The sequence below is a fragment of the Pseudomonas sp. SWI36 genome, assembly GCF_002948105.1.
In the GTDB taxonomy this organism is placed as follows: domain Bacteria; phylum Pseudomonadota; class Gammaproteobacteria; order Pseudomonadales; family Pseudomonadaceae; genus Aquipseudomonas; species Aquipseudomonas alloputida.
Window position 1 is genome coordinate 675348 of the sequence record NZ_CP026675.1, and the last position, 914375, is coordinate 1589722.

819 protein-coding genes, 13 tRNA genes, 3 rRNA genes, 19 pseudogenes and 1 riboswitch (2 of these 855 cut by a window edge) are annotated in these 914375 nt (G+C 61.9%); of the genes and pseudogenes, 367 read left to right on the forward strand and 487 right to left on the reverse strand.

Annotated features, from left to right (window positions below):
• Positions 1-48, forward strand: the 3' portion of a protein-coding gene (locus C4Q27_RS03270) for an SDR family oxidoreductase (RefSeq protein ID WP_104886475.1). The gene continues 1278 nt to the left of window position 1, outside the view; 48 of the gene's 1326 nt are visible here — the last part of the coding sequence; its start codon lies off the left edge, out of view; the stop codon is at positions 46-48.
• Positions 49-104: 56 nt separating this feature from the next.
• On the opposite strand, the gene C4Q27_RS03275 is transcribed toward C4Q27_RS03270, so the two are convergent.
• Positions 105-383, reverse strand: a complete 279-nt coding sequence (locus C4Q27_RS03275) for a hypothetical protein (RefSeq protein ID WP_004573953.1) — start codon at positions 381-383, stop codon at positions 105-107.
• 266 nt (positions 384-649) lie between these two features.
• Here C4Q27_RS03275 and C4Q27_RS03280 point away from each other — a divergent pair, with 266 nt between their 5' ends.
• Together C4Q27_RS03280 and C4Q27_RS03285 are read left to right on the forward strand one after the other, a co-directional pair.
• Positions 650-1048: a response regulator gene (locus tag C4Q27_RS03280; protein ID WP_004573952.1), complete on the forward strand. Its 399-nt coding sequence runs from the start codon at positions 650-652 to the stop codon at positions 1046-1048.
• Positions 1049-1249: 201 nt separating this feature from the next.
• On the forward strand, positions 1250-1468 hold the full coding sequence (locus tag C4Q27_RS03285; protein ID WP_004573951.1) for a general stress protein: 219 nt from the start codon (positions 1250-1252) through the stop codon (positions 1466-1468).
• Positions 1469-1844: 376 nt separating this feature from the next.
• Here the strand turns inward: C4Q27_RS03285 and C4Q27_RS03290 are convergent, their stop codons facing one another.
• On the reverse strand, positions 1845-3392 hold the full coding sequence (locus C4Q27_RS03290; RefSeq protein ID WP_004573950.1) for a sensor histidine kinase: 1548 nt from the start codon (positions 3390-3392) through the stop codon (positions 1845-1847).
• 183 nt (positions 3393-3575) lie between these two features.
• Here C4Q27_RS03290 and C4Q27_RS03295 point away from each other — a divergent pair, with 183 nt between their 5' ends.
• Positions 3576-3956, forward strand: a complete 381-nt coding sequence (locus C4Q27_RS03295) for a response regulator (RefSeq protein WP_104886476.1) — start codon at positions 3576-3578, stop codon at positions 3954-3956.
• A 15-nt stretch (positions 3957-3971) separates the two neighbouring features.
• Here the strand turns inward: C4Q27_RS03295 and C4Q27_RS03300 are convergent, their stop codons facing one another.
• Positions 3972-5306 carry a sodium:proton antiporter gene (locus C4Q27_RS03300; protein WP_004573948.1) on the reverse strand — a complete coding sequence of 445 codons (1335 nt, stop codon included), beginning with the start codon at positions 5304-5306 and terminating at the stop codon, positions 3972-3974.
• A gap of 166 nt (positions 5307-5472) precedes the next feature.
• Between C4Q27_RS03300 and C4Q27_RS03305 the strand changes: the two genes are divergently transcribed.
• Positions 5473-5889, forward strand: coding sequence for a low affinity iron permease family protein (locus tag C4Q27_RS03305; protein ID WP_104886477.1), 417 nt, complete (start codon positions 5473-5475; stop codon positions 5887-5889).
• Here C4Q27_RS03305 and C4Q27_RS03310 read toward each other — a convergent pair.
• From C4Q27_RS03310 to C4Q27_RS03335, 7 genes are all read right to left on the reverse strand, one after another.
• Complete coding sequence (locus tag C4Q27_RS03310) at positions 5886-6320, reverse strand: response regulator (protein WP_004573946.1); 435 nt, start codon at positions 6318-6320, stop codon at positions 5886-5888. The genes C4Q27_RS03305 and C4Q27_RS03310 overlap by 4 nt on opposite strands.
• A gap of 90 nt (positions 6321-6410) precedes the next feature.
• Complete coding sequence (locus C4Q27_RS03315) at positions 6411-6836, reverse strand: DNA methylase (RefSeq protein WP_104886478.1); 426 nt, start codon at positions 6834-6836, stop codon at positions 6411-6413.
• On the reverse strand, positions 6833-7057 hold the full coding sequence (locus C4Q27_RS03320) for a DUF2188 domain-containing protein (RefSeq protein WP_104886479.1): 225 nt from the start codon (positions 7055-7057) through the stop codon (positions 6833-6835). The genes C4Q27_RS03315 and C4Q27_RS03320 overlap by 4 nt, the downstream gene beginning before the upstream one ends.
• Positions 7058-7073: 16 nt before the next feature.
• The gene (locus C4Q27_RS29385) at positions 7074-7232 is read right to left on the reverse strand and encodes a hypothetical protein (protein ID WP_177409988.1); all 159 of its coding nucleotides are present in this window, start codon (positions 7230-7232) and stop codon (positions 7074-7076) included.
• A gap of 45 nt (positions 7233-7277) precedes the next feature.
• A complete protein-coding gene (locus tag C4Q27_RS03325; RefSeq protein WP_256599993.1) occupies positions 7278-7562 on the reverse strand; it encodes a DUF6555 family protein in 285 nt (94 codons plus the stop codon).
• 103 nt (positions 7563-7665) lie between these two features.
• On the reverse strand, positions 7666-8721 hold the full coding sequence (locus C4Q27_RS03330) for a peptidase M42 (RefSeq protein WP_104886481.1): 1056 nt from the start codon (positions 8719-8721) through the stop codon (positions 7666-7668).
• Positions 8722-8753: 32 nt separating this feature from the next.
• A complete protein-coding gene (locus C4Q27_RS03335; protein WP_016486361.1) occupies positions 8754-9278 on the reverse strand; it encodes a hypothetical protein in 525 nt (174 codons plus the stop codon).
• Between the two features lie 196 nt (positions 9279-9474).
• Between C4Q27_RS03335 and C4Q27_RS03340 the strand changes: the two genes are divergently transcribed.
• Positions 9475-10332, forward strand: coding sequence for an SDR family oxidoreductase (locus C4Q27_RS03340; protein ID WP_104886482.1), 858 nt, complete (start codon positions 9475-9477; stop codon positions 10330-10332).
• 53 nt (positions 10333-10385) lie between these two features.
• Here the strand turns inward: C4Q27_RS03340 and C4Q27_RS29390 are convergent, their stop codons facing one another.
• Complete coding sequence (locus C4Q27_RS29390) at positions 10386-10547, reverse strand: hypothetical protein (RefSeq protein WP_162998278.1); 162 nt, start codon at positions 10545-10547, stop codon at positions 10386-10388.
• A gap of 153 nt (positions 10548-10700) precedes the next feature.
• Here C4Q27_RS29390 and C4Q27_RS03345 point away from each other — a divergent pair, with 153 nt between their 5' ends.
• From C4Q27_RS03345 to C4Q27_RS03355, 3 genes are read left to right on the forward strand one after another with little or no spacing between them, the layout of a single operon-like run.
• On the forward strand, positions 10701-11204 hold the full coding sequence (locus C4Q27_RS03345) for a CinA family protein (protein ID WP_104886483.1): 504 nt from the start codon (positions 10701-10703) through the stop codon (positions 11202-11204).
• A 10-nt stretch (positions 11205-11214) separates the two neighbouring features.
• Positions 11215-11721 carry a hypothetical protein gene (locus tag C4Q27_RS03350; protein ID WP_177409989.1) on the forward strand — a complete coding sequence of 169 codons (507 nt, stop codon included), beginning with the start codon at positions 11215-11217 and terminating at the stop codon, positions 11719-11721.
• Between the two features lie 9 nt (positions 11722-11730).
• Entirely contained in the window at positions 11731-12174 is a 444-nt protein-coding gene (locus tag C4Q27_RS03355) for a DUF421 domain-containing protein (protein WP_104886485.1), read from the forward strand.
• 27 nt (positions 12175-12201) lie between these two features.
• Here the strand turns inward: C4Q27_RS03355 and C4Q27_RS29395 are convergent, their stop codons facing one another.
• Positions 12202-12342 carry a hypothetical protein gene (locus tag C4Q27_RS29395; RefSeq protein ID WP_016711387.1) on the reverse strand — a complete coding sequence of 47 codons (141 nt, stop codon included), beginning with the start codon at positions 12340-12342 and terminating at the stop codon, positions 12202-12204.
• Positions 12343-12682: 340 nt separating this feature from the next.
• Between C4Q27_RS29395 and C4Q27_RS03360 the strand changes: the two genes are divergently transcribed.
• The 3 genes from C4Q27_RS03360 (at position 12683) to C4Q27_RS03370 (ending at position 15318) form a co-directional block, all read left to right on the forward strand.
• Positions 12683-14437: a glycoside hydrolase family 15 protein gene (locus tag C4Q27_RS03360; RefSeq protein ID WP_104887840.1), complete on the forward strand. Its 1755-nt coding sequence runs from the start codon at positions 12683-12685 to the stop codon at positions 14435-14437.
• A 90-nt stretch (positions 14438-14527) separates the two neighbouring features.
• Positions 14528-14992 carry a hemerythrin domain-containing protein gene (locus C4Q27_RS03365; RefSeq protein WP_104886486.1) on the forward strand — a complete coding sequence of 155 codons (465 nt, stop codon included), beginning with the start codon at positions 14528-14530 and terminating at the stop codon, positions 14990-14992.
• A 77-nt stretch (positions 14993-15069) separates the two neighbouring features.
• Positions 15070-15318, forward strand: coding sequence for a hypothetical protein (locus C4Q27_RS03370; protein WP_016711391.1), 249 nt, complete (start codon positions 15070-15072; stop codon positions 15316-15318).
• Between the two features lie 92 nt (positions 15319-15410).
• Here the strand turns inward: C4Q27_RS03370 and C4Q27_RS03375 are convergent, their stop codons facing one another.
• Positions 15411-16550 (reverse strand): glutathione-independent formaldehyde dehydrogenase, encoded by a 1140-nt coding sequence (locus C4Q27_RS03375; RefSeq protein ID WP_016711392.1) that lies wholly within the window; start codon positions 16548-16550, stop codon positions 15411-15413.
• 293 nt (positions 16551-16843) lie between these two features.
• Entirely contained in the window at positions 16844-17842 is a 999-nt protein-coding gene (locus tag C4Q27_RS03380; protein ID WP_158666120.1) for a hypothetical protein, read from the reverse strand.
• A gap of 481 nt (positions 17843-18323) precedes the next feature.
• Between C4Q27_RS03380 and C4Q27_RS03385 the strand changes: the two genes are divergently transcribed.
• Positions 18324-19352 carry an IS30 family transposase gene (locus tag C4Q27_RS03385; RefSeq protein ID WP_039615380.1) on the forward strand — a complete coding sequence of 343 codons (1029 nt, stop codon included), beginning with the start codon at positions 18324-18326 and terminating at the stop codon, positions 19350-19352.
• Positions 19353-19363: 11 nt separating this feature from the next.
• On the opposite strand, the gene C4Q27_RS03390 is transcribed toward C4Q27_RS03385, so the two are convergent.
• Positions 19364-20182, reverse strand: coding sequence for a hypothetical protein (locus C4Q27_RS03390; protein ID WP_256599996.1), 819 nt, complete (start codon positions 20180-20182; stop codon positions 19364-19366).
• Here C4Q27_RS03390 and C4Q27_RS29515 point away from each other — a divergent pair.
• A complete protein-coding gene (locus tag C4Q27_RS29515) occupies positions 20181-20702 on the forward strand; it encodes a DUF3892 domain-containing protein (protein WP_218277905.1) in 522 nt (173 codons plus the stop codon). The genes C4Q27_RS03390 and C4Q27_RS29515 overlap by 2 nt on opposite strands.
• Positions 20703-20938: 236 nt before the next feature.
• Here the strand turns inward: C4Q27_RS29515 and C4Q27_RS03400 are convergent, their stop codons facing one another.
• Entirely contained in the window at positions 20939-21508 is a 570-nt protein-coding gene (locus C4Q27_RS03400) for a hypothetical protein (protein WP_104886489.1), read from the reverse strand.
• Between the two features lie 255 nt (positions 21509-21763).
• On the opposite strand from C4Q27_RS03400, the gene C4Q27_RS29935 reads away from it, so the two are divergent.
• Complete coding sequence (locus tag C4Q27_RS29935) at positions 21764-21934, forward strand: hypothetical protein (protein WP_158666121.1); 171 nt, start codon at positions 21764-21766, stop codon at positions 21932-21934.
• A gap of 50 nt (positions 21935-21984) precedes the next feature.
• Here the strand turns inward: C4Q27_RS29935 and C4Q27_RS03410 are convergent, their stop codons facing one another.
• Both C4Q27_RS03410 and C4Q27_RS03415 read right to left on the reverse strand, forming a co-directional pair.
• Positions 21985-22455 carry a hypothetical protein gene (locus tag C4Q27_RS03410; protein WP_104886491.1) on the reverse strand — a complete coding sequence of 157 codons (471 nt, stop codon included), beginning with the start codon at positions 22453-22455 and terminating at the stop codon, positions 21985-21987.
• Positions 22456-22503: 48 nt separating this feature from the next.
• Positions 22504-22899, reverse strand: a complete 396-nt coding sequence (locus C4Q27_RS03415; RefSeq protein ID WP_046614925.1) for a hypothetical protein — start codon at positions 22897-22899, stop codon at positions 22504-22506.
• A gap of 129 nt (positions 22900-23028) precedes the next feature.
• Here C4Q27_RS03415 and C4Q27_RS03420 point away from each other — a divergent pair, with 129 nt between their 5' ends.
• On the forward strand, positions 23029-23490 hold the full coding sequence (locus C4Q27_RS03420) for a helix-turn-helix domain-containing protein (RefSeq protein WP_104886492.1): 462 nt from the start codon (positions 23029-23031) through the stop codon (positions 23488-23490).
• 310 nt (positions 23491-23800) lie between these two features.
• Here the strand turns inward: C4Q27_RS03420 and C4Q27_RS03425 are convergent, their stop codons facing one another.
• The 5 genes from C4Q27_RS03425 to C4Q27_RS03440 form a co-directional block, all read right to left on the reverse strand.
• The gene (locus C4Q27_RS03425; protein WP_177409990.1) at positions 23801-24244 is read right to left on the reverse strand and encodes a hypothetical protein; all 444 of its coding nucleotides are present in this window, start codon (positions 24242-24244) and stop codon (positions 23801-23803) included.
• Entirely contained in the window at positions 24241-26253 is a 2013-nt protein-coding gene (locus tag C4Q27_RS29260; protein ID WP_158666122.1) for a hypothetical protein, read from the reverse strand. The genes C4Q27_RS03425 and C4Q27_RS29260 overlap by 4 nt, the downstream gene beginning before the upstream one ends.
• Complete coding sequence (locus tag C4Q27_RS29265; RefSeq protein ID WP_158666123.1) at positions 26250-27998, reverse strand: hypothetical protein; 1749 nt, start codon at positions 27996-27998, stop codon at positions 26250-26252. The genes C4Q27_RS29260 and C4Q27_RS29265 overlap by 4 nt, the downstream gene beginning before the upstream one ends.
• A 196-nt stretch (positions 27999-28194) precedes the next feature.
• On the reverse strand, positions 28195-29652 hold the full coding sequence (locus tag C4Q27_RS03435) for a site-specific integrase (protein ID WP_158666124.1): 1458 nt from the start codon (positions 29650-29652) through the stop codon (positions 28195-28197).
• Positions 29609-30463 (reverse strand): DUF808 domain-containing protein, encoded by an 855-nt coding sequence (locus C4Q27_RS03440; RefSeq protein ID WP_371919364.1) that lies wholly within the window; start codon positions 30461-30463, stop codon positions 29609-29611. The genes C4Q27_RS03435 and C4Q27_RS03440 overlap by 44 nt, the downstream gene beginning before the upstream one ends.
• 132 nt (positions 30464-30595) lie before the next feature.
• Here C4Q27_RS03440 and C4Q27_RS03445 point away from each other — a divergent pair, with 132 nt between their 5' ends.
• Positions 30596-31207, forward strand: coding sequence for a TetR/AcrR family transcriptional regulator (locus C4Q27_RS03445; RefSeq protein WP_010955036.1), 612 nt, complete (start codon positions 30596-30598; stop codon positions 31205-31207).
• 120 nt (positions 31208-31327) lie between these two features.
• Here C4Q27_RS03445 and C4Q27_RS03450 read toward each other — a convergent pair whose 3' ends face one another.
• A complete protein-coding gene (locus C4Q27_RS03450) occupies positions 31328-31768 on the reverse strand; it encodes a heme-binding protein (RefSeq protein ID WP_010955037.1) in 441 nt (146 codons plus the stop codon).
• A gap of 257 nt (positions 31769-32025) precedes the next feature.
• Between C4Q27_RS03450 and gcl the strand changes: the two genes are divergently transcribed.
• The 6 genes from gcl (at position 32026) to C4Q27_RS03480 (ending at position 39691) form a co-directional block, all read left to right on the forward strand.
• A complete protein-coding gene (gene gcl / locus C4Q27_RS03455; RefSeq protein WP_010955038.1) occupies positions 32026-33801 on the forward strand; it encodes a glyoxylate carboligase in 1776 nt (591 codons plus the stop codon).
• 54 nt (positions 33802-33855) lie between these two features.
• Complete coding sequence (gene hyi, locus C4Q27_RS03460; protein WP_064493250.1) at positions 33856-34638, forward strand: hydroxypyruvate isomerase; 783 nt, start codon at positions 33856-33858, stop codon at positions 34636-34638.
• A gap of 152 nt (positions 34639-34790) precedes the next feature.
• The gene (locus tag C4Q27_RS03465; protein ID WP_010955040.1) at positions 34791-35684 is read left to right on the forward strand and encodes a 2-hydroxy-3-oxopropionate reductase; all 894 of its coding nucleotides are present in this window, start codon (positions 34791-34793) and stop codon (positions 35682-35684) included.
• A 238-nt stretch (positions 35685-35922) separates the two neighbouring features.
• Positions 35923-37197, forward strand: a complete 1275-nt coding sequence (locus tag C4Q27_RS03470) for a glycerate kinase (RefSeq protein WP_003254348.1) — start codon at positions 35923-35925, stop codon at positions 37195-37197.
• A complete protein-coding gene (gene pyk / locus C4Q27_RS03475; protein ID WP_003254349.1) occupies positions 37194-38609 on the forward strand; it encodes a pyruvate kinase in 1416 nt (471 codons plus the stop codon). Before C4Q27_RS03470 ends, pyk begins: the two co-directional genes overlap by 4 nt.
• A 206-nt stretch (positions 38610-38815) precedes the next feature.
• A complete protein-coding gene (locus tag C4Q27_RS03480; RefSeq protein WP_104886495.1) occupies positions 38816-39691 on the forward strand; it encodes an urea transporter in 876 nt (291 codons plus the stop codon).
• On the opposite strand, the gene C4Q27_RS29940 is transcribed toward C4Q27_RS03480, so the two are convergent.
• The gene (locus tag C4Q27_RS29940; protein ID WP_104887841.1) at positions 39688-40422 is read right to left on the reverse strand and encodes an RHS repeat-associated core domain-containing protein; all 735 of its coding nucleotides are present in this window, start codon (positions 40420-40422) and stop codon (positions 39688-39690) included. The two genes, C4Q27_RS03480 and C4Q27_RS29940, sit on opposite strands and share 4 nt — an antisense overlap.
• A 140-nt stretch (positions 40423-40562) precedes the next feature.
• On the opposite strand from C4Q27_RS29940, the pseudogene C4Q27_RS03490 reads away from it, so the two are divergent.
• A pseudogene (locus C4Q27_RS03490) lies at positions 40563-40818 on the forward strand (hypothetical protein); the annotation flags it as partial.
• Between the two features lie 217 nt (positions 40819-41035).
• Positions 41036-41191: pseudogene (locus C4Q27_RS03495) on the forward strand (urea transporter); the annotation flags it as partial.
• 120 nt (positions 41192-41311) lie between these two features.
• Here the strand turns inward: C4Q27_RS03495 and C4Q27_RS29945 are convergent.
• Positions 41312-42049, reverse strand: coding sequence for an RHS repeat-associated core domain-containing protein (locus C4Q27_RS29945; RefSeq protein WP_104886496.1), 738 nt, complete (start codon positions 42047-42049; stop codon positions 41312-41314).
• Between the two features lie 154 nt (positions 42050-42203).
• On the opposite strand from C4Q27_RS29945, the gene C4Q27_RS03505 reads away from it, so the two are divergent.
• Together C4Q27_RS03505 and C4Q27_RS03515 are read left to right on the forward strand one after the other, a co-directional pair.
• A complete protein-coding gene (locus C4Q27_RS03505) occupies positions 42204-43025 on the forward strand; it encodes an ion transporter (RefSeq protein ID WP_104886497.1) in 822 nt (273 codons plus the stop codon).
• Positions 43026-43234: 209 nt separating this feature from the next.
• Entirely contained in the window at positions 43235-44233 is a 999-nt protein-coding gene (locus tag C4Q27_RS03515; RefSeq protein ID WP_020193435.1) for a sulfate ABC transporter substrate-binding protein, read from the forward strand.
• Between the two features lie 13 nt (positions 44234-44246).
• Here the strand turns inward: C4Q27_RS03515 and C4Q27_RS03520 are convergent, their stop codons facing one another.
• Together C4Q27_RS03520 and C4Q27_RS03525 are read right to left on the reverse strand one after the other, a co-directional pair.
• Positions 44247-45173, reverse strand: coding sequence for a class I SAM-dependent methyltransferase (locus C4Q27_RS03520; protein ID WP_371919365.1), 927 nt, complete (start codon positions 45171-45173; stop codon positions 44247-44249).
• Positions 45174-45204: 31 nt separating this feature from the next.
• On the reverse strand, positions 45205-46128 hold the full coding sequence (locus C4Q27_RS03525; RefSeq protein ID WP_104886499.1) for a DMT family transporter: 924 nt from the start codon (positions 46126-46128) through the stop codon (positions 45205-45207).
• 133 nt (positions 46129-46261) lie between these two features.
• Between C4Q27_RS03525 and C4Q27_RS03530 the strand changes: the two genes are divergently transcribed.
• The 3 genes from C4Q27_RS03530 (at position 46262) to C4Q27_RS03540 (ending at position 49473) form a co-directional block, all read left to right on the forward strand.
• Complete coding sequence (locus tag C4Q27_RS03530) at positions 46262-46699, forward strand: Lrp/AsnC family transcriptional regulator (protein WP_104886500.1); 438 nt, start codon at positions 46262-46264, stop codon at positions 46697-46699.
• Positions 46700-47195: 496 nt separating this feature from the next.
• Complete coding sequence (locus C4Q27_RS03535) at positions 47196-48728, forward strand: NCS1 family nucleobase:cation symporter-1 (protein WP_047604158.1); 1533 nt, start codon at positions 47196-47198, stop codon at positions 48726-48728.
• A 16-nt stretch (positions 48729-48744) separates the two neighbouring features.
• Positions 48745-49473, forward strand: a complete 729-nt coding sequence (locus tag C4Q27_RS03540) for an aspartate/glutamate racemase family protein (RefSeq protein ID WP_010955048.1) — start codon at positions 48745-48747, stop codon at positions 49471-49473.
• Between the two features lie 118 nt (positions 49474-49591).
• On the opposite strand, the gene C4Q27_RS03545 is transcribed toward C4Q27_RS03540, so the two are convergent.
• The 17 genes from C4Q27_RS03545 to ccmA all read right to left on the reverse strand — a co-directional run bounded on the left by C4Q27_RS03545 (position 49592) and on the right by ccmA (position 62654).
• Positions 49592-50785, reverse strand: a complete 1194-nt coding sequence (locus C4Q27_RS03545) for a D-amino acid dehydrogenase (protein ID WP_104886501.1) — start codon at positions 50783-50785, stop codon at positions 49592-49594.
• A gap of 44 nt (positions 50786-50829) precedes the next feature.
• Complete coding sequence (locus C4Q27_RS03550; protein ID WP_003254363.1) at positions 50830-51492, reverse strand: hypothetical protein; 663 nt, start codon at positions 51490-51492, stop codon at positions 50830-50832.
• Positions 51493-51724: 232 nt separating this feature from the next.
• A complete protein-coding gene (locus C4Q27_RS03555) occupies positions 51725-52063 on the reverse strand; it encodes an FKBP-type peptidyl-prolyl cis-trans isomerase (RefSeq protein WP_019099528.1) in 339 nt (112 codons plus the stop codon).
• 127 nt (positions 52064-52190) lie between these two features.
• Positions 52191-52598 carry a GFA family protein gene (locus tag C4Q27_RS03560; RefSeq protein ID WP_004577113.1) on the reverse strand — a complete coding sequence of 136 codons (408 nt, stop codon included), beginning with the start codon at positions 52596-52598 and terminating at the stop codon, positions 52191-52193.
• 67 nt (positions 52599-52665) lie between these two features.
• On the reverse strand, positions 52666-53454 hold the full coding sequence (locus C4Q27_RS03565; RefSeq protein WP_010955053.1) for a PhzF family phenazine biosynthesis protein: 789 nt from the start codon (positions 53452-53454) through the stop codon (positions 52666-52668).
• Positions 53455-53506: 52 nt separating this feature from the next.
• The gene (locus C4Q27_RS03570; RefSeq protein WP_104886502.1) at positions 53507-54445 is read right to left on the reverse strand and encodes a 2-hydroxyacid dehydrogenase; all 939 of its coding nucleotides are present in this window, start codon (positions 54443-54445) and stop codon (positions 53507-53509) included.
• A 38-nt stretch (positions 54446-54483) separates the two neighbouring features.
• Positions 54484-54684 (reverse strand): hypothetical protein, encoded by a 201-nt coding sequence (locus tag C4Q27_RS29270; protein ID WP_158666125.1) that lies wholly within the window; start codon positions 54682-54684, stop codon positions 54484-54486.
• Between the two features lie 624 nt (positions 54685-55308).
• Entirely contained in the window at positions 55309-55725 is a 417-nt protein-coding gene (locus C4Q27_RS03580; protein ID WP_003254373.1) for a hypothetical protein, read from the reverse strand.
• A gap of 12 nt (positions 55726-55737) precedes the next feature.
• A complete protein-coding gene (ccmI, locus tag C4Q27_RS03585) occupies positions 55738-56934 on the reverse strand; it encodes a c-type cytochrome biogenesis protein CcmI (RefSeq protein ID WP_064491598.1) in 1197 nt (398 codons plus the stop codon).
• Positions 56927-57403, reverse strand: a complete 477-nt coding sequence (locus tag C4Q27_RS03590; RefSeq protein WP_014590172.1) for a cytochrome c-type biogenesis protein — start codon at positions 57401-57403, stop codon at positions 56927-56929. The genes ccmI and C4Q27_RS03590 overlap by 8 nt, the downstream gene beginning before the upstream one ends.
• Positions 57400-57936: a DsbE family thiol:disulfide interchange protein gene (locus C4Q27_RS03595; protein WP_104886503.1), complete on the reverse strand. Its 537-nt coding sequence runs from the start codon at positions 57934-57936 to the stop codon at positions 57400-57402. Before C4Q27_RS03595 ends, C4Q27_RS03590 begins: the two co-directional genes overlap by 4 nt.
• Positions 57933-59921 carry a heme lyase CcmF/NrfE family subunit gene (locus tag C4Q27_RS03600; protein WP_104886504.1) on the reverse strand — a complete coding sequence of 663 codons (1989 nt, stop codon included), beginning with the start codon at positions 59919-59921 and terminating at the stop codon, positions 57933-57935. Before C4Q27_RS03600 ends, C4Q27_RS03595 begins: the two co-directional genes overlap by 4 nt.
• Positions 59918-60373 carry a cytochrome c maturation protein CcmE gene (ccmE, locus tag C4Q27_RS03605; RefSeq protein WP_104886505.1) on the reverse strand — a complete coding sequence of 152 codons (456 nt, stop codon included), beginning with the start codon at positions 60371-60373 and terminating at the stop codon, positions 59918-59920. Before ccmE ends, C4Q27_RS03600 begins: the two co-directional genes overlap by 4 nt.
• Complete coding sequence (gene ccmD / locus C4Q27_RS03610; RefSeq protein ID WP_003254380.1) at positions 60370-60546, reverse strand: heme exporter protein CcmD; 177 nt, start codon at positions 60544-60546, stop codon at positions 60370-60372. The genes ccmE and ccmD overlap by 4 nt, the downstream gene beginning before the upstream one ends.
• Positions 60543-61310: a heme ABC transporter permease gene (locus C4Q27_RS03615; RefSeq protein WP_010955058.1), complete on the reverse strand. Its 768-nt coding sequence runs from the start codon at positions 61308-61310 to the stop codon at positions 60543-60545. The genes ccmD and C4Q27_RS03615 overlap by 4 nt, the downstream gene beginning before the upstream one ends.
• A 46-nt stretch (positions 61311-61356) precedes the next feature.
• A complete protein-coding gene (gene ccmB / locus C4Q27_RS03620) occupies positions 61357-62025 on the reverse strand; it encodes a heme exporter protein CcmB (protein WP_012051653.1) in 669 nt (222 codons plus the stop codon).
• Positions 62022-62654: a cytochrome c biogenesis heme-transporting ATPase CcmA gene (gene ccmA / locus C4Q27_RS03625; RefSeq protein WP_003254385.1), complete on the reverse strand. Its 633-nt coding sequence runs from the start codon at positions 62652-62654 to the stop codon at positions 62022-62024. Before ccmA ends, ccmB begins: the two co-directional genes overlap by 4 nt.
• A gap of 236 nt (positions 62655-62890) precedes the next feature.
• On the opposite strand from ccmA, the gene C4Q27_RS03630 reads away from it, so the two are divergent.
• The 3 genes from C4Q27_RS03630 to C4Q27_RS03640 all read left to right on the forward strand — a co-directional run bounded on the left by C4Q27_RS03630 (position 62891) and on the right by C4Q27_RS03640 (position 67562).
• On the forward strand, positions 62891-64447 hold the full coding sequence (locus tag C4Q27_RS03630; RefSeq protein ID WP_104886506.1) for a flagellar hook-length control protein FliK: 1557 nt from the start codon (positions 62891-62893) through the stop codon (positions 64445-64447).
• Positions 64444-64782, forward strand: a complete 339-nt coding sequence (locus C4Q27_RS03635) for an EscU/YscU/HrcU family type III secretion system export apparatus switch protein (protein WP_104886507.1) — start codon at positions 64444-64446, stop codon at positions 64780-64782. Before C4Q27_RS03630 ends, C4Q27_RS03635 begins: the two co-directional genes overlap by 4 nt.
• Before the next feature lie 68 nt (positions 64783-64850).
• Positions 64851-67562 carry a dermonecrotic toxin domain-containing protein gene (locus C4Q27_RS03640; protein ID WP_104886508.1) on the forward strand — a complete coding sequence of 904 codons (2712 nt, stop codon included), beginning with the start codon at positions 64851-64853 and terminating at the stop codon, positions 67560-67562.
• 106 nt (positions 67563-67668) lie between these two features.
• On the opposite strand, the gene C4Q27_RS03645 is transcribed toward C4Q27_RS03640, so the two are convergent.
• From C4Q27_RS03645 to C4Q27_RS03950, 55 genes are all read right to left on the reverse strand, one after another.
• Positions 67669-68064 (reverse strand): DUF2802 domain-containing protein, encoded by a 396-nt coding sequence (locus C4Q27_RS03645; protein WP_010955062.1) that lies wholly within the window; start codon positions 68062-68064, stop codon positions 67669-67671.
• Position 68065: 1 nt separating this feature from the next.
• Positions 68066-68545, reverse strand: coding sequence for a chemotaxis protein CheW (locus C4Q27_RS03650; protein WP_003254393.1), 480 nt, complete (start codon positions 68543-68545; stop codon positions 68066-68068).
• A gap of 41 nt (positions 68546-68586) precedes the next feature.
• Positions 68587-69480, reverse strand: a complete 894-nt coding sequence (locus C4Q27_RS03655) for a CheW domain-containing protein (RefSeq protein ID WP_104886509.1) — start codon at positions 69478-69480, stop codon at positions 68587-68589.
• A complete protein-coding gene (locus tag C4Q27_RS03660) occupies positions 69480-70268 on the reverse strand; it encodes a ParA family protein (protein WP_010955064.1) in 789 nt (262 codons plus the stop codon). Before C4Q27_RS03660 ends, C4Q27_RS03655 begins: the two co-directional genes overlap by 1 nt.
• A 223-nt stretch (positions 70269-70491) precedes the next feature.
• Complete coding sequence (gene motD, locus C4Q27_RS03670) at positions 70492-71349, reverse strand: flagellar motor protein MotD (RefSeq protein ID WP_104886510.1); 858 nt, start codon at positions 71347-71349, stop codon at positions 70492-70494.
• 3 nt (positions 71350-71352) lie between these two features.
• On the reverse strand, positions 71353-72093 hold the full coding sequence (locus C4Q27_RS03675; protein WP_014590163.1) for a flagellar motor protein: 741 nt from the start codon (positions 72091-72093) through the stop codon (positions 71353-71355).
• Positions 72093-73205, reverse strand: a complete 1113-nt coding sequence (locus C4Q27_RS03680; protein WP_020191817.1) for a chemotaxis response regulator protein-glutamate methylesterase — start codon at positions 73203-73205, stop codon at positions 72093-72095. Before C4Q27_RS03680 ends, C4Q27_RS03675 begins: the two co-directional genes overlap by 1 nt.
• A 46-nt stretch (positions 73206-73251) precedes the next feature.
• Positions 73252-75501 (reverse strand): chemotaxis protein CheA, encoded by a 2250-nt coding sequence (locus C4Q27_RS03685; RefSeq protein WP_104886511.1) that lies wholly within the window; start codon positions 75499-75501, stop codon positions 73252-73254.
• A 12-nt stretch (positions 75502-75513) separates the two neighbouring features.
• Complete coding sequence (locus C4Q27_RS03690) at positions 75514-76302, reverse strand: protein phosphatase CheZ (RefSeq protein WP_010955069.1); 789 nt, start codon at positions 76300-76302, stop codon at positions 75514-75516.
• Positions 76303-76323: 21 nt separating this feature from the next.
• A complete protein-coding gene (locus tag C4Q27_RS03695; protein ID WP_010955070.1) occupies positions 76324-76698 on the reverse strand; it encodes a chemotaxis response regulator CheY in 375 nt (124 codons plus the stop codon).
• A 107-nt stretch (positions 76699-76805) separates the two neighbouring features.
• Positions 76806-77546, reverse strand: a complete 741-nt coding sequence (gene fliA, locus C4Q27_RS03700) for an RNA polymerase sigma factor FliA (RefSeq protein ID WP_003254406.1) — start codon at positions 77544-77546, stop codon at positions 76806-76808.
• Positions 77543-78376 (reverse strand): flagellar synthesis regulator FleN, encoded by an 834-nt coding sequence (gene fleN, locus C4Q27_RS03705; RefSeq protein ID WP_003254408.1) that lies wholly within the window; start codon positions 78374-78376, stop codon positions 77543-77545. The genes fliA and fleN overlap by 4 nt, the downstream gene beginning before the upstream one ends.
• A gap of 93 nt (positions 78377-78469) precedes the next feature.
• Positions 78470-79777, reverse strand: a complete 1308-nt coding sequence (gene flhF / locus C4Q27_RS03710; protein ID WP_014590160.1) for a flagellar biosynthesis protein FlhF — start codon at positions 79775-79777, stop codon at positions 78470-78472.
• An 11-nt stretch (positions 79778-79788) separates the two neighbouring features.
• Positions 79789-81918, reverse strand: coding sequence for a flagellar biosynthesis protein FlhA (gene flhA, locus C4Q27_RS03715; protein ID WP_003254410.1), 2130 nt, complete (start codon positions 81916-81918; stop codon positions 79789-79791).
• A 506-nt stretch (positions 81919-82424) separates the two neighbouring features.
• The gene (flhB, locus tag C4Q27_RS03725) at positions 82425-83567 is read right to left on the reverse strand and encodes a flagellar biosynthesis protein FlhB (protein ID WP_104886512.1); all 1143 of its coding nucleotides are present in this window, start codon (positions 83565-83567) and stop codon (positions 82425-82427) included.
• A 2-nt stretch (positions 83568-83569) separates the two neighbouring features.
• A complete protein-coding gene (fliR, locus tag C4Q27_RS03730; protein WP_104886513.1) occupies positions 83570-84346 on the reverse strand; it encodes a flagellar biosynthetic protein FliR in 777 nt (258 codons plus the stop codon).
• 7 nt (positions 84347-84353) lie between these two features.
• Positions 84354-84623: a flagellar biosynthesis protein FliQ gene (gene fliQ / locus C4Q27_RS03735; protein WP_014590156.1), complete on the reverse strand. Its 270-nt coding sequence runs from the start codon at positions 84621-84623 to the stop codon at positions 84354-84356.
• A 21-nt stretch (positions 84624-84644) separates the two neighbouring features.
• Entirely contained in the window at positions 84645-85400 is a 756-nt protein-coding gene (fliP, locus tag C4Q27_RS03740) for a flagellar type III secretion system pore protein FliP (protein WP_104886514.1), read from the reverse strand.
• Positions 85400-85834, reverse strand: coding sequence for a flagellar biosynthetic protein FliO (gene fliO / locus C4Q27_RS03745; RefSeq protein WP_050545952.1), 435 nt, complete (start codon positions 85832-85834; stop codon positions 85400-85402). The genes fliP and fliO overlap by 1 nt, the downstream gene beginning before the upstream one ends.
• 12 nt (positions 85835-85846) lie before the next feature.
• Entirely contained in the window at positions 85847-86314 is a 468-nt protein-coding gene (fliN, locus tag C4Q27_RS03750) for a flagellar motor switch protein FliN (protein WP_104887843.1), read from the reverse strand.
• Between the two features lie 47 nt (positions 86315-86361).
• On the reverse strand, positions 86362-87330 hold the full coding sequence (gene fliM / locus C4Q27_RS03755; protein WP_003254418.1) for a flagellar motor switch protein FliM: 969 nt from the start codon (positions 87328-87330) through the stop codon (positions 86362-86364).
• Positions 87331-87339: 9 nt separating this feature from the next.
• The gene (gene fliL / locus C4Q27_RS03760) at positions 87340-87837 is read right to left on the reverse strand and encodes a flagellar basal body-associated protein FliL (RefSeq protein WP_064491804.1); all 498 of its coding nucleotides are present in this window, start codon (positions 87835-87837) and stop codon (positions 87340-87342) included.
• 218 nt (positions 87838-88055) lie between these two features.
• The gene (locus C4Q27_RS03770; RefSeq protein WP_104886516.1) at positions 88056-89321 is read right to left on the reverse strand and encodes a flagellar hook-length control protein FliK; all 1266 of its coding nucleotides are present in this window, start codon (positions 89319-89321) and stop codon (positions 88056-88058) included.
• A gap of 71 nt (positions 89322-89392) precedes the next feature.
• On the reverse strand, positions 89393-89740 hold the full coding sequence (locus tag C4Q27_RS03775) for an Hpt domain-containing protein (RefSeq protein WP_004577674.1): 348 nt from the start codon (positions 89738-89740) through the stop codon (positions 89393-89395).
• Between the two features lie 48 nt (positions 89741-89788).
• On the reverse strand, positions 89789-91480 hold the full coding sequence (locus C4Q27_RS03780; protein WP_010955086.1) for a fused response regulator/phosphatase: 1692 nt from the start codon (positions 91478-91480) through the stop codon (positions 89789-89791).
• An 8-nt stretch (positions 91481-91488) separates the two neighbouring features.
• Complete coding sequence (locus C4Q27_RS03785; protein WP_003254426.1) at positions 91489-91794, reverse strand: STAS domain-containing protein; 306 nt, start codon at positions 91792-91794, stop codon at positions 91489-91491.
• A gap of 309 nt (positions 91795-92103) precedes the next feature.
• On the reverse strand, positions 92104-92556 hold the full coding sequence (gene fliJ / locus C4Q27_RS03790; protein ID WP_003254427.1) for a flagellar export protein FliJ: 453 nt from the start codon (positions 92554-92556) through the stop codon (positions 92104-92106).
• 6 nt (positions 92557-92562) lie between these two features.
• Positions 92563-93918 (reverse strand): flagellar protein export ATPase FliI, encoded by a 1356-nt coding sequence (fliI, locus tag C4Q27_RS03795; protein WP_010955088.1) that lies wholly within the window; start codon positions 93916-93918, stop codon positions 92563-92565.
• Positions 93908-94705, reverse strand: a complete 798-nt coding sequence (fliH, locus tag C4Q27_RS03800; protein ID WP_104886517.1) for a flagellar assembly protein FliH — start codon at positions 94703-94705, stop codon at positions 93908-93910. The genes fliI and fliH overlap by 11 nt, the downstream gene beginning before the upstream one ends.
• A 162-nt stretch (positions 94706-94867) precedes the next feature.
• The gene (fliG, locus tag C4Q27_RS03805) at positions 94868-95887 is read right to left on the reverse strand and encodes a flagellar motor switch protein FliG (protein WP_003254434.1); all 1020 of its coding nucleotides are present in this window, start codon (positions 95885-95887) and stop codon (positions 94868-94870) included.
• Positions 95880-97658, reverse strand: coding sequence for a flagellar basal-body MS-ring/collar protein FliF (gene fliF, locus C4Q27_RS03810; protein ID WP_064491808.1), 1779 nt, complete (start codon positions 97656-97658; stop codon positions 95880-95882). The genes fliG and fliF overlap by 8 nt, the downstream gene beginning before the upstream one ends.
• Positions 97659-97673: 15 nt before the next feature.
• The gene (fliE, locus tag C4Q27_RS03815) at positions 97674-98006 is read right to left on the reverse strand and encodes a flagellar hook-basal body complex protein FliE (protein WP_003254438.1); all 333 of its coding nucleotides are present in this window, start codon (positions 98004-98006) and stop codon (positions 97674-97676) included.
• A 263-nt stretch (positions 98007-98269) separates the two neighbouring features.
• Positions 98270-99625 carry a sigma-54 dependent transcriptional regulator gene (locus tag C4Q27_RS03820; protein WP_104886518.1) on the reverse strand — a complete coding sequence of 452 codons (1356 nt, stop codon included), beginning with the start codon at positions 99623-99625 and terminating at the stop codon, positions 98270-98272.
• A complete protein-coding gene (locus C4Q27_RS03825) occupies positions 99625-100842 on the reverse strand; it encodes a PAS domain-containing sensor histidine kinase (RefSeq protein WP_104886519.1) in 1218 nt (405 codons plus the stop codon). Before C4Q27_RS03825 ends, C4Q27_RS03820 begins: the two co-directional genes overlap by 1 nt.
• Before the next feature lie 202 nt (positions 100843-101044).
• A complete protein-coding gene (gene fleQ / locus C4Q27_RS03835) occupies positions 101045-102520 on the reverse strand; it encodes a transcriptional regulator FleQ (protein ID WP_020191674.1) in 1476 nt (491 codons plus the stop codon).
• A 170-nt stretch (positions 102521-102690) separates the two neighbouring features.
• Positions 102691-102984 (reverse strand): flagellar protein FliT, encoded by a 294-nt coding sequence (locus C4Q27_RS03840; RefSeq protein ID WP_104886520.1) that lies wholly within the window; start codon positions 102982-102984, stop codon positions 102691-102693.
• Between the two features lie 18 nt (positions 102985-103002).
• On the reverse strand, positions 103003-103398 hold the full coding sequence (gene fliS, locus C4Q27_RS03845) for a flagellar export chaperone FliS (protein WP_104886521.1): 396 nt from the start codon (positions 103396-103398) through the stop codon (positions 103003-103005).
• A 79-nt stretch (positions 103399-103477) separates the two neighbouring features.
• Positions 103478-104833, reverse strand: coding sequence for a flagellar filament capping protein FliD (fliD, locus tag C4Q27_RS03850; protein WP_104886522.1), 1356 nt, complete (start codon positions 104831-104833; stop codon positions 103478-103480).
• 80 nt (positions 104834-104913) lie between these two features.
• Positions 104914-105264, reverse strand: a complete 351-nt coding sequence (locus C4Q27_RS03855) for a flagellar protein FlaG (RefSeq protein WP_104886523.1) — start codon at positions 105262-105264, stop codon at positions 104914-104916.
• Between the two features lie 75 nt (positions 105265-105339).
• Entirely contained in the window at positions 105340-107043 is a 1704-nt protein-coding gene (locus C4Q27_RS03860; protein WP_104886524.1) for a flagellin, read from the reverse strand.
• 393 nt (positions 107044-107436) lie between these two features.
• Positions 107437-108366, reverse strand: a complete 930-nt coding sequence (locus C4Q27_RS03870; protein WP_003254453.1) for a ketoacyl-ACP synthase III — start codon at positions 108364-108366, stop codon at positions 107437-107439.
• Positions 108367-108864: 498 nt separating this feature from the next.
• Positions 108865-110430 carry a flagellar hook-associated protein 3 gene (locus tag C4Q27_RS03880; RefSeq protein WP_003254454.1) on the reverse strand — a complete coding sequence of 522 codons (1566 nt, stop codon included), beginning with the start codon at positions 110428-110430 and terminating at the stop codon, positions 108865-108867.
• A gap of 13 nt (positions 110431-110443) precedes the next feature.
• A complete protein-coding gene (flgK, locus tag C4Q27_RS03885) occupies positions 110444-112486 on the reverse strand; it encodes a flagellar hook-associated protein FlgK (protein WP_104886527.1) in 2043 nt (680 codons plus the stop codon).
• A gap of 12 nt (positions 112487-112498) precedes the next feature.
• Positions 112499-113653 carry a flagellar assembly peptidoglycan hydrolase FlgJ gene (flgJ, locus tag C4Q27_RS03890; protein ID WP_064491817.1) on the reverse strand — a complete coding sequence of 385 codons (1155 nt, stop codon included), beginning with the start codon at positions 113651-113653 and terminating at the stop codon, positions 112499-112501.
• An 11-nt stretch (positions 113654-113664) separates the two neighbouring features.
• Positions 113665-114774 (reverse strand): flagellar basal body P-ring protein FlgI, encoded by a 1110-nt coding sequence (locus tag C4Q27_RS03895; protein ID WP_004575771.1) that lies wholly within the window; start codon positions 114772-114774, stop codon positions 113665-113667.
• Positions 114775-114786: 12 nt separating this feature from the next.
• Complete coding sequence (gene flgH, locus C4Q27_RS03900; protein WP_003254461.1) at positions 114787-115482, reverse strand: flagellar basal body L-ring protein FlgH; 696 nt, start codon at positions 115480-115482, stop codon at positions 114787-114789.
• A gap of 36 nt (positions 115483-115518) precedes the next feature.
• Complete coding sequence (flgG, locus tag C4Q27_RS03905) at positions 115519-116304, reverse strand: flagellar basal-body rod protein FlgG (protein ID WP_003254462.1); 786 nt, start codon at positions 116302-116304, stop codon at positions 115519-115521.
• 47 nt (positions 116305-116351) lie between these two features.
• Complete coding sequence (flgF, locus tag C4Q27_RS03910; RefSeq protein ID WP_010955101.1) at positions 116352-117092, reverse strand: flagellar basal-body rod protein FlgF; 741 nt, start codon at positions 117090-117092, stop codon at positions 116352-116354.
• Positions 117093-117252: 160 nt separating this feature from the next.
• Entirely contained in the window at positions 117253-117444 is a 192-nt protein-coding gene (locus C4Q27_RS03915) for a hypothetical protein (protein WP_003254464.1), read from the reverse strand.
• A 70-nt stretch (positions 117445-117514) separates the two neighbouring features.
• Positions 117515-118837 carry a flagellar hook protein FlgE gene (flgE, locus tag C4Q27_RS03920; RefSeq protein ID WP_020189992.1) on the reverse strand — a complete coding sequence of 441 codons (1323 nt, stop codon included), beginning with the start codon at positions 118835-118837 and terminating at the stop codon, positions 117515-117517.
• Between the two features lie 28 nt (positions 118838-118865).
• Entirely contained in the window at positions 118866-119567 is a 702-nt protein-coding gene (gene flgD / locus C4Q27_RS03925; RefSeq protein ID WP_003254468.1) for a flagellar hook assembly protein FlgD, read from the reverse strand.
• Positions 119568-119579: 12 nt separating this feature from the next.
• Positions 119580-120023, reverse strand: a complete 444-nt coding sequence (gene flgC, locus C4Q27_RS03930; RefSeq protein WP_003254469.1) for a flagellar basal body rod protein FlgC — start codon at positions 120021-120023, stop codon at positions 119580-119582.
• A gap of 2 nt (positions 120024-120025) precedes the next feature.
• Positions 120026-120436, reverse strand: coding sequence for a flagellar basal body rod protein FlgB (gene flgB / locus C4Q27_RS03935; RefSeq protein ID WP_010955103.1), 411 nt, complete (start codon positions 120434-120436; stop codon positions 120026-120028).
• A 620-nt stretch (positions 120437-121056) separates the two neighbouring features.
• Positions 121057-121884, reverse strand: coding sequence for a protein-glutamate O-methyltransferase CheR (gene cheR / locus C4Q27_RS03945; RefSeq protein ID WP_004575768.1), 828 nt, complete (start codon positions 121882-121884; stop codon positions 121057-121059).
• A 52-nt stretch (positions 121885-121936) separates the two neighbouring features.
• Complete coding sequence (locus C4Q27_RS03950) at positions 121937-122866, reverse strand: chemotaxis protein CheV (protein ID WP_010955104.1); 930 nt, start codon at positions 122864-122866, stop codon at positions 121937-121939.
• A gap of 77 nt (positions 122867-122943) precedes the next feature.
• Here C4Q27_RS03950 and flgA point away from each other — a divergent pair, with 77 nt between their 5' ends.
• From flgA to C4Q27_RS03970, 4 genes are all read left to right on the forward strand, one after another.
• Entirely contained in the window at positions 122944-123696 is a 753-nt protein-coding gene (gene flgA, locus C4Q27_RS03955) for a flagellar basal body P-ring formation chaperone FlgA (protein ID WP_064493114.1), read from the forward strand.
• Positions 123697-123860: 164 nt separating this feature from the next.
• On the forward strand, positions 123861-124175 hold the full coding sequence (gene flgM, locus C4Q27_RS03960; RefSeq protein ID WP_003254479.1) for a flagellar biosynthesis anti-sigma factor FlgM: 315 nt from the start codon (positions 123861-123863) through the stop codon (positions 124173-124175).
• A 49-nt stretch (positions 124176-124224) separates the two neighbouring features.
• Entirely contained in the window at positions 124225-124692 is a 468-nt protein-coding gene (locus tag C4Q27_RS03965; RefSeq protein WP_010955106.1) for a flagella synthesis protein FlgN, read from the forward strand.
• A 79-nt stretch (positions 124693-124771) separates the two neighbouring features.
• Positions 124772-125515, forward strand: a complete 744-nt coding sequence (locus tag C4Q27_RS03970; RefSeq protein WP_064493115.1) for a flagellar brake protein — start codon at positions 124772-124774, stop codon at positions 125513-125515.
• Positions 125516-125608: 93 nt separating this feature from the next.
• Here C4Q27_RS03970 and C4Q27_RS03975 read toward each other — a convergent pair whose 3' ends face one another.
• The 3 genes from C4Q27_RS03975 to bkdR all read right to left on the reverse strand — a co-directional run bounded on the left by C4Q27_RS03975 (position 125609) and on the right by bkdR (position 129030).
• Complete coding sequence (locus tag C4Q27_RS03975; RefSeq protein WP_010955108.1) at positions 125609-126943, reverse strand: MFS transporter; 1335 nt, start codon at positions 126941-126943, stop codon at positions 125609-125611.
• A 131-nt stretch (positions 126944-127074) separates the two neighbouring features.
• Positions 127075-128316 (reverse strand): glutamine synthetase family protein, encoded by a 1242-nt coding sequence (locus C4Q27_RS03980; protein ID WP_177410033.1) that lies wholly within the window; start codon positions 128314-128316, stop codon positions 127075-127077.
• A 228-nt stretch (positions 128317-128544) separates the two neighbouring features.
• Positions 128545-129030, reverse strand: a complete 486-nt coding sequence (bkdR, locus tag C4Q27_RS03985; RefSeq protein ID WP_003254485.1) for a Bkd operon transcriptional regulator BkdR — start codon at positions 129028-129030, stop codon at positions 128545-128547.
• A gap of 198 nt (positions 129031-129228) precedes the next feature.
• Between bkdR and C4Q27_RS03990 the strand changes: the two genes are divergently transcribed.
• Genes C4Q27_RS03990 through lpdA form a run of 4 tightly spaced genes read left to right on the forward strand, consistent with a single transcriptional unit; the run spans position 129229 to position 134175 of the window.
• Positions 129229-130461, forward strand: coding sequence for a 3-methyl-2-oxobutanoate dehydrogenase (2-methylpropanoyl-transferring) subunit alpha (locus C4Q27_RS03990; protein WP_003254486.1), 1233 nt, complete (start codon positions 129229-129231; stop codon positions 130459-130461).
• Position 130462: 1 nt separating this feature from the next.
• Positions 130463-131521, forward strand: a complete 1059-nt coding sequence (locus C4Q27_RS03995) for an alpha-ketoacid dehydrogenase subunit beta (protein ID WP_012051588.1) — start codon at positions 130463-130465, stop codon at positions 131519-131521.
• Positions 131522-132793: a dihydrolipoamide acetyltransferase family protein gene (locus C4Q27_RS04000; RefSeq protein WP_020193302.1), complete on the forward strand. Its 1272-nt coding sequence runs from the start codon at positions 131522-131524 to the stop codon at positions 132791-132793.
• 2 nt (positions 132794-132795) lie between these two features.
• Positions 132796-134175, forward strand: coding sequence for a dihydrolipoyl dehydrogenase (lpdA, locus tag C4Q27_RS04005; protein ID WP_064493118.1), 1380 nt, complete (start codon positions 132796-132798; stop codon positions 134173-134175).
• A gap of 129 nt (positions 134176-134304) precedes the next feature.
• Here the strand turns inward: lpdA and C4Q27_RS04010 are convergent, their stop codons facing one another.
• Positions 134305-135303, reverse strand: a complete 999-nt coding sequence (locus C4Q27_RS04010) for a diguanylate cyclase (RefSeq protein ID WP_010955114.1) — start codon at positions 135301-135303, stop codon at positions 134305-134307.
• A gap of 215 nt (positions 135304-135518) precedes the next feature.
• Between C4Q27_RS04010 and C4Q27_RS04015 the strand changes: the two genes are divergently transcribed.
• Together C4Q27_RS04015 and C4Q27_RS04020 are read left to right on the forward strand one after the other, a co-directional pair.
• On the forward strand, positions 135519-136046 hold the full coding sequence (locus C4Q27_RS04015) for a hypothetical protein (protein WP_104886528.1): 528 nt from the start codon (positions 135519-135521) through the stop codon (positions 136044-136046).
• A 312-nt stretch (positions 136047-136358) separates the two neighbouring features.
• The gene (locus C4Q27_RS04020) at positions 136359-137741 is read left to right on the forward strand and encodes an amino acid permease (RefSeq protein ID WP_064493119.1); all 1383 of its coding nucleotides are present in this window, start codon (positions 136359-136361) and stop codon (positions 137739-137741) included.
• Positions 137742-137823: 82 nt separating this feature from the next.
• Here C4Q27_RS04020 and C4Q27_RS04025 read toward each other — a convergent pair.
• Both C4Q27_RS04025 and phnN read right to left on the reverse strand, forming a co-directional pair.
• Positions 137824-137900, reverse strand: a tRNA-Arg gene (locus C4Q27_RS04025).
• A 111-nt stretch (positions 137901-138011) separates the two neighbouring features.
• Entirely contained in the window at positions 138012-138605 is a 594-nt protein-coding gene (gene phnN / locus C4Q27_RS04030; RefSeq protein WP_064493120.1) for a phosphonate metabolism protein/1,5-bisphosphokinase (PRPP-forming) PhnN, read from the reverse strand.
• Positions 138606-138949: 344 nt separating this feature from the next.
• Between phnN and C4Q27_RS04040 the strand changes: the two genes are divergently transcribed.
• The gene (locus C4Q27_RS04040) at positions 138950-139276 is read left to right on the forward strand and encodes an Arc family DNA-binding protein (RefSeq protein WP_003254499.1); all 327 of its coding nucleotides are present in this window, start codon (positions 138950-138952) and stop codon (positions 139274-139276) included.
• A gap of 108 nt (positions 139277-139384) precedes the next feature.
• Here the strand turns inward: C4Q27_RS04040 and mgtE are convergent, their stop codons facing one another.
• The 22 genes from mgtE to acs form a co-directional block, all read right to left on the reverse strand.
• Entirely contained in the window at positions 139385-140827 is a 1443-nt protein-coding gene (gene mgtE / locus C4Q27_RS04045; protein ID WP_003254500.1) for a magnesium transporter, read from the reverse strand.
• A gap of 395 nt (positions 140828-141222) precedes the next feature.
• Positions 141223-141299, reverse strand: a tRNA-Arg gene (locus C4Q27_RS04050).
• A gap of 72 nt (positions 141300-141371) precedes the next feature.
• Positions 141372-141448, reverse strand: a tRNA-Arg gene (locus C4Q27_RS04055).
• 74 nt (positions 141449-141522) lie between these two features.
• Positions 141523-141599, reverse strand: a tRNA-Arg gene (locus tag C4Q27_RS04060).
• A 71-nt stretch (positions 141600-141670) separates the two neighbouring features.
• Positions 141671-141747: transfer RNA gene (locus tag C4Q27_RS04065), tRNA-Arg, on the reverse strand.
• A gap of 106 nt (positions 141748-141853) precedes the next feature.
• A tRNA-Ser gene (locus tag C4Q27_RS04070) sits at positions 141854-141944 on the reverse strand.
• A 72-nt stretch (positions 141945-142016) separates the two neighbouring features.
• Positions 142017-142205: a carbon storage regulator CsrA gene (gene csrA / locus C4Q27_RS04075; protein ID WP_003254503.1), complete on the reverse strand. Its 189-nt coding sequence runs from the start codon at positions 142203-142205 to the stop codon at positions 142017-142019.
• Positions 142206-142372: 167 nt separating this feature from the next.
• Positions 142373-143608, reverse strand: coding sequence for an aspartate kinase (locus tag C4Q27_RS04080; RefSeq protein ID WP_003254504.1), 1236 nt, complete (start codon positions 143606-143608; stop codon positions 142373-142375).
• Between the two features lie 102 nt (positions 143609-143710).
• Positions 143711-146335, reverse strand: coding sequence for an alanine--tRNA ligase (gene alaS / locus C4Q27_RS04085; RefSeq protein ID WP_064493121.1), 2625 nt, complete (start codon positions 146333-146335; stop codon positions 143711-143713).
• 384 nt (positions 146336-146719) lie between these two features.
• Positions 146720-147727 carry a succinylglutamate desuccinylase gene (gene astE, locus C4Q27_RS04090; protein ID WP_010955173.1) on the reverse strand — a complete coding sequence of 336 codons (1008 nt, stop codon included), beginning with the start codon at positions 147725-147727 and terminating at the stop codon, positions 146720-146722.
• 10 nt (positions 147728-147737) lie between these two features.
• Positions 147738-148028 carry a topoisomerase II gene (locus C4Q27_RS04095; RefSeq protein ID WP_003254508.1) on the reverse strand — a complete coding sequence of 97 codons (291 nt, stop codon included), beginning with the start codon at positions 148026-148028 and terminating at the stop codon, positions 147738-147740.
• A 14-nt stretch (positions 148029-148042) separates the two neighbouring features.
• Complete coding sequence (gene astB / locus C4Q27_RS04100) at positions 148043-149392, reverse strand: N-succinylarginine dihydrolase (protein ID WP_104886530.1); 1350 nt, start codon at positions 149390-149392, stop codon at positions 148043-148045.
• A gap of 23 nt (positions 149393-149415) precedes the next feature.
• Positions 149416-150879: a succinylglutamate-semialdehyde dehydrogenase gene (astD, locus tag C4Q27_RS04105; protein ID WP_020191888.1), complete on the reverse strand. Its 1464-nt coding sequence runs from the start codon at positions 150877-150879 to the stop codon at positions 149416-149418.
• The gene (astA, locus tag C4Q27_RS04110; protein ID WP_003254513.1) at positions 150880-151908 is read right to left on the reverse strand and encodes an arginine N-succinyltransferase; all 1029 of its coding nucleotides are present in this window, start codon (positions 151906-151908) and stop codon (positions 150880-150882) included.
• A 78-nt stretch (positions 151909-151986) separates the two neighbouring features.
• Entirely contained in the window at positions 151987-153006 is a 1020-nt protein-coding gene (aruF, locus tag C4Q27_RS04115) for an arginine/ornithine succinyltransferase subunit alpha (RefSeq protein ID WP_064493123.1), read from the reverse strand.
• A 146-nt stretch (positions 153007-153152) separates the two neighbouring features.
• Positions 153153-154373: an aspartate aminotransferase family protein gene (locus C4Q27_RS04120; protein ID WP_064493124.1), complete on the reverse strand. Its 1221-nt coding sequence runs from the start codon at positions 154371-154373 to the stop codon at positions 153153-153155.
• A gap of 641 nt (positions 154374-155014) precedes the next feature.
• Complete coding sequence (argR, locus tag C4Q27_RS04130; protein ID WP_004576734.1) at positions 155015-155995, reverse strand: transcriptional regulator ArgR; 981 nt, start codon at positions 155993-155995, stop codon at positions 155015-155017.
• A gap of 98 nt (positions 155996-156093) precedes the next feature.
• Positions 156094-156858: an arginine/ornithine transport ATP-binding protein AotP gene (gene aotP / locus C4Q27_RS04135; protein ID WP_014590100.1), complete on the reverse strand. Its 765-nt coding sequence runs from the start codon at positions 156856-156858 to the stop codon at positions 156094-156096.
• A 22-nt stretch (positions 156859-156880) separates the two neighbouring features.
• Entirely contained in the window at positions 156881-157579 is a 699-nt protein-coding gene (locus C4Q27_RS04140) for an ABC transporter permease (RefSeq protein WP_003254520.1), read from the reverse strand.
• A complete protein-coding gene (locus tag C4Q27_RS04145) occupies positions 157576-158265 on the reverse strand; it encodes an ABC transporter permease (RefSeq protein ID WP_003254523.1) in 690 nt (229 codons plus the stop codon). The genes C4Q27_RS04140 and C4Q27_RS04145 overlap by 4 nt, the downstream gene beginning before the upstream one ends.
• A gap of 88 nt (positions 158266-158353) precedes the next feature.
• Positions 158354-159139, reverse strand: a complete 786-nt coding sequence (locus C4Q27_RS04150; protein ID WP_012051577.1) for an ABC transporter substrate-binding protein — start codon at positions 159137-159139, stop codon at positions 158354-158356.
• A gap of 535 nt (positions 159140-159674) precedes the next feature.
• Entirely contained in the window at positions 159675-161636 is a 1962-nt protein-coding gene (gene acs, locus C4Q27_RS04155; protein WP_003254525.1) for an acetate--CoA ligase, read from the reverse strand.
• Between the two features lie 397 nt (positions 161637-162033).
• Between acs and C4Q27_RS04160 the strand changes: the two genes are divergently transcribed.
• Positions 162034-162288 carry a DUF2790 domain-containing protein gene (locus tag C4Q27_RS04160; protein WP_014590098.1) on the forward strand — a complete coding sequence of 85 codons (255 nt, stop codon included), beginning with the start codon at positions 162034-162036 and terminating at the stop codon, positions 162286-162288.
• A gap of 154 nt (positions 162289-162442) precedes the next feature.
• On the opposite strand, the gene C4Q27_RS04165 is transcribed toward C4Q27_RS04160, so the two are convergent.
• Positions 162443-164002, reverse strand: a complete 1560-nt coding sequence (locus C4Q27_RS04165) for a sigma-54-dependent phenylalanine hydroxylase transcriptional regulator PhhR (RefSeq protein ID WP_014590097.1) — start codon at positions 164000-164002, stop codon at positions 162443-162445.
• A 257-nt stretch (positions 164003-164259) separates the two neighbouring features.
• Between C4Q27_RS04165 and phhA the strand changes: the two genes are divergently transcribed.
• From phhA to C4Q27_RS04185, 4 genes and pseudogenes are all read left to right on the forward strand, one after another.
• On the forward strand, positions 164260-165048 hold the full coding sequence (gene phhA / locus C4Q27_RS04175) for a phenylalanine 4-monooxygenase (RefSeq protein WP_003254528.1): 789 nt from the start codon (positions 164260-164262) through the stop codon (positions 165046-165048).
• 39 nt (positions 165049-165087) lie between these two features.
• On the forward strand, positions 165088-165444 hold the full coding sequence (locus C4Q27_RS04180) for a 4a-hydroxytetrahydrobiopterin dehydratase (protein ID WP_003254532.1): 357 nt from the start codon (positions 165088-165090) through the stop codon (positions 165442-165444).
• Between the two features lie 189 nt (positions 165445-165633).
• A complete protein-coding gene (locus C4Q27_RS29685; protein WP_003254533.1) occupies positions 165634-165762 on the forward strand; it encodes a hypothetical protein in 129 nt (42 codons plus the stop codon).
• A 388-nt stretch (positions 165763-166150) separates the two neighbouring features.
• Positions 166151-167355 (forward strand): annotated as a pseudogene (locus C4Q27_RS04185) (MFS transporter).
• 132 nt (positions 167356-167487) lie between these two features.
• Here C4Q27_RS04185 and C4Q27_RS04190 read toward each other — a convergent pair.
• Complete coding sequence (locus C4Q27_RS04190; protein WP_104886531.1) at positions 167488-170508, reverse strand: FAD-binding and (Fe-S)-binding domain-containing protein; 3021 nt, start codon at positions 170506-170508, stop codon at positions 167488-167490.
• A 152-nt stretch (positions 170509-170660) separates the two neighbouring features.
• On the opposite strand from C4Q27_RS04190, the gene C4Q27_RS04195 reads away from it, so the two are divergent.
• Positions 170661-171545, forward strand: coding sequence for a LysR substrate-binding domain-containing protein (locus C4Q27_RS04195; protein ID WP_003254537.1), 885 nt, complete (start codon positions 170661-170663; stop codon positions 171543-171545).
• 307 nt (positions 171546-171852) lie between these two features.
• Positions 171853-172911: an IS110-like element ISPpu11 family transposase gene (locus tag C4Q27_RS04200; RefSeq protein ID WP_104887826.1), complete on the forward strand. Its 1059-nt coding sequence runs from the start codon at positions 171853-171855 to the stop codon at positions 172909-172911.
• A gap of 488 nt (positions 172912-173399) precedes the next feature.
• Here C4Q27_RS04200 and C4Q27_RS04205 read toward each other — a convergent pair whose 3' ends face one another.
• The 6 genes from C4Q27_RS04205 to C4Q27_RS04230 all read right to left on the reverse strand — a co-directional run bounded on the left by C4Q27_RS04205 (position 173400) and on the right by C4Q27_RS04230 (position 179823).
• Positions 173400-174818: an amino acid permease gene (locus C4Q27_RS04205; RefSeq protein WP_177409991.1), complete on the reverse strand. Its 1419-nt coding sequence runs from the start codon at positions 174816-174818 to the stop codon at positions 173400-173402.
• A gap of 641 nt (positions 174819-175459) precedes the next feature.
• Positions 175460-176527 carry a 23S rRNA pseudouridine(2605) synthase RluB gene (rluB, locus tag C4Q27_RS04210; RefSeq protein WP_003254539.1) on the reverse strand — a complete coding sequence of 356 codons (1068 nt, stop codon included), beginning with the start codon at positions 176525-176527 and terminating at the stop codon, positions 175460-175462.
• A gap of 187 nt (positions 176528-176714) precedes the next feature.
• The gene (gene scpB, locus C4Q27_RS04215; RefSeq protein WP_102885768.1) at positions 176715-177482 is read right to left on the reverse strand and encodes an SMC-Scp complex subunit ScpB; all 768 of its coding nucleotides are present in this window, start codon (positions 177480-177482) and stop codon (positions 176715-176717) included.
• Positions 177469-178209: a ScpA family protein gene (locus C4Q27_RS04220; RefSeq protein ID WP_162490571.1), complete on the reverse strand. Its 741-nt coding sequence runs from the start codon at positions 178207-178209 to the stop codon at positions 177469-177471. The genes scpB and C4Q27_RS04220 overlap by 14 nt, the downstream gene beginning before the upstream one ends.
• Before the next feature lie 110 nt (positions 178210-178319).
• A complete protein-coding gene (locus C4Q27_RS04225) occupies positions 178320-178949 on the reverse strand; it encodes an L-threonylcarbamoyladenylate synthase (protein ID WP_014590089.1) in 630 nt (209 codons plus the stop codon).
• A gap of 13 nt (positions 178950-178962) precedes the next feature.
• On the reverse strand, positions 178963-179823 hold the full coding sequence (locus tag C4Q27_RS04230; RefSeq protein ID WP_020192615.1) for a PHP domain-containing protein: 861 nt from the start codon (positions 179821-179823) through the stop codon (positions 178963-178965).
• Positions 179824-179890: 67 nt separating this feature from the next.
• Here C4Q27_RS04230 and C4Q27_RS04235 point away from each other — a divergent pair, with 67 nt between their 5' ends.
• From C4Q27_RS04235 to C4Q27_RS04265, 5 genes are all read left to right on the forward strand, one after another.
• The gene (locus C4Q27_RS04235) at positions 179891-180484 is read left to right on the forward strand and encodes a septation protein A (protein ID WP_010955188.1); all 594 of its coding nucleotides are present in this window, start codon (positions 179891-179893) and stop codon (positions 180482-180484) included.
• Position 180485: 1 nt separating this feature from the next.
• Positions 180486-180785 (forward strand): YciI family protein, encoded by a 300-nt coding sequence (locus C4Q27_RS04240; RefSeq protein WP_003254549.1) that lies wholly within the window; start codon positions 180486-180488, stop codon positions 180783-180785.
• Between the two features lie 783 nt (positions 180786-181568).
• Positions 181569-182246 (forward strand): response regulator transcription factor, encoded by a 678-nt coding sequence (locus tag C4Q27_RS04255; protein WP_020193052.1) that lies wholly within the window; start codon positions 181569-181571, stop codon positions 182244-182246.
• A 162-nt stretch (positions 182247-182408) separates the two neighbouring features.
• The gene (locus C4Q27_RS04260; protein WP_014590086.1) at positions 182409-182825 is read left to right on the forward strand and encodes a Spy/CpxP family protein refolding chaperone; all 417 of its coding nucleotides are present in this window, start codon (positions 182409-182411) and stop codon (positions 182823-182825) included.
• Positions 182826-182883: 58 nt separating this feature from the next.
• A complete protein-coding gene (locus tag C4Q27_RS04265; RefSeq protein ID WP_064492116.1) occupies positions 182884-184224 on the forward strand; it encodes a HAMP domain-containing sensor histidine kinase in 1341 nt (446 codons plus the stop codon).
• 117 nt (positions 184225-184341) lie between these two features.
• Here the strand turns inward: C4Q27_RS04265 and C4Q27_RS04270 are convergent, their stop codons facing one another.
• Positions 184342-184899, reverse strand: coding sequence for an NAD(P)H nitroreductase (locus C4Q27_RS04270; protein WP_010955191.1), 558 nt, complete (start codon positions 184897-184899; stop codon positions 184342-184344).
• 102 nt (positions 184900-185001) lie between these two features.
• Here C4Q27_RS04270 and C4Q27_RS04275 point away from each other — a divergent pair, with 102 nt between their 5' ends.
• Positions 185002-186456 (forward strand): TrkH family potassium uptake protein, encoded by a 1455-nt coding sequence (locus tag C4Q27_RS04275; protein ID WP_020193572.1) that lies wholly within the window; start codon positions 185002-185004, stop codon positions 186454-186456.
• Here C4Q27_RS04275 and C4Q27_RS04280 read toward each other — a convergent pair.
• Positions 186413-187474, reverse strand: coding sequence for an AraC family transcriptional regulator (locus C4Q27_RS04280; protein ID WP_104886532.1), 1062 nt, complete (start codon positions 187472-187474; stop codon positions 186413-186415). The two genes, C4Q27_RS04275 and C4Q27_RS04280, sit on opposite strands and share 44 nt — an antisense overlap.
• Before the next feature lie 153 nt (positions 187475-187627).
• Between C4Q27_RS04280 and C4Q27_RS04285 the strand changes: the two genes are divergently transcribed.
• Positions 187628-187939, forward strand: a complete 312-nt coding sequence (locus tag C4Q27_RS04285; protein ID WP_014590083.1) for a DUF962 domain-containing protein — start codon at positions 187628-187630, stop codon at positions 187937-187939.
• A 38-nt stretch (positions 187940-187977) separates the two neighbouring features.
• Here C4Q27_RS04285 and C4Q27_RS04290 read toward each other — a convergent pair whose 3' ends face one another.
• On the reverse strand, positions 187978-188775 hold the full coding sequence (locus C4Q27_RS04290) for a UDP-2,3-diacylglucosamine diphosphatase (RefSeq protein WP_021783434.1): 798 nt from the start codon (positions 188773-188775) through the stop codon (positions 187978-187980).
• Between the two features lie 127 nt (positions 188776-188902).
• Here C4Q27_RS04290 and C4Q27_RS04295 point away from each other — a divergent pair, with 127 nt between their 5' ends.
• Positions 188903-189670 carry an AraC family transcriptional regulator gene (locus C4Q27_RS04295; RefSeq protein ID WP_104886533.1) on the forward strand — a complete coding sequence of 256 codons (768 nt, stop codon included), beginning with the start codon at positions 188903-188905 and terminating at the stop codon, positions 189668-189670.
• A 219-nt stretch (positions 189671-189889) separates the two neighbouring features.
• Positions 189890-190780, forward strand: coding sequence for a DMT family transporter (locus C4Q27_RS04300; protein WP_010955195.1), 891 nt, complete (start codon positions 189890-189892; stop codon positions 190778-190780).
• Here the strand turns inward: C4Q27_RS04300 and C4Q27_RS04305 are convergent, their stop codons facing one another.
• Entirely contained in the window at positions 190781-191062 is a 282-nt protein-coding gene (locus C4Q27_RS04305; protein WP_104886534.1) for a SelT/SelW/SelH family protein, read from the reverse strand.
• A 67-nt stretch (positions 191063-191129) separates the two neighbouring features.
• Here C4Q27_RS04305 and C4Q27_RS04310 point away from each other — a divergent pair, with 67 nt between their 5' ends.
• Positions 191130-193316 carry a patatin-like phospholipase family protein gene (locus tag C4Q27_RS04310; protein WP_104886535.1) on the forward strand — a complete coding sequence of 729 codons (2187 nt, stop codon included), beginning with the start codon at positions 191130-191132 and terminating at the stop codon, positions 193314-193316.
• Positions 193317-193348: 32 nt separating this feature from the next.
• On the opposite strand, the gene C4Q27_RS04315 is transcribed toward C4Q27_RS04310, so the two are convergent.
• Positions 193349-193786: a MarR family transcriptional regulator gene (locus C4Q27_RS04315; protein ID WP_020191241.1), complete on the reverse strand. Its 438-nt coding sequence runs from the start codon at positions 193784-193786 to the stop codon at positions 193349-193351.
• A 151-nt stretch (positions 193787-193937) separates the two neighbouring features.
• Entirely contained in the window at positions 193938-196085 is a 2148-nt protein-coding gene (recQ, locus tag C4Q27_RS04320; protein WP_104886536.1) for a DNA helicase RecQ, read from the reverse strand.
• Between the two features lie 243 nt (positions 196086-196328).
• Between recQ and C4Q27_RS04330 the strand changes: the two genes are divergently transcribed.
• The 3 genes from C4Q27_RS04330 (at position 196329) to C4Q27_RS04340 (ending at position 198959) form a co-directional block, all read left to right on the forward strand.
• Complete coding sequence (locus C4Q27_RS04330; RefSeq protein ID WP_010955200.1) at positions 196329-196916, forward strand: YecA family protein; 588 nt, start codon at positions 196329-196331, stop codon at positions 196914-196916.
• 7 nt (positions 196917-196923) lie between these two features.
• Positions 196924-197289, forward strand: a complete 366-nt coding sequence (locus C4Q27_RS04335) for a YbaN family protein (protein WP_010955201.1) — start codon at positions 196924-196926, stop codon at positions 197287-197289.
• 311 nt (positions 197290-197600) lie between these two features.
• A complete protein-coding gene (locus tag C4Q27_RS04340) occupies positions 197601-198959 on the forward strand; it encodes a TolC family outer membrane protein (protein WP_010955202.1) in 1359 nt (452 codons plus the stop codon).
• Between the two features lie 61 nt (positions 198960-199020).
• Here C4Q27_RS04340 and C4Q27_RS04345 read toward each other — a convergent pair whose 3' ends face one another.
• The 3 genes from C4Q27_RS04345 to C4Q27_RS04355 form a co-directional block, all read right to left on the reverse strand.
• Positions 199021-199620 carry a tRNA-uridine aminocarboxypropyltransferase gene (locus tag C4Q27_RS04345; RefSeq protein ID WP_064492108.1) on the reverse strand — a complete coding sequence of 200 codons (600 nt, stop codon included), beginning with the start codon at positions 199618-199620 and terminating at the stop codon, positions 199021-199023.
• Between the two features lie 64 nt (positions 199621-199684).
• The gene (locus tag C4Q27_RS04350) at positions 199685-201250 is read right to left on the reverse strand and encodes a PAS domain-containing methyl-accepting chemotaxis protein (RefSeq protein WP_104886537.1); all 1566 of its coding nucleotides are present in this window, start codon (positions 201248-201250) and stop codon (positions 199685-199687) included.
• 137 nt (positions 201251-201387) lie between these two features.
• Complete coding sequence (locus tag C4Q27_RS04355) at positions 201388-202281, reverse strand: LysR family transcriptional regulator (protein WP_003254585.1); 894 nt, start codon at positions 202279-202281, stop codon at positions 201388-201390.
• Between the two features lie 224 nt (positions 202282-202505).
• Here C4Q27_RS04355 and speB point away from each other — a divergent pair, with 224 nt between their 5' ends.
• Complete coding sequence (speB, locus tag C4Q27_RS04360) at positions 202506-203456, forward strand: agmatinase (protein WP_029615437.1); 951 nt, start codon at positions 202506-202508, stop codon at positions 203454-203456.
• A 132-nt stretch (positions 203457-203588) separates the two neighbouring features.
• A complete protein-coding gene (locus C4Q27_RS04365) occupies positions 203589-204968 on the forward strand; it encodes a sodium:solute symporter (RefSeq protein ID WP_020191244.1) in 1380 nt (459 codons plus the stop codon).
• Positions 204969-205094: 126 nt separating this feature from the next.
• Here C4Q27_RS04365 and C4Q27_RS29690 read toward each other — a convergent pair whose 3' ends face one another.
• Entirely contained in the window at positions 205095-205223 is a 129-nt protein-coding gene (locus C4Q27_RS29690) for a PA1414 family protein (protein ID WP_009683677.1), read from the reverse strand.
• A gap of 124 nt (positions 205224-205347) precedes the next feature.
• A complete protein-coding gene (locus tag C4Q27_RS04370) occupies positions 205348-206241 on the reverse strand; it encodes a LysR family transcriptional regulator (RefSeq protein ID WP_064492106.1) in 894 nt (297 codons plus the stop codon).
• A gap of 104 nt (positions 206242-206345) precedes the next feature.
• Here C4Q27_RS04370 and C4Q27_RS04375 point away from each other — a divergent pair, with 104 nt between their 5' ends.
• Positions 206346-207518: an MFS transporter gene (locus tag C4Q27_RS04375; protein ID WP_104886538.1), complete on the forward strand. Its 1173-nt coding sequence runs from the start codon at positions 206346-206348 to the stop codon at positions 207516-207518.
• Positions 207519-207536: 18 nt separating this feature from the next.
• On the opposite strand, the gene C4Q27_RS04380 is transcribed toward C4Q27_RS04375, so the two are convergent.
• From C4Q27_RS04380 to C4Q27_RS04395, 4 genes and pseudogenes are all read right to left on the reverse strand, one after another.
• Positions 207537-208463, reverse strand: a complete 927-nt coding sequence (locus C4Q27_RS04380) for a DMT family transporter (protein WP_010955209.1) — start codon at positions 208461-208463, stop codon at positions 207537-207539.
• A 105-nt stretch (positions 208464-208568) separates the two neighbouring features.
• Complete coding sequence (locus tag C4Q27_RS04385; RefSeq protein ID WP_014590069.1) at positions 208569-208964, reverse strand: hypothetical protein; 396 nt, start codon at positions 208962-208964, stop codon at positions 208569-208571.
• 76 nt (positions 208965-209040) lie between these two features.
• A complete protein-coding gene (locus tag C4Q27_RS04390; RefSeq protein ID WP_104886539.1) occupies positions 209041-209295 on the reverse strand; it encodes a BrnA antitoxin family protein in 255 nt (84 codons plus the stop codon).
• A pseudogene (locus C4Q27_RS04395) lies at positions 209273-209395 on the reverse strand (BrnT family toxin); the annotation flags it as partial. The gene C4Q27_RS04390 and the pseudogene C4Q27_RS04395, both read right to left, overlap by 23 nt.
• A gap of 230 nt (positions 209396-209625) precedes the next feature.
• Here C4Q27_RS04395 and C4Q27_RS04400 point away from each other — a divergent pair.
• Positions 209626-209898, forward strand: a complete 273-nt coding sequence (locus tag C4Q27_RS04400) for a hypothetical protein (protein WP_104886540.1) — start codon at positions 209626-209628, stop codon at positions 209896-209898.
• Between the two features lie 71 nt (positions 209899-209969).
• Here C4Q27_RS04400 and C4Q27_RS04405 read toward each other — a convergent pair whose 3' ends face one another.
• Positions 209970-211331: a DEAD/DEAH box helicase gene (locus tag C4Q27_RS04405; protein ID WP_104886541.1), complete on the reverse strand. Its 1362-nt coding sequence runs from the start codon at positions 211329-211331 to the stop codon at positions 209970-209972.
• Positions 211332-211434: 103 nt separating this feature from the next.
• On the opposite strand from C4Q27_RS04405, the gene C4Q27_RS04410 reads away from it, so the two are divergent.
• Positions 211435-212736 carry a mechanosensitive ion channel family protein gene (locus C4Q27_RS04410; protein ID WP_104886542.1) on the forward strand — a complete coding sequence of 434 codons (1302 nt, stop codon included), beginning with the start codon at positions 211435-211437 and terminating at the stop codon, positions 212734-212736.
• A 42-nt stretch (positions 212737-212778) separates the two neighbouring features.
• Here the strand turns inward: C4Q27_RS04410 and C4Q27_RS04415 are convergent, their stop codons facing one another.
• From C4Q27_RS04415 to C4Q27_RS04425, 3 genes are all read right to left on the reverse strand, one after another.
• A complete protein-coding gene (locus C4Q27_RS04415) occupies positions 212779-213654 on the reverse strand; it encodes a carboxylate/amino acid/amine transporter (protein ID WP_064492102.1) in 876 nt (291 codons plus the stop codon).
• A gap of 255 nt (positions 213655-213909) precedes the next feature.
• Positions 213910-214509 carry an FMN-dependent NADH-azoreductase gene (locus C4Q27_RS04420; protein ID WP_003254608.1) on the reverse strand — a complete coding sequence of 200 codons (600 nt, stop codon included), beginning with the start codon at positions 214507-214509 and terminating at the stop codon, positions 213910-213912.
• 111 nt (positions 214510-214620) lie between these two features.
• Positions 214621-214935 (reverse strand): hypothetical protein, encoded by a 315-nt coding sequence (locus C4Q27_RS04425; RefSeq protein WP_012051530.1) that lies wholly within the window; start codon positions 214933-214935, stop codon positions 214621-214623.
• 48 nt (positions 214936-214983) lie between these two features.
• Here C4Q27_RS04425 and C4Q27_RS04430 point away from each other — a divergent pair, with 48 nt between their 5' ends.
• From C4Q27_RS04430 to C4Q27_RS04445, 4 genes and pseudogenes are all read left to right on the forward strand, one after another.
• A complete protein-coding gene (locus C4Q27_RS04430) occupies positions 214984-215907 on the forward strand; it encodes a LysR family transcriptional regulator (protein ID WP_003254610.1) in 924 nt (307 codons plus the stop codon).
• A 13-nt stretch (positions 215908-215920) separates the two neighbouring features.
• Positions 215921-216733, forward strand: a complete 813-nt coding sequence (locus C4Q27_RS04435) for an alpha/beta fold hydrolase (RefSeq protein WP_020191623.1) — start codon at positions 215921-215923, stop codon at positions 216731-216733.
• Positions 216727-217284 (forward strand): peptidylprolyl isomerase, encoded by a 558-nt coding sequence (locus C4Q27_RS04440; protein WP_104886543.1) that lies wholly within the window; start codon positions 216727-216729, stop codon positions 217282-217284. The genes C4Q27_RS04435 and C4Q27_RS04440 overlap by 7 nt, the downstream gene beginning before the upstream one ends.
• 62 nt (positions 217285-217346) lie before the next feature.
• A pseudogene (locus C4Q27_RS04445) lies at positions 217347-219178 on the forward strand (ABC transporter ATP-binding protein).
• A 124-nt stretch (positions 219179-219302) separates the two neighbouring features.
• Here C4Q27_RS04445 and C4Q27_RS04450 read toward each other — a convergent pair.
• Positions 219303-220430 (reverse strand): GNAT family N-acetyltransferase, encoded by a 1128-nt coding sequence (locus C4Q27_RS04450; protein WP_104886544.1) that lies wholly within the window; start codon positions 220428-220430, stop codon positions 219303-219305.
• A 262-nt stretch (positions 220431-220692) separates the two neighbouring features.
• On the opposite strand from C4Q27_RS04450, the gene C4Q27_RS04455 reads away from it, so the two are divergent.
• Positions 220693-221937 (forward strand): putative porin, encoded by a 1245-nt coding sequence (locus C4Q27_RS04455; protein WP_020191620.1) that lies wholly within the window; start codon positions 220693-220695, stop codon positions 221935-221937.
• 200 nt (positions 221938-222137) lie between these two features.
• Here the strand turns inward: C4Q27_RS04455 and C4Q27_RS04460 are convergent, their stop codons facing one another.
• Together C4Q27_RS04460 and hrpA are read right to left on the reverse strand one after the other, a co-directional pair.
• A complete protein-coding gene (locus C4Q27_RS04460) occupies positions 222138-223259 on the reverse strand; it encodes a beta-ketoacyl-ACP synthase III (protein ID WP_104886545.1) in 1122 nt (373 codons plus the stop codon).
• 174 nt (positions 223260-223433) lie between these two features.
• Positions 223434-227339: an ATP-dependent RNA helicase HrpA gene (hrpA, locus tag C4Q27_RS04465; RefSeq protein WP_104886546.1), complete on the reverse strand. Its 3906-nt coding sequence runs from the start codon at positions 227337-227339 to the stop codon at positions 223434-223436.
• Between the two features lie 798 nt (positions 227340-228137).
• On the opposite strand from hrpA, the gene C4Q27_RS04475 reads away from it, so the two are divergent.
• Positions 228138-229502 (forward strand): glutamine synthetase family protein, encoded by a 1365-nt coding sequence (locus C4Q27_RS04475; RefSeq protein ID WP_010955221.1) that lies wholly within the window; start codon positions 228138-228140, stop codon positions 229500-229502.
• A 24-nt stretch (positions 229503-229526) separates the two neighbouring features.
• Entirely contained in the window at positions 229527-230834 is a 1308-nt protein-coding gene (locus C4Q27_RS04480; protein WP_064491823.1) for an FAD-binding oxidoreductase, read from the forward strand.
• Positions 230835-231120: 286 nt separating this feature from the next.
• Here the strand turns inward: C4Q27_RS04480 and fadD1 are convergent, their stop codons facing one another.
• Both fadD1 and fadD2 read right to left on the reverse strand, forming a co-directional pair.
• Complete coding sequence (gene fadD1, locus C4Q27_RS04485) at positions 231121-232818, reverse strand: long-chain-fatty-acid--CoA ligase FadD1 (protein ID WP_003254620.1); 1698 nt, start codon at positions 232816-232818, stop codon at positions 231121-231123.
• A gap of 331 nt (positions 232819-233149) precedes the next feature.
• A pseudogene (gene fadD2 / locus C4Q27_RS04490) lies at positions 233150-234837 on the reverse strand (long-chain-fatty-acid--CoA ligase FadD2).
• A 218-nt stretch (positions 234838-235055) separates the two neighbouring features.
• Here fadD2 and C4Q27_RS04495 point away from each other — a divergent pair.
• The gene (locus C4Q27_RS04495) at positions 235056-236000 is read left to right on the forward strand and encodes an alpha/beta hydrolase (RefSeq protein ID WP_020190616.1); all 945 of its coding nucleotides are present in this window, start codon (positions 235056-235058) and stop codon (positions 235998-236000) included.
• A gap of 34 nt (positions 236001-236034) precedes the next feature.
• Complete coding sequence (locus C4Q27_RS04500) at positions 236035-236505, forward strand: MaoC family dehydratase (protein WP_003254624.1); 471 nt, start codon at positions 236035-236037, stop codon at positions 236503-236505.
• Positions 236506-236624: 119 nt separating this feature from the next.
• On the opposite strand, the gene C4Q27_RS04505 is transcribed toward C4Q27_RS04500, so the two are convergent.
• From C4Q27_RS04505 to C4Q27_RS04525, 5 genes are all read right to left on the reverse strand, one after another.
• Positions 236625-237863, reverse strand: coding sequence for an RNA polymerase sigma factor (locus tag C4Q27_RS04505; RefSeq protein WP_064491824.1), 1239 nt, complete (start codon positions 237861-237863; stop codon positions 236625-236627).
• A complete protein-coding gene (locus tag C4Q27_RS04510; protein WP_014590053.1) occupies positions 237863-238348 on the reverse strand; it encodes an SRPBCC family protein in 486 nt (161 codons plus the stop codon). Before C4Q27_RS04510 ends, C4Q27_RS04505 begins: the two co-directional genes overlap by 1 nt.
• A 21-nt stretch (positions 238349-238369) precedes the next feature.
• A complete protein-coding gene (locus tag C4Q27_RS04515) occupies positions 238370-238714 on the reverse strand; it encodes a YciI family protein (protein ID WP_014590052.1) in 345 nt (114 codons plus the stop codon).
• A 44-nt stretch (positions 238715-238758) separates the two neighbouring features.
• Entirely contained in the window at positions 238759-239184 is a 426-nt protein-coding gene (locus C4Q27_RS04520) for a nuclear transport factor 2 family protein (protein ID WP_010955229.1), read from the reverse strand.
• A gap of 191 nt (positions 239185-239375) precedes the next feature.
• A complete protein-coding gene (locus C4Q27_RS04525; RefSeq protein WP_003254632.1) occupies positions 239376-239633 on the reverse strand; it encodes a DUF2790 domain-containing protein in 258 nt (85 codons plus the stop codon).
• 354 nt (positions 239634-239987) lie between these two features.
• On the opposite strand from C4Q27_RS04525, the gene C4Q27_RS04530 reads away from it, so the two are divergent.
• Positions 239988-240356, forward strand: coding sequence for a GNAT family N-acetyltransferase (locus C4Q27_RS04530; protein WP_231114276.1), 369 nt, complete (start codon positions 239988-239990; stop codon positions 240354-240356).
• Here the strand turns inward: C4Q27_RS04530 and def are convergent.
• The 3 genes from def to C4Q27_RS04545 form a co-directional block, all read right to left on the reverse strand.
• The gene (def, locus tag C4Q27_RS04535) at positions 240311-240847 is read right to left on the reverse strand and encodes a peptide deformylase (RefSeq protein ID WP_104886548.1); all 537 of its coding nucleotides are present in this window, start codon (positions 240845-240847) and stop codon (positions 240311-240313) included. The genes C4Q27_RS04530 and def overlap by 46 nt on opposite strands.
• The gene (locus tag C4Q27_RS04540) at positions 240847-241803 is read right to left on the reverse strand and encodes a YihY/virulence factor BrkB family protein (RefSeq protein WP_003254637.1); all 957 of its coding nucleotides are present in this window, start codon (positions 241801-241803) and stop codon (positions 240847-240849) included. Before C4Q27_RS04540 ends, def begins: the two co-directional genes overlap by 1 nt.
• A 153-nt stretch (positions 241804-241956) precedes the next feature.
• A complete protein-coding gene (locus C4Q27_RS04545; protein ID WP_012051514.1) occupies positions 241957-242136 on the reverse strand; it encodes a CsbD family protein in 180 nt (59 codons plus the stop codon).
• A gap of 235 nt (positions 242137-242371) precedes the next feature.
• Between C4Q27_RS04545 and C4Q27_RS04550 the strand changes: the two genes are divergently transcribed.
• On the forward strand, positions 242372-242752 hold the full coding sequence (locus tag C4Q27_RS04550) for a hypothetical protein (protein WP_014590048.1): 381 nt from the start codon (positions 242372-242374) through the stop codon (positions 242750-242752).
• Between the two features lie 5 nt (positions 242753-242757).
• On the opposite strand, the gene C4Q27_RS04555 is transcribed toward C4Q27_RS04550, so the two are convergent.
• Positions 242758-243594 (reverse strand): S1 RNA-binding domain-containing protein, encoded by an 837-nt coding sequence (locus tag C4Q27_RS04555; RefSeq protein WP_104886549.1) that lies wholly within the window; start codon positions 243592-243594, stop codon positions 242758-242760.
• 130 nt (positions 243595-243724) lie between these two features.
• Here C4Q27_RS04555 and C4Q27_RS04560 point away from each other — a divergent pair, with 130 nt between their 5' ends.
• A complete protein-coding gene (locus C4Q27_RS04560; protein ID WP_104886550.1) occupies positions 243725-244585 on the forward strand; it encodes a DUF6279 family lipoprotein in 861 nt (286 codons plus the stop codon).
• 19 nt (positions 244586-244604) lie between these two features.
• On the opposite strand, the gene aceK is transcribed toward C4Q27_RS04560, so the two are convergent.
• A complete protein-coding gene (gene aceK, locus C4Q27_RS04565) occupies positions 244605-246320 on the reverse strand; it encodes a bifunctional isocitrate dehydrogenase kinase/phosphatase (protein ID WP_020190624.1) in 1716 nt (571 codons plus the stop codon).
• 204 nt (positions 246321-246524) lie between these two features.
• Between aceK and C4Q27_RS04570 the strand changes: the two genes are divergently transcribed.
• Together C4Q27_RS04570 and C4Q27_RS04575 are read left to right on the forward strand one after the other, a co-directional pair.
• Positions 246525-247400, forward strand: coding sequence for a DMT family transporter (locus C4Q27_RS04570; protein ID WP_064491827.1), 876 nt, complete (start codon positions 246525-246527; stop codon positions 247398-247400).
• A 13-nt stretch (positions 247401-247413) separates the two neighbouring features.
• A complete protein-coding gene (locus C4Q27_RS04575) occupies positions 247414-247872 on the forward strand; it encodes a DUF4265 domain-containing protein (RefSeq protein ID WP_019436818.1) in 459 nt (152 codons plus the stop codon).
• Positions 247873-247875: 3 nt separating this feature from the next.
• Here C4Q27_RS04575 and C4Q27_RS04580 read toward each other — a convergent pair whose 3' ends face one another.
• The 4 genes from C4Q27_RS04580 to cysK form a co-directional block, all read right to left on the reverse strand.
• The gene (locus tag C4Q27_RS04580) at positions 247876-248757 is read right to left on the reverse strand and encodes a DMT family transporter (RefSeq protein ID WP_104886551.1); all 882 of its coding nucleotides are present in this window, start codon (positions 248755-248757) and stop codon (positions 247876-247878) included.
• Between the two features lie 116 nt (positions 248758-248873).
• Positions 248874-249035 carry a hypothetical protein gene (locus C4Q27_RS29695; protein ID WP_154070663.1) on the reverse strand — a complete coding sequence of 54 codons (162 nt, stop codon included), beginning with the start codon at positions 249033-249035 and terminating at the stop codon, positions 248874-248876.
• 156 nt (positions 249036-249191) lie between these two features.
• Positions 249192-250127 (reverse strand): aspartyl/asparaginyl beta-hydroxylase domain-containing protein, encoded by a 936-nt coding sequence (locus C4Q27_RS04585; RefSeq protein ID WP_020190627.1) that lies wholly within the window; start codon positions 250125-250127, stop codon positions 249192-249194.
• A 173-nt stretch (positions 250128-250300) separates the two neighbouring features.
• A complete protein-coding gene (gene cysK / locus C4Q27_RS04590; protein ID WP_020190628.1) occupies positions 250301-251275 on the reverse strand; it encodes a cysteine synthase A in 975 nt (324 codons plus the stop codon).
• 132 nt (positions 251276-251407) lie between these two features.
• Between cysK and C4Q27_RS04595 the strand changes: the two genes are divergently transcribed.
• The 3 genes from C4Q27_RS04595 (at position 251408) to C4Q27_RS04605 (ending at position 254719) form a co-directional block, all read left to right on the forward strand.
• Positions 251408-252481, forward strand: a complete 1074-nt coding sequence (locus C4Q27_RS04595) for a DUF748 domain-containing protein (protein ID WP_019436816.1) — start codon at positions 251408-251410, stop codon at positions 252479-252481.
• Positions 252482-252681: 200 nt separating this feature from the next.
• On the forward strand, positions 252682-253527 hold the full coding sequence (locus C4Q27_RS04600; RefSeq protein WP_003254658.1) for a MoxR family ATPase: 846 nt from the start codon (positions 252682-252684) through the stop codon (positions 253525-253527).
• A gap of 13 nt (positions 253528-253540) precedes the next feature.
• A complete protein-coding gene (locus C4Q27_RS04605; protein ID WP_104886552.1) occupies positions 253541-254719 on the forward strand; it encodes a VWA domain-containing protein in 1179 nt (392 codons plus the stop codon).
• A gap of 121 nt (positions 254720-254840) precedes the next feature.
• On the opposite strand, the gene C4Q27_RS04610 is transcribed toward C4Q27_RS04605, so the two are convergent.
• The 4 genes from C4Q27_RS04610 to C4Q27_RS04625 are packed head-to-tail and all read right to left on the reverse strand — an operon-like array spanning position 254841 to position 258513.
• Positions 254841-255758, reverse strand: a complete 918-nt coding sequence (locus C4Q27_RS04610; protein ID WP_104886553.1) for a biotin-dependent carboxyltransferase family protein — start codon at positions 255756-255758, stop codon at positions 254841-254843.
• The gene (gene pxpB, locus C4Q27_RS04615) at positions 255755-256441 is read right to left on the reverse strand and encodes a 5-oxoprolinase subunit PxpB (RefSeq protein WP_003254664.1); all 687 of its coding nucleotides are present in this window, start codon (positions 256439-256441) and stop codon (positions 255755-255757) included. The genes C4Q27_RS04610 and pxpB overlap by 4 nt, the downstream gene beginning before the upstream one ends.
• Entirely contained in the window at positions 256441-257217 is a 777-nt protein-coding gene (locus C4Q27_RS04620; RefSeq protein ID WP_064491832.1) for a 5-oxoprolinase subunit PxpA, read from the reverse strand. The genes pxpB and C4Q27_RS04620 overlap by 1 nt, the downstream gene beginning before the upstream one ends.
• A gap of 9 nt (positions 257218-257226) precedes the next feature.
• Positions 257227-258513, reverse strand: coding sequence for an MFS transporter (locus C4Q27_RS04625; RefSeq protein WP_064491833.1), 1287 nt, complete (start codon positions 258511-258513; stop codon positions 257227-257229).
• 130 nt (positions 258514-258643) lie between these two features.
• Between C4Q27_RS04625 and C4Q27_RS04630 the strand changes: the two genes are divergently transcribed.
• Positions 258644-259555, forward strand: coding sequence for a LysR family transcriptional regulator (locus tag C4Q27_RS04630; RefSeq protein WP_010955248.1), 912 nt, complete (start codon positions 258644-258646; stop codon positions 259553-259555).
• A 134-nt stretch (positions 259556-259689) separates the two neighbouring features.
• Here C4Q27_RS04630 and C4Q27_RS04635 read toward each other — a convergent pair whose 3' ends face one another.
• The 3 genes from C4Q27_RS04635 to C4Q27_RS04645 are packed head-to-tail and all read right to left on the reverse strand — an operon-like array spanning position 259690 to position 261506.
• On the reverse strand, positions 259690-260211 hold the full coding sequence (locus C4Q27_RS04635; RefSeq protein ID WP_003254669.1) for a DUF2937 family protein: 522 nt from the start codon (positions 260209-260211) through the stop codon (positions 259690-259692).
• Positions 260212-260220: 9 nt separating this feature from the next.
• Complete coding sequence (locus C4Q27_RS04640) at positions 260221-260994, reverse strand: class II glutamine amidotransferase (protein WP_010955250.1); 774 nt, start codon at positions 260992-260994, stop codon at positions 260221-260223.
• Between the two features lie 14 nt (positions 260995-261008).
• Positions 261009-261506, reverse strand: a complete 498-nt coding sequence (locus C4Q27_RS04645) for a hypothetical protein (RefSeq protein ID WP_064491834.1) — start codon at positions 261504-261506, stop codon at positions 261009-261011.
• A 179-nt stretch (positions 261507-261685) separates the two neighbouring features.
• Between C4Q27_RS04645 and C4Q27_RS04655 the strand changes: the two genes are divergently transcribed.
• Entirely contained in the window at positions 261686-263728 is a 2043-nt protein-coding gene (locus C4Q27_RS04655; RefSeq protein WP_104886554.1) for a S9 family peptidase, read from the forward strand.
• 179 nt (positions 263729-263907) lie between these two features.
• On the opposite strand, the gene C4Q27_RS04665 is transcribed toward C4Q27_RS04655, so the two are convergent.
• Positions 263908-264186 carry a hypothetical protein gene (locus C4Q27_RS04665; protein ID WP_064491836.1) on the reverse strand — a complete coding sequence of 93 codons (279 nt, stop codon included), beginning with the start codon at positions 264184-264186 and terminating at the stop codon, positions 263908-263910.
• Between the two features lie 132 nt (positions 264187-264318).
• Here C4Q27_RS04665 and C4Q27_RS04670 point away from each other — a divergent pair, with 132 nt between their 5' ends.
• Positions 264319-264690 (forward strand): YajD family HNH nuclease, encoded by a 372-nt coding sequence (locus C4Q27_RS04670; RefSeq protein WP_003254676.1) that lies wholly within the window; start codon positions 264319-264321, stop codon positions 264688-264690.
• Positions 264691-264761: 71 nt separating this feature from the next.
• Positions 264762-265232, forward strand: a complete 471-nt coding sequence (locus tag C4Q27_RS04675) for an RNA methyltransferase (RefSeq protein ID WP_010955253.1) — start codon at positions 264762-264764, stop codon at positions 265230-265232.
• A gap of 64 nt (positions 265233-265296) precedes the next feature.
• Here C4Q27_RS04675 and C4Q27_RS29280 read toward each other — a convergent pair whose 3' ends face one another.
• From C4Q27_RS29280 to C4Q27_RS04685, 3 genes are read right to left on the reverse strand one after another with little or no spacing between them, the layout of a single operon-like run.
• Positions 265297-265515 carry an aldehyde dehydrogenase family protein gene (locus tag C4Q27_RS29280; protein WP_121161120.1) on the reverse strand — a complete coding sequence of 73 codons (219 nt, stop codon included), beginning with the start codon at positions 265513-265515 and terminating at the stop codon, positions 265297-265299.
• Positions 265516-265517: 2 nt separating this feature from the next.
• Positions 265518-266726: a hypothetical protein gene (locus C4Q27_RS04680; RefSeq protein WP_064491837.1), complete on the reverse strand. Its 1209-nt coding sequence runs from the start codon at positions 266724-266726 to the stop codon at positions 265518-265520.
• 41 nt (positions 266727-266767) lie between these two features.
• Positions 266768-267217, reverse strand: coding sequence for a YcgN family cysteine cluster protein (locus C4Q27_RS04685; RefSeq protein WP_014590031.1), 450 nt, complete (start codon positions 267215-267217; stop codon positions 266768-266770).
• Positions 267218-267362: 145 nt separating this feature from the next.
• Between C4Q27_RS04685 and C4Q27_RS04690 the strand changes: the two genes are divergently transcribed.
• Positions 267363-267956, forward strand: a complete 594-nt coding sequence (locus tag C4Q27_RS04690) for a nitroreductase family protein (protein ID WP_014590030.1) — start codon at positions 267363-267365, stop codon at positions 267954-267956.
• 112 nt (positions 267957-268068) lie between these two features.
• Here the strand turns inward: C4Q27_RS04690 and C4Q27_RS04695 are convergent, their stop codons facing one another.
• The 4 genes from C4Q27_RS04695 to C4Q27_RS04710 form a co-directional block, all read right to left on the reverse strand.
• Entirely contained in the window at positions 268069-269001 is a 933-nt protein-coding gene (locus C4Q27_RS04695) for a D-2-hydroxyacid dehydrogenase (RefSeq protein ID WP_064491839.1), read from the reverse strand.
• A 2-nt stretch (positions 269002-269003) separates the two neighbouring features.
• Positions 269004-269297, reverse strand: coding sequence for a YcgL domain-containing protein (locus tag C4Q27_RS04700; protein ID WP_010955258.1), 294 nt, complete (start codon positions 269295-269297; stop codon positions 269004-269006).
• A complete protein-coding gene (gene rnd, locus C4Q27_RS04705; protein WP_104886555.1) occupies positions 269294-270427 on the reverse strand; it encodes a ribonuclease D in 1134 nt (377 codons plus the stop codon). The genes C4Q27_RS04700 and rnd overlap by 4 nt, the downstream gene beginning before the upstream one ends.
• A 178-nt stretch (positions 270428-270605) precedes the next feature.
• On the reverse strand, positions 270606-272243 hold the full coding sequence (locus tag C4Q27_RS04710) for a phosphoethanolamine transferase (protein ID WP_104886556.1): 1638 nt from the start codon (positions 272241-272243) through the stop codon (positions 270606-270608).
• Positions 272244-272493: 250 nt separating this feature from the next.
• Here C4Q27_RS04710 and C4Q27_RS04715 point away from each other — a divergent pair, with 250 nt between their 5' ends.
• Positions 272494-272730 (forward strand): YdcH family protein, encoded by a 237-nt coding sequence (locus C4Q27_RS04715; protein WP_003254689.1) that lies wholly within the window; start codon positions 272494-272496, stop codon positions 272728-272730.
• Positions 272731-273417: 687 nt separating this feature from the next.
• Here the strand turns inward: C4Q27_RS04715 and C4Q27_RS04720 are convergent.
• Complete coding sequence (locus C4Q27_RS04720) at positions 273418-274599, reverse strand: PLP-dependent aspartate aminotransferase family protein (RefSeq protein WP_010955262.1); 1182 nt, start codon at positions 274597-274599, stop codon at positions 273418-273420.
• Positions 274600-274691: 92 nt separating this feature from the next.
• Between C4Q27_RS04720 and C4Q27_RS04725 the strand changes: the two genes are divergently transcribed.
• Positions 274692-275153, forward strand: coding sequence for an Lrp/AsnC family transcriptional regulator (locus C4Q27_RS04725; protein WP_003254691.1), 462 nt, complete (start codon positions 274692-274694; stop codon positions 275151-275153).
• Between the two features lie 109 nt (positions 275154-275262).
• On the opposite strand, the gene C4Q27_RS04730 is transcribed toward C4Q27_RS04725, so the two are convergent.
• Positions 275263-277593 (reverse strand): FdhF/YdeP family oxidoreductase, encoded by a 2331-nt coding sequence (locus C4Q27_RS04730; protein WP_104886557.1) that lies wholly within the window; start codon positions 277591-277593, stop codon positions 275263-275265.
• A gap of 222 nt (positions 277594-277815) precedes the next feature.
• Here C4Q27_RS04730 and moaA point away from each other — a divergent pair, with 222 nt between their 5' ends.
• Positions 277816-278820 carry a GTP 3',8-cyclase MoaA gene (gene moaA, locus C4Q27_RS04735; protein WP_081273166.1) on the forward strand — a complete coding sequence of 335 codons (1005 nt, stop codon included), beginning with the start codon at positions 277816-277818 and terminating at the stop codon, positions 278818-278820.
• 20 nt (positions 278821-278840) lie between these two features.
• Positions 278841-279740: a bestrophin family protein gene (locus C4Q27_RS04740; RefSeq protein WP_104886558.1), complete on the forward strand. Its 900-nt coding sequence runs from the start codon at positions 278841-278843 to the stop codon at positions 279738-279740.
• A gap of 46 nt (positions 279741-279786) precedes the next feature.
• Here the strand turns inward: C4Q27_RS04740 and moaB are convergent, their stop codons facing one another.
• Entirely contained in the window at positions 279787-280305 is a 519-nt protein-coding gene (moaB, locus tag C4Q27_RS04745) for a molybdenum cofactor biosynthesis protein B (RefSeq protein WP_003254698.1), read from the reverse strand.
• 141 nt (positions 280306-280446) lie between these two features.
• Here moaB and C4Q27_RS04750 point away from each other — a divergent pair, with 141 nt between their 5' ends.
• A complete protein-coding gene (locus tag C4Q27_RS04750; protein WP_104886559.1) occupies positions 280447-281334 on the forward strand; it encodes a LysR family transcriptional regulator in 888 nt (295 codons plus the stop codon).
• Here the strand turns inward: C4Q27_RS04750 and C4Q27_RS04755 are convergent.
• Complete coding sequence (locus tag C4Q27_RS04755; RefSeq protein WP_014590019.1) at positions 281322-282104, reverse strand: AraC family transcriptional regulator; 783 nt, start codon at positions 282102-282104, stop codon at positions 281322-281324. The two genes, C4Q27_RS04750 and C4Q27_RS04755, sit on opposite strands and share 13 nt — an antisense overlap.
• A gap of 378 nt (positions 282105-282482) precedes the next feature.
• Between C4Q27_RS04755 and C4Q27_RS04765 the strand changes: the two genes are divergently transcribed.
• The 5 genes from C4Q27_RS04765 to C4Q27_RS04785 all read left to right on the forward strand — a co-directional run bounded on the left by C4Q27_RS04765 (position 282483) and on the right by C4Q27_RS04785 (position 289019).
• Positions 282483-284096, forward strand: a complete 1614-nt coding sequence (locus C4Q27_RS04765) for an APC family permease (RefSeq protein WP_104886561.1) — start codon at positions 282483-282485, stop codon at positions 284094-284096.
• 23 nt (positions 284097-284119) lie between these two features.
• Positions 284120-285046 (forward strand): 4-hydroxyproline epimerase, encoded by a 927-nt coding sequence (locus C4Q27_RS04770; protein WP_104886562.1) that lies wholly within the window; start codon positions 284120-284122, stop codon positions 285044-285046.
• A gap of 46 nt (positions 285047-285092) precedes the next feature.
• A complete protein-coding gene (locus C4Q27_RS04775) occupies positions 285093-286040 on the forward strand; it encodes a dihydrodipicolinate synthase family protein (protein ID WP_104886563.1) in 948 nt (315 codons plus the stop codon).
• 151 nt (positions 286041-286191) lie between these two features.
• The gene (locus C4Q27_RS04780) at positions 286192-287769 is read left to right on the forward strand and encodes an aldehyde dehydrogenase (NADP(+)) (RefSeq protein ID WP_104886564.1); all 1578 of its coding nucleotides are present in this window, start codon (positions 286192-286194) and stop codon (positions 287767-287769) included.
• Positions 287770-287771: 2 nt separating this feature from the next.
• Entirely contained in the window at positions 287772-289019 is a 1248-nt protein-coding gene (locus C4Q27_RS04785; RefSeq protein ID WP_104886565.1) for an FAD-binding oxidoreductase, read from the forward strand.
• 123 nt (positions 289020-289142) lie between these two features.
• On the opposite strand, the gene xenA is transcribed toward C4Q27_RS04785, so the two are convergent.
• Positions 289143-290234 (reverse strand): xenobiotic reductase XenA, encoded by a 1092-nt coding sequence (gene xenA, locus C4Q27_RS04790; RefSeq protein ID WP_010952388.1) that lies wholly within the window; start codon positions 290232-290234, stop codon positions 289143-289145.
• 49 nt (positions 290235-290283) lie between these two features.
• Here xenA and C4Q27_RS04795 point away from each other — a divergent pair, with 49 nt between their 5' ends.
• On the forward strand, positions 290284-290619 hold the full coding sequence (locus tag C4Q27_RS04795; protein ID WP_021783354.1) for a helix-turn-helix transcriptional regulator: 336 nt from the start codon (positions 290284-290286) through the stop codon (positions 290617-290619).
• A 132-nt stretch (positions 290620-290751) separates the two neighbouring features.
• On the opposite strand, the gene mqo (C4Q27_RS04800) is transcribed toward C4Q27_RS04795, so the two are convergent.
• Both mqo (C4Q27_RS04800) and C4Q27_RS04805 read right to left on the reverse strand, forming a co-directional pair.
• Positions 290752-292389, reverse strand: coding sequence for a malate dehydrogenase (quinone) (gene mqo / locus C4Q27_RS04800; RefSeq protein ID WP_064491365.1), 1638 nt, complete (start codon positions 292387-292389; stop codon positions 290752-290754).
• 327 nt (positions 292390-292716) lie between these two features.
• Complete coding sequence (locus C4Q27_RS04805; protein ID WP_003254720.1) at positions 292717-292908, reverse strand: YhfL family protein; 192 nt, start codon at positions 292906-292908, stop codon at positions 292717-292719.
• 190 nt (positions 292909-293098) lie between these two features.
• On the opposite strand from C4Q27_RS04805, the gene C4Q27_RS04810 reads away from it, so the two are divergent.
• Complete coding sequence (locus C4Q27_RS04810; RefSeq protein ID WP_019438320.1) at positions 293099-293716, forward strand: LysE family transporter; 618 nt, start codon at positions 293099-293101, stop codon at positions 293714-293716.
• 100 nt (positions 293717-293816) lie between these two features.
• Here the strand turns inward: C4Q27_RS04810 and C4Q27_RS04815 are convergent, their stop codons facing one another.
• Genes C4Q27_RS04815 through C4Q27_RS04825 form a run of 3 tightly spaced genes read right to left on the reverse strand, consistent with a single transcriptional unit; the run spans position 293817 to position 297809 of the window.
• Entirely contained in the window at positions 293817-295025 is a 1209-nt protein-coding gene (locus tag C4Q27_RS04815; RefSeq protein WP_104886566.1) for a hypothetical protein, read from the reverse strand.
• A 10-nt stretch (positions 295026-295035) separates the two neighbouring features.
• Positions 295036-296940, reverse strand: a complete 1905-nt coding sequence (locus C4Q27_RS04820; RefSeq protein ID WP_104886567.1) for a hypothetical protein — start codon at positions 296938-296940, stop codon at positions 295036-295038.
• 8 nt (positions 296941-296948) lie between these two features.
• The gene (locus C4Q27_RS04825; protein ID WP_003254727.1) at positions 296949-297809 is read right to left on the reverse strand and encodes an SH3 domain-containing protein; all 861 of its coding nucleotides are present in this window, start codon (positions 297807-297809) and stop codon (positions 296949-296951) included.
• A 646-nt stretch (positions 297810-298455) separates the two neighbouring features.
• Here C4Q27_RS04825 and C4Q27_RS04835 point away from each other — a divergent pair.
• From C4Q27_RS04835 to C4Q27_RS04850, 4 genes are all read left to right on the forward strand, one after another.
• Positions 298456-298713, forward strand: a complete 258-nt coding sequence (locus C4Q27_RS04835; RefSeq protein WP_054889139.1) for a hypothetical protein — start codon at positions 298456-298458, stop codon at positions 298711-298713.
• Positions 298714-298849: 136 nt separating this feature from the next.
• Positions 298850-299122 carry a DUF3077 domain-containing protein gene (locus C4Q27_RS04840; RefSeq protein ID WP_012051485.1) on the forward strand — a complete coding sequence of 91 codons (273 nt, stop codon included), beginning with the start codon at positions 298850-298852 and terminating at the stop codon, positions 299120-299122.
• Between the two features lie 351 nt (positions 299123-299473).
• Complete coding sequence (locus tag C4Q27_RS04845) at positions 299474-299779, forward strand: type II toxin-antitoxin system RelE/ParE family toxin (RefSeq protein ID WP_041168334.1); 306 nt, start codon at positions 299474-299476, stop codon at positions 299777-299779.
• A complete protein-coding gene (locus tag C4Q27_RS04850) occupies positions 299776-300126 on the forward strand; it encodes an addiction module antidote protein (RefSeq protein ID WP_012051484.1) in 351 nt (116 codons plus the stop codon). The genes C4Q27_RS04845 and C4Q27_RS04850 overlap by 4 nt, the downstream gene beginning before the upstream one ends.
• Positions 300127-300224: 98 nt before the next feature.
• On the opposite strand, the gene C4Q27_RS04855 is transcribed toward C4Q27_RS04850, so the two are convergent.
• The 5 genes from C4Q27_RS04855 to dapA all read right to left on the reverse strand — a co-directional run bounded on the left by C4Q27_RS04855 (position 300225) and on the right by dapA (position 303930).
• Positions 300225-300314 (reverse strand) — tRNA-Ser (locus C4Q27_RS04855).
• A 91-nt stretch (positions 300315-300405) separates the two neighbouring features.
• On the reverse strand, positions 300406-301116 hold the full coding sequence (gene purC / locus C4Q27_RS04860) for a phosphoribosylaminoimidazolesuccinocarboxamide synthase (RefSeq protein ID WP_003254733.1): 711 nt from the start codon (positions 301114-301116) through the stop codon (positions 300406-300408).
• A 30-nt stretch (positions 301117-301146) separates the two neighbouring features.
• Positions 301147-301905 carry an MBL fold metallo-hydrolase gene (locus tag C4Q27_RS04865; RefSeq protein ID WP_014590006.1) on the reverse strand — a complete coding sequence of 253 codons (759 nt, stop codon included), beginning with the start codon at positions 301903-301905 and terminating at the stop codon, positions 301147-301149.
• Complete coding sequence (gene bamC / locus C4Q27_RS04870) at positions 301906-303027, reverse strand: outer membrane protein assembly factor BamC (protein WP_064492889.1); 1122 nt, start codon at positions 303025-303027, stop codon at positions 301906-301908.
• A 15-nt stretch (positions 303028-303042) separates the two neighbouring features.
• Entirely contained in the window at positions 303043-303930 is an 888-nt protein-coding gene (gene dapA, locus C4Q27_RS04875; RefSeq protein ID WP_003254739.1) for a 4-hydroxy-tetrahydrodipicolinate synthase, read from the reverse strand.
• Positions 303931-304189: 259 nt separating this feature from the next.
• On the opposite strand from dapA, the gene C4Q27_RS04880 reads away from it, so the two are divergent.
• Both C4Q27_RS04880 and C4Q27_RS04885 read left to right on the forward strand, forming a co-directional pair.
• Positions 304190-304750, forward strand: a complete 561-nt coding sequence (locus C4Q27_RS04880) for a glycine cleavage system protein R (RefSeq protein ID WP_003254741.1) — start codon at positions 304190-304192, stop codon at positions 304748-304750.
• Between the two features lie 11 nt (positions 304751-304761).
• Entirely contained in the window at positions 304762-305235 is a 474-nt protein-coding gene (locus C4Q27_RS04885) for a peroxiredoxin (protein ID WP_104886568.1), read from the forward strand.
• Between the two features lie 117 nt (positions 305236-305352).
• On the opposite strand, the gene C4Q27_RS04890 is transcribed toward C4Q27_RS04885, so the two are convergent.
• Complete coding sequence (locus tag C4Q27_RS04890; RefSeq protein WP_003254744.1) at positions 305353-306423, reverse strand: AI-2E family transporter; 1071 nt, start codon at positions 306421-306423, stop codon at positions 305353-305355.
• A gap of 20 nt (positions 306424-306443) precedes the next feature.
• Entirely contained in the window at positions 306444-306683 is a 240-nt protein-coding gene (locus C4Q27_RS04895; RefSeq protein WP_003254745.1) for a sulfurtransferase TusA family protein, read from the reverse strand.
• Positions 306684-306805: 122 nt separating this feature from the next.
• On the opposite strand from C4Q27_RS04895, the gene C4Q27_RS04900 reads away from it, so the two are divergent.
• Positions 306806-308242 carry a M48 family metalloprotease gene (locus tag C4Q27_RS04900; protein WP_101196315.1) on the forward strand — a complete coding sequence of 479 codons (1437 nt, stop codon included), beginning with the start codon at positions 306806-306808 and terminating at the stop codon, positions 308240-308242.
• Between the two features lie 108 nt (positions 308243-308350).
• Here the strand turns inward: C4Q27_RS04900 and nadA are convergent, their stop codons facing one another.
• Positions 308351-309409, reverse strand: coding sequence for a quinolinate synthase NadA (nadA, locus tag C4Q27_RS04905; RefSeq protein WP_003254747.1), 1059 nt, complete (start codon positions 309407-309409; stop codon positions 308351-308353).
• A gap of 274 nt (positions 309410-309683) precedes the next feature.
• On the reverse strand, positions 309684-311192 hold the full coding sequence (locus tag C4Q27_RS04910) for a YdgA family protein (protein WP_104887846.1): 1509 nt from the start codon (positions 311190-311192) through the stop codon (positions 309684-309686).
• Positions 311193-311638: 446 nt separating this feature from the next.
• Here C4Q27_RS04910 and C4Q27_RS04915 point away from each other — a divergent pair, with 446 nt between their 5' ends.
• From C4Q27_RS04915 to C4Q27_RS04925, 4 genes and pseudogenes are all read left to right on the forward strand, one after another.
• On the forward strand, positions 311639-312991 hold the full coding sequence (locus tag C4Q27_RS04915) for an APC family permease (protein WP_010952372.1): 1353 nt from the start codon (positions 311639-311641) through the stop codon (positions 312989-312991).
• 285 nt (positions 312992-313276) lie between these two features.
• Positions 313277-314218, forward strand: a pseudogene (mcpU, locus tag C4Q27_RS29950) (methyl-accepting chemotaxis protein McpU); the annotation flags it as partial.
• A 396-nt stretch (positions 314219-314614) separates the two neighbouring features.
• A pseudogene (locus C4Q27_RS29955) lies at positions 314615-315124 on the forward strand (methyl-accepting chemotaxis protein); the annotation flags it as partial.
• A gap of 141 nt (positions 315125-315265) precedes the next feature.
• Positions 315266-316225, forward strand: coding sequence for a cation diffusion facilitator family transporter (locus C4Q27_RS04925; RefSeq protein ID WP_010952370.1), 960 nt, complete (start codon positions 315266-315268; stop codon positions 316223-316225).
• Between the two features lie 92 nt (positions 316226-316317).
• Here C4Q27_RS04925 and C4Q27_RS04930 read toward each other — a convergent pair.
• The 18 genes from C4Q27_RS04930 to C4Q27_RS05020 form a co-directional block, all read right to left on the reverse strand.
• Positions 316318-316393 (reverse strand) — tRNA-Lys (locus C4Q27_RS04930).
• Positions 316394-316453: 60 nt separating this feature from the next.
• On the reverse strand, positions 316454-317128 hold the full coding sequence (gene queC, locus C4Q27_RS04935; RefSeq protein ID WP_010952369.1) for a 7-cyano-7-deazaguanine synthase QueC: 675 nt from the start codon (positions 317126-317128) through the stop codon (positions 316454-316456).
• 17 nt (positions 317129-317145) lie between these two features.
• Complete coding sequence (gene queE, locus C4Q27_RS04940) at positions 317146-317793, reverse strand: 7-carboxy-7-deazaguanine synthase QueE (RefSeq protein WP_003254753.1); 648 nt, start codon at positions 317791-317793, stop codon at positions 317146-317148.
• Positions 317794-317961: 168 nt separating this feature from the next.
• Positions 317962-318768: a tol-pal system protein YbgF gene (gene ybgF / locus C4Q27_RS04945; protein ID WP_003254754.1), complete on the reverse strand. Its 807-nt coding sequence runs from the start codon at positions 318766-318768 to the stop codon at positions 317962-317964.
• 6 nt (positions 318769-318774) lie between these two features.
• Positions 318775-319275, reverse strand: coding sequence for a peptidoglycan-associated lipoprotein Pal (gene pal, locus C4Q27_RS04950; protein WP_003254755.1), 501 nt, complete (start codon positions 319273-319275; stop codon positions 318775-318777).
• 54 nt (positions 319276-319329) lie between these two features.
• Entirely contained in the window at positions 319330-320601 is a 1272-nt protein-coding gene (gene tolB / locus C4Q27_RS04955; RefSeq protein WP_012051477.1) for a Tol-Pal system beta propeller repeat protein TolB, read from the reverse strand.
• A gap of 26 nt (positions 320602-320627) precedes the next feature.
• Complete coding sequence (gene tolA, locus C4Q27_RS04960; RefSeq protein WP_014755591.1) at positions 320628-321746, reverse strand: cell envelope integrity protein TolA; 1119 nt, start codon at positions 321744-321746, stop codon at positions 320628-320630.
• Entirely contained in the window at positions 321746-322198 is a 453-nt protein-coding gene (gene tolR / locus C4Q27_RS04965) for a protein TolR (protein WP_003254760.1), read from the reverse strand. The genes tolA and tolR overlap by 1 nt, the downstream gene beginning before the upstream one ends.
• Before the next feature lie 14 nt (positions 322199-322212).
• On the reverse strand, positions 322213-322908 hold the full coding sequence (gene tolQ / locus C4Q27_RS04970; protein WP_010952367.1) for a protein TolQ: 696 nt from the start codon (positions 322906-322908) through the stop codon (positions 322213-322215).
• Between the two features lie 2 nt (positions 322909-322910).
• Positions 322911-323363, reverse strand: a complete 453-nt coding sequence (gene ybgC, locus C4Q27_RS04975) for a tol-pal system-associated acyl-CoA thioesterase (RefSeq protein WP_003254764.1) — start codon at positions 323361-323363, stop codon at positions 322911-322913.
• A 125-nt stretch (positions 323364-323488) separates the two neighbouring features.
• Positions 323489-324535 (reverse strand): Holliday junction branch migration DNA helicase RuvB, encoded by a 1047-nt coding sequence (ruvB, locus tag C4Q27_RS04980; RefSeq protein WP_003254766.1) that lies wholly within the window; start codon positions 324533-324535, stop codon positions 323489-323491.
• Entirely contained in the window at positions 324532-325149 is a 618-nt protein-coding gene (gene ruvA, locus C4Q27_RS04985) for a Holliday junction branch migration protein RuvA (RefSeq protein ID WP_003254768.1), read from the reverse strand. Before ruvA ends, ruvB begins: the two co-directional genes overlap by 4 nt.
• Before the next feature lie 109 nt (positions 325150-325258).
• Positions 325259-325783: a crossover junction endodeoxyribonuclease RuvC gene (gene ruvC / locus C4Q27_RS04990; protein ID WP_003254769.1), complete on the reverse strand. Its 525-nt coding sequence runs from the start codon at positions 325781-325783 to the stop codon at positions 325259-325261.
• Between the two features lie 185 nt (positions 325784-325968).
• On the reverse strand, positions 325969-326715 hold the full coding sequence (locus tag C4Q27_RS04995; protein WP_003254770.1) for a YebC/PmpR family DNA-binding transcriptional regulator: 747 nt from the start codon (positions 326713-326715) through the stop codon (positions 325969-325971).
• 114 nt (positions 326716-326829) lie between these two features.
• Entirely contained in the window at positions 326830-328605 is a 1776-nt protein-coding gene (aspS, locus tag C4Q27_RS05000; protein WP_004575741.1) for an aspartate--tRNA ligase, read from the reverse strand.
• Between the two features lie 93 nt (positions 328606-328698).
• Complete coding sequence (locus C4Q27_RS05005) at positions 328699-328920, reverse strand: FmdB family zinc ribbon protein (protein ID WP_010952365.1); 222 nt, start codon at positions 328918-328920, stop codon at positions 328699-328701.
• A 94-nt stretch (positions 328921-329014) separates the two neighbouring features.
• Complete coding sequence (locus C4Q27_RS05010) at positions 329015-329344, reverse strand: ribbon-helix-helix domain-containing protein (protein WP_064492886.1); 330 nt, start codon at positions 329342-329344, stop codon at positions 329015-329017.
• A gap of 211 nt (positions 329345-329555) precedes the next feature.
• The gene (locus C4Q27_RS05020) at positions 329556-330029 is read right to left on the reverse strand and encodes a Dps family protein (protein ID WP_010952363.1); all 474 of its coding nucleotides are present in this window, start codon (positions 330027-330029) and stop codon (positions 329556-329558) included.
• A gap of 281 nt (positions 330030-330310) precedes the next feature.
• Here C4Q27_RS05020 and C4Q27_RS29895 point away from each other — a divergent pair, with 281 nt between their 5' ends.
• The gene (locus C4Q27_RS29895; RefSeq protein ID WP_014589994.1) at positions 330311-330904 is read left to right on the forward strand and encodes a cold-shock protein; all 594 of its coding nucleotides are present in this window, start codon (positions 330311-330313) and stop codon (positions 330902-330904) included.
• A 121-nt stretch (positions 330905-331025) separates the two neighbouring features.
• On the opposite strand, the gene C4Q27_RS05030 is transcribed toward C4Q27_RS29895, so the two are convergent.
• Positions 331026-331232, reverse strand: a complete 207-nt coding sequence (locus C4Q27_RS05030; RefSeq protein ID WP_010952361.1) for a SlyX family protein — start codon at positions 331230-331232, stop codon at positions 331026-331028.
• Between the two features lies 1 nt (position 331233).
• A complete protein-coding gene (locus tag C4Q27_RS05035; protein ID WP_010952360.1) occupies positions 331234-331653 on the reverse strand; it encodes an HIT domain-containing protein in 420 nt (139 codons plus the stop codon).
• A 692-nt stretch (positions 331654-332345) separates the two neighbouring features.
• Here C4Q27_RS05035 and C4Q27_RS05040 point away from each other — a divergent pair.
• The 3 genes from C4Q27_RS05040 to C4Q27_RS05050 all read left to right on the forward strand — a co-directional run bounded on the left by C4Q27_RS05040 (position 332346) and on the right by C4Q27_RS05050 (position 336461).
• The gene (locus C4Q27_RS05040; RefSeq protein WP_104886571.1) at positions 332346-333611 is read left to right on the forward strand and encodes an OprD family porin; all 1266 of its coding nucleotides are present in this window, start codon (positions 332346-332348) and stop codon (positions 333609-333611) included.
• A 160-nt stretch (positions 333612-333771) separates the two neighbouring features.
• Positions 333772-335487: a proline--tRNA ligase gene (locus C4Q27_RS05045; RefSeq protein WP_014589990.1), complete on the forward strand. Its 1716-nt coding sequence runs from the start codon at positions 333772-333774 to the stop codon at positions 335485-335487.
• A 20-nt stretch (positions 335488-335507) separates the two neighbouring features.
• Complete coding sequence (locus C4Q27_RS05050) at positions 335508-336461, forward strand: hypothetical protein (protein ID WP_014589989.1); 954 nt, start codon at positions 335508-335510, stop codon at positions 336459-336461.
• Between the two features lie 26 nt (positions 336462-336487).
• On the opposite strand, the gene dinB is transcribed toward C4Q27_RS05050, so the two are convergent.
• Positions 336488-337546: a DNA polymerase IV gene (dinB, locus tag C4Q27_RS05055; RefSeq protein WP_165366994.1), complete on the reverse strand. Its 1059-nt coding sequence runs from the start codon at positions 337544-337546 to the stop codon at positions 336488-336490.
• Positions 337547-337767: 221 nt separating this feature from the next.
• Between dinB and C4Q27_RS05060 the strand changes: the two genes are divergently transcribed.
• The 5 genes from C4Q27_RS05060 (at position 337768) to C4Q27_RS05080 (ending at position 342462) form a co-directional block, all read left to right on the forward strand.
• Positions 337768-337844, forward strand: a tRNA-Met gene (locus C4Q27_RS05060).
• A gap of 134 nt (positions 337845-337978) precedes the next feature.
• Positions 337979-338055 (forward strand) — tRNA-Met (locus C4Q27_RS05065).
• Positions 338056-338189: 134 nt separating this feature from the next.
• A tRNA-Met gene (locus C4Q27_RS05070) sits at positions 338190-338266 on the forward strand.
• Positions 338267-338527: 261 nt separating this feature from the next.
• Complete coding sequence (mprF, locus tag C4Q27_RS05075) at positions 338528-341170, forward strand: bifunctional lysylphosphatidylglycerol flippase/synthetase MprF (protein WP_104886572.1); 2643 nt, start codon at positions 338528-338530, stop codon at positions 341168-341170.
• Positions 341170-342462 carry a virulence factor family protein gene (locus C4Q27_RS05080; RefSeq protein WP_064492882.1) on the forward strand — a complete coding sequence of 431 codons (1293 nt, stop codon included), beginning with the start codon at positions 341170-341172 and terminating at the stop codon, positions 342460-342462. The genes mprF and C4Q27_RS05080 overlap by 1 nt, the downstream gene beginning before the upstream one ends.
• A 48-nt stretch (positions 342463-342510) precedes the next feature.
• On the opposite strand, the gene C4Q27_RS05085 is transcribed toward C4Q27_RS05080, so the two are convergent.
• Positions 342511-344421: a potassium transporter Kup gene (locus C4Q27_RS05085; protein WP_104886573.1), complete on the reverse strand. Its 1911-nt coding sequence runs from the start codon at positions 344419-344421 to the stop codon at positions 342511-342513.
• A gap of 448 nt (positions 344422-344869) precedes the next feature.
• On the opposite strand from C4Q27_RS05085, the gene C4Q27_RS05090 reads away from it, so the two are divergent.
• From C4Q27_RS05090 to rimO, 3 genes are all read left to right on the forward strand, one after another.
• Positions 344870-345184 carry a hypothetical protein gene (locus tag C4Q27_RS05090; protein WP_049587984.1) on the forward strand — a complete coding sequence of 105 codons (315 nt, stop codon included), beginning with the start codon at positions 344870-344872 and terminating at the stop codon, positions 345182-345184.
• Complete coding sequence (locus C4Q27_RS05095) at positions 345184-345471, forward strand: DNA-binding transcriptional regulator (protein WP_049587986.1); 288 nt, start codon at positions 345184-345186, stop codon at positions 345469-345471. The genes C4Q27_RS05090 and C4Q27_RS05095 overlap by 1 nt, the downstream gene beginning before the upstream one ends.
• A 200-nt stretch (positions 345472-345671) precedes the next feature.
• Positions 345672-347003: a 30S ribosomal protein S12 methylthiotransferase RimO gene (rimO, locus tag C4Q27_RS05100; protein ID WP_064492880.1), complete on the forward strand. Its 1332-nt coding sequence runs from the start codon at positions 345672-345674 to the stop codon at positions 347001-347003.
• A 71-nt stretch (positions 347004-347074) separates the two neighbouring features.
• On the opposite strand, the gene C4Q27_RS05105 is transcribed toward rimO, so the two are convergent.
• The 4 genes and pseudogenes from C4Q27_RS05105 to C4Q27_RS29900 form a co-directional block, all read right to left on the reverse strand.
• Positions 347075-347824 carry a hypothetical protein gene (locus C4Q27_RS05105; protein ID WP_104886574.1) on the reverse strand — a complete coding sequence of 250 codons (750 nt, stop codon included), beginning with the start codon at positions 347822-347824 and terminating at the stop codon, positions 347075-347077.
• A 54-nt stretch (positions 347825-347878) separates the two neighbouring features.
• A pseudogene (locus tag C4Q27_RS05110) lies at positions 347879-349569 on the reverse strand (DUF5666 domain-containing protein).
• Positions 349566-350411, reverse strand: a complete 846-nt coding sequence (locus tag C4Q27_RS05115) for a DUF6502 family protein (protein ID WP_104886575.1) — start codon at positions 350409-350411, stop codon at positions 349566-349568. Before C4Q27_RS05115 ends, C4Q27_RS05110 begins: the two are co-directional and overlap by 4 nt.
• A 191-nt stretch (positions 350412-350602) precedes the next feature.
• Entirely contained in the window at positions 350603-351175 is a 573-nt protein-coding gene (locus C4Q27_RS29900; protein WP_305888154.1) for a hypothetical protein, read from the reverse strand.
• A gap of 294 nt (positions 351176-351469) precedes the next feature.
• Between C4Q27_RS29900 and C4Q27_RS05130 the strand changes: the two genes are divergently transcribed.
• From C4Q27_RS05130 to tsaA, 4 genes are all read left to right on the forward strand, one after another.
• Positions 351470-351925, forward strand: coding sequence for a GNAT family N-acetyltransferase (locus C4Q27_RS05130; RefSeq protein WP_014755577.1), 456 nt, complete (start codon positions 351470-351472; stop codon positions 351923-351925).
• Between the two features lie 119 nt (positions 351926-352044).
• The gene (locus C4Q27_RS05135) at positions 352045-352755 is read left to right on the forward strand and encodes an rRNA pseudouridine synthase (RefSeq protein ID WP_010952344.1); all 711 of its coding nucleotides are present in this window, start codon (positions 352045-352047) and stop codon (positions 352753-352755) included.
• A gap of 49 nt (positions 352756-352804) precedes the next feature.
• Positions 352805-353266 carry a DUF1456 family protein gene (locus tag C4Q27_RS05140; RefSeq protein WP_010952343.1) on the forward strand — a complete coding sequence of 154 codons (462 nt, stop codon included), beginning with the start codon at positions 352805-352807 and terminating at the stop codon, positions 353264-353266.
• 6 nt (positions 353267-353272) lie between these two features.
• On the forward strand, positions 353273-353965 hold the full coding sequence (tsaA, locus tag C4Q27_RS05145; protein ID WP_064491547.1) for a tRNA (N6-threonylcarbamoyladenosine(37)-N6)-methyltransferase TrmO: 693 nt from the start codon (positions 353273-353275) through the stop codon (positions 353963-353965).
• Positions 353966-354113: 148 nt separating this feature from the next.
• Here the strand turns inward: tsaA and C4Q27_RS05150 are convergent, their stop codons facing one another.
• The 4 genes from C4Q27_RS05150 to C4Q27_RS05165 form a co-directional block, all read right to left on the reverse strand.
• Positions 354114-355436 (reverse strand): dicarboxylate/amino acid:cation symporter, encoded by a 1323-nt coding sequence (locus C4Q27_RS05150; protein ID WP_010952341.1) that lies wholly within the window; start codon positions 355434-355436, stop codon positions 354114-354116.
• Between the two features lie 351 nt (positions 355437-355787).
• A complete protein-coding gene (locus C4Q27_RS05155; RefSeq protein ID WP_064491548.1) occupies positions 355788-357134 on the reverse strand; it encodes an ATP-binding protein in 1347 nt (448 codons plus the stop codon).
• Entirely contained in the window at positions 357131-357808 is a 678-nt protein-coding gene (locus C4Q27_RS05160) for a response regulator (RefSeq protein ID WP_010952339.1), read from the reverse strand. The genes C4Q27_RS05155 and C4Q27_RS05160 overlap by 4 nt, the downstream gene beginning before the upstream one ends.
• Positions 357809-358004: 196 nt before the next feature.
• Positions 358005-358610: an outer membrane beta-barrel protein gene (locus tag C4Q27_RS05165; RefSeq protein WP_010952338.1), complete on the reverse strand. Its 606-nt coding sequence runs from the start codon at positions 358608-358610 to the stop codon at positions 358005-358007.
• Positions 358611-358739: 129 nt separating this feature from the next.
• On the opposite strand from C4Q27_RS05165, the gene C4Q27_RS05170 reads away from it, so the two are divergent.
• Both C4Q27_RS05170 and C4Q27_RS05175 read left to right on the forward strand, forming a co-directional pair.
• Complete coding sequence (locus C4Q27_RS05170; RefSeq protein WP_060538947.1) at positions 358740-359531, forward strand: dienelactone hydrolase family protein; 792 nt, start codon at positions 358740-358742, stop codon at positions 359529-359531.
• 247 nt (positions 359532-359778) lie between these two features.
• Positions 359779-360480: a 4'-phosphopantetheinyl transferase gene (locus tag C4Q27_RS05175; RefSeq protein WP_064491549.1), complete on the forward strand. Its 702-nt coding sequence runs from the start codon at positions 359779-359781 to the stop codon at positions 360478-360480.
• Between the two features lie 3 nt (positions 360481-360483).
• Here the strand turns inward: C4Q27_RS05175 and C4Q27_RS05180 are convergent, their stop codons facing one another.
• Together C4Q27_RS05180 and C4Q27_RS05185 are read right to left on the reverse strand one after the other, a co-directional pair.
• Positions 360484-362091 carry an ATP-binding protein gene (locus C4Q27_RS05180; protein WP_104886576.1) on the reverse strand — a complete coding sequence of 536 codons (1608 nt, stop codon included), beginning with the start codon at positions 362089-362091 and terminating at the stop codon, positions 360484-360486.
• Positions 362088-362786, reverse strand: coding sequence for a response regulator transcription factor (locus C4Q27_RS05185; protein ID WP_104886577.1), 699 nt, complete (start codon positions 362784-362786; stop codon positions 362088-362090). The genes C4Q27_RS05180 and C4Q27_RS05185 overlap by 4 nt, the downstream gene beginning before the upstream one ends.
• Before the next feature lie 1529 nt (positions 362787-364315).
• Here C4Q27_RS05185 and C4Q27_RS05205 point away from each other — a divergent pair.
• The 8 genes from C4Q27_RS05205 to C4Q27_RS05235 all read left to right on the forward strand — a co-directional run bounded on the left by C4Q27_RS05205 (position 364316) and on the right by C4Q27_RS05235 (position 373062).
• On the forward strand, positions 364316-367195 hold the full coding sequence (locus C4Q27_RS05205; RefSeq protein WP_104886579.1) for a ribonucleoside-diphosphate reductase subunit alpha: 2880 nt from the start codon (positions 364316-364318) through the stop codon (positions 367193-367195).
• Positions 367196-367334: 139 nt separating this feature from the next.
• Positions 367335-367466 carry a hypothetical protein gene (locus tag C4Q27_RS29710; protein ID WP_003254821.1) on the forward strand — a complete coding sequence of 44 codons (132 nt, stop codon included), beginning with the start codon at positions 367335-367337 and terminating at the stop codon, positions 367464-367466.
• A 440-nt stretch (positions 367467-367906) separates the two neighbouring features.
• On the forward strand, positions 367907-369157 hold the full coding sequence (locus tag C4Q27_RS05210; protein WP_003254823.1) for a ribonucleotide-diphosphate reductase subunit beta: 1251 nt from the start codon (positions 367907-367909) through the stop codon (positions 369155-369157).
• Between the two features lie 71 nt (positions 369158-369228).
• Complete coding sequence (locus tag C4Q27_RS05215; protein ID WP_104886580.1) at positions 369229-370023, forward strand: hypothetical protein; 795 nt, start codon at positions 369229-369231, stop codon at positions 370021-370023.
• Positions 370024-370444: 421 nt separating this feature from the next.
• Positions 370445-370981 (forward strand): Bro-N domain-containing protein, encoded by a 537-nt coding sequence (locus tag C4Q27_RS05220; protein WP_104886581.1) that lies wholly within the window; start codon positions 370445-370447, stop codon positions 370979-370981.
• 340 nt (positions 370982-371321) lie between these two features.
• Entirely contained in the window at positions 371322-371585 is a 264-nt protein-coding gene (locus tag C4Q27_RS05225; protein WP_104886582.1) for a hypothetical protein, read from the forward strand.
• Positions 371572-372306 (forward strand): zeta toxin family protein, encoded by a 735-nt coding sequence (locus C4Q27_RS05230; protein WP_104886583.1) that lies wholly within the window; start codon positions 371572-371574, stop codon positions 372304-372306. Before C4Q27_RS05225 ends, C4Q27_RS05230 begins: the two co-directional genes overlap by 14 nt.
• 426 nt (positions 372307-372732) lie before the next feature.
• Positions 372733-373062 carry a hypothetical protein gene (locus C4Q27_RS05235; protein ID WP_223843555.1) on the forward strand — a complete coding sequence of 110 codons (330 nt, stop codon included), beginning with the start codon at positions 372733-372735 and terminating at the stop codon, positions 373060-373062.
• Positions 373063-373361: 299 nt separating this feature from the next.
• Here C4Q27_RS05235 and C4Q27_RS05240 read toward each other — a convergent pair.
• Positions 373362-373650, reverse strand: a pseudogene (locus tag C4Q27_RS05240) (type II toxin-antitoxin system RelE/ParE family toxin).
• Positions 373640-373879: a type II toxin-antitoxin system RelB/DinJ family antitoxin gene (locus C4Q27_RS05245; RefSeq protein ID WP_103463479.1), complete on the reverse strand. Its 240-nt coding sequence runs from the start codon at positions 373877-373879 to the stop codon at positions 373640-373642. Before C4Q27_RS05245 ends, C4Q27_RS05240 begins: the two are co-directional and overlap by 11 nt.
• Positions 373880-374625: 746 nt before the next feature.
• Here C4Q27_RS05245 and C4Q27_RS05250 point away from each other — a divergent pair.
• From C4Q27_RS05250 to C4Q27_RS05285, 8 genes are all read left to right on the forward strand, one after another.
• The gene (locus tag C4Q27_RS05250; protein ID WP_104886584.1) at positions 374626-375864 is read left to right on the forward strand and encodes an OprD family porin; all 1239 of its coding nucleotides are present in this window, start codon (positions 374626-374628) and stop codon (positions 375862-375864) included.
• Positions 375865-376248: 384 nt separating this feature from the next.
• Complete coding sequence (locus C4Q27_RS05255) at positions 376249-377055, forward strand: NAD(P)-dependent oxidoreductase (protein WP_064492304.1); 807 nt, start codon at positions 376249-376251, stop codon at positions 377053-377055.
• A 22-nt stretch (positions 377056-377077) separates the two neighbouring features.
• Complete coding sequence (locus C4Q27_RS05260) at positions 377078-377959, forward strand: SMP-30/gluconolactonase/LRE family protein (RefSeq protein WP_104886585.1); 882 nt, start codon at positions 377078-377080, stop codon at positions 377957-377959.
• 64 nt (positions 377960-378023) lie between these two features.
• Positions 378024-378995, forward strand: a complete 972-nt coding sequence (locus C4Q27_RS05265; protein ID WP_064492306.1) for a TRAP transporter substrate-binding protein — start codon at positions 378024-378026, stop codon at positions 378993-378995.
• Between the two features lie 66 nt (positions 378996-379061).
• A complete protein-coding gene (locus C4Q27_RS05270) occupies positions 379062-379589 on the forward strand; it encodes a TRAP transporter small permease (protein WP_003254832.1) in 528 nt (175 codons plus the stop codon).
• The gene (locus C4Q27_RS05275; RefSeq protein ID WP_003254833.1) at positions 379590-380870 is read left to right on the forward strand and encodes a TRAP transporter large permease; all 1281 of its coding nucleotides are present in this window, start codon (positions 379590-379592) and stop codon (positions 380868-380870) included.
• Between the two features lie 54 nt (positions 380871-380924).
• Entirely contained in the window at positions 380925-381848 is a 924-nt protein-coding gene (locus tag C4Q27_RS05280; protein WP_003254835.1) for an EamA family transporter, read from the forward strand.
• A 24-nt stretch (positions 381849-381872) separates the two neighbouring features.
• A complete protein-coding gene (locus C4Q27_RS05285) occupies positions 381873-382742 on the forward strand; it encodes an aldose 1-epimerase (protein ID WP_104886586.1) in 870 nt (289 codons plus the stop codon).
• 73 nt (positions 382743-382815) lie between these two features.
• Here the strand turns inward: C4Q27_RS05285 and C4Q27_RS05290 are convergent, their stop codons facing one another.
• The 11 genes from C4Q27_RS05290 to C4Q27_RS05350 all read right to left on the reverse strand — a co-directional run bounded on the left by C4Q27_RS05290 (position 382816) and on the right by C4Q27_RS05350 (position 398447).
• Entirely contained in the window at positions 382816-383712 is an 897-nt protein-coding gene (locus C4Q27_RS05290) for a LysR family transcriptional regulator (RefSeq protein WP_104886587.1), read from the reverse strand.
• Positions 383713-383818: 106 nt separating this feature from the next.
• Complete coding sequence (locus tag C4Q27_RS05295; RefSeq protein ID WP_104886588.1) at positions 383819-385855, reverse strand: pyridoxamine 5'-phosphate oxidase family protein; 2037 nt, start codon at positions 385853-385855, stop codon at positions 383819-383821.
• Between the two features lie 27 nt (positions 385856-385882).
• Positions 385883-386512, reverse strand: coding sequence for a glutathione S-transferase family protein (locus C4Q27_RS05300; RefSeq protein ID WP_104886589.1), 630 nt, complete (start codon positions 386510-386512; stop codon positions 385883-385885).
• Between the two features lie 174 nt (positions 386513-386686).
• Complete coding sequence (locus tag C4Q27_RS05305) at positions 386687-387238, reverse strand: UPF0149 family protein (protein ID WP_104886590.1); 552 nt, start codon at positions 387236-387238, stop codon at positions 386687-386689.
• A 91-nt stretch (positions 387239-387329) separates the two neighbouring features.
• Entirely contained in the window at positions 387330-388319 is a 990-nt protein-coding gene (locus tag C4Q27_RS05310; RefSeq protein ID WP_104886591.1) for an asparaginase, read from the reverse strand.
• A complete protein-coding gene (locus C4Q27_RS05315; RefSeq protein WP_064492313.1) occupies positions 388316-389470 on the reverse strand; it encodes a hypothetical protein in 1155 nt (384 codons plus the stop codon). The genes C4Q27_RS05310 and C4Q27_RS05315 overlap by 4 nt, the downstream gene beginning before the upstream one ends.
• A gap of 10 nt (positions 389471-389480) precedes the next feature.
• A complete protein-coding gene (locus tag C4Q27_RS05320) occupies positions 389481-390377 on the reverse strand; it encodes a nitrilase family protein (RefSeq protein WP_104886592.1) in 897 nt (298 codons plus the stop codon).
• A gap of 551 nt (positions 390378-390928) precedes the next feature.
• Positions 390929-392572, reverse strand: a complete 1644-nt coding sequence (locus C4Q27_RS05330; RefSeq protein ID WP_004576806.1) for an acetolactate synthase large subunit — start codon at positions 392570-392572, stop codon at positions 390929-390931.
• Positions 392573-393478: 906 nt separating this feature from the next.
• Positions 393479-393594: ribosomal RNA gene (rrf, locus tag C4Q27_RS05340) — 5S ribosomal RNA — on the reverse strand.
• A 131-nt stretch (positions 393595-393725) separates the two neighbouring features.
• A 23S ribosomal RNA gene (locus C4Q27_RS05345) occupies positions 393726-396618 on the reverse strand.
• A gap of 292 nt (positions 396619-396910) precedes the next feature.
• A 16S ribosomal RNA gene (locus C4Q27_RS05350) occupies positions 396911-398447 on the reverse strand.
• The 16S, 23S and 5S rRNA genes sit together here, the layout of an rRNA operon.
• A gap of 457 nt (positions 398448-398904) precedes the next feature.
• Here C4Q27_RS05350 and C4Q27_RS05355 point away from each other — a divergent pair.
• From C4Q27_RS05355 to C4Q27_RS05365, 3 genes are all read left to right on the forward strand, one after another.
• Positions 398905-399801, forward strand: coding sequence for a formate/nitrite transporter family protein (locus C4Q27_RS05355; RefSeq protein WP_064492938.1), 897 nt, complete (start codon positions 398905-398907; stop codon positions 399799-399801).
• Between the two features lie 278 nt (positions 399802-400079).
• Entirely contained in the window at positions 400080-401153 is a 1074-nt protein-coding gene (locus tag C4Q27_RS05360) for a diguanylate cyclase (RefSeq protein WP_064492939.1), read from the forward strand.
• Between the two features lie 51 nt (positions 401154-401204).
• Positions 401205-403790 carry an EAL domain-containing protein gene (locus C4Q27_RS05365; RefSeq protein WP_064492940.1) on the forward strand — a complete coding sequence of 862 codons (2586 nt, stop codon included), beginning with the start codon at positions 401205-401207 and terminating at the stop codon, positions 403788-403790.
• A 14-nt stretch (positions 403791-403804) separates the two neighbouring features.
• Here the strand turns inward: C4Q27_RS05365 and C4Q27_RS05370 are convergent, their stop codons facing one another.
• The 8 genes from C4Q27_RS05370 to C4Q27_RS05395 form a co-directional block, all read right to left on the reverse strand.
• Positions 403805-404143, reverse strand: a complete 339-nt coding sequence (locus C4Q27_RS05370; RefSeq protein WP_020191710.1) for a DUF2025 family protein — start codon at positions 404141-404143, stop codon at positions 403805-403807.
• Between the two features lie 223 nt (positions 404144-404366).
• Complete coding sequence (locus C4Q27_RS05375) at positions 404367-405236, reverse strand: HlyD family secretion protein (protein ID WP_064492941.1); 870 nt, start codon at positions 405234-405236, stop codon at positions 404367-404369.
• Between the two features lie 12 nt (positions 405237-405248).
• On the reverse strand, positions 405249-405455 hold the full coding sequence (locus C4Q27_RS05380; RefSeq protein WP_010952308.1) for a DUF1656 domain-containing protein: 207 nt from the start codon (positions 405453-405455) through the stop codon (positions 405249-405251).
• Positions 405442-407430 (reverse strand): FUSC family protein, encoded by a 1989-nt coding sequence (locus C4Q27_RS05385; RefSeq protein WP_104886594.1) that lies wholly within the window; start codon positions 407428-407430, stop codon positions 405442-405444. The genes C4Q27_RS05380 and C4Q27_RS05385 overlap by 14 nt, the downstream gene beginning before the upstream one ends.
• A 205-nt stretch (positions 407431-407635) precedes the next feature.
• Positions 407636-407752: a cytochrome c oxidase subunit CcoM gene (gene ccoM / locus C4Q27_RS29905; protein WP_003254862.1), complete on the reverse strand. Its 117-nt coding sequence runs from the start codon at positions 407750-407752 to the stop codon at positions 407636-407638.
• Positions 407753-407887: 135 nt separating this feature from the next.
• A complete protein-coding gene (locus C4Q27_RS29400) occupies positions 407888-408049 on the reverse strand; it encodes a hypothetical protein (RefSeq protein WP_003254864.1) in 162 nt (53 codons plus the stop codon).
• A 68-nt stretch (positions 408050-408117) separates the two neighbouring features.
• The gene (locus tag C4Q27_RS05390) at positions 408118-408447 is read right to left on the reverse strand and encodes a hypothetical protein (protein ID WP_010952305.1); all 330 of its coding nucleotides are present in this window, start codon (positions 408445-408447) and stop codon (positions 408118-408120) included.
• A 63-nt stretch (positions 408448-408510) separates the two neighbouring features.
• A complete protein-coding gene (locus tag C4Q27_RS05395; protein WP_064492943.1) occupies positions 408511-409206 on the reverse strand; it encodes a M949_RS01915 family surface polysaccharide biosynthesis protein in 696 nt (231 codons plus the stop codon).
• Positions 409207-409356: 150 nt separating this feature from the next.
• Between C4Q27_RS05395 and rapA the strand changes: the two genes are divergently transcribed.
• Both rapA and C4Q27_RS05405 read left to right on the forward strand, forming a co-directional pair.
• Positions 409357-412203 (forward strand): RNA polymerase-associated protein RapA, encoded by a 2847-nt coding sequence (rapA, locus tag C4Q27_RS05400; RefSeq protein WP_104886595.1) that lies wholly within the window; start codon positions 409357-409359, stop codon positions 412201-412203.
• A 278-nt stretch (positions 412204-412481) separates the two neighbouring features.
• The gene (locus C4Q27_RS05405; RefSeq protein WP_104886596.1) at positions 412482-414746 is read left to right on the forward strand and encodes a bifunctional diguanylate cyclase/phosphodiesterase; all 2265 of its coding nucleotides are present in this window, start codon (positions 412482-412484) and stop codon (positions 414744-414746) included.
• Here C4Q27_RS05405 and C4Q27_RS05410 read toward each other — a convergent pair.
• Positions 414646-415533, reverse strand: a complete 888-nt coding sequence (locus C4Q27_RS05410; protein ID WP_064492946.1) for an NAD(P)-dependent oxidoreductase — start codon at positions 415531-415533, stop codon at positions 414646-414648. The two genes, C4Q27_RS05405 and C4Q27_RS05410, sit on opposite strands and share 101 nt — an antisense overlap.
• A 192-nt stretch (positions 415534-415725) precedes the next feature.
• Positions 415726-416037, reverse strand: a complete 312-nt coding sequence (locus C4Q27_RS05415) for a DUF2288 domain-containing protein (protein WP_012051427.1) — start codon at positions 416035-416037, stop codon at positions 415726-415728.
• 359 nt (positions 416038-416396) lie between these two features.
• Between C4Q27_RS05415 and C4Q27_RS05420 the strand changes: the two genes are divergently transcribed.
• From C4Q27_RS05420 to nhaA, 8 genes are all read left to right on the forward strand, one after another.
• Positions 416397-417512, forward strand: a complete 1116-nt coding sequence (locus C4Q27_RS05420) for a branched-chain amino acid ABC transporter substrate-binding protein (RefSeq protein WP_014755540.1) — start codon at positions 416397-416399, stop codon at positions 417510-417512.
• A 185-nt stretch (positions 417513-417697) separates the two neighbouring features.
• Positions 417698-418621 carry a high-affinity branched-chain amino acid ABC transporter permease LivH gene (gene livH / locus C4Q27_RS05425; protein ID WP_008097482.1) on the forward strand — a complete coding sequence of 308 codons (924 nt, stop codon included), beginning with the start codon at positions 417698-417700 and terminating at the stop codon, positions 418619-418621.
• Positions 418618-419874: a high-affinity branched-chain amino acid ABC transporter permease LivM gene (locus tag C4Q27_RS05430; RefSeq protein ID WP_104886597.1), complete on the forward strand. Its 1257-nt coding sequence runs from the start codon at positions 418618-418620 to the stop codon at positions 419872-419874. Before livH ends, C4Q27_RS05430 begins: the two co-directional genes overlap by 4 nt.
• Complete coding sequence (livG, locus tag C4Q27_RS05435; protein ID WP_047605048.1) at positions 419871-420638, forward strand: high-affinity branched-chain amino acid ABC transporter ATP-binding protein LivG; 768 nt, start codon at positions 419871-419873, stop codon at positions 420636-420638. The genes C4Q27_RS05430 and livG overlap by 4 nt, the downstream gene beginning before the upstream one ends.
• Positions 420639-421340: an ABC transporter ATP-binding protein gene (locus C4Q27_RS05440; protein WP_064492947.1), complete on the forward strand. Its 702-nt coding sequence runs from the start codon at positions 420639-420641 to the stop codon at positions 421338-421340.
• Between the two features lie 88 nt (positions 421341-421428).
• The gene (locus C4Q27_RS05445) at positions 421429-422103 is read left to right on the forward strand and encodes a COG3650 family protein (RefSeq protein ID WP_104886598.1); all 675 of its coding nucleotides are present in this window, start codon (positions 421429-421431) and stop codon (positions 422101-422103) included.
• Positions 422104-422206: 103 nt separating this feature from the next.
• Positions 422207-423814, forward strand: a complete 1608-nt coding sequence (locus C4Q27_RS05450) for an NAD(P)/FAD-dependent oxidoreductase (protein ID WP_104886599.1) — start codon at positions 422207-422209, stop codon at positions 423812-423814.
• Positions 423815-424091: 277 nt separating this feature from the next.
• On the forward strand, positions 424092-425285 hold the full coding sequence (gene nhaA / locus C4Q27_RS05455) for a Na+/H+ antiporter NhaA (protein WP_177409992.1): 1194 nt from the start codon (positions 424092-424094) through the stop codon (positions 425283-425285).
• A gap of 69 nt (positions 425286-425354) precedes the next feature.
• Here the strand turns inward: nhaA and C4Q27_RS05460 are convergent, their stop codons facing one another.
• Positions 425355-425819 (reverse strand): glycine zipper 2TM domain-containing protein, encoded by a 465-nt coding sequence (locus C4Q27_RS05460; RefSeq protein WP_009684613.1) that lies wholly within the window; start codon positions 425817-425819, stop codon positions 425355-425357.
• 147 nt (positions 425820-425966) lie between these two features.
• Here C4Q27_RS05460 and C4Q27_RS05465 point away from each other — a divergent pair, with 147 nt between their 5' ends.
• A complete protein-coding gene (locus tag C4Q27_RS05465) occupies positions 425967-426200 on the forward strand; it encodes a hypothetical protein (RefSeq protein WP_064492949.1) in 234 nt (77 codons plus the stop codon).
• A gap of 39 nt (positions 426201-426239) precedes the next feature.
• On the opposite strand, the gene pdxH is transcribed toward C4Q27_RS05465, so the two are convergent.
• The 5 genes from pdxH to dinG all read right to left on the reverse strand — a co-directional run bounded on the left by pdxH (position 426240) and on the right by dinG (position 433721).
• A complete protein-coding gene (gene pdxH, locus C4Q27_RS05470; RefSeq protein WP_104886601.1) occupies positions 426240-426887 on the reverse strand; it encodes a pyridoxamine 5'-phosphate oxidase in 648 nt (215 codons plus the stop codon).
• Between the two features lie 19 nt (positions 426888-426906).
• Complete coding sequence (locus C4Q27_RS05475; protein WP_064492951.1) at positions 426907-427884, reverse strand: OmpA family protein; 978 nt, start codon at positions 427882-427884, stop codon at positions 426907-426909.
• A gap of 99 nt (positions 427885-427983) precedes the next feature.
• On the reverse strand, positions 427984-429129 hold the full coding sequence (locus tag C4Q27_RS05480) for an EstA family serine hydrolase (protein WP_010952288.1): 1146 nt from the start codon (positions 429127-429129) through the stop codon (positions 427984-427986).
• Between the two features lie 133 nt (positions 429130-429262).
• Positions 429263-431497 carry a beta-galactosidase gene (locus tag C4Q27_RS05485; RefSeq protein WP_064492952.1) on the reverse strand — a complete coding sequence of 745 codons (2235 nt, stop codon included), beginning with the start codon at positions 431495-431497 and terminating at the stop codon, positions 429263-429265.
• A gap of 79 nt (positions 431498-431576) precedes the next feature.
• Positions 431577-433721 carry an ATP-dependent DNA helicase DinG gene (gene dinG / locus C4Q27_RS05490; protein ID WP_003254889.1) on the reverse strand — a complete coding sequence of 715 codons (2145 nt, stop codon included), beginning with the start codon at positions 433719-433721 and terminating at the stop codon, positions 431577-431579.
• Positions 433722-433819: 98 nt separating this feature from the next.
• Between dinG and C4Q27_RS05495 the strand changes: the two genes are divergently transcribed.
• Positions 433820-434284 (forward strand): CopD family protein, encoded by a 465-nt coding sequence (locus C4Q27_RS05495; RefSeq protein ID WP_020191313.1) that lies wholly within the window; start codon positions 433820-433822, stop codon positions 434282-434284.
• Between the two features lie 121 nt (positions 434285-434405).
• On the opposite strand, the gene C4Q27_RS05500 is transcribed toward C4Q27_RS05495, so the two are convergent.
• The 3 genes from C4Q27_RS05500 to C4Q27_RS05510 all read right to left on the reverse strand — a co-directional run bounded on the left by C4Q27_RS05500 (position 434406) and on the right by C4Q27_RS05510 (position 436281).
• Positions 434406-434681 carry a DUF1145 domain-containing protein gene (locus C4Q27_RS05500; RefSeq protein ID WP_064492953.1) on the reverse strand — a complete coding sequence of 92 codons (276 nt, stop codon included), beginning with the start codon at positions 434679-434681 and terminating at the stop codon, positions 434406-434408.
• Positions 434682-434779: 98 nt separating this feature from the next.
• A complete protein-coding gene (locus tag C4Q27_RS05505; RefSeq protein ID WP_049588526.1) occupies positions 434780-435499 on the reverse strand; it encodes an OmpA family protein in 720 nt (239 codons plus the stop codon).
• 89 nt (positions 435500-435588) lie between these two features.
• Positions 435589-436281, reverse strand: coding sequence for an OmpA family protein (locus tag C4Q27_RS05510; protein WP_064492954.1), 693 nt, complete (start codon positions 436279-436281; stop codon positions 435589-435591).
• A 159-nt stretch (positions 436282-436440) separates the two neighbouring features.
• On the opposite strand from C4Q27_RS05510, the gene C4Q27_RS05515 reads away from it, so the two are divergent.
• Genes C4Q27_RS05515 through C4Q27_RS05530 form a run of 4 tightly spaced genes read left to right on the forward strand, consistent with a single transcriptional unit; the run spans position 436441 to position 438095 of the window.
• Complete coding sequence (locus C4Q27_RS05515) at positions 436441-436935, forward strand: DUF6231 family protein (RefSeq protein ID WP_020191311.1); 495 nt, start codon at positions 436441-436443, stop codon at positions 436933-436935.
• Between the two features lie 2 nt (positions 436936-436937).
• Positions 436938-437414 carry a YchJ family protein gene (locus C4Q27_RS05520; RefSeq protein ID WP_029615445.1) on the forward strand — a complete coding sequence of 159 codons (477 nt, stop codon included), beginning with the start codon at positions 436938-436940 and terminating at the stop codon, positions 437412-437414.
• A 2-nt stretch (positions 437415-437416) separates the two neighbouring features.
• On the forward strand, positions 437417-437890 hold the full coding sequence (locus tag C4Q27_RS05525; protein ID WP_020191309.1) for an LEA type 2 family protein: 474 nt from the start codon (positions 437417-437419) through the stop codon (positions 437888-437890).
• Positions 437891-437897: 7 nt separating this feature from the next.
• On the forward strand, positions 437898-438095 hold the full coding sequence (locus C4Q27_RS05530) for an SEC-C metal-binding domain-containing protein (protein WP_060489328.1): 198 nt from the start codon (positions 437898-437900) through the stop codon (positions 438093-438095).
• Between the two features lie 167 nt (positions 438096-438262).
• Here C4Q27_RS05530 and C4Q27_RS05535 read toward each other — a convergent pair whose 3' ends face one another.
• From C4Q27_RS05535 to C4Q27_RS05550, 4 genes are read right to left on the reverse strand one after another with little or no spacing between them, the layout of a single operon-like run.
• The gene (locus C4Q27_RS05535) at positions 438263-439165 is read right to left on the reverse strand and encodes a pyridoxal-phosphate dependent enzyme (RefSeq protein ID WP_064492955.1); all 903 of its coding nucleotides are present in this window, start codon (positions 439163-439165) and stop codon (positions 438263-438265) included.
• A complete protein-coding gene (locus tag C4Q27_RS05540; RefSeq protein WP_104886602.1) occupies positions 439162-440373 on the reverse strand; it encodes an MFS transporter in 1212 nt (403 codons plus the stop codon). Before C4Q27_RS05540 ends, C4Q27_RS05535 begins: the two co-directional genes overlap by 4 nt.
• Positions 440370-441158 (reverse strand): alanyl-tRNA editing protein, encoded by a 789-nt coding sequence (locus tag C4Q27_RS05545; RefSeq protein ID WP_010952274.1) that lies wholly within the window; start codon positions 441156-441158, stop codon positions 440370-440372. The genes C4Q27_RS05540 and C4Q27_RS05545 overlap by 4 nt, the downstream gene beginning before the upstream one ends.
• Positions 441155-441868 (reverse strand): serine O-acetyltransferase, encoded by a 714-nt coding sequence (locus C4Q27_RS05550; RefSeq protein ID WP_177409993.1) that lies wholly within the window; start codon positions 441866-441868, stop codon positions 441155-441157. The genes C4Q27_RS05545 and C4Q27_RS05550 overlap by 4 nt, the downstream gene beginning before the upstream one ends.
• Positions 441869-442040: 172 nt before the next feature.
• Here C4Q27_RS05550 and C4Q27_RS05555 point away from each other — a divergent pair, with 172 nt between their 5' ends.
• The 7 genes from C4Q27_RS05555 to pdeM all read left to right on the forward strand — a co-directional run bounded on the left by C4Q27_RS05555 (position 442041) and on the right by pdeM (position 453118).
• The gene (locus C4Q27_RS05555) at positions 442041-443399 is read left to right on the forward strand and encodes a PLP-dependent aminotransferase family protein (protein ID WP_064492956.1); all 1359 of its coding nucleotides are present in this window, start codon (positions 442041-442043) and stop codon (positions 443397-443399) included.
• An 85-nt stretch (positions 443400-443484) separates the two neighbouring features.
• Positions 443485-445926 carry a penicillin acylase family protein gene (locus C4Q27_RS05560; RefSeq protein WP_064492957.1) on the forward strand — a complete coding sequence of 814 codons (2442 nt, stop codon included), beginning with the start codon at positions 443485-443487 and terminating at the stop codon, positions 445924-445926.
• 126 nt (positions 445927-446052) lie between these two features.
• Positions 446053-447069: a ligase-associated DNA damage response exonuclease gene (locus C4Q27_RS05565; RefSeq protein ID WP_020191305.1), complete on the forward strand. Its 1017-nt coding sequence runs from the start codon at positions 446053-446055 to the stop codon at positions 447067-447069.
• A complete protein-coding gene (locus C4Q27_RS05570) occupies positions 447066-448724 on the forward strand; it encodes an ATP-dependent DNA ligase (protein WP_064492958.1) in 1659 nt (552 codons plus the stop codon). The genes C4Q27_RS05565 and C4Q27_RS05570 overlap by 4 nt, the downstream gene beginning before the upstream one ends.
• 113 nt (positions 448725-448837) lie before the next feature.
• Complete coding sequence (locus C4Q27_RS05575) at positions 448838-449953, forward strand: succinylglutamate desuccinylase/aspartoacylase family protein (protein ID WP_020191303.1); 1116 nt, start codon at positions 448838-448840, stop codon at positions 449951-449953.
• Positions 449954-450020: 67 nt separating this feature from the next.
• Positions 450021-452471 carry a ligase-associated DNA damage response DEXH box helicase gene (locus tag C4Q27_RS05580; RefSeq protein ID WP_104886603.1) on the forward strand — a complete coding sequence of 817 codons (2451 nt, stop codon included), beginning with the start codon at positions 450021-450023 and terminating at the stop codon, positions 452469-452471.
• The gene (pdeM, locus tag C4Q27_RS05585) at positions 452468-453118 is read left to right on the forward strand and encodes a ligase-associated DNA damage response endonuclease PdeM (protein ID WP_104886604.1); all 651 of its coding nucleotides are present in this window, start codon (positions 452468-452470) and stop codon (positions 453116-453118) included. Before C4Q27_RS05580 ends, pdeM begins: the two co-directional genes overlap by 4 nt.
• Positions 453119-453124: 6 nt before the next feature.
• Here pdeM and C4Q27_RS05590 read toward each other — a convergent pair whose 3' ends face one another.
• Together C4Q27_RS05590 and dcd are read right to left on the reverse strand one after the other, a co-directional pair.
• Positions 453125-453352 (reverse strand): hypothetical protein, encoded by a 228-nt coding sequence (locus C4Q27_RS05590; RefSeq protein ID WP_003254918.1) that lies wholly within the window; start codon positions 453350-453352, stop codon positions 453125-453127.
• A 94-nt stretch (positions 453353-453446) separates the two neighbouring features.
• Positions 453447-454013: a dCTP deaminase gene (dcd, locus tag C4Q27_RS05595; protein WP_003254920.1), complete on the reverse strand. Its 567-nt coding sequence runs from the start codon at positions 454011-454013 to the stop codon at positions 453447-453449.
• Between the two features lie 327 nt (positions 454014-454340).
• Here dcd and C4Q27_RS05600 point away from each other — a divergent pair, with 327 nt between their 5' ends.
• Positions 454341-454550 (forward strand): cold-shock protein, encoded by a 210-nt coding sequence (locus C4Q27_RS05600; RefSeq protein ID WP_003254922.1) that lies wholly within the window; start codon positions 454341-454343, stop codon positions 454548-454550.
• A 167-nt stretch (positions 454551-454717) separates the two neighbouring features.
• On the opposite strand, the gene apbC is transcribed toward C4Q27_RS05600, so the two are convergent.
• Positions 454718-455812, reverse strand: a complete 1095-nt coding sequence (gene apbC / locus C4Q27_RS05605; RefSeq protein ID WP_003254924.1) for an iron-sulfur cluster carrier protein ApbC — start codon at positions 455810-455812, stop codon at positions 454718-454720.
• Positions 455813-455970: 158 nt separating this feature from the next.
• Between apbC and metG the strand changes: the two genes are divergently transcribed.
• The 7 genes from metG (at position 455971) to C4Q27_RS29405 (ending at position 461673) form a co-directional block, all read left to right on the forward strand.
• Entirely contained in the window at positions 455971-458010 is a 2040-nt protein-coding gene (gene metG / locus C4Q27_RS05610; protein ID WP_064492961.1) for a methionine--tRNA ligase, read from the forward strand.
• 106 nt (positions 458011-458116) lie between these two features.
• Positions 458117-458665, forward strand: coding sequence for an Rnf-Nqr domain containing protein (locus C4Q27_RS05615; protein WP_064492962.1), 549 nt, complete (start codon positions 458117-458119; stop codon positions 458663-458665).
• Complete coding sequence (locus tag C4Q27_RS05620) at positions 458662-459633, forward strand: RnfABCDGE type electron transport complex subunit D (RefSeq protein ID WP_064492963.1); 972 nt, start codon at positions 458662-458664, stop codon at positions 459631-459633. The genes C4Q27_RS05615 and C4Q27_RS05620 overlap by 4 nt, the downstream gene beginning before the upstream one ends.
• Positions 459630-460232, forward strand: coding sequence for an RnfABCDGE type electron transport complex subunit G (locus C4Q27_RS05625; protein ID WP_064492964.1), 603 nt, complete (start codon positions 459630-459632; stop codon positions 460230-460232). The genes C4Q27_RS05620 and C4Q27_RS05625 overlap by 4 nt, the downstream gene beginning before the upstream one ends.
• Entirely contained in the window at positions 460225-460749 is a 525-nt protein-coding gene (locus C4Q27_RS05630) for a hypothetical protein (protein WP_064492965.1), read from the forward strand. Before C4Q27_RS05625 ends, C4Q27_RS05630 begins: the two co-directional genes overlap by 8 nt.
• Before the next feature lie 4 nt (positions 460750-460753).
• On the forward strand, positions 460754-461392 hold the full coding sequence (nth, locus tag C4Q27_RS05635; protein WP_020193232.1) for an endonuclease III: 639 nt from the start codon (positions 460754-460756) through the stop codon (positions 461390-461392).
• Between the two features lie 104 nt (positions 461393-461496).
• On the forward strand, positions 461497-461673 hold the full coding sequence (locus C4Q27_RS29405) for a PA3496 family putative envelope integrity protein (RefSeq protein WP_010952256.1): 177 nt from the start codon (positions 461497-461499) through the stop codon (positions 461671-461673).
• 70 nt (positions 461674-461743) lie between these two features.
• Here the strand turns inward: C4Q27_RS29405 and C4Q27_RS05640 are convergent, their stop codons facing one another.
• Complete coding sequence (locus tag C4Q27_RS05640; RefSeq protein ID WP_003254939.1) at positions 461744-462367, reverse strand: response regulator transcription factor; 624 nt, start codon at positions 462365-462367, stop codon at positions 461744-461746.
• A 367-nt stretch (positions 462368-462734) separates the two neighbouring features.
• Between C4Q27_RS05640 and C4Q27_RS05645 the strand changes: the two genes are divergently transcribed.
• A complete protein-coding gene (locus C4Q27_RS05645; RefSeq protein ID WP_064492967.1) occupies positions 462735-463217 on the forward strand; it encodes a hypothetical protein in 483 nt (160 codons plus the stop codon).
• 67 nt (positions 463218-463284) lie between these two features.
• On the opposite strand, the gene C4Q27_RS05650 is transcribed toward C4Q27_RS05645, so the two are convergent.
• Both C4Q27_RS05650 and C4Q27_RS05665 read right to left on the reverse strand, forming a co-directional pair.
• The gene (locus tag C4Q27_RS05650; protein WP_003254941.1) at positions 463285-464502 is read right to left on the reverse strand and encodes an argininosuccinate synthase; all 1218 of its coding nucleotides are present in this window, start codon (positions 464500-464502) and stop codon (positions 463285-463287) included.
• 638 nt (positions 464503-465140) lie between these two features.
• Positions 465141-466082 (reverse strand): OmpA family protein, encoded by a 942-nt coding sequence (locus C4Q27_RS05665; RefSeq protein ID WP_104886605.1) that lies wholly within the window; start codon positions 466080-466082, stop codon positions 465141-465143.
• Positions 466083-466212: 130 nt separating this feature from the next.
• Here C4Q27_RS05665 and pyrC point away from each other — a divergent pair, with 130 nt between their 5' ends.
• Positions 466213-467259, forward strand: a complete 1047-nt coding sequence (gene pyrC, locus C4Q27_RS05670) for a dihydroorotase (protein ID WP_003254943.1) — start codon at positions 466213-466215, stop codon at positions 467257-467259.
• 59 nt (positions 467260-467318) lie between these two features.
• Positions 467319-467930, forward strand: coding sequence for a ribonuclease T (rnt, locus tag C4Q27_RS05675; protein WP_010952252.1), 612 nt, complete (start codon positions 467319-467321; stop codon positions 467928-467930).
• Between the two features lie 158 nt (positions 467931-468088).
• Here rnt and C4Q27_RS05680 read toward each other — a convergent pair whose 3' ends face one another.
• Positions 468089-468691, reverse strand: coding sequence for a peroxiredoxin (locus C4Q27_RS05680; protein WP_003254945.1), 603 nt, complete (start codon positions 468689-468691; stop codon positions 468089-468091).
• A 224-nt stretch (positions 468692-468915) separates the two neighbouring features.
• On the opposite strand from C4Q27_RS05680, the gene C4Q27_RS05690 reads away from it, so the two are divergent.
• Positions 468916-469134 (forward strand): bacterioferritin-associated ferredoxin, encoded by a 219-nt coding sequence (locus C4Q27_RS05690; protein WP_003254947.1) that lies wholly within the window; start codon positions 468916-468918, stop codon positions 469132-469134.
• A 199-nt stretch (positions 469135-469333) separates the two neighbouring features.
• Positions 469334-469807, forward strand: a complete 474-nt coding sequence (bfr, locus tag C4Q27_RS05695; protein WP_003254948.1) for a bacterioferritin — start codon at positions 469334-469336, stop codon at positions 469805-469807.
• Positions 469808-469864: 57 nt separating this feature from the next.
• Here the strand turns inward: bfr and grxD are convergent, their stop codons facing one another.
• Positions 469865-470200, reverse strand: coding sequence for a Grx4 family monothiol glutaredoxin (gene grxD / locus C4Q27_RS05700; RefSeq protein WP_003254949.1), 336 nt, complete (start codon positions 470198-470200; stop codon positions 469865-469867).
• Positions 470201-470291: 91 nt separating this feature from the next.
• Entirely contained in the window at positions 470292-472400 is a 2109-nt protein-coding gene (locus C4Q27_RS05705; protein WP_104886606.1) for a molybdopterin-dependent oxidoreductase, read from the reverse strand.
• Between the two features lie 374 nt (positions 472401-472774).
• On the opposite strand from C4Q27_RS05705, the gene argF reads away from it, so the two are divergent.
• Together argF and C4Q27_RS05715 are read left to right on the forward strand one after the other, a co-directional pair.
• The gene (gene argF / locus C4Q27_RS05710; RefSeq protein WP_014589911.1) at positions 472775-473695 is read left to right on the forward strand and encodes an ornithine carbamoyltransferase; all 921 of its coding nucleotides are present in this window, start codon (positions 472775-472777) and stop codon (positions 473693-473695) included.
• Positions 473692-474801 (forward strand): ABC transporter ATP-binding protein, encoded by a 1110-nt coding sequence (locus C4Q27_RS05715; protein WP_020190705.1) that lies wholly within the window; start codon positions 473692-473694, stop codon positions 474799-474801. Before argF ends, C4Q27_RS05715 begins: the two co-directional genes overlap by 4 nt.
• A 37-nt stretch (positions 474802-474838) precedes the next feature.
• Here C4Q27_RS05715 and ybaK read toward each other — a convergent pair whose 3' ends face one another.
• A complete protein-coding gene (gene ybaK, locus C4Q27_RS05720; protein WP_003254957.1) occupies positions 474839-475309 on the reverse strand; it encodes a Cys-tRNA(Pro) deacylase in 471 nt (156 codons plus the stop codon).
• Between the two features lie 302 nt (positions 475310-475611).
• On the opposite strand from ybaK, the gene C4Q27_RS05725 reads away from it, so the two are divergent.
• The 4 genes from C4Q27_RS05725 to glpD all read left to right on the forward strand — a co-directional run bounded on the left by C4Q27_RS05725 (position 475612) and on the right by glpD (position 480632).
• Positions 475612-476463 (forward strand): MIP/aquaporin family protein, encoded by an 852-nt coding sequence (locus C4Q27_RS05725; RefSeq protein ID WP_003254959.1) that lies wholly within the window; start codon positions 475612-475614, stop codon positions 476461-476463.
• A gap of 51 nt (positions 476464-476514) precedes the next feature.
• Complete coding sequence (gene glpK, locus C4Q27_RS05730) at positions 476515-478014, forward strand: glycerol kinase GlpK (protein WP_064492328.1); 1500 nt, start codon at positions 476515-476517, stop codon at positions 478012-478014.
• A 101-nt stretch (positions 478015-478115) separates the two neighbouring features.
• Positions 478116-478871 (forward strand): DNA-binding transcriptional repressor GlpR, encoded by a 756-nt coding sequence (gene glpR / locus C4Q27_RS05735; protein ID WP_010952246.1) that lies wholly within the window; start codon positions 478116-478118, stop codon positions 478869-478871.
• Positions 478872-479093: 222 nt separating this feature from the next.
• Positions 479094-480632, forward strand: coding sequence for a glycerol-3-phosphate dehydrogenase (gene glpD / locus C4Q27_RS05740; protein WP_064492329.1), 1539 nt, complete (start codon positions 479094-479096; stop codon positions 480630-480632).
• A 27-nt stretch (positions 480633-480659) separates the two neighbouring features.
• Here glpD and C4Q27_RS05745 read toward each other — a convergent pair whose 3' ends face one another.
• Positions 480660-484982 (reverse strand): NEL-type E3 ubiquitin ligase domain-containing protein, encoded by a 4323-nt coding sequence (locus C4Q27_RS05745; protein ID WP_104886607.1) that lies wholly within the window; start codon positions 484980-484982, stop codon positions 480660-480662.
• A 332-nt stretch (positions 484983-485314) separates the two neighbouring features.
• On the opposite strand from C4Q27_RS05745, the gene C4Q27_RS05750 reads away from it, so the two are divergent.
• The 7 genes from C4Q27_RS05750 (at position 485315) to C4Q27_RS05780 (ending at position 492184) form a co-directional block, all read left to right on the forward strand.
• On the forward strand, positions 485315-486232 hold the full coding sequence (locus C4Q27_RS05750; protein WP_064492331.1) for a glutamate/aspartate ABC transporter substrate-binding protein: 918 nt from the start codon (positions 485315-485317) through the stop codon (positions 486230-486232).
• A gap of 145 nt (positions 486233-486377) precedes the next feature.
• Positions 486378-487124, forward strand: coding sequence for an amino acid ABC transporter permease (locus C4Q27_RS05755; protein ID WP_010952242.1), 747 nt, complete (start codon positions 486378-486380; stop codon positions 487122-487124).
• Positions 487125-487796, forward strand: a complete 672-nt coding sequence (locus tag C4Q27_RS05760) for an amino acid ABC transporter permease (RefSeq protein WP_003254970.1) — start codon at positions 487125-487127, stop codon at positions 487794-487796.
• The gene (locus tag C4Q27_RS05765) at positions 487793-488527 is read left to right on the forward strand and encodes an amino acid ABC transporter ATP-binding protein (RefSeq protein WP_020190711.1); all 735 of its coding nucleotides are present in this window, start codon (positions 487793-487795) and stop codon (positions 488525-488527) included. Before C4Q27_RS05760 ends, C4Q27_RS05765 begins: the two co-directional genes overlap by 4 nt.
• A gap of 68 nt (positions 488528-488595) precedes the next feature.
• Entirely contained in the window at positions 488596-490500 is a 1905-nt protein-coding gene (locus C4Q27_RS05770) for an ATP-binding protein (protein ID WP_019438135.1), read from the forward strand.
• 47 nt (positions 490501-490547) lie between these two features.
• Entirely contained in the window at positions 490548-491825 is a 1278-nt protein-coding gene (locus C4Q27_RS05775) for a sigma-54 dependent transcriptional regulator (protein ID WP_231114292.1), read from the forward strand.
• Between the two features lie 23 nt (positions 491826-491848).
• On the forward strand, positions 491849-492184 hold the full coding sequence (locus tag C4Q27_RS05780; RefSeq protein ID WP_010952237.1) for a GlpM family protein: 336 nt from the start codon (positions 491849-491851) through the stop codon (positions 492182-492184).
• Between the two features lie 17 nt (positions 492185-492201).
• Here the strand turns inward: C4Q27_RS05780 and C4Q27_RS05785 are convergent, their stop codons facing one another.
• Positions 492202-493197 carry an alpha/beta fold hydrolase gene (locus C4Q27_RS05785; protein ID WP_104886608.1) on the reverse strand — a complete coding sequence of 332 codons (996 nt, stop codon included), beginning with the start codon at positions 493195-493197 and terminating at the stop codon, positions 492202-492204.
• 195 nt (positions 493198-493392) lie between these two features.
• Here C4Q27_RS05785 and metR point away from each other — a divergent pair, with 195 nt between their 5' ends.
• Complete coding sequence (gene metR / locus C4Q27_RS05790) at positions 493393-494310, forward strand: transcriptional regulator MetR (protein WP_003254981.1); 918 nt, start codon at positions 493393-493395, stop codon at positions 494308-494310.
• Here metR and C4Q27_RS05795 read toward each other — a convergent pair.
• Positions 494294-494707 (reverse strand): NUDIX domain-containing protein, encoded by a 414-nt coding sequence (locus tag C4Q27_RS05795; RefSeq protein ID WP_064492335.1) that lies wholly within the window; start codon positions 494705-494707, stop codon positions 494294-494296. The two genes, metR and C4Q27_RS05795, sit on opposite strands and share 17 nt — an antisense overlap.
• A gap of 136 nt (positions 494708-494843) precedes the next feature.
• Between C4Q27_RS05795 and C4Q27_RS05800 the strand changes: the two genes are divergently transcribed.
• The gene (locus C4Q27_RS05800; protein ID WP_104886609.1) at positions 494844-499124 is read left to right on the forward strand and encodes a DEAD/DEAH box helicase; all 4281 of its coding nucleotides are present in this window, start codon (positions 494844-494846) and stop codon (positions 499122-499124) included.
• A 212-nt stretch (positions 499125-499336) separates the two neighbouring features.
• Positions 499337-500956 (forward strand): FMN-binding glutamate synthase family protein, encoded by a 1620-nt coding sequence (locus C4Q27_RS05805; RefSeq protein ID WP_004575669.1) that lies wholly within the window; start codon positions 499337-499339, stop codon positions 500954-500956.
• 36 nt (positions 500957-500992) lie between these two features.
• Here the strand turns inward: C4Q27_RS05805 and C4Q27_RS05810 are convergent, their stop codons facing one another.
• Positions 500993-502411 carry an amino acid permease gene (locus tag C4Q27_RS05810; protein ID WP_003254987.1) on the reverse strand — a complete coding sequence of 473 codons (1419 nt, stop codon included), beginning with the start codon at positions 502409-502411 and terminating at the stop codon, positions 500993-500995.
• 391 nt (positions 502412-502802) lie between these two features.
• Between C4Q27_RS05810 and C4Q27_RS05815 the strand changes: the two genes are divergently transcribed.
• The 3 genes from C4Q27_RS05815 (at position 502803) to C4Q27_RS05825 (ending at position 507341) form a co-directional block, all read left to right on the forward strand.
• On the forward strand, positions 502803-505952 hold the full coding sequence (locus C4Q27_RS05815) for a transglycosylase domain-containing protein (protein WP_104886610.1): 3150 nt from the start codon (positions 502803-502805) through the stop codon (positions 505950-505952).
• Positions 505953-506041: 89 nt separating this feature from the next.
• On the forward strand, positions 506042-506587 hold the full coding sequence (locus tag C4Q27_RS05820; RefSeq protein WP_064492339.1) for a PadR family transcriptional regulator: 546 nt from the start codon (positions 506042-506044) through the stop codon (positions 506585-506587).
• Positions 506580-507341 (forward strand): siderophore-interacting protein, encoded by a 762-nt coding sequence (locus C4Q27_RS05825; protein ID WP_104886611.1) that lies wholly within the window; start codon positions 506580-506582, stop codon positions 507339-507341. Before C4Q27_RS05820 ends, C4Q27_RS05825 begins: the two co-directional genes overlap by 8 nt.
• 274 nt (positions 507342-507615) lie before the next feature.
• On the opposite strand, the gene C4Q27_RS05830 is transcribed toward C4Q27_RS05825, so the two are convergent.
• Genes C4Q27_RS05830 through C4Q27_RS05885 form a run of 12 tightly spaced genes read right to left on the reverse strand, consistent with a single transcriptional unit; the run spans position 507616 to position 518043 of the window.
• Complete coding sequence (locus C4Q27_RS05830) at positions 507616-508278, reverse strand: general secretion pathway protein GspN (RefSeq protein WP_104886612.1); 663 nt, start codon at positions 508276-508278, stop codon at positions 507616-507618.
• Complete coding sequence (gene gspM, locus C4Q27_RS05835; RefSeq protein ID WP_064493215.1) at positions 508275-508661, reverse strand: type II secretion system protein GspM; 387 nt, start codon at positions 508659-508661, stop codon at positions 508275-508277. Before gspM ends, C4Q27_RS05830 begins: the two co-directional genes overlap by 4 nt.
• Positions 508658-509734 carry a type II secretion system protein GspL gene (locus tag C4Q27_RS05840; protein WP_256600030.1) on the reverse strand — a complete coding sequence of 359 codons (1077 nt, stop codon included), beginning with the start codon at positions 509732-509734 and terminating at the stop codon, positions 508658-508660. Before C4Q27_RS05840 ends, gspM begins: the two co-directional genes overlap by 4 nt.
• Positions 509731-510321 (reverse strand): type II secretion system protein J, encoded by a 591-nt coding sequence (locus C4Q27_RS05845; protein WP_104886614.1) that lies wholly within the window; start codon positions 510319-510321, stop codon positions 509731-509733. Before C4Q27_RS05845 ends, C4Q27_RS05840 begins: the two co-directional genes overlap by 4 nt.
• Positions 510318-510686, reverse strand: a complete 369-nt coding sequence (locus C4Q27_RS05850) for a type II secretion system protein GspI (protein WP_104886615.1) — start codon at positions 510684-510686, stop codon at positions 510318-510320. Before C4Q27_RS05850 ends, C4Q27_RS05845 begins: the two co-directional genes overlap by 4 nt.
• Positions 510683-511114 carry a type II secretion system minor pseudopilin GspH gene (gene gspH / locus C4Q27_RS05855; protein ID WP_104886616.1) on the reverse strand — a complete coding sequence of 144 codons (432 nt, stop codon included), beginning with the start codon at positions 511112-511114 and terminating at the stop codon, positions 510683-510685. The genes C4Q27_RS05850 and gspH overlap by 4 nt, the downstream gene beginning before the upstream one ends.
• Positions 511115-511116: 2 nt before the next feature.
• The gene (gene gspG / locus C4Q27_RS05860; RefSeq protein WP_003254997.1) at positions 511117-511551 is read right to left on the reverse strand and encodes a type II secretion system major pseudopilin GspG; all 435 of its coding nucleotides are present in this window, start codon (positions 511549-511551) and stop codon (positions 511117-511119) included.
• 17 nt (positions 511552-511568) lie between these two features.
• Complete coding sequence (gene gspF, locus C4Q27_RS05865; protein WP_104886617.1) at positions 511569-512771, reverse strand: type II secretion system inner membrane protein GspF; 1203 nt, start codon at positions 512769-512771, stop codon at positions 511569-511571.
• A 3-nt stretch (positions 512772-512774) separates the two neighbouring features.
• Positions 512775-514223: a GspE/PulE family protein gene (locus C4Q27_RS05870; RefSeq protein ID WP_064493209.1), complete on the reverse strand. Its 1449-nt coding sequence runs from the start codon at positions 514221-514223 to the stop codon at positions 512775-512777.
• Entirely contained in the window at positions 514223-515959 is a 1737-nt protein-coding gene (gene gspD, locus C4Q27_RS05875; protein ID WP_064493208.1) for a type II secretion system secretin GspD, read from the reverse strand. The genes C4Q27_RS05870 and gspD overlap by 1 nt, the downstream gene beginning before the upstream one ends.
• 21 nt (positions 515960-515980) lie before the next feature.
• A complete protein-coding gene (locus C4Q27_RS05880) occupies positions 515981-516403 on the reverse strand; it encodes a hypothetical protein (RefSeq protein ID WP_064493207.1) in 423 nt (140 codons plus the stop codon).
• Positions 516403-518043: a hypothetical protein gene (locus C4Q27_RS05885; RefSeq protein ID WP_064493206.1), complete on the reverse strand. Its 1641-nt coding sequence runs from the start codon at positions 518041-518043 to the stop codon at positions 516403-516405. The genes C4Q27_RS05880 and C4Q27_RS05885 overlap by 1 nt, the downstream gene beginning before the upstream one ends.
• Positions 518044-518265: 222 nt before the next feature.
• Between C4Q27_RS05885 and C4Q27_RS05890 the strand changes: the two genes are divergently transcribed.
• Both C4Q27_RS05890 and C4Q27_RS05895 read left to right on the forward strand, forming a co-directional pair.
• A complete protein-coding gene (locus tag C4Q27_RS05890; RefSeq protein ID WP_064493205.1) occupies positions 518266-520341 on the forward strand; it encodes a PhoX family phosphatase in 2076 nt (691 codons plus the stop codon).
• Between the two features lie 259 nt (positions 520342-520600).
• Positions 520601-521572, forward strand: a complete 972-nt coding sequence (locus C4Q27_RS05895) for an RHS repeat-associated core domain-containing protein (RefSeq protein WP_104886618.1) — start codon at positions 520601-520603, stop codon at positions 521570-521572.
• 155 nt (positions 521573-521727) lie between these two features.
• Here C4Q27_RS05895 and gspK read toward each other — a convergent pair whose 3' ends face one another.
• A complete protein-coding gene (gene gspK, locus C4Q27_RS05900; protein ID WP_104886619.1) occupies positions 521728-522693 on the reverse strand; it encodes a type II secretion system minor pseudopilin GspK in 966 nt (321 codons plus the stop codon).
• Between the two features lie 145 nt (positions 522694-522838).
• Here gspK and tatA point away from each other — a divergent pair, with 145 nt between their 5' ends.
• From tatA to tatC, 3 genes are read left to right on the forward strand one after another with little or no spacing between them, the layout of a single operon-like run.
• Entirely contained in the window at positions 522839-523072 is a 234-nt protein-coding gene (tatA, locus tag C4Q27_RS05905) for a twin-arginine translocase TatA/TatE family subunit (protein WP_003255011.1), read from the forward strand.
• Complete coding sequence (gene tatB, locus C4Q27_RS05910; RefSeq protein ID WP_104886620.1) at positions 523072-523362, forward strand: Sec-independent protein translocase protein TatB; 291 nt, start codon at positions 523072-523074, stop codon at positions 523360-523362. Before tatA ends, tatB begins: the two co-directional genes overlap by 1 nt.
• Positions 523359-524120, forward strand: coding sequence for a twin-arginine translocase subunit TatC (tatC, locus tag C4Q27_RS05915; protein ID WP_104886621.1), 762 nt, complete (start codon positions 523359-523361; stop codon positions 524118-524120). The genes tatB and tatC overlap by 4 nt, the downstream gene beginning before the upstream one ends.
• Positions 524121-524222: 102 nt before the next feature.
• Here tatC and C4Q27_RS05920 read toward each other — a convergent pair whose 3' ends face one another.
• Entirely contained in the window at positions 524223-524534 is a 312-nt protein-coding gene (locus tag C4Q27_RS05920; RefSeq protein WP_010952215.1) for a YqfO family protein, read from the reverse strand.
• Between the two features lie 3 nt (positions 524535-524537).
• Positions 524538-528437, reverse strand: coding sequence for a phosphoribosylformylglycinamidine synthase (gene purL / locus C4Q27_RS05925; protein ID WP_010952214.1), 3900 nt, complete (start codon positions 528435-528437; stop codon positions 524538-524540).
• Between the two features lie 556 nt (positions 528438-528993).
• On the opposite strand from purL, the gene mltF reads away from it, so the two are divergent.
• Positions 528994-530451 carry a membrane-bound lytic murein transglycosylase MltF gene (gene mltF / locus C4Q27_RS05940; RefSeq protein WP_064493201.1) on the forward strand — a complete coding sequence of 486 codons (1458 nt, stop codon included), beginning with the start codon at positions 528994-528996 and terminating at the stop codon, positions 530449-530451.
• Between the two features lie 93 nt (positions 530452-530544).
• On the opposite strand, the gene tadA is transcribed toward mltF, so the two are convergent.
• Together tadA and C4Q27_RS05950 are read right to left on the reverse strand one after the other, a co-directional pair.
• Positions 530545-531024, reverse strand: a complete 480-nt coding sequence (gene tadA / locus C4Q27_RS05945) for a tRNA adenosine(34) deaminase TadA (RefSeq protein WP_012051365.1) — start codon at positions 531022-531024, stop codon at positions 530545-530547.
• The gene (locus C4Q27_RS05950) at positions 531024-532403 is read right to left on the reverse strand and encodes a multicopper oxidase family protein (RefSeq protein ID WP_020193354.1); all 1380 of its coding nucleotides are present in this window, start codon (positions 532401-532403) and stop codon (positions 531024-531026) included. Before C4Q27_RS05950 ends, tadA begins: the two co-directional genes overlap by 1 nt.
• A 300-nt stretch (positions 532404-532703) precedes the next feature.
• Between C4Q27_RS05950 and C4Q27_RS05955 the strand changes: the two genes are divergently transcribed.
• Positions 532704-534584: an LTA synthase family protein gene (locus C4Q27_RS05955; protein ID WP_104887848.1), complete on the forward strand. Its 1881-nt coding sequence runs from the start codon at positions 532704-532706 to the stop codon at positions 534582-534584.
• A gap of 93 nt (positions 534585-534677) precedes the next feature.
• Here the strand turns inward: C4Q27_RS05955 and guaA are convergent, their stop codons facing one another.
• The 4 genes from guaA to C4Q27_RS05975 form a co-directional block, all read right to left on the reverse strand.
• Positions 534678-536255 carry a glutamine-hydrolyzing GMP synthase gene (guaA, locus tag C4Q27_RS05960; RefSeq protein ID WP_003255024.1) on the reverse strand — a complete coding sequence of 526 codons (1578 nt, stop codon included), beginning with the start codon at positions 536253-536255 and terminating at the stop codon, positions 534678-534680.
• 78 nt (positions 536256-536333) lie between these two features.
• Positions 536334-537803 (reverse strand): IMP dehydrogenase, encoded by a 1470-nt coding sequence (gene guaB, locus C4Q27_RS05965; RefSeq protein ID WP_003255025.1) that lies wholly within the window; start codon positions 537801-537803, stop codon positions 536334-536336.
• A gap of 86 nt (positions 537804-537889) precedes the next feature.
• Positions 537890-538447 carry a hypothetical protein gene (locus tag C4Q27_RS05970; protein WP_020193644.1) on the reverse strand — a complete coding sequence of 186 codons (558 nt, stop codon included), beginning with the start codon at positions 538445-538447 and terminating at the stop codon, positions 537890-537892.
• A gap of 47 nt (positions 538448-538494) precedes the next feature.
• Positions 538495-539250 carry a sulfite exporter TauE/SafE family protein gene (locus tag C4Q27_RS05975; protein ID WP_104886622.1) on the reverse strand — a complete coding sequence of 252 codons (756 nt, stop codon included), beginning with the start codon at positions 539248-539250 and terminating at the stop codon, positions 538495-538497.
• Between the two features lie 97 nt (positions 539251-539347).
• Between C4Q27_RS05975 and C4Q27_RS05980 the strand changes: the two genes are divergently transcribed.
• From C4Q27_RS05980 to leuA, 4 genes are all read left to right on the forward strand, one after another.
• Positions 539348-540226 carry a LysR family transcriptional regulator gene (locus C4Q27_RS05980; protein ID WP_064493198.1) on the forward strand — a complete coding sequence of 293 codons (879 nt, stop codon included), beginning with the start codon at positions 539348-539350 and terminating at the stop codon, positions 540224-540226.
• Between the two features lie 80 nt (positions 540227-540306).
• A complete protein-coding gene (gene xseA, locus C4Q27_RS05985; protein ID WP_104886623.1) occupies positions 540307-541686 on the forward strand; it encodes an exodeoxyribonuclease VII large subunit in 1380 nt (459 codons plus the stop codon).
• A gap of 3 nt (positions 541687-541689) precedes the next feature.
• The gene (locus C4Q27_RS05990; RefSeq protein WP_054889405.1) at positions 541690-542517 is read left to right on the forward strand and encodes a M23 family metallopeptidase; all 828 of its coding nucleotides are present in this window, start codon (positions 541690-541692) and stop codon (positions 542515-542517) included.
• Positions 542518-542949: 432 nt separating this feature from the next.
• Positions 542950-544623, forward strand: a complete 1674-nt coding sequence (leuA, locus tag C4Q27_RS05995) for a 2-isopropylmalate synthase (protein WP_010952204.1) — start codon at positions 542950-542952, stop codon at positions 544621-544623.
• 250 nt (positions 544624-544873) lie between these two features.
• On the opposite strand, the gene C4Q27_RS06005 is transcribed toward leuA, so the two are convergent.
• Genes C4Q27_RS06005 through zwf form a run of 3 tightly spaced genes read right to left on the reverse strand, consistent with a single transcriptional unit; the run spans position 544874 to position 547741 of the window.
• Positions 544874-545554 carry a bifunctional 4-hydroxy-2-oxoglutarate aldolase/2-dehydro-3-deoxy-phosphogluconate aldolase gene (locus tag C4Q27_RS06005; protein ID WP_003255037.1) on the reverse strand — a complete coding sequence of 227 codons (681 nt, stop codon included), beginning with the start codon at positions 545552-545554 and terminating at the stop codon, positions 544874-544876.
• A 17-nt stretch (positions 545555-545571) separates the two neighbouring features.
• The gene (gene pgl, locus C4Q27_RS06010; protein ID WP_104886625.1) at positions 545572-546285 is read right to left on the reverse strand and encodes a 6-phosphogluconolactonase; all 714 of its coding nucleotides are present in this window, start codon (positions 546283-546285) and stop codon (positions 545572-545574) included.
• Positions 546272-547741, reverse strand: coding sequence for a glucose-6-phosphate dehydrogenase (zwf, locus tag C4Q27_RS06015; protein WP_010952201.1), 1470 nt, complete (start codon positions 547739-547741; stop codon positions 546272-546274). The genes pgl and zwf overlap by 14 nt, the downstream gene beginning before the upstream one ends.
• 211 nt (positions 547742-547952) lie before the next feature.
• Here zwf and hexR point away from each other — a divergent pair, with 211 nt between their 5' ends.
• Entirely contained in the window at positions 547953-548816 is an 864-nt protein-coding gene (gene hexR, locus C4Q27_RS06020; RefSeq protein WP_198748214.1) for a DNA-binding transcriptional regulator HexR, read from the forward strand.
• Here hexR and C4Q27_RS06025 read toward each other — a convergent pair.
• The 11 genes from C4Q27_RS06025 to edd form a co-directional block, all read right to left on the reverse strand.
• Positions 548809-549663: a D-hexose-6-phosphate mutarotase gene (locus tag C4Q27_RS06025; protein ID WP_003255044.1), complete on the reverse strand. Its 855-nt coding sequence runs from the start codon at positions 549661-549663 to the stop codon at positions 548809-548811. The two genes, hexR and C4Q27_RS06025, sit on opposite strands and share 8 nt — an antisense overlap.
• A gap of 117 nt (positions 549664-549780) precedes the next feature.
• Positions 549781-551124 carry a carbohydrate porin gene (locus tag C4Q27_RS06030; protein WP_064493193.1) on the reverse strand — a complete coding sequence of 448 codons (1344 nt, stop codon included), beginning with the start codon at positions 551122-551124 and terminating at the stop codon, positions 549781-549783.
• A 40-nt stretch (positions 551125-551164) separates the two neighbouring features.
• Complete coding sequence (locus tag C4Q27_RS06035) at positions 551165-552319, reverse strand: ABC transporter ATP-binding protein (protein ID WP_064493192.1); 1155 nt, start codon at positions 552317-552319, stop codon at positions 551165-551167.
• A 3-nt stretch (positions 552320-552322) separates the two neighbouring features.
• Entirely contained in the window at positions 552323-553168 is an 846-nt protein-coding gene (locus C4Q27_RS06040; RefSeq protein ID WP_010952198.1) for a carbohydrate ABC transporter permease, read from the reverse strand.
• Complete coding sequence (locus C4Q27_RS06045) at positions 553161-554069, reverse strand: carbohydrate ABC transporter permease (protein WP_003255050.1); 909 nt, start codon at positions 554067-554069, stop codon at positions 553161-553163. The genes C4Q27_RS06040 and C4Q27_RS06045 overlap by 8 nt, the downstream gene beginning before the upstream one ends.
• Positions 554070-554202: 133 nt before the next feature.
• Positions 554203-555489: an ABC transporter substrate-binding protein gene (locus tag C4Q27_RS06050; protein WP_064493191.1), complete on the reverse strand. Its 1287-nt coding sequence runs from the start codon at positions 555487-555489 to the stop codon at positions 554203-554205.
• Between the two features lie 104 nt (positions 555490-555593).
• The gene (locus C4Q27_RS06055) at positions 555594-556844 is read right to left on the reverse strand and encodes an AGE family epimerase/isomerase (RefSeq protein ID WP_104886626.1); all 1251 of its coding nucleotides are present in this window, start codon (positions 556842-556844) and stop codon (positions 555594-555596) included.
• Between the two features lie 228 nt (positions 556845-557072).
• Positions 557073-558527: an ATP-binding protein gene (locus C4Q27_RS06065; RefSeq protein WP_010952195.1), complete on the reverse strand. Its 1455-nt coding sequence runs from the start codon at positions 558525-558527 to the stop codon at positions 557073-557075.
• Positions 558508-559233: a two-component system response regulator GltR gene (gene gltR / locus C4Q27_RS06070; protein WP_014589861.1), complete on the reverse strand. Its 726-nt coding sequence runs from the start codon at positions 559231-559233 to the stop codon at positions 558508-558510. The genes C4Q27_RS06065 and gltR overlap by 20 nt, the downstream gene beginning before the upstream one ends.
• 80 nt (positions 559234-559313) lie before the next feature.
• On the reverse strand, positions 559314-560273 hold the full coding sequence (locus C4Q27_RS06075) for a glucokinase (protein WP_104886628.1): 960 nt from the start codon (positions 560271-560273) through the stop codon (positions 559314-559316).
• Positions 560270-562096, reverse strand: a complete 1827-nt coding sequence (gene edd / locus C4Q27_RS06080) for a phosphogluconate dehydratase (protein ID WP_104886629.1) — start codon at positions 562094-562096, stop codon at positions 560270-560272. The genes C4Q27_RS06075 and edd overlap by 4 nt, the downstream gene beginning before the upstream one ends.
• Before the next feature lie 264 nt (positions 562097-562360).
• Between edd and gap the strand changes: the two genes are divergently transcribed.
• The 6 genes from gap to C4Q27_RS06115 all read left to right on the forward strand — a co-directional run bounded on the left by gap (position 562361) and on the right by C4Q27_RS06115 (position 569160).
• A complete protein-coding gene (gap, locus tag C4Q27_RS06085; protein ID WP_014589858.1) occupies positions 562361-563362 on the forward strand; it encodes a type I glyceraldehyde-3-phosphate dehydrogenase in 1002 nt (333 codons plus the stop codon).
• A 255-nt stretch (positions 563363-563617) separates the two neighbouring features.
• The gene (locus C4Q27_RS06095) at positions 563618-564130 is read left to right on the forward strand and encodes an RNA polymerase sigma factor (RefSeq protein WP_064493362.1); all 513 of its coding nucleotides are present in this window, start codon (positions 563618-563620) and stop codon (positions 564128-564130) included.
• An 89-nt stretch (positions 564131-564219) separates the two neighbouring features.
• Entirely contained in the window at positions 564220-565182 is a 963-nt protein-coding gene (locus C4Q27_RS06100) for a FecR domain-containing protein (RefSeq protein ID WP_041166852.1), read from the forward strand.
• A 126-nt stretch (positions 565183-565308) separates the two neighbouring features.
• Positions 565309-567897, forward strand: coding sequence for a TonB-dependent receptor (locus C4Q27_RS06105; RefSeq protein WP_104886631.1), 2589 nt, complete (start codon positions 565309-565311; stop codon positions 567895-567897).
• A gap of 201 nt (positions 567898-568098) precedes the next feature.
• Positions 568099-568692 carry a biliverdin-producing heme oxygenase gene (locus C4Q27_RS06110; protein WP_064493360.1) on the forward strand — a complete coding sequence of 198 codons (594 nt, stop codon included), beginning with the start codon at positions 568099-568101 and terminating at the stop codon, positions 568690-568692.
• A gap of 54 nt (positions 568693-568746) precedes the next feature.
• Complete coding sequence (locus tag C4Q27_RS06115; RefSeq protein WP_064493359.1) at positions 568747-569160, forward strand: YbaN family protein; 414 nt, start codon at positions 568747-568749, stop codon at positions 569158-569160.
• On the opposite strand, the gene arcD (C4Q27_RS06120) is transcribed toward C4Q27_RS06115, so the two are convergent.
• Positions 569140-570567 (reverse strand): arginine-ornithine antiporter, encoded by a 1428-nt coding sequence (gene arcD / locus C4Q27_RS06120; RefSeq protein ID WP_003255067.1) that lies wholly within the window; start codon positions 570565-570567, stop codon positions 569140-569142. The genes C4Q27_RS06115 and arcD (C4Q27_RS06120) overlap by 21 nt on opposite strands.
• Positions 570568-571003: 436 nt before the next feature.
• On the opposite strand from arcD (C4Q27_RS06120), the gene arcD (C4Q27_RS06130) reads away from it, so the two are divergent.
• The 7 genes from arcD (C4Q27_RS06130) (at position 571004) to gltS (ending at position 579299) form a co-directional block, all read left to right on the forward strand.
• Positions 571004-572431, forward strand: coding sequence for an arginine-ornithine antiporter (arcD, locus tag C4Q27_RS06130; RefSeq protein WP_064493358.1), 1428 nt, complete (start codon positions 571004-571006; stop codon positions 572429-572431).
• Between the two features lie 33 nt (positions 572432-572464).
• The gene (arcA, locus tag C4Q27_RS06135; RefSeq protein WP_014589852.1) at positions 572465-573718 is read left to right on the forward strand and encodes an arginine deiminase; all 1254 of its coding nucleotides are present in this window, start codon (positions 572465-572467) and stop codon (positions 573716-573718) included.
• A gap of 69 nt (positions 573719-573787) precedes the next feature.
• Complete coding sequence (locus C4Q27_RS06140) at positions 573788-574798, forward strand: ornithine carbamoyltransferase (RefSeq protein WP_010952185.1); 1011 nt, start codon at positions 573788-573790, stop codon at positions 574796-574798.
• A 164-nt stretch (positions 574799-574962) separates the two neighbouring features.
• Positions 574963-575892, forward strand: coding sequence for a carbamate kinase (gene arcC / locus C4Q27_RS06145; protein ID WP_014589851.1), 930 nt, complete (start codon positions 574963-574965; stop codon positions 575890-575892).
• A 56-nt stretch (positions 575893-575948) separates the two neighbouring features.
• Positions 575949-576317, forward strand: a complete 369-nt coding sequence (locus C4Q27_RS06150; protein ID WP_020189900.1) for a DUF5064 family protein — start codon at positions 575949-575951, stop codon at positions 576315-576317.
• Between the two features lie 140 nt (positions 576318-576457).
• Positions 576458-577966, forward strand: a complete 1509-nt coding sequence (locus tag C4Q27_RS06155) for a sigma-54-dependent transcriptional regulator (RefSeq protein WP_003255078.1) — start codon at positions 576458-576460, stop codon at positions 577964-577966.
• A 127-nt stretch (positions 577967-578093) separates the two neighbouring features.
• Positions 578094-579299 carry a sodium/glutamate symporter gene (gene gltS / locus C4Q27_RS06160; RefSeq protein WP_020189901.1) on the forward strand — a complete coding sequence of 402 codons (1206 nt, stop codon included), beginning with the start codon at positions 578094-578096 and terminating at the stop codon, positions 579297-579299.
• 77 nt (positions 579300-579376) lie between these two features.
• On the opposite strand, the gene C4Q27_RS06165 is transcribed toward gltS, so the two are convergent.
• Together C4Q27_RS06165 and C4Q27_RS06170 are read right to left on the reverse strand one after the other, a co-directional pair.
• Entirely contained in the window at positions 579377-580018 is a 642-nt protein-coding gene (locus tag C4Q27_RS06165; protein ID WP_064493356.1) for a DUF1109 domain-containing protein, read from the reverse strand.
• Positions 580008-580592, reverse strand: a complete 585-nt coding sequence (locus C4Q27_RS06170) for a sigma-70 family RNA polymerase sigma factor (RefSeq protein ID WP_003255081.1) — start codon at positions 580590-580592, stop codon at positions 580008-580010. The genes C4Q27_RS06165 and C4Q27_RS06170 overlap by 11 nt, the downstream gene beginning before the upstream one ends.
• A 223-nt stretch (positions 580593-580815) precedes the next feature.
• Here C4Q27_RS06170 and C4Q27_RS06175 point away from each other — a divergent pair, with 223 nt between their 5' ends.
• From C4Q27_RS06175 to C4Q27_RS06220, 10 genes are all read left to right on the forward strand, one after another.
• The gene (locus C4Q27_RS06175) at positions 580816-581103 is read left to right on the forward strand and encodes a DUF2282 domain-containing protein (RefSeq protein WP_064493355.1); all 288 of its coding nucleotides are present in this window, start codon (positions 580816-580818) and stop codon (positions 581101-581103) included.
• Positions 581104-581119: 16 nt separating this feature from the next.
• Positions 581120-581953, forward strand: coding sequence for a DUF692 domain-containing protein (locus tag C4Q27_RS06180; RefSeq protein ID WP_064493354.1), 834 nt, complete (start codon positions 581120-581122; stop codon positions 581951-581953).
• Positions 581950-582723: a DNA-binding domain-containing protein gene (locus C4Q27_RS06185; protein WP_104886632.1), complete on the forward strand. Its 774-nt coding sequence runs from the start codon at positions 581950-581952 to the stop codon at positions 582721-582723. Before C4Q27_RS06180 ends, C4Q27_RS06185 begins: the two co-directional genes overlap by 4 nt.
• Positions 582716-583183 (forward strand): DoxX family protein, encoded by a 468-nt coding sequence (locus C4Q27_RS06190; RefSeq protein ID WP_064493353.1) that lies wholly within the window; start codon positions 582716-582718, stop codon positions 583181-583183. The genes C4Q27_RS06185 and C4Q27_RS06190 overlap by 8 nt, the downstream gene beginning before the upstream one ends.
• Positions 583184-583486: 303 nt before the next feature.
• Positions 583487-583870: a glycine cleavage system protein GcvH gene (gene gcvH / locus C4Q27_RS06195; RefSeq protein ID WP_104886633.1), complete on the forward strand. Its 384-nt coding sequence runs from the start codon at positions 583487-583489 to the stop codon at positions 583868-583870.
• An 11-nt stretch (positions 583871-583881) separates the two neighbouring features.
• Entirely contained in the window at positions 583882-586737 is a 2856-nt protein-coding gene (gcvP, locus tag C4Q27_RS06200) for an aminomethyl-transferring glycine dehydrogenase (protein WP_003255089.1), read from the forward strand.
• Positions 586738-586887: 150 nt separating this feature from the next.
• Positions 586888-588264: an L-serine ammonia-lyase gene (locus tag C4Q27_RS06205; RefSeq protein WP_003255090.1), complete on the forward strand. Its 1377-nt coding sequence runs from the start codon at positions 586888-586890 to the stop codon at positions 588262-588264.
• Between the two features lie 27 nt (positions 588265-588291).
• Positions 588292-589413, forward strand: a complete 1122-nt coding sequence (gcvT, locus tag C4Q27_RS06210; RefSeq protein ID WP_104886634.1) for a glycine cleavage system aminomethyltransferase GcvT — start codon at positions 588292-588294, stop codon at positions 589411-589413.
• 357 nt (positions 589414-589770) lie between these two features.
• Positions 589771-589980, forward strand: a complete 210-nt coding sequence (locus tag C4Q27_RS06215; RefSeq protein WP_014589840.1) for a cold-shock protein — start codon at positions 589771-589773, stop codon at positions 589978-589980.
• A gap of 89 nt (positions 589981-590069) precedes the next feature.
• Positions 590070-590558, forward strand: a complete 489-nt coding sequence (locus tag C4Q27_RS06220) for an RDD family protein (RefSeq protein ID WP_003255094.1) — start codon at positions 590070-590072, stop codon at positions 590556-590558.
• 146 nt (positions 590559-590704) lie between these two features.
• Here C4Q27_RS06220 and lptG read toward each other — a convergent pair whose 3' ends face one another.
• Positions 590705-591766 (reverse strand): LPS export ABC transporter permease LptG, encoded by a 1062-nt coding sequence (lptG, locus tag C4Q27_RS06225; protein WP_010952171.1) that lies wholly within the window; start codon positions 591764-591766, stop codon positions 590705-590707.
• Positions 591759-592874, reverse strand: coding sequence for an LPS export ABC transporter permease LptF (lptF, locus tag C4Q27_RS06230; protein WP_004575655.1), 1116 nt, complete (start codon positions 592872-592874; stop codon positions 591759-591761). Before lptF ends, lptG begins: the two co-directional genes overlap by 8 nt.
• A 301-nt stretch (positions 592875-593175) precedes the next feature.
• On the opposite strand from lptF, the gene C4Q27_RS06240 reads away from it, so the two are divergent.
• From C4Q27_RS06240 to rlmF, 5 genes are all read left to right on the forward strand, one after another.
• Positions 593176-594669 carry a leucyl aminopeptidase gene (locus C4Q27_RS06240; RefSeq protein ID WP_104886635.1) on the forward strand — a complete coding sequence of 498 codons (1494 nt, stop codon included), beginning with the start codon at positions 593176-593178 and terminating at the stop codon, positions 594667-594669.
• Positions 594670-594719: 50 nt separating this feature from the next.
• Positions 594720-595148, forward strand: coding sequence for a DNA polymerase III subunit chi (locus C4Q27_RS06245; RefSeq protein WP_010952168.1), 429 nt, complete (start codon positions 594720-594722; stop codon positions 595146-595148).
• A gap of 5 nt (positions 595149-595153) precedes the next feature.
• Complete coding sequence (locus C4Q27_RS06250; protein WP_003255102.1) at positions 595154-595519, forward strand: hypothetical protein; 366 nt, start codon at positions 595154-595156, stop codon at positions 595517-595519.
• A gap of 179 nt (positions 595520-595698) precedes the next feature.
• Positions 595699-598545 carry a valine--tRNA ligase gene (locus tag C4Q27_RS06255; protein ID WP_104886636.1) on the forward strand — a complete coding sequence of 949 codons (2847 nt, stop codon included), beginning with the start codon at positions 595699-595701 and terminating at the stop codon, positions 598543-598545.
• Between the two features lie 178 nt (positions 598546-598723).
• Positions 598724-599677 (forward strand): 23S rRNA (adenine(1618)-N(6))-methyltransferase RlmF, encoded by a 954-nt coding sequence (gene rlmF, locus C4Q27_RS06260; protein ID WP_104886637.1) that lies wholly within the window; start codon positions 598724-598726, stop codon positions 599675-599677.
• Between the two features lie 47 nt (positions 599678-599724).
• Here the strand turns inward: rlmF and C4Q27_RS06265 are convergent, their stop codons facing one another.
• Complete coding sequence (locus C4Q27_RS06265) at positions 599725-600006, reverse strand: HU family DNA-binding protein (protein ID WP_003255106.1); 282 nt, start codon at positions 600004-600006, stop codon at positions 599725-599727.
• Between the two features lie 369 nt (positions 600007-600375).
• On the opposite strand from C4Q27_RS06265, the gene yejK reads away from it, so the two are divergent.
• Complete coding sequence (gene yejK / locus C4Q27_RS06270; RefSeq protein ID WP_010952163.1) at positions 600376-601383, forward strand: nucleoid-associated protein YejK; 1008 nt, start codon at positions 600376-600378, stop codon at positions 601381-601383.
• Here yejK and C4Q27_RS06275 read toward each other — a convergent pair.
• The 4 genes from C4Q27_RS06275 to C4Q27_RS06290 all read right to left on the reverse strand — a co-directional run bounded on the left by C4Q27_RS06275 (position 601331) and on the right by C4Q27_RS06290 (position 604195).
• Positions 601331-601672, reverse strand: a complete 342-nt coding sequence (locus C4Q27_RS06275) for a GIY-YIG nuclease family protein (RefSeq protein WP_064493187.1) — start codon at positions 601670-601672, stop codon at positions 601331-601333. The two genes, yejK and C4Q27_RS06275, sit on opposite strands and share 53 nt — an antisense overlap.
• Positions 601665-602141 (reverse strand): nuclear transport factor 2 family protein, encoded by a 477-nt coding sequence (locus tag C4Q27_RS06280; protein ID WP_104886638.1) that lies wholly within the window; start codon positions 602139-602141, stop codon positions 601665-601667. Before C4Q27_RS06280 ends, C4Q27_RS06275 begins: the two co-directional genes overlap by 8 nt.
• A gap of 109 nt (positions 602142-602250) precedes the next feature.
• Entirely contained in the window at positions 602251-603531 is a 1281-nt protein-coding gene (locus tag C4Q27_RS06285; protein WP_064493186.1) for an MFS transporter, read from the reverse strand.
• Between the two features lie 13 nt (positions 603532-603544).
• Complete coding sequence (locus C4Q27_RS06290) at positions 603545-604195, reverse strand: FadR/GntR family transcriptional regulator (RefSeq protein ID WP_010952159.1); 651 nt, start codon at positions 604193-604195, stop codon at positions 603545-603547.
• A 139-nt stretch (positions 604196-604334) separates the two neighbouring features.
• On the opposite strand from C4Q27_RS06290, the pseudogene C4Q27_RS06295 reads away from it, so the two are divergent.
• A pseudogene (locus C4Q27_RS06295) lies at positions 604335-605518 on the forward strand (alkaline phosphatase family protein).
• Positions 605519-606344: 826 nt separating this feature from the next.
• Here C4Q27_RS06295 and hisC read toward each other — a convergent pair.
• From hisC to C4Q27_RS06350, 10 genes are all read right to left on the reverse strand, one after another.
• Entirely contained in the window at positions 606345-607391 is a 1047-nt protein-coding gene (gene hisC / locus C4Q27_RS06305; RefSeq protein WP_104886639.1) for a histidinol-phosphate transaminase, read from the reverse strand.
• A gap of 2 nt (positions 607392-607393) precedes the next feature.
• On the reverse strand, positions 607394-608719 hold the full coding sequence (gene hisD / locus C4Q27_RS06310) for a histidinol dehydrogenase (protein WP_064492416.1): 1326 nt from the start codon (positions 608717-608719) through the stop codon (positions 607394-607396).
• Positions 608720-609005: 286 nt separating this feature from the next.
• Positions 609006-609641, reverse strand: coding sequence for an ATP phosphoribosyltransferase (gene hisG, locus C4Q27_RS06315; RefSeq protein ID WP_003255118.1), 636 nt, complete (start codon positions 609639-609641; stop codon positions 609006-609008).
• A 91-nt stretch (positions 609642-609732) separates the two neighbouring features.
• Complete coding sequence (gene murA / locus C4Q27_RS06320; RefSeq protein WP_003255119.1) at positions 609733-610998, reverse strand: UDP-N-acetylglucosamine 1-carboxyvinyltransferase; 1266 nt, start codon at positions 610996-610998, stop codon at positions 609733-609735.
• Between the two features lie 23 nt (positions 610999-611021).
• Positions 611022-611261, reverse strand: a complete 240-nt coding sequence (locus tag C4Q27_RS06325) for a BolA family protein (protein ID WP_003255121.1) — start codon at positions 611259-611261, stop codon at positions 611022-611024.
• A 117-nt stretch (positions 611262-611378) separates the two neighbouring features.
• Positions 611379-611681: a lipid asymmetry maintenance protein MlaB gene (locus C4Q27_RS06330; RefSeq protein ID WP_003255122.1), complete on the reverse strand. Its 303-nt coding sequence runs from the start codon at positions 611679-611681 to the stop codon at positions 611379-611381.
• Positions 611678-612325, reverse strand: a complete 648-nt coding sequence (locus tag C4Q27_RS06335; RefSeq protein WP_010952153.1) for a phospholipid-binding protein MlaC — start codon at positions 612323-612325, stop codon at positions 611678-611680. Before C4Q27_RS06335 ends, C4Q27_RS06330 begins: the two co-directional genes overlap by 4 nt.
• Positions 612326-612334: 9 nt before the next feature.
• Positions 612335-612820, reverse strand: coding sequence for an outer membrane lipid asymmetry maintenance protein MlaD (gene mlaD / locus C4Q27_RS06340; RefSeq protein WP_010952152.1), 486 nt, complete (start codon positions 612818-612820; stop codon positions 612335-612337).
• Positions 612820-613617: a lipid asymmetry maintenance ABC transporter permease subunit MlaE gene (gene mlaE, locus C4Q27_RS06345; RefSeq protein ID WP_003255125.1), complete on the reverse strand. Its 798-nt coding sequence runs from the start codon at positions 613615-613617 to the stop codon at positions 612820-612822. The genes mlaD and mlaE overlap by 1 nt, the downstream gene beginning before the upstream one ends.
• Positions 613617-614426 carry an ATP-binding cassette domain-containing protein gene (locus C4Q27_RS06350; protein ID WP_003255127.1) on the reverse strand — a complete coding sequence of 270 codons (810 nt, stop codon included), beginning with the start codon at positions 614424-614426 and terminating at the stop codon, positions 613617-613619. The genes mlaE and C4Q27_RS06350 overlap by 1 nt, the downstream gene beginning before the upstream one ends.
• A 248-nt stretch (positions 614427-614674) precedes the next feature.
• Between C4Q27_RS06350 and C4Q27_RS06355 the strand changes: the two genes are divergently transcribed.
• From C4Q27_RS06355 to C4Q27_RS06400, 10 genes are all read left to right on the forward strand, one after another.
• Positions 614675-615649 (forward strand): SIS domain-containing protein, encoded by a 975-nt coding sequence (locus tag C4Q27_RS06355; protein ID WP_003255128.1) that lies wholly within the window; start codon positions 614675-614677, stop codon positions 615647-615649.
• Positions 615650-615661: 12 nt separating this feature from the next.
• Positions 615662-616186, forward strand: coding sequence for an HAD family hydrolase (locus tag C4Q27_RS06360; protein ID WP_003255129.1), 525 nt, complete (start codon positions 615662-615664; stop codon positions 616184-616186).
• Between the two features lie 8 nt (positions 616187-616194).
• Positions 616195-616767 carry an LPS export ABC transporter periplasmic protein LptC gene (lptC, locus tag C4Q27_RS06365; protein WP_104886640.1) on the forward strand — a complete coding sequence of 191 codons (573 nt, stop codon included), beginning with the start codon at positions 616195-616197 and terminating at the stop codon, positions 616765-616767.
• Positions 616754-617278 (forward strand): lipopolysaccharide transport periplasmic protein LptA, encoded by a 525-nt coding sequence (gene lptA / locus C4Q27_RS06370; RefSeq protein ID WP_003255131.1) that lies wholly within the window; start codon positions 616754-616756, stop codon positions 617276-617278. The genes lptC and lptA overlap by 14 nt, the downstream gene beginning before the upstream one ends.
• Positions 617279-618004 (forward strand): LPS export ABC transporter ATP-binding protein, encoded by a 726-nt coding sequence (gene lptB, locus C4Q27_RS06375; RefSeq protein ID WP_003255132.1) that lies wholly within the window; start codon positions 617279-617281, stop codon positions 618002-618004.
• Between the two features lie 175 nt (positions 618005-618179).
• Positions 618180-619673, forward strand: a complete 1494-nt coding sequence (locus C4Q27_RS06380; protein WP_003255133.1) for an RNA polymerase factor sigma-54 — start codon at positions 618180-618182, stop codon at positions 619671-619673.
• A 79-nt stretch (positions 619674-619752) separates the two neighbouring features.
• Positions 619753-620061 carry a ribosome hibernation-promoting factor, HPF/YfiA family gene (gene hpf / locus C4Q27_RS06385; protein WP_003255135.1) on the forward strand — a complete coding sequence of 103 codons (309 nt, stop codon included), beginning with the start codon at positions 619753-619755 and terminating at the stop codon, positions 620059-620061.
• A gap of 12 nt (positions 620062-620073) precedes the next feature.
• Positions 620074-620538: a PTS IIA-like nitrogen regulatory protein PtsN gene (ptsN, locus tag C4Q27_RS06390; RefSeq protein WP_003255137.1), complete on the forward strand. Its 465-nt coding sequence runs from the start codon at positions 620074-620076 to the stop codon at positions 620536-620538.
• 2 nt (positions 620539-620540) lie between these two features.
• Positions 620541-621395, forward strand: coding sequence for an RNase adapter RapZ (rapZ, locus tag C4Q27_RS06395; protein ID WP_003255139.1), 855 nt, complete (start codon positions 620541-620543; stop codon positions 621393-621395).
• Between the two features lie 18 nt (positions 621396-621413).
• Entirely contained in the window at positions 621414-621686 is a 273-nt protein-coding gene (locus tag C4Q27_RS06400) for an HPr family phosphocarrier protein (protein ID WP_003255140.1), read from the forward strand.
• 27 nt (positions 621687-621713) lie between these two features.
• Here C4Q27_RS06400 and C4Q27_RS06405 read toward each other — a convergent pair whose 3' ends face one another.
• The 6 genes from C4Q27_RS06405 to pmbA form a co-directional block, all read right to left on the reverse strand.
• A complete protein-coding gene (locus C4Q27_RS06405) occupies positions 621714-622607 on the reverse strand; it encodes a ZIP family metal transporter (RefSeq protein ID WP_003255142.1) in 894 nt (297 codons plus the stop codon).
• Between the two features lie 11 nt (positions 622608-622618).
• Positions 622619-623230, reverse strand: coding sequence for a superoxide dismutase (locus C4Q27_RS06410; RefSeq protein ID WP_104886641.1), 612 nt, complete (start codon positions 623228-623230; stop codon positions 622619-622621).
• A 1-nt stretch (position 623231) separates the two neighbouring features.
• The gene (locus C4Q27_RS06415; protein ID WP_019750558.1) at positions 623232-623693 is read right to left on the reverse strand and encodes a hypothetical protein; all 462 of its coding nucleotides are present in this window, start codon (positions 623691-623693) and stop codon (positions 623232-623234) included.
• A 27-nt stretch (positions 623694-623720) separates the two neighbouring features.
• Positions 623721-625097: a lyase family protein gene (locus C4Q27_RS06420; RefSeq protein ID WP_104886642.1), complete on the reverse strand. Its 1377-nt coding sequence runs from the start codon at positions 625095-625097 to the stop codon at positions 623721-623723.
• A complete protein-coding gene (locus C4Q27_RS06425) occupies positions 625090-625491 on the reverse strand; it encodes a hypothetical protein (protein WP_012051310.1) in 402 nt (133 codons plus the stop codon). The genes C4Q27_RS06420 and C4Q27_RS06425 overlap by 8 nt, the downstream gene beginning before the upstream one ends.
• Positions 625492-625736: 245 nt before the next feature.
• A complete protein-coding gene (gene pmbA, locus C4Q27_RS06430) occupies positions 625737-627083 on the reverse strand; it encodes a metalloprotease PmbA (protein ID WP_003255150.1) in 1347 nt (448 codons plus the stop codon).
• A 109-nt stretch (positions 627084-627192) separates the two neighbouring features.
• On the opposite strand from pmbA, the gene yjgA reads away from it, so the two are divergent.
• The gene (gene yjgA, locus C4Q27_RS06435) at positions 627193-627714 is read left to right on the forward strand and encodes a ribosome biogenesis factor YjgA (protein WP_003255152.1); all 522 of its coding nucleotides are present in this window, start codon (positions 627193-627195) and stop codon (positions 627712-627714) included.
• Between the two features lie 57 nt (positions 627715-627771).
• Here yjgA and tldD read toward each other — a convergent pair whose 3' ends face one another.
• The 8 genes from tldD to mreB all read right to left on the reverse strand — a co-directional run bounded on the left by tldD (position 627772) and on the right by mreB (position 638877).
• A complete protein-coding gene (gene tldD / locus C4Q27_RS06440) occupies positions 627772-629211 on the reverse strand; it encodes a metalloprotease TldD (RefSeq protein ID WP_003255154.1) in 1440 nt (479 codons plus the stop codon).
• Between the two features lie 2 nt (positions 629212-629213).
• A complete protein-coding gene (locus C4Q27_RS06445; protein WP_014589818.1) occupies positions 629214-630065 on the reverse strand; it encodes a carbon-nitrogen hydrolase family protein in 852 nt (283 codons plus the stop codon).
• A gap of 8 nt (positions 630066-630073) precedes the next feature.
• The gene (locus tag C4Q27_RS06450) at positions 630074-633895 is read right to left on the reverse strand and encodes a YhdP family protein (RefSeq protein WP_064492411.1); all 3822 of its coding nucleotides are present in this window, start codon (positions 633893-633895) and stop codon (positions 630074-630076) included.
• An 82-nt stretch (positions 633896-633977) separates the two neighbouring features.
• On the reverse strand, positions 633978-635435 hold the full coding sequence (gene rng / locus C4Q27_RS06455) for a ribonuclease G (RefSeq protein WP_010952135.1): 1458 nt from the start codon (positions 635433-635435) through the stop codon (positions 633978-633980).
• A gap of 53 nt (positions 635436-635488) precedes the next feature.
• On the reverse strand, positions 635489-636100 hold the full coding sequence (locus C4Q27_RS06460; protein ID WP_064492410.1) for a nucleoside triphosphate pyrophosphatase: 612 nt from the start codon (positions 636098-636100) through the stop codon (positions 635489-635491).
• A 32-nt stretch (positions 636101-636132) separates the two neighbouring features.
• On the reverse strand, positions 636133-636621 hold the full coding sequence (mreD, locus tag C4Q27_RS06465; RefSeq protein WP_003255161.1) for a rod shape-determining protein MreD: 489 nt from the start codon (positions 636619-636621) through the stop codon (positions 636133-636135).
• The gene (gene mreC / locus C4Q27_RS06470) at positions 636621-637613 is read right to left on the reverse strand and encodes a rod shape-determining protein MreC (RefSeq protein ID WP_003255162.1); all 993 of its coding nucleotides are present in this window, start codon (positions 637611-637613) and stop codon (positions 636621-636623) included. The genes mreD and mreC overlap by 1 nt, the downstream gene beginning before the upstream one ends.
• 226 nt (positions 637614-637839) lie before the next feature.
• Entirely contained in the window at positions 637840-638877 is a 1038-nt protein-coding gene (mreB, locus tag C4Q27_RS06475) for a rod shape-determining protein MreB (protein WP_003255163.1), read from the reverse strand.
• Between the two features lie 205 nt (positions 638878-639082).
• Between mreB and gatC the strand changes: the two genes are divergently transcribed.
• The 5 genes from gatC to C4Q27_RS06500 all read left to right on the forward strand — a co-directional run bounded on the left by gatC (position 639083) and on the right by C4Q27_RS06500 (position 643901).
• The gene (gatC, locus tag C4Q27_RS06480) at positions 639083-639370 is read left to right on the forward strand and encodes an Asp-tRNA(Asn)/Glu-tRNA(Gln) amidotransferase subunit GatC (protein ID WP_003255165.1); all 288 of its coding nucleotides are present in this window, start codon (positions 639083-639085) and stop codon (positions 639368-639370) included.
• Positions 639371-639385: 15 nt separating this feature from the next.
• Positions 639386-640837 (forward strand): Asp-tRNA(Asn)/Glu-tRNA(Gln) amidotransferase subunit GatA, encoded by a 1452-nt coding sequence (gene gatA, locus C4Q27_RS06485; RefSeq protein ID WP_019436962.1) that lies wholly within the window; start codon positions 639386-639388, stop codon positions 640835-640837.
• 11 nt (positions 640838-640848) lie between these two features.
• Positions 640849-642294, forward strand: a complete 1446-nt coding sequence (gene gatB / locus C4Q27_RS06490; protein ID WP_064492409.1) for an Asp-tRNA(Asn)/Glu-tRNA(Gln) amidotransferase subunit GatB — start codon at positions 640849-640851, stop codon at positions 642292-642294.
• Between the two features lie 128 nt (positions 642295-642422).
• Positions 642423-642797: a septal ring lytic transglycosylase RlpA family protein gene (locus C4Q27_RS06495; RefSeq protein WP_003255170.1), complete on the forward strand. Its 375-nt coding sequence runs from the start codon at positions 642423-642425 to the stop codon at positions 642795-642797.
• A gap of 60 nt (positions 642798-642857) precedes the next feature.
• The gene (locus C4Q27_RS06500; protein ID WP_104886643.1) at positions 642858-643901 is read left to right on the forward strand and encodes a calcium/sodium antiporter; all 1044 of its coding nucleotides are present in this window, start codon (positions 642858-642860) and stop codon (positions 643899-643901) included.
• 551 nt (positions 643902-644452) lie between these two features.
• Here the strand turns inward: C4Q27_RS06500 and C4Q27_RS06510 are convergent.
• The 3 genes from C4Q27_RS06510 to C4Q27_RS06520 all read right to left on the reverse strand — a co-directional run bounded on the left by C4Q27_RS06510 (position 644453) and on the right by C4Q27_RS06520 (position 647894).
• Complete coding sequence (locus C4Q27_RS06510; protein WP_003255172.1) at positions 644453-645814, reverse strand: amino acid permease; 1362 nt, start codon at positions 645812-645814, stop codon at positions 644453-644455.
• 56 nt (positions 645815-645870) lie between these two features.
• Positions 645871-646812, reverse strand: a complete 942-nt coding sequence (locus tag C4Q27_RS06515) for an AEC family transporter (protein ID WP_049586457.1) — start codon at positions 646810-646812, stop codon at positions 645871-645873.
• Between the two features lie 194 nt (positions 646813-647006).
• Positions 647007-647894 carry an acyl-CoA dehydrogenase gene (locus tag C4Q27_RS06520; RefSeq protein WP_104886644.1) on the reverse strand — a complete coding sequence of 296 codons (888 nt, stop codon included), beginning with the start codon at positions 647892-647894 and terminating at the stop codon, positions 647007-647009.
• Positions 647895-648054: 160 nt separating this feature from the next.
• Between C4Q27_RS06520 and olsB the strand changes: the two genes are divergently transcribed.
• Both olsB and C4Q27_RS06530 read left to right on the forward strand, forming a co-directional pair.
• A complete protein-coding gene (gene olsB / locus C4Q27_RS06525; protein WP_003255175.1) occupies positions 648055-648810 on the forward strand; it encodes an L-ornithine N(alpha)-acyltransferase in 756 nt (251 codons plus the stop codon).
• Positions 648810-649598 (forward strand): lysophospholipid acyltransferase family protein, encoded by a 789-nt coding sequence (locus C4Q27_RS06530; protein ID WP_104886645.1) that lies wholly within the window; start codon positions 648810-648812, stop codon positions 649596-649598. The genes olsB and C4Q27_RS06530 overlap by 1 nt, the downstream gene beginning before the upstream one ends.
• A gap of 98 nt (positions 649599-649696) precedes the next feature.
• Here the strand turns inward: C4Q27_RS06530 and C4Q27_RS06535 are convergent, their stop codons facing one another.
• Positions 649697-650296: an ACP phosphodiesterase gene (locus C4Q27_RS06535; RefSeq protein WP_104886646.1), complete on the reverse strand. Its 600-nt coding sequence runs from the start codon at positions 650294-650296 to the stop codon at positions 649697-649699.
• Positions 650297-650446: 150 nt separating this feature from the next.
• On the opposite strand from C4Q27_RS06535, the gene C4Q27_RS06540 reads away from it, so the two are divergent.
• Together C4Q27_RS06540 and C4Q27_RS06545 are read left to right on the forward strand one after the other, a co-directional pair.
• Positions 650447-650749, forward strand: a complete 303-nt coding sequence (locus C4Q27_RS06540; RefSeq protein WP_003255178.1) for a helix-turn-helix transcriptional regulator — start codon at positions 650447-650449, stop codon at positions 650747-650749.
• A 17-nt stretch (positions 650750-650766) separates the two neighbouring features.
• Complete coding sequence (locus C4Q27_RS06545; protein ID WP_010952123.1) at positions 650767-651816, forward strand: alkene reductase; 1050 nt, start codon at positions 650767-650769, stop codon at positions 651814-651816.
• Between the two features lie 106 nt (positions 651817-651922).
• Here C4Q27_RS06545 and C4Q27_RS06550 read toward each other — a convergent pair whose 3' ends face one another.
• The 3 genes from C4Q27_RS06550 to C4Q27_RS06560 form a co-directional block, all read right to left on the reverse strand.
• Positions 651923-652792: a hypothetical protein gene (locus tag C4Q27_RS06550; protein ID WP_064492403.1), complete on the reverse strand. Its 870-nt coding sequence runs from the start codon at positions 652790-652792 to the stop codon at positions 651923-651925.
• A gap of 73 nt (positions 652793-652865) precedes the next feature.
• Entirely contained in the window at positions 652866-653858 is a 993-nt protein-coding gene (locus C4Q27_RS06555; RefSeq protein WP_064492402.1) for an NAD(P)-dependent oxidoreductase, read from the reverse strand.
• A 49-nt stretch (positions 653859-653907) separates the two neighbouring features.
• Complete coding sequence (locus tag C4Q27_RS06560) at positions 653908-654798, reverse strand: LysR family transcriptional regulator ArgP (RefSeq protein WP_003255184.1); 891 nt, start codon at positions 654796-654798, stop codon at positions 653908-653910.
• 101 nt (positions 654799-654899) lie between these two features.
• On the opposite strand from C4Q27_RS06560, the gene C4Q27_RS06565 reads away from it, so the two are divergent.
• Both C4Q27_RS06565 and C4Q27_RS06570 read left to right on the forward strand, forming a co-directional pair.
• On the forward strand, positions 654900-655499 hold the full coding sequence (locus C4Q27_RS06565; protein ID WP_020191198.1) for a LysE/ArgO family amino acid transporter: 600 nt from the start codon (positions 654900-654902) through the stop codon (positions 655497-655499).
• Positions 655500-655765: 266 nt separating this feature from the next.
• The gene (locus C4Q27_RS06570) at positions 655766-656362 is read left to right on the forward strand and encodes a superoxide dismutase (RefSeq protein ID WP_003255187.1); all 597 of its coding nucleotides are present in this window, start codon (positions 655766-655768) and stop codon (positions 656360-656362) included.
• A gap of 153 nt (positions 656363-656515) precedes the next feature.
• On the opposite strand, the gene C4Q27_RS06575 is transcribed toward C4Q27_RS06570, so the two are convergent.
• Entirely contained in the window at positions 656516-657265 is a 750-nt protein-coding gene (locus C4Q27_RS06575) for a hydroxypyruvate isomerase family protein (RefSeq protein WP_104886647.1), read from the reverse strand.
• Positions 657266-657458: 193 nt separating this feature from the next.
• On the opposite strand from C4Q27_RS06575, the gene C4Q27_RS06580 reads away from it, so the two are divergent.
• The 11 genes and pseudogenes from C4Q27_RS06580 to C4Q27_RS06630 all read left to right on the forward strand — a co-directional run bounded on the left by C4Q27_RS06580 (position 657459) and on the right by C4Q27_RS06630 (position 674033).
• A complete protein-coding gene (locus C4Q27_RS06580) occupies positions 657459-658361 on the forward strand; it encodes a GntR family transcriptional regulator (protein ID WP_104886648.1) in 903 nt (300 codons plus the stop codon).
• Positions 658362-658566: 205 nt separating this feature from the next.
• Positions 658567-661023, forward strand: coding sequence for a membrane-bound PQQ-dependent dehydrogenase, glucose/quinate/shikimate family (locus tag C4Q27_RS06585; RefSeq protein WP_104886649.1), 2457 nt, complete (start codon positions 658567-658569; stop codon positions 661021-661023).
• 300 nt (positions 661024-661323) lie between these two features.
• Positions 661324-663375: a bifunctional diguanylate cyclase/phosphodiesterase gene (locus C4Q27_RS06590; RefSeq protein WP_177409995.1), complete on the forward strand. Its 2052-nt coding sequence runs from the start codon at positions 661324-661326 to the stop codon at positions 663373-663375.
• A 158-nt stretch (positions 663376-663533) separates the two neighbouring features.
• The gene (locus C4Q27_RS06595) at positions 663534-664865 is read left to right on the forward strand and encodes an imelysin family protein (protein ID WP_010952117.1); all 1332 of its coding nucleotides are present in this window, start codon (positions 663534-663536) and stop codon (positions 664863-664865) included.
• A 141-nt stretch (positions 664866-665006) separates the two neighbouring features.
• The gene (locus C4Q27_RS06600; RefSeq protein ID WP_064492398.1) at positions 665007-665489 is read left to right on the forward strand and encodes a hypothetical protein; all 483 of its coding nucleotides are present in this window, start codon (positions 665007-665009) and stop codon (positions 665487-665489) included.
• Positions 665490-665503: 14 nt separating this feature from the next.
• Positions 665504-665890 (forward strand): annotated as a pseudogene (locus C4Q27_RS29960) (hypothetical protein).
• A gap of 109 nt (positions 665891-665999) precedes the next feature.
• Entirely contained in the window at positions 666000-667427 is a 1428-nt protein-coding gene (locus C4Q27_RS06610) for a di-heme oxidoredictase family protein (RefSeq protein WP_064492397.1), read from the forward strand.
• A 19-nt stretch (positions 667428-667446) separates the two neighbouring features.
• Complete coding sequence (locus C4Q27_RS06615; RefSeq protein WP_010952113.1) at positions 667447-668511, forward strand: imelysin family protein; 1065 nt, start codon at positions 667447-667449, stop codon at positions 668509-668511.
• A 2-nt stretch (positions 668512-668513) separates the two neighbouring features.
• Positions 668514-669611: a DUF1513 domain-containing protein gene (locus tag C4Q27_RS06620; protein WP_012051291.1), complete on the forward strand. Its 1098-nt coding sequence runs from the start codon at positions 668514-668516 to the stop codon at positions 669609-669611.
• A 218-nt stretch (positions 669612-669829) separates the two neighbouring features.
• Positions 669830-670987 carry an efflux RND transporter periplasmic adaptor subunit gene (locus C4Q27_RS06625; protein WP_064492396.1) on the forward strand — a complete coding sequence of 386 codons (1158 nt, stop codon included), beginning with the start codon at positions 669830-669832 and terminating at the stop codon, positions 670985-670987.
• Position 670988: 1 nt separating this feature from the next.
• On the forward strand, positions 670989-674033 hold the full coding sequence (locus C4Q27_RS06630) for a multidrug efflux RND transporter permease subunit (RefSeq protein WP_064492395.1): 3045 nt from the start codon (positions 670989-670991) through the stop codon (positions 674031-674033).
• Between the two features lie 103 nt (positions 674034-674136).
• Here the strand turns inward: C4Q27_RS06630 and C4Q27_RS06635 are convergent, their stop codons facing one another.
• The 5 genes from C4Q27_RS06635 to colR all read right to left on the reverse strand — a co-directional run bounded on the left by C4Q27_RS06635 (position 674137) and on the right by colR (position 677846).
• Positions 674137-674370: a hypothetical protein gene (locus tag C4Q27_RS06635; protein ID WP_047603320.1), complete on the reverse strand. Its 234-nt coding sequence runs from the start codon at positions 674368-674370 to the stop codon at positions 674137-674139.
• Positions 674370-675068 (reverse strand): lipopolysaccharide kinase InaA family protein, encoded by a 699-nt coding sequence (locus C4Q27_RS06640; protein WP_049586448.1) that lies wholly within the window; start codon positions 675066-675068, stop codon positions 674370-674372. Before C4Q27_RS06640 ends, C4Q27_RS06635 begins: the two co-directional genes overlap by 1 nt.
• Positions 675069-675074: 6 nt before the next feature.
• Positions 675075-675755 (reverse strand): class I SAM-dependent methyltransferase, encoded by a 681-nt coding sequence (locus C4Q27_RS06645; RefSeq protein WP_010952107.1) that lies wholly within the window; start codon positions 675753-675755, stop codon positions 675075-675077.
• A 107-nt stretch (positions 675756-675862) separates the two neighbouring features.
• Positions 675863-677173, reverse strand: coding sequence for a HAMP domain-containing sensor histidine kinase (locus C4Q27_RS06650; protein ID WP_064492394.1), 1311 nt, complete (start codon positions 677171-677173; stop codon positions 675863-675865).
• Positions 677163-677846, reverse strand: coding sequence for a two-component system response regulator ColR (gene colR, locus C4Q27_RS06655; protein ID WP_003255215.1), 684 nt, complete (start codon positions 677844-677846; stop codon positions 677163-677165). The genes C4Q27_RS06650 and colR overlap by 11 nt, the downstream gene beginning before the upstream one ends.
• A gap of 183 nt (positions 677847-678029) precedes the next feature.
• Here colR and C4Q27_RS06660 point away from each other — a divergent pair, with 183 nt between their 5' ends.
• On the forward strand, positions 678030-678758 hold the full coding sequence (locus tag C4Q27_RS06660; protein ID WP_064492393.1) for a phosphatase PAP2 family protein: 729 nt from the start codon (positions 678030-678032) through the stop codon (positions 678756-678758).
• A 41-nt stretch (positions 678759-678799) separates the two neighbouring features.
• On the opposite strand, the gene C4Q27_RS06665 is transcribed toward C4Q27_RS06660, so the two are convergent.
• A complete protein-coding gene (locus C4Q27_RS06665) occupies positions 678800-679720 on the reverse strand; it encodes an iron-sulfur-binding ferredoxin reductase (protein WP_064492392.1) in 921 nt (306 codons plus the stop codon).
• 249 nt (positions 679721-679969) lie between these two features.
• Between C4Q27_RS06665 and C4Q27_RS06670 the strand changes: the two genes are divergently transcribed.
• On the forward strand, positions 679970-681493 hold the full coding sequence (locus C4Q27_RS06670; protein WP_003255232.1) for a fumarate hydratase: 1524 nt from the start codon (positions 679970-679972) through the stop codon (positions 681491-681493).
• Positions 681494-681552: 59 nt separating this feature from the next.
• Here C4Q27_RS06670 and C4Q27_RS06675 read toward each other — a convergent pair whose 3' ends face one another.
• Positions 681553-682425, reverse strand: a complete 873-nt coding sequence (locus C4Q27_RS06675) for a carbon-nitrogen hydrolase family protein (protein WP_104886651.1) — start codon at positions 682423-682425, stop codon at positions 681553-681555.
• Positions 682422-683012 (reverse strand): GNAT family N-acetyltransferase, encoded by a 591-nt coding sequence (locus C4Q27_RS06680; RefSeq protein WP_003255235.1) that lies wholly within the window; start codon positions 683010-683012, stop codon positions 682422-682424. The genes C4Q27_RS06675 and C4Q27_RS06680 overlap by 4 nt, the downstream gene beginning before the upstream one ends.
• Positions 683013-683127: 115 nt before the next feature.
• Between C4Q27_RS06680 and C4Q27_RS06685 the strand changes: the two genes are divergently transcribed.
• Positions 683128-683526: a nuclear transport factor 2 family protein gene (locus C4Q27_RS06685; RefSeq protein ID WP_064492390.1), complete on the forward strand. Its 399-nt coding sequence runs from the start codon at positions 683128-683130 to the stop codon at positions 683524-683526.
• A gap of 30 nt (positions 683527-683556) precedes the next feature.
• On the opposite strand, the gene C4Q27_RS06690 is transcribed toward C4Q27_RS06685, so the two are convergent.
• The 7 genes from C4Q27_RS06690 to C4Q27_RS06720 all read right to left on the reverse strand — a co-directional run bounded on the left by C4Q27_RS06690 (position 683557) and on the right by C4Q27_RS06720 (position 689269).
• Positions 683557-684135 carry a DJ-1/PfpI family protein gene (locus tag C4Q27_RS06690; RefSeq protein ID WP_003255238.1) on the reverse strand — a complete coding sequence of 193 codons (579 nt, stop codon included), beginning with the start codon at positions 684133-684135 and terminating at the stop codon, positions 683557-683559.
• A 51-nt stretch (positions 684136-684186) separates the two neighbouring features.
• Positions 684187-685344, reverse strand: a complete 1158-nt coding sequence (locus C4Q27_RS06695; RefSeq protein ID WP_104886652.1) for a phosphatidylserine/phosphatidylglycerophosphate/cardiolipin synthase family protein — start codon at positions 685342-685344, stop codon at positions 684187-684189.
• Between the two features lies 1 nt (position 685345).
• Positions 685346-685927, reverse strand: a complete 582-nt coding sequence (locus C4Q27_RS06700) for a YceI family protein (protein WP_003255241.1) — start codon at positions 685925-685927, stop codon at positions 685346-685348.
• Positions 685928-685971: 44 nt separating this feature from the next.
• Positions 685972-686268, reverse strand: a complete 297-nt coding sequence (locus C4Q27_RS06705) for a hypothetical protein (RefSeq protein WP_064492388.1) — start codon at positions 686266-686268, stop codon at positions 685972-685974.
• On the reverse strand, positions 686265-687344 hold the full coding sequence (locus C4Q27_RS06710; RefSeq protein WP_064492387.1) for a serine hydrolase: 1080 nt from the start codon (positions 687342-687344) through the stop codon (positions 686265-686267). Before C4Q27_RS06710 ends, C4Q27_RS06705 begins: the two co-directional genes overlap by 4 nt.
• A gap of 108 nt (positions 687345-687452) precedes the next feature.
• The gene (locus tag C4Q27_RS06715) at positions 687453-688013 is read right to left on the reverse strand and encodes a response regulator transcription factor (protein WP_003255244.1); all 561 of its coding nucleotides are present in this window, start codon (positions 688011-688013) and stop codon (positions 687453-687455) included.
• Positions 688013-689269, reverse strand: coding sequence for an ATP-binding protein (locus C4Q27_RS06720; protein WP_012051278.1), 1257 nt, complete (start codon positions 689267-689269; stop codon positions 688013-688015). The genes C4Q27_RS06715 and C4Q27_RS06720 overlap by 1 nt, the downstream gene beginning before the upstream one ends.
• A gap of 202 nt (positions 689270-689471) precedes the next feature.
• Here C4Q27_RS06720 and C4Q27_RS06725 point away from each other — a divergent pair, with 202 nt between their 5' ends.
• The 13 genes from C4Q27_RS06725 to C4Q27_RS06790 all read left to right on the forward strand — a co-directional run bounded on the left by C4Q27_RS06725 (position 689472) and on the right by C4Q27_RS06790 (position 705707).
• A complete protein-coding gene (locus C4Q27_RS06725; protein ID WP_003255248.1) occupies positions 689472-690188 on the forward strand; it encodes an SIMPL domain-containing protein in 717 nt (238 codons plus the stop codon).
• Positions 690189-690566: 378 nt separating this feature from the next.
• Complete coding sequence (locus C4Q27_RS06730) at positions 690567-692192, forward strand: ABC transporter substrate-binding protein (protein WP_010952093.1); 1626 nt, start codon at positions 690567-690569, stop codon at positions 692190-692192.
• Positions 692193-692338: 146 nt separating this feature from the next.
• On the forward strand, positions 692339-693931 hold the full coding sequence (locus C4Q27_RS06735; protein WP_064492386.1) for an ABC transporter substrate-binding protein: 1593 nt from the start codon (positions 692339-692341) through the stop codon (positions 693929-693931).
• A gap of 228 nt (positions 693932-694159) precedes the next feature.
• On the forward strand, positions 694160-695539 hold the full coding sequence (locus C4Q27_RS06745) for an OprD family porin (RefSeq protein WP_104886654.1): 1380 nt from the start codon (positions 694160-694162) through the stop codon (positions 695537-695539).
• Between the two features lie 78 nt (positions 695540-695617).
• Positions 695618-697228, forward strand: coding sequence for an ABC transporter substrate-binding protein (locus C4Q27_RS06750; protein ID WP_177409996.1), 1611 nt, complete (start codon positions 695618-695620; stop codon positions 697226-697228).
• Between the two features lie 91 nt (positions 697229-697319).
• Positions 697320-698330, forward strand: a complete 1011-nt coding sequence (locus C4Q27_RS06755) for an ABC transporter permease subunit (RefSeq protein WP_003255257.1) — start codon at positions 697320-697322, stop codon at positions 698328-698330.
• A 10-nt stretch (positions 698331-698340) separates the two neighbouring features.
• Positions 698341-699267, forward strand: coding sequence for an ABC transporter permease subunit (locus tag C4Q27_RS06760; RefSeq protein ID WP_003255259.1), 927 nt, complete (start codon positions 698341-698343; stop codon positions 699265-699267).
• Between the two features lie 10 nt (positions 699268-699277).
• Positions 699278-700246, forward strand: a complete 969-nt coding sequence (locus tag C4Q27_RS06765) for an ABC transporter ATP-binding protein (protein WP_104886656.1) — start codon at positions 699278-699280, stop codon at positions 700244-700246.
• Positions 700246-701214, forward strand: a complete 969-nt coding sequence (locus tag C4Q27_RS06770) for a peptide ABC transporter ATP-binding protein (RefSeq protein ID WP_003255261.1) — start codon at positions 700246-700248, stop codon at positions 701212-701214. Before C4Q27_RS06765 ends, C4Q27_RS06770 begins: the two co-directional genes overlap by 1 nt.
• 690 nt (positions 701215-701904) lie before the next feature.
• Positions 701905-702729: a nuclear transport factor 2 family protein gene (locus tag C4Q27_RS06775; RefSeq protein WP_020191899.1), complete on the forward strand. Its 825-nt coding sequence runs from the start codon at positions 701905-701907 to the stop codon at positions 702727-702729.
• 64 nt (positions 702730-702793) lie between these two features.
• Positions 702794-704200: an FAD-binding oxidoreductase gene (locus C4Q27_RS06780; RefSeq protein ID WP_104886657.1), complete on the forward strand. Its 1407-nt coding sequence runs from the start codon at positions 702794-702796 to the stop codon at positions 704198-704200.
• Between the two features lie 33 nt (positions 704201-704233).
• Entirely contained in the window at positions 704234-704575 is a 342-nt protein-coding gene (locus tag C4Q27_RS06785) for a cupin domain-containing protein (protein ID WP_003248474.1), read from the forward strand.
• Positions 704576-704627: 52 nt separating this feature from the next.
• The gene (locus C4Q27_RS06790; protein WP_003248478.1) at positions 704628-705707 is read left to right on the forward strand and encodes a polyamine ABC transporter substrate-binding protein; all 1080 of its coding nucleotides are present in this window, start codon (positions 704628-704630) and stop codon (positions 705705-705707) included.
• Positions 705708-705837: 130 nt separating this feature from the next.
• Here the strand turns inward: C4Q27_RS06790 and C4Q27_RS06795 are convergent, their stop codons facing one another.
• Positions 705838-707421, reverse strand: coding sequence for a peptide chain release factor 3 (locus C4Q27_RS06795; protein WP_003248481.1), 1584 nt, complete (start codon positions 707419-707421; stop codon positions 705838-705840).
• Between the two features lie 557 nt (positions 707422-707978).
• Here C4Q27_RS06795 and C4Q27_RS06800 point away from each other — a divergent pair.
• The 4 genes from C4Q27_RS06800 to C4Q27_RS06815 are packed head-to-tail and all read left to right on the forward strand — an operon-like array spanning position 707979 to position 711421.
• Positions 707979-708692 (forward strand): ABC transporter permease, encoded by a 714-nt coding sequence (locus C4Q27_RS06800; protein WP_004575998.1) that lies wholly within the window; start codon positions 707979-707981, stop codon positions 708690-708692.
• A gap of 13 nt (positions 708693-708705) precedes the next feature.
• A complete protein-coding gene (locus C4Q27_RS06805; RefSeq protein WP_049586430.1) occupies positions 708706-709617 on the forward strand; it encodes a glycine betaine ABC transporter substrate-binding protein in 912 nt (303 codons plus the stop codon).
• Entirely contained in the window at positions 709614-710267 is a 654-nt protein-coding gene (locus tag C4Q27_RS06810; RefSeq protein WP_003248487.1) for an ABC transporter permease, read from the forward strand. Before C4Q27_RS06805 ends, C4Q27_RS06810 begins: the two co-directional genes overlap by 4 nt.
• On the forward strand, positions 710264-711421 hold the full coding sequence (locus tag C4Q27_RS06815) for a betaine/proline/choline family ABC transporter ATP-binding protein (RefSeq protein WP_064492379.1): 1158 nt from the start codon (positions 710264-710266) through the stop codon (positions 711419-711421). Before C4Q27_RS06810 ends, C4Q27_RS06815 begins: the two co-directional genes overlap by 4 nt.
• A 238-nt stretch (positions 711422-711659) precedes the next feature.
• Here C4Q27_RS06815 and C4Q27_RS06820 read toward each other — a convergent pair whose 3' ends face one another.
• From C4Q27_RS06820 to C4Q27_RS06830, 3 genes are all read right to left on the reverse strand, one after another.
• On the reverse strand, positions 711660-714089 hold the full coding sequence (locus C4Q27_RS06820; protein WP_104886658.1) for a TonB-dependent siderophore receptor: 2430 nt from the start codon (positions 714087-714089) through the stop codon (positions 711660-711662).
• A 108-nt stretch (positions 714090-714197) separates the two neighbouring features.
• Complete coding sequence (locus tag C4Q27_RS06825; RefSeq protein WP_104887849.1) at positions 714198-715160, reverse strand: FecR family protein; 963 nt, start codon at positions 715158-715160, stop codon at positions 714198-714200.
• Positions 715161-715180: 20 nt separating this feature from the next.
• Positions 715181-715666: an RNA polymerase sigma factor gene (locus C4Q27_RS06830; protein WP_104886659.1), complete on the reverse strand. Its 486-nt coding sequence runs from the start codon at positions 715664-715666 to the stop codon at positions 715181-715183.
• Between the two features lie 507 nt (positions 715667-716173).
• Here C4Q27_RS06830 and C4Q27_RS06835 point away from each other — a divergent pair.
• Positions 716174-717337 carry a type III PLP-dependent enzyme gene (locus tag C4Q27_RS06835; protein ID WP_003248498.1) on the forward strand — a complete coding sequence of 388 codons (1164 nt, stop codon included), beginning with the start codon at positions 716174-716176 and terminating at the stop codon, positions 717335-717337.
• A 183-nt stretch (positions 717338-717520) separates the two neighbouring features.
• Here the strand turns inward: C4Q27_RS06835 and C4Q27_RS06840 are convergent, their stop codons facing one another.
• Positions 717521-718270: a tetratricopeptide repeat protein gene (locus C4Q27_RS06840; RefSeq protein ID WP_104886660.1), complete on the reverse strand. Its 750-nt coding sequence runs from the start codon at positions 718268-718270 to the stop codon at positions 717521-717523.
• Positions 718271-718273: 3 nt separating this feature from the next.
• Positions 718274-718954 (reverse strand): Fe2+-dependent dioxygenase, encoded by a 681-nt coding sequence (locus C4Q27_RS06845; RefSeq protein WP_104886661.1) that lies wholly within the window; start codon positions 718952-718954, stop codon positions 718274-718276.
• A gap of 221 nt (positions 718955-719175) precedes the next feature.
• Between C4Q27_RS06845 and C4Q27_RS06850 the strand changes: the two genes are divergently transcribed.
• Positions 719176-721467 (forward strand): TonB-dependent siderophore receptor, encoded by a 2292-nt coding sequence (locus C4Q27_RS06850; protein WP_104886662.1) that lies wholly within the window; start codon positions 719176-719178, stop codon positions 721465-721467.
• A 253-nt stretch (positions 721468-721720) separates the two neighbouring features.
• On the forward strand, positions 721721-724273 hold the full coding sequence (locus C4Q27_RS06855; RefSeq protein WP_104887850.1) for a sulfite reductase flavoprotein subunit alpha: 2553 nt from the start codon (positions 721721-721723) through the stop codon (positions 724271-724273).
• A gap of 581 nt (positions 724274-724854) precedes the next feature.
• Here C4Q27_RS06855 and C4Q27_RS06860 read toward each other — a convergent pair.
• From C4Q27_RS06860 to trmJ, 21 genes are all read right to left on the reverse strand, one after another.
• Positions 724855-725646: an amidohydrolase gene (locus tag C4Q27_RS06860; RefSeq protein ID WP_012051253.1), complete on the reverse strand. Its 792-nt coding sequence runs from the start codon at positions 725644-725646 to the stop codon at positions 724855-724857.
• Entirely contained in the window at positions 725634-726782 is a 1149-nt protein-coding gene (locus C4Q27_RS06865) for a pyridoxal phosphate-dependent aminotransferase (protein ID WP_064492815.1), read from the reverse strand. The genes C4Q27_RS06860 and C4Q27_RS06865 overlap by 13 nt, the downstream gene beginning before the upstream one ends.
• 151 nt (positions 726783-726933) lie before the next feature.
• Positions 726934-728397, reverse strand: a complete 1464-nt coding sequence (gene der, locus C4Q27_RS06870; RefSeq protein WP_010952071.1) for a ribosome biogenesis GTPase Der — start codon at positions 728395-728397, stop codon at positions 726934-726936.
• A gap of 116 nt (positions 728398-728513) precedes the next feature.
• Positions 728514-729656, reverse strand: a complete 1143-nt coding sequence (gene bamB, locus C4Q27_RS06875; RefSeq protein WP_003248513.1) for an outer membrane protein assembly factor BamB — start codon at positions 729654-729656, stop codon at positions 728514-728516.
• Positions 729657-730298 (reverse strand): tetratricopeptide repeat protein, encoded by a 642-nt coding sequence (locus C4Q27_RS06880; RefSeq protein WP_064492816.1) that lies wholly within the window; start codon positions 730296-730298, stop codon positions 729657-729659.
• A 39-nt stretch (positions 730299-730337) separates the two neighbouring features.
• On the reverse strand, positions 730338-731627 hold the full coding sequence (gene hisS, locus C4Q27_RS06885) for a histidine--tRNA ligase (RefSeq protein WP_104886663.1): 1290 nt from the start codon (positions 731625-731627) through the stop codon (positions 730338-730340).
• A gap of 25 nt (positions 731628-731652) precedes the next feature.
• Positions 731653-732762 (reverse strand): flavodoxin-dependent (E)-4-hydroxy-3-methylbut-2-enyl-diphosphate synthase, encoded by a 1110-nt coding sequence (gene ispG / locus C4Q27_RS06890; RefSeq protein ID WP_010952070.1) that lies wholly within the window; start codon positions 732760-732762, stop codon positions 731653-731655.
• Positions 732763-732765: 3 nt separating this feature from the next.
• Positions 732766-733794, reverse strand: a complete 1029-nt coding sequence (locus tag C4Q27_RS06895) for a RodZ family helix-turn-helix domain-containing protein (protein WP_064492817.1) — start codon at positions 733792-733794, stop codon at positions 732766-732768.
• Entirely contained in the window at positions 733791-734552 is a 762-nt protein-coding gene (gene pilW / locus C4Q27_RS06900; protein WP_104886664.1) for a type IV pilus biogenesis/stability protein PilW, read from the reverse strand. The genes C4Q27_RS06895 and pilW overlap by 4 nt, the downstream gene beginning before the upstream one ends.
• Before the next feature lie 14 nt (positions 734553-734566).
• Positions 734567-735712: a 23S rRNA (adenine(2503)-C(2))-methyltransferase RlmN gene (rlmN, locus tag C4Q27_RS06905; RefSeq protein ID WP_003248524.1), complete on the reverse strand. Its 1146-nt coding sequence runs from the start codon at positions 735710-735712 to the stop codon at positions 734567-734569.
• A 28-nt stretch (positions 735713-735740) separates the two neighbouring features.
• On the reverse strand, positions 735741-736166 hold the full coding sequence (gene ndk, locus C4Q27_RS06910) for a nucleoside-diphosphate kinase (protein WP_003248526.1): 426 nt from the start codon (positions 736164-736166) through the stop codon (positions 735741-735743).
• 88 nt (positions 736167-736254) lie between these two features.
• Positions 736255-736455: a Fe-S cluster assembly protein IscX gene (gene iscX / locus C4Q27_RS06915; protein ID WP_064492821.1), complete on the reverse strand. Its 201-nt coding sequence runs from the start codon at positions 736453-736455 to the stop codon at positions 736255-736257.
• 10 nt (positions 736456-736465) lie between these two features.
• Positions 736466-736807 carry an ISC system 2Fe-2S type ferredoxin gene (fdx, locus tag C4Q27_RS06920; RefSeq protein WP_003248531.1) on the reverse strand — a complete coding sequence of 114 codons (342 nt, stop codon included), beginning with the start codon at positions 736805-736807 and terminating at the stop codon, positions 736466-736468.
• 3 nt (positions 736808-736810) lie between these two features.
• Positions 736811-738673, reverse strand: coding sequence for a Fe-S protein assembly chaperone HscA (gene hscA, locus C4Q27_RS06925; protein ID WP_064492819.1), 1863 nt, complete (start codon positions 738671-738673; stop codon positions 736811-736813).
• Positions 738674-738716: 43 nt separating this feature from the next.
• On the reverse strand, positions 738717-739238 hold the full coding sequence (hscB, locus tag C4Q27_RS06930) for a co-chaperone HscB (protein ID WP_010952065.1): 522 nt from the start codon (positions 739236-739238) through the stop codon (positions 738717-738719).
• Positions 739239-739246: 8 nt separating this feature from the next.
• Positions 739247-739570, reverse strand: a complete 324-nt coding sequence (iscA, locus tag C4Q27_RS06935; protein ID WP_003248536.1) for an iron-sulfur cluster assembly protein IscA — start codon at positions 739568-739570, stop codon at positions 739247-739249.
• A gap of 28 nt (positions 739571-739598) precedes the next feature.
• The gene (iscU, locus tag C4Q27_RS06940; RefSeq protein ID WP_003248539.1) at positions 739599-739985 is read right to left on the reverse strand and encodes a Fe-S cluster assembly scaffold IscU; all 387 of its coding nucleotides are present in this window, start codon (positions 739983-739985) and stop codon (positions 739599-739601) included.
• 46 nt (positions 739986-740031) lie between these two features.
• Positions 740032-741246 carry an IscS subfamily cysteine desulfurase gene (locus C4Q27_RS06945; protein ID WP_003248541.1) on the reverse strand — a complete coding sequence of 405 codons (1215 nt, stop codon included), beginning with the start codon at positions 741244-741246 and terminating at the stop codon, positions 740032-740034.
• A 45-nt stretch (positions 741247-741291) separates the two neighbouring features.
• Complete coding sequence (gene iscR, locus C4Q27_RS06950; RefSeq protein ID WP_003248542.1) at positions 741292-741783, reverse strand: Fe-S cluster assembly transcriptional regulator IscR; 492 nt, start codon at positions 741781-741783, stop codon at positions 741292-741294.
• A gap of 179 nt (positions 741784-741962) precedes the next feature.
• Entirely contained in the window at positions 741963-742748 is a 786-nt protein-coding gene (gene cysE, locus C4Q27_RS06955; RefSeq protein WP_010952064.1) for a serine O-acetyltransferase, read from the reverse strand.
• Between the two features lie 3 nt (positions 742749-742751).
• Complete coding sequence (trmJ, locus tag C4Q27_RS06960) at positions 742752-743507, reverse strand: tRNA (cytosine(32)/uridine(32)-2'-O)-methyltransferase TrmJ (RefSeq protein WP_004576300.1); 756 nt, start codon at positions 743505-743507, stop codon at positions 742752-742754.
• Positions 743508-743658: 151 nt separating this feature from the next.
• Between trmJ and suhB the strand changes: the two genes are divergently transcribed.
• A complete protein-coding gene (gene suhB, locus C4Q27_RS06965) occupies positions 743659-744477 on the forward strand; it encodes an inositol-phosphate phosphatase (protein ID WP_003248548.1) in 819 nt (272 codons plus the stop codon).
• A gap of 169 nt (positions 744478-744646) precedes the next feature.
• Here the strand turns inward: suhB and C4Q27_RS06975 are convergent, their stop codons facing one another.
• From C4Q27_RS06975 to queA, 6 genes are all read right to left on the reverse strand, one after another.
• The gene (locus tag C4Q27_RS06975; RefSeq protein ID WP_003248550.1) at positions 744647-745189 is read right to left on the reverse strand and encodes a glycine zipper 2TM domain-containing protein; all 543 of its coding nucleotides are present in this window, start codon (positions 745187-745189) and stop codon (positions 744647-744649) included.
• A gap of 121 nt (positions 745190-745310) precedes the next feature.
• Positions 745311-746219: a protein translocase subunit SecF gene (gene secF, locus C4Q27_RS06980; protein WP_012051244.1), complete on the reverse strand. Its 909-nt coding sequence runs from the start codon at positions 746217-746219 to the stop codon at positions 745311-745313.
• 10 nt (positions 746220-746229) lie between these two features.
• On the reverse strand, positions 746230-748092 hold the full coding sequence (gene secD / locus C4Q27_RS06985) for a protein translocase subunit SecD (RefSeq protein ID WP_012051243.1): 1863 nt from the start codon (positions 748090-748092) through the stop codon (positions 746230-746232).
• Positions 748093-748155: 63 nt separating this feature from the next.
• Positions 748156-748491 (reverse strand): preprotein translocase subunit YajC, encoded by a 336-nt coding sequence (gene yajC, locus C4Q27_RS06990; RefSeq protein ID WP_003248556.1) that lies wholly within the window; start codon positions 748489-748491, stop codon positions 748156-748158.
• 42 nt (positions 748492-748533) lie between these two features.
• Positions 748534-749649, reverse strand: a complete 1116-nt coding sequence (tgt, locus tag C4Q27_RS06995; RefSeq protein WP_003248558.1) for a tRNA guanosine(34) transglycosylase Tgt — start codon at positions 749647-749649, stop codon at positions 748534-748536.
• 14 nt (positions 749650-749663) lie between these two features.
• Positions 749664-750713 carry a tRNA preQ1(34) S-adenosylmethionine ribosyltransferase-isomerase QueA gene (gene queA / locus C4Q27_RS07000; RefSeq protein ID WP_004576301.1) on the reverse strand — a complete coding sequence of 350 codons (1050 nt, stop codon included), beginning with the start codon at positions 750711-750713 and terminating at the stop codon, positions 749664-749666.
• Between the two features lie 105 nt (positions 750714-750818).
• Here queA and C4Q27_RS07005 point away from each other — a divergent pair.
• Positions 750819-750903 (forward strand) — tRNA-Leu (locus tag C4Q27_RS07005).
• A gap of 73 nt (positions 750904-750976) precedes the next feature.
• Here C4Q27_RS07005 and C4Q27_RS07010 read toward each other — a convergent pair.
• Together C4Q27_RS07010 and C4Q27_RS07015 are read right to left on the reverse strand one after the other, a co-directional pair.
• Positions 750977-751471, reverse strand: a complete 495-nt coding sequence (locus C4Q27_RS07010) for a RidA family protein (RefSeq protein WP_014755382.1) — start codon at positions 751469-751471, stop codon at positions 750977-750979.
• Between the two features lie 79 nt (positions 751472-751550).
• Positions 751551-752966: an FAD-binding oxidoreductase gene (locus C4Q27_RS07015; protein ID WP_041166846.1), complete on the reverse strand. Its 1416-nt coding sequence runs from the start codon at positions 752964-752966 to the stop codon at positions 751551-751553.
• Between the two features lie 434 nt (positions 752967-753400).
• Between C4Q27_RS07015 and C4Q27_RS29725 the strand changes: the two are divergent.
• Positions 753401-753511, forward strand: a pseudogene (locus C4Q27_RS29725) (effector protein); the annotation flags it as partial.
• Between the two features lie 15 nt (positions 753512-753526).
• Here the strand turns inward: C4Q27_RS29725 and C4Q27_RS07025 are convergent.
• Positions 753527-753949 (reverse strand): VOC family protein, encoded by a 423-nt coding sequence (locus C4Q27_RS07025; RefSeq protein WP_012051239.1) that lies wholly within the window; start codon positions 753947-753949, stop codon positions 753527-753529.
• A 343-nt stretch (positions 753950-754292) separates the two neighbouring features.
• On the opposite strand from C4Q27_RS07025, the gene C4Q27_RS07030 reads away from it, so the two are divergent.
• Positions 754293-754940 (forward strand): trypsin-like peptidase domain-containing protein, encoded by a 648-nt coding sequence (locus C4Q27_RS07030; protein WP_104887851.1) that lies wholly within the window; start codon positions 754293-754295, stop codon positions 754938-754940.
• 170 nt (positions 754941-755110) lie between these two features.
• The gene (locus C4Q27_RS07040) at positions 755111-755590 is read left to right on the forward strand and encodes a GNAT family N-acetyltransferase (protein WP_003248564.1); all 480 of its coding nucleotides are present in this window, start codon (positions 755111-755113) and stop codon (positions 755588-755590) included.
• A gap of 10 nt (positions 755591-755600) precedes the next feature.
• On the opposite strand, the gene C4Q27_RS07045 is transcribed toward C4Q27_RS07040, so the two are convergent.
• Both C4Q27_RS07045 and C4Q27_RS07050 read right to left on the reverse strand, forming a co-directional pair.
• A complete protein-coding gene (locus tag C4Q27_RS07045; RefSeq protein ID WP_003248566.1) occupies positions 755601-755897 on the reverse strand; it encodes an addiction module antidote protein in 297 nt (98 codons plus the stop codon).
• Entirely contained in the window at positions 755894-756187 is a 294-nt protein-coding gene (locus tag C4Q27_RS07050; protein WP_003248568.1) for a type II toxin-antitoxin system RelE/ParE family toxin, read from the reverse strand. The genes C4Q27_RS07045 and C4Q27_RS07050 overlap by 4 nt, the downstream gene beginning before the upstream one ends.
• A 223-nt stretch (positions 756188-756410) precedes the next feature.
• On the opposite strand from C4Q27_RS07050, the gene C4Q27_RS07055 reads away from it, so the two are divergent.
• The gene (locus tag C4Q27_RS07055; protein WP_014861462.1) at positions 756411-757304 is read left to right on the forward strand and encodes a bestrophin family protein; all 894 of its coding nucleotides are present in this window, start codon (positions 756411-756413) and stop codon (positions 757302-757304) included.
• Positions 757305-757340: 36 nt separating this feature from the next.
• On the opposite strand, the gene phnE is transcribed toward C4Q27_RS07055, so the two are convergent.
• Genes phnE through C4Q27_RS07075 form a run of 4 tightly spaced genes read right to left on the reverse strand, consistent with a single transcriptional unit; the run spans position 757341 to position 760586 of the window.
• Positions 757341-758108: a phosphonate ABC transporter, permease protein PhnE gene (gene phnE / locus C4Q27_RS07060; protein ID WP_104886665.1), complete on the reverse strand. Its 768-nt coding sequence runs from the start codon at positions 758106-758108 to the stop codon at positions 757341-757343.
• Complete coding sequence (locus tag C4Q27_RS07065) at positions 758105-758932, reverse strand: ABC transporter permease (protein WP_064491326.1); 828 nt, start codon at positions 758930-758932, stop codon at positions 758105-758107. The genes phnE and C4Q27_RS07065 overlap by 4 nt, the downstream gene beginning before the upstream one ends.
• A complete protein-coding gene (locus C4Q27_RS07070; RefSeq protein WP_064491325.1) occupies positions 758926-759735 on the reverse strand; it encodes a phosphonate ABC transporter ATP-binding protein in 810 nt (269 codons plus the stop codon). Before C4Q27_RS07070 ends, C4Q27_RS07065 begins: the two co-directional genes overlap by 7 nt.
• The gene (locus C4Q27_RS07075) at positions 759732-760586 is read right to left on the reverse strand and encodes a putative selenate ABC transporter substrate-binding protein (protein WP_010952054.1); all 855 of its coding nucleotides are present in this window, start codon (positions 760584-760586) and stop codon (positions 759732-759734) included. The genes C4Q27_RS07070 and C4Q27_RS07075 overlap by 4 nt, the downstream gene beginning before the upstream one ends.
• 126 nt (positions 760587-760712) lie before the next feature.
• On the opposite strand from C4Q27_RS07075, the gene selD reads away from it, so the two are divergent.
• Both selD and mnmH read left to right on the forward strand, forming a co-directional pair.
• Positions 760713-761747, forward strand: coding sequence for a selenide, water dikinase SelD (selD, locus tag C4Q27_RS07080; protein ID WP_064491323.1), 1035 nt, complete (start codon positions 760713-760715; stop codon positions 761745-761747).
• Positions 761747-762859 carry a tRNA 2-selenouridine(34) synthase MnmH gene (gene mnmH / locus C4Q27_RS07085; protein WP_064491322.1) on the forward strand — a complete coding sequence of 371 codons (1113 nt, stop codon included), beginning with the start codon at positions 761747-761749 and terminating at the stop codon, positions 762857-762859. The genes selD and mnmH overlap by 1 nt, the downstream gene beginning before the upstream one ends.
• Before the next feature lie 125 nt (positions 762860-762984).
• Here the strand turns inward: mnmH and C4Q27_RS07090 are convergent, their stop codons facing one another.
• The 16 genes from C4Q27_RS07090 to hmpA all read right to left on the reverse strand — a co-directional run bounded on the left by C4Q27_RS07090 (position 762985) and on the right by hmpA (position 779807).
• On the reverse strand, positions 762985-763371 hold the full coding sequence (locus tag C4Q27_RS07090; protein ID WP_014589736.1) for a lysozyme inhibitor LprI family protein: 387 nt from the start codon (positions 763369-763371) through the stop codon (positions 762985-762987).
• Positions 763372-763391: 20 nt separating this feature from the next.
• Positions 763392-763931 carry a hypothetical protein gene (locus tag C4Q27_RS07095; protein WP_064491321.1) on the reverse strand — a complete coding sequence of 180 codons (540 nt, stop codon included), beginning with the start codon at positions 763929-763931 and terminating at the stop codon, positions 763392-763394.
• Positions 763932-763998: 67 nt separating this feature from the next.
• Positions 763999-766524 carry a TonB-dependent receptor gene (locus C4Q27_RS07100; RefSeq protein WP_104886666.1) on the reverse strand — a complete coding sequence of 842 codons (2526 nt, stop codon included), beginning with the start codon at positions 766522-766524 and terminating at the stop codon, positions 763999-764001.
• 76 nt (positions 766525-766600) lie between these two features.
• Positions 766601-767572 carry a FecR domain-containing protein gene (locus C4Q27_RS07105; protein WP_104886667.1) on the reverse strand — a complete coding sequence of 324 codons (972 nt, stop codon included), beginning with the start codon at positions 767570-767572 and terminating at the stop codon, positions 766601-766603.
• On the reverse strand, positions 767569-768096 hold the full coding sequence (locus tag C4Q27_RS07110; protein ID WP_012051229.1) for a sigma-70 family RNA polymerase sigma factor: 528 nt from the start codon (positions 768094-768096) through the stop codon (positions 767569-767571). The genes C4Q27_RS07105 and C4Q27_RS07110 overlap by 4 nt, the downstream gene beginning before the upstream one ends.
• A 56-nt stretch (positions 768097-768152) precedes the next feature.
• Positions 768153-768716 carry a GNAT family N-acetyltransferase gene (locus tag C4Q27_RS07115; RefSeq protein ID WP_003248588.1) on the reverse strand — a complete coding sequence of 188 codons (564 nt, stop codon included), beginning with the start codon at positions 768714-768716 and terminating at the stop codon, positions 768153-768155.
• Between the two features lie 266 nt (positions 768717-768982).
• Positions 768983-769366, reverse strand: coding sequence for a YkgJ family cysteine cluster protein (locus C4Q27_RS07120; RefSeq protein WP_003248590.1), 384 nt, complete (start codon positions 769364-769366; stop codon positions 768983-768985).
• 161 nt (positions 769367-769527) lie between these two features.
• A complete protein-coding gene (locus tag C4Q27_RS07125; protein ID WP_104886668.1) occupies positions 769528-770655 on the reverse strand; it encodes a hypothetical protein in 1128 nt (375 codons plus the stop codon).
• Between the two features lie 114 nt (positions 770656-770769).
• Entirely contained in the window at positions 770770-771978 is a 1209-nt protein-coding gene (gene alaC / locus C4Q27_RS07130) for an alanine transaminase (RefSeq protein WP_004576357.1), read from the reverse strand.
• Positions 771979-772286: 308 nt separating this feature from the next.
• Positions 772287-773174 carry a heme o synthase gene (gene cyoE / locus C4Q27_RS07135; protein WP_003248596.1) on the reverse strand — a complete coding sequence of 296 codons (888 nt, stop codon included), beginning with the start codon at positions 773172-773174 and terminating at the stop codon, positions 772287-772289.
• An 11-nt stretch (positions 773175-773185) separates the two neighbouring features.
• Positions 773186-773518 (reverse strand): cytochrome o ubiquinol oxidase subunit IV, encoded by a 333-nt coding sequence (cyoD, locus tag C4Q27_RS07140; protein WP_003248599.1) that lies wholly within the window; start codon positions 773516-773518, stop codon positions 773186-773188.
• The gene (gene cyoC, locus C4Q27_RS07145) at positions 773518-774141 is read right to left on the reverse strand and encodes a cytochrome o ubiquinol oxidase subunit III (RefSeq protein WP_010952048.1); all 624 of its coding nucleotides are present in this window, start codon (positions 774139-774141) and stop codon (positions 773518-773520) included. The genes cyoD and cyoC overlap by 1 nt, the downstream gene beginning before the upstream one ends.
• A 3-nt stretch (positions 774142-774144) precedes the next feature.
• Entirely contained in the window at positions 774145-776163 is a 2019-nt protein-coding gene (cyoB, locus tag C4Q27_RS07150) for a cytochrome o ubiquinol oxidase subunit I (protein ID WP_010952047.1), read from the reverse strand.
• Between the two features lie 3 nt (positions 776164-776166).
• Positions 776167-777108 carry a ubiquinol oxidase subunit II gene (gene cyoA, locus C4Q27_RS07155; protein WP_003248605.1) on the reverse strand — a complete coding sequence of 314 codons (942 nt, stop codon included), beginning with the start codon at positions 777106-777108 and terminating at the stop codon, positions 776167-776169.
• A 559-nt stretch (positions 777109-777667) separates the two neighbouring features.
• Positions 777668-778174, reverse strand: coding sequence for a disulfide bond formation protein B (locus C4Q27_RS07160; protein WP_003248609.1), 507 nt, complete (start codon positions 778172-778174; stop codon positions 777668-777670).
• A gap of 454 nt (positions 778175-778628) precedes the next feature.
• On the reverse strand, positions 778629-779807 hold the full coding sequence (gene hmpA, locus C4Q27_RS07170) for an NO-inducible flavohemoprotein (RefSeq protein ID WP_104886669.1): 1179 nt from the start codon (positions 779805-779807) through the stop codon (positions 778629-778631).
• A gap of 154 nt (positions 779808-779961) precedes the next feature.
• Here hmpA and norR point away from each other — a divergent pair, with 154 nt between their 5' ends.
• The 11 genes from norR (at position 779962) to C4Q27_RS07235 (ending at position 817025) form a co-directional block, all read left to right on the forward strand.
• On the forward strand, positions 779962-781518 hold the full coding sequence (norR, locus tag C4Q27_RS07175; protein ID WP_104886670.1) for a nitric oxide reductase transcriptional regulator NorR: 1557 nt from the start codon (positions 779962-779964) through the stop codon (positions 781516-781518).
• A gap of 190 nt (positions 781519-781708) precedes the next feature.
• The gene (locus C4Q27_RS07180; protein WP_104886671.1) at positions 781709-805801 is read left to right on the forward strand and encodes a BapA/Bap/LapF family large adhesin; all 24093 of its coding nucleotides are present in this window, start codon (positions 781709-781711) and stop codon (positions 805799-805801) included.
• A gap of 63 nt (positions 805802-805864) precedes the next feature.
• Positions 805865-807301 carry a TolC family outer membrane protein gene (locus C4Q27_RS07185; RefSeq protein WP_104886672.1) on the forward strand — a complete coding sequence of 479 codons (1437 nt, stop codon included), beginning with the start codon at positions 805865-805867 and terminating at the stop codon, positions 807299-807301.
• Positions 807298-809466, forward strand: coding sequence for a type I secretion system permease/ATPase (locus C4Q27_RS07190; RefSeq protein ID WP_020193273.1), 2169 nt, complete (start codon positions 807298-807300; stop codon positions 809464-809466). The genes C4Q27_RS07185 and C4Q27_RS07190 overlap by 4 nt, the downstream gene beginning before the upstream one ends.
• A complete protein-coding gene (locus tag C4Q27_RS07195) occupies positions 809463-810647 on the forward strand; it encodes an HlyD family type I secretion periplasmic adaptor subunit (protein WP_010952039.1) in 1185 nt (394 codons plus the stop codon). Before C4Q27_RS07190 ends, C4Q27_RS07195 begins: the two co-directional genes overlap by 4 nt.
• Positions 810648-811164: 517 nt before the next feature.
• Entirely contained in the window at positions 811165-812064 is a 900-nt protein-coding gene (locus C4Q27_RS07205) for a chemotaxis protein (RefSeq protein ID WP_104886674.1), read from the forward strand.
• Positions 812065-812152: 88 nt separating this feature from the next.
• Positions 812153-812464: a hypothetical protein gene (locus C4Q27_RS07210; RefSeq protein WP_014589718.1), complete on the forward strand. Its 312-nt coding sequence runs from the start codon at positions 812153-812155 to the stop codon at positions 812462-812464.
• Positions 812461-813195, forward strand: coding sequence for a YkgJ family cysteine cluster protein (locus C4Q27_RS07215; protein WP_104886675.1), 735 nt, complete (start codon positions 812461-812463; stop codon positions 813193-813195). The genes C4Q27_RS07210 and C4Q27_RS07215 overlap by 4 nt, the downstream gene beginning before the upstream one ends.
• A 190-nt stretch (positions 813196-813385) precedes the next feature.
• On the forward strand, positions 813386-813610 hold the full coding sequence (locus C4Q27_RS07220; protein ID WP_049586405.1) for a hypothetical protein: 225 nt from the start codon (positions 813386-813388) through the stop codon (positions 813608-813610).
• 205 nt (positions 813611-813815) lie between these two features.
• Entirely contained in the window at positions 813816-815150 is a 1335-nt protein-coding gene (locus C4Q27_RS07225; protein WP_064492570.1) for an OprD family porin, read from the forward strand.
• A gap of 384 nt (positions 815151-815534) precedes the next feature.
• Positions 815535-817025 (forward strand): sensor domain-containing diguanylate cyclase, encoded by a 1491-nt coding sequence (locus C4Q27_RS07235; RefSeq protein ID WP_064492569.1) that lies wholly within the window; start codon positions 815535-815537, stop codon positions 817023-817025.
• On the opposite strand, the gene C4Q27_RS07240 is transcribed toward C4Q27_RS07235, so the two are convergent.
• On the reverse strand, positions 817022-817498 hold the full coding sequence (locus C4Q27_RS07240) for a PA2169 family four-helix-bundle protein (protein WP_020193732.1): 477 nt from the start codon (positions 817496-817498) through the stop codon (positions 817022-817024). The two genes, C4Q27_RS07235 and C4Q27_RS07240, sit on opposite strands and share 4 nt — an antisense overlap.
• Before the next feature lie 201 nt (positions 817499-817699).
• On the opposite strand from C4Q27_RS07240, the gene C4Q27_RS07245 reads away from it, so the two are divergent.
• Positions 817700-817921 carry a DUF3820 family protein gene (locus C4Q27_RS07245; protein WP_003247308.1) on the forward strand — a complete coding sequence of 74 codons (222 nt, stop codon included), beginning with the start codon at positions 817700-817702 and terminating at the stop codon, positions 817919-817921.
• A 145-nt stretch (positions 817922-818066) separates the two neighbouring features.
• Here C4Q27_RS07245 and C4Q27_RS07250 read toward each other — a convergent pair whose 3' ends face one another.
• The 3 genes from C4Q27_RS07250 to ptsP are packed head-to-tail and all read right to left on the reverse strand — an operon-like array spanning position 818067 to position 823606.
• Positions 818067-819809, reverse strand: coding sequence for a PTS fructose-like transporter subunit IIB (locus C4Q27_RS07250; RefSeq protein ID WP_064492568.1), 1743 nt, complete (start codon positions 819807-819809; stop codon positions 818067-818069).
• On the reverse strand, positions 819806-820753 hold the full coding sequence (pfkB, locus tag C4Q27_RS07255; protein ID WP_064492567.1) for a 1-phosphofructokinase: 948 nt from the start codon (positions 820751-820753) through the stop codon (positions 819806-819808). The genes C4Q27_RS07250 and pfkB overlap by 4 nt, the downstream gene beginning before the upstream one ends.
• Positions 820754-823606, reverse strand: coding sequence for a phosphoenolpyruvate--protein phosphotransferase (ptsP, locus tag C4Q27_RS07260; RefSeq protein ID WP_064492566.1), 2853 nt, complete (start codon positions 823604-823606; stop codon positions 820754-820756).
• A 284-nt stretch (positions 823607-823890) separates the two neighbouring features.
• Here ptsP and cra point away from each other — a divergent pair, with 284 nt between their 5' ends.
• Both cra and C4Q27_RS07270 read left to right on the forward strand, forming a co-directional pair.
• Positions 823891-824886: a catabolite repressor/activator gene (gene cra / locus C4Q27_RS07265; RefSeq protein ID WP_003247312.1), complete on the forward strand. Its 996-nt coding sequence runs from the start codon at positions 823891-823893 to the stop codon at positions 824884-824886.
• Positions 824887-824888: 2 nt separating this feature from the next.
• The gene (locus tag C4Q27_RS07270; protein ID WP_003247313.1) at positions 824889-825665 is read left to right on the forward strand and encodes a TatD family hydrolase; all 777 of its coding nucleotides are present in this window, start codon (positions 824889-824891) and stop codon (positions 825663-825665) included.
• A gap of 44 nt (positions 825666-825709) precedes the next feature.
• Here C4Q27_RS07270 and ampE read toward each other — a convergent pair whose 3' ends face one another.
• The 3 genes from ampE to C4Q27_RS07285 form a co-directional block, all read right to left on the reverse strand.
• A complete protein-coding gene (gene ampE, locus C4Q27_RS07275; RefSeq protein WP_010952026.1) occupies positions 825710-826540 on the reverse strand; it encodes a regulatory signaling modulator protein AmpE in 831 nt (276 codons plus the stop codon).
• Positions 826537-827109, reverse strand: coding sequence for a 1,6-anhydro-N-acetylmuramyl-L-alanine amidase AmpD (gene ampD / locus C4Q27_RS07280; protein ID WP_104886676.1), 573 nt, complete (start codon positions 827107-827109; stop codon positions 826537-826539). The genes ampE and ampD overlap by 4 nt, the downstream gene beginning before the upstream one ends.
• Positions 827110-827197: 88 nt before the next feature.
• Complete coding sequence (locus tag C4Q27_RS07285) at positions 827198-829357, reverse strand: DUF1631 domain-containing protein (RefSeq protein ID WP_104886677.1); 2160 nt, start codon at positions 829355-829357, stop codon at positions 827198-827200.
• 243 nt (positions 829358-829600) lie between these two features.
• Between C4Q27_RS07285 and nadC the strand changes: the two genes are divergently transcribed.
• Positions 829601-830449 carry a carboxylating nicotinate-nucleotide diphosphorylase gene (gene nadC, locus C4Q27_RS07290; protein WP_064492563.1) on the forward strand — a complete coding sequence of 283 codons (849 nt, stop codon included), beginning with the start codon at positions 829601-829603 and terminating at the stop codon, positions 830447-830449.
• 75 nt (positions 830450-830524) lie between these two features.
• Here nadC and trxB read toward each other — a convergent pair whose 3' ends face one another.
• Positions 830525-831487, reverse strand: a complete 963-nt coding sequence (trxB, locus tag C4Q27_RS07295; RefSeq protein WP_003247318.1) for a thioredoxin-disulfide reductase — start codon at positions 831485-831487, stop codon at positions 830525-830527.
• Between the two features lie 330 nt (positions 831488-831817).
• On the opposite strand from trxB, the gene cysZ reads away from it, so the two are divergent.
• The 7 genes and pseudogenes from cysZ to C4Q27_RS07330 all read left to right on the forward strand — a co-directional run.
• Positions 831818-832582: a sulfate transporter CysZ gene (cysZ, locus tag C4Q27_RS07300; RefSeq protein ID WP_104886678.1), complete on the forward strand. Its 765-nt coding sequence runs from the start codon at positions 831818-831820 to the stop codon at positions 832580-832582.
• Between the two features lie 54 nt (positions 832583-832636).
• Positions 832637-833374: a DUF6538 domain-containing protein gene (locus C4Q27_RS07305; RefSeq protein WP_104886679.1), complete on the forward strand. Its 738-nt coding sequence runs from the start codon at positions 832637-832639 to the stop codon at positions 833372-833374.
• 360 nt (positions 833375-833734) lie between these two features.
• Positions 833735-833875 (forward strand): hypothetical protein, encoded by a 141-nt coding sequence (locus tag C4Q27_RS29285; protein ID WP_158666126.1) that lies wholly within the window; start codon positions 833735-833737, stop codon positions 833873-833875.
• A 111-nt stretch (positions 833876-833986) separates the two neighbouring features.
• The gene (locus tag C4Q27_RS07315; protein ID WP_218277911.1) at positions 833987-834949 is read left to right on the forward strand and encodes a DUF4393 domain-containing protein; all 963 of its coding nucleotides are present in this window, start codon (positions 833987-833989) and stop codon (positions 834947-834949) included.
• Positions 834950-835139: 190 nt separating this feature from the next.
• Positions 835140-835550: a hypothetical protein gene (locus C4Q27_RS07320; protein ID WP_158666127.1), complete on the forward strand. Its 411-nt coding sequence runs from the start codon at positions 835140-835142 to the stop codon at positions 835548-835550.
• 427 nt (positions 835551-835977) lie between these two features.
• The gene (locus tag C4Q27_RS07325; protein WP_104886683.1) at positions 835978-840825 is read left to right on the forward strand and encodes a cadherin-like domain-containing protein; all 4848 of its coding nucleotides are present in this window, start codon (positions 835978-835980) and stop codon (positions 840823-840825) included.
• Positions 840826-841115: 290 nt separating this feature from the next.
• Positions 841116-841310: pseudogene (locus C4Q27_RS07330) on the forward strand (EI24 domain-containing protein); the annotation flags it as partial.
• 46 nt (positions 841311-841356) lie between these two features.
• On the opposite strand, the gene C4Q27_RS07335 reads toward C4Q27_RS07330, so the two are convergent.
• The 5 genes and pseudogenes from C4Q27_RS07335 to C4Q27_RS29970 form a co-directional block, all read right to left on the reverse strand.
• Entirely contained in the window at positions 841357-841974 is a 618-nt protein-coding gene (locus C4Q27_RS07335) for a GAD-like domain-containing protein (protein ID WP_104886684.1), read from the reverse strand.
• Positions 841975-842317: 343 nt separating this feature from the next.
• Positions 842318-842941 (reverse strand): GAD-like domain-containing protein, encoded by a 624-nt coding sequence (locus C4Q27_RS07340; RefSeq protein ID WP_104886685.1) that lies wholly within the window; start codon positions 842939-842941, stop codon positions 842318-842320.
• 15 nt (positions 842942-842956) lie between these two features.
• Positions 842957-844295: pseudogene (locus C4Q27_RS07345) on the reverse strand (DUF6861 domain-containing protein).
• 225 nt (positions 844296-844520) lie between these two features.
• Positions 844521-844952: a methyl-accepting chemotaxis protein gene (locus tag C4Q27_RS29965; RefSeq protein WP_370853134.1), complete on the reverse strand. Its 432-nt coding sequence runs from the start codon at positions 844950-844952 to the stop codon at positions 844521-844523.
• 162 nt (positions 844953-845114) lie between these two features.
• Positions 845115-845858, reverse strand: a pseudogene (locus tag C4Q27_RS29970) (PAS domain-containing protein); the annotation flags it as partial.
• A 157-nt stretch (positions 845859-846015) separates the two neighbouring features.
• On the opposite strand from C4Q27_RS29970, the gene C4Q27_RS07355 reads away from it, so the two are divergent.
• Positions 846016-847206: a glycosyltransferase family 1 protein gene (locus C4Q27_RS07355; protein WP_104886687.1), complete on the forward strand. Its 1191-nt coding sequence runs from the start codon at positions 846016-846018 to the stop codon at positions 847204-847206.
• 63 nt (positions 847207-847269) lie between these two features.
• Here C4Q27_RS07355 and C4Q27_RS07360 read toward each other — a convergent pair.
• A pseudogene (locus tag C4Q27_RS07360) lies at positions 847270-847751 on the reverse strand (glutathione peroxidase).
• 145 nt (positions 847752-847896) lie between these two features.
• Complete coding sequence (locus tag C4Q27_RS07365) at positions 847897-848382, reverse strand: peptidylprolyl isomerase (RefSeq protein ID WP_003247325.1); 486 nt, start codon at positions 848380-848382, stop codon at positions 847897-847899.
• On the opposite strand from C4Q27_RS07365, the gene C4Q27_RS07370 reads away from it, so the two are divergent.
• Both C4Q27_RS07370 and pta read left to right on the forward strand, forming a co-directional pair.
• Entirely contained in the window at positions 848381-848683 is a 303-nt protein-coding gene (locus C4Q27_RS07370) for a DUF3565 domain-containing protein (RefSeq protein ID WP_010952015.1), read from the forward strand. The genes C4Q27_RS07365 and C4Q27_RS07370 overlap by 2 nt on opposite strands.
• A 31-nt stretch (positions 848684-848714) precedes the next feature.
• A complete protein-coding gene (gene pta, locus C4Q27_RS07375; protein ID WP_010952014.1) occupies positions 848715-850802 on the forward strand; it encodes a phosphate acetyltransferase in 2088 nt (695 codons plus the stop codon).
• Positions 850803-850881: 79 nt separating this feature from the next.
• Here pta and C4Q27_RS07380 read toward each other — a convergent pair whose 3' ends face one another.
• From C4Q27_RS07380 to C4Q27_RS07425, 8 genes are all read right to left on the reverse strand, one after another.
• Entirely contained in the window at positions 850882-851601 is a 720-nt protein-coding gene (locus C4Q27_RS07380) for an OmpA family protein (RefSeq protein WP_003247328.1), read from the reverse strand.
• A gap of 109 nt (positions 851602-851710) precedes the next feature.
• The gene (locus C4Q27_RS07385) at positions 851711-852355 is read right to left on the reverse strand and encodes an MBL fold metallo-hydrolase (protein ID WP_064492551.1); all 645 of its coding nucleotides are present in this window, start codon (positions 852353-852355) and stop codon (positions 851711-851713) included.
• 334 nt (positions 852356-852689) lie between these two features.
• Entirely contained in the window at positions 852690-853382 is a 693-nt protein-coding gene (locus C4Q27_RS07390; protein WP_003247329.1) for a sensor histidine kinase KdpD, read from the reverse strand.
• Positions 853379-854986 carry a tetratricopeptide repeat-containing response regulator gene (locus tag C4Q27_RS07395; protein WP_003247330.1) on the reverse strand — a complete coding sequence of 536 codons (1608 nt, stop codon included), beginning with the start codon at positions 854984-854986 and terminating at the stop codon, positions 853379-853381. Before C4Q27_RS07395 ends, C4Q27_RS07390 begins: the two co-directional genes overlap by 4 nt.
• A 159-nt stretch (positions 854987-855145) precedes the next feature.
• The gene (locus tag C4Q27_RS07400) at positions 855146-857863 is read right to left on the reverse strand and encodes a LuxR C-terminal-related transcriptional regulator (RefSeq protein WP_064490771.1); all 2718 of its coding nucleotides are present in this window, start codon (positions 857861-857863) and stop codon (positions 855146-855148) included.
• Positions 857864-858191: 328 nt separating this feature from the next.
• Positions 858192-859556, reverse strand: a complete 1365-nt coding sequence (locus C4Q27_RS07410; protein ID WP_010952007.1) for a DUF1329 domain-containing protein — start codon at positions 859554-859556, stop codon at positions 858192-858194.
• A 25-nt stretch (positions 859557-859581) separates the two neighbouring features.
• Positions 859582-861468 (reverse strand): DUF1302 domain-containing protein, encoded by a 1887-nt coding sequence (locus tag C4Q27_RS07415; protein WP_064490772.1) that lies wholly within the window; start codon positions 861466-861468, stop codon positions 859582-859584.
• Positions 861469-861799: 331 nt separating this feature from the next.
• Positions 861800-863482: a fatty acid--CoA ligase gene (locus C4Q27_RS07425; RefSeq protein ID WP_010952004.1), complete on the reverse strand. Its 1683-nt coding sequence runs from the start codon at positions 863480-863482 to the stop codon at positions 861800-861802.
• Between the two features lie 293 nt (positions 863483-863775).
• Between C4Q27_RS07425 and C4Q27_RS07430 the strand changes: the two genes are divergently transcribed.
• The 3 genes from C4Q27_RS07430 to C4Q27_RS07440 all read left to right on the forward strand — a co-directional run bounded on the left by C4Q27_RS07430 (position 863776) and on the right by C4Q27_RS07440 (position 866647).
• Positions 863776-864741 carry a 2-hydroxyacid dehydrogenase gene (locus tag C4Q27_RS07430; RefSeq protein WP_104886688.1) on the forward strand — a complete coding sequence of 322 codons (966 nt, stop codon included), beginning with the start codon at positions 863776-863778 and terminating at the stop codon, positions 864739-864741.
• 54 nt (positions 864742-864795) lie between these two features.
• Complete coding sequence (locus C4Q27_RS07435; RefSeq protein WP_064490773.1) at positions 864796-865794, forward strand: class I SAM-dependent methyltransferase; 999 nt, start codon at positions 864796-864798, stop codon at positions 865792-865794.
• Between the two features lie 40 nt (positions 865795-865834).
• Positions 865835-865974: riboswitch (yybP-ykoY riboswitch) on the forward strand.
• 88 nt (positions 865975-866062) lie between these two features.
• The gene (locus tag C4Q27_RS07440; protein ID WP_003247342.1) at positions 866063-866647 is read left to right on the forward strand and encodes a TMEM165/GDT1 family protein; all 585 of its coding nucleotides are present in this window, start codon (positions 866063-866065) and stop codon (positions 866645-866647) included.
• 43 nt (positions 866648-866690) lie between these two features.
• Here the strand turns inward: C4Q27_RS07440 and C4Q27_RS07445 are convergent, their stop codons facing one another.
• The 4 genes from C4Q27_RS07445 to C4Q27_RS07460 form a co-directional block, all read right to left on the reverse strand.
• On the reverse strand, positions 866691-867509 hold the full coding sequence (locus C4Q27_RS07445) for a M48 family metallopeptidase (RefSeq protein ID WP_020192885.1): 819 nt from the start codon (positions 867507-867509) through the stop codon (positions 866691-866693).
• A 227-nt stretch (positions 867510-867736) separates the two neighbouring features.
• Positions 867737-868357 (reverse strand): SOS response-associated peptidase, encoded by a 621-nt coding sequence (locus tag C4Q27_RS07450; RefSeq protein WP_064490774.1) that lies wholly within the window; start codon positions 868355-868357, stop codon positions 867737-867739.
• Between the two features lie 15 nt (positions 868358-868372).
• Positions 868373-868633 (reverse strand): putative signal transducing protein, encoded by a 261-nt coding sequence (locus C4Q27_RS07455; protein ID WP_020192887.1) that lies wholly within the window; start codon positions 868631-868633, stop codon positions 868373-868375.
• Positions 868633-868818, reverse strand: coding sequence for a CPXCG motif-containing cysteine-rich protein (locus C4Q27_RS07460; protein ID WP_010951999.1), 186 nt, complete (start codon positions 868816-868818; stop codon positions 868633-868635). Before C4Q27_RS07460 ends, C4Q27_RS07455 begins: the two co-directional genes overlap by 1 nt.
• Positions 868819-868940: 122 nt before the next feature.
• Between C4Q27_RS07460 and C4Q27_RS07465 the strand changes: the two genes are divergently transcribed.
• Positions 868941-870110, forward strand: coding sequence for a 1-acyl-sn-glycerol-3-phosphate acyltransferase (locus C4Q27_RS07465; RefSeq protein WP_014589682.1), 1170 nt, complete (start codon positions 868941-868943; stop codon positions 870108-870110).
• Positions 870111-870145: 35 nt separating this feature from the next.
• On the opposite strand, the gene C4Q27_RS07470 is transcribed toward C4Q27_RS07465, so the two are convergent.
• Positions 870146-870406 (reverse strand): hypothetical protein, encoded by a 261-nt coding sequence (locus C4Q27_RS07470; RefSeq protein ID WP_020192888.1) that lies wholly within the window; start codon positions 870404-870406, stop codon positions 870146-870148.
• A gap of 160 nt (positions 870407-870566) precedes the next feature.
• On the opposite strand from C4Q27_RS07470, the gene C4Q27_RS07475 reads away from it, so the two are divergent.
• Positions 870567-870773 carry a hypothetical protein gene (locus C4Q27_RS07475; protein WP_003247353.1) on the forward strand — a complete coding sequence of 69 codons (207 nt, stop codon included), beginning with the start codon at positions 870567-870569 and terminating at the stop codon, positions 870771-870773.
• Between the two features lie 74 nt (positions 870774-870847).
• Here C4Q27_RS07475 and C4Q27_RS07480 read toward each other — a convergent pair whose 3' ends face one another.
• Positions 870848-871432 carry a YajG family lipoprotein gene (locus C4Q27_RS07480; protein WP_010951995.1) on the reverse strand — a complete coding sequence of 195 codons (585 nt, stop codon included), beginning with the start codon at positions 871430-871432 and terminating at the stop codon, positions 870848-870850.
• A 145-nt stretch (positions 871433-871577) separates the two neighbouring features.
• On the opposite strand from C4Q27_RS07480, the gene C4Q27_RS07485 reads away from it, so the two are divergent.
• Positions 871578-871811, forward strand: a complete 234-nt coding sequence (locus C4Q27_RS07485) for a hypothetical protein (protein ID WP_014589680.1) — start codon at positions 871578-871580, stop codon at positions 871809-871811.
• A gap of 601 nt (positions 871812-872412) precedes the next feature.
• Positions 872413-873921, forward strand: a complete 1509-nt coding sequence (mqo, locus tag C4Q27_RS07490; protein ID WP_010951993.1) for a malate dehydrogenase (quinone) — start codon at positions 872413-872415, stop codon at positions 873919-873921.
• Positions 873922-874361: 440 nt separating this feature from the next.
• On the opposite strand, the gene C4Q27_RS07500 is transcribed toward mqo (C4Q27_RS07490), so the two are convergent.
• The 4 genes from C4Q27_RS07500 to C4Q27_RS07515 all read right to left on the reverse strand — a co-directional run bounded on the left by C4Q27_RS07500 (position 874362) and on the right by C4Q27_RS07515 (position 876276).
• Positions 874362-874652, reverse strand: coding sequence for a PA4642 family protein (locus C4Q27_RS07500; protein ID WP_003247360.1), 291 nt, complete (start codon positions 874650-874652; stop codon positions 874362-874364).
• 68 nt (positions 874653-874720) lie between these two features.
• Entirely contained in the window at positions 874721-875191 is a 471-nt protein-coding gene (locus tag C4Q27_RS07505; protein WP_003247361.1) for a hypothetical protein, read from the reverse strand.
• Positions 875192-875242: 51 nt separating this feature from the next.
• Positions 875243-875716 carry a WbuC family cupin fold metalloprotein gene (locus tag C4Q27_RS07510; protein WP_064490776.1) on the reverse strand — a complete coding sequence of 158 codons (474 nt, stop codon included), beginning with the start codon at positions 875714-875716 and terminating at the stop codon, positions 875243-875245.
• A gap of 2 nt (positions 875717-875718) precedes the next feature.
• Complete coding sequence (locus C4Q27_RS07515) at positions 875719-876276, reverse strand: hypoxanthine-guanine phosphoribosyltransferase (RefSeq protein ID WP_010951990.1); 558 nt, start codon at positions 876274-876276, stop codon at positions 875719-875721.
• A gap of 162 nt (positions 876277-876438) precedes the next feature.
• On the opposite strand from C4Q27_RS07515, the gene upp reads away from it, so the two are divergent.
• Both upp and C4Q27_RS07525 read left to right on the forward strand, forming a co-directional pair.
• The gene (gene upp / locus C4Q27_RS07520; RefSeq protein WP_103470146.1) at positions 876439-877077 is read left to right on the forward strand and encodes a uracil phosphoribosyltransferase; all 639 of its coding nucleotides are present in this window, start codon (positions 876439-876441) and stop codon (positions 877075-877077) included.
• Positions 877078-877079: 2 nt separating this feature from the next.
• Positions 877080-878345 (forward strand): uracil-xanthine permease family protein, encoded by a 1266-nt coding sequence (locus C4Q27_RS07525; RefSeq protein ID WP_003247369.1) that lies wholly within the window; start codon positions 877080-877082, stop codon positions 878343-878345.
• Positions 878346-878380: 35 nt separating this feature from the next.
• Here the strand turns inward: C4Q27_RS07525 and hemH are convergent, their stop codons facing one another.
• Positions 878381-879397: a ferrochelatase gene (gene hemH, locus C4Q27_RS07530; protein ID WP_019437887.1), complete on the reverse strand. Its 1017-nt coding sequence runs from the start codon at positions 879395-879397 to the stop codon at positions 878381-878383.
• A gap of 13 nt (positions 879398-879410) precedes the next feature.
• Entirely contained in the window at positions 879411-880316 is a 906-nt protein-coding gene (locus tag C4Q27_RS07535) for a TIGR01777 family oxidoreductase (RefSeq protein WP_104886689.1), read from the reverse strand.
• Between the two features lie 186 nt (positions 880317-880502).
• On the opposite strand from C4Q27_RS07535, the gene C4Q27_RS07540 reads away from it, so the two are divergent.
• The 5 genes from C4Q27_RS07540 (at position 880503) to C4Q27_RS07560 (ending at position 885578) form a co-directional block, all read left to right on the forward strand.
• Entirely contained in the window at positions 880503-881489 is a 987-nt protein-coding gene (locus C4Q27_RS07540; RefSeq protein ID WP_010951987.1) for an NAD(P)/FAD-dependent oxidoreductase, read from the forward strand.
• 103 nt (positions 881490-881592) lie between these two features.
• On the forward strand, positions 881593-882561 hold the full coding sequence (locus C4Q27_RS07545) for a DUF523 and DUF1722 domain-containing protein (protein ID WP_010951986.1): 969 nt from the start codon (positions 881593-881595) through the stop codon (positions 882559-882561).
• Entirely contained in the window at positions 882551-883450 is a 900-nt protein-coding gene (locus tag C4Q27_RS07550; protein WP_064490929.1) for a MerR family transcriptional regulator, read from the forward strand. The genes C4Q27_RS07545 and C4Q27_RS07550 overlap by 11 nt, the downstream gene beginning before the upstream one ends.
• Complete coding sequence (phrB, locus tag C4Q27_RS07555) at positions 883441-884883, forward strand: deoxyribodipyrimidine photo-lyase (RefSeq protein ID WP_064490928.1); 1443 nt, start codon at positions 883441-883443, stop codon at positions 884881-884883. Before C4Q27_RS07550 ends, phrB begins: the two co-directional genes overlap by 10 nt.
• Positions 884880-885578 carry an SDR family oxidoreductase gene (locus tag C4Q27_RS07560; protein ID WP_064490927.1) on the forward strand — a complete coding sequence of 233 codons (699 nt, stop codon included), beginning with the start codon at positions 884880-884882 and terminating at the stop codon, positions 885576-885578. Before phrB ends, C4Q27_RS07560 begins: the two co-directional genes overlap by 4 nt.
• A gap of 115 nt (positions 885579-885693) precedes the next feature.
• Here C4Q27_RS07560 and C4Q27_RS07565 read toward each other — a convergent pair whose 3' ends face one another.
• The 6 genes from C4Q27_RS07565 to hemA all read right to left on the reverse strand — a co-directional run bounded on the left by C4Q27_RS07565 (position 885694) and on the right by hemA (position 891042).
• Positions 885694-886212, reverse strand: a complete 519-nt coding sequence (locus C4Q27_RS07565) for an acyloxyacyl hydrolase (RefSeq protein ID WP_003247385.1) — start codon at positions 886210-886212, stop codon at positions 885694-885696.
• Positions 886213-886316: 104 nt separating this feature from the next.
• The gene (gene murI / locus C4Q27_RS07570) at positions 886317-887114 is read right to left on the reverse strand and encodes a glutamate racemase (RefSeq protein ID WP_064490926.1); all 798 of its coding nucleotides are present in this window, start codon (positions 887112-887114) and stop codon (positions 886317-886319) included.
• A complete protein-coding gene (locus tag C4Q27_RS07575; protein WP_014589669.1) occupies positions 887107-887862 on the reverse strand; it encodes a molybdopterin-synthase adenylyltransferase MoeB in 756 nt (251 codons plus the stop codon). The genes murI and C4Q27_RS07575 overlap by 8 nt, the downstream gene beginning before the upstream one ends.
• Positions 887856-888686, reverse strand: coding sequence for a peptide chain release factor N(5)-glutamine methyltransferase (gene prmC, locus C4Q27_RS07580; protein ID WP_014589668.1), 831 nt, complete (start codon positions 888684-888686; stop codon positions 887856-887858). Before prmC ends, C4Q27_RS07575 begins: the two co-directional genes overlap by 7 nt.
• On the reverse strand, positions 888686-889768 hold the full coding sequence (prfA, locus tag C4Q27_RS07585; protein WP_003247392.1) for a peptide chain release factor 1: 1083 nt from the start codon (positions 889766-889768) through the stop codon (positions 888686-888688). The genes prmC and prfA overlap by 1 nt, the downstream gene beginning before the upstream one ends.
• A complete protein-coding gene (gene hemA, locus C4Q27_RS07590; RefSeq protein ID WP_010951977.1) occupies positions 889765-891042 on the reverse strand; it encodes a glutamyl-tRNA reductase in 1278 nt (425 codons plus the stop codon). Before hemA ends, prfA begins: the two co-directional genes overlap by 4 nt.
• 809 nt (positions 891043-891851) lie before the next feature.
• On the opposite strand from hemA, the gene C4Q27_RS07595 reads away from it, so the two are divergent.
• The 16 genes and pseudogenes from C4Q27_RS07595 (at position 891852) to C4Q27_RS07670 (ending at position 907901) form a co-directional block, all read left to right on the forward strand.
• Positions 891852-893045: a hypothetical protein gene (locus tag C4Q27_RS07595; RefSeq protein WP_231114221.1), complete on the forward strand. Its 1194-nt coding sequence runs from the start codon at positions 891852-891854 to the stop codon at positions 893043-893045.
• 23 nt (positions 893046-893068) lie between these two features.
• Complete coding sequence (locus tag C4Q27_RS07600) at positions 893069-893686, forward strand: phosphatidylcholine/phosphatidylserine synthase (RefSeq protein ID WP_064490923.1); 618 nt, start codon at positions 893069-893071, stop codon at positions 893684-893686.
• Positions 893687-893698: 12 nt separating this feature from the next.
• Positions 893699-895009, forward strand: coding sequence for an ATP-grasp domain-containing protein (locus C4Q27_RS07605; RefSeq protein WP_064490922.1), 1311 nt, complete (start codon positions 893699-893701; stop codon positions 895007-895009).
• A gap of 59 nt (positions 895010-895068) precedes the next feature.
• Entirely contained in the window at positions 895069-897429 is a 2361-nt protein-coding gene (locus C4Q27_RS07610) for a PEP/pyruvate-binding domain-containing protein (RefSeq protein ID WP_104886690.1), read from the forward strand.
• Complete coding sequence (locus tag C4Q27_RS07615) at positions 897426-898028, forward strand: type 1 glutamine amidotransferase (protein ID WP_064490921.1); 603 nt, start codon at positions 897426-897428, stop codon at positions 898026-898028. Before C4Q27_RS07610 ends, C4Q27_RS07615 begins: the two co-directional genes overlap by 4 nt.
• A complete protein-coding gene (locus C4Q27_RS07620; RefSeq protein ID WP_064490920.1) occupies positions 898025-898750 on the forward strand; it encodes a phosphocholine cytidylyltransferase family protein in 726 nt (241 codons plus the stop codon). Before C4Q27_RS07615 ends, C4Q27_RS07620 begins: the two co-directional genes overlap by 4 nt.
• 84 nt (positions 898751-898834) lie before the next feature.
• A pseudogene (locus tag C4Q27_RS07625) lies at positions 898835-898963 on the forward strand (IS5/IS1182 family transposase); the annotation flags it as partial.
• Between the two features lie 255 nt (positions 898964-899218).
• A complete protein-coding gene (locus C4Q27_RS07630) occupies positions 899219-900940 on the forward strand; it encodes a tetratricopeptide repeat protein (protein ID WP_104886691.1) in 1722 nt (573 codons plus the stop codon).
• A gap of 4 nt (positions 900941-900944) precedes the next feature.
• Complete coding sequence (gene lolB / locus C4Q27_RS07635) at positions 900945-901562, forward strand: lipoprotein insertase outer membrane protein LolB (protein ID WP_010951969.1); 618 nt, start codon at positions 900945-900947, stop codon at positions 901560-901562.
• A 4-nt stretch (positions 901563-901566) separates the two neighbouring features.
• The gene (gene ispE, locus C4Q27_RS07640) at positions 901567-902427 is read left to right on the forward strand and encodes a 4-(cytidine 5'-diphospho)-2-C-methyl-D-erythritol kinase (protein WP_019750445.1); all 861 of its coding nucleotides are present in this window, start codon (positions 901567-901569) and stop codon (positions 902425-902427) included.
• Between the two features lie 20 nt (positions 902428-902447).
• A tRNA-Gln gene (locus C4Q27_RS07645) sits at positions 902448-902522 on the forward strand.
• Positions 902523-902570: 48 nt separating this feature from the next.
• Positions 902571-903512, forward strand: a complete 942-nt coding sequence (locus C4Q27_RS07650; RefSeq protein WP_003247410.1) for a ribose-phosphate pyrophosphokinase — start codon at positions 902571-902573, stop codon at positions 903510-903512.
• 117 nt (positions 903513-903629) lie between these two features.
• Positions 903630-904223: a 50S ribosomal protein L25/general stress protein Ctc gene (locus C4Q27_RS07655; protein WP_003247411.1), complete on the forward strand. Its 594-nt coding sequence runs from the start codon at positions 903630-903632 to the stop codon at positions 904221-904223.
• Between the two features lie 79 nt (positions 904224-904302).
• Positions 904303-904887, forward strand: coding sequence for an aminoacyl-tRNA hydrolase (pth, locus tag C4Q27_RS07660; protein WP_003247413.1), 585 nt, complete (start codon positions 904303-904305; stop codon positions 904885-904887).
• Between the two features lie 24 nt (positions 904888-904911).
• Positions 904912-906012, forward strand: coding sequence for a redox-regulated ATPase YchF (gene ychF / locus C4Q27_RS07665; protein WP_003247414.1), 1101 nt, complete (start codon positions 904912-904914; stop codon positions 906010-906012).
• A 176-nt stretch (positions 906013-906188) separates the two neighbouring features.
• Positions 906189-907901 carry a SulP family inorganic anion transporter gene (locus C4Q27_RS07670; protein WP_010951966.1) on the forward strand — a complete coding sequence of 571 codons (1713 nt, stop codon included), beginning with the start codon at positions 906189-906191 and terminating at the stop codon, positions 907899-907901.
• Between the two features lie 18 nt (positions 907902-907919).
• Here the strand turns inward: C4Q27_RS07670 and C4Q27_RS07675 are convergent, their stop codons facing one another.
• The 6 genes and pseudogenes from C4Q27_RS07675 to ppk2 form a co-directional block, all read right to left on the reverse strand.
• Entirely contained in the window at positions 907920-908942 is a 1023-nt protein-coding gene (locus C4Q27_RS07675) for a DUF2955 domain-containing protein (protein ID WP_020190536.1), read from the reverse strand.
• Positions 908932-910029, reverse strand: a complete 1098-nt coding sequence (locus C4Q27_RS07680; RefSeq protein WP_020190535.1) for an HlyD family secretion protein — start codon at positions 910027-910029, stop codon at positions 908932-908934. Before C4Q27_RS07680 ends, C4Q27_RS07675 begins: the two co-directional genes overlap by 11 nt.
• Positions 910026-911540, reverse strand: a complete 1515-nt coding sequence (locus tag C4Q27_RS07685) for an efflux transporter outer membrane subunit (protein WP_104886692.1) — start codon at positions 911538-911540, stop codon at positions 910026-910028. The genes C4Q27_RS07680 and C4Q27_RS07685 overlap by 4 nt, the downstream gene beginning before the upstream one ends.
• Positions 911541-911543: 3 nt before the next feature.
• On the reverse strand, positions 911544-912641 hold the full coding sequence (locus tag C4Q27_RS07690) for an AI-2E family transporter (RefSeq protein WP_064490916.1): 1098 nt from the start codon (positions 912639-912641) through the stop codon (positions 911544-911546).
• Positions 912642-912681: 40 nt separating this feature from the next.
• Positions 912682-913878, reverse strand: coding sequence for a monovalent cation:proton antiporter-2 (CPA2) family protein (locus tag C4Q27_RS07695; RefSeq protein ID WP_064490915.1), 1197 nt, complete (start codon positions 913876-913878; stop codon positions 912682-912684).
• Positions 913879-913914: 36 nt separating this feature from the next.
• Positions 913915-914375: pseudogene (gene ppk2 / locus C4Q27_RS07700) on the reverse strand (polyphosphate kinase 2) (it continues 354 nt past the right edge of the window).

Here is a 914375-nt window from a genome sequence, read left to right on the forward strand (position 1 = left end):
ATCCTTGTAGGTTTTACACTCACACATTCACGACGCAGGGATAGCTAGAGGAGGTCTGCGTACCGAAAATGAGCATGGTTTCATTGCGAGATCACGTTCGATCCCTACTTTGCTGACGAGCTCGTGGGATTAACCGGGCGATAGTCCTCCCCTGCTACCGCTCTCAAGTAAGCAGCGTCAGCCTCCAGACGAAGATCGCGCCATTCCTGCCAGCAGATAATCCCTCGACGATCCATCTCATCGGCCTGGCGAAGCAATTCGTCATGATATTCGTCTGGCGAATCCATTCGGAAGGCCCTGCTTTTCAGCACGCGGTACCAGTCTGCCAGACAGTTGAGCTTCAGCAATTGGGCGGCAGAGAGGTTTTTCTCGAACGTTCGCATCAGGAGGCCTCACACGCTGATGGAGGGTTGAGTCACGAAGATTCCAGAGGTTCAGTAAAGCGGTGTCAGCGGCGTCGATGTGTCCAGAAGGTCGCCCCGTTATGGTTCCGCTCACGGATGGGTATGGACGGCACTGACTCAAGTTGGAGTGAATTTCTTGAACGCTGGCGATGTCGTAGTGATGGCGCGCTGCTACGTCTTGCTGGAAGAAAGCAAGCAGACCTGGATGTCCCTCCCTTCCTGCAGCCGCATGTCCGAGTACCCATATGAAAGAGCTGCTTTCCGCTGCGAAGATAATTCGCCCAACTGTTCTCATCGTTGAGGACGAACCCATGATTCGAGAGCTTTTGACCCTGTACCTGGAAGAATGGGGGGCCATGGTGACAGCGGTGGCGACTGCCGATGACGGCAATGAGGCGTTGAGGAAGCAAAATTGGACGCTGCTGATAACGGATGTGCAAACGCCTGGTTCACTCAATGGGGTCGATCTTGCCTGGATGGCAAGCCAGCAAAAACCTCAGACGCGCATCATTGTCATGAGCGGATACTACGAATTTGCAGGGAGAGTGTTGCCGCCAGGTGCCCGGTTCCTTCCTAAGCCGTGGCCAATAACCCAGCTCCAGGAACTGCTCTGCGCTCAGCTTAACCACGCCGGCGGAGGCTGAAAATTCGGCGTCTGCAGACGGGATGCGAGCTTGATCCTTCCCAAACGTTCGCGAACAAAGCTTAAGGACGCCACACACGCCTGCACCAGTTCTTTCGCGCAACCCGTCGGCCTCGGCAAGAACCCACGGAGTAAACACCCCACGCCCCGACGTCCGAGTTGAACACAGACTTTCCTGTGTGACGACATGAGGTGAAAGATCATGGCTAACAACCAAACCAATCGTGGCCATCAAGGTGGTACTGCTCAGAACAATCCTGGCAATTTTGCCAATGATCGCGAGAAAGCGTCGGAGGCAGGTCGCAAAGGCGGGCAGAGTTCAGGCGGCAATTTTGCCAACGACCGTGAGCGCGCCTCAGAGGCAGGCCGTAAAGGCGGTCAAAACAGCCACGGCGGCGGGCGCGGTAGCGAAAACCGGTAACTTGAAATGAGCCTGGCCAGGGTGCCTGGCACTCTGGCCACTTTTTGAGAAAATGAAAGCGGTCTTAAGGAGACAGCGAAATGGGCAACAAGGGTTTGCTTCTCGCTCGAAGACGACCACCAACAAGCACCAGCGCCAATGACGCTGCCGCTAGCAATAGGCTCACCCCTAGCATCTGGCTAGTGAGGTTATGAAACCCTGAAACCGCAGCGCCGATTATGGCTAACATTCCTGAAAGCCCAGCGTAGCCTACCGCAGTCATCAGCCATCCCCAGTTACGCATCCCCTACTCCTCCAATGATGATTCCAGGTCTCGAATCAGCCTGATTACGACTATACGCATTTGGCTAAGTGCCATCGGTGTGTGCAGGCGCGCCTAGAGTTTGAAGCGTACATGGATACAACTTTTACTATCCTGCCGATCAACCACCACTGCCGCGCTACCGTAGCCGGAATAGCTTTTGACCAATCGCATGCCAAGCCCCGTACCTGTCGGCTTAGGATAATTATCAGGAAAGCCGTCGCCCTCATCCCTGACGGTGAGCTGAGCATGATCGCCGGCATGCTTGACGATCACTTCTATGGATCCTTTGCCGTACTTAAGGGAGTTGGTGATCAACTCGGAGATCACTAACCCCAAGGGAGCCATTCTTTCAGGTGGCAGGACGAAGTCGTCAGCCTCCAACAGAATTTGCCGGTCGGCCAAAGCCTTGCCCAGATCACCCAACAGGGCACTTAGGTAATCGCGAGCGCGTACTTCTTGGTCTTCGGCGGCCTGGTATAGTCTCTCGTGAACACTGGCAATGGTCACCACTCGCCCTGCGGCAGTTTCGAGCTGCAACTTAACAGCCGCATCTGGCGTGAGATTGGCTTGAAGTAACAGCAGGGTGTTTACAAGGTGGAGGCTATTTTTGACGCGATGATGGATTTCTTCGAGATAAAGGTCGCTTCGATTTTGCCTGCTGTTCTGCGCCTCAATGAGAGAGAGCAGCTGAGCTTCGTACTGGTGCCGTTCAGTGATATCCCGTGATACCGCTATGATCCGTTCGACCTGACCATCCGTGCCCATGATTGGCGCCACAGTCACGTCCCACCATTTGGGTTCATCGGGAGCGATTGGGCAGTACGATTCGAACCTCATGGTTTCGCCAGCGCTAACTTTAGCTACCGCCTCCCAAACAAGTGATCGCGACTCCTCAGGCCACAAGTCATACCATCGCTGACCTTTAACACTGGTCAGTTGGGTATCCAGGAATTTCAGCCCGGCTTCATTCATGAACTCGATCTCGCCGCTCGGGGCCAGGATATCCACCCAGTCAGGGCTTGCGTTCAGAATGGTCTCGGAATAAGGGTCGGGAACTGGAACATCCACGCCTGCAGATATTCTTTCGACAGCCATGGAAATGACGTTCGAGATGCCTTCCAGAAATACCAGATCGCTCTCTACGAAATCGTCCCCGTTGCTGCTGTCGGCTTCCAGTACACCAAACGGGCTGAGCACACCCCGGATCGGGACATTGATGGCCCGCTCGATTCCATATTTTTTGAGCAGTTCCGGCGTTCGAAAGCGATTTTCCATACCCAAATGATTTGAGAGTACGGGCCTATAGGTGGCCAATGCATAGCCTGCGGGACTAGCCACATCGCCGCCCACGGTTGCCCGCCCGATGTCAGAAGCATCCCAGCCAACGCCATGGGTCAGAACAAACCCTTCCCCGTCTTCTGCTGGCTGGAGCACCTTGGAAAAACGAGTGCACATTCCTTCAGCGACTACTTCACATGCACGGGTCAGCAACAGATCCAAGTCCGCAGCCTTCAGGGACATTACGCCAAACTCGACCACGAGCTCATGTTGGCGGTGCAAGCGCGTATGAGTCTTTTTCAAGGCCGCTCGGATTGTTTCGTCCACTGGTAGCTGCTGCATAGTCTTCCCTTCCGGATTAACGGGAAACGCCCAGAATCCTTTCAGGGCGTACAGGCGGTTCGCTTACCGCTTTCCTACCATAGCCGCTAATCCATGACGGCGCCTAGCGCACCACTCATCGCCCAGTAGCAACGGCGTAGAGGCCCAGAGCCCTAATGCATATGACCCGCGAGCAAACCCTACATGCCGAAAACCATCCTCATTGTGGAAGACGACGACCTCCTAAGAGACCTAACTGCCGAGAGCCTTTCGTCACTCTACGCCGTTGCTATGACGTGCTGCGCAAATGCTGACGAGGCGTTGCATTACCTTTGCAATAAGGAAGTCCCTAGCTTGGTGATGACCGATATCCATATGCCTGGAAGCATGGACGGTTTAGGCCTTGCACACGAGATTTGGCGTCGATGGCCTACCCTGCCAGTGATTCTGACTTCGGGCGACGCAATAATCGACACCGGTTTGCTGCCTGCTCGGACAGCATTTCTCCCCAAACCTTGGGAGATTTCTGATCTCGCCTCGCTGATCAACAAATTAGTAACGCTCCCGCCGCAAGTTGAAGCCTGATCCAAAGAACACTGCCTATCCCTTCCATGCTTCGTATTTGGCTAGCAGCGGTTGAACGCTCAACCCATGCAGCAGAATGCTCAACGCCACCACGGACAGCACCAGGTTGATGCTTTGCGCGGCCAAGGTGGGAAGCAGCCCATGATTGAGGGCATAGAACAGGTAGTAGAAGCTGCCGATACCTCGGATGCCAAACCACCCTAAAAGTCCACGCTGGCGGATATCCAGCATTCCTCGAGCCGGGAACAGCAGGATGCTGATGGGGCGAATGACAAAAAACAAAGCACCGGCAACAAGCACTGCCCGCCAGTCCCAATGCTCAATGAGCACTACCCCGAGCAGGGTCACCAGAAATACTTCCATTGCCCGTTCGATCAGGCTACCGAACGCCAACATGTCACCCAACATGATCCCCGCTGCTACCTGCGAGTCGTCGAGCCCTTTCAGATCGCCTTTGACTGCTAGCTCCGGCGCCACGTGCTGGTGACCTACCACAGGCTGTACCAAATGTTCAGCAGCCGGCGCTTCAGGGCTATTGGCGGTCTGCACCTCCGCCTGACGTAAACCAAGTCCCGCAGCGAACACCGCGAGGAACCCATAAGCCTGTATCGACTCGGCGCTCACGTATGCCAACGCAATCAGGGCAAGGGCCAGATAGTCATTGGGCGAGACGGTGCTGTCGTCGTTGCGCAGACGCAAGAACAGCGTGAGCTTGCCCAGGCCGCGCCCCATCCAGTAGCCAAGCACTAGACCTGCGGTTACTGCCCACAGCATGTCCTTGAGCAACCAGTCACTGAACCAAGTCTGGCCATTGTCCTGTTGCAGGAACAGTCCAAGCATGACGAAGGGAAACGCCACGCCGTCGTTGAGCCCTGCCTCACCCGACAAGCTGAAACGGACAAGATCATCGTCCCGGGCATCAACCACCTGCACCAGGGTTGCGAGCACGGGGTCAGTGGGTGCGAGGATCGCCCCGATCAGTAACGAGACGCCCCACCCCAAGTTCAGGCCGTAGTGCAGCACCAGCGTTACCCCACCGATGCAGAGCAACATCACCGGCCCGGCTAGAAAAAAGGCGCTGCACCAACGGCGGTTGTGCAAGGGCAGGCGCAATTTCAAACCACTGAAGAACAGCGAAAACAACACCGCGACTTCTGTGAGGTGCTCCATCCACTCGCTCGACTTGCTCACGTCCAGTTGAAGAAAACCCAGCCCCGATGTCCCCAGGACGATGCCCAGGGCAAGGCACACTACAGACGAGGTCACAGGGATCCAGCGCAGGTAGGAGGATGAGAGTGCGAGCAGCAGCAAGACTGCGCCCAGCATGGCGAACCAGACGATGAAGGTCATCTGTGCAGAAGCCTTGGGAAAGTTTTCGAGTATTTTTTTGACTTTCCGGCAGGCCACGTCGTTCCGCTGCGCTTGGTGGGCTCACCCAATACCTCGGTGAAATGTAAAAAAAGATTTCAGCGCTCCACTGCGGTCAAACCCTATAGATCGCAGTGGAGATTACGTCATGAAATTCGCCCAGTTCTGCCAATGGCTCGCCAACCACGCCGGTAAGCCGAGCACCTTCTTGATCGCCGTGGTGTTGATTGCCATGTGGGCGGCCTCTGGGCCCTGGTTTCACTACAATGATACCTGGCAACTTATCGTCAACACGTCGACCACCATCATCACATTTCTGATGGTTTTCCTGATCCAGAACACCCAGAACCGGGATAACGACATCATCCACGTGAAGCTCGACGAACTGATTCGCGCTACGAAATCTGCGGAGCAGTCGGTATTGGATCTCGAAGCGCTCGATAACCGGGAAATCCATAAACTTCGCAAGCAATATCAGGCGATGGGCAGCGAATGTGATCCCCAACATCAGGCGCCTGCTGAGCATCAGACGGACGATGTGGCTCGGGATAACCTACAGCGCTAGAGACCTTGTTGGTGGCCCAGCAGAAGAGTTGAAGGTACGTCTGCAGGGGGAAGCGCTTGGTCAATAGCTTGAGCGAGTTCCTCTATCGACCACGGCTTGAAGAGGTAGGTAACAGGTGGTGTGACCTGAGAAGCATCCAGCTGATAGCCCGAGGTCAGAATGGCGGGTAGCCCAGGCCACCTTTCGTGTGCCATGGAGATGAATTCCATACCTTTGATGCTTCCCGGAACACCGTGATCGACAACGATCAACGAGCAGTCGCTCTTGAGTCCCATCAAGTGAATCAAAGCATCTTCTGAGTTATCGAACGCATCGCAGGTGGCGCCCAACTCGATCAGGATTTCCACCAGAAGGGCTTGAAGCGTTGGATCATCCTCTACGACAACTACTGTCTTCCCTGACAGCGACAAACCCTCAATGTCGAGCTTCATCACCCTCTCCAGTACGTAATCCAATGGTCGAGTGTTTCACTCTTCCGGACATGCGTCGATGGGGGCTAAAGGCCACCAAACTCAATGGCCTTACAACTTCGTCAAATGGGACAAGCCTTCACGCATGAAAATCTCCACGGTCTTTGGGCCTACGCCCTCTAAACTCAGTAGCCAGCGCTTAAATCCCTCAGCATCTGACCCCTCCTGCAGTGCCTCAAGTTGGGCAACCAGTTCCACTTCTACCTTGTTGCCAAGATCATGCAGTCGTCGGGCAGTGGATTCATCGTAGCGCGCATAGCCGGCCTGGCCGAGGAGTTTGACCAGCGTGGAATGAGAAGTCTGGGCAAGCTTAATCGGCGTATCCAGGCCCTGCTGATCGACAAGCGTCCGGTACGCCTGCACTGCTACGGTGGCGCGGATGCGCTTCCCCATGAGAAAGCTGGCCAACAACCATCTGAACACGCCAAGGGCATCCGTGACCTCAATGCCGAGGTCACAGGCAGTTATAGTCTTCAACCTTTGCTACGGCGCGGGTCAGCTGAACGTGGATAGGTGCGTTCCTCCTCGAGAGTGCCGTCCGCTTTGTGGATCTTCACGGACGCCGTCTTACCCTCGAAGACATCTGCAAGGACACTGACAAGCTCCTGCTTCGTGGCGGCTCGTTTTGAGGCTCGCTCAGCACCGACTTTCTTCAATTCCCAGCCATCCGAAGTCGGGCTGAGGTGATAACTATCCATCAGCTGGTTCTCCTCTCTAAAGGGATTGGCCATCGTCCTGAAGGTCTTCTTCAGCCTCAGCCGCATCCGTGGCATCAGCGTCATTCAGTGGCGGCGACGTGGGCTTTTCCGGATCGTTAATGAAAGGCACGTCGCTTGGGCCTTTTTCTTCAGAGCCTTCGGTTTTAGGCTGCATGGCAACACCTCCAGGCACGTTGATGGAATACCGGTCTCAGGCCCCTTAGGTAGCACCTGAGATTTTGCCGACATCGATAGGTTGCGGAACGAATTCGGGGCCCTCTCCAGCCAGCCTCCACTTCACCTTGGCAATGCCATACCGCTCAGCCATCGGGCGACTGACCAGTTTGATGTTCTGCTGACTGAAACGCGGAATGATGCCCACGCCGGCATCACAGCCGGCCCAGTGCCATGCGGCGCCGTTGTCCATTTTCTCCAGACGGATAATGAATGTCCGAGGCTCACTGTGAAGCTCGTACTCAATTACATAGAGTTGCTGTCCGATCACCAGAATTCCCTCCCTAGTCATGCGTTATTGAGCAAACCAAGGAAGAAATGATTCCATCGAAATGGCAGGTGGTAAGCCACTGCGCATAGTCGACGCGCCGGGGCTATGTGTCCTGACTACCTGTAAGAAATTCGAACAAGGTCTCAGCGCAGGCCGTAATCCCCTCCAGAAGCACCATTTCGAAGCCATGGGTATTCTCGGTGGGTATCGCAATGCAACCAGCCCGGGCATCGATCCCGGCGCTCATCACCGCGCTTGCATCGGATGCAAAATCGACGAGCAATGCCGACTGGGGCTTAAAACCGGCCTTTAGGCCAGCGGCGATCAGGCCCTGCACCACGGTGCGGCTGTAGTATCCCTTCTGGTCGCCGGTATTGATGATCGGATTGGCCGAAAGCTCCGTGCCATATTCCTCAAGTACAGGGCCGACCTCGACAGCGATTGTGGTGTCGCCGGGCAGCCGGGAAGCTGCGTACATGGCGCCGGCATTCGACTCTTCCTCCAGCGTCGTAAGCACGAACCAAACGTCTTGCTTCAGTTTCTCTCGCCGTTCACTCAGTAGCTTCGCACAGAGAATGACAGCGCTCAGCGGAGCTCGGTCGTCGAGGAAGTGAGCGGCAATACAGTCATGTACCTTGAAGGGCTTACGCCAGTGCTGACTCAGCACGACTCGAGTACCAGGCCGAACGCCAAGCTTCTGGAGCTCTGACTTGCTCTTGCGCGTGACGATATAGACATCTTTCGACTGAACATTTCCTGCCAACACGTCTCTTCCATTCGAAGTACGACCGCTGTTGTGCATTGAACCGTAGGACAAAACACCCGGCAGGATGTGTTCATCGCCCAGGATATCGACAGGGCACACGCCGAAGCTTATCGGTTGCGCCCCCCCTAGAGCGAGCACCTCCAGGGTGCCGTTCTCCAGCACATTTTTGACGATCATCGCGATCTCATCGAGATGGGCCATAACGCGTATGGCTGCCTCTGGGCTACCAGCGCGGCCCCCACGAATTACCCCCACCACATTGCCAGCAGGGTCGATGTGCGTGTCATCACAGAATAGGCGCAGCTCGCGCAGACAAATGGCCCGTACTTCATCTTCTTGTCCGCCCGGCCCTCGGGCGTTGAGGAGCTCGGTCAGTAATGCCTCAGTCTTCAAAATGTTACCCCCATGTTCGCACGCAGACGTGTTCAGGCCAGCTGGATGTACACCGAGTAGCTACCCAGTAACACCCAGAACACCAGAAAGATCCACGGCGTCCGTAGCGAGAACAGCAATGATTTTCGATGCCCTGCACGCGAGGTTTCCGCCTCACAGAACAGCGGCGACTCGTCGTAAGCCAACCCCATCAACGGCTCGCTGCGCAGTAGGTGGCTCTGTTTGAGCTGCCAGTGATCGATGATGTTGTAGGCCGCCCGAATGCCAGGCCAGGCGTTGAGCGAGCTCAGTACCCCGAGCAAGGCGAGGAAAGCGGGCACGATCAGGGTGAACATCTCGCCCCATCCTTGATTGAGGTTCCCCATGGAGGAAACGAAGGCGATGACCAGGAATGACTGAGCCGCCAGGTAGGCATCCGTGCGGTTGGCCAGGATGCTGGTTTCGTACTGGATCTCACGCCGGTAAAAATCCAGACGCTCCTTAGGAGAGCCAAACATCCTGGCATTGTGCTCGCTGATCTCGTGCTCAGGGGTCGTTGGGGTAATGATTCGAGGCACTCGCTACTCCGGGTATTGGGCTCCGAGCGAAGAGATGAGACTGGAGCTGAGTCCGGTAGAACAGGCGATGGGGCATGGAATTCAATTGGATTGATATCCCGCACCGCTCGTCGTACCAACCGCAGATTGAAACCAACACGAGGAGGCAGGGCCTTTCGAACCGGTATGAACGTTCTCAACTGCAGGAGCTTCTACCATGCGAGACTTCCCTACCCCGCCCTTCCCTTCGCAGCCTCAAAATGTCCCTGGCTCACAGCGCAAGATGGAGCCCTACCCGGATTGTGGTGAGCAGTCGTATACCGGCCACAATCGCCTCGAAGGCAAGGTTGCACTCATCACCGGAGCAGACAGCGGCATCGGGCGGGCAGTGGCGATTGCCTATGCCCGTGAAGGCGCCGACGTCGCCATCGCTTATCTGAATGAGCATGAAGACGCGAAAGAAACCGCGCGCTGGGTTGAGTCCGCAGGCCGTCAATGCCTGCTGTTGCCCGGAGACCTGGCGCAGAAACAGCACTGCTACGACATCGTCGAAAAGACCGTTAGCCAGTTCGGGCGTATCGACATCCTGGTCAACAACGCGGCGTTCCAGATGTCCCACGAAACCCTGGAGGAAATCGACGATGACGAATGGGTGAAGACTTTCGATACCAACATCACCGCCATCTTCCGTATTTGCCAGGCGGCCCTGCCTTCCATGCCCAAGGGCAGTTCGATTATCAATACGAGCTCGGTCAATTCCGACGATCCATCCCCCAGCCTGCTGGCTTATGCCACGACCAAGGGGGCCATTGCCAACTTCACTGCTGGCCTGGCTCAGTTGCTAGGCAAGAAAGGTATTCGGGTCAACAGCGTTGCGCCAGGGCCTATCTGGACGCCTCTAATTCCTTCCACCATGCCAGAGGAAGCGGTTACACACTTTGGTTCCAAAACACCATTGGGTCGTCCCGGACAACCGGTGGAGGTCGCTCCGATCTACGTGCTGCTGGGCTCCGACGAAGCCAGTTACATCAGTGGCTCACGTTACGCAGTGACTGGCGGCAAACCGATCCTCTAGTGAAAAGAGGCTCGCCGTGCTGGCGAGCCTGACTCTCTTTTTGCGTGGCAGTTTCAGCGTTTGTGCTGATCGTGATCACGGGCCGTTTTTTGCGCTGTCGAGTCATGTGATGTGCCGGTGGATCCATCCGGACGATGAGCATCGTTATCTCGCTCCTCTTCCCCATGCGGCCTTGTCTGCGCACCTTCTTTTTGGCTGACGCTCACTTTCTTCATGTTGCTCTCCTCCCATTGCCTTTGAACAAGGGAAGCCAATCTACGGGGCAAAGTTCAGGTCAGTGACACTTCAGGAGATGGGCGGGCAACACGGGCGATGAACCAATTACCCCAGGCTCGCGTCCACCGCAAAACAAGCGAGTCGATTCTGGAATGGAAAACGACCCTGTACTGGCCGCCCTCGGCTATCTCAAAAACAACAAACTGATTTTGAGCACAGCAGAATCGTGCACTGCAGGCTGCCTTGTGGCGTTGTTGGCGGCGGTACCGGGTACCGGAGAGGTGCTGGAAAGCGGCTATGTCGTCTACTCACCCAGCGCCAAGAAGCGGCTGCTGGGGGTCAGCGCCGAAACCATCGAACGATACGGCCTGACCAGCGAAGCAGTAGCTTGGGAAATGGCCTTGGGCGCCTTGAGGGACAGCGATGCGAATGTGGTGATCGCCACCACCGGTATAGCCGGGCCGGCGCCCGAATCCGGGATACCACCGGGGACGATGTGCTTTGCGTGGGCCTTCGCCGGCGAGCCAATTGCCGTTTTCACGCGCACTCAACGCTTCTTCGGCGAGCGGCCTGAAGTCATGCGCCAAGGTGCCCTGTTCGGGTTGACCCGGCTTTCCCACTATCACCAGCGCTGGCTACGCGGTGAGCGCGCCTGAGGGGGTGATCATGTCGGAAGATGAACTGCTATCCAGGCGTCATCCTGTTCAAGAAGACATGCCGATGCAGCAGCGTGTTTGGCGCTTCGAGCGCGTGGGGTGGTACGTGCTCGTGGCCATCGTATTGCTTGCCTTGGCAGGCCTGTTCGGTAATGGCCCATTGAGCGATGCGGAGGTGGTGAGCCCGAATGGACGGGTACGGGTTGAGTACCAGCGCCTCAGCCGAAGCGGCACGACAGACAGCCTTTTCATCACCGTTCAGGGTATCCCTGGTCAGCCGGTGGAGGTGCAACTCGAGGGATCATTGCTCCGTGACGCCAGTATCGAGACGTTGCAACCGGAGCCACAACAGTCGATGTCGCATGGCCAGGCCATGCTGTTCCAATTGGGTACTAAGCAAGATGGGGTCGCCACCTTGTACTTGACCCTTCGAAGTGAGCACGTAGGCACTCTAGAGGGCAGCGTCAGGGCTGGCCCTGAAAGCGCCGTTCACTTCTCCACATTCCTTTACCCCTAGGAGTGCGTCATGGATTCGATCCTCCGCGCAGCCGGGATGTACGTCGCACTTATGCTGCTGTTTCGCGTAGCCGGACGGCGCTCACTGGCCGACCTGACGACCTTTGACTTCGTCTTGTTGCTGATCATTGGGGAAGCCACCCAGCAGGCACTTCTGGGCGAGGATTTTTCATTCACCAATGCCATGCTGGTAATTGCCACGCTGATCGTTTTGGACGTCGGCCTTTCACTCGCGAAGCTCAACTCCAAGCCCTTGGCCAGGTTTCTGGATGGGCACGCTACCCTGGTTGTTGAAAATGGGCGCTTCCTGCATCACCGCATGCGTCGCGCACGACTCACGGAGGACGATATCCTTGAGTCAGCGCGGGACAGCCAAGGCATCGAGAACATTGAGCAGGTAAAGTTCGCTATCGTCGAACGCAATGGAAAGATTTCGATCATTCCTGCCGAATAAGGCACGGAGCTCCACCTCTCAGGCCTTTTAGAGTGCAAATATCGCCTGGCTATGGTCGATGGTAGGGATGGGCATCAGTTCGCGCCGGGATACCAGCCAGGCCCGCATCCGCTCGGTATCAAAAATCTGACCCTCTTCCATCATCACCAGAATGAGCGCTTGGGACATTCGGTAACAGCCGCATTTAGAACAGCGTCGCTCTTCCCATCCACCGGTGCATTCGACGGACTCAGCTTGCCCAGCGCAAATCAGACAACTCATGTAAGCCCCCTTTTGTTCTTGTTCCTTGCAGGGTAATGCGAGGGCACAAAGCTCCCTTGTGTCCCGCTTTACATGAGATATTCATGCCAATCCTAAATTCCCTCTATTTGCGCAACGCTCACATAAGACGAACCAGACGCCAGATAGCCATGTCGGAATCAGAACACATGATCTCGAAGGCACACCGATGGAAAGAGAACCGGTAGAAGCTCAACAGGGTGCACCTGAGCGAGATGAGGGTGGCTGGTTGCCCCTGGAGCAGTATGGTGCACTCGGGGATGGGCGTTCCGTGGCACTGATTGGTCTGGACGGTTCCATCGACTGGTGGTGTGTGCCGCACATGGATTCACCTCCCCTGTTCGACAAGCTGCTGGCTCCGCAAACAGGAGGCTACTTTTCCATTACCCCCAACGAGCCGTTCGTTGCTGAGCGGCGCTACCTGCCAGGCAGCAACGTCCTCGAGACACTCTTCATCACCCACGAGGGTCGTGCGCGGCTGACCGAGTCCTTGAACAGTGGCCCCGCTGGGCGTTTACCTTGGGCCGAACTTGCCAGGCGCCTCGAATGTGTCGAGGGTACGGTCGATTTCGAGTTAGCCATCGACTTCGGAACCCAAGCCGACACGGTAAGCCCCTACGTGGCGCCGAATGACAATGCCTGCGTTTTTCATGCGGGCCGAATACTCGGCATGTTCCTGCACGACCATCAGGTGCACATCGAACGCAAGGATGACATGGGCGTGCGTGCTGTCCTTAGCCTTGCAGCAGGACAACGCTCAGTGGTCGCAATCATCGCAGGACGAGATGAGCCCCTGGTCGTACCCCCATTGGCCTTGATCGATGAACGCATCGACGGCTCGCACTGTGAGTGGTGCCAATGGTCGAAGGGGCTGGTCTACGACGGCCCGTACCAAAACCATGTAGTCCGTAATGCGCTGGCCCTCAAGCTTCTGTTGTCCTCTCCAAGTGGCTCGATCATGGCGGCAGCGACCTCATCCCTTCCCGAGCGGATTGGTGGCAGCAAAAACTACGATTACCGCTTCGCCTGGATACGCGACGCCAGCTACACCATCGAAGCGTTTCTGGGCATCGGCGCACAGCCGGAAGCCAAGGCTGCCTTCACCTGGTTGCTGCGCCGCCTGAGTGAACATGGGCCACGGGTGTTTTATACCTTGGACGGGGCCATTGGTGATTGCGTGCGCCAGGTTGATCTCCCTGGTTACAAAAACTCGCCTCCAGTCGTTGGCAACGACGCGCGCGACCAGCTGCAGCATGGCGTGTTCGGCGACATTTTCGAAACCGCCCGTTGCTTCATCGACAGCGGCAACATTCTTGATTCCCCGAGCGCCATGCTCCTCTCAGGCCTTGCCGACCAGTGCGCCGACTGTTGGCGTCAGCAGGACGCCGGTATCTGGGAGTTGCCGGAAAAGCAGCACTACACGATGTCCAAGATCAGTTGCTGGCAAGCCTTGAGCCGGGCCATCGAACTGGCAGATGGCGGCCACCTTCCCACCACCTGCCGGGAACGCTGGGATCGCGAGCGCCAGCGCATCCAGGCATGGATCGAGGCGCACTGCTGGAGCGAGGAGCGCCAAGCCTACCTGTTCTATCCAGACAGCGACCGGCTGGACGCCTCACTGGCACTGGCGGTCAGGTTCGGTTACCCCAGCAAACAACGTATGCGCAGCACACTGCAAGCCATTGACCATGATCTGGGGGCGGGCGCTTTCCATTATCGCTACACCGATGCACAGGAAGAGGAAGGTTGCTTCCTGGCCTGCACATTCTGGTTGATCGAAGCCTGGGCAATCCTCGGCCAGCAAGAACATGCCGTAGCCGCCTATGCAGATGCTTTGCAAGGGCTATCACACGGGGTAGGCATCTACTCGGAGATGATCGATCCGCAGACTGGACAATATCTGGGCAACCTTCCTCAGGGCTTGACTCACCTGGCAGCCCTCAAAGCCGCAATGGCTATTGGAGGTTGCCATCCTGAACGATGACGCCAGCCATCATCTGCGTTGAACCGTCTCGCTTAGCGGCTACTCAACCAGAGGCAAGTTCTTACATCCAATCCGTGATGAGGTAACGCCATGAACGCTATCGACTTACTGATTCAAGACCACAAATTGGTAAAGAAGCTGCTCGAAGAGCTGTCGACCACCACCGAGCGAGCAGTGAAAAAACGGGCCGATCTACTCCACAGGATCGAGCAGGAGCTGCAGATTCACACCGCGCTCGAAGAAGAAATTCTATATCCGGCCATCAAGGAAGCGGGTGGCAAGGAAGAAGCGAAAATGTACTACGAGGCCAAGGAAGAACACCGGACTGTTGACTCCCTCGTCCTACCCGACCTGCTGCATACCGAAACCGGCACCGTCGAATTCGCCGGGAGAGTCAAGGTCATGAAAGAGCTGTTGGAGCATCACATCGAGGAAGAAGAAGGCGAGCTCTTCCCCACCGCGAAGAAGCTGCTCAGCAAGGATACCCTCGAGGAGCTTGGGCAAACCATGGAAATGCAGAAAAAGATGCTCAAGGGCGAGCGCCGAGCCGCTTAGTGGAGCCATCACCTGCCAGCTCTCTGGAAGCTGGCAGGTGATTAGCTTCAGATACCCATCATCATTTGGAAGGTTTCATGGAATATTGGATTGGGTTACTTGAATGGCCTGCCATGGTGATGACCGTGCTGGCAGCCTGGTGCATCGGTTCGCGCCGTCCGGGTAGAAGAAAGATTGGATTCTGCTGTTTCATCGCAAGCAACGTGCTGTGGGCTGTGTGGGGCTGGCAAGCACAAGCCTGGGCTCTGATCATCCTACAGTTCTGCCTCTGCGCGATGAATCTGCGAGGGTGGCGGAAGAACACGCAACTGGAAATTGCCGGGTGATAACGCCCTGACAAGCCGGTGAAGGGTTGCTTTTAAAACATGCAGGTTGCCCTTCTCACCAAGCTTCCGTCCCTGGAAGCAGTGAGAGCGGATCACGCAGCAGGCTTGAGCACCACTTTCGTCCAGCCATCATCCCGCGCATCGAAGTGCTTGTAGGCATCTGGGCCTTCGGCCAATTTCAAACGATGGGAAATGATATGCGAGGGCTTGGCGCGCCCATGATGGATAAGCTCTGCCAGGCGGCGATTGTAGGCCTTTACATTCGCCTGACCTGTCCGGATCTGTTGGCCCTTGAACCAGAACGCACCGAAGTCGAAGGCCATCTTGCCCTCCTTCGCCAGTTCGTTTTTCGCTCCAGGATCTTCTGGCACAAACACCCCAACCACGCCGATGCCGCCAGTGGCCTTGGTTGAAGCGACCAAGTTGTTCATGGTGAGGTAGTTCGCTTCATGGCCATGCTTGTCGCAGCACTGGTAACCGACGCACTCACAGCCCCGGTCGGTGCCTTTGCCGTGGGTAAGGTTCATGATCTCTTCCACTGCTCTTTGCTCGACTGCGTTGATGGGAGTTGCCCCAAGCTGCGCGGCAAGCTGTAGGCGATCCGGCTGGTTGTCGATGACGAAAACCTGGGACGCGCCTTTGATGATTGCCGAATGCGCCGCCATCAGGCCAACAGGCCCTGCGCCGTAAATCGCAATGCTCTCACCAGGAAGCAGTCCGGCCAGCTCAGTTGCATGCCAACCAGTAGGGAAAATATCCGAGAGCATGACGTAGTCATCTTCTCGTTCCTGGGCGTCCTCAGGCAGCACCAGGCAGTTGAAATCCGCATACGGAACGCGGAGCAGTTCCGCCTGACCGCCTTGGTAGGGCCCCATCTCAGCAAAGCCGTAAGCGGCGCCGGCAGAACCGGGATTGGCTGTCAGGCAGAATCCCGTGAGCCCTTTTTCGCAGTTCTCACAGAACCCGCAGCCGATGTTGAATGGCAGGCAGACGCGATCACCAATTTTGACCCGGTCGACTCCGGCGCCCACCTCAATCACTTCGCCGAGGTTTTCATGGCCAAAAACTCGACCTGTCTCGAAAGACGTGCGGCCTTCGTACATGTGCAGGTCAGAACCGCAGATGTTGGTCGTGGTGATACGCACCAGTACGTCGGTGGGCTTCTCGATTTTTGCGTCAGAAACATCCTTGACCGCGACGTCACGTGGGCCGTTGTACACGATGGCTTTCATGTTGAACTCCCAAAGTCAGGGGCGACGGAAAAGCGCCCTACTCTGTTCAGGTGAATCCAACGTCAGTACGTTCATCGTGTTGATTGTAGAGGCAGACCGGTGGCGCTAAATGCTGTCGCTCCCACCGGAACAGGGATCGCGTGAGCTATGAGGTTGGAAGCGAGACTCTGAATACAGTGCCAGATTGCACACTGGATTTGACATCGATGGAGCCACCATCATCTATAGCATTGCTGATAGTAAATGTCCGCGCTAGATCTCATACGTTATATTGCTCAAGGTCTCGATGAGGCCTAGACGGCATTCTTATCTAAAGAAGGACGCGAATTTCCCTGGCTTCGTTTGGCATGAAACTCCCTTACCTCATCCCACGTCATTTTGATCGCGATGCTCAATGCAGACGACTCGTCTATTACATAGACTTCCCCCTCTGGGTCACTGATCGGCGACACCAGCCGGAAAGGCTCCTGCAAACGACCGCTACCGATCATCCCATTCTGGCTGAAAATGACAGCGGGACAATGATCCCCTCCTTCGTAAAGAGCTTTCACACCAGCCTTCAACCACTCCCAATCCACTTTCCCAGGATGCGGAGGCCTGGTGGTGTGAAAAACGACAGGGATGATTGAATCCAACCCTCCTACGATCTCATCAGGAAACCCTGACACAAGCACTTCATCATCAATAGTTCTCAAAACTTCGGTAACAGCGGCCCCACTCGCCAAGTCCATACCCGGAATGAGATGCGGCTCTAGGAACGCCATAAATCGAAGGTATCTTTGAGAATGCAACGTCTGTCCTTGACTTCCCTCAGCTTTAGCTAACACGGCAACGAGTAGGCTTCGAATGAGCTTGGCTGCTTCGTTTGGTTCGATGTGACTAATGCTCCCCTCCTCCCGCAATTTAAAAAGAGATGAATTGCAATAGCCAAGATCAAAACAAGCCTGATGAAATGGGTGGCGTTGGCTGACTAGGTCTTCGCTGACCCACTGAGCCAGATTCTGCACGGACTCAAACCGCTTCGAGGGTTCGTTGGACAGGTGGGGCATTGGCGTGACGACTTCTTCAGTGATGTCGTACATCTGCTTCATCTCGATGGCGTATCGGAGTGCTTCAAGTTGTGCCCACTCAACCATTGGCTCTATCTTGGCGGCATGTTCTTTATCGGGTGACGCATTGAACGCAGCGACCGCTAATTCTCCGAGGACACGACCAGCGAGGAAGGCATCGCTGCACTTAATCACACCTCCTGAGAATGGCACTCCAAGCGAGAGGTTCGCCACCAAGGTCATTCCAACCGCAGGATCTGTCCAGTCCAGCTGACTCCTCCCTACGAATGGCATGTAGTTCTGTCTGACTGCCGAGTTGCAAACAAAGTCCCGAGCATGCTGCCCCAAGCTCCCCCAGAAATCGAATCTCGTAGGCACAACCCTATGACGGTATTGTCGAGTCTTGAGATGCCACTGGAAATCGCCGCAAAACTCCGGATCGAAATGCTCTTCCAACAAAGGAAACGCAGCTTTCGCAATGTCATAAACAGTGGTGGGCGTCTGCCCTAGAAGGTCACCTCTACGGTTGTGAATGAACGCTCCAGCTTCGGATTCTCGTTGAGGTAGACCATGGTCTCTACACCACGCATACATCGTATAGGGATCGATGGCGGTAAGCGTAATGCACCACCTACCCCTCCCAAATCCGTGGACGTCACGCCAAAGCATGGCGGCCGCGAAAACTGAGTGCAACACCTGACCTTTCCGGTACCGTGCTGCCCCTATGTCCTATTCCGAACTCAGCGTTGAAGAACGCGCCACCATTCAAATCGGCCGTGCCCAAGGGTTCAGCCTACGCAAGATTGCTTGCTTGATCACCCGATCCCCTTCGACCATCAGTCGCGAGCTGCGCCGCAATCGAGATGCCTGTGGCAGCTACTCGGCCCGCGTGGCCCAGCAGCAGATGCAGGCCCGCCGCCAACGCTGTCGACCGAAACGAAAGCTGTTGCCGGGTAGCGAGCGCTTCAAGTTGGTGGCCCACATGCTGCGTAAGCGTTTGTCTCCCGAGCAGATTGCCGGCAAGCTGCGCAGCATGACCATACCCAACCTCAGAGACGCCTACGTCTGTCGTGAGACGATCTATAACGCGATCTATGCCTTGCCGGTCGGCGAGTTGCGCAAGGAGCTGATCGTCTGCCTGCGCCAAGGCAAGACGACGCGCCGGCCGCGCTCTGGTGGCGTGGATCGGCGCGGCCAGATCCCTGAAATGGTCAGCATTCATGTGCGCCCGCCAGAGATCGAAGACCGGCTGATGCCGGGGCATTGGGAGGGCGACCTGATCAAGGGTAAGGCCAACGCCTCGTCGGTAGGCACGTTGGTGGAGCGCACCAGTGGCTACCTGATGCTGGTGAAGATGAACGACGCAACGGCGACCTCGGCGATGGAGGGCTTCAGTGCAGCGCTTAATGGCATGCCGCTGGCGATGCGCAAGAGTATGACCTACGACCAGGGCCGGGAGATGGCGCGACATGCCGAGATCACCCAAAGAACCGGCGTGGCGATCTACTTCTGCGACCCGCACAGCCCCTGGCAGCGCGGCAGCAACGAAAACATCAACGGCCTGATTCGCCAGTACTTGCCCAAGGGGACTGACTTGTCGGTACACAGCCAAGAGCAATTGAATGCCATCGCCTTGGAACTGAATATGCGCCCCCGTAAACGCTTTGATTTCAAGTGCCCGATCGAAGTCATGGGCGAGGTGATGCAGGAAGCCTTGGTTATGCGGCATGATGCTCCAGCTTTAATTCAATAACCGTGTTGCACTCAGCTCCTGCAACCGCCCATCATAAATCCGTGTGATCCAGCCCGATCCCCTGCCCTAGCGATCACATCCATAGCTGAAAGAACAACTCTAGGGGGCCAACGCTCATCGTCCTCAACGAAGCCCCTACGATCATTCAAGGAGAGCTCATCTCCTAATTGATCTATGCCTTTGTAAGCAAGGTAAAGGTCAATTGACGTCAGCGCTTCGGGGGGAAGGTTCGTACTACCCGTCAGGTGCCAGGCTTCCGGCAAGTGCGCAACCAGGCCAAATCCAGACTCATTGCTGGTGAGTCGAAGTGCCAGGCACTGCTTTCCTGACCAAGCATTCATGCTACCTACAGCGTGAACCAGAAGAGTTGACCAATCTGAGGCGACAACTACGAAGCACACATCGAAATGCCCCAAGAATGGCAACATGTTTCGAAGCTCTTGCTCATATCCCGCAAGTTCTGTGACAGTCTGACGCTCTGTTTCGCTCGCACGCTTCACTTCAAAAACCACAAGAGTTTTGGTCTCTGAATTGAAACAAAGGATGTCTGGGCGTAGCACTTCACCAGTAGTAAGAGAAATGCTTTTATTAATCGATATTATTTCCAATAGGCTAAGCCTACCAAGCACATGCCTAGCCGCTTCAGCGGAGGTTCGTCGCGAGATGTAGTCGATACTAAAGGCTGGCAAGAAGCACTCTTCACTACCTAGATCTGCCAGCGACAGGACAGCCTCCTGACCCTGGATCGTATCCAAGAGCTCCTCTTGCTCTATAAGTTGCTGCAACCACGTTACCACTTCGGATTCGGGAGGGAGTTTCTGCGCTGACATGACTGTCCTTGACTTGACGAATACAAACGGTCAAAAATCTTTCCTCAACTCGAAGAGACTAGCCCACTCTAGGCAAGAAGCGAAGGGCTTTATGAATATCTTCGGGCCTGAAGCCAACAATTTGGCGTCATTTTTTACACCCAGCCGCACCATTGACATGCATAGCCGAAAGTTACTACAAGGTAGTGGCGCGACTCTACGCGCATTAAAAACCCTACGAAAGGAACTCGCAATGGCAGACGTAGCTGTGACATGCGTTACAAAACCTAACGTGAACAGTGCTCACGAGCGCATCACCCACTTGGGTAATCCAACTGCGGGTTGGAAATGGACAAGGGAACAGGTGATTCAAAGCATCGATGCTAAATCGAATACTTTTTATGTCCAAGACCCGGCTAGTGGGAAGAAGGCTTACATCGGCGTAGTTAGGGAAAACGGCAAGGCTGCTTATCTGCGAACTTATGCTGATGGGCAATGGAACAACAACCTGCTCTCCTTGAACCAATGCCCCTTGGGCTAATTCTACATAAATTAGCTACCAGGCTGGGCTCTACATTGATGAGTAGAAACTTCATTCATGCGGAGCCCGACTAGCTGCATTGCTACCAGCAGCAAGTCTATGCGAGACCATGCTGGAACTCAGAGATCCGGCAAGCGGAGCGCGCAGACGGGAGGATGAAAGCTCGACAGGGCCAAAACCCGCCTTGGGCGGGATTTGGTTCACGCCAGCCGTCCGCGAAGCGGCCCGCTCATTGGTTATCGGTGAAGCTTACTGAACCTCTCCACCACCCGAGCTGGCGCAATCGACTGCCATGTATCGAGCACAGTGGTTTTGTAAAACAAATACACTCCTGTACCGGCAAAGAAAGCGCCAACCGCTAACCCTGTGATCGATGCCAACCAAGTAGCGAGAGTTCCTTGGCCGGAAATAGACATACGACCACCACTGAACAAGAAATCTACCAAATATGCGAAACCTATGAAGCTCGCCACAAAAGCTATTGCAGCCATAATCGCTGCTGTTATTAATATATTAATCTGAACCTTATAACGCATACTTGGCACCGACAACAGCCTACCGCTCGCAGTCCGAACAGCATAGACAACTGCGATATTCTTGATTTTATTCTTCGAATTCTGCACAAGCGCGTAAAACTCGACCTGACTACCCTGCTCAAGCTCCTCATAGATAGCCAATGGAATTTTAAAGTTCGGGATGACCACTCCATCCACTCGCATAATCACCTGAACGACGTCAGAAAAATGCTCGAAAACTCGGATCTCCTCCAAGCATCCCGATATTTTGAGGTAATCGAACTTAGTCACTTACAGCTCCTTGCTTAACTGCCTATATTGCAGGCACAGGGATACCTAGGGCATGAACCAGCCATACCCTTGGCTCATTTCTAAAATTGATTCCCGCGATTAGGTGTTGGAGTACCGATTACCCACTAGGCGCCGGAATTCGTTGAAGCTACGCCGCCCACCATCGCGTTGGAATGTAGCTATCGCGTATCGGGAGTGGATCGTGGTAATGACCCAAAACCTCCCCTCCTTGGCTGCAGCGAGGATGTCGGAGGTTTGAATAAGGTGGCCATCCGCGTATCGCCCATGCGGCCCCTTCTTGGTATGCCCGAACACGACGCCAACCGCGCTGTGCCTACTGATGTGGACATTTACAAGAACCGCCGTGACCTCTTCTTCGAAGCCCTGCCCGACCGCTCGAGCAATCCGAAGCAGGTCGAAATCTGAGTAGCGTTTGACGTAGAAGTCGACTTCCACTTCGCTGCTCTCTGTCATGGTTAATGCCCCCCAAGCCCTGCAACAGTAGCGGAAGTCGAGACACGACTGCGATACAGCTCTTTCAGCCCGGTCAGGGAATCGACGTTGAGGCCTGGTTCATGCGAGTCGATGTAAACCTCACCGCCCTCAACCTCAAGGATCGAGACCGGCACTTCATCCACGCTGAAGCCCATGGAGAGAGACCTCAGCTTTTGCATCTTCCAGCCATCGCCTTTGTTCATCCATGCGGGTGTGACGGCTTGGACTTCCCGAACAACCAGGCTCTCATCTTGCGCCAACAGCAGCTCAACGAGCCGGGCCTCATCGTTCAGCATCTCTTCGTAATTTCTGAACTGGCCATCGTGGAGACGCTGAACACTCACGTGATACCAGTGCGTAGCAAGAGCTCGGGAAACGCCGTGCCAATGCATCAACCCATCCCCAAACATTCCTGGGAAACCGGCGATGTCAGCTTGGTGTGAACGGAACATATCTTGATCTCTGAAACAGTCGAGTCGTCACAAGCGGGGCCGTGACACCTAGAAGATTGAGAAGATGCCTTGCAGCGAAGACGACTTCCGTTGGCCTGGCCCCTTGAGCAGGTAGACGGTATTCCTCGTCTCGAAGATGTACCCCTCATAGAAGGTTCGAGCGATTGTCGACCGCACCCAATCGCCAGCTTCAAAGCGTCGCTGTTCGTCGTGCACGACATTGTGGGCAAACAAGAACATGGGCTGACAACCAGCCGCAGCTACCTTGGCCTGCTCATCATCCGTGAGGATGGCGTCCAGGATCACCCAATCCTCGACCACGCAAAGAGGCATCCGCTTGTAATGTTCTCGGGCAGCGAGGAGCAAATCTTCAAGGGGCAGTTCAGAGCCGACCAGATCAACGCCCCCCTCCCCCAGTAGCCCGTCGCTGAGTGGGCCTTCCATCAAGCATATCCCCGTATTTCATTAACCATAAATTGCCAGCTAGGTCAGCCATCCGCCAAAGAAACAACTATAGACGTTTGTTTGGCGGTAGGCAAACGGGGCATACATCTTGGTTTTTGGGGATTCCTAATGTCGCTCCGCTACTCCTTCGCTGCAGTGCTTCAGTTGATGCGCCTGCGCAAAGGGATAACTCAACCTGCCATGACCAAGCATGTGAATCAGCAGACAGTGAGTAAGTTGGAGCTGGCTAAGAGCTCCGTTTCCCTGGAAACCAGCTACAAGCTTGCTGCCGGGCTCGAGATTGAGACCGTGACCCTCGTCGCCCTGACCATTGCTTCTCACGACCGTCGCACGGCTCGAGAAATTCTTCTTGCTTCGCTAGCTGAGATTGAGGGCCTGGATCTAGCTGATGTCGCTCTCCCCGCCGAGCCAGAACGGGTGACTCCCATGAACATCTCAAGAGCAAGGGAAAAGCTGGAAGCAGTCCAAGAGCTAAAAGCAAAAGGACTCACTCAGGTTGAGGCTGCAAGGCAGTTGGGGATGCCTGAGTCAACGTTGCGCCGGTTGTGGCATCAGGCATCAAAGGTCTGACGTTTAGAGCAACCGTGGACAACTCACAGCCCCGTTAGCCGGCTTCATGGGGCGGAATGCTGTCCACATTTGAGAAGACTCACTGCTGCGGGGGCCAGCTACCTTGCTCATTGTGCAATGGTTCTCTGACCGACCTCATGCTCACGTGGCCACCCTGATCATTGTGAAGAAGCACACTGCCGCCTTCAAAAAGTTTAGAGTGCCAGAAGTAACTGTACTTAGATTCCCGAAGAGGGGCTTTGGACGCAGATAGACGCAGCCAGGTGACCTCGTACCTACCCGACAATGACTGAGCGCCTGAACTTAATACTCAAGGCCTGGGGAAGTTAAGTATGTTACTACCCTGAGCATTGCTATCCTGATCGCTGACTTTGCTTTCAAGATCTGCAATCTTTTTCTTCAACGTGAATACCTCATACACAAGAGAAATATTCTTCTGAAGAGCTATTTTGTAATCGCGCTCTAAAATCTTGTATTTCTCATTGAGAGTCTTGTCAGCGCCTGTCGACTTGGATTTCTTAACGTCCTCTACACTCGAAACACTGACGACCGCGACACTGGAGCGCTGGCGCTCTGCGGCTTCGTCGATTTTCCTACACAGCTCTGCATGGCGCAGTTTCTTGATGGAGCCCCGCTTCCGACCAGCCTCAAGCGCAACCGTGTCGTTGTTGATCAGTGTTCCCTTCGGCAGGATTCGTGGCTCATCGCGTTCCAGTCGGTCTAGTGCGGCCAGGTAATCGTCTTCAGCACTCATTTCAAATCCTCAATTTCATGACCAAAACCAGCTCGCTCCACCTGCTGGTATACAGTGTCAATCTCAAGACTCAGCTGCTTATAGAAAGGGCTTGAGGGAGGGAACATGCCACGGCTTTGCTGAAGGTTCGAGATACCGTATCTAATCTTCCGGATGCTCTTGTTGCTATCCAGAACCGCGTACTGGCAATCCAGGCAAGCGAAAATGCTGATGAAGCCGATCTTGTCGCATGAGTCGAGATTGGTACAACCGCCCAGGGGACTCTCTTTATAGACCATCTCGCCCTTCTCAAACTTACGAGCTGTGACTTCACGATCAGTGGTGATAATCAGAGGCTTACCACGGTCGCGAGATACCTGGATCCGATTGCCCTCGCCGCCCCACAGTCTCCCTGAGGAGTTGATGACGTCGTTCTCGTAGCTGAACATACTGGCGACACGACGCTCAAATTCCATCTCGCGCATGAGAGCTTGCTGGTCAGGTAACGCCAGGAAATTCTCGGCAAAAACCTGATCGCTCCGATAATATGAAGTCATAGTTTCGGTCAGGTGCTTGTACTGATTGGCTAAGCTACCAAGCCCAACTACACCAGAGCGAGCAGAGTAAACAGCAAGAGAACGCCGACACTGGTGAGAAGAGAGGGGCCACGGCTTGCCAATCTTGACTTTCTTATCGTTTCGCCAGTCTCTGAATCCGTCGAAACGCTCCAGCTCCACAATATCGGCTTCAGTAACTAGCGAGCCAGGAATTCGTGCATGAACTTTTTCAGGCAGTAAAGTTCGCGCCGTTGCCATAAGCGGCGCAGAAGAATATATATGAGCTGCAGACGTTTTTTTTACATTTCCCAAGGCAGGAAAAAGCGGATACTCAGAAAGAACTGAATCGTCCCAGCCATTTTTTATAGCAGCTATGCGCCCAACCGATCTCGCTGCCGTGATTGCACGCTCAACAATTGGACTACTAATCCAATAGGTCGGCACATTATTTTGACCCACTGTTTTTGAAGTATAGCCCCGCAGAATCGTAACCGTTTCCTCACCACTTCTTATAGTAGTAAGCGTATTGGCCGGCAGGGTTCGAGCTTCATTATCCCTCATCCCTGAGAAAAGGTGAATCCAATTCTTGGCAATATAATTTATAGAGTTGAGATATGCGTTAAACTCTTTAAGACCTGTAATGAAATACCTCTCACACACTTCTTCAAGCCCACACTCTACAACAGCATCTTCCCACGGAGTACCACGAGAGTAAAACTCAACTCTAACCTGGGCTTCACCATACATATCACCATTTTGCCTACGCTCACAAAAATCAACACACCTCTGAGAGTGCAAGTTGAAAAAATCAAGCTCTGAGGCAAACCCTACGATGAATGCAGCGTAAATTCTTGACGGAACCAGCTTAGTCTGCTGAAAACTCTCTTTATAATCACCATAAGAACCTGCCAATTGGCTTAAACTTTCAACCAGTGAATATTCAACAGGAGCAAATTTGAAGTCAGGATGTGCGACCCTAAGATGATAAAGCTCACCAACGAGCACATACAACTCTCTCGCTACAGACTTATTCCCCAGGTTTGCCAGGCTGCTTAATAGCAGGGATTGATACCTGCTTTCATTGAACAACTGACACAAAGTAATGTCATTTTTCTCACAGAATTCGCCAAGCCTTCTCAAGCCAGAAAGCCTAACGGAGTTCACCCTTCGAGCCGTATGATAATAATTGAACCGCACTAACTGGATAGACTTCATCTCTCGTGCAATGGTGACCTGCAATTCACCTAATGCAGTTTTTGTCCAGCTAATAAAATTATGCTTACACAGACCCTTGGCGTTGTAGGGACTCAAATCCCAGACAGAGTCTTTGGCTCTGGACAAAACCCTACCATCATGGTGCCTCGAAATCACCATTTCATCATTAAAAAGAAAGCATGCCGATACATCTTCTGGAATATCGGGTAGCATTGTCTTCGTGAAGCCACGTACTTTGAGATCATCCAATACGCTCACGAAACAACTCCCACAGTAACAAAAGTATTGAAGTGGATTTCCCAGAAGGGGTCTAACTTACCACACTCAACTTCCTTTCGGATATTTGAGATGAACTCTGAGTCAAACCTACCCACTCCTTGTACATCCCGAAGAATCTCATCAATCCGATGAAGCAGCGGTGCATTTTTTTCAATGAAACGCTCATTCGGCATTGAGCCCTTAGATATTGTCAGCAGATATCGGAGTGTAAGCAAGCGCCGAACATCAAGTTCATCCGCATGCACGCCATAATAGTTACAGAATAGGCAAGTGACCGGCTCACCACATGCAGGCGTGGGCGCGAGAGAAGTAAAACCGGGTGCCAATTCCGGCAACGCCTCTTCTGGTTTGTCGCAGTATCCTGTGGGCACATTGGAGGGATGATCAAAATCCTCGATAACTGCAACGCCAACTGTAGAGTGCACTCTAGTCCGTGCAATCGCCGAACTATAAGCTTGATCAAAAAATGAAGACAACTCCGCTGCAGTATCTTCAAAGGATGGACGAGCATAGCTGGAGCGCACCACGGCCTCTGTGTTACCCAGCTTTTCTGAAGTCAAAACAGTATCGCCGCCACTTAGCTTGATGTATTCTGCACCAACATTTTTACGCCATTCCCTGGCATTCACCCACACTGTATTCGGTAACGTACCTGCAATTAGTTTCTTCAACTCTTTAATGCACGAGGGCTCAGTTCGGGTTATAAGCCCATCAGATCCTTGATAAGGAAAAACCAGATCACTTTTTCGACCATCTAGCACCCATAAACGTATCTCTTTTATCTTCTTGAAAATAGGTGCATAAAACGCACCGAACTCAGGAAAAACATCTTTATCTCCAGCCCGCCCCTTTGTGCCTGAGTACCTATTCCCTTGCGTAGTGGGAATGACTTCTTCAGTGCTCAGCAGCAACTCAAGGGCTACAGTTAAATTCGTACCCGTAACAGCCATAAAACTCATAAGCCCAGCTGCCATACCACGGTTCGCCAACACTTTGTATGCATCGCTGCGCCGGTTATCCAACAGTGCTGTCAGCCTTGCACGAATGTTCCCAATAGTAGATTTCTGCCACGCTCTAGTCTCGGAATTAAGAGAGAAACCTGAAATATTATCAAAGGCCCTAAAACTTGGAAAACTCTCAAACTTCCACAAACTTGAATAAACGCTATCAACATCTTGCCCTTTAGATGTCAACTGAGCAGGAACATAATAATAGAAATCTCGATCATTAGGAGATGAAAAAACAACAGGTAGTTGACCATTCATGACCACAAGCCTGTGAATCTCATCAATAAAATTTACAAGTGCCGCAAAAGTTCTAGACTGTTCTTCCTGACTTGGAATCTGCGCCATTCCACCAGGCACTTTTTTTGACTTTCTAATCCTCGTCGCAAGAGCATAGACATGATGAATACTAAGCCCTGCAACGGCACCCACTATAACAGCAGCCATCTTTTGATAGTTCGCGGCCACTTTTTTAGACAACCGGTCAGCCTGGATGTTAGAAGAGTTAATTGCCTGGAGCAGATGGGCTGTATACTTTAGGTATGCTTCCTTCATGGACTGGCTACTGCTAAAGCTGACTTTATAATCGAGCGCATCCACCCAATCATAGAACTGCTTCAACTCGCTGTACTTTCGCCCAGCAGAAGAAGCACTAGAATCCCTCAATAAGTCGAGGGCAACTTGCACTAACGGCAAACGATCTGGATCAAAAGAAGCCATCTCAACAGCCGTTCCTTTCAGTCCTCTACCAGCGATACTATTACGCGATGAGTAGCAAAAGCACCCTACATCCAAACTATGCATTCGACTGCTAGTGCCAGATTGGTAGTACGTCAAGACTACTGCCTGAGGATGGAGCACTTTGGTCTCAAAGTCCTCAAACTCTAAAAGCACAACTCGACGATACTCAAAGCTCTTATTCATCAGATGCGTTTACCATGCCCGAAGCAGTATTAACGTGCTTAAACAATCGAGATTCGAATTTAGACTGGATGTCAGCCTTTCGCTCCAGGTTAGACCTGTAATTCAAATACTGCATCGTCGTAGACTTATCTTTGTGACCCATACGTTGCTGAACTACGTCAAGCGCTGCCATAACACCATCCGGGCCGCGACTTTCAATTTCGCTTTCCAACAAATTCATGCCGAATGATGCTCTAAGGTCGTGGAAACGGAATCGGCGGAAAAGCTTATCGGTTTGTATAATCCTAGGATAAAGCGTCTCCGAAATGAATTGGCGTATTGTCGCTCCCTCACGAATCGACCCATAGGCCCGGTCTCTATCACTCGCTATCTGACTAACGCCAACAATACCACGATCCTTAATTTCCCTTTTGCTCGTATAGTGCTCACTTCCATTACTGGTCAAAAACAGGTAGTTGGTATCTACATCCCCATAAAAGGACTTCTCTCTCCGTTTTTTCGACTCTAGACTACGACTGTAAATCCTCAGGTCTTGAACTAGCCAACCAGGGATTATTATAGTCATCAAGCGCCCCCACTTCGTATCAACGCCTGTACCTCCACCGACAGGTAGGCGTAAGTCTCCTTGACCATCAAGTTCTCGCCAAATATGACGAACTTGAATAGTGCAAATTGTCTGAATTCGAGCACCTGTGAATAACGCCACGTAAAAAATCAACTGATACTCACGAGATGACCCTAGGAGCCCAAAGAGAACCCTCTCCTGCTCATCAATGCTTAGTGGACGAAGCATTCCGCCATCATTAATATATTCCGGCAGCTTAGGAGAAGTTGGAGCAGCAATAGCTAGGTTATGCGACTCCACAGGCAAGAGACTTGAAAGCCCAAAGTTGTTTTCAATCGTGATGTATTTCCAAACAATCTCATAGGGCTGATATTTGAAGGACGACGCTTTTACCAGCTTATGCTTCATGATGCTTTTATAGAATTTGACAACCGCATTCATGCGAATCTTGCCAGTCCTACGCTTCACCTCACCAGAATTAATCTGATCTATCAGTCGACGCCTATACTTATATGTAACCTTCAAGTTATCATTTTCAGGAAAAGCTAGAAAGTCCAGCTCCTCATCTTCTAAGAAACGTAGATAGTCAACTAAATGTGTTGCAACACTCTGAAACGTTCTAGACTCGTAGCTAACTGATCTCTTCAGCCTGTCCACGAGATATAAGTTCCCTATCTCCCAAGGAACGCCATCTCCTTGAATAAGTACGGGGAAGTTTGGGAAGTAGCCGTATGCTTCCTCTATAAACTCATGATCAAGAGTTTCAGAAGCAATAGATGAGTCAGGAAAGTTTAATGTTAGAAGGCGAAACTCTGGAATGAGAACACGACGCGCCAGGGAGTCATATCGGGGTGAGGCCGGTGTACCTAATCCCTCTTTCTTCATACCCAGCTGTTCCTTTCTCTTGTCCATATGTCCATATCGTATCACATGTGGACATCGACGTCCATGGCGTGACCTTTGGACTACCAACCAGGAACATCGCCGCAGTACCAATCACCGACAGGCTTTTCATCATGTACGGCGCCGCCCGCAGGATGCCGTTACCCACTGCCTGAGTCAGCCTGGAGGTTTTGCGGGCCATCCACAGCCCAAGGTCGTCAAGCTTGACGATCCCGCCTACCAACCCATACACACCAATGGTCATCACCACCGCAATGCCCGACAGCACGATGATCTGCTGGGTCAGCGGCGAGTCAGCCACGATACCCAAGGTAATGGCGATAATTTCTGCCGACAGGATGAAGTCGGTACGCACCGCCCCCTTGATCTTGGCTTTTTCAAAAGCCACCAGGTCAACGCTGGGATCGGCAACGGCCTCCTTGCGCGCCTCGTGCTGTGCCTCATCCTCTTCCTTGCTGTGCAAGAACTTGTGCGCCAGCTTCTCGAAACCCTCGAAGCACAGGAACGCGCCACCCAGCATCAACAACGGCGTAACCGCCCAGGGTATGAACGCACTGATCAGCAACGCGGCCGGTACCAGGATCGCCTTGTTGACGAACGACCCCTTGGCCACCGCCCAGACGACCGGAAGTTCACGATCGGCACGCACGCCGGTGACCTGCTGGGCATTCAGCGCCAGGTCGTCACCCAGCACACCCGCTGTCTTTTTCGCCGCGACTTTGGTCATTAGCGAGACGTCATCCAGCAGCGTGGCGATGTCGTCGATCAGTACCAGTAGACTGCTTCCTGCCATGTTTGCTTGTATCCAAATAAGTCAATGTGCCGGATTCTAGCCCAAAGCCGCTGCCTTGAGCGCCCGTCGAGGCCGGTGCTACCATGCCCGATCCCTCTTAGAGGTGGCCAGACACGAGGAAGATCCCTGACCATGAGCACCATTCGCGAGCGCAACAAGGAATTGATCCTGCGCGCGGCCAGCGAGGAATTCGCCGACAAGGGCTTCGCCGCCACCAAGACCAGCGATATCGCGGCCAAGGCCGGCCTGCCCAAGCCGAACGTGTATTACTACTTCAAGTCCAAGGACAATCTCTACCGCGAGGTCCTTGAAAGCATCATCGCGCCGATCATGCAGGCATCCACGCCGTTCAATGCAGACGGCGACCCGAAGGAAGTGCTGAGTGCGTACATTCGTTCGAAGATTCGCATTTCGCGTGATCTGCCCCATGCGTCCAAGGTGTTCGCCAGCGAGATCATGCATGGCGCGCCGCACCTGTCTCCGAACCAGGTCGAGCAGTTGAACGAACAGGCCCGACACAACATCGAGTGCATCCAGCGCTGGATCGACCGCGGGCAGATCGCCCATGTGGACGCGCATCACCTGATGTTCAGCATCTGGGCAGCGACCCAGACCTATGCCGACTTCGACTGGCAGATTTCTGCGGTGACCGGCAAGGCCAAGTTGGCCGACAGTGATTATGACGCGGCGGCCGAGACCATCATTCGTATGGTCTTGAAAGGTTGTGAGCCTGAGGCAGCCTGAACCATATCGAAGAGCCATTCGCGGGCAAGCCCGCTCCCAGGATCACCACATGCCTGAAGGTTGTGGAGTCCCTGTAGGAGCGGGCTTGCCCGCGAATGGGCCAGAACAGGCAATAGAGATTTAGGCCGCTACCCCAGCATCTGCCCGCAACCCCACCTCCTCGATCGCACTGATCGCACACTGCTCGTCGATATCCGACGTATCGCCGCTGATCCCCACGGCACCCAGCACCTTGCCGTCCTGATCACGAATCAGCACCCCACCCGGCGCCGGCACCACCGGCCGCTCACCCATCCCGTTCAACGCGGCAAAAAAAGCCGGCCGCTGCTGCGCATCCAGCGCCAGCAAGCGCGAGCCCTTGCCCAGGGCAATCGCACCCCAGGCTTTGCCCGTGGCCACTTCAGGCCGAATCAGGCTCGCGCCATCCTCGCGCTGCAGCGCCAGCAGGTGCCCGCCGGCATCCAGCACCGCCACGGTCAGCGGCGCGGCATTGATCTTGCGGCCCGCCACCAGCGCGGCATTCACCAGGCTGACGGCGACTTTCAGGTTAAGAACGTTCATGGAAAGGTCCTCTTCTTGTTGTGAGAAGCCCTAAGGGCAGTTGAAAACCGATCGAACAAATAGAACACAACGAGAGATATTTTTGTATACAATATTTTGAAACGATCGTATGCGATGGCGCAAACCCCCGTTTTCACGGGCGCTCTGACGAAAGCCAGCTTAGCCGATGAAAACCCATTGACCTAAGCCGCCAGGCGTGAATACACTCTGTCGCAAAGCAAGTTGTATACAATTACAAAATCGATGAGGCACAAACCATGAGCAAAATGAGAGCAATCGATGCAGCCGTTCTGGTCATGCGCCGTGAAGGTGTAGATACCGCGTTCGGCATCCCGGGGGCTGCCATCAACCCGTTGTATTCGGCCCTGAAAAAAGTCGGTGGCATCGATCACGTCCTCGCTCGTCACGTCGAAGGTGCCTCGCACATGGCCGAGGGCTACACCCGCGCCAACCCGGGCAACATCGGTGTGTGCATCGGCACTTCCGGCCCTGCCGGCACCGACATGGTCACCGGCCTGTACAGTGCCTCGGCCGACTCCATCCCGATTCTGTGCATCACTGGCCAGGCGCCACGTGCCCGCCTGCACAAGGAAGACTTCCAGGCTGTCGACATCACCAACATCGTCAAGCCAGTAACCAAGTGGGCGACCACCGTTCTGGAGCCAGGCCAGGTGCCTTACGCCTTCCAGAAGGCCTTCTATGAAATGCGTACCGGCCGCCCAGGCCCGGTGCTGATCGACCTGCCGTTCGACGTGCAGATGGCCGAAATCGAATTCGACATCGACGCCTACGAACCGCTGCCCGTGCACAAACCGTCCGCCACACGCGTACAGGCCGAAAAAGCCCTGGCCCTGCTCAATGACGCCGAGCGCCCACTGCTGGTAGCCGGTGGCGGCATCATCAACGCCGACGCCAGCGACAAGCTGGTCGAATTCGCCGAACTGACCGGCGTACCCGTGATCCCGACCCTGATGGGCTGGGGCACCATCCCGGACGACCACGCACAAATGGTCGGCATGGTCGGCCTGCAGACCTCGCACCGCTATGGCAACGCAACCCTGCTGAAATCCGACCTGGTGTTCGGTATCGGTAACCGCTGGGCCAACCGCCACACCGGTTCCGTCGATGTCTACACCGAAGGCCGCAAGTTCGTGCACGTCGACATCGAACCGACCCAGATCGGCCGCGTGTTCACCCCGGACCTGGGCATCGTTTCCGATGCTGGCAAGGCACTGGACGTGTTCCTGGAAGTGGCCCGCGAGTGGAAAGCCGCCGGCAAGCTCAAGTGCCGCAAGGCCTGGCTGGAAGAGTGCCAGGAGCGCAAGTCGAGCCTGCAGCGCAAGACCCACTTCGACAACGTGCCGGTCAAGCCGCAGCGCGTCTACGAAGAAATGAACCAGGTGTTCGGCAAAGACACCTGCTACGTCAGCACCATCGGCCTGTCGCAGATTGCCGGCGCGCAGTTCCTGCATGTGTACAAGCCTCGCCACTGGATCAACTGCGGCCAGGCCGGCCCGCTGGGCTGGACCATCCCTGCTGCGCTGGGCGTGGTCAAAGCCGATCCGAAGCGCAAGGTTGTGGCGCTGTCGGGTGACTACGACTTCCAGTTCATGATCGAAGAACTGGCGGTAGGCGCCCAGTTCAACCTGCCGTACGTCCACGTGCTGGTGAACAACGCCTACCTGGGCCTGATCCGCCAGGCGCAGCGTGGCTTCGACATGGATTACTGTGTACAACTGGCGTTCGAGAACATCAACTCGACCGACGCTGCCACCTACGGTGTCGACCACGTCGCCGTGGTCGAAGGCCTGGGTTGCAAGGCCATCCGTGTGTTCGAGCCAGCAGAAATCGCCCCTGCCCTGATCAAGGCACAGAAGATGGCCGAAGAGTTCCGCGTGCCGGTGGTGGTTGAAGTGATTCTCGAGCGTGTGACCAACATTTCCATGGGCACCGAGATCAACGCGGTCAACGAATTCGAAGACCTGGCTCTGGTCGGCAACGACGCGCCAACCGCCATCTCGCTGCTGGACTGATCGCCTGACGCCCCCAGGCACGCCCTGGGGGCCTTCATCGCAAGGAGACAACTCATGCCTCGCTTCGCTGCCAACCTGTCCATGCTGTTCACCGAACAGGACTTCCTGGCCCGCTTCAAGGCTGCCGCCGATGCTGGTTTCAGCGGCGTCGAATACCTGTTCCCGTACGACTTCAGCGCTGCCGACATCAAGCAGCAGCTGGAGGCCAACGGCCTGACCCAGGTGCTGTTCAACCTGCCGGCCGGCGACTGGGCCAAAGGTGAGCGCGGTATCACCTGCCACCCCGACCGCATCGAAGAGTTCCGTGCCGGTGTCGACAAGGCCATCGAGTACGCCAAGGTGCTGGGCAATACCCAGGTCAACGCCCTGGCCGGCATCCGCCCACAAGGCCCGGACTGCGCCACCGTGCGCAAGACCTTCGTCGAGAACCTGCGCTACGCCGCTGACAAGCTGAAAGCCGCCGGAATCCGTCTGGTCATGGAAATGATCAACACCCGCGACATCCCCGGCTTCTACCTGAACACCACCCAGCAGGCGCTGGAAATCCAGGCCGAAGTGGGCAGCGACAACCTGTTCCTGCAGTACGACATCTACCACATGCAGATCATGGAAGGTGACCTGGCTCGCACCATGGAAGCCAACCTGAAGCTGATCAACCACATCCAGCTGGCCGACAACCCAGGCCGCAATGAACCAGGCACCGGCGAGATCAACTACCGCTTCCTGTTCGAACACCTGGACCGCATCGGCTACCAGGGCTGGGTGGGCGCGGAGTACAAGCCGCTGACCACCACCGAAGCGGGCCTGGGCTGGCTGAAAACCCATAACGCAATCTGAGGAACAACTCGGGACCCTGTGGGAGCGGGCTCGCCCGCGAACACCGGCAAAGCCGGTGCCATCCACCGAGTTGTCTGCTTCGCGGGCGAGCCCGCTCCCACAGGGGGCCAAAGCTTGCTTGAGATATCACAATTACAAAGAGGTAATTTCTCATGGCTAAAATCGGTTTCATCGGCACCGGCATCATGGGCAAGCCCATGGCTCAGAACCTGCAAAAGGCAGGTCACAGCCTGTTCATTTCCACCCACCACGACGCCGCGCCAGCCGACCTGATCGCTGCCGGTGCCGTGGCCCTGGCCAACCCGAAAGAGGTTGCCCAGGAAGCCGAATTCATCATCGTCATGGTCCCCGACACCCCGCAGGTCGAAAGCGTCCTGTTCGGTGAAAACGGCGTGGCCGAAGGCGTTGGTCCGAACAAGGTGGTGATCGACATGAGCTCGATCTCGCCAACCGCCACCAAAGCCTTCGCCGAGAAGATCAAGGCTACCGGTGCCGCCTACCTGGACGCCCCGGTGTCCGGTGGTGAAGTCGGCGCCAAGGCGGCGACCCTGAGCATCATGGTCGGTGGCTGCCCGAACGCCTTCGAGCGCACCCTGCCGCTGTTCGAAGCCATGGGCAAGAACATCACCCGCGTCGGTGGCAACGGTGACGGCCAGACCGCCAAGGTCGCCAACCAGATCATTGTCGCCCTGAACATCCAGGCCGTGGCCGAAGCCCTGCTGTTCGCCGCCAAGAACGGCGCCGACCCTGCCAAGGTGCGCGAAGCACTGATGGGCGGCTTTGCTTCGTCGAAAATCCTCGAAGTGCACGCCGAGCGCATGATCAAGGGCACCTTCGACCCAGGCTTCCGCATCAACCTGCACCAGAAGGACCTGAACCTGGCCCTGCAAGGCGCCAAGGAACTGGGCATCAACCTGCCCAACACTTCCAATGCCCAGCAAGTGTTCAACACCTGCCAGGCCCTGGGCGGCGGCAACTGGGACCACTCGGCGCTGATCAAAGGCCTGGAGCACATGGCCAACTTCTCGATCCGCGACGACAAATAAATCGTTTTTAGCCTCACTGGCCTCTTCGCGGGTAAACCCGCTCCTACCAAAGACCGCACAATCGCTCAGAGCTGTGCATGTAGGAGCGGGCTTGCCCGCGAAGAAGCCAACGCCGTTGAACCTGCGACCACAGGCCCAATGGTGGCATCGAGCAACACCCGCCCCTGGTTCGGCCTGCACGGAGGCAGTTCCAGGGGCGTTTTTGATTCTGCAGAACAACAATAATTGGGAGCCTGCCATGTCGGTCGATCCGCAAAAACTTCTCCGCGAGCTGTTCGACACAGCCATCGCCGCCGCCCACCCCCGTCAAGTCCTCGAACCCTACCTGCCCGCCGATCGCAGCGGCCGGGTTATCGTCATCGGCGCCGGCAAGGCCGCAGCCGCCATGGCCGAAGTGGTCGAGAAAAGCTGGCAGGGCGAAGTCTCCGGCCTGGTCGTGACCCGTTACGGCCACGGCGCCAACTGCCAGAAGATCGAGGTGGTCGAAGCCGCCCACCCGGTCCCGGACGCTGCCGGCCTGGCGGTGGCCAAGCGCGTGCTGGAACTGGTCAGCAACCTCAACGAAGAAGACCGCGTCATCTTCCTGCTGTCTGGCGGTGGCTCGGCGCTGCTGGCCCTGCCTGCCGAAGGCCTGACCCTGGCCGACAAGCAGCAGATCAACAAGGCACTGCTGAAATCCGGCGCCACCATCGGCGAGATGAACTGCGTGCGCAAGCACCTCTCGGCGATCAAGGGCGGGCGCCTGGCCAAGGCCTGCTGGCCGGCCACGGTCTACACCTATGCCATTTCCGATGTACCGGGCGACCTCGCCACGGTAATCGCCTCCGGCCCCACCGTGGCCGACCCGAGCACCTCGGCCGACGCCCTGGCCATCCTCAAACGCTACAACATCGAAGCGCCCAAAGCGGTCATCGACTGGCTGAACAACCCGGCCTCGGAAACCGTCAAGGCCGATGACCCGGCCCTGGCCCGCAGCCACTTCCAGTTGATCGCCAAACCCCAGCAGTCGCTGGAGGCTGCCGCGGTCAAAGCCCGTCAGGCCGGTTTCAGCCCGCTGATTCTCGGCGACCTGGAAGGTGAATCGCGCGAAGTGGCCAAGGTGCATGCTGGTATCGCCCGGCAAATCGTTCAGCACGGCCAGCCGCTCAAAGCGCCCTGCGTGATCCTGTCGGGTGGCGAAACCACCGTGACCGTGCGCGGCAATGGCCGTGGTGGGCGTAACGCCGAGTTCCTGCTCAGCCTCACCGAAAGCCTGAAAGGCCTGCCGGGCGTGTACGCCCTGGCCGGTGACACCGACGGCATCGATGGCTCGGAAGAAAACGCCGGTGCCTTCATGACCCCGGCCAGCTACGCCAGCGCCGAAGCCTTGGGCCTGTCGGCCAGCGACGAGCTGGACAACAACAACGGCTACGGCTACTTCGCCGCGCTGGATGCGCTGATCGTCACCGAACCGACCCGCACCAACGTCAACGACTTCCGCGCCATCCTGATCCTCGAGACTGCCCAATCATGACGCCTGATAAAAAAGTAAAGATCCTCGCCACCCTTGGCCCTGCGATCAACGGCATCGACGATATCCGCCAGCTGGTCGAAGCCGGGGTGAACATCTTCCGCCTCAACTTCAGCCATGGCGAGCATGCCGACCACGCCCTGCGCTACCAGTGGATCCGCGAAGTCGAGCAGCAACTGAACTACCCGCTGGGCATCCTCATGGACCTGCAAGGGCCGAAGCTGCGCGTTGGCCGCTTCGCCGAAGGCAAGGTGCAGTTGCAACGCGGGCAAGCCCTGCGCCTGGACCTGGACAAAACCCCGGGCGACAGCCGCCGGGTCAACCTGCCGCACCCCGAAATCATTGCCGCCCTCGAACCCGGCATGGACCTGCTGCTGGACGACGGCAAACTGCGCCTGCGCGTGACCGCCAAGCACAGCGACGCGATTGACACCGAGGTGCTGAACGGTGGCGAGCTTTCCGACCGCAAGGGCGTCAACGTACCGCAAGCGGTGCTCGACCTCTCCCCGCTCACCGAAAAAGACCGCCGCGACCTGGCCTTTGGCCTGGAACTGGGTGTGGACTGGGTCGCCCTGTCGTTCGTCCAGCGCCCTGAAGACATCGTCGAAGCGCGCCAGCTGATTGGCGACCGCGCCTACCTGATGGCCAAGATCGAGAAACCATCGGCCGTCGAGCAACTGCAAGCCATCGCCGAGCTGGCAGACGCGATCATGGTGGCCCGTGGTGACCTGGGCGTGGAAGTACCGGCCGAAAGCGTGCCGCAGATCCAGAAGCGCATCATCGGCACCTGCCGCCAGCTGGGCAAACCCGTGGTGGTGGCCACGCAGATGCTCGAATCCATGCGTTTCTCGCCAGCGCCAACCCGTGCCGAAGTCACTGACGTGGCCAACGCCGTGGCCGAAGGTGCCGACGCTGTGATGCTGTCGGCCGAGACGGCCTCGGGCGATTACCCGCTGGAAGCTGTGCAGATGATGAGCAAGATCATCCGCCAGGTGGAGAATGGCCCGGACTACCAGGCCCAGCTCGACGTCGGCCGGCCAAAGGCCGAAGCGACCGTGTCGGATGCCATCAGCTGCGCCATCCGCCGCATCAGCGGCATCCTGCCGGTGGCAGTGCTGGTCAACTACAGCGAGTCGGGCGCCTCGACATTGCGGGCTGCACGCGAGCGGCCACGGGCACCGATCCTCAACCTGACGCCGAACCTGAACACCGCACGCCGCCTGAGCGTGGCTTGGGGTGTGCATTCGGTGGTCAACGACCGCCTGCGTCAGGTGGACGAGGTGGTTTCCACTGCCCTGGAGATTGCCCAGGCGCAAGGCATGGCCAGCCGTGGCGACACGCTGCTGATCACCGCTGGCGTGCCTTTCGGCAAGCCGGGTACGACTAACACGCTGCGGATCGAGACTTTGATCTGAGATTGCCGGGGGCGCGTTGCGCCCCTTTCGCGACACAAGGCCGCTCCCACAGGGCCGCGCTGGCACAAGGAAATGCGATCCCTGTGGGAGCGGCCTTGTGTCGCGTTTGGAGGGCAAAGCCCTCCCCGAATACCGCTCTACCCGACCGCGGAAAACCGAGGCCCAAAGAGGCCCACCGCTCCCCCATCAACCTCACTGACTGCCCCATGTACACCAAAAATTTCGTCAACCCGTGCCCCGACTGGGCCACGGCGTTACTCAACGGCTTCAGCCAGGTGCTGCTGCTGCGCAACCCCCTGTGCGGCCTGTGCTGCCTGCTGGCCATCCTGCTGACAGCACCCAACCTGGTCGGCGGCGCGCTGCTTGGCGCCCTGGCCGGCCTGCTCACCGCCCAGGCACGCGGCTATGACCGTGCCGACCGCCAGGCCGGGCTTTACTGCTACAACGGCGTACTGATCGGCATCCTGATCAGCGCCGTGCTGCCCTGGTCGGCCATATTGCCCCCCCTGATCATCGCCGCCGGCGGCCTGTCCAGCATCATCACCCACCAGTGGCGCAAGCGCGGCGGCAAGTTGCTGGTCGCCTACACCGCCCCCTTCGTCATGCTCGGCTGGGCCACACTGCTAATCGCCAGCCCCTCGCCCAGCGGCTTCGTCGAAGCTGACCCGCTGTATGCGTTGGCCCGCGGCATAGGCCAGATCTTCCTGCTCGACCAGCCCTTGGCCGGGTTGCTGATCATCGTCGGCATGTTCATCGCCAATCCCTATGCGGCGCTGTGGGCGGTGATCGGCTCGGCCATTGGCGGCGGGGTGGCGCTGCTCGCCGATCGACCGCAAGCTGCCTGGTTGGGGCTATACGGTTTCAACGCAGCCCTGGCGGCACTGGCCTTCAGCAGGCGAGGTGAAAAACCCTGGGTGACCCTGCTGGCGATTGCCCTGGCCTTGCTGCTGCAACCCCTGTTCAAGCTGATGCCTGTGCCCGGCCTGACCGCGCCCTTTGTCGCCGCCTGCTGGCTGATGCATGTAGCTGATCACCTAGGTCACAGGACACAGAAAGACAGCTCACATCGATTACCGAACTAACGGGGGGCAGATATCCACTCCGCCTCTGGCAGCCTAATGGGAGCTGGATCGGGTGCCGAGGAAATACCCTTTGGCGGGCGCGGTGGCGGAGACGGAGACGGAGGTAGAGGACGAAGAGGCTTCGGAAGAGAGCGTAGCGCTAGCTGCTCATCTAGCCTGCTCTGCAGCACTTGATTCTGTTCTTGAAGGCGAACGTTGTCTGCTTGAGAGCGCTCCAACTGTTTCCGAGTAGCGCCCAAACCATCAACCTTGACCACCGTAAACCGACCATCCTTACCTCTGGAAATTTCGTATCCAGCACTACCAATACCCAAGCTGTAAGCTTCAGAGCTGTTCGCGAAATGATTCTTCACTCCCCTTTTGAAAATTTTCGGTATGCCGAAGCGCTTAAACTCAGCAGTTAGCCCAGTTTTCACACGTTTCATCTGACCTGACGGGTCAGAGCTGTTTATCGGATCACCCTCACAATAACAGTAAGCATTCAGCCCACCATTCCCAAAAGGGCTTAAACCATCCGGGCTGTAAAAACGCATAAAAATGGGGCTATAGAATCGGTGACCATTGCCCAGCGCATAGGCTTGCAAGATGCCATCGTGCCGTTCGCCATTGAAACCCAATGAAGGAATCGGCCAATTCAGTGAATACCCATAAGCTGCGTATGACCGTATCCACTTCGTCTGAGCACGCTCAACAGCAATTTGCTCGGGTAACTGTCCACTCTGCAGTTTCATGCTCGCCTCCCCCCTGACCCTACGGGATTCTGCCCCAGCCAATCCGATCCGGAGAACTAGCAATTTTAACAGTTCATTCGTTGCAGCCTTGGGCAAAGACCCTCTAGGCTTTCCGCTTTGCCTTCGGAACCCGCTACATCATGGTCTTCCAGACCGACACCCTAGCCGGTCGCCGCTTCGACAAGATCCTGCTGTTGATCATCCTGGCCAGCCTGGTCACGGTGATCCTCGACAGCATCGACGAAGTGCACCAGAGCTAAGCCGGCTTACTGGCCGCCATCTGTACTCAAGCTCAGCCCGTACCTCAAGCAGACCCATTACCTGATGGAGGCGCTGCGCGGCAGCAAGCAGAAGAACATCGTGTTCCTGGTGAGGCGGCGTTCTGTTCTCGCTGTGGGAATGGGTTGTTTCCCAAAGCGTGATAGCGCCTGCGCCGCCTATTCGCGGGCCGCTCCGACAGGGCCGCGCTGGCACAAGGAAATGCAATCCCTGTGGGAGCGGCCTTGTGTCGCGATTGGAGGGCAAAGCCCTCCCCGAATACCGCTCTACCCGACCGCGGAAAACCGAGGCCCAAAGAGGCCCACCGCCCCCCATCAACCTCACTGACTGCCCCATGTACACCAAACATTTCGTCAACCCGTGCCCCGATCGAGCCACGGCGTTACTCAACGGCTTCAGCCAGGTGCTGCTGCACACCCCCCTGGCCATCCTGCTGACCGCGCCCAACCTGATCGGCGGCGCCCTGTTTGTTGCCCTAGCCGGTCTGCTGGCGAACGCCCTGGCCTTGCTGCCGCAACCGCTGTCCGGCCTTCTACCTATGGCAGCGCTGATCGCACCATTTGTAGTTGCCTGCTGGTTAATGCATGTAGGTGACAGTGCGTTTACTCAGCTAAGCCTCAGAAGAATCAATCGTCGCGTCGATAGGCAAGTTAGCTCTTAAATTCGCCCCTGCAGCCGGTAGTTGAGGGTGTTGTGGAGTAATCGGTGGCATTGCGCTGGTTTTTTCTTTAGGAACAAGATCCATTGTTGATGAAAAACCCCTGCCAACCGGCATCATAGGAACATGGTCGAGACTCACTTCAATGCCATTTTTTTGGTATTTAGCAGGATTCGACCGCAAATCGAAACTGGTTCTAGACGCATAAGAGAAGCTCCCGTCCACTACATTCACCTCAATATAAGATGAACCTACCTTTACCGTAAATCTAAACGTTCCTTTCTGCTCGGCAATCGCCTGCATCGGCTCGCGTAAGAACTTCTTGGCTCTCGTCCGCTGCGCCAAGTTCACATTCTTCTGCTTCATGAACTTACCGAAACCGGTTTTTACTCCTGCGTTGCCTGAGGGGTCGGTATGGTTCACAGGATCTCCACCGCAATACATGTATGCATTCACGCCACCTCTGCCAAAGGGGCTCAAACTGTCTGGACTGGAAAAACGCATAAGTGCAGGATTGAACAGCCGCTTCCCACTGCCCAGCAGATACCCCTGCGTTCCTCTCTCCAACCACTGCCCATTGAACGCCAAGCGCGTTGCGCTCTCGATGCACTGTAAAAAACCAAATGGTGTGTAAGCTAACAAAGTGTGCCCCAAACGCTGCCGGCTTACTGCTTTTGACTGGTCGTTCATTTCCCGCCTCGCTGTCAATGAAATACCCAGTCTTATACTGAGGCCTCGACGAGAACCTTAGTACTGGCATTTTTAGCAGGTGACATGATTCACCTTTCCGTAGCAGGCCCTGTGCATCTAGTCTTGCATCTCAAGCTTTCGGAACCTGCACTTCATGACCGCACCTCTGCCTTTACGCGAACGCCTCTACATCATGGTCTTCCAGACCGACACCGTAGCAGGCCGCCGCTTCGACAAGATCCTCCTGCTGATCATCCTGGCCAGCCTGGTCACCGTCATTCTCGACAGCATCGACGAGGTGCACCAAGGCTACGCCGGCCTGCTGGCCGGCATCGAGTGGGGCTTTACCGCGATCTTCCTGGCCGAATACATCACCCGCCTGTACTGCTCGCCCAAGCCGTTGCGCTATGCCTTCAGTTTCTACGGTCTGGTCGATTTACTGGCGATCGTGCCGGGGATCCTCGCGCTGTACTACAGCGACGCCCAGTACCTGCTCATCATCCGGGTCATCCGGATGCTGCGGATCTTCCGTGTACTCAAGCTCAGCCCGTACCTAAAGCAGGCCAACTACCTGATGGAGGCACTGCGCGGCAGCAAGCAGAAGATCATCGTGTTCTTGGTCAGCGTATCGACCCTGGTAACGGTGTTCGGCACGCTGATGTACGTGATCGAAGGGCCTGAGCATGGCTTTACCAGCATCCCCAAAGGCATCTACTGGGCCATCGTTACCCTGACCACAGTGGGCTTTGGCGACATCGTGCCGAAGACCCCGCTGGGGCAGGTGCTGTCGTCGCTGGTGATGATTACCGGTTACTCGATCATTGCCGTGCCGACCGGCATCTTTACCGCCGAGCTGGCCAATGCCATGCGTGGGGAGCAGCTGCAGCATGATTGCCCGACCTGCCACAAGAAGACCCACGAGCAGGGGGCAGCGTTCTGTTCTCGCTGTGGGAATGGGTTGTTTCCCAAAGCGTGACAGCGCCTGCGCCGGCCTCTTCGCGGGTAAACCCGCCCCTACAACAGGCCCGGACCGTGCGCGGTCCCCGTAGGAGCGGGTTTACCCGCGAAGAGGCCGGCACAGGCAGAAGCATAACCAAAGCATTTTTTGTTCTTTAACCCGTATAAACCCACCCGCTATAGTCGCAGGCAATCTGCCCCAACACCCTTCAAGAACAAGGAAGCAACGTGAAAAAACTCTTCACCGCCTCGCTGCTCGCCGCAGGCCTGGCCCTGGGCAACCTCGCCCAGGCCGCCCCCACCCTGCTCAACGTTTCCTACGACGTGATGCGCGACTTTTACAAGGACTACAACCCGGCCTTCCAGAAGCACTGGGAAGCCGAGCACAATGAGAAGGTCAACGTGCAGATGTCCTTCGGCGGCTCGAGCAAGCAGGCCCGTGCGGTGATCGATGGCCTGCCGGCCGATGTCATCACCATGAACATGGCCACCGACATCAACGCCCTGGCCGACAATGGCAAGCTGGTACCCGACAACTGGGTAACCCGCCTGCCGAACAACAGCGCGCCGTTCACCTCGGCCACTGTGTTCATCGTGCGCAAGGGCAACCCGAAAGCCCTGAAAGACTGGCCCGACCTGCTCAAGGACGGTGTCCAGGTGATCGTGCCCAACCCGAAAACCTCGGGTAATGGCCGCTATACCTACCTGTCGGCCTGGGGCTACGTACTCAAGCAAGGTGGCGATGAAAGCAAAGCCCGCGACTTCGTCGGCAAGCTGTTCAAGCAGGCACCCGTGCTGGACACCGGTGGCCGTGCCGCCACCACCACGTTCATGACCAACCAGATCGGTGACGTGCTGGTCACCTTCGAGAACGAAGCCGAGATGATCGCCCGCGAGTTCGGCCGCGACCAGTTCGAAGTGGTCTACCCAAGCGTATCGGCCGAAGCCGAGCCACCGGTGACGGTGGTCGACAAGGTGGTGGCTAGGAAAGGCACCCAGGCCGTGGCCGAGGAATACCTGAAGTACCTGTGGTCACCAGCAGCCCAGGAGATCGCCGCCAACAACTACCTGCGCCCGCGTGATGCGACGGTACTGGCCAAGTACACCGACCGCTTCCCGAAAGTGGACTTCCTGTCGGTGGAGAAAACCTTCGGTGACTGGCGTACCGTGCAGAAGACCCACTTCAATGATGGTGGGGTGTTTGACCAGATCTATACCGGTCAGTAACGCACAAGCAACATCAAACCCGGCGGAACACCAAGGCCTTCAGCCCCCCCGCCGGGTCAACGTCCGGAAACTCCGGCGGGTTTTCCAGGCGCTCGACATAAGCCAACGAAGGCGCCTGCTCTGCCATGCCTTCAATCAGAAACTCAGGCCCGATCCCCGGGTCGTTGACACACGCCAGCACCGTCCCGCCTTCGCTCAACAACTCCGGCAAACGCCGCAGGATCTTTGCGTAATCCTGGGTCAGCACAAAGCTGCCACGCTGGAAGGTCGGCGGGTCGATGATGATCAGGTCATAAGGCCCGTACTTACGCACCTTGCCCCACGACTTGAACAGTTCATGCCCCAGGTACGCCACCCGTGATGCATCGTGGCCATTGAGGCGATGGTTGTCCCGGCCTCGCGACAGGGCCGACTTGGCCATGTCCAGGTTCACCACCTGCTCAGCGCCGCCGGCAATCGCTGCCACGGAAAAGCCGCAGGTATAAGCGAACAGGTTCAGCACACGCTTGCCCGCCGCCTGCTCGCGCACCCAACGGCGGCCATAGCGCATGTCGAGGAACAGGCCATTGTTTTGCCGCACGCCCAAGTCCAGCAGGTAGGTCAGGCCGTCCTCGATCACTTCGCGTTGCTGGCACGGCTCGCCCAGCAGCCACTGGCCCGGGCTGTCGGGCAGGTAGCGGTGCTGGATGATGACTGCCTGACCCGTCCACTGCGGGCGCTCGGCCAAGCTGCGCAGCATGGCTTCCAGTTCGGCGAGGAGGCCTTCGGCCGGCTCACGGAACAAGGCGACCGACAGCACGCCCTGCAGCCAGTCGACGGTCACCTGCTCCAGGCCCTGCCAGCAGCGGCCGCGGCCGTGAAACAGGCGGCGGGTTTCCTGTGGGGCAGGGTCGAGGGCGGCAAGCAGGTGTTGCTCAAGGGTGTCGATGGGCGAGGTCATGGCGGATCGCAGGCTGGCAAAAAGCGGCATTCTACCTTGCGGGCCTCTTCGCGGGTAAACCCGCGCCTACAGGATGGCGCGCCGAGCGGAACCACCACCCCTGCTGCATGCCCGCTGCCGCCAGCAGGATCAACCCCACGCCCAGCCACTGCAGCGGCGCCAGGCGGTGCCCGAACGCCACCCAGTCCACCAGAATTGCCGCAATCGGGTAAATGAACGACAGCGCACCGGTCAAGGCCGTGGGCAAACGCTGGATGGCGCTGTACAACAGCACATACATCAGGCCGGTGTGCACCATCCCCAGTGTCAACAAGCTGGCCAAGGCCGGCACTTCGACCGGCAACCCGCCAAGCGTGACCCATGGCGCCAGCAGCAACACACCCGTGGTTACCTGAATCAACGCAATCAGGTGCGGGGGCGTGCCACTCAGGCGCTTGATGATCAAGGCCGCGATTGCATACAGAAACGCCGCCCCCAGCGCCAGGGCAATCCCCAGCAGATAGTCCTCGCCATTACTTTGCCCAGCGCCGTGGGCACTGACGATGGCCAGCATGCCGAGGAACGCCACACTCAGCCAGGTCACCTTGGCCAACGTGATCCTTTCGCCCAGAAACAGCGCCGCCAGCCCCACCAACATGAACGGCTGCACGTTGTAAACCGCCGTGCCAATGGCAATCGACGCCCGTGCGTACGAAGCGAACAACAGCAGCCAGTTGCCGACAATGGCCACCCCGCTGGCAATCGCCAGCAAAAATGCCGTGCGGCTGATCACGCCCGGTCGCAGAAAGCCAAACGCGGCGCAAATCGCCAGCAAGGTCACGGCACCGAACACGCAGCGCCAGAACACCACATCCAGCACCGGCTGGCCGGACACCAGCACGAACCAGCCAATGGTCCCGGAAATCAGCATGGCGGCGACCATTTCCAGCGAGCCGCGGCGCAATGAACTGTCCATCTCAAACCTCCCTTTGATAATGGCCACAGTATGCAAAGGCGGCAGCCTGGCCATCCAGCGGATAACCAAGGCATTTTCGCCAACCTGCCTTTACTATCAAGGCAGATAACACGAACTACCTGATGAGGTGAGCATGACCGATGCCATTGACCAAGTATTGATCAACGCACTGATGGAGGACTCGCGCCGCTCGCTCAAGGCTCTGGCGCAGGTCAGCGGGCTGTCCGCACCCAGCGTCAGCGAGCGCCTGCGGCGGCTGGAAGAGCGTGGCGTGCTGCGCGGCTATACCGTGGAGGTCGACCCACGCGCCTTTGGCTACCAGTTGCAGGCGATCGTGCGTATCCGTCCGTTGCCGGGGAAGCTGCAAGAAGTGGAGCGCCAGATCATTGCCATCCCTGAGTTCACCGAATGCGACAAGGTCATTGGCGAGGACTGCTTCATAGCCCGACTACATGTGCGCTCGATGGAGCAGTTGGACACGCTGCTCGACCTCATGAATGTGCTGGCTGAGACCAATACCGCGATCATCAAGAAGACCCCGGTCAAGCGGCGGTTGCCGCCAATGGATTGATCGGCCCCTGTACTGGCCTCCTCGCAGTCGTGCTCGCGAAGAGGCCAGCACAGGAAAAGCTGACTATTTTTTGTACACAAAAACGTAACCATAGGTGCCATTTTTGTGTGCACTTTCTTCAGTAGCGCCCCAATTCGTTACACACTTTCCTCCCTTTATTTTGACCAAATGATCAACTAATCAATCTTTCAAAAATTTAAACTTGTTCATACGGTCAACTTATATTCTCTGTATTTCATTAACTTACCTTTTAACAAGATAAGTTCGAAATCATCGCCTGTTGAAACCTGCTCTTCCCTTGGCATGGAACTCGCTTTTGTGTGTTCGTGTTTTGTATACAACTTAAACAAAACATAGATACACAAGAATCCGCGACGCCGACCCAATGTCAGCCGCCGCGCCCACAACCCTGTGATGCCAACGCTGCACCGACGAGATGGCGAGCCCGTGCGCATGCCCGCTCATCGCAGTCCAAGTGCATCAGGAGCCCGCCGGAATGAGTAGCAGCCTCGACCTTGCCCCTGAACTATCCGTCGCCAGCACACACCCCGCGTCCACGCTTGCCGGCCACCAGCCGGACCTTGTTCTCAGCCCGCGCCTGCATAACCGCGACCTGGCGCCAACGCGTATGGAAGGCCGTCGCTGGGGCGGCTACAGCATCTTCGCGCTGTGGACAAACGATGTGCACAATATCGCCAACTATTCGTTCGCCATGGGCTTGTTCGCCCTCGGCCTGGGCGGCTGGCAAATTCTGCTGTCGCTGGCCATCGGCGCGGCACTGGTGTACTTCTTCATGAACCTGTCGGGTTACATGGGGCAGAAAACCGGGGTACCGTTCCCGGTCATCAGCCGCATTGCCTTCGGCATCCACGGCGCGCAGATCCCGGCGCTGATCCGTGCCGTCATCGCCATCGCCTGGTTCGGCATCCAGACCTACCTGGCATCGGTGGTGCTGCGCGTGCTGCTCACCGCCGTGTGGCCGCAACTGGCAGCCTACGACCACGACAGCATCCTCGGCCTGTCGAGCCTGGGCTGGGTGTGTTTCGTGTCGATCTGGCTGGTGCAGCTGGTGATCCTGGCCTACGGCATGGAGATGGTGCGCCGTTACGAGGCCTTTGCCGGGCCTGTGATCCTGCTGACCGTCGCCGCACTGGCGGTGTTCATGTACTTCAAGGCCGATGCGCGCATTGCCTGGTCGGTGGCAACCCCGCTGACCGGCTACGAGATGTGGCGCAACATCTTTGCCGGCGGCGCACTGTGGCTGGCGATCTACGGCACCCTGGTGCTGAACTTCTGTGACTTCGCCCGCTCCTCGCCTTGCCGCAAGACCATCCGCGTGGGCAACTTCTGGGGCCTGCCGGTAAACATCCTGGTATTCGCCGTGATCACCGTGGTGCTGTGCGGCGCGCAATTCCAGATCAACGGCCAGATCATCGACAGCCCGACGCAGATCGTTGCCGCCATACCCAGCACGCCATTCCTGGTGCTCGGCTGCCTGGCCTTCCTGATCGTCACCGTGGCGGTGAACATCATGGCCAACTTCGTCGCCCCGGCCTTCGTACTCAGCAACCTGGCGCCGCGCCACCTGAACTTCCGCCGTGCCGGGCTGATCAGCGCCACCCTGGCGGTGCTGATCCTGCCCTGGAACCTGTACAACAGCCCGCTGGTGATCGTGTACTTCCTGTCGGGCCTGGGCGCCCTGCTCGGCCCGCTGTACGGCGTGATCATGTCCGACTACTGGTTGCTGCGCAAAGGCTGCATCAACGTGCCGGAGCTGTATACCGAGCACCCGGCCGGCGCCTATCACTACAGCAAGGGCATCAACCTGCGCGCCGTGGCCGCCTTCGTGCCGGCCGCACTGCTGGCCATCGTGCTGGCCCTGGTGCCCAACTTCCAGGGCATCGCGCCGTTCTCCTGGCTGATTGGTGCCGGCATCGCCGCCGCCCTGTACCTGCTTATCGCGCCACGTAACCGCCATTACCACGACGTCAGCGGCGAGTGCATCGCCGTCGACCACAGCGGCCATTGATCAAGGAGGACTGCCCATGCGTATTCTGATCGCCAACGTCAACACTACCGAAGCCATCACCCACGCCATTGCCGAACAGGCCCGTGCGGTGGCCGCACCCGGTACCGAAATCGTCGGCCTGACACCCTGGTTTGGCGCCGAATCGGTGGAGGGCAATTTCGAGAGCTACCTCGCGGCCATCGCGGTGATGGACCGGGTACTGGCCTTTGAAGGGCCTTACGATGCCGTGATCCAGGCCGGTTATGGCGAGCATGGCCGCGAAGGCCTGCAGGAACTGCTCAACGTGCCTGTGGTGGACATTACCGACGCCGCCGCCAGCACGGCAATGTACCTGGGCCACGCCTATTCCGTAGTAACCACGCTTGACCGCACCGTGCCACTGATCGAGGACCGCCTGAAGCTCTCGGGCCTGTATGACCGCTGCGCCTCGGTGCGAGCCAGCGGGCTGGCGGTGCTGGAACTGGAAGCCGACCCGCTGCGGGCCGTGGAGGCGATTGTCGAGCAGGCCGAACGCGCCGTGCGCGACGACAAGGCCGAGGTGATCTGCCTGGGTTGTGGCGGCATGGCCGGGCTGGACGAGCAGATTCGCCAACGCACCGGCGTGCCGGTGGTGGATGGTGTGAGTGCAGCGGTGACCATTGCCGAATCGCTGGTGCGCATGGGTTTGAGCACGTCCAAAGTGCGCACCTATGCGACGCCACGGGCGAAGAAAGTGGTGGGCTGGCCGATGCGCTTCGGCCGCTAGACATCCTTCGCCTGTACCGGCCTCTTCGCGGCTGAAGCCGCGCCTACAGAACCACCACCCGCCTGAATACCGTGGGGTCCTCGTAGGAGCGGCTTTAGCCGCGAAGAGGCCGGCCCGCTTAACGCATCATCTCGGCCAAGCGCTGCGCACTGCCACAGGCCAAGGTGAATCCCAACGCCCCATGCCCCAGGTTCAGCCACAGGTTGCGGTACACTGTCCCACCTATGATCGGCACCCCGGTCGGTGTCGCGGGTCGCATCCCCGCCCACTCCACCGCCTGGCCATAATCCGCCGCCCTTGGCAGCGTCTCCAGCGCCAGCCGCCGCATGCTCTGCAAACGGCGCATGTCCACCGACTCGTCGAAGCCGACAATGTCCACCATCGCCGCTACCCGCAGCTGCTGCCCCAGGCGTGCATAGACAATCTTGCGCTCATAGTCGGTAAGGCTCACCTCCGGGGGCAGATGCCCGGCGCTGATCGGCGCGGTCAGGCTGTAGCCCTTCAACGGGTAAACCGGTATCTGCACCCCCGGTAATGCCAAGCCTGGGCCGCGATGCCCGGCACACAGCACCAACTGCTCCACGTCCAGCTGCTGATCGCCCAGTTGCAGTGCCACGACCTGGCCCTGGCGCTGAACCAATTGCGTCACCGGCCGGCCAAGCAGGAAACGGCACTGGCCCGACGCGCGCAACAGCGCCTCCAGCCGCAAGCAAAACACGTGGCAATCGCCAACCTCTTCGCCCGCCGTGAACACGCCCCCCACAAACGGTGCGCCATCCAGGGCAGGCTCCAGCCCGCGCAGCTCGGCAGCCGCCAGCACCTGCTGACTGGCCGGGTCCGTCAACTGTTCCCGGCCTTGGGCAAAGGCCCGTTCACTGCGAAAAGCCACCAGCTTGCCATTGCGCCGCCAGGCGAAATCCCCCAGGTTCTGGTGTTCGCGCCACTGCGCCAAAACGGCCTGGCTGTACAGCGCCAGCTCAAGCAAGTGCCCGGCATTACGGCGATTGACGCTACGCCTGCAAGCCAGGGTGAATGCCAGCAGCCAGCGCCACTGGGCCGGGTCCATGCGCAAGCGCAAGCGCAATGGCGACTCGCCCTGCAACAGCCAGCCCAGCGCCTGCCACGGCACCCCGGCATCAGCCAGCGGCGCCACATAGCGATAGGACAATTGCCCGCCATTGGCAAAGCTGGTGGCCGACGCCAGGCTGTCGCGGGCCTCGATCAGATCAACCGACCACCCTTCCCGAACCAGCGCGTAGGCCGTCGCCAGGCCCACCACTCCGCCACCGATCACCGTTACCCGCTGCTTCATCGCTCATCCCTGTTCCGGCTTCCTTGCCAAACAGTACCAGCGGATCAGGTCGGGCAGCTATGCGCACCGTCATTCAGGCCCTGGCGCACATTGCGGCTCAGCAGACTGGCCTTGCCATCGTGCCAGGTCAGGGTCAGTACGTAGAGGGTGTCGAAGTCTTCGCCGCTCCAGTCCTCGGTGATCACCCGCTCCTCCCCCAGGGCCTTGCCGGCCACCGTGTTGATCAGTTCCGGCAGGTAGCCGTGGGACCAGGCAGTGTAGATGGTCGCATTGCGGTATTTGTCGCTCAGCAACTCATCGGCCAGTTCAGCGGTGTCGTTGGCGCCGTAGTCGATATTCACCGGTAAGCCGAGGCGGATGGCACTGGGGGTGATGGTCATCAATGGGCGGATGTAGCTGTAGCTTTCATCCCTACTGCCTTCCTCGACATGCCGCGTGGGGTTGGCGGCAAACACATAGTCGGCCTTGCCGAAGCGCTCGGGCAGTACAGTGGCCAGGTCCAGCGCACGGTTGAGGCCCTGGCAATTCAACTGCCCGAGCCCCTCGCCCGGCTTCTCGCCATGACGCAGAAACACCAGGGTCTGGGTGCCATCCACCGGTTGCGCCCGGCTTTCGACAGCCTCCAGCGCCAGCGGCGCGGCGATGGCAGTGAGCACCAGGCTCAGCAGCAAGTGACGGCGACGGTGGAAGAATGTTGGCAACTTCATCAAGGCAGGCTCGTGTGGCAGAGAAAATCGGGTTTACTCGCCACATCGCCCAACAGTTAGAGGGCGTCCTTGTAGTGAATGCCTTCCTTGGCACGAGTGAGGGTCAGAGTGCCCTGAACCCGTTTGGTTCCTCCCTGGAGGTGGATGCCGTTCCCTAGGCAAGGCCTAGATTAGGGGCTGGGTGTTGCGCAATTGTGTAAGGTGCAAGAACCTCGGGTTGCAACGTGCCCACTCAATCATCCCGCGTGAGCACTTCCAGCAGTTCAATCTCGAAGGTCAGGTCCGAATTCGGCGGGATCGCCCCCACGCTGCGTTCGCCATACCCCAGGTGCGCCGGTACCTGCAGCTTGCGCTTGCCGCCAACACGCATGCCCATCAGGCCTTGGTCCCAGCCTTTGATTACCCTGCCGGTACCGATCACGCACTGAAACGGCTTACCGCGCGACCAGGACGAGTCGAACTCGCTGCCATCGGCCAGCCAGCCGGTGTACTGGGTGGTGATCAGGGCACCCTTGACGGCGGCTTTGCCGTCTCCCTCGACCAGGTCGATGATCTGCAGTTCTTGGCTCACGGGTACACTCCAAACGCTGAAAAACAAAACCGCCCTTTTCTCAGGAATGCACCGGTTTGGCAAGTTCACGCAGAATTGTACGGAGGCATTCGCCGACGGAATGCCTCCGTACAGACATGACGTTGAATCAGCTGTTCTGCTCGAACACCTCTTGGCCGGACAGCTCCTTGGTCTGATTGGCGAAGCAGTACCACGCGGGTTTCTCTTCGACGAAGATCTGCAGGTCGAAATCCCAGGCTTGGTCGCCATCGAGTAGGCCGACCGGCACGGCATGGAAGTCGTTGGCCTTGAGCCGGTAGTACAGGTGCGTACCACAGCGGCCACAGAAAGCACGCTGGGCCCAGTCGGACGAATCATAGACGCTGGGCGCACGCCCTTCGATCAGCGGAGGCTTGCTGCAGTGGACCACCAGCAGCGGGCCGCCGGTCCACTTGCGGCACATGCTGCAATGACAAGCGCTGATATGGGTATTGTCGACGGTGACCGTCAGCCGCGTGTCGCCGCACAGGCAGGTGCCGTGTTTTTCCAGGGCCATGGGTGGCTCCTTGAACGGAAAGATGGGCCAGCAATTATAGAAGCCCCCCAAGGCATCGCACGCCGTACTAGATGTACACATTGCCCCGCAGGTACAACGCCGCCCGTCCACTGATAATCACGCGGCCATTGCCCGGCACTTCGCACTGCAACTGCCCTTTGCGTGCCCCGCCCTGCTCGCAGCTCAGCACGTTCTTGCCCAACCTTTGGGCCCATAACGGCGCCAGCGAGGTGTGTGCCGAACCGGTTACCGGGTCTTCATTCACACCAACCCGCGGGCCGAACCAGCGGGTGACGAAGTCAAAGCCACGCCCTGCCGCGGTCACGGCAATGCCACGGACGTCGAAGGCCGACAGCGCAACAAAGTCGGGTTTCAACGTTTCGAGCAGCATGGCGTCATCGATCACCACCACATAATCGTCGCTAAGGTACACCGCCTTCGCCTGGCTCAAGCCCAGCGCCTGCAAAAGGCCCGCTGGCATGTCGACCGCTACGGGTTGTTTGGCGGGGAAGTCCATGGCCAGCAGGCCATCAGCGCCACGGCTGACGCGCAACTCGCCACTGCGGGTATTGAAGCGCAGCACTTGCGCCTGCTCACCCAGTTGCTCGAACAGCACGTAAGCCGAGGCCAAGGTAGCATGGCCGCACAGGTCGACTTCCACGGTGGGGGTGAACCAACGCAGGTCGAACGTTTCGCCTTTGCGCACGAAGTAGGCTGTTTCTGACAGGTTGTTTTCTTCAGCGATGCGCTGCAGCACATCGTCCGGCAGCCAGCTGTCCAGCGGGATCACTGCGGCCGGGTTGCCACCGAACGGTTCAGTGGAAAAGGCATCGACCTGGAAGATTTCGAGTTGCATGCACACACTCCTTGTTGCCCGGGCGCTGCCAGGCAGATATCTGGAAAAAGGGTTAAGGGCGTACCGGGGTCAAAACTGGCTCACCGGCAAAGAACGCCTGCAGGTTGCGCAGCACCAAGTCCACCGTGTCGCGCGCGGCTTCTGGCGACTGGCCAGCCACGTGGGGTGTGAGTACGGTGTTGGGCAAGGCCTTGAGTGCATCGGGCACTGCCGGCTCGTCATCGAATACATCCAGCGCGGCGCCAGCCAGCTGGCCACGCTGCAATGCAGCAATCAGGGCCTGGGTGTCGACCACGCTGGCACGGGCGATGTTCACCAGATAGCCGACAGCCCCCAGGGCCTGAAGGACGTGGGCATCGACCAGATGCCGGGTGTTGGCGCCACCGGGGGTGGCCACCACCAGGATGTCGACGGCTTCAGCCAAGTGTCGGGGGCTGTCGTACCAGGCATAGGGCACATCCTGGCGTGCTGTGCGGCTGTGGTAGCTGACGTGCATGTCGAAGCCCAAGTGGGCCCGCTTGGCGATTGCCAGCCCTACTGCGCCGAGGCCGAGAATGCCCAGGCGTTTGCCGCTCACCGAGGGGCTGATCACCCGGTTCCATTCACCGCGCCGCGTGCTGGCATCGGCACGGGGGATGTCGCGCAGCAGCGCCAGCAGCAGGGCCAGGGTGTGGTCGGCGACGGCTGCGGCATTGGCCCCGGCGCCATTGGTGACGGTTATGCCGCGTGCGGCGGCGGCGGCCAGGTCGACCTGCTCGTAGCCGGCGCCGATCACGCAGATGATCTGCAATCTGGGTAATGCGTCAATTTCGGTGGCGGATAGCCCCAGCGGCCCACGGGTGAGTACCGCATCGATTTCTTCGGCGTGGCGATGAATGGCATCGGCGCGCAGTTGCGGCGAAGGGGCACGGATCAGGTGGTAACCGGCCTGCTCCAGCATGGGCAGGTAATCGTCGACGGTTTCCACCAGTACCAGGACTGTCTTGCTCATGCCACCTCCGGGTGAATTCGAGGCGTCATTATGCGGAGTCACCGGCCGGTACAGTCAATGGAAATAACAAGGCAAAACTGTACTGTGCTGTTGCTGTTGCTGTTGCTGTTGCTGTTGCTGTTGCTGTTGCTGTTGCTGTTGATCTTGATCTTGATCTTGATCTTGATCTTGATCTTGATCTTGATCTTCGCGACTTCAGGAGGCCGAACGCAGGCCTTGCGGAGGCAGGTGACGGGCATGGATGCCCGTCAAGCGCTGAGGCCCCAGGATGGGGCCTTCGGCGCGGTCCTGCCGGGAGCAAGGCCGGAGTGAGGGGACCCCGGAGCGCAGCGCAGGGGCCGGATGATGGGAGCGCAGCGTTTTTTGGTTACTTTTTGTCGCGTTTGACAAAAAGTGACTCGCCGTAAGGGCGAAAAGGTGAGTCAGCGTCGCCATCGCAAACGGACGGTTCGCTGAGTCAAAACAGACGAGTTCGCTTCTTGCTTCTTGCTTCTTGGATGTGGGCATCCACATCGCGTAGGTATTCATTCGCGCAGGGGGCGCATAGTCACCTTTCCGCCCTTACGGCGGGTCACTTTTTGTCAAACGCGACAAAAAGTAACCAAAAAACGCTGGCTCCTATCATCCGGCCCCTGCGCTACGCTCCGGGGTTCCCTCGCTCCGGGCTTGCTCCCGGGAGTACGCGCTGCAGGCCCCATCCATGGGGCCTCAGCGCTTGACGGGCATCCATGCCCGTCACCTCCCTTCGCAAGCCCTGCGCTCGGCCTCCTGAAGTCGCAATCTGCGTCGCCTGAACTACCGCGCGCTTACAAGCAAAAGCAGAAGCAGAAGCAGAAGCAGAAGCAGCAGATACAGAAACAGCGTTACTGTGCGAACGCGCGCCCTAACCCACCGGGTACACCACTGCTGTCAGTTTCCTGCCAAGGCCCATTCGGGCTCAACGACCAGCTCCAGCCGTTATCGAACCGATAGTAGGTACGCTGCCGGTAGAAGGTATTTGGCTGTTTCTCCAACACATATACACCCAGCTTGGGATCCCAGTGGCTTGCCCCGCCAGGCGGTGGCGCAAAGCTGGCCGACGTACGCGGCATGGGCTTGGGTATCGCCGCCGGCTTGCTCGGCGAAGTGGCAGGCTGCCTGCCCGGCAAGGGCTTGACCACCGGCCCCGACGGCGGCACACGCTCGATCGGTGGCGCGGGCTGCTCGTACGGCTCATGCACCGTACACGCAGACAAACCCAGGGCCAGGGTAATCAGGGTCAGGCGGACGGTGCTGTGCATGGCATTGCTCTCTTACTGGTCTGGAGTGTCGATGGTCAGGCGCTGGGTAGCCTGGGTGGCGCTAGACAACGGAGCACCCCGGCCAACCCACTCACCCTGGGTAGGCTGACCCGCGCGTGAAACACGTGCAACCAGTTGGACTTCGGCATACTGCGACAGTTTCATCTGCGGCATCATCGCATCAGCATCAGACAACTCCACCTCGATCGGCAACTGCGCCACGGTCACCCGCTTGGCCGCCAGTGGCATCGGCGGGCCATTGCTGGCGCGAGCGAAGATAAACACCGTGTCGTCCGGCTTGACCTTGTCCTTCAAGGCAGCCGCCAGTTCCACCCGCACTTTCAGGCGAGCCGCCACAGGTGCAGGCTCGGTCGCCTCTGCTGGCACCCCACCCAAGCGCTCGGCGGCGCGGTCGATACCACCCTGCAGGGCCGCTCGCGATGCATCACCTTCTGGCAACTGCGCCAGCAAGCGCTTCCAGTAGTCGATGGCTTCCTGATAACGCTCGCCTTCAAACGCAGCAATACCGCGCAGGCCCAGGCTGGTCACCTCGTTGGGGTCAGCCTTCAACGCTTCGTCAGTCAGCGCCTGCAATTGCGGGCTCCACTGCTTGTTGGCGGCAAAATACTGGGCCTGGGCCCACTGCCCCAGCAGCTCGGGCTGGCGGCCGGCCAAGGCCACGGCCCGTTCGAACGTACGCGCGGCATCGGCCGGGCGCTGCTCGGCCATGTAGGCCCGGCCAAGGAAATACATGGCCTCGGCCGAATCCGGCTGGGCCTGCACCACGCGCTCAAGGCGCGTAGTCATTTCTTCCATCGACTTGGGTGCCTCGGCAAACTCCTGGGTCAGCGCCACCTTGTCCGCCGCACCAAAATGCAGGTACAGCCCCAGCGCCATCAGCGGCACCAGTCCCGCAGCCAGCAGCGGCAGGGCCTTGCCCAAATGCCCCTGGCGCGGGGCCTCGGCGCCTTCGGTATCGGCCAGCAGCTCGCGGGCAGCCTCGTCCCGGCCCTTGGCCATCTGCGCCTCATCGAGCACACCGGCGGCTTGCTGGGCCGCCAGTTCGGCGACACGTTCCTGATAAAGGGCCACGTTCAAGGCCGTGCGGTCTTCTTCCTGCTGGCGACGGCGGCCACGCAGGATCGGGAGCAGCAAAAAGCTGAGGGCAGCGAGCAGCAGAAGGCCCGCGCTAAGCCAGAATTCAATCATGGGTCTGTTCTTTTTCCAGCAGTTTGGCGAGACGCTCGCGTTCTTCGGCAGACAACTCATCGGCGCCTTGCGCGGCCGTAGCACGGCGCCGGCGTACGATCACCGCCAGCACCACGAAGCCACCGGCCAGCAAGATCCCCGGGCCAAACCACAGCAGCCAGGTACGCCCGCTGAGCGCCGGCTTGTAGCGCACGAAGTCGCCATAGCGGTCGACCATGAAGTCGATGATCTGCTGGTTGCTCTGGCCTTCGCCGAGCATGCGGAAGATTTCTCGGCGCAGGTCGGCAGCAATCGGCGCGTTGGAGTCGGCAATATCCTGGTTCTGGCACTTGGGGCAGCGCAGTTCCTTGGTCAACTGTTGGTAACGCTCGCGCTCGGCCTCGTCGCGAAACTGGTAGGTGTCGATAGCCGCCTTGGCCACACCGGCCAGGCTCATGCCCAGCACCGCAGCTGCCAGCCAGCGCCTCATGGCTTGGCCTCGTCAATCAGGCCCTGGTACAACGGCGCCAGCTGTTCACGCCAGACCGCGGCATCGACGATGCCGACGTGCTTGTAGCGGATGATGCCCTTGGCATCGATCAGGAAGGTTTCCGGCGCCCCATACACCCCAAGGTCCAGGCCCAGGCTGCCCTGTTCGTCACGAATATCCAGCTGATAGGGGTTGTGGAACTCGGCCAACCACTTCTGCGCGGCGGCGTTGTCATCCTTGTAGTTGACCCCATGGATCACCACCCCCTGCTGTGCCAGCTGGTTCAGGTACGGGTGCTCGACCTTGCACGACGGGCACCAGGTGGCCCACACGTTGACCAGTGCCGGGCGCCCCTGCAAGTCGGCCTGAGTCAGGGTGCGGTCCCCCTGTGTCGACGCCAGGGAAAACACCGGGAACGGTTTGCCGATCATTGCCGAAGGCAGCTCGTCGGGCTTGAGGAAAAGCCCCTTGTAGAGGAACACCGCCACCAACAGGAATACTGCAAGGGGCACTACCATGATCCAACGCTTCATGCAGCTGCTCCAGACACGCCCAGGACATCACGCACCCGGGTCTTGACCTTGACGCGGTAGCGCCGGTCGAGGGCCGCCAGCAACCCGCCCAGGCCGGTCAGCAGACCGCCCAGCCAGATCCAGCGGACGTAAGGCTTTATATGTACGCGCACAGCCCAGGCGCCATTCTCCAGTGGCTCGCCAAGCGCGACGTACAGGTCGCGGGTAAAGCCGGCGTCGATGCCCGCTTCGGTCATCATCGACTGCTGCACGGTGTACAGGCGCTTCTCCGGGTACAGTGTGGTCACTTCACGGCCCTCGCGGCTGACCACGATGGTGCCCTTGTCAGAGATGAAGTTCGGCCCCTCGAAGTGCTTGGCGCCCTGGAACAGGAAGTGGTAGCCACCCAGCTCCACGCTTTCGCCCGGCGCCATGCGCAGGTCGCGCTCGGCGCTGTTGTTGCTGGACAGCACCACGCCCAGCGCACACACCGCCAGGCCCAGGTGCGCCAGTTGCATGCCCCAGTAGCTGCGGCCCAGGCACGGCAGGCCTTTGACCAGGCCCTTGTGGCGGGTCTTGTCGAAAATGTCACGCAGCCCGCCAAGCACCACCCAGGCGGCCAGGGCGAAGGCCGTCAGCGTCGGCCAATCGAAGTCGTCGACGATAAAGCCGGCAACCGGGGCAAGGATGGCACTGCCGATCAATACCGGGGTCATCATGCTAGCCAGCCATTTGCCCGGGGTGTCCTTCCAGCGCACCACCACGCCCACGCTCAGCACCACCATCAGCAGCGCCATCAGCGGCAGGAACAAGGCGTCGAAATAGGGCGGGCCGACCGACAGCTTGGCCCCGGTCAGGGCATCGAGCACCAATGGGTACAGGGTACCGAGCAGAATCATCGAAGCCGCGACCACCAGCACCAGGTTGTTGGCCAGCAGCAGCGTTTCACGCGACCACAGGGCGAAACCGACCTGGCTCTTGACCACCGGTGCGCGCAGGGCGAACAGGGTGAGCGACCCGCCGACCACGAACAGCAGGAAAAACAGGATGAAAATACCCCGCGACGGGTCGGCGGCAAACGCGTGCACCGAGGTCAGCACCCCGGAACGCACCAGGAAGGTACCCAGCAGGCTCAGCGAGAATGCGGCAATTGCCAGCAGCACCGTCCAGCTCTTGAATACCCCGCGTTTCTCGGTCACCGCCAGCGAGTGGATCAGTGCGGTGCCCACCAGCCAAGGCATGAACGAGGCGTTTTCCACCGGGTCCCAGAACCACCAGCCACCCCAGCCCAGTTCGTAGTAGGCCCACCACGACCCCAAGGTGATGCCAACACCCAGGAAAGCCCAGGCGACGATGGTCCACGGCCGCGACCAGCGCGCCCAGGCAGCGTCCAGCCGGCCGCCGAGCAAGGCGGCAATCGCGAACGCGAAGGCCACCGAGAAGCCCACATAGCCCATGTAGAGCATGGGTGGGTGAACGATCAGGCCAAAGTCCTGCAGCAGCGGGTTGAGGTCACGGCCATCGGTCGGCACCTGCGGCAGCAGGCGCTGGAACGGGTTGGAAGTAATGATCAGGAAGCTCAGGAAGCCCACGCTGATCATGCCCATTACCGCCAGCACGCGGGCCAGCATCACCTGCGGCAACTGCCGGGAGAACACCGACACGGCAAAGGTCCAGCCGCCGAGGATCAGCGCCCAAAGCAGCAACGAACCCTCATGGGCGCCCCACACCGCACTGAACTTGTAGTACCAGGGCAAGGCGCTGTTGGAATTGCTGGCCACATAGGCGACCGAGAAATTGTCTGTCATGAAGGCATGGGTCAGGCAGGCAAAGGCAAACGCCAGGAAGGCGAACTGCCCCCACGCTGCCGGCCGCGCCAGGCTCATCCACAGGCTGTCGCCACGCCACGCGCCAAGCAACGGCACACTGGCCTGCACGACGGCAAAGCAGATGGCCAGAATCATCGCCAACTGGCCCAGTTCGGGGACTACCAGTGCTGCGTTCATGGCTTCGTCCCCCCGCCGGTAGCGGCCTGGCCGCTTTCCTTCAGGGCCTTGGTGACTTCGGGCGGCATGTATTTCTCGTCGTGCTTGGCCAGCACCTCATCGGCTACCACCACACCGTCGGCATTGAGCTTGCCAAGGGCGACGATGCCCTGCCCTTCGCGGAACAGGTCGGGGAGGATGCCGCGGTAGGTGATGGGTACCGACTTGTTGAAGTCGGTTACCACGAAACGCACGTCCAGCGAGTCGGCCGAGCGCTGCACCGAGCCTTTCTCGACCATGCCGCCAGCGCGGATGCGCGTGTCCAGCGGGGCTTCGCCGTTGGCGATCTGGGTCGGCGTATAGAACAGGTTGATGTTCTGCTGCAATGCGCTCAAGGCAAAGCCGACGGCAACCCCGACGCCGACCAGCAGGCCGACGATGAGCAACAGGCGTTTCTTGCGCTGCGGATTCACTGGTTGTTCTCCCGGCGCAAACGGCGCGCCTCTTCTTGCAAATAGCGACGACGGGCCAGCAGTGGCGCACCAACGTTCAGCGCCAGCACCGCCAGGCAGATGCCATAGGCCGACCACACGTACAGGCCATGGTGGCCCATGGCGAGAAAGTCACCGAAGGTGGCAAAGCTCATTGTGCGGCCCTCCGCCCCAGGCTGTTCAATACTTCGTCCCTGACCCAACTGGCGCGTGCTTCGCGCTTGAGCACTTCAAGGCGCATGCGCAGCAGCAGTACAGCGCCGAAGAAACAGTAGAAACCCAGCGCCGTGCACAACAGCGGCAGCCACATTTCGGCCGGCATCGCCGGCTTTTCGGTAAGGGTGAAGGTGGCCCCCTGGTGCAGGGTGTTCCACCACTCCACCGAATACTTGATGATCGGGATATTCACCACACCGACAATCGCAAGCACCGCACAGGCCTTGGCTGCACTGTCACGATTACTGATCGCCTGGCCCAGCGCAATAATGCCGAAGTACAGGAACAGCAGGATGAGCATGGACGTAAGGCGGGCATCCCACACCCACCAGCTGCCCCAGGTCGGCTTGCCCCAGATGGCGCCGGTAACCAGCGCCACGGCGGTCATCCAGGCGCCAATGGGCGCGGCACACTGCAGGGCGACGTCGGCCAGTTTCATCTTCCACACCAGCCCCACCACCCCGGCCACCGCCAGCAACACATAGCAGGACTGCGCCAGCATCGCCGCCGGCACATGGATATAGATGATGCGGAAGCTGTTGCCTTGCTGGTAGTCCTGGGGGGCGAACGCCAGGCCCCAGGTGATGCCGACCAGCAGCAGGAGCACGGCAGCACCGGCCAGCCACGGCAGCATGCGGCCGCTGATGGCATAGAACCATTTCGGGGAGCCCAGCTTGTGGAACCACGTCCAGCTTATTTTCATCAGGGTACATCCAGGGTATTTGCCGGGCTTGAGAGCCCGGGACTCGTTATTCGCCGACGCTGATCTTCAGGCCGGCCGCTATCGCAAAGGGTGCCAGGGTAACGGCCAGGGCCGTCAGGCTGGCGAGCCAGAGCAGATGGCCGGTTGCCGGCATATTTTGCAACGCCGCTTGCAACGCACCACTGCCCAGGATCAATACAGGGATATACAACGGCAGAATCAGCAACGCCAGTAACAAACCTCCGCGTTTAAGGCCGACTGTCAGCGCCGCACCTACCGCGCCCAGCAAGCTCAATACCGGCGTCCCCAGCAGCAGCGACCCGAGCAGCACCGGCAGGCAATGGCTTGGCAGCCCCAGCATCAGTGCCAGCAGTGGCGCCAACAATACCAGCGCCAGCCCGGAAAAGATCCAGTGCGCCAGCACCTTGGCCAGCACCAGCAACGCCAGTGGGTGCGGCGACAGCACCCATTGCTCCAGCGAGCCGTCTTCGAAATCGCTGCGGAACAGGCCGTCCAGCGACAACAACACGGCCAGCAACGCTGCCACCCAGACCAGGCCCGGCGACAAGGTTTGCAACAATTGGCTTTCCGGGCCGACCGCCAGCGGGAACATGGCCACGACAATGGCGAAGAACACCAACGGGTTGGCCAGTTCGGCCGGGCGACGGAACAGCAGGCGCGCTTCGCGGCGCAGCAACAAAATGAATACGCTCATGCAGCCCATTGCCCCAGGTTCAGTTCTCGATAACCGGAGGGCTTGCGTTCCAGTGTGTGATGAGTCGTCAGCACCACCGTGCCGCCCTGCTCGCAGTGGGCTGCCAGGTGCGCTTCAAGCTGCGCCACGCCTTGCTTGTCGAGCGCGGTGAACGGCTCGTCGAGAATCCATAGCGGCGGGCAAGCCAGGTGCAGCCGGGCCAGGGCCACACGGCGCTGCTGACCGGCCGACAGGGTATGGCAGGGGACGTCTTCGAAACCGCGCAGGCCGACAGCCTCCAGCGCCGCCCAGATTGCCTCGCGGCTGGCCGGCTGGTGCAGGGCGCACAGCCAGGTGAGATTCTCCTCGGCGGTGAGCAAGTCCTTGATGCCGGCGGCGTGGCCAATCCACAGCAGGGCGCTGGCCAAGGCATGACGCTGTTCTGCCAGGGGCTTGCCACCCAGCAGAATCTGCCCGGCCGTCGGCTGCATCAGCCCGGCCAGCAGGCGCAACAGGCTGGTCTTGCCGCTGCCGTTGGGGCCACTGATCTGCAGCATGTCGCCGGCGCCCAGCTCGAAATCGAGCTGTTCGAACAGCAGGCGCCAGTCGCGCTCGCAGGCCAGGCCTGCGGCTTGGAGGTGAAGGGTCACGGTTTCGCCTTATCTTTAGTAGGGCATTGGGGCGGCGTCGCCTGCTTCGCGGGTGAACCCGCTCCTACAACCCTGTAGGAGCGGGTTCACCCGCGAAGCAGCCAAAACCGCTCCAAAGCCCTTGTGTCTCAAGTCGCCCCGCGCGCTGCCGTTATACTGGCAACCACAGGCGCGCGGCATTATTACACGCGCCGCCGCGCTGCCAAGAGGCCGGGCTCGACAGGTTGTATACAATCATGACTGAAATCAATAGTCTCGGCGCACAAACCGCGATCAACAGCCAAGCCATCAAGGCGGGCATGACCGGCGATCTGCTGCGCCTGATCCAGGCGCAGCCTGGGTTGCTGGCTCCTGGCGAAACCGCGCAAGCCGAGGTTTTATCGTTGCGCCAGACAGGCCAGGACTTTCAGCTGGTGCTACGGCTGATGCAGGCCAACGGCGTCCAGACCCAGCTTCAGGCCAACGCCAGCCAGCCGCTGCCACAAGGCAGCCAGATCACCGTCAGCCAGACCGAAAGCAACCGCCTGGCGATCATGCTGCAACAGGCCAGTGCCAGCCAGGTCGCCACCCTCACCCAGCTGGACACCAGCAAGGTGCCGGTCGGCACCTTGCTGCAAGGCAAGGTCCTGACCAACCAGCTGCTGGCCCAGGCACCCGGCCAACCGGCCGTGTACCGGGCGCTGGTCAGCCTGCTCAACAGCAACCAGGCCGGCGCCACACTGAGCATCGACAGCCCGCGCCCGCTGGCCATTGGCAGCCTGCTCAGCGCCCTGGTGCAGGGTGATCAGTCATTGCGCTTCGTGCCGCTCAGCGGCAGGCAGGACCAACTCAGCATTGCCCAACAGCTGCTGACCCAGCAAAACCGCCAAGCCTCGCTACCCGGCCTGCTCAACGCCCTGCAACAGCTCACCCGCGACCCAGGCGTCGATGGCGACCTGCGCGCCAGCGCCGAACGCCTGCTGGCCGGCCTGCCGGACGCCCGACAACTGGGCGACGCCAAGGCAGTGGCCCAGGCCCTGAACAACAGCGGCAGCTTTCTCGAAGCGAAGCTGCTGAGCGGGTCCACCGCCAGCGTCGCCACCGACCTCAAGGCGCATTTGCTGCGGCTGATGGCCCAGGCCCCTGCCCTCCCGGCAAGCGCTGCCAATCTCAACCCCGCCAGCCTGGCCGTGACCATGCCGGCTTTGGCGCGCAGCGCACTGGGCATGCTCGAGCGGGTCAGCCCCAAGCCGCAGCCGGGCGCGTTCCCATTACCGTCGCGCCTGCTCAAGGCCCTGGAAGAGGAAGGCGACCTGCAACAGCTGCTGCGCCTGGCTGCCGCTGCCGTTTCACGCTTGCAGAGCCACGCCATGAGCAGCCTGCAACAAACCGGCACGCTGGAAAACGGCAACCTGCAGACCACCTGGCAAACTGAAGTGCCGATCCGCCACGGCCAGGACTTCATCCCGCTGCAAGTCAAACTGCAGCGCGAAGAAACCCCACAACAACAGGCCGACCGCCAACATGAAGCCCAAGACCCTCGACAAGCCCTGTGGCGCATCGAGCTGGCCTTCGACCTGTCCCCGCTCGGCCCCATGCAAGTGCAGGCACAACTGAGCGAGGGCCGCCTGAGCGGGCAGCTATGGGCGGAGCGCGAGCAGACCGCGCGGTTGATCGACACCCAGCTTGGCGCGCTGCGCGCGCGCCTGCTGGCCCGGGGCCTGGAAGTCGGCGACCTGGAGTGCCACCCGGGCATCCCGCCGCAGGGGCCACGCACACGGATGGAACAACGCTGGGTGGACGAAACCGCATGAACGATACGACACCACGCCAAGCCATAGCGCTGAACTACGACGGCCATCAGGCACCGACCCTCACCGCCAAGGGCGACGAGGACCTGGCCGAGGCCATCCTTGCGCTCGCCCGCGAACACGAAGTGCCGATCTACGAAAACGCCGAGCTGGTGCGGCTGCTGGCGCGGCTGGAGCTGGGCGAGCAAATACCCGAGGCGCTGTACCTGACCATTGCCGAGATCATCGCCTTCGCCTGGCACCTGCGCGGCAAGGTACCCGCCGGCTTCGATGATCCGCGCCCGGCAGAGCGCGATATCACCCCACCATTGCCCCCGCTGCCCGGCACTGGCCAGTAACTATCTACCACCCCCTCCCCCTCCATGCGCCCAACCTTGTCGGCCTCCCACGTACAAGGTGTACCGTCATGATCGACAGCAGAATCAACGCCAAAGGCGTGCAGTTCGTAGTAGACCATCTGGCCAACATCCCACGCCCGGACCGCGAAGCCCATCGCTTGATCCGGCAGTGGCTTGCCGGGCAAGGTGTGCATATCGACCCCGATCGCGTCGATGTGGTCACCCTGCACTACCGGCCGGATGACCAAGGGTATGTGGCAGCGGTCCAGCAGACCCAGAGCATGACCCAGGCGCTGCTGGGCAACTGGCAAGGGGAGTCCGATAACAACCTCATCGGCGCACTGTTCGCCAACCCTTGGGCAGGCACCTTCCCCCAAGGGCCGTTGAAGCTGGTCGATCGCCTGCCAACGCTGGGCTTTGGCCATCAGGGCGCCGCCTTCGAGGTGTATAACGGCCTGTTCCAGCGATCGTCCCCCGCCCGTTACGATGCCTCGACCCACATTCAGGTTCCGGCTGAAGCCTTCCAGCGGTTCATCGAAGCGCTGGACTTTCACCAGCCGTTCAAAGCCATGCTCGACGCTTACTGGCAGGAGCATCAGGACACTCACCGCCTGGCCAGCAAGCTCAATTTCATCGCCGCCTGCAACGCCCAGGTCAACCAGGGGCGCCTGAGCGATGCCGCCAGGGAACTGGCATGGCAAGCCGCCGGCATGATGCCGCAGCGCTTCAAGATACGGGTCAGCACGCTGAGCATCTATGGCTATGCGGCCACCGACCTGCTGTACATCAACGCCCCCCACAGCGATCTGACCCTGCTGTACATGCCAGGTAACAGCTCGCCCTTGCTCGAATTCGCCAGCGAGAACCAGCTCAAGGACTGGGTGGGCGATCAGTGCAAGGACCCCGCCCGACGCGAAGCGCTAAAGCAACACTTCAGGCTCGCCGACCGCCCCCAGGGCCTGGATTTCAGTGGCCTGGACACCGCGCTCGAGGGCCTTGGCGACTATCCGGACCGGCACCGGCTGCCGCCTGAACACGGTTATTTCAACGATGATGGCGTCTGGCCCCCCAGAACCTACGTGAACTACAAACCTGGCAAATACAACCCCAAACTGACCGGGGATATGTTCGCAGCCCTGACCGAGCGCCAGCGCCAGCGCAGCTACGACGATGCCGATTTTGTCATCACCACCGACAGCCAGGTTACCAAAGCCAAATGGCGTGGCTACCTCGCCAACACGCTCAACCTGCTGGCGCCACTGTGCCTGGTGGTGCCGGGGCTGGCGCCACTGCTGGCGGTCGGTGGCATTGCCCAGTTGGGCCTGGGCCTGGATCAGGTGATCAACGGCCACAGCCTGAAAGCCAAACAGGACGGGGTTGGCGACATCGCCTGGGGGTTGTTCAACGCCGTACCGCTGGCAACGGAGGGCAGCGCAGGCATCAAGGCCCTGTTCGAGTTCAAAAGCGATGGTTTTGTCATGCCGCGCGAGGTCAACGAGCAGCTCGGCTATCCGTTGAGCCCGACCAGCCCACCGCGGCTTCCAGAGCCAGAAGGCGCGGAGTACTTCCACCACCACGAGCCGATTACACCGCTTGACGAAGGCGACCCGGCTGTTGCCGGCGCGGTGATACGCTTGCCACACTACGATGGCGAACTGGACGACCTGGAATGCAGCATCGAAACCTACAATGCACGCGTGGTCTATGACCTGGAGCACGACGCATTCATCATCAAGGAAACCGTCAACGAGGTCGAGCCGCAAGCCTACATCGCAGTGCCTGGCAGCCGTGACCTTGTGGCGCTCGACAGGCAGCGCCCAGTCACCGACGCCATGCGCACCCGCACCTTGCGCGCGCTGGGTGTCGACCTGCCACTGCCAGTCACCATTCCGACACCGGCCCCGGACAGCGCCCCCATCCCCAAACTTATCTCCAGCCTCTGGGTCGGCGACAAAGTCATAAGCGAGCCATTGCTGGCCAACCTTGCCGCCAACGCCGCGCGCCTGAGCGACAGTGAATACAGCATGCGCCTGTTTCTGTCGAAGGCTTCGCCTACCGCTTACGAACAGAACGCAAGGCTATTGGCAGCCCGGGCGCCAGGGCTGCAGGTATTGCCGCTTGAAGAGCAACGCTTCTTCCGGGCCTTCCGCCAGAGCCGCTATTACGCGCAGTACGAGGCAGCGCTGGATGGCAACGGTGGCATCGCCACCAATTACGCGTCTGCGACCGATGTGCTGCGCTACCGGATGCTGCACCATGAGGGTGGGCTGTACATGGACGTGGACGACTTCCTGCTGCCGGACGGCAAGGGCGAAACGATCGATCAGGTCGAGCTGCGCACCCCACCCGATGGGTTGCTGCTGCCACCGCCGATGTCCAACGAGAAAATGAGCATGAATTGCCTGTACAACACCAGCCTCATTGGTAGCCACCCAGGCAACCCACTGCTGGATGCGATCTCCGATGAAATGCTCGCACGTTTCCAGACCCATGCAGACTTCTACGAAAGCCGACCGAGCCTGGAACAGGACCCGAGCGGTTTCTACCGCTATGCCAACACGCTCAGCTACCTCACCGGGCCGGCACTGCTCACTGAAGTGGTCGATCGCCATCTACCCGGGTTGCGGACCCTGCGCCAGATCATCAACCTGCACACCATGCCACGCGTCAACACCTATCCATTCATCAACCCTTCGCAAGCCAATACAGCCCTGAAGCAACTGCTGCCCCTGAACCGGTTCGCCGGCGTGGGCGGCAATCACTCCTGGGTTCGCAATTGAAATGAACAGCGGGTACTGAACGAGCCAGGCGACAGCTTTCAGATCGAGCGGAGCATGGGCGCCGCTCGATTTCCCAGGCGGCGAACCTGCTGCCGAGGGTACCCCGTCAAGGAGCCCGGTACACCTTGCTCATCAACTCCGCCTCGGCCTGGGTCAAGCCGCAGCTCTGGGTCAACTCATCGATACTCGCCCCCATCCCCACCAGCTTGGCCGCCTGGCTGAAAGTAACGTTGCTGGGGTCGCGCTGCTCGAGGCGCTCCAGCCGGTCCGGCAGGGTGGCCACCGCCGCACGCAGCTCATGGATGGCCTCACCCATGCGCACCGTGCCGTTCTGGTAGTCATCCAGACGCTTGGCCAAGTCCTTGATGCGCTGGTCACGCAGCGCATCGCCCTCGGCCTGCTGCGCAGCCAGCTCGCGCTGGCGCTTGCTGTAGTTGAGGAAAAACCACAGGCTCAGCGCCCAGGCCAGCGCCAGGAAGATGACAGCAACCTCTAGGATCAACTCAGATGTTCTCCAGCTCGGACCACTCTTCCTCGGTCATCATCTTGTCCAGTTCGACCAGGATCAGCAGTTCGCCATTCTTGTTGCACACGCCCTGAATGAACTTGGCCGACTCTTCGTTACCCACGTTCGGCGCGGTTTCGATTTCGGACTGGCGCAGGTAAACCACTTCGGCCACGCTGTCGACCAGAATGCCGACCACTTGCTTGTCGGCTTCGATGATGACGATACGGGTGTTGTCGGTCACTTCGGTCGGCATCAGGCCAAAACGCTGACGCGTGTCGATCACCGTCACCACGTTGCCGCGCAAGTTGATGATGCCCAGCACGTAGCTCGGCGCACCCGGCACCGGGGCAATCTCGGTGTAGCGCAGGACTTCCTGCACCTGCATCACATTGATGCCGTAGGACTCGTTGTCCAGACGGAAGGTAACCCACTGCAGGATCGGATCTTCGGAACCTTGTGCAGACGACTTTTTCATTCCCCTACCCTCAAAATCCGCCGTTGGCGGTATGTTCTGTGTCATTTCTGTTTGGCGTGCATCTGCTTGACCGCACCGCTGGCGATCAGCTCGGCCAGTGCGGCGACGTCGAGCAGTGCGCACATGTGTTCGATTACGGTGCCGGCCAGCCACGGGCGCTGGCCACGCTGGCTGCGCCACTTGATCTCCGACGGGTCCAGGCGCAGCGAGCGACTGACCTGATGCACCGCCAGCCCCCATTCATAGCTCTGCACCGAAATCACGTATTGCAGGCCCTGGCGAAAATCATCGCGGTAGCGGTCGGGCATTACCCAACGCGCAGTGTCCAGCACCTTCAGGTTGCCGGCCTGGCAGGTCAGGATGCCGAGGAACCAGTCGGGCTGGCCGAACAGTGGTGTCAGCTCCTGGCCAGCCAGGGTGTAGATCGAGCCCAGGCACACCAGCGGCACCGCCAGGGTCAGGCCGGCAACGTCGAACAGCAGGCATTCGAACGGCTCGGCCGCCCACACCGGACGACCGTCGACAGTGGCCGGGGGCACGGGCAGGTTGGGCGCCGGCAGATGCACATCGACCAGCGGCACAGCCGGTTCCACGGTTTGTTCTTCGATCAGTACCGGGATGCTGGCTTCGGCCACGATCTCCTGCTCGACCACCGTCACCACCGGGGCTTCCACCGGCATCACGCTGGGCAGTACCGCCAGCCGGGGTTCGGCGAATGGCCGCGGGGCAAAGCTGGCGGCGGCTTCGGCGGGCTCAGGCCGGGCTGGCTGTCGGGCATCGCGTGCCTGCTCCTCGCGCACCGCCTCGGCGAATTCATCCGCCACTGCCGGCTGCTCGCTCAGGTCTTCGGCCTCGGTGGCCTCCTGCAGCAAGCCGTCCAGGTACGATTGCAGGGCCATCTGGGGCCGGGTGCTGGTTTGCCGGGTTTGAGTCATCAGGCCACCTGCACTGCGTTCTTGTAGGTGAGCAGGTGCTTGAGCAGCGCCCTGTAGGCGATCAACCCACGGCTCTTGCTGTCGAACTGCGAAGGCGTGACGCCCTTGCGACTGGCATCGCGCAGGCGCGTATCCACCGGGATGTAGCCCTGCCACACATGCTGCCCGTAGGTGTCACGCAGCAACTTGAGGGTGCCCAGCGACGCCTGGGTACGACGGTCGAACAGGGTCGGCACGATCTGGTACGGCAGCGCCTGCTTGCGCGAACGGTTGACCATGGCCAGGGTGCCGACCATGCGTTCCAGGCCCTTCACGGCAAGAAATTCGGTTTGCACCGGGATCACCAGCTGCTGGCTGGCGGCCAGGGCATTGACCATCAGCACACCCAGCAAGGGTGGGCTGTCGATCAGGGCATAGTCGAAATCCTGCCACAGCTGCGCCAGACTCTTGGCGATTACCAGGCCCAGGCCATTCTGCCCTGGCGACTGGCGCTCCAGCACCGCCAGGGCGGTACTCGACGGCAACAGCGAAATGCGCTCATCGCTGGTGGGCAGCAGCAGTTGCCCGGGCAAGCCTTCGGGCACCGTGCCCTTGTGCAGGAACAGGTCGTAGCAGCTGTGCTCCAGGGCATCCGGGTTGTGCCCGAAGTAGCTGGTCATCGAGCCGTGCGGGTCGAGGTCGACGACGACCACGCGCTTGCCGGCCTCGGCCAGCAGGCCGGCCAGGGCAATGGTAGTGGTGGTCTTGCCGACGCCACCTTTTTGATTGGCTACTGCCCAGACTCTCATCAAGCAAACTCTATCTATTGATTTGGCAGGGACACTGTAGAAACAACCGTCATGCGCAAAACTTCAAAACTCGCACGCCCCTCTGTGGGAGCGGGCAAGCCCGCGAATACCGGCGTAGCCGGTGCCATTCACCGAGTCGCTGGCTTCGCGGGCATGCCCGCTGCCACAGGGGACGGCGGCACATTCAAAATCGTGTTCGTATCAGCGACGGGGAATTGACGTATCACGGCTTCGCTACCGTTGCTTGTATTGCCGGTGCACTTTGTGTGCCAGCCCGGCGCAATGCGGCATCCGGTGTGGCATTGGCGCTGCCCGAGCCTGTCAGGCTGCGGCGCACTTCCAGGTTACGGGAAATCACCAGCACCACCCGGCGGTTGCGTGCGCGCCCTTCGGCGGTATCGTTGCTGGCCACCGGCTGGTACTCGCCATAGCCCACCGAAGCCATGCGCGCCGGGTTGACGCCCTCCATGGCCAGCAGCCGCACGATGCTGGCCGCGCGCGCCGAGGACAACTCCCAGTTGGTAGGGTACTGCGCGGTGCGGATCGGCAGGTTGTCGGTGAAGCCTTCGACGTGCACCGGGTTGGCGAACGGCTTGAGGATGCTGGCCACCTTCTCGATGATCGCAAACGCCTTGTCACTGGGCATCGCGTCACCACTGCCAAACAGCAGCGACGAGTTGAGCTCGATCTCGATCCATAGCTCGTTGCCGCGCACGGTCATCTGGTCGCTGTTGATCAGGTCGCCGAAGGCATCGCGCACGTCATCGCTGATGGTTTTCAACGGGTCGACATTGGTCGCCGCCAGGCCCGCTTCGGTCTGCTCGCTGTCTTTGACCAGCGGTTCGGCCGGGCGCACGCTCAGCGGCTGCTCATCGCCAATCGGGATCGGCTTCATGCTGCGCTCGGGGTCGTTGAATACCCCGAGCAAGGCCTGGGAAATAACCTTGTACTTGCCCTCGTTGATCGAGGAAATGGAATACATCACCACGAAGAAGGCGAACAGCAACGTGATGAAGTCGGCGTACGACACCAGCCAGCGCTCGTGGTTTTCGTGTTCCTCGGTATGACGACGGCGACGCATGGGTTACTCCATGAAGCCTTGCAGCTTCAGCTCGATCGAGCGCGGGTTTTCACCTTCGGCAATCGACAGCAGGCCTTCGAGCAGCATTTCGCGGTAGCGCGACTGGCGCATGACGATGGCCTTGAGCTTGCTGGCGACCGGCAATAGCACAAGGTTGGCACTGGCCACACCGTAAATGGTCGCGACAAAAGCCACGGCAATGCCATTGCCCAGTTGCGACGGGTCGGCCAGATTGCCCATCACATGGATAAGGCCCATGACCGCACCGATGATGCCGATGGTCGGCGCATAGCCGCCCATGCTTTCGAATACCTTGGCTGCCTGGATGTCACGGCCCTCCTGGGTAAGGAGGTCGACCTCGAGGATGCTGCGGATGGCTTCCGGCTCGGCGCCATCCACCAGCAGTTGCAGGCCCTTGCGCGCATAGGGGTCGGGCTCGCTGTCCGCTACCCCTTCCAGGCCCAGCAGGCCTTCTTTGCGAGCGGTCAGGCTCCAGTTCACCACGCGGTCGATACCGCCCGCCAGGTCGACCCGCGGAGGAAACAGGATCCAACGCAAAATCTGCAAGGCGCGCTTGAACGACGACAGCGGCGACTGCAACAACGCCGCCGCCAGGGTGCCTCCCAGCACGATCAGAGCCGCCGGGCCATTGACCAGTGCACCGACATGACCGCCTTCAAGGAAGTTGCCACCGACAATGGCAACGAAAGCCAGGATCAGACCGATCAGGCTGAGGACGTCCATCAGACGCACGCCTCCACCAGGTGCTTGCCGATTTCGTCCAGGCTGTACACGGCATCCGCCAGGTTGGCCTTGACGATGGCCATGGGCATGCCATAAATCACGCAGCTGGCTTCATCCTGGGCCCACACCGTGCTGCCCCCCTGCTTGAGCAGGCGCGCGCCTTCGCGGCCATCGGCGCCCATGCCGGTGAGCACCACCGACAACACCTTGTCACCGTACGACTTGGCCGCCGAACCGAAGGTGATGTCCACGCACGGTTTGTAGTTCAGGCGCTCGTCGCCGGGCAGGATCTTCACCGTGCCACGGCCATCGATCATCATCTGCTTGCCACCGGGGGCCAGCAGGGCCAGGCCCGGGCGCAGCATGTCGCCGTCTTCGGCTTCCTTGACGCTGATGCGGCACAGCTTGTCCAGGCGTTCGGCAAACGCTTTGGTGAAGGCCGCCGGCATGTGCTGGATCAACACGATCGGTGCCGGGAAATTGGCCGGCAGCTGGGTCAGTACCCGCTGCAGCGCCACCGGCCCCCCCGTGGAGGTACCGATAGCCACCAGTTTGTAGGGTTTGCGCTTGGGTGCCGGCGACTGCGAGGCCGCCGGCGTCGGGGCCACTGCACGGGCAGGCGCTGCCGGGCGCGTCTGCGCCTGGCTGGTAAAGGTGCTGGCCGGCGCTGGCGCGGCGACCGGCGCCGTTCTGGCATAGCTGCCGATCCGGCGGTTGCTGCGCGAAATGGTGTGCACCTTCTCGCACAGCAACTGCTTGACCTTGTCAGGGTTGCGCGAGATGTCCTCGAAGTTTTTCGGCAGGTAGTCCACTGCGCCGGCATCCAGCGCGTCGAGGGTGACGCGGGCGCCTTCATGGGTCAGCGACGAGAACATCAACACGGGCGTCGGGCAGCGCTGCATGATGTGCCGCACGGCGGTAATGCCATCCATCATGGGCATTTCGTAGTCCATGGTGATCACATCGGGCTTGAGCGCCAGCGCCTGGTCGATTGCTTCCTTGCCGTTGGTCGCGGTACCCACTACCTGGATCGTTGGATCCGCCGAGAGGATTTCCGAGACACGGCGGCGGAAGAAACCAGAATCATCCACCACCAGGACCTTGACTGCCATAAACACTCCATTAGGCGGCGCAACCCGCCAGGGCGCGCCACCGAAATCAAATACGCCGCGCGGCGTAACGCTTGAGCATGCTCGGGACGTCGAGAATCAACGCGATGCGACCGTCGCCGGTAATGGTGGCCCCGGACATGCCCGGGGTGCCTTGCAGCATCTTGCCCAGCGGCTTGATGACCACTTCTTCCTGGCCCACCAGCTGATCAACGACAAAACCGATGCGCTGGGTGCCGACCGACAGAATCACCACGTGGCCCTCGTGCTGCTCTTCGTGCACCTGGCCCTGGACCAGCCAGCGCTTGAGGTAGAACAGCGGCAGCGCCTTGTCACGTACGATCACCACTTCCTGGCCGTCGACCACGTTGGTGCGCGACAGGTCGAGGTGGAAGATCTCGTTGACGTTGACCAGCGGGAAGGCAAACGCCTGGTTGCCCAGCATCACCATCAGGGTGGGCATGATCGCCAGGGTCAGCGGCACCTTGATGACGATCTTGGAGCCTTGGCCCTTGGCCGAGAAAATGTTGATCGAGCCGTTGAGCTGGGAGATCTTGGTTTTCACCACGTCCATGCCCACGCCACGCCCGGACACATCGGAAATCTCGGTCTTGGTCGAGAAGCCAGGGGCGAAGATCAGGTTGTAGCAGTCCGACTCGCTCAGGCGCTCGGCGGCGTCTTTGTCCATCAGGCCCTTTTCTACGGCCTTGGCACGCAGGATGTTCGGGTCCATGCCCTTGCCGTCGTCCGAGATCGACAGCAGGATGTGGTCGCCTTCCTGTTCGGCCGACAGCACTACACGGCCAGTACGCGCCTTGCCAGACGTTTCACGCTCGTCGGGCATCTCGATACCGTGGTCGACCGCATTGCGCACCAAGTGCACCAGCGGGTCGGCCAAGGCTTCTACGAGGTTCTTGTCAAGGTCGGTCTCTTCGCCGACCAGCTCCAGATTGATCTCTTTCTTCAACTGGCGCGCCAGGTCGCGGACCAGGCGCGGGAAGCGGCCGAAGACCTTCTTGATCGGCTGCATACGGGTTTTCATCACCGCGGTCTGCAGGTCGGCGGTGACCACGTCAAGGTTGGACACGGCCTTGGACATGGCCTCGTCGCCGCTGTTCAGGCCCAGGCGCACCAGGCGGTTACGCACCAGCACCAGTTCGCCGACCATGTTCATGATCTCGTCCAGGCGCGCGGTGTCGACGCGCACGGTGGTTTCCGCTTCGCTGGCGGCGTGCTTTTCGGCGGCCGGGGCCGGCGCGCGAGGCGCCGCGGCAGGTTTGCTGGCCGGCGAAGGCGCTGGCGCTGGCGCGGCAGCGGGCTTGGTCACTGGCGGGCTTTCGGCCTTGGCGGCAGCCGGCGCTTGCGCCTGGACAGCAGCCGGGGCTTCTACAGCGGCAACATCGCCACCAAACTTGCCCTTGCCGTGCAACTGGTCCAGCAGGGCTTCGAACTCGTGCTCGCTGATTTCATCGCTGGCTGCGCTGTTGTCTGGCGCGGCAGGTGCTGGTGCCTGGGCGGCTGGCAAGGCGCCAGCCTGGAAGGTGCCCTTGCCATGCAACTGGTCGAGCAGCGATTCGAATTCGGCGTCGGTGATCTCATCACTGACCGCTTCGCTGCTGACGGCAACCGGCGGCGCGGCGACCTCGGCATTGAACTGGCCCTTGCCGTGCAACTGGTCGAGCAGCGATTCGAACTCGGCGTCGGTGATTTCATCACCAGCACCGCTGACAGTCTCGCCCTGCATCTGCTCGTCGGCCGCCGCTTGCGCCTTGATCGCGTCGAGCGAGTCGAGCAACTGCTCGAACTCACTGTCAGTGATGTCCTGGTGTTGCTCCTCGGCCTCGGCCGGCGCTGCAGCCACCACGTCGGCAACCGGCGCCGGTGCAGGCGCTGCAACAGCTTCGGCTGCGCCAGGTTCGGCCAGGCGCGACAGCGCTGCCAGCAGTGCGGGGGTGGCCGGTGTCACTTCGGCACGCTCGCGCACCTGGCCGAACATGCTGTTGACCGTATCCAGTGCCTCGAGCACCACATCCATCAGTTCCGCATCGACACGGCGCTCACCTTTGCGCAGGACGTCGAACACGTTCTCGGCGATATGGCAGCACTCCACCAGCTCGTTCAGCTGAAGGAAGCCGGCGCCCCCTTTTACAGTGTGGAAACCGCGAAAGATCGCATTGAGCAGGTCGGCATCGTCAGGTCGGCTTTCCAGCTCGACCAGTTGCTCGGACAATTGCTCAAGTATTTCGCCGGCCTCTACCAGGAAATCCTGGAGGATTTCTTCATCGGCGCCGAAGCTCATCAAACGTGCTCCTTAAAAACCAAGGCTGGACAGCAGATCATCGACATCGTCCTGACCGGACACGACGTCTTCACGCTTATCGGCATGAATCTGCGGACCTTCACCCCGAGTCGGATGTTTTTCTCGATCTTTTTCTGCACGCAATTGATCGTGGTCATGTTTTATACCGGCAAAGCGGTCGACCTGGCTGGCCATCAGCACCAGCTTGAGCAGGTTGCTTTCCACCTCGGTCACCAGTGTGGTGACGCGCTTGATCACCTGGCCGGTCAGGTCCTGATAGTCCTGGGCCAGCAAAATGTCGTTGAGGTGCCCGGAAACCTTGCGGTTACCTTCGGCGCTGTGCGTCAGGAAACTGTCGACTCGCTTGACCAGATCACGAAATTCCGGCGCAGCCACTTCGCGGCGCATGAAGCGCTGCCAGTCGGTGCTCAGGGCCTTGGCCTCGTTGGCCAGCTCATTGAGCACCGGTGTGCTTTCCTCGACCAGGTCCATGGTGCGGTTGGCCGCGCCCTCGGTGAGCTTGACCACATACGACAGGCGCTCGGTGGCGTCGGTAATCTGCGACACCTCTTCTGCCTGCGGCATGGTGGGGTCGATCTGGAAACTGACGATGGCACTGTGCAGCTCGCGAGTCAGCTTGCCGACTTCCTGGTACAGGCCGCGGTCGCGGGTCTGGTTCAGTTCGTGAATCAACTGTACCGCCTCGCCGAAACGGCCCCGCTCCAGGCTTTCGACCAACTCCTGGGCATGCTTCTTCAGGGTCGACTCGAACTCGCCCAAAGACGTTTGTGATGAATCCATGACGCGCCCCCCTGACGTGACTCAGCCGTTGACGCGTTCGAAGATCTTCTCGATCTTCTCTTTGAGCACCTGAGCGGTGAACGGCTTGACCACGTAACCATTGACGCCGGCCTGGGCCGCTTCAATGATCTGGTCGCGCTTGGCTTCAGCGGTCACCATCAAGACCGGCATGCTTTTCAGCTTGTCGCTGGCACGCACTTTACGCAGCAGGTCGATGCCGGACATGCCCGGCATGTTCCAGTCGGTCACCAGGAAGTCGTAGTGACCGTTTTCCAGCATCGGCAACGCCGTGGTGCCGTCATCGGCTTCGTCGGTGTTGGTGAAACCCAGGTCACGCAACAGGTTCTTGATGATCCGCCGCATCGTCGAAAAGTCGTCAACGATGAGGATTTTCATGTTCTTGTCCAATTAGACCTCCAAGCAGTCTCAAACGCGCTCGGCCTACCGAGCACGCACTCATTCAATTCGGTACAACGTGGAAAACGACTGCAACGACAGTGGGCTCAACGCGCCCGCCATTCCCCCAGGCGGCTGCGCAGGCGCGCGGCACATTGGCTGTGCAACTGGCTGACCCGCGACTCGCTGACACCCAGCACCTCACCGATCTCCTTGAGGTTCAGCTCTTCGTCGTAGTACAGCGCCAGCACCAGGCGCTCACGCTCCGGCAGGTTGGCGATAGCCTCGGTCAGGGCAGCCTGGAAGCGCTCCTCCTCCAGGCCGCGCGCAGGTTCGACCTGGCCACTGGCGCCATCCTCATGCAGCCCTTCGTGCTCGCCGTCCTGCAACAGGTCGTCGAAGCTGAACAGGCGGCTGCCCAGGGTATCGTTCAAGATCCCGTAGTAATCATCGAGACTCAATTGGAGTTCGGCAGCAACTTCATGATCTTTAGCGTCACGGCCTGTTCTGGCTTCAACCGCACGCATGGCATCACTGACCATACGGGTGTTGCGGTGTACCGAACGCGGCGCCCAATCGCCTTTGCGCACTTCGTCCAGCATGGCCCCGCGGATGCGGATGCCGGCGTAGGTCTCAAAGCTGGCGCCCTTGCTGGCGTCGTATTTGTTGGCCACTTCCAGCAGGCCAATCATGCCGGCCTGGATCAGGTCCTCGACTTGCACATTGGCCGGCAAGCGCGCCAACAGGTGGTAGGCGATGCGCTTGACCAGCGGCGCGTAGCGTTCGATCAGCTCGTACTGGGCGTCCTTCGCCGCCCGGCTGTACATCTTGAAGCCGCTGGCGTTCATAGTACGGGTCCCGCGCTGGTGGGTTGCACCAAGCGCTCGACAAAGAACTCCAGATGGCCGCGCGGATTGGCCGGCAGCGGCCAGCTGTCGACCTTCTGGGCAATCGCCTTGAAGGCCAGCGCGCACTTGGAGCGAGGGAAGGCTTCGTAGACGGCACGCTGCTTCTGCACCGCCTTGCGCACGCACTCGTCGTACGGCACAGCCCCCACGTACTGCAGGGCAACGTCAAGGAAGCGGTCGGTGACCTTGGTCAGCTTGGCAAACAGGTTGCGCCCTTCCTGCGGGCTCTGCGCCATGTTGGCCAAAACACGGAAACGGTTCATGCCATAGTCGCGATTGAGCAGCTTGATCAACGCGTAGGCGTCGGTAATCGAGGTAGGTTCATCACACACCACCAGCAGCACTTCCTGGGCGGCGCGAACGAAGCTGACCACCGAGTCACCGATACCCGCAGCGGTATCGATCACCAACACATCGAGGTTGTCGCCGATCTCGCTGAACGCCTGGATCAACCCGGCATGCTGGGCCGGGGCCAGATGCACCATGCTCTGGGTGCCCGAGGCTGCCGGTACGATACGCACACCGCCGGGGCCCTGCAGCATCACGTCACGCAGCTCGCAACGCCCTTCAATCACATCGGCGAGGGTACGTTTGGGGGTAAGGCCCAGCAACACGTCGACATTGGCCAGGCCCAGGTCGGCGTCCAGCAGCATGACCCTGCGGCCAAGCTCGGCCAGCGCCAGGGACAAGTTCACTGAAACGTTAGTCTTGCCGACGCCACCTTTGCCACCGGTCACGGCGATCACCTGTACGGGATGCATGCTACCCATGTCTGTTCTTTACCTTGTCTCGCTGGGACTCAGGCCACACGTAGGGCAATTCTGCGTGCCCCTTGGCATAGCGACTTTGCACACGCTTCATGGTCAACCCGCTCGCCGTGGGTTGTGATAGAGATCAGCGAACATGTCGGCCATGGCCTCTTCGCTGGGCTCGTCCTGCTGCTGCACATTCACCGCCCGCGTGACCAACTGGTGGCCCCGCGGCAGGTGCAGGTCGTCAGGAATGCGTGGGCCATCGGTAAGATAGGCCACTGGCAGTTCATGACTGATGGCAAGGCTCAACACATCGCCAAGGCTCGCCGTTTCATCGAGTTTGGTCAGGATGCAGCCGGCCAGGCCACAGCGCTTGTAGCTGTGGTAGGCGGCGGTCAGCACCTGCTTCTGGCTGGTGGTGGCCAGCACCAGGTAGTTCTTCGCGGCAATGCCACGCCCGGCCAAGGTTTCCAGTTGCATGCGCAGCGCAGGGTCGCTGGCTTGCAGGCCGGCAGTATCGATCAGCACCACGCGCTTGCGCAGCAGTGGTTCCAGCGCTGCTGCCAGCGACTGGCCCGGGTCGACGTAAGTCACCGGCACGTTGAGGATGCGGCCCAGGGTCTTGAGCTGCTCCTGGGCGCCGATACGGAAGCTGTCCATGCTCACCAGCGCCAGGTTCTGCGCGCCGTACTTGAGCACGTAGCGCGCGGCCAGCTTGGCCAGGGTGGTGGTCTTGCCCATGCCCGCCGGGCCGACCATGGCAATCACCCCGCCCTCTTCGATCGGCTCGATTTCAGGCACTTCGATCATCCGCGCCAAGTGAGCCAGCAGCATGCGCCAGGCCTGGCGCGGCTCTTCGATCTCGGCGGTCAGGTCCAGCAGCTCGCGGGCGATCGGCCCGGACAGGCCAATACGCTGCAGGCGGCGCCAAAGGTTGGCCTGCTGCGGCTTGCTGCCCTGCAGCTGATTCCAGGCCAGCGAGCCGAGTTGCACTTCCAGCAGCTCGCGCAGGCCCGACAGCTCGGAGCGCATGGCATCGAACAGGCGTGGGTCAACCGGCGCAGCAGCCGGTACGGCGGCGGCCTCCGGGGCCTCGACGTGCGGCTCGATCAACGGTTCGGCAGCGGTCAAAGATTGCCCGGCGAACAATTGGCGGTTGTTGTCGCTGCTGTCCTGGCGCTGGTCCAGCTCGGCCTGGGCAGTGGCAATGCGCGTATGGGTCTTGCGCAGCTCTTCTTCCAGCTCGGCGTTGGGCACACGCGGGGCCAGGGCGGACAGCTTGTAGTCCAGCGCGGCCGTCAGCTCGACACCACCGGCAATGCGGCGGTTGCCAATGATCGCGGCATCGGCGCCCAGCTCGTCACGGACCAGTTTCATGGCCTGACGCATATCGGCGGCGAAAAATCGCTTAACTTGCATTATCCCCTACCTCAGCCGTTAGGGCCCACGGTGGCAACGATGGTGACTTGCTTGTTGTCAGGTATTTCCTGATACGCCAGAACATGCAAATTCGGTACAGCCAGGCGACCGAAACGCGACAACATAGCGCGGATCGGGCCGGCGACCAGCAGAATGGCCGGCTGACCCTGCATTTCCTGGCGCTGGGCCGCCTCGATCAGCGAACGTTGCAGCTTCTCGGCCATGCTAGGTTCCAGAAGAACACCGTCTTCCTGACCCTGCCCGGCCCTTTGCAGACTATTCAGCAAAATCTGTTCCAACCTTGGCTCCAGGGTAATCACTGGTAGCTCCGACTCAACGCCGACAATGCTTTGCACGATGGCGCGACACAATCCGACGCGCACCACCGCCACCAGCGCGGCGGTATCTTGACTCTTGCCCGCGTTGTTCGCGATGGCCTCGGCAATACTGCGAATATCGCGCACTGGCACCTGTTCCGACAACAGGGCTTGCAGCACCTTGAGCAGCCCCGACAAGGAAATGACGCCCGGCACCAGCTCTTCTGCAAGTTTAGGCGATGCCTTGGCCAGCACCTGCAGCAGCTGCTGAACCTCTTCGTGGCCGATCAGCTCGTGGCAGTGCTTCTGCAGGATCTGGTTGAGGTGGGTGGCCACCACGGTGCTGGCATCGACCACGGTGTAACCCAGCGACTGCGCCTGTGAGCGCTGGCCGACGTCGATCCACACCGCCTCCAGGCCAAACGCCGGGTCGCGCGCGGCAATACCGTTGAGGGTGCCAAACACCTGCCCAGGGTTGATCGCCAGTTCGCGGTCCGGATAGATCTCCGCCTCGGCCAGAATCACCCCCATCAGGGTCAGGCGGTACGCGCTGGGTTGCAGGTCGAGGTTGTCACGAATGTGCACGGTGGGCATCAGGAAACCCAGGTCCTGCGACAGCTTCTTGCGCACGCCCTTAATCCGCGCCAGCAGCTGGCCGCCCTGGTTGCGATCGACCAGCGGGATCAGCCGATAGCCGACCTCCAGGCCGATCATGTCGATAGGGGTGACGTCGTCCCAACCCAGCTCCTTGGTTTCCAGCGCGCGCTGTGGCGAGGGCAGCAGGTCCTGCTGGCGCTGCGCCTCTTGCTGGGCTTTGACCTTGGCCTGCTGCTGCTTCTTCCACACCAGGTAGGCGCCGCCGGCCGCCATCAGGCCAAGGCTGAGGAAGGCAATGTGCGGCATGCCCGGCACCAGGCCCATGACGATCATCAGCCCCGCCGACACCGCCAGCGCCTTGGGCGAATCGAACATCTGCCGGTTGATCAGCTTGCCCATGTCTTCAGAGCCTGAAGCACGGGTGACCATGATCGCGGCGGCGGTGGACAGCAGCAGTGATGGCAATTGCGCCACCAAACCGTCACCAATGGTCAGCAGGGCATAGACCTTGCCGGCCTCGCTGAACGACATATTGTGCTGCAGCATGCCGATGAGCATGCCACCGATCAGGTTGATGAACAGGATCAGCAAGCCAGCGATGGCGTCGCCGCGCACGAACTTGCTGGCACCGTCCATCGAACCGTAGAACTCGGCCTCCTGCGCCACCTCGGCACGGCGGTGCTTAGCCTGGGCCTGGTCGATCAGGCCGGCATTGAGGTCGGCGTCGATGGCCATCTGCTTGCCAGGCATGGCGTCGAGGGTGAAACGCGCACTCACTTCCGAGATACGCCCGGCACCCTTGGTCACCACCACGAAGTTGATGATCATGAGGATGGCGAATACCACGGCACCGACCACGTAGTTACCGCCGATCACCACCTCACCGAAGGCCTGGATCACTTTACCGGCAGCGCCATGGCCCTCCTGGCCATGCAGCATGACCACACGGGTGGACGCGACGTTCAGGGCCAGGCGCAACAACGTGGCCACCAGCAGGATGGTGGGGAACGCGGCAAAGTCGAGCGGGCGCAGGGCGTATACACAGACCAGCAGCACCACGATCGACAGGGCGATGTTGAAGGTGAAGAACACGTCGAGCAGGAACGGCGGTATCGGCAACATCATCATTGCCAACATCACCAGCAGCAACAGCGGCACACCCAGGTTGCCCCGGCCGAGCCCGGCCAGGTTGTTGCGGGCGTTGCTGATTAACTGAGTGCGATCCACCGCGAGTCCTCTTGATGCAAAACTTTGACGCCCAGGGGGCGCCTGGGCGTGGCTTTGCAAGAAGCTTTCCAACTTTGCTCGGCGAAGGATTTATGTTGCTGGTACCGGCCCTTTCGCGGGTAAACCCGCTCCTACGACGGGCTGTGCCCAAACAACAATGTGTGTCCACCCCCGATAGGCGTAGGAGCGGGTTTACCCGCGAATACGGTAGCGGCGGCGACGGTGAACGACGGGTGAAAATTGGCCAGCAGGCCCGGCCCTTTCGCGGGTGAACCCGCTCCTACGACGGCCTGCGCCCGATCACCGATGTGTGCCCACTGTAGGAGCGGGTTTACCCGCGAATACGGTAGCGGCGGCAACGGTGAGCGGCGGGTGGAAATTGGCCAGCAGGCCCGGCCCTTTCGCGGGTGAACCCGCTCCTACGACAGCCTATGCCCCAATCACCAACATGTGCCCACCGTGGGAGCGGGCGCGCCCGCGAAAGGGCCAGAAGCCGTGACACAAGATCAACTGTCGCGGCGCAGGTCCGGCGGGATCGGCAGGTCGTCCTTCAGCGGCTCTGGGCGCTTGCCCTTGCCGGCGCGGTATTGGCGAATCTGGAACACATACGCCAGCACCTGCGCCACCGCCAGGTACAGCCCCGCCGGGATCTCCTGCTCAAGTTCGGTGGAGTAATAAATCGCCCGCGCCAGCGCCGGCGATTCGAGGATCTGAATGTTGTGCTCCACGCCAATTTCACGAATCTTCAACGCCATGAAATCGCTACCCTTGGCCAGCAGCAACGGCGCCGCACCGCCTTTCTCCGGGTCGTATTGCAAAGCCACCGCATAATGCGTCGGGTTGGTGATGATCACGTCTGCATCCGGCACCGCCGCCATCATGCGCCGCTGCGACACCTCGCGCTGCAGTTGGCGAATACGTTGCTTGACCTCGGGCTTGCCTTCGCTGTCCTTGTACTCGTCGCGCACTTCCTGCTTGGTCATCTTCATTTTCTTGTGCGTCTGGTACAGCTGGAACGGCACATCTGCCGCGGCAATCAGCAACAGCCCGGCTGACATCCACAAGGCACTCCAGCCCACCACCTGCAAGCTATGGATGATCGCCTGCTCCAGCGGCTCATTGGCAATCGACAGCAAGGCCTGGCGATCACCGGAGAGCACCACCACCGCCACCACCAGAATCACGAAGAACTTGGCCAGCGCCTTGAGCAATTCAGTCAGGGCCTGCATCGAGAACATGCGCTTGATCCCCGCCAGCGGGTTCATGCGGCTGAATTTGGGCTGCAGCAAGCTGCCCGAGAACAGGAAGCCGCTAAGCGCGATGGGCGCCACGAAGGAAACCACGAACAGCAGGATCAGCACCGGCTGCACCGCCCATATGGCCATCTTGCCCGAGGCCAGCAGGAAGGCACCCATGGCCCGTTCATCGACGATGATGTCGCGGGTCAAACTGAAGTTCATGCGCATCAACGCAAGCAATGTCTCGGCCACGTGGCCGCCGAACGCCAGGAGGCCACCGGCACCCGCCAGGGTCACCGCCACCGTGTTCAGCTCCTTGGAGCGGGCGACCTCGCCCTTCTCGCGGGCGTCGCGCTTGCGCTTTTCGGTGGGGTCTTCTGTCTTGTCCTGACCGCTCTCGCTTTCTGCCATGCTCAGCGCACCCTCGCCAGCTCACGCAGCCATTGCAGCGTTTCGCTGGCCAATGCCTGATAGTGGGACAGGACATCGGCCAGGCCGACCCAGAAGATGAACATGCCCATGACCAAGGTCAGCGGGAAGCCGATGGAGAAAATGTTCAGCTGCGGCGCGGCGCGGGTCATTACGCCAAAGGCAATGTTCACCACCAGCAGCGCAGCGATCACCGGCAGAATCAACAGCAGGCCGGCACCGAACACCCAGCCCATGCGCCCGGCCAGCTCCCAGAAGTGGTTGACCACCAGCGCACTCCCCACCGGCAAGGTGGTAAAACTTTCGGTCAGTACCTCGAACACCACTAGGTGGCCGTTCATCAACAGGAACAACACACTCACCAGCATGGTCATGAACTGGCTGATTACCGTGACGTTGACACCGTTGGCGGGGTCGACCATCGAGGCGAACGCCATACCCATCTGTACCGCGACGATTTGCCCGGCAACCACGAAAGCCTGAAACAGCAACTGCAAGGCCAGGCCAAACAGCGCACCGACGATGATCTGCTCGGCGCACAGCAGCATACCGCGCAGGCTCAACGGGTCGAACTCGGGCAGCGGCGGCAATGCCGGCACGATCACCACGGTCACCGCCACCCCCACGTACAGGCGAATCCGCGCCGGCAACATGCGGGTACCGAAGATTGGCATGGTCATCAGCACCGCAGTCACCCTGAACAACGGCAGGATGAAGGTGGCGACCCAGGTGCCAATCTGCGTGTCGGTCAGCTCCAGCATCGCCGCGTCAACCAATGAGCTGCGGGATGTTGGTGTAAAGGGTGGTGAAGTACTCCATGAACTTCTGCACCAGCCACGGCCCGGCGATGATCAGCGTGATCAGCATCACCAGCAGGCGCGGCAAAAAGCTCAAGGTCTGTTCGTTGATCTGCGTGGCAGCCTGGAACATCGCCACCACCAGGCCCACCAACAGGCTCGGCACCACCAGCACGGCGACCATGAGGGTGGTCAGCCACAGGGCATCACGAAACAGGTCGACAGCGACTTCAGGTGTCATCGGCGGCTCTCCTTGACGGCGTCAGACGCCGCCGAAACTGCTGGCCAGGGTGCCCATGATCAACGCCCAACCATCGACCAGCACGAACAGCATGATCTTGAAAGGTAGCGAGATGATCAGCGGCGACAGCATCATCATACCCATCGCCATCAGCACACTGGCCACGACCATGTCGATGATCAGGAACGGGATGAAGATCATGAAACCGATCTGGAACGCCGTCTTCAACTCGGAAGTGACGAACGCCGGCACCAGGATCGTCAGCGGCACCTGGTCGGGGCCGGCGATGTCGGTACGCTTGGACAAGCGTATGAACAGGTCAAGGTCGCTTTGCCGGGTTTGCGCCAGCATGAAGTCCTTGAGCGGCCCCTGGGCCTTGTCGATCGCCTGCTGGGCAGTCATCTGCTCCTTCAGGTAAGGCTGCAGCGCGTCCTGGTTCACCCGATCGAACACCGGCGCCATGATGAACATGGTCAGGAACAGCGCCATGCCGGTCAGCAACTGGTTGGACGGCGTCTGCTGCAGGCCCAGGGCCTGGCGCAGGATCGAGAACACGATGATGATGCGGGTAAAGCTGGTCATCAGGATGACGAACGCCGGGATGAAGCTCAGCGCGGTCATGATCAGCAGGATTTGCAGACTGACCGAATATTCCTGTTGCCCGTCCGGGGTGCTGGACAGGGTGATGGCCGGGATCGACAGCGGGTCGGCGGCCAGGGCCAGCGGCGCAGCCAGCAGCAGCGCCAGAGTCAACAACGTACGCAGCGCGCCGCTCATCACTTGTTGTCCTTAGGGTCCTTGCCCATCAGCTCCATCAGCCGCTGGGCAAACTCCGGCGTCGCCTGACGGACGCTTGCCGGCACTTCCACGGGTTCGGCCAGTACGTGCAGCGCCTCGATACTGCCGGGGGTATGGCCGATCAGGATCTGCTCCTTGCCCACCTGCACCAGCAGCAGGCGGTCACGCGGGCCGATGGCACGGCTGCCGACAATCTCGATCACCTGCCCACCCTTCACTGCGGTGCTCTGCAGGCGCCGCAGCAGCCAGGCCAGAAAGAAGATCAGGCCCACCACCAGCAGCAGGCCCAAGACCATCTGCGCCAGCTGCCCGCCAAGACTGCCAGGTTGAGCCGCCGGGGTGGCTGCTGGCGTGGCCGCAGCCAGGCAGGCGTGGCTGGCGAACAGCACCGCTGCCGCAGCGATGGCGCGCATCGTGCCCTTCACTCAGCGCAGCTTCTTGATACGTTCGCTGGGGCTGATCACGTCGGTCAGGCGGATGCCGAACTTTTCGTTGACCACGACCACTTCGCCATGGGCGATCAGCGTGCCGTTGACCAGCACGTCGAGCGGCTCGCCGGCCAGGCGGTCGAGCTCGATCACCGACCCCTGGTTGAGCTGCAGCAGGTTGCGGATGTTGATCTCGGTGCTGCCCACTTCCATGGAAATGTTCACCGGGATATCCAGGATCACGTCCAGGTTCGGGCCTTCGAGGCTGACATTTTCGTTCGGCTTCGGCGAGCTGGCGAATTCTTCCATCGGCAGGCGGCCCGGGCCGCTGCTGCTGCCGGAGTCCCCGCCCAGCAGTGCATCGATGTCGGCCTGGCCGGCAGAACCGGTTTCTTCCAACGCTGCGGCCCACTCATCGGCCAGTGCCTGGTCCTCTGGGGAGGTGATCTCGTTTTCGTTAGCCATGATTTCCTCGACAGGCATTCAATTCGTTGTAAGCGACCGGCACACCGTCAGCGGCGTTCGATCGGGTCGATGATCTGCAGGGCCAGGTTGCCCTTGTGCGAGCCCAGCCGCGCCTTGAACGCTGGCACCCCGTTAGCGCGCAGCACCAGGTGCTCGGGCAGCTCCACCGGGATCACGTCACCCGGCTGCATGTGCAGGATATCGCGCAGCTTCAGCTGGCGTCGGGCGACCGTGGCGGTCATTGGCACGGCCACGTCCAGCACGTCCTCGCGCAGGGCCTTGACCCAGCGCTCGTCCTGGTCGTCCAGGTCCGACTGGAAACCGGCATCGAGCATTTCTCGCACCGGCTCGATCATCGAGTACGGCATGGTCACGTGCAGATCGCCGCCGCCACCGTCCAGTTCGATGTGGAAGGTGGACACCACCACCGCCTCGCTGGGGCCGACAATGTTGGCCATGGCCGGGTTGACCTCGGAGTTCATGTACTCGAAGCTGACCGGCATGATCGCCTGCCAGGCTTCCTTGAGGTCGACGAAACACTGGTCCAGCACCATGCGCACCACACGCAGTTCGGTCGGGGTGAACTCACGCCCTTCGATCTTGGCGTGGCGGCCATCGCCGCCAAAGAAGTTGTCCACCAGCTTGAACACCAGCTTGGCGTCGAGGATGAACAGCGAAGTGCCGCGCAGCGGCTTGATCTTGACCAGGTTGAGGCTGGTGGGCACGTACAGCGAGTGCACGTATTCGCCGAACTTCATTACCTGCACGCCACCCACGGCCACGTCTGCGGAGCGGCGCAGCAGGTTGAACATGCTGATACGGGTATAGCGGGCGAAGCGCTCGTTGATCATTTCCAGGGTCGGCATGCGACCCCGCACGATACGGTCCTGACTGGTCAGGTCGTAGCTTTTGATACTGCCAGGCTCGGATGCACTCTCGGTCTGCACCAGCCCGTCGTCGACACCGTGCAACAGGGCATCGATTTCATCCTGGGACAGCAGGTCCTGTACGGCCATTGCGGACTCCTACTGCAATACGAAATTGGTGAACAGCAACTGGTCGATGACCGGCTTGCCGACTTCCTTCTGCGCCACTTCCTGGACCACCGCGGTGGCCTTCTGGCGCAGCATCTCCTGCCCTACCGGGCTGCTGGCGAGGGTGTCGAACCCTTGCCCGGAGAACATCATCACCAGGTTGTTGCGGATCACCGGCATGTGCACCTTGAGGGCATCCAGGTCGGCCTGGTTACGCGCCTGCAGGGTGATGCTCAGCTGCATGTAGCGCTGGCGGCCGTTCTGGTTGAAGTTGACCACGAAGGCGGGGGTCAGCGCCTCGTATATCGCCGCTGGCTTGACGTTGCTGGCAGTGGCCTCGGCGGCCGGAGCCGGCTCGCTCTTGTGCATGATGAACCAGGTAGCGCCCACCGAAAGGCCGATCGCCAGCAACAGGCCGACGACAGCCAGCAGGATCAGCTTGAGTTTGCCTTTAGTGGCGGGGTCTTTGACTGCTTCGCTCTTCGCCATGCCAATAATCCGTCGTCCATCGGGGGTTCAAAGGAGAATGGCTTGGCTTGAGCAAGTGTTATGCCAGATTTTGCAGGGGATGGATTCCAGCAGGTTTTGCGGTGCTGGCTTCTTCGCGGGCACGCCCGCTCCCACAGGTACTGCACAGGGTTCGAAATCAACGAAATTCCTGTGGGAGCGGGCTCGCCCGCGAAGAAGCCAGCCCAGGCCAACAGTTATCAGGCGTAGTAATCGACCGCACTGTCGCCGACAACCACCTGCTGCTCCAAAGGCCGGGCGCTATCGACCGCTTCGGCCCCACCCTGCTCGGCCCGGCGCGCCGCCACCCCGGAAAGGTTGCTGCCCTGGGCCTGCCCCTGCTGTTGTTGCTGCCCGCGCGACTGGTCAGCCACGTTGACATCCGGCTGCGCCAACCCCTGCTGGGCAAACAGTTCGCGCAGGCGGTGCACCTGGCTGTCGAGGGCGTCACGTACGCCGGCGTGGCCGCTGATGAAGGTGACTTGGGTGGCCTGGTCCGCCGCAACATTGACGCGAATGTCGAGGCGACCGAGTTCTGCCGGCTCCAGCTGGATATCAGCCGACTTGAGGTTCTGGCTGGACAGGTACATGACCCGGTTGACCAGGCCCTCGGCCCAAGCGTTCTGGTTCATCGGCAATGGCTGATGCAGCGGGTTCGCAGTGGCCGGCACGGCGTTGGCGGTCTTGGCCGTGGCCGCCTGGGTCAGGCTGGCCAGGCGGTTGGCAAAATCATCGATGCGGGTGTCGCCGCTGGCGCTCTTGGTGTCTTTCAGGCCGTCTTCAAGCAAGGCGCCAAAGGCCTTGCCACCGGATTCGGCGCTTTCGCCATCGGTATTCTCGACCAGATTCGCCAAGGTATTGACGGCTGCCTGCCCTTCCTCGCCCTGAGCCTGGGCAGCATCAAGGGCATGTGCCGAGGTGCCCCCCTTGGCCTGGGCACTGTGCTCCAGCGCCAGGCGCAGGGTCGGCAGGTTGGCCAGGGGGTCAGCATCTGGATCGAAGGCCTCCTCGGCGGACGGCTCTTCAGGCAGTGCCGCGGCAGCCTGGGTTTGCGCCGTGGCCGCCTGCAGCACGGGCGCCACTGCCTCGGCCTGCGCCTGGATCAGCTGTGCGCCAGGCTGGGCATCAGTGACCTGACCGGCCACCAGGCTGGCATCACGCACACCCGTCTCGGCCTGGGCCGAATCCTCTTCTGGCAACTTGTTGCCGTCATCGGCAACTGCAGCTTTGCCAGCCGGGTCTTTCTTGCCGCCAGCTGCCGCATCAGGTTTGTCCTTGGGCTTGGCCTGAGCGACCTTGTCGTCCTGCCCGGCAACCTTGTCGCGGCCCTGCCTGGCCATCACCTGGCCAAAGGCATCGCCCTTGTCACCCAGCGCCTGCAGCGGTTTGTCCGCCTGCACGGTGGCCGAACGCGAGGTTTTGGCAATGGCACTGGCTTGCAGCAAAGGGTTGGGTGCGACAGGCATCGAGCGGTCTCCGCGCCAGAAACAAAAAATCATTCAGGCAGAGACAGGCAAGACTCGCGCCAACTCGCGTATCAGCCTGCGGAAATACGTTGCTGCTCACCACGGTAAAAGTGCTGCACTACGACGAATTCCATGTCGATGCGGCTGATCAAGTCTTCAATACCGTACAACGGGGGCCGCCGCGCGCGCTCTTCGAGCTGCTGACACAGGCTGGCCAAGGCCACCGCGCCCATATTGCTGCTGCTGCCCTTGAAACTGTGGGCTGCTGCGCCAAGCTCCTCGGCGCTTTTGGCCGCGTGCAACTGCCCAAGACGCCGCTCCGAGTCGTCCAGAAAAGTCTGCACCAACTGCAGGTAGCCATCTTCCATGACCTCACGCAGGTCACTGAGTACCTTGTGGTCAATATGCATGTCAGTCACTTGTTCACTCCTTGATCAAGCCAGATTATGCCCGAGCCAACCCGTGGCTCACCATACGAACTCCACATGCGCGCAACGCCCGCCCTCACTCCAGCGAGCGTCACTGGCCAACTGCCGCACCAGATTCAGACCGCGGCCGCTCAGCCCCTGGTCCGGCGAAGGCCGCGCAAGCACGCGCTGCACGTCGAAGCCGGCACCGCTGTCGCGCACTTCGATCATCAGACGCCCACCGCCGCCATGCGGTTCAACCTTGAAATCGATGCTTACAAAGCCTTCGGTCAGCGAGCCCAGGCGCCGGGCACGCTCCTGGTAATAGTCGGTAAAGCCTTGCACATCGCGTTTGAGCTGCGAGTCCAGGCCCAGCACACCATGCTCCAGCGCATTGGAATACAACTCGCTAAGCACACTGTGCAGGTTGCCGGTACGTGCGCGCAGGCCATGAATTTCCTGCAACAACTGCACCAGGTACGGCACAGGGTTGAAGCGTTTCAGGCTTTCGCCACGCACCTCGAAGCTCAGCGACCAGTCCAGCGGGCTGGAGCGGCCACTATCAGAGTAGATCATCGGGGCCGCCACCCGCTCCTCGGCAGTGAACATGCGAATATCGCACAAGCTGATGTCATCGCGTGGCTGCCCACCAAAACGCTCCAGGGCCAGCATCAGCTCATCGAACAACTTCACCGGGTCGCGGTTGTCGGCCAGCACCGCGCGCAGGCGCTGTACGCCAAACAGGCATTCCTGGTCGTCGGCGGTATCGATCACACCGTCTGACAGCAGCAACAGGCGCTCGCCCGGTGCCAGCGGCAACACCTCCGTGCTGTCATCGAAACGCTCAGCGGCCAGAATGCCCAGCGGCAGGTGCCGCGAACTCAGTGCCGACAGCACTTGGCCATCCACCGACAGGCGATAGCCATCAGGCATACCGCCATTCCACACCTCCACCGAGCCGCGCTGCATGCTGAGGTTGAGCAGCAGCGCACAGCAGAACATATCCACCGGCAGGATGCGCTTGAGCTTGGCATTCATCTCGCGCAGGATCTGCGCCATACCGTAGCCCTTGGCGGTCATGCCGTAGAACACCTCAGCCATCGGCATGGCGCCGACCGCCGCCGGCAGGCCGTGACCGGTGAAATCGCCAAGCAGCACACGCATGTCGCCGGCCGGGGTAAATGCCGCCAGCATCAGGTCGCCATTGAACAGCGCGTAAGGCGATTGCAGGTAGCGAATGTTGGGTGCAGAAAGGCAACCAGAGTGGGCTACCTTGTCGAACACCGCCTTGGCGACCCGCTGCTCGTTAAGCAGGTGATGGTGATGCCGGGTGATCTGGTCACGCTGTTCCAGTACCGTTGCCTGCAAGCGACGCAGGCGGTCCATGGCGCGAATCTTGGCAGCCAGGATCACCGCGCTGTAGGGCTTGGCCATGAAATCATCGCCCCCCGCCTCCAGGCAACGCACCAGGCCTTCTTCTTCATTCAGCGACGTCAGAAAAATGATCGGCACCAGCGCTTCGCCAGCCAATGCCTTGATCTGCCGCGCCGCCTCGAAGCCATCCATGACCGGCATCAGGGCGTCCAGCAGCACCAGTTGCGGGCGCCGCTCGAGGTACAGCGCTACCGCCTGCTCGCCGTTTTCAGCGGTGAATACCTGATGCCCCTGGCGGCGCACGATCTGCGCAAGCAGAAGGCGATCGACAGCACTGTCTTCGGCGACCAGCACGGTTAACGCCTGTTCGGCCGGCATGTCGGCGCTCAACTGATATCGAAGAGTTTTTCGAAATTGGAGATGGCGAGGATCTTGCGCACGTCGGAGCTGGCATGCACCACCCGCACATCCGACTCGTCGCCGCCCGCGTGGTCGCGCAGCAACAGCAGCATGCCGAGCGCGGAGCTGTCGAGGTAGGTGGTGTCCTTCAGGTCGACGACCACCGAATCCGGCCGCCTGGGCTGGCGTTCGTAGGCGTCGCGAAACTCCTGATGCTTGCCGAAATCGAAGCGCCCCTTGATCTTGATGGTCAGCTTTTTCCCGTCCTGCGAAAAATCAGTCTCGACTGCCATGCTAGCGATTCCTTCGATGATGGCGGATGCAACTGCTTTAAGGTTTAGCAGGCGATGGTGGGGGAGGCAAGCGGATGCAGGCTCACGGCTTTGATGGCCTGTACCGGCCTCTTCGCGGGTGAACCCGCTCCTACAATCAATCGGTGGTGTCGCCCCATACCGTGGTAGGAGCGGGTTCACCCGCTAAGAGGCCGGACCTGCCAGCCAACATACCCGGTCATACACCGTCGCAGCCGCCACCGCATTCGCGGGCAAGACCTCTCATTTGTTTCGGGCCAATTATTCCGCTGCAAGGCCTGCGGAGAACACCTATAGATGGTTTTGCCGCGGCAGGCGCTGCGACAGCTCATCCAGCAAGCGCTGCTCGCGCTTGTCTTCAGCGCGCCGGGCCTCGTCCTGGTAGCGCTGTACCAGCTTGCGCAAACCTTCCACCCGGGCATAGGCCTGCTGCCAGGTACCACGGGCGTTGTTGAGGTTGTTCTGGTGCCAGACCAGGCTCTGGCGCTGCTGGGTCATGGCCGTTTCCAGCTGCCCCAGAAAGCGCTGGTAATTGACCAGCCAGCTGCCATTGACCCCTTGCCCGCCGCGGTTGATCCACTGCAGCTGGTAATCCTCGCGAAAGCGCTCCAGCTCGGCCAGCTTGGCCTGGGCCGTGGCCACCTGCTGCTGGAAATGGCCAAGGCGCTGAGCCGCCTTGCGCTCGGCCTCTTCGGCCATGTCCACCACCGGCGCCAGGCGCGCGGCACGTCCGGGCAGCGCCATGGCTTATCAACCTGCCGGGGGCGTGAAAATCGCCCCCAGCTGTTCGCGGCTCTGCGCCATGCCCACGTTCTCGCGCAGGCCCTGGCGCAGAAACTCAACCAGCTTCGATTGCAAGGCAATGGCCAGGTCAGTCTCCGGATCACCGCCGGCTACATAGGCACCCACGCTGATCAGGTCGCGGCTTTGCGACAGGCGCGACCACAGTTGCTTGAACTTCTGCGCCTGGCGCAAGTGGTCGGCATCGACCACTTGGGGCATGACCCGGCTGATCGACGCTTCGATGTCGATGGCCGGGTAATGGCCTTCCTCAGCCAGCCGACGCGACAGTACAAAGTGGCCGTCAAGCACGCCCCGCGCCGAGTCGGCGATCGGGTCTTGCTGATCGTCGCCTTCAGACAGCACGGTATAGAACGCAGTGATCGAACCACCGCCTGGTTCGCCATTGCCTGCCCGCTCCACCAGCTTGGGCAGCTTGGCGAACACAGAGGGCGGGTAACCCCGGGTGGCTGGCGGCTCGCCGATGGCCAGGGCAATTTCCCGCTGGGCCTGGGCGAAACGGGTCAACGAGTCCATCAGCAACAGCACATTCTTGCCTTTGTCGCGGAAGTACTCGGCAATGCGCGTGCAATACATGGCGGCGCGCAGGCGCATCAGCGGCGCATCGTCGGCCGGCGAAGCCACCACCACCGAGCGCTTGAGGCCCTCTTCACCAAGGATGTGCTCGATGAATTCCTTCACCTCGCGCCCCCGCTCCCCGATCAGGCCGACCACGATGATTTCGGCTTCGGTGAAACGGGTCATCATGCCCAGCAATACCGATTTACCCACACCGGTACCGGCGAACAGGCCTAACCGCTGGCCACGGCCGACGGTAAGCAGGCCGTTGATACTGCGAATGCCCACATCCAACGGCTTGCTGATAGGGTCGCGGTTGAGCGGGTTGATCACCGGGCCGTCCATCGGCACCCAGTCCTCGGCCTTCATCCCGCCCTTGCCATCCAGCGCACGGCCGGCGCCGTCGAGCACCCGGCCCAGCATGCTCATGCCCATGGGCAGGCGGCCGCCGTCATCCAGCGGGACGACCCGGGCCCCCGGGGCAATCCCGACGATGCTGCCCACCGGCATCAGAAACACCTTCGGCCCGGCAAAGCCCATGACTTCGGCCTCGACCTGCACGGGGTGATAACTGTCATCGTTGATCACCAGACAGCGGCTGCCCACTGCAGCGCGCAGGCCTTCGGCTTCCAGGGTGAGGCCGACCATACGCAGCAAACGGCCTTCGACGATGGGCTGGGCCGGCAGCTCGATGGCCTCAGCGTAAGTGCCCAGGCGCTTGCCGAAGCTGGTGCGTTCAAGGCGCATCTGGGCTGTCCACGGTACGCTCGACCGGCGCGTCCAGGTCTATCGACATGTCTGGCGCCGCCGGGTGCAGGGAATGATCGTGCAACTGGTCGAACAGCTGCGCCACCGCTTTTTCGATACGCGTTTCCATGGTGGCATCGATACGGCTGTGGGCCGTCTCGATGCGGCAACCACCCGGTAGCAGCGCGCTGTCTTCCAGCAGCCGCCAGTTCTCCTCATGGCGTTCGCGCAGGGCCTTGGCCAGCTCGAAATCCTGCGGGTTGAGGTGGATGCGGATATTGTCCGCACCCATGGGCAGCAGCTTGAGCGCTTCGCGCAGCACTTGGGTGATCTGGCTGGAATCGTTGCGCAGCTCGCGGCCGATCACCTGGCGGCTCATGTGCGCGATAAGGTGCACCAGGCTTTTCTCGATCTGCGTGTCCTGCTCGGCAATCGGCTCCATCAGGTTGGCCATCAGCCGCTCGAGGCTGTCGAGTTTGGTTTTCAGGGCCTCTTCGGCCTCCTGGCGAACCTTGAGCTGGGTGCTGTGGAAGCCCTCGCGCTCACCGGTTGCGAAGCCCTCGTTGTAAGCCTCCTGACGGATGGCTTCGAGCTCTTCCAGGGTCAACGGCTGGACTTCTTCCAGCGGCACTTCCTCGACTTCCTCGATGACCTCGGGCTCAGGCTCAGGCTCCGGTTCGGGCTCCGGTTCCGGTTCCGGGTCGAAGCTTGGCAGCGTCCACACATCCACGCCCTCGAGGTCGCGGGCACGGATCAGGTCGCTGGGGTGGTGTTCTTTGGTGGGCATGCTGTCATGTTCTCAAACCATGTTCGGCCGACACGGTCCCTTGTAGGAGCGGGTTCACCCGCGAATGCGTCGGCAGCGACAACCTCGATTGCCAGGACCGACGCCTTCGCGGGTAAACCCGCTCCAACAAAAGGCGGCGTCGGCTATGGGATCGCGAATACCTTAGATCATTTCCTCGGCGCCCTTGCCGCCGAGCACGATCTCGCCGGCCTCGGCCATGCGCCGGGCAATGGTGAGGATTTCTTTCTGCGCGGTTTCCACGTCGCTGACCCGTACCGGCCCTTTGGCCTCCAGATCGTCACGCAGCAGTTCCGAAGCACGTTTGGACATGTTCTTGAAGATCTTGTCCTTGACCCGCTCGTCGGCACCCTTGAGCGACACCACCAACACGTCGGAGGACACTTCGCGCAACAGCGCCTGGATGCCCCGGTCGTCGACGTCGGCCAGGTTGTTGAAGACGAACATCAGGTCTTCGATCTGCTCCGACAGGTCGCTGTCGATTTCGCGGATCGCGTCCATCAGTGCGCCTTCCACCGAGCTGTCGAGGAAGTTCATGATGTCGGCAGCACGCTTGATACCACCCAGGGTGGTGCGCGCGGCGTTGGAGTTGCCCGAGAACTGCTTCTCGAGGATCTGGTTCAGCTCCTTCAGCGCCGCGGGTTGCACGGTGTTCAGCGATGACACGCGCAGGACGATGTCCAGGCGCACCTTGTGGTCGAAGTTGCTCAGCACTTCACCGGCCTGGTCCGGGTCGAGGTAGGCGACCACGATGGCCTGGATCTGCGGGTGCTCGTAGCGGATCACGTCGGCCACGGCACGCGGCTCCATCCACTTGAGGCTGTCCAGGCCGCTGGTATTGCCGCCGAGCAGGATGCGGTCGACCAGGCCGTTGGCCTTGTCCTCGCCCAGGGCCTGGTTGAGCATCTTGCGGATGTACGCATCAGAACCGACGCCCAGGCTGGTCTGGTCGCCGACGATGTCGACGAACTCGCTCATCACCTGTTCGACCTGGTCACGGTGCACATTGCCCATCTGCGCCATGGCCACACCCACCCGCTGCACTTCCTTCGGGCCCATGTGCCGCAGCACCTGGGCCGCATCGGTCTCGCCCAGCGAGAGCAGGAGGATCGCCGCCTTGTCGACGCGGCTCAGCTTGGCGGTAACGGCTCGGTTATCACTCATCGGCGTTGATCCAGTCTTTCACGACCTGAGCCACACGGCCCGGGTCTTCGGCCACCAGGCCTTTGATTGCGTTGAGCTGTGCCTCGTAACCCTCGCTCGGGCTAGGCAGCAGAATGCTTGTCGGGCCACCCAGGCTGACGCGGTCGTTGGCCAGTTCGCCATCCAGACCCATCATGCCGCCCAGCTCCATGTCACTGTCCGGGGCAGCCTGCTTGCCGCCCCCGGTAATGTTGTTCAGCACTGGCCGCAGCACGCCGAACACCAGCACCAGGATGAACACCACGCCCAGCACCTGCTTGACGATATCCCAGAACCACGGCTGCTGGTAGAAGGCGATGTCGGCGATTTCCTCGCCACGGTCGGCGGCGAACGGCACGTTGATCACCGTCACGCTGTCGCCACGACTGGCATCGAAGCCAACTGCGTCCTGCACCAGGCGGGTAAAGCGCGCCAGGTCCTCGGCGCCCCATGGCGCACGCGTGGTATCGCCAGTGGCCGGGTCGATCTTGACCTGGTCGTCCACCACCACCGCTACCGACAGACGGGTCATGCGCCCCTGCTGCTGGCGAGTGTGGCTGATGGAACGGTCCAGCTCAAAGTTCTTGGTGCTCTGCTGACGTTTGTCTGACGGGTACGGCGCGAGCATCGGCTGACCGGTGGCCGGGTCCATGATCTGCTGGCCGTTGGCATCCACCAGCGGTTGGCCAGGCTGAATGGCGGCAGCCGGGGTAGCCGCGCCACCGGTGGTCTGCGGTGCCGAAGCGGCGCCTGGCGGCTGGTTGCTCAGCGCGCCAGGCACGCCTTGAGGGCCTTGGCTGCTGGCACGTTGTTCGTCAACCGACTGCTCGCTGCGCAACGCCGGCTGGTCGGGGTTGAACTGTTCGGAGGTGGACTCGACCGCGCTGAAGTCGAGGTCGGCGGACACTTCGGCCTTGTAGCGGTCGTTGCCCAACACCGGCTGCAGAATGTTGTGCACACGCTGGGTGAGCATGCTTTCCACCCGGCGGCTGTAGTCGAACTGCTTGCCGGCCTGGGTCAGCGCGGAATCCTGAATCTGCTCGGACAGCAGGTTGCCTTTCTGGTCGACGACGGTGACCTGGGATTTGTCCAGTTCCGGCACGCTGGTGGCGACCAGGTTGACGATGGCCATCACCTGCCCGGCTTCCAGTGCACGGCCTGGGTACAGCTCGACCAGTACCGAGGCGCTGGGCTTGCGTTCATCACGCACGAACACCGAACTTTTCGGGATGGCCAGGTGCACGCGCGCGGCCTTGACGTTGTTGAGGCTGGAAACGGTACGGGCCAGTTCGCCTTCCAGGCTGCGGCGGTAGCGGGTGGCTTCCATGAACTGGCTGGTGCCCAGGCCCTGCTCCTTGTCGAGCAGTTCGAAGCCGACATTGCCGTCGCTCGGCGCCACGCCGGCGGCTGCCAGTTTCAGGCGCGCACGGGAGAGGTCGTCGGCCTTGACCAGCAGGGCCCCCGAGTTGGGCTCCACGTTATAGGGGATGTCAGCAGCGGCCAGGGTGTCCATGACCTGCTTGGTGTCCATGCCCGACAGGCTGCCGTACAACGGACGGTAATCGGGTTGTTGCGACCACAGCACCACGGCAAAGCCGATGGCCACGCTGGCCGCCAGGCCGACCATGAGGCCGATCTGGCGCAGCATGGGCATCTGCGAGATGTTTTCCAGAAACGCCATGCCAAACAGCGGCGGCTTGGCCGCTGGCGAGCCAGCTTTGGCGGGGGCGTTTTCGACGACTGCTTCAGCCATGGGTTACATCCGTCCTCAAACCGGCATCTGCATGATGTCCTGGTACGCCTGGACCAGCTTGTTGCGTACCTGGGTCATGGCTTGCATCGACACGCTGGCCTTTTGCGAAGCGATCATCACGTCAGTCAGGTCGACGCCGCTTTTGCCGATTTCGAACGCGTTGGCCAGTTGGGTCGAGGCCTGCTGCGTCTCATGCACCTTGCCGATGGCCTGGCCGAGCATGTCGGCGAAGGTGCTTTGCCCTGGCGCCAGCTCGGGGGCGGCAGTTACCTTGGGCAGCGACATGGCATCGGCCTGCATGGCCCGCATGTCCAACATCAGACGATTGAATTCAACACCTTGGCTCATGACCCTTCTCTCTCCTGCGGCCGCATTTTTTTGACACTCATGCGGCGAATGACCTACCTAAAGCAACAAAGGTGCCAGCCTTCGCGACTAATTTCCCTGGGATCACACAATTCCTGTGGGAGCGGCCTTGCGTCGCGATAGGGACGCAAAGCGGCCCCAGGACTTCAGCTCCGCCGCAAAGATCGCCGGGGCCGCTTTGCGGCCCTATCGCGACGCAAGACCGCTCCCACAGAGGTCCGCGCCAGTTGCAGATGATTTGCCAGTCAGCCGAACAGACTGGCCTCGACGTCAAACCCGGCATCGCGCATCTGCGCCAGCTTGTAGCGCAACGTCCGCGGACTGATCCCCAGGCGTTCGGCCGCCTCTTTGCGGCGGCCGCGCTCGGCGCGCAGGGTGTCGATGATCATCTGGTACTCGTGGCGACGCATGTCATCCCCCAGGCCGCCGGCATCAGCAGCCACCTCGAGAGATGGCTCGGTGCCAGCCGACAATGGAATGGCGCCTGCCAGACAAAAATCCGCCGCCTCGATCACGCCACCCTGCTGCAGAATCAACGCCCGCTGCAGGGCGTTGTCCAGTTCGCGCACGTTGCCCGGCCAGGCATATGCCTGCAGGCAGGCCCGAGCCGCTGGCGAGAGGCGCACCGGGGCATGCTTCATCTTGGTCACATGGCGCGCCAGCAGGCGCTCGGCCAGCTGCAGGATATCGCCCGGCCGCTCACGCAGCGGGCGCCAGGCCAGCGGGAACACCGACAGGCGGTAGTACAGGTCTTCGCGGAAGCGCCCGGCCGCCACTTCGCCGGCCAGGTCGCGGTTGGTGGTGGCCAGCACCCGAATGTCCAGGCTGATCGGCTTGCGCCCGCCTACCCGCTCCACCTCGCGCTCCTGCAGCACACGCAGCAGCTTGGCTTGCAAGGCCATGGGCATTTCCGAGATTTCGTCGAGCAGCAGGGTGCCGCCTTCGGCCTGCTCGAACTTGCCCGCCTGAGCCGCGATAGCACCGGTGAAGGCACCCTTCTCGTGGCCAAAGAGGGTGGCCTCGAGCATGTTGTCGGGGATCGCCGCGCAGTTGATCGCCACGAAGGGCTGCGCCGCACGCGGGGACTGCTGGTGAATGTAGCGCGCCAGCACTTCCTTGCCAGTACCGGACTCGCCGGAAATCAGCACGGTCGAGTCACTGCGCGCCACACGGGCCGCCAGCTCCAGCAATTGGCGGCTGGCCGGCTCGCAGGCCACCGGCCCTTCTTCGCCGGTCACACGTCCGGCGGCATGCCGCTCCACGAGGTTGAGCAGCGCCTTGGGCTCGAACGGTTTGACCAGGTAGTCGGCGGCGCCTTGGCGCATGGCCTCGACCGCACGCTCGACGGCGGCATGCGCCGTCATCAACAACACCGGCAACTGTGGCTGCTGGCGGCGCAGCTGGCTCAGCAACTGGTGCCCATCCATACCGGGCATGTTGACGTCACTGACCACCAGGCTGAACGCGTCTTCGAGTACGGCCTCCAGCGCTTCTTCGGCACTGCCCACTGCCTGATAGGCGAAACCGCCGATTTCCAGGGTATCGCCCAGCGCCTGGCGCAATACGCGGTCATCCTCGACCAGCAGCACCTTGATTGCCATTACACCCCCTCCGCCAATTGCCCGTCGATCAACGGCAGCTCTACCCGCACGCAGGTACCACGGCCGACTTTCGAGCGCAGGTTGATCGTGCCCTGATGCGCACGCACCACCGCCTTGACCACGGCCAGGCCCAGGCCGGTACCGGTGGCCTTGGTGGTAAGGAACGGCTCGCCCAAACGGCCGAGCAAGCCTGCATCGATGCCGCTGCCGGCATCGCTGACGCACAGGTGCAAGCTACGTTCGCGGCGGTACAGGTGCACCTTCAGCCGCGCCGGGCCATCGCTGGCCTGCAGGGCATTTTCAATCAGGTTGAGCAAGGCGCCGACCAGCGTGTCGCGGTTGCACAGCAGCTCACCCAGATGACTGTCGCACTGCCAGCGCACGGCGTGCCCCTGCACATGCGCCTGGGCCGCCTGCTGCAGGGCCTGGAACAGCGCTTTCGGGGTCACCCGATCCCCCAGCGGCAACTCGCCACGGGCAAACACCAGCATGTCGCGCACCTGGTGTTCCAGCTCGTGCAGGCGTTCCTTCAAGGTTGCGGCGAAACGCAGGCGGGTTTCCGCGCTCAGCGTTTGCTCGCTATCGGCCAGGTGGCTGGCATACAGCATGGCTGCGGACAGCGGCGTACGGATCTGGTGAGCCAGCGAGGCAACCATGCGCCCCAACGACGACAGGCGCTCGTGGCGAGCCAGCTGGTCCTGGAGGCGACGGGTTTCAGTCAGGTCGTTGAGCAGCACCAATTGGCCAGGCTCGGCATCCAGCGAGCGGGTGGCGATCGACAGGCGGCGACCGTCGCGCAGCGAGACTTCGTGGCCGTCGTCCTTGCGCGGGGCAAAGCTACGGGCGATCACCTGGCGCCACAATTGGCCGATCAGAGGCTCACCGAGCAACTCGCAGGCGGCCGGGTTGGCTTCGCGCACCAGGCCCTGGCCGTCGATCACGATCACCCCGCCGGGTAGCAAGTCCAGCAGGTTCTGCAGGCGGTTGGCCAGGCGTTCCTTTTCACTCAGTTCGTCGATGCGCTGGGCGCTGACCACGGCCAGCTCACCTTTGAGCTCACTGACCCGGGCTTCAAGCAGGCTGTAGGACTGGCTCAGCTGGCTGGACACCTGATTGAACAGGGCGAAGGCTTGCGCGATACCCTGGCCGCTGTCCTGCGCGACCGGGGTTTGCCCCTGCTGATCGGGGGCTCGGGATACGTGGGCGGCCTGGGGCATCGTGCTCTCTCGCGTGGCTGACCGTCATAAAAACGGTGTGTTGCCAGCGGTGTAGCAATAGCCGTGCCGGAGATAGGGATTTGTGCCGGCCTCTTCGCGGGCAAGCCCGCTCCCACAGGGATATCACCGAATTGAAGATGTGCATCGATCCTGTGGGAGCGGGCGTGCCCGCGAAGAGCCCGGCACAGGCAACCGCCAGGCTTCAATCTTCCGCCTGTTCCTCGCCGCCTTGGCGGCTCATGCCGTACTTGCGCATTTTCTCGACCAGGGTAGTACGGCGAATACGCAAACGTTCAGCCGCGCGCGCAACGATACCGTTGGCATCGTCCAGCGCCTGCTGGATCAGGCCCTGCTCCAGGCTACCCAGGTAGTCCTTGAGGTCCAGGCCTTCGGGCGGCAGCATGGCGTGGTTGCTGAAGTTTGGTGTGTGGCCATTGATCGCCACGCGCTCTTCCAGATCGCTGCGCAGGCTGTCGACCATCTGCTCGTCTTCGTCATCGACATAGCGGAATTTCTTCGGCAGTTCCGACACGCCAATGACCCCGTACGGGTGCATGATCGCCATGCGCTCGACCAGGTTGGCCAGCTCGCGCACGTTGCCCGGCCAGCCGTGACGACACAGCGACATGATCGAGGCGGAATTGAAGCGAATGGAACCGCGCTTCTCGTGCTCCATGCGCGAAATCAGCTCGTTCATCAGCAACGGGATGTCTTCCACCCGCTCACGCAGCGGCGCCATTTCGATAGGGAACACGTTCAGGCGGTAGTACAGGTCTTCGCGGAAGGTGCCGTCCTCGATCATGGTTTCGAGGTTCTTGTGCGTCGCAGCGATGATGCGCACGTCGATGCTCTGGGTCTTGTTGCTGCCCACGCGCTCGAAGGTACGCTCCTGCAGCACACGCAGCAGCTTGACCTGCATCGGCAACGGCATGTCGCCAATTTCATCGAGGAACAGGGTACCGCCGTTGGCCAGTTCGAAACGCCCGGCACGGCTGGTGATGGCCCCGGTAAAGGCGCCCTTCTCGTGGCCGAACAGTTCGCTTTCCAGCAGCTCGGCCGGGATCGCGCCACAGTTGACCGGCACGAACGGCGCTTCGCGGCGCTTGGAATGGTAGTGCAGGTTGCGCGCTACCACTTCCTTGCCGGTGCCCGACTCACCCAGGATCAGCACGCTGGCGTCGGTATCCGCCACTTGCTGCATCATTTGCCGCACGTGCTGAATGGCACGACTGGTGCCAACCAGGCTGCGGAACAGATTGGGCTCGCGCTGGCGACCGCGCTCGCGCGCCTGGTCATACATTTCGCGGTAGACCTGGGCACGGTGCAGCGAATCCAGCAGCTGGCTGTAGCTTGGCGGCATCTCCAGGTTGGAAAGCACCCGGCGGCGAAGGTCTTCCGGCAGCTCGGCGGAAGAAATTTCACCTAAAAGCAAAACTGGAAGGAACTCATCCCACGCAGCCACTGTCTTAAGCAACCCAAGCAGATTGCCCGGAGCATTTACGGTGCCGATGAGCACGCACAGCACTTCGCGGCTCGAGGACAATGGCTCGACCGCCTGCTGCCAGTCATGGCTGGCACACGCGAGGTTTTCTTCGCCGAGGAAGTTCAGCACCACCGCAAGGTCGCGGCGGCGCGCGCTGTCGTCATCGATCAGCAGAATCTTGGTTTCACGCCACATGCAATAGCAACTTCCCTAGTCATATCGGCGCCCTGCAGGGGCGTGCTCGACATCATTCCGACTGAATGGTCAGTGTTCGGACGTCTGAAATTCGAAAACAGCCACTAGTAAAGTCAAAAACTTAAAGGCAGTCAAATTTATGGCGTCGAAGCGTTGCTCTCTGCCCAGCTTCAGCTGAACAGATGGTATACCTTTGTGGCGTGTTTCGCTTGGTTGATATTCGACATTTGTGCGACCAAGGATTGACGCTCGTCACTTGCAACGTCGATCAGCTGACGATAAACCGCCATCAACGCTTCCAGATTGGCCCGGATTGCGGCCTCATCATCCAGATTCTCTTGCAGTAATTCATCCATCAGCGTACGACAGGCCAAGTCCAACTCACCAATGGCCGCCCAGTCGCGCACTTGCAGGGCCTCGCTCAGGGCAAGGCGGGTGTCTTCGATTTGCTGCAGCGCGCTCATGGGGGGCTCCTTAGGGTGTTATTGCTCGGCGGAGGCGATGGCATCCCAGCCGCTTTTGACAGTGATCATCAATTGCGCGACTTCGTCGATAATAGCCGGATCACTGTGCAAGTTGGCCTGCATCAGGCGTGTGGTCATGTAGGCATATAACTCATCCAGGCGATCCAGTTCTTCGGGGTTTTCCGCCTTTTCCCGGTCCAACCCTTCACGCAAGCCACCAATAATGTCGATAGCCTTACCCAGCAAGATACCCTTTTGAGCAACGTCTCCACGACTGATTGCACCCTTTGCCTGAGCCATGCGGTCAAGCCCGCCCTCCATCAGCATTTGCACCAAACGATGAGGGGTTGCCTCGGAAATTTGGGCATGGGAATTGACCTTCTGGTACTGGCGAAGGGCTCTCATCGGGTGCATGGGAAATCCTCAGTGAACTTGGTGCAACAGTGGCAGCATACCTAGGTAATCGGCACTGCCCCGGCTTTCTTTAGGGTGATCAATCGTCGCTATTGGACTTGTTCAGTGCGTTCAGTGTAGCCATCACGCTGTCACTACTGGCTTTGAGCTGGGCGACTAGCGTATCCATAGCATTGTACTTTTTGGTCAAGGTTTCGGTCAGCGATTCGATGCGGCGATCGAGTGCCTCCTGGGAGGACTCGAGCTCCTTAAGCTGCGCAGTCAGGCTGGTCTGCCGCGAGGCAAGGATACCCCCCGTCTTGGCATAGCCCTCAGTCGCCGAGGTCATACGGGTCAACAAGCCTTCTTTGCCAGTGAACAGGTCACTGATATCGGCGGCATGGGTTTTTACCGCGTCGTTCCATTTAGTCTCATTCAGCTCCAGCAGCCCGGTTTTCTGGACCGTATTTACACCCAGTTGAGACAAGGTCTTCAAACCGCCCTCACCCACCGAACGTGTCAGCTCGCTGCGGATCGAGTTGACCATCGAACGCATCGTGGCATCCCCAGTCAGTGCGGCGCCGGTGGTGCTACTGCCATCAGCGCCTGCCGTTACCTTTGTTACGCTGTTGATAGACGTCATCAGCGCATTGTAGGCAGTGATGAACGACTGCACGGAGGTCTTGAGGGTATCGGTGTTATTGCTGACCGAGAGCGAAACCTTACCCTCTTTGACCAGCTCGATATTCACACCACTTACTGCATCAGTCACCGAATTGGAGGCTGATTCAAGCTCAAGACCATCGAGCTTGTACTTGGCATTCTGTGGAACGGCAATGGTCTTGGTATCGACTGCCAAGTCAGAGCCACCACCCAATGTCAGTTCGGTACCCGCCCCCATCTTGGTCGAAGAAAACACCAGACGCGAACCACTGGCATCGGTCACGATGTTGGCAGTGACACCCTTGGACTGCAACTGGCTATTGATACTATCCCGCGTCTGCTGCAACGTTGCCCCGTCCGCAATGTTGACGCTATAGGTGGTATCGCCCTGACCGATAGTCAGGGTCTGCGCCTGGCCGCTACTGTTGATCACCGCAGATGCGCCACTGTATACCTTGGTGGAAATCTTAGAAGCGGTAGCCAACTGGGTCACTTCTAACGAGTACGTTCCTGTCGACACACCATCGGCGATGGTGATATTGGCCACCGCCTTGTCAGAAGACGTCGCGCTCAAGCCGTTGAAGCTTGTAGCGGTATTGAGCTTGGCAATCGCGGACCGATAAGTGTCGAGTGCACTTTTGACAGTGCCAATGGCCGACAAGGACGTAGTCGCCTTCTGAGTCTGGGTATTGATCTGCGCCTGCTTAGGTGCTTTTTCGGCAGCCGTGAGGGCCGCGACGATTTCATCGATCTTAAGGCCAGAACCCAGGCCGGTAATGGTTGCACTCGCCATCTTTAACTTTCCTTTTCGGTGACCGTCGAACATTCGACGAAAACGCGTCCGTGCGGCTTTACAACAAAAGCCGTGCCAACTCAGGCCTGGGTGTCGAACAACAGGCTGCCGGCATCCTTGAGGTTTTCCGCCAGTTTCAGCGCCACTTCCGAAGGCAGCTGGCGGATGACTTCGCCACTTTGACGGGCTATGACTTTGACCACCACCAGACCGGAGGCTTCATCGATCGAAAAGTCGAGTTGTCGCTCTGAAGCCTTTACGAAGTCCTGGATCGCATTTACAGCGGTTTCCAGCTCTTTTCGAGCTACAGGCTTAGATTCTTTGGCGACAGGCTCGTCAGCTGCCTGTTCGCTTGCTTGCCGCTTGCTCGTCGACGTGTCGGGCGCAGCGGAGGCGGGATAGGACAGGCCCAGTTTCACGCTCATATCCATTTCTTACACCTCTTTTCTTGGAAAGACGAAAGGGTACGTCGCCGTACCCTTCGTCAAACTACTCAGCTTTTGAAATTAGCCCAGCAGTTTCAGTACCGACGACGGCAGCTGGTTGGCCTGAGACAGAATCGCAGTGGAAGCCTGTTGCAGGGTTTGCTGCTTGGTCAGCTCGGCAGTTTCCGAAGCGAAGTCGGCGTCCTGCACACGGCTGCGGGCCGCAGTGGAGTTTTCCGAGATGCTTTGCAGGTTAGAAACGGTGCTGTTGAAACGGTTTTGCACCGCACCCAGCTGGGCGCGCTGGCTGTCGACCTGCTGGATGGCGGAGTCCAGAGCTTGAACGGCTTGCTGCGACGCGTCGGCAGTCAGGATGCTCAAGTCGGACATGGTAGTATTTTGCACAGCCGCAGTGGTGGAACCAGCGGTCAGACCCAGCATGGTCAGGCCGGTACCAGCGCTACCTTCAGAGATCTTGATGTCGTTGTCGGAGAACAGCGAGATCTTGTCGGCGCCAGCAGTGGTCACCTTGGAAGCAGTCACGCCAGTGCTGGCGCTGTTGATGGACGAGATAATCTCGTCCATGGTCGAGCCTTGGTTGAACTTGACTTCTACGCCGTTGATGTTCAGCGAGGTGTTGGCGGTCAGTTTGGTTTCGGTAGTGCCGGCCGACAGACCCAGCGCAGCGAGAGTACCCGCGCCATCTGCACCCGAACCATCAGCCAGGGTGATTGCCTTACCAGTTGGAACACCGGCGTCAGTGGAATCCAGCTGCAAACGGCCATCACTGGTCAGGCTGGCAGTAACACCAGTGTTCGCGGTTTCAGCATTGATCTTCGAAACCACGCTTGCCGCGCCACCCAGAGGATCGGCAGCAGCCAGGGCAATCGACACGCCATTGATGTTGATTTCTGCATCGTTGTTCAGCGCAGTGGTTTTGGCAGCAGTGCTCTCAGTGGTACCTACACCAGCGATCAGCCCGCCCGCAGTCGCAGAAGTAGTGAACGCCTTCTTCGAGCTCATGATGATGCCAGTACCGGCATCATCCAGCTTGGCGGTTACGCCAGTGTCAGCAGTTTTGGCGTTGATGGCCGAAACTGCCTGAGCAATAGACGAACCTGAAGCGATGGTGATATCAGTGCCAGCCAAAGTCAGCGTTTGATCATTGGTTGCGTCAGCGGTGTAGAGACCACCCGCCTGGTAGTTCAGCGAACCAGTAACCGAAGCCTTCATCTGGGTAGCGACACCAGCAACGTTGGCCTCGCTGTAGGTACCTTTCAGACCGGTAGCGCTCAGGTTGCTCATGCCGAACGAGATGGTTTCGTTAGCGTTGGCGCCAACCTGGAATGAAGTGCTGCCGAACGAGCCGTCCAGGAGGTTACGGCCACCAAAGGTGGTGGTGCTGGCGATACGGTTCAGTTCGCCGGTCAGGGCAGTGAATTCTTGCTGCAGGGAAGCACGGTCGTCATCGCTGTTCGAGCCGTTGGCGGATTGCAGGGCCAGTTCGCGCATACGCTGCAAAATGTTGGTGGATTCCTGCATCGCGCCTTCAGCGGTCTGGGCGATGGAGATACCGTCGTTGGCGTTTTTCACGCCGACGGCCAGGCCTTTGACCTGACTGGTCAGACGGTTGGCGATCTGCAGGCCAGCGGCGTCGTCTTTGGCGCTGTTGATTTTCAGGCCAGAGGACAGGCGGGACATGGAGGTGCCCAGCGCGTCGGAAGCACGGTTCAGGTTCTTCTGAACGCCCAAGGAGGTGATGTTAGTGTTAACGGTCAAAGCCATGACGAATTCCTCGTTGTATGGATACTGCGGCTTCCGGCCCTGGCGACAGCCGGGTGTGGCCTAGAGAACCTTCGTAATGGTTATCGTCGGGTGTGCGGGTTGCTTGAGGGTTTTTTCAAAAAAAAAATACTGGCATGGGGCCAGCCCTGAGAAATCAAGGGGTTAAGGGCGGTTTATTGGCGTCAAAAACTGTTTGGAATGGGCTGAATGCCTCATCCCGTCTGTAGGGGCGGGTTCACCCGCGAACACCGGCGAAGCCGGTGCCATAGACCGAGCTGCCTTCTTCGCGGGTGAACCCGCTCCTACAATGGGCTGCGTCAGGCAGACATTTATTTTCGGCAGAAAAAAAGCGCCGGGCGGTGGCCGCCGGGCGCTTTTGGGGGCTGACTGGGGTCAGTCGCGGTACAGGATGGCCGAGCCCCACGACAGGCCCACGCCAAAGCCACTGATCGCCACGCGCTTCCAGCTGCCATCGAGCATGTGCTTCTGCAGCAGCAGCGGAACACTGGAGGACACCGTATTGCCGGTTTCCAGCATGTCCTTGACGAACTTCTCCGGGTGTTGCTCTTCAAAGCGTCGCGCCACGGCGTCGACAATCGCCGCACTGCCCTGGTGGATGCAGAAGGCGTCGATATCCGACGACTTCAGGCCGCTGGCATCCAGCAGCTCGTGCAGGTGCGCTGGCACTTTGATCAGGGCGAAGTTGAATACCTGGCGGCCATTCATGAAGAATTTGCCGTCACTGACTTTCAGGTGCTCGGCACCGGAACCGTCAGTGCCGAAACGCGCCTGGCCCAGGTTCCAAACCGCGTTTTCACCCATCCAGGTTGCCGTGGCGGCGTCGCCGAACAGCATGGTGGTGTTGCGGTCTTCCGGGTCGACGATCTTCGAATACGGGTCGGCGGTGATCAGCAGGCCGTTCTTCAGGCCTGCCGCCTCCATGAAGCCTTTGATCGCATACAGGCCATACACATAGCCGGAGCAGCCCAGCGACACGTCGAACGCCGCCACGCGGGTAGACAGGCCAAGTTTGCTCTGGACGATGGCTGCGGTGTGCGGCAGGCCTTCTTCGTCGCCGTTCTGGGTGACCACGATCAACGCATCGATCGATTGCGGATCAAGGTCGGGGTTGCTGGCGAACAGCGCCTGGGCGGCTTCTACGCACAAGTCGGAGGTTTCTTGCTCTTCGGCCTTGCGCGGCAGGAACGACGCACCGATCTTGCCGAACATGAACTCTTCGTCCTTGCCGAACTTCGCACCCTGAACGTAGTTGTCCAGGCCAGCGGTGGGCACGTAACTCGCAATGCTTTTGATGCCAATCATTCTGGCTTCCCAATGAAAACAGCCAAAGACCACCACTCGATGAATTGAGGGCGCCAAATACCGGAGCGGTCACCGCCAGGGGTTGTAGCCAGGGCTCGCCTGCGCACCGGTAACAAAATGCTGCAACAGCTGCTGCATAGAATACAGGGAAGATGAGCGTTTTGACTCATTGGTCACATTGAAATGCTACGAAAGCCGTGGCGAGGGTGTGGGGACTGGGGAATTTTTGGAATGACCGGGCGGGCACTGGACCCCGAATGATCAGCTTCGCAACCGATATCGATGGGGCCGCTTCGCGGCCCTTTCGCGACGCAAGGCCGCTCCCACAAATACGCCACCTTCAGGAGAGAGGACGACCTGGACTGCCCCCAAGAAGCTGGACACCAATCCAACCCTGGGGAGCAGCCCAAATACGCCACCCTCAGGAGAGAGGAGGACCTGTGGGGGGCCTTGTGTCGCGATAGGGCTGTGCAGCAGCCCCAGGATCAGGCAGGCAGATTAGATCTTGTCGAACAGGCTTAGCTGAGAAATGCGCGCAAACGCCAACTGCGAAGCTTCAAGCATGGCCTGCTGCAGGGTCAGCTGAATGGTGGCCGAGGCCATGTCAGTATCGCCAATGGCACTTTGTGTGCTTTGGTTGGCCAGCCCCAGGCTTTCGTTTTCCTGCGCCTGAATATCCAGCGAGTTGCCCCGCGCACCGATCGAACCACGGGTAATGTCGATACGATCCCGGGCACTGGCCAGGTTGGAAATCGCCGAGTCGGTGGCGGTTTTCAGTGCAGCCTGCGCCTCGGGTGTGTCCAGTGGCTTTTCGAGAGCGCTGCGTAGCTGCCCCAGGGTGTCCAGTACGTTCTGCGTGCGATGGGTATTGGCATTGACCGAGAACTGGTCGCCTTGCTTCGGCGCGCTGTCGAACTGGTAGGTAACGCCTGCCACCGTCACTGCGTTGCCCGCCCCTACTGTACCCGAGCCAATCGGCTTACTGTCGGCACTGTACGGCTGCGCATACAGAGAATACTCGGTGTCGCTGGTGAAGCGGATCACCGCGCCGTTGCTTGGGAAGGTGCTACGGTAAGCTTCCGGGTCGGTAACGCTGGTGCCGGTCACCTGCGCCGTCGACGGGTTGCCCGCGCTACGCGTCGCCGTGAGGGTATCGGGCTTGGCTTCGAGGGTGAACACATGGCCGGCAACGACGGCGTCAGCATCGTCACCTTCCGCCAGGTTCAGGTTGATCTCGAAGTCGACACCGCGCAGCGAGATCATCTTGCCGCCTTCGGTATTGACGTCGAACTTGCCCTTGCCGGCGGTTTCATTGGTGATGTCATTGCCGGCGGCATCCCTCACGCTGTACTCGGTGGCACTGGTGAAGGTGACAGAATACGGCTGACCAGCGGCAAACTGATTGCCGTAGGTGGTGGCCGAGGTCAACAGGCCGCCAGACAGCAATACCTTGCCGTCATCCGGCGACGGTGCTACCAGGCTCGACTGGGTGCGGCTGTTATTGGTGGCCTGGTCGAAAATGCTGTAGCCGGTGTCGTTGGTCGCCAGGCGCAAGGTGTCGGACACCTGCAGGCTCAGCTGGGTCTGGTCGCCCTGGTAGCTGTAGGTGCCGTCGGCGTTGCGCACATAGGGCGGGGTCGACGACTTGGAGCCGCCAAACATGTAGTCGCCGTTGGCATCGCGCGAGTTCAGCAGACCGAACACGTTGGCTTCGATTTCCTTGATCTCGCTGGCGATCGAGGTACGGTCGGCATCGCTCAGGCCCCCGTTACCCGCCTGGATCGCCAGCTCGCTGGCACGCTGCAGGGCATCGTTGATGGTCGATAGCACGCTCTCTTCCTGCAGCAGGGCGTTCTTGACCGTGGTCATGTTTCCGCTGTACTGCTCCAACAAGGCGCTCTGTTGCTGCAGCACAAGCAAGCGCGCAGCGCCGACCGGGTCGTCACCGGCCGACTGGATGCGCGATTTGGAGGTGACCTGTTCGGTAATCTTGGCCAAGTTGGAGTAGTTCTGGGAGTAGCTAGTGGCGCTGGTCTCATAGAACTGAGCAGTTGAAATACGCACGGTCCGCTACTCCTTACAGGGCGTTGATCAGGGTGGAGAAGGTTTCTTGCGCCGCCTTGATGATCTGCGACGACGCTGTGTAGTAGTGCTGGAACTTCACCAGGCTGGCCGCTTCGTCATCGAGGTTGACGCCCGACACCGCGCTGCGGCTCTCGGTCGCAGACTTGAGCACTGCCTGGGTCGCCGTGGTGTCAATGGTGGCCTGGCTGGCCTTGGCCCCTACCCGCTCGACCAGCGAGGCGTAGGCCGAGGTGAAGCTGGTCCCGGTGCCAGAATTGGTGCCCACGGTCGACTTGGTCTGCAGGTCCAGCAGCGCGTTGGCATTGCGGTTGTCCGCCTTGCCGTCGGCATTGAACGACAGGGTAAAGCTGTCATTGGCCGCAGGGCTGCCACCGATTGTGGTCTCGACGGCAAAGGTACGCGGGTTACCGCTACCATCCAGAATCGGGTCGCCGGCCGCATCCAGCATCGGCACGGCGATGGACAACTTGTTGTCCTGCCCAGGCACCACGCTGCCGGTACCAATCTGGGTGCCCTTGGCATCGAACAGCTTGTAGCCCTGGGAGCCGCCACTGGCAGCATCGAACACCACGCGCACCGGCATCGAATCGCGAATCGACTGCTGGATCAGCGCGGTATCGGCACCGCCGTAGATGTCCAGCGACTCGCTCAGGGTCGGCTGGGTGATGGTGCCAGTACCGCTGTTGCCACTGCCCGAGGTCGCGCTGACAGGGCCGGCGAAGGCCAGCTTGTTGGCATCGGTCAAAGTCGTGGTAATGCTCCCGGCAGCTGCACGGGTGGGGATGACCTTGAAGCTGTCGCCGGCCGCCAGGCCGCCGCCTTTCAACGCCAGGCTGAAACCATCGATCACCGGTGCCGGGTCGGCATTCAGGTCGAAGCTGCCCATGTCGGTGCCGTCTGAGCGGCGCACACTGTACTGGTTGGCGCTGGTGAACTTCACCTCGTAGTCGTAGGTGGTCAGCGCACCGCTGTTGGCGATGGTGACATCCAGATTGCCGGAGCCTGCACCGTTGTTCGACGAGGCCAGGCTGCGCTGGGCAATGGCGGTGGCGCTGTTGATGCTGGAGAACAGCGAGCTGCCGAACTGGCCGTTGGCATCCAGGCCCTGCCCCAGCTGGCTATTGATGCTGTCGGCGACGACCAGGGCAACGCGACCAAGCTCGTTCATCGACGGCGTCAGCACGTCCTGGCGATAACGCAACAGGCCGCCAATGGCGCCACCGGACACCACCGAGGTCACGTCCGAGCTGAACGAGTCATAGTTGATGCGCAGGGCAACCTGGCTCTTGTCGGCCACACCCGGCTCCACCGACAAGGTGTTGGCCTTGGTTCCGGTGACCAGCGATTGGCCACTGCCCAGGTACACGTCGTAGTTGCCATCACGCTCCTGTACCGTCACCCCTACCAGCTCGTTGAGCTGGCGCACGGCTTCGCTGCGCGCATCCAGCAGGCTGTTAGGGCTGTTGCCGGAGGCGCTGGCGGCGGTGATCTGCTTGTTGTACTCGGCAATGTTGGCGGTGAGCTTGTTCACCTGGCCGGCCATGGTGTCGAGCTGGGAGTTGATCGTGGCGTTCTGCTGGGTCAGCTGGGTGCTCACCGCGTTGAAACGGTTGCTCAGGGTTTGCGCCTGGGTCAGCAGCAGCTGACGCGAGGCAACGTCACCCGGTTTCGCCGCTGCAGTCTGCAGCGCCGAAAAGAAGGCGGTAAGGACCGAACTGATACCGGTGTCACGGTCGGCCAGCAGCTTGTCGACGCTGGTGATCTGATCCTGGAACGTCAGCGAGTCTGCCTGCAACGAGGTGGCCGTCTGCAACTGGTTGTCCAGGTAGGAGCTGTAGATGCGACGCACATCCGCCAGCGTGGTCCCGGTACCCAGGAACCCTGCGCCTATGTTGTGCGAAGGCCCCGCCGCCTGAACCGTCTGCTGGCGCGAGTAGCCACTGGTCGCGGCGTTGGCGATGTTGTTACTGGTTACCGACAAGGCCGCCTGGCTGGCACTCAGGCCACTCAGGCCGATGGAAATCAGGCTCGACATGATTTAGTCCTTTTATAAGTTCGTGGTTCTGCCAGCCATGGCGTATTGCGGGGTTGACTGCATTTGCTGGGCGATGCTGATGATCTTCTTCGCATAGCCCGGGTCGGTCGCATAACCTGCTTTTTGCAGCTCTCTTGCAAACTGCTCAGGGTTATCGGCCGCATCCAGCGCACCTTGATAGCGAGCATTGCTCTGCAGCAAGGTAACGAGATCGTGGAAGCTGTCCTGGTAGGAGTCGTAGCTGCGGAACGCCGCGGTTTCCTTGACGAACTGGCCATCGCGGAATTCGCTGGTGATCGCCCGCGCCTGCTCGCCTTGCCAGTTGCCGGTGGCTTTGATGCCGAACAGGTTGTGGCTGCTGCTGCCGTCGCTGTTGCGCATCACCGACTTGCCCCAACCGGTTTCCAGCGCGGCCTGGGCCACCAGGTAGCGCGGGTCGACACCAATGCGCCTGGCGGCCTGCTCGGCCATTGGCAGCATGGTGGCGACGAAGGCGTCGCTGTCGGTGAAAGCCTTGTTCGGTGCCAGCGGTGGCTGGGCCACGGCACGGCCGACAATGCGCAGGCCGTTGTCCGGCACGGCGAAGGCCTTGGCGACTGGCTGACCGTCACGGGCAGGCACGGCGGCGTTATTGGCAGTTTCCGCCGACGGCACGATACCGGCCAACAGGCGGTCGGTGAGTTTGCTGGGCAGGGCCAGGCGCCGCGCGTTGAGTGCAGCAACGTCATTTCGCGTAGTGGACGAGGCCATGGCATGCGCCGGCTCCGCCACCTTGTTGCCCCACAATGCCGGGCCACTGCTATCGACGCGCGGGAACGGGCTGGTATTGATCGACGCACTGCGGCCCTTGGTCAGCTGGCGCACCAGCACGTCCTGCAAGCCGATGCCGCCACCTTCGCGGGACATGCTCACGGCCAACTGCTGGTCGTACATGTCGCGGTACTGCTTGACCGTTTCGGTGTTCATCGGGTTGTCGTCGGCCAGCACGTCACTGGCCTTGCGCGAGGCCTTGAGCATTTCGCTGATGAACAGCGACTCGAATTCCTGGGCCACCTTGCGCACATTGGCTTCGCTGTCGCGGTCGCCGTGCTTGAGGGCACTCAGGCGGTTGAGGTCGGTATAGGCGCCGCTGTCGGCACTACCGGATACCTGGCTTTTGATATTCATCCGCGCCGTCCTCAGATCACGATCAGGTCGGCCTGCAAGGCGCCGGCCTGCTTCAAGGCTTCGAGGATCGCCATCAGGTCGCCGGGCGCTGCGCCCACCTGGTTCACCGCGCGGACGATTTCATCCAGCGTGGTGCCCGGGCCGAACTTGAACATCGGCTTGGCTTCCTGCTCGGCATTGACCCGCGAGCGTGGCACCACGGCAGTCTGACCATTGGAGAAGGCCCCCGGCTGGCTGACGATCGGGTCTTCGGTGATGGTCACGGTCAGGCTGCCGTGGGTAACCGCCGCCGGCGACACCTTGACGTTCTGGCCGATGACGATGGTGCCGGTACGCGAGTTGATGATGACCTTGGCCACCGCCTGGCCCGGGTCGATTTCGAGGTTTTCGAGGATCGACAGATAATCCACGCGCTGGCTTGGGTCCATCGGCGCGCTGACCCGTACCGAACCACCATCCACGGCCTGGGCCACGCCAGGGCCGAGCAGGTCGTTGACCTTGTCCACGATGCGCTTGGCGGTCGTGAAGTCGGGACGATTGAGGTTCAGGGTCAGGGTATTGCCCTGGTTGAAGCCGCTCGGCACCGCACGCTCGACACTGGCACCACCCGGGATACGGCCAGCCGACGGCACGTTGACAGTGATCTTGGAGCCGTCACGGCCCTCGGCGTCAAAGCCACCCACGACCAGGTTGCCCTGGGCAATGGCATAGACATTGCCGTCTATACCCTTGAGCGGGGTCATCAACAGGCTGCCGCCGCGCAGGCTCTTCGAGTTACCGATCGACGACACGGTGATGTCCACCACCTGGCCCGGCTTGGCGAACGGTGGCAGGTCGGCGTGCACCGACACTGCGGCAACGTTCTTCAGCTGCACGTTGCCGGAACCGGCCGGCACCTTGATGCCGAATTGCGACAGCATGTTGTTGAAGGTTTGCAGGGTGAACGGCGTCTGGGTGGTCTGGTCACCCGTGCCATTGAGGCCCACCACCAGGCCGTAACCAATCAACTGGTTGGAACGTACGCCAGAGATGCTGGCAATGTCCTTCAGGCGCTCGGCCTGGGCAGCGAAGGCGCAGGACAAAAGCAGGGTTGTGGCAATCAGCTGCCTCACGTTGAACATGGTCATCCGTACTCAGAAAGGCCAAAGCGGGCTGATGAAGAAGCGGTCCAGCCACCCGGGCTGGCTGGCATCGGCGAACGAACCGGTACCGGAGTAGGTGATGCGCGCGTCGGCCACACGGGTGGACGGCACGGTGTTGTCGGTGGCGATATCGTCAGCGCGAACCATGCCGGCAATGCGCACCAGCTCTTCGCCGGTGTTCAGGGTCAGCCACTTCTCGCCGCGCACGGCGATGATGCCGTTGGGCAGCACTTCGGCCACGGTGACGGTGATCGAACCGGTCAGCGTGTTGCCCTGGGTGGCCTTGCTGTCGCCCTTGGTCGCGCGATCGCCGCTATAACCGGCCTCCAGCGAAAGGTCGCCACCACCGAACGGATTATTGGTGTTGGGCGTGCTACCAAACAGCGAAGTCAGGCCGATGTCGGTCTTGCTGGTCTTGGCGATCTGCGAGCCCGCGTTCTTGCTGGCGGACGTGCGCTCATTGAGCGTGATGGTGATGATGTCACCCACCCGGAACGCCTTGCGGTCGCTGTACAGGTTCTGCTCGAAACCGGCCTGGTAGATTGAACCGTTGTTGGCCGCTGCCGGCAACGGGGTGCGCGGCAACACCGGCGCATAGTACGGGTCGTTGGGCTTGGGCGTCGGTGCGACGCAACCTGCCAGCAACACCGCCCCCCCCAGGGCGAAAACGGACAACAGACGATTCATGACACTTACCTCACGGGCGCAGCTGAGTGACAGGGCTTAGAGCTGTTGAGTAACGAACGACAGCATCTGGTCGGCCGTGGAAATGACTTTGGAGTTCATCTCGTAGGCACGCTGAGTGGTGATCATGTTCACCAGCTCTTCCACGGTACTGACGTTGGAGTTCTCCAGCGTCTGCTGCAAGGTGGTGCCAAAACCGTTCAGGCCTGGGGTGCCGACCTGCGGTGCACCACTGGCGGCGGTCTCGAGGAACAGGTTGTCGCCGATCGCCTGCAGGCCGGCCGGATTGATGAAGTCGGCGGTCTGGATGTTGCCGATCACCTGTGCAGCCGGGTTGCCGGCGGTGGTGATCGACACGGTGCCGTCCTGGCCAACGGTGAAGGTCTGGGCGTCGTTAGGCACGACAATGGCAGGTTCCAGGGCGTAGCCGTTGGCGGTGACGATCTGGCCATCGGAGTTCAGGTGGAAGGTGCCGTCACGGGTGTACGACACGGTGCCGTCCGGCTGCAGGACCTGGAAGAAACCGCGGCCGTTGACTGCCATGTCCAACGGGTTTTCGGTGGTTTGCAGGCTGCCGGCGACGAAGCTTTTCTGGGTGCCCACAATACGCACACCGGTACCGACCTGCAGGCCCGAGGGCAGCTCGCTGTCCTGGGTCGACTGGGCACCAGGCTGGCGCTTGATCTGGTAGAGCAGGTCTGCGAATTCGGCGCGATCACGCTTGAAGCCGGTGGTCGAGACGTTGGCCAGGTTGTTGGAAATGACCGTCAGGTTGGTGTCCTGAGCGGACAGGCCGGTTTTAGCGACCCAAAGAGCCGGAAGCATGTGAGTTCTCCTCGTGCGCCTGTTTTACGGCACCCGTTCAAAAGTGATTAGCCGATTTGCAAAACCCGAGCCATGGCTTCGTCGCCTTCCTTGGCCGTATTCATCATCTTGACGTGCAGTTCGAACTGGCGGGACAGCGCCAGCACCGAGGTCATTTCCTCGACAGCGTTGACATTGCTGCCTTCCAGGAAGCCAGCCACCACCCGCACGTTGACGTCGGCATCGGCCGGCTGGCCGGAAGTGGTGTGGATCAGACCGTCCAGGCCCTTCGTCAGGCCTTTGGTGTCCGGGTTGACCAGCTTGATGCGGTCGACCTCGGCCATCACCCGCGGGTCTTCACCCATGGAGCGGATGCTGATGGTGCCGTCGGCACCCACTTCCACTTTCTGCTCCGGCGGGATGGCGATCGGGCCACCGTTGCCGATCACCGGCATGCCATTGCCGGCACGCAGGACACCGAGGGCATCGATGTTCAGGCTACCGGTACGCACATAGGCTTCGCTGCCGTCCGGCGCCTGCACGGCGATAAAGCCTTTGCCGGTCACCGCCACGTCAAGGTCGCGGCCAGTTTCGACCAACGGGCCTTCACTGAAGTCGGTGGCCGGGCGCTCGGTCATGGCGAATGCACGCGCCGGAAAGCTGTCACCGAACACCGGCATCGAGCGGGCCTGCTCCAGGTCGCGCTGAAAACCGTTGGTGGAAATGTTCGCCAGGTTGTTGGCGTGGGCCTTCTGCGCCAGCGCGTTCTGGCTGGCGCCGGTCATGGCCACATAAAGCAACTTGTCCACAGTTTCTCCTCTGCGCGTAGCTGCCGCGCTGTCACTGGGCAGGTTCCAAGCAATAATTGAACCAAGTCTGAAACACCCGGTTTACGGGGCTTTCAGCGCGGCAAGGGGCAATAACCGTCAGTTTGTCGGCGGATGTTTGCCGCCTGCGGCAAGGGCTTGCTCAATGGGCGCGGCAGGCGGCGTTGTTGTAGGGGCCAGAGTGGCGCACCCAGCCTTTGCCCGGGTTGTGGGCCGAACACAGGTAGCGGCCGGTGACCAGGCTTTGCCATTGATAGAACGGGGCGGGGGCAGCGGGGGCCGGCAGAACCAGCACCAGCAGGGGGAACAAGGCCAGTAACGACAGCCGCTTCATTCGCATGAACCTTCACATTCTTGGGGCCGCTTTGCGGCCCCAATTACAAACACCACAGCAAAAACAATCATCAGGTCATCTGAATGATGGTCTGCATGATGGTGCTTTCAGTGGAAATGGTCTTGGCATTGGCCTGGTAGTTGCTCTGCGCCTTGATCAGGTTGACCAGCTCGCCGGTCAGGTCGACGTTGGAGTCCTCCAGGGCACCACCGGAAATCTGGCCGAGGGTACCGGTGTCCGGAGCGCCGATCACCGGCACGCCCGAGGCATAGGACTCTTTCCAGTTGGTACCGCCAATCGGCGTCAGGCCCTGCAGGTTGGCGAAGTTGGCAATTGCCACCTGGCCGATCACCTTGTCCTTGCCGTTGGTGAAGCTGGCAAACAGGTAGCCGTTCTGGTCGATGCTCAGCCCAGACAGCTCACCGGTGGCGAAGCCATCCTGGGTTTTGGCGATTTCTGCGGACGACGCGTTGTATTGGGTGGCACCCAGCATGTCCAGCTTCACACCGTCCGCGTTGGCGATGGCGCCATTGGCCGACCACTCTCCAGCGGCGTTTTTCTGCGCCGGGATCCAGTCGTTGAGCTGGAAGATCTTGTCTTCGCCAATGCTCAGGCCGCCCGCGACGTCACCCGCAGTCATTGCATCCTTGTCCAGCGTACCATCGGACTTGAACGGCACGGCGTTGACCAGCGGCGTGGTGGAAGCCGGATTGGCCGGGTTGCGGCCATCGATAGTGGTGTGCATGGACCAGGTATTGGTCGCGTCGTCCTTGATGAAGTACTGGTTCATCTGGTGTTCATTACCCTGGCTGTCGAACACCGGGGTATTGAACGTGAAGTTGTAGGAGCTGGCATTGGTGGGATCGAAGGGCGTCACCGACGGGGAGGTCGCGGCCGAGTTCAGGTTGATCTTCTCTGTGATGAGGCCGGTCGGCTTCGGCGTCAGGTTGGAAGTATCGATCTGCAGGTCAGTCAGGATACCCTGGATGATCTTGCCGTCCTCGCCGACCGCATAACCCTGCAGGTTGGCACCCGAAGCATTCACCACATAACCGGCCTTGTCGCTGTAGAAAGCGCCCGCACGGGTGTAGATCTTCGAGCCGTTGTCGTTCAGGGCAAAGAAGCCGTTGCCATCGATAGCCATGTCCAGCGCCTGGCCGGTGGCGTTGATATTGCCTGGCGTGAACAGCTGCGAAACCGCGGCAGTCTTTACCCCGGTGCCGATCACGGTCTTGCCCGCGCTGGTGCCGCGGATAGAGTTGGAGTACTGGTCGGCGAACTCGGCACGCGACGACTTGAAGCCGGTGGTGGCAACGTTGGCAATGTTGTTGCCGGTAACGTTCAGGGCCTTGTTTGCTGCATAGAGGCCGCTAAGGCCGATATTGAAAGACATGTGTAACTCCTGTCGTTTTGCTCAGGCCCTAGATGCCGATGCTTTGGATTTTGGAAAGCGCAACACTGCCCAGCCCGGCCAGGTTGAGCGTCATCTCCGAACCGTTGCTACCCATGGTCACACTGGTAACCGAGGCCGGCAGGTTGGTGGTCATGGCCGTGGCCTTGCCATCGATCGAGGCGGTGGCCTTGAAGGTGTAGGTCCCGGCGGCCGCGACTTCACCGTCATCGTTCAGGCCATCCCAGGTAAAGTCGATGCTGCCAGACTTCTGGGTACCGAGTTCGATGGTGCGCACCAGTTTGTCGTCCTTGTCGTAGATCCCCACCGAGGTGGAGGTACTGGACGACGTCAGGTTGACCGAGCCCTTCATGTCCTTGCTGGTATCGACCACAGCCTTGTCGGTCTGGACAATGACATTGCGCCCGACCAGCGAGGAGGCCTGCAAGGCCTGGGAAGATTGCAGCCCAGCCGCGATGTAGGTCACTGCGTCGTTCAGCGACTGCATGCTTTCCAGGCTGCTGAACTGCGCCAACTGGGCCACGAACTCGCCGTTTTCCTGCGGGTCGAGCGGGTTCTGGTTCTGCATCTGGGTGACCAGCAACTGCAGGAACGCGTCCTTGCCCAGCGCACTGCCGGCGGCGCCGGTAGAACTGTCAGTCTTGGACGTCTGCTTCTGCAGCGAGGTCAGGTATGCGCTGCCGACGTCTGTAGTGGAATTGGTGGTGGTCATGTCGGCTTCCTATCACTGCCCCAGGGTCAGCACTTTCTGCATCATGTTCTTGGCCGTGTTCATCAGTTCAGCGTTGGTCTGAAACGCGCGGCTGGCGGAGATCATGTCAGCCATCTCCTCGACCACATTGACGTTCGGGTAGTAGACGTAGCCGTCCTTGTTCGCCGCCGGGTGGTTCGGCTCGTAGCGTGCTTCAAGGGTACTCTGGTCTTCGACGATGCCTTTTACCTGCACGCCCTGCCCTGCCTCGCCCTGGTCTTCGAACAGCGACTGGCTGCTGCCGGCCTGCGCATTCTGGAAGGTGGTGGCGAACACCGGGTGGCGGGCGCGGTACGTCTGGTCGATGCTCGAAGACACGGTCTCGGCGTTGGCGATGTTGGACGCCACGGTGTTCAGACGCGTGTTCTGTGCGCTCATGCCGCTACCGGCAATGTTGAAGACACTGGAAAGGGACATGGTCATTCTCCCCGCAGGGCGGAAACCAGCCCTTTGAATTTACTGTTGAGCAAGGTGAAGCTGGCCTGGAAGCCAATCGCGTTTTCCGTGTAGTTCGATTGCTCGATCTGCGCATCCACGGTGTTCTGGTCGATCGACGGCTGCAGCGGCGTGCGGTACTTGAGGGTTTCATCGGCCATGGCCAGGCCCTCAGCTTCGATGTGCCGGCTGTTGGTCCGGTCAAGGTTGAAGCGGCCGCCGCTCTGCTGCTTGTCGCTTTCGGCTGCGAGCACCGAGGCGAAGTCCATGTCACGGGCCTTGTAGTTGGGCGTGTCGGCGTTGGCGATGTTGTTGGCCAGCACTTCAGCGCGCTGGGCGCGGAAGCCCAGTGCCTTTTCGTGAATACCAAGCGCCTTGTCGAAGCTGATGCTCATGTCAGGGAAACCTTCAGAGGTTGACCGGAATTTCGTTGAGCAAGGTATAGCAAGGGCTGTGCCAACCACTGAAAAGCCCGTGTTTATGGGGTTTTGCGGCGCAGTACTGTCAGATTGATGCCAGAAAAGCGGCAAAGGCCTTCCGCCTGAGGTGACAAAAGCGGCAATTGATGGGCGGCAAAAGCGGCAAAACAAAAAATTGACGTCAGTGTTTTCCTGGGCGGACCTCTTCGCGGGTAAACCCGCTCCTACGGCGGTCTGTGTCCAACCTCCGATGTATGTCCACCACCAATCTGCGTAGGAGCGGGTTTACCCGCGAATACGGTAGCGGCGGCAACGGTGAACGGCGGGTGGTAAATGGCCAGCAGGGCCGGCCTCTTCGCGGGTAAACCCGCTCCTACACGCGGCCTGTGCCCAACCACCGACCTGTGTCCACCCCCGATCCGTCGTAGGAGCGGGTTTACCCGCGAATACGGTAGCGGCAGCAACGGTGAACGGCGGGTGGTAAATGGCCAGCAGGGCCGGCCTCTTCGCGGGTAAACCCGCTCCTACGGGGAGCTCGGCAGGAACAGCGGATAGGCAAACAAAAGGCCGGCATCTCTCGATACCGGCCTTCGTGCTTACTTGGCCTGGTAGATGATCCCCGGGCTGCACTGCACCATCTGGTAATGGTCCGGCAAGCCGTTCAGCGCTTCCGAGGCGCCGAGGAACAGGTAGCCACCGGGCTTGAGGGTACTGTGAATGCGCAGCAGGATGTCCTTCTTCACCTGCGCCGAGAAATAGATCAGCACATTGCGACAAAACACGATGTCGAACTTGCCCAGACTGGCATAACTGTCGAGCAGGTTGAACGAGCGGAACTCGACACGGCTGCGAATCGCCGGCTTGACCGCCCAACGCCCCGGCCCCTTGGGGTCGAAATAGCGCTGCAGGCGTTCCTGGGACAGGCCGCGGGCAATCGCCAGGCTGTCGTATTCGCCGGTCTTGCAGTTGGTCAGCATGGTGCCGGAGAGATCGGTGGCGACGATCTGCGCCCCCATCTTCAACTGGCCGAGGTTGCTGCGCTCGAACTCGTCGATCGCCATTGAAATGGAATACGGCTCCTGCCCCGACGAACAGGCCGCCGACCACATGCGCAGGCGCTGGCCGGGGTTGTTGCGGATGAACTCGGGGATCACCTTGTTCTTCAACACCTCGAACGGGTAGGTGTCGCGAAACCACAGGGTCTCGTTGGTGGTCATGGCATCGACCACCTGCTCGCGCAAACCGCCGCGCGGCTGGGCCTGGATGCGCTGCACCAGCTCACCCAGGCTCTTGATGCCCTGTTGTTCCATCAGCTTGTTGAGACGGCTGGAAACCAGGTACTGCTTATTCTCGCCCAGCAGGATGCCACAGGCTTTCTCCAGGAAGACCCGGAACTGTTCGAAATCCAAATTACCCGTAGACACTACTGCCGCCTCTTTTCAATCACTGGTGCCGGAGGGCATGCCCCCGGCTGCTTCAATGCGCTGCCTTGATCCGGTCGACCACCCGCTGGGCCAGGTCGTCCGGCTTGAACTTGGCCAGGAAGTCATCGGCGCCGACCTTCTTGACCATTGCCTGGTTGAACACCCCGGAAAGCGAAGTATGCAGGCAGATGTGCAATTTTTGCATGCGTGGATCGCTGCGAATCTCCGCGGTTAGCGTATATCCGTCCATTTCCGGCATTTCAATGTCCGAGATCATCATCAGGAACTCTTCTTCCGGCTTTTTGCCCTCATCCACCAGCTGACGCAGGTAGTTCAGCGCCTGACGGCCATCATTGAGCGCCACCACCTCGACCCCAACGGTCTGCAGGCAACGGCTGACCTGCTTGCGCGCCACTGACGAGTCGTCGACGGTCAGCACCCGCATCAACACCGCCTTGTCCTGCACTTCGGCATCGATCACACCGGCCGATACCGACTCGGACGACGGCGACACTTCGGCCAGCACCTTCTCCACGTCGATGATCTCGACCATGCGGTTGTCCACCCGAGTGACCGCGGTCAGGTAGTGATCGCGGCCGGTACCCTTGGGTGGCGGATGGATCTCTTCCCAGTTCATGTTGACGATGCGCTCCACCGAATGCACCAGGAAGCCTTGGGTCTTGGTGTTGTACTCGGTGATGATCACGAAGCTGTTGCGTGTGTCTTCCTGCAACGGCCGCAACCCGGTGGCCATCGACAAGTCGAGGATCGGGATGGTCGCCCCGCGAATATTGGCAACGCCACGCACCACAGGGTGCGCCTTGGGCAGCAGGGTCAGCGCAGGGCATTGCAGTACTTCCCTGACCTTGAACACATTGATGCCGTAAAGCTGTTCGCCATTGAGGCGGAACAGCAGCAATTCCAGGCGATTCTGCCCCACCAGCTGCGTGCGCTGGTTGACCGAATCCATAACACCCGCCATGCCAGACTCCTTAACGTTTCAGCCTTTCGTTGCAACTCAGGTAGCGAGTCGGCACGGGCTTTGCTTTTTTGAGTGTCATGCACACGAAAACGACATTTTCCCGACGATTGACACGCCTGCTGACTGGCCCGCTGGCCATGCTGTGCCTGCTGATGCCCGGCGTTCGCACGGTGGCGAACGCGTTCACCTTGCCTGAACAGCTTATCGGTGTCACCCAAGGGTTTCTTGAATTCACCGTTGAAGATTATCTGTCCACCACCCAGACTGCCGGCCGCTATGAAATTCAGGTCAACCCGCTGGACCCACGCCTGCGCATGCCGTTGTGCAGCCAGCAGCTGGACGCCTCACTGGAAAGCCCGGCCCAGCCGCTGGGCCGGGTGACGGTACGGATACGCTGCAACGGCGCAGCACCGTGGACGGTATTCGTGCCGGCCACCGTGCGACTTTTCCGCGATGTGGTGGTGGTGACCCGCCCGCTCAAGCGCGACACCACGGTCGGCGAAGGTGACGTGGCCCTGCGCGAGCGCGATGTCGGCACCCTGGGCCAGGGCTTTCTGACCGAGCTGGACCAGGCGGTGGGCATGAAGATGCTGCGCCCCACGGTGATCGACCAGGTGCTCACCCCGCAACACCTGGAACAGGCCGAGGTGGTGCGCAAGGGTGACCAGGTGGTGATCATCGCCCGCAGTGGCAGCCTGAGTGTGCGCATGCCGGGCGAAGCCCTGAGCAAGGGCGGCCTGAGCGAGCAGATCCGGGTACGCAACCTCAATTCCAAACGCGTGGTCAAGGCCAGGGTGACCGGCCCGGGCCAGGTCGAGGTCAGTATGTAGGCTAGCCACCAGATTGCGCTGGCAGTGAGGAACCGCTTTTCCTAAACTGTGTCAGAACACGGGTTCGCGGGCTTGCCGACAGGCGGCAATGCATTTGTGCCTAAAGTTTATATCGGGTTGGCCGAAAACAAGGCAAGCGTCCAAATACCCAGAGGTTTCTGATCATGGTCATCGACTTCAGTCGTTTGAATAACTCTCCGTCCGTCACGGGCGGCGTGCGCGGCAACACCGCGTCCGGCAGCGCCGAAAAACCGGCAGCCAGCCAGGAAGCGGTGAAAGACACCAGCGCCAGCGGAGAGGCGGTACACCTCAGCCAAGAGGCACAGCAGTTGCAGAAGATCAGCGACAAGCTGCGCGACGAGCCCGTGGTCAACAGCGCCCGTGTGGCCCAGTTGAAGCAGGCGATCGCCGACGGCAGCTACCAGGTCGATGCCGGCCGGGTCGCCAGCAAACTGCTTGATTTCGAAGCCCAGCGCTGACCGTACGGCGCGCTGACTTCACGGACGCCAGAAAAGCCAAGAGTTAGCCATGCACGACACCACCTTGCTGCAACTGATCGAAGATGACATTGCCCCGATGCAGGAATTGCTCGACCTTCTGCACAAGGAAGCAATCGCCCTGCATGGCCGCGACATGCCGCTGCTGGAGCAAATCCTGGCGCGCAAGCAGTCGTTGATCATCTTGCTCGAGCAGCACGGCCAGCGCCGCAGCCAATTGCTCGGCAGCCTGGGCCTGAGTGCCGACCGCACCGGTGTGCAGGCTGTAGCTGCGCAGTCACCCCATGGTGATGTGATGCTGCAGCGGCTCGACATGTTGTCGCAACTGATGGACGACTGCCAGCAGGTCAACCAGACCAATGGCCGGATCATCCAGGTGCAGCAACACGTCACCAACAACCAGATCCGCATCCTTCAGGGCGGCGATTCGCCTTCGCTCTACGACAGCCGTGGCAGCACCTCGCCGCTGGCCAAGCCGCGCGCGCTCAGCCAAGTGTGATTTTTCTATCAAGGCACAGAACATAGTGGCAAAATGCCGTTACTTGCGTGTGTCGCTTTTGCCTGGAGAACAATAAGCTGTGTTCAATGAATCCGATGCCCCGCAACCACCCAAGGTGTTGAGCACCCCCTTGGAGATTGCGGCCAACTTGCGGCAGCTGCAGGAAAGCCACGACCCCCTGATCATCACCTTCCATGACCGCAGCCAGCGCTTCCAGAGCTATGTGGTGCACGTGGACCGCGAAAGCAACACCCTGGCACTGGATGAGATGATCCCCCGTGACGGCGAGAAATTCATCGAGAACGGCGAGCACTTCCGTGTCGAAGGCTTCCACGATGGTGTACGCATCGCCTGGGAATGCGATCACGCGCTGAAAATCAGCGAAGTCGACGGCCACCGCTGCTACAGCGGCCCCCTGCCGCAAGAGGTGACCTACCACCAGCGCCGCAACGCCTTCCGCGCCGCGCTGAAGCTATCGCAGCTGGTCGACATCATCCTTGACGGTGCTCACCTCAAGGGCAACGGCGCCATGCGAGGCAAGCTGCTGGATATCTCGGCCACCGGCTGCAAACTGCGCTTCGAAGGCAATGTCGAAGACCGCTTGCAACTGGGCCAGGTGTATGAGCGCTTCAAGGCGGGCAACCCACTGGGCCTGGTGGACACCATGGTCGAGCTGCGTCATCTGCACTATGAAGAGCGCATCAACACCACCTTTGCCGGCGTGCGCTTCCACAACCTGAGCGGGCAGGCGCAGCGCAAGATCGAGAGTTTCGTGTACCAGCTGCAGCGTGAGGCGCGGCGGTTCGACAAGGACGATTATTGATCGTCGGTCGGTAAAACAGAAAACGCCACCTGCTGAGGTGGCGTTTTCATTTGTGTTTCTGCTGGGCTGGCCTCTTCGCGGGTAAACCCGCTCCTACACCGACTTGCTGACCTCTTCAGGCGCCTGTTGCTGCGCGCCCTTCTCTTCATCCTCGGTGTCTTCAGCCGCCACCGGCGCCTGCATCACGTCCTGCACCGTCTGCTCATCCACTCGCGGGTCCAGCGCCGCCGATAATGGCGAACCGGCCGCCGGCATCGCCACGTGGCCCAGCGGTGCGTCCTGCACCTGATGCAGGCCGGTAACCGCTTTCGGCCGAATGCGCCAGACCAGCACCAGGGCAAAGAACACGAAGAAGGCATACAGCATCTGCGCGCCCAGCACTTTCATCAGAACCCCTGCCGCCAGCGGGCCGACGCATGCACCCACACCGTAGGTCACCAACAGCATCGCCGTCAGCGATACCCGGCGCTCGCTTTCCACGTGGTCATTGGAAAAAGCAACCGCCAGCGGGTACAGGCAAAACTGCAGCAACGAGATCAGGAAGCCGATACCGAACAGCAACTCCAGCGGCACACTGGGCAGTATTGCCAATGGCGCAGCAGCCAGCGCCAGCCCCACTGCCACACTCCGAATCAGCACCGCCCGGTCATAACGGTCAGACAACCAGCCCAGCGGCCACTGCACCAGCAGGCCGGCAAAAATGCAGCTACCCATGAACAGACCGATCTGCTCGGTACTCATCCCCTGGCTTGACGCATACAAAGGCGCCAGACCGTAGAACGAGCCGACAATCAGCCCCGAGCCCAAAACCGTACTGAGCGACTGCGGCACGCGCTTGATGAAGAACTTCGGCTCCATCGGTGCCGGGCGCAAGGGCGCCGGGTGAATACGCCGGGTCATCGCCACGGGCACCAGGCACAGGGCAAAGCACATCGCCACCAGCATCAGCAGCTCAGGGCCGAGCTGCGGGTGCACCACCAGAATCAACTGGCCAAGCACCAGCCCCAGGTACGAGGCAATCATGTAGCCGCTGAACACCGCGCCCCGGTGCTTCACATCGGCCTGCTCATTGAGCCAGCTCTCGATGACCATGTATTGGCACATCATCCCCAGGCCGACGATCACGCGCAGCCCGACCCAGGCCGGCAGCCAGCTGGTCAGGCCATGGCCGAGCACCGCAGCGCCGACGATACCGGCACAGGTGGCATAGGCGCGTATGTGCCCTACCCGTCCGATCAGCCGGTGGCCAACCTTGCCGCCAACCGCCAGACCAAAGTAGTTGGCCGCCATCAACGCACCCACCCACAGGCTGTCGACGTGGTCGGCAGCCAGGCGCAGGGCCAGGTAGGTGCTGAGCAGGCCCGAGCCGATCAACATCATCAGCGCGGCGAAATACAACGACTGAAACGGCTTCCATACATTTCGCATACGTCCCGTGGAGCTCCCTGGTCAGGTGGCAGTTTTGGGTGCTAGCAGCATAAAGGCAAAACCCGCCTGGCGCAGGCCCCCGACAGCTATTTGGCACTGCGGGGGCGTGCCCGGTGCAGGTTGTGTCGCGCTCAGGCCTGTGCCGCCAGGACCCGGCGCTCCCACGGCGTGATCTCGTCGAAGAAATCGCTCAGCTCAAGGGTCTTGCTGGCAATGTAGCCTTCGATGAACTCGCTGCCGAACAGTTCCCGCGCCAGCGTACTGCGCTTGAGCCTTTCAAGGGCCGCGTGCAGCGTGCACGGCAGGCTCAGGTGCTCGGGCACTTCGAATTCGCCCTGGATGGCCGGCGATGGCTGCAAGCGCTGCTCGATGCCATGCAGCCCGGCGGCCAGGCTGGCAGCAATGGCCAGGTAGGGGTTGGCATCGGCGCCAGGCAGGCGGTTTTCCACCCGTCGCGCGACCGGCGCACTGGCCGGAATGCGCAAGCCAGCGGCGCGATTGTCCTCGGACCAGCACGCATTGTTCGGCGAGGCATAGGGGTGACACAGGCGCTGGTAGGAGTTGACGTTGGGTGCGAACAGGGCGGTGAAGTCGGCCATGCACGCCTGCAACCCGCCGATGAAATGGTGGAAGGTGTCTGTCGGCAGGCCCTGCTCGTCACTGAACACGTTACGCCCGCTGCCGGCCTCGACCAGGCTCTGGTGAATGTGCATGGAACTGCCGGGCGTACGCGCCAGCGGCTTGGCCATGCAGACCACGGTCAGCCCGTGCTTGAGCGCCACTTCCTTGAGCAGGTGCTTGAACAGGAAGGTCTGGTCGGCCAACAGCAGCGGGTCACCGTGCAGCAGGTTGATCTCGAACTGGCTGACACCCATTTCGTGCATGAAGGTGTCACGTGGCAGGCCGAGCGCGGCCATGCACTGGTACACCTCCTTGAAGAACGGGCGCAGGCCGTTGTTGGAACTGACACTGAACGCCGAATGGCCCAGCTCGCGGCGACCATCGCTGCCTACAGGCGGCAGGAACGGTTGCTGCGGGTCGGTGTTGGGGGCAAAGACGAAGAACTCCAGCTCGGTTGCCACTACCGGCGCCAGGCCCAGTGCCGCATAGCGGGCTATCACGGCCTTCAACTGGCCCCGGGTGGACAGTGCCGAGGGCCGGCCATCCAGCTCGTTGGCATCGCAGATGGCCAAGGCGCGGCCGTCATGGCTCCAGGGCAGACGGTGGACCTGACCGGGTTCGGCCACCAGTGCCAGGTCGCCGTCGTCACTGCCGTAGAATTTCGCTGGTGGATAACCGCCCATGATGCATTGCAGCAGCACGCCCCGGGCCATCTGCAGACGACGGCCTTCGAGGAAGCCTTCGGCGGTCATCACCTTGCCGCGCGGGACGCCGTTGAGGTCGGGGGTGACGCATTCGATTTCGTCGATGCCCTGGAGCTGAGCAGTGCTCATGACGCTTGTCCTTGTTGTTGTAGGCTGACAACAACATAGGCTGCGGGTGTTTAAAATATCAAGCAGCCTATTGGGTGGCTGTGCCGGCCTCTTCGCGGGTGAACCCGCACCTATAGGTGGATGCGATCCTTGTGCCGGCGCCGCCCCCTACTCCCGCAAGGTCATGCCATTGGCCGGCAACGGCAACGCCGTCTTGTAGCGCACCTGCTTCAGGGCAAAACTCGAACGAATATTGGCCACGCCCGGCAAGCGCGTCAGGTAATCGAGAAACCGCTCCAGCGCCTGGATGCTCGGCAGCAGCACCCGCAGCAGGTAATCCGGGTCGCCGGTCATCAGGTAGCACTCCATCACCTCAGGCCGCTCGGCGATCTCCTCTTCAAAGCGATGCAACGACTGCTCCACCTGTTTTTCCAGGCTGACATGGATAAACACATTCACATCCAGCCCCAGCACCTCAGGCGACAGCAAGGTCACCTGCTGGCGAATCACCCCCAGCTCTTCCATGGCCCGCACCCGGTTGAAACAAGGCGTGGGCGACAGGTTTACCGAGCGTGCCAGCTCGGCATTGGTGATGCGGGCGTTCTCTTGCAGGCTGTTGAGAATGCCGATATCGGTACGATCGAGTTTGCGCATAAGACAAAATCACCGGTTTTTTGTGTTTATGCGGAATGTTTATCTGCCCCGCTCAGCAAAGGCAATCAACTTGAGAGAAAAATTCTCCTGCCGTGCCACTAAGATGTAGGTGACGCTGACTTACCAGTCACAAGCCGGTACTCAGCGGCGGCCGCTTCAGAGCTCACAAAAACAAATACCCGAGCGAGCGTAAAAAGCATGAACGAGTACGCCCCCCTGCGTTTGCATGTGCCCGAGCCCACCGGCCGGCCAGGCTGCCAGACCGATTTTTCCTACCTGCGCCTCAACGATGCAGGTCAAGCCCGTAAACCCGCTATCGATGTCGATGCTGCCGACACTGCCGACCTGTCCTACAGCCTGGTCCGCGTGCTCGACGAGCAAGGCGATGCGCAAGGCCCCTGGGCCGAAGACATCGACCCGCAGATCCTTCGTCAAGGCATGCGCGCCATGCTCAAGACGCGGATCTTCGACAGCCGCATGGTGGTTGCCCAGCGCCAGAAGAAGATGTCCTTCTACATGCAAAGCCTGGGCGAAGAAGCCATCGGCAGCGGCCAGGCGCTGGCGCTGAACCGCACCGACATGTGCTTCCCGACCTACCGCCAGCAAAGCATCCTGATGGCCCGCGACGTGTCGCTGGTCGAGATGATCTGCCAACTGCTGTCCAACGAGCGCGACCCCCTCAAGGGCCGCCAGTTGCCGATCATGTATTCGGTGCGCGAGGCCGGCTTCTTCACCATCAGCGGCAACCTGGCGACCCAGTTCGTGCAGGCGGTCGGCTGGGCCATGGCATCGGCGATCAAGGGCGATACCAAGATCGCCTCGGCATGGATCGGTGACGGCGCTACTGCCGAGTCAGACTTCCACACCGCCCTTACCTTTGCCCACGTATACCGCGCCCCGGTCATCCTCAACGTGGTCAACAACCAGTGGGCCATTTCCACCTTCCAGGCCATCGCCGGTGGCGAGTCGACCACCTTTGCCGGCCGTGGCGTGGGTTGCGGTATTGCTTCGCTGCGGGTTGACGGCAACGACTTCGTCGCCGTGTACGCCGCCTCGCGCTGGGCGGCCGAGCGCGCCCGCCGCGGCCTGGGCCCAAGCCTGATCGAGTGGGTCACCTACCGTGCCGGCCCGCACTCGACGTCGGACGATCCCTCCAAGTACCGCCCTGCCGACGACTGGAGCCACTTCCCGCTGGGTGACCCGATCGCCCGCCTGAAGCAGCACCTGATCAAGATCGGCCACTGGTCCGAGGAAGAACACCAGGCCGTCACGGCCGAGCTCGAAGCTGCGGTAATTGCCGCACAGAAAGAAGCCGAGCAATACGGCACCCTGGCCAACGGGCACATCCCGAGCGCCGCCTCGATGTTCGAGGATGTGTACAAGGAGATGCCCGAACACCTGCGCCGTCAACGCCAGGAACTGGGGGTTTGAGATGAACGACCACAACAACAGCATCAACCCGGAAACCGCCATGGCCACCACTACCATGACCATGATCCAGGCCCTGCGCTCGGCCATGGATGTCATGCTTGAGCGCGACGACAATGTGGTGGTGTACGGCCAGGACGTCGGTTACTTCGGCGGCGTGTTCCGCTGCACCGAAGGCCTGCAGAACAAGTACGGCAAATCGCGCGTGTTCGACGCGCCCATCTCCGAGAGCGGCATCGTCGGTACCGCCGTGGGCATGGGTGCCTATGGCCTGCGCCCGGTGGTGGAGATCCAGTTCGCCGACTACTTCTACCCGGCCTCCGACCAGATCGTCTCCGAGCTGGCCCGCCTGCGTTACCGTTCGGCCGGCGAGTTCATTGCCCCGCTGACCCTGCGCATGCCTTGCGGCGGCGGCATCTATGGCGGCCAGACTCACAGCCAGAGCCCGGAAGCGATGTTCACCCAGGTGTGCGGCCTGCGCACCGTGATGCCGTCCAACCCTTATGACGCCAAAGGTCTGTTGATTGCCTCGATCGAATGCGACGACCCGGTAATCTTCCTGGAGCCCAAACGCCTGTACAACGGCCCGTTCGATGGCCACCACGACCGCCCGGTAACACCGTGGTCGAAGCACCCGCACAGCGCCGTGCCCGACGGTTATTACACCGTACCGCTGGACAAGGCCGCCATTACCCGCCCTGGCAATGACGTGACCGTGCTGACCTACGGCACCACGGTGTACGTGGCCCAGGTGGCCGCCGAAGAAAGCGGCGTCGATGCCGAAGTGATCGACCTGCGCAGCCTCTGGCCGCTGGACCTGGACACCATCGTCGAGTCGGTGAAGAAGACCGGCCGTTGCGTGGTGGTGCACGAGGCCACCCGCACCTGCGGCTTCGGTGCCGAGCTGGTGTCGCTGGTGCAGGAGCACTGCTTCCACCACCTGGAGGCGCCGATCGAACGCGTCACCGGCTGGGACACCCCCTACCCTCACGCACAGGAATGGGCTTACTTCCCAGGCCCTTCGCGGGTAGGTGCGGCACTGAAAAAGGTCATGGAGGTCTGAATGGGCACGCACGTCATCAAGATGCCGGACATTGGCGAAGGCATCGCGCAGGTCGAGTTGGTGGAATGGTTCGTCAAGGTCGGCGACATCATCGCCGAGGACCAGGTGGTGGCCGACGTCATGACCGACAAGGCCACCGTGGAAATCCCCTCGCCGGTCAGCGGCAAGGTGTTGGCCCTGGGTGGCCAGCCCGGGGAAGTGATGGCGGTCGGTAGCGAACTGATCCGCATCGAAGTGGAAGGCAGCGGCAACCATGTGGATGTGCCTCAGCCAAAACCGGTAGAGGCCCCGGCTGCCCCCATTGCAGCCAAGCCGGAACCGCAGAAAGACGTAAAACCCGCCGTGTACCAGGCGCCCGCCAACCACGAAGCTGCGCCCATCGTGCCGCGCCAGCCGGGCGACAAGCCGCTGGCCTCGCCTGCCGTGCGCAAACGCGCCCTGGACGCCGGTATCGAACTGCGTTATGTGCATGGTAGCGGCCCGGCCGGGCGCATTCTGCACGAAGACCTCGACGCCTTCATGAGCAGGCCGCAAAGCAATGCCGGGCAAGCACCTGATGGTTATGCCAAGCGCACCGACAGCGAGCAGGTGCCAGTGATCGGCCTGCGCCGCAAGATCGCCCAGCGCATGCAGGACGCCAAACGCCGGGTCGCGCACTTCAGTTATGTCGAGGAAATCGACGTCACCGCCCTGGAGGCCCTGCGCCAGCAACTCAACAGCAAGCACGGCGACAGCCGTGGCAAGCTGACCTTGCTGCCATTCCTGGTACGCGCCCTGGTCGTGGCGCTGCGTGACTTCCCGCAGATCAACGCGACCTACGACGACGAAGCGCAGATCATCACCCGCCATGGCGCGGTGCATGTGGGCATTGCCACTCAAGGTGACAACGGCCTGATGGTGCCCGTGCTGCGCCACGCCGAAGCAGGCAGCCTGTGGGCCAATGCCGGCGAGATTTCGCGCCTGGCCAACGCTGCACGTAACAACAAGGCCAGCCGTGAAGAGCTGTCCGGCTCGACCATCACCCTGACCAGCCTTGGCGCCCTGGGTGGCATTGTCAGCACGCCGGTGGTCAACACCCCGGAAGTGGCAATCGTCGGGGTCAACCGCATGGTCGAACGGCCAGTGGTGATCGACGGCCAGATCGTCGTGCGCAAGATGATGAACCTGTCCAGCTCGTTCGACCACCGCGTGGTCGATGGCATGGACGCCGCCCTGTTCATCCAGGCCGTGCGTGGCCTGCTCGAACAACCCGCCTGCCTGTTCGTGGAGTGAGCATGCAACAGATTATCCAGACTACCCTGTTGATCATCGGCGGCGGCCCTGGCGGCTATGTAGCAGCCATCCGCGCCGGGCAACTGGGCATTCCTACCGTACTGGTGGAAGGCCAGGCACTGGGCGGCACCTGCCTGAACATCGGCTGCATCCCGTCCAAGGCGCTGATCCACGTGGCCGAGCAATTTCACCAGGCCTCGCGCTTTACCGAACCCTCGCCGCTGGGCATCAGCGTGGCTTCGCCGCGCCTGGACATCGGCCAGAGCGTCACCTGGAAGGACGGCATTGTCGACCGTCTGACCACCGGTGTTGCCGCCCTGCTGAAAAAGCACGGGGTGAAAGTGATGCATGGCTGGGCCAAGGTGCTGGACGGCAAGCAGGTCGAAGTCGATGGACAGCGTATCCAGTGCGAGCATCTGTTGCTGGCGACCGGTTCCAGCAGTGTCGAACTGCCTATGCTGCCGCTGGGTGGCCCGGTGATTTCCTCGACCGAAGCCCTGGCGCCGAAAACCCTGCCGCAACACCTGGTAGTGGTCGGCGGTGGCTATATCGGCCTAGAGCTGGGCATTGCCTATCGCAAGCTGGGTGCACAGGTGAGTGTGGTGGAAGCGCGTGAGCGCATCCTGCCGACCTACGACAGCGAATTGACCGCCCCGGTGGCCGAGTCGCTGAAGAAACTGGGCATAGCGCTGCACCTGGGCCACAGCGTCGAGGGCTACGAAAATGGCTGCCTGCTGGCCAGCGACGGCAAGGGTGGGCAACTGCGCCTGGAGGCCGACCAGGTACTGGTGGCCGTGGGCCGCCGGCCGCGCACCAAGGGTTTCAACCTGGAATGCCTGGACCTGAAGATGAACGGCGCCGCCATTGCCATCGACGAGCGCTGTCACACCAGCATGCACAACGTCTGGGCCATTGGCGACGTCGCTGGCGAACCGATGCTGGCGCACCGGGCCATGGCCCAGGGCGAGATGGTCGCCGAAATCATCGCCGGCAAGGCCCGACGCTTCGAACCGGCAGCGATTGCCGCCGTTTGCTTTACCGACCCGGAAGTGGTGGTGGTCGGCAAGACCCCGGAACAAGCCAGCCAGCAGGGCCTGGACTGCATCGTCGCGCAGTTCCCGTTTGCCGCCAACGGCCGGGCCATGAGCCTGGAATCGAAAAGCGGTTTTGTGCGCGTGGTGGCGCGGCGCGACAACCACTTGATCCTGGGCTGGCAGGCGGTTGGCGTGGCGGTTTCCGAGCTGTCCATCGCGTTTGCCCAATCGCTGGAGATGGGCGCGCGCCTGGAAGATGTGGCCGGCACCATTCATGCCCACCCAACGCTCGGTGAAGCGGTACAGGAAGCCGCACTGCGCGCCCTGGGCCACGCCTTGCATATCTGACACTGAAGCGGCCGAGGCCGATTTGGCCCGCTGCGCCGAGAGGCGCTGCGGGTCTTTTTTCATTCAGGCCATCCAAGCCTCCAGAGAACCCTAAGCCTCCAGAGAACCGCACACTCTTTGAGGGGCTAGCTACTCGGCAATTGCGTTCTTGCCTGTCCCCTTGGCCCTGTAGAGCGCCTTGTCGGCACGTGCCAGAAGCGCGTGCTGGTCCTCCCCTTCCCGCCATTGCACCACGCCATAGCTCATGGTCAGCCGGCAATCACCCACCGGCTCCACCTGCTCCAGCACCTGACGCAAGCGCGCCGCCACATCCAGCGCCTCCCCCAGCGCGGTCTGCGGCAGCACGATGACGAACTCGTCGCCGCCCCAGCGCGCCAGCAGGTCCAGCTCGCGCAAGCAGGTGCGCAGGCTTTCGGCCACCCGGACCAGCGCCGCATCGCCACGGGCGTGACCGTAGCGGTCGTTGATCGGCTTGAAATCATCCATGTCCATGGCAATCAGCGACAACGGCTGGCGGAAGCGCTGGGCGCGCTGGCACTCCAGCTGCAACGCGCTCTCCAGCCGGTAACGGTTGGCGACACGGGTCAACGCATCGCGTTCGGCCAATTCACGGTTTTCGTCCAGTTGCCGCTGCAACTGCTGGTTCACCCAGGACAACTCACGGGTGCGTTCGGCCACCTGAAACTCCAGTGACTGGTTCTTCTGTTCCAGCTGAGACACCAAACGCTTGCCAGCGTCGATATTGCGGTGCGCACCCAGCATGCGCGCCACGGAACCGTCCTCGTTATGCGCGATGATGTAGCCGCTGTCTTCGATCCAGATGTAGCTGCCGTCCTGACAACGGCAACGGTATTCAATGCGGTAGCGCTCGTTGCGGTGATTGATATAGGCCTCGAAATGGGCCATTACCCGTGGGTAGTCTTCGGGATGGATCACGCTTTCCCAGGTAAATACCGAGTTGGCCATGGAGTGGCTGGCATAACCGAGCATGCTGTACCAGCCCGGGTTGCGATAGACGTAACCGGTATTGGCATTCCAGTCCCAGATGCCATCGCTGATCAAATCGAACAAGGTGTGCAACTGCTGTTCACTGAAGCCGGCAGGTACCGGCCTGGTGTCTTGACTCATGGACGCTCTCCCTGATGCCCAGCAACTGCGCTCCGATCAAGGGGCTGCCGACAGTGGTGTTGATTGCCGCGAGCGGCAAGATGATGCCTATCACGGGCAAGCATATGCCCACCCGCGTGCAACCGAAATAGCGCCAACGCCCTGATTTCGACCGGCACAGCGCTGGCATGGCTTTTGCGCTTGGTAGCTGCCAACGAGATTTCCAAGGAGGAAACATGATAATCGCCCCTAACGGCGTCAGCTGGCAGCCCACGCTCCACCAGCCTCGGTACACCAGCGATGAGCAGACGGTGGCCCAGATTGCACCGCTGCGCACGCCAATAACCACCGCCAACACGGCGAGCCAACAACAGAGCGGGGGCAGTACCGCTCAGCAAAACGCTGAGGATGCTCGTGCAGAAGCCTTTGCCAAATTCAAGGTGATGCTGCAAAACCTGGGTTCTGCGACCACCGAGCCGGTCATCGGAGAACCACTGCCGCCCAAGACTGCCCGACAGGAATTTCACGACTTCATGTCCAAGTCGCCCGGCGAGATGATCAAGGAAAAACTGCTGCGTGAAATAGGCCTGACCGAAGAAGAGTACGACGCCCTGCCGCCCGAAATGAAAGCAAAGGTCGACGAGTTGATCGCCCAGCGCATGAAAGATGACATCGAGCGCAAGATCGAGGAGAAAGCGCAAGAGCAGGTCGCCAAGGTGGACGGCGGTGTGGGTGAAGAGCAACAAGCGGAACGCCCGGTATGAGGGAGTGGCAGCGGCCGGTAAGGAGAGCGCCGCGGTTCGTCCAAGGCGACCCAGCCTGAACGGTTAGAAGGCGTCCGGTGGCGTCGATGTTCAGGTGGTGCATGGCTTCGCCAACTGCACCGCTACCGGCGCCATGACCGGTCTCAGGAAAAATCGGCAGGATGTTGTGCAGAGAATTCGTTTGAGGTCCTTGGCCTTATTGTCCAGGGTGGCAGGCTGGTAGCTATTTGCCACGCGTGGACGCAGGCGCATGACGATGCCTGCGTAGGGGAACGATGCCGGATCCCCCCTAAAATAAGAGAGGACAAGGAAATGCAATCACACGGTTTGAAGCAAAGCCTCAAGCAGCGGCATATCACCATGATCGCGCTGGGTGGGGTGATCGGTGCAGGGCTGTTCATGGGCTCGGGCTCACTGATCGCATCGGCAGGGCCCGCGGCCATACTGTCGTATTTCATTGGTGGCCTGGTGGTCACCCTGGTCATGTTCATGCTGGGCGAAATGGCCTGCCGCAACCCGGATGCAGGGTCGTTCTCGACCTACGCCAACACCTACCTCGGCGACTGGGCTGGGTTTGCGGTCGGCTGGCTGTACTGGTTCAAGTCGATGATGACCATCACCCTGGAAGCGGTACTGCTGGGCGCCATCCTGCATGACTTCCTGCCCTGGCTACCGATCTGGGCAGGCGCCTTCCTGATGCTGGTGACACTCATGGCCAGCAACGCCTACTCGGTGCGTTCGTTTGCCGAAGTAGAGTATTGGCTGGCTGCGATGAAGGTCGCCACCATCCTCATCTTCATGCTGCTGGGCGTCTCGATCCTGCTCGGCCTGCACAGTGAGATTCCCGCCCCCGGCCTGATCAACCTCACCGCCCATGACGGCTTCATGCCCAACGGCCTGTCACCGGTGATGGCCGGCGTTATCGTGGTCATTTTCTCCCTGGGCGGCAGCGAAATTGCCGCTGTGGCCGCGGGTGAGTCAGAGAACCCGCGACAAAACGTGATCCGCGCGATCAAGAGCGTGATACTGCGGGTGATGCTGTTCTACGTAGGTTCTGTGTCGATCCTGATCCTTTGCCTGCCCTGGACCGACAAGGCCAACCTGGCCTCGCCCTATGTTTCGCTGTTCAGCCTGGCCGGGTTCGGTGGTGCTGCAGTGGCCATGAAACTGGTGCTGTTCGTCTCGTTCATGTCGGTGATGAACTCGTTCATGTTCTCCAACTCACGCATGCTGTTCTCGCTGAGCCAGCGCGGTCACGCGCCCAAGCTCTTCTCGCGCACCAGTGCCAAGGGCGTACCGATCAATGCACTGCTGCTGAGCCTGTCGATCTGCACGATGATCCTGACCGTGCACTTTGTCAGTGGCGGCGACCTGTTCATGACCTTGGCCAAGAGTACCGGCAGCCTGGTCATGGTCGTATGGATCTTCATCATCATCGCCCACGTGGCCATGCGCGTGAAAACCCGCCACGAAGCGGTCGCCCCAAACGCCTTCCGTGCCTGGCTGTTCCCCTACACCAATATCATTGCGCTGTTCGCCTTGCTGGCAGTCATCGGCACCCAGGCGTTCGACCCGGCATCGCGTTTCCAATTCTGGTTCACGGTGCTGACGGTACTGCTGGTGGTGGCGGGGTACTTCCTGATGCGCCAGCGGCTGGCGTCAAGCGCGGTGTTAGCCCACGAACGTGATGCATGACAGCGCTGGCCACGCGCAGGTGCTGTCAACAGCAGCACGGCGGCGACAAAGGCGACGGAGACAATAATGGGAATGACGAGAATGGCGTCCCAGGCAGGAATTGAACCTGCAACCTTCCCCTTAGGAGGGGGATGCTCTATCCAATTGAGCTACTGAGACGCTACGACCGGCAGCGAGCGCTGCACAGCGGGATGGCCAGCATGTTAACCAGCATGCTGGCGTTTGTCATGCCTGAACTGGGCTTTTTCGCGTAATCCTTTTCTGCGGCTGCTATCCCCGCGGTAGTACGCCCTGATCGCGAAGCAGCGAAACGAATGCGGCGACCGCCGCCTCCAGTGTGGAAGAATTATCCAGCACATGCACCGACGGGTCGGCTGCAGCTTGCAAGCGTGCGCTGCGCGCCAGGCGCTGCTCCACTTCTTCTGCGCTTTCCCGGCCCCGGGCCAGCAAGCGCTGGCGCAGCACCTCAGGCTTGACCTCGACCAACACGGCCAACAAATCCGGATAGCGCTGACGGGCCTCTGGCAGATAAGCCCGCGAGCCATTCACCAGCACTGCCCTCCCCGCCGCCAACCACTGGTCCACCTGCCGGGGTATGCCATAGTCCAGGCCATTGGCCCGCCAGTGCATGGCAAACGCACCCTGCGCACGCAAGGTATCAAACTGCTCAGGCGTGACCCCTTGGGCAGCTTCGCCTTTGGCTTCGGCCGACCGGGTGATGACCCGGCGGGCAATTTCTACCCCGGCGGCGGCCAGTTGCTCACGCGAAGCGTCGATCAGGGAATCCTTCCCGGAACCCGACGGCCCAACCAGAAATATCAACCGGCCCGTCCCTGATCGGCGGTCGCTTGCGTCATGTTGCATAGCCACTATGCTCTATGGAGGGAACCGGCGCATTCTAGGGCTTTTCTGGGCATTTTTCTGCGTTTTACCGATTGTTGACGGCAAAAGACTGACGGCCAGGCTAGCCAGAGCATGTAAAACTTTTCAAACCAGTGCTCATTTCTGATAATTGGTACTGGCATAAAGCCTTTATCCGGATCACTATTTGTCACATAATTGACGCCAAGCAAACGGCGACCATGAGGCAAGATGAGCATCCATTTTTCACTGGCGGTTGAACATTTTGTCGTCGCCACGGTCGTACTTCCATCCCGTGCGGCCAATTTGAGAACCGCTTCCCCTGAACCAAACTCTGGTCAATTTATATGCGCCCAATGAAACAGGCTATTTATTCGAGCCGCACTGCTGACAAGTTCGTCGTCCGCCTGCCTGACGGAATGCGTGAGCGCATTGCCGAGGTAGCACGCAACCACCACCGCAGCATGAACTCCGAGATCATTGCACGCCTGGAACAGAGCCTTATCCAGGAAGGTGCGCTGGGTGACGAACTGAGCATGCGCCTGGACAGCCCTGAACTGTCCCTGCATGAGCGCGAGTTGCTGCAGCGTTTCCGCCAACTGTCCCACCGCCAGCAGAACGCTCTGGTCGCCCTCATCGCTCACGATGTGGAAATGGCCGCAGACGCCTCCTGAGGGGCTGCAGCGAACACGAAAAAGCCAGCGTAAGCTGGCTTTTTTGTGGGCGTCTTACTGGCAGCAAGGCCATTTCCCTGCGGGATTGTTCCCACAGGGAGGACTGGCTTACAACAGGAACAGCGTGGCCAGCCCAAGGAAGATGAAGAAACCACCGCTGTCGGTCACCGCAGTGATCATCACACTCGCCCCCATCGCAGGGTCGCGCCCCAAGCGGGCCAAGGTCATCGGGATCAGCACGCCCATCAGCGCCGCCAATAACAAGTTCAAGGTCATCGCCGCGGTCATCACCACCCCCAGCGACCAGCTGCCATACAGCCAGAAAGCCACCGCACCAATCACGCCGCCCCAAACCAGGCCGTTGATCAGCGACACCGCCAACTCCTTGCGCATCAAGCGGCTGGTATTGCCTGGCGACACTTGGTCCAGGGCCATGGCGCGGACGATCATGGTGATGGTCTGGTTACCAGAGTTACCACCAATACCCGCAACGATCGGCATCAACGCAGCCAACGCCACCAGCTTTTCAATCGAACCTTCGAACAACCCGATCACTCGCGAAGCAACGAACGCGGTAATGAGGTTGATTGCCAGCCACGCCCAACGGTTGCGGAACGAACGCCAGACCGAGGCGAAAATATCTTCCTCTTCACGCAGACCCGCCATGTTGAGGACTTCGCTCTCGCTTTCCTCACGGATCAGGTCAACCATTTCGTCGATGGTCAGACGGCCGATCAGGCGTTCGCTCTTGTCCACCACCGGGGCGGATACCAGGTCATAACGCTCGAAAGCCTGCGCTGCATCGTAGGCATCTTCCTCGGGCTGGAAGGAGACAGGGTCGGTCGCCATGACCTCCGCCACCTTCTTCTCCGGGTCGTTGACCAGCAGGCGCTTGATCGGCAATACCCCCTTGAGGATGCCGTCGTAATCGACCACGAACAATTTGTCGGTGTGGTTCGGCAGTTCTTTCAGGCGGCGCAGGTAGCGCAGCACCACTTCCAGGCTGACGTCTTCGCGGATGGTGACCATCTCGAAGTCCATCAGCGCACCAACCTGCTCCTCGTCGTAGCTCAGCGCCGAACGCACCCGCTCGCGTTGCTGGGCATCGAGGGTTTCCATCAGCTCGTGAACAACGTCACGCGGCAGCTCTGGGGCGAGGTCGGCCAGTTCGTCGGCGTCCATCTCCTTGGCGGCAGCCAGCAGCTCGTGATCGTCCATGTCGGCGATCAGCGATTGGCGAACCGAATCGGAAACTTCCAGCAGGATGTCGCCATCGCGCTCCGAGCGCACCAGCTGCCAGACCGTCAGGCGATCTTCCAGGGGCAAGGCTTCGAGGATGTAGGCGATGTCGGCGGGGTGCAGGTCATCGAGCTTGCGCTGCAGCTCGACGAGGTTCTGGCGGTGGACCAGGTTTTCCACCAGGTCGTTGTGCGCGCCTTCCTGGCGATGGGTCAGGTCTTCGACCATGCGCTGGCGCTGCAGCAGTTCGACCACCTGGGCCAGGCGATCCTGCAGGCTTTCTTGCGCTTTTTTAACTTCTACTTCGGTCATAGGCGAACTCCACTCCCAGCAGCGGAGCACGCCGAGGGAATCAATCGGTCAGATCTTTCTGTATGAATCGTGTTAGCGAGTAACTACTGGGTAAGTCCATGGTGGTTTTCCACAAGCCCCGGCGGGGCTGACGGGCGCAATCATACACTGCTAAAGCTGTTAGATCGCTTAAATTTTTGGCCAGAACAATCGTTTGCGTGATAAAGCTGGGACAACGCTCGAAGCTATCAGTGCGACGGTTGTTGTGGATGGGAAAGCACATTTGATTTTGAGGCCGCTCAGCGGCTCCAAACTACACCGCAATCATTACAGAAGAGCGTAGATCGGCAGACTCAAGAATTCATTGGCGCACAAACAAAAAGCCCGCTCAATCGAGCGGGCTTCTTGATGGGGTATGGCGGACTCAGCAGGATTCGAACCTGCGACCGCTCGGTTCGTAGCCGAGTACTCTATCCAGCTGAGCTATGAGTCCGTGGTGGTAGTTTTAGACCAGATTACCACTGGTTGACTGAAATGGCTTTGCAAGCAGAACCACTTCAAAAAGTGGCGGACTCAGCAGGATTCGAACCTGCGACCGCTCGGTTCGTAGCCGAGTACTCTATCCAGCTGAGCTATGAGTCCGCGATTGGCAGTTTTAAACCAGATTACCGCTGGTTGACTGAAATGGCTTTGCAAGCAGAACCACTTCAAGAAAGTGGCGGACTCAGCAGGATTCGAACCTGCGACCGCTCGGTTCGTAGCCGAGTACTCTATCCAGCTGAGCTATGAGTCCGCGATTGGCAGTTTTAGACCAGATACCGCTGGTTGATTGAAGCAGCCTTGCAAACAAAGCCACTTCAAAAGTGGCGGACTCAGCAGGATTCGAACCTGCGACCGCTCGGTTCGTAGCCGAGTACTCTATCCAGCTGAGCTATGAGTCCGTGTCTTGCCGCGCATTATAGGTCGCTGAAACATTATTGCAAGAAGCTTTTCGTTATAAAACAACTACTTAGCGTTCCTACCGTTTACAGCGCCCTACGCAAATAATGGCGGTGAAGGGGGGATTCGAACCCCCGATACCCTTATGAGGTATACTCCCTTAGCAGGGGAGCGCCTTCGGCCACTCGGCCACCTCACCGCAACACGAGGCGAATATTAAAGAACCTCTTTCACCTTTGCAACCCTTTTTTTGAAAAAAACTTCAAAAAAATTAAAGGCTTGGCTCTTCATCCTTCTCCTTCTTGATCCGCAGGTAGATTTCCTCGCGGTGAACTGCCACTTCTTTCGGGGCGCTCACGCCAATACGCACCTGGTTGCCTTTGACGCCAAGCACCGTCACGGTGATCTCGCCGTCTCCAATGATCAGGCTCTCGGCGCACCGACGAGTCAGAATCAACATAGCTTTCTCCTTACGCAAAACATTCAGGGGTAACAGTCTTGGATATCGGGCCCGGGTCGCGGACGACGACCATGGCCCCGGTTACTCGCCGCACAAGGCAGGACAGGACCTGCGCGGCGAGCAGAAACGCGAAGGGCGCGGCAAGCCGCGCCCTTCCAGGCAGCGCCTTACTCGCCCTGTCGGGCAGGAGCATCCAGATCGAACGCGGTATGCAGCGCGCGTACGGCCAGCTCCAGGTACTTCTCTTCGAGCACCACCGAAACCTTGATCTCGGAAGTGGAGATCATCTGGATGTTGATGCTCTCCTTGGCCAGGGCTTCGAACATGCAGCTGGCAACACCGGCGTGCGAACGCATGCCGACGCCAACGATCGAGACCTTGGCGATCTTGGTGTCGCCGATCACTTCACGGGCGCCGATTTCGCGCGCAGTGTTTTCCAGCACGCTCTGCGCCTTCTCGTACTCGTTGCGGTGCACGGTGAAGGTGAAGTCGGTGGTGTTATCGTGAGCAACGTTCTGCACGATCATGTCGACTTCGATGTTCGAAGCGCTGATCGGGCCGAGGATCTTGAAGGCCACGCCCGGGGTATCCGGCACGCCGCGAATGGTCAGCTTTGCTTCATCACGGTTGAAGGCGATACCGGAAATGATCGGCTGTTCCATGGATTCCTCTTCATCAATGGTAATGAGGGTACCCGGACCCTCCTTGAAGCTGTGCAGCACGCGCAGCGGAACGTTGTACTTGCCGGCGAACTCCACCGAACGGATCTGCAGCACCTTGGAACCAAGGCTGGCCATTTCCAGCATCTCTTCGAAGGTGATCTTCTCCAGGCGACGAGCCTGTGGCACGACGCGCGGGTCGGTGGTGTAGACGCCATCAACATCAGTGTAGATCTGGCACTCATCAGCCTTCAGCGCCGCCGCCAGGGCCACGCCGGTGGTATCAGAGCCACCACGACCCAGGGTAGTGATGCTGCCGTGCTCGTCGACGCCCTGGAAGCCTGCAACCACGACCACGCGGCCTTCCTTGAGGTCGGCACGAATCTTCTGGTCGTCGATTTGCAGAATGCGCGCCTTGTTGTGCGAGCTGTCGGTGAGAATACGCACCTGGTTGCCGGTGTAGGACACCGCTGGCACACCACGCTTGATCAAGGCCATGGTCAGCAGGGCAATGGTGACCTGCTCACCCGTCGACACGATCACGTCCAGTTCACGAGGAACCGGCTGATCGGTGATCTGCTTGGCCAGGTCGATCAGGCGATTGGTTTCACCGCTCATGGCCGACAGCACAACCACCAGGTCGTCGCCCGCTTCACGGTGTTTCTTGACCTTTTCGGCTACCTGCTCGATCCGCTCGATGGAACCGACAGAGGTGCCGCCAAATTTCTGTACGATCAACGCCATTTCAATGGTGCCTCAGCCCATACAGGGCCCCAAAAAACAATCCAACATGAAGGGGTGGACGGGAGTGGCCTGCGTGACCACTGGACCATCCACCCCTTCATCTCAAAGTCCCTGCTCTGCGAATGGCACGGCCAGCGCCAGGGCCTGGTCCAGCGCAGCGACGTCGACGCCACCACCCTGGGCCATGTCCGGACGGCCGCCGCCCTTGCCACCCACCGCCGCAGCGGCTTGTTTCATCAGATCGCCAGCCTTGAGTTGGCTGGAGAGGTCCTTGGTCACGCCGGCCACCAGCACAACCTTGCCCTCATGCTCGCTGCCCAGCAGGATCACTGCGTGGCCGAGCTTGTTCTTCAGCTGATCGACCAGGGCCAGCAGGGCCTTGCCATCCTGCCCATCCAGGCGGGCGGCGAGGACCTTGGCACCCTTGACCTCAACAGCCGCGTTGGAGAGATCGTCCCCGGCGGCGCTGGCGGCCTTGGCCTGCAGCTGTTCCAGCTGCTTCTCCAGCTGGCGGTTGCGCTCAAGCACAGCCGACAGCTTGTCGATCAGGTTGTCGCGGTTACCCTTGACCAGTTGCGCGGCTTCCTTGACCTGCTCTTCGGCAGCGTTCAGGTAGGCCAGCGCAGCGGCACCGGTTACGGCTTCGATACGGCGCACGCCAGAGGCTACGCCGCCTTCGCTGATGATCTTGAACAGGCTGATGTCACCGGTGCGCTTGGCGTGGATACCGCCGCACAACTCCACCGAAAAATCACCGCCCATGCTCAGCACACGCACGGTGTCGCCGTATTTCTCGCCGAACAGCGCCATTGCGCCTTTGGCCTTGGCAGTTTCGATGTCGGTCAGTTCGGTTTCAACCGGGGTGTTCTTGCGAATCTCGCGGTTGACGATGTCTTCCAGCTGCTTGATCTGCTCCGGCTTCACCGCTTCGAAGTGGCTGAAGTCGAAACGCAGGCGCTGGCTGTCGACCAGCGAGCCCTTCTGCTGTACATGCTCGCCCAGTACCTGGCGCAATGCTTCGTGCAGCAGGTGGGTGGCGGAGTGATTCAACGAGGTGGCGTGCTGTACGTCGGCATCGACCTTGGCCTCGACTGGCGAACCGATCACCAGCGCACCGCTGGCCACCACGCCGTGGTGCAGGAAGGCGCCGCCGGTCTTGGTGGTATCACGCACGTCGAAGCGTGCAGCACCCGCCTGCAGGAAGCCGCTGTCACCGACCTGACCACCGGACTCGGCGTAGAACGGCGTGCGGTCGAGCACCACAACGCCCTGCTCGCCTTCACCCAGCTGGTCAACGGATTGGCCGTCCTTGTACAGGGCGATGATCTTGCCCTGGCCCTCGGTGGCGTCGTAACCGAGGAACTCGGTGGCGCTGTCGACCTTGACCACGCTGTTGTAATCCATGCCGAACGCGCTGGCAGAACGGGCGCGCTCACGCTGTGCGTCCATTTCACGCTCGAAGCCGGCTTCGTCGATAGTCAGCTCACGCTCACGGGCGATGTCGGCAGTCAGGTCCATCGGGAAGCCATAGGTGTCGTACAGCTTGAACACCACGTCGCCCGGTACCACGTCGCCTTTCAGCTGGGCCAGGTCTTGCTCGAGGATGCGCAGGCCCTGCTCCAGGGTCTTGGCGAACTGCTCTTCTTCGGCCTTGAGCACGCGCTCGATGTGCGCTTGCTGGCTCTTCAGCTCCGGGAAGGCTTCGCCCATTTCAGCGGCCAGTGCGGCAACGATCTGGTAGAAGAAGCTGCCCTTGGCGCCCAGCTTGTTGCCGTGACGGCAAGCGCGGCGAATGATGCGGCGCAGCACGTAGCCACGGCCCTCGTTGGACGGCAGCACGCCGTCGGCAATCAGGAAGCCGCACGAACGGATGTGGTCGGCGACCACTTTCAGCGAAGCCTGGCCGTCATTGCTGCAACCGATGGCCTTGGCTGCGGCAGCCAGCAGGTTCTGGAACAGGTCGATCTCGTAGTTCGAATGCACGTGCTGCAGCACGGCGCTGACACGCTCCAGGCCCATGCCGGTGTCCACCGACGGCGCTGGCAGCGGGTGCAACACACCGTCGGCAGTGCGGTTGAACTGCATGAAGACGTTGTTCCAGATCTCGATGTAGCGGTCACCGTCTTCTTCTGGCGAGCCGGGTGGACCACCCCAGATATCCGGGCCGTGATCGTAGAAAATCTCGGTGCACGGGCCGCACGGGCCGGTATCGCCCATGGTCCAGAAGTTGTCGGAGGCGTACGGGGCGCCCTTGTTATCGCCAATGCGCACCATGCGCTCGGCCGGCACGCCGACTTCCTTGGTCCAGATGTCGTAGGCTTCGTCGTCGGTGGCGTAGACGGTAACCCAGAGCTTTTCCTTGGGCAGGTTCAGCCACTGCTCAGACGTCAGGAAGGTCCAGGCAAAGGTAATGGCGTCGCGCTTGAAATAGTCGCCGAAGCTGAAGTTGCCCAGCATTTCGAAGAAGGTGTGGTGACGCGCGGTGTAACCGACGTTTTCCAGGTCGTTGTGCTTGCCACCGGCACGCACGCACTTCTGGCTGCTGACAGCACGCGTGTAGGCGCGCTTCTCCGCACCGAGGAAGCAGTCCTTGAACTGGTTCATGCCTGCGTTGGTGAACAGCAGGGTCGGGTCGTTGTTCGGGATCAGCGAACTGGAGGCGACTCGGGTATGTCCCTGCTCTTCGAAGAAGCGAAGGAAGGCTTCACGGATTTCTGCGCTTTTCATAGGTTCTTCCACGGAAACGGCGGCCCTGTTGGGCAAACGCGTCGACGAAACGACGGCAAAGGGCCGCATTATATCGGTCCTGCAGTCTCGATGCAGTGTGTTTATACGATAGAAGCCATCGTTTGGACGGTTTTTCGGGCTATGCAAACGAAAACGACATGACCGGATGCTAAATCCTGTGTTTCGCCACTGGCAAGCCAATTACCGCTCAAGGGAGGGGAAAATGGAACAGGCGGTGAATTAAAGGGTTTTCATCAAGGATAGGATCCGAAACTGTGTCGCCTGTTTCGCGGGTAAACCCGCTCCTACGGGCACGGCGCCACACTGAGACCTTGCACATATCTCGTAGGAGCGGGTTCACCCGCGAAACAGGCGACACCGGTCTCACCCCAGGCGCTGCCCCGAATCCGGCACGATCAGAATGCCGGCGCGCAAGCCGTTCTTGACCTTGGGGTTGGGGAAGATGATGCGCGCACCCTCCTCCTCGACCACCCAGCGCATCTCGGCCAGGTCTTCAGCCAGCAGGTAACCCTTGCTCAGCTCGGAGAAGTTTTCGATGTCCGCCGGCAGGTGCAGGTGGAAGCTGTCGCTGTGCTTGATGATTTCGCGGGAAACACTGAACAGCTGCAGGCCATCCAGCGAACTTTCGTCCTCTGGCTCGGTAGCCTCGATGATGCGGATCAGCCGCTCTTCGAGCTTGTCGAGGTTCACCTGCTCGTTCTGGCCGAACGGACGGGCCTTGCCCAACTCCAGGGTGAAAGCTTCAGCCTCAAGTTGCTCGTAGGTGAAAGCGCTGAAGGTGATGGACGACTTGCTTTGCAGCAACACCGCCTCCATACCTGCCGCCGCCAGGCGCGCCAGTTCGCGACGGGAGTGCTTGCGTCCCTCTTTATAAGGGTACAAGGCGAATTGCTCGATCTTCGAACCGCGGATGGCAGTATGCAGGTCGTAATGCAGGCGGTTGCGCCCTGGCTTGCTGAAGAACACCCGGGCGAACTGTTCCAGCTCGGCAGCACGCAATGCTTCGAAACCGCTGGACAGCTCATGGCGGCCATTGAACAAGCGGTTGATGTCCTGTTCGATAAAGCGCTCGCCCTTGCGGATCGCCGCCGGGTTGCCGAACAGGAACAGCACCCGTGCCCTGGGCCTGATCTTGCCGTTGGCCACGCCGTGCAGCAGCCGCTCGAGCAATTCGATCGGCGCTGTTTCATTGCCATGAATGCCGGCGGACAACAGCAAGTCCAGCCCGCAATCGTCGCTTTCGGCCGGGCGCACTTCGAGCGCGCCCTCCCCCAGCCATCGCAAACGCGCGCCCTTGGGTGTCACTTGGGTCTTCTCGGCCGGTTCGTGATCGGTGAGGGTCAGCTCAAGCAATTTGCCAAGGGCGAGCATAGGTGCTTCCTTAGTGGTGGTGACCGCAGTCAGGGCCATGAACGTGATCGTCGTCTTCGCCAAGTTCTGCCGGTTCCATTTCCAGCTGCAGGCTGACCAGGTTGGTGGCCATCGGGCGCAGCAGCAAGTTGGCATACTCGGTGTCGTCTTCCTCGACATCCACGCCGATCAGCAACTGGCCACGGCCATCCTGCTGAATCCACACTTCCTTGCCTTGCCAGACCACAGCAAAGCGGGTGCAGGATGTTTCCAGCTGGGTGCCGTCTTCATCTTCGAGGATCAGGCGCAAGGCGTCGGTCATTACAGAGTCTCTCTTCAAGGTTGGCGTTGGAACGGATACACCGAGCCCAACTTCAGGATCTGGGTCAATTCGTCCAGTGCCGTACGGCATTCCACCAGCAGTTGCGGGTCAGCCAGGTCTGCTTCGCCAAGGCGATCGCGGTAGTGCCTGTCGACCCACTGCAGCAGCGTGTCATACAGCGTGGCCGTCATGATAACGCCTTGGTTGACCGCCGCCAGCTCCGCTTCCTTCAAAGCCACGCGCAAACGCAGGCAGGCCGGGCCGCCGCCGTTCTGCATGCTTTGCTTGAGGTCGAACACCTTGACCTCCTTCACCGGGCCTCCCTGGCTGGTCAGCTGGCCCAGATAGGCCCAGACCCGCTCGTTGTTGCGGCACTCTTCCGGCACGACCAACAGCATCGAACCATCGTCGCGGCTGAGCAGCTGGCTGTTGAACAGGTAGGAACGCACCGCGTCCTCCACCGCCACCGCTGCCCTGGGCACGCAGATGGCCTGGAAGTTGCCACTCTTGCTGGCCAGTTTAGCTCGCAGCTGCCCAAGTACCGCGTCGGTCTCGAGAAACGCGTCCTCGTGGTAGAACAGCACCTCGCCGTTACCCACCGAAATCACATCATTGTGGAACACACCCTGGTCGATCACCGCCGGGTTCTGTTGAGCGTAGACCACACCGTCATCGCTCAGGCCGTGCAGCCGGGCCACAGCTTGCGAAGCCTCCAGGGTTTGTCGGGCCGGGTACTTCTGTGGCGCCGGGTAACGGCTGTCGAAGGCACTGCGGCCGTAGACAAAGAACTCCACGCCAGCCTCGCCATAGGCGCGGCAGAAGCGCGTGTGGTTGGCCGCGCCCTCGTCACCGAACTGTGCCACGGCAGGCAGCGCGGCGTGGTGGGCAAAGTATTTCTCGTCGTTGAACATGGCGCCCAGCACGCGGCTGGTGGTCGGGTGCTCGATGCTGCGGTGATATTTGCAGTTGAGGTTGGCGGCGGTGAAGTGCACGCGACCGTCAGCAGTGTCGGCACTCGGGCTGACTGTTGCGGCGTTGGCCACCCACATGCTCGAGGCCGAGCAACTGGCCACCAGCAACGGCATGGCCTCGCGGGCGGCGCGCTGGATAACTTCGGCATCGCTGCCACTGAACCCCAGGCGGCGCAGCGCCGCCACGTCCGGGCGCTCTTGTGGCGCCAGAACACCCTGCTTGAAGCCCATGTCGGCCAGCGCTTTCATCTTCGCCAGGCCCTGGCGCGCTGCCTCACGCGGGTTGGACGCCTGCTGGCTATTGCTCTGCGAAGCCACGTTACCGTAAGACAGGCCGCCATAGTTGTGGGTAGGCCCCACCAGGCCATCAAAATTCACTTCATAGGATTTCATCGGCTAGGCTCCGTGACCTGTTGTTATAGGGTGACGCCCGGCGTCAGGGTCGCCGGCAAGGCAAGGCTGGCGGTCTCCAGCGAAGCCACGGGGTAAGCGCAGTAGTCGGCTGCGTAATAGGCACTGGCGCGATGGTTGCCACTGGCTCCCACTCCACCGAACGGCGCGCTGCTGGCAGCCCCCGTCAGCTGTTTGTTCCAGTTGACGATGCCCGCGCGACTGCGCAGCCAGAAGTACTGGTAGCGGGCTCGCGAATCAGACAATAAGCCAGCGGCCAGGCCATACTGGGTGTTGTTGGCTTCATCGATGGCAGCATCGAAGTCGGCGTAGCGGATCACCTGCAACAGCGGGCCGAAAAACTCTTCGTCCGGGCGGTCAGCCACGGCGGTGACATCGACAATGCCCGGAGTCAGCAGTGCAGCATCGGCCTGTGGCTGAGTCATTTCCAGCAGTTTCACGCCACCTTTGGCAGCCAGTTCGGCCTGGGCGGCAAGCAGCGCCCGAGCCGCCTGCAGCGAAATCACCGAGCCCATGAAAGGCGCCGGCTGTTCATCGAACGCCCCCACCGTGATGGTTTTGCACACCTCGACCAGGCGCGCGATCAGTGCATCGCCCCAGGCGCCTTGCGGTACCAGCAGGCGCCGCGCGCAAGTGCAGCGTTGGCCGGCGGAAATGAACGCCGACTGGATAATGGTATACACCGCCGCGTCGAGGTCCTTGACCTCGTCCACCACGAGCGGGTTGTTACCCCCCATTTCCAGGGCCAGAATCTTGTCTGGGCGGCCTGCGAACTGTTGATGCAACAGGTTGCCGGTGCGGCTGGAGCCGGTGAAGAACAGGCCATCGATACCTGGGTTGGCGGCCAGCGCCACACCGGTTTCGCGTGCGCCCTGCACCAGGTTCAGCACACCCGCCGGCAGGCCGGCAGCAATCCAGCAGTTGACGGTAAGCTCAGCGACCTTGGGGGTCAGCTCGCTGGGTTTGAACACCACGCAGTTGCCTGCCAGCAGCGCCGGCACGATATGGCCATTGGGCAGGTGCCCGGGGAAATTGTACGGGCCGAACACCGCCACGACGCCGTGAGGCTTGTGCCGCAGAACAGCCGTGGCATCGGCCAGAGGCCCACTCTTTTCGCCGGTGCGCTCGCGGTAGCTCTGTACCGAAATCGCCACCTTGTTGATCATGCTGGTGACTTCAGTCGCAGATTCCCACAGCGGCTTCCCGGTTTCCTCGCCAATGCACTGGGCCATGGCCTCGGCATGCACTTTCAGCTGCGCGGCAAACTTCTCCAGCACATCGATACGTGCCTCCAGGCTCAATTGCGCCCAGGCCGGAAAGGCCTGCCGCGCGGCCTGCACGGCAGCATCGACCTGGCTCGCGTCAGCGCCCTGCCCTTGCCAGATCACGGCCTGGGTCACCGGGTTGAGCGACTGCAGGGTTTCGCCCTGGCCGGCCTGCCAATTGCCTGCGATGTAATGCGTGGTCATTTACTGGGCCTCCCGGCTGGCCGACAGCGGCACCGCGCGGACATTGTCGCCAACGCCCATGCGCAGGCGTTTGGCGGTCAACGGGTCGACCACCAGGGTGCCGGCGGCCAACCGTGCAGGTGCAGCAGTGATGCGACAGTCGTCGCGCTTGCGGTTGTGGATGATGAAAGGGGTCGCGTCATCGCCTGGCGTACCTACCGCCAGCACCAGGGTCTGGCTCTCGCGCACGGCGCGGATCTTGGCAGTGTCACACTCGATGGCCGGGCCGGCATCGAAGATGTCGACGTAGCCCTGGTAGTTGAAGCCTTCCTGCTTGAGCATGGCCAGCGCCGGCTCGGTGTCTTTGTGCACACGGCCGATCACACTGCGCGCCGCTTCGGACAGGAAGCAGGTGTACAGCGGGAACTTGGGCATCAGCTCGGCGATGAACGACTTGTTGCCCACGCCGGTGAGGTAGTCGGCCTGGCTGAACTCCATCTTGAAGAAATGCCGACCCAGGCTTTCCCAGAACGGCGAACGGCCCTGCTCGTCAGACATGCCGCGCATTTCGGCAATGATCTTCTTGCCGAACAGCTCGGGGAACTCGGCAATGAACAGCATGCGCGCGCGCGACAGCAGCCGGCCATTGAGGCCCGAGCGGTAGTCGCTGCGCAGGAACAGCGAGCACAGCTCGGAGTTGCCGGTCAGGTCGTTGGCCAGGAACAGCGTCGGGATTTCGCGATAGATCTTCAGCTCCTGCGAGGCGCTGACAGTCAGGCCGACCCGGTAGTTGTACCAGGGCTCACGCAGGCCGACGGCGCCGGCGATGGCACTGATGCCCACCACCAGACCTTCGTCGTTTTCCAGCACGAACAGGTAATCGGTGTCGCCACGCTCGGCTTCGCCACGAAAGCTTTTTTCCGCCCAACCAACGCGATGCCCCAGGCGCTCTTCGTTGGCCGGCAGCGTGGTCAGCCCGGTGGTGCCGGTGCTGCGTGCCAATTCGATCAACGCAGGCAAATCGCTGCTGCGTACAGGACGAACGATCATGCTATCTCCTTGTGCGGCGGCATCGGCCGGCGCGAAACTCTGCTAACGCATCAAGCCCGAAACGTCTGTTGCCAGACCTCAAACCGCGACCAGGCGCACGCTGGCGCCCTCACCCACGCCCAGCGCGTCGGCTGCCGCCACGCTCAGGCTGACCGGCTTGCCAGGCACCCAGTCCAGGTCCAGCAACACCGCGCGGTAGTCCTGCAACAGGCCGTTGCACACCAGGTACGGGCGCCCGCCTTTGACCGGGGTCTCTTCGATCTTCACCGGTACAACCCGGCTCTGGGCGATCGAGCGGATGCCAGAGGTGCGCGCATGCAGGGTCGGGCCACCGTCGAAGATGTCGATGTAGTGCTCGGTCTCGAAGCCTTCGCGCATGAGTATGTCGAAGGTGATCTGTGCCCGCGGATGTACCTGGCCCATGGCTTCCTGCGCCAGGTCTGGCAACAACGGCACGTAGATCGGGTAATGCGGCATCAGCTCGGCGAGAAAGGTACGGCTCTTCAGGCCGCACAGGCGCTCGGCGTCGGCATAGTTGAGATCGAAGAAGTTGCGGCCGATGGCATCCCAGAACGGCGATTCACCCTGCTCGTCGCTGAAGCCGACGATCTCGGTGACCACCGAATCGGCAAAGCGCTCCGGGTGCGCGGCCATGAACAGCAGCCGGCCGCGCGAGTTGAGCTCGGCCCAGCCACTGTTCACCAGCTCCGGCGCCACATAGAAGCTGGTCAGCAGGCTGTTGCCGGTCAGATCGTGACACAGCGACAGCACATGGATCTTGTTGTGTATCTTCAGCTCGCGTGAGGCGTGCACGAATGTTTCGTTACGAAAACTGTAGAACGGCTCGGAGTACCCGGCCGAAGCGACGATGGCCGAGCAGCCGGCCAGCTTGCCCGTTTCGCTGTCTTCGAGCACGAAAAAGTAACTCTCTTCACCGTTGAAGCTGACCTCGGCGGCGAAGGATGTCTCAGAGGCGGCAATCTTGTCGCCCAGACGAGCAGTGTCGTCCGGCAGCGAGGTGACACCAATGGGGCTGTCTGCAGCCATGCGCTGCACGTCGTTCAGATCAGCCATTTGCGCGGGGCGCATCACCAGCATGGTGTCACTCCTTTGGAATACGGGCCATTCACGTCGGCACGGAAAAACGGCAGGCACCCAGGCACCTGCACTGGAATCGGGTATCGCCGACCCGGCGCAGCCTCGGGCTGAGGCTGCGCCAGGGCCGGCGAAAGACCACTGGCGGATCAGCCTTTGGTCAGTGTGGCCACAGCGCGTTCGAAGCGGTCCAGGCCTTCGTCGATGTCGGCGTCTTCAACTACCAGGCTTGGCGCGAAGCGGACCACGTCCGGGCCGGCCTGCAGCACCATCACGCCTTCTTTCTCGGCAGCATTGAGCACGTCCTTGGCCTTGCCTTTCCAGGCCTCGGTCAAGACACAGCCCAGCAGCAAGCCGACACCACGCACCTGGCTGAACAGGTTGTACTGCTGGCCGATCTGTTCCAGGCGGGTTTTGAAGCGCTCGTGCTTAGCCTTGATACCGGCCAGGGTTTCCGGAGTGTTGACCACGTCCAGCACCGCGCAGGCAACGGCGCAGCCCAGCGGGTTGCCGCCATAGGTGGTGCCGTGGGTGCCAACGGCCAGGTGCTTGGCCAGCTCGGTGGTGGTCAGCATGGCGCCAATCGGGAAACCGCCGCCCAGGCTCTTGGCACTGGTCAGAATGTCCGGTGTCACGCCGTAGTGCTGGTAGGCATACAGCGAGCCGGTACGGCCCACGCCCGTCTGCACTTCGTCGAAGATCAGCAGAGCGTTGTGCTCGTCACACAGCTTGCGCGCGCCTTCCAGGTAGGCCTTGTCGGCCGGCACCACGCCACTCTCGCCCTGGATCGGCTCGATCACCACGGCGCAGGTCTTGTCGGAAATCTGTGCCTTCAACGCTTCCAGGTCGTTGTACGGCACATGGCTGATACCGGTGATTTTCGGGCCAAAGCCATCGGAGTACTTCGGCTGGCCACCCACGCTGACGGTAAACAGGGTGCGACCGTGGAAGCTGTTCACGGTGGCGATGATTTCGTGCTTTTGCGGACCGAAGCGGTCATGCGCCACACGACGGGCCAGCTTGAAAGCGGCCTCGTTGGACTCGGCGCCGGAGTTGCAGAAGAACGCGCGGTCGGCAAAGGTGGCGTCCACCAGCTTGTGGGCCAGGCGCAGGGCCGGCTCGTTGGTGAACACGTTGGAGACGTGCCAGAGGGTGTTGGCCTGTTCAGTCAGGGCCTTGACCAGTGCCGGGTGGCAGTGGCCCAGGGCATTGACCGCGATGCCGCCTGCAAAGTCGATCAGCTCGCGGCCCGACTGGTCCCAGACACGGGAACCCTCGCCTCGCACAGGAATGAAGGCCGCCGGAGAATAGTTGGGGACCATCACCTGGTCGAAATCGGCACGTTGCACCGGGGCTTGCTCAACGGACATCTGAGTCTCCTGAAGAGGAACGCTGGCCTGGAAGTGGCGAGCGATGGGGGGATTGTAAGGACTGATCCGCGCCTGTCCTTGCGGCCAAGCGACAACTTGTTACAGCGCAAAACCCAGTTTTGACAAGGCTTTCGGCAATGCGACAAACACTGTCGCAATCGCGCAGTGTACGGGAGAGAGGGGGCTGGGTGAACGGGTGTTCACATAGGATTGTGAGGGGGCGGGGTGTACGGGTATTCACACAGGATTGTGGGAGGGACAGGATGTACGGGGGTTCACATAGGATTGCGGGGGGGGACAGGATGTACGGGTGTTCACATAGGATTGTGAGAGGGCAGGATGTACGGCGATGTTGATGTGTTGACGGGGAGATCGAGCGCCGCCCGCGCGGCGCTTCGCGGGTAAACCCGCTCCTACGTTTGTTTCGGGTCAGTCCCTCCTGTGCCTGGCGCGCGCGACCGCCTTGTTTGTTCGACGGGATATCGAGGTGTGCGCCAAGGCGTTCGCGCGCAAATGCCACAGGCATAACTGGCCCGAAACAAACGTAGGAGCGGGTTTACCCGCGAAGCGCCGCGTGGGCGGCGCTCGATTTGCGCTCCAACACCAACCCCAAGGCATACACCCCGAACCCACCCGAAATCTCAGCCCTTTTCAGCCGGCGCCGAGCTCAGTTCAAACGGGCTGCTGCTGCGACGCTGGTTCCGGTCTTCCCGCGGCGTTGCACCAAAGAAATTACGGTAGGCACTGGAAAAATGCGGCCCCGACGAGAAACCACAAGACAGCCCGATCTGGATGATCGACTTGCTGGTCTGCATCAGCATCTGCCGTGCCTTGTTCAACCGCAACTCCAGGTAGTACTGGCTGGGCACGCGGTTCAGGTACTGCTTGAAGATACGCTCCAACTGCCGACGCGACACACACACATGCTGGGCAATCTCGTCGGTGGTCAGCGGCTCTTCGATGTTGGCTTCCATCAGCAACACGGCCTGAGTCAGCTTGGGGTGACTCGAGCCCAGGCGGTTCTGCAGCGGAATACGCTGGCGCTCGCCACCCTCGCGGATGCGCTCTACCACCAGCTCTTCCGACACCGCCCCGGCCAACTCCGCCCCGTGATCCCGCGCCAGCACCGCCAGCAGCAGGTCGGTCACCGCCATACCGCCGCAGGCGGTCAGTCGGTCGCGATCCCAGTCGAACAGGTGGCTGGTGGCAATCACCTTGGGGAAGCGTTCGGCAAAGTCATCCTGCCAGCGCCAGTGCACGGCTGCCCGGTACCCATCGAGCAGGCCCAGCATTGCCAGCGGATACACCCCGGCCGACAGGCCACCGATCAGGCAACCACTGCGCGCCAGTTGCTTGAGCGCCGCTGAAAAGGCAGCCCCCATCGCCGCAGGCGGCTCGTCGGCCAGCAGAAAGAGCTTGTGGCAGCCCTCCAGGCGGCCGGTCCACGGCTCGCCCGGCAGCCGCCAGGCGCCTTCCTGCGCAGGCTCGGCCTGCAGGAAGACCAACTCGTAGACCACATCCGGATGCACACGCTGCGCCACCAGCAACACTTCCTCGGCCAACGCCAGGGTCAAAGGCCTGGTGCTGGGCCAGATGAGAAAACCGATTCGCTGGGTGGTCATAGGGTGCGGTCCGAAACCTGAGGTCGTTCGAGTCTGTGCGCCGGGTCAGGCTGCGCTCGCCGCGCAGCATGCCCTATTCTGGTGCAAAAATGCAGCTTTTACTTCAGGCTGCCGGAGAGGAACTGCTTCAAGCGCTCCGACTGCGGGTTGGCCAGCACTTCACGCGGGCAGCCGGTTTCTTCCACCAGGCCTTTGTGCAGGAACACCAACTGGTTGGACACCTCGCGGGCAAAGCCCATTTCGTGGGTCACCACCACCATGGTCCGACCTTCCTGGGCCAGCGCCTGCATCACCTTCAGCACATCACCCACCAGCTCAGGGTCAAGCGCCGAGGTCGGCTCGTCGAACAGCATGACCTCCGGCTCCATGGCCAGCGCCCGGGCAATTGCCACACGCTGTTGCTCACCCCCCGACATATGCCCGGGGAAGGCATCCTTGCGATGGGCAACACCCACCTTGGCCAGGTAGTGCTCGGCCTTTTCCAGGGCTTCCTTCTTGTTCACGCCCAGCACGTGCACGGGCGCTTCGATGATGTTCTCAAGCGCAGTCATGTGCGACCACAGGTTGAAGTGCTGGAACACCATCGACAGGCGCGAGCGCATGCGTTGCAATTGACGCGGGTCGGCGGCCTTCAACGCACCATCCTTGCCGGGGACCAGCTTCAGCTCTTCGTTGTTGAGCAGGATCTTGCCGGCGTGCGGCTGCTCCAGCAGGTTGATGCAGCGCAGGAAGGTCGACTTGCCCGAACCGCTGGAGCCGATGATGCTGATGACGTCGCCGGCCTTGGCCGCCAGCGACACGCCCTTGAGCACTTCGTGGCTGCCGTAGCGCTTGTGCAGGTCTTGGACTTCGAGTTTGTACATGCTGTCGATTCTCACAAAGCGGTCAGTGCTTGCGCGGCGCCAGGTAGCCGAGCCAGCGGCGTTCGGCCATCTTGAACAGGCGCACCAGGATGAAGGTCAGGCACAGGTAGAACACGCCCGCCGTGATATAGGCCTCGAAAGGCAGGTAGTACTGGGCATTGACCGTGCGCGCAGCACCGGTGATGTCGATCAGGGTGACGATCGACGCCAGGCTGGTGGTCTGCAGCATCATGATCACTTCATTGCTGTACTGCGGCAGTGCCCGACGCAGTGCCGAAGGCAGCAGGATGCGGCGGTACATTTTCATGCGCGACATCCCCATGGCCTTGGCAGCCTCGATTTCGCCATGCGGCGTCGCCTTGAGGCTGCCGGCAATGATTTCGGCGGTGTAGGCGCTGGTATTGATGCCGAACGCCAGGCAGGCGCAGAAGGTGGCGCTGGACAGCAGCGGCCAGAAGATACTCTCGCGCACCGCCTCGAACTGGGCCAGGCCGTAGTAGATCAGGAACAGCTGCACCAGCATCGGCGTGCCACGGATGACGTAGGTGTACAGCCATGCAGCAAGGTTGACCACCGGCTGCCTGGATACCCGCATCAGGCCCAGCGGAATGGCTGCCAACAGGCCGAAGAAAAGCGAGATCGCCAGCAGTTTCAGGGTGGTCAGCAGGCCGCCGAAGTACATCGGCAGCGCTTCCCAGACGACGTTGTAGTCGAAGATCATAGTTCAGCCACCTTGACGCCAACCGAGTAGCGGCGCTCCAGATACTTCAGGGCCAGCAGCGAAACACTAGTCAGCACCAGGTACAGCGCCGCCACTGCCAGGAAGAAGGTGAAGGGTTCGCGGGTGGCGTCAGCCGCCTGCTTGGCCTTGAACATCATGTCCTGCAGACCGACGACCGAAATCAGCGCAGTAGCCTTGGTCAGCACCAGCCAGTTGTTGGTGAAGCCCGGAATGGCCAGGCGAATCATTTGCGGCACCTGGATGCGGAAGAACACTTGGCGAGGGCTCATGCCATACGCCACGCCCGCCTCGGCCTGGCCCTTGGGAATGCCCAGGAAGGCCCCGCGGAAGGTTTCCGAGAGGTAGGCGCCAAAGATGAAGCCCAGGGTACCGATACCCGCAATCAGCGGATTCAGATCGATATAGTCTTCATAGCCGAGCAGCGGCGCCACCCGGTTGATGATGTCTTGCCCGCCGTAGAAGATCAGCAGGATCAGGACCAGGTCCGGAATACCACGGATCACCGTGGAATACAGATCGCCCAGCCAGGCCAACCAGCGCACTGGCGACAAACGCAGCGCCACACCGATCAGGCCGAGCACGATGGCCAGGGCCATCGACGACAGGGCGAGCTGTAGCGTCAGCCACGCCCCGTCGAGGATGACTGCCCCGTAGCCTTTCAACATGATGAGGTCCTCGACCTAGAGAATGAAAAATGGTGCAAACCTCAGAGCCTCTGCTGTTTGCACCATTGCACAGGTGAAACCCGACGTCTTACTTCGAGTCTGGACCGTAGATGTCGAAATTGAAGTACTTACTTTCGATTTCTTTGTACTTGCCGTTGGCACGGATGGCGTCGATCGCCGCGTTGATGCGGTCGACATTGGCCTTGTCACCCTTGCGTACGGCAATACCGATACCGTCACCGAAGTACTTGGCGTCGGTGAAGGCCGGGCCTACGAACGCGAAGCCCTTGCCGGCGTCAGTCTTGAGGAAGCCATCTTCCAGCAGGGTGGCGTCAGCCACGGTGCCGTCGAGGCGGCCAGCTGCGACGTCCAGGTAGATTTCGTTCTGGGTGCCGTAAGGCACCACGGTGGCACCTTTGGCGCCCAGCACTTCCTTGGCGAAGCGGTCGTGAATGGAGCCGCGCTGCACGCCGATCTTCTTGCCTTTCAGTTCGTCCAGGCTGTCGCTGACGGTGGTGCCATCCTTCATGACCAGGCGCGCCGGAGTCAGGTAGTAGCGCTTGGTGAAGTCGACCGACTTCTTGCGGTCATCGGTGATCGACATGGACGACAGGATGGCGTCGATCTTGCGCACTTTCAGCGCCGGGATCAGGCCGTCGAACTCCTGCTCGACCCAGGTACACTTGGTTTTCATCTCTTCGCACAGCGCGTTGCCGATATCGTAGTCAAAGCCGGCAATGCTGCCGTCAGGTTGCTTGAAGGCGAAGGGTGGGTAGGCAGCTTCGATGCCGATTTTCAGCGGTTTTTCATCAGCCTGCGACACCAGGGAAAACACAGACAGCGCCAGGGCGCCAAGCAGTGCGAGCTTCTTCATCAGGTAACTCCATCGGTACGGGGCAATACAAGGCAGGTAACGGCTGCCCGATATGCGAATGAGTACAACGCGAGCCGCGCAGGGTTCGACCAAGGCCGCATACCACGAGCGAGTGAGTGGCATTTTAACGACAGCCCGGTAGTCGATATTTCTTCAAAGCGACAACTACTTATAGAAGCGCCTGAAACCGCCGCGGGCAATGTTGACAGCCAGTGCAGAATATGCAATGGCGCAAGAAATAGAACCTATAGACCTAGCAATTCCTGGGCCTATTATTGGCAAAGCCTTGTACGACGGCAAGTGCAGCGTGCCTTGATGCACAAAATGCTGACCCCGATGCACCGAAACGGGCCGGAATTGTTTCCTGGCGCCCCGAACCTGTGCGGGGCCGGTGACAGAACAGTAACCGATGATTGTCGGGTAACAATGCAAAAGCGGGCTTGCCCGCGAATGCGTGAGGTCAGGGGACAGCTTAGCCTGAACTGACGCATTCGCGGGCAAGCCCGCTTTTGCAGGGGGTATTGCCGGGAAGGGGTTAGGCCGAAGCCAGGTTCATCGCCTTGTGGGTATCGATCAGGTGCTGTACCACACCCGGGTCGGCCAAGGTCGAGATATCGCCCAGGGCGTCGTATTCACCGGTGGCAATCTTGCGCAGGATGCGGCGCATGATCTTGCCCGAGCGGGTCTTCGGCAGCCCCGGCGCCCACTGGATCACATCTGGCGAAGCAATCGGGCCGATCTCCTTGCGCACCCAGTTCTTCAGCTCTAGGCGCAATTGCTCGCTGGCCTCGATGCCGGCATTGAGGGTGACATACACATAAATGCCCTGCCCTTTGATGTCATGCGGCACGCCAACCACAGCAGCCTCGGCAACCTTCGAGTGCGCGACCATGGCGCTTTCGATTTCGGCAGTGCCCATGCGGTGGCCGGACACGTTGAGCACGTCATCCACACGGCCGGTGATCCAGTAGTAACCGTCCTCGTCGCGGCGCGCACCGTCGCCGGTGAAGTACATGCCACGGAAGGTCTTGAAGTAGGTGTCGACGAAGCGGTCATGGTCGCCGTACAGCGAACGCGACTGACCCGGCCAGGAATCGAGGATTACCAGGTTGCCTTCGGCAGCACCGTCGATCAGGTTGCCCAGGTTATCGACCAGGGCAGGCACCACACCGAAGAACGGGCGAGTTGCCGAACCCGGCTTGAGGCCGGTGGCACCAGGCAGCGGGCTGATCAGAATGCCGCCGGTCTCGGTCTGCCACCAGGTGTCGACGATCGGGCAACGCTCCTTGCCGACGGTCTTGTAGTACCAGTTCCAGGCCTCAGGGTTGATCGGCTCACCCACCGACCCCAGCAGGCGCAGGCTGGAACCGTCGGCGCCTTCAACAGCTGCCTGCCCTTCGGCCATCATGGCGCGAATGGCAGTTGGCGCTGTGTAGAGGATGTTGACCTTGTGCTTGTCGACGATCTTCGATACGCGGGTAATGTCCGGGTAGTTCGGCACGCCTTCGAACAGCAAGGTGGTGGCGCCGTTGGCCAGCGGGCCGTAGACGATATAGCTGTGGCCTGTGACCCAACCGACGTCGGCGGTGCACCAGTACACCTCGCCCGGACGGTAATCGAACACGCGTTCATGGGTCAGCGCGGCGTAAACCAGGTAACCGCCTGTGGTGTGCAGCACGCCCTTCGGCTTGCCGGTGGAGCCGGAGGTATAAAGGATGAACAGCGCCTCTTCAGCGCCCATTTCTTTGGGTGCACAGTGGCTGGAGGCCACTTTCATCAGGTCTTCGTACCAGATGTCGCGGTGCTGGTGCCAGGCAATGTCGCCACCGGTGCGCTTGCACACGATGATTTTCTGCACGCTGCTGGTTTCAGGGTTGGTCAGCGCCAGGTCGACGTTGGCCTTGAGCGGTGTACGGCGGCCACCACGCACGCCTTCGTCGGCAGTGATCACCACCTTGGACTTGCAGTCGATGATACGGCCAGCCAGCGCCTCGGGCGAGAAGCCGCCGAACACCACCGAGTGAATCGCACCAATGCGTGCACAGGCCAGCATGGCGACCACAGCTTCGGGGATCATCGGCATATAGATGGTGACCACGTCACCGCGGTGCACATCCTGGCCACGCAGGGCGTTGGCGAACTTGCAGACCTGCTCGTGCAACTCGCGGTAGGTGATGTTGCGGTGCTCGGAAGGGTCGTCACCTTCCCAGATGATGGCCAACTGGTCACCGCGCTCTTCAAGGTGGCGGTCCAGGCAGTTGGAGGAAACGTTCAGAGTGCCGTCGGCGAACCATTTGATATCGACATGGTGGTCGTCGAAGGAGGTCTGCTTGACCTTGGTGAACGGCTTGATCCAGTCGATACGCTGGGCCTGCTCGCGCCAGAAGCCGTCCGGGTTGATCACCGATTGCTGGTACATGGCCTTGTAGGTGGCCTCGTCGGTCAGGGTAGTGGCCGCAACCTCGGGACGAACGGGATACAGTGGAGCCGCACTCATCTGTGTTACCTCGGTGTAATAGTTGTTTTTGTATGGAACCGTTTGTAACTGTACCAGAGCGACAAAAGCCATTCGACGTTGGTAGTAATTTGGTACACCCGTTCCGGCAAAGCGCTCTGGCGCGGGCGTTACAGCCTGCCGGAGAAAAAAGGAGGGCGATTGGCCCAGGATTGTTACAGATTCTGTCAAAACACTTTATCAAAACACCCACTGTTTCAGCATTGGCCACCGCCATAAAATTCACCTCGCCAGCAACGGCAAGGCGATTAACAACTGGTAACAGCCCCCACGAAGGCAAGCGTTAATCTCCCTCTAATCCCGATAGTTAACACTCGCTGTACTCGCGGCGCCATAAGCGCCGCGTGCCCCCTCACGACCTTAGACAGGTAAAAAGAAAATGAAAGCTTTACTGGTATTGGTACTTGGCAGTCTTTGCGGCGCGGCGATGGCCGGCGAAGCCAAAGATGCCGAGCAGATTCCGGTTGAACAGTACAGTTACTCGCAGCACCTGGACATTGCTCGCGTCATTTCCATGAGCGAAGTGCCCAACGTCTGCGAAGTCGTGCCCGCCCGCATGACCTACGAGGACTCCAAGGGCCAGACGCACATTCTCGAATACCGCGTGATGGGGAACGGCTGCTCTAACGGCTGATACCTTGTGAATTGGGGGCCCTGCGGGCCCCTTCGCGGGTGAACCCGCTCCTACGGGTACCTCGCACACCATGAATGCGGCGCGGTACCTGTAGGAGCGGGTTCACCCGCGAAGCATTCACCACCTGATTAACAGGCTATTAACTTACAGCCATTTAATCAGTCGATTTGCCCAACGAATAATCCCTCAACTTGTTGGCAATCGTGGTATGCGAAACACCCAGTCTTTTGCCCAAGGCCCGACTACTGGGAAACTCCCCCATCAAACTTTCCAGCACCGCCTTTTCAAAGCGCCCTACTATCTGCGAAAGATCCCCTTCCAGCGAAAACTCGCCCAACGGTTGCCGCACGCCATAATCCGGCAAGCGGATATGCTCGCTTTTAACCACGCCGCCGTCACATAACGAAACCGCCTGGAACAAGACGTTTTCCAACTGCCTTACATTACCTGGCCAGTGGTACTGCCCAAGTTTGTCCATTGCCGCCGGTGCCAGGCGCGGCATGGCGCAGCCAATCTGCCGACTGGCCTGATCGAGAAAATGCTGCACCAACCCCTCCAGACCATCCATGCATTCGCGCAAAGGCGGAATGTGCAGCGACAGTACATTGAGCCGGTGATACAGGTCCTGGCGAAACTCGCCACGGGCACACAACTCGGACAAATCCACCTGGGTTGCACAAATTACCCGCACATCCAGGTAGACCTCTTCATCGCTACCTACCCGACGGAAGCAGCCGTCCTGCAGAAAGCGCAGCAGCTTTACCTGCAACCGCGGGCTCATCTCCCCTACCCCGTCAAGGAACAACGTGCCGCCTGCAGTCAACTCCAGCAGCCCCAGCTTGCCTTCGGCCCGTGCCCCTTCGAATGCCCCAGGGCCGTATCCGAACAGCTCGGTCTCGGCCATCGACTCGGGCAGCCCGGCGCAGTTGAGCGCCATCAGCGGCGACTGTCCACGCGGGCTGGCCAAATGGCAGGCACGCGCCAGCAACTCCTTGCCGGTTCCGGTTTCGCCCTCGATCAGCAACGGTGCATCCAGCGGCGCCATGCGCCGCGCTTCACGCACCACGGCAGCCATCACCCGCGAGCTCTGGAAGATGCTGTCGAAGCCACGCAGCTCTTGCTTGCGCACGTTGTAGATACGCTCGCCGATCCGGTCGGCACGGTGCAGGGTGAGCACCGCGCCGGCCAGCGCCTCGCTGTCATCGTGTTCGGACTGCAGCGGTGCGATATCGGCCAGAAACACATCACCTTTGACTTTGATGCGCAAGCCGTTGATGCGCGACTTGTTGGCCCGCACCAGCTCCGGAAGATCGAAGTCTTCTACGTAGCGCGCCAGCGGCATGCCCGGCACCTCATCAACCCGCACGCCAAGCAACTGCGCGGCTGCACGGTTGGCCGCAACGATGCTGCCGCCCATGTCGATCGACAGCACCGGAAAGTCCAGCGCTCCCAGCAACGCATTCAGCTCCATGTGCCGGCGTTCGCTGGGCATCAGGCCCACACGCTTAACGCCGAATACCCCGGCAATGGCCTCGAACTTCGGCCGCAGGGCCTGAAATTGCAGGTTGATCAGGTTCGGGCAGTGCAGGTAGATGGCGTTGCCATGATCACCGCCCACCTCGCCGCGCAGCACGTTGATGCCGTACTCCACCAGCAGGTTGAGGATGTCGCGCAGGATGCCAATGCGGTTCTGGCAATGGACTTTGATACGCATGAGGGCTCTCGAAGCGCTGATGTTTTTCCACACCGCGCAGAAAAGTCGTAAAGATAAGCTGACAAAAACCGCGTTTCTATCAACCAGATGCCTCGAATTTTCCGACACTTGCCGAGTTTTGTAAAATTATCGTTACGAAAACCGACGTCGGCACCCTTCGCGGCCGAGCCACGCCCCCGTGCAAAACCGCTGGCTAAGGGATATTCCTTTAGGCATGTCCTGTACATAACAAGAAAAGCCCTCACCAGGAGAGCCTCATGAAACAGACGCAATACGTGGCACGCGAGCCCGATGCGCATGGTTTTATCGATTACCCGCAGCAAGAGCATGCGGTGTGGAACACCCTGATCACCCGCCAGCTGAAAGTGATCGAAGGCCGTGCGTGCCAGGAATACCTGGACGGCATCGACCAGCTGAAATTACCGCATGACCGCATTCCGCAACTGGGCGAGATCAACAAGGTGCTGGGTGCCACCACCGGCTGGCAGGTTGCCCGGGTACCGGCGCTGATCCCCTTCCAGACCTTCTTCGAACTGCTGGCCAGCAAGCGCTTTCCGGTCGCCACCTTCATCCGCACCCCGGAAGAGCTGGACTACCTGCAAGAGCCGGATATCTTCCACGAGATCTTCGGCCACTGCCCGCTGCTGACCAATCCCTGGTTCGCCGAGTTCACCCACACCTATGGCAAGCTCGGCCTGGCCGCGACCAAGGAACAACGTGTGTACCTGGCGCGCTTGTACTGGATGACCATCGAGTTTGGCCTGATGGAAACCGCGCAAGGCCGCAAAATCTATGGTGGTGGCATCCTCTCGTCGCCGAAAGAGACCGTCTACAGTCTGTCTGACGAGCCTGAGCACCAGGCCTTCGACCCGATCGAGGCCATGCGTACGCCCTACCGCATCGACATTCTGCAACCGGTGTATTTCGTACTGCCGAATATGAAGCGCCTGTTCGACCTGGCCCACGAGGACATCATGGGCATGGTCCATAAAGCCATGCAGCTGGGTCTGCATGCACCGAAGTTTCCACCCAAGGTCGCTGCCTGAGCGACCTTGCCGATAACAACTCGAACCGGAAAACACCTCATGAATGCCTTGAACCAAGCCCATTGCGAAGCCTGCCGCGCCGATGCGCCGAAAGTCACCGACGAAGAGCTGGCCGAGCTGATCCGCGAAATCCCGGACTGGAACATCGAAGTACGTGACGGCCACATGGAGCTGGAGCGCGTGTTCCTGTTCAAGAACTTCAAGCACGCCTTGGCGTTCACCAATGCCGTGGGCGAAATCGCCGAAGCCGAAGGCCACCACCCAGGGCTGCTGACTGAATGGGGCAAGGTCACCGTGACCTGGTGGAGCCACTCGATCAAAGGCCTGCACCGCAACGACTTCATCATGTGCGCACGCACTGACAAGGTGGCGGAAACGGCTGAAGGCCGGAAGTAAACACCAGAAAAAAGGGGCCAGAGGCCCCTTTTTTCATGGGGCATATGTGCGCTGTTCGCCCGCAAAACCGACAAACGACCGGGAAAAAAACCAAACTGTCATCCAGAGTTGTGTATCCTGCCCCAGCTTTTTGAAGCTCCAAACGCGCCTGGCGCAGACTTTTCACTCACACTTGCGAGGAACGACGAGATGCATGAAATCCCGAATCTTCCCTTCCCAAGCCTGAACCCAGAAGAGCCATCCGTGACCGTTCACGCCGAACCGGCAGCTGCCGCCGAGCAGGATGGTGACGATCAATCCAGCGCTGACCAGGAATAACTGCGCATCCCCGACTGTGTGAAAACGGCTGACCTGCGGGCTACCCCCGTCATCACGTTTTCACACCGTCTAAAATCAACGTTGTAACAACCCACTACCACCTGCCCCGCCCCTCCCCCACACAGACTCGTGCCTCCTACCGCTAAGAGGCAGAAATGCCCAGCCGCTCAAGCGCTCGACGCCCTGCTGCATTCGTCCATGTTCACCCGATGGGCCGGCTTTGTCCTGCTACGCTTGCGGCTGGATTACCCGCAAGCCGAGTTCAGTGTGACCTTGGATGCTCGATTACACCAACTGACTACAGCCTGACAGCTTCGCCCGCAAACACCCTTGCTGTGGTTAAGATGGCGGCACACACTGCCATCCTTACCGCAGCAACGGATCCCCAATGCCAGCACGCAGTCCCACATCCCTTGCCGTCACTGGGCAAGTCGTCTCCATCGTCCTGTTCACCTTCATCGGCTACCTGAACATCGGCATCCCCTTGGCCGTGTTGCCCAGCTATGTGCACAACGACCTGGGTTTCAGTGCCGTGGTCGCCGGCCTGGTGATCAGCGTGCAGTACCTCGCGACGCTGCTCAGCCGCCCTGGCGCCAGCCGCATCATCGACAACCACGGCAGCAAGAAGGCGGTCATGTACGGACTGGCTGGCTGCGGGCTCAGCGGGGTATTCATGCTGGCCTGCGCCTTCCTCACTCACCTACCTTGGCTGAGCCTGGCTTGCCTGCTGGTCGGTCGCCTGGTGCTGGGCAGCGCCGAAAGCCTGGTAGGCTCGGGTGCGATCGGCTGGGGCATTGGCCGGGTGGGTGCCGCAAACACGGCCAAGGTCATCTCCTGGAACGGCATCGCCAGCTATGGTGCGCTGGCCATCGGCGCCCCACTGGGCGTGCTGATGGTCAAAGGCCTCGGGCTGGGGAGCATGGGTGTGAGCATCATCCTGCTGTGCATACTCGGTTTGCTACTGGCCTGGCCCAAGCAGGCCGCCCCCATCGTCAGCGGTGTACGCCTGCCGTTCCTGCGGGTGCTGGGCAAGGTATTTCCGCATGGCTCGGGGCTTGCCCTGGGCTCGATCGGCTTTGGCACCATCGCCACCTTCATCACCCTTTACTACGCAAGCCGTGGCTGGGCCAATGCGGCGCTGACCCTGAGCCTGTTCGGCGCCAGTTTCATCAGCGCACGGCTGCTCTTTGGCAACCTGATCAACCGCATCGGTGGCTTCAGGGTGGCGATCGCCTGCCTGTCGGTTGAAACGCTCGGGTTGTTGATGCTGTGGCTGGCACCCAACGCCGAACTGGCCCTGGCGGGGGGGCTGCATTGAGCGGGTTTGGATTCTCGCTGGTGTTTCCGGCATTGGGCGTGGAGGCAGTGAACCAAGTGTCGGCGGCCAACCGCGGGGCGGCGGTGGGGGCGTATTCGCTGTTCATCGACTTGTCACTGGGGGTGACCGGGCCATTGGTCGGTGCGGTGGCGGCGGGATTCGGCTTTGCTTCGATGTTTCTGTTCGCGGCGGCTGCGGCAGCGTGCGGGTTGGTGTTGAGCCTCTATTTGTACCGCCAAGGGCGTAGGGACAGGGACCGTACAACAGAAGCCTGAAAGCCGCTGCCGGCCTCTTCGCGGGTAACCCCGCCCCTGCAGGGTTGACGCGCCAGCCTGGCGTGCACGATCCCCCGTAGGAGCGGGTTCACCCGCGAAGGGCTGCAAAGCAGCCCCCAAAGGCCCTGAACCTTAGCGCTGAGCGTACTGCAACACCACCTCAAGCGGGTGACGCATCTTCCGCTCGGTCATGCGCTTGACCTGGCTACGGCACGAGTAACCGGTTGCCAGCGGCTCCCCTTCCTTGTCCAGCTTGGTCGCCCAGCTCTGCTCGAATATGGTCCGAGACGTTTCCTGGTTGCGAGCTTCGTGCCCATAGGTACCGGACATACCGCAGCAACCGGTGGCCTCGGTCACCAGCTTCAGCCCCAGACGGGCGAACACCTGCTCCCACTGCCGGGTGCTGGCCGGCACATTGGTCTTCTCGGTGCAGTGCGCCATCAGGCGGAAGCTGCCCGGTGCGGCAGGCGCCTGCTCGGGCAGCACATCCATCAGCCATTCCTGCGGCAGCAGCACCTGCGGGCAACCCTCCAGGCCTGGCACCTTCTGGTACTCCTGGCGATACACCAGCGTCATCGCCGGGTCCAGCCCCACCAGCGGCACACCGCAATCGGCCAGGGCCTTGAGCTGCGTGGCGTTGCGGATCGCTGCCTTGGCAAACGCGCCAAGGAAACCCTGTACGTGCAACGGCTTGCCGTTGGCGCTGTATGGCGCCAGGAATACCCGGTGGCCCAGGCGGTGGGCAAGGTCGATGAAGGCCGACAGCAGCGGCGTTTCGAAGTAGCGGGTGAAGGCGTCCTGCACCAGCACGATGCTGCGCTCGCGCTGGGCCGGGGTCAGCTCGCGCAGGGCCGGCACCGTGGCCATGCCAACCCGACAACGGGTCAGGGTAGCCTGGAAGTTGAAGCGGCTGATCAGCGGGCTGTCGACCATGCCCACCTTGTCGGCCAGCAGCTGGCTCACCCACTTCGAGCCCATCACCGCGTTGTACAGCCCCGGCGCGTGCGCCAGGTAGGGGATGGTGAACTCGAGCGAGCCGATCAGGTAGTCACGCAGCGGGCGCTGGTAGCGACCGTGGTACAGCTCGAGGAAGCGCGAGCGGAAATCCGGCACATTGACCTTGATCGGGCACTGCCCGGCGCACGACTTGCACGCCAGGCAGCCAGCCATGGCGTCGTACACTTCATGGGAGAAGTCCTCCTGGCCCTGGTTGCGCGCGCGGTTATTGCGCAGACGCGCCGGCAGGCCCTTGAGCCACGACACCTTGTTGCGCGCTGCAGCCAGCACATCGATGTTCGCCTCGCCCTGCAGGCGCAGCCACTCGCGCATCAGCGAGGCGCGCCCCTTGGGCGAATGCTGGCGTTCGCGGGTAGCCTTCCACGACGGGCACATGGCGTCGTTGGGGTCATAGTTGTAACAGGCGCCATTGCCGTTGCAATGCACGGCGCTGGGGAAGTCCTGCCAAACGCGCTCGTCAATGGTACGGTCAAGGTCGCCGCGCAGGGTCACGCCATCGACCGGGGTCAGGCCCTCTGCGCTGCCAAGTGGCGTGCAGATCTTGCCCGGGTTGAGCTGGTTGTGCGGGTCAAAGGCGCCCTTCAGGCGCTGCAACGCCGGGTACAGCTCGCCGAAGTACTCGGGCACGTATTCCGAGCGCAAGCCCTTGCCGTGCTCACCCCACAGCAACCCGCCATAACGTTTGGTCAGCGCGGCAACGGCATCGGAAATCGGCTTGACCAGCGCGGCCTGCGCCGGGTCCTTCATGTCCAGTGCCGGGCGCACGTGCAGCACGCCGGCATCGACGTGGCCAAACATGCCGTAGGCCAGGCCGTAGCCGTCGAGCAGTGCGCGGAAGTCGGCGATGTAGTCGGCCAACTGCTCTGGTGGTACTGCGGTGTCCTCCACGAACGGCTGCGGGCGCACTTCGCCTTCGACGTTGCCCAGCAGGCCCACCGAACGCTTGCGCATGGTATAGACGCGGGTGACTGCCTCGGCGCCTTCGGCCAAGGTGTGGCCCAGGCGCTCGACGCTGGTGTCGCTTTGCAGGTGCTGGATGAACGCCTGCACCTTGGCGTTGACCTCGGCCGGCTCGTCGCCGCAGAACTCCACCAGGTTGATGCCCAGCGTGGGGCGCTCGGGGTCCGCCGGGAAGTACTCGGCAACGCTGTGCCAGACGATGTCTTTCATCGCCAGCATCAGCACCTTGGAGTCGACCGTCTCGATCGACAGCGGCTTGTGCGCCATCAGCGCGTTGGCATCACGCAGCGCATCCATGAAGCTGGTGTAGCGCACATTGACCAGCACCGCATACTTGGGAATCGGCAGCACGTTGAGCTTGGCTTCGACCACGTAGCCCAGCGAGCCCTCGGCGCCGCACAGTACGCTGTTGAGGTTGAAGCGGCCCTGCTCGTCGCGCAGGTGCGCCAGGTCGTAGCCGGTCAGGCAACGGTTGAGCTTGGGGAAGGTGGTTTCAATCAGTTCGGCCTGGGTTTCCTGAATTTCCCGGGCCATGCGGTACACCTCGCCGACCCGGCCCGGCGCGGCGCAGGCCTGTTCCAGCGCAGCATCGTCGATCGGCAGGCTGTGCAGGCGTTCGCCACCGAGCAGCACGCTGTGCAGCTCCAGCACGTGGTCGCGGGTTTTACCGTAGGTGCAGCTGCCCTGGCCACTGGCATCCGTGTTTATCATGCCGCCGACCGTGGCGCGGTTGGAGGTGGACAGCTCAGGGGCGAAGAACAGCCCGTGCGGCTTGAGCGCAGCATTGAGCTGGTCCTTGACCGTACCGGCCTGTACCCGCACCCAGCGCTCTTCCACGTTGATTTCGAGAATGTTGTTCATGTGCCGCGACAGGTCGACGACGATACCGTCGGTCAGCGACTGGCCGTTGGTGCCGGTGCCACCACCGCGGGGGGTCAGCTTGACCTGCTGGAAGCGCGGCTCGCCCATCAGCGTGGCGACCCGCGCCACATCGTCGGCATCCCGCGGGAACACCGCCGCCTGCGGCAAGCGCTGGTAGATCGAGTTGTCGGTGGCCAGTACCGTGCGGGTTGCGTAGTCGGCACTGATCTGGCCACGGAAGCCGCTGTTGCGCAGGGCTTCGAGGAATTCGGGGTAATTGGAGCTCGGTGCAACGGTGGACAGCTGGGCGATCATCGAAGGATGGCCTCTTGATATTGGCTAGATCACGGGATACCTGTCGCCCTGGCATAGGTTCAGGCATGCAGGGATGACGTATAGGCCAATGTTCCTGTAGTTTCGCGTCAGGGGCAAACGGATAATCCTGCCGCTATCAATGACTTTTATGAATGAATTACCGCCACCTGACCCCATCCATGTCACTGCTGCTGGCTTTCGAGGCCGCCGCCCGGCATGAAAGCTACACCCGCGCCGCCGCCGAACTGTCGCTGACCCAAAGCGCGGTCAGCCGCCAGGTGCAAGCCTTGGAGCAGCAGTTGGGCCTGACCCTGTTCCGCCGCGAGGGGCGCCAGGTGCAGTTGACCGATGTCGGCCGCCTGTACCAGCGCGAGCTGAGCGAGGCACTGGGGCGCATCCGCAGCGCCACCTTGCAGGCACTGGCCTATCAATCGGGGGTTGGCACGTTGCGCCTGGCTACCCTGCCAACCTTCGGTTCGAAATGGCTGTTGCCGAGGCTGCATGCGTTCTACAGCGCTCACCCAGGCATGCTGGTGCACATTCATTCACGCATTGAAACCATCAACTTCGACACCAGCGAAATCGATGCCGCCATCGGCGTGGCCAGCCACGACTTGCCGGGGCTTGTCTGCCATCGCCTGCATGCCGAGGAGCTGGTGGTGATCTTGCCACCGGAGGCCGGCGTCGGCAGCCAGGGCTGGAGCCCGGCGCGGATCAGTGAAGAGGTGCTGCTGAATGTGGCCAACAACCCGCATGCGTGGGGCGAGTGGTTTTCCCATCATGGCCTGCCGCACCGGGCGATGCGGCTGGGGCCGAGCTTCGAGCTGACCTCGCACCTGATCCAGGCGGTACGTGCCGGGATCGGGATCGGGCTGGTGCCGCGCATATTGGTGGAGGAGGAACTGGCCAAGGGAGAGCTGTACAGCCCGGGGGTGGCGTTTGCCAGCCAGCGCAGTTATTACCTGATCTACCCGCCGAGGAATGAGGCGCTGCCGTCGTTGCGGGCATTCAGGGGGTGGTTGCTGGAGCAGATCTGATTTTTGGCGGGGTCACCTAACCTGAGGGCAACGCTGTACCCGTAGGAGCGGGTTTACCCGCGAAAGGGCCGGGCCTGCTGGCCAATCTCCACCTTCCTTTCACCGTGGCCGCCGCCACCGTATTCGCGGGTAAACCCGCTCCTACAAGGGTTACGTAAGCCTCAGGCATACCAGGTCGTTGTAATCGATGGACTCGCCCCCGCCGAGGCATCACAGTGCCACGGTGGTGTTCGAAGAAGCCAACGGCAGCGAGGGCGAGACCATGAAAAAGCATAGTTCGAAACACGATTCCCTGTCTTCCACTGATGTGGAGCTTTGCACAACCATCTGCGTAGACCTGGCCAAACAGGTCTTCCAATTAGCAGGCGAGGACGCTACTGGTCGGGTGATCTACGAAGATCGCATCAAATCCCGCCAAGCGTTCCACGATTTCCTGCTCAGGCTGCCAACGACCGTGGCCGTCTTGATGGAGTGCGGTCCAGGTGCACAAGCCTGGGCCAGACTGCTGCAGGCCAAAGGTAATCCGGTTCGCATCCTGCCGGCGCAACGTGTCGCCGAACATCGCAGCGGTGCTAAGAACGATCGTAACGACTGCTATGCCATTTTGCGTGCCGGTCGCGATACGAGCATCGCTTCGATACCGATCAAGAGCACCACAGCACTGGCTATTCAAGCGCTGCACCGTATCCGGCGCGGTAACATCAAGCGACATACCGCGCTGGGTAATCAGATCCGTGGTTTGCTACTCGAGCATGGCGTATCCATGCCCCAGGGCGATGCCGCGATCAATAAGCATGTGCCTCAGGCGCTTGAGGATGCTTCCTTGCCTCTACCCGACCTGTTGCGCGAGTTGCTCGATGAGTTGCTGATGGACTGGTTGTCTCTAGGTGAACGCATAACGGCGCTGAGCCGCCGGCTCGAAGCGACTGCCCAAGAGGATAAAGTCGCTCAGCGACTGATCACCATTCGTGGCGTCGGCCCTATCATTGCCACGGCGATCGTGGCGAAACAGACCGACCCCAGCCGCTTCGCCAGTGGCCGAATGTATTCCGCCTTCTTCGGTATCGTGCCCGATCAGCACAGCAGCGGAAACAAAATCAGATTGGGCAAGATGAGCAAGCGCGGTGACGGCTACATACGCAGCCTGATGATCCAGGGCGCGCATGCTGTCTTGAGTCAGTTAAGGCCTGATTCCGATCAGCCAGATGATCGCCGCCTCTTGCGCTGGCTATCCCGCCTTGGGCGCAAGGAGGCGGCGATCAGGCTGGCTAATCGAAATCTGCGGATTATCTGGGCCCTGTTACAGAGCGATCAGGTTTACCAACGCAAACCGAACGAAAAACCGGAGGCGGCTATGAGCCTCTGACCAACCGGGTAATGCCACCGGGGCGCTAGGCGCTCCAACCCCTGCTAGTGAACATTGACCCTAGGTAAGACCGTCGCAGACCGATGCCTCCGCTCCTACAGGCCTGATAGTGGCCTCCATGTAAACGGCACACTGCGAGCTCACCACGATGTTGGCCAGAAGCAAAAAGCTTCCTCGAACAGGCCTGATACATAGATGCAACCGGGTTCCTATGTTCAAAAAAGCAGCTAGACAGTGTGGGCGAGTCCATACATAGGAGCGGGTTCACCCGCGAAAGGGCCGGGCCTGCGGGCCAATCTCCACCCGCCGCTCACCGTTGCCGCCGCTACCGTATTCGCGGGTAAACCCGCTCCTACAAGGGTTGCGTAAGCCTCAGGCATACCAGGTCGTTGTAGGAGCGGGTTCACCCGCGAAAGGGCCCGCACAGGCAACAAAAAACCCGAAGCCAGTCACCTGACTCCGGGTTTTCACATGCCGCCTATGGCGCCTTACTTAGCCACAGTCTCAACAGCACCGCCCGCATTCACCTGGCGACGCGACTTGACCATGTACACCACGAACATCGCAAGCAGCCACACCGGGATTGCATACACCGACACCTGGATGCCCGGGATCATCAGCATGATGCCCAGAATCAGCACCACGAAGGCCAGCACCACATAGTTGCCGTACGGGTACCACAGTGCCTTGAACAGCGGCTTCTGGCCGGTACGGTCGAGGTGCTGACGGAACTTCAGGTGCGAGTAGCTGATCATCGCCCAGTTGATCACCAGGGTGGCCACGACCAGCGACATCAGCAGTTCCAGCGCGTTTTGCGGCATCAGGTAGTTCAGCAGCACGGCGACGAAGGTCACGGCAGCCGACACCAGGATCGAACGCACTGGCACGCCCCGCTTGTCGACCTTGGCCAGCGACGCCGGGGCATCGCCCTGCTCGGCCATACCCAGCAGCATGCGGGCGTTGCAGTAGGTGCCGCTGTTGTACACCGACAGCGCCGCAGTCAGCACCACGAAGTTCAGCAGGTTGGCAGCCACGTCACTGCCCAGCAGCGAGAACACTTGCACGAACGGGCTGCTGCCGTAGCTGCCACCCGAGGCGTCGATACTGGCGACCAGGTTGTCCCACGGGGTCAGCGACAGCAGCACCACCAACGCACCGACATAGAAAATCAGGATGCGGTAGATGACCTGGTTGATCGCTTTGGGGATCACGGTCTTTGGCTTGTCGGCCTCGGCGGCGGTGAAGCCGAGCATTTCCAGGCCACCAAAGGAAAACATGATGAAAGCCAAGGCCATTACCAGCCCGCTGACACCGTTGGGGAAGAAGCCGCCGTGTGACCACAGGTTGGCCACGGTGGCTTCAGGGCCGCCGCTGCCGCTGGTCAGCAGGTAGGCACCCAGGCCGATCATGCTGACGATGGCGACCACTTTGATGATGGCGAACCAGAATTCGGCCTCACCGAAGAACTTCACGTTCATCAGGTTGATGGCGTTGATCAGCACGAAGAAGGCTGCCGCCGTGACCCAGGTGGGGATCTCCGGCCACCAGTAGTGGACATACTTGCCGACCGCCGAAAGCTCCGACATACCCACCAGGATATACAGCACCCAGCAGTTCCAGCCCGACAGGAAGCCGGCGAACCCACCCCAGTAGGTGTGGGCGAAATGGCTGAACGAACCGGCCACCGGCTCTTCGACGATCATTTCACCCAGCTGGCGCATGATCATGAAGGCGATGAAGCCGCAGATCGCGTAGCCAAGGATCATCGACGGGCCGGCGGATTTCATCACGCCTGCCGAGCCGAGGAACAGGCCGGTACCAATCGCACCGCCGAGGGCGATCAACTGGATATGGCGGTTCTTCAGGCCCCGCTTTAGCTCGCCTGAATGCATGTTTTGTCCACTCATGAACGAAGTCACCTGCATTGTTTTTATCTGTGACGGAATCGGACCCACCGCGCTCGTGGCGCAGCGGAATGGGCAAGGTGGTTACCTTGGGTTTCTTGACCTCAGGTGCCGCCGGAGCGGGTCAACCAGGCGTGATCAAGAGTGCGCGGTACGCAAGAGGGTCACAGGTAAAACGCGGCGCACTGTATACCCCTGCAAACGCGCAGGCGTCAACGCGTTGCATCGTTTCCTCGGGAAAAAACGCAGCGTTCCTGTGGTACAGGCCTTCAAAGGCGAAGTGATCGGCGTACATGGCGCCTCCATTTGTTGTTTTGTCAGCCCGGCTCTTTGGACGGGCTCCTGCACAAGGCAATGGCGGCTATAACACCGTGGGGACGGGGGTTTGGGCAAGGGTGGCTAGCGCCATGGCGACGGCTTTGGCACAGGGGCGCCGGCAAGGTTTGTTTACACGATCGGGCTTGATCTGAAATGCGGGCTGAAAACAGCCACATTCGTACAGTTTTCTTTACAGGGCGGATCAAGAACTTGCCAGTCGTCCGAAAAATTCTTTCTGCTCAATATCTTGGGCCGCTTGGCGCGCATTCCCGCAGGCATAAAAAAACCAGCCCGAAGGCTGGTTCCTTGATTACCACGCTGGCTTATCAGCCACGCGGCTTGCCGCGACCACGGCCTGCCGGCTTGTCACCATCAGGCTTGCCCGGACGCTTGCGCATCTCGCTCGGGCGCTCAGCCACCGTGCTGCCACGGGTGGGTTTGCGCGGCGCTTCTTCACGCGGCTGACGCGCCGGGCGTTCGCCAGTAGCGGCACCTTCGTGGGCCGGGCGCAGGTTGCGCACGCGCTCGCCACGGCCCAGCGGGCGGGTCGACTTGCGCTGCAGGCGCTCCATCTTGTCCTTGGCCTTGAGCTTCATGGCTGGCAGCGCGACCGGCTGCAGGCCGACTTCGGCGGCGAGGATGTCGATTTCGCCCTGGGTCATTTCGCGCCAGCGGCCCATCGGCAGGTCGGAGTTGAGGAACACCGGGCCGAAACGCACACGCTTCAGGCGGCTGACCACCATGCCCTGGGATTCCCACAGGCGACGCACCTCACGGTTACGACCTTCCATCACCACGCAGTGGTACCAGTGGTTGAAGCCTTCGCCACCCGGTGCCTTCTGGATATCGGTGAACTTGGCCGGGCCGTCTTCCAGCATTACGCCGGCTTTCAGGCGCTCGATCATCTCGTCGTCGACTTCACCACGCACACGTACCGCGTACTCACGGTCCATCTCGTAGGATGGGTGCATCAGGCGGTTGGCCAGTTCACCGTCGGTGGTGAACAGCAGCAAGCCAGTGGTGTTGATGTCGAGACGGCCGATGTTGATCCAGCGGCCCTCTTTTGGCCGTGGCAAGCGGTCGAACACGGTCGGACGGCCTTCCGGGTCGTCACGGGTGCAGATTTCGCCGTCGGGTTTGTTGTACATGATCACCCGGCGGGTGGCCTCGGCGGCCTCCTCGCGCTTGATCAGCTTGCCGTCGACGGCGATGGCGTCGTGCAGGTCGACGCGCTGGCCAAGGGTGGCCTCGACGCCGTTGACCTTGATGCGACCCTGGCTGATCCAGGCCTCGACATCACGCCGCGAGCCCACGCCAATGCGCGCCAGCACTTTCTGCAGCTTTTCGCCGGATGGCGGGGTGATTTCGGTTTCTTTCAGGTCTTGCTCACTCATCTGGGCACCTCCCGGTGTAGGAATGAAAACAGGTTTCTGGCGACGAACGCGCCAAAAGGCCGCGCATCATACGCGGTTCATCAGGGGAACGCACTGGAGGGTAGAGGGTTTTGTGGGGCTGGGCATGATTTTCTGCCCAATGGGCTTTGTGCTGGCCGCTTCGCGGGCAGCACAGGCAGCAGATCAATCAGGGCTGCGCCTTGTTCTCTTCCTCCACCGGAGGCTCAGGCTCTTCTCCCCGCAAATCATCAAAATCGGTTTTCAAACCGTCTTCCATGGCATCCAGCTCCACCAACAGGCTACGGAAACTGGTCTCCTCTCTCGGCTCACCAACCTCCTCTTCCCCAAGGCTGGCATCCGCCAACGCCTGCAGGTGCGCAGGCACCGGCGCATCATCCGGGTCAAGTTGCGGCGCTGGTTCCATTTCGCGCAGCTCGGCCAAGGCCGGCAGGTCCTCAAGGCTCTTGAGGTTGAAATGATCGAGAAACGCCTTGGTGGTGGCGAACATCGCCGGCCGGCCGGGCACTTCGCGGTAGCCGACCACGCGAATCCACTCGCGCTCCATCATGGTCTTGATGATATTGCTGTTCACCGCAACGCCCCGCACGTCCTCGATTTCACCACGGGTGATCGGCTGGCGGTAGGCAATCAGGGCCAGTGTCTCAAGCAGCGCTCGCGAATAGCGCTGCGGGCGCTCTTCCCACAGGCGCCCGACCCAAGGGGCATAAACCTCGCGAATCTGCAGGCGATAGCCGCTGGCCACCTCCTTGAGCTCGAACGCACGCCCATTGCACGACTTGCCCAGCACCTCCAGGGCCTGCCTGAACACCTTGGGCTCGGGGCGCTCGGCTTCCTCGAACAGCTCGTACAGGCGCTCAAGGGATTGCGGCTTGCCCGAAGCGAGCAAGAAGGCTTCGATCAGCGACGCCAGGTCGCGGGGTTCATTCAGGTTCATTGGGTTCTTCAACTGGCGCCGGGCGAAGCCGCACGTGAATGGCGGCGAAAGGTTCATTCTGCACAAGTTCGATCAGCGATTCCTTCACCAGTTCGAGAACGGCCATGAAGGTCACCACCACGCCCAGCTTGCCCTCCTCGGCAGCGAACAGCGCGATGAACGGCACAAAGGCGCCGCCCTTGAGACGCTCCAGCACCTGGCTCATGCGCTCGCGGGTGGACAAGGTCTCACGGGTGATCTGATGGCTTTCGAACAGGTCGTTGCGGCGCATCACCTCGGCCATGGACATCAGCAGCTCTTCCAGGCTGACCTGAGGCAACAGCTTGCGTACCTTGGCCTGCGGCGCTTCCAGGCGCGGCACCACCACCTCGCGCCCGACCCGTGGCAATTCGTCGATGCCCTCGGCGGCAGCCTTGAAGCGCTCGTACTCCTGCAGGCGGCGGATCAGTTCGGCGCGTGGATCACCCTCCTCCTCCTCGACGTCGGCGGAACGCGGCAGCAGCATGCGTGACTTGATCTCGGCCAGCATGGCAGCCATCACCAGGTATTCGGCGGCCAGTTCAAGGCGCACGCTTTTCATCAGCTCCACATAGCCCATGTACTGCCGGGTGATCTCGGCCACAGGGATGTCGAGGATGTCGATATTCTGCTTGCGGATCAGGTACAGCAACAGGTCCAGCGGGCCTTCGAAAGCTTCGAGGATGACTTCAAGGGCGTCCGGCGGAATGTACAGGTCCAGCGGCAGCTCGGTCAGGGCTTCACCATAGACCAGCGCCAACTGCAGTTGCCGAGGCTCCTCGACCCGTTCGGCCGGCGCCTCAGGCGCTTCCAGCTGGCTCACGCGTTGACCAGGAACGGCGTGGGGTCGCCACAACCTTCGCGGATCAGTTCCGGTTCGTCGCCGGAGAGGTCGATGATGGTCGACGCCTTGAGATCGCCGAACCCGCCATCGATCACCAGGTCGACATGGTGCTCCAGCCGTTCACGGATCTCGTAAGGGTCGGTCATCGGCTCGCTGTCGCCCGGCAGGATCAGGCTTACGCTCATCAGTGGCTCGCCCAGCTCGGCCAGCAAGGCCAGGGTGATGGCGTGGTCCGGCACACGCAGCCCGATGGTACGCCGCTTATCGTGCAACAGCAGGCGCGGCACTTCACGCGTGCCGTTGAGGATGAAGGTGTAAGGCCCCGGCACATGCGCCTTCAGCAAGCGGAAGGTGCCGGTGTCGACCTTGGCGTACAACCCCAGTTGCGACATGTCGCAGCACATCAGGGTGAAGTTGTGCGTCTTGTCCAGCCCGCGCAGGCGCCGCACCCGCTCAATTGCCGACTTGTCGCCTATCTGGCAACCCAGCGCATATGCCGAATCCGTCGGATACACCACCACGCCCCCCTTGCGGATGATCTCGACGGCCTGTTTTATCAGGCGCGCTTGTGGGTTCTCCGGATGAATCTGGAAAAATTGGCTCACGTAATCGTCCTGTTCATAGCGCCAAAGGCTGTTCATGGCTGAATCGACGCCACAAAGGTGGCAGATCCTCGGGCAAAGGCCGATAGGCACCGATCTCGCCCCAGGTGCCGGGGCCGTGGAAGTCACTGCCAGCGCTTGCCAGCAGGCCGAACTCACGGGCAAGGATGGACATGGTGCCCACTTGCTCGGCAGGCATCATCCCGTTGACCACTTCAAGCGCCTGCCCTCCTGCCTGAATATAGTCGGCAATCAGCCGCCTGCGCTTGCTGCGGGTCAGGTCGTAGTGCATGGGATGCGCCAGGCTCACCCAGGCGTTGGACTGCCTCAGCGTGGCAACGGTTTCGTCGAGCGTCGGCCAGTGCTGCTTGACGTCGCCCAGCTTGCCGGCGCCCAGCCACTTGCGAAACGCTTCACCACGGTCCTTGACGTGCCCGGCCCGCACCAGATACTCGGCAAAATGCGGGCGCGCCGGGGCATTGCCGCTGTCACCCAGCTCGTGCTGCACGGCGCGCGCGCCTTCGAGCGTGCCGGGCATGCCCTTGGCCGCCAGCCGTCTGTCGATTTCTTCGGCACGCAGCCAGCGGCCTTGGTGCAGCGCTTGAATCGCCGCCAGCAATGGCGGTGCGTCGAGCGGGAAGTCATAACCCAGCACATGGATGGTCGCGCCGCCCCACGTGCAGGACAGCTCCACCCCGCTGACCCAGCGCATACCCAGGTCAACGCAGGCCTGGCGCGCTTCGGGCAGGCCTTCGAGGGTGTCATGGTCGGTCAGTGCCAGCGCTTGCACCCCATGCTCATGAGCCCGGGCAACCAGTACCGAAGGCGACAGGGCGCCGTCGGAGGCCGTGCTGTGACAGTGCAGATCAACATTCATAGAGGAGCGCTTTCGCTGGAATCGATGTTTGTTATTATGCCGTCACATCCCGATTCTGGCTGCCATTGTGAAACAATTCATCGATTTCATCCCGCTGCTGCTGTTCTTCATCGTCTACAAGCTTGACCCGCGCCCCATGGAAGTCGCCGGCCATCACTTCGAATTTGGCGGCATCTACAGCGCCACGGCCATGCTGATCATCAGCTCGCTGGTCGTGTACGGCGCACTGTTCCTGCGCCAGCGCAAGCTGGAGAAGGGACAGTGGCTGACGCTGATCGCCTGCCTGGTGTTCGGTGGCCTGACCCTGACCTTTCACAGCGAAACCTTCCTCAAATGGAAGGCTCCTGTCGTGAACTGGCTGTTTGCCCTGGGTTTTGCCGGCAGCCACTTCATCGGCGATCGGGTGCTGATCAAGCGCATCATGGGCCACGCCCTGACCCTGCCTGATGCCATCTGGACGCGCCTGAACCTGGCCTGGATCGCTTTCTTCCTGTTCTGCGGCGCGGCCAACCTGTTCGTCGCCTTCACCTTCCAGGACTTCTGGGTGGACTTCAAGGTGTTCGGCAGCCTGGGCATGACCGTGATCTTCCTGGTGGCGCAAGGCGTGTACCTGTCGCGCCACCTGCACGATGACCCTTCTACCTCCAAACCCAAGGATTGACATGCTCTACGCCATTATCGCCAGCGACGTCGCAAACTCCCTGGAAAAGCGCCTGGCTGCCCGCCCGGCGCACATCGAACGCCTGCAGCAGCTCAAGGCCGAAGGCCGCGTGGTTCTGGCGGGCCCACACCCGGCCATCGACAGCAACGACCCGGGCGAAGCGGGTTTCAGCGGTAGCCTGATCGTTGCCGAATTCGAGTCGCTGGCAGCCGCGCAGACCTGGGCCGATGCCGACCCGTACATCGCTGCCGGCGTGTACGACAAGGTTGTGGTCAAGCCGTTCAAGCAAGTACTGCCTTGACCTGAGACGGCACGGCCCTCTTCGCTAGAAGGTACCCACAAACCTTCGGATCTGTGCGATCGCCCGTAGGAGCGGGTTCACCCGCGAAAGGGCCGGTCCTGCTGGCCAATCTCCATCCGCCGTTCACCGTTGCCGCCGCTACCGTATTCGCGGGTAAACCCGCTCCTACGATGGTGGTGGACACACGTCGGTGGTTGGACACAGCCCCTTGTAGGAGCGGGTTTACCCGCGAAAGGGCCGGGCCTGCTGGCCAATTTCCACCCGCCGTTCACCGTTGCCGCCGCTACCGTATTCGCGGGTAAACCCGCTCCTACACAGATTGGTGGTGGACACATGTCGGTGGTCGGACACAGCCCTTTGTAGGAGCGGGTTCACCCGCGAAAGGGCCGGGCCTGCTGGCCAATCTCCATCCGCCGTTCACCGTTGCCGCCGCTACCGTATTCGCGGGTAAACCCGCTCCTACACAGATTGGTGGTGGACACACGTCGGTGGTTGGACACAGCCCTTTGTAGGAGCGGGTTCACCCGCGAAAGGGCCAGGCCTGCTGGCCAATCTCCACCCGCCGTTCACCGTTGCCGCCGCTACCGTATTCGCGGGTAAACCCGCTCCTACACAGATTGGTGGTGGACACATCTCGGTGGTTGGACACAGCCCGCTGTAGGAGCGGGTTTACCCGCGAAGAGGGCCACGCGTTACCAGCAGTTATACTCAGCCCATCAGTCTGCGGTATCTTTGCCACTGGCGGACCGAATCACCGCCGTCAATGGTTGAATTGAGTGAGTCATGAGCGAGCTGTTACTGATTGATGATGACCAGGAACTGTGCGAGCTGCTCGGCAGCTGGCTGACCCAGGAAGGGTTTTCCGTGCGTGCCTGCCACGATGGCCAGAGCGCACGCCAGGCCCTGGCTGAGCATGCCCCTGCTGCCGTGGTACTGGATGTGATGTTGCCCGACGGCAGCGGCCTGGAGCTTCTCAAGCAGCTGCGCAGCGAGCATGCCGAGCTGCCGGTGCTGATGCTGTCAGCCCGCGGCGAGCCGCTGGACCGCATTCTCGGCCTGGAACTGGGCGCTGACGACTACCTGGCCAAACCCTGCGACCCGCGTGAGCTCACTGCCCGCCTGCGCGCAGTACTGCGCCGCAGCCACCCCACCGCCACGACCAGCCAGATGGAACTGGGTGACCTGGTCTACAGCCCTGCGCGGGGCGTGGCCAGCATCGATGGCCGCGAAATGACCCTGACCCTGTCCGAAAGCCGTATTCTTGAAGCGCTGCTGCGTCAGCCCGGCGAGCCGCTGGACAAACAGGAACTGGCGCAGATCGGCCTGGGCCGCAAGCTGACCCTGTACGACCGCAGCCTGGACATGCATGTCAGCAACCTGCGCAAGAAGATCGGCCCCCACGCCGATGGCCGGCCACGCATAGTGGCGTTGCGTAGCCGAGGCTATTACTACTGCCTGTAAACACACCGGGGCCGCTGTGCGCCCCCCTTGCGCGGCACAAGGCCGTGGCTGCACCGACCCATCATCTTTACTTTGCCTTTACCATCCCCTGACTGCGCTTGACGGTGATCTCCCTAGACTGTGCTCATCCGGTAATCACCGGCCTATGAAAGGAGAGACACCATGCGCAAGACCCTTATCGCCCTGATGTTCGCTGCCGCTTTGCCGACCGTGGCCATGGCCATGCCTGACGGCGGCCCGCGCCACGACGGCCCGCATCATCGCGGTGATGCGCCTTTCCACCAACTGGACCTGAGCCGCGATCAGCGCCAGCAGATCGGCAAGCTGATGGGCGAGCAGATGCAGCAGCGCCGCGACATTACCGAGCGCTACCTGTCCAAACTGCCGGCCGCCGACCAGAAGGCCATGAAGGATGAGCTGCAAGCCAGCCGCGACAAGACCGACAGCGCAGTGCGCAAGTTGCTCACGCCTGACCAGCAGAAGAAGTTCGATGAACTGCAAAAAGAACGCGCCGCCAAGAAAGCCGAGTGGCAGGAGTTCCAGGCCTGGAAAGCTGAAAAAGGCGCCAAGGCCCAGTAAGCTGTCCGCCCCGTGCCCGGCCCGCCTCACTGCGGGCCGGGCTTTTCCCGTTTAGGAGGTGCACTTGCGTTCACTGTTCTGGCGCATCCTGGCCAGTTTCTGGCTGGCCATCACCCTGGTCGCAGGCCTGTCGATCCTGCTGGGGCACATGCTCAACCAGGACGCCTGGATCCTCAGCCGTCACCCGGGCCTGAATACCCTGGCCAGCAAGTGGACCAAGCACTACGAGCAGGAAGGCCTGGAGGCGGCACAGCACTTTCTGGAACGACGCAAGGACCGCTACAAGATCGACGTGCAGGTGCTCGACGATAGCGGTGAAGCCGTGGTGCCCGGTACCTTCCCACGCCGTGCGGCAGCCTTCGAAGCGCGCCAGCACAATGACCAGCGGCGCTTGCCATGGCGCCGGCTGACCGAGGAATACACCAGCCCCGACACCGGCGAAACCTACTTGCTGATCTACCGCATCCCTCACCCGGCGCTGGATGCCTGGCACCGCGAGAGCCTGCTTTGGCCGCTCAGCGCACTGGGCATTGCCTTGGTCGTGCTGACCCTGTTCAGCCTGCTGGTGACGCTGTCCATTACCCGCCCGCTAAGCCGCCTGCGCAGTGCCGTACACGACCTGGGCCAGACCACCTATCAGCAGAACAGCCTGGCACGGCTGGCAGCGCGGCGCGACGAGTTTGGCGTGCTGGCCAAGGACTTCAACAAGATGGGCGCACGCCTGCAAAGCACCATTGGCAGCCAGCGCCAGCTGCTACGCGACGTGTCCCACGAACTGCGCTCGCCACTGGCCCGGCTGCGCATCGCCCTGGCCCTGGCCGAACGCGCCGAGCCTGAGCAGCGGCAAGCGCTGTGGCCGCGCCTGACCCGCGAATGCGACCGCCTGGAAGACCTGATCAGCGAAATCCTCGCCCTGGCCCGGGTGGATGCCGAACAAGCCCATGCCGAACCGGTCGACCTCAATGCACTACTCGGCAGCGTGCGCAAGGACGCCCTGCTGAGCGCGCCGGATCAGGACGTGCGCCTGGAGGCGCAGCCAGGTTTGAGCTTGCAGGGTTGGCCAACGCTGATCGAGCGTGCCGTTGACAACCTGCTGCGCAATGCCCTGCGCTTCAACCCGGCGGGCCAGCCGGTCGAGGTCAGCGCCGCGCGCGAGCAGGACCGCATCGTGATCAGCGTGCGTGACCATGGGCCTGGGGCGGCAGAGGAGCACCTGGCGCAACTGGGTGAGCCGTTCTTCCGCGCGCCGGGGCAGGAAGCACCGGGGCATGGCCTGGGGCTGGCGATTGCGCGCAAGGCAGCGGAGCGCCATGGCGGTAGCCTGGTGCTGGAGAATCATCCACAGGGTGGGTTTGTGGCCAGGCTGGAGTTGCCCTTGGCTGGAGCGGCAGGCAGTTGATGGGGTGCAAAGGCGCCAGGCCTCTTCGCGGGTAAACCCGCTCCTACAGGGGATGTGGAGCGGGTTCACCCGCGAAGAGGCCGGATGCCTTGATGCATGAATCAGCCCAAGGCCAGGTTACTCACCCCAGCTACTGACGAAATCAGCCGTTTCCAGCACCGGCGCCGTCCGCGGCTCGGTCAGCGGCGTGCCGACATACAGGTAGCCGATCAGTTCCTCGTTCTCGGCCAACCCCAACCCCTTGTGCACATGGGCATCGAAAGCCATGTCACCGGTACGCCACACCGCGCCGATCCCCTGCGCGTGCGCAGCAATCAGAATACCGTGCGCCGCACAGCCCGCCGCCAGGCGCTGCTCGGACTTGGGCACCTTGAAATGGTCCTGCAACCTGGCCACCACCACGATCAGCAACGGCGCCCGCAGCGGCATGGCACGGGCCTTGTCCAAGGCTGCCTGGCTGGCATCGCCCTTGTGCTGCACGGCTTCGGCGAACAGCTCACCCAGCTTCTCGCGGCCCTGGCCTTCGATGGTTAGAAAACGCCACGGCCGCAGCTGACCATGGTCCGGGGCGCGCAGGGCAGCCTGGAACAGCGCCTCGCGCTGGGCGGCATTGGGCGCCGGGTCAGTCAGGCGTGGCACGGAAACACGGTTGAGCAATGCGTCGAGAGCCTCCATCGGCTACCCTCCTGGCAGGTGAATGTGCGGCCATTCTAGCGTTTACATCACCAGACCCATAGGTAGAATGGCGCCCTTCCGTTTCGAGTCTGAGCAGATCACATGGCGTTGCCGACCTTAAGGATTATTGGTTTCATCATCGGCATCTTCCTGATTACGCTGGCCGTGAGCATGGCCGTGCCCATGGCGACCCTGGTGATCTTCGAGCGCACCGGCGACATGCCGTCGTTTCTCTGGTCGAGCCTGATCACCTTCATCGCCGGCCTGGCCCTGGTGGTGCAGGGGCGCCCGGAGCATGTACACCTGCGCCCGCGCGACATGTACCTGCTGACCGTCAGCAGCTGGCTGGTGGTGTGCGTGTTCGCCGCGCTACCGTTCCTGCTGACCCAGCACATCAGCTACACCGACGCCTTCTTCGAAAGCATGTCAGGCATCACCGCCACTGGCGCCACCGTGCTCAGCGGGCTCGATAACATGTCACCGGGCATCCTCATGTGGCGCTCGATGCTGCACTGGCTTGGCGGTATCGGCTTCATCGCCATGGCGGTGGCGATCCTGCCGCTGCTGCGCATCGGTGGCATGCGCCTGTTCCAGACCGAATCGTCCGACCGCTCGGAAAAGGTCATGCCGCGTTCGCACATGGTCGCCAAGTCCATCGTGGGGGTTTACGTCGGTTTCTCGATACTCGGCGCGCTGGCCTTCTGGTGGGCGGGCATGAGCCCGTTCGATGCAATCAACCATGCCATGTCGGCTATCTCTACCGGCGGTTTCTCCACCTCCGACCAGTCATTGGCGAAATGGGATATCCCGGCCGTGCACTGGGTGGCGGTGGTGGTGATGATCATGGGCAGCCTGCCGTTCACCCTTTACGTAGCCACCCTGCGCGGCAACCGCAAGGCGCTGATCCGCGATCAGCAGGTGCAAGGCTTGCTGGGCATGCTGGTGGTCACCTGGCTGGTGCTGGGCACCTGGTACTGGTACAGCACCAACCTGCACTGGCTCGATGCCCTGCGCCATGTGGCGCTGAACGTGACCTCGGTGGTCACCACCACCGGCTTCTCCTTGGGTGACTACAGCCTGTGGGGTAACTTCTCGCTGATGCTGTTCTTCTACCTGGGCTTCGTTGGCGGCTGCTCCGGCTCGACCGCAGGCGGCATCAAGATTTTCCGCTTCCAGGTGGCCTACATCCTGTTGAAGGCCAGCCTCAACCAGCTGATTCACCCGCGCGCGGTGATCAAGCAGAAATACAACGGCCATCGCCTCGACGAAGACATCGTGCGCTCGATCCTGACGTTCTCGTTCTTCTTCGCGATCACCATCTGTGTCATGGCGCTGCTGTTGTCGCTGCTGGGCGTGGACTGGATGACCGCGCTGACCGGCGCCGCCGGCACGGTTTCGGGTGTAGGCCCGGGCCTGGGTGAAGTGATCGGCCCGGCGGGCAACTACGCGACACTGCCTGACGCGGCCAAATGGATTCTGGCGGCCGGCATGCTGCTGGGTCGCCTGGAAATCATCACGGTGCTGGTGTTGTGCATGCCGGCGTTCTGGCGTCACTGAGCACTTCGCCTTCCGCGCCCAGGCGGGCGCGGTACTCGCTGGGCGTGGCATCGAACCAGCGGCGGAACGCCCGATAGAAGTTGCTGGGGTCGGCAAAGCCCAGCAGGTAGGCGGTTTCCAGCAAGGTCATGCCCGGCTGGGCCAGGTATTGTTCGGCCAGTTCGCGGCGGGTGTCATCAAGCAAGGTCTGGAAGCTGGTGCCTTCCTCCTGCAGCCGCCGTTGCAAGGTGCGCTGCGACAGGTGCAGGGCCTGGGCCAGGGTTTCGCGCTTGGGCTCACCCTGCGGCAGGATGCGGCACAACACCTGGCGCACGCGGTGGCTGACCCGGGTTTCTGAGAAGCGTGCCAGGTACTCGCCGGCAAACCGGTCGTGCAGCACCGCCATGGCCTCGTTGGCGGTGGGCAGCGGCGCCTCCATGTCGGCCCGCTCGAACACCAGCGCATCATGTGGGGCGCCGAACACCAGCGGCGAATGGAACGCCACCTTGTAAGGCTCGACATTCTTCGGCTGCGGCCCCTGCACCAGTACCCGCCGCGGCTGGACCGGCCGGCCACTGAGCCATTTGCACAGCGCCAGCGCACAGGCCAGCGACGCTTCGGCGCTGTGCCGGGTTGGCGGCAGGTGATCGCCGTGCACGGTCAGAATCAGCGAATAGCCCTCGGGGCCGAGGACGAAACTAAGGTCGGAGCTTTCGGCGATGATGCGCTGGTAGCGCACCAGGCGCTCGAAGCCCTCGGCCAGGGTGCGGCTGGACATCAACGCATAGCCCACCACATGGAACGACGCCGGGCGAACCACCCGTGCCATGTTCAGGCCGATGGCCTCATTGCCCGACAGCTCCACCGCCAGTTGCCAGAGGCGGGTCATGGAATCTTGCGGAAAACGTGCATCGGGGTCGTCGAGGGCGGCAAAGTCCAACCCCAATTGCTTGAACATGGCTCTGCAATCCAGCCCTTCCAGTTCAAGTGCCTTCACGATCCCTGATGCCCAACTGGCTGACGTTGTTCTTTCGCTCATGACAGGCTTCTTTTACCGACCGCTCCTGCGGTGAACCCCAAGGATACTCATTTGGCGCCTATTGTCACTGGTAGGCCCCGTCAGTCACTCTAGACTCGAATCAGGCTCCACGCCGTGTATCTTGTCCAGAAGTATTAATCCCGGAGCACTGCCATGAACAGCAAAGCGCAGTTTCGCAGTTTTGCCGAGTTCTATCCGTACTATCTGGGGGAGCACAGCAACCCCACCTGCCGCCGCCTGCACTTCGTCGGCACCAGCCTGGTGATAGCGCTGCTGGCCTACACCATTGGCAGTGGCAAATGGTTGCTGCTGCTGGCCGTGCCGGTGTTCGGCTATGGCTTTGCCTGGGTTGGGCACTTCTTTTTCGAGAAGAATCGGCCAGCGACCTTTACCTATCCGCTGTACAGCCTGGCCGGGGATTTCGTGATGTTCCGGGATATCCTGCTGGGCAAGCTCAGGCTGTAAGCATCTGAGGCCGCTTGGCGGCCCCCTGCCCTCGAGCCTTAAGCCGGCTCGCGCAACGCCGCCACGGCCTGCGCTTCGGCCAGCCGATACAGCTCGACACTGCCGTCCCAATGCTCGATCAGGGCCGTGCACGACTCCACCCAGTCCCCGCAATTGAGGTAGTCCACCTCACCCACCTTGCGAATTTCGGCATGATGGATATGCCCGCACACCACCCCGTGAAAACCACGGCGGGTGCACTCATGGGCAATGGCGTTCTCGAAGTCGCTGATGAAGTTCACCGCGCCTTTCACCTTGTGCTTGAGGTACGCCGACAGCGACCAGTAACCATAGCCATACCGCGCACGCCAGTGGTTGAGCCAGCGGTTGAGCACCAAGGTGAATTCGTAGGCGCGGTCACCCAGAAACGCCAGCCAGCGGTGGTAACGGGTAATCACATCGAACTGATCGCCATGGACCACCAGCAGTCGGCGGCCATCGGCTGTCAGGTGCTCGGCCTCGTCTACCAGCTGAATGTTGCCCAGAATCAACTTCGAGTAGCGGCGCAGGAATTCGTCATGGTTGCCGGTGACGTAGATCACCTCGGTACCGCGCTTGCTCATGGTCAGCAGCCGGCGAATCACGTTGGTGTGGGCTTGCGGCCAGTAGATCCCGCCGCGCAGCTTCCAGCCATCGATGATATCGCCCACCAGATAGACGCGATCAGCCTGGTAGCCCTTGAGAAACTGCGACAGGTGTTCGGCCTGGCAGTCGCGGGTACCCAGGTGCACGTCGGAGATCCACAGGGTACGCACGCGTTGCTTGCGCGAGGGGCGGGACAGTTCGGCATGGGTCATGGGCAGGCTCCGGCGCAGTTTGCTGGAGACTGGCAGGCGCACATGACAGCGCCATGGCAAAACAGTGACGAGTGATGGCGTGCAGGGATTGAGGCACAATGGGCGCCTGCCCTGCGAGGAAGCCCCCATGACCGCCGGCCCGATCCTCTCGCTGCGCCATTACCGCGACAGCCTGATCGCCCATAGCCACGAACACCCGCAACTGGTGTTCGGCCTGCGCGGCCGCCTGGAGTTCGAGGTCCAGGGGCATGGCGCCGGCATCGATCGCCAGGGGCTGATCGTGGTCCCGGCGGGTGCTCATCACACGTGCGCCAGCGATGCCGGCAGTGATTGCCTGGTGCTTGATGTGCCTGGGGAGCCTTGGCTGCGCGAGCACCTGGGCGAGCATGCCGATGCCAGCCGCCGCCTGCTCGACCGCCCCGCCGCCGTAAGCCTGGATGAGCGCCAGCAGCAACTGGTGGACTGGCTGGCGACCAGCCCCGTGCACGACCCACTGATTGCCCGTCAGGGCGCGGCACTGCTGCTGGCCAGCCTCAACGCCACGGCGGCAGCCAGCGTGCACCCCAGCCAGCGCCTGCCCTACAGCGCATTCGATGCGCATATCGAGCAGCATGCTGCCTACCCGCTGCAGGTTGCCGACCTGGCACGCATCGCCGGGCTGTCCATTGCTCGGCTGCATGCGCGATTTACCGCGGAGTGCGGGATGACTCCGATGGACTACATTCGCCAGCGGCGTTTGCTCAAGGCGCGGCGGCTAATCGTGCAGACCGTGCTGCCGATGGGCGAAATTGCGGCGCAGGTGGGGTATAGCTCGCAAAGTGCCTTTTCAGCGGCGATGCTGCGGGCGTTCGGGTGTACACCTTTGGCTTTGCGGCGAGAGTCTGGCGATAACTGACAGCAGTCTTGCGACAGAATGTGTTTGCCTGAGGCTTTACACTTTGCCTTTGCCGGCCCCTTCGCGGGTAAACCCGCTCCTACAGGATGCCCCCGCCTGAAGGTTGTGCAAAAACCTGTAGGAGCGGGTTTACCCGCGAAAGGCCCGGCACACCTGTAGGAGCGGGTTCACCCGCGAAAGGCCCGGCACTGCCTGTAGAGATCTCATCAAGGACCCACCATGAACCACCGCACCGCCCTCGGCGCCCTGCACATTGGCGCGCTGTTCTTCGGCCTTACCGGCGTCTTCGGCAAACTGGCCACCAGCGCCAGCCCGGCGATCATCGTCTTCGGTCGCGCCACCTTCGCCGTACTCGCCCTGGCCCTGTTCGCCAGCCTGGCCGGTCCGGGCTGGCAACGCCTGAGCAGCCAGGATGCGCGCCGCCTGCTGCTCGGCGGTGTGCTGCTGGCCGGCCACTGGGTCAGTTTCTTCATCGCCGTCAAAGTGGGCGGCGTAGCCATCGCCACCCTCGGCTTCGCCAGCTTCCCGGCCTTTACGGTGATCCTCGAAAGCCTGCTGTTCCGCGAGCGTATCCACCGTAACGAAGCCGTCTTGGTCGTGCTGGTCAGCATCGGCCTGATACTGGTCACACCGGCATTCGACCTGGCCAGCGAAGCCACCGGCGGCCTGCTCTGGGCATTGCTCTCGGGCCTGCTGTTCTCGCTGCTGTCACTGACCAACCGGGCCGGCTCCGGCCGTTTGCCTGCGGTACAGGCCGCTCTGTGGCAAAACCTGGTGGTGGGCCTGTGCCTGCTGCCGTTCGCAGCGCCCGGCCTGGCCGACGTTGCGGCCCTGGACTGGCTGTGGATCGCCCTGCTCGGCATCTTCTGCACGGGTGTGGCGCACAGCCTGTTCGTCGCCAGCCTGGCGGTGATCAAGGCGCGCACCGCCGCGGTCGTGTTCGGCATGGAGCCGGTCTACGGCATTGCCGTGGCCTGGGCAGTGTTCGCCGAAACCCCGACCGTGCGCATGCTGCTGGGCGGCGCGCTGATCATCTTCGCCATCGTGCTGTCCAGCCGTCTGGCTGCCGAGCAACCGCCCAGGCAGCGACCACTGACCGAGGGCGCCTGATCAGCGGTCGTTGTGACCAAGATCACGCTGCGGGTCGACCTGGTCGCGCACTCGCTGCTTCAGTACCTTCGCTTCGGGGAAACCACCGTCGGCCTTGCGCTCCCAGATCTGCACGCCATTGCAGGTGACGCGGAAGATACCCCCGGTACCCGGCTCCAGCGCTACCCGGCCAAGGTCGTCGGCAAAGGTACTGAGCAGTTCCTGAGCCAGCCAGGCAGCACGCAGCAGCCACTGGCACTGGGTGCAATAGGTGATGACGATTTCCGGCTTGTGGTCAGCCATGGTGAAACATCTCCAGGTAAGGGGCCGCTTATACTAGCGGTCTTTAGCCCACGGTTTGAGACTCACGATGCGCCGTCTGCTGTTCTGTTTTCTGCTCGCACTCACCTCGCTTACGGCAATCGCTGCGGAACCCGCCAGGCCCAAGGTCGGCCTGGTGTTGTCTGGCGGTGCTGCCCGTGGCCTGGCCCACATCGGCGTGCTCAAAGCACTGGAGGAAAAGGGTGTGCGCATCGACGCCATCGCCGGCACCAGCATGGGCGCGGTGGTCGGCGGCCTGTACGCCTCGGGCTACAGTGTCGAAGAGCTGGAAAAACTCGCGACCACCCTTGACTGGCAACAGGCGCTCTCCGATGCCCCGCCGCGCAAGGATGTGCCGTTCCGGCGCAAGCAGGATGACCGTGACTTCCTGGTCAAGCAGAAGCTCAGCTTTCGCGACGACGGCAGCATGGGCCTGCCGCTGGGTGTGATTCAGGGCCAGAACTTGTCACTGCTACTGGAAAGCAAACTGGCGCATACCGCCGACACCCGCGACTTCGATAAGCTGCCCATTCCTTTCCGCGCCGTGGCTACCGACATCGCCAGTGGCGAAAAAGTCGTGTTCCGCCGGGGTCACCTGCCCCAGGTAATCCGCGCCAGCATGTCGATCCCCGCCGTGTTCGCCCCGGTCGAGCTGGACGGCCGTCTGCTGGTGGACGGCGGCATGGTCGACAACATTCCGGTGGATGTGGCCCGCGAAATGGGCGTGGACCTGGCCATCGTGGTCGACATCGGCACCCCGCTGCGCGATCGCAAGCAATTACTGACGGTCGTCGACGTGCTGAATCAGTCGATCACTTTGATGACCCGGCGCAACTCCGAAGAACAACTGGCCAGCCTGCACCGCGACGACATCCTCATCCAGCCATCGCTGACCGCCTTCGGCGTGACAGATTTCGGCCGTGCACGCGACATGATCGACGCCGGTTACCGCGCCACTCGCCTGCTTGACCCGCGCCTGGCCGCCCTGCGCCAGCTCGAGGGCGACGCCAGCCTGGCCATTGCCCGCTCGCCGCGCCAGCGCACGCCGGTAATCACCGCAATCCGGATCGAAAACGACTCCAAGGTCAGCGATGATGTGATCCGCTCGTACATCCGCCAGCCGATCGACGCACCGCTGGAACTGGACCGCCTGCAGACCGACATGGGTACGCTGTATGGCCTGGACTACTTCGACAGGGTGCAGTACCGCGTGGTGCACAAGGGCAACGACCACACCTTGGTGATCAACGCCCGCGGCCGACGCGGCGGCACCGACTACCTGCGCCTGGGCCTGAACCTGTCCGATGACCTGCGCGGCGACAGCGCTTTCAACCTGGGCGCCAGCTACCGGGTCAACGGCATCAACAGCCTTGGCGCCGAATGGCTGACCCGCGGCCAGATCGGTGACCAGCAAGCGCTGTACAGTGAGTTCTACCAACCCCTGGATGTGGGCTCACGCTACTTCATCGCGCCATACCTGGACATGGGCTCGCAGAACATCGAAGCCACCCTGGACAACGACCCCGTCGCCGAGTATCGCCTGGAGCGCTACGGTTTTGGCCTGAACGTAGGCCGGCAGATCGGCAACAGCGGTGAAGTGCGCCTGGGCGTGGGCAAGGCCTGGGGCGAGGCCGAGGTGCGCATCGGCGACCAGGACCTGCCCAAAGTCAGTTTCAACGAAGGTTTCTACGAGCTGAAGTACTCGTTCGACACCCTCGATAACGTGTACTTCCCGCACCATGGCGAGGACATCGGCCTGACCTTGCGCAAATACGACAAGTCGCTGGACTCCGACCAGGATTACCGGCAGTGGCTGTTCACCCTGGACAAGGCTATCAGCAGCGGGCCGAACACGTTCGTGCTGGGTGGGAGCTACGGGCGCACGCTGGACGATACCGAAGTGGTGACGTCGAGCTTCGTGATGGGCGGGGCGCGACAGCTGTCAGGCTTCCGCGAAGACTCGGTATCGGGGCAGAACGCGAGCCTGCTGCGCATGGTCTATTACCGCCGGCTGACGCCGCGGGCCTATGTGCCGCTGGACTTCCCGCTGTACATCGGCGGCTCGCTGGAGCGTGGGCGGGCGTGGAACAACGACAACGAATTCGACAGTGGGTACATCAATGCGGCGAGCATCTTCCTGGGGCTGGATACGCCTCTAGGGCCGCTGAACTTCAGCTACGGCGCCAACAGTGCGCATGAGCAAGCGGTGTACCTGAACCTTGGGCACACCTTCTGAGGCTTGCACTGCACCTGCATCGATGGGGGGGCTCAGGACTTTTCGAGGTTGGCCAGGATCTTGGCATGCACGCGCATACAGACCTGCAATTCCGCCTCGTCCACGCCGGTAAACAGCTCTACCCGCAGCTGGTTGGCGATGGTCTCGATCTGATCGATCAACGGCTTGGCCGGCGGGCACAGCACAATCTTCTTCGCCCGCCGATCCTCCAGCACCGCCTGCCGGCGCACCAGCCCTTGCGCTTCCAGGCTGTCGAGCAGACGCGCCAGGGTCGGGCCTTCGACGCCTACGCTCTGGGCCAGCTCACGCTGTGTCGGGGCTTCTTCGAAGCGGGCCAGGTGCAGCAACACCAGCCAGCGCGCCTGGGACAGGTTGAGCCCGGCCAGGCGGCGGTCCAGCTCGGCACGCCAACCTCGGGACATCTGAGCCAGTTGCATGCCAAAGCGGTGTTGGTTGTCGTTCAGGGGCATAAGGAACTCATTGGAGTAGATCTAATTATTAGGCAGCTAACCATGCCCTGCCCCACGAGGCAAGGCTCGGCCATGGTTACGCGTTCGATAATCGTCAAAAAGCATGACAAAGGTCAGCAGATGGCGCTTCTGCCTTCGATCCTGCATGCGTTTACAATTCGAATTCCGCTGCCAGCGCTGCGCGCACGCAATAGAGTACGCCCTCCGGCACCCGTGCCCCGAACTGCGGGGCAATGGCCGACACCGGTGGCAGCTCACCCTCGCCATCAAGAAAGGCGTCCTGCACCTCCATCATCAGGTCGTCCGGCAGGTCGATGGCCTGGTCCAGACTCAGTTCCTGGCGGCCCAACGCCTCGGCCAGCAGGCTATACACGTTCTTCTCGCTGCAATTGAGCTGCCCGGCGATCTGCGCCGGGGTCATGCCGGCACGGGCCAGGCTGACCAGTTCGTGGCGCAGGTCGAGCACCACTTTCGGAGCCTCGTCGGTGCCACCGCTGCTGTTCAGCACTTCAAGGAACGCCTGCCCGTAGCGCTCCAGCTTGCGCGCCCCCACACCGCTGACCTGGGCCATGTCGCTGAGGCTGACCGGCTGGCTGCGCAGCATCTCCAGCAGTGTCGAGTCGGGGAAGATGACGTAGGGCGGCACACTGTGTTCTTCGGCCAGCTTGCGGCGCAGGGTACGCAGTGCTTCCCACAGATCGCGCTCTTCGGCACGCACCAGCTGGCTGGCCGGGCTGCCGCCGCTGGACGACGAGGTTTTGGCCGTGGTCTGCGGTTTGAGATCACGGCGCAGTTGCAAGGTCACCTCGCCGCGCAGCAGCGGCCGGCAGCTGTCGGACAGCCGCAGGCCGCCGTAGCCTTCCAGGTCGATATCGACCAGGCCGCGCGCCACCAGTTGACGGAACAGCGAGCGCCACTCCACCTCGGCCAGACCTTTGCCAACGCCAAATACCGACAGCTTCTCATGGCCGAAATTGCGCACCTTCTCGGTGTCCTTGCCCAACAGCACATCGACCAGGTGGCCAACACCATAGCGCTGGCCGGTGCGGAACACCGCCGACAGCGCCTGGCGGGCCGGCTCGGTAGCGTCCCAGGTCTGGATGTTGTCGACACAGTTGTCGCAGTGCCCGCACGGTTGTTCGAGGATCTCGTCGAAGTAGGCCAGCAGCGACTGGCGGCGGCAGCGGGTTTCTTCGCACAGCGCCAGCATGGCATCCAGCTTGTGCTGCTCTATGCGCTTGTGGCGCTCGTCGCCTTCGGAATTCTGCAGCATCTGCTTGAGCATCACCATGTCCTGCAGCCCGTAGGCCATCCAGGCATCGGAGGGCAGGCCGTCACGGCCGGCCCGGCCAGTTTCCTGATAGTAGGCCTCAAGCGATTTGGGCAGGTCGAGGTGGGCAACGAAGCGTACGTTGGGCTTGTCGATACCCATGCCGAAAGCAATGGTAGCGACCATGATCAGCCCTTCCTCGTTCAGGAAGCGATGCTGGTTGGCCGCCCGCGTCTCGGCGGCCAGGCCAGCGTGATACGGCAGCGCGGGGAACCCCTGACTACAGAGGAAGGCGGCGGTTTCGTCGACCTTCTTGCGCGACAGGCAGTAGACGATGCCTGCGTTGCCACGACGTTCGCCGAGGAAGGCCATCAACTGCTTGCGCGGTGCCTCCTTGGGCACGATGCGGTAAAAGATGTTGGGCCGGTCGAAACTCGACAGGAAGCGCTCGGCGCCTTGCAGGTGCAGGCGCTGAACGATCTCCTCGCGGGTTCGCATGTCGGCCGTGGCGGTAAGCGCAATGCGCGGCACATGCGGAAACAGTTCGGCCAGCTGGCCCAGTTGCAGGTACTCGGGGCGGAAATCGTGCCCCCATTGCGAAACGCAGTGGGCCTCGTCAATGGCGAACAGCGAGATGTCCAGATCGCGCAGGAAGTCGAGCATGCGCGGCTGCACCAGGCGTTCCGGCGCCAGGTACAGCATCTTGACCTCACCACGGCGCAGGCGCCCGGCCAGTTCACGCTGCTGCTCCGCCGTCAGGGTAGAGTTCAGGGCGGCCGCAGACACACCCAGCTCGTCAAGGGTGGCGACCTGGTCGTCCATCAGCGCGATCAGTGGCGATACCACCACCGTCAGGCCCGGGCGCAGCAGCCCCGGCACCTGGAAACACAGCGATTTGCCGCCACCGGTGGGCATCAGTACCAAGGCATCGCCGCCATTGGCCACGCATTCGATGATCGCTGCCTGGCGCCCACGGAAACTGTCGTAGCCGAAGATGTCCTTGAGAACGCGCTGAGCCTGTTCGAGCATGTGCAACTCCAAATCGCCGTACCATCCTGGATAAAGGCTGGACGAAAAACCCGCCCCGCACACGCCAAATGCGTAAGCGGTTTTTGCCAGGCAGCCGTTGAAACCTGCCCCTGGATGAAAAATCGCGGAGTATACCGCAGCACCGTGCTGCACATGCACCGCGGCGATAGACGTTCCCTTTGCCCCGCTGCCGCTGCAAGGTGCTAGAATTCGGTATCGTTTATTCCCCAAGGTAGCCCTGTAATGTCCTTCGCCGAGCAACTGACCCGCCTGCAAGCCTTCCTCGACGCCGACGAGCTGCACGAAGAAGCGCTGGACTATGTCGCCGCACACGGCTACCTCACCGCTCTTTCGATCAACGCCGAGGACGTGCCCGAGCGCGAATGGATCGACGCCCTGTTCGCCGAGGAGCCGCACTACGCCAGCGAAGCCCAGCGCACCGAGATCGAGGCCACCCTGGTGGCGCTCAAGGCGCACATTGCCCGCCAGCTGGCCAGCGACGAAGAATTCGACCTGCCCTGCGACCTCGACCTGACCGATGAGCCGGACGATTCCGACCTGCGCGGCTGGTGCATCGGCTTCATGGAAGGCGTGTTCCTGCGGGAAGAGGCGTGGTTCGAAAACGCCGAGGAAGAAGTCAGCGAAATGCTGCTGCCGATCATGGTGGGTTCGGGCTTGTTCGACGAACAACCAGAGTTCGCCGACATCGCCAGCAACGCCAACCTGCAGGATGACATGATCGTGCAAATCCCCGAGGCACTGAGCGCACTGTTCCTGCTGCTGCACGCCCCTGACGAAAAACCGGCGCTGCTCAAGCCACGCCACCACTGAGCAAGCTGTGCGCTACCTGCTGCTGGCCACTGGCTGGCTCAGCGTCGCGCTGGGGGTGCTGGGGATATTCCTGCCGGTATTGCCCACCACCCCATTCCTGCTTTTGGCGGCGGCCTGCTTTGCCCGCAGCTCGCCGCGCTTCCATCACTGGCTGGTCCATCATCCCAAGCTGGGGCCATGGATCCGTGACTACCTCAGTGGTGAAGGCATCCCCCTCAAGGGCAAGGTCTACGCCATCGGCCTGATGTGGGCCAGCATTGGCCTGTCGTGCTATCTGGTGCCGCTGTTCTGGGCGCGCACCTTCATGTTGACCAGTGCCGCATTGGTCACCCTGTACATCCTCAGCCTGAAAACCCTGCACAAGCCAAAGTGACAATATTTTGTCGCCAAATATCGCTTTCGCCTAATCAATGCCCTCTTTATCCGAATTAGTTCTGGAACTGCGCATAGCCCTTGTATCCATTGGTTTTCAAGGCATTTCCTGCGTTCATTCCGTGCCCTTGAATGCATACTTATTAGACAACAAAGATATTATATGGCAATTTGATATGAATAAATCTTCTTATCTATCGCGTTGAATGTACTTAGCTGTGTTGTTAAAAACCTGCAACACTATACGCGATAAGTTTATCGTCATTTTTTTGGCGAACAGCAGGATCAATTCCAGAATCAGGGAGATGTACCATGCGCGTTTTGAACCCCATCACCAGTGCTTTACTGTTGGCCCTGGCGAGTGCCAACGTACAGGCGATGTCGATTACCGAGGCTGTCCAAAGCGCCGTGGACTACCACCCACAAGTCAGCTCCAACCGTAACAGCAAGCTGTCGGCCGATGAAGACGTGAAGTTCGCGCGTGGTGGCTACTACCCTTCCGTGGACCTGGTTGCCGGTTATGGCCGACAGCGCTCGGACAACGCCACTACCCGCGCCGAGGGAAACCACAACAAGGAAACCCTCAACTACACCCAGTCCGAACTGCGCCTGCGGCAGATGATCTTCGACGGCTTCAACACCTCGAATGAAGTAGGCCGCACCGAGGCGGTCTCTACCTCCCGCGCCTATTACACCCAGGCCGTTGCCCAGGATGTCGCCCTGCGTGCAGTCGAGGTCTACCTGGAAGTGCTCAAACGCCGTGAACTGGTGACCCTGGCCAAGAACAACCTGCAAGCTCACCTGCGCGTCAACGATCAGATTGGCCTGCGCAACGAGCGCGGCGTCGGCAGCACCGCCGACCTCGACCAGTCCCGCGCCCGTCGCGCCCTGGCGGAAAACAACCTGGACACCGCCGAAGTCGACCTGGCCGATGCCGAGGCCAACTTCTTCAGTGTGATCGGCCGTGCCCCGGACGAGCTGGAAAGCCCGCAGAGCATCAAGGGCGAGGTGCCAGGCACCCTCGAAGAAGCCCGCGATGGCATGCGTCAGAACAACCCGTACATCAAGTCTGCCCAGGCTGACGTCAACGCCGCCGAGAAGCAGTACGAAGTGGGCAAGTCGACCTTCTACCCACGCTTCGATGCCATTCTGGCAACCGGTGCCAACAACAACACCGGCGGCGAGAAAGGCCACAACAACAACGACTGGCAAGCTGGCGTGGAGATGAACTACAACCTGTTCCGCGGTGGCAGCGACAAGGCTCGCCTGCAGTCCGACGCGCACAAGATCAACCAGGCACTGGACATTCGCAACAACGCCCTGCGTGAGTTGACCGAGAACCTGAGCCTGGCGTGGAACGCCATGAACAACGCCAGCAAGCAGCTGCCGACCGCGCGTGAATACGCCGAAACCACCAAGCGTGTGCGTGCGGCCTACCAGGACCAGTTCGGCCTGGGCCAGCGCACCCTGCTGGACGTACTCGACAGTGAGAACGAGCTGTACAACGCCGACCGCCGCTACACCGAGGTGCGTTACACCGAAGAGTTCTCGCGCTACCGCGTACTGGCGACCATGGGTGAATTGCTGAGCAAACAGCATATTTCGCTGCCGCCAGAGGCGCTGGCGACCACCGAAGTACGCACCGAGGCGCGTCTACCTGAGATGCGTTGAGCGGGTTTTAGGTAGCGGGGCCGCTTTGTGCTGCGAATGGGCTGCAAAGCAGCCCCAATCCTCACTCACGGCCATGATTACGCTGAAAGGTCTCTACGCCCATGGCCCTGATCTGCCCCTCGATCAACGTCTCGAACGGCGCCAGCAGTGCATCGAAGCAGGCCGGTTGCTCCAGCGTGTTCAATGCCCCGACCACCGCCTCGATCGTCGACAACGCACCCGCCTCCGGCGCTTTGCGCAACCGATAGCGTGAAGCGGCCGCCTGGGCCAGCGTCACCCGTGGCAGCCCCCCCAGCAACGGGTTCAGGTACAGCAGCTTGCGCGCCTTGCGCCAGGTGCCGTCGGGCACGATCAGCAGCAAAGGTTTGTCGCCCGCCTCGCCATAGGCTGTCAGCACCTGGGCGTCATCACCCGGGAACAACAGCACCGGCTGGTATCCAGGGGTGGCGAGCAGGTCAGGCAGGTCATCGAACACCTCTCCAATCCGCAGCTCGGCATTGTTCAGGCCAAGGGCAGCCAGGCGCGCCGTGTTAAGGGCATGGGCAGTTTCACTGGGGTGCTGCAGCAGGATCACGCGGGTGCGGCTGTCGAGCGCGGGGATCAGTGGGCATAGGCAATGGTCGAGCGGGCGCTGGCAGCGCTCGCAGCGGGGTCTGGGCATGGCGGTCTCCTTGGCGGGGACAGTTTGCCACATAACCGGGGCCCGCTTTGCGGGCTCCGCGATTTCAACGGTTGAACCTTTCCGCCAGGCTGTGCAGGTACTCCGCCATGCGCTCGAGGTCCTGGCTGATTTCCGCGCCTTGCCTGGCTTGCCCGGCACTCTGGTCGCACAGTTGGGCAATCCTCACGATCTGCTGGTTGATGTCTTCAGCCACATGGCTCTGCTGCTCCGATGCCGTGGCCATCTGCTGGCTCATGCCGGTGATGCGGCTGACCGCCACGGCAATCCCGCTCAGCGCCGCCTGCACCGCCTCGACACTGTGCACACTGTCCCGGGAAATCTGCTCGCCCCGGCTGGCAGTGCTCACCGCTCGCTCCGCCCCGGCCCTCAGCGAGGCAATGATATGGTGGATCTCTTCGGTCGACGCGCGGGTACGCTGCGCCAATGACCGCACCTCATCAGCCACCACGGCGAACCCCCGCCCTTGCTCACCGGCGCGCGCCGCTTCAATGGCGGCGTTAAGCGCCAGCAGGTTGGTCTGTTCGGCAATCGAAGTGATCACGTCGACCACACTACCAATCGACTGGGTCTGCTCAGCCAAGGCGTTGACTGCCTGACCAATGTCATTGACCGCATCGCTCATGCTGCCCATGTCTTTCAGGCTCTTCAGGGCCAGCTCGCTGCCCTGCTGCGCCAGCTGGTCGGCATCACTTGCCGCGTGTGCCGTACTTTGCACGTTGTGGGTGACCTGCTGGATGGTCGCCGCCATCTGCGCGATGGCCGTGGCGGACTGGTCAGTCTCGCTGCGCTGCCGGTCGAGCATCTGCGCCTGGGCATCGGACAGGTCGGAAGATTGCGCCGCCCGCGACTTTACCCCGACCCCGGCATCCACCAGGCGGGTCAGGGCCGTTTGCAGGCGGGCTTCTTCGCTGATGATGGCCAGGTCGAGCTGGCCCTTCAGGCCTGGGTTGTCGCTGTAGGTCAGCGCCACCAACGGACTGGTAAAGGCCTTGGGATGCTCGGCCAACGTGCGGCGAATGGCCTGGTTCTGCCGGTGCTCGACCCAGTACCAAGCCAGCAGCAGACTTGCCATCAGCACCGCGAGCGCCGCATAGGGGGGCAGCCAAAGGTAACCTGCCGCCGACAGCAGGCCGGCGCCGATCAGTGGCCAGCCATGGCCCAGGCCATGCCCCAGACGGGCAGCCCAGGGCACCGGGCTGCGGCCATCGCGCAAGCGCGCATACAGCGCCTCGGCACGTCGGATCTGCTCGCGCGTGGGCACCGAGCGCACCGACTCGTAGCCACTGATCCGGCCCTGTTCGTATATCGCCGTGACGTAGGCGCTTACCCAGTAGTAATCGCCGTTCTTCGCCCGGTTCTTGACGATGCCCATCCAGGGTTTGCCCTGCTTGATGGTTTCCCACATATGGCCAAACACCGCCGGCGGCATGTCCGGGTGGCGCACCAGGTTGTGCGGTTGACCGATCAGTTCGTCGTAGGTAAAGCCGCTGATCGCCACAAAGGCGTCGTTGCAGTAGGTGATGCGGCTGTCGAGGTCAGTCGTAGAAATAAGGCGTTGATCACCGGGGAAGGTTCTTTCGTGCTCAGTGACGGGCAAATTCATGCGCATCTTGGGCGATCCTTGCAGGATGAAATGAGGGGAAATCATCAGCGCAAGTTGATATGTAGCAGAGCGCTATCAGGTTAGCGGCCAGCGTTTAGCGGAATTTAACCCGCTCCCGACGGAATGCATGAATGCGTCGCATCTCAGCCCACGTTGAGCTGGCTTTTCAACAGGTCACGGAAGGTCTGGATCAACGGTTCGCGGCTGCGCCCGCGGCGAATGATCAGCGAGAACGGGGCCTGGTAACCAAAGGTCGACGGCGACAGCACGCGCAAGTCACCCTTGTCGACCCAGGCCTGGGCGTAGTGTTCAGGCAAGTAGCCGATATAGGCCCCGGAAAGGATCAGGATCAGCTGCGCCTCCATGCTTTCAACCGTCGCCGCACTGTGCTTGAAGCCATGCCGGGCCAGTTCGGCCTGGCTCCAATAACCACGGCCGACCATGCGCTGCTGGGTCACCACCTGCTCGGGAATGCGCCGCTCGGCATACAACGGGTGGCGGCTGCTGCAGTACAGCCAGTGCTGTTCGCGATACAACGGCTGGTAGAGCAGGCCGCTCATCCGCGAAGAAAACGCGCCGATGGCCAGGTCCAGCCGGTTGTCCTGCACACCCAGTTGCAGCTCGTAGGGGCTGGACACCGACAGGTGCAGGTGCACCGCCGGGTGCTCCTGGCTGTAGGCACCGATGGCTTCGGCCAGCGGCAAGGCGCGATCACCGACGGTGGAGTCGATCACCCCAAGGTTGAGGGTGCCACGCAGTTCGCCCTTCAGGGCGGCGGCATACTGCTCGAAACCGTCCAGCTCGGCCAGCAGGCGCAGGGTTTCCTGATGGAACAGCTCGCCCTTGCTGGTCAGGCTGAAGCCCCCCCGACCCCGGTGGCACAACACGATACCCAAGGCGCCCTCCAGCTGGCTCATGTAGGTACTGATGGCGGAGGTCGACAGGTTCAGCTCGCGCTGGGCGTTGGCAAAGCCCTGGTGGCGCACCACGCTGATGAAGATGCGCAGCAGTTTCAGGTCGGGCAAGGTCGAGGCCATGGTGCAACGGTTCCACAAGGGTATATGCGCGCAGTCTAACTGCTCTACCCGCCTTTAGTTCAGAAATTCCTGAACTAAGTATTTGTCGGTAGCGATTCTTCCCCGGCGCTCGCTTGAGCAGACTTGGCCGAAATGTCCCTGCCCGCCGGCAAACCACACGTGAATGGCGCGCGGCGGCACAGGTTCGAACAAACACAACAATCGACCGACTGATGAGGCCCACCGTGGACAAGACTCTCCACCAACCACTGGGCGGCAACGAAATGCCGCGTTTCGGCGGCATCGCCACCATGCTCCGCCTCCCCCACCTGCAAAGCGCGAAAGGTCTGGATGCGGCCTTCATCGGCGTCCCGCTGGATATCGGTACCTCGCTACGTTCCGGCACCCGCTTCGGCCCACGGCAGATCCGCGCCGAATCGGTGATGATCCGCCCGTACAACATGGCGACCGGTGCCGCCCCGTTCGACTCGCTGTCGGTCGCCGATATCGGCGATGTGGCAATCAACACCTTCAACCTGCTGGACGCCGTGCGCATCATCGAAGAAGCGTATGACGAAATCGTCGAGCACAACGTCATTCCCATGACCCTGGGGGGCGATCACACCATCACCCTGCCGATCCTGCGTGCGCTGCACAAGAAACACGGCAAGATCGGCCTGGTGCACATCGATGCCCACGCCGACGTCAACGACCACATGTTCGGCGAGAAGATCGCCCACGGCACCACCTTCCGCCGCGCCGTGGAAGAAGGCCTGCTCGACTGTGAGCGCGTGGTGCAGATCGGCCTGCGCGCCCAGGGCTACACCGCCGATGACTTCAACTGGAGCCGTCGCCAGGGCTTCCGCGTGGTCCAGGCCGAAGAGTGCTGGCACAAGTCACTGGAGCCACTGATGGCCGAAGTGCGGGAAAAGGTCGGCGGTGGCCCGGTTTACCTGTCTTTCGACATCGATGGCATCGACCCGGCCTGGGCCCCCGGTACCGGAACCCCGGAAATCGGCGGCTTGACCACCATCCAGGCAATGGAGATCATTCGCGGCTGCCACGGCCTGGACCTGATCGGCTGTGACCTTGTCGAAGTCTCCCCGCCTTACGACACCACCGGCAACACCTCGCTGCTCGGTGCCAACCTGCTGTTCGAGATGCTCTGCGTGCTACCTGGCGTGGTGCGTCGCTAATACCGCTCTACCCCGGCAGGAGCCATGAGGGAGGGCCACTGAGGCCCGCCAACACAAGAAAAGACCGCCGGGCGCCGTGCAAGCGCCCGCGCGGTCGATCTCGCCATAATAAAGATAATCGGGAGACCCCCAATGGCCTTGGACATCATTGTTGTAATGATCTACACCGCTGGCATGCTAGGGCTTGGCTGGTATGGCATGCGCCGCGCGAAAACCCATGAAGACTACCTGGTAGCCGGGCGCAACCTCGGCCCGGTGCTGTACATGGGCACCATGGCCACCACCGTACTCGGTGGCGCTTCCACCGTCGGCACCGTGCGCCTGGGCTACGTCCACGGCATTTCCGGCTTCTGGCTGTGCGCAGCCCTTGGCCTGGGCATCATCGCCATCAACCTGTTCCTCGCCAAACCGCTGCTGCGCCTGCGCATCTTCACCGTGACCCAGGTACTGGAGCAACGCTACAACCCCACCGCACGCCAGGCCAGCGCCGTCATCATGCTGGCTTATGCACTGATGATCGGGGTCACCTCGACCCTGGCCATGGCCACCGTCCTGCAGGTGCTGCTGGACCTGCCGTTCTGGGCTTCTCTGATGCTCGGCGGCGGCGTGGTAGTGCTGTACTCGACCATCGGCGGCATGTGGTCGCTGACCCTGACCGATATCGTCCAGTTCGTGATCAAGACCGTCGGCCTGATGTTCATCCTGCTGCCAGTGTGCCTGTACAAGGCCGGTGGCTGGGACACCCTGGTGGCCAAATTGCCAGCGGCCAGCTTCCAGCTGACTACCATTGGCTGGGACACCATCATCACTTACTTCCTGATCTACTTCTTCGGCATCCTCATCGGCCAGGACATCTGGCAGCGGGTGTTCACCGCCCGTGACGAAAAGGTCTGTCAGCGTGCCGGTACCGCCGCTGGTGTGTATTGCGTGCTGTATGGCCTGGCCTGCGCTGCGATCGGCATGGCTGCGCATGTGCTGATGCCCGACCTGGCCAACCCGAACAACGCCTTTGCCGAGATGATCAAGACCACCCTGCCCGATGGCATCCGTGGCCTGCTGATGGCTGCGGCCCTGGCGGCCATGATGTCCACCGCCAGCGCCGGTCTGCTGGCTGCCTCGACCACCGTAACCGAAGACCTGCTGCCCAAGCTGCGTGGCGGCAAGCAGTCGAGCCTGGGTACCAGCCGCCTGTTCACCCTGCTCACCGGCCTGGTGGTGCTGGGCATCGCGCTGGTGGTGAATGATGTGATCAACGCCCTGACCCTGGCTTATAACCTGCTGGTCGGCGGCATGCTGATCCCGCTGATCGGGGCGATCTTCTGGAAGCGTGCGACCACTGCAGGCGCGATTGCCAGCATGTCGCTGGGCTTTGCCACCGCCCTGCTGTTCATGTTCCTGGACGGGCTGGAGGCCAATACGCCGATCTACTACAGCCTGGCAGTAGGGCTGGTGAGCTTTGTGGGCGTGAGCCTGGTGTCGCGCAAGTCGGTGGCGGCGGTGAAGCTGGCCTGACTGCTGTACCGGCCCTTTCGCTTGTAGCGGGCTTGCCCGCGCGAAAGGGCCAGTACAGGCAATAGACAATCAGCAGACACAAAAAGGCCGCTGCACCCAATCGGGTGAAGCGGCCTTTGTCGTTAATCAGCGCCGACGCGGTTGACGTTTGCGCTGCTCTTCATCAGTCGGGATCGGCACCGGCTGCAAGGGTGGTGGAATCAGCCCCAAGGCGACAGCCAGGTCATGGAGCCAGTTTGACAGTGGTTTATTCATAATGCCCCCTTGACGGGTCAGCCTCACGGCAAATCAATCCTGCGATGTTTCATACAGATCATAGCCCGATGTCCTGTATTACGCATTCCTCTGTTCCTACAGATAAGGGCGATTTTGACTCGGATCAAGCCGTGGCAGCGCATTCCGACGACTGGTTAATCGTTTCGCTTTGTTGCAGGTCGATCCATGCCTGCAGATTAGCCCCGCGCATACCTTGGCGCCACATCAGCCAGGTGACCGCCTGATCGAAAGGTGCCTGCAGCGGGTGCACCCTCACCCGATCACGCCCAGGCAGGCTGTCGAGCATCGACTGGGCCATCATCGCCACACCCGCACCCGCGATCACACAGGCCAGCATGCTCTGGTACGACTCGATCTCCATCACTCGCCCCATCGGCGTATGGGCATGGGCATACCAGGCCTCCAGGCGCATGCGGTACGAGCAACCCTGGCGGAAGGTGAACACCGCCTTGCCCGCCACGTCCTTGGCTGTGAGTACCGCCGGGTGTTCGGGGCTGGTGATCAGTACCAGTTGCTCATCGCACAGCGGCACGCCATCCAGCCCGGCAAGGCTCGGTGGCCCGTCCACAAGAGCAGCATCCAGGGTGTGGTTCAGCAGCCCTTCAAGCAACTCGCCGCTGGGTGCAGCACGCACTTGCAGGTTCACCTGCGGGTAAGCCTGGTGATAGCGCGCCAGCAACGCTGGCAGGTGGGTCGCCGCCGTGCTGTACATGGTCCCCAGCACGAAGTCCCCAGCCGGCTGACCGCCACGCACGGCGCCCAGCGCTTCGTCGCGCAAGGCGGACATACGGTTGGCATAGTCCAGCAGCACCTTGCCTGCTGGCGACAGTTGCAGGCGCTGACGTTCGCGCAGGAACAGATCGACGCCCAGCTGCTCCTCGAGTTGGCGCAGGCGCGTGGAAAGGTTTGATGGCACCCGGTGCAGGCGCTCTGCGGCGCGGGTAACCGAGCCCTCCTCGGCCACGGCCTGGAAGATACGCAGTTGGCTGAATTCCACGGCATTCTCCAAAACAGAACAACTTGATCATCATTATTCAATTTTATTGAAAAATAAACCGCCCTAACCTGCCATCTATCGCTTACCCGCGCAGGAGACCTGTCATGTCGCCACTCATTCAACTGCTCGCCAGCGCCGTGGCGCTGATGATGGCCATGGGCATCGGCCGTTTCGCCCTCACCCCGCAACTGCCGCAACTGATTGCCGAAGGCCAGTTCGACCTGACAGTCGCCGGGCTGGTCGCGGCGGCCAATTACCTGGGCTATTTCGTGGGCGCGGTGGACGCCATGTTCGCCCGCTCGCCAGGCCAGGTACGGCGGCGCCTGCATGGGGGGCTGTGGCTGTGTGTGCTGCTGACCCTGGCCTCCTGGGCTGCCAATGGCTTCTGGGGGCACCTGCTGCTGCGCTTCGGCACAGGCGTAGCCAGCGCCTGGGTGCTGGTGATGATCACCAGCCTCAGCCAGCAAGTAGCCACTGCGCACAACCGCCAACGCCTGGGAGCGCTGGTATTCGCCGGGCCCGGCCTCGGTATCGCCGTGACCGGGCTACTGGCACTGGTTGCGCATGTGCTGGGGCTTGGCTCGGCAGCCCTGTGGCTGATCTATGCCGTGGCTGCGCTGGTGATGCTGCTGGCCGTGCGGCCGTGGTTGCCACGGGCATTGCAAGCGGCACCGACTCAGTCGCCAGTACGACCAGGCGCGACGCGCAATGTCGGCACTGGCCGCCTGGGGTTGGTGTATGGCCTGTATGGCATGGGCTATATCCTGCCAGCCACCTTTCTGTCACAGATGGCCAATCAGCAGTTTCGCGGGCAGTGGCTGGCGGACCTGTTCTGGCCGGCGTTTGGCCTGGCGGCGGCGCTGGGCGTCTTGCTGGTGAGCGTGCGCCGTGGTGGCCGCACTTCAACCTGGTTGACCGCCACCCTGTGGTTGCAAGGGCTGGGTGTGCTGGCCTGCCTGTTGGGTGGGGGTATCGGGCTGGCGCTGGGTGTTGCGCTGTGTGGCGGGCCGTTCCTGGCCTGCATGCAACTGGTCATGCAACGCTCGCGCGAGTTGGCGCCACAGGCCACACAGCGCAATGCCGGGCTGCTGACCGCATGCTTTGCCTTGGGGCAGTTGAGTGGGCCGCTGCTGGCGGCGCTCAGCAGCCACTACAGCGGTGGGCTGCAACCCGCATTGATGCTGGCGGCGGGCGGGTTGGTGGTGGCTGGCGGGTTGGTCCAGTTGCCGGGTGATGCACAACAAGGAAGCGCCTGTCAGGCCAAGGTTGCATCCTGAGCCGGTACAGGCAACCCATCACCCTACCAACCGCCGCAATTGTTGTTTCACCCAAGGCTCGGCACTGACCAGGATCACACCCAACAACACCATCAACGCCCCCACCACGAAATTCGCACTGAGCGGCTCATCCAGCAGCAAAACGCCAAAGGTTACCCCAAACAATGGGGTAATGAAGGAAAACACCGCGAGGTTCGACGCCAGGTATTTGCGCAGCAACCAGAACCAGGTGAGGTAGCTGATGAACGACACCACAATCCCCTGGAACAATACACTGCCCATCGCCAGCGGCGTCAGCGACACCGCGCCGATCTGCCCGCTGAGCAGGGCGATCAGCAACAGCCCGGCAAAACCGACCGCCAGCTGATAGAACAGGGTCAAGGTCGCTGGCGCCTCCGACAACCGCGAGCAGCGCACCACCACCGTGGTCGCGCCCCAGGCCAGCCCGGCGATCACGCCAAAGGCATCACCCAGCAAGGTGCGGCCGTCCATGTGCTCGAACGAAGAGCCACCGGCAAAGGCCATGGCAATGCCGCCGAAGGCCAGCAGAATGCCCAGCCACTGCAGCAGCCGCAAGCGTTCACTGGGTAGCCGAAAATGCAGGCCCAAGGCGGTAAATACCGGCGCGGTATAGAGGAATACCGACATGTGCGCCGCCGAGGTCAGTTTCAGCCCTTCGGCAATGAACAGAAACTCCACCCCGAACAGCCCGCCCGCCACCAGCCCTGCGCGCCAGGTGCTGCCGACCTGCTCCCAGCCACCCCTCCAGCACAGCATCAGCCCTACCAGCACAGCGGCAATGCCATTGCGCAGCGCTGCCTGCATCACCGGCGCGATGTCGACGGCAGCGGTCTTGATCAGTACCTGCTGGCAGCCCCAGATCAGGCAAAGGCCCAGCATTACCTGGAAGGCAAAGGCGTCAGGGTTCTTGCGGACCGCGCTCATAAGCGGGCCTCTGGGGTGATCGTAGGCATGGGCAAGGCTCGGCAGCGTTCAGAAGCTACCGATTATCGGGTTTCGAACGCTGCACTTGCCAGCCTTAAAACGACCTCAAGCAATCTGTGCCTTCGCAGATACCCGTTCGAACGTCGTTTCGTCCAGCGCATCCTCCTGCTCATCCAGCACCTGGCGCGGGTGCTCGAAGCCGGGGATGCTGCTGTCGATCAGGCTCATCAAGCGCGAGCCGCGTTCGGTCAGGACGAAGTTTTCGCCATTGCCGCCGTCCTCTTCAGGTCGGCATTCAATGAATCCGCGCTCAAATAGCAGCTTTTCATACTCGCATGCACGGGTTTTCAGGTGATCCACGTCACCCACCGGCTCACCCTTGGCGGCCAGTGCAGCAGCATGCTGCTCGGCATAGGGGCGGGGCGTGAAGCTGTGACCGGCGCCGTTCTGCACTTCGTGCAGCAAGCGTTCGATCAGGTCCCAGTCGTAGGCGATGCTCATGGCTACGGGCTCCTGCTGTGGACGAAAGGGGTACACAGGTTGGGACCTGCCAAGGTTGCCAAGCGTTCCGAAGCGCTTAGCGCTGGCGTTGTTGCGCTTGCATGTACTGGCGCAGCAACTGATTGATGCGGGTCTGGTAGCCGCTGCCCTGCTCCTTGAACCAGGCGAGGACATCTGAGTCCAGTCGAATGGTCACCGTCTGCTTGGCGGGAACGCGCAGCTCGGCCTGGCGGAAAAAGTCCTGGTCCAGTTCAGGGATATCTGATGTATCGATATCCTTGTCGTCCTGTCGGGCCAGGCGGCTCCAGTCAGTTTTCGATGATTTGGTCATAGTACCTGGCCTCCCGTTTGGTGGCTTTTCTTGCAGAAATGATGCGTATCACCTCACCCCGCCTCTCCGTGTACACGACGACACCTATCAGCGCCTTTAGTCATTCAAAGAACATGGGACGACCTGTATTTACAGCTGTACATACAACACCCCCTCTTTTCTTTCGAGACTAGAGCGACGTAGCGTGCTGCTCAACAGCGCTGGAGGGACACGGGAACGTTTCAGAAACGGACTACCACCACCAAAGAAATCTTCCATCGGTCGCAAGCCCTGAACTTCCCTGCACCCACAGCCCTCCACCGGGCATCACCACCGCCGGAGGTTGGAAGGATGAAACCGCTACTGCTCATAGCCTGTGCCACTGCCCTGCTCTGCGCCCTGCCCGCTTGGGCATGCACACCTGAAGAAGCAACGCAGAAACGTGAGGAGCTGGCCGGGCTGGTTACTCAGTTGACTGAGCAGAACCCGCAAAAGGCCAAGGAGATCAATGATGAGCTTCAGGGGATGGATCTGGGGACGGCGAGCAAGGACTTGCCCGACAAGTGTCAGCTGATCGACCAGCGGATCAAGGAGTTGAAACAGGCAGAGAAAAAAGCGGAGTGATCGTTCGTCGCCTGCGCACGCCCTTCGCAGATGCGAACTTGCGTCGCTTCTGCAAAGGGCCTGCGTGAGTCTTATTCAGCAGCAGGCTTGCGCTTCTTCAGCGGTGCCAGGCCGTCAGCACTGGCCAGAGGCGCGTTGGCCTTCGGCTTGGCAGTAGGCTTGCGCTTGGCTGCGGCTTTCTTGTCGCCAGTCTTCTTCTCGACCTTTTTCTTCTTGCTACCGGCCGCCTTGCCCGAGGCCTTGACCTTCTTAGGCCCGTTGTAGGTGCCCTTCACTTCCTTGATGACCCGGCGCTCGAACTGCTGCTTGAGGTAGCGCTCGATGCTCGACATCAGGTTCCAGTCGTTGTGGGTGATCAGCGAGATCGCCAGGCCTTCGCCACCAGCACGGCCGGTACGGCCCACACGGTGGACGTACTCGTCACCGCTGCGTGGCATGTCGAAGTTGATCACCAGGTCCAGGCCGTCGATATCCAGGCCACGGGCTGCCACGTCGGTCGCTACCAGCACTTTGGAGCTGCCCTGCTTGAAGCGCTCGATGGCCAGCTTGCGGTCCTTCTGGTCCTTTTCGCCATGCAGCACGAAAGCCTTCACGTCCTTGGCCACCAGGTGACCATAGATACGGTCGGCCATGGCGCGGGTGTTGGTGAAGATGATCGCCTTGTCGAAGGTTTCGTTGGCCAGCAACCACTGCGCGATCTGCTCTTTATGCTGGTCGTGGTCGGCGGTGATGATCTGCTGGCGGGTGCCTTCAGCCAGTTGCGAGACACTGTTGAGCATCAGGTGTTCAGGGTCTTTCAGCACCTTGCCGATGATGTCACGCAGGGCCGCGCCACCGGTGGTAGCCGAGAACAGCAAGGTCTGCTTGCGGTTTTCGCACTCTTTGCACAGGCGCTCCATGTCTTCGGCAAAGCCCATGTCGAGCATGCGGTCGGCTTCGTCCAGGATCAGGACCTGCACGTGGGACAGGTCGAGGTTGCCGGCATTGAGCTGCTCGAGCAGGCGACCCGGGGTGCCGATCAGCACGTCAGGCACCTTGCGCAGCATGGCGGCCTGTTCCTTGAAGTCTTCGCCGCCAGTCACCAGGCCCGACTTGATGTAGGTGAACTGCGAGAACAGCTGCACCTGCTTGAGGGTTTGCTGGGCCAGTTCACGGGTCGGCAGCAGGATCAACGCGCGAATCTCGACACGCGGACCGCTGAGGTCGACCAGACGGTTGAGCAGTGGCAGTACGAAGGCCGCCGTCTTGCCGCTGCCGGTCTGCGCAGTCACACGCAGATCCCGCCCTTGCAGGGCCAGGGGGATGGCCGCGGCCTGCACCGGGGTTGGCTCGACAAATTTAAGCTCGGCCACGGCTTTAAGCAGGCGTTCATGCAGGGCGAATTGGGAGAACACGGAGGTAACCTCAGACAAGTGCGGGAAATTCAGTTGCATAGGGTAACGTTTTCTGCAGCCTTAGCCGAATTTCTTTTGGCAACTTTGTCGCTATCCGCGCTCTAATACGGCTTCGTTTCGCAACAAGACTGTACGCAAGCCCATGGATATCCAACGAATCTGGCGTGACTCCCTCGACCTGTGGGGCACCCTCGACCAACATCCCATGCTGCACGCCGCCATCGGTCTGGCAGTACTGCTGCTCATCTCCCTGGCAGTCGGCCGCCTGGCGCGCTTCCTGATACTGCACGGCGCGCGCCTGCTGGCCCGCCAGCCTGCGCTGAAGTGGCTGGACGACCTGCGCCACAACAAGGTGTTCCACCGCCTGGCGCAAACAACCCCGTCCCTGGTGCTGCAATTCGGCCTGAAGCTGGTGCCTGAGCTGTCCGACACCGCCCAGCACTTCCTCGGCAATGTCGCCCTGGCCTTCACCCTGCTGTTCATGACCATGGCGCTGTCATGCCTGCTGGATGCCCTGCTCGACATCTATGCCCGCACCGAACATGCCCGCACCCGCTCGATCAAGGGCTACGTGCAACTGGCCAAGATGATGCTGTGGATCTTCGCCTCGATCGTCATCGTCGCTACCCTGATCGACCGCTCGCCGCTGTTGCTGCTGTCCGGCCTGGGTGCGATGTCGGCGGTGCTGCTGTTGGTGTACAAGGACACCCTGCTGTCGTTCGTCGCCAGCGTGCAGTTGACCAGCAACGACATGCTGCATGTGGGTGACTGGATCGAAATGCCGCAGGTAGGCGCCGACGGCGACGTGGTGGACATCACCTTGCACACGGTGAAAGTGCAGAACTTCGACAAGACCATCGTCTCCATCCCCACCTGGCGCCTGATGAGCGAGTCATTCCGCAATTACCGCGGCATGCAGCAGTCCGGTGGCCGGCGCATCAAGCGCAGCCTGTTCATCGACGCCGCCGGCGTGCGCTTCCTCACCCGCGAAGAAGAACAGCGCCTGAGCCAGGTGCAGCTACTGAGTGACTACCTGGCGGGCAAGCGCCAGGAACTGCAAAACTGGAACGAGGCGCTGGGGCCGGTGGCGGACCTGTCAGCCAACCGCCGCAAGCTGACCAACATCGGCACCTTCCGCGCGTTCGCCCTGGCCTATTTGAAGAACCACCCCAATATTCATCCGAACATGACCTGCATGGTGCGGCAGATGCAGACCACCGCCGAAGGCGTACCGCTGGAAATCTACTGCTTCACCACCACCACGGTGTGGGCGGATTACGAGCGCATCCAGGGGGATATCTTCGACTATCTGCTGGCGGTATTGCCGGAGTTCGGCTTGAGCCTGTATCAGCAGCCGAGTGGCAATGATATGCGCGTGGGGTTGGCCGGGCGTACGGCGGCAGAACCGATGCCGCGTCGCCTTGAAGAAATGAACGAGGCCTGAGATTGCTGGGGCTGCCTTGCAGCCCCCGGATCAAAGGGCGCGTCAGGCCTTGCCGGCCAGCGGTGCTTGCGCGCGACCACCCAGGCGGCTCAGCCACACCGACGCCAGGATGATCCCCCCGCCGATGAATAGCCGCCCTAGCGGCTCGTGCTGGTTCCAGATCAACAGGTTCAGCAGCAGCCCTACCGGCACATGCAGGTTGTTCATCACCGCCAGCGTACCGCCAGAAACCAGGCATGCACCTTTGTTCCACCAGTACAGCCCCAGCGCCGTCGGACACAGCCCCAGGAACAACAGCACCAGCCATTGCACATCAGTGCTCGGCAGGTGCTGAGTGTTGCCGAACAGCAGGAAGGCCGGAAGCACCACCAGCAACGCGCCGAGGTAAAAGTACCCAAAGCGCGCGTAGTGTGGCAGGTCGCTGGGATGGCGAGCGACCAGGTGACGGTACAGCACCTGGCCAGCGGCGTAGGTAAAGTTAGCCAGTTGCAGCAGCAGGAAGCCGATGAAGAACTCGCCGCTGATGCTGTCGAAGCGGATTACGGCAGCACCGGCCACGGCGACCAGCGCGGCCACTAGCGCCCAAGCGTTGAAGCGCCGGTTCAGGGCATCTTCGATCAAGGTCACATGTAGCGGCGTGAGGATCGTGAACAGCAGCACCTCCGGTACGGTAAGCACGCGGAAACTCAGGTACAGGCAGACGTAGGTGATGCCGTACTGCAACGCGCCGATCAGCAGCATCCAGCGCATGAAGCGTGGCTCGACCTGGCGCCAGCGGGTCAGCGGCAGGAACACCAGGCCGGCCAGCAGCACCCTGGCGAGCACTGCGAAATAGCTGTCGACGTGCCCGGCCAGGTACTCGCCGATCAAGCTGAAGGAAAACGCCTGGATCAGCGCGACGATTATCAGGTAGCCCATGGTTGCCTCTCGTGAATCAAGGCCGCGACCTTAGCGGGTTGCGGCGAATGAGTTCAACCATGAGGAATGTAGGGGCTGTACCGGCCTCTTCGCGGGCACGCCCGCTCCCACAGGGACCTGCATATCTTCCGGCGAGCGAAGAGGCCGGCACTGGCGACCTGAAAACCCCAGGCATAAAAAAGCCCGGCCATACAAGCCGGGCAGGTACACCCAAAGGAGCAAAAACAGGTGTCAGGGTTGGGAATTCGTGATGCCTCAGGCCACCGCCGCCAGCTTGGCCTTGGCCTGGTTGACGCCCTTCTCGTGGAACTCGCCGCTCATGTTCAGGCCTTCGGCATGGATGAAGTCGACATCGTGGATGCCGATGAAAGCCATCACCTGGCGCAGGTACGGTTCCTGGTGGTCACTGCTGGCACCCGCATGGATGCCGCCGCGGGCAGTCAGGACGATGGCGCGCTTGCCGGTCAGCAGGCCTTGCGGGCCGGTCGGGGTGTATTTGAAGGTGATGCCGGCACGCAGCACATGGTCCAGCCAGGCCTTCAGGGTGCTGGGGATCGTGAAGTTGTACATGGGCGCAGCCATCACCAGCACGTCGGCAGCCAACAACTCATCCGTCAGTTCGTTGGAACGGGCCAGGGCCTCCAGTTCGGCGGCGCTGCGCTGTTCTTCGGGTTTCATCCAGCCGCCCAGCAGGTTCGCGTCCAGGTGGGGAACCGGGCTTACTGCCAGGTCGCGCACAGTGATCTGATCGGCCGGGTGAGCGGCCTGCCATTGCTGAATGAAGTCCTTGGTCAGCTGACGGGAAACGGAATCCTGCTGGCGGGCGCTGCTTTCGATGATCAGTACGCGGGACATGGGGGGTGCCTCCATCGGCAAAAAAGGGTGCGATTCGATGGAGGTGAGATTAAGGCTTGACCTATCGATAAAAAAGCGTAAAAAGTGGGTCCAATCTATCGATTAATCAGTTTATTCCGCGCTGCAGTTCAAGGCGATCCGTAGTTTGATGATTTGCCGATTGAATTTGGCGGTGACATCGACGCTTTTACCCGCCGGTACGTTCACCCGGCGCACCCGTGGTGCCTCTGGGCCATTGCGGAAGGTCACCTTGCACGCCGCCGGGACCTGCCCATAGTTGTTGAGGGTGATGGCGCCAATGTCATAGGCCGTGTCATAGGCGGTGTAGTCGAGCTTGACCCCGGTCAGCTCCTTCTCCACATCGATGGGATAAGCCATGGCCCCGAGGGGCAGGCACATCAGTATTGCCGCACAACATTTCTTCATGGGCCGCTCTCCTTGAAAGAGCGCAGCTTAGGACAACAGGAGCGAAAGATGAAAGCGCCGCGCGTAACCCTTGACCAGTGGCGAACCCTGCAAGCAGTGGTCGATCACGGCGGGTTTGCCCAGGCCGCCGAGGCCTTGCACCGCTCGCAGTCATCGGTCAGCTACACCGTGGCCCGCATGCAGGAGCAGCTGGGCGTCCCGCTGTTGCGCATCGATGGCCGCAAGGCGGTGCTGACCGAGGCCGGCAATGTGCTGCTGCGCCGCTCGCGCCACCTGGTCAAGCAGGCCAGCCAGCTCGAAGACCTGGCCCACCACATGGAACAGGGCTGGGAAGCCGAGGTGCGCCTGGTGGTCGATGCCGCCTACCCCAGCGCCCGCCTGGTACGCGCGCTGGCTGCGTTCATGCCACAAAGCCGCGGCTGCCGGGTGCGCCTGCGTGAAGAAGTGCTGTCTGGCGTGGAGGAAGTGATGCACGAAGGCATCGCCGACCTGGCCATCAGCAGCTACAGCATCGGCGGCTACCTGGGCGCCGAATTGAGCGCAGTGGAGTTCATCGCCGTCGCCCACCCCGAGCACAGCCTGCACCGCCTGGGACGCGAACTGACCTTCCAGGACCTGGAAAGCCAGCTGCAGGTGGTGATCCGCGACTCTGGCCGCGCCCAACCGCGCGACGTCGGCTGGCTGGGCGCCGAGCAGCGCTGGACCGTCGGCAGCCTGGGCACCGCCGCCACCTTCGTCAGCAGCGGCCTGGGTTTTGCCTGGCTGCCCCGTCACATGATCGAGCGCGAACTGCGCGAAGGCGTGCTCAAGCCATTGCCGCTGGATCAGGGTGGCAGCCGCCACCCACTGTTCTACCTTTATTCGAGCAAAGAGAAGACCCTGGGCCCGGCCACGCAGATTCTCATCGACCTGCTGCGCAATTTCGACACCGCGCCACTGGACGTGCCCTTCGCAGCCCCCCCACAAGCCTGAGAGGACCGCGCCCATGGCCTATTTCGAACACGAAGGATGCACGCTGCATTACGAGGAATATGGCCAGGGCGAACCCTTGGTGCTGCTGCACGGCCTGGGCTCCAGCTGCCAGGACTGGGAGTTGCAGGTGCCGGTGCTCAGCGGCCACTACCGGGTGATACTCATGGACATCCGCGGCCACGGTCGCTCCGACAAACCCGCTGACGGTTACCAGATCGCCACCTTCAGTGCCGACCTGCTGGCCCTGCTCGAGCACTTGCACACAGGGCCGGTGCACTTCGTCGGCCTGTCCATGGGCGGCATGGTCGGCTTCCAGTTTGCCGTCGACCACCCGCAATGGTTGCGCAGCCTGTGCATCGTCAACAGCGCCCCCGAGGTCAAGCGCCGCACCCGCAGTGACTGGCTATGGTGGTTCAAGCGCTGGAGCCTGGCGCGCGTGCTCAGTGTCGAAACCGTCGGCAAGGGGCTGGCCGAACGGCTGTTCCCCAAACCACAACAAGCAGACCTGCGGCAGAAGATGGCCCAGCGCTGGGCGCGCAACGACAAACGCGCCTACCTGAAAAGCTTCGACGCCATCGTCGACTGGGGCGTGCAGGAACGCATCGGGCAGATTCACTGTCCTACCCTGGTGATCGCCGCCGACCACGATTACACGCCGATACAACTCAAAGAGCGCTACGTCGCCCTCATACCCAACGCCAGGCTGGTCGTCGTCGACGATTCCCGGCACGCTACACCCCTCGATCAACCCGAGGTCTTCAACCAGACCCTGCTGCAGTTCCTCGCAGCCGCTTCCACCTCTCAAGGATCTTTGAGCCCATGCTGAAAAAACTTCTGCTCACCGCCTGCTCGGTCGCCTTCGCCACCAGTGTCATGGCTTCCGACAAGACCCCGCACGTCCTGCTGGACACCAGCTTCGGCCAGGTCGAAATCGAGCTGAACGCCGAGAAGGCACCGCTCAGTACCAAGAACTTCCTGCAGTACGTGGACAGCGGCTTCTACAACAACACCATCTTCCACCGCGTGATCCCGGGGTTCATGGTCCAGGGCGGCGGTTTCACTGACCAGATGGTGCAAAAAGAAACCCAGGCCCCGATCAAGAACGAGGCCAACAACGGCCTGCAGAACACCCGCGGCACCCTGTCGATGGCACGCACGTCCAACCCGAACTCGGCCACCAGCCAGTTCTTCATCAACGTCGCCGACAACGACTTCCTCAACCCAGGTCGCGACGCCGGTTATGCCGTGTTCGGCAAAGTGACCAAAGGCATGGAAGTGGTCGATCAGATCGTCAACTCGCCGACCACCATCAAAAAAGGCATGCGCGACGTACCGGCCGATCCGGTCTATATCAAGTCCGCCAAACGTATCGACTGACTGCAGGCTTCACAGGGATGTGAAACCGCCTGAGGGTCGGACGAACAGGAGTGTTGTCGCCCATGCTGTACCGCCGTTTCGAAAGACTGATCGATATTTTCCGCGAGGCACCGAGCGAAGCCCCCCGAGCACGGTGTGGCCGTTCTACCTGTATTACCTGCGCCAGGTGTGGCCCAGCTTCGTGGCCCTGCTGGTGGTCGGCCTGGTCGCCTCGCTGATCGAGGTGGCGATGTTCAGCTACCTCAGCCGCATCATCGACCTGGCCCAGGGTACGCCCAATGCCAACTTCTTCAGCCAGCACAGCGGCGAGCTGATCTGGATGCTGGTTGTGATTCTGCTGCTGCGGCCTTTGTTCTTCGGCCTGCACGACCTGCTGGTGCACCAGACCATCAACCCCGGCATGACCAGCCTGATCCGCTGGCAAAACCATACCTATGTGCTCAAGCAGAGCCTGAACTTCTTTCAGAGCGACTTCGCCGGGCGTATTGCCCAGCGCATCATGCAGACCGGCAACTCGCTGCGCGATTCCGCCGTGCAGGCGGTGGACGCGCTTTGGCATGTGCTGATCTACGCCATCACCTCGCTGGTGCTGTTCGCCGAGGCCGACTGGCGCCTGATGCTGCCGCTGCTGGCGTGGATCGTCAGCTACATTGCCGCGCTGTTCTACTTCGTGCCACGGGTCAAGGAGCGCTCGGTGGTGTCTTCGGACGCACGTTCCAAGCTGATGGGGCGTATCGTCGATGGCTACACCAACATCGCGACGCTGAAGCTGTTCGCCCATACCGACTACGAACAGCAGTATGCGCGTGAGGCAATCCGCGAGCAGACCGAGAAAACCCAGCTGGCCTCCCGGGTGATCACCAGCATGGACGTGGTCATCACCACCCTCAATGGCCTGCTGGTGGTCGCCACCACCGGCCTTGCCCTGTGGCTGTGGAGCCAATCGCTGATCACCGTGGGTGCCATCGCCCTGGCCACTGGCCTGGTGATCCGCATCGTCAACATGTCGGGCTGGATCATGTGGGTGGTCAACGGCATCTTCGAGAACATCGGCATGGTGCAGGACGGCCTGCAGACCATCGCCCAGCCGGTCACCGTCACCGACCTGCCCAATGCGCCGGCCCTGAAGGTCAGCCGCGGCGCGGTGCGTTTCGATGACGTCGACTTCCATTACGGCAAGGCCACCAATGTCATAGAAGGGCTCAACCTGGACATCCGCCCGGGCGAGAAAATCGGTTTGATCGGCCCGTCCGGGGCAGGCAAGTCGACTCTGGTCAATCTGCTGTTGCGCCTGTACGACGTGCAGGGTGGGCGCATCCTCATCGACGGCCAGGACATTGCCAAGGTGAGCCAGGCCAGCCTGCGTGCACAGATCGGCATGATCACCCAGGATACCTCGCTGCTGCACCGTTCGATTCGCGAAAACCTGCTGTACGGCCGCCCCGGTGCCAGCGATGCAGAACTGCATGAAGCTGTGCGCCGCGCGCGGGCTGACGAGTTCATCCCACAGCTTTCGGATGCCCAGGGCCGCACCGGTTTCGATGCCCATGTGGGCGAACGCGGGGTCAAGTTGTCGGGCGGTCAGCGTCAGCGTATCGCCATTGCCCGGGTCCTGTTGAAGAATGCGCCGATCCTGATCATGGACGAGGCCACCTCGGCGCTGGATTCGGAAGTGGAAGCGGCGATCCAGGAAAGCCTGGAGACGCTGATGCAGGGCAAGACGGTAATCGCCATCGCCCACCGGCTTTCCACCATTGCCCGTATGGACCGGCTGGTGGTGCTGGACAAGGGACGAATTGTCGAGAGTGGCAGCCATAGTGAGTTGCTGGAGCAGCAAGGGCTATATGCCCGGTTGTGGCACCACCAGACCGGGGGCTTTGTCGGGGTCGATTGACGCTTGCACCGGCCTCTTCGCGGGCTTGCCCGCTCCCACAGGATCGCCACAGGCCTCAGAACTGTGCAATACCTGTGGGAGCGGGCAAGCCCGCGAAAAGGCCGGCACAGGCAACACAAAACGCTCAGTCCCGGCGGTAGGGCAACATCCCCCGCGCCTCCTCGGCATACCCCTTGACCCCTTCCCGTTCCTGCAGCAGAAAATCCTCCACCGCCCGCCGCAACCCCGGGTGCAGCAGGTAATGCCACGACCGCGTCAACACCGGCTCGAACCCGCGTATCAACTTGTGCTCCCCCTGTGCCCCGGCATCGAAACGCTGGTAACCCTCGGCAATGGCAAAGTCCATGCCCTGGTAGAAACACGTCTCGAAATGCAGCCGATCGAACTCATCCAGGCAGCCCCAATAGCGGCCAAACAGGCTGTCGCCACCCACCAGGCTCAAGGCCATGGCCACATCACGCCCAGCCTGGCGGGCCATCACCACGCGCACCGCCTCGGGCATGCGCTCGGCCAGCAGACTGAAAAATTCGCGCGTCAGGTAGGGGGCACGACGGCGCACCGCATAGGTGTTGGCATAGCACAGAAAGACGAAATCCCACTGTGCCTCGTCCAGTTCATCACCGCGGTACCAGCGGAAGTCGATACCCTGCCCCGCCACCTGCTCACGCTCCTTGCGCATCTGCTTGCGCTTGCGCGAGCTGAGGCTGTCGAGAAAGTCCTGGAAGTCGCGATACCCCCGGTTTTGCCAGTGAAACTGGCAACCCAGGCGCTCCATCCACCCAGGCAGGCCCGCCAACTGGGCGTCCAGCGCCGGGTCGGTGAAATTGATGTGCGCTCCGGAAAGCCCACCCTTGCCCAGATACTCCGGCAGGGCCTGCAGCATCAACAAACCGTCAGCCGGATCGGCCGCTAGCAGCCGTGGGCCGCTGACCGGGCTGAACGGCACAGCGCCAAGCAGTTTTGGGTAGTAGGCGATACCGGCCCGCTCACAAGCATCGGCCCAACCATGATCGAACACATACTCGCCAAACGAGTGCCACTTGCGGTACGCGGGCAACAGCGCCCGTACCTGTCCGTCACGCTCCAGCACCAGGTGCTCGGCGGCCCAGCCAGTGTTGCGCGCCACGCTGCCGCTGTCCTCCATTGCACTGAGAAAAGCATGGCGCAGGAAGGGTTGGCCGGCTGGCACAAGGGCATCCCAGGTGGCCGTCGGCAGATCACGCAGGTGGGCAAGGCTGTACAGGCTGGTCACGTTTTCGGCTCGCTGTCTGAAGACCGTCAGTATCCCCAAGGAAGGCCCGTCGCTCAAATGACGAACGCCGGGTGGGTCCTTTAATACTCAATTACTTAACAACAGTGCCACTAATCAGACATTAATCTGTCATTGGCCCCCGCAATACTTGCGCCTGTTTTCCGGAACCCTAGAACCTGTCTATTCAGGCCCTTTCCGAAGACATGCCAACGCAGGGGCAGGCGCTTGAGCCTCCCCCATTTTTTTCAGTAGGGAGAACCTTATGCGTCTTGTTTCCACACTTACCGGAGTAAGCCTCACCGGCATGATGCTGGCCCTGAGTGCCCCGGCCAGTGCTGCTGTCGACGCCAAGCTGCTCGAAATGCTCCGCGCCAATGGCTCGATCAACCAGGCGCAGTACAACGAACTGCAGGGCGACCTGGCAAAAGAAACCAAGGAAAAGGCCGACCAGAAAGCTCAGTCCGAACGCATGAGCTCCTTTGAACAAAAAGTGGCATGGGCCGCCAAGACCCAGATCAAGGGTGACGTGCGCCTGCGTTACGAAGACGTCAACGTCGACGATCCGAACAGCAGCAGCGGCAACCAGGACCGCCAGCGAGTACGTGCCCGTGTCGGCTTCTACAGCGAGATCAACCCGCAGGTCGACGCTGGGGTTCGTATCGCCACTGGCAGCAGCGCTGACCGACGTTCGACCAACCAGAGCTTCGACAACTACTTCGACAAGAAGTCGCTGTGGGTCGACCTGGCCTACCTCGACTGGCATCCGACTGCAGTGCCTAACCTGCACCTGATTGGCGGCAAGATGCAACAGCCTTGGGTGAGCATGGGCGACATCATCTGGGATAGCGACATCAACCCGGAAGGTGTGGCGGCCACTTACAAGGCTGACCTGGGCGGGGCCGAAGTCTTTGCCAGCGCCGGTCAGTACACCCTGAAGGACAACGTCGATGGCGACGGCGTCCAGTACAAGCACGATGCACAGGTCTACCACGGCCAGTTGGGCGCCAAGTTCGCGCCGGCCGACGTGCTCAAGCTCACCGTGGGTGCCAGCATCTATGGTTACGACAACGACAAGGAAGCCGCCATCCTGCAGTCGTTCGGCAACACCACCAACGAGTTCAATCTGGTGGAAGGCTTTGGCCAGATCGACTTCACTGGCTTGGCCATTCCGTTGTCGGCCTATGGCCAGTACGTGAAGAACACCGACAGCACCGACGGCGAAGATCAGGCCTGGCTGGCTGGCCTGAAAACCAAAATGGGTGCCTGGAGCCTGGACTACAACTACCGCGATGTGCAGCGTAACGCGGTGGTCAGCCTGTTCACCGATTCGGACTTCGGCAACGGCTACACCGGTTCGCGTGGTCACAAGTTCAAGGTCGGTTACGAAATTGACAAGAACTTCTCCCTGGGTGCTGCCTACCTGATGGCCAAGACCGACCTGTCGCAGCTGCCGAACAGCGATGCTGACGTCGACACCCTGCAGGTAGATCTGGAAGCCAAGTTCTAAGCGACACCCTGCTCTGCTTCACCTGAAGCGGGAAACGCCGACCCCATCCGGCGTTTCCCGCTTCTTTTTGCCTGTGTGAAATGCGCCGGCCCCTTCGCGGGCTTGCCCGCTCCCACAGAATCACCACAGACCTTGAGAACTGTGCTGTACCTGTGGGAGCGGGCAAGCCCGCGAAGAGGCCGTAACAGGCGCCTGATGAATCAGCGCTTGCGCAGAATCACACTACCAATCGAATACCCCGCACCAAACGAGCTCAACACGCCCAACGAGCCCTTGGCCAGGTCATCCTGGTACAGGTGGAAGGCAATCACCGACCCCGCCGAGCTGGTATTGGCGTAACGGTCCAGAATCACCGGTGCCTCTTCCACGGCCACTTCACGCCCCAACAGCTTCTTGACGATCAGCTGGTTCATGCTGAGGTTGGCCTGGTGCAGCCAGAAGCGCTTCACGTCGCCCGGTTGCAGCCCATTCTCCTGCAGATGCTCACCGATCAGCTCGGCCACCTTCGGGCACACCTCGCGGAACACCTTGCGGCCTTCCTGGATGAACAGCTTGTCCGCAGCGCCTTCGCCCTCTTCCGCCGCACGGTTGAGGAAGCCGAAGTTGTTGCGGATGTTGTTGGAGAACTCAGTCCAGAGCTTGCTGCTCACGATGTCGAACTGGTGCGCCGAAGTGGCCTGGTCGGCACGCTCCAGCAACACGGCGGTGGCGGCATCGCCAAAAATGAAATGGCTGTCGCGGTCACGGAAGTTGAGGTGGCCGGTGCACACTTCGGGGTTGACCATCAGCACCGCCCGCGCCTGGCCCAGCGCTACGCTGTTGGCGGCGGTCTGGATACCGAAGGTGGCCGACGAGCAGGCCACGTTCATGTCGAAGGCAAAGCCCTGGACACCCAGTGCCTGTTGCACTTCGATGGCGATCGCCGGGTAAGGGCGCTGCAAGTTGGAGCAGGCGACGATCACCCCGTCGACATCGGCCGCCGTTCGGCCTGCGCGCTCCAGGGCCTGGCGGGCAGCGGCCACGGCCATTTCACACAGCACCGACGGTTCATCGTTGCTGCGCTCGGGCAGGCGCGGCTTCATGCGCTGCGGGTCGAGGATACCGGCCTTGTCCATGACAAAGCGGCTCTTGATGCCCGAGGCCTTTTCGATAAACGCCGCGTCAGAGAGCGGCGCCGCCTCGACTTCACCGCGCTCGATGGCGGCAGCGTTGTCCTGGTTGAACTGCTGCGACCAGGCATTGAAGGAAGCCACCAGCTCTTCGTTGGAAATGCTCTGGGCCGGGGTGTACAGGCCGGTGCCGCTGATCACGACGTTATGCACGGTCGTTCCTCTGGTCAAAGGCCATCGCCACGGGGCGCTGGCTGGAAACATGACAGGTTAATGGCACTTTAGTGCCAATTCAGGGGCATACGTTTACCCCCGCGCGGCGGGCTTATCCGCCAAGGGCCGCAAAGCGGCCCCAAACGCCCCAAAGTTTGCCACAAATAATGGAGGTTAGCCTTCCACCTGACTCCATTGTTTGCTCAATCGCTTGTCAGAAATCGGCACCTTGGTCCCCAACTGCTGGGCAAACAGCGACACTCGATATTCTTCCAGCCACCAGCGGTACACGGTCAGTTGCTCATCGCGCTTGCCTTCCTGGGCATGCTTGTCGGCACGGGCCTTGTACTGCGCCCACAGGTTGGCCAATTCGCCGCTCCACACCCGGTCCTTCTGTACTTGCGAGCCGAGTTTCTCGAGGCGCAATTCAACCGCCTTGAGGTAACGCGGCAACTCCTTGAACCACACCCCAGGCGTTTCGCGTACGAAGCCCGGGTACACCAGGTTGCCTAGCTGCTGCTTGATGTCGTTCAGTGCCACCGCTTGGCTCAGGTCGATCTTGCCCTTGAAGCGTTTCTGCAGACCATGCCACAGCTTCAGCACTTCCAGGGTCTGCCTTGCCAGGCGCTCGGCATGCTCGGCCCAGCTGCCGCGCTTGCGTTCAGCCAGCGCGGCCAAGGCCGCACCATCACGTGGCAACGGTTGTTCGCCTTCAAGGATGCAACTGTCCAGGCTGGCCAGCAGAATGTCTTCGACCAGCGCCTCTACCCGCCCCATTTCACGGTACAGCAGGCCCAGCTCGGTCAACCCCGGCAGCTTGCCGCGCAGGAACTTGGCCGGCTCGGCCAGTTGCTGCAGCAACAGCCGTTGCAAGGCGCGGCGGTGCTGAAACTCGGCTTCGGCCTGGGTCGAGAAGCGCCCTTCACGCACAGTGCCGTTGTCTTCCACCAGCGCCGGGTACACGGTCATCGACAGGCCGGCGATCTTCTGCTGGGCGGTCTGCTTCACTTCGCTGAAGGCCTTGGCCTGCACCGGCTGCTCACCCTTGGCGTCACGCGGCACGGCCAGGGCAGCCTGGCTGGCGGCAGCAAAGCGCGCGGTCAGTTCCGCCAGGTCGCGGCCTTCGCCAAGGAACTTGCCCTGGCCATCGACCACTTCGATGTTCATGCGCAGGTGGCCCTCGACCTGGTTGACCGACTCGTCCCAGGCCTCATCCGACACACGCGCACCGGTCATGCGCAGCAGCTCCTGGCCCAGGGCCTGTGGCAGCGCCCCTTGGCCGAAGGTCATGCGCGCCAGCGAAGCCTTGACGAAGTCTGGCACCGGGACAAAGTTCTTGCGCAGGGCCTTGGGCAGGTTGCGCACCAGCGCCACGCACTTGGCCTCCAGCAGGCCCGGCACCAGCCACTCCAGGCGCTCGCCCGGCAGGCTCGGCAACAGCGGTGCCGGCACCCGCACCGTTACACCATCACGGGGGTGGCCGGGCTCGAAGTGGTAGCTCAGCGGCAGGCGCAGATCGCCCACCTGCATACTGTCGGGATACTGTGCGGCGGTCACTTCGCTGGCCTCGCGGGCCAGCACGTCCTCCTCGCGCATGATCAGCAGGTTGGCGTCCTTCTGGCTGCCCATGCGGTACCAACTGTCGAAGGTCGCCGTCTGGTGGATTTCCGCCGGCAGGCGCGCGTCGTAGAAAGCGTACAGCGTTTCTTCGTCAGCCAGGATGTCACGCCGGCGAGCCTTGGCTTCCAGCTCGTCCAGCTCTTCAAGCAGGCGCTTGTTGGCCGCCAGGCACTTGGCCCGCGACTGGATTTCGCCACCCACCAGGCCTTCGCGGATAAACAGCTCGCGCGAGGTCGCCGGGTCGATCGGGCCGTAGTGCACTGGCCGGCGGCCGACCAGGATCAGCCCGTAGAGGGTGATCTGCTCGTAGGCCACTACCTGCCCGCGCTTCTTCTCCCAGTGCGGCTCGAAATGGTTTTTCTTGATCAGGTGGCCGGCCAGCGGTTCGATCCAGTCCGGCTCGATCTTGGCCACCATGCGCGCATACAGCTTGGTGGTTTCGACCAGCTCGGCAGCCATGACCCACTGCGGGCGCTTGCGCCCCAGGCCCGACGAAGGATGCACCCAGAAGCGCCGCTGACGGGCGCCCTGGTAGTCGCCCTCTTCGGTCTTCTGGCCAATCTGGCTGAGCAGCCCGCTGAGGATTGCCTTGTGCATCTTCTGGTAATCGGTCGGTTCCTTGTTCACCGTCAGCTGCAGGTCACGGCAAATCAGCGCCAACTGACGATGAGCATCGCGCCACTCGCGCAGCCGCAAGTAGTTCAGGAACTGCTTGCGGCACCAGTTGCGCAGCGGGTTGGCGGTCAGCGCCTGGCGTTGTTCCTCGAAGCCGCGCCACAGGTTGACCAGTGCAGCGAAGTCCGAGTCCACGTCCTTCCACTGTGCGTGCGCCTGATCGGCGGCCTGCTGGCGTTCTGGAGGGCGTTCACGCGGGTCCTGCACCGACAGCGCGCTGGTGACGATCAGCACTTCCTGCAGGCTGCCCAGGCGCGCGCCTTCAAGCAGCATGCGGCCCAGCCGCGGATCGATCGGCAAGCGCGCCAGCTGGCGGCCAATTGGCGTCAGCTGGTTCTCGCGGTTGACCGCCGAAAGCTCCTGCAACAGGTTGAAGCCGTCGCTGATGGCTTTGCCATCCGGCGGCTCGATGAACGGGAAGGCATCGATTGCGCCCAGGCGCAGGTGCAACATCTGCAGGATCACCGCCGCCAGGTTGGTGCGCAGAATCTCCGGGTCGGTAAACGCTGGCCGGCTGTTGAAGTCCTCTTCGCTGTAGAGACGCACGCAAATGCCCGGCTCGACCCGGCCGCAACGGCCTTTACGCTGGTTGGCACTGGCCTGTGACACTGCCTCGATCGGCAGGCGCTGGACCTTGGCGCGGTAGCTGTAGCGGCTGATGCGCGCAGTACCGGTGTCAATCACATAGCGGATGCCAGGCACGGTCAGCGAGGTTTCGGCGACGTTGGTGGCCAGCACCACGCGGCGCCCGGTGTGCGGTTGGAAGATACGCTGCTGCTCGGCCGGCGACAGGCGCGCGTACAGCGGCAAAATCTCGGTATGGCGCAGTTGCGCCTTGCGCAGGATCTCGGCGGCATCACGGATTTCCCGCTCGCCCGGCAGGAAGATCAGCACATCGCCCGGGCCCTTGCCTTCGCTGCGTTCGTGCTGCGCCAGCTCGTCGAGGGTGGCAAGGATGGCCTGATCGACGGTTAGGTCGTCCTCGATCTGGTTGCCCTCTTCGTCCTGCTCGCTGGTCAGCGGGCGGTACCAGGTGTCCACCGGGAAGGTGCGCCCGGACACCTCGATGATCGGCGCACCGTCGAAGTGCCTGGAGAAGCGCTCCAGGTCGATGGTGGCCGAGGTGATGATCAGTTTCAGGTCCGGTCGGCGATGCAGCAACGTTTTCAGGTAGCCGAGCAGGAAGTCGATGTTCAGGCTGCGCTCGTGCGCTTCGTCGACGATGATCGTGTCATAGCGTTCAAGGAAGCGGTCGTGCTGGGTTTCGGCCAGGAGGATGCCGTCGGTCATCAGCTTGACCAAGGTATTGGAATCGCTCTGGTCTTCGAAACGCACCTGGTAGCCGACCAGCGCGCCCAAGGGCGTGCCCAGCTCTTCGGCGACTCGCGCGGCCACGCTACGCGCTGCGATCCTGCGTGGCTGGGTATGGGCGATCAACCCATGGCTGCCACGGCCAAGCTCCAGGCAGATTTTCGGCAACTGGGTCGTCTTGCCAGAGCCGGTTTCGCCGGCGATCACCAATACCTGGTTTTCGGCCAAGGCCTTCTTGATTTCGTCACGCTTGGCGGCGATGGGCAGGTTGTCGTCGTAGCGTACGGTCGGCACGCTCTGCTGACGCGCGGTGACCTGAGCGCAGGAGGCCTGGACCTTCTCCACCCACTGCGCCAGCTTCGCCTCGTCGGGGCGCTTGCGCAGTTCGTGCAGTTGCCGGCGCAGGCGATGGCGGTCGGCAATCATGGCGTGGTCGAGGTTTTGCAGCAGTTTGTCGATGGCGTGGTCAGTCATGGGGCTTTTTAGTGATGCAGGTGAGCCTGCTTTTTCATGATCGGCATTCGGAAAGTCGGGCGATTGTCGCAGATTTGCGGATTCTCTGCTGCCTGCACGCTTCCTGTGGGAGCGGCCTTGTGTCGCGATAGGGCCGCAAAGCGGCCCCAGCAATTTCTGCGTGGTCGCTGATGGCCGGGGTCCGCTACGCGGCCCTTTCGCGACGCAAGGCCGCACAAAGGTGGCGTCCTGGGACAGATTGCACTTGGCGAACGGCAGCGGCGGGTGGCGCAGTTGCTCAAGGCGTGCTCAACGCTCGGTACTTGCGCGGTCTCCTGTGGGAGCGGGCGAGCCCGCGAAGCAGCCACCGCGTTGCATGGCACCGGCCTTGCCGGTGTTCGCGGGCATGCCCGCTCCCACAGGGATCACGCCAGCTTTCAGAAATTGAGCAAGACAGTTGCTCCCACTTTGACCGTGATGCTTTCAACACGAATGTTTAGCCGAGTGCGATGTAAAGGTTGCCATTCACTGCTTTAATCAACCTTACGCCGCATGTGAGTATCAAAGGCATGACTCCCGCCCAGCCCATCGCCCCACCGTCGTCCCGCCCTTCGCTACCGAAGGCCCGGAGCCGTGCCGGGGAAAATCCGCTGGTCCACATCATCCTCGCCTTCTGGGCCTTGTGGCACTGCCGTCACGCGCGCCCACCGGACACCTCGCTCACGCCATTGTGACCAAACCCGGCCAGCGTCTGGCCGTTTGACTCAACCGGGCCGCCTGCTTGCGCGGTGGCCCTGCGCGTCTATGAGCGAATTGATCATGCACTTTGCCCCTGTAGAGCAGGCTACCCGTTTTCTGGCCGACAACCCCGATATCGAGCTGTTCGAACTGTTCATCCTCGACGCCAACGGTGTGCCACGCGGCAAGCTGTTGCACCGCGAGGAACTGCTGGCCGTGTACCAGACAGGCCGGCCACTGCCCAGCACCATCCTTGGCCTGACCCTCAATGGCGACGACGTGGAAAACTCCGGCCTGGTGTGGGACGTCGGCGATATCGACTGCCGTGCCTACCCGCTTGACGGCAGCCTGGTGCGCCTGCCCTGGCGCCGGGTCCCCACCGCCGCAGTGCAGGTGAGCATGCACCCCAGCGAGGGGCTGCCGGCCAGCATCGCGGACCCACGCCATGTGCTGCTGCGCACCATCGAAGCGCTGAAGGCTGACGGTTATCACCCGGTGATGGCCTGCGAGCTGGAGTTCTACCTGCTTGACCAGCAGCGTGATGCCCAGGGCCGCCCACAACCGGCACTGGACAACGATGGCGGCCGCCCACGCAGCACCCAGGTCTATGGCCTGCGCGAACTGGAGCAGATCGAACCGTTCCTCGCCGACCTGTACGCTGCCTGCAAGGCCCAAGGCATCCCGGCGCGCACGGCCATTTCCGAGTACGCCCCGGGCCAGGTGGAAATCACCCTGGAGCATGGCGATGCGCTGCAGGCAATGGACCAGGCGGTGCGCTACAAGCGCCTGGTAAAAGGTGTGGCCCATGCCCACGGCATGCAGGCCTGCTTCATGGCCAAGCCATTCGCCCAACTGGCCGGCACCGGCATGCACATGCACCTGAGCCTGGCCGACAGCGCCGGCAACAACCTGTTCGCCAGCGAAGACAAGGCCGGCACCCCGCTGCTGCGCCAGGCCGTGGCCGGCATGCTGCGCCACCTGCGCGACTCGCTGCTGCTGTTCTGCCCCAACGCCAACTCCTTCCGCCGCTTCCAGGCCAACAGCTATGCGCCCCTGGCGCCAACCTGGGGCGTGGACAACCGCACCGTGAGCCTGCGTGTGCCAGGAGGCCCTGCCAACAGCCGCCATGTGGAGCACCGCATCTGTGGCGCAGATGCCAACCCTTACCTGGCTGCAGCGGCGATCCTTGCTGCCAGCCACTGGGGCATCCGCGAACAGCTTGACCCAGGCGCGCCCGTTGAAGGCAACGGCTATGCCCAGGCCACCGAACACCTGCCCACTGACTGGCTGACCGCACTCGACGCCCTGCAACATTCCGATTGGGCCCGTGAAGCATTGGGCGAAGACTTCCTTGGCGTGTACCTGAAGGTCAAGCGCGCCGAGTACCGCCAGTTCATGGCCGAAGTCAGCGAACAGGACTGGCGCTGGTACCTGCACCAGGCCTGAGCCCCTAAATAACAAGGAACACCCATGAACGCAGCATTGAACAACGGCCCGGCGCAGCGCGCGCCGTCCTACTACAGCGCCACCCTCAACGACCACACTGCGTACCCGCAACTCAAAGGCACGGTGCAGGTGGATGTGGCGATCATCGGCGGTGGCTTTACGGGCGTGGCCACGGCGGTTGAACTGGCCGAGCGCGGCCTGAAGGTCGCCATCGTCGAAACCAACCGTATCGGCTGGGGCGCCAGCGGGCGCAACGGCGGCCAGGTGACCGGCAGCCTGTCGGGCGACGAGGCCATGCGCTCGCAGATGCGCAACCACCTGGGCGCCGAAGTTGACGACTTCATCTGGCACTTGCGCTGGCGCGGGCACCAGGTGATCGAGCAGCGCGTGGCGCGCTATGGCATCGATTGCGACCTCAAGCGTGGCCACCTGCATGCAGCCATGAAGCCTTCGCACATGAACGAACTGCGTGCGTTCGAGGCCGAAGCACAGCGCCGCGGCATGGGCGATCAGGTGCAATTGCTCGATCGCGCTGCAGTGGCCGAGCATCTGCAAAGCCCGCTTTATCTGGGTGCGTTGAAGAACCTGCGCAACCTGCACCTGCACCCACTCAACCTGTGCCTGGGCGAAGCCCGTGCCGCGCATGGCCTGGGTGCACTGATATTCGAAAATTCCGAAGTGCTGGACATCGTCCATGGCCCGCGCCCGGCGGTGGTTACCGCCCACGGCCGGGTGGAGGCACGCCAGGTGATGTTGGCCGGCGATGTGTATCACAAGCTGGAAAAGCGCCAGCTCAAGGGCAAGATCTTCCCAGCCATGGGCGGTATCGTCACCACCGCGCCGCTGGGTGAGCTGGCCGAGCAGATCAACCCGCAGGACCTGGCGGTGTACGACTGCCGCTTCGTCCTCGACTACTACCGCCTGACGGCCGACAAGCGCCTGCTGTTCGGCGGCGGCGCCAACTACTCGGGCAAGGATTCACGGGACATCGAAGGCGAATTGCGCCCCTGCATCGAACGCACCTTCCCGGCATTGAAGGGGGTGCCGATCGAGTTCCAGTGGAGCTGCGCCATGGGCATCGTGGTCAACCGCATCCCGCAGTTGGGCAAGCTGTCGGACAACGTGTGGTACTGCCAGGGTTACTCGGGGCATGGCATTGCCACCAGCCACATCATGGGCGAGATCATGGCCGAAGCGTTGACCGGGACGCTGGAGAAGTTCGACACCTTCGCCCAGTGCAAGCATGTGCGAGTGCCGATGGGGGACTTGCTGGGGAACCCGCTGCTGGCGGCGGGGATGTGGTATTACCAGATGCTCGAGAAGCTGCGCTGAGTTGCGCGGATGTAGGAGCGGGTTTACCCGCGAAAGGGCCGGCCCTGCTGACCGATCTCCACCCGCCGTTCACCGTTGTCGCCACTACCGTATTCGCGGGTAAACCCGCTCCTACCGGGGCTCACAATGTCTGAAGACGGCGCCGCATCTTATTGTGGGGCCTTGTGTCGCGAAAGGGGCGCAAAGCGCCCCCAGCCATCGTTGCATCACCGCCGAAATCCCAGGGCCGCGTCGCGGCCCTTTCGCGACACGAGGCCGCGCCCACACTGAGCGTGCAGGCTTGTGGTCAGGCGATCTTCTTCAAGCCTTGCTTCTTGAGCTCTTCATCACGCAGTTCGCGGCGCAGGATCTTGCCCACGTTGGTGGTCGGCAGCGAATCGCGGAACTCGATGTGGCGCGGTACCTTGTAGCCGGTAACGTTGGCACGCATGTGCTCCATCACCTGCTCCTTGGTCACGGTCATGCCCGGCTTGACCACGATGAAGACCTTGATCACTTCACCCGACTTCTCGTCCGGCACACCGATGGCTGCGCACTGCAGCACGCCCGGCAGGGCCGCCAACACGTCTTCCAGCTCGTTGGGGTATACGTTGAAGCCCGAGACCAGGATCATGTCTTTCTTGCGGTCGACGATGCGCATGTAGCCGTCCGCCTGGATCACGGCGATGTCGCCGGTCTTCAGCCAGCCTTCGCTGTCGAGAATCTCGGCCGTGGCATCTTCACGCTGCCAGTAGCCCTTCATCACCTGCGGGCCCTTGACACACAGCTCGCCCACTTCGCCAAGCGGCAACTCATTGCCAGCGTCGTCGATGACCTTGCACAGGGTCGACGGCACCGGAATACCGATGGTGCCCACCTGGTTCGCTTCCGAGGGGTTCACCGCCGCCACCGGGCTGGTTTCGGTCATGCCATAGCCTTCGCAGATGGCGCAACCGGTAACGGCCTTCCAGCGCTCGGCCACGCTTAGCTGCAAGGCCATACCGCCCGACAGGGTGATTTTCAGCGCCGAGAAATCCAGGGCTCGGAACGCCTCGTTGTTGCACAGGGCAACGAACAAGGTGTTGAGGCCCACAAAGCCGCTGAACTTCCACTTGCCCAGTTCCTTGACCATCGCCGGCAAGTCTCGCGGGTTGCTGATCAGCACGTTGTGGTTGCCGATCAGCATCATCGCCATGCAATGGAAGGTAAACGCATAGATGTGGTACAGCGGCAGCGGGGTGATGAGGATTTCGCAGCCTTCGTGCAGGTTGGCGCCCATCAGTGCACGGCACTGCAGCATGTTGGCCACCAGGTTGCGGTGGGTCAGCATGGCGCCTTTGGCCACACCGGTGGTACCGCCGGTGTACTGCAGCACCGCCACGTCGTTGGCCTGCGGGTTGGCTTCGGTCACGGGCTGGCCCTTGCCCAGCGCCAGGGCGTCATTGAAACGCACGGCCTGCGGCAGGTTGTAGGCCGGCACCATCTTCTTCACGTACTTGATCACGCTGTTGATCAGCAGGCGCTTGAGTGGTGGCAGCAGGTCGGCCACTTCAGTGACGATAACGTGCCTGACCTGGGTTTTGGGCACCACTTTTTCGGCCAGGTGGGCCATGTTGGCCAGGCACACCAAGGCCTTGGCACCCGAGTCGTTGAACTGGTGTTCCATCTCCCGCGCGGTGTACAGCGGGTTGGTGTTGACTACGATCAGCCCGGCACGCATGGCACCGAAGACCGCGACCGGGTATTGCAGGACATTGGGCAGTTGCACGGCAATGCGGTCACCCGGCTTGAGGTCGGTATGCTGCTGCAGCCAGGCGGCAAACGCCCCCGACAACGCATACAACTCGCCATAAGTGATAGTCTTGCCCAGGTTGCTAAAGGCCGGTTTGTCGGCAAAGCGTTGGCAGGATTGCTTGAGTACTGCCTGGATATTGGGGAATTCGTCAGGATTGATTTCCGCCGTAATCCCGGCTGGGTACTTATCCTTCCAAAAATTTTCGATCATGGAAGCCCACTCCTTCAGCAACAGCGAAGTTCGATTCACGCGTCGATGCGCTTATTATTGATATGAGATGACGGTTCGTTGCAAACCGGATCATCTGGAAGCGGGCCGAGAGTAACAGCTTTGTCTGGGGTCGCCTAGAGGCCAAAACAGGCCTTACGGTCACAAAAATGACTCAATGAACAATACAGGTCATTTTTAGAGTAATTATCCAAAATGTCGCAGATAAGGCTGTATAGAGCCTGTTAGAGCGGTTTAAGGCATTCGCGGGTAAACCCGCTCCTACATTGGGCGATGCAGGAGCGGGTTTACCCGCGAAGAAGCCATCCCGGTATCACGCTATATCACGCAACTCCCGCCGCAAAATCTTGCCCACCGGCGTCATGGGCAACGATTCGCGCAGCACGATGTGCTTGGGTACTTTGTAGCCGGTGAAGTTGGCCTTGCAGTAGGCCTTCAGCTCATCAACGCTCAGCCCCCCTCGCGCGGCACCACGAACAGCTTGACCGCCTCGCCGGAACGCTCGTCCGGCACACCGATAGCCGCACAGTTGGCGACCTTGGGATGCCCCATCACCACATCCTCGATTTCGTTGGGGTACACGTTGAAGCCCGAGACGATGATCATGTCCTTCTTGCGGTCGACGATGCGGGTGAAGCCGTCCGGGTCGATCACCGCGATATCACCGGTCTTGAACCAGCCTTCTGCATCCAGTGCCTGGGCCGTTGCCTCGGGCTGCTGCCAGTACCCCTTCATGACCTGCGGGCCTTTGATGCAAAGCTCGCCCCGCTCGCCCAGCGGCAGTTCGTTGCCCTCATCATCGATGACCTTGAACGCAGTACCCGCCACGGGGATGCCCACGGTACCCAGACGCGCCAGCTGGCCGTAGGGGTTGGTGCTGGCCACCGGCGAGGTTTCTGTCAGGCCGTAGCCTTCAACGATGCGGCACCCGGTAAGGTCTTCCCAGCGCTCGGCGGTGGCCTTGACCAGCGCTGTGCCACCAGAGTTGGTGACCTTCAGCGCCGAGAAGTCCAGCTGACGGAAGCCCGGGTGGTCCATCAGTGCGACAAACAGGGTATTGAGGCCCAGCAAGGCAGAGAAACGCCACTTGCCCAGCTCCTTGATGAAGCCGGGAATATCCCGCGGGTTGGTAATCAGCACATTATGGTTGCCGGTGACCATCATGCACATGCAATTCGCGGTGAAGGCATAGATGTGGTACAGCGGCAGCGGCGCGATCATCACTTCCTGGCCGTCCTTCAGCAGCTTCTGCCCATCGGGGCCGTGCTGCGAGAAGCAGGCCAGCACCTGCAGCATGTTGGCCACCAGGTTGCCATGGGTGAGCATCGCGCCCTTGGCCAGGCCGGTGGTGCCGCCGGTGTACTGCAGCACCGCGATGTCATCGAGGTTCAGCGACACCGGTTTGGGCGACAGCCCGCGGCCCTCGCGCAGCACCTGCTTGAACGGCACCGCCTGGGGCAACCGGTAGGCCGGTACCATCTTCTTCAACTTGTCGACCACGGTGTTGACCAGCCAGCCCTTGGCGGCCGGCAGCAGGTCGCCCATCTTTGCCTCGATCAGGTACTCGATACCGGTATCGGGCAGCACCTCCTGCACGCGCTTGCCGAACATGTTCAGGTACACCAGCGCACGCGCGCCACTGTCCTTGAACTGGTGGCGCATCTCGCGCTCGGTGTACAGCGGGTTGGTATTGACCACGATCAGCCCGGCGCGCATGGCACCGAAGACGGCGATGGGGTACTGCAGCACATTGGGCATCTGTACGGCGATGCGCTCACCCGGTTTGAGGTCGGTGTGCTGCTGCAACCAGGCAGCGAAGGCTGCCGAATGGCGCTCCAGTTCCGCGTAGCTGAGGGTCACGCCCAGGTTGCTGAACGCCGGGCGGTCGGCAAAGCGCTTGCAGGAGCGCTCGAACACCTCGACGACCGAGGCGTAGGCATTGATGTCGATGGTGGAAGGCACGCCTGCCGGGCGCTTGTCATTCCAGAAGTCGGCTTGCATTTATTATTGTTCCTCTGCCTGGACCTGCACTGCGTCCTTTAGTCCTTTACCTGACCGCCTGCTGGCGAAAAGGCGTTGATTCGACGTTAGCAGGTAAACCCAAGGTGGCATATACGCCAAGTGCCGCCATTAACATTGTGAATCTTATTTGTGCCCCTCCTGCAATCTGGCCCGTTGTGCATACACTGTTCGGGTAACCGCGCGCACAAGGACCCGCCATGCCTCACGACGCCTTCTGGCTGCCCGCCAGTGAGCACTGCAGCCTGTACGTACACCAATGGCTGCCGGCCACACCGGTAAAGGCCGTGGTGCTGCTGGCCCATGGCATGGCCGAGCATGCCGGGCGCTACCAGCGCCTGGGCCAGGCCCTGAGCGAGGCCGGCTTTGCCCTGTTCGCTGCCGATCAGCGTGGCCACGGGCGCACGGCCGAACTGGGCAACCTCGGCCTGTTCGCCCGCCATCATGGCTGGAATGCCGTGGTCAACGACCTTGGGTGTGTGGCCCAGCACATAGGCCAGCAGTTCCCGTGCACGCCGCTGTTCCTGTTCGGCCACAGCATGGGCAGCTACATCGCCCAGGCGTACCTGCTGCATCACAGTGGCAGCCTGCACGGGGCGATCCTCAGCGGTTCCAACTACCAACCGGCCGTGCTGTACCGCCTTGCGCGGCTGATTGCCCGGCTGGAGTCCTGGCGCCAGGGGCCACTGGGCAAGAGTGCACTGATCGAATGGTTGTCCTTCGGTTCGTTCAACAACGCCTTCAAGCCCAACCGCACGGCCTTCGACTGGCTCAGCCGCGACCCGGGCGAGGTCGATCAGTACGTGAATGACCCGTTGTGCGGCTTTCGCTGCACCAACCAGTTGTGGCTCGATCTGCTGCAAGGCTTGGCGCAGATCAGTCAGCCGGGTAACCTCGCGCAGATCGATCCCAACCTGCCGATGCTGGTGATCGGCGGTGAATGTGATCCGGTCAGTGCCGGCAAGCGTCTCACCCATCTGGCCGACGCCCTGCGCGCGACCGGCAACCGACATGTACAGCTGCGCATCTATCCTGAGGCGCGGCATGAAGTACTCAACGAAACCAACCGTGGCGAGGTCATCGCCGATATTCTCGGCTGGCTGGAACAGGCGCTGGCCCTTGGCCGCCCTGCGCGCAGTGAATGATAGCCGCCCTCGCCCAACGCTTAAGGAAGCATCGATGTCCCAGGTCACCAACACGCCTTACGAAGCCCTCGAAGTCGGCCAGAAGGCCGAGTACAAGAAGTCCGTTGAAGAACGCGACATTCAGCTGTTCGCCGCGATGTCCGGTGACCACAACCCGGTTCACCTGGATGCTGAGTTCGCCGCCAAGAGCATGTTCCGCGAACGTATTGCCCATGGCATGTTCAGCGGCGCGCTGATCAGTGCGGCAGTGGCCTGCACCCTGCCTGGCCCTGGCACCATCTACCTGGGCCAGCAGATGAGCTTCCAGAAACCGGTGAAAATCGGCGACACCCTGACCGTGCGCCTGGAAATCCTCGAGAAGCTGCCCAAGTTCAAGGTGCGCATCGCCACCAATGTGTACAACCAGAACGACGAGCTGGTGGTCGCGGGTGAAGCCGAGATCCTGGCGCCGCGCAAGCAGCAGACCGTCGAGCTGGTATCGCCGCCGAACTTTGTGGCGAGCTGAAGTGTGATGCAGCCAGCTTCTTCTTCAAGGCTGCTCTCCTGGGTAACCCGCTAACGCGTTGATTTAGCAGGCACCCTGAGGGAGCGGGCTTGCCCGCGAAGCGGCCGGCACACCCCACATCATTCGATAGCCTGCAAACGCCGCTCGATATGCCGCCGTTCAGGCGCCTGCCGGGTCAAGGCCAGCGCCTGCTGCCAGGCCGCACGCGCCTCTTGCACCTGTCCCAGCTGGCAATGCAACTCGGCGCGTGCCGCATGTGCCAGGTGATAGTCCAGCAACTCCCCCCGCGCCAGAATCCCTTCGACTTCCCGCAAGCCAACCTCCGGCCCATCCCGCTTCGCCAGGGCCACCGCGCGGTTAAGCGCCACCACCGCTGATGGCCAATACCGCTGCAACACGTCATACAGCCCGACGATTTCTCCCCAGTCCGTCTCTTCAGCCGTCGCCGCTTCGGCATGCACGGCAGCAATCGCCGCCTGGACGGTATAGGCCCCGAATGCACGGCTCTGCAGGGCCTGGCGCACCAGAGCACAGCCCTCGGCAATGAACTGCCGGTCCCACAAGCTACGGTCCTGCTGCTCCAGAACCACCAAATCGCCTTGGCCATCGATGCGCGCCCGCTGCCGGGACGCCTGCAGCAACATCAACGCCAGCAGGCCGACCGCCTCCGGGTCGGGCAGCAACTGCACCAGCAACCGCGCCAGGCGAATGGCTTCATCGCTCAGCGCCTGCTGTAGCAGTGTCTCGCCCGATGACGCCGAATAGCCCTCGTTGAACACCAGGTAGATCACCCGCAACACGCTTTCCAGGCGCTCGGGCAGCTCATTCAGCTCCGGTACCTGGTACGGTATGCCCGCGTCACGGATCTTGGCCTTGGCGCGCACGATACGTTGGGCGATGGTGGCCGGGCTTTGCAGAAAGGCCCGGGCGATCTGCTCAGTGGTCAGGTCGCAGACTTCGCGAAGCGTCAATGGCACCTGAGCGTCGGCCGACAGGGCCGGATGGCAACAGGTGAAGATCAGCCGCAGGCGGTCATCCGCCAGCAGCTCTTCTTCACTGGGGTCCTGCGCCTGCCCCTCCAGCAGCATGCTCAAGTCCGCCTGGGAGCGGTCGAAGCGGACGCGCCGGCGCAGCGCGTCGATGGCCTTGAAGCGCCCGACAGAAACCAGCCACGCTCGCGGGTTGGCGGGAATACCGTCGCGTTGCCAGCGTTCAACGGCAATGAAGAAGGCATCATGCATGGCCTCCTCGGCCAGGTCGAAATCACCCAGCAAGCGGATCAGTGTCGCCAGTATGCGCCGCGACTCCTGCCGGTACACAGCCTCGACTTCGGCGCGCACCTGGGCCAGTGCGGCCATCAGTCGGGCATCCGCTGGGTCACCACCTCCACCAGGCGGTCCAGGCTTTCTCCCCAGCCCTGGTGGAAGCCCATTTCTTCATGGGCCCGGCAGTCGGTGGCATTCCAGTGCCAGGCACGGGCGGTGTAGCGGGTTTTGCCCTGTTCCTCGTCAAAGCTGATCACCGCGGTCATGAAGGCCTTGTCCGACGGTACCCAACCGGGGCCGAAGGCATCGGTGAACACCAGCCGGCGTGGCGCGGCAATTTCCAGAAAGACGCCCTGGTTGGGGTACTCGCTGCCATCCGGCGCGCGCATCAGGGTGCGAAACAGGCCACCGGCCCACAGCTGCATTTCACACTCCGGGGTGGTCATGCCGTGCGGCCCCCACCACTGCATCAGCCACTGGGGTTCGGTCCAGGCGCGAAATACTTTGGCCGGTGGTGCGTCGATCAGGCGGCTGATGGACAACTCGTGTTGCGCCTGGGCAATGGGTGCAAGGCTCATGCTGATGGTTCTCCTTGGCTGTCAGGGTTGCAGCTCGCGCACTGGTCGCACCTCGACACTGCCGACCCGCGCGGCGGGGATGCCCTTGGCGATATTCAGCGCTTCGTTGAGGTCGCGGGCCTCCACCAGGTAAAAGCCCGCCAGTTGCTCCTTGGTTTCGGCGAACGGGCCGTCGGTCAGGCTCATGTGTCCGTTGCGCATGCGTACCGTGGTGGCCGTCTGCACCGGCTTCAGCGCCTCGGCCGCCAGCATGCGCCCGGAACCCTGAATGGCTTCGGCGTAGGCCATGCATTCGGCGTCTGCCGGGCTGTCGGGCAGGCTGTGCAACAGCCCTTCGTCACAATAGACCAGGCACAGGTATTTCATGGTCGCCTCCAGGGTATTGGCAAAGTGCGTTTGGCGATAACGGCTCAGGGCTTGAGATCGAACAGCGCTTTTTGCGTTTCCATGTCGAAAGGCGCCGACCAGTGTTCATGGATTACCTGCCACTGGCCGCCTTGACGACGATAGCCCACCGTGGCGCGCATGAAGCCGCACTGGCTTTCGTCGTCGCCCGGGCCGCAGCGGTTCAGCCAATGGGCCAGGGCCAGATCGCCAGCGGCGTGCACGGTGAGTTGGGCAAGTTCGAACACCATGGGGCCGGTGCACATGCCCATGCACATTTCCCAGTGCGCCGTGTAGGCCGACTTGCCTTTGAATTGCAGAGCCTGGATGGCATCGAAGGCGACGATATCGTCGGCGTAGGGGGCGATGATGCCCGGGATGTCGCGATCGCGCACGGCTTGCATCCAGCGCTCGATCAATTGGCGGATTTCGGATTCGGCTGCGGTGCTCATCGGGGGTACCTCCGACAGATCATAGGGGTGGGGCACGGTGTGAAGCGTGCCTTCAGCTATGGTCGAACGGTAAGCGGAGGATTCGACAGGCGGGGGAAATTATTCTGTATTGGCGGAGCACCCGGGAGATCGCGTCAGGGCCAGCAAGTGCCCGCCACAGCGTTTTCAGCCCCTGTGGCGGGCACCGCCAGTCAACCCTGCTGGCAACCTTCACCCATGGCCCGGTACTGAATGGTGTGCACCTGGCCCTGATGGTCTTCATAGGTCATGGTCGCAGGTACCACTTCGCAGACATTGGGGATGGTCGACAGGTTGATCACCCGCTTGATGTCCAGGTTCATCGAGTAGTCGTACTGCTGAGCCACAGGCTCGCTGGAGACGGGTTTGGCCTCATCGGCGAGGGCGAACGAGGACATACCGACCAATGCAAGAATCAGTAATGGTTTCATGTGGTTTTGCCTTTTGAGCGTTCAAGCTGATCGATTGACTTCTATTGCCGTATCCGGCGCGGAGAAGTTGTCATCTAGGGTCTAGATGGCACGAAGTACCGATCCCGCTTCGTACTGCCAGGGGGGATGAACAAAATTCTACTCCCGGCCAGCAATAGTTGAACCCCGTAGTCGGATATTCACCCTTGCCGGTTTTGCAACAATCTGCGACAAAGTGGCCGCAAATCATCAGGCCAGAGCCTCTGGCCTCGTTTCAGGGTAGGACTCACCATTTCTGAACAATTTTCCTGTTCGACGCTTTCGGACACAGAACGCCGTTTGCTGGACCACTTCTACCGCCAGCACAGCTCACGCATGCGCGCAGCAAGCGACGCCGAACTGTGGGTAGCACGGGCCCCTGGCATCATCGCCGGGCTGAGCCTGAGTGCGGTGGGTGAGGGATTCTGGCTGACGGGCCTGTTCGTCGCCCCGCAGCGGCGCAACCAAGGGGTGGCTGCGCGATTGGTCGAGGCCGCGCTGGCGCAGGTTGACGGGCCCGTCTGGCTGTTCTGTCATCCCGACCTGACGCCCTTCTACCAGCGCCTGGGTTTCGACCTGGCACAACACCTGCCAGAAGCCCTGGCCAGCCGCCTGCTACGCTATCAGCGCAACAAACGCCTGGTAGCCCTGCAGCGAGGTCAGTCCTCGCTGACCTCAAGCCCAGGGAACAGCACCTCGGTGTAGCCGAACTTGGCAAAGTCCTGGATGCGCGAGGGGTATAGCCGGCCGATCAAGTGGTCGCACTCGTGTTGCACCACCCGTGCATGGAAGCCATCGGCAAAGCGGTTGATCGGGCTGCCCTGGGGGTCGATCCCTTGGTAGCAGATATGCTTGAAGCGCGGCACCACGCCGCGCAAGCCAGGCACCGACAGACAACCCTCCCAGCCGTCCTCGACCTCGCTGGAGGTCGGGGTGATGACCGGATTCAGCAGAATGGTCTGTGGCACTGCCTCGGCATCGGGGTATCGCTCGCTGCGCTCGAAGCCGAAGATCACCAACTGCAGGTCGATGCCGACCTGCGGGGCGGCCAGGCCCACACCGCCGACGTGACGCATGGTTTCGAACATTTCGTCGATCAGTTGCTGCAGTTCGGCACTGCCAAGCATGTGCTCGGGCACTGGCGGAGCGATGCGCAGCAGGCGTTCGTCGCCCATCTTGAGAATGTCACGGATCATCAGGGGTTCGGCTCGACGCTATGAGGCTTGCTCGGGTTCGGGTGCTCGTGACCCAGTACAGTCAAGGTTTCCTTGGGCTTTTCCCCGTCGAAGTCTTTCTCGCCCGGGTTCTTGCCTTCGGCTGACATGTGCTCGATCACCGCATTCATTTCGGCGCCGAGCAGCAGCACGGCAGCCGAAATATAGAAATACAGCAACAGCACGATGATTGCACCAATGCTGCCGTACATGGCGTTGTAGTCGGCAAAGGTCTTCACGTAGTAGGCAAAGCCCAGTGAAGCCACGATCCACACCACAACCGCCAGCACCGAGCCCGGGGTAATGAAGCGAAACTGCTGTTTCACATCAGGCATCACGTAATAGATCAGGGCCACTGCCACCATCAGCAGAATGATGATCACCGGCCAGCGCAGGATGGTCCACAGTGTGACGATGAACTCCTGCATGCCGATCTGGGCGGCTATCCATTCCATCACCTGCGGGCCCAGCACCATCAGCGCTGCGGCCGCCAGCAACATCCCAGCCAGGCCCACGGTGTAGAAAATGGAAAGCGGGATACGCTTCCACACCGGGCGACCTTCGGGCACATCGTAAGCGGCGTTCATGGCGCTCATCATCAGGCGCACGCCGGCGGAGGCGGTCCACAGGGCGATCACGATACCCACCGACAGCAGCCCACCCTTGGACTGCTGCAACTGGTCGATCACCGGATTCACCTGCTCCAGCGCCTGGGGTGGCAACACCAGTTCCGATTGCAGACGCAGCCAGGAGAAAAAGTCCGGCAAGTGCAGGAAACCGATCAGGGCAATCAGGAACAACAGGAAGGGGAATAGCGAGAACAGCGCCTGGTAGGCCAGCGCTGAGGCATAGGTGGACATCTCGTCGTCGAGGAATTCCTTGACGGTGCGAACCAGCACGCGGTGCAGGGGCAAGCCGCGCAGGTCGGGGAAAATCATAGCGTCTCCTTTCGCCGCTTGATCGTTACACAGGCAAGTCTAATAGACCGTGCCCGAGCTGTGCTGCTCCCGGCCGTGGTTGAAGAATTTGCTTACGAATAAGTGCCGGCCTCTTCGCGGGTTCACCCGAGAAGAGGCCGGCACCGCCTCAAGTCAAGGTTTCTTCACCGCATCCTTCACATTGCCCTTGACCTGCTGCGCCTCGCCTTTGAGCTCCTGCGCCTTGCCTTCGGCCCGCAGCTTGTCGTTGTCGGTCACCTTGCCAACACCCTGTTTCACGTTGCCGATCGCTTCGTTGGCCAAGCCTTTCGCTTTGTCTTTAGTACCGCTCATGGCAAAACTCCTGCAAATGGAGACACGTGAACCGTGTCGACAGAAGGTTGACCCAACGCCTGGGCCAGGAGTTTCAACGGATTTCCCGGCCAGAAGCCGAACGGTAAAACGGCAGGCGAATACCGCCCAAGCCCGCGAAGAGGCCGGCACTGGCACCGCAAGTCACAAACCTTGCTCCGCCCCGTGCCACCCCTCACAATGCAGGCCTTCATAGCGTCAACGCGCAGGAACCTGCATGAAACTCGACAAACCCGCCGCCATCGCCCGGCGCAACGAAGCACTGGCCCGGCCGGTGCTGACCAGCAGCAATACTCTGTTCGCCACTCTGGACAGCAAACGCAACCTGTGGTGGTTCGAAGTGCCAGTGGCACTGCTGGGCAAGGGCCAGGCCGACTGGGTCAACCTGCTGCTGCACACGCCGGAAAGCGATGAGCTGCAGCACCTGAAGGTGCCCACCAATTTCCTCAAGGCTCACCTTGAGCAAATGGAAGTGCGCAAGCCTGGCAAGCGCCGCTCCACCATCAGCCTGGCCCTCAGCGCCGACCGTGACTCGCTGCTGCGCGACACCCGTCCGGGTGGCGAGCAGCTGGACTTCCGCAACTTCGTACAGGCATAAGGCCGTCAGGCTTTCTCGATGCGATCGTCATGGATGACGATCAGGCCCTGCTTGAACAATCCGCCAATGGCCTTCTTGAAGTTGCCCTTGCTGACGTTGAACAGCTTGCTGATCAACGCAGGGTCACTCTTGTCGCACACCCCCAACACCCCGCCTTCGGCTTCCAGGCGCGCCATGATCTGCTCTTGCAGGGTGTCCGCCAGGGCGGCGCCTACCGGCTGCAGGCTCAGTGAAATCTTGCCGTCCTGGCGCACTTCCTTGATGAAGCCCTTCTCGTGCATGCCCGAGCGCAAGAACTTGAACACCTCGTTCTTGTGGATCAGGCCCCAGTGGCGGTTGTTGATAATGGCCTTGAAGCCCATCGGCGTTTCGCCGGCCACCAGCAGCTCGACCGGCTGGCCAAACTTGTAGTCGGCTGGGGTGACATCGAGGTAGCGGTCCAGGCGCGACGTGGCAGTGATCCGGCGGGTGCGCTTGTCGAGGTACACGTGCACCACGCAGTAATCACCGATCTTCAGTGGCCGAGCCTCTTCCGAGTACGGCATCAGCAAGTCCTTGGACAGGCCCCAGTCCAGGAAGATACCGGCACCGTTGATGTCCTTGACCTTCAGGCTGGCGAACTCGCCAACCTGCACCTTGGGCTTCTCGGTGGTGGCGATCAGCTGGTCTTCGCTGTCCAGGTAGATGAACACGTTCAACCAGTCATCGACCTCGGTCTCGGCGTTTTTCGGGATGTAGCGCCCGGGCAGCAGGATTTCGCCATCGGCGCCGCCGTCCAGGTACAGACCGAAGTCCACGTGTTTCACGATTTGCAAACTGTTGTAACGCCCAAGCAGAGCCATTTCCGATGATCCTCAAGACAAGGCGGCTATTCTACACCTGAAGCCACCACATGGCCCGACCACTCATGCAGTGGAACCGCCAGGCCGCACTTGCATCTACCTTCTGGCCAGCCTGAGGAAGGAACAGCACATGCCGCTACGCCTGCCCAAAGCCCTGCTTATCGCCATCGGCTTCGCCCTGGCCTTGGCCGCCTGCAGCCGCATCGACCTGGCCTATCGCAACCTCGACCGCCTGGTGCCGTGGTCGCTGAGCGACTACCTGGACATGAACTGCGAGCAAAGGGCGCTGCTGGACGATCGGTTGCGCGAGCACCTGGCCTGGCATTGCAAGACTCAACTGCCCGGCTACCTCGACTGGCTCGATCGGCTACGTGACCTGGTCGCCGACGATCAGGTCACCGACCAGGCCCTGCAGCAAAGCACCCGCGAGGTCCGTGAAGCGATTGGTCGGGTGGCCGAGGAAATCACCCCTTCGGCCACCGAACTGCTGCGCGGCATGAGCGACAACCAGGTAGCGCAGATGCGTGAGGCCTTCCGCGAAGACATCAGTGAACGGCAGAAGCAGTATGTGGATACGCCATTGCCCAAACAGATGGCCCGCCGTAGCGAGCGCATGGAAAAACGCCTGACGCCATGGTTTGGCGAGTTGACGGCGGTACAGAAGCAACGCATCCAGGCCTGGTCTCAAGCGCTGGGTGACCAGAACCGTGAATGGATCGCCAACCGTGCCCACTGGCAACAGCAATTGCTGTTGGCGATGAACCAGCGCAACGACTCCAGCTTCGAGCCGCGCCTGGCGACTTTGTTGCAGCGCAAGGAGAGTTTGTGGACACCCGAGTACCGGGCGGCGTATCAGAATAGCGAGCAGCAGGCACGCAGCCTGCTGGTGGACCTGGTGCGGCAAAGCACCCCGCAGCAACGGAGGTTCCTGCAGGAACGGTTGGGCAAGGTGCGTACCCATTTGAGCGAGATGAAGTGTTTGAAGGAGTGACAGCCCTGTTCGCGCTGACTCACCGGGCTTTGCGCCGATACGGAAACACATCGATCACTTTCCCTTCACGTATCGCCGCCTGCAGCCCCTTCCAGTAATCCGCGTCATACAGTTCCCCATGCAAGCGGCTGAACAACCGCCGCTGGCCCATATCGGCAAACAGAAACGGCGGAAACTCTTCGGGAAACACATCATGCGGGCCGATCGAGTACCACGGCTCGCCCGACATTTCGTCCTCCGGGTAACGCGGTGGCGGGATGTGGCGGAAATTCACCTCGGTCAGGAAACTGATTTCGTCATAGTCGTAGAACACGACCCGGCCATGGCGGGTCACGCCGAAGTTCTTCAGCAGCATGTCGCCGGGGAAGATGTTCGCCGCCGCCAGTTGCTTGATGGCCAGGCCGTAGTCCTCCAGTGCCTCCAGCACCTGGCCCTCGGTGGCCTGCTCCAGGTACAGGTTCAACGGCGTCATGCGCCGCTCGGTCCAACAGTGGCGGATCAGCACTGTGTCGCCCTCCAGCGCCACCGTCGACGGTGCCACCTCCAGCAACTCGGCCAGGCAATCCGGCTCGAACTTGCTGCGCGGAAAGCGAAAATCGGCAAACTCCTGGGTGTCGGCCATACGCCCCACCCGGTCGACACTCTTCACCAGCCGATACTTGTCGATCACCGTGGCGCGATCCACGGTTTTCGATGGCGAGAAGCGGTCCTTGATGATCTTGAACACCGTATTGAACCCGGGCAAGGTGAACACGCTCATGACCATGCCCCGCACCCCTGGCGCCATGACGAAGCGGTCATCACTGCTGGCCAGGTGGTTGATCAGTGCGCGGTAGAACTCCGACTTGCCCTGCTTGTAGAACCCGATCGAGGTATACAGCTCGGCAATGTGCTTGCCCGGCAGGATGCGCTTGAGGAAATTGACGAACTCGGCGGGCACCGGGACATCGGCCATGAAGTAAGAGCGGGTGAACGAAAAGATGATCGACACCTCGGCCTCGTCGGTAATCAACGCATCGGCCTCGATGCCGTGGCCCTCGCGGTGCAGCAAGGGAATCACCAACGGCCACTGCTCATCGCTGTTGTACAGGCGGCCGACCAGATAGGCCCCCTTGTTGCGGTAAAGCACGGGTACAAACAGCTCCACGGCCAGCGTCGGGTCCTTGCACACCCAGTCGGGCAGGCATTCGCGCAGTTGTTCTTCCAGCCGCGCCAGGTCGCCTTCCAGGTCGCCATAAGGCATGTCGAATGGGTAATCGGCGAACACCGCGCGCAGCAAGTTCCTGAGACTGCCATCAAGCCGATAGGTACGGGTTTGCGCGGCGCGCTCGCGGCCGCGCATGGAAGGCCGGGTAGTGTGGATGAACATGCAGCCGTCGCTGATCAGGTCATGGCTGAACAGGCTGCAAAACAGCGAGTTGTACCAGGTCTCTGCCAGCTCGTCGTCCAGGCGGGGGTCGATCAGGTGGATATAGGCGTTTTTCACCAGCGGCCACTGTTCCACATCCAGCAGCACCTCTGCGGCAAAGGCCTGGCGCAGCCAACCGTTGACTTCGGCGACTTTCTCTTCGTAGAGATTGATGCGGGCAGCGGCGGCCTGCTGGATATCCTGCCAGCGCGCCTGCTCGAAGCGCTGGCGAGCACCAAGGGTGATGCGCTGGAAATGATCGCGGTAGTCGTCGAAGCCGGCGAGGATCATCCGGGCGATTTCGACAGCGGGCCAGGGCTGGGACATGCGTGGGGCCTCGGAGCTGGGATTGAGTACAGAGCTTAGCCGCCCTTGGCTTCATCGGTTACTGCCATTGAAGGCCCGAGCTGTAGTTGCAGCTGCATTGCCCAGAGCCCCGCAGCCCAAGAGGAATTACACAGCAAGAAAGCACAAGAATCCCCCCGCCCCCTGGCGTACACTCGCGCCCCTGCCTTGCCTTCGGAGACCGTTGTGAGCCCCATCGCCCTAGCCCGCCTGCTGACCCTTGCCGCCGTCTGGGGAGCGAGTTTCCTGTTCATGCGCATCATCGCCCCCGAACTGGGCACGGTGCCGACCGCGTTCTTCCGGGTCTCCATCGCCTGTCTGGGCCTGATCGTGATACTGGCCGCCGCCCGTGTGCGCTGGGACTTCCAGGGCAAGCTCGGCGCGTGCCTGGTGCTGGGCATGATCAACTCCGGCATCCCCGCCACCTTCTATTCGGTGGCGGCCCAGGTGCTGCCGGCCGGCTATTCGGCGATCTTCAACGCCACCACCCCGTTGATGGGCGTGCTGGTCGGCGTACTGTTCTTCCGCGAGCCAATGACCCTGGCCAAACTCTGCGGCATCTTCCTTGGCCTGTTCGGCGTCGGCATCCTTAGCGGCGCCGGCCCGGTGGCACTGGACATGGCCCTGCTGCAAGGCGCCCTCGCCTGCCTGGCGGCCACCACCTGCTACGGCTTTGCCGGGTTCCTCGCCCGTCGCTGGATCAGCGGCCTGGACAGCCGTCTTTCCGCACTGGGCAGCATGCTCGGCGCCACGCTGATGCTGACCCCGCTGTTCGGCTGGAGCGCACTCACCCAACCGCCCGCCAGCTGGGGGGGCTGGGAGGTGTGGTTGTCGTTGCTGGGGCTGGGGCTACTATGCACCGCCTTTGCCTACATCCTGTACTTCCGCCTGCTGGCCGAGATCGGACCGGTCAAAGCCAGCACCGTGACCTTCCTGATCCCGGTATTCGGCGTATTGTGGGGGGCATGGCTGCTGAATGAGCCGTTGTCGATGGCGCACCTATACGGCGGCCTGCTGATTGGCCTGGCCTTGTGGCTGGTGCTGCGCCCGGCGCGCAACTGAAGCGGGGTACTGCATGAACAGCGCGTACAAAAAGGTCCTGTTCCGCCTGGAACAGGACGAGAACGGCTACCCACCGGCCTCGGTCGAGGGCCTGTGGGCCAAGGCCGTGGAAGGCGGCTATGCCATCGACAACATACCCTTCCATGTCTATGGCATCGCCCCGGGCGACGTGATCGACACCCGCGAGGAAGCAGGCGAAACCTGGTTCGCAGAACTGCGCCACAGCAGCGGCAGCTCGGTGTTCCGGGTGGTCGTCAAACCACCGGAAACCCTCGACCAGGTACGCGCAGCATTGCTGGATTTCGGCTGCGCCTGTGAAACCGAACAAGCAGTGAAGATGTTGGCGGTCGAGGTCCCGCCGCAACGCTCGCTCGATACCCTGCTCTACTACCTGCTCACCCAGCGCGAAGCCGGCCTGCTGGACTTCGAGGAAGGCGTGTTGCGCCACGCCATCCCCGAAGAATTCCGCTAGGGCCTACGCTTCGGCCAGGCGCGCGGCGGGCTTGCGAAACACGAACAGCAGCCCAACCACGATCAGCCCCATGCCCAGCAGGCTGAGTGGTGCCAGGCGGTTACCGAAGATCAGCAAGTCCATCACCGCAGTCACTGCCGGCACCAGGTAGAACAGGCTGGTGACGTTGACCAGGTTGCCCTTGGCGATCAGCCGGTACAACAGCAAGGTTGCCAGCAGCGAGACCACCAGGCCCATCCACAGCAGCGCACCGAAGAAGCTGCCGGTCCACTCGACATGAAGCGGTTGCAGAGGTGCGAACAGCGCGCACATGGCAAAGCCGGCCAGGTACTGCAGCGGCAGCGTGCCCATGGGGTTGTCGGTAATGCGCTTCTGCAGGATCGAGCCAAAGGTCATGCTGACCAGCGCCAGCAGGGCGAACAGCATGCCCGCCAGCGATACCCCGCCCAGATTGATGCCCTGGTAGACCACCATGATCAAGCCGCCCAACCCCAAACCCAGGCCGAACAAACGGCTCCAGGAACGCTGGCGTTTCATCAGCACCACGGTGAGGATGGGTTGTACCCCCATCACCGTGGCCATGACGCCGGGGGTGACATGGGTATCAAGCGCCAACAGATAAAAGATCTGATAGGCACCGAGGAGCACACACCCTGTACCCAGGGCCCGCAGAATGCTCCCGCGAGTACGCGGCCAGCGCAGCCCTAGCAACGGGCCGATCAGCAACAGGCCAGCCAGGGCCAGCGCCGAGCGCAACAGCAGGAAGGCGAACGGGCTGGCATGCGCCAGGCCGAGCTTGGAGACGATCGCCCCGCTGCTCCACAGCAGGACGAACAGGCAGGTAGTGGCCGCCGAGGCCACGGACGTTTTGGTAAAGACAGACATGAATTGCCACCTGATAGTAGGCAGATAAGCCAAACGGACGGCGTGCGCTTCAACGTGAGCAGTGGCCGACCGTGTTCAGTAGGTTGCGCGTGTGAAGGGGTACGGCAAGAAGCCGATCAGCCCAGCACGACCACGCAATGAGGCGGAGCTACGCCGCCTACGACGCCACTGACAGGTGGTGGGGAGTGACAGATCATGACCGGCTGCTGGCTACCACGCACGACCATGCCCGCGACTGGCGCGATGGCAAAGCGTGTGGTGGAAGGGATGGCGGGCATGACAGGGGTCTTTGCAGAAGTGAATGCTCTGGAATATAGCGAGTGATTCTTCGCAGCACAACCCCGCCTCCACACGCGCGCCCTCGTCCTTGAAGGATGAGGCGCACCTGTGGCAGCGGGCTTGCCCCGCAAAGCGGCCGGTTAGACCAGAAAAAATCAGAACAACCAGCGATACAACAGATACGCCACCACCACCGCCAGTACCGGCCGCAGCACGCGGTAAGCCTTGGGGTTGGCACGTTTGAACTGCTTCACATGGCTGCTGATCCTGTTGCTGAAGCGCTTGCTCCAGGCGTACGCCTGGTTGATCCCGCCCACGCGCTCTTCGTCGGTGTTCTGCGGCGCGGTGGCGCGGCCGAGGAAGGCACTGACCTTACGGTTGATGCGCGTCATCAGCGGGCTACTCAGCGGGCGCTCGATGTCACAGAACAGGATCACGCGGGTAACGTCGGTTTCGTTCTTGACCCAGTGCACGTAGGTTTCGTCGAACATCACGTCTTCGCCATCACGCCAGGCGTACTGCTCACCGTCCACGTAGATGCGGCATGCGTCGGAGTTGGGCGTGGACAGCCCCAGGTGATAACGCAGCGAGCCTGCGAACGGGTCGCGGTGCGGGTTCAGGTGGCTGCCGCCGGGTAGCAGGGCAAACATTGCGCCCTTGACATTGGGGATGCGGCTGACCAGCTCGACAGTGCGCGGGCAAAGGGTTTGCGCCGAAGGCAGCGGTTTGTCGTACCACTTCAGGTAAAAGCGCTTCCAGCCCTTCTTGAAGAACGAACCGAAGCCGGCGTCGTTATCTTTCTCAGCGGCACGGATATAGCCTTCGTCGAACAGGCGCATGGCCTCTTCGCGGATTTCCTGCCAGTTGTCCTTCAACACGTCCAGCTCGGGGAAGCGCTGGCGATCCAGGTAGGGCTTGGACGGCACGCCGGAAAACAGGTACATCAACGCGTTGTAGGGGGCGAACAGCGCCGAATGGTTGACGAACTGGCGCAACACCGGCAGACGGGCCTTGCCGCGCAAGTGCACGAACAGCACGCTGCCGAAAAACACCAGCAAGACACCCGCCTTGGCTGCAAAGGAAAAGGTCATGCTTTCACTCCTTGAGGAAGAGTCAGGCCTGCGCTGCCTGCTCTCCAGAAAATCATCCTGCCATCATAAACCGATCCCGCCGCGGTAAAAACAACCCGGGCGGGATCGCATTCATGAAGATTTTGCAATAAACCAGTCCGCCGATCGTTGCGCCGGATCAGCGGCAAGGCCGATTACTGCTGGGTTTCCTGCTCGCTGAACATGTCGCTGAACAGCATGCTCGACAAGTATCGCTCGCCCGAATCGGGCAGGATTACGACGATGGTCTTACCCTGCATTTCCGGTTTTTCGGCCAGACGCACCGCTGCCGCCATTGCCGCACCGCAGGAAATACCACAAAGGATGCCCTCTTCCTGCATCAGGCGAATCGCCATGGCCTTGGACTCTTCGTCGGTCACCGTCTCCACTTGGTCGACAATCGACAGGTCGAGGTTTTTCGGCACGAAACCGGCGCCGATGCCCTGGATTTTGTGCGGGCTTGGCTTGAGTTCTTCGCCGGCCAGGGTCTGGCTGATCAGGGGCGATGCCACGGGTTCCACTGCCACCGACAGGATGGCCTTGCCCTGGGTATGTTTGATGTAGCGCGACACGCCGGTGATGGTCCCGCCAGTGCCCACGCCTGCCACCAGCACGTCGATGGCGCCGTCCGTGTCGTTCCAGATCTCAGGGCCGGTGGTTTTCTCGTGAATGGCCGGGTTGGCCGGGTTTTCGAACTGGCCCGGCAGGAAGTACTGCGCCGGGTCGGAGGCGACGATTTCGTTGGCCTTCTCGATCGCGCCCTTCATGCCCTTGGCCGGATCGGTCAATACCAGCTCGGCGCCCAGTGCCTTCAGCACCTTGCGGCGCTCCAGGCTCATCGAGGCGGGCATGGTCAGCATCAGCTTGTAGCCGCGGGCGGCGGCAACGAAGGCCAGGCCGATACCGGTGTTGCCCGAGGTGGGCTCGACGATGGTCATGCCCGGTTTGAGCTTGCCGCTGCTCTCGGCGTCCCAGACCATGTTCGCGCCAATGCGGCATTTGACCGAGTATCCGGGGTTGCGCCCTTCGATCTTGGCCAGGATGGTCACACCGCGCGGGGCGATGCGGTTGATCTGCACCAGCGGCGTGTTACCGATGGAGTGGGCGTTGTCTGCAAAGATACGGCTCATGGCAGGGGTCCTTGGCATGAAAAAGCAGGGAAATGACTCAAGGGTAAGCCTGCGGCGGTGGCCCGTAAAGCCTGTTCGAACTCAGCCCGGCACGTTGCGGTCAACCGCACATCCCGCCTTGGAGACAGCCTCATGAAAGCCCGCTATCGCTGGCCGCTGGTCGGCCTGGCCAGCCTGATCGTGCTGCTGGTGGCGCTGCACCTGGCCCTGCCCTACCTGGTGCGCGACTACCTCAACGACAAGCTGGCCGACATGGGTGACTACCGCGGCCAGGTAGCCGATGTGGACCTGGCCTGGTGGCGCGGTGCCTACCAGATCAATGGGCTGAAAATCGTCAAGACCACCGGCAAGGTGCCCGTACCGTTTCTCGACGCCCCACTGATCGACCTTTCGGTGAGCTGGCGTTCGTTGTGGTACGACAAGGCAGTAGTGGCGGAGGTAACCTTCGTGCACCCCGAGCTGAACTTTGTCGACGGTGGTAGCAAACAGGCATCGCAGACCGGCCAAGGTACCGACTGGCGCCAGCAGCTGGAAAAACTCCTGCCCATCACCCTCAACGAAGTGCGTATCGACAATGGCGTGCTGACGTTCCGCAACTTCAATTCCAAACCACCGGTCGACCTCAAGGCCACCCGGTTGAATGCCAGCATCCACAACTTGACCAACGTGCGCGACCAGCAAGGCCGTCGCGATGCAAGTTTCGAAGGGACGGCGCTCATCGCGGGGGATGCGAAGGTAGAAAGCCGTGCCACCTTCGACCCTTTCAGTGATTTCGACGACTTCGAATTCAGGCTTCGCGCCACCGGCATCGAGCTGCGAAAACTGAATGACTTTGCCAGCGCCTATGGCAAATTCGACTTCAATGCCGGGCACGGTGACGTGGTCATCGAGGCCCAGGCAGAAAACGGCCGGCTGAACGGCTATATAAAACCGCTGCTGCGCGATGTCGACGTGTTCGACTGGCAACAGGACGTCGAGGAAAAGGACAAGGGCTTCTTCCGCTCAGTGTGGGAGGCCCTGGTGGGGGCGACCGAAACGGTGCTGAAGAACCAGCCGAAAAACCAGTTCGCCACCCGGGTGGAACTCAGCGGCAGTGTGCGCCAACAGGATATCAGTGCCTTCGAAGCGTTCTTGCAGATCCTGCGCAATGGGTTTGTCCAGGCATTCAATGCGCGCTATGAGCAACCAGCGCCGAAGTCTGACTGAGACAGTGTGACGGGGCATTCAGGGACTGAATACCCGGTCTGCGTTTGCAGCCGCCTGGCCCCGCGTTATAGTCGGAAACAAATCCAGATCATGTGCTGCGTGTTCGGGCCTCTTCGCGGGTAAACCCGCCCCTACAACCTTATTAGGCGCGGGTTTCCCGCGAAGAGGCCCGCAAAGCCCTAAACAGAGGACAACCCCCCATGAAGTTCGAAGGCACCCGCGACTACGTCGCCACAGACGACCTGAAACTGGCGGTAAACGCGGCCATTACCCTCGAACGCCCGCTGTTGGTCAAGGGCGAACCGGGCACCGGCAAAACCATGCTCGCCGAGCAGTTGGCGGCCTCGTTCGGGGCGCGCCTGATCACCTGGCACATCAAATCCACCACCAAGGCCCACCAGGGGCTGTACGAGTACGACGCGGTCAGCCGCCTGCGCGACTCGCAGCTGGGCGTGGACAAGGTGCACGATGTGCGCAACTACCTGAAAAAGGGCAAGCTCTGGGAGGCTTTCGAGGCCGATGAGCGGGTCATCCTGCTGATCGACGAAATCGACAAGGCCGATATCGAATTCCCCAACGACCTGCTGCAAGAACTCGACAAGATGGAGTTCTACGTCTACGAAATCGACGAGACCATCAAGGCCAAACAGCGGCCGATCATCATCATTACCTCGAACAACGAAAAAGAGCTGCCGGACGCCTTCCTGCGCCGCTGCTTCTTCCACTACATCGCCTTCCCCGACCGCACTACCCTGCAGCAGATTGTCGACGTGCACTACCCGAACATCAGCCAGTCGCTGGTCAGCGAGGCACTGGATGTGTTCTTCGACGTGCGCAAGGTGCCGGGCCTGAAGAAAAAGCCGTCCACCTCCGAGCTGGTCGACTGGCTCAAGCTGCTGATGGCCGACAACATCGGTGAAGCGGTGCTGCGCGAACGCGACCCGACCAAGGCCATCCCGCCGCTGGCCGGTGCGCTGGTAAAAAACGAGCAGGATGTTCAACTGCTCGAGCGCCTGGCCTTCATGAGCCGGCGCGGCAACCGCTGACAGGAGCAGGGCCATGCTGCTCAATCTGTTCAATGAGATGCGTGCGGCCAAGGTGCCGGTTTCGGTGCGTGAACTGCTCGACCTGCACCAGGCCTTGCAAAAGCGCGTGGTGTTCGCCGACATGGACGAGTTCTACTACCTCGCCCGCGCCATCCTGGTGAAGGACGAACGCCACTTCGACAAGTTCGACCGTGCCTTCGCAGCCTACTTCAAGGGCCTGGAAAATCTCGACCGGCACATCGAGGCGCTGATCCCCGAAGACTGGCTGCGCAAGGAATTCGAGCGCTCGCTGACCGATGAAGAACGCGCGCAGATCCAGTCGCTGGGCGGCCTGGACAAGCTTATCGAGGCATTCAAACAGCGCCTCGAAGAGCAAAAGGAACGCCACGCTGGCGGCAACAAGTGGATTGGCACCGGCGGCACCAGCCCATTCGGCTCGGGTGGTTTCAACCCCGAGGGCATCCGCGTCGGTGACGCCGGCAAGCGTCAGGGCAAGGCAGTAAAAGTCTGGGACCAACGCGAGTACAAGAACCTCGACGACCAGGTCGAGCTTGGCACCCGCAACATCAAGCTGGCCCTGCGCCGGCTGCGCAAGTTCGCCCGCGAAGGCGCCGCCGAAGAGCTCGACATCGATGGCACCATCGACCACACCGCGCGTGATGCCGGGTTGCTGAACATCCAGATGCGCCCCGAGCGGCGCAACACCGTGAAGCTGCTTTTGCTGTTCGACATTGGCGGTTCGATGGACGCCCACGTCAAAGTCTGCGAAGAGCTGTTCTCGGCCTGCAAGACCGAGTTCAAGCACCTGGAGTATTACTACTTCCACAATTGCGTTTATGAGTCGGTGTGGAAGAACAACCTGCGCCGCACGTCCGAACGTTTTTCCACCTTCGACCTGCTGCACAAGTACGGCGATGACTACAAGGTGGTGTTCGTCGGTGACGCGGCCATGGCGCCCTACGAGATCACCCAGCCCGGTGGCAGCGTGGAGCACTGGAACGAAGAAGCCGGGTATGTGTGGATCCAGCGTTTCATGGAAAAATTCAGGAAGGTCATCTGGATCAACCCGTACCCCAAGCAGGCCTGGGAGTACACCGCCTCGACCCATCTGGTGCGCGACCTGATCGAGGACAAGATGTATCCGCTGACCCTGCAAGGGTTGGAGGACGGGATGCGCTACCTGTCCAAGTGAGGTTGCCTGTACCGGCCCTTTCGCGGGCTCGCCCGCTCCCACAGGCCCCCCCACATTCACAACCCTCAAATGCAGTGCTATCCCTGTGGGAGCGGGCAAGCCCGCGAAAGGGCTAGCAGCCTTAAGACCAACGCCTCAGGTAAAGCTGCTGCTCACGCCAGGCCTGGTCCTGCACCACCGCCCTGAACCGCACCACCGCCCCCGGCATGCACTGCGCCAGTTGCGCCAGCGCCAGCGGCGTCAGCGCGCCCAGCCGCGGGTACCCACCAATGGTCTGCCGGTCATTGAGCAACACGATCGGCTGCCCGTCTGGCGGCACCTGTACCGCCCCCAGCGGGATCCCTTCGGAGATCATCGGCGCCCCTTGGTACACCAGCTGCGGCCCCAACAACCGGATGCCCATGCGGTCGGCCCGGCTATCCAGCGTCCACTCCCGGTTGAATGCCTCGAACAAGCTGGTACCGCTGAATTCACCGATCTGCGCGCCCATCACCAGGTCCAGCACCGGCTTTGGGGCGAACTGCGGGCACAACGCTTGCGGCACTTCGCGCAGGGGGGCATTGCTACCGGTAAAAGCCAATGCCTGGTGTTTAGCCAGCGCAGCACCCTGGCCATCGATGCCACCCAGTGCTTCACGTACCACGGTGGCACAACTGCCCAGCATATCCTCGCCCAGAAACCCACCCGGTGCCGCCAGATACGCCCGCACACCCACTTTGGGCTGTCTCAAGGTCAAGCGCTGCCCCTTGGCCAAGGCAAAGCTGCGCCATGGCGCGAGTGGCTGATCATCGACACACGCATCCAGGTCGGCACCGGCCAGGGCCAGCACGCAATCCTGTTCGGCCACCACGCAAAAACCACCCAGCGCCACCTCGACCACCGGCGCCCCCAACGGGTTGCCCAGCAGCCAGTTGGCCCAGTGCATCGCCACCCAGTCCAGCGCCCCGCCCTGGGTCACGCCAAGGTGGCGCACGCCAAAGCGCCCGGCATCCTGTAACTGGCACAACGGCGTACTGGCCTCGATCATCAACTGCTTCATCCCTGCGCCTCCACATCACCACCCATAGCCAGGAATTCGCTGCGCGAAACCGGCACGAAGCGCACCCGGTCACCGGGTTGCAAGAGGCTGTAACCCTCACGCTCACGGTCGAACAACCGCACCGGGGTGCGCCCGATCAGGTTCCAGCCACCCGGCGATACTGCCGGGTAGGCCGCCGTCTGGCGCTCGGCAATACCCACGCTGCCCGCCGCCACGCGCTTGCGTGGGGTACTCAGACGAGGGCTGGCCAGGCGCTCGTCGACCAGGCCCATGAAGCCGAAACCCGGTGCGAAGCCCAGGGCAAACACCGGGTAATCGCGTTCACCGTGCAATCGAACAATCTCCGCTTCACTCAAGCCGCTGCGAGCTGCCAGCACAGGCAGCTCGGGGCCGACACTGGCGTCGTACCACACCGGGATTTCGTGTCGGCGGCCGCCACTGCCGGTGTCAGGCTGCAAGCCGTCCAGCGCCTGAGCGATTCGCGCCCTGGCCTCGCCTGGCGGCAGGGCAGACTGCACCATCAGCGTGGTATAGGACGGCACCAGGTCCAGCAAATGCTCGCCGAACGCCGCGCTCAAGCGCCGGCTGGCGGCGAGCATCCATGGCATGTTGGCCTCATCGATACGGTCGAACAGGCGTACCATCAGGCTGTCGATGGCGACCACTTCGATTCGCGGCTTCATCACACCTCCAGCCCATCGAGGGCCTGGCGAATCTGCCGCACCGCCGCCACCGAACTGTCGTTGTCGCCATGCACGCAGAGGGTGCGGGCGGCAAGCTGCAAGGCGCTGCCATCGTCAGCCAACAGCGTTTCGCCTCGGGCCAGACGCACCGCCTGCTCCACCACCCGCGCCGGGTCGTGATGCACCGCGCCCGGCAGGCGCCGCGACAGCAGATGGCCGCTGGCGGTGTATGCGCGGTCTGCGAACGCCTCGAACCACAGCGGCACGCCGATTTCATCGCCTAGTGCCTGGGCGGCACGGTTGTCGGCGGTGGCCATCAGCATCAATGGCAGGTTGCTGTCATAGGCCGCTACGGCCTCCAGCACGGTACGCAGCTTGAGCGGGTCGGCCATCATGTCGTTGTACAGCGCGCCATGGGGCTTCACATAGGCCACGCGACCACCCAGCACTTTGCAGATGCCATCCAGCGCACCGATCTGATAATGCAGCAGGTCGCGGATTTCTTCCGGGCTGCAGGCCATGGAGCGGCGGCCGAAGCCGACCAGGTCCGGGTAGGCCGGATGAGCGCCGATAGTCACCCCGTGCTCCAGCGCCAGGGCCACGGTGCGGCGCATGATGCCGGGGTCGCCGGCGTGGTAGCCGCAGGCGATGTTGGCGCAATCGATGTAAGGCATGACCTCGGCATCCAGGCCCATGCGCCAGCTGCCAAAACTCTCGCCCATGTCGCAATTGAGTAGCAGGCGTTCCACCACGAGGCCTCCGTTGTTGTTGTGCATATGCCTACCTTACCGCGCCTGCAGCTGTTTGCCGCGGGTTTCCGGCAAGCTCAAGGCCGCCACGATCACAATGCCGTAGGACACAGCAGAAAACACGCCGATACCCAAACCCAGCGGAACGTTCTGGCCGAGCATGCCGATCATTAACGGGAACAGCGCGGCAATGACCTTGCCGATGTTGTAGCAGAAGCCCTGCCCCGAACCCCGGATGCGCGTGGGGAACAGTTCGGTCAGAAACGCCCCCATGCCGCTGAAGATACCCGAGGCGAAGAAGCCCAACGGGAGACCCAGCCACAGCATCACGCCATCGCTGACCGGCATCTGCGTGTACAACAGCACAATGACGAAAGAGCCCACGGCGAACAGGATGAAGTTCTTCTTGCGCCCCAGCAGGTCGGACAGATAAGCGCTGACCACATAGCCCACGTACGAGCCGACGATCACCATGGCCAGATAACCACCCGTGCCCAGCACACTCAGGCCGCGTTCGTTCTTCAGGAAGGTTGGCAGCCACGAGGTGATGGCGTAGTAACCGCCGAGCGCGCCGGTGGTCAGCAGGGATGCCCGCACGGTGGTCCAGAGCATGCCCGGGGCGAAGATTTCGTAGAAGCGCGAAGGTGCCTCGGCGTTTTCCACTGCCTTGGCCTTACGATAGACCTCAGGGTCCTTGACCAGGCGGCGAACGAAGATCACGAAGATTGCCGGTACCAGCCCCAGCAGGAACAACGCACGCCAAGCCTGCTCTGCCGGCAGCCAGGAGAACAGCAGCGCATAGAGGATGGCCGTGAGGCCCCAGCCGATTGCCCAGCCGGACTGCACCATGCCCACCGCCTTGCCGCGGTCCTGGGCGCGGATCACCTCGCCGATCAACACCGCACCGGCGGTCCACTCGCCACCGAAGCCAAAGCCCATCAGGGTTCGGGCAATCAGCAATTGCTCGTAGTTCTGAGCGAAGCCGCACAGGAAGGTGAAGAAGGCGAACCACAACACCGTCAGTTGCAGGGTACGCACCCGGCCGATGCGGTCGGAGAGGATACCCGCCACCCAGCCTCCTACAGCCGAGGCGATCAGCGTGCTGGTGTGGATCAACCCGGCTTCGGTGGTGGTGATACCCCACAGCATGATCAGCGTAGGGATGACGAAACTGAGCATCTGTGTGTCCATACCGTCCAGGCCATAGCCAATCTTGCAGCTCCAGAAGGTACGTCGTTGCTGTTTGTCGATGTCACGGTACCAGGCGAAAGGCCCGGACGAAGGGAGGGTACTGACCTGCTGCTGCACGCCGGTGGGGTTCATGGATGCCTCGGCTTGTTGGTATTGTTTTATGGGCGACATGAAGCGTCGCGGCCTGGGCGCCATTGTTCAGAGGCCGCCTCGCCTGCGTCCAACGAAAAAAACCGCCGGTCTGGAACAAGAAAAACTGATCATGAACCTTCGCTTCCTCGAAACCTTCGTCTGGGTCGCCCGGCTCAAGAGCTTCCGCCTGACGGCAGAAAAGCTGTTCACCACCCAGGCTTCGGTATCCAGCCGCATTGCCGCACTGGAGGCTGACCTGGGCGTGAAGCTGCTGCTGCGCGACTCCCGCGGCGTCAGCCTGACCCCGGAAGGCAGCAAGGTGCTGGAATACGCCGAACGCATGCTGGAAACCGCCAAGGCCATGAAGCAGTCGCTGGACAGCGACCGGGCCAAGGTCGGGCGCATTCGCATCGGGGTGATGGATACTGTGATCCACACCTGGATGAGCGCGCTGGTGGCGGAGCTGACCGAGCGCTACCCACAGGTGGAAATCGAACTGGTGGCCGACACCGCGCTGAACTTGCGCGAGCAGCTGCAGAAGGGCTTTCTTGACGTGATTTTGCAGACCGACTTGCTGCGCGAGCAATCGATCCGCAGCCTCGACCTGGCACGCTACCCAATGGGCTGGGTGGTGGCCGCAGGCGCCCACCAGCACCGGGACTATGCGTCGCTGGCCGAACTTGGGCGCGAGCGCATCATCACCTTCTCGAAGAATTCACGGCCGCACCAGGAGGTGCTGAGCTTGCTGCAGGCTGCGGGGGCAGAGGCACCCCGGTTGAATTGTGTGAACTCGGTGGCGGCGATTACCCGGCTGTTGCGCGACGGCTTTGGCATTGGCGCGCTACCGCCGGCGCTGGTGGATGCCGAGTTGGGCCGGGGCGAGCTGGTGCTGCTGGAAGGGTTGCAGCCGCCGCCGAGCCTTGAGCTGGTGGTGGCGTGGCAGACCGGGGTGGCGTTGGTCGATGAGGTGGTTGGGGTTTGCCGGCAGGTGTTGGCGCGGTATGCGCGGGATGTGGGTGGGCAGCGGATCGTGCTGGTCTGACCAACAGTCTCCGCCTGTACCGGCCCTTTCGCGGGCTTGCCCGCTCCCACAGGATCATCACAGGCCTGGCGGGCCAGGTTGTACCTGTGGGAGCGGGCAAGCCCGCGAAAGGGCCGCTACAGGTACAGCAAAACTTAGCGCCAGCTCTCTTTCACCACCCTGCGCCGCCCGCCCAGGATCAGCCAGCCAATCCCCAACAACAGGCTTTCGACCACAAAGGCCAGCACAAACCCGGCACCCACACCCCAGCCAATCGCCTCGGGCACCAGCAGAATCTGGTAGCTGTAGCCATTGAGGGTTTCTTCACGTAACTGCGGGTCGGCCTGTACCAGCACATGCCAGGTACGCTCGGCCCATGACCCTTGCAGCACCTGCCATTCGTTTTCCAGCAGTTCGTTGCGGATCATCAGGCTTTCGATGCTGTTGGCATCACTGTTGAACACCGGGTCGTCGCTGCTGCGGTAGTGCTGCAGCAGCGCCTGCAAGTCGCCCTTGAAAAAGCGCTCGGCCGTTTGCCGGAACCCATCGAGCGCCTCGCGCGATTCGAACAGGTGCGCCTCGACCCGCTGGCTATAGTCCTTGACCAGCCCCGGGACCTGGATACCGGCCAGCAGGCCGAAGGTGAACAACAGCAATCGCAGGTAACTTCTGAACATGCAGCGTCCTTAGCTCTGGCCGTGCGCCACGCACTCGCCGTGCCGCCACAGGGCCCACTGACCCGGCGCGTAGCGGTGCCAGGTCTCGTTCTCGGTCAGGGCCTCGGTGGCAATCACCGTGACCACGTCGTTGGGGGTGGTTTCGGTATGAAAATCGACGATCAGGTCGACATCCTTCAACCGTGCGGCACCGAATGGCGCACGGCGGGTAATGTGCACCAGCTTGGTCGAGCAAAAGCAGAACAGCCAGTCGCCGTCGCTGAGCATGCAGTTGAACACGCCCAGATCCCGGTAGCCGGCACAGGCTTCGACCAGCACGGGCAGCAGCTGCTCCACCGGCACCGGTTCGGGGAAGGCGCTGCGGATGCGGTTGAGCAAGTCGCAGAAGGCCGCTTCGCTGTCGGTGTCGCCCACTGGCCGGTAGAAACTGGCCAGGCCCTTGAAGTCACCCAGCTGGCCGTTGTGCGCGAAGCACCAGTTGCGGCCCCACATTTCCCGCACGAACGGGTGGGTGTTGGACAGGCACACCCTGCCGACGTTGGCCTGACGGATATGACCGATCACCACTTCACTTTTGATCGGGTAGCGCTGCACGAGGTTGGCCACTTCCGACTCGCTGCTCGCGGCCGGGTCCTGGAACAGGCGCAGGCCGCGGCCTTCGTAAAAGCCTATCCCCCAGCCGTCACGGTGCGGGCCGGTTCGCCCGCCCCGCTGCATCAGGCCGGTGAAGCTGAAAACGATGTCGGTAGGGACGTTGGCACTCATGCCCAGCAGTTCGCACATAGGCGTGTCTCCGTTTACAGACGAGGCTCGACCCGGCCTGCGCCACGCGTAGCGGCTGGCGGCAAGTCGTCACGGTAACGGTCGCTGCGCTCGGCAGCCAGCGGCGCCTGGGTGCCGAGCTGGTCATCCTCGGCCTGCTGACGCCTGGCGGCGGCTTCGGCCTGCTCACGGCGTGCGTGCGCGCGCTTTTCCAGCGGCCAGCGCAGCAGCACGAAGAGGAAGTACAGGCCGAAGGCGATCATGCCGTACATGGCGAAGTCGGACACAGCGCGCCAGGCGTTGTTGCCGACCTTGAAAGCGACATCCAGCGCAGTGATGGCGATTGCAGGGGCGAAGCTGTCCTTGACCGGGTCGACGATGGTCGGGGTCAGCAGCAGCACCGCCAGCACCACCCGTAGCGGTTCGCGCAGCCAGCGCCACATCCAGCCGGTGAGCTTGAAGCCCACCAGCAGGCACCCTAAGGCGGCTACTGCGTACAAGCCCCAGGCGAAGGTGTAGTCGTTCTCGGTCATGGTGTTCGTGCAAGCCAGGCAAAGAGATGCCTATGATAAACACTTTTCCGGGCGCAGACAGTGTTTGCCTGTGCCGGCCTCTTCGCGGGTAAACCCGCTCCTACCTCGGTGCGACCCCTGTAGGAGCGGGTTTACCCGCGAAGAGGCCGCCACAGGTAACCCCAATCAAGAGACCTTCAATGCCAACCAAGCCCCAACCCCCGATTGCCCAAGCCGACCAGGCCACCGACCCGTATGCCTGGCTGCAACAGCGCGACACCCCCGAGGTACTCGCTTACCTGCAAGCTGAAAACGCCTACCAGGAAGCCTGCCTGGCCGACCAGGCACCGTTGCGTGAGCGACTGTTCGAAGAAATCAAGGGCCGCATCCTGGAGACCGACCTGTCATTGCCGGCGCCCTGGGGCCCCTACCTGTACTACACCCGTACCACCGCCGGCGACGAATACCCGCGTCACTACCGCTGCCCACGCCCGGCCGACGACTCGAACACCGTCGATGAAAGCCAGGAGCAACTGCTGCTCGACCCCAACGCCCTGGCCAACGGCGGTTTCCTCTCCCTGGGCGCGTTCAACATCAGCCCCGACCACCGCCTGCTGGCCTATAGCCTCGACACCAGCGGCGACGAAATCTATACCCTGTACGTCAAAGACCTGGCCAGTGGCAGTGTCACTACCCTGCCCTTCGACGACTGCGACGGTAGCCTGACCTGGGCCAACGACAGCCAGACGCTCTTCTTCGCAGAGCTGGACGACACCCACCGCCCATGGCGCCTGCGTCGCCACACCTTGGGCACGGACGCCGCGCACACCGTGTTCGAAGAGCCAGACGGGCGTTTCTTCCTGCACTGCTACCGCACCAGTTCCGAGCGCCAGCTGGTGCTGCTGCTGAACAGCAAGACCACCAGCGAGGCCTGGGTGCTGGACGCCGACACCCCGCAGGCGCCGTTCACCTGCCTGGCGCCGCGCGTCGAAGGCCACGAATACTTCCCCGACCACGGCCAACTCGACGGCCAGTGGCGCTGGTTCATCCGCACCAACCAGGATGGCATCAACTTCGCCCTGTACCACGCGCCAGCCGCGCCAGTGCCAAGCCGCGAACAGTGGCAGGTGCTGGTGGCGCACCGCGACGCGGTCATGCTCGAAGGCCTCAGCCTGAACACCGGTGCCCTCACCCTGAGCCTGCGCGAAGGCGGCCTGCCGATCATCGAAGTCCGCCCGCAGGGCTTGCCGGCCTACCGCGTCGAACTGCCAGACGCCGCCTACAGCCTGTACGTGCAGGACAGCCTGGAATTTGCCAGCACTCGCATACGCTTGCGCTACGAAGCGCTCAACCGCCCGGCCCAGGTGCGCCAACTGACGTTGCCCACGGGCGCCCAGGTGGTGCTCAAGCAAACCCCGGTGCTCGGTGCATTCGATGCCGATGACTATGTCAGTGAACGCCTGTGGGCAACCGCAGCGGACGGCACCCAGGTGCCGATCAGCCTGGTACGCCGCCGCCAGGACCTGGGCAAGACCGTGCCACTGTACCTGTACGGCTATGGCGCCTATGGCGAAAGCCTCGACCCCTGGTTCTCACATGCGCGCCTGAGCCTGCTGGAGCGCGGCGTGGCCTTTGCCATCGCCCACGTGCGAGGTGGTGGTGAACTGGGGGAAGCCTGGTACCGTGCCGGCAAGCAGGAGTACAAGCACAACACGTTCAGCGACTTCATCGCCTGCGCCGAGCACCTGATCAGCGAGGGCGTGACTGCCGCCGACCGCCTGGCCATCAGTGGTGGCAGCGCCGGCGGCCTGCTGATCGGCGCGGTGCTCAACCTGCGCCCGGAGCTGTTCCGCTGCGCCATTGCCGAAGTGCCGTTCGTCGACGTGCTCAACACCATGCTCGACCCGGAGCTGCCGCTGACCGTGACCGAGTACGACGAATGGGGCAACCCTGAGGAGCCGGAGGTGTATGAACGGATCAAGGCTTATGCGCCGTACGAGAACCTGAAAGCGCAGGCCTACCCGGCGATGCTGGTGGTGGCGGGCTACAACGACAGCCGCGTGCAGTATTGGGAGGCAGCCAAATGGGTGGCGAAGTTGCGCACACTCAAGACCGACAGCAACCTGCTGCTGCTCAAGACCGAGATGGGGGCTGGGCATGGCGGGATGAGCGGGCGGTACCAGGGGTTGAAGGATGTGGCCCTGGAGTATGCGTTCGTGTTTGGCGAGCTGGGTATTGCCTAAACTCAGGTTTGAGCACCCCCGCGATCGCTGTGGGAGCGGGCAAGCCCGCGAAGCCAACACCGTGGTGGATGGCACGGGCTTCGCCCGTGTTCGCGGGCAAGCCCGCTCCCACACGCGCCAGCTTCAGAAATTGAGCAAGACAGTTGCTCCAACATGATGACGGCGTGGGCCGCTCATGCTCAATCATTCTGGGCCGGCGGCTTCGGCGGGTCCTGTCGCAACCCGGGCAATGGCTGGTCCTTCGGCGGGCCGGGCACTGGCATCGGCGGCAACAAGGGCGCCCCCGGCTGGCTGTCATAAGCCTTGGGCGGTGTGCTCGGGGTAATCTGCGGGTATGGCGTAGGCGTCGGCGTACCGGGCGCGCCGGGTACTGGCGGCGTGAGCCTGGGTGGCGGGCTGGCAGCTTCTGCCAGGGGCAGGCCAGCCATCAACAGCGCGGCGAGGATCGCGTGAAACATCAGCAACCTCCTGTCGGGAACCTTTCTACAGGCTACGCCTAAATCAACGCTTTCGCCTGTCCGCCTGACCTGCAAGCGCGCTAGACTCAATGGCATAACCGTCACCTGCCTGATCAGAACAAAGGAAACACCATGAGCTCCACCTCTTCTGCCGCCGCTACCGCGCGCCTCGACCGCATCCTGGCCGATGCCAAGCGCGACAAGGAAATGGGCTACCGCGACAAGGCCCTGAGAATGTACCCGCACGTATGCGGCCGCTGCGCCCGCGAGTTCGCCGGCAAGCGCCTGAGCGAGCTGACCGTGCATCACCGTGACCACAACCACGACAACAATCCTCAGGACGGCTCCAACTGGGAGCTGCTGTGCCTGTACTGCCACGACAACGAGCACTCGCGCTACACCGACCAGCAGTACTTCAGCGAAGGCTCCACCAGCACCCCGAGCATTGCCAAGGCTACGCACAACCCGTTTGCAGGGCTGGCGGGCATGCTGAAGAAAGACTGACCATCGATTCGCCCCCCGCTGTTACCGGGCAGCCCGTATAATCGCGCTTTTTTCGCGAAGGGCCCCGGTACGTGGCAAACAAACGATACAGCTGCATCGGCCTGTTCAACCCCAAGTCGGCAGAAAACGTCGGCTCTGTGATGCGCGCCGCGGGCTGCTATGGCGTCAATTCGGTGTTCTACACGGGCAAACGCTATGAACGCGCACGTGACTTCGTCACCGACACCAAGCGCGTGCACTACGACATCCCGCTGATCGGCATCGACGACCTGCAGCGCATTATTCCGTTGGGCTGCACGCCCGTGGCGGTGGAACTGGTGGAGGGTGCGCGGCCATTGCCGGATTACACCCATCCGGACCGGGCCATTTACATCTTCGGGCCAGAGGACGGCTCGTTGAGCGAAGACGTGCGGGGATGGTGTGAAGAGACCATCTACATCCCGACCGAGGGCTGCATGAACCTGGCGGCGACGGTGAATGTGGTGCTGTATGACCGCATGGCCAAGGGTCTGAATACCCGTTCGGGGCCCAAGTTCAAATAGAAAGGCCGCCACTGCGGCAACAGGATAGACCTGCCAACACAGGGCGACCGAGTGCTGAGCTCCGTCAGAACAGCACCGAAACCGGGCCGAACATTGCCTCGACAAACCATGGGTTGTCGCAATCTACGTTGCCGACGATGGTTGGCTGCACGCTCCCCCTCCTCGGTTTCGCCCCGTGAACAATGCTGAGTTTCTGCTCCGCGGTGTATTCCAGGTACGACTTGATACGCTTGAAGTGCGACTTGCAGACGATGCCGCCCTGCCGATTGTCAGGCGCAGGGATGCCTAGTGCAGCACCTTGCTCTGCAACACATCGGAACGCCGCCCCAGCACGTTCTCGCTGATCTGCACGAAGTCTTCGGTACTGACGCTGGGCAGGCGCATCAGCCCACGTACCACATCATCCAACGAACGTTTGGCCTGGGTGTGAATGCGGATTTCCTTGTCCAGCGCCTGCAACAGCATCACGCCGCGGGCCACCTGGGCCGGGCTTGCGCGTTCACCCTTGAGCCGGTTGACCTTGGCGCCCTGCTTGCTCAGACGCGCCTGCCAGACCTGGTAGCGGTCATCACTCATCCCGCCCGAGCGGCGTAGCAACTCGTTGGCGTAATAATCGGTCAGGCTCTCTACCAGCCAGTCACTGCCGTCACGCCCGTGAATCTGCGCGAACAGTTGCACCAATTCGCGCAGCAACGGGCTATTGCCGTTTTCGCTGACCATGGGCCGGGCACTGTTCAGGTACAACGAGCCCTGCGCAGCCATAGCCCCTCGCCACATGCCGTCACGCGCCCCGACCAACAGCAGCTTGGGCGGGTTACGCGGGAACACAGCTTGTAGTTGTGGCCAGACGAATGTGAGCAAGGTCAGGCTGTCCATGCGCCGCATGCCCTGCCCCACCGGCGCGGCCACGGTCACTTCGGTCTCGCCCAGGCGGGCGCGGCGGCTGCCCAGGTCGCCGGCAAGCATCCAGCCGGTCGGGCGATCGAACAGGCGCGACACGTTGTCGATGCGAAACTTCCCCTTGCCGATGCGCGGCCAGGACGTTTCGATGCTCTTCCAGCCCTCGGGCAGGTCGAAAGCCAGGCGCGCCACCAGCTCGGTACCATCCTGCTGGTCGAGGCGCGCAGGGGGTATCAGCTGGTCGCCGAGGAACAGTGCCCAGTGCGGAGTGATGCGTGATGAATAGGCGCCGCTGGCCAGTTTCTGGTCCAGCTGCACACGGTAGCTGAGGCTGGTCTTGCCGGCCGCTGGCTGCCAGATACCACGTTGCCCCTTCAGCTGCCATTGCCCATCAGCCTGGAAGCCGCTGTAGGCCCCAGCCTTGCCCAGGTCGAAGTCCAGGCTGCGCACGGCGCTGCCTTCGGCCAATGTCACGCGGACCTCGGCCTGACCGCTGGCAGGCAGCAAGCGCACCTGGTAGTCGAGGTCGACCTTTTTCGCCCAGGCCGGCGAACTGGCCATCAGGCCCAACAGCAACATCAGGTGGCAACGCATACAGAAACTCCTTGTTTCCCCGAGGCAGCGGGCCGCGCCGGTCAGCTGGCGCGAAAGATCAGGTGGTCTTCCCAGTCGTCTTCGTGCACATCGTGTTCACTGAGCATACGCCCCGACTGGGAAATGCGCTGTTCATGAACCTGTTGCCGGTCGCCACAGACCAGGTGATGCCAGGCCGGCAAGTCCTTGCCCTCACTGACCAGGCGGTAACCGCAGGTACTCGGCAGCCACTTGAACTGGTCGGCCTTGCCCGGGGTGAGCTGGATGCAGTCTGGCACTTGGGCGAAGCGGTTGGGGTAGTCGCTGCACTGGCAGGTATTCAGGTCCAGCAATTTGCAGGCGATGCGCGTGTAATAGACGCTGTTGTCGTCTTCGTCCTCGAGCTTTTGCAGGCAGCACAGGCCGCAGCCATCGCACAGCGATTCCCACTCTTGCTGGCTGAGCTCTTCGAGGGTCTTGCGCCGCCAGAACGGCGCGTTTTCAGCGATCATCACACAGGGTTCCTGCCTTCATCTTGGGGGCCACGGCGCGCGGCGGCGCCAGTCTAGAGCCTGGCCTTCGGCAAAGCCAGACCGCTTGTCAGTCGCGACGGCACGCAGTAGCGTGCGCTTTTCCCGTCCGTTCGCAGGAGCCGCCATGAGCGCCAACCCCCGCATTGCCGATTACGCCATCAACGAGCAGTTCATCAACCGCTGGTCGCCACGCGCCTTCACCGCCGAGCCGATCAGCGAAGAAACCCTGCTGAGCTTCCTCGAAGCCGCCCGCTGGGCACCTTCGGCCTATAACTCGCAGCCTTGGCGCTTCCTGTATGCCCGCCGCGACACGCCGAACTGGGAGCGTTACCTGAGCCTGCTGGTGCCCTTCAATCGCAGCTGGGCGCAACAGGCGTCGGCGCTGGTGCTGGTCATTTCCAAGACCACGTTCGCGGCCCCGGGCGCTACGGAAGAAAAACCGGCGCTGTGGCACACCTTCGACACGGGGTCTGCCTGGGGGCACCTGGCCCTGCAGGCCAGCATCAGCGGCTGGCATACCCATGGCATGGCCGGCTTCGATCAGGACCTGGCACGTCAGGAACTGAAGATTCCCGAGGGTTACGTACTGCATGCCATGGTGGCGATCGGCAAGCTGGGGGACAAGGCCAGCCTGGATGAAGCCCTGCAGGCGCGTGAAGTGCCGAGCCCGCGCAAGCCGCTGAGCGAGCTGGCTGCTGAAGGCGATTTCAGTCTGTAAGGTTTGTGTTGGCAGGGCTGGCCTCTTCGCGGGCAAGCCCGCTCCTTCGGGGTATCACCACCCTGAGCTGGAGCGGGTTTACCCGCGAAGAGGCCGGTACAGGCCGCAGCGATCAGTAGCCCCGGGCGAAATCGACTTCACCCCGCAACCCCTGCCCCGCTTCATATGCCCGCACATTCTCGACAAACAAGCGCACCATCGCTGTCGGCGAGGTGGGCGCCGAGCTGTGCCCGGTCAGCAGCAAGCCCCAGGCGGTCCAGAACGGGTGTTGCTTGGGCAACGGCTCCTGGCGGCACACATCGATCACGGCACCGGCCAGATGGCCCTCTTTCAACGCCTCGACCAGGTCGGCATCGACCACCGCCACACCACGCCCGGCATTGATGAACAAGGCCGAGGGCTGGAAGCACTTGAACAGCGCGGCGTCATACAGGTCATGAGTCGCCGGGGTATCCGGCAGCAGGTTCAGCACATAGTCGACCTGGCCGACCATGCGCGGCAGGTCGGCCAGCGCCGCCACCTGGACGAACGGGGCCTGTTCACGGGCGCTGCTGGCAACCCCGTACAGCTCCACACCAAACGGCTGCAGGAACTCGGCCACACGCTGACCAATGTCACCCGCCCCCACTATGAGGACCTTGCGCCCTTCCAGGCTGCGCCCCGGGCGGTCATCCCAGCGCCGCTCGACCTGGCTGACCAGGCGCGACAGCACCTCACGCTCATGGCCTAGCATATAGGTGAGCATGTACTCGGCCATCACCTGACCAAATATGCCAACTGCGCGGCTCAGGCGGTAATCACGCGGCAGGCCGTCGGCCAGCAACGGCGTGATACCGGCCCATGTCGACTGTATCCAGCCCGGCTTGTGGCCTTGGCGCAGCAGACTGGCCAGCAAGTCCGGCTGGCCCAGCCACACCGGGCACTGCGGTGCCTGGCGGGCCAGTTCGGCAGAGTCGCCGCTGGTCACAACGTCCACGTCAGGCGCGGCTGCGCGCAAAAGGCCGGCGTATCGAGCATGGTCATGCTCAGCGATCAGTACGCGCATGGTCAGACGGGGTCGTTGCGGCGCAGCAGCTCTTCGGGCAGGTGCTCGATGTACTCATCTTCCAGCGGCGGCATCTGCAGGTGGTAGCCTTGGCTTTCGAGGTTCTCCAGCACCTTGGTGATGTCCTCGCGGGCCAGCTTGCGCTCAGGGGTGAGCACCAGGTCGAAAGCGTGCACGGGGGTGCCGAAGAACGGCAGCAGGCCTTCAGGCACGCGCTCCAGGCCGTCAGCCTTGAGTACGTACAGGTACATTTCGTTCTTGCGTGGGCTCTTGTAGATCGAGCAAATGCGTTTCATCGGGTTTCTCCGGCACCTGCCAGGTTGTCCAGCAGGGCCTGGCCCATGCGCTCACGGCGCCAGCCGCGCAGCGAATCGGGCAGTTGATAAGGGCCATTGGGGTATCCGCTCTTGAGCAGCGCCTCCAGGGCTTTCTTGCGCAGCATCAGCTCGGGTGCAATCCCCAGGCGCTCGCCTTCGGCCTGGCCGATGGCACGCAGCCGCTTGAGAAGGCCAGCAGCCTCGATCGGCAGCGGCTCGGGCAAGGGCGCTGGCCATTGCTCGGCCGGCAGGCTGGCGGCGCGCTTGATCAGCTGGATGAGGAACTCACCGTCCTGACGAATGGTGCGCGGGTGCATCTCGTCGATCTTGGCCAAGGCCGACAGGTTGTTCGGCTGGCTTTTGGCCATGGGCCAGAGCGAGTGCTCCTTGAGGATACGATTACGCGGCACATCGCGGTTGCGCGCTTCGCGTTCGCGCCAGGCGCACAGCTCACGTAGCACTGCCAGTTGTTGAGGCGCCAGCTTCCAGGCCAGCTTGACGTCGCGGTACAGGCTTTCGGGCTCGACTTCACGGCGCAACGCAGCCACCAGCTCGGCGCCGTCTTCCAGCACCCAGGCATACTTGTCGTCACTCAGCCGCGGGCGCAGCACGGTGAAAAGCTCGGCCAGGTGCACGGCATCTTCGGCAGCGTAGCTGACCTGGGTTTCCGAGAGCGGGCGTTGCAGCCAGTCGGAGCGGGTTTCGCCTTTGGGCAATTCGATGCCCAGCACTTCCTGCACCAGGCGCGAATAGCCCATGGAGAAGCCCAGGTTCAGGTAACCGGCGGCCAGCTGAGTGTCGAACAGCGGCTGAGGCAGCTTGCCGGTCAGGCGCAGCAGCACTTCGAGGTCTTCGCTGCAGGCGTGCAGCACCTTGACCACACCGCTGTCTTCCAGCAGGTCGGCCAAGGGTTGCCAGTTGCCGATCAGCAGCGGGTCGATCAGGAAGGCGCGTTGGCCGTCGCCGATCTGGATCAGCCCGGCTTTCGGGTAAAAGGTGTCGACCCGCATGAATTCGGTGTCGACGGCGACGAAGGGCAGTTGGTGCCAGTCGCGGCAGTGTTCGGCCAGGCTCTGGTCGTCACGGATCCAGTGAATTTCGATGGCCACAAGGCTCTCCCACTAACATTGGCGCGCAGTATATACGGCGCGGGCACTGCGGGTGAAACTGTCCCGCTTTTCGGGGGCAGTCCACCCTGTGGGAGCGGGCGCGCCCACGAATGAAGGCAACACGGTGTATGGCCCGGGCTTCGCCCGGGTTCGCGGGCTTGCCCGCTCCCACAGGGCTTCAGCGCTTGGCCGCCAGCCAGGGCCGGCAACTGGCGAACATGTCCAGCGACTGCTGGTAGAGCTCGGTATGTACCTGCAAAAGGCCAAGCATCGAGTGGAACAGGTTGTCCTGGGACAGCGGGGCATCGCTGAGCCGTGCCAGGCAGTCGGTATCGACGCCGAAGTCCTCTTTGTAGTTGTCGGAGAACCAGGTCAGCAGTGGTATGTGCTTCTGCTGCTCGGGAGCGATGGCGTACGGCGTGCCGTGCAGGAACAGGTTGTACTCGCCCAGCGACTCGCCGTGGTCGGACAGGTAGATCATCGCGGTATCGACCTTGTCTTGCTTGCTGCGCAGGGTATCGATCAGCGAGGCCAGCACCTTGTCGGTATAGGCCAGGGTGTTGTCGTACCCGTTGATGATTTCCTCCTCGCTGCACTGGTTCAACGCGTTGCTCTGGCACACCGGGGTGAAGCGCTCGGCATCACTGGGGTAGCGCTTGAAGTACTCGGGGCCGTGGCTGCCCATCTGGTGCAGCACCAGCACGGTGTCCTTGTCGAGGCTGTCGATCAACGCGTCCAGGCCTTGCAGCAGGATCTGGTCATGGCATTCGCCATCGGCGCACAGCTGCGGGTCCTTGAGGTTGCTGACGTCGATGAACTGCACGCGATCGCAGGTGCCTTTGCAGCCCGACTGGTTGTCACGCCACTGCACGGCCAGGCCGGCACGCTGCAGGATGTCCAACAGCCCTTCGCGGTTCTTCGCTACGCGGGCGTCGTAGTCCTTGCGCTTCATGCCCGAGAACATGCAAGGCACCGAAACCGCCGTTTCCGTACCGCACGAGTGCACGTCGGAAAACGCCAGCAGGCCCTGTTCCCTGGCGAGATTCGGCGTGGTATCGCGGTCATAGCCCAGCACGCCGAAATGGTCTGCCCGGGCACTTTCCCCGACCACCAGCACGGTCAGCGACTTGCGCTCATGTTTTTGCCAGGCCGCATCACGCTTGGCATCTTCACCATAATGCTGGAACGGGCGCGAAGCCGTACCGACACGCTCGCCGACATAACCAATGGAGGCCCCGACGATATTGCTGGGGGTGAGCATCAGACGCAGTTCATGGTGATTGCGAAACAGCGACGACAGCCCTTGATAATTGACCAACGCGACCGAGCCGATGGTCACCACACAGGCACCACTGACCACCAACTTGCCCAGCAGCTCGCGGTGCCAGGGGCGGTAGGCGATCTGCGCCTTCCACAGCAGCACCGATGGCAGCACACCCAGCAGCAGGATATAGGCGGCAAACTTGAACGACATCAAGTCGCGCACTTCCGCAACATTGGTCTCGGCCATATTACGGAACATGCCGGCGTCAATAAGTACGCCGTACTGGTTCATGAAGTAAGCCACACCCGCACCACTCATGAACAACACGATAAGTACCGGCTTCACTACATACCGGAAGGCAATTAACGTGAGGATCAGATTGAACGCGAAGAGCATTAGCACAGCAAACGCCAGGCTCAGCCACAACCCCGAAAGGCCGGCAGGAACCACCGCTTGCAGGTGCTCCCAGAGGAACATGTTGAAGCCAATCAGCAGATAAAGACTGGCCAGCAGCGTGACCCATTCAGTCCGCAGGGATTTGAAGTTGAGCATCAGCGTTCGCTATCAAGAGTGATGATCACCCCAGGCCAGATGGCACTGTGGGAAGTTGGGCGAACTCTAGAAAGCACGTCATCAATTTTTTGTGAAAAACTTGGTAACAATTTCGTGAGGGTGTGTCTTTTATCGATTATCTCAAAACCATTCAGCTGCCATTCAGCCTGGACCGCCGTCACAAGCCTGCGCAAAGACAGCTATCCTCAATGGTCAGGACCTTACCGACAACCCTGACAGAGGTGAAGAAATGCCAGTTCCGCACGATCTGCTCGCTGACCTGCACGTTACCGCTGATGCATTCCAGGCACTCATAGAGAAGGATCAGGACCTGCACAAACTGCACAAGGAGTACAACGCCAAGGACAAGGAGGTGGTCGCCGCCGAAGGCAACGGCACCAACGACGAGGCCGTCAACCGCCTGCGCAAGGAAAGGTTGCTGATCAAGGACAAGATCGAACGGATCATTCATCCGCCCAAATCCTGACAGGCATCTATTGAATCCACCGGCCTCTTCGCGGGTAAACCCGCTCCTACACCGATGCGCAGACCGTCGTAGGAGCGGGTTTACCCGCGAAAGGGCCGGACCTGCTGGCCAATGTCCCTGGCCGTTCACCGTTGTCGCCGCCACCGTATTCGCGGGTAAACCCGCTCCCACGCCAATGCGCAGACCGTCATAGAAACAGGTTCAACCGCGAAAGGGCCGGGCCTGCTGGCCAATGTCCCTGGCCGTTCACCGTTGCCGCCGCCACCGTATTCGCGGGTAAACCCGCTCCTACGCCAATGCGCAGACCGTCGTAGGAGCGGGTTCACCCGCGAAAGGGCCGGGCCTGCTGGCCAGTATCCCTTGGCCGGTCACCATTGCCGCCGCTACGGTATTCGCGGGTACGCCCCTACGTGCAGACCGTCATAGAAACAGGTTCAACCGCGAAAGGGCCGGACCTGCTGGCCAATGTCCCTGGCCGTTCGCCGTTGTCGCCGCTACCGTATTCGCGGGTAAACCCGCTCCTACATCGATGCGCAGACCGTCGTAGGAGCGGGTTCACCCGCGAAAGGGCCGGGCCTGCTGGCCAATGTCCCTGGCCGTTCACCGTTCTCGCCGCCACCGTATTCGCGGGTAAACCCGCTCCTACCACCTGCAGGAGCGGGCGAGCCCGCGAAGAGGCCTGCAGCCCTACACAGCAACCAGCGCTTTCAACGCCCCATCCAGGTCCTCGACCAGGTCACGGTAATCCTCGATCCCTACCGACAACCGCAACAGGTTCTCGCTGATCCCCATCACCCCTTTCTGCTCTGGGCTCAGCGAGCAGTGCGACATGCTCCAGGAGTGGTTGATCATGCTCTCCACCCCGCCCAGCGAGTCGGCCAGCACAAAAATCTGCAGCGCCTCCACCAGGCGGTTGAGCGCGGCGCGGTCGCCTTTCACTTTCATCGCCACCACCGCCCCGCCACTGCGCATCTGGCGTTTGCACAGTTCATGCTGCGGGTGGCTTTCCAGCCCTGGGTAATACACCTGCTCGACCTGCGCGTGACCTTCCAGGAAGCGTGCCACCTGCAGGGCATTGGCGCACTGGCGCTCCATGCGCACATCCAGGGTCTTCAGACCGCGCAGGGCCAGGTAGCAGTCGAACGGCCCCTGCACCGCCCCAATCGCCATGCTGATACGGCGCAGGCGTGCCAGCAACGCATCGTTGGCCGCCACCACCACACCGCCGGTGAGGTCGGAGTGGCCACCGATGTACTTGCTGGCCGAGTGCATCACCAAGTCCACGCCCAGGGTGATCGGGCGCTGGTTCCACGGCGAGCAGAAGGTGTTGTCGATGCAGGTGAGGATGCCCTTGGCCTTGGCCAGGTCGCACACCGCCTTGATGTCGACCAGGTGCAGCAACGGGTTGGTCGGCGACTCGATCCAGATCAGCTGGGTTTCCGGCTTGATCGCAGCCGCTACGGCTTCAATGTCGTTGAGATCGACATAGGTGGTGGTCAGCCCGGAGGTGCGGCTGCGGTAATCTTCCATGATGCGGAACGTGCCACCGTATACGCCGTTCATCACCACCACGTGGGCATCCTTGGGCAGCAGCTCAAGCACGGTTGCGGTGGCATTGACTCCCGAGGCGCAGGCCACAGCGCCCACGCCTTCTTCCAGGGCAGCGACACAGGTTTCGTAGGCATGCCGGGTGGGGTTGCCGACGCGGCTGTAGGAATATTCCGGCTTGTCATCCAGGCTGCGCTTGGTGAACGAACTGGCGGTGACGATGGCCGGAAAAATGGCGTTATCGGCAACGCTGAACTGCTCGCCGGCGTGAATGGTACGGGTGGCGAAATTGCGCGGCTTGTCAGACATGGTCAGGCCCATTGGCAGAGTGAAAGCTGCAACTATCGCACAACCCAAATCGTCTGGCCTTGGGGTAATCTGTGAAATATTTTCCTGTACGGCCAGCGCGCGATATGGACAGTTTTGACCAGCACATTCTTACCCTGCTACAGCGTGATGCCTCGATCTCGCTGAAGGACCTGGCCGAGGCCGTCAACCTGTCCACCACACCGTGCTGGAAGCGGGTCAAGCGCCTGGAGGAAGACGGCTACATCCTCGGCCGCGTCGCCCTGCTGGACCCCGAACGGCTGGGGTTGGGGCTCACCGTGTTCGTCCAGCTCAAGACCCAGCGCCACGACAGCGCCTGGCTGGAGCAGTTTGCTGCGACGGTGACCGGGTTCGAGGAAGTGATGGAGTGCTACCGCATGTCCGGGGACTGGGACTACATGCTGCGGGTGGTGGTGGGTGATATTGCGGCGTATGACCGGTTCTACAAAAAGCTGATTACCCGTACCGATGGGCTATCGAACATCACCTCCAGTTTTGCCATGGAGCAGATGAAGTACACCACGGCTTACCCGGTGCATCGCGCCTGACCGGTGCTGGATTCTTCGCGGGCAAACCCACAGGATCACCTCAACCTCAAGCGCTGTGAGGTCCCGTAGGAGCGGGTTCACCCGCGAAGAGGCCAGCACAGGCACCCCATCAATCCGAGGCCAGCACCGCCGCAATGCGGTTCCCCGCCTTGGCTTTCACGACCTTGATCGCCACGAATTTCGAGGTCGGGGTATAGGTCCCCTCGCCATAACTATCAAGCGGTACCAACGGGTTGGTTTCCGGGTAATACGCCGCCGCCTGCCCCTCAGGCACGTCATACGCCACCAGGCGGAACCCCGACACCCGCCGCTCCACGCCATCCTCCCACAACGACACAAGGTCCACCTGCTCACCCGGTTCGAAGCCCAGGCGACGGATGTCCGCCTCATTGACGAACACCACTTCACGCAGGCCGAACACCCCACGGTAACGGTCGTCCAGGCCATACAGGGTAGTGTTGTACTGGTCGTGCGAACGCAGGGTCTGCAAAATCAGGTCGGGCTTGTCACCACGGGCCAGTACCTTGGCGTTGACCAGTTCCTCGGGCAGCGCGTGGGGCATGAAGCGGGCTTTGCCCGTGGCCGTGCGGAAGTTGCGATCGGCGGCATTGTTGCCAAGGTGGAACCCGCCGGGGCTGTTCAAGCGTTCATTGAAACCGGTAAAGCCCGGAATCACGTCAGCGATCATGTCGCGAATGCGGTTGTAATCCGCCACCGCGTGCTCCCAGTCGATCGGCTGGTTGCCCAGCGTGGCCTTGGCCATGCCGGCAATGATCCACGGTTCCGAGCGCATATGCGGCGAGCGCGGGCGCAACTGGCCATTGGAGATGTGCACCATGCTGAAGGTGTCCTCCACGGTCACGCCTTGCGGCCCTTCGGCCTGCAGGTCGATTTCGGTACGGCCCAGGCACGGCAGGATCAGCGCATCGCGGCCGGTGACCAGGTGCGAGCGGTTGAGTTTGGTGGAAATCTGCACGGTCAACGCGCAGTTCTGCAGCGCCGCGTGGGTGCGCGCGGTGTCCGGGGTGGCTTGGGCAAAGTTGCCGCCCAGGCCGATGAACACCTTGGCCCGCCCCTCTTCCATAGCCTTGATGGCCAACACCGCGTTGTGCCCATGGGTACGCGGCACACTGAACTGGAAGCGTTGTTCGATGGCATCGAGTAGCGCCGCCGACGGCTTCTCGTCAATGCCCATGGTACGGTCACCCTGCACGTTGCTGTGGCCACGCACCGGCGACAGGCCTGCGCCGGGTTTGCCGACGTTGCCACGCAGCAGCTGCAGGTTGACGATTTCCTGCACGGTCGGCACCGAATGGCGATGCTGGGTGACGCCCATGGCCCAGCACATGATGACCCGCTCGGCCTTGCGATACATGCGTGCGGCCAGCTCGATCTCGGCCAGGGTCAAGCCCGACTGTTTGACGATGTGCTCCCAGGACGTGGCATCCACCGCCGCCAGGTAATCGTCGACGCCGCTGGTGTGCTCGGCGATGAAGGCATGGTCGAATACCGCCGGCTCGCCCTTGGCCTGCGCCTCGCGCTCCCATTGCAACAAGTACTTGGCAATACCGCGCATTGCCGCCATGTCCCCACCCAAGGCCGGGCGGAAGTAGGCGCTGGAGGTCGGCTCGGAGCCGTTGCTGAGCATTTCGAACGGGTGCTGCGGGTGCTGGAAGCGCTCAAGGCCTCGCTCTTTCAGCGGGTTGAAGCAGACGACCTGAGCGCCACGCTTGACCGCTTCGCGCAGGGGTTCGAGCATGCGCGGGTGGTTGGTGCCGGGGTTCTGCCCGATGACGAATATCGCGTCGGCCAGCTCCAGGTCGTGGAACACCACGGTGCCCTTGCCCACCCCGAGGGTTTCCGACATGCCCGCGCCGCTGGCTTCGTGGCACATGTTCGAGCAATCCGGGAAGTTGTTGGTGCCGTAGGCACGTACGAACAGCTGGTAGAGGAACGCCGCCTCGTTGCTGGCGCGGCCCGAGGTATAGAATTCGGCCTCATCCGGCGACTGCAGCGCACGCAGGTGCCTGGCGACCAGCTCGAAGGCCTCCTGCCAGGTGGTTTCGACATAATGGTCGGTGGCGGCGTCATAGCGCATCGGGTGGGTGAGGCGGCCCTGGTATTCAAGCCAGTAGTCGGTCTGCTCCTTCAGCGCGCTGACGCTGTATCTGGCGAAGAAAGCCGGGTCGACCGAGCGGCCGGTGGCTTCCCAGTTGACCGCCTTGGCGCCGTTTTCGCAGAACTTGACCATGTCGCTTTCCGGCGACTCGCCCCAGGCACAGCCGGGGCAGTCGAAGCCGCCGTTCTGGTTGGTCTTGAGCATGGCCCGCAGGTTCTTGAAGGCGTTGTCGCTGCCCAGCCAGCTCTTGGTCACGCTTTTGAGCGCCCCCCAGCCGGCAGCGGCGCCCTTGTAGTCCCTGATGTGTTCGTCCTGGCTCATGCGATGAATCCTCACGCTTCGATGCTTTTTTCCAGCCTATGGAGCGTGGGAAGGGGCGTCCAATCGAAAGATCTTACGGCGTGATAAGCGGTTTCGATCATGGCTGCCAGGTGCTGTACCAAGCGATAGAGGCCATCGATCAACCGGTCAGGCAAAGCAATTTGACGGCCTTGCGGCCAGGTTATAGCTTGGAGTCATGTCCCAACCCATTCGAGTGCGAACGTGGAACAGAACAGCCGGGCCCTGATCGACGGCTTCAACCGGAAAATCGACTACCTGCGGATGTCGGTCACCGACCGCTGTGACTTCCGTTGCGTGTACTGCATGGCCGAAGACATGCAGTTTCTGCCGCGCCAGCAAATCCTCAGCCTCGAAGAACTGTTCCAGGTGGCCGAGCGCTTCGTCGCGCTGGGCACCCGCAAGATCCGCCTGACGGGTGGCGAGCCACTGGTACGCCAGGGCATCGTCGACCTGTGCGGGCGTATCGCCGCTCTGCCCGGCCTGCGCGAGCTGTGCCTGACCAGCAACGGCTCGCAACTCGGGCGCCTGGCTCAGCCGCTGTTCGACGCCGGGGTGACACGCCTGAACATCAGCCTGGACAGCCTGGATGCCGACCGTTTCAAGCAGCTGACCCGCACCGGCGACCTTGCCCAGGTAATCGCCGGCATCGACGCCGCACGCCAGGCCGGTTTCAAACGCACCAAGCTCAACTGCGTGGTACTCAAAGGCCGCAACGACCATGAACTGGTCGATCTGGTGCGCTTTGCCATCGAACGCGAGCTGGACATCACCTTCATCGAGGAAATGCCGCTGGGGGTGATAAGCGAGCATGAACGTGGCGAATCGTTCTGCTCCAGCGATGAAGTACGGACACGCCTGGCCGAGCAGTTCACGCTGGTCGAATCGACCGAGTCGTCCATGGGGCCGGCCCGCTACTGGCGCCTGGCCGAAGCCGCGAACACCCGGGTCGGCTTCATTTCCCCGCACAGCCACAACTTCTGCGCCACCTGCAACCGCGTGCGCCTTACCGTCGAAGGCCGCCTGCTGCTGTGCCTGGGCAACGAACACTCGGTCGACCTCAAGCACGTGCTGCGCGCCCACCCTGGCAACCCCGAACGCCTGGAAAAGGCCATTCGCGACTCGCTGCACCTCAAGCCCTATCGCCATCACTTCGAAGTCGGTGGCGATGTGCAGATCCTGCGCTTCATGAACATGACCGGCGGCTGAGCAGCCGTCTCTGGATTTCCATGATCGTCCCCCCCTCCACCGATGTGTTGCGCGTGTTGTTCACCCTCAAGGGGTCGATCATCAAACGCATTGCCCTGCGTTGCCTGATGGTGACACTTCTGGCCGCGCTGATCGTGCTGGTCGAGCGGCATTATCCGGCGTATTTCTACCCGGTCAGCGCCACGCCGTTCACCTTGCTGGGCCTGTCGCTGTCGATCTTCATGAGCTTTCGCAACAACGCGTGCTATGACCGTTGGTGGGAGGGGCGCAAGGCCTGGGGCAAACTGATTATCGAAACCCGCTCGTTCGTGCGGGAAAGCGTGGCGATTACCGACGAAACACTGCGCACCGAACTGCTGCGCAACCTGTGTGGTTTCGCTCATGCACTCAATGCCCGGCTGCGTAACGAGGACGAACGGGCAGCTGCCAGGCCGTGGCTGGCCCGGGCCGATGCGATCAGCCCGCACAATGTGTGCGACGGCATCCTGCGTGAAATCGGCGACCACTGTTCACGGTTGGCCGCACAGCAACAGATCAGCGAATGGCGCTACAACCTGCTGGAACAACGCCTGGCGGGCCTGACCGAAGTGCAAGCCACCTGCGAGCGGATCAAGGGCACACCCTTGCCGTTTCCCTACACCCTGCTGCTGCACCGTACCATCTACATTTTCTGCCTGCTGCTGCCGTTTGCCCTGGCCGAGCCGCTGGGCTGGCTGGCACCGCTGTTCACCACCATCGTGGGGTACACGTTCTTCGGGCTGGATGCGATCGGCAACGAGCTGGAAGACCCGTTCGGGCGCGATGAGAACGACCTGCCGACCGATGCCATGGTGCGGACTGTGGAGCGCGATGTGCTGGCCGGATTGGGGGAACAGCAGCTGCCTCCTGCCTTGTTGCCAGTGGGGTATGTGTTGAGCTGACGGTGGGTGGTTGCCTGTTCTGGCCTCTTCGCGGGTAAACCCGCTCCTACATCGGCAACAGGTGTTTGACGAAGTTGCATGGCCGGTGCCGTGCATCCAGCTGCTCGGCCAGAATACCTTCCCAGGCGGTGCGGCAGGCTCCGGTCGAGCCCGGCAGGCAACATACCAACGTGCGGTTGGACAACCCGGCCAACGCCCGACTCTGCACGGTCGAGCTGCCAATATCGAGAATCGACAATGCCCGGAACAATTCGCCAAACCCATCGATACGCTTGTCCAGCAGGCACTCGACCGCTTCGGGTGTGCTGTCGCGCCCGGTAAAGCCGGTACCGCCGGTGATCAGCACCACCTGCACCTGTTCATCGGCAATCCAGCTGGCCACCTGAGCGCGGATTTTGTACAGGTCGTCCTTGAGCAGCGCTCGCGCCACCAGCCGGTGACCGACCTCGACCGAGCGGTTGGCCAGCAGCGCGCCGGAAGTATCGTTATCGTAGGTACGGGTGTCGCTGACAGTCAGCACGGCGATGTTCAGCGGTACGAAGACCGCATCAAGTTGGACGCGCACGGTGAAGCTCCTTGAAGGGCATTTTCACCACGCTAGAGGCATACCACCAGAGGCGTCCAATCGATATGACGTACCGGCCGATCAATGACATCTATCGCAGACGTGGGTTAAGGTCTGCATAACCAGACGCCAGGCACTTCCATGGACATCAAGCAGCTCAAGTTCCTCATCGCCCTCGACCAGACCCGCCACTTCGGCCAGGCGGCGGCGCTGTGCCATATCACCCAGCCGACGCTGTCCATGCGCCTGCGCAACCTGGAAGACGAACTGGACCTGGTGCTGGTCAAGCGGGGCCAGCGCTTCGAAGGTTTCACCGAGGCCGGCGAGCGTATCCTGGCCTGGGCCCGCACCCTGCTCGCTGCCCACGACGGCCTGCAGGCCGAGGCTGCCAGTTGCCGTGGCCAGGTGGTCGGCAGCCTGCGCCTGGGCACGGTGCCGCTGGCCAGTTTCAACCCCATGCACCTGCTGCTGCCCCTGCGCGAAAAATACCCCGAACTGCACTTTCAGCTCAGCTCGCTGAGCTCGGAACAGGTCATCGACGGCCTCAGCCGCAACCAGCTCGACCTGGGTATCTGCTACCTGGACCAGGTCAACACCAGCTTCTTCGAAGTGATCGAACTGGGCACCACCACCATGGGCCTGCTGCACGATACACGGCACTTCCAGTTCACCAGCGACCGGCTGCGCTGGGACGAGCTCGGCGATATTCCGCTGGGGCTGCTGAGCAAAGGCATGCACTACCGCCAGTCGCTGGACCTGAGCTTCCGCAGCCGTGGTCTGGAGCCCAATGCGGTGCTTGAGAGCGACTCGAGCTTCCAGCTCATCCAGGCCATCAACACCGGCATATGCTGCGCGATCATGCCACTGGACTGCGGCCTGGAAGACCTCAGCGAGCACCTGCGCATCGTACCGGTGGCCGACGCCGCCATCCACAGCCCGGTCGGGCTGCTGCTGCGCCGCAGCGAGCCACGCTCGGCGATTGCCGAGCAATGCTTTGCCGAGGCGCGGGGGCTGTTTCAGGCCACCTGATCGGCGGTAGCCTGGCGGTACTGGCGCGGCGTAAAGCCGGTCAGTTGCTTGAACTGGCGGCTGAAGGCGCTGTGGTCGGTGTAGCCGCAGCGCATCGCCACTTCAGTGATCGGCAGCTCCGAATGCAGCAGGCGATGGGCGTGCTCCAGGCGCGCCTTGTGGATCATCTGCCGGGGCGTGAGGTGGAACACCCGCTTGCAATAGCGCTCCAGCTGGGCCACGGAAATACCGGCGATGCGGGTCAGCTCGCCCATGCTGATCGGCTGGTGAAAATGCTGGCGGATGTGCTCGTCCACTGCGGCCAGGCGCTGGTAGGCGGGGTGGCTGTCAGCGGCTGACTGCAAGTCGACCGAGATGCCGACCAGGCCGATGATTTCGCCGGCAGGGTTGTACAGCGGGCGCTTGTGGGTCAGGCACCAGCCGGGCTCACGGCTGCCGTAGAGGTGCAGCTCCAACTGGTCCTCCAGCACCAGGCCTTCCTTGAGAACACGTCGATCCTGCTCGGTATAGCCGGGGCCAAACTGTGCCGGAAACACTTCGGCGCTGGTCTTGCCCAGCAGCGGTTGCAGGCGCTTGAGGCCACAGCGCTGGACCAGTGTGTTGTTGGCCAACGCATAGCGGGCGGCAGAATCCTTGATGAAGATCGCGGCGTTGGGGATGGCGTCGAGCATCGGCAGCAACAGCGATACACCGGCGAGCAGGGCCTCGAGGGTGGCGGGGCGGTGCTGGTCCAGGGACTGGTAGAGGGTTGCCAGGGGGGCGTCGGTCATCTGTCGGTTCTCTGCTGGCTGTGCTGGCCCTTTCGCGGGCTCGCCCGCTCCCACAGGTCCTCCACACATTTCGAATGTCTGCGCCGTACCTGTGGGAGCGGGCATGCCCGCGAAGAGGCCGGCACTATCAACACCCCCCTACAGGCCTTGTGCGGTGTGGCCTACAGCCTATCCATCAGCCCACCCTGACCGCCAGCATTTTTCACAACTGTGCCGATTTCGTCATTCCCTCTGCAGAAAACCATCAAGAACCGTCGCCCCGACCGGTTCACTCTATGCCCCACGCAAGCCGCCCAAGTCCTACAAGAGCGCGGCCCAAAAAGCCGCATCTCGTGACATCAGACCTGCCTATCCAATAACCAACAAAAAGGCGAACCCATGTCAGGCAAATTCAAAAAACAGTTATCACTGCTGGACCTCACCTTCATCGGCCTAGGGGCCATTTTCGGCTCCGGCTGGCTGTTCGCCGCCAGCCACGTGTCGGCCATCGCCGGCCCGGCCGGCATCCTCTCCTGGTTTCTCGGCGGGTTCGCCGTACTGCTGCTGGGTATCGTCTACTGCGAGCTGGGCGCCGCCCTGCCACGTGCCGGCGGCGTGGTGCGCTACCCGGTTTACTCGCACGGCCCACTGTTGGGCTACCTGATGGGCTTCATCACCCTGATCGCCTTTTCCAGCCTGATCGCCATCGAAGTGGTCGCCTCACGCCAATACGCCGCCGCCTGGTTTCCCGGGCTGACCAAGGCCGGCTCCAGCGACCCGACCGTGCTCGGCTGGCTGGTGCAGTTCGCCTTGCTGGGGCTGTTCTTCTTCCTCAACTACCGCAGCGTGAAAACCTTCGCCAAGGCCAACAACCTGGTCAGCGTGTTCAAGTTCATCGTGCCGCTGCTGGTGATCGGCGTGCTGTTCACCTTCTTCAAACCGGAAAACTTCGAGGTCCAGGGCTTTGCCCCGTTCGGCCTGTCCGGGGTGGAAATGGCGGTATCCGCCGGTGGCATCATCTTCGCCTACCTGGGCCTGACGCCGATCATATCGGTGGCCAGCGAGGTCAAGAACCCGCAGCGCACCATCCCGATTGCGCTGATTCTTTCGGTGTTGCTGTCCACCGCGATCTACGCCTTGCTGCAACTGGCCTTCCTCGGCAGCGTGCCGACCGAAATGCTGGCCAACGGCTGGGCCAGCGTGACCAAGGAACTGGCCCTGCCCTACCGTGACATCGCCCTGGCCCTGGGTGTGGGCTGGCTCGCCTACCTGGTGGTGGCCGACGCAGTGATCTCGCCAAGCGGCTGCGGCAACATCTACATGAACGCCACCCCACGCGTGATCTATGGCTGGGCCCAGACCGGCACCTTCTTCAAGTACTTCACCCGCATCGATGCAGAGTCCGGCATCCCGCGCCCGGCCCTGTGGCTGACGTTCGGCCTGTCGGTGTTCTGGACCCTGCCGTTCCCGTCGTGGGAAGCGCTGATCAACGTGGTATCCGCCGCTCTGGTACTGAGCTACGCCGTGGCCCCGGTCAGCGTCGCCGCCCTGCGCCGCAATGCACCACACATGCCGCGCCCGTTCCGGGTCAAGGGCATGGCTGTGCTCGGCCCGCTGTCGTTCATCATCGCTGCGCTGATCGTGTACTGGTCGGGCTGGAACACCGTGTCATGGCTGCTGGCCCTGCAGATCGTGATGTTCGTGCTGTACCTGCTGTGCAGCCGTTTCGTACCCACCCAGCACCTGTCGCTGGGTCAGCAAGTTCGCTCGTCGGCCTGGCTGATCGGCTTCTACGCGGTGACCATCCTGCTGTCGTGGCTGGGCAGCTTCGGTGGCCTGGGCGTCATCGGCCACCCATTCGACACCGTGGTCGTGGCGGCCTGCGCACTGGGCATCTACTACTGGGGCGCCGCCACGGGTGTGCCTGCCCACCTGGTGCGCCTGGAAGGCGACGACGAAAGCGAAGCCTGCGCTGAAACCTCTAACGGCCGCCCTGTCGCCGTCGCTTCCTGATCTTTTACGCAAGGGACAAGCCCATGAAACAGATTCACGTCATCGACTCCCACACGGGTGGCGAACCAACCCGCCTGGTGATGAAGGGCTTTCCGCAACTGCGGGGCCGAAGCATGGCCGAACAGCGTGACGAACTGCGCGAACTGCACGACCGGTGGCGCCGCGCCTGCCTGCTGGAGCCACGCGGCAACGATGTGCTGGTTGGCGCACTGTACTGCCCGCCAGTGTCGGCCGACGCCACCTGCGGGGTGATCTTCTTCAACAACGCCGGTTACCTGAACATGTGCGGCCACGGCACCATCGGCCTGGTCGCCTCGCTACAGCACCTGGGCCTGATCACGCCGGGTGTGCACAAGATCGATACTCCGGTGGGCCAGGTCAGCGCCACCCTGCACGAAGATGGCGCCATCACCGTCGCCAACGTTCCCTCCTACCGCTACCGCCAACAGGTTGCGGTGGACGTGCCCGGCCATGGCGTGGTGCGCGGCGACATCGCCTGGGGCGGCAACTGGTTTTTCCTTGTGTCCGAACACGGCCAGCGCATCGAGCTGGATAACCGCGAGGCGCTGACCGAGTACACCTGGGCCATGCTCAAGGCCCTGGAAACCCAGGGCGTCACCGGCGAAAACGGCGCGCCCATCGACCACATCGAGCTGTTCGCCGACGACCCCAACGCCGATAGCCGCAACTTCGTGATGTGCCCCGGCAAGGCCTACGACCGCTCCCCGTGCGGTACAGGCACCAGCGCCAAGCTGGCCTGCCTGGCCGCCGACGGCAAGCTTGCCGAAGGCCAGACCTGGGTGCAGGCCAGCATCACCGGCAGCCAGTTTCACGGCCGTTACGAGCGCGACGGCGAGCGTATTCGACCGTTCATCACCGGCCGTGCCCACATGACCGCCGACAGCACCCTGCTGATCGACGAACAGGACCCGTTCGCCTGGGGCATCTGAGCCCCAGGCCTTTTGACCAAACCCAATTTCGCCAGGAGTAACAACAATGACCAACAACATTTTCACCGGCACCATGCCCGCCCTGATGACCCCATGCACCGCCGAGCGCAAGCCGGACTTCGACGCCTTGGTGCGCAAGGGCCGCGAACTGATCGAAGCCGGCATGAGCGCGGTGGTGTACTGCGGCTCGATGGGTGACTGGCCGCTGCTGACCGAGGCCGAGCGCCAGGAAGGCGTGGCGCGCCTGGTGGCGGCCGGTATCCCGACCATCGTCGGCACGGGCGCAGTCAACACCCGTGAGGCAGTGTCGCATGCCGCCCACGCCGCCAAGGTCGGTGCCGCCGGCCTGATGGTCATCCCTCGCGTGCTCAGCCGCGGCGCCTCGCTGATCGCCCAGAAGCACCATTTCTCGGCCATCCTCGCTGCCGCACCGAAACTGCCGGCGGTGATCTACAACAGCCCTTACTACGGCTTTGCCACCCGCGCCGACCTGTTCTTCGAACTGCGCAGCCAGTTCCCCAACCTGATCGGCTTCAAGGAGTTCGGCGGTGGCGCCGACCTGCGCTACGCCGCCGAGCACATCACCTCCAAGGATGACGATGTCACCCTGATGGTCGGTGTCGACACCCAGGTGGTGCATGGCTTCGTCAACTGCAACGCCACCGGCGCCATCACCGGCATCGGCAACGCGCTGCCGCGCGAAGTGCTGCAACTGGTGAGCCTGAGCAAACAGGCCGCCAAAGGCGACGCCCGTGCCCGCCGCCTGGCGCGCGAGCTGGAAGCGGCGCTGGCGGTACTGTCGTCGTTCGATGAAGGCTGCGACCTGGTGTTGTATTACAAGCACTTGATGGTGCTCAACGGCGACACCGAGTACAGCCTGCACTTCAACGAGACCGACGTCCTGACCGACGCTCAGCGCAACTATGCCGAACAGCAGTACGCGCTGTTCCGCAGCTGGTACGCCAGCTGGTCGGCTGAGCAGAACATCGCCTGAGCAGCCACTGCTCCCGCTGTGGGAGCGGGCGTGCCCGCGAATCAGGCGACCCGGTGCATGGCACCGGCTTCGCCGGTGTTCGCGGGTGAACCCGCTCCTACAGGGGTCGTAATCCCCCCATGCATCTGCATTAGATTTCCAAGGAGGCTACATGCCCCTCACAGGCAACCTGCTGATCGGCCAAAGGCCGGTAACCGGCAGCCGCGACGCCATCCGTGCCATCGACCCAGCCACCGGTCAGACGTTGGAGCCGGCCTACCTCGGCGGCACCGGCGAACACGTGACCCAGGCCTGCGCGCTGGCCTGGGCGGCATTCGATGCGTACCGCGAAACATCGCTCGAACAACGAGCAGAGTTCCTTGAAGCCATCGCCACACAGATCGAGGCCCTCGGCGATGCCCTGATCGACCGCGCCGTGATCGAAACCGGCCTGCCCAAGGCGCGCATTCAGGGCGAGCGTGGCCGTACCTGCACCCAGCTACGCACCTTTGCCCGTACAGTGCGGGCCGGCGAATGGCTGGACGTGCGGGTCGACAGCGCCCTGCCTGAGCGCCAGCCCCTCCCCCGCGCTGATCTGCGCCAGCGCCAGGTGGCCCTGGGGCCAGTCGCCGTGTTCGGCGCCAGCAATTTCCCGCTGGCCTTCTCGGTGGCCGGTGGTGACACCGCGTCGGCATTGGCCGCTGGCTGCCCCGTGGTGGTCAAGGCCCACAGTGCCCACCCCGGCACCAGTGAGCTGGTCGGCCAGGCAGTGGCGCAAGCGGTGAAGCAGTGCGGCCTACCGGAGGGTGTGTTCTCGCTGCTTTATGGCTCGGGCCGCGAAGTGGGCATTGCCCTCGTCAGCGACCCACGTATCAAGGCCGTTGGTTTCACCGGCTCGCGCAGCGGTGGCATGGCGCTGTGCCAAGCCGCCCAGGCGCGCCCGGAGCCCATCCCGGTGTATGCCGAAATGAGTTCGATCAACCCGGTGTTCCTGTTCGACGCCGCCCTGCAAGCCCGTGCCGAAGCACTGGCACAAGGTTTCGTCGCCTCGCTGACCCAGGGCGCCGGCCAGTTCTGCACCAACCCTGGCCTGGTAATCGCCCGGCAGGGGGCGGCACTGCAGCGGTTCATCACTGCAGCCGCCGGTTACGTGCAGCAGGCCCCCGCCCAAACCATGCTCACCCCAGGCATTTTCAGTGCCTACCAGGCCGGTATCGCAGCCCTGGCAGACAACTCCTGTGCCCAGGCCATCGCCAGTGGCCAAACCGATCAGGGCCCCAACCAGTGCCAGGCACAGTTGTTCGTGACCCAGGCCGAAGCGTTTCTCGCCGACCCGGCGTTGCAGGCTGAAGTGTTCGGTGCAGCGTCGCTGGTCGTTGCCTGCAGCGACGATGAGCAGGTCCGCCAGGTAGCCGAACACCTGGAAGGTCAGCTGACCGCCACCCTGCAACTGGACGAGGCCGACATCGACAGCGCTCGCGCCCTGCTCCCCACCCTTGAGCGCAAGGCCGGGCGCATTCTGGTCAATGGCTGGCCGACCGGCGTCGAGGTGTGCGATGCCATGGTCCACGGCGGGCCGTTCCCGGCCACTTCCGATGCCCGTACCACCTCGGTGGGCACGGCGGCGATCCTGCGATTCCTGCGCCCGGTTTGCTATCAGGACGTCCCCGATGCGCTGCTGCCGCAGGCATTGAAACACGGCAACCCGCTGCAACTGCGGCGCCTGCTTGATGGTAAACGGGAAGACTGAGCATGGTCGAAACCGCTGAAACCGATATCGCCGTGGTGGGCGCCGGCATTGTCGGCGTCGCCTGTGCCCTGCAACTGGCCCGCCAGGGCCATCGGGTAACCCTGGTCGACCGCCAGGCGCCCGGCCTGGGCGCGTCCTTCGGCAATGCCGGGCACCTGGCAACCGAGCAAGTGTTCCCGATTGCCGACCTGTCGATCCTCAAGCGCCTGCCTCGCATGCTGCTCGATCCGATGGGCCCGCTGCGCCTGGACTGGAAGTACCTGCCCAAGGCCATGCCGTGGTTCACCCGGCTGCTGCTCAACCTGCGCCCGGCGCCGTTCCAGCGCAGCGTGGCGGGCATCCGCACGCTGAACGAAGGCAGCCTGGGCGCCTGGCAACGGCTGTTGGGCTCGATCGGGCGCAGCGAGTTGTTTCAAGAGGATGGTTCGTTGCTGGTGTTCGAGAAGCCTGAGTCACGCCAGGCGTTGGAGGCGTTGCGCACACGCATGCAACAGCAGGCGGTGCCGGTGGATTTCTGGACGGCCGAAACCGTGCGCGAAGCGGCGCCGCAACTCAGCCCGTCACTGTTAGGCGGCCTGTTCTTCCCGTGCACCGGGCACTTCATCGACCCTTATCGGGTGGTGTGCGAATTGTTCGAAGCGGCCAAGGCCAGTGGGGTGCGCTTTGTCCAGGCGCAGGTCGATGGCGGGCAGTTGCACAGTGCCGGCGTGAGCCTTGCCAGCGACCAAGGCATGCTCAATGCCCGCCAGGTGCTTGTCAGCTGTGGCGCCCATTCTGCAAAACTGACTGCCGCGCTGACAGGCACGCGGGTGCCGCTGGATACCGAACGCGGCTACCACCTGATGTTGCCGGGTGAGCACCAGCGCCTGCCGTTTGCAGTCACCTCGCTTGAGCGCAAATTCATCATGACGCCCATGGCCGAAGGCTTGCGCCTGGCGGGCACAGTGGAGTTTGCCGGGCTGCAGGCACCGCCGAGCATGCAGCGGGCATGGCAGTTGCACCGGTTGAGCAAGGGGTTGTTCCGGCACAACTTGAGCGTCGAAGGGGCAACGCCGTGGATGGGTTTCAGGCCTTCGTTGCCAGACTCATTGCCCGTGATAGACAGAGTGTGCGGTGGGCGGGTGCTGTTGGCGTTTGGGCATCAGCACCTGGGGTTGACCCAGGCGGCGGTGACGGCGGAATGGGTGGGGCGGTTGGCTGAGCAGGCTGGTGGGCCTGAAATGGGTGCATACCGACTGGATCGGTTTTAGCCTTTACCGGCCTCTTCGCGGGCAAGCCCGCTCCCACAGAGAGGGTGCAGCATCTGAAACCTGTGGTGTCTCTGTGGGGACGGGCTTGCCCGCGAATGGGCTGCAAAGCAGCCCCTCCAAGCCTCAGCGGTAACGCTCGAGCCAGTGCGCATAAGGCGCCGGCAAGGTCCAGGAGGCTTTTTCCACCCCCAGCTCCTTGGCCGCAAAGTAAGCCCAGTGCGGGTCGGCCAGGTGCGCGCGCCCTACCGATACCAGATCCAGCTGGTTGGCCTGCAATGCGGCCTCCGCCAACTGCGGCGTACCAAAGCCCCACGCTGACGTCACGGGCAGCTTCGCTTCGCGGCGCACGCGCTCGGCAATCGGCCCCATGAACGCTGGCCCCCAGGGGATGTTGGTGTCGGGAATGGTGAAGCCGACACTCACGCTCAGCAGGTCGAGCCCACCGGCCTTGAAGCGGCGGGCCAGTTCGATCGACTCTTCCAGGGTCTGCTCATCGCGGCCATCGTATTCCAACACACCAAAGCGCGCGGTCAGCGGCAGGTTCTCCGGCCACACTTCGCGCACGGCGGCCAGTGTTTCCAGCAGGAAGCGGCTGCGGTTGTCGAAGCTGCCACCGTAGGCATCGGTGCGCTTGTTGGAGTGCTCGGAGAAGAAGCTCTGGCCCAGGTAGCCATGGGCGAAATGCAGTTCTATCCACTCGAAGCCGGCATCACGCGCACGACGGGCGGCATCGACGAAGTCCTGCTTGACCCGGGCGATATCGTCCAGCGTCATTTCGCGTGGCACTTTCGGCAGGTGCGCGCCAAAGGCAATCGCAGACGGGGCAATGGTCTCCCAGCCGCGCGCGTCGTCGGCGGCAATGTGGTCGTCACCCTCCCACGGGCGGTTGGCGCTGGCCTTGCGCCCGGCGTGGGCGATCTGGATACCCGGCACGGAACCGGCAGCCTTGATGGCCTGCACCACCGGTACGAACGCCTGAGCGTGGGCATCGCTCCAGATACCGGCGCAACCCGGGGTGATACGCCCTTCCGGCGCCACAGCAGTGGCCTCGACCACCAGCAAGCCGGCACCACCACGGGCCAGGCCGGCCAGGTGTACGTGGTGCCAGTCGTTGATCATGCCGTCTTCGGCCATGTACTGGCACATCGGCGGAATGGCGATTCGGTTACGCAGGGTGACGTCTTTGAGGGTGTAGGGTTCGAACAGTGCGGACATGGGAAACTCCGGGTTCAGTTGAATACTGTTGTTCGATCATAATCGAACTATGGCAATTAATGAAACCCCCGTTATCATGTCAACCATGCGAGCCTATAAACATCCCAACCCCGAAGACCTCATCCTTGAACGCCTGCTCTATGCGCTCAGCGACCCCGTTCGCCTGGAAATCGTCCGCCACCTGGCCGGTGTGGCCGAGGCCAGCTGTGGCGAGCTGGACGGAGGCCGGCCGAAGTCGAGCATGTCCCACCACTTCCGTGTGTTGCGTGATGCAGGGCTGGTGCAAACCCGCAATGTGGGGACTACCCATATGAATTCGCTGCGTAGCGAGATGCTGGATAAGCGGTTCCCAGGGTTGCTGGAGTGCATACTGCGCCAGCAGTGATACCTGTGCAGGCCTCTTCGCGGGTGAACCCGCTCCTACCAGGGATGGCGATAAGCCTGAGGGTTGCGCTGGGCTTGGCAACAAAAAAGCCACGAGGTCTCCCCCGTGGCTTTCTTTCACAACAATGGCCGGTTACAGCGCCATGTCGTTCTCAGGCTTGCTCTCGACCGGCTTGCTTGCCGCGCCACCGAATTCAACGCTGGCGTCGATCACCGGCGGTTTACCCAGTTGCAGCACTTCAGCGGTGTAGTTCCACTCTTTCTGGGTGGCCGCTGCCGAATCGTTCAGCTTGGTGCCGTAGCTCGGCACGATTTCCTTGATCTTGGCCTGCCACTCTGGGGTAGCGACCTTCTCCTTGAACACCGTTTCCAGCACGTGCAGCATGATCGGCGCAGCGGTCGAAGCACCCGGCGATGCACCCAGCAGGCCCGCGATGGTGCGGTCTTCGGACGCCACCACTTCAGTGCCCAGCTTCAGCACGCCGCCCTTCTCGGCATCACGTTTGATGATTTGCACGCGCTGGCCGGCCTGCCACAGACGCCATTCTTCTTTCTTGGCGTTCGGGAAGTAGGTGCGCAGGGCTTCGAAGCGGTCATCGTCAGACAGCATCAGCTGGCCAGCGAGGTACTCGACCAGTGGGTACTGGTCGATACCGACTTTGGTCATCGGCCACACGTTGTGGGTGGTGGTGCTGCTCAGCAGGTCCAGGTACGAGCCGTTCTTCAGGAACTTGGTCGAGAAGGTAGCGAACGGGCCAAACAGGATGACGCGCTTGCCGTCCAGCACACGAGTGTCCAGGTGCGGGACCGACATGGGTGGCGCACCGGTCGAGGCGATACCGTAGGCCTTGGCCATGTGCTGCATGGCCACGGTCGGGTTCTCGGTCACCAGGAACGAACCGCCCACCGGGAAACCTGCGTATTCCTTGGCTTCCGGAATACCCGACTTCTGCAGCAGCTTCAGCGCGCCGCCGCCGGCACCGATGAACAGGAACTTGGCGTCGGTGGCCGACTCGGTACCGTCCTTCAGGTTCTTGTACTCGACGTGCCAGGAGCCGTCCTTGTTGCGGGTGATGTCCTGCACTTCGCTGGACAGCTTCAGGTCGAAGCCTTTCTGGGTCTGCAGGTGGCCAACGAACTGGCGGGTGATCTCACCAAAGTTGACGTCGGTACCGATCGGCGTCCAGGTCACGGCCAGCTTCTGGTTCGGGTCGCGGCCCTCCATCATCAGCGGGACCCACTTGGCGATCTGCGCGTGGTCCTCGGAGTACTGCATCGGACGGAACAGCGGGCTGGCCTGCAGTGCGTCGTAGCGTTTCTTGAGGAACTTGATGTTGTCATCGCCCCACACGAAGCTCATGTGCGGGGTGGTGTTGATGAACGAGTGCGGGTTCTTCAGCACGCCCTGGCGTACCTGCCACGACCAGAACTGGCGGGAAATCTGGAAGGCTTCGTTGATTTCGATGGCCTTGGAGATGTTGACGTTGCCGTCTTTGTCTTCCGGGGTGTAGTTCAGCTCGGCCAGCGCGGAGTGGCCGGTACCGGCATTGTTCCAGCCGTTGGAGCTTTCTTCGGCCACGCCATCCAGGCGCTCGACCATTTCCATCGACCAGCTTGGCTCCAGCTCGTGCAGCCACACGGCCAGGGTGGAGCTCATGATGCCGCCGCCGACCAGCAGCACGTCTACTTTCTTGGTTTCTGCAGCGTGCGCTTGCATGACGCTTGCAGCGACCGCCAGACCCAGCAAGGTCTTGCCAGCTTTCTTGAACATTGATCAATTCCAGTCAGGAGAACAGAGTGAGGGCCTGTGGCTGGCCCCGGTAAAGCGTGTTCTTCAGCGCAGGCTTTTTATTGATCATTGTTCAGCAGCCAGAGAACCAGAAAACGGCTCGGCCTTTGGTCGAATTGACCGACAAGGCTGAATCGTTTTTCCGATTGTATCTGAAATGCCAGCACAAACAAATTGCAGGCCGGAGCGTCAAGGCGACCGGTTGCCCCAGCGGCAGTTTGTCACGTCACAAACAAAAACCCCCGGCCATGTGCATGACCGGGGGCCTTGGATCACGCCGCAAGCGTCGCGATCAGGGTACCGCCAAGATTACTGCTGCTGAGGCAGTTTATCGATCGGGCCGCAGCCACCGATGATCTTGGAGATGGAAACCGAAGGGTGGAACAGGTAGTCGTAGGTGCAGTTTTTCGGTTGGTTGTAAACCTGGCCAGTGCAACCCGACAGCAGGGCGACACCCGAAACGACGGCAACGGCTACGGTGGCCTTGAACAGCTTTTTCATTACTCAATCCTTTAAATGAATCATCTTCGACCATCGTCTGATGGCCGCGGAATCATACAGACTCCAGGCATTGGATCCAAGCCGCGCTTGGCACAGGTTCTTTGCAACTGTGCAACAACAGGTTGAAAAGCGCGCCTTTGGCGACGATAGTTCAGAGCACTGCCTTCGCAATACCCAACAGGAACTCACCATGCTTGGCGTCACCGACTACGGCGCATTCGTCATCGCCTTCCTCATTCTTCTGGCCATCCCCGGCCCGGGCAATTTCGCCCTGATCACCGCCACCGGCAAGGGCGGTATCAAGGCAGGCCTGGCCGCGACCTGTGGCGTGATCGTGGGTGACCAGGTGCTGCTGTGGCTGGCGGTAGCCGGTGTCGCCACCCTGCTGGCCACCTACCCTGCCGCCTTTCATGTGGTGCAGTGGGCGGGGGCTGCATACCTGGCCTACCTGGGCCTGCGCATGCTGCTGAGCAAACCCGGTGGTGCAGCACACACCTGCCGCATGGACAACGGCCAGTACCTGCGCCAGACCATGATGATCACCCTGCTCAACCCCAAGGCGATCATGTTCTACATGGCGTTTTTCCCGCTGTTCGTCGACCCGGTGAAGCACCAAGGGCTGGTGACGTTCGGTTTCATGGCGGCGACAGTGGCGGTGGTGACCTTCCTGTATGGGCTGATTGCCGTGGTGCTGACCCATCAACTGGCCGAGCGCATGCGCGCCAGCCCGCGGATTGCCAATATGTTCGAGCGGCTGGCGGGGGCTTGCCTGGTGGGATTCGGCATCAAACTGGCGGCGATGCGCTGATCCCAAGCCCGCCAGGGTCCGGGCGCGCCTGACAGCAACCCTAAAAAAGCCCCCGGCAACTCATGGTTCCCGGGGGCTTGTTCACTCAGCCATTACCCAGTCAATTGGTTTCCAGCTGATAGGCCTTGCTCACGAACAACGCCGCAAACAGGCTCTTGCCTTCCTTGAAGATGTACTGCTCTTCGAAACTGCCGTCTTCGACCAGCTTCTGCCCGATGGCGCATTCCGAATCGCTGTGGTTCTTGGCCTTGGCGCCAAAGTCACTGCTCCACGACGACAGCCCAACCTCCTGGCAGAAGGCTGCGAACTTTGCCTTGGGGACTTGCTGCTGGTATTCGCTGAAAGCCTCTTTCAGCGATTTGAAGCCGCTGTAACTTACCGAGTAGTTCTCGACCTTGGCCTTGCGGGCAAAGCCGCTCACCGCTTCAGCCAACACCGCCTGGCCGGAGTACGGGCTGTATGCCCCGATCAGCATCGCGCTCAGGGCACTCTTGAGCTGGGTTTCGACATCGTCCAGCTCCGGCAGCGACTGGAAGTCGGCCTTGCGCACGATTTCCCCCACCTTGGAGCCGTCGTTGCGGTGGGTGACCACGAACGCCATCGAGCCTTCGCCATCGCTGGAGCGCTTGATGGTGAAGTCCAGGTCGACCGTGGTACCAAAGTCACCCGTGCTGCTGACCAGAAACGCGCCAGTTACTGGCTGGCGCACCGCCATGTTGGCGCCCCAGGTGAAGTTCGACGGGGCGGCCCGACCATTGGCGGCCAGCTCGGCACGTGGCTGGACTTCGTCGCTGACATCAGCCACCAGCACGACTTCGGCACCCTTGCTGGCAACGTAAGGGTTGCTCATCTGCATGCCCAGCAACTGGATATGAATGCTGCCATCCTTGCTGTCTCCGTCATGGGCCAGCTTCAGCGCATCAGCCTTCAGGTACACCCCGGCCACATTGCGGCTGACATTGAGCTGGTACTTGGCCCAGCCCGCCAGGCCTTCCTCAGCCGAACTACCCTGTACGGACTCCATCAAGCCCGACAGGCCGCGCAGGAACTGCTGGGCGCCATTGGTCTGCGCCGCCGCCACGCGGATCTCCGGGTCGGCTACCGTCAGGTTGCCGGAAAACGCCGAGTAGGAAATGTCCCCCTCAGACAGCACATCCTCAAGAAAATAGCGCTCCTTGAAATCGTCGTAGTAGGCCAGCGCAGCCTTCTTGCCCGAGCTGGCGACCATCGCATAGCCACCACCGAGCACCAGCACCGCTGCGGCCACACCGCCAATCAGCAGCTGCTTCTTGTTCATCTGTTTGATCATGGTGTTTGCCTCACTGGACCATGGCGGAAGCGTTGTTCCAGTCGTTCACGTACTTTTGGGAGACCTCGGGGGTCCAGCTGAAATCGATACCGGCGTTGGGGAATTCCTTGGCCAGCACGGCGCCGAACGACACGCGGTCGGCACAGTGGTCCTGTTTGCAGGCCTCGGGTTCACCGGCGCTGTAGGCACGGTAGGTAGGCACGGCGCGGCCGTCGTCCAGCGGGTAGTACGGCGTGGCGTTGGCCACCTGGGTCACGTACCAGCCTTCGCTGTATTCCTCGTCCGCAACCAGGCGGCCGTTGCTCGGGAAGTCGATGCTGTAGAAGTCACCTTTCTTGCCGGTGACGTGCACCATCATCGGCACTACGCTGGCCGAGGTCGCAGGGTTTTGCTGCTCCAGTGGCGAAGCGAAGCGCACCTTGATACCGGCCATCTGCGCCAACGCCTCGGTTTCGCGCCCCTTGAATTCGCTCATGCCGTCCTGCAACTGCTGGTAACGCTCCAGCACACGGGTGTGCACGCGGGCCAGTTCCTGTTGGCGCTGACGCTGCTCACGCACACGCTGCTGCTCTCGCTGTACCGCCCAGTTGGCACCGTCGCGCACATCGAAGAACAGGCCTTGGCGGTTGATGCCGATGCGGTTGCGGGTGATTTTCTGCGCGTCGTTGCCCCAGATGTTGTTCGAGATCGCCGACAGGTCTTTGACGATGAACAGGTTGGCCACATCGGTGGTGGTCGGCGAGGTGGTCTTGATCAGGTCGAAGATTTCCAGCGCAGCTTCCTTGTACTTGGTCGCGTCCAGGGCAAACGACTCGTCCGGGGTGACCGCGACGTAGTAAGGGTCGCTGCTGAACGGGCGGAGCACGCCGTAGCTGGAGCGGGTGAACGTCAGGTACACCTTCATCTGCCGGCCGGGGATCTCACCGACCAGGAACGCGGCCTGGTCAGCTTGCGGCGTGAGATAAGAAACGGCCTTGTCCTTTACCGCAGGCTCAAGGTTCTTGTTGAAGATCAAACCACTCGGGTGAGCATAAACGCGGGTCCAGTTATCACCCCGGTAGGTACCCACAGCCTTCCAGCTGATCTTGTCGAAGCTGCCTTCACCAAAGCCGGACGCCGGGCACGGCATGGCCGGGGTGGTGCCGAACGACAGGGTGTCGCCATCGCCGATGATCGAGGTACTGAGCACCCATTTGCAGCCGGTGCCGTCCGTTACCTGCATCAGGTTGCGGTTTTCCAGGACCACCGAGCGACCGAAGTCCGAAGTGGGGGCTGCGGCGACTGCTGTGGCAGGTGCCGGAGCGGGCGGCACAACAGGGGCTGCTGCCGGAGCTTCGGGGGCCGGGGCTGGCTCTGCGGCTACGGCTGGCGCGGGCGCGGGGGCCGGAGCGGGTTTTGCCTGCGCAGGTGCGGCTTCGACCACTGCCGGCGCCGCTGCAGCAGCAGGGGCTGGGGCTGGGGCTGGGGCCGGAGCAGGTGCCGGTGTCGGTGCAGCAGCAGCCGGTGCTTCTGGCTGCGCAGGTGCAGGAGCGGGGGCAACTGCTGCAGCCGGCGCCGGGGCGGCAGTGGCAGGCGCAGCAGCCAGAGTTACCAGCCCCAGGTTGCTGGCATTGCCCGAGCCGCTGGCGTACAGGTTGCCCTTGGCATCGACCGCCTTCCAGTTCACCTTGGCAGTCGAGCAGTCCTTGGCGAACACGAACGGCAGCTTGGTCAGCAGGCCTGACAGCAGTTCCTGGTTATCCCAGGCCGGGCGGGTGATGGTCAGGTCTACCTGGGGTTTGCACCAGGTGGTGGCATCCCCGGGCACTTCGACCTTGATGTTGTCTTTCTTGGAAAAGGCCAGCTCGTGGGCGAACGCCTGCGGTACCAGACCACAAGCGCCGATCACAGCCAGCGCGAGCGCGTGCTTTTTCATGGAGTTCCTCAGATCAGTTCCCAGGTGCCGTTGGCTTGTTTGCAGAAGGTGTTCTGCTCTTGTTCGGTCTGGCCGCTTTGCGATTTCAGGCTGACGGTGACCGGGCGGCAGGCCGCTTCGGCGGCAACTGTCTGGGTTGGCAGCGACTGCACCGAGTCCAGGTCGAAGCCTTGGGTTTCCTTGCTGGCGGCAACGTCCAGCTCGTCCAGGTTGACGGCTGGCGTTACACGCTTGGCAACCGCTTGCGCCTTGGGCTCGACGTAGTTCTTGTGCACATAGCCCACGGTCACACCCTTGCGGCCGACCAGAATCCAGTCACCGGTGGAGCCCACGGCGGTAAATTCGGTGTGGTTCTTCAGGCTGCCGACCTTCTCACCAGCCTGGTTAGGCGCGGCACGCACGTTGAGGTTGTCGCTGATGGTCACATACGGCTCGTTGATCAGCTTCATCGACGGCACCGCCTGGATCTTCGGCGCGCGCTTGACCTCGACCTGCTTGGTCTTGGTGTATTCCTTGCCCGGCACGATCTGCGCGGTGGCGCCGGAGTGGTCGGACTTCCAGGTCACTGGCTGGGCACTGGCAGTGGTTTGCTGCTGGCTCAGTACTTCCTGCGTACGCAGCGCCAGGGCTTGCTGGTCCTTTTCATCGAGCATGTGGCCGATGCGGTTGCCCACGTAGGCGCCAATGCCACCTGCGATCAGCGCGGCGGCGATCTTGCCGTTGCCACTGCCCATGGTCGAGCCGATGGCCACACCGGCCAGGCCACCGATCACGGTGCCCGCTTGCTCTTTGCTGATCCCGAGCTGTGCACAGGCCGTGGTAGAGGCGATGGCGACCGCCAGAAGGGACGCGACGAATTTCTTACGCAAGTGGAGCACTCCATTTTCGGTGGGGCGCACAGCCGCGTACCGCAGCCAATGGTTGGCGGCAGCATTCGAGTTTGTGCGGGGTTTTCAGAAAGTGTGCAGCACTGGCCGCAGACGACAATTCAGCCGTCCAGCGAGGGGCGCAGGGGGAGACCAGTACGGCGCAAAGCATCCAACGAATCCATGTCAGGAAGAGTTCATCGCCCAGCGCGCGTAATCATTACGGCGTGTGGCCTGGGCGTGAGTGGCGTATCAGAGCGCCGCATTGTAGCCCAAGGTGCCATTGGCAGTTCAAGACAAAATGTTGCAGGAAGCCTGTCTGATTGATTAGTAGAAATCCGTCCTACAACTTGAGCTCAGAATTATCCCCTTCCTTGTAGGGCGTTTCCCAAACATACTGCCAACCCGCTCAAACGGTTGCGACGGATTCGGTCGCGCTCTAGTCTCGGCTCGTCGTTGCAAAATCAACGGCCGGCTTTGACAGGCCGACGATTTCCCGCACACGTGCACTGTTTATGGCGGCTGTACGTGGGGCACCTTCGTGTGCGCCGAGTTACTCCGGGATCCTCGGTCTGTCAACCCATGTACAGCTGCCACCCTCTTGTTTGACAGCAAGCTTGCGGCAGCTCCAATGATCCTGGAGATGTTTATGCGCAAGATGGTCCCTGATCCACCCCTCGATACCACCCAGTTCCTGCAAGACACCCTGGTCCAGTCCTCAGAGTACGTACTCTGCGCCCTGTCCGTGGCCCGCCAATCCGTGCAACTCAAACCCACCGCCCACAGCTCGATCGTGATGCAGGCCGTGATCCATGAAATGGAAGCGGTACAGGGGCTGGTCGAGTCGGCGTTGATGCAGTTGCAGATGCGGCCGCATTTACCCACAGAGCCTCACACCTTGCATTAGCAGGTCAGGCCTCTTCGCGGGCACGCCCGCTCCCACAGGGTCACCACAGCCGTCACGCACTGCACAGTACCTGTGGGAGCGAGCGTGCCCGCGAAGAGGCCAGCCCAGGCAACCCAGAATCCAGGGAAACAAAACAATGCCCACCGACAACACAACAGAACCCACCACAGTCGGCAAGACCTGCTTCTACCAAGGCGAAAACAACACCCACCCGCTGTTCCGCATCGAACCCGGCATCCCCTGCCAGGACGCCCGCGAACAGGCGTCCGAACTGATGGGTTACGTGCGCGACCTGATCATCACCGGCCTGATGGACGGCGACCAGAAACTGATCTGGGCCTCGCATTACCTGAGCGCGATGGCCAAGGCGCTGTTGGATGATGCTGAGTTGGGGATGATGAAAAAGTAAGTGCGAGGAAGCCCTGGAAACGCAAAATATCCCGGGGCTTCACCGGTCGCATCATGTCGCAAGCGCACCTAAGCGAGCCCCCACGCTGACAGCTGGAGTGCGACATTCTCTACCTCCATGTAGTCCATTTCCCAAACGCTCAGCAAACCCGCGCTATCCGTTGCCAGCGCTCCGCTCGCGCCCTAGCCTCATCACGTCGCGGCCAAACCAAGCGCCGACGATGGGAGGCGAACATCGCTGCAGGCGTATACACCCGTTGCGTAATGGGCAACCCACTCCGTTTATAGAGCCGCAGGCCCACTCGGCCGCTCACTCATCGACAAGGAGTAGCCAGTAGGCTACATTCAATGCATGCCGAATCAGATAGACACAACGTCTGAATTTGACGATTGGCTAGATGGCCTAAAAGATCCAATTGGCAGAGGTGCTGTTTCATTGAGGATTGCCCGAGCAGAAAACGATTGCTTCGGTGATATCGAATCCGTTGGCGAGGGTATCAGTGAGATGCGCGTATTTGTAGGCCCCGGATATCGAATCTACTTCGTTCGAACGGGCGCAATCCGCTACCTGATGCTCTACGGTAGCGATAAAACAGATCAACGCAGAGCCATCAAACGAGCAAAGGAAATTTTTGATGCTTTACGAGGTAAAAAATGATGAGCAAAAAAATTTCGCCGCAAGACATGCCAATCCTTGATCTGGATTTGAGCAAAACAAAACGCTTCGAGGCCTCCCGGTTTCTCGACAGCCCGGAAACCATCGCGGCATTTCTGGCAGAAGCAATGAAGGCTAATGACGCTCAGACCCTGATGCATGCATTGGGTGAAGTGGCAAAAGCCAAGGGCGTGAATCAGTTTGCGCAAGACGCAGGGGTCAATCGAGAGTCTCTTTATAAAACGCTGAAGGGCGGAGAAAAGACCCGTTTCACTACTATTCAAAAACTGATGGTTGCCTTAGGCGTAGAGCTCACAGTCAGGCCGCTCGAGAAGCTTCCGGGCTCTTGATTTAAGCGCTCGGGCAATTAGCATGCTGGCTGTAAATCTTTGCCTTCCATAACGAAAAAGCCCCCGGTAGCTTTCGCTTCCAGGGGCTTGATCTTGTATGGCGGAGAGATAGGGATTTGAACCCTAGGTACTGTTGCCAGTACAACGGATTTCGAATCCGTCCCGTTCGACCACTCCGGCATCTCTCCAATGCCGCGCATCATACCAGCGTTCTTTTAAAACGCAAATCTTTTTTTCAAAAAAACCGCGTGGTATCAGGCGCTTGCGTGAACGTGCCGCTTACAGCGGCACGCCCAGGCGCTTGGCAACTTCTTCGTAGGCTTCGATCACGTCGCCCAGGCCCTGACGGAAGCGGTCCTTGTCCATCTTCTTGCGGGTTTCTTTGTCCCACAGGCGGCAGCCGTCCGGGCTGAACTCGTCGCCCAACACGATCTGGCCGTGGAATACGCCGAACTCCAGCTTGAAGTCGACCAGCAGCAGGCCGGCGTCATCGAACAGCTTGCTCAGCACTTCGTTGACCTTCAACGACAGCTTCTTCATTTCCACCAGTTGCTCGGCGGTGCCCCAGCCGAACGCGACAACGTGGGATTCGTTGATGAAGGGGTCGCCCTTCTCGTCGTTCTTCAGGAACAGCTCGAAGGTGGACGGCTCCAGCTTGATGCCCTCCTCCACGCCCAGGCGCTTGACCAGGCTGCCGGCAGCGTAGTTACGCACCACGCACTCGACCGGAATCATGTCCAGCTTCTTCACCAGGCACTCGTTGTCGCCCAGCAGCTTGTCGAACTGGGTCGGCACGCCGGCTTCTTCCAGTTTCTGCATGATGAAGGCGTTGAACTTGTTGTTCACCATGCCTTTGCGGTCGAGTTGTTCGATACGCTTGCCGTCGAACGCCGAAGTGTCGTTACGGAACAGCAGGATCAAGCGGTCGGCGTCATCGGTCTTGTAAACCGATTTGGCCTTGCCGCGGTAAAGTTCTTCGCGTTTTTCCATGATTGGGCTCCGCTTGCTTGAGGTGTTGGGCTAGGCGATTTCGCGCCAGTCGAGCCCGTGTTCCTGATTCGCCACCTGGAGCCAGTCCGGGTCGCACCCAAGGGTGTCGACGAAGCACTGGCGGGCCAAGTGTGGCAGGTTGTTCTTGCTGCTGAGGTGGGCCAGCACCAGGTGTTGCAGGTTGCTCCAGCCCAACTCGTGCACCAGGCGCGCGGCCTGGTGGTTGTTCAAATGCCCTTGCATGCCACCCACCCGCTGCTTCAAGAAGGCCGGATAGTGACCGCGTGCCAGCAGGTCGCGGCAGTGGTTGGCCTCGATCAGCAGTGCATCCAGGCCCTGGTAACGCTCCAACAGCAGCGCGTCGTACGAGCCCAGGTCAGTGAGCATGCCAAAACGCCGCCGACCATCGCTGACCACGTACTGCAACGGCTCGTAGGCGTCGTGCTCGACCCGCGCTGCGGTTACTTCCAGGCTGCCGATACGCAGGCTTTGGCCACACGCGAGAAAACCGGCCACCTCCACCGGCTTGCGCATGCCGCGCAAAGTCCCTTGGCTGAGGTAGACCGGTACATTGTAGCGCCGTGACAGCAAGCCGACCCCATGCACGTGGTCGGCATGTTCGTGGGTGACCAGCACTGCACTGAGCTGAGCTGCAGAAACCCCGAGCAGCGCCAGGCGCCGCTCGGTTTCACGCAGGGAAAAGCCGCAATCGACCAGGATGAACGTGTCACCACTGGCGATCAGCGTGCCGTTCCCTTGGCTGCCGCTTCCGAGTACCGCGAAGCGCACTTAGCCCAGGTGGTCCTGAATGGCGCTCAGCACGCGGCGGGCGACATCGGCCGGAGCCACGGTGTTGATGTTTTTCTCGACCGTGACCTGCACGCTCTCACCCACCTTGCTCAGGCGAACCTGGTAACGCTCGGCACGGGCTTCACGCTCTTCCTTGGTCGGCTCGCTGCCGAACAGGCGGCTGAAGAAGCCAGGCTGGTTCTGCTTGTCGTCAGGTTTTTCGGACAGGTTGATGTAGTACAGGCCCAGGCTGCGGTTGATGTCCTCAACACGCCATTCGCCACCCTGCTCCAGGGCACGGCCCACGCCAGACCAGGCGCGGTCCAGGTCGGAGCCCAGGTACAGCACCGGGTTGCCGCTGCCGTCTTCGCTCAGGCTGACGCGGCTTGGTGCGTCGAAATCGCGCGCGGCCAGCAGCGACACCGAACCGCCCTTCTCGGCGCTGCGGTTCATGCTGGCAAGCATTTCGTCGGCCAGCAGGGCATCGGTGCCGGTATTGATGGAGGTGGACGGGAACGCAGGCTCGGCAGTGCTGCCCGCCGGGCGCTCGACGCTGACCACATACACTTCGGAGGTATTGCGCTGCACGCCAGGCTCCATGCGCACACGTACGCGCACCTCGCTGTCGCCGCTGCTGGCAGTGCTGGCCAGACGCTGGCCAAGCGATGCCGACAGTTCATCGAAACGCTGCCAGGCGGTGTTGAACTCACCCGTCTGCGGGCGCTCTTCAGCAATGCGGAAGCCGTTATCCTCGAAGAACTGCCGGGCAACCGGCCACACTTCGGCTGGCGAATGCTGGGCCAGCACCCAACGGCTGCTGCCGCTGCGCTGCAGGCTGTAGTCGGTGACCTGGGCGGCACCGCCCGTCAGCGGTTGCGGGCGAGGCACTTCGAACTCACCCTTGACGGTATCGTCAGCGACGTTACGCGGAATCGGCAGCAGCGGATCAAGGCGCTTGACGTTGCTGGCGTCCGGCGGCAGCTGCATCGGCGCGGTCGGGTGCGCCTGCAGGTAGTCACTGCCGCGGTCGCGGAAATAGCCATCCTCGCCCCACAGCCAGCCACACCCACTGGTGTTGGAGATAATCAGGGCAAGGGCGGAAAGACCAGCCAGTCGCTTCATGCGGTGTACTTCCTCTTAAACCAGTACGCCGGACTGGCGCAAGGCAGTACGGACTTTTTCGTGGCAGCCTTCGCTCAGCCAGGTCAGTGGCAGGCGAATACCTTTTTGCATCAGGCCCATTTCGACGAGCGCCCATTTCACCGGGATCGGGTTGGACTCGCAGAACAGGTCCTTGTGCAGCGGCATGAGTTTTTCGTTGATTGCGCGGGCCTTCTCGGCATTGCCCTCAAGGGCGGCCTCGCACAGGTCCGCCATTTCGCGCGGAGCGACGTTGGCGGTGACGGAGATGTTGCCCTTGCCGCCCATCAGGATCAGCTCGACGGCAGTCGGGTCGTCGCCGGACATGACGATGAAGTCCTTGCTGACGCCATCGAGAATGGCCTTGGCGCGGGCCAGGTCGCCCGTGGCTTCCTTGATGCCGATGATGTTCGGCACGGTCGACAGGCGGATCACGGTCTCGGCCTGCATGTCGCAGGAGGTACGGCCGGGAACGTTGTAGAGGATCTGCGGGATGTCGACGGCTTCGGCAATGTGCTTGAAGTGCTGGTACAGGCCTTCTTGCGTCGGCTTGTTGTAGTACGGCACAACCAGCAGGCAGGCGTCGGCGCCAGCATTCTTGGCGTTCTGGGTCAGGTGCACGGCTTCGGCGGTGGAGTTGGCACCGGTGCCGGCGATGACCGGAATTGGTTTGGCGCTGCGTTTGACGCGCTCGACCACGTGCTTGATGACCAGGATGTGTTCTTCGACATCCAGCGTGGCCGACTCACCGGTGGTGCCGACAGCGACGATCGCATGGGTGCCGTTTTCCAGGTGGAAGTCTACAAGTTTGTCGAGGCTGCCCCAGTCAACACGCCCTTGTGCATCCATGGGTGTGACCAATGCCACCATACTGCCCGCAATCATGTAACTGCTCCTGCCGGAAAAAGAGAGCGGTAATGGTACTGGGGGCATCGACCTTGCACAAGCGAAGCAGGCGGGTGGAGCATTCCCCTCGGCGGCTTATTTCGCTACCCTTGGCCCTTTGATCGGTGCAGCGCGGCCCGCCGGGCCGTCGACCTTGCTCCCCGCCAGCGTCCAAGACCTCGCATGCGAGCCCCGGGCCCTGCCGACAGGAGGCTTTTGCCCGTCCTGTGCCGACCGCTCATCGCTTTAGGAATGCTGCATGTCCACCCCCACCGTCCGCGAACAATTCCTTGTCATCAGTGCCCTGGGCCCTAACCCCATGGAGCTGGCCAACGTCCTCAGCCGCGCTGCCTTCGAAAACCGCTGCGCGGTGGTCACCTCGCGCCTGAGCCGCCACGGCGAGACCAGCGCCCTGGTGCTGCAGGTGGGCGGCAGCTGGGACGCCCTGGCACGTCTCGAATCCACCCTGCCAGGCCTAGGCAAGAAGCACGGCCTGACCCTCGACGTGGTCCGCAGCGCGGACCAGGAAGTGCGCCCGCAGGCCCTTCCGTATGTGGCCTACGTGAGCGCTGCCTACCGCCCGGACATCATCAACGAGCTGTGCCAGTTCTTCCTTGACCACCGCGTCGAGCTGGAAGCCATGACCTGCGACACCTACCTGGCGCCGCAAACCGGTAGCAGCATGCTCAACGCCCAGTTCACCGTGATTCTGCCGGCCGGCACGCAGATCAGCTGGCTACGCGACCAGTTCCTGGACTTTGCCGATGCCCTGAACCTCGACGCACTGATCGAGCCATGGCGTCCCCAGAACCCTATGTAAGGAAACCGATCATGGCTGTAGCACTCGACCAACCTGTCGCCGACTTCCAGGCCCAGGCCACCAGCGGGCAAACCGTCAGCCTTGCCGAACTCAAGGGCCAGCAGGTGGTGGTGTACTTCTACCCCAAGGACAGCACCCCAGGCTGCACCACCGAGGGCCAGGGCTTCCGCGACCGGCACGACGCCTTCGCCGCGGCCAACACCGTGGTATTCGGTGTGTCGCGTGATGGCATCAAGTCGCACGAGAACTTCAAGGCCAAGCAAGGCTTCCCGTTCGAGCTGATCAGCGACAAGGACGAGGCCCTGTGCCAGCTGTTCGACGTGATCAAGCTGAAGAAGCTGTATGGCAAGGAATACATGGGCGTTGACCGCAGCACTTTCCTGATCGACAAGGACGGGGTGCTGCGCCAGGAATGGCGTGGCGTGAAGGTGCCCGGGCATGTGGATGCCGTATTGGCGGCCGCCCAAGCCTTGAACAAGGCTTGAAATTGAATGGGGCTGCCTTGCAGCCCTTCGCGGGCACGCCCGCTCCCACTGGAATTGTGCAGGGCCCAGTGGGAGCGGGCATGCCCGCGAAGGGCCGCAGAGCGGCCCCAATTACATTCAAAGCATCGGTGAAACGCTAGGCTCCTGCTTGGGCCACGCATCCAGCACGGCCTTGATCAGCGTCGCCAGCGGGATGGCGAAGAATATCCCCCAGAACCCCCACAGACCGCCAAACAGCAGCACCGCGCAGATAATCGCCACCGGGTGCAGGCTCACCGCTTCGGAGAACAGCAGCGGTACCAGCACATTGCCATCCAGCGCCTGGATGATCGCGTACACCGTCATCAGGTAGATGAACTGGTCGCCCCAGCCCCACTGGAACAGCGCAATCAGGGTGACCGGCACGGTCACGACCACCGCGCCCACGTAAGGCACCACCACCGACAGCCCCACCAGCAACGCCAATAGCGCTGCGTAATTGAGCCCCAGGCTGATGAAGGCGATGTAAGTGGCAATGCCGCAGATCAGAATCTCGATACCCTTGCCACGGATGTAGTTGGCGATCTGCCGGTTCATCTCGCTGCCCACCCGGTTCAGCAAGGTGCGCTGGCGCGGCAGGTAACCGCTGACCCAGCGGCCAATGAGTTCGCGATCCTTCAGGAAGAAGAACACCAGAATCGGCACCAGCACCAGATAGATCATGGCATTGACCAGCAGTGGCAGGCTGGACAGCGAGAAGGTCAGCGCCCATTGACCAAACTTGCCAATTTCACCGCGCACCGACTCGATGGCGTGCAATACCTGCTCATCCGACACCAGGTGCGGATAACGCTCCGGCAGCAGCAGCAACAACGACTGCCACTTGCCGAGCATGCCCGGCAGCTCGTTGAACAGCGTGATCAGCTGGTGCCACAGCAGCGGTACCAGCACCAGCATGAACACCGCCAGTGCGCCCATGAACAAGGCGAACACCAGCATCACCGCCAGCCGTGTAGGTACGCGCACGCGCTCCAGGGCGTTGACCAGCCCCTGCATCAGAAACGCCAGCACCATGCCCGCCAGCACCGGCGCGAGCATGCCGCCCAGGGTGAGCACGGCGGTAAAAGCCAGGAACAACAGGACCGCCAGCACCACCGCTTCCTCATCGGAGAAGTAGCGCTGCACCCAGTCGCGAAGCACTTTGAACATTGACGATCCTTGGAAAAGACTCAGGCCTTGCGCAGCCAGTAAGTGTAGGTACCGGCCTCGGCCGTTTCTTGCAGCAGGGTATGACCGGCCAATTGGGCGAAAGTGCGGAAGTCGCGCTGGGAGCCTGCGTCCGTGGCGATTACCTTGAGCACCGCGCCACTGGCCAGGCGATTGAGTTCCATCTTGGCCTTGAGCAGTGGCAAAGGGCAATTCAGCCCGCTGGCGTCCAGTTCGGCGTCGCAGGTCAGGGTGTTACTCATCGCAGGGTCTCCAAAGGCATCGCCAGGCTGCTTCTTGGCATGGCTGGCTAGGATAGCGCCACTGGTCGTCAACGTGTGAGCCCGCTACAGTAGGTATCTTTGATCCGACGCGAGCTTCATGCATGAATCTACTGCGCCCTACCCTGCTGACGCTGGCCTGCCTGATGGCCCTTCCCGGCCATGCTGACGACCTGCCATCACTGGGTGATGCCAGTTCTGCGATCGTCTCGCCGCAACAGGAGCACCAACTGGGCCGTGCCTGGCTCAGCCTGCTGCGCGGCCAGGTCAATCAGCTCAATGACCCACAGCTCAAGGACTATGTCGAAACCAGCGTGTACAAGCTGGCCGAAACCAGCCAGCTGCAGGACCGGCGCCTGGAGTTCATCCTGATCGACAGCCGCGAGCTGAACGCCTTTGCCGCCCCGGGTGGCATTGTCGGGGTCAACGGTGGGCTGTTCCTCAACGCCCAGACCGAGGGCGAATATGCCTCGGTACTGGCCCACGAACTGGCGCACTTGTCGCAACGCCACTTCGCGCGGGGTGTCGAGGCCCAGCAGCGCATGCAGCTGCCGATGATGGCGGCGCTGCTGGCCGGCATCGTGCTGGCCGCAGGTGGTGCCGGCGATGCGGGCATCGGCATGATTGCCGGCACCCAGGCAGCGGCCATTCAGGAGCAACGGCGCTTCTCGCGCCAGAATGAACAGGAAGCCGACCGCATCGGTATCCAGAACCTGGAAAAAGCCGGCTACGATCCACGCAACATGCCGACCATGTTCGAGCGCCTGGCACGCCAGTATCGCTATGACGCCAAACCGCCGGAATTCCTGCTGACCCACCCGGTGACCGAATCACGTATTGCCGACACCCGTAACCGCGCCGACCAAGCGCCCAAGGGTGGCATTGAAGACAGCATGCGCTACCAACTGATCCGCGCCCGGGTGGCACTGATCTACGAGGGCACACCGGGGCTTGCCGCCAAGCGCTTCCGCGCCCAACTGGACGAAGACCCAAAGCTGGACGCCGCACGTTATGGCCTGGCCTTGGCACAGATCAAGGGCGGGCAATTGAACGAGGCCCGTGAAATGCTCAAGCCGCTGCTGGCCAAGGCGCCTAACGACATCACCTACAACCTGGCACAGATCGACCTGGACATCACCAACAACCGTCTTGCCGACGCCCAGCAGCGCGCCGAACGGATGCAGGGGCTGTACCCGGGCAACTACCCGTTGAAACAGGTGCGTGCCGACCTGCTGGTGAAACAGAACAAGCCGGCTGAGGCCGAGAAGGTGTTGAACGAGCTGGTGAAGAGTCGGCCGGATGACCCGGATGTGTGGTACGACATGGCCGAGGTGCGTGGCTTGTCGGGCAATACCATTGGCTTGCACCGGGCGCGTGCCGAGTACTTCACCCTGGTCGGCGACTTTGATCAGGCAATCCAGCAGCTGGATTACGCCAAGCGTCGGGCGGGCGGTAACTTCCCGCTGGCCTCACAGATTGACCAGCGCCAGCGCGAGATCATGGAGCAGCGGCGCATGGTTCAGGAAATGATGGGGCGCTGAAGGCGATTCGCGGGCAAGCCCGCTCCCACAGGTACTCCACCGCCTTGGTAAACGGTGCAATATCTGTGGGAGTGGGCGAGCCCGCGAAGAGTATGACGCGGTCTGGCGTCAGGCATTACCAGACAGCTTCAGCCGCGCCGCCTGGGTAAAGTCCAGCATGCGATTAAGCGGCTTGATCGCCTTGGGCACCAGCGCCGGGTCAACGAAAATCTCGTTGGTGCCATTACGCAGGCAATCCAGCACCCGCTCCAGGGTGTTCATCGCCATCCACGGGCAATGCGCACAGCTGCGGCAGGCCGCGCCGTTGCCGGCGGTGGGGGCTTCGACGAATTCCTTGTCCGGGCACAGCTGCTGCATCTTGTAGAAGATGCCGCGGTCGGTGGCGACGATGAAGGTTTTGTTCGGCAGGGTCTGGGCAGCCTTGATCAGCTGGCTGGTGGAGCCCACCGCGTCGGCCAGCTCGATTACCGCTTCCGGCGACTCGGGGTGCACCAAGATCGCAGCATCCGGGTACAGCGCCTTCATGTCGGCCAACTGGCGCGACTTGAACTCTTCGTGAACGATGCAGGCACCGTCCCACAGCAGCATGTCGGCACCGGTTTGCTTCTGGATGTAACGGCCCAGGTGCTGGTCCGGGCCCCAGATGATGGTTTCGCCGTTGTCCATCAGGCTTTCGACAATTTCCAGCGCGCAGCTCGAAGTCACTACCCAGTCGGCGCGTGCCTTCACCGCTGCGGACGTGTTGGCGTAGACCACCACGGTGCGCTCAGGGTGCTGGTCGCAGAAGGCCGAGAACTCTTCCACCGGGCAACCCAGGTCGAGCGAGCAGGTGGCCTCCAGTGTCGGCATTAGCACGCGCTTTTCCGGGGTGAGGATTTTTGCCGTCTCGCCCATGAAGCGTACACCGGCCACGATGACCGTTTCGGCCGGGTGGTTCTTGCCGAAACGGGCCATTTCCAACGAGTCGGATACACAGCCGCCGGTTTCTTCAGCCAGCGCCTGGATGACCGGGTCGCAGTAATAATGGGCAACCAGCACGGCATTCTGGGCTTTGAGCTCGGCAGCGATGGCCGCACGGTATTCGGCCTCCTGCTCGGCTGTCAGCGGGTTGGGCTGTTTGGCGTCGAGGTGGGCCTGAACCAAAAGGCGTTCGGAAATCTGGGTCATGATCGCTGGACCTGCAGGCGCGCTTGCGCGTCAAATCGAGTGTATCACCCGGCCCTGGCAGATCGGCTAAGGGTGCCGGACGGCATGCTGACCGTCACGGCCCTCTGCGGGCGCGGATTATTATCGGAGGCCGAAGGCTACAGACAATCCAGCGATTACTAAAGGGGTTTTTGTAGTGCTTGTGCGGGCCCCTTCGCGGGTGAACCCGCCCCTACACTGTGAAATCCTCGTAGGAGCGGGTTCACCCGCGAAGAGGCCGCAACAGTAGAAACCATCACCCCTGCGGCGACAGGGCCCCCAGATGCGCCGCCATGAACATGGCAAATTCTTCTACGGTCATTTTTCTGCCATTGAAATCGACCATGCCATCGGCATAGTGCAGGCTGCTGACCACATCATCGCCCTGCACGGTAGCCATGCCGCTCTGCAGCGCCATCATGCCGACCATTTCCCCCGCCTGGCTCGACTGCATGGCAATCGCTTGGGCGTCGGTCTGGCCATCCAGCAACGCCTGCAAGGTCGCCAGGTCACCGATCATCGGCTTGGACAGCGACAGCTTGCCTTTCACCTCGGTGATAATCTGCTTGCTCAGCTGGTCCGGCGGCAGGTCGAAGCTGGCCGGCGCGGCGAGGTCCATCGACAGGTTGAAGCGGCTCTCGCCATTGGCGGTCTTGAACGACAGGTTTTCCACCGCCAGCTTGGGCTTGGCGGCCAGCAATTTCTGCAAGTCACCCTGGAAGCGGGCCTTTTCGGCGTCGTCCATCTGGATCTGCGGTACCGGCTGGCCAGCCGCACTGGCGGCCTCGAACTCCGGCAAGTGCGACTGGTACCACTTCGACAAGGCCTGCAGCGCCGGGGCGTTTACCGAAGTCACGCTCACCGCCATCTGCGCCTTGCCTACCGCGCGGCCATCCCAGCTGATGTCACCGACCTTGTACTCCGCGCGGCCACCTACGGTGTCCGTGCCGTCGAGGGTTTGCAAGGCGTTCTGTTCCAGGCCCTTGATCAGCAGCACCTGCTGTTTCGGCCCAAGGGTGACCTTGGTTTCGGCCAACGCCAGATCGACGTTGCCGACATAGATGGCATCGTGCGCGGTGGCTGCGAGGTTACCGCCAAACGTCAGCCCTTTGAGCTCGAAGGTGGCCGGCGGCTGGTCGTCATGCACCCATTTCATCACCAGCCTGTCGGCCTGGCCCTGGAACTTCGAGGCTTTGCCCTCCTTGTCCCCACTGACTTCGAACTGCATGCCCGAGAAGTCAAGGCTGTTGCCATCCGCTTCGTCAAACTTGAGCGGCGCCAGCTGAACCTGGCTGACCACATTGCCGCCGTAACCCAGGCTGGTCTGCGCGCTGATCGGGGCCTTTTCACCCGCAGCGGCGAACCATGGCGCAACGGCGTCATCCTTCTGCAGCGTGCTGTTGCTGACCGCCATTACCGGCATCAGCTTCAGTGACCTGACCCTCGACCACGGAAACGGGCCGTGCTCGATCTGGTCGGTCACGCCCACGTCAAAATTGATCACCTCGCCCTGACCCACGTTGACGTCGCGAGCCTTGAGCCGGTACTGGGCAGTGCTGCTGAAGAGATGCTGCTCCAGCGACACACGCTCGATGCTCATGCTACCACCGGTACTGACCAGGGCCTTTTTGAGTTCGGCGTTGCTGCGTGCAAGGGCGTTGTCCAGCTCTGCCGGCAGCTGCTTGCCGGTGTACCAGGCGCCTGCGGTAGTTGCGACGGCAATGGCGATAGCCAGGCCGGAAAGGATGCCAACTGATTTCTTCATGAATAGAACCGATTGCTGTCCGTAAGGGCTTCGAAGGCGGCCAGAGGCCACGCAGAATTCGAAGAGTACCACCCCCGATTGGGCCGAGTGCTGGCCCAGGTCGAGAAATGCCATTTTTCGGACACATCCGACATCACGCTGCGGCAAGCAAAGGGCTCGTTAATTTTTACGAACACACAAATTGATCATAATCGCAAAAAAACGCGCAAAAACCGAACAAACCCCGTATTTCATCGATAGATATTTCAATCCGGCAACATCTTGTCATGTTTAACTTGACACCCACCTACCCATCGTTTTTTATTTTCACCACTTTGCGCGCCCCACCGCGCCTTCCGCCGCTCCAACATAAAAGGTGAACAACATGGAGCCCACCCGCTCGCCCTTGCCGCATGCGCAATACACCGTGCCCGTCGTTTACGCCCAGCAGCAGGAGCCATGCCAGCATGCAGCCTGACCACAGCGCTTCCGGCAACGGCCAACTCCGCAAAACCCTGCGCCTCTGGCACGTGATCATCATCGGCCTGGCCTACCTGACCCCGATGACCGTGTTCGATACCTTCGGCATCGTCAGCGGGATTACTGCCGGCCATGTACCCAGTGCCTACATCCTGGCACTGGCCGGCATCCTGTTCACCGCGGTGAGCTATGGCACCCTGGTAAAACGCTTCCCGCAGTCGGGCTCGGCCTACACCTACACCCAGCGCGCGATCAACCCGCACGTGGGCTTCCTGGTGGGCTGGTCTTCGTTACTGGACTACCTGCTGCTGCCGATGGTCAACGCACTACTGGCCAAGCTGTACCTTTCGGCCATGTTCCCGGAAGTACCTGAGTGGATGTGGGTGGCCGGCTTCGTCACCCTGATCAGCCTGATCAACATGCGCAGCGTGAACCTGGTGGCGCACTTCAACCTGCTGTTCGTGGGTGTGCAGGTGGCGATCATCGCCGTGTTCATCTACCTGTGCGTACGCGGCCTGGACCAGGGTGAAGGGCTGGGTACCACCTGGAGCCTGATACCGTTCGCCGACAGCCAGACCCAGTTCAGCGCCCTGGCCGCCGGTGCGACCATCCTGTGCTTCTCGTTCCTGGGCTTTGACGCAGTCACCTGCCTGTCCGAGGAAACCCGCGATCCGGCCAAGACCATTCCCCGGGCGATCTTCCTCACCGCACTGATTGGCGGTGTGGTGTTCATCACCGTGTCGTACTTCATCCAGGCCTACTTCCCGACCATGGCCCGCTTCCACGACCAGGAAGCAGCCCTGCCGGAAATTGCCCTGTACGTTGGCGGCAAGCTCTTCCAGTCGATCTTCATCGCCTGCACCGTGATCAACACCATCGCCTCGGGCCTGGCCTCGCAAACCAGCGTGTCACGCCTGCTGTATGTAATGGGCCGCGACAACGTGATCCCGGCCAGCGTCTTCGCCCGCCTGCATTCGCGCTACAAGACGCCAGTGCTGAACATTGCCGTGGTAGGGCTGATTTCGCTGTCGGCAATCTTCTTCGACCTGGTCACCGCCACTTCCATCATCAACTTCGGCGCCCTGGTCGCGTTCAGCTTCGTCAACCTGTCGGTGATCAACCACTGCTACCTGCGCGAAGGCAACCGTAAAGGCCTGGCCAATCAGCTGAAGTACCTGGTGCTGCCGACCATCGGCTTCTGCATCATCGTCTCGCTGTGGCTGGACCTGAACGCACATTCGCTGATGTTTGGCGGTATCTGGGCTGCGCTCGGGCTGGTCTACCTGGGCTGGCTGACCAAAGCCTTCCGCGCGGCACCGCCCAACTACGTCGCCGAATGACCCACGCTGCCAACAACGCCCGCGCCTGATCGCGGGCGTTGCATTTGTTCGAAAAGGAAAGCCCTCATGCCGCTGCGTCGCCTCTCCATCCAGTGGAAGATCACACTCCTCGCCGGCCTGTGCCTGCTGGCCATTGTCGCCTTGCTGGTAGCCACCTCGCTGACCCAGGCCCATCGCAGCGCCGCCCTGGTCAACCAGGCCAACACTGCCATGCTCGAAGACAGCGCCCGCCAGCGCCTGCAGGCCCACGCCGAAACCCAGGCCTTGCGTATCCAGCGCTACTTCATGGACGCCTACCAGTACGGCAATGGCTTTGCCCGCCTGGTACAGGTGCTGAAGGATCGTGGTGGTAGCGACCTGCGCGCCGAACTGACCCGCCAGGCGCGTGCCAGCCTGGCCGGCAACCCGGATGTGATCGGCCTGTACCTGGTGTTCCAACCCAATGCCCTGGACCAGCAGGACAGCCACTACCTCGGCCAGGACGCCATGGGCAGCAATGAGAGCGGGCGTTTCTCGCTGTACTGGTCCCAACCAAGCCCCGGCACCCTGGAACTTGAAGCCATGCCGGAAACGATGCTCGGCGACACCAGCATCGGCAGCAACGGCGCGGCGAAGAACCGCTGGCTGACCTGCCCGCAGGACACCGCCAGGACCTGCATGCTCGAACCGTACCTCGACGAGGTCAACGGCCGTCAGGTGCTGATGACCAGCATCGCTCTGCCATTGCTGGAACACGGCAAGGTAGTCGGCGTGGTCGGCGTGGACATCGGCCTGGCCAACCTGCAGCAACTGAGCGTGGACGGCCGCCGCGATCTGTTCGACGGCCAGGGCCAGGTGAGCATCGCCACCGCCGCCGGCCTGCTGGCCGGCAACAGTCGCGACGACAGCGTGCTCGGCAAGCCTATGGACAAGGCGGTAGCCGACGGCCTGCTGCGCGTGGCCCACCCCTTCACGCCAATCCCTGACACAGCCCCGTGGCAGGTAGTGCTGGAACTGCCGGAAAGCGTGCTGCAGGCCCCTGCCGTCGCCCTCAACCAGCGCCTTGATGCCCATAACCAGAACGCCAACCTCACCAGCCTGCTGATAGGCCTTGGCACGGCAATCGTGGGTTTGCTGCTGGTGTGGCTGACCGCGCGCGGCGTTACCCGGCCAATCCTGGCCGTGGCTGCACGCCTGGAAGACATTGCCAGTGGCGAAGGCGACCTTACCCGTCGCCTGGACTACGCCCACCAGGATGAACTGGGCCAGCTCACCGGCTGGTTCAACCGTTTCCTCGACAAGTTGCAACCGGTCATTGCCCAGGTCAAAGGCTCGCTGCAGGAGGCCCGCAATACCGCCGACCAATCGGCCGCCATTGCCAGCCAGACCAGCGACGGCATGCAGCAACAGCATCGCGAAATCGAACAGGTGGCCACAGCGGCCAACGAAATGAGCGCCACCGCCCTGGATGTCGCCCACAATGCCTCGCAGGCGGCCCAGGCCGCACGCGCCGCGGATCAGGCCAGCCAGGAAGGCTTGCAACTGGTGGACAGCACGCGCCAGGGCATCGACCGCCTGGCCGCAGGCATGAACACTGCCATGGACGAGGCTCGTGCACTGGAAGACCGCAGCGGGCAAATCGGCTCGGTGCTTGAAGTGATCCGCACCATTGCCGAGCAAACCAACCTGCTGGCACTGAATGCCGCCATCGAAGCGGCCCGCGCAGGCGAAGCCGGGCGTGGCTTCGCCGTGGTTGCCGATGAGGTGCGCGGCCTGGCCCAGCGCACGCAGGTTTCGGTGGAGGAAATTCGCCAGGTCATCGAAGGCCTTCAGCAAGGCACCCAGGACGTGGTCGGGGCCATGCATGCAGGCCAACGCCAGGCCCTGGACAGCGCCGCACGCATGGAGCAGGCATTACCGGCACTGCAGCGTATTGGCGAGGCCGTGGCGGTGATCAGCGACATGAACCTGCAGATTGCCTCGGCGGCGGAAGAGCAGAGTGCGGTGGCCGAGGAAGTGAACCGTAACGTGGCCGGCATTCGAGACGTGACAGAATCACTGGCCGGGCAGGCCGATGAATCGGCACGCATCAGTCAGGCCCTGAACCGGCTGGCCAACCAGCAGCAGGCGCTGATGGAGCAGTTTCGCGTTTAGCCTGTCAGGGCCTCTTCGCGGGCACGCCCGCTCCCACAGGTTCGGCGTGCCCTAAGGGGCTGTGGAGTTCCTGTGGGAGCGGGCGTGCCCGCGAAGAGGCCCTGACAGGCACCGCACCATTGTTATTTTTGAGCACAACTTATGCCTAATCCAACCCGATCCACCTTCTTCGACATCACCAGCGAACAAGGGCTTTTACGCACCTCGATCGCCGCCACCCTGTTCATCGCCACCATCGGCATCGCCTTCGGCCTTGCCTCCGGCTCGTTCTCCATCGTCTTCGACGGTGTGTACTCGCTGGTCGACGCCAGCATGAGCGGGCTGTCGCTGGTGGTGGTCAAGCTGATCACTTCGCACACCACCAGCGTGCAGATGTCGCGCAAGCTGCGCGAGCGCTTCACCATGGGTTTCTGGCACCTGGAGCCCATGGTACTGGCACTCAACGGCATTCTGCTCGGCGGCGTGGCCATCTACGCGCTGATCAACGCCGTCAGCAGCCTGCTGCAAGGCGGGCGCCACCTGGAGTTCGGCATTGCCATGGTCTACGCGGCGCTGACGGTGATCACCTGTGTGACAATCGCCGTCATCGAGGCCCGCGCCAACCGTAAACTGAAATCAGACTTCGTGCGCATGGACGTCAAGGGCTGGGTGATGTCGGCCAGCATCACTGCCGCACTGCTGATCGCCTTCTGTTTTGGTTATGCCGTGCAGGGCACTGCGCTGGAATGGGTATCACCCTATATTGACCCGGCGGTGCTGGCGCTGGTGTGCCTGGTGATCGTGCCGTTGCCGATGTCGGTGGTGCGTCAGGCGCTGTCTGAAATCTTCCTGGTCACCCCCGGCGACCTCAAGCTGCACGTAGATGAGGTGGCCAAGGCCTTCGTCGCTCGCCACGGCCTGCAGTCTTACCGCGCCTATGTCGCCAAGGTCGGGCGTTCGCGGGAGATTGAGCTGTATTTCATCGTGCCCAAAACCATGGCGGCGAAGACCATCGATGAATGGGATGCCTGGCGCAACGAGATTGGCGACGCGGTAGGCGGCGAAGGGCCGGACCGCTGGCTGACAGTGGTGTTCACTGGCGACCCGGAATGGGCCGAGTAATGTGTGGGCGCTCTGCGCCCTTTTCCGAAACCCGTAGCGCAAACGAAAAAGCCCGCGACCATTTCTGGTAGCGGGCTCTAACGTACTGCGTATGGTGGGTCGTGTAGGATTCGAACCTACGACCAATTGGTTAAAAGCCAACTGCTCTACCAACTGAGCTAACGACCCATTTGATGGCGCGTATAATACTGATTTCTAACGAGAATTCAACACCCCATCACGATTTTTTCAAAAATACCGAGTCGGGTCTTCGATACCGGCGGCCTTGAAACCATCGGCCCGCAGGCGGCAGCTGTCGCATTTGCCACAGGCGCGGCCGTCATCGTCGGCCTGGTAGCAGGAAACGGTCAGGCTGTAGTCCACACCACGGGCCATACCGGCCTGCACGATCTGCGCCTTGCTCATGTTCTGCAGCGGCGCCTGGATGCGGAAGCCCTGCCCTTCTACGCCAGCCTTGGTCGCCAGGTTGGCCATGCGCTCGAAGGCCTCGACGAACTCGGGTCGGCAATCCGGGTAGCCGGAGTAATCCACGGCGTTGACGCCAATGAAGATGTCGCGCGCTTCCAGTACTTCGGCCCAACCCAGCGCCAGCGAAAGGAACACGGTGTTGCGCGCCGGCACATAAGTGACCGGAATGCCTTCACCCGGGGCTTCCGGCACGTCGATGCTGCTGTCGGTCAATGCAGAACCGCCGATGCCGTCGAGGTTCAGCCCAATCACCTTATGCTCGACCACACCCAGGTCGCGGGCCACGCGGGCAGCGGCGTTCAGCTCGGCGCGATGACGCTGGCCGTAATCAAAGCTCATGGTGTAGCAGCTGTAGCCTTCGGCCTTGGCCATGGCAACCACGGTGGCCGAATCCAGGCCGCCGGACAACAGGATTACTGCGCGTTTTTCTGTCATGTGTACGTGCTCCTCAATCAACGTCCGGGCTCGTCGTTCCACAGCAGCTTGTGCAGCTGCAACTGGAAGCGTACAGGCAGGTTGTCAGCAACGATCCAGTCAGCCAGGTCACTGGCGTTCACCTGATGATGGCTGGGTGAGAACAACACCTCACCGGCACGCTCGGCCAGGTTGTACTGGATCAGCTTGGATACCGCCCAGTCATAATCCTCGCGGGAACAGATGACGAACTTGACCTGATCGTTGCGTGTCAGCTGCTCGATGTTCTCGTAGCGGTTACGGTGCGACTCTTCGGAGCCTGGGGTTTTCAGGTCGACCACACGGCTGACGCGGGTGTCGGTGCCAGCAATATCCAGCGCGCCGCTGGTCTCCAGCGACACCTCGTAACCGGCATCACACAGCCGCTGCAGCAACGGCAAGGCGTTGGGCTGAGCCAGTGGTTCGCCACCGGTGACACAGACGTAGCGCGGTTTGAAGCCGGCCACTTGTTCGAGGATCGAATCAAGGGTGCGTACGGTACCGCCACTGAAGGCATAGGCACTGTCGCAGTACTGGCAACGCAGGGGGCAACCGGTGAGGCGCACAAATACCGTGGGCAGCCCGGCCGTTCGCGTCTCACCCTGCAAAGAGTAAAAGACTTCGGTGATGCGTAATGTGTCTTGCATGATCGCCACGGGCGTGACAGCTAAACAGGCTGTCCGCCTCCGTCAGGCACTGTCGCGGACTCGACATAGCGTTATCCGCAGCAGCGTGTTTACGAAAAAAGGGCAGTGATTCTAACGAAAAAACCCGCGACTGGCGCGGGTTTATTTCGAGCGGTACAGCGACAACGCCTAGAGCTTCTGCAGGTCACGCTGGGCCAGTTGAGCGGCAGAGGTGCCGGGGTACTGGGTGACGACCTGCTGAAGGATGCCTTTTACCTTGTCGGTATGGCCCATACGGCGCTCGACATCAGCCAGTTTGTACAGCGAATCTGGCACCTTGCTGTGCTTCGGGTACTTCTGGCTGACTTGGGCAAAGGCCTGGCTGGCGCCTTGCAAGTCACCCTTGGCCAGGTTCACTTCACCCAACCAGTACTGGGCATTACCGGCGTACTGGCTGTTGGGGTACTTGCGCAGGAAGGCGTTGAACGCCTGGCTGGCCTTGTCGAAGTCTTTCTGTTTGATCAGGTCGAAAGCTGCGTCGTAATAGAGCTTCTCTTTCGCCGGATCACCGGGCTGGCTACTGCCGGCCGGTTGTTGCGCAGCAGCACCTGCTGCGGCATCGGGGGCGGCATTGGACGCACCACCACCGGAGGAATTGTCAGGGGTTGCGGCAGGCGCAGCGCCACTGTTGATGCGACGGTCCAGGTCCTGGTAACGCTCCAGGTTTTCCTGCTTCATGCGGGACACATCGTTTTGCAGCTCTTCGATGATGCCTTGCTGGCGGGAAAGCTGATCCTGCATCTGTTGCAGCTGCATGAACAGCTGGCCCTGTGCAGAGGCAGGGGCCGAAGCCCCTGACCCGGCATAGGCGCCGCTCGTGCCATAACCCGCAGGCGGATAGCTGCCTGCGTTGTCATCTACTACAGGGACCTCAGCCCAGGCCGCAAGCGGCAGGCTGAGTGCGAGGACGGTTACTACACGGCGGCACATACGCATAAGAACTTACTTACGCAGTTCTACGCGACGGTTCTGAGCCCAGGACTGCTCGTCGTTGCCGGTAGCAACTGGACGCTCTTCGCCGTAGGAAACCAGTTCCAGCTGAGCAGGGGAAACGCCCTGCAGAACCAGGTAGCGCTGAACGGCTTTCGCACGACGCTCACCCAGAGCCATGTTGTACTCGCGGGTGCCGCGCTCGTCGGTGTTACCTTCCAGAACAACACGGTTGCCGTTGGCTTTCAGGTCCTTGGCGTGAACGTCCAGAGCGCGCATGGCTTCTGGCTTCAGGTCCGAGCTGTCGTATTCGAAGTAGAAGGTGGTGATTGCGCGCAGGGCGGCTTCTTCGCTCAGGGAGCCGTCAACAGCGCCAGTGTTGGCACCGTAGCCAGCGTTAGGGTCTACAGCAGCGCCTTCGCCTGCGTTATCACCGCCCTTCGAGGAGCAACCTACAGCTACGGCCATGGCCAGAGCCAGCGCAGCAAATTTACCAAACTTCAGCATTTCCATCGTGAAACTCCTAATGAAACCCCAGTGTGTTAAGCAAAATGTATTACGCCGCAATCAGTTCAGGTAAGGGGACCAGGACGGTTCTCTGACTTCGCCTTGAGCGGTAGGAAGTGGGAGCCTCACGCGGCCGTTCAGCGACACGAGCATCAAGACTCCCCGGCCCTGCTGGCGGGTGGCGTAGATTAGCATGGTGCCGTTTGGCGCAACAGTGGGAGACTCATCAAGACTTGTTTCAGACAGAATCTTTACACTTCCGCGTTGCAAGTCCTGTGCCGCCACTTTGAAGTTGGTAAAGCCCTGTTGGCGATGAATCATTACCAGGGTCTTTTCGTCCGCCGAAAGTTTCGGGTTGGCGTTGTAGTTACCTACGAACGTTACGCGCTCGGCACCACCACCACTGACCGACTGTTTATAGATCTGCGGTTTGCCGCCACGGTCGGAAGTGAAGTAGAGGGTGTTGCCATCTTTGCCCCAGAACGGCTCGGTATTGATACCCGGGCCTGCGGTAACACGGCTGATCTGGCGCGAGGCCACGTTCATCACGTAGATGTCCGGGTTGCCGTCCTTGGACAGCACGAACGCCAGGCGCGAACCGTCCGGCGACCAGGCTGGCGCACCGTTCAGGCCTTCGAAGTTGGTCACCTGCTCGCGGCGGCCAGTATCGATGTTCTGCACGAAGATACGTGGGCGCTTCTGCTCGAACGAAACGTAGGCGATACGTTTGCCATCTGGCGCAAAGCGCGGCGACAGGATCGGCTCACGCGATTGCAGCAGGGTCACCGCACGCGCACCGTCGTAGTCCGAACGCTGGAGGGTGTAGCGGGTGTTGTTGGTGGAGAAACGCTCGGCCGTCACGTACAGCATGCGCGTAGAGAACGCGCCCTTGATGCCGGTGAGCTTCTCGAACGACTGGTCGGCAATGTAGTGCGCCATGTCGCGCAGCTGGTCGGTGCTGCCCGCCACGCTGCCGGTCAGCACTTGCTGCTCGGTGGCGACGTTGAACAACGCGTACTGCACCTGCAGGCGACCGCCCGACGGCACGATGCTGCCGACCATCACGTACTGTGCACCCAGCGCTTTCCAGTCACGGAAGATCACTTCGCTGGCCTGCGACGGCTGGCTGATCATGTTCTGCCGCGGAATTGGCGAGTAGTAGCCAGAGTTGCGCAGGTCGTTGCCGATGATGTCGGCGATGTCTTCAGGCAACACGCTACCGCCCTGCAGACCGAACGGTACTACCGCGATGGGCGTGGCCCGGTCGCTGCCGCTGGTAACCAGGATGTTCTTTTCTTCTGCCACCGCCATGCCTGCCACGCAGCAGAGCATGACCAGCAGTCCTCTCAGACGTTTAATCACAACGCTAGATCCTCAGGTGTAAATGTCATCTTGAACGAACGATATTGGTTGAAATCGCTCGGCTTCATACCCTGCATCTCGGTCAAACGACCAATGTTCTTCACCGCAGCCACCGCCGAACTGTCATACGGGCCGTCACCACTGGACCGGGCCACGCTGACGCTGGTGATGGTACCGTCCGGCAACATGTTGATCTGCAGGACCACCGTCATGCCCTTGCGCGCGGAAGGCGGACGTGCCCAGCCCTCGGCCGCGCGCATGCGGATCAGGTCGTCGAAGTCGCCGGCCACCTGGTCACCCTGCTCGTCGGCCAGCGCCTGCTGCCGCTCGGTGGTATCGGACAACAGCTCGGCCAGTGCCTGGGCTTTCTTGTCTTCTGCCGCCTTGCGGGCCGCTTCCTGTGCCTTCTTCTTCTGGGCATCTGCAGCGGCCTTTTTCTTGGCCTCTTCAGCTGCCTTCTTCTTCGCGTCCTCGGCCGCCGCTTTCTTCTTGGCGTCCTCGGCTGCTTTCTTCTTGGCCTCTTCGGCTGCCTTTTTCTTGGCGTCCTCGGCGGCTTTCTTCTTCGCCTCTTCAGCGGCCGCTTTCTTGGCCTCTTCTTCGGCTTTTTTCTTGGCTTCGTCCTCGGCCTTCTTCTTGGCGATGTCGGCCTGCTGTTTCTCGGCAGCTTTCTTCGCCTCGTCGGCCTTCTTGGCTTCGGCAGCTTTCTTGGCCTCGGCAGCCTTGGCGGCTTCAGCGGCCTTGGCAGCATCCTCGGCTTTTTTCGCCTCGGCGGCTTCGCGGGCCTCTTCGGCCTTTTGAGCGGCGTCAGCTTTCTTTTGTTCCGCGGCCTTCACGGCCTCCTGCTCGACCTTCTTCTGTTCCAGCTGCTCGACTTCGGTCTGGCGCGAAGCGGTTTTCTTCGCCTCCCCGGCAATCTTCTGATTGGTCTGGGTGGTTGCCTGGCTCTTGGACTTGAGCTGGTACAGGGTCGCCTGAACGATCGGCTTGGAAGGCGGCAGCTCCGGCGTCATGGCAAAACTGACGAACAGCAGGGCGAACACCAGCACATGCAGGCCGATGGCCCAGACACTGGGCCAGAAGTAGCTTTCCGAGGCGGATGGCTCTCGCTGTTGCATCAGGGCGCCTCGGTAATCAGGCCAACGTTACCGACACCGGCCTTCTGCAACCCGCCCATGGCACCCATGACCGCGCCATAGTCGACAGCCTTGTCGCCACGAATGAACACCTGGGTCTGCTTGCCCTGGTCACGGCCGGCAGCAATGATCTTGGTCACGGCGTCGGTCATGGCCGGCAAGGTCATGGCTTTGTCCATCTGCTTGTCGGTATCGACTTCGCTGCCGAGGTTCCAGTAATAGGTTTTATCGGCCTTGATGGAGATGGTGAGGATCTGGACGTTGTTGTCCTGCGGCAAGGCTTCGCTGGAAACCTTGGGCAGGTCGACCTTCACGCCCTGGTTGAGCATGGGCGCCGTCACCATGAAGATGACCAGCAGTACCAGCATCACGTCGATGTAGGGCACCACGTTCATCTCGGCGACGGGCTTGCGTTTGTGGCGAACTCGGGCCATGGGCTTCTACCTGATTACTCTTCGCTGGTGTGCACTTTGCGGTGCAGGATCGCCTGGAACTCGTCGGCGAAGGTGTAGTAACGGCCGATCAGTACTTCACTGCGCGCGGCGAAACGGTTGTAGGCAATAACAGCCGGGATTGCCGCGAACAGGCCGATGGCGGTAGCGATCAGTGCTTCGGCGATGCCCGGAGCAACGGTAGCCAGGGTGGCCTGCTGGGCGCTGGCCAGGCCGCGGAAGGAGTTCATGATGCCCCACACGGTGCCGAACAGGCCGATGTACGGGCTGGTCGAACCAACGGTGGCCAGGAACGGCAAGCTCTGCTCGAGTTTTTCTTCCTCGCGCGAGATGGCCACACGCATGGCACGGCCAACACCTTCCATGACGGCGTCCGGGTCAACACCCGGCTGCTGGCGCAGGCGCGAGAACTCCTTGAAACCGGCACGGAACACCTGCTCCACGCCGGAGTCCGGGTCTGGGTTGCTGCCTGCCTGGCGGTACAGCTTGGACAGGTCGATGCCCGACCAGAAGCGCTCTTCGAAGGCATCCAGCGCACGACGACCGGCGCGCAGCATGGTGCTGCGCTGGAAGATCATGATCCATGAGGTGACCGAGGCGGCCACCAGGGTCAGCATTACCAGCTGTACCACCACGCTGGCATTGCTGACCAGACTCCACATGGAGGTATGGTCGACGACGTTAGCTTCCACGCTTATTCTCCTGCATTCGATTGATTACCCGAGCCGTCCGCCGCAAAGGCGTCGCGCAGCTGGGGGGGTAGGGCTCGGGGTTTGAAAGTGTCGGCGCGCACGGCAGCCACCAGGAACTGCCCTTCGCAAAGCAGCGTTTCATCCTTTTCCCGCCAGACCTGCTGTACGAAACGCAAGCTGGCGCGATTGAGTTCAAGGACCTGCGCGGTCACCCGCAATTCGTCATCCAGCCGCGCCGGCGCGTGATAGCGCGCTTCGCTGGAATGGACCACGAACAGCAGGTTGTCTTCAGCCAGTTGCGACTGGGAAAAGCCCAGGTGCCGCAGGCGTTCGGTGCGCGCGCGCTCCATGAATTTCAGGTAGTTGACGTAATACACCACGCCGCCCGCATCGGTATCTTCGTAATAGACGCGACACCGATGTGCGAACGGTTCGAGCTGATTTTGCGCGCGCATACTCTAGTGCTTACTCCTCAGCTTGCCAATCCGCTGTGGCAACTGTTTTTTCTTCATTAATGTCTTATTGCCAGCGCACCAGGGGCATGCCAGCGGTAGGACCACAAAAAGTCGCTTTCGATCTGTCATTCATCGCCTGGCTCGGAAAAATCGCCCCCCTCCCCCAAGCGCCCGGGAATATTCAGCCCAAAGTGCAGGTAGGCATGCCGGGTGACCACGCGGCCGCGTGGCGTGCGCATGATGTAGCCCTGCTGAATCAGGTACGGCTCAAGCACATCTTCGATGGTATGACGCTCTTCGCTGATGGCTGCAGCCAGGTTGTCCACGCCCACCGGGCCGCCATCGAACTTCTCGATCATGGTCAGCAGCAGGCGACGGTCGGAATGGTCGAAACCCCGCTCGTCGACATCCAGCAGGTTCAGCGCCATGTCAGCCACGGCCTTGGTGATCTGGCCCTTGCCGCGTACCTCGGCATAGTCACGCACGCGGCGCAGCAGGCGGTTGGCGATGCGCGGCGTGCCACGGGCACGGCGGGCGATCTCGTAGGCACCCTGGTCTTCGATGGCCAGGCCAAGGATGTTGGCCGAGCGGCTGACGATGGTGCTCAGATCCTTGTCGTTGTAGAACTCCAGGCGCTGGACGATACCGAAGCGATCACGCAGCGGGTTGGTCAGCATGCCGGCACGGGTAGTAGCCCCCACCAGGGTGAAGGGTGGCAGATCGAGTTTGATAGAACGGGCTGCCGGGCCTTCGCCGATCATGATGTCGAGCTGGAAGTCCTCCATGGCCGGGTACAGCACCTCCTCGACAACAGGCGACAGGCGGTGGATTTCGTCGATGAACAGCACGTCGTGCGGCTCGAGGTTGGTCAGCATGGCTGCCAGGTCACCGGGGCGCTCGAGAATCGGCCCCGAAGTGCTCTTCACCGACACGCCCATTTCATGGGCGATGATGTTGGCCAGGGTGGTCTTGCCCAGGCCGGGCGGGCCGAAGATCAGCGTGTGGTCAAGCGACTCGCCGCGGCCGCGGGCGGCCTGGATGAACAGCGCCATCTGCTCGCGCACCACCGGCTGGCCGATGTACTCGTCCAGGCTCAGCGGGCGAATCGCACGGTCCTGGACTTCTTCGCGGTCGCGGCCACTGGCGGCGATCAGGCGGTCGGCTTCGATCACTTGGAAATCATCCCTTTCAGGCTGCGGCGGATCAGCTCTTCACTGCTCAGGCCGGCCTTGTCCTTGATCGCGGCGATTGCCTTGCTGGCTTCCTGCGGCTTGTAGCCCAGCGAGACCAGGGCACTGACTGCATCGGCCTCGGCACTGGACTCGCTGGCGACCGGTAAAGGCCCATCGGACACCAGGGTGAACATGGCCGGCGAGGTTTCCCAGGCCTTGAAACGGTCCTTGAGCTCGACCAGCAAGCGCTCGGCGGTTTTCTTGCCGACGCCCGGTACGCGCACCAGGGCTGAGGTGTCCTGGGCCTGCACGCAGCGCACCAGTTCATCCACTTCCAGCCCGGACATCAGCGCCAGGGCCAGCTTCGGCCCTACGCCGTTCAGGCGGATCAGCTCGCGAAACAGCTCGCGCTCGCGCTTTTCGGCAAAGCCGTAGAGCAAGTGGGCATCTTCGCGCACGACCAGGTGGGTATGCACCGTGACGGTTTCACCCACTTTGGGCAGACGGTACAGCGTGGTCATGGGAACTTCCAGCTCGTAACCCACGCCGTTGACGTCGATAATCAGGTGAGGCGGTTGTTTTTCCGCCAGGGTGCCGCGCAAACGTCCAATCACGTTCCGATCCTTCCTCTCGGGGAGCCGGTCAAAGACCGCTCAACCCTATCAGCAAATGCAGCGGGTGAATGTATCACCCGAACAAAATGTGTATCAGCGCATGAAGCGCTTACAGACGCAAGCGCCCGCCGCGTCGCCGCGCTGTGCTCAAGCCATGCGGCACCAGGCTGGAGCGGGTGTGGGCGTGGCACAGAGCGATGGCCAGGGCATCGGAAGCGTCGATCTGCGGTTTCTGCGTCAATTTCAGCAGGTGCATGACCATCATCATCACCTGCTCCTTGTTGGCCCCACCCGTGCCGGCCACGGCCTGCTTGACCTGGGTGGCGCTGTACTCGGCGATCTCCAGGCCGGCCTCGGCGGCGGCGACGATAGCCGCGCCACGTGCCTGGCCAAGCTTGAGCGCCGAATCGGCGTTGCGGGCCATGAACACCCGTTCGATGCCCATGGTCACCGGGCCGTGCTGGGCAATGATTTCACTGACACCACGAAAAACAATCTGCAGCCGCTCGTGCAGCTCACCGCTGCCGGTGCGGATGCAGCCCGACGCCACGTACTCGCAACCACGGGCGGTCTGGCGTACCACGCCATAGCCGGTGATGCGCGAGCCGGGGTCGATACCTAGAATCAGAGTCATAAAGCCCGTCGAAAAAATGATGCATCTCTACAAACTGCGCCGGCCCTTTCGCGGGTAAACCCGCTCCTACAGGTACTGCACCACACTTGAAATGGGCGTAATACCTGTAGGAGCGGGTTTACCCGCGAAAGGGCCGGCACAGGCGCTATCAAACGCTCAGAGTTGGCACAAAATGCCAAATCACCTTAGCCAAGGTTTTCCATGATCTCGTCGGAAATCTGGGCATTGGAATAGACGTTCTGCACGTCGTCCAGGTCTTCGAGCATGTCGATCAGCTTGAGCACCTTCTCGGCACCGTCCTGGTCGAGCTCGGCACTGGTGGTCGGCTGCATGACGATTTCCGCGTCAGCGGCCTTGAAGCCTGCCTCTTCCAGGGCATTACGCACGGCATAGAAGCTGTTGAACGAGGTGAACACGTCGAACGAGCCGTCGTCATTGGCGACCACGTCGTCGGCATCGGCCTCCATTGCCGCTTCCATCAACGCGTCCTCTTCCACGCCCGGGGCAAAGCTGATCTGGCCTTTTCGCTCGAACAGGTAGGCCACCGAACCGTCAGTACCCAGGTTGCCGCCACACTTGGTGAACGCATGACGCACGGCCGCGGCGGTACGGTTGCGGTTGTCGGTCATGGCTTCGACCATGATCGCCACGCCACCCGGGCCGTAACCTTCGTAGCTCAGCTCTTCGACATTGTCGCTTTCATTGGTGCCAGCACCACGGGCCACGGCGCGATCGATGATGTCGCGGCTCATGTTGGCGCCCAACGCCTTGTCCAGGGCCAGGCGAAGACGCGGGTTGGATGCCGGATCAGGGCCACCCTGCTTGGCAGCGACCGTCAGTTCACGGATCCACTTGGTGAAGACCTTGCCTCTCTTGGCATCCTGGCGCTCTTTGCGGTGCTTGATGTTCGCCCACTTGGAATGACCAGCCATAACGACTCCGAATCCTTTGAATCACAAACGGCCCCGCCCCATGACGGGGCGGGACGGGAAAAAACCTGCGTCGAAACGCAAAGGCGCATCCATGTGGATGCGCCCGGGGACTGCTTACTCGACCTTGGTCTGTTCGCGCAGTCGGATGTGCAGTTCGCGCAGGGCCTTGGCGTCGACCATGCCAGGGGCCTGGGTCATGACGCATGCAGCGCTCTGGGTTTTCGGGAACGCGATCACTTCACGGATCGACTGGGCCCCGGTCATCAGCATGACCAGACGGTCCAGACCGAATGCCAGGCCACCGTGAGGCGGTGCCCCGAACTTCAGAGCGTCGAGCAGGAAGCCGAACTTCTCTTCCTGTTCTTCCGCCTCGATACCCAGCAGACGGAATACCGCCTGTTGCATCTCTTTGCGGTGGATACGGATCGAACCGCCACCCAGCTCGGTACCATTCAGAACCATGTCGTAGGCACGGGACAGGGCGGTGGCCGGGTTGGCCTCGAGCTCTTCCGGGGTGCACTTCGGCGCGGTGAACGGGTGGTGCAGTGCAGTGAAGCTGCCGTCTTCGTTCTCTTCGAACATCGGGAAGTCGACAACCCACATCGGCGCCCACTCGCAGGTCAGCAGCTCGAAGTCGTGACCCAGACGAATACGCAGCGCACCCAGGGCTTCGCTGACCACCTTGAACTTGTCGGCACCGAAGAACACGATGTCACCGTCTACGGCGCCAACGCGGTCGAGGATGTTGTTGAGGTTGGCCTCAGGGATGTTCTTGACGATCGGCGACTGCAGGCCTTCGACGCCCTTGGCGCGCTCGTTGACCTTGATGTAGGCCAGCCCCTTGGCACCGTAGATACCGACGAACTTGGTGTACTCGTCGATTTTGCTGCGCGGCATGCTGGCACCACCTGGCAGACGCAGGGCGGTAACACGGCACTTCGGATCGTTGGCCGGGCCGGCGAACACCTTGAAGTCGACATCCTTCAACTGGTCGGCAACGTCGACCAGTTCCAGCGGAATACGCAGGTCTGGCTTGTCGGAGCCGTAGCGGCGCATGGCCTCTTCGAAGGTCATGTGCGGGAATTCGCCGAATTCCAGGTCGAGCACTTCCTTGAACAGCTTGCGGATCATGCTTTCGGTCAGGCCCATGATCTCGCTTTCATCGAGGAAACTGGTCTCGATGTCGATCTGGGTGAATTCCGGCTGACGGTCGGCACGCAGGTCTTCGTCACGGAAGCACTTGGCGATCTGGTAGTAACGGTCGAAGCCAGCGACCATCAGCAGCTGCTTGAACAGCTGTGGCGATTGCGGCAGGGCGAAGAAGCTACCGGCGTGGGTACGGCTTGGCACCAGGTAGTCGCGCGCGCCTTCCGGGGTGGCACGGGTGAGAATCGGGGTTTCGACGTCGAGGAAGCCGTTTTCGTCGAGGAAGCGACGGATGCTGCTGGTGATGCGCGAGCGCAGGCGCAGCTTGTCGGCCATTTCCGGGCGACGCAGATCGATGAAGCGGTAACGCAGGCGGGTCTCCTCGCCGACGTCGGAGTATTCGTTCAGGGGGAACGGCGGGGTTTCCGCTTCGTTGAGCACGTTCAGCTGGTAGCCGAGGATCTCGATGGCACCGGAAGCCATGTTGGCATTCACTGCACCTTCAGGACGCTTGCGGACCTTGCCGGTGATCTGCACGACGTATTCGCTGCGCACACGGTCGGCGGCAGCGAAGGTTTCGGCGCGATCCGGGTCGAACACGACCTGGGCCATGCCTTCGCGGTCACGGATGTCGAGGAAGATCACCCCGCCGTGGTCGCGGCGACGATGGACCCAGCCGCAAAGGGTGACTTCCTGGCCGTCCAGGCTCTCGTTCAGTTGGCCGCAATAATGGCTGCGCATCATGATGGTGGTTTCGCTTCTCGTGATTCGTGTATTCGGTGGAGGCCTTGGCCGCCCGGAGGGCTAATACTGCAAGACCCGGTCACAGCATTCAACTCAGTCGGCCTTGTCGCCGCCTGCCAGATTCTTTTTCGCCCCGGTCTTGAAGTCGGTTTCGTACCAACCGTTACCGCTCAGGCGAAAGCCTGGCACCGACAGCAGCTTTTTCAGTGCCGGCGCCTGACAGGCCGGGCAATCGATCAGCGGCGCGGCGCTGATCTTCTGCAGCACTTCCATGCGGTGCTCGCAGGACGCACATTGATAGTCATAAAGGGGCATGGGTGTCTCTCGTCAACCATAACGCTGGCTGCCGGGGGGCAGCAAAAAGCGGGATTATATATGGTTAGCAAGCACTGCGCAGCCCGCCTGGCGATCAGCGCGCACTTGGCGGGTCCTGCAGCCACGCCACGCAGATTACCCGGATCAGCCCGCTGAAATTGCGCACTCCGCCCTGGCGCAGGTGCACCTCACGGTCCACGTAGGACAACACGGCACTGACCGAACAACGGTTGGCGGCGGCGATGCGCTCAAGGATACCCCAGTAGACAGCCTCCAGGCGCAGACAGGTAGAAAAGCCGTTGAGCCGCACGGAACGTGACACCGGCTGCGTCTGCAACATGTCGAAGTCCGCCTTGAACGGGTCGATGCACTGTTTTCCTGGCCAGCTGCCCTGGCCGGCCATACGCTTGTTCGCTTGCATCATGCGCCACACTTCCTCGTCACAGGTACCAGGTGACCTATGAAGCGCTGACGGGCGAGCTTAAAGCAGCGGCAAAATGTTCCTTCGCAAATACCAGATTGCCAGGCGGAGCCTGTGGGAGCAGGCAATGCGGTGGATGGCACCGGCTGCGCCGGTGTTCGCGGGCACGCCCGCTCCCACAGGGGTTGCGCAAGCTTTCCGCCTTGAGCAACGGTTACTTGTCGTCGAGCAGTACCCGCAGCATCCAGGCGGTTTTCTCGTGAACCTGCATGCGCTGCGTCAGCAGGTCGGCGGTCGGCTCGTCACTGACCTTGTCCACCACAGGGAAAATGCTGCGCGCAGTGCGTACCACGGCCTCCTGCCCCTGAACAAGCTGGCGGATCATCTCGTCTGCCGGGGGGACGCCTTCCTCCTCCTTGATCGACGAGTGCCGTGCATAGAATGCATACGAACCCGGTGCCGGGAAGCCCAAGGCACGGATGCGCTCGGCGATCGAATCGACTGCCAGGGCCAGTTCGTTGTACTGCTCTTCGAACATCAGGTGCAAGGTGCGGAACGACGGGCCGGTGACGTTCCAGTGAAAGTTATGGGTTTTCAGATACAGCACGTAGGTATCCGACAACAGGCGGGACAGCCCATCGACGATGGACTTGCGATCTTCTTCACTGATACCGATATCGATTGCCATGAAGCTCCCCTTTCCACAAGGCTTGAGACTCAAGCGGGTGCCGACCACTGTAGCAACACTTGTCGCATGCCGCATGTGACATGGCGCAATACATTGCCCACTGGGCGGCCTGCGGTTTGAGTAGGCTGCGGCTTTACTGTTAAATAGGCAGTGTGCCACCCGTGCGGACTGTCATTGCCGGGTGCATAGGCTGGCCTGCCACGTGTTCGCGCTCTATATCTCATGCGCACCGTGCTGCCAGCTCTTCCTGTGATCGGCCTTATCAACAGTGAGCCAACCCCATGTTCAAGATCGTCCATCTGGTGACGGGCGTGGCAGCTTTGCTGCTATCGCTCATACCCAGCCTGAAAACCGATGCGACACCCTTCCTGCAACAACCCGACGCGGTCTACCTGGCCCTGCTCGGCCTGCTCAACCTTGTGCTGGCCCCGGTCGTGCCGCTGTATCATCGCGGCGCGCGGCAACAACTGCAGCACCTGGCCTGCGCCCTGCTGGTAGTCGCCGTCGTGCTGCAGACCCTGACGCTACTGGCCCGCCCCGAAATGGGCAACCTGGCAGCCCTGGTGTGTGCGGCGCTGGCCGTGGCCGTGCATCTGGCCGTGGGCTTTGCCCGCAGCCCGCGCAAGGCACGCGGCACTCAACACGTGACACAAGATGCTGGCAACCGTGATACCGGCACCGTCAAATGGTTCAACACATCGAAGGGCTTTGGTTTCATCTCCCGAGACTCGGGCGATGACATCTTCGTGCACTTTCGGGCCATCCGCGGTGAGGGCCACCGCATTCTGGTCGAAGGCCAGCGCGTGGAGTTTTCGGTGATGCACCGCGACAAGGGCCTGCAGGCCGAAGACGTGGTTGCAGTAAACCGCCGTTGACCAACGGCTGACCGGCCGACGCTATCAACGGCAAACCAGCGCCCACAAGGGCCGTGCTGCACCTGAAGGCAGCATCATACCTGTGGGGGCTGGCTTGCCGGCGATAGCAGCCTGGAACAACTCAATAATGAGGAGGCGGGGCCTCTTCCCCTTCGCTGCCATACTGGCCAACCATCTCTTCATGACGCTTGATCAACTCGGCCATCTGCAATTGCAGCCGCTCGATCACCCGCGCCTGCTCCACCACCACGTCATTCAGCGCCTGGATAGTGTCATCCTGAAACGCCTGACGGGTTTCCAGTTCGACCATCCGCATTTCCAGTGTCATCTCAGGCCTCTTGGTATCCAGCAAGTTGTAGCCCGCGCAGACGCTGGCGAACAGCTTGCAGTTGATCATCGGTGTAGCCCACAGGCGCACACTTGCCCCATACCGGTGCCGGCCATGCAGCGTCGTCGCGCTGGCGCACGATCACATGCATGTGCAACTGGCTGACCACGTTGCCCAAGGTAGCCACGTTCATCTTGTCGGCCCCATAGCTGGCTTTCAACGCCTCTGCCAACAAGGTGGTTTCCTGCCACAACTGCTGTTGCTCTGCCGCATCCAGCTCGAACAGTTCACTGATACCAGCGCGCTTGGGCACCAGAATGAACCATGGGTAATTGGCATCCTTGCTCAGCAGCAACTGGCACAGCGGAAACTCTCCCAACACCAGCGAATCCTGCTGCAAACGCGAATCGAGGACGAACACGGCATATCTCCTTCAGGCAATACCATCCCGCTTCAGGCGGAAAACAGGCCAGCAAGGATACCTTGCACACTCCCGGTAACACAGCGCTACTTTTCGCACCAAAATGAGGCCACCTGCCCGCCCTCCCCACACTGACCACCCCACAAACGATGCTGGATGAACAAGCTGCGGTAACACTTTGACTCTAAAGGCAAGTTTTTAATTTCTAATGATTCTCGATCGCACAAATCACACAAGCAGCCTTCGTCCCGCATTTACGGGACTTTCCGACCCTCGGTAGCAGGTTTTGTGAAAATTTCATGAACTGTTGCGAATTTTGAGCACGCTTGTTGCATTCCCTTCACGCCAAGTCGGCACGACATCTGCAGTGGCAGGTGTACGCGACAAATAACAACAGCGACATGGGTTACCAGGGAGTTTCCTCAACCGGAATCGGTAGTTACAGATTCGTTACGGTGACAGGAATAGCGCTGAGGTTATACGGCCCCTCGATCGGGGCGTGATTTGCGACATGGAAATACTTAAAAGCGACATAGTGAAAAAGTTCCGCAAAGAGTGCTTATAGCCATATCGCCAACAACAGTCTGCGTGCTATACATTTTCGCCGACATAACAAGAAAGAGCTGCCCCATATAACTAAAAGACTTGGACGCAGCGGTACTCTTCCTAAAAAACCAAAGGAGCAAATCACGATGCGCGTGATGAAGTGGAGCATGATCGCCCTGGCCGTTTCGGCAGGGACCTCGCAGTTGGCAATGGCCTCGGCACAGGACGAGTCCAAAGGTTTCATCGAAGACAGCAAGCTGAGCGTCAAGACCCGCATGCTGTATTTCAGCCGTGACTTCCGTAACAACGAAGGCGGCCAGAGCCGTCGCGAAGAAACCGGCCTGGGCTTCGTCGGCACCTTCGAATCCGGCTTCACCCAAGGCACCGTGGGTGTGGGTGTCGACGCCATCGGCATGCTCGGCCTGAAACTGGACAGCGGCAAGGGCCGTGCCGGTACCGGCCTGTTCCCGACCGGTTCCGACGGCCGTTCGCAGGATGACTACTCCAAGGGCGGCGGCGCGGTCAAATTCCGCATCTCCGACACCGTGCTGAAAGTGGGTGACCAGTTCACCGCGCTGCCGGTCTTCGCCACCGATGACAGCCGCCTGCTGCCAGAAATCGCCCAGGGCACCCTGATCACCAGCAACGAGATCGAAGGGCTGACCCTGCACGCTGGTCACTTCACCAGCCTGACTGCCCAAGAACAAACCAACCGCGACAGCTTCGGCCTGAAGGAAGCCAACGTGGTCGGCGGCACCTACGCCTTCACCGACAACCTCAGCACCAGCCTGTACTACTCGAAGGTTGAAGACTACTGGCGCAAATACTACGCCAACGTCAACTGGGCGCTGCCGATCTCCGACAATCAAGGCCTGGTGTTCGACTTCAACATCTATGACACCAAGAGCGAAGGCTCTGCCGAGTACCGCGCATTCGATGGCGACAAGCTGGACAACCGCGCGTTCAGCCTGTCGGGCGCCTACAACATCGGCGCTCACACCTTCACCCTGGCCTACCAGAAAGTCACCGGCGACGGCGACTATGGTTATGGTATCGACGGTGGCGGCACCATCTTCCTGGCCAACTCCGTGGCCCGCTCCGACTTCAACGCCGAAGACGAGAAATCCTGGCAGGCTCGCTACGACCTGAACTTTGCCGAATACGGCATTCCAGGCCTGACCTTCATGACCCGTTATGTACGCGGTTCCGACGCCAACGTCGCCGGCACCACCAACGGCAAAGAATGGGAACGCGACGTCGACATCAAGTACGTGCTGCAGGAAGGCCCGGCGAAAGACCTGAGCTTCCGCGTGCGTCAAGCAACCTACCGTTCTTCCGATGGTGTCTACTACGATTCCCCATCGATCGACGAACTGCGCCTGATCGTGGAGTACCCGCTGAGCATCCTGTAAGCCTGGCTTGCAGTGCCCCGCACCTGAAAAAGCCCGGCAATCACGCCGGGCTTTTTCTTGGCTGACAAGTGTCACGCCCTGGGGCATCCTGTACGCCTTCGTTTCCCCCCCGTACAATGCGGGGCTATTTCAACGTCTTAGGCAATCGACACGGCTAACCATGCGCACCAGTCAATATTTGCTCGCCACCCAGAAAGAAACCCCTGCCGACGCAGTGGTCATCAGCCATCAGCTCATGCTGCGTGCCGGCATGATCCGCAAACTGGCCTCCGGCCTGTACACCTGGCTGCCGATGGGCTTGCGGGTAATGCGCAAGGTCGAAGCCGTGGTGCGTGAGGAAATGAACGCCGCCGGCGCCCTGGAAGTGCTGATGCCGAGCATCCAGCCCGCCGAGCTGTGGCAGGAATCCGGTCGCTGGGAGCAATACGGCCCTGAGCTGCTGCGCCTGAAAGACCGCCACCAGCGTGACTTCTGCGTCGGCCCTACCCACGAAGAAGTGATCACCGACCTGGCCCGTAACGAGCTGTCCAGCTATAAACAGCTGCCGCTCAACCTGTACCAGATCCAGACCAAGTTCCGTGACGAGATCCGCCCACGCTTCGGCCTGATGCGTGGCCGCGAGTTCATCATGAAGGACGCCTACTCGTTCCATGCCGACCAGGCTTCCCTGCAGGAAACCTATGATCGCATGCACCAGGCGTACACCAATGTGTTCACCCGCCTGGGCCTGGACTTCCGTCCTGTGCAGGCCGACACCGGCTCGATCGGTGGCAGCTACTCGCACGAGTTCCACGTGCTGGCCGAGTCTGGCGAAGATGACGTGATCTTCAGCGACAGCTCCGACTACGCCGCCAACATCGAGAAGGCCGAAGCCATCCCGCGTGAAACCGTGCGCCCTGCCCCTACCGAGGAGCTGCGCCTGGTCGACACCCCGAATGCCAAGACCATCGCCCAGTTGGTGGAAAACCACGGCCTGCCGATCGAAAAGACCGTCAAGACCCTGATCGTACGCGGTGCCGAAGAGGGCAAGCTGATTGCCCTGATCGTCCGTGGCGACCACGAACTGAACGAAATCAAGGCCACCAAGCTGGAACAGGTTGCCGACCCACTGGTCATGGCCACCGAAGCCGAACTGCGCGACGCCATTGGCGCCGGTGCCGGCTCGCTCGGCCCGCTCAACCTGCCACTGGAGATCATCATCGACCGCTCGGTTGCCCTGATGAGCGACTTCGGCATCGGCGCCAACATCGACGACAAGCACTACTTCGGTGTGAACTGGGAGCGCGATCTGCCGGTGCCACAGGTTGCCGACCTGCGTAACGTGGTCGAAGGCGACCCAAGCCCGGACGGCCAGGGCACCCTGGTTATCAAGCGCGGCATCGAAGTGGGCCACATCTTCCAACTGGGCACCAAGTACAGCGAGGCGCTGAAGTGCCAGGTGCTGGGCGAGAACGGCAAGCCGGTCGTGCTGTCGATGGGTTGCTACGGCATTGGCGTGTCCCGTGTGGTTGCAGCTGCCATCGAGCAGAGCTATGACGACAAGGGCATCATCTGGAACGACGCCCTGGCTCCGTTCCAGATTGCCCTGGTCCCACTGCGCTACGAAACCGACGTGGTCCGCGAAGCAACCGACAAGCTGTATGCCGAACTGACTGCCGCCGGCTATGAAGTGCTGCTGGACGACCGCGACAAGAAAACCAGCCCAGGCATCAAGTTTGCCGACATGGAGCTGATCGGCATCCCACACCGCATCGTCGTCAGCGATCGCGGCCTGGCCGAAGGCAACCTGGAGTACAAGCACCGCACCGAGCAGGACGCCCAGGCGTTGCCGCTCAATGAAGTGCTGACCTTCCTGCAGGCCCGCGTTCGCCGCTGATAACCAATGCACGAGTGATCATGTACAAGCGAAGTACCTTTACCCTTGGGGGCGCCGCACTGTGCGGCGCCCTGCTCGTCAGCGGCTGCGCCAACCAGATGTCCCAGCGCAGCGACCATGAGGAGCGCGTCGAGCGCAAACTGCTCGAGCATACCCTGCAGATCGATGTCGGCGAGCCGAAGGTGATGGAGCTTCCGCAGCGACGTGTGCGCGTGCATGAGCAAAAGCGCTTCGAAGTCACCGAATTCGAAGTGACCCGTCGTTATGACCGCTATACGCCTTACCAACCCTGGCGGGAGATCTACGAGATCCCGCTGGGTGCAGTGGCCGTGGTGGCGGGTGTCGGCGCCAATGTGGTCAACGTCTTTGCCTTGGGCAACCTGCCGCAAAGTATCACCCACGACTGGCTCAGTTATGGCGTGGATGGGCTCAACCCGTTCATGAACGTGCCATCCAACGGCCGCGCCCAGCAGAACCTGGCCGGGATCAGCGAAGTGCAGAAAGGCAAGCGCGAGGAATCCATCAGCCTTCCCTGGAGCGAGCGCCTGGTCGAGGTCAAGGCCGGCAAGATGACCCACGAGCTGACCACCGACCGCAACGGCGTGCTGCGCCTGAACCTGCTCGACAGCCCGTTCTCCGAGCAGAACCTCAACCACGTCGGCACCCTGCACCTGCAAGTACTTGACGAGGACAATGCGGTACGAGGCGATGCCAGCCTGTTGGTCAGCGCCACCCTGCGCAATAAGCTGCTCGAAGCCCATGAGCTGATCTTCGATGACCTCGAAGATGATGATGTCGGCCAGTGGGTGCACCGGGTCAAGCGCCTGTCCGAACTGGGCCTTGAAGAGGAAGCCAGTGAAATGGAACAGAGCCTGATCGAGCTGACCCGCAACGATCCGGAGCTGCAACAGGAGTTCCTGCAGTCGCTGACCAAGGCCACTGGCCGGTTGGTGGCGGATCCAGGCGTGCATTAATAGAAGGGGCTGCATTGCAGCCCCTTTCATTTAGGCGGGAACAGCTCCAACTGTTCATGCGCGCCCCGCAAGTCTCGCAACCTCACCCCTACCCCTAGCAAGCGAACCGGCTTGCCGCCACGGGCGAACGCCTGCCCTAGCAATTGCCGATAACTCTCCAGGTCCCGGCCGGCCCCGGCCTGCTCCATGGTGGTCTGGCTGAAGTCATGGAACTTGACCTTGACGAACGGCTTGTCTGGCCGGTAACTGCTGTCCATTCGGGCGATGCGTTCGTTCAGGCTAGCCAGCAGCTCTGGCAGCCGCGCCAGGCAACTGGCCAGGTCTGGCAGGTCGGTGTCGTAGGTGTTTTCCACACTCACCGACTGGCGTCGGCTGTCGTTATGCACCGCACGCTCATCGATCCCCCGTGCCAGCCCCCACAACCGCTCGCCAAAACTGCCGAACTCGCGCACCAATGCCAGCCGTGACCACTCACGCAAATGCAGGCAGGTTTCGATGCCCAGCCGCGTCAGTTTGTCGGCCGTCACCTTACCCACCCCATGCAACCTGGCCACCGGCAAGGCTGCAACGAACGCTTCCACTTCATTTGGGGTAATCACGAACAGCCCATTGGGTTTGCGCCAGTCACTGGCGATCTTGGCCAGAAACTTGTTAGGCGCCACCCCTGCCGACACGGTGATATGCAGGGTACGGGCAACACGCCGGCGAATATCCTCGGCAATGCGCGTGGCGCTGCCCGAATACCACTGGCTGTCGCTGACATCCAGATAGGCTTCGTCCAGGGACAAAGGCTCGATGAGCTCTGTGTAGTCGCGAAAGATCGTGTGGATTTCCCGCGAGGCCTCACGGTAGGCCTCGAAGCGCGGCTTGACGATCAACAGGTCGGGGCAAAGCTTCAGCGCATGCCGCGATGACATGGCCGAGCGCACACCATAGGCACGCGCTTCATAGTTGCAGGTGGCGATTACCCCGCGATGGTCGGGCGAGCCCCCCACCGCCATGGGGCGACCGGCCAGGCGCGGGTCGTCACGCATCTCGATCGCAGCGTAGAAACAATCGCAGTCGACGTGGATGATCTTGCGCAAGGACATGGACGACCGTCAGCACTGTAAATTCATACAGATAGTATCGCATGCGCCCTCCTCTGAAACAGCTCACCTGCTTTGCTACACGATAATCGGCCTGAAAGCCCCGCCGTGACTGAGCTGTACACTGTTATGAAGCGCTAAGGGTTTGAACAAAAAAGGTTTTTCCAAAACAATTGCTTGACATCAGTGCGTAAATCCGTAGAATTCGATCTCACAGGCGCGGGATGGAGCAGCCTGGTAGCTCGTCGGGCTCATAACCCGAAGGTCGTCGGTTCAAATCCGGCTCCCGCAACCAGATTCGAGAAAAGGCCATTGTTAACGCAGTGGCCTTTTTCTTTGCCCGTAAAAAAGCCTTTTCGAAAAAACCTCGAAAAATCAAAGCCTAGCGCTTGACATATTAACTACACGCTGTAGAATCCGCCCCACTGACGCGGGATGGAGCAGCCTGGTAGCTCGTCGGGCTCATAACCCGAAGGTCGTCGGTTCAAATCCGGCTCCCGCAACCAGATTCAAGAAAAGGCCACTGTTAACACAGTGGCCTTTTTCTTTGTCTGCAGATAAGCATTTTCGAAAAAACTTCGACAAATCAAAGCCTAGCGCTTGACATAGAAACCACACACTGTAGAATCCGCCCCACTGACGCGGGATGGAGCAGCCTGGTAGCTCGTCGGGCTCATAACCCGAAGGTCGTCGGTTCAAATCCGGCTCCCGCAACCATATTCGTCAGAACAAACCCCGCCTGTGTAAAAGCAGCGCGGGGTTTGTTGCTTTATACCTCCCTGACTTTCGTCGCCTCGATTTTCCCTCCCCTCATGCCAACCCGCAGGCTTGAGATGTCGTGCCCAGGATGAACTATCTTTAACCCTGCCAAGCCGCTGCAAACGCATGAGGCCGGAGTAACATTGGATACGTTTTCCTAAGGGACTTTCACTTGGCCGCACCTTTCCTTCACCTCGCGCTGCATGCCCGGGGCAACTCATGACTTCGCACAATCCCGAACCTCCGGTGCCACTCGCTACGGCGCTACCCGGTGCTGTGCAGCGCCTGCCCCTACTCGAACGCCTGAGTCGCTACCGCCAGCCCATAGGCCTGATGGTGACCCTGCTACTGTTCACGATGGCCTTGATTGCCTGCCGCCACCTGCTGAGCGAGCTGGACATCTATGCCTTGCACGATGCCATGCTCAGCGTGCCGACCCAGTCATTGCTGGGCGCCTTGCTGGCAACGGTGATCGGCTTTGTGATCCTGCTGGGCTACGAGTGGTCGGCCAGCCGCTATGCAGGCGTGAAACTGCCAGCACGCAGCTTGGCACTGGGCGGCTTCAGCGCCTTTGCCATCGGCAACGCCATCGGCCTGTCGATGCTCTCTGGCGGCTCGGTTCGCTATCGCCTGTATGCACGGCAAGGGCTTGGTGCTGGCGAAGTCGCACGCATGACCGTGTTTGCCAGCCTGTCACTGGGCTGCGCGCTGCCGCCCCTGGCCGCCTTGGCGACATTGAGCAACCTGCCCGCGGCCTCGACAGCGCTCGGGTTGGCGCCCGGCCTGCTGGCAGCTGTTGCCAGCGCCGTGCTGGTGGTGTCTGCCTTACTGGTAATTGGCTTGTACCGCCGACGCCTGGCCGAGCAACCGGCGGCCAATAACCTGCTCGTTCAACTGGGGCGGCGCACACTTCGCCTGCCGGATGCACGCCTGGCGGCCCTGCAATTGCTGATTACCGCGCTGGATGTGGCGGCGGCTGCCACCGTGCTCTACCTGTTGCTGCCCGAAGCCCCTCCTTTCGGCGCGTTCGTGCTGGTGTACCTGCTGGCCTTGGCTGCGGGCGTGCTCAGCCACGTACCGGGCGGCGTCGGGGTGTTCGAAGCGATCCTGCTGGCGGCCTTTGCCGACCAGCTCGGTGCCGCACCGCTGGCGGCAGCCTTGCTGCTGTACCGGCTGATCTATGTGGTACTGCCACTGCTGCTGGCCTGCGTGTTGCTGCTGGCCAATGAAGCCCGACGCCTGCTGTTTGCGCAACAGGCCATCAAGGCCGCTTCGGGTCTGGCCGCACCGATCCTGTCGATCCTGGTGTTCCTGTCCGGCGTGGTGCTGCTGTTTTCCGGTGCCACGCCCGAGATAGATACGCGCCTCGAGCATATGGGCTTCCTGGTGCCACACCGGCTGATCGATGCCTCTCATTTCGGCGCCAGCCTGATCGGTGTGCTCTGCCTGCTGCTGGCCCAAGGCCTGCGCCGGCGCCTGTCCGCCGCCTGGCTACTGACCACCGTGCTGTTGCTGGTCGGCGCCCTGCTGTCGCTGTTGAAGGGCTTTGACTGGGAAGAGGCTTGCCTGCTGACCTTTACCGCCGCCCTGCTCGCGCTGTTCCGCCGCTCGTTCTATCGCCCCAGCCGACTGCTGGAGCTGCCCTTCTCGCCGGTGTTCCTGGTGGCCAGCGCCTGTACGGTAGGCGCATCAGTGTGGCTTCTGCTGTTCGCCTATCAGGATGTGCCTTACAGCCATCAGCTGTGGTGGCAGTTCACCCTCGATGCCGATGCACCACGGGGCCTGCGCGCCGCCATGGGCAGTGCCTTGCTGCTGGCTGCCGTGGCACTGACGTGGCTGCTGCGTACAGCGCCGCCCGTGATCCACCTGCCTGACGAAGAAGAGTTGCAACGCGCCAACCGTATCCTGCAGGCCTCCGACCAGCCCGACGGTGGCCTGGCGCTGACTGGCGACAAGGCGTTGCTGTTCCACCCGCGTGATAACGCGTTCCTCATGTATGCCCGGCGCGGCCGCAGCCTGGTGGCGTTGTACGACCCGATAGGCCCGGCCCAGGAACGCGCCGAGATGATCTGGCAGTTCCGCGACCTGTGCGACCTGCACCACGCACGCCCCGTGTTCTATCAGGTGCGCGCAGAGAACCTGCCGTTCTACATGGACATCGGCCTGACCGCATTGAAGCTCGGTGAAGAAGCCCGGGTCGACTTGCGCCGCTTCGACCTTGAAGCCAAAGGCAAGGAGATGAAAGACCTGCGCTACACCTGGAACCGCGGCGGACGCGATGGCCTGAGCCTGGAGATCCATGAGCCCGGCCACGCCCCGATGGCTGAGCTGAAGGAAATTTCCGACGCCTGGCTCGGCGGCAAGAACGTGCGCGAGAAAGGCTTCTCGCTGGGGCGCTTCAGCCCAGACTACCTGCAGCACTTCCGCATAGCCCTGATTCGCTTCCAGGGCCGCCCGGTAGCCTTCGCCAACCTGCTGGAAACCCATGGAAACGAGCTGGCCAGCCTCGACCTGATGCGTGCGCACCCCGAAGCGCCAAAGCTGACCATGGAATTCATGATGATCGGCTTGATCCTGCACTACAAAAGCCATGACTACGGGCGTTTCAGCCTGGGCATGGTACCGCTGTCCGGCCTGCAACCAAGGCGCGGCGCCCCCTTGACCCAACGCTTGGGTTCGCTGGTGTTCCGCCGTGGTGAACAGCTTTACAACTTCCAGGGGCTTCGACGCTTCAAGGACAAGTTCCAGCCGGACTGGGAACCCCGCTACATGGCCGTGCCAGCCGGGCTCGACCCGCTGGTGGCACTGGCCGACACCGCCGCCCTGATTGCAGGCGGCCTGACTGGATTGGTGAAACGCTGATGACCCGACGCTTTTGGTTGTACCTGCTGGTTCCCCTGCTGCTGGCCGCCCTGGGTGGTGCGCTGGCCTTCTGGCTGTGGACGCGCCCGGCGCCCGAGGCGCGCCTGGAACAGTTGAGCATCAATGACACCAGCATCACCCGTGTTACCCCTGGCGTGCACCCCAAGGCCCGGGTGGCCATCGGCGTGCCACAAGACCAGGCACTGACGGGCAAGCAACTGCTCGACCTGAGCCAGGCCGGTGAAGCCCAGCTGGTGCAGGTGATTCTGCCGCCTGGCGACTGCAGCAAGCAGCAACAGGCCATGGACCAGGCGCTGAACCAACTGCAGGAAAAACCGACCTTGGTCGCCGGTATCGGTCCCGGTGCCGCCCAAGCCTGGCGCTGGCTGGCCAGCCAGAACGATGACAAGGCCCGGGCCATTTCCGTGGGCTTCACCCTCGAACAGCCTGACTGCCAGGCACCGCTGCCCAAATCGGCTGCCCATGGCCACTGGAACGTCGCCTGGAACGACAACCCGGATGACGCCAGCGCCGCCTTCGTGCGCGACCAGGCCAACGCCGAAACCAGCATCAGCGACTACGACATCCACTTGCCACAAGTGCTCAAGGCGCAACTGACCCAAGCCCTGGTCGGCCGCGACGGTAACGCACTGGCCATCCCGGTGGTCGAAGTGCCGGCCGGGCAAACCACAGACACGGTTACCTTGTTCCTCTCTGGTGATGGTGGCTGGCGCGATCTGGACCGCGACGTGGCCGGGGAAATGGCCAAGCTGGGTTACCCGGTGGTGGGCATCGACACGCTGCGCTACTACTGGCAGCACAAGACCCCGGAACAAAGCGCCGCCGACCTTTCCGAGCTGATGCATCACTACCGGCAGAAGTGGGGTACCAAGCGCTTCGTGTTGACCGGGTATTCGTTCGGCGCCGACGTGCTGCCGGCGATCTACAACCGCCTGCCCGTCGAGGACCAGCAGCGTATCGATGCGGTGATGCTGCTAGCCTTTGCGCGCAGTGGCAGCTTCGAGATCGAGGTCGAGGGCTGGCTGGGCAAGGAAGGCCAGGAAGCGCCAACCGGGCCGGAAATGGCCAAGCTGCCGGCGTCCAAGGTCGTGTGCGTATATGGCGTCGAGGAAACCGACGAGAGCGGTTGCACGGAAAAGACGGCAGTAGGTGAGCGCCTGAAACTGCCTGGCGGGCACCACTTCGACGAGAACTACCCGGCACTCGCCAAGCGGTTGATTGGCGAGATCGAGACGCGCCAAGGCAAGTCCAGCGTAGCTGAGCAGAACTGACAAGGCTCAGGGCCGCTCTGCGGCCCTGAGCCTGCTGTATAAACCCATTCAGATCTCGACCTGGGTCCCCAGCTCGATCACCCGGTTCAACGGCAGGTTGAAGAAGCGCAAGTTGCCGTTGGCATTCTTCAGCAGGAACGCGAACAGGTTGCCCCGCCAGCGCGACATCCCCTCCAGCCGTGACGCGATCACCGTCTCGCGGCTGAGGAAGTAAGTGGTGCGCATGGGCGTGAAGTCCAGGCCATCCAGATGACACAGCTTCAACGCGGCAGGCACGTCCGGCTCATCCATGAACCCAAAGTGCAGCAACACCCGGAAGAATCCGTCGCCATAGGCTTCCACCTCGAAACGCTCATGTTCCGGCACACGGGGCCGGTCCTCGCTGACCACAGTCAGCAGCACCACTTGGCTGTGCAGCACCTGGTTGTGCAACATGTTGTGCAACAGCGCATGCGGCACGGCATCGGAGCGTGCAGTCAGAAACACCGCCGTACCCTCGACCCGGTGCGGTGGATGAATGCGGATGCTGCTGATGAACAATGGCAATGGCAGCGCCCCTTCATCGATGCGCTCGACCAGAATCTGCTTGCCGCGCTTCCAGGTGCTCATCAGCAAGTACAGCACACCACCGGCCAACACCGGGAACGCACCGCCCTGAGCGATTTTCGGCACGTTGGCGGCGAAGAACAGCCCGTCGACCAGCAGGAAGCCGACCAGAATCGGCACTGCGAGCAGCGGCGGCCACTTCCACAGCAGCAGCATCACCGCTGACACCAGGACGGTGGTGATCAGCATGGTACCGGTCACCGCAACCCCGTAGGCAGCCGCCAGTGCGCCTGACGACTCGAAACCGATAACCAGCAACACCACGCCCACCATCAGGGTCCAGTTCACCGCACCAATGTAGATCTGCCCCTGCTCATCGCTTGAGGTGTGCTGAATCTGCATGCGCGGAATATAGCCCAGCTGGATGGCCTGGCGGGTCAGGGAGAAGGCCCCGGAAATCACCGCCTGCGAGGCGATAACCGTGGCCATGGTGGCCAGCCCGACCAACGGCAGCAGCGCCCAGCCCGGCGCCAGCAGATAGAAGGGATTGCGCGCGGCCTCCGGGTTTTGCAGCAGCAATGCACCCTGGCCAAAGTAATTGAGCACCAGCGCCGGGAGCACCAGGATGAACCAGGCCCGGGCAATCGGCTTGCGGCCAAAGTGCCCCATGTCGGCGTACAGCGCCTCGGCCCCCGTCAGCGCCAGCACGACCGCGCCGAGAATGGCCACGCCGATACCGGGGTGCACCACGAAGAAATTGACTGCCCAGGCCGGGTTGAACGCCTTGAGTACTTCCGGGCTCTGCGAGATGCCATGCACACCCAGCGCGCCCAGCGCCAAGAACCAGGTAACCATGATAGGACCAAACAGCTTGCCGATCTTCTCGGTGCCGTGCCGCTGTACCAGGAACAGTGCCACCAGCACCACCAGCGAAATTGGCACCACCCAGTGGTCGATACCGTCGAAGGCCAGGCCCACGCCCTCCACCGCCGACAGCACCGACACCGCCGGGGTGATCATACTGTCGCCATAGAACAGCGAAGCGCCGATCAAGCCACAGATCACCATCAGTGTGCGCAGCCGCGGGTACGCCGCCGTGGCCCGCCGCGCCAGTGCGGTCAGCGCCATGGTGCCGCCCTCCCCCTGGTTATCGGCGCGCAAGATGAACATCACGTACTTGAACGACACCACCCACAGCAGCGACCACAGGATCAGCGAGAGGATCCCCAGCACGCCATCATGGTTGACCGACACACCGTAGCCGCCGGTAAAGACTTCCTTGAGGGTATACAACGGGCTGGTGCCGATATCGCCATAAACCACCCCGACCGCCGCCACCAGCAGGCCCACCGACCGTGACGCACCCTGCTTCCCCTCGTGCCCGCCCTCAGCGTGACTGCTTGCCTGAACCATCGACCACTCCCGCAAACGGCCTTCACGGCCCTTGGTAATCACTCTGCCACCAGGCCCTGGAAGGTACCCCGGCACAACGGCGCGAAGCATAGCGCAGCGTTCGTCGTATTTCTGCTGGTCAAGCGCCCTTGCGCTCGCTAGAATTGCGCACTTTTTGATCAGAGGCGCCAAAAGCGCCCGTCAAGTTCGCCCCCGATTCCGGCCGGGCGACCTGCATTCAATACCGAGGTTAGTCATGCCCACCACACCCGCCACCCCCAAGGCAGGTTTCGGTTTGCAAGGCCTGGATTGCCCTGATGACTCTCAATCCATACTTGAACGTTGATCTCACCCTATACCGCTCATCCCCTGATCAAGAAGAATCACACGCTGACACAAGCGTCACCTTGTACAACGTAGATGAGCGCCCTATCATCCAGCTACGCCATTGACGCATAGCAGGGACTGCATGATCTTCATCGAGACCCCAGTATTCACCTCCGATCTCAAGGAGCACTTGGATGATGAAGAATACCGGGCTTTGCAGGCCTATCTGGCCGAGCATCCCGAAGCCGGTTCTCTCCTGGAGGAAACCGGCGGCCTCAGAAAGATCCGCTGGGCAGCCAAGGGCAAGGGCAAGAGTGGGGGTGTACGAGTGATCTACTACCACGTCACTGCAGCCCACCAGATCCGTATGATTCTGATCTATCGCAAGGGCATCGTGGATACCTTGACAAGCAGTCAGAAAGCGCAGCTTCGCGCACTAAACAAAGGGTGGAAATAATGGAAAAGCATCTCTTCGATCGTCTTGTGGAAAGCATGACTCAGATGGATGAGATCGATCGCGGTGAGCGTCAGCCCTCGCGTGAGTTCCACGTAGACGCACTTCAAGTCAAAAAGATTCGTCAAGCCACTGGCCTTTCCCAGGCTGCGTTTGCCAAACGTATCGATGTCGCAGTAGGAACTCTACGAAATTGGGAACAGGGCCGTCGCGAACCTGAAGGACCAGCTCGTGCCTTGCTTCGAGCGATTCATAACGATCCCGAACATGTACTTGCGGCCTTGAGCTAAGTACACGAAAGCCACCAGGCCCTAGAAGGTACCCCGGCACAACGGCGCGAAGCATAGCGCAGCGTTCGTCGTATTTCTGCTGGTCAAGCGCCCTTGCGCTCGCTAGAATTGCGCACTTTTTGATCAGAGGCGCCAAAAGCGCCCGTCAAGTTCGCCCCCGATTCCGGCCGGGCGACCTGCATTCAATACCGAGGTTAGTCATGTCCACCACGCCCGCCACCCCCAAGGTAGGTTTCGTAAGCCTGGGTTGCCCAAAAGCCCTGGTCGACTCCGAGCGCATCCTGACCCAGCTGCGCATGGAAGGCTATGAAGTCGTACCCACCTACGAGGACGCCGACGTGGTGGTGGTCAACACCTGCGGCTTCATCGACAGCGCCAAGGCCGAATCGCTGGAAGTGATCGGCGAAGCCATCAAGGAAAACGGCAAGGTGATTGTCACCGGCTGCATGGGCGTCGAAGAAGGCAGCATCCGTGACGTGCACCCAAGCGTGCTGTCGGTCACTGGCCCGCAGCAGTACGAGCAGGTAGTCAACGCCGTTCACGAAGTGGTGCCGCCGCGTCAGGACCACAACCCGCTGATCGACCTGGTGCCGCCACAGGGCGTCAAGCTGACCCCGCGCCACTATGCCTACCTGAAGATCTCCGAAGGCTGCAACCACAGCTGCAGCTTCTGCATCATCCCGTCGATGCGCGGCAAGCTGGTCAGCCGCCCGGTGGGTGAAGTGCTGAGCGAGGCCGAGCGCCTGGTCAAGGCCGGGGTCAAGGAAATCCTGGTGATTTCCCAGGACACCAGCGCCTACGGCGTCGACGTCAAGTACAAGACCGACTTCTGGAACGGCCGCCCGGTCAAGACCCGCATGCTCGAGCTGTGCGAAGCACTGAGCAGCCTGGGCGCCTGGGTACGCCTGCACTATGTGTACCCTTACCCGAACGTTGACGACGTGATCCCGCTGATGGCTGCCGGCAAGATCCTGCCGTACCTGGACATCCCGTTCCAGCACGCCAGCCCGAAAGTGCTCAAGTCGATGAAGCGCCCGGCCTTCGAAGACCGCACCCTGGCGCGTATCAAGAACTGGCGCGAGCAGTGCCCTGAGCTGGTGATCCGCTCCACCTTCATCGTCGGCTTCCCGGGCGAGACCGAGGAAGACTTCCAGTACCTGCTGGACTGGCTGACCGAAGCCCAGCTCGACCGCGTGGGCTGCTTCCAGTACTCGCCGGTAGAAGGCGCCCCGGCCAACGACCTGGGCCTGGAAGAAGTACCGGACGACGTCAAGCAAGAGCGCTGGGACCGCTTCATGGCCCACCAGCAGGCCATCAGTGCTGCCCGCCTGCAATTGCGCATCGGCAAGGAAATCGACGTGCTGATCGACGAAGTCGAAGAACAAGGTTCGGTTGGCCGCAGCTTCTTCGATGCACCGGAAATCGACGGCAGCGTGTTCATCGATGGCGACCATGGTTTCAAGCCAGGCGACAAAGTGCGTTGCCGTGTGGTGGATGCCGACGAATACGACCTGTGGGCTGAACCCATCTAAAACGGCTGAAGCCTGCAAAGCCCCTGCCCCGGCGTTCTCCATAGAGAATGACCGGCGCAGGGGCTTTTTTGTCAGAACGTGTGGAACAGCATCAGGCCGCCCTCGGCATCCGGGCTGGCATCCGAGAAGCCTTTGACTGCATAGAGTTGGACTTTCCACTGCTGGTTGAGCTTGTGGGTGAGGAACAGGGTAAGCTCCTTGATCTGCGCCCCGGTCGAGACCACTTTCTGCCGCCAATCGTAGGAGGCGCCGGCCGAAGTACCGACCGCCACCGGCAGGGCAAAGCCGAGACTGGCAAATACCGGGTCATCGAAGTCGCTATCGGGCGGGTCACCGAACTTCTTCCAACCCAGTGTCGCGAAACCGGTGACCGGGCCAAAGCCCTTGGCTATGTCGACCTGGGTGGTGTAGTCGTACTGGCCGGTGCCCAGGCACTGGTCTTCATCAGCGGTAGGGAATTTGACCTTGCCGATCAGGTCCAGCATCAGGCCGCCGTCACTACCATCGAGCAGTGCATAGGCGACGCTGGCAACCGTGTCACCCAACCCGCTTTCCACGTCTCGGCAACCACCGGGCAAGGGGTCACCATTGGGGCCGACTTCGGGGTTGGTGATACGCAACCAAGGCACGGTAACCTTGTAGGTCATGGGGCCGCTCTCATACTTGCCGACTACCGGCACATACCAGATTTCCGAAGTGGTGCCGGTACCATAGTCGCCACTTGAATAATCCATGCCAATGGCGGCACTGAAGGTATCGGCCAGCGCCGACACGCAGGTGCACGAGAGCAAACAGGCGAAAAGAGGGAGCGTGGGTCTCATTTGCAACTCAGTACTCTTTCGGGAGGCATGGCCAGACTTACCCAGCCTAGTTGGCTAACGCCCGGATCGCTCTGGATGCTCGACTTTTTCCACCGTCTCTGCCTTTTCCGGCCTCTCCACCTTTTCGACTCTCTCGACCTTTTCGACCTTTTCGACCCGTTCAGGCTTTTCGACTTTTTCGACTTTTTCGACTTTTTCGACTTTTTCGACTTTTTCGACTTTTTCGACTTTCTCGACTTTCTCGACTTTCTCGACTTTCTCGACTTTCTCGACTTTCTCGACTTTCTCGACTTTCTCGACTTTCTCGACTTTCTCGGGCTTCTCGACCTTGTCTACTTTTTCGACCTTTCCGGTGTTTTCGACTTCGACCTTCTCAACCCGTTCGGAGCTTCCACTGTTACTGCGCGTCGATTGCTCCAATGCGTCGAGGTGTACCGACTTTCCCGACTTGTCACCGCTGCCATGGTCACTCGAGCCGTCAACGGCACTGCGCCCACTGTGATCATCACTGTTTTCATCGCGACCGTTGGCCCCATCGCTTGCGCCATGACCGCTGCTGGAGCCGCCGGAGCTGCTTCCGTCATGCTCACCACCGTGCCCCGACTGGCTTCTGTCAGTATTGTCGACACGGTCGTCCTGGAATTCCACGCGGGTTGCCCGCAGCTCGTGAGTTCCATTGAGCACCCCGCTCACCCGCACACGTTGATCAAGCGCCAACGCCGCTGGCTGCCGGCCGACAATTACGGTGCCCTGCCCCAATGTCACATTGAGACCTGCAACCACCAACTGCCGAGCTTGTGTGCGCTGTACCAGCCCTTCAACCACCGCCTGCTGGACACGACCAGCAAAAGGCAGGCTCGGGTCTGGACGGGTTTGCGCCACTTCAAGCTGGCGCCCGGTCCACTGGCCGCGCACCAGCACCTCACGAGCAGGCGCCACACGGGTACCCAACTTCAACCCCTGAAGGCTGCCAGTGCGATCAACCGCGCCGATGGCGCTGGCCTCCCTCAACCCCGGTGCCCGTTCGATACGGGTCGCCACGACTTCTCCCCGGGCATCGCGCAGGCCGCTGACCCTCACGGGCTCACCCGGGCGCAGCCCTTCAGCCACCCGCGCGCCAGCGGCCAGCCGCACGGGTTGCCCCATGACCCGCAGCGGGGCCGAGGCATTGGGCAGCGCCGTCAACGGCCCTTCGAAGACGTTGAGGATCGAAATGCGCCCCGCTTGCAGGCCGCGCTGGGTGGCGAATGCCTCCACCGCCACCACCTGCCCGATCGCCAGGTGACCACTGCTGGCAGGCGCACCGTTCTGACTCACCGGTACGTCCTTGCCATAGTGCACTTCCATGCCATTGACGCAGATCGAGGCGAAGCCGGTGATGGTACCGACGATGCCTGTACCCCCAGTACCACCCGGGCGCAGGATCGGCGTACCGGTACCACCTCCCCCCCGTGGCGCTGATCAAAGTAGGTGCCGTCCACACCCTCCGCCACCGCGCCCGTGCCGCCTGTACCACCCGGGCGTTGCTGGACTGGGGCACCGGTGCCACCGACGCCGCCATTTTCATTGCGCACACCGGTGCCGCCCATACCGCCGGGAAACTGCAGGCCTGCGGCACCGGCCATACCCATCTCGTCACGGCTGACACACACCGGCGCTGCGGCCACCTCGGCCGGGGCCATCAGGTTCCCCCCGAAAACCAGGGCAAACATGACAGCACTGAGGTAGCGCACAAGAAGTGTCATGGGCCGGGTGTCTTCGACGGATCGGAATCGGTAGCTTCAGTGTAGAAATAAAGCCCGACAGTGATGCGCTGACGTTGTTCGATACCGGGCTCATCAGCACTCTCCAACGCTGCTGCAAGCCGGCTGAAGGCAAGTAGTGTCTGCATGCCATCTTTGGCCACCACATCTCGCAAATGCTCGACGCTGGCCGGGCTCAAGGCATCGTAGTGCACGCTACGCTCAAAAAATGGCGGGCCTTCGCCGCTGACGTTGTGCACCGCCGCACAGGCATGGTCATGCAGGTTGTGGCCGAAGTACGCAGCCTTTTCATCAAAACCCTTCTGTGGCACGAATGCATGGGCTTCCAGGTGCACGCAATCCTGCTCATCGAGCCGCACGACGCCCAGGCGCAACCATTCGTCCAGCACCACCCGGCCGCGAATATCGGTGCTGACCTTGGCGACCAGGGCGTCGAATGAGCAATCGCCACCCACACTGGCTAGCCGCGCAAGCGCCCTCGCCTGGCCGGGTGCCGAGCAGAATGGTGGGGTGTTGGTCCATACATTGACCAACTGTGCACCTAGCGTGATGTTATCCGGCAGGGCCGCAATTGCAGTGTCACCCTCATTACGCAGCCGCCGGACATCTTTACGATGTACGCCGGTAAGCAGGCTGATGCGGCTATCGGTTGGCGCGGTGTCGTTCAGGCGAAACTCGCGATGGGCCACATCGACGAACACCTCCTTGAGCAGGTCGGTGAACATCGTGTAGGTAACCCCTTTGCGCAGCATCAGGCGCACCAGCGGGCGCATCACACGCCGCAGCGCACTCAGCATCGACGGGGGTAAGACAGGCGATTGCATCGAGGGCATTCCTTGACAGAGGCACCCAGTATAAGACGCGGGAATTAATCCCACGCAAACCGCAATCATATCCCGGCATGGACGAGGAAAAAGCTGTCAGCACTCATTGGAAATGACGTGATAAAGGCAAGACAGGCCAGAACCTGCTCATACAAAACCCGTCCGCTGGGTTTTGTATGGGCCACCTCGGGTCAGCGCCAATCAGCTTCTGCTGTTGTCATCCCCGGCCTCGCCGCCGGCATGAACACCGTGGTCATCACCCGGTTCGCCACCCACATGGTTGCCGTGATCGTCACCAGGTTCACCACCAACATGATTGCCGTGATCATCGCCAGGCTCACCGCCGACATGATTACCATGATCATCCCCGGGTTCCCCACCCGCGTGATTGCCATGATCGTCACCCGCTTCAGCATGGTTACTGCTGCGCCCAGCGTTCGAATTACCGTCGTGGCCACTGCCGCTGTTGCCGGCATGGCCACCACCGTCACCGCCGCTGCCGTGGCCACCACTTCCGCTTCCGCTACCATGGCCACCGCCGCCACCACTTCCACCACCACCGTGGCCACCGCCACCGCCGCTTCCACCGCCACCGTGGCCACCGCCGCCGCCACTTCCACCGCCACCGTGGCCACCGCCGCCGCCACTTCCACCGCCACCGTGGCCACCGCCGCCGCCACTTCCACCGCCACCGTGGCCACCGCCGCCACCGCCACCGCCACCGCCACCGCCACCGCCATCTTTAGCGTAGGCACTGAAGCCATGAGAAATCGAGTCAGGGATCAAGGCAATGGACATCGACAACACGCCAGCTACAGCAGCCGCGAGTAAAGCCTTCTTGAAAAGCAGGTGGATTTGCATAGTCCGTCTCCAGGTCTTCGCCACGAGAACGCTAAATCAGTCAGTAATCTTGCTTCAGATTGAACTTATACTTACGTGGGATTTTTTCCCACGCTTAATTAATAGACCGTCACTCCCCAGGTCTCAAGCGCCAAGCGAACCAGCCGACCGGTGGTTGGCCTGCTATGTTTTCCCTATCGCCCCAGAGGAACACCGGCATGGCTGCGCTACTGACGCTGCAAACCCCGCGCTTGTGCGACTACAGCGAGCTGGTACAGGTGTGGGAGGATTCAGTACGCGCCACCCACGACTTTCTGCCAGAGGGCTATATCCTGCTACTGCGCGAACATGTGCTGCGCCGCTACCTCGACGCAGTGATGCTGATCTGCTGCAAGGACCGCCAGCGCATCTGTGGCTTCGCCGGTGTCGCCAACGGGCGGGTGGACATGCTGTTCGTCGCACCTGGCTACCGCGGCCAAGGGGTAGGCAAGCGCCTGCTGCGCTATGCCATCAGTGAGCTGAATGCCGAGTACCTTGACGTCAACGAGCAGAACCCGAAAGCGCTGGGCTTCTACCTGCATGAAGGTTTCGAGGTCATCGGCCGTTCGGAAACCGACGGCCTGGGCCAGCCCTATCCTCTGCTGCACATGAGGCTGATGCGCACAGTGCCTTGAGGCGGCGCCTGAATGTGCCGCGCTATGTGTCCAAAATGGCGCATCTGACACAGATTCCCATCATCTACCGCTTGCAGGCAGGTACAATGGAGGCCTTTCCCTGCCTTGCGAATTGCCCCATGTCCGAACCCGTCCGCCTGTCCAAACGCCTCATCGAGCAGCTCGGCTGCTCCCGCCGCGAGGCCGAGCAGTACATTGAAGGAGGCTGGGTAACGGTCGATGGCGTGGTGGTCGAGCAGCCGCAGTTCAAGGTCGAGCAGCAGCGCGTCGAGCTGCTGCCAGGTGCCCGTGCCGAAACCCTGGAGCCAGTGACCCTGCTGCTGAACCAGCCAGCCGGCATGGACAGTGAAGATGCCCGCGCCAGCATGAACATGGGCAGCCTCAGCGAAGCCCACCGCGAAGGCGTGCGCGCCCTGCACGGGCATTTTGCCCGGCAGGCCTGCGTGGCACCGCTGGAGCGTGGCGCCAGCGGCCTGCAGGTGTTTACCCAGGACTGGCGGGTATCCCGCAAGATCGAGGCCGACCTGCGTCGCCTGGAGCAGGAGTTCATCATTGAAGTGCGCGGCGAAACCACCCCCCAGGCGCTGGAACGCCTGGCGCGTGGGGCCATGCGCAATGACCGCGAGTTGCCCAAGGCCAAGGCCAGCTGGCAGAACGAGACACACCTGCGCATGGTGTTGAAAAACCCACAACCAGGGCAGATTTCCGAGCTATGCGCCTACCTGCGCCTGGAGCTTTTAGGCATGCGACGCATTCGCCTGGGTGGTGTGTCGATGGGCAAGCTGCCCTTGGGCCAATGGCGTTACCTGGCTACCTCCGAACGTTTCTAAGCAATACGCCGCGCTGGAATGCGCGGCACCTGAACAGGATTCTGCTGCAATGAACCACAACGACGTCCTGCGCAGCCTGCGCTACATGCTCAAGGTGAACGACGCCAAGATGGCCGAAATCATCGGGCTCTCTGGCCTCGAAGTGCATCCTCTGGTGCTGGCCACCTACCTGAAAAAAGAAGAAGAGGAAGGCTTCGTGCGCTGCCCGGAACGGGTGATGGCGCACTTCCTTGACGGCCTGGTGATCTACCGCCGTGGCAAAGACGAGAGCCGCCCGCAGCAGCCGATCGAGCTGCCGGTAACCAACAACCTGATCCTCAAGAAGCTGCGTGTGGCCTTTGAGCTCAAGGAGGACGACCTGCACGCGATTCTCAAGTCGGTCAACTTCCCGGTCAGCAAACCGGAGCTCAGCGCGCTGTTCCGCAAGGCTGGCCACGACAACTACCGCCCGTGTGGCGACCAGTTGATGCGCAACTTCCTCAAGGGCCTGACCCTGCGCGTGCGCGGCTGAGTGGCCATGCAGCATACGGTTGTCCCGGTCGGCATCGTCCACTCCTGTTTCAAGGAAAAGTTCGCCATTCCGCGCCAGCCGCAGCTGGCGCCTGCCGCCCGTGGCGTACTCGAACTGTTGCCGCCGTTCGATCAAGGTGACGCGGTCGAGGGCCTGGAACAGGTCAGCCATGTCTGGCTGCTGTTCCTGTTCCACCAGGCCCTGGAAGAAAAGCCGCGTCTGAAAGTGCGGCCTCCGCGTCTGGGCGGCAACAAGAGCATGGGGGTGTTCGCCACCCGCGCCACCCACCGGCCCAACGGCATCGGCCAGTCGGTGGTACGCCTGGAGGGCGTGGAGCCCGGGCGCCTGCTGCTGTCCGGGATCGACCTGCTCGACGGCACGCCGGTGCTGGACATCAAGCCGTATGTGCCCTATGCCGACAGCGTCGCTGGCGCCAGCAACCAGATGGCCAACGCAGCGCCTGTGGCAATTGCCGTGCAGTGGGCGGACAACGCCTTGCTCCAGGCCCGCGAGCATGCGCTGCGTTTGAATGAGCCGCTGGTGCAACTGATCGAGCAATGCCTGGCGCAGGACCCACGGCCGGCCTACCAGATACCACCGTCCGAGCGGGTGTACGGGGTGAAGTTCTGGGATGTGCAAGTAAGGTGGCATTACCCGCAGCCGGACGTCATCCGGGTGTTGGAAGTGGTACTGGGCTGAGGGCCACGGGCTTCGCCCGTGTTCGCGGGCAAGCCCGCTCCCACAGTCCAATCGCGCCAGCTTTTCGAAATTGAGCAAGGCCCACACAAGGGACCGCGCTAACACGAAAAAGGCGACCTTTGGTCGCCTTTCTCATTTCAACCAGCTATCAACGAGCCGGGCCTTCAGCCACGCCCAGGTCGTCCGTCGGGCGGGTATCGATCAGCGGAGCACCACCGGAGTCCAGTTCCGAAGCCAGCTTGTCGTTGTCCATTTCCTTGACCCACTTGGCCACTACCACGGTGGCAACGGCGTTGCCCACCAGGTTGGTCAGGGCGCGGGCTTCGGACATGAAGCGGTCGATGCCGAGGATCAGCGCCAGGCCGGCAACCGGCAGGTGGCCAACAGCCGACAGGGTCGCGGCCAGCACGATGAAGCCCGACCCGGTAACGCCGGCAGCCCCCTTGGAAGCCACCAGCAGCACCAGCAGCAGGGTGATCTGGTGAGTGATGTCCATGGTGGTGTCAGTGGCCTGAGCGATGAACACCGCAGCCATGGTCAGGTAGATCGAGGTACCGTCCAGGTTGAACGAGTAGCCAGTCGGGATAACCAGGCCCACTACCGATTTCTTGGCACCCAGGCGCTCCATCTTGGCCAGCATGCGTGGCAGGGCCGACTCCGAGGACGAAGTACCCAGCACGATCAGCAGTTCTTCACGAATGTAGCGGATCAGCTTGATCACGCTGAAGCCGTGGGCACGGCAGATACCGCCCAGCACCACCAGCACGAACAGCAGGCAGGTGATGTAGAAGCAGGCCATCAGGTAGCCCAACTGCACCAGCGAGCCGACACCGTACTGGCCAATGGTGAAGGCCATGGCGCCGAAAGCGCCGATCGGGGCCAGCTTCATGATCATGTTGATGATGTTGAACATGACGTGGGCGAAGCGGTCGATCATGTCCAGTACCGGCTTGCCGTAGCTGCCCAGGCGGTGCAGGGCGAAGCCGAACAGTACCGAGAACATCAGCACTTGCAGGATGTCGCCGTTGGCGAAGGCGCCGACGACCGTATTGGGAATGACGTTAAGCAGGAAGCCGACGGTCGTCTGCTGCGCGCCGGCGGCGGCGTAGGCAGCCACGCTGCTGGCGTTCAGGGTGCTGACGTCGATGTGCATGCCAGCGCCTGGCTTGACCACGTTGACGACGACGAGGCCGATGATCAGGGCGATGGTGGAGACGATTTCAAAGTACAGCAACGCGTAGCCGCCGGTTTTGCCGACCGACTTCATGCTCTGCATGCCGGCAATGCCGCTGACCACGGTACAGAAGATGATCGGGGCGATGACCATCTTGATCAGTTTGACGAAGCCGTCACCCAGGGGTTTGAGGGCAACGCCCGTTTCCGGGTAGTAGTGGCCGAGCAGGATACCGATGGTGATGGCGACCAACACCTGGACATACAGGGATTTGTACAGCGGCTGACGTGTCGTCATGGCTAATTTTCCTCAAGTGTGCCGGTTCACCCTTCCCAGGGTGATGGGGGCACCTGAATCGCTAACCCTCCTGCACTTGGAGGGATTTGTCGTTGTGTTCGAGCTGCCTGGGCAGGCCTCTGCGAGGATCAATAGCAAGGGTGGTGCCAAAATGCCCATGAAGGGTGCAAGGTCCGTATTTGCTGGGGATAAATGCCCAACGACAGGGCGATACTCCCGGGACGGATTGGCGGATTTCCGCCCGATGGCGGAATTTGTACAAGGAGGAATGGCGGAAATCCGCCCTTTGTGGATTGCCTGTGCCGGCCCATTCGCGGATTGACCTGCGAACGGGCTGGTACAGGCTACGAATCAATCCAGGTGGAAGGTGATCCTGAACGCAGCGCCCCCCAGCGGCGAATCGCCAAGGCTCAGCTCGGCGTCATAGCTGTCGACGATATCCTTGACCACTGCCAAGCCGATGCCCTGCCCCGGGTGCTGGCTGTCCAGCCGCTCTCCACGCTCCAGAATGCGTTCACGCTGGTCGACGGGCACGCCCGGCCCGTCGTCCTCGATGCACAAGGTCAGATACCCCGGCGCCTTCACCAGGCTCACCCGCACTTGGCCCAGGCTCAGCCGGTAGGCGTTCTCCAGCAGGTTGCCGAGCATTTCCAACAATGCGCCCTGCTCCATCGGTACCTGCGCCGCGTCCGGCAACTCCAGCACCACGTCCACACGTTTTTCCCGGTAAACCTTGGCCAAGGTGCTGCACAGGCTGTCGAGCATCGGCCGCAGCAATACGCTGTGGCGGACCAGGCCACTCTTGCGCAGGCTGGCGCGTTGCAGCTGGTAGTCGATCTGCTGGCTCATGCGCTCGATCTGGCTTTGCAGCACCCGCGCCTGCTCGCGCTCGCCGCTGCGTTGCTGCAAGCTTTCACCCACACCCTGCAACACCGCCAGCGGCGTCTTCAGGCTGTGCGCCAGGTCGTCCAGCGAATCACGGTAGCGCGTGCGCTGCTCACGCTCACTGCGCAACAGACGGTTGAGCGAGCGGGTCAGGCGCAGCAACTCGCGTGGGTGCTCGCCGCTCAGGCCGTCACGTGCACCGGATTCCACTTCATCCAGTTCGTGGCTGAGGCGTCGCAACGAGCGCAGCCCCCAGGTCAGGCCTGCCCACAACAACACCATGAGCGCCAGCAATGCAGCGCCGAACCCCAGGTAGAGCTTTTCGCGCAGGCCATTGAGGGTGGCCTTGTACTCGCTCACGGGCTGCAGAGCGACAATGCTGTAGGCGGCGCTCTGCCCGCCCAGCAGCTTTATCTCGACGTCGTACACGAAGAACTCTTCGCCATCGGACTGGTGAATGCGGTCGAACTCGTTGCCGCGCCCGTCATAGCGCGGCTGGTAGTTGATGTGCCGGTCGGCGGTGGCACGCGACTGCCAGACCAGTTTGCCGTCGCGGTCAAAGATATAACCGAGCAGGCCTGTGTAGGGCAGGTTGTAGCGCTCGTCCGGCAGCAGCGTCGGCATCTGCAGCTGGCCATGCTCGATACGCGCAGCGGAAATCAGCGTGGTCACATCCGAGGCCAGACGCTGCTCGATCGATTCCTGCAGAGCCAGGCTGAAGGCCTTCTGCAAGGCCGGCAGCAGCGCCAGCATGAACAGCAGCGCCAACACTGCGGCGGCCAGCATCAGGCGCACCCGCAGCGAGCGGATCATCGGCAGCGCTCGGTGAACAGGTAGCCCAGGCCGCGCACCGTGTCGATGGGTTTGAAGCCGCGCTCGCCTTCAAGCTTGCGGCGCAGGCGGCCAACCAGCACTTCGATGACATTGGGGTCGCGCTCTTCGTCTCCTGGGTACAACTGCTCCATCAGGCGATCCTTGGCCACCACCTGCTGGTGATGGCGCATGAGGTATTCGAGGATGCGGTATTCGTAGGCGGTCAGGGCCAAGGCTTGTTCGTCGAGGGTGGCCTGCTTGCGGTTGAGGTCAAGCACCAAGGGGCCAGCGGCGATGGTCGACTGGGTGAAACCACTGGAGCGGCGCAACAGGGCATTGAGCCGTGCTTCAAGCTCCTCGAACTGGAACGGCTTGACCAGGTAGTCGTCGGCACCGGCGGCCAGGCCCTCGACCTTGTCTTGCCAGTTGCCACGGGCTGTGAGGATGAGAATGGGGAAGGTCTTGTCCTGGCTGCGCAGGCGCGTGATCAGCTCCAGGCCGCTGATACCGGGCAGGCCCAGGTCGATGATGGCAAGGTCGAAATGGTACTGCTCGGCCTGGTACAGCGCCTCTTCGGCATCAGCGACCGCCTCGACCACATGGCCGCTTTCGCCCAGGCGGGTGTAGAGGTGATGGCGAAGCAGGGCTTCGTCCTCGACCACCAGCAGTTTCATGTGCAGCTCCTTATGTGTATTGCCTGTACCGGCCCTTTCGCGGGCCCGCCCGCTCCCACAGTAATCGCACAGTCCCTGAAACCTGTGTAGCACCTGCAGAAACCAAAGGCACTGCACAGGTTCTGAGGTTTGTGCAGCACCTGTGGGAGCGGGCGTGCCCGCGAAGAGGCTAGTACAGGATAACGCGGCTCGTCCGTCAGAACTTGTATGAAGCCGCCAGGTAGGTCTGGGCGCTGCTGGTCAGACGCAGGGTGCCGTCCTTCGGCCCGCCATGTGCGCCCACCTCGGTCGCGGCATTGGTGCGCAGGTAACGGTAGCCCAGTTCGACCGAGGCCTTGTCGGTGATGTCCTGGATCACACCGGCCTGCAAGCCGTAGGCATAACCGTAGTCAGTGTCCCGGCTGGCGCCTGGCGAGTCCTGGGTCAGCTTGGTCACACCCAGGCTGCCACCACCGAACAGCTTGGTGGTATCGCCCACCGGCAGGAACAAGTCGTAGCTGCCAAGCAGGTTCTCCTGGCGCAACTTCAGGCCACTGTGGTCGCCAGAGACGTTGTCATAGGTCATGTAGTAGCGGCCCTGGTCGTTGATCTTGCCCAGACGCACACCCCAGGTATCGTCCTTGCCGATGATACCGTCGGCGTTGAGGTGGTCGGTGTTGCGTTGCAGCAGGCCGGACTTGCGGACTTTGTCGCTGGTCTGGCCGTAGGTGAGGCTGGCGAAGTTGTCGTCCGCGGCCTGGGCGGTGGTGATGCCAGCGGCACAGACGGCCATGGCGGCAAGCAGGGTATTGAAGGTTTTCATGGCTGGGTACTCCAGTTGGGTGCGCTGTTTCGGTCTGGAAGCTAGAGTAATCAGGGCACCCTGAACCGCGACTGAACCCTGGCTGAACCCCGGCTGAACGAACCGATAGCAAAACAAGGAGTTGTGAACATGCGAGCCCTGCTGGCCCTGACCCTGATGTGCAGCGCCGCCCTCGCCCAAGCGGCGGTAGTGACCCGTGAAATTCCGTATCAGGACGACGATGGCAACCGCCTCGTCGGCTACTACGCCTACGATGACGCGCTGGACGGCAAACGCCCAGGCATCGTTGTGGTGCATGAATGGTGGGGCCTGAACGACTATGCCAAGCGTCGTGCGAGAGATCTCGCCGCCCTGGGCTACAAGGCACTGGCCATCGACATGTACGGCGATGGCAAACACACCGAACATCCGCAGGATGCCCAGGCATTCATGGCCGCAGCGATGAAGGACCCGGCTGCGGCAGCAGCGCGCTTCGACGCGGGCCTGGAGTTGTTGAAAAAGCAGCCGAATGTGAACAAGCATCAACTGGGCGCTGTCGGCTACTGTTTTGGCGGCAAGGTGGTGCTCGATGCCGCACGCCGGGGAGAAAAGCTCGATGGCGTGGTGAGTTTCCATGGCGCACTGGCCACCCAGACCCCGGCAAAACCTGGCGTAGTGCGGGCCGATATCCTGGTCGAGCATGGTGCAGCGGACAGCATGGTCAGCCCACAACAGGTAGAGGCGTTCAAGGCCGAGATGGATGCGGCCAAGGTCAACTACCAGTTCGTCAGTATTGAAGGGGCCAAGCACGGGTTCACCAACCCCGATGCCGATCGGCTGAGCCATGGTGAACATGGTGGGCCGGACATTGGCTATAACAAGGCAGCGGACGAGCGTTCCTGGGCGGATATGCAGGCGTTCTTCAAGAAGGTGTTCAAATAAAAGATTGTGCAATCGTTGGAGGAGCAACTGTCTTGCTCAATTTCTAAAAGCTGGCGCGATCTGTGTGGGAGCGGGCTTGCCCGCGAACACGGGCGAAGCCCGTGCCATCCACCGCGGTGAATTCTTCGCGGGTAAACCCGCTCCCACACCAATCACGCTTTGATCTGCGCCATGTTGTCATGGCTGCGGTAAGTCATCCTGCCACGCCACCTCCCTTAGCGCCTGCACAGCTGGCACAATAGCCGCCATGAACACACTTCCCGCCTGCTGCGCCCCGCTCCGGCACCACTGGCCCCTGCCCCGCCCACTCCCCGGCGCGGTGCTGGTCAGTTGCGCCTTCGACCCTGCCCACCTGGCAACCGACGACTTCCAGCGCGCCGGTATCGTGCCCAGCGCCAGCCTGCAGCGCTCGGTCGCCAAGCGCCAGGCCGAGTACCTGGCCGGTCGCGTATGTGCCCGCGCCGCGCTCCAGCACCTGGACGGTCGCGACTACGTGCCCGGCACCCACGAAGACCGCTCGCCCATCTGGCCCGCCGGTATTCATGGCTCGATCACACACGGCAAGGGCTGGGCCGCTGCGGTGGTCGCCGGCGAAAACAGCTGCCAAGGTCTGGGCCTGGATCAGGAAGCCTTGCTGGATGACGAGCGCGCCGAGCGGCTGATGGGTGAAATCCTTCTCCCGGCAGAGCTCGAACGCCTTGACCGCCGCCAGCTTGGGCTTACGGTCACCCTGACGTTCTCGCTGAAGGAAAGCTTGTTCAAGACCCTGTACCCACTGACTCGCCAACGCTTCTACTTCGAACACGCAGAAGTGCTCGACTGGTCCGCGGAAGGGCTGGCGCGCTTGCGCCTGCTCACCGACCTGTCACCGCAGTGGCAGCAAGGCGCAGAGCTGCAAGGCCAGTTCTGCCTGCAGGACGGCCACCTGCTGAGCCTGGTCAGCGTCTGACCTTTACAGCGGTGCCTGCTGCCTTGGCCAGTTCAGGCTGAAGCAGGCACCGCCCAACGCCTCGCTGCGGCCCACCGTGGCCCGGCCCGCGTGCCAGTAGATGATCCGCCGTACGATCGACAGGCCCAGGCCATGCCCGCCCGAGGCACGGGTGCGGCTGTCATCGAGGCGGGTGAAGGGCGTGAAAATGCGGTCCCAGAAGCCCTCGGGGATCCCCGGGCCGTCATCCTCCACATCGATGCGGCAACGTTGCTGGCCCAGCTGATAGCTCAGGCGCACTTCGCTCTCGGCATGGCGCATGGCATTGCCGACAAGGTTCTGCAGGGCCCGGTGCAAGTAGCGCGGCTCGGCCTCGACCCAGGCGCCTTCGGCATCCGCGCCCTGGCAGTCGCCGCGCACAACCCGCACCTCGGCACGCAAAGGTGCCAGCTCTTCGATCACCCGATCGAGCAAGGCATCCAGATCGACCCGCTGGAACTTCAAGGCCGGTGCGCCCTGCTCCAGGCGGGCGTAGGTCAGCATTTCGTCGACCAGCTTGTCGAGGTCCTGGATATCCCCGTCCATGCCCGCCAGATGCTTAGCCCGCACCTGTTCAGTCGTGGCGCTTTCGATCATCTCCAGGCCAAAGCGCAGGCGCGCCACCGGCGTGCGCAGCTCGTGGGACACCGCTCGCACCAGCTCGCGCTGCATGGTCAGCGAGCGCTGCAGGTGCTCGGCCATGCCATTGAAGGCAGCAGCCAGGCGCCCTACCGAGTCGGCGTCGCCGGCCGGCACGCGGGTATCCAGGCTGCCCTGGGCGATGCGCGTGGCAGCAATCTCCAGGCCCGACACACGACGTTCCAGCTGACGCACCAGCAGGTAGACCACCAGGCCGATCAGGCACAGCCCCAGGAAGGCAATCAGGATCAGCAACTGCGGCGGGTAAGGGTTGAGCTGGTACAGCGGGCCGATTTCCAGTACCCATGGCGAGCCCGTCAGCCCGGCGAACACCCGGATCGAGTCACCATCCTTGCCCAGCGCCATCACCGTGTCGCCCTCCTCCACCCGGCGCCGCTGGTCATCGTCCAGGCTGACCCGCTCGATACGTTGCAAGGCAACGCCAAAGCCGAAGCCTTTTTCCTGCTTGATCTGTGCCAGACGCTGCTGCTGTTCGGCTACCGGGTAGCGCACCAATTCGTCGGCCAATAGATAGAGGGTGGCCCGCGCCAACTGCTCGCTGATCTGTTTGATCTGCGCGACCAGCATCAGGTCTTCCTGGCCCACCTTGCGTAGCACTTGCGCCGTATGCGGGCCAATCTTCTCGACCACCACCAGGCCACGGTACAGGCGCGCCCGCTGGCCACCGTCAAGGCTGCGTGCGCTCATCGGCTGCAGCGCCAACGGCACGCCAAGCAGGCGTTCCCAGATCAGCAGCGAACGCTTGCGTTGGGTTTCATTCTGCATTGCCAGGTTGTCGGCCATCAGGCTGAAGGTGCCCTGGGCCAGGCCCTCGCGGTGCTGGGCAGCGCGCACTTCGTTGACCAGGTGCAGGCTGAGCACGCCAAGCAGGGCCACCAGCACCAGCACGGCCAGCATGCCGCCGTAGATGCGCAGGAAGATCGAATTGTTCATGGCGCCTCGCCCACGAACAGGTAGCCTTTGCTGCGCAGGGTCTTGATCAACCGCGGCTGAAGCGGGTCGTCGCCGATCTTGGGGCGGATTTTCGAGATGCGGATATCGATGGAGCGGTCTTGGCCGTCGTAGCCCACGCCACGCAGTGCGGTGAAGATCTGTTCACGGGTCAGCACCCGGCCAGCGTTGCTGGCCAACAGCCAGAGCAGGTCGAATTCGGCGCCGGTCAGCTCGATCAACTGCTCGCCCAGGTGCGCCTCACGCAGGCGGTTGTCGATACGCAGCGCACCGAAGGCCAGGTCCTGGCGCTTGCTGTCCACGGTTTCGCTGCGGCGCAACAGGGCCTGGATACGTGCCAGCAGCAGGCGTGGGCGTACGGGTTTGCAGACGTAGTCGTCGGCGCCCAGGTCCAGGCCCTGGACCTGGTCGAGTTCATCGCTGCGCGCGGTGAGCATGAGGATCGGCCCCTGGTACTGGCTGCGCACCCGGCGGCAGATGCTCAGGCCGTCCTCGCCGGGCAGCATCAGGTCGAGGATGACCAGGTCGGGCTGGCTGTCGATGATGCGCCGGGCGGCGCGGGCACCATCACCCTCCACGCTGACCTCGAAGCCGTTGGCCTGCAGGTACTCGGCGGTCAGCTCGGCCAGGCGCTGGTCGTCTTCGACAATGAGGATGCGGGGTAGGATTTGGTCCATGACTTTGGCCTTGTTTGTTCTTGGGATCGTGTCAGGGCAGCTGAGAGTATGACTGTAGATGGGTGGGGCCTGCGAGATCGAGTGCCGCCCGCACGGCGTATCGCGAGCGAAGCTCGCTACAACGGCCTGTGTCCAACCCCCGATGTGTGCCCACCACCGTGGTAGGAGCGGGTTTACCCGCGAATACGGTGGCGGCGGCAACGGTGAACGGCGGATGGAAATTGGCCAGCAGGGCCGGCCCTTTCGCGGGTGAACCCGCTCCTACACGGCGGCCTGTGCCCAACCACCGACATGTGTCCACCCTCGATCAGGCGTAGGAGCGGGTTTACCCGCGAATAGGGTAGCGGCGGCAACGGTGAACGGCGGGTGGAAATTGGCCAGCAGGGCCGGCCCTTTCGCGGGTGAACCCGCTCCTACACGGCGGCCTGTGCCCAACCACCGACATGTGTCCACCCTCGATCTGGCGTAGGAGCGGGTTTACCCGCGAATACGGTGGCGGCGGCAACGGTGAAGGGCGGGTGGAGATTGGCCAGCAGGGCCGGCCCTTTCGCGGGTGAACCCGCTCCTACACGGCGGCCTGTGCCCAACCACCGACATGTGTCCACCCTCGATCAGGCGTAGGAGCGGGTTTACCCGCGAATACGGTACCGGCGGCAACGGTGAACGGCGGGTGGAGATTGGCCAGAAGGGCCGGCCCTTTCGCGGGTGAACCCGCTCCTACACGGCGGCCTGTGCCTAACCACCGACATGTGTCCACCCTCGATCAGGCGTAGGAGCGGGTTTACCCGCGAATACGGTAGCGGCGGCAACGGTGAACGGCGGGTGGAAATTGGCCAGCAGGCTCGGCCCTCTCGCGGGTAAACCCGCTCCTACAGGCGACCGCGCGCGGGGGAACCAGGATCTTCAGGCATGCCCCTACCGCCCCCTCGACTGAACCGTTTCTTGTGATAGGGTTCGCGCCCGAAAAAAACTGCCCAAGGGCGTCACGAAGCAGAAAAATACTGCAAACCACTTGGCACAAGGCCTACAGCGAATACCCACCATTCACTCACAAAGTACGCACACGTTATCCACAGGCGATTGCCTTGCAAAGCCCCCAATACCGCATTATCTTGTATCCCGATCGCAGCGAACCACTAGATATAGGGGTTCGTGCAAAATCACACACAAAAGTCAACCCGCAAGATCAAGCGATTTTCCGGGCGGAACTTGAAGTGATTTCAGCAGCCAAACCGCTCCTGCGGAGGCGACCGAGGCAAGCCCTTCCAGGGCCTTGTTCGGGCATGGGTGTTGCAGGCCAGGCCTGGCATCCATCAGCAACAGATTTTGGGCATCGCCCAGAACCTTTGACTTCGGCCAGGGAGCGGCAAGCCATTGCCCCTTATTCCTGAGTCTGTCCCGAAGTCGGTACGCCCGTGCGGGCGGATGCGCATGCATTACGCATCCCCGCGAGGCCATCGAGCAAGTGGACGGAACGGTGGGCGCCCCAGGGCGCCTGAACAATATAGAAATTGTGGAGACACCCACCCATGCAAACCGACACAACTCGCGAGAACCCGCAGGCCAAGGTGCCGCAGGCCGCCGATTCCAACCCGGATCTGGCCGCCACCGCCCCTGGCCAACTGCGTGTGATCAAGCGCAACGGCACTGTCGTCCCTTACACCGACGACAAGATCACCGTGGCCATCACCAAGGCGTTCCTCGCAGTTGAAGGCGGCACTGCCGCCGCTTCGTCGCGCATCCACGACACCGTTGCGCGCCTGACCGAGCAGGTTACCGCCACGTTCAAGCGTCGCATGCCATCGGGTGGCACCATCCACATCGAAGAAATCCAGGACCAGGTCGAACTGGCCCTGATGCGCGCCGGCGAGCAGAAAGTCGCCCGCGACTACGTGATCTACCGTGACCAGCGCGCCAAGGAGCGTGCCACCCGCGCCAACACCGACGCCGTGGTCGAGCCGCACCCGAGCATCCGCATCACCCTGGCTGACGGCAGCCTGGCGCCGCTCGACATGGCCCGCCTGAACACCATCATCAGCGAAGCCTGCGAAGGCCTGGCCGAAGTCGATGGCGACCTGATCCAGCGCGAAACCCTGAAGAACCTGTACGACGGCGTGGCCATCAAGGACGTCAACACCGCCCTGGTGATGACCGCCCGTACCCTAGTGGAGCGCGAGCCGAACTACTCGTTCGTTACCGCCCGCCTGCTGATGGACACCCTGCGCGCCGAAGGCCTGGGCTTCCTGAATGTAGCCGACAGCGCCACCCACCACGAGATGGCTGACCTTTACGCCAAGGCCCTGCCGGCCTACGTCGCCAAAGGTATCGAGTTCGAGCTGCTGAACCCGGCCCTGGCCGACTTCGACCTGGAAAAACTGGGCAAGGCGATCAACCACGAGCGCGACCAGCAGTTCACCTACCTGGGCCTGCAGACCCTGTACGACCGCTACTTCATCCACAAGGATGGCGTGCGCTTCGAGCTGCCGCAGGTGTTCTTCATGCGTGTGGCCATGGGCCTGGCGCTGGAAGAAAAAGACAAGGAAGCCCGTGCGATCGAGTTCTACAACCTGTTGTCGTCGTTCGACTACATGGCCTCGACCCCGACCCTGTTCAACGCCGGCACCCTGCGCCCGCAGCTGTCCAGCTGCTACCTGACCACCGTGCCGGACGACCTGTCGGGCATCTACCACGCGATCCACGACAACGCCATGCTGTCGAAATTCGCTGGCGGCCTGGGCAACGACTGGACCCCGGTCCGTGCACTGGGCTCGTACATCAAGGGCACCAACGGTAAATCCCAAGGCGTCGTCCCGTTCCTGAAAGTGGTCAACGACACCGCCGTTGCCGTGAACCAGGGTGGCAAGCGCAAAGGCGCTGTATGTGCCTACCTGGAAACCTGGCACCTGGACATCGAAGAGTTCATCGAGCTGCGCAAGAACACCGGTGATGACCGCCGTCGTACCCACGACATGAACACCGCCAACTGGATTCCTGACCTGTTCATGAAGCGTGTCTTCGATGACGGCAAGTGGACCCTGTTCTCGCCTTCGGAAGTGCCAGACCTGCACGACCTGACCGGCAAGGCCTTCGAAGAGCGCTACGAGTACTACGAAGCCCTGACCGAGTACAACAAGATCAAGGTGTTCAAGACCATCCAGGCCAAAGACCTGTGGCGCAAGATGCTGTCGATGCTGTTCGAGACCGGCCACCCATGGCTGACCTTCAAGGACCCGTGCAACCTGCGTTCGCCGCAGCAGCACGTGGGCGTGGTCCACAGCTCGAACCTGTGCACCGAGATCACCCTGAACACCAACAAGGACGAGATCGCAGTCTGCAACCTGGGCTCGATCAACCTGCCGAACCACATCGTCGATGGCAAGCTGGACACCACCAAGCTGCAACGCACCGTGAACACCGCTGTGCGCATGCTCGACAACGTGATCGACATCAACTACTACTCGGTGCCGCAAGCGCGTAACTCGAACTTCAAGCACCGTCCGGTCGGCCTGGGCATCATGGGCTTCCAGGATGCGCTGTACCTGCAGCACATTCCTTACGGCTCCGATGCTGCCGTCGAGTTTGCCGACAAGTCGATGGAAGCGGTCAGCTACTACGCCATCCAGGCTTCTTGCGACCTGGCCGATGAACGCGGCGCCTACGAGACCTTCCAGGGTTCGCTGTGGTCCAAGGGCATCCTGCCGCTGGATTCGCAACAGATCCTGATCGAGGCCCGTGGCCAGAAGTACATCGACGTCAACCTGGAAGAAACCCTGGACTGGGCGCCGGTACGTGCCCGCGTGCAGAAAGGTATTCGTAACTCGAACATCATGGCCATCGCGCCAACCGCGACCATCGCCAACATCACCGGCGTGTCGCAGTCGATCGAGCCTACCTACCAGAACCTGTACGTGAAATCGAACCTGTCGGGCGAATTCACCGTGATCAACCCGTACCTGGTTCGCGACCTCAAGGCCCGCGACCTGTGGGACTCGGTCATGATCAACGACCTGAAGTACTACGACGGTTCGGTACAGCAGATCGAGCGTATCCCGCAAGAGCTGAAAGACCTGTACGCCACTGCGTTCGAAGTCGAGACCAAGTGGATTGTCGACGCTGCTTCCCGTCGCCAGAAGTGGATCGACCAGGCGCAGTCTCTGAACCTGTACATCGCCGGCGCCTCGGGCAAGAAGCTGGACGTGACCTACCGCATGGCCTGGTACCGTGGCCTGAAAACCACCTACTACCTCCGTGCCCTGGCCGCCACCAGCACCGAGAAGTCGACCATCAACACCGGCAAGCTCAACGCCGTTTCCAGCGGTGGCGACAGCGCCCCGGTCCAGGCAGCCGGCCCAGCGCCAGTGCCGAAGGCCTGCGCGATCGACGAGCCTGACTGCGAAGCCTGCCAGTAAGGCCTGAATGCCGTGCGGGGTGCCTACGGGTGCCCCGCGCGGCATTTTTGTATCCGCGCCTCAGAGAAACCTTGCCCTTTGCCCACTGTTCACGCAGCTCGGTAAAAGAACAGGACCTCTCAAAAAAGGATGTAAGCCCATGGCGCGGAAAAAACTGGCATCTCGCAAGATTGGTCGCAACGCAGAAACCGGCCGTTTCACCTCAGTGGAACAGGCACGCAAGCACCCCAAGACACACATTGTCGAAACGCTGTACACCCACCGTAGCTAGTGGTGGCTGGCCTCATCGCCGGCAAGCCCGCGGTGAGGCCGATTCCGCCAATACAGCCCTCAGAAACACCATATGATGTGCCTTCAAATTTAAACTGGCACAACATATAGGTTGGCGCTACACTCTCCCCCCGTAGAAGAAGCCACCCGTTTCGTGAACGGACGCACGCCAAACCGGTCAAAAAAGTTACCCTCGCCGGCAAGACACGCGCCCCGATCGAAGGTGAATTCCGGTATACTTTGCGCCCTCTGAAAAGAGCACCTATTCAATTGTCCTGGCCCCTCCCAGAGGCCTGGCCAGGTACAAGCCAGAACACATTCAGATGTAAACGAGAGTCAGCCTCTCGAGCTGCCCATTCGCCATTACGGCCTTGCGTCAGGCATCACATTCTTAAAATCCAACCGGTTGCCTCTGGGCGACCCTCAAGCAGGAGCCAAACCATGCTGAGCTGGGACGAATTCGACAAAGAAGACGGCGAAGTAGCCGCCAAAGGCAACACCCCTGCGCAGGCCGCTGCCGCCGCCACTCTCGACAAGCTCGACAGCGCCGGTGGTGCCGCCGCCTTGGAGGCCCGTGCGGCCACCGCTTCTGACTCCGAAGCCGTCAAACGTGCCAAGGCTGCCCTCGACGCCCTTGACGTTGCCGAAGGCCTGGCCGAGCTGGAAGGCTCCTCGGCCCGCGTTGCAGTAGATGAAAAGCGCATGATCAACTGCCGCGCCGACCTCAACCAGCTGGTACCGTTCAAGTACGACTGGGCCTGGCAGAAGTACCTGGACGGCTGCGCCAACCACTGGATGCCGCAAGAGGTCAACATGACCGCCGACATCGCCCTGTGGAAGAGCCAGGACGGCCTGACCGAAGACGAACGCCGCATCGTCATGCGCAACCTCGGCTTCTTCTCCACTGCCGACTCGCTGGTTGCCAACAACCTGGCCCTGGCCGTATACCGCCTGATCACCAACCCGGAGTGCCGCCAGTACATCCTGCGCCAGGCCTTCGAAGAGGCGATCCACACCCACGCCTACCAGTACTGCATCGAGTCGCTGGGCATGGATGAAGGCGAGATCTTCAACATGTACCACGAGATCCCGTCGGTCGCTAAAAAAGCCGCCTGGGGCCTGAAGTACACCCGCGCCATCTCCGACCCGGAATTCAACACCGGCACCGTCGAAACCGACAAAGAGCTGCTGCGCAACCTGATCGCCTACTACTGCGTCCTGGAAGGCATCTTCTTCTACTGCGGCTTCACCCAGATCCTGTCCATGGGCCGCCGCAACAAGATGACCGGCGTGGCCGAGCAGTTCCAGTACATCCTGCGTGACGAGTCGATGCACCTGAACTTCGGTATCGACGTGATCAACCAGATCAAGATCGAGAACCCGCACCTGTGGGATGCGGCGATGAAGGAAGAAGCGACCCAGATGATCCTGCAAGGGACCCAGCTGGAGATCGAATACGCCCGAGACACCATGCCACGCGGCGTATTGGGCATGAACGCAGCGATGATGGAGGACTACCTCAAGTTCATCGCCAACCGTCGTTTGACCCAGATTGGTTTGAAAGAAGAGTATCCGGGGACTACCAACCCGTTCCCATGGATGAGCGAGATCATGGACTTGAAAAAAGAGAAGAACTTCTTTGAGACGCGTGTGATTGAGTATCAGACGGGTGGGGCGTTGAGCTGGGACTGATCTCCAAAGGGCTGCCGAAAGGCAGCCTTTTTTGTTGAGAAAATAAATCGAGGCCAAAATTGTCGAACAGCATGATCGATCTATTTTTAAAGCTACTCAATGAAAGGCACAATGAACTTAAAAGCAAGGTAGCCCACCTCATTAAAGCATTGGGAAGCGAGGATTTAGGCACCAAAAAGAAAGCCGCTCAAGAAGCACTTTCCGCGGCCGAAAACCTGAAGCTCGTAATTCCCTCTACTGATGTACCAAACTGGTTACATAGCATAATACACTATATCAGTGGCCAGTTAGGACCGAATTGGAGAAGCTCTGTACTACTACAAAGCTTAATCCCGACACTTCCTTCTCTCAATGAACACACTTGGAACATTAACGACAACAAAAGCTCAGCTATAGACTTCGACGGTGTCTTCGAACTTTACAGAAAAGAAAGCAGACTGCCCGAGCTATTCTCAGAAATAGTAAAAATACTGGAAAGCATAAAGGATAGCGGGGATGTTGACAGCCTCAGTATGATTGAGGCTCTCGCAAAGGTCATATCTACAATTAAGAAATGCAGCAGCGGCTCCTACTTTTCAGTCAACGGTGCCTGGGCGTTCTTAACCAGTTTCTTGAACAACTATCTATGGGTAGAACTGGGGAAAATTCCTGTTTTAGGCAGTGCTTTTGAAGCCTTAAGAAAAACGATAGACGAGACTGAAGCCGAGATTGAAAAAGTAAACTCCCTAGTCAAGCAAGATCTTGACAAGCGAGCAAAAACAGAAATCAAGGCGATTGGAACCGCAAACTTTGAATTTGTCACCTATGGAAAATCAGGCACGTTGATTGAGCGCTCATCCAGTTCAAATTTAGAAACTGAGTCCTAAGCTTATCCACTGCTATCGAAGCGATCAAAACCAAACCGAAAAATAGGTATCGATGAGACAATTTCAGACATGGACTACAGCTTTTTTGTTTGACGGCTTCGCCTGATGGAATTACCTTTTTTATCGGCGCCTAAGAAACGCCTCACGTAGCGGTCAATCCGCCCCGACAGATGCGGCTTTTTTTTGCCTGTGGTTTAATCCTGCGCGCAGAAAACGTGTTATGTCGGGAGCGGACTAATACAAGACCCGCAAGGGGAATACGTCCGGTCCGCTACGTGGGATTTCTTAGCTCCCGACACCCAGCCCTAAGAAAGCTGTAATCACGTAGAGGTAATGGAAATGCCCGTCAAATCCGATAGTTACAGGCTTTTCGCACATGCGTCTCGCCTGTGCCATGCTCAAAGGACCACGGAGGCCAGCCATGACTGACCTTCAAAAACCCTCTCTCTTCATCCGCCACAACCGCCCTCTCCACACCCTCTGGCTCGAATCCCAAGCCTGGTTCTGCGCCCACGAACTCGGCAGGCTGAGCGGTCACTTCTTCGACGAACACTGCATGCGCAAGCTCGACCCGGACCAGTACCGCACTGTGCCGCTAGTGCGCTATGGCAAATACCAGGAGACCACCATGGTCAGTGAGTCCGGGGCCTATACCTTGTTGGCGCATCACCATGTGCCAGAGAACCGCCATTTGCGCTGGTGGCTGACGCATGAGGTGGTGGCGGTGCTGCGTGATGCTCAGGCTGACGGGGCAGGCGATGCGCCCCGGCTGGGGCAGATGTGCTGGCCTGGTGGGCGGAGTGCGACGTTGCTTTATTGGCAGAGTGAGCCTTGGGTGAGGATGCGGGATATGCCGGTGGTGCTGGCTGGGGAAGTTGAGCTGCCGGGGCCGGTGGAGAAGCGCAAATTGAGTTGGCGCGAGTGTGCGCAGCGGGCGCTGCGGATGCATGGGGTTTAGCGGGCGATTTTTGTCTGTTCTGACCCTTTCGCGGGTGAACCCGCTCCCACACCGAACTCGGATGCCTGGACTGATTCCGTTAGCCTAAACAGCGTTTGCGTGCTCTGCTAATACGCGGTTCCGGCTATTGCAGAACCAGTGGGAGCGGGATCAGTCTACTGCAAGTCAGTGAGCCAATTGGGGCCGTTTTGCGGCCCTTTTTGGGCAGGCTCTGCTGCTTTTGTAGGATTTTGATTCAACACTGCCCGCAAAAACCACACTCGCGGCCTTCTGGTTATCTGCCAGGGCTATTACACTGATTAGCAATCAATCTACGCGTGTGATCGAATCAGGAAAAGCTATGGCAATCTTGCGCGAGAACCAGCTTAGCGACGAGGCTATCGAGAATCTGGAGAACCAGATCCCAGAGATGGCTGCAGCTGCTACACGCCTTGCGTATTTCCGGGCTGTTGTAGCGGGGCATACGGTTGTCACCGTCGACAACAACCACATCATCGCAACCCACGCTGATGGCCATGTTGAAGTGCTTGCAGAAACCAAACCGAGCCTGAAGGTGAAGACCGGACAGCGCTTCACCGTGCGCAAGCTTAGTGGGCGCGCCTAAGCTTCGCGTTTTTGCCCGCCCTAATGGGTCTCGCAAAAGCACCATCAAGGACCAGATTCCAGCTCGGCTGGTCAACCTTTACGTCAATGCTGATGAACTTGAAAAGTCTGCCAAAACGACAGGGTTCATCGACCTGAGTGATTATGGTCTTGAGCTCACCGAGCAGGCATTACGGACCTATCTCACCCAGCATCCATTGATCATAAGGGCAGGACTGCAGGAGAGCGCAGGCCGGCTAACACTCGTAGGCCAAAAAATCGAATTCCGAGGCGTGGATGTAAATTCCTACCACGCTGCAGTCATTGCAGACCTCATCCGCCATCAATTGCTCGAACGCAGAATCAGCTTCACGTTCGAGACAGTGATGTCCTCTTCGGAGAAGGTTCGATTCATGGAAACGGCTCAGCAGATGGGCTACCGGACCTACCTGTATTTCGTAGCCACCGATTCACCGCAGATCAATATTCTTCGGGTAGCAAACCGGGTCGATGATGGCGGGCATGACGTCCCGAGAGACAAAATTACCCAGCGCTATGCTCGAACACTCTCACTGCTTCCAGAGGCCATTTCCGCAGCAAATCGGGCTTATATTTTCGATAACTCCGGAGATGAGTCTGTCTTTCTTGCAGAGATTACTGATGGCGCCACGCTGGAGTTTCATCAGGACGACATGCCAGATTGGTTCATCAACGCCTACCTGAGCCGGGTTTGGGAATCTTGATGAACTGGCTGAAGGCAAGAGGAGTGCGACGGCACAGCTTCTGCTTTCTTGCATGAACTGCTGGAGCTAGGGAGCGCTCGATCTCATCCGGTCAGTCGCTCCGCAAAAAAAGAGGCCCCGCCCACGCCGACAAGAGGGGTACGGCACAACGAGGTGCCGGGACTGGACATGCCAGTCTACGCGGTCGAGGGCGAGGCCAGATCTGAAAATAGCGCAGGGTTGCGGCCGGTCCACAGGCGATTGGATTGAATTTGTAAACCATGTCCTCTCCACACCCTCTGGCTCGAATCCCAAGCCTGGTTCTGCGCCCACGAACTCGGCCGGCTGAGCGGTCATTTCTTCGACGAACACTGCATGCGCAAGCTCGACCCGGATCAGTACCGCACGGTGTAACTGCTGCGCTATGGCAAGTACCAGGAGACCACCATGGTCAGCGAGTCCGGGGCCTATACCTTGTTAGCTCATCATCATGTGCCGGAGAACCGCCATTTGCGCCGGTGGCTGACACATGAAGTGGTAGCGGTACTGCGTGATATTCAGGCAGATGGGGCGGACGATGCGCCGAGGCTGGGGCGGATGTGCTGGCCTGGTGGACGCAGCGCTACGTTGTTGTATTGGCAGAGTGAGCCTTGGGTGAAGATGCGGGATATGCCGGTGGTGCTGGCTGGGGAAGTGGAGCTGCAGGGGCCGGTGGAGAAGCGCAAGTTGAGTTGGCGGGAGTGTGCGCAGCGGGCGCTGCGGATGCATGGGGTTTAGCGGGCATTGTGTTGCCTGTGCTGGCCTCTTCGCGGGTGAACCCGCTCCTACAGAGATCGCAGTTTGCCAGGGTTACCTGGCAAGCTGGTCTGCCTGACTTGGCAATGAGCCCTCTGGGCTGATGGGGGACCTGTGCGGGTTCATCGAGGCGTTGAACCGCCGCGAACACCGGCGAAGCCGGTGCCATACACCGAGTTGGATTCTTCGCGGGCATGCCCGCTCCCACAGAAGTAGAGCTCTAGCTTTGAGGCGGTGATTTACCTTGAGATTGCGACCTGGGACCGCCAAATCCTTGAAGCCTACTCAAGTCGCTCAGCAGCCTTTTTGTAAGCTTGGTCTCTTTCACGACGATCGACAGCGACGACAAAAACCACGATCTCTTGGTCAATGACCTGATAAACCAGCCTGTACCCACTGCTGCGAAGCTTTATCTTGTAGCAATCCGGCAGCGAGTGAAGGCGGTTTGCCTCGATTCGAGGGTTCAGCAGGACCTCTGCCAGTTTTCTTCTTGAACTGCTGACGCACGGTATCGCCCAGCTTCTTCCACTCTTTCAATGCGCGGGCATCGAAGTCGAGGCTATAGGTCATCCAGCTGGACCCTCACGCGCTGCGGAGAAGCAAGCCGCTCTTGTGCAGTGGCAATGAGGTCTTCATCTTCCTCGGTCATCAGGACCGGCCGGAAGGGTAGCTTGCCCCGCTCAGCTACATATTGCAGGGCCTGGCGCATGAGTTCGGAGGGGGTGACACCGAGGCGATCGAGCTCTTTGTAGGCGCGGGCTTTGAGATCATCGTCGACGCGGATATTGATAGAAGCCATGACATAGCCCTCATGTAAAGACGATTGTCATTACAATGCACTGATCTTGGCTATTCTGCAATGGCAGTTTGTCTGCCGGAAGTGACCACAGCGCCATTCCCTTCAAATGAAGAGGCCTCGCCCCTGCCGACAGGAGGGGTACGGCACCAGCAAGGATGCCGGGACTGGACATGCCAGTCTAAGTGGTCAAGGGCGAGGCCAGATCTGAAGATAGCGCAGGCTCGGGGATAGGGCCACCGCTGTTCCGATTTGATTTGTAACCCTGTCTCCAGTTTGCGGTGCGAGGCAGCCAATGGGGTGGATGGCACGGGCTTTACCCGTGTTCGCGGGCAAGCCCGCTCGCGTACGTGCGTGGCATGGTGCATGGGAGTTGTAGTATGTCTGCAGCGCGTTCAGGGTAGAGCCTCTGCCGCTCAGTTTTTGGCGTCTAGTACCTTATTTGCTCTGCGATCAGCCGTTGACAGCCCTCCTCCCCCTTGCTAATAATCGCCCACAGTTGTACGACAACGCATAACAAAAACAACAATCAGTGGACGAACTCATGTCGACATCCATCCCCCTACACCTACGTCTGTTGCACACCCCTCTTCCCCCGGCCAGCTCGCGTACGCCTGCCAGTACGTAGCGCCCGGTTGCCGCGCGTTCACCCCTGGCCCTGACCGGGCCGTTATCTACCCGCCCCTGCCGCAGGCCGCTTGCGCGTGCCCGGCGGACGGGCTGCCACACCCTTAGGGAGCACAACAATAATGAAAATCTGCCACACCCTACCCTTCGCCCTGCTTGGCGCCGGGGTTATCGCCGGCCTGCCGGGCACCAGCCTGGCTGCGGGATTTGTCGAGGACAGCAAGGCCACCCTCGGGCTGCGCAACTTCTACATCAACCGCAACTTCACCAACCCCAGCAACCCGCAAAGCAAGGCCGAGGAGTGGACGCAAAGCTTCATCCTCGACGCCCGCTCGGGGTTCACAGAAGGGCCAATCGGCTTCGGCGTGGACGTGTTGGGGCTGTGGTCGGTCAAGCTCGACGGCGGTGGCGGTACCTATGGCACGGCGTTGCTGCCTCGCCATGGCGATGGCCGGCCAGCCGACGATTACGGGCGCCTGGCGGTGGCGGGCAAGGCGCGTATTTCCAAGACCGAACTGAAGATCGGTGAATGGATGCCGGTGCTGCCGATTCTGCGTTCGGACGACGGGCGTTCGTTGCCGCAAACATTCCGTGGCGGGCAGGTTACCTCCAACGAAATCGCAGGGCTGACCCTGTACGGCGGCCAGTTCCGCGGCAACAGCCCGCGTAACGACGCGAGCATGGAAGACATGAGCTACGGCGGCGGCGTGTCGGACCGTTTCAACTTCGTCGGCGGCGAGTACAAGTTCAACCAGGACCGCACGCTGGTGGGGCTTTGGAATGCGGTGCTGAAGGACGTGTACCAGCAGCAATACCTGCAACTGAGCCACAGCCAGCCGGTGGGTGACTGGACCCTGGGTGCGAACCTCGGCTACTTCCATGGCGATGACGACGGCTCCAGGCGCGCTGGTGAACTGGATAACAAGACCTACTCGGGGATGTTCTCGGCCAAGTACGGCGGCAGCACCTTCTGGGTGGGGCTGCAGAAAGTCGATGGTGATACCTGGATGCGGGTGAACGGCACCAGTGGCGGGACCTTGGCCAACGACAGTTACAACTCCAGCTTCGACAATGCCAACGAGCGTTCGTGGCAGGTGCGCCATGACTTCAACTTCGTCACCGTCGGGGTACCGGGGTTGACCCTGATGAACCGCTACATCAGCGGGCGCGATGTGCACAGCGGGGGCGTGACCGATGGCAAGGAGTGGGTGCGTGAAACGGAGCTTGCGTATGTGATCCAGAGCGGGGCGCTCAAGGATTTGAGCGTGAAATGGCGTAACTCGTCGATTCGCCGGGATTACAGCAATAACGAGTTTGATGAGAACCGGTTGATCTTCAACTATCCGCTGTCGTTGCTCTGATCAAGAAATGCGGGTTTACCCGGGAATACGGTGGCGGCGGCGACGGTGAATGGCGGGTGGGGATTGGCCAGCAGGGCCGGCCCTTTCGCGGGTAAACCCGCTCCTACGGCGGCCCGTGCCCAACCACCGATGTGTGTAGGAGCGGGTTTACCCGCGAATGCGGTGGCGGCGGAGACGGTGGACGGCGGGTGGGGATTGGCCAGCAGGGCCGGCCTCTTCGCGGGTAAACCCGCTCCTACGGGCGACCGCGCAGGCCTTTCGCATTTTTTACCCGCGAAAAGGCCGGCAAAAGCCGCCCAAGCCTCATTGACAACACACAGAACCACCGCCAATAATCACCCAAGTCATACGACAACCTACAACAACTAACAACAAGAGCCGGCCATGACCACTACCCCCTTCAATCGCCTGCTGCTCACCGGAGCCGCAGGCGGCCTGGGCAAGGTCCTTCGCGAACGCCTGCAAGGCTACGCCGAGGTCCTGCGCCTGTCTGACATCAGCCCCATGGCCCCGGCCGCGGGCCCGCATGAAGAAGTCATTACCTGCGACCTGGCCGACAAGGCTGCGGTGCATGCCCTGGTCGAAGGCGTGGACGCCATCATCCACTTTGGCGGGGTTTCTACCGAACACGCCTTCGAAGAGATTCTCGGCCCCAATATCTGCGGCGTGTTCCACGTGTACGAGGCGGCGCGCAAGCACGGGGTCAAGCGCATCATCTTCGCCAGCTCCAACCACACCATCGGTTTCTATCGCCAGGATGAGCGCATCGACGCTCACGCGCCGCGCCGGCCCGACAGCTATTACGGGCTGTCCAAGTGCTACGGCGAAGATGTGGCCAGCTTCTACTTTGACCGCTACGGCATCGAGACCGTCAGCATTCGCATCGGCTCGTCGTTCCCGCAGCCACAAAACCTGCGCATGCTCTGCACCTGGCTCAGTTACGACGACCTGGTGCAGTTGATCGAACGCGGGCTGTTCACCCCCGGGGTTGGCCACACCATCGTCTACGGCGCCTCCGACAATCGCACCGTGTGGTGGGACAACCGCCATGCCGCGCACCTGGGCTATGTACCCAAGGACAGCTCCGAAACCTTCCGCGCAGCCGTGGAGGCCCAACCGGCACCCGCCGCCGATGACCCGAGCATGGTCTACCAGGGCGGCGCTTTCGCCGTGGCCGGCCCGTTCAACTGACCCCACGCCAGGAGGCACGGCCATGAACTGCGAACTGATCGTCGACGCCCGCAACGGTACCGGCGAAAGCCCTGTGTGGCACCCCGGTGAACAGGCCCTGTACTGGGTAGACATTCCCGCTCGCCAGTTGCACCGCTGGCAGGCCGCCGATGGCGCGCACCAAGTATGGCAAGGCGACGAAATGCTCGCCTGCATTGCCCGTAGCGGCCAAGGCTGGGTGACAGGCATGGAAAGCGGCATCTACCAGATCCAGGCCAAAGCCGATGGCCGCCTGGATAGCCGCCTGCTTGCCAGCGTGCAGCACGCCCAGGCCGGCATGCGCTTCAACGATGGCCGCTGCGACCGTCAGGGCCGCTTCTGGGCCGGGACCATGCTGCTGGACATGCAGCAAGGTGCCCACGTGGGCGCGCTGTACCGGCATGACGGCGAAGGCCACCTGCACCTGCAGCAGGATGGCATGATCGTGCCCAACGGCCTGGCGTTCAGCCCCGACGGCAAGCGCATGTACCTGTCCGACTCGCACCCGAACGTGCAGAAGGTATGGGCTTTCGACTACGACATCGACAGCGGCACACCGCACGGCAAGCAGCTGTTCGTCGACATGCGCGGCTACCCAGGGCGCCCCGACGGCGCCGCGATCGACCAGGATGGCTGCTACTGGATCTGCGGCAACGACGCCGGGCAGGTTCACCGCTTCACCCCTGACGGGCGCCTCGACCGCTCGCTCAGCGTGCCGGTGAAAAAGCCGGCCATGTGCGCCTTTGGTGGCGCCAACCTCGACACCCTGTACGTCACCTCGATTCGCCCCGCGGGCATCGACCTCGGCGACCAGCCACTGGCTGGCGGGGTATTTGCCCTCAACCCTGGCACCAAGGGCCTGGAGGAACCTGCCTACCGGGGCTGAGCCCCACTGCCACACCCACACTTGCACGCCCGAAACCGGATAATAAAAACCACGGAGTTTCATCATGACGTTCAAACGCAAGCTGCTTCTTGCCGTACTCCCGTTCGCCTTCAGCGTGGCCATGCCCGCCTCGGCGCTGGACATCAAGTTCGCCGAAATCCACCCGGCCGGCTACCCGACCGTGGTCGCCGAGCAGAACATGGGTAAAAAGCTGGAACAGGCCAGCAATGGCGACATTACCTTCAAGATGTTCGCCGGCGGCGTGCTGGGATCGGAGAAGGAAGTGATTGAACAGGCTCAGATAGGCGCCGTGCAGATGACCCGCGTCAGCTTGGGGATCGTCGGCCCGGTAGTACCGGATGTGAACGTGTTCAACATGCCGTTCGTGTTCCGCGACCATGATCACATGCGCAAGATTATCGATGGCGAGATTGGCCAGGAAATCCTCGACAAGATCACCAATTCCGATTTCAACCTGGTGGCCCTGGCCTGGATGGACGGCGGCTCGCGCAGCATCTACACGAAAAAGCCGGTGCGCAGCCTGGAAGACCTCAAGGGCATGAAGATTCGCGTACAAGGCAACCCGCTGTTCATCGACATGATGAATGCCATGGGCGGCAACGGCATCGCCATGGACACCGGGGAAATCTTCAGTGCCCTGCAAACCGGGGTGATCGACGGCGCCGAGAACAACCCGCCGACCTTGCTTGAGCACAACCATTTCCAGAGCGCCAAGTACTACACCCTGACCGGCCACCTGATCCTGCCGGAGCCGGTGGTGATGTCCAAGACCACCTGGAACAAGCTCACTCCGGAGCAGCAGGTGCTGGTGAAAAAGGTCGCGCGCGAAGCACAGATGGAAGAGCGTGCGCTGTGGGACGCCAAGTCTGCCGCCAGCGAAGAGAAGCTCAAGGCCGCCGGTGTCGAGTTCATCACTGTCGATAAGAAACCGTTCTTCGAAGCCACCGCATCGGTACGCGAGAAGTACGGCGCGCCGTACGCCGACCTGATGAAGCGTATCGACGCCGTCCAGTAATACCAGCCCCTTCCAAGACGACCTCGGCAGTGCGGCCGCCGCCGCCCTGCCGCTTTGGTGATGCCTATGAAATCGCTTTTCCTGAGCGTGAACGACACGCTGTACCGCAGTTGCATCTGGATCGCGGGCCTGTCGATCCTGGCCATGACGCTGATCATCCCGTGGGGCATCTTCGCCCGCTACGTGCTGGGCACCGGCTCCAGCTGGCCAGAGCCAGTCTCTATCCTGCTGATGGTGGTATTCACCTTCGTTGGTGCCGCCGCCAGCTATCGCGCCGGGGCGCATATGGCGGTGGGGATGATTACCGACCGGTTGCCGCCGCTGCAGCGCCAGCTGGTCGCCCTGCTGGTACAACTGCTGATGATCGTGGTGTGCGTGTTCATGACCTATTACGGCACCCGGCTGTGCATCACCACCTGGAACCAGTCGCTGGCCTCGCTGCCCGGTGTGCGGGTCGGCATGACTTACGCGCCGATCCCGGTCGGCGGCGTGCTGACGCTGGTGTTCGTGCTGGAAAAACTCCTGCTGGGCGATCAGAGCAACCGCAAGGTCGTGCGCTTTGATCTGGTCGAAGAAAACGAAGGAGCTGCGTAAATGGAAGCGTTCATTCTGTTGGGCAGTTTCATCGTGCTGATTCTGATCGGCATGCCGGTAGCCTACGCCCTGGGCCTGTCGGCACTGATCGGCGCCTGGTGGATCGACATCCCGCTGCAGGCGATGATGATCCAGGTGGCCAGTGGGGTTAACAAGTTCTCGCTGCTGGCCATTCCATTCTTCGTGCTGGCCGGCGCGATCATGGCCGAAGGCGGCATGTCACGCCGGCTGGTGGCCTTTGCCGGTGTGCTGGTGGGCTTCGTGCGTGGCGGGCTGTCGCTGGTCAACATCATGGCCTCGACCTTCTTCGGTGCGATTTCCGGCTCGTCGGTAGCCGATACCGCCTCGGTGGGCTCGGTGCTGATCCCGGAGATGGAGCGCAAAGGCTACCCGCGTGAATTTTCCACCGCCGTGACCGTCAGCGGCTCGGTGCAGGCGCTGCTGACCCCGCCCAGCCACAACTCGGTGCTGTACTCGCTGGCGGCGGGCGGCACGGTGTCGATCGCCTCGCTGTTCATGGCGGGGGTGATGCCCGGCCTGCTGCTGAGCGCGGTGATGATGGGCCTGTGCCTGTTGTTCGCCAAGAAGCGCAACTACCCCAAGGGCGAAGTGATCCCGCTGCGCCAGGCGCTGAAAATTGCCGGTGAGGCGCTGTGGGGCCTGATGGCCATGGTCATCATCCTCGGCGGTATCCTGTCGGGGGTGTTCACCGCCACCGAATCGGCAGCCGTGGCAGTGGTGTGGTCGTTCTTCGTGACCATGTTCATCTACCGCGACTACAAGTGGCGCGACCTGCCCAAGCTGATGCACCGCACAGTACGGACCATCTCCATCGTGATGATCCTGATCGGCTTTGCCGCCAGCTTCGGCTACGTAATGACGCTGATGCAGATCCCGTCGAAGATCACCACGGCGTTCCTGACCCTGTCGGACAACCGCTACGTGATCCTGATGTGCATCAACTTCATGTTGTTGCTGCTGGGCACGGTGATGGACATGGCGCCGCTGATCCTGATCCTTACGCCGATCCTGCTGCCGGTGATTACCGGTATCGGCGTGGACCCGGTGCACTTTGGCATGATCATGTTGGTGAACCTGGGTATCGGGCTGATCACCCCGCCGGTGGGAGCGGTGTTGTTTGTCGGCTCGGCCATCGGCAAGGTGAGTATCGAGTCGACGGTGAAGGCGCTGATGCCGTTCTACCTGGCGCTGTTCCTGGTGCTGATGGCAGTGACTTACATTCCAGCGATCTCGCTGTGGCTGCCTAGCGTGGTGCTGTAATTATGAACGGGGGCCGCTTGGCGGCCCCTGGGCTCTTGCAAATGGATCCTGCACATGGCTGTTCCCTCCTCGGCTGTACCGCTTTTCCCCCGCAAACTGGCCATCGCCCTGCTCGCCCTGCTGGCCTGTTCATTCGCTGGCAACCACATCGCCGCGCGCATCGCCTTCGATGACGGCACCGGCGTGCTGCTGGCGATTCTCTGCCGCTCAGGCATCACGTTCCTGGTACTGGCCGGGCTGCTGCTGTGGCAACGCCAGGCCCTGGCCCTGCCCGCTGGTGCGCGCCGGTGGCAGCTGCTGCTCGGCCTGCTGATTGCCACCCAGAGCCTGTGCCTGTACTCGGCGGTGGCGCGTATTCCAGTGGCTTTGGCGCTGCTGGTGGGCAACACCTTCCCGATGCTGCTGGCGCTGCTCACCTGGGCGCTGGGCGGCGCACGCCCCACGGGCCGCACCGTGCTGTTCATGGGCCTGATCCTGTGCGGCCTGGTGCTGGCGCTGGATGTGCCGGCACGCCTGGCCGACAGCGCTGCGGCCAACCCGCACTGGGTGCCAGGGGTCAGCCTGGCCTTCGGCGCCGCCTGTGCCTTTGCCTGCGCCTTGTGGATCACCGACCATAAACTGGCCAGCGTGCGCGGCCCCGTGCGCAGCCTGCTGACTTTGCTGATCGTGTTCTCCAGCATGCTGGTTGCAGGCGCAAGCGGCGTGATGCCGTCCGGTTTGTCACTGCCAGGCAGCAGCAGTGGCTGGGCGGCCTTGGCCAGCCTGGTAGTGCTGTATGGCTTGGCCTTCACCTTGCTGTTCGTTTGTGTGCCAAGGCTGAACATGGCGCAGAACGCCCCCGTGATGAACGTCGAACCCATCGCCACGCTACTGCTGGGCTGGGCCTTGCTCGACCAGCAACTGGGCACCCTGCAATTACTCGGCGGCGCGGTGGTGGTGTGCGGCATCGTGCTGCTCACCTACCGTCGGGCCAATTGATCGTTCATTTAAATGGAGCCCTGAATGTCTGTGACCGAACTGCACCTGCAGGACCGCCTGACCCGCCTGAGCCTGGCTCCGGAGTTGGGCGCCAGCCTGGTCAACTGGGAAGTGAAAGCGACCGGGCAAGCGCTGCTGCGCCATTCCGACCTGGCCGCACTGGAAAGTGGTACGCCACGACGCCTCGCCTGCTACCCACTGGCGCCTTGGTCCAACCGCATTGGCGAGGGTGGCTTTGTCCGGCCCGAGGGGTGGCAGGCACTGGCACCGAATACCGGGCATGACCCTTACCCGATCCATGGCAGTGCCTGGCAACAGGCCTGGCAGGTGGAGCATCACAGTGAACAGCGAGCACGGCTGACGCTAGACAGTGCTGTGCCGTTTGCTTACCGGGCCACGCTGGATGTGCATCTGCATGAGGGGTGCCTGAACCTGGACCTGCATGTAACCCATCTGGATGAGTCGGCCAACTGGTACGGGTTGGGGTTGCACCCTTACTTTCCGAGGTATCCCGATACCAAGTTGTACGCATCGGCACGCAAAGTGTGGCTGGCCGAGGATGGGCGGTTGCCGTCGTACCAGGCCGAGGTGCCCGAACAATGGCGCTTCAATGCCATGGGGCGTTTACCCGAGACAGTGGTTGATCACGCCTTCAGTGGCTGGCCAGGGGAATGTGTGATCGAACAACCCAGCGCGGGTTATCGACTGGCGTGCAGTGCCAATGGGGCCGAACACTTCTTGCTGTATTGCCCGCAGGGGCAAGGTTTTTTCTGCTTTGAACCTGTTAGCCACCCAATCAATGCGCATCACCTGCCAGGGCGACCAGGGTTGCGGTTGCTGAACCGGGGGGAGGCAATGACCCTGGGGTTCAGGATGCAGTATCGGGTGTTGTGAGCGGGCTGCCTGAAAAAGCGCGGTCACGATAGCGAACATTGTCTGGCGCCATTTCTCGACGCGCTGCACGACCTCAATCCAGCTGCTGATCGCGCAATCCTTGCCCCAGCATGTCGATAAAGGCCCTGACCTTGGCCGACCCGTACTTGCTTTCGCGGTGCAGCACATGAATGGGCCAGGGCGCCTCTTCGTACTCGGCCAGCAGCACCTGCAACTGCCCGCTTGCCAGTTCGTCTGCCACCTGGTACGACAGCAGCCGGGCAATCCCCAGCCCGCCGCTGGCAGCTGCGATTGCCCCGTCATTGCTGGTGACCGTCAGCCGCGGCTTCATGCGCACCAAGGTCGGCTCGTCGGTCACTCCGAAGCGCCAACCCGCACGCGGCGACAGGTTGGTGGTGCCGATTATCGCATGCCCGGCCAGGTCCGACGGATGCGTCGGCACACCATGGCGCGCCAGGTAGTCGGGCGAGGCACACAACATGCGCCGCACCCTGCCCACCCGCAGCGCCTTCAACCCGGAGTCGGGCAACGGCCCGATGCGCACGGCCACGTCCATGCCCTCCTCGACCATGTTTACCACGCGGTCGAGAAAGAACGCGGAAACGTCGACTTCCGGGTACTGCTGCAGGTAACGGACGATGCACGGCATGACGAACTTCTTGCCGAACAAAATCGGGGCGGTCACCGCCAAATCGCCCCTGGGAGTCGCGTTGATGCCGGCAGCGGCCTCATTGGCCTCGTGGATACTGGCGAGGATGTGCCGGGTGTCTTCCAGATAGCGGCCGCCGGCCTCGGTCAAACGCACGCTGCGTGTTGTGCGCAGCAACAGCTTGACCCCGAGCTGCTCTTCAAGGGCGCTGACGGCGCGGGTGACGGCGGCCGGGGAAATGTCCAGACGGCGAGCAGCAGCGGCGAAGCTTTCCAGCTCGCCGACGGCGACGAACACCTTCATCAGGTGGATCTGGTCCATGCGGGCTCCTGAAGGTTAAGAGGCGTGGGGATTATCTTTCATCTGGATGCGTGGTGTTAGCTGTGCCGGCCTCCGCGGGCAAGCCCGCACCTGCGACTGGCTTGAATCAGACATCCAGCACCAACGCCTGCATCCCCTCCTCCACCTTCGCTGGCACAGCACAACAGATCAGCACCGATCCTGCCTCCGGCAACTCTGCCGGCGGATTCGGATAATGCACCTGGCCGCTCACCAGCCGGGTCTTGCAGGTACCACACGAACCACCCCGGCAACTGAACTCCGGGGCCAGCCCACGCGCCTCGGCCAGTTCCAGCAAGGTGCCGCTACCGGGTACCCAGCGAGCCTCCTTGGCCGACGCGGCAAAATACACCGGCACCGGTTCGTCGGCGGCAGGCGGCTGTTGCAAGATTGGCTGGTCTGCGTCGGTGTGCCGTCGCAGCGTCGACGGGCCAAACGCTTCGGCGTGAATCCGCGCATCCGGCACATGCACCCCACGCAGCCCTTCGTAAAGCTGCTGGGTGAAGCTGCCGGGCCCACACAGGTAGAAATCGTAGTCGTCCAACGCCAGCGTTGCCTTGACCTGTTCGATACCCAACCGGCCGGCAAACTCGTAATCACGACCGACCTGCGCGTGCCCTTCAGGCTGGCTCAGGGCGCGGTGTACCTGCAGTAGATCGCCAGCCTGTTGCCGCAAGGCCGCCAGTTCCTGCTGGAACGGCAAGTCGGCCAGGCTGCGTGCGCCATGGAACAGATGAATGCGCCGGGCCTGCCCTGTCCTCAACTGCTGGCGCAGCATGGCCAGCAACGGCGTGATGCCCACGCCCGCGCCGATCAGCACCAACGGGCGCGTGCTTTGCTGGTCAAGCGTGAAGCTGCCCATCGGCGGCCGCACATTCAGCACATCGCCGGCCACAACGCGCTCATGCAGATACCGCGAAGCCGGGCCCTGGGCTTTGACGCTGATGCGCAAGAATCCATCGTCGGGGGCACTTGAAAGGCTGTAGGTGCGGATCAGCGCTGACCCGCCATCACGCGGCACTTGCACAGGCAGATGCTGGCCAGGGGCAAAGGCCACACGGCAGCCTGCCGGTGGTTCGAGATAGAACGAGCGGATGTCGCGGCTTTCCTGCTCCACCCGCAGCACCCGCCAGGCCAGCCATTGGCGCTGTTGTTGCCGCTGCTCCAGGCGCGCATCGGCCTCGGCCCAGGTACTGGTCATCAGACTGGTCGGCGCGTACTCCTTGAAAGCCCAGCGCAGGGCAACGGCTGCCGGACGCCACACCACCTGCTCGACCTGCAGTGTCCATAACCGCTCAGCGCCTTCAAAGGCCTGGATGGCCGGGCTGTCCAGCAGCACCTCGGCACGCCCGTACAGTTGCAACACATTGCCATTTTTGAAGTCGATGAACAGCAAGCCGGCCCGCGGGTTGACCACCAGGTTGCCCAAGGTGTTGAAATGCAGATTGCCTGCATAGTCGGGAATCGTGAGCCGATTGCCTTCGACCTTGATGAACCCTGGCCGGCCACCACGGTGGGAGACATCCACCGAGCGCTGGCCGTCAGCATGCTCGACATAGCTGGCGACGAAGAAGGTATCGGCCGCCTGGATCATGCTGACGGTTGAGGTATCCAGTGTTGTCGCATCGATGCGCCCGAGGGCGGGTTCGGTGACGCGGGTGTAGTCACGCAACTGGATGTACTGCGGGCAGTTGCCAAACGCCTGCTCTACGGCCACTTGCAGTTGCCCTTGGGCAGCGTGGCGGATCTGCCCGTTGATGCGATTGCGCCGACGGGTGTGCAGTTCGATCCCCAGCAGGCCGACCGCCTGCCCGGCTGCCAACCCGGGGGTGGCGGGGTCATCTGCTGGCAACGTGGTGTGGATCGTCAGCATACGAGGGTCAGGCGAGCTTACGAACCCTTCCGGCCCTTCCAGCAGCGTGGCCCAAGGCCGACCCTGGGCATCCACACTGGCGGCGACCATGAACGGTAACTGGTGATAGAACGTCCGGTGCTGGTCGGGCATGTGGTCACGAATGACCTTTTGCCCGAACGCCTCCATGCGTTCTGCTACACCGACCTTTTCCTGCAGGGTCTTTTCACCCGCATGCCAGGGCGAGGGGCGGTGATCAGGAGATTGTTGCATGGCGGCGTTCCTCGCGATGGCGGGGTTTCAGGCGTGGGTTTGCAGCCCGATCACGGTGCGCGGCATGGGGACGAAACGCGGCAGCGCCTCGATCCGTGCCAGCCAGTTGCGCACATTGGCATAGGGCTCCAGCGACACGTTGCCTTCGGGGGCGTGAGCGATGTACGAGTAGTTGGCAATGTCCGCGATGGTGGGTGTGCTACCCGCCAGGAATGGCGTGTTGGCCAACTCGGCATCGATCACCTTGAGCAAGGTGTGGGCGCGGGAAATCACTTCGTCGGTATTGAACGAAGCCCCGAACACCGTGACCAGGCGGGCGGCGGCCGGGCCAAAGGCCAGCGGGCCGGCAGCGACCGATAGCCAACGTTGCACCCGGGCGGCGGCGGCAGGTTCTTCGGGCAGCCAGGCACCGTTGCCATACTTTTTGGCCAGGTAGACGAGGATGGCGTTGGAGTCGGCAATCACGGTGCCGTTGTCATCGATGACTGGAACCTGGCCGAACGGGTTGAGGGCGAGGAAGTCCGGCTGCTTGTGCGCGCCTTTGGCCAGGTCGACGAACACCAGCTCGGTGGGCAGGTTCAGTAGCGAGAGCATCAACTCGATGCGATGGGCATGGCCAGACTTGGGGAAGTTGTAGAGCTTGATCGGGTTCGACATGGGCTTGGCTCCTGGTCAGCGCCGGGATGGGGCTGATGGAGCACATGCTGCACTGGATCGGCTGGCAGCAGAATCAGTGCGCAGGGGAAACCATAATTTCGCGGGGCGGAATAATGGTTTCCAAACACTTGCGCTAGCGCCGGCAGGTGAGCACTAGCCCATGCAGATATCAGATCAGTGCCGCTTTTTGAAATGTCGGTACAGCCCGCGCGCAGCCTCGACCACCTGCGGTACACAGGCCTGGATATCCTCTTCGCTCATCTGGTCCAGCAGCTCGAAATTATCTTCCAGCCCATGTAGCGAAATGGCCTTGAGCAGCAGGTCCTGCTCCGGTGGCAACTCGCCCCAACCGGCAATCTGGGTACCGCGCATGTAGCCGAAACACCACTCCTCCATCACGATCACAGTGCCCTGTTCGCCCTCGCTTTCCTCGAACAGCGGCTCGAACTGGTCGACACCATTGCTGAGTTCTTCTGCCACCTGGCTGGCATAACGCAGCATCAATGCCGTGTAGGCCTCCTCATGCGCGGGCTTCTTGAACTTCGGTACCTTGCCACCCGCTACCGCCGGCAGCCATTGTTCCGGCAGGACAGTGATCGGCGAACTGGCGAGTGCGACGAAAAAGCCATTGAGCTCGGCCAGGTTCAGCACCGAGTAGTCATTGCCATAGGTGATCAGCAGGTCTTCGAGGCGGTCGAGTTCTTTTTCGCTGAGTACGGGGAGCATGGGTAAGAATCCTGGGAAGCAAAAGTGTGTGCACCCTAGCACAGCAACGCCGGAAGGGCTGCCCGCGCGAACGCCCGCACGGGCAGATGGTTCAGGGCTGCAACCAGGCCTGCAGCTCATGTTGCCGGTCGGTGCCTATCAGCAGCCACAGCAAGATGCGGCATTTGCGCGGGCAGAGTTGCCCAGCCATGTAGACGCCTTTTTTCTGCAGGTCGATCTCTGCACCAGCAAACCCGTAGGTTGCCCGGGCTGTAGGCCCCCTACCTGTGCGCGTAGCAACCATGACCGGCAAGGTGGGCGCCAGGTGTTCCAGCACTTCGGACCAACTGGCGGAAACATGCCCAGCACCGAAACCGGCGATGACCAACCCCTCATAACCCAATGTGGCCACAGCCCGCAGCAGCGCCGTGTCTGCGTCCAGGCAGGCTTCCAGCAGGGCAACGCGCTGGTCGGTGCGATAGGGTAACGGCAACACTTTCCGTCGCCCGGGCGAGTGGCGATACAAAACAACACCCTCCACAACGTCGCCCAACGGGCCACATCCGGGCGACTCGAATGCCGCCATCGCCAGGCTGGCCGTCTTGCGAACCCTTGCCGCGCAGTGGACCTGATCATTCATGACCACAAGCACACCTCGCCCACGGCTGTCTTGTGCCAATGCAACCTGGGCCGCAGCCAACAAGTTGGCCGGCCCATCATTGCCCGGCTGACTCGCCGAGCGCATGGCACCGGTCATCACCAATGGCACATCGAATGGCCAGAGCAGATCCAGGAAATAGGCCGTTTCTTCAAGGCTGTCGGTCCCTTGGCTCAATACCAGGGCCTGAGCCCCGCGCTCCACCTCGCCCCGGGCCCATGCCAGCACCTCCAGCAACGTCGCGAAGCCCAGCGATGCACTGGGGAGCAGGCACAATGAAGCAACGTTCAACTGCGCCATCTCGCGCAACTGTGGAACCTGAAGCAATTGCCGCTCACAATCCAGACTTGGCGTTACACCATCCCCGACAGCACAGGCCTGCATACTGACCGTGCCGCCCAGAGTAGCGATCGACAGCCTGGGCAGGCTCGAATGTTCACTCATGCTTCTCCCCCCACAATCAACCCGACTACCGGCACGATGCCAAGCGTGCAGATGGCCATCGACACCACATTGCCGATGTAGCCATGCACATAGGCCGGCAACCGCTGAGTGATCGCCACTGCCAGCGGCGGAGCCACCAGTGCACCCAGCATTGCACTGGCCACCACCACTTGCCAGCTGCCGCCATGTGTCAACACCGCGGCCGGGACGATCGACACAATCGGAATGTAGGTAGGGTACCACCCACGGGCTTTCCACTGTCCACGCCAGAGTACAACCCCGACCAGGGAGGCCAAGGCCTGCCCGGCCACTATCTGCATCACCAGCATAGAACCGTAGGACAGTGCAGCCGGACTCAACAGGTATGCCAGCAACACACCCAGCAATAGCCCGAGGCTGGCCAGCTCATTACCAAAGAATGGGGCTTCGCTGAAGTCGGCCAGAACGCGCCGCAAAGTCCAGACCACACCGTAGTCAGGCTGATTGACAACCGGCGCCACGACGGTGGGTTCACCGCATTGGCGTACCCATGAAGGAAAGCGCTTGCACAGGATGAAGGCCACCACGCTTGCCACTGCCATGCCACTCACATTGCCCACTACCACTGGTAACTGCAGGGGATAACACAGGTAATTGACCATCAGCAGGCTGGCCGGTGTTACCAGTAGTGCCCCCAGTAGCGCCCCTGTGATCGTCACCCGCCAGCCCGCACCAAAAAGCAAGACCATGGCTGCCGGCAATGACACGAAGGCAACGAACGTTGGTTGCCAGATGCCACTGGCCAAGGTCCATCCCCACAACGCATGGCTGAGCAGCAAGCCCAAAAGCGAGCTGGTAAACACCCATGGCCATAATCCGCTGCCATAACAGATGGCAAAGCCCTGCCAGCGGTACCCTCGCAGCTGCGCCCAGTGCGCCAGGCAAGCCCCCAGCAGCAAGCCCAGCGCGGGCAGTTCGTGCTTGTAGAAAGCCACTTCACTGATATCACCAACAATCCAGCGCAAGCGGCTGAGCGGCTCATCGAGCGTCGCCACCCTCTGTGCATAATCCAGCCATTGGCCATGGCCAAGGCTTGCAGCGAAAAACACCAGCAGGCAGCCGAAGATCAACGCAAGCCAATACTGCTGTCGTGAGAAGAAGAGCGTGTTCATTCGCAACTCCTCAACGTGGCATAGGTGCATGCAAGCGATAGCCAAGGGTGGCATCGTAGAGGTCGGTGCGCCGGTCTCTTGGCAGGTCGTTGAGGCTGTTCCAGATCGGTGCCGAGCGTGCACTGCTCAAATCGACGTCGGCATAGATAATCTCCTCGGCTTCTGCACTGCCCACCTCGCCGATCGGCCAGCCTTTGGTACCGGCGATCAGCGAGCAGCCCAGGAAGCGCCCGCCCCGCTCGCTGCCGACACGGTTCGCGGCGGCGATATAAACGTTGTTGACATGCGCTGCCGTCATGGTCAGGTACGAGGCCATGCAGCGCCCTGCATCATCGAACAACGGCGGCGGGGTCCATACCCAGTTGTTGAGGCTGCAGATGATGTCGGCACCTTGCGCGGCCATCACCCGTGGTACTTCCGGGAACCAGATGTCCCAGCAGATCAGCAGGCCGATACGGCCGATAGGCGTCTCGAATACCGGGAACCCCAGGTCACCGGGGGTGAACCAGAGCTTTTCCTGGTTCCACAGGTGCGCTTTGCGGTAATGCCCAAGCAGGCCTTCGGGGCCAAACAGGACAGCACTGTCGTAGAGCTTCAGCCCGTCGCGTTCAGCAAACCCCGCAGCCAGGTATACCTGGTATTGCCTGGCGAAGTCCGCCCAGGTTTTCAGGCAAGGGCCGTCCTGCAGCACCTGCGCATGGGAATAGGCTTCGGCACGGGAGTTGAAGGTGTAGCCCGTGTTGGCCAGTTCAGGCAGTACGATCAGGTTCGCACCTTCGCGTGCTGCGCGCCGGGCCAATGCCAGGCCTCTGCTCACGTTACTCTCACAGTGCTCAAGACCGACCTGAGGGTCGTACTGGATGACAGCGATACGTACGGGGCTGACGGGGGAACAGGATTCAGACATGGCGGCTTCCTTTTTGTGGTTGTTTTGGAAGGACGCCAGTAAAGCGATGTTGGGTCAGGGAGCGACAGTCAGGAGAGTCCTATGGGACCAGAGGAAAGTCACATAATGGCAGTAGGACTCCCCCTACAAAATGGCCCGTACGCCGTTATTTCCCAACCTGATAGTGGGGGTAGTACTCGAGGGTAAAGCCGCCATTGAACTGGGCTGAAGCAACCCAGTAACTCAGGCGCCGACATGCAAGTGCGGTGAATGGAGTGTGTGGCACGTGCGGCAACCGGCCTCTTGTTCGATAAGACGGCGGTAGTCGAGATCCGGGGGGTTAGGGAAACGCGCGGCCCACGGCTGCGTGGGCAGTAATGGGTCGATGGCCAGATCGGCAGGATGGTTGTGTGTTGAACCAATAGTCATGTTCTCGTGTTCTCTATGAGTAGAGAACCTGAGAATGATCAATTGCAAGAGGCGTGAAGTGGTTGCTATGCACCACCCGACGGCACCTACAGGATCGTGAGATACCTGTGGGTGCCGCCTTGCAGCGATCAGGGCGTCAGGGCTTACACCGCCAGGGCGCGCTCACGCAGCTCGCTGTTGAGGATGCGGTCGTTCTCGCTGTAATCGACCGGGCAGTCGATCACGTGCACACCCGGGGTCTTGATGCAGTGCTCCAGCAGCGGCAGCAGGCCTTCGGCGCTTTCCACACGGTGGCCGTTGGCGCCGTAGGCTTCGGCATATTTGACGAAGTCCGGGTTGCCGTAGTCCAGGCCGAAATCGGTGAAGCCCATGTTGGCCTGCTTCCAGCGGATCATGCCGTAGCCGTCGTCACGCAGGATAACCACGGTGATGTGCATGCCCAGGCGTACTGCAGTTTCCAGTTCCTGGCTGTTCATCATGAAGCCGCCGTCGCCACACACCGAGATTACCGGGCGGTCCGGGTGCACCAGGTGCGCAGCCATTGCCGATGGTAGGCCGGCGCCCATGGTCGCCAGGGCGTTGTCCAGCAGCACGGTGTTTGGCTTGTGCGCTTTGTAGTTGCGGGCGAACCAGATCTTGTAGATGCCGTTGTCCAGGGCGACGATGCCTTCGGACGGCAGTACACGACGGATGTCAGCCACCATGCGCTGTGGGTAGACCGGGAAGCGGTCGTCGTCGGCGCCTTCGGCGATCTGTGCTTCGTTGGCTTCACGGATGGCCATCAGGCGGGTGAAGTCCCAGTGCGACGTGTCGTTCAGTGCTTCACTGATCTGCCACACGGCGTTGGCGATGTCGCCGATCACTTCTACTTGCGGGAAGTACACGGCATCGACTTCGGCAGAGCGGAAGTTGATGTGGATGACTTCGGTGCCGCCACGAACCATGAAGAACGGTGGCTTCTCGATCACATCGTGGCCGATGTTGATGATCAGGTCGGCGGCTTCGACAGCGCGGTGAACGAAGTCGCCCGACGACAGCGCAGCGTTGCCGAGGAAGCGCGGGTGGCGCTCGTCGACCACGCCTTTACCCATCTGGGTGGTGATGAACGGGATGCCGGTCTTGTCGATCAGCTGCTTGAGGACCTTGGCGGTCATCTTGCGGTTGGCACCGGCACCGATCACCAGGATCGGGTTACGCGCATTCTGCAGTTTCTCGACGGCAGCTTCGATGGCCACATGCTCGGCCAGCGGGCGGCGGTGCAGGCTGCGCGGGATCGGCAGCGCGTCGGTCTGCTCGGCGGCGATGTCTTCGGGCAGCTCCAGGTGCACCGCACCCGGCTTTTCTTCTTCGGCCAGGCGGAAGGCTTCGCGCATGCGGGCCGGGATGTTGTCGGCCGAGGCGAACTGGTGGGTGTACTTGGTGATGGGGTCCATCATGCCGCACACGTCAATGATCTGGAAGCGACCCTGCTTGGACTTCTTGATCGGCTTCTGCCCGGTGATCATCATCATCGGCATGCCGCCCAGATAGGCGTAGGCGCTGGCGGTCACCAGGTTGGTGGCACCAGGGCCGAGGGTCGACAGGCTGACGCCGGTCTTGCCGGTCAGACGACCGTAGGTGGCAGCCATGAAACCTGCAGACTGCTCGTGACGGGTCAGTACCAGCTTGATCTTCGACTTGCGCAGGGATTCGAGCAGGTCGAGGTTTTCCTCACCGGGAATGCCGAATACATACTCGACACCTTCGTTTTCCAGGCATTGCACAACGACATCGGCGGCCTTGGCCATCTTGCTTGCTACCTCAAGTGATGGGACGGGGAAGTCCAGAAATGCGCAGCACGGTACGCTGGCATCGCCAGGTCCAGGAGCAAAAGTGCCCCGAACCAAAGTCTTGACGTAGGGGGGGTGCGGGAAAGTCACGTTAATGCTGCGTTGAGGCCATTCTAACCTGGCTTCGCACCATCCTCTGTAGGAGCGGGTTTACCTGCGAAGGGGCCGGACCTGCTGGCCAATTTCCACCTGCCGTTCACCGTTGCCGCCGCCACAGTATTCGCGGGATCAAACCCGCTCCTACACAGATCGGTGGTAAACACGCATCGGTGGTTGGACACAGGCCGCTGTAGGGGCGGGTTTACCCGCGAAGGGGCCGGACCTGCTGGCCAATTTCCACCTGCCGTTCACCGTTGCCGCCGCCACCGTATTCGCGGGTAAACCCGCTCCTACACAGATCGGTGGTAAACACACATCGGTGGTTGGACACAGGCCGCTGTAGGAGCGGGTTTACCCGCGAATGGGCCGGCCCTGCTGGCCAATCCCAACCCGCCGTTCACCGTTGCCGCCGCCACCGTATTCGCGGGTAAAACCGCTCCTACACAGATTGGTGGTGGACACACATCGGTGGTTGGACACAGCCCGTCGTAGGAGCGGGTTCACCCGCGAATGGGCCGGACCTGCTGGCCAATCCCCACCTGCCGTTCACCGTTGCCGCCGCCACCGTATTCGCGGGTAAACCCGCTCCTACACAGATCGGTGGTAAACACACATCGGGGGGTGGACACAGGCCGCTGTAGGAGCGGGTTTACCCGCGAACACCGGCGAAGCCGGTGCCATCTCCGCTCTCGAGCAGGTCCAGTTTTTTGCCCACAAAGACAAAACCCCTACCTGCATGCGCAGATAGGGGTTTTGCGAAATGAATCTTGACGATGACCTACTCTCACATGGGGAAACCCCACACTACCATCGGCGATGCATCGTTTCACTACTGAGTTCGGGATGGGATCAGGTGGTTCCAATGCTCTATGGTCGTCAAGAAATTCTGTTGCCAGAATGTCCAGATGGACAGCCCAGCGAATCCGGATATGCGATATTTGTGGTCTTACGAATTTTCGGGTCTTTCGTCTTCACCACCGCAATCTGCGTCGGCAAATTGCTTGGGTGTTATATGGTCAAGCCTCACGGGCAATTAGTATTGGTTAGCTCAACGCCTCACAGCGCTTACACACCCAACCTATCAACGTCGTAGTCTTCGACGGCCCTTTAGGGGATTCAAGATCCCAGTGAGATCTCATCTTGAGGCAAGTTTCCCGCTTAGATGCTTTCAGCGGTTATCTCTTCCGAACATAGCTACCCGGCAATGCCACTGGCGTGACAACCGGAACACCAGAGGTTCGTCCACTCCGGTCCTCTCGTACTAGGAGCAGCCCCTCTCAAATCTCAAACGTCCACGGCAGATAGGGACCGAACTGTCTCACGACGTTCTAAACCCAGCTCGCGTACCACTTTAAATGGCGAACAGCCATACCCTTGGGACCGGCTTCAGCCCCAGGATGTGATGAGCCGACATCGAGGTGCCAAACACCGCCGTCGATATGAACTCTTGGGCGGTATCAGCCTGTTATCCCCGGAGTACCTTTTATCCGTTGAGCGATGGCCCTTCCATACAGAACCACCGGATCACTAAGACCTACTTTCGTACCTGCTCGACGTGTTTGTCTCGCAGTCAAGCGCGCTTTTGCCTTTATACTCTACGACCGATTTCCGACCGGTCTGAGCGCACCTTCGTACTCCTCCGTTACTCTTTGGGAGGAGACCGCCCCAGTCAAACTACCCACCATACACTGTCCTCGATCCGGATGACGGACCTGAGTTAGAACCTCAAAGTTGCCAGGGTGGTATTTCAAGGATGGCTCCATGAGAACTGGCGTCCCCACTTCAAAGCCTCCCACCTATCCTACACAAGCAAATTCAAAGTCCAGTGCAAAGCTATAGTAAAGGTTCACGGGGTCTTTCCGTCTAGCCGCGGATACACTGCATCTTCACAGCGATTTCAATTTCACTGAGTCTCGGGTGGAGACAGCGCCGCCATCGTTACGCCATTCGTGCAGGTCGGAACTTACCCGACAAGGAATTTCGCTACCTTAGGACCGTTATAGTTACGGCCGCCGTTTACCGGGGCTTCGATCAAGAGCTTCGCTTGCGCTAACCCCATCAATTAACCTTCCGGCACCGGGCAGGCGTCACACCCTATACGTCCACTTTCGTGTTTGCAGAGTGCTGTGTTTTTAATAAACAGTCGCAGCGGCCTGGTATCTTCGACCGGCATGGGCTTACGGAGCAAGTCCTTCACCCTCGCCGGCGCACCTTCTCCCGAAGTTACGGTGCCATTTTGCCTAGTTCCTTCACCCGAGTTCTCTCAAGCGCCTTGGTATTCTCTACCTAACCACCTGTGTCGGTTTGGGGTACGGTTCCCAGTTATCTGAAGCTTAGGAGCTTTTCTTGGAAGCATGGTATCAACCACTTCGTCGCCTAAAGGCAACTCGTCATCAGCTCTCGGCCTTGAAATCCCGGATTTGCCTAAGATTTCAGCCTACCACCTTAAACCTGGACAACCAACGCCAGGCTGGCCTAACCTTCTCCGTCCCTCCATCGCAATAACTGGAAGTACAGGAATATTAACCTGTTTTCCATCGACTACGCTTTTCAGCCTCGCCTTAGGGACCGACTAACCCTGCGTCGATTAACGTTGCGCAGGAAACCTTGGTCTTTCGGCGTGCGAGTTTTTCACTCGCATTGTCGTTACTCATGTCAGCATTCGCACTTCTGATACCTCCAGCAAGCTTCTCAACTCACCTTCACAGGCTTACAGAACGCTCCTCTACCGCATCATCGTAAGATGATACCCGTAGCTTCGGTGCATGGTTTGAGCCCCGTTACATCTTCCGCGCAGGCCGACTCGACTAGTGAGCTATTACGCTTTCTTTAAAGGGTGGCTGCTTCTAAGCCAACCTCCTAGCTGTCTAAGCCTTCCCACATCGTTTCCCACTTAACCATGACTTTGGGACCTTAGCTGACGGTCTGGGTTGTTTCCCTTTTCACGACGGACGTTAGCACCCGCCGTGTGTCTCCCATGCTCGGCACTTGTAGGTATTCGGAGTTTGCATCGGTTTGGTAAGTCGGGATGACCCCCTAGCCGAAACAGTGCTCTACCCCCTACAGTGATACATGAGGCGCTACCTAAATAGCTTTCGAGGAGAACCAGCTATCTCCGAGCTTGATTAGCCTTTCACTCCGATCCACAGGTCATCCGCTAACTTTTCAACGGTAGTCGGTTCGGTCCTCCAGTCAGTGTTACCTAACCTTCAACCTGCCCATGGATAGATCGCCCGGTTTCGGGTCTATACCCAGCGACTAAACGCCCTATTAAGACTCGCTTTCGCTACGCCTCCCCTATTCGGTTAAGCTCGCCACTGAATATAAGTCGCTGACCCATTATACAAAAGGTACGCAGTCACCTAACAAAGTAGGCTCCCACTGCTTGTACGCATACGGTTTCAGGTTCTATTTCACTCCCCTCTCCGGGGTTCTTTTCGCCTTTCCCTCACGGTACTGGTTCACTATCGGTCAGTCAGTAGTATTTAGCCTTGGAGGATGGTCCCCCCATATTCAGACAAAGTTTCTCGTGCTCCGTCCTACTCGATTTCATTGACAAGAGATTTTCGTGTACGGGGCTATCACCCACTATGGCCGCACTTTCCAGAGCGTTCCACTAATCTCAAATCAACTTAAGGGCTGGTCCCCGTTCGCTCGCCACTACTAAGGGAATCTCGGTTGATTTCTTTTCCTCAGGGTACTTAGATGTTTCAGTTCCCCTGGTTCGCCTCTTGCACCTATGTATTCAGTACAAGATAACCAGCTTATGCTGGCTGGGTTCCCCCATTCAGAGATCTCTGGATCACAGTCTGTTTGCCGACTCCCCAAAGCTTATCGCAGGCTACCACGTCTTTCATCGCCTCTGACTGCCAAGGCATCCACCGTATGCGCTTCTTCACTTGACCATATAACCCCAAGCAATCTGGTTATACTGTGAAGACGACATTCGCCGAAAATTCGTACGTTGCTCTTTCGAGCAGAACTCACAAATTTTACCTTAGCCTGATCCACCAGCAGTGAAACTGGTGTTCAGTCTATATCTATCACATATCCGAATTTTTAAAGAACGATCTGACAAAAGCCAGAAATCAACATTCGAAGCGAATGCTCATTTCCAGGTTCTGACCAGGAAAAACGTCTTCGACAATGAATCAAGCAATTCGTGTGGGAGCTCATCAGCAGGCTGATGTCGTCGATTAAGGAGGTGATCCAGCCGCAGGTTCCCCTACGGCTACCTTGTTACGACTTCACCCCAGTCATGAATCACACCGTGGTAACCGTCCCCCCGAAGGTTAGACTAGCTACTTCTGGTGCAACCCACTCCCATGGTGTGACGGGCGGTGTGTACAAGGCCCGGGAACGTATTCACCGCGACATTCTGATTCGCGATTACTAGCGATTCCGACTTCACGCAGTCGAGTTGCAGACTGCGATCCGGACTACGATCGGTTTTGTGAGATTAGCTCCACCTCGCGGCTTGGCAACCCTCTGTACCGACCATTGTAGCACGTGTGTAGCCCAGGCCGTAAGGGCCATGATGACTTGACGTCATCCCCACCTTCCTCCGGTTTGTCACCGGCAGTCTCCTTAGAGTGCCCACCATAACGTGCTGGTAACTAAGGACAAGGGTTGCGCTCGTTACGGGACTTAACCCAACATCTCACGACACGAGCTGACGACAGCCATGCAGCACCTGTGTCAGAGTTCCCGAAGGCACCAATCCATCTCTGGAAAGTTCTCTGCATGTCAAGGCCTGGTAAGGTTCTTCGCGTTGCTTCGAATTAAACCACATGCTCCACCGCTTGTGCGGGCCCCCGTCAATTCATTTGAGTTTTAACCTTGCGGCCGTACTCCCCAGGCGGTCAACTTAATGCGTTAGCTGCGCCACTAAAATCTCAAGGATTCCAACGGCTAGTTGACATCGTTTACGGCGTGGACTACCAGGGTATCTAATCCTGTTTGCTCCCCACGCTTTCGCACCTCAGTGTCAGTATCAGTCCAGGTGGTCGCCTTCGCCACTGGTGTTCCTTCCTATATCTACGCATTTCACCGCTACACAGGAAATTCCACCACCCTCTACCGTACTCTAGCTTGCCAGTTTTGGATGCAGTTCCCAGGTTGAGCCCGGGGCTTTCACATCCAACTTAACAAACCACCTACGCGCGCTTTACGCCCAGTAATTCCGATTAACGCTTGCACCCTCTGTATTACCGCGGCTGCTGGCACAGAGTTAGCCGGTGCTTATTCTGTCGGTAACGTCAAAACAGCAAGGTATTAGCTTACTGCCCTTCCTCCCAACTTAAAGTGCTTTACAATCCGAAGACCTTCTTCACACACGCGGCATGGCTGGATCAGGCTTTCGCCCATTGTCCAATATTCCCCACTGCTGCCTCCCGTAGGAGTCTGGACCGTGTCTCAGTTCCAGTGTGACTGATCATCCTCTCAGACCAGTTACGGATCGTCGCCTTGGTGAGCCATTACCCCACCAACTAGCTAATCCGACCTAGGCTCATCTGATAGCGCAAGGCCCGAAGGTCCCCTGCTTTCTCCCGTAGGACGTATGCGGTATTAGCGTTCCTTTCGAAACGTTGTCCCCCACTACCAGGCAGATTCCTAGGCATTACTCACCCGTCCGCCGCTGAATCAAGGAGCAAGCTCCCGTCATCCGCTCGACTTGCATGTGTTAGGCCTGCCGCCAGCGTTCAATCTGAGCCATGATCAAACTCTTCAGTTCAATACTGCTTGGGTTTTTAAGAAACCCTAAACTTGGCTCAGCAATCTCAAATGACTATGTGATTTCTCGCATGGTCACTTGTGATGCTGACAATCTTTTTGACTATCAGTCCGTACTCACAAGCACCCACACGAATTGCTTGATTCGATTTGTTAAAGAGCGTTTGGTTAAGAGCTTTTCGTCTCAACCGAGGCGCGCATTCTACGCTTTCCTCAGAGTCTGTCAAGCGTTTATTTTGAAGTTTTTTACTACCGCTTTCTTTCGAAAGCTAACAACTTCAACAACTTACCGCTTGCCCCGAAGCGTTCATCGCTGCGAGGAGGCGAATAATACGCGCTTTGAAATCAGAGTCAACACCTTGTTCTGAAAAACTTTTCCAACACCGTTTTGCCGCTAACCGGCAACTAATGAAAGCGCCGTGGATCTGTAAAGAAACACACCACGGAGCGTAGCGGCCATGAGCAATGGGCAAAGCGAGAAAACCCCCGGCCTCTCTGCAGATGAAGAGCAGGAGGTCAGCCACAGCCAACCGCCACGGGCGGCAGTGCTGCACGAAATCATTCGCTACCAGGGCGACCAGGAGCTGGAACGTACACTTGCCGCGTTGTGGTGGTCGGCACTTGCCGCCGGCCTGTCCATGGGGCTGTCGTTGATGGCCATGGGGCTATTCTACGCCCGCCTGCCAGAAGGCGATGGTGCCCAGGTGGTCGCCAGCATCGGCTACAGCGCGGGCTTTCTTGCCGTGATCCTGGCCCGCCAGCAACTGTTCACCGAGAATACGCTCACCGCGGTGCTGCCCGTCATGACCGCACCTACGCTGGCCAACTTCGGACGCCTGCTACGCCTCTGGGGCGTGGTGTTGCTTGGCAACCTGGCAGGTACCCTGCTGGTGGCCTGGGTGATGCTGGAACTGCCGATATTCGACAGCAAGACCGATGTGGCATTCCTGGAGGTCGGTCGCAAGGTAATGAAGAACGACATCAGCCAGATGTTCGCCAAGGGCATAGTCTCAGGCTGGATGATTGCCACCATGGTCTGGATGATCCCTTCAATGGAGCACGCCAAGATCTGGATCATTCTGATGATCACCTACCTGATGGCCCTTGGCGATTTCACTCATATAGTAGTGGGGTCAGTCGAAGTGTCCTACCTGGTGTGGGCTGGCGACGAAACCTGGAGCCGCTTCTGGCTGGAATTTGCACTGCCGACGCTGGCGGGCAACATCATCGGTGGCAGTTTCATCTTCGCCTTGATCAGCCATGCACAAGTGCGCAGTGACAGTGGCAAACCACCCTCGCGGCTTCTGAACGACGACCAGCCCCAGTCCGCGCGCAGCAGACATGAGCACAAATGACACTCAGCGTGCCGCTACGGTGAGTTCATGCCCCTGGTCCTGCTCACTCACAGGCCAGGGGCTCCCCATCAGTTTGCCCGTCATGCGGTGAGTCCAGGTTGCCCCGCCCCCGCCTGCGAGTGCTCAGTAGTACCTGAGCCTGGTTATCAACTGCCCCACCGTGATCGAATCAACCGTGAATTGGCTTGCAAGGTCATTTCTCGCCGATGACACACTGTTCAACAATATTCATGCGTGTTATGCGATGAACGGTACACCGACAGAAAACTGTGAGCACTATGGATAACCGCAACGGCAAAGGACTTTCATTCGTCAAGCGCATCTACCTGCCGCGGGTCATTGGCCTGGGAATCGGCCTGTTCACTGTCATGGCGGCCATTGCGCCGCTGTCACCCCCCTCCTGGGCATGGCTGCTGGTACTGTTCAATGGTCTACTGTGGCCGCACGTGGCCTACCTGTGGGCTGCCCGCTCGACAACGCCTTACCAGGCGGAACAACGCAACCTCCTGCTGGACTCCCTGATGGGTGGGTTCTGGACCGCCGCCATGCACTTCAACCCGCTGCCCAGCGTGACCGTGCTGGCGATGATGACGATGAACAACGTCGCCGCCGGCGGCAAGCGCATGGTCTTTCGCGGGGTGCTGGCGCAACTGGCTGGCATGCTCGCCGCCATCCTGCTGCTCGGCCCTGGCTTGCAATTGACCGCCACGCCCCTGCAGGTCTATGCGTGCCTGCCAATGCTGGCGCTGTACCCGCTGGCCTTGGGCTGGGTGTGCTACCAGCTTGCGATCAAGCTGGGCGACCACAAGCGCCGGCTGAGCGCCCTGAGCCTGACCGACAGCCTGACCGGGCTGTTCAACCACGGCGCCTGGAAGGACCTGCTGCAGCTCAAGTTCCAGGCGTGCAAGCAGCAACAGGGGCACGCGGTGATTGCCCTGATCGACATTGATCACTTCAAGACCATCAACGACACCTTTGGCCATGTGGTCGGCGACTGTGTACTGCGCCAGCTCAGTGCTGAGCTGCGGCGCAGTTTGCGCGAGGGCGACCAGGCCGGGCGTTACGGCGGCGACGAGTTCTGCGTGATCATGCCCGAAACCAGCGAAGCCCAGGCCTGCCAAGCCATGGAGCGTCTGCGCGAGCGGGTTTCCAGCTACCGCAACCCACAGTTACCGCACCTGCGCATCAGCCTGAGTATCGGCCTGTCGCCCTTCCAGGCCAGCCTGGAGTCCCCCGAGCACTGGCTCGAACAGGCGGACAAGGCGCTGTACATCGCCAAGCACGCTGGCCGCGATCAGGTCAATTTTGCCCGCGGTGAAGCTGCCGCGCTCAGGCTGGCCTATCCTGATTGAACCTCCTTCCTGACTGCCTGGCGGGAGGTTGCCTGAAGGAGTCGCTCGCGCATGGCCAGGACCGCCAAGCTTTCACCCGCTAGCCCCACACCGCGCTTTCAGGTACGCCACCTCATTGCCGGTTTCAGCGCAGTGTTCGGCCTGGCTTGCCTGGTCATTCTCGGCGCTCTGTTCAATATCGCCCGCACGCTCGACCAACAGGAGCGCGAGCGTAGCGCCTTCCATGCGACCCAGGCGCTGGAACAACGGCTGCTCGCCTCGCGCCAGTTTCTGTCCAGCTATGCCGTATGGGATGCAGCCTTCGAGCACCTGTCGGGCCAAGCCGACTGGCAATGGGCCTACGAGGAAAAGAACGTAGGCGAGTCGCTGTACAGCGCCAGCGGCTACGAAGGGGTGTTCGTAGTGGAAAACGACCGCACCACCTATGCCTTGTTCAAAGGCCAGCCCAGCCAGGCAGGCGCTGACAGCTATATAGACACACCACTGCAGCCGATCATCGAACAGGCCCGCGCGGCGGCGATTTCACGCGAGCAGGTCACCCGTTTCGTGCTGTTCAATGGCTGGCCGGCCGCACTCAGTGCAGCAGCCGTGCGGCCGGACCGGGAGGTTACCGACAGCGAGGTGAGCCAGGCGCCGGTCATGCTGTTCATTGACCAGCTCACCGAAAGCAAACTGGCGCAGTTGGGTAAAGGCGCCGGCCTGACCGGCATGCACGTGGAAAAGGAGGATATGCAGGATCACAACCACCTGCGCATCGACCTGGGCGACACCGGCTACCATCTGACCTGGAACAGCCCGCTGCCGGGGCAGCAGATGCTGTGGGCAGTGTTGCCCGCACTGTTGTGTGCACTACTGATACTTGGGCTGGTGATGCTGTACCTGTTCCGCCATGCCTTGCGCAGCTCCCGGGCAATCGGCCTCACGCTCGTGCATCTGCAACAAAGCAACCAGGCCCTGGAGGCCAGCGAGCAGCGCTTCCGGGCGGTGGCCGAGTCGGCATCCGACTGGATCTGGGAAACCGACCGGCAACAACGCCTGACCTACCTGTCGCAACGCTTCGCCAACGTCACCGGCTACCCGGTAGACGGCTGGCTGGGCCACCCGCTCAACCAGTTGCTGGCCTGCGATACCACGCCGCTGTCACCTTGGCTGGACGCCCTGACTACGGCCGAGCCGCAGCAATTGGCCAACCTGCGCTGTACTTACCGCGACCAGAATGGCCAGAACCGCTACTGCCGGATATCCGCCCGCGCTATCTGGCGCGATGGCAAGGCCATCGGTTTTCGGGGTACCGCCAGCGATATCACCGACGAAGTCGACGCCCACGCGCGCATCCAGCACCTTTCGCTGCACGACCCACTGACCGGGCTGGCCAACCGCAACAAGCTCGCCCGGCACCTGGAGCAGGCCTTGTTGCGCGGCAGTGACTCGCCGCCACTGACCTTGTTGCTGCTGGACCTGGACAACTTCAAGCCGATCAACGACTCGCTCGGTCATGCCGCCGGAGATGCCGTGCTGCAAGAAGTGGCAACGCGCCTGCGCGACACTACCCGCGATGGCGACCTGGTCGCGCGTCTGGGCGGCGACGAGTTCATCCTGGTACTCAGCGGCATGGACAATAGCAGCGAGATCGACCGCTTCTGTGCGCGCCTGATCGGCCTGCTGCAGCAACCCATCGTCTTCGAAAACCAGCCGCTGCACATTGGTGCCAGTATTGGCGTTGCCCAGACGCGCAACCAGGGCTTCGATGCAGGTGAGCTGATCCGCTGCGCCGACATCGCCCTGTACCAGGCCAAGGCCGATGGAAAGAACACATGGCGCTACTTCGTTGCCGAAATGAACCAGCAGATCCAGTACCGCCGCCAGCTGGAGAACGACCTGCGCCGGGCCCTGCGCAATGAGGAGTTCGAGTTGCATTACCAGCCGCGCTACCGCCTCGACGACCTGCGTATCGTCGCGGTCGAGGCCTTGGTGCGCTGGCGGCATCCTCAGGAAGGGTTGCTGGGGCCGGACACCTTCATCCCGTTGGCCGAGCAGAGCGACATCATTGTTGCGCTGGGCCGCTGGGTGCTTCGCGAAGCTTGCCGCACTGCCCATGACTGGCCGGCCGACGTGCTGGTTTCGGTCAACCTGTCGCCTGCCCAGTTCTTGCGCAGCGATGTGGTAGCGGACGTGCGCGAAACTTTGCTCGACACGGCCTTCCCCGCCCAACGCCTGGAACTGGAAATTACCGAGAACGTGATGCTCAACGATATCGAAGGCGCATTAGGCACCATGCTGTCGCTCAAGGAGCTAGGGGTGCGCCTGAACATGGATGATTTCGGCACCGGCTATTCGTCGTTGGGCTACCTGCGTACCTACCCGTTCGACAGCATCAAGATCGACAAGCGCTTCATCAGCGGCCTGAACAACAACGGCGGCAGCGACCGCGCTGTGGTCCAGGCCATCATCAACCTGGGCGAAGCGATGGGGCTGACAGTGACAGCCGAAGGCGTGGAAAGCGAACATCAACTCAAGTCGCTGGAAAAGGACCGCTGCCATGAAGTGCAAGGCTATTACCTGAGCAAGCCCCTGGACAGCGCCGGGTTGACGGCGTTGTTGCACCAACCCTCCCAAAACACTGCACAGCCTTTGTAGACCCGGCCTTGCTCCTAAACAGACTGGGTGCGCTGCTGCAGGCTGCGCTGCGCCACGATTTCGGGCAGATCACAGCGGCGAAGGTAGGCGCGCAACGGTTCACCAATGTTCAAGCGGTCATCCACATGCTGATCCAGCAACAGCGACAGCCGTTCGCGGCACAGCGCCATGCGCTGCCCTTGCTCGGGCCGCCAGACAAACTCGCTGCAGGGGGTGATACTGGCATCGGCCACGTCCATGCCGAACGCGTCCTCGGAGAAACGCACGATATGAACACCGCGCTTGCCGTGAAAGCCGACAAAGCCCTTTAGCTGATCGGCGGCGTTGCAGATATCCTGGGAAGTGATGGCCATGACGTAACCTCGCAATGAAATCGGAAGATACGCACGCCAGGCGGGAAAAGGGTTGCCTCTGTCGGGCAACTCACAACGGCAGCCTAACGCAACTGGCGGGCCGCTCGCCAAGTTTTTTCGTGTTTGCCCGACGTCGTCGGCGAACTCGAGCTGTACGGCCTTCACCACACGACCCGGCTGTACCGCTTCGAACGTTACATTTCTGTGTATTGAGGCAGCACCATCACTGCGGGTCGCGGTCCTCGTGCACTTGCACACTCGCCGTCATCCCCGCACTCAAGGTCAGCCCTTCCGGCACCTGATCCAGGCGAATCCTCACCGGTATGCGCTGGGCCAGTCGCACCCAGTTGAAAGTCGGCTCTACCTCCGGCAGCAACTGGCTGTCCGGGTTGCTGTTGCGGTCGGTGATGCCGCGGCTGATGCTCTCCACGTGCCCCTGCATCGGTTCACCCGCGCCCATCAGCCACACGGTCACAGTGTCACCTACGCGAATGCGCGGCAACTTGGTTTCCTCGAAATAGGCCTGGATGTAGAACGTCGAATCATCCACCAGCGCCATCACCGATTCCCCGGTATTCACATAATTGCCCTCGGCCAGACGCAGATTGGTGATATGCCCGCTGCGCGGTGCCCGCACCTCACTGCGCGCCAGGTTGATCCTGGCCACCTGCAACTGCGCCTCGGCTTCATGCAGCTCGCCACGCGCGATGGCGGCATTGATCTGGGCGTTTTCACGCAACTCGGCACTGATCGCCTCTGGCCCCAGGGCAGTACGCCGGGCTGCTTCACGCTCGCGCAAGCGCAGTTGCTGGGCGCGTGTCTCGGTCACCGCGCTGGCCTGATCGAACGCGGCCTGGAAGCGCTCGCGGTCAATACTCATCAACAGGTCGCCAGCCTTGACCTGCTGGTTGTCATGGACCTTGAGTTCGCGAACCCAGCCGGACACATCAGGCGCAATCACCACCACATCGGCGCGCACACGGGCATCACGCGTCCATGGGGTGAGCATGTAGTACTGCCACAGCTGGTAGCCGGCCAACACGGCCAGGGCCACCACACACAGGGTCACCAGAATACGTACGGCCGCACGCATCGAAACACTCCTTTATAAAGTCCCAGACAGGCGTACCACCAGGAACAACACACAGACGAACAGCGCTGCGTCGAACAGCGCTTCATGCCAGATCCAGCGCCCCAACGGTGTGGCATGCACCACCAGGCGCAGCAGGCCGGTGAGCAGCAGCGCCAACAACACATAAAGCAAAAACGGGCTGAGCAGCACACCGCCCACTTCCCACTCACGCAAACCCATGGGTGTCCTCCTGCCAGCGGCACCATTTGCCCCAGCTTTTCTGCAATTGCAGTACTGCCCCCTCGGCCAGGCGAAGCGGGTCGCTGGCTGGCAGCCGACGCAAGGCTGCAATGAACTGCTCACTGGCAGCATCCAGCAGTTGCCCACGCCCGGCAGCAGGCCCTTTGGCCAGCGCTGCCTCCACGTGTTGCAGGTACTCGCGCTCGGCCCGCCCCAAAGGGGCCTGGGCGACCGCCAGGCACATGCGCAGGTGTACCAGTTCATCGCCGATATCAAGCCCGTGCAGGCCGTCATCCCAACGTTTGCGTTCGCCTTCCGGTAATTCACTGGCATGCCGCGCCAGTTGCATCAGCCGGTCGGCCATGCGCCCGCCAAACCAGCTGTCAGCCCCGCGCAGGTCGCGCCGAGTCAGGCGCACCAGGTCGCTCTGCGTGGCAGCTCGCAAGCGCCGGCCCAGCCAGGCCGGATGGCGGAACACCAGTAAGCGAAAGGCCATGACCGCTGCCGACACCCCCACCAGCATGGCCAGGGCACTGTTCAGCATGGTCGCCACGCCGAACTGCATGGCGTTGAGCGGCGACACCAGCACAATGAAGTGCAGGCAATAGGAAGTGGCCGTAGCCCCGGTACGCGGATGGGCCATGCCCAGTGCACCAAGAAACAGTGGCACGCCCATGCCCAGGCAGAGCATGGCGAAGCTGCTCCATTGCGGCAGCATGATCTGCCCGACCACAAACGCCGCCGGTATCGCCAGGAATATCCCGCGCAGGAAACTCAGGCCGATCTGTGCGCCGTTCTCGCGACTGGCGAACAGGCTGCAGACCACGCAGGTCAGCACCAGGCCACCGGGGGCCGAAGGCCAGGCCGTGGCCAGCCAGAAACCACTCATTACCAGGAAGGCCAGCGCGCTGCGCGAGCCGAACAGCAAGGCCAGCGACCAGTCTCGGTGCGCGGCCAGCCCCTGGGACACGTCCTTGGGCGCCCTGCCCGCCTCCACATCCTCAAGTGCCTGGCTGGCGGCCATGGCATAGTCCAATAGCAGGGCCATGCGCGCCAGGCAGAAGTGCTCCGCTGAACTGATTTGCTCATCGTGGGCGGCATCCCAGATTCGCTGACGCAACAACAGCAGGCTGGGCTGATCGGGTTGAGCCAGCAGCGTGCGCACTTCCTGCAACCAGGGCGTCAGATGCTCGACCTCACCCTCATCCAGTTGCCGCCACTGGCGGCGCACCGAACGGGAAATACGCAACAGCACCATCAGTTTCTGGCTAAGGCCACGAATGGCACGGGCACGTTGGCGCCCGCGATTGCCCTCGAACCAGGCATGTTCACGTTGGCTGTCGATGGCAACGATGCGCCCCAGGCTTTCCAGCAGGCCTTTGCGCGCCTCGTCCTCTCCGCCCAGCATGGCGCTGGCGGCCTGCAGGCCGTTCTGCCAGGCCTGCCGCGCCTGCCCGCCCAGTTGCTGCTCGACCCGCATGGGCCAGAGCAAGGCACTGCTGGCTGTTGCACAGAAAATACCCAGGCAGATCTCGGTACAGCGAGCCACGGCCTGGTCGAATACTTGCAGGGGGTGGTCAATGGCCGGCAAGGCAATGATCGCTGCGGTGTAGCCGGCCAGCACGAAGGCATAGGCCCAGGCGCTGCGCAACTGGGTGGACGCTGCGGTACACAGCGCCAGCCAAAGCGCCAAGGTAAGCAGAAACAGGCCGGGGGTCTGGGCGAACAGGCCGATGAACAGCACCGACATGACTGTGCCGACCAACGTGCCGGCCAACCGCGCCAAGCCTTTCTGCACCACCATGCCCGATAGCGGCTGGGCGACGATGAAAGCAGTCATCAATGCCCAGGAGGGTTGCTCCAGCCCCCAGCGCATCGCCAGCCACAACGCCAGGCCGCCCCCGAGCAGGGTCTTGATGGCAAACTTGAGGGCGAGGCTGCTGGGCGCGAACAGGGCCTGAAAGGTGATGGGCACGAGGCGGACCTTGCGGGGAAAAGTCTTGCTGAAAAGATAGACAATGATGAGCAGGATAAAGCGGAAACGATTAATTAGCTAGCTAATCATGTATATTCGATTGGCCTGCATTGAAAGGGACAGCTCAGACAATAAAAAATGCAGGCAAAAAAAATGGGCGACCGAAGTCGCCCTAAATGCCTTGCGTGCTCGTGTACCCGGAAGGTCAGCGCGGCTTGCGCTTGTTCGAGTCCTTCCAGATGAAAATGCCCAGACCGGCAAAGAAGGCGACCATCAGCCCGACCGTTACCACACCGGCGATAACCACGTTGTCGAAGAACATGCTGGCCTCCCCATTCGTTTGCCGTTGTCCGATGGGTACACGTTAACCAATGTGGCGGCGGGGAAAATTGATCAGTGTCAATGGTGCCCGAGGCCGGGCACGCGAGGGGGGCGCAGGGTTGACCTGCGTCAAGTTTCAACGCTTCTTAGGCTTGCCCTTGGGCTTCTTTTTCTTGCTGGTACTCAATGGCAGGGCCTGCTCGAAAGCATTGCGCATTTCGTTCAGCCGCTTTTCCTTGAGGTCGTGGACGCGCTTGGCACGTTCGGCATCGAAATCGATGAGGTTGTCTTGGCTCATGGGGTGGGCTCGACGATCAACAGAGAATTGCATGATGAAGCCAGGCGCAGGCGCTGACCAGCCCCGTATCAGACTTCGATGTCCACCAGCAGTCCTTGGCGTACATGCTCGCCCATCAATGGCGCTACCGGCACGGTGTTGTCGGCATTGACCTCGTCACCCGGCACGGCCTCGTAGCGTTCCTGCTCGCCCTTGTTCCGGCGTTGCTGCTGGCGGCGCTGTTCATCGCGCAGCAACAATACCTGCTCCTGCGGGTCGCGCTGGCGCTTGAGGTCAATAGCACTTTCGCCGGACGCAGGCTGCGTCGGCACCACCGGCTTGACGTCGGGGGTTGGCTTGACCGGGTCCTGTTGCGAGGTGACCGGGGCGGCACTGAGCGGAATGATCGGCGGCAGCATGGACGTTCTCCTATGCCCCCTGTATCGGCAGGCGCAGCTTTACCTTGATGTCATGGACAACATTTACTCGGCTTCGTCACCCGGCTCGTCGTCGACTGGCGGGCTGGCCTCGCTCCAGGGCCGCTTGTACACCTGCTGCCAAACCGCATCCATATGATCGCGCAATACCTGCGGCGCGGCTTTCAGCGAAGCGCTGTCCTCGCGCTCACCGCCGATCGGTTCCTCGCCCGCCGGGGTGATCAGCGACTGGCCGGTAATGGTGTAACTGGCCTGCCCTTCACGCATCTCGATGGCGATGTCATGCGGGTCGATACCGCCGCCGCAGAATGCATGGCTGGCCACCGTTATCTCGGCCACCCCATTCTTGTTCAGGTCGCTGACGTCACTGACGTCATTATAGAAGTCCACGTCCAGGTCCAGCCCCGGGCAGGTCGTTTCCTGCTCGACCTGCCAACGCGCCTTGAAGGCGTCGCTCTCGGCCGTGCGCCCGTACAAGGTGGCCTTGAGCACCACCTTGTCCACTTCCTGTTCGCTTTCCAGGTCGCTGGCCTGGCCATCGCTGCGGCTCAGGACCAACAGCCCTTCGCCGTCACCGTCACGAAAGTGCACGCTCTTTATCGGCGTCTGCACGCCCAGTACCTCAAGCTGCTCCATCGGAATGGGGGGCAATGTCTCAAAGTTTTTCTGCTCGCAGGCGCTCAGCAGCACCAGGCTGCCCACGGCCATCGAAGCGCTGATCCAGCGGTGCTTGGCAGACATGTTGATCCGGGGCCCTCGTCGGCGGCGCTGTGCAGGGCGATGAAACGACTAGACTGTGCCTTTCGATACCTTTCGGTGCTATCGGCACTTTGGTCTGACCGGCCGATCCGTTAACATAATCGGCTTTTTCATCGCGGGAGTTCAGGCAGTATGGCGCAGCAGTATCAACCGGGGCAACGCTGGATCAGCGACAGCGAAGCAGAGCTCGGCCTGGGTACCATCCTGGCGCAGGATGGCCGCCTGTTGACCGTGCTCTACCCGGCCACTGGCGACACCCGCCAGTATTCCCTGCGCAATGCGCCGCTGACCCGCGTGCGCTTCTCGCCAGGTGACCAGATCACCCACTTCGAGGGCTGGAAGCTGACCGTCCGCGAGGTCGAGGACATCGACGGGCTGATGGTCTACCACGGCCTGGACGGGCAGAACCAGCCTCGCACCCTGCCTGAAACCCAGTTGTCGAACTTCATTCAGTTCCGCCTGGCCAGCGACCGCCTGTTCGCCGGGCAGATAGACCCACTGTCGTGGTTCAGCCTGCGCTACAACACCCTGCAGCACACCAGCAAGCAGATGCAGTCGGCACTGTGGGGGTTGGGCGGCTGCCGCGCACAGCCCATCGCCCACCAACTGCACATTGCCCGCGAAGTCGCCGACCGCAGCGCCCCGCGCGTTCTGCTGGCCGACGAAGTGGGCCTGGGCAAAACCATCGAAGCCGGCCTGGTCATCCACCGCCAGCTGCTGTCGGGTCGCGCCAGCCGCGTACTGATCCTGGTGCCGGAAAACCTCCAGCACCAGTGGCTGGTGGAAATGCGCCGGCGCTTCAATCTGCAAGTGGCGCTGTTCGACGCCGAGCGCTTCATCGAAAGCGACGCCAGCAACCCGTTCGAGGATGCCCAACTGGCGTTGGTTGCCCTGGAGTGGCTGGTCGATGACGAAAAGGCCCAGGACGCGCTGTTTGCCGCTGGCTGGGACCTGATGGTCGTCGACGAAGCCCACCACCTGGTCTGGCACGAAGACCAGGTCAGCGCCGAATACGGCCTGGTCGAGCAACTGGCCCAAGTGATCCCGGGCGTACTGTTGCTGACCGCCACCCCCGAGCAGCTTGGCCAGGACAGCCACTTCGCCCGCCTGCGCCTGCTCGACCCCAACCGTTTTCATGACCTGGCCGCTTTCCGCGCCGAGAGCGAGCACTACCGCCCGGTGGCCGAGGCGGTGCAGGAACTGCTCGACGAAGGCCGCCTCTCGCCCAAGGCCCACGCCACCATCCTGGGCTTCCTGGGTGCCGAAGGCGAAGCCCTGCTGGCGGCAGTCAGCGACGGCGATACCCAGGCCAGCGCGCGGCTGATTCGCGAGCTGCTGGATCGCCACGGCACCGGCCGCGTGCTGTTCCGTAACACCCGTGCGGCGATCCAGGGCTTCCCCGAGCGCCAGTTGCACCCCTACCCGCTGCCCACGCCCGAGCAATACCGCGACCTGCCAGCCGGCGAGCACGCCGAGCTGTACCCGGAAGTTGCCTTCCAGGCCCAGGGTGAAGTGGCCGATGACGAGCGCTGGTGGCGTTTCGACCCACGCGTCGACTGGCTGATCGACACCCTGAAGATGCTCAAGCGCACCAAAGTGCTGGTGATCTGCGCCCACGCCGAAACCGCCATGGACCTGGAAGACGCCCTGCGCGTGCGCTCCGGCATCCCGGCCTCGGTGTTCCATGAAGGCATGAGCATCCTCGAGCGCGACCGTGCCGCTGCCTACTTTGCCGATGAAGAGTTTGGCGCCCAGGTGCTGATCTGCTCGGAAATCGGCAGCGAAGGCCGCAACTTCCAGTTCGCTCATCACCTGGTGATGTTCGACCTGCCGGCGCACCCCGACCTGCTCGAACAGCGCATCGGCCGCCTTGACCGGATCGGCCAGAAGCACACTATCCAGCTGCACATCCCGTACCTGCAGGAAAGCCCGCAAGAGCGCCTGTTCCAGTGGTACCACGAAGGCCTCAACGCCTTCCTCAACACCTGCCCCACCGGCAATGCCCTGCAGCACCAGTTCGGCCCACGCCTGCTGCCGCTGCTCGAAGGCGGCGAAAACAAGGCCTGGGATACCCTGGTGGCCGACGCCCGCAGCGAACGCGAACGCCTGGAAGCCGAACTGCACACTGGCCGTGACCGCCTGCTGGAACTCAATTCCGGCGGCGCCGGCGAAGGTCAGGCGCTGGTCGAGGCCATTCTGGAACAGGACGACCAGTTCGCCCTGCCGATCTACATGGAAACCCTGTTCGACGCCTTCGGCATCGACAGCGAAGACCATTCCGAGAACGCACTGATCCTCAAGCCGAGCGAGAAGATGCTCGATGCCAGCTTCCCGCTGGGCGACGATGAAGGCGTGACCATCACCTACGACCGTGGCCAGGCGCTGTCACGCGAGGACATGCAGTTCCTCACCTGGGAGCACCCGATGGTACAGGGCGGCATGGATCTGGTGCTGTCAGGCTCGATGGGCAACACCGCCGTGGCGTTGATCAAGAACAAAGCGCTCAAACCAGGCACTGTCCTGCTTGAACTGCTGTTCGTCAGCGAGGTGGTGGCACCCCGTAGCCTGCAACTGGGCCGCTACCTGCCGCCGGCGGCACTGCGCTGCCTGCTCGACGCCAATGGCAACGACCTGGCGTCACGCGTTGCTTTCGAAACCCTCAACGACCAGCTCGAGAGTGTACCGCGCGCCAGCGCCAACAAGTTCGTCCAGGCCCAGCGCGATGTGCTGGCCAAGCGTATCAGTGGCGGCGAGGAGAAGATCCTGCCGGCCCACAACGAGCGCGTGGCCGAAGCCCAGCGCCGCCTGACAGCCGAGGCCGACGAAGAGCTGGCGCGCCTGGTGGCATTGCAAGCGGTCAACCCAAGTGTGCGTGACAGCGAAATCGACGCCCTGCGCAAGCGGCGCGAAGATGGCCTGGCAATGCTGGAGAAGGCCGCCCTGCGCCTGGAAGCCATTCGCGTGCTGGTGGCTGGCTAACGCAGGCCCCGCGCCCCTTGTGGGAGCGGGCACGCCCGCGAACACCGGCGAAGCCGGTGGCATCCACCGCTGTGGATGCTTCGCGGGCTCGCCCGCTCCCACAGGAAGGCATTAGGTCCCCCAAATTTATTCCTCACTGCGATTGGAGTTATAACCAAATCGTAGAAATCATTGTGCCATTAGTCAGGAAGGCTTAAGTACTCCTTCCTATACTGCCTCTGGACAGTCTGCACAGGGTTGTAGCGCAGACGAGTGAAAACTCGATCAAGAGGCATTCCATGGAATGGCTGGGGCTGCAACTGTTCGCCGATCTTCCCGCAACCGGGCGCATCGTCATCGACTGCCGTCATGAACCGCTCTTGGTTCTGCTCGCCTATTTCGTTGCTTGCGCAGCCTGTTTCGCCACGCTCGACATGGCCGAGCGTCAGTCCCACAGCGACGACCCCACCGCCCACCGGCAATGGAACATGCTTGGAGCCTGCTGCCTGGCCGGCGGCATATGGGCCATGCACTTCATCAGCATGCTGGCCTTTCGGGCCCCGGTGGACGTGCACTACGACGTATCCCTGACCATTCTTTCACTGCTCATCGCACTGGGCGTGGCCTGGTTGGCCATGCACAGCCTCGAACGCAGCAACATGCGCGCGCACCATTTCGTGCCGAGCGCAGGGCTGATCGGCCTGGGCATCATCCTCATGCATTTTGTCGGCATGGCCGCGATGGAAACGGGTGCCCGCCAGTACTACCAAACCGGCTTGCTACTTGCCTCTGCCGCCATTGCCCTGCTCACCGCCCTGACCGCGCTGTACCTGGCCCGCTACTTGCGCAATGGCAGCGGCACCCTGTACCAGGCCATGAAGTACGGCGCCAGCCTGCTGATGGCCGGCGGCATCGTCGCCACTCATTTCACCGCGATGTCGGCCATGACCTTGGTCATCCCTGCCGATACCGCACTGCGCCTGCCCTCGGGCGACAACAGCCTGCAACTGGGACTGGGCATCGGCTTCATCACCCTGCTGATCAGTGGCGCCAGCATCAGCGCCGCACTGGCCGACAAGAAGCTGCAAAGCAAGGAGCACGACCTGCGCCGGGTCAGCGTACTGCTCAGCCAACTGGACCAGGCCCGCGCTTCGCTGCAGCAGGCGGCGCATTATGATGCCCTGACCAACCTGCTCAACCGCCGTGGATTCAACCAGGTATTCGCCGAGCGCCTGGTCGAACATCAGGCCAGCGAAAACCGCCTGGCCGTCATGTTCCTCGACATCGACCATTTCAAGCGTATCAACGACAGCCTCGGCCACGATGCCGGTGACGAGCTGCTCAAGGTGATCGCCAACCACATCAAGGCCGCTACCCGCAACCACGACCTGGTTGCGCGCTTTGGTGGCGACGAGTTCTGTGTGGTCACCAGCCTGAACAGCCGCGACGAAGCCCGCCACTTGGCCCAGCGCATCATGCAACGGATGAAAGAACCCATCGACCTGGGCGGGCGGCGCATGGTCATGACCACCAGCATTGGTATAAGTATCTTCCCGGACGATGGCAGCACAGCCGAAGAGCTGCTCAAGCATGCCGACCTGGCCCTCTACCAATCCAAGGACAACGGGCGCAACAGCCTGAATTTCTTCAATGACAGCCTGAAGGCTCGCGCGTCGATCGCCTTGCAACTGGAAGAAGAGCTGCGCCTGGCGCTGCTCGAAGAGCGCGGGCTGTGTGTGCACTACCAGCCGATCTTCGACCTGCGCAGCGGGCAAATGGCCAAACTGGAAGCGCTGGTACGCTGGCAGCATCCTCAACACGGCCTGCTCGGGCCCGACCGTTTTGTCGGCATTGCCGAAGCCAACGGCCTGATCATCGACCTTGACCTGTGGGTGCTGCGCCATGCCTGTGCCGACCTGGCCCACTTGCAGCGCCACGGCTACGGCGAGGTCCAGGTCACGGTCAATTGCTCGGCAGTCACCCTCAGCCACGACGAACTGCCTAACGAAGTAGAAAAGGCGCTGTTCCACGCCGGCCTTGCGCCACGCCACCTGGAGCTGGAGGTGACCGAGAACGCCCTGGTGGGGGATATCCAGCGCACGGTCAGCCTGCTCAAACGCGTCAGGGCTTTGGGGGTGGCACTTTCGATCGATGATTTTGGTACCGGCTACTCGTCACTGGCATACCTCAAGCGCCTGCCGCTGGATGTGCTGAAGATCGACCGCACCTTCCTGCAGGATGTACCGGGCAGCCAGAAAGACCGGGAAATTGTCCAGGCGATCATCGCCATGGCGCATACCCTGCACCTGCGGGTAGTCAGCGAGGGCGTGGAAACCGCCGAACAGCAGGCGTTCCTCGAAAGCCATGGTTGCGACTACCTGCAGGGCTACCTGTTGGGGCGCCCCGTACCGCTGGCCGAGTTGCGCCCACTGCTGGAGCGGTTGCAGCGCCAAAACAGCCGGATCACACCTTCTTGCGGTACAGCTCTACCAGGGTCGCCGGATCTTTTTGCAGGTAACCCTGGCTACCGTGCAAGCGCATCAGTTGCGCGGCAAGGCCACTGAGCGGCGTCGCAGAGCCTTGCTCGCGGGAAAACTTGACCGCGCCATCGAGGTCCTTGAGCAGCGTGCGTACGTGCCACTTGATTGGCTCGAAGCGGCTCTCGGCCATTTGCGGTGCAAGAATCTGCAATGGCTTGGAATCGGCAAAGCCCCCCGCCAGCGCTTCAGCGATCAGCGTCGCGTCCACGCCCGACTGTTCGGCCAGTGCCACCACTTCTGCAATTACCAGGGCATTGCACGCTACGATCATCTGGTTGCAAGCCTTGGTCACCTGGCCCGCGCCTACCGCGCCCATATGCGTCACGCGCTGACCAAGCACCTGCAGCACCGGGCGTGCACGCTGCAGATCGGCCGCTTCACCGCCAACCATGATCGCCAGCGTGCCCGCTTCGGCACCGGGCGTACCGCCAGATACCGGTGCATCCAGCCAGGCCATGCCGCACAGTGCGGCCAGTTCGGCAGCCATTTCACGGGTGGCGGTGGGTTCCAGGCTGGAGAAATCGATCAGCAACTGGCCGCTGCGCCCGCCCTGGGCAACGCCTTGCTCGCCGAACACCACTTCACGCACCACCGCCGTGTCGGCGAGGCACAGTAGCACCATGTCGCTGTCACGGCACAATTCGGCCGGGCTGCTGGCCAGGCGCGCACCAGCAGCGACCAGCGCGGCGCACTTGTCCGGGCTGCGGTTCCATACCGTCAGCGGATAACCCGCTGCCAGCAGGCGGCGGCACATGGGCAGGCCCATCAGGCCGATGCCGGCGAATCCAAGCGAAGGTAGTGCAGTGCTCATCGATAAACTCCTGACTGATTCGAACATTTCCCAGGCTGGCGGCGGTCCCGGTGGCGCCTGGCAGAACGATGGCCACATTACGCATCCCGTAAACTGTTACCGCCACGCCGAATTGTTACTTCCCTCTACCCGTCTTGATTGCTTTCAAGCACCAAAACGGCGCTGATGCGTATTTTTGCGCACTAAAAAAGATCACGCCTCTTCCTGGCCCTTCACCTGAATCACGATGAACGGTGAAACCACCACCGCCCAGATCTCTGGGTCGCGGCTTTGCAGGTCCAATGCCTGCTCGGCCGACACCGGCCCAACAGTGCCATCACTACGCCACTTGGCGAAGATCTCGCTGCGATTCTCGGCCATCGCCTCGGCAACGGCGATCAGGTCAAGGCTGGGGTCGACCCAAATCAGGTCACCCTTGGCCCAAAAACGCTCCAGCGCTTTCCACTCGATGATTGCCGTCTCGCCAAGCAATTTGGCATAGAGGGTGCTTGTTTGATCAGTCATGGGTGGTATCCGCAAAAAATCGGTCAATAAAAAGGCCGGCATTTTTGCAGAAAAACCCGGTTTCAAATATGTAATTTGGTCGATTGGCCCCGAAGTTGTGGGACGGGGTCGCAGATGCAGGCAGTTTGATGGCGCCTTTCTGTATCTTTCTGTCGATCAAGCGACAACGCAGGAAAGACGCACTTTTCGACCGCTTTTCAAGCGCTCGAACAGCGCTCTACACTGTACCGGTACAGTTCCGGGACATGTTCCGGGGGAAGGTGGGCTAGCGCGTTGGCATGGCCACGCCGCAAATCCCGCCCGGTCTGTAGCCCTGGCCGCCAGGACTATAAGAATTACAACAGAATGAGTGGAGCACTATGATCAAGATTTCCAAGCTGTTCGCCGCAATGGTACTGGCCGGGGTAGCCAGCCATTCGTTTGCCGCCGATACCATCAAGATCGGCATCGCCGGTCCCAAGACGGGTCCCGTGACCCAGTACGGCGACATGCAGTTCATCGGCGCCAAGCAAGCCATCAAGGATATCAACGCCGCGGGCGGCGTGGATGGCAAGATGCTCGAAGCCAAGGAATACGACGACGCCTGCGACCCTAAACAGGCCGTGGCAGTCGCCAACAAAGTGGTCAACGACGGCGTCAAGTTCGTGGTCGGCCACCTGTGCTCCAGCTCCACCCAGCCAGCGTCCGACATCTACGAGGACGAAGGCGTGATCATGATCACCCCGGCCGCCACCTCGCCGGAAATCACCGCCCGTGGCTACAAGCTGATCTTCCGCACCATCGGCCTGGACAGCGCCCAGGGCCCGGCTGCCGGCAACTACATCGCCGACCACGTCAAGCCGAAGGTCGTTGCCGTCCTGCACGACAAGCAGCAGTACGGTGAAGGCATCGCCACCGCCGTCAAGCAAACCCTGGAAAGCAAAGGCACCAAGGTTGCCGTGTTCGAAGGCCTGAACGCGGGTGACAAGGACTTCTCCTCGATCATCCAGAAGCTCAAGCAGAACAACGTCGACTTCGTCTACTACGGCGGCTACCACCCAGAGCTGGGCCTGATCCTGCGCCAGGCTCAGGAAAAAGGCCTGAAAGCCAAGTTCATGGGTCCGGAAGGCGTGGGTAACGACTCCATTTCGCAGATCGCCCAGAACGCCTCCGAAGGCCTGCTGGTCACCCTGCCGAAGTCGTTCGACGCAGACCCGGCGAACAAGAAGATCGTCGACGCCATCAAGGCTGACGGCAAGGACCCAAGTGGCCCGTTCGTATTCCCTGCCTACTCGGCTGTCGAGCTGATCGCTCAAGGCATCAAGAAAGCCGGTTCCGATGATACCGACAAGGTGGCCAAGGCCATCCACGAAGGCACCTTCAAGACCCCGACCGGCGACCTGTCGTTCGACGACAAAGGCGACCTGAAAGACTTCAAGTTCGTGGTCTACGAATGGCACTTCGGCAAGCCGAAGACCGAAGTCTCCCCTCAGTAACTGCGTGACTAATAGCTGACCTACGAGCCCACTGTGCGAGCAGTGGGCTTCGTTTTATGAGGTTCATGGGCCCGATCCCCGCGATCCGGGGGCCGGCTCACCTGAAAATCTTAAAACCGTCACCCGCGGTTTCCTGGCCGTACCCCTGCCAGTGAAATGCAAATCAGGTTTTTAGGAGCGCTGTAATGCCTGAGATCTACCATTTCTTCCAACAACTGGTTAATGGATTGACCATCGGCAGCACCTATGCCTTGATCGCCATCGGCTACACGATGGTGTACGGCATCATTGGCATGATCAACTTCGCCCACGGCGAGGTGTACATGATCGGTTCCTACGTGGCCTTCATCGCCCTCGCGGGCCTGGCCATGATGGGTATCCATTCGCTGCCGATCCTGATGACCGTCGCCTTCGTCGCGACGATCTTCGTCACCAGTGCCTATGGCTACAGCATCGAACGGGTTGCCTACCGCCCCCTGCGCAACAGCAACCGTCTGATCCCGCTGATTTCTGCCATCGGCATGTCGATCTTCCTGCAGAACACGGTCTTGCTTTCGCAGGACTCCAAGGACAAGTCCATCCCCAACCTGATCCCCGGGAGTTTCTCCTTCGGGCCAGGCGGTGCTGAAGAAGTACTGATCAGCTACATGCAAATCCTGGTGTTCGTCGTCACCCTGGTGGCCATGACCCTGCTCACCCTGTTCATCTCTCGTTCCCGCCTAGGCCGCGCCTGCCGCGCCTGTGCCGAGGACATCAAGATGGCCAACCTGCTGGGCATCAACACCAACAACATCATCGCCCTCACCTTCGTCATCGGTGCCGCCCTGGCTGCCGTGGCGGCCGTGCTGCTGAGCATGCAGTACGGGGTGATCAACCCCAACGCCGGCTTCCTGGTGGGCCTGAAGGCTTTCACCGCGGCGGTACTGGGTGGCATCGGCAGCATCCCGGGCGCCATGCTCGGCGGGCTGGTGCTGGGCGTGGCCGAAGCGTTCGGTGCCGATATCTTCGGCGACCAGTACAAGGACGTGGTGGCATTCGGCTTGTTGGTTCTTGTCCTGCTATTCCGGCCGACCGGCATTCTGGGCCGCCCGGAGGTTGAAAAAGTATGAACAGAAATCTCAAACAGGCGTTCTTCAGCGCCTTGCTGGTCTGGGCCGTGGCCTTCCCGGTACTGGGCCTGAAACTGAGCATCGACGGCATCCGCCTGGTCGTGCACAGTCAGGGCTCGTTCACCATCAGCATCATCGCCGTCTGTTCGGTGCTGATGTTCCTGCGCGTGCTGTTCGACAAGCAGTGGAGTTCGGTGATGGGCCGCCGATCGGATCGCAAGCTGATCCCCCCGGCAGTCAGCAACTACCTCACCCTGCCCAAGACCCAGCGCTATGTCATCATCGGGTTGATCGTGGTGGCACTGGTATGGCCGTTCTTCGGCTCTCGCGGTGCGGTCGACATCGCCACGCTGATCCTGATCTACGTGTTGCTGGGCCTGGGCCTGAACATCGTGGTCGGCCTGGCGGGCCTGCTCGACCTCGGCTACGTGGGCTTCTATGCCGTCGGTGCCTACAGCTACGCCATGCTCTCGCATTACCTGGGCTGGAGCTTCTGGGTGTGCCTGCCGATTGCCGGCCTGATGGCTGCCACGTTCGGCTTCCTGCTCGGCTTCCCGGTGCTGCGCCTGCGTGGTGACTACCTGGCGATCGTGACCCTCGGTTTCGGTGAGATCATCCGCCTGTTCCTGCGTAACCTCACCGATTGGACCGGCGGCCCCAACGGCATCAGCAACATCCCCAAGCCGGAGTTCTTCGGCCTGACCTTCGAACGCCGTGCGGCCGAGGGCATGCAGACCTTCCACGAGTTCTTCGGGCTGCAATACAACTCGATCAACAAGGTCATCTTCCTGTACCTGGTGGCCCTGCTGCTGGCCCTGCTGGCGTTGTTCGTGATCAACCGCCTGCTGCGCATGCCGATCGGCCGTGCCTGGGAAGCCCTGCGTGAAGACGAGATCGCCTGCCGTGCTCTGGGCCTGAACCCGACCGTGATCAAGCTCTCGGCATTCACCCTGGGTGCCTGCTTCGCCGGTTTCGCCGGCAGCTTCTTCGCCGCGCGCCAAGGTCTGGTGACGCCGGAGTCGTTCACCTTCATCGAGTCGGCGATCATCCTCGCCATCGTCGTGCTGGGTGGCATGGGCTCACAACTGGGCGTGATTCTCGCGGCCATCGTGATGATCCTGCTGCCTGAGCTGATGCGTGAGTTCAGCGAATACCGCATGCTGATGTTCGGTGCGCTGATGGTGTTGATGATGATCTGGCGTCCGCAAGGCCTGCTGCCTATGCAACGTCCACAGATGGAGCTGCCCCGATGAGCCGCGAAATTCTGCAAGTCAGCGGCCTGAGCATGCGCTTTGGCGGCTTGTTGGCGGTCAACGGCGTGGGCCTGACCGTCAAGGAGAAACAGGTAGTGGCGCTGATCGGCCCGAACGGCGCCGGCAAGACCACCGTGTTCAACTGCCTGACCGGCTTCTACAAGCCCAGCGACGGCACCATCCTGCTCGATGGCCAGCCGATCCAGGGCCTGGCCGGACACCAGATCGCCCGCAAGGGCGTGGTGCGGACCTTCCAGAACGTGCGCCTGTTCAAGGAAATGACCGCGCTGGAAAACCTGCTGATTGCCCAGCACCGCCACCTCAACACCAACTTCTTCGCCGGCCTGTTCAAGACCCCGAGTTTCCGCCGCAGCGAGAAGGAAGCCTTGGAGCGTGCGCAGTACTGGCTGGAGAAGGTCAACCTGACCGAGTTCGCCAACCGTACCGCCGGCACCCTCGCCTACGGGCAGCAACGCCGCCTGGAAATCGCCCGCTGCATGATGACCCAGCCACGCATCATCATGCTCGATGAACCGGCGGCCGGCCTGAACCCGAAGGAAACCGAAGACCTCAAGGCTCTGATCGCCTACCTGCGTGAGTCGCACAACGTCACCGTGCTGCTGATCGAGCACGACATGAAGCTGGTGATGAGCATTTCCGACCATATCGTGGTGATCAACCAGGGTACCCCCCTGGCCCATGGCACGCCGGAGGAGATCCGCGACAACCCTGACGTGATCAAAGCCTACCTGGGGGAAGCGTAAATGCTGAAGTTTGAAAACGTTTCCACCTTCTACGGCAAGATTCAGGCGCTGCACAGCGTCAACGTGGAGATCAACCAGGGCGAGATCGTCACCCTGATCGGCGCCAACGGTGCCGGCAAGTCGACCTTGCTGATGACCCTGTGCGGTTCGCCGCAGGCGCACAGCGGCAGCATCAAGTACATGGGTGAAGAGCTGGTCGGCCAGCCGTCCTCGCACATCATGCGCAAGAGCATCGCGGTAGTGCCGGAAGGCCGCCGCGTGTTCGCTCGCCTGACTGTCGAGGAAAACCTGGCCATGGGCGGTTTCTTCACCGACAAGGGCGACTATCAGGAACAACTGGACAAGGTCCTGCAACTGTTCCCGCGCCTGAAAGAGCGTTACATCCAGCGCGGCGGCACCATGTCCGGTGGCGAGCAACAGATGCTGGCCATCGGCCGGGCGCTGATGAGCAAGCCCAAGCTGCTGCTGCTCGACGAGCCTTCGCTGGGCCTGGCGCCGATCATCATCCAGCAGATCTTCGACATCATCGAACAGCTGCGCCGCGATGGCGTGACGGTGTTCCTGGTGGAGCAGAACGCCAACCAGGCGTTGAAGATCGCTGACCGGGCGTACGTGCTGGAGAACGGTCGGGTGGTGATGCAGGGCACCGGCGAGGCACTGCTGACCGACCCGAAGGTACGCGATGCCTACCTCGGGGGTTGAATGAAAAAGGGCCTTCGGGCCCTTTTTTCTGCCCGCAGGACGTGTATCGTGGCCAGCTCTTTGGCAAAGATTCCCCCGGAGCCCGCTCATGCGTCTCACCCCTACCCTGCTGCTCAGTGCCCTGCTGCCCCTGTTCGCTGGCTGCCAGTTACTGGCCGAGAAGCCCCGTGACCCGAACATCGGCACCACGCGCATGCAGGGCGAACTGAGCGCCAACGGCGGCCGCCTGTTGTTCAAGCCCTGCAGCGAAGCACGCCGCTTCGTGATCAACGACGTTGCCGGCACCGGCATCCTGCAGGAGTCCGCCAACCTGGCCAAGGACGCCAACGCCAAGTTGTTCGCCGACGTGCGCGGTCGCCTCACTGGCGCCAAGCAGGCCGACAACGACGGCCAGCTGGAAGTCAGCCGCCTGTACCGCCTGGAGCCCTCCACCCGCGCTTGCGACGACCCCAACTTCAAGCAGCTGACCCTGCGCGCCAATGGCCATGAACCGGACTGGGACATCAAGGCCAGCGGCAAGGGCATGGTGCTTAACCGCATCGGCAAAGACCCGCTGCCCCTGCCATTCCTCGAAGAAGAAGTGCCCGGCGGCGGCCTGACCCTGACCAGCGAAGCCAACGGCCAGCACGTGGAACTGTGGGTCGCCCCGCAACGCTGCGTCGACAGCGCCACCGGCGCCGTACGCCACTTGCGCGCCGAACTGCGCATCGACGGCCAGACCCTGCGCGGCTGCGGTTACTACGGTGGTGCGCGCGACAACTGATCGCCGGGCGCTTTTATCCTGCCAGTCGGGGCGGCTAACAGCTTATACTTGGCGGTTTGTGTAAAGCCGCCGGCCGCCCATGGCCGGGATACTGGACCCTGCCATGCTACGAATCACCGAACTGAAGCTGCCCCTGGACCATCCCGACGAAGCGCTGCGCGAAGCCATCGTCCAGCGCCTGGGCATCCGCGACGAGCAACTGCTCAGCTTCAACCTGTTCAAGCGCAGCTACGATGCGCGCAAGAAGAACAGCGAACTGCTGTTCATCTACACCATCGATCTGGAAGCCAGCAACGAGGCCGAGCTGCTCAGCAAGTTCGCCGATGATCGCAACATCGGCCCGGCCCCAGACGTCACCTACAAGTTCGTCGGCCAGGCCCCGGCAGGCCTGCAGGAGCGCCCGATCGTGGTCGGTTTCGGCCCGTGCGGCATCTTTGCCGGCCTGTTGCTGGCACAAATGGGCTTCAAGCCGATCATCCTCGAACGTGGCAAGGAAGTGCGCCAGCGCACCAAGGACACCTGGGGCCTGTGGCGCAAGAGCGTGCTCAACCCCGAGTCCAACGTGCAGTTCGGCGAAGGCGGCGCCGGTACCTTCTCGGACGGCAAGCTGTATAGCCAGATCAAGGACCCGCAACACCACGGCCGCAAAGTGCTGGAAGAATTCGTCAAGGCCGGTGCGCCAGACGAAATCCTGTACATCAACAAGCCGCACATCGGCACCTTCCGCCTCACCGGCATGGTCGAACAGATGCGCCAGGACATGATCGCCCTGGGGGCCGAAGTGCGCTTCCAGGAGAAGGTCACCGACCTGTTGATCGAAGCTGGCCAACTGACCGGTGTAGTGCTTGAAAGCGGCGAGCAGTTGCACTCGCGCCATGTGGTATTGGCCCTGGGCCACAGCGCCCGCGACACCTTCCGCATGCTGCACGCCAAAGGTGTCTACATGGAAGCCAAACCGTTCTCGGTGGGCTTCCGTATCGAGCACCCGCAAACGCTGATCGACAAGGCACGCCTGGGCAAGTACGCCGGCCACCCGAAACTGGGTGCCGCAGACTACAAGCTGGTGTACCACGCCAAGAATGGCCGCTCGGTATACAGCTTCTGCATGTGTCCGGGTGGCACCGTGGTCGCGGCCACCAGCGAACCAGGGCGAGTCGTCACCAACGGCATGAGCCAGTATTCGCGTAACGAGCGCAACGCCAACTCCGGCATCGTCGTCGGCATCGACCCCGAGCGCGACTACCCGGGTGGCCCGTTGGCCGGTATCGAACTGCAGGAGCGCCTGGAGGCGCACGCCTATGTAATGGGCGGCAGCAACTACCAGGCCCCGGCACAGCTGGTGGGTGATTTTGTCGCCGGCCGGCCCTCGACCGCACTGGGCAGTGTCGAGCCGTCCTACAAGCCGGGCGTGACCTTGGGTGACCTGGCGCCGAGCCTGCCGGACTTCGCCATCGAGGCGATCCGTGAGGCACTGCCGGCGTTCGACCGGCAGATCAAGGGCTATAACCTGCATGATGCGGTGTTGACCGGTATCGAGACGCGTACCTCTTCGCCACTGCGGATTACCCGCGGTGAGGATTACCAGAGCCTGAACCTCAAAGGGCTGTTCCCGGCGGGTGAAGGGGCCGGGTACGCGGGCGGGATCCTGTCAGCCGGTGTGGATGGCATTCGCATCGCCGAGGCAGTGGCGCGGGATATGCTCGGCCTCTGATGCTTTATCGACTGACAGGGCCTCTTCGCGGGTAAACCCGCTCCTACACGGAACAATGGCCCCCTGTAGGAGCGGGTTTACCCGCGAAAGGGCCCGGTCCGGCATCAGACTATTCCAGCACCTACTCCAGACTTCCCCTCCCCCATCCTTCCCCAAATCCATCTAGGCTTGCCCCAGGCCTGTCAGCAACAACATATAACAAAAACGAATATGTCTTTTGTTTGAAAGCATATCTCTACAGGCTAGGGTGTACGCCCGTACCCTGCGTAAACTGCTCATGGAGGGCCTACAGCCCGTGCGTAGCCTGTTTACCCGATTCTTCCAGCTCGAAGCCGCCAGCGGCCTGCTGCTGATCGCCGCCGCCGTTCTGGCCCTGATCATCAATAACTCGCCACTGTCCTACCTGTACGGCGGCTTGCTCGAGGTACCCGTCGCCATCCAGGTCGGCGCGCTGAACATCGCCAAGCCATTGCTACTGTGGATCAACGACGGCCTGATGGTCCTGTTCTTCCTGCTCATCGGCCTGGAGGTCAAACGCGAGGTGGTCGACGGTCACCTGTCCAAGCCCTCACAAGTGATTCTGCCTGCCACCGCAGCCGTGGGCGGCATGGTGGTGCCAGCGCTGATCTACTGGTTCATCAACCGGGACAACCCTGCGGCCGTGGCCGGTTGGGCGATCCCTACCGCCACCGACATCGCCTTCGCCCTCGGTGTCCTGGCCCTGCTCGGCAAACGCGTACCGGTGTCACTGAAGTTGTTCCTGATGACCCTGGCGATCATCGACGACCTGGGTGCGATCATTGTCATCGCCCTGTTCTACTCCGGCACCCTGTCGAGTGTATCGCTGCTGCTGGCTGCGGCCTGTCTGCTGGTGCTGGTGGCGATGAACCGGCTTGGTGTGATCAAGCTTGGCCCGTATATGATCGTTGGCCTGATCCTGTGGGTCTGCGTGCTCAAGAGTGGCGTGCATGCCACCTTGGCTGGTGTCGCCCTGGCCTTTTGCATCCCGCTGCGTACACGCAATGCTGAATCGTCGCCGCTGCTGGCGCTGGAACACGCCCTGCAGCCCTGGGTGGCCTATGCCATCCTGCCAATTTTCGCCTTTGCCAATGCCGGCGTTTCGCTGGCAGGCATGACCGTAGACAGCTTCACCCACCCCGTGCCGATGGGCATCACGATCGGCCTGTTGCTGGGCAAGACCGTGGGGGTTTTCGGCCTGACCTGGGTGGCGGTCAAGCTGCGCCTGGCCGCGCTGCCTGCGGGCGCTGGTTGGGGGCAAATTCTGGGGGTGGCGATACTCTGCGGCATTGGCTTTACCATGAGCCTGTTCGTAGGCTCGCTCGCCTTCGCCCCGGGTAGCAGTGAGTACGCCGGCATGGACCGCATGGGCATTCTTACTGGTTCGTTCTTTGCCGCGGTGATCGGCTACGCCGTCACCGCAATGGCCAGCCGCAAAACCAGCATTGCCTGACTTGGCTGAGGCCTGAAAAAACCCCGACTGGCATCAGCCATGTCGGGGTTTTGTTTGACTGCGCTACGGTCAGTGCGAAACGCGGCTGGTACCGTCAACTGTCATGATGCGCACGCGGTCGCCAACGCGGAAGATTTCGTTCTCCTGCACAGCCTGCACATAAGCGCGCATGCTGCCATCATCTTCACGAACGGTAATTTCGACACCTTGGGTACGGGTCAGGCCTTCTTCTGCTGCGGAGCCGGCCAAGCCACCGGCCACGGCACCGATCACGGCAGCCACGATGCTGCCACGGCCACCGCCCACGGCGCTGCCGGCTACGCCACCCACGATGGCACCGGCACCGCCGCCAATCGGGGTCTTGGTGCCCTCGATCTTGACCGGACGCAGGGATTCGATGGTACCCATACGCACGGTTTGCACGCGGCGGGCTTCGTCACGAGAGTAGCTGTCACCGGTCAGGCTCGAGGCACAGCCCCCCAGCAGCAGCGACATGGTGGTAAAGGTCGCCACCAGCAAAGCGGATTTACGCATGGGTAAAGTCTCCATAAGTCAGGTGCTCATTAGACGCTGCACATTGACGGCTGTCACGGTACAAACGTAATAAAATTGTTTTCATTCAGCCGGGGTACAGCCTGCCGGGCTGTGTCGAAGGCCTTTCAAGTGAGACCAAGAATAGCCATGGATTACTTCATCGTCGTGGTCACCACCGTTGCGGGACTGTATTTCCACTGGTGGCTGTATGTGCGCATGCGCCGCTGGATGGACCGCGACCTGGCGTTGTCGCTGGCAGGGACCGATCCTGAAAAACGCGCGTTCATGCTGGAAAGGTTGGCGCAGGCGCGGCAGGAGAAGGTGGGGCGTAAGCAACTGGCGGGGTGGTTGGAGCGCGAGGCGGCAGGTTATCCGGGGTAGCTTGATCAATGGCTGGGGCCGCTTGGCGGCCCCGGTTGCTCAGGGCGCCAGCCGCTCTCGCAGCCACTGCCCATCCACCAGTCGATAGTTCAACCGGTCATGCAAGCGGCTTGGCCGCCCCTGCCAGAACTCGATGCGCTCGGGCAACAACCGGTACCCCCCCCAATGCTCAGGGCAGTGCGGCTGGGTGTCGGAGAAACGCGCTTCGGTGGCCTTTACCAGGCTCTCCAACTCTTCGCGCCCGGCAATCACGCGGCTCTGTGGCGAAGCCCAGGCCCCCAGGCGACTGCCCAGCGGGCGCACCTGGTAGTAGGCATCCGACTCCTGCGCCGTGACCTTCTGCACCCGGCCCTCGATCCGCACCTGACGCTCCAGCGCAGGCCAGAAGAAGGTCATTGCCGCAAAGGGGTTGGCTTGCAGTTGCTGACCCTTGGCGCTGTCGTAGTTGGTGAAGAAGGTGAAACCCTGCTCGTCGAGCCCCTTCAACAGCAATACACGGCAATGCGGGCGACCTTCGCCGTCCACGGTGGCCAAGGTCATGGCGTTGGCTTCCACCGGTACCTGCTCGGTTTTCACCGCATCGGCAAACCACTGGTGGAACAGGGCGAACGGCTGCCCTGGTGCCTGGGCTTCGGCCAGGCCATCACGGGTGTAATCGCGGCGCATATCGGCCAGGGATTGGGTCATTACTGCGGTTCCTTGACGATCAGTTGGTCTTCGCAGGGCTGTTGGCAGCTACTTTCTTGTCAACGGCAGCTTTCTTGGCTGCAGGCTTGGCCGGCGCAGCTTTTTTCTTGGCTGCAGTCTTCGCAGGCGTTTTGGCCTTGGCTACCGGTTTCTTCGCCGCAGCCTTGACGGCCGGTTTGCTGCCAGCGGCCTTGGCGGCTGGTGCCTTGGCATCCTGCACCGCCACCATCGAGGCCGGGGCGGGTGCCGGGGCGGCCTGCTGGTACTTGGCCAGCAGCGCGACCATGGTGTTTTGCGGAGTCAGCAACATCTCCACGCGGCGGTTCAGGGCGCGCCCCTCGGCACTGTCGTTGGCAGCGCGCGGCATCACCGAACCCATGCCCTTGAGGGTCAGGCGGTCACGCTGCAGGCCGCTGAGGCGGAAGATGGCCGATACCGAAGCGGCGCGCTCCAGGCTGAGCTTCTGGTTGGCAACGGCGGCGCCGCTGCTGTCGGCATGGCCCAGTACCAGCACGGCAGTCTTGGGGTCGCCTTCGACAGTCTTGGCAACGCGGGTAATCGGGCCCAGGGACATGGGCAGCAACATGTTCGGGCGATCAGGATTGTACGAGCTGTCCACCGGCAGGGTTACCGCCAGCACGTTGTCACGACGCTCCAGCTCCAGCTTGCTGTCCTTGATCGCTTCGCGCAGCTTGGGCTCGTATTCGTCCAGCCAGGCCTGCGTGGCCTTCTGATCGATCTTCGGTACCACCGGCCCCTTGGCTTGCTTGTCGTCACCGCCAAACGGCCACCACCAGCGGCTGGAGCTTTCCGATTTGGCATCGGCTTTGGCCACGTTTTCAGTGACGGCTGACTTCACTTCCTGCTCGGCAACCTTGTCCGAACCGAAAGGCCACCAGCTGGAGCCACCTTCCTTGGAGCCGTCCGGGGAGTGGCTGGCGCAGCCGGTAACGGCGGTCAGGCACAGGGCGAGTGCTAAGGTTTTATGTGAAGACATCAGCGATACACCATGAAATAGAAAGATATTTTGCCTACGAACTTCAGGCGTTGCCATTGAGAATAGTCAAAGGGGGGTGGCAATACCCGCATTACCCGATCAAAGGCAACTGGCAAGGACGCGTACCAGTTTCTGGGCGCGTGGGTCCATCAGCACATAAGGGCCGAGGGTATTGACCACAAAACCGAAGGCCACATCGTACTCCGGGTCGGCAAAACCGACCGAACCACCGGCACCAGGGTGGCCAAAGGCGCGGGCGCCGAGACCAAAGGTGGCATTGGCCACATCGGGCTGGTCGAGCATGCAGCCCAGGCCGAAACGGGTCTGGGTGAGCAAGGTACGGTCCTGGCCAAGGCTATGCTCGCGGGTCAGCTCATCGAGCAGTTCGGATTCAAGCAGGCTGCCGTCCAGCAGCCCGGCATAGAACCCCGCCAGGCTGCGTGCGTTGCCATGGCCATTGGCCGCTGGCTGCTGCATGCGACGCCATTCCGGTTTGTTGGTGCTGGTCAGTATCGCGGGCGGATTGGTAAAGGCACGGGTTGACAGTGCCTCAGGCTCGCGCATGGTCACCTGCAGCAAGCGTTGCGCTGCACTGTCTCCAGCATTGCCCTTGCCCCTGGCGATATGCGCCACGCGGTGGAACTCTTCGTCGGCCAGGCCAACATGGAAATCCAGGCCCAATGGGCGGGCGGTGCGGGCCACGATCGAGTCGCCAGGGCCACGGCCGTCGGCACGGCGAATCAGCTCGCCGATCAGCCAGCCAAAGGTGATGGCGGCATAGCCGTGTTCTGTGCCTGGCGTCCACCACGGAGTCTCGGCTGCCAGGGCATCGACCATGATCTGCCAGTCATACAAGGCTTCAGCCGGCAGCAGCTCACGAATGGCCGGCAAGCCGGCACGGTGGCTGAGTAGCTGACGCAAGGTGATCGACTGCTTACCCGCCTGGGCGAACTCGGGCCAGTAGTTGGCCACCGGGGCATCGAGGGCCAGCTTGCCCTCGCCGACCAGCTGCAGGGCGGTAACGGCCGCGAAGGTCTTGGTGCAGGAGAACAAGTTGGCGATGGTATCGCTGTGCCAGGCCTGCTGGCCGTCCTTGTCGGCACTGCCGGCCCACAGGTCAACGACGGTTTCGCCACCCACCTGGATGCACAGCGCGGCGCCACGCTCCTGGGGATCATCGAACAGTGCGGCAAAAGCTTCGCGCACAGCTTCGAACTTCAGCTCATAGTGACCCTGGATCTGCACCCGCTGCTCTCCGTACGACCATATCCAAAAAGGTGTGCATTGTTTCAGTAGTTGGGTGTTTTGCAAACAGGCTTGGGCCAAGTGGTCGCGACACAAGGCCGCTCTCACCTGGGTTGACTGCATCCGCCTGATCTCAGGGGGCCGGTTTTTCCAGCTCGGCACGCAGTTGGTTCATGGTCTGCAGATTGCTTTTGCGCACGGCATCGACAAACCCTGGATAGGGCATATCGGTAATCGCCACCAGCCCGAGGTGGCCGTTCTCACCATCTAGCAGGCGACCGCTGGCCGGTTGGTCGAGGTACTGGAACCAGTGCGCGCCAACGATCATCGGCTGCGCCATGGCGGCCTTGAGGAAGTTTGCATAGGCCGGGCCGCGATCCTCTTCCCGCGCCAGCTCCAATGGCCCCGGCCAGAACGGCCCGCGATCACGCGAGCCGAACTGGAACTCGGACACCAGCACCGGCTTGTCCAGCTCTGCCAGGCGGGCAAAGTCGTAGCCGTCCTGTGGCTTGAGGGTATAGAAGTTGAAGCTCAGTACATCGCAGAACTCGGCACAGGCCTTGACCGCTTCCGGCGTACTAACTGCATAGCGGCCACCCAGGAGCATGTGATTGGGCGCATGCCATTTCAACGAATCGGAAATGGTCTTGAAGTAGGTCTCGGCAAATACCCGCTGGAAGTGCTGGTAGTCACGTTCGATTTCCGGGTGCTCCGGGTCAGGCAACGGCGCCTCGAAGCCAGGATCTTCCATGAGTTCCCAGGCGGTCAGTTCGATGCCCCAGGCCTTGGACAACCCTTCCTGGTTGCGATACTTGTCGCGCAACTGCTTGAGGAATGCGCGTTTGGCTGGCACATCGGTGGTCAGGCGCAAGGTGCCGTAGGCCAGGCCATAACGGCTCTTGGGGTCGCTTCCAGGGGCGGCCCATGCCAGTTCGTTATCGGCGAAGTAGCCGATGAGCCAAGGGTCGTCACGGTGATCACGAGCGGCGATGGCCACGGCACGCTCGGTGGCCATGGCAAAACGCGGGTCGAACGGGTCGGGCATGCGGCCCCACCAGTCCATGCCCGTGCTGATGCTGGCGTAGTCGCCTACGATCGACAGCGGCAAGGTGTACGGCATGCGTCTGGCTTGGCCAAGCGCCGGCTCGCTCCAGTTGCCAATAGTGTTAAACCCCCAGGCCTGAAGGCGATCAAGCGCATGCGCCTGCCAGCGGTCGGCATCCAGCACCGGCGGCGCGCAATCGGCTGGCTGGCCCTCCACTGCGGGCCGGCAGGGTTTGCCATAGGTACGCTGCAGGTTGGCGGCGTAGAAGTCGAACCAGCGCCCCTGCTTGAAATTGCGCCCTTGCGACGAGGCATTGCCATCGTCGTTGTTGCTTTCGCCATAGAACGCGGCCAGTGCATCGCCCTCAGCGGGCAAGGCCTTGAACATGCCTTCGCGCCCGGCGACATAGGTACGCCCGCCGTCTGCCGCCACGGCGTTCACCCCCAGGGAATAGAACGGGTGCCCATCCGGCGTTACCAGATACCAGCGGCCATCACGCTTTTCAGTGCGAAAGAAACCCTTGGCTGCAAAGGCCGGCCCGCCCACCAGGCCACCGTAAGCGTCCAGCTGCAGCTTGCCGCGCTCTGCCAACCAGCCCTTGAGCTGTTGCTGTTCACGGGTATCGGCCGCCTTGAGCTGCTCGTCACTGGATACCTTCTCGGGCCAGTTACCGCGAGTCGACTGGCCATAAGCATCAATCAGCTCGTGGTAGGCCGCCCTGTACGCCTGGTCGTCATCCTGGATACCGACACGCTCGATCAGCAGGCTCTGCGCCACCTTGGGGCTGGGGATGCTCAGGCTGACCGAGGTCACCTGCTTGAGGTCGACTGCACCGGCACTGCTGGTCAAAAGGAGGCGCTGACCACCATGGTTCCAGGGCATCGGCGGGCCGGCGCGCATGCCCTGGTCCAGCGGCGAACTGGCCGTCAGGGGCACCATCACGGTTTGCGCGGGGCCAGCAGGCAGGTCGATACGGCTGGTCAAGACGCGGCCATCGCTGCCTTGCACTGTGACATCCACGGTCAATGCCCAATCCATGGCACTTTGCAGGCGCAAGGTCAGGAACTGCCCGGCGGACCAGTCCCACACCCCGCTCTGCGGGCTCAGGCGCAGGGTCGGCTGCTGGGCCGGGTTGAACACCACACGCCGCAACACCTCGCCCTCGGCCGTTTGTTCCGCGTTGTACTGCGGCATGCCGGCATCCACCGTCGCCACATTGACCACCGAAGCCGGGCGCACGAAGCTGAACAGCGTTTGCTGCCCGGCCAGCAAGGGTGAACTGCACAACAAGGCGAATACGGCGGGCAGGGTGCGGCGGATCATAAGGCTGGGGCTCTCCTTCAGGACCCTGATGGGCCCAAGACGAGTAATGGACAATGCGCCGGCGCAAGTGCTCCGGCGGTCAGGAAATTTCCCGCCGGAACGGCGGCAGCGCATTGAGAATAGCCTTGCCGTAGCGCTGCGTGACCAAGCGCCGGTCAAGCAAGGTGATAACGCCGCGATCCTGCTCGGTACGCAGAAGGCGGCCGCAGGCCTGGATCAGCTTCAACGAGGCGTCAGGCACGGCAATTTCCATGAACGGGTTGCCGCCACGTGCCTCGATCCACTCGGCCAGCGCAGCTTCGACCGGGTCGTCGGGCACAGCAAAGGGAATCTTGGCGATGACCACGTGCTCGCAATACGCGCCCGGCAGGTCGACACCCTCGGCAAAGCTGGCCAGGCCGAACAGCACGCTGTGCTGGCCATCGTCGACCCGCGCCTTGTGCTTGTTCAGTGTTTCCTGCTTTGAAAGGTTGCCCTGGATGAGCACCAGCTTGCGCCAGTCACGGTCCAGACCGTCAAACACATCCTGCATCTGCTTGCGTGACGAGAACAACACCAGCGCGCCACGGGCATCTTCGACGATGTTCGGCAGTTCGCGGATGATCGCCGCGGTGTGCGCTGCTGCATCGCGTGGGTCGGCCTGCAGGTCGGGGACCCGCAACAGGCCGGCATCGCCATGCACGAACGGGCTGGGCACCACGCAGGTGACCGCGTCGCGCGGCAACCCCGAACGCATGCGGAAACGGTCGAACTTGCCCAGCGCGGTCAATGTCGCCGAGGTCACCAGCGCGCCGTGGGCCACGCTCCACAGGCTGCGCCGCAGCATATCGGCGGCGAGGATGGGGCTGGCGTTGACTTCGATGTCGAACAGCGCGCCACTTTCGGCCAAGGTCAGCCAGCGCGCCATGGGCGGGCTGTCTTCCGGGTCTTCGGCGGTGAAGGCCGTCCACAGCTCCCAGTTACCCTGGGCACGGGTGACCAGGCTGCCGAATAGCGGATACCACTCTTCAGCCTGATGGCTGGCGATGCCGATATTGACCTCGCCGTCCATGCCTTCCTTGAGCAGGTCAGCCAGGCGGGTGAACAGATCGTTGAGGCGGGCAAAGCCCTTTTTCAGTTCGATGCCCACTTCACGAATCTGCTCCGGCACCACCCCACCCTCGAAACGGTAACGCGGGCGCTCACGGCCTTCGGTGTCCTCGCTGGGACGGAAGTCAGCCACCTGTTCACAAAGGGTGAACATGAACTGCTGCTGGGTGCGTACTTCTCGCGCCAGCTCCGGCACCTGCTCGATGTACTTGCCCAGGTCGCCAGGCAGCGGATGCTGGGCCAGCAATTTGGTCAGGTTCTTGGCGGTCTGCTCCAGCCAGTCGGCGGTGGAACGCAGCCGCGAATAGTGGGCGAAATGGCCGATGGCCTTGTCTGGCAGATGATGGCCTTCGTCGAACACGTACATGGTATCGCGCGGGTCGGGTAACACCGCACCGCCACCCAGGGCGAGGTCGGCCAGAACCATGTCGTGGTTGGTGACGATCACATCGACCTTGCCCATGCCTTCGCGGGCCTTATAGAACACGCACTGCTGGAAGTTGGGGCAGTGGCGGCCGGTGCACTGGCTGTGGTCGGTGGTCAGGCGTGCCCAGTCCTGGTCTTCCAGGGCCTCTGGCCAGCTGTCACGGTCACCGTCCCAGCGGTTGCCGGCAAGCTTCTCGATCATGCTGTTGAACAGCTTCTGGCTGCGCTCGTCGACTTCGATGCGGAAGCCTTCTTCCTCGAACAACTGAGCTGTGGCTGACTGGGCGTGGCCTTCCTGCAACAGGATGTCGAGCTTGGACAGGCACAGATAGCGGCCACGGCCCTTGGCCAGGGCGAAGCTGAAGTTGAGGCCGCTGCTGCGCATCAGGTCGGGAAGGTCCTTGAAGACGATCTGTTCCTGCAGGGCCACGGTGGCCGTCGCGATCACCAGGCGTTTGCCGGCGGCCTTGGCCGCCGGGATGGCTGCCAGGCTGTAGGCTACCGTCTTGCCGGTACCGGTGCCCGCTTCCACGGCCACCACGGCAGGCTCGCCGGCGCGGCGGCCTTCATCGTCGCAGGCAATGTCGCCAAGCACCTTGGCCACTTCGGCGATCATCAGGCGCTGGCCATAGCGCGGCTTGAGGCTCTTGGCTTCGAGAAAACGCGAATAGGCGCCCTGGATAGTGGCTTTGAGTTCGTTGCTGATCATGGTCTGCAGGCGCCCGAAGGGCTGGATATATTTTCAGTGTTTCACATGGGGCGGCTATCATACCCCGCTATTGCCCTTTCTGCCGCATGGAGATCCGAATGCTCGCCTTTGCCCTGCCCTACACACTGCATGTTCTGGCCGCACTCGTATGGGTCGGCGGCATGTTCTTCGCCTGGCTGGTGCTGCGCCCGGCAACGGTTGCAGCCCTTGAAGGGCCTGCCCGCCTGCGCTTGTGGGTGGAAGTTTTCCGACGCTTCTTCGGCTGGGTCTGGCTGGCGGTGGCGATTTTGGCGATAAGTGGTATCGGCATGTTGCACATGCGCTTCAGCGGTTTCGAGACGGCGCCCAGGTACGTGCACGTGATGATCGGTGGCGGGATCGCCATGCTTGCCTTGTTCATGCGCATTCAGGCGTTGCTGCTGCCGGAATTGAAGGCAGCGGTGCAGGCCGAGGACTGGCCGACGGGGGCGGCGGTACTGGGGCGCATTCGGCGGATGGTGGGGGTCAATCTGCTGCTGGGGCTGGCCGTCGTTGCGGTGGCCAGTTCGCGTCTGGTGATCTGACAGGCGCTGCGTGAAAAAGGCAGTGAAGCAGGTGCCACGATGGATGGCACCGGCGTTGCCAGTGTTCGCGGGCAAGCCCACTCCTGCAAGGGATCGCAGCGAGAATTATTACGCGGCAAGATCAGTTCACCCGCGGCGCCTCCCGCGGACGGGGAATGGACATGACATGAAAGATTCCCGTCAACAGGATTTGCAAACGGTCAAACCAACGGTGACTGCGCCCGCGCAGGCTGCGATTGAAGAACAGCATTTCAAGCAGGTGCAGGCCAAACAAGACGATGCCTGCGGCATTGATCAGCAGATTGAAGGGCAAGGGTTGTGGCATCAGCTGATTGAACAGCACCACCCCCCAGAAAGCGACCGTCAGGACCTTGCCCAGGCCCAGGATGAACTTCATACCACGCCCCTATAGATGGTTGTCATGTCGAGGTGGCCTGATCGAGCAAACCGTGCGAACAACATTAACGGCAATGCCCAGGCAAGCGCCAGCAACACTCAGTTGAGGTGCAGCTCCACCCGTCGGTTGCGCGCGCGGCCCTCCTCGGTTTCGTTGTCGGTAACCGGTTCGCTTTCCCCACGGCCCTGGCTGGTGACCTTGCCCATCTCCAGGCCCTGGCCGATCAGGTACTCGGCAACGCTGCTGGCGCGGCGTTCGGAAAGTGCCTGGTTGTAGCTGTCGGAGCCCACACTGTCGGTGTGTCCGATCACACGAACCTTGGCCACCGTCGGTGAATTGAGCTTCTCCACCAGGCCTTGCAGGCGTTGCTGGGCCGCCGGCGTCAGTTCGGCGGAGTCGAAGGCGAACATCACCGCGCCGTTGTCATCGAGGGTGATCACCTCTGGCGAGGGTTCGGGTGCACTGGCAGGTGGCGCGGCCGGGTACTGTTTCAGTGGGCAACCCATGTGGTCGACCGCCGTGTTGGCCGGGGTCTCGGGGCAGTGATCGCGCCGGTCGAAAATGCCGTCACCATCTTCGTCACCGTCCTGGGCGTAACAAATCAGCCCGCCGGCGATGGCGCCCAAGGCGCCACCACCGGCAGCCCAGGAAGAACTCTCGATGGCACCAAGGCCACCACCGACCAAGCCGCCCAGCAGGCTGCAGATGGGCCAGGTCCTTTGATTGAGGGGCGCGCTGCCATCGCTGTGCGTAGCGCAGCCCGTGAGCAGGCTGGCAGCCACCAACAGCGGCAAAGCCGCCTTCGACGTCACACTCATGCTGAATGCTCCTGTGTCATTGGCCACAAACGGCTGGCCGGCATGAAGACGCGCCCGTGCCACTGCTCGAGGCACGGGCGCCTGCCGTCTTACCGCTGGATCTTGATCTCGGTACGACGGTTCATGGCACGCCCTTCGCCCGTGGCGTTGTCTGCCACCGGCTGGGTTTCACCCGCGCCGACCACCGAAACGAAGCTGCTGCGCGGTACACCGCTCTCGACCAGGTAATCGGTCACCGAATGGGCACGGCGCTCGGACAGTTTCTGGTTGTAGCTGTCGGAACCGACGCTGTCGGTATGGCCGCTGACGCTAAGGCGGGCAGAGGGCGCTTCCTGCTTCAGGCGCGTGGCAATGGTATTGAGGCGCTCTTTGTCACTGGCCGTCAGGCGCGCAGAATCGAACTCGAAGTGCACGTCGCGGATGACAATGACTTCTTCCTTCTGCACCACCACTTCTTCGACCACCGCAACCGGCTCAGGCGGGCATCCGTTGGCATCGACCTGCACACCACGCGGGGTGCCAGGGCACTTGTCACGGCTGTCTGGCACGCCGTCGCCATCCTCGTCGCCATCGCCATGGGCCCAGCAATAGCCCGCCGCCAGGCCACCGCCCAGCAACGCACCCCAGCCAGCCCAGCTGGAGCTTTCGATGGCGCCCAGGGCGGCGCCGCCTACACCCCCGACGGCGGCACATTTCGGCCAGTCGGTTTTTTGCAAACCTGCACAACCAGTCAACACACTGGTGAGCAGTACCAGGGGTAACGCTGTGCGTACTATGCTCATTTCATTGCTTCTCCTAGGGGGAATCGGCATAAGGCCGATCTCTGGGAGTAAAGACCGCGCATTCCAACCCTGCCAGCAATAAGCTACGACACGGTCACATGCCTCTTTGCCCGCACGCCGCAGCCCGCTAGTCTTGGATGACTTGAACGAGGAATGGCAATGACCGAAGGTTTCTCCAAACGCACCCCGCAACAGGCCCTGGCAGCCCTGCTCGAGCGCTTCACTCCACAACGGCTGCTGCTGGTAGGTACGCGCTTTCCGGCGCTGGACGCCTTCGCCCAGGCACACCCCCAGGTCACCATCGACACCGCCGCCCCTGGCCCGCTGCCAGCCGAACTGGCCGCCAAGCGCTTTGACCTGGCGGTACTGGTGGACTGCCTGGAACACTTGCCCAAGCGCACCGGCCTGGAGCTGCTCGGCGGTATTCGCAACCTCAATGCCAGCCGGGTTGCAGTGCTGGCCGACCTGGCTGCCTGCGGCTGGCAGGACACCGACTTTTTCGCCCTGGCCATGTCGGCCAGCGAGAAATTCTGCCGTGACCAACAGGTTTTGAGCCTGTTCACCTATGATCTACATGACTATAAGCAGGTCCCGGACTGGCTCAACGCCAGGTTCTGGGCCAACCCTGAAAACTTCGGCAAGTACTGGTGGTGATGATGAGTGTCTCGGTCTGCCCTTGTGGCAGTGGCAACCTGCTTGACGCCTGCTGCGGGCATTACCATGCCGGTACCCCGGCACCGGATGCCCAGGCCCTGATGCGCTCACGCTACAGTGCCTACGTGCTGGGCCTGGTCGACTACCTGGTAGCCACCACCCTACCGGCCCAGCAAGCCGGCCTGGACCGTGCTGCCATGGCCGACTGGAGTGCACAGAGCACCTGGCTGGGCCTGGAGGTGGAAAGCGCAGAAGTGCTGGGCGGACAACCCGAGCACAGCTTCGTCACCTTCACCGCGCGCTGGCACGACCAAGACGGCGATCATCAGCACCGCGAACGCTCGGCCTTCGTCCAGCATGCCGGTCGCTGGTACTTCATCGACCCAACGGTCGGGCTGAAGGCCGGGCGCAACGACCCCTGCCCCTGCGCCAGTGGGCACAAATTCAAGAAATGCTGCGCCAGCTACGTAGGGAGCTGAACATGATCAAGCGCACCCGTCTGCTACTGCTCGGTGCGCTGCTGGCATGGCTGACGGGCTGTGCCAGTTGGGGCGAGGACTGGCGCGAGCCCGAAGTGCATCTGGTCGAGGTCGAAACGGTCAAGGCCAGGTTGCTGGAACAGGAGTTCGTGTTGCACCTGCGGGTCGACAACCCCAATGACAGCCGCCTGTTCATTCGCAACGTGTCGTATGCAATACGCCTCAATGACCTGCTACTGGTGCAGGATGAAGCCAGCGTATGGCGCAGCGTGGGCGGGCATGCACGGCGCACTTTCAAGATCACCGCACGAACCAACCTGTGGCAGCACCTGAAGCCACTGGCCAAGCTGCTCAGAAGCAAGCAGCCGCTGCGTTACTCCCTGCAGGGCGAACTGGCGACCGGGTTGCTCATCCATCGGGACCTGCACATCTCGCGCAGTGGTGAGATAATCCCCGACGATTACATACCGGAGTAACCCTGCAATGTCCCAACAACCCCACGTTCATGGCCCTGACTGCAACCATGGCCATGATCACCATCACGACCACGGCCATGTACACGGCCCGCACTGCAACCACGGCCACCAGGAGCCGGTACGCAACGCCCTGAAGGACGTTGGCCGTAACGACCCGTGCCCGTGCGGTAGCGAGAAGAAGTACAAGAAGTGCCACGGCGCCTAATCGACTGACGCGATAAAAATCTGAGAGATGGCTCGAACACTGTGGGAGCCGGCGCGCCCGCGAACACGGGCGAAGCCCGTGCCATCCACCGCGTCGCCTGCTTCGCGGGCTCGCCCGCTCCCACAGTTTCCGTGCCAGCCTCTGGATCATGAGCCTGACACAGGTGGCTACGCGGCCTTTCGCCGGTTTGCCCCCAACAGGTCCTGGTACCAGAGGCCGGCATCATAGGCGATGGTCACCAGGGTGGTCTCGACATACCGCGGATGCTGGGCCATGCGCTGGGCAACCGCCAGGCAGGCAGCGGCTGTATTACCGACGAAAATGCCACTCTGCATGTAGAACCAGCGCTGTGCGGCCAGCATTTCTGCATGTTGCACCTGGGCCCGCTCGTCCACCAGCGACCAGTCCATGAACGGCGGGCAAACGCCCACGGCCATGCCTTCAAAACGATGGTCGGCGAACACGCCAGCCCTCGAATCGCAGCCATTGGGATCGACCAGTACCGTCGACACATCGAAGCCATGGTCCTTCAGCCCCAGGGTGATACCCGTGAAACTGGCGCCAGTACCCGCACAGCCCACGAACAGGATCTGCCGCCCTGCCCCGGCGTTGGTCAGTTGCACGGCCAGTTCGCTGGCGGTCTGATAACGATGGGCTTCGATGCCCACCGGGTTGTTGAACTGGTCGGTGTAGAAGTATGACTTGCCCAGCGCGGTCTGGTTATCCAGGTGATGCATCACCACGTCCTTGGGTGTGGCACCGGCCATCAGCATTTCCTTGCCGATCAGTCGGGCACCGAAACACTCCAGCAGATCCCGCTTGGTCTGGCTGAAGCTCAGCCCGACCGCCAGCTCTACGGCGACCTGGTACTTGTGGCAGGCCGCCAGCAAGCCAAAACCGAAGCTGCCACCGGTTTTTTCGATGACGGTCGTCACCCCGGGAATGATCTCACCCTTGCGCACGGCATGTTCGACGATCCGCCGCGCCGCCCGGTATTTGTGGCTACCGCCCGGGTTGTTCATTTCCAGCTTGGTGTAGATACGATCGCTGACACTGATGAGCTCGCTCATTTGCGGCTACCTTCCATTGAAGTTTGCAGGCCGACCTTGTTCTGCAGCAGGCCGGCAGTGGCAACCAGCAGCCCCAGGCAGAGGACCATGCAGATGGCGTTGGTACCGTCCCAGCCGACCGAGCTCAGCAACAGCGAAGGGCTGAATGCGCCGAGGGTGGCAAAAATGGCAATGGCCAGGTCGTTCTTACCCTGCATCTGCATCGCTGCCGGGCTGTTCTGCAGTGACTGGGCCAGCAAGGCGCCTCCGCCTACGTAAGTGAGGTTCCAGCCCAGCCCGAGGGCAATCAGTGCCAGGGTCATCATGGCGTAGCTGTGCGACCAGATATTCATCGCCGAGCAACCGATCAACAGGGCCAGGCCCGCGCAAATGGTGGTCTTGATACCCAGTCGCTGGATGATGGCGCCGGTGAAGAACGACGGGGCAAACATGGCAATCACATGCCACTGGATCGCCAGGCGGACGTCAGTGAAGTCCTCGTGCATGTGTTTCATGTGCATCGAGGCCTGGATCATCAGCAGGTTCATGATCCCGTAGCCCAACGCAGCGACAGCCATTGCCACAACCACGCTCGGGCCTGCCGGCTCGGCACGGACACTGGCCGGCTTTGCTGCGCTGTTGACCGCGCTGGCCATACCGGCATCGCTGGGCAGGCACAGCGCAATCAACAATGAAAGCAACGCCAGGCCGACAAACGCGGCATAACACAGCGAAAACAGTGGGTAGCCACCCACGTCACGCAGCCACTCGGTAAGCGTCGGCCCGACGACAGCCGCGATGACCCCGCCCGCCACGACCAGCGAAAGCGCCTTGGGCTTCAAGGCCTGGGAAAGATTGTCGGTTGCCGCGAACCGGTTGAAGTTGGCGAACGCGATGTACACACCCAATGCAGAGTGGCTGAGTACCAGCGTTGGAAAATGCTGGTGCTCCACCGCCAGAAAGCCGCTGACGCCAGACAGCGCCAGGGGAATCGCGCCCAGCATGAACGCCTTTTTACGGCCAATACGGCTCATCAGCCTGGAGACTGGATAAGTTGCCAGCATCAGGCACAGAAACTGGAACCCGTACGGCACCGTGGACCATGCGGCATCAGGCGCCAGCGCAGCCCCGACAATGGCGGCCATCGTCACCGACATCACGGCAGTCGTCAGGTTGATCGACTGTGCCGTGAAGTACAGGTACGTGCGCCGCGGTAACGTGCTGTTCATAATGCGTGCTCGTGATAAGTGGACAGGTCGATTTCGGCCTCGGGGAACACGCAGATCAGCCGTTCCTTGCCTTTACCCAGGCGTTTGCGCTTGACGCCAAGGCGCCCGATGCGCCGAGGCGAATCGAGGTGCGTGCCACCGCACGGGATTTCGATGCCGTTGTAGGTCCACAAACGCGCGTCTTCCAGGCCTTGAACCGCGTAGTGCTCGATGGGCGCATCGCAGCCGATCAGTTCATTCGCCCGTCGTTCTATTTCAAGTACGTCTTCAGCCGTGAACGCGTCCTCGACCAGGAAGTCGAAACGTGCCGTGTCCTCCTTGATATGGCAGCCGATAGTCCATTGCTTCAATTCTTCACGCAGCCCGATGGCGGCGGCATACAGGAAGTGGCTGGCACTGTGAGACAACGTCAGCCGTTCGCGCCGTTCGATATCGATAGTGACGCGGGCCGGCATGCCTACCGTGACTTCATCCAGCAAGTGCAAATCATCAGGGTGCAGGCTGTGAATAATGATGCCGCCCAGTTTTCCACCTTTGAAACCTTCCAGGCGAATAGGGCTACCGTAGAGTTTTTTAACCCAGACGAATCGCACGGTACCCACCGGTAATTCAATGGTGCCGAAGTCCGCTTCCTGGCCGCCCCCTTCTGGATAGGCCACCGTACTCAGCAACTCGATGCCGTCACTGTGCACCCGCGCTACTTGCGTATTCGCGCCCGCCAAATACTGGTCTTTGTAATACAGTTTCTCGGTATTTCTTAAAACTTCATAGTTCAGAGCGTTCATGATTCCAATACCACCTGCAATGATGTTTTAACCTGTACCCGGGCAGCGGCCGGGACGTCTTTGGTAACAATGCAGCCCGGCCCGATAAACGCACCGTCACCGACATGAATTGCGCCCAGCACACTGGCGAAAGCGCCGATCTGCACCCGGTTACCCAACGTCGGATGCCTGGGGCTCGAGGGGTTGTCACTGATACCGCGGGCGCCCAGGGTTACGCCGCCAAGCACGTAGCAATCGTCACCAATGGTCGACGTTTCACCAATGACGGTGCCCATGCCGTGATCGATGATGAAGCGCGCACCAATGCGGCTGCGGAAATGGATCTCCGCCCCCGAAAGCATTTTTCCGCGCCTGGAGATCATGGCGGCCAGGCATTGACCGCCGGCGCCGTAGGTCGCGGCGCTATTGTTGTAAATCCAATGGGCAAGCCGATAATGCAAAACCGCAGAATAAGAGGTGTAGGTTTTTGCAATGAATACCAGGTCGCGGCCGGCAGCCGGATCCTTCATGGCAAATGCCTGTAAATCGGCATGTGCCTGTTCAGTCACATGCTCTATGACCATTGTTTCTTTCAGTGCTTCGAACTCGACGACTGAACAACACTCCAATAACGCCGAGGTCACAAGATTCTTTACAACTTTGAATGACTCCAGTTCGTCAGGGACAGGAAGCCTGGCAATGACGGCTGATTGCATGTCCATAGGGTGCATGGGCTTGATATCCAGTTGTCTGGTCTGCACAGACGCTAAAAGTGCCGCCTTTGTTGGCAGCCGAAAGTTCCGACACAGGGATATTGGCATGTGCTGGCCATTTGCAAACGAACAGTCGACAAGCATTTCCGTTAACTGTTAGGCTTTTTTTTCTAACGGTTTCGGACCTGCCATGATCCCCTGCAGCCTTCATCACCTTTTGAAACAACGCCTGGATGCAGGCGAGTGGTTGCCCGGGCAACGCATGCCCTCCATCCGCAAGCTGACCGCTGCAGTGGACTTCAGTTACCACGACGTCGTGTCGGCCTACGCCCAACTGGTCAGCGAAGGTGTGTTGACGGCATCACCCGGGCGAGGCTACTTCGTGGCAAACCGCGCCCGGCAAACCAGCGTGATCCACGAACCCGAATGCATGGCCGGCGACCCACTGTTCCGGCTGCTGCAGGGCGGCCAGCACTTCACCAAGCTGGGCAGCGGCTGGCTGCCCCCAGCGTGGCGCGACACCGAACTGCTGGCCAAGGCGATTCGTCGCACGGCGCGGCTGGAGCAGAGCTCGCTGGCAGAGTACGGCGACATCCAGGGGTACCTGCCCATGCGCAAACAGCTGTGCGTGCACATGAAACGGCTGACCCGTGTCGAAGTCCGCCCCAACCAGTTGCTGACCACACTGGGGGCCACGCAAGGCCTGGACCTGGTTGCACGGTTGCTGATCAAACCGGGCGACCACGTGTTCGTCGACGAGCCGGGCAACGGCAACCTGATCAAGCTGATCCAACTGGCTGGCGGACACGTCGTCGGCATTCGGCGGACCCAGGACGGGCCGGACGTGGAAGAAATGAGAAGCCACCTGGCCAGGCACAAGGTCAAGGCGTTTTTCTGCAACAGCACCTTCCACAACCCGACCGGCAGCAACATCAGCCCGCACAACGCCTTCAGCGTCCTGCGCCTGGCGGTGGAGCACGAGTTCTTCGTGGTCGAGGACGACGTTTACGGGGACTTCAGCCCTGCTGTGCGCCAGACCTTTGCCGAGCTGGACAACCTTGACCGGGTTATCTACATCGGCAGCTTCTCCAAATGCCTGTCGGCCTCGCTGCGCGTAGGGTTCATTGCCTGCTCGCAAGACCTGATCGAGCCGCTCACACGCCTTAAACTGCTGACCTGCGTCGCTGTCCCCGCGTTTTGCGAACGCTTCGTCAACACCATATTGTCGGATGGCACGTATGCCCGGCACATGAAAGACGTGCAGCAGCGCCTGATCCGCCAGCAGGTGCAAACCCAACGCTTGCTGCTCGAGCGCGGCTGGCAATTCGACATTGCACCGCAAGGGGGTATGTTCCTCTGGGTCTACCACCCGGACCTGCCCGACCTGCAACCTTTCGTGCGTAAACTGGAGCAACACAAGATCCTGCTGATGCCCGGCTCTGCATTCGCGGTGAGCCGTGACTACCAACGCTACACGCGCATCAATTGCACGCATTTTTCCGACGCCTTGGCCGAGCACTTCGACGTTGGACCCGGCGCGATCAAATAAACCGACCTGGGACCTTGCATGGCGCCTGCGCGCTTACTACCTTAGCGCCTTTCCAAACCAGCCTCGCCTTGCAGGAGCCCTTGCCATGGCCGCCCCCGCCTTTCCTCCTTTCCGCCTGCGGTTCGCAACCGCTGCCACCCTGCTCGGCATGCTCGGGCTGGCCGGCTGCCAGACGGGCGGCTACCAGGACAGCGTGCCACCGACCAGCGGCGTGCAGCCGCTCAAAGGCCTGGCACAGAATGTTTCGGTACGGCGCAATGCCATGGGTGCGCCGCTGATCGAAAGCAGCAGCTTCCATGATGCGCTGTTCAGCCTGGGCTATGTGCACGCCGGTGACCGCATCGAACAGATGGTCGCCATGCGCCTGCTCGCCCAAGGCCGCCTGGCCGAACTGGCCGGCAGCGAGGCGCTGGATATCGACCGCCTCATGCGCGCCGCCAACCTCAAGCAGAGTGCCGCCCAGCAATACGCCGACGCATCGCCACGGCTCAAGCGCTTCTTCGAAGTGTACGCGCGCGGGGTCAACGCCTACCTGTTCCGCTACCGCGACAAGCTGCCAGCAGGCCTGGCCAGTAGTGGCTATCGCCCCGAATACTGGAAGCCTGAAGACTCGGCGCTGATCTTCTGCCTGTACGCGTTCAGTCAGTCGGTCAACCTGCAAGAGGAACTCAGCGCCCTGACCCTGGCGCAGAAAGCCGGTAGCGACAAGCTGGCCTGGTTGCTGCCCGGGGCCCCGGACGAGCCGTTGGCCGAAATGGAAGTGGACAAGCTCAAGGGCCTGAACCTGGCCAGCCAATTGCCGGGGCTGGCAGCCCTGGCGGCTGCCAGCCAGAAGCTGGCCGACCTCGACCTGCTCGGTAGCCCGGGGTCGGCCAACCTGGCCCTGGGCCCGCAGCGCAGCCGCAGCGGCAAGAGCCTGCTGGCCAGCGACAGCCGCGCCGCCTGGGCCTTGAGCCCGGTACAAATCAATACCAGCAAGTACCAGGTTGCCGGCCTGTCCTTGCCGGGCCTGCCAATTGTGCTGGCCGGCTACAATGGCAAGCTGGCCTGGAGCAGCAGCGCGGTCATGGCCGACAATCAGGACCTGTTCCTCGAGCAGCTGCGCCGCCAAGGCAATCAGCTGAGCTACCTGGCCGATGGTAAATGGCTGCCGGCCCGCGCCCGCAGCGAAACCTACTTTGTACGTGGCCAACGCCCCGTGCGCGAAGTGATGTACGACACCCGCCACGGCACCCTGCTGGCCCAGCCAGAAAATGCCAGCCTGGGCCTTGCGCTGAACCTGCCACAGTTCAAAGGTGATCGCAGCCTGGATGCCCTGTTCGACCTGACGCGGGCCAAGAACGTGGAGCGGGCCTTCGACAGCACACGTGAGGTGACTGCTGCTGCCGTCAACTTCGTTTTCGCCGAGCCTGAGCACATCGGCTGGCAAGTCAGTGGCCGCTACCCCAATCGCCGCGAAGGCCAGGGCCTGCTGCCCTCGCCGGGCTGGGACGGGCGTTACGACTGGGACGGCTATGCCGACCCGATGCTGCACCCGTACGACCAGGACCCACCCGCGGGCTGGATCGGCCATGCCAACCAGCGCAGCCTGCCGCGCGGCTATGGCATGCAGCTGTCCAGCACCTGGTACTACCCCGAGCGTGCCGAACGACTGGCACAGCTGGCCGGCAACGGTCGCCACGACAGTCGCAGCCTGATGGCCCTGCAGAACGACCAGGTGACCTTGCTGGCCAACAAGCTCAAGCAGATGTTCGACGCACCCGGCATGGCCCAGCCACTGAAGCAGGCAATCGACGCCCTCCCCGCCGGGCAGCGCGACAAGGCCCGCGACACGCTGGCCCGGCTCAAGGCCTTCGATGGCCGCCTGAGCCCGGTGTCGGCCGATGCCGCGCTGTACGAGTTGTTCTTGCAGGAGGTCGCTCGCCAGACCTTCCTCGATGACCTGGGCCCGGAGTCCGGCCCGGCCTGGCAGGCATTCGTCAGCAATGCACGTTTGTCGTTCTCGGCGCAGGCCGATCATCTGCTGGGCCGCGATGACAGCCCCTTCTGGGATGACCGCAACACGCCGCAGAAAGAAGACAAGCCCGCCATCCTCGCCCGCAGCCTGGCGGGCGCAATGGAGGCCGGTATCGCACAGCTGGGGGCCGACCGACGCACCTGGCAGTGGGGCAAGCTGCACCAGTACCGCTGGCCGGCACCGGCCTACCATGGCCTGGGTGATGCGATCAGCCGTTCGCCGCTTGCCGCAGGCGGCGACTTCACTACCCTGGCCCTCACACCATTCGCCTGGGGCAGCGACTTCGACACGCGTCTGCCAGCCTCGGCACGGATGATCGTCGACTTCGGCCAGGCCGAACCGTTGCAGATACTGACCAGCAGCGGCCAGTCCGGCAACCCGGCCAGCGCGCATTACCGCGATGGGCTGGATGCCTGGTTCAAAGGGCGCTTCATGAGCCTGCCACTGCAACAGCAGAACTTCGGCAGGGCGTATGGCAACCAGCGGCTTACGTTGGTGCCGGGGCGGTAAGGGCGTTCTTCAGGGGCGCATGAGGGGGCTTGATGAAGTTTTTCAGCAGCTCCCTCCCAAATCCATCCGAACTAACGTCCAGCACCATGCCTCTTAACGGGTAACCCCTGAACCAGTGCCCGTGCCATGGACCTCGTCATCGCCCGCCCCGAAGGCCTGTACTGCCCGCCCGGAGATTTCTACATCGACCCCTGGCGGCCCGTGGACCGGGCTGTCATTACCCATGGCCACGGCGACCACGCACGCACCGGCAATGGCCATTATCTGACCGCCAGCCCCGGTGCCGGCATTCTGCGCAGCCGCCTGGGCCAGGACATCAATCTGCAGACCCTGCCCTACGGTGAGCGCCTGCTGCACCACGGCGTGACGTTGAGCCTGCACCCGGCCGGGCACGTGCTGGGTTCGGCACAGGTGCGCCTGGAGTATCGAGGTGAAGTCTGGGTTGCATCCGGTGACTACAAGGTAGAACCCGATGGCACCTGTACGCCCTTCGAACCGGTGGCGTGCCACACCTTCATCACCGAGTCGACCTTCGGCCTGCCGATCTACCGCTGGCCAAGCCAAAGCGAGATCTTCGCCAGCATCAATGCCTGGTGGCGGGCCAACAGTGAACAGGGCAAGGCCAGCGTGCTGTTCTGCTATGCCTTCGGAAAGGCCCAGCGGATTCTGCATGGGCTGGATGCCAGCATCGGCCCGATCCTCGTGCATGGCGCCATGGAGCCGCTCAACCGGGTGTACCGGGATGCCGGCATCCGCCTGCCGGAAACCCGCTACGCAGGCGATATTCCGCGCAACGATCCACTGCTGCGCCAGGCACTGGTCCTGGCGCCCCCGTCAGCCGGCGGCAGTAGCTGGATGCGCCGCTTTGGCGATTACAGTGATGCCTTCGCCAGCGGCTGGATGCTGCTACGCGGCGCCCGCCGGCGGCGCGGCGTGGACCGGGGCTTTGTGCTGTCCGACCACGCCGACTGGCCTGGCCTGCTCTGGGCCATTGGCCAGACCGGTGCCCAACGGGTGATGGTCACCCACGGCTCGGTCGAGGTACTGGTGCGCTACCTCACCGAACAAGGCCTGGATGCCCGCGCCTTCGTCACCGAGTATGGCGACGAAGACGATGTGCCCAACACCGCCCCCTCGCCATGAAAGCCTTCGCTACGCTGTTCCTGCGCCTGGACGCGACCACCTCCAGCAATGCCAAGCTCGAGGCACTGCGCGACTACTTTGACATGGCGCCCGCCGACGATGCTGCCTGGGCGGTGTATTTCCTGGCCGGCGGGCGCCCACGCCAACTGGTGCCCACCCGCCTTCTACGTGAACTGGCAACGACGCTGGCTGGCCTGCCGGACTGGCTTTTCGAAGAAAGCTATCAGGCCGTGGGCGACCTGGCCGAGACCATTTCGCTGCTGCTGCCGCTGCACGCCGATGGCAACGACGAAGGCCTGGCCACCTGGGTGGAACAGCACTTGCTGCCCCTGCGCGGGCTGACGCCTGAGCAAGTCCGCCAGCGCCTGCCGCCGCTCTGGGCCCGGTTGGACCGTGCCAGCCTGATGCTATGCCTGAAGCTGATCACTGGCAGCTTTCGCGTGGGCGTGTCAAAGCTGTTGGTCACCCGCGCCCTGGCGCAACTGGCCGGGCTGGACGCCAAACGCGTGGCCCAGCGCCTGGTCGGCTACACCGATATAGGCCATCGCCCGACTGCAGCCAGTTACCAGAGGCTGATCGCCCCAGAGTCCGCCGATGAACACAACCAGCGTGGCGGCCAGCCCTACCCATTCTTCCTGGCCCATCCGCTGCAAGTGTCCAGCGATCAGTTCGATACCCTGCTCGGACCACCAAGCGATTGGCAAATCGAATGGAAGTGGGACGGCATTCGGGCGCAAGTGGTGAAGCGCGATGGCCAGCTGTGGGTGTGGTCACGCGGCGAAGAACTGGTTACCGAGCGTTTCCCCGAACTGCATGGTCTGGCACAGACGTTGCCCGATGGCGTGGTGCTCGACGGCGAGATCCTGGTCTGGAAACCTGGTGAAACCGAGGCTGAACTGGCCGTGCAGCCGTTTGCCTTGCTGCAACAGCGTATCGGTCGCAAAACGCTGGGCAAAAAACTGCTGAACGATGCGCCGGTGGTGCTGCAAGCCTACGACCTGCTGGAGTGGCAGGGCGAGGACTGGCGCAGCCGACCGCAACACGAACGCCGAAGCCAGCTGGAACACCTGGTGGATGAACACCCACTTGCCCCCGTGCTGTTGTCGCCTCTGCTGCAAGGCCCGGACTGGGCCGACCTTGCCCGCCAGCGCGAACAGTCACGCAGCCTGGGCGTGGAAGGGCTGATGCTGAAGCAGCGCGAGGCACTGTACGGCGTGGGGCGCACCAAGGACATGGGCATCTGGTGGAAGTGGAAGATCGACCCTTTCAGCGTCGATGCGGTGCTGATCTATGCCCAACGCGGCCACGGTCGCAGGGCCAGTCTGTACAGCGACTACACCTTTGCCGTATGGGATGCACCGGCAGGTACCCCTGGTCGGGCGTTGGTGCCCTTTGCCAAGGCCTATTCAGGGCTCAGCGACGAAGAAATGCGCAAGGTCGACGCCATCATCCGCAAGACCACGGTGGAAACGTTCGGCCCGGTGCGCAGTGTCACTCCCACGTTGGTGTTCGAGCTGGGCTTCGAAGGCATCGCCCTGTCCCGGCGCCACAAAAGCGGTATTGCCGTGCGCTTTCCGCGCATGCTGCGCTGGCGGCTGGACAAGCCAGTGGAAGAAGCAGATGACCTGGCCACCTTGCAGGCACTACTGGCCTGAAAAAGTTTGCGATGCCCGACTGCTGCAGGATGAGGCGCATTCGCTGAAACTATGCTTCTATTTTTGAGCCGACCCGTGTCGCAGACCGTTTTCGCCACGCAGCCAGGACCAACATGCACCATTCAACCCACGACCTGCTCTCCCCCGTACCGGGGATCACCCGCCAACTGCACAGCTTCCACTTCGGCCCCCGCAGTGGTGGCAAAGTCTATATCCAGGCCTCACTGCACGCCGACGAGCTGCCGGGCATGCTGGTAGCCTGGCACCTCAAGCGCCGCTTGGCCGAGCTGGAACAGCAAGGCCGACTGCAGCGCGAGATCATACTGGTGCCGGTGGCCAACCCGGTGGGTTTGGAGCAAGTGCTGCTGGATGCACCATTGGGGCGTTTTGAACTGCAAAGCGGCGAGAACTTCAATCGCAACTTCGTCGACCTGTCGGACAGCATCGGCGACCAGATCGAAGAACACCTTACCCAGGACCCGACGCACAACCTTGCACTGATCCGCGAATACCTGCGCCGTGGCCTGGACGCACACCCGGTCCGCACACCCCTGCAAGCCCAGCGCCTGATACTGCAGCGCCTGGCCTGCGATGCCGATATGGTGCTGGACCTGCACTGCGACTTCGAAGCAGTCGAGCACCTGTACACCACACCCGATGCCTGGCCCCAGATCGAACCCTTGGCCCGTTACCTGGGCGCCCAGGCCAGCCTGCTGGCAACCGACTCGGGCGGGCAGTCGTTCGATGAATGTTTCAGCCTGGTCTGGTGGCAATTGCAGCAACGTTTCGGCAAACGCTTCCCGATTCCGCTGGGCTGCTGCTCGGTTACCGTGGAGCTTCGTGGCCAGGCGGATGTCAGCCATGATCTGGCCAGCAAGGACTGCCAGGCGATCCTCGACTTCCTGACCCACGCAGGTGTCATCGAAGGCACCAGCGCCCCCCTGCCCGCGCTGTTACGCCACGCCACGCCGTTGGCCGCGGTGGAACCTGTGGCAACGCCACTGGGTGGGTTGCTGGTTTACCACGCCAAACCGGGCCAGCACCTGGAGGCCGGCCAACTGATCGCCGAAGTCATCGACCCACTCAGTGACCGAGTCACCCCCCTTCGCAACAGCCAGCCGGGGCTGCTGTATGCGCGTAGCGTCCGGCGCATGGCCACCGCTGGCATGGTCATCGCCCATGTGGCCGGCGAACAGGTATGCCGCAGCGGCTACCTGTTGGCCAATTGATCCGGTAAAACCATTGCAGCCGGCAAGTGGTCTGTAGAAGCACAGCCTTCGAAGGACCGCCTGCCTCATGCCTGCTGCTACCGACCTCGCCAATGCCTGGTTTGCCAAGCGCGGCTGGAAGCCCTTCGCCTTCCAGCGGCGCGTATGGGCTGCCGTCGAACGGGGCGAGTCCGGTTTGCTGCATGCCAGTACCGGTGCCGGCAAGACCTACGCGGTCTGGCTCGCGGCGCTGCGTGCGTTCAAGCCCAGGCCCCAGGGCCGCCACTTGGCCCCCATACAGGTGCTGTGGGTGACGCCCATGCGTGCCCTTGCCGCCGACACCGCACGTGCGTTGCAAGCGCCGCTTGATGAGCTCCAGCTGCCTTGGAGCGTAGGGGTGCGCAGCGGCGACACCAACAGTGCCGAGCGCGCCCGACAGGCCCGGCGGCTACCCAGTGTGCTGATCACCACCCCCGAAAGCCTGACCCTGCTGCTGACCCGGGCACAGGCACGTGAGGATTTCGCCACGCTGCAACTGGTGGTGGTGGATGAATGGCACGAGCTGCTTGGCAACAAGCGCGGGGTACAACTGCAGCTGGCCTTGGCGCGCCTGCGGCATTGGCACCCGGGCCTACCGACCTGGGGCTTGTCGGCAACCCTCGGCAACCTGCAACACGCACGGGATGTCTTGCTGCCCCAGGGCGGCCTGCTGGTGCAAGGCCGGCAAGACAAGGCACTGCAAGTCGACACCCTGCTGCCAACAGCGATCGAGCGCTTCCCTTGGGCTGGACACATGGGCCTGAAGATGCTCGACCAGGTCTGTCACGAGATCGATGTCAGTGCCAGTAGCCTGGTGTTCACCAACACCCGCGCCCAGGCAGAAATCTGGTATCAGGCCCTGCTTGAGGCCCGCCCGGACTGGGCCGGGCTGATCGCCCTGCACCACGCCTCGCTGGCCCGTGATACGCGCGACTGGGTGGAGCGCAGCCTCAAGCAAGGCAGCCTCAAGGCGGTGATCTGCACGTCCAGCCTGGACCTGGGCGTGGACTTTCTGCCCGTGGAACGGGTGCTGCAAATCGGCTCGGCCAAGGGCATCGCCCGCCTGATGCAGCGGGCGGGTCGCTCAGGACACGCGCCCGGGCGGCACTCCAGGGTCACCCTGGTGCCCACCCATAGCCTGGAACTGGTGGAAGCGGCGGCGGCCCGGCAGGCGCTGATAGCCGGCCACATGGAAGCCCGCTTTTCACCGCGCCTGTGCATGGACGTGCTGGTACAGCATCTGGTCAGCATGGCCTTGGGCAGCGGTTTTCGCCCGGAGCAACTGCTCGCCGAAGTGCGCAGCACCTGGGCTTTTCGCCAGTTGCGCGACAGCCAATGGCAATGGGCGCTGGACTTCGTCTGCCACGGCGGCAGCTCACTGACCGCCTACCCGGACTACCAGCGCGTCGAGCGCCAGGCCGACGGTGTTTACCGGGTTACCAGCGAACGCCTGGCGCGGCGCCACCGCATGGGCATCGGCACCATCGTCAGCGATGCCAACCTGCAACTGAAATACTGGAGCAAGGGCGGCGGCGGGAAAACGCTGGGCAGTGTTGAAGAAGCGTTCATCGCCCGCCTGCGCCCCGGCGATACGCTGGTGTTTGCCGGGCGGGTACTGGAGCTGGTGCGCGTGGAAAACATGACGGCCTATGTGCGTCGCAGCACGGCGCGCAAGGCTGCGGTAGCGCGCTGGAACGGCGGGCGCATGCCGCTCTCGAGCGAACTGGCCGAGGCGCTGGTCGAGCAGCTCGATGCTGCCGCCCATGAACGCTTTGACGGGCCGGAAATGCGCGCAGTACGCCCGCTGCTTGCGCTCCAGGCGCAGTGGTCAGCCTTGCCCACCACAGGCACACTGCTGGCCGAGACCTTCAAGTCCCGCCAGGGCTGGCACCTGTTCCTGTATCCCTTTGCCGGGCGCATGGCCAACCTGGGCTTGGCCAATCTGATTGCCTGGCGGGTCAGCCGCGCACAGCCGCTGTCGGTGTCGATTGCCGTCAACGATTACGGATTCGAACTCCTCAGCCCTGCCCAGGTGGACTGGGCCAGTCACCTGCCGCAAGCACTCGACACCGCGGACCTGCTGGAAGATGTGCTGGCCAGCCTGAATGCCGGGGAAATGGCACTGCGGCGCTTTCGTGAAATTGCCCAGATTGCCGGGCTGGTGTTTGGCGGTTATCCCGCCGCGCAGAAGAGCACGCGGCAAATCCAGGCCTCCAGCGGGCTGTTCTATGAGGTGTTTCGCAAGCACGACGCGGGGAATTTGCTGCTTGGCCAGGCGCGGGATGAAGTATTGAGCGAAGAGCTGGAAATCGAACGGCTGCATCGGCAACTGCTAAAAATGAGTGAGTTGCAACTGGACCTGCGGGCGTTGAAGCGGCCAGGGCCACTGGCGTTTGCCTTGTTGGTGGAAGGCATGCGCGAGACATTGAGCACCGAGAAGCTAGCAGACCGCATTGCGCGGATGGTGGCGGAACTGGAACAAGCGGCGAACGCGGGATGAATTACCAACCCATCGAACACCGGGGGCAGGCGCTCTGGCTGCTTGCCGACAAAGCCATCTACTGGCCCGCCCGCCGCGCCTTGCTGGTGGCCGACGTGCACATCGGAAAGGCCGCCAGCTACCGCGCCCTGCATCAACCAGTGCCACGCGGAACGACTGAGGCGACACTCGACAGGCTCGATCGCCTGCTGGCCGAGCATGACTGCGAACAACTGATCATCCTGGGCGACTTTCTGCATGCCCGCACGGCCCGCGCCCCGGCAACGCTGGCCAAGGTGGAGGATTGGCGCAAGCGGCACAAAAATCTGAAAGTGGTGCTCATACGCGGCAATCATGATCGCAACGCCGGCGATCCACCTGCCTCGCTCGATATTCAGGTCGTGGACGAGCCTTGGGTTCTGGAGCCCTTTGCCCTGCAGCACGAGCCGCAGCCCCACCGCACACACCCGGTACTGGCGGGCCATGTACACCCGGTCTTCGTCCTGCGCGGCAAGGCCCGTCAGCGCTTGCGCCTGCCTTGCTTCGTGATCGATGAGCAAGTCAGCCTGCTACCTGCATTCGGTGAGTTCACCGGGGGGTGGGAAATCACCCCCGCCAGCGCCAGCCGGCTGTACCTGGCTGGCGCTGAACGCGTCTGGCCGCTTTAGCGACGCTCAGGCCACAGGGGCGGGAGGCGGCTCGTCCGGCAAGGTCGGCTCACCCGGCTCCATGGGAGGCGTCTCACCGGGTTCCGGCGGTTGCGGGGTATCGGGGTCAGGCTGATGGGGCACGCCCCCCGCCTGCATGGGCAGCGGGTGCGCCAGCAGTGACCAGGGCAACAACCCTACGTGATTGGGCTGCAGGCCTGCCAGCTTGGCACTGATTGCGGGATGGAGTTTCATTGGCTGCTCCTGACGAAAGCCGATGCACATCATGCACACCGGCGTTACTTCGTTGGAGTGCCAAAGGCGCGGGTAATTCCCCGCGCTTGTCGGCTCAGGTACGCGGCAGAGTGACGCCGCGTTGGCCCTGGTATTTGCCGCCACGGTCCTTGTACGACACTTCGCACTCTTCGTCGGACTGCAAGAACAGCATCTGCGCCACGCCTTCGTTGGCGTAGATCTTCGCCGGCAGCGTGGTGGTGTTGGAGAACTCCAACGTCACGTGACCTTCCCATTCGGGCTCGAGCGGCGTGACGTTGACGATGATGCCGCAACGGGCGTAGGTGCTCTTGCCCAGGCAAATGGTCAGCACGTCACGAGGAATGCGGAAATATTCGACAGTGCGCGCCAGGGCGAAAGAGTTTGGCGGGATGATGCACACGTCGCTCTTGATATCGACGAAGCTGCCAGCATCGAAATTTTTCGGGTCGACGGTGGCCGAGTTGATGTTGGTGAACACCTTGAATTCGTCGGCGCAGCGTACGTCGTACCCATAGCTGGAGACGCCGAAGGAGATCACGCGGTTGTCCTGCTCGCCGCGCACCTGGCGCTCGACGAACGGCTCGATCATGCCGTGTTCCTGCGCCATGCGGCGAATCCACTTGTCCGATTTGATGCTCATGGCGGGGTGTCCTGAAGAGTTGCGAGGTGAAAATCGTGACGCGCATATTACCGGTCCCGGCGCCCAGGTTAAAGTTCCATCCCTCATCCCGCGCCGGGTGGGGGCTGCAGCCGCCGCCGATCCGAATTTGCCTAAAGCGTCTTCTGACCATTGGCAGGTTGCGGAAAGTGGGGTAAGGTGTTGCCACTGTGCTGCACGTGACACCGAGAATCTCTAGTTTGATGCACGATCCTGATCGGCCCATCGCTGAATTTTCTGCTCTCTTTGCGCTCAGTCCCGGGCAGGGTTTTTCCTGACCGTTATCAAATTGTCCAAGGAGACAGAAAAATGTCCAACCGTCAATCCGGTGTTGTTAAGTGGTTCAACGATGAGAAAGGCTACGGCTTCATCACCCCTCAGTCGGGCGACGACCTGTTCGTGCACTTCAAAGCCATCCAAGCTGACGGCTTCAAAACCCTGAAAGAAGGCCAGGCTGTTACTTTCGTCGCTACCCGCGGCCAGAAAGGCATGCAGGCTGAAGAAGTTCAGATCGCCTAAGTCGATCTAGCTTCCTAGCTTTCAAAAAAACCCGCCTTCTGGCGGGTTTTTTTATGCCTGCTCGAAATAGGCGCTGGCCTCTTCGCGGGCTCGCCCGCTCCCACAGGGACTGCACAGGCTTCAAGTACGGCGCAGTCGCTGTGTGCGGGCAAACTCGGTATGGCAGGTCAGTCTTCGCTGATGGTAATGCTGGGCATTGCCGGCGCCGCAGCTTCCTGCAGCACGATCCGCGCGCCTACCTGGCGAGCCAGCTCCTGGTAAACCATGGCAATCTGGCTTTCCGGCTCGGCGATCGCCGTGGGCTTGCCGCTGTCGGCCTGCTCACGTATCAGCATCGACAACGGCAGCGACGCCAGCAGGTCGACGCCATACTGGCTGGCCAGCTTCTCGCCGCCACCTTCACCGAACAGGTGTTCGGCATGGCCGCAATTCGAGCAGATATGCACGGCCATGTTCTCGACCACGCCCAGCACCGGAATGTTGACCTTGCGGAACATTTCCACGCCCTTCTTGGCATCCAGCAGCGCCAGGTCCTGTGGCGTGGTGACGATCACCGAACCGACCACAGGTACCTTTTGTGCCAGGGTCAGCTGGATGTCACCGGTACCCGGTGGCATATCGATCACCAGGTAATCCAGGTCATCCCAGGCGGTCTGGGTGACCAGTTGCAGCAGCGCGCCAGACACCATTGGGCCACGCCATACCATCGGCGTGTTGTCGTCGGTGAGGAAGGCCATGGACATGACTTCCACGCCGTGGGCCTTGATCGGCACAAACCACTTCTGCTCGCGAATCTGTGGACGAGTGCCCTCGGCGATGCCGAACATCACCCCCTGACTGGGGCCGTAGATATCGGCATCGAGAATACCTACCCGTGCGCCTTCGCGTGCGAGGGCCAAGGCCAGGTTGGCCGCGGTGGTCGACTTGCCAACACCGCCCTTGCCCGAGGCCACGGCGATGATGTTCTTGACGTTGGCCATGGCTGGCACCTGGGCCTGGGCCTTGTGCGCGGCCACCACGCAATCGATCGAAACCTGGGCGCCAGTGACCCCCTCGAGGCTGCCAATGGCGGTCTGCAGCACCTGGGCCCAGCCGTTCTTGAACAGCCCTGCGGCATAACCCAACTGCAACTGCACGCTGACCTGCCCGCCCTGGATATCGATGGCGCGCACGCAGCCGGCGCTGACCGGGTCCTGGTTCAGGTAGGGGTCGGTGTACTGGCGAAGCACGCCTTCAACGGCGGCACGGGTGACGGCACTCATGGAGACTCCCATTGGCAAACTGAATGTAAAACAGCCGCCTATCCTAACCCGTCAATCGTCAGCAGATGCGCTTGCGGGGTGAAATATCTTCGCCAGCCCTTTATAGTGGCCGATCATCCTCATTTTTACCCCGTAGCCAGATAAGTAGCCGAGCCACCATGTCCGAGCCACGCCAGATTCTCGTCACCAGCGCCCTGCCCTATGCCAATGGATCGATCCATCTCGGCCATATGCTGGAGTACATCCAGACGGACATGTGGGTGCGCTTCCAGAAGCTGCGCGGCAACCAGTGCATCTATGTCTGCGCCGACGACGCCCACGGTTCGGCCATCATGCTGCGCGCCGAAAAGGAAGGCATCACCCCGGAACAGCTGATCGCCAACGTCCAGGCCGAGCACAGCAGCGATTTCGCCGACTTCCTGGTGGACTTCGACAACTTCCACTCCACCCACAGCGACGAGAACCGCGAGCTGTCGAGCCTGATCTACTCGCGCCTGCGTGAAGCCGGGCACATCGCCACCCGTTCGGTGACCCAGTACTTCGACCCGGAAAAAGGCATGTTCCTCGCCGACCGCTTCATCAAGGGCACCTGCCCGAAGTGCGCGGCCGAAGACCAGTACGGCGACAACTGCGAAAAATGCGGCGCCACCTACGCACCCACCGAGCTGAAGAACCCCAAGTCGGCGATCTCCGGTGCCACCCCGGTACTGCGTGATTCCCAGCATTTCTTCTTCAAGCTGCCCGACTTCCAGGCCATGCTGCAGCAGTGGACCCGAAGCGGCACCCTGCAGGACGCGGTAGCCAACAAACTGGCGGAATGGCTGGACTCCGGCCTGCAGGAGTGGGATATCTCCCGCGACGCGCCGTACTTCGGCTTCGAGATCCCGGGTGAGCCTGGCAAATACTTCTACGTATGGCTGGATGCGCCAATCGGCTACATGGCCAGCTTCAAGAACCTCTGCGCACGCCGCCCGGAGCTGGACTTCGACGCCTTCTGGAACGAAGGCTCCAAGGCCGAGCTGTACCACTTCATCGGCAAGGACATCGTCAACTTCCACGCCCTGTTCTGGCCAGCCATGCTCGAAGGCGCCGGCTTCCGCAAGCCGACCGCGGTCAACGTGCACGGCTACCTGACGGTCAACGGCGCCAAGATGTCCAAGTCGCGCGGCACCTTCATCAAGGCCCGCACCTACCTGGACCACCTGCAGCCGGAATACCTGCGTTACTACTATGCGGCCAAGCTGGGCCGTGGCGTCGACGACCTGGACCTGAACCTGGAAGACTTCGTGCAGAAGGTCAACTCCGACCTGGTCGGCAAGGTCGTCAACATTGCCAGCCGCTGCGCCGGTTTCATCCACAAGGGCAACGAGGGTGTGATGGTAAGCGGTGATGCCGCGCCTGAGCTGACCGAAGCCTTCCTGGCTGCCGCACCTTCCATCGCCGAAGCCTATGAGGCCCGTGATTTTGGCCGCGCCATGCGCGAAATCATGGCACTGGCCGACCGCGCCAACGCCTGGATCGCCGACAAGGCACCGTGGTCACTGGCCAAGCAGGAAGGCAAGCAGGATGAAGTCCAGGCCATCTGCGCCCAAGGCATCAACCTGTTCCGCCAGCTGGTGATCTTCCTCAAACCGGTGCTGCCGGTGCTGGCCGCTGATGCCGAGGCTTTCCTCAACGTGGCCCCGCTGACCTGGAACGACCACCTGACACGCCTGGAAAACCACGCGCTTAACCCGTTCAAGGCCTTGATGAGCCGTATCGAGCCGGCCAAGGTCGAAGCCATGGTCGCTGCCAGCAAGGAAGACCTGCTGGCTGCCGAAGCCAAGGCCCCGGCGGGCAATGGCGAGCTGGCCAAGGACCCGCTGTCGGCAGAGATCGAGTTCGATACCTTCGCAGCTGTCGACCTGCGTGTGGCGCTGATCGTCAAGGCTGAAGCCGTGGCGGGTGCCGACAAGTTGTTGCAACTGACCCTGGACATTGGTGACGAGCGTCGCAACGTGTTCTCCGGCATCAAGTCAGCCTACCCAGACCCGTCCAAGCTGGAAGGCCGCCTGACCATGATGGTCGCCAACCTCAAACCCCGGAAGATGCGCTTTGGCGTGTCCGAAGGCATGGTCATGGCTGCCGGCCCTGGCGGTGAAGAAATCTACCTGCTGAGCCCGGACAGCGGCGCCAAGCCAGGCCAGCGCATCAAGTAACCGCCCTGCGGGCCATTGTGGGAGCGGGCTGCCCGCTCCCACAATTACGCAGGCCCCTTCATGTCAAACCCGGACAATCGCCCCGATTCCCGGCTATCGTCATCTCATGAATGACTACATCCTGGTCCTGATCAGCGCCGCACTGATCAATCACCTGTGCCTGCTCCGACAGCCACTCTCCGGGCTGCAACTTCAGGTGCACGGCCTGGCCTGCGCCCTGTGCATCGCCCTGGGCGTAATCGGCGCGCAGCTGCTGGTGCACGCGGTACTTGCCCCGTTGCACATCCACGATCTTGCCCTGTTTCTGCTATTGCCCTGGCTGGCTTTGCTCGCCTGGGGCCTGCCCTGGCTTTTGGCCAAGTGGCGCCCGGCCTGGCCTGTAGTGGGGTTGCCAGCGCTGCTGTTGAGCAATGCAGCAGCGCTTGGGCTGGCCCTGCAGCAGACAAGCGACGGCAGCACCTGGCCAACCATGCTGCTCCAAGGCTTGCTGACGGGTGGCGGCTTCTGGCTGGCGCTGATGGTGTTCGCCGACCTGCGCCAGCGCAGCGCCCACGCCGATATCCCCAACGCGCTGCGCGGCCTGCCCATCGAGTTGATCGGGGCCGGGGTGATGGCCATGGCGTTTTCCGGTTTCAACGGAATGTTTGGCCAATGAGCAGTCCCGATCCGCGCCTACGCACCAGCATGGGCCTGGTCTTGCTCGCTTGCACGCCTGGGCTGCTGGCGCTGTTGTGGCTGCATGGCTGGGGCATGATGCTGAACCTGTTGCTGTGCGCCAGTGCCGCGCTGCTGTGCGAGGCATCGCTGCTGGCAGTGCGCAGCCAATCACTGAGCCAGGCGCTAACCGACGGCAGCGCACTGGTGACCGCCGTGCTGCTGGCGGCCGCCCTGCCCACCTTGGCGCCATGGTGGCTGCCGGTCATCGCGGCAAGTGTCGCGCTCGGTATCGGCAAGCAGGCCTACGGTGGGGTCGGGCGAAATCTGTTCAATCCAGCCATGGTGGGCTATGCCTTCGTGCTGCTCAGCTTCCCGTTGCAGATGAACCATTGGCCTGGGCAGGCCCCAGGCCTGCTCGACAGCGTGCAGCAGGTGTTCGCTGGGGGCGAACAGATCGATGCCTGGGCCCGTCCGACATTGCTCGACGGCTTGCGCCACAACCGCAGCCTGACCATCGACGAGCTGTTTGCCAGCCATCCGGGCTTTGGCAACATTGGCGGGGCAGGCAGCGAATGGGTCAACCTGGCATTCCTGCTTGGTGGCCTGTTCTTGTTGCAGCGCAAGGTGATCAGTTGGCATGCACCGGCAGGTTTGCTGGCAGGGCTATTGGTATTCAGCTTGTTGGGCTGGAACGGTTCGGGGTCGGACTCCAATGGCTCGCCTTTGCTGCACCTGTTTTCCGGCTCGACCATGCTGGCAGCCTTCTTCATTGCGACCGAGCCAGTGTCCGGCCCCAGAGACGACTGGGCCAAGCTGTGCTTCGGCGTGGGAACAGGAGTGCTCATCTACCTGATTCGTACCTGGGGCAGCTATCCGGATGGCACCGCGTTCGCCATCCTGCTGATGAACCTTTTGGCACCGGCACTCGAGCGCATGGCTGCGCAGCGTCAGCAGGCAGCCCGATGAAGCGCGGGGTTCGGGATGTGGGCCTGCTGCTGCTGACGGGAGTATTGGCAGTGTCTGCCACCCTGGCCTGGCGGCAGTCGACCGGTCCGGCCATCGCCGGCGCTGAAAAGCAGCTGCAAAGCCGCCAGCGACTGGCCGTGCTGCCCGACGGTAGCTATGACAACCAGCCCCTGGAAAGCCCGCTGCCAAGGCCCGCCGCACAGAGGCCCAACAGCCGTATCCTGGCGGCTTACCGTGCCACTGTGGCAGGTAAGCCAAGCGCCATTATCCTGATCACACAGGCCCAGGGGTATGCCGGGCCGATCGTGCTGAGCGTCGCCATCACCACGGACGGCCGGCTGATCGGCAGCCAGGTTGTCGAACAACAGGAAAGCCCCGGGCTGGGCGATCGCCTGGGGGATCCGCGATTGCACTGGCTGAGTCAGTTCAACAACCGCGATCAGGGCGATCACTGGGCGCTGAAGCGGGACCAGGGTGACTTTGACCAATTGGCCGGCGCAACCGTGACCTCGCGCGCGGTGATCGCCGCATTGCAGGATGCGCTGAGCTATTTCGACGAGCAGCGTAGTGTATTGCTGGAGGGCGCCACCCATGAATAGGTTCTGCCTGCTGGCCATGAGCCTGGCGCCACTGCTGGGTGCCACCCGAACGCTGGCTGAAGGCGCGGCCATCGGCCTGTGCGCAGTACTGATGGGGTGCCTGCACCAACTGTTGCTGGCGCCACTGCGTAAACACATGGCCAGCTGGGCCTATGTAATGGCTAGCCTGCTGCTGCTGGCAGCCTTGGCCAGTTGCCTGCAGTTGGCCCTGCGGGCCTGGCTGCTACCGCTGGCCATTGCCCTGGGCCACTATCCCGCATTGTTGTGCCTGCAATGCCTGGCCAGTGACCACCTGCTACCTGACCAACGCCGCTGGCGCCTGCTCGCAAGGCACCTCGGCGCTGTCTTTGCCATTTGCCTGCTGCTGGGCACCAGCCGCCAATGGCTGGCTGACCATGCCGAGCTGCACCTGGCCAGCCTCGCACCCGGTGCGCTACTGCTGCTGGGTCTGCTGTTGGCCTTGTACAATCGCCTGCTTCCGGGCCCTGCCCACCCACCTCGTCAAGGAAAGCCCTGATTTCATGAATGCCGCCAAACGCCTGGAGATTTTTCGCAGGCTGCACGAAGACAACCCCGACCCAAAGACCGAACTGGCCTACACGACCCCGTTTGAACTGCTGGTCGCCGTGACACTGTCCGCGCAATCCACCGACGTCGGCGTCAACAAGGCCACTGCCCGCCTGTTCCCCGTCGCCAACACCCCCGAGGCCATCTATGCCCTGGGCGTTGAAGGCCTCAGCGAATACATCAAGACCATCGGGCTTTACAACAGCAAGGCCAAGAATGTCATAGAAACATGTCGGCTACTGATCGAGCGCCACGACAGCCAGGTACCGCAAACCCGCGAAGCGCTGGAGGCGCTACCCGGCGTCGGCCGCAAAACCGCCAACGTGGTGCTAAACACGGCGTTTCGCCAACCGGCCATGGCCGTGGATACCCATATCTTCCGGGTGAGTAACCGCACAGGCATCGCGCCAGGCAAAACGGTGCTGGAAGTGGAAAAGAAACTGCTCAAGTTTGTACCCAAGGACTACCTGCTCGACGCCCACCACTGGCTGATCCTGCACGGGCGCTACGTGTGCCAGGCGCGCAAGCCAAGGTGCGGAAGCTGCAGGATCGAAGATTTGTGCGAGTACAAGCACAAAACCTCCGACGATTGAGCCGATAGCCAAAAACCACTCACATCGATTGAAAAAATCTTTTTTACCAGCGTCTGCTTTCTGGTTATAAGGACGGCCAATGGCCCCTTGGCTTGGAGCGACTCATGAGTACCGATAAAGACGACCTGTCGATCGATGATGATTTTGTTGCCGCAGACGATGACGCGGAGCCACAGGTTGAAATCGCAAAGACCAACCTGAGCAAACGTCGCACCATCGACAACATGCTGGAAGAACGGCGCCTGCAAAAGCAGTTGGCCGATTTCGATTACGACCTGTAGTGCGGGTCCCGTAGTCAGGGACCGATAGCCTTGGCAAAGCCTCCTGGCTGGAGGCTTCAAGGCTTGGCGATCAGTTCAGACCTTGCCGTTGCGCCAGCTCGATCAGGTCAACCAGTGACCGTGCATTGAGCTTTAGCAACAGCCGCGACTTGTAGGTACTGACCGTCTTGTTACTGAGGTACATGCTGTCGGCAATCTCCTTGTTCGAACGCCCTCGCGCCAGTTGTTGCAGCACCGTCATTTCTCGCGCAGAAAGGCGATTCACCATATCCGTCTCGCTGCCCGCCCCCCTGCCACGTGACGCATGCAAGGCCTGGTTGGGGAAGTAGCTGTAACCCGACAACACAGCCTTGATAGCGCTGAGCAGTTCGGTAAGCTCCTGCTGCTTGCACACGTAACCCGCCGCCCCTGCCTGCATGCAGCGCATCGAAAAGTTGCCGGGGGCCTGTGACGTCAGCACCAGTACCTTGCTACCCGGGCTGAATGTCGCCATGCGGGCGATCACCTCTAGGCCATCCAGTTTCGGGATACCGATATCCAGCACCACAATATCCGGCAGGTGTTGCCGTGTCAGCTGCAACGCAGCTACCCCATTGTCAGTCTCCGCCACAACGTCATACCCATGCCGCTCCATCAGCATGCGTACGGCCAGGCGTATGACCGGATGATCATCCACGATAAGCACTTTATTCATGCGATATCCATACATTGTTGTTGCTTTGGCACGCCACGATAACCGACAGGACGCTTGCTGGCGCGGCGATTTACCAGCGAAAGCCATGGACAGACAAAGCCTACAGAACTTACAGAAACTTCCTACACACAATGACTATGGTTGTAACAAATAAATTACTTATTACCGAAAAAAAGGTACCACCCACTGACATAAACGTACCAGTTGAATACTGATCTTCAGCAAAGGAAAACTTCCGACTCAAACACGTCGAAAAAGCAACACAACGAGGTTCTCTGACGATCATTCCTCCCCCGGGAAACAATCCAGCCTTTAGTTGAGTACAGCAGTAAGGTAAAGATGGACAAAACCGCTGGAGACGGCCTATATGACCCAAGCACAACCTGTCGCCCCGCTGACGATCATTGCCATCTTCGCGGGGATCATCGAAGCCTCCGCCCTTGCTACACTGCCATTTCTCGGCGAGTCCAGCCAAAAGCTCTACACCTGGTTCCTGGTAGGCTTTCCATTCTTTCTGACGGCACTGTTTTTTCTGACACTCAACTTCAATTACAAGTCGTTCTATAGCCCGCTTCCCAACAACACAGCACACGACAACACGCCAGCACTGAGCAGTGTGGCCACACCCGCAATTGCCAATGATGCCCCCGAGGCGGTACAGGGCGAACCTGTCACTTTCATGTTCTCCGGCCCCGACGCCTGTCGCATGATGGAACAACAACTCTTGCACGCACTTGCCCAACCGCCCGAGCCAGCGCGCGTCTGGCGCTTTTGTAATCTGGACAGACGTCAATGTGCGCAGCTTTCGATCAGCGCACTCGAGGGCGATGATGTGAGCCATCGAAGTTGAACGACCCGCCTTTGCGCGGGCATAAAAAAACCCCGGACCGAGCCGGGGTTTTCGCACACGCCAGCAATCAGAGCAGCGAACGGCCCTTGTTGGCGGCAATGCGCATACGCAGTGCATTGAGCTTGATGAAGCCAGCAGCATCTGCCTGGTTGTAGGCACCACCATCTTCTTCAAAGGTGGCGATGTTGGCATCGAACAGCGAATCGTCCGACTTGCGGCCAACCACGGTCACATTGCCCTTGTACAGTTTCAGGCGCACCACACCATTCACGTTGACCTGCGAAGCATCGATCATCTGTTGCAGCATCAGACGCTCCGGGCTCCACCAGTAGCCGGTGTAGATCAGGCTGGCATACTTTGGCATCAGCTCATCTTTCAGGTGAGCGACTTCGCGGTCCAGGGTAATCGACTCGATGGCACGGTGTGCCTTGAGCATGATGGTACCGCCAGGCGTTTCGTAGCAACCGCGCGACTTCATGCCGACGTAACGGTTTTCGACGATGTCCAGACGGCCGATGCCGTTGGCACCACCGATACGGTTCAGGTCTGCCAGGACGGTGGCCGGGGATTTCTCGACGCCGTCGATGGCAACGATGTCACCATTGCGGTAGGTCAGCTCGATGTAGGTAGCCTGGTCCGGGGCGTTCTCAGGCGAGACACTCCAGCGCCACATGTCTTCTTCGTGCTCGGTCCAGGTATCTTCCAGGACACCGCCTTCATAGGAGATGTGCAGCAGGTTGGCGTCCATCGAGTACGGCGACTTCTTCTTGCCGTGGCGCTCGATCGGGATGCCGTGCTTCTCGGCGTAGTCCATCAGCTTTTCGCGGGACAGCAGGTCCCACTCGCGCCATGGAGCGATGACCTTGACGCCTGGCTTCAGGGCATAGGCACCCAGCTCGAAGCGCACCTGGTCGTTACCCTTGCCGGTGGCGCCATGGGAAATGGCGTCAGCGCCGGTTTCGTTGGCGATTTCGATCAGGCGCTTGGCGATCAGCGGACGGGCGATGGAAGTACCCAGCAGGTACTCGCCTTCGTAGACGGTGTTGGCGCGGAACATCGGGAACACGAAATCACGCACGAATTCTTCGCGCAGGTCGTCGATGTAGATCTCTTTAACGCCCATTGCCTGGGCCTTGGCACGGGCCGGTTCGACCTCTTCGCCCTGCCCCAGGTCAGCAGTGAAGGTCACCACTTCGCAGTTGTAGGTATCCTGCAGCCACTTGAGAATCACCGAAGTATCAAGGCCGCCGGAATACGCCAGTACGACCTTTTTTACGTCCGCCATGCCATCACTCCACGGGGTTGTACGGAAAGGGATCGATTCTACCGGCGTTGCGGATAAATTTACAGTGGGGCGACAGCTTCTGACGACAAAGCGACAGGAACTTTCGTAGGGGCGACGGGCGGTCGGTTGAGGGATGTGGCATGAGGACCTTGGAGGGGCGTCGAGCCGCAGCATGCATGCCTTGAGGAGTTCAGCGCCTGTGAGATCGAGCGCCGCCAGGTGGTCGCCTCGACGCATTCTGCGCCTGGGAGATCGAGCGCCGCAGGTGTCCGCCTTAAGATATTCAGCGCCTATGAGATCGAGCGCCGCCCGCGCGGCGCTTCGCGGGTAAACCCGCTCCTACGTTTGTTTCGGGCCAGTCCATCCTGTGCCTGGCGCGCGCGACCGCCTTGTTGGTACGACGCGATATCGAGATAGGCACCAAGGCGTTCGCGCGCGGATCCCACAGGCATAATTGGCCCGAAACAAACGTAGGAGCGGGTTTACCCGCGAAGCGCCGCGCGGGCGGCGCTCGATCTCACAGGCGCTGAATGTGTCGAGGCGGACACCTGGCGGCGCTCGGTCTCACAGGCGCTGAAAATGTTGTGACAAACCCCTGGTGGCCTTGATGCGAGCCCATGACATGCACCGACCAGATCTCAGGGCGCCTTCGCCCCCCGGACGCCCGAGGCAGGTGCAACAGCCGGCGCCGCTTGCTCAACCGGCTTTTCCACGGCTTTTTCAACCACCGCCACCCGATCCAGCTCGATATTCACCCGCCGATTACGCGCCCGATTCGACGCACTGTTGTTCTTCGCGAGCGGATAACGCTCGCCATGGAAGCGCACAGTGATCTGCTCTTCCGGCACACCGTTAGCCTTGAAATAATCGGCCACGGCCAATGCGCGGCGGCGCGACAGGTCGCGGTTGGCCAGGCGGTTGCCACTGTTGTCGGAATGCCCATTGAGCTCGACATGGTTCACCGTCGGGTCGGCTTTCATGTAATCGAGGATCACGTCCAGCCGCGCCTTGGCTGCTGCGTCCAGCTCGATACCGCCCCCGGGGAAACCCACCTGTGTCTGGCGCACCTGGTCGTAGTTCATCGGCAACAGCTTGCCAGCACAGACCTGATAGTCATTGTAGGCTTTGGCGAAGCTGACCGGCAGCACACGCACCTCCATCGGCCTGCCCGCCTCACCGGTGTAGTTGCGCACAACGGTGCTACGCCCGTCGAGCAAACCGTTGATCAGCCGGCTGGCCTGCCCTTGGGAGGAGCTGAACAGCACGCCACTGCGGGCCATTCGCACATTGCCCAGGTTGATATCGCCACGCCCAGGTTGCCACGGCGCTGCCGCAGCCAGCAGGCTGGCGGTGCCGGCACCGAGTACGTTGCTGTCCGACCGCAGCTGAAACACCGGCTGCTCGCCTGCCCGACGCACGAACGTACCGCTGCCGAAACCTTCGATCGGCTGGCTCAGACGGCACTCGAACTGGTCACCCTCGACCTTCCAGGCAATGTTCTCCATGCGCGTCTGGAAAGTCAGTGCGCCGGCCGGCAGGCTGGCGAACAGGGTCAACAGGGCTAGGTAACGCTGGCGCACGGGCGGCTCCACAAATTCTGACGGCTTACCAGCAGGCTATCGGACGCTGTCCGGAAAACTTGATAGCCGTGCTCGCCCCGGGGTTTTCCGGTAGGATTGGGGCTTGAGTTCGACCCGCCTGGAATCCCCAATGTCCGATCGCCTGACCCTCCTGCGCCCCGACGACTGGCACATCCATCTGCGCGATGGTGCCGTCCTGCCCCACACCGTTGGCGACGTGGCGCGTACCTTCGCCCGTGCCATCATCATGCCCAACCTCGTGCCGCCGGTGCGCAATGCCACCGAGGCCGGCGCCTACCGTGAGCGCATTCTGGCTGCCCGCCCGGCCGGCAGCCGCTTCGAGCCGCTGATGGTGCTGTACCTCACCGACAACATCAGCCCCGAGGACATCCGCGCGGCCAAGGCCAGCGGTTTCGTGTACGCCGCCAAGTTGTACCCGGCCGGCGCCACCACCAACTCCGATTCGGGCGTGACCAGCATCGACAACATCTTCCCGGCCATAGAGGCAATGGCGGAAGTGGGCATGCCGCTGCTGGTGCATGGCGAAGTGACCCGCAGCGAGATCGACGTGTTCGACCGCGAGAAGCGCTTCATCGACGAGCACATGCGCCGTGTGGTCGAGCGCTTCCCGACGCTGAAAGTGGTGTTCGAACACATCACCACCAGCGACGCCGCGCAGTTCGTCACCGAGGCCCCGGCCAACGTGGGTGCGACCATCACCGCCCAGCACCTGCTGTACAACCGCAACCACATGCTGGTTGGCGGCATTCGCCCGCACTTTTACTGCCTGCCGATCCTCAAGCGCAACACTCACCAGGTGGCCTTGCTGGACGCTGCCACCAGCGGCAATCCGAAGTTCTTCCTCGGCACCGACTCGGCACCTCATGCCCGTCACGCCAAGGAAGCAGCCTGTGGTTGCGCGGGTTGCTACACCGCTTATGCGGCGATCGAGATGTACGCCGAAGCGTTCGAACAGCGTAACGCGCTGGACAAGCTGGAAGGCTTCGCCAGCCTGCACGGCCCGGCCTTCTATGGCCTGCCGGCGAACACCGACACCATTACCCTGGTCCGCGAAGAATGGACCGCTCCGGAAAGCCTGCCATTTGGCGAGCAAACCGTAGTCCCGCTGCGCGCTGGCGAAAAACTGCGCTGGCGCCTGCTGGAGAAAAACGCGTGAGCGAAGACCTTTACGAAGACGACCTGGACACCCAAGGCAGCAGCGGTCCTCGTCACCCGATGGCCGAGCGCTTCCGCGGCTATCTGCCGGTCGTGGTGGATGTTGAAACCGGTGGTTTCAACAGCGCTACCGATGCATTGCTGGAAATTGCCGCCGTCACCATTGGCATGGACGAGAAAGGTTTCCTGTTCCCCGAACATACCTACTTCCACCGAGTGGAGCCGTTCGAGGGCGCCAACATCGAGCCGGCCGCACTTGAGTTCACCGGGATCAAGCTGGACCACCCGCTGCGCATGGCGGTCAGCGAGGAAAGCGCGATGACCGACATCTTCCGCGGCGTGCGCAAGGCACTCAAGGCCAACGGCTGCAAGCGGGCGATTCTGGTCGGCCACAACAGCAGCTTCGACCTGGGTTTCCTCAATGCAGCAGTGGCGCGCAATGACCTGAAGCGCAACCCGTTCCACCCGTTCTCCAGCTTCGACACCGCCACCCTGGCGGGCCTGGCGTATGGCCAGACCGTGCTGGCGCGGGCCTGCCAAAGCGCCGACATCGACTTCGACGGGCGTGAGGCGCACTCGGCACGTTATGACACCGAGAAAACCGCTGAGCTGTTCTGCGGCATCGTCAACCGCTGGAAAGAAATGGGCGGCTGGCGCGATTTCAACGATTGATCTGCTAAAGGCATTCGCGGGCACGCCCGCTCCCACAGGTTCACCTTTGCCTTCAGGCATGCAGAGAATCTGTGGGAGCGGGCGCGCCCGCGAAGAGGCCGGCACAGGAAGGCAAAAAAAACCGGCCACGAAGGCCGGTTTTTTCATGCACGCAGCAATTACAGCTTGCCAGCGTTCTCGCTCAGGTAGGCAGCAACGCCTTCAGGCGAAGCGTTCATGCCCTTGTCGCCTTTTTTCCAGTTGGCAGGGCACACTTCGCCGTGCTCTTCGTGGAACTGCAGAGCGTCAACCAGACGCAGCAGCTCGTCCATGTTACGACCCAGTGGCAGGTCGTTGACGATCTGCGAACGGACAACACCGTTGGTATCGATCAGGAAGGCACCACGGAAGGCCACGCCGCCTTCGGACTCGACGTCGTAGGCTTTGCAGATTTCGTGGGTCATGTCGGCAGCCAGGGTGTACTTCACCTGACCGATGCCGCCGTTGTTGACCGGGGTGTTACGCCAGGCGTTGTGGGTGAAGTGCGAGTCGATCGACACGCCGATCACTTCCACGTTGCGCGCCTGGAAGTCAGGGATGCGGTTGTCCAGGGCGATCAGCTCGGACGGGCAGACGAAGGTGAAGTCCAGCGGGTAGAAGAACACCAGGCCGTACTTGCCCTTGATGGCCGAGGCCAGGTTGAAGCTATCGACGATCTCGCCATTGCCCAGCACGGCCGGAACGGTGAAATCGGGGGCTTTCTTACCAACGAGTACGCTCATTGTAATCTCCTGATGAGGGTGAAAAACCGTTTGCCGGGCCAGACGGGCTTGCCCGACATCCAACAAAGGCCGACCATCATACACGGCTTCTCATGACAGGCCGACTCCGTCGACAAAGCAACCACCGGTCGCTCAAGCACAGCCCTCTCAGAAAGATCTTTGACAAGCATTCTCATTACCATTAAGCTCCAACCCATCGACCCAACCAGCGATGGTCAGCCCTTATGTATGTGTGTCTTTGTGTCGGCGTTACCGACGGACAGATCCGCGATGCGATCTATGAAGGATGCTGCAGTTACAAGGAAGTGCGAGCCGCCACCAATGTCGCCAGCCAGTGTGGGAAATGCGCCTGCGTGGCCAAGCAGGTGGTCCGCGAGACCCTGACCGAGCTTCAGGTCAGCCAGGCAGCCCTGCCCTACCCCGTCGAATTTACCGCTGCCTGAACGCAGAATTTCAAGAACCGGACCTAGTGTCCGGTTTTTTTATGCCCGAAATTCAACAAGTTAGCGTTGCAACGCGGTTCACAAACATTCTTATTCCTATTAATTTTCACTTAGTATTCAAGAACTTAGGTTTGACACACCTAAGTATCGGGCTCAAACTTCAGTGGATTGACACACTTCTACAGAGCAGGAACCCGACATGAAAGGCGACGTAAGCGTCATCCAGCATCTCAACAAGATCCTCGGAAACGAGCTGGTCGCGATCAACCAGTACTTCCTGCACGCACGCATGTACGAAGATTGGGGGCTGAACAAACTCGGCAAGCACGAGTACAAAGAATCCATCGATGAAATGAAGCACGCTGACAAATTGATCAAGCGTATTTTGTTCCTCGAAGGTATTCCTAACGTTCAGGACCTGGGCAAACTGCTGATCGGCGAGCACACCAAGGAAATGCTCGAGTGCGACCTGAAGATTGAACAGCAAGGCCTGGTCGACCTGAAGGCCGCCATCGCCCATTGTGAAACCGCTGGCGACTTCGGCTCGCGTGACGTGCTCGAAGATATCCTCGAGTCCGAGGAAGAACACATCGACTGGCTGGAAACCCAACTGGGGCTGATCGACAAGATCGGTATCGAGAACTACCTGCAGTCGCAGATGGGCGAAGAGTAACTATTCGCCCCATGAAAAAACCCGCGATCAGCGGGTTTTTTCATGCTTGCCGGAAGATCAGGCTTCAGAAGCCTTGGCCTTGGCAGCCGCTTCCTTGATCAGGGTTTGCAGCTCACCCTTCTCGAACATTTCCAGCATGATGTCGCTGCCGCCAACCAGCTCACCGGCTACCCACAATTGCGGGAAGGTCGGCCAGTTGGCGTATTTTGGCAGGTTGGCGCGAATTTCCGGGTTCTGCAGGATGTCGACGTAGGCGAACTTTTCGCCACAACCCATCACGGCCTGCGATGCACGCGCAGAGAAGCCGCACTGCGGGGCATTCGGCGAGCCTTTCATGTAAAGCAGAATGGTGTTGTTGGCAATCTGCTCTTTGATCGTTTCGATGATATCCATGTAGCACCTCGGCTGAACTATCCGACACAGTCGTCGGCACGGTGTCGCATTGTATCGGAAAGCCGAGCGCTGTGCTCGGCCTTGCCGTTCCTCAAGCGGCCTCGACCTGCACGGGTACGCCATTGAGCGCAGCGTTTCCGGAAACCTGGTCCCTAAAGCGCTCATCGGTCAGGTCATTGGCACTCACGCCGGGTTGCGCCTGGGCGATCTGCAGGTGCACGCCCTGACGCCCATGACCATAACCATGGGGCAAGCTGACCACACCGGGCATCATGTCCTCGCAGGCCTGCACCTCGACCTCCAGGGAGCCGGTACGCGAACGGATGCGCACGCGCTGGCCATCCTGCAGTTGCCGCTGCTGCAAATCTTGCGGGTGCATCAACAACTGATGCCGTGGCTTGCCTTTCACCAGACGATGGAAGTTGTGCATCCACGAGTTGTTGCTGCGCACATGGCGCCGCCCGATCAGCAGCAGCTCGCCCGGCACCGGCGGCGTCATTTGCGCCAGGCGGTGCAGGTCGTCCAGCAAAACCTGGGGGGCGGCTTCGACAGCCTTGCTGGCAGTCGCCAGGCGCCCAGCGAGGTTGCTGCGTAACGGCCCCAGGTCAAGCCCGTGCGGGTGATCGTCCAGTGTTGCCAGGGAGAGCCGCCAAGGCGTTGCTTCACCGTAGGGCCCTTTGCGCAGGGCTTGATCAATCATCTGCGCAGGCGACCAGGTCGGCTTCAACGCCAACTCGGCACGCTTGGCAAACGCTTGGGCCAGGCCGACGAAGATCTCCCAGTCATGCAGTGCTCCCTCCGGCTTGGGCAGGATCGCCCGGTTGAAGCGCGTGACATTGCGCACTGCCAGCAGGTTGAAGGTGCTGTCGTAATGGTCGTTTTCCAGCGCGGAGGTAGAGGGCAGGATCAGGTCGGCATGGCGGGTGGTTTCGTTGATGTAGAGGTCGATACTGAGCATGAACTCCAACCCCTCCAGCGCCGCATCCAGCTGGCGGCCGTTCGGCGTGGACAACACGGGGTTGCCGGCAACTGTCACCAGGGCGCGCACCTGCCCTTCGCCCGGCGTTTGCATTTCCTCGGCCAGGGCAGCCACCGGCAGCTCGCCGCCGTACTCGGGCAAGCCCGACACACGGCTCTGCCAGGCGTTGAAGTGGCCGCCCGAGGTGGTTGCCACCAGGTCGACGGCAGGCTCCGTGCACAACGCGCCGCCTGTACGGTCGAGGTTGCCGGTCACCAGGTTCACAAGTTGCACCAGCCAGTGGCAAAGGGTACCGAATGCTTGGGTCGAGACACCCATGCGGCCGTAGCACACGGCCTGCCCGGCAGCGGCGAAGTCGCGTGCCAGCTGGCGAATATCCGCTGCAGCAATACCACATTGGGCGCTCATGGCCTCGGCACTGAACGGCGCAATGGCCTCGCGCACCTGCTCCAGGCCGCTGACCGGCAAGTGCGAGCCCCGTGCCAGGCCTTCTTCGAACAATGTGTTGAGCAAGCCGCACAACAGGGCTGCATCACCGCCAGGGCGTATGAACAAATGGCGGTCAGCCATTGCCGCCGTTTCGCTACGCCGCGGGTCAACCACCACCAGGCGCCCACCACGCGCCCGCAGGGCCTTAAGGCGCTTCTCCACGTCCGGGACGGTCATGATGCTGCCATTGGAGGCCAGCGGGTTGCCGCCAAGAATCAGCATGAACCCCGTGTGATCGATGTCCGGAATCGGCAGCAGCAGCCCATGCCCATACATCAAGTGGCTGACCAGGTGTTGGGGCAACTGGTCTACGGACGTGGCAGAGAAACGGTTACGGGTCTTGAGCAGGCCCAGGAAATAGTTGCTGTGGGTCATCAAGCCGTAATTGTGCACACTCGGGTTGCCTTGGTAGACCGCCACGGCATTGCGCCCATGGGCTTGCTGGACCGCCCACAGCTTTTCGGCAGCCAGTGCGAAAGCCTCATCCCAGCCAATGGCCTGCCAATGCTCGCCGACTCGCTTGTGGGGCTGGCGCAGGCGGTCCGGGTCGTTCTGGATGTCCTGCAACGCCACGGCCTTGGGGCAGACATGGCCACGGCTGAACGGGTCCAGGGGGTCGCCCTTGATCGAGCTGATCAGCGCCCGCCCGTCCTCCTCATGGCTGACTTCGATGTTGAGCCCGCAGATCGCTTCGCACAGGTGACAGGCACGGTGATGCAGGGTCTTGGTCATGGCCGCCTCTGCCTTGTTGTTGTCGAACAGTGACTATGCGCCCGCCCCCGCCCCGCGGCCAGTGCGCTTCGCCGCGTGAATCCACCGACATCATGCGCACGATTTACGACAGCCATTTGCCAAATTGCCAGCAAGCCGTGTACAACCGTCTGTAGCAAATAAAGAACAGCACGGCCAACGGGTAAAGACACCCTTTGCAACACCCTTTGCAATCACGCCGCTTTTCCCCCCCTTGGCTTCAGGCGACATTTACTTATAGTATTGCGCCTTTCCCTATTTCGTCCGCCCCGTGCGGCTTACGCCGCAGGTCACCCCCGTTGTCAAAAAAAACCATACGGTCGACCTGCATACCGTTGCAGATAAGGTAGTCACTCATGAGCGCTAGGCACTTTCTCTCCCTGCTGGACTTCACCACCGACGAATTGCTCGGGGTGATCCGCCGCGGCATCGAGCTGAAGGACCTGCGTAAGCGAGGCGTGCTGTTCGAACCGCTGAAGAACCGTGTGCTGGGCATGATCTTCGAAAAGTCCTCGACCCGTACCCGTGTGTCGTTCGAGGCCGGCATGATCCAGCTCGGCGGCCAGGCCATCTTCCTCTCGCCCCGCGACACCCAGCTGGGCCGCGGCGAGCCGATTGGTGACAGCGCCATCGTGCTGTCGAGCATGGTTGATGCGGTGATGATCCGTACCCACGCCCACAGCACCCTGACCGAGTTCGCCGCCAAGTCGCGTGTGCCCGTGATCAACGGCCTGTCCGACGAATCGCACCCGTGCCAACTGCTGGCCGACATGCAGACGTTCGTTGAACACCGCGGCTCGATTCAGGGCAAGACCGTGACCTGGATCGGCGATGGCTTCAACATGTGCAACTCCTATATCGAAGCCGCCAGGCAGTTCGATTTCCAGCTGCGCATCGCCTGCCCCGAAGGCTATGAGCCGGATCAACGCTTCATGGCACTGGGCGGTGACCGCGTGCAGATCATCCGGGATGCCAGGGAAGCTGTGCGTGATGCACACCTGGTGGTCACCGATGTCTGGACTTCCATGGGTCAGGAGGAGGAAACTGCACGGCGCCTGGCGCATTTTGCGCCTTACCAGGTCACCCGCGAACTGCTCGACCTGGCTGCACCCGATGTCCTCTTCATGCACTGCCTGCCCGCCCACCGTGGCGAGGAAATCAGCCAGGACCTGCTCGACGACCCACGCTCGGTCGCCTGGGACGAGGCTGAAAACCGCCTGCATGCACAGAAGGCGCTTCTCGAATTCCTTGTAGAACCGGCTTACCACCACGCATGAGTCAACCCCTACTGCTCAACCTGCGCAACCTCGCCTGCGGCTATGGCGACCAGCGCATCGTCCAGAACCTCAACCTGCACCTGAACGCAGGCGACATCGGTTGCCTGCTGGGTTCATCCGGTTGTGGCAAGACCACCACCCTGCGCGCCATCGCCGGTTTCGAGCCGGTGCACGAAGGTGAAATCCACCTGGCTGGCGAAGTCATTTCCCGGGCTGGCTTCACCCTGGCACCGGAAAAGCGCCGCATCGGCATGGTATTTCAGGACTACGCGCTATTCCCGCACCTGACCGTGGCGCAGAACATTGCCTTTGGTATCGCCAAACACCCACGCCAGGCCGCCGTCATCGAAGAGATGCTGGAGCTGGTCAAACTCGGCGGGCTGGGCGGGCGTTACCCGCATGAGCTGTCTGGCGGCCAGCAGCAACGTGTCGCCCTGGCCCGGGCGCTGGCGCCCGAGCCGCAACTGCTGCTGCTTGACGAGCCATTCTCCAACCTCGACGTGGAGCTGCGCCGGCGCCTGAGCCATGAGGTTCGCGACATTCTCAAAAGCCGCGGTACCAGCGCCATTCTGGTCACCCATGACCAGGAAGAAGCCTTTGCCGTCAGCGACCAGGTCGGCGTCTTCAAGGAAGGCCGCCTGGAACAGTGGGACACGCCCTATAACCTTTACCACGAACCGCAGACGCCATTCGTGGCGAGTTTCATCGGCCAGGGGTACTTCATCCGTGGGCAAATGAGCAGCCACGAGGCGGTCAATACCGAAGTGGGTGAGCTGCGCGGTAACCGCGCCTACATCATGGCGCCGGGCAGCTCGGTGGATGTACTGCTGCGCCCGGATGATATCGTGCATGCACCTGGCAGCGCGCTCCTGGCGAACATCGTGGGCAAGAGTTTCCTTGGGGCATCCACGCTCTACCGCCTGCAGTTGCCCACCGGTAGCCAGCTCGAAGCGATCTTCCCTAGCCATGATGACCACGAGGTCGGTGAGAATGTGGAAATTGCAGTGAAGGCCGATCACCTCGTGCTATTCCCGGTACCGGGTAGCGTTGCGGCACAGTTGCCACGCCAGGAGAACGGCGTGCGTCGATACAGTTCGGCGACTTGACTCAAGCGCCAGGGGGCCGCTTGGCGGCCCCCTGTTCTCAGCCTCGACCAATCCCGGCAAATGTGCCCTGCGTATACTCCGCCAGCACCGCCGCGGCCAACTCCACTTCCAGGCCACGCCTGCCGGCGCTGACATGGATAGTTGCAAAATTCTGCGCCGAGTCATCAATGAAGGTCCGCAGGCGCTTCTTCTGCCCCAGCGGGCTGATGCCGCCCACCAGGTAACCGGTCGCCCGCTGCGCCGCCGCCGGGTCGGCCATCTCGCACTTCTTCACCCCGGCAGCATGGGCCAGGGCCTTGAGGTCCAGGGTACCCACCACAGGCACAACCGCTACCAGCAATTCCCCTTTCTCGCTGCTTGCCAGCAACGTCTTGAACACCTGTTGCGGGTCGAGCCCGAGCTTTTCTGCCGCCTCCAGGCCGTACGACGCCGACTTCGGGTCATGTTCATAACTGTGCACACGATGCTCGGCACGGTGCTTCTTCAACAGGTCTAGGGCGGGGGTCATGCAAGGGCTCCAGTCAGGGACGACTCGGCGGCTACTTTAGGACAATTCCCACATCCCAGCCACCGCACCGCAATCGCGCGCGTCTAGTACAGGGATCAGCAGCTGATTCTAGCGACCTTATCGTGACTGACCGTTCACTTTCGACCTTTGACATCAGCGTTTCTTGTCTATATTTTTTCGTTTCTGAATAAACGATGCCCTTTTAAGGTGCATTTCCTACATCACCCGGGGTCAATGGGGATAGACACCGGGTTTTGCTGTCGAGCGCCACGCGCCTCACAACAAAAAAAACGAGGTCATACATGACGACTGCTCTGCGCCAACCCACACTGTCCAGCCAATGCCTGGCCGAGTTTCTCGGCACCGCCCTGCTCATCTTCTTCGGCACCGGCTGCGTCGCCGCGCTCAAGGTTGCCGGCGCCAGCTTCGGGCTTTGGGAAATCAGTATCATCTGGGGCGTGGGCGTCAGCATGGCCATCTACCTCACCGCCGGTATTTCCGGTGCGCACCTGAACCCAGCCGTGAGTATCGCCCTCACACTGTTCGCAGGGTTCGACAAGCGCAAGCTGCCCTTCTACATGCTGGCCCAGGTATGCGGCGCATTCTGTGGCGCGGCCCTGGTCTACACGCTGTACAGCAACCTGTTCTTCGATTTCGAACAAGCCCACGCCATGCTGCGCGGTAGCGAAGGCAGCCTAGAGCTGGCCTCGGTGTTCTCCACCTATCCACACCCGTCGCTGTCCACCAGCCAGGCGTTTCTGGTCGAAGTGGTGATTACTGCCATTCTGATGGCCGTGATCATGGCCCTGACCGACGACAACAACGGCCTGCCGCGCGGCGCCATGGCCCCGCTGCTGATCGGCCTGCTGATTGCAGTGATTGGCAGCGCCATGGGCCCATTGACGGGTTTTGCGATGAACCCGGCCCGCGATTTCGGGCCAAAACTCATGACCTTCCTGGCCGGTTGGGGCGAAATCGCCTTCACTGGCGGGCGGGATATTCCCTATTTCCTGGTTCCGGTATTTGCACCGATCCTTGGCGCCTGCTTGGGTGCAGCGAGCTATCGCGGCCTGATTGCACGCAACCTGCCAATGGCGCCCGCCGCGACCCCTGAGACAAATGACATTCGCCAGGGCGATACTCAAGCCAATTGATGCCACCATCACGCACAGCCCTGACCCCCTATTCTTGCAAGGCCTACGACCATGACAGACACCCAGGATAAGAACTACATCATCGCCCTGGACCAGGGTACCACCAGTTCGCGGGCGATCATTTTCGACCGTGACGCCAATGTTGTGGGTACCTCCCAGCGCGAGTTCGCACAGCATTACCCGCAGGCGGGCTGGGTCGAGCATGACCCGATGGAGATTTTCGCCACACAAAGCGCGACCATGGTCGAGGCCCTGGCCCAGGCAGGTATCAGCCACGCCCAGGTCGCCGCGCTGGGCATTACCAACCAGCGCGAAACCACGGTGGTATGGGACAAGGAAACCGGGCGTCCGGTGTACAACGCCATTGTCTGGCAGTGCCGCCGCAGCACCGAGATCTGTGCTCAGCTCAAGCGTGACGGCCATGAAGACTACATTCGTGAAACCACCGGCCTGGTCACCGACCCGTATTTCTCCGGCACCAAGCTGAAATGGATCCTCGACAATGTCGACGGCGCCCGTGAACGCGCCGAGCGTGGCGAACTGCTGTTCGGCACCATCGACACCTGGCTGATCTGGAAGTTTACGGGTGGCAAGGTTCACGTCACCGACTACACCAACGCCTCGCGCACGCTGATGTTCAACATCCACAGCCTGCAGTGGGACGACAAGCTGCTGGAAATCCTGGGCATTCCGCGGCAGATGCTGCCTGAGGTGCGCCCATCCTCGGAAGTGTACGGCCACACCAAGAGCGGCATAGCCATCGCCGGTATCGCCGGCGACCAGCAATCGGCACTGTTCGGCCAGATGTGCGTGGAGCCGGGCCAAGCCAAGAATACCTACGGCACTGGCTGCTTCCTGTTGATGAACACGGGCGACCAGGCGGTGAAGTCGTCCCACGGCCTGCTCACGACCATTGCCTGCGGCCCGCGTGGTGAGGTGGCCTATGCACTGGAAGGCGCGGTATTCAATGGTGGCTCTACCGTGCAATGGCTGCGTGACGAACTGAAGATCGTCAACGACGCCCTGGATACCGAGTATTTCGCCAGCAAGGTCAAGGACAGCAATGGCGTGTACCTGGTGCCCGCCTTTACCGGCCTGGGTGCCCCGTACTGGGACCCGTATGCCCGTGGTGCGTTGTTCGGCCTGACACGTGGCGTGAAGGTGGACCACATCATCCGCGCCGCACTGGAGTCCATCGCCTTCCAGACCCGCGATGTCCTCGACGCCATGCAGCAGGACTGTGGCCAGCGCTTGTCCGAGCTGCGCGTGGACGGTGGTGCCGTGGCCAACAACTTCCTCATGCAGTTCCAGGCCGACATCCTCGGCACCTGCGTGGAGCGGCCGCAGATGCGCGAAACCACGGCGCTGGGCGCCGCCTATCTGGCAGGCCTGGCCTGTGGCTTCTGGAGTGGCCTGGACGAGCTGCGCGACAAGGCGATCATCGAGCGTGAGTTCAGCCCGCAACTGGACGAAACGCAGAAAGAAAAGCTGTATGCCGGCTGGAAGAAGGCGGTCGAGCGTACCCGTGACTGGGAAGATCACGAGGCATGATCGCTGTTGGGGCCGCCATGCGGCCCCAATCGTCTACTGGCCGTCATCCCCTTCCTACGGCATCATTGCAGAATTTGTCCGGCAGCCCCAAAGGACCGCCCATGAATCTGCCCCCCCGCCAACAACAAATCCTCGAACTGGTACGCGAACGCGGCTATGTCAGTATCGAGGAAATGGCGCAGCTGTTCGTTGTCACTCCCCAGACCATTCGACGCGACATCAACCAGCTTGCCGAGCTCAACCTGCTGCGCCGTTACCACGGCGGCGCAGCTTACGACTCGAGCATCGAGAACACCGCCTACGCCATGCGTGCCGACCAGATGCGTGACGAAAAGCAGCGCATTGCCGACGCCGTAGCCCGGCAGATTCCCGACCATGCGTCGCTGTTCATCAACATCGGCACCACCACCGAATCGATCGCACGGGCGCTGCTCAACCACAGCCACCTGAAAGTCATCACCAATAACTTGCATGTGGCGGCGATCCTGGCCGCCAAGGACGATTTCGAAGTGCTGGTGGCGGGTGGCACGGTGCGCCGAGATGGTGGTGTTGTCGGCCAGGCCAGTGTCGATTTCATCAACCAGTTCAAGGTCGACTTCGCCCTGGTGGGCATCAGCGGTATCGACGAGGACGGCAGCCTGCTCGATTTCGACTATCAGGAAGTGCGGGTATCGCAAGCCATCATTGCCAATGCCCGGCAAGTGATCCTCGCGGCCGATTCCAGCAAGTTCGGGCGCAATGCCATGGTGCGCCTGGGCTCGATCGACTTGGTCGACTGCCTGGTGACCGACCGGACACCGACCCCGGCCCTTACCCAATTGTTGAACCAGAACAAGATCAGGCTTGAGGTGGTGTGAGGGCTGGTGGGTGCATGCCGCCAGACTTTTGGTGTCTGCGTGAGCAAGCGCCCCCTCACCCAAGCCGTACCCCCTGAATTTTCGTAAATGTTCACTTCATTGTCATTTGATCAGTTTTTTCTATAGAGACTGACTGGCGACCGGCGTTCTGTTGCGCTAATATTTTCGCAAACGAACATCAATGTTCACATTCGATGTGAATAGCCTCAGGAGGCCTTGCCCGTGTCCCAGCCAGTTTCGTCCCAGCCCCCAACAGCCAACTGCTATGACCTTGCCGTAATCGGCGGTGGCATCAATGGCGTGGGCATCGCTGCCGACGCCGCTGGTCGCGGCTTGAAGGTCTTCCTTTGCGAAAAAGACGACCTGGCCCAACACACGTCGTCAGCCAGCAGCAAACTGATTCACGGTGGCCTGCGCTACCTGGAGCACTACGAATTTCGCCTCGTGCGCGAGGCCCTGGCTGAACGCGAAGTGCTGCTGGCCAAGGCGCCGCACATCGTCAAACCTATGCGCTTCGTGCTTCCGCACCGCCCGCACCTGCGCCCTGCATGGATGATCCGCGCCGGCCTGTTCCTCTACGACCACCTGGGCAAGCGCAAGCGCCTGGGCGCCTCGCGCAGCCTGCGCTTTGGCCCGGGCTACCCGCTGAAGCCGGCAATCACCCGCGGCTTCGAATACGCCGACTGCGCTGTCGATGACGCCCGCCTGGTAGTACTCAACGCCATGGCGGCCCGTGAGCTTGGCGCCCATATCCGCACCCGCACCCGCTGCTTGCGCGCCGAACGTGTAGAGGGCTTGTGGCAGGTAGAGCTACAGCACGCCGATGGCAGCCTCCAGACGATCCATGCCCGCGCGCTGGTCAACGCCGCCGGCCCGTGGGTGGCCAGCTTCATCAAGGACGACCTCAAGCTCGATGCACCTTACGGCATCCGCCTGATCCAGGGCAGCCACATTATCGTGCCGCGCCTGTATGAAGGCGAACATGCCTACATTCTGCAGAATGAAGACCAGCGCATCGTCTTCTGCATCCCGTACCTGGACCGCTTTACCCTGATCGGCACCACTGACCGGGAATACAGCGGCGACCCGGCCGCGGTCGCCATTACCGAGCAGGAAACACATTACCTGTTGAAGGTCGTCAACGAGCACTTCAACCACCAACTGAGCCAAGCCGACATCCTGCATACCTACTCCGGCGTTCGGCCGCTGTGCAACGACGAGTCGGACAACCCTTCGGCGGTGACCCGGGACTACACACTCGCCCTTTCGGCAGAGGTTGGCCAGGCACCGCTGCTGTCGGTGTTCGGCGGCAAGCTCACCACTTACCGCAAGCTGGCCGAATCGGCCATGGCTGAACTCAAGCCCTTCTTCACCCAGATGCGCGCCCCCTGGACCGCCAGTGCGCCACTACCGGGCGCAGAGGGCATGACAACGGTACAGGCGCTGATCGATGCCGTACTTGCGCGTTGCGGCTGGTTGCCTGTCGACCTGGCCAAACGCTGGGCGCTCACCTATGGCAGCCGTGTGTGGCGACTGCTCGATGGCGTTCACGGCCCCGAAGACCTCGGGCAGGCTATCGGGGCCGGGCTGTTCACCCGTGAGGTGGACTACCTGCTGGAGGAGGAATGGGCTGAGCAAACCGCTGACATTATCTGGCGCCGCACCAAGCTGGGCCTGTCGCTGACCGCACAGGAGCAGATGGCCCTGGAGGCGTATCTGCAGCAAGCCCGCAAGGTGCGCGCGAATAGCCGCGCAGCCTGATACCGACGGTGAAGCCCTCTTGATCCGTCAAGGGGGCGTACTCGCCCAGCGCTCATAGGCTTCACGCGCCAAACGCGCGAGCAATGCCCGCTCGCTGCGATCGAAATCAGCCTTCAGTGCTTCACAGCGTTGCAGAAACTCGTTTTCGCTGATCACTTGCTCATCTACCTGAGCCTGCAGGGCCTCCATACGCTGGTGCAGTGGCTGTACCAGGTCTTCAAATCGCTGCGCATGAAACTCGCGCGCGTATTGCTCCCAGAAAGGCCGCTGTGCCAACGAGGCAATCAGGGCATCTGTCGACTCATTTTGCAAAACCGCGTCCTGGACCCGCAGCAGGTCGCTGGTGGTCACGTTTGCAAAACTTGGGTAGTGCATTTCGTCGAGCTCGATCGGCAAGCCCAATGGACGCGCAAGCCGCTGTCGGTAAAACAGCCTTGTCTCGATTTCATCGATATGTGGGGCGTGCTCGGCATGCATGCGTTGCACGTGCAACGTCGCGTGGCGGTCGACCTCGTCCAGGCGAAACAAACCACGCGCCAGGCTTAGCAAACGAGCTTCCATCCGGCTGCCATGAGCATCTTCGACGGCGCGCAGCACCAGAACCCCAAGCTCCATCTGCTCCAGCAACAGCAGCAGCCGGTCTTCACAACTGCGGGGACCAGATGCCTCGAGAAACAACTGATGACGCAACTGCTCGTGCTGCTCACACGTTTCCAGAATTCGCCAGATTCGGCTGCGGTAATGCCCAGGGTGCTGCTCAAAGTCCTCGCCGTGAACGAAGTCTGCCAGAAAGCGGAACATTCCATCTGAGTGCGGTTCCTCAAGCAGCGCTGTCCATATGGCCTGCTGGCGATCACGTTCAGCGTCGGCTGTGCTGTTGGCCCAGGTATTGAACAGGTCACTGTCAATGGCGCGATGGCGTGCGGACGCTGACCCCCACTGCCCTGGGGTTACACCTCGTGCCTCATCAAGCAGTAATGCGTCAGCTTCGCCAAGTGGATTATCGTGCAAGGACAACTGGTGCACCTGCAGGCGCAGCTGCTGCAACTCTCGGCGCAGCGTGCGAATGTTGTTGTTTCGCAAGTCTATGTGGGCACGAAATGAAATCCGCTCAGGCAACGCCTCAAGGCCAGCAGAGCGCAAGTTGACTTCACGCAAATTGCCCAGGCGCGTCAGTACCGGCGCCCTTCCCAACGGGTTGTGGCTGAGGTCCAGGTACCGCAGCGCACTCATCCCGGCAAGACGCAATTCACCGGCCTCATCCATTATCACGCTGTTGCGGCGCAGGTTTAGCTGCCGCAGGCGGGGCATATGTTCAATGCCGTGAGGGATCGCAGTCAGGCGATTGCCGGACAGGTCGAGCTCAATCAGGTTGGGAAAGCGTCGAAGAAAGTCCCCATTGATTTCACCAAGGCCCAGGTCACTGAGGATCAGCCGTCGCACATGATCAAAGCTCACCCCCTCCGGTAATTCGGGCAGACTCCCGATACGCTCTCCGCTGATGATCAGCGCGTAGTCCCCGGCCTCGTCGGTTATCTTGCGCCGCCAGCTTCGCCGTACGGCAGTAGCGACCCGACGGCGGCGTAGCGCGTCCAGTGGGTTACTGGCATCCCTGCGCCACTGGCGCAGGCTCTGACGCAGGCGCGCCAACTGCCCCGTCAGCTGGCTGTAGTGCTCCCACAACCCTACTCGCCGCTCCATGAGGTCAAGCAGATAGGCTTGTAGCTCCCCGTCTGTCATCGTCGGAAACACTTGGTGAATACCACGCCCTATGGCACGCCGACTGCTCTCGCCTCGCCCACTCAAGGCATACCCGATACGCCCATCCCCGAAACGGGTCGGGGGTCGCAGGCCAACGCCCAGACGCGGCATGCCACAGAGCTCAGCCGCTTGGGTACGATCAGCGGCAGCGGCCTCGATCAGCAACGAGCCCAGGGCGCCAGGACTGACAGCGGCATCGCCGAGATCGGCTGTCTGCGTCTCGTCCAGCGCCGCCAACAGTGCCGCCAGGTAGGGGCCGGATGTGCCTTGACCGGCGTAGCGGTAGCCGTCGCCGCGGCGCACGATACACCGTACATCCTGCGCAGACTCGGCGCCGATACCGGCCAGATACCGGCCACTCGGGCTACCTTCGCGCAGTTCGATGCGCAGGGTGTCCGGGCATTTCAGCTGACGCTCGAGCAAGCCCAAAGCCAGGCGTTCGGTGTCCGGATTGACGCAACGCGGCAGGCGCAAACCGGCACAGGCCCTGTCCAGACGGCTTTCGCGCAGCGACCATCGTGCACGCTCGGCCACTGCCAAAGGGATCCGCTGCGCGTTGCTGAGCGTATCGAGCTGCGCACCGCTGCATTGCTGAAGCAGCTCACGGGTACAGCGAGCCGACAGGCCGGGGAAAGTGCGCCGCAATATCCGCTCGATGCCATTGGGCTGCACTTGCCGATCAGCAACGTACTGCGCCAGTCGCGGCGCGCTGAAGTCCGGGTGTAATTCATGTGCCTGATAAAGCTCCAGGGCATCGAGCAACCGTGCAGGTGCGCCCATGTGCTCGACGTGCAAACGGCGAATCTGCGCTTCACTCAGCCCTGTCACCTGGAGCAGGTAGTCACATGTCGGTTCCGGTAGCTCTGCCAGGGGCGTACTCAAACGGCGTACCAGATTGGCCCGCCCTTCCCAGTACTGTGGAGCTTCGAGTTCATGGCGCCAGCCACCGGCGCCATTCTGCTCGATCACAGGGCGATAGGCACTGGGACGACCAGGGTGCAGGATCCTGGCGCGACCATCCTGCGGATCCTCCATCACCCGATAACGGCCCTCATCGAGGTGCCATAACCATTCCTGTGCGCCAGCACCACGCAATGGTTGGGCATCGTAACCGGGTAGATCCGTGGCCATGAGCTTGACCTTGCCGGCGGAGGTGCACACCGGTGCCAAGTCATCCACGAAGGCCAGACGCTCAAGAGCACGCACGGCCACTTGGCTGCCGGCTGCGATCATCCCGCCGACCACAACGTTTTCAGCAACGTTGAACAGGTGGTTCAACGCCCCTTCGCGGTCCCCCATGCGCCAATCTTCATACCCTTCATAAACTTCGTCAGCAATCTGAACCGCGTTTGCCACCAGCAGCACTTCGCCAAGCACAGGCACGAACGCCCCCGCCACGTTCAGCACATTCAAACCCAGCTCTTTGTAGCCCTGCATGCGCGCTTCACGGTCTTCGTCATCTTCGACATCGGTGGGCACGGCGAGCACCCTGGCGTCATCCCTGATCTTGGCGAGGCATTGCCGACGCAGGTGTACGAACGGTGCGTCAGTGATCGGTGCAGAACGGGCGTCGAGTTCCACCCCCGCTGTCGATGCCTGTGCGACCCGCTCGTTCAATACGCGATAGAAATTGATGCGCTCACGCTCGGTAATGAAGCGTGCGAAAAAGCGCCGATAGGCCGGCGCACGGAAGCGCTTTCCAAGGTAGTTGTCGAGTGCATCCCAGCTGGCATGACGGGAGACGGGCTGATGAGGGTCATCGGGTATCCAGAGCACCACCGACTCCACTGCGCCATCAGCGGAGGAACGCACTTCCAGCGTCAGCACGCCCTGAACCGGGCGGCCCAGCAGGTACAACTGCCGGGGCACCACAGTGCCCACCAGCGCAGGTACCACCGGCTTTTCGGCAATAAGTGGCAACAGAAAAAAATACGTGCGCTCGTCAATGTCCTGTTTCAACGCAGCGACCCGCATCGCCACCTCGAAATGGGCCTTGAAACTCGCTTCGAACAGCCCGTGCAAGCGGGAAACGGCCTGGCCCGGCTCATCCTCCGGGCCATCTTCAGGCTGTAGATGGTGGGTGAGCAACGCCTGGTACTTGCCCCCTGCGTCGACCTCGCGACATGCGGAGGCAAACGCGTGGAAGCTCATCGGCAGGCGGTTACCGTTGCCATCGACCAGTTCACCTTTGAGAGTGAGCCCGGGGCGTGTCTCCCTGCGATGATAGTTATGCAGCGCCGCCTCCAGCAATGACCGCCTGGAGCGACGAACATAGGTGGGCCGCAGCAGCACAGGCGAAGCGCTGGGCAGCAACAGCCGCTGCGAGACCCGTACCCTCCAGCCCGTCACGTCCGGGTTGCTGAAGCCGCTCTTGCGCAGTTTCGTTTTGAGCAACGCTGCTGCGTAGGCCTGCAAAGAAGGGATGGCCTGGAGGATCGGGCCAAGCCGCGCATTGCAGTGCGCCTGGCGACTCAGGGCATTACGTAACGCATCGAGCCTTTCCGGTTGGGCGTGGTCGACTAGCCATCCAGGCAAATTCTGGGCGATCAGGCTATCGATGGAATCGTTCGGGAGCCGGTGCAGTGACATCTGTGGAACTCTCCAGGCAAAGAGCAAAGCTCACTACGTCTGCGCCCTTGCCGCGCACTGCATAGTTACCGCAAGCGATACCGGGATAGGTGGCTGCCCATGCGTTCGGATAACCGAACGAGCAATCGCTGTTTATTCGGCCTGGCGAACCCCGAAGAGAGATCGAGACTGTCAAGCACGAGCAATACCAGTGGTTTAAGGTCGACAGCAGGGCTTGGCACGAGTCATGCTCTACACTTGGTAGCCGAATGCACCCGCTTCTTGCTGTATTCGTTGAACGAAGAGTCCGCCAACGGCTCCATAAAAAAAACAAACACGTCGAGGAAAATTTGATGCGTATCGTTCGTCAATTGCTGGGCGCAGCCATCGCGGCTGCAGTCATCGCTTCGCCGGCCATGGCCGAGGAGCTCACCGGCACCCTGAAGAAGATCAAGGAATCGGGCACCATCACGCTGGGGCACCGCGACTCCTCCATTCCATTTTCCTACCTGGCCGGCAAACCCGAGCCCGTCGGTTACTCGCATGACATCCAGCTGGCCGTCGTCGACGCGCTGAAAAAGCAACTGGGCACGGACATCAAGGTCCGCTACAACCTGGTCACCTCGCAAACCCGTATTCCGCTGGTGCAGAACGGCACCGTCGACCTGGAGTGCGGCTCCACCACCAACAACGTCGAGCGCCAGCAACAAGTCGGCTTCTCGGTCGGCATCTTCGAAGTCGGTACCCGCCTGTTGACCAAGGTCAAGGATGGTCAGCCGGCATACAAAGACTTCCCGGACCTGGCCGGCAAGAACGTGGTGACCACCGCCGGTACCACCTCCGAGCGCATCCTCAAGGCGATGAACGCCGACAAGCAGATGAAGATGAACGTGATTTCCGCCAAGGACCACGGTGAAGCCTTCAACATGCTCGAAAGCGGCCGCGCCGTGGCCTTCATGATGGACGACGCCCTGCTCGCCGGTGAAATGGCCAAGGCGCGCAAGCCAGCGGACTGGGTCATCACCGGTACCCCTCAGTCGTACGAAATCTACGGCTGCATGGTGCGCAAGGATGACGCTGCGTTCAAGAAAGCGGTCGACGACGCCATCGTTGCCTACTTCAAGTCGGGCGAAGTCAACAAGAGCTATGACAAGTGGTTCATGCAGCCGATCCCGCCTAAAGGTCTGAACCTCAACTTCCAGATGAGCGACGAGCTGAAAAAACTGATCGCCGAGCCGACCGACAAGGCTGCGGACGAGAAGAAGTCCTGATCCTCAGTAAATAGTGGCCTGGTGCTCACGAGCACGAATCAATTCTGCAGGCCACTCATTAGTGTCTAACCTTTCATCCGTGGGCGCCTTGCGCCCCCGGATGCTCGAAGGTGCCCGTGAAACAACCGTCTGAGGGGAAATCCCGATGAATTACAACTGGGACTGGGGCGTGTTCTTCAAGTCCACCGGCGTGGGCAGCGAAACCTATCTGGACTGGTACATCACCGGCCTGGGCTGGACCATCGCCATCGCCATCACCGCCTGGATCATCGCGCTGCTGCTGGGGTCGCTCCTCGGTGTCATGCGTACCGTACCGAACCGCCTGGTATCGGGTATCGCCACCGCCTACGTGGAACTGTTCCGCAACGTGCCACTGCTGGTGCAACTGTTCATCTGGTACTTCCTGGTACCGGACCTGCTGCCAGAAGGCTTGCAGGAATGGTTCAAGCAGGACCTCAACCCGACCACTTCGGCGCTGATCAGCGTGGTCATCTGCCTGGGCCTGTTCACCGCCGCGCGCGTCTGTGAGCAAGTGCGTACCGGTATCCAGGCGCTGCCCAAAGGCCAGGAAGCAGCCGCCCGCGCCATGGGCTTCAGCCTCCCGCAGATCTACAACAATGTGCTGCTGCCGCAAGCCTACCGGATCATCATTCCGCCGCTCACCTCCGAGTTCCTCAACGTATTCAAGAACTCCTCGGTGGCGTCGCTGATCGGCCTGATGGAGCTGCTGGCGCAGACCAAACAGACCGCAGAGTTTTCCGCCAACCTGTTCGAGGCGTTCACTTTGGCCACGCTGATCTACTTCACCCTGAACATGGGCCTGATGCTGCTCATGCGCATGGTCGAGAAGAAAGTCGCCGTGCCTGGCCTGATCTCCGTGGGGGGCAAGTAAATGGAAATGGATTTCAGCGAAATCATCCCCGCCCTGCCTGCCCTCTGGGAGGGCATGGTCATGACCCTCAAACTGATGGTCATGGGAGTCATCGGCGGTATCGTGCTGGGCACCATCCTGGCCCTGATGCGCCTGTCGTCGAGCAAACTGCTGTCGAACGTGGCCGGCGCCTACGTCAACTACTTCCGCTCGATCCCGCTGCTGCTGGTGATCACCTGGTTCTACCTGGCGGTACCGTTCGTGCTGCGCTGGATCACCGGCGAGGATACCCCGGTGGGTGCCTTCACCTCCTGCGTGGTCGCCTTCATGATGTTCGAGGCCGCGTATTTCTGCGAAATCGTCCGCGCCGGTGTGCAGTCGATCTCCAAGGGCCAGATGGGCGCCGCACAAGCGCTGGGCATGAACTACGCGCAGACCATGCGCCTGATCATCCTGCCCCAGGCCTTCCGCAAGATGACCCCGCTGCTGCTGCAGCAGAGCATCATCCTGTTCCAGGACACCTCGCTGGTATACACCGTGGGCCTGGTCGACTTCCTCAACTCGGCACGCTCCAACGGCGACATCATCGGGCGCTCCCATGAGTTCCTGATCTTCGCCGGCGTCGTCTACTTCCTCATCAGCTTCTCCGCTTCGTGGCTGGTCAAGCGCCTGCAAAAAAGGATCACCGTATGATTTCCATCAAGAACGTCAACAAGTGGTACGGCGACTTCCAGGTACTGACCGACTGCAGCACCGAGGTCAAGAAAGGTGAGGTGGTGGTGGTCTGTGGCCCGTCGGGCTCGGGCAAGTCCACCCTGATCAAGTGCGTCAACGCGCTGGAGCCGTTCCAGAAGGGCGACATCGTGGTCGATGGCACTTCGATTGCCGACCCGAAGACCAACCTGCCCAAGCTGCGCTCGCGCGTGGGCATGGTGTTCCAGCACTTCGAGCTGTTCCCGCACCTGACCATCACCGAGAACCTGACCATTGCCCAGCGCAAGGTACTGGGCCGCAGCGAGGCGGAAGCCACCAAGAAGGGCCTGGCGCTGCTCGAGCGTGTAGGCCTCAGTGCCCATGCCAAGAAACACCCCGGCCAGCTCTCCGGTGGCCAGCAGCAGCGCGTGGCCATCGCCCGCGCCCTGGCGATGGACCCGATCGTCATGCTGTTCGACGAACCTACCTCCGCACTGGACCCGGAAATGGTCAGCGAGGTACTGGACGTGATGGTGCAACTGGCCCACGAAGGCATGACCATGATGTGCGTAACCCACGAGATGGGCTTTGCCCGCAAAGTCGCCAACCGGGTCATCTTCATGGACAAGGGCAGCATCATCGAAGACTGCACCAAGGAAGAGTTCTTCGGTGACCAGAGCGCCCGCGACCAGCGCACCCAGCACTTCCTCAGCAAGATCCTGCAGCACTGACCCGGCCACAGCTTCCGCTGCCAGGGACCCACCAGGCAGCGGAAGCTGGTCGTAACAAGGCCACTGTGATGAAATGCGATCCCTCGCTACTTCGCCCTGCCAAGCCTGCCGTGAATTCCCGCCTGATCCGTCAATTGCTGTTACCACCACTGATCATCCTGCTGATGGTCGGCCTGGGAATGGCTGGCTACCTGATCAGCGAGAGCAATGGTATCCGCACCCTCAGCGAAAACGGCGAACGCCAGCTGGAGCTGCACGCACGCACGGTCGAAAGCGAAATCAGCAAGTACACCTACTTGCCGAGCCTGCTGGAGCTGGAAGACAGCGTCTCGCACCTGCTCACCGACCCGGACGGCGCCTCACGCCAGACGGTCAACGAATACCTTGAAGGCCTGAACCGTCGCAGTCGCAGTCGGGCCATCTTCGTCCTCGACACCAATGGCCGGGTACAGGCCACCAGCAACTGGCGCGATGCCGACTCGTTCCTGGGTGAAGACCTGTCGTTCCGCGCCTACTTCCAGACTGCCGTGCGCGGCGAGCCAGGGCGGTTCTACGGCATCGGCAGTACCACGGGCGAGGCCGGCTATTACCTGGCCCATGGGCTTGAGGAGCACGGCAAGATCATAGGCGTTGCGGTGATCAAGGTGCGCCTGGACACCCTCGAGGAGCGCTGGCAGCGTGCCCGCCTGGAGGCGTTCGTCAGTGACGAGAATGGCATCATCATTCTCTCCAGCGACCCGGCCCGGCGCCTCAAGTCGGTGCGCCCGCTGACCCCGCAAATCAAGGAGCGCCTGGCGCGAAGCCTGCAGTACTACTGGTGGCCGCTGAACGAATTGCAGCCCCTGGCCCGGGAAACCCTGGCCGATGGTGTGGAAAAACTGACCTTCCCGGCCAACACCGAAACCGCTCATGGCAAACCGCACGAAGTGGCCTACCTGGCGCAAACCAGACGCCTGGTCGACACGCCCTGGCATTTCACCCTGCTGACCCCACTGCAGGACCTGCGTCGCGAATCCATGGTGCAGGGCATTCTGGTGGGCGTTGCCTTTGCCTTGCTGGCGATCCTCGGCATTGCCTGGAACGAGCGGCGCAAAGTGATCGCCACCCGCCTGGCGGCGCGCGAAGCCCTTGAAGAGGCCAACAGCCAGCTGGAGCGGCGGATTGCCGAACGCACCGCCGACCTGCGCGCCAGCAACGAACGCCTCAAGGGCCAGATTCGCGAGCGCCGGCATGCCGAGCAGACCTTGCGCCACGCCCAGGATGAGCTGGTGCAGGCAGGTAAGCTGGCCGCCATCGGGCAGATGTCCACCAGCATTGCCCACGAGCTGAACCAGCCACTGGCTGCGCTGCGCACCCTGTCTGGCAATACAGTGCGCTTCCTCGAGCGCGGGGCGCTGGAAACCGCCAGCACCAACCTGCGCACCATGAATGACCTGATCGACCGCATGGGCCGCATCACCGCCAGCCTGCGCTCGTTCGCCCGGCGCGGCGATGACAGCGGCCAGGCTTCACTGGCCAAGGCAGTAGAGGCCACCCTGCAGGTGCTGGCCAACCGCATCAGTGCCTGTCATTTGCAATTGCACCACCAGTTCGAGGACCAGCAACTGGCCATCGACCAGACCCGCCTGGAGCAGATTCTGGTCAACCTGATCGGGAATGCCCTTGACGCCATGGCCGCGCAACCGCAGCCTGAGCTATGGCTGGAAGGCGAGTTGCAGGGTGACAAGTACCGTTTGCAGGTGCGCGACAACGGCCACGGTATCGACCCCGAAGCGCGCAAGCACCTGTTCGAACCCTTCTTTACCACCAAACCGGGCGAGCATGGCCTGGGCCTGGGCCTGACCCTGTCGGCGAGCCTTGCCGCCGCCGCCAAGGGAAGCCTGAACGTCGAGCATCCCGTCACCGGCGGCACGGCCTTCGTCCTGGCCCTGCCTCTGGTTTCACCCCCTAGCGAATCGGCAGAGCATCCATGAACCAAGCGCCTCTTACCGTCCTGATCGTCGAAGACGACCCGCATGTGCTGCTCGGCTGCCAGCAGGCGCTGGCCCTGGAGGATATCGCCTGCGAGGGCGTAGGCAGCGCCGAACAGGCGTTGGAACGCATCGGCGACGATTTCGCCGGCATTGTCGTCAGCGACATCCGCCTGCCGGGTATTGATGGCCTGGAGCTGCTCAATCGCCTCAAGGCCCGTGACCGCAGCCTGCCGGTGGTGCTGATCACTGGCCATGGCGATATCGACATGGCCGTTGGCGCCATGCGTAACGGCGCCTACGACTTCATGGAAAAACCGTTCTCCCCCGAGCGCCTGGTCGACGTGGTACGCCGCGCGCTGGAACAGCGCGGGCTGTCACGCGAAGTGGTGGCCCTGCGCCGCCAACTGGCCGAACAGAGCAGCCTGGAGGGACGCATCATTGGTCGCTCACCGGCCATGGAACACTTGCGCGAACTGATCGCCAACGTCGCCGACACCTCAGCCAACGTGCTGATCGAAGGCGAGACCGGCACCGGCAAAGAGCTGGTCGCACGCTGCCTGCACGACTTCAGCCGCCGCCATAGCCACCCGTTCGTGGCGCTGAACTGTGGAGGCCTGCCGGAAAACCTGTTTGAAAGCGAGATATTCGGCCACGAGGCCAACGCCTTCACCGGTGCCGGCAAACGCCGCATCGGCAAGATCGAACACGCCAATGGCGGCACGCTGTTCCTCGATGAAGTGGAGAGCATGCCGATCAACCTGCAGATCAAGCTGCTGCGCGTGCTGCAGGAGCGCACCCTGGAACGATTGGGCTCGAACCAGAGCATCCCGGTGGATTGCCGGGTGATCGCCGCGACAAAGGCGGACCTTGATGCGTTGGGCCAGAGCGGCCAGTTCCGCAGCGACCTGTATTACCGGCTGAACGTGGTCACCCTGGAGCTGCCGCCGCTGCGTGAGCGCCGTGAAGACATCCTGCAGTTGTTCGAACATTTCCTGCAGCAGTCGGCCCTGCGCTTTGATCGGGAAACACCGACACTGGACAGCCAGACCCTGTCGCGCCTGATGGCCCACGACTGGCCAGGCAACGTGCGCGAGTTGCGCAACGTGGCCGAACGCTATGCCCTCGGCCTGCCAGCGTTCAAGAAAGGCCCCAGCGGTGGTGCCAACCAAGGCCTGCTTTTTGCCGAGGCGGTGGAAGCATTCGAACGCAACCTGCTCACTGATGCCCTGCAACGCACGGGTGGCAACCTGAGCCAGGCCAGCCAGGAGCTGGGCATGGCCAAGACCACGCTGTTCGACAAAGTGAAAAAATACGGCCTCGCCTGACTGAACCCAAACTGGAAAACAACGTGGACCTGGTATTCAAAGCGGCCCTGGGCGCAGGCGTGGTGCTGTTGCTGGCAGTGCTGTCGAAAACGCGCAACTACTACATCGCAGGGCTGGTGCCGCTGTTCCCCACCTTCGCCCTGATTGCCCACTACATCGTCGGCAAGGGGCGCAGCATTGCCGACCTGAAGACCACCATCCTGTTTGGCATGTGGTCGATCATTCCGTATTTCGTGTACCTGGCAACCCTGTATGTACTGGTCGACCGCTTGCGCCTCGAGGCTTCGATGGCGCTGGCCACGGTGGCCTGGCTGATCGCTGCGACCGTGCTGGTGACTGTGTGGGTGCGGATGCACTGATCGAAATCGGCGCCGATTCAGAGCCCTGCGATGTGCGTGACCTCTTGCCTGTGAGCCTGCAAATAAGGCAACACCGCCCCCAGTAACGGCGCCTTGAACGGCTCCTGGAAACGGTGCGCCAGCCCCGGGATCAAGCGCAACTGGCTGCCCCGGATATGCGCCGCCAGGTGCACGCCATGCATCACCGGCAATAACGGATCAGCCGTGCCGTGTACGACCAGGGTCGGCACTCGCAACTGGTTGAGCAACTCGACGCGGCTCGGCTCGGCCAGTATCGCCATGATCTGGCGCTTGGCCCCGTCAGGGTTGAACGCCCGGTCGTAGGCCTCCGCTGCCTGGTGCAGCAACACCTCGCGGTCGTCCCGTACCTCAGGGCTGCCCAAGGCCGCCAGCAGGTCGGCCTGCTGCTCGATTGCCACTTCACGGTTCGGTGCGCTGCGCCGGGCCAGCAACCGCACCAGCGCCGGGTCCGGCGCCGGCAGCCCCGCCGCCCCTGAACTGGACATGACCAGCGTCAGGCTGCGCACACGCTCGGGCGCCATCGCCGCCAGGTGCTGGGCAATCATGCCGCCCATGCTCACCCCCAATACATGAAACTGGCGCACGCCCAACGCGTCCATCAGGTGCAAGCCGTCATCGGCCATATCAGTCAGCGTGTAGGGCGCCGACACGGGCAGGCCCAGCTTGTAACGCAACAGTTCGAGCGTCAGGTTGGCGTGCGGTGGCACCTGGTTCCAGCGTGACAGGCCGACATCGCGGTTGTCATAACGGATCACCCGAAAACCCTGGCGGCACAATGCTTCGACCACGTCGTCTGGCCAATGAATCAGCTGCCCGCCCAAGCCCATGACCAGCAGCAAGGCCGGGTCGCGTGGCGCACCGACGCTCTGGTACACCAGGCTGACGGCACCGAGTTCGGCACGCTGCACCGGCACATGGGCGTCACAGCGCTGTTCGGCGAAACTCGCCGGTGCGCTGAACAGAAAGAAAAGGAAAAACCAAAAAGCCCGCATGAAAGAAACACCAGAATGCAGATCCCCAGTAGAGCGCGAGTCTGATGAATTCTGTTCGGGCGCGCTGCCACAGTTCGGTGACAGTTTCATGACTCCCGCCAGGCGGTGCGACGATCGCCCAGTCGACAGATGTAGCATCATGAGAGAAACTCAACTCATTACCTGGTTCCTCTATTCCATACCCCGGAGTTATCTGTGCTGGAGATCCGTCACCTGAAAACCCTTCATGCCCTGCGCGAGGCCGACAGCCTGGTGGAGGCCGCCGAACGCCTGCACCTGACCCAGTCGGCGTTGTCGCACCAGTTCAAGGAGCTTGAAGAGCGCCTGGGCCTCCCGATTTTCGTGCGCAAGACCAAGCCGATCCGCTTCACCAGCGCCGGGCTGCGTCTGCTGCAACTGGCTGATGCCACCCTGCCATTGCTGCGCAGTGCCGAACGTGACATCGCACGCCTGGCCGGAGGCACTGCCGGACGCCTGCACATGGCTATCGAATGCCACAGTTGCTTCCAGTGGCTGATGCCGACCATCGACCAGTTCCGTGATGCCTGGCCGGAAGTGGAACTGGACCTGGCCTCGGGCTTTGCCTTCGCCCCGCTGCCGGCCCTGGCCCGCGGCGACCTTGACCTGGTGGTGACCTCCGACCCGGTGGACCTGGCAGGCATCACTTATGTGCCGCTGTTCACCTACGAGGCAATGCTGGCAGTGGCCAACCAGCACCCGCTGGCCAGCAAGCCTTACATCGTGCCGCAAGACTTGCTCGACCAGACGCTTATCACCTACCCGGTGGAGCGCGATCGCCTGGACATCTTCACCCGCTTCCTGGAGCCGGCCGATATCGAGCCAGCCGCCGTGCGTACCTCGGAGCTGACGGTGATGATGATGCAACTGGTGGCCAGCGGCCGTGGTGTATGCGGCATGCCGCATTGGGCGCTGCACGAGTACAGCTCGCGCGGCTATGTGAAGGGCAAACGCCTGGGTGAGAAAGGCCTGTTTGCCACGCTTTATGCCGCCGTACGCACCGACATGCTCGATGCCCCCTACATGCGCGATTTTTTGCTGACAGCCAAGGACACCTCGTTCGCCACCCTCGACGGCGTCAGCGCGGTGCGTTGAGCGCCTGGCGATACAGCGGCAGGATCAAGTCGCGGGTCAGGGGAGCCAGTGGCATGGCGGGTGCCTGATCTGCTGCCAGCCAGACCACCTCCTCGATCTCTGCGGCCGGCACCACGGCAGCGGCGCTGTCGACACGGAACAGCTCGGCTTGCACTTCGAAGCCTGGCTCGTTGGCGGCGGGGGCACTGAACTGGCCCAGGTGCATGGCTTGAGCCGGGTCGATGCGCAGGCCCAGTTCCTCCTGCAACTCGCGCACCAGCGCCTGCACCGGCGTTTCACCGGCATCGATCTTGCCGCCTGGCTGCATGAAAGCCTCGGTGCCACGCTTGCGCACCAGCAGCGTGCGGCCCTGAGGGTCGATCAGCAGGGCGGCGGCGATGCGGATGATGTTGGGCATGGGGTGGGCTCGCTGAATAAAATGACCCGCGAGGATCCCATGGGGTCATTGGCCTGACAAGGCCGGTTATTCCTGTACCGGCCTGGCAGACGAGCGGCCCCTTGCCAACCTGTTGCACACCCTCCATAAACAACACATGAACCTGCCCGCCAAACACCACCCGGTGCTCGAGCTGTTCCACCCTGCCGTCAGCACCTGGTTCCGCCGCCACTTCGCCACGGTCACCGATGCCCAGGCTCAGGCCTGGCCGTTGATCCACGCCGGGCAATCCATGCTGCTGGCCGCGCCGACCGGTTCAGGCAAGACCCTGAGCGCTTTTCTGGCCGTGCTAGATGAGCTGCTGCGTGAAGGCATGAAGCACCAGGGCGAACTGCCTGCACAGACCCTGGTGATCTACGTTTCACCTCTGAAGGCCCTGTCCAATGACATTCGTCTGAACCTGCAGGCCCCGCTCGAAGGCATCAGCCAAGCCATTGCAGAGCAAGGCCTGAACGCCCCACGCATCACCACGGCGGTACGCACCGGCGATACACCGCAGAAGGAACGCGCCGCCATGCGCAAGCTGGCCCCGCACATTCTGGTGACGACCCCCGAATCGCTTTACGTGCTGATGGGCTCGGCCTCTGGCCGTGAAGGCCTGGCCCATGTGCACACGGTAATCGTCGACGAAATCCATGCCTTGGCCGGGAACAAGCGTGGCGCCCATCTGGCCCTGACCTTGGAACGCCTGCAAGCCTTGTGCAAAAAGCCGCTGCGGCGGATCGGCCTGTCCGCTACACAACGCCCGGTCGAACGGGTGGCACAGTTTCTGGTGGGTAGCGGGCGCCCCTGCGCCATTGTCGATATCGGCCATGCCCGCAAGCGTGACCTGGCCATCGAAGTGCCGCCGGTACCGCTGGGGGCGGTGATGGCCACTGATGTCTGGGGCCTGGTGTATGACCGCTTGGCCACCCTTGCCCGTGAACACCGCACCACGCTGGTATTCGTCAACACCCGGCGCCTGGCCGAACGTATCACCCGCCACCTCAGCGACCGGCTGGGCAAGGAGGCGGTTGCCGCACACCATGGCAGCCTGTCCAAAGCGCTGCGCCTGGATGCGGAGCAGCGGCTCAAGAGCGGCCAGCTCCAGGTGCTGGTAGCGACCGCATCGCTGGAGCTTGGCATTGATATCGGCGATATTGACCTGGTCTGCCAGATCGCCTCGCCCGGCTCGATTGCCGCCTTCCTGCAACGGGTTGGCCGCGCTGGACACCAGGTCGATGGTGTGCCGAAGGGGCGCCTGTTCCCCACCTCACGCGATGACCTGATCGAATGCGTTGCCTTGCTTGACTGCGTTCGACAGGGCGAACTGGACGCACTGCACATCCCCCGGGCACCGCTGGATGTGCTGGCCCAGCAGATCGTCGCAGAAGCCAGCAACCAGGCCTGGCACGAACAGGATCTGCTGGATTGCCTGCGCCAGGCCACACCTTACGCCGAGCTTGACCAGCACCATTACCAGGCCCTGCTGCGCATGCTCGCCGAGGGCTACAACGGCCGCCAGGGTGTGCGCAGTGCCTACTTGCACCGTGACGCAGTGAGCGGCACGCTGCGTGGCCGACGTGGCAGCCAGCTGACCGCGCTGACCAGCGGCGGCACCATCCCCGACAACGCCGACTACGCCGTGTTGCTGGAACCGCAGGCGCTGAACATCGGCAGCGTCAATGAAGACTTTGCCGTGGAAAGCATTGCTGGCGATATTTTCCAGCTGGGCAACGCCTCCTATCGCATTCTGCGCGTCGAGCCGGGCCGGGTGCGGGTAGAGGATGCTCATGGCCTGCCACCGACCATTCCGTTCTGGCTGGGTGAAGCGCCGGGGCGCAGTGACGAGCTGTCTGCCGCCGTGGCCCGGCTGCAGGCGCGAATCGACCAGCAACTGGCGCTGGCAGGCGGCGACATGGTGGAGGTACTGGCCTGGTTGCAGGCGACCTTCGAACTGGACGAAGCTTGTGCGGGCCAGTTGCTCGACTACCTGGCCCGCACCCGTGAAGTGCTTGGCGCCCTGCCCTCGCAGGATACGCTGGTGATGGAACGTTTTTTCGATGAGTCCGGCGGGACCCAACTGATCATTCATTCACCCTACGGTAGCCGCATCAACCGCGCCTGGGGCCTGGCCCTGCGCAAGCGCTTCTGCCGCACCTTCAACTTCGAATTGCAGGCTGCCGCCAGCGAGGACGCCATCGTGCTGTCACTGTCGACCAGCCACAGTTTCGAGCTGGACGAAGTATGGCGTTACCTGAACAGCCGCAGCGCCGAGCCGATTCTCATCCAGGCCCTGCTCGATGCACCGCTGTTTGGCGTGCGCTGGCGCTGGAATGCAGGCGTGGCCATGGCACTGCCGCGCTTTGTGGGCGGACGCAAGGTGGCGCCACAAATCCAGCGCATGAAGAGTGAGGACCTGGTTGCCGCCGTGTTCCCCGACCAGATCGCCTGCCTGGAGAACATCGCCGGCGAGCGGCAGATTCCCGACCATCCGCTGGTCGAGCAAACCCTCGACGACTGCCTGCACGAGGCGATGGACAGCGAAGGCTGGCTGGCCCTGCTGCGGCGCATGGAAAGCGGTGCAGTGCGCTTGCTGTGCCGGGATTTGCCCGCCCCCTCGCCGCTGGCATCAGCGATTCTCAACGCCCGGCCTCATGCCTTTCTGGACGATGCGCCACTGGAAGAACGACGTACCCAGGCGGTGCTCAACCGGCGCTGGAACGACGTGCACAGTAGCGACGACCTGGGCGCGCTGGACGCTGATGCCATTGCTGCCGTCGCGGCCGAGGCCTGGCCACAGCCGGCCAATCCCGACGAAATGCACGAGGCATTGATGAGCCTGGGTGCCATCGGTCAGGCCGAGGTAGATGCCAACCCCTGCTGGGATTTGCTGCTAAGGCAGCTGGCCAAGGCTGGGCGTGCCTTGCGCCTGCCCGATTACAAGCTCTGGTTGGCCCGCGAACGCCTGAACCTGCTGCTGGCACTGTACCCCACAGCGCACAGGGAGCCACCGCTCGAACGGCTCGCTGGCTTCGACCAGCCCATTGAGCCCGACCACGCACTGAGCGAACTGCTGCGCGCCCGCCTGAGCGGCCATGGCCCACAGACCCTGGCGCAGATCGCTGCGCCATTGGGCAAACCGGTAACCGATATCGAGCAGGCTCTGGCCCGCCTGGAAGCCGAAGGCTATGTGCTGCGCGGGCACTTCAGCCCAGGTGCAACTGACCTGCAATGGTGCGAACGCCACTTGCTGGCGCGCATCCACCGCTACACGGTCAAACGCCTGCGCCGCGAGATCGAACCGGTCAGCCTGAAAGACTTCATGCGCTTTCTGTTCGATTGGCAGCACCTGGCGCCAGACGAGCGCCTGCGTGGTCCGCAGGCGGTGGCCGAAGTGCTGGGCCAGTTACAAGGGTTCCCCAGCGCCGCAGCGGCCTGGGAGGCGGAACTGCTGCCGGCGCGTATCAAAGACTACAGTCCGCACTGGCTCGACGAAGCCTGCCGAAGCGGCCAGTTTGCCTGGAGCCGGCTGGCGGCAACAGTGGCGAGCAGCACGTTGACCAGTACCCCACTGGTGTTGCTGCCGCGGGACCAGTTGAACACGTGGCGCAGCCTGGCGCCCGCACCTGCTGTCGACGCCCTTGGCCTACGTGCGCAACGTGTGCACGAAGCGCTGAAAACCCAGGGTGCGCTGTTCTTCGATGAACTGGCACATGAGGCACACCTGCTGCCCAGTGAACTGGAAACTGCACTGCAGGAGCTGGTGGGCTCGGGCCTGGCCGGGGCGGACAGTTTCACTGGCTTGCGCAGCCTGATCACGCCTGCAACCAAGCGCAGCTCACGTAACAGCCGCCGAGGGCACCCGCCGCTTTCCAGCAGCATGGCGCATGCCGGACGTTGGGCCCTGCTGCGCCGCAGCGATGCGCCCCCGGATCACGACCAGCGCCTGGAGCACATTGCCCGCACGCTGCTGCGCCGCTATGGCGTGATCTGCTGGCGGCTGTTGGCGCGCGAGAGTGATGTACTGCCGCCCTGGCGTGAGCTGCTGCGCTGCTATCACCGATTGGAAGCGCGTGGCGAGATCCGGGGCGGGCGCTTCATTGCCGGGCTGGCCGGTGAACAGTTCGCCTTGCCTGAGGCAGTAGTATTGCTGCGGCAAGTGAGACGACGTGAACCGGACGGAACGCTGCAGGTGGTGAGCGCCGGTGACCCGCTGAACCTGATCGGCTCGTTGCTGCCTGGGGCGAAAGTGCCGGCAGTGATTGGCAACCGGCTTCTGTATCGCGACGGGATACCGGTGGCGGTGCGGATGGCCGGGCGTTACGCGTATCTGGTCGAGGCGTCCGCACAGGAGCAGGAAAGCTGGCGGCAAAAACTGCTGCGCGCCCCCCTGTAGGAGCGGGTTTACCCGCGAATACGGTAGCGGCGGCAACGGTGAACGGCGGTTGAAATTGGCCAGCAGGACCGGCCCTTTCGCGGGTGAACCTGCTCCTACGCTCGAGAATGATTTTCGCTACCCCGATTTTATTTTGCAGCGCCCGGCAACTTGGCTATGGTCGGGGTTTGCCCCAGGCCCTGAGCCTGACCGCGCCATCGCAAGGACCCTGTATGAGCCTGTCACTTCTCAGTCGTTATGCCTTCTTCGCCGCCTGTGTGCTGTTCACCTTGGCGAGCCTCCCCTTCAGCCACCACGAATGGTTGTGGCCGTTCACCCTGACCACAGGCATTCTCAGCCTGATCGGCCTGTTCGACCTGCTGCAGCAGCGCCACGCCGTCCGCCGCAACTACCCGGTTCTCGGCAACATCCGCTACCTGGTCGAGGCCATTCGCCCGGAAATCCGCCAATACCTGCTGGAGTCCGACAGCGATGCCCTGCCCTTCTCTCGCGCCCAGCGCTCGCTGGTGTATGCCCGGGCGAAGAACGAAGCCTCGGACAAACCTTTCGGCACCCTGATCGACGTATATGAATCCGGTTTCGAGTTCATCGGCCACTCCATGCGCCCGGCACCGCTGGCCGACCCGGCCAGCTTCCGCGTCATCGTCGGTGGGCCGCAGTGCAGCCAGCCGTATTCCGCGTCGATCTTCAACATTTCGGCCATGAGTTTCGGCTCACTCAGCGCCAATGCCATCCGTGCGCTCAACCAGGGCGCCAAACTGGGCAATTTCCACCATGACACCGGCGAGGGCAGCATCAGCCCCTACCATCGCGAGCACGGTGGTGACCTGGTGTGGGAACTGGGCAGCGGCTACTTCGGGTGCCGCACGCCAGATGGGCGCTTCGATCCCGAACGTTTCGCCGCCCAGGCGCGCAGCCCTCAGGTGCGCATGATCGAGATCAAGATGAGCCAGGGCGCCAAGCCCGGCCATGGCGGCATATTGCCCAAACACAAGGTCACCCAGGAAATTGCCGAAACCCGTGGCGTGCTGATGGGCGAGGATTGCATCTCACCGTCGCGCCACAGCGCCTTCTCGACACCGATCGAAATGATGCAGTTCATCGCCCAGTTGCGTGAACTGTCCGGTGGCAAGCCAGTGGGGTTCAAGTTCTGCCTGGGCCACCCGTGGGAATTCATGGGCATCGCCAAGGCCATGCTGGAAACCGGCATCCTGCCCGACTTCATCGTCGTCGATGGCAAGGAAGGCGGCACCGGCGCAGCGCCCGTGGAGTTCACCGATCATATCGGCGTGCCACTGCGTGAGGGCCTGCTGTTCGTGCACAACACCCTGGTCGGCCTGAATCTGCGCGACAAGATCAAGCTGGGCGCCAGCGGCAAGATTGTCAGCGCCTTCGACATCGCCAGCGTGCTGGCCATTGGCGCCGACTGGGCCAACTCGGCACGCGGCTTCATGTTTGCCATCGGCTGCATCCAGTCGCAAAGCTGCCACACCAACAAGTGCCCGACCGGTGTGGCCACGCAAGATCCGCTACGCCAGCGTGCGCTGGTGGTGCCCGACAAAGCCCAGCGGGTGCTGAACTTCCACCACAACACGTTGCGTGCCTTGGCAGAAATGCTGGCGGCGGCGGGCCTGGAGCATCCGGCACAACTGGAGGCCAAGCACCTGGTGCGGCGCATTTCGGCCACCGAAATCAAGCTGTTCTCGCAGATGCATGTGTTCTTGAAGCCAGGCGAGCTGCTGACCGGCGAGGTGAACGGGCAGTTCTATTCGCGGATGTGGCAACTGGCCCGGGCGGACAGTTTCGAGCCGCACAGCGAAGTGGCGGCCTGAGAGAACGCTGGGGCCGCGAAGCGGCCCCACGTCAGGTCAGGAGGCTGTACTCGTCACACCTTGCGCGTCTTTCGGCGCCAGGCGGAACGTGTAATACAGCACTGTCAGCAACACCAGGAACGCCGGGCCGATGTACAGGGCCACACGCGTATCCTCGAAGTACGCCATCAGCCCCACCACCAGCACCAGGAAGGCCAGTGCCAGATACGAGCTCAGCGGCCACAGCCACATGCGGTACTTCAGTGCCTTGCGCTCGGCAGTGGTAAGGCCGGCACGGAACTTCAACTGCGCCAGCAAGATCATCACCCAGGTCCAGATCGCACCGAAGGTGGCGATCGAGGTCACCCAGACGAAGACTTTTTCTGGCACCAGGTAGTTGGCCAGCACGCCCAGCAGCAACGCGCCGATCGACAGCAGCAGCGCATTGCGTGGCACGCCGTTCTTCGAGGTGCGGGCGAAGGCCGCCGGGGCCTGGCCGTTCTGTGCCAGGCTATAGAGCATGCGCCCGGTGCTGAAGATGCCGCCGTTGCACGACGAAAGCGCCGCCGTGATGACCACGAAGTTGATGATGCCGGCAGCGGTCTTGATGCCGAGGCGCTCGAAGGTCATGACGAACGGGCTGCCCTGGCTACCGATTTCGTTCCACGGGTAAATCGACAGGATCACGAACAACGCACCGACGTAGAACAGCAGGATGCGCCAGAATACCGAGCCGATGGCCTGCGGAATGGTCTTTTGCGGGTTGCGTGCTTCACCGGCGGTGAGGCCGATCATTTCCACACCCAGATAGGCGAACATCACCATCTGCAGCGACATCAGCACGCCGGTCACACCATTGGGCATGAAACCGCCGTTGCTCCACAGGTTGGAGATCCCCACTGCCACACCGTCATTGCCAAAGCCGAAGGCAATGATGCCGATGCCGCCAAGAACCATGGCGATGATGGTGACGATCTTGATCAGCGCGAACCAGAACTCGAACTCACCGAAAGCCTTCACCGCCACCAGGTTGACCGCGCCCATGCTGCCCAGCGCCGCCAGGGCCCAGATCCAGCGCGGAACGTCGGGGAACCAGATGCCCATGTAGATGGCCACTGCCGTGATTTCGGCAACACAGGTCACCAGCCACAGGAACCAGTAGTTCCAGCCCGTCAGGAAGCCCGCCAATGGGCCGAGGTAATCCTGGGCATAACGGCTGAACGAGCCGGCGACAGGGTTGTGCACGGCCATTTCACCAAGGGCGCGCATGATCACCAGGATGGCCAGGCCGCCGATGATGTAGGACAACATGATGGCCGGGCCGGCCATTTCGATCGCCTTGGCCGAACCGAGGAAAAGACCGACACCGATACAGGCGCCCAGCGCCATCAGGCGGATGTGCCGTTCGCCCAGTTCACGCTTGAGCGGGCCGCCTTCAGTGGCCTGGCCGTGGGCAGAGTGGTTGCCGACTGGCATAGCAATACAACCTCATTTTGTTATTGGATTTGACCTTCGTGCAGCCGCTACCATGCCGATAGGCGTGGCGTTGGCTTGCCAGGCTGGCCTTGTGGGCCGGCCCATGTGCCGGACTAGAGCGCCCGGCAGGGCGAAGGGGGCGAGCAGTATAGGAAGACCGTTGTAGGTGTTTTCACTGTATATGTGCTGAAATTTGGCTAGAACTCTGGGGCTTCAACGTGCCCCACGAATCGCCAAGGCACCATAGCAACATCGTCCGTTGAAGGAACCCACACCAAAGCCGCATAGCCCCACATGACTTTTTCCTTCTTCTTACAAATTTTTCACCCTATCCACTCAACGTCTAAGCTTCAGACAAGCAAGACGAAAATACTTGGCCGGATAGAAGACTATGGGCGCACTGTGGCAATCGGAACCAAGCAGAACGGAAGCACCCGAGATACCTCCGGCCGAGACGCCACAACCCAAGTCCCCCCGTCAGCGTCGGCTATGGTGGCGGCTGATCATCCTCATCCTGCTGGTGGCGCTGGTTGCCATCGGTGTTGCCGCGTATGACGAATTCCGTACCTCTGAACTGCAATCGCGCGAGTTCAGCAAACTGGCCAGTACACTGACCTATTCGCTGCAACCCGGTCCCAGCGATGCCATCATCTACCCCGGTGACGGGCCGTTCGACAAACGCCTGGGCTATAGCGCCCTGGGTGAATTCCTGCCACGCCTGCTCAAGCGCGACTACCTCATCAGCGAACAGGTGAAGTTCTCACCCGCATTGATGAACTACGTCGATCATGGGCTGTTCGCGCCCTATATCGAGAAAATCCAGGCCGGCCTGTCGATCACCGACTGCCGCGGCGACACGCTGTACCAGTACAACTACCCCCAGCACCTGTACCCGGACTTTGCAGCGATCCCTCCCGTGATGGTCAACAGCTTGCTGTTCATCGAAAACCGCGACCTGCTGGATACCCAGGACCCACGTAACAACCCGGCAGTGGACTGGCCACGCTTTGCCAAGGCCGCCTACAGCCAGGTCGCCAAGTACCTGGCCCTGCCCGGCCAGTCTGCCGGCGGCAGCACCCTGGCCACGCAGCTGGAGAAATATCGCCACTCACCCGACGGCCTGACGGTGTCGGGCGCGGAGAAAATCCGGCAGATGATTTCTGCCAGCGTGCGTGCCTACCAGGGCGGTCCCGACACCACCGAGGCACGCCAGCGCATCGTGCGTGACTACCTCAACAGCGTACCGCTGTCGGCTGTGCCTGGGCATGGTGAGGTACATGGCATGGCCGAGGGCCTGCGGGTGTGGTACGGCGCCGACTTCGACCAGGTCAACCAGGCCCTGAACGCCACCGCCACCGACCCCGAGAGCATGGCCGCACGCGGCCTGGCCCTGCGCCAGGTGCTGTCGCTGATGATTGCCCAGCGCCGCCCCTCGCATTACTTGTCCAAGGGCCGGGTCGAGCTGGCCGAACTGACCGACGCGCACATCCGCGTGCTCGCCGCCAACAAGGTCATCGATCAGCCGCTGGCCGATGCCGCGCTGGCCAGCAAGGCGGTGTACCGCGACTGGGTCGCGCAGCCGACCATCGTACCGATCATTACCAACAAGGGCATCAGCCTGGCACGCAACCGCCTGTCGGCCATGCTCAATCGCCCGCTGTACGACCTCGACCGCCTCGACCTGTCAGCCACCAGTACCTTGCAGGCCGACCTGCAGCTGCAGATCAGCCAGTACCTGAAAAACCTTGCCGACCCGGCGTTTGCCGCACAGATCGGCCTGATCGGCGAGCGGCTGCTCACTGCCAAGACCACCGACCAGGTGAGCTACAGCTTCACCTTGTTCGAACGCACCGCCGATGGCTCGCGGGTACGGGTGCAGACCGACAGCACCAACCAGCCCTTCGACATCAACGAAGGCAGCAAGCTGGAGCTGGGCTCAACCGCCAAGCTGCGGGTGCTGACCACCTACCTTGAAATTATCGCCGAGCTGCACGACAAGTACGCTGGCAAACCTGCCGCCGAGCTGAAGAAGGTCGAAGTGGCTGAACTCGACCGCATCACGCAATGGTCGCTGGAATGGCTGGCGCAGAACAGCAAGAACCAGAGCCTTGACGCCATGCTCGACGCCGCGCTCGAGCGCAAGTACTCGGCCAACACCGGTGAAGCGTTTTTCACCGGTGGCGGGATGCATGTGTTCAACAACTTCCGCAAGGAAGACAACAACCGCAACCCGACACTCAAGGATGCACTGCGCGAGTCGATCAACCTGCCGTTCATCCGCCTGATGCGCGACCTGGTGCGCTACGTGACTTACCAGCAGCCGTACAATCGCGTGCCGCTGCTCAAGGACGATGCCGACCCGCGCCGCCAGGAGTACCTTGCGCGCTTTGCCGACAAGGAAGGCACCAACTACCTGATGCGCTTCTGGAAGAAGTACCAGCGTAAAACCTCGCAACAACGCCTGGACACCTTCCTCGACAGCATGCGCGTGACCCCACAACGGTTGGCGGCGGTACACCGCTACCTGTTCCCCGAGGCAAGCCAGGAAACCTTCAACGCGTTCGTGCGTGCCCACCTCAAGGGTGACAAGGTCGTGCTGGGCAAACTGACCGATGGCCGTCTGTCCGAGATGTACGTAGCTTACGGCCCCGGCAAGTACGACCTGCCCGACCAGGGTTACATCGCCAAGGTCCACCCGCTGGACCTGTGGCTGCTTGGCTACCTGCTGAAGAACCCGAGCTCGACACTGACCGAGATGATCAACGCCAGTCGTTTCGAACGCCAGGAGGTATACGGCTGGCTGTTCAAGAGCCGCCACCAGGGCGCCCGTGACAGCCGCATCCGCACCATGGTCGAAATCGAAGCCTTCCTCGATATCCACCAACGCTGGAAACGCGTGGGCTATCCATTCGACCACCTGGTGCCCTCATTGGCCACCGCCATCGGCAGCTCCGGCGACCGCCCCGCTGCCCTCTCAGAACTGGTCGGGATCATCCAGAACGACGGTGTTCGCCTGCCTACCCTGCGCATCGACACCCTGCACTTTGCAGCCAACACACCCTACGAGACCAAGTTGATCACAGACCCGGACCGGGGCGTGCGAATTCTGCCAGTCGAAGTGGCGCGTGCACTCAAAGGCGCCATGTCGCAAGTGGTCGATGCAGGTACCGCGCGGCGTATTTCCGGCAGTTTCAAGCTGCAGGACGGCACGCCGCTGGTGATGGGCGGCAAGACCGGTACCGGTGACAACCGAATCGAGAGTTTCGGCGCCGGCGGCCGGCTGATCGGCTCACGCTCGCTGAACCGCACCGCCACCTTCGTGTTCTTCCTCGGCGACAACCATTTCGGCACGCTGACCGCCTTCGTGCCGGGCCGCACGGCAGAAGCGTTCAAATTTACTTCGGCGCTGCCAGTGCAGGTGCTCAAGGGCATGGCACCGATCCTCATGCCTTACCTGCAGCCGGGCAACCCGAATGAGTGCAAGCCGCCACAGGTTGCCCTGCACACACCGCCACCGGCAGGGAACACATCGACGCAGTAGATGATAATCATCAGCATTGAAGGGCTTGTCTTTAGATATATCTTGAGTAATATCTTACGATATATCGCAAACGACGGAGCCCTATTCCTATGCGCGAACATCCCCCTCATGATCCCTTCGAGCGGCGCCCCGCCCGTGGCGAGCGCGGCCCGCGTGTCTTCGCCCCGGGTGACCTCAAGCTGCTGATGCTGGACTTGCTGGCCGAGCAGCCCGGCCACGGTTACGACCTGATCCGCCAGATCGAAAATCTGTTCGACGGCAGCTACAGCCCAAGCCCAGGGGTGATCTACCCCACGCTGAACTTCCTTGAAGAGGCCGAACTGATCAGCGGCCAGGTACAAGGCAGCAAGCGCCTCTACGCCATCACCGATGCCGGCCGCAGCGCCTTGGCGGATCAGGCAGTGGCCCTGGATGGCGTGCGCATGCGCATCGAGGTCAGCAAACGCGCCCTGCGCGGCCACGACCGCCCGCCAGAGATTCATGAAGCGGTCGGCAACCTGCGCCATGCACTGCACATGCACAGCGGCCGCTGGACAGCGGAAGAAATCGAACGGGTCCGTGACCTGCTCAACCATACCGCCAAGGCCATCGCCTCCGGGCCCACCGAACCTTTCAGGGAGACGCCCCATGAGTGACACCATTCACCGCGTAAACCACGAGATCCGCCAGCGCCGTCTGCAGGTGCTGCGGGTCACCGAGCTGACCCCGCGCATGCGCCGCATCACCCTGGGGGGTGCCGAGCTGCAAGGCTTTACCAGCGTGGGCAGCGACGACCATATCAAGCTGCTGTTCGCCGAAACGCCGGAGCAACGACAGGCCATCGAGGCCCGTAATCTGGGCAAGGACGGTGGCGCGCGGCCCACCATGCGCGAGTACACACCACGGCGCATCGACCTGGTGGCACATGAGCTGGACATCGACTTCGTGCTGCACGGCGACGGCCCTGCCTCTACCTGGGCCGCGCAAGCCGCGCCCGGGCACACCCTGGACATCGCAGGGCCACGGGCCTCGCTGGTGGTGCCGGATATTTTCGACAGCTACCTGCTGATCGGTGATGAAACTGCCATCCCGGCCATAGGCCGTCGGCTGGAGGAGTTGCCGGCGGGCCGCCAGGTGCTGGCAGTGATCCAGATCGAAGACGAGCACGAGCGCCAGCCGCTGCCAAGCAAGGCGCAGGTGGAAGTGATCTGGGTACGTCGCCAAGAGGAAGACTTGTTGGAACTGGTGCGTAACCTGAGCTTGCCGCAAGGCCGGCTGTATGCCTGGGTGGCGCTGGAAAAAGCCCTGACTCGCCAGGCCAAGGCGTTGTTGCTGGAGAAAGGGGTAAAGGAAGACGCGCTAAAGGCTGCAGCCTACTGGCGGGCCAACGGGACTGCGGACGACGAGTGATCGTGATTGCCTGATCTGCCGTCTTCGCGGGCAAGCCCGCTCCTACACTGATCGGGGATGGACACAAATCGGCGGTTGGGCACAAATCGGTGGTTGGGCACAGGCCGTTGTAGGAGCGGGTTCACCCGCGAACACCGGCGCAGCCGGTGCCACGCAAAGCGCAGCCTGCTTCGCGGTTTAAACCATTTGATAAGACCAAGCGGTTCAGCCCCAAGCACCTCAGAAAAGCTCGACCGCCAACAGCTATCTACAGGGGGCCGCGCCACGTTGTTGCTTACCAACGAAGGTCTCGCTGCCCCGCCAGGGCCTGCGGTCCAAGCCATTGGGCCCCACGCAACAATGGCGTCAGCTGCGCTTCAGGCTGCAGCTGGAACACCACCTGCGCCCGGCGTCCTGGCAGGTCGGCGTCCACGGTCAGTTGATGTTGCCCTTGCTGCGCCAACTGCCCGCGCAGATGCCAGCCACTGCGGCAATCCATTTCCAGCCAGCCGTGCCCAAGGCCCAGGGACCAAGGGTCGCTGAGGGCTAGGTCGGTTACGATCACGCGGCCTTCACTGGCCTGGCATTGGCGCCCTGCCCCCTGCATCCTCACCCCCCCCTGCCACTGGCCGGCCAGGCGATAATCCGTCGAGACCGTCGCCAAAGCCCCCTTGGCTGATGCCTCCAGCCGCCACTGCCAAGGCCAGCCTTCTGCGCGCAACTGCCAGGCCTGGCCCTGGAACCCCACTTGCGCATTGGCCTGCAAGCGCCAGGGCTGCACCGTCCAGCGCAAAGGCCCGACCGGCCCCCATTGTTGTGCCTGCCCTTGCCAGAGGCTTCCACCAACATCGCGTACCGGCAGGCCGAACGCACGCACCACCCAATTGGCCGGAAGCTCGATAAACAGCGTGAGCACGAATACCAGTAACACCCAGGCCATTGCTGCACTGCGGCTCATGGCTGCACCACCAGGTCGAATCGCAAAGCCTTGCCCTGCTGCTCCAGCCCCCATTGCAACGGCAATGCGCCTTCTGCACGCAGGCTCTGCACCCAGCCTTGCAGCATGCGCTCATCGGCCACCTGCCCGCGCAGTTGCCAGGCCTTGCCTTGCGTATCGACTTCGATCAGTTCGACCCCACGGGCCTGAGCCGACTGACGTAGCCGCTCCAGGTTCAAACCGGGCCCGCCTTGCAGGCTGGCCGCCTGTTCGGCCAGCACACGCCACTGGCCAAGCACGCGCCATTGCGCAACGCCTTCGCGCAGGGCCAGGAAGGCCAGCAGCAGGGCGATCAGTCCCCAGGCGAACGTGATGCGATGACGCTGCAGCCAGTCGCGGTTCATGAGGCTGCTCCCAGGTCGAAGATCACTTGGCCATCTTGAACCTGCACTGTGGCGCCAGCGGCAGCCGCCATATCAGGCCATGGCGGCGCACTGCCCTCGCCCTCCAGGCGCAGGTGCCAACGCTGACCATCGAAGCGCACCGCTTGCAGGCGCAAGCCGGGGTTGTCACGCAGCCAGGTCTGCAAGCGAGCCTGCAGGTCGTCGAGCTGACGTGTACGCAGTTGCTGCTGCAGTACGCTCTCGCGCAGGCGCTTGAGGGCCTGTGCCGCGTGCCGAGGGCTGGCCTGCTCCCCGGTCACGGCAATGACCTGGCTACGCCAGAGTTGTGCCTGACGCCATTGCTGGCTCAACCACAGGCCACCCCAAACGGTGGCCAGCACCAGGCAAGCTGCCAGCAGCCGCTGCTGCTGGCGGGACGCCGCCGGCAACGAGCGCACCTTGCGGGCGCGGTCGAACAGGCCGGGCATTGTGTCGAGCGGCGCAAATACGGTTGGCCAATTGCCGCTCAGCGACGTTTTGTGCAGCCCTGCCCACGGTGGCTGCGGCACGCCACCCAAGGCATCAGGCCACGCCAGCCAGTGCTCCTGTCCATCTTCGGCCAAGCCTTTGTAGAGCGACATGCCGGGGGTACGTTGCCATTGCCAGGCGTATCCTGGCTCGGGTGATGGCAGCAACTGTAGCTCCGTCCAGCAACGTACCGTCTGCAAGCCCCATTCGGCACATTGGCCACGCCAGTCATCCAGCTGCTGACGCGCCACTACCAAGAGACGAAGGTACCCGGGTTCACGGGCCAGGCAAGCACAGGCCACCTCATGCGGGGCCTGCAGCAAGCGATCCTCAAGCAGCAAAGGCCACTCTTCGCGCTTGAGCCCGGGCGGGGCCGGCACGCGAAAATGGCTGCACGCCTCGGCAGGCAGAACCAGCGCAACATGGGCCTGCGGGTTGGCCGGTGGCTCGCCCTGCCCCTCGCTTTGCAAAATACCGTCCTGAACCAGTGCCCAGTGCCAGACAGCACCCGGGCGCAGCAGCAGCCACGCCTGGGCCGGCGTACGCCGCCGCCATTCAAGTTTCATGAGCGCCCCCATGGAAGGGCGAAGGTGCAGACATAGGGGGCTCCATCACGCAGCAGTTCCAGACGCACACCACGGCCTGGGTGCACCGGTTGGTCAGAAGGCCAGGCCAGCCAGCGGCCGCCCTGGTAGTACAGAACGTTCATGGCACTGACCTGGTCGAGTCGTTCGCGCTGTACCCAGCGCGGGGCGACAGCGGCGTACAAGTCCGCCGAGCTTTCCAGCAACAGACGTTGCTCGCGGGCCTCGAACCGCAGGCGCTGGCGTTGCAGGCGCGAGCCACCTTCGGCTGCCGGCAGGCCGGTGCTGGCGACCCACAGCAACTGGTTGCTGGCGGGCTGCCAGTCCAGCCAACGGCTGGCCAGCGGCAGACGCTGGTCGTAGACACGGCGCAGCACCGGGCTGTCGAAGCGCCGCTCCAGGGCCAGGCAAAAGTCCAGCACCGGGGTTTGCCGAGTGGTGTCCTGCAGGCGTTCGCGAACCTTCAGCCAGCCATTGACCAGCGCGGCGAGCATGATGCCGAGCACGGCAGTCAGGGCCAGGGCGACCATCAGTTCGATCAGGGTCAGGCCGGTTTGGCGGTGTTTCATGGGCGCTCCAGAAACACGGTGTACTGGCCCTGTGGCAGGCGCTGGTCACGGTCGGCGAACAATTGCAGTTCGCCACGGCGCAGGTCTCGCACGCCGGTGCGGCGCAGTTGCAGTTGCCAGTGACACCTTTGGCCACCTTGGCCGAGCTCGCCGGCTACCTGGTTTTCGCCGGGCCAGTACTGCTCGACGGCAAAGCGGGCTTGCAGCTCACGCGCGCACAACAGGCCAAGGCGGTGCTGTTGCAGGTTGTCCTGCACTGCCAGCCGCTGGCGCAGTACCTGGCTGGTGATCACCGCCAGCACAGCAGCGATTGCCAGGGCTACGGTCACCTCCAGCAGAGTGAAACCTCGCTGTGCTTGCCTCATGGCACTAACCACATGCCATCGGTGCGGCTCCAAGCCCATTGCTGACTGCCATCGGCCCAGCGCCAGCGCACGCTACCCGCCTGCGCCCAGCCATGCGGCGTGAACAGTACGCGCGGTTGCGGGCTGGCCGGCCAGTCCGGGTGCAGGCCCTTGGGCCAGTCGCCGAGCGGGACCGCTTCGACCACCCAGGCATTGCCCTCGCGGCGGACGAACTCCGGGCGCTGGCCATTCCAGCGCAGCCCGCGCAGTTGCCCCGCATGCCGGGCCAGCGCGGCCTGGCTGCGGACCTCGACCGCCAGCCGTTGCAGGGCCTGCTCGACACTGGCCTGGCCGTTGCCAAGACCGGCCACCGCCAGCCCGGTCACCAGCCCGGCAATGGCCAGTACCACCAACAGTTCGATCAGGCTGAAGCCGCGCTGATGACGCACCGTTACAGCGCCCAGTTACCCAGGTCGGCATCCTGGCCTTCGCCGCCCGGCAGGCCATCGGCGCCCAGCGAGTACACATCGACCCGGCCATGCTCGCCGGGCATGCGGTACTGGTACGGGGTGCCCCACGGGTCTTCCGGCAGGCGACGCACGTAGCCATCACTGCGCCAGGCCCGAGGCAGCGGCTCCTGAGCCGGCTTTTTGACCAGCGCGGCCAGGCCCTGTTCGTTGCTGGGGAAGCGCAGGTTGTCCAGGCGATACATGTCCAGCGCCTGCTCCAGGGTGGCCAGGTCGGCCATCACCTTCTGCTTCATGGCCTTGTCCTGGTTGCCCAGCACGCTGGGCGCCACCACGGCAATCAGCAGGCCGATGATGAAGATCACCACCATGATTTCCATGAGGGTGAAGCCGCGTTGGCGGTTACGTCGATGCTGCATGGCTATACTCCTTGTCGTCACAATTGCAGGCCCTGGTTGAGTTGCATGATCGGCAGCAGCACCGCCAGCACGATGAACAGCACCACGGCGCCCATCACCAGGATCATCAGGGGTTCGAACAGCGCCATGGCGGTATCGACCTGGCGGGCAAAGCCGCGCTCCTGGTCGTCGGCCACGCGCTCGAGCATGTCGGCCAGGGTGCCGCTGGCCTCGCCGCTGCCAACCATGTTCACCAGCAGCGGCGGGAATTGCTGGCTGGCATCCAGCGCACGGTGCAGGCTGGTGCCGCCCTGCACGTGTTGGCGCACCTGCTCCATGGCCAGGCGGATACGCCGGTTGCCGATGGTTTCGGTGGCCACTTGCAAGGCTTCGAGCAGGGCCACGCCACTGCCACAGAGAATCGCCAGGCTGCGCGCCAGACGCGCGCTTTCCAGCACCTGCAGCAGGTTGCCAATACGCGGCAGGCGCAGCAGCAGCTGGTCGCGACGCAGGCACCAGTGCGGTTTGCGCAACAACCAGCCAGCCAGCCCCCCGAGCAACAGCGCCACCCCTAACAACCAGGGCCCGGCGTGCACCAGCCCCTGGCTCAGGCCGATCAGCAACGAGGTGATCAGCGGCAGGCTTTGCCCGGCATGGGCGAATTGCTCGGTGAGTTTGGGCACGACGAACGTCATCAGGCCAATCACCACGGCCAGCGACACACCCATCAGCACAGCGGGGTAGATCAGCGCTGTGCGGGCCTTGTGTTGCTGGCGTTGCACCTGCTCCAGGTGGTCGGCCAAGCGGGTCAGCACCTGGGCCAGGTGCCCGGAACGTTCGCCGGCCTCGACCAGCGCGCAGTACAGGCCAGTGAACGGTGCGCCCTGCCGGGCCAGGCTGCGGGCCAGGCCCAGGCCTTCGGCCAGCGAGCCGCGCAAGGCCACCAGCACACTGTGCAAGGCAGGCTGACGCAGTTGCCGTTCAAGGGTGGCAAGGGCATCGACCAAGGGAATGCCGGCCCCGGTCAAGGTGGCCAGCTGACGGGTCAGCTCACACAGCTGGGCGCGGCTCAGGCGCTGGCGTCGGGGTTGTCGGCTGCCGGCTTCATGACGCTGCAACTGACGGGCGAACAGGCCCTGCTCGCGCAACAGCTGGCGGGCGTGGCGTTCACTGTCAGCCTGCAGGCTGGCCTTGTGCGATTTGCCGGCGAGGTCAACGGCCTGGTAGCGATAGGTCGGCATGCCTTAGCCCTGCACCACGCGCAGCACTTCGGCCAGGCTGGTCTCACCGCGGGCCAGGCAATCGCTGGCCATCGCCACCAGGCTTTGGCGCCGGTCAGCCAGATAGTCCTGCATGGCCAGCTCACTGGCGCCGTCGTACAACAGGCCGATGAGCCCAGCGTCCAGCTCGATGAATTCGTACAGCCCCAGTCGCCCGATATAACCGCTGCCCTGGCACTGCTCGCAACCCACGGCGTGATAAGTGCTGCCCAACGCCGCAAGCTCAGGCCACAGCTCGCGCTCGGCAGCCTGTAGCGGTTGCGCCACGGCACAGTTGCACAAACGCCGCACCAGGCGCTGGGCCAGGACGCCGCGCAGGCACGAGGCGATCAGGAAGGGCTCGATGCCCATGTCGCGCAGGCGGGTCACTGCGCCTACCGCGCTGTTGGTGTGCAAGGTCGACAGCACCAGGTGGCCGGTGAGGCTGGCCTGCACGGCGATCTGTGCAGTCTCCTGATCGCGGATTTCGCCGAGCATGATCACGTCAGGGTCCTGACGCAGGATGGCGCGCAGGCCACTGGCAAACGTCAGCCCGGCACGCGGGTTGATGGCGGTTTGGCCAATGCCGGCGATGGCGTACTCCACCGGGTCCTCGACGGTGAGGATGTTGCGGCTGCCATCGTTGAGGCTGTTCAGGCTGGCGTACAAGGTCGTGGTCTTGCCCGAACCGGTCGGCCCGGTGGACAGCACAATGCCGTTGGGCCGCGCCAGGCAACTGCGCAGGCCCTGCAATACCGCTGCCGGCATGCCCAGGTTATCCAGCGCCAGCAGGCTGGCCTGCTTGTCGAGCACGCGCATCACCACCCGCTCGCCGTGGATGCCGGGCAAGGTCGAGACTCGTACGTCCACTTCGCGCCCCGCCGCGCGCAAGGTGATGCGGCCGTCCTGGGGCTGACGCTTTTCAGCGATGTCCAGGCGGGCCATGACCTTGATCCGTGATACCAGCATGGCCGACAACGCACGTGGAGGACGCAGCACCTCACGCAGGTGGCCATCGACCCGCAGACGCACCACCAGACTCTGCTCGAAGGTCTCGATATGGATATCCGAGGCGCGCAGCCGCAGCGCCTGGCCGAACAGGCCGTTGATCAGGCGGATCACCGGGGCTTCGTCGTCGCTTTCAAGCAGGTCTTCGATGCGCGGCATCTCGCTCATCAGGCTATCCAGGTCGACCTGGTCGCCGATGCCTTCGATCAGCGCTTCGGTGGCGGCATCGCCAGCCTGGTACAGCTGGCCAAGGCGCTCGTCGAACAGCGCAGGTTCCAGGTATTCGAGCAGGCTTGGCTGGCCATGCACACGCAGCAACTCCTGCAACTGGGCATTGTCGGCGTCGGGCCGCAGCCATAGCTGCCAGCCCTGCTCTGCCGGGGCCATGGCCACTCCGCTCTGCCGTGCCTGGCGATAGGGCAGCATCACCAGTCACCGCCTTCCAGGCGTGCGCGGCTGGCAGGGAATACCTGCAACAGCCGCGTGCCCTCTGCAAGGTCCGGCAACTGCAGCGGTGTGGTCTGCTGCAGGGTGCGGTACTTGTCTTCACTGAGGCCCGCCAGGCTCGGCCCGTCGCGCAGGATACGCGGGCGGATGAACACCATCAGGTTCTGCTTGGTATTGCGGGTGGCATCGGAGCGGAACAACCGGCCAAGATAAGGAATGTCGCCGAGCAGTGGCACACGCTGGTCGCTGGTACTCAACTCGTCACTGATCAGCCCGCCAAGTATCACCAGGCCGTTGTCCTCGACCATGACCTTGGTCTTGATCTCGCGCTTGTTGGTGATCACGTCGCTGGCCGAGCTGGTGTCGGCAATCGACGACACCTCCTGAACGATGTCCAGGCGCACGCTGTTGTCGATATTGATCTGCGGCTTGATGCGCAGCTTCACCCCGACTTCCTTGCGCTCGATGGTCTGGTACGGGTTGGCGTTGTTCTGCGTCACGGAGCCGGTAACGAAGGGCACTTCCTGGCCGACCAGGATCGATGCCTCGGCATTGTCCAGGGTCAGCAAGGTGGGCGTGGACAGCAGGTTGAAGCCGCTCTTGCCCTTCAGCGCGTTGACCAGCATGGCAAAGTTGAAGCCACCGCCGAAATGGCCGATGCCCGCCGTGGCACCGGTGGTGGTGGACAACAGATCGCCCAGGGCTTCGTTGTCGCCACTGGCGGCGGCGCCGGCGATGCTGGCGATATTCACCCCGTTACTGCCGAAGTTGACGATACCGGCGCCGAACTTCTCGTCGGCGAACAGCCACTGCACGCCCAGCTCCTGGGCGCTGCTGTCGGACACCTCGGCGATGATCGCTTCGACCACCACCTGGGCACGGCGAATGTCCAGTTGCTCGACAATGGCCCGGTACGCCGCCAGCTCGCTGTCGGGGCCGACCATGACCACGGCATTGGTACCTTCTTCGTATTCCAGGCGGATGCCCGAGCCACCGGCGGCTGGCACCACCGGCCGGTCCTTGCCCTCTGCCTCACCCGCGCCTTCAGCCGGCACCGCCCCTTCCTGGCTGAGCCCTCGCAGCACCTTGACCACTTCACCGGCATTGGCATGGCGCAAGTAGATCACCTGGGTGCTGCCGCTGCCCGGTGCCTCTTGAGGGCGGTCGAGCTGGCGCAGCAGGCTGGCGATGCGTTCGAGGTTGCTGCGCCAGTCAGTCACCACCAACTGGTGCGCCGCCGGGTACGGTGTAATAACCCCAACCCGTGGGTCGATCAGCGGTTTGAGGATGCCCAGTACCTGTTCGCTGGCGGCGTTGCGCACGCTGAATACGCGGGTGGCCACGCTGTCGCTGCCCTCGCCCTGCTGCCCGCCCGCCTCCACTGGCACCGGCTCCAGGCGCGCGGCCTGGTCGGGCACGATTTTCACGCTGCCGTTGGGCAGGTCGACGGTGGCATAGCCCTGGGCGCGCAGTTGGGCCAGGAAGATGTCGTAGATGGCGTCGGCGTCGTGCAGGTCGACGGTGCGCACGGTGACCTTGCCCTTGACCCGGGGGTCGACGATGAAGGTGGTGCCGGTGATGCGCGACACGCTGTCGATGAACTCGCCGAGTTCGGTATCGACGAAATTCACTTCGTACATCGGCGTACCGTTGTCATCGAACACCGGCTCTTGGGCATAGGCCATGGACAAGGCCAGGCTCAGCGCAGCCGCCATGCAGTATCTAACAGGCATCGTTCATCCTTGCCGCTTGAAGCCGGTCACGGCGGGGCGTGGCGGCCAGGGCAGGCGCTCACGCCGCCCCTGGTTGTTGAAAATCAGGCCATCGCTGTCGATGTCCTGCAGCACGATCCCTGGCGCCAGGCGCTGACCGCGGGCCAGGGTGCGCACTTGCTCGCCGTAGCGCAGCACCACCACACTGGCGGCCAATGGCTGGGCCTTGAGGCCGCCGAGGTATTGCAGCGGCAGACGAGTGATGGTGATGGCGCCGTCGTCGGGCGGCGCCTGCCAGTGACCGACCATCAGCCCGGGCAGCGGGCTGTCGGCCACCGCAGGCGCCATGGCCGGGTGTGGCTGCCGACTCAACTGCAGCACACACTGCGCAGACAGCCAGCCGGCCAGGGTCAGGCCAGCGCCGGTGAGCAGACGCGAGGTGAGCATCACGAGGCCAATTGCCTTGGGTGCCAGCCTGGGTGCCCCTGCACGTAACGCACTTCGGGCAGTTGCAGCGGCGCCAGTTGCCAATCCTCAGGCTGGCGGGCGAGCCAGGCCTCGACCCGCTGCCACAGTGGCTCGCCGGCCTGGCTTTCGAATTGCAAGCCAAAGGTGCGGCACAGGCCCTGCACCGGCTCCAACCCCGTGATGCGCTTGCCTTGCGGGCTGTAGCTGACGCTCCAGGCCTGGCCCTGCCAGCGCGGCAGGTCCTGGCTGTTGTCCAGCAGCAGCGGGTCACCGAACAATTGCTCAGCGGCGTTTTCCAGCACTTGCTCGACCTGCCTGGCCGGTGCCTCGACCACTGGCGCGGGGTAGCCACCGGTAAGGCTGATCAGATGTTCGCGGGTAATGGCCGCCCCCGCTGCCAGCGGGTAGTCATAACGCAGGCCCGGCAGCAACACTGGCATGCTGCTATCGTCGGCCAAGGCTTGATGCAGCAGGCAGTCCCAGCTGCCGCCACGGGTATCGCGGCGCCAAAAGGCCTGAGGCGCGCGGGCCAGCGGCTGGTCAAGCCAGGCCGCGTGGCCGGCCCGTTGCTGGCGCAGTTGCGCCTGCAATTGCGCGACACGCAGCTGCGCGGCAGGCGCCAGTTGCTGTTCAAAGGCCGGGAAAAAACGCCCGTCGAACTGCCACTGGCCGGCCACACGCTGGCAGCGCAGGCGGAAGGCACCGCTGCCCCGGCAGCCGGCAAACAGCACCGGCACGCGCCGACCGCTGGCCTGGGTGACCTCGACCGGTGCGGGCCACAGGTCCTGACCACGGGCGCACAACAGCACGTCGATTTGCGGCACCCGTTCAGCCAGCCACAGGCCGGGGCCCGTGCCTGCATCGGCCATGGCCACCACCAGGTCAGCCTCGTGCCGGGCTTGTTCGAATACCGGCAGCAGAGACTGGTACCACTGTTTGAGTGAGGCTTTCTGATCCTGGGCGTACGGGTCGGTCACGCCGACCACTGCAATACGGGCACCGCCGCGCTCGAAAACGTGCAGGGCTTGCACACCCAGTGCCTGGCGTTGTGCATCAGCCAGCCCGGCGCCGAGGGTAATGGCGCTGGCCTGGCGATACAGGCCCGTGCTGCGTTGTGGCCACAGCACACGCTCGTCGCTGCTGACCCGCGCTTCGATGCCCAGCAGCTGGCTGCCTTGCACGCCACTTTCGCCTTGGGTCAGGTAGGCCAGGCCACTGCCATTCCAGCCCTGGCCGTTTTCCAGGGTCAGGCTGTTGCCCGCACCGGCTTCGCCACGCAGTTGTTCCAGCAACGCCGCGAGTACCGCATAACCGCCCAGCTGGGCTGTCGTTGCCTGGCGGGCATCGAGCAGCGGCGCCAGTTGCGGGTAGGCGATACTGGCGCTGCGGCCGGTCATCCAGGGCGCACGGCCCAAGTGGCTGACCGGCCCCAACCGGGTAGCCGGTACCACCGCCTGGCCAGGTTGGCGGGCATCGAGGGTATCGGCCACGTACAGCAAGTCGAGCTGGGCATTGCCGCCCTGCTGCCCTGGGAAGGCTGTGCAGGCGCCGAGCAGCGGTGCCAAGGCACCGATACCCATCCAGCCGATCACTTCGCGCCTGTGCACACTGCTCGCCATCATCCGCCATCCTTAACCACGTCCATTCAGGGCCCCGGATGTTGCGGCGTTGGCATTACAGTTTGATGGCAGAAATCCGACAGCAATTCCAATTCGATCTTTAGAAGAGCAATCCAAGAACCGGAAGTTTTAAAAGCTCGTTAACATTTCTGCCAAGGAATCATCACACTTGCGCCTTACAGTCGCGGTTTCTTCCAACTCAGCCAACATAAGGACAACCTGATGAGTCGAGATACCGGCGACAACCTGGACCGGAACCAAAGCGGCAACCTGCCGATGGCCAACGTCATGGACGCCTACCTGAGCCGCCGCAGCGTGATGCGCGGCAGCCTGGGCGCCGCCATCGCCATGATTGCCGGTACCGGCCTGACAGGCTGCTTCGACGGTGGTGGTTCCGATCACGATGATCCGGTCACCGAGCCACCGGTGACCGAACCGCCAGTCACCGAGCCGGAAGTGCCGAAACTGGCACTGGGCTTCCAGTCCATCCCAGGCTCGCGCACCGACGCCTGTGTGGTCGCCGCCGGCTACAGCGCCTACGTGCTGGCGCCCTGGGGTACGCCACTGAACAGCAACGGCAACCCGTGGAAGTCCGACGGCAGCAACACCTCGACCGACCAGGCCAACGCCATGGGCATGCACCACGATGGCATGCACTTCTTCCCCATCAACGGCAGCTCGGAAGACGGCCTGCTGGCGATCAATTTCGAGTACATCGACACTGCCGCCCTGCACCCGGCCGGCCCCACTACCGATGTCAACGGCAAGCGCCCGGTTGAAGAAGTGCGCAAGGAAATCAACGCACACGGTGCGGGCGTCGTACGCCTGCAGAAAATCAACGGCCGTTGGCAGGTGGTCGACAACGACCCACTGAACCGTCGCTTCACCACTGCTTCACGCATGGAGATCACCGGCCCGCTGCGTGGCACCGACCACGTCAAGACCAAATACTCCACTGCTGGCACCCACTGCCGTGGCACCAACAACAACTGCGGCAACGGCTATACCCCGTGGGGCACCTACCTGACCTGCGAAGAGAACTGGCCGGGCATTTTCGTCAACAAGGGCACCCGCCCCGAGGACCAGCGCCGCATTGGCGTGGGCACCTCCAGCGGCCAGTACAAGTGGGAAAGCGCTGCCGGTGACGCCAGCGAAGTGGACGACGAATTCGCCCGCTTCGACGTTACCGTCAAAGGCGCCAGCGCCACCGACGACTATCGCAACGAAGCCAGCACCTATGGCTACATTGTCGAGATCGACCCGTACAACAGCAGCACCCTGGCCACCAAACGCACCGCGCTGGGCCGCTTCCGCCACGAGGGCTGCGCCCCCGGCCTGCCCGTCGCCGGCAAGCCGCTGGTGTGGTACATGGGTGACGACTCGAACAACGAGTACCTGTACAAGTGGGTGTCCACCGCCGTGTGGGACCCCGCCGACGCCACCCCGGCCGACCGCCTGGCCACCGGCGCCAAGTACCTCGACCAAGGCAAGCTCTACGTGGCCCGCTTCAATGCCGACGGCACCGGCGTATGGCTATTGCTGGACGTGGCCACCGCCACTACCGGCGGCAGCACCCTGGGTGCGCTGTATGGTGACCTCCCGGGCATCATCCTCAACACCCGTGGTGCCGGCGATGCCGTGGGCGCAACGCCGATGGACCGCCCGGAGTGGACCACGGTCAACCCGCTGAACGGCGACGTATACCTGACCCTGACCAACAACAGTGCACGCACCCCGGACAAGGTCGATGCAGCGAACCCACGCGGCCCGAACCGCCACGGCCACATCATTCGCTGGCACGACAGCGACGACCAGCTGAGCTTTACCTGGGACATCTTCGTGTTCGGCGCCAACGCTGCCGGCACCGCCGACATCAACCGCTCCGGCCTGACCGAACTGAACCAGTTCGCCAGCCCCGACGGCATGAGCTTCGATAGCCGCGGCGTGCTGTGGTTCGAGACCGACAACGGCGAAACCACGTTGACCGACTACACCAACGACCAGTTACTGGCGGTGATCCCTACCGACCTGGTGGATGCCAGCGGCAAGCAGGTGCCGGTGAACGCACAGAACCAGGTGGACCTGCGGCGCTTCTTTGTCGGGCCAAATGGTTGCGAGGTGACCGGGATTACCTTTACCCCGGACAACAAGACGCTGTTCGTCAACATTCAACACCCGGACAACTGGCCGTATACCGACAAGGCGACCGATGCGACGCCGGCTGGGGCTACCGTACGGCCGCGGGCTTCGACGGTGGTGATTCAGCGGATCGATGGCGGTGAGATCGGCACCGCCTGACCTGCGGTAACACAGCCAGCCTTGTGCTGGCTGTGCAGGCCTCTTCGCGGGTGAGCCCGCGCCTACCAGGGATCGCGTATTTCGTGGAGCGGCCTTATGTTGCGATGGGCTGCACCGCAATCAGCAAACTTTCTCTTTCCACTTCGCTGGGAAGCCGCACACACAGTGGCGTATCCAAGCGACCTGATAAATCTGCCAGTAGACATCAACATGCGCGTAGAAAATCATTAGGCCACCTACCACTCCACGGATCACGCATATGCGCTCAACCAAGTGGCTGTCAAACAGGAAAAATTTCTTCTTCCAAGTCGACCATTTGGCTTGTGAAGTCGGTGACAGCCCACGTCAATTGTTACGGGGCAATGGTATCGCTTTAGCAGAGTTAGACGCCCCCACACAGGCAGGCCTGATCCTACAGTCTGATCATGCAAATACTGCTTTGCGCATCGTTCCTGAAGGCTTGCCACAGAACTATACACCCTATGGTTTTCTCCACACGCTGCCCGCTTCACAACTTGTCGCGTATAGCGGGCAACGACTTGATCAGATGCTGCACTGTTACCCACTTGGCAATGGGCACCGATTCTACAGCCCCACGTTGAGGCGATTTATCCAACCTGACACTCAGTCTCCATTTCGTAAAGGTGGGACCAACGGATATAGCTATTGTCAGAACGACCCCATCAATCGTAATGACCCGACTGGACAGTTTTGGCAGTGGTTCAGCCGAAGCGTGCAGCGAGGAGTGAGTCGAGCAGTGAACTGGGTGATCGGTCAGCTTCCACGCATTTCTGTAGTCAGACCACTTTTAAGTACCAGTAACGGCAACAGCACCGTTCAACATCTTGATCCGAGAATCAATTTGTATAGGGCAGGACAAACCCCGCCACCCAACGCGCCCCACGTTACCCTAGAGATCAATGGAATCGAGACCATTGCGCATGGGGCAAGGGAAATTTTCAGGAGTTCAAATGATCTAGCCGAGTTCTGGGGAACTATGATGACCCGTTACGAAAATGGTGCCGTATCAGGTGGGCTCGGTTATGGAATATATCTTGCGAGTCACAGCGCCGTTGGCGCAGCAAGTATACCTGTCGGTTTTGCCGCCGGTACATTAACTTACGCCTATCTCGAGCGCAACATGTACAGAGATATGGCATTACAATTACGAACCGGAACTGATCAAATGCCCCATTATCCTTATAGTCGTTATCGTTATGACTCGGAATAGTGGAAAAGTTTGGAAGACGGTGTGAGCTTGTGCAGCGCTTTCCAAGCATGTATCGCACCACCATCAGCCGCACGACGAGTCGAGGAGAAGGGCGGCCGCGGGCCTCTACCGCGGAGCGATGGTGGTGAGATCGGCACTGCCTGATCTGCGCTAACCTACCAGGCTATAGGCTCTCTACTACGCACCCGCACCTGCTGTGCCGGCACCCGGGCATGCCATTGCACCACCCCCAGCGCCTCCACCTGGAACTCGCTGCGCATCACCCGCCCCTCTTCCTCGAACGACAGCTGCAACAGAAAATGCCCGCTGTTGAGCAGCAGCCCTTCGCTCAACCGTTCGAACGTTTCGTCATCCACCGCCCCCAGCGCCTGACGCAGTGCAGCCGCGTCCATATACCCCGACGCCGGCCTGCCGCTGACAATGCGGCTGAGCAACGAACGCGAGTAACGCCCTTCATACAGCGCCTCCAGCAGGGGCAGATGCTCCAACCCCAGCGCATTGGCGTTGAGCCGCCAACCCGTGGTCTGGGGCAAGGCGCACAGCATTGGGTAACGCGCCTGGCGGCTGGCGTCCGGCTCCAGCAACAGGTTCAGCTCGCTGGTGTCGAGCATCGGCTGGTCGGCCACCAGCCGGGGCGGTTGCTGACGCAGGTACTGGGCGCTCTCGGCGCCCTGCAGGCGGGCATCACTGTCGGCATCGAGCCAGTCGGCCAGGGCGTCGACCAGGCGTTCGGCCGCCATGTCATTGCCCAGCAAGTAACGCAACTGGCGCTCGGCGCGTTCGCCATCGGCACCCAGCAATGCATTGACGTTGAAGCAGGTGTGCTGGTCGCGTACCCGCAACTGCGCCTGGCCAGCGCCAAAGTCGTAGTTCAGCGGCTGCCCGCGCAAGGCTTGCCAGAACAGCGGACTGAGCCGCCAGGCGGGGTCACGCAGGGCCTGCCCGGCATAGGCCAGGCCGGCCTGCTCCATGGCCCGCACCTGCACTCGCTGGTGCAGCAGGCGCACTTCGTCGACCTGACGCCGGCCATCTTCCACCAGCCAGGCCATGCCCGCCGCCAGCATTGCCAGCACCACCATCACCATCAACAGGGCCGCACCCTGCTGTTGCCTTCCACCCATCGGTGTGTGCCTCGCTCGCGGAATAAAAACGCCAGTCAACACGCGGGGTGTTTCAGCTAGATGGCAGTGCCCGTTCGTCATGTGCTCGTCATCTAGGCAAGGCAGGATTGCCCTTCCTTTTCATGACCTTACAGGAGTGGTCGCTATGGGTGGCATTGGAATCTGGCAACTGGTGATCGTACTGCTGATCGTGTTCTTGCTGTTTGGTACCAAGCGCCTGAAGGGCCTGGGTAGCGATGTGGGCGAGGCGATCCAGGGTTTTCGCAAGTCCATGGGTGGTGACAATGACGCCAGCGCCGCTGACCAGGCGCACGTGCAGCAACAGTGCCCGCTGAACGGCCAAGTTGCCCAGCAATCTCAAGCGGACCGCCAGGCCTGATGTTCGAGGTAGGCTTCAGCGAGTTGCTGCTGATCGGCGTCGTCGCGCTATTGGTGCTGGGCCCCGAGCGCCTGCCGGTGGCAGCCCGTACCCTCGGCCGCGGCCTGGGCCAGGCGCGCCGGGCCATGCACGCCTTGCGCACGCAGGTGGAGCGCGAAATCGAGATGCCCAACCTCGACCAGGCACCTCTGCAACGCCTGGAACAGGAGATCCGCCAGGGCATCAGCCTGAACGCGGAACCGGCCAATGATGCGGCCACGACCGTGCTGCCCAAGGAAAATGCTTCATGAGTATTGCCATGGACCCTGCCGCGAGCATGCCCCTGACCGAACACCTGCGCGACCTGCGCAAACGCCTGGTGCGTTGCCTGGCGCTGGTGGCATTGGTGTTTGCCGGCCTGTTCCCCTTCGCCCAGACGCTGTACACGCTCATATCCGAGCCGCTACGGCGCTTTTTGCCGGAAGGCGCGAGCATGATCGCCACCAGTGTCACCTCACCCTTTCTGACACCGTTCAAGCTGACCGCGATGTGCGCACTGTTCCTGGCCATGCCGCTGCTGCTGCATCAGGCCTGGGGTTTTCTGGCGCCGGGGCTTTACCGCCGTGAACGGCGCATTGCCCTGCCGCTGCTGGTATCGAGCATCGTGCTGTTCTATGCCGGCATGGCGTTCGCGTTCTTTCTGGTTTTCCCGATGATGTTCGGTTTCTTTGCCAGCGTGACGCCGGACGGCGTGGCGATGATGACCGATATCAGCCAGTACCTGGACTTTATCCTGGCGCTGTTTCTGGCGTTCGGGCTGGCGTTCGAGATCCCGGTGGCGACGTTCATCGTGGTCTGGGCAGGGTTGGCCGATGTGGCCACATTGCGGCGCAGCAGGCCCTACGTGGTCGTCGGGTGCTTTGTGGTGGGGATGATCCTGACACCGCCGGATGTGTTTTCGCAGACGATGCTGGCAGTACCGATGTGGGTGCTGTTCGAGGTGGGGTTGCTGGCTTGTGGAATGTTGAAGCGGCCGGAGCCAGACAAGGAGATTGTGGCTGGATTGTAGGGCCCTTTCGCGGGCACGCCCGCTCCCACAGGGATATCACGGTTCTGAAGATTGTGATATCCCTGTGGGAGCGGGCGTGCCCGCGAATAGCCGTGATGCGTTCTAGAACTCGGCGAGCCGCCAGACTTCATAGGCTGGCGTCTCGTACGGGTGGCTCTGCTTGAGCGCAGCGACGACCTGCACAATCAGCTCGTCAGCCACCACCAGCTCCACCTTCCACTCTTCCACCGCCTCGACCTGGCCCGCTTGCCCGAGGAACGGCTGGCTGCCGTCCAACGGGCGGAACTGGCCCTGGCCAAGGGTTTGCCAGGCGCAGTGGTCATAGTCACCGATGCGCCCGCCGCCAGCAGCGAACACAGCGGCCTTGACCACTTCGACATGGCTGGCGGGGACGAAGAAGGCGAGCTTGTACACGCCTTAGTTCACCCACACCCGTGCGTTGCGGAACATACGCATCAGCGCGGCATCTTCCTGCCACTCGTCCGGGCGCCAGGAGTTCTGCACAGCGCGGAACACACGCTCCGGGTGCGGCATCATGATGGTCACGCGGCCGTCGCGGCTGGTCAGGCCAGTAATACCACGCGGCGAGCCGTTCGGGTTGGCCGGGTAGGCTTCGGTGACCTTGCCATGGTTGTCGACGTAGCGCAGGGCCACGCAACCGGACACATCGGCTTCCAGCAATGCTTCTTCGCTGGCGAACTCGGCATGGCCTTCGCCGTGGGCGATGGCGATCGGCATGCGCGAACCGGCCATGCCCTGCAGGAAGATCGAGTTGGACTTCTGCACTTCGACCATGGCCACGCGGGCCTCGAACTGCTCCGAGCGGTTGCGCACGAAGTGCGGCCAGTACTCGGTGCCCGGGATCAGCTCGTGCAGGTTGGACATCATCTGGCAACCGTTGCACACGCCCAGGGCGAAGCTGTCGGTACGCTCGAAGAAGGCCTGGAAGGCGTCACGGGCACGGGCGTTGAACAGCGCCGACTTGGCCCAGCCTTCGCCAGCACCCAGCACGTCACCGTACGAGAAGCCGCCACAGGCGACCAGGCCCTTGAAGGCTTCGAAGTCGACACGGCCAGCGAGAATATCGCTCATGTGCACGTCGATGGCGGCGAAGCCGGCGCGGTCGAAGGCAGCAGCCATCTCGACCTGGCCGTTGACGCCCTGCTCGCGCAGGATGGCCACTTGCGGGCGCACGCCCTTCTTGATGTAAGGCGCGGCGATGTCGTCGTTGACGTCGAAGCCCAGCTTCACCGACAGGCCCGGGTTGTCTTCCTCGAGCAGCAGGTCGAATTCCTGGTCAGCGCAGTCGGCGTTGTCGCGCAGGCGCTGGATCTGGTAGCTGGTTTCAGCCCACTGGCGCTGCAGCATGCGACGGTCATCGTCGAACAGCACTTCGCCGTTCAGGCTGATGGTCACTTCAGCGTTGTTGACCGGCTTGCCGATCACCGCGACGCATTCTTCACCCAGGCCTGCAGCGCTGAACTGTGCCAGCACGTCCGGGGTAGCATCCTGGCGAACCTGGATCACCGCACCCAGCTCTTCGTTGAAGAGGATGGCCGGCACTTCGCCCTTGCTGTCGGTCAGCGGGTCGAGTTGCAGGTCGAGGCCGCAGTGGCCGGCGAAGGCCATTTCCAGCACGGTAGTGACCAGGCCGCCGTCGGAACGGTCGTGGTAGGCCAGCAGGTGGCCGTCGGCGTTCAGGCCCTGGATCACGGCGAAGAAGGCCTTGAGGTCTTCGGCGTCGTCGACGTCCGGTGCCTGCGCAGCGATCTTGCCGTAGGTCTGGGCCAGGATCGAGGCGCCCATGCGGTTCTTGCCGCGGCCCAGGTCGATCAGGATCAGGTCGGTTTCGCCCTTGTCCATGCGCAGTTGCGGGGTCAGGGTCTTGCGGATGTCGGTGACCGGGGCGAAGCCGGTGATGATCAGCGACATCGGCGAGGTGACGCTCTTCTCGACGCCCTCGTCGCTCCACTTGGTCTTCATCGACATCGAGTCTTTGCCGACCGGAATGGTGATGCCCAGCTCCGGGCACAGCTCCATGCCGACAGCCTTCACGGTGTCGTACAGGCGTGCGTCTTCACCTGGGTGACCAGCAGCGGACATCCAGTTGGCCGACAGTTTGATGTCGGACAGCTTTTCGATGCGCGAAGCCGCCAGGTTGGTCAGGGTTTCGCCGATGGCCATGCGGCCGGACGCCGGGGCATCCAGCAGCGCCAGCGGCGTACGCTCGCCCATGGCCATGGCTTCACCGGTGTAGACGTCGAAGCTGGTGGCGGTGACGGCGCAGTCAGCCACCGGAACCTGCCACGGGCCGACCATCTGGTCGCGGGCAACCAGGCCGGTGATGGTACGGTCGCCAATGGTGATCAGGAAGCTCTTGCTGGCCACGGCCGGGTGGTTCAGCACGCGCTGGACGGCGCTGTCCAGGTCCAGCTCGCTCGGGTCGAAGTCATCGCCCAGCTCGGCTTCGCGGGTAACCGAACGGTGCATGCGCGGCGGCTTGCCCAGCAGCACGTCCAGCGGCATGTCCACCGGGGTGTTGCCGAAGTGGCTGTCGCTGACGGTCAGGTGCTGTTCTTCAGTCGCTTCACCCACCACGGCAAACGGGCAACGTTCGCGCTCGCAGATGGCCTTGAAGCGCTCGAAGTCGACCGCGCTGACGGCCAGCACGTAACGCTCTTGCGATTCGTTGCTCCAGATTTCGTGCGGGGCCATGCCCGGCTCGTCGTTGGGCACGTTGCGCAGCTCGAAGCGACCACCGCGGCCACCGTCGTTGACCAGCTCAGGGAAGGCGTTGGAAATACCGCCAGCGCCCACGTCGTGGATGAAGGCGATCGGGTTTTCGTCGCCCAGCTGCCAGCAACGGTCGATGACCTCCTGGCAACGGCGCTCCATTTCCGGGTTTTCGCGCTGTACCGAAGCGAAGTCCAGGTCAGCCGAGCTGGCACCGGTAGCCACCGACGAAGCAGCGCCGCCGCCCAGGCCGATCAGCATGGCCGGGCCGCCGAGCACGATCAGCTTGGCGCCGACAGTGATCTCGCCCTTCTGCACGTGGTCTTCACGGATGTTGCCCATACCGCCGGCAAGCATGATCGGCTTGTGGTAGCCGCGCACTTCTTCACCGTGCGGGGTGTTGATGGCTTGCTCGAAGGTACGGAAGTAACCGGTCAGGGCCGGGCGGCCGAATTCGTTGTTGAACGCAGCGCCGCCAAGAGGGCCTTCGATCATGATGTCGAGGGCGTCGACGATACGCTCGGGCTTGCCATAGGCCTGTTCCCAAGGCTGTTCGAAGCCCGGAATGCGCAGGTTGGACACGGTGAAGCCGGTCAGGCCGGCCTTGGGCTTGGCGCCCCGGCCGGTAGCACCTTCGTCGCGGATTTCGCCACCGGAGCCGGTGGAGGCGCCGGAGAACGGGGCGATGGCGGTCGGGTGGTTGTGCGTTTCCACCTTCATCAGGATGTGCACCGGCTCCTGCACCGCGCCGTACTGGCGGGTTTCAGGGTTCGGGAAGAAGCGGCCGGCAACGTTGCCGACGATCACCGAGGCGTTGTCCTTGTACGCCGACAGCACACCTTCGTTGTGCATCTGGTAGGTGTTCTTGATCATGCCGAACAGGCTTTTTTCCTGGGCCTGACCGTCGATATCCCAACTGGCGTTGAAGATCTTGTGGCGGCAGTGCTCGGAGTTGGCCTGGGCGAACATCATCAGTTCGATGTCGTTCGGGTTGCGCTTGAGGCCCTGGAAGGCATTGACCAGGTAGTCGATCTCGTCTTCGGCCAGGGCCAGGCCCAGGTCGATGTTGGCCTTGGCCAGGGCGTCACGGCCGCCGGCCAGGATGTCGACCGAGGTCATCGGCTTGGGCTGGGCGTGGCTGAACAGGTCTGCAGCCTGCTCCAGCTGGCCGAGCACACGCTGGGTCATGCGGTCGTGCAGTTCGGCGGCGATCAGTTCGGCATCAGCGTCGCTCAGGGTGCCGGCCACGTAGTAGGCGATGCCGCGCTCCAGGCGCTGGATCGACTGCAGGCCGCAGTTGTGGGCGATGTCGCTGGCCTTGCTGGCCCATGGCGAAATGGTGCCCAGGCGCGGTACCACCAGGAACAGACGACCCGTCGGCTCCTGTACCGGCACGCTCGGGCCGTACTTGAGCAGACGGCCCAGCACCTGCTGCTGGTCGGCGGTCAGCTCGCCGTCGACATCGGCGAAGTGGGCAAATTCGGCATACAAACCAGTAACAGCGGGGACTTTCTGGCTCAGTTGCTCGAGTAATTTACCGTGGCGAAAGGCAGAAAGGGCAGGAGCGCCGCGCAGGATCAACATCGTCGGGACAGCCTCAGGAAGGGGTGTGCTTAGAGGCCGTGCATTCTAGCCTAATTCGATGGCTTTCGGCACCTGCTCTAAGCCACGCCTGCCGGGCGGCGGAACCGGACTTCGGGGTCAGTTTTCAGAGGTGTCCGGCTTGAGACGAGATCGAGCGGCGCCGGGTGTCCGCCTCGAGACATTCTGCGCCTGTGAGATCGAGCGCCGCCCGCGCGGCGCTTCGCGGGTAAACCCGCTCCTACGTTTGTTTCGGGCCAATTATGCCTGTGGGATTCGCGCGCGAACGCCTTGGTGCCTATCTCGATATCGCGTCGTACCAACAAGGCGGTCGCGCGCGCCAGGCACAGGATGGACTGGCCCGAAACAAACGTAGGAGCGGGTTTACCCGCGAAGCGCCGCGCGGGCGGCGCTCGATCTCACAGGCGCAGAATATCTCAAGCCGGCCACCTGGCAGCCCTGATGCAATCCCCCCTCCCCCAACCACACAACCCGCTACCAGACAAGCTAACAGTTGTCGAGATATGGTTGGGCCAGTCCTTTGCGTATACTGCAACCTATGTTCGCCCACACTGATTTGCGCCAGCGTTGCGCCAAATGGCTTCTCGCAACCGGACTCTTTCTGCTGCTAGGTGCCTGCGTTGAAAAACCCAGCACCCTCGAGCGCGTGAAGGAGGATGGCGTGCTGCGCGTGATCACACGCAACAGCCCGGCAACCTACTTCCAGGACCGTAACGGCGAAACCGGCTTCGAGTACGAACTGGTCCAGCATTTCGCCGACGATCTCGGCGTAAAGCTGCAGATCGAGACCGCCGACAACCTGGACGAGCTGTACGACGCCCTCGGCAAGCCCTCCGGCCCGGTACTGGCTGCCGCCGGCCTGGTCAGCAGTGAGCGGCGCAAAACCCAGGTGAGATACTCCCATCCCTATCTGGAGGTGACCCCGCAGGTCATCTATCGCAACGGCCGCCCGCGCCCCACCGGCGCCAAGGGTTTGGTCGGCAAGAAGATCATGGTGCTCAAGGGCAGCAGCCATGCTGATCAGCTGGCCGAGCTGAAAAAGCAGTACCCGGCCTTGCAATATGAGGAATCGGACGCCGTCGAAGTGGTCGACCTGCTGCGCATGGTGGACGAAGGTCAGATCGACTTGACCCTGGTGGACTCCAACGAACTGGCGATGAACCAGGTGTATTTCCCCAACGTGCGGGTCGCCTTCGATTTGGGCGAAACCCGCGACCAGCGCTGGGCAGTGGCCGCAGGCGAAGACAACAGCCTGCTCAACGAAATCAACGAGTATCTCGACAAGGCACAGAAAAACGGCACCCTTCAGCGCTTGAAGGACCGCTACTACGGCCATGTCGACGTACTTGGCTACGTTGGCGCCTACACCTTCGCCCAGCACCTGCAACAGCGCCTACCCAAGTACGAGAAGCACTTCAAGAGCTACGCCAAGGTCGAGCAGGTCGACTGGCGCCTGCTGGCAGCTATCGGCTACCAGGAATCGATGTGGCAGCCGGAAGTCACCTCCAAGACCGGCGTGCGCGGCCTGATGATGCTGACCCAGCGCACCGCCCAGGCCATGGGCGTGTCGAACCGACTGGACCCGAGGCAGAGCATCCAGGGCGGCGCCAAGTACTTCATGAAGATCAAGGAAGAGCTTGACGACAGCATCAAGGAGCCGGACCGCACCTGGTTCGCCCTTGCTGCCTACAATGTCGGTGGCGGCCACCTGGAAGACGCCCGCACCCTGGCCAAGCGCGAGAAGCTCAACCCGAACAAGTGGCTGGACGTGAAGAAGATGCTGCCGCGGCTGGCTCAGAAGCAGTGGTACCGGCAGACCAAGTACGGCTATGCCCGTGGGGGCGAACCGGTGCATTTCGTGGCCAACATCCGCCGTTACTACGACATCCTCACCTGGGTGACCCAGCCGCAGCTCGAAGGCCAGGTGGCCGAGGGCAACCTGCATGTGCCCGGGGTCAACAAGGACAAGCCAGCGGATAAGTCGTCGCCGATGTAAGCCTGTCAGGACCTCTTCGCGGGCAAACCCGCGCCTACAAGATTTGCGCAGAACCTGCAGGAGCGGGCTTACCCGCGAAGAGGCCGGTGCAGCTCAAGCCTTGGCCCGGCGGGCCTTGAAGAAGTCGCTGAGGATCTGCCCGCACTCTTGCGCCAGCACCCCGCCCTCCACCATCACCCGGTGGTTGAGAAAACCTTGGCCAAAGAACTGCCCCTGGCTCTGCACGATCCCGGCCTTGGGCTCCAGCGCGCCAAACACCACGCGCATCACCCGCGAATGCACGATCAGCCCCGCACACATGCTGCACGGTTCCAGGGTCACATACAGGGTGCTGCCGGGTAGCCGGTAGTTGCTGGCCGACCTGGCTGCCGCCCTGATCGCCACCATCTCGGCATGCGCGCTGGGGTCGCTGTCGATGATCGGCCGATTGAAACCCTGGCCGATCACCTGCCCATGCTGTACCAGCACCGCCCCCACTGGCACCTCGCCCAACGCCGCGCCCTCGGCGGCCAAGGCCAGCGCCAGACGCATGAATTCCTGATCGCGACTGCGATCGATGATCTGCGGGCGCATCAGACCACCGCAATCGCGGCCATCAGGCCGGTTTCCATGTGGTCGATGACGTGGCAGTGAAACATCCAGGTCCCGGGGTTATCCGCCACCAGTGCTACCTGGGCGCGCTCGTTCTTGCCCAGCAAGTAGGTGTCGGTGAACCACGGCTCCTTGATGTCGTGACGGTTGGAGGCGATCACCTTGAAGCTCATGCCATGCAAGTGGATCGGGTGCTGGTACTGGGTCATGTTCTTAAGCTCGAAGATGTAGCTCTTGCCCTTCTGCAACGTGGCGATGGGGCGGTCGGCGCAGGTCTTGTCGGTAATATCCCAGGCCTGGCCGTTGATCTGCCACATGCTCGACGGCTTGGCCGGATCAGGGGTGACAGAGACGCTGGCCGCCCACTCGAAATTGAAGTTCAGCTTTTCGGCATTCTCCAGGTCCGGCTCGGCGATCGGATTGGGCGGCAGCGCGGGCGGCCAGTCACTCGGCGCGTCGTTGCTGGCCACCGAACGCAGGGTGCCCAGGCGCACGAAACCGTCGCGCAGGGAGATTTCCTCACCCGCCTCGGGAATGCGGATGGCCAGGCAGATACGCATCCCCGGGCCTAGCCAGTATTCGTCCAGCGCACGCGGGGTCACCGGGTTGCCGTCGAGGGCATAGATTCTCGCCTCGCAGTTGCCCTTGAGGTTGAGGCGGTAGGTCCAGGTATTGTCCAGGTTCAGCAGGCGCACCCGCACCACCTGGCCGGCCGGCAGCTCGGTGATCGAGTCGGCCTGGCCATTGATGGTGATCAACCGCCCGGCAGTGCCGTTGCGCGCGGCCTCGCGCGGGATGCTGAAAGGCAGCCATGCGCCCTGCTCGTCCACATGCCAGTTCTTCAGGCTCAGCGTACGTTCATGCTGGAACCCGGTGGGTTCACGTTCCTCGACGATCAGCGGCCCGACCAGACCGCGGCCCAGCTCCTCGGAACTGCTGACATGGGGGTGATACCAATAGCTGCCGGCGTCCGGCACGCGGAATTTGTAATCGAAGTACTCACCAGGCTTGACCGGCAGTTGCGAAACGTATGGCACGCCATCCATCTCCAGCGGCAGGCGGATGCCGTGCCAGTGGATGGTGGTTTCGACCGGCAGGTGATTGATGAAGCGCACCCGCAACCAGGTACCTTGGCGTACCCGCAGTTCGGTGCCAGGTGCCGATGGGCCGAAAGCCCAGGCTTCGGTCTTGAAACCCGGCACCAGCTCCACTTCCAGTGGGGCAGCAATCAGCTCGTAGTCGTGCCCGGCATTCTCGTCCTCGACCTTGCCCAGCCAGTAGCGCGCCGCGCCCCCGGCGCCCAGGCCTACCACAACCAGACCAGTAAGGCCTTTGAGCATTTGTCGACGGGTAAAGGACATCGGTGCGGGTACCTCGTTTCTGCGCAATCAGTCTGCCAGCAGGGGCTGGCGATGAAGGGCGAATACGATACACCTGCATTTGCGAAATATTAAGTGAAGTCTTGTCGCACGACCGGTTAGCGGCCGCGATCGCCAATGGCAACCCGCTCCCCCCTCGGTACCAACCCAACGCCCCGGGGCTGACTTGCCGAATTCAGGGTGGGCTGCTTAAGTCTAAAAACGGGGTGCGCAGGTGCTGGCCTTTTGCCCGCCTATCGCTTCAGCCAAGACGCCGGCTCTGTGAATGCGAAGGTAGACACCATGTGGCTCAGGAATTCATTACTGCATATCTCGCTCCTGCTCGCTGCAGGCCTGCTGCTGGCACCGAAGATCATCCTGATCGAGTTTTTCTCCCATCGATGGGTGGAGACCGGTGTTTTCGACATTGCCCTGTACTTGCTTCAAGACGTGCTGTTAGTGGTTGCCCTCTATGTGATTGCCGCCAACACCATTACCAGAAACAAATTCAACTTCTATCTGTTGAGCATCGCCTCAGGCGCCTTGCTGCTGTTCCTGCTGGTGGACATGCGTGTTCGGGAGCTATGGCTAAAGCCACTGGACTGGCAACTGATAAGCTACAGCCTGCAAAACGCAAGCAACCTGACCTCCGGGGCCGAGGTGTTTCTCACGCAATCTGCCGGTTTCGGGCACACATTCAGGTTCATTGTCTTTGTGCTTTTTCTGGCTTACCTGGCGACCTGGTCTTTCGCTGGGCTGGCAACCTGCATCGCTTATAAAGAACAGCGCACCCGCACAGTAAAGAAAAGACAACACCTCTGGGCATCACTGCTGGTGATCGGCGCCCTGCTCTTCGGCTCCATCCATGCCAAAGACGCGCGCTATCACCTGAACGAAAACATTGTCATCAGCCCGCTGGTCACAACACTCAGAAACACCACTTCCTTGACCGCAGCGCCGCATAGACCGTCGCTGCCATTCGAACAACCCGCCTACCCGCTGGCCAGCGTCAACGAAATCCAAAAACTTCAATCTCACCCCACGCCAGACTTCAAGAACCTGGTCTTCATCGTTCTGGAATCAGTGCGCTGGAACAGCGTGTTTGCTCCCGACATCAAAACCGCCGAGCGCTACCCCACCTTCGATAAGCTCGCTCGGGAGGGCATGCTCTTCAAATCGTACGTCTCAGTGCCTCACTCGTCCAAAGGCTACCACGCGATCCTGACGGGGCTGCATGCCTACCCTGATATTGAAATCAAAGAAGCCATGTACCTGCTACAACCCAGTGTCATCCATGAGCTGAAGAACAGGAAAAACATGGAAGCCGTCGCCTTCAGCTCGCTGTACCTGCAGTTCGAAAACATGGAGGGCTTCCTGAAATCCATCGGTGTGTCGAATGCTTACGGAATTTCGGAGCTCATCCCCGCCGAGAACCGCTCACAAAACGCCAGCAGCTTCGGTGAAAGTGATGAACAGCTGTTTTCGTCCAGCATCGCTTACCTGGAAAACATCAAAAAGAATGGCAAGGGTTTCATCGCGCTCTATTTCCCAAGCGCAGCCCACTACCCCTACCAATGCAGCCAAGGGCCCCCATTACAGAGCGAGCTGGAAAAGTATGAAGACTGCATAGCCAAGACAGACAGCGTGCTGGGTGAAATGCTGACATCCTTCGACAAGCAAGGCCTTCTGGACTCGACATTATTCGTGCTCGTGGGTGACCACGGTGAGTCATTTGGTGAGCACGGTCTGTTCATTCACAACGCGTCCATGCACGAAGAAGAAGTGAGCGTACCCCTGATTTTCTGGAGTAATGGAAAGTCACTGCCCAAACCCGCCTCAACCACCAGTCACCAGATCGATATTGCGCCCACGGTTGCCGATTTTTTTGATGTGACCGAATCCCCCCTCTCTGTACAAGGCATCAGCTTGTTGAGGGAACAGGGGAAACGCACATTCTTCATGTCCACGTTCTTTGACCAACTGGCGTCAGCCTTGGTGGAGCACCCGTACAAATACATATACGAATTCAGCTCGGACACCCTGACTAAATACAATCTTGAGGATGACCCGCAGGAAAAGCACCCGCAACGCGTGGAGGGTGACGAGTTCATCGCGGTGAGGAGCAGGCTGCTTTCCTATAACGCCTACCAGAAAGCGCTATTTGCCAGAAAGCCAGAAGAATAAGCAATCTGAACGAGCAAGAACCAGAAAGCCCGCAATCATGCGGGCTTTCTGGTGTATCCGTCCTGCGGGTGCCAGCCTGGGCTGGCTACCCGATCATTCCCACTCGATAGTGGCCGGCGGCTTGCTCGACACGTCGTAGGTAACGCGCGAGATACCGTCGATTTCGTTGATGATACGACCGCTGACAGTTTCCAGCAGCTCGTACGGCAGGTGTGCCCAACGCGCGGTCATGAAGTCCACGGTCTCGACGGCACGCAGGGCCACAACCCAGGCGTAGCGACGGCCGTCGCCGACGACGCCGACCGACTTGACCGGCTGGAACACCACGAACGCCTGGCTGGTCTTGTGGTACCAGTCGGCCTTGCGCAGCTCTTCGATGAAGATGTGGTCGGCGCGACGCAGGATGTCGGCGTATTCCTTCTTCACTTCACCGAGGATACGCACGCCCAGGCCCGGGCCCGGGAACGGGTGGCGGTAGACCATGTCGTACGGCAGGCCCAGCTCCAGGCCGATCTTGCGCACTTCATCCTTGAACAGCTCACGCAGCGGCTCGACCAGCTTGAGGTTCATCTCCTCCGGCAGGCCACCAACGTTGTGGTGCGACTTGATCACGTGAGCCTTGCCGCTCTTGGCGCCAGCCGACTCGATCACGTCCGGGTAGATGGTGCCCTGGGCGAGGAACTGGATGTTCTCCAGCTTGCTGGCTTCGGCATCGAACACGTCGATGAAGGTGCGGCCGATGATCTTGCGCTTCTTCTCAGGGTCGGCTTCGCCGGCCAGGTTGTCCAGGAACTGCTTTTCAGCGTCGGCGCGGATCACCTTGACGCCCATGTTCTCTTTGAACATGGCCATCACCTGGTCGCCTTCGTGCAGGCGCAGCAGGCCGTTGTCGACGAATACGCAGGTCAGCTGGTCGCCGATGGCGCGGTGCAGCAGCGCGGCAACCACCGAGCTGTCAACGCCGCCGGACAGGCCCAGCAGAACGTTGGCCGAACCGACTTGCGCACGCACCTGGGCGATGGCGTCTTCGACGATGTTGGACGCCGTCCACAGGGCTTCACAGCCGCAGATGTCCTGCACGAAGCGGGACAGGATGCGACCACCTTGCTTGGTGTGGGTCACTTCGGGGTGGAACTGCACGCCGTAGTAGCCGCGGACGTCGTCGTACATGCCGGCGATCGGGCAGCTTGGGGTGCTGGCCAGAATGTTGAAGTTGCCAGGCATCTGGGTGACCTTGTCACCGTGGCTCATCCACACGTCCAGGCCCAGCACGCCGTCGTCATCAACGTGGTCTTCGATGCCGTCGAGCAGGCGGCTCTTGCCGACAACGTCCACACGGGCATAGCCGAACTCACGCAGGTCGGAACCTTCTACCTTGCCGCCCATCTGCTCGGCCATGGTCTGCATGCCGTAGCAGATACCCAGCACAGGCACATTCAGGTCAAACACGGCCTGCGGAGCGCGCGGGCTGTTGGCTTCGTGGACCGACTCGGGGCCGCCGGCGAGGATGATGCCGCGCGGGTTGAATTCGCGGATCGCTTCATCGTCCATGTCGAACGGGTGCAGTTCGCAGTACACGCCGATTTCGCGCACGCGGCGGGCGATCAGCTGGGTGTACTGGGAACCGAAATCGAGGATCAGGATGCGGTGAGCGTGAATGTCGAGGGCCATGACTCAATCTCGTCAGTGGAAATCGGAAACGACGCGGGGCTGTCATGACAGCCCCGCTTTATGTTGTAGCTGGAAGCCTCAGCCTACGCGGTAGTTAGGGGCTTCTTTGGTGATTTGCACGTCGTGCACGTGGGACTCGGCCATGCCGGCACCGGTGATGCGCACGAACTCCGGCTTGGTGCGCATTTCTTCGATGGTTGCGCTGCCGGTGTAGCCCATGGACGAACGCAGGCCGCCCATCAGCTGGTGGATGATCGCGGCCAGGGCGCCTTTGTAAGGAACGCGGCCTTCGATGCCTTCCGGTACCAGCTTCTCGGCGCCGGCCGAGGAGTCCTGGAAGTAACGGTCGGACGAGCCTTGTGCCTGTGCCATGGCACCCAGCGAGCCCATGCCGCGGTAGGCCTTGTAGGAACGGCCCTGGAACAGCTCGACTTCACCCGGGGCCTCTTCGGTACCGGCGAACATCGAACCCATCATCACGCAGGAAGCACCGGCAACGATGGCCTTGGACAGGTCACCGGAGAAGCGGATACCGCCGTCAGCGATCAGTGGCACGCCAGTGCCTTCCAGTGCTGCTGCGACGTTGGCGATGGCGCTGATTTGCGGCACGCCGACACCGGCAACGATACGGGTGGTGCAGATAGAGCCAGGGCCGATACCAACCTTGACCGCATCGGCACCCGCTTCGGCCAGGGCCTTGGCGGCAGCGCCGGTGGCGATGTTGCCGCCGATCACCTGCACTTGCGGGTAGGTTTCCTTCACCCAGCGTACGCGGTCGATCACACCTTTGGAGTGGCCGTGGGCAGTGTCGACGACGACGACATCAACGCCAGCCGCCACCAGGGCAGCAACGCGCTCGCCGGTGTCCTTGCCGGTGCCGACGGCGGCGCCGACGCGCAGGCGACCCTGGTCGTCCTTGCTGGCCAGCGGGTAAGCCTTGGCCTTTTCGATGTCCTTGACGGTCATCATGCCCTTGAGGTTGAACTTGTCGTCAACGATCAGGACTTTTTCCAGGCGATGCTTGTGCAGCAGCTCGCGAACTTCGTTCTTGTCGGCGCCTTCGCGGACGGTGACCAGGCGCTCTTTCGGCGTCATCACGTCGCGAACCTTGGCGTCCAGGCGATTTTCGAAGCGCACGTCACGGGAGGTGACGATGCCGACCAGGTCGCCGTTGGCCAGTACCGGCACGCCGGAGATGTTGTTCAGGCGGGTCAGCTCGAACAGGTCGCGCACAGTGGCATCGGCGTCGATGGTGATCGGGTCCTTGACCACGCCAGCCTCGAACTTCTTGACCTTGCGCACTTCGCCGGCCTGTTGTTCGATGGTCATGTTCTTGTGGATGATGCCGATACCGCCTTCCTGAGCCATGGCAATGGCCAGACGCGCTTCGGTCACGGTATCCATGGCAGCGGAAACCAGCGGAATGTTCAGCTCGATGCCACGGGTCAAACGGGTCTTGAGACTGACTTCATTGGGCAGTACCTCGGAATAGCCAGGTACAAGGAGGATATCGTCGAAGGTCAGGGCTTCTTGGCTGATACGCAGCATCGCGGGGGCTCCCGGGCGGGAAAAATGGAAGCGCGCCATTATACTCATGCATGGCGCGCCGCTCAATGCAAAATAAGGGCCTTCGGTCAGGCTTGTGGCAGTTTTACCTGCACCACGGCCACCGGCTGGTCGAGCCAGTCGGCGAAGCTGTCGAGAAAGGCCTGGGTGAACCCGGCCTCGCCCCAGTTGTTGAAGATGAACCCCAGGTTGGAAAAGGCACATGGCTGCAGGTAAATGAAGCCATTGATGTCATCTTCGAAGCCGCACAGTGGGCAGGTGAAGTTGTCGCTCACTGCCGGCATCCACTCTTCCAGGCTTTCGAACAACGGCTCGCCTACCTCGCGCCGGCACTCCGGGCAACCGGCTTCTTCGAGGAAGCCTTCGGTGGGGGTATAGATGCAGCGTTTGAGCATCACTTCCAGGCCGTTGACCGGTTCGTCGAAGGGCAGTTTTTCCGGGTGCAGGGCCACTTTGCGCGCCCCTGCCGCCAGGGCGTGGCCCATGCGGTTGCCGGTGCGGCCACAGGTGGTCAGCTGCTCCTCGACGACCTTTTCGCGCACCAGCCAGCGCAGGATGGCGCGGGCACGGGCTTCATGCACCGGGACGGTAGACAGCTTTGGAACGATGATGCTCTGGGTGTTCATGAACGGGACAAGCCTGAGAAACGCCGGTAATGACGCAATTCTACCGCTCAGGCGCTCAGGTAGCGACCAATCAACGCCAGCCCACTGGCCAGCACCAGCCAGGTCACCAGCCGTACGAACGCTTCGCGGGACAACCGGTTGGTCAACCGACGCCCTACCCAAAGGCCAATGAACATGACAGGCAGCAGGGAGGCGGCGAGCAGCAGCAGGCTTTGGTCGGCATAGACACCGGCAATCAGGAACAGTGACAGACGCACTATCGTACTGCAGCTGATCAGCGCGCTCTGGGTGGCGCGTACCTGTTCCTTCACCTCCAGCCGTGCGCTCAGGTAAAGGGCATAAAGAAACCCGCCGCTGCCGAACAAAGCCCCGAACAACCCGCCTGCCGTGCCCATCGGCACCGCCCAGAAGCCGGACAGGCTGGCTGGCCTCACTTTCACTGCCAGCCCGTAAACTGCATAGGCAGTCACGAATCCCCCCATCAACAGCAGCAACAGGTCGGACTTCAGTTGCAGCAGGAACACCACGCCCAACGTACAACCCAAGGCCATGAAGGGCAGCATCCGCAGCAATTCACTGCGGACCACATCCCGGCGCGACGGCAGCAGGTTGCCGAACGCGGCCACGAAATCCAGCAGCACCAGCAACGGGATGATGCGTGACAACGGCATGAAGTGAATCAGCACCGGCCCCGCCACCAGTGCAGTACCGAAGCCGGCGATGCCGAAGACGATGTAGGCCGCGGCAATGGCGAACAGGATCGGCAGCCAGTCAAGGCCGGAAAACGACAGTTGGGCAAGCATGGCAGCAGTTCCTGGGAAGACAGGCAAAGGTTAGCCAGCCATGAGCCATGCCGACTAATATGCCTTTATCCCAAAAGCCATCTCGAAAAGGCATGACATGACGTCGATCCGACAATTGCGTTACTTCGTGGAGATCGCCGAGTGCGGCAGTTTCAGCAGTGCAGCCGAGCGCCTGTACGTCGCCCAGTCGGCCCTTAGCCGGCAGATCAAGGAGCTGGAGCAACAACTGGGCACGCCGCTGTTCGAACGCACGGCGCGCCTGCCTCGCCTGACGCTGGCGGGTCAGGCCTTTCTTGAACGGGCGCGACGCTTGCTGGCCGACCTGGCACAGGCCGAGCGGGTTACCCGTGACATTGGCCAAGGGTTGCAAGGCAGCTTGCGCCTGAACCATTCCAGCACCGTGCCGCTGACCGGCGGGCTTCTGGCTCGCCTGGGGAACTACCTGAAGCACAACCCAGGGGTTTCGCTGGAGATTGCGCAGCAGTCATCGGAGGCACAGCTGGAAGACATTGCTGCCGGACGGCTGGATATCGGCCTGTTGCGCTTGCCGGTGCTGCGCCAGCATGAAGGCGTGGTGCTGCATGAGTTGTTCGACGAACCCTTGTTGCTGGCGGTCGCCGCTGGGCACCCCTTGGCGGGTACTCAGCACGTGCAACTGGAGCAATTGAAGGAAGAACGCTTCATTTCCATCCCGCACCGGGATCGCGGTGGCTTGAGCTACCTGTCGGCCTCGTTGTGCATGGGGGCAGGGTTCTTCCCGCAGGCGGCGCAGGTACTGTCGCGCAAGACTACGCAGTTGCAGCTGATACAGGCGGGGTTTGGGGTGGCGTTGTTGCCAGAGTGCATGCGCCAGATCGCACCCGCTTCGGTCAGTTTCGTGGCGCTGGAAGGCGATTGCCAGAGCACAGTGGCGCTGGCCTGTCGCCGCGATGCGGGGCAGATAGCCAGGCAGTTCGTAACGGCCCTGCAGGCCTGAACCTTGTTCTTCGCCGGTGCACCCGCTCCAACAGGGCCCGGGACAGACAACCGGGGCCGATGTCATTTATGATGCCAGCCATGATCAAAGACCCTTTCGAACGACTCGGGCTGGACCGCGAGGTCCTTACCGTCAGCCAACTCAACGGCCGCGCCCGCGTGCTGCTGGAAGACGTTTTCCGCAGCGTGTGGGTGGAAGGCGAAATCTCCAACCTCGCCCGCCCGGCGTCCGGCCACATGTACTTCACCCTCAAGGACAGCGGCGCCCAGGTGCGTTGTGCGTTGTTCCGGCAGAACGCCACGCGGGTACGCCAGGCGCTGCGCGACGGCCTGGCGGTGCGGGTGCGTGGCAAGGTTTCGCTGTTCGAGGGGCGTGGCGACTACCAGCTTATTCTCGACACTGTCGAGCCAGCCGGTGATGGCGCGCTGCGCCTGGCTTTCGATGCCCTGAAGGAAAAGCTCGGGGCCGAGGGGCTGTTCAGCGCCGAACGAAAGAAGCCACTGCCGGCTCACCCGCAGCGCATCGGCATCATCACCTCGCCCACTGGCGCGGTGATCCGCGACATCATCAGCGTGTTCGGCCGCCGTGCCCCGCAGGTGGAGCTGAACCTGATACCTACGGCGGTACAGGGCCGCGAAGCCATCGCGCAGATCGTACGCGCCATCCGCCTGGCCGACAGCCTCGGCTTCGATGCGCTGATTCTGGCGCGGGGTGGGGGTTCGCTGGAAGACCTGTGGTGTTTCAACGAGGAAGCCGTGGCGCGTGCCGTGGCCGCCTGCGTCACGCCGATTGTCAGCGCCGTGGGCCATGAAACCGACGTGTCGATCAGCGACTTCGTGGCTGACGTGCGCGCGCCCACCCCGTCGGCTGCCGCCGAGCTGCTGGCCCCTGACAACAGCGGCCTTCGGCAACGCCTGGATGGCCTGCAACGGCGCCTGCTGCTGCGCATGCAGAACCGCCTGACCCACGACCGCCTGCGCCTGGAGTCACTCACCCGCCGCCTGCGTCATCCAGGCGAGCGTTTGCGCCAGCAGGCTCAACGCCTGGACGACCTGGACATGCGCCTGCGTCGCGCGTTCATGCTCAACCTCAACCAGCGCCGCGAACGCCTGGCACGCCTGGACGCCCGCCTGGCCGCGCAGCATCCGGGGCGTAACCTGAAACTGCTGAACCAGCGCCTGGACAGCCTGGCCGAGCGCCTGCCACGGGCCATGCGTGAGGTGCTCAAGGACCGTCGCCAGCGGTTCCAGGCCCAGTTGCAGACACTGCAGGTGGTCAGTCCGCTGGCCACCCTGGCCCGCGGATACAGCATATTGCTGGATGAACAAGGCCAGGCCATTCGCAGCGCGGAACAGACCCACAACGGCCAACGCCTGACCGCCCGCCTGAACGAAGGCGAGCTGCTGGTGCGGGTCGAAGACAACCACCTGACCCCGGTCACCCTCTCACTACTGGACTGACACATGCCCCGCGTGCTCGCGCATCTGCTTGCCCTTTCCCTGCTGCTGCTGGCCGGCGGCGCCCAGGCCAGCTACATCACCCGCACACTGAACAAACCGGTACCCGGCGGTGTGGCAGTCGTCGACCTGGGCCCCGCCGCCAACGCACCCAGCGCCCGTTTCGACGGCAAACCGGTGCTGGTGGTGAAGGAGCAGGACAACTGGCTGGCCATCGTCGGCATCCCGCTGACCCAGAAGCCCGGCACCGCAGTGCTGAACCAGGGCGGGCGCACCCTGCCTTTCAGCGTAGGCAGCAAGAAGTACCCTGAGCAGCGCATCACCCTGAAGAACACGCGTCAGGTCAACCCGAACCCGGCCGACCTCAAGCGCATCGACCGCGAACTGGCCGAGCAGATCAAGGCCTACCGCAGCTTCAGCCCTAACCTGCCGAGCAACCTGGTTCTCGACAAGCCGGTCAACGGCCCGCTGTCGAGCAAGTTCGGCGTGCGCCGCTTCTTCAACGGCGAAGAACGCAACCCGCATGCGGGGCTGGATTTTGCGGTGCCGGCAGGCACGCCGATCAAGACACCCGCCAATGGCAAAGTGATTCTGGTGGGAGACTATTTCTTCAACGGCCGCACGGTGTTCGTCGACCATGGGCAGGGCTTTATCAGCATGTTCTGCCACATGTCGAAAATCGATGTGCAGGTGGGCCAGCAACTGCGTCGTGGCGAGGTGGTCGGGCGCGTGGGCTCGACCGGGCGGGCTACCGGGCCGCACATGCACTGGAACGTCAGCCTGAACGATGCGCGGGTGGACCCGGCGATTTTCATTGGCGCGTTCCAGCCCTGAAACTGCGGCGCCTGCTTCGCGGGCACGCCCGCTCCCACAGGTACAGCGAAGCCTTCAGACACAGCACAATACTTGTGGGAGCGGGCATGCCCGCGAAGAGGCCAGCACAGTCGACAGCAGTTCAACTGTGTTGCGCCATCGAAAAATACTGCGCAAACATCAATAAGCGCCTAGCAGATCCAAGCCATAAAATCTCGCCTAATGGCTTTTTTTAAGCATTCCTCTCAATTTTTCCCGAACGCTTGCCATCCCCCACCCCACTGGTTAAGTTTGAAGGCATGAAAACCTTCAGCACCCTCATCCTGCTCCGACAACATCGCAGCCTCTGCCTGGTCAGCGCCCGACTACCAGGCTGAATCGCGTCGCCTCGCCTCTTCATATCGTTATCGCTCGGCAGGCCCGATCTCGGCCGCACACAAAAGGATTGCTTCCATGACCATGCTCAAAGACCCTTCGAAGAAATACCGCGCTTTCCCGACCATCGACCTGCCTGACCGTACCTGGCCGTCGAAGACCATCACCCAGGCACCTATCTGGTGCAGTTCCGACCTGCGTGACGGCAACCAGTCGCTGATCGAGCCGATGGACTCGGAGAAGAAACTGCGCTTCTGGAAGACCTTGGTGCAGGTTGGCGTGAAGGAGATCGAAGCCTCGTTCCCGTCTGCCTCGCAAACCGATTTCGACTTCGTGCGCACCCTGATCGAGGACGGCCACATCCCGGATGACACCACCATCCAGGTGCTCACCCAGGCACGTGAAGACCTGATTGCCCGTACCTTCGAATCGCTGCGCGGTGCGAAGAAGGCCATCGTCCACCTGTACAACGCCACCAGCCCGTCGTTCCGCCGCATCGTCTTCAATCAGGACAAGCAAGGCGTGAAGGACATCGCGGTGAACGCGGCCAAGCTGTTCGTCAAGTACGCCGCCCAGCAGCCGGAAACCCAGTGGACCTTCCAGTACTCGCCAGAAACCTTCAGCGCCACTGAAATGGAGTTCGCCAAGGAGGTCTGCGACGCGGTCATCGAGGTGTGGAACCCTACCCCTGAACACAAGATCATCCTCAACCTGCCGGCCACCGTGGAAGTGTCCACGCCAAATATCTACGCCGATCAGATCGAGTGGTTCTGCCGCAACGTCAGCCGCCGCGACAGCGTGATCATCAGCCTGCACTGCCACAACGACCGCGGCACCGGCATCGCTGCCACCGAACTGGGCCTCATGGCCGGCGCCGACCGTGCCGAAGGCTGCCTGTTCGGCAACGGCGAGCGTACCGGTAACGTCGACCTGGTGACCTTGGCACTGAACCTCTACACCCAGGGCATCGACCCGTTGCTGGACTTCTCCGACATCGACGGCGTGCGCAAGGTGGTCGAAGAATGCAACCAGTTGCCGGTACACCCACGTCACCCGTATGTGGGCGACCTGGTCCATACCGCGTTCTCCGGCTCGCACCAGGACGCCATCCGCAAGGGCTTCGCCAAGCAGCAGGATGGGGAACTGTGGGAGGTGCCTTACCTGCCGATCGACCCGGCCGACATCGGCCGCAGCTATGAAGCGGTAATCCGCGTCAACAGCCAATCGGGCAAAGGCGGTATCACCTACCTGCTCGAGCAGGAATATGGCATCAGCCTGCCGCGTCGCATGCAGATCGAATTCAGCCAGGTGGTGCAGGGTGAGACTGACCGCCTGGGCCTGGAAATGACCGCCCAGCAGATCTACAGCCTGCTGCACAAGGAATACCTCCAGGCCAACGCGCCATACGCACTGGTCAGCCATCGCCTGCAGGAAGAAAACGGCCACAGCGCCGTGGAAGTGGAAGTTGCCGGTGAAGGCGAAACCACCCTGCACTGGCGCGGCAAGGGCAACGGCGCCCTGGAAGCACTGGTGGCCGGCCTGCCGATTGCCGTGGAGATCATGGACTACAACGAGCATGCGATTGGCGCTGGCACCAACGCCAAGGCAGCTGCCTACATCGAACTGCGCGTGGCCGGTGGCCGCCCGGTACATGGCGTGGGTATCGATGAGAACATCACCACGGCCAGCTTCAAGGCGCTGTTCAGTGCACTGAACCGCTCGCTGAGCCAGCAGGAAGCCAAGGCGGCCTGAAGCCTGGAATGAGGGATGAGAAAGCCCGCATCGTTTGATGCGGGCTTTTTTTGTTGGCCTGGACTGGCCCTTTCGCGGGTAAACCCGCTCCTACAACGGCCTGCGCCCAATCACCAATGTGTGTCCACCACCGATCAGGTGTAGGAGCGGGTTTACCCGCGAAAGGGCCAGCACAACCACGGCAAATACCCCAGGCAAAAAAAGGGGCGCCGACCAAGCGCCCCACAAGCCGTAAAGCACACAACTGTTTTCAGTTGGCGTCCAGCAGCGCCATCGCCTCGGCACTGCACGCTTCGATCCGCGCCCAGTCACCGTTCTTGATCCAGCTGCTGTCGAGCATCCAGGTTCCACCCACGCACATCACATTCGGCAGTGCCATGTAGTTGCGCACGTTGGCCGGGTTCACACCGCCGGTGGGACAAAAACGAATATCGCCGAACGGGCCACCAAAGGCCTTGATCGCCGCTACGCCGCCGCTGATTTCCGCCGGGAACAACTTGAACCGGCGGTAGCCCAGGGCATAGCCCATCATGATTTCGGACGGCGTGCTGATGCCCGGCAACAGCGGGATTTCACTGTCCACGCCAGCCTCGAGAATGTCCTGGGTAATGCCAGGGGTAACGACGAACTGCGCGCCCGCAGCTTCAACCGCTGCGAACATGCTGCGGTCGAGCACGGTACCGGCGCCGACACACAGCTCCGGGCGCTGCTCACGCAGCACCTGAATGGCCTTGAGGCCATGCTGCGAGCGCAGGGTCACTTCCAGGGTACGGATACCGCCAGCGGCCAGGGCGTCAGCCAGCGGCAGAATGTCTTCCTCACGAGCAATGGTGATTACCGGCAGGATGCGCGCCTTTTTGCAAATGGCGTCGATCCGCGCGGCTTTATCAGCCATCGAGAGCTTGGGCTGTGGGCGTTCAAGGGTGGTCATGACAGTGGATCCTTGGCTCATGGGCACCAGTAGATGTCCAGGGGGTCGTGAAGAAAAGCGCGAATCGGCATTTCAGTAAGGTCGTTGCCCGCCAGCGCGGCGCGCAGGGTAGCGAGTTTGCCCTGGCCTTGCACAGACAGCGCGATGAAGGCCGCGCTGGCCAGCAGCGAGCGGGTCATCGACAGGCGCTGGTGCGGCACGTTCGGCGCCAGCAACGGCAGGCAGCGCCGTGGGCCGGCCGGGTCCAGGCCTGCTTCCAGGTTGGGACTGGCGGGGAAGAGCGAGGCGGTATGGCCATCGTCGCCCATGCCCAGCACCAGCACGTCGATCGGCGGTAGCTCGGCCAAGGCCTGGTCAGCTTTGAGCGCAGCTGCATCGAGGTTCTCCGCCTGCTGGTACAGGCCAACGAAACGGGCCTTGGCCGCTTCGCCCTTCAACAGGTGACGGGCCAGCAGGCCGGCATTGCTGTCGGCGTGCTCCACCGGCACCCAGCGCTCATCAGCCAGGCTGACAGTGACCTTGGCCCAGTCCAGGTGCTCGCTGGCCAGTTTCTCCAGGAACGGCACCGGGCTGCGGCCGCCAGACAACACCACACAGGCCTGCCCCTTGGCGGCAATCGCGGCGCGCAGGCGCTCAGCCACATCATGAGCCAAGGACACGGACAGTGCCTTGGCATCCGCCAGTTCATGAGCCTTCACGGCCGCTGGCAGTTTCAATTCATATATCCCCATACCACGCCCTCCCATCGCGTGTGATCAGTGCAATCGAGCTCATCGGCCCCCAGGAGCCCGCCGCGTATGGCTTGGGCGCATCGCCCGCATTACGCCAGCCGGCGATCAACTGGTCGCACCACTTCCAGGCATACTCGATTTCGTCCTTGCGCACGAACAGGTTCTGGTTGCCGCGCATCACTTCGAGCAACAGCCGCTCGTAGGCATCCGGAATTCGTGCACTGCGCCAGGCATCGGAAAAATTCAGCTGCAATGGGCCACTGCGCAGTTGCATGCCCTTGTCCAGGCCCTGCTCCTTGGTCATCACCCGTAAAGAAATGCCTTCGTCCGGTTGCAGGCGGATGATCAGCTTGTTACCGATCTGCAAACGCTGTTCCGGGGCGAAGATGTAGTGCGGCGTTTCCTTGAAGTGAATGACGATCTGCGACAGTTTTTGCGGCATGCGCTTGCCGGTTCGCAGGTAGAACGGCACGCCCGACCAGCGCCAGTTACGGATGTCGGCGCGCAGGGCGACGAAGGTTTCGGTGTCGCTCTGGGCGTTGGCGTTGTCTTCTTCCAGGTAACCAGGTACCGGCTTGCCTTCGCTGTAGCCGGCAATGTACTGGCCACGCACCACACTGGTGCTCAAACCGTCACCAGTGATCGGTGCCAGGGCTTTGAGCACTTTCACCTTCTCGTCGCGGATGGCATCGGCGGACAGTTCGCTGGGCGGGTCCATGGCGATCAGGCACAGCAACTGCAGCAGGTGATTCTGGATCATGTCGCGCAGTTGGCCGGCCTTGTCGAAATAACCCCAACGGCCCTCGATACCGACCTTTTCCGCGACGGTAATCTCCACATGGGAGATGGAATTCTGGTTCCACTGGGTTTCGAACAGGCTATTGGCGAAGCGCAGGGCAATCAGGTTCTGCACCGTCTCTTTGCCCAGGTAATGGTCAATGCGGTAAACCCGGCTTTCAGGGAAGAACCGCGCCACGGCATCGTTGACCCGGCGCGACGACTCCAGGTCGTGGCCAATAGGTTTCTCGAGCACTACCCGGGTGCGCGCAGCCAGCCCGACCTTGTCGAGGTTTTCGCAGATGGCCCCATACACCGCCGCCGCCGTGGCGAAGTAGGCGATCAGCGGCAGCTCGCCCGGCAGCTGCTCGGCCAAGGCCTGATAGCCCTCGGGCTGAAGGAAGTCCAGGTGCTGGTAATTCAGGCGGGCAAGGAAGCGCCCCAGCGCAGCAGGCTCGATATCTGCCTCGGGCACGTGCCGGCGCAGGTGGGCTTCGATGCTGTCCAGGTGCTCCTGCGCACTGCCGACCTCACGGGCGAGGGCCAGCAGGCGGGTGTCCGGGTGCAACAGGTTGGCCCGGTCGAGCTGGTAGAGCGCAGGAAACAACTTGCGCAATGCCAGGTCGCCGAGGGCGCCAAACAGGGCAAAGGTGCAAGGTTCGACACTGATTGCGGCCATGATGTTGGTTCTTTCCTAAAGTTGGTCTAGGAATACCGCTTTCACACACGGTTTTCAAGGGATAATGTAGTAAAAACCACAACATTACACACAAGTGTTACAGACAAGTGGTACGCCAACCGCACCGACAGTACGATAGACGACCGTGCAAAAAGCCTGCTGCTCACACAGCCGGCTGTCTTCCCGACCCAAGGACACACCCATGGACCGCGTGCGAAACCTCCTGGAACAGATCCAGGGCCGCCTCGACGAGCTGAACAAGGCCGAACGCAAAGTCGCCGAAGTCATCCTGCTCAACCCGCAACAAGCCACCCGTTTCAGCATCGCTGCGCTGGCCCAGGCGGCCAAGGTCAGCGAACCGACCGTCAACCGCTTCTGCCGCTCGTTCGGCGTCAGCGGCTACCCCGAGCTCAAGCTGCAACTGGCGCAGAGCCTGGCCAGTGGTGCCGCCTATGTCAGCCGCGCGGTAGAGGCCGACGATGACCCGGCCGCCTACACCCAGAAGATCTTCGCCAGCGCCATCGCCTCGCTTGACAGCGCCTGCCAGCAACTGGACCCGCAGCAGGTCAGCCGCGCCGTGGACATGATGATCCAGGCCCGGCAGATCCACTTCTTCGGCCTCGGCGCCTCGGCCCCGGTGGCCCTGGATGCGCAGCACAAGTTCTTCCGCTTCAACCTGGCCGTGTCGGCCCACGCCGATGTGCTGATGCAGCGCATGCTGGCCTCGGTCGCCCACACCGGTGATCTGTTCGTGATCATTTCCTACACCGGGCGCACCCGCGAACTGGTCGACGTGGCGCGCCTGGCACGTGAAAACGGCGCTTCGGTGCTGGGCCTCACCGCCGCAGGCTCGCCACTGGCCAATGCCTGCAGCCTGAGCCTGCACATTCCGCTGCCGGAAGATACCGACATCTACATGCCAATGACCTCGCGGATCATCCAGCTGACCGTGCTCGATGTACTGGCCACCGGCATGACCTTGCGCCGCGGCGTGGACTTCCAGCCTCACCTGCGCAAGATCAAGGAAAGCCTCAACGCCAGCCGTTACCCGATCGAGGACGACGACCTCAACTGAGCCGGTGCGCCTGCAAACGCAGGTGCGCACGCTGCCCAGGTGCCAGGCTCAGGCCTTCGCCACTGCCGCTGGTCGCCTCGACGCAGACAAAACGCTGCGACTCGCGGCCAGTCACCCCCATCAGCGGGCGATTGCCAGGGTGCCAGACCACGGTGTCGTCGCTGTCACCGGTGTCGATGCACAGCTCGCGCTGCCAGGCCGGGTCCTGCAATTGCACCCGTGGCGTACCGGGGTAGACCTTCTGGCAGCCGCCCTTGAGCTTCAGCGCGCCATCTTCACGGCAAGCCTGGCGGTTGAGGCGGTCGTAGCCCTCGATGTCTTCCAGACCAGACAGCGCTATCTCGGACACGTCACTGATGCGCCAGTACGCCAGCAGCGCATGGCTCAACTGGCAGGGTTCGCTGTCCTGATGTTCGGTGCTCAGGCTCAGCTCCATGCGGCTACCCAGCCGGGCATGCAGGTCGACCTGCCAGTCGCACAGGTCCAGCCGCCATTTCAGGGTCACGCCCTCCTCGTCCTCACGGCTGTCCACCAGCTTCCAGTCCAGCAACCGCGCCCAACCGTGGGCCGGCCACAGGTCTTCGCTGGGATGACGGCCATACCAGGGCCAGCACACCGGCACACCACCGCGGATCGCCCCCACCTGCGGCCACTGTTCGGCGCACCACAGCCACGGCCGTTCACCCGCTGGTTGAAAGTGCAGCAACTGCGCGCCCTGGCGGCTGAACACCGCCTGGCAACGGGGGTGGTCGATGATCAGGACATCGCGCTGCTGATAACGCTCCCACTCGAATGTCGGCCGGGGCCGCTGCGAGGAGAAGAAGCGATGGAGCGGATGTTCGGGCATGGTTCAGAGCTCTTGTTGTTTGAGATAGCGCTGTCTCGGCCTATCCCCAACACCCACTGCAGACCAGTGGGTGCCGGGAACCGAAAATGGATTGGCGTAAATTTACAACAAGTTGCCTCAGAATGACGACTGAATCTTCAAGCCAGCGACCAGCGCGTTATCCACCTCGTCCACCCCGCCAGGGCTCTTGATGTACTGCAGGTTGGGCCTCACGGTCAGCCAGTTGGTAACGTGGAAGCCGTAGTAGAGCTCTGCGTTGTATTCGGTACGCTGCAGCGGTACGAAACCAGGGTTGTCGTAATCGTTGATGCCGCTCTGTGCGTTGAGCAGTTCGGCGCGCTTCTTCACGTCGTCATTCACATGAATACGCGCCACACCGAAGCCGATGTCATCCTTGGGCCGGGCGTCGAAAGCGCCTTTGTAGACCAGCCCCACCTGCTGGTAGTTGTCGACCACGTTGGTGGCCTTGTCGTGCACGGTGAAGTTGGCGAACAGGCTGAGGCCCCGGTTGACGTCGCCGCCATGGGCAGTGACCTGCTGCTGCGCCACCACCCACCATCCGTGCTTGCTGGAATGCGATTTGAAGGCCTCACCGGTCAGCCCCTGCGGGTTGCCGTTGACGTCGTCGTACACATCGTCAGCCTTGGCCGTGCTGTAGTAGTAACCCAGGCGGTACTCGCCCGGCAGACCATTGACCTTGGGCGACCACACCGCTTCCACCGGCAAGATCGCCCCCTTGGTACCGCTACCGCTCAGCTTGAAGCCGTTGCCGGTTTCCAGGTTGGAAGGGTTCTGCTCGAAGGCCCCGACCTGCACGAAGAACGCTGGGGTGATGTTGTACTTCACCCGCAGCGCCCACTGGCTGACCGGCCAGTTGTACCAGATGCCGCCCACCCAGTTGCCCACCTGCGAGCCGCAGAAGGCCAGGTTCTGGAAGTCGCAAGGGAAGCTGTTGAAGTCCTCGCCCTCGCCAAAACGGCCAAATTTCACGTCCAGCGCGCCGTCGAAGTACTTCTGCTTGATCCACATCTGGGTCAGGCGCCAGGTCTGGCCACGGCCCCACACCTCCTGCACCGAGCTGAACTGCCCGGCGCGCGGGTCGCTGATGCGGTCGTTGGACAGGTTGCGACCGCTTCGCTCGGTGATCGCCAGCTTGAACTCGGCATCATGCCAACCCAGTATCTTCTGCAAGTCCAGATGCGCGCCGAGGGCGAACTGGTCGCTGTAGCGTGCCGTCTTGTCGTCGTTGTAGCCGCCATGCAGGTTGCCAGCCACCTCACCCACATAATCGAGGGTGAAGTCATAGCCCTTGTCCAGCAGCTCGGTCCGGGTGCCGCCCCAGTCGCCGGTCATCCATTTGGATTCGCTGGAAAAAGCCTCGGCAGCCTGTGTACCGCTGCTGCCTACAAGTGCAAGCAAGGCCAGCGATCCCAGTGTCTTGATGCGTTTGCGCTGTTCCATCCCTTTGCGTCCTCTTTTTCTTATTGATGGTGTAGACGAGTCAACGGCCTTTGAAGTGAGCCACGTTGTCCTTTGCGGTTGCGCCAGTGCTGGCCAGGTGCACGCGCTCGCCATTGGCAGCGTCGAACAGCAGCACCCGGGCCGGGTCGAATTGCAGGTTGAGGGTGTCACCCACCCGGCACGCCACATCTGGCGCCAGGCGGCAGCACACCTTGGTCTGGTTGAGCGTGACGAACACCAGCAGGTCCGGCCCGGTGGGCTCTGTGACCTGCACCTCGGCGCGGATAGCCGGCAAACCATTGCCGTCAGCAGCGCCCAGGGCGATCTGCTCAGGGCGGATGCCGAGGATGATCTCGCGCCCCTCAAGCGCGTCAGCAGCCTCCCCCAAGGGCAGTTCGCAGCGCGCCTGGCCGCTGTCGAGCAGCGCCAGCAAGCGGCCATCCTGCCTGGCCAGACGCACCGGAATGAAGTTCATTGGCGGCGAACCGATGAAGCTGGCCACGAACTGGTTGGCCGGGTCGTTGTAGATCTGCTGCGGGGTGCCGAACTGCTGGATGATGCCGTCCTTCATCACCGCCACCTTGTCGCCCAGGGTCATGGCCTCGATCTGGTCATGGGTGACGTACACCGTGGTGGTCTTCAGGCGCTGGTGCATCAACTTCATTTCGGTGCGCATTTCGACCCGCAGCTTGGCATCGAGGTTGGACAGGGGTTCATCGAACAGGTAGATCTTGGGTCGCCGCGCCAATGCCCGGCCCATGGCCACGCGCTGCTGTTGGCCACCGGACAGCTGCGCCGGCTTGCGCGCCAGCAAGTGTTCGATCTGCAGCAACTTGGCCACCCGCGCCACTTCCTCGTCGATGGCGGCCTGGGGCAGCTTGCGGATCTTCAGTCCGAACTCGATGTTCTCGCGCACGCTCATGGTGGGGTACAGCGCATAGGACTGGAACACCATGGCGATATCGCGGTCCTTGGGGCTCATGCCACTGACGTCCTGCTCGTCGATGAGGATGGCGCCGCCGGTGATCTGCTCCAGGCCGGCGATACAGTTCATCAGGGTCGACTTGCCGCAGCCCGACGGGCCCACCAGGATCAGGAACTCGCCGTCCTTGATCGACAGCTGGATGTCCTTGAGGGTATCCGGCAGGCCGCTGCCGTAGGTCTTGTTCACATTGCGAAGTTCGAGCGTTGCCATGGCTTACCCCTTGACCGCGCCGGCCGTCAGCCCGCGCACGAAATATTTGCCTGCCACCACGTAGACCAGCAGGGTTGGCAGGCCAGCGATCATCGCTGCCGCCATGTCGACGTTGTATTCCTTGGCCCCGGTGCTGGTATTGACCAGATTGTTCAGGGCGACGGTAATCGGTTGCGAATCGCCGCTGGAGAACACCACGCCGAACAGGAAGTCGTTCCAGATCTGGGTGAACTGCCAGATCAGGCAGACCATGATGATCGGCGTGGACATCGGCAGGATGATGCGGCGGAAGATGGTGAAGAACCCGGCACCGTCCAACCGTGCGGCCTTGACCAGCGCGTCGGGGATGCTCACGTAGAAGTTGCGGAAGAACAGCGTGGTGAAGGCCAGGCCGTAGACCACATGCACCAGCACCAGGCCACCAGTGGTACTGGCCAGGCCAAGCTTGCCGAGGGTGAACGAGGCCGGCAGCAGCACGGTCTGGAACGGCAGGAAACAGCCGAACAGCAGCAGGCCGAAGAACAGTTGCGAACCTCGGAAGCGCCACATCGACAGCACGTAGCCGTTCAGTGCACCAATCGCGGTGGAGATCAGCACCGCGGGCACGGTGATCATAATCGAGTTCCAGAAGTAACCGCTGACCGCTCCCCAGGCCTTGACCCAGCCTATGCCGGTAATCACTGCAGGCCAGCTCAGCAGGTTGCCGGTGGTGATGTCTTCGGGGGTCTTGAAGCTGGTCAGCAGCATCACCACCAGCGGTACCAGATACAGCAGCACGGCGATCAGCAACACGGCATGGATGGCCATACGGCTGAGGCTGAGCACCGGCTTGTCGACAGGACTATGCATGGCGTTTGCTCCGCAGCTCCGAGTACAGGTAAGGCACGAGGATCGCCAGGATCGCCCCGAGCATCAGGATGGCGCTGGCCGAGCCCATGCCCATCTGGCCGCGGCTGAAGGTGAACGAGTACATGAACATTGCCGGCAAGTCGGAGGAGTAACCCGGGCCGCCGGCCGTCATTGCCGCCACCAGGTCGAAGCTCTTGATGGCAATGTGCGAAAGGATCATCAGCGCGCTGAAGAACACCGGGCGCAGGCTGGGCAGCACCACGGTCCAGTAGATGCGCGGCAGGCTGGCGCCATCCATCTGCGCAGCGCGGATGATCGACGGGTCGACGCCACGCAAGCCGGCAAGGAACATGGCCATGATGAAGCCCGAAGCCTGCCACACGGCCGCGATCACCAGGCAATACACCACCCGGTCGGGATCGATCAGCCAGTCCAGGCGAAAGCCCTCCCAGCCCCAGTCACGCAGCAGCTTGTCCAGGCCCATGCCCGGGTTGAGCAGCCACTTCCAGGCCGTGCCGGTGACGATCATCGACAACGCCATGGGGTACAGGTAAATGGTGCGAATGAAGCCCTCGCGACGGATGCGCTGGTCCAGCAGCACCGCCAGCAACACACCGATGGCCAGGCTGATGGCGATGAACAGGCCGCCGAACAGAAGCAGGTTCTTGCTCGCCACCCACCAGCGGTCGTTGTCGAACAGACGGGCGTATTGCGCAAGGCCCGCCCACTTGTAGGTGGGCAGAAAGGTCGAGGTGGTGAAGGACAGCACGAAGGTCCAGAGGATGTAGCCGTAGAAGCCCACCAGGACGATGAACATGCTGGGTGCCAGCACCAGCTTGGGCAGCCAGCGCTGAAGCGCGTCCAGGGGTGAGGCCCGCAGTTGGGCGGTGGTCGTGGTCATGTATTGGATCCCGAGGTAGTGGCGGTGCTACGCACCGCTTCGCGGGCAAGCCCGCTCCCACAGGTCCGGCGTCATGACCAGGAACAGTGGTGAGCAGGGCCCATCTGGGAGCGGGCGTGCCCGCGAACAGCCGTTACTGGGCAGCCTTGATAGCCGCCGCCAGCTTCTTCGCCGCATCGGCCGGGTCGGCCTTGGGGTCGTTGATGTAGTTGGTCACCACATCGAAGAACGCGCCCTGCACGGCCAGCGTGGTGGCCATGTTGTGCGCCATGCTCGGTTGCAGGCCGCCCGTTTTGGCGTCGGCCAGGAAGTCCTTGGCGGAGGTTTGAGCACAGGCATCGAAACCATACTTGCCCATGTCGGCAAGCATGTCGTTGCGTACCGGGATCGAACCCTTGTTGATGCTGAAGACCTTCTGGAAGTCCTCACCCAACACCTTGCGGGCGATGTCCTGCTGACCAGCAGAGGTGCCAGCGTTGTTCTGCTTGAACACCACCAACGAGTCGATGTTGTACAGGAAGGACTTGTCAGTACCGGGGAACGGCACGCACTGGTAATCCTTGCCGGCAGTTTTCTTCGCCAGGGTCCATTCGCTCTTGGCCCAGTCGCCCATGATCTGCATGCCGGCCTTGCCGTTGATGACCTTGGCGGCTTCCAGGTTCCAGTCCTGGCCCTTGCCGTCCGGGTCCATGTAGGTGGCGACCTTCTTCAGCTCGGTCAGCGCCTTGACCATCTGCGGTCCGGTCAGCGTTGCGCTGTCGAGGTCGACCAAGGCCTTCTTGTAGCCATCGACGCCCATCACCGACAGCACCACGCTTTCGAACACGGTGCTGTCCTGCCAGGGTTGCCCACCATGGGCGAGCGGGATGAAACCGGCAGCCTTGAGCTTGTCGGCGGCGGCATAGAATTCGTCGAGGGTGGTGGGCGCCTTGTCGATGCCGGCTTTTTTGAACACCTCGGGGTTGATCCACAGCCAGTTGATACGGTGGATATTCACTGGTACGGCAACGTAGTCACCGTCGTACTTCACGGTGTCGGCCACTTTCTTGTCGAGCAGCGAGTCCCACTTTTCTTCCTTGGCCACATCCTTGAGCACATCGGCGTCGAGCAGGCCGGTGGCCGCCCAGTCCTGGATGTCCGGGCCTTTGATCTGCGCGACGCCCGGCGGGTTGCCGGCCACTGCGCGGCTTTTGAGCACGGTCATGGCCGTTGCACCACCGCCGCCGGCGACGGCGCCGTCCTTCCAGATGAAGCCGTCTTTTTCGACCTGGGCCTTGAGCACATCGACCGCCGCTTTTTCACCACCGGAGGTCCACCAGTGCACCACTTCGACACTGCCTTTGGCGTCAGCAGCCTGGGCACCCAAGGGGATTAACGAGGCAAAGGAAATTGCGGCAGCGAGACGGAGCGTGGAATTCATCGAAGCACCTTTCTTGTTGTTATGCCGTGCAAGTCGATCGCTTGCGTAGCATGAAGTCTAAACAGCGTGCCCGCCTCGTCAGGTAACGAAGCGATGCGTGAATGTCATCGTTTGGTTACATTGCCGGCCAGGTTGCTGGCCAGGCTGGGTGCCAGGGGCAAACCTGGCAGCAGCAGCGCCTGGTAGGCGTGATAGAGGTCGGGCTTGCCCGGCCAGAGGGACCCGGCCGGCTGGTTGTGCGCATCGAGTTCGTGGTGCCAGCTGCCGCCAATGGGGTCGATGAAATGGTTGGCGATAAAGCCCCAGCAGCAGCGGTACCACTGTTCGTAATGCGCCTCGCCGGTGCGTTGCAACAGGGCTGCCGCAGCCGCGCAAGCCTCAGCGTGCACCCAGTGCAATCGTGCATGCACCACCGGGCGATCAGCCCAGTCCAGCGTATAGACGAAACCCGGTTCGCCATCGACGTTCCAGGCCTGTTGGCAGGCTGTGTCGAACAATGCGCGGGCACTGTCCGGCAGCCATTGCGGGGCGTACAGGCCGGCCCGTTCAAGGCTGGCTTCCAGGTGCAACAGCAACCGCGCCCACTCCAGGGCATGCCCGGGTGTAGTGCCATAAGGCCGGAAGGGGTCGGCGGGATGTTCGAGGTTGTAATCCGGCAGCGGCTGCCAATGGACATCGAAATGTTCGATCACCCGATAGCCGTTGGCGGCGGCATGGGTATGGATGATGCGTTCGGCGATACGCAAGGCACGTTGCAGCCACAGGCCGTTGCCGGTGACGTCTGCCAACGCCAGGAAGGCCTCGGTCGCGTGCATGTTGCTGTTGGCGCCCCGGTACTGCTCGGGAAGCTGCCAGGCGCGGGAGAAGGTTTCCCGCAGAGCACCTTCGTCTTCGCTCCAGAAATGCGCTTCGATCACCTGGATTGCGTCTGCCAATAGCGTATTGGCGTCGACAGCGCCGGCCACCACCGCCGAGCTGGCGGCCAGCGCGACGAAGGCATGCAGGTACGCCGCCTTGCCGCTATCGTCGTGGCCGCCAGGATGGGCGAACCAACCGCCGTGGGTGGCATCCTGCATGGCACCGCGCAGCGCTGCCACACCGTGCTCGGCATAGGCCAGGCTACCGGGGATGCCCTGCAGGTGGGCCAAGGCAAAGCAATGGGTCATGCGGGCGGTGTTGATGGTTTCAGCACGGGCACCGGGGGCGAGTTGCCCATTGGCATCCAGGTTACCGAAACCGTCGGGTAGTTTCGCGGCCTTGGCAAAGGCCAGCAGGCGCTGTGCTTCGGCCAGGCGCCAGGCGGTGTGGGCCGGGGCATTGAGCCAGCTGTGAGCGGACAGGTTGAGGGAAATCATGGGCCAGCTTGATCCTTGCCAGTCGTTTGCGAATTCTAGCCAGCAGGGTCATGGCGGATGTCACGAAGGACGACGGGATTGTCACTGGGCAGTGACATTTCGCCTGCCTGTATTGGCCTCTTCGCGGGCGCGCCCGCTCCCACAAAGACCGCACAGCCTTCCAAGTTTACGCTGTACCTGTGGGAGCGGGCTTGCCCGCGAAGAGGCCCGCACTGGCACCCCAAAAATTCAATCCATACCCCGCGGCAGATACAGGGTCACCCGCAGCCCGCCCTCACGCAGGTTCAGCAAGCTCACCTCGCCCCCATGGCTATGGGCGATGTTGCGCGCAATGCCCAACCCCAGCCCATAGCCCTGCTGCTGCCCGGCCAGACGGAAATGCGGCTCGAACACCTGTTCCAGCTGCTGTTGCGGCACCCCGGGCCCCTGGTCATCCACCTGCAGCACAAAGCCCTCTGCCCCGTCGATGATACGTAGCCGCGCCCGCTCGCCGTATTTGATGGCGTTATCGATCAGGTTGCCGATGCAGCGACGCAACGCCAGCGGCTTGCCCGGGTATGGCGCCAGCGCCTGGCCCTCGACGGTGATGCGACCATCGCCCAGGTAAGGCTCGGCCAGAATCTCCAGCACCTGGTTAAGGTCGACCGGCTCGATGTTTTCGTGGATGTCGGTGTCCTTTACGCACTGCAAGGCGCCTTTGACCAGCAACTCCAGCTCGTCCAGGTCCTGGCTGAACTTGGCCTGCAGGCGCTCGTCCTCCAGCAGTTCGACGCGCAGGCGCAGGCGCGTGATCGGCGTGCGCAGGTCGTGGGAAATGGCGCTGAACAGCTGGCTGCGTTCAGTCAGGTAACGGCTGATACGCTCGCGCATGCTGTTGAATGCCCGACTCACCTCGACCACTTCACTGCCGCCAGCTTCAGCCACTGGCGCCACATCGGCACCCAGCGACATCTCTCGGGCGGCCCGCGCCAGGCGCTTCAGTGGCCAGCTTTGCCAGTGCACCAGCAAGCCGATGAACAGCAACAGCAAGGCCGTGGTCAGCACGATGAAGCCGATCTGCTGGCGCGGCAGGCGTTCGGCTTCCAGCCCCGTGTACGGTTCGGGCAACAGCGAGGCGATGTACAACCATTCGCCCTCGCCCAAGCGGATCTGCGTGACCAGTACCGGGGGTTTCAGCGGTTCCAGGGTCAGCGAATAATGGGCCCATGAGCGCGGCAGTTCGTCGAGTTTGAGGCCGCTGTTGAAGATGCGCAGGTCGTCAGGCCCAACAAACTCCACGGAAATTTCCATCTGTGAACCCAGGCGCTCGTGCAGCACCTGCTGGAACACATCGATCACCGCCTGCTTGCGAGGGGTGACGGGCAGTGCCTGCATGTCCAGCGGCGTGGCGTTGAGCGACACGAAGAAACGCGTGCCGCCCATGCTGCGCAATTGGTCGAGCACCAGCGGCCGGTAGGCCACCGGCAGCGAGCGGAAGTAACTGACGCTGGCACTCATGGAATGGGCCAGGCTGCTGGCGCTGGCACGCAGCCCCTGAAGCTGGCTGGCGCGAAGCTGGGACACCCAGATGATGCTGGACAACCCCTGGGCCAGCAGGACAACCAGCAGGGTCAGCAGCAGCATGCGCCCCAGCAAGGAGCGCGGCAGCAGGCGCCAGCGCCGCTCAGGGCGCACAGCAGACATGCGCCGCCAACAAGTAGCCACTGCCTCGCACGGTGCGGATCAGCCGGGGAGGTTTGTCGGTATCGCGCAGGCGCTGGCGCAGACGGCTGACCGCCATGTCGACGATCCGGTCCAACGGCATCGGTTCGCGGCCACGGGTGGCGTTGCCGATGGTGTCGCGGTCGAGGATTTGCTGCGGGTGATCGAGGAACAGTTTGAGCAGGGCAAAGTCGGCGCCGGAGAGGATCACCTCCTCTCCATCACGGTGGAACAGGCGGTGGCTGACCGTGTCCAGGCGCCAGTCGTCGAAGGCCAGCACGGCGCTGCCCGGTGCCGTCTGGCCGAACTCGGTGCGGCGCAACAAAGCCTTGATTCGCGCTTGCAGTTCGCGGGGGCTGAACGGCTTGCCCAGATAGTCGTCAGCGCCCAGCTCCAGGCCGATGACCCGGTCGGCCTCGTCCGAACTGGCGGTGAGCATGATGATAGGTACGCGCGCCTGGCGAGGGTGCTGGCGTACCCAGCGGCACAAGCTGAAGCCGTCTTCGTCGGGCAACATGACGTCAAGGATGACCAGGTCGCAGGGCGTGGTTTCCAGCGCGTGGCGAAAGCCCTTGCCGTCAGCCTCGGCATGCACCTGGAAGCCGGATCGGCTCAGGTAGGTTTGCAGCAGTTCACGGATTTCCTGGTCGTCGTCGACCATCAGGATCGATTTGCCGGCAGTGCTCAAGGTGGTCCTTCCTCTTGTTGATTACAGGTCTTTTTGCCTGCTGTCGGGTATTGCCATCGGGGCCGCAAAGCGCCCCCCCCTCAGTGATCCAACGCCTGCTGCAACGCTACCCCTGCTCCCTCCAACCCGGAAAACTCCGCCGTCACCAGCCACACCGGCACCCCGGTGAAATAGCCACTCATACACCCCTTGTCGGCAAAACTCGCGGCAAACCCGCTACGCAGGAACAGCTCGGCAAAGCGCGGAATCACACCGCCCACAATATAGACCCCGCCTCGCGCGCCCAGCGTCAGCACATTGTTACCCGCCACTCGCCCAAGGAAACGACAGAACTGCTCGACCACCGCCAGCGCCCGTGGCTCACCGCCCAGTGCGGCATCGGTGATATGCGCCGGGGTCTTGTGCCTGGGCGTGTCGCCGTCCAGCGCACAGATCGCCTGGTACAGCCGCACCAGGCCACCCCCACTGAGCACGGCCTCGGCGCTGACATGGCCGATCTGACTGTGGATCTGCTGGTGGATTGCCGCTTCGCGAGTATTGCCTACCGGCAGGTCAACATGTCCGCCTTCACCCGGCAGGGCCTTCCAGTGCTGTTCGCCCAGACGCAGCAACGAGCCCACACCCAGGCCAGTACCTGGCCCGATCACCAATGCCGGCCTCGAGGGGTCGGCCTGGCCGGGGCACACCTCGCGGAACTCGCCTTCGCGCAGACGCGTCATGCCCAGCGCCATCGCGGTGAAATCATTGATCAGCAACAGTCGCTCGACCTGCAAGGTCTTGCAAAATGCCGTGCGGCTCAGGCGCCAGTGGTTGTTGGTGAAGCGGAATTCATCGCCATCGACCGGGCCGGCCACCGCCAGGCACACCGCCGCCAGGCCACCGCGGGCGATACCTTGGCTTTCCAGGTAGGCCTCGATGGCCTGCTCGGGGTTGGTGTAGTCCGCGGTGGCGAAAACATTTACTTCATGCAGCTGGTTGTCACGCCACAACGCAAAACGGGCATTGGTGCCGCCAATATCACCAACCAGCAGGTGCTTCATTTGAGGTGCTCCAGGGCCGAGGTAAAGGCACTGGCGCCCTGCTCTGCCGGGCTGAACGCCATGCGCATGAAGCCGAACAGCTCGCGCCCACAACCCAGGTCGTTGCCCTGGGGTGCCGGCGGCAGCTCACGGCTGGCCAGTTCTTCGGCCGACACCATGATCCGCAACGTGCCTTCGACTCCGTCGACCCGCACGATATCACCATCGCGCACCCGCGCCAGCGGGCCGCCGTCGTAAGCCTCCGGGCAAACGTGGATGGCCGCCGGGATCTTGCCCGAGGCACCGGACATGCGCCCGTCGGTGACCAACGCAACCTTGTAGCCACGGTCCTGCAATACACCGAGGAACGGGGTGAGCTTGTGCAGTTCCGGCATGCCATTGCAGCGCGGGCCCTGGAAGCGCACCACCGCGACAAAGTCACGTTCCAGCTCACCGGCCTTGAACGCGTCGGCCAGCGACTGCTGGTCCTGGAACACCCGCGCCGGGGCCTCGACCACTTGGTGCTCGGGGGCAACGGCAGACACTTTCATCACGCCACGGCCCAGGTTGCCTTCCATCACCCGCAGGCCGCCTTCGGCCGAGAATGGTCGCGACACCGGGCGCAGGATGCTTTCGTCCAGGCTGTGTTGCGGCCCTTCGCGCCACACCAGCTTGCCATTGTCGAGGAAGGGTTCCTGGGTGTAGCGGCGCAGGCCATGGCCGGCCACGGTGTTGACATCTTCGTGCAGCAGGCCGGCGTCGAGCAGTTCACGAATCAGGAAGGCCATGCCGCCGGCAGCCTGGAAGTGGTTGATGTCGGCCTTGCCGTTGGGGTAGACGTGCGACAGGGTCGGCACCACTTCGGAAAGGTCGGCCATGTCCTGCCAGGTCAGCTGGATACCCGCAGCCTGGGCGATCGCCGGGATGTGCAGGGTGTGGTTGGTCGAGCCGCCGGTAGCGTGCAGCGCGACGATGGAGTTGACCAGCGCCTTCTCGTCGACGATTTCGCCCAGCGGCATGAAGCTGCCACTGGCCTTGGTCATGCGCGTCACCTGCTGCGCAGCCTCGGCGGTGAGTGCGTCACGCAGCGGCGTGTACGGGTTGACGAACGAGGCGCCCGGCAGGTGCAGCCCCATCACTTCCATCACCAACTGGTTGGTGTTGGCGGTGCCGTAGAAGGTGCAGGTGCCGGGGCTGTGGTAGGAATTCATCTCGGACTCCAACAGCTCTTCGCGGCTGGCCTTGCCTTCGGCATAGCGCTGGCGCACATCGGCCTTCTGCTTGTTGGAGATGCCGGAAACCATTGGCCCACCCGGGACGAAGATGATGGGCAGGTGGCCGAAGCGCAACGCGCCCATCATCAGACCGGGGACGATCTTGTCGCAGATGCCCAGCATGAGTGCCGCGTCGAACATGTTGTGCGACAGCGCTACCGCCGTGGACATCGCGATCACTTCACGGCTGGCGATCGCCAGCTCCATGCCCGGCTCGCCCTGGGTCACCCCGTCGCACATGGCCGGCACGCCACCGGCGAACTGGCCGACCGAGCCGACCTCGCGCAGGGCCTGCTTGATCTGCTCGGGGAAGTGCAAGTAAGGCTGGTGGGCAGACAACATGTCGTTGTAGGCCGAGACGATGGCCACGTTGGCCGCGTTCATCAGGCGCAGAGTCTGCTTGTCTTCGCTGCCGCAACCGGCCACGCCGTGGGCGAAGTTGGCGCACTGCAGGCTGGCACGCATGGGGCCTTCACTGGCCGCGCCGCGAATCAGTTGCAGGTAGCGTTCGCGGGTGGCGCGGCTGCGTTCGACCAGCCGCTGGGTGACCTCAAGGATGCGCGGATGCATGTACTGGACTCCAGGCTAATTGTAAGGGCGGTTTACCGGGCATTTCCCCTCCAAACGATTGCGGCCTAGGCTCATGGTTAGGAGCCCGCTGCATCGGTGGAGGCACGACGCCCAACCACTCGTTGTATATTTAAACAAAATACTGCCACTAAAAAGGCTTGTTTTCTATCAGCCAGTGAATAATCTTGTAATTCCAACAACAAAACCGTTTCAGTGAAGCTCCTTTGTGCCACAGGTTTCACTCGAACTGCCAGAGGTACTGCCATGACCCTTCGCATCGCCATCAATGGATTCGGCCGAATCGGGCGCAATGTCCTGCGCGCACTGTATACCCAAGGCTACCGCCAGGACCTGCAGGTCGTCGCCATCAACGACCTGGGCGACAGCACCATGAATGCCCACCTGCTCAAGTACGACAGTGTCCACGGCACCTTCGACGCGACCGTCGAGGCCGACCACGAAAGCCTGACGGTCAACGGGGACCGTATCGCGGTCAGTGCCATTCGCAATCCGGCCGAACTGCCCTGGAAGGCCGAGGCGATCGACGTGGTGTTCGAGTGCACCGGGCTGTTCACCGACCGCGCCAAAGCCGCTGCGCACCTGGCCGCCGGGGCGGGCAAGGTGATTGTCTCTGCACCGGCCAAGGGTGCCGATGCCACCGTGGTATACGGGGTCAACCACGACATTCTGCGGGCCTCGCACCAGGTCATTTCCAATGCCTCCTGCACCACCAACTGCCTGGCGCCGATCGCCCAGGTGCTGCACCGGGAGTTCGGCATCGAGCAAGGCCTGATGACCACCATCCACGCCTACACCAACGACCAGGTGCTGACTGACGTTTACCACAGCGACCCGTACCGCGCGCGTTCAGCCACCCAGTCGATGATCCCGAGCAAGACCGGTGCCGCCGAGGCCGTGGGCCTGGTGCTGCCGGAGCTGGCCGGCAAGCTGACCGGCATGGCGGTGCGGGTGCCCGTCATCAACGTGTCGTTGGTGGACCTCACCGTCAACCTCAAGCGCGAGGCCACGGCCGAGCAAGTCAACCAGCTGTTCCTCGAGGCCAGCAAGCATTCCAAGGTATTGGGCTACAACGCCCTGCCATTGGTTTCCTGCGATTTCAACCACAACCCGCTGTCGTCGATCTTCGATGCCAACCATACCCGGGCCAACGGGCGGATGCTCAAGGTGCTGGCCTGGTATGACAACGAGTGGGGGTTCAGCAACCGGATGCTGGACAACTGCCTGGCGCTGCACCGGGCTGGCTGACGCGACCCGTGTGGGAGCGGGCTTGCCCGCGAAGCCAACACCGTGGTGGATGGCACGGGCTTCGCCCGTGTTCGCGGGCAAGCCCGCTCCCACAGGGATCGCGCCAGCTTTTGGAAATTGAGCAAGACAGTTGCTCCAAAAAAAAGCAAACGACATCCAGCGACTACAATCTTTACCTTTTCCTGATAATTCCACACTTGACCTGCCGCACGGATGATAAGCATTATCATTAACCTTTCGTCGGCCAGGTCCCCCGTGAGTCAGTCCCGGTTCAATTCCGTCTTCCTCGTTCAGCGCCTCACCCTGCTGCGTACCCTGCAGCGCATGGTCGGTAACCCCAGCACGGCCGAAGACCTGCTGCAGGAAACCTACCTGCGGGTGTCCCGCGCGCTGGGCGAGCGGCCCATCGAGCACATCGAGCCGTTCGTGTTTCAGACCGCGCGCAACCTGGCGCTGGACCACCTGCGTGCACGCCGGGTGCAGGCACGCATGCTGGTCGACGACGTGCCCGACGAAGTGCTGCACAGTGTCGCCGCGCCCGCCACCAGCAGCGAGGATGCCGCCCACGCCGAGCAGTTGCTCAAGCACCTCAGCGTCAGCCTCAATCAACTGAGCGAACGCCAACAACGCATTTTCATCCTCAGCCGCCTGCATGGCGCCACCTATATGGAAATCGCCGAACAACTGAGTGTTTCGCCCAGCACGGTACAAAAGGAACTGAAACTGATCATGGCAATCTGCATGGGTGTTGCCGAACGACTCAAGTAAGCTGACCCCAGGCGAACGGCAACGCAAAGCCCTTGCCACACCCCGCCTTAGCCTTGATCATTCGCAAAAAAACCATTCAAGGATTCACCGTGACCGACAGCCCTGCCCCTCGCCCGTCACCTGCCAGGCCTGATGCCCGTGCTCGTGCCATGGACGAGGCGCTGGACTGGCTGGTGCGCCTGCAATGCGCAGATGCCGCAGACACCCAGGCCTTTGAAGCCTGGCTGAGCGCCGCGCCGGAAAACGCCGAGGCCTATGTCGAAGCGGAGGCGCTGTGGAACGGTACGCCGTTGCACAAGGTGGCCACGCACATGCACCAGCAGCAACGCCGCTCATGGCGCGGGCGCCTGCGCAGTCACTGGAAACCCCTGGCCACCGCAGCGCTGCTGCTGGTCGGGCTGTTCACCGTCGGTAACCTGCCCATGCGCCTGCAGGCCGACCACCTTACGGTGGTCGGCGAGCGCCAGCGCCTGCAACTGGAAGACGGCGCAAAAGTGCTGCTCAACACCAATTCGGCATTCGCCAGCGAACGCCAGGACGGCCGCCAGGTCGCCCGCCTGCTACAGGGCGAGGCTTACTTCCAGGTCCCCGAGGGCGCGCAGCTGCCGCTGGAGGTGGAAGCCGGGCCGTTGCGCGCACAGGTGCGCGACACCGACTTTGCCGTGCGCTACCTTGACGGCGAGGCCCAGGTACGGGTGCAACGCGGCGATGTCGACCTGCAGGGGGAGCGCGACCAGCGCATCCGCCTGAGTGCCGGCGACAGCATCAGCGTCGGCCCCCAGGGCTTTGGCCAGCGCCAGCGCCCCGACATGCACAAGGACCTGGCCTGGATCGACGGCCGCCTGGTGTTCGAGAACTGCCCGTTGAGCCAGGTGCTGGCCGAAGTGCAGCGCTACTACCCGGGCTGGATCATCAACCGCAATGCGCAGTTGGAGCACGTTGCCGTCACCGGTAACTACCGCCTCGACCAGCCACTGGAAACCCTGCGCGCACTGGCCCACATCACCTCGGCACAACTGCATGAGTACCCGGCGCTGGTCATCCTGAACTGACCCCTGAATTATTTTTACGCGATCGCACTCGCCCGCCCGTCTCGTTATAGCCAATGCAACTGATTCTTGTTTGAGAACGAGAACAGCCATCACCTATAACAGCCCGCGCGTCTGGGAGCGCTTCCGATGTCCACTGGTCCTACCCGCTCGTCCAACCTTCCCCGCCGTACAGGACAACTGTCCCTGTTGACCCTTGCCCTGCTCGCCAGCGGCGCCTGCAGCCTGCCGGCGCTGGCCGCCGAGCCGGCCCAGGCCAGCAGCCCGCGCATGGGCGACTACCGCTTCAGCATCGGCCAGCAGCCGCTGGTGTCGGCGATCAACGCCTTCAGCCAGGTCACCGGCTGGCAGGTCGGCTTCAGCGCCGAGCTGGCCGACGGCGTGGCTTCGCCAGGCGTACAAGGTTCGCTGCCGCCAGATGCTGCCCTCAAGCGCCTGTTGCGGGGTACCGGGCTGAGTTTTCGCAAGATCAGCAACGGCAATGTGGTCCTGGAGCGCCAAACCGCAAGCAACGTGATCGCGCTGCAGCAGGTGACCGTCAGCGCCACCCGCAGCGCACAGGACGTCAGCCAGGTGCCGAGCACTGTCAGCGTGCAGACCCGTGAGCAACTGGACCGGCAGAACGTGAACAATATCCAGGATCTGGTGCGCTACGAGCCGGGAGTGTCGGTATCCGGAACCGGCCAACGCAGCGGGCTGAACGGCTACAACATCCGTGGTATCGACGGCGAGCGGATCCTCACCCAAGTCGACGGCGTGTCGATCCCCGACAGCTTCTTCTACGGCCCCTACGCCCAGACCCAGCGCAACTATGTCGACCCGGAAATCGTCAAGCGTGTGGAAATCCTCCGCGGCCCGGCCTCGGTGTTGTATGGCAGCAACGCCATCGGCGGTGCGGTGAGCTACTTCACCCTCGACCCGGACGACATCATCAAGCCCGGTAAAGATGTGGGGGCACGCCTGAAAAGCGGCTACAGCTCGGCCGACGAAAGCTGGCTGACCTCCGCCACCGTCGCTGGCCGCCAGGGTGACTTCGACGGCCTGCTGCACCTGAGCCAGCGCAACGGCCACGAGACCGAAACCCACGGCAGCCACAGTGGCGACGGCCTGTCGCGCACCGAAGCCAACCCGATGGATGCGCGCACCACCAACGTGCTGGCCAAGCTGGGCTGGAACTACGCCGACGACGCACGCCTGGGGTTCACCTACGAGCGCTACAAGGATGACCGCGACCAGAACATCCTCAGCGCGGTGGGTGGGCCGTTCATTCCCGGCTTTGGTGGCATGGGCTACTACAAGGCGCGTAATGGCAACGACACCATCACCCGCGAGCGCTTCGGCGTTAACCATGAGTTCGGCCTGGACTCGCTGGTCGCCGACCACGTCAAGTGGAGCCTGAACTACCAGATTGCCAAGACCGACCAGCACACCGAGGAAGTTTACGTGCCGCCTGGCCGCCAGGTGCTGCGCACCCGCGATACCACCTACAAGGACCGCCAGTGGGTGTTCGACGCCCAGCTGGACAAGGCCTTCAGCATCGGCGCCACCGACCACCTGCTGACCTACGGCACAACACTCAAGCACGAAAAGGTCACCGGTTCGCGCAGCGGTACCGGTACCTGCTTGACCGTAGGATCTGGTTGTTCCGCCGCCGGCGCCGAACGCCCGGCAGACGGCCAGGTTCTGGTCAGCGACTTCCCGGACCCGACCGTGAATACCTACAGCCTGTTCGCGCAGGATGAAATCCGCTGGAACAACTGGACCTTCATGCCCGGCGCGCGCTACGACTACACCCGCATGGAACCCAAATTCACGGAGGAATTCCTGCGTGGTCTGGAGTCCAGCGGTACGACGCCTACCTCCCAGGACGATTCGGACAAGAAGTGGCACCGCGTCTCGCCCAAGTTCGGCCTGACCTACGCCTTCAACGACAATTACACCTGGTACGGCCAGTATGCAGAGGGCTTCCGCACGCCGACCGCCAAAGCCATGTATGGCCGCTTCCAGAACCTGGACCAAGGCTACCGCGTGGAGGGCAACCCGAACCTTGAGCCTGAAAAGAGCAAAAGCTACGAAACCGGCCTGCGTGGCAACTTCGACGCCGGCAACTTCGACGTGGCAGTGTTCTACAACAAGTACCGTGATTTCATCGACGAAGATGCCGTGCAAAGCGCCAACCTGGAACAGACCTTCCAGGCCAACAACATCAAGCACGCCACCATCAAGGGTGCCGAATTCAAGGGCCGCCTGAACCTCGACCACTTCGGCGCACCGCAGGGCCTCTATACCCAAACCTCGATTGCCTACACCTATGGTCGTAACGATGACACCGGTCAACCGCTGAACAGTGTCAACCCGCTCAAGGGCGTATTCGGCCTGGGCTACGAGCAGCAGAACTACGGTGGCTTGCTGAGCTGGACGCTGGTCAAACGCAAGACCCGCGTCGACGACAGCACCTTTTATTCGCCTGACGGTTCTACCTCGAAGTTCCGCACCCCGGGCTACGGTGTGCTGGACCTGACCGGCTACTACAAGGTCACCGACGACGTCACCATCAACGCCGGGCTGTACAACCTTACCGACAAGAAGTACTGGCAGTGGGATTCGGTGCGCAGCTACGACGGCCAGGGTGAGGCGGCTGTGACCCAGCCGGCCAACATCGACCGCCTGACCATGCCGGGGCGCAACTTCGGTATCAATGTGGTTTGGGATATCTGAGGCGTTACGTCTGTACCGGCCTCTTTGCGGGCACGCCCGCGCCCACAGGTTCAACACAGGTCTTGGACCTGTGATGTTCCTGCAGGAGCGGGTTTACCCGCGAAGAGGCCGGTACTGGCAACACAAATACCGGCTTTTTTTACTGTCCCGCTCCCGCTGTTTCGTCTTGTATCTAGACGCCCTCTTTCCAAGGACTGCCCCATGACCGAACGCCCATCCCTGCGCTCCCAGCGCCTGAACCAGATCACCCACGCCCCGCACGCCGAACTGGATGCCCTGGTCAAATCCCACGCGCCTTTCGACAGCCGCGAAAGCTTCGCCCGCTTCGTCGTCGCGCAGTACCTGTTCCAGTCCGAGCTGCAGGCCCTGTACAACGACCCTCAGCTGATCGCCATCGTCCCTGATCTGGCTGAGCGCTGCCGTGCCGACCAGGCCCGCCTGGACCTTGCCGACCTCGACACCGAAGTACCGGCCGCCGTGCCGGGCGCTGTGGACAAGCCAAGCCTGGGCGAGGCAATGGGCTGGATCTTCGTCTCCGAAGGCTCCAAACTGGGCGCTGCGTTTCTGATCAAGCGTGCCGTGACCCTGGAACTGTCCGACAGCTTCGGCGCCCGTCATCTGGGGGAGCCCGCCGGTGGCCGTGCCGAAGGCTGGAAGCAGTTCACCCGCATCCTCGATGGCCTGGCGCTCTCGCCTGAAGAGGAAGCGGCTGCCGAACGCGGTGCAGTGGCCGCCTTCGAACGCTTCACCCAGTTGCTCAAGCACGCCTACGCTGCGGATGCCGCGCTGGTCTGATACGCCGTAGCCGGCCACCCCTCCGGTGGCCGAACCGTTTTTTGCAGTGAGAACATGACCCTACCAGCCCGCTCGAAACTCGCCCGCCTGTCGTATGGAATCCTGGCTTACGTGAGCCTCGGGGTGGGCCTGGTCGCCATTGTGATTCCTGGCTTGCCGACCACCGAGTTCATCCTGCTGGCCACCTGGGCCGCCACACGCAGCTCACCGCGCCTGTCGGCATGGCTGGAGAACCACCGTTTGTTCGGGCCAATTCTGCATAACTGGCGCAACGGCAAGGTGATCCAGCGCCGGGCCAAGGTCAGCGCAACCATCAGCATGCTGCTGTGCGCGGGCCTGATGCTGATCTTTCTGGAACACCACTGGCCGGTGTTCCTGGCAATCGCCGGCATGACCCTGGGCAACCTGTGGATCTGGTCACGCCCGGAACACCCCTGCCCTGCCCCGTCACAAGCTCAGCAGCCCTGAATACAAGGCGTAGGCCGCCAGCGCGGCACCCACCAGCACGGCGGCGAAAATCAGCTTTTCCCAGGCTGTGAACAACGTCTGCCCCTGCTCATGCTTGGCCCTCGCGAACAAGATGACGCCGGGGGCGTACAGCAGCGCCGAAAGCAGCAGGTACTTGAGCCCGCCGGCATACAGCAGCCACACGGCATACAGCAGGGCAACCAGCGCCACCAGCAAGTCCTTGCGCCGCAACCTCGGCTGCCCGGCATAGGTTTCCGCGCGCATCGCCAGCAACACGGCATACGCCGCAGACCACAGGTAGGGCACCAGGATCATCGACGAGGCCAGGTAGATCAGACTAGTGTACGTACCGGCGGAGAACAGCGTAATCAGCAGGAAACCCTGAATCATGCAGTTGGTCAGCCACAGGGCGTTAGCCGGCACATGGTTGGCGTTTTCCTTGGCCAGAAAGCGCGGCATGGTCTTGTCCCGCGCCGTGGCGTAAAGGATTTCGGCACACAGCAGCGCCCATGAAAGCAAGGCGCCAAGCAGCGAGACCGCCAGGCCGAGGCTGATCAGCAAGGCGCCCCAGGGGCCGACGATATGCTCCAGCACCGAGGCCAGCGAGGGGTTCTGCAGCCCGGCCAGTTCCGGTTGGGTCATGATGCCCAGCGACAACACGTTGACCAGCACCAGCAGCGCCAGCACACCCAGAAAACCGATGACCGTGGCCTTGCCCACGTCTGACCGACGCTGGGCGCGCCCCGAATACACACTGGCGCCCTCGATGCCGATGAACACGAACACGGTCACCAGCATCATGTTGCGCACCTGCTCCAGCACGCTGCCGAATTGTGGGTTGCTCAAGCCCCAGATATCCCGGGTGAAGATATCGGCGCGGAAGGCGAATGCAGCGATGACCACGAAAATCAGCAAAGGCACCACTTTGGCCACGGTGGTGACCTGGTTGATGAAGGCCGCCTCCTTGATGCCGCGCAGTACCAGAAAATGTACCGACCACAGCAGCAGCGAGGCGCAACCGATGGCGATGGGCGTGTTGCCTTCGCCGAACACCGGGAAGTAGAAGCCCAGGGTGCTGAACAGCAGCACGAAATAGCCGACGTTGCCCAGCCAGGCGCTGATCCAGTAGCCCCAGGCCGAGGAAAAGCCCATGTACTCGCCAAAGCCGGCCTTGGCGTAGGCATATACGCCTGAGTCCAGTTCCGGCTTGCGGTTGGCCAGGGTCTGGAACACGAAGGCCAGGGCCAACATGCCGACCGCGGTGATCCCCCAGCCGATCAGCACTGCGCCCACATCAGCACGCGCGGCCATGTTCTGCGGCAGCGAGAAGATACCGCCGCCAATCATCGACCCGACCACCAGCGCGATCAGCGCGCCCAGGCGCAGCTTCTGTCCCGGTTCGCTCATGAGCCTCCCTTTCTTCGAGCCCTGTCATGCGTTTGAAACAGCCTTGCGGGCTATATGAATATCGTTACTTATACTAAAGCTGTGCGTTCAACCTATATCACTCATAACTGCTTTGTCTATGTGCCTGCTCTCTCAAAACTAGCAGCAGTCCGGCAACTAGAAAAGAAACGGATAAAACTCGAAATTCTTGTGGAAAATTTGCGAAAGCGGCAAAAGCAGCTAGTTTCAAGCATCGCAGGCTGAACAGAGCGTTTGCTCTAGAAGGACATGGAGGTGCCAGTACGCAAGGCCTGCAGCTCAAGCTGTCGGCACTCTCCAGGAGCACCCGTGAAGGAAATTTCCTACCTTCACGTCGCCTTAAACTGACGCAAGTCAGGTCAAGGCAAAGGCGTCGGATCTATTCTGTCGTCAACTTTCTCCTGGCAGGAGTTGTTAAATGTCTGATTCATCCGGAAAACTAAAGCTCGGCGCGTTAGTTGCACTTGTCGTCGGCTCGATGATTGGCGGTGGTATCTTCTCGCTGCCGCAAAACATGGCCGCCAGCGCAGGGGTTGGGGCCGTGCTGATCGGCTGGGCGATCACCGCAGTCGGCATGCTGACCCTGGCCTTCGTGTTCCAGACCCTGGCCAACCGCAAGCCTGACCTGGATGGCGGGGTGTATGCCTACGCCAAGGCTGGTTTCGGCGACTACATGGGCTTTTCCTCGGCCTGGGGCTACTGGATCAGTGCCTGGCTGGGCAACGTCGGCTACTTTGTGCTGCTGTTCAGCACCCTGGGTTACTTCTTCCCGATCTTCGGTGAAGGCAACACCCCAGCCGCCATCATTGGCGCGTCGATCCTGTTGTGGGCGGTGCACTTCCTGGTACTGCGCGGCATCAAGGAAGCCGCCTTCATCAACTTGGTCACCACTGTGGCCAAAGTGGTGCCGCTGGTGCTGTTCGCCCTGATCTGCCTGTTCGCCTTCAGGCTCGACATCTTCACCGCCGATATCTGGGCTGTGGGCACGCCAGAGCTTGGCAGTGTCATGAACCAGGTGCGCAACATGATGCTGGTCACCGTGTGGGTGTTCATCGGCATCGAGGGCGCGAGCATCTTCTCGGCGCGGGCGGAAAAACGCACCGACGTGGGCAAGGCAACGGTGATCGGCTTCGTGACCGTGCTGCTGTTCCTGGTGTTGGTCAACGTGCTGTCGCTGGGCATCATGACTCAACCGGAACTGGCCAAGCTGCAGAACCCGTCGATGGCTGCCGTGCTGGAGCATGTCGTCGGCCACTGGGGGGCGGTGCTGATCAGCGTCGGCCTGGTCATCTCGCTGCTCGGGGCGCTGCTGTCGTGGGTGCTGCTGTGCGCCGAGATCATGTTCGCCGCAGCCAAGGACCACACCATGCCGGAGTTCCTGCGCCGCGAGAACGCCAAACAGGTACCGGCCAACGCCCTGTGGCTGACCAACGCCATGGTGCAGATCTTTCTGGTCATCACGCTGTTCTCGAACAGCACCTACCTGTCCCTGATCTACCTGGCCACTTCGATGATCCTGGTGCCCTACCTGTGGTCGGCAGCCTATGCGTTCCTGCTGGCACTGCGCAGCGAAACCTACGAGCAAGCCCTGGCCGAACGCAAGAAGGACCTGATCATCGGTGGTATCGCCCTGCTGTACGCCGTCTGGTTGCTGTACGCCGGCGGCGTGAAATACCTGCTGCTCTCGGCCCTGCTCTACGCACCTGGCGCGATCCTGTTCGCCAAGGCCAAGCGTGAGGTGGGCCAACCGGTCTTCACCAACGTGGAAAAACTGATCTTCGCAGCCGTGGTCATTGGCGCCCTGGTGGCAGCCTTTGGCCTGTATGACGGCTTCCTGACCCTTTGACCCACGTCTTCGCTCAATTGGAGGAATGAAACCATGTCCGCTGAAAAACAGAAGTACGGTGTCCACTCCGAAGCCGGCAAACTGCGCAAAGTGATGGTTTGCGCCCCGGGCCTGGCGCACAAGCGCCTGACGCCGAGCAACTGTGACGAACTGCTGTTCGACGATGTGATCTGGGTCGACCAGGCCAAGCGTGACCATTTCGACTTCGTCACCAAGATGCGCGAGCGTGGCGTGGATGTGCTGGAGATGCACAACCTGCTGACCGATATCGTGCAGAACAAAGAGGCGCTCAAGTGGATCCTCGACCGCAAGATCACCCCTGATACCGTCGGCGTAGGCCTCACCAACGAAGTGCGCAGCTGGCTCGAAGGCCTGGAGCCACGCCACCTGGCCGAATTCCTGATCGGCGGCGTGGCGGGCCAGGACCTGCCGCAGAGCGAAGGCGCCGATGTCGTGAAGATGTACAACGACTACCTGGGCCACTCCAGCTTCATCCTGCCACCACTACCCAACACCCAGTTCACGCGCGACACCACCTGCTGGATCTACGGCGGCGTGACGTTGAACCCGATGTACTGGCCGGCGCGTCGCCAGGAAACGCTTTTGACCACCGCCATCTACAAGTTCCACAAGGAGTTCACCGAGGCCGACTTCCAGGTGTGGTATGGCGACCCGGACAAGGACCATGGCAATGCCACGCTCGAAGGCGGTGATGTGATGCCGATCGGCAATGGCATCGTGCTCATCGGCATGGGTGAGCGCACCTCGCGCCAGGCCATCGGCCAGCTGGCGCAAAACCTGTTTGCCAAGGGCGCCGTCAAGGAAGTGATCGTCGCCGGCCTGCCAAAGTCCCGCGCCGCCATGCACCTGGACACTGTCTTCAGCTTCTGCGACCGCGACCTGGTCACGGTCTTCCCGGAAGTGGTGAAAGAGATTGTGCCATTCATCATCCGCCCGGACGAAAGCAAGCCTTACGGAATGGATGTACGCCGCATCAACAAGTCGTTCATCGAAGTGGTGGGCGAGCAACTGGGCGTTCAGCTGCGCGTGGTCGAGACCGGCGGCAACAGCTTCGCCGCCGAGCGCGAACAGTGGGATGACGGTAACAACGTGGTGGCCATCGAGCCGGGCGTGGTCATTGGCTACGACCGCAACACCTACACCAACACCCTGCTGCGCAAGGCCGGCATCGAGGTCATCACCATCAGCGCCGGCGAACTGGGCCGGGGCCGTGGCGGCGGCCACTGCATGACCTGCCCTATCGTGCGCGACCCGATCGACTACTAACGACCATCACGCCCGGCCGCACCCATGAAGTGGCGGCCGGGACATCACCGAATTCAAGGAGAAACTGTCATGGCGTTCAATATTCACAACCGCAACTTGCTCAGCCTGGAACACCACACCACCCGTGAGTTGCGCTACCTGCTGGACCTGTCCCGCGACCTCAAGCGCGCCAAGTACACGGGCACCGAGCAGCAGCACCTGAAGGGCAACAACATCGCCCTGATCTTCGAAAAAACCTCCACCCGTACCCGTTGTGCCTTCGAAGTCGCAGCCTATGACCAAGGCGCCAACGTCACCTACATCGACCCCAACTCCTCGCAGATCGGCCACAAGGAAAGCATGAAGGACACCGCCCGTGTGCTCGGGCGCATGTATGACGCCATCGAGTACCGTGGCTTCAAGCAGGAAATCGTCGAAGAGCTGGCCAAGTTCGCCGGCGTACCGGTGTTCAACGGCCTGACCGACGAATACCACCCGACCCAGATGATCGCCGACGTGCTGACCATGCGTGAGCACAGCGACAAGCCGCTGCACGACATCAGCTACGCCTACCTGGGCGATGCCCGCAACAACATGGGCAACTCGCTGCTGCTGATCGGCGCCAAGCTGGGCATGGATGTGCGCATCGCCGCGCCCAAGGCACTGTGGCCACACGACGACCTGGTCGAGCGCTGCAAGCAGTACGCTGAAGAAAGCGGCGCACGCATTACCCTCACCGAAGACCCGAAAGCCGCGGTCAAGGGTGTCGACTTTGTCCATACCGACGTGTGGGTATCGATGGGCGAGCCGATCGAAGCCTGGGGTGAGCGCATCAAACAGCTCAAGCCTTATCAGGTGAATGCCGAACTGATGAAGTCCACCGGTAACCCACGGACCAAGTTCATGCACTGCCTGCCGGCATTCCACAACTCCGAAACCAAGGTAGGCAAGCAGATCGCCGAACAATACCCGGACCTGGCCAACGGCATCGAAGTGACCGATGACGTGTTCGAGTCGCCAGCGTGCATCGCCTTCGAGCAGGCGGAAAACCGCATGCACACGATCAAGGCGATCCTGGTATCGACCCTGGCTGATCTATAGGTAGCCCGCAGTCCCTGTGGGAGCGGGCGTGCCCGCGAAGGCGTCAGCCGCATCATCGATGATGTCAGGTCTGGCCTCTTCGCGGGCATGCCCGCTCCCACAGCGAACTCCGCAGCCTCCGTACAGCGACAGTCCATTCATTCTTTCGCTAAAGGACATTCCACATGCGTATCGTTGTTGCATTGGGCGGCAACGCCCTGCTTCGTCGCGGCGAGCCCATGACCGCTGACAACCAGCGCGCCAATATCCGCACCGCCACCGAACAGATCGCCAAGATTCACCCTGGCAACGAGCTGGTCATCGCCCACGGCAACGGCCCGCAAGTGGGTCTGCTGTCGCTTCAGGCCCTGTCGTACAAGCCAGACGAGGCCTACCCGCTGGACGTGCTGGGTGCCGAGACCGAGGGCATGATCGGTTACATGATCGAACAGGAACTGGGCAACCTGCTGGCCTTCGAGGTGCCATTCGCCACCTTGCTCACCCAAGTGGAAGTAGACGCCAACGACCCGGCCTTCAAGGATCCGACCAAGTTCATCGGCCCGGTCTACAGCAAGGAAGAGGCCGAGCGCCTGGCCAAGGAAAAGGGCTGGGTGGTCAAGGCCGACGGCGACAAGTACCGCCGCGTGGTAGCCAGCCCGAAACCCAAGCGCATCTTCGAAATTCGCCCGATCAAGTGGCTGCTGGAAAAAAGCAGCATCGTGATTTGCGCAGGCGGTGGCGGCATCCCCACCATGTACGATGAAAACCGCAAGCTCAAAGGCATCGAGGCGGTGATCGACAAAGACCTGTGCTCGGCGCTGCTGGCCGAGCAATTGGAAGCCGACCTTCTGATTATCGCCACCGACGTCGATGCAGCCTACATTGACTGGGGCAAACCGACGCAGAAGGCCATCGCCCAGGCCCACCCGGACGCGTTGGAAACGCTGGGGTTTGCCGCCGGCTCCATGGGGCCGAAGGTGCAGGCCGCCTGCGACTTTGCCCGCAACACCGGCAAGGTGGCGGTGATCAGTTCGCTGGAGAACATCGAAGACATCGTCAAAGGCACTGCCGGCACTCGGGTTTCCACCGCGAAGCCGGGGATCAGCTACCGTTGAATGCAGTCGGCGGGCTTACGCGGTCCGCCATTTTCGACCTTCCAAAGGAGATAGCCATGGCCCAGTATCAGCCCGGTCATGTACACATCGAGCGCTCTGCGCTGAACAACGCCGACCACAGCTATGACCTGAACATCGAGTACGAGGCCGTGTCGGACCCCAAGGAAGGCAGAGGCATTCAGTTCCACATGCATGGCAGCATCGAAGGCAAGACAGTGGAAGAAAAGTTCTTCCTGGCCAAGGACCAGGTCTTGCCCAGCTTCCTCATGCTGCTGACCCGCAAGGCGCAGTCGTATCTGGCGCCGCCGAAGAAATTCGAGACCCTGAGTTCGCCGCACAAGCTCTATGACCATATGTTCGCGGACATTCGCGAAAAGCTCGATGTGAAATCGGGCGACCCGATCAAACCGGAACATCTGGAATGACCCTTTTCGCGAGCAAGCCCGCCCCCACAGCAGCAACCCTGTGGGAGCGGGCGCGCCCGCGAATGCGCCACCGCCAACCTTGGGCCTGACACCCGTCTCAGGGCATACTGGCGGCCTCCATTGCCAACTGTTCGAACCCCATGCGCATCCACGTCAGCTTCATCGACCGCGTCGGCATCACCCAGGAAGTCCTCGCCCTGCTCGGTGCCCGCAACCTCAACCTGGACGCCGTGGAGATGGTCCCGCCGAACGTCTACATCGACGCCCCCACCCTCAGCCCCGCCGTACTTGAAGAACTGCACGACGCGCTGTTCGAAGTACACGGCGTGCAATCGGTGGACGTGGTCGACATCCTCCCCGGCCAGCGCCGCCACCTGCAGCTCGATGCCCTGCTGGCCGCCATGAGCGACCCGGTGCTGGCGGTGGACAGCGCAGGCCTGGTGCTGTTGGCCAACCCGGCGCTGATCGAACTGTGCGGCCGCGAATCTGCCGGCCGCTCGGTGGGTGAGCTGTTTGGCGACCCCGCGCTGCTGCAGGCGCTGCTGGACAACAACTTCCACCTGCCCATGCGCGAAATGCAGCTGAACGGCCATAGCCTGCTGCTGGACGCCATGCCGATTACCAACGCCGGTGGCCTGCTGACGCTGTACCCACCTTCGCGTATGGGCGAACGCCTGTCGGCCCTGCACCACGACCACGCCGAAGGCTTCGATGCCTTGCTGGGCGAGTCGCCGGCCATCCGCACCCTCAAGGCCCGCGCCTTACGCGTGGCTGCGCTCGATGCACCGCTGCTGGTGCATGGCGAGACCGGCACCGGCAAGGAACTGGTAGCCCGCGCCTGCCATGCCGTCAGCAGCCGCCATGCGGCCCCGTTCCTGGCCCTGAACTGCGCCGCGCTGCCCGAGAGCCTGGCCGAAAGCGAGCTGTTCGGCTACGCGCCCGGGGCCTTTACCGGCGCGCAACGAGGTGGCAAGCCTGGGCTGATGGAACTGGCCAACCAGGGCACCGTGTTCCTCGATGAAATTGGTGAAATGTCGCCCTACCTGCAGGCCAAGCTGCTGCGTTTTCTCAGCGATGGCAGCTTCCGCCGGGTGGGTGGCGACCGTGAAGTGAAGGTGGATGTGCGCATCATCAGCGCCACCCACCGCGATCTGGAGCGCATGGTCGCCGAAGGCAGCTTCCGCGAAGACCTGTTCTACCGTCTGAACGTGCTTAACCTGGAGGTACCGCCGCTTCGCGACCGTGGCCAGGACATCCTGATGCTGGCGCACTTCTTCATGCAGCAGGCGTGCACGCAGATCCAGCGCCCAGCCTGTCGGCTGACCCCCTCCACCCATTCGGCACTGCTGGCCAACCCTTGGCCGGGCAATGTGCGCCAGTTGCAGAACGTGATCTTCCGCGCCGCGGCTATCTGCGAGGGCAACCTGGTGGATATCGGCGACCTGGATATCGCCGGCACCTCGGTGGCACGCGGGCAAGACGGCGAAGTGGCCAGCCTGGAACAGGCTGTAGGTGATTTCGAGCGCGAACTGTTACAGCGCTTATACGCCAGCTACCCGTCAACACGGCAACTGGCCGGGCGCTTGCAAACTTCGCACACGGCTATCGCGCAGAGGCTGCGTAAATATGGAATACCCGGGAAACCATGAGGACTGTGGTCAAAACCCATGATTGAATCGGACTTTTCCTAGCCGCTGAGCCACAATTAACTGGAGTGCTCCCCGTAGAATGGCGACATTGTAATTTTGCTTGTCACCTTGAACGAAGAGTACCCTGATGTTCGAACTCGATTTTTACGGGACACTTGTAGCCGCCTCTTTGGTACTGCTACTGGGACGCGGCCTGGTTGCACGCATTGGTTTCCTGCGCGCATACAATATCCCGGAGCCTGTTGCAGGCGGCCTGGTCGTTGCCTTGTCACTCCTGGCATTGCGCAGTTTCGATGTACACGTCCAATTTGATACCTCGTTGCAAACACCGTTGATGCTGGCATTCTTCGCTACCATCGGCTTGAGTGCAGACTTCGCAAGCCTGAAGAAGGGTGGACGGGTGGTCGCCGTATTCCTTCTGGTGGTGACGGGTTTGCTAATGGTTCAGAACGCCATGGGCATCGGCCTGGCAACAGCATTGGGGCTCGACCCGCTGATGGGCCTGCTGGCCGGTTCGATCAGCTTGTCGGGTGGCCACGGCACAGGCGCTGCCTGGGGCGCGACCTTCACTGAGCGGTTCGGCCTGGCTTCGGCTTCGGAACTGGCAATGGCCTCTGCCACTTTCGGCCTGGTGTTGGGCGGTTTGATTGGTGGCCCAGTCGCCCGGTTGCTGATCAAACGGGTCGAAACGCCTGGGGTGCAAGAAGAAGCACCGCAATTACCCAAAGGCTTTGAACAACCGGACAAAGAGCGCCTGATCACCTCGTTTTCATTTATAGAAACCTTGGCACTTATTGCTGTCAGCTTACTGACCGGTACCTTACTTAATGGCTTGTTGAAAGGCACAGCATTCGAACTGCCGACATTTGTTTGCGTACTCTTCGTCGGCGTACTGTTGCGCAATGGGCTTCGGGCTTTAGGTGTTTACAAAGTATTCGAACGGGAAGTGTCGGTACTGGGCAATGTGAGTTTGTCCCTGTTCCTGGCCATTGCCTTGATGTCGCTCAAGTTGTGGGACCTGGCAGCCCTGGCGTTACCCTTCTTTACCTTGTTGGCCGCACAGACACTGGTCATGGCGCTATTCGCAATCTTCGTGACGTTCAAGGTAATGGGGCGCAACTACGATGCAGCAGTCCTCGCCGCCGGCCACTGTGGCTTCGGCCTGGGTGCTACACCGACAGCCATCGCCAACATGCAAGCGGTGACACAACGCTATGGTGCCTCGCACCTCGCCTTCCTGGTGGTGCCGATGGTGGGGGCGTTCTTCATCGACATCATCAATGTCATCGTGATCAAGCTGTACCTGGCATTGCCTTGGTTTGTTGCGGGTTAAGCGAGGTCACGAAACTGTGAAGCCAGGGCAAGCTATCAAAACTTCGTTCTGAGTTGCGTGGGGCCTGCCGGTACAGCCTACCAACGCAGCATGCGGGGGCCCCACCAGGCACCGAGTACCGTCGGCACGAGCATGCCGAGGACATACCACACACCCCAGAACGGCACGCCCATTTCCGGGCAATGCAGGCAGTAGGCCACCGTTGCGCTCGAGCCCGCCAGCAGGCCACCGGCAGCACCTGCCAGCCGCAACCGGGTCGGCGCCAGGCCTTTCAGCGCCCAGAACACGGTGACAAAGGCCGGCACCGACAGCAACGCGATATTCAGTGCGCAGGTACGCCATGTGCGCCCGAACAACAGGTCGGCGCGCGCCTCCACAGGCGCCCCGGCGATACTCACCGCCGCCCCGCACCAGACAAGCAGCAGTGGCAAGCCAAGCATCTTCCAGCCTGCAGCGCCCTTCCCTCCTGGCCTGGCCAAGCGGCTCGTCACCCACAGCCCGATCAACGCCAAGCTGGTTGGAAAGGCGACTTTGCCCCAGAACAGCGGGGTTTGTGCGACCTCTGTGATATCACTGCGTACACCGTAAAGGGTAATAGTCAGCAGCAGTGCTGCGGTCAGCCCGCCCAGCACAGCCACTGCCATCCGCCTGCCAACGGCGTGGCGCGGCACTGGCCCTTCGCCTGCGGCCAGCAAGGCAATCAAATCGTCAGTCTTCATGGTTGTTGGCTCCTCCAATCAGCCTGGATAGCGCTTTCAGACCTCGATGTATCCCAACCTTTACCGCTGAACTGGAAAGCCCGGTAAGTTGTGCCGTCTCTTCGACAGACAACCCCTCCAGCTTGACATGAACAATCGGCAGTCGTTGCCGCTCTGGCAGCTGTTTGAGCAGCTTGGTCAGGTCTCGGCTGGCCTCGGCTGATTCAACCTCCGAGACGGCAAACAGTTGCGCATCATCGTCCAGCACATCATGCCGGGCGTCGCGACGTGAAACACTTCGCAGATGATCCGCCAGCTTGTAACGGGCAATCGCCTGCACCCAGGCAGTCAAAGGCTGCTGCGGCTGGTAAGTGTGGCGCGCGTTATGCACCGCCAGTAGCACATCCTGCACCATGTCCTCTATCTCGGCCGGGCGCCTGCTCAGACGGCTGCGCAGAAACGCACGTACATGCAGCGCAAGCGTGCCAAGAAAATCCTGATAGGCCAGCTGGTCGCCTGTCAGCCCCCGAAGCAACAGTGCTTTCAACCGGGCCTCGCGAGCCTCGAGCTCATCCTGTGAGTTAGTTCGCTGCATGGGTCGCCTGGGTTACACCCTGAATACAATTGACTTGATTCATCCGCTCCCGCCGTGTGGCACGCAGGTGCTGCAAATATGCCATGCCCTTGGCTTCAACATCAGGTCGTGAAGAGACGCCCTGAAAAAATTTCTTCCAAGGCTGTAACCCGTTTTACGCGAGGCACGAACTACTCCATGAGCCGCCGGTATAGACCACGGCCACACTCTCAGGAGATTGACCATGAAAACCCTCGCCCTCACCACCGCAGCACTCGCGCTTGCCACGCTTGCAGGCGCCGCCATGGCGGCCGACAGCACGCAACCCGCAGGCAATAGCGCTGCCATGGAAAAATGCTACGGCGTCGCCATGGCAGGAAAGAACGATTGCAAGGCCGGTGCCGGCACCAGCTGCGCCGGCAGTGCGAAGAAGGACTACGACGGCATGCACTGGAAAAACGTCCCCGCCGGCACCTGCACATCGATCAAGACACCCGCCGGCATGGGCTCGCTGACACCTATCAAGTCTTGATCAGGGGAAACCGACCATGAACACAGACGCACGAATGGGCGCCGGAGTCAGCCTGAAGGCCGAGCACTACGACCAGGCGCTGGCGTGCAATCTCGAAGGGCTCTGGTTTGAAGTTCACCCGGAGAACTACATGGTCGGTGGCCCTCGCCTTGCCTGGCTGAACCGAATCGCAGAGCGGCACCCGGTCTCATTGCATGGTGTAGCACTTTCGCTTGCGGCTGACGCGGCCCCCGATCAGCACCATCTGCAGCGTCTGCGCGCACTGTGCGATCAGACCGAACCGGTACTGGTATCAGAGCACCTGGCCTGGTCAACCTGGCAGGGGCACTACCATCCAGACCTGCTGCCATTTCCGCGCAGCAACGAAGCTCTGCAGCGCATCGCTGAAAACATCCAGCGATGCCAGGAGGTTTTGGGCCGGCGGATATCCATCGAAAACCCCAGTCATTATTTGCAGCTGCAGGGCCATGACTGGGACGAGATCGACTTTCTTGGCGAACTGACACGTCGCACCGGTTGTGGTCTGTTGCTGGACATCAACAACGTCTACGTGAGCGCTCACAATCTGGGGTTCTCGGCAACTGCCTACCTGGATCGCTTTCCAGCGCAAGCCATCACAGAAGTTCATCTGGCCGGGCACAGCAACGATGACCAAGGCAGCCTGTTGATCGACTCTCATGATGCGCAGGTGGCCGAGCCTGTATGGGCGCTGTACCGCAAACTGGTTTCCCGTGTAGGCCCGCGCCCGACCCTCATTGAACGTGACGACAAGCTTCCCCCGTTCACCGAACTGCTTGCTGAACGGTCCATTGCACAGTCGATCATGACTTGCCCAGGTGTATTGCCATGAACCTTTCCCTTGGTCAGTTCCAGCAAGCGTTCATCGAGGCACTCTATTCCCGTCCCGCTCCCCAGCTTTCGGGCGTGACCGAACAAGCGGCGTTCGCGGTTTATCGCAACACGGTGTTGGCCGGCTGCGTGGATGCGCTTCGCGCAAACTTTCCGAGCGTGTGCACACTCGTCGGGCGCACCTGGATGGATGAGACCGCGGCAATCTATGCGCGGCAATTCCCCCCCAGCGATCCCCGGTTGATCTGCTACGGCGCGACCTTCCCGGATTTCCTCGAAGACATTCAGTCACAGCACGCTGTGCCGTATCTGGCAGAAGTCGCTCGCCTGGACCTGCGTTGGACAGAAGCCTTCAGTGCGCCGTACGAAACGTGCCTGAACCTTGTCGAACTGGCAGGCATGACCCCCAGCGATCTTGATCACGGTTGCTTGCACCCCCGTGCCAGTGCTCGCTGGTACTGGTGCGAGGCGCACCCTGTGTACACCCTGTGGCGCTGCGCCCGCGAGCAGGTTGCCTGGCCCGATGACCAGCCATGGGTGGGCGAAGGGGTGCTGTTTGTCGGCACCGCTGATGGCGTATGCCACCAGCCACTGGGAAAAGGTGGCCATGCGTTCCTCAAGGCCTGTGCTGCCGGACAGTCGCTGATGCAGGCCTCGGACCTGGCGCGACACGCTGAAACCGACCTGGATTTCACCGAGATGCTCGGGCGCCTGATGACGGCCCAGGCTTTTCGCTCACTCGCCTTCACAGGAGAACACCACCATGGCTAGTGCCGATTTCACACCTCCGGCCAGCAGCCTGCGGCGCGCCTGGAACCACGTTGCACAGAGCCTCGAGCGCCGTTTGAGCGATGACCTGTTGTGCCTGGTCGCCCGGTTCGGGATCGCCTCGATATTCTTTCTCTCCGGACGCACCAAAGTGGAGGGTTTCCTCACCCTTACACCCGGCACCTATGAGCTGTTCCGCACCGAGTACGCGGTGCCTCTACTCTCGCCCTGGCTTGCAGCGCACCTGGCCGCCTACGCTGAGCACTTGTTCCCGCTATTGCTGGTGCTCGGGCTGATGACCCGGCTATCGGCGCTGGCACTGCTGGGCATGACGTTGGTGATCGAAGTGTTCGTCTACCCCGATGCGTGGCCCACCCACCTGACCTGGGCAGGGCTCTTGCTGCTCCTGGTTGCCCGAGGTGCCGGCGCGTTTTCGCTGGATCATCTGCTGAAAGTGAGATGACCGAAGGCCATTGGCACCTCGGCTGTCCAGGCACCACATGTATCGTTTTCGCTACGTCGTAGCGAAAACGATACACACCCTCCTCGCCGTGGGTGCACAAGGGTTTGATGCTCAAACCCTTTTCCTCCCATAGGCACCTGTAACGATATCATTCCACACGAAAAATACGGCTTCTCCGACAATTTACGTAATCTATTGATAAATAAGAAGTTTTATAGGTTGGCCGCATTATTGCTAAGGGAATCCTACCCTAAGAGCGCGGCGCCACCGCGCCCCCAACGCCCTGCTTCCCGAGGATTCCCCATGAGCGAGTTGCGTTTCACTGAAGATCACGAATGGCTGCGCGTCGAAGCCGATGGCAGCATCACCGTGGGCATCACCGCCTACGCCCAGAATGCCCTTGGCGACGTGGTTTTCGTGCAACTGCCAGAGTTGCAGCAGTATGAAAAAGGCAACGAAGCGTCCACCGTCGAATCGGTCAAGGCCGCCAGCGGCGTGTACATGCCACTGACGGGTGAAGTGGTCGAGGTCAACGGCCAGCTCGAAGACAGCCCTGAACTGGTCAACGAAGACCCGATGGGCGAAGGCTGGTTCTTCCGCTTCATCCCTGCCGATGCAGAAGCCGTAACCGCTCTGCTCGACCAGGACGCCTACGACCGCCTGCTCAAAGCCAACGACGACGCCTGAGGAATCCCGCCATGACCATCAACCTCGGCACCGCCAACGAATTCATCGCCCGTCACATAGGCCCGCGCGCCGCTGACGAACAGGCCATGCTCACTGCACTGGGCTTCGACTCGCTGGACGCCATGACCGCTGCGGTCATCCCCGACAGCATCAAGGGTACCAGCGTGCTTGGCTCGCACGACGGCCAGAGCGAGGCCGACGCGCTCGCTGCGCTCAAGGCCATCGCTGGCAAGAACCAGCTGTTCAAAAGCTACATCGGCCAGGGCTACTACAACACCCACACTCCGGCACCGATCCTGCGCAACCTGCTGGAAAACCCGGCCTGGTACACCGCCTACACCCCGTATCAGCCAGAAATTTCCCAAGGCCGCCTGGAAGCGCTGCTGAACTTCCAGACCCTGATCAGCGACCTCACCGGCCTGCCGATCGCCAACGCCTCCTTGCTCGACGAAGCCACTGCTGCGGCCGAGGCCATGACCTTCTGCAAGCGCCTGTCGAAGAACAAGTCCAGCCATGCCTTCTTCGCCTCCGTGCACTGCCACCCGCAAACCCTCGACGTGCTGCGCACCCGTGCCGAGCCGCTGGGTATCGAGGTTGTGGTTGGCGACGAGCGCGAGCTGGGCGATGTCAGCGCCTTCTTCGGCGCCCTGCTGCAATACCCTGCCAGCAACGGTGAAGTGTTCGACTACCGCGAGGTCGTGCAGCGCTTCCACGCGGCCAACGCCCTGGTCGCCGTAGCGGCAGACCTGCTGGCCCTGACCCTGCTGACCCCACCGGGCGAATTCGACGCCGACGTGGCCATCGGCAGCGCCCAGCGCTTCGGCGTGCCACTGGGCTTCGGTGGCCCGCACGCGGCTTACTTCGCCACCCGCGACGCGTTCAAGCGCGACATGCCTGGCCGCCTGGTCGGCGTGTCGATCGACCGCTTCGGCAAAACCGCCCTGCGTCTGGCCATGCAGACCCGCGAGCAGCACATCCGCCGCGAAAAGGCCACCAGCAACATCTGCACCGCCCAGGTGCTGCTGGCCAACATCGCCAGCATGTTCGCCGTGTACCACGGCCCTGCCGGCCTCAAGCGCATTGCCGAGCGCACCCACGCCCTGACCGCGATCCTCGCCGCCGGCCTGAAGGCGCTGGGCGTACAAGTGGTGGGCGCCAGCGCCTTCGATACCCTGACCCTGGCCACCGGCACTGCCACCGCCAGCCTGCATGACAAGGCACGCGCCCAGGGCATCAACCTGCGCCAGATCGATGCCGCCCATGTGGGCCTGTCCCTGGACGAAACCAGCACTCAGGCTGACGTCGAGTCGCTGTGGCAGCTGTTGGGTGGCGAGCAGGCACAGCCTGATTTCACCGCACTGGCCGCCAGCACCGGTTCCCTGCTGCCTGCCGCCCTGCTGCGCCAGTCGGCCATCCTCGAACACCCGGTGTTCAACCGCTACCACAGCGAAACCGAGCTGATGCGCTACCTGCGCCGCCTGGCCGACAAGGACCTGGCGCTGGACCGCAGCATGATCCCGCTGGGCTCCTGCACCATGAAGCTGAACGCCGCCAGCGAAATGATCCCGGTCACCTGGGCCGAGTTCGGCAACCTGCACCCGTTCGCTCCGGCCGAGCAGAGCCAGGGCTACCTGCAGATGACCACCGAACTGGAGGCCATGCTGTGCGCGGCCACTGGCTATGATGCCGTGTCGCTGCAGCCCAACGCCGGCTCGCAGGGCGAATACGCCGGGCTGTTGGCGATCCGCGCCTACCACCGCAGCCGTGGTGAAGGCCATCGCGATATCTGCCTGATCCCGTCGTCGGCCCATGGCACCAACCCGGCCACCGCACACATGGCTGGCATGCGTGTCGTGGTTACCGCCTGTGACGCCCGTGGCAACGTCGATGTCGAGGACCTGCGCGCCAAAGCCATCGAGCACCGCGAGCGCCTGGCCGCAATCATGATCACCTACCCGTCGACCCACGGCGTGTTCGAGGAAGCGATCGGCGAAATCTGCGCGATCATCCACGACAACGGCGGCCAGGTGTACATCGATGGCGCCAACATGAACGCCATGGTCGGACTGTGCGCGCCAGGCAAGTTCGGCGGCGACGTTTCCCACCTGAACCTGCACAAGACCTTCTGCATCCCGCACGGTGGTGGTGGCCCGGGTGTTGGCCCGATTGGCGTCAAGTCGCACCTGGCACCGTTCCTGCCAGGCCATGCACAGCTGGAAAACACCCAGGGCGCGGTATGCGCTGCGCCGTTCGGTAGCGCCAGCATCCTGCCAATCACATGGATGTATATCCGCATGATGGGCGGTGCCGGCCTCAAACGTGCCTCGCAGATGGCAATCCTCAACGCCAACTACATCGCCCGCCGCCTGGAAGAGCACTATCCTGTTCTGTATACCGGCGGTAACGGCCTGGTGGCTCACGAGTGCATTCTCGACCTGCGCCCACTGAAGGACACCAGCGGCATCAGTGTCGACGACGTGGCCAAGCGGTTGATCGACTTCGGCTTCCACGCCCCGACCATGTCCTTCCCGGTGGCTGGCACGCTGATGATCGAACCGACCGAAAGCGAGTCCAAAGAAGAACTGGACCGCTTCTGCAACGCAATGATCCAGATCCGCGAAGAAATCCGCGCGGTGGAGGACGGTAGCCTGGACAAGGACGACAACCCGCTGAAAAACGCACCGCACACTGCGGCTGAGCTGGTTGGCGAATGGACCCATGGCTACAGCCGCGAGCAGGCGGTATACCCCCTGGCGAGCCTGGTGGAAGGCAAGTACTGGCCGCCGGTCGGCCGCGTCGACAACGTGTTCGGCGACCGCAACCTGGTGTGCGCCTGTCCGTCGATCGAGAGCTATCAGGACGCCTGATAGCCCCTCCCCGCCACCTGGCTTGGGTGGCGGGCTCTGTGTAGGCGCGGGTCTACCCGCGAATGCGATGGTGGCTATATCGCCGCATTCGCGGGTAAACCCGCGCCTACAGGGCTCAATGTCCACCCAACAACCTGGCAGGAGGTCCACATGTCACTGAGCGTCTTCGACCTGTTCAAGATCGGCATCGGCCCCTCCAGCTCCCACACGGTCGGCCCGATGCGCGCCGCTGCGCGGTTTGCCGAAGGGCTGCGCCGTGACGGCCTGCTGGCCCGCACCGCCAGCGTCAAAGCCGAGCTGTATGGCTCACTGGGCGCCACAGGCAAAGGCCACGGCAGTGACAAAGCCGTGCTGCTGGGCCTTGAAGGCGAACACCCGGACATTATCGACACCGACAGCATTCCCGCCCGCCTGCAGGTCATCCGCGACAGCGGACGCATCAACCTGCTGGGCGAACACAGCATTGCGTTCATCGAAAAGCAGCACCTGGCGATGATCCGCAAGCCGTTGGACTACCACCCCAACGGCATGATATTTCGCGCCTTCGACGACGCAGGCCTGCAAATCCGAAGCCGCGAGTATTACTCGGTAGGCGGTGGTTTCGTGGTCGACGAGGACGCTGCCGGCCATGACCGCATCGTCGAAGACACCACGGTGCTGGCCTATCCGTTCAAGACCGCCAAGGCGCTCCTCGGCCACTGCACCGCGCATGACCTGTCGGTGAGCCAGGTGATGCTGGCCAACGAGTCCGCCTGGCGCCCAGAAGCAGAAACCCGGGCCGGGCTGCTGCGCATCTGGCAGGTGATGCAAGATTGCGTCGCGGCAGGTTGCCAGCATGAGGGCATATTACCGGGAGGGCTCAAGGTCAAACGCCGCGCGCCGGCCCTGTACCGCCAACTGAGCGGCCACCCGGAAGCCAGCCTGCGTGACGCCCTGTCTGTGCTCGACTGGGTCAACCTCTACGCCTTGGCGGTGAACGAGGAAAACGCCTACGGCGGTCGTGTGGTCACCGCCCCTACCAACGGCGCAGCGGGCATCGTCCCGGCAGTCCTTCACTACTACATGCGCTTCGTCCCGGGGGCCAGCGAGGACGGGGTGGTGCGCTTTCTGCTCACCGCCGCAGCCATCGGCATCCTGTACAAGGAGAACGCCTCCATCTCCGGCGCCGAAGTGGGCTGCCAGGGCGAGGTCGGCGTCGCCTGCTCGATGGCCGCCGGGGCGCTGTGCGAAGTGATGGGCGGCAGCGTGCAGCAGGTGGAGAACGCCGCCGAAATAGGCATGGAACACAACCTGGGCCTGACCTGCGACCCGATCGGCGGCCTCGTACAGGTGCCCTGTATCGAGCGCAATGCGATGGGCTCGGTGAAGGCCATCAACGCGGTACGCATGGCCCTGCGCGGCGACGGGCAGCACTACGTGTCGCTGGACAAGGTCATCCGCACCATGCGCCAGACCGGCGCCGACATGAAAAGCAAATACAAAGAGACCGCCCGTGGCGGCCTGGCCGTCAACATCATCGAATGTTGACCCGACAATGACAGCAAGGAGTCATCGATGTCCGAAACACTGCTCAAGACCCCACTGCATGCCCTACATCTGGAACTGGGTGCACGCATGGTGCCGTTCGCCGGCTACGACATGCCGGTGCAGTACCCGCTGGGCGTGCTCAAGGAACACCTGCACACCCGCGAGCAGGCCGGCCTGTTCGACGTCTCGCACATGGGCCAGATCATTCTGCGTGGCGCTGACGCCGCCAAGGCGCTGGAAAGCCTGGTACCGGTGGACATCATCGACCTGCCGGTGGGCATGCAGCGCTATGCCATGTTCACCAATGAGCAAGGCGGCATTCTCGACGACCTGATGGTTGCCAACCTGGGCGAGGACACCCTGTTCCTGGTCGTCAACGCCGCCTGCAAGGAGCAGGACCTGGCTCACCTGCAAACCCACATCGGCAGCCGTTGCGAGGTGCAGCCGCTGTTCGAGGAGCGTGCCCTGCTCGCCCTGCAAGGCCCGGCTGCAGTCAAGGTGCTGGAACGACTGGCTCCAGAAGTGGCCGGCATGACCTTCATGCAGTTCCGCCGGGTAAAACTGCTGGGTGTGGACTGCTTCGTAAGCCGCTCGGGCTACACCGGCGAAGACGGCTACGAGATCTCGGTACCGGTCAACGCTGCCGACGCCTTGGCCCGCCGCCTGCTGGCCGAGCCGGAAGTACAGCCGATCGGCTTGGGCGCACGCGACTCGCTGCGCCTGGAAGCTGGCCTGTGCCTGTATGGCCACGACATGAACAGCGAGACTACGCCGGTCGAAGCCAGCCTGCTGTGGGCAATTTCCAAGGTGCGCCGTGCCGACGGTGCACGTGCTGCCGGCTTCCCGGGTGCCGAGGCGATCTTCGCCCACGTGCGCGATGGTGTTGCGCGCAAACGTGTCGGCCTGTTGCCGCAGGAGCGTACGCCTGTTCGTGAAGGTGCGGACATTGTCGACGCAAACGATAAACCGGTGGGTAAAGTGTGCAGCGGGGGCTTTGGCCCGACACTCGCTGCCCCTGTCGCCATGGGTTATATCGATAGTGAACATGCTGCACTCGACACCGCACTGTTTGCCGTGGTGCGTGGAAAGAAGGTGGCCTTGAAAGTCAGTAAAATGCCTTTCGTGACACCACGTTACTACCGTGGCTGAAACGGCTTTGTGAAGGTTTTGGGCAGCATAGACATATTCGTTTTCGAACCTGCCCAATAACTTTTGAACATGGCGCCAGGCCAGGCGCCATGCCGTTTCCGACAAATCGGTCGGTTATCGGCAAGCCGCCAGTTTTCCATACGACCAAGGGCTTGTTTTTCGCTCGGGAGTTGGCGTAGAGTCACTGCACTGTGTTTGCATGGGTCGCAACAGTTCGTGACCTGGGCCAGTAGCCGAGATTTGCTACAACCCGTTCGACGTCTCTTACTTCCTGCAACCCAGCCCAGTAATCTTTCGCTTACAAAAAAGTGCGAAAGTAACTGTCATCAAAATTTAAGTTTCATAGGAAATAAGACAATGGCTGAGCGTCAGAAGGGTACCGTCAAGTGGTTCAATGACGAAAAAGGTTACGGCTTCATCACCCCAGAAAGCGGTCCGGATCTCTTCGTTCACTTCCGCGCTATCGAAGGCAACGGCTTCAAGAGCCTGAAAGAAGGCCAGCAAGTCACCTTCGAAGCAGTCCAAGGCCAGAAAGGCATGCAGGCTGACAAGGTTCAACCTGTCTGATCCAGCGCCAGACTTTGAAAAGCCCCTGCCAAGTGCAGGGGCTTTTTTTTGCCCGTAGAATAGTGGGCTCGTCTTTTGGAGCGTCCTGCATGTCCAAGCCTCTACTCACTCCCCAGGGGGATTTTCCACCGGTCGGCCTGGGCCGGCGCCTGGCAGCGATGTTCTATGACTTTCTACTGTGCACCGCACTGCTGATCGTGACCGCCGGCGCCTACAAGATGATTCAGATGTCGATCATCGGCGAAGCCCGCATGCGCGAGCTGACCGAGGCCGGCGCACTGGATGGCGACCCATTGCTGTCTACGGTATTGCTGTTTGCCCTGTTCGGCTTCTTTGCCAAGTTCTGGACCCACGGCGGGCAGACGCTGGGTATGCAGGTATGGGGCGTTCGGGTGCAGAATGCCGATGGCTCGGCCATCAGCCTGTGGCAGGCGCTGTTGCGGTTCGTCGTGTCGATCGCCTCGTGGCTGTGCCTGGGGCTGGGTTTTTTCTGGGTGCTGATCGACAAGCGCAAGCGCGGTTGGCATGACATTTATTCGGAAAGCCAGCTGGTGCGGGTGCCGAAACAGAAGAAATAAGCCAGAGGATTGGAGTTGCCTTCGGGCCCTTTCCTGATGCCTGCGTGGTACCTGTGGGCGCGGGTTTACCCGCGAACGGGCCGGGCCAGATCAACACCCACGAAAAAGCCGACCCTGAGGTCGGCTTTCTTGTGCAGCTCAGGCTATTACCCTGCCCGGCGCAACAACCACACACCGGCCAAGGCACAGATGCCCGCCGGTATCACCACCGCCAGCAGCGGCGGGAAGCCGAATACCTGGCTCGAAGGCCCAAGCAGGTCCTGGCCAATACGAAACACAAAGCCCACCAGTACACCCGTGAACACGCGCTGGCCAAGGGTTACCGAACGCAGCGGGCCAAAGATGAACGAGATCGCCATCAGCACCAGGGCCGCCGTTACCATCGGCTGCAGCACCTTGGTCCAGAACGCCAGCCAGTAGCGGGAGTTGTTCAGGCCCTGATCAGACAAGTAGTGGATGTAATCCCACAACCCGGTAATCGAAAGCGACTCTGGCGCGAGGATCACGGTATTGAGCAGTTCTGGCGTAAGCGAAACATCCCAGCGCTCCTCCGGCGCGTTGACCACCTCGGTGTGGTCGCCGCGGAAGTAGGTGGTACGCACATCGGCGAGCAGCCAGTGGTCGTTCTGGTACTGCGCACGGCGGGCAAAGCTCGAGGTGACAATCTTGCGCTCGCTGTCGAAGCGGTAGCGGGTCACGCCCAGCAGCAGGCCATCGGGCTGTACGGCGTTGATGTGCACGTACTCCTCGCCCTGGCGGTGCCACATGCCACGTTTGGAGCTTTGTGCTTCACCACCACCCTGGGCCAGGGAACGGTCGGCCTGGGCCTTGTTCTCGGTCACCGGTGCCACATATTCGCCAATCAGCAGCCCCACCAGCATCAGCACCAGCATCGGCTTCATCACCGCCCAGACGATACGGCCGATGGACACGCCTGCCGCACGCATGATGGTCAGCTCGCTGCTGCTGGCCAGACTGCCCAGGCCGATCAGGCAACCGATCAGGGCGGCCATTGGCAGCATTTCATACAGCCGCCGAGGTGCGGTAAGCAGGACAAAGTTGCCCGCTTCCATCACCGTGTAGGTGTCACTCAGGTCGCCCATTTCATCGATGAAGGCGAAAAGCGAAGCCAGGCCGAGGATGATCCCCAGCACGGCCAGGATGGCCAGCAGCACGCTCTGGCCGATGTAGCGATCGAGCTTAGCCATGGGCCACCTCCGCACGGCGGGCGGCACGTTTGAGGCGCAGCGGCTCCCAGTACATCAGGCCAAGGCCGATCAGCAGGAACAGGCCGTGGACCCACCACATGCCCAGGGCGATCGGCAGTTTGCCCTTCTCGAGGGCGCCGCGTACGGAAATCAGCATTGTCAGGTAGGCCATGTACAGAAGAATTGCCGGCAGCAGCTTGAGGAAGCGGCCCTGGCGCGGGTTGACCCGCGACAGTGGCACCGCCAGCAGGGTGACGACGAACACCAGGATCGGCAGCGACAACCGCCATTGCAGCTCGGCGCGCTCACGCAGGCCCTCCTTGCCGATCAGTTCGGAGGTGGGAAGCGCTTCGCGCTCGGTCACTTCCTCGGCGACTTCCGGCTTGGGCAGCAGCACGCCGTAGGTGTCGTACTTGATGGCGCGGTAGTCGGCCTGGCCCGGGTTGCCGTCGTAGCGGTAACCGTTTTCCAGCACCAGGTAGCGGTTGCCGTCGGCCTGGATTTCCTGGTGGCCTTTCTCGGCGACCAGCACCGAGGGGGCGCGGTCCTTGGTCTTGTCCTGGTTGAAGCGCTTCTCGGAGATGAACACCCCGCCCAGATTGATGCGGTCATCCGACAGTTGCTCGGTATAGGTTACCCGCGAGCCATCACGCAAGGTCTGGAAGCGGCCCGGCACCAAGGTGTCGAACTCGGTCAGGGCATCCTGCTGGCTGATGATCTGCTGCACCTGGGCAACGCCCAGGGGGGCCAGGCTCAGGCTCAGCCAGGCCACCAGCAGGGCAACCAGGGCAGCCGGCGCCATGGTCATGCCCAGCAGGCGCTGCTGGCTCATGCCTGTGGCCGACAGCACGGTCATCTCGCTTTCCAGGTACAGGCGCCCGTAAGCCAGGAGGATGCCGAGGAACAGCCCCAGAGGCAGGATCAGTTGCAGGAAGCCTGGCAAGCGGAAGCCCATGATCAGGAACAACACGCCCGGGTCGAGCACGCCCTGGGCAGCCTGGGCCAGGTACTTGATGAAGCGCCCGCTCATGATGATCACCAACAGCACAGCGCTGACGGCGCTCAAGGTGACCAGGACCTCGCGGGACAGATAACGAAAGACGATCAAACCAGACACTCCTGGGTTGTCAGGGCGGACTGCCATGCAATGGCGCCAAACAATGACTTAGTACATCCAAGACCAATGCCGGTTCGCCAAAGGCGAACCTCCATGTAAAGTGCGCGCATTATCCTGTGATTGACCGCCCCTGTCACTTGGCCGCGTACGAAGGCGCACATCGGGGTTGTCAGCACGCTTGCCACAGGCTCAAACTGGCAGCTTTTCCGCTGGTGCGCGACGACGCGGCCAGGCCCGTCCAGAGCGCTGGAACACACAGCGCCATACGTATCGATCATTCGGGGATCCTGACATGGAACTGGTTGTAAAAAGCGTAGCTGCTGCATCCGTAAAAACCGCCACACTGGTCCTTCCGGTAGGTGAAAACCGCAAGCTCGGCGCTGTTGCCCAGGCTGTCGACCAGGCCTGCGAAGGCGCCATCAGCGCCGTGCTCAAGCGCGGCGACCTGGCCGGCAAGCCGGGCCAGACCCTGCTGCTACAGAACCTTCCGGGCCTGAAGGCCGAGCGCGTGCTGCTGGTGGGCAGCGGCAAGGAAGAAGCCCTGGGCGACCGCGCCTGGCGCAAACTGGTGGCCAGTGTCGCTGGCGTGCTCAAGGGCCTGAACGGCGCTGACGCAGTACTGGCCCTGGACGATATCGCGGTCAGCAACCGCGACGCCCATTACGGCAAGTACCGCCTGCTGGCCGAAACCCTGCTGGACGGCGAATATGTGTTCGACCGTTTCAAGAGCCAGAAAGCAGAGCCGCGCGCGCTGAAAAAGGTCACCCTGCTGGCCGACAAAGCCGGCCAGGCCGAAGTCGAGCGTGCGATCAAGCATGCCAGCGCCATCGCCAGCGGCATGGCCTTCACCCGCAACCTCGGCAACCTGCCGCCCAACCTTTGCCACCCAAGCTACCTGGCCGAACAGGCCAAGGAGCTGGGCAAGGCGCACAAGGCCCTCAAGGTTGAAGTGCTGGACGAGAAAAAGATCAAGGACCTGGGCATGGGCGCGTTCTACGCCGTGGGCCAGGGCAGCGACCAGCCGCCACGCCTGATCGTGCTCAATTACCAGGGCGGCAAAAAGGCCGACAAGCCATTCGTGCTGGTGGGTAAAGGCATTACCTTCGACACCGGCGGCATCAGCCTCAAGCCAGGCGCCGGCATGGATGAAATGAAGTACGACATGTGCGGCGCCGCCAGCGTGTTCGGCACCCTGCGTGCAGTGCTCGAGCTGCAACTGCCGATCAACCTGGTGTGCCTGCTGGCCTGCGCCGAGAACATGCCAAGCGGCGGTGCCACCCGCCCAGGTGACATCGTCACCACCATGAGCGGCCAGACCGTGGAAATCCTCAACACCGACGCTGAAGGCCGTCTGGTGCTGTGCGACACCCTGACCTACGCCGAGCGCTTCAAGCCGCAGGCGGTCATCGACATCGCCACCCTGACCGGCGCCTGCATCGTCGCCCTGGGCAGCCACACCTCCGGCCTGATGGGCAATAACGACGACCTGGTCGGGCAGTTGCTCGATGCCGGCAAGCGCGCCGACGACCGTGCCTGGCAGTTGCCGCTGTTCGAGGAATACCAGGAGCAACTGGACAGCCCGTTCGCCGACATGGGCAACATCGGTGGGCCGAAGGCCGGTACGATCACCGCGGGTTGCTTCCTGTCGCGCTTCGCAAAAGCCTACAACTGGGCGCACATGGACATTGCCGGTACCGCCTGGGTCAGTGGCGGCAAGGACAAAGGCGCCACTGGCCGCCCGGTACCTCTGCTGACCCAGTACCTGCTGGACCGCGCTGGCGCCTGAAGCCGTGAAGCCGGTGGTGCCTTGCGCGCCACCGGCCGGCGATTCCCACCATGAGCAAAGTCGACTTCTACATTCTGCCCACCGACTCGCTGTCGGCGCGGCTCGATTTCGCCTGCAAGCTGTGCGAGAAGGCCTGGCGCCTCGGCCACCGGGTCTATCTGCACTGCCAGGATGCCGAACAGCGCAGTGAACTGGACCAACGCCTGTGGCGCTTCAAGGGCGAGGCCTTCGTGCCCCACGACCTCGCCGAGGTGCATGCCGATGCTGACGTGGTTCTGGGCCTGGCTGACAACGCCGGCGAGCACCACGGTCTGCTGATCAACCTCGGCGCCAGCGTGCCGGGCTTTGTCGGGCAGTTCGAGCGGGTGGCCGAAATCGTTGTTGAAGAGCCGGCTATCCGCCAATCAGCCCGTGAGCGATTCCGTTTCTACCGCGAACAGGGCTATGCTCTGCAAGACCACCGCTTACAGCGACTTTGACGACGATGGACAAGCCCTCCCCTTTGCCCGATTCCGCCCATCTGCTCGATGACCTCGAGTCGATCCGTCAGCTGCTTGGCGACGCCGACCTGCAACCGCCACTGCTCACCGAGACGGTAGAGCAGATTCCGTTGCTGCTGGACGAAGCCGCCAGCGACCCCGCGGCGCCCGCCGAACCGGTAGCTGCCGAACCCGAGGACGACCCGCAGACCCGCCGCCAGGACACCCTGCTGCACCTGGAAAGCGAGCTGCGCGCCGCAGCGCAGATGATCATGCAGGACGTGATCAACGACTTTACCCCGCATATCGAGAACGAAATCAAGCGCCGGCTGGATGCGCGGATCGAGCGGCTGATCAAGCGTTCCGAGTAGAACCGGCAACGGTGTCGCCTGCTTCGCGGGCGCGCCCGCTCCCACAGGTTCGAAGCCTACGCTTTGCCCGCGAAACAGGCGACACTGTTCCGACAGTTGTCAGCAGCTTGTCGCCTGCGGCCCCCAGCTTGGTTATACTTCCCGGCTTTCCCGAATAAATGCACAGGGTCCCGCCGCGCATGGATAAGACCTACCAGCCGCACGCAATCGAAACTTCCTGGTACAACACCTGGGAGTCCGAAAACTATTTCGCTCCACAAGGTGCAGGCGAGTCCTACACCATCATGATCCCGCCGCCGAACGTAACCGGCAGCCTGCACATGGGCCACGGGTTCAACAACGCGATCATGGACGCCCTGATCCGTTTCCGCCGCATGCAAGGCCGCGACACCCTGTGGCAGCCAGGCACCGATCACGCGGGTATCGCCACGCAGATGCTGGTCGAGCGCCAACTTGAAGCCAAAGGCCAGAACCGTCATGACCTGGGCCGCGAAAAGTTCCTGGAAAAAGTCTGGGAATGGAAGGATCAGTCCGGTGGCAACATCAGCCGCCAGATTCGCCGCCTGGGCTCGTCGGTTGACTGGAGCCGCGAGCGCTTCACCATGGACGACGGCCTCTCCGAAGCGGTAAAAGAAGCGTTCGTGCGCCTGCATGAAGACGGCCTTATCTACCGCGGCAAGCGCCTGGTCAACTGGGACACCAAGCTGCACACGGCCATCTCCGACCTCGAAGTGGAAAACCACGACGAGAAAGGCCACCTGTGGAACCTGCGCTACCCGCTGGCCGACGGCGCCAAGACCGCCGAAGGCCAGGACTACCTGGTAGTTGCCACCACGCGTCCGGAAACCCTGCTGGGTGACGCTGCCGTGGCAGTCAACCCGAACGACGAACGCTATCAGGCACTGATCGGCAAATTCGTCGAACTGCCGTTGGTCGGCCGCCGCATCCCGATCATCGCCGATGACTACTGCGACCCCGAGTTCGGTACCGGTTGCGTGAAGATCACACCGGCCCACGACTTCAACGACTACGAAGTCGGCAAGCGTCACAACCTGCCGCTGCTGAACATCTTCGACAAGAACGCCTTCGTGCTGGCCAGCGCCCAGGCCTTCAACCTCGACGGCAGCGTTAACGAGCAGGTCGACACCCGACTGCCGGCCCAGTACGCCAACCTTGACCGCTTTGTCGCGCGCAAGCAGATCGTCGCCGACCTGGACGCCCAGGGCCTGCTGGTCAGCATCGACGACCACGCCCTGAAAGTGCCGAAAGGCGACCGCTCCGGCACGGTCATCGAGCCGTGGCTGACCGACCAGTGGTACGTTTCCACCAAGCCGCTGGCAGAGCCTGCCATCGCCGCCGTGGAAGATGGCCGCATCCAGTTCGTGCCCAAGCAATACGAGAACATGTACTTCTCCTGGATGCGCGATATCCAGGACTGGTGCATCAGCCGCCAGCTGTGGTGGGGCCATCGCATTCCTGCGTGGTACGACGAGGCCGGCCAGGTCTACGTTGGCCGCAACGAGGAAGAAGTGCGCACCAAGCACAAGCTGGGCGCCGACGTGGTCCTGCGTCAGGATGACGACGTACTCGACACCTGGTTCAGCTCGGGCCTGTGGACATTCTCCACCCTGGGCTGGCCGGAACAGACCGAATTCCTCAAGAAGTTCCACTCCACCGACGTGCTGGTGACTGGCTTCGACATCATCTTCTTCTGGGTTGCGCGCATGATCATGCTGACCATGCACCTGATCAAGAACGAAGACGGCACCCCGCAGGTACCGTTCAAGACCGTGTACGTGCACGGCCTGGTACGTGATGGCCAAGGCCAGAAGATGTCCAAGTCCAAGGGCAACGTGCTGGACCCGCTGGACATCGTCGACGGCATCACCCTCGACGCCCTGCTGGAAAAACGCACCAGCGGCATGATGCAGCCCAAGCTTGCCGAGAAGATCGCCAAGCAGACCAAGGCCGAGTTCCCCGAAGGTATTGCCAGCTACGGCACCGACGCCCTGCGCTTCACCTTCTGCTCGCTGGCCTCGACAGGCCGCGACATCAAGTTCGACATGGGCCGCGTCGAAGGCTACCGCAACTTCTGCAACAAGATCTGGAACGCTGCCCGCTACGTGCTGGACAAGGGCGAAGACTGCGGCCAGAACGGCGAAGCCTACGAGCTGTCGCTGGCCGACCGCTGGATCATCTCGCAGCTTCAGCGTACCGAAGCCGAAGTAACCCGCCAGCTGGAGCAGTTCCGCTTCGACCTGGCCAGCCAGGCGCTGTACGAGTTCATCTGGAACCAGTACTGCGACTGGTACCTGGAGCTGTCCAAACCGGTACTGTGGGACGAAAACGCCCCGGTAGAGCGCGCCCGCGGCACCCGCCGCACCCTGGTGCGCGTACTGGAAGTGGCACTGCGTCTTGCGCATCCGTTCATGCCGTTCATCACCGAAGAAATCTGGCAGCGCATCGCGCCGCTGGCCGGCATCGACGGCAAGACCATCATGCTGCAGCCATGGCCAGTGGCCAACGAAGCGCGCATTGACGCCGCTGCCGAAGGCGACATCGAGTGGCTGAAAGAGTTGATGGTCGGCCTGCGCAATATCCGCGCCGAAATGAACATCGGCCCCGGCAAGCCACTGCCGCTGTTCCTGAAGAACGCCAATGCCGACGACCAGCGCCGACTGCAGGAAAACGAAGCGCTGCTGAAGAAGCTGGCCAAGGTCGAGTCGTTCACCGTACTGGGTGATGCCGACGAAGCGCCGCTGTCCGCTACCGCCCTGGTGGGTGACCTGCAAGTGCTGGTGCCAATGGCCGGGCTGATCGACAAGGATGCCGAGCTGGCGCGCCTGAACAAGGAAATCCAGCGTCTGCAAGGTGAAGTGCAACGTGTTGGCGGCAAGCTGTCCAACGCAGCCTTCGTCGACAAGGCCCCGCCTGCGGTGATCGAGAAGGAACGCGCCAAGCTGGCCGAGTCCGAACAGGCCCTGGCCAACTTCACCGAGCAGCATGCGCGGATTGCAGCGCTGTAATCACTAGAGAGACCGTTGGGGCCGCTGCACGGCCCTTTCGCGACACAAGGCCGCTCCCACAGGACGGCGCCAACCTTCAAGGCGCCACCACCCTGTGGGAGCGGCCTTGTGTCGCGAAAGGGCTGCGTAGCAGCCCCAGGGTCTTCAAGCCACCGCTCGTATAGGGCTGGACACTGCCATGACCCCGAACAAACCCACCCTGCACCCGCGCAACCGCCACCAGGGTCGCTACGACTTCCCCAGCCTGATCAAGGCCCACCCTGATCTGGCCCGTTTCACCATCACCAACCCCCACGGCAAGCCCAGCATCGACTTTGCCAACCCCGAAGCCGTCCGCGTGTTCAACCGTGCACTGCTCAAGGCCCAGTACGGCATCCAGCACTGGGACATCCCAGCCGATTACCTGTGCCCGCCCATTCCTGGCCGTGCCGACTACATCCATGTAGCCGCCGATCTGTTGGCCGATGACAATGCCGGCGACGTCCCAAGGGGCGCGCCAGTGCGCGCGCTGGACATCGGCGTGGGGGCCAACTGCATCTATCCACTGCTGGGCTACAGTGACTACCGCTGGCGCTTCCTCGGCTCGGACATCGACCCGGTGGCGCTGGCCTCGGCCAAGGCTATCGTCCAGGCCAATGGCCTGGGCAAAGCCATTACCCTGCGCCAGCAGGCCAACCGAGCGCACATCCTCAGCGGCCTGCTGCAGGAGGGCGAACGCTTCGACCTGACCCTGTGCAACCCGCCCTTCCATGCCTCACGCGACGAAGCCACCCGCGGCAGCCAGCGCAAATGGAAGAACCTCGGCAAACAGGATCCCAAACGCAAGCTGCCCGTGCTGAACTTCGGTGGCCAGAACAATGAACTGTGGTGCGAGGGTGGCGAAATCCGCTTTGTCACCCAGCTGATCGGCGAAAGCGTGCAGTACGCCGAACGGGTACTTTGGTTCACCAGCCTGGTGTCCAAGGCCAGCAACCTGCCGGGCATCGAAGCCGCGTTGAAGAAGTCCGGCGCCAAGGCCGTACGCATCATTGAGATGGGCCAGGGGCAGAAACAGAGCCGCATGGTCGCCTGGAGCTTCCTTGACGACGCCGCACGCCAGGCCTGGCACGCCCAGCGTAAATCACAGGCATGAAAAAACCGCGCCCGGGCAAGCCGGGCGCGGTTTCGTCAAAGCAACAATTACTTGTTGATGGCGTCGGTCAGCACTTTGGCTGGAACGAACTTGACGACTTTCTTGGCAGCGATTTCGATGGCAGCGCCAGTCGAAGGGTTGCGGCCGGTACGGGCAGGACGCTCGGAGACTTTCAGCTTGCCGATGCCTGGCAGAGTGATTTCAGCGCCGTTTTCCAGTTGGTCAGCAACGATCTGGCCCAGTTGCTCCAGAGCGTTCTTGGCGGTGGCTTTTGGCGCGGCGATCGATTCGGCGATGTCGGCAATCAGTTGGTCTTTGGTCAATGCCATGGTGGTGTTCCTTCCCTATCAAATTCGATGGTTAAGCAGCGGACTACGACGTTATCGGGCCAGCCCCTTGAAATGGAGGGCCGCGCCAATTGCGTATGTAGATACGAAAATCGGCGTTTGGTTCGACACGACGAAAGCTTGCTGCCAGCAATGCGCACACGAGGGGCGCAAGACCGCGCAAAACTACCACATGAATGGATAAATATCCGCTTCGCACTTTGATTAAATGCAGGTTTTTCGGGGGTTTCAGCTGAAAACACAGAAAATTGAACAAAAAACGAACAACCGACATATCTGCCAACATACGGCCACTGCATCACCTCAGGTCTAGGTTAAACTTGGCAACTTTTGCAGCTCGCCGAGAATTCCATGCCAATCCGTCATTGCATCGTTCACCTGATCGACAAAAAGCCCGATGGCAGCCCCGCCGTACTGCATGCTCGCGACTCCGAACTGGCTGCCTCCGATGCCATCGAAAACCTCCTGGCCGACCTCAATGACAGCTACAACGCCAAGCAAGGCAAGGCCTGGGGCTTTTTCCACGGCGAATCGGGCGCCTACCCGCTGAGCGGCTGGCTGAAGCAGTACCTGGATGAAGAAAAAGACTTCACCGCCTTCAGCCGCGTGGCTGTCGAGCATCTGCAGAAGCTGATGGAAGAGTCCAACCTGTCCACCGGCGGCCACATCCTGTTTGCCCACTATCAGCAAGGCATGACCGAGTACCTGGCGATCGCCCTGCTGCACCATAGCGAAGGCGTGGCGGTGAATGCCCAGCTCGACGTGACCCCTTCCCGTCACCTCGACCTTGGCCAGCTGCACCTGGCAGCACGCATCAACCTGTCGGAGTGGAAGAACAACCAGAACTCCAGGCAGTATATTTCGTTCATCAAGGGCAAGAACGGCAAGAAGGTATCGGATTACTTCCGCGACTTCATCGGCTGCCAGGAAGGCGTCGACGGCCCGGGCGAAACCCGCACCCTGCTCAAGGCCTTCAGCGATTTCGTCGAAAGCGAAGACCTGCCGGAAGAATCCGCCCGCGAAAAGACCCAGACCCTGGTCGAGTACGCCACCACCCAGACCAAGCTGGGCGAGCCGGTGACGCTCGAAGAGCTGTCCAGCCTGATCGACGAAGACCGCCCCAAAGCGTTCTACGACCACATCCGCAACAAGGACTACGGCCTGTCGCCGGAAATTCCTGCTGACAAACGCACCCTCAACCAGTTCCGCCGTTTCACCGGGCGTGCCGAGGGGCTGTCGATCAGCTTCGAGGCACATCTGCTGGGGGACAAGGTGGAGTATGACGAAGCGGCGGGGACCTTGATCATCAAGGGGCTGCCGACAACCTTGGTGGATCAGCTGAAGCGGCGCAAGGACTGATTTCGCCCAAGCCGCCAAAGGAGGCCACCAGTGCCTCCTTCGCCGACTTGCGCAGCCGTTTCACCAACCGCTCCTGGCGCAGGGCCGCGCTCTTGTCCGGCCACTGCTCCACATACACCAGCGCCTGGGCCGGGCTGGTCTTGAAATAGCGGGCGCCCTGCCCTTTCTGATGCGCGGCGAACCGACGCTGCGGGTCATCGCTGATGCCGCAATACAACGAGCCATTGGCAGCCCTTACCAGATAGACAAACCAGGGCTTACCAACGGCAGGTTCGACGACTTCACTCACCCTGGGCCTGCTGGAATGCGCGCAACCCCTTGAATGCCTGCAGGCGGACCTTGTTCTGCATCAGCGGCGACCACCCCAGCAGCATTCCAGGAACACCCAACGCTTGCCGCGACCAGCGCCACAGGTCAAAGGTGTCGTCATGCTGGCAAATCAGCCCATCACGAATGACAAAGCGTGCCTGGATATCGTTGACCACAACACGGCCGGTCTGGCTGAACAGGTAGGTAGCCACCCAGTGCGCGCTGCCACTGTGCTCATCTGCGCGTATGCTGTCGAATGTCAGGGTGAAGTTCTTGGCGCGGGTGGTGAGCATCCGCCACATATCGCCTGCGTCCTTGCCGCGCAGGGTGCCGAACACCGGGTCGCTGAAAACGATATCGTTGTTGTAGCAGGCCAGCATGGCGTCGGCATCCAGGCGCTGGAAAGCCTGGTAGAAACGGGTGATCAGGGCGCGGTTGGCATCGCTCATTGGGGGCTGGTCCGTCCTAGGTTCGAAAACTGCACGATAATCTGCCCCGGTGGCTTATGCCAGTCCCGCCCTCTTGGCAGGCACGAGGACGGGACTGCTAAAACAGGCCTCAGACTTTTTCGCAGGTCACCTGCACATGCAGCGCCCGCCCGGCACCCAGCCCGAACACCACGGCGCCAACGCCCAGCACCGCAAAAATCCAACCCAGTGCCGTCCAGCCGCCGGTCAGGTCATGCACCAGCCCTACCGCAAAAGGCCCCATCGAGGCCAGGGTATAACCCACCCCTTGGGCCATGCTCGACAAGTTCGCCGCCACGTGGGCGTCCTTCGAGCGCAGCACGATCAAGGTCAGCGCCAGGGCAAAGGTACCGCCCTGCCCCAGGCCCAGCACAATGGCCCACCCCCACAGTCCGGACAGTGGCGCATACAGGCAACCGAACAGCCCCGCCAGCGTGCCCGACATGACCACCACGATTGCCAGCCGCTGGTCCTTGCCGCGGGTGGCCAACCAGGGGGCGCTGAGCGAGCTGATCAACTGCACGATTACCGACCCTGACAGCACCAACCCTGCCTCGGTCGGGGTGAGGCCGCGGCCGATCAGGATCGATGGCAACCAACCGAACACGATGTAAGCCAGTGATGACTGCAGGCCCATATACAGGGTCACCTGCCAGGCCAGTGGGTCACGCCACAAGCCTCGCACGCGATAGGCCACCTTGTGCAGGCCATGCCCCTGACGGGCCTGTGGCAGCCACACCAGCATGGCCAGCAAAGCCGGCAGCACCCAGAAGCCCAACCCCAGTGCCCAGCTGCCGTCGAAATGCTGGGCCAAAGGTACGGTGGCACCTGCGGCCATGGCCGCGCCCAGGCATAACGCCATGGTGTATACACCGGTCAGCGTGCCAGCGTGCTGTGGAAAGTCGCGCTTGACGATACCGGGTAACAATACGCCGATAATGCCGATGCTGGCCCCCGCCATCAGGCTGCCGAGGAACACCCCGATTGCCCCAAAGGTACTTCGTACCACAAGGCCAAGTGCCAGAGTGAGGAGGATGCCAAGAATCACCCGCTCGCTGCCAAAGCGCCGCGCCAGCAACGGCGCCAAGGGAGCAAACAGGCCCAGGCAGAGCACCGGCAAGGTGGTCAGCAAGCCAGCCTGTGAAGCATTCAGCCCCAAGCCTTCAGATACTTGGCCCAGCACCGGCGCCATGCTCGACAATGCCGGGCGCAGGTTCAAGGCCACCAGCACCAGGCCCAGCAGCAACAGCCAGGGCCGCCGCAACACCACAGCCTGCTGCTGGACCTGTTCGTCGTCAGCTTCAGCGTCGATCAGCAGCTCATCGAGATCCCGCTCGTTCGACGGGGAATTACGGGTGATGGATTCAGCCATGGCCTTCTCGGTGTCAGGATTCAATGAGGATACGGGTCAGGCGCTTGGCCCGTTCAGCGTCACGTTGCTCGATGGCGTCGAGGATCTGTCCATGCAAGTCGAACGTGGCCTGGCAGCGCGGAACGGTGGCCATATTGTGTTGCAGCGCGGCAGCCACGACCCCGGAAAAGTAACGGTAAAGCTCGCTTAATGCCGGGTTGTGGGCGGCATCGACCAGCCGCTGGTGGAACACCAGGTCGCAGGCCACATAGGCATCGACATCGCCGTGAAAATGCCCGGCACTGCCTTCCAGGGCATCCCGTAGCGCTTGCAGGTCGGCATCGGTACGGCGCAAGGCCGCCAGCCCGACGGCCTCCGCCTCGAGAATATGGCGGGTTTCACGGGCCTGCTCGGGCGTACACCGGGACATCGCGTGCACCGCCTGCAGCGGGTCCTGGGCAGTGCGCAGGTAGCTGCCGTCGCCCTGGCGAATTTCCACCAGGCCACTGAACGCCAGCACGCGCATGGCCTCACGCACGGTGTTGCGGCTGATGCCCAGCTGCAAGGCAAGCTCTGGCTCGGTAGGCAGGCGCTGACCGACCTGCCAATCGCCCAGCACGATGCATTCGCGCATGCGCTCTACCGCCAACTCCACCAGGGAGCGCTTGGTCAGCTCTGTATTCATGCCACTCAACCAATCATCCGACGAATTGATGCAGCTTACTGGATTGCAGGCAAAGAGGTAAACCACCTGGTATTTCTGCCAGTTGTGGGCATGCCACTTTGTTGCAACGCTCGTTGCGTGCTTTCAAGGATGCGACCCCATGCGACTGGCAAGTTTGCTGTTATTGCTGTTCCTGGCCCTGCAGCCGGGCTGTGACCCGGCCCGGCACCCGAGCCGCCCTAAAACCTTGCTCATCGGCCTTGACGGCGTGCAATTGCAGCAGTACCTGCAACTGGGCGATGCGACCAACCTGAAACAGCGGCTGCACTACGGCAAGGCTTACGCCGGGGGATCAATGGTAAAGCCAGCGAGCAACCCACCTTGAGTGGCCCAGGCTGGATCACTTTGCTGACCGGCGTGTGGAGCAACAAGCATGGCGTTGAATCGGACGACGACTCGCAACGGGTAAACCCGGCGTTTCCTAGCCTGTTCAAGCGGCTACGCCTGGCCTACCCCAATGCCTATCTCTCCAGCATCGTCAACTGGTCGACCATCAACACGGCATTTCTGCTGGAGGACGCCCATGGCGCCGATGTACGCGAAAGTGGTCTGCCAGATGAACAAGTGATTGAACGAACGTTGCAGATCCTCGGCGACACACCCGCTGATTTCACGTTCATTCAACTGGACGAACCTGACCAGATTGGCCATCACAGGGGTTATGGTGAGCGCTATGCGCAGGCGTTGCGCAAGGCCGACAGCGAGATCGGGCGGCTGTTGGACAAGGTAGACCAGCGGCGTCGCATGTTCCCACAGGAAGACTGGCTGGTACTCGTCAGTACCAACCATGGCCGGGACTATTGGGGCAAAGGCCATGGCGGCGCTTCGGAGCAGGAAAAGAGCATCTTCATCGCCAGCAACAAACCGTTGAATCAGGAACTGACCGAGCTGAGCATTCCTGTGGAAATGCCTGGGCCCGGCGGTCTGTACGGGCTTCCCGCGCAGACCTCGGTAGCGCCCACGGTGCTGCGCCACATGGGCCTCAAGCTGCAGCCGGAATGGCTATTGGACGGCACGCCTTTACTGGGTGATACCGGCGTGCGCAAGGCGCGGGCAGATGAAAACAAAGGACGGCTACGCTGGAACAGTAACGCCAAGGGTTATCTGACCATTATCAAGAACGGCCATGTGGTTGCCCAGGTTGCGGCCAGAGACGAGCAATGGACCGATCCGGAGGGGATGGACAAGCAGAACGATTATGCACTGGTACTGGATGGTACACCGGCGGCAGTGCGCAACAGGCCGGCAGCCAAGCCGTTTGTAATCGAAGACCGCCGCTATTAATCCCTTGGGAAGCAACAGCTCTGTCGTACCTCAAGTGCCCGCCCCCCCGTAGGAGCGGGCTCACCCGCGAAAGGGCCGGACCTGCTGGCCAATTACCACCCGCCATTCACCGTTGCCGCCGCTACCGTATTCGCGGGTAAACCCGCTCCTACATTGGACGCGCACAGGCTGTTGTAGGAGCGGGTTCACCCGCGAATGGGCCGGGCCTGCTGGCCAATTTCCACCGACCGTTCGCCGATGCCGCCGCTACCGTATTCGCGGGTAAACCCGCTCCTACATTGGATGCGCACAGGCTGTTGTAGGAGCGGGTTCACCCGCGAAAGGGCCGGGCCTGCGGGCCAATTTCCACCGACCGTTCGCCGTTGCCGCCGCTACCGTATTCGCGGGTAAACCCGCTCCTACGATGGACGCGCACAGGCTGTTGTAGGAGCGGGTTCACCCGCGAATGGGCCGGGCCTGCTGGCCAATTTCACCAGCCGTTCACCGTTGCCGCCGCTACCGTATTCGCGGGTAAACCCGCTCCTACGATGGACGCGCACAGGCTGTTGTAGGAGCGGGTTCACCCGCTCCTACGATGGACGCGCACAGGCTGTTGTAGGAGCGGGTTCACCCGCGAATGGGCCGGGCCTGCTGGCCAATTTCAACCGACCGTTCGCCGTTGCCGCCGCTACCGTATTCGCGGGTAAACCCGCTCCTACGATGGACGCGCACAGGCTGTTGTAGGAGCGGGTTCACCCGCGAATGGGCCGGGCCTGCTGGCCAATTTCCACCGACCGTTCGCCGCTGCCGCCGCTACCGTATTCGCGGGTAAACCCGCCCCTACACGTCAGCTCAACGCATCCAGCAGCGCCTGGTTCATTTCCGGCGTACCGATGGTAATCCGCAGGAACTGGGCAATACGCGGCTGCTTGAAGTGACGCACGATCACGCCCTGCTCGCGCAAGCGTGCCGCCAGCTCGCCGGCATCCTGCTGCGGGTGGCGGGCGAAGATGAAGTTGGCAGCCGACGGCAGCACCTCAAAGCCCTTGGCCTGCAGCTGACCGACCAACACCTCGCGGCTGTCTATTACCTTGCGGCAGGTTTCCTCGAAGTACTCACGGTCTTCGAACGCCACCGCCGCGCCGACGATAGCTGCACGGTCCAGTGGATAGGAGTTGAAGCTGTTCTTGATCCGCTCCAACGCCTCGATCAGGTCCGGATGCCCCACCGCCAGGCCAACTCGCAGCCCCGCCAGCGAGCGCGACTTCGACAGCGTCTGGGTAACCAGCAGGTTATCGTAGCGGTCCACCAGGCTGATCGCCGTTTCACCACCGAAATCGATGTAGGCCTCATCCACCACCACCACCGAATCACGGTTGGCCTGCAGCAACTCCTCCACCACCTGCAACGGCATCAGGCAACCGGTCGGCGCGTTGGGGTTGGGGAAGATGATGCCAGCGTTGGGCTTTTTGTAGTCCTCAATGCGGATCTGGAACTGCTCATCCAGCGCCACCTGTTCGAAGGCAATGCCGTACAGGCCACAGTAGACCGGGTAGAAGCTGTAGCTGATGTCCGGGAACAGCAGCGGCGCATCGTGCTGGAACAGGCCGTAGAAGATGTGCGCCAGCACCTCGTCCGAGCCGTTGCCGACAAACACCTGCGCCGGGGTCACGCCGTAGTACTCGGCCACCGCTTGCTTGAGACGGTCACCGTTCGGGTCCGGGTACAGGCGCAGGTTATCGTTCAGCTCGCCGCGCATGGCCTCCAGCGCCTTGGGCGACGGGCCATAGGGGTTTTCGTTGGTGTTCAGCTTGACCAGGCGGGCCAGCTTGGGTTGCTCGCCCGGCACGTAAGGCACCAGGTCCTTGACGAAGGGGCTCCAGAATCGACTCATGCTCAGTTCCCCTTCTCTTGGGTCAAAATACGGTATTCAGCGCTGCGGGCGTGGGCGGTCAGCGACTCGCCACGGGCCAGGACCGAGGCAGTGTGGCCCAGTTCGGACGCGCCCTGTTCGGAGCAGAAGATGATCGACGAACGCTTCTGGAAGTCATACACCCCCAGCGGCGACGAAAAACGCGCGGTACCTGAAGTGGGCAGCACGTGGTTAGGGCCAGCGCAGTAATCGCCCAGCGCTTCGCTGGTGTGGCGGCCCATGAAGATCGCGCCAGCGTGACGAATGTGTGGCAGCCAGGCTTGCGGGTCGGCCACCGACAGCTCCAGGTGCTCCGGTGCAATGCGGTTGGCCACTTCCATGGCCTGCTGCATGTCACGTACCTGGATCAGCGCACCACGGCCATTGATCGACTTCTCGATGATATCGGCACGTTCCATGGTCGGCATCAGCTTGTCGATGCTGGCAGCCACGCGATCGAGGAAAGCAGCATCCGGGCTGACCAGGATGGCCTGGGCGTCTTCGTCGTGCTCGGCCTGGGAGAACAGGTCCATGGCGATCCAGTCCGGGTCGGTCTGGCCGTCACACACCACGAGAATTTCCGAGGGGCCGGCGATCATGTCAATGCCTACCTGGCCGAACACGTGGCGCTTGGCGGTGGCAACGTAGATGTTGCCCGGGCCGACGATCTTGTCCACCTGCGGCACGCTTTCAGTCCCGTAGGCCAGCGCAGCCACGGCCTGAGCGCCACCGACGGTGAACACCCGGTCGACACCAGCGATGCAGGCAGCCGCCAGCACCAGCTCGTTGACCTCACCCCGCGGGGTCGGCACCACCATCACCACTTCAGCCACGCCGGCAACCTTGGCCGGGATGGCGTTCATCAGCACCGACGACGGGTACGACGCCTTGCCGCCCGGCACATACAGGCCAGCACGGTCCAGCGGGGTGACCTTCTGGCCGAGCACGGTGCCGTCGGCCTCGGTGTACTGCCAGGAATCCTGCTTCTGCCGCTCGTGATAAATGCGCACACGGTTGGCGGCCTTTTCCAGGGCCTCGCGCTGGACCGGGGTAATACGGGTCAGCGCCAGTTCCAGGCGCGCGCGATTGAGGATCAGGTCGTCAATCGACTTGGCGTCAACACCATCGAAACGCTGGGTGAATTCCACCAGCGCCGCATCACCGCGTTCACGCACGGCCTTGATGATGTCGAGCACGCGCTGATTGACCGCGTCATCGGACACACTTTCCCAGCTCAGCAGATGATCCAGATGTCGGGCGAAATCCGGATCAGCGGCGTTGAGACGGGCAATTGCAGTGGACACGGTCATGGCGAGGGCCTCGTAATATTAGCGAATGCTCAGGCGCCCTAGGGGATTGTGCGAAAAGTGCCTGCGCGACGATCATGCTACGTTAAAAACAGGCTCGGAATGCTCATTTGCAACCAGCAAAGTCGGGCGCGACCCCGGCCGTTCCTCGCCTGTTTTCGTTCTTGCATGATCGCCGCTCGGCGACTTTTCGCACAATCCCAAGCTACCAGTCCATCCGCGCGGGCACCCGAGAAAAATGGCTATGACGCGGATAGACGGGCGCGACAGCGAAGGTCGCGCGCAGGAGTCAACCGCGGTGTCGCGATTCGACCGCTTGACGCAGCGTGTCGATCAGGCTCTGGATACGGGCGTGCTGCATTTTCATGGAGGCTTTGTTGACCACCAGGCGCGAGCTGATCGTGGCGATCAGTTCCTGGGGCTCCAGGCCGTTGGCACGCAGGGTGTTGCCGGTGTCGACCACGTCGATGATCTTGTCGGCAAGGTTGATCAGAGGCGCCAGCTCCATCGAGCCATACAGCTTGATGATGTCGACCTGGCGACCTTGTTCGGCATAGTAACGCTTGGCTACGTTGACGAACTTGGTTGCCACACGCAGGCGGCCCTTGGGCTCGGCTGCGCCGACTACGCCCGCGGTCATCAGCTTGCATTGGGCAATCTGCAGGTCCAGGGGCTCATACAGGCCCTGGCCGCCGTACTCCATCAGCACGTCCTTGCCGGCCACACCCAGGTCGGCAGCGCCATGCTCGACATAGGTCGGCACGTCGGTGGCACGCACGATCAGCAGGCGTACATCGTCCTGCGTGGTGGGGATGATCAGTTTGCGGCTCTTGTCCGGATTTTCGGTCGGCACGATGCCGGCCTCGGCGAGCAACGGCAAGGTATCGTCGAGAATACGGCCTTTGGAAAGCGCGATGGTCAACATTGGAACGTCGGTCCTTAAGCGGCTGCTGCCGGCCAGGTCATCGACCTGGCCGCATTCAATTCAAAAGGTGCGTCCTTGCACCCGCGGGGTACTAGCCCGGTACGCGGCGGATTTTCGCGCCGAGCATCTGCAGTTTTTCCTCGATGCACTCGTAACCACGGTCGATGTGGTAGATGCGATCGATCAGGGTATCGCCTTCAGCAACCAGCGCCGACAGCACCAGGCTGGCGGAAGCACGGAGGTCGGTGGCCATGACCGGGGCACCCTTCAGCGCCTTGACGCCAGTGACGATGGCGGTGTTGCCTTCGACCTGGATCTGCGCGCCCATGCGGTGCATTTCGTAAACATGCATGAAGCGGTTTTCGAAGATGGTCTCGATTACCGCGCCAGTGCCTTCGGCAATGGCATTCAGCGAGATGAACTGCGCCTGCATGTCGGTCGGGAACGCCGGATACGGGGCAGTACGCAGGTTGACGGCTTTCGGCCGCTTGCCATGCATGTCCAGTTCGATCCAGTCTTCGCCAGTGTTGATGTCGGCACCCGCTTCCTTGAGCTTTTCAAGCACGGCTTCAAGGATGGTAGGGTCGGTGTCCTTGACCTTGACGCGGCCACCGGTCACGGCGGCGGCAACCAGGTAGGTACCGGTCTCGATGCGGTCCGGCATCACGCGGTAGTTGGCCGAATCCAGTCGTTCGACACCATCGATGGTGATGGTGTCGGTACCGGCGCCCTGAATGTTCCCGCCCATGGCGTTGATGAAGTTGGCCAGGTCGACTACTTCAGGCTCACGCGCGGCGTTCTGCAACACGCTGCGGCCCTTGGCCAAGGCAGCGGCCATCATGATGTTCTCGGTACCGGTCACGCTGACGGTGTCGAAGAAGAAGTGCGCGCCACGCAGGCCACCTTCAGGCGCCTTGGCCTTGATGTAGCCGCCTTCCACTTCGATCTTCGCCCCCATGGCCTCAAGGCCACGGATGTGCAGATCGACCGGGCGCGAACCAATGGCGCAACCGCCAGGCAGGGCCACTTCGGCCTCGCCGAAACGGGCAACCATCGGGCCCAGCACCAGGATCGAGGCGCGCATGGTCTTGACCAGCTCGTACGGCGCGACCAGGGTCTTGATGGTGCGTGGATCGATCTCCACCGACAGCTTTTCGTCGATCACAGGCTCGATGCCCATGCGCCCGAACAGCTCGATCATGGTGGTGATGTCGTGCAGGTGCGGCAGGTTGCCCACGGTGACCGGGCCATCGGCCAGCAGGGTCGCTGCCAGAATCGGCAGGGCTGCGTTCTTCGCGCCCGAAATGCGGATCTCGCCGTCAAGGCGAGCGCCGCCAGTAATAATCAGTTTGTCCATTGGAGTCTCGCCGCCAAGTTGGCTCAGGTGCGCTCAGCCCAGGCTGCGCTGCTGAAAAATTTCATGGTTACCGCATGGATGCTGCCATTGGCGATCCACGGATTCAGGTGAGCATAGATCGCCTGCTGGCGTTTGACCGGACTCAGGCCAGCCAACTCGTCGCTGATCACGTTCAACTGGAAGTTGCAGCCTTCGCCTTCAACTTCGACCCGGGAACCCGGCAATTTCTCTTCAAGGAAGCTTTTAACTTCTACGGCCTGCATGCTCAACCTCAATCGGCGCCCGATGCGCACGGGTCGGCCATCATACAAAAAAGCCCCTCGCCTGCGAAGCCCAACGAAGGCTTCGCTGACCGAGGGGCCATCATCCGTGCCTGGCCACTAGCTTGCCAGCACTTCATCGAGATCATAGACCTCGGCAATTTCCCGCATGTCGTCAGGCATGCCACGCACTTCGCACGCCTTGCCAGTGGCCTGAGCATCCCGCATGTACGCAAGCAGCAGCGACAAGCCGACACTCGACGACTTCTCGACAGCCGAGCAATCAAGCACCAGTCGCGGCTCGCGCGAGCCATCGATCAGCACCTTGCCTTGCTTGCGCAAGGCCGGGCCGCTGCGGTAGTCCAGCACGCCAGCCAGACGCAGCACGCCCGGCTCTGCCATGCTTACAGCGGCCTCACTCATTTGACGCTCTTCTCTGGCGAGTTGTCGGCAGCCTGCTTGGCCTTGGCCACTTCGCCGGCCCAGCCGTCGATGGTCTTGTCCAGGTCATTGCCGTTACGCTGCATGGCATCGGCGAACTGGTCACGGAACAGCTTGCCGATGTTGATGCCGTTGACGATCACGTTACGCACCTTCCACTCGCCGCCAATGTTCTCCAGGGTGTACTGCACGGGGTACACGGCACCGTTGTTGCCGGTAACCTTCATGCCGACACTGGCGCGCTTGCCGTCATCGGCTTTAGCCGGGTCGACAGTGATGCCCTGGTTGTTGTACTCGAGCAAGGCATTGCCATAGAACTGCATCAGGCTGCGCTTGAAGTTTTCCTGGAAGCGCTGCATCTGCTCCGGGGTCGCCTTGCGGGAGTATTTCACGGTCATGATGCTGCGCGAGATACCGTCGGCATCCACCACCGGGCCGAGAATGCGGTTGAGCGAGTCATAGAAGGCGTTGGGGTTGGACTTGTACTGCTCCTTGTTGGCCTTGAGGTCGCCGAGCAGTTCATTGGTGGTGCTTTGAACCACTTCGTGCGGTGTCTGCACAGCCAGGGCCAGCAGGGGGAAGGCCGCCAGCAGCACCAGCAAGCCACGTCGCAGGATCGAAATCATGGGTACTCCTTAATTAGCCGGTTGCGCTTCTTTCGGTTCCTTGCCAACAGAGTTGAGCAGGAACTTGCCAATCAGATCCTCCAGCACCAGTGCCGACTGTGTGTCATGGATGGTTGCACCATCCTTGAGCACTTCGTCTTCACCGCCAACGCTGATGCCGATGTACTTCTCGCCAAGCAAACCGGCGGTCAGGATCGAGGCAGTGGAGTCGGTCGGCAGGTTATCGACCGACTTGTCCAGCTGCAACGTCACCCGACCGGTGTAGGAATCACGGTCCAGATCGATGGCGGTGACCTTGCCGATGGTCACACCGGCCATGGTCACTTTAGCTCTGACCGTCAAACCGGCGATATTGTCGAAGTAAGCATAAACTTTATAGGTATCGCTGCTCGGGCTGGCCGACAGCCCGCTGACACGCAGGGCCAGCAGCAGCAGCGCCAGGATCCCGGCCAGGAGGAACAGGCCGACACCGATTTCCAGGGTGCGGTTTTGCATCAGAAATCTCCAAACATCAAGGCGGTCAGAATAAAGTCCAGACCCAGCACTGCCAACGAGGCATAGACCACGGTCTTGGTGGTTGCACGACTGATCCCTTCTGAGGTGGGCTCACAGTCGTACCCCTGGAATACGGCGATCCAGGTCGAGACGAAAGCAAACACCAGGCTCTTGACCAGCCCGTTGAGCACGTCGTCAGTGAAAGAAACACTGTTCTGCATGTTGGCCCAGAACGAGCCCTCGTAGACACCCAGCCAGTCCACCGCCACCCACGAGCCACCCCAGATACCGACCACGCTGAAGATCAGCGCCAACAGCGGTAGCGAGATGAAACCGGCCCACAGGCGTGGCGCAACGATGTACTTGAGCGGGTCGACACCGATCATTTCCAGGCTCGACAACTGCTCGGTAGACTTCATGTTGCCGATTTCGGCGGTCAGCGCGGAACCGGCACGCCCGGCGAACAGCAACGCCGTTACCACCGGGCCAAGTTCACGCAGCAGGGTCAGGGCGACCATCTGCCCTACCGCCTGCTCCGAGCCGTACTTGGTCAGGATGCTGTAGCCCTGCAGCGCCAGCACCATGCCGATGAACACACCGGACACGACGACGATCGCCAGCGACAGCACACCCACCGAGTACAACTGCTTGGTCAGCAACTGGAAGCCGCCGCCAATACCACCGCGACCGACCAGCGCATGGAACAGGAACAGGCACGAACGCCCGAGCACGGCCAGCACGTCGATTGCCGAGCGGCCCAGCAGGCGGACACGTTCGAGTAAGGATTTTCTGCGCATCAACGCGCCCCCAGCAGGTCGGCGCGGTAGTCAGGCGCGGGAAAGTGGAAGGGAACCGGGCCATCCGGGTCGCCTTTCATGAATTGGCGGATCCGTGGATTGTCCGAACCCATCAGCTCATCAGGCGTCCCCTGGCCCAGCACCTGGCCGTCACCTACAACGTAGATGTAGTCGGCGATGCTGGCGGTTTCTGCCAGGTCATGGGAAACCACGATGCTGGTGATGCCCAGGGCATCGTTGAGCAGGCGAATCAGGCGCACCAGTACCCCCATGGCGATCGGGTCCTGGCCGACGAACGGTTCGTCGTACATGAGGATCTGCGGGTCCAGGGCAATCGCCCGGGCCAGTGCCACACGGCGCTTCATGCCACCGGACAGCTCGTCGGGCATCAGGTCGATGGCACCGCGCAGGCCCACGGCCTGCAGCTTCATCAACACGATGTCACGGATCATTTCGTCCGACAGCTGAGTATGCACGCGCAGCGGGAACGCGACGTTCTCGAACACATCGAGGTCGGTGAACAACGCGCCGCTCTGGAACAGCACGCCCATCTGCTTGCGGGCGTCGAACAGGTCGCTGCGCGACAGCGTCGGCAGGTTCTGCCCGGCAACCCATACCTCACCGCTCGCGGGACGCAACTGTGCGCCCATCAGGCGGAGCAACGTGGTCTTGCCGCACCCCGATGGCCCCATGATGCCGGTGACCTTGCCGCGCGGGATGCTGATGTCCACGTTGCTGAAAATGCTGCGCGAACCACGTTTGAAGGTTACACCCTTCAACTCGACCGCGTAGGCGCTATCCACACTCATCTAGACTCCTTGCTAATGCAGCCTCGTCCTAATGGACGCCGGCCTCCATCTGGAAGGCACACGCACCCCTGACAGGCCGAATAGCGGCGAACTATAGCACCGCTGACAGCCCCGCCCCAAGGCCGGACAAGCAGTCGTTCAGCCCCGGGACAGGCTTTGGTGGTATTCACTACAGCAATCGAGGAGGTGAGGGTTTTCATCATTGCGCGTATAATCGTCGCCCTTTCATCAGGCATTGCTTTTTCGACATGAGCCAATCCAGCGAGCTGATCCAATCCGCCCAACGCACTCTGCGCCTGGAACTCGAGGCCGTAGAGGCCCTTTTGGCGCGCATCGACGACAATTTCGTCAAAGCCTGCGAACTGATTCTGACCAGCAAGGGCCGGGTCGTCGTGGTCGGCATGGGCAAGTCCGGGCACATCGGCAACAAGATCGCCGCGACCCTGGCCAGCACCGGCACACCGGCGTTTTTCGTGCATCCGGCCGAAGCCAGCCATGGCGACATGGGCATGATCACCCGTGATGATGTCATCCTTGCGCTGTCGAACTCCGGCAGCACCGCCGAAATCGTCACCCTGCTGCCGTTCATCAAACGCCTTGGCATCAAGCTGATCAGCCTGACCGGCAACCCGGACTCGCCGCTGGCCCAGGCCGCCGAGGTCAACCTTGACGCACGTGTCGCACAAGAGGCCTGCCCGCTGAATCTGGCCCCCACCTCCTCCACCACGGCAGCGCTGGTACTGGGCGACGCCTTGGCCATCGCCTTGCTCGAAGCCCGCGGCTTCACCGCCGAGGACTTCGCCTTCTCGCACCCGGGAGGCGCGCTGGGCCGCCGCCTGCTGCTGAAGGTCGAGAACGTGATGCACGCCGGCGACGATCTGCCTCAAGTATCACGCGGCACCCTGCTCAAGGACGCGCTGCTGGAAATGTCCCACAAAGGTTTGGGCATGACCGTGATCGTCGAAGCCGATGGCAAACTGGCCGGGATCTTCACCGACGGTGACCTGCGCCGCAGCCTGGACCGCAATATCGATGTGCACACCACCCTGATCGACCAGGTCATGACCGTTCATGGCAAGACTGCGCGTGCCGACATGCTCGCCGCCGAAGCCCTGAAGATAATGGAAGACCACAAGATCAACGCCCTGGTGGTGGTGGACCGTGAAGACCGCCCGACCGGCGCCCTGAACATGCATGACCTGCTGCGCGCCGGCGTAATGTAAAGGAGCGATGGAATGAACCAGGACCTCATGCAACGCGGCAAAGGCATCAAGCTGGCAGTGTTCGACGTAGACGGCGTGCTCACCGACGGGCGCCTGTACTTCCTCGAGGATGGCAGCGAATTCAAGACGTTCAATACCCTCGACGGCCAGGGCATCAAGATGCTAATGGCCTCGGGCGTGACCACCGCGATCATCAGCGGGCGCAAGACCCCCGTGGTCGAACGCCGGGCCAGTAACCTCGGCATCCCGCACCTCTACCAAGGCCGGGAGGACAAATTGGTGGTGCTTGACGGCCTGCTCGCCGAACTGGGCCTAAGCTATGATCAAGTGGCTTACCTGGGCGACGACCTGCCCGACCTGCCGGTGATTCGCCGAGTGGCTCTGGGCATGGCCGTAGCCAACGCCGCACCGTTCGTACGCCAGCACGCCCACGGCGTGACCCAGGCACGTGGCGGCGAAGGCGCGGCCCGTGAATTCTGCGAATTGATCATGCAGGCCCAGGGCACCCTGGACGCTGCCAACGCCAACTACCTGTAAGGCTGCCCATGCTCAGCAAGAAAGCCCGAAACATTGTGCTGCTCGGGGCGATAGCCGCCCTGTTGGTAGCCATTGGCTACTGGAATGTCAGCCCGGAAAGCTTCCTCGACAAGCCCGTGGCCCAGGTCGACGAAAGCGCCATCGATTACTACGCGATCAACGCCCACAGCGTGCAGTTCCTGCCCGACGGCAAGCTGCAATACGAAATGACCGCCGACAGAATCGAACACCTCAAGACCAGCGAAGTCACCCAGGTGACCACACCGGACCTGCACCTGTACCGCGGCACCGAGTACCCGTGGCATGTGCAGAGCACGCGCGCCGAGGTCAATCCTGACGGTACCGAGGTCGAGCTGATCGACAAGGTGCGGATTGCCCGCACCGATGAAAAGCAGCGTGAAACCATCATTACCAGCTCACGCATGACCGTGTTCCCGCAGAAGCAATATGCGCAGACCGAGCAAGCCGTTAGAATCGACGGCGCCGGAGGCACCAATACGGGCAAAGGCATGAAAGCGTATTTGAAAGAAGGCAAGATGGACTTGCTCTCTAACGTAAGAGGACAGTATGAGGCTCGTTAAAACCCTCCCCCTTTTGCTCAGCCTGAGCGCAGCACTGGGAAGCGCGAGCGCCCTCGCCCTGCCGAACGACCGTGACCAGCCTATCCGCATCCAGGCCGACAACGCTCATCTGGATGACAAGCAAGGCGTGGCCACTTACACCGGCGACGTGATCATCACTCAGGGTTCGATGATGATCAAAGGCAACACCGTGACCATTACCCGCTCCGCCTCTGGCGATATCGACGTAGTGACCTCGGTGGGCAACCTGGCCTACTTCGAGCAGCAGCAGAGCGCAGCCAAGCCGGACAAGATGAAAGGCTGGGGCGTAACCATCCAGTACCAGTCGCAGAAGGACTTGGTCATTCTCACCGACCGCGCCAAGGTCGAGAGCGAAGGCAATACCACCGAAGGCGAAAAGATCGTCTACAACACTCAGACCCAGGTGGCGACCGCCGGCCGTGGTGGCAATGTGACAACACCCCGTCAGCGCATCGACATGGTGATCCAGCCCAAGAAGAAGGCCGAGTAAATGGCAACCCTCAAAGCCCAGCACCTGGCAAAGAGCTACAAGGGGCGGCAGGTAGTACGTGATGTCAGCCTGTCTATCGACAGCGGCCAGATCGTCGGCCTGCTCGGCCCCAACGGCGCCGGCAAGACCACCTGCTTCTACATGATTGTCGGGCTGGTCCAGGCCGAACAGGGCCGCGTACTGATCGACAACCTCGATGTCAGCCACCAGCCCATGCACGGCCGCGCCCGCGCCGGTATCGGCTACCTGCCGCAGGAAGCCTCGATCTTCCGCAAGCTGTCGGTCGCCGACAACATCATGGCCATCCTCGAGACCCGCAAGGACCTCGACCGGGACGGCCGCCGCAAAGAGCTGGAAAGCCTGCTGCAGGAGTTCCACATCAGCCACATCCGGGACAACCTCGGCATGAGCCTGTCCGGTGGTGAACGCCGCCGCGTCGAAATTGCGCGCGCCCTGGCGACCGCACCCAAGTTCATCCTGCTGGACGAACCGTTCGCCGGTGTCGACCCGATTTCGGTCGGCGACATCAAGCAGATCATCCATCACCTCAAGGCCAAAGGTATCGGCGTACTGATTACCGACCACAACGTGCGTGAAACCCTGGATATCTGCGAAACCGCTTATATCGTCAACGATGGCCGATTGATCGCCGAAGGCGACGCTGAAACCATCCTGGCAAACGACTTGGTCAAAGAAGTTTACCTGGGCCACGAGTTCCGCCTCTGACCCGGCACGCGCCTGAAGTACTGGCAAACAGCCCTGAGACTGCGGGTAAAGTTGTTACGGTACTCTAGGCAAACGCTACAATTTAAGGCATAAAACTTGCTTGATCTGGCGCTTCGGCGCCCTCGTGTAGTGGATGGCGCATGCGCGCCGGCGAACAAGGTATTAAGCCCCTGCCATGAAACCATCGCTCGTCCTAAAAATGGGCCAGCAACTGACGATGACACCTCAGTTGCAACAGGCCATCCGCCTGCTCCAGCTCTCTACCCTGGACCTCCAACAGGAAATCCAGGAAGCGCTGGAGTCGAACCCGATGCTCGAACGTCAGGAAGACGGCGAAGACTTCGACAACAGCGACCCGATGGCCGACAACGCCGAGAACAAGCCGGCCGCCGAAGTTCAGGACAACAGTTTCCAGGAAAGCACCGTCAGCGCCGACAACCTGGAAGACGGTGAGTGGAGCGAGCGCATCCCCAACGAGCTCCCCGTCGATACGGCCTGGGAAGACATCTACCAGACCAGCGCCAGCAGCCTGCCGAGCAACGATGATGACGAATGGGACTTCACCACGCGCACATCGGCCGGCGAAAGCCTGCAAAGCCACCTGCTGTGGCAGTTGAACCTGGCGCCGATGTCCGACACCGACCGCTTGATTGCCGTGACCCTGATCGACAGCATCAACGGCCAGGGCTACCTGGAAGACACACTCGAAGAAATCTGCGCAGGGTTCGACCCGGAGCTGGATATCGAGCTGGACGAGGTCGAAGCCGTACTGCACCGCATCCAGCAGTTCGAGCCGGCTGGCGTCGGCGCCCGCAATCTGGGCGAATGCCTGTTGCTGCAACTGCGCCAGCTGCCCGCTACAACCCCGTGGATGACCGAAGCCAAGCGCCTGGTCACCGATTTCATCGACCTGCTCGGCAGCCGTGACTACAGCCAGCTGATGCGGCGGATGAAAATCAAGGAAGACGAACTGCGCCAGGTCATCGAACTGGTGCAAAGCCTTAACCCGCGCCCTGGTTCGCAGATCGAGTCCAGCGAGCCCGAGTACGTGGTGCCCGACGTCATCGTGCGCAAGGACAGCGACCGTTGGCTGGTAGAACTGAACCAGGAAGCCATCCCACGCCTGCGCGTCAACCCACAATACGCCGGCTTCGTGCGCCGTGCCGACACCAGCGCCGACAACACCTTCATGCGCAACCAGCTGCAGGAAGCGCGCTGGTTCATCAAGAGCCTGCAAAGCCGTAACGAAACCCTGATGAAAGTTGCCACGCAGATCGTCGAGCACCAGCGCGGCTTCCTCGACCACGGCGACGAAGCGATGAAGCCGTTGGTACTGCATGACATTGCCGAAGCCGTAGGCATGCACGAATCGACCATCTCGCGGGTTACCACGCAGAAATACATGCACACCCCGCGTGGCATCTACGAACTGAAATACTTTTTCTCCAGCCATGTCAGCACCTCCGAAGGCGGAGAATGCTCGTCCACGGCGATCCGCGCGATCATCAAGAAACTGGTTGCGGCGGAAAATCAGAAAAAGCCATTGAGTGACAGCAAGATCGCTGGTTTACTGGAGGCACAAGGCATCCAGGTAGCCCGTCGCACCGTCGCCAAGTACCGCGAGTCCCTCGGCATCGCACCGTCGAGCGAACGCAAGCGACTGATGTAGCCCCTGAGATGTGCCACAGCGTTTTCGTGGCAGGTGCAAGACCTGCCTCTTTATGCACGGGCAACAAAGGAGAAGCTGTATGCAAGTCAATATCAGTGGACAGCATGTAGAAGTCACCCAGCCACTGCGCGATTACGTGCTTGAAAAGCTCGCCCGCGTGGAGAGTCACTTCGACAAGATCACCAACGTGCAGGTAATCATGAAAGTCGAGAAGCTTCAGCAGAAGGTCGAGGCGACCCTGCAGATTCCCGGCGGCGAAGTGGTAGCCAACGCCGAACACGAAGACATGTATGCAGCGATCGACGCCTTGGCCGACAAGCTCGACCGCCAACTGAAAAAACACAAGGAAAAACAGCAAAGCCTGCTGCAAGGTGCAGCTGCCCGCTGATCCCCCTCATCCATGATCCGACTTGAAACCATCCTGACCCCCGGCCGTTCCCTCGTGAACGTGCCGGGCGGCAGCAAGAAGCGCGCCCTGGAAAAGGTCGCCACTGTCATCGCCGACCAAGTGCCAGAACTGGAGATGCAGGACGTCTTCGAAAAACTGGTAGCCCGGGAAAAGCTCGGTTCTACCGGTTTTGGCAATGGCATCGCCATCCCGCACTGCCGGCTTGAAGGATGCTCTGCGCCAGTCAGCGCCCTGCTGCACCTGGAAGCGCCTATCGATTACGACGCCATCGATGGCGCGCCGGTGGACCTGCTGTTTGTGCTGCTGGTGCCCGAAGCGGCCACCGATGCCCACCTTGAACTTCTGCGTCAGATCGCCAGCATGCTCGATCGCAAGGAGGTCCGTGATCGACTGCGTGCGGCCACCAGCAACGAGGCCCTGTTCCAGGTTGTCCTGGACGTACAGAACGAGCACTGAACATGCGCCTGATCATCGTCAGCGGCCGGTCCGGCTCCGGCAAGAGCACCGCCCTCGATGTCCTGGAAGACAGCGGTTTCTATTGCATCGACAATCTGCCAGCCGGGCTATTGCCGCAGTTGGCGGAAAATGCACTGATCAACACCGAATTGCTGCAGCCCAAGGTGGCGGTTTCGATCGACGCACGCAACCTGCCCAGCCACCTGATGCGTTTTCCCGAGCTGCTTGAAGAAGCCCGCGCACGGCACATCCAGTGCGACGTGTTGTACCTGGATGCCGATGAAGAGGTCCTTCTCAAGCGTTTCTCGGAAACCCGCAGGCGGCACCCCCTGACCAACGCCAACCGCTCGCTCGCGGAAGCGATCCGCGTGGAAAGCGATTTGTTGGGCCCCATTGCCGACCTGGCCGACCTGAAGATCGACACCACCAACCTGAACCTGTACCAGTTGCGTGACTCGATCAAACTGCGTCTGCTCAACCAACCCGAGCCTGGCACAGCGTTTCTGGTCGAGTCGTTCGGGTTCAAACGGGGCATGCCGGTCGACGCCGACCTGGTTTTTGACGTGCGCTGCCTGCCCAACCCCTACTGGAAACCAGAACTGCGTGAGCACTCAGGTCTCGATCAACCCGTGATCGACTACCTGGCCGCACAACCGGATGTCGAAGACATGTACAACGACATCTCCAGCTACCTGCTCAAATGGTTGCCCCGCTTCGCTGCCAGCAACCGCGCCTACGTAACCATTGCCATCGGCTGCACTGGCGGCCATCACCGTTCGGTGTACATCACCGAGCGCCTTGGTCAACAGCTGCAGCAAACCCTGAAAAACGTCCAGGTCCGTCATCGCGACCTCTAGCCCAAGGATCCACCCCTGATGCCCGCCCGCGAAATCACCATCATCAACAAGCTGGGTCTGCATGCCCGGGCGGCAGCCAAGTTCGTCGGTGTGGCCGGCCGCTTCCCCTGCCAGGTACGGGTGGGTCGCGCCCCGGACAAGCTGGTGGATGGCAAGAGCATCATGGCGGTGATGATGCTGGCCGCAGGCAAAGGCACCCAGGTGCACCTGCATACCGAGGGTGAGCAGGACAACGACGCCATGGATGCACTGGTCGAACTGATCAACAATTTCTTTGACGAAGGCGAATAGGCCTCGCAAACCTGCGCTTGCACAAGATCAGGACATCGCGGTATCCATCACCATCATCAGACAGAAGCCTGTACACAGCCCAAGACTGGCCAGACGATGATGGCCGTTGCTGCGCGATTCGGGGATGATTTCCTGGGTGACCACCAGCAACATCGCCCCTGCTGCACAGGCCAGCCCCAGCGGCAGCAGCAGTTCGGCAACATTCACCAGCCAGGCACAGATCAACGCCGCCACCGGCTCGACCAAGCCTGAGGCTGCGCCGATCAGGAAGGCCTTGAAGCGCGGCATGCCCGCCCCTGCCAGCACCAGCGCGATCACCAGCCCCTCAGGCACATCCTGCAAGGCAATGCCCATGGCCAGGCTGTCGGCGTCGGCCATACCTCCCCCGGCCGACACACCAATGGCCATACCTTCGGGGATGTTGTGGGCAATGATGGCAATCACGAACAGCCAGATGCGCGCTGCAATCACCGGCTGGTTTGCTGTGCCCACCAACGCTTCAGGCGAAGCCCAGGATACCTTGAGGTCGACCAGGAACAGGCACAACGCCCCGAACATCAGGCCAAAACTGACCAGGCCACCTGCCCCCCAAGGGCTGAAGCCAATAGACTGAGCCGCCGCCAGGCCCGGCATGATCAGGGAAAACGCGGTGGCCGCCAGCATCACGCCAGCACCGAAGCCCAACAGCGTATCCGCCAGCGCCACGGGCATATTGCGAATGACCAGTACCGGTACTGCGCCCAGTGCCGTACCCAGCGCGCATAAAGCACCGCCCTCCAGGGCGCGCAGCATGCGCGGATCGAGGTCTAGCCAGGCGAGGCCCCGTGCCACCAGTAACGCGGCGCCAGCCAGCAAAAGCAAAGTCCCAAGCGCCAGGCGGAACAGGCGCACACTGCTGACAGACATCACCTCAGAGCGCATACCGGTCCGACTCACTTCAGGGCTTCAAGGTAACGACGTTCAACTTCCACCCAGTCAATGACGTTGTAGAAGGCACCGATGTATTCCGGACGACGGTTCTGGTACTTGAGGTAGTAAGCGTGCTCCCACACGTCCAGGCCCAGGATCGGCGCATTGCCGTGCATCAGCGGGCTGTCCTGGTTGCCGCTACTCTCCACCACCAACGTTTTTTGCGGCGTGACGCTGAGCCAGGCCCAACCGCTGCCGAAGCGGGTCAACGCGGCTTTGGTGAAAGCCTCCTTGAAAGCCTCGAAGCCGCCAAGTTGTGCTGTGACGGCTTGCGCCAGCTGGCCCACAGCCTCGCCACCGCCCTGAGGTGACATGACAGTCCAGAACAGGCTGTGGTTGGCGTGACCGCCACCGTGGTTGGTCACAGCGCCACGCAGGTTCTCCGGCAGTTGCTTGACGGCAGCGACCAGTTTTTCCACCGGCCATTCGGCCCACTCGGTACCTTCGAGGGCGGCATTGAGGCTGTTCACGTAGGTCTGGTGATGCTTGGTGTGGTGGATTTCCATTGTCTGGGCATCAATGTGTGGTTCCAGCGCATCGTAGGCGTATGGCAATGCAGGCAAGGTATGGGGCATGTCAGTGAATTCCGTAGGCATGGGTTCTGGGTGCCACATCCGGTTGGGCAGCGAGCTCGCTGGCCCCGGCGCTGTGGCGGTTGAGCAAGCGCTCGGTACGCGGGTACTGGCCATACTCGGCAATGAAACTCAGCAGCTCGGTGTAAGTGCGCGCACTGTGGCGCAGGGCGGCATCACGCAGTGCCTGAGGCAGGCGCGCTTCCTGGCAGGCCTGCAGCAGTCGCTGATGAGCCGCGCACAGATAGTCGGCACTTTCATGCGGCTGGTTAAGGCGCAGGTGCAGGTCAGCCAGGTTGTGGTGGGCGATGACGAATGCAGCCACCGCTTCATCCACGTCATGCCAGCGCTCGAACAGCACCTGGGCCAACGCCAAGGCCTGCAGGTAGTGTTCCCGGGCGTCCACCAGTTCGCCTTGTTCGAATAGGCGGTTGGCGGTTTCCGTGGTGCGTTTCCAGTGCTGCATGGTTGTCTCCTGGGCGGTGACGCAGTGTCAGATACCGCCGGCGGTGAGTTTTTCCGGGTCCAGCAGCGCTTCAAGCTGGTCGCGGGACAGGTCGGTGTGCTCCAGCGCCACATCGATGATTGGACGACCCTGCTTGTAGGCGGTCTTGGCGATTTCGGCGGCCTTGAGGTAGCCGATGATCGGATTCAACGCCGTGACCAGAATCGGGTTGCGCGCGAGCGCTTCCTTGAGTTTGTCTTCGTTGACCTTGAAGCTGGCGATGGCTTTGTCGGCCAGCAAGCGGCTGACATTGGCCATCAGCTCGATGCTTTCCAGCAGGTTGCGGGCGATCACCGGCAGCATCACGTTCAGCTCGAAGTTACCGGCTTGACCTGCGACGGCGATGGTCGCGTCGTTGCCAATCACTTGGGCGGCGACCATGGCAGTGGCCTCCGGGATCACCGGGTTGACCTTGCCTGGCATGATCGAAGAGCCCGGCTGCAGAGCTTGCAGCTCAATTTCGCCCAGACCGGCCAGCGGGCCGGAGTTCATCCAGCGCAGATCGTTGGCGATTTTCATCAACGCCACCGCGGTGGTCTTGAGCTGGCCAGACAAAGCCACGGCAGTGTCCTGCGAGCCGATCAGTGCGAACAGGTTCTGGCCGGGCGTGAACTCGACCTTGGTCAGGCCACTGAGCTGACGAGCGAAACCGACAGCGAACTGCGGATGGGCATTGATGCCGGTACCCACGGCGGTTCCGCCCTGGGCCAGCGCCTGCAAGTGCGGCAGCACACCTTCGATGTGCGACTTGGCAGCATTGATCTGCGCAGCCCAGCCATCCAGCACCTGGCTCATGCGCACGGGCATCGCGTCCATCAGGTGAGTACGACCGGTCTTCACGAATTGATGTACTTGTGCCGACTTGACCTCGATCACCTGTACCAGGTGCGCCAGGGCTGGCAGCAACTGCTCGTGCAGGGCCAACGCGGCGCTGACATGGATGGTGGTCGGAATGATGTCATTGCTGCTCTGGCCACAGTTGACGTGGTCATTGGCATTGACCGCCTCACCCAGTACATGGGTAGCCAAGGTGGCGATCACCTCATTGGCGTTCATGTTCGAACTGGTGCCTGAGCCTGTCTGGAACACATCCACCGGGAAGTGCTGGATGAAGTCCTCGGCCAGCAATTGCTCGACAGCCTTGACGATAGCCTGGCCCTGCCCGGCAGACAGTTGCTCCAGTTCGACGTTGGCCTTGGCCGCAGCGGCCTTGGCCAGCAACAAGGCACGAATGAACTGGGCCGGCATACGCTGGCCGCTGATCGGGAAGTTGTCGACCGCGCGCTGGGTCTGGGCGCCATAGAGGGCCTGGGCCGGCACCTGCAGCTCACCCATGCTGTCACGCTCGATACGGGTATCACTCATCATCAAATCCTTGCATCAGTTCATCGGGAGAAATCGAAGGCAGCAGACGGCAATTGGCCAGCTGCAGGGCGTAGGGTTGCCAGCGTTGGTTCTGTTCCTGGCGGTCGAGGTTGCGCAGGTCCAGCAGAGGACGCCAGGCCTGGTCCAGGCACAGACAACGCCAATGCCAGGGGAGCATGCGATCGCAGGCGGTATCCAGCAGCAGGCGAAACGCTGTCAGCGCCACCGTCCATGGCGAGGTTTCGGTGCAGCACACCAGATAGCGGCCTTCGGCCAGGTAATGCTCGATCAGGCGCGGCTCGTCGGGGTCGAGCGCACAGCGAATGCGCCGGCTGAGCCAGCGCCAGTTTTCCAGGTAGGGCAGTTCGCGGAGGACGGATTTCATGAACATCATCGCCGGGTTACTGGATAATGATATTCATTATTAAGTGATAAATAGAATCACTTCAAGAAAAAGGTGATGAAATAAAAACCCGGCGCGGGGGCCGGGTCTTCGGATTTGCAGAGAAAGGTGTAGTGCTGTGTAGGCCTCTTCGCGGGTAAACCCGCTCCTACAGCGGCCTGTGTCCCCGCCCCGATGTGCGTCTACCACCGTGTAGGAGCGGATGGATCCGCGCTAGGGCCGGCGCAGGCTAAAGATCAGCTACCAGCAACGGTCATCCGCTCGATCAACACCGAGCCCGTATGAATATTGCTACGGGTCTCAAGATCGCTGCCAATCGCGACAATCTGTTGGAACATGTCCTTCATGTTTCCGGCGATGGTAACTTCCTGTACGGCATGCTGAATCTCGCCATTCTCGACCCAGAACCCCGCCGCACCACGGGAATAGTCCCCCGTCACCATGTTCAAGCCATGCCCCATCAGTTCGGTCACCAGCAGCCCGCGCCCCATGCGGCGAATCAGCGCGGCCTGATCTTCGACACCGTGGCTGACGAACAGGTTGTGCACACCACCAGAATTGGCCGTACTCGGCAAACCCAGCTTGCGCCCCGAATAGGTACCCAGCAAGTACGACACCAGCTCGCCTTTGTCGACAAACGGTTTGGCATAGGTGGCCAGGCCATCACCGTCGAAGGCGGCGCTGCCCAACGCGCGCGGAATATGCGGGCGTTCGTCGAGGGTCAGCCAGGAAGGGAACAGGCGCTGGCCAATGGTACCCTCCAGGAACGACGACTTACGGTACAGGTTGCCGCCGGAAATGGCCGACAGGAAGCTGCCGAACAGGCCACCGGCCAATTCGGCCGAGAACAGCACCGGTACCTCGCAAGTCGGCACCGGTCGGGCGCCAAGGCGGCTAGCGGCACGCTGGGCAGCGCGCACGCCGATGCTGCTCGGGTCGGCCAGCAGGTTGCCCTGGCGGTTCACGTCGTACCAGTAGTCACGCTGCATCTGCCCGTCGCCTTCGGCAATCATCACGCAGCTCAGGCTGTGCCGGGTCGAGGCGTAACCACCGATGAATCCATGGCTGTTGCCATACACGCGGCAGCCTTGGTGGGTATTGAGGGTGGTGCCATCGGCGTTGAGGATGCGCGGGTCGGCGTCGAACGCCGCTGCCTCGCAGGCCAGGGCCATTTCGATGGCCTTCTCGGGCTCGATACCCCAGTCGTGGTACAGGTCCAGGTCCGGGATTTCACGCGCCATCAGCGCTGCGTCGGCCAAGCCCGAGCATTCATCCTCGGAGGTATGCCTGGCAATTGCCAACGCTGCAGTGACGGTCTCGCGAATCGCCTCCGGACCACTGGCCGAGGTGCTGGCCGAACCTTTGCGCTGGCCAACATAAAGGGTGATACCAAAGCCTTGGTCGCGGTTGAACTCGACCGTTTCGACCTCACGCTGGCGTACGGTGGTGGACAGCCCTTGCTCCAGCGACACCGCCACTTCGCAGGCACTGGCCCCCTGACGACGCGCCTCGGCGATGATCGCCTCGACCTGTTCCTGCAATGCTGGCAGGTCTTTCGGACCTACGCTCTGGACTGCACTCATGGTTCTCTCCACTCAAATTCTGCGTTCGGCTTGGGGTCATTCTACGACCGGGCCGGACAAGCGGCCCCCGACTGGTTATCATGGCGGCGATTTCTAGCGGACTGCCACCATGGTTGATTCAAACGACGACGCCTTCGACGGCGAAAAAAGCAAAACCCAGATCAAGCGCGAACTGCATGCGCTGGTCGAACTCGGCGAGCGGCTTACCACGCTCAAGGCCGATACCTTGGCGCGCCTGCCTTTGACCGACGAGCTGCGCAAGGCACTGGCTGAGGCCAGCAAGCACACCGCTCATGGCGCCCGTAAACGCCACATGTCGTTCGTCGGCAAGCTCATGCGCGTGCAAGACCTCGATGCCATCCATGCCTTGCTCGAACAGATGGACAGCTCGACTCGCCAGTACAACGAACGTTTCCACAGCCTGGAGCGCTGGCGTGACCGGTTGATCGACGGTAACGACGAAGACCTCGAGCGCTTCGTCAACGAGTATCCCGACACCGACCGCCAGCAGTTGCGCTCGCTGGTGCGCCATGCCCAGCACGAGAAGGCGCGGAACAAGCCGCCTGCCGCCGCGCGCAAGGTGTTCAAGTACATCCGCGACCTCGACGAGTTGCAGCGCGGGTTGCGCTGACGGACTGGGGCCTTGTGGGAGCGGGCGTGCCCGCTCCTACAATGGCTCCCGAAGCCATCAAGCCCCGGTACCGCCCACGGTAATCGCATCCAGTTTCAAGGTAGGCTGCCCCACCCCAACCGGCACCGACTGCCCGTCCTTGCCGCACGTCCCTACTCCGCTGTCCAGTGCCAGGTCGTTACCGACCATCGAAACCCGGCTCATCGCCTCGGGACCATTGCCGATCAGGGTTGCGCCCTTCACTGGCGCGGTAATCTTGCCGTCTTCGATCAGGTAGGCCTCACTGGTGGAGAACACGAACTTGCCGCTGGTGATATCCACCTGCCCACCACCGAGGTTGGCGCAGTAGATACCCTTCTTCACCGACGCAATAATCTCCTGTGGGTCGCTTTCGCCGGCTCGCATGTAGGTGTTGGTCATGCGTGGCATCGGCAGGTGCGCGTAGGATTCACGGCGGCCGTTGCCGGTCACAGCCATGCCCATCAGGCGCGCGTTCAGCTTGTCCTGCATGTACCCCTTGAGCACGCCATTCTCGATCAGCGTGGTGCATTCGGTCGGGGTGCCTTCGTCATCCACGCTCAGAGAACCACGGCGGCCTTCAAGGGTGCCATCGTCGACGATGGTGCACAGGCTCGACGCCACTTTCTCGCCAATGCGGCCACTGAACGCCGAACTGCCCTTGCGGTTAAAGTCGCCTTCCAGGCCATGGCCGACCGCTTCGTGCAACAGCACGCCCGACCAGCCCGAGCCCAGCACCACCGGCAAGGTACCGGCCGGTGCCGGGATCGCTTCCAGATTCACCAGGGCCTGGCGCAGGGCCTCGCGGGCATAGCCCATCACCCGCTCCTCGGTGAAGTAGCGGTAATCGGTACGGCCGCCACCGCCCTGCCCGCCACGCTCGCGACGGCCATTCTGCTCGACGATGACGCTGACATTGAAGCGCACCAGCGGGCGTACGTCGGCGGCCAGGCTGCCATCGGCCGCGGCAATCAGAATACGCTCCCAAACCCCGGCCATGCTCACGCTGACTTGCTGAATGCGCGGGTCCAGGGCACGGGTGGCGGCATCGACACGCTTAAGCAGCTCGACCTTTTCGGCACGGCTGAGCACGTCCAGCGGGTTGTCCGCGGTATACAGGGCGGCCACTTCCTGGCTGCGGAAGGCTTGCACCGTGCCGTTTTGCCCGGCACGGGAAATCGAACGGGCGGCACGGGCCGCCGAGGTCAGCGCTTCGAGGTTGATCGCGTTACTGTAGGCGAAGCCGGTTTTTTCGCCGGACTGGGCACGCACGCCCACGCCCTGGTCGAGGTTGAAGCTGCCCTCTTTGACGATGCCGTCTTCCAGCGCCCAGGTTTCCGAGATCTGGCCCTGGAAATACAGGTCGGCGGCATCGATGCCGGGGCCAGCCAACTCACCCAGCACGCTCTGCAGGCTGTCCAGGGTCAAGCCGCCTGGGGCCAGGAGCTGCTCACTGACGGTGGATAACATCTGGCTCATAGTCACTCCGAGGTATGCGCAGGCCGCAACGCGCCCTGCGAAAAAAAGCGCCGGTGCGATACCACCGGCATGCGCGTCCGAATGGACGCTTGTTCTTCAATGTCGCGCTCGGCAAGCAGTACCGCTTCACCTTGCGCCTGTTCTGCGAGAATGCGCCCCCAAGGGTCGACGATCGCCGCATGGCCATGGGTCTCCCGTGGGCCAGGGTGGGCACCGCCCTGTGCCGCAGCCAGCAGGTAACACTGGGTTTCGATGGCCCTGGCACGCACCAGCACCTCCCAATGTGCTGCGCCGGTCACTGCAGTAAAAGCTGCCGGTGCGGTGATCAGCTCCGCGCCGGCCGCGCGCAGCGCGCTGTACAGTTCGGGAAAGCGCAGGTCGTAACACACGCTCAGCCCCAGCCGCCCGACCGGCGTATCAGCCACCACCACCTGAGCACCCTGTGCGTAGTCATCCGACTCGCGGTAACGGCCCCGGTTGTCGGCCACGTCCACATCAAACAAGTGCAGCTTGTCATACCTTGCCGCCACCTCGCCGTGTTCATCGACCAGCAGCGAGCACGCATGGGCCTTGGCATCGGGCTGGCCGAACGGTGGCAAGGGCAAAGTACCGGCAACAATCCATAACTTGAGGTCGCGGGCGGTGCGTTTCAACCACGGCAGAATGGGCCCTTCCCCCAAGGCTTCGGCACGGCCGATGGCAGCCGCGTCCTTGCGCCCCATGGCGGCAAAGTTTTCCGGCAGCACCGCCAGCCGTGCGCCGCCCAGCGCGGCCTGCTCCAACAGGGCGCCGGCACGCTGCAGGTTGGTCTGCACGTCGTCCTGGCTGACCATCTGGATTACCGCTGCCTTCATGGGTACTCCTAGCGGGATTTCTCGAAAGGTTTCACAAATGTGATTCTAGGCTCTTTCCACGGCCCTTCGACACGGTAGTGCACGCTGGCAAAGCGTGACACGCGGTCACCGATCAGCCGATCGACCAGGAACAGCGCACCGCCCACCGCCGGCGCGCCGACGATCAACGCCGCCAGCGGCAGGTTGTTGGTCACCGGCAGGCTCACCTGCAAGTCAGCATCGACCCGGTCCCTGACCATGTCCAGCGTGCCGTCGAGCTCGAAGTTGCTCGACGGGCCGGTCACGGTAATCGGTTCGCGGGTCACGTACACGCCACTGCTGGCCACCAGCAAGCCCTTGACCCGGTCATAGGCCAGGCCCTTGTCAAACAGGTCGGAAAAGTCCAGACGCAGGCGCCGGCCAATCGAGTTGAAGTTGAGCAGGCCGAACACCCGCAGTGCCTGTGCGCTGCCTTCGACCTCGACGAACTGGCCGGTGCGCAGCGCCGCATCCATGCTGCCCGAGAAGCGCTTCAGGCCCACTGCGGCCGGCGAACCCGGCCAGCGGCCATCCACGTCCAGGCGGAAGTCGCGGCTGGTCACCGTCGGGGCAAAGCCCCAGGCGCTGAGCACATCCGCCAGGTTCTTGCCGTCAAGGCGCCCTTTGTACCAGCTGCTGGTTTTGCCCGTTTCCCCCTCCCAGCCACCACCGCCATCGATGCGCAGCCCCTTGAGGTCGAGGTCGATATCACTGGCAGTAACGCCACGTGGGGTCGGCCGCAGCTTGATCGCGGCACTACCGTAAAGATCGTCACCGCGATAGAGCTTGTCGATGCTCAGGTCCAGTGCCGGTACTTTGCGCGGATCGAACGAGGCCAGCGGGTCGGGACCGTCTTCAGCCTGCTGTTCAGCGGCGCTGGCGGCAGGCAGCCGCAAGGTCTGCATGCGCACGACCATCGGCGCGCCCTTGGCATCCGGAACGCGTGCGTTACCGATGACTTCCTTGCTGTCGAGGCGCAAATCCCAGGCCGGGCCGCCCCGGGCCAGGCGCACCACGGCCTGGTTCAGGTCCATGCCGAAGGCTTTCAACTGGCCGATGCTCAGGTCGACGCTTTGCAGGTTCTGCCGCGCGCTGCCACCGGGGTCGTCCCCAGCCAGCCGGCCCGCCTGCTCTTGCCAAGGGGCCAGGTCCAGGGTCTCCAGGCGCCCGCGTACCCTCAGCCCCTGGCTGGCAGGTACCCGGGCGTCGCCTGTGCCCAGCACTAGCTCGCCACGGCCCTGGGTCAAGTTTTCAGCCGGTGCAGCATAGGCAAAGCGGGCAAGGTCGGCGTAGGCAGCATCGAATTGCCGCTCCGGGCCCTGAAGGCTCATGCTGAAACGGCTGTCGCGGGTATCTGCTGCCGCTTTGCCGAACGGAGCCGGCAGGTCGATGGCCAGCCCCTTGAGGCTGGAAGTGACACTCAGGCGGTTGTCCCGGCTCCCCAGACTGAGCTGCAACTGATAGGGCAGTTCACCGGAGGCCGGCAAGGCCTGCTTGAACTGCAACCAGTCAGTCAGCGCCTTGAGCGATACCTGGCCATTGGCATTGATGCGGGTCTGCATCTGCCCAGCCTGACCTTCAGCGGTTATTTGCGCCGTTACCGGCTTGCCGAAGGCCTGCAGGCTGATGCCTTTGCCACTCAGGCCCTTGTCGAAGTCGAAGCTGAAGTCGCCCTTCAGGCGGTTCAACTCCAGGCTTGGCGGGGCAACTTTCAGGCGCGCATCGTGGGTGGCGAAGTCCACCTGCACCTTTGGGCGCTGCCCATGGGCCAGCGGGATATCGAGCTTGACCTTGCCCTTCAGCGGCCCCTCACCTTCCCAGCCGGCGAAAATTTCACCGGTGCCGATTGGCGCTTCCTTGAGAATCTTCAGGCCATCACCCAGGCTACCGTCGAAGTTGCCATCCAGGTAGAGATGGCTGTGCTGGTCGCCGTCGACATGCGGGATATCGACATTCACATCGCTGACCTTGGTGTCGAGCAGCACGCCCTGCTGAGCCTTGATGCGCACGCCACTGTCCTCGATGAACACATCGCCATCGACATGCTGCACCTGTGGCCAACCGGGCTGGAAGTCCAGCGCGGCGTCATGCACCTTGAAGAACAGGCTGATGCTGCGCGCTTGCGGGGATGCGCCATGGTTCAGCGAGCCCTGATACTGGAAGTAGCCTTCATCCACAGCGCCTTTGACGATAGCGCTGCGCAGCCACTCGTCGAGGGCCGGGCTGAGCACCTCGGGCAGATACTTGGCAGTAAAGCGGCCATCGCCTTCGGTCAGGCCGACGCGCAGGTCCATGTAGTCCTCGCGGCCTTCCTCGAACAACAGGCGAATCAGGAAGTCACCGGCGATCTTGCCCTCCTCGCCCAGCACCTTGAGGTAGGGCGCAATCAGGGTGAAACCGTCTTTGTCCAAGGTCCAGGTCAAGCGCGCATTCGCCTTCTGGTAATGCCAGGGCTTGGCGAAGATCGGGTACAGATGCAGCATGAACGCATCGGTATCCAGGCGCAGCTCGCCGTGGCCCAGGTCACCACTGATGCTGCCACTGACGTTACCGGCCGCCGGGGCGTTGTGATAAGCATCGAAGCCTACCTTCTCCAGGTTGGCTGCGAACTGCAGCCGCTGGTCACCCTCGGCCTTGGGCCTGGCCTCGAGGCGCACATTGCGCAACGCACCGGTCACCTTCAAGCCATCGACCACATCCTTGACCTTGTCCGGCAGGGGGGCCAGGGCATCAATCAGCGGAGTCAGCGGGGTGAGGTCGAGGCGGTCGGCCTGTAACTGCCAGCTTTCATCGGCTGCGCTCTGGCCAGGGCGCTGCTGCAACTGCAGGTGAGACTCCCAGCGGGCCTTGCCGAGGTCCATGGCCAACGAGTCGACGACCACATCGAAGCCTTGCTCCCGGCGCTGGAACCAGGCGCCCAAAGCCAGGTTATTCAGGTTGGCAGCCTTGCGCCCGGCATAGGCCCCCTCCAGCCTGGGTGCATTGAGCCTTACGACGGCCCGTTGCAACTGCCCCTTGCCCCAGCCGATCCAGACCTCACCGCCTGCCCGCAGGGTGTCAGCATGCCACTGCCCCAACACCCTGGGCGGCAACCAATGTGCCCAGTCACTTTGCGGCAGGCTCACATAGGCTTCTACCTCGCCATCACGCCAGGCTTCGGCCGACATACGGCTGTTCAGGCTCAACGCCAGGGGCTGGCCGTCAGGCAGGGTCGCACGCAGATCCAGGGCCTGGCGTTTAGCACCGGCCTGCAGGCCGGCACTCACATATGTCAGGGTCAGCGGGTCGCGCTGCCAGGGGTGCAGGGTGACCAGGCTGTCGAACACATCGATACGCCCCAGCTGGCGCAGGCGCTGCAGCAAGTCGGCAGGGTCCAGCGGCGCGTCGTCCTTCTTCGGCAGGCCTTCCAGGCTCCAGGCGCCCTGCTCGTTCTCGCGAAGGATCAGTTGCAGCCCGCCCAGCTGGATGCGCGCCAGGCGCACTTCGCGGGCGGTGAGGCTGGCCCAGATGTCGGGCACCACCATGACGTCATCCAGCCGGAGCGCCTTGGCGCCTTCGCCCAATTGCAGGTCGCGCACCCGCAGCACAGGGGCCAGTCCGCTCCAGTGCCCTTCCAGGGCACCGACATGCACGGGCAGGCCCAGCGCCTGCTCGGCCTTGCTTTCTACGTCGGCACGGTACTCGGCTACCAGCGGCACCAGTTCCCGACCAAGGCTGACATACAGCGCCACCAATACGGCCAGCAGGGCACATATGCCCAACCCCCAGCGGGTCAGAGCAACAAGAACGCGGTTCAGACGTCCCATGGCCATGGCCCTCCAAGTCGTTTATCCATGATGGCCCGTCGTGCCGGTTTTACCAGCGCGACGATGCAGTGGCGTGTTTCAGAAGGCCTCAGAGCAGCACCACGTCGTATTGTTCCTGCGAATACATCGACTCGACCTGGAAGCGAATGGTTCGACCGATGAAGGCTTCCAGTTCCGCCACGTTGCCTGACTCTTCATCCAGCAGGCGGTCGACCACCTTCTGGTTGGCCAGCACACGGTAGCCTTCAGCCTGATAGGCACGGGCCTCACGCAGGATCTCGCGGAATATTTCGTAACAGATGGTCTCGGGCGTTTTCAGCTTGCCGCGGCCCTGACAGGCCAGGCACGGCTCGCAAAGCACCTGTTCCAGGCTTTCCCGCGTGCGCTTGCGGGTCATCTGCACCAGGCCCAGCTCGGTGATGCCGATGATGTTGGTCTTGGCGTGATCGCGCTCCAGCTGTTTTTCAAGGGTACGCAGTACCTGGCGCTGGTGATCTTCGTCTTCCATGTCGATGAAGTCGATGATGATGATGCCGCCAATGTTGCGCAGGCGCAGTTGTCGGGCGATGGCGGTAGCAGCCTCGAGGTTGGTCTTGAAGATGGTTTCTTCGAGGTTGCGATGGCCGACGAAAGCCCCGGTATTGACGTCGATGGTGGTCATCGCTTCGGCCGGGTCGACCACCAGGTAACCGCCGGACTTCAACGGTACCTTGCGCTCCAGAGCCCGCTGGATCTCGTCTTCGACGCCGTACAGGTCAAAGATTGGGCGCTCGCCCGGGTAGTGTTCGAGGCGGTCGGCAATTTCCGGCATCAACTCGCCGACGAACTGCGTGGTCTTCTGGAAGGTTTCCCGCGAGTCGATGCGGATCTTCTCGATCTTCGGGTTGACCAGGTCGCGCAGGGTACGCAGGGCCAGGCCAAGGTCTTCGTAAATGACCGTGGGCGCGCCGCAGGTCTTGATCTGGGTGCCAATCTGCTCCCACAGGCGGCGCAGGTAACGGATGTCCTGCAAGATCTCCTCGGCACGCGCGCCTTCGGCGGCGGTGCGCAAGATGAAACCACCGGCATCCTTGATGTTTTCGCCATCCATGCAGTCGCTGACCACTTGCTTGAGGCGCTCACGCTCGGCTTCGTCCTCGATTTTCAGCGAAATACCGACATGGCTGCTGCGTGGCATGTACACCAGGTAACGCGACGGAATCGATAGCTGGGTGGTCAGGCGTGCACCCTTGGTGCCGATCGGGTCCTTGGTCACCTGCACCACCAGGGCCTGGCCTTCATGTACCAGTGCGGTGATGTTCTCTACCGCCGAGCCTTCGCGCTGGGAGATTTCCGAGGCATGGATAAACGCTGCGCGTTCGAGGCCGATGTCGACGAAGGCCGCCTGCATGCCTGGCAGCACACGCACCACCTTGCCCTTGTAGATATTGCCGACGATGCCACGGCGCTGGGTGCGCTCGACGTGCACCTCCTGCAGCACCCCGTTTTCCACCACCGCCACACGTGACTCCATCGGGGTGATGTTGATCAGGATCTCTTCACTCATGGCAGGCTCTCGTCAAAGGTTCTTCTAATGATGGATGGCGTATGCACTGCTGGCTACTGCGGGTTTGTTACCTCTGGCGTATGCGCGAGCGACTGCCAGCAGGCGATGCCGAACTGGCCAAGCAAATCGGCCGTTTCACAGAGTGGCAAGCCGACCACCGCCGAATAGCTGCCGGAAAGGCCGCTGACGAAGACCGCACCCAGCCCCTGGATGGCATAGCCGCCAGCCTTGTCAGATGGCTCGCCGCTGGCCCAATAGCGTTGCGCTTCATCGGTGCTGATGGCGCGAAAGCGCACCGTGCTGGTCACGCAAAAACTGTGCACACGCTGGCCATCGTCCAGGGCGACAGCGGTCAGCACCTGATGCTCACGGCCTGACAGGTCAGCCAGCATGGCCAAGGCATCTTCACGGTTTTCCGGTTTGCCGAGAATACGACCATCGAGCACCACGGCAGTGTCTGCGCCGAGCACTACAGCCGGGCCGTCGACACTGGCCAGGCCGGCGGCGGCCTTTGCCCGGGCAAGGCGCTCGACGTAGGCAGGGGCGCTTTCGCGGGGTAGCGGAGATTCATCGACCGGGGCACTGATGACAATGAACGGCACGCCGATCTGCGTCAGCAGTTCACGACGACGGGGCGAGCCTGAAGCCAGGTATAGCGGGGTCATGCAGACATCTCCCTGTCAGTGGCGCGTTGCCGTCAGTTGATGTGCAAGCGTCGACGCAGGTCGCGCAAGGCAAAGCTGATCCACGGCCAGAGCAAGGCGCTGATCACCGCCGACCAGACCAGCGCCAGGGTGGGCAGGCGGTTGCCGGTCAGTGCACTGAGCCACAGCTGGATCAACTGGGCGATACCGAAGATCACCAGAATGACCAGGCTTTGCTGCCACATGGGGAACATGCGCAGACGCTGCTGCAGGGACAGCACCAAGAAGGTGATGAGGGTAAGGACCAGCGCATTCTGCCCCAGCAGCGTGCCATACAGCACGTCCTCGGCAAGGCCCAGCACGAATGCCGTGGTCATGCCGACCTTGTTCGGCACGGCAAGGGTCCAGAACGACACCAGCAAGGCCAGCCACATGGGCCGGAACACTTCCATGAACTGCGGCATGGGGGAAACGCTGAGCAGCAGGCCGATGGCGAACGTAAGCCAGATGACCCAGCCGTTATTGCGGCGTGATGCAGCCATCATTGCCTCCGGGGTTGAGCGGGTGCGGCCGGCGTGGCAGGTGCAGCAGACGGGGCTGCTGGCTGCGCGACCGGAGTGGCCGGTGCTGCCGGTGTGACCGACGCGGCAGGCGTGCCAGCGGCGGGTGCGACCTGATCACGGGTAGCGGCCGGCTGGCCAGCAGGTGCAGCGCCCTTGCGGTCAGCCTCTTCCTGGGCAATGGCGGCATCGGTGGCGCGCTGCTCCGGGCTACGCCGGTCACTGAACACCAGCAACATATAGCGACTGCGGTTGAGCGCGGCGGTGGGGATGGCACGGACGATGGCAAAGGGCTGGCCGGAATCGTGGATCACTTCGTTGACCGTGGCCACCGGGTAGCCGGCAGGAAAGCGCTGCCCCATGCCGGAGCTGACCAGCAGGTCGCCTTCCTTGATGTCGGCAGTGTCGGCCACATGGCGCAACTCCAGGCGCTCCGGGTTGCCAGTGCCGCTGGCGATGGCACGCAGACCGTTGCGGTTGACCTGCACCGGAATGCTGTGGGTGGTATCGGTCAGCAACAGCACCCGCGCGGTATAGGGCATCAACTCTACGACCTGGCCCATCAGGCCGCGGGCATCGAGCACCGGCTGGCCCAGGAACACACCATCACGCTCACCCTTGTTGATCAGAATGCGGTGGGTAAACGGGTTGGGGTCGACGCCGATCAGCTCCGCCACTTCAACCTTCTCGTTGACCAGCGCCGAAGAGTTGAGCAACTCGCGCAGCCGCACGTTCTGCTCGGTCAGGGCCGCCAGCTTCTGCAGGCGCCCCTGCAGCAGCAGGGCTTCGGTCTTGAGCTTCTCGTTTTCGGCAATCAGCTCGGTGCGGCTACCGAACTGGCCGGCCACACCTTGCCAGGCACGCTGTGGCAAATCGGTGATCCAGTACGACTCCATCAGCACCAGGCCCATCTGACTGCGCACGGGTTTGAGCACGTCGAAGCGCGCGTCGACAACCATCAACGCGACCGACATCACCACCAGAACGAGCAGGCGAACGCCCAGCGAAGGGCCCTTGGAGAAAAGCGGTTTAATGGGCCGTTCCTCGTGGACGACTCAGGAGGTCATTGGACATGGAACAACGCACCAGCCTGGTTGCGGGTTGACGGATACGGCGCCCCAAACGGGCGCCAGCCCAGCGCATACAGGTAGCACTGTACGTACTACCTGTAAACCGGGCGCTCGTGAACAGCGAGCGGGATCACTCGCTGGAGAGCAGGTCCATCGCGTGCTTGTCCATCATCTCCAGGGCGCGACCGCCGCCACGGGCGACGCAGGTCAGCGGGTCCTCGGCGACGATCACCGGCAGGCCGGTTTCCTGGGCCAGCAGTTTGTCGAGGTCACGCAGCAGCGCACCACCACCGGTCAGCACCAGGCCGCGCTCGGCGATGTCCGAGGCGAGTTCCGGCGGCGATTGCTCGAGGGCGCTCTTGACCGCCTGGACGATGGTCGCCAGCGATTCCTGCAGCGCTTCGAGCACTTCGTTGGAGTTCAGGGTGAAGGCACGCGGTACACCTTCGGCCAGGTTACGACCACGCACGTCGACTTCACGTACTTCGCCACCTGGGTAGGCAGTGCCGATTTCCTGCTTGATACGTTCGGCGGTGGATTCGCCGATCAAGCTGCCGTAGTTGCGGCGCACGTAGGTCACGATGGCTTCGTCGAAGCGGTCACCGCCAACGCGGACGGACTCGGCATAGACCACGCCGTTCAGCGAGATCAGGGCGATTTCAGTGGTACCGCCACCGATATCGACGACCATCGAACCGCGGGCCTCTTCAACCGGCAGGCCTGCACCGATGGCAGCGGCCATCGGCTCTTCGATCAGGAACACTTCACGGGCACCCGCGCCGAGGGCCGACTCGCGGATGGCGCGGCGCTCGACCTGGGTCGACTTGCACGGCACGCAGATCAGCACGCGCGGGCTCGGCTGCAGGAAGCTGTTCTCGTGAACCTTGTTGATAAAATATTGCAACATTTTTTCGCAGACGCTGAAGTCGGCAATGACGCCGTCCTTCATCGGACGAATGGCTGCAATGTTGCCGGGCGTACGGCCCAGCATGCGTTTGGCTTCGGTACCGACGGCGACGACGCTTTTCTGGTTGCCATGGGTACGGATGGCAACAACCGAGGGCTCATTCAGGACGATACCGCGCTCACGCACGTAAATAAGGGTGTTGGCAGTACCCAGGTCGATAGAAAGATCGCTGGAAAACATGCCACGCAGTTTCTTGAACATGGGAAAGTGACCCTGGGGAAAGCGTGGGTAAAAAAGTGCGGCAAACTCTAACAATGGCAGGGATTTTGGGCAAGGAGCCAATATGTTAAATTGGCTGTTTTTCCGAGCACGCCAGCAGAATTTCGCGGCCGTTAGACCGCCAGAAAGCTGACATGTTCCTCACCGCGGACCCAAATTCCGTTCTTTGTTTCCCTTGGAGATCCTCATGGCGCTTGAACGCTGCGACGTGGAAAAGATCGCCCATCTGGCCCGCCTGGGCCTGAATGATGGCGAACTGCCACGCATTACCGACGCCCTGAACAGCATTCTCGGCCTGGTCGACCAGATGCAAGCGGTCGATACCACTGGCATCGAGCCCCTGGCCCACCCGCTGGAGGCCAGCCAGCGCCTGCGTCCTGACCAAGTCACCGAAAGCAACCAGCGCGATGCCTACCAGGCCATCGCGCCGTCGACCGAAAGCGGTCTGTACCTGGTTCCCAAAGTCATCGAGTAAGGGATAGAGCCTGCCATGCATCAATTGACCCTGGCCGAGATCGCCCGCGGACTCGCCGACAAATCGTTTTCTTCCGAAGAGCTGACCGGCACGCTGCTGGCGCGCATCAAGCAGCTCGACCCACAGATCAACAGCTTCATCAGCGTCACCGAAGACCTGGCCCTGGGCCAGGCGCGTGCCGCCGATGCCCGTCGCGCCGCGGGCGAAACCGGCGCGCTGCTGGGCGCACCGATCGCTCACAAAGACCTGTTCTGCACCAACGGCGTACGCACCAGCTGCGGCTCGAAGATGCTCGACAACTTCAAGGCGCCCTATGACGCCACCGTGGTCGCCAAGCTGGCCGAAGCCGGCATGGTCACCCTGGGCAAGACCAACATGGACGAATTCGCCATGGGTTCGGCCAACGAATCCAGCCATTACGGCGCGGTGAAGAACCCGTGGAACCTCGAGCACGTTCCGGGCGGATCGTCCGGTGGTTCGGCCGCTGCCGTGGCCGCGCGCCTGCTGCCCGCCACCACGGGCACCGACACCGGCGGCTCGATCCGCCAGCCAGCGGCACTGACCAACCTCACCGGCCTCAAGCCGACGTACGGTCGTGTGTCGCGCTGGGGCATGATCGCCTACGCCTCCAGCCTCGACCAGGGCGGCCCGCTGGCCCGCACCGCCGAGGACTGCGCGCTGCTGCTGCAAGGTATGGCCGGTTTCGACGCCAAGGACTCCACCAGCATCGAAGAACCGGTGCCGGACTACAGCGCCAGCCTGAACGCTTCGCTGCAAGGCCTGCGCATCGGCCTGCCGAAAGAGTACTTCGGTGCCGGCCTCGACCCACGCATCGCCGACCTGGTCCAGGCCAGCGTCAAGGAGCTGGAAAAGCTCGGTGCAGTGGTCAAGGAAATCAGCCTGCCGAACATGCAGCATGCCATTCCGGCCTACTACGTGATCGCTCCGGCTGAAGCCTCTTCCAACCTGTCGCGTTTCGACGGCGTACGCTTCGGCTACCGCTGTGAAGAGCCGAAAGACCTCACCGACCTGTACAAGCGCTCACGCGGCGAAGGGTTCGGCGTTGAAGTACAGCGCCGCATCATGGTCGGCACCTACGCCCTGTCGGCTGGTTACTACGACGCCTATTACGTGAAGGCGCAGCAAATCCGCCGCCTGATCAAGAACGACTTCATGGCCGCCTTCAACGATGTCGACCTGATTCTCGGCCCGACCACGCCAAACCCGGCCTGGAAGCTTGGCGCCAAGAGCAGCGACCCGGTTGCCGCCTATCTCGAAGACGTCTACACCATCACCGCCAACCTGGCGGGCCTGCCAGGCCTGTCGATGCCTGCGGGCTTCGTCGACGGCCTGCCGGTCGGCGTGCAACTGCTGGCGCCGTACTTCCAGGAAGGCCGCCTGCTCAACGTCGCGCACCGCTACCAACAGGTGACCGACTGGCATACCCGCGCCCCCAATGGCTTCTGAGGAATTCACACATGCAATGGGAAGTTGTGATCGGGCTGGAAATCCACACTCAGCTCGCCACCCAGTCGAAGATCTTCTCCGGCAGCGCTACCACCTTTGGCTCCGAGCCGAATACTCAGGCCAGCCTGGTTGACCTGGGCATGCCCGGCGTATTGCCGGTGCTGAACGAGCAAGCCGTGCGCATGGCGTGCATGTTCGGCCTGGCCATCGATGCCGAGATCGGCAAGCGCAACGTGTTCGCACGCAAGAACTACTTCTACCCCGACCTGCCCAAGGGCTACCAGATCAGCCAGATGGACCTGCCGATCGTCGGCAAGGGTCACCTGGACATCGCGCTGGAAGACGGCACCATCAAGCGCATCGGTGTAACCCGCGCGCACCTGGAAGAAGACGCCGGCAAGAGCCTGCACGAAGACTTCAGTGGTTCCACCGGCATCGACCTGAACCGTGCCGGCACCCCGCTGCTGGAAATCGTCTCCGAGCCTGACATGCGCAGCGCCAAGGAAGCCGTGGCTTACGTCAAGGCGATCCACGCGCTGGTGCGCTACCTGGGCATCTGTGACGGCAACATGGCCGAAGGTTCGCTGCGCTGCGACTGCAACGTATCGATCCGCCCGAAAGGCCAGACCGAGTTCGGCACTCGCTGTGAAATCAAGAACGTCAACTCGTTCCGCTTCATCGAGCGCGCGATCAACAGCGAAATCCAGCGCCAGATCGACCTGATCGAAGACGGTGGCAAAGTGGTGCAGGAAACCCGCCTGTACGACCCGAACAAGGACGAAACCCGCTCCATGCGCAGCAAAGAGGAAGCCAACGACTACCGTTACTTCCCCGACCCCGACCTGCTGCCGGTGGTCATCGAGGACAGCTTCCTCGAAACCATCCGCGCCGGCCTGCCGGAGCTGCCGCCACAGAAGGTCGAGCGCTTCCAGACTCAGTACGGCCTGTCGGCCTACGACGCCAACGTATTGGCCTCCAGCCGCGAACAGGCAGACTACTTTGAACAAGTGGTGAAGATCGGTGGTGATGCCAAGCTGGCGGCCAACTGGGTCATGGTCGAACTGGGTAGCCTGCTGAACAAGCTGGGTGTCGAAATCGATCAGGCGCCGGTCAGCGCCGCGCAACTGGGCGGCATGCTGCTGCGCATTCGTGACAACACCATCAGCGGCAAGATTGCCAAAACCGTGTTCGAGGCCATGGCCGCCGGTGAAGGCGATGCCGACAGCATCATCGAGAGCAAAGGCCTGAAACAGGTTACCGACACGGGTGCGATCGACAAGATGCTCGACGAAATGCTGGCAGCCAATGCCGAGCAGGTCGAACAGTATCGCGCAGCCGATGAGGCCAAGCGCGGCAAGATGTTCGGCTTCTTCGTCGGCCAGGCCATGAAAGCCTCCAAAGGCAAGGCCAACCCGGGGCAGGTGAACCAATTGCTCAAGGCCAAGCTCGAAGGGTGATGGTTTTACCCCTGTAATGCTGCGAGGGCTTCGCCCTCGTTCGCGGCTGAAGCCGCTCCTACACAAGCCAGCGTTTTCACTGTAGGAGCGGATTTACCCGCGAATGGTCGCACCGGAGAGCACCTGACTTGCTAAAACGTTCCCTCGGCACCCTCGCCCTGTTTTCTTTCCTGGCCGGCTGCGCCAGCCATGACATCGACCCGCGCGGCTACGACCAGACGGGCACCGCTTCCTACTACGGCTCGCGCCACCATGGCAAACGCACCGCCAGTGGCGAACCGTTCAACCAGCACGGCCTTACCGCCGCCCACCGCAGCCTGCCCTTCGGCACACGTGTACGGGTGACCAACATGGCCAATCAGCGCAGTGTGGTGGTACGCATCAACGACCGTGGCCCGCACACCCGCGGCCGCCTGATCGACCTGTCTCGCGCAGCAGCGGAAAAAATCGGCATGCTCCGTAGCGGAACAGCGCGCGTGCGAGTACAAGGGCTTAGCGACTGACGCGACAGGAGTCCGACCATTTTCGACCTGGCCACCCTTCCCACTTTTAGCCTGCTGCAAATGGGCGTTGCCCTGCTGTTGCTGGTCGGCGGCGCCGAGCTACTGGTGCGCTCCGCCTTGCGCCTGGCGCAGCGCCTGCACGTGCGCCCGCTGATCATAGGCCTGAGCCTGGTGGCCTTCGGCAGTACCGCGCCACAATTGACCGTAAGCCTGCAGGCCGCCTACCAGGGTGCGCCGGATGTGGCAGTAGGCAGCGTGATCGGCAGCAACATCTTCAACGTACTGGTCATTCTCGGCCTGGCCGCGCTGATCATCCCGCTGCGGGTGTCACGCCAGCTGGTGCGCCTGGACATTCCTTTGATGATCCTTGCCAGCGGGCTGGTGTATGCACTGTCCGCCAATGCCCACCTGGGCAGGGTTGAAGGGGCACTGCTATTGCTGGGGCTGGCCGGTTACCTGGCAATGCTCTGGCATCAGTCGCGCCATTACGCACGCACCTACCCTGCCCCGGACGCCGCCAGGTCCGGGGCCGGGCGCTTCTGGTCAGGTACACTGTTGCAGATTCTGGTCGGCCTTGGCCTGCTGAGCCTGGCGGGCCACTTGCTACTGGAAGCTGCCATCGAGGTGGCCACCGACCTGGGCCTGTCCGAGCGTATTATCGGCCTGACGGTCGTCGCCATCTGCACCTCCCTGCCGGAACTGGCCGCTGCGCTGATCGCCGCCTTGCGTGGCGAACGGGAGATCGCCGTGGGCACGGTGATCGGCAGTAACCTGTTCAACCTGCTGGCTGTACTGGGCCTGACCGCACTGATCACCCCAGAACCCCTGTCGATCTCGCCTAACGCGCTGTCTTTCGATCTGCCTGTAATGCTCGGCGTTTCTGTCCTGAGCCTGCCAGTGTTCTATTCCGGTTACCGCATCACTCGCGCAGAAGGCCTGGTGTTTCTTTGCCTGTACCTGGCCTACGGCCTTCATGTGGCGGCTTTTACCATGGGTATGCCGCTGGCTGGCCGCCTGGAGCGATTGATGCTGTTCTATGTACTGCCCGTGCTCGCTACGGTGTTGCTGTACACCACCGTGCGTGCCTGGCGGAGGCAGCATTGAGGGGCATGGAAGGGGCACGCGTCAGGGCCGCCAGACGCATGCCGTTAGGCTTTCATCGCCTGTGAGATCGAGCGCCGCCCGCGCGGCGCTTCGCGGGTAAACCCGCTCCTACGTTTGTTTCGGGCCAATTATTCCTGCGGGATTTGCGCGCGAACGCTTTGGCGCATGCCTCGATATCGCGTCGTACAAACAAGGCGGTCGCGCGCGCCTGGCACAGAAAGGTTTGTTTCGGGCCAATTATTCCTGCGGGATTTACGTGCGAACGCTTTGGCGCATGCCTCGAATCGCGTCGTACAAACAAGGCGGTCGCGCGTGCCTGGCACAGAACGGTTTGTTTCGGGCCAATTATTCCTGTGGAATTTGCGCGCGAACGCTTTGGCGCATGCCTCGATATTGCGTCGTACAAACAAGGCGGTCGCGCGCGCCTGGCACAGGACGGACTGGCCCGAAACAAACGTAGGAGCGGGTTTACCCGCGAAGCGCCGCACGGGCGGCGCTCGATCTCACAGGCACCGAAAACCTAACGGCATACCCCTTACGAACAAACCCGATCAGCCCTTGGCCTGGCGAGCCTTCTTCAGCTTGAAAGCCACCCACAGCACAGCGATCCATGCCGGGATCAGCATTACCGAGATGCGAATCGGCGGCGTCAGGTACATCACCACCAGGATCAGCACGATGAACGCCAGGCACAGGTAGTTGGTCAGTGGGTGACCCAGGCTTTTGTAGAAGGGGGTGATCCCGGCGGCCAGCTTGGCCTTGCGGAATTTGAGGTGGGTAATGCTGATGCTCGCCCAGTTGATCACCAACGCGGACACTGCCAACGCCATCAGCAAGCCAAAGGCCCCGCCCGGCATCAGGTAATTGATCAGCACGCACAGGCCGGTTGCAAAGGCCGACACGGCCAGCGCGGTCAGCGGCACGCCGCTACGGCTTACCTTCAGCAACTGACGCGGCGCATCGCCCTGGCTGGCCAGGCCGAACAGCATACGGCTATTGGCGTACACACAGCTGTTGTACACCGAGAGCGCAGCCGTCAGCACCACGATATTGAGGATGGTCGCCACCAGGTCGCTGTCCAGTTCGTGGAAGATCATCACGAACGGGCTGCCGCCCTGCACCACCTTCTGCCAAGGGTACAGCGACAACAGCACTGCCAAGGCACCGATGTAGAAAATCAGGATACGGTACACCACCTGGTTGGTGGCCTTGGGGATGCTCTCGCGCGGGTTGTCAGCCTCGGCAGCCGTGATGCCGACCAACTCCAGGCCACCGAACGAGAACATGATCACCGCCAGGGCCATTACCAGACCCGTGACGCCGTTAGGGAAGAAGCCGCCGTACTGCCACAGGTTGGCCACGCTGGCATCCGGGCCACCATGACCGCTACCCAGCAACCAGGCACCAAAGCCGATCATGCTGACGATGGCTACCACCTTGACCAGGGCGAACCAGAACTCCATCTCGCCATAGACCTTTACCTGGGTCAGGTTGATCAGGTTGATCACCACGAAGAAAATCGCCGCCGTGGCCCAGGTGGGGAAGTCCGGCCACCAGTACTGCACGTAGATACCGACCGCCGTCAGCTCGGCCATGCCGACCAGCACGTACACCACCCAGTAATTCCAGCCTGAGACAAAGCCGGCAAACTCGCTCCAGTATTGGTGGGCGAAGTGGCTGAAGCTGCCGGCGACCGGCTCTTCCACCACCATTTCACCCAGCTGGCGCATGATCAGGAAGGCCATCAGGCCGGCGATGGCGTAGCCCAGCAACACGGAGGGGCCGGCCAACTGGATGGTCTGGGCAATGCCCAGGAACAACCCGGTACCGATGGCCCCGCCCAGCGCGATCAGCTGGATATGGCGATTCTTCAGCCCGCGCTGTAACCGCTCGGGCGTGCTCTGGTCTTGCATGAAGTGTCCTTTAGCTCAGTGAGGCAGTGTTGTTGCTGTTATTTGCAGTCAAGGATCTAGATCCATCCGCCCCACTGCAAGATGAAAATACCAATGTTGGTGGTGATCGCCGCCATTAGCGTGGTAATCACGATGATCGACGCAGCCAGTTCATGATTGCCGTTGGCTGCCCGCGCCATCACGTAGCTGGCCGCAGCGGTCGGGCTGCCTATGTACAGGAACAGGATGCCCAGCTCCGCCCCGCGAAACCCGCACAACCAAGCCCCAAGGGTGCCGAGCAGCGGCAGCCAGAGCATTTTCACGAAGCTGGCATCGATGGCCAGCCGACCACAGTTACGCAGCGCTGCCAGCGACAGCGTGCCGCCGATACAGATCAGCGCCAGCGGCAGGGTCATCTGTGCCAGGTAGTCGCCCGAGGTCAGTAGCCAGTTGGGCAGCGGCACCTGGCCGTAAGCCATGGGCGCGGCCACCAGCACGCTGATGATCAGCGGGTTGCTGAAAATGCTCTTGCAGATGCTCCACGGATCGGACTTGAGGTCCGGGCTGTACACCGCCAGTACCACCGCTGACAGCGAGTTGTACATGAGGATGACCAGGCCTGCGAGTACCGCCCCCAGGGAAATGCCATAGTCACCGTACAGGCTGGCGGCCAGAGCCAGGCCGATCACACCGTTGTTGCCGCGGAAGGCGCCCTGGGTATAGATGCCCCGGTCGGCCATCGGGCTGCGCCAGATGGCCATGCCCCAGGCAATGGCGAAACCGACCAGGGTGGCGACGATGAAATACAGGATGACACCGGGCTTGACCGCTGCGGCCAGGTCGGCGTGGTAGATGCCGAGGAAGAGCAGCGCCGGCATGCAGACGTTGAATACCAGCTGCGAGGCGACGCGGTTGAAGTTGTCGTCGATCAAGTGAATGCGTTTGAGCAGGACGCCCATGAACAGCATGGCGAAAACCGGTGCCGTGATGTTCAGGGTCTGGATAAGAAGGGCGAGCATGCGCAAGCGATCCTGGAGGGGTTGCCGTCAGGCGGCCAATGATACGTCAACGGCTGGGATTTGCGGGGATCAAGCGCGATAAAAGGAAATGTCTTTCAGGTTTTCTGCTGCCAGTACCGGCCGCTTTGCACCTAACCCCGCCCCCCACAGGTACCACGCCGCGATTCATCGGTTCACACAAACCTGTCAGCCATTCACGAAAAGCCCGCAGCAGCCCACGCCTTGTTCAGCCGCTTCTCCCGCGCCGACGCCGCCAGTGCCATCACCCCTTGGTCACGCTGCCAGATTTGCGCCCAGTGCACCGGCCCTGTCGCCAACGCCGCATCGATCTCCCCCCGCAAGGCCTGGAACTGCGCAAACAACCCGCCAAGCAACAAGTGACAACCCATGCTATCGGCACACTGGCGGCTACCCTCGGCGCAGCCGGCCAACAGCCCAAGCAACTGCAGGCGCAGCCCCTGCGGCCAGGCGCACTCCTGCCCAACGCCATACAACCAGGCGGTCAGCGCCGCGAGCACATACAAATCCTCCAGCGAACGGAACGGCTTCACGTAGGCATCCCAGCCGTCACCGGCCAGCAACTCGCACGATGCCTGCTCCAGCAGCAGCCGGGCGTGCCCGACTTCCGGCATCAGCGGCAGGGTCGGCAATGGCTCCAGTGTCACCCCCGGCTCCCCGGGATAGACCACCGCCAGGCTCAGTTGCGGCGCCGCGCCAGCCGCTTCGCTACGCGCCGCCACCAGCAACCACTCCGCCTCCAGGCCTGCGGTAACGAAGTCTTTGCAGCCCGACAGCCGCAGAGCGTCCAGCCGTGTGTGCATGTCTGCAGGCCGCACGCTGCGCCGCTCGGTGGCACACAAGGCGCCAAGGCTGTGCGGCGCACTGGGCCACAGCACGCGAAGGGCGGCCTGGTAACCCACCAGGAAGGCCAGGCCCGGGGTGGCCATTGCACACCCACCCAGTACCGCCAGTTCGAACGGGGCAACCGGGCCGAGGCGCTCAAGCAGCGCGGCGTAGGTTTCGCCCAGGGTGCCTGTCGGCGCGAGGCGAAGCGGATCGTTGAGTCGTTGCAACCAGGCCATGGAACAGCTCCTTGCTGGAGGGCTTTCAGTTAAGGCTCAGGGTGTGTCACGCAAGCATCACCAAACATTCACAGGGGTGACACTGGGTCTACCTAGGCTGACTTTGCACAACAAAGCCGACCGGCCGCAACCCTTCTTGGCTGGCTTATGGAGACTCGTAATGACTCGGATCGCTACCGCTGGCGACTACAGCACCGAACGCCGTCTGCAAGCCGAACGCCTGGTTGGCGCCGCGGCGTTGCAAGAAGCCCAGGCTCTGCGCTACACCGTATTCAGCGCAGAATTCAAGGCCAAGCTCAAAGGTGCCGAGCAGGGCCTGGACATGGACGACTACGACGTGCACTGCCGCCACATTGGTGTACGCGACCTGAGCACCGGCGAACTGGTTGCCACCACCCGCCTGCTCGATCACCAGGCCGCCAGTAGCCTGGGCCGTTTCTACAGCGAAGAAGAATTCAGCCTGCACGGCCTGTTGCAGCTGCAAGGCCCGATCCTCGAACTGGGCCGTACCTGCGTCGCCCCCGACTACCGCAACGGCGGTACCATCGCCGTGCTCTGGGGCGAACTGGCCGAGGTGCTCAACGAGGGCCGCTACAGCTATCTGATGGGCTGCGCCAGTATCCCCATGCAGGACGGCGGCGTGCAGGCCCATGCAGTGATGCAGCGCCTGCGTGAACGTTACCTGTGCACCGAACACCTGCGTGCCGAGCCGAAGAACCCACTGCCGAAACTGGCCCTGCCCAACAACGTCATTGCCGAAATGCCACCGCTGCTCAAGGCCTATATGCGCCTGGGCGCGAAGATTTGCGGCGAGCCATGCTGGGACGAAGACTTCCAGGTGGCAGACGTGTTCATCCTGCTCAAACGCGACGAGCTGTGCCCACGCTACGCCCGCCACTTCAAGGCGGCGGTCTGATGCCCAAGTTGCGGGTACTGGCCCGCCTCATCCGACTGCTGCTGGTGCTGGCGCAGGGCATGCTGATGGCCAGCATTATCGCCTTGGGCGAACGCTTGGGCTTCAAGGCGCCGATCGAACGGCGCCAGCGCTGGACTTGCCTGTTCATGAAGCGCCTGGTCGCTGCCCTGCCCTTCGACGTCAAGGTAGTCGGCGAACTTCCGCAGCGGCCGATGCTGTGGGTCAGCAACCATGTTTCCTGGACCGACATCCCCCTGCTTGGCATGCTCACGCCGCTGTCTTTCCTGTCCAAGGCCGAAGTGCGCCACTGGCCGGTGGCCGGCTGGCTGGCGGAAAAGGCCGGCACGCTGTTCATTCGCCGTGGTGGTGGCGACAGTCAGCGCCTGCGCGAACAGATCGCCGGGCAACTGGGGCTGGCTCGTCCGCTGTTGATCTTCCCCGAAGGCACCACTACCAGCGGCCGCACGTTGCGCACCTTTCATGGCCGCCTGCTTGCAGGTGCCATCGACCGTGGCGTGGCAGTGCAGCCAGTCGCTATCCAGTACCTGCGTGATGGCCGGATCGACCCGGTAGCGCCGTTCATTGGTGAGGACGACCTGGTGTCCCACCTTATGCGCCTGTTCGCCCTGCCGCGGGGCGAGGTGTGCATCCACCTGCTGCAGCCAATAGGTAGCGTGGGCAAGGAACGTGCGGTGCTGGCGTTGCAGGCACAACAGGCGATTCACCTGGCGCTGTTCGGGGTTGAAGACGTGGAGATGGCGCCACGTCGGCAGGCGCGGGCTGCCTGAATGCGTGTACTGCCTGTTCTGGCCCTTTCGCGGGTGAACCCGCTCCTACACCGAGCGCATTGCCCGTAGGAGCGGGTTTACCCGCGAAGGGGCCAGTATCACCCACACACCTCTAACCTGTCAGACATCCGCCCTACCGCCGCAAACGCCTGCAACTGCGGGTAGAACTCGCGAAAATCCGCCAGCAGCGGCTCATACAGTCGCTCCAGTTCCACCATCACCCCGGCCATCCCCTCAGGCCGTGACAAGCGCCGGGCAATGCCGTTGAACACCTGCTCCAGCGTGTCGAAATCGCCATACGCCCCTAGCCAGTCATCCGCTGCCATGAACGGCGCAATCCGCGCCAGCCGCCCAGGCAGCTCGGGCTCTGCCAGCAATACCCGATAAAACGCGCCAGTGAACTGCTCCAGCGGCTGATCGGCGTAGTTGCCCCAGTGCCGTGCCAGGCAATGGTCGAAAAACACATCCAGGACGATGCCGGCAAAGCGCCGCCGCTCGCGCGGAAAACGTGCCAGAGCCGCCAGCACCACCGGATGCTGGTCAGTGTAACTGTCGATATGCCGGTGCAGTCGGATGGCCGCCTCCAGCGCAGGCGGAAAGCGCCCTTCCAAGGAGCCTTTGACAAAGTCGCCATACAGGCTGCCAAGCAGTTGTTGCGGCGCCGGGCCGCCCAGGTGCAAGTGTGCGAGGTAGTTCATGAGCGCAGTCTAGCATCGCCACCCAGCATATCGTTATAACGCGATATATCGATTCGCGCTCAGCTCAGAACGCCTTCGTATTTGTATATCGGAATTCAGCGAATTATATTTCGGCCTATCGCGATATACCGCTACAACGAGCCTCAAACCATGCCACTCGATCTCGACGAAATCATAAAAGCACTGGCCCACCCGGTCAGGCGAGAAATTCTCAGCTGGCTGAAAGACCCGGCAACCCAGTTTCCGGACCAGTACCACAGCACCGAAAACGGTGTGTGTGCGGGGCAAATCGACCAACGCTGCGGCCTGTCGCAGTCGACCGTCTCTGCCCACCTGGCCACGTTGCAGCGCGCCGGGCTGATCAGCAGCCAGAAGATTGGCCAATGGCACTTCTTCAAACGCGACGAAGCCACCATCCAGGCGTTCCTCGAACAACTGCGCCAAGCACTTTGACAAGGCAGGTAACCGCTATGACCACACTTTTCGATCCGATCAAACTGGGCGACCTGCAACTGCCCAACCGTATCATCATGGCCCCGCTCACCCGCTGCCGCGCCGATGAAGGCCGCGTGCCCAATGCGCTGATGGCCGAATACTACGTACAACGTGCCAGCGCCGGGCTGATCCTCAGCGAAGCGACTTCGGTCAGCCCCATGGGCGTCGGCTACCCAGATACCCCCGGCATCTGGAACGATGAACAGGTACGTGGCTGGAACAACGTGACAAAGGCCGTGCATGCTGCGGGCGGTCGCATTTTCCTGCAGCTGTGGCACGTGGGTCGTATCTCCCACCCCAGCTATCTGAATGGCGAACTGCCTGTGGCCCCCAGCGCGATCCAGCCCAAGGGCCATGTGAGCCTGGTGCGCCCACTGAGTGACTACCCTACCCCACGGGCGCTGGAAACCGAAGAAATCAACGACATCGTCGAGGCCTACCGCAGTGGCGCCGAAAATGCCAAGGCTGCCGGTTTCGATGGTGTGGAGATCCATGGCGCCAACGGTTACCTGCTCGACCAGTTCCTGCAAAGCAGCACCAACCAGCGCACCGACCGTTACGGTGGCTCGCTGGAAAACCGCGCGCGCCTGTTGCTGGAGGTGACCGATGCGGCCATTGAAGTGTGGGGCGCACAGCGCGTAGGTGTGCACCTGGCACCGCGTGCCGACGCCCACGACATGGGCGACGCCGACCGCGCCGAGACCTTCACCTATGTGGCCCGAGAGCTGGGCAAGCGCGGCATCGCCTTCATCTGCTCACGAGAACGGGAAGCCGACGACAGCATCGGGCCGCTGATCAAAGAGGCATTCGGTGGCCCGTACATCGTCAACGAGCGGTTCGACAAGGCCAGTGCCAATGCGGCCTTGGCCAGTGGCAAAGCGGATGCCGTGGCGTTTGGTGTGCCGTTCATCGCCAACCCCGACCTGCCGGCACGGCTGGCAGCGGATGCGCCGTTGAACGAGGCACATCCCGAAACCTTCTATGGCAAGGGGCCGGTGGGTTACATCGATTATCCGCGGTTGTGATTGAGGGCCATTCGCGGGCATGCCCACCACCGGTACAGCGACAGGCTTGAAAGCTGCGCTTGATCCTGTGGGAGCGGGCTTGCCCGCGAACAAGGCTCAGCTGATGTCACGGACGGGCGTTGATCTGTTGCTGCAGGTTCTGAATCTGGCTCTGCAGCGTATTCAGGTTACGCGTCATCTGCGCACGGAAGGCATCGAACTCCTGCACCGAAGCACCACCGGATGACGCCGCAGCCGGGCGGTTGTCGACCTGGCTCTTCAAAACCAGCATGTCCTGCTGCAGGCTCTGAATGTCAGCGCTCGGGTTGCCCTGTTTCTTCAAGGCCGCCACCTCGCTACCCAAACTCTTGAGCTGGCCGTCCAGCTGAGCGCCATCCACCTGTGAGGCCTTCAGCGCGGCAACCTGCTCGCTCAGGCTCTTCAACTGGGCATCCAGCTTGCCACCATCGACCTGGCCCGAACGCAGCGCCGCCAACTCGCCATTCACCAGCTTCAGTTGCGCCTGCAACTGGCTTTGCAGCTCGGTCACAGCCTTCTGCTGTTCTCGGGTATCGGCCAGCACCTGCTCCAGACGCTTGCCCAGGTCGCCGGTCTGCCCGGCAACACCCTGCTGCAACTGGCGCAGCTGTAGCTTCAATGCCTCGCTGCTGGTAGTGGCGCCAGACTCACTGGCCGCCACCTTGCCACTGATTGCCTGAAGGCGGCCAGCCGCCTCTTCACTGATGCGGGCAAAGCTTTCCTGGGTCGCCACCAGTTGCTGCTCCATCAGCGAGATCTGCTGGAAGCTCCACCAGCCCAGCCCCGCCAAGGCGATGAACGAGGCACCGAGCAATGCCCACAACGGCGCCGTGCTGGCCCCGCGGGCGGCTTTCTGGCGGCTGCGCATCACATGCGCCGGCATCAGTTCGTCATCATCAACGGTGCCCGCCCGCAAGGCAGGCACGTCATCAAAGTCATCGTGAGCATGGTTACGCATGGATACATTCAACCGCGGTAGTCACAAAGAGGCACGAGTATAAACCGCCAGCGCAGCGCATTGATGACCATTGTCAGCCGGGCGGCAAATGCTTCCACCAGCCGCAGAATTCATCCACCGCCGTCCACAGGCTGACCTTGGGCTGGTAGTCCAGGTACTGCCGGGCACGGCTGATATCCAGGGTGAAATCACGGCTCATCACCTGCATCCCCAGGCGCGACAAGGTCGGTTGCGGGCGCCCTGGCCATAACATGCAGGCCGCCTCGTTCAGCGCGGCCAGGCTGTAGGCAAGGCCATAGGAACGGTAGCGGGTCACCTGGGGAAGCTGCATCTGGCGCATCACGTAGTTGACCACGTCCCACAGCGGCAGTGGCTGGCCGTTGCTTATGTTGTAAGCCTGGCCCAGCGCCCGGTCATCAGCGAACAATGCACTTAGCAGCGCCTCGTTGAGGTTGTGCACACTGGTGAAATCGACCTTGTTCAGGCCGTTGCCGATGATCGCCACACGCCCTTTGCGCTGCATCTGCATCAGCCGCGGGAAGATACTGGCATCGCCCGCGCCGGTGACGAAGCGCGGGCGCAGCGCCAGCACTTCAAGGCCAAACTCCTGGGCGCCGAACACTTTCTGCTCGGCCAGGTACTTGGTTTGCCCATAGTGATCGTGGAAGCGACGCGGTACCTGGTCTTCACGGACGTCCAGACGCGAACGGCCATTGAAGTAGATCGACGGCGAAGACAGATGCACCAGGCGCCGTACGTGCTCTTTCAGGCAGCCCTCGACCACGTTCTCGGTCACCACCACGTTGCCTTGGTAGAAATCCTGATAGCGCCCCCAGTTACCCACTGCGCCAGCGCAGTGCACCACGGCTTCGACACCCTGGCACAAACGCCGGGCCAGCTCGGCGTCACCCAGGTCGCCCGGGATGAACTGTGCGCCACGCTTGACCAGATGCTCGACCCCTTCGGCACGGCGGCCGCTGACGCGCACGTCCAGGCCTTGCTCCAGGGCGAAACGCGCAAAGCGCCCGCCAATGAAGCCACTCGCGCCGGTGACCAGAATTCGCATGTAACACTCCGTCTTGCCAGATTTCAGATGCAACTGACGCCAGCCATGGCTACAAGGGCACCAGCCAATGCTGCGCGGTGTGCCGCAGGTGGTCGGTCAGTTGCGCGAGCAATTGCCCGCCATTGCGCCAATGATGCCAGTACAGCGGCACATCGATAGGGGTATCGCGGCAGATTTCCACCAATTGCCCACTGGCCAGTTGCTCCCGGGCCTGCAATTCGGGCACCAGGCCCCACCCCAACCCGGCCTCGGTCATGCGCAGGAAGCCTTCGGATGAAGGGCACAGGTGGTGCAGGAAACCACCCTCTATGCCCAGCGATGCCAGGTAGCGATGCTGCAGGAAATCGTCCGGCCCGTACACGATCGCTGGCGTACGGGCCAGGCGGCTGGCGACAAAACCTTGGGGGAAGTGCCGCGCCATGAACACGGGACTGGCCAATGCCCGGTAGCGCATGGCCCCCAGTGGCAAACTGCGTGCGCCGGCTACCGGCCGCTCACTCCCACACAGGCAGGCCGCCACTTCGCCGGCACGCATGCGTTTCAGGCCCACTTCCTGGTCCTCAACCACCAGGTCGGTCAGCACGTTCTGTTGTGCGCAGAAGTTGCCCACCGCGCCGGCCCACCAGGTGGCCAGGCTATCGGCGTTGAGGGCGATGCGCAGGCGCTCCGGCATGCCCTCTTCGTCCAGCGCCGGTACCTGGCGCTGCAGGTCGCGTTCGAGCAGGCGCACCTGCTGCACATGGTTGAGTAGCTGGCGGCCGACTTCGGTCGTGCCGGGCGGCGAGGCACGTACCAGCACCGGCTGGCCGACCCGCGCCTCAAGCAACTTGATGCGCTGGGAAATCGCCGATTGCGACAAGCCCAGCACCTGCGCCGCACGCTCGAAACCGCCTTGTTCGATCACTGCCGCGAGGGCAGCCAGCAGTTTGTAGTCGAACATCGATTTTCCTAATGGGTGATCAGCTTTATTTGTTTTTCTTATACAGCGCCGAACATCACAATGGCCAGCATCTTTCGTGACCCTTTTTGGAGAGCCCTGCCATGTGGCAAAGCTATCTCAATGGCATGCTGGTGGCCTTCGGTCTGATCATGGCCATTGGCGCCCAGAACGCCTTCGTCCTCGCCCAGAGCCTGCGCCGTGAGCATCACCTGCCGGTGGCAGCGCTGTGCATCATCTGTGACGCCATCCTCGTGGCCGCCGGGGTATTCGGCCTGGCTACCGTGCTGGCACACAACCCGACCTTGCTGGCGATTGCCCGCTGGGGCGGCGCAGTGTTCCTGATCTGGTACGGCGCCAAGGCGCTGCGCAGTGCCTGCTCCAAGCAGAGCCTGCAGCACCAGCAAGGCCAGGGCGTTCGCTCACGTCGCGCCGTACTGCTCAGCGCCCTGGCAGTGACCCTGCTGAACCCGCACGTGTACCTCGACACCGTGTTGCTGATCGGCTCGCTGGGCGCCCAGCAGTCCGCCCCTGGCGCCTACGTGGCCGGAGCGGCCAGCGCTTCGCTGCTGTGGTTCTCGACCCTGGCCATTGGCGCGGCGTGGCTGGCACCGTGGCTGGCGCGGCCGGCGACCTGGCGCATGCTCGACCTGATGGTGGCGGTGATGATGTTCGCGGTGGCGGCGCAATTGATCTTCAACTGACCTCGGGGCGCGGCATATTCATCAACGGCAAGATCGTGCAGCACGCGGTCTTGCAGGCAACACCCGCGCAACGCCGAGCCGCCGGTCGGCACAGCCCAGCCCCTGCGGAACCTCTATTCCCTATGTTTGTTGCGTGGTTATGCGCCGGGCCCGGTGCTATGATCCAGCCCTTGCGTCGCAAAGAGTACAGACTCGCCGACGCTTATCGGGCCGCCCGTGATCGGCCTTGCGCAAACCGCAAACAGACCTGAATCAGGAGATCCACCATGGCTTTTGAATTGCCGCCGCTGCCGTACGCCCATGACGCCCTGCAGCCGCACATCTCCAAGGAAACCCTGGAGTATCACCACGACAAGCACCACAACACCTACGTCGTGAACCTGAACAACCTGGTCCCAGGCACCGAATTCGAAGGCAAGACCCTGGAAGAGATCGTCAAGAGCTCTTCGGGCGGCATCTTCAACAACGCCGCTCAAGTCTGGAACCACACCTTCTACTGGAACTGCCTGTCGCCAAACGGCGGCGGCCAGCCTACCGGTGCACTGGCTGACGCCATCAACGCCGCTTTCGGTTCCTTCGACAAGTTCAAGGAAGAGTTCACCAAGACTTCGGTGGGCACCTTCGGTTCCGGCTGGGGCTGGCTGGTGAAGAAAGCTGACGGTTCCCTGGCCCTGGCCAGCACCATCGGCGCCGGCTGCCCACTGACCAGCGGCGACACCCCGCTGCTGACCTGCGACGTCTGGGAACACGCCTACTACATCGACTACCGCAACCTGCGTCCGAAGTACGTCGAGGCGTTCTGGAACCTGGTCAACTGGGCCTTCGTTGCCGAGCAGTTCGAAGGCAAGACCTTCAAGGCCTGAGTCCCTCAGCCTTGAGCAAGAAACCCGGCCTCGTGCCGTAATGCTGGCAGTCCAGCATTGCCATCCACGCCGGGCTTCCTCGAAAAACCGATGCCAGTCTTCTGGCATCGGTTTTTTTTCAAGGGTTCTGGAACGGGCCAGCGCACAGGGCGTTCATGAGGCGTACTGACCAAGCCAGCCAAGGCTATCTGCAGTAGCGCCCGTAGGCCGGTACTCACACCCGACCCAGCCCGCATACCCGCGCTGCTCCAGCGTCGCAAACAACCCTGCAATGTCCATCTGCCCCGTCCCCGGTTGATGCCGCCCAGGACAGTCGGCCACCTGCACATGCACCGTCCGCTCAAAGAACTGTGCCAGCACATCGGCCGCATTTCCGGTCAACAACTGCGCATGGTAAAGATCAAGGATCAGCCCGAGACTCGCATACGTCTCCAGCACCTGCTGTGCCTTGCTGAAGTCGGACATGTAATACCCTGGCATTTCCTGCGTGCAGATCACTTCGATCAATGGCCGCAGCCCTTGGTCCTCGAAGTACTTCACGGCATAGTCCAGGTTGCTCGCGTACACCTTGCCGGCGCCATCCTCGTGGGTTATCCCGGACATCAGGTGCACATCCGTACATGCCAGTGTGCGGGCATAGCTGGCTGCCTGGCGCAACCCGTCACGAAACTCGGGTTCCCTGCCCGCCACTGCAGCAATGCCCTTGGAAACGCCAGCCGGTGCGGCAAACTGGACCAATGGCAACGCGTACTTCGCCAGTTCATCAGCCAACAAACTCGCATCCAACTCATAGGGCGAGGGGAATTCCACCGCGCGAAATCCGGCGGCAGCGGCGGCTTCGATACGCTGCAGAAAAGGCATTTCGTTGAACTGGAAGCCGAGGTGAGCATTGAATTTGAGCATGTGTAAAGATCCATCCCGGGAAGAAAACATTCGTCGTTCCAAATCCTGAGCCGCGGCTCAGGCACTGCGCTGGCGGCAACTGCGCCAGCTCGCTGCGTGCAGATACTCAGGTTCTTCGTGTGTGGTATTTTCCTGCCCCAGTCCGACCCAAATCTGCCGGATCGACTGAAGTCAAACATTCGGAATACAGCCTGTGATCAAGAAAGACCTCGCCCTGCAATTGGCCCCTCGCGTCATCGAGATGATCCGCGCCCGGTCGATGAAGGCCGGCGAGCCATTGCGCGAGCAAACCTTCGCCCAAGCCTTCGATGTCTCCCGCTCCCCCATCCGCAGGGTATTCGCCCTGCTCGCCGAGTGGAACATCGCGGTCCAGGAGCCCAATCGCGGCTATTTTCTGAAACAGGACGCCGGGCAGATCCAGGAAGCCACCGTACCGCCCGCCTGCGACCCCTTCGAAGACTTCTACCTGCGTGTGGTGGACGACATCCTCAACGGGGAAATCCCTGCCGAATTCTTCGAAGCCCAGCTCCTGCGACGCTACTCTGTGCCTCGCGGGCAACTGCTCAAGGTCCTCAACCGGCTGGCAAGCGAAGCCATGGTCGAGCGCAAGCCTGGGCAAGGCTGGAGCCTCAACGAATTCGTGCACAACGCCCAGACCCACATCCAGAGCTACCGCTTCCGCATGGCCATCGAGCCGGCCGCACTGCGTGAGCCGGGCTACAACGTGAACCAGGCCGCCTTTGCCAAAGCCAGGGCGCAACAGCAGGCCATGCTCGACGGCGAGATTCACACGCTGTCACGTGCCCAACTGTTTGAAATCGGCGCCCAGTTTCACGAAATGATCGTGCAATGCTCGGGCAACCTCTTCTTCATCGATGCCATACGCCGGCAAAACCAGCTCAGACGCTTCATGAGCTACAAAGCCAACGTCGACCGCAGTCGCCTGATGACGCAATGCCTGGAGCACCTGCACCTGCTCGACCTGATCGAGTCCGGTCGGCGCGAAGAAGCCGCACGGTTTCTGTGGAAACATCTGGACGAAGTCGGCCGCCTCAAAACCGGCCAGGATGCCTTGCAGGAAAGCCAGCAGGCATAACCCCTCTCCTCCTTCCTTCAAACCCGCGCGTGAATCAGGTATGGCAGCTTAGCCATTGCCTCCTTTTGACACAAGATACAAAGCAGCCTGAAAAATCAGCGCTCGCTGTAAAATTTGCGCCACTTATTGTATTTCATCGCAACAATAAGCAATATGCGCACCGCTCGGACGCACTGTGGCCCCGAATCACACAGGAAGGGATGCAATGGAACAAGGAACGTTGGCTAAAGGGACGGGGGTCTCGAGCCTTCTGTTCGGGGTGTACACGATTCTGCTGGCCCTGCTTGGCCTGACACTGGCCTATCAGGGAGGCGCGCTGGTCAATGCCGGTGGCACGCCTTACTACGCGATGATGGGCACGGTATTGCTGCTGGCCGCAGCACTCATGGGCCTGAAGAAGGCGGCCGGAATCTACCTCTATGGCGCAGCATCCCTGGCCACCTACGGTTGGGCGATCTGGGAGTCGGGCTACAACGGCTGGGCCTATATTCCACGCCTGGCCTGGCTGGTACTGCTCAGTGTGATCTTTCTGGCTTTCTGGCCACTGGTCCGCCGCGACTTCGCCAAAATCAACAGGGCACTGTACTTCAGCATCATGGGCGTGCTGCCGCTGCTGATGGCAGCCACCATCCTCGCACCGCTGTTCTTCCCGAACACCGTTCATCTGGCCGACTCGCCGGCTATCACCGCGCATTCACAGCAACCGTTCAGCCGCAGCACGGTGGCATCACCAGACGCCAACGTCGCCGCGTCTCACGACAAGACCAATTGGACCGCCTATGCCGGCTCGAACCTCGGCAACCACTATTCCGCTGCAGCGCAGATTACTCCAGCTAACGTTTCCGGCCTGGTCAAGGCGTGGGAATACCACCATGGCGATGTCAAACAGCCTGGCGAAAAAACCAAGTATCTGAACGAGGCCACCCCCATCAAGGTTGGCGACTCGCTGTATACCTGCACGCCGAAGCAAATCATCATTTCGTTGAACGCGACCACCGGCAAAGAGAACTGGCGCTACGATTCGAAGGTCGACCCGGACTACTTCGCCAACGGCGGTGCCTATTGCCGTGGTGTCTCGTACTACGAAGTACCCAATGCCAGCGGGCTTTGCGCCAAACGCATCATCTGGGGCACCAACGACATCCGCCTGGGTGCAGTTGATGCGCTTACCGGGCAGGCCTGCCCAGACTTCGGCACGGCAGGCTTTGCCGACCTCAAGGACGGCCTGGGTACGTTCCGTAAAGGCTCCACCGGCATCACTTCCGCACCGCTGGTCATCCGCGGGGTGGTCATCACCGGTGGCCGGGTGCTGGACTCGGATGTGCGCCCGGCACCGTCAGGCGTGGTTCGCGCCTACGATGCAGTCAGCGGCAAACAAAAGTGGGCCTGGGATCTTGGCCGTCCCGATAGCACTGCCCCTGCCGACGCAGATGAAACCTATACACTCAGCACGCCCAACTCATGGGCGCCGATTTCCGCCGACGACGAGCTGGGGCTGGTCTACATCACCACGGGTAATGCTGCAGGTGACTTCTATGGCGGTACCCGCACCGAACAGGAAGACAAGTTCAGCTCTTCGCTGGTGGCCCTGGATGCCCTCACCGGCAAGGTCAAATGGCACTTCCAGACCGTCCATCACGACCTCTGGGACTACGACCTGAGCCCACAACCGGCGCTGATCGATTTCCCCACCGCCAACGGCACACGCCCGGCAGTCATCCAAGCCACCAAGTCAGGCCAGTTGTTCGTCCTGGACCGCGCCACTGGCGAACCGCTGGTCGATATCTCGGAGGCTGCCGTCCCACAGGGCACGGCCCCTGGGGACTACACCGCGGCGACACAACCGTTGTCACCGGGCATGCCGAGCACCATGGGCCGCCCATCGAAAAACCCGGAAGTGCTGAACGAAGCCGATGCCTGGGGCCTGACGCCGTTCGATCAGCTGCAATGTCGCATCGAGTTTCGCCAGGCGCGTTACGAAGGGATCTTTACACCACCGGTAGTCGGCCAGCAAAGCCTGATCTTCCCCGGGCACCACGGCGGCCTGAACTGGGGCGGGGTGATGGTGGACCTGCAGCGAGGCCTGCTGATCATCAACAACCAGCGGCTGCCGTACATGCAGGGGCTGGTTCCACGCGAGCAGCTCGATGCGATCAATGCCAAATCGTTCCAGGAATCGCCCGGCAATAACCAGGGGTTCCGCGTCCAGGCCGGCCTGCCGTACGGGGCCATCAAGGACCCATGGATGTCGGCGCTGGAACAACCGTGCATCGCGCCACCCTGGGGGTTCATCTCCGCTATCGACCTGCGCACCCGTGAAGTGCGCTGGAGCCGCCCATTCGGCACCGGCTATGACAGCGGTCCCTTGGGCATCGCCTCGAAACTGCGCTTCGAAATCGGTACACCGAGCGATGCCACCGGCGTTGCTACAGCCGGCGGCGTAACCTTCATCGGCGCTGCCATCGACCGTTCCATGCGCGCCTACAACAGCGAAAGTGGTGAATTGCTGTGGGAAGAACGCCTACCGGCCGGCAACCAGGCGTCGCCCCTGACCTACGTGAGCGAAGGCCGCCAGTACGTGGTTGCCGTGGTCGGCGGGCATGACCGGATTCCGACCAAGCTGGGTGACAGCATCATTGCCTGGGCGCTGCCGGAGAAATAGCGCTGCCTTTCAGGGACAGCCATCGGTTACTTCCGCTCCACAGGCCCTCTGTTCGAGGAGTGTGCCATGCCTGTGGGGGCGGGCTATCCGCGAAGCAGCCAGCACATATTTCACCTGCGCCCCACCCGCAAAACGCTTGCTCAGACCGCATACCACGCTAACATCAAACCTCTGGAAGATTGATACAGCGCATTCAAGTTGCGGGGTCAGGCAACCGATACACTGCTAATGGTCGGCCGGTAGTGTATCGTCATCGTTGATGGCAAAATGATGCCATGCGCATGGATTAAGGAAACCCCATTGAAGCTGGAATTGCGGAACAGCTTGTCGGTCAAGTTGCTCAGGGTCGTGCTGCTGTCGGCGCTGGCGGTCGGCGTCGTGCTCAGCTGTGCGCAAATCATCTATGACACCTACAAGACCCGCCAGGCCGTGGACAGCGACGCCCAGCGCATCCTCGACATGTTCCGCGATCCTTCGACCCAGGCGGTTTACAGCCTCGACCGTGAAATGGGCATGCAGGTCATGGAAGGCCTGTTCCAGGACGAATCAGTACGCATGGCCTCCATTGGCCATCCCAACGAAACCATGCTGGCAGAAAAGTCCCGCCCGCTGCAGGACATGTCCATGCGCTGGCTCACCGACCTCATCCTCGGCCAGGAGCGCACCTACACCACGCAACTGGTCGGCCGTGGACCTTACAGCGAATACTACGGCGACCTCAGCATTACCCTCGATACCTCCTCCTACGGCAAAGATTTCCTGATCAACGCGGTGATCATCTTCATATCCGGCGTGCTGCGGGCCATGGCCATGGGCCTGGTGCTTTACCTGGTCTACCACTGGCTGCTGACCAAACCGCTGTCGAAGATCATCGAGCACCTCACCCAGATCAACCCTGACCGCCCCAGCCAGCACCAGATACCGCTGCTCAAGGGCCACGAGAAAAACGAGCTGGGCCTGTGGGTGAACACCGCCAACCAGTTGCTGGCCTCGATCGAGCGCAACACCCATTTGCGCCACGAGGCGGAAAACAGCCTGCAGCGCATGGCCCAGTACGACTTCCTCACCGGCCTGCCCAACCGCCAGCAACTGCAGCAGCAACTGGACAAGATCCTCGTCGACGGCGGCCGCCTGCAGCACCGAGTGGCAGTGCTGTGCGTTGGCCTGGACGACTTCAAGGGTATCAACGAACAATTCAGCTACCAGGTCGGTGACCAGTTGCTGTTGGCCCTGGCCGATCGACTACGCGCCCACAGCGGCCGCCTGGGCGCTCTGGCGCGGCTGGGCGGCGACCAGTTCGCCCTGGTACAGGCCAATATCGAGCAGCCCTACGAGGCTGCCGAACTGGCGCAAAGCATCCTTGACGACCTGGAAGTACCGTTCGACCTCGACCACGAGCAAATCCGCCTGCGCGCGACCATCGGCATCACCCTGTTCCCCGAAGACGGTGACAGCACCGAAAAACTGCTGCAGAAAGCCGAACAGACCATGACCCTGGCCAAGGCCCGCTCGCGCAACCGCTACCAGTTCTATATCGCCAGCGTCGACAGCGAGATGCGTCGCCGTCGCGAACTGGAAAAGGACCTGCGTGAAGCCCTGCCCCGCAACCAGCTGTACCTGGTGTACCAGCCACAGATCAGCTACCGCGACCACCGAGTGGTCGGCGTAGAGGCCCTGCTGCGCTGGCAGCACCCGGACCTGGGCATGGTGCCACCCGACCAGTTCATCCCCTTGGCCGAGCAGAACGGCAGCATCATCAGCATCGGCGAATGGGTGCTTGACCAGGCCTGCCGGCAACTGCGCGAATGGCACGACCAGGGCTTCAGCGACCTGCGCATGGCGGTCAACCTGTCTACCGTGCAACTGCACCACAGCGAGCTGCCACGGGTGGTCAACAACCTGCTGCAAGCCTATCGCCTACCACCGCGCAGCCTGGAACTGGAAGTCACCGAAACCGGCCTGATGGAAGACATCAGCACCGCCGCCCAGCACCTGTTGAGCCTGCGCCGCTCCGGGGCGCTGATTGCCATCGACGACTTCGGCACCGGCTACTCGTCCCTCAGCTATCTGAAGTCGCTGCCCCTGGACAAGATCAAGATCGACAAGAGTTTCGTTCAGGACCTGCTCGACGACGATGACGACGCCACCATCGTTCGCGCCATCATCCAGCTGGGCAAGAGCCTGGGGATGCAGGTGATCGCCGAGGGCGTGGAAACGGCCGAGCAGGAAACCTACATCGTGGCCCAGGGTTGCCACGAGGGCCAGGGCTACCACTACAGCAAGCCCCTTTCGGCCCGTGAACTGACCCACTTCCTCAAACAAGCGCAACGCAACCAGGTTTCGGTGTCCTGAGGCACCTGCCCGGTTACAGGCCGAGCCCCTGATTTACATGAATTGCGCGCCCGCCCCTTTACAGCAAATGCAAATCTTTCGCATGATGTTGTAGTTTTGCGTGCCACGGCGCACGGTCCACCCCTTTGGTCCAACCACACGATGCAGGAAAACCAATAATGATTCGAATGCCTCTGGCCTCCGCCAGTCTGCTGGCCATTGCCATCGCCCTCGCCGGTTGCGGTGAAGGCAAGGACGAAAAAGCCGCCGCGCCGCAAGCCCAGGCACCTGCTGCTGCCACCACCGCTGCGCCAGGGGCTGTCGACGAAGCAGCCGGCAAAGCCGTGGTCAAGCATTACACCGACATGGTCTACGCCGTGTACAGCGACTCGCTGAGCACTGCCAAGACGCTGCAGACCGCGGTCGACGCGTTCCTGGCCAAGCCCAACGACGAAACCCTGAAAGCCGCCAAGGAAGCCTGGTTCGCCGCGCGCGTACCGTACCTGCAGAGCGAAACCTTCCGCTTTGGCAACACCATCATCGACGACTGGGAAGGCCAGGTGAACGCCTGGCCCCTGGACGAAGGCCTGATCGACTACGTCGACAAGAGCTACGAGCACGCCTTGGGCAACCCGGGGGCCAGCGCCAACATCATCGCCAACACCGAGATCCAGGTGGGTGAAGAGAAGGTCGACGTCAAGGACATCACCCCCGAAAAACTGGCTAGCCTGAACGAGCTGGCTGGCTCCGAGGCCAACGTTGCCACGGGCTATCACGCCATCGAATTCCTGCTCTGGGGCCAGGACCTGAACGGCACCGGCCCTGGCGCTGGCAACCGCCCGGCATCCGACTACCTGGAAGGCCAAGGCGCTACCGGCGGCCACAACGACCGCCGCCGCGCCTACCTGAAAGCGGTTACCGACCTGCTGGTCACCGACCTCGAAGAGATGGTCGGCAACTGGGCACCGAACGTCGCCGACAACTACCGCGCCAAGCTGGAAGCCGAGCCCGTCAACGACGGCCTGCGCAAGATGCTGTTCGGCATGGGCAGCCTGTCGCTGGGCGAACTGGCTGGCGAGCGCATGAAAGTTTCGCTGGAAGCCAACTCGCCGGAAGACGAGCAAGACTGCTTCAGCGACAACACTCACTACTCGCACTTCTACGACGCCAAGGGCATCCGCAACGTCTACCTGGGCGAGTACACCCGCCCGGACGGCACCAAGCTGACCGGCCCTAGCCTGTCGTCGCTGGTCGCCAAGGTTGACCCGGCCGCCGATGCAGCCCTCAAGGCCGATCTGGAAGCCACCGAGGCCAAGCTTCAGGTGATCGTAGACCACGCCCTCAAAGGCGAGCACTACGACCAGCTGATCGCCGCCGACAACGCTGCCGGCAACCAGGTTGTACGGGACGCCATCGCCGCCCTGGTCAAGCAGACCGGCTCGATCGAGCAGGCCGCGGGCAAGCTGGGCATTGCCAACCTGAACCCGGACACTGCGGATCACGAGTTCTGATCCTGCTGTAGCGCTTCACCGCAAACGCCCGGCCTTGTGCCGGGCGTTTTCGTTTGCTGCCGGGTAAAACGCTTCCCGCTGCCTGGCGTGCGCGCAGATGCTCATCCTGTAGGCCTTCGATCAAACCTAACAGGAGGCACAGTGCTGCAGATTCTTGATGTCTGGGGCGAAGGCCGAATCGTCCAGCGCATGAATGGGGAAGACCTCATCACCGGATTCAACGATGCGTACAACCTGAACAAGGCTGGCCAGCTCATCTCCAACGGGCCGTTCGCTGGCGGGCACATTCCCAACCTCATCGTCGTATACGAATACGATGCTCCGGACTTTCCCCTCGACGACCATGCAGTCCCTCACGTGACGCTGATGGGCGCTCCGATCACCCACCGTGTGGCCGAGGAAATGTGCCGGGTAGTTGCCCGCCCCGGCAAGATCTACCTCTACGACCCCAACGAAACCGACCGCCGGATGTTCGAGGCAGTCGCCATTGACCATGGGATGCAGCTGCTCGGTCGCTTTCATCCCGCCGAGCTCGACCCCCCGTTCAACGAAATCACCTTGCTCGCGGCCTATGTCTATCGCGCCCCGACCAGCCCATTACCACGCCCGAAAACTGAACATTGAAAGGAAAACACTACATGGCCAACGTCACCTACTTACGCTCCATCGCCAATAACACCCCTTATACCTTGACCCTGATCGACGGTGAAAACCGCAGCAACAGCCTGGCAGTCGGCGCACAGCACGTCTGGAATGGCTCGCTGGCCATCCCGTGGATCGGCAGATCGACTGAGAACCACAAGGCCTTGCGCCTGATACTCGGCCCGTCTGCCGACACCAGCATCTGAATATTCCAGGATTACTGGCAACCTGCGCACATGGACGCGGTCAAGTGCATTACCGCCTCCTCCATGGAATACACCAGCGAAGAAGTCATCGAAGTCACCGGCGATAATCGCGGTGGTGGCAACAAGAACCTGATCGTCAACCTGGTCAACCGACACTTCATGCTCTATATGGCCTGACCAACCGCGCTCGCAGCGATTTCATCAAGCAAACGCAAATTGCTCTTATTCAATGATCCTGGGCCTGCTAAGCTGCACGCCGGTTTTTCGCTCACGCCCAGGATTCTCGATGTCCTTGTCGCTGTCCCGACTCCCCCCCCTGCTGCTGGCCCTGGCCTTGGCTGCCTGTGACGACGCCCCGCGTTTCACCCACGCCGAGCCCGGCGAAGCGTTGTCGGGTGGCCAGGCGACCGTGCAGCGCAGCGACCGCAATGCCTATTCCCTGCCCTCGGCCAACCTCTCGCCAGAGCTGCGCGTGGACTTCGCCGTGGGTAACAGCTTCTTTCGCAACCCTTGGGTGATCGCGCCGTCAACCACCACCGCGCGTGATGGTCTGGGCCCGTTGTTCAATACCAACGCCTGTCAGAACTGCCACGTGCGCGACGGCCGTGGCCACCCACCAGAGCCGGGCGACAGCAACGCGGTGGGTATGCTGGTACGCCTGTCGATCCCCGACCAACCCTACCTGGCCAAAGTGATCGAGCGCCTCGGCGTGGTGCCAGAGCCCGTCTACGGTACCCAGTTGCAGGACATGGCCATCCCCGGCGTGGCGCCCGAAGGCAAGGTGCGGGTGAGCTACACCCGCGAAACCGTGTCATTCAAGGACGGCCACCAGGTCGAGCTGCGCAAGCCGGCCCTGCAAATCACCCAGCTCGGCTATGGAGTGATGCACCCCGACACGCGCTTTTCTGCGCGGGTGGCACCACCGATGATCGGCCTGGGCCTGCTTGAAGCGATCCCCGAAGCCGACCTGCTGGCCAACGAAGACCCGGACGACCGTAACCGCGATGGCATCCGCGGGCGGGCCAACCGTGTGTGGGACGACGCCCAGGGCAAAACAGTGATCGGCCGCTTCGGCTGGAAAGCCGGGCAGCCCAACGTCAACCAGCAGAACGTGCACGCCTTTGCCGGCGACATGGGCCTGACCAGCACCCTGCTGCCCAACGACGATTGCACCCAGGCACAAACCGGCTGCCTGGCTGCGCCCAACGGCGATGGTGCCGATGGCGAGAAAGAAGTCAGCGACAACATCCTGCGCCTGGTCACGTTCTACACCCGCAACCTGGCTGTGCCGGCCCGCCGCGACGTCGGCTCGCCACAGGTACTGGCGGGCAAGAACCTGTTCTACCAGGCGGGTTGCCAAGGTTGCCACACACCGCAGTTCACCACCGCCGCCGACGCCACCGAACCCGCGTTGGCCAACCAGGTCATACGCCCCTACAGCGACCTCCTGCTGCATGACATGGGCCCGGGGCTGGCCGACGAGCGCACCGAATTCGCCGCCAACGGCCAGGACTGGCGTACGCCGCCACTGTGGGGCATCGGCCTGAGCGAAACGGTCAGCGGCCATAGCCAGTTCCTGCATGACGGCCGCGCCCGCAACCTGCTTGAGGCCGTGCTGTGGCACGGTGGCGAAGCCGAGGCGGCACGCAATTTCGTACTCACTTTCGATGCCGAGCAGCGCGCTGCGTTGCTCGCGTTCCTGAACTCACTTTAAACGCGCAAAGGAGCCGGGCATGTTCCGACCCAAACTGTTGTTCACCAGCCTCGCCGCACTCGCCCTCGGTGCCTGCTCGCCACAAGACCCGCAAGCAGTGACCTCCGCCGCCATCGCCAACCAGGTGATCCTGCCTACCTACAGCCGCTGGGTCGAAGCCGACCGTACGCTGGCTGCCAGTGCCCTGGCCTATTGCGAAGGCAAGGAAAGCCTGGACAAAGCCCGCGCCGACTTCCTCAACGCACAAAAAGCCTGGGCCGAGCTGCAACCGCTACTGGTCGGCCCGTTGGCTGAAGGCAACCGCGCCTGGCAGGTCCAATTCTGGCCTGACAAGAAAAACCTGGTCGGCCGTCAGGTCGAGCAACTGGTCAACGGCGACAAGCCGGTTGATGCTGAGGCTTTGGGCAAGTCCAGCGTAGTGGTACGTGGCTTGTCGGCCTATGAGTACATCCTGTTCGACAGCAAGCCGGACATCGCCACTGCCGAACAGAAAGCCCGCTACTGCCCGCTGCTGGTGGCCATCGGCGCACACCAGAAAGCCCTGGCAGAGGAGATTCTCAAAGGTTGGAACAGCACCGACGGCATGCTCTCGCAGATGACCAAGTTCCCCAACCAGCGCTACGCCGATTCCCACGAGGCTATCGCCGATCTGCTGCGCGCCCAGGTGACCGCCCTGGATACCCTGAAGAAGAAGCTCGGCGCACCGATGGGCCGTCAGAGCAAGGGCATCCCGCAGCCGCTGCAGGCCGAGGCCTGGCGCAGCCACAACTCGATGAACAGCCTGCAGGCCAGCCTCAAGGCCGCCGAAGCCGTCTGGGTCGGGGTAGACAACCAGGGCCTGCGCGGCCTGTTGCCCAGCGATCAGAAAGCGCTGGCGGACAAGATCGACGCCGCCTACGCTACCTCGCTCAAGTTGCTTGCCGACAACCAGAAAACGCTCGGTGAGCTGCTGGCCGACGACGCCGGCCAGCAAACCCTCAACCAGATCTACGACAGCTTGAACGTCGTCCACCGCCTGCACGAAGGCGATCTGGCCAAGGCGCTGAACATCCAGCTGGGCTTCAATGCCAACGACGGTGACTGATCATGCTGCGACGCCAGGCACTCAAACTCGGTAGCGTATTGCTCAGTGCCCTCACCTTGGGCGGCTGGAGCCTGTTCCGCAACAAAGGCAGCGAACCCTTGCTGCTCTCGGCGCGTGACAACGGCAACGGCCAGCACTATGCCGTAGGTTTTCGCCTGGACGGCACACAGGTGTTCAGCACCCAGGTCGCTCAGCGTTGTCATGCCATCATCCACCACCCCGAGCTGCCCATCGCCCTGTTCGTCGCCCGCCGCCCAGGCACCGAAAGCTACCTGATCGACCTGCGTGACGGGCGCCTGCTGCAAACGGTTGCCTCGCAGCCGAACCGGCACTTCTATGGCCACGCCGTCGTACACAAAGGTGGCGAATGGCTGTATGCCACCGAGAACGACACCACCGACCCCGGGCGCGGCGTACTTGGCGTGTACCGTTTCGAAGGCGAACGCCTGGTGCACACCGGTGAAATCCCGACCCACGGTATCGGCCCGCACGAGGTTGCCTGGCTGCCTGACGGTGAAACGCTGGTCGTGGCCAACGGCGGTATCCGTACCGAAGCCGAAAGCCGTGTCGAGATGAACCTCGACGCCATGCAACCGAGCCTGGTGCTGATGCAGCGCAACGGCACCCTGCTGAGCAAGGAAACCCTGACCCAGCAGATGAACAGCGTGCGACACCTGGCAGTGGCCAGCGATGGCACCATCGCCGCCTGCCAGCAGTTCATGGGCGATGCCGATGAAACTGCCGAGCTGCTGGCGATCAAGCGCCCGGGCGAGCCATTCAAGGCCTTCCCGGTGCCAGAGCGGCAACTGCAAGCCATGGCCCAATACACCGCAAGCGTTGCCATCCACAGCGAGCTGCGGCTGGTGGCGCTGACGGCACCGCGGGCCAACCGCCTGTTCGTCTGGGACCTGGACAGCGGCGCGGTGCGGCTGGATGCCCCGATGCCCGACTGCGCAGGCGTTGGCGCGGTGAAGGACGGCTTTGTCGTCACCTCCGGGCAGGGCCGCTGCCGGTTCTACGATTGCCGCAAGGCCGAACTGGTCGGGCAACCGATGAACCTGCCGTCCGGCTTCTGGGACAACCACCTGCATCTCGTCTGATTTTTCCGTTGCATTCACTGGCCTTCTCGCGGTTAAAGCCGATCCCACAGGGTTCTACACAGTCCCTGTAGGAGCGGCTTTAGCCGCGAAAAGGCCGCCACAGGCATTTACCCCCCCATCTCCGGAAAAACAGTCAATACTTCCCCCATCCACACGTGGGCAGGATCGCCCGTTGTCGTGTAGAAGCGAATAACAACTGCATCCAAGGAACCGGACCTATGCTGCGCCGCCGCATGCTCATCATGTTGGCCGTGGTTCTGCTGATCGTGCTGGCCCTGGGGGGTTACAAAGCCTTCTCGATCTACCAGCAGATCCAGATGTTCACTGCCCCCAAGCCCCCTATCACCGTGGCGGCTGCCATGGCTGAACAGCGCCCGTGGCAAGAGCGCCTGCCCGCTGTCGGCAGCCTCAAAGCGCTGCAGGGCGTGGATCTGAGCCTGGAGGTGGAAGGCATCGTCAAATCCCTGCACTTCGACTCAGGCCAGCAGGTCAAGGCCGGGCAACTGCTCTTGCAGCTCAATGACGATCAGGAAACAGCCCTGCTCGGTACCGCCCTGGCCGACCTGGGCCTGGCCAAGGTCGACTTCGGCCGTGGCAGCCAGCTGGTGGGCGATTCGGCCATCTCCCGCGGCGAGTTCGACCGCCTTTCCTCCCAGTACCGGCGCAACCAGGCAGTGGTCGAGCAGCTTAAGGCGCAGAAGATCAAGAAACGCATCAATGCGCCTTTCAGCGGCACCATCGGCATCCGCCAGGTAGACATCGGCCAGTACCTGGCCGCCGGCACTGTGATCGCCACCCTGCAAGACACCTCCAGCCTGTACGTAGACTTCAACGTGCCGGAACAGGCGCTGCCACACCTGAGCCTGGGCCAGCAGGTGCTGGTGCAAGTGGCCGCCTACCCGGGTCAGCGCTTCCCCGGCAGCCTCAGCGCCATCAACCCCAAGGTCGAGGAAACCACGCGCAACCTGCTGGTGCGAGCCACCATGGCCAACCCCGACGGCAAACTGCTGCCAGGCATGTTCGCCAGCCTGTTGATCCTGCTGCCCAACCCGCAGCCGCAAGTGGTGGTGCCGGAAAGCGCCATTACCTACACCCTGTATGGCAACTCGGTGTATGTCGCCTCACCGAAAAAGGACAAGGACGGCAAGCCGGAATACGACGACAAGGGCCAACCCCAGCTGGTCGCCGAACAGCGCACGGTAAAGACTGGCGAGCGCCGAGACGGCGTGGTTGTAGTCAGCGAAGGCCTGCAGGCCGGGGAACAGGTGGTCACCGCCGGGCAGCTGAAACTCACACCCGGTGCCGCAATACGCATTGGCCAGGACAACGCCCTCAAGCCCGAACCGGGCGCAGCGGCCAAGGACTCAGGAGGCTGACATGGCGTTCACCGACCCGTTCATCCGCCGCCCGGTGCTGGCCAGCGTGGTCAGCCTGCTGATTCTGCTGCTCGGCTTCCAGGCCTGGAACAAGCTGCAGATCCGCCAGTACCCGCAAATGGAAAACGCCCTGATCACGGTCACCACCGCCTACCCCGGGGCCAACGCCGAAACCATTCAGGGTTATATCACCCAGCCATTGCAGCAAAGCCTGGCCAGCGCCGAAGGCATCGACTACATGACCTCGGTGAGCCGGCAGAATTTCTCGATCATTTCCATTTACGCGCGCATTGGCGCCGACAGCGACCGGCTGTTCACCGAGCTGCTGGCCAAGGCCAATGAGGTGCGAAACAAGCTACCCCAGGACTCCGAAGACCCGGTACTGAGCAAGGAAGCTGCCGACGCCTCGGCGCTGATGTACGTCAGCTTCTACAGCAAGGAAATGAGCAACCCGCAGATCACCGACTACCTGTCACGGGTTATCCAGCCCAAGCTGGCCACTCTGCCGGGCATGGCCGAGGCGGAGATCCTCGGCAACCAGGTGTTCGCCATGCGCCTGTGGCTGGACCCGGTGAAGCTGGCCGGTTTCGGCCTTTCGGCTACCGACGTGACCAATGCCGTGCGCCGCTACAACTTCCTTTCCGCCGCTGGCGAGGTGAAAGGCGAATACGTGGTCACCAGCGTCAACGCCAGCACCGAACTGAAGTCGGCCGAGGCGTTCGCCGCCCTGCCGCTCAAGACCAGCGGTGACAGCCGCGTGCTGCTGGGCGATGTGGCGCGGGTCGAGATGGGCGCAGAAAACTACGACACGGTCAGCTCGTTCGACGGCACCCCGTCGGTCTATATCGGCATCAAGGCCACCCCGGCCGCCAACCCGCTGGATGTCATCAAGGAAGTGCGGCGCATCATGCCTGAGCTGGAAAGCCAGCTGCCCTCGTCACTGAACGTATCGATTGCCTACGACGCCACGCGGTTCATCCAGGCCTCGATCGACGAAGTGATCAAGACCTTGGGCGAAGCGGTGCTGATCGTCATCGTGGTGGTGTTCCTGTTCCTCGGTGCCCTGCGCTCGGTACTGATTCCGGTGGTGACCATACCGCTGTCGATGATCGGTGTACTGTTCTTCATGCAGATGATGGGCTACTCGCTCAACCTGCTGACCCTGCTCGCCATGGTGCTGGCCATCGGCCTGGTGGTGGACGATGCCATTGTGGTGGTGGAAAACATTCACCGGCACATGGAAGAAGGCAAGTCGCCGTTCGACGCAGCCCTGGAAGGCGCGCGCGAAATTGCCATGCCAGTGGTGTCCATGACCATCACCCTTGCCGCCGTGTATGCACCGATCGGCTTCCTCACCGGGCTCACCGGTGCGCTGTTCAAGGAGTTTGCCCTGACGCTGGCCGGGGCGGTGATCATTTCCGGTATCGTTGCCCTGACCCTGTCACCGATGATGTGCGCCCTGCTGCTGCGCCGGGAGCAGAACCCGAGCGGCCTGGCCCACCGCCTCGATCAGCTGTTCGAACGACTGAAAGGGCGCTACCAGCGCGTGCTGCACGCCACCCTCGACAGCCGGCCGGTGGTGCTGGTGTTTGCCGTGATCATCCTGTGCCTGATCCCGGTGCTGCTCAAATTCACCCAGAACGAACTGGCGCCCAACGAGGACCAGGGGGTGATTTTCATGATGAGCAGCTCGCCTCAACCGGCCAACCTCGACTACCTCAACGCCTACACCGACCAGTTCACACCGCTGTTCAAGGCCTTCCCCGAGTATTACTCGTCGTTTCAGATCAACGGCTTCAACGGCGTGCAGACTGGTATCGGTGGTTTTTTGCTCAAGCCCTGGAACGAGCGCGAACGCACACAGATGGAGCTACTGCCGCTGGTGCAGGCCAAACTCGAGGAAATCAGCGGGCTGCAGATCTTCGGCTTCAACCTGCCGTCGTTGCCCGGCACTGGCGAGGGCTTGCCATTCCAGTTTGTGATCAATACCGCTGGCGACTACCCGGCACTGCTGGACGTGGCCCAGCGCATCAAGACGCGCGCTCAGGCATCGGGCAAGTTCGCCTTCCTCGATATCGATCTTGCCTTCGACAAGCCCGAAGTGGTGGTGGACATCGACCGGGCAAAGGCGGCGCAGATGGGGGTGTCGATGGACACCCTCGGCGGCACCCTGGCGACCCTGCTGGGCGAGGCGGAAATCAACCGTTTCACCCTTGAAGGCCGCAGTTACAAGGTGATCGCCCAGGTTGAACGGCCTTACCGCGACAACCCCGGCTGGCTGAACAACTACTACGTGAAGAACGACCAGGGCCAGTTGCTGCCGCTGTCGACCCTGATCACCCTCACCGACCGCGCTCGCCCACGCCAGCTCAACCAGTTTCAGCAACTGAACGCTGCGATCATCCAGGGCGTCCCCATGGTCAGCCTGGGCGAAGCGCTGAAGACCGTGCAGGACATCGCTCGCGAAGAGGCCCCGGAAGGCTTTGCCTTCGACTACGCCGGCGCGGCCCGCCAGTATGTACAGGAAGGAAGCGCACTGTGGGTCACCTTCGGCCTGGCGCTGGCGATCATTTTCCTCGTGCTGGCTGCACAGTTCGAAAGCTTCCGCGACCCGTTGGTGATTCTGGTGACAGTGCCGTTGTCGATCTGTGGCGCGCTTTTGCCGCTGTTCCTGGGCGTGTCGAGCATGAACATCTACACCCAGGTTGGGCTGGTGACATTGATCGGGCTTATCAGCAAGCACGGTATCCTGATCGTCGAGTTCGCCAATCAGCTACGCGATGAGCGTGGCCTGAGTGTGCGCGAAGCGATCGAGGAAGCAGCGGCCATTCGCCTGCGGCCGGTGCTGATGACCACTGCGGCTATGGTGTTCGGCATGGTGCCGCTGATTCTGGCAAGCGGGGCCGGAGCGGTCAGCCGGTTTGACATCGGTATGGTGATTGCCACCGGGATGTCGATTGGCACGCTGTTTACCTTGTTTGTGTTGCCGTGCATCTACACCCTGCTGGCGCACAAGGCGAGCGCCAAGGCACCTGCAATCGCTTGAACCCTACCTGGGGGCTTGCCCGCGAAGAGGCCGGTAAGCCAGACGCAAAAAGCCAAAGGCCCCGCAATCGCGAGGCCTTTGGCTTTTCCAGCTAACGCAGGGTTCATCCCTGTGGCCGCAACCCTTGACGCAGGCCAAACAGGAACAGCAAAAGGTCCTGGTCCGGCTCGCTCCGGGCCTGCTGCTGCGGTTTTGCATCCCGCGGCAACGCGCACTGGTCTGCCATCTCAGCCTTGCTGAACACGGTTGGCCTCGGCTCTTCCCAGGCAGCCACCGCCACGGTGGTCACCGCCAGGCCAGCTACCAGGAACAAAGCTCGAGCAATTTCTAGTTTCATTACTCTAACCCTTTGACAGCGCTGCCAAACGCCATCTTGTAAAAGTAGAGCAGCGTCCGCCATTCCGCGTCATTGAGCGACGAATGGCGGCGTAGCTGACGCAAGTCATTGCCGGCCGCCCGCTGGCAGCTGATACGCCGCCTGCACTTTTCCAGGTCCAGCAGCGCCACTTCGACGCGGGCCTGCTCGCCCTCGCCGATTACCTTGATGAATACGTGCTTGCCATACAGGCAGCCGTGCTGCCAGTGCCCCAGGTGCATCCGCGCCAGGTTGTCCGCCAGGTCCTTGAGCATGCGCTCATGCACCACCTGCGGGTAACGCTCGCGGGCACCTTCGGCATGCCAGGTGTCGAGTTCGACAAAACCGTCCAGCGCTTCGCTGACCAGCAGCGCGCGCCACTGGTGCTCGGCATCGCGTTGCGCGCCACAGAAGACGATGCGCGGTACACGCACGCCCAACTGCTCGAAACTGTTCAGTGCATCGAGTTCACGCAACACGGTCGGCCGGCCAAAAGGGTGCAACAGGCTGCGGTAGATATGCCCGACCTGGCGTTTGGCATACAACAGCTTGCCATCGGCATCGTTGAGGCGTTGCACGCCACTCTCGCCGCCGCGGCGCTGGTTAGGCTCCTCGACCCACTCGCCTTGCTGGCGCCAGTAAAAATCGAACTGCGCTTCCCCTTTATGGGCTACAGCCATCAAACACTACCCCTTACGCAATACATAGACCCGCCACATGGCATAGAACGGCAGGAAGTCGAGGCGTTCCTGGATTCTGAAGCCGGCGGCCCTGAATTCTTCTTCGACCGTTTCGGCAGGTAACACGAAACGGTTCTGGTAATTATCCTGTTCGGCCTTGGCGCTACGGCGCTGCTCCAGCTTTTTCCGGCGCCAGGCCTTGAAGTTGCCATCCACCCACAGTGACAGGATCACGCTATCACGGCTAACCCGTTGAAATTCCGAAAGAATGGTCTTTCTGTGCGCCGACTCGCCAATGTGATGGAACAGGCGCATGCAGAAAATACTGTCCACCGCGTTATCTGGCAGGTCGATGGCAAATGCAGAAGTCTGCAAAGGCCGTACCCGTGCCACCACTTCTGGCGGTTGCGCCGCACAGGCTGTCTCGATCATGGCCTCGGAGTTGTCGGCACCGATGATTACCCGATTGGGCTTTTCCGCCAACAGCGGCCAGAAACGGCCCGCTCCGCATGGCAGGTCGAGTACCAGGCCAGGCTCGCCCGCCAATGCCAAGGCGCGGCGCGCCAACTGCTCATCTCGCTTGTGGGAAAGGCGTCGCGCCAGGCCGTCCTGGTGCTTGAGAAAGTACTCGCGTGCATGATCTTTGTCGTACTTCTCGGAAAATTCAAGCTTGATGGGGCTACGCATTGGGCATCTCCTGACTCCATTGCGCCCACACTAGTCATGCAAGCGTTGGAATCAGGTCATGCCAATGTGAAAAAAACGTTGGGCACCAGTTGACCTGATACAAGAAATTACTCGACCAGGGCGTCCGGGTCGCCTTTGGCCGCGGTGTTGCTCAGGTCCACCTGGAAGCGGCAGCCATGCGGCAAGGTGGATGTCAGGGTGACACGCCAACCTTGGTCGTCGCAGATCCGCTGCACCAGCGAAAGCCCCAGCCCAAGCCCCTCGCCACGCCGTTCATCGCCGCGCACGAACGGCCTGAACATGGCCTCACGCTGCTCTTCGGGGATACCCACGCCGCTGTCCTCTACGCTGAAACCGTTGGCTTCCAGGCTCAGGCGGATATACCCACTGTCGGTGTAGTGCGCCGCATTGCGCAGCAGGTTGCCCATTACCGACTGCAGGAAGGTGGCGTTGTACAGCACAGGGCTAGCGCTCACGCGGCCATCGAAATACAGGGTGAGGCCTTTCTGTTCGATGGTGTCGCGCCACACCCCGATGAGCTCGTCGGCCACTTCGCGCAGGGTCGCCCGTGACGCCACTGCCCCCTCATCACGCTGCGCGCGGGCCAACATGAGGAAGGTCTTGACCAGCTCGCGCATCTCTTCGGTGGCCCGCGCCACGCGCTCCACCTGGCTACGCGCACGGGCATCGAGGCCGGGGTTTTCCATCAGAAGCTCACACGACGTAGCCAACACCATCAACGGCGTGCGCAGTTCGTGGCTGACGTCGCTGGTGAACAGCCGCTCGCGGGTCAGCGCATCACGCAGGCGGCCCAGGGTGTCGTCGAAAGCCACTGCAAGCTGGCCGACTTCGTCTGCCGCATAATCCGGAGCCAGCGGCGGGGCCAGGCCCAGTAGTTGATCGCGGTGGCGCACCTGGCGCGCCAGGCGGATGACCGGTGCCATTACCCGACGTGCAACCAGCCAGCCAAGGATGACCGCCAGCACCAGGCTGAGCACGAAGCCCACCACAACCACGGCAAACAGCACGCGCTCGCGCTCCTCGAAGTCGCTCTGGTCCTGCAGCAGTACATAACGGCGACCATCGACGATCTCGACCATGGCGTGGTAGGACAGCTGGTCTCGGAACACCTCGTGGAAACCGCGGTCGAGGTGACGCAGGTCCTTGGGCAGCTCGAAGTCGTCACGCCCGCCGCTGAAATAGAACAGCTGGTCTGGGCGAGGCCGATGACTCCAGTCACTGACGCTGTCCATACGCAGCAGGCGCTGCAGGTCACCGCCCAGTACCGAGGAAATCAGTCGCTCTTCGACCAGGTGCACCGTGCCGACGATACCGAATGCGAAGGCCCCGGCCACCAGCGCGCTCATCAGGGCAAAGGCGATGATGATGCGCTGGGCAAGGCTTTGCTTAAACTCCATCGCGGCCCTCGGCGAGGCGATAGCCGACGCCATGGACGGTATGCAGCAACGGTTTTTCAAACGGTTTGTCGATCACCTGGCGCAGTTGATGCACATGGCTGCGCAGGCTGTCGCTATCAGGGCAGTCGTCGCCCCACAAGGCTTCTTCCAGCACCTCGCGGCGCAGTACGTGCGGGCTTTTCTGCATCAGTACCGCCAGCAGCTTGAGGCCGACCGGGTTGAGCTTCAGCAGACGACCCTGGCGGGTTACCTCGAGGGTATCGAGGTCGTAGCTCAGGTCAGCCACCTGCAGGGTGCGGCGCCCACCGCCCTGGGCACGGCGCAGCACCGCTTCGATGCGCGCCGCCAGCTCCGACAGGGCAAATGGCTTGAGCAGGTAGTCGTCAGCCCCCGAGCGGAAGCCCTGCAGGCGGTCGTCCAGCTGGTCACGGGCAGTGAGCATGATCACCGGCGTGTCACGGCGGGCATCTTCGCGCAGGCGCTTGCACAGGGTGTAGCCATCGATGCCTGGCAGCATGATGTCGAGTACGATCAGGTCGTAGTGTTCGGTGGCGGCCAGATGCAGCCCGGACAGGCCATCCTGGGCGCAGTCGACGGTGTAGCCTTTCATGCCCAGGTAATCGGCCAGGTTGGCCAGGATATCGCGGTTGTCTTCAACCAAAAGAATGCGCATCGGTTTCTCCTGTGCGGCGCTTCTCGCTGTGGTGCGCGGCAGGCGCAGCTTAAGGCCTATGCCTGCACGGTGCCAGCCCTGGGGAAAATTCACCGCACTTGACGGTTTTTTCACTGATCCTTCACGGACACAGGATAGCGGGCGGCCGACAATACCCGATCTTTTTCGCGCCCTGGAGCCGTCATGCAGCAACGCACCCGCCCTCGCCCTATCAACTACTGGCTGTACCTGGGAATTCCCCTGGCGACTGCGGTGGCCTTGATCCTGCTGGAGCTGACTTCAGTCGACATGGATGTCGCCAACCTGTTCTTCGACCCCGCTGCCGGGCAGTTCATTGGCCGCCACAGTTACCTGTTGGAAAACATCCTGCATGATCGGGTCAAGCAAGTGGTGATCCTGTTGGGGGTGATATCGCTGCTGACCTTTGCCGCGAGCTTTTTCTGGAAGCGCCTGTTTGGCTGGCGCCGTGAACTGGGCTGCCTGGCGCTGGCACTGGGCTTGTCCACGGCGTTTGTCACGCCGCTGAAAAAAGTCACCCAGGTGCAGTGCCCCTGGAGCCTGACCCAGTTTGGCGGCACCGAAACCTACAGCAAGCTGCTGGAACCACGGCCGCCTACCGACAAGCCTGGCCTGTGCTGGCCGGGCGGGCATGCAGCGACCGGTTTCTGCCTGTTCGCCTTGTTCTTCATGCTGCGGGATCGCAAGCCGCGTCTGGCACGGGTGGCGTTTGTAGTGGCCTTGACAGCAGGGTCGATACTGTCGGTGGGCAGGATGATGCAGGGGGCGCACTTCCTGTCGCACAATGTGTGGACGGCAGTGTTCTGCTGGTTGATCGGATTGGGGTCGTATTACCTGGTTCTCTATCGGCGGGGGCTGGCCGAGGTGCCCGTCGCCGAGCGCAGCGCCGCATGAAAGAGGGGCCGCTTTGCGGCCCTTCGCACTTCAAATGCTACTCAGGCATGCTCGACGAACACATCAGCAAACACCTGTCCCCGCGGTACCCCTGTCATGAACATGCGCCGGGCAAACCGCTCGACACTCCCCGGTGCCCCACACAGCAGCGCCACCGTCTGTCGCGACAACAGCCGCATCCCGGCCAACGCTTCATCCACATGCTCCACCAGCACCAGCTCGACACTGACCCCTGGCAGCTTCAGCAGCTTCTCCGCCAGATAGTGCCCAGCCGGATCCCGCGCCACATGCACCACCCGGATTTCGCCCCGATGCCCCCGGCGCAACGCTTCGCGCAAGATACCCCAGAGCGGCGCCAGCCCGGTTCCCGCAGCCAGCAACCACAGCGGCCGCTCCTGCCAATCAGGGTCGTAATGAAGGGCTCCGCCTCTGAACTCCCCCAAACGCATCTCATCGCCGACCTGCAGACCACGCGCCTTGTCGCAAAAGGCACCAGGCCGCTGGCAATCGATATGAAACTCGAGAAAATCATCCTCGCCCGGCAGGCTGGCCAAGGAATAAGGCCGAGCAACCGCGCCTAGCCACAGCACCACGTGCTGCCCCGCCTGATAACGCACCACCCGATCGGGGCGCAACCGCAGGCGCAACACATCGCCAAACCAGTCCAACGCACAGACCTGCGCCGGTACGCCACCCTGCTGGGGGTCGTACAACGCCACACGCAGGTCCTCGAACACCCGGCACTGGCAAGCCAGACGCCAGCCCTGGGCGTGTTTCTCCAATGCCAATGCCTCGGGCAAAGCGTCTGCCGGTTGCCCTTCCAGGCAGCGCACCAGGCAGGCGTGGCAACTGCCCGCGCGGCAACTGTAAGGCACATTCAGCCCCGCCTCGTTGAGGGCATCGAGCAGGTTGCTGCCAATGGGCACCAGCCAGCGGCGCTCGCCCACGCAAATTTCGGGCATGTTCGGTACATCTCCTGCTGTCCAAGGCTCACTGTAAGCCAAGCAGAGCACACCAGCAAAATAGATGCCTGCACGCTGCCGACCATGGTCCAGACCGGCCGCAGGTGTGCCGGGCACGGATGCGCGCTATACTGCCGCGCCTTTTTCCGTCGGCCTGACCTGCCGGCGCCTTGCAAGGCGCTTCGACGTGCTGGTCGGCTATGTCGAGCGTCTTTTTGAATGTTCCCGTCTTTAAGAGGAGCGCGCTGCATGACCGTGATCAAGCAAGACGACCTGATTCAGAGCGTCGCCGACGCCCTGCAATTCATCTCGTACTACCACCCCGTCGATTTCATCCAGGCCATGCACGAGGCCTATCTGCGTGAGGAATCGCCTGCTGCACGCGATTCCATCGCCCAGATCCTGATCAACTCGCGCATGTGCGCCACCGGCCATCGTCCAATCTGCCAGGACACCGGTATCGTCACCGTGTTCATCCGCGTGGGCATGGACGTGCGCTGGGACGGCGCCACCATGAGCGTCGACGACATGATCAACGAAGGTGTGCGTCGCGCCTACAACCTGCCTGAAAACGTCCTGCGCGCTTCGATCCTGGCCGACCCGGCCGGTGCCCGCAAGAACACCAAGGACAACACCCCGGCAGTGATCCACTACTCCATCGTCCCCGGCGACAAGGTGGAAGTCGATGTCGCAGCCAAGGGCGGCGGCTCGGAAAACAAGTCGAAGATGGCCATGCTCAACCCGTCCGACTCGATCGTCGACTGGGTACTGAAGACCGTGCCGACCATGGGTGCTGGCTGGTGCCCGCCTGGCATGCTCGGCATCGGCATCGGCGGTACCGCCGAGAAGGCCGCGGTCATGGCCAAGGAAGTGTTGATGGAGTCCATCGACATTCACGAACTGAAAGCCCGTGGCCCACAGAACCGCCTGGAAGAAATCCGCCTGGAGCTGTTCGACAAAGTCAACCAGCTGGGCATCGGCGCCCAGGGCCTGGGTGGCCTGACCACCGTGCTCGACGTCAAGATCATGGATTACCCGACCCACGCGGCGTCCTTGCCGGTGTGCATGATCCCCAACTGCGCCGCTACCCGCCACGCCCACTTCGTGCTTGATGGCACCGGCCCGGCAGAACTGGAAGCGCCGTCGCTGGACGCCTACCCGGAAATCGTCTGGGAAGCCGGCCCAAGCGCCCGTCGCGTCAACCTCGACGACATCACCCCGGAAGAAGTTGCCAGCTGGAAGCCAGGCGAAACCATCCTGCTCAACGGCAAGATGCTGACCGGCCGCGATGCCGCGCACAAGCGCATGGTTGAAATGCTCAACCGTGGCGAAGAGTTGCCGGTAGACCTGAAAGGCCGCTTCATCTACTACGTCGGCCCGGTCGACCCGGTGGGTGACGAAGTGGTAGGCCCAGCCGGCCCGACCACTGCTACCCGTATGGACAAGTTCACCCGCCAGATCCTTGAGCAGACTGGCCTGCTGGGCATGATCGGCAAGTCCGAGCGTGGCCCGACCGCCATCGAGGCGATCAAGGACAACAAGGCCGTGTACCTGATGGCCGTTGGCGGCGCTGCCTACCTGGTCGCCCAGGCCATCCGCAAGTCGAAGGTACTGGCCTTCGCCGAGCTGGGCATGGAAGCGATCTACGAGTTCGAGGTCAAGGACATGCCGGTGACCGTCGCCGTGGACAGCAACGGTGAGTCGGTACACATCACTGGCCCTGCCCTGTGGCAGAGCAAGATTGCCGAAAGCCTGGCCGTCGAAGTGAAGTAACCTGATGTAACTGCGGCGGCTGCTTCGCGGGCAAGCCCGCGATGAGGCCGCCACAGTCATCACAGGACTCTCTCGAACTGCTCCGGCCAGTCCCGCCAGGTAAACACCTGCCCTTCCCGCCTCACCCGCCGCACTTCCTCCAAATCTACCTCACACACCAGCCACTGGCTGCAGTCCGGGTTCAGCTGCTCGCTCAACGCTACCACACCGTCCCCCGGCATCCCGTGATCCGGCGGCACGAACAAGCCTGCCCGGCCGATATTCTCGTCCAATGCCGGCGACCAGGGCGCCACGCCCACCGTAGGGCTCTGCAACACGGCAATCTGGTTCTCCAGGGCGCGCGCCTGGGCGCCAATACGCACCCGGTGGTAACCGGCTTCGGTATCGGTACAACTTGGCGCCAGGATCAGGTCGGCACCACACTCGGCCAGGCGGCGGGCCAGCATCGGGAACTCGTTGTCGTAGCAGATCAGGATGCCCAAGCGCCCCAGTTCGGTTTCGAACACCTGCAGCCCCTGGCCTGCAGCGATGTCCCACTGCTCGCGCTCGAAGCGGGTCATCATCAGTTTGTCCTGATAACCCAGCACACCTTGGGGGCCGAACAGCCAGGCACGGTTGCGGTAGCGCCCATCGTTGTCCAGCACCGGCACACTGCCCGGTTGCAGGTAGATCCCCCAGCGTCGGGCAAGGCTCTCGCACAACGCTTTCCAGGGTTCGATCAGCGGCTGGATGCCGGCAATCGAAGCCTTCAGGTCTTCCCGCTGCCCGGCATTCAGCTGGCCGCTCAGCACCAGCCCGGCGTACTCCGGCAACAGCAGCAAGCGTGCCCCCGCCTCCACCGCTTCGGCGCACAGGCCTTGCAGGTGGTCGGCGTAGGCGTCCCAGGTTTCGTGCAGCTCGATGGCGTACTGGCAGGCTGCCAGGCGGATCATATCGGCAGTGCCTTGAGCCAGAACGACATCAGCTTGTCGGAGCTTTCCTGCTCGTCCAGATCGCGCCAGGCGTAGGTGGTACGCAGCGACGGGTCGTGCAGGAAGCCGCGGTTGCGCCAGAAGCCGTGCAGGGGTTTGTATTCGGCTGGCCGGCGCGGGTGCGCACCGGGGCGCTCGACCGCGCAGAACGCGCAGTAATCGAACTCGGCCAGTTTGTGTGCGTAGGACTCGCGCTCGATGAAGAAGCGAACTCCCAGGCCCTGACCGCGGTATGCCGGCAACACCAGCGACTCACCGAAGTAGTACACACTGGCCGGGTCGCGCCCCTGGGCCAGGAATGGCTGCTGGAATTCGGGCGCGACATCCACCAGCGGCAGGCCGGTAGAGGCGCCGACCACCTTGCCGTCGTCCAGCGCCAGCACAACCAGGCTGCGCCCGGAGCGGGCATAGTTGGCCAGGTAGTCGGCCTCGTACTCCGGGGTGCCGTCGTAAAGGTAGGGGAACTCGCGGAACACAGTAAGGCGCAGGCGAGCGAGGTCATCGATGTAAGGCGCGATAGCGGCACCGTGCAACAGGCGTATTTCCATGTTTGGCGGTCGTTTTGTCGATGTGGATGACGCGCTCGGCTAAGCCGGGCTTGAGGGGAAACCCTATCATCCGAGTTAACGACCCGCCTTTTCCCTACACGACAGGAAATGTTCCATGACCGCAACCGAACTGGTAAATGCTTACTACGCCGCCTTCAACGCGGGTGACATGCAGGCGTTTCTGGCGCTGCTCAGCGAAGACGTGATCCACGACATCAACCAGGGCGAGCGCCAGATGGGCAAGGCCAGGTTCGCCGCGTTCATGGAAAAGATGAACCGCTGCTACCGCGAGCGCCTGGCCGACATCGTGGTGATGCAGAACGCCGATGGTAGCCGCGCGGCGGCGGAGTTCACCGTGCATGGCCAATACCTGGCCGATGACGAAGGGTTGCCGACAGCAAACGGCCAGACCTATGTGCTGCCGGCAGGGGCGTTCTTCTATATTCACTGTGGCAAGATTGCCCGGGTCACCAACTACTACAACCTCAATGACTGGGTGGAGCAGGTTGCCTGAAGCAACCCGCTGCCAATTCAATCAAGCCTGTCAGACAATACGCGTGCCCAGCACTTGCAGGAACGCCGCCAGCCAGGCCGGGTGCGCGGGCCATGCCGGTGCGGTCACCAGGTTGCCATCCACATGCGCCTGGTCCACCGCGATGTCGATGAACGTGCCACCCGCCAGGCGCACTTCTGGCGCACATGCCGGGTATGCGCTGCACTCACGCCCCTCCAGCACCCCTGCCGCCGCCAGCAGCTGGGCACCATGGCACACCGCCGCAATCGGCTTGCCGGCCTGGTCGAACGCCCGCACCAGGTCCAACACCTTTTCATTCAGGCGCAGGTACTCCGGCGCCCGGCCACCCGGGATCAGCAGCGCGTCATAACTCTCGGGCCGCACCCGCACGAAATCATAATTCAGGGCAAAATTGTGCCCAGGCTTTTCGCTGTAGGTCTGCTCACCCTCGAAGTCATGAATCGCGGTACGCACGGTCTGCCCCGCCAGCTTTTCCGGGCACACCGCATGCACCGTGTGGCCCACCATGCTCAAGGCCTGGAACGGCACCATCGCTTCGTAATCTTCGACGTAGTCGCCCACCAGCATGAGAATTTTCTTCGCCGTCATCTCGCCCACTCCTTCGGTTAACTGTGAATAGTCACTGCACGATAGCCGCTGTCAGTCACGGCGGTCGAGGAAGTTGACCACCAGCCGATCGAGCCAGCCCCAGATCCGTTGCTTCACCCTGCGCCACAAAGGGCGCGCATGCCAGTGGGCGAGGTCGACTTCTTCGCTCTGGGCGAAGTCGCGCTCGAAGCTGGCCACCACCGCCGCTGTCAACGGCGGGTCGAGCGCTTCGATGTTGGCTTCAAGGTTGAAGCGCAAGTTCCAGTGGTCGAAGTTGCACGAACCGACGCTGACCCAGTCGTCTACCACAGCCATCTTCAGGTGCAGGAAGCACGGCTGGTACTCGAAAATCCGTACGCCCGCGCGCAACAGACGCGGGTAGTAACGATGCCCGGCGTAGCGTACCGAGGGGTGATCGGTACGCGGGCCGGTCAACAACAGACGCACGTCCAGGCCCTTGCTGGCAGCCCGGCGCAACGACCGGCGCACGCTCCAGGTCGGCAAGAAGTACGGCGTGGCCAGCCACACCCGTTTCTGGCCGCTGTTCAGCGCCCGTACCAGCGCGTGCAGGATGTCCTGGTGCTGGCGGGCGTCGGCATAAGCGACCCGGCCCATGCCCTGCCCCTGCGCAGGCACCTTGGGCAGACGCGGCAGGCCAAAGCCTTCAGCAGGGCGCCAGGCGGTGCGGCGGTTGTTGGCTTGCCACTGACGGTCGAACAGCAACTGCCAGTCGCTCACCACCGGCCCCTGCATCTGCACCATCACTTCGTGCCATTCGCTGGTCGCCTCACCCGGCGTCCAGAACTCGTCGGTAACGCCCGTCCCCCCCACCACTGCCCAACGTTCGTCAACCAGTAGCAATTTGCGATGATCACGGTAGAGGTTACGCAGGCCACGCTTCCAGCGCAGGCGGTTATACCAGCGCAAGTACACGCCAGCGTCCAGCAGGCGCTGACGCAACGCGCTGTTGAAGGCCAATGAACCGTAGTCATCGAACAGGCACCGCACTCGCACGCCACGCCGGGCAGCCTGCTCCAGCGCGTCGACCACCGCCTCGGCACAGGCACCGGCCTCGACCAGGTACAGCTCCAGGTCAACCTGAAACTCGGCACGCATGATCGCCAGGAGCATGCGCGGAAAGAACGCAGGGCCGTCGATAAGCAGTTCGAACTGATTGCCATCCCGCCAGGGGAAGACCGGCCCCGCCATGTCAGCGCGCAGTGAAGATCAGCACCGCGCTAACCGGTACCGACGGGTTGATGGACTTCAACCTGGCGAACTTGCGCAGGCTTTCCAGCCCCGGCAGCAAGCCAAAATCTTCGGCGCGCAGCACCAGAGGCTCAAGGGTCACCACCTGAAAGCGCCGCGCATCCAGGCGGGTGGCCAGCAACAGGACATTGTAGCTGTGCGACTGGCCATGCAGGGTGACCGTCAGCGGCAGGCGCAATTCGATCTGTGCACCGTCGGCCAGGTCATTGATCGGCTGCAGGTCGATCTGTGCCTTCACTGTGGCCTCGGCGAAGCGCTCGACCTCGAACAGGTTGTCGCGCATTTGCTCGTCACGCAGCGGAATACCGCTGCTCACCGAGTCCATCTCGATCCTCAACCCGGCCATACCCTTGCGATCGACCGTGCCATGCAACACCAGAAAGCGATGCACTTCGGCGGTGTCGCCGTTCTTGCCGGTGATGAACGACAGCCGTGAAGATTCGCCATCCAGGTGCCAATTGGCATGAGCGGGCAGGCACAAAGCCAGCAATAAGGCAGGCAGCAGACGGGGCAACTTGAACATGACAGATCTCGTGAAACCAGGCCGCCAACCTTACCCGCCTGCATTCATGGCAGCAAGCGGCAGCCCTCACGCGCGCTTTGCCAGGCCGCCTGGCTGCGCCGCCCCAGGCCTTCAGCGGTGACTCGCTGCTGCTGGCTGTTTTCCTCCAGCAGGCTCAGTGGCAGCCACTGCTTCACGTACCCTTGGCAGTACACCTTGTCGAAGCCCATGACAAAGCGGCAGGAACAATATTCCTTGGCCGAGTAGGCCGAGAGTATGCCGGGGAAGTCCGCCAGCGCCTGGCGTTCCTGCCAGGCCCAGTACAGGAGCCCTGCCAGCGCCAGCAGCAATAACCGCTTCATGCCCCCTCCCCGGCCAGTACCGCCAGCACCCGCTTGAGCAATTCGTCGTGTCGATAGCTGCTGTCGCGGTCATCGGCGTAGCGCACGATCACCAGCCTTTGCTCAGGTAGCACATATAACGCCTGCCCCCAGTGGCCAAGGGCGGCGAAGGTGTCTGCGGGTGCACTGGGCCAAGGCCGTTCGGCGCCAGCCAGCGGCTGGTTGAGCCACCAGTGGCCGCCCGGGATGGCCTCGCCAGGCAGCGCCTGGGCCTGGGCAAACGGGGTGCGGTTGAAGGCTACCCAGGCTTTGGGCAGCAATTGTCGGCCCTGCCAGCGCCCGTCGCGCTGCATCAGCAGGCCAATACGGGCCAAATCGCGGGCACTGAGGTAGAGATAGGAAGAGCCTACGTAGGTGCCTGCCCGGTCACGCTCCCACACCGCACTGCCGATACCCAACGGGGTGAACAGTGCGTGCCAGGGGTAGTCGGGGTACTGCCCGGCATCGAGCATGCCACGCAGCGCGGCGGCCAGCAGGTTGCTGTCGCCGCTGGAGTAGAGGAACCGCTGACCGGGGCTGGCGGCGGCACCCCGGGCCGCCGCGTAGGCGGCCATGTCTGCGCGGCCACGGGTATACAGCATGGCCACTACCGAGGACTTCAGCGGCGCGTATTCGTAGTCTTCCTGCCACTCGAGGCCACTGGCCCAGTGCAGCAGGTCGGCCACGCGCACGCCTGGGTGGGCGCGCATGGGGGGATAGAAGCGGCTGACCGGGTCTTGCAGCTGGAAGCGGCCTTCGCCCTGGGCTACGCCCATTACCGTGGCCAGTATGCTCTTGCTTACCGACCAGGTCAGGTGCGCGGTGGCGGCGCGGGTGGGCGCGGTGTAGCGCTCGTGGAGGATACGCCCGTCGCGGATGATCAGCAGAGCGTCCGTGCGGATGCCGTTGCGCTCCGAGGGGGAGCGTGCAGGAAAGGCGTAGGCGTCGACGGCCTGCCAGTCGAGGGTGGCAGGGTCGTTCTGCCACTGCGGGTCAGGCCAGTCTTCAGCTTTGGCGCTACCTGCAACCAGCGCAAGGATGACCAACAGTACCTTCATCGAGCTCGCCTTGATTGGGGCTGCTGTGCAGCCCTTCGCGGGCAAGCCCGCGCTCACAGTTGCAGGAGCGGATTCCCCCGCGAACAGGCCAACATCATCGATAAGGAATCAGCGCCGAACCGGCCGCTTCTGCAGCTTGCGCTGCAACGTCCGTCGGTGCATGCCCAGCGCCCGCGCGGTGGCCGAGATATTGCCTTCATGCTCGTTCAGCACGCGCTGGATGTGTTCCCACTGCAGGCGATCGACCGACATCGGGTTTTCCGGCACCAGGGTATCCAGGTCGGTGTGCTCCGACAGAAGTGCTGCCAACACATCATCGGCGTCGGCCGGCTTGCACAGGTAGTTGCAGGCACCGCGCTTGACCGCCTCCACTGCGGTGGCAATGCTCGAGTACCCGGTCAGGATCACCACGCGCATTTCCGGGTCCAGTTCCAGCAGCTTGGGCAGCAGCACCAGGCCGGAGTCGCCATCCATCTTCAGGTCCAGCGTGGCGTAGTCCGGCAGGTCCTGCTGGGCCAGAATCAAGCCTTCTTCGGCAGAACTGGCAGTGCTCACACGGAAACCGCGACGGCTCATGGCCCGGGCCATGACCCGGGTGAAGGTGGCATCGTCATCCACCAGCAGCAGGTGCGGCAGCTCTTCGCTTTCGACCTGGTTTTCTTCGCTCATCATTCATCTCCTCGCTTGCCATAGGGCAGGCGCAGTTCGGTCAGGGTGCCACCCTGTTCATGACTATAGAGTTTCACCGAGCCGCCCGCACGGGTCACGCTGGCCTTGCTCAAGAACAGGCCCAGGCCGAAGCCTTTGCCCTTGGTGGTAATAAAAGGTTTGCCAATGGCTTCGGCAATGGCTGGCGGTACACCAGGACCATGGTCGTGGATACTGATGACGATGTCCTGGGCGTCCCAGTCCAGGCGAACTTCCAGATCATCAGGGCAGGCATCGGCGGCATTGTTCAGCAGATTCAGTAACGCCTGGGTCAGGTCTGGCGGCGGCGCCAGACGCGGCACCTTGCCGTCGCGCAGGCGCTGGAAGCGGTAGCTGGCTTCCGGGCGCATCAGGTGCCAGCGGTTGAGCGCCTCGTCCAGCCAGGCAGTCACATCCTGCTCCACGATGGCCAGGCGCCGGTTGGCTTCCGCTGCGCGCACCAGCTGTTGCAAGGTCTCTTTGCACAGCTTTACCTGGTCCTGGAGGATCTGCAGGTCCTCCTGCAACATCGGGTCGGTGTGGTCCTGGCGCATTTCGTTGATCAGCACGCTCATGGTCGCCAGCGGCGTACCCAGTTCATGGGCGGCACCGGCAGCCTGGGTAGCCACAGCCAGCAGTTGCTCGTCGCGCAGGCTTTCTTCACGCCGCTCTGAACGCAGCTGCTCCTGGCGGCGCAGCTCTTCGGCCATGCGCGCGGCAAAGAAGGTGATCACAGCCGCCGCCAGGGCAATGCTCAGCCACATGCCGTAGACCTGCATCTTGTCCCGCGCCATCGGCAGCCCTTCGAGCGGGTAGAACTGCACCAGCAGCAAACTGTAGGCCGTCAGCGCAATGCCCGACAGGATCAGCGAATACAGCCACGGCAAGGTCACCGCAGCGATCGCCAGCGGCACCAGGTAATACGACACGAACGGGTTGGTCGAGCCGCCGGAGTAATACAGCAAGGCACTGTGGATCAGCAGGTCACAGGCCAGCTGCAGGGCGTACTCCATTTCGGTGACGGGCAGCGACAGCCGCAGGCGCAGGGCCGTGAAGGCACACAGCAACGAAGACAAAGCCAAGGTGCCGGCCAGCGACAGCCAGGGCAATGGCAGCAGTTCGGTCCAGTAGGCAACGCCCACCGAGCCGGCCTGGGCAGCCAGGACCAGGACCCGAATGACGGTCAGGCGCCAGAGGTTCTGGCGGGTAGCGGACAACGGTTGTACGGCGGCGAGCATGAGCTCTCCTGATGAGTGCTCCAGAAAAATCGGCTGGAGTATACCGAAGCCGGGCGCCTCGCTGCAGCGATGCGGCAAAGCGCCACACTTTGTCACAGGTTCATGATGGCACTTTTGAACCCACTACACTGTTGCCGGTCCTATGGGCCATGCGTGGAATGGATGACCAGCCCCCACGCCTTCAAATGCCAAGGAGTACCACATGCAAATCCCACGTCGCGGCGCCGCCCTGATCATGTCTTGCGGCCTGCTCGCCAGCCTGCCGGCACTGGCTGCCGATGAACCGCGTTTCAACCAGGTATCGCTGCGTGCCGAAGTCAGCAAGGAAGTGGCGCGCGACCTGATGGTCGTGACCCTGTACAGCGAAGCGCAGAACAGCGACCCGGGCAAGCTCGCCAAGCAGATTACCGAAACCATGAACAAGGCCGTGCAGCAGTCGCGCCAGGTCAAGGACGTGAAGATCAGCCAAGGCAGCCGCAACAGCTACCCGGTGTATGACAGCAAGGGCCAGAAAATTACCGGCTGGCGCGAGCGCGCCGAACTGCGCCTTGAAAGCGCCAACTTCCCGGCCTTGTCCCAGCTTACCGCCGATTTGTTGCAAGAGCTGAAAATGGCTGGCATGGACTTCTCCATCGCCCCGGCCACGCGCAAGGCCAGCGAGGATGCTCTGCTCAAGGATGCGGTCGATGCCTTCAAGGCACGCGCGCAACTGGCGACCGAAGCGCTGGGTGGCAAAGGCTACAAAGTGGTGAGCCTGAATCTCAACAGCAGCGGCTACCCGCGCCCGTACTTGCGTAGCGCGCCGATGGCGATGAAGGCCATGGGGGCTGATGAAGCGGCACCGGCGCCAGATATCGAGGCAGGCACCAGTGAAGTGAGCATGAATGCCGATGGCCTGATCGAAGTGCAGATGCCATAAGGCGTCCACGCATCATTTGTGGGAGCCCGCGAGCAGACACGGTGGTGGAGGCACGGGCTTCGCCCGTGTTCGCGGGTAAACCCGCTCCTACGGGTGACTGCGTCATTGTCACGATTTTCAGACATTTCTTACGCACCAACAGGGTGCGTCCTACGCATTCCCCTGCCTAGAAACATCGCGCAAAACGCCATCATTTTGCCTACGCAAACGTTTAACTTCGCCAAAAGTTATACCGATGCGACATCCATGTACGTTCGTGCCACTTTCCCGGCGTCAACTATCCTTGTACCTGTTGCAATGGGAACGCCCCCTGCATAAGTATCCGCAGGTCGGCTCACGAGGCCACCTCATCCAAAAAATGACAACAATGAGGCCACCATGCTCAAACACGCAGTCATTCCGTTCCTGCTGGGTGCAGGCTTGCTCAGCGGCGCACCGTCGGCCGTTGCCGCATCCAACCTGGTGTTCTGCTCCGAAGGCAGCCCGGCCGGCTTCGATCCGGGGCAGTACACCACCGGGACCGACTTCGATGCCTCGGCAGAGACCGTGTTCAACCGCCTGACCCAGTTCGAGCGCGGCGGCACTGCGGTCATCCCGGGCCTGGCGACCAAATGGGAAGTGTCCGACGACGGCAAGACCTACACCTTCCACCTGCGCGAAGGGGTCAAGTTCCACACCACCGACTACTTCAAGCCCAGTCGCCCGTTCAACGCCGACGACGTGCTGTTCACCTTCAACCGCATGCTCGACAAGGACAACCCGTTCCGCAAGGCGTACCCCACCGAGTTTCCATACTTCACCGACATGGGCATGGACAAGAACATTGCCAAGGTGGAGAAGCTTGACGAGCACACGGTGAAGTTCACCCTCAACGAGGTTGACGCCGCGTTCATCCAGAACCTGGCCATGAGCTTTGCCTCGATCCAGTCCGCCGAATACGCCGACCAGCTCCTAAAGAACGGCAAGGCCGCCGACATCAACCAGAAGCCGATCGGCACCGGCCCGTTCGTGTTCAGCAAATACCAGAAGGACGCGCAGATCCGCTTCAAGGGCAACAAGGACTACTGGCAGCCCGAGGACGTGAAGATCGACAACCTGATCTTTGCCATCACCACCGACGCCTCGGTGCGCATGCAGAAGCTCAAGAAGAACGAGTGCCAGGTCACCCTGTTCCCACGCCCTGCCGACATCGAGCCGCTAAAAGCCGACAAGAACCTGCAAATGCCGCAGCAGGCCGGTTTCAACCTCGGTTATATCGCGTACAACGTGATGGACAAGATCAAGGGCAGCAACGAGGCCAACCCCATGGCCCAGCTGAAAGTCCGACAGGCGCTGGACATGGCCGTGGACAAGAAAAAGATCATCGAGTCGGTGTACCAGGGCGCCGGCCAGCTGGCGGTCAACGCCATGCCGCCCACGCAGTGGTCCTATGACGACAGCATCAAGGACGCCGCCTTTGACCCCGAGAAAGCCAAGCAACTGCTCAAGGAAGCCGGCATCAAGGAAGGCACCGAAATCACCCTGTGGGCCATGCCCGTGCAACGCCCGTACAACCCCAATGCCAAACTGATGGCTGAAATGCTCCAGTCCGACTGGGCCAAGATCGGTATCAAGGCGAAGATCGTCAGTTATGAATGGGGCGAGTACATCAAGCGCTCCAAAGGTGGCGAACAGGGTGCCATGCTGATTGGCTGGAGCGGTGACAATGGTGACCCGGACAACTGGCTGGGTACCCTCTACGGTTGCGATGCCGTCGATGGCAACAACTTCTCCAAGTGGTGCTACAAGCCCTACGACGACCTGATCAAGCAGGCCAAGGCCACGTCCGACCAGGCCAAGCGCACCGAGCTGTACCAGAAGGCGCAGCATATCCTCAAGGAGCAGGTACCGATCACCCCGATCGCCCACTCCACTGTCTACCAGCCCATGAGCGCCAAGGTGAAGGACTTCAAGATCAGCCCGTTCGCGCTGAATTCCTTCTACGGCGTCAGCGTGGACAAATAGGCTGACTGAGGCACCCGCTGAATCGCGGGTGCCCTTCACCCCCGCCACCTCTTCATGTCGTCCTGCGGCCATACGCTGCGGGGACGGCGAACTGTTGCCGCCATTCGTACCCGGAGGCGGCGCGAACAGATGAAAAAGGATTTGCCATGCGCCACGTTACCCGCCTTTCCGCGCTGCTGGCTCTGGGCCTGGTCAGCCAATCCCCGGTCCTGCTGGCCAACAACCTGGTGTTCTGCTCTGAAGGCAGCCCAGCCGGCTTCGACACCGCCCAGTACACCAGCGCCACCGACAACGACGCCGCCGAACCCATCTACAACCGCCTGGTCGAGTTCGAACGTGGCGGCACCACCGTGCACCCGGCCCTGGCGACGCACTGGGAGGTGTCCGACGACGGCCTGCGCTACACCTTCCACCTGCGTGAAGGGGTCAAGTTCCACAGCAACAAGGCCTTCAGCCCGAGCCGCACGTTCAACGCCGACGATGTGCTGTTCACCTTCAACCGCATGCTCGACAAGGGTCATCGGTTCCGTCAGGCCTACCCTACCGAGTTTCCCTATTTCAACGGCATGGGCCTGGACAAGAACATCGCCCGCGTCGAGAAGGCCGACCCATTGACCGTGGTGTTCACCCTGAACACCGTCGATGCCGCGTTCGTCCAGAACCTGGCCATGAGTTTCGCCTCCATCCTCTCCGCTGAATACGCCGAACAGCTACTGGCCAGTGGACGCCCCAGCGACATCAACCAGCAGCCTATCGGTACCGGGCCGTTCGTGTTCCAGCGCTACCAGAAGGATTCGCAGATCCGCTACAAGGGCAACAAGGACTATTGGGCAGCGAACGAAGTGAAGATCGACAACCTGGTGTTCTCGATCAATACCGACCCGTCGGTGCGTATCCAGAAGCTGCGCCGCAATGAATGCCAGGTGACCCTGCACCCACGCCCGGCCGACCTGCCGGCGCTCAAGGCCGACAGCACGCTGCAGGTGCTCCAGCAACCAGGCTTCAACCTCGGCTACATCGCCTACAACACCCAGCACCCGCCATTCGACCGCCTGGAAGTGCGCCAGGCAATGGACATGGCGGTCAACAAGGAAGCCATCCTCCAGGCGGTGTACCAGGACGCCGGCCAACGGGCGGTCAACGCCATGCCACCGACCCAGTGGTCCTATGACGACAGCATAAAGGACGCCCCGTACGCGCCAGAAAAGGCCAGACAGCTGCTCCAGCAGGCGGGTGTCAAACCTGGCACCGAGATCACCCTGTGGGCGATGCCGGTGCAACGCCCGTACAACCCCAATGCCAAGCTGATGGCCGAAATGCTCCAGGCGGACTGGAGCAAGCTCGGATTCAAGGTGCGCATCGTAAGCTACGAATGGGGCGAATACCTCAAGCGCATGAAAAACGGTGAGCACGACATCGCCCTGATCGGCTGGACCGGTGACAACGGCGACCCGGACAACTGGCTGGGCACCCTCTACAGCTGCGAAGCCATCGGCAGCAACAACTACTCGCGGTGGTGCGACCCGCAGTACGACAGCCTGGTCAAGCAGGCCAAGCAGGTGACCGACCGTACGCAACGCACCGCCCTGTACCAGCAGGCCCAGCAGCGGCTCAAGCAGCAGGTACCGATCACGCCGGTGGCGCATTCCACCGTGAGCCAGCCGCTTAGCGTCAAGGTTTCCCAGTTCAAGGTCAGCCCGTTTGGGCGCAATGATTTTTCCGGTGTGAGTGTTGATTAAGCGTTAGCCAGTACCGGCCTCTTCGCGGGCAAGCCCGCTCCCACAGGATCTCGACAGGTTCGGACACTGCGCCCTACCTGAGGGAGCGGGCTTGCCCGCGAAGAGGCCAGAACGGCCAACACAACGCCCCGATTCTGCCCGGTGATCCCGCGGCACCCCTGGCAACACCGCAGCAATCACCCGGCCCACAAGGCCGGCCATAACTAGAAAAGAAAGGGAGCTTTAACCTTGAAAGTATTCACCTTGACCGCACTGGCGTTATCCATCAGTGCCTTTTCCACGGTGGCCCAGGCAGATCCGCAGAGCCAGGACTACATTCCGCTCACCCTCAAAAGCAGCAGCGAGCAAGCGCAAGCCAGCGGCTTCATCGACGGCCAGAGCCTGTCCGGCAGCACCCGCAACTGGTATGCCCGCGAACGTGCCGCACGCGCGCCGCTGTGGAAGTACTACAAGAACGACGGCACCCGCCACGACACTCACAGCCGTGAAAACTGGGTCCAGGGCACCATCCTCAATTACAGCTCCGGCTTCACCCAGGGCACCGTGGGCTTCGCCGTCGAGGCTGCCGGCTACAACGCCATCGCCCTGCAACAGAGCCGCGAAGCCATCGCCGGCCCCAACAACCGCACCCTCACCCACAGCGATGGCGACCCCGTCGGCCAGTGGAGCAAACTGGGCCTGGGCAATATCAAGGCGCGCGTGTCCAACACCACCCTTACCCTTGGCCGCCAATCGGTGGATACGCCGATGATCGCCTACATCGGCAACCGCGCCCTGCCCTCGAGCTTCCAGGGCGCGTTCCTGCACAGCGCTGAATTCGACAACCTCAGCATCGACCTGGGCACCTTCGACCGCGTCTCGCCACGTACCGAACAGAGCCTCAGCAAGTTCCGCAGCGAGTACAGCGCCACCGGCGTGGAAACCGACCGTGCCAGCACCGCCGGCATCAACTACCAGCCGTTCAAGAGCCTGAGTACCAGCCTGTACGCCACCAAGGTCGACGACTTCTGGAACCAGTACTACTTCGGCGCCAACCATGTGCTCGGCGACAGCGCAGTGCTCAGCCTGAGCACCGGCCTGAACTACTACAAGACCGTCGACGCCGGCAGCCAGAAAATGGGCAAGATCGACAACGACACCTACAGCCTGTCACTGGGCCTGACCCATCAGGCCCACACCCTCAGCGCCTCCTGGCAGCAGGTCAACGGCAATGAATACTTCGACTACCTGCACGAAACCAACGGCATCTTCCTGGCCAACTCGCTGCTGTCGGACTTCAACGGCCCCAACGAGAAATCGCTGCAGATTTCCTATGTGCTGAACATGGCGCCCTATGGCGTGCCTGGCCTGAAGTTCAACCTGTACAACGCCCGCGGCTGGGGTATCGACGGCACCCACTACCGCGGCACTGCCTACGACGTGAATGGCCTGGATGGCGAAACCCACTATGAGTGGGGTATTGGCACCAGCTACGCGTTGCAGAGCGGGCCGCTGAAAGACACCAGCATCCGCGCCACCTACACCACCCATCGCGCCAGCAAGGCCCAGGGCGATGGCAGCCTGGATGAGTTCCGCGTGGTCACCACCATTCCGTTCAACATTCTCTGACCGTCGGCGCCCTGGCCCGTTTCGCTGCGGGCCGGGGCGGCTACGCTGGAACCAATGCAAGCAGGGAGTTTTCAACACATGCACAGAGCTTTCATGAAATCGCGGCCGTTGCGCCTAGCCCTGGTCGCGCTGCTTCTGGGCGGCGCCACGCAACTGGCGGCCAAGCCGCTGGTGGTGTGTACAGAAGCCAGCCCGGAAGGGTTCGACATCGTCCAGTACACCACCGCAGTCACCGCCGATGCCTCGGCCGAGACAGTGTTCAACCGCCTGGTCGACTTCAAACCCGGCACCACCGAGATCCAGCCGGCCCTGGCCGAGCGCTGGGACATTTCAACCGACGGCCTGACCTACACCTTCCATCTGCGTCAGGGGGTGAAGTTCCACACCACCGACTACTTCAAGCCCACCCGTGACTTGAACGCCGATGACGTGCTGTGGAGCCTCAATCGCCAGCTCGACCCGAACCACCCCTGGCATGACAAGACCAGCGTCGGCTACCCGTACTTCGAGAGCATGGGGTTCAAGGAACTGCTCAAGTCGGTCAGCAAGGCTGACGAGCACACCGTGGTGATTACCCTCAGCCGACCGGAAGCGCCGTTCCTGCGCGACATGGCCATGGGCTTTACCTCGATCTACTCCGCCGAATACGGCGACCAGTTGCTCAAGTCTGGCAAGACCGCCGAGCTGAACAGCAAACCGATCGGCACCGGCCCTTTCATCTTCCAGCGTTACAACAAGGACGCCCAGGTCCGCTTCAAGCCCAACCCGGACTATTTCCGCGGCAAGCCGCCGGCCGATGCGCTGGTGTTCGCCATCGCCATCGACAGCAACGTGCGCCTGCAGAAACTGCGCGCCAACGAGTGCCAGGTGGCGCTCTATCCCAAGCCCGATGACGTGCCGTCGATCAAGCAAGACCCGAAACTCAAGGTTGAAGAAATCGAGGCCCTGGTCACCGGCTACATCGCCATGAATACCCAGCACAAATACCTCAACGACGTGCGTGTGCGTAAAGCCATCAACATGGCCTTCGACCGCCAGACCCATGTCGACCAACTGTTTGGCAAAGGCAACGCGCTGGTGGGTGTAAACCCTTACCCACCCACCATGATCGGCTACAACACCCATAACCAGAACCCACCGCGCGACCTCGATAAAGCCCGCGCACTGCTCAGCCAGGCCGGTGTACCCGAGGGCACGGTAATCACCCTGTTCACCCGCAACGGCGGCGGCCCGACCAACCCCAACCCGCGCCTGTCCGCCGAGATGCTGCAGGCCGACCTCAAACAGATCGGCCTCAAGCTGGATATCCGCGTCATGGAATGGGCCGAGATGCTGCGCCGGGCGAAGAACGGCGAAGCCGACCTGGTGTCCACCGGCTGGGCCGGCGACAACGGCGACCCGGACAACTTCCTCAGCCCACTGCTCAGTTGCGATGCCGTGAAAAGTGGCGAGAACTATGCGCGCTGGTGCAACCCCAAGTTCCAGGAGCTGATCAGCCGCGCCCGCGAAGTGATCGACAACGACGAGCGTGCAAGGCTCTATAACGAGGCATTGAAAGTGTACGATGACGAACAACCCTGGATCAGCATGGCTCATCCAAAGATGTTCACCGCCATGCGTGACAACGTGGAGGGCTACGTGATCAACCCTCTGACCAACAACAACTTCGCCACCACCAAGGTGAAGTAGAACAACAACGACCGCCGGCCACCCACACGGGGACCGGCGGCTCTGCCGTACCGGGCTGATCGCCCCACGGCCTGATGAGGTAACCCCGACAATGTTGAGTTTTATTGCCCGGCGCCTTGGCCTGCTGATACCGACCTTTTTCGGCATCACCTTGCTGACCTTCGCGCTCATACGCCTGATCCCCGGCGACCCGGTGGAAGTGATGATGGGCGAGCGCAGGGTCGACCCCGAAATGCATGCCCAGGCCATGGAACGCCTGGGCCTGAACAAGCCACTGCCGGTCCAGTACCTGGACTACGTCGGCAAACTTGCCCAAGGTGACCTTGGCGAATCGCTGCGCACCCGCGAAAGCGTGTGGCGCGAGTTCCTCACCCTGTTCCCGGCCACCCTGGAGCTGGCCTTCGCCGCCCTGCTGTTCGCCGGCGTCGTCGGCCTGCTGGCCGGTGTAATCGCCGCACTCAAGCGCGGTTCGCTGTTCGACCACGGGGTCATGGGCATATCACTGGCCGGCTACTCGATGCCGATTTTCTGGTGGGGCCTGATCCTGATCATGTTCTTCTCCGTGAGCCTGGGCTGGACCCCGGTGTCCGGGCGCATCGACCTGCTCTACGACATCGAGCCGAAGACCGGCTTCATGCTTATCGACACCCTGCTCAGCGATGAAGAAGGCGCGTTCAAGGACGCTGTGATGCACTTGATCCTGCCGGCCATCGTGCTCGGCACCATCCCGCTCGCGGTGATCGCCCGCATGACCCGCTCGTCGATGCTGGAAGTACTGCGTGAAGACTACATCCGCACCGCCCGCGCCAAAGGCCTGTCGCCGGCCCGTGTGGTGTTCGTCCATGGCCTGCGCAATGCGCTGATCCCGGTGCTGACCGTGTTCGGCCTGCAGGTCGGCACGCTGCTGGCCGGTGCGGTGCTGACCGAAACCATCTTTTCCTGGCCGGGCATCGGCAAATGGCTGATCGAAGCCATCGGTGCCCGTGACTACCCCGTGGTCCAGAACGGCATCCTGTTGATCGCCTGCCTGGTGATTCTGGTCAACTTCGTCGTGGACATCCTCTACGGCCTGGCCAACCCACGCATCCGTCATCAGCGCTGAGGCCCTTGCCATGACTAGCCCGATTACAAAATCCGTGTCACCGGCCAGCCCGGTGGACCAGAGCCTGCTCTACCCCTCCCCGTACAAAGAATTCTGGCAAGCCTTCGCGCGCAACAAGGGCGCGGTGATGGGCCTGGCCTTCATGTGCCTGGTGGTGTTCTGCGCGCTGTTCGCACCTTGGGTAGCCCCGCATGACCCGAGCGAGCAGTACCGCGACTTCCTGCTGACCCCGCCGGTGTGGCTGGAAGGCGGCACCTGGCAGTTCATCCTGGGCACCGACGAACTGGGCCGTGATCTGCTTTCGCGGCTGATTCAGGGTGCACGGCTATCGCTGCTGATCGGCCTGTCGTCAGTGGTGATGTCACTGATCCCAGGCATTCTCCTTGGCCTGCTGGCCGGCTTTTTCCCGCAGTTGCTCGGCCCGTCGATCATGCGCCTGATGGACGTGATGCTGGCCTTGCCGTCGCTGTTGCTGGCCGTGGCCATCGTCGCCATCCTCGGCCCTGGCCTGATCAACACCGTGATTGCCATCGCCATCGTTTCCCTGCCGTCCTACGTGCGCCTGACCCGCGCCGCGGTGATGGGCGAACTTAACCGCGACTACGTCACCGCCGCACGCCTGGCCGGCGCCGGCTTGCCCCGACTGATGTTCGTCACCGTGCTGCCCAACTGCATGGCACCGCTGATCGTGCAGGCCACGCTCAGCTTCTCCTCGGCCATCCTTGACGCCGCCGCACTGGGCTTCCTCGGCCTCGGCGTACAGCCGCCAACCCCCGAGTGGGGCACCATGCTGGCTTCGGCCCGGGATTACATCGAGCGCGCCTGGTGGGTGGTAAGCCTGCCCGGCCTGACCATCCTGCTCAGTGTGCTGGCAATCAACCTGATGGGCGACGGCCTGCGCGATGCGCTGGACCCGAAACTCAAGAACGCCGCCTGAGGAAAACGCCATGCCACTTTTGCAGATCAACAACCTCAACGTGCGCTTCGGCGACGCCAATGCGGTACCCGTGGTGGACGGCCTTGACCTGGTGGTAGACGCCGGCGAAATCCTGGCCATTGTCGGCGAGTCCGGCTCGGGTAAATCGGTCACCATGATGGCCCTGATGGGCCTGATCGACGCCCCCGGGCGCATCACCGCCGACGCCCTGACCTTCGACGGCACCGACATGCTCAAGCTCAGCGGCCGTCAGCGGCGCAAGGTGGTGGGCAAGGACATCGCCATGGTCTTCCAGGACCCGATGACCGCGCTCAACCCCAGCTACACCGTAGGCTTCCAGATCGAGGAAGTGCTACGACAGCACCTGGGCCTGAAAGGCAAGGCTGCACGCCAGCGTGCTCTGGAGCTCTTGAAAAAGGTCGAGATCCCGGCCGCCGAAAGCCGCCTGGACGCTTACCCGCACCAGCTGTCAGGCGGCATGAGCCAACGTGTGGCGATCGCCATGGCCATTGCCGGCGAGCCAAAGCTGCTGATCGCCGACGAACCGACCACGGCCCTCGACGTGACGATCCAGGCACAGATCATGGAACTGCTGGTCAACCTGCAGAAGGAGCGCAACATGGCGCTCATCCTGATCACCCACGACCTCGCCGTGGTCGCCGAAACCGCCAGGCGGGTGTGCGTGATGTACGCCGGCCAGGCCGTGGAAGTGGGCCAGGTGCCAGAACTGTTCGATGCGCCCGCCCACCCTTACAGTGAAGCCCTGCTAGCGGCGATCCCCGAGCACAGCATTGGCGCCGAACGCCTGGCCACCCTGCCTGGCATCGTCCCCGGCCGCTACGACCGCCCGGTCGGTTGCCTGCTGTCACCACGCTGCCCCTATGTTCAGGACAATTGCCGGCGCCAGCGCCCCCCCCTCGACCCTCAGGCCCACAGCCTGGTGCGTTGCTTCTACCCGCTGAACCAGGAGGTGGCGTGATGGCCGTCGTTCTATCCGCCCGGGAGCTGACCCGGCACTACGAAGTCTCCCGCGGGCTGTTCAAGGGCCATGCCCTGGTCCGTGCGCTCAATGGCGTTTCATTCGAACTGGAGGCCGGCAAGACCCTGGCTGTAGTCGGCGAGTCCGGCTGCGGCAAGTCGACCCTGGCCCGCGCCCTGACGCTGATCGAAGAGCCGTCGTCCGGCTCGCTGCAAATTGCCGGCACCGAGGTGAAGGGCGCCAGCAAGGCAGAGCGCAAACAACTGCGCCGCGATGTACAGATGGTGTTCCAGAGCCCCTACGCCTCGCTCAACCCAAGGCAGAAGATCGGTGACCAACTGGCCGAACCGCTGCTGATCAACACCTCGCTGAGCAAGGCCGAGCGCCGGGACAAGGTGCAGAAGATGATGGAACAGGTCGGCCTGCGCCCCGAGCACTACCAGCGCTACCCACACATGTTCTCTGGCGGCCAGCGCCAGCGTATCGCCCTGGCCCGGGCGATGATGCTGCAGCCCAAGGTGCTGGTGGCCGACGAACCGACCTCCGCGCTGGACGTGTCGATTCAGGCGCAGGTGCTGAACTTGTTCATGGATCTGCAGAAGGAGTTCAACACTGCCTACGTGTTCATCTCGCACAACCTGGCGGTGGTGCGGCATGTGGCGGATCAGGTACTGGTGATGTACCTGGGGCGGCCGGCAGAAATGGGGCCGAAGGAGGACATCTACAACAAGCCGCTGCATCCCTATACCCAGGCGCTGCTGTCGGCGACACCGGCGATTCATCCAGACCCGTTGAAGCCTAAGATTCGCATCGTCGGGGAGCTGCCCAACCCGCTGAACCCGCCGGATGGGTGTGCCTTCCACAAACGCTGCCCGTACGCGACCGAGCGGTGTGCCAAGGAGGTGCCGGCGCTGAGGCAGGTGAGTACGCGGCAGGTGGCCTGCCACTATGCGGAGCAGTTTCTTTAACTGTTAGAAAACTGGGCAGCCCTCAATGCGAAAAACAGCAGTTTGCTGCGCTGCCCAGCTGAAGTACCAAGGCTTTTTGATTGTGGAGCTGAATCCATTTGTGGACGAGGTTGCCATTGAGGCTGTAGCCCAAGGCGATGTTTGCGATGGAGGCGCCGGGCTCGTCGCACTCTGGGCTTTGAAAGGTTTATTGTAGGTACGGCGCTGAGGATGCCTGGAAAATCCGCTTGATGGGCCAGAAATGGTGTCCACTTTTAGGTGGACACCATGGCCTTCGCCGGTTCCGTCAGGAAGATGTGTTGGCCGGACGGATACCGGGATTCGACTATCAGGGGAGTGTCAATTTTTTTGTGTACGGGACAAGGCATTTTCAATGCTTTGATACCTGCTTGCTGACTGCAGACGCCGTCAAGCCTAATTGGGCGCAAAAGGGCCGCAAAAAGCGGCCCCCAAAATCTCAATGCATAAAGAACCAGATCAGAATGATCACCGGAATCGGCACCCCAATCATCCAAAGCAGTATCGAGCGCATGGCCTTTCTCCTTGTTCGATGGTGACAAGAAAGGTGCAGCCGCCATGCCAGTTGTATCAAAAAACTACATTCATAAGAATCAAAGGCTTACCCTCCAAGCCGCCTGAGCAAACCGTGCAATATGCAGGATCCACGCCCTTGCACCTGGGTGTTCTGCAATGCACTATCCTCCCATGATCGCCACCACCCTCCCCGACGGCCCCGAGCAAACGCCGCTTACCGCCGAAATCGTGCTGCGCTACCACCTCTGCTGGAAGCACCGCGACCTCGACGGTGTCATGGCGCTCTACCACCCCGATATCCAGTACCACGACTTCTTCCAGAACCGCGTGCTCGGCCACCAGGAACTGCGCGACTACGTACGCGCTTGCCTGCCCCATGAAGCCGGCGAGGACATCGTCCACAGCGACCGCATTCGCGTCGATGGCTGCACCGCATTCATCCAGTATCAGGTCACGGTCCAGGGCGGCGACGGCCTGGTTGCGTTCCAGTCCAGCGAGGCGATCACCGTCAGGGACGGGCTGATCTGGCGGGTCAACGAATACGCCACGCTGGTCCGCCGGAACGGCACAGGCCACGCCAACAGCGGTCCGCGCCCCGCCACCAGCCGCCTGGGCCTGTCGCCTCGGCAGTTGTCGACCATGGCCCAGGACCTGGAGCATTACTTCCAGCGTCAACGCCCCTACCTCGACCCGGAGCTCGACCTGCAACAGGTCGCCGACGCCAGCGGCTACAGCCGCAACCAGATTTCCTACCTGCTCAACCAGGTGCTGGGGCAAAGCTTCTACCGCTACGTCAACCAGGCACGCCTGCAGCACCTGATGGCCAGCCTCGGCGACGACAGCGTCGAGGCGACGATCGACGAGCTGGCCTTCAGTGCCGGTTTCAACTCGCTGTCGGCGTTCTACAAGTGCTTCCGCGAACACACCGGGCTCACGCCAAAGGCCTACCTGAAGCAAATTTCCCTGCGTGCACGCACGTAAGACAGCCGCCCACTGACACCACTAGCATCGCCCACAGACCTTGACGGATGTGGAGCCGAACCCGATGCAACCCCTGCGCACGCTCAGCCTGTGGATGGACCAGCTCGACGAGCCGCTGTGCGCGCGCCCGGCACTGCGCAATGACCTCGACGTTGACGTGTGCATCATCGGTGCCGGCTATACCGGCCTTTGGACCGCGTACTACCTCAAGCGCCAGGCCCCCCAGCTGAACATTGCGGTGATCGAAGCCCAAATCGCTGGCTTCGGCGCCTCCGGCCGTAATGGGGGCTGGCTGATGGGCAACCTGCTCGGCGAAGACCGCCTGCTCGGCACCCTCTCGCCGCAACAGCGCCGCGCCAGCATCGACCTGCTGCACGGCATCCCGGATGAAGTGCATCGCGTGCTGCAAAGCGAAGGCATCGACTGCGACTACCGCAAAGGCGGCGTCCTTTATTGCGCAGCGCGCTACCCGGAGCAGGAACGCAGCCTGCGCGCCTACCTCGACGACTTGTATCGCCAAGGCATGACCGAGGACGACTACCGCTGGCTGAGCCCCGAGCAGCTGGGTAACCAGTTACGGGTCAGCAATGCGTTTGGAGCCATCTACAGCCCGCACACGGCGACCATCCAGCCAGCCAAGCTGGTGCGCGGCCTTGCCCGGGCAGTGGAAGCGCTGGGCGTAACGATCTACGAAAACACCCCGGCCATCGACTGGCAGCCGAGCGAGGTGCGTACCCCGCTGGCACAGATTCGCTGCCAATGGATGGTACCTGCAGTGGAGGGTTACGCCGCCAGCCTGCCGCCACTGGGCAAACACCAATTGCCAGTACAGAGCCTGCTGGTGGCCACCGAGCCGCTGCCAGAGGCCACCTGGGAGCAAATTGGCCTGAGCAAGGGCCAAGCCTTCAGTGAAAGCAGCCGCCAGGTCACGTATGGCCAGCGCACCGCCGACAACCGCCTGGTCTTCGGTGCTCGCGGTGGCTACCGCTTCGGTGGGCGTCTGCGCGAGAACTTCAACCTCGACGAACACGAAGTCGAACTGCGCCGCTACCTGTTCGGCGAACTGTTCCCGCAGCTCAAACAGGTACGCATCACTCATACCTGGGGCGGCAACCTCGGCATGGCGCGACGCTTCCGCCCACACATGCTCTGCGACCGCCAGCGCGGCATCGCCCTTGCCGGCGGCTACGGCGGCGAAGGCGTCGGGGCTACCAACCTGGGTGGGCGCACCCTGGCGGCGCTGATCCTCAACCAGCGCAACGAACTGACGGCGCAACCCTGGGTGCTCGACAACCGCCCGCTATCGAGCCTGGCCAGCTGGCCTCCCGAGCCCTGCCGCTGGCTGGGCTACAACGCGATCATCCAGAGTTTCGTCCATGAGGACCGGACCCTCGCCAACCCCGCCAGTGCGCCGTGGAGGCGGCGCCTGGCCATCTCGGTTGCGGACTTCATGGAAGGCTTCATGCACTGACTTCCCTTATCACTCGTACAGGATCCACCGGTCATGAGCATCACCCAGTTCAAGAACACCGAATTTGCCGTGCTCGACAGCTCCAACCCGGTCGCGGTACCGCTCGGCGAACCCGTGGCAGTCACGTCAGTCACCTGCGTGGAGCGCAGCGATGGCGTTGAAACCGGCATCTGGGAATGCACCCCAGGGCGCTGGCGGCGGCAGATCGTGCAACAGGAGTTCTGCCATTTCATCAAGGGCCGCTGCACGTTCACCCCCGACGGTGGCGAGCCCCTGGTCATAGAAGCCGGAGACGCATTGATGCTACCGGCCAACAGCACCGGCACCTGGGACATCCTGGAGACCGTGCGCAAGACCTACGTGCTTATTTTCTGATCCGCTGATCGCCTGCCTTCGATAACAACAGACAAAGCAAGGTAAACCCGACATGCGCACCTTCCTCCTCGCCCCCCTGATGCTGGCCGCCAGCGTGGCCAGCGCCGCTGAAACGGTGAAGATCTACAACTGGTCCAGCTACGTGGCCCCCGATACGTTGAAGAACTTCCAGCAAGCCAGCGGCATCGTGCCGACCTATGACGTGTACGACAGCAATGAAACCCTCGATGGCAAGTTGATGACCGGCAATTCCGGCTACGACGTGGTGTTCCCCTCCAACCATTTCATGGCCCGGCAGATCCAGGGCAAGGCCTTGAAGCGCCTGGACAAATCCCAGCTGCCTAACTGGCACAACCTCAACCCGGTGCTGCTCAAGGCGCTGGAGGTGAACGACCCGGGCAACCAGTACGGCTTCCCGTACCTGTGGGGCAGTACCGGTATTGGCTACAACATCGACAAGGTCAAGGCGGTGCTCGGCGACAACGCGCCCGTGGACTCCTGGGACCTGATCTTCAAGCCCGAGTACATGAGCAAGCTGAAAAGCTGCGGCGTCGCGGTGCTGGACAATGGCCCCGAACTGCTGCCGATCGCCCTGCACTACCTGGGCTTGCCCCATCACAGCCAAGACCCCAAGGACTACGAGAAGGCCAAGGACCTGCTGATGAAAGTGCGGCCTTACATCAGCTATTTCCACTCGTCCAAGTACACGGGCGACCTGGCCAACGGCGATATCTGCGTGGTAGTGGGGTTCTCGGGGGATGTGCTGCAGGCGAAGAACCGCGCCGATGAGGCGAACAATGGCGTGAAGGTGGGCTATTCGATACCCAAGGAGGGCGCGCCGATGTGGTTCGACATGGTCGCCATGCCCGTCGATGCGCCGGATGAAAAGGCCGGATATGCCTACATGAACTACCTGCTGCAGCCGGAGGTGATGGCCAACATCAGCAACCACGTCCAGTACGCCAACGGCAACCTCAAGGCGGACGGGTTGGTGGACCCGGCGATGAAGGGTAATACGATGATTTACCCGAGCGACGAGGTGATGGGCAAGCTGTATGCGCTGGAGGCGATGCCGGCGAAGATCGACCGTATTCGTACGCGAATCTGGACCAGTATCAAAGCCGGAAATTGAAATGGGGCCGCCTAGCGGCCCTTCGCGGGCACGCCCGCTCCCACAGGTATCACATGACCTCCAGGTCTGGTGATTCCTGTGGGAGCGGGCGTGCCCGCGAAGGGCTGCAAAGCAGCCCCGATTTCAGGCCTTAATGGTGCTCGCGGGTAGCGCGGAACTTGATGTCCGGCCAGCGCTCTTCCATCAGCGCCAGGTTGACCCGGGTCGGCGCCAGGTAGGTCAGGTGACCGCCGCCGTCGATGGCCAGGTTTTCCATGGCCTTGGTCTGGAATTCCTCGAGCTTCTTCTTGTCATCGCAGCTGATCCAGCGCGCCGACCAGACGGTGATAGGCTCGTAGGCGCACTCGACCTTGTACTCTTCCTTCAGGCGGCTGGCGACCACGTCGAACTGCAGCACACCGACCGCACCCAAGATGATGTCGTTGCTGCGCTCAGGGAAGAACACCTGAGTAGCACCTTCTTCGGCCAGCTGCTGCAGGCCTTGACGCAGTTGCTTGGATTTCAGCGGGTCTTTCAGGCGGACGCGGCGGAACAGCTCCGGCGCGAAGTGCGGAATACCGGTGAAGCCCAGCGCCTCGCCTTCGGTGAAGGTGTCGCCGATCTGGATGGTGCCGTGGTTGTGCAGGCCGATGATGTCACCGGCAAAGGCTTCTTCCAGCTGCTCACGCTCGGAGGAGAAGAACGTCAGCGCATCGCCGATACGCAGGTCTTTGTTCAAGCGCACGTGGCGCATTTTCATGCCCTTCTCGTACTTGCCCGAGCAGATGCGCATGAAGGCGATACGGTCGCGGTGTTTCGGGTCCATGTTCGCCTGGATCTTGAACACGAAGCCGGTGAACTTCTCTTCCACAGGCTCCACGGTGCGCTCGTGGGCCACACGGCCAAGCGGGCGCGGCGCCCAGTCGACCACGGCGTCGAGCACGTGGTCGACACCGAAGTTGCCCAGCGCAGTACCGAAGAACACCGGGGTCAGCTGACCGTTGATGAACTCTTCCTGGTTGAACTCGTGGCAAGCGCCCTGCACCAGCTCCAGTTGCTCGACGAACGAATCGTACTGGTCGCCCAGGTGCGCGCGGGCTTCGTCCGAGTCCAGCTTCTGGATGATCTTGGCTTCGGTGCGCTCGTGGCCGTGGCCCGGGGTGTACACCACGATGTAGTCACCGGTCAGGTGGTACACGCCCTTGAAGTCGCGGTAGCAACCGATCGGCCAGGTGATTGGCGCGGCCTTGATCTTCAAAACGGCTTCGATTTCGTCGAGCAGTTCGATCGGGTCGCGGATGTCTCGGTCGAGTTTGTTGATGAAGCTGACGATTGGCGTGTCGCGCAGGCGGCACACGTCCATCAGGGCGATGGTACGCGGCTCAACGCCTTTACCGCCGTCGAGCACCATCAGCGCCGAGTCCACCGCGGTCAGGGTGCGGTAGGTGTCTTCCGAGAAGTCTTCGTGGCCGGGGGTGTCGAGCAGGTTGATCATGTGCTCGCGGTACGGGAACTGCATCACCGAGGTGGTGATGGAGATGCCGCGCTGCTTCTCCATTTCCATCCAGTCGGAGGTGGCATGGCGGTCGGACTTGCGCGACTTCACGGTACCGGCGACGGCAATGGCCTTGCCCATCAGCAGCAGCTTCTCGGTGATGGTGGTCTTACCGGCGTCGGGGTGGGAAATGATTGCGAAAGTGCGGCGCTTCGCGACTTCGGCGGCCTGGTTGGTCATGGGAAATCGCCTGACTGGGGGATTTGAAAGGGGCAGTATCATACCTGAAGTTGGGCCTGGACCAAAATCTGCCGAATGAATGGCGCCTGTACCGGCCTCGTCGCGGGTAAACCCGCGCCTACAGGTACGACACAGGATTCGGATGCGGTGCAGTCTTCGTAGGAGCGGGTTTACCCACGAAGAGGCCAGCACAGACAAAACAAACCCAACAGGCAATCGCTTTATCACGACAAATAACCAAAACGCAGTTATTTCAACGCCTGCAGCACATCAAGTCGCTGTTTTTTCTCGCCAAAAAACCCGCAACCCAGCGATTAACGCTGGCCAAATGCCGTCCCAGATGGGAACCTTTACGCCCACGGAGACGTCCACTCCCCTGCAAACCGCTTCGGTTGGGGACTGGTTTCATCAGCATTTTCGGGCCCGACGGGGTTCGGCTCATGGCCTGATCGCAGCCCTCGGTTTGCATCACGCTGCTACTCGCGAACACACCACCCGCCGCCAGGACTGGCCGGCAACCAAGAAGTGTGCTCGCCGACTACACAAGGAGTCCACCTGTGGCTAAACGCTACGGAAAGGGGCTGTTGGGATGGGCCGCCGTGCTCGTCATCCTGGCCCTGCTGGTCCACTGGATCGGCATCGACACGATCGCGCGTTATCGCGACGATCTTGGGTTCTACCTGCAAGCGCACCTGGTATTGGTGCTGGCTTCGATGGTGGCGGCGCTGGCCGTGGGCATCCCCGCCGGCATTGCGTTAAGTCGACCGCACCGGGTCGACAAAGCCGAGCGCTTCATGCAGTTCTTCAACGTTGGCAACACCATCCCCCCTCTGGCCGTTCTGGCCATCGCCCTGAGTATCCTGGGCATCGGCGCCGGGCCTGCGATCTTCGCACTGTTCCTCGCGTCCCTCCTGCCCATCGTGCGCAACACCTACGAAGGCCTGAAAAACGTCCCCGCATCGCTCAAGGAAGCCGCTACCGGCATTGGCATGACCCCGCGCCAGCAACTCTGGCAAGTGGAGCTGCCCAACGCCGTGCCGATCATCGTCGGCGGCGTACGCGTGGCCCTGGCGTTGAACGTGGGCACCGCACCGCTGGCGTTCCTGATCGGTGCCAACAGCCTGGGCAGCCTGATCTTCCCCGGCATCGCCCTGAACAACCAGCCGCAGCTGCTGCTGGGGGCCGCCTGCACCGCGCTACTGGCACTGGTACTGGACGCGGCGGTGAGTTTCTCCAGCAGGCGCTGGCTGGAACGTGGCCTGGCCCAATAAGGATAGGAAACGTATGAAGAAGAGAATCGCCTTGCTGCTGGGCGCGGCCCTGCTGTTCGCAGGATTTGCCCAGGCAGCGGAAAAACCGCTGATCCGCATCGGCGCGCGGGTGTTCACCGAACAGACCGTGCTCGCCGAAATCACCGCGCAGTACCTGCGCGCCAATGGCTTCGATGTGCGTGTCATCGGCGGGCTTGGCAGCAGCCTCGCACGTCAGGCCCAGGAAACCGGCCAGCTCGACCTGATGTGGGAATACACCGGGGTGTCGCTCGTGTCCTACAACCACATCGATGAGCGTATGCCCAGCGCCGAGGCCACCTACGCCAAGGTCAAGGAGCTGGATGCCAAAAAAGACCTGATCTGGCTGACCCCGTCGAAATTCAGCAACACCTATGCCCTCGGCTTGCCAAAGCAGGTCGCGGAGGCCTACCCGCAGATCAACTCGATCAGCGACCTTAACCAGGTGCTGCGCGACGAGCGCAAGCGTAATCACCTGGTGGCTCTGGACACCGAGTTCGCCAACCGCCCCGACGGCCTGGTCGGGCTCAAGGAAATGTACGACCTGCAGGTCGGCCGCGCCAATATCCGCCAGATGGACGCGGGCCTGGTCTACACGGCCATGCACAACAACCAGGTGTTCGCAGGCCTGGTCTACACCACCGACGGTCGCCTGAGCGCGTTCAACCTCAAGCTGCTCGAAGACGACAAGCACTACTTCCCCGACTACACCGCCGCCCCGGTGGTGCGCAAGGCCGTGCTCGACGCCAACCCGCAACTGGTCGCCCTGCTCAAGCCACTGGCCGAGCAGCTCGATGACGAGACCATGCGCCAGCTCAATGCCAAGGTTGACGTAGACCACCAGAACCCGACCGCAGTGGCCGCCGCATTCCTGCGAGAGCATCCCCTCAAGGAGGTACAGCCATGAGCCTGCTCGACACGTTCGCCCACCTCGACTGGGCCCAGGTGCTGCAACTGACCTGGCAGCACATCATGCTGGTTGGCATCGCCGTCGGCCTGGCGATCCTCGTTGGCGTGCCGCTGGGCATCCTGATGACCCGCTTCCCGGCAGTGGCCGGCCCGCTGCAGGCCAGCGCCACAGTGCTGCTGACCATCCCATCGATTGCGTTGTTCGGCCTGCTGCTGCCGTTCTACTCCAAGTTCGGCCAGGGGCTGGGCCCCTTGCCTGCGATCACTGCCGTGTTTCTTTATTCGCTGCTGCCAATCATGCGCAACACCTACCTGGCCCTGACCAATGTCGAGCCCGGTATCCGTGAAGCCGCGCGTGGCATTGGCATGACCTTCGGCCAGCGCCTGCGCATGGTCGAGCTGCCCATCGCCGTACCGGTGATCCTCGCCGGCGTTCGCACCGCCGTGGTGATGAACATCGGCGTCATGACCATTGCCGCCACCATCGGCGCCGGCGGCCTCGGCGTGCTGATTCTGACTTCCATCAGCCGCAGCGACATGTCGATGCTGCTGGTCGGCGCCGTACTGGTCAGCCTGCTGGCGATCATCGCCGACCTGCTGCTGCAAACCCTGCAACGTGCCCTGACTCCAGAAGGACTGCGCTCATGATCGAACTGAAGAACCTCAGCAAAACCTTCAACGTCAACGGCAAGGACGTCAAAGCCGTCGACTCGGTAAGCCTCACCGTCAATGAAGGGGAAATCTGCGTGTTCCTCGGCCCGTCGGGCTGCGGCAAGAGCACCACGCTGAAAATGATCAACCGCCTGATCACGCCCACCTCGGGCCAGGTGTTCATCAACGGCGAAGACACCACCGGGCTGGACGAAGTCACCCTGCGCCGGCACATCGGCTATGTGATCCAGCAGATCGGTTTGTTCCCCAACATGACCATCGAGGAGAACATTACCGTGGTCCCGCGCCTGCTTGGCTGGGACAAGCAGAAATGCCACGAGCGTGCGCGCGAGCTGATGCACATGATCAAGCTCGAACCCAAGCAGTACCTGCAACGCTACCCGCGGGAGCTGTCTGGCGGCCAGCAACAGCGTATCGGCGTGATTCGCGCCCTGGCAGCAGATGCACCTGTGCTGTTGATGGACGAGCCGTTCGGCGCGGTCGACCCGATCAACCGCGAGATGATCCAGAACGAGTTCTTCGAAATGCAGCGGGCGCTGAACAAGACGGTAATCATGGTCAGCCACGACATCGACGAAGCGATCAAACTGGGCGACAAGATTGCCATCTTCCGTGCCGGCAAGCTGTTGCAGCTGGATCACCCGGATACCCTACTGGCGCACCCGGCGGATGATTTCGTCAGCAACTTTGTGGGCCAGGACAGCACCCTCAAACGCCTGTTGCTGGTGCGTGCCGAGGATGCAGCGGACAACGCGCCGTCGGTGAGCCCGGAAACACCAGTGAGCGACGCACTGGAGCTGCTCGATGAGCACGACCGCCGCTACGTGGTGGTGACCGACGCGCAGAACAAGGCGCTGGGCTATGTGCGCCGACGTGACATGCACCGCCAGCAAGGGACGTGTGGCGATTTCCTGCGGCCGTTCAATGCCACGGCGTCGCACGATGAGCATTTGCGCATCCTGTTGTCGCGCATGTACGAGTTCAACCGCGCGTGGTTGCCGGTGCTGGATGCCGAGCAGGTGTTCTTGGGCGAGGTGACGCAGGAGTCGATTGCTGCGTACCTGAGCTCGGGGAGATCGCGGGGAGCGAAGAGCAGTATCGTTTCGCCGGCCGAGGCGGTGGTTTCGTAATCGCCGGGGGCGCTTTGCGCCCCTTCGCGGGTAAACCCGCTCCTACAACGGCCTGTGTTCAATCCCCGATGTATGTCCACCACCGATCATGTGTAGGAGCGGGTTTACCCGCGAATACGGTGGTGGCGGCAACGGTGAACGACTGGTGAAAATTGGCCAGCAGGCCCGGCCCTTTCGCGGGTAAACCCGCTCCTACAAGAGCGAGCGAAGGGCCGCAAAGCGGCCCCGGCAATCTCGATCAAAACCCAACACTGGCCTGCACGTAGAAGGTTCGCGGCTCACCCACGTAAAGGCCGGCATTGTTGTCACTGGAGCGGGTGAAGTACTGCTTGTCGAACAGGTTCTTCACCCCCGCCGCCAGCTTCAGGTTGGACAGTTCAGGCCCGAATTCGTACCCACCGCGGGCATGCCAGGTCACATAACCCGGAATATCGCCATACTGCCCGTCAGCACTCGGCTCGGTGATGTAGTCGCCATTGAAACTGCCATCGGCATTGATCCCGGTACCGGGTGCGCGCTGCCTGGATTGGGCATAGGCATCCAGGTTCCAGGTCCAGCGGTTGATCGCGTAACGCACCCCGGCAGTGGCCACCTGGCGTGAATAGAACGGCAGGTCTCGGCCCTTGAACCCCGGGATATCCCCTTCATAGGTCGCGCGGGTATAGGTGTAGCCACCGCTCACCGACAGCCCGTCCAGGCGCGGGTCCAGCCCTGCCAGGTCATAACGCACCGAAGCCTCGATGCCCTGGTGCTTGGTCGCACCGAGGTTGGTCCAGCCCACGTCGTTGCTGATGTACTGCAGCTCATCATCGAAGTCGATGTAGAACGCCGTCAGCTCACCGGCAAAGCCGCCATTGTCATAACGGGTACCGATTTCGTAGGTCTTGGCTTTTTCCGGCTCCAGGCCATTGGCCGTACTGTTGCCAGAACCGCCCTGGCCCAGCTGGAAGTACTGCAGGCTACCGAACGAAGTCTCGTAGTTGGCGAATACCTTCCAGGCATCGGAAACGTGGTACATCACGCTCAGCGCCGGCAAAGGCTCGTTGCTGGTGATGCTGCGCTTTTTCTCGGCTACCGGGCGGTTGTTGGCGTCCAGTACCGGGCGGTCGCGCCAGTCGGTATTGATGTGCTCGAAGCGCACGCCAGGGGTAATGGTCCAGTTGCCCACGTCGATCTTGTCGTCGATGTAGTAGGCGCTGGCCTCGGTGCCGCCGCTGCGGTCCTGGAACACGTGGCCGTCGGAAGTCGGGGTCACCGTCGGCACGTTGTCGATCAGCGCCAGGCGAGTCGACTGTTCGCGCATCGCTTCCTTCAGGTAACGGTAACCGACACTGACTTCCTGGGTGGTTGGGCCGGCAAAGAAGATGCGCGACACACGGGGTTCAATGGCGAAGGTGTGGTAGTTGCGCGGGTACGACGACAACGTCTTCATGTCCCGCGAGGCTATTGTGCTGCCGCGGAAGCTGTCGGTGTAGTAGGTCAGCACTTCGAACTGGGTGGCATCGTCGAGCTGCCGCTGCCATTTGAACGACACATCCTTGCGCCGGCCCGCGAAGTAGTCGTAATCGCGCAGCGACTGGTACGGGTTGCTGTCGTATTGGGCCTGGGTCAAGCCACCCGGCATGTCGGCACGGCCATCGTAATAATGGAAGTTGAGCCAGAACTCATCGACATCGGTTGGCGCCCAATGCGTCTTGAGGATAACGTCGTCGATGTCGTTGCCGTTGTTGCTTTCACGGTAACCGTTGCCATTCACCCCGGTGTACAACAGCGCCACGCCCATGCCATTGTCGGCCGTGCCACCGACGAAGGCTGACTCGGTGTGTTTCCAGCCACCGTGCTGGGAGGTCTCCAGGGTGGTGGACAGCTCTGCCGAGGCCTTTTCCGGAATCGCCCGGGTTACAAAGTTGATCACGCCGCCCACGTTCTGCGGGCCATAGCGCACCGAGCCGGCACCGCGCACGACGTCGATGCTGTCGAGGTTGCCAGAGGAAATCGGTGCCATCGACAGCTGTGGCTGGCCATACGGCGCGAACGCGGCCGGGATGCCATCGATCAGTACCGTGGAGCGTGGTGACAGGCGCGAAGTAAGGCCGCGCACGCCCACGTTCAGCGACAGGTCGCTGCCACCGGTTCCGTTGGAGTCCTGCACTTGCACGCCGGGGATGCCGCGCAGCACGTCGCGCACGTTCATTGCGCCCTTCTCCACCATCGCCTCGCGGCGTACCACGGTGCGTGCCCCGGGGTGGTTCTGTACCACGCTCTGCTGGGCATCACCCAGCCAGTCACCGACCACCTTGATGTCGGTGGGTGCCAGCTCCAGGCTGCCGCTGCCCAGGTCAAGGGTAGTCGGCAGAGGCTTCACCACAACGGTGTCCCCGGACATCTCGTAGGTGAGCCCGCTGCCTTGCAACAGCTGTTGCAGCGCCTGCACCGGCGCCAGGTTGCCCGATACCGCCGGGGCCTGTTTGCCGGCGACCAGCTCGGGGCTGAAAAACAGCTGCAGGCTGGTCTGCTGGCCGAGCTGGTTCAGCGCCGAACCCAACGGCTGGGCCTGGATCTGGAGGGTATTGCCGGCCTCTGCGGCCTGGCTGTCAACGGCCACGGTGCTGACCGCCAGGGCCAGCGCCAGGGCGCGAAAGCGTGGGAAGGGTTTGTTGTTGTTCACGTCGTCGAAACATCCTGGAATGCGGAATAAACGCCAACCGCGTGCAAATGGAAATGCTTGGCAGTTGCAGCTGGCGAGGAAGACGAACGAGTGAAAAAAAACCTGAATCTAGTTGGCGATTATGTCGCTGGAGCCGTCTTCATGGGCCTTGATGGCCACCGGCAGGATGCTCGGCAAAGCCCGCAGCAGAGCGTCTGTATCGTTGGTACTGAAGGTGCCGGACAGGCGCAGCCGCGCGACTTTCCCAGGGGCGACCCGCAATGGCTGGCTACGGTAGCGCAAGGTTTCGGCCACTACTTCGGTGAGGGTTGCGTTGTCGAACACCAGCTTGCCCTGTCGCCATGCGGTCATGGCGCCGGTGTTGACCGCATAGGGTGCGGCGACCAGGCCCTGTGCATCTATATGCGACCCCTGCCCGGCCGTCAGTTGCGCCAGCGAGGCGCCCTTGCCCTGCACCCGCACCGACCCCTGTTCCACCGCCACACGGGTGCTGGCTGGGTCCAGGCGGACGTCAAAGCGGGTACCTGTGACGATCACACTGCCCTGGGCAGTGTCGACCACAAACGGCCGGTTACTGTCATGGGCGACGCTGAACATCACTTCCCCGGCGTTCAGGCGCACGTGCCGCTGGCCGGCGCTGAACTCCACCTGCAACTGCGTGCTGCCATTGAGCTCCAGATGCGAGCCATCCGGCAGTTCGACCTGACGGCGCTCATTGAAGGCCGTCTGCAGGCTGCCCTGATGGTTCAGTTGCAGGTGGTGCCAGCCGGTCCAGCCCAGGCCCAGCGCCACTACCGCGACACTGGCGGCCAACGCCTGGCGCATGAAACGCCGTCGTGGCAGCTGCTGCACCGGGTCTGGCCGGCACAGCGCCTCCAGGTGCTGGCGTGGAATGAAGTCGGCGGCCTGCCACACGCGGCAGAGATGCTCATATTCTTCCCGGTGATGCTCGTCGCTCGCCAACCAGGCACGCAACTGCTTGTGCAGCCCGGCATCCCGAGGTGCATCCTGCACGCGGGCGAACCATGCGGCCGCCTGCTCGCGGACGGCATCGGTACCGTGCTGTTTCATCGAAAAGGCCTCCTGACTCTTCATGCCGACACATCCAGGTGCTCACGCAGGTGCCGGAGCGTGCGGATCATATACTTTTCGACCATGTTCTTGCTCAAACCCATGCGCTCGGCAATCTCGGCCTGGGTCAGGCCTTCGAGCTTCTGCCAGATGAACACCTGCCGACAGTTGAGTGGCAGCTCGGCCAGAGCCCGCTCGACGCTGTCGGCCAGCTCCAGGGCATGCACGTAGGCTTCCGGGTCGCCACTGCCGGTTGCGCCTTCTTCGAAGGCTTCCCGCTCCAGGGCCTGGCGGCGGTCTTCGCGACGGAAGCCATCCACAGCGATGTTGCGCGCAGCCTTATGCAGGTAGGCGCGTGGCTGCTCAACCTGCTCGCGCGGGGTTTCCAGTACCCGGACAAAGGCATCATGGGTGAGGTCCTCGGCCTGCTGACGACTGCGCAGCTTGCGCGTCCAGGTGCCGATCAGCTCATGGTAGTGGTCGAGGAAGCCTTTGTGTCCGGACACGGTCGGGGGTCATCAGGGAGGCAGATAAGGGTGCGAATAGTAATGTTTCTCATCAAAAGCAGCAAATCCGCCAGTCGGTAACAAAAAATTTATGGGCGATTTCCTGTACGGGGGTACCAGGAAAATGTGGCCATAAATATGAACACCTCCGGCCCTTTCGCGGGCAAGCCCGCTCCCACATGGAACGCGTATCCCCTGTAGGAGCGGGCTTGCCCGCGAAGGGCCCAACACGCTCCATTCCACAATTTTTTACGCTTGAAAGATCGCAGGGAACATCAGCCGGTCACACGAGTCGGTTATTCAAATGGCTGGTCGTCGATCCACGTCGATCACGCCCGGATTGCCTGTTGATTCTGCATTCTTCACGCCCTAAAGTGCGCGCCGAACGTCCATGCTGGAAACGATCCATCCGGCTCAAGTACTGAGTAGGCGAACCAAAGTGGGGATACGGAGGACGTTCAGTTTGCAGCCACTTAATCTTTCAGTTTGCCCATGGAGTCCCTGAGCATGTCGATCCAGGTCGAAGACTATTTCGCGCGTGAAACCTTCCAGAAAATGAAGGCGTTCGCTGACAAGCAGGAAACCCCGTTCGTACTCATCGACACCCAGATGATCAGCCAGGCGTACGACGACCTGCGCGCCGGTTTCGAATTCGCCAAGGTCTACTACGCGGTCAAGGCCAACCCGGCCGTTGAAATCATCGACCTGCTCAAAGAGAAAGGTTCGAGCTTCGACATCGCCTCGATCTACGAGCTGGACAAAGTGATGGGCCGCGGTGTCAGCGCCGACCGCATCAGCTACGGCAACACCATCAAGAAGTCCAAGGACATCCGCTACTTCTACGAGAAGGGCGTGCGCCTGTATGCCACCGACTCGGAAGCCGACCTGCGCAACATCGCCAAGGCCGCACCGGGCTCGAAAGTGTATGTGCGTATTCTGACTGAAGGCTCCACCACTGCCGACTGGCCACTGTCCCGCAAGTTCGGCTGCCAGACCGACATGGCCATGGACCTGCTGATCCTCGCCCGCGACCTGGGCCTGGTGCCTTATGGCATCTCCTTCCACGTGGGCTCGCAGCAACGCGACATCAGCGTGTGGGACGCCGCCATCGCTAAGGTCAAGGTAATCTTCGAACGTCTGAAAGAAGAAGACGGCATCGAACTGAAGCTGATCAACATGGGTGGTGGCTTCCCGGCCAACTACATCACCCGTACCAACAGCCTGGAAACCTACGCCGAAGAAATCATCCGCTTCCTCAAGGAAGACTTCGGTGACGAACTGCCGGAAATCATCCTCGAGCCCGGCCGTTCGCTGATCGCCAACGCCGGCATCCTGGTCAGCGAAGTGGTGCTGGTCGCACGCAAGTCGCGTACCGCCGTCGAGCGCTGGATCTACACCGACGTGGGCAAGTTCTCCGGCCTGATCGAAACCATGGACGAAGCCATCAAGTTCCCGATCTGGACCGAGAAGAAAGGCGAAGCCGAGGAAGTGGTCATCGCCGGCCCGACCTGCGACAGCGCCGACATCATGTACGAGAACTACAAGTACGGGCTGCCGCTGAACCTGGCCATCGGTGACCGCCTGTACTGGCTGTCGACCGGCGCCTACACCACCAGCTACAGCGCAGTGGAATTCAACGGTTTCCCGCCGCTGAAGGCATACTACCTGTAATGCACGACGGGGCCGAAAGGCCCCGTTTTCATGTGCGTGCTGTCGATGCTGGCCTCTTTGCGGGTAAACCGTACAACGCCCTGCGCCCAACCACCGATCCGTGTGTAGGAGCGGGTTTACCCGCGAATACGATGGCGGCGGCAACGGTGAACGGCCAGTGGAAATTGGCCGGCACAGTCAACCTCACTCACCACGCTGATCGATCTCCTCGGCATACCGCGCCGCAAAGGCCATCAACACCGGCCCCGCACCCTGCAGGGTTACCAACGCAGCACGCAGGAAATTCATGTTCCCCGCAACCCGGGCCTGCTCCAGCCACTGCCCTGCCTCGGCCAACTGCCCACGCTCGACCAGCACCAGCGCCAGGCTGAACATCCCACGAAAATCCCCCGCCTCGGCCGAACGCCGATACCAGCGCACCGCCCGCGCCGGGCTGGGCGCCGTGGCAATGCCCTGCTCCAGGTAACGCCCATACAGGTTCATCGACTTGGCATGCCCCAGCTGCGCAGCCTTCTCGTAGCACATCAGTGCCTGCGCCTGATTGGCCGGCACCCCACGCCCGGTCGCCAGAAGGTTGCCCAGGTTATACAGACCCCAGTCCAACCCGGAGTCGGCCGCACGGGCGTAGTGAACGGCCGCATGCACCAAATTCACCTCGCCGCCCCAGCCATGCTCCAGGCAACGCCCGAGCATGTTGTGCGCCATGGCACTGCCACCCTGTGCAGCGATACCGAACCAACGCCGGGCAACCGTGGCATCCTGCTGGATGCCACGCCCATCCAGCAGGATCTGCCCCAGCAGCAACTGCGCCTCGACCACGCCCTGCCCCGCTGCCGCCAGAATCGCCTGGGCGGCCTTGCCGGGGGTTTCCTCGAGCATGGCCTGCAAGCCGGCCACATCCACCACTTCCTCACGTCGCAGCAGGTAGGACACGGCTCAGACCTCAGCCCAGCGGCGCAGCAAATTATGGTAGGTGCCCGTCAGCTGCAACAGCGAAGGGTGGTCCGGCACATCGGCAGTCAGCTGCTGGATTGCATTGTCCATCTCGAACAGCAGCGCCCGCTGGCTGTCATCGCGCACCAGGCTCTGGGTCCAGAAGAATGCGGCATAGCGTTGGCCACGGGTCACCGGGTTGACCTTGTGCAGGCTTGTGCCGGGGTACAGCACCATGTCACCGGCGGCCAGCTTGATCTGCTGCACGCCATAGGTGTCCTGGATCACCAGCTCACCGCCGTCGTAGCTTTCCGGGTCGCTGAGGAACAGCGTGGAAGACAGGTCGGTACGCACCCGCTCCGGGCTGCCCTTGGGCTGGCGCAGGGCATTGTCGATGTGGAAACCAAAGTTGCCGCCATCGCGGTAGCAGTTGATCAGCGGCGGGAACACCTTGTGCGGCAAGGCTGCCGACATGAAGCGCGGGGTCTTCCACAGGCGGTCGATCAGCGCAGTGCCGATTTCCTGGGCCAGTGCATGGCCTTCCGGCAGCTGCAGGTTGTGCTTGGCCTTGGCCGACTGATAACCCGCCGTAACCTTGCCATCGGCCCAGTCGGCCCGCTCCAGCGCCTCGCGGATACGGGCCAGTTCATCAGCGTCGAACAGGCCTGGAATGTGAAGCAGCATGGCAACAGCACCGTTAGGAAATGTAAAGGCGCAATGATATTGATTCCCTTTTACGCTACACAAGCCCCATTCGCCGCTTAAGACGTTTCAGCGGCATGAAACCGTAAAGACAAATTGTAAAGATTGTAAATTCTTCACGAATGGTAACGACTCTCAATTGTTAGTCAAAATTGCTTACATTAAGATCCACCGCCTCAATACCTTGGGGAAGGTTCTTTGCAATGCGCCAGTACGTACCATCTGCTGTGAGTTCGCCACGCCTGATCGTGTCTGCCATCGGTGTCGCCCTGAGTGCCTCGTCGGTCTATGCCGCCGATCCGGCCGCCAACAGCGCCATCACCCTCGATGCCACCAGCGTCAACGGCAAGGCTGAACAAGCCAGCACCGATTACAAGGTGGAGAAGGCCGCCTCGCAGAAGTACACCGCGCCGCTGGTAGACACCCCGCGCTCGGTAACCGTTATCCCGCAGCAAGTGATCAAGGACACCAACGCCCTGACCCTGCAGGATGCCCTGCGCACCGTGCCCGGCATTACTTTCGGCGCTGGCGAAGGCGGCAACCCGCAAGGTGACCGCCCGTTCATCCGCGGCTTCGACGCCCAGGGCGATACTTACCTGGACGGCGTGCGTGACACTGGCGCCCAAACCCGCGAAATCTTCGCCATCGAATCTGTTGAAGTGGCCAAGGGGCCGAACTCGGCCATCGGTGGCCGCGGCGCGGCCGGCGGTACCATCAATCTGGTAAGCAAGCGCGCGCATCTGGGCAACTCGCTGGACGGTGCCTGGACCTGGGGCAGCGACCAGACCCAGCGCTACACCTTCGATGGCAACTACCAGTTCAGCGATACCGTTGCCGGCCGCCTGAACCTGATGACCCACGAAAGCAACGTCGCCGGCCGCGACAAGGTCAACTACGACCGCTGGGGTATCGCCCCGTCGCTGGCCTTTGGCCTGGGCACGCCGACCCGCGTCAACCTCGACTACTACCACCTGGAAAGCGACGACCTGCCGGATTCGGGCATCCCTTACACCATCCCGACCAACGGCAGCGCCGGGCGCACCTCGGCACACCCGAGCAAGCCGAATGATGGCGGCGACAGTGACAACTTCTACGGCCTGACCGGCCGCGACTTCCGCAAGACCCGAGTGGATATCGCAACCTTCGCCGTCGAGCACGACCTGACCGACTCGCTGACCATCAAGAACACCCTGCGTCACGGCAACAGCATGCAGGACTACATCCTGACCCAGCCCGACGACAGCAAGGGCAACGTCAACAACGGCAGTGTCTGGCGCCGCGCCAACACCCGTGTCGGCAACACCGCCACTACCACCAACCAGACCGATCTGTTCGGCGAGTTCTACGTTGGCGGCATGAAAAACAGCTTCTCGACCGGTATCGAACTGAGCCGTGAAGAGAGCGAGCGCTCAAGCTACACCGTCGACACCGACACCGTGCCAGGCGGGTCTGCCAACAGCAACTGCACCCCAGGCATGATCGGCGCCACCAGTGGCTACAACTGCACCTCGCTGAGTAACCCGAACCCGGATGATCCGTGGAACGGTGCCATCTCGCGCAACTATGCCGGCACCACCACCAACAGCAAGACCCGTGCAATCTACGTGTTCGACACCCTGGAGCTTACCCCGGAGTGGCTGGTCAACATGGGCCTGCGCTACGACCACTTTGACACCGACTACAAGACCTACAACGCCGCTGGCACCACCACCGCCAAAGGCAAAGATGTCAGCGAGTTCGTCACCGGCCAGCTGGGCCTGGTGTGGAAGCCGGCCGAAAACGGCAGCATCTACGTGTCCTATGCCACCTCCGCCACGCCACCTGGCGCCATGCTTGGCGAAGGTACCGAAGGCAACCCGCTGGGCGGCACGCCAGACCGTAACGGCAACCTGCTGGGCAGCGACATGGAGCCGGAAGAAACCACCAACTACGAGATTGGTACCAAGTGGGACCTGCTTGACCAACGTCTGTCGCTGACTGCCGCGCTGTTCCGCACCGAGAAGGAAAACGCCCGGGTCCAGGTCAACACCAATACCTACGAGAACATTGGCGAGACCCGGGTTCAAGGTATCGAACTGTCGGCCAGCGGCAAGCTGACCGACAAGTGGCAGGTATTCGCCGGCTACACCTACATGCAGGCTCGCCAGATCGACGGCGGCCCGGTGGGCAAGGCCAACGACGGCAACCAGCTGCCGAACACGCCGAACAACAGCGCCAGCCTGTGGACCACCTACTCGATCACGCCAAAGCTGACCTTGGGCGGTGGTGCGTTCTACGTGGATGACGTGTACGGCAGCGTGGCCAACACCACCATGGTCGACAGCTACGTACGCTACGACGCCATGGCCGCCTACAAGCTGACCAAGAACGTCGACCTGCAACTGAACGTGCAGAACCTGACCAACGAGGTGTACTACGACAAGGCCTTCTCCACCCACTTCGCCAACCAGGCGGCCGGGCGGACGGCACTGCTGACCACCAGCGTCCACTTCTGATGTCGGGATTGGGTTGATCCGCTAGAAGGGCTGCTCCTGTGGCGGCCTCTTCGCGGGCTTGCCCGCTCCCACAAGTCCACCACAACCTTCAAACCCTGTGGTGTACCTGTGGGAGCGGGCAAGCCCGCGAAGAGGCCGGTACAAGCTTCCACCAAAAGAAGCCCACCCCCGCCCCGTTCATTGAGCGGGGCTTTTGCGTATCAAGGCATAATGCACGCCGCGCAGTCTGCGGCAGCAACACAAGGTGATCAATGTGGTGAAGAAGACGCTGTTCCAATTGCACTGGTTCTTTGGCATCACCGCTGGCCTGGTGCTGGCCTTGATGGGCATTACCGGGGCGCTGTACTCGTTCCAGGAAGAACTGCTGCGCGCATTCAATGCCGATGTACTCAAGGTGGAAGTACGCGCCGAAGGCGTGCTGCCGCCGGCCGAGTTGGTTAAGCGGGTCGAAGCCCAGCAACAGGACAAGGTGTCGATGCTGTGGGTCGACGTGCGCGAAGGCAACGCTGCACGGATCTTCTTCATGCCCGCACCGGGCGAACGCCGTGGCGAGCTGCGCTATGCCGACCCGTACACCGGCGAACTCAAGGGCGAAGCGGCCGGGCAAGGCTTCTTCAACCTCATGCTCAAGCTGCACCGCTTCCTCGCCATGGGCGATACTGGCCGGCAAATCACCGGGGCCTGCACCCTGATGCTGGTGTTCTTCTGCCTGTCCGGCCTTTACCTGCGCTGGCCGCGCAAAGCGCTGGACTGGCGTACCTGGCTGACCTTCGACTGGGCCAAGAAAGGCCGCGCCTTCAACTGGGACCTGCACGCCGTTGCCGGCACCTGGTGCCTGCTGTTCTATCTTCTGTTCGCCCTGACCGGGCTGTTCTGGTCCTATGAGTGGTACCGTGAAGGCCTGAACAAGCTGCTGGCCGACGCGCCGGCTACGGGCCAGCAGCAAAAACGGGGTGAAGGCCGTGGCCGGCACGGGCCGCAGAACGTCGACAGGAATGCGCCGCCGCTGGTGGTGGACTACGACGCCATCTGGGCCAACCTCAAGGACGCCGCGGGCCCAGGCCTGTCCACCTACAACCTGCGCCTGCCGCCCGCTGGTGGTCAGCCGGCCAACCTGTTCTACCTGCTCGACAACGCTGCGCACCCGCGTGCCTTCAATACCCTGGTGCTGGACCCGGCCACTGGCCAGGTTAAAAAGCACGACCGCTACACCGACAAGTCCTTCAAGGCGCAGCTACTGCAGAGTGTTTACGCCTTGCACGTCGGCGAATACTTCGGCTTGCCGGGGCGCATCATCGTCACCATTGCCAGTCTCACCATGCCGTTGTTCTTCGTCACCGGCTGGCTGCTGTACCTCGACCGCCGCCGCAAGAAACGTCAGGTGCGTGCAGCCCGTGGCAACGTCGCCAACAGCGGCAATGGCGAGGGCTGGCTGATCGGCTTTGCCAGCCAGAGTGGCTTTGCCGAACAGTTGGCCTGGCAGAGCGCCGAGCAGCTGCAGGCAGCTGGCCAGCCCGTTCAGGTGCGCGCCCTTGCCGAGCTGGGTGAAAACGACTTGCGCCAGGCCCATCGCGCGCTCTTCGTGGTGAGTACCTTCGGCGACGGCGAAGCGCCCGACAGCGCTCGCGCCTTCGAGCGCAAGGTGCTCGGCCAGCCTTGGGCACTCAACAACCTCAACTATGCCCTGCTTGCCCTCGGTGATCGTCAGTACCCGCACTTCTGCGGTTTCGCTCGTCGCCTCCAGGCGTGGCTGGGAGAGCGCGGTGCCAGCAGTGCATTCAGCCCGGTGGAAGTGGACAACGCCGACCAGGCCGCCCTGCAGCAATGGCAGCAGGAGCTGGCGCAACTGACCGGTGTCCAGCCGGTGGCCGCCTGGCAGCCGCCAACCTTTGCCAACTGGTCGCTGGTGCGCCGCGAACTGCTCAACCCCGGCAGCCAAGGCCAACCGGTGTACCTGCTTGGCCTGCTGGCTGCAGAGCCTGCAAGCTGGGAAGCCGGCGATCTGGTAGAGATACTGCCGCTGAATGGGCAGCCACGGATCGACGCGTTCCTCAAGGGCATGGCACTGGACGCCAGCAGCCAGGTGCAGGTGAATGGCCTGAGCGAAACCCTTGCCCAGGCACTCGCTGGCCGCCAACTGCCGACGCGCCGCGACCACCTGATCGGCTTGCAGCCACAAGCGCTGGTCGATGCACTGGCGCCAATCGGCAGCCGCGAATACTCCATCGCCTCGATCGCCAGCGATGGTGTGCTGGAGCTGATCGTGCGCCAGGAACGCCACCCAGACGGCAGCCTTGGCTTGGGCTCTGGCTGGCTGACCGAATACCTGCCAATGAATGGCACCCTGAGCCTGCGCCTGCGGCGTAACAGTGGCTTCCATCTGCCTGAGGCTACTGCGCCGATGATCCTGATCGGCAACGGCACTGGCCTGGCGGGCCTTCGCAGCCTGTTGCGCGCCAGGGTCAATGCCGGTGAGCAGCGCAACTGGCTGCTGTTCGGTGAGCGTAACCGGGCGCATGACTTGCTGTGTGGCGATGAGCTGCACGCTTGGCTGGACAACGGCGACCTGGCACGGCTGGACCTGGCGTTCTCACGCGATCAGGCTGAGAAGGTGTATGTGCAGGACGTGATGCTGGAGCAGGCCGAGGACTTCAAGCGCTGGGTGGCCGACGGGGCTTGCGTGTATGTCTGCGGCAGCCTGCAAGGCATGGCAGCGGGGGTGGATGCGGCGCTCAAAGGCATGCTGGGTGAAGCTGCTGTACAGCAGTTGATCGAGGATGGGCGGTATCGGCGGGATGTGTATTGATCGGTGTGTAGGAGCGGGTTTACCCGCGAATACGGTGGCGGCGGCAACGGTGAACGGCCGGTGGAAATTGGCCAGCAGGGCCGGCCTCTTCGCGGGTGAACCCGCTCCTACGGCGGCCTTTCCCCAACCACCGATACGTGTGTAGGAGCGGGTTTACCCGCGAATACGGTGGCGGTGGCAACGGTGAACGGCGGGTGGAAATTGGCCAGCAGGGCTGGCCTCTTCGCGGGTAAACCCGCTCCTACGACGGCCTTCCCCAACCACCGATACGTGTGTAGGCGCGGGTTTACCCGCGAATACGGTGGCGGCGGCAACGGTGAGCGGCGGGTGGAAATTGGCCAGCAGGGCCGGCCCTTTCGCGGGTGAACCCGCTCCTACAACGGCCTGGGACCAACCGCCGATGCCTGTGTAGGCGCGGGTTTACCCGCAAATACGGTGGCGGCGGCAACGGTGAACGGCGGATGGAAATTGGTCAGCAGGGCCGGCCCTTTCGCGGGTGAACCCGCTCCTACAACGGCCTGTGACCAACCGCCGATGCGTGTGTAGGAGCGGGTTTACCCGCGAAAGGGCCGGGCCTGCTGTCAGTGCAGCTCGAAGGTATCGGCATCCAGATTGGCCGGGAACTTGGCCCGGTACGCCGCCAGTTCCGCCGCGCTCAGTACTGCAGTGAACACACCGTCCGCCTCCCCGGCACTGAGCAGGCTCTCGCCCTGGAAATCCAGCACCTGGCTGTCACCAGAGTAAGCAAAGCCTTTACCGTCCGTGCCCACCCGGTTCACCGCCGCCACATAGCACAGGTTCTCGATCCCCCGCGCCGGTAGCAGGCGGTTCCAGTGCTGGCGACGCGCGGCCGGCCAGTTGGCGGTGTACAGCAGTAGGTCAGTGTCCTGGGCGTCACGGCTCCAAACCGGGAAGCGCAGGTCGTAGCAGATCAGCGGGCGAATGCGCCAGCCCTTGAGCTCGAACTGCACCTGCCGCTCGCCTGGGGTGTAATGTTTGTGCTCACCGGCCATGCGGAACAGGTGGCGCTTGTCGTAGTGCAGAATCTCGCCGTCCGGCCGCGCCCACAACAGGCGGTTGCGGTGGCTGCCATCGGCGGCCTGGATGATCACACTGCCGGTAATCACCGCGTTGTGCTTCTTGGCCTGTGCCTTCAACCATTTGTAGGTCGGACCGTTCTCCGGCTCGCACAGGCTCTCCGATTGCATCGAAAAACCGGTGGTAAACATTTCCGGCAGGATTACCAGGTCAACCTCGCCCACCTGCTCCAGCAGCACCTCGAAGTGCGCGTAGTTGGCCTCACGGTCGTGCCAGGCCAAGGTGGTTTGCACCAGGGCGACTTTCAGGTTCGGCAGTGTACTCAGATCGCGCATAGTCTTTCCGCTGCCTGACGCAGCGTCTCCTCTCGTTTGGCAAAGCACAGGCGTACCAGGCGTTGCTCGGGGATGGGTTGCTGGTAGAACACCGATACCGGGATGGTCGCCACGCCGTGCTCACGCGTCAGCCACAGCGACATGTCGACATCGTTCAGGTCCGGACGGATTTGCGAATAGTCCACCAGCTGGAAATAAGTGCCCGTCGTGCGGGTAAAGTTGAAACGCGAGCCGTCCAGCAAACCGCAGAACAGGTCGCGCTTGGCCTGGTAAAAGGCCGGCAACTCATCAATATGCTCGGGGTGCCCGGCCATGAAGTCGGCCAAGGCACACTGCAGCGGCGTCACGCCACAGAAGTTGACGTACTGGTGCACTTTGCGCAGCTCGGCGCTCAAGGCTGGCGGTGCGATCACGTAACCGGTCTTCCAGCCGGTAACGTGGTACGTCTTGCCGAAGGAACTGACCACGAAGGCACGTGAGTACAACTGCTCATGGGCCAGCACACTGGCGTGGCGTACGCCGTCGTAGACCAGGTGCTCGTACACTTCATCGCTGACCAGGTAGATATCGCGGTCGGCAATAAGTGCGGCCAACTGGTCGAGGTCCTCGCGGGTGATCAACGCGCCGCTGGGGTTGTGTGGCGAGTTGAGGATGACCACGCGCGTGCGCGGGCTCAAGGCATCACTGAATTTCTGCCAGTCGATACGGAAGTCGCCGTCGCTCAACTGCACATGCACACAGCGACCACCGGCCAGCTCCACGGACGGCTCGTAACTGTCGTAGCAGGGGTCGAAGACGATCACTTCATCACCGGCATGCACCACCGCCTGGATGGCACAGAAAATAGCCTCGGTGGCGCCGGGGGTGATAGTCACTTCCTGATCGGCATCCACCCTTGCCCCATACAACCGCTCGACCTTGGCCGCCACCTGCTGGCGCAGGGCCGGCAGGCCGGTCATGGGCGAATACTGGTTATGCCCGGCAGCCACGTGCCGGCCCACTGCATCGAGCAGGGCCTGCGGGCCATTGAAGTCAGGAAAGCCCTGGGACAGGTTGAGCGCGCCAGTCTGCACGGCGAGTTGGGACATGGTGGTGAAGATGGTCGTGCCGACATTCGGCAGTTTGCTGCGGATCATGGAGCCCTCTTTCCTGGGGTACATCCGGCACGGGGTGGAGTCCGAGCATAGCGGATCGAGCGGTCAGGAAAAAGGTTGAAACAATAGGGGGATTGCTCTGGATCAACGGGCGTCTGTGGGGGCAGCCTTGCCCGCCCCCACATGGCGCTGCTTAGCGTTTGTCGCGACGCTTCTTCTCGGCCTTCTTGTGGTGCGACATCAGGCGGCGCTTCTTGTTGACCTGGCGATCGGTAAGGGTGTTCTTCTTACCCTCGTACGGGTTCTCACCCCCCTTGTACTCGATACGGATCGGCGTACCGACCAGCTTGAGCACCCGGCGATAGGTGTTTTCCAGGTAACGCGAGTACGACTTGGGAATGCTGTCGGTCTGGTTGCCGTGGATCACGATCAGTGGCGGGTTGGCACCACCGAGGTGGGCATAGCGCAGCTTGATGCGGCGACCGTTGACCATCGGCGGCTGGTGCTCGCTCACGGCATCTTCGAGGATCTGCGTCAGGCGGCTGGTCGGCCAGCGGGTGACCGCGGACTGGAACGCAGCCTGTACCGACTTGTACAAGTTGCCCACGCCCGTGCCATGCAGCGCGGAAATGAAGTGGATGTCGGCAAAGTCGACGAAGAACAGCCGGCGCTCCAGCTCGGTCTTCACGTAGGCGCGCTCACCCGGCTCCATGCCATCCCACTTGTTCAGGGCAATGACGATGGCGCGACCGGCTTCAAGGGCGAAGCCCAGCAGGTTCAGGTCATGGTCGACCACACCTTCGCGGGCATCCATGACGAAGATGACGACGTTGGCATCCTTGATCGCCTGCAGCGTCTTCACCACCGAGAACTTCTCGACTTCCTCGTGGATCTTGCCACGCTTGCGCACACCGGCGGTGTCGATGAAGGTGTACTTCTCGCCATCGCGCTCGAACGGGATGTAGATACTGTCACGGGTGGTGCCCGGCTCGTCGTAGACCACCACACGCTCTTCGCCGAGCATGCGGTTGACCAGCGTAGACTTGCCAACGTTCGGGCGGCCGATGATGGCGATCTTGATGCCATCCTTCTCGCTTGGGCCAGGAATGCGCACGGCTTCCTCACCTTCAGCGACGTCCTGCTCGAGGGCTTCTTCTTCGGCATCACGCGGCAGGTGACCGAGCACGGCCTCCATCAAGGCGTTGATACCACGGCCCTGGGAGCCCGCCACCGGAATGGCGTTACCCATGCCCATTGGCGAGAATTCGGCGCGGGCAACGTCGGGGTCGATGTTGTCGATCTTGTTGGCAACCAGGATCGCCGCCTTGTTCCGCTTGCGCAGGTGCTCGGCGATCATCTGGTCTGCTGCAGTCATGCCCGCACGGGCATCAACCAGGAACAGCACATAGTCGGCTTCTTCAATGGCCATGAGCGACTGCTCGGCCATTTTCTCGTCCATGCCCACTTCGTCACCGGTGATACCACCGGTGTCGATCAGGATGAAGGAACGACCCTGCCAGCTGGCATCACCATACTGGCGGTCACGGGTCAGGCCCGACAGGTCACCGACGATGGCATCGCGGGTCTTGGTCAGGCGGTTGAACATGGTGGATTTGCCGACGTTCGGGCGGCCCACCAGGGCAATTACGGGAACCATCGGCTCTCCACTCTCGAATTCTTGAAAATGCAAAGGCCGCTGCAAGGCAGCGGCCGGAGTTTGGGCGGCGTGTCCTACGCCGCGGCTTGAAGCCCGCCAAGGCTTCAAGCATAGCTTCAGCGGATGGTCAGTGCCTCGAGCTTGCCGCTGTTGCCGAAGACATAGATGGTGTCGCCGACCACAAGTGGGCGGGCGCGCAGGCCATCGCTGTCGATACGCTCACGGCCGACGAAGCGGCCATCCACCTGGCTCAGCAGGTGCAGGTAACCTTCAAAGTCACCCACAGCCACGTAGCTGCTGAACACTTCAGGGGCGGTCAACTGGCGGCGAGCCATGCTGTCGTTGCTCCACAGGGCACTGGAAGAGCGCTCATCCACACCTTCCACGGTACCCGAGGCTTCGCTGACGTAGACGTTACCGAAGCCCTGAGCGACACCCACATAGCTGGAAGCATCGCGCTGCCACAGCTCGCGGCCGCTTTCCAGGTCCAGGCCCGCTACACGGCCCTGGTAGGTGCTGACGTACAGGGTACCACCAGACAGCAACAAGCCGCCGTCGATATCAACCACACGGTCCAGCTCGGAACGGCCCTTCGGGATGGCCACGCGGCTTTCCCACACGGGCACACCGTTGTTGATGTCAACCGCGACCACTTTGCCGGTGGACAGGCCGGCAACAGCCAGGCGGTTGGTGGCGATCGGCGCACCGGTGCCACGCAGCGTCAGCACGGCCGGCGAGTTTTCGTAGATCCAACGGCGGTCGCCAGTGGCGGCATCCAGGCCGATCAGGCGGTCGTCCTGGGTCTGCACCACCACCACGTCACCGTTGTTGGCAGGTGGGGCCAGCACTTCGCTGGTCACGCGCGAGCGCCAACGCTCCTCACCGGTGCTGGAGTCCAGGGCAATGACTTCACCCTTGAGGGTACCGAGCATGACCAGGCCATAGCCTACGCCAACTGCACCGGAAACCTGCAGCTCCAGGTCCTTCTTCCACACCACGTCGCCGGTGATGCGGTCGAGGGCGAAGACTTCGCCGTTGACGTCGGAAGCGTAGATACGGTCGTTCTCGATGGCCGGTACCAGGGTGTTGTAGGTTTCACCCTGGCCGTCACCGATCGAACGGCTCCACTGCTTCTTCAGCACCACTTCCTCGGTGAACTTGGTCAGCTCGGCCGGGGGCAGTTCCTTCTTGCTGTTGCTGCTGCAACCTGCGGCCAGTACGGCCAGGGTCAGCACTGCTGCATGTTTCCAACCGATCACTTACGCGTCCCCTTTAGCCAGGTCATCCAGCTTCAATTGCAGGCCACCGACCGCCGCGTCATCGGACAGCGCAGCCTTGGCTTTTTCGTAAGCGCTGTGCGCGTCGTTGGTGCGACCCAGCTGCACCAGCAGGTCACCCTTCAACTCTTCACGGCTGGCCAGGAAGGCTTTGTCGGCGTCGCCGTCCAGCAGCTTGAGCGCATCCTCGGCCTTGTTCTGGGCTGCCAGTACGCGCGCCAGACGCTGACGCGAAATCTCGCCCAAGGTAACGTCGGCCGGTTTGTCCAGCACGCTTTTCAGCTCGGCTGCGGCGTCATCGAGCTTGCCGCTGTCGACCGCGACCTTGGCCACGAACAGGCTGCCGTACTGGGCGTAAGCGGTGCCGCCAAACTCGCTCTTGAGCTTGCCGGCCAGTTCCGCGACCTTGGTGGCGTCCGGCTGGCCGGTCGGTGTCAGGCTGGTTTCAATCAGCGCCTGATACAACTGCGAGGCACCTTGCGACTGGTTGGTCTGGTACTTGTGCCAGGTATTCCAGCCCAACACCACCACGCCAGCCAGCAGTGCACCGGTCAGCAGCGGCTTGCCGTTGCGGTTCCACCAGTCCTTGACGCCTGCCAGGTCATCATCATCGGTACTCGACACCCCAATACTCCTTTTCGCCTATTCGCTTGTTGAACCGCGTTACGCTTGCGCGATCGCGGTTTCCAGGTGCTCTGCAAGAGCATCCCAGGCAATGTTCTGTTGTTCACCCTGGCCACGCAGGGGCTTCAAGCCGATTTCTTGCTTGGCCAGCTCGTCGTCGCCGAGGATCAGGGCGAACAGTGCACCGCTCTTGTCGGCTTTCTTGAACTGGCTCTTGAAGCTGCCACCACCGGCGTTGACTGCCAGGCGCAGGCCCGGCAAGCGGTCGCGCAGGCCTTCGGAGAGGCGCAGGCCAGCCAGCTCCGCCTGTTCGCCAAAGGCGCACAGGTAAACGTCGATCTGGCGGCTGATAGACTCCGGCACCTTGCCCAGGGTTTCCAACAGCAGGATCAGGCGCTCGATGCCCATGGCGAAACCAACGCCAGTGGTCGGCTTGCCACCCATCTGTTCGACCAGGCCGTCGTAACGGCCACCCGCGCACACCGTGCCCTGGGCACCGAGCTTGTCGGTTACCCACTCGAACACGGTCTTGCTGTAGTAGTCCAGGCCACGTACCAGCTTGGTGTTGATCACGAACGGAATACCGGCAGCGTCCAGGCGGGCCTTGAGGCCCTCGAAGTGCACGCGCGATTCTTCGTCCAGGTAGTCTTCCAGCTTCGGCGCCCCAACCAGCACCGCCTGGGTGTTCTGGTCCTTGCTGTCGAGGATGCGCAGAGGGTTGCTCTTCAGGCGGCGCTGGCTGTCTTCGTCCAGTTGCTCCAGGCGCGCCGAGAGGAACTCGACCAGCGCGTCACGGTAGCGTGCGCGGGCTTCACTGGTGCCCAGGCTGTTGAGCTCCAGCGTGACCGCGTCCTGGATGCCCAGCAGGCCCCACAGGCGCCAGGTCAGCATGATCAGCTCGGCATCGATGTCCGGGCCGTCCAGGTTGAACACTTCCACGCCAATCTGGTGGAACTGGCGGTAGCGGCCCTTCTGTGGGCGCTCGTGGCGGAACATCTGGCCGATGTACCACAGCTTCTGCACCTGACCGTTGCCGGTGATGCCGTGCTCGAGCACCGCTCGCACGCAGGCCGCAGTGCCTTCAGGGCGCAGGGTCAGCGAATCGCCGTTGCGGTCCTCGAAGGTGTACATCTCTTTTTCGACGATGTCGGTCACTTCACCGATCGAGCGTTTGAACAGCTCGGTGAACTCGACGATCGGCGTGCGGATCTGGCTGTACCCGTAGGTGTCCAGCAGCCCGGCCACTGTGCCTTCGAAGTAGCGCCACAGCGGCGACTGTTCTGGCAGGATGTCGTTCATGCCACGGATGGCTTGCAGCGATTTGCTCACGAAAAGTCCTTACGAATTCTGTGTGTCAGCCACGAGCGATCAACGCCGCGTCGGCCTCGGCCTTTTCGGCCGCTTTCTGGCGGATGAGTTTTTCAAGCTCATCGACCAGGTTGTCATTGGTCAGCTTCTGCGCCGGCTTGCCGTCGATGTAGATTAGGTTCGGCGTACCGCCGGTCAGGCCTACATGGGCTTCCTTGGCTTCACCCGGGCCGTTGACCACGCAACCGATCACCGCCACATCCAGCGGCACCAGCAGGTCTTCCAGACGCCCTTCCAGCTCGTTCATGGTCTTGACCACATCGAAATTCTGCCGCGAGCAGCTCGGGCAGGCGATGAAGTTGATGCCACGCGAGCGCAGATGCAGCGACTTGAGGATGTCGTAGCCGACTTTCACTTCTTCGACCGGGTCGGCCGCCAGCGAGATGCGGATGGTATCGCCAATACCTTCGGCCAGCAGCATACCGAGGCCGACGGCGGACTTCACGGTGCCCGAACGCAGGCCACCGGCTTCAGTGATGCCCAGGTGCAGCGGTTGCACGATCTGCTTGGCCAGCAGACGGTAGGCTTCGACAGCCATGAACACGTCCGAGGCCTTGACGCTGACCTTGAAGTCCTGGAAATCCAGGCGGTCGAGATGCTCGACGTGGCGCAGGGCCGACTCGACCAGCGCGGCCGGGGTCGGTTCGCCGTACTTCTTCTGCAGGTCTTTCTCCAGCGAACCGGCGTTGACCCCGATACGAATCGGAATGCCGCGGTCGCGGGCGGCATCGACCACCGCGCGCACGCGGTCTTCACGGCCGATGTTGCCCGGGTTGATCCGCAGGCAATCAACGCCCAGTTCGGCAACACGCAGGGCGATCTTGTAGTCGAAATGGATGTCGGCGACCAGCGGCACGCTGACCCGTTGCTTGATCTTGCCAAACGCTTCGGCCGCGTCCATGTCCGGCACCGAGACCCGCACGATGTCCACGCCGGCGTCGACCAGACGCTGGATTTGCGCCACGGTAGCAGCGACATCGTTGGTGTCGGTGTTGGTCATGCTCTGCACCGCGATGGGCGCATCACCACCCACCGGCACATTGCCAACCCAGATTTTGCGGGATTCGCGACGTTTGATCGGAGATTCGCCGTGCATGACTTACTGTCCCAACTTCAGGCGAGCAGTCTCGCCACTGGTGAACGGGGCAACATCGACGGCCTGGCCGTTGTAGCTGACCTGGGCGCCCCGGGCAAAGCCCAGGCGTACCGCGAATGGCGGCTTGCCGGTCAGCTCGAGGTTGTCCCCCTTGCGCTTGATGGCGCTGAACAGCACCTTGCCGTTGCCGTCGCTGACCTGGGTCCAGCAATCAGCGGTGAACTGGATGGCGACCTTGGCGCTGCCTGCTGGCACCGCGGCAGGCTCGACGGCCGCCACGGCCGGTGCAGGTGCAGGTGCTGGTGCCGGCGCAGCAGTGGCCTGTACCGGAGGAGTAACCGGTGCAGGCGAAGCAGCAGGTGCGGTTTGCACAGGCGCTTGTTGTGCTGGAGCAGGCGCTGTGGCAATGACTGCCTCAGAGGTTACCGGCGCCTGTTCAGCGGCAGCAGGCTGCTCGGCAGCGCCCTGCTCCAGCGCCAGCGGCGCGCTTTCAGGTTGCTGTCCAGCGGAAACGGCCTGGTCTTCAGGCTCATCGAGCGGGTGAATCTGTGTGGTGCCGTCGGCGCTTTCGACCTCGACGTGCTCCAGGGCAATCTTCGCCAGCTCCTTGCCCCGCAGGCTACCCTGGTCTTGCCACCAGAAAAAGCCACCACCGACCACAGCCACCAGCAACAGCAGGCTGACGCCGCGCAGGATATTGTGCGACAACCGCACAGGCTCTTCGATACGGCCCAGCGAATGCACGTCGCTGCCTTTGGCGTGGGTACCGGTGTAGCGGTCGAAGGCATCTACCAGGGCGGCCTGGTCGAGGTCCATCAGCTTGGCGTAGGCGCGAATGTAGCCACGAGCGAAAGTATGCCCGGGCAGCTTGTCGAAGGCGCCGGTTTCCACGTGGTTCAACGAACTGACAGTGAGGTTGAGCTTGCGGGCCACCTCGGCTTGAGACCAGTCCCGTTTCTCACGGGCCAGGCGCAAAAGCTCACCGGGGTTCTGGCCAGGCGCTACTGCTACTTCGGGATGCGCGGCGTTCATCGTTGCTCCGACAGGTATTGCTGATATTCCGGCGTACCGGGATAAAGTCGTTGTAATTGCTGGCCCAATTCGGCCAGTGTGCCCTGCTCGTCGAACACCCTGGCAAGGCGGCTGCCCAGCAGCAGGCTACGGGCGTCGTGGTCGCTCAACTGGCTGAAACGATCGTAGTAGTCCCGGGCCGGCACATAATGCCTGTTTTCGTAGGACAACTCAGCCATTTCCAGCAACGCTTTTGGTTGCCGCTGGTTGAGTTGTAACGCTTTCAACAGATACGTGTGCGCCTGATCGCGGCGTTCGAGCTTCAGGGCGGTCAGGCCCAGATTCTCGTACACGCGTGAGCGCTCAGGATACAGGGTATCGGCACTGGCCAGGCGAAACATCTGCTTGGCCTCGGCAAATCGCCCCTGAGCATAAAGGAAACTGCCGTAATTGTTGCGAATTCGCGTGTCACCGCGGCTTATCTGCAAGGCCTTGCGAAAATGTGCTTCGGCCAACGCCGGCTCGCCTTGGGCTTGAAACACTACCGCCAGGGCGGCGTGCGCGTCGACATCCTGGTCATCCAGCGCCAGGGCCTTTCCCAGCGGCGCCTTGGCCTGTTCGGTCAAACCTTGTTGCAAATAACCCAAGCCAAGCTGCACATAAGCCCGCCCTGCCTCCACCCTGCCCTGGCGGCTGGCCAAGGGGTCGCTCGCGCCGCCCGACACGCAGCCGGCCAGCAGCGAAAGCGCAAGGATCGACAGCGCGGCACGCAGGCTCATGGGCAAGGTACCTGTCAGTGGCTGGCGGCGCTGTCTGGCAGTTCGACGTCCGCAGAAAGCTGGCGAACAGCGATGTAGCGCTCACTGCGGCGAGTACGGTCATTGACCTGGCCGACCAGCTGGCCACAGGCAGCGTCGATGTCGTCGCCGCGCGTGGTACGGGTGGTGACGTTGAAGCCACCGTGGTGCAGCAGGTCCTGGAAGCGACGAATGGCGTTGTTGCTCGGTCGCTCGTAACCCGAATGCGGGAACGGGTTGAACGGGATCAGGTTGATCTTGCAGGGTACATCGCGCAACAGTTCGATCATCTGCGCGGCATGCTCGGGCTGGTCGTTGACGTCCTTGAGCAGGGTGTACTCGACGGTGAGCACGCGCTTGCCGCCCAAGGTGGACATGTAGCCCATGCACGATTCCAGCAGCATCTTCAGCGGGTACTTCTTGTTGATCGGTACCAGCTTGTTGCGCAGTTCGTCGTTCGGCGCATGCAGCGACAGGGCCAGCGACACGTCGATGTGCTTGGCGAGTTCGTCGATCATCGGCACCACGCCCGAGGTGGACAAGGTGACACGGCGCTTGGAAATGCCATAGCCAAGGTCATCCATCATGATTTTCATGGCGGCAATGACGTTGTCGAAGTTCAGCAAGGGCTCGCCCATGCCCATCATGACCACGTTGGTAATCGCGCGGTCGACTTTGGCAGGAACGGTCCCGAAGGATTTGTTGGCAAGCCACACCTGGCCGATCACTTCGGCGGCAGTGAGGTTGCTGTTGAAGCCTTGCTTGCCGGTGGAGCAGAAGCTGCAGTCCAGGGCACAGCCGGCTTGCGACGATACGCACAGGGTGCCGCGGTCGTCGGTTGGAATATAGACGGTCTCGACGCAGCTGCCGGAGGCAACGCGGATCACCCATTTACGGGTGCCGTCGGCGGAAATGTCTTCACTGACCACTTCCGGTGGGCGTATTTCGGCAACGGCCTCGAGCTTTTCGCGCAAGACCTTGCCTACGTTGGTCATGGCCGCAAAGTCGGACACGCCAAAATGGTGAATCCATTTCATCACCTGGCCGGCACGGAAGCGCTTCTCCCCAATAGAGTCGAAGAATTGTTCCATTTCCGGCTGGGTCAGACCCAACAGGTTGATTTTGCCAGTAGATGTCGTCATGGATTCACCCTCACCCGTAAGCTTTCGCTTAGCGAGTGGTTACCTCGGTAGCAGCGAAGAAGTAAGCGATTTCGCGAGCAGCAGCAGCTTCGGAGTCCGAACCGTGAACGGCGTTGGCGTCGATCGACTCGGCGAAGTCAGCGCGGATGGTGCCGGCAGCAGCTTCTTTAGGGTTGGTAGCACCCATCAGCTCACGGTTCTTGGCGATGGCGTTCTCGCCTTCCAGAACCTGGACAACGACCGGACCGGAAGTCATGAAGGCAACCAGGTCACCGAAGAAGCCGCGCTCGCTGTGCTCAGCGTAGAAGCCTTCGGCTTCGGCTTTGGACAGTTGCTTCATTTTCGAGGCAACGATTTTCAGGCCGGCTTCTTCGAAGCGAGTGGTGATCTTGCCGATGACGTTTTTGGCAACAGCGTCAGGCTTGATGATGGAGAAAGTACGTTGAACAGCCATGGAAAACTCCAGAATATGAGTGTTACGAAAAATTAAACCCGCGAATTATACGCGGGTTCCGGGGGATTGCCTAACCTGCAAGTGACGCTTAGTCGGCTTCGTCGATCCAGGCGGCCTGGATTGCCTCGAGCACTTTCTCACCGCCGCGTGACGGATCGTCGCTGAACTCTGGCAATGCCAGCACCCAGCTGTGCAGGTCCACGAAATTCACATAACGAGGATCGACCTCAGGCTTGCTTTCTGCAAGCTGGATTGCGATCTCAAGTACATCAACCCATTTCAGACTCATGTACAGGCCCTCAGTGCGGTGCTTCGGCAGCATGGTTGAGCGAATACTTGGGGATCTCGATGGTCAGGTCTTCGTCAGCGACGAAAACCTGGCAACCCAGGCGCGATTGCGCTTCCAGGCCCCAGGCTTTGTCCAGCATGTCTTCTTCCAGCTCGTCAGCCTCTTCGAGCGAATCGAAGCCCTTGCGCACGATGCAGTGGCAAGTGGTACAGGCCTTGACGCCGCCGCAGGCGCTTTCCATCTCGATGTGATGGTCGTGGGCCAGTTCCAGGATGTTGGTCCCGGGCTTGACCTCCACGGTCAGCCCCTCGGGGCAGAACTTCTCATGCGGCAGGAATGTCACCAGCGGCATCGATTACTCCTCGATCTCATTCAGGTTGCGCCCGGCCAGTGCGGCTTTGACCGTCGAATCAAGGCGACGGGCGGCAAATGCATCGGTCACCTGCGACAGACGCTTGGTCTGTTGCTCGATGGCTGCGCCATCGGTGCCGGCCAGCAAATCACGTAGTTCTTGCATCTGGAATTCGATGGCGTCGCGCTCATCACTGCTGAGCAGGCGATCGCCGTCGGCGTCCAGGGCGCCCTGTACCGCCTCGAGCAGCCGCTCGCCATCTACCTGATGCTCTCGCAGCTGGCGGGCGTGCTTGTCGGAACCGGCGTGTTCGAAGGAGTCCTTGAGCATGCGGGCGATTTCGCCGTCGGTCAGGCCGTAGGACGGCTTGACCTGAATGCTGGCTTCCACGCCCGAACCCAGCTCGCGGGCAGCGACGCTGAGCAGGCCATCGGCATCCACCTGGAAGGTGACGCGGATTTTTGCAGCACCGGCAACCATGGCTGGGATGCCGCGCAGCTCGAAGCGGGCCAGCGAACGGCAGTCACTGATCAGCTCGCGCTCGCCCTGCAGTACGTGGATCATCATGGCCGACTGGCCATCTTTGTACGTGGTGAACTCCTGAGCTCGGGCCACCGGAATGGTGGTGTTACGCGGGATCACCTTCTCCATCAGCCCGCCCATGGTTTCAAGACCAAGCGACAGCGGGATGACATCGAGCAGCAGCAGCTCGCCACCTTCGCGGCGGTTGCCGGCCAGGGTGTCGGCCTGGATGGCGGCACCAATGGCCACCACCTGGTCTGGGTCGATCGAGGTCAGCGGGGTGCGCCCGAACAGCGCGCCCACGGCCTCACGTACACGCGGCACGCGGGTCGAACCACCGACCATGACCACGGCGCTGACTTCTTCCAGCTCAACGCCACTGTCGCGCACGGCGCGGCGGCAAGCCTTCAGGCTGCGGGCAACCAGTGGTTCGATCATGGCTTCGAAGGCGCTGCGGGTCAGCTCACCGTGCCAGGCACCGTGACTGACGTTGACCACATCAGCGTCGGTCAGGGCTTCCTTGGCGGCGCAGGCGGTTTGCAGCAGCGCGCGCTGGGTAGCCGGGTCCAGATCGGACGACAGGCCAGCCTGCTCGATGATCCAGCCGGCAATAGCATGGTCGAAGTCGTCACCACCCAAGGCGGTATCACCGCCGGTGGCCAGCACTTCGAATACGCCAGCGGTCAGGCGCAGGATGGAAATATCGAAAGTACCGCCGCCCAGATCATAGATGGCTACAACGCCTTCGGCGTTCTGGTCCAGGCCGTAGGCTACGGCGGCCGCAGTCGGTTCGTTGAGCAGGCGCAGCACGTTCAGGCCGGCCAGACGCGCTGCGTCTTTGGTAGCCTGACGCTGGGCGTCATCGAAATAGGCCGGCACGGTGATCACCGCACCTACCAGCTCGCCACCCAAGGTGGCTTCGGCCCGTTCGCGCAACACCTTCAGGATGTCGGCAGACACTTCCACAGGGCTTTTCGGCCCCTGCACGGTGTCGATGAACGGCATGTGCGACTCACCACCCACAAAGCGGTATGGCAGTTGCTCGCCCAGCTGCTTGACGTCGGCCAGGCCGCGCCCCATCAGGCGCTTGACCGACAGCACGGTGTTCAACGGGTCGCTGGAGGCAGCATCACGCGCGGCCTGCCCCACTTCGTTGCGCCCTTCGAGGTAGCGCACCGCGGACGGCAGAATGACGTTACCCTGCGCGTCGGGCAGGGGCTCGCTACGGCCGCTGCGCAGTGCAGCGACCATTGAGTTGGTGGTACCCAGGTCGATTCCAACCGCCAGGCGGCGCTGGTGCGGCTGAGGGCTTTGACCGGGTTCGGCAATCTGCAGTAGGGCCATGCTTATCTGAATACCTTAGGTGCCATCACGGGCAGCACCGGGGTTAATCGTCGAGGCGCTCTTCCAGTTGGCGCACTTCTTGGGCGAGCTTGTCGAGGAACTGCATGCGGCGCATCAGGCGTTCAGCCTTGTCGCGCTCGCCCGGGGCATCCCAGCAGCCGGCAAAGTCCTCATTCAGCGTGTCCTGGGCGGCCTTCAGGCGCTTCTTGAACACGCCGACACCGTCAAGGTCGGCTTCATCCTGCAGTTCTTCGAGCTCTTCACGCCACTGCATCTGCTGCAGCAGGAAGTCAGGGTCGTGGACCGTAACCTCCTGGGGCACTTCGTGGCCGCTGATGGCCAGCAGGTAGCGCGCGCGACGCGGCGCACTGCGCAGCGTCTGGTAAGCGTCGTTGAGGGCCGCGGATTTTTCCAGCGCTATACGCTGCTCACGCTCGGAGGCGTCGGCAAAGCGATCAGGATGGACTTCGCGGGCCAGCTCGCGATAGCGAGTGGCCAGCTTGTCGAGATCCAGACGGAAGCTTGGCTGGAGGTCAAACAATGCGTAATGACAAGGAGTACCCACAGCCAGCCTCAAACGTTGAAGCTTTCGCCGCAGCCACACTCACCGCGCACGTTGGGGTTGTTGAACTTGAAGCCTTCGTTCAACCCTTCCTTGACGAAATCCAGTTCGGTGCCATCGAGGTAGACCAGGCTCTTGGGATCGATGATCACCTTGACGCCATGGTTTTCGAACACCTGGTCTTCGTCCGCCAGTTCGTCGACGAATTCCAGCACGTAGGCCAGACCCGAGCAACCGGTGGTGCGCACGCCCAGGCGAATGCCCTCACCTTTGCCGCGCCCGTCGAGGGAGCGGCGAATGTGGTTTGCGGCGGCTTCTGTCATGCTGATAGCCATCAGAACTCCTTACCTTGCAACAGGCGACTTAGATCAAGCCTTTCTTCTGCTTGTAGTCGCGTACGGCTGCCTTGATGGCATCTTCGGCGAGTACCGAGCAGTGGATCTTGACCGGCGGCAACGCCAGCTCTTCGGCCAGTTGGGTATTCTTGATGGTTTCGGCCTCGTCCAGGGTCTTGCCCTTCATCCACTCGGTGGCGAGGGAGCTGGACGCGATGGCCGAACCGCAGCCGTAGGTCTTGAACTTGGCGTCTTCGATAACGCCCTGCTCGTTGACCTTGATCTGCAGACGCATCACGTCACCGCAGGCCGGGGCGCCGACCATGCCGGTGCCGACATCCGGGTCTTCGGCATTCATCTTGCCGACGTTGCGCGGGTTTTCGTAGTGGTCGATGACCTTTTCACTGTATGCCATGGTGCAATTCCTTCCTCATCAGGGAGCCGCTCTTGCCGGCGACTGCTTAGTGGGCGGCCCACTCGATCTTGGAGATGTCAACGCCGTCTTTGTACATATCCCACAGCGGCGACAGCTCACGCAGTTTATTGACGGCCTCGCAGACTTTCTGCGCGGCGTAGTCGACTTCTTCTTCGGTGGTGAAACGGCCGAAGGAGAAGCGGATCGAGCTGTGCGCCAGCTCGTCGTTGCGGCCCAGAGCACGCAGTACGTAGGACGGCTCGAGCGACGCGGAGGTACAGGCCGAACCGGACGATACGGCGATGTCTTTCAGCGACATCAGCAGCGATTCGCCTTCGACGTAGTTGAAGCTCAGGTTCAGGTTGTGCGGTACACGCGCAGTCTGGCTGCCATTGACGTACAGCTCTTCAAGGTTCGAGACCTGCTTGAAGAAGCGGTCGCTCAGGGCCTTGATGCGTGCGTTTTCTGCAACCATTTCCTGCTTGGCAATGGCGAAGGCTTCGCCCATGCCGACGATCTGGTGGGTCGGCAGGGTGCCCGAACGCATGCCGCGCTCATGACCGCCGCCGTGAATGATGGCTTCAAGACGTACACGCGGCTTGCGGCTGACGTACAGCGCGCCGATGCCTTTCGGGCCGTAGACCTTGTGCGCCGAGAACGACATCAGGTCGACTTTCAGCTTTTGCAGGTCGATTTCGACCTTGCCAGCCGACTGGGCGGCGTCGACATGGAACAGTACGCCGCGCGAACGGGTCAGTTCACCGATGGCGGCAATGTCGTTGATCGAGCCGACTTCGTTGTTCACATGCATCAGCGAGACCAGGATGGTGTCGTCGCGCAGCACCGCTTCTACCATGGCCGGGGTGACGATGCCGTCTTCGCCTGGTTCCAGGTAAGTGACTTCAAAACCTTCGCGCTCCAGCTGGCGAGCGGTATCCAGGACCGCCTTGTGCTCGATCTTGGAGGTAATGATGTGCTTGCCCTTGGTCTGATAGAAGTGCGCGACACCTTTGAGCGCGAGGTTGTCGGACTCGGTGGCACCGCTGGTCCAGACGATTTCGCGCGGATCGGCGTTGATCAGCTCGGCAACCTGGCGACGACCGTTCTCCACCGCTTCCTCGGCCTTCCAGCCAAAGACGTGGGAGCGCGAGGCCGGGTTACCGAAGTTCCCGTCGACCAGCAGGCAGTCGGCCATCTTCTGGGCCACGCGTGGGTCGACCGGAGTGGTCGCGGAGTAATCAAGGTAGATCGGCAACTTCATTTGTCTCTCCTATCAGGCGGTGGCGTCGCTCGTCGTCCCAGGGGGTCAATCGACGGCAGACGTCTCAATCTTGTCCAGCTGGGCGGTTCGTCCTGCGACACGGCGCAGGTCCTGGCGCTGGGCGACTTCCTGCACATCACGGCGCTTGACGAGGTCGGCCAGGCTGATGCCGCTGAGGAATTCATGGATCTGCTGGCTGAGGTCGCACCACAGGTGGTGGGTCAGGCAGGTATCACCGGCATGGCAGTCACCGAGCCCCTGGCAACGGGTGGCGTCGACCGATTCGTTGACCGCGTCGATAACCTGGGCCACCTGGATGGTTTCCATGCCCCGCGACAGCTGGTAGCCACCGCCTGGACCGCGCACACTGGAAACCAGGCTGCTGCGGCGCAGCTTGGCGAACAGCTGCTCCAGATAAGAGAGGGAAATGCCCTGGCGCTCGGAAATATCGGCCAAAGACACCGGCCCATGCTTCGCGTGCAACGCCAGGTCGAGCATGGCGGTCACGGCGTATCGGCCTTTGGTAGTCAGTCGCATGGCTATTGGGTACCACGGGAGTTTCAGGATGTGTGCGAGTATGCGATTCCCGAGCATTTAAGTCAACTATTAGACCTACTGCTTTAGTCGGGATTACATCAGGGAGGCGGGCGCGATTGTAGCAGACGAGGGGCGTGAGCACACGCCCCGCATGCCACCATGACTTCAGTGCGGCGCGATCAATGCGGCTGAGTGTCGCGCTGGGCCACCTGGGCAGCCTCGCTGAAGTCGTCCTCCGGCAAGGCCGGCAGTTCCTTGGCACAATAGTCACTGCCCATCTTGGTCAGCGCGCCACACATACCCTCCAACCGTTCGTCGACGGCCTGCAGGTGATCGAGCATCTGGCCGATGGCCCGCGCCACCGGGTCGGGCATGTCGCCACTGACACCATAGGCGTCGAAGCCGATCTTCTCGGCCATTGCCTTACGCTTGGCTTCGACTTCGGTGTCCTCGCTCTTGACGATGATCCGCCCCGGAATGCCTACCGCGGTAGCCCCGGCCGGCACTGCCTTGGTGACCACCGCATTAGAACCAATCTTGGCGCCGGCGCCGACGGTGAAAGGCCCCAGCACCTTGGCACCCGCCCCTACCACCACGCCGTTCTCCAAGGTGGGGTGGCGCTTGCCCTTGTTCCAGCTGGTGCCACCGAGCGTCACCCCCTGGTACAGGGTGACGTCATCGCCGATCTCGGCGGTTTCGCCAATGACGATGCCCATACCATGATCGATGAAAAAGCGCCGGCCAATGGTGGCGCCAGGGTGGATTTCGATACCGGTCAGCCAGCGACCGAAGTTCGATACCAGCCGGGCCAGCCATTTGAAATCACGCCTCCACAGGGCATTGCCCAGGCGGTGCAGCCAGATGGCATGCATGCCGGGGTAGCAGGTGAGCACCTCGAAGGCATTGCGTGCAGCCGGGTCACGGTGGAATACGCTTTGAATATCTTCACGCAGGCGTTCGAACATCTGTCAGTCCTTCCGTTTATGCGGTTCGCCCCGGACCACTTTCTGGGTCTCGGTGAGGATGCCGCGCAAAATGCTCATTTCCGAACGCTCGACCGCCACCCGCCCATACAGCCGGCGCAAGCGCGGCATCAGGTGCTTGGGCTTTTCGGGGTCGAGGAAGCCGATGCCCACCAGGGTTTTCTCCAGGTGGTCGTAGAACAGCTCCATTTCATCCATGGTCGCCAGCTCAGCGGCGTCAACCTTCTCGACTTTGCCCGGTGCTTCACCGGCAGCCAGCCAGGCCATGCGCACCTCGTAGGAGAGCACCTGCACGGCAGCAGCCAGGTTCAGCGAGCTGAAGTCGGGGTTGGAGGGAATGTGCACGTGGAAGTGACATCGCTGCAGTTCTTCGTTGGTCAGGCCGGCGTGCTCGCGCCCGAACACCAGGGCGATTTCCTCGCCGCCATTGGCATGCTCCACCGCCTTGGCACCGCATTCACGCGGGCCGATCAACGGCCAGGGAATGCTGCGCTCGCGGGCGCTGGTGCCCATCACCAGGTTGCAGCCGACCAGCGCCTGTTCGAGGCTGTCGACCACCTGGGCATTATCCAGCACATCGTCGGCGCCCGAAGCACGGGCACTGGCATCCACGGCGGGGAATTCTTTCGGCTGCACCAGCACCAGACGCGACAAGCCCATGTTTTTCATGGCACGTGCAGCGCCGCCGATGTTGCCGGGGTGGCTGGTATTGACCAGAACAACACGAATATTTTGCAGCAAGGTGTTGTGCTCACAGATGCAGGAATCAGGGCCTTCGATCTTACAGAACCGACAGACGTAACGCCATGAAAGCAAATGTGACACTTCTGCCGCCAAAGTTTTCTGCTAGAATGATCGGCTTTCTTCTTTAACATCTCCAGGTGACCCGCCCATGCAGCCTATGCTGAATATCGCCCTGCGCGCCGCTCGCAGCGCCAGTGAACTGATTTTCCGCTCCATCGAACGCCTGGATAGCATCAAGGTCGATGAGAAAGAGGCCAAGGACTACGTTTCCGAAGTCGATCGCGCCGCCGAGCAGAGCATCGTCAACGCACTGCGCAAGGCCTACCCGAACCACTCCATCCAGGGCGAGGAAACCGGCCTGCACGCGGGTAGCGGCGAAGAAGGCAAAGATTACCTGTGGATCATCGATCCGCTGGACGGCACCACCAACTTCCTGCGCGGTATCCCGCACTTCGCCGTCAGCATCGCCTGCAAATACCGCGGCCGCCTTGAGCACGCCGTGATCGTCGACCCGGTTCGCCAGGAAGAATTCACCGCCAGCCGTGGCCGTGGCGCCCAACTCAATGGCCGCCGCCTGCGCGTCAGCTCGCGCACAAGCCTGGAAGGCGCCCTGCTGGGCACCGGCTTCCCGTTCCGTGATGGCCAGATGGCGGACATGGACAACTACCTGGGCATGTTCCGCGCCTTGACCGGCCAGACCGCCGGCATCCGCCGCGCCGGCTCCGCCAGCCTGGACCTGGCCTATGTGGCTGCTGGCCGCTTCGACGCCTTCTGGGAGTCGGGCCTGTCCGAATGGGACATGGCAGCTGGCGTACTGCTGATCCAGGAAGCCGGTGGCTTGGTGAGTGACTTCAACGGTGGCCACGACTTCCTCGACAAAGGCCACATCGTTGCAGGCAACATCAAGTGCTTCAAGGCAGTACTGACTGCCATCCAGCCGCACCTGCCAGAAAGCATGAAGCGCTAAGCGCAGATTGCTGGCAAACAAAAAGCACCTCTCGAGGTGCTTTTTTTGTGCCTGGTGGTTTTGCGCGGCCTGTGCCGGCCTCTTCGCGGGTAAACCCGCTCCTACAGGGACAATGCGTTCCATGTAGGAGCGGGCTTACCCGCGAAGAGGCCGGCACAGGCCACGCAAATTACTGACCCGCTTCGCTCAGGATCAACTTGCCATTCTTGTCCAGCGGAATGGTCGATCCCGGCTCGCGATCCATCTTCACCTTGCCTACCTGATCACCGATGGAATAGGTCACGTTGTAGCCCACCACCTTCTCGCTGATGTCGTTGACCGTGTTGCAGCGAGTTTGCGTGGTTGTGTAGGTATCACGCTCCTGCATGCCTTCCTGCACCTTGTTACCGGCATAACCACCACCGACCGCACCGGCCACCGTGGCAATCTTCTTGCCGGTGCCACCACCGATCTGGTTACCCAGCAAGCCACCGGCCAGCGCACCCACGACGGTGCCGGCGATCTGATGCTGGTCCTTGACCGGCGCCTGGCGCGTAACGGTAACGTCCTTGCACACTTCGCGCGGGGTTTTCACCTGTTGCTTGATCGGCTGCACGTCGGTGACCTGGGCATACTCAGGCCCCTTGTTGACCAAGCTGTAGGTCGCGACAGCACCTCCGGCAGTCACACCGACAGCACCCAGTACCGCACCCACCAGCATTGATTTGTTCACGTGGACCTCCTGATCGTACCAGCGGGCATCAACCCGCGCTTCTCCCAGCCTTGGAGCAAAAAAAAAGGCGCGAGTTCAATACTCGCGCCTTTTACACCGCCAGGCGGTGATGGACTAGCCCTTACGGACGATCATCCACACCCTCGGCCTTGGTCGGCGGGATCAGGTCTTCGCTGTTCAGGTTCAGCCAGATCAGCACCACGTTGGCGATATAGATCGACGAGTAGGTACCGGCCATGACACCAATGAACAGGGCGAGCGAGAAACCGAACAGGTTGTCACCCCCGAAGAACAGCAGCGCAGCAATGGCCAGCAAGGTCGAAACCGAAGTGGCGATGGTGCGCAGCAAGGTCTGGGTGGTGGAAACGTTGATGTTTTCGATCAGCGATGCCTTGCGCATGACGCGGAAGTTTTCACGTACCCGGTCGAACACGACGATGGTGTCGTTCAGCGAGTAGCCGATGATCGCCAGCACCGCTGCCAACACCGTCAGATCGAAGGTGATCTGGAAGAACGACAGGATACCCAGGGTCACCACCACGTCGTGGATCAGCGAAACGATCGCCCCCACGGCGAACTTCCACTGAAAACGGAAGGCCAGGTAGATGAGGATACCGCCCAGGGCCAAGAGCATGCCCATGCCACCCTGGTCGCGCAGCTCTTCACCGACCTGCGGGCCGACGAACTCGACACGCTTGACCGTGGCCGGGTTGTCACCCCCGGCCTTTTGCAGCGCAGCAGCGACCTTGTTGCCCAGCTGCGGGTCATCGCCTGGCATACGCACCAGCAAGTCAGTGGTAGCGCCAAAGCTCTGCACTACCGCCTCGTGGAAACCGGAGTCGACCAACTCGGCACGCACTGCCTTGAGGTCGGCCGGGCGCTCGTAAGTCAGCTCGATCAGCGTACCACCGGTGAAGTCCAGGCCGAAGTTAAGGCCCTTCTGCCACCAGCTGAACAGCGCCAGCACGGTGAGGAGCACGGTAATGGCGAACGCGACATTGCGCACGCCCATGAAGTTGATGGTTTTCATCGCAGCTCCCTCAAACCCACAGCTTCTTGATGTCACGCCCGCCGCAGGTCAGGTTGACCATTGCGCGGGTCACCATGACGGCGGTGAACATCGAGGTGAAAATCCCGAGGGACATGGTAACCGCAAAGCCTTTGACCGGGCCGGTACCCATGGCGAACAGGATACCGCCGACCAGCAGGCTGGTCAGGTTGGCGTCGATGATCGCGGTGTACGCACGATTGAAGCCTTCGTGGATGGCACGCTGCACCGACATGCCGGCTTTCAGCTCCTCGCGGATACGCGAGAAGATCAGCACGTTGGCGTCCACCGCCATACCCATGGTCAGCACGATACCGGCAATACCCGGCAGCGTCAGGGTAGCGCCCAGCAGCGACATCAACGCCAGCAGCAGGACCATGTTGCCCGCCAGGGCGATGGTGGCGATCACGCCGAAGCCGCGGTAGATGGCGATGATGAACAGCGAGACGAACAGCATGCCCCACAGCGACGCATCGATACCCTTGGTGATGTTGTCAGCACCCAGGCTTGGGCCAATGGTACGTTCTTCAGCGAAGTACATCGGCGCAGCCAGACCACCGGCACGCAGCAGCAGGGCCAGCTCGGACGATTCGCCCTGGCCGTTCAGACCGGTGATGCGGAACTGGCTGCCAAGCGGCGACTGGATGGTCGCCAGGCTGATGATTTTTTTCTCTTCGACGAAGCTTTGTACGGCAACGTCCTTCTCGACGCCGCCGACGGTTTGCTTGACGTAGCGGGTAACCGGCTTCTGCTCGATGAAGATCACCGCCATGCTACGGCCGACGTTGCTACGGGTAGCACGGCTCATCAGCTCGCCACCGTGGCCATCCAGGCGAATGTTCACCTGCGGGCGGCCATGCTCATCGAAGCTGGCCTGGGCGTCGGTAACCTGGTCACCCGTGATGATCAGGCCCCGCTCGACTGCGGCGGAGCGGCCGCCCTCACGGAACTCGAACACCTCGGTAGTGGCCTTGGATGCACCCGGTTCGGCACCGAAGCGGAACTCCAGGTTGGCCGTTTTACCAAGGATACGCTTGGCTTCGGCAGTGTCCTGCACGCCTGGCAGCTCGACCACGATACGGTTGGCGCCCTGGCGCTGTACCAGAGGCTCTGCCACACCCAGCTCGTTCACGCGATTGCGCACGGTGGTGAGGTTCTGCTTGATCGAGTATTCGCGGATCTCGGCGACTTTCGCCTGGGTCAGCGCCAGACGCAGCACCGCAAGCTCGTTGCGGTCGGTGGTGGTCAGGTCGAAATCATTGAAATTCTTGCGGATCAGGGCACGTGCCTGTTCGCGAGTGGCATCGTCAGCGAAGCCCAGCATGATGCCGCCATCCTGCTGAGGCAGGCTGCGGTAGCGGACGCGCTCTTTGCGCAGCAAGGTCTTGACCTCGCCTTCGTAGACTTTCATGCGGGCAGTCATGGCCTTGTCCATGTCCACTTCCAGCAGGAAGTGCACACCACCAGACAGGTCCAGGCCCAGTTTCATCGGGCTTGCGCCCAGGTTGCGCAGCCATTGCGGGGTAGTCTGGGCCAGGTTCAGGGCCACGACGTAATCATCGCCCAGTGCCTTGCGCACTACATCCTTGGCTGGCAGCTGGTCTTCCTGATTGGTCAGGCGGATCAGCCCGCTGCCCTTTTCACCCAGGCTTGCGCCCTTGACAGCGATCTTGGCATCGACCAGCGCCTTGCTGACGCGATCAAGGTCGGCCTGATTCACCTGCAGCGCCGAGCTGGCACCGCTGATCTGTACCGCCGGGTCATCCGGGTAGAGGTTGGGAGCGGAATAAATGAAACCGACCACCAGTACCAGCACGATCAGTGCATATTTCCACAGAGGATATTTGTTCAGCATCACGCCGCCCGTTCAAGACGCGGGGCGCGTTGCGCGCCCCGACTGGAAAATAAAACCGGTAACTCAGATAGCCTTGAGCGTACCTTTTGGCAGGGTCGCAGCAATGGCACCCTTCTGGAACTTCAGCTCGACAGTGTCGGACACTTCCAGCACCACGAAGTCATCGGAAACCTTGACGATCTTGCCGGCGATGCCGCCGTTGGTGACAACTTCGTCACCTTTCTGCAAGTTGCTCAGCAGGTTCTTCTGCTCTTTCGCGCGCTTGGCCTGCGGGCGCCAGATCATCAGGTAGAAGATGACCAGGAAACCGACCAGGAAAATCCACTCGAAGCCGGTACCGGCTGGGCCAGCGGCAGGTGCTGCAGCGTCCGCGTATGCGGCGGGGATGAAGAAGCTCATTGGGCACTCCTAATGTAATTTTCTAATAATGGATGCGGACAGTCAGTCCAAGGGCGGTACAGGAAGCCCGCGCTTGGCGTAGAAGGCGTCGACAAAGGCGGCCAATTTACCCTGTTGAATAGCCTCGCGTAAACCGGCCATCAAGCGCTGATAATGGCGCAAGTTGTGGATGGTATTCAGCATGCTGCTCAGCATTTCGCCGCATTTGTCCAGATGATGGAGATAGGCGCGCGAGAAGTTGGTGCAGGTATAGCAGTCACAGGTCGGATCCAGCGGCGATTCATCGTGACGATGGAACGCATTGCGGATCTTGATCACCCCTGTATCAACGAACAGATGACCGTTGCGCGCGTTACGCGTCGGCATCACGCAGTCGAACATGTCGACGCCGCGGCGCACACCCTCAACGAGATCTTCCGGTTTGCCTACCCCCATAAGGTAACGAGGTTTGTCAGCAGGCATCTGGTCCGGCAGATAATCCAGCACCTTGATCATTTCGTGCTTGGGCTCGCCCACCGACAGGCCGCCAATGGCCAGGCCGTCGAAACCGATGTTTTCCAGGCCTTCCAGCGAGCGCATGCGCAGGTCCTGGTACATGCCGCCCTGGACAATGCCGAACAGCGCTGCGGTGTTGTCGGCATGGGCGTTCTTCGAGCGCTGGGCCCAGCGCAGCGACAGCTCCATGGAAGTGCGTGCCACATCGTGCTCGGCCGGGTACGGGGTGCACTCGTCGAAGATCATTACCACGTCCGAGCCCAGGTCACGCTGAACCTGCATCGACTCTTCCGGGCCCATGAACACCTTGGAACCATCGACCGGCGAAGCGAAGGTCACGCCCTCTTCCTTGATCTTGCGCATGGCACCCAGGCTGAATACCTGGAAACCACCAGAGTCGGTGAGGATCGGGCCTTTCCACTGCATGAAATCGTGCAGGCCGTTGTGCTTCTTGATCACCTCGGTGCCCGGACGCAGCCACAGGTGGAAGGTGTTGCCGAGGATCATCTCGGCGCCGATGGCCTCGATGTCGCGTGGCAGCATGCCCTTGACCGTGCCATAGGTCCCTACCGGCATGAATGCCGGGGTTTCCACGGTGCCGCGTGGGAAGGTGATGCGACCCCGACGGGCCTTGCCGTCGGTGGCCAGCAGTTCGAAGGACATTCGACAGGTGCGACTCATGCTTGATCCTCGGGCCCGCGTGGCGCCGGATTGCGGGTGATGAACATGGCATCACCGTAACTGAAGAAGCGGTACCCGTGCTCGACCGCCGCTGCGTAGGCAGCCATGGTCTCGGGGTAGCCGGCGAAAGCCGAGACCAGCATCAGCAGCGTGGACTCCGGCAGATGGAAGTTGGTGACCAGGGCATCGACCACATGGAATGGCCGGCCCGGGTAGATGAAGATGTCGGTATCGCCACTGAAGGCCTTGAGCACGCCATCACGCGCGGCGCTTTCCAGCGAACGCACACTGGTGGTGCCAACCGCGATCACCCGACCACCACGGGCCCGGCAGGCCTCGATGGCATCGACCACATCCTGGCCCACTTCGAGCCACTCTTTATGCATGTGGTGGTCTTCGATCTTGTCGACCCGCACCGGCTGGAAGGTGCCGGCGCCCACATGCAGGGTGACGAAGGCGCGCTCGACGCCCTTGTCGGCGATCTTTTCCAGCAGCGCCTCGTCGAAGTGCAGGCCTGCAGTAGGCGCGGCAACCGCGCCGGCGCGCTGGGCGTACACGGTCTGGTAGCGCTCACGGTCGGCGCCCTCGTCCGGGCGGTCGATATAGGGCGGCAACGGCATATGGCCGACACGGTCGAGCAACGGCAGCACCTCTTCGGTGAAGCGAAGCTCGAACAGCGTGTCATGGCGCGCGACCATTTCGGCCTCGCCACCGCCATCGATGAGGATGACCGCGCCTACCTTGGGCGCCTTGCTGGCGCGCACATGGGCCAGCACCCGGTGGCTGTCGAGTACGCGCTCGACCAGTACCTCCAGCTTGCCGCCGGAGGCTTTCTGGCCGAACAACCGCGCCGGGATCACCCGGGTGTTGTTGAACACCATCAAGTCGCCGGGGCGCAGATAGTCGAGCAAGTCGGGGAATTGCCGGTGCGCCAGCGCGCCGGTAGGCCCATCGAGCACCAGCAGACGGCTGCCATGGCGCTCGGCCAACGGGTGGCGGGCGATCAGGGAATCAGGGAGTTCGAAGGAAAAATCGGCGACGCGCATGATGATGTTCGGTTCGGCAGGGCCGGGAAGTTTAGCCCAATGTGTGAAAATTGACCATGAAAGCCGATTGACCGACCAGCGGCACCTCTTTATACTGCGCGCCACGCCCTGATGGCGGAATTGGTAGACGCGGCGGATTCAAAATCCGTTTTCGAAAGGAGTGGGAGTTCGAGTCTCCCTCGGGGCACCAAATCCGGAAAAAACCGACCTTACGGTCGGTTTTTTTGTGCCCGACGATTTTGTCGGGCTGGGCCAAGGTCCTCTCAGGGACGAACCGCTGTCACTTCGATCTCAACCCGCCAGGCAGGGTGCGCCAGGCCTGCAATCTGGAACGCCGAGCGCGCAGGTAGCACCGGCTGCTTGGCGGCTGGCCCAAAGAACTGGGTGTAGCCAGCCATGAAACCTTCGAAATCCATCTTGCCGCCGTTCTCCGGGCCACCCACCAGGAATACCTGCATCTTCACCACGTCAGTCAGGCCAAGACCCAGTGTTTTCAGCTGCTGCTGGATGCTTTCAAGCACATTGATGGTTTGTGCCTTGGTATCACCGTAGGCTTCCAGCGAATCCTTGGGCGCATCGGGATGGATCACCGACGGAACGGAACCGCTCAGATAGACGACTGACTTCCCGGCAGGAATCTCTACAGCCGACGAGATAGGGAAACTACCTGCGCCATGGCGCACGATATCTTGTGCATGAACGCTGCCACCGGCTATTCCCAACGCCAATGCTGCAACGGTCTTGAAAGCGCATTTCATATTTCTCTCCTGATGGTTACACAAGAATGTACACGCACCGTTTATGCGTGTACGGGTCATTCCATTGCGGTATGCGTACTTAGAATCGATACAAACTGAAGGGTTTCGGATCCAGCACCGGCGCCTTTCCAAGCAGCAGGTCTGCCGTCAGCTCGGACGACACCGGGCTTTCCGTCATACCCCAACCGGTCGCGGTGTTGATAACCAGGCCCGGGTACTCGTTGACCTGCGAAATGATCGGGTTCTCATCCGGGGCGATGGCCATGGCACCGCTCCACTGATCGATCAACTTCGCATCTTTGAAGGCAGGGAACTCGACTTTGAGCTTTTCCAGAGATGCATCCAGCTCTGGAATATCCGGGGCCGCCGTCATCAGCCTGTTTTTCTCGAAGGGCGAAACCTCGTCCAGCCTCCACTGGGTGGGCTGAGTGAACGAATCGATCAGTTGCTTGTTGAGTGATATGTGCACCGGGAAGTCGGGGATGGCCAGCAATGGCAGGTATTTATAACCATACATGAACGATTCTTTGACCACCGGGGCAACGACGACGCGCGGCGAGGTGGCGTATGTACCGTCGGCCTGCTCGCGGAAGTAGATATTCCCTGGCAATGCAACGTTGCCCCCCGGTGCACGGGGTGCCGCGCTGATGATTTGCTGGGACTGGTAGGCCGGCAAGGTAGGCACATCGACGCCCAGGTTCTGCATGAACAGCCTGGACCAGGCGCCGCCTGCCACGACCACGCGAGAAGTCCTGATGGCGCCCTTCTCGGTCACCACATCGGAGATGACGCCCGCCTGGGTTTCCAGGCCCCTTGCGGCGCAGTGGGTGTAGATGCGCACACCCATTTTCTTGGCGTACTCCGCCATGACAAACGATGCGCGCTCAGCGTCCAGGCTACCGGAGTCTTCCTCGAAACCTGCAATTTTCCAGCTCGAGGATGCACCGCGCAGCCGCTGTTCGAGTTCATTCCCCTGAATGATCCGAGTCTTGAAGGGGTTGTCCGCTGCTACTTCCCGGCTTTTGACATCGATCCACTTTCTGACGTTTTCCAGGTCTTCTTCATCGAAAGGAACTTCGACCCGGCCCTGTGTGCGATAGCTGGTATCTGCACCCACTTTGGCATTCATCTCGCGCCACCGTTGTTTGGCAAGATGGTGCAACTGGAACGTCGCATCAGGCATCTTGTAGGTCATGACCTGACCATAGAACCTGCATGACTGCTCGCCGGCAATATCACCTTTTTCAACGACGACTACCGAGAGGCCACGCTCGACAAGATTGATTGCGGTCATGAGCCCCAGAATACCAGCGCCAACAACGACGACGTCTGCCTGTTTGGGAAGCGCACCTTCGCTACCTTCTACAAAACCAAACCGCGGTTTGCCGGGGATCAACCTGCCTTCGCGGGTCAGCAAGGGGGTCAGAATGCCTGCGCCACCTGCAATAGCCACGACGCCGCCGCCGATCAAAAATTTACGCCTCGTCATTCCCATGACACTTTCCTTTCCTGGTAATCGGTGTGGGTTCATCAGCTCAGGCGGCGAGCCACCTACCCGGCCGCCAGCCGCCGCGGTCAACTTTCGGCCACCGCGTCAGGCTGATGTTTAAAATTGAAGGGCGGCTATTTTGTTGATGACCCGCTTCGGGAAAAAGCGCTGTGGGCAAATACTTAGTTCAGCTATTTTGAAACTATCGCGCAAGTGACATAAATAGTTGATATGGCGACACTCAACACTCGAAAGAGGGAAGTTAGTTCGGGCGAAGATGCTGGCTTAGTTCCGAAAGTGCGCGGGGGCAATAAGCGCTGCGGATTCAGTAACTGTGTGGGTGCATAGCGTTATGTGGCAACACTTCATTGCCACATATTCAGTGTGGACAAAGGCATCAGCATCCGACGGTGGTAGATCTGTCCAATGCACAGGGAGGCATGGAGCGGATCGGCACGGATTAGCAGAGCCTGTTCAGGTTCAGTGAGCACCAGATCCAGATGGAAACCCGTTGCGAGACCATCGAGCGCAACCTGGGGTCAATTTTTCGTGTGTCCGCCCGTGGCTCAGGCGCTCTTCACGCCGAGATCTTCAGCAAACCGAAGCAAGTAGCCGTCCGGATCCTGCACCAGGAAATTGCGCTGGCCGACCAGCATGCCGCCCTGGCGGTACCAACACTCTTCAATCGGCTTTCTGATGCTATGCCCCGCAACCCCCAGCGACGCGACCAAGGCCAGTGCATCAGCGCATTCGATCGACAGGTTGATGCCTCGACCATAAGGCGGCTCCAGCGGGCCGACCCGCCAGGGTGACTCACTCTGCCAGTCCTGCTCCAGCATCAGCTGGCTGCCACCAAAAGACAGGAAGGCAAAATGCTCTTCTGGCCGGTCGTATTCAATCTTGAAGCCGAGTACGCCGCAGTAAAATGCCAGGCTGCGAGGTAGATCAGAAACAATCAGCTCCGGCACCAGGGGATTTAGCTTAAACAATGTTCTGATTCCTTTCAGGGTAAGTCGACTGGCAACTATGAACAGGTCGCCCTGAAAAAGGTAGCTTGTCAGTGTGGTCGCCCAATGCAGCTCAATGCAGTTCACACCCCTCAGATTCGCCCGAAAAAAAATCCCTTCACTTTGACGCCGCCCCAATGGCTCTGGGACCTGTAGCCATACCTGCATTCTATTGGCCGCCGTCATGACTAACACTTAAGCTGTCATTCGTCGGATATATGCCGAAAGTATTGCTAGAGTAATGGCACTTAGCCATAGTTGCGTTCCCATTTTTCCACGCCCTGTGTGACACATGAAAACAATCGCGCCCTGCATGGCGGCAATGATGCTGCTCAGTGGGTGCAATGGAGTGCCAACGTCGTACGTTTCAGATCCCGTCTACAGTCAGGCTTTCGTGGTCACTTCTGGTGCCCCTCTGCCGATGTTGCTGATGGCCAGCGCCATCCAGTGGAACGAGGATTACGCTGTGACCGCCAAACACACCCCCTTCCTGCGCAACGTGGTCCACGAGGGCCTCGGTGACGTAGTGTTCTTCAAGCACAAAGCCAGCAGCGTGCCGCACTGGCGCCAGTACGTGCCAGGGGAAGCCGTGACGGCGGTGGGCTTCAACAGTTTCATGATGCCGATGCAGGGCAAGGGCCATGCCCTGTCGTCGCTGGTACGGCTTGAAGGTACGCCTGGCAGTGTTTTCTACTCGGTGCATGACGGCCCGATCACCAAAGGCATGTCGGGTGGGCCGGTGTTTGCCGATGACGGCAAGGTGGTGGGCATCAACGTGGCCATCATTCCCACCAACGAGATCGATGCGGGCAAGCGCCCGGACCTGGTCGGCAAGGACCGTATCAGCGTGTTCATGTCGTTCAGCGAAATCGACAAGGAATGGCGACGCTATCAGTACCTGCTGGCTCACAAGGCCAAGCCCCAGGCACCGGCTGCGGTCAAAGGCTACGTGGCGGTGGCCGCCAAGCCGTGAATCGGGGCGCGGTGTTGGATGAAAAGCGGCCTATGATGTGAGGCTGATGGCCTCTTCGCGGGTAAACCCGCTCCTACAGGGCCTGCACAGGATTTGAGCCTTGTGCAGTACCTGTGGGAGCGGGTTTACCCGCGAAGAGGCCCTGCCAGCCAACGCGAGAAGGACCTGCCATGCACCTGACCCACCGCCCCATCCGGCCAGAAGACATCCCCGTTATCTGCAGCTTCCCGCAGAGCCCGGACGAACTGTTCTACATGTTCCCCAAAGCCACCTACCCCCTCACCCCCAACCAGCTGAGCGACGCCATAGCCCAACGCAGCGGCTCCACGGTAGTGGAAGGTAACGGCGCTGTCCTGGCCTTCGCCAATTTCTACAAAGCCGAACATGGCGGCCTATGTGCCCTGGGCAACGTAGTGGTGGCCCCCAGCGCCCGCGGCCTTGGTGTAGCGCGTTATCTGGTAACGGCAATGATCGACCTCGCCCGCCAGCAGTACAGCGCCCGGGAGGTCTGGGTGTCATGCTTCAATCACAACACCGCAGGCTTGCTGCTTTATCCACAACTGGGTTTCATGCCGTTCGGCATCGAGGAGCGGCAGGCGTGGGATGGCACGCGGGTGGCGTTGGTGCAGATGAAGCAAATATTGACTTAACCGAGCTGGATCAGCGGGTCATTGCATGTGGCTGAACGAGAAGGTCCACCCCCAGAGCACGAATGACCCTCAATACAGTGTCAAAACGAGGCTTCGCGCCAGGGCTCAGCGCCTTGTACAGGCTTTCTCTACCCAGCCCACTCTCCGTAGCAATATGTGTCATGCCCCGTGCACGAGCGATATGGCCAAGTGCTCGAATGATTTCCTCGGTATCGCCATCTGATAGCACCTGGCTAAGGTATTCACTGATTGCCTCATCGCTGCTCAACAAGGCTGCCATATCAAACGGGATCAATTTTTCGCTCATTTCATCTCCTTCAGCAGCTTTCTGGCTTTGAGGATGTCGGCGGCCTGGGTGGACTTGTCGCCGCCGACCAGCAGTAAAACCAACCTCTGCCCCTTTTGCGTGAAATAGATGCGATAACCGGCAGCTACGTCGATGCGAAGCTCACCAATACCGCCTCCAAGCCACTTGAAGTCACCAAGATTGCCCGCCGCTGCTCGCTCCAGCCTACGACCTATCGCCAGCCTGGCCCTCAAATCTCTCAAGCTCGATAGCCAAGCGGCAAAGCTTTCCGTCTGTTCAACGAGAAACATCAAGTGGTCACCCAATCGTATCCTTATGGATACACCCATTCAAGGATTGAAGCGACCCACTCTGTCGTTTTTGAGCTGAATCAGGAATTCAGGCACATCTGATAGGCTGGTCGGAGTTTTCCCTTCGTTTCAGCTACAAAATCCCTTGCAACATTCAACCCTCGAACCTTCGACGAGCCTCGGCGTCCCATCCTGCATCCCCCGCGTTTCGAGGTACCCCCGCGTGAAAGACGTCATCGCCCGCAAGTACCGCCTGGTGGTGAAGACCATCGGCTATATCGGTTGGTCGCTGTTCTGGCTGCTGATCTGGGATGTGCTGGTCACCATCGATTTCATGCTGTTCTTGAACAGCAAGTTCACCCTGCCACTGATCCCGCTGACCCTGCTGGGCTCAGCCCTGGTGGTGCTGGTAAGTTTTCGCAACAGCAGCGCCTACAACCGCTGGTGGGAGGCTCGCACCCTGTGGGGCGCGCTGGTGAACAGTTCGCGCAGCTTCGCACGGCAGACGCTGACGCTGATCGATGACCCGGATGACGGCCTGAACCCGGTCAAGGCCACCCTGCTGCGCCGGCATATCGCCTATGTGAACTGCCTGGCGGCGCACTTGAAAGGCGAAAGCTGCCCGGAGGAGCTGATGGCCTTCATCCCTCCGGCGGAGTTCGAACGGCGCAACCGCTCGAACAATTTCGCCAATGACATTCTCGGCGGCTCGGCAGCCTTGCTGGCGCGGGAATACCAGGCCGGGCGGCTGGACAGCATTCGTCTGGCGCGGCTGGAGTCGACGCTGGTAGATCTGTCTAACGCCCAGGGCGGCATGGAGCGGATTGCCAATACGCCATTGCCCTACCCCTATGTGTATTTCCCACGGCTGTTCATCACCCTGTTCTGCCTGATCGTGCCGGTGGGGCTGGTGGAGTCGCTGGGCTGGTTCACGCCGCTGGCGTCGACGGTGGTAGGGTTCATGTTGCTGGCCATCGAGCGGATCGGCACGGACTTGCAGAGCCCGTTCAGGTTCAGCGAGCATCAGATCCAGATGGATACCATCTGCGAGACGATCGAGCGTAACCTGGAGTCGATGCAGCGGGAGGCGCAGTGTGCCGAGGCTGTAGACGCCTGAGAGATGTCGGGGCTGCTTTGCAGCCCGGGCTTTCCGTCAGGCCCGCACATAGCGCTGACGCAACACATCACTCGACACATCCACCAGCAACACCAACACCAGCATACCGATGATCACCGTGCTGGCCTGGGCCTCCTGGAACAGGCTCAAGGTGGTGTACAGCATCTGCCCCAACCCGCCCGCCCCGACGAACCCGAGCACGCTGGCCATGCGGATGTTGTTCTCCCAGCGGTACAAGCTGTAGGCCAGCAACTGCGGCCACAGGTTGGGCAGGGTACCAAAGCAGAACGCCGCCACCTGGCTGCCCCCCTGCAAACGGATCGCCGCCGCCGGCTCGGGCGGGGCATTCTCAAGTGCCTCGGCAAACAACCGCCCCAGCACGCCAGCGGTGTGCAACGCCAAAGCCAGAGTACCGGCATTCGGCCCCAGCCCAGCCGCCAGCACAGTCAGCGCTGCCCACACCAGTTCAGGAATGGCACGCAAGGCATTGAGCAGCAAACGCGCGGCCCCTTGCAACGGCCAACCGAAGCGACCCGCCGCCGGCAGTGCCAGCAACATCCCCAATACCATTGCCAACAAGGTGCCCATGCCAGACATGGCCAGGGTTTCCAGCGCCCCGCGCCACACCGCCTTGAGGTGCCCCGCAGACAGATCCGGCTGCAGGAAGCGCCCGGCGTACTCGCCCATCTGCCCCAGCCCGCCATTGCCGACCAGTGCGTGCAGGTCCAGCTCCAGGTATGCGAACGAGGCCACCACCGCTGACACGATGGCACCCAACAGCACCCAGTTGATCACCCGGTTCATGCCAGCCTCCAGCGCAGCAGGCGGCTGAGCAGGTCGGCCAGGATCACCAGCAACAAGAACGTCAACAGCATGCTCGCCACTTGCGCACCCGCAAACATGCGCATCGACAGGTCGATCTGCTGGCCTAGCCCGCCAGCACCGACAAAGCCCATCACCACCGAAGCCCGTACCGCGCACTCCCAGCGGTACACGGTGTACGACACCACTTCGGAGGCAGCATTGGGCAGGATGCCGTAGAAAAACGCCGCCAGCCGGCCACTGCCCGCCTGCAACAAGGCATGCGCCGGGCGCTGGTCGACCGACTCGAATATTTCGGCATAAACCTTGCCGAGCATGCCACTGTAGGTGATGGCGATAGCCAGTACGCCCGCCGTCGGCCCCAGCCCCACGGCGCGCACGAACAGCAACGCCCAGACGATCTCCGGCACGCTACGCAGGAAAATCAGCAGCCCGCGCACCGGCAGGCGCAACAGTCGCGACCACAACCCGGCCCGCCCGCCGCGTGAAGCAGCACGCAAGGACAAGGCACGGCTGGCCAGCAAGCCAGCCGGGATCGCCAACAACAACGCCAGCGCCATGCCGGCAGTCGCCACGGCCAGGGTCTGCAAGGTGGCTTCATACAGCAGTGCAAGAAAATCGGCATCATGTGCCGGCGGCCAGAAGGCGCTGGTAAAGCTGGCAATCTGCTGACGGTTGTCCGCCTGCAACAGCACCCCGGGGTTCAGTTCGCTTGTCTGGATAGCCGGCCACAGTACTGCTACCGCCAACAGGGCCAGCAGCATCCGCGGCAGCAGCGCCGGGTCGCGGGCGTCGGCCTTCAGCATCGCGGAATCTGCACGGTCAGGGTCGGCCCCTGGGTTGGCGGCGGAGCCAGTTGTTCGTTGGCGTATAGCGCGTCCAGCAGTTGCTCGGTGACCGCTTCGGCCGGGCAGTCGAACACAACCTGCCCTTCCCGAATGCCAATCACCCGCGGAAAATGCGCCAGCGCGAGCTCTACGGCGTGCAGGCTCGCCACCAACGTCACGCCAGTGGCCTGGGCATGGCGATTGAGCAAGGCCAGGCTGTGGTCGGCCAACACCGGGTCCATGGCCGACACCGGTTCGTCGGTCAGCAGCACCTGCGGACGCTGGTACAACGCCCGAGCAATGCCCACCCGCTGCAACTGGCCACCGGACAACTGTCCACACTGCACGAACAGCTTGTCGGCCAGGCCCAGTTCGGCCAAGGCCTGGCGCGCCCCCGGTACATCGCTGGGGTACAGCAGGTTGAGCAAGCCGCGCAGCGTACCCCACTGCCCCAGGCGACCCGCCAGCACTGCGGTCACTACCCGCTGACGCGGTGGCAACGGCGGCGCCTGATGCACCAGGCCAACCTGCGCGCGCAGTCGCTGGCGTGCCCTTGCCGACAGCGCCCAAGGCTGCTCGCCAAGCAACTCCAGGCGCCCACTGGTGGGCTGAACGGCCGTGGCCATCAGGTGCAGCAAGCTGGACTTGCCCGCCCCCGACGGCCCGATGATGGCGACACGCTCGCCCTGCGCGATCCGCAGGCTCACCGCGTCAAGCGCGCGTACCTGGCCATGGCGCAGGCTGGCACCGTGCAGATGGATTGCTGCATTCGAAGCTGTCACTTGAGCAGGCCGGCCTCGCGTGCAGCTTGTTCGGTGCCCTTGTAGTTCTCAGGCTTGGTCTCGATGAAGCGGCTGGCGGCCTGCAGGTCAAGGATCGCCTTGTGCTCCGGGTTGCTCGGGTCGAGGTCCAGGAAGGCTTTCTTGATTTTCTGTTTCAACGCCGGGTCCATGTTGCCGCGCACGGTCCAGTTGTAGTCGAAGTAGGTCGGGGTCGTGGCGAACACCTTCACCTTGGTGGTGTCGACCTTGCCGGCATCCACCAGCTTTTGCCACACGCTGGCGTTCAGCACGCCACCATCGACCTTGCCAGCCTGCACCCAGGCCACGGTGGCATCATGGGCGCCAGAATAGGCCACACGGCTGAAGTACTCTTCAGGCTTGATATTGTCCTGCTTGAGCATGAAGTAACGCGGCATCAGGCTGCCCGAAGTAGACGAAATGGAACCGAAGGCAAACGACTTGCCCTTCAGATCGCTCAGGCTCTTCACGTCGGGGTTGGCGGTGATGAACTTGGAGGTGAACTGTGCGTCCTGCTCACGCTGTACAAGTGGAGTGGCGGTCGGGTCCTTCAGGTGCACCTGAACGAACGTGAAGCCCCCCAGCCAGGCCAGATCGAGGCGGTCTGCGGCCAGCGACTCGACCACCGCCGGGTAGTCGGCCACGGGTACGAACTTCACCTCCATGCCCAGTTGCTTGGCCAGGTACTCACCCAAAGGCTTGAACTTGCGCTGCAGTTCGGTCGGCGCTTCGTCGGGAATGGCGCTGACCCGCAGGGTTTCTGCGGCCTGAACGACAGCGGCACAGCAAGACAGCACGAGGCCGGCGGCGAGCGCCAGGGGGCGGTTGAGCATGGGTGTTCTCCGGTTCAATAGCGGGGAAGTGCCGACACATTTGCCGACACCGGGAATTATAAGAGGCAAGGGCCCAAAGGCCAGCTTTGCTACAATCGCGCAACAATTTGACCTGCAGAGGTGCGTATGAGCGAGCCGATTCGCCTGACCCAGTACAGCCATGGCGCCGGCTGTGGTTGCAAGATCTCCCCCAAGGTGCTGGACGTGATCCTTGCCGAAAGCGGCACCCAGGCCCTGGACCCGAAACTGTGGGTCGGCAACGCATCGCGCGACGATGCAGCAGTGTACGCGCTGGACGACGAGCGCGGCGTGGTCTCGACCACCGACTTCTTCATGCCGATCGTCGATGACCCTTACGACTTCGGCCGCATTGCCGCCACCAACGCCATCAGCGACATCTATGCGATGGGCGGCGACCCGCTGATGGCCATCGCCATCCTCGGTTGGCCGGTCAACGTGCTGCCGCCGGAAGTCGCCCGCGAAGTCATCCGCGGCGGCCGTGCGGTGTGCGCCGAAGCGGGTATCCCGCTGGCCGGCGGCCACTCGATCGACGCGCCCGAGCCGATCTTTGGCCTGGCCGTCACCGGGGTGGTCAGTAAACGCCACCTCAAACGCAACGACACCGCCAGCGCGGGCTGCCAGCTGTACCTGACCAAGCCCCTGGGCATCGGCATCCTCACCACTGCCGAAAAGAAGGCCAAGCTGCGTGTGCAAGACCAAGGCCTGGCCCGTGACTGGATGTGCACCCTCAATACGCCGGGCAGCCGCTTCGGCAAGCTGGACGGGGTCAAGGCCATGACCGACGTCACCGGCTTCGGCCTGCTCGGCCACCTGGTCGAGCTGGCCGAAGGCAGCGGCCTCACCGCGCACCTGAACTACGCCGCCGTGCCACGCCTGGCTAGCGTCGACCACTACCTGGCCGAAGGCTGCATCCCTGGTGGAACCCTGCGCAACTATGACAGCTACGGGCACAAGATCGGCGCCCTGAGCGACGACCAGAAGCACCTGCTGTGCGACCCGCAGACCAGCGGTGGCTTGCTGGTAGCTGTTGCCCCGGAGGGTGAAGCCGAGTTCCTCACCGTGGCTGCCGAACTGGGCCTGAAACTGTCCCCGATCGGCAAGCTGGTCGAGCGACAGAGCCATGCGGTCGAGGTGATCTGATGCGCCCCGACTGCACCGACTTCCGTCAGCTGTTCCTCGACGACGTGCCGATGATGGACATGCGCGCCCCCGTCGAATTCGCCAAAGGCGCCTTCCCTGGCGTGGTAAACCTGCCGCTGATGAACGACCAGGAGCGGCAGAAGGTCGGCACCTGCTACAAGCAGCAGGGCCAGGCCGCCGCCATCGCCCTGGGCCACCAGCTGGTCAGTGGCGCCACCAAGCAGGCCCGTCTGGAGGCCTGGGCAGCGTTTGCCAAGGCCCACCCTGACGGTTACCTGTACTGCTTCCGTGGTGGCCTGCGATCGCAGATCGTGCAGGGCTGGCTGCGCGATGAGGCGGGTATTCAGTATCCGCGTGTCAAAGGCGGCTACAAGGCCATGCGTACCTTCCTGCTGGAGACTACCCAGCAAGCGGTGGAGCAATGTGATTTCGTACTGGTCGGTGGACTGACCGGTACCGGCAAGACCGATGTGCTGCACCAGTTGGACAACGTGCTGGACCTTGAAGGCCACGCCAACCATCGCGGCTCCAGTTTCGGCAAGCGCGCCACGGCGCAACCGGCGCAGATCGACTTTGAAAACCAGCTGGCAATCGACGTGCTGAAAAAGCGCGCCCGCGGTATCGGGCAGTTCGTTCTGGAAGATGAAGGCCGCATTGTTGGCAGCTGCACGGTGCCGCTGGAGTTGTACCAAGGCATGCAGCATTACCCGCTGGTGTGGCTTGAAGACAGCTTCACCAACCGCGTGGAGCGCATCCTGCGCGACTACGTGGTCAACCTGAGCGCCGAGTTCAAGGCCGTGCATGGCGAAGAAGACGGTCCCCGGCTGTTTGCCGAGCGCATGCTGCAGAGCATGGCCAATATCTACAAGCGTTTAGGTGGAGAGCGCCATCAGCGCTTGTCCGAGATGCTGCGCGAAGCCTTGGAAGAGCAGCAGCACAGCGGCGCAGTAGACCTGCACCGGGGCTGGATCGAAGGCTTGCTGAACGAGTACTACGACCCGATGTATGCCTACCAGCGCGCAGCCAAGGCCGAGCGCATCGAGTTTGCCGGGGATGCCGTGGAAGTACGCGAGTACCTCAAGGCCCGGGCGCTGCGCCAACCGCGCAAATAGAACCAGCACCCTGTAGGAGCGGGTTTACCCGCGAAGAAGGCAACGCGGTGCATGACACCGGCAAAGCCGATGTTCGCGACTGAACCCGCGCCTGCAAATGTAGGCCAATCATGCCTGAACAGGCGTTACTGCCCCGGGCTAAGCACCCGCTCCAGCTCCGCAGCGCGGTCGCGGGTCATGTCCATGATGCAGCTGCCACCTTCCAGCTGCGCCAGGGTCCCGCCACTGGCCTGTACATGGAACTGGCAATTGCCATCACGGTAGGCCAGCCACTTGCGCTGCACATCCCGCAGGCTCTTCTGCTGCCCGGCATCCAGCTTGCCCATCAACTGCTTGTACACCCGGTTCAACCGCTGGTCCTGCACTTGCGTTTCGGCCCCGATGCACGCGTTCATGGCCACGGTGCTGGAGGCCTTGTCCATGCACTGCCCGTAGGCCGCCGTGTAATCGTCCGCCATCGCTACCGGTAGCACGCAAGCCAGTGCCAGGCCTGCCAGGTAATGCTTGATCATGCTGACCCTCCTTGTGGGTATCAAAACGTCTGCGGCTGCTCCGGGGGCATCAGCACCTTGCCTGGCTCGAAGCGCAGCGAGGGCATTTGCGTCGCTGCATACAACGTTACCCCCAGGGCGGCAATCAAGGCGACATCAAGCCAGTTCCAGCCTGGCACGTCGTCAGCCCTTCGCGCCTTCCAGCAAAACCAGGCTTGCCCCAGGCAAAACACCACCATCGCTACCAGCCACAGGTAGAAGCCAGCACCAAAGCCGGTAAGGTCATGAAATTCATAGCTGCTGTTATCCGGCAAGCGGTCGATGCCAAAACTGCTGGCAGCCAGATACGCCGCCCCAAGCCCGGCCAGCAAGGCCAGCCGGCGAAACCGCCGATGAGCCAGGATGGCCAGGGCCAGCAGCGGGTTGGCAAACCATTGGTACAAGCCGAACGGCATGCCCCATGGCCCGTACAGCAGCATCTGCAGGGCCGGCATATGACGCTCGCCGCTCATCAGCGCGCCATCGAAGAACAGGGCGAGCAAATACAGCAGCAGGCTGATACTCAGGTAGAAAGCGGGCAAAGGGGATTCCTGAGAAAAACGGGACAGCCTACGACCTTAACCCAGGCCCTGCCCCGCTTCCAAACCCTCAATAGGTGCCGCGCAGGGTCACCATGAAGTTGCGTGGCTCACCATAGTAGTTGCCATAGGTCGAAGTGCCCACGGTTTCGTAGTACTTCTTGTCGAACAGGTTGTTGCCGTTGAGCGTGACGTTCCAGTGATCATCGACACGGTATTCGACCAACGCGTTCCAGATCGCATACCCGCTCTGGTCGAAGTCGAACGGCACGTTTCGCTCAACCAGCGCGCCGCTGCTGTCGTAGCGATTCACTGTACCGCTCATGTACGTGGCGCTTTGCACCTGCACGCCACCGCCGACCTTGAAGTCGCTGAGGATACCCGGCAGCCGGTAGGTGCTGTACAGCTTGAACAGGTGCTTTGGCATCACCGTGCTCAGCGGTGCATCGGCGCTACGGTTGCGGTTCAGGTTGAAGGTGTAGCCCCCCACCAGCATCCAGTCCGGCAGCAGCTCGCCAGACAGCTCCATGTCGATGCCCTTGCTCACCACCTTACCGTTGGACACATAGCAGCAGCTGCCCGAGAAGCCGGCGTTGGTGGCCAGGAAGTTCGGGTCTTGCACCGCTTCGTTTTCGCGGGTGCTGTAGTACAGCGCCACGCTGGCGTTGAGTGCGCCGTTGAACAACTCACCCTTGAGGCCGGTTTCGTAGGTTTTGCCGGTCATGGGCTCAAGCGGCGAACCGCTTTGCGCAGGGCCGCTGATTCGGCTGGACTGCGGTTTGTAGATTTCCGAATAGCTGGCGTATGTCGACCATTGATCGTCAAGGTCGTAGACCAGGCCACCGAACGGGGTGACCTTCGTGCCTATACGCTGCTCCGGGCTGGAGATACTTGCTGGCGAGGTCAGGTTGTTGGTGTAGGTCTGCCAAAAGTGGAAGCGCTGTGCACGCGCACCGACAATCAGGTGCAGGGGTTCGGCCAGCTGCAAACGCAGGCTGCCGTACAGGCCGTACTGGCGTTGCGAGTTGGGGCTGTAGTCGCGCTTGTAGTCACGCCCGTTGCCGGGGTCGTCGAACGCCGAGCTGTCGGGGTCGAACACGTTGGCCGGCGCGCCCGAGGCGGCATAAGGCGCAGTGCCCAGCCACCGGCTGTCGATCTTCTGGTAGTCGGCGCCGAAGACCACTTCATGGTCCAGACCAAAGGCCTGGAAGTGGCCAGAGACGTTACCGTCATACAGGTGCTGCTCGTTCTCCTGGCGGGTCGAGGTGCCGTACCAGGTCGCCCCGGTATTGGTCACCGGGTCTACTGCATTCAGGGTGGTCGCCGTCTTGAACAGCCCAAGGTCCCAAGTGTTGGTGTAGCTGAGGTTGAGCTTCCAGTCGTCGTTGAATCGGTGGTCCACCTTGGCGAAGTACTCGCGCGCGGTGGCGTCGAGGTAGGCCCAATTCTTGGTCAGGCCGGTATGCCGTGGCAGGTTCAGGTCAGCACCATTGCTGTAGCGCGGCACCGCGCTGTTGCTGCCGGTTTCGTGGGATTTGTTGTAGCGAGCACCGAAGGTGAGCATGGTGTCGTCCGTAACGTCCGCCTCCAGCACGCCATACACCAACGGCCGCTCGGTGGCGCGGTTGTCGGTGAAATACTGGCGATCGGTGTTGGACATCACCAGGCGACCGCGCACGCGACCATCCCAGCCCAGCGGGCCGGACAGGTCGAACTCCTGGCGATAGTTGTCCCAGCTACCGGCCGACAGGGTCAGCTTCAGCTGGTTAAAGGAAGTCGGCCGCTTGCGCACCATGTTGATGATGCCACCCGGGTCACCCGAGCCACCATACAACGCAGCAGTACCACGCAGTACCTCGATGTGGTCGAACTCGGCCAGTTCGAAGATGTTCGATGAATAGAACGAACCCATGGCGGTCCCCAGCGCCTGCGGTGCAGCGCCGTCGATCTGCAGGTTCTGGATACTGAAGCCCCGCGAGATGAAGTCCTGGGTGCGGAAGGTGGTGCTCTGGGTGACGATGCCCGGCGTCACTTTCATCGCCTGGTTGATGTCGGTCAGTTGCTGGTCTTCAATCAGCTGGCGGGTCACGGTCGACACCGATTGCGGCGTCTGGCGCAGGCTGGTCGGGGTCTTGGAGCCAACGCTGATCAGGCCCGGTGCGTAGGAGCCGGTGTTCTCGGTACTCTGGCCCATGCCCTGCCCGGCTACTGTGGTCACGCCAAGTTCCATCGCGTCACTGCTCACCGCCGCTTGCGGCTCGGCCACCAGCCGGTAGCCGTTTTCGCTACGCTCTACCCGGTAGCCACTGCCGGCCAGCAACACGGCAAAACCGCTGTCCACCGAATACAGGCCATGCAGGCCGTTGCTTTGCAGGCCGGCCAGTGCTTCAGGGGTGAAGGCCAGCGACACGGCGGCTTGCTGGGCATAGCTACCAAGCGCCTGGGCCAGGTTGCCGGCGGGCACGTCGAAGCTACGGCGGGCGGCCTCCTCGGCGACGGCCGGCAGGGCCGCAACGGATAGGGCCAGCCCGGCACAGGAAAGGCGCAAGGCCAGGGCTATCGGGCTGAGGACGGGGTGGCCAGGGAATCGGCGCATGGTGGATCGGCTCCTTGTTCTTGATCGGTTGGCCTCTTGTCTGACGGGCCACTGCGCAGAAGCGGAACCTCCTGGCTCAATTTTCTCGTGAGACGGGTTCGACCGTGGTCCACCAGCGGCCAACGCCGCCGATACGAATCGGCAGCGCCTCGGCCAGCAGGCGCAGTGCCCTTTCGCTGTCATCCAGAGGCAGTACCGCCGACACCTTGATCGCCTGCATTGCCTGGCGGTCGAAGCGCAGCACGCCACGGCGTTGCTCGGCCAAGGCATCGAGTACCTGGTCGAGCGGTACGCCGTCGGCCACCAACTGGTGATGCTGCCAGGCTCGATCGACCCGCGCCGGGTCGATGGCCGGCAACGGGCCAAGCCCGTCACGCGCCACCCATGCCCGCTCGCCCGGGCCGACGACCAACTGATCGCCGGACACGGCAGTGCGCGCCTCGACCCGGGACTCAAGCATGGTCAGCTCGCTGCGAGAGTGGCCTTGGCTGACCACGAAGCGCGTACCCAGAGCCTTGAAGCTGCCTTCGTCGGTCTGTATCACGAAGGGTCGCGTTGGGTCATGGCTGACATCCACCAGCACCTGGCCATGCAGCAGGCGGATGCGCCGCTGGCCAGTGCTGAACTCCACATCCACGGCAGAGTTGCCCGCCAAGGTCAGCTGCGAGCCATCTGCCAGGGTTTGGCTGCGCCACTCCGCCGGCGCGGTATGCAAGTCGGCCAGCCAGTCGCGCGGCGTTCCACCGGAAAGGCTCAGTGTGCCCAGCAAGGAGATTGCCAGGGCCAAACCGAGCAAAGTGCGCCGTGCGCCCGAGCCTGGCGCCGAAACCCGTACGCCGGCGCGCAGCCCGGCGCCCACCGGGCCGCGTTGCTCGCGCAGTGCCTGCACCTGGCTGATCACCCCTTGCATGCGGCGCAAGGTGGCGCCGTGGCGTGGGTCGGCCTGCAGCCATGCGTCGAACTCACGCGCCTCGTCGGCATCCAGCTCACCCTCGCCCAGGCACAGGGCCCATTCGGCAGCTTCCTGTTCGATACGCGAGGGGTTCACGGTTCGGCAATGTCCAGCGTGCGGTGGCAATGGATCAGGGCCTGGGCCAGGTACTTGCGCACCATGCGTGGGGAAATCTGCAGGCGTTTGGCAATCTGAGGCTGGGTCAGGTCGTCCAGGTAGTAACCGACGAAGGCCTCGCGGGCATTCACGTGCAGGCCTTCCAGCAGGAAAGCGATCTGCTCCAGCGCTTCGAGGGTGATGAGGATGCTTTCGGGAGACTGGTGCCCTTCCAGCGCCTCGGCAGCCAAGGCAAGTTCGCTGAGGTAGGCCTCTTCGATTTGCTGTCGGCGCACCCGGTCGATCAACAGGCGGCGTGCAGTGGTACTGAGGTAGGCGCGTGGCTCGCGCATGCCCAGCAAGGCATCACGCGAGGCCAGGATGCGCACGAAGGTGTCCTGGGCCAGGTCGGCTGCGCTGTGCGAACAACGCAGCTTGCGACGTAGCCAGCTGAAAAGCCAGCCATGGTGCTCGCTGTACAGCTGTTCTAGCGGGTACGGGCTCGGTGAGTCGGCTACGGGCATGGGGCACCGGGACACAAGTGAGAATTGTTCCCGAATAGTAGCTATTCGCCGTAAGACTATGCAACAGGTGGTTCGAGCAACAAGCCGTAAATGCCAGAGTCGGACAGCTCACCCGCCACGCACCAGCGCGCCCGCAAGGTGCCCTCCAGCACGAAGCCCTGGCGCTCAAGGGTGCGTGCCGAGCCTTGGTTGCGCGGATCGATTTCGCCTTCCAGGCGGCGCATGTGCAGGGTGTGGGCGAGGTAGTCGATGAAGCAGGTCAGAGCCTCGTCCATGTAGCCCCTGCCCTGCACGGCGCTAGCCAGGCAGTAGCCGATTTCGCCACGGCGGGAAATGTCGTCGATGTTGAACAGCTGGACCATGCCGATCAGTTCGCCGTTGTCGCGGCGGTACATGCCAAGCTTGAGCTGGTCGCCATTGGCATAGGCTTCGCGGTCGGCGGCCAGGGCGCTCTCGGCTTCGGCCAGGTCTTGCCAGGGTGCATGGTGCCAATAGCGCATGACCTCGGGGTCGGCCATGATCGCCAGCCACTGCGCGGCATCGGCATGGCGCATGGGGCGCAGTTGCAGGCGTGGGCTGTCGAGGCAGAGGTCACTGGGGAAACTGCGGGGTGGGGTCACGCCGGATCTCCTGTCCATTGCTGGGGAGATGACAGTTTAACGTCAAGTGCAGGGTTCAGGCATCTCGGGGCAGCTTTGCAGCCCGTCGCTGGCAGGTTCACTACAGGCCAGGAGCCTTTCACGCTACCTGTGGGAGCGGCCTTGCGTCGCGAAAGGGCTGCAAAGCAGCCCTGGCAATTCTCGCGATGCCGCTGATGCCTGGGGCCGCTGTGCGGCCCTTTCGCGACACAAGGCCACACATCGACCACGTCAGGCTGATCGATACTTCAGGCCACCTCAGCCCCATCATCCGGCCAATGCGGCTCGTTGGCCTCTGGCGGGGTCAGCGGCGGCAAACCATACGCCGCCCGCGCATCATCACAGCTCGGGTTATGCACCCCACCCTCCCACGACGCATCAAACTCGCGGCACGGGCTGGAACGGTTGGCGTAAATCGTACACGCCACCTCTTTACCGATCTCGCCCTGAAGGCTGACACAGCGGCAGGGCTTGGCATCGGTGCCGATCATGGCAACGCGCGTGGGGTTGATCTGTACCACCAGGTCGTCCGGCACTACGCCCCCGGCAGACTGGCATTCGCCCCAGAAGAAGGACACACGGAAGTACCCGCAGCAGGCGCCGCAGTCAAGGCAAGGGTTATATTCAGACATGATGTCACGGAGGGAAGGTTGTTGTTATCGGGGCTGGCCCGCGGCGCCATTTTTAATCCAAGCAGGGGCCGCTGGATAGAGGGGGAATGCAAAAAAAAATGCCGCTGATCCGGCTGCCGGACAAGGACGGCCAATACCTTCGCCGGCCGCCCCCTTTTCAGTCAGCAGATGGGCTGGTAGGTCTCTGCATCCCAGCGTTGCAAACCTAGGCCTGCGCTCGGCTCGTAGCCACCTCCCTGCACCTTGCTGAATTGCGTATGCGCCTCACCACAATGCACCAGACGATCGTTCTCATCGCCCTCGGTGAGTACCGTGTAGGACTTACTGCGCATGGCCTGATACTGCCTGTCGGCAGCCGCCATGACCTGGTGATACTTCATCAACTGGCAGCTGCTCAAGGCCAGACGTTTGTCCAGCTGCACGCCCCAGCGGGTCAGGCAAACCTCGGCAAAGTGGCGAACGATCAGCCCAGGTTCGGTCAGCACCTTGCCATCGCCTGCGCCATCAGCCGAGGCGTTGCCCACCAGCGTGGCATGGCGGCCCGGCATCGGGTAAACGCATATCCGTGTTTCTTTGGCGACCGAAGGGATCACGCAGGCAAAACCTTTGGAGCGCTCATCCCTTGAGTAGAAGCCTACGTACTCTTTGACATTGTCCGCCAAGGTTACGCGCTCGGCCTGTAGGTTACCGACGCCAGGCACCGGGTCGATGGCAAATATGTTCACCGGTATGCCGCGCAATACCGGGTCTTGCGCCATGGCATTGGCCAGCATGTGGCAGCTGATCCCTCCCCTGCTCCAGCCCACCAGATTGACCTGGGTTGGCAGGCGCGGTTTGCGGAACATGCTGATGATGCGCTCCTGCAGTTCCTGCGGGGTCGGGTGGCGATCGCCGTAGTCGTAGGTTCGCCAGAACCATGAGGCGGAGGAAGACACGTCCGGAATGGGCACACCGGCAGCTTTCAGCCGCTCGTATTCCTGCTCACTGAGCTTGGTGCGCCGCCAGCTGCTTTCGCCTTTGATGACCTGCAGCACATGGTTGACGTTCTCCTCCCAACCGCGGCCAAACAGCTGGCCGGTCCAGTTGAAATAGCCGCCGGGTTCGACGAACAGGTTGTCATCCTGAAGGTTGCCGCTGCCTGGGCCGTCGACGGCGATCCAGTGGGCGAATTCCCGGCTCTGGTCGTTGCTGGCCAGGGTCGAGACCAGCTCGCCATTCCAGAAATTGGGATTGGCGTCGTCGAAACGGTGCGAGCCAGTGCCGCAGAAGTAGGCGGTGAAGACACTCATGGGGGATCTCTTTGGTGAGAAATGAGTGCTGACGGTAGGCGTACGGGTAACCAGAAGGCAGGCGGAAAGCTCACCCAAGAGGCAGGTGGGGCTGCTTCGCAGCCCCCAACGGGCTTACTTGCGAGCCAAACCATCAGCCCGGAACATTTGCCGGATCCCGCGGATGGCCTGGCGAATACGGTCCTGGTTCTCGATCAACGCAAAACGCACATGGTCGTCCCCATAGTCACCAAAGCCGATCCCCGGCGACACGCAGACCTTGGCCTCGGCCAGCAGCTTCTTGGAGAACTCCAGCGAACCCAGGTGCGCATACTCCGGCGGGATCTTCGCCCACACGTACATCGACGCCTTGGGGTTCTCGACCATCCAGCCCAGTTCGTGCAGCCCTTTGACCAGCAGGTTACGGCGCTGGCGATACTGCTCGGCAATGTCGCGCACGCACTGTTGGTCGCCTTCCAGCGCGGCAATGGCTGCAACCTGTAGCGGGGTGAAGGTGCCATAGTCGTGGTAGCTCTTGATCCGAGCAAGGGCGCTGACCAGCTCGGGGTTGCCGACCATGAAGCCGATGCGCCAGCCGGCCATGTTGTAGCTCTTGGACAGGGTGAAGAACTCCACCGCAATGTCCTTGGCACCCGGCACCTGCATGATCGACGGGGCTTTCCAGCCGTCGTAGACGATATCGGCATAGGCCAGGTCATGCACCACCAGTACGTTGTACTGCTTGGCCAGGGCCACCACGCGCTCGAAGAAGTCCAGCTCCACGCACTGGGCAGTCGGGTTGGACGGGAAGCCCAGGATCATCATCTTCGGCTTGGGGATGGACTCGCGAATGGCCCGCTCAAGCTCGTTGAAGAAGTCCACACCCGGCACCAGCGGCACCGAACGCACCTGGGCACCGGCGATCACTGCGCCGTAGATGTGGATCGGGTAGCTGGGATTGGGCACCAGCACCGTATCGCCCTGGTCGAGGGTGGCCAGCATCAGGTGGGCCAGGCCCTCTTTCGAGCCGATGGTGACGATGGCTTCGCTTTCCGGGTCGATGTCGACCTCGTAGCGGTCCTTGTACCAGTTGGAGATGGCCCGGCGCAGGCGGGGGATGCCGCGCGACGTGGAGTAGCCGTGGGTGTCTTCACGCTGGGCGACCTGTACCAGCTTCTCGACGATGTGCGGCGGGGTGGCGCCATCGGGGTTGCCCATGCTCAGGTCGATGATGTCCTCGCCACGACGGCGGGCAGCCATCTTGAGCTCGGCGGTAATGTTGAAGACGTAGGGGGGGAGACGATCGATGCGCGCAAAGCGGCGCGGCGAACCTGGGTTGGCCATGGCTTCCTCTGAGTACGTAAGCGCCCGGAACCGTCCGAGCGACGTTGGCCGATGTGGCGGCCTGGATCAGACGATAGTGCCGGAACAGGATACTTGTAAAGGACAATTTCCTGTTTTGTTAGAACTTTTCAGATCTATTGTTTGAAAATCAGAGATTTATATTTTCCTGTGCTGGCCTCTTCGCGGGTAAACCCGCTCCTACAGGAACCTTGTAGGAGCGGGTTTACCCGCGAAGAGGCCAGCACAGGAAAAACACCAAAAAAAACCCCGGCACAGAGGCCGGGGCTTTCGTGAAACAGGCAGCAGTTTCAGCGTGCGTAGGTCATCAGCACATCCGCAGCGGTCTGGCTGTCCACACCCATCATCACGCTCAATGCAGTGACGGTGAGGATGGAGAAGCCGAACACCTTGCGGGCCCACTTGCTGTCGTCCTCGGCCTTGTAACCACCCCAGGCCATGTACAGCCAGTAAAGGCCCATGGCAGCAGCCACGGCCAGGTAGCCGAGGCCGGCGTAACCGCCGAGGGTAAGCATCAGGGTGGCGAGCACGAAGGCCAGCACGTACAGCACGATCTGCTTTTTCGCCGCGAGGATGCCACGTGCCACCGGCAGAACCGGAATGTTGGCAGCGCTGTAATCCTTGAAGCGGAAGATCGCGATGGCAAAGCTGTGCGGCATCTGCCAAAGGCTGAACATCACCAGCAGGGTTACCGCAGCCAGGTCGAAGCTGTTGCTCACGGCGCAGTAGCCGATCACCGGAGGCATGGCACCCGACAGGCTGCCAACCAAGGTGCCGTGCACCGATTTACGCTTCAGCCACAGGCTGTAGAAACCGACGTAGACGACAAAGCCAATCAGTGCGCAGAACGCAGACAGCGGGTTGGCCTGGACATACAGCAGGCTGAAACCCGCCACCCCGAGCAGGGTGGCGTAGATCAGCGCGAGGGGCAGCGACATGCCGCCCTGAACCATGACACGGTTCTTGGTGCGCTCCATCTTGTGGTCGATGTCACGGTCGATGCAGTTGTTGAACACGCATCCGGACGCAACCACCAGCGAAGTACCGATCACCACCGCCAGGAACAGGGCGAAATCCACATGGCCCTTCGAGGCAAGGAAGAAACCGCCTGCCACGGAAAGCACGTTACCGAAAATGATCCCCGGTTTGGTGATTTGGATAAAGTGCTTAACGGACATGCAGTCTTACCTCACTTGGCCAACATTTCGAAGTGGATGCTGAACATGATCCACAGCGACAGGCCGACAAGCAGAGCGATCACCAGGGTGGTGAACAGGAACGTCGAAACGTTGTTGCGTTGCTCTTTCGAGCGGTCCATGTGCAGGAAGTAAACCAGGTGAACAACTACCTGGATCACGGCCATGGCAACAATGATCAGAACGGTCAGGTTCTTCGGCAGGCTGGCAGTCATGGCCAGGCCGAACGGGATCGCAGTCAGGATGATCGACAGTACAAAACCGATCATGTACGACTTGACGCTGCCGTGATTACCTTCGTGATGAGTGTCGTGTGCGTTAGCCATTACAGAACCCCCAGCAGGTAAACGACGGTGAATACGCAGATCCAGACCACGTCCAGGAAGTGCCAGAACAGGCTCAGGCAGCTCATGCGGGTCTTGGCGGTCGGCGTGATGCCGTGCTTGTTGATCTGGTACATCATGATTGCCATCCAGATCAGACCAGCAGTCACGTGCAGACCGTGGGTACCTACCAGGGCGAAGAAGCCCGACAGGAAGCCACTGCGCTGCGGGCCGAAGCCCTCGCTGATCAGGTGATGGAACTCATAGATTTCCATCGCGATGAAGCCTGCACCGAACAGGAAGGTCACAGCCAACCAGCCCAGTACGCCCGCTTTCTTGCCATCGAACATCTTCAGCATGGCGAAGCCGAAGGTGATCGAGGACAGCAGCAGGAACAGCGTTTCAACAGCTACGAAATCGAGCTGGAAGATGTCGTGACCCGACGGGCCGCCGGCAAAACTGCCGGACAGCACCGCGTAGGTGGCGAAGAGCGACGCAAACAGGATGCAGTCGGTCATCAGGTACAGCCAGAAACCCAGTACGGTCATCTGGCCCGAGTCGTGGTGGTGGTCGTCGTGCCCATGGTCGTGACCATGAGCAGCGCCGTGCATTACTTGACTGGACATTGATTACACCCGCTCAAACGATTCGACACGTGCGCCGGCAGGCAGAGCACCTGCTTTGGCCAGCGCTTTCATACGCTCGCCTTCGATGCGCGCCACTTCTTCGGCCGGAACCATGTAGCCCTGGTCGTCACGTGCAGCGTGGCGAACGAAGACAGCGATGGTTGCAACCAGGCTCGCGCCAACCAGCCACCAGATGTGCCAGATGAAGGCGAAGCCGAAGACGGTCAGGAACAGGCCCATGAACAGACCGGTAGCGGTGTTGCTCGGCATGTGAATGGCTTCGTACTTGGCCGGGGCCTTGTACGCAACGCCTGCTTCCTTGGCTTCGTGCCAGCAGTCCAGACCAACTTTCTCAGGCATGTGAGCGAAGTTGTAGAACGGAGGTGGCGAAGAAGTCGACCATTCCAGGGTACGGCCGCCCCATGGGTCGCCGGTCACGTCCAGGTTCTGGTTGCGGTCGCGGACCGAAACGACGATCTGGATCAGCTGGCAAGCGATACCGAACAGGATCAGCACGGCGCCGACAACGGCTACGTACAGGTAGGGTTCCCACAGTGGGTTGTCGGAGTGGTTCAGACGACGGGTCATGCCCATGAAGCCCAGGGCGTACAGCGGCATGAACGCAACGTAGAAGCCCGACAGCCAGAACCAGAAGGCAGCTTTGCCCCACTTCTCGTTCAGGGTGAAGCCGAAGGCTTTCGGGAACCAGAAGGCGAAACCGGCGATGTAGCCGAATACCGCGCCACCGATGATCACGTTGTGGAAGTGCGCAATTACGAACAGGCTGTTGTGCAGGACGAAGTCAGCACCCGGAACGGCAAGCAGTACGCCGGTCATGCCACCGATGGAGAAGGTGACCATGAAGCCCAGGGTCCAGAGCATCGGTGCGGTGAAGCGCACACGGCCTTGGTACATGGTGAACAGCCAGTTGAACAGCTTCACACCGGTCGGAATGGAGATCAGCATCGTCGCCAGGCCGAAGAAGGTGTTGACGCTGGCGCCGGCACCCATGGTGAAGAAGTGGTGCAGCCATACAGCAAAGCCGAGGATGGCGATCGCGCCCGATGCGTAAATCATCGAGTGGTGGCCGAACAGGCGTTTGCCAGAGAACGTCGAAGTTACTTCCGAGAACACGCCGAAGGCCGGCAGGATCAGGATGTAAACCTCAGGGTGACCCCACGCCCAGAACAGGTTGACGTACATCATCGGGTTCCCACCAAGCTCGTTGGTGAAGATGTGGAAGTCCAGATAACGGTCAACGGTCAGCAGAGCGAGTGCAGCAGTCAGAATCGGGAACGAAGCGACGATCAGCACGTTGGCCCAGGTGCAGGTCCAGGTGAAGATCGGCATGTCCATCAGTTTCATGCCAGGTGCGCGCATCTTCATCACGGTGACGAGGAAGTTCACGCCGGTAAGCGTCGTACCCAATCCGGATAGCTGTAGCGCCCAGATGTAGTAGTCGACACCCACCCCAGGGCTGTACTGAATGCCCGCGAGCGGCGGATAGGCAACCCAGCCGGTCTTGGCGAATTCACCAACGCCCAGCGAGATGTTGACCAGCAGCACGCCTGCCAGCAGCAGGTAGAAGCTCAGGGAGTTCAGGAACGGGAAGGCAACGTCACGTGCACCGATCTGCAGAGGAACCGCCAGGTTCATCAGGCCGGTGAAGAACGGCATCGCCATGAAGATGATCATGATCACACCGTGAGCGGTGAAGATCTGGTCATAGTGTTCAGGCGGCAGGTAGCCTTCGGAGCCGCCGGTTGCGGCAGCCAGCTGGGTACGCATCATGATGGCGTCGGCAAAGCCGCGCAGCAGCATGACCATCGCGACGATGATGTACATCACGCCGATCTTTTTGTGGTCGACAGTAGTCAGCCACTCGCTCCACAAGTAGGTCCACTTGCGGAAATAGGTGATAAGACCGACGACAGCGATACCGCCGAGCGCGATCATGGCAAGCGTCACCATGACTATCGGCTCGTGATAGGGTATCGCCTCCAGGCTTAATTTACCGAACATCTCTTACTCCTCTGCACCGGCAGCTGGTTGCATACTCGATTCCACACCCTTGGTTGTGGCCAGATCTTTGCTGCCTGCTTCTTCGTGGCTACGACCGCGGTTCATGCCTTCGTACTTGTCGACGATCAGCTGGAACTGCTCAGGCGAAGCCTCGCTATACAGCGCGACCGGGTTGTTTTCGCTTGGTTTGGCCAAGGCGTCGTATTCGGCCTTGTCCAGCTTCTTCGGCGACTGCTTGACTTCAGCGACCCACTTGTCGAAGTCTTCCTGAGAGGTGGCAGTAGCCTTGAATTTCATGCCGGTGAAGCCAGCACCGCTGTAGTTGGCGCTGATACCGTCGAATTCGCCGTTTTCGTTGGCGATCAGGTGCAGCTTGGTGGTCATGCCGGCCATGGCGTAGATCTGACCGCCCAGGCCCGGGATGAAGAACGAGTTCATCACGGCGTCGGAAGTGACGCGGAAGTTGACCGGAGTGTTAGCCGGGAAGACGATCTTGTTGACCGTGGCAATGCCCTGCTCCGGGTAGATGAACAGCCACTTCCAGTCCAGCGCGACCACGTCGATCTGAATCGGCTTAACGTCCGAATCCAGCGGACGATAAGGGTCCAGCTTGTGGGTGGAGTGGTAGGTGACGTAACCCAGGGCGATGATGATCAGGATCGGGATGATCCATACCGCGGCCTCGATCTTGGTCGAGTGCGACCAGTCAGGAGTGTAGGTGGCTGCCTTGTTGGAAGCACGGTACTTCCAGGCGAACGCCAGGGTCATGATGATCACAGGGATTACCACCAGCAGCATCAGGCCGGTAGCGATCAGGATCAGGTTCTTTTGCTCAATGCCGACCTGGCCCTTCGGGTCGAGCAGGGTCCAGTTGCACCCACTGAGTAAAAGCATGCCTAAAAAGGGCAATATGCCAAACAGTCTGGGGTAACGCTTTTTACTCATCTCACGACCTCTAGATCAGCTTGCTTCAATGCAATTTGTGTTTTGGTAGCCAACACTTCGTCCTGCCAAGTGAGGCATTTCGCGCCCGTACTCGCTCCTGCCTGGGGTCCGACTGCAGGACCTTGGCTTCAAGCGGGTTAGCGGTGCTTATGGTTTCGTAGGCAACAGGCCTGTACTTCAGACCAAGTCCATTTGGTGCGGGAAAACGCGGAGGGGTGTCCGCCCGGTATCGCCGTTGGGCGAAACTTGACGAAGTCAGCAAAAAGGAGCGCTGAGGCTTCCTTCAATCCTGCGACTCGCAAGCAGTGCCGAACGGAAATTGGGGGCGATTGTAGATAGGTCGCCAACCCTTGACTATGACTTATTGAGCAACAGTCTTTTACAGAATCTGTAACAATGCTGCTCGATAATTCAACTTCGCGACAGTTTGTCGCACCCCGCTTGATAGGCCTCAAAGCCGCACCCTGCAAGGCCTGCGGGTTGATCTGGATCAAGCGGTGCGCAACTTTTCCCTCTTCTCATGCGGTGCAAAAGACCCCATGCAATTCGGGACTTTTGTCTAAGCCTGGCGTCGATTGCGGTAGATACCGAGCGGAACCAGGACGGCGGTCAGCACGAAGGCAACAAGTGCCCATTGCGCCAGCGACAGGCCGAGGATCGGCGGATACGGCGTGCTGCAGAAGCCGTCGACCTGGAACGCCAGTGGCCACAGCTTCGCCAGTGGCAGGTCATCCACGATCGGCTGCAGGGTATCGATACCGCAACTGACCATGGGGTTGGCGAGTATATACACATGGTTGCCCGCCGCAACGATTCCGCCAATTGCACTGAGCACAACCAACGCCTCGAAGAAGGTCAGGCTGCGGCGCCCGGGCATCGCCGCAGCGATGAAGGCAAACACGGCAATGAACAGCAACGCATAACGCTGCAGGATGCACAACGGGCAGGGTGCCTCGCCGAGCACCACCTGCATGTAGAGGGCGCCGCCGATCAGTGAAAGGCAGATCAGCCCCAACAGCACCAGAAAGCGCCGTTCCCGATTCAGGCGCGATGTTTGTTCGTTCATTGCCGGTTCCTTCGATGGATAGTGGCAGCGTGGTCCGCCTGCCTGGGCGCAAGTCTACACGCTGGGCATGGCCTGTGAGCATGCCGAGGGAACGTCGCGGAAGCACTGCGCAGGGCTATCCAGTGTGGGTGAGACCGGCCGCAACGACGTCGGTTCAACGCCGGGCGGCAAAAAACGGCTGCCCAGGTGCCGCGCAGGGGCAAGCCCCTCGACACCCGGGAGTGAAGGATACCGTGATTAAAGGATGATTAAGGATGAAAGCTGCGCAGGTGCTTTCATCTCTTCTTTATATATAGGCAGAAAGATGTGCTGCAGCGGGGGACGAGTACGCTATAGGCCTGTACCGGCCCCTTCGCGGGTAAACCCGCTCCTACAGTTACGGCACCACATTCAAGACCGGTGCAATACCTGTGGGAGCGGGCTTGCCCGCGAAGAGGCCGGCACAGGCGCTACATCACTCCAGCGCTGCCGCCGGCCCGAAGAACTCGTAGCGGCTCTGCTGCTCGGGCACACCCAGGCCCTTCAGCTGGCGCTTGACCGCCGCCATGAAGCTCTTGGGCCCGAGGAAGTAGGCATCCACGTCACGCTCCTGCGGCAGCCACTCGGCGAGCAGGTCTTCACTCAGCAAACCCACGGCATCGGCCGCAGCGCCACCTTCCGGCTCGGCATAGCAGTAGAAGCGCTTGAGCTGTGGATGACGCGCCGCCAGGCCATCGATCCAGTCCCGGAAGGCATGCACCGCGCCGTTACGCGCACAGTGGATGAAATGCACCTCGCGCCGGGTTTGCAGTGCTGCCTGCAGCATCGCCAGGGTCGGGGTAATGCCCACCCCTCCGCTGATCAGCACCAGCGGCTTGTCGCTGGCTGCCAGGGTGAAGTCACCCGCAGGCGGGAACAGTTGCAGGGTATCGCCCACCATCAGCTCATCGTGCAGGTAGTTGGAGACCTTGCCGCCCGCCTCGCGCTTGACGCTAATGCGGTATTCCTTGCCGTCGCACAGCGCCGACAGGGAATAGTTGCGGCGCTGCTCGGCACCGTCAATGTCCAGTTTCAGACCGATGTACTGGCCAGGTTCTGCCTTGAGCACCGGCATGCCATCCACCGGGGCGAAGTAGAACGAAACGATCTCGCTGCTTTCCTGCTCGCGGCGTACCAGGCGGAATTCACGGGTACCGCGCCAGCCACCCTCGGCCTCTTCCTTCTCTTTATAGAGGTTTTCTTCAGCACCAATCAGAATGTCGGCCAGCTGGCCATAGGCCGCGCCCCAGGCGTCGATCACCGCAGGTGTGGCAATGTCCTTGCCCAGCACTTCCTCGATGGCGCGCAGCAGGCAGCTTCCGACAATCGGGTAGTGCTCCGGCAGAATCTGCAGGGCAACATGCTTGTTGATGATCTGCCCGACCAGGCCGCCCAGTTGCTCCAGCTGGTCGATATGGCGGGCATACATCAACACGCCGTTAGCCAGCGCACGCGGCTGATCGCCACTGGCCTGGTGGGCCTGGTTGAACAGCGGCCGTACCTCGGGGTACTCGCTGAGCATCATCTTGTAGAAGTGGGTGGTCAGCGCTTCGCCGCCGCTTTCCAGCAGAGGTACAGTGGCCTTGATGATTGCACGTTGTTCGGCATTGAGCATTGCAACAACTCCTGAGCCTGTGGCTTCAAATGACTGCCCCTGCCATTACAGCAATCGTGCCAACTTTTATCGCCAGCAAAATCAGGGGTTTGATGCAGGTCATGTCAAAACGACCCACCCCTGCGTATAGTCATATCGACCCACAGGAGTCCTTATGACTACAAAGCCACTGCTCACCACCCTGCTGCCTCTGGTCAGCGACCTGTCCCGCGATTTGCCCGACCAGGAACGCTACCGCCGCCTGTTGCAAGCCATGCGCGGCCTGCTGCCGTGCGATGCTGCAGCACTGCTGCGACTGGATGGTGAATGGCTGGTGCCGCTGGCAGTGGATGGCCTTAGCCCCGACACCCTCGGCCGGCGCTTTCGGGTCAGCGAGCACCCGCGTTTCCAGATACTGCTGAGCCGCCCGGAACCCACCCGTTTTGCCAGCGACTCCGAACTGCCCGACCCCTACGATGGTTTGGTCAATGCCCCCGATGCCGACCTTGAAGTGCACGACTGCATGGGCTGCCCGTTGATGGTCGATGAGCGCCCATGGGGCCTGGTCACCCTCGACGCCCTCACCCCCGGGCAGTTCCAGAGCCTGGAGCTGGATGCCCTGCAGGCCTTTGCCAGCCTGGCTGCCGCCACCGTTACCGTGGCCGAGCGTATCGAGCACCTGGCCCTGCGCGCCGAAGACGAACACCATCGCGCCGAGCTCTACCGCCAGGCCAGCGGCCAGGATAGAGAGCTGATTGGCCAGAGCGCCGCACACAAACGCCTGGTGGAGGAAATTCGTCTGGTCGGCAGCAGCGACCTGACCGTGCTGATCACCGGCGAAACCGGGGTCGGCAAGGAGCTGGTGGCCCAGGCCCTGCACCGGGCCAGTAGCCGCGCCGACAAGCCGCTGGTCAGCCTCAACTGCGCCGCCCTGCCCGACACCTTGGTGGAAAGCGAACTGTTCGGCCATGTGCGCGGCGCCTTCACCGGCGCGCATGGCGAGCGCCGCGGCAAGTTCGAACTGGCCAACGGCGGCACACTGTTCCTCGACGAAGTGGGCGAACTGCCGCTGACGGTCCAGGCCAAGCTGTTACGCGTGCTGCAAAGCGGCCAACTGCAGCGCCTGGGTTCGGACCGCGAGCACCGGGTGGACGTGCGCCTGATCGCCGCGACCAATCGCGACCTGGCTGCCGAGGTGCGTACGGGCAACTTCCGCGCCGACTTCTATCACCGCCTCAGCGTATACCCGCTGCACGTGCCACCGTTGCGCGAACGTGGGCGAGACGTGCTGCTATTGGCGGGCTACTTCCTCGAACAGAACCGTTCACGGCTTGGCCTGAACAGCCTGCGCCTGAGCCATGAGGCCCAAGCCGCGTTGATCGCCTACGACTGGCCAGGCAATGTGCGCGAACTGGAACACCTGATCGGCCGCTCGGCACTCAAGGCGCTGGGCCAGCACCCTGATCGGCCACGTATCCTCACCCTCGAAGCCATCGACCTGGACCTGCGTGTGTCGGCAGCCACGCCAGGCACGCTGCCCTCCCCCGCTGCACCGCAGCAAGTAGTCGCCCCGCCTGAAGGCGGCTTGCGTGAAGCCGTCGATATTTACCAACGACAGGTGATCGAAGCCTGCCTGCAGCGGCATCAGGACAACTGGGCAGCAGCGTCCCGCGAACTCGGTCTGGACCGCGCAAACCTGAGCCGTTTGGCCCGCAGGCTAGGGCTTCGCTGAGGCTTTTCTACCAAAGGATTAACCCAGAAAGCCATCTGGTTGCTTCCCCACCGGCTGCTATATCTCCCTAACCACCCGTTTGTCGACTGCCTGGTCGAAGCTGTGCGTAAAACCCCTGAAAGGGCTCTGTTACGCCGGTTGTGGCCCGAACACTCGGGCTGGGGGATCCGGATATCAGCAGGGAGCATCCATGGACAACATCGTCGTCGCCGATAAGCAATCCGAAGTCGCCACTCAGAGCGCCTGGGGCAATATCAATCTCAAAGCACCAAGCGTCGTGCAGGTACCGGTTTCTCCAGACAAAGTGGCCACGGTCACCCAGCGCGGGCAGGACCTGATCATCACCCTGAAGTCAGGCGAAAAGGTCACCATCGGTAACTTCTTCGCCGTAGACCAGGCCGGGGTCGGCAGCGATATGGTCTTCGTTGGCGACGATGGCACCCTGTGGCATGCCCAGTACGATGCAGCAGCGTTCACCGGCTTCACCTTTGAAGACGTGGCCTCGTTGGACGAACTGGTCGCGGGTATTGGCACCGCCGGTAGCGCCATGCCAACGTGGGCGATAGCCGGGCTCAGCCTGCTCGGCGTGGGCGGCGCAGCGGCGGCGGCGAACAACGGCGGCAGCAGCAGCAGCAGCAGCAGCAGCGGCGGTTCCGACCCCGACACCAGCGCACCGGCCACGCCGATCGACCTGCTGGTTTCGCCGGATGGCTTGCGTCTGACCGGCCGTGGCGAAGCAGGCACCACGGTGAACATCCGCGACGCCGCCGGCAACCTGATCGGCAGCGGCACAGTGGGTGCCGACGGCAGTTTCAACGTGACGCTGAATGCGCCGCAGATCAACAGCGAAAACCTTGATGTCACCCTGACCGACGCCGCCGGCAATGTCTCGGCGCCTGGCACTGTCACTGCACCGGACGCAACTGCACCACTGGCGCCGACCGACCTGGCTATCAATGAGCAAGGTAACACCCTCACCGGTCGTGCCGAGCCCGGCTCGACGGTTTCCGTGCGAGGCGCAGGTGGCGTATTGCTGGGCACTGCGGTGGCCGGTGCGGACGGCCAGTTCAGCATCACTCTGCAACCGCCACAAATCGACGGCCAGGCCCTGGAGATCAGCGCCGCAGATGCGGCTGGCAATATCTCGCCAGTTGCTAGCATCACGGCGCCGGACGTCGACAACCCAGATACCACAGCCCCTGAACAACCGACTGACCTGGCCTTGGCCGATGGCGTCACTTTCACCGGACGCGGTGAGCCTGGTGCTACCGTGCAGGTGCGCGATGCTGCCGGCAACGTGATTGGCACCGGCGTCGTCGGTGCCGACGGCCTGTTCAGCCTCACCCTGTCGCCTGCCCAGACAAATGGTGAAGCACTCGACGTGCGTCTGGTGGATGCCGCCGACAACAGTTCGATACCGCTGGAGTTCACAGCCCCGGATATCACACCGCCCGAGGCGGTCACCGACATTCTGGTCGGCCCAGGTGGCACGGCCCTGAGCGGTCGCGGCGAACCGGGTGCCACTGTGGAAGTGCGTGATGCCAATGGCACTGTGATCGGCACAGGTGTGGTCGGTGCCAACGGCACCTTCCTGATCGACCTGAATCCGGCCGCACAGCCAGGCGAGCAGTTGAGCCTGGTGCAGACCGACCCAAGCGGTAATGCTTCGGTGGCTACCGAGTACGACGTACCACTGACCACCGCGCCCGACAGCCCGAGCAATCTGGCCATCAATGCTGATGGCACCACCCTCACCGGTACCGCACCTGCCGGCACCCGTGTGGAAGTGCATGACGCCAATGGCACGCTGATTGGCAGTGCCATTGCCAACGCCGATGGCAGCTTCAGCATCGAACTGAATCCCGCACAAGCCAACGGCGAACTGCTGGACGTGGTGGCCATCGATGACGGCGGCGTTTCCTCGCTGCCCGCACAGATCACCGCACCGGATATCACCGCCCCTGCCACACCGACAGAACTGGCCGTGAGCGCGGACGGCAGCGTGATCACCGGCCGTGCCGAACCGGGCAGCACCGTGCGCATCGTGGCTGCCGACGGCACCGAATTGGGCACTGCTTTGGTCGGCCCGACCGGCGTGTTCAGCCTCAACCTCAACCCGCCACAAGTTGACGGCGAAGTGCTACAGGCCACCGCGACCGATGCCGCTGGCAATACTTCCGTTGCCAGCTCGGTCACCGCGCCGGACATCGATGGCGGCGATACCACCCCGCCTGAAGCACCGACCAATCTGGTGATCGGCCTTGCCGGCAGCCAACTCAGTGGTCGAGGCGAAGCCGGCACTGCCGTGCAGGTGCGTGACGCGGCCGGCAACATCCTCGCGACAGGCACCGTCGCTGCAGATGGCACCTTCACCGTCACCCTGGACCCTGCCGTGAACGACGGCAGCACCTTGCAAGTCACCCTCACCGATGCCGCCGGCAACGTATCCCAGCCGGGCTCGGTCACTTCGGCCGACTTGCTGCCGCCCGCTCAACCGACTGACCTGGCCCTGGCCGATGGTGTCACCTTCACCGGTCGCGGCGAGCCCGGCGCTACCGTGCAAGTACGCGATGCCAACGGTGCTGTCATCGGTACTGGTGTCGTCGGTGCCGACGGCCTATTCAGCCTCACCCTGTCGCCTGCCCAGGCCAACGGCGAAGCACTCGACGTACGCTTGGTGGATGCTGACGGTAACGCCTCTGCCCCATTGCAATTCGATGCGCCGGACATTACCCCGCCCGATGCGGTGAGCAACATTGCCGTCGGCGCTGACGGCCTGGCCCTGAGCGGTCGCGGCGAACCCGGCGCCACTGTTGAGGTGCGCGATGCCAGTGGCACCGTGATCGGCACAGGTGTTGTGGGAGCCAATGGCACCTTCCTGATCGATCTGGATCCGGCGGCGCAGCCGGGCGAGCAGTTGAGCCTGGTGCAGACCGACCCAAGCGGCAATGCTTCGGTGGCTACTGAGTACGACGTACCGCTGACCACTGCGCCCGACAGCCCGAGCAATCTGGCCATCAATGCTGATGGCACCACCCTCACCGGTACCGCGCCGGCCGGCAGCCGTGTGGAAGTGCATGACGCCAACGGCACTCTGATTGGCAGTGCCATTGCCAACGCCGATGGCAGCTTCAGCATCGAACTGAATCCCGCACAAGCCAACGGCGAACTGCTGGACGTGGTCGCCATCGATGACGGCGGCATTTCCTCGCTGCCCGCCCAGATCACCGCGCCCGACATCACCGCCCCTGCCGCCCCAACCGAACTGGCGGTCAGCGCGGACGGCAGCGTTATCACCGGCCGTGCCGAACCGGGCAGCACCGTGCGCATCGTGGCTGCCGACGGCACCGAACTGGGCACTGCTTTGGTCGGCCCGACCGGCGTGTTCAGCCTCAACCTCAACCCGCCACAAGTTGACGGCGAAGTGCTACAGGCCACGGCGACCGATGCCGCTGGCAACACTTCCGTTACCAGCTCGGTCACCGCACCGGACATCGATGGCGGCGATACCACCCCGCCTGAAGCACCGACCAATCTGGCTATCGGCCTTGCCGGCAGCCAGCTCAGCGGTCGCGGCGAAGCCGGCTCTACCGTGCAGGTGCGTGACGCGGCAGGCAACATCCTCGCGACTGGCAACGTCGCTGCAGATGGCACCTTCACCGTCACCCTGGACCCTGCCGTGAACGACGGCAGCACCTTGCAAGTCACCCTCACCGATGCCGCCGGCAACGTATCCCAACCGGGCTCGGTCACCTCGGCCGACTTGCTGCCGCCCGCACAACCGACTGACCTGGCCCTGGCCGATGGCGTCACCTTCACCGGTCGCGGCGAGCCCGGTGCCACCGTGCAGGTGCGCGATGCCGGCGGTACTGTCATCGGTACTGGTGTCGTAGGTGCCGACGGCCTGTTCAGCCTCACCCTGTCGCCGGCCCAAGCCAACGGCGAAGCACTCGACGTGCGCTTGGTGGATGCCGCCGGCAACGTCTCGGCGCCACTGCAATTCGATGCGCCGGACATCACCCCACCTGAGGCAGTAACCAATATTACAGTTGGTGCTGACGGCCTGGCCCTGAGCGGTCGCGGCGAACCAGGTGCCACAGTGGAAGTGCGTGATGCCAATGGCACTGTGATCGGCACAGGTGTGGTCGGTGCCAACGGCACCTTCCTGATCGACCTGAATCCGGCCGCACAGCCAGGCGAGCAGTTGAGCCTGGTGCAGACCGACCCAAGCGGTAATGCTTCGGTGGCTACCGAGTACGACGTACCACTGACCACCGCGCCCGACAGCCCGAGCAATCTGGCCATCAATGCTGATGGCACCACCCTCACCGGTACCGCACCTGCCGGCACCCGTGTGGAAGTGCATGACGCCAACGGCACGCTGATTGGCAGTGCCATTGCCAACGCCGATGGCAGCTTCAGCATCGAACTGAATCCCGCACAAGCCAACGGCGAACTGCTGGACGTGGTCGCCATTGATGACAGCGGCGTTTCCTCGCTGCCCGCCCAAATCACCGCACCGGATATCACCGCCCCTGCCGCACCGACCGAACTGGTGATCAATGCCGACGGCAGCGTGGTCACCGGCCGTGCCGAACCGGGCAGCACCGTACGCGTGCTGGCCGCCGACGGCACCACTGTGCTGGGTAGCGTGGTAGTTGGCGCTACCGGCAGCTTCAGCATCACCCTCGACCCGCCACAGATAGACGGTGAAGTGCTGCAGGTGACGGCCACCGACGCGGCAGGCAACGCCTCCACCGCCAGTAACCTTACCGCGCCGGACATCGACGGCGGCGATACCACCCCGCCTGAAGCACCGACCAATCTGGTGATCGGCGTTGCCGGCAGCCAACTCAGCGGTCGTGGCGAAGCCGGTACCAGCGTTCAGGTGCGCGATGACGCAGGCACCGTAATTGCCACGGGCACGGTCAATCCGGATGGTACCTTCGCGATCACCTTGAACCCGGCCATCACCGATGGCAGTACGCTGCAAGTCACCCTCACCGACGCCGCTGGCAACGTATCCCAACCGGGCTCGGTCACCTCGGCCGACTTGCTGCCGCCAGCACAACCGACTGACCTGGCCCTGCCCGATGGCGTCACCTTCACCGGTCGCGGCGAGCCCGGCGCTACCGTGCAAGTGCGCGATGCTGCCGGCAACCTGATTGGCACCGGTGTCGTCGGTGCCGACGGCCTGTTCAGCCTCACCTTGTCGCCTGCCCAGGCCAATGGTGAAGCGCTCGATGTGCGTCTGGTGGATGCCGCCGGCAACGTCTCGGCGCCACTGCAATTCGATGCGCCGGACATCACCCCACCTGAGGCAGTAACCAATATTACAGTTGGTGCTGACGGCCTGGCCCTGAGCGGTCGCGGCGAACCCGGTGCTACTGTGGAAGTGCGTGATGCCAGTGACACCGTGATCGGCACGGGTGTGGTCGGTGCCAACGGCACCTTCCTGATCGACCTGAGTCCGGCCGCTCAGCCGGGCGAACAATTGAGCCTGGTACAGACCGACCCAAGCGGCAACGCTTCCTCGGCACTGCAATTCGAAGTCCCGGTCACCACTGCGCCTGCCAGCCCCAGCAACCTGGTGTTCGCCGAAGACGGCAGCAGCATCAGCGGTACCGCACCTGCCGGCACCCGTGTGGAAGTGCATGATGCCAACGGCACCCTGATTGGCAGTGCCATTGCCAACGCCGATGGCAGCTTCAGCATCGAGCTGAATCCCGCACAAGCCAACGGCGAACTGCTGGACGTGGTCGCCATCGATGACGGCGGCATTTCCTCGCTGCCCGCCCAGATCACCGCGCCCGACATCACCGCCCCTGCCGCCCCAACCGAACTGGCGGTCAGCGCGGATGGCAGCGTTGTCACCGGCCGCGCCGAACCGGGCAGCACCGTGCGCATCGTGGCTGCCGACGGCACCGAACTGGGCACTGCCGTGGTCGGCCCGACCGGCGTGTTCAGCCTCAACCTAAACCCGCCACAAGTTGACGGCGAAGTGCTGCAGGCCACGGCGACCGATGCCGCTGGCAACACATCGCCAAGCAGCGCAGTCACCGCACCGGATATCGACGGGATCGATACCACGCCACCGGCAGCCCCGACTGACTTGGTGATCGGCCTTGCCGGCAGCCAGCTCAGTGGTCGAGGCGAAGCCGGCTCCACCGTGCAGGTACGTGACGCGGCCGGCAACATCCTCGCGACTGGCACCGTCGCTGCAGATGGCACCTTCACCGTCACCCTGGACCCTGCCGTGAACGACGGCGGCACCTTGCAAGTCACCCTCACCGATGCCGCCGGCAACATATCCCAACAGGGCTCGGTCACCTCGGCCGACTTGCTGCCGCCAGCACAACCGACTGACCTGGCCCTGGCCGATGGCGTCACCTTCACCGGTCGCGGCGAGCCCGGTGCCACCGTGCAGGTGCGCGATGCCGGCGGTACTGTCATCGGTACTGGTGTCGTAGGTGCCGACGGCCTGTTCAGCCTCACCCTGTCGCCGGCCCAAGCCAACGGCGAAGCACTCGACGTGCGCTTGGTGGATGCCGCCGGCAACGTCTCGGCGCCACTGCAATTCGATGCGCCGGACATCACCCCACCTGAGGCAGTAACCAATATTACAGTTGGTGCTGACGGCCTGGCCCTGAGCGGTCGCGGCGAACCCGGTGCTACTGTGGAAGTGCGTGATGCCAGTGACACCGTGATCGGCACGGGTGTGGTCGGTGCCAACGGCACCTTCCTGATCGACCTGAGTCCGGCCGCTCAGCCGGGCGAACAATTGAGCCTGGTACAGACCGACCCAAGCGGCAACGCTTCCTCGGCACTGCAATTCGAAGTCCCGGTCACCACTGCGCCTGCCAGCCCCAGCAACCTGGTGTTCGCCGAAGACGGCAGCAGCATCAGCGGTACCGCACCTGCCGGCACCCGTGTGGAAGTGCATGATGCCAACGGCACCCTGATTGGCAGTGCCATTGCCAACGCCGATGGCAGCTTCAGCATCGAGCTGAATCCCGCACAAGCCAACGGCGAACTGCTGGACGTGGTCGCCATCGATGACGGCGGCATTTCCTCGCTGCCCGCCCAGATCACCGCGCCCGACATCACCGCCCCTGCCGCCCCAACCGAACTGGCGGTCAGCGCGGATGGCAGCGTTGTCACCGGCCGCGCCGAACCGGGCAGCACCGTGCGCATCGTGGCTGCCGACGGCACCGAACTGGGCACTGCCGTGGTCGGCCCGACCGGCGTGTTCAGCCTCAACCTAAACCCGCCACAAGTTGACGGCGAAGTGCTGCAGGCCACGGCGACCGATGCCGCTGGCAACACATCGCCAAGCAGCGCAGTCACCGCACCGGATATCGACGGGATCGATACCACGCCACCGGCAGCCCCGACTGACTTGGTGATCGGCCTTGCCGGCAGCCAGCTCAGTGGTCGAGGCGAAGCCGGCTCCACCGTGCAGGTACGTGACGCGGCCGGCAACATCCTCGCGACTGGCACCGTCGCTGCAGATGGCACCTTCACCGTCACCCTGGACCCTGCCGTGAACGACGGCAGCACCTTGCAAGTCACCCTCACCGATGCCGCCGGCAACATATCCCAACAGGGCTCGGTCACCTCGGCCGACTTGCTGCCGCCAGCACAACCGACTGACCTGGCCCTGGCCGATGGCGTCACCTTCACCGGTCGCGGCGAGCCCGGTGCCACCGTGCAGGTGCGCGATGCCGGCGGTACTGTCATCGGTACTGGTGTCGTAGGTGCCGACGGCCTGTTCAGCCTCACCCTGTCGCCGGCCCAAGCCAACGGCGAAGCACTCGACGTGCGCTTGGTGGATGCCGCCGGCAACGTCTCGGCGCCACTGCAATTCGATGCGCCGGACATCACCCCCCCTGAGGCAGTAACCAATATTACAGTTGGTGCTGACGGCCTGGCCCTGAGCGGTCGTGGCGAGCCGGGGGCCACAGTGGACGTGCGTGATGCCAATGGCACCGTGATCGGCACGGGTGTCGTGGGTGCCAACGGCACCTTCCTGATCGACCTCGCCCCAGCCGCACAGCCGGGCGAGCAGTTGAGCCTGGTGCAGACCGACCCAAGCGGCAATGCTTCGGTGGCTACCGAGTACGACGTACCATTGACCACCGCGCCCGATAGCCCGAGCAATCTGGCCATCAATGCTGATGGCACCACCCTCACCGGTACCGCACCTGCCGGCACCCGTGTGGAAGTACATGACGCCAACGGCACCCTGATTGGCAGTGTGGTGGCTGGCCCCGACGGCAGCTTCACCGTCACCCTCGACCCGCCCCAGGCCAACGGCGAACTGCTGGACGTGATCGCCATTGATGACGGCGGCGTTTCCTCGCTGCCCGCACAGATCACCGCACCCGACATCACCGCCCCTGCCGCACCAACCGAACTGGCCGTGAGCGCGGACGGCAGCGTGATCACCGGCCGTGCCGAACCGGGTAGCACCGTGCGTGTCCTGGCTGCCGACGGCACCGAACTGGGCACTGCCGTGGTCGGCCCGACCGGCGTGTTCAGCCTCAACCTAAACCCGCCACAAGTTGACGGCGAAGTGCTACAGGCCACCGCGACCGATGCCGCTGGCAACACTTCCGTTACCAGCTCGGTCACCGCACCGGACATCGATGGCGGCGATACCACCCCGCCTGAAGCACCGACCAATCTGGTGATCGGCCTTGCCGGCAGCCAGCTCAGCGGTCGAGGCGAAGCCGGCTCCACCGTGCAGGTACGTGACGCGGCCGGCAACATCCTCGCGACTGGCAACGTCGCTGCAGATGGCACCTTCACCGTCACCCTGGACCCTGCCGTGAACGACGGCAGCACCTTGCAAGTCACCCTCACCGATGCCGCCGGCAACATATCCCAACCGGGCTCGGTCACCTCGGCCGACTTGCTGCCGCCAGCACAACCGACTGACCTGGCCCTGGCCGATGGCGTCACCTTCACCGGTCGCGGCGAGCCCGGTGCCACCGTGCAGGTGCGCGATGCCGGCGGTACTGTCATCGGTACTGGTGTCGTAGGTGCCGACGGCCTGTTCAGCCTCACCCTGTCGCCGGCCCAAGCCAACGGCGAAGCACTCGACGTGCGCTTGGTGGATGCCGCCGGCAACGTCTCGGCGCCACTGCAATTCGATGCGCCGGACATCACCCCACCTGAGGCAGTAACCAATATTACAGTTGGTGCTGACGGCCTGGCCCTGAGCGGTCGCGGCGAGCCGGGTGCCACTGTGGAAGTGCGTGATGCCAATGGCACTGTGATCGGCACAGGTGTGGTCGGTGCCAACGGCACCTTCCTGATCGACCTGTATCCGGCCGCTCAGCCAGGCGAGCAGTTGAGCCTGGTGCAGACCGACCCAAGCGGCAACGCTTCGGTGGCTACCGAGTACGACGTACCACTGACCACCGCGCCCGACAGCCCGAGCAATCTGGCCATCAATGCTGATGGCACCACCCTCACCGGTACCGCACCTGCCGGCACCCGTGTGGAAGTGCATGACGCCAACGGCACGCTGATTGGCAGTGCCATTGCCAACGCCGATGGCAGCTTCAGCATCGAACTGAATCCCGCACAAGCCAACGGCGAACTGCTGGACGTGGTGGCCATCGATGACGGCGGCGTTTCCTCGCTGCCCGCACAGATCACCGCACCGGATGTCACCGCCCCTGCCGCACCGACCGAACTGGCCGTGAGCGCGGACGGCAGCGTTGTCACCGGCCGTGCCGAGCCGGGCAGCACCGTGCGCATCGTGGCTGCCGACGGTAGCGAACTGGGCACTGCCTTGGTCGGCCCGACCGGCGTGTTCAGCCTCAACCTCAATCCGCCACAAGTTGACGGCGAAGTGCTACAGGCCACCGCGACCGATGCCGCTGGCAACACTTCCGTTGCCAGCTCGGTCACCGCGCCGGACATTGATGGCGGCGATACCACCCCGCCTGAAGCACCGACCAATCTGGTGATCGGCGTTGCCGGTAGCCAGCTCAGCGGTCGAGGCGAAGCCGGCTCTACCGTGCAGGTACGTGACGCGGCAGGCAACATCCTCGCGACTGGCACCGTCGCTGCAAATGGCACCTTCGTCATCGCCCTGGACCCTGCCGTGAACGATGGCAGCACCTTGCAAGTCACCCTCACCGACGCTGCCGGCAACGTATCCCAACCGGGCTCGGTCACCTCGGCCGACTTGCTGCCGCCCGCGCAACCGACTGACCTGGCCTTGGCCGATGGCATCACTTTCACCGGACGCGGTGAGCCCGGTGCCACCGTGCAGGTGCGCGATGCCGGCGGTGCTGTCATCGGTACTGGTGTCGTCGGTGCCGACGGCCTGTTCAGCCTCACCCTGTCGCCTGCCCAGACAAATGGTGAAGCACTCGACGTGCGTCTGGTGGATGCCGCCGGCAACAGTTCGATACCGCTGGAGTTCACAGCCCCGGATATCACACCGCCCGAGGCGGTCACCGACATTCTGGTCGGCCCAGGTGGCACGGCCCTGAGCGGTCGCGGCGAACCGGGTGCCACTGTGGAAGTGCGCGATGCCAATGGCACCGTGATCGGCACGGGTGTCGTGGGTGCCAACGGCACCTTCCTGATTGACCTGAATCCGGCCGCTCAGCCAGGCGAGCAGTTGAGCCTGGTGCAGACCGACCCAAGCGGCAACGCTTCCTCGGCGCTGCAATTCGAAGTCCCGGTCACCACTGCGCCTGCCAGTCCCAGCGACCTGGTATTCGCCGAAGACGGCAGCAGCATCAGCGGTACCGCACCTGCCGGCACCCGTGTGGAAGTGCATGACGCCAACGGCACGCTGATTGGCAGTGTGGTGGCGGGCCCCGACGGCAGCTTCACCGTTACCCTCGACCCGGCCCAGGCCAACGGCGAACTGCTGGACGTGGTCGCCATTGATGACAGCGGCGTTTCCTCGCTGCCCGCCCAAATCACCGCACCGGATATCACCGCCCCTGCCGCACCGACCGAACTGGTGATCAATGCCGACGGCAGCGTGGTCACCGGCCGTGCCGAACCGGGCAGCACCGTACGCGTGCTGGCCGCCGACGGCACCACTGTGCTGGGTAGCGTGGTAGTTGGCGCTACCGGCAGCTTCAGCATCACCCTCGACCCGCCACAGGTAGACGGCGAAGTGCTGCAAGTGACGGCCACCGATGCGGCAGGCAACGCCTCCACCGCCAGTAACCTTACCGCGCCGGACATCGATGGCGGCGACACAACGCCACCGCAGACCCCGACCAACCTGGTGATCAGTGCTGCCGGCAGCCAACTCAGCGGTCGTGGCGAAGCCGGTACCAGCGTTCAGGTGCGCGATGACGCAGGCACCGTGGTTGCCACGGGCACAGTCAATCCCGATGGTACCTTCGCCATCACCTTGAACCCGGCCATCACCGATGGCAGTACCCTGCAAGTGACCCTGACCGACACTGCCGGCAATGTCTCGCAACCCGGTTCGGTCGCCGCGCCAGACCTGCTGGCCCCAGCGCAGCCAACCGAGCTGGCCTTGGTTGATGGCGTGACCTTTACCGGCCGCGGCGAGCCCGGTGCCACCGTACAGGTGCGCAATGCCACCGGCAGCCTGATCGGCACTGGCTTGGTCAACGAAGACGGCACCTTCAGCGTCACGCTGTTCCCCGCCCAGGCCAATGGTGAGGCCCTGGACATTCGCGTGGTAGACGCCGCCGGCAACAGTTCAACGCCGCTGGCGTTCACTGCACCGGACGTCACGCCGCCAGCTGCCGTCAGCAACGTCGTGGTGGGCGCCGATGGCCTGGTGCTCAGTGGCCGTGGCGAGGCCGGTGCTACCGTACAGGTACGTGATGCCAACGGCTCTGTCATAGGCGCCGCCACAGTCGGCGCCAACGGAACCTTCTTGGTCGACCTCACCCCAGCCGCGCAACCGGGCGAGCAATTGAGCCTGGTGCAGACCGATGCGAGCGGCAACGCCTCTGAAGCCCTGCAATATGAAGTCCCGGCAACCACGACCCCAGCCAGCCCAAGCGACCTGGTGGTGGCTGCGAACGGCGCCAGCATCACTGGTACAGCCCCGACGGGCAGCCGTGTGGAAGTACACGATGCCAACGGCACACTGGTCGGCAGTGTGGTGGTAGGTGCCGGTGGCACCTTCACCGTCATCCTCAACCCGGCCCAGGCCAACGGCGAACTGCTGGACGTGGTGGCCATCGATGGCACCGGCGCTTCGTCCCTGCCGGTGCAAATCGCTGCGCCAGACATCACCCCGCCGGTCACCCCGGGCGAGCTGGCGATCAGTGCCAACGGCAGCGAGGTCACCGGCCGCGCCGAAGTGGGCAGCACCGTGCGGGTGGTGGCCGCCGATGGCACCACCGTGCTGGGTAGTGTGGTGGTCGACGCCACTGGCAGCTTCAGCATCACCCTCGACCCGCCACAGGTAAACGGCGAGGTACTGCAAGTCACCGCCACTGATGCCGCCGGCAACACCTCCACGGCCGGCGACATCACCGCGCCAGACATCGACGGCGGCGACACCACACCACCGGATGCCGCGACCAACCTGGTAGTCGGCCTGGCCGGCGCCCAGCTCAATGGCCGCGGCGAAGCCGGGGCCAGCGTGCAGGTGCGCGATGCCCAGGGCAATGTACTGGCCAGCGGCTCGGTCAACCCGGACGGCACCTTCCAGATCACCCTCGACCCACCGGTGAAAGATGGCAGCAACCTGCAAGTGGTGCTGACCGATGCCAGCGGCAATGCTTCTGCCCCGGCGTCGGTGGTTACCCCGGACTTGCAGGCCCCGGCCCAACCGAGCGGCGTGGCCTTGGCCGACGGCGTGACCCTGAGCGGCAACGGCGAGCCAGGCGCGACCGTGCAGGTACGCGATGCCTTGGGCAACTTGCTCGGCACTGGCCTGGTCACTGAAACCGGCAGTTTCAGCATCACCCTGTCGCCGGCCCAGGCCAATGGCGAAATCCTCGACATCCGTCTGATCGATGCCGCCGGCAATATCTCTTCACCCCTGCAATTCGAGGCCCCGGACATCACCGTGCCTGCCGTAGTCAGCAACATCATCGTCGGCGCCGACGGCCTGACCTTGGGCGGTCGCGGCGAAGCCGGTGCTACCGTCGAGGTGCGCGATGCCAATGGCACGCTGGTCGGTACCGGCACAGTGACCGCGAACGGTACTTTCCTGATCGACCTCGATCCGGCTGCACTGCCGGGTGAACGCCTGAGCCTGGTACAGACCGACCCGAGCGGCAACGCCTCTGAAGCGCTGACCTACGACGTGCCACTGGTGGTCACACCGACCAGCCCGAGCGAACTGGTTGTCGCTGCCGATGGCAGCACCATCAGCGGTTCTGCTCCTGCTGGTAGCCGCGTGGAAGTGCATGATGCCAACGGCACGCTGGTCGGTAGCATCGTGGTGGGTGCCGAGGGCACCTTCACCGTGGTGCTTACACCGGCCCAGGCCAATGGCGAGTTGCTGGACGTGGTGGCGATCGACAACAACGGCACCTCGTCGTTGCCGGTGCAGGTCGCCGCACCAGACATCACCGCGCCTGCGGCGCCAAGCGATCTGGCAATCAGTGGCGACGGTACCGTTGTCAGCGGCCGCGCCGAAGCAGGCAGCACCGTCCGTGTGCTGGCCGCCGATGGCACCACTGTACTGGGCAGTGTCGTGGTGGGGGCCAGCGGCGCCTTCAGCATCGGCCTCACCCCGCCACAAGTGGCAGGCGAGCAGTTGCAGGTGACGGCCACCGATGTCGCAGGCAACGCCTCCACGGCCGGCAGCGTCACCGCACCGATCGTGGACAACGGCGGCGACACCACACCGCCGGAACCCGCTACCGAGCTGGCCATCAGTAACGATGGCCGCACAGTCTCCGGGCGCGGCGAAGCGGGCGCCACCGTAGAGGTGCGCAACGATCAGGGGCAAGTGCTGGTGAGCGGCACCGTTCAGCCCGATGGCAGCTTCAATGTGCAACTGCCAACCCCGGTGGTGGATGGCTCGTCCCTGCAAGTGACCCTGACCGACGCCGCCGGCAACGTCTCTACACCTAGCCCGCTGACGGCGCCCGACCAGGTAGCACCGCTGCAACCAACCGACCTGGTGCTGAGCAATGGCGACAGCCTGGCCGGTACTGCAGAAGGGGGCGCACGAGTAGAGGTCAAAGATGCCTCGGGCAACCTGATCGGCAGCGCCATTGCCGAGCCGGATGGCAGTTTCAGCCTGACCCTCGACCCGCCACAGGCCAATGGCGAGACCCTGTCCATCACCGTGACCGATGCGGCAGGCAACACTTCGGTGCCGCTGAGCTACGTGGCCCCGGACATCACCGCGCCAGCGATCGTCGCCGACGTGGTGGCAAGCGATGGCAGCCTGGCCGTGTCTGGCCGTGGCGAGCCCGGTGCCACAGTGGAAGTGCGTGATGCCCAGGGCGCAGTCATCGGTACTGGCACCGTGGCGCCAAATGGCACCTTCGTGATTGACCTGGAGGCACCGCTGGCCGCAGGTGAGAACCTCGTGCTGGTGCAGACCGATGCCGCCGGCAATACCTCGGCAGGGGTCAGCGTGACCGTTGCCGATACACCGCTGCCCGAAAGCCCGAGCGGCGTGGTGGTGGCCGGTGACGGCTCCAGTGTTTCCGGTACCGCACCGGCAGATACGCAGGTGCAAGTGCGTGACGCGCAGGGCAATGTCCTAGGCAGCACCCAGGCCGGCCCGGATGGCAGCTTCACCATCGGCCTGACCCCGGCACAGGCCAACGGGGAAGCACTGGATGTCGTCGCGGTCGACGAAGCTGGCAACAGTTCGCTGCCGACCCAGATCACCGCGCCCGATATCACCCCGCCCAATGAAGCCAGTGAACTGCAACTGAGTGCCGATGGCGGCCTGCTCACCGGTCGCGGCGAACCGGGCAACACCGTGCAGGTCATCAGCGCCGACGGCACTGTGCTGGGCAACGCCCAGGTCGGTGCCGACGGTGTGATCAGCGTGGTCCTGAACCCAGCGCAGACCGACGGCCAGGAACTGGACGTGGTCCTGCGCGACCCCGCTGGCAACACCTCGACCGCCAACATCGTCGCGCCCGATACCGACGGCCCGCTGCAACCCTCCGGGCTGGCTATCGATACCGCTGGCATTCACCTTACCGGCCAGGGTCAAAGCGGCTCCATCGTCACCGTGCGTGACGCCGACGGCAATGTGCTGGGCACTGCCACCGTGGGCGGCGACGGCCGTTTCGACGTCACCCTCAACGCGCCACAACGCAATGGCGAAAGCCTGACCGTCGAAGCGACCGACAACCTGGGCAACAGCGCAGGGCCCGTGGACTTCACTGCACCCGACTCCACCCCACCGCAAGTGGTCACCAACCCGGCCATCGACGGCACCGGTACCACGATCACCGGCAACGGCGAACCGGGCGCCACCGTGACCGTGCGCGGGCCGGATGGCAGCGTGCTGGGTAGCACGGTGGTCGGCGCGGGTGGCGCTTTCGAAATCACCCTCGACACGCCGCAAACCAACGGCCAGGCACTGACCGTGGAGCAACGCGACGCGGCCGGCAACCTGTCGGCGGCAGTCGACGTGTCGGCACCGGATACCCAGGCACCCGATAGCCCTACCGGTCTGGTCCTGGCTGGCGACGGCAGCAGCCTGAGCGGCAGCGGCGAGCCGGGTGCGCAGGTGACCGTGACCGGCACTGGCGGCACAGTACTGGGCACCGCAACGGTCCAGCCCGATGGCTCCTTCCAGGTGGCCATCGACCCGCCACAGCTCAATGGCCAGACGCTGTCTGTCACTCAGGCGGACAATAGCGGCAACGGCTCGCCCGCTGGCACTGTGATCGCACCTGACTTCGAGGCACCGCTGCCGGCGCAAGGGCTGGGCCTTGATCCTACTGGCACACTGCTCAGCGGGCAGGGCGAGGCAGGCAGCACCGTAGAGGTACGCGATGCTGCGGGCAACCTGCTAGGCACCATCCCGGTGAATGCTGACGGGACGTTCGAAGTGGCACTCTCCCCGGCCCAGACCAACGGCGAAGTGCTGTCGGTGGTGCTGATCGATGGCGGCGGCAATGCCTCGCCGTCGGCCACGTTCACCGCTGACGACAGCACCGCGCCAGCTGCGCCTGCCGGCCTCACGATCACCCCGGGCGGCAGTGCCATCCAGGGTACCGGTGAAGCTGGCTCCACGGTGGAAGTGAAGCTTGCCGACGGCACGTTGGTAGGCACGGTCGTCGTGCCCGCAGGCGGCAGCTTCACGGTCCCACTATCGCCCGCCCAGTTGGACGGCCAGGCCCTGGATGTAACGCTGACCGATGCGGCCGGCAACATTTCGCAGCCCAGCCAGATCCTTGCGCCTGACATCACGCCCCCAGCGCTGCCTACCGACGTTGCAGTCAGCAGCGATGGCACGGCTGTGACCGGTAACGCACCTGGCGCCAGTTCGGTGACCGTGAGCGATGGGGCCGGCAATGTGATCACCGTTGCGGTCAACCCGGATGGCAGTTTCAGCGTGCCGCTGGATACACCGCAGAACAACGGCCAGACCGTAACCGTGGTAGTGACCGACGCAGCCGGCAACGACTCGGCGCCGGTCTCTGTCACCGCGCCGGACACGACCAACCCAGAACCGGCGACCGGGCTTACCGTAAGCCCGGATGGCAGCACGGTCGGCGGCACAGCCGAGCCTGGCAGCACGGTGGAAGTCCGCAACCCGGATGACACCGTGCGCGGCACTGTAACAGCAGGGCCGGACGGCACCTTCGTGATCCCGGTCGCCCCACCGCTGGCATCAGGCGAAACCGTCGATGTGGTGGTGATCGACCCTGCCGGCAACGAGTCGCCTGAAATACCACTGACTGGCCCGACCGGTACCGAAGTGGCCACGCCTTCGGCCCTTGCCATCAGCGCCGACGGTTTCCTGCTGACCGGCCAAGGTACGGTCGGCTCGCTGATTACCGTGACCTCCGGTGGCACCACGCTGGGTAGCGCCACGGTCGGCAGCGACGGCACCTTCCGTGTGTTCTTCCAGAACGCCCAGCTCAACGCCCAGATCTTGCAGGTCAGTGCCAAGGCTACCGTCGATGGCCAGCCTTCGGTGCCGGCCATTATCGTGGCCAATGACACCACGGCACCGGACGCGCCGACACAGGTAAACCTCAACGCCACCGGTAGTACGCTGACCGGCCAAGGCGAGGTGGGTGCAACCGTGCGCGTGACAGACGTACAAGGCACCTTGCTGGGGACTGCAACCGTCGACAGCAATGGCCTGTTCAGTGTCAGCTTCTCGCCGGCCGTGGCCAATGGGCAAAACCTGATCGTCACCCAGGCTGATGCTGCAGGCAATGTTTCGCTCGCGGCCACCCTGCAAGCGCCCGACCTGCAGGCACCGCTGGCAGCCAGCAACCTCAGCCTCAACAGCGCAGCCACCGTGCTCAGCGGCCAGGGCGAAGCCGGTGCCAGCGTCACCGTGCGCGACGCCAGCGGCGCCATCCTGGCCACCGGCACCGTCAACCAGAGCGGCCAGTTCCAGATTACCCTGCCCAGCGCGCAGGTCACCGGTAGCCCGCTACAGGTCACCCTCAGTGATGCCGCGGGCAATGTGTCCGGCCCGGCCAGCCTGGCCACGCCAGACCACACGCCGCCAGCGGCCATCAGTAACCCGGTGTTGAGCCTGGACGGCCGGCAGCTTTCCGGCAGCGGTGAAGTGGGCGCCACGGTACAGGTACGCAACGCCGCCGGTGCCTTGCTCGGCACCGCCACGGTGGGCGCCGACGGTCGCTTCACGGTGACCTTCGACACGCCGCAAGCCAACGGCCAGGTCATCGGCGTGACGCAAATGGATGCCGCCAGCAATACCTCGCCGGCGATCAACGTGACAACCCCGGACCTGACCCCACCCGCACCGCTGACCAACGTGGTGCTGAACAACAACGGCCTGACCCTGACCGGCCTGGGCGAAGCCGGTGCCACGGTCACCGTTCACGGCCCGGACGGGACCATCATCGGCACCGGCCTGGTGGCGGCCAATGGCAGCTTTACCCTCACCCTGAACAGCGCCCAGATCAACGCCCAGCTCCTGAGCGTTACGCAGACCGACGCGGGCAACAACACCTCCACCGCCGTGGCGGTCACCGCGCCGGACTTCACCCCGCCTACGGCACCGACAGCACTCGCGCTGTCCGGTACCGGGCTGCAACTGACCGGTAACGCCGAAGCCGGCAGCACCGTGACCGTGCGCGATGCCAGCGGCAACGTGCTGGGCACAGCGGTAGCCGGTGGCAACGGCACCTTCCAGGTCACCCTGAACAGTGCCCAGACCAATGGCCAGACGCTGCAGGTGACCGCCACCGACGCAGCCGGCAACGTGTCGCCGGCCGCACCTTACACCGCAGCGGACACCACGCCGCCGGCCGCCGTGGCCAACCTGGCTGTCTCCGCCAATGGCGCCACCCTGACAGGCGATGGCGAAGCAGGCGCAACCGTGACCGTACGAGCACCGGACGGTACCGTGCTGGGCAACGCTACAGTGGCCGCCGACGGTCACTTCAGCGTGTCCCTGTCACCGGCAGCGATCACGGGTGAAAGCCTGAGCGTGGTCCAGGCCGATGCCGCACAGAATGTCTCCCCTGCGCAAAACGTGACGGCGCCGGGCGCGCTGGCACCGGCCACGCCGGACAACCTGATACTGGCCGCCGACGGCCTGTCGGTGAGCGGCACCGCCGAGGCGGGCAGCACAATCAAGGTGTACGGCCCCAACGGCGTATTGCTGGGCAGCAGCCCGGTCACCAACGACGGCACGTTCACTGTCAATCTCGGCAGTGCACAGGCCAATGGCGAAGTGTTGCAGGTCAGCGCAACGGGCCCCGATGGCACTGTATCGCTGCCCGCTACCCTACAGGCACCGGACACAACGGCACCGCAACCACTGACCAATCTGGTGTTGTCCAACGACGGCCTGGTACTCAGTGGCCGCGGTGAAGCAGGTGCCACCGTAACCGTGCTTGGCGAAGGCGGTATCGAACTGGGCACTGCCGTGGTCGATGCCAATGGCGACTTCAACGTCGACCTGAGCGTCGCTCAAATCAACGGCGAACAGCTCAGCGCCAGCCAGTCCGATGTGGCCGGCAACGAGTCCAACAGCGTCAGCCTGACAGCCCCTGACCGCGTCGCGCCGGATGCTGCCGGCAACCTGGCCTTCGCCGGGGGTGGCAGCTTGCTGAACGGTACCGGCGAAGCGGGTGCCGCCGTGCGTGTGCTCGCCGCCGATGGTTCGGTGCTGGGCAGTGCCACGGTGCGCGCCGACGGTACCTTCCAGGTCAACCTCGCATCGCCGCAGGCCAACGGCCAACAGGTGCAAGTGGTACTGGCCGATGCGGCTGGCAACCAGTCTGCCGCCAGCGCCATCACGGCACCCGATACCACACCGCCATCGGCACCCGGCGAACTGGCCGTTTCCGGTGATGGTGTCACCCTCACCGGCCGCGGCGAAGTGGGCGCGCTGGTGACCGTGACCAACCCGGCAGGCGAGGAAATCGGCAGCGCCACGGTCGATGCCAGTGGCCACTTCACCATCACGCTGAACCCGGCGCTGGGCAACGCCGAGCTACTCAGCTTCACCCAGGCCGATGCGGCCGGCAACGTGTCGGCAGTGGCAACCCTGCAAACCCCGGACTTCACCCCGCCCGACCCACTCACCCAAGTGGTGATCAACGCCGACGGCAGCGTGGTCAGCGGCCTGGGCGAGGCCGGCGCCACAGTAATCGTCAGTAACGCGGCCGGTACCGTACTGGGCACGGGTATCGTACTGGCTGATGGCAGCTTCAGCGTCGAACTGTCACCCGCACAAATCAACGACCAGACACTGTCGGTACTGCAGGCCGATCCACCCGGCAACGTCAGCCTGCCGGTCAACGTGCAAGCGCCGGACCTCACGCCGCCAGCGGCAGCAACCGAGCTGCGGCTCAATGCGGCAGGTGACGAGCTGGGCGGTGTCGGCGAAGTGGGCGCCACCGTGCGCGTGTACGTCGGTACCACGCAGGTCGGTACCGCCACAGTAGGCGCCGACGGGACCTTCATCGTCGGGCTGGATGCAGCGCAGCTCGATGGCCAGGTGCTGCAGGTAACCCTGACCGATGCAACCGGCAACATCTCGCCAATCAGTTCGGTCACGGCCGTGGACACCACACCACCGGCTACCGTGATCGCCACCATCAACGACAGCGGTACCCAGGTGACCGGTACTGCCGAAGCCGGCACCCGCGTCACGGTGGTCAACAACAACGGCGACCTGCTGGGCCAGGTAACGGTGGAGCCGGACGGCACCTTCGTCCTTGACCTGAACCGCCCGCAAATCAACGGCGAAACGCTGACCATCATCGCTCAGGACGCCACTGGCAACCCGTCGGTACCGCTGGCAGTGACTGCGCCAGACCTGACGCCACCGGTGCAGCCGACCGACCTGCTGCTCAACGCAGCCGGTACGTCGATGACGGGTACGGCAGAAGCCGGCAGCACCATCACGGTGCGCGGCCCGAACAACAACATCGTGGGCACGGTGGAAGTGGGTGAGAACGGCCAGTTCACTGTGCCGATCAGCCCGGCACAGAACAACGGCCAGTTGCTGACGGTGGTGTCCACGGATGATGCTGGCAACGCTTCGGTGGCGGTCCCTTACCAGACCAACGACACCTCGCCACCCGACCTGGTGACCAACCTGGCGATCAACAACACCTTCAACGTGCTGACCGGCAAGGGCGAAGCTAATGCCACGGTTACCGTCAGCCTCGACGGAGACGTGATCGGTACCGGCGTGGTAGATGCCGCTGGCAACTTCCAGATAACGCTGGTGCCGGCGGCGGGCTCGCTCGCAACCCTGGAAGTGACACAGTCCGACGGCATCAATACGTCTGCGGTCGCGACCTACCTCACACCCTTGATCGCACCACCCGTGCCGCCCACCGACGTGACCTTGGGCAGCGACGGCCTGACCCTGACAGGCAGTGCACCCAGCGGTGTGGGCATTCGCGTGTACGACGCTGCAGGCAACCTGATCGGTACAGGGGTCGCAAGCCTGAACGGCTCCTTCACCCTGACGCTGGACGCAGCCCAGCTCAATGGCGAACACATTTCGGTGACAGCGGTGGCGCTGATAGGCGGCGAATCGCAGCCGACCTTCCTGCAAGCAGCCGACATCACGCCACCGACCAACCCGGTGGTGACCAGCCTGTCTGTCAATGGCCTGGTGCTGACCGGCACGGGTGAAGCCGGTGCCACGGTGACAGTGCGTGATGCCGGCAACAACGTGCTCGGCACGGCGGTGGTGAATGGCGGTGGCGTGTTCACCGTCAACCTGAACGCCGCGCAGCTCAACGGCCAGGTCCTGGGCGTGAGCCAGGCTGACGCTGCAGGCAATGCGTCCGGCAGCACAAGCTACACCGCCGCAGACCTGCAGCCACCCGCTGCCCCCACCAACGTCGCCATCAACGGCACCGGTACCGTGCTTACCGGTAGCGGTGAGGCGGGCGCTACCATTACCGTCCAAGGCCCGAACGGCCAGGTCGGTACGGGTGTGGTGCAAGCCAACGGCACCTTCAGCATTACCCTGACCTCGCCACAGAACGACGGGCAACTGCTGGTGGTACGCCAGGCCGATGCTGCCGGCAACCTGTCCGCCAGCACCAGCCTGACTGCGCCGGACACCACCCCGCCAGCCGCCCCGCTGGCCACCATCAACGCCAACGGCACCTCGGTCAGTGGTTCGGGCCAGATCGGCAGCACGGTCACCGTGCGCAACAGCGCCGGTACCGTACTGGGCACCGCAACGGTGGGCAGCAACGGCCTGTTCGTGGTCAGCCTGACTGCGGCGCAGATCGACAACCAGGCGCTCAGCGTCACCCTCACCGACAGCGCCGGTAACGTGTCCACAGGCACTGCGCTGACCGCACCGGACCTGACCCCGCCTGCGGCTGCCGGCAACCTGCTGTTCAGTGCCGACGGCGGTACCCTCACCGGTACGGGCGAAGTGGGTGCCACCGTCACCGTACGCAGCGCCGGCGGTACCGTGCTGCAGACCGCGACGGTGCAGGCGGACGGCACCTTCACCGTGACCCTCAGCCCGCCTCAGGACAACGGCCAGATCCTTTCGGTGACCCTCAGCGACCCGCGCGGCAACGTGTCGGGCAACGTCAACGTCACGGCACCGGATGTGGACGCCAACGCGCCGGTCATCGCCAGCGACAACCTGGCCACGGCCACGGTCAACCTGGCAGCGGTCAGCGCCACGAAGACCTACACCGACAGCTTCACCACGCTACTGTCGGGGTTCTCCAAGACCTACACCTGGACGGTGGCAGCAGGCACCACGGCTGACCCTACCCTCACACTGACCACCAACAGCGTGCTGGCATTGCTCAACAACACCAGCTTCACCCTGCAGGTGAAAGACGCCAGCGGCGCCTGGGTGACCATCGCCACCGGCAACACCCAGGGCCTGCTCGACCTGATCGTGCTGCCAATCGGCTTGCAGGTGGACATCGGCGTGCTGCAAGCCGGTGATTACCGACTGACCGTGGGCAGTGGCGGCATCGGCCTGATCACCGAAGTGAGCACCACGCTGGACATCGTCTCCACCAGCCTGACCCAGTTCACCGGCACCGGCATTGCCACCTCCGGCAACGTCATTACCGACGTGGGCACCGATGGCGCGGTGGATGCCCGTGGCCCGGACAGCGCCGCCGTGCTGCAAGTGCTGAAAGACGGCAGCTACGTCTCGGCCGGGGCTGCCACGACGGTTCAGGGCCTGTACGGCACCCTGGTGATCCGTGCGGACGGCAGCTACACCTACACACCGAACGGCAGCCCGAACAGTGTCGGCAAGGTGGATGTGTTCAGCTACCAGTTGGTGCACCCGAACGGCCTGTCCGATTCCGCCAACCTGTACGTGCGCATCGACAGCCCGCAAGCCACGGAGATCTGGAGCGACACCAACTACGGTGCACCGGCCACGGTGGTCGACGCAGTCAACGACGTTGGTAGCAGCCAGGTCACCCTGGACAACCGCGTGGACACCAGCAGCAGTACGCTGGGCTCGCTGAACCTGCCAGTGATCGGTACCCGCCAGGCCACCTACACCACCACGGTTGCCGCCAATACCACGGCCGACCTGCAGGTGGTGGTCAACTCCACCAACCTGTTGAGCCTGCTCAACGGCACCACCATCGAGCTGCTCAAGCTCAACCCGGCCACCGGCCAGTACGTGCTGGTGCAGTCGGTGCCAGGTGGTTCGCTGGTCAGCATACTGGGCGGCGGCGCCGGGTATACCTTCGAGAACCAGGGCGCCGGTACTTACCACGTACGTGTCACCGCCGGCGGCATCGGCTTGCTCAGCTCCATCACCACCAGCCTGAACACCACCACAACGTACCTGACCGAGTTCGTGGTCAGTGGCGCGACAGCAGCCACCGGCAACCTGCTGACTGACGACAACATCGGTTCGGCCTTGACCGTGCTGAGCGTGCTGACAGCCGCCAACACCTACACCATCCCGGGCTACAACGGGGTAAGCGTGGCCGGTACCTACGGCACGTTGCTGGTGCATGCCGACGGCAGCTACACCTACACCCTCAACGCGGGGCTCACCTCGGCGGTGGTCGGCCAGCAAGACACCTTCACCTACGAGCTAAGCCACCCGAACGGCACCACCGACACCGCAACCCTGACCATCAACGTGGACGATGCTGCCGGCCTCACCACGACCACATCGCTGCTGGCCGATACTGGCGACGCATCCGCGGCACTCGCCAGCCTGGCAGCGGCCACCGATGTGATCGCCGGCACCGACGGCAACGACAACCTCGATGGCAGCCGGGGTGGCCACATCACCCTGCAGGGTGGTGCGGGTGACGACACGCTGGTGGTGGTCGACCAGAACTTCGCCAGCGTCGACGGTGGCTCGGGAACCGACACCCTGCTGTGGGGCGGCGGTGATGCCAGCATCGACCTGGGCAACCTGGCCGGGCGCGTACACGACATCGAAATCCTCGACCTCAACGACACCAGTTCGGTGGCGCTCACCCTCAACCTGGCGGATGTGGTGGCCATCACCGAAACCGGTACCGACACACTGATCATCAAGGGGGACGACAAAGACTCGGTTCACATGACGGACAACTGGACGCTGGTCGGGAACCAAACTGCCGACGGCATCGACTATAACCAGTACACGGCCCAGGAGGATCCAAGCCATCACCTGTGGGTACAAAACGGTATCCATGTGGTTTGAGGCCGCTGCAAACCCGCCGGGTGAATGCCCGGCGGCATGGACGACCAGCAGTAAGGGAACTATGTGAAGCGAAGCAGTCCGCTGTCACCGCTGTTGCTGGGAGCCTTCGGGCTCCTGGCCCTGAACTTCCACCCGGTTGCCCAGGCAGCCGATGATATAGACCCCCACCTGCGCCAGATCGGGCCGTCGCTGCTACGCGATGCGCCCGAAGCGGTGCCCGCCCGCCCCCCCATCGGCATGGCCCCGGTCGCCAGTGGCGAACGGCTGAGCCTTACCGACGCAGTGCTGCAGGCAGCGCAATGGCACCCGAGCATCGCAGAGGCCATCGGCAACCTTTACAAGCAGGGCGAAGGCATCAACGTCGCCCGTGCGGGCTATTACCCACAGATTTCCGGTGGCCTGCGCACCGGTTATGACACCGGCTATGGCGGCGACCGCAATAGCCAGGCCCTGAACCTGTCGCTCAAGCAAATGCTCTATGACTTCGGCAAGGTCGACAGCGCCGTCAACGCGGCCCAGGCTGCCGCTGCCCGGGCACAGGCCAATATCCTGCTGGTGGTCGACGATCTGGCCCGCGACACAGCCTATGCCTGGATCGAGACCCGCCGCTACGAGCAACTGATGACGATTGCCCGCGACCAGATTCGCGGCGTGGGCGACATTGCCGGCATGGCCCGCCAGCGCAGCGACATGGGCGCCAGCACCCGTTCCGACGTGGTACAGGCCGAGTCGCGCGTGGAAAGCGCCCGTGCCACCCTGGAGGAGTACCAGTCGCAGTACGAGCGCTGGCGCTCGACCCTGGCGGCGCTGATGGGTCGCGTTACCCCTCCGGCACTGGCCGAGGGCTCACCCGCCGAGCTGGACCAGGCCTGCAAGCGCCCTGCTCAGGGTGATGACCGCCTGCCCGCCGTGCTGATGGCCCTGGCCCAGCGCGCACAGGGCCAGGCCGAGCTGGCCCAGGCCAAGGCGGAGGCCTACCCTACCCTGTCGTTGCAACCGCAGGTCAATCATTACCTGGACGACGACTACAACCGCGATAACGCACGGCTGGACCGCACCCAGGCGGGCATCTACCTGAACGTCGAAGTCCCCATCTACCAAGGGGGCTCCATCAGCGCCCGCACCCGCGCTGCCGGCCACGCGCTGACCGCCGCCGACTCCGCCGAAGACGCCGCACGGCTGCAGGCGCGTCGGGGCCTGGCGGAGGCCAAGGCGCAAACCTCCGGGCTGGGCCGCCGGCTGACCTCGCTGGAAGCCCGCCAGGTCAGCATTCAGGAGGCACGCATGCTCTACGGGCGTCAGTACCTGGACCTGGGCACACGGCCACTGCTCGACCTGCTCAACGCCGAGCAGGAGATCTACCAGTCACGCTTCGAACTTGCCGGCACCCGCTCCGATCTGCTGCGCCTGGATGTCGACTGCCTGTACAACACCGGCGCCCTGCGCACGGCCTTTGGCCTTGAGGGGCGCAACCTGCAAGGTGTGGAGATCCAGCCATGAGTGATTCGATCGATGTGACCCTGCCCAACCAGGCGCCCGCGCCGGAGCAGGCCGCCGCGCACCGGCCAGACCTTGGCCCCTGGCTTGAGGTGATGTTGCAGGTGGCACACCACTACCGCCTGGACGTATCACCCCAGCGTATTCGCCTGGCCGCTGCGGAGGATGCCCGCCCGTTGAATGAAATCCTCCGCCACATGGCACGTCAGGCGGGGCTGGCATTGCGCTTCGTGCACTTAGATGCCAAGGGCCTGCGGCAATGGCGCACGCCGCTGGTGCTGGAGCTGGACGATGGGCAGCTGGCGGTGGTCGAGTCGGTGACCGAAGAAGACGACCTGGCGGTGGTGTTCGCCGGTGACCAGGGCCTGACTTCGCGCCTGCCCCGCGACACCCTGAAAGGCCGTATCAACCGTGTTGCCCTGCTGCGCCCGGCCCGGCCACTGCGCGATGTGCGCACCGACGACTACACCGCGCCTTACGACCGCCACTGGTTCGCCCGCATCGTACTGCGCGACCTGCGTCCCTATGGGCAGGTGATGGTCGCGTCACTGGTGGCCAACGTGCTGGCGCTGGCCGGCGTGCTGTTCTCGATGCAGGTGTACGACCGAGTCATACCGGCCGAATCCCTGCCCACCCTCTACGTCCTGTTTGGCGGTGTGGTGTTGGCACTGGTGTTCGACTTCAGCATGCGCCTGCTGCGGCTAAAGGTGACCGACCTGCTCGGCAAGCGCGCCGACCTGCGGGTGAGCGATCTGGTCTACGGCCATGCCCTGCGCCTGCGCAACTCGGTGCGGCCCAAGTCCACCGGCTCGTTCATCTCGCAGTTGCGCGAGCTGGAGTCGATCCGCGACCTGATCACGTCCAGCACCGCCACGGTGCTGGCCGACCTGCCGTTCTTCCTGCTGTTCCTCTTCGTGTTCTGGCTGATCGGCGGCGTACTGGTGTTCATCCCGCTGGTCGCGCTGCTGGCCATGGTGTTGCCCGGGTTGCTTGCACAACGGCGCCTGGCACGGTTGGCCAATGCCTCGATGCGTGAGTCGGCGCTGCGCAACGCCATGCTGGTGGAAAGTATCCAGGGCCTGGACGAGATCAAGGCACTGCAGGCAGAGGCACGCTTCGAACGGCAGTGGAACCAGTACAACGCGGCCTGCGCGCACACCAACCTGCGCCTGCGCACCCTCACCAACGGCCTGGTGACCTGGACGCAGAACGTGCAGGGTGCCGTGTTTGCCGTGGTCATCGTGATCGGCGCACCCATGGTCATCGCCGGCGACCTCACCACGGGTAGCCTGGTGGCGGCATCCATGCTTTCGTCGCGGATGATGGCACCGCTCGCCCAGCTGACCCATGTGCTGACCCGCTGGCAGCAGGCCAAGGTCGCGCTGCAAGGCCTGGACAAGCTGATGCAGTCGCCGGTCGACCACCCCGAAGGCGAAGCCCGCGTGCACCTGCCAGCCATTCACGGCGAGTACCGCCTGCGCCAGGCCAACTTCCGCTACAGCGAAGACTACCCGCCAGTGCTGAACATTGGCCGGCTGGACATCCAGCCGGGCGAGCGCATTGCCGTGCTGGGCCGCAACGGCGCCGGCAAATCAACCTTGCTGCAGGCGCTGGGTGGGGCCATGGACCTGGTACAGGGCGAGATCAGCCTGGACGGCATCGCCATGGCCCACCTCGACCCTGCTGACCTGCGCCGTGACGTCGGCCTGCTGCCGCAGTACGCGAGGCTGTTCCACGGCACCCTGCGGGAAAACCTCACCCTCGGTGCCGGCCAGGCCAGCGACCAGGAACTGGTGGCCGCGCTGGCCGCCACTGGCGCACTGGACTTCGTCCGCCGCCTGCCCAAGGGCATGGACCACTTGATCCTCGAAGGAGGCCTGGGCTTGTCTGGCGGCCAGCGCCAAGCCCTGGTGCTGTCGCGCCTGCTGGTACGCCAGCCGCAAGTACTGCTGCTGGACGAGCCGACCGCGTCGCTGGACGACATGACCGAGCGCAAGCTGCTGGATAACCTGGAGCGCTTCTGTCAGGGCCGTACACTTGTGATCGCAACCCATCGACTGAGTGTTCTGCAGCGGGTCGACCGCATCCTGGTGCTGGACGCCGGGCGCATCGTCATCGATGACGCGCGCGATGCCGCGCTGGCCAAACTGCAGGGAGCCCAGGCATGAGCAACCATGAACTCCCGGCTTCCTACCTGGACGGGCAGGACGACCAGGCGGTGTTCCGCGCCGGCCGCATCATCACCCTCTGCGCGCTGATGCTGGCGGCGTTCCTGGCCTGGGCGGCCTGGTTCGAGGTGACCGAGGTATCCACCGGCACAGGCAAGGTCATTCCAAGTTCGCGAGAGCAGGTCATTCAGTCGTTCGAGGGCGGTATCGTCGCGCAGATGAGCGTGGCCGAAGGTGACCTGGTCGAGCGCGGCCAGGTGCTGGCCCAGCTCGACCCGACCAAGACGGCTTCCAGTGTGGGTGAAAGCGAAGCCAAGTACCGCGCTGCCAGGGCCAGCCAGGCCCGCCTGCAGGCAGAGGTGACCGGCAAGCCACTGACCTTCCCGGAGAGCCTGCGCGACTCTCCTGACCTGATCGATGCCGAAACCGCGTTGTACCAGACCCGCCGCCGCGGCCTGGAACAGACCCTGGCGGGCATTCAGGACTCGTTGCAGCTGGTGCGCAGCGAGCTGAAGATCACCGAGAACCTGGCAAAGATGGGGGCCTCCAGCCGGGTTGAAGTGATCCGCCTGAACCGCCAGCGTTCCGAGTTGGAACTCAAGGCCAACGAGGCACGCTCGGACTATCTGGTGCGCGCCCGGGAAGAACTGGCCAAGGCCAGCGCCGAAGCGGACGCCCTGTCGGAAGTGATCCGCGGGCGCAGCGACTCGCTCACCCGCCTGACCCTGCGCTCGCCGGTGCGCGGCATCGTGAAGGACATCGAGGTCAACACCCTGGGTGGCGTGGTGCAGCCTGGTGGCCAGGTGATGAAGATCGTGCCGATGGACGAACGCCTGCTGATCGAAACCCGCATCGCGCCACGGGACATCGCCTTCATTCACCCCGACCAGGCGGCCAAGGTCAAGATCAGTGCCTATGACTACTCGGTATACGGCGGGCTGGATGGCAAGGTGGTGGGCATCTCGCCGGATACCCTGCAGGACGAGGTCAAACCGGAAATCTACTACTACCGCGTGTTCATCCGCACCGAACAGGACAGCTTGCAGAACAAGGCCGGCAAGCGTTTTGCGATCGTGCCAGGGATGATTGCCACGGTGGATATCCGAACGGGCGAGAAAACCATCCTCGATTACCTGATCAAGCCGCTGAACCGAGCCAAGGAGGCCCTGCGTGAACGCTGATCCAGGCGTTTACACACCTCCCCCTGTGGGCGTGGACATGCCCGCGAACACCGGCGAAGCCGGTGCCATGTACCGCGTCGCACGCTTCGCGGGCATGCCCGCTCCCACAAGTCCACCCTAGCACTCTTGGGTAGTGGGCATCTCGCCGGACACCCTGGCCAGAATCCATCCTCGGTTACCTGTTCAAGCCGCTGAACCGGGCATCTACACACATGCCCGCTCCCACAAGGGTCCCAGGCGCTCCGGAGTAGTGGCCATCTCGCCGGACACTCTGGCCAGAATCCATCCTCGGTTACCCTTTCAAGCCGCTGAACCGGGCATTGACACACATTCCCTGTGGGAGCGGGCATGCCCGCGAACACCGGCGAAGCCGGTGCCATGTACCGCGTCGCACGCTTCGTGGGCATGCCCGCTTCCACAAGGGTCCCTAGCCCTCCTGGGTTCTGTGCAAAATGCCTAAAGCCCAACCCAAACAGGCCGATAACCGGTTATCCCCTGCTCCTCACCGAAGGTCACCATGGCCACGCAAAATGCCCGCGCGGATTCGCTATCCCTGCTGCTGTTCACCCTGCGCAGCGGCAAGCTGATGGCAATCAACCTGCTCAAGGTCAGCGAGATCATCCCCTGCCCGCCGCTGACCAAGCTGCCTGAGTCGCACCCCCACGTAAAAGGTGTGGCAACCCTGCGCGGCCACTCGCTGTCGGTCATCGACCTGTCCCGCGCCATTGGCGAACAGCCACTGGTCGACCCGCAGGGTGGCTGCCTGATCGTTACCGAGATCAGCCGCTCGCGCCAAGGCCTGCATGTACAGGCGGTCAGCCGCATCGTGCATTGCCTGAGCACCGACATCAAACCGCCGCCCTACGCCTCGGGCACCCGCTCGTTCATCACCGGTGTGACGCGCGTCGACAACACCCTGGTGCAGGTGCTGGACATCGAAAAAGTCATACACGCCATCGCCCCGCCCGTCGCCGAGCCAGTGCACAGCACCTTGAGCGAAGAAGATGCCAGCCTGCTGGCCGCCGCCAACATCCTGGTGGTGGACGACAGCCAGGTGGCCTTGCAGCAGTCGGTGCACACCCTGCGCAACCTCGGTATCGAATGCCACACCGCGCGCAGCGCCAAAGACGCCATCAATGTGCTGCTGGAGCTGCAAGGCACCGCGCAGGAGATCAACATCATCGTCTCCGACATCGAAATGAGCGAAATGGACGGCTACGCCTTCACCCGCACGCTGCGTGAAACCCCTGACTTCCAGCACCTGTACGTGCTGCTGCACACCTCGCTGGACAGTGCCATGAGCAGTGAAAAGGCGACCCAGGCCGGGGCCAATGCCATCCTTACCAAGTTCTCCTCGCCAGAGCTGACCGATTGTCTGGTGGTGGCTGCGCGTACCGTGGTGTTCGCCGAGCACTGATATATTCAGCGACAAACTCCCCGGCTTGCCGCCGGGGGTGACTCGGGCATAATTCGCGCCCCTCGCAAGAAAATTGCCGGAATCGCGTATGAAGCTTCTCAGCTCTATCTTGATCAGCTGCGCCCTCTTCAGCGGTATTGCCCAGGCCTCCAGTAGCCAGGCCTGGAACGAGCAGCGCCAGCAGATGCTCAAGGCTTGCCTGACCGCCAGCCAGTTCAAGGACGCCCATGCCCGCGGCAAGCCCGCCGAGTTCGATGACCAGGCCGGCATGAGTGCCCTGCTGATCGAAGGCGTCTACCCACAGAAACACATGCAGCAGCGCACCGGCACCGAGCTGTGCCTGTACGATCGCCAGCACCAGCGTGCGTTCGTCAGTGAATGGAGCCCGGAAGCCAAGTGACCGACCGCTTACGTTTCGGCTGTACCGGCTGCGGCAAATGCTGCACCGGCCACCATGTGCCCCTGACGCTGGCCGAAGCGCGTCGCTGGGCGGACGATGCCGGCCAGGTGGTGGTACTGATCGAGGCCTTCGTCGTGGACGGCCCCGGCATGCCGCTGGATCAGCGTGACCATGTGCTGCGACGCTCCCACCCGGTGCATTGCGGCGAGGGCGAGGCATGCGTCTCGGTGACCTTTGCTGCATTCAACCCCGGACGTTGCCGTAACCTCGACGCCAACGACCTCTGCACCATCTATGAGCAGCGCCCACTGGTCTGTCGCATCTATCCGGTAGAAATCAACCCGCATATTCCCCTGCGGCCAGACAGCAAGGACTGCCCGCCGGAGGCCTGGCAACAGGGGCCGGAGCTGATTCTCGGCACGCAACTGGTCGATGTGGAACTGCAGGCGCTGGTACAGGCTTCGCGCCAGGCCGACCGCGATGACATTGCCGCCAAGGTGGCGGTGTGCCAGGCATTGGGCATGACGACCAGTGCGCTCAAGGGTAACGGTTTTACCGCCTACTTGCCGGATATGGGGGCGTTTGCTGCGGCGCTGGCGCAGGTACAGGGGAATGAAGGGGCGCAGTGGACCTTGCATGTGCAGGATGAAGCGCTGACGGCAAGCTTGCAGGCATTGGGTTTGCGCACAACCCATGAAACCCCGGTTTATTACGCCTTTATCGGCTTCTAGCCGGCCAAGGCGGCGCCCTGTGCAGGCGCCCTAGCACGGGGCTTTCGCCGAAAGCCCCGTTGTTTCCCCCTAGGATCGTTACCTTTTGCGCAACAGTGCTTATCGCACTTCGCTCTGTTTCGAGTGCACTGAAAGGACTAACTTTACCCCTGTCCTCATTAGCACTTGCACCGCAAGAAGGTAGTTTCAAATGTCCAACAGTATGGGTATTGCCAGCGTCTTCGTCCTGTCTTCCCTGTTGTTGTCGCCCCTGGCCATGGCCGAAGAATCCCCGGCATTCGTTGCCCGTAATGCAGAGATCGCGGCTGTCCATCAAGAAGCCCGTGACGCTGTAGCCGCAAACAAGGCCGATACCGTAAAAGACGCGAAACAGACAGCTTCCAAAGTCAGCGTCGATACCAGTGCCGACAGCTGATCACGCACTGTCGCTACTCCCGTTTTCCCTTGGCTACGCCATGGGCACCCCCGGTGCCGATATGTTAGCCTTTTAAAGCCGCTGCCGATCAGCGGCTTTTTTTATGTGCTTTAACGCTCAGCCCGGCTGTAACGTGTACCTATAAAAAAGACGCACATTCAAATATAAAAACTGCCCCACCGTCAGATCCAAGGAGCTAGTACCGGTGCCTTCCGCGTTTCGTTTTACCCCGCTTTTCATTGCGTTGACTGCAACGATCCCTTTCGCCGCCCAGGCAGATGAAGACAAGGCTGATGGCTTCATCGAAGGTTCGTCCTTCAACCTGCATTTTCGTAATGCCTACTTCAACCGCGACAACCACAACGCCGGCGTGCGCGACACCCGCGAGTGGGGCCAGGGCGCGGTAGCGCGTTTCGAGTCGGGCTACACCCCAGGTGTGGTCGGCTTTGGCCTGGATGCTCATGCCATGCTGGGCCTGAAACTCGACGGCGGTGGCGGCCATGCCGGCACCAGCATCCTGCCCGAACACATCAAGGACGACGGCGAACTGGGCGCTGCCCCGCATTCGTTCTCCACTGCCGGTGCTGCGGTCAAGCTGAAAGCCTTCGACACCGAACTGAAAGCCGGTGACCTGTTCCTCACCAACCCGGTGATCGCCGGCGGTGAAACGCGCATGCTGCCGCAAACTTTCCGCGGTGTAAGCCTGACCAACACCAGCATTGATGGCCTGTTGCTCGAAGGCGGCCAGGTCAGCTTCACCCACCCGTACAACCAGAGCGGCCACCGCCGCATCGACACCTACTACGGGTCACTGGACGAGCACGACAAGAGCAAGCACCTGAACTGGGCCGGCGCGTCGTGGAGCGGTACCGAGCACATCACCGCCAACCTGTACGCCGCCGAGCTGAAGGACATCTGGAACCAGTATTACGCGGACTTCGACTACACCTATGTGGTCAATGACCTGGTCAGCCTGAACCCGGGCGTGCACTTCTATCACACCCAGGACACCGGCCAGGCCCTGCTAGGCAAGATCGACAACAACACCTACAGCGTGCACTTCACCGTCAATGCAGGCTTCCACAGCGTCACCGCCGCCTACCAGCGAGTGAACGGCAACACGCCGTTCGACTACATCAACCTGGGCGACAGCGTGTACCTGGACAACTCGCGCATGTACTCGGACTTCAACGCGCCGAACGAGCGTTCGTGGAAACTGCAGTACGGCTATGACTTCGCCGGTGTCGGCGTGCCTGGTTTGACCACCTCGCTGTCGTACTCGCGCGGCGAGGCTGACCTGACCAAGGCCACTCAGGACACCACTCACTACGACTACTACCGTGAAGATGGCAAGAACGCCATGCACTGGGAGCGCGACCTGGACGTGAAATACGTGTTCCAGGAAGGTGACCTCAAGGACTTGTCGGTGCTGGTACGCTATGCCACCCACCGCGGCAGCCAGGGTTATGCGTCGATCGACAGCAACAGCGACAACGATGAACTGCGGGTAATCGTCGATTACCCACTGAACGTGTTCTGATCTTGCGCTGCAAGCATCGCAAATAACCCTGTGGGAGCGGGTTCAACCGCGAAGAAGGCACCGCGGTGTTGGGCACCGGCTGCGCCGATGTTCGCGGGTAAACCCGCTCCTACAACGGCCTGTGTCCAATCCCCGGTGTGTGTCCACCGCAGATCAGTGTGTAGGAGCGGGTTTACCCGCGAATACCGTGGTGGCGGCAACGGTGAACGCCTGCTGGAGATTGGCCAGCAGGCCCGGCCCATTCGCGGGTAAACCCGCTCCTACAGGCGACGGCAAATCGAAAAGTACGGTACACCGTGCTTCCGTCGGACAAATCTTGTCCGACAATGCCCGCTTCCCTAGAATATCGCCGCCGCGAATGGCCCTGCCCACGCAGTAGCGAGCATGCCCACCCAATCCCCGCGTTTCGCAGTCTACAGGTCGCACCCCGAGCTGATCCTCAACCTGGGCAGTTGCCTTGCCGTGCTCGCCATCGTGGCCATCGTCAGCTACCTGCTTGCCCGCGAGCGCGAAAGTGTCGAGCAGTCGGCGGTGCGCTCGTCGAACAACATTGTGCAGCTGATCGAAAGCGACATTCTGCGCAACGTCGAACTCTACGACCAATCCCTGCAAGGCTTGATCTGGGCCGTCGGCCGCAAGGAACTGCCGGAAGTCCCCGGCCCGATACGCCAGCGCCTGCTGTTCAATGAAGCCTTCGTCGACCGCAAGCGCGGGGACGTGCTGTGGCTGGACAAGCAAGGCAATATCGTTGGCGACTCCACCAGCAGCGTGCCGCGCAAGGCCAACTTCGGCGACACCGGGGTGTTCAAGGCCCACCAGCACAATGCCAACCTCGGCTTGCTGGTGGGCCCCCCTTTCAAGGCCAAGCTTGGCGACCTGGACTGGTGTATCAGTTTCAGCCGGCGTATCTCCGGCCCCAATGGCGAGTTCGCCGGGTTGGCAGCGGGTGCGCTGCGCCTGTCGTACTTCAATGAGTTGTTCCAGCGCCTGGACATTGGCCACGACAGCAGCATCAACCTGTTCAATACCGATGGGCAGTTGCTCGTCCGCCAGCCCTACCGCGGGCAGGACCCGCTGATTGGCACCTACTACACCGAACGGCCCAATTTCAAACGCATCCTCAGTGAACAGAGCGGTAGCTTCACCGCCCGCTCCCACAGCAGCGGCAAGCTGCGCATGTTCACCTTCGCCCGGGTCGCGCAGTTGCCACTGATCGTGCTGGTGGCGCACTCGGCCGACGAGGTGTTCGAGTCCTGGCGCCGCACCGCCATTCTGGTCAGCGTCGCCACCGGCGGTCTGTGCGTGGGCATTCTCTGGCTGACTTTGCTGCTGGGCCGCGAACTGCGCCGCCGCCACGACGCCGAAGAAAACCTGGCCATGCTCGCTTCCACCGATAGCCTGACTGGCCTGGCTAACCGCCGCAGGCTGGACCATGTGCTGCGCCAGGAATGGGCCCGCGCCCAACGTAGCCGTAAGCCGCTGGCGATACTGATGGTGGACGTGGACCACTTCAAGGCATTCAACCAGCGCCATGGCCATGCCGGTGGCGACCATGCCTTGCGCGAGGTGGCCAAGGCCATCGAGGCATGCATTCGTCGCCCTGCGGACCTGGCTGCGCGCTATGGTGGGGAGGAGTTTCAGGTAGTGTTGCCGGAAACCGATCTGGCTGGGGCCCAGCTACTGGCTGAACGCATCCGCGCCAGCGTCGAGGCGCTGGCGCCGTTTGCGGATGATGCCCACGCCGTGACCGTGAGCATCGGTATAGGTCTGTCCGGCACCCAGCAGGACCTTGGCAGGCTGCTGGGTGCTGCGGACGAAGCGCTCTACCGCGCCAAGGCCAATGGCCGCAATCGGGTAGAGGGCCCGCTCGATTAGGAGCGGGCGCGAGCGGCGTTGCGCAGGGCCTTGACCTGGTCATGGTTGCGCTGCACGCCTTGCAGCTGCTTTTCCACCAGGCTGTAGGTCATGTCGCTGGCAGTGCGGCCCAGTTTCACCAGCTTCTCGCGGGCTTCCTTGTAGGCCTTGAGGGCGTGGTCCTCGCCACGCTCCACCTCATTCAGCACAGCTTCTTCGTCCTTGCCGGTGACCAACGACTTGAGGTTGACCCAGCCGCGGTGCAGGTCGCCACTGATGCTGGTAGAAGTTTCCGGATCGCCGCCCAGGCGGCGCACTTCGCTCTGCAGCTCACTGGCAGCGTTGGCGCACTCGCCCGCACGCTGGACGAAGAACGCTTTCAGTTCAGGGTTCTTCACATCATCGGCCGAGGCCTTGAAACCTTTCTCGCCATCCTTGCTGTACTCGATCAGGTCGTTGAGTACATCGATCACGTCTTTGTTGGGGTTGCTCATGGTCGAACTCCTTGGCAGGTGATAGTCCACTAGGGAATTGCAGTGTTCGTGCCACGCTTTCAAAAAATATAAATTCCTTAATATTCAATAAGTTACAAAAATGATGGCATCGGCTGTCAACGGCGTTCTGCATGATTGCCGCTTGGGGCTTCGTGCAGATTGCAGTATGGTCGGCACCTTTCCACAGCCAGGTGCGCGAAGATGAAGCCGGAAACCCTCGAACTACTGGTGACCCGCAGCATGCCGTTCGGCAAGTACCAGGGAAGGATCATTGCCGACCTGCCCGGTGACTACCTGGCGTGGTTTGCGCGCAAGGGCTTCCCGGCAGGGGAACTGGGCGGGTTGCTGGCGTTGATGCATGAGATCGATCACAACGGGCTGGGTGATCTACTGGTGCCGTTGCGGCAGAAGCATCGCCGTTGAAAGGCCAACGTGGGCTCTGTAGGGGGCCTTGTGTCGCGAAAGGGCTGCGGAGCAGCCCCAGATTTCCAGCTTCGCAACTTAGATTGCCGGGGCCGCTTTGCGGCCCTTTCGCGACACAAGGCCGCACACACAGAACGAGGTCTGCTCATACACTTTTAGCAGGCGCCACGGCCAACTCCACACGCTCGCTCTTCTTGATAACCGCATACACCACCGCTGTCACCAGGCTACCCGCCACAATCGCCAGCAGATAAAGCAACGCATGGTTGATCGCGTTGGGGATCAACAACACGAACAAGCCGCCATGCGGCGCCATCAGCTTGCAGCCAAAATACATCGACAATGCCCCGGTCAACGCACCACCGGCGATACTGGCCGGGATCACCCGTAACGGGTCCTTGGCGGCAAACGGAATTGCCCCCTCGGAGATGAAGCACAGCCCCAGCGCCAGCGCCGCCTTGCCCGCCTCGCGCTCGCTCTGGGCGAACTTGCGCCGGGCCAGGAAAGTGGCAATACCCAAACCAATCGGCGGCACCATGCCGGCGGCCATGGTCGCCGCCATTGGCGCGTAGCTCGACGAGGCCAGCAGCCCCACCGAGAACGCATAGGCGGCCTTGTTGATCGGCCCGCCAAGGTCGACGCACATCATGCCGCCCAGCAACAGCCCCAGCAGGATGGCATTGGTGGTGCCCATGCTGTCGAGGAAGTGCGTCAGGCCTTCGAGCATCGCCGCTACCGGCTGGCCAACCACGTAGATCATCACCAGCCCGGTGAACAGACTGGCCAGCAATGGAATGATAAGGATCGGCTTGAGCGCCTCCAGGCTGCTGGGCAAGCGCGCCCATCGGGCAATGGCCTTGGCGCTGTAACCGGCGAGGAAACCGGCGACGATGCCACCGATGAAGCCGGCCCCCAAGGTGCTGGCCAACAGGCCGCCGATCATGCCCGGGGCCAGCCCGGGGCGGTCGGCGATGGACCAGGCGATATAGCCTGCCAGTAGCGGAACCATCAGCTTGAAGGCAGCCTCACCGCCAATCTGCATCAACGCCGCCGGCAAGGTGCCCGCCTCTTTGTAGGCCTCGATACCGAACACGAACGACAACGCAATCAGCAAGCCGCCGGCCACCACCATCGGCAGCATGAACGACACGCCGGTCAGCAAGTGCTTGTACACACCGGTTTTCTCGCCCTTGGTCGGCGTGGTCGCCGCTGGGGCGTCGGCAGCGTTTTCCACCGTGGCTTGCGCCAGGGCTTTGTCCAGGGTAGCGCTGGCCTGCTTGAGGGCAATGCCGGTACCACAACGGTAAATACGTTTGCCGGCGAAACGTGCAGTGGGTACTTCAATGTCGGCGGCCAGCAGCACCACGTCCGCCGCAGCGATGGCCTCAGCGGACAAGGGATTGCGCGCACCGACCGAGCCCTGGGTCTCGACGGTCAACTGGTAGCCCAGTTGCTGTGCGGCTTGCTGCAAGGCTTCTGCGGCCATGAAGGTATGGGCTACGCCGGTCGGACAAGCAGTCACGGCAACGATGCGGGTACCAGCACTGCCAGCGGCGGCCGGGCCATCTGTCACTGCGGTCAGCAGCTCGGCGTTGGCCGCCGCTTCGTCGAGAAAGCCTTCGCGATCAGCCAGCGCCTGGGACGGCGTGCTTTGGTACAGGCGCTTGCCGACGAAGCGGGCCAGGTCCACCGGCCCGGTGCTGACCACAAGCACCCAGTCAGCCTCGGCGATCTGTGCGGCGCTCAGTTGCCGCTCGGGGTGTTCAGTATTCTGCACTTCGACGCTGGTGCTCCAGCCGCGACGCTGGGCGGCGGCGGACAGCAAGCGTGCACTCAGTACACTCGATACCTGGCCATTGGGGCAGGCGGTGACTATGGCAATGTTCATCGGCAACCCTCTTGTTGTTCTGTCAGTTGCACGGCCGCTTCCAACTGCGCAAGGTGCTCGCGGTCATGGATGCCGAAGCCAACCTGGGTAACGGCCTGGGCGGCGATGGCAGTGGCCCGGGTCAACGTCTGCGCAGGCGCCTCGGCCAGCAGCAGGCCGTGGACCATGCCGGCCACCAGCGAATCCCCCGCCCCCACCGTGCTGGCAACCCGCACCTTGGGTGGGCGGGCCTGCAGGGCCAGATCGCGGCTGAACCAACTGACGCCCTGCTCGCCCGCAGACACCACCACGTGTTCAACGCCACTGTCCAGCAGGCGCTTGGCGGCAGCGCGCTGTTGCGTCAGGTTATCCACAGCCAGGCCCAGCACTTCGCCCAGTTCTTCGGTATTGGGCTTGACCAACCAGGGCGCGCTTTGCAAGCCAACACGCAGGGCTTCACCACTGCTGTCCAGGACTACCTTGAGGCCTTGGGCCTTCAACCGTTCGAGCAACTGGCGGAACCAGTCGGCACTGATTCCGCGCGGCAGGCTACCGGCCACCACCACGGCATCGTGACCGGGGGCAATCTGTTCCAGCCTGTGCAGCAAGGCACTGCGTGCCGCCTCGTCGACCTCCGGGCCCTGCCCGTTGATGTCGGTCACGCGGCCATCGGCCTCGACCAGCTTGATATTGCTGCGGGTTTCGCCCGGCACACGGACAAAGCAGTCGATAAAACCGCGGCCGTCGATCAGCGCCTCGAAGGGCTGCAGATTGTCGCCCCCCAGGAAACCGCCCACGGTTACGCTGTGCCCCAGGTCGGCCAGTACCTGGGCAACGTTCAGCCCCTTGCCTGCGGCGTGACTGTGCTGCTCCTGGCTACGGTTGACCTGCCCTGGGCGCAGAGTGTCCAGGCCGATGGTGATATCCAGCGCAGGGTTGAGGGTAAGAGTGAGGATCTTGGCCATTCAGTAACGCTCCACCAGCGCGCGAACTGCTGCGGCGCTGTCCTGTTGCAGGGCCTCGCGCGCCAGGGCGCGGGCTGTCTGATGATCGGCCTGGCGAACCAGTGCCTTGACTTCGGCGATGCTGCGCGCGGAGACGCTGAGTTCGTCCACGTCCAGCCCCAGCAACACGGCCACCGCCTGCGGGTCGGCTGCCAGCTCGCCACACACGCCCACCCACTTGCCGTGGGCATGGGCGGCGCGCACGGTCATGTCGATCAGGCTCAATACCGCCGGGTGCAGGCCATCGGCCTGTGCCGAAAGGCTGGGGTGGCCACGGTCGATGGCCAAGGTGTATTGAGTCAGGTCGTTGGTGCCGATGCTGAAGAAGTCCACTTCGCGCGCCAATTGCGCTGCCAGCAGGGCCGCTGAAGGCACCTCGACCATAATGCCCAGTTGCAGGTCGGCTACCGGGATTTCTGCACGCAGGCGCTCCACCATGGCCCGAGCCTCACGCCACTCGTGCACCTGGCCAACCATCGGGAACATGATACGCAACGGGCGCTGGTCGGCGGCCCGCAGCAACGCGCGCAACTGGTCTTCCATCACTTGCGGGCGCTGCAGGGTCAAACGCACGCCGCGCACGCCGAGGAAGGGATTTTCCTCGGCAGCGATCGGCCAGTAAGGCAACGGTTTGTCGCCGCCAACATCCAGGGTGCGCACCACCAGCGGGCGCCCATCGAGGCCATCGAGCACGCGGCGGTACTCGGCTTCCTGGGTAGCCACATCCGGCGCTTGAGGGTGGGCCATGAAAATCAGTTCGGTACGCAGCAGGCCGACACCTTCGGCGCCCTGCTCCACCACCTTGGCGATGCCGTTGCTATCGCCGATGTTGGCAAACACCTCGACGGCATGCCCATCACGGGTGATGGCCGGCTCGAAGCGGTTGGCCCAGGCGGCCTGCAGGCGTTGCTCGCGCAGGTCACGCTCGGCCAGCGCCCGCTGCAGCTCATCCGCTGGCGGTGCGACGCTGACCACACCACGCTGGCCATCGAGCAGCAGCGGCGTACCACTCTCCAACAGCAGTATCGATGCACCCGCGCCGACCACTGCTGGTATGCCCAACGCCCGGGCGACGATGGCACTGTGGGCCGTGGCGCCGCCCTGGGCGGTGACAATGCCGGCAACCCGGTTGGGGTCCAGGCGGGCGACATCGGATGGACCGACTTCGGTCATCACCAGCACATAGGGTTGCTCGGGTTCAACCTGCGCCTGCACACCACACAACTGCGCCAGCACGCGGCGGCCAATATCGCGCAGGTCGGCGGCGCGCTCGGCGAGCAGCGCATCGTGCAACGCCTCTTGCTGACGGGCCGCAGCTTCGATCACGGCCATCCAGGCGGCCGCAGCGCTTTCGCCCTGGGCCAGGCGCTGTTCGGCATCGTCGGTCAGGGCCGGGTCGGCAAGCATTTCCTGGTGGGTGACGAAAATTTCGCCAATGGCCTTGTCGCTGCGCAGGACCAAAGCCTGCAGTTCGCCATTGACGGTAGCCAAGGCTTCGCGCAGTTTCTGCCGCTCCAGGGCGCAAGATTCACCCCGCAAGGGATAGTCGAACTCACGCTCGACACAGACATGCGCCGGGCCGCTGGCGATGCCGGGGGCGGCGCCCACACCCTGGATACGGCTGCCGGCCGCTGGCGCTTGCAGTACTTCGGGGACGTCATCGGCAATGGGCGCGACGCTCTGCGGTAGCGGTTCCACCTCTTCACCCAAGCCTTGTTCGATAGCAGCCAGCAGCACCGGCAAGGCATCGGCAGCGATGCTCGGTTCGGCGACCAGTTCCAGTGCCTGACCACGGCGGGCGCCGAGGCTGAGCAGCTTGCTCAGGCTCTTCACCGATACGGCTGGCTGCGCGCTATCGACCAGGCGCACACGGATTTCCCCTTCAAAGCCCTTGGCCAGTTGTGCAAGCACCTTGGCCGGTCGCGCATGCAAGCCATGTGGATTGGCCAGCACGATACGTGCGCTAGGCCAGTCCGCCGGCACTTCGCCGCCCAGCACTTCCAGCACCGCACGGCTGCTGGTGGCTTGGTAGAGCATCTGCCCACGGCCTTCGATCAGCACTTCGCACAGCCGCTCGAGCAGGGCCTCGTGAGCGGCGCCAAGGCTGGCCAGGCAGAACAGACCGTTGAGCGGCTGGTCGCGGTAACGCAGCGGCTGCTGCGGGGTGATGAAGGCGAGGCCTGGCTGACGAACCTGGCGCTCGCTGTGCAGCCACCACAGGCCCTCACCCAGCGGCAGCGGCTCGGCCTGCTGCAGCACGGCGGCAAAGCCACTGTCGACACAGTCGGCACGTTGCAGCAGGCGGGCACCGCGCCAGGCCAGTTCGTCGAAGTCTTCTGCCGGCACGTTCAGGCCGACCAGCTGCGCATCCAGCGCCAGCGCTTGGGGCGCGCCCTGCAGCAGCTTGAGCAGCGCTTCGGCAGAGCTGGCACGGCGCAAGGCTTCGGCCAGGTCGGTCTCGCCCAGCGCCCGGGTCAACAGCTGCAGCAGGCGCAGGTGTTCGTCGGAGCGGGCGGCAATACCAATGGCCAGGTAGACCATTTGCCCGTCACCCCAGTCTACCCCCTCGGGGAACTGCAGCAGGCGTACGCCGGTGGCATACACCAGGTCACGTGTTTGCGGCGTACCATGGGGAATGGCGATGCCCTGGCCAAGGAACGTGGAGCCTTGTGCCTCCCGGGCCTGCAGCCCTTGCAGGTAACCCTCGGCGACCAGACCGTCCGCAACCAGCCGATCGGCCAGAAGGCGCAACGCCTCGTCCTTGTCGGCGGCCTTCTGGCCCATGGCTATCTGCTCATTGGCGAGCTCGAGCATGACCTTCTCCTTTTGCAGTTCCCGTGCGGGTACTGGAGTATTGTTGTGAAATTCACATAAAGGGCCAGTTCAGCAGCCTTGCGCGGGTGGCAGCCGAGGCAGAAAATTCGGCAGCTGAAACGTTTAATCTGACCAGACGGCCACGTTACTCGATAATCTGCCCAGTAAAAAGCCCCATCCTGTCGGACAATTGCGACAATGGTCGTCTGCGCGTGATGCCTGTACCGGGTCAAACTACCCGGTCTGGCCTTACAGGCAGCCCCGGAAATAACAAGGAAAATTCGGTGAAACTCAGCGATATCGCCCGTCTGGCCGGTGTGTCCGTGACCACTGCCAGCTACGTCATCAATGGCAAGGCTGAACAGCAGCGCATCAGTAACAGTACTGTCGAGCGGGTACGCGCGGTGGTCGAAGCCCACGGCTTCACCCCCAACCCGCAGGCTGCTGGGCTGCGCAGCCGGCATACCCGCACCCTGGGTTTCATTCTCCCGGATCTGGAGAACCCCAGCTACGCCCGCATTGCCAAGCAACTGGAGCAAGGCGCACGCGCCCGCGGCTACCAGCTGCTGATTGCCAGCAGCGATGACCAGCCAGACAGCGAGCGCCAACTGCAGCAACTGTTCCGTGCGCGCCGATGCGACGCGCTGTTCGTTGCCAGCTGCCTGCCGCCAGAAGATGACAGCTACCGCGAGCTGCAGGACAAAGGCCTGCCGGTGATTGCCATCGACCGCCGCCTGGACCCCGCACACTTCTGCTCGGTGATCAGCGACGACCGCGATGCCAGCCGCCAGCTGGCCGCCAGCCTGCTCAGCTCGGCCCCACGCAGCATCGCCCTGATAGGCGCGCGCCCCGAGCTGTCGGTTAGCCAGGCGCGTGCCGGCGGATTCGACGAAGCCCTGCAAGGCTATACCGGCGAAGTGCGCCGCTATCAGGGCGAAGCGTTCAGCCGTGAGTGCGGCCAACGCCTGATGCAGCAACTGATCGACGACCTGGGGGGCCTGCCGGATGCTCTGGTGACCACTTCGTACGTGCTGTTGCAGGGCGTGTTCGACACCCTCCAGGCGCGCCCGGTCGACTCGCGCCAACTGCAGCTGGGCACCTTTGGCGACAACCAGTTGCTCGACTTCCTGCCGCTGCCGGTCAATGCCATGGCCCAGCAGCATGGCCAGATTGCCGCCACTGCGCTTGAACTGGCACTGGCCGCAATCGAGGAAAAACGCTATGAACCCGGCGTGCACGCCGTTGGCCGCACCTTCAAGCAACGCATCTCAGCGGCCTGAACATGCGCCTGATCGACACCCACACCCACCTGGACTTCCCCGACTTCGACGCCGACCGTCCGCGCCTGCTGGCCAACGCGGCGGCCCGTGGGCTGGAGCGGATGGTGGTGCTGGGGGTGTACCAGGCGAATTTCCAGCGCGTGTGGGAGCTGGCCTGCGCCGAGCCGCGCCTGTTCGCCGCGCTTGGCCTGCACCCGGTCTACCTCGACCAGCATCGCCCTGAGCACCTGGTGCAGTTGCGCGAGTGGCTGGAGCGCCTGCGCGACAACCCGCGGCTATGTGCCGTAGGTGAGTTTGGCCTGGACTATTACCTCGCAGACCTTGACAAGACCCGCCAGCAGGCGCTGTTCGAAGCGCAACTGCAGATGGCTTGCGACTTCGAACTACCGGCCCTGCTGCACGTGCGCCGCAGCCATGCCCAGGTGATTGCCACACTCAAGCGCTACAAGCCAGCGCGGGCGGGGGTGATTCATGCGTTTGCCGGCAGCTACGAAGAGGCCCGCGAGTACATCAAGCTGGGCTTCCTGCTTGGGTTGGGCGGTGCGGGTACCTGGCCGCAGGCGCTGCGGCTGCGCAAGACTCTGGCGCGGCTGCCACTGGACAGTGTGGTGCTGGAGACTGATGCACCGGACATGGCACCGGCGATGTACCCGGGGGTACGCAACAGCCCGGAGCATCTGCCGGAAATTGCCACGGCGCTGGCGCACGTGATGGAGCTGGATGTCGAGGTGCTGGCACAGGCCAGCACCCGCAATGCTTGCACGTTGTTTGGCTGGTGAAACTCGGGTGAACGGGATTACCGCGGGATGCGAGTGGCGCGGAATCAGACCAGCACGGTCCACAGCGCAAACCCGGCATACCACAGCACTGCACAGCGCAACAGCAATTCCCACAGGCTGTCCAGCCGCCCCAACCCACGCTGGCTGTCCTCTTCCTCGGGAATGTCATCGGCAATCCGCCCCACCCGAGCCACCAGGTGCCCGGCGCTGATGTGCCAGTTGAGCACCTCGTGCAGCATCACCCGTGTCACCGCGAGGAAGTTGCCCACCAGGGCAAAGCTCAACGCCAGCGCCCGCACCGGCAACCAGTCCATGATGTGCCGCAACTGCTCGGCACGCGCCTTCAAAGCCGGCTGCTTGCTGTGCTCACTACACAGCGCCAACAATCGATAAGCCAGCGCAGCGCCAGGGCCCAGTACGAAATACCAGAAGATCACCGCAAAAAAGCCCTGGTACACCTGCCACAGCAAGTTACCCTGCACCCGCACCAGCAAGCTGTGCGGTTCATCGGCCACCAGGCCCAGGTCGCGCTCGGCCGCGTGCAGCGCCGCCTGATCGTCCCCCCGCCGCCAGGCATCACGAAACGCCCCAAGCGATGCCTTGGCATCGCCGCGGCCCAGGCTGTAGATCAGCACCAGCAGGTGCACCGGCAACGCCAGCAGACCATAGGCCACCGGCTCCAGCACATGCAGCAGCAACACCAGCAGCGCTACCGGCGCCAACACCAGGATGGCCAACGTCCACCATGGGTGCACCTTGCCGTTGCGTTCCAGACGCACCAGTTCGCCAATAAAGAACCCGTCACGCTGCACCTGATGGCGCAGGGCCGAAAACTTCTCGACCCACAGCGCCAGCAACAACACCAGAAAACTCATGCCTTGTCCTCGTTGTGCTGCAGCGCCTGGCGGTAGCGCGACCAGTCGAAGGCCGGGCCGGGGTCGGTCTTGCGCTGCGGGGCAATGTCGCTGTGGCCCTGAATGCGGTTCAGGTCGATGGCTGGCCAGGCACTGCGGATGTGCCGGGTGAGTTGTTCCAGCACCGCATACTGGGCATCGGTATAGGGCAGGTCGTCGGTGCCTTCCAGTTCGATGCCGATGGAAAAGTCGTTACAGCCTTCGCGCCCGTCAAAGCTCGACACACCCGCATGCCAGGCACGGTCATGCAGCGACACGAACTGCGTCACCGCGCCGTCACGCTCGACGAACAGGTGCGCCGACACGGTCAGGTGGTTGATGCTGGCAAAATACGGGTGTTCATCAGGGGCCAGGCGGTTCTGGAAGAATTGCTGCACCTTGCCCGTGCCGAAACAGGCCGGGGGCAGGCTGATGTTGTGGATCACCAGCAGGGAAATCGATTCGCCTTCGGGGCGCGCATTGAAGTTCGGCGAGGGGCAGTGGGTGATTCCGATTCCGTGGAACCAGCCAGTGGCACGGTCCAATTGCATGGGCAGATCCTGAAAAACGCCGTGAACATGCCCACAGTATGCCCTGCGGCCAACGCCGTGTGCATGTGAATGATTGTAATGCGTCGACCTATTGCGCCAGCCCTTGCCGCAAGCTTTCAAGTACCGCCTCCAGCGCCCGTTCGAACAACAGGCGATCATCCAGCACGCGCACTTCGTGCCGTTGCAGTGCCTGGGCCAGGCTGGCACTGCTCCACTCGCGCACTTTCATGCCGGTGCGGTTGGCGAACACCAGCCTGTCACTGCTGTCGATGCGCGCGACCAGCTTGCAGCGCAGTGGCTCATCCTCGTCGAGCACCTCGACCCAGGTGCCGATGCGCAGGCGTTGCGCCTGGCGCAGCGCTGCAGCCTGCCCCTCGGCAGCGTGCAGGGGCACGCAGGCGGGTTCTTCGGCAATCGTCAGCACAATCTCTTGGGCCACCCGCACATCGCCCAGGGATTGGCCCTCCCCGCTCGGCAGCGCCTCTTTACCTGCGCAGGCGCGCAGGTGCAACTGTTCCAGTTGCAGGAAGAACTCGCGGGTCGCCACCGCGTCCAGGGCTACGCTGGCCAGGCCATCGCGCAGCGCCTTGAGCAGGCCTGGCACCTGCTGCAGCAAGGCTTGCGGCTCATGTGGCGGCGTGATGCTGGCCAGCAGCATGTCCATCGTCTGCACTGCGTCGCGCCAGGCCTGTGAGGCCTCGCCCTGTTTCAGCCAAGCCAACAGCAGTACCTGGCTCCAGGCCTGCACCAGCATTTGCACCACCACCTGCGGCAATACCCGGCCGCGCAGGCGCTGGTTGAGCACGTGCTGCACCTGCTGCCTGGCCTGCATTGCCCGGGCACGGCCTTCTTCGGCGTCGCGAGTGCGTTGCTCCAGCAACTCGTTACGTCGCCGTTCGTCCTGATTGAATGCCAGGAAGTCGTCGAGCAACTCGGCGAACAGGCTGGCATCGTCGGCAAAATCATTGAGCAAGCGCTGGACGATACGCTCTACCCGCATGTGCAAGCTGTCACGCTGGCACTCGCTGCCGCACTCCCAGCCAATCGCGGCGCCGGCGATTTCGTTGAGCAAACGGCGCGCCGGGTGGCTACTCCGGCTGAACAGCCCCTTGTCCAGTAATGCCACCTTGAGCAGGGGAATATGAAGGCGCGCAATCAGCGCCCGCAGGCTGGTCGGCAGGTTGTCATCGTTGTGGATGAACGCGAACAGCAGGCCAACCAGGTTGATCATGTCTTCGTCAGCCACGTGAAGGCGCCGACGCGTACCGCTGCGCACGCTGACCCGCAACAGCAGTTGCTCAAGCTGCTGGCCAAGCTCGAAGTCATCGGCCTCGTACGTGGCGGGCACATAGCGCTGCAAATGCGACAGTAGCCGGAGCAGGTCGGCGGTACTGATCGGCTGGGCGGCAGCCACCGCTTGCAAGCGCGGAGCGAACTGCCCGCGCACCGGCGCCAGCAGTGCCTGCAACGAGGCAAACAACGCCTGCCCTGCGGCGTCCGCCCCCTCCTCCTGGCCAAGGTTCGCCGGCCTGGGCCGCGCACGCATGCGCCGGTCTTCGGCACGCCGGCGCGGCGCCGGTTGCAGCTCGGGCAGTACGCCGGCAGCGGCCAGCAACTGGTTGGCTTCGCCATAGATCACATCGACATCGCGCAGTACATAACGCTCGAACAGCTTCAGCAGCACCAGCTTGACCCGCAGGCCAACGCCCAGATTACGCCCGGCGTCGAGGAAGTAACGACACAGCGCGGCTGGCCCCAATGGGTTGTGCTGCTCGTACAGGGGGCGGTCGAGCAATGCCTGCAGGCGCAGACCCAGTTGCTGCAGGGCAACGCCATCGCGTGACAGCACCCGCGCCACCATGCCCTCGATGGCGGCGGCCCGTTCCATTTGAGCCTTGCTGCGCGGCTTGCCCGGCTGGGCCAGGTTTGCCAGCAAGTCGACTTGGCCGGCTCGGAGGAAAGCATCATGGAACGTATCCAAAAAACCACGCTCGATGCTCTTGCGCTTCAGGCGCAGGTCACGCATGGCTTCGAAGTACAGGTTCTGGTCACCGCGGTCGAAGGCCTTGTCGGCCATTTCGAAGAGCGTGTCATCGGCATTGTCGAACAAGTCCTGCAGGCCCTGACGCAACTGCAACGCGGCCTTGTCGCGCACCTGCAGCAACAAGACCGGAAGGCAAGGATGAGGCGTACGCCCCCCTCGGTCGATGGTTGCCGCCAAGGGCACCACCTTGCCTTCTTTTTGCATCCTGGACTCCTTGCAGGGTGTCTTGCCCGAAAGGGCTGAAAAATCGTCAAAGCTATGACGCCAAATACTAGTCGCCATTATCGGTAAAAAATCGCATAGCTACCAGCGCCGTTTCGCTGGCTGGCTAATGACCCTGATCTGCTCCGATTACTCACGACGCCCGACCAAAGGTCAGCGCCAAGGCTGCTGTACACATCGGCCCCCTGCCCTATAATCGCGGGCACCTAGCTTGTGGAGCCGACCATGCCGAACCTACGCCTTGCCGACCTGACCGCTGAAATTGAAGCCAACGTGCGCCGCGCGCTGTTGGAGGACATCGGCAGTGGCGATATCACCGCGCAACTGATCCCGGCCGAGCGCCTGGCCAAGGCGACCATCATCACCCGTGAAAACTGCGTGGTCGCCGGTACCGCCTGGGTCGATGCCGTATTCCGCCAGCTCGACCCGCGCGTTGCAGTGCACTGGCAGGTGGCCGACGGTGAGCAGGCCACTGCCAATCAGCCGTTGTTCCACCTGGAAGGCCCGGCCCGTTCGCTGCTCAGTGGTGAGCGCAGCGCACTGAACTTCCTGCAGCTGCTGTCAGGGGTCGCCACCCGTGCGCGCTTTCTCGCCGACCTGGTAGCCGGCACCCAGGTGCGCCTGCTGGACACCCGCAAAACCCTGCCGGGCCTGCGCCTGGCGCAAAAATACGCAGTGACCTGCGGTGGGTGCGACAACCACCGCATAGGCCTGTACGACGCCTTCCTGATCAAGGAAAACCACATCGCCGCCAGCGGCGGCGTAGCCGAGGCTGTGGCCGCAGCGCACCGCATTGCGCCGGGCAAGCCGGTGGAAATCGAGGTCGAAAGCCTGGACGAACTGCGCCAGGCGCTGGCCGCTGGCGCGGACATCATCATGCTCGACGAGCTGAACCTGGACGAAATGCGCGAAGCCGTGCGCATTACCGCGGGCAAAGCCAAACTTGAAGCCAGCGGCGGGGTCAACGAAACGACCCTGCGGGTGATCGCCGAAACAGGGGTGGACTACATCTCGATTGGTGCCATGACCAAGGATGTGAAAGCGGTGGACCTGTCGATGCGACTGAGCCTGTGAGCTGATTGCAGGCAATAAAAAACCGGCGCTTGGCCGGTTTTTTATTGGGGTCGCTTTGCACCCCTTTTTCTCAGATCAGAACGAGGCGTTGGCCAAACCGTCCAGGTAGCGCTCGACATCCAGCGCTGCCATGCAACCCGCACCGGCCGAAGTGATGGCCTGGCGGTAAACGTGGTCAGCCACGTCGCCAGCGGCAAACACACCCTCGACGTTGGTAGCGGTGGCGTTGCCTTCGCGGCCGCCATTGACTACCAGGTAGCCGTCTTTCAGGGTCAGCTGACCTTCGAACAGCGAAGTGTTCGGGGTGTGGCCAATGGCGATGAACACACCGTCGACCTTGATTTCGTCGCTGCTGCCGTCGTTGTTCTTCAGGCGCGCACCGGTTACGCCCATGTTGTCACCCAGCACTTCGTCCAGGGTGGCGTTGAGCTTGAGCTCGATCTTGCCTTCGGCCACACGGGCGTTCAGCTTGTCGACCAGGATCTTCTCGGCGCGGAAGGTTTCACGACGGTGTACCAGGGTCACTTTGCTGGCGATGTTGGCCAGGTACAGTGCCTCTTCCACGGCAGTGTTACCACCACCGACCACGGCGACCGGCTTGTTGCGGTAGAAGAAACCGTCACAGGTGGCACAGGCCGAAACACCCTTGCCCATGAAGGTTTCTTCCGACGGCAGGCCCAGGTAGCGAGCGCTGGCGCCAGTGGCGATGATCAGCGCATCACAGGTGTACTTGCCGCTGTCACCCTGCAGGGTGAACGGCTTGTTGGCCAGGTCGACAGCGTTGATGTGGTCGAAGACGATTTCGGTTTCAAAACGCTCGGCGTGCTCTTGCATACGCTGCATCAGAGCCGGGCCGGTCAGGCCGTGGGGGTCGCCCGGCCAGTTGTCGACTTCGGTGGTGGTGGTCAGCTGGCCACCCGCCTGCATACCGGTGATCAGCAGCGGCTTGAGGTTGGCACGGGCGGCATACACCGCAGCGCTGTAACCGGCTGGGCCGGAACCGAGAATGATGACGCGCGAATGACGTACTTCAGACATGTCGAACTCCTGTCGAGCGGGCCGCAGGGCCGGCATCGGTGTACCGGCTGCGCCAGCCAAGAAATTAAAAAGGACCCACGCAGCACTTGGGGAAGGCTAAAACGCGCAGGCCCGCAAAGCGAAAAGTTGAGCGCACTGTAGCGAGGTCGCAAAGATTAAGGAAATATCCTTAGACAATCCACCTCATAGGCATCGCCTATGCTGCGATTTCATCGATAAACACGCGCCGGGCGCTTTTGTTACATCCCGTTTCCCGCCCACTGCGTGCCTTTCGTCGGCGCGGCAAACTCGGTAAGGTCAGCGCGTTTTCCTTCTCTGCGGAGTATCTAGATGCAAGCCCCTGTCCTCTCTGGCCCCCAATACTTGCGCGAAGGCCTGAAACTGGTGCTGAGCCCCAACCTGCGGTTGTTCGTGCTGCTGCCACTGGCGGTCAACCTGTTGCTGTTCGGTGGCCTGATCTACTTCGCCGGCCACCAGTTCGGCCTGTGGCTCGATGCCCTGATGCCCACGCTGCCTGACTGGCTGAGCTTCCTCAGCTACATCCTCTGGCCGCTGTTCGTTGCCTTGCTGGTGCTGATGGTGTTCTTCACCTTCACCCTGGTGGCCAATATCATTGCCGCGCCGTTCAATGGCTTCCTGGCGGAAAAGGTCGAGGTGGTAGTGCGTGGCGAAGACACCTTCCCAGCCTTCAGCTGGGGCGAGCTGGCAGCCATGGTACCGCGCACCTTCAGCCGCGAAATGCGCAAGCTGGGCTACTTCCTGCCACGCGCCATCGGCCTGTTCGTCCTGTCGCTGATCCCGGTGGTCAACGTGGTGGCTGCGCCGCTGTGGCTGATCTTTGGCGTGTGGATGATGGCCATCCAGTACATCGACTACCCGGCAGACAACAACAAGATGAGCTGGCAGGACATGCTCGCCTGGCTGCGCCAGAAGCGCTGGCAAAGCCTGGGCTTTGGCGGCATCACCTACCTGGCGCTGATGATTCCGGGGGTGAACGTGCTGATGATGCCGGCGGCGGTGGCCGGGGCTACGCTTTTCTGGGTGCGGGAAAAGGGCGACATCCAGGTCACGAAAGCAGCCAATCAGACCGCCTGATAACCACGTAAGCGATGCCCTTTCCCAGCCCACTGATTCACAAGGCTGGTACACATGGCACTGATAGCTCAACCCTTCAGGCACCCCGACTCGGGCATTTATTACCTACGTCGCAGGGTGCCTGATGACCTCAGGCAAATCATCGGTAAGACTGAGATACGTCGCTCGTTAAATACCCGAGACCACCAGCAAGCAAAGGCTGCATTTGCCCATGCTTATGCAGAGTCGGAAAGGTTGTTCAATGATGCCCGCCAGGGCCTGTACGTTGAGCCCCATAAGGCAGAAACGGTAAGGCAAAACCTTCCTACGCCTTTAATCCCCGCACTAAAAGAAGGCTCTATACGGCTTTCAGAAGACCTCACCCGCTACGTCCAGTCCATCTCCATGTCTGGTAGGTCTGATTACGTCTCGCGGCGCCATGCGGTGGACTACAGCCGTGCCGTTAATCGGTTCATCACGGACATGGGCGACAAGCCAATCGCCTCAACTCAGCTCGCAGATATCCATGCGTTCGCTGCGAACTTGATCCACCCTACTGATGACAAGGTCAAGCCGCTGGCCACTTCATCCACTCGCTTGCTGCTGGAACGACTGTCTTCGGTGATGGCGTTCACCGTCGATTCCGGGTTGGTTGAAACCAATCCCGTAACTGCGTCACGCATCCACAAGCGCCTAGGCTCGGGCAAAGCGAAACGCCGATTGGACGACAACCGCGGATACAGCTGGCCGAAATTGCGGCACAGGAAGATCAAGTGCTTGCCGCTTTCCATCTCCATGACCACCGCCAACTGATCACAAAGACCAGTATGGCGCTGTGCTTAGGTATCCAGTCGCTTTGGGAGCAGCAGCTACGCGACTACCTTTGCAATTGCCCAAGGGCGGGTGAGGTAATCAAAAAAGCCAGCTGGGGCTTCTCGCCCAAGGCGCCCACGCTCAACGAACTGTTTAGCAAAATACGCGGCTTACCGATTGAAGGGTTTGAGTCGTATAGGCGCCTCGACAAGCTCCACCTGTTGGGGAACGCATGTCGGCATGCGTGCGGGGGATTCAGCGGACAAGCTACAGGCGCGATACCCCGAATTATGGCTACAGGCAATGCTTGAAGCTGTGCAGACTGGGGGTTCTCTACTAACTTCACTGCACCTAGACAGCATGCAGATTACTGTAGACCTGCTCTGCGACTTGGTGAACGCAATAGCGCTGTTCTGGCTGGATATGCGTATAGAGTCTAATGAAGCCTTGATCCCGGAAAGCCCAGCGATGATCAAGAAGTACCAAGGCTACGAGCCCTAAGGCCTGCCCTGCTATGATTCTGGCAACACCCAGCTGGAACTATCATTCCTCAACGGGGTGAAGCTACCAAGCGCCTAACACTTCCCTGATCGCGAATGCTATGGTTCTAACATGGGAAGCCGCCATGAGTTTTCCCAAGACGCTCTCAGCCTGATTGATGCTTCTAAGAAATTGAACTACTCCACAAAACTATGGCACGATCTTAGAAAACGCGAAGATGGTACTGAAATGAGTGAGCACGAAAACGACTCAGCCGGTGAAAACAAGACAAGGGATGTGGTCGAAGCCGTTACCACATTGGTCCAGACTGTACCCATCTATCAGGATATTGCACAGCCAGCTGCAAAAGAGATAGGAAAAGCCTTAGGCACCGTTGCTAAAACTGTAAACGTCGCACTAGCCCCAGTTGCCGCCTTGGTTTGGGGCTACGATCAATTTGCAGCTTTTATATCTGGAAAAGTAACAGAACGCCTCTCGACAATACCACCAGAAGACATCGTTACGCCCAAGCCAAATGTTGCCGGACCAGCAATGGAGGCCCTACGATATACCGGGCACGAAGAATCACTTAGTGATATGTATGCAAATCTTCTAGCATCCGCGATGGATAGATCGACTGCCGAAGAAGCTCATCCAGCCTTTGTCGAAATCATAAAACAGCTCACTCCAACCGAAGCAAAGATCCTAAACCTATTCATCTCTCAAAGAGCCCATCCAATTATTAACCTGAAAGCAGAAATCATTGAAACCAACGATGGAAACGACCGAGTCATAAACTACTCTCATCTATGGAAGAAATGCGGACTACCTAGCCCCAAGTCAACTCCAGCGTACCTAGACAACTTCTGCAGACTAGGACTCATGCACATACCAGATGGCTACTCTATTACAGCGGAAGGCTTTTACGACGAACTAGAGAGCGATCCTATAATATTGAAAATTAAAGGCAACATCAACACCGAACCTGGCAAGAGAGCTGAAATTATTCGCCGCTATGTGACGACCACACAACTTGGCAACCAATTCATTGAGGCCTGTATAAAACAAAAATCAAGAACAGACCAGTCAGAATGATGTCGCACACACTGTGTCGCTAAAGATAAGTAAAGATAATTAACCTAAGTGAGTTTTCTTTAAAATTAGAGCTTTGGGATAACTAATGGACGCAGGTGAGATTATTAGTACGGCTGGTTTGGTGATCACCGTAGCCGTTGCAGCGGGAGGTTGGCTATGGCAGCGGTGGCAGGAGCGGACAAGTGTACGCGTGGCCATCGTGGCCGAAGTACTGGCACTTAAGAATATTGCCGAGGAACGGACCTATCTGCTTGGCTTGACGGAGATAGCGGAAGCCCTGAGGGCCTTACCCGAGGGGGAGCGCCCGATAGCCAGTTTACAAGTGCGAATTCCTGAGCACTATTGCCGGGTCTATGTTGCCAATGTCGGAAAGCTGGGCTACTTACGACCAGAGGATGCTCAGTTGGTAGTCAGCTTCTACCAGTACGTCGATAGCGTCGTACAAGATGTGACAGAAGGCGGGCATATCTACCAAGGGACGAACGACCCAGATACCTTCACCGAAGCGGCAACCGTGCTTCAGTTCGCACTAGATGCCGCCCAAAAACTGGCAGATCGGCATGCCAAGACATCATGGCTGGGATGGCGGCAGAAGAGCTAACGAAGTAAGCTGCCCAGCATGGTGCACACTTGGGTGTACTTAAACGCTGTCACACTTCGAGATTTTAAAGCGAAAAACTCCTGTATAATCAAGGACTTATATAATAGAGGCAGCCCCGCCAGCCGCACTCCAGCACTCGACGCCCCTCCAAGCTGGCCCCACCTCGCCTGACCAGATCGCAAGCAAGCATGCCTGATAAACCATGCAGGCCTAATAGATCAATGGCCTCAGGCTAATAAGTAGTACACCACCCGTCCAGATACCTAGCTGATAGCAGAGAAGGAGAGTTCGTCCACCGACAAGGGGGTTGAGATAGAGACGCAGTCTGATTGGATAGAAGGTACAGCCGCTTGTCCTCGGATTGCCGCCTGGAGTGACCACGCAACTAAAGTCAGCTAACAAACCTACTAATCCATAGGTGTTAGTCATGGCCATTATCAATGGTAACGATACCGCCAATACCCTGATAGGCACCACCTCGGCAGACACGATCAATGGATTGGGAGGTAACGATACGCTGCAGGGGAATGCAGGAAACGACATCCTCGATGGCGGTACTGGCAGTGACCGACTTTTCGGCGGCCGTGGCAACGATGTATACCGCTACGGTCGCGGCTATGGCAACGATGTCATAGACAATTCGGGCGGTGCCGCCAATGACGTTGATCTGATTCAACTCACCAACCTCAATGCCAACCAGATACGCCTCACCCGTGTTGCGTCTGACCTCGTGCTCAGCGTATTGGCGACCGGCGAAACCCTCACTCTCAGCCAGTGCTTCCTGGATGCGGACCATGCCCTCGAGGGCATCGTCTTTGCCGACGGTACGCGCTGGGGTGTCGCCGAAGCATTGGCAAATCTCTATTACCTGCCTGTCACGCCTACGGAAGGTGCGGACATCATCAACGGCAACCCCACCGACGATACGCTGCTTGGGCTGGGTGGCAATGACGAGCTCTATGGCAATTATGGCAACGACACACTGGACGGTGGCAGCGGCAACGATTTGATGGTTGGCGGGCAAGGTAATGATACCTACTTGGTCGATGCCACTGGCGATCTCGTGGTGGAGGCAGCCGGTGGCGGCGATGACCTGGTGCGCTCGAGCATTAACTACACTCTGGGCAACAACGTTGAACGCCTGACACTGACCGGTAGCGCCAACCTCAATGGCTCGGGCAACGGGCTGGATAACACCCTGACCGGTAACAGCGGCGACAACCGCCTCGATGGCGCTGCAGGCAATGATGTACTGCTGGGTGGCGATGGCAATGATGTGCTGCTCGGCGGTGCGGGCAATGACCGCCTCAATGGCGATCAAGGAAACGATACGCTCGACGGCGGTGCAGGCAACGACACGCTTGCAGGCGGCACAGGGGATGACCTCTATATCGTTGATCAGGCTGGCGACACAGTCACTGAGGCGAATTCCGCAGGCAGCGACACGGTGCATAGTTCGCTCAATTACACCCTTGGGGCCAATCTTGAGAATCTGGAACTTACCGGTAGCGCGAATCTCAACGGAACCGGGAACAGCCAGGACAATCTGCTGACAGGCAACAGCGGCAATAATCGCCTCGATGGAGGCACTGGCAACGACGTACTCGCCGGTCGTCGGGGCAACGATACCTATGTCTATGGCCAGAGTTACGGCAACGATCAGATCGACAATAGTGCTGGAGCCACAAATGACGTCGATACCCTGCAACTGGCCGGCCTCAACAGCAACCAGGTACGTTTCGTTCGCCTGTCGAATGATCTGCAAATGCAAGTGCTTGCCACAGGCGCAACGCTGACCATCAAAGGGTTCTATCTGGGCAGCGACTTTGAGATAGACCGAGTTCGCTTTGACAATGGCGTGACTTGGAACAGCGCAACGCTAAAAGCTGCGGTCGTGCCGCTACCGAATGCAGCACCCTCCTCAACCGATGACACTCAGACCACTGTGGAAGATACGGCGTTGGTATTGGGGGCTGGCGACTTTGGTAGTTACACCGACCCCGAGGCGGCGCCGCTGGCCAGTGTCAGACTCACCAGCCTGCCAGGTGCGGGTAGCCTCCAGTTCAGAAGCGGCAGCACTTGGAGCGCAGTGGTGCAAGACCAGGTCATCAGCAAACCCAACCTGGATGCGGGTAATTTGAGGTTCGTGCCGGCGGCCAATGACAACGGCAACGGATACGCGAGTATTGGTTTCAGGGTGAGTGATGGCCTGGCGTTCTCGGCCAATGCCTACACCTTGCGTATTGATGTGACTGCGGTGAACGATGCGCCCACGGTTGCCAGCCCAGTCGTTCTACCCGATGGAACAGAGGATCAACCCTACAATCTGACCACTGCGCAATTACTGGCCACAGCCAGTGACGTAGACAGCGGTGACAGCCTGAACGTGCAAAGCGTGAGCGTTGCAGAGGCCGACGGCACGCTGAGCGCCAATGCCGATGGTAGCTGGACCTTTACGCCGGTAAAGGACCGCTTTGGCGTCGTGAATTTTGCCGTAGTGATCGCCGATCAGGCTGGGGCAACTGTCAATACCACCGCCAGCCTGAATCTGCTGGAAGTGCCGGATGACCCAACGCCAGTGGCAACGGTACTGGCGCTTGCTAACGACAGCGGGGTGATCGGCGATTTCATCACCAACGTCGAAGCTCAAACCATATCCGGTACGTTTACCGGAAGTCTGAACGACGCCGAGCGGATCGAGGTGACAGCCAACGGGGGCGAGACCTGGGTTACTGCAGTAGTCGATGCAGTGGGGCACACCTGGAGTGCTGAAGGGGTATTTCTGTCCGTGAGCCATAACGAATTGATTGTTAGGACAATCAATCAGACAGGTGAAGTGCAGCCAGGTATAGGACATAGCTATCAGTATGACTTCACGGCCGATGCTGACAATAATTTGCAGTTGCTATTCCCAGACACTCAGATCAATGGAGCAGAGAAAAACGCTGTTGGATACATCATCCAGGGTTTAGACAGCGATGCCACAGCATCTGTGGTTTTCCTGGATACTAGCGGGCATCAGGTTACCGGGGATAGTGGCGTTGCCGATTTATCAGGGTTAGATGATGGGCCGGTGGAGGTGCGTTTGACAGCCACAGACGCGGCCGGAAATGTAACTCAACGTACTATTGGCGGCAGCACCACAACAACGGAAAACTTCGACAACCTTGCTCCAGGCACAGTTCTGTCCAGCCAATACAATGGCATTACCTTCAGTAATGGCCTGATCATTAGCAACGACTCAAATTTCCCCTCCCAATCAGGCTCGCAACTCTTCTTTAATGATGTTGGAATAGCTGAAATATCATTCGCCAGTGCGCTAGGCCTGATATCAAAAATCAACATGTACCTCACAACTTACAGCGGGGCATCTGTATACGCATATAGCGCAAGCAACGTTCTTCTGACATCAATGGCGATGGCTCCCAATTCCATTAACGGTTTGGTCTCGCTCACCTCCACGGCTACGCCAATCAGCAAGATTGTAATCGATGGCAATGGAGACATTTTCACCATTGACACGCTCTCTTATGAGGTTCGGTCACCTAGTTTACTGGTCTTGGACAGTTCCGCCGATCGTGGCGAGCCATTGCTGATCATCGTTAGCGACACTGTTGTAAATGCACAGGAGAAGGGTTCAGTTCCGTACACAATTACCGGACTGGATGGCGATGCAGCGGCAACGGTCACCTTCAGCGACGGCACTCACTCCATAATAGGCAGCAACGGCATTGCCAATCTGACCGGGTTGAATGATGGCCCTATATCGGTAGCCATCAACGCCACCGACTCGTTCGGCAATTCCGCAACCGGTGTCGGCACCCAGCTACAGCTGGACACAGTCAGCCCTACGGTAGTTGCCACCGTTACATTGCTGAGTGACGACTCCGGGCAATCAGGGGACTTCATTACCAACATTCGAAACCAGGCAGTCAACGGCACATATACGGATGTCCTGCGCGATGGTGAAAGAATCCAGGTGACTGCGGATGGCGGTAATACTTGGGTCGACGCAGCAGTGTTCCCGGCAGCCCATGCGTGGGCGGCGCTTATCAACCTTGTCGATGGAGAGAACAGACTCGACGTGCGGACTATCGACATGGCCGGCAATATTCTCGCCGGAGTTGGGCATGCTTACACTCTGGATACAAGCGCTGATCAAGGGCAGTTCGCCGAGGTAACCTTCCCTGACCGTCAAATCAGTGGGGCTGAACAGGCGGCGGTTGCTTACGTGTTGTCGGGCGTGGATGAAGATGCCACCGCTGCGGTGATATTCCGCGATGGGGCAGGTCACCAGGCCGCGGGTGTAAACGGGGTGGTTGATTTATCCGCATTCCAGGTCGGCCATGTTGCAGTGACACTTGCCATCGAGGATATTGCCGGTAACGCACTGACTCGAGAAATAAGCGGTTTTGGATCGACAACCACTGCAAATTTCGACTCTATCGGCGATGAAGTACCAGTAACTAATCAGTACCAGGCTCAGGGCCTACTATTTGAGGGAACGACTGCAACAAATGCTTTAATTCAAGGTTTTACAGCACACTCAGGCACGCAAGTGGCTTACTCCGCGAGTGGGCTAATGACTATAAATGTGATGCTAGCTGATGTTAGGACAGTATCAGCTTATGTAACAGGCCCGGTTGACGTCGGAATCTTTGCCTATGATGCGACCAACAATCTCGTTGGGCAGTCGCTACTGCCTGCCAATGCCCCACCACACACCCTGCTTTCAGTTACTTCTGCAGGTTTGCCGATTACAAAAGTGCTGATACATGACGGCGGCGTTTCATTCGCCGTTGACGACCTGTCATTCACTGCCGGCACCGGGCTGACCATTGAGGAAGGGTCGAACACCTTGCTTGCCACAACTACTGAGCATTATATCCATCAAATTATCGGCGACGATAATGACAACGTTTTGCAGAGCACCGAGGCCACCGACTCATTCACCGGAGGTGCGGGCAACGACACCTTCCAATTCGCGCAATTCCCAGGTTCAAGACCCGACCAGATCACCGACTTCACCCAAGGCAGCGACACCCTGGCCCTCACTGACGGCATCTTCGACCTGCACGGCCAAACCGTCGGTGACACACTGGCGAATGTCACCGGCCCAGAGCATGGGGCCGCAGGTGCCCAATTGGTATTCAATCAGGATGATCACACGCTCTACTACGATGCTGACGGTGTCGCCAACAACAACTCAGTTGCGGTTGTAATACTGGCTGGCGTGAATAGTATGGCGGCTGGCGACTTGACGATAGTGGGTTGAAGCCATGTACGCAGGAGGCTGATACGTACAGTCGGAGGCCAACCGATGTCCTTCTGTGTCAGCACTTGCCTACAAGCCGGCGTCGGTACCTGACTGCCCGTAGCATGCCCATTAGGACTTGAGCGTGAGTTTTGGGCACGAATCACTCCCTCCACCGAAAAGAGGTAGATCGAGCAAAGCCCCGCTCGGCCTTCACAGGACATCCACCCACCTGATACATTTCCCGATCAAACCCTTGGGAAAGGGCCTTGACTTACGTGGTTTGCAGGCGATGTATCCAGCTTTTGCTGTACATCGACTACCCGGCGGACAACAACAATATGAGCTGGTAGGACATGCTCGCCTGGCTGCGGCAGAAGCGCTGGCAGAGCCTGGGCTTTGGCGGCATCACCTACCTGGCGCTGATGATTCCGGGGGTGAACGTGCTGATGATGCCGGCGGCGGTGGCCGGGGCTACGCTGTTCTGGGTGCGGGAGCGGAGCTGAAGGAGCGTGGGGCTGCAGGGCAGCCCCTTTTTTGCAGATTGTTTTTTTAGAAGTCGGAGAAACTGTAGGGTTCGAGGGTGGCAATCTGAGAAAGCAGTATTAGATGCTCCACTGCCTTAACCTTCTCGAGGTTAGCAAGGTCGCTTGACCCGCCGAACGCCAAGGCTGGAACGAACCCATACATTTCATCATGCATTAGCATACCCAGTTTTTTCTTTGCTGGCTCGAACATGCCATCAAAGTCAACAGACGCCTTCTCTTTGCTAAGGAAGAAACCTTGCACTTCCCTGTCCATATCCGCCGCCGTCAACTCATATTCACTGCCCCTGTATCGTGAAATATGAGCCAAAATCTTTACTGAGAAACCCGTTTGCTCTCCAAAGAGATACAGGTCACCAAATGCGCCGCGAGCGATAAGGTGGTATCTATCTCGCTTCTCCAATATTGTGCCTTCGATAAGCGAGGCAGTTACCCCTTCATATTCCTGGGGATTGACAGTCCAAAATATCCCGTCACCATACCCGCACCAACCGTGCTCACTCCAATACTCTAACAATTTGTTCGGCAAGATGCCTCTGTATCGATCCAGACTTGAGGGAGGAACCTCCTGTCGAAAAAACGGCTCACCAACTTGTTCTACAAACAGGGAAAAAACCTCATCCACGGCGAAACCCTCAAGCGACTAGCATTCATGGATTATGCAAAGCTGCGAGAGATGACAGGGTTTTCCTTTGCCTGCTTCACCGAGAGCTTTCTAGCTTCAATGGCATTCATAGTTCTCATAAGATCTCTCAGAATTCTCTCCTGCAACTTAGAAGTTCAGCTGTTCAGTTGTTACCGTGGGTAAGGCTGGAGATTTTTATCGTTCTTTAGATCGAGCGCCGCGCAGGCGAAACACGATCCCATGGCCATTACAAATTATCAAAGACTCAACCGACTGGAAAACTGTTCCACCACATCCATCACCCGGGCGATTTCCTCGGTGGCGGTGCTGGTTGACTGCGGCATTAATCTGGCTGCTCGGAAAAGGAGTAAGGTTGAAGATCTGTCAATTGCGCCAGAAAGATCAAGTGTTCAACAGCACTGACTTTTCTAAGATGTTGCAGGGAGTCTGCCCCGCCCAGCATGAGCGCGGGGAAAAAGCCGTACATCTCGTCATGTTTAAGCCTACCCAGTTTTTCCTTGGCGGGATTGAAGAGACCATTGAAATCCATTGACTCCACTTCTCTTGACAAAATAAAGCCTTGAAGCTCAGCATTTAGTTGTTCCTTTGTGAATTCAGTTCGATAAAATATGTACTGAGACCCAACGCTTGTTATCTCCAATGAAAAGCCAGTTTTCTCTCCCCAAAGATACAAGTCTCCGAAGGCACTTCTCGCAATCAAATGATAGTTGTCGTGCGAAGCAAGTGCCGTGCCTGCAATCCAGCAGGAAACTACGGCGTCATATTCTTGCGGATCGACTAGCCAGAATATGCCCTCACCGTAGCCCCCCCAGCCATGCTCGGACCAATATTCCAAAAGCTTGGGAGGAAGCTTGTCTCTGTATCTTTCGATTGTGGAGCCAGGTACTTCCCGGCGGTCAATCGGCGGACCGGAACTCTCAATCAAATTGGCAAATACTTTATCCATTTCAACCTTCTCACCTTAGCACTTATGTAATTTGACATTCATGCGGATTGAGCCTCTGGACTCCAGGGGTACCGTTTCGGCCGCTTTCTTTAAGTTGGGTATCCTGGTTTTCCATTGGGCGCCTATCACTGAGTTTACCTGACGGTCCCCAAAGTCCGATATGACGTCTCTACCTCCGGCGACGAGATCCGGATTGTGCAGTGCTGCTGTAATTGACATCCGGTTTCTGGCTTTTTCTATTGCAATCCGTTGCGCTTCAAATGGGCCCATGGTTTTCCTGAGCTCTTTTTCAATTTTTTCCTTGATAAATTCTTGCTCCTTTTTTCTCGCTCTCTGGGCGAGCCCTTTATTGCGCTGATTTGGGTTTTCAACTTTTTCCAAAAATTCTTCAACGGTCATCCAGTTGAGCCCGTCTTCCTGGCCATTCAACTGTCGTTTGAATTCGCCTATTTTGTATTCCGGTACTTTATCAGCTTTGAAACATTCAACGTTATGCAATGCCATCGCGCCCGGATGGGTCTTTGTTGGTGCTTTCCTGGGCTGATTCGGGCTAACGGGCTGCGGATCATCCATCGCCCCCCTTGCGCCGCTCCGGCACCTGCAGATCCGGCCGTTTCTTCAACCCCTCTTCATGCTGGAGCATCCATTGCCCCAGCCGCGCGCCTTTGCGGCTGGCCGCCATTTCCTGGGCCAGCACCCGGGCATCGCCGCGCCCGCGGGTGAGGTACGACACAATTGCCCCCAACAACAGCACCACGACTTCCACATGGCCTTGGGCAATCTGATGCGTGGCCCGGGATATCGCATAGGGGTCGTCCCGGCAGAACGGGCCGGTGCCTTCATTGCCGCAGGTGCCTTCCCAGGCGAAGCGGATGCCATCAACGTAGTACTCGCCGATACGCGGCAAGCCCTCGATGAAGAACTCGGCAATGGAAGCCAGCCCCAGCGCGCCAAGGATCCAACCACTGACCTTAAGGCCCATGGCCGCGCCTGCGCCGGCGAACGGAATGGTTCCGGCGCCGCCGGCGAATGCGCCGACCCCTGCGCCAAGCAGGCCACCGGTAACGGTGCTGCCGACGACGATCATCGCCATCTGCTGCACGACCCTCAGCAGTTCGTCGACGATGCTGTTGATGTCGAGGTCGGCGAAGCGCTGGCGTAGCAGGTGCGCCGCCTGCCATTCGGCGTGGTAGAAGGCTGTGCGGACAGCTTCGATCCGGCGCAGGTTGAGGCCCAGTGAGGCGACCTCTTCATTGAGGCTGGTGCGGAACTGGCCACCGCTTGGGTAGCCCACCATGGCGATGACACGTGACTCGATCTCGTGCCAGGAGGGCACGAGGTAATCCAGGTACATGAGGTGTCTCCCTGACAACGTGTGCAGGGGGAAATCCCATCATGGATTCGGATCGGAGGTTTCTGAGTCAGTTGTAGGAATATGCGACTTCGTTTCCGGCATGCTCGGCGAAGTTCAGCTGTTCAGTTGTTGCTGTGGGTAAGGCTGGAAATTTTTATCGTTCTTGAGATCGAGCGCCGCGCAGGCGAAGCTCGATCCCATGGCCATTACAAACCCCAAGCCATATCAAAGACTCAGCCGGCTGGAAAACTGCCCCACTACGTCCACTACCCGCTTCGCCCCGTCCTGGATCTCGACAATCACGCTGCCCGTCTCATCCGCCAGCGCCAGCCCCTGTTCGGCCTGGCGCTTGCTGGTGTCGATGATCGCCACCGCCGCCTGCGCCAGTTGTTCGTTCTGCTGTACCACCCGGGCGATTTCTTCGGTGGCGGTGCTGGTGCGGGAGGCCAGTTGGCGCACTTCGTCGGCAACGACGGCAAAGCCCCGCCCTTGCTCGCCCGCGCGGGCAGCTTCGATGGCCGCGTTAAGGGCCAGCAGGTTGGTCTGCCCGGCAATGTCGCTGATGGTCTTGATGATCGAACCGATCACCCGCGACTGGGTATCCAGCGCCTGGATGCCGTCGGCGGCCTCTTGCATCGAAGCCTCCAGTCCACGCATCACGGTGACAGTCTGGGTGACCACTTCGGTGGCCTTGCGAGCACTGACATCGGTACCCAGCGAGGTGTTGTAGGCGACATCTGCCGCCTCGGCCACTGCCAGCTCCTGGTTGACCTGGTCGGTGATCACGGTGGCGAACTTGACCACCTTGTACAGCACATCGTGGGCATCGAAGATCGGGTTGTACGAGGCCTCCAGCCAGATCACCCGGCCATGGGCATCGATGCGCTTGAAGCGCTCGGCAACATATTCGCCACGGCGCAGCCTGTCCCAGAACGCTTGGTAGCCAGCCGAGTTGACCTCCTGCGGTTCGCAGAACATGCGGTGGTGCTTACCGCGAATCTGTTCCAGGCGATAGCCGACGGTGGCCAGGAAACGATCGTTGGCAGTGAGAATGATGCCGTCGAGGTCGAACTCGATCACCGCAGTAGAGCGCATCAGGGCCTTGATCAGGCTTTCGTGCTCGCGTGAGGTCTCGATGGTTCGCGTGAGGTCGCTGGAATGCAGGGTGAAGTACTTGATGCGCCCCTCGCTGTTCTTCACCGGCTGCAGGATCGAGCGCAGCCAGGCTTCCTGACCATTGCCCCGCAGAAGACGGAACGCACCGTTCAGGTGTTCACCACGGCTGATCGCACTTTTCATGCGCTGGTAGAAGTCCAGCGACTTTACGTGGGCGGGGACGATGTCCTCGATATTGCGTCCAAGCAATTGTTCGGCACGGTAGAGCATCTCGCTCTCGAAATTGCCGTTGACCATCTCGATCCGTCCCTGAGGGTCGAGCTGCAGCACCAGCATCTCGCTGTCGAGACTACTCTTGACCTGTTCGATGGACATCAGGTCTTCGCGCAGTTGCCGGATTTCTTGCTTGAGCTTGTTGTTGAACATCACCGCTCTCCTGGAGCGCATCACGTAGTCGAATGCATCTTCATCGGCTGCCGGCGACACCTTCTTGAGTGCTGTGCGAGGAAATATTCATAAAGGCAAAAATGCCGGCAGTCAGGCGTCATCTTTACGTCACAAGGCGGTCACATTAGCGCAACCCGGCAGGCGGAAACTTTTTGTCATGAATACACCCGCCCTACGCATTACCCTGGTCAGCGAAACCTTCCCACCCGAGATCAATGGCGTGGCCAACACCCTTGGCCGCCTCAGTGATGGGTTGCGCCAACGCGGCCATGAGGTCGAGGTGGTGCGCCCGCGCCAGGCCGGCGAAGGGCACGCGCACAACGACCCGCACCTGATGCTGTGCCGCGGCTGGGCGCTGCCTGGCTACCCGGGTTTGCAGTGGGGCGAGGTGTCGATGCACAAGCTGTTGCGCCACTGGCGCCGGCAGCGCCCGGATGTACTGTACATCGCCACCGAGGGGCCGCTGGGGCTCAGCGCACTACGCGCCGCCCGACGCCTGGGGGTGGCGGTGGTCAGTGGCTTCCACACCAACTTCCCGCAGTATTCCGGCCAGTACGGCCTTGGCCTGCTGGCGCGCCTGCTCACCCACTACTTGCGCTGGTTCCATCGGCGCACGGCAATCACCTTGGTGCCGAGTGCCAGCCAGCGCCTGGAGCTGGAGCGTCGTGGTTTCGAACGCCTGGAGTTGCTGGCCCGAGGGGTCGATGCCTGCCTGTTCAATCCGGCCCGGCGCAGCCAGGCCCTGCGCGAAAGCTGGGGGCTAGGCCCGGAGGACATCGCCGTACTGCATGTCGGGCGGCTGGCGGCGGAAAAGAACCTTGGCTTGCTACGGCCTTGCTTCGAGGCATTACGCAAGACGTATCCACAAAAGCGCCTGCGCCTGATCATGGTCGGCGACGGGCCTCAGCGCGCCAGGCTTGAACAAGAGATACCGGACGCCGTGTTTTGCGGCGCCCAGCGCGGTGAACGACTGGCCGAGCACTATGCCAGCGGCGACCTGTTCCTGTTCCCGAGCCTGACCGAGACCTTCGGCAATGTGGTGCTCGAAGCCATGGCCTCAGGGTTGGCGGTAGTTGCTTATGACGAGGCGGCCGCAGCGCAGCATATTCGCCATGGCCACAGCGGCGCGCTGGCGATGCCGGGGGACCAGGCAGCGTTTGTCGATGCAGCGTGCTGGTTGCTGGAAGAAGTGGAGACCTTGCGCAGGGTGCGCCTGAATGCGCGACAGCATGCCAGCCGCCAGGGCTGGCCGGCGATTGTCGAACAGTTCGAGGGGTATCTGAACAGCGCATGCCGGCAACCTGGTGCTACGGCTGGGCGTTCTGCGCAATGTTTGCAGCGCCTGTGAGATCCAGCGCCGCCCGCGCGGCACTCGATCTCACAGGTGCCAAAACATCACGTCAGGCACTCTTCAGGCCAGGGCTTTCTCGATGGCCTGCACCACCGCCGGGTCATCCGGTGCCGTGCGCGGCGAGAAACGCGCCAGCACCCGGCCATCCTTGCCCACCAGAAACTTCTCGAAATTCCAGGTAATGTCACCGGGGAACTCGGCCCCCTCCCCTGCCAGCAGGCGGTACAACGAATGGCGCTGCGGCCCGTTGACCTCCAGCTTGCCCCCAGCGGGAAGCTGACCCCGTAGTTGAGGCTGCAGAAGTCCTGGATTTCCTTTTCGCTACCCGGTTCCTGCCCGGCAAACTGGTTGCACGGCAGGCCAAGCACATTGAAGCCCTTGTCCTTGTAGATCTGGTAGAGGTTTTCCAGGGCCTTGTATTGCGGCGTCAGGCCACATTTGGAGGCAACGTTGACCACCAGCACCACTTGGCCCTTGAAGGGGGCGAGGGGCAGCTCTCCGCCGTTCAGCGCTTCCAGTTTCAGGTCGTGAAATGCACTCATGATGAAATCCCCTCTCAGGTTCCCGGTTGCCGTGCAGGCGAATTCCGCCCACTAAAAAGGCGCTCGTCCAAACCGTTCACCTCCCGTAGGAAGGCAAATCGGCTTGCCCGAGCGCCTGGCGACTTTCTGAGCTTAGCGCAGAAAATCAGTGGTGATGGCCACCTTCACCGTGGATGTGACGGTGAGCGATTTCTTCGTCGCTGGCGTCACGCACGTTCACAACCTTGACCTGGAAGGTCAGGCGCTGACCGGCCAGTGGGTGGTTGCCATCAACGGTGACGTCGTCGCCGTCGATGTCGCGGATGGTGACGATCTGCATCTGGCCGTCCGGCGCCGAAGCGTGGAACTGCATGCCCACTTCCAGCTCGTCGACACCTTCGAACAGGCTACGGTTCAGGGTGCTGACCAGTTCGGCCAGGTACTCGCCGTAGGCCTCTTCAGGTTCAATGGAAACGTTCAGCTCGTCACCAGCCTGCTTGCCTTCCAGGGCTTTTTCCAGGCCCGGGATGATATTGCCGGCACCGTGCAGGTAAACCAGCGGCGCGCCACCGGCGGAGCTGTCGATGGTCTCCCCGGCGTCGTTGGTCAGGGTATAGTCGATGGAGACAGCCTTGTTGGCGGCGATCAGCATGGGGCAAGACCTTTTGCAAAAGAATGTAGAGCGGACAAGTGTAACCTTGCCATCGTCCGATTGCGAACGTGGTGCAGACGAGCAACGGCCCATCAGTCGGATCAACGGCTTTCATCAGGACGAAGAAGGCCACTGGGTGGCGGAACTTTCGTGCGGCCATACCCAGCACCTGCGCCACCAGCCGCCGTGGCAGGCACGCCCCTGGGTGCTCGACCCGGCACAACGTGCGCAACACATCGGCCAGCCTTTCGCTTGCGGCTGGTGCGCACAAGGGGCCGATAGCGCTACCCTTGACCGCTAATTTCTTGCACCGCTTATTTCGAGAAGCACGCATGCAGACATTTTTCATTGCGCCGACCGACTTTGGTGTCGGCCTGACTTCGATCAGCCTGGGCCTGGTGCGCACCTTGGAGCGTGCCGGCCTGAAGGTCGGCTTCTTCAAGCCTATCGCCCAGCCCCACCCGGGTGACACCGGCCCCGAGCGCTCCACCGAACTGGTCGCCCGCACTCACGGCATCAAGCCACCGGTCCCACTGAGCCTGGCCCACGTCGAGCGCATGCTCGGCGATGGCCAACTGGACGAGCTGCTTGAAGAAATCATCCGCCTCTACCAGCAAGCCTGCGTCGGCAATGACGTGGTTGTGGTCGAGGGAATGGTGCCTACGCGCCACGCCAGCTACGCAGCGCGGGTCAACCTGCACCTGGCCAAGAGCCTGGATGCCGAGGTAATCCTGGTATCGGCCCCGGAAAACGAAGTGCTCAGCGAGCTGTCTGGCCGGGTCGAACTGCAGGCCCAACTGTTTGGCGGCCCACGCGACCCGAAAGTACTGGGGGTGATCCTCAACAAGGTGCGTACCGACGAGAGCATGGCGGACTTCGCCACCCGCCTGCGCGAGCACTCGCCATTGCTGCGTGGCAATGACTTCCGCCTGCTTGGCTGCATCCCCTACCAGCCCGAGCTGAACGCGCCGCGGACACGCGATGTGGCCGAGCTGCTCGGCGCCCAGGTGCTCAATGCCGGCGATTACGAGCAGCGGCGCATGAGCAAGATCATCATCTGTGCACGCACGGTGGCCAACACGGTCCCGCTACTGACCTCGGGCACCCTGGTGGTAACCCCGGGCGACCGCGACGACATCATCCTCGCTGTCAGCCTGGCAGCGATCAATGGCGTACCCCTGGCCGGCTTGCTGCTGACCAGCGACAGCAAGCCTGACGTGCGTATCCTCGGCCTGTGCCGCGGTGCCCTGCAGGCCGGCCTGCCGATCCTTTCGGTCAGCACCGGCTCGTACGACACCGCCAACCAGCTCAACTCGCTGAACCGCGAAATCCCGGTGGACGACCGCGAGCGTGCCGAGTTCATCACCGACTTCGTCGCCAGCCACCTCGACGCGGCCTGGCTGCACCAGCGCTGCGGCACGCCGCGCGAACTGCGCCTGTCGCCGGCAGTGTTCCGCTACCAGCTGATTCAGCGTGCGCAGCAGGCCAACAAGCGCATCGTCCTGCCAGAAGGCGCCGAGCCACTGCTGGTGCAGGCTGCAGCCATCTGCCAGGCCCGCGGCATCGCTCGCTGCGTGCTGCTGGCCAAACCCGAAGACGTCGACGCCGTGGCCCGCGCCCAGGGCATCACGTTGCCGCCGGGGCTGGAGATTCTCGACCCCGAACTGATTCGCGGACGCTACGTGGAACCCATGGTCGAGTTGCGCAAAAGCAAGAACCTCAACGCACCGATGGCCGAGCAACAACTGGAAGACCCCGTGGTGATCGGCACCATGATGCTGGCCCTGGACGAAGTGGACGGCCTGGTCTCGGGCCTGGTGCACTCCACGGCCAACACCATCCGCCCGGCCCTGCAGCTGATCAAGACCGCACCCGGCTCGAGCCTGGTCTCATCGGTGTTCTTCATGCTGTTCCCCGAGCAGGTGCTGGTGTACGGCGACTGCGTGATGAACCCGCACCCAAGCGCTGCCGAACTGGCGGAGATTGCCCAACAGAGTGCCGCCTCGGCGCAGGCCTTCGGCATCGCGCCACGGGTGGCGATGATCAGTTATTCAAGCGATTCGGCCAGCGATGAAGAAGTCGAGAAAGTGCGCGAAGCGACACGCCTGGCACAGGACGCGGCGCAGGAGCTACTGATCGACGGGCCGTTGCAGTATGACGCAGCGGCCAACCCGGCCATCGCCCGAGAGCTGGCGCCGGCTAGCCCGGTGGCCGGGCGCGCCACGGTGTTCGTGTTCCCCGACCTGAATACCGGCAATACCACGCACAAGGCGGTACAGCGCAGTGCCGACGGGGTCAGCCTGGGGCCGATGCTGCAGGGTTTGCGCAAGCCGGTGAATGACTTGCCGCGAGGGGCGCAGGTTGACGATATCGTGCATACCATTGCCCTGACGGCGATTCAGGCCAGCGTGGCGCGCTAAAAGCAGAGGCTTCTTTGCAAGCCTTGTGGGAGCGGGTCTGCCCGCCCCCACAGAGCCGCAAAGCGGCCCGGAAGGTCAATCAGGGATACTGCTGAACCTGACCTTGCTGCTCATACTGCTGACCCGGAATCGGCTTCAGGTTCACTTCCACACGGCGGTTCTGCGCACGACCATTGGCGTCAGCGTTGCTGGCGATCGGCTGGTCCGGGCCCATGCCACGTACAGAGATACGCGAGGCATCCACACCCTGCGAAGTCAGGTAGGTGCTGACCGCCTGCGCACGGCGCTGGGACAGGTCCATGTTGTGCTGGCGGCTGCCCGTGCTGTCGGTGAAGCCGACCACTTCGATGGTGTTCTGGTTGAACTGCTTGAACGAGCCAGCCAGGTTGTTCAGTGGCGAGTAGAAGCTTGGGGCGATGTTGGCCGAGTCGGTGGCGAAGGTGATGTTGCCCGGCATGATCAGCTTGATCTGGTCACCCTGACGCTGCACTTCCACACCCGTGTTGGCCATCTGTGCGCGCAGCTCGGCTTCCTGCTTGTCGGCGTAATAGCCGTAACCTGCAGCGGCAGCACCCACTGCTGCGGCACCGATCAGGGCCCCCTTGCCACGGTTGTTGTGGTCGATGGCGGCACCCGCGATGGCACCGGCCAGCGCGCCCAAACCGCCGTACTTGGCGGTCTTGCTCATCCCTGTGGAGCCCTGCGCCTGACCCTGGTTGTCGTAAGGGTTCTGACCGGCGCAGCCGGTCATCAGTGCAGCGGCGGTTGCGACGATAATCAGACGACGCATGGTGAACATGGACAAGCTCCTACTGAAATTCATAAATGCGGCAGATCCCAAGGGGTTCTATGCCAGCCTTGGAACGCATCGGCAACGAAAAATTCCATGAAAGTGCCTTCATGTGCCATCAGGCCCGCACGAATGGGTTTTCACGCATCTCGTCGCCCAAACGGGTGTCGGGCCCGTGGCCGGTCACCACGACGGCCTCTTCGTCCAGCCGGTACAGCCGCTCCTTGATGGAACGCACGATTGCCCGCTGGTCGCCACCCCATAAATCGGTGCGGCCAATACCCCGGCGGAACAGGGTGTCACCGGCAATCAACAACTTGGCGTCGGCGAACCAGAAGCTCATCGAGCCCGGGGTATGGCCTGGCGTATGCAACGCCACACCGCAGCCGCAGGCCAGTTCTTCGTCATCGCCCAGCCAGCGGTCCGGTGCCGGTACCGGCGTGTAGGGTACGCCGAACATCTGGCACTGCATCTCAAGGTTGTCCCACAGCATCTGGTCGTCCTTGTGCAGGTGCAGCGTGGCACCCGTCAGCTCCTTGAGCTTGCCTGAGGCGAGGAAGTGGTCGAAGTGCGCATGGGTGTGGATGATGCTCACCAGCGTCAGGCCGTGGACCTGCAGGCGGGCAAGAATCTTGTCCACATCACCACCCGGGTCCACGACAATGGCTTTCTTGGTCAGGGGGTCGCCGATCAGCGTGCAGTTGCACTGCAAGGGGCCGACAGGGAAGGTTTCGCGGATGAGAGCAGGCGGGGCTTGGGTCATGGTGTTCTCGCAGGTGAAGCTGGGTTCTGCTGGGAGCCTGACAGGAAAATGGGGTGGGTGCACGAGGTTCATGTCTTGAGCGAAGTGGCGCCTGTGAGATCGAGCGCCGCCCGCGTGGCGCATCGCGAGCAAGCTCGCTCCTACATTTGTTTCGGGCCAGTTATTCCTGAGGCGGAGGTGCGCGCCACCTTGGTGCCCACCTCGATATTGCGTGGAACAAACAAGGCGGTCGCGCGCGAGGGTGCAGGCAATACTGGCCCGAAACAAATGTAGGAGCGAGCTTGCTCGCGATGCGCCGCGCGGGCGGCGCTCGATCGCCCAGGCACCCAATACCTCAAGGCAAAAACAACCTGAACAACCCACCCCCAAGCGCCCCGCCGTTGGAGATCTCGATCCGCCCGCGCACCCCGCCGCTTTCATGCAACGCGGCGATCCGCGCCGCAAAATACAGCCCAAGGCCGGTACTGCCGCTGGTCGAGTCGATGCCCTGGATGTACTCCTCCTGGCGCTCAAGCATGTGCTTTGGATAACCCGGGCCGTCATCATTGACGCAAATGGCCAACTGGTTATCGGCCTCTTCGATGGTGATCAGCAAGGCGTGCCCGGCAAAGCGGGTGGCGTTGGTGATGACGTTGGAGATCACCGAGGCCACCAGTTCGCGGTCGAAGAAACCCAGCGGGTTGTCGGTGTCGATACGCCAGGTGGCGAGAATGTCGTTGTGCTTGAGTACTTCCTCGTGCGCCGCCAGCTGGGCTTCGATGAAATCATCCAGCTCATGGTAGTCCGGGCATACCGGCAACTGGTTCACACCCAGTTTGTACAAGCCCAGCAACTGCACCAGCATGCCGTTGAGGTGACGAAATTCATGCTCCATGATCCCCTGTTCAGCACCGCCGCGCAGTTCCTCGGGCAAGCGTTCCACCCACTGGCTGTGGGACTGGATCAGCGCCGACAACGAACTTTTGAGGTCGTGCACGGTGGAGGCGATCACCGTGGAAAAATCCAGCCCCTGATTGTCTTGATTCATGCGCCGAACACTCGGATGTGCAGTTTGCGGTAACGGTCATAGCGATTGTCGCTGGCAGGGATCCCGGCCACGCTGGTCAAAGCGTCGCGGCACTCCTGCATGATCGCAGGCTGAGGGTTGTCACCGCCGATGCGCAGCAGCGCCTGGGCGGTGTTGAGGGCGATGCTGATGTTCTTCGGCTGTAAACCCAATGCCTTTCGGAACAGTTGCAACGCCTCGCCAAGCTGCCCTCCCTGGTAACTGCGCACACCCTGCCGGTTGAGGGTGACCGCTTCGGTAATGGCGTTGAGCACGCTGGGGTCATCCGTCAGCTTGCCCACTTTCTCCATGACCTTGGGGTCATCGCCATAACTTTCCACACAGTTCTTCAGCACGCCGATGGCGGCGGCTTCCTGCCCCATCGCCTGCAATTGCGCAGCGACAGTCAGGGCCGAATCGACCGAGAAGAACTGGTTCATCTTGTCCAGGCGCTGAATCGCCTGTTCTGTCAACTTGCCGGCCGTTTCCGGGTCGCCGGCCTGCTGCAGGCTGGCAGCCTTCATCATCCGCGCACGCACCTGCAAGCCTTGGTCCTCGGGGTTTTCCTTGGCCACTTCGCTGAGCGTGGTGTTGATCTCGACCCGGGTACGGGCGTCCAGGCCGAAGCCTGCATTCTTGCTCATCAACGCCTGCACCAGGCCAAGGTTGTTTTCGGCATCCTTGTAGCGCGAACTCTGCCCCTGGTTCACCGCATGACGGAACGCCTTCGATGCGCTCTCGAAGTCTTCGTTCTCCAGCGCCAGCTTGCCCAGCGTCGACTGCCGACGCACCGACAAAGGCGACAGGCGCACGGCTTCTTCAAGCAAGTTCTGCGCGCGCCGGGTATCCCCCTGAGCCACCAGCACCTCGGCCATGCCATCGTAAAGGCCTGGCATGATCGGGAACGCCTTGAGCGCCTGCTCGTATACACCCTGGGCCTGAGCATTCTGACCACGCTTGTGCATCAGTGCGCCCAATGCAGCATATACCCACGGCTGCGGACGGCTGGCCAGGATGGCCTTGAGGAATTTTTCCAGTTCCTCGAAACGGTTGAGGTTGCGCAGGGCATCGGCCCGGTAGCGCAAGCACAAGGGTGCCAGGCGCGGATCCTTCTTGCACAGCTCGGCGCAGGCCGCCAGTACTTCGGCCGGACGGTTGCGGTCCAGCGCCTGCAGGATCGGCTTCAGCAACGTCTTGCGCTGGAACAGTTTCTCGACGCGCTGGGCCAGGCCAACCCGGTTGAACGGTTTGGTCAGGTAGGCATCGGGCTCGTGCTCGATGGCGCTGAGAACAATCGCCTGACTGCTCTCGGCAGTGACCATGATGAACACGCACTCATGGCTGATGTGCTTGTCGATGATCAGGTCTTCAAGCACCTGCTGCCCGTTCTTCTTGCCATCACCCAGATGGAAGTCCTGCAGGATGAAGTCATAGCGCTTCTGCGCGCACATGCGCAGCGCCTGCTCGCCGCTGTCAGCGGTGTCCACGTCGCGCACGCCCAACTCGCGCAACATGGAACGGGTCGACGTACGAAAGTCGGTAAAGTCGTCGACGATCAGAAAGCTCTTTTGCCCGTACTGCAGCATCAACACGACCTGCCTTGGAATGATTGAAAAATCGCGCGAGGCGATGCCACCGATAGCTGTATCGGCAGCTGGTCGGGAAAGATGAGGGTAGAGCATTGTCGGCCAGAAAATATGGCGTCAGGCCATCACTTTAACGAGCAATGACCTACAGGGCCAGTATCACGCCAGCAACCCCAGGGATTTGGCCTTGGCCACCGCCTGGGTGCGCCGCTCCACGCCCAACTTGCTGTTGATGTGGCTGGCGTGGGTCTTCACCGTGTGCAGGGAAATGAACAGCCGTTCGCTGATCTGCTGATTGGAGCAACCTTGGGCAATCAGTTCGAGCACGGCCATTTCGCGGCCACTCAGCGCTTCGCCGTTGCCCGTACTGGCGATTGACACTGGCGGCAGGTGCTTGAGCAGTTCCGCCTGAACCGGGCAAGCGGCACCTGCCTGCAGTTGTTCATGAAGCCATTGCGGGTGTTTTTCCAGCAGTGGCTGCATCGGCTGCATCACACCGCCATGCGCCGCTTCCAGCAAGCTTGGCAGCAACTGCGCGGCCTGCCCTTCCTTGCCTTCGTCCAACAGCAGGGAAAGCCATTGGCTCAGGGCGCTGACGGCGAGCATCATGCCGCCACTGTCCTGGCCGCGCTTTACCAGGCATGCCAGGCGTTGCACGGCATCGTCGCTACGCAACTGGATGCGATCGAGCGCTGCCTGCTGCAACGCAATGTGCAACGGCAGCAGCGGATGGAACTCCGGTGCCGCCGCCGGCTGCTCGCCGCCATAGGTCTGGCCCAGGCGCTGCAGCCAGGACTCCGCCAGATCGGTACGCCCCTGGGCCAGCCACAGTTCGCATTTGACCAGGGTAATCATGGCCAGGTAGTAGACCGGGGGCACATCCCAGATGTGCATCAAGCGCTCTGCCTCGGCCAGTTCGGCAAAGGCCTCGGCAAAGTGACCTTCCCGGCCATCGAGCGTGGCAATCACGCAATGACCGATGAGCACACTGATGTCCCGGCACGCTCGCGCCTCGCCCAGCCCCGCGCGCAAACGCGCGCGGCCCTGCGCCGGCTGCAGACGCGAGACCAGCAGGTAACCTTCGTAAAGCGTCAGCCGCGCACGCACGGCATACAGCCGCTGCGCCGAAAGCCCTTGCAGACGTTGCAGCCCTTGGCGCACTTCGTCCAGCGCACGCAGCACCTCGCCACGGGCATGCAGCACCCGCGCCCGATCGTAATGCGCCAGCGCCTCGAACAAGGGGTTACCGACCCGCTGGGCCAGCTCCAGGGCCTCGCGGTTCCAGCCTCGGGCCCGCCAGAAGTCACCATCGGCAATGGCCAGGTTGGACAGCGTCGACAAACACACCAGCCGCTGGCCATAGCGCTTGCTCGGCAGGCTCTGCAGCGCTTCGCCGCAATAGGCCAGGGTGCGCTCGCGGTCGCCACGGCCACGGGCAATGACCCCACTGAGTGCCAGCCATTGGGCCAGCATCGACTTTTGTGCGGTCGCCGAAGGCGCGGGCAGAAAGCGACTGAGGTAGCCAGCCAGTTCCTCGGCAGCATCCAGCTGGCAAGCCAGCCCCAACGCCCAGCTGTACAGCACGATCAGCCGCGGCGTGCTGATCAACAGACTGTCGGGCAGGTCCATCTTCCAGCGCAGCAACATGCCGACATTCTGCTCGGCCAGCAGTTGCTCCTCGGACAGACTTTGCACCAGGTCGGCGGCAACATCGAGGTGGCCGGCACGCAAAGCCTGCTCCACCGCCTCGTCCAGCAGGTCTTGAGCTTCAAACCAGCGGCAGGCCCGCAAATGCAGAGCGACCTGCGATTCGCTCGCCTGGCGGCTGCGCAGCAGGTCGGAGAACAAATGGTGATAGCGGAACCAGTGGCCATGCTCGTCCAGCGGCACAAGGAACACCTGATGCGCCTGCAGGAAGCTCAGGACGGCGGCGCTGTCGTGGCGGCCACGCATCGCATCGCAAAGCGGAGCGCAGAAACGCTCCTGGCAGGCGGTTTCGTCCAGGAAGGCCTGCACGTCCGCAGGTAGCCTGTCGATGACTTCTTCAAGCAGGTAGTCGCGGATCAGGCCCTCGCCACCATGCAGCGCCTGGGGCAAGGCTTGCTCGTCGGCGCTGTCGCTGGCCGCCAGTTGCCAGAAACGCAACCCGGCCACCCAGCCGTCGCTGCGCTGGATCAGGTTGTCCAGTGCCTGGCCGCGCAGGCCGGTAGGCTGGCGACCGATCACCGCCAGCGACTCATCCGCGGTGAGGCGCAGGTCCTGTTCGTTAAGCTCGACCAACTGCCGGGACAGGCGCAGGCGCGCCAGGTGCCAGTCTGGCCGCTGGCGGCTGGTCACCAGCAACACCAGGCCGGGGGGCAGGTGATTGAGGAAGAACTGCAGGCAACGGTCGAGCACCGGCCCCTGGGCCAGGTGATAGTCGTCCAGCACCAGCAGCAGCGGCGTATCAGCCTGCAGGTACAGCGCCAGCTCGTCGAGCAGGCCGTCAAGCCACTCTTCAAAGGCAAACGGCTGGTGGCGCTGGCGCATTTTCAGCAGGCCCATGGCCTGGCCGCCCAGTGCCGGGCAGTATTGCTGCAGGCCTTCAAGCAAGCGCTCAAGGAAGCGGCCAGGGTCAGCGTCCCGCTGGCTCAGGCCAAGCCACAGGCTGCGCCAGTGCTCGGGCAGTGTTTCGCAAAACTCGATGGCCAGGGAGCTTTTGCCGAAACCCGCCGGCGCATTGACCAGCAGCAGCCGCCCGCCCAAACCGGCTTCCAGCCGCTGGCACAAACGCAGGCGCGGCACATGGCCGTCCGGCAGCGGTGGCCGGAAGAAACGCCCGTCCCGCAGGCCAAGGGCCTGACTTGCGAATCCATGGGTACGGGACAGATCTGTCATGGCCGGCTCGTTCTGGTTGGAAGACAACGGCGGTATGGATGTTTGCGAGACTAGCCGTTAACGCTGCGCATTTGAAGATGATGGGCGCAATAGGCGCGGAAAAGACTGCGACAAAAAGCAACATGGCTGATGGACAGGGGGCTGGGGCAGGGGTTTGGAGAGGTATTCAGGAGGTTTATTGCCTTGCCCGGCCTCTTCGCGGGTGAACCCGCTCCTACCGCGGAACCTGTAGGAACGGGTTCACCCGCGAAGAGGCCGGTTCAGGAAATAGAAACGCCCCGGCGAGCCGGGGCGTTCTGGGGATCACACGGCGTTCAGTGATTTCAGCTTAGCGAATACCCGACTGACGCAGCGCTGCGGGCTGGAAATCGGCCTTGCTGGCACTGAAGCCGAAGTCGTAGGCACGTTTCTCTTCGTTCTTCATCCCAAGGGCCAGGTAACGACCGGACTGCAGGTCGTAGATGGCTTCCAGGGTGTACCAAGGCACTTCCACGTTGTAATAAGGCTGAGCATGGGCCTCGGACACGCGCCACAGTTGGCCACGGCCGTCGTACTGGTCGATCACCGCAGCCTGCCAGGTGTCCTCGTCGATGTAGAAATCACGCTTGGCGTAGATGTGCCGCTGGCCTGGCTTGAGGGTTGCAACTACGTGCCAGACGCGGCGCAGCTCGTAACGGGCCAGATCCTGGTTGATGTGCCCGGCCTTGATGATGTCGGCGTACTTCAGCTTGGGGTCATCCAGCTTGAAGGCGTTGGAGGCGATGTACAGTTCCTTCTTGCCTTCCAGCTTCCAGTCATAACGGTCCGGTGCACCGTTGAACATGTCCAGGTTGTCCGACGTACGCAGGCCGTCGGCGGCGGTACCTGGGCCGTCATACGACACTTGCGGTGCCTGGCGCACACGGCGTTGGCCGGCGTTGTAGATCCACGCCTTGCGCGGCTCCTTCACCTGGTCGAGGGTTTCGTGCACCAGCAGCACAGTCCCGGCCAGGCGCGCAGGCGCAGTAACTTCCTGCTTGAAGTAGAACAGGATGTTGCCTGGGTTGTTCGGGTCGTAGTCCTTCATCTTGTCGCGGAAGACGAACTGGTCGGAGAAGTATACGGGGTTGAACGAGCCATTCTGCTGCGGCGTGGCCTGGGTCACCAGGCGGCTGACACTGCCGCCGCGGTAGCGGGTGATGTGGTTCCAGATCACCTCAAGGCCGCTTTTCGGGATCGGGAACGGCACCGCCGTGCGGAAGTTGCTCAGGCCGTTGCCGCCTTCCACCAGGGTGGTTTTGGTGGCGTTTTCCTTGATGGCAGCGAACACATCGGCCGGGACGGTTGCGCCGCGATGGGTCTTGAACACCGGGATCTTGTAGGTGTTCGGGTAGCGTTTGAACATGGCCAACTGGCCGGGCGAGAGTTTGTCCTTGTACTGGTCGGCATTCTGCGCAGTGATGGTGAACAGCGGTTTTTCACTGCCGTACGGGTCGGACAGGAAGCCCTTGCCGTCGACGCTGCCTGCGGTCTTCGACAGCGGCTCCCACGGGCCGATGGAGCCGTCGGCGTTGCCGGCCTTCTCGGCACCCATCGGGGTCAGGGTGCTGCCCAGCTTGGCCGCCTCGTCGGCGGATACCGCAGCCATGACGCTGGTCGCCAGCAGGGACAGGCCCAGCACACCGGCTTGCAGCAGACTTCTGGTCTTGTTCATGTCGTGTCGTCCTGGATCTGTATGCTTAGAAGTTCACGCCGAAGCTGAGGGCGACGAAGTCGCGGTCATCCACGGTGCTGTACTTGCCGTCGAAGAAGTTGGTGTACGACAGGCTCGCCGTATAGGTGTTCTGGTACTCGGCGTCCAGGCCCAGGCTGACAGCCTTGCGGCCTTCCTCGAAGTTGGCGCCAGGGCCAGGCGAATAACCGGACACGTCATGCGACCAGGCCACGCTCGGCTTCAGGTTGATACCCGCGAATACGTCGTTGTAGTCCCAGATGACACGGCCGCGGTAACCCCAGGAAGTGCTGGTGGTGTAGCCGTCGTTCTCGCATTTGCGGTTCAGGTTGGCGGTGGACGCCCCCGCACCGGCGCCGGCGATGGTGCTGCCATTGAGCGCCTGGCAGGTATCGGCGCCACCGGTGGATGGCAACGGACCTGGGCCGAACACCGGGTCGCGACCGTAGCGGGTATCGTGGGCATTCTCCAGGCCGCCGACATGGGTAACACCCACTTCACCGACTACAGTCATCCGGCTGGCACCCATCACCTGGTCGAAGAAATGGGTCAGGGTGGTCTGGAACTGGGTGATCTCCTTACGGCGATACCCATGCAGGTCTTGCCCCGGCGTACCGGTCAGCAACGATGCGTTGCTCAACGCGCCGCCAATTGGACGGACACCGGCGAACAGGATATCCGTGGTATTGAGCTGCACTGGCGCATTGGGGCGGTAGCTGACTTCGCCGCTCCAGGCGGTGCCAGTGGGTAACGTGGTGGAGAAACTCAAGCCATAAAGGCGGATGTCCTCGGGGTATTCCACAAAGTACTCGGAATTACCCGCCACGATCAGAGGCGCCAATGCGCGCAGCTGCGCAGGCAGGGCGCTCAGCCCGGCGAACACGGACGGCGGGGCCCCTGTGGCACTGAAGATGGGTGCACGGCTATGGTAATTCATGAAGTAGGCGCCGAACTCCGTGTCCAACGGCTCGAACATATAGCGCATGGCCACACCGAACTGGCCGCTGTCACGCGCATCGCGGTCGGCACCACGGCGCACCATCACACCCTCTTCGTTGATGTCCACGCCCCGCGTGGCGAGGAACTGCTGGGCAGCGCCCGGCACCGTGCGGCTGCTATTGAGCACGCGCAAGTTGTCGGTACAGCCGTCGGCAATGATGTCCGGCTGGGAGAAGAAGGTGCCGCAGTTGTCGACGACCGTCTGGTCCCATTCGAGCTGGTAGAAGGCCTCGGCCGACAGGTTGTCGGTCAGGCTCTGCGAGATGTAGAACATGTTGACCGGAATCAGGCCTTCCTTGATCTCGGCCCCGGGACGGCGGAACGCCGACACGTCGATGGGGTTGATCGAGTTGATGCCGCCGCCGATGAAGGTACTTTCGCCCCAGCTCACTACCTGCTTGCCAAAACGCACCGAGCCAGGCTGATCGCCGATGGAGTAGTTGTGGTAGACAAAGGCGTCGAGCAGCTCGGCCCCGGACGACTTGGCACCTTCCTTGCGGTTGGAGTCGCTGATGTCCTTGAACTCGCGGTTTTCGTCCTTCAGTTCGAAGTCGTACCAGTACTTGCCGCGCACGAACACACCGGTGTCGCCGTACTTGAGCTCCAGGTCATGAATGCCCTTGAAGATCTTGGAGAAGGTTTCGCCCTTCTTGAAGTTCAGGTGGCCATCGTCGGATGTCTGTGACAGGCCCTTGCCGCCGTTGTTCACCCCTATCAGGTTCTTGTTGGGGTTGGCCGTCGACCAGCTGGCGCCGATGGAGAGCGACGAGTCGAACTGGCCTTCGATTTCACCAATGTTGAAACTGACAGCGAAAGCAGGACTTGCGAGCGTGGAAGCAAGGCTGACGGCCAAGGGCAGCTTGGCCCGGCGCCAGAACAGGTTTGCAGATTTCATCGACGCTACTCCATGTACTTTTTTGTTATGGCAGTGAGTCCTTTCAAGAACGGCCCGAGCGACCGGATTGCAGGCTTGCACCTGCGGCGACACAGCTTGCGCATGTCGCCCTCCCCCATTCCTGAAAATCCCCTGGCCCCGACTATAGCCAGCAGGCACAGGCGCTTGATCCCTCTAAAGTGTGATTTGCGCTCCATGCCACCAACTCGCTGCAGTTTTGCTTCGGTTGCGGGCTGGTAGTGCTCAAGGATGGCGCATTTCTGTCGTTTGGCAAGGCGGCGGGCTCTCTAGCATGCGGGTCACGCTCTGACGTGCGCGACCCGCACAAGGGTTACAACGTGGAAAGGAACGCGCTGTTGCTGGCCTGCCACTGGACGATGTCCTGGCGAATGCGTTTCTTGTCGAGCTTGCCGACACTGGTCTTGGGAATTTCAGTAACAAGGGCGATCTGGCTTGGAATCGCCCACTTGTTGATATGACCTTGCTCGACGAATGGCTTGAGGTGTTCCTTCAGCGCCTTGGCGTCGATATCGTGGCCGTCACGTGCCACCAGCAGGGCAAACGGCCGCTCACCCCACTGCGGGTCGGCCACCCCCACCACCGCCACTTCGCGCACGGCCGGGTGGCGACTGATCAGGTCTTCCAGGTCGAGCGAGGAAACCCACTCGCCACCGGTCTTGATCACATCCTTGATGCGGTCGCGGATGTCGATGTAGCCCATGCCGTCGAGGGTGGCGACGTCACCGGTGTGCAGCCAGCCGCCCTGCCACAGCTCCTCGCTCTTCTCCGGTTCCTTGAAGTAGCCCATGGTCAGCCACGGCGCACGCAGTACCAGCTCGCCCTGGGTTTCACCATCGGCGGGCAGGAAGTTGCCTTCGCCGTCGACGATGGCCGCTTCGACCAACGGCACCGGCACACCGGCCTTGATACGGTAAGTGACGCGCTCATCCTCGCTGCCGGCCTGCAGTTCATCGTTCAGGTGTGCCGCGGAGATCAGCGGGCAGGTTTCCGACATGCCATACGCGGCGGTCAGCTGGATGCCGCGCGCCAGGGCGGCCTGGTACAGCGAACGGTTGAGCGAGCTGCCGCCGATGATGATCTTCCAGCCGCCGAAGTCCTGCCCCTGGGCGTTCGGGCAGTTGAGCAGCATCTGCAGGATGGTCGGTACGCAGTGGGAGAAGGTGACCTTCTCTTCACGCCAAAGCTTGACCAGCATGTCCGGCTCGTAGCGCCCTGGGTACACCTGCTTCATGCCGAGCATGGTGGCAGCGTAGGGGATGCCCCAGGCATGCACGTGGAACATCGGGGTGATGGGCATGTAAACGTCGTTGCTGCCCAGCAGGCGCACGCTGTCGATACTGCCGGTGACCGAGGCCTCGGCCAGGGTGTGCAGCACCAGCTGGCGGTGACTGAAATACACGCCCTTGGGGTTACCGGTGGTGCCAGTGGTGTAGAAGGTAGTGGCCACCGAGTTCTCGTCGAAATCCGGGAAGTCGTAGCGCGGGCTGGCAGCAGCCAGCAGCTGCTCATACTCGCCGACCAGACCGGGCAGTTCGGCAGTCTTGTCCGGGCCATCGGTCAGCAGCAGGGTCTTGTCGACAGTGGTCAGCTGCCCGGCGATGGCCTGGTACAGGCCGACGAAGTCGCTGTTGACCAGCACCACGCGGTCTTCGGCATGGTTCATGGTGTAGAGGATCTGTTCGGGCGACAGGCGCACATTGATGGTGTGCACCACAGCGCCGATCATCGGGATGGCGAACATGCATTCCAGGTAGCGATGGCTGTCCCAGTCCATCACCGCCACGGTGTCACCGGCCTTGACCCCGGCCTCGGTCAGCACATTGGCCAGGCGGGCAATGCGCTCGTTGAGCTGTGGATACGTCAGCCGCATCTGGTCGCGGTAGACGATTTCGCGGGTCTTTTCATAGCGGCTGCCGGACATCAGCAGGCGCTTGATCAGCAATGGATAGGCATAGGCGCCCTCGGCGGGCTTGATGATGCGTGTCTGCAACATGGGGATCCCTTTTCTGAAAAGCGGGCCGGACAAGTCTGGGTTTACTGTAGTTCGCCAATGTGACGGCCAAATCAGCCGAAGGAATGATTTGCGCGGCAGAGGTATGAGTGGCGGGCGTTGACGGGCAGCAAGGTTGAGCTAGACACTGCGGCGGCGGCTTCAGGTTTGCGCCGAAGCCGAGGGCCTCTTCGCCGGCAAGCCCGCTCCTGCAAGGGTTGTGGTGACCTTGTGGGCGCGGGCATGCCCGCAAATGGCCACTATGCCCTTATCCCTCCCTGCCACCGGAGATCTTCATGCCCAGCCCGCGTCGCGCCGTGTTTCTCGATCACCAGTCCCTGGACCTTGGCGACCTCGACCTTTCGCCCCTGAAGCAGCAGTTCGACCAGTTCGAACTGTTCGCCGCCACCCGCCCGGAACAGGTCGCGGAACGCTTGCAGGGCGCCGTGGCAGTGGTCAGCAACAAGGTCATGCTCGACGCCGCAACCCTGGCCGCCAACCCGCAACTGAAGCTGATCCTGGTGGCCGCCACCGGCACCAACAATGTCGACCTGGCCGCCGCTCGCGCCCAGGGCATCACCGTGTGCAACTGCCAGGGCTACGGCACGCCGTCTGTCGCCCAGCATACCCTGGCCCTGCTGTTGGCCCTGGCCACTCGGCTGTGCGACTACAACCAGGCGGTGGCCGATGGCCAGTGGGCCAAGGCCAGCCAGTTCTGCCTGCTGGACTTTCCTATCGTCGAACTGGAGGGCAAAACCCTCGGCCTGCTCGGCCACGGCGAACTGGGCGGCGCAGTGGCGAGGCTGGCCGAAGCCTTCGGTATGCGTGTACTGAGCGGGCAGATCCCTGGCCGCCCGGAGCGCGCCGACCGGCTGCCGCTGGACGAGTTGCTGCCGCAAGTCGATGCCCTGACCCTGCACTGCCCACTGAACGAGCACACCCGGCATATGCTCGGTGCCCGCGAACTGGCCCTGCTCAAGCCCAACACGCTGGTGGTCAACACCGCCCGTGGCGGCCTGATCGACGAACAGGCGTTGGCCGATGCCCTGCGCGGTGGTCACCTGGGCGGCGCGGCGACCGACGTGCTGAGCGTGGAGCCGCCGGTCAACGGCAACCCGCTGCTGGAGCCCGGCATCCCGCGCCTGATCATCACCCCGCACAGCGCCTGGGGTGCCGTGGAGTCGCGCCAGCGCATCGTCGGCCAGCTCAGCGAGAACGCCCAGGCCTTCTTCGCCGGGCAGCCACGCCGCGTGGTCAGCTGAGCCAGGCGCCCGCCTCTGCTACACTGCGCCACTTTTTTCCAGGAGACGTCGTCCATGGACCCGCGCAGTGAAGTGTTGCTCCGTCAGGCAGAGCTGTTTCAGGGGCCGCTGCTGATTGCCGGCGCCCCCGCCGACGACCTGCTCGGCCAGTTGCCTAAGGCCCAGGCCTGGACCTGGCATGCCGGCGATCAGGCCATGCTCGAAAGCCGCTTCGCAGGCCGCAGCCATTACGGCGTCGAGGCCCCTGAAGCAGCATTCGACAGCGCCGTGCTGTTTCTGCCCAAATCCCGCGAGCTGGCCGCCTATCTGCTCAACGCCCTGGCATCGCGCCTGGCTGGCCGCGAGCTGTACCTGGTCGGCGAGAAGCGCGGTGGCATCGAGGGCGCGGCCAAGCAGCTGCAGGCCTTTGGCAAGCCACGCAAACTCGACAGCGCCCGGCACTGCCAGCTGTGGCAAGTGACCATCGACCAGGCACCGCAGGCAAAACCGCTGGAAAGCCTGGCCGAGCGCTTCGAGCTGGCCCTCGAAGACGGCCCGTTGCAGGTGGTCAGCCTGCCTGGGGTATTCAGCCATGGCCGACTCGACCGAGGTACGGCCCTGCTCCTGAAGCATCTTGACGGACTGCCCGGTGGCCACATGCTGGACTTTGGCTGCGGTGCCGGGGTACTGGGTGCCACGCTCAAACGCCGTTACCCACAAAGCCGGGTGACCTTGCTGGACGTGGATGCCTTCGCCGTGGCCGCCAGCCGCCTGACGCTGGCTGCCAACGGCCTGGAAGGCGAAGTGATCAGCGGCGATGGCATCGACGCCGCCCCTACCGAACTGAGCCTTATCCTGAGCAACCCGCCATTCCACACCGGCGTTCATACCAACTATCAGGCTTCGGAAAACTTGCTGAAAAAATCGGCCGTTCATCTGCGAAAAGGTGGCGAAATGCGCTTGGTCGCCAACAGTTTCCTGCGCTACCAGCCACTGATCGAAGGGGCATTGGGCAACTGCCAGGTACGTGACGAGGCCGACGGTTTCCGCATCTACCAGGCAACTCGCGGATAAAAAACAGCGCTTGCCGAAAGCGTTTTGCCTAGGCAGAATCCGCACCGTCCTAGGGGAGTAGTCTCCCGCGAGCACCCAGCTCGCCCGGTACGCGTCAACATACTTGGTCCACAGACCATGGCGCGTGCGACCCACCATGCACGCCTGCATGGCGAGATCCGCATAGACGGATCGAGGGTTTGACAAGACCTATGACACGCACACCTTACCCGGGGCGGGGAGGCTGTACGTGTCATAGCCGTGTCGACCCGCCCCCGTAGGAATCCTGATGCTGGAATCACTGTTGGTCCCCACCGCTATCGTTGCCTTGGCCGAGATCGGCGACAAGACGCAACTGCTCGCACTCATTCTCGCTGCCCGCTTCCGCAAACCCTGGCCGATCATCGCCGGCATCATCGCCGCCACCTTGGCCAACCATGCCGCAGCCGGTGCCGTGGGGGCGTGGGTCGGCAGCTTCTTCAGCGATTCGGCCCTGCACTGGATCCTGGCTGCGAGCTTTACCGCCACCGCACTGTGGACGCTGGTACCGGACAAGATGGATGACGACGAGAACCCGGCTCGCCGTTTCGGGCCGTTCCTGACGACACTGATTGCGTTCTTCCTGGCCGAAATCGGTGACAAGACCCAGGTCGCCACCGTGATGCTGGCGGCGCAGTATCCGCACCTGATCATGGTCATTATCGGCACTACCCTGGGTATGCTGATTGCCAACGTGCCGGTGGTACTGGCGGGTAACTTCGCGGCTGACAAACTGCCGTTGACGCTGATTCGCCGCCTGGCGGCAACGGCGTTCTTCGTGCTGGCGATCGTGGCCGTCTATTCGGCAATGAAGGCCAGTGGCTGGATTGGGTAAAGGGCACATCAGGGGCTGCCATGCAGCCCCTGGATTCAGGCATTTACGGCTTGGCTGCAGCCTGATACAGCGGCATCACCTTCGGAATCGCCGCCTGCAGCGAAGCAATGCGGCTCGCGGACGCCGGGTGAGTACTCATGAACTCAGGCGGTGCACCTTCGGAAGCCTTGCTCATCTTGTTCCACAGGGTGATCGCGGCATTCGGGTCGTAGCCGGCACGGGCCGACAGCTCCAGGCCAATCAGGTCGGCCTCGTTTTCGTTGGCCCGGCTGTTGGGCAAGGTCATGGCGTAGTTCACCACCGTGTCGGCCATGGCCATGCTGCTCTGGCCGAGGCCAAAGATGGCACCGGCGCCCTGGCGAGCCATTTCCACACCGTATGCCTTGGACATGGCCTCGCGGCTATGCTCGCGCAAGGCGTGGGCAATCTCGTGCCCCACCACTGCGGCAATTTCCGCATCGGTGAGTTTGAGCTGATCGATCAGCCCGGTGTAGACGATGATCTTGCCGCCCGGGCCGCAGTTGGCGTTCAGTTCGTCACTCTTGATCACGTTGACTTCCCAGTCCCACTGCGCGGCATCCGGGCGGAATTTAGGCGCCTGGGCGATCAGGCGGCTGGCAATTGCCTGCACACGCTTGGCATCGGCGCTGGACTTGTCGAGCACACCCTTGCTCGATGCTTCACCCAGGGTCTGCTGATACGACTGCGCGTACATCTGGTTGACCTCATCGGTCGAGAGCATGCTGAACATGTACTGCTGGCGCTCGACACCAACAGCACCGCCGCTGGTGGTATTCACCGCCTGGCAGCCGGCCAACAGAATGCCAGCGCTCAGCAGGCTGACGACAAAAGACTTACGCATGAAAACACTCCCTATCCACATGCGCCGTATCCTAGGCCGAGTCGCCAGTGGCTGCCATAGCCGCAGGGAAGATTTTCGTCGCCTGATCCGGCCTCTTCGCGGGCAAGCCCGCTCCTACAGGGGTAACACGACCGTGGGTATGAGCAGGCTTGCCCGCTCCTATAGCAGGGGTAACACGATCATTGTAGGAGCGGGCTTGCCCGCGAAAGGGCCGACACAGCCCCCCATCAAGCAGGGGTAAGACACTCCGGCGCATCCAGCTTCGGGTCATTGACGAAATTGGCCAAGGCCCGCTCACGCAGCGTCGCCGGTGGGCTGGCCAGCAGCTCGTGCAAGCGGGTAATCGGCGTGTCCGGGTCAAGCCAGGCCGCCTGCCCCGCTTCGTCGAGGATGAGCGGCCGACGCTGATTCATGGCCGCCTGGGTCACCACCGCGCAACTCAGCCATACCTGGTCCTGCACCGGATAGGCCTCCCATACCGCCGCAAAGTACAGCGACGCGCCCTCCCCCGGGGTCAACCAGTACGGGCGTTTGCGCACGCTGCCACGCCATTCGTAAAAGCCGTTGGCCGGCATCAGGCAGCGACGCTGACGAAATGCATCGCGAAACATCGGTTGTTCGGCCAGCGTTTCGGCGCGGGCATGGGCAGGGGTGCGGGACAGGTCGGTGAGCCAGGCCGGGGTCAACCCCCAGCGCGCCTTGGCCAGTTGCTGCTGGCCGTCAAGCTGACGCTGGATCAGCACCGACGCCCCAGGCGATATATTCCATTGGGCCGGCTGGCCGACGGGAAAGCCCGGCAGACTGGCAAGGGCCTGGGGCCAGCGAAACAGGGCATAACGTCCACACATGGGCGAATTCAGAACCTAGCAGATCAAGGTACCGGGGACATTCTCCGGTTCGTCGCCAACCAGTGGCTGGGCATCATTGTACGCATCGATCAGCTGCCGTGCGCATTCGGCCTGCTCATCAGCCACGACGAGCCCCAGCAGGCCCTGCAAGGGCAGCTCGCCAGCGGCACCGACCAGGTCACGGCCGACCACGTGTACATCGATCCCCTCGCTGGCAAGCATGCCTGCCAGCATTTGCGCCTCGAGCAGGCTTTCCGGTTCGTAGATACGCTGCATCAGGTGTCGTCCTCGCGGCGGACTTCAAGCATCCATTCGTCACCATGCACCTGCAGAATGCACACCACAGGCTGGCAGCACACCTGGCAATCCTCGGTATAAACCTGGTCGCCCGCAGACAGATCGACGGTAGTTTCCACACGTTCGCCACAATAAGGGCAATCATAGAAGTCGGTTTCCAGCATCGCGGCCTCCGCAGTGACTTATGCGTATAATTGCCGGTCTGTTTACAGGGTCTGTGTGCGTCCGAGCCGTTTTTCGGAGCCCGTCCCTACCTTATTACCCTAGCCGTTTCCAACAAGAGAGCATGATGGGCGAATTCGATGCCATCCGACCGTACGACGACGCTGAGGTCCCTGCCGTTCTGGCACGCCTGCTCAGCGACCCGGCATTCCTCGATATCCTCACCCACTTCCGCTTTCCACGGGCGGCCGGCGCTCTCGGCTGGTTGCTCAAGCCCTTGATCGCACGCCGCCTGCGCAAGGAATTCGCCGGTGTTACCTGTGTCTCGACCTTGCAGGACAAAGTCGAGTACTACGTCGACCAGACCATCGATCGCGCCACCGACGGCGTCACCTACTCGGGAGTGGAACAGCTCAAGGCCGGCACCGCCTACCTGTTCCTGGCCAACCACCGTGACATCGTCATGGACCCGGCCTTCGTCAACTATGCGGTGTACCACGCCGGCCTGCCCACGCCGCGCATCGCCATTGGCGACAATTTGCTGCAAAAGCCCTTTGTCAGCGACATGATGCGCCTGAACAAGAGCTTCATCGTGCACCGTTCGATCAGCGGGCGGCGCGAAAAACTGGCTGCTTACCAACTGCTGTCGGCTTACATCAACCACTCGATCCGCAACGATGCCACCTCGATCTGGATCGCCCAGGCCGAAGGTCGGGCCAAGGACGGTGACGACCGTACCGACTCGGCGATCCTCAAGATGTTCCACATGAGCCGCAAGGATGAACCGTTCGGTGCAGTGATCCAGAGCCTGAACCTGACCCCGGTGTCGATCAGCTACGAATACGACCCGTGCGACCAGGCCAAGGCCCGCGAGCTGTACATCCGCGCCACAACCGGCACCTACAAGAAGGCGCCGGGCGAAGATGACAACAGCATTGCCAAAGGCATTACCGGCTACAAGGGCCGAGTCCACATCAACTTCGCGCCGCCGGTAACCGAGTACCACGAAGACACAAAACAGCTGGCGGCAGAGATTGACCGGCAGATTCTGGGGGGCTACCGACTGTTCCCGGTGCATTACCTGGCGTATGCGATGTGGGAAGGCAAGGACGAAGCCCTGCAAGTGCCAAGCGCCGAGAAGGTGTTCCCGGCGGATGAGCTGGCCAAGGCCAAGGAAGAATGGCAACGGCGCCTGGATGCCTGCCCGCAAGAGCAGCGGCCGTACCTGGTGTTGCAGTATGCGACGCCGGTGCGCAACCAGTATCAGGTCAGGCAGCAGGCACCTGTAGCCTGATCAGGTTTGGGGCTGCGTTGCAGCCCCGATGGTGCTCAGATCCAGGTGCTGAACCAGGACAGCAGCAGCGCCATCGCCAGGCACGAAAAGCCCAGAATGTAGAAGTATTTCGGCACCCGAAGGTCGAAAGCGTCCACTACCCCGTCGTCTACTGCCATGTACTCGCGGGTTTCGGCCTCGCGCCGCCGCGCACTGTGCAGCAGCAAACCGCCCGGGCAGGTCAGCAACAGCGCCAGCAGGTTGATCAGCTTGGTGGGATGGGCGGCCAGAAACCCCCAGAGCACTTGCAAGGACATCACGCAACCTCGGTGTGAGCAGTGGCAAAGGCCAGCATTCTACCCAAGTCGCACCGTGGCGCCCGGCCTTGGCGACAAACTGTCATTAAATTTCATCTGTCATCCGCTCGTCATCCATACAGGCGACCCTGTCGACCTTTTGATGACCCGGAGCTTTTTCATGTTGCACGCCGAAAACCAGGACCGCCTCTACCTCGTTGCCCAGAGCGATGAACAACAGGCGCTGATCGATGGTTTTGCCATCAATGTGCAGGACCGCCAGTGGCTGGTCTACTGTGCGCTTGGTGGACATGTGCATGAGGACTTGCCCGAAGTGGATGCCGGCACTGGGTTCAGCTTGCTGGATTTCCACATAGAAGCGGCGTAGATCTGTGCCGGCCAGACAACAAAAAACCCGCTGCCTGTCACTCAGGCAGCGGGTTTTCTTGCACCACCTGAAGCTTACTGACCCAGCACCTGCCCGATGCTCGGGTCCTTGAACAGTCGGGTCAGGGCATCGCTCAGCACATCACCCACCAGCTGGGTGTTGGTGTCCTGGTTCGGCGCCATGCCGAAACGCTGGTCCAGCGAAGCGCCATAACGGCCGCTGTAACGGCGGCCGCCATTGGTCACATCAGCGCGGAAGGTGGCGCCGATGGTGGCCTCGGTCACGTAAAGGTTGTCTTTCGGCGACTGATACTTCAGCTCGGCCAGGGTCACGGTCAGCTGCGGTGCATTGCCGGCGTTCGGGGTCGGGGTGAAGCCGAGCAGGCGCACAGCCGCTTCAGCCTGAGCCTGCAGCTTGGGCACCACGTCATTACCGCTGACGCTGATGGTGCTGGTCTCGGGGTACATGCCACCGCGGGTACCCAGGGACTGCGAAGGCCGGCCATCAACTACCCGGACCACCACCGGCTGGCCATGACCGACCGGGGCCAGCTGGGCCTTGAGCGTGGGTTGCGGGTTGAGTTGTTGCGGGCTGTGGGCACAACCGACCAGGCTAAGGCTGGCCACGGCGATCAAACCGAACAACAGACGTTGCAACATGCGCGTTTCTCCAGAAAATGCGGCAAAGGCCCACAGTATACCTAGCCAAGCACAGACCAGTCATCGGCCCGGCCCGCTTGTCACAATCGTTTCATCGCCACACCCTTATCCTTGCGCCAAGCCCTAACGCAAAGGACTCGCCGCCATGACCTCGCTCTGGACTCAGCTCTTCCAACGGCCGCGCTACAACGCTTATGCCCGCCTTGACGCTGATGGCAAATGCCTGGCGTTCAAGCAATGCAGCCAGGCACCAAGCGGCATCGACTGGGTGCAGATCAGCGAAATTCAGCTGGCCTGGCTGGGCCGCGAGCTGCCCATCGAAGCCCGGGTTTGCGCCCGCGCAAACCGCCGTTGGCACCAGCGCCTCCTCGCTGCCTGACAAACGCTGCAATAAAAACCACGAATGGCGACATTTCTGCCCGCGACATCGCTATAATCTCCCCCCGATTATAAGGACGTCTCCTGATCGGGCCCCGCACTCGCCGATTGACCCCGGCAACTTCACCGCTTCGCCCACAGAGAGCCTTCCACTCAGGTCTTGCATCGGCTGTCGTGCCTGCTTTTTCCGGCCCTTCACACTGCATGAACCTGCGGGTTGCCATCGCGCAGTCCCCTTTTGAGGTTCACGTCTCCAAAAGAGCGTGAAAAAACGGTTTTCACAACTTCACAAGAGTGTGGCGAGCAAATGAACAGTCTGGCATGTGCAAAAGCGGCAGATGTGTCCCGAACAGCCCTGAACAGGCGGCAGATGCGCTCATCCCGTATGAGTGTCTGAACCGTTCCATAACGCACGCACGACACCTTGACCATAAGTCGAATTGCCGCACCTGTGGCAAACGGCGTTCAATACACGAACCCGAAGACTGATTGGCGGTGTCCGCGGAAGTTGCAAGAACTGCGAAAAGTCGGACATGGCGACCCTGGCAAACCCAGGTCCTATGCTGTCAATTAGGTAGCTGTAGATTGTGGAGACGCGTTAAATGGCGCAGAACGAATCGGTTGATGTGGTACTGGTAGGCGCGGGCATCATGAGTGCCACCCTGGCCGTACTGCTCAAGGAGCTTGACCCGACCCTGAAGCTTGAGGTCGTCGAGGCGATGGACTCCGGGGCCGCGGAAAGCTCCAACCCCTGGAACAACGCAGGCACCGGCCACGCCGGCCTGTGCGAGCTGAACTACACGCCGCAGGCCGCCGATGGCAGCATCGACATCAAGAAGGCCGTGCACATCAACACCCAGTTCGAGGTTTCGCGCCAGTTCTGGGCCTACCTGACCAAGAAGGGCAACTTCGGCTCGGCGCGTGCCTTCATCAACCCTGTCCCGCACCTGAGTTACGTCGAGGGTGACAAGGGTGTTTCCTTCCTCAAGAAGCGCTTCGAGCTGCTCAAGCAGCACCACGCCTTCGCCGAGATGGAATACACCGAAGACAAGGCCGTGATGAACGACTGGATGCCGCTGATGATGCCTGGCCGCCCGGCCGACCAGCACATCGCCGCTACCCGCGTGGCCAAAGGCACCGACGTCAACTTCGGCGCACTGACCAACAAGCTGCTCAAGCTGCTGGGCGACTCGCCGGACGCGCAGGTCAAGTACAGCAAGAAGGTTGTCGGCCTGCGCCGTAACGGCAGCGGCTGGACCGTGAGCATCAAGGACGTCAACAGCGGCGGCAGCCGTGAAGTCGACGCCCGCTTCGTCTTCCTCGGCGCCGGCGGCGCGGCCCTGCCGCTGCTGCAGTTGTCCGGCATCCCGGAAAGCAAAGGTTTCGGCGGCTTCCCTGTGAGCGGCCAGTGGCTGCGTTGCGACAACCCGGAAATCGTCAAGCAGCACCAGGCCAAGGTCTACAGCCAGGCCGCTGTCGGCGCCCCGCCGATGTCGGTGCCGCACCTGGACACCCGCGTCGTGGACGGCAAGACTTCGCTGCTGTTCGGCCCGTATGCCGGTTTCACTACCAAGTTCCTCAAGCACGGCTCGCTGATGGACCTGCCGCTGTCGGTGCGCATGGGCAACATCGGCCCGATGCTGGCCGTGGCCCGCGACAACATGGACCTGACCAAGTACCTGGTCAGCGAGGTGATGCAGTCGATGGAGCAGCGTCTGGAAGCCCTGCGTCGTTTCTATCCGCAGGCCAAGGCCGAGGACTGGCGCCTGGAAGTGGCGGGTCAGCGCGTGCAGATCATCAAGAAAGACCCGAAAAAAGGCGGCGTGCTGCAGTTCGGTACCGAGCTGGTCTCGGCCCAGGACGGCAGCCTGGCAGCACTGCTCGGCGCATCGCCAGGTGCCTCGGTAACCGTATCGATCATGCTGGAACTGATCGAGCGCTGCTTCCCCGAGCAGGCCAAGGGCGCCTGGGCTGCCAAGCTCAAGGAAATCTTCCCGGCTCGCGAGAAGACCCTGGCAACCGATGCTGCGCTGTACCACAAGATCAGTGCCGATAACGACGCGGCGCTGGATCTGGCAGAGAGCAGCCCGGCGGCCAAGCATTACGCTTAAGCCGGTCTGAAACGCAAAAACGCCCCTCGGGGCGTTTTTTGTGCCTGGCGCTTGATCAGCCTGTACCGGCCTCTTCGCGGGCATGCCCGCTCCCACAGGTTCGGTAATGCCCGCAGGTGCGACGCGACTCCTGTGGAAGCGGGCGCGCCCGCGAAGAGGCCGGCACTGGCTACAGATCAGCCGCGGGCTTTATCGATGATCTCGATGTACTCAGGGGCATTGCGCTGGTCGGCAATCTGCTCGACGAAGGTCTATTACGCCTAAGCCGGCCTGAAACGCAAAAACGCCCCTCGGGGCGTTTTTTTTGCCTGGCGCTTGATCAGCCTGTACCGGCCTCTTCGCGGGCATGCCCGCTCCCACAGGTTCGGTAATGCCCGCAGGTGCGACGCGACTCCTGTGGGAGCGGGCGCGCCCGCGAAGAGGCCGGCACTGGCTACAGATCAGCCGCGGGCTTTATCGATGATCTCGATGTACTCAGGGGCATTGCGCTGGTCGGCAATCTGCTCGACGAAGGTCTTGCCGTGCTCGTCCTTGCCGTCCAGGTCCAGGCCAGCTTCGACGAAGAAGCCTACAAAGCGCTCGAAGTCGTCCACGCGCAGGCCACGGTAGGCCTTGACCAGCTTGTGCAGCGACGGCGAAGTCACACCATCGGCCGGCTCGAACTGAAGGAACGACTTGATGTAGTCGTCGCTGATTTCGTCACCGATTACCTGTTTCTTGTCTTTACGCATTGCCGACTCCAACTGGACCATCACGGAATTTCGAAGGCCGGCAGTTTACCCCCCGCAGGCTTCGCGCCTCAACGCGTACGTACCGTCCCGGTGTGCAAGTCGGCCCAGATGTGGCCGTTGCCATAAGTCAGAAACTGCACGTACAGGGTTTCGTTACGCAGCAGGTCCATGACCACCCGGTAGTTGCTGACCGGGTAATTCAGGCTCAAGGTGCGGGTTTTAGCGTCATACACAGGCTTTTTCAGGCTTTTGGCCGCTTCACCATCGAACGTCAGCAGCACCTGGGCAATGGTCGCGCCCTTGCTCAGCGGCTTGCCCTTCAGGCGCACCTGCAACGACGATGTGATCGGGATCGGCTGCTGATCGGACTGGCGCTGGGCCCCTACGACCACCGAATAGTCAGTCACTTGCAGCAATTGCTGGCTGGTCGGTGCTTCCTGGCGCAGGGACTGGTCATCAGGAGGCAGGAACTGACTGTGCAGCGGTGCGGCAGCGAGCGGCAGGCTGACCGCCAGCAGGAGGGGAAGAATCGCACGCATGTGAGGCTCCTTGTATGAAGGAGCACTCTAGCATGCCGGGTGCAGCCGATATCAATCGAACTGCGCGCGCATCCAGGCCTGGTAATCGGCCACACCGGCCTCACCCTCGCGCGGTGCCCAATGTGCGTGCTCGCCCTCGCCCACTGGGCGGTATGGCCCAGCCTTGCACTCGAACAGGATGCTGTCAGGCTCCAGCACCACCAAGCCATGGTAGGTACCAGGCGCCAGATCCACACCCAGACATTCACCACCGGCCTGCAGCACCCGCTTGTCAGTCACCGCGCCTTGTTCATCGAAGATCAACAGGCCAAAACGCCCCTTGAGCGCTATCAAGGTTTCAGCCTTGTCGGCGCTCAAATGGCGATGCGGCGGAATGTAGGTGCTTGGTTGCAGCCCGACGGCCATGCGGTGGCAGGGCTCTTCCATAGCGTGAAAGTTATGGTGCTGCCGCCCGCGCGGGTTGGCAGCGGCCTTTTCGGCCAGCCCGGCGAACAGCGATTGGTCGATGAACGCAGGCTGGCGCACGGTTACAGCCCCTTTACGGCGAAGATGCCGTTAGCGTTGCGCCAGTAACCTTTGTAGTCCATGCCGTAACCGAAGATATAGCGATCGACACAAGGCAGGCCCACATAGTTGGCCTTGAGGTCAGGGCTTGCCTTGCGGTCGTGGTCCTTGTCGATCAGCACAGCGGTGTACACCGAGCGGGCGCCGGCATGCTTGCAAAACTCGATGATGGCGCTGAGGGTGTGGCCTTCGTCGAGGATATCGTCAACGATCAACACGTCACGGTCGATGAACGACACTTCCGGCTTGGCCTTCCAGAAAAGCTCGCCGCCGCTGGTCTGGTTGCGGTAGCGGGTAGCGTGCAGGTACGAGGCTTCCAGCGGGAACTGCAGGTGGGTCAGCAGTTTGCCGGAGAAGATCAGGCCACCGTTCATCACGCAGAACACAACCGGGTTCTTGTCGTGCAGGTCCTTGCAGATCTGCTCGCCGACTTTGGCGATGGCCGCTTCGACTTCGGCTTCGGTGTACAGGCAGTCAGCTTCATGCATGACTTGACGGATATGCTCGAGATCGGCGGACATGGCGCGCTCCGGGGGGCATTTTGGAAAAGCGGGCAAAGGTACGCATCCGCTCGTCACAGATCAAGCATTTATGGACTAACGTCCAGAATGACCAGACGACAGCACAGGCTGAATAGATTAATCTAGCGCGGTTTTTTTGCCCGCCTTTCGGAGCCCTCCCCTATGCCCACTCGTGAGATCCGCCATCCGCTGATCCGCCACAAGCTTGGCCTGATGCGCCGTGCCGATATCAGCACCAAGAATTTTCGCGAACTCGCCCAGGAAGTCGGCGCGCTCCTGACGTATGAAGCCACCCAGGACCTGCCCCTCGAAACCTACGAGATCGACGGCTGGTGTGGCAAGGTCTCGGTTGAAAAAATCGCCGGCAAGAAGATCACCGTAGTACCGATCCTGCGCGCCGGCATCGGCATGCTCGACGGCGTGCTCAGCCTGATCCCGGGTGCCAAGGTCAGCGCCGTCGGCGTTGCCCGAAACGAAGAAACCCTCGAAGCCCACACCTATCTGGAAAAGCTCGCGCCGGACATCAACCAGCGCCTGGCCCTGATCATCGACCCGATGCTGGCCACCGGCGGCTCGATGGTTGCCACCATCGACCTGCTGAAAAAGGCCGGCTGCAAAGAGATTCGCGCCATGGTGCTGGTCGCCGCGCCAGAAGGCATCGAGGTGGTGGAAAAAGCCCACCCGGACGTGAAGATCTACACCGCCTCGATCGACCAGCACCTGAACGAGCACGGCTACATCGTGCCAGGCCTGGGTGATGCCGGTGACAAGATCTTCGGCACCAAGCAAAAGGACGCCTGACCATGCAGGACGGCTTCAACGACCCGCTCTGGCGCCAGGTCGTTTCGGGCGCGCAGATGCTCTTCGTGGCATTCGGCGCGCTGGTGCTGATGCCCCTGATCACCGGCCTCGACCCGAACGTCGCGCTGTTCACCGCCGGCATCGGCACACTGCTATTCCAGCTGGTCACCGGTCGTCAGGTACCGGTTTTCCTGGCCTCGAGCTTTGCCTTCATCACGCCGATCATCCTCGCCAAAGGCCAGTTCGGACTTGCCGAGACCATGGGTGGCGTAATGGCTGCCGGCTTCGTGTACACCTTCATGGGGCTGATGGTAAAAATCAAAGGCACCGGTTTCATCGACCGCATGCTGCCGCCGGTGGTGATCGGCCCGGTGATCATCTCCATCGGCCTGGCCATGGCACCGATCGCCGCCAACATGGCGATGGGCAAAGGTGGGGACGGTACGGCACTGATGCCGTACAAGACGGCCATGCTGATCTCGATGCCAGCGCTGCTGACAACCTTGATCGTTGCCGTATTCGGCAAGGGCATTTTCCGCCTGGTACCCATCATCTCCGGCGTGCTGGTGGGCTTTGCCCTGTCGTTCGCCTTTGGCGTGGTCGACACCGCCAGGATCGCTGCCGCACCGTGGCTGGAAATTCCCAATTTCACCGCCCCTGCGTTCAACTGGCAGGCCATTCTGTTCATCGTCCCGGTTGCGCTGGCGCCGGCGATCGAGCATATCGGCGGGGTGATCGCAGTGGGCAGCGTGACCGGCCGTGACTACCTGAAAAAGCCTGGCCTGCACCGGACGTTGCTGGGCGACGGCCTGGCGACTACTGCAGCCGGCCTGTTCGGCGGCCCGCCCAACACCACCTACGCCGAAGTGACCGGCGCGGTGATGCTGACCAAGAACTACAACCCGAAGATCATGACCTGGGCGGCGGTCTTCGCCATTACCCTGGCATTCATCGGCAAGTTCGGCGCGCTGCTGCAGAGCATCCCGGTGCCGGTGATGGGCGGCATCTTGTGCCTGCTGTTCGGCTCGATCGCAGCGGTGGGCATGAACACCATGATTCGCCACAAGATTGACCTGGGCGAGGCACGCAACCTGGTGATCGTCTCGGTGACACTGGTGTTCGGTATCGGCGGCGTGCTGATCGGCAGCGGTGACGGCCCGGATGACTGGGGCCTGAAGGGCATTGCCCTGTGCGCCATTGTGGCTATCGCCCTGAACCTGATTCTGCCGGGTAATGACAGCTGGAAGCACAAGAAGCTGGATGTATGACCGGTCGGAAGGGGCCGCAAGGCGGCCCCTTCGATTCAGGCCTTTTCACACATATCAGCCAACACCCTCACCCACTCCGGGTGATCATTCAGGCACGGCACCAGCACCAGCTCCTGGCCGCCCGCCTCGACAAACTGCTCGCTGCCACGCATGCCTATCTCTTCCAGGGTCTCGATGCAATCCGCCACAAACGCCGGGCACATCACCAGCAGCTTCTTCACACCGGCCTTGGCCAGCTCATCCAGCCGCGTCTCGGTGTAGGGTTCGATCCACTTGTCCCGGCCCAGCCGCGACTGGAACGACACCGACCATTTGCCATCCGGTATGCCCATGCTCTGCGCAAAGGCTTTGGCCGTAGCCAGGCATTGCCCGCGATAGCAAACCGAACGTACTTCGGCGGTTGCACCGTGGCAGCAATCGGCAGCGCGCAGGTCGTGCTTGACCCCCTTCGGAAACAGTTTCTTCAGGTGCCGTTCCGGCAACCCATGGAAGCTCAGCAGCAGGTGGTCGTAACCCTGCTCCAGGTACGGCCGAGCGCTGGCTGCCAGCGCCTCGATGTACGCCGGGTGCTCGTAGAACGGCTGCAGCACGCGCATCTGCAACGGTAACTGGCGCTCACTGACCGTCTGTTTTGCCTGCTCGATCACAGTGGTCACCGTGCTGTCGGCGAACTGTGGATAAAGCGGTGCCAAAGTCACCTTGCGCACACCTTGGGCGGCCAGCCGCGCCAACACATCAGGCAAGGCCGGCTGGCCGTAGCGCATGGCGATTTCCACCGGGCCATGGGGCCAGTGCTCGGCCATCGCGGCCTGCAGGCGACGGGTCAGCACAACCAGAGGCGAGCCCTCCTCCCACCAGATCGAAGCGTAGGCATGTGCCGACTGCTCCGGGCGCTTGATCAGGACCAGCGACACCAGCAAGCGCCGCACCGGCCACGGCAGGTCGATCACGTACGGGTCCATGAGGAACTGGTTGAGGTAGCGGCGCACATCGGCCACCGAGGTGGAGGCCGGGGAACCCAGGTTGACCAGCAGCAGGGCGTGATCGGTCATGCAGCGTCCTATGTCAGAGGCGACTGGACAGGTTGTCCAGCGCCGATTGCAGATCGTTGAAGCGGAAGGTGAAGCCGGCTTCCAGCAAGCGTACCGGGCGCGCCCGCTGGCCTCCCAGCAGCAAGGTGGACATCTCGCCAAGCCCGGCCTTGAGCAGCAATGCCGGCACTGGCAACAGCGCCGGCCGATGCAGGGCGCGGCCCAGTCGCCTGGCAAACTCACGGTTGCGCACAGGCTCCGGCGCGCAGGCATTATAAGGACCGCTGGCATCCTTGTGCTGCAAGAGAAAATCAATCAGGGCGACCTGGTCATCTATATGAACCCAGGGCATCCACTGCCGCCCATTGCCCAAAGGCCCGCCCAGCCCCAGTTTGAAGGCCATGCGCAGGCGCGACAAAAAGCCGCCATCGCTGGCCAGCACCAGGCCGGTACGGACCAGTACCACGCGTATTCCCTGCGCTTGCGAACGCTGGGCGGTCTCTTCCCAGGCAATACACAACTGGCTGGCGAAATCTTCACGCACCGGGGGTGAAGCCTCGGTCAGTTCGCGTTCGCCACCGTCCCCGTACCAACCTACCGCAGAGCCGGAGATCAACACCTCCGGGCGCTGCTCACGGGTGCCCAACCAAGCCAGCAATTGCTCGGTAAGGGTGACACGGCTGGCCCACAGCACGTTGCGCCGGGCGGCCGTCCAGGGCCTGTCGGCAATTGGCGCACCGGCAAGGTTGACCACCGCATCAAGATGATCGTCGGCCTCCAGCTGCTCCAGGCGCGCGATACCACGCACCCCGCTACCACAGATTTTCGCCACCTGTTCAGGACGCCTGCTCCAAACCGTAAGCCGATGCCCTTGGCCCAGCCAGTACTGGCACAGATGCTTGCCAATCAAACCGGTGCCACCTGTCAGCAATATATGCATGGCTGTGTCCTCGCAGAATGCGTCGGTGGTCTATTTTTAACAGCAAGGCACTTTTTTGACCCGACGCTCTCGGATAAACATAGGCCAACCTGCCGCCAACACGGAATAACCTTATACATAATTTTGGCATTGTACAGGTTTGCCTGACAGCGTAGTCTGCTCACAGCAAGGTTTGAAGAGGCCATCATGACAGTACCTATCGCCATAATCGGGGCCGGCATCGCCGGTTTGTCAGCCGCCCAGGCCTTGCAGAAGGCCGGGCAATCCGTGCACTTGTTCGACAAAGGCCACGGCAGTGGCGGGCGCATGGCCAGCAAGCGCAGCGAAGCCGGCGCGCTCGACCTGGGCGCACAGTACTTCACTGCCCGTGACCGACGCTTCGTCGATCAGGTGCAGCAATGGGTGGCCGCCGGCTGGGCCGAGCAGTGGAAGCCTCAACTGTACAACTACCGTGATGGCGAACTTACCCCCTCCCCCGACGAGCAGACGCGCTGGGTGGGCGTGCCACGCATGAGCGCCATTACCCGCGGCTTGCTCAAGGACGTCACCGTCAATTTCGGCTGCCGCATAGCGGAAGTGTTTCGCGGCAAGCAGTACTGGCACCTGCAAGATACCGAAGGTTGCAGCCACGGCCCCTACAGCCGTGTGGTCATTGCCGTCCCGGCACCGCAGGCCACGCCACTTCTGGCCGCCACACCGAAGCTGGCAGCCGTGGCCGCTGGCGTGCAAATGGAACCTACCTGGGCCGTCGCCCTTGCCTTCGAGACACCGCTGGATACACCAATGCAAGGCTGCTTCGTGCAGGACAACCCGCTGGACTGGCTGGCCCGCAATCGCAGCAAGCCTGGCCGCGACGAGCACCTGGACACCTGGGTACTGCACGCAACGTCAGACTGGAGCCGGCAACACATCGACCTGCCAAAGGATGAAGTGATCGAGCAGCTGTGGGGCGAATTCGCCGAGCTGGTCGGCTGCGTGGTCCCCCCGCCCACCTTCGCCCTGGCCCACCGCTGGCTCTATGCCCGCCCCAGTAGCAACCATGAGTGGGGCGCACTGGCCGATGCTGACCAGGGCTTGTACGCCTGTGGGGACTGGTGCCTGTCCGGCCGCGTCGAGGGCGCATGGCTCAGTGGCCAGGAAGCAGCGCGGCGCTTGCTCGAACACCTTGAGTGATGCCGAACTATACAAAAATACTAGTTTGCATAACTTCAGCGCTGTGCTGAAATAAACCTGTACAAGTTTCGAGTCACGTACAGGTTTATTTTCGGAGGCAGCCATGCACGACCCTTCCGCCCACAGCAAGCCGCGTATCGCCATCAGCGCCTGCCTGACCGGGCACAGCGTGCGCTACAACGGCGGCCACAAGGCCTCCGACCTGTGCCGTAAACAGCTGGAACAGCACTTCGACTGGCTACCCGTGTGTCCGGAAGTGGCAATCGGCCTGGGTGTTCCCCGCGACCCGATTCGCCTGGTGGGCAACCCCGAGCAACCCGAAGTGGTCGGCACCCGCGACCCCGGCAAGGACCTGACCGACCCGCTGCGCACCTATGGCGAGCAGATGGCCAACGAGCTTGATGACATCTGCGGCTACATCTTCATGCAGAAGTCACCTTCATGCGGCCTGGAACGGGTAAAGGTTTATCAGGACAACGGCCACCCGGCCGTGCATGGCGGCCGTGGCGTCTATGCCCAGGCTTTCTGCGCATTGCGCCCGGACCTGCCAGTAGAAGAAGAAGGTCGCCTGCATGACCCCGTGCTGCGCGAGAATTTCATAAGCCGCGTTTACGCCTACGCCGACTGGCAGCGCCTGCTGGCCGAGGGCCTGAACCGTGGCGCGCTGGTGCGCTTTCATTCGCGCTACAAGTATTTGCTGATGGCCAACAATCCCCAGGCCTATCGCACCCTCGGCCGCCTGCTTGGCAGCATGAGCAAGGCTGATGAACCACAGAGCATCGGCCCGCGCTATTTCAGCCAGCTGATGCAGGCCCTGCGCCGCTGCGCCAGCCGCGGCACCCACAGTAACGTGCTGCAGCACCTGAGCGGCTACTTCAAGGATGCCCTGACGCAGCAGGACAAGGCGGAGTTGCAGGCAGTCATCGGCCAATACCAACAAGGCGTGGTACCACTGGTAGTGCCACTAACCTTGCTCAAACACCATTTGCGCAAGCACCCAGACCCCTACCTGCAGCAACAAGCCTACCTGCAGCCTCACCCCGAGAGCCTGGGCTTGCGCAATGCGGTCTGAGGACTTGCTGCCCATCGGCGAACTTGCCCGTCGCACTGGCGTCAACCCGGTCACCCTGCGCGCCTGGGAGCGCCGGTATGGGTTGCTCAAGCCACAGCGCACCGCCAAGGGGCATCGCCTGTACCCACTTGAGCAGGTCGAACGCGTCGAAGCCGTTCTGGCTTGGCTGCAGCGTGGCGCGTCGGTCGGCCAAGTCCGCGAGTTGCTCGACAAACCCGCCAGCACCCCACCGAAGGGTGACTGGCAAGCCCGGCAATTCCAGCTGATCGAAGCCATCGCCGGCCTTTCACAGCGCGCCCTCGACCAGCAACTCAACCAGGCCATGGCGCTGTACCCGGCGGTCACCCTGTGCGAGCAATTGCTGCTGCCGCTCCTCGACATGCTCGACCAGCGCTGGCGCAATTACTTCAACGCTCGGCTGGAGCAGGTGTTTTTTCACAGCTGGCTGCGCAGCAAGCTCGGTGCCCGCGTGTACCACGACAACCAGCTGCTGCAAGGGCCTGCCGTGTTGCTGGCCGAAGACAGCGAACGCACCTTCAGCCCGGACTTATGGTTGTGCGCTTGGCTACTCACCAGCAATGGCTTCCCGGTCGAGGTGCTCGAGCAGCCCGTCGCAGGCCCGCAATTGCTAAGCGCCGTCAACGCGCTCAAACCACGCGCCTTACTCCTGCACCTGGGGCCACGCATCGACGACAAGGCGTTGCTGCGCACCCTGCAAGGCTTGCCGATCCCCAAGCTGCTGGGCGGTGCCACGCTGGCGCTGCATGAAGCCCGCTTGAAGGCTTTTGAGCTGCCCGACCTTTTCCTGTTCGACACCCCGCAGGCGGCATTGCGCGTGCTTCAAGCCCATGATCGACAGCCTGTAGAGATAAATCCCCCATGCACCTGACCTGGCTGCGCAGCGACCTGCGTATCGATGACAACACTGCACTCAGCGCCTCTACCGAACGCGGCCCGACCATCGCCCTGTGGCTGGTCAGCCCCGGACAATGGCAAGCCCATGACGATGCCGACTGCAAAGTCGACTTCTGGCTGCGTAACCTGCATGACCTGCGCCAATCACTGGAAAAGCTGAACATCCCCCTGCTGATCCGCACAATCGATACCTGGGACCAGGCGCCACAGGCGGTGCTCGATATCTGCCGCCAACATCAGGTGCAAAGCGTGCACTGGAACGAGGAGTACGGCATCAATGAGCAGCGCCGGGATGATGCCACCCGCGCACTGTTGGAAAAGTCGGCCATCCAGGCGCACAGCCACCTCGACCAGCTGTTCTTCCGTCCGGGCACCTTACTTACTCGCAGTGGCGATTACTTCCAGGTGTTCAGCCAGTTCAAGAAGACCTGCCTGGAGCATCTGCACCGCAGCCTGCCGGCCCTGGCACGGCGGGTGAAGCGCCAGGCCCCGCTGAACATCGACAGCGACCCGATCCCGCAGCATGTCGAGGGCTTCGGAACAACCACGCATGCACTGCGCGACCACTGGCCAGCCGGTGAAGCTGAGGCACAGTCCCGCCTGTCACGCTTCCTGGACGAAACCATCGACGACTACCACCACTTGCGCGACTTGCCTGCCAAGCCTGGTACCAGCCAGCTTTCCCCCTACCTGGCCGCCGGCGTGATTTCGCCCCGCCAATGCTTGCACGGTGCACTGGCCGGCAACCGGGGCGAGTTCGACAGTGGCAGCACGGGCGTGCAAACCTGGATCAATGAGCTACTCTGGCGCGAGTTCTACAAGCACATCCTGAGCGGTTACCCACAGGTCTCGCGCCACCGCGCCTTCCGCGCCCAGACCGAAGCCCTGCCCTGGCGTGACGCCCCGGCAGACCTGGAGGCCTGGGAGCAGGGCCGCACCGGCTTCCCGATCATCGATGCCGCCATGCGCCAGCTGCTGCACACCGGGTGGATGCACAACCGCTTGCGCATGGTCGTGGCCATGTTCCTCAGCAAGAACCTGCTGATTGACTGGCGCAAGGGAGAGCGGCACTTCATGCGCCACCTGATAGACGGCGACCTGGCCGCCAACAATGGGGGTTGGCAGTGGAGTGCGTCCACTGGCACCGACGCGGTGCCCTATTTCCGTATCTTCAACCCGGTTTCACAGTCGCAGCGCTTCGATCCACAGGGTCAGTTCATTCGCCACTGGGTACCGGAACTACAGGAGCTCGATGAAAAAGCCATCCATCAACCCATTAAATCGACGGACCTTTTCGGTAATACTTCGTACCTAAGTCCAATCGTAGATCTCAGCAGCAGTCGCCAGCGGGCCCTGGAAGCATTCAAAGGGCTGCCACGCCGGCAGAATCAGGGGATAACGTCTTGATTAACTCGCGTAGTTTTTGGGTTACAGGCGCAAGCAACGGACTTGGCTTGGCTTTGGTGGAGCGGATGCTCGATGAAGGACATCGCGTTGCCGCGAGTGGCAAGGATAGCGATGCACTGGATGATTTGGGGGCACGCTACGGCAGCCAATTGTTGCGTTTGCCGTGGCAGTTGCAGGAAGAACAACACGTCACCGATGCGTGCCAACAGATTTGCCATGCCTGGTGTTCGCTGGACGGGCTGATCCTCAACACCGGCACCACCGATTACCTGCCAGACAATGTCAGTGACAGTGAGCTGATCGAAGCGATCGTCACCACCAACCAGCTGGCCGCAGAGCATTGCCTGAGCAAAGCGCTGCCGTTGCTGGCAAAGGGGCAGTCGCCCCAGGTGATGGGGCTTTTCAACCGCTATTCGGCGTTGCAGCTGTTTGCACCGACACAGGTGACTGCGGGCTGGAACAACTTGCCGCAATGGCTGCGTGAGCAGCGCAAGGCCCTTGAGGACCAAGGGGTAGCACTGACCATCGTAGGGCCACAATCGTTGAAGGTTACGGTAACGTCGGCACAGGCGATACCGGAGGCGTGGACGCCCGACAGTGCCGCAGAGGAGTTGCTGCGCCGGTGGCCTCAGAGAGAACCCGAACTGGTCCTGGAGACGCTGGACCTTAGTAGCCTGTGGCCGCTGGCGCGTTGACCGCTGAAATCAGCATTACCTTCTTCGCGGGCAAGCCCGCTCCTGCAGATTACCCAGACCTTTAATGCTGTGGTATTCCGGCAGGAGCGGGCATTGCCCGCGAATGCAGGTGAACTCAGAGCGCCATTCTGTAATGCAGGCTGTAGCTTTCTACACCATCGTTGGGCTCTTTGATGCCGGCGTTGGAATAGTGAATCGCCCGCACCCCAATCTCATGCCCGCCGGCAAAGCGCAAACCAAAACCAATGCGGTCCTCGAACTGGAACGCCGAACCCAGCTCGTTGCTTTCCAGCTCGGTGCTGGAGAACGCCGCCACCCCGATGCCGGCTTCGATGTAAGGCTTCACCGACTCCCCGGCAAATTCATAGACGAACACGGGCGCGAAGGACAGGCTGTGATTGCTCGCGGTCTCGTCGCCATCCCAGTAGGTGTAGGCCCCATCCCAATAGCCGGTCAGCCGACCAACGCTGGTCTGCCACCAACTCGCGTCCCAATTCGATTGCAGCCCTAGCCGGTAGACCATTGTCGAATCGCCAGTCTGCCCCACCGAAAACGAAACATCGGCAGCCTGTGCCGACATCGCTTGCCCCAAAACAAAGGCAGCAGCCGCTGCCAAGCCGAGCAGTTTCCTCATAAGAAACATCCTTCTTTCTGATGCTGTTATTTGTCCGCCTCATCTCAGGCAAAGCGGTAGAAAGCAGAAGTGGAACGATAGTTCAGCCTTTTTTCACGTTTTTTTCACAACGCAAAGCTTTGCACATCGTCAGACTTATGCCACAGCACAGGTAGGATTTTTCTTAAGGCTTCTGGATCAGCGCTTGTCCAGAAGCGTGCAGCGCCGGCCGGGCCTTCGGCCAACAGATCATTGGCACCCAACAGCCGTTGCAACTGACGCGCCACGGCCGCGCCGGTGTCGATGATGGCCACGTCATCCGGGACCATGCCGGCCAGCAATGGGCGAAGGAAAGGGTAATGGGTGCAGCCGAGGATCAGCGTATCGCAACCTGCAGTCAGTAGCGGCTGCACATAACCTTGCAACAGCTGGCGCACCGCCGGGCTTACCAGGTCACCGACTTCGATCAGCTCGACCAGCCCCGGGCAAGGTTGGGTAATAACCTGTACGTCATTCGCGAAGCGATCGAGCAAGGCTGCGAACTTGGCACTCTGCAGGGTACCGGTGGTGGCCAGCACACCGACCACGCCCGAGCGGGTGGCTGCCGCTGCAGGCTTGACGGCCGGTTCCATGCCCACCAACGGCCAGGTCGGATACAACTCACGCAGGTCGGCCACTGCCGCCACCGTGGCAGTGTTGCAGGCCAGGACCATGGCCTTTGCGCCTTGTTCATGGAAGAACCCGGCAATGCGTCGGCAGCGCTCGCGGATATAGTCCGGCGACTTCTCACCGTAGGGTATATGCCCGCAATCGCCCACATACAGCAACGTTTCGTTGGGCAGCAGGCGCTGGATCTCGGCCAGCACCGACAATCCGCCAACCCCCGAGTCCATGACGCCGATCGGCGCCGAGCGCTCAGCCATCGCGCTTACCACAGACCGTGCAAGCCGGGTCGCGCTTGACACGAAGCTCGCGGATACGGGTGCCAAGGGCATCGATCAACAGCAAGCGGCCGACCAACGGCTCACCGAAGCCAGCCAGCAGCTTCATCGCCTCCAGCGCCTGCAGGCTTCCCACCAGCCCCACCAGCGGGCCAATGACGCCTGCTTCGCTGCAGGTCAGTTCAGCTTCGCTACCATGCCCGTACAGGCAGTGATAGCACGGACTGTAGTCACGCCGCGGGTCGAACACCGACAGCTGACCTTCCAGACGGATTGCCGCTCCGCTGACCAGCGGCTTGCCGGCGGCGACACAGGCAGCGTTGACCGCCTCGCGGGTAGAGAAATTGTCGGAGCAGTCCAGCACCAGGTCGACCGCCGCCACCGCAGCCACCAGCGAGTCCTCGTCCAGTGCCTGGCGGTGAGCAACCAGGCTGACTTCCGGGTTGATTGCCTGCAAGCGCTGCAAGGCCGAGTCGACCTTGCTCATGCCAACGCTGGCACTGTCGTGGATGACCTGGCGTTGCAGGTTGGTCAGGTCGACGGTGTCGAAGTCGGCCAGGTGCAGCTCACCCACGCCAGCGGCGGCCAGGTACAGGGCGACTGGCGAGCCCAGGCCACCCAGCCCGATGATCAGCGCTTTGCTCTGCTTGAGCCGCAGCTGGCCATCGATGTCGATCTGGGCCAGCAGCACCTGGCGGCTGTAACGCAGCAGTTCCTGATCACTCAGCATGGCAGTCGCCCCAGGGTAATGCGTTCATGGCCGCCCAGGTCCGTGCGGCTGGCCACCTCGATAAAGCCATGTTCAGCCAGCAGAGCGCGTACCGCCGCCGCCTGATCGTAGCCATGTTCCAGCAGTAGCCAACCACCTGGCAACAAGTGCGCGGGGGCCTGGGCGGCGATCACGCGAAGGTCGTCCAGGCCATCGGCACCGGCCACCAGGGCACTGCTGGGTTCGAAGCGCACGTCGCCGGCCACCAGGTGCGGGTCTTCAGCGGCGATGTAGGGCGGGTTGCTGACAATGAGGTCGAAACGCTCCCCGGCCAGGCTGTCGAACCAGTGGCTCAGCCGTACCCGAGCGTTGGCCAGGCCCAACCGCTGGCGGTTGCGCTCGGCGAGGGCAGCAGCCTCCTCCACCCGGTCAACCGCTGTCACCTGCCAGGCCGGGCGCTCGCTGGCCAGCGCCAGAGCGATGGCACCCGTACCGGTACCCAGGTCGAGAACCTTGGCGGGCGAAGCGGGTTGCAGTTCAAGCGCCGTCTCGACCAGCAGTTCGGTATCCGGCCGCGGGATCAGGGTATGCGGCGCGACCTCCAGGTCGATCTTCCAGAAGCCCTGCAGCCCAAGGATATAGGCCACTGGCTCGCCGCCACGGCGGCGTTTCAGGTAGCCGGCATAGGTCTCGGCATCTTCGCTGCTGACAATACGCTCGGGCCAGGTATGCAGGTAGCTGCGCGATTTACCGATGGCCGCAGCCAGCAGCAGTTCGGCATCCAGGCGCTCAGTGGGCGATTCAGGCAACTGCGCGTTGCGCAACAGGCTGGCGATGACAGTCATCAGTCCCCCAAGGCGGCCAGTTGATCGGCCTGGTATTCGGCCAGCAGCGGTTCGATCACCGCGTCTACGCCACCGCTGAGAATGTCGTCAAGCGAATACAAGGTCAGGTTGATGCGGTGATCGGTCACCCGCCCCTGTGGATAATTGTAGGTGCGGATGCGCTCGGAGCGGTCACCGGAACCCACCAGCAGCTTGCGCTCACTGGCAATGGCGTTCTGCGCGGCACTGGTCTGCATGTCGTTCAGCTTGGCCGACAGCCAGGACATGGCGCGAGCACGGTTCTTGTGCTGCGAGCGCTCCTCCTGGCATTCGACCACGATACCGGTAGGCAAGTGAGTGATACGGATCGCCGAATCGGTCTTGTTGACGTGCTGGCCGCCGGCACCGGAGGCACGGTAGGTATCCACGCGCAAGTCGGCCGGGTTGATTTCGATGGCGGCCTGCTCGTCCGGCTCGGGGAGCACCGCCACCGTGCACGCGGAAGTGTGGACACGGCCTTGGGACTCGGTCTCGGGCACACGCTGAACCCGGTGTGCACCGGACTCGAACTTGAGCTTGCCGTAGACATTCTCGCCCTCGACGCGGGCAATGATTTCCTTGTAGCCGCCGTGCTCGCCTTCGTTCTCGGACAAGATCTCCAGGCGCCAGCCGCGCTTTTCGGCGTAGCGCGAATACATGCGGAACAGGTCACCAGAGAAGATGGCTGCCTCGTCGCCACCCGTACCGGCGCGGATTTCCAGAAACACGTTGCGACCGTCGTTGGGGTCTTTGGGCAGCAGCATGCGCTGCAGCTGCGCCTCCAGCGTCAGCAGTTGCTCCTTGGCTTCACGCACCTCTTCCACGGCCATTTCACGCAGGTCCGGGTCACTGTCCTTGAGCAGCGCCTGGGCACCTTCGAGGTCGTCCTGGACTTTACGCCACTCTTTATAAGCAGCGTAGACCGGCTCTACCTCGGCATACTCGCGGGAGTAGGCGCGAAAACGCGTCTGGTCGGAAATAACCTCGGCGTCACCGAGCAGGGCGGTGAGTTCTTCGAAACGGTCCTGGAGGATTTCCAGTTTGTTCAGCAGCGACGCTTTCATTGCGGGGATTTGTCCGTGGAGCCCTCATTGAGGGCAAAGAGTTCCTGGGCCATGGCCAGCGCATCAAGGCGGCCCTCGGCCGAGAGCTTTTTCAGCTGCACGCTGGGCGCATGCAGGAGTTTGTTGGTCAGGCCCCGGGCCAGCTGGGCCAGCACGTCTTCGGGGTTGCCGCCATTGGCCAGCAGGCGCAGGGCCTTTTGCAGTTCTTCGTCGCGAAGGCGCTCACTTTGCTGGCGATAGGCCCTGAGCACGTCCACTGCCGCCAGTTCGCGCAGGCGCAGCATGAAGTCTTCGGCGCCCACGGATACCAGCTCTTCGGCCGCCTGGGCCGCGCCCTGGCGGCTCTTGAGGTTTTCCGCCACTACATCGTGCAGGTCGTCGACGGTGTACAGGTAGACATCATCCAGCTCGCCGACTTCGGTTTCAATATCGCGAGGGACAGCGATGTCGACCATGAAAATCGGCTTGTGTCGGCGCTGTTTCAGTGCACTCTCGACCGCGCCCTTGCCCAGAATCGGCAACTGGCTGGCGGTGGAACTGATCACGATGTCACTGTTGGCCAGTTCCTGGGGGATGTCTGCCAGCAGCACGGCATGCGCGCCGAACTGCTCGGCCAGGATGCTGGCGCGCTCCAGGGTGCGGTTGGCCACCACGATACGGCGTACGCCCTGCTCGTGCAGGTGGCGGGCGACCAGGGTGATGGTTTCGCCGGCACCGATCAGCAGGGCCTGGCTGCGGCCCAGGTCGGCGAAAATCTGCTTGGCCAGGCTGACCGCGGCGAACGCAACCGAAACCGGGTTTTCACCGATGGCCGTATCGGTACGCACCTGCTTGGCGGCGCTGAAGGTGGCCTGGAACAGGCGCCCGAGCAACGGCCCGACGGTACCGGCTTCGCGGGCCACGGCGTAGGCGGACTTCATCTGGCCGAGGATCTGAGGCTCGCCCAGAACCAGCGAGTCCAGGCCCGAGGCCACGCGCATCATGTGCTTCACGGCGTCGTGCTCTTCATGCACGTAGGCGCTGGCGCGCAGCTCGTCGATGCTGAGGCGGTGATAGTCGGCCAGCCACTGCAGCACGGCGTCGGCGGACAGGTGGTCCTGCTCTATATAGAGCTCACTGCGGTTGCAGGTCGACAGGATCGCCGCCTCGCGGCTGGACGTCAGTCGGCAGAGCTGCTGCAGGGCGTCTACCAGCTGCTCTGGGGTAAACGCCACGCGCTCGCGTACGTCTACCGAGGCAGTCTTATGGTTGATACCAAGTGCAAGAAAGGCCATGCAAGGTCGCTGGTTGTGACGGGAAGCCGATAATTGTCCTCTTTCGCAGGTTTCAGGACAACCACCGTTCGCTATTGTGCTGATAGTCCTGCGGCTATCGCCTTTTCGTAGCCTGCCCTAGCGGTGTTTTCAGGTCTTGCCGGCTTTTGATCTGGCTTTTGATCCTGATCTTGATCTTCGCGACTTCAGGAGGCCGAACGCAGGCCTTGCACAGGGAGGTGACGGGCATGGATGCCCGTCAAGCGCTGTGCCCCAGGATGGGGCCTGCAGCGCGGTCCTCCCGGGAGCAAGCCCTACGCTCGGCCTTCTGAAGTCGCAATCTGCAGCGCCTGATCAACCGCGCGCTTAGAAGCGACAGTAAGAGCAAAAGCCAGAGCCATCGGTTCGACATGGCCCTAGCCAACTACGTTGACCGGGTCGAGAAGACTTTTGACATATTTCCAAAAGATTTATCCACAGTCTTGTAGTCCATTTCCCAAATACATGCCCAACTGTTGCCCTACCCTCCTTCCGGACCTAGTCTTGACACTGCTACATCGATATTTCTCACTGAGACAGCGATACGAATTGGATAGCATCGAGCTATCAGTCCGTCAGTTTATTTGTAGCTATTAATTTTGCCGATTATTAGAAGTTTTGTTGATGAGGATCAGCAGCGGTAATGATGAACTGAAATGATGCACACTTACTTGGTGACACACCAACAACAAGCATTTTTATATTTCAGTTTTGTTAAGCTTATCTTAAAACGATTTCCAATGCAGGGTATGCTTCGTGCATGGCAGGAAGCTATATAATAGGCACGCGCAATGGAAGAATTTGAAGCATCTCGTAGGCACTCAGTGCTACTTTGGGGCGTTAACTTGTGTGCTATTTCGGCCTCTACGCTGAGCTATATTTATTTTTCCTACTATATTTATGCTCATACTGCTAGTCTAATACTTTCCCAAGTAGTGCTGTTTGCACCAATGGTTCTGCCGGTAATTCTTGTCGCTCCAATCTACCGACTGGCTGACTATCTAGCGCCACGCACGTTGCTGTGGAGTGCCAACTTGCTGTCGCTGGGCTGCGCGGCGGCCACCTACAAGATCCTGCCACATCATGTGGAAGTCGCCGTGTTAGGCGCGGTAGTCATTGGCACCCTGGATGCGCTGCAACGGGTAGGGCGTATTGTTGCCATCAAGTGTTATTTCCCGGGTGCGCAAATCGCCAGCTCAGTGCCTCTGACACTCACCGCACAATTCATTGCCGGCGGCCTGGCAGGCATCAGTCTGCTACTGTTCAAAGCCAACATGACGCCTGGGTTAGCCCTGCTCATTACTGTCAGTCTTTTTTCCATCGCGGCTTTGGCGGCCTATCTACTACCTGCGCCAACAAAGCCTCCGATCACCGTGCAGGTCGCACCAAGACTATTGACTGCCCTTGGTTCGCTTTTGCAGGAGTATCCCGCGCTACGCCTCAGCCTCTATCAGTTCATCATCTTCGTCAGCCTTTTTCAGGGCTTCTTCAATGTGTCCAGGGTGCTGTTACCGGCCCATGTGCTGGGCTTGGGAGAGGTGTATGTCGGTTTGTTGCAGGCCGTCAATAGTGTGGCAGCTTTGGTGGGCGCAGTACTGTTCTATCGTTTGGGCAAGTGTAATGTGCAACCGCTACCTATGCCGATGGCTGTAGTCAGCGGCCTGTTCATGATGCTCGCAGCGTTCGGCCATGATATTCAGTCCAGTTACATCGCGTATTTTCTCTACATATTCTTTTTCGAACTGGCATTTTTCAAATTGCAAGCCGATCTTGTCAGGAGCACACCTACCAGCGCCATGCCGTTGATGGCATCTGTCCAGTATGCGGGGGTCTACTTAGGCATGATAATCACCATCTTCGCCGGATCAATACTGGTTAAGTATGTTGGCCTGTTCAGCACGAGCATTATCTTCGTTGCTTTCTATTTCGTCGCATCCAACGCCCTGCGAACGACAGTTACGATCAAGGGAAAACAACCTGTCTAAATAATTTCTTCAAGGAGAACAATATGCCCACATTGGCGCGTGTGTTTCCGTTCGTCCGTCTTTTGGATTTGGCGAACATATTAACAATGTTCAATATCGGCCTGGCCTTCGGTACTGTTTATTTTGCGTTGCAAAGACGGTTTGTTCTGGCGGCGACGGTGATTTGCCTGGCCGCGATGCTCGATTTCCTTGACGGCCACATAGCCCGGCGTTACCTGGCTGCGAACAGCGCGCAACGGGCCTTCGGCAAGCATCTAGACAGTTTTGCCGACTTGCTCAATTTCAGCATCACGCCAGCCCTTGTCATCCTAATCCTCGACCAGTCTCTTTCGGCCACGCTGGCCGCAGTAACTCTGGTTTTCACGGCCATTTTGCGGCTATCGCTGTTTGGCATGCCCGGCACATCGGCTGGCGGGGGATATCAGGGGCTACCCACCACATATTCAGGATTTGTCTTTGCGCTGGCGCTGATGGGGTTATCGGCCGGGCATTACGGTGCCGGTGTGATCGTCGGCCTAATGGCCCTGGTCGGCATCCTCCAGGTCACCAGCTTGAGAATTCCCAAGTATGGCGCACCTTCGACGGTCGCTTGCTTCGCAATGCTGTTCGGGCTCAGCACTATTTACTTTCATCCCTGGTAATCCGAGGTTCCAATGAAACACGTGGTTTTCGTCGACAGCACCGTAAGCGGCCTGCTGGCTTTTGAGGCAGCCAAACGGCTTGGCTGCCACGTCACCTTCATTCATCAGCGCGACGCCTCGTTCCTGACGATCTCGATCAAGGACGACACCTCCCGTCTCGAGCCTTACCTGCGATATGTGGATGCTTATTTGCGTATCGATAATCTGGAAGGCGGCGAATTCAGCCGGTTGTTGGCCAACCTGCACGCAGAGCGCCCTATTGACGCCCTGATCTCTACCTCTGAAGCAGCCATAGTACCGGTGGCGCGGGAGGCCCAGCGCATCGGCACCCTCTACCCGAGGTACGAAGCTCTGTGCGGGGCGGTATACAAGAGTCGACTGCGCGAAACGCTGCGGGCACACGGACTACGCTCTCCTGATTTTGAAGTACTAAGCGAGGAGCAACTGATCAATGGGGTCGTTCCGAGTTTGTCGCTGCCATTCGTTGTCAAGCCGACCCGAGGGTTCGCCAAGCAGTTTTCCGCCATTTGCCATAGCCAGACCGACTTTGACGCCTTTCTCGCCGAGCTGCGCCAGAGTCGCAAGGGTGCTGATCCTATGATCGACCACTTGGTAAGCCGCGACTATCTGGTCGAGCAATACATCGACGGTACATTGCATTCAGCGGAAGTCATCGTCCAGGACAGCAAGGTCTCCTGCTTTGCGACCACCATCCGTTTCCGCGCCGACTATAGCGAAATATTAGAAATGACCGCGACCATGCCGTCAGGCCTTGACGCAGCACAGCGCGACGAGATCAAAGCATATGTGCAGGCAGTGTTCAGCGCTCTGGGGCTGGATTTTGGCCTTTATCATGTTGAACTGTTGCGCGATGCCAAAGGGCCCTGTCTAGTGGAGATCAACGCACGCATGATGGGTAGCGTAGCGCCGCAGATGTACCGGATGCTGACCGGCATCGACCCGTTCGAACTGCTAGTCCGTCTGCACCTGGGCGAGCCCATTCTAATTGACGACTCAGTGCTTCAGCGCGCAGGTAGCGTCGTAACTGTCGCCTCCCGCAATGGCGGTCATATCGCCCACGACTACGACCCCGACACCCTACAGCCATTACTGGACAAGTACGCCATCCGGTTTTGCACCGCCCACGTTGCGCCTGGCCAGGCGGTAAACGTCTATAGCGGCAACATCGGCACAATTGGCCACGTCATCGTTGAGGACGACTGCCCCCACTCTGCGGCGAAAAAGGGCAATCGCTTCCTGCGCGAGCTGTCCTCACTTTACGGCCTTGAACTCGCGACTTATACCGGCGCCGAGTTGGCTTAAACCTGACATGAACTGACAGCCCCCTGCAACGGACTGATTCGACTGATTAGGGAAGACATATGCACTCAGTAAATCCTTCTCCCGTGTTCGTTTTTTCCGGCAAGGCCGATACCCTGCAGCAACTGGCACCACTTCTGAGCACCGGGCAAGTGTTGCCCCTTCGTCGATTCACCGTGGCACAGTGGCGGGAGGACTGGCAGGCAGTGATCGCGCACTGTCAGGCGTTCTTTGGCGATGAGCCGCTGATTGTACGATCCAGCTGCCTGGCCGAAGACCGCGACGGCCATTCCGGTGCAGGAATGTACGCGTCAGTTCTAGATGTGTGTGGCGGCCAGGCACTCGGCGAAGCCATCAAGACGGTGATCGCCTCCTACGGCCTAGCTCGCGAGCGCGATGAGGTGCTGGTGCAGCAGATGGCGAGAGGAGTATTGGCCAGCGGAGTGGCGATGACCCGTGATCCAGAGACGGGTTTGCCATATTACGTAGTTGACTATGTACCAGGTGCCAGCACTGACGGTGTCACTAACGGCAACGAGACTGTGCATGCTTTCGTCTCCCTTGGCAGCGAAGCGGCAAGCGAGCCTGCGGAATTACCAGGGCTGTTTGCGTTGCTCGAAGAGGTACAAGTTCTAACCGGGCGCGATGCCTTGGACATAGAGTTCGCGATCACTGTCGATGGCCCTCTGCTATTCCAAGTGCGTCCCATGACCGCAGATGGGCCCCGTAATGCCAGCGCACTTGCCGACGCCCAACTACGCAAAGTTTTGGAGCACGAGGTTTCCCAGCTCGAAGAGCTGATCTGCAAGCAACACCATCTGCGTCCTACGTCGACCGCCTTCCTTGGCCTTATGCCGGACTGGAACCCGGCGGAAATGATCGGTACCAAGCCGCGGGCGCTAGCCTACTCGCTATATAAGGAGCTGATCACTGACCTTAATTGGGCCTCTGCCAGATTCCGATACGGCTACCGGGATCTGCGGCGCAAACCGCTGATGTACCAGGTGGGTGGCTCTCCTTACATCTGCATTGCCCACAGCATCGAGTCATTCATCCCTGCCTCGGTACCTCAAGATGTTGCCGAGCGCGTAGTCGAACAGTGCGGCGAGTACTTGGCCATGCATCCTCATCTGCATGACAAGATCGAGTTCGCGATCATTCCTACTTGCTTCACGCCAGAGCTTACTAGCCCCGATGCCGCTGCCTCGCTGCCGGCGCTCCGGACTCTTAGTACCAAACAGCACGAATGCTACCTGAACGAGCTACGCCAGTTGACCGAGCACATTATTTCCCCCAGCGGCCCGTTCTTCTCCGACCTGACACGTCTACCGAGTATTACTGACAAGGTGCAGAGTTTAATGGCGAGGCAACCTCGGGGCGAGTCCTTGCAACGTATGAGGAATGCTCTATCGGCGGCCAACGTGGTCGCTGAAGTATTCGCTGGCGCTGCCCGTGCAGCGTTCGTCGGTACCGCAATAATTAAATCGCTGGAAACAGCGGGGGTAGTATCTGCCGGTTTCATCGATCATGTGACCGGAGGGGTCAATAGTATCGGTCGCGAGATGGCCAACGATTTCCAGACTTTGCATAAGGACGATTTCCTAAAGCTCCACGGTCATGTCCGGCCGGGGACCTACGATATACGTGTGGCGCGCTACGACGAGACTCCGGAGAGTTATTTTGACTGGCAGCGCCCATTACAACGCCCCCCAAAATCTACGAACGGGCTAACTGTATCTCGGGCCCAGGTCAACGCCATGCAGCAAGCTTTCGACCAGTGCGGTCTTAACGTTTCCGCCGAGCAGTTCCTCCAATTTGCTCAAGCCGCTATTGCATCGCGCGAGAAGCTCAAATACCTCTATGCAGCGTTTGTTTCGGATGTTTTGCGCTCACTATGCGATTGGGGGGAGGTACATGGTCTTGACCGCGACCAACTCAGCTTTGCGCAAATCACCGACTTTACCAGCGGTTACGCCGACATCGATCACAACCGTTTGCACCAAGCGATTGCCCACAACCGTAGCCGCTGGTATGAAACGCAGTTAGTCCGTACGCCAAGCATCATCTGTCAGCCGCAAGATCTATTCGGCCATCGAGTGCACTGGTGCAATCCCAACTTCATCACTCGAAGTGCCACTCATGCGCGGGTGGCCCATGTGCTTCCAGGGCAATTGGCACCGGACATAGAGGGTTGCATTGTCTTAATCGAAAATGCTGATCCGGGTTTTGATTGGATTTTTACCCACCGCATTGCTGGTTTCATCACCGCCTACGGAGGCGAGAACTCGCACATGTCGATCCGAGCGCGAGAGTTCGCCATTCCCGCAGCTATCGGCGTGGGCGATACTCGATTCAAAACCCTATTGGCGGCGACAAGCCTGCTGCTCGACTGCGCCGAGCGGCGTATACAGGTGCTGGCATGATTTTGATTGGGCTGACCATGCTCAGGCAGTTCAACGCCGAACGCCAGGAATGGCGGGACGCGCTCGACCAGCGCTGGGTTGAATTCTTAGGCCAATGTGGGCTGACCCCGCTGTACCTTCCAAACGATCCGAGAGTCAGCATGGCGTTAGTCCAATCATTGCGCCCTCAGGGCCTCCTGCTTACTGGTGGAGGGAGTTGCAAGGCCCTGAGTGGGTCAGCCGACACACGCGACGTCACTGAGAGGGTCTTGCTTGATCTTGCGGAAAATCTAAGGCTTCCGGTGCTCGGTGTATGCCGCGGCATGCAGGTAATGTTGACGCGAGCTGGCGGCACTTTGGAACGCTTGGCCGGCCATGTAGGTGAGCACATGATCAACATGCAAGAACAACGGCGGCGAGTGAATTCCTATCATGAATACGGCTTTCGCGAGGCGCCCGACGGCTACCGCGTACTAGCCCTGGCCGACGACGGCGTGATCGAGGCTGTGTATGACGACCACCGTCGGCATACCGGGATCATGTGGCACCCCGAGCGAGAACTACCTGCCGATCCATTGGATATTCAACGCGTGCGACATGCCTTCGGAGCTTTTTCATGAAAGCCATCATTCTTGCTGCAGGTCGCGGGAGCCGCTTACAAGCCCTGACCGATGAACGCCCCAAGGCCTTGGTACCCTTTAACGGTGTGCCACTGCTACAGCGCGCGATTGAAACGCTCCGTCGATGCGATGTCAGCGAGGTTGGCATCGTTGCAGGCTATCGAAGCGAAATGCTTGCACCATTCGCCGACACTTTGTTTCACAACCACCGCTGGCACAGCTCCGGTATTTTCAGCTCTCTAAATTGCGCCAGCGATTGGTTGAGCGCAGAGCCTTGCCTTGTTAGCTACGGTGACATCTTCTACGACAGCACCCTAGTATCCGAGCTAATTAACCATCCAGCCGATATTGTCCTGGGCTACGATCCCGCTGCAGTGCGTCTCTGGCAGCAACGCTTCAACGATCCGCTACCAGATCTGGAGAACTTCCGCTTAGTCGATGGATGGGTGAGCGCTATTGGACAGACCGCTACCAGTCTTGAAGTCATTCAGGGCCAGTACATGGGCTTGTTCAAAGTCACGCCAGCGGGTTGGCAGACGTTGAAAAAGCAATTGCAAGGGCTCACGCCTCAGGCACGCGACCAAACTGACATGACATCGCTTTTAGGGATACTAGTCAGCGAAGGTTTTCCAGTCGCCGGCGTGGCGACGCACGCTCCCTGGGGAGAAATTGACTGCCCCAGCGACGTGGCACTATACGAGCGGATCTATCCTGACCGGTGATCTCGACAAAATTGTCGGTGCGACTAACCCTGACGGTAGATTCGAGGATCGCGGCGGATAAATGGCTCAAGGTTTTTCAGGCTGCACGTGGTTGAAAACGCCTTCGCCCGGTTGAAGCACTAGCGGGCGGCCGCATCGCGCTTCGACAAGCTCAAGCGGAATTATGAAAGCGCAGTGGCCATGGCCTGCGCCTTTCTTTGGCTACCCATGTGAAACGGGAACAGCCCCTAACTCCGCACATTACGCTTCTCATGGCGCTTGTGCTTTCCCATTTCCTGCTTCCAGGGACGTAAAATATACAGGCAGGGGCTGGGTCATTGCGTCAGAAGCCCCCTCGAACCTCTCCCCCACCCCGCTGTCCTACTCAGCACCACCCAGCCTGTAAACCACGACCTTCGCAGGTGGGTTTGCCCCCGCGCTTGTGTCATCATGCTCCGACCGCCGGTGAGTCCTCCTATAAGCCTTTCTATGAACAAACCATACGCATTGCTGCTTGCCTTCGCCCTGCTACAGGGCTGCCAAAGCCTGGCCCCGCAAAAGGCCGAGCCTCCCGTCGCCGAAGCTGGCAAGGGCCAGGCGGAAAAGCCCGTGGTGTATGGCTCGTTCAAGCAGGACACACTCTATAGCCTGTTGGTGGCAGAGCTGGCCGGCCAGCGCAACCGTTTCGACATTGCCCTGGCCAACTACACCGATCAGGCGGCAAAAACCCAGGACCCAGCAGTTTCCGAGCGCGCCTACCGCATTGCCGAGTACCTCGGCGCCGACGAGCCGTCACTGGAGAATGCGCTGGTCTGGGCGCGCAACGACCCGCAGAACCTCGACGCCCAGCGCGCCGCCGCCATCCAGCTGGCCCGCGCCGGCCGCTATGACGAGTCCATGGCCTACATGGAAAAGGTACTGCAGGGCCAGGGCGACACCCACTTCGACTTCCTCGCCCTGTCCGCAGCCGAAACCGACCAGAGCACCCGCGACGGCCTGCTACACAGTTTCGAACGCCTGCTGGTGAAATACCCCGACAACGGCCAGCTGATATTCGGCAAGGCCCTGCTGCTGAACCAGGACGGCAAGACCGAAGAAGCCCTGGAACTGCTCGAGTCGCACCCGGCACAAAACGGCGAAGTCGCCCCGATCCTGCTGCGCGCCCGTCTGCTGCAGGCCCTGGACCGAGGTCCAGAGGCCCTGCCACTGCTGCGCGGGGCGATTCGCGACAACCCGGACGACAAACGCCTGCGCCTGACTTACGCTCGCACCCTGGTCGAACAGGACCGTATCGCCGATGCCAAAGGCGAGTTCATCAGCCTGGTCCAGCAATACCCCGATGATGACGAATTGCGCTACTCGCTGGCGCTGGTGTGCCTGGAGAACAAAGATTGGGATGAAGCCGAAGGCTACTTGCAAGAGCTGGTCGAGCGCGACAGCTACGTTGACGCCGCGCACCTGAACCTGGGCCGCATCCACGAGGAGCGCCACGACCCTGCTGGCGCTCTGCGTGAATACGCCCTGGTCGGCCCGGGCCCAGACTACCTGCCGGCACAGCTGCGCCAGGCCGACATCCTGATCGCCAACGGCCGCGGCACCGAGGCCTCGCGCCTGCTCGCCGACGCGCGCGAAGCCCAGCCAGACTACGCCATCCAGCTATTCCTGATCGAATCGGAAAGCTACAGCAACAACAACAAGGACGCCCAGGCCAACCAGGTGCTGCAACAAGCCATCAAGCGCTACCCGGACGACCTCAACCTGCTTTACACCCGCGCCATGCTGGCCGAGAAGCGCAACGATTTGACGCAGATGGAAAAAGACCTGCGCGCCATCATCACCCGCGAGCCAGAAAACGCCATGGCCCTGAACGCCCTCGGCTACACACTGGCCGACCGCACCACCCGCTATGCCGAAGCCAAGGCGCTGATCGACAAGGCCCACCAGCTGACCCCCGATGACCCGGCAGTGCTCGACAGCCTGGGTTGGGTCAACTATCGCCTGGGCAACCTCGACGCAGCTGAAACCTACCTGCGCCAGGCCTTTGCCAACTTCCCCGACCACGAAGTGGCCGCCCACCTGGGCGAAGTGCTGTGGGCCAACGGCAAGCGCCGCGAAGCCCGCCAGGTATGGGCCAAGGGCTTCGAAGCCCAGGCCGACAGCCCTATCCTGCGCAAGACCCTCTTGCGCCTGACCGGATCCGAGACTCTTTAACGCCATGTTCCTGCGCCATTGCATCACCTTTACCTTGATCGCCCTGCTGGCCGGCTGCGCCGGCTTCGGTAGCCGTGAGGCCCTGCAGGGCCACGGCGACCCGCAACAGTGGCGCGCCCACAAAGCGCAGCTGAGCAGCCTCGATGGCTGGCAGATCAACGGCAAGGTCGGCATCCGCGCCCCGCGCGATTCCGGCAGCGGTACGCTGTTCTGGCTGCAACGCCAGGACTATTACGACATTCGCCTGGCCGGCCCGCTGGGCCGTGGGGCCGCGCGCCTTACCGGCCGCCCGGGTGGCGTGGTGCTGGAAGTGGCCAACCAGGGCCGCTACGAAGCCACCAGCCCGGAAGCCCTGCTGGAAGAACAACTGGGCTGGCAGCTGCCGGTTTCGCACCTGGTCTGGTGGGTGCGCGGCCTGCCCGCCCCCGACAGCAAGAGCAAGCTGACCCTGGATGGCGACAGCCGCCTGGCCAGCCTGGACCAGGATGGCTGGCAGGTGCAGTACCTGAGCTACACCGAACAGAACGGCTACTGGTTGCCCGAGCGCCTGAAGCTGCACGGCAAGGACCTGGACGTGACCCTGGTGGTCAAGGACTGGCAGCCGCGCCAGCTGGGGCACTGATCACATGCAAAAGCTCACCCTGCCCGCCCCGGCCAAGCTCAACCTGTGGCTGCACATCATCGGCCGCCGCGCAGACGGCTACCACGAACTGGAAACGGTGTTCCAGTTTCTCGACCACGGCGACGAACTGAGTTTCGCCCTGCGTGACGATGGCGTGATCCGCTTGCACACCGAGATCGAGGCCGTCCCCCACGACAGCAACCTGATCGTACGGGCCGCGCGCATGCTGCAAGCACAATCGGGCACCACGCTTGGCGCCGACATCTGGCTGACCAAGGTACTGCCCATGGGCGGAGGTATCGGCGGTGGCAGCTCAGACGCCGCGACCACCCTGCTGGCCCTGGCCCACCTGTGGCAACTGGACTGGGACGAAGACCGCCTGGCCGCACTGGGCCTGAGCCTGGGCGCCGATGTGCCGGTGTTCGTACGCGGCCACGCAGCGTTCGCGCAAGGTGTAGGCGAACAGCTGACACCGGTCGACCCGATCGAACCCTGGTATGTCGTGCTGGTGCCGCAAGTGTCTGTCAGCACAGTAGAAATTTTTTCACATCCGCAGTTGACACGTGATTCTCTCCCCCTTAAGATGCGCCCCGTTCCCGAGGGAAACAGTCGAAATGACTGCCAACCGGTGGTAGAGCAGAATTACCCAGAAGTTCGCAATGCGTTGAATTCACTGGGAAAATTCACTGAGGCTCGACTAACCGGCACTGGAAGTTGTGTGTTTGGGGCCTTCCCAAGCAAAGCCGAAGCTGATAAAGTTCTGGCCCTTCTTTCAGCGACCCAAACAGGGTTTGTGGCGAAAGGAAGCAATATTTCGATGTTGCATCGCAAGCTGCAAAGTCTGGTCAAGAAGTCGAGCGCATGAGCGTTCGCAGCAACAGATACAGGGGCGTCGCCAAGCGGTAAGGCAGCAGGTTTTGATCCTGCCATGCGTTGGTTCGAATCCAGCCGCCCCTGCCATTTTCCTTATACTCATCCAGGTATACCCTCAGCCTTCAGGTACTGCGCGTGTCCAAGATGATGGTCTTTACGGGGAACGCTAACCCCGATCTGGCTCGGCGTGTCGTACGTCAGCTGCATATCCCTCTCGGTGACGTCTCTGTCGGTAAATTCTCCGACGGCGAGATCAGTACTGAGATCAATGAAAATGTTCGCGGTAAAGACGTTTTCATTATTCAGCCGACCTGCGCCCCGACCAACGATAACCTGATGGAACTGGTAGTGATGGCCGACGCCTTCCGCCGCTCCTCAGCATCCCGAATCACCGCCGTGATTCCCTACTTCGGATATGCCCGCCAGGACCGCCGTCCGCGTTCGGCACGTGTAGCCATCAGCGCCAAAGTTGTTGCTGACATGCTCACTGTCGTAGGTATCGACCGTGTACTCACCGTCGACCTGCACGCTGACCAGATCCAAGGCTTCTTCGATATCCCCGTCGACAACATCTACGGCTCGCCCGTACTGGTTGACGACATCGAAGACCAGCGTTTCGAGAACCTGATGATCGTCTCCCCGGACATCGGTGGTGTCGTGCGCGCACGCGCTGTCGCCAAGTCCCTGGGCGTCGATCTGGGTATCATCGACAAACGCCGCGAAAAGGCTAACCACTCCGAGGTTATGCACATCATCGGCGACGTCGAAGGGCGCACCTGCATCCTGGTAGACGACATGGTCGACACCGCCGGCACCCTGTGCCACGCGGCCAAGGCCCTGAAAGAGCACGGCGCTGCCAAGGTTTACGCCTATTGCACGCACCCTGTCCTGTCGGGCCGCGCAATCGAGAACATCGAGAAGTCGGTACTGGACGAGCTGGTGGTGACCAACACCGTTCCGCTGTCCGCCGCTGCTCAAGCCTGTGATCGTATCCGCCAGCTGGATATCGCACCGGTTGTCGCTGAAGCGGTACGCCGCATCAGCAACGAAGAATCGATCAGCGCGATGTTCCGCTAAGCGGGACACGTGTTGATGTGAAGCGCCCCGCCCCAACCTGTGTTGGGGCGGGGCTTTTTTGCCATCCCCGTTGGCGCTGGTCGCAAACGCCCTCGGGGGCTATTTTGGAGAAACAAAATGACTGATTTTATTCTGAACGCCCAAGCGCGTACTGACCTGGGGAAAGGTGCGAGCCGCCGCCTGCGTCACTCGCTGAGCATCCCAGCCGTTGTCTACGGTGGTGATAAAGAAGCTCAATCCCTGACCATCCTGGCCAAGGAAATCACCAAGCTGTTCGAAAACGAAGCTGCCTTCAGCCACGTTATCGAACTGAACGTTGACGGTGTTAAGCAGAACGTCATCATCAAGGCCATGCAGCGCCACCCAGCCAAGCAGTTCATCATGCACGCTGACTTCGTTCGCGTCGTTGCTGGCCAGAAGCTGACCGCCAAGGTTCCGGTTCACTTCATCAACGAAGAAGCCCCGGTCAAGAAAGGCGGCGAGATCTCCCACGTTGAGTCCGAGATCGAAGTTTCCTGCGAAGCCAAAGACCTGCCTGAGTTCATCGAAGTTGACCTGGGCAACGCCGAAATCGGCACCATCATCCACCTGTCGGACCTGAAAGCTCCGAAAGGCGTAGAGTTCGTCGCTCTGGCCCACGGTGATGACAAAGCTGTTGCCAACGTTCACGCTCCACGCGTTGCTCCAGAAGCAGAAGGCGCTGCCGAGTAATCCACTCGCACGCCGGCGTTGATCGGGTTACAGTGCCGCGCGCACTGTAACCCACCAACTCCAAGGAAGAGCCCCTGACGTGACCGCCATCCAGTTGATCGTTGGCCTGGGTAACCCCGGCCCCGAATACGAACAGACCCGGCATAACGCAGGGGCTCTTTTCGTTGAACGCCTTGCCAGCGCCCAGCGTGTTTCGCTGACCGCTGACAAAAAGTATTTCGGCCTGACGGCTAAATTCAGCCATCAGGGCAACGACGTTCGTTTGTTGATCCCCACCACCTACATGAACCGCAGCGGCCAGTCCGTAGCGGCCTTGGCCAATTTCTTCCGCATCAAGCCGGAAGCGATACTGGTGGCACACGACGAACTCGATCTGCCCCCAGGCGTTGCCAAGCTCAAGCGCGGCGGCGGCCATGGTGGGCACAACGGCCTGCGCGACATCATCGCGCAGCTCGGCAACCAGAACGACTTCCACCGCCTGCGGCTTGGCATCGGCCACCCGGGTGACGCCAAACTGGTATCCAACTTCGTCCTGGGCCGCGCGCCGCGCGCCGAGCAGGAGAAGCTCGACGCCAGCATCGATTTTGCCCTCGGCGTGCTGCCGGACGTGCTTGCCGGCGACTTCGCCAAGGCGATGCGCGAGCTGCACAGCCAGAAGGCCTGATTTCCTTTAGAGAGGGGAATACCCATGGGTTTCAATTGCGGCATCGTCGGCCTGCCCAACGTCGGCAAGTCCACCCTGTTCAACGCCCTGACCAAGTCTGGCATCGCGGCGGAGAATTTCCCTTTCTGCACCATCGAGCCGAACAGCGGCATCGTGCCTATGCCCGACGCTCGCCTGGCTGCGCTGGCTGAAATCGTCAAGCCAAACCGCATCCTGCCGACCACCATGGAATTCGTCGACATCGCCGGCCTGGTTGCCGGTGCCTCGAAAGGCGAAGGCCTGGGCAACAAGTTCCTCGCCAACATCCGCGAGACCGACGCCATTGCCCACGTGGTGCGCTGCTTCGAAGACGAGAACGTGATCCACGTTTCCAACAGCGTCGACCCCAAGCGTGACATCGAGATCATCGACCTCGAACTGATCTTCGCCGACCTCGACAGCTGCGAAAAGCAACTGCAGAAGGTAGCCCGCAACGCCAAGGGCGGCGACAAGGACGCCTTGGCGCAAAAGGCCATTCTGGAAAAGCTGATCCCGCACTTTACCGAAGGCAAGCCTGCGCGCAGCCTGATGAAGCACATGGCTGACGACGAAAAGGCCGTCATCCGTGGCTTCCACTTGCTGACCAGCAAACCGGTGATGTACATCGCCAACGTGGCCGAAGACGGCTTCGACAACAACCCGCACCTGGACGTGGTCAAGGCCATTGCCGAGGAAGAAGGCGCGGTAGTGGTGCCGGTGTGCAACAAGATCGAAGCAGAAATCGCCGAGCTGGAAGACGGTGAAGAGAAGGACATGTTCCTCGAGGCCCTGGGCCTGGAAGAGCCTGGCCTGAACCGCGTGATCCGCGCCGGTTACGAGCTGCTGAACCTGCAGACCTACTTCACTGCCGGCGTGCAGGAAGTACGCGCCTGGACCGTTCGCGTCGGAGCCACTGCCCCGCAGGCAGCCGGCGTTATCCACACCGACTTCGAAAAAGGCTTCATCCGCGCTGAAGTGGTGGCCTATGACGACTTCATCCAGTTCAAGGGTGAAGCCGGTGCCAAGGAAGCCGGTAAGTGGCGTCTGGAAGGCAAGGATTACATCGTCAAAGACGGCGACGTGATGCACTTCCGCTTTAACGTCTAAGCGGTAACCAGCAGCACACACAAACCCCTTGAGGCTTGCGCTTCAAGGGGTTTTGTTTTGCCCAGACATGCGCGCCCTTGGCAGGGGCGGCCTTGTGTCGTGCCAGGCCGCAAAGCGGCCCCCGCCTTCAGCATCTAAGCTGAGGTTCAGCGCCCTTCTCGCCCAGAGCCGACACCATGCCCCAACCCACTCGTTTCGACTGGCAACGCTGGCTCCCTGGCCTGGTCACCCTGCTCCACTACAAGGCAGCCTGGCTACCCAAGGACATCGCCGCCGGCCTGGTTCTCACCACCATGCTGGTGCCTGTGGGCATCGCCTACGCCGAGGCTTCCGGCGTCCCCGGCATCTATGGCCTGTACGCCACCATCATCCCCCTGCTGGCCTATGCCCTGTTCGGTCCCAGCCGTATCCTGGTGCTGGGCCCGGACTCGGCGCTGGCCGCGCCTATCCTGGCTGTGGTGGTGCAATACGCGGCCAGCGACCCGCAGCGGGCGATCGCCATCGCCAGCATGATGGCCCTGGTCGCGGGGGCGTTCTGTGTGATTGCCGGGCTGCTGCGCCTGGGCTTCATCACCGAGTTGCTGTCCAAGCCCATCCGCTATGGGTACATGAACGGCATCGCCCTGACCGTATTGATCAGCCAGTTGCCCAAGCTGTTCGGCATCAAAGTCGACAGCGAAGGCCCCTTGCGCGACCTTTGGTACTTGGGCCAGGCGCTATACGCCGGCCAAGGGCACTGGCCAAGCTTTGTCGTGGGTGCCGGTAGCCTGGCGCTGATTCTGCTGCTCAAACCGTTCAAGCGCCTGCCGGGCATCCTGATCGCCGTGGTACTGGCGACGCTGGCAGTGAGCGTGTTCAACCTCGATCAGATGGGCGTCAAGGTACTCGGGCAATTGCCTCAGGGCCTGCCCGGCTTCGTCTTCCCCTGGGTCAGCGACATTGACCTGGTCGAGGTGCTACTGGGCGGGATTGCAGTGGCGCTGGTGTCGTTTGCCGACACCAGTGTGCTGTCACGCTCCTATGCCGCGCGCCTCAAGATGCGGGTAAACCCCAACCAGGAAATGTTCGGCCTGGGCGTGGCCAACGTGGCCTCGGGGCTGTTCCAGGGCATCCCGATCAGCAGCAGTTCGTCACGCACCCCAGTGGCCGAAGCTGCCGGCTCGCAGACCCAGCTCACCGGCATCATCGGCGCCCTGGCGGTAACCCTGTTGCTGCTGGTAGCGCCCAATCTGATGCAGCACCTGCCTAACAGCGCTTTGGCTGCGGTGGTGATTGCCGCTGCACTGGGGCTGTTCGAATTTGCCGACCTCAAGCGTATCTTCCGCATGCAGCAGTGGGAGTTCTGGCTGTCGTTCACCTGCTTTGTCGGCGTGGCGGTGTTCGGCGCCATTCCCGGTATCTGCATTGCAGTGGCGGTGTCGGTGATCGAGTTCCTGTGGGACGGCTGGCGGCCGCATTACGCAGTGCTCGGCCGGGCCGATGGGCTGCGCGGCTACCATGACATACAGCGTTATCCACAGGCCCGGCGTATTCCAGGGCTGGTGCTGCTGCGCTGGGACGCGCCGTTGTTCTTTGCCAACGCCGAGCAGTTCCAGAACACAGTGATGGCGGCGGTAGACGCGTCGCCAACGCCTGTGCAGCGGGTGGTAATTGCCGCTGAGCCTGTGACCAGTATCGATATCACTTCGGCGGACATGCTGGCCGAGCTGGACCGGGCATTGGAGGCGCGGGGGGTGGAGTTGCAGTTCGCCGAAATGAAGGACCCGGTGAAGGACAAGATGCGGCAGTTCGAGTTGTTCGAACATATGGGGGAGAAGGCCTTTCATCCGACGGTGGGCGCAGCGGTGGATGCGTACCTGGAAGAGAGCGGGGTTGATTGGCAGCCCTGAATTGCCTGGAGAGCGGGCTTAACCGCGAAGAAGCCCGCGCCGACTCCGAAGCCGGTCAATCCAGATCAACATGCCGCTGGCGTACACCGATACCGCCAGAAACAGCGCCATACGCACCGCAAATGCCTTGTACACATCCTGCCCACCTGCACTGTCCTGCACCGACTGCCCCAGCAAGATCAACATGGTCGTCAGGCAACTGACCCAGTACGCCGGGCTCTGCCGGCTCGGCACCGCCTGGTACAGGCGCCGAGCCTGCCAAAGGGCGAACAGCAGTACCCACAAGAAGAACATCCACAGGTGAACGAACAGGCTCAGCGCTACCCACAGCGCTATCGCCAACACCCCGGCAAGCAAGGTTGAACCGATCAGCTCCCGGCTGGCGTGCCGCGCGCGGGTTTCGCCTGCTTGTTGCCCCACACTCACGGCCTTCATGATCAACGGCATGTACTGGTCAGGGGCGATCAATGCCAGCAGAAAGGCCGGCATCACGATCAACGTGGCACGCAGCGCCACCCAGCTGACATGCTCGCTACCCAGCAGCGGCGGCACCGGCGGTGCTGGCGCATTGGCAGGTTCGGGGAACAACGTATGCGCCACCGACGTGCCCAGCACTGCCAGCAGCATGCCTTTGGCCAGCGCTTCGACCACCGACAATGCCAGGGTGAAGTCACTGGTGCCGGCAGCGGCGATCATGGTCAGGCCGATCACCAGCAGGTTGGCCAGCAAGCCGTTGCCGCCCTTCAGCGCATAGCGCAAGGTCAGGAAAACACCCACCCCAACCAGTAACACCCCAGCCAACGGAGCATGGCGCAACAGCGGAATCAGCAGCAACCCGCTGCCGCAAGCGAGCAGCACCAGTAGCGCCAGGGCCGGTGCTGCACGCAGGGGCAATGGCTGACTGCGCATGGCCAGCAACAGCACCGCAAACACCGGCGCCAGGATCGGCACCGGCAAGCCGATACCAAAGCTCACCGCCAGGCACAGCGCCACGCCCCAGGCCAGGCGCAGTGCGCGCAGGCGGCGCAATTCAATAGGCATACGACAGCCAGCTCATCAGCCACATGAACAACCGGCCCAGCAGGTTCAGTGGGTTGCCTTCGCTAGGCAGGGCCATGACCTCGGCCTGCCCACCGACCCGCAGCACGGTCTTGTCCTGAAGCTGATCGCGCTCCAGTTCGACAATCACCGGAAAGCGCTGCGCCGAACGCAGCCACTCGCGGCTATTCTGCACGGTCGGCAGCGTACCCGGCGGCGTGCTCTGGCCCACGCTCACGCCATAGCCAATGCTGCGTATACGCCCTTTCAACACAGTGCCCGGTAGCGCATCGAGCACCACCAGCACCGGGGTTTCAGGGCGCAAGCGACCGAGGTTGTTCTCGGTCATGTCGGCACTTATCCACACGTCATGGATACTGATCAGGGTCATCATCGGGCTACCTGCCCCGACATAGTGGCCAACGTCTGTGCGCAGGTCGGTGATCAGCCCGTTTGCGTCGGCACGCACCACGGTACGGGCAAGGTCCAGGCGCGCCTTTTCCACATTGGCCGCAGCACTGCGCAGCTGGGCGTTGTCTTCCTGTGCCCCGCCCTGCTGCTCACGGGCGCGCTCCACCTCGGCGCGGGCTGCCGCCACTTGGCTGATGGCCTGGTCGCGGGTGGCCTGGGCTCCTTCCAGGCGGCGCACCGACACCGTACCGGGGTCTTCGTCAATCAGCCGTTTGAGGCGCTCGGCGTCCTGCCGCGCCTTGCGTTCGTTGGCCTGGGCGGCCACCAGCGCTGCCTGCGCCGAATCGATACCAGCGGTACTGGCGCCGATCTGCCGGCGCACGGTATCAAGGTCGGCTTCGGCGCGGGCCAGGGCAATGCGGTACTGCTCCTGATCGAGTTCGAACAGCACATCGCCCTGGCGCACCTCCTGGTTGTTGCCCACGGCCACACGCTTGATCTGCCCGGCCACTTCGGCGGCCACTGGGACTACGTAAGCCTGCAGGCGAGCTTGCTGGGTGTACGGCGTATAGCGGTCAGCCAGCAAGTACCAGAGCAGGCTGACGGCAATCAGCAGCAGCACCCAGCGCATGCCGCGATCCGGGGCTGACGGGGGCGGCGTGGGCGTGGCGTCGCTCATTCGGTTTCACCTTGTGCATGCGCGGTGGGGGCTGGCTCGTCGAGCAACTCGCCCCAGTCGGTGCGTTGCTGCATTTGCTGGCGGGTGGCCGGGTCGATCGGCGCGCGGCTGGCGTCCCAACCACCACCCAGGGCCTTGTACAACGTCACCAGGCTGCTGACCGCGTTGCCACGGCTGACCAGGTAGCCGTCCTGTTGCTGCAACAGCAGTTGCTGAGCATCGAGCACCCGCTGAAAATCGGCGAAGCCTTCGCGATACTGCGAGCTGGCCAGATTCAGCGAGCGCTGTGCAGCCTGAGAGGCCTGGTCGCGAATGGTTGCACTCTGCAGCGAGCGCACCAGCCCGCTGGCAGCATCGTCGGCCTCACGGGCGGCTTCGCGCACGCCCTGCTGGTACAACTCGATCAGTTGCTGCAAGCGGGCATCTTCCACACGTACGGTGTTCTTGCGCCTGCCATAGTCGAACGGGTTCCAGATCAGGCTTGGGCCAGCCGCCAGGTCGAAGGTGTCGGGCAGATGATTGGCCGATAGGAAGGTCCAGCCGATACTGCCGAGCAAGCTCAGCTGTGGATAAAGATCGGCCTCGGCCACCCCGACCAGCGCCGACTGCGCCGCCACTGCCTGCTCGGCGGCGCGGATGTCCGGGCGGCGCTGCAGCAGGCTGGCAGGTACATCCTGCAACACTGCCCGGTTGGGCAAGGGCAGTTGGCCATGCCCGGCCTCCAGCTGCGGCAGCGGCCCGGGCGGGCGGCCAAGCAGCGAGCACAGTACGTTGCGCAGGGCGTTGAGCTGGTTCTCGAACTCGGGAATGGTGGCCAGGGTCGCCAGGTATTGAGTACGCGCCTGCTGCCAGTCGAGCTCGTCGTTTTCGCCGTGGCGGAACAACCGCTCGGTAATCTCCAGGCTACGCGCCTGGCGCTTGGCGTTCTCTTGTGCGATCGCCAGCCGCGCTTCGGCGGTACGCAGGGCAAAGTAGGTGTCGGCCACTTGCGCACGCAGCAGCAGCATGGCATCGGCGTAGTTGGCCTGGGAGGCGAAGTAGACGGCATCGGCGCTTTCGATGGCGCGACTGAAGCGGCCCCAGAAGTCAATTTCCCAGCCGATGTCGAAGCCCACGCTGGATTGCCAGAACACCGAATCACGGGCCGAAGGCGTACCAGACTGATTCTGCTTCAGGTACAGGCTTTGCGCACTCAGTTGCTGCAGCTGCGGATAACGCCCGGTCTGCACGATGGCCAACTGGGCACGAGCTTCAGCGATACGCAGGCCAGCCACGCGCAGGTTGGTGTTGTTGGCATCGGCCTCGGCTATCAACGCGTCCAGGGTCGGGTCGGCAAACACCGCCCACCACTGGCGCAGGTCGGGCGCCGCCGCGCTGCGCCCTGCCTGCTCCAGCATTGGCGTGCTCCAGCCGTCCAGCCACGGCGCTTGGGGCTTCTCGAAATCCGGACCAACCTGAGTGCAACCGGCCAGCACCATCAGCAGCCCCAGGCCATAGCAGCGGTTGGGCATGGCCTAGGCGGCAGGGGGTGCCGGTTGCTCCGGCACCTGCAGCGCAACCCATTGCCAGAACAGCACGTACGTCACGCCGAGGATTACCGGGCCGATGAACAAGCCGATGATGCCTTTGACCACCATGCCGCCCAATGCCCCGATCAGTACCACCGGCATCGGTACATCAACCCCGCGCCCCAGCAGCAGCGGCTTGAGCACGTTGTCGGCAAGGCCGGCGACGAAGGTGTAGATGGCAAAAATGATGGTCGCCACCGTGAAGCCTTCGGCGTTGAACACATAAATGATCACCGGCAAGGTCACCAGCGTCGCCGGGGCCTGTGCAATGCCCAGCATGAGGATGACGATGGCCAGCATCCCGGCACCGGGAACCCCTTTGATGACAAAACCAACACCGATCAGCAGCATCTGGATGAAGGCAATGCCGATCACCCCTTGTGCCACCGCGCGAATGGTGGCCGTGCACAGCGTGGCCAAGGGTTTACCGCGCTCTGCGCCTGAAACCCGCATGGCGATGCGTTGGGTAGCGATTTCACCTCGTTCACCGAAGGCCATGATGACCCCGGAAATGATGATTGCACCGATGAACAGAAGAAAGGCCCCGCCGGCGCTGGCCGCAGCGCCCAGCACCGTTAGCCCGGCCCCCTTGATCTGGGGCATCCACTGATTCAGTACACTGGCCATGTTTTCGGAGGCCGCCAACCACAGCGCGTGCACCTTCGGCCCGATCAGTGGCCAGGCCGCCACGGAATCAGGCGGGACCGGCACGCTCCAGGCGCCGCTCTTGAGTAGCGTCACCAGGCTGTCCACCGATTCGCCGATGGACATCACTACCAGGTAGATAGGCACCAGCAGCAGCACCAGAACCAATAGCACCACCAGCGTCGCCGCATAGCCTTGCTTGAGCCCGGTGCGGCGCTGGATGCGGCAATGCAACGGGTACAAGGTGACCGCCAGAATCACCGCCCACAGCATCAACTCCAGGAACGGCTGGAACACCTGGAAGGCGAAGATCACCAAGGCTGCCACCAGACCGGCCTTGATCAGCACATCGAGCAAGCCCCGCGAAAGGGCGCTGTCCAACTTGAAACTCGACTGCATGATTCATCTCCCGATATTCAATGCACCAGCACGGCGCAATTCACTGCCCCGTTTCAGGGGATGCCTGCACAGGGCTGTCATCGCGCAGCTGCCGCGCCAAGGCCATCATGACCAAGGGCACCACCGCCATCGACAAGGTGATGGCCAGCACCAGCAGGTCGTGTACTGCTTGCGTGAGCACTTGGTGCTCCAGCGCCAGCTTGAACACCACGAAGGCGAACTCGCCCCCCGAAGCCAGCACCACGCCCAGGCAGAGCGCCTGGGCCTTGTTGAGCCCACCCATCGTGCGCCCCAGGCCATACAACAAGGGCAGCTTGATGGCGACCAGCAGCAACGTCAGGCCCAACACCATCAGCGGCATGCCGAACAGCAGGCGCAGGTCGGCACTCATACCTACGCCAACGAAGAACAATCCAAGAAACAGGCCTTTGATCGGCTCGATCTGGGTTTCCAGTTCGTGGCGAAACGGCGACTCGGCCATCAGCACACCGGCCAGGAAGGCCCCCAGCGCCATCGACACACCCACATGCTCCATCAACCAGGCGGTGCCCAGCACGACCAGCAAGGCCGTGGCGGTCGACAGTTCAGGCAGGCCCGAACCCACCGTCCACTTGAATATCGGGGTCAGCAGATAACGGCCAAAAACAATCAGCACACCAATGCCGACAACCACAGCCAGCAAGGGCCAGGCACCTTCGTCAGCAGTGCTGACATCGCCACCGAGCAGCGGCACCACGGCAATCAAGGGAATGGCGGCAATGTCCTGGAACAGCAGGATGGCCACGGCCATGCGGCCATGAGGTTTGCCCAGGTCCTTGCGCTCGGCCAGTACCTGCAAGCCAAAGGCAGTGGACGACAGCGCCAGGCCCAGGCCCAGCACGATGGCGGCAGGTTTCGATTGGTCGAACAGCCAGAATGCCAGTAGCCCAAGCAGCACAGCGGTCAGCCCCACTTGCAAGCTGCCGACGCCAAATAGCGCCCGGCGCATGGTCCACAGACGCTTTGGGGACAGCTCCAGGCCAATCACGAACAACAGCATGACCACGCCCATTTCCGACAGCCGCGCCACGTTGTCCGGGTTGCCGAGCAGGCCAAACACCGACGGACCAATCAGGATACCCGCCAACAGGTATCCCGGTACTGCGCCCATTTTCAGACGCTGCGCCAGCGGTACCAGAAGTACCACCGCCAAAAGGAATACCACCGTCGCCTGCAACAGGCTGCCGTCATGTGGCATGAGCTCGTACCTTCGCAGCTCCCTGCTGGGAGGGGTTCAGAAGCGTTCTTCGACGAACTTGAACGGGTAGGCGACTGCCTTGTACTTGCCGATCTTGCCGCGTTTGGGCAGCTTCACCTGCTGGTCGCGGGTTATGTCCTTGTAGGGAATACGGCTGAGCAGGTGGCTGATGATATTCAGCCGGGCGCGACGTTTGTCGTTGGAATTGGCCATGAACCACGGTGCCCAAGCGGTATCCGACGCCTGGAACATTTCGTCACGCGCTTGGGTGTATTCATCCCAGCGGCTATACGACTTGAGGTCCATCGGCGATAACTTCCACAGCTTGCGGCCGTCGTTGATGCGGTCCTGCAGGCGCCGGGTCTGCTCATCGGCGCTGACTTCAAGCCAGTACTTGATGAGGATGATCCCCGAATCGACCATGACCCTTTCGAACACAGGTACACCGGCCAGAAACTTGTCCACTTGCTCACCAGAGCAAAAGCCCATTACCCGCT

Bases quoted from the DNA above. Each gene is read 5' to 3' on its own strand.
- C4Q27_RS06815 (WP_064492379.1), top strand. From the start codon at position 710,264: ATGATCGAACTGAAGAACCTCAGCAAAACCTTCAACGTCAACGGCAAG.
- ccmB (WP_012051653.1), bottom strand. From the start codon at position 62,025: ATGAGCGTATTCATTTTGTTGCTGCGCCGCGAAGCGCGCCTGCTGTTC.
- C4Q27_RS03980 (WP_177410033.1), bottom strand. From the start codon at position 128,316: ATGACCGCCGAAGGCTTCCTCGAAGGCCGTCGTCTGCAGATGGCCCGG.
- C4Q27_RS05620 (WP_064492963.1), top strand. From the start codon at position 458,662: ATGAGCAGTCCCGATCCGCGCCTACGCACCAGCATGGGCCTGGTCTTG.
- C4Q27_RS07410 (WP_010952007.1), bottom strand. From the start codon at position 859,556: ATGAACAAGACCAGAAGTCTGCTGCAAGCCGGTGTGCTGGGCCTGTCC.
- C4Q27_RS05600 (WP_003254922.1), top strand. From the start codon at position 454,341: ATGTCCAACCGTCAATCCGGTGTTGTTAAGTGGTTCAACGATGAGAAA.
- C4Q27_RS05580 (WP_104886603.1), top strand. From the start codon at position 450,021: ATGCCTGCTGCTACCGACCTCGCCAATGCCTGGTTTGCCAAGCGCGGC.
- C4Q27_RS29270 (WP_158666125.1), bottom strand. From the start codon at position 54,684: ATGCCCGTCACCTGCCTCCGCAAGGCCTGCGTTCGGCCTCCTGAAGTC.
- gspG (WP_003254997.1), bottom strand. From the start codon at position 511,551: ATGCAGCATCGACGTAACCGCCAACGCGGCTTCACCCTCATGGAAATC.
- C4Q27_RS29945 (WP_104886496.1), bottom strand. From the start codon at position 42,049: ATGAACGACCAGTCAAAAGCAGTAAGCCGGCAGCGTTTGGGGCACACT.
- C4Q27_RS05220 (WP_104886581.1), top strand. From the start codon at position 370,445: ATGACTGACCTTCAAAAACCCTCTCTCTTCATCCGCCACAACCGCCCT.
- C4Q27_RS06380 (WP_003255133.1), top strand. From the start codon at position 618,180: ATGAAACCATCGCTCGTCCTAAAAATGGGCCAGCAACTGACGATGACA.
- C4Q27_RS04850 (WP_012051484.1), top strand. From the start codon at position 299,776: ATGATGAGCAAAAAAATTTCGCCGCAAGACATGCCAATCCTTGATCTG.
- C4Q27_RS04240 (WP_003254549.1), top strand. From the start codon at position 180,486: ATGCTCTACGCCATTATCGCCAGCGACGTCGCAAACTCCCTGGAAAAG.
- livG (WP_047605048.1), top strand. From the start codon at position 419,871: ATGAGCCGCGAAATTCTGCAAGTCAGCGGCCTGAGCATGCGCTTTGGC.
- C4Q27_RS03285 (WP_004573951.1), top strand. From the start codon at position 1,250: ATGGCTAACAACCAAACCAATCGTGGCCATCAAGGTGGTACTGCTCAG.
- hisD (WP_064492416.1), bottom strand. From the start codon at position 608,719: ATGACCGTGTCCACTGCAATTGCCCGTCTCAACGCCGCTGATCCGGAT.
- C4Q27_RS06790 (WP_003248478.1), top strand. From the start codon at position 704,628: ATGCGCACCTTCCTCCTCGCCCCCCTGATGCTGGCCGCCAGCGTGGCC.
- C4Q27_RS07040 (WP_003248564.1), top strand. From the start codon at position 755,111: ATGCACCTGACCCACCGCCCCATCCGGCCAGAAGACATCCCCGTTATC.
- gcvT (WP_104886634.1), top strand. From the start codon at position 588,292: ATGTCCGAAACACTGCTCAAGACCCCACTGCATGCCCTACATCTGGAA.
- C4Q27_RS07285 (WP_104886677.1), bottom strand. From the start codon at position 829,357: ATGCAAAAAGAAGGCAAGGTGGTGCCCTTGGCGGCAACCATCGACCGA.
- C4Q27_RS04275 (WP_020193572.1), top strand. From the start codon at position 185,002: ATGGCGTTGCCGACCTTAAGGATTATTGGTTTCATCATCGGCATCTTC.
- C4Q27_RS04455 (WP_020191620.1), top strand. From the start codon at position 220,693: ATGCGTCTTGTTTCCACACTTACCGGAGTAAGCCTCACCGGCATGATG.
- C4Q27_RS03300 (WP_004573948.1), bottom strand. From the start codon at position 5,306: ATGACCTTCATCGTCTGGTTCGCCATGCTGGGCGCAGTCTTGCTGCTG.
- pdxH (WP_104886601.1), bottom strand. From the start codon at position 426,887: ATGACCCAATCCCTGGCCGATATGCGCCGCGATTACACCCGTGATGGC.
- C4Q27_RS05370 (WP_020191710.1), bottom strand. From the start codon at position 404,143: ATGGCCATCACTTCCCAGGATATCTGCAACGCCGCCGATCAGCTAAAG.
- C4Q27_RS07685 (WP_104886692.1), bottom strand. From the start codon at position 911,540: ATGCCCAACCGCTGCTATGGCCTGGGGCTGCTGATGGTGCTGGCCGGT.
- C4Q27_RS06860 (WP_012051253.1), bottom strand. From the start codon at position 725,646: ATGCGCGATCTGAGTACACTGCCGAACCTGAAAGTCGCCCTGGTGCAA.
- C4Q27_RS04725 (WP_003254691.1), top strand. From the start codon at position 274,692: ATGGACAGTTTTGACCAGCACATTCTTACCCTGCTACAGCGTGATGCC.
- C4Q27_RS04150 (WP_012051577.1), bottom strand. From the start codon at position 159,139: ATGAAGAAGCTCGCACTGCTTGGCGCCCTGGCGCTGTCTGTGTTTTCC.
- mlaE (WP_003255125.1), bottom strand. From the start codon at position 613,617: ATGCGCAGAAAATCCTTACTCGAACGTGTCCGCCTGCTGGGCCGCTCG.
- C4Q27_RS04190 (WP_104886531.1), bottom strand. From the start codon at position 170,508: ATGATCGCCCAGCTGTCCACCGTTGCACCGAGCTCCAATTACCCCGAA.
- C4Q27_RS05235 (WP_223843555.1), top strand. From the start codon at position 372,733: ATGGTCAGCGAGTCCGGGGCCTATACCTTGTTAGCTCATCATCATGTG.
- C4Q27_RS07610 (WP_104886690.1), top strand. From the start codon at position 895,069: ATGCACTCAGTAAATCCTTCTCCCGTGTTCGTTTTTTCCGGCAAGGCC.
- C4Q27_RS06810 (WP_003248487.1), top strand. From the start codon at position 709,614: ATGAGCCTGCTCGACACGTTCGCCCACCTCGACTGGGCCCAGGTGCTG.
- C4Q27_RS03415 (WP_046614925.1), bottom strand. From the start codon at position 22,899: ATGGAAGGCCCACTCAGCGACGGGCTACTGGGGGAGGGGGGCGTTGAT.
- C4Q27_RS05530 (WP_060489328.1), top strand. From the start codon at position 437,898: ATGTCCCAACAACCCCACGTTCATGGCCCTGACTGCAACCATGGCCAT.
- fliS (WP_104886521.1), bottom strand. From the start codon at position 103,398: ATGCACCCGATGAGAGCCCTTCGCCAGTACCAGAAGGTCAATTCCCAT.
- C4Q27_RS05850 (WP_104886615.1), bottom strand. From the start codon at position 510,686: ATGAGGCAAGCACAGCGAGGTTTCACTCTGCTGGAGGTGACCGTAGCC.
- rng (WP_010952135.1), bottom strand. From the start codon at position 635,435: ATGAGTGAAGAGATCCTGATCAACATCACCCCGATGGAGTCACGTGTG.
- C4Q27_RS04690 (WP_014590030.1), top strand. From the start codon at position 267,363: ATGAGCGCCAACCCCCGCATTGCCGATTACGCCATCAACGAGCAGTTC.
- C4Q27_RS29515 (WP_218277905.1), top strand. From the start codon at position 20,181: ATGACTGTCCTTGACTTGACGAATACAAACGGTCAAAAATCTTTCCTC.
- C4Q27_RS04810 (WP_019438320.1), top strand. From the start codon at position 293,099: ATGCTTGGCGTCACCGACTACGGCGCATTCGTCATCGCCTTCCTCATT.
- C4Q27_RS07355 (WP_104886687.1), top strand. From the start codon at position 846,016: ATGAATACACCCGCCCTACGCATTACCCTGGTCAGCGAAACCTTCCCA.
- C4Q27_RS04750 (WP_104886559.1), top strand. From the start codon at position 280,447: ATGGACATCAAGCAGCTCAAGTTCCTCATCGCCCTCGACCAGACCCGC.
- cyoB (WP_010952047.1), bottom strand. From the start codon at position 776,163: ATGTTCGGTAAATTAAGCCTGGAGGCGATACCCTATCACGAGCCGATA.
- C4Q27_RS07370 (WP_010952015.1), top strand. From the start codon at position 848,381: ATGGGGCAAGACCTTTTGCAAAAGAATGTAGAGCGGACAAGTGTAACC.
- C4Q27_RS04670 (WP_003254676.1), top strand. From the start codon at position 264,319: ATGAGCTCCACCTCTTCTGCCGCCGCTACCGCGCGCCTCGACCGCATC.
- C4Q27_RS03540 (WP_010955048.1), top strand. From the start codon at position 48,745: ATGCGTATTCTGATCGCCAACGTCAACACTACCGAAGCCATCACCCAC.
- C4Q27_RS04665 (WP_064491836.1), bottom strand. From the start codon at position 264,186: ATGTTTCACGCGATCCTCGCCGCGCTGTTGATGGCTGGCCTGCCCCTG.
- C4Q27_RS04740 (WP_104886558.1), top strand. From the start codon at position 278,841: ATGATCGTCCCCCCCTCCACCGATGTGTTGCGCGTGTTGTTCACCCTC.
- C4Q27_RS07695 (WP_064490915.1), bottom strand. From the start codon at position 913,878: ATGCCACATGACGGCAGCCTGTTGCAGGCGACGGTGGTATTCCTTTTG.
- edd (WP_104886629.1), bottom strand. From the start codon at position 562,096: ATGCATCCGCGCATCCTTGAGGTCACCCAGCGGCTGGTCGAACGCAGC.
- fleQ (WP_020191674.1), bottom strand. From the start codon at position 102,520: ATGTGGCGTGAAACCAAGATTCTGCTGATCGATGACGACAGCGCGCGC.
- C4Q27_RS29695 (WP_154070663.1), bottom strand. From the start codon at position 249,035: ATGCCCGCCATCCCTTCCACCACACGCTTTGCCATCGCGCCAGTCGCG.
- fadD1 (WP_003254620.1), bottom strand. From the start codon at position 232,818: ATGATCGAAAATTTTTGGAAGGATAAGTACCCAGCCGGGATTACGGCG.
- C4Q27_RS03295 (WP_104886476.1), top strand. From the start codon at position 3,576: ATGCCGAAAACCATCCTCATTGTGGAAGACGACGACCTCCTAAGAGAC.
- C4Q27_RS05825 (WP_104886611.1), top strand. From the start codon at position 506,580: ATGAGTGACACCATTCACCGCGTAAACCACGAGATCCGCCAGCGCCGT.
- C4Q27_RS03785 (WP_003254426.1), bottom strand. From the start codon at position 91,794: ATGGCAGTCGAGACTGATTTTTCGCAGGACGGGAAAAAGCTGACCATC.
- C4Q27_RS07090 (WP_014589736.1), bottom strand. From the start codon at position 763,371: ATGATCAAGCATTACCTGGCAGGCCTGGCACTGGCTTGCGTGCTACCG.
- C4Q27_RS04530 (WP_231114276.1), top strand. From the start codon at position 239,988: ATGCGCGCAGCAAGCGACGCCGAACTGTGGGTAGCACGGGCCCCTGGC.
- C4Q27_RS05805 (WP_004575669.1), top strand. From the start codon at position 499,337: ATGAGCCTGTCACTTCTCAGTCGTTATGCCTTCTTCGCCGCCTGTGTG.
- C4Q27_RS05275 (WP_003254833.1), top strand. From the start codon at position 379,590: ATGGAAGCGTTCATTCTGTTGGGCAGTTTCATCGTGCTGATTCTGATC.
- gspF (WP_104886617.1), bottom strand. From the start codon at position 512,771: ATGCCGACCTATCGCTACCAGGCCGTTGACCTCGCCGGCAAATCGCAC.
- C4Q27_RS03820 (WP_104886518.1), bottom strand. From the start codon at position 99,625: ATGGCAATCAAGGTGCTGCTGGTCGAGGATGACCGCGTATTGCGCCAG.
- C4Q27_RS03525 (WP_104886499.1), bottom strand. From the start codon at position 46,128: ATGGACAGTTCATTGCGCCGCGGCTCGCTGGAAATGGTCGCCGCCATG.
- fliD (WP_104886522.1), bottom strand. From the start codon at position 104,833: ATGGCGAGTGCAACCATTACCGGCCTGGGTTCTGGCCTTAAGATCGAT.
- fliI (WP_010955088.1), bottom strand. From the start codon at position 93,918: ATGCGCCTTGAACGCACCAGCTTCGGCAAGCGCCTGGGCACTTACGCT.
- C4Q27_RS03840 (WP_104886520.1), bottom strand. From the start codon at position 102,984: ATGAGCGCGCTGCAGCAAATCGAAGACACCCGCCTTGCCCTGAGCGAG.
- C4Q27_RS04425 (WP_012051530.1), bottom strand. From the start codon at position 214,935: ATGAAGAAATGTTGTGCGGCAATACTGATGTGCCTGCCCCTCGGGGCC.
- C4Q27_RS07325 (WP_104886683.1), top strand. From the start codon at position 835,978: ATGGCCATTATCAATGGTAACGATACCGCCAATACCCTGATAGGCACC.
- C4Q27_RS06355 (WP_003255128.1), top strand. From the start codon at position 614,675: ATGAGCCAATCCAGCGAGCTGATCCAATCCGCCCAACGCACTCTGCGC.
- C4Q27_RS06665 (WP_064492392.1), bottom strand. From the start codon at position 679,720: ATGCCCGAAATTTGCGTGGGCGAGCGCCGCTGGCTGGTGCCCATTGGC.
- motD (WP_104886510.1), bottom strand. From the start codon at position 71,349: ATGCGTCGCCGTCGTCATACCGAGGAACACGAAAACCACGAGCGCTGG.
- C4Q27_RS05870 (WP_064493209.1), bottom strand. From the start codon at position 514,223: ATGCTGCCCTATCGCCAGGCACGGCAGAGCGGAGTGGCCATGGCCCCG.
- gcvH (WP_104886633.1), top strand. From the start codon at position 583,487: ATGAGCGAGTTGCGTTTCACTGAAGATCACGAATGGCTGCGCGTCGAA.
- C4Q27_RS04885 (WP_104886568.1), top strand. From the start codon at position 304,762: ATGGCTGTAGCACTCGACCAACCTGTCGCCGACTTCCAGGCCCAGGCC.
- C4Q27_RS03530 (WP_104886500.1), top strand. From the start codon at position 46,262: ATGACCGATGCCATTGACCAAGTATTGATCAACGCACTGATGGAGGAC.
- fliG (WP_003254434.1), bottom strand. From the start codon at position 95,887: ATGAGTGATAACCGAGCCGTTACCGCCAAGCTGAGCCGCGTCGACAAG.
- argR (WP_004576734.1), bottom strand. From the start codon at position 155,995: ATGACCACCCAGCGAATCGGTTTTCTCATCTGGCCCAGCACCAGGCCT.
- colR (WP_003255215.1), bottom strand. From the start codon at position 677,846: ATGCGCATTCTTTTGGTTGAAGACAACCGCGATATCCTGGCCAACCTG.
- C4Q27_RS06825 (WP_104887849.1), bottom strand. From the start codon at position 715,160: ATGAAACAGCACGGTACCGATGCCGTCCGCGAGCAGGCGGCCGCATGG.
- C4Q27_RS07430 (WP_104886688.1), top strand. From the start codon at position 863,776: ATGCCCAGCCCGCGTCGCGCCGTGTTTCTCGATCACCAGTCCCTGGAC.
- C4Q27_RS03420 (WP_104886492.1), top strand. From the start codon at position 23,029: ATGTCGCTCCGCTACTCCTTCGCTGCAGTGCTTCAGTTGATGCGCCTG.
- C4Q27_RS05380 (WP_010952308.1), bottom strand. From the start codon at position 405,455: ATGGGTTTGCGTGAGTGGGAAGTGGGCGGTGTGCTGCTCAGCCCGTTT.
- ccoM (WP_003254862.1), bottom strand. From the start codon at position 407,752: ATGTTCTTCGACAACGTGGTTATCGCCGGTGTGGTAACGGTCGGGCTG.
- C4Q27_RS04730 (WP_104886557.1), bottom strand. From the start codon at position 277,593: ATGAGCCAGGACGAACACATCAGGGACTACAAGGGCGCCGCTGCCGGC.
- C4Q27_RS06255 (WP_104886636.1), top strand. From the start codon at position 595,699: ATGGATAAGACCTACCAGCCGCACGCAATCGAAACTTCCTGGTACAAC.
- arcD (WP_003255067.1), bottom strand. From the start codon at position 570,567: ATGAGCGAACCGGGACAGAAGCTGCGCCTGGGCGCGCTGATCGCGCTG.
- guaA (WP_003255024.1), bottom strand. From the start codon at position 536,255: ATGGCCCTCGACATTCACGCTCACCGCATCCTGATCCTCGATTTCGGT.
- flhB (WP_104886512.1), bottom strand. From the start codon at position 83,567: ATGGCAGAAAGCGAGAGCGGTCAGGACAAGACAGAAGACCCCACCGAA.
- C4Q27_RS06250 (WP_003255102.1), top strand. From the start codon at position 595,154: ATGGACAAGCCCTCCCCTTTGCCCGATTCCGCCCATCTGCTCGATGAC.
- lptA (WP_003255131.1), top strand. From the start codon at position 616,754: ATGAGGCTCGTTAAAACCCTCCCCCTTTTGCTCAGCCTGAGCGCAGCA.
- C4Q27_RS07480 (WP_010951995.1), bottom strand. From the start codon at position 871,432: ATGTTGCAACGTCTGTTGTTCGGTTTGATCGCCGTGGCCAGCCTTAGC.
- nadA (WP_003254747.1), bottom strand. From the start codon at position 309,409: ATGACCCAGATTTCCGAACGCCTTTTGGTTCAGGCCCACCTCGACGCC.
- C4Q27_RS29685 (WP_003254533.1), top strand. From the start codon at position 165,634: ATGCATGAAATCCCGAATCTTCCCTTCCCAAGCCTGAACCCAGAAGAG.
- ptsN (WP_003255137.1), top strand. From the start codon at position 620,074: ATGATCCGACTTGAAACCATCCTGACCCCCGGCCGTTCCCTCGTGAAC.
- C4Q27_RS04900 (WP_101196315.1), top strand. From the start codon at position 306,806: ATGAATCTACTGCGCCCTACCCTGCTGACGCTGGCCTGCCTGATGGCC.
- C4Q27_RS06335 (WP_010952153.1), bottom strand. From the start codon at position 612,325: ATGATTTCGATCCTGCGACGTGGCTTGCTGGTGCTGCTGGCGGCCTTC.
- aotP (WP_014590100.1), bottom strand. From the start codon at position 156,858: ATGTACAAACTCGAAGTCCAAGACCTGCACAAGCGCTACGGCAGCCAC.
- C4Q27_RS03535 (WP_047604158.1), top strand. From the start codon at position 47,196: ATGAGTAGCAGCCTCGACCTTGCCCCTGAACTATCCGTCGCCAGCACA.
- pgl (WP_104886625.1), bottom strand. From the start codon at position 546,285: ATGGGGATATATGAATTGAAACTGCCAGCGGCCGTGAAGGCTCATGAA.
- C4Q27_RS04295 (WP_104886533.1), top strand. From the start codon at position 188,903: ATGACCGCCGGCCCGATCCTCTCGCTGCGCCATTACCGCGACAGCCTG.
- hyi (WP_064493250.1), top strand. From the start codon at position 33,856: ATGCCTCGCTTCGCTGCCAACCTGTCCATGCTGTTCACCGAACAGGAC.
- ybgC (WP_003254764.1), bottom strand. From the start codon at position 323,363: ATGCGCGCGCAAAATCAGCTCGAACCGTTCGCACATCGGTGTCGCGTC.
- C4Q27_RS04510 (WP_014590053.1), bottom strand. From the start codon at position 238,348: ATGAGCCTTGCACCCATTGCCCAGGCGCAACACGAGTTGTCCATCAGC.
- mqo (WP_010951993.1), top strand. From the start codon at position 872,413: ATGGCGCAGAACGAATCGGTTGATGTGGTACTGGTAGGCGCGGGCATC.
- yjgA (WP_003255152.1), top strand. From the start codon at position 627,193: ATGGTTGATTCAAACGACGACGCCTTCGACGGCGAAAAAAGCAAAACC.
- C4Q27_RS06690 (WP_003255238.1), bottom strand. From the start codon at position 684,135: ATGACGGCGAAGAAAATTCTCATGCTGGTGGGCGACTACGTCGAAGAT.
- C4Q27_RS04795 (WP_021783354.1), top strand. From the start codon at position 290,284: ATGGCAATTAATGAAACCCCCGTTATCATGTCAACCATGCGAGCCTAT.
- C4Q27_RS04710 (WP_104886556.1), bottom strand. From the start codon at position 272,243: ATGCTCAACTTCAAATCCCTGCGGACTGAATGGGTCACGCTGCTGGCC.
- C4Q27_RS04280 (WP_104886532.1), bottom strand. From the start codon at position 187,474: ATGAGCGAAAGAACAACGTCAGCCAGTTGGGCATCAGGGATCGTGAAG.
- C4Q27_RS06280 (WP_104886638.1), bottom strand. From the start codon at position 602,141: ATGAGCGATGCCAACCGCGCCCTGATCACCCGTTTCTACCAGGCTTTC.
- C4Q27_RS07465 (WP_014589682.1), top strand. From the start codon at position 868,941: ATGATGGGCGAATTCGATGCCATCCGACCGTACGACGACGCTGAGGTC.
- C4Q27_RS29895 (WP_014589994.1), top strand. From the start codon at position 330,311: ATGTTCAAGATCGTCCATCTGGTGACGGGCGTGGCAGCTTTGCTGCTA.
- C4Q27_RS07440 (WP_003247342.1), top strand. From the start codon at position 866,063: ATGCTGGAATCACTGTTGGTCCCCACCGCTATCGTTGCCTTGGCCGAG.
- C4Q27_RS05045 (WP_014589990.1), top strand. From the start codon at position 333,772: ATGCGCACCAGTCAATATTTGCTCGCCACCCAGAAAGAAACCCCTGCC.
- C4Q27_RS07500 (WP_003247360.1), bottom strand. From the start codon at position 874,652: ATGCGTAAAGACAAGAAACAGGTAATCGGTGACGAAATCAGCGACGAC.
- C4Q27_RS04040 (WP_003254499.1), top strand. From the start codon at position 138,950: ATGCGCCCAATGAAACAGGCTATTTATTCGAGCCGCACTGCTGACAAG.
- C4Q27_RS07575 (WP_014589669.1), bottom strand. From the start codon at position 887,862: ATGCTGAGTGATCAGGAACTGCTGCGTTACAGCCGCCAGGTGCTGCTG.
- C4Q27_RS05090 (WP_049587984.1), top strand. From the start codon at position 344,870: ATGATCTTCATCGAGACCCCAGTATTCACCTCCGATCTCAAGGAGCAC.
- C4Q27_RS05290 (WP_104886587.1), bottom strand. From the start codon at position 383,712: ATGGACCAGATCCACCTGATGAAGGTGTTCGTCGCCGTCGGCGAGCTG.
- C4Q27_RS05800 (WP_104886609.1), top strand. From the start codon at position 494,844: ATGAACCTGCCCGCCAAACACCACCCGGTGCTCGAGCTGTTCCACCCT.
- C4Q27_RS03385 (WP_039615380.1), top strand. From the start codon at position 18,324: ATGTCCTATTCCGAACTCAGCGTTGAAGAACGCGCCACCATTCAAATC.
- C4Q27_RS04880 (WP_003254741.1), top strand. From the start codon at position 304,190: ATGTCCACCCCCACCGTCCGCGAACAATTCCTTGTCATCAGTGCCCTG.
- C4Q27_RS06105 (WP_104886631.1), top strand. From the start codon at position 565,309: ATGTCCACTGGTCCTACCCGCTCGTCCAACCTTCCCCGCCGTACAGGA.
- gspM (WP_064493215.1), bottom strand. From the start codon at position 508,661: ATGAACCGCGACTGGCTGCAGCGTCATCGCATCACGTTCGCCTGGGGA.
- C4Q27_RS05590 (WP_003254918.1), bottom strand. From the start codon at position 453,352: ATGAAACTCCATCCCGCAATCAGTGCCAAGCTGGCAGGCCTGCAGCCC.
- C4Q27_RS03895 (WP_004575771.1), bottom strand. From the start codon at position 114,774: ATGTTCAACGTGAGGCAGCTGATTGCCACAACCCTGCTTTTGTCCTGC.
- tgt (WP_003248558.1), bottom strand. From the start codon at position 749,649: ATGTCCTTCGAACTGCTGGCCACCGACGGCAAGGCCCGTCGGGGTCGC.
- glpR (WP_010952246.1), top strand. From the start codon at position 478,116: ATGAATCTGCCCCCCCGCCAACAACAAATCCTCGAACTGGTACGCGAA.
- C4Q27_RS06045 (WP_003255050.1), bottom strand. From the start codon at position 554,069: ATGACCACGACCACCGCCCAACTGCGGGCCTCACCCCTGGACGCGCTT.
- C4Q27_RS06760 (WP_003255259.1), top strand. From the start codon at position 698,341: ATGACTAGCCCGATTACAAAATCCGTGTCACCGGCCAGCCCGGTGGAC.
- iscA (WP_003248536.1), bottom strand. From the start codon at position 739,570: ATGGCTATCAGCATGACAGAAGCCGCCGCAAACCACATTCGCCGCTCC.
- rapA (WP_104886595.1), top strand. From the start codon at position 409,357: ATGGCGCAGCAGTATCAACCGGGGCAACGCTGGATCAGCGACAGCGAA.
- C4Q27_RS05460 (WP_009684613.1), bottom strand. From the start codon at position 425,819: ATGCGTAAATCCGCTTTGCTGGTGGCGACCTTTACCACCATGTCGCTG.
- rlmN (WP_003248524.1), bottom strand. From the start codon at position 735,712: ATGACGACATCTACTGGCAAAATCAACCTGTTGGGTCTGACCCAGCCG.
- C4Q27_RS05245 (WP_103463479.1), bottom strand. From the start codon at position 373,879: ATGGCTTCTATCAATATCCGCGTCGACGATGATCTCAAAGCCCGCGCC.
- C4Q27_RS04315 (WP_020191241.1), bottom strand. From the start codon at position 193,786: ATGCCCCTGAACGACAACCAACACCGCTTTGGCATGCAACTGGCTCAG.
- guaB (WP_003255025.1), bottom strand. From the start codon at position 537,803: ATGCTGCGTATCAGCCAAGAAGCCCTGACCTTCGACGATATCCTCCTT.
- yejK (WP_010952163.1), top strand. From the start codon at position 600,376: ATGCCAATCCGTCATTGCATCGTTCACCTGATCGACAAAAAGCCCGAT.
- astA (WP_003254513.1), bottom strand. From the start codon at position 151,908: ATGATCGTTCGTCCTGTACGCAGCAGCGATTTGCCTGCGTTGATCGAA.
- C4Q27_RS05785 (WP_104886608.1), bottom strand. From the start codon at position 493,197: ATGCGGGCTTTTTGGTTTTTCCTTTTCTTTCTGTTCAGCGCACCGGCG.
- C4Q27_RS06765 (WP_104886656.1), top strand. From the start codon at position 699,278: ATGCCACTTTTGCAGATCAACAACCTCAACGTGCGCTTCGGCGACGCC.
- phrB (WP_064490928.1), top strand. From the start codon at position 883,441: ATGCACCTGACCTGGCTGCGCAGCGACCTGCGTATCGATGACAACACT.
- gspK (WP_104886619.1), bottom strand. From the start codon at position 522,693: ATGGGTGGAAGGCAACAGCAGGGTGCGGCCCTGTTGATGGTGATGGTG.
- C4Q27_RS07240 (WP_020193732.1), bottom strand. From the start codon at position 817,498: ATGAGCAACCCCAACAAAGACGTGATCGATGTACTCAACGACCTGATC.
- C4Q27_RS04505 (WP_064491824.1), bottom strand. From the start codon at position 237,863: ATGGCCGCACTGGCCCAGGTGCGCGCCGAAGTCGAGGCTGTGTACCGG.
- C4Q27_RS06290 (WP_010952159.1), bottom strand. From the start codon at position 604,195: ATGAATACAGAGCTGACCAAGCGCTCCCTGGTGGAGTTGGCGGTAGAG.
- C4Q27_RS04895 (WP_003254745.1), bottom strand. From the start codon at position 306,683: ATGAGTAACACCCTGACCTGCGACGCCGAACTGGACGCCAGCGGGCTG.
- C4Q27_RS03915 (WP_003254464.1), bottom strand. From the start codon at position 117,444: ATGAAGCGGCTGTCGTTACTGGCCTTGTTCCCCCTGCTGGTGCTGGTT.
- C4Q27_RS04840 (WP_012051485.1), top strand. From the start codon at position 298,850: ATGCCCACCGACAACACAACAGAACCCACCACAGTCGGCAAGACCTGC.
- C4Q27_RS04625 (WP_064491833.1), bottom strand. From the start codon at position 258,513: ATGAACCCCACCGGCGTGCAGCAGCAGGTCAGTACCCTCCCTTCGTCC.
- C4Q27_RS29385 (WP_177409988.1), bottom strand. From the start codon at position 7,232: ATGCAGCCTAAAACCGAAGGCTCTGAAGAAAAAGGCCCAAGCGACGTG.
- C4Q27_RS03660 (WP_010955064.1), bottom strand. From the start codon at position 70,268: ATGAGAGTCTGGGCAGTAGCCAATCAAAAAGGTGGCGTCGGCAAGACC.
- C4Q27_RS05955 (WP_104887848.1), top strand. From the start codon at position 532,704: ATGTGGCTCAGGAATTCATTACTGCATATCTCGCTCCTGCTCGCTGCA.
- C4Q27_RS03635 (WP_104886507.1), top strand. From the start codon at position 64,444: ATGAACGATACGACACCACGCCAAGCCATAGCGCTGAACTACGACGGC.
- C4Q27_RS04140 (WP_003254520.1), bottom strand. From the start codon at position 157,579: ATGATCTTCGACTACAACGTCGTCTGGGAAGCGCTGCCGATGTACTTC.
- C4Q27_RS06550 (WP_064492403.1), bottom strand. From the start codon at position 652,792: ATGCGTAACCATGCTCACGATGACTTTGATGACGTGCCTGCCTTGCGG.
- C4Q27_RS29390 (WP_162998278.1), bottom strand. From the start codon at position 10,547: ATGAAGAAAGTGAGCGTCAGCCAAAAAGAAGGTGCGCAGACAAGGCCG.
- C4Q27_RS03560 (WP_004577113.1), bottom strand. From the start codon at position 52,598: ATGGCCCTGGAAAAACACGGCACCTGCCTGTGCGGCGACACGCGGCTG.
- C4Q27_RS04580 (WP_104886551.1), bottom strand. From the start codon at position 248,757: ATGTCTGTCTTTACCAAAACGTCCGTGGCCTCGGCGGCCACTACCTGC.
- C4Q27_RS05215 (WP_104886580.1), top strand. From the start codon at position 369,229: ATGATCGATCTATTTTTAAAGCTACTCAATGAAAGGCACAATGAACTT.
- murA (WP_003255119.1), bottom strand. From the start codon at position 610,998: ATGGACAAACTGATTATTACTGGCGGCGCTCGCCTTGACGGCGAGATC.
- C4Q27_RS04415 (WP_064492102.1), bottom strand. From the start codon at position 213,654: ATGGGCTACCTGATAATCGTCGCGCTGATCCAGGCGTTTTCCTTCAGC.
- xenA (WP_010952388.1), bottom strand. From the start codon at position 290,234: ATGTCCGCACTGTTCGAACCCTACACCCTCAAAGACGTCACCCTGCGT.
- C4Q27_RS05795 (WP_064492335.1), bottom strand. From the start codon at position 494,707: ATGCCCAACATCATCCGCATCGCCGCCGCCCTGCTGATCGACCCTCAG.
- C4Q27_RS03995 (WP_012051588.1), top strand. From the start codon at position 130,463: ATGAACGACCACAACAACAGCATCAACCCGGAAACCGCCATGGCCACC.
- C4Q27_RS29405 (WP_010952256.1), top strand. From the start codon at position 461,497: ATGAGTACCGATAAAGACGACCTGTCGATCGATGATGATTTTGTTGCC.
- C4Q27_RS04720 (WP_010955262.1), bottom strand. From the start codon at position 274,599: ATGGGCCTGACCATGTCTGACAAGCCGCGCAATTTCGCCACCCGTACC.
- C4Q27_RS04410 (WP_104886542.1), top strand. From the start codon at position 211,435: ATGGATATCCAACGAATCTGGCGTGACTCCCTCGACCTGTGGGGCACC.
- C4Q27_RS04165 (WP_014590097.1), bottom strand. From the start codon at position 164,002: ATGCGTATCAAAGTCCATTGCCAGAACCGCATTGGCATCCTGCGCGAC.
- cyoA (WP_003248605.1), bottom strand. From the start codon at position 777,108: ATGAGTAAAAAGCGTTACCCCAGACTGTTTGGCATATTGCCCTTTTTA.
- gcvP (WP_003255089.1), top strand. From the start codon at position 583,882: ATGACCATCAACCTCGGCACCGCCAACGAATTCATCGCCCGTCACATA.
- C4Q27_RS06720 (WP_012051278.1), bottom strand. From the start codon at position 689,269: ATGCTCGCCGCCGTACAACCGTTGTCCGCTACCCGCCAGAACCTCTGG.
- C4Q27_RS06835 (WP_003248498.1), top strand. From the start codon at position 716,174: ATGTCGATCCAGGTCGAAGACTATTTCGCGCGTGAAACCTTCCAGAAA.
- C4Q27_RS04520 (WP_010955229.1), bottom strand. From the start codon at position 239,184: ATGAGCACCGCAGCCGAATCCGAAATCCGCCAATTGATCGAGCGCTGG.
- C4Q27_RS04435 (WP_020191623.1), top strand. From the start codon at position 215,921: ATGGCCTATTTCGAACACGAAGGATGCACGCTGCATTACGAGGAATAT.
- C4Q27_RS06155 (WP_003255078.1), top strand. From the start codon at position 576,458: ATGCGCATCCACGTCAGCTTCATCGACCGCGTCGGCATCACCCAGGAA.
- C4Q27_RS05475 (WP_064492951.1), bottom strand. From the start codon at position 427,884: ATGTCTTCACATAAAACCTTAGCACTCGCCCTGTGCCTGACCGCCGTT.
- C4Q27_RS06075 (WP_104886628.1), bottom strand. From the start codon at position 560,273: ATGAAGCACCTGCTGGTTGGTGATATTGGCGGCACCAATGCCCGTTTT.
- C4Q27_RS06025 (WP_003255044.1), bottom strand. From the start codon at position 549,663: ATGCCCGAACATCCGCTCCATCGCTTCTTCTCCTCGCAGCGGCCCCGG.
- C4Q27_RS05505 (WP_049588526.1), bottom strand. From the start codon at position 435,499: ATGAGTGTGACGTCGAAGGCGGCTTTGCCGCTGTTGGTGGCTGCCAGC.
- C4Q27_RS04775 (WP_104886563.1), top strand. From the start codon at position 285,093: ATGACCAACAACATTTTCACCGGCACCATGCCCGCCCTGATGACCCCA.
- tolA (WP_014755591.1), bottom strand. From the start codon at position 321,746: ATGCAACAGCGAGAGCCATCCGCCTCGGAAAGCTACTTCTGGCCCAGT.
- C4Q27_RS05160 (WP_010952339.1), bottom strand. From the start codon at position 357,808: ATGAAACTGCTGGTGGTCGAGGACGAAGCCCTGCTTCGCCATCACCTC.
- csrA (WP_003254503.1), bottom strand. From the start codon at position 142,205: ATGTTGATTCTGACTCGTCGGTGCGCCGAGAGCCTGATCATTGGAGAC.
- nadC (WP_064492563.1), top strand. From the start codon at position 829,601: ATGCCGAACCTACGCCTTGCCGACCTGACCGCTGAAATTGAAGCCAAC.
- C4Q27_RS07565 (WP_003247385.1), bottom strand. From the start codon at position 886,212: ATGAGGAAACTGCTCGGCTTGGCAGCGGCTGCTGCCTTTGTTTTGGGG.
- C4Q27_RS05030 (WP_010952361.1), bottom strand. From the start codon at position 331,232: ATGACACTGGAAATGCGGATGGTCGAACTGGAAACCCGTCAGGCGTTT.
- fliP (WP_104886514.1), bottom strand. From the start codon at position 85,400: ATGAGCGGCGCGCTGCGTACGTTGTTGACTCTGGCGCTGCTGCTGGCT.
- C4Q27_RS03470 (WP_003254348.1), top strand. From the start codon at position 35,923: ATGTCGGTCGATCCGCAAAAACTTCTCCGCGAGCTGTTCGACACAGCC.
- C4Q27_RS04180 (WP_003254532.1), top strand. From the start codon at position 165,088: ATGAATGCCTTGAACCAAGCCCATTGCGAAGCCTGCCGCGCCGATGCG.
- flgA (WP_064493114.1), top strand. From the start codon at position 122,944: ATGCACACGAAAACGACATTTTCCCGACGATTGACACGCCTGCTGACT.
- C4Q27_RS06785 (WP_003248474.1), top strand. From the start codon at position 704,234: ATGAGCATCACCCAGTTCAAGAACACCGAATTTGCCGTGCTCGACAGC.
- C4Q27_RS07205 (WP_104886674.1), top strand. From the start codon at position 811,165: ATGGCCACGCAAAATGCCCGCGCGGATTCGCTATCCCTGCTGCTGTTC.
- C4Q27_RS05320 (WP_104886592.1), bottom strand. From the start codon at position 390,377: ATGTCTGAATCCTGTTCCCCCGTCAGCCCCGTACGTATCGCTGTCATC.
- C4Q27_RS03445 (WP_010955036.1), top strand. From the start codon at position 30,596: ATGAGCACCATTCGCGAGCGCAACAAGGAATTGATCCTGCGCGCGGCC.
- pdeM (WP_104886604.1), top strand. From the start codon at position 452,468: ATGAATTACCAACCCATCGAACACCGGGGGCAGGCGCTCTGGCTGCTT.
- C4Q27_RS05080 (WP_064492882.1), top strand. From the start codon at position 341,170: ATGACCCGACGCTTTTGGTTGTACCTGCTGGTTCCCCTGCTGCTGGCC.
- C4Q27_RS07390 (WP_003247329.1), bottom strand. From the start codon at position 853,382: ATGAATCAAGACAATCAGGGGCTGGATTTTTCCACGGTGATCGCCTCC.
- fliL (WP_064491804.1), bottom strand. From the start codon at position 87,837: ATGGCGAAGAGCGAAGCAGTCAAAGACCCCGCCACTAAAGGCAAACTC.
- C4Q27_RS07425 (WP_010952004.1), bottom strand. From the start codon at position 863,482: ATGTTGCAGACACGCATCATCAAGCCCGCCGAGGGCGCCTATGCCTAT.
- C4Q27_RS29710 (WP_003254821.1), top strand. From the start codon at position 367,335: ATGGCGCGGAAAAAACTGGCATCTCGCAAGATTGGTCGCAACGCAGAA.
- C4Q27_RS07270 (WP_003247313.1), top strand. From the start codon at position 824,889: ATGCGCCTGATCGACACCCACACCCACCTGGACTTCCCCGACTTCGAC.
- fliO (WP_050545952.1), bottom strand. From the start codon at position 85,834: ATGCGCGCCATCGCTGCGGCAGCGGTGCTGTTCGCCAGCCACGCCTGC.
- C4Q27_RS04600 (WP_003254658.1), top strand. From the start codon at position 252,682: ATGAAGTTCGAAGGCACCCGCGACTACGTCGCCACAGACGACCTGAAA.
- C4Q27_RS07365 (WP_003247325.1), bottom strand. From the start codon at position 848,382: ATGCTGATCGCCGCCAACAAGGCTGTCTCCATCGACTATACCCTGACC.
- C4Q27_RS04365 (WP_020191244.1), top strand. From the start codon at position 203,589: ATGGCCTTGGACATCATTGTTGTAATGATCTACACCGCTGGCATGCTA.
- C4Q27_RS07525 (WP_003247369.1), top strand. From the start codon at position 877,080: ATGCAGGACGGCTTCAACGACCCGCTCTGGCGCCAGGTCGTTTCGGGC.
- C4Q27_RS05485 (WP_064492952.1), bottom strand. From the start codon at position 431,497: ATGATCCGCCGCACCCTGCCCGCCGTATTCGCCTTGTTGTGCAGTTCA.
- C4Q27_RS04525 (WP_003254632.1), bottom strand. From the start codon at position 239,633: ATGAAACCATTACTGATTCTTGCATTGGTCGGTATGTCCTCGTTCGCC.
- pal (WP_003254755.1), bottom strand. From the start codon at position 319,275: ATGGAAATGCTGAAGTTTGGTAAATTTGCTGCGCTGGCTCTGGCCATG.
- C4Q27_RS06140 (WP_010952185.1), top strand. From the start codon at position 573,788: ATGGCGTTCAATATTCACAACCGCAACTTGCTCAGCCTGGAACACCAC.
- ccmD (WP_003254380.1), bottom strand. From the start codon at position 60,546: ATGAGCTTTGCCACCTTCGGTGACTTTCTCGCCATGGGCCACCATGGC.
- C4Q27_RS06805 (WP_049586430.1), top strand. From the start codon at position 708,706: ATGAAGAAGAGAATCGCCTTGCTGCTGGGCGCGGCCCTGCTGTTCGCA.
- C4Q27_RS04890 (WP_003254744.1), bottom strand. From the start codon at position 306,423: ATGTTCAAAGTGCTTCGCGACTGGGTGCAGCGCTACTTCTCCGATGAG.
- C4Q27_RS03630 (WP_104886506.1), top strand. From the start codon at position 62,891: ATGACTGAAATCAATAGTCTCGGCGCACAAACCGCGATCAACAGCCAA.
- flhF (WP_014590160.1), bottom strand. From the start codon at position 79,777: ATGCAAGTTAAGCGATTTTTCGCCGCCGATATGCGTCAGGCCATGAAA.
- C4Q27_RS04195 (WP_003254537.1), top strand. From the start codon at position 170,661: ATGAATTACCGCCACCTGACCCCATCCATGTCACTGCTGCTGGCTTTC.
- C4Q27_RS03310 (WP_004573946.1), bottom strand. From the start codon at position 6,320: ATGAAGCTCGACATTGAGGGTTTGTCGCTGTCAGGGAAGACAGTAGTT.
- C4Q27_RS04375 (WP_104886538.1), top strand. From the start codon at position 206,346: ATGTCGCCACTCATTCAACTGCTCGCCAGCGCCGTGGCGCTGATGATG.
- ispE (WP_019750445.1), top strand. From the start codon at position 901,567: ATGCAAAAGCTCACCCTGCCCGCCCCGGCCAAGCTCAACCTGTGGCTG.
- mgtE (WP_003254500.1), bottom strand. From the start codon at position 140,827: ATGACCGAAGTAGAAGTTAAAAAAGCGCAAGAAAGCCTGCAGGATCGC.
- murI (WP_064490926.1), bottom strand. From the start codon at position 887,114: ATGGCTGAGCGCTCGGCGCCGATCGGCGTCATGGACTCGGGGGTTGGC.
- C4Q27_RS04255 (WP_020193052.1), top strand. From the start codon at position 181,569: ATGAGCGAGCTGTTACTGATTGATGATGACCAGGAACTGTGCGAGCTG.
- C4Q27_RS03370 (WP_016711391.1), top strand. From the start codon at position 15,070: ATGGAATATTGGATTGGGTTACTTGAATGGCCTGCCATGGTGATGACC.
- tatC (WP_104886621.1), top strand. From the start codon at position 523,359: ATGAGTATTGCCATGGACCCTGCCGCGAGCATGCCCCTGACCGAACAC.
- hmpA (WP_104886669.1), bottom strand. From the start codon at position 779,807: ATGCTCAATGCCGAACAACGTGCAATCATCAAGGCCACTGTACCTCTG.
- C4Q27_RS03545 (WP_104886501.1), bottom strand. From the start codon at position 50,785: ATGAAGCAGCGGGTAACGGTGATCGGTGGCGGAGTGGTGGGCCTGGCG.
- ybaK (WP_003254957.1), bottom strand. From the start codon at position 475,309: ATGACCCCCGCCCTAGACCTGTTGAAGAAGCACCGTGCCGAGCATCGT.
- C4Q27_RS05270 (WP_003254832.1), top strand. From the start codon at position 379,062: ATGAAATCGCTTTTCCTGAGCGTGAACGACACGCTGTACCGCAGTTGC.
- C4Q27_RS03655 (WP_104886509.1), bottom strand. From the start codon at position 69,480: ATGACTCAAACCCGGCAAACCAGCACCCGGCCCCAGATGGCCCTGCAA.
- C4Q27_RS03275 (WP_004573953.1), bottom strand. From the start codon at position 383: ATGCGAACGTTCGAGAAAAACCTCTCTGCCGCCCAATTGCTGAAGCTC.
- C4Q27_RS04500 (WP_003254624.1), top strand. From the start codon at position 236,035: ATGTCCCAGGTCACCAACACGCCTTACGAAGCCCTCGAAGTCGGCCAG.
- C4Q27_RS05885 (WP_064493206.1), bottom strand. From the start codon at position 518,043: ATGGCGAGCAGTGTGCACAGGCGCGAAGTGATCGGCTGGATGGGTATC.
- C4Q27_RS06865 (WP_064492815.1), bottom strand. From the start codon at position 726,782: ATGATCCGCAGCAAACTGCCGAATGTCGGCACGACCATCTTCACCACC.
- C4Q27_RS05575 (WP_020191303.1), top strand. From the start codon at position 448,838: ATGCACCATTCAACCCACGACCTGCTCTCCCCCGTACCGGGGATCACC.
- C4Q27_RS07180 (WP_104886671.1), top strand. From the start codon at position 781,709: ATGGACAACATCGTCGTCGCCGATAAGCAATCCGAAGTCGCCACTCAG.
- C4Q27_RS03990 (WP_003254486.1), top strand. From the start codon at position 129,229: ATGAACGAGTACGCCCCCCTGCGTTTGCATGTGCCCGAGCCCACCGGC.
- tolR (WP_003254760.1), bottom strand. From the start codon at position 322,198: ATGGCCCGAGTTCGCCACAAACGCAAGCCCGTCGCCGAGATGAACGTG.
- C4Q27_RS05365 (WP_064492940.1), top strand. From the start codon at position 401,205: ATGGCCAGGACCGCCAAGCTTTCACCCGCTAGCCCCACACCGCGCTTT.
- C4Q27_RS07305 (WP_104886679.1), top strand. From the start codon at position 832,637: ATGGCACTGATAGCTCAACCCTTCAGGCACCCCGACTCGGGCATTTAT.
- C4Q27_RS05115 (WP_104886575.1), bottom strand. From the start codon at position 350,411: ATGCAATCGCCTGTCTTACCCCCGTCGATGCTGAGTGCGCTGCGGCGT.
- C4Q27_RS06615 (WP_010952113.1), top strand. From the start codon at position 667,447: ATGTTCCGACCCAAACTGTTGTTCACCAGCCTCGCCGCACTCGCCCTC.
- C4Q27_RS04630 (WP_010955248.1), top strand. From the start codon at position 258,644: ATGAACCTTCGCTTCCTCGAAACCTTCGTCTGGGTCGCCCGGCTCAAG.
- rlmF (WP_104886637.1), top strand. From the start codon at position 598,724: ATGACCCCGAACAAACCCACCCTGCACCCGCGCAACCGCCACCAGGGT.
- C4Q27_RS05265 (WP_064492306.1), top strand. From the start codon at position 378,024: ATGACGTTCAAACGCAAGCTGCTTCTTGCCGTACTCCCGTTCGCCTTC.
- acs (WP_003254525.1), bottom strand. From the start codon at position 161,636: ATGAGTGCGGCTCCACTGTATCCCGTTCGTCCCGAGGTTGCGGCCACT.
- C4Q27_RS06150 (WP_020189900.1), top strand. From the start codon at position 575,949: ATGGCCCAGTATCAGCCCGGTCATGTACACATCGAGCGCTCTGCGCTG.
- C4Q27_RS05555 (WP_064492956.1), top strand. From the start codon at position 442,041: ATGATCCCCTGCAGCCTTCATCACCTTTTGAAACAACGCCTGGATGCA.
- mnmH (WP_064491322.1), top strand. From the start codon at position 761,747: ATGCGCCCCGACTGCACCGACTTCCGTCAGCTGTTCCTCGACGACGTG.
- C4Q27_RS03590 (WP_014590172.1), bottom strand. From the start codon at position 57,403: ATGAGGCGCTGGCTGGCAGCTGCGGTGCTGGGCATGAGCCTGGCCGGT.
- C4Q27_RS06055 (WP_104886626.1), bottom strand. From the start codon at position 556,844: ATGATTTCCCTCAACCTGTCCGCTCACAGCTGGCTCAATGCCCCGGCC.
- gltS (WP_020189901.1), top strand. From the start codon at position 578,094: ATGTTCGAACTCGATTTTTACGGGACACTTGTAGCCGCCTCTTTGGTA.
- C4Q27_RS04145 (WP_003254523.1), bottom strand. From the start codon at position 158,265: ATGTTGAAAGGCTACGGGGCAGTCATCCTCGACGGGGCGTGGCTGACG.
- pfkB (WP_064492567.1), bottom strand. From the start codon at position 820,753: ATGGCCAAGATCCTCACTCTTACCCTCAACCCTGCGCTGGATATCACC.
- C4Q27_RS07470 (WP_020192888.1), bottom strand. From the start codon at position 870,406: ATGTCCTTGCAAGTGCTCTGGGGGTTTCTGGCCGCCCATCCCACCAAG.
- fliF (WP_064491808.1), bottom strand. From the start codon at position 97,658: ATGGCTGAAGCAGTCGTCGAAAACGCCCCCGCCAAAGCTGGCTCGCCA.
- C4Q27_RS06660 (WP_064492393.1), top strand. From the start codon at position 678,030: ATGCAGCAACGCACCCGCCCTCGCCCTATCAACTACTGGCTGTACCTG.
- fliJ (WP_003254427.1), bottom strand. From the start codon at position 92,556: ATGGCGCTGCCCGGACGTGCCGCGCGCCTGGCGCCGGTGGTGGACATG.
- purL (WP_010952214.1), bottom strand. From the start codon at position 528,437: ATGTTGATCCTGCGCGGCGCTCCTGCCCTTTCTGCCTTTCGCCACGGT.
- pmbA (WP_003255150.1), bottom strand. From the start codon at position 627,083: ATGAGTGCAGTCCAGAGCGTAGGTCCGAAAGACCTGCCAGCATTGCAG.
- C4Q27_RS05970 (WP_020193644.1), bottom strand. From the start codon at position 538,447: ATGAACACCCAGAGCATCATCGTTCCAAAGCTGTCTACCGTCCCGGTG.
- C4Q27_RS05395 (WP_064492943.1), bottom strand. From the start codon at position 409,206: ATGTCTGCCAAGCACCGCTGGATCAGCGCTTCGATGGCCGTGGGCAGC.
- C4Q27_RS04340 (WP_010955202.1), top strand. From the start codon at position 197,601: ATGCGCGTTTTGAACCCCATCACCAGTGCTTTACTGTTGGCCCTGGCG.
- C4Q27_RS04575 (WP_019436818.1), top strand. From the start codon at position 247,414: ATGAACAGCGCGTACAAAAAGGTCCTGTTCCGCCTGGAACAGGACGAG.
- C4Q27_RS06675 (WP_104886651.1), bottom strand. From the start codon at position 682,425: ATGATCCGCCTGGCAGCCTGCCAGTACGCCATCGAGCTGCACGAAACC.
- aspS (WP_004575741.1), bottom strand. From the start codon at position 328,605: ATGATGCGCAGCCATTATTGCGGCCAACTGAACGAGAGCCTGGACGGC.
- dapA (WP_003254739.1), bottom strand. From the start codon at position 303,930: ATGATTGCGGGCAGTATGGTGGCATTGGTCACACCCATGGATGCACAA.
- C4Q27_RS04400 (WP_104886540.1), top strand. From the start codon at position 209,626: ATGAAACCGCTACTGCTCATAGCCTGTGCCACTGCCCTGCTCTGCGCC.
- C4Q27_RS04495 (WP_020190616.1), top strand. From the start codon at position 235,056: ATGCCTCACGACGCCTTCTGGCTGCCCGCCAGTGAGCACTGCAGCCTG.
- C4Q27_RS29900 (WP_305888154.1), bottom strand. From the start codon at position 351,175: ATGGCTTCAGTGCCTACGCTAAAGATGGCGGTGGCGGTGGCGGTGGCG.
- astD (WP_020191888.1), bottom strand. From the start codon at position 150,879: ATGACCACGCATTACATCGCAGGCAATTGGCAGGCCGGCCAGGGCGAA.
- C4Q27_RS04270 (WP_010955191.1), bottom strand. From the start codon at position 184,899: ATGGAGGCTCTCGACGCATTGCTCAACCGTGTTTCCGTGCCACGCCTG.
- C4Q27_RS07540 (WP_010951987.1), top strand. From the start codon at position 880,503: ATGACAGTACCTATCGCCATAATCGGGGCCGGCATCGCCGGTTTGTCA.
- C4Q27_RS07065 (WP_064491326.1), bottom strand. From the start codon at position 758,932: ATGCTGAAGGCCGACGCCCGCGACCCGGCGCTGCTGCCGCGGATGCTG.
- flgG (WP_003254462.1), bottom strand. From the start codon at position 116,304: ATGCTTCCGGCTCTTTGGGTCGCTAAAACCGGCCTGTCCGCTCAGGAC.
- lptC (WP_104886640.1), top strand. From the start codon at position 616,195: ATGCTCAGCAAGAAAGCCCGAAACATTGTGCTGCTCGGGGCGATAGCC.
- C4Q27_RS05765 (WP_020190711.1), top strand. From the start codon at position 487,793: ATGATTTCCATCAAGAACGTCAACAAGTGGTACGGCGACTTCCAGGTA.
- recQ (WP_104886536.1), bottom strand. From the start codon at position 196,085: ATGCTCGAACAGGCTCAGCGCGTTCTCAAGGACATCTTCGGCTACGAC.
- C4Q27_RS07100 (WP_104886666.1), bottom strand. From the start codon at position 766,524: ATGCGCCGATTCCCTGGCCACCCCGTCCTCAGCCCGATAGCCCTGGCC.
- C4Q27_RS05355 (WP_064492938.1), top strand. From the start codon at position 398,905: ATGAGCAATGGGCAAAGCGAGAAAACCCCCGGCCTCTCTGCAGATGAA.
- C4Q27_RS07475 (WP_003247353.1), top strand. From the start codon at position 870,567: ATGTTGCACGCCGAAAACCAGGACCGCCTCTACCTCGTTGCCCAGAGC.
- C4Q27_RS06540 (WP_003255178.1), top strand. From the start codon at position 650,447: ATGCCACTCGATCTCGACGAAATCATAAAAGCACTGGCCCACCCGGTC.
- C4Q27_RS05540 (WP_104886602.1), bottom strand. From the start codon at position 440,373: ATGAACAGCACGTTACCGCGGCGCACGTACCTGTACTTCACGGCACAG.
- C4Q27_RS07400 (WP_064490771.1), bottom strand. From the start codon at position 857,863: ATGACAGATCTGTCCCGTACCCATGGATTCGCAAGTCAGGCCCTTGGC.
- C4Q27_RS06895 (WP_064492817.1), bottom strand. From the start codon at position 733,794: ATGAACGCCGCGCATCCCGAAGTAGCAGTAGCGCCTGGCCAGAACCCC.
- C4Q27_RS06595 (WP_010952117.1), top strand. From the start codon at position 663,534: ATGATTCGAATGCCTCTGGCCTCCGCCAGTCTGCTGGCCATTGCCATC.
- C4Q27_RS04820 (WP_104886567.1), bottom strand. From the start codon at position 296,940: ATGAAAAAGCACGCGCTCGCGCTGGCTGTGATCGGCGCTTGTGGTCTG.
- C4Q27_RS04755 (WP_014590019.1), bottom strand. From the start codon at position 282,104: ATGACCGACGCCCCCCTGGCAACCCTCTACCAGTCCCTGGACCAGCAC.
- C4Q27_RS06575 (WP_104886647.1), bottom strand. From the start codon at position 657,265: ATGCTCAAATTCAATGCTCACCTCGGCTTCCAGTTCAACGAAATGCCT.
- iscX (WP_064492821.1), bottom strand. From the start codon at position 736,455: ATGAGTCTGAAATGGGTTGATGTACTTGAGATCGCAATCCAGCTTGCA.
- fleN (WP_003254408.1), bottom strand. From the start codon at position 78,376: ATGGGTAGCATGCATCCCGTACAGGTGATCGCCGTGACCGGTGGCAAA.
- C4Q27_RS06405 (WP_003255142.1), bottom strand. From the start codon at position 622,607: ATGCGCTCTGAGGTGATGTCTGTCAGCAGTGTGCGCCTGTTCCGCCTG.
- C4Q27_RS04560 (WP_104886550.1), top strand. From the start codon at position 243,725: ATGCCGCTACGCCTGCCCAAAGCCCTGCTTATCGCCATCGGCTTCGCC.
- flgC (WP_003254469.1), bottom strand. From the start codon at position 120,023: ATGTCCCTTTCCAGTGTCTTCAACATTGCCGGTAGCGGCATGAGCGCA.
- C4Q27_RS06215 (WP_014589840.1), top strand. From the start codon at position 589,771: ATGGCTGAGCGTCAGAAGGGTACCGTCAAGTGGTTCAATGACGAAAAA.
- C4Q27_RS04595 (WP_019436816.1), top strand. From the start codon at position 251,408: ATGAAAGCCCGCTATCGCTGGCCGCTGGTCGGCCTGGCCAGCCTGATC.
- C4Q27_RS05405 (WP_104886596.1), top strand. From the start codon at position 412,482: ATGGAATGGCTGGGGCTGCAACTGTTCGCCGATCTTCCCGCAACCGGG.
- C4Q27_RS04680 (WP_064491837.1), bottom strand. From the start codon at position 266,726: ATGCGTTGCCACCTGATGTTGCTGTTGGGCCTGATGGCCAGTTCGCCG.
- alaC (WP_004576357.1), bottom strand. From the start codon at position 771,978: ATGGCCAACCCAGGTTCGCCGCGCCGCTTTGCGCGCATCGATCGTCTC.
- C4Q27_RS06710 (WP_064492387.1), bottom strand. From the start codon at position 687,344: ATGAAGGTACTGTTGGTCATCCTTGCGCTGGTTGCAGGTAGCGCCAAA.
- C4Q27_RS04700 (WP_010955258.1), bottom strand. From the start codon at position 269,297: ATGAAACGCATTTGCTCGATCTACAAGAGCCCACGCAAGAACGAAATG.
- C4Q27_RS06420 (WP_104886642.1), bottom strand. From the start codon at position 625,097: ATGAGTGATACCCGTATCGAGCGTGACAGCATGGGTGAGCTGCAGGTG.
- C4Q27_RS07125 (WP_104886668.1), bottom strand. From the start codon at position 770,655: ATGAGTGTCTTCACCGCCTACTTCTGCGGCACTGGCTCGCACCGTTTC.
- C4Q27_RS05315 (WP_064492313.1), bottom strand. From the start codon at position 389,470: ATGAACACGCTCTTCTTCTCACGACAGCAGTATTGGCTTGCGTTGATC.
- C4Q27_RS29395 (WP_016711387.1), bottom strand. From the start codon at position 12,342: ATGTCCCAAGCGCTCATTCTGGTGATGATGGAAGAGGGTCAGATTTTT.
- C4Q27_RS03965 (WP_010955106.1), top strand. From the start codon at position 124,225: ATGCACGACACCACCTTGCTGCAACTGATCGAAGATGACATTGCCCCG.
- fliR (WP_104886513.1), bottom strand. From the start codon at position 84,346: ATGCTGGAGCTGACCGACACGCAGATTGGCACCTGGGTCGCCACCTTC.
- C4Q27_RS07545 (WP_010951986.1), top strand. From the start codon at position 881,593: ATGCACGACCCTTCCGCCCACAGCAAGCCGCGTATCGCCATCAGCGCC.
- C4Q27_RS07385 (WP_064492551.1), bottom strand. From the start codon at position 852,355: ATGACCCAAGCCCCGCCTGCTCTCATCCGCGAAACCTTCCCTGTCGGC.
- C4Q27_RS06410 (WP_104886641.1), bottom strand. From the start codon at position 623,230: ATGCCCCATACCTTGCCTGCATTGCCATACGCCTACGATGCGCTGGAA.
- C4Q27_RS05890 (WP_064493205.1), top strand. From the start codon at position 518,266: ATGAGTCGAGATACCGGCGACAACCTGGACCGGAACCAAAGCGGCAAC.
- C4Q27_RS06650 (WP_064492394.1), bottom strand. From the start codon at position 677,173: ATGGAGTTTAAGCAAAGCCTTGCCCAGCGCATCATCATCGCCTTTGCC.
- C4Q27_RS06460 (WP_064492410.1), bottom strand. From the start codon at position 636,100: ATGACCCCGCTATACCTGGCTTCAGGCTCGCCCCGTCGTCGTGAACTG.
- C4Q27_RS07455 (WP_020192887.1), bottom strand. From the start codon at position 868,633: ATGCAGCGTATCTACGAACCGGAAAGCCTGCTCGAGGCGCAAATGCTG.
- C4Q27_RS07380 (WP_003247328.1), bottom strand. From the start codon at position 851,601: ATGTTCACCATGCGTCGTCTGATTATCGTCGCAACCGCCGCTGCACTG.
- C4Q27_RS06175 (WP_064493355.1), top strand. From the start codon at position 580,816: ATGAAAACCCTCGCCCTCACCACCGCAGCACTCGCGCTTGCCACGCTT.
- ruvC (WP_003254769.1), bottom strand. From the start codon at position 325,783: ATGACTCTGATTCTAGGTATCGACCCCGGCTCGCGCATCACCGGCTAT.
- mreC (WP_003255162.1), bottom strand. From the start codon at position 637,613: ATGTCGGTCGCGTTGATGGTTGTCGACGCGCGCTTCGACGTGCTCAAA.
- C4Q27_RS07415 (WP_064490772.1), bottom strand. From the start codon at position 861,468: ATGAAATCTGCAAACCTGTTCTGGCGCCGGGCCAAGCTGCCCTTGGCC.
- C4Q27_RS04475 (WP_010955221.1), top strand. From the start codon at position 228,138: ATGCACTTTGCCCCTGTAGAGCAGGCTACCCGTTTTCTGGCCGACAAC.
- flgH (WP_003254461.1), bottom strand. From the start codon at position 115,482: ATGAATCGTCTGTTGTCCGTTTTCGCCCTGGGGGGGGCGGTGTTGCTG.
- flgE (WP_020189992.1), bottom strand. From the start codon at position 118,837: ATGTCTTTCAATATCGGCCTTAGCGGCCTCTATGCAGCAAACAAGGCC.
- fliQ (WP_014590156.1), bottom strand. From the start codon at position 84,623: ATGACACCTGAAGTCGCTGTCGACCTGTTTCGTGATGCCCTGTGGCTG.
- C4Q27_RS06750 (WP_177409996.1), top strand. From the start codon at position 695,618: ATGCACAGAGCTTTCATGAAATCGCGGCCGTTGCGCCTAGCCCTGGTC.
- C4Q27_RS05690 (WP_003254947.1), top strand. From the start codon at position 468,916: ATGTATGTGTGTCTTTGTGTCGGCGTTACCGACGGACAGATCCGCGAT.
- flgB (WP_010955103.1), bottom strand. From the start codon at position 120,436: ATGAGCATCAGCTTCGACAAGGCGCTTGGTATTCACGAAAAGGCACTG.
- C4Q27_RS06220 (WP_003255094.1), top strand. From the start codon at position 590,070: ATGTCCAAGCCTCTACTCACTCCCCAGGGGGATTTTCCACCGGTCGGC.
- C4Q27_RS06625 (WP_064492396.1), top strand. From the start codon at position 669,830: ATGCTGCGCCGCCGCATGCTCATCATGTTGGCCGTGGTTCTGCTGATC.
- C4Q27_RS06585 (WP_104886649.1), top strand. From the start codon at position 658,567: ATGGAACAAGGAACGTTGGCTAAAGGGACGGGGGTCTCGAGCCTTCTG.
- C4Q27_RS03975 (WP_010955108.1), bottom strand. From the start codon at position 126,943: ATGCGAAATGTATGGAAGCCGTTTCAGTCGTTGTATTTCGCCGCGCTG.
- C4Q27_RS29940 (WP_104887841.1), bottom strand. From the start codon at position 40,422: ATGAAACTGCAGAGTGGACAGTTACCCGAGCAAATTGCTGTTGAGCGT.
- C4Q27_RS05180 (WP_104886576.1), bottom strand. From the start codon at position 362,091: ATGAACAATTCGATCTTCCTGCGCATCTACGGCGGCATGCTGGCCGTG.
- C4Q27_RS05515 (WP_020191311.1), top strand. From the start codon at position 436,441: ATGACCGAAGGTTTCTCCAAACGCACCCCGCAACAGGCCCTGGCAGCC.
- C4Q27_RS04480 (WP_064491823.1), top strand. From the start codon at position 229,527: ATGAACGCAGCATTGAACAACGGCCCGGCGCAGCGCGCGCCGTCCTAC.
- C4Q27_RS06005 (WP_003255037.1), bottom strand. From the start codon at position 545,554: ATGACCACCCTTGAACGCCCACAGCCCAAGCTCTCGATGGCTGATAAA.
- C4Q27_RS05390 (WP_010952305.1), bottom strand. From the start codon at position 408,447: ATGCTGCCGCCGATCATTCCGCTCAGTGCCGCCCCGGTCACCTCGCAA.
- C4Q27_RS04515 (WP_014590052.1), bottom strand. From the start codon at position 238,714: ATGAAATACCTGTGCCTGGTCTATTGTGACGAAGGGCTGTTGCACAGC.
- C4Q27_RS04640 (WP_010955250.1), bottom strand. From the start codon at position 260,994: ATGTGCGAACTGCTGGGCATGAGTGCCAACGTCCCTACCGACATCGTT.
- C4Q27_RS05615 (WP_064492962.1), top strand. From the start codon at position 458,117: ATGAATGACTACATCCTGGTCCTGATCAGCGCCGCACTGATCAATCAC.
- yajC (WP_003248556.1), bottom strand. From the start codon at position 748,491: ATGAGCTTCTTCATCCCCGCCGCATACGCGGACGCTGCAGCACCTGCC.
- C4Q27_RS05185 (WP_104886577.1), bottom strand. From the start codon at position 362,786: ATGGACCAAATCCTACCCCGCATCCTCATTGTCGAAGACGACCAGCGC.
- C4Q27_RS03355 (WP_104886485.1), top strand. From the start codon at position 11,731: ATGGATTCGATCCTCCGCGCAGCCGGGATGTACGTCGCACTTATGCTG.
- C4Q27_RS05495 (WP_020191313.1), top strand. From the start codon at position 433,820: ATGCTCGCCTTTGCCCTGCCCTACACACTGCATGTTCTGGCCGCACTC.
- C4Q27_RS05255 (WP_064492304.1), top strand. From the start codon at position 376,249: ATGACCACTACCCCCTTCAATCGCCTGCTGCTCACCGGAGCCGCAGGC.
- C4Q27_RS05745 (WP_104886607.1), bottom strand. From the start codon at position 484,982: ATGTCACTGCACCGGCTCCCGAACGATTCCATCGATAGCCTGATCGCC.
- C4Q27_RS04385 (WP_014590069.1), bottom strand. From the start codon at position 208,964: ATGAGCATCGCCTACGACTGGGACCTGATCGAACGCTTGCTGCACGAA.
- norR (WP_104886670.1), top strand. From the start codon at position 779,962: ATGACTACAAAGCCACTGCTCACCACCCTGCTGCCTCTGGTCAGCGAC.
- C4Q27_RS03695 (WP_010955070.1), bottom strand. From the start codon at position 76,698: ATGAAAATCCTCATCGTTGACGACTTTTCGACGATGCGGCGGATCATC.
- C4Q27_RS04845 (WP_041168334.1), top strand. From the start codon at position 299,474: ATGCCGAATCAGATAGACACAACGTCTGAATTTGACGATTGGCTAGAT.
- C4Q27_RS07620 (WP_064490920.1), top strand. From the start codon at position 898,025: ATGAAAGCCATCATTCTTGCTGCAGGTCGCGGGAGCCGCTTACAAGCC.
- C4Q27_RS05020 (WP_010952363.1), bottom strand. From the start codon at position 330,029: ATGGCAATCGATATCGGTATCAGTGAAGAAGATCGCAAGTCCATCGTC.
- C4Q27_RS05175 (WP_064491549.1), top strand. From the start codon at position 359,779: ATGAACACACTTCCCGCCTGCTGCGCCCCGCTCCGGCACCACTGGCCC.
- C4Q27_RS05630 (WP_064492965.1), top strand. From the start codon at position 460,225: ATGAATAGGTTCTGCCTGCTGGCCATGAGCCTGGCGCCACTGCTGGGT.
- secF (WP_012051244.1), bottom strand. From the start codon at position 746,219: ATGAAAACCATCAACTTCATGGGCGTGCGCAATGTCGCGTTCGCCATT.
- C4Q27_RS05440 (WP_064492947.1), top strand. From the start codon at position 420,639: ATGCTGAAGTTTGAAAACGTTTCCACCTTCTACGGCAAGATTCAGGCG.
- C4Q27_RS03290 (WP_004573950.1), bottom strand. From the start codon at position 3,392: ATGCAGCAGCTACCAGTGGACGAAACAATCCGAGCGGCCTTGAAAAAG.
- hpf (WP_003255135.1), top strand. From the start codon at position 619,753: ATGCAAGTCAATATCAGTGGACAGCATGTAGAAGTCACCCAGCCACTG.
- C4Q27_RS04555 (WP_104886549.1), bottom strand. From the start codon at position 243,594: ATGGCTCTGCTTGGGCGTTACAACAGTTTGCAAATCGTGAAACACGTG.
- arcD (WP_064493358.1), top strand. From the start codon at position 571,004: ATGTCTGATTCATCCGGAAAACTAAAGCTCGGCGCGTTAGTTGCACTT.
- mqo (WP_064491365.1), bottom strand. From the start codon at position 292,389: ATGTTCAAGAAAGCTGGCAAGACCTTGCTGGGTCTGGCGGTCGCTGCA.
- C4Q27_RS05625 (WP_064492964.1), top strand. From the start codon at position 459,630: ATGAAGCGCGGGGTTCGGGATGTGGGCCTGCTGCTGCTGACGGGAGTA.
- C4Q27_RS07600 (WP_064490923.1), top strand. From the start codon at position 893,069: ATGCCCACATTGGCGCGTGTGTTTCCGTTCGTCCGTCTTTTGGATTTG.
- mreD (WP_003255161.1), bottom strand. From the start codon at position 636,621: ATGGCTGCATCACGCCGCAATAACGGCTGGGTCATCTGGCTTACGTTC.
- fliN (WP_104887843.1), bottom strand. From the start codon at position 86,314: ATGGCTAACGAAAACGAGATCACCTCCCCAGAGGACCAGGCACTGGCC.
- C4Q27_RS05260 (WP_104886585.1), top strand. From the start codon at position 377,078: ATGAACTGCGAACTGATCGTCGACGCCCGCAACGGTACCGGCGAAAGC.
- C4Q27_RS06555 (WP_064492402.1), bottom strand. From the start codon at position 653,858: ATGCGAATTCTGGTCACCGGCGCGAGTGGCTTCATTGGCGGGCGCTTT.
- C4Q27_RS03520 (WP_371919365.1), bottom strand. From the start codon at position 45,173: ATGACCTCGCCCATCGACACCCTTGAGCAACACCTGCTTGCCGCCCTC.
- pta (WP_010952014.1), top strand. From the start codon at position 848,715: ATGCAGACATTTTTCATTGCGCCGACCGACTTTGGTGTCGGCCTGACT.
- C4Q27_RS06515 (WP_049586457.1), bottom strand. From the start codon at position 646,812: ATGCTCGCCCTTCTTATCCAGACCCTGAACATCACGGCACCGGTTTTC.
- C4Q27_RS05360 (WP_064492939.1), top strand. From the start codon at position 400,080: ATGGATAACCGCAACGGCAAAGGACTTTCATTCGTCAAGCGCATCTAC.
- scpB (WP_102885768.1), bottom strand. From the start codon at position 177,482: ATGAACCTGAATGAACCCCGCGACCTGGCGTCGCTGATCGAAGCCTTC.
- flgK (WP_104886527.1), bottom strand. From the start codon at position 112,486: ATGTCGAGCCTGATTTCCATCGGCCTGAGTGGCCTGAGTGCCAGCCAG.
- C4Q27_RS05830 (WP_104886612.1), bottom strand. From the start codon at position 508,278: ATGAGCCGCAGTGCAGCAATGGCCTGGGTGTTACTGGTATTCGTGCTC.
- pilW (WP_104886664.1), bottom strand. From the start codon at position 734,552: ATGAGCCTGCGTGCCGCGCTGTCGATCCTTGCGCTTTCGCTGCTGGCC.
- C4Q27_RS04785 (WP_104886565.1), top strand. From the start codon at position 287,772: ATGGTCGAAACCGCTGAAACCGATATCGCCGTGGTGGGCGCCGGCATT.
- glpK (WP_064492328.1), top strand. From the start codon at position 476,515: ATGACAGACACCCAGGATAAGAACTACATCATCGCCCTGGACCAGGGT.
- C4Q27_RS07160 (WP_003248609.1), bottom strand. From the start codon at position 778,174: ATGAACGAACAAACATCGCGCCTGAATCGGGAACGGCGCTTTCTGGTG.
- livH (WP_008097482.1), top strand. From the start codon at position 417,698: ATGCCTGAGATCTACCATTTCTTCCAACAACTGGTTAATGGATTGACC.
- C4Q27_RS06770 (WP_003255261.1), top strand. From the start codon at position 700,246: ATGGCCGTCGTTCTATCCGCCCGGGAGCTGACCCGGCACTACGAAGTC.
- C4Q27_RS03320 (WP_104886479.1), bottom strand. From the start codon at position 7,057: ATGGATAGTTATCACCTCAGCCCGACTTCGGATGGCTGGGAATTGAAG.
- tolB (WP_012051477.1), bottom strand. From the start codon at position 320,601: ATGCTCTGCTGCGTGGCAGGCATGGCGGTGGCAGAAGAAAAGAACATC.
- C4Q27_RS05715 (WP_020190705.1), top strand. From the start codon at position 473,692: ATGAGTCAACCCCTACTGCTCAACCTGCGCAACCTCGCCTGCGGCTAT.
- C4Q27_RS07315 (WP_218277911.1), top strand. From the start codon at position 833,987: ATGGGAAGCCGCCATGAGTTTTCCCAAGACGCTCTCAGCCTGATTGAT.
- C4Q27_RS06640 (WP_049586448.1), bottom strand. From the start codon at position 675,068: ATGGCTGTAGCCCATAAAGGGGAAGCGCAGTTCGATTTTTACTGGCGC.
- flgM (WP_003254479.1), top strand. From the start codon at position 123,861: ATGGTCATCGACTTCAGTCGTTTGAATAACTCTCCGTCCGTCACGGGC.
- C4Q27_RS07670 (WP_010951966.1), top strand. From the start codon at position 906,189: ATGCCCCAACCCACTCGTTTCGACTGGCAACGCTGGCTCCCTGGCCTG.
- C4Q27_RS05810 (WP_003254987.1), bottom strand. From the start codon at position 502,411: ATGCCAGTCGGCAACCACTCTGCCCACGGCCAGGCCACTGAAGGCGGC.
- fliE (WP_003254438.1), bottom strand. From the start codon at position 98,006: ATGAGCCAAGGTGTTGAATTCAATCGTCTGATGTTGGACATGCGGGCC.
- C4Q27_RS06735 (WP_064492386.1), top strand. From the start codon at position 692,339: ATGCGCCACGTTACCCGCCTTTCCGCGCTGCTGGCTCTGGGCCTGGTC.
- prfA (WP_003247392.1), bottom strand. From the start codon at position 889,768: ATGAAAGCGTCGCTGCTGAACAAACTGGAAATCCTCCAGGACCGTTTC.
- gatB (WP_064492409.1), top strand. From the start codon at position 640,849: ATGCAATGGGAAGTTGTGATCGGGCTGGAAATCCACACTCAGCTCGCC.
- C4Q27_RS05310 (WP_104886591.1), bottom strand. From the start codon at position 388,319: ATGAGTGAACATTCGAGCCTGCCCAGGCTGTCGATCGCTACTCTGGGC.
- C4Q27_RS04310 (WP_104886535.1), top strand. From the start codon at position 191,130: ATGCGCCGTCTGCTGTTCTGTTTTCTGCTCGCACTCACCTCGCTTACG.
- ndk (WP_003248526.1), bottom strand. From the start codon at position 736,166: ATGGCTGTTCAACGTACTTTCTCCATCATCAAGCCTGACGCTGTTGCC.
- C4Q27_RS04995 (WP_003254770.1), bottom strand. From the start codon at position 326,715: ATGGCTGGTCATTCCAAGTGGGCGAACATCAAGCACCGCAAAGAGCGC.
- C4Q27_RS06715 (WP_003255244.1), bottom strand. From the start codon at position 688,013: ATGAGCGAAGAAAACCAGGTCGAAAGCGAAGAGCTGCCGCACCTGCTG.
- C4Q27_RS06850 (WP_104886662.1), top strand. From the start codon at position 719,176: ATGCGCCAGTACGTACCATCTGCTGTGAGTTCGCCACGCCTGATCGTG.
- ptsP (WP_064492566.1), bottom strand. From the start codon at position 823,606: ATGCTCGAGCTCGCCAATGAGCAGATAGCCATGGGCCAGAAGGCCGCC.
- C4Q27_RS06450 (WP_064492411.1), bottom strand. From the start codon at position 633,895: ATGGCCATGGGACGTCTGAACCGCGTTCTTGTTGCTCTGACCCGCTGG.
- grxD (WP_003254949.1), bottom strand. From the start codon at position 470,200: ATGGATATCATCGAAACGATCAAAGAGCAGATTGCCAACAACACCATT.
- olsB (WP_003255175.1), top strand. From the start codon at position 648,055: ATGACTCGGATCGCTACCGCTGGCGACTACAGCACCGAACGCCGTCTG.
- C4Q27_RS03825 (WP_104886519.1), bottom strand. From the start codon at position 100,842: ATGCCCCAGGCCGCCCACGTATCCCGAGCCCCCGATCAGCAGGGGCAA.
- C4Q27_RS04685 (WP_014590031.1), bottom strand. From the start codon at position 267,217: ATGATCGCTGAAAACGCGCCGTTCTGGCGGCGCAAGACCCTCGAAGAG.
- aruF (WP_064493123.1), bottom strand. From the start codon at position 153,006: ATGCTGGTGATGCGCCCCGCGCAAATGGCTGATCTGAACGACGTGCAG.
- C4Q27_RS05820 (WP_064492339.1), top strand. From the start codon at position 506,042: ATGCGCGAACATCCCCCTCATGATCCCTTCGAGCGGCGCCCCGCCCGT.
- C4Q27_RS06510 (WP_003255172.1), bottom strand. From the start codon at position 645,814: ATGCAAGACCAGAGCACGCCCGAGCGGTTACAGCGCGGGCTGAAGAAT.
- C4Q27_RS04260 (WP_014590086.1), top strand. From the start codon at position 182,409: ATGCGCAAGACCCTTATCGCCCTGATGTTCGCTGCCGCTTTGCCGACC.
- C4Q27_RS07680 (WP_020190535.1), bottom strand. From the start codon at position 910,029: ATGAGCGACGCCACGCCCACGCCGCCCCCGTCAGCCCCGGATCGCGGC.
- C4Q27_RS06415 (WP_019750558.1), bottom strand. From the start codon at position 623,693: ATGCAGCACTGGAAACGCACCACGGAAACCGCCAACCGCCTATTCGAA.
- C4Q27_RS04620 (WP_064491832.1), bottom strand. From the start codon at position 257,217: ATGCACAACAACAACGGAGGCCTCGTGGTGGAACGCCTGCTACTCAAT.
- C4Q27_RS03425 (WP_177409990.1), bottom strand. From the start codon at position 24,244: ATGAGTGCTGAAGACGATTACCTGGCCGCACTAGACCGACTGGAACGC.
- C4Q27_RS07235 (WP_064492569.1), top strand. From the start codon at position 815,535: ATGCCCACCCAATCCCCGCGTTTCGCAGTCTACAGGTCGCACCCCGAG.
- C4Q27_RS05445 (WP_104886598.1), top strand. From the start codon at position 421,429: ATGCGTCTCACCCCTACCCTGCTGCTCAGTGCCCTGCTGCCCCTGTTC.
- C4Q27_RS06205 (WP_003255090.1), top strand. From the start codon at position 586,888: ATGTCACTGAGCGTCTTCGACCTGTTCAAGATCGGCATCGGCCCCTCC.
- C4Q27_RS04230 (WP_020192615.1), bottom strand. From the start codon at position 179,823: ATGAATGTTGATCTGCACTGTCACAGCACGGCCTCCGACGGCGCCCTG.
- astE (WP_010955173.1), bottom strand. From the start codon at position 147,727: ATGCTCGCCCTTGGCAAATTGCTTGAGCTGACCCTCACCGATCACGAA.
- C4Q27_RS06725 (WP_003255248.1), top strand. From the start codon at position 689,472: ATGCAAATCCCACGTCGCGGCGCCGCCCTGATCATGTCTTGCGGCCTG.
- C4Q27_RS04655 (WP_104886554.1), top strand. From the start codon at position 261,686: ATGCCAACCAAGCCCCAACCCCCGATTGCCCAAGCCGACCAGGCCACC.
- C4Q27_RS03450 (WP_010955037.1), bottom strand. From the start codon at position 31,768: ATGAACGTTCTTAACCTGAAAGTCGCCGTCAGCCTGGTGAATGCCGCG.
- alaS (WP_064493121.1), bottom strand. From the start codon at position 146,335: ATGAAAAGCGCAGAAATCCGTGAAGCCTTCCTTCGCTTCTTCGAAGAG.
- C4Q27_RS06775 (WP_020191899.1), top strand. From the start codon at position 701,905: ATGCACTATCCTCCCATGATCGCCACCACCCTCCCCGACGGCCCCGAG.
- C4Q27_RS04120 (WP_064493124.1), bottom strand. From the start codon at position 154,373: ATGTCCGTTGAGCAAGCCCCGGTGCAACGTGCCGATTTCGACCAGGTG.
- C4Q27_RS06040 (WP_010952198.1), bottom strand. From the start codon at position 553,168: ATGCATAGTCCTGTCGACAAGCCGGTGCTCAGCCTCAGCCGTATGGCC.
- dcd (WP_003254920.1), bottom strand. From the start codon at position 454,013: ATGAGCATCAAATCGGACAAGTGGATTCGCCGCATGGCGCAGGAACAC.
- mlaD (WP_010952152.1), bottom strand. From the start codon at position 612,820: ATGCAAAACCGCACCCTGGAAATCGGTGTCGGCCTGTTCCTCCTGGCC.
- C4Q27_RS06705 (WP_064492388.1), bottom strand. From the start codon at position 686,268: ATGAAGCGGTTATTGCTGCTGGCGCTGGCAGGGCTCCTGTACTGGGCC.
- fliH (WP_104886517.1), bottom strand. From the start codon at position 94,705: ATGCCCACCAAAGAACACCACCCCAGCGACCTGATCCGTGCCCGCGAC.
- tatA (WP_003255011.1), top strand. From the start codon at position 522,839: ATGGGTGGCATTGGAATCTGGCAACTGGTGATCGTACTGCTGATCGTG.
- C4Q27_RS04925 (WP_010952370.1), top strand. From the start codon at position 315,266: ATGCCTAATCCAACCCGATCCACCTTCTTCGACATCACCAGCGAACAA.
- dinG (WP_003254889.1), bottom strand. From the start codon at position 433,721: ATGATCAGCAACGAACTCAAAGCCACTATCCAGGGCGCCTATTCGCGT.
- C4Q27_RS05640 (WP_003254939.1), bottom strand. From the start codon at position 462,367: ATGAATAAAGTGCTTATCGTGGATGATCATCCGGTCATACGCCTGGCC.
- C4Q27_RS06500 (WP_104886643.1), top strand. From the start codon at position 642,858: ATGGGCGTTGCCCTGCTGTTGCTGGTCGGCGGCGCCGAGCTACTGGTG.
- C4Q27_RS05845 (WP_104886614.1), bottom strand. From the start codon at position 510,321: ATGAAACACCGCCAAACCGGCCTGACCCTGATCGAACTGATGGTCGCC.
- tatB (WP_104886620.1), top strand. From the start codon at position 523,072: ATGTTCGAGGTAGGCTTCAGCGAGTTGCTGCTGATCGGCGTCGTCGCG.
- C4Q27_RS04765 (WP_104886561.1), top strand. From the start codon at position 282,483: ATGTCAGGCAAATTCAAAAAACAGTTATCACTGCTGGACCTCACCTTC.
- bfr (WP_003254948.1), top strand. From the start codon at position 469,334: ATGAAAGGCGACGTAAGCGTCATCCAGCATCTCAACAAGATCCTCGGA.
- C4Q27_RS05880 (WP_064493207.1), bottom strand. From the start codon at position 516,403: ATGCTCACCTCGCGTCTGCTCACCGGCGCTGGCCTGACCCTGGCCGGC.
- C4Q27_RS05770 (WP_019438135.1), top strand. From the start codon at position 488,596: ATGAAATGCGATCCCTCGCTACTTCGCCCTGCCAAGCCTGCCGTGAAT.
- C4Q27_RS03860 (WP_104886524.1), bottom strand. From the start codon at position 107,043: ATGGCTTTGACCGTTAACACTAACATCACCTCCTTGGGCGTTCAGAAG.
- C4Q27_RS05165 (WP_010952338.1), bottom strand. From the start codon at position 358,610: ATGAAAACCTTCAATACCCTGCTTGCCGCCATGGCCGTCTGTGCCGCT.
- C4Q27_RS07195 (WP_010952039.1), top strand. From the start codon at position 809,463: ATGAGCAACCATGAACTCCCGGCTTCCTACCTGGACGGGCAGGACGAC.
- C4Q27_RS03565 (WP_010955053.1), bottom strand. From the start codon at position 53,454: ATGCAACTCGAAATCTTCCAGGTCGATGCCTTTTCCACTGAACCGTTC.
- C4Q27_RS03505 (WP_104886497.1), top strand. From the start codon at position 42,204: ATGACCGCACCTCTGCCTTTACGCGAACGCCTCTACATCATGGTCTTC.
- C4Q27_RS05050 (WP_014589989.1), top strand. From the start codon at position 335,508: ATGTACAAGCGAAGTACCTTTACCCTTGGGGGCGCCGCACTGTGCGGC.
- pyrC (WP_003254943.1), top strand. From the start codon at position 466,213: ATGTCCGATCGCCTGACCCTCCTGCGCCCCGACGACTGGCACATCCAT.
- ccmI (WP_064491598.1), bottom strand. From the start codon at position 56,934: ATGATTGAATTCTGGCTTAGCGCGGGCCTTCTGCTGCTCGCTGCCCTC.
- rluB (WP_003254539.1), bottom strand. From the start codon at position 176,527: ATGAGTGAGCAAGACCTGAAAGAAACCGAAATCACCCCGCCATCCGGC.
- C4Q27_RS03690 (WP_010955069.1), bottom strand. From the start codon at position 76,302: ATGGATTCATCACAAACGTCTTTGGGCGAGTTCGAGTCGACCCTGAAG.
- C4Q27_RS04540 (WP_003254637.1), bottom strand. From the start codon at position 241,803: ATGATTTTCCCCGACCTGCGCGGCTTGCCCCTGCACCGCGTGCTGGTT.
- C4Q27_RS05980 (WP_064493198.1), top strand. From the start codon at position 539,348: ATGACGTCGATCCGACAATTGCGTTACTTCGTGGAGATCGCCGAGTGC.
- C4Q27_RS06325 (WP_003255121.1), bottom strand. From the start codon at position 611,261: ATGCAGGCCGTAGAAGTTAAAAGCTTCCTTGAAGAGAAATTGCCGGGT.
- ybgF (WP_003254754.1), bottom strand. From the start codon at position 318,768: ATGCGTATGTGCCGCCGTGTAGTAACCGTCCTCGCACTCAGCCTGCCG.
- C4Q27_RS04645 (WP_064491834.1), bottom strand. From the start codon at position 261,506: ATGACCGAGAACGACTACACCTTCGCCTGGGGCTTGTACGCAGTAGCC.
- C4Q27_RS05005 (WP_010952365.1), bottom strand. From the start codon at position 328,920: ATGCCCCTTTATGACTATCAATGTGCGTCCTGCGAGCACCGCATGGAA.
- mltF (WP_064493201.1), top strand. From the start codon at position 528,994: ATGTTCGCCCACACTGATTTGCGCCAGCGTTGCGCCAAATGGCTTCTC.
- cysK (WP_020190628.1), bottom strand. From the start codon at position 251,275: ATGAGCCGTATCTTTGCAGACAACGCCCACTCCATCGGTAACACGCCG.
- C4Q27_RS05295 (WP_104886588.1), bottom strand. From the start codon at position 385,855: ATGCAACAATCTCCTGATCACCGCCCCTCGCCCTGGCATGCGGGTGAA.
- C4Q27_RS06350 (WP_003255127.1), bottom strand. From the start codon at position 614,426: ATGAGTGTGGATAGCGCCTACGCGGTCGAGTTGAAGGGTGTAACCTTC.
- C4Q27_RS03465 (WP_010955040.1), top strand. From the start codon at position 34,791: ATGGCTAAAATCGGTTTCATCGGCACCGGCATCATGGGCAAGCCCATG.
- C4Q27_RS06185 (WP_104886632.1), top strand. From the start codon at position 581,950: ATGAACCTTTCCCTTGGTCAGTTCCAGCAAGCGTTCATCGAGGCACTC.
- C4Q27_RS04000 (WP_020193302.1), top strand. From the start codon at position 131,522: ATGGGCACGCACGTCATCAAGATGCCGGACATTGGCGAAGGCATCGCG.
- C4Q27_RS06535 (WP_104886646.1), bottom strand. From the start codon at position 650,296: ATGAACTACCTCGCACACTTGCACCTGGGCGGCCCGGCGCCGCAACAA.
- lptG (WP_010952171.1), bottom strand. From the start codon at position 591,766: ATGGCTAAGCTCGATCGCTACATCGGCCAGAGCGTGCTGCTGGCCATC.
- C4Q27_RS07075 (WP_010952054.1), bottom strand. From the start codon at position 760,586: ATGCTCAACCGCCCCCTGGCGCTCGCCGCCGGCCTCGTGCTGTCTTGC.
- C4Q27_RS03770 (WP_104886516.1), bottom strand. From the start codon at position 89,321: ATGCCTGTCGCACCCAACCCTTTGCTGCAAGCCAGTGCCATTGCCAAA.
- cysE (WP_010952064.1), bottom strand. From the start codon at position 742,748: ATGTTCGAACGCCTGCGTGAAGATATTCAAAGCGTATTCCACCGTGAC.
- tsaA (WP_064491547.1), top strand. From the start codon at position 353,273: ATGCAGCATACGGTTGTCCCGGTCGGCATCGTCCACTCCTGTTTCAAG.
- rimO (WP_064492880.1), top strand. From the start codon at position 345,672: ATGTCCACCACGCCCGCCACCCCCAAGGTAGGTTTCGTAAGCCTGGGT.
- C4Q27_RS05410 (WP_064492946.1), bottom strand. From the start codon at position 415,533: ATGAGCACTGCACTACCTTCGCTTGGATTCGCCGGCATCGGCCTGATG.
- C4Q27_RS06610 (WP_064492397.1), top strand. From the start codon at position 666,000: ATGTCCTTGTCGCTGTCCCGACTCCCCCCCCTGCTGCTGGCCCTGGCC.
- C4Q27_RS05465 (WP_064492949.1), top strand. From the start codon at position 425,967: ATGGATTACTTCATCGTCGTGGTCACCACCGTTGCGGGACTGTATTTC.
- C4Q27_RS03780 (WP_010955086.1), bottom strand. From the start codon at position 91,480: ATGCCGGCCGAACAGGCGTTAACCGTGCTGGTCGCCGAAGACAGTGCT.
- C4Q27_RS06165 (WP_064493356.1), bottom strand. From the start codon at position 580,018: ATGAAGACTGACGATTTGATTGCCTTGCTGGCCGCAGGCGAAGGGCCA.
- C4Q27_RS06445 (WP_014589818.1), bottom strand. From the start codon at position 630,065: ATGAAGGCAGCGGTAATCCAGATGGTCAGCCAGGACGACGTGCAGACC.
- C4Q27_RS05095 (WP_049587986.1), top strand. From the start codon at position 345,184: ATGGAAAAGCATCTCTTCGATCGTCTTGTGGAAAGCATGACTCAGATG.
- C4Q27_RS07190 (WP_020193273.1), top strand. From the start codon at position 807,298: ATGAGTGATTCGATCGATGTGACCCTGCCCAACCAGGCGCCCGCGCCG.
- cysZ (WP_104886678.1), top strand. From the start codon at position 831,818: ATGCAAGCCCCTGTCCTCTCTGGCCCCCAATACTTGCGCGAAGGCCTG.
- C4Q27_RS04635 (WP_003254669.1), bottom strand. From the start codon at position 260,211: ATGTTCAGAAGTTACCTGCGATTGCTGTTGTTCACCTTCGGCCTGCTG.
- queE (WP_003254753.1), bottom strand. From the start codon at position 317,793: ATGCAAGACACATTACGCATCACCGAAGTCTTTTACTCTTTGCAGGGT.
- C4Q27_RS04805 (WP_003254720.1), bottom strand. From the start codon at position 292,908: ATGAAAAAGCTGTTCAAGGCCACCGTAGCCGTTGCCGTCGTTTCGGGT.
- C4Q27_RS06245 (WP_010952168.1), top strand. From the start codon at position 594,720: ATGAGCAAAGTCGACTTCTACATTCTGCCCACCGACTCGCTGTCGGCG.
- C4Q27_RS05250 (WP_104886584.1), top strand. From the start codon at position 374,626: ATGAAAATCTGCCACACCCTACCCTTCGCCCTGCTTGGCGCCGGGGTT.
- C4Q27_RS06520 (WP_104886644.1), bottom strand. From the start codon at position 647,894: ATGGCCTGGTTGCAACGACTCAACGATCCGCTTCGCCTCGCGCCGACA.
- C4Q27_RS05520 (WP_029615445.1), top strand. From the start codon at position 436,938: ATGAGTGTCTCGGTCTGCCCTTGTGGCAGTGGCAACCTGCTTGACGCC.
- C4Q27_RS06635 (WP_047603320.1), bottom strand. From the start codon at position 674,370: ATGAAACTAGAAATTGCTCGAGCTTTGTTCCTGGTAGCTGGCCTGGCG.
- C4Q27_RS05085 (WP_104886573.1), bottom strand. From the start codon at position 344,421: ATGGTTCAGGCAAGCAGTCACGCTGAGGGCGGGCACGAGGGGAAGCAG.
- C4Q27_RS06050 (WP_064493191.1), bottom strand. From the start codon at position 555,489: ATGAATTCCACGCTCCGTCTCGCTGCCGCAATTTCCTTTGCCTCGTTA.
- C4Q27_RS07435 (WP_064490773.1), top strand. From the start codon at position 864,796: ATGGACCCGCGCAGTGAAGTGTTGCTCCGTCAGGCAGAGCTGTTTCAG.
- C4Q27_RS05975 (WP_104886622.1), bottom strand. From the start codon at position 539,250: ATGCTTGCCCAACTGTCGTTTTCCGGCCTTGACTGGCTGCCGATCCTG.
- C4Q27_RS03615 (WP_010955058.1), bottom strand. From the start codon at position 61,310: ATGAAAATAAGCTGGACGTGGTTCCACAAGCTGGGCTCCCCGAAATGG.
- C4Q27_RS05725 (WP_003254959.1), top strand. From the start codon at position 475,612: ATGACGACTGCTCTGCGCCAACCCACACTGTCCAGCCAATGCCTGGCC.
- mprF (WP_104886572.1), top strand. From the start codon at position 338,528: ATGACTTCGCACAATCCCGAACCTCCGGTGCCACTCGCTACGGCGCTA.
- phnE (WP_104886665.1), bottom strand. From the start codon at position 758,108: ATGAACCGGGTGATCAACTGGGTGCTGTTGGGTGCCATCGTGTCAGCG.
- C4Q27_RS05140 (WP_010952343.1), top strand. From the start codon at position 352,805: ATGAACCACAACGACGTCCTGCGCAGCCTGCGCTACATGCTCAAGGTG.
- C4Q27_RS07595 (WP_231114221.1), top strand. From the start codon at position 891,852: ATGGAAGAATTTGAAGCATCTCGTAGGCACTCAGTGCTACTTTGGGGC.
- C4Q27_RS06645 (WP_010952107.1), bottom strand. From the start codon at position 675,755: ATGCGTAGCCCCATCAAGCTTGAATTTTCCGAGAAGTACGACAAAGAT.
- C4Q27_RS05750 (WP_064492331.1), top strand. From the start codon at position 485,315: ATGCGTATCGTTCGTCAATTGCTGGGCGCAGCCATCGCGGCTGCAGTC.
- C4Q27_RS03305 (WP_104886477.1), top strand. From the start codon at position 5,473: ATGAAATTCGCCCAGTTCTGCCAATGGCTCGCCAACCACGCCGGTAAG.
- C4Q27_RS06620 (WP_012051291.1), top strand. From the start codon at position 668,514: ATGCTGCGACGCCAGGCACTCAAACTCGGTAGCGTATTGCTCAGTGCC.
- C4Q27_RS06035 (WP_064493192.1), bottom strand. From the start codon at position 552,319: ATGGCAACGCTCGAACTTCGCAATGTGAACAAGACCTACGGCAGCGGC.
- C4Q27_RS03340 (WP_104886482.1), top strand. From the start codon at position 9,475: ATGCGAGACTTCCCTACCCCGCCCTTCCCTTCGCAGCCTCAAAATGTC.
- C4Q27_RS03350 (WP_177409989.1), top strand. From the start codon at position 11,215: ATGTCGGAAGATGAACTGCTATCCAGGCGTCATCCTGTTCAAGAAGAC.
- fdx (WP_003248531.1), bottom strand. From the start codon at position 736,807: ATGCCGCTGGTGACATTCCTGCCGCATGAGAAGTTCTGCCCCGAGGGG.
- C4Q27_RS03365 (WP_104886486.1), top strand. From the start codon at position 14,528: ATGAACGCTATCGACTTACTGATTCAAGACCACAAATTGGTAAAGAAG.
- pyk (WP_003254349.1), top strand. From the start codon at position 37,194: ATGACGCCTGATAAAAAAGTAAAGATCCTCGCCACCCTTGGCCCTGCG.
- C4Q27_RS05040 (WP_104886571.1), top strand. From the start codon at position 332,346: ATGCGCGTGATGAAGTGGAGCATGATCGCCCTGGCCGTTTCGGCAGGG.
- C4Q27_RS07460 (WP_010951999.1), bottom strand. From the start codon at position 868,818: ATGCTGGAAACCGACTTCTATGATTGCCCTTATTGTGGCGAACGTGTG.
- gap (WP_014589858.1), top strand. From the start codon at position 562,361: ATGACCCTTCGCATCGCCATCAATGGATTCGGCCGAATCGGGCGCAAT.
- C4Q27_RS04550 (WP_014590048.1), top strand. From the start codon at position 242,372: ATGAAACTCGACAAACCCGCCGCCATCGCCCGGCGCAACGAAGCACTG.
- C4Q27_RS07630 (WP_104886691.1), top strand. From the start codon at position 899,219: ATGAACAAACCATACGCATTGCTGCTTGCCTTCGCCCTGCTACAGGGC.
- C4Q27_RS06265 (WP_003255106.1), bottom strand. From the start codon at position 600,006: ATGGCATTGACCAAAGACCAACTGATTGCCGACATCGCCGAATCGATC.
- C4Q27_RS07450 (WP_064490774.1), bottom strand. From the start codon at position 868,357: ATGTGTGGACGTTATGCCCTGTTTCGCTGGCCCCAGGCCCTTGCCAGT.
- cyoD (WP_003248599.1), bottom strand. From the start codon at position 773,518: ATGGCTAACGCACACGACACTCATCACGAAGGTAATCACGGCAGCGTC.
- flgJ (WP_064491817.1), bottom strand. From the start codon at position 113,653: ATGAATATCAAAAGCCAGGTATCCGGTAGTGCCGACAGCGGCGCCTAT.
- C4Q27_RS04300 (WP_010955195.1), top strand. From the start codon at position 189,890: ATGAACCACCGCACCGCCCTCGGCGCCCTGCACATTGGCGCGCTGTTC.
- C4Q27_RS05450 (WP_104886599.1), top strand. From the start codon at position 422,207: ATGCTACGAATCACCGAACTGAAGCTGCCCCTGGACCATCCCGACGAA.
- C4Q27_RS04095 (WP_003254508.1), bottom strand. From the start codon at position 148,028: ATGACCGACGCCTTGCGCCTGATCCTCGAAGATGAAGACGGCACCCAG.
- C4Q27_RS04010 (WP_010955114.1), bottom strand. From the start codon at position 135,303: ATGAGTCAAGACACCAGGCCGGTACCTGCCGGCTTCAGTGAACAGCAG.
- gspD (WP_064493208.1), bottom strand. From the start codon at position 515,959: ATGGCGGCTGCGCTGAGCCTGGCCTTGTCCATGGCCTATGCCCAAGAG.
- C4Q27_RS04430 (WP_003254610.1), top strand. From the start codon at position 214,984: ATGAAAGCGCCGCGCGTAACCCTTGACCAGTGGCGAACCCTGCAAGCA.
- flgD (WP_003254468.1), bottom strand. From the start codon at position 119,567: ATGACCACCACCAATTCCACTACAGACGTCGGCAGCGCATACCTGACC.
- C4Q27_RS06695 (WP_104886652.1), bottom strand. From the start codon at position 685,344: ATGGCGGGGCCGGTCTTCCCCTGGCGGGATGGCAATCAGTTCGAACTG.
- C4Q27_RS06700 (WP_003255241.1), bottom strand. From the start codon at position 685,927: ATGTTCAAGTTGCCCCGTCTGCTGCCTGCCTTATTGCTGGCTTTGTGC.
- C4Q27_RS04405 (WP_104886541.1), bottom strand. From the start codon at position 211,331: ATGCAACTGAATTTCCCGCACTTGTCTGAGGTTACCTCCGTGTTCTCC.
- secD (WP_012051243.1), bottom strand. From the start codon at position 748,092: ATGCTGAACAAATATCCTCTGTGGAAATATGCACTGATCGTGCTGGTA.
- C4Q27_RS07010 (WP_014755382.1), bottom strand. From the start codon at position 751,471: ATGAAATGCGCTTTCAAGACCGTTGCAGCATTGGCGTTGGGAATAGCC.
- C4Q27_RS05430 (WP_104886597.1), top strand. From the start codon at position 418,618: ATGAACAGAAATCTCAAACAGGCGTTCTTCAGCGCCTTGCTGGTCTGG.
- C4Q27_RS05010 (WP_064492886.1), bottom strand. From the start codon at position 329,344: ATGATGCAAGCGAACAAGCGTATGGCCGGCCAGGGCAGCTGGCCAGGA.
- C4Q27_RS05570 (WP_064492958.1), top strand. From the start codon at position 447,066: ATGAAAGCCTTCGCTACGCTGTTCCTGCGCCTGGACGCGACCACCTCC.
- bamC (WP_064492889.1), bottom strand. From the start codon at position 303,027: ATGAAGCGACTGGCTGGTCTTTCCGCCCTTGCCCTGATTATCTCCAAC.
- C4Q27_RS05205 (WP_104886579.1), top strand. From the start codon at position 364,316: ATGCAAACCGACACAACTCGCGAGAACCCGCAGGCCAAGGTGCCGCAG.
- C4Q27_RS03595 (WP_104886503.1), bottom strand. From the start codon at position 57,936: ATGAAGCGTTGGATCATGGTAGTGCCCCTTGCAGTATTCCTGTTGGTG.
- C4Q27_RS06565 (WP_020191198.1), top strand. From the start codon at position 654,900: ATGTGGCAAAGCTATCTCAATGGCATGCTGGTGGCCTTCGGTCTGATC.
- C4Q27_RS04160 (WP_014590098.1), top strand. From the start codon at position 162,034: ATGAAAGCTTTACTGGTATTGGTACTTGGCAGTCTTTGCGGCGCGGCG.
- C4Q27_RS05755 (WP_010952242.1), top strand. From the start codon at position 486,378: ATGAATTACAACTGGGACTGGGGCGTGTTCTTCAAGTCCACCGGCGTG.
- C4Q27_RS05155 (WP_064491548.1), bottom strand. From the start codon at position 357,134: ATGATCCGCTCGCTGCGGGTGCGCCTGATGCTGGCCGCCGCAGTGTTG.
- aceK (WP_020190624.1), bottom strand. From the start codon at position 246,320: ATGTCCCAGCCCTGGCCCGCTGTCGAAATCGCCCGGATGATCCTCGCC.
- argF (WP_014589911.1), top strand. From the start codon at position 472,775: ATGAGCGCTAGGCACTTTCTCTCCCTGCTGGACTTCACCACCGACGAA.
- C4Q27_RS03675 (WP_014590163.1), bottom strand. From the start codon at position 72,093: ATGGACGTCCTCAGCCTGATCGGTCTGATCCTGGCTTTCGTTGCCATT.
- C4Q27_RS06680 (WP_003255235.1), bottom strand. From the start codon at position 683,012: ATGGAAATACGCCTGTTGCACGGTGCCGCTATCGCGCCTTACATCGAT.
- lptB (WP_003255132.1), top strand. From the start codon at position 617,279: ATGGCAACCCTCAAAGCCCAGCACCTGGCAAAGAGCTACAAGGGGCGG.
- xseA (WP_104886623.1), top strand. From the start codon at position 540,307: ATGATCAAAGACCCTTTCGAACGACTCGGGCTGGACCGCGAGGTCCTT.
- tadA (WP_012051365.1), bottom strand. From the start codon at position 531,024: ATGCGCCCGCAGATCATCGATCGCAGTCGCGATCAGGAATTCATGCGT.
- hemA (WP_010951977.1), bottom strand. From the start codon at position 891,042: ATGGCCTTTCTTGCACTTGGTATCAACCATAAGACTGCCTCGGTAGAC.
- hisC (WP_104886639.1), bottom strand. From the start codon at position 607,391: ATGAGTCGATTCTGGAGCCCCTTCGTCAAGGACCTGGTGCCTTACGTG.
- C4Q27_RS06630 (WP_064492395.1), top strand. From the start codon at position 670,989: ATGGCGTTCACCGACCCGTTCATCCGCCGCCCGGTGCTGGCCAGCGTG.
- C4Q27_RS04345 (WP_064492108.1), bottom strand. From the start codon at position 199,620: ATGCCCAGACCCCGCTGCGAGCGCTGCCAGCGCCCGCTCGACCATTGC.
- C4Q27_RS03440 (WP_371919364.1), bottom strand. From the start codon at position 30,463: ATGGCAGGAAGCAGTCTACTGGTACTGATCGACGACATCGCCACGCTG.
- C4Q27_RS03375 (WP_016711392.1), bottom strand. From the start codon at position 16,550: ATGAAAGCCATCGTGTACAACGGCCCACGTGACGTCGCGGTCAAGGAT.
- C4Q27_RS05650 (WP_003254941.1), bottom strand. From the start codon at position 464,502: ATGGCGGACGTAAAAAAGGTCGTACTGGCGTATTCCGGCGGCCTTGAT.
- C4Q27_RS04715 (WP_003254689.1), top strand. From the start codon at position 272,494: ATGCCAGTTCCGCACGATCTGCTCGCTGACCTGCACGTTACCGCTGAT.
- mreB (WP_003255163.1), bottom strand. From the start codon at position 638,877: ATGTTCAAGAAACTGCGTGGCATGTTTTCCAGCGATCTTTCTATCGAC.
- cyoC (WP_010952048.1), bottom strand. From the start codon at position 774,141: ATGTCCAGTCAAGTAATGCACGGCGCTGCTCATGGTCACGACCATGGG.
- gatA (WP_019436962.1), top strand. From the start codon at position 639,386: ATGCATCAATTGACCCTGGCCGAGATCGCCCGCGGACTCGCCGACAAA.
- rapZ (WP_003255139.1), top strand. From the start codon at position 620,541: ATGCGCCTGATCATCGTCAGCGGCCGGTCCGGCTCCGGCAAGAGCACC.
- C4Q27_RS03580 (WP_003254373.1), bottom strand. From the start codon at position 55,725: ATGCACAGCACCGTCCGCCTGACCCTGATTACCCTGGCCCTGGGTTTG.
- C4Q27_RS04835 (WP_054889139.1), top strand. From the start codon at position 298,456: ATGCGCAAGATGGTCCCTGATCCACCCCTCGATACCACCCAGTTCCTG.
- C4Q27_RS04610 (WP_104886553.1), bottom strand. From the start codon at position 255,758: ATGAAGCAGTTGATGATCGAGGCCAGTACGCCGTTGTGCCAGTTACAG.
- C4Q27_RS06845 (WP_104886661.1), bottom strand. From the start codon at position 718,954: ATGCTGCTTCACATTCCAGGCCTGTTCGACGCTGATGAACTGGCCCGT.
- C4Q27_RS03950 (WP_010955104.1), bottom strand. From the start codon at position 122,866: ATGGCGGGTGTTATGGATTCGGTCAACCAGCGCACGCAGCTGGTGGGG.
- C4Q27_RS06425 (WP_012051310.1), bottom strand. From the start codon at position 625,491: ATGATGTTCATGAAATCCGTCCTCCGCGAACTGCCCTACCTGGAAAAC.
- C4Q27_RS05535 (WP_064492955.1), bottom strand. From the start codon at position 439,165: ATGAGCGAGCTCATCAGTGTCAGCGATCGTATCTACACCAAGCTGGAA.
- C4Q27_RS05285 (WP_104886586.1), top strand. From the start codon at position 381,873: ATGTCTGTGACCGAACTGCACCTGCAGGACCGCCTGACCCGCCTGAGC.
- C4Q27_RS04330 (WP_010955200.1), top strand. From the start codon at position 196,329: ATGTCCTTCGCCGAGCAACTGACCCGCCTGCAAGCCTTCCTCGACGCC.
- ampD (WP_104886676.1), bottom strand. From the start codon at position 827,109: ATGCAATTGGACCGTGCCACTGGCTGGTTCCACGGAATCGGAATCACC.
- der (WP_010952071.1), bottom strand. From the start codon at position 728,397: ATGGTTCCCGTAATTGCCCTGGTGGGCCGCCCGAACGTCGGCAAATCC.
- C4Q27_RS07395 (WP_003247330.1), bottom strand. From the start codon at position 854,986: ATGCTGCAGTACGGGCAAAAGAGCTTTCTGATCGTCGACGACTTTACC.
- pxpB (WP_003254664.1), bottom strand. From the start codon at position 256,441: ATGAAGCCGCGAATCGAAGTGGTCGCCATCGACAGCCTGATGGTACGC.
- C4Q27_RS04205 (WP_177409991.1), bottom strand. From the start codon at position 174,818: ATGAGTGGACAAAACATGCATTCAGGCGAGCTAAAGCGGGGCCTGAAG.
- C4Q27_RS03345 (WP_104886483.1), top strand. From the start codon at position 10,701: ATGGAAAACGACCCTGTACTGGCCGCCCTCGGCTATCTCAAAAACAAC.
- C4Q27_RS07445 (WP_020192885.1), bottom strand. From the start codon at position 867,509: ATGCGTAAGTCTTTTGTCGTCAGCCTGCTGAGCGCTGGCATTCTGTTG.
- C4Q27_RS07245 (WP_003247308.1), top strand. From the start codon at position 817,700: ATGAAGCCGGAAACCCTCGAACTACTGGTGACCCGCAGCATGCCGTTC.
- C4Q27_RS03380 (WP_158666120.1), bottom strand. From the start codon at position 17,842: ATGACCTTGGTGGCGAACCTCTCGCTTGGAGTGCCATTCTCAGGAGGT.
- C4Q27_RS05105 (WP_104886574.1), bottom strand. From the start codon at position 347,824: ATGAGACCCACGCTCCCTCTTTTCGCCTGTTTGCTCTCGTGCACCTGC.
- purC (WP_003254733.1), bottom strand. From the start codon at position 301,116: ATGGAAAAACGCGAAGAACTTTACCGCGGCAAGGCCAAATCGGTTTAC.
- arcA (WP_014589852.1), top strand. From the start codon at position 572,465: ATGTCCGCTGAAAAACAGAAGTACGGTGTCCACTCCGAAGCCGGCAAA.
- C4Q27_RS04390 (WP_104886539.1), bottom strand. From the start codon at position 209,295: ATGACCAAATCATCGAAAACTGACTGGAGCCGCCTGGCCCGACAGGAC.
- C4Q27_RS06795 (WP_003248481.1), bottom strand. From the start codon at position 707,421: ATGACCAACCAGGCCGCCGAAGTCGCGAAGCGCCGCACTTTCGCAATC.
- C4Q27_RS05420 (WP_014755540.1), top strand. From the start codon at position 416,397: ATGATCAAGATTTCCAAGCTGTTCGCCGCAATGGTACTGGCCGGGGTA.
- C4Q27_RS05895 (WP_104886618.1), top strand. From the start codon at position 520,601: ATGCGCTCAACCAAGTGGCTGTCAAACAGGAAAAATTTCTTCTTCCAA.
- tldD (WP_003255154.1), bottom strand. From the start codon at position 629,211: ATGAGCCAGATGTTATCCACCGTCAGTGAGCAGCTCCTGGCCCCAGGC.
- C4Q27_RS05375 (WP_064492941.1), bottom strand. From the start codon at position 405,236: ATGCGTGCGGCCGTACGTATTCTGGTGACCCTGTGTGTGGTGGCCCTG.
- C4Q27_RS03600 (WP_104886504.1), bottom strand. From the start codon at position 59,921: ATGAACGCAGCACTGGTAGTCCCCGAACTGGGCCAGTTGGCGATGATT.
- C4Q27_RS04780 (WP_104886564.1), top strand. From the start codon at position 286,192: ATGCCCCTCACAGGCAACCTGCTGATCGGCCAAAGGCCGGTAACCGGC.
- astB (WP_104886530.1), bottom strand. From the start codon at position 149,392: ATGAAATCCTATGAAGTGAATTTTGATGGCCTGGTGGGGCCTACCCAC.
- hemH (WP_019437887.1), bottom strand. From the start codon at position 879,397: ATGACCGATCACGCCCTGCTGCTGGTCAACCTGGGTTCCCCGGCCTCC.
- selD (WP_064491323.1), top strand. From the start codon at position 760,713: ATGAGCGAGCCGATTCGCCTGACCCAGTACAGCCATGGCGCCGGCTGT.
- C4Q27_RS07250 (WP_064492568.1), bottom strand. From the start codon at position 819,809: ATGAACATTGCCATAGTCACCGCCTGCCCCAATGGCCAGGTATCGAGT.
- C4Q27_RS03685 (WP_104886511.1), bottom strand. From the start codon at position 75,501: ATGAGCTTCGGCGCCGATGAAGAAATCCTCCAGGATTTCCTGGTAGAG.
- C4Q27_RS05950 (WP_020193354.1), bottom strand. From the start codon at position 532,403: ATGTCCTTTACCCGTCGACAAATGCTCAAAGGCCTTACTGGTCTGGTT.
- C4Q27_RS04605 (WP_104886552.1), top strand. From the start codon at position 253,541: ATGCTGCTCAATCTGTTCAATGAGATGCGTGCGGCCAAGGTGCCGGTT.
- C4Q27_RS07675 (WP_020190536.1), bottom strand. From the start codon at position 908,942: ATGCCTATTGAATTGCGCCGCCTGCGCGCACTGCGCCTGGCCTGGGGC.
- C4Q27_RS04440 (WP_104886543.1), top strand. From the start codon at position 216,727: ATGCTGAAAAAACTTCTGCTCACCGCCTGCTCGGTCGCCTTCGCCACC.
- C4Q27_RS06570 (WP_003255187.1), top strand. From the start codon at position 655,766: ATGGCTTTTGAATTGCCGCCGCTGCCGTACGCCCATGACGCCCTGCAG.
- C4Q27_RS04545 (WP_012051514.1), bottom strand. From the start codon at position 242,136: ATGAGCGGTACTAAAGACAAAGCGAAAGGCTTGGCCAACGAAGCGATC.
- C4Q27_RS03570 (WP_104886502.1), bottom strand. From the start codon at position 54,445: ATGAGCAAGACAGTCCTGGTACTGGTGGAAACCGTCGACGATTACCTG.
- C4Q27_RS06560 (WP_003255184.1), bottom strand. From the start codon at position 654,798: ATGTTCGACTACAAACTGCTGGCTGCCCTCGCGGCAGTGATCGAACAA.
- C4Q27_RS05990 (WP_054889405.1), top strand. From the start codon at position 541,690: ATGCCCCGCGTGCTCGCGCATCTGCTTGCCCTTTCCCTGCTGCTGCTG.
- C4Q27_RS04770 (WP_104886562.1), top strand. From the start codon at position 284,120: ATGAAACAGATTCACGTCATCGACTCCCACACGGGTGGCGAACCAACC.
- upp (WP_103470146.1), top strand. From the start codon at position 876,439: ATGCCCACTCGTGAGATCCGCCATCCGCTGATCCGCCACAAGCTTGGC.
- C4Q27_RS29285 (WP_158666126.1), top strand. From the start codon at position 833,735: ATGCAGATTACTGTAGACCTGCTCTGCGACTTGGTGAACGCAATAGCG.
- rnt (WP_010952252.1), top strand. From the start codon at position 467,319: ATGGCCGAGCGCTTCCGCGGCTATCTGCCGGTCGTGGTGGATGTTGAA.
- C4Q27_RS06530 (WP_104886645.1), top strand. From the start codon at position 648,810: ATGCCCAAGTTGCGGGTACTGGCCCGCCTCATCCGACTGCTGCTGGTG.
- C4Q27_RS29690 (WP_009683677.1), bottom strand. From the start codon at position 205,223: ATGAATAAACCACTGTCAAACTGGCTCCATGACCTGGCTGTCGCCTTG.
- C4Q27_RS04815 (WP_104886566.1), bottom strand. From the start codon at position 295,025: ATGATCAAACAGATGAACAAGAAGCAGCTGCTGATTGGCGGTGTGGCC.
- fliM (WP_003254418.1), bottom strand. From the start codon at position 87,330: ATGGCCGTACAGGACCTGCTGTCCCAGGATGAAATCGATGCCCTGTTG.
- C4Q27_RS04080 (WP_003254504.1), bottom strand. From the start codon at position 143,608: ATGGCGTTGATCGTACAGAAATTTGGCGGCACCTCTGTCGGTTCCATC.
- C4Q27_RS04290 (WP_021783434.1), bottom strand. From the start codon at position 188,775: ATGACCCATGCCGAACTGTCCCGCCCCTCGCGCAAGCAACGCGTGCGT.
- C4Q27_RS06065 (WP_010952195.1), bottom strand. From the start codon at position 558,527: ATGTCTGCTGTGCGCCCTGAGCGGCGCTGGCGCCTGCTGCCGCGCTCC.
- C4Q27_RS05645 (WP_064492967.1), top strand. From the start codon at position 462,735: ATGACCCAAGCACAACCTGTCGCCCCGCTGACGATCATTGCCATCTTC.
- C4Q27_RS04285 (WP_014590083.1), top strand. From the start codon at position 187,628: ATGAACAGCAAAGCGCAGTTTCGCAGTTTTGCCGAGTTCTATCCGTAC.
- C4Q27_RS04355 (WP_003254585.1), bottom strand. From the start codon at position 202,281: ATGGCCTCGACCTTGCCCGACCTGAAACTGCTGCGCATCTTCATCAGC.
- C4Q27_RS03855 (WP_104886523.1), bottom strand. From the start codon at position 105,264: ATGGATATGAGCGTGAAACTGGGCCTGTCCTATCCCGCCTCCGCTGCG.
- C4Q27_RS07505 (WP_003247361.1), bottom strand. From the start codon at position 875,191: ATGCGTGCGATTCTTCCCCTCCTGCTGGCGGTCAGCCTGCCGCTCGCT.
- C4Q27_RS03640 (WP_104886508.1), top strand. From the start codon at position 64,851: ATGATCGACAGCAGAATCAACGCCAAAGGCGTGCAGTTCGTAGTAGAC.
- C4Q27_RS07110 (WP_012051229.1), bottom strand. From the start codon at position 768,096: ATGCCCGTAGCCGACTCACCGAGCCCGTACCCGCTAGAACAGCTGTAC.
- C4Q27_RS06670 (WP_003255232.1), top strand. From the start codon at position 679,970: ATGACCGTGATCAAGCAAGACGACCTGATTCAGAGCGTCGCCGACGCC.
- C4Q27_RS07030 (WP_104887851.1), top strand. From the start codon at position 754,293: ATGCTGCTCAGTGGGTGCAATGGAGTGCCAACGTCGTACGTTTCAGAT.
- C4Q27_RS07120 (WP_003248590.1), bottom strand. From the start codon at position 769,366: ATGTCTGAATATAACCCTTGCCTTGACTGCGGCGCCTGCTGCGGGTAC.
- C4Q27_RS06115 (WP_064493359.1), top strand. From the start codon at position 568,747: ATGACCCTACCAGCCCGCTCGAAACTCGCCCGCCTGTCGTATGGAATC.
- C4Q27_RS03870 (WP_003254453.1), bottom strand. From the start codon at position 108,366: ATGATTGGCATCAAAAGCATTGCGAGTTACGTGCCCACCGCTGGCCTG.
- C4Q27_RS06685 (WP_064492390.1), top strand. From the start codon at position 683,128: ATGACCGCAACCGAACTGGTAAATGCTTACTACGCCGCCTTCAACGCG.
- bkdR (WP_003254485.1), bottom strand. From the start codon at position 129,030: ATGCGCAAACTCGATCGTACCGATATCGGCATTCTCAACAGCCTGCAA.
- C4Q27_RS04015 (WP_104886528.1), top strand. From the start codon at position 135,519: ATGATAATCGCCCCTAACGGCGTCAGCTGGCAGCCCACGCTCCACCAG.
- prmC (WP_014589668.1), bottom strand. From the start codon at position 888,686: ATGACTGTCATCGCCAGCCTGTTGCGCAACGCGCAGTTGCCTGAATCG.
- C4Q27_RS05300 (WP_104886589.1), bottom strand. From the start codon at position 386,512: ATGTCGAACCCGATCAAGCTCTACAACTTCCCCAAGTCTGGCCATGCC.
- C4Q27_RS05760 (WP_003254970.1), top strand. From the start codon at position 487,125: ATGGAAATGGATTTCAGCGAAATCATCCCCGCCCTGCCTGCCCTCTGG.
- C4Q27_RS06170 (WP_003255081.1), bottom strand. From the start codon at position 580,592: ATGCAGCGAACTAACTCACAGGATGAGCTCGAGGCTCGCGAGGCCCGG.
- arcC (WP_014589851.1), top strand. From the start codon at position 574,963: ATGCGTATCGTTGTTGCATTGGGCGGCAACGCCCTGCTTCGTCGCGGC.
- C4Q27_RS04910 (WP_104887846.1), bottom strand. From the start codon at position 311,192: ATGAAGAAATCAGTTGGCATCCTTTCCGGCCTGGCTATCGCCATTGCC.
- C4Q27_RS05560 (WP_064492957.1), top strand. From the start codon at position 443,485: ATGGCCGCCCCCGCCTTTCCTCCTTTCCGCCTGCGGTTCGCAACCGCT.
- C4Q27_RS07015 (WP_041166846.1), bottom strand. From the start codon at position 752,966: ATGGGAATGACGAGGCGTAAATTTTTGATCGGCGGCGGCGTCGTGGCT.
- C4Q27_RS06360 (WP_003255129.1), top strand. From the start codon at position 615,662: ATGAACCAGGACCTCATGCAACGCGGCAAAGGCATCAAGCTGGCAGTG.
- C4Q27_RS05305 (WP_104886590.1), bottom strand. From the start codon at position 387,238: ATGCTCCCCGTACTCAGCGAAAAAGAACTCGACCGCCTCGAAGACCTG.
- C4Q27_RS03550 (WP_003254363.1), bottom strand. From the start codon at position 51,492: ATGAAGTTGCCAACATTCTTCCACCGTCGCCGTCACTTGCTGCTGAGC.
- fliA (WP_003254406.1), bottom strand. From the start codon at position 77,546: ATGAACGCCAGCGGCTTCAAGATGTACAGCCGGGCGGCGAAGGACGCC.
- zwf (WP_010952201.1), bottom strand. From the start codon at position 547,741: ATGGCCGCAATCAGTGTCGAACCTTGCACCTTTGCCCTGTTTGGCGCC.
- hisG (WP_003255118.1), bottom strand. From the start codon at position 609,641: ATGTTGACCATCGCGCTTTCCAAAGGCCGTATTCTCGACGATACCTTG.
- apbC (WP_003254924.1), bottom strand. From the start codon at position 455,812: ATGAGTGCCGTCACCCGTGCCGCCGTTGAAGGCGTGCTTCGCCAGTAC.
- C4Q27_RS07515 (WP_010951990.1), bottom strand. From the start codon at position 876,276: ATGTCCGCCGATCTCGAGCATATCCGTCAAGTCATGCATGAAGCTGAC.
- gatC (WP_003255165.1), top strand. From the start codon at position 639,083: ATGGCGCTTGAACGCTGCGACGTGGAAAAGATCGCCCATCTGGCCCGC.
- C4Q27_RS06400 (WP_003255140.1), top strand. From the start codon at position 621,414: ATGCCCGCCCGCGAAATCACCATCATCAACAAGCTGGGTCTGCATGCC.
- C4Q27_RS29265 (WP_158666123.1), bottom strand. From the start codon at position 27,998: ATGGCTTCTTTTGATCCAGATCGTTTGCCGTTAGTGCAAGTTGCCCTC.
- C4Q27_RS05705 (WP_104886606.1), bottom strand. From the start codon at position 472,400: ATGACCAAGACCCTGCATCACCGTGCCTGTCACCTGTGCGAAGCGATC.
- C4Q27_RS05500 (WP_064492953.1), bottom strand. From the start codon at position 434,681: ATGAAGTTCATCCTGGGCCTGGGCAAGGTCCTGACGGTCGCTTTCTGG.
- nth (WP_020193232.1), top strand. From the start codon at position 460,754: ATGAATGCCGCCAAACGCCTGGAGATTTTTCGCAGGCTGCACGAAGAC.
- C4Q27_RS06030 (WP_064493193.1), bottom strand. From the start codon at position 551,124: ATGGAACAGCGCAAACGCATCAAGACACTGGGATCGCTGGCCTTGCTT.
- suhB (WP_003248548.1), top strand. From the start codon at position 743,659: ATGCAGCCTATGCTGAATATCGCCCTGCGCGCCGCTCGCAGCGCCAGT.
- C4Q27_RS06330 (WP_003255122.1), bottom strand. From the start codon at position 611,681: ATGAGTGAGGCCGCTGTAAGCATGGCAGAGCCGGGCGTGCTGCGTCTG.
- C4Q27_RS06180 (WP_064493354.1), top strand. From the start codon at position 581,120: ATGAACACAGACGCACGAATGGGCGCCGGAGTCAGCCTGAAGGCCGAG.
- C4Q27_RS04585 (WP_020190627.1), bottom strand. From the start codon at position 250,127: ATGACCTTTTCCTTTGCAGCCAAGGCGGGTGTCTTGCTGGTGTTTTTC.
- C4Q27_RS07210 (WP_014589718.1), top strand. From the start codon at position 812,153: ATGAAGCTTCTCAGCTCTATCTTGATCAGCTGCGCCCTCTTCAGCGGT.
- queC (WP_010952369.1), bottom strand. From the start codon at position 317,128: ATGACAGAAAAACGCGCAGTAATCCTGTTGTCCGGCGGCCTGGATTCG.
- C4Q27_RS05680 (WP_003254945.1), bottom strand. From the start codon at position 468,691: ATGAGCGTACTCGTTGGTAAGAAAGCCCCCGATTTCACCGTTCCGGCC.
- cyoE (WP_003248596.1), bottom strand. From the start codon at position 773,174: ATGTCCGTTAAGCACTTTATCCAAATCACCAAACCGGGGATCATTTTC.
- C4Q27_RS05150 (WP_010952341.1), bottom strand. From the start codon at position 355,436: ATGACGACACGTCAGCCGCTGTACAAATCCCTGTATGTCCAGGTGTTG.
- ampE (WP_010952026.1), bottom strand. From the start codon at position 826,540: ATGAGTTTTCTGGTGTTGTTGCTGGCGCTGTGGGTCGAGAAGTTTTCG.
- queA (WP_004576301.1), bottom strand. From the start codon at position 750,713: ATGCGCGTCGCCGATTTTTCCTTCGAACTCCCTGATTCCCTGATCGCC.
- iscR (WP_003248542.1), bottom strand. From the start codon at position 741,783: ATGCGACTGACTACCAAAGGCCGATACGCCGTGACCGCCATGCTCGAC.
- ychF (WP_003247414.1), top strand. From the start codon at position 904,912: ATGGGTTTCAATTGCGGCATCGTCGGCCTGCCCAACGTCGGCAAGTCC.
- hrpA (WP_104886546.1), bottom strand. From the start codon at position 227,339: ATGACTGACCACGCCATCGACAAACTGCTGCAAAACCTCGACCACGCC.
- C4Q27_RS07550 (WP_064490929.1), top strand. From the start codon at position 882,551: ATGCGGTCTGAGGACTTGCTGCCCATCGGCGAACTTGCCCGTCGCACT.
- C4Q27_RS06110 (WP_064493360.1), top strand. From the start codon at position 568,099: ATGACCGAACGCCCATCCCTGCGCTCCCAGCGCCTGAACCAGATCACC.
- phnN (WP_064493120.1), bottom strand. From the start codon at position 138,605: ATGCAACATGACGCAAGCGACCGCCGATCAGGGACGGGCCGGTTGATA.
- C4Q27_RS04305 (WP_104886534.1), bottom strand. From the start codon at position 191,062: ATGGCTGACCACAAGCCGGAAATCGTCATCACCTATTGCACCCAGTGC.
- C4Q27_RS05815 (WP_104886610.1), top strand. From the start codon at position 502,803: ATGGGCGCACTGTGGCAATCGGAACCAAGCAGAACGGAAGCACCCGAG.
- C4Q27_RS07690 (WP_064490916.1), bottom strand. From the start codon at position 912,641: ATGCAGTCGAGTTTCAAGTTGGACAGCGCCCTTTCGCGGGGCTTGCTC.
- C4Q27_RS06545 (WP_010952123.1), top strand. From the start codon at position 650,767: ATGACCACACTTTTCGATCCGATCAAACTGGGCGACCTGCAACTGCCC.
- C4Q27_RS06285 (WP_064493186.1), bottom strand. From the start codon at position 603,531: ATGGCTGAATCCATCACCCGTAATTCCCCGTCGAACGAGCGGGATCTC.
- C4Q27_RS07655 (WP_003247411.1), top strand. From the start codon at position 903,630: ATGACTGATTTTATTCTGAACGCCCAAGCGCGTACTGACCTGGGGAAA.
- C4Q27_RS05130 (WP_014755577.1), top strand. From the start codon at position 351,470: ATGGCTGCGCTACTGACGCTGCAAACCCCGCGCTTGTGCGACTACAGC.
- C4Q27_RS05510 (WP_064492954.1), bottom strand. From the start codon at position 436,281: ATGAGCATAGTACGCACAGCGTTACCCCTGGTACTGCTCACCAGTGTG.
- C4Q27_RS07050 (WP_003248568.1), bottom strand. From the start codon at position 756,187: ATGTTTCTCGTTGAACAGACGGAAAGCTTTGCCGCTTGGCTATCGAGC.
- C4Q27_RS04020 (WP_064493119.1), top strand. From the start codon at position 136,359: ATGCAATCACACGGTTTGAAGCAAAGCCTCAAGCAGCGGCATATCACC.
- C4Q27_RS03680 (WP_020191817.1), bottom strand. From the start codon at position 73,205: ATGGCAGTCAAGGTCCTGGTGGTGGATGATTCTGGTTTCTTCCGCCGC.
- C4Q27_RS03410 (WP_104886491.1), bottom strand. From the start codon at position 22,455: ATGTTCCGTTCACACCAAGCTGACATCGCCGGTTTCCCAGGAATGTTT.
- C4Q27_RS04350 (WP_104886537.1), bottom strand. From the start codon at position 201,250: ATGCGCATGAATTTGCCCGTCACTGAGCACGAAAGAACCTTCCCCGGT.
- C4Q27_RS05170 (WP_060538947.1), top strand. From the start codon at position 358,740: ATGCGAGCCCTGCTGGCCCTGACCCTGATGTGCAGCGCCGCCCTCGCC.
- C4Q27_RS07615 (WP_064490921.1), top strand. From the start codon at position 897,426: ATGATTTTGATTGGGCTGACCATGCTCAGGCAGTTCAACGCCGAACGC.
- C4Q27_RS07340 (WP_104886685.1), bottom strand. From the start codon at position 842,941: ATGGATAAAGTATTTGCCAATTTGATTGAGAGTTCCGGTCCGCCGATT.
- C4Q27_RS06190 (WP_064493353.1), top strand. From the start codon at position 582,716: ATGGCTAGTGCCGATTTCACACCTCCGGCCAGCAGCCTGCGGCGCGCC.
- C4Q27_RS04695 (WP_064491839.1), bottom strand. From the start codon at position 269,001: ATGCGCGTACTGATCGCTGAGCATGACCATGCTCGATACGCCGGCCTT.
- C4Q27_RS05415 (WP_012051427.1), bottom strand. From the start codon at position 416,037: ATGACTGATCAAACAAGCACCCTCTATGCCAAATTGCTTGGCGAGACG.
- C4Q27_RS07045 (WP_003248566.1), bottom strand. From the start codon at position 755,897: ATGAGCGAAAAATTGATCCCGTTTGATATGGCAGCCTTGTTGAGCAGC.
- C4Q27_RS07220 (WP_049586405.1), top strand. From the start codon at position 813,386: ATGTCCAACAGTATGGGTATTGCCAGCGTCTTCGTCCTGTCTTCCCTG.
- C4Q27_RS05225 (WP_104886582.1), top strand. From the start codon at position 371,322: ATGGCAATCTTGCGCGAGAACCAGCTTAGCGACGAGGCTATCGAGAAT.
- C4Q27_RS05135 (WP_010952344.1), top strand. From the start codon at position 352,045: ATGTCCGAACCCGTCCGCCTGTCCAAACGCCTCATCGAGCAGCTCGGC.
- C4Q27_RS03435 (WP_158666124.1), bottom strand. From the start codon at position 29,652: ATGAAGAAAGAGGGATTAGGTACACCGGCCTCACCCCGATATGACTCC.
- metG (WP_064492961.1), top strand. From the start codon at position 455,971: ATGTCCGAGCCACGCCAGATTCTCGTCACCAGCGCCCTGCCCTATGCC.
- hscA (WP_064492819.1), bottom strand. From the start codon at position 738,673: ATGGCCCTACTGCAGATTGCCGAACCCGGTCAAAGCCCTCAGCCGCAC.
- C4Q27_RS05840 (WP_256600030.1), bottom strand. From the start codon at position 509,734: ATGAAACTTGAATGGCGGCGGCGTACGCCGGCCCAGGCGTGGCTGCTG.
- lolB (WP_010951969.1), top strand. From the start codon at position 900,945: ATGTTCCTGCGCCATTGCATCACCTTTACCTTGATCGCCCTGCTGGCC.
- C4Q27_RS07605 (WP_064490922.1), top strand. From the start codon at position 893,699: ATGAAACACGTGGTTTTCGTCGACAGCACCGTAAGCGGCCTGCTGGCT.
- C4Q27_RS03480 (WP_104886495.1), top strand. From the start codon at position 38,816: ATGTACACCAAAAATTTCGTCAACCCGTGCCCCGACTGGGCCACGGCG.
- C4Q27_RS05280 (WP_003254835.1), top strand. From the start codon at position 380,925: ATGGCTGTTCCCTCCTCGGCTGTACCGCTTTTCCCCCGCAAACTGGCC.
- C4Q27_RS06755 (WP_003255257.1), top strand. From the start codon at position 697,320: ATGTTGAGTTTTATTGCCCGGCGCCTTGGCCTGCTGATACCGACCTTT.
- C4Q27_RS05525 (WP_020191309.1), top strand. From the start codon at position 437,417: ATGATCAAGCGCACCCGTCTGCTACTGCTCGGTGCGCTGCTGGCATGG.
- def (WP_104886548.1), bottom strand. From the start codon at position 240,847: ATGATCCGTGACATTCTCAAGATGGGCGACGAACGCCTGCTGCGCATC.
- lpdA (WP_064493118.1), top strand. From the start codon at position 132,796: ATGCAACAGATTATCCAGACTACCCTGTTGATCATCGGCGGCGGCCCT.
- C4Q27_RS03390 (WP_256599996.1), bottom strand. From the start codon at position 20,182: ATGTCAGCGCAGAAACTCCCTCCCGAATCCGAAGTGGTAACGTGGTTG.
- C4Q27_RS04380 (WP_010955209.1), bottom strand. From the start codon at position 208,463: ATGAGCGCGGTCCGCAAGAACCCTGACGCCTTTGCCTTCCAGGTAATG.
- C4Q27_RS29400 (WP_003254864.1), bottom strand. From the start codon at position 408,049: ATGAGCCAAGACAACCTCATCGATTTCGATGCCGAACGTGCCAAGCGC.
- C4Q27_RS05565 (WP_020191305.1), top strand. From the start codon at position 446,053: ATGGACCTCGTCATCGCCCGCCCCGAAGGCCTGTACTGCCCGCCCGGA.
- C4Q27_RS05210 (WP_003254823.1), top strand. From the start codon at position 367,907: ATGCTGAGCTGGGACGAATTCGACAAAGAAGACGGCGAAGTAGCCGCC.
- iscU (WP_003248539.1), bottom strand. From the start codon at position 739,985: ATGGCATACAGTGAAAAGGTCATCGACCACTACGAAAACCCGCGCAAC.
- C4Q27_RS03280 (WP_004573952.1), top strand. From the start codon at position 650: ATGAAAGAGCTGCTTTCCGCTGCGAAGATAATTCGCCCAACTGTTCTC.
- C4Q27_RS05330 (WP_004576806.1), bottom strand. From the start codon at position 392,572: ATGGCCAAGGCCGCCGATGTCGTTGTGCAATGCCTGGAAAACGAAGGT.
- C4Q27_RS05545 (WP_010952274.1), bottom strand. From the start codon at position 441,158: ATGAACGCTCTGAACTATGAAGTTTTAAGAAATACCGAGAAACTGTAT.
- C4Q27_RS05550 (WP_177409993.1), bottom strand. From the start codon at position 441,868: ATGCACCCTATGGACATGCAATCAGCCGTCATTGCCAGGCTTCCTGTC.
- C4Q27_RS07535 (WP_104886689.1), bottom strand. From the start codon at position 880,316: ATGCATATATTGCTGACAGGTGGCACCGGTTTGATTGGCAAGCATCTG.
- C4Q27_RS03650 (WP_003254393.1), bottom strand. From the start codon at position 68,545: ATGAAAAAGTCGTCTGCACAAGGTTCCGAAGATCCGATCCTGCAGTGG.
- gcl (WP_010955038.1), top strand. From the start codon at position 32,026: ATGAGCAAAATGAGAGCAATCGATGCAGCCGTTCTGGTCATGCGCCGT.
- C4Q27_RS06730 (WP_010952093.1), top strand. From the start codon at position 690,567: ATGCTCAAACACGCAGTCATTCCGTTCCTGCTGGGTGCAGGCTTGCTC.
- C4Q27_RS29965 (WP_370853134.1), bottom strand. From the start codon at position 844,952: ATGCGTGGACTGGAGGCTTCGATGCAAGAGGCCGCCGACGGCATCCAG.
- C4Q27_RS04915 (WP_010952372.1), top strand. From the start codon at position 311,639: ATGCAGCCTGACCACAGCGCTTCCGGCAACGGCCAACTCCGCAAAACC.
- leuA (WP_010952204.1), top strand. From the start codon at position 542,950: ATGACCATGCTCAAAGACCCTTCGAAGAAATACCGCGCTTTCCCGACC.
- C4Q27_RS06240 (WP_104886635.1), top strand. From the start codon at position 593,176: ATGGAACTGGTTGTAAAAAGCGTAGCTGCTGCATCCGTAAAAACCGCC.
- trxB (WP_003247318.1), bottom strand. From the start codon at position 831,487: ATGTCTGAAGTACGTCATTCGCGCGTCATCATTCTCGGTTCCGGCCCA.
- phhA (WP_003254528.1), top strand. From the start codon at position 164,260: ATGAAACAGACGCAATACGTGGCACGCGAGCCCGATGCGCATGGTTTT.
- ispG (WP_010952070.1), bottom strand. From the start codon at position 732,762: ATGCACGGCGAATCTCCGATCAAACGTCGCGAATCCCGCAAAATCTGG.
- nhaA (WP_177409992.1), top strand. From the start codon at position 424,092: ATGGAGGGCCTACAGCCCGTGCGTAGCCTGTTTACCCGATTCTTCCAG.
- C4Q27_RS04420 (WP_003254608.1), bottom strand. From the start codon at position 214,509: ATGTCCCGCGTACTGATCATCGAAAGCAGCGCCCGCCAGCAGGATTCC.
- C4Q27_RS06780 (WP_104886657.1), top strand. From the start codon at position 702,794: ATGCAACCCCTGCGCACGCTCAGCCTGTGGATGGACCAGCTCGACGAG.
- C4Q27_RS07485 (WP_014589680.1), top strand. From the start codon at position 871,578: ATGACCTCGCTCTGGACTCAGCTCTTCCAACGGCCGCGCTACAACGCT.
- C4Q27_RS06945 (WP_003248541.1), bottom strand. From the start codon at position 741,246: ATGAAGTTGCCGATCTACCTTGATTACTCCGCGACCACTCCGGTCGAC.